General features: G+C 60.5%; 849 protein-coding genes, 16 tRNA genes, 3 other RNA genes, 5 pseudogenes and 1 riboswitch (2 of these 874 running past the window's edge). Of the genes and pseudogenes, 485 read left to right on the forward strand and 388 right to left on the reverse strand.

The annotated features are described in order from the left end of the window. The 5 genes from GU3_RS07085 to GU3_RS07105 form a co-directional block, all read left to right on the forward strand. Positions 1–64 carry the final stretch of a mandelate racemase/muconate lactonizing enzyme family protein gene (locus GU3_RS07085; RefSeq protein WP_014291842.1) on the forward strand. 1,118 nt of this gene lie to the left of the window's left edge, so 64 of the gene's 1,182 nt are visible here — the last part of the coding sequence; its start codon lies beyond the left edge, outside the window; the stop codon is at positions 62–64. 2 nt (positions 65–66) lie between these two features. Then, positions 67–1,710, forward strand: a complete 1,644-nt coding sequence (locus tag GU3_RS07090; RefSeq protein ID WP_050899400.1) for a GMC family oxidoreductase — start codon at positions 67–69, stop codon at positions 1,708–1,710. Between the two features lie 21 nt (positions 1,711–1,731). Further along, positions 1,732–3,303 carry a BCCT family transporter gene (locus tag GU3_RS07095; RefSeq protein WP_014291844.1) on the forward strand — a complete coding sequence of 524 codons (1,572 nt, stop codon included), beginning with the start codon at positions 1,732–1,734 and terminating at the stop codon, positions 3,301–3,303. Positions 3,304–3,542: 239 nt separating this feature from the next. Further along, positions 3,543–5,144: a BCCT family transporter gene (locus GU3_RS07100; RefSeq protein ID WP_014291845.1), complete on the forward strand. Its 1,602-nt coding sequence runs from the start codon at positions 3,543–3,545 to the stop codon at positions 5,142–5,144. Between the two features lie 67 nt (positions 5,145–5,211). Beyond that, positions 5,212–6,231 (forward strand): aldo/keto reductase, encoded by a 1,020-nt coding sequence (locus GU3_RS07105; protein WP_014291846.1) that lies wholly within the window; start codon positions 5,212–5,214, stop codon positions 6,229–6,231. Positions 6,232–6,346: 115 nt separating this feature from the next. Here GU3_RS07105 and GU3_RS07110 read toward each other — a convergent pair whose 3' ends face one another. The 6 genes from GU3_RS07110 to arsS all read right to left on the reverse strand — a co-directional run bounded on the left by GU3_RS07110 (position 6,347) and on the right by arsS (position 12,964). Beyond that, a complete protein-coding gene (locus GU3_RS07110) occupies positions 6,347–7,219 on the reverse strand; it encodes a LysR substrate-binding domain-containing protein (RefSeq protein WP_041543013.1) in 873 nt (290 codons plus the stop codon). Between the two features lie 499 nt (positions 7,220–7,718). Continuing rightward, entirely contained in the window at positions 7,719–9,893 is a 2,175-nt protein-coding gene (locus GU3_RS07115) for an FAD-dependent oxidoreductase (protein WP_014291849.1), read from the reverse strand. Then, on the reverse strand, positions 9,890–10,699 hold the full coding sequence (locus tag GU3_RS07120) for a sterol desaturase family protein (RefSeq protein WP_014291850.1): 810 nt from the start codon (positions 10,697–10,699) through the stop codon (positions 9,890–9,892). Before GU3_RS07120 ends, GU3_RS07115 begins: the two co-directional genes overlap by 4 nt. Before the next feature lie 11 nt (positions 10,700–10,710). Further along, a complete protein-coding gene (locus GU3_RS07125; protein WP_014291851.1) occupies positions 10,711–11,337 on the reverse strand; it encodes a TIGR04282 family arsenosugar biosynthesis glycosyltransferase in 627 nt (208 codons plus the stop codon). Beyond that, entirely contained in the window at positions 11,334–11,999 is a 666-nt protein-coding gene (locus GU3_RS07130) for a TIGR04283 family arsenosugar biosynthesis glycosyltransferase (protein ID WP_041543015.1), read from the reverse strand. The genes GU3_RS07125 and GU3_RS07130 overlap by 4 nt, the downstream gene beginning before the upstream one ends. Beyond that, positions 11,996–12,964, reverse strand: a complete 969-nt coding sequence (gene arsS, locus GU3_RS07135; RefSeq protein WP_014291853.1) for an arsenosugar biosynthesis radical SAM (seleno)protein ArsS — start codon at positions 12,962–12,964, stop codon at positions 11,996–11,998. The genes GU3_RS07130 and arsS overlap by 4 nt, the downstream gene beginning before the upstream one ends. Positions 12,965–13,211: 247 nt before the next feature. On the opposite strand from arsS, the gene mtnK reads away from it, so the two are divergent. The 3 genes from mtnK (at position 13,212) to GU3_RS07150 (ending at position 16,142) form a co-directional block, all read left to right on the forward strand. Further along, entirely contained in the window at positions 13,212–14,423 is a 1,212-nt protein-coding gene (gene mtnK, locus GU3_RS07140) for an S-methyl-5-thioribose kinase (protein WP_014291854.1), read from the forward strand. Between the two features lie 108 nt (positions 14,424–14,531). Further along, positions 14,532–15,554 carry a CNNM domain-containing protein gene (locus tag GU3_RS07145; RefSeq protein WP_014291855.1) on the forward strand — a complete coding sequence of 341 codons (1,023 nt, stop codon included), beginning with the start codon at positions 14,532–14,534 and terminating at the stop codon, positions 15,552–15,554. A 93-nt stretch (positions 15,555–15,647) separates the two neighbouring features. Then, complete coding sequence (locus GU3_RS07150) at positions 15,648–16,142, forward strand: TIGR00645 family protein (RefSeq protein WP_014291856.1); 495 nt, start codon at positions 15,648–15,650, stop codon at positions 16,140–16,142. Between the two features lie 45 nt (positions 16,143–16,187). Here the strand turns inward: GU3_RS07150 and GU3_RS07155 are convergent, their stop codons facing one another. Beyond that, positions 16,188–18,857: a cation-translocating P-type ATPase gene (locus GU3_RS07155; protein ID WP_014291857.1), complete on the reverse strand. Its 2,670-nt coding sequence runs from the start codon at positions 18,855–18,857 to the stop codon at positions 16,188–16,190. Between the two features lie 443 nt (positions 18,858–19,300). On the opposite strand from GU3_RS07155, the gene GU3_RS07160 reads away from it, so the two are divergent. The 3 genes from GU3_RS07160 to GU3_RS07170 all read left to right on the forward strand — a co-directional run bounded on the left by GU3_RS07160 (position 19,301) and on the right by GU3_RS07170 (position 23,612). Then, on the forward strand, positions 19,301–20,938 hold the full coding sequence (locus tag GU3_RS07160) for a BCCT family transporter (protein WP_014291858.1): 1,638 nt from the start codon (positions 19,301–19,303) through the stop codon (positions 20,936–20,938). Positions 20,939–21,001: 63 nt separating this feature from the next. After that, entirely contained in the window at positions 21,002–22,873 is a 1,872-nt protein-coding gene (locus tag GU3_RS07165) for a DUF294 nucleotidyltransferase-like domain-containing protein (RefSeq protein ID WP_014291859.1), read from the forward strand. 7 nt (positions 22,874–22,880) lie between these two features. Continuing rightward, on the forward strand, positions 22,881–23,612 hold the full coding sequence (locus GU3_RS07170; protein WP_014291860.1) for a 3'-5' exonuclease: 732 nt from the start codon (positions 22,881–22,883) through the stop codon (positions 23,610–23,612). 8 nt (positions 23,613–23,620) lie between these two features. Here GU3_RS07170 and GU3_RS07175 read toward each other — a convergent pair whose 3' ends face one another. Then, positions 23,621–24,235 carry a DUF2726 domain-containing protein gene (locus tag GU3_RS07175; protein ID WP_014291861.1) on the reverse strand — a complete coding sequence of 205 codons (615 nt, stop codon included), beginning with the start codon at positions 24,233–24,235 and terminating at the stop codon, positions 23,621–23,623. Positions 24,236–24,414: 179 nt separating this feature from the next. Between GU3_RS07175 and GU3_RS07180 the strand changes: the two genes are divergently transcribed. From GU3_RS07180 to rlmM, 4 genes are read left to right on the forward strand one after another with little or no spacing between them, the layout of a single operon-like run. Then, positions 24,415–25,326, forward strand: coding sequence for a transcriptional regulator GcvA (locus GU3_RS07180; RefSeq protein ID WP_014291862.1), 912 nt, complete (start codon positions 24,415–24,417; stop codon positions 25,324–25,326). Further along, positions 25,323–25,934: an alpha/beta fold hydrolase gene (locus GU3_RS07185; protein WP_014291863.1), complete on the forward strand. Its 612-nt coding sequence runs from the start codon at positions 25,323–25,325 to the stop codon at positions 25,932–25,934. Before GU3_RS07180 ends, GU3_RS07185 begins: the two co-directional genes overlap by 4 nt. Beyond that, on the forward strand, positions 25,924–26,301 hold the full coding sequence (locus GU3_RS07190; protein ID WP_014291864.1) for a DUF423 domain-containing protein: 378 nt from the start codon (positions 25,924–25,926) through the stop codon (positions 26,299–26,301). The genes GU3_RS07185 and GU3_RS07190 overlap by 11 nt, the downstream gene beginning before the upstream one ends. After that, positions 26,298–27,389 (forward strand): 23S rRNA (cytidine(2498)-2'-O)-methyltransferase RlmM, encoded by a 1,092-nt coding sequence (rlmM, locus tag GU3_RS07195; protein ID WP_014291865.1) that lies wholly within the window; start codon positions 26,298–26,300, stop codon positions 27,387–27,389. Before GU3_RS07190 ends, rlmM begins: the two co-directional genes overlap by 4 nt. An 84-nt stretch (positions 27,390–27,473) precedes the next feature. Here the strand turns inward: rlmM and GU3_RS07200 are convergent, their stop codons facing one another. The 6 genes from GU3_RS07200 to queF form a co-directional block, all read right to left on the reverse strand. After that, entirely contained in the window at positions 27,474–28,481 is a 1,008-nt protein-coding gene (locus tag GU3_RS07200) for an isocitrate dehydrogenase (protein ID WP_014291866.1), read from the reverse strand. Between the two features lie 91 nt (positions 28,482–28,572). Beyond that, complete coding sequence (xni, locus tag GU3_RS07205) at positions 28,573–29,334, reverse strand: flap endonuclease Xni (protein ID WP_014291867.1); 762 nt, start codon at positions 29,332–29,334, stop codon at positions 28,573–28,575. Between the two features lie 13 nt (positions 29,335–29,347). After that, positions 29,348–30,703, reverse strand: coding sequence for a nucleotide 5'-monophosphate nucleosidase PpnN (ppnN, locus tag GU3_RS07210; RefSeq protein WP_014291868.1), 1,356 nt, complete (start codon positions 30,701–30,703; stop codon positions 29,348–29,350). Positions 30,704–30,735: 32 nt separating this feature from the next. Next, on the reverse strand, positions 30,736–32,217 hold the full coding sequence (locus GU3_RS07215) for a GGDEF domain-containing protein (RefSeq protein ID WP_014291869.1): 1,482 nt from the start codon (positions 32,215–32,217) through the stop codon (positions 30,736–30,738). 58 nt (positions 32,218–32,275) lie between these two features. Further along, positions 32,276–34,525 (reverse strand): lipopolysaccharide assembly protein LapB, encoded by a 2,250-nt coding sequence (locus tag GU3_RS07220; protein WP_014291870.1) that lies wholly within the window; start codon positions 34,523–34,525, stop codon positions 32,276–32,278. A gap of 87 nt (positions 34,526–34,612) precedes the next feature. Continuing rightward, a complete protein-coding gene (queF, locus tag GU3_RS07225; RefSeq protein ID WP_014291871.1) occupies positions 34,613–35,464 on the reverse strand; it encodes an NADPH-dependent 7-cyano-7-deazaguanine reductase QueF in 852 nt (283 codons plus the stop codon). A 127-nt stretch (positions 35,465–35,591) separates the two neighbouring features. On the opposite strand from queF, the gene GU3_RS07230 reads away from it, so the two are divergent. Then, on the forward strand, positions 35,592–36,128 hold the full coding sequence (locus tag GU3_RS07230; protein ID WP_014291872.1) for a SecY-interacting protein Syd: 537 nt from the start codon (positions 35,592–35,594) through the stop codon (positions 36,126–36,128). Here GU3_RS07230 and GU3_RS07235 read toward each other — a convergent pair. Genes GU3_RS07235 through GU3_RS07255 form a run of 5 tightly spaced genes read right to left on the reverse strand, consistent with a single transcriptional unit; the run spans position 36,118 to position 38,779 of the window. Further along, entirely contained in the window at positions 36,118–36,891 is a 774-nt protein-coding gene (locus GU3_RS07235; protein WP_014291873.1) for a Zn-ribbon-containing protein, read from the reverse strand. The two genes, GU3_RS07230 and GU3_RS07235, sit on opposite strands and share 11 nt — an antisense overlap. Then, positions 36,891–37,172, reverse strand: coding sequence for a hypothetical protein (locus tag GU3_RS07240; protein ID WP_014291874.1), 282 nt, complete (start codon positions 37,170–37,172; stop codon positions 36,891–36,893). The genes GU3_RS07235 and GU3_RS07240 overlap by 1 nt, the downstream gene beginning before the upstream one ends. Positions 37,173–37,185: 13 nt before the next feature. Further along, positions 37,186–37,413 carry a DUF2789 domain-containing protein gene (locus tag GU3_RS07245; RefSeq protein ID WP_014291875.1) on the reverse strand — a complete coding sequence of 76 codons (228 nt, stop codon included), beginning with the start codon at positions 37,411–37,413 and terminating at the stop codon, positions 37,186–37,188. A 36-nt stretch (positions 37,414–37,449) separates the two neighbouring features. Further along, entirely contained in the window at positions 37,450–37,752 is a 303-nt protein-coding gene (locus GU3_RS07250; protein WP_014291876.1) for a DUF3301 domain-containing protein, read from the reverse strand. Further along, positions 37,745–38,779 (reverse strand): DUF3549 family protein, encoded by a 1,035-nt coding sequence (locus GU3_RS07255; RefSeq protein WP_014291877.1) that lies wholly within the window; start codon positions 38,777–38,779, stop codon positions 37,745–37,747. The genes GU3_RS07250 and GU3_RS07255 overlap by 8 nt, the downstream gene beginning before the upstream one ends. Positions 38,780–38,865: 86 nt before the next feature. Between GU3_RS07255 and GU3_RS07260 the strand changes: the two genes are divergently transcribed. Genes GU3_RS07260 through GU3_RS07275 form a run of 4 tightly spaced genes read left to right on the forward strand, consistent with a single transcriptional unit; the run spans position 38,866 to position 41,347 of the window. After that, the gene (locus GU3_RS07260) at positions 38,866–39,201 is read left to right on the forward strand and encodes a YqcC family protein (RefSeq protein WP_014291878.1); all 336 of its coding nucleotides are present in this window, start codon (positions 38,866–38,868) and stop codon (positions 39,199–39,201) included. Then, positions 39,198–39,962 carry a tRNA pseudouridine(65) synthase TruC gene (gene truC, locus GU3_RS07265; RefSeq protein ID WP_014291879.1) on the forward strand — a complete coding sequence of 255 codons (765 nt, stop codon included), beginning with the start codon at positions 39,198–39,200 and terminating at the stop codon, positions 39,960–39,962. Before GU3_RS07260 ends, truC begins: the two co-directional genes overlap by 4 nt. 18 nt (positions 39,963–39,980) lie before the next feature. Further along, entirely contained in the window at positions 39,981–40,895 is a 915-nt protein-coding gene (gene glsB / locus GU3_RS07270) for a glutaminase B (RefSeq protein ID WP_014291880.1), read from the forward strand. Between the two features lie 11 nt (positions 40,896–40,906). After that, positions 40,907–41,347, forward strand: coding sequence for a flavodoxin (locus GU3_RS07275; RefSeq protein WP_014291881.1), 441 nt, complete (start codon positions 40,907–40,909; stop codon positions 41,345–41,347). A gap of 172 nt (positions 41,348–41,519) precedes the next feature. On the opposite strand, the gene GU3_RS07280 is transcribed toward GU3_RS07275, so the two are convergent. Continuing rightward, positions 41,520–42,356, reverse strand: a complete 837-nt coding sequence (locus tag GU3_RS07280; RefSeq protein ID WP_014291882.1) for a S1 RNA-binding domain-containing protein — start codon at positions 42,354–42,356, stop codon at positions 41,520–41,522. Positions 42,357–42,598: 242 nt separating this feature from the next. Between GU3_RS07280 and GU3_RS07285 the strand changes: the two genes are divergently transcribed. Continuing rightward, positions 42,599–44,494, forward strand: a complete 1,896-nt coding sequence (locus tag GU3_RS07285; RefSeq protein ID WP_014291883.1) for an SLC13 family permease — start codon at positions 42,599–42,601, stop codon at positions 44,492–44,494. A gap of 15 nt (positions 44,495–44,509) precedes the next feature. Further along, positions 44,510–44,776, forward strand: coding sequence for a DUF3081 domain-containing protein (locus tag GU3_RS07290; protein ID WP_014291884.1), 267 nt, complete (start codon positions 44,510–44,512; stop codon positions 44,774–44,776). A gap of 62 nt (positions 44,777–44,838) precedes the next feature. Here GU3_RS07290 and dbpA read toward each other — a convergent pair whose 3' ends face one another. The 3 genes from dbpA to glnD form a co-directional block, all read right to left on the reverse strand. After that, positions 44,839–46,218, reverse strand: coding sequence for an ATP-dependent RNA helicase DbpA (dbpA, locus tag GU3_RS07295; protein ID WP_014291885.1), 1,380 nt, complete (start codon positions 46,216–46,218; stop codon positions 44,839–44,841). A 157-nt stretch (positions 46,219–46,375) separates the two neighbouring features. Continuing rightward, positions 46,376–47,407: a 2,3,4,5-tetrahydropyridine-2,6-dicarboxylate N-succinyltransferase gene (gene dapD / locus GU3_RS07300; RefSeq protein WP_014291886.1), complete on the reverse strand. Its 1,032-nt coding sequence runs from the start codon at positions 47,405–47,407 to the stop codon at positions 46,376–46,378. Positions 47,408–47,458: 51 nt separating this feature from the next. Next, positions 47,459–50,089 (reverse strand): bifunctional uridylyltransferase/uridylyl-removing protein GlnD, encoded by a 2,631-nt coding sequence (gene glnD, locus GU3_RS07305; RefSeq protein ID WP_014291887.1) that lies wholly within the window; start codon positions 50,087–50,089, stop codon positions 47,459–47,461. A gap of 115 nt (positions 50,090–50,204) precedes the next feature. Here glnD and GU3_RS07310 point away from each other — a divergent pair, with 115 nt between their 5' ends. Next, positions 50,205–50,798, forward strand: a complete 594-nt coding sequence (locus GU3_RS07310) for a YqaA family protein (RefSeq protein WP_148265867.1) — start codon at positions 50,205–50,207, stop codon at positions 50,796–50,798. A 63-nt stretch (positions 50,799–50,861) separates the two neighbouring features. Here the strand turns inward: GU3_RS07310 and cspD are convergent, their stop codons facing one another. Next, positions 50,862–51,077, reverse strand: coding sequence for a cold shock domain-containing protein CspD (cspD, locus tag GU3_RS07315; protein ID WP_014291889.1), 216 nt, complete (start codon positions 51,075–51,077; stop codon positions 50,862–50,864). Positions 51,078–51,402: 325 nt separating this feature from the next. Between cspD and clpS the strand changes: the two genes are divergently transcribed. Together clpS and clpA are read left to right on the forward strand one after the other, a co-directional pair. Continuing rightward, on the forward strand, positions 51,403–51,720 hold the full coding sequence (gene clpS / locus GU3_RS07320) for an ATP-dependent Clp protease adapter ClpS (protein ID WP_014291890.1): 318 nt from the start codon (positions 51,403–51,405) through the stop codon (positions 51,718–51,720). 46 nt (positions 51,721–51,766) lie between these two features. Next, positions 51,767–54,019 carry an ATP-dependent Clp protease ATP-binding subunit ClpA gene (gene clpA, locus GU3_RS07325; RefSeq protein ID WP_014291891.1) on the forward strand — a complete coding sequence of 751 codons (2,253 nt, stop codon included), beginning with the start codon at positions 51,767–51,769 and terminating at the stop codon, positions 54,017–54,019. A gap of 158 nt (positions 54,020–54,177) precedes the next feature. Here clpA and infA read toward each other — a convergent pair whose 3' ends face one another. The 4 genes from infA to GU3_RS07345 all read right to left on the reverse strand — a co-directional run bounded on the left by infA (position 54,178) and on the right by GU3_RS07345 (position 56,052). Next, a complete protein-coding gene (gene infA / locus GU3_RS07330; protein ID WP_014291892.1) occupies positions 54,178–54,396 on the reverse strand; it encodes a translation initiation factor IF-1 in 219 nt (72 codons plus the stop codon). A gap of 70 nt (positions 54,397–54,466) precedes the next feature. Beyond that, positions 54,467–55,177: an arginyltransferase gene (locus GU3_RS07335; protein ID WP_014291893.1), complete on the reverse strand. Its 711-nt coding sequence runs from the start codon at positions 55,175–55,177 to the stop codon at positions 54,467–54,469. Then, positions 55,174–55,872 (reverse strand): leucyl/phenylalanyl-tRNA--protein transferase, encoded by a 699-nt coding sequence (gene aat, locus GU3_RS07340; protein WP_014291894.1) that lies wholly within the window; start codon positions 55,870–55,872, stop codon positions 55,174–55,176. Before aat ends, GU3_RS07335 begins: the two co-directional genes overlap by 4 nt. Before the next feature lie 9 nt (positions 55,873–55,881). Next, positions 55,882–56,052 (reverse strand): hypothetical protein, encoded by a 171-nt coding sequence (locus GU3_RS07345; protein ID WP_014291895.1) that lies wholly within the window; start codon positions 56,050–56,052, stop codon positions 55,882–55,884. 106 nt (positions 56,053–56,158) lie between these two features. Here GU3_RS07345 and dauA point away from each other — a divergent pair, with 106 nt between their 5' ends. Continuing rightward, the gene (gene dauA, locus GU3_RS07350; RefSeq protein ID WP_014291896.1) at positions 56,159–57,898 is read left to right on the forward strand and encodes a C4-dicarboxylic acid transporter DauA; all 1,740 of its coding nucleotides are present in this window, start codon (positions 56,159–56,161) and stop codon (positions 57,896–57,898) included. A 60-nt stretch (positions 57,899–57,958) separates the two neighbouring features. Here dauA and trxB read toward each other — a convergent pair whose 3' ends face one another. Continuing rightward, complete coding sequence (gene trxB / locus GU3_RS07355; RefSeq protein WP_014291897.1) at positions 57,959–58,918, reverse strand: thioredoxin-disulfide reductase; 960 nt, start codon at positions 58,916–58,918, stop codon at positions 57,959–57,961. A 612-nt stretch (positions 58,919–59,530) separates the two neighbouring features. Here trxB and lrp point away from each other — a divergent pair. The 7 genes from lrp (at position 59,531) to purF (ending at position 68,342) form a co-directional block, all read left to right on the forward strand. Continuing rightward, positions 59,531–60,034, forward strand: a complete 504-nt coding sequence (gene lrp, locus GU3_RS07360) for a leucine-responsive transcriptional regulator Lrp (RefSeq protein ID WP_019935522.1) — start codon at positions 59,531–59,533, stop codon at positions 60,032–60,034. A 177-nt stretch (positions 60,035–60,211) separates the two neighbouring features. Continuing rightward, a complete protein-coding gene (locus GU3_RS07365) occupies positions 60,212–62,770 on the forward strand; it encodes a DNA translocase FtsK (protein ID WP_014291899.1) in 2,559 nt (852 codons plus the stop codon). 3 nt (positions 62,771–62,773) lie between these two features. Next, positions 62,774–63,382 carry an outer membrane lipoprotein chaperone LolA gene (gene lolA, locus GU3_RS07370; protein ID WP_014291900.1) on the forward strand — a complete coding sequence of 203 codons (609 nt, stop codon included), beginning with the start codon at positions 62,774–62,776 and terminating at the stop codon, positions 63,380–63,382. A 9-nt stretch (positions 63,383–63,391) separates the two neighbouring features. Further along, positions 63,392–64,723 (forward strand): replication-associated recombination protein A, encoded by a 1,332-nt coding sequence (locus GU3_RS07375; protein ID WP_014291901.1) that lies wholly within the window; start codon positions 63,392–63,394, stop codon positions 64,721–64,723. 111 nt (positions 64,724–64,834) lie between these two features. After that, entirely contained in the window at positions 64,835–66,133 is a 1,299-nt protein-coding gene (gene serS / locus GU3_RS07380; RefSeq protein ID WP_014291902.1) for a serine--tRNA ligase, read from the forward strand. 179 nt (positions 66,134–66,312) lie between these two features. Continuing rightward, a complete protein-coding gene (locus tag GU3_RS07385; RefSeq protein ID WP_014291903.1) occupies positions 66,313–66,801 on the forward strand; it encodes a CvpA family protein in 489 nt (162 codons plus the stop codon). Between the two features lie 20 nt (positions 66,802–66,821). After that, positions 66,822–68,342 carry an amidophosphoribosyltransferase gene (gene purF, locus GU3_RS07390; protein ID WP_014291904.1) on the forward strand — a complete coding sequence of 507 codons (1,521 nt, stop codon included), beginning with the start codon at positions 66,822–66,824 and terminating at the stop codon, positions 68,340–68,342. A gap of 167 nt (positions 68,343–68,509) precedes the next feature. Here the strand turns inward: purF and GU3_RS07395 are convergent, their stop codons facing one another. After that, positions 68,510–69,109, reverse strand: coding sequence for a Yip1 family protein (locus GU3_RS07395; protein WP_014291905.1), 600 nt, complete (start codon positions 69,107–69,109; stop codon positions 68,510–68,512). A 433-nt stretch (positions 69,110–69,542) separates the two neighbouring features. Here GU3_RS07395 and GU3_RS07400 point away from each other — a divergent pair, with 433 nt between their 5' ends. Next, positions 69,543–72,164, forward strand: a complete 2,622-nt coding sequence (locus GU3_RS07400) for an EAL domain-containing protein (protein ID WP_041543022.1) — start codon at positions 69,543–69,545, stop codon at positions 72,162–72,164. Here GU3_RS07400 and GU3_RS07405 read toward each other — a convergent pair. Next, a complete protein-coding gene (locus GU3_RS07405) occupies positions 72,161–73,732 on the reverse strand; it encodes a diguanylate cyclase (protein WP_014291907.1) in 1,572 nt (523 codons plus the stop codon). The two genes, GU3_RS07400 and GU3_RS07405, sit on opposite strands and share 4 nt — an antisense overlap. A 101-nt stretch (positions 73,733–73,833) precedes the next feature. After that, entirely contained in the window at positions 73,834–74,763 is a 930-nt protein-coding gene (locus tag GU3_RS07410) for a LysR family transcriptional regulator (protein WP_014291908.1), read from the reverse strand. A 162-nt stretch (positions 74,764–74,925) separates the two neighbouring features. On the opposite strand from GU3_RS07410, the gene GU3_RS07415 reads away from it, so the two are divergent. From GU3_RS07415 to GU3_RS16710, 4 genes are all read left to right on the forward strand, one after another. Next, complete coding sequence (locus GU3_RS07415; RefSeq protein ID WP_014291909.1) at positions 74,926–75,393, forward strand: DoxX family protein; 468 nt, start codon at positions 74,926–74,928, stop codon at positions 75,391–75,393. Between the two features lie 53 nt (positions 75,394–75,446). Beyond that, positions 75,447–76,259 carry a class III extradiol ring-cleavage dioxygenase gene (locus GU3_RS07420; protein WP_014291910.1) on the forward strand — a complete coding sequence of 271 codons (813 nt, stop codon included), beginning with the start codon at positions 75,447–75,449 and terminating at the stop codon, positions 76,257–76,259. Positions 76,260–76,466: 207 nt separating this feature from the next. Beyond that, positions 76,467–77,030, forward strand: a complete 564-nt coding sequence (locus GU3_RS07425; RefSeq protein ID WP_148265868.1) for a hypothetical protein — start codon at positions 76,467–76,469, stop codon at positions 77,028–77,030. A 5-nt stretch (positions 77,031–77,035) separates the two neighbouring features. Continuing rightward, a complete protein-coding gene (locus GU3_RS16710; protein ID WP_083829445.1) occupies positions 77,036–77,452 on the forward strand; it encodes a type II toxin-antitoxin system YafO family toxin in 417 nt (138 codons plus the stop codon). Positions 77,453–77,512: 60 nt separating this feature from the next. Here the strand turns inward: GU3_RS16710 and GU3_RS07435 are convergent, their stop codons facing one another. The 5 genes from GU3_RS07435 to smpB all read right to left on the reverse strand — a co-directional run bounded on the left by GU3_RS07435 (position 77,513) and on the right by smpB (position 84,680). Then, on the reverse strand, positions 77,513–79,309 hold the full coding sequence (locus tag GU3_RS07435; RefSeq protein ID WP_014291913.1) for a restriction endonuclease subunit S: 1,797 nt from the start codon (positions 79,307–79,309) through the stop codon (positions 77,513–77,515). After that, a complete protein-coding gene (locus GU3_RS07440; RefSeq protein ID WP_014291914.1) occupies positions 79,306–80,817 on the reverse strand; it encodes an N-6 DNA methylase in 1,512 nt (503 codons plus the stop codon). Before GU3_RS07440 ends, GU3_RS07435 begins: the two co-directional genes overlap by 4 nt. A 48-nt stretch (positions 80,818–80,865) precedes the next feature. Continuing rightward, complete coding sequence (hsdR, locus tag GU3_RS07445; protein WP_041543026.1) at positions 80,866–83,316, reverse strand: EcoAI/FtnUII family type I restriction enzme subunit R; 2,451 nt, start codon at positions 83,314–83,316, stop codon at positions 80,866–80,868. 467 nt (positions 83,317–83,783) lie between these two features. Continuing rightward, positions 83,784–84,144, reverse strand: a transfer-messenger RNA (tmRNA) gene (gene ssrA, locus GU3_RS16715). A 50-nt stretch (positions 84,145–84,194) separates the two neighbouring features. After that, positions 84,195–84,680: an SsrA-binding protein SmpB gene (gene smpB / locus GU3_RS07450; protein ID WP_014291916.1), complete on the reverse strand. Its 486-nt coding sequence runs from the start codon at positions 84,678–84,680 to the stop codon at positions 84,195–84,197. A gap of 137 nt (positions 84,681–84,817) precedes the next feature. Between smpB and GU3_RS07455 the strand changes: the two genes are divergently transcribed. Next, the gene (locus GU3_RS07455) at positions 84,818–85,267 is read left to right on the forward strand and encodes an SRPBCC family protein (RefSeq protein WP_014291917.1); all 450 of its coding nucleotides are present in this window, start codon (positions 84,818–84,820) and stop codon (positions 85,265–85,267) included. Beyond that, positions 85,212–85,589: an RnfH family protein gene (locus GU3_RS07460; RefSeq protein WP_050899361.1), complete on the forward strand. Its 378-nt coding sequence runs from the start codon at positions 85,212–85,214 to the stop codon at positions 85,587–85,589. Before GU3_RS07455 ends, GU3_RS07460 begins: the two co-directional genes overlap by 56 nt. A gap of 43 nt (positions 85,590–85,632) precedes the next feature. Here the strand turns inward: GU3_RS07460 and GU3_RS07465 are convergent, their stop codons facing one another. After that, the gene (locus GU3_RS07465) at positions 85,633–85,971 is read right to left on the reverse strand and encodes an outer membrane protein assembly factor BamE (protein ID WP_014291919.1); all 339 of its coding nucleotides are present in this window, start codon (positions 85,969–85,971) and stop codon (positions 85,633–85,635) included. 163 nt (positions 85,972–86,134) lie between these two features. Here GU3_RS07465 and udp point away from each other — a divergent pair, with 163 nt between their 5' ends. Then, a complete protein-coding gene (gene udp, locus GU3_RS07470; protein ID WP_014291920.1) occupies positions 86,135–86,893 on the forward strand; it encodes a uridine phosphorylase in 759 nt (252 codons plus the stop codon). A 65-nt stretch (positions 86,894–86,958) separates the two neighbouring features. On the opposite strand, the gene recN is transcribed toward udp, so the two are convergent. Both recN and nadK read right to left on the reverse strand, forming a co-directional pair. Continuing rightward, entirely contained in the window at positions 86,959–88,629 is a 1,671-nt protein-coding gene (gene recN / locus GU3_RS07475; protein WP_014291921.1) for a DNA repair protein RecN, read from the reverse strand. Positions 88,630–88,786: 157 nt separating this feature from the next. Continuing rightward, positions 88,787–89,671, reverse strand: a complete 885-nt coding sequence (gene nadK / locus GU3_RS07480; RefSeq protein ID WP_014291922.1) for an NAD(+) kinase — start codon at positions 89,669–89,671, stop codon at positions 88,787–88,789. Positions 89,672–89,856: 185 nt separating this feature from the next. Between nadK and grpE the strand changes: the two genes are divergently transcribed. From grpE to greA, 4 genes are all read left to right on the forward strand, one after another. Next, complete coding sequence (gene grpE, locus GU3_RS07485) at positions 89,857–90,468, forward strand: nucleotide exchange factor GrpE (RefSeq protein ID WP_014291923.1); 612 nt, start codon at positions 89,857–89,859, stop codon at positions 90,466–90,468. A 122-nt stretch (positions 90,469–90,590) separates the two neighbouring features. Continuing rightward, the gene (gene dnaK, locus GU3_RS07490; RefSeq protein ID WP_014291924.1) at positions 90,591–92,516 is read left to right on the forward strand and encodes a molecular chaperone DnaK; all 1,926 of its coding nucleotides are present in this window, start codon (positions 90,591–90,593) and stop codon (positions 92,514–92,516) included. Positions 92,517–92,604: 88 nt separating this feature from the next. Then, positions 92,605–93,735, forward strand: a complete 1,131-nt coding sequence (dnaJ, locus tag GU3_RS07495) for a molecular chaperone DnaJ (RefSeq protein WP_014291925.1) — start codon at positions 92,605–92,607, stop codon at positions 93,733–93,735. A 149-nt stretch (positions 93,736–93,884) separates the two neighbouring features. Then, on the forward strand, positions 93,885–94,361 hold the full coding sequence (gene greA, locus GU3_RS07500) for a transcription elongation factor GreA (RefSeq protein WP_014291926.1): 477 nt from the start codon (positions 93,885–93,887) through the stop codon (positions 94,359–94,361). An 18-nt stretch (positions 94,362–94,379) separates the two neighbouring features. Here the strand turns inward: greA and GU3_RS07505 are convergent, their stop codons facing one another. Then, positions 94,380–94,979 carry a PilZ domain-containing protein gene (locus GU3_RS07505; RefSeq protein WP_148265869.1) on the reverse strand — a complete coding sequence of 200 codons (600 nt, stop codon included), beginning with the start codon at positions 94,977–94,979 and terminating at the stop codon, positions 94,380–94,382. A gap of 134 nt (positions 94,980–95,113) precedes the next feature. Next, complete coding sequence (gene yhbY, locus GU3_RS07510) at positions 95,114–95,410, reverse strand: ribosome assembly RNA-binding protein YhbY (RefSeq protein WP_014291928.1); 297 nt, start codon at positions 95,408–95,410, stop codon at positions 95,114–95,116. Between the two features lie 85 nt (positions 95,411–95,495). Here yhbY and rlmE point away from each other — a divergent pair, with 85 nt between their 5' ends. The 18 genes and pseudogenes from rlmE to GU3_RS07600 all read left to right on the forward strand — a co-directional run. Beyond that, positions 95,496–96,125: a 23S rRNA (uridine(2552)-2'-O)-methyltransferase RlmE gene (rlmE, locus tag GU3_RS07515; protein ID WP_014291929.1), complete on the forward strand. Its 630-nt coding sequence runs from the start codon at positions 95,496–95,498 to the stop codon at positions 96,123–96,125. Between the two features lie 44 nt (positions 96,126–96,169). Then, positions 96,170–98,116, forward strand: coding sequence for an ATP-dependent zinc metalloprotease FtsH (gene ftsH / locus GU3_RS07520; protein ID WP_014291930.1), 1,947 nt, complete (start codon positions 96,170–96,172; stop codon positions 98,114–98,116). Positions 98,117–98,192: 76 nt separating this feature from the next. After that, positions 98,193–99,035 carry a dihydropteroate synthase gene (folP, locus tag GU3_RS07525; protein ID WP_014291931.1) on the forward strand — a complete coding sequence of 281 codons (843 nt, stop codon included), beginning with the start codon at positions 98,193–98,195 and terminating at the stop codon, positions 99,033–99,035. After that, positions 99,032–100,360 carry a phosphoglucosamine mutase gene (gene glmM / locus GU3_RS07530; protein WP_014291932.1) on the forward strand — a complete coding sequence of 443 codons (1,329 nt, stop codon included), beginning with the start codon at positions 99,032–99,034 and terminating at the stop codon, positions 100,358–100,360. Before folP ends, glmM begins: the two co-directional genes overlap by 4 nt. A 218-nt stretch (positions 100,361–100,578) precedes the next feature. After that, the gene (gene secG, locus GU3_RS07535; protein ID WP_014291933.1) at positions 100,579–100,914 is read left to right on the forward strand and encodes a preprotein translocase subunit SecG; all 336 of its coding nucleotides are present in this window, start codon (positions 100,579–100,581) and stop codon (positions 100,912–100,914) included. Between the two features lie 6 nt (positions 100,915–100,920). Beyond that, positions 100,921–101,007, forward strand: a tRNA-Leu gene (locus GU3_RS07540). 58 nt (positions 101,008–101,065) lie between these two features. After that, positions 101,066–101,142: transfer RNA gene (locus GU3_RS07545), tRNA-Met, on the forward strand. A 179-nt stretch (positions 101,143–101,321) separates the two neighbouring features. Next, positions 101,322–101,780, forward strand: a complete 459-nt coding sequence (rimP, locus tag GU3_RS07550) for a ribosome maturation factor RimP (RefSeq protein ID WP_014291934.1) — start codon at positions 101,322–101,324, stop codon at positions 101,778–101,780. Positions 101,781–101,794: 14 nt separating this feature from the next. Continuing rightward, positions 101,795–103,297, forward strand: a complete 1,503-nt coding sequence (nusA, locus tag GU3_RS07555; RefSeq protein WP_014291935.1) for a transcription termination factor NusA — start codon at positions 101,795–101,797, stop codon at positions 103,295–103,297. Positions 103,298–103,316: 19 nt separating this feature from the next. Continuing rightward, entirely contained in the window at positions 103,317–106,028 is a 2,712-nt protein-coding gene (infB, locus tag GU3_RS07560; RefSeq protein ID WP_014291936.1) for a translation initiation factor IF-2, read from the forward strand. Between the two features lie 73 nt (positions 106,029–106,101). Beyond that, on the forward strand, positions 106,102–106,506 hold the full coding sequence (gene rbfA, locus GU3_RS07565) for a 30S ribosome-binding factor RbfA (RefSeq protein WP_014291937.1): 405 nt from the start codon (positions 106,102–106,104) through the stop codon (positions 106,504–106,506). A 1-nt stretch (position 106,507) separates the two neighbouring features. After that, positions 106,508–107,443 carry a tRNA pseudouridine(55) synthase TruB gene (gene truB, locus GU3_RS07570; RefSeq protein ID WP_014291938.1) on the forward strand — a complete coding sequence of 312 codons (936 nt, stop codon included), beginning with the start codon at positions 106,508–106,510 and terminating at the stop codon, positions 107,441–107,443. Between the two features lie 113 nt (positions 107,444–107,556). Beyond that, entirely contained in the window at positions 107,557–107,826 is a 270-nt protein-coding gene (gene rpsO, locus GU3_RS07575) for a 30S ribosomal protein S15 (protein WP_014291939.1), read from the forward strand. 273 nt (positions 107,827–108,099) lie between these two features. After that, positions 108,100–109,599 carry a DUF3375 domain-containing protein gene (locus tag GU3_RS07580; RefSeq protein ID WP_014291940.1) on the forward strand — a complete coding sequence of 500 codons (1,500 nt, stop codon included), beginning with the start codon at positions 108,100–108,102 and terminating at the stop codon, positions 109,597–109,599. Between the two features lie 2 nt (positions 109,600–109,601). After that, entirely contained in the window at positions 109,602–110,327 is a 726-nt protein-coding gene (locus tag GU3_RS07585) for a DUF4194 domain-containing protein (protein WP_014291941.1), read from the forward strand. Next, complete coding sequence (locus tag GU3_RS07590) at positions 110,324–113,629, forward strand: ATP-binding protein (protein WP_014291942.1); 3,306 nt, start codon at positions 110,324–110,326, stop codon at positions 113,627–113,629. Before GU3_RS07585 ends, GU3_RS07590 begins: the two co-directional genes overlap by 4 nt. Further along, a complete protein-coding gene (locus GU3_RS07595) occupies positions 113,613–114,764 on the forward strand; it encodes a DUF3322 domain-containing protein (protein WP_014291943.1) in 1,152 nt (383 codons plus the stop codon). The genes GU3_RS07590 and GU3_RS07595 overlap by 17 nt, the downstream gene beginning before the upstream one ends. 205 nt (positions 114,765–114,969) lie before the next feature. Next, positions 114,970–115,473: pseudogene (locus GU3_RS07600) on the forward strand (IS110 family transposase); the annotation flags it as partial. Positions 115,474–115,494: 21 nt separating this feature from the next. Here the strand turns inward: GU3_RS07600 and GU3_RS07605 are convergent. Next, complete coding sequence (locus GU3_RS07605) at positions 115,495–116,526, reverse strand: IS630 family transposase (protein WP_014291945.1); 1,032 nt, start codon at positions 116,524–116,526, stop codon at positions 115,495–115,497. 113 nt (positions 116,527–116,639) lie between these two features. Between GU3_RS07605 and GU3_RS07610 the strand changes: the two are divergent. The 9 genes and pseudogenes from GU3_RS07610 to thrC form a co-directional block, all read left to right on the forward strand. Next, positions 116,640–117,146 (forward strand): annotated as a pseudogene (locus GU3_RS07610) (IS110 family transposase); the annotation flags it as partial. A 487-nt stretch (positions 117,147–117,633) separates the two neighbouring features. Next, the gene (gene pnp, locus GU3_RS07615; protein WP_014291947.1) at positions 117,634–119,781 is read left to right on the forward strand and encodes a polyribonucleotide nucleotidyltransferase; all 2,148 of its coding nucleotides are present in this window, start codon (positions 117,634–117,636) and stop codon (positions 119,779–119,781) included. Between the two features lie 168 nt (positions 119,782–119,949). Beyond that, positions 119,950–120,585 carry a pyridoxamine 5'-phosphate oxidase gene (gene pdxH, locus GU3_RS07620; protein ID WP_014291948.1) on the forward strand — a complete coding sequence of 212 codons (636 nt, stop codon included), beginning with the start codon at positions 119,950–119,952 and terminating at the stop codon, positions 120,583–120,585. 25 nt (positions 120,586–120,610) lie between these two features. Continuing rightward, positions 120,611–121,105 (forward strand): GNAT family N-acetyltransferase, encoded by a 495-nt coding sequence (locus GU3_RS07625; RefSeq protein WP_014291949.1) that lies wholly within the window; start codon positions 120,611–120,613, stop codon positions 121,103–121,105. Positions 121,106–121,225: 120 nt separating this feature from the next. After that, positions 121,226–122,368 (forward strand): cupin domain-containing protein, encoded by a 1,143-nt coding sequence (locus GU3_RS07630; RefSeq protein WP_014291950.1) that lies wholly within the window; start codon positions 121,226–121,228, stop codon positions 122,366–122,368. A gap of 3 nt (positions 122,369–122,371) precedes the next feature. Next, on the forward strand, positions 122,372–123,064 hold the full coding sequence (locus GU3_RS07635; RefSeq protein WP_041543593.1) for a tRNA/rRNA methyltransferase: 693 nt from the start codon (positions 122,372–122,374) through the stop codon (positions 123,062–123,064). Between the two features lie 219 nt (positions 123,065–123,283). Beyond that, a complete protein-coding gene (gene thrA, locus GU3_RS07640; RefSeq protein ID WP_014291952.1) occupies positions 123,284–125,740 on the forward strand; it encodes a bifunctional aspartate kinase/homoserine dehydrogenase I in 2,457 nt (818 codons plus the stop codon). Further along, complete coding sequence (gene thrB / locus GU3_RS07645; RefSeq protein ID WP_014291953.1) at positions 125,741–126,697, forward strand: homoserine kinase; 957 nt, start codon at positions 125,741–125,743, stop codon at positions 126,695–126,697. After that, complete coding sequence (gene thrC, locus GU3_RS07650; RefSeq protein WP_014291954.1) at positions 126,694–127,968, forward strand: threonine synthase; 1,275 nt, start codon at positions 126,694–126,696, stop codon at positions 127,966–127,968. Before thrB ends, thrC begins: the two co-directional genes overlap by 4 nt. Positions 127,969–128,148: 180 nt before the next feature. Here the strand turns inward: thrC and GU3_RS17040 are convergent, their stop codons facing one another. The 3 genes from GU3_RS17040 to rimK all read right to left on the reverse strand — a co-directional run bounded on the left by GU3_RS17040 (position 128,149) and on the right by rimK (position 130,521). After that, on the reverse strand, positions 128,149–128,454 hold the full coding sequence (locus GU3_RS17040; RefSeq protein ID WP_148265871.1) for a hypothetical protein: 306 nt from the start codon (positions 128,452–128,454) through the stop codon (positions 128,149–128,151). A gap of 145 nt (positions 128,455–128,599) precedes the next feature. Further along, complete coding sequence (locus GU3_RS07655; protein ID WP_014291955.1) at positions 128,600–129,619, reverse strand: succinylglutamate desuccinylase/aspartoacylase family protein; 1,020 nt, start codon at positions 129,617–129,619, stop codon at positions 128,600–128,602. Next, positions 129,619–130,521 carry a 30S ribosomal protein S6--L-glutamate ligase gene (gene rimK / locus GU3_RS07660; RefSeq protein ID WP_014291956.1) on the reverse strand — a complete coding sequence of 301 codons (903 nt, stop codon included), beginning with the start codon at positions 130,519–130,521 and terminating at the stop codon, positions 129,619–129,621. Before rimK ends, GU3_RS07655 begins: the two co-directional genes overlap by 1 nt. Positions 130,522–130,775: 254 nt before the next feature. Between rimK and acnA the strand changes: the two genes are divergently transcribed. Continuing rightward, a complete protein-coding gene (gene acnA, locus GU3_RS07665; RefSeq protein WP_014291957.1) occupies positions 130,776–133,481 on the forward strand; it encodes an aconitate hydratase AcnA in 2,706 nt (901 codons plus the stop codon). Positions 133,482–133,834: 353 nt separating this feature from the next. On the opposite strand, the gene GU3_RS07670 is transcribed toward acnA, so the two are convergent. Beyond that, complete coding sequence (locus tag GU3_RS07670; RefSeq protein WP_014291958.1) at positions 133,835–134,614, reverse strand: TOBE domain-containing protein; 780 nt, start codon at positions 134,612–134,614, stop codon at positions 133,835–133,837. A gap of 122 nt (positions 134,615–134,736) precedes the next feature. Between GU3_RS07670 and modA the strand changes: the two genes are divergently transcribed. Genes modA through modC form a run of 3 tightly spaced genes read left to right on the forward strand, consistent with a single transcriptional unit; the run spans position 134,737 to position 137,219 of the window. After that, on the forward strand, positions 134,737–135,492 hold the full coding sequence (gene modA, locus GU3_RS07675) for a molybdate ABC transporter substrate-binding protein (protein ID WP_014291959.1): 756 nt from the start codon (positions 134,737–134,739) through the stop codon (positions 135,490–135,492). Further along, entirely contained in the window at positions 135,493–136,173 is a 681-nt protein-coding gene (gene modB, locus GU3_RS07680; RefSeq protein ID WP_014291960.1) for a molybdate ABC transporter permease subunit, read from the forward strand. Next, on the forward strand, positions 136,170–137,219 hold the full coding sequence (modC, locus tag GU3_RS07685; RefSeq protein WP_014291961.1) for a molybdenum ABC transporter ATP-binding protein: 1,050 nt from the start codon (positions 136,170–136,172) through the stop codon (positions 137,217–137,219). The genes modB and modC overlap by 4 nt, the downstream gene beginning before the upstream one ends. A gap of 2 nt (positions 137,220–137,221) precedes the next feature. Here the strand turns inward: modC and rpiA are convergent, their stop codons facing one another. The 5 genes from rpiA to zapA all read right to left on the reverse strand — a co-directional run bounded on the left by rpiA (position 137,222) and on the right by zapA (position 139,467). Next, positions 137,222–137,881 (reverse strand): ribose-5-phosphate isomerase RpiA, encoded by a 660-nt coding sequence (rpiA, locus tag GU3_RS07690; RefSeq protein WP_014291962.1) that lies wholly within the window; start codon positions 137,879–137,881, stop codon positions 137,222–137,224. Between the two features lie 192 nt (positions 137,882–138,073). Beyond that, positions 138,074–138,652 carry a 5-formyltetrahydrofolate cyclo-ligase gene (locus tag GU3_RS07695; RefSeq protein ID WP_014291963.1) on the reverse strand — a complete coding sequence of 193 codons (579 nt, stop codon included), beginning with the start codon at positions 138,650–138,652 and terminating at the stop codon, positions 138,074–138,076. 63 nt (positions 138,653–138,715) lie between these two features. Further along, complete coding sequence (locus GU3_RS07700; protein ID WP_014291964.1) at positions 138,716–138,949, reverse strand: VF530 family DNA-binding protein; 234 nt, start codon at positions 138,947–138,949, stop codon at positions 138,716–138,718. Between the two features lie 20 nt (positions 138,950–138,969). Continuing rightward, positions 138,970–139,152, reverse strand: a non-coding RNA gene (ssrS, locus tag GU3_RS16720) — 6S RNA. Positions 139,153–139,167: 15 nt separating this feature from the next. Then, positions 139,168–139,467, reverse strand: a complete 300-nt coding sequence (gene zapA / locus GU3_RS07705; protein WP_041543033.1) for a cell division protein ZapA — start codon at positions 139,465–139,467, stop codon at positions 139,168–139,170. A gap of 143 nt (positions 139,468–139,610) precedes the next feature. Here zapA and GU3_RS07710 point away from each other — a divergent pair, with 143 nt between their 5' ends. The 7 genes from GU3_RS07710 (at position 139,611) to GU3_RS07740 (ending at position 148,097) form a co-directional block, all read left to right on the forward strand. Further along, on the forward strand, positions 139,611–140,177 hold the full coding sequence (locus tag GU3_RS07710; protein ID WP_014291966.1) for a UPF0149 family protein: 567 nt from the start codon (positions 139,611–139,613) through the stop codon (positions 140,175–140,177). A gap of 39 nt (positions 140,178–140,216) precedes the next feature. Further along, positions 140,217–141,407 carry a 2-octaprenyl-6-methoxyphenyl hydroxylase gene (ubiH, locus tag GU3_RS07715; RefSeq protein ID WP_014291967.1) on the forward strand — a complete coding sequence of 397 codons (1,191 nt, stop codon included), beginning with the start codon at positions 140,217–140,219 and terminating at the stop codon, positions 141,405–141,407. A 3-nt stretch (positions 141,408–141,410) separates the two neighbouring features. Next, the gene (locus GU3_RS07720) at positions 141,411–142,625 is read left to right on the forward strand and encodes an FAD-dependent oxidoreductase (protein WP_014291968.1); all 1,215 of its coding nucleotides are present in this window, start codon (positions 141,411–141,413) and stop codon (positions 142,623–142,625) included. A gap of 331 nt (positions 142,626–142,956) precedes the next feature. After that, positions 142,957–144,060 (forward strand): glycine cleavage system aminomethyltransferase GcvT, encoded by a 1,104-nt coding sequence (gene gcvT, locus GU3_RS07725; RefSeq protein WP_014291969.1) that lies wholly within the window; start codon positions 142,957–142,959, stop codon positions 144,058–144,060. Between the two features lie 19 nt (positions 144,061–144,079). Continuing rightward, on the forward strand, positions 144,080–144,469 hold the full coding sequence (gene gcvH / locus GU3_RS07730; RefSeq protein WP_014291970.1) for a glycine cleavage system protein GcvH: 390 nt from the start codon (positions 144,080–144,082) through the stop codon (positions 144,467–144,469). A 169-nt stretch (positions 144,470–144,638) separates the two neighbouring features. Next, positions 144,639–147,521: an aminomethyl-transferring glycine dehydrogenase gene (gcvP, locus tag GU3_RS07735; RefSeq protein WP_014291971.1), complete on the forward strand. Its 2,883-nt coding sequence runs from the start codon at positions 144,639–144,641 to the stop codon at positions 147,519–147,521. Between the two features lie 168 nt (positions 147,522–147,689). After that, positions 147,690–148,097 carry a host attachment protein gene (locus GU3_RS07740; protein WP_148265872.1) on the forward strand — a complete coding sequence of 136 codons (408 nt, stop codon included), beginning with the start codon at positions 147,690–147,692 and terminating at the stop codon, positions 148,095–148,097. A 111-nt stretch (positions 148,098–148,208) separates the two neighbouring features. On the opposite strand, the gene GU3_RS07745 is transcribed toward GU3_RS07740, so the two are convergent. Beyond that, the gene (locus GU3_RS07745; RefSeq protein ID WP_014291973.1) at positions 148,209–148,781 is read right to left on the reverse strand and encodes a YceI family protein; all 573 of its coding nucleotides are present in this window, start codon (positions 148,779–148,781) and stop codon (positions 148,209–148,211) included. 222 nt (positions 148,782–149,003) lie between these two features. On the opposite strand from GU3_RS07745, the gene GU3_RS07750 reads away from it, so the two are divergent. From GU3_RS07750 to GU3_RS07760, 3 genes are read left to right on the forward strand one after another with little or no spacing between them, the layout of a single operon-like run. Continuing rightward, positions 149,004–149,318 (forward strand): YqjD family protein, encoded by a 315-nt coding sequence (locus GU3_RS07750; RefSeq protein WP_014291974.1) that lies wholly within the window; start codon positions 149,004–149,006, stop codon positions 149,316–149,318. A 4-nt stretch (positions 149,319–149,322) separates the two neighbouring features. After that, a complete protein-coding gene (locus GU3_RS07755; protein WP_014291975.1) occupies positions 149,323–149,715 on the forward strand; it encodes a phage holin family protein in 393 nt (130 codons plus the stop codon). A gap of 9 nt (positions 149,716–149,724) precedes the next feature. Next, positions 149,725–149,964, forward strand: coding sequence for a hypothetical protein (locus tag GU3_RS07760; protein ID WP_014291976.1), 240 nt, complete (start codon positions 149,725–149,727; stop codon positions 149,962–149,964). Positions 149,965–149,978: 14 nt separating this feature from the next. On the opposite strand, the gene GU3_RS07765 is transcribed toward GU3_RS07760, so the two are convergent. Together GU3_RS07765 and GU3_RS07770 are read right to left on the reverse strand one after the other, a co-directional pair. Beyond that, entirely contained in the window at positions 149,979–150,827 is an 849-nt protein-coding gene (locus tag GU3_RS07765; RefSeq protein ID WP_014291977.1) for a DnaA ATPase domain-containing protein, read from the reverse strand. Then, a complete protein-coding gene (locus GU3_RS07770) occupies positions 150,811–151,497 on the reverse strand; it encodes a DnaT-like ssDNA-binding domain-containing protein (RefSeq protein WP_014291978.1) in 687 nt (228 codons plus the stop codon). Before GU3_RS07770 ends, GU3_RS07765 begins: the two co-directional genes overlap by 17 nt. A 133-nt stretch (positions 151,498–151,630) precedes the next feature. Between GU3_RS07770 and GU3_RS07775 the strand changes: the two genes are divergently transcribed. Beyond that, entirely contained in the window at positions 151,631–152,608 is a 978-nt protein-coding gene (locus GU3_RS07775; protein WP_237711173.1) for a response regulator, read from the forward strand. Here GU3_RS07775 and galU read toward each other — a convergent pair. From galU to rbsD, 11 genes are all read right to left on the reverse strand, one after another. Next, entirely contained in the window at positions 152,602–153,510 is a 909-nt protein-coding gene (galU, locus tag GU3_RS07780; RefSeq protein ID WP_041543595.1) for a UTP--glucose-1-phosphate uridylyltransferase GalU, read from the reverse strand. The two genes, GU3_RS07775 and galU, sit on opposite strands and share 7 nt — an antisense overlap. A gap of 95 nt (positions 153,511–153,605) precedes the next feature. Continuing rightward, entirely contained in the window at positions 153,606–153,896 is a 291-nt protein-coding gene (locus GU3_RS07785; RefSeq protein WP_014291981.1) for a helix-hairpin-helix domain-containing protein, read from the reverse strand. A 200-nt stretch (positions 153,897–154,096) separates the two neighbouring features. Then, positions 154,097–154,396: a YciI family protein gene (locus GU3_RS07790; protein ID WP_014291982.1), complete on the reverse strand. Its 300-nt coding sequence runs from the start codon at positions 154,394–154,396 to the stop codon at positions 154,097–154,099. A gap of 11 nt (positions 154,397–154,407) precedes the next feature. After that, on the reverse strand, positions 154,408–154,959 hold the full coding sequence (locus GU3_RS07795; RefSeq protein WP_014291983.1) for a septation protein A: 552 nt from the start codon (positions 154,957–154,959) through the stop codon (positions 154,408–154,410). 70 nt (positions 154,960–155,029) lie between these two features. Continuing rightward, positions 155,030–155,926, reverse strand: coding sequence for a DMT family transporter (locus tag GU3_RS07800; RefSeq protein ID WP_014291984.1), 897 nt, complete (start codon positions 155,924–155,926; stop codon positions 155,030–155,032). Between the two features lie 49 nt (positions 155,927–155,975). Continuing rightward, the gene (locus GU3_RS07805; protein ID WP_014291985.1) at positions 155,976–156,980 is read right to left on the reverse strand and encodes a substrate-binding domain-containing protein; all 1,005 of its coding nucleotides are present in this window, start codon (positions 156,978–156,980) and stop codon (positions 155,976–155,978) included. Further along, entirely contained in the window at positions 156,980–157,894 is a 915-nt protein-coding gene (gene rbsK, locus GU3_RS07810; RefSeq protein WP_202798293.1) for a ribokinase, read from the reverse strand. Before rbsK ends, GU3_RS07805 begins: the two co-directional genes overlap by 1 nt. Before the next feature lie 62 nt (positions 157,895–157,956). After that, positions 157,957–158,838, reverse strand: coding sequence for a ribose ABC transporter substrate-binding protein RbsB (gene rbsB / locus GU3_RS07815; protein ID WP_014291987.1), 882 nt, complete (start codon positions 158,836–158,838; stop codon positions 157,957–157,959). Positions 158,839–158,860: 22 nt separating this feature from the next. Further along, positions 158,861–159,826 carry a ribose ABC transporter permease gene (rbsC, locus tag GU3_RS07820; protein WP_014291988.1) on the reverse strand — a complete coding sequence of 322 codons (966 nt, stop codon included), beginning with the start codon at positions 159,824–159,826 and terminating at the stop codon, positions 158,861–158,863. Next, positions 159,823–161,325 carry a ribose ABC transporter ATP-binding protein RbsA gene (gene rbsA / locus GU3_RS07825; protein WP_014291989.1) on the reverse strand — a complete coding sequence of 501 codons (1,503 nt, stop codon included), beginning with the start codon at positions 161,323–161,325 and terminating at the stop codon, positions 159,823–159,825. The genes rbsC and rbsA overlap by 4 nt, the downstream gene beginning before the upstream one ends. Before the next feature lie 8 nt (positions 161,326–161,333). Continuing rightward, a complete protein-coding gene (rbsD, locus tag GU3_RS07830; RefSeq protein WP_014291990.1) occupies positions 161,334–161,753 on the reverse strand; it encodes a D-ribose pyranase in 420 nt (139 codons plus the stop codon). Between the two features lie 298 nt (positions 161,754–162,051). Between rbsD and GU3_RS07835 the strand changes: the two genes are divergently transcribed. Next, positions 162,052–162,828 (forward strand): tRNA-(ms[2]io[6]A)-hydroxylase, encoded by a 777-nt coding sequence (locus GU3_RS07835; RefSeq protein ID WP_014291991.1) that lies wholly within the window; start codon positions 162,052–162,054, stop codon positions 162,826–162,828. A 28-nt stretch (positions 162,829–162,856) separates the two neighbouring features. Here the strand turns inward: GU3_RS07835 and GU3_RS07840 are convergent, their stop codons facing one another. From GU3_RS07840 to pspF, 6 genes are read right to left on the reverse strand one after another with little or no spacing between them, the layout of a single operon-like run. Continuing rightward, positions 162,857–163,654, reverse strand: a complete 798-nt coding sequence (locus tag GU3_RS07840) for an ATP-binding cassette domain-containing protein (protein ID WP_014291992.1) — start codon at positions 163,652–163,654, stop codon at positions 162,857–162,859. Then, positions 163,651–164,652: an oligopeptide/dipeptide ABC transporter ATP-binding protein gene (locus tag GU3_RS07845; RefSeq protein WP_014291993.1), complete on the reverse strand. Its 1,002-nt coding sequence runs from the start codon at positions 164,650–164,652 to the stop codon at positions 163,651–163,653. Before GU3_RS07845 ends, GU3_RS07840 begins: the two co-directional genes overlap by 4 nt. Further along, the gene (locus GU3_RS07850) at positions 164,652–165,545 is read right to left on the reverse strand and encodes an ABC transporter permease subunit (RefSeq protein WP_014291994.1); all 894 of its coding nucleotides are present in this window, start codon (positions 165,543–165,545) and stop codon (positions 164,652–164,654) included. The genes GU3_RS07845 and GU3_RS07850 overlap by 1 nt, the downstream gene beginning before the upstream one ends. Continuing rightward, entirely contained in the window at positions 165,529–166,491 is a 963-nt protein-coding gene (locus tag GU3_RS07855) for an ABC transporter permease subunit (RefSeq protein ID WP_014291995.1), read from the reverse strand. Before GU3_RS07855 ends, GU3_RS07850 begins: the two co-directional genes overlap by 17 nt. 2 nt (positions 166,492–166,493) lie before the next feature. After that, on the reverse strand, positions 166,494–168,092 hold the full coding sequence (locus GU3_RS07860) for an ABC transporter substrate-binding protein (RefSeq protein ID WP_014291996.1): 1,599 nt from the start codon (positions 168,090–168,092) through the stop codon (positions 166,494–166,496). Positions 168,093–168,094: 2 nt separating this feature from the next. Beyond that, positions 168,095–169,081, reverse strand: coding sequence for a phage shock protein operon transcriptional activator (pspF, locus tag GU3_RS07865; protein ID WP_014291997.1), 987 nt, complete (start codon positions 169,079–169,081; stop codon positions 168,095–168,097). A gap of 185 nt (positions 169,082–169,266) precedes the next feature. Here pspF and pspA point away from each other — a divergent pair, with 185 nt between their 5' ends. The 6 genes from pspA to GU3_RS07895 all read left to right on the forward strand — a co-directional run bounded on the left by pspA (position 169,267) and on the right by GU3_RS07895 (position 173,779). After that, a complete protein-coding gene (gene pspA / locus GU3_RS07870; RefSeq protein ID WP_014291998.1) occupies positions 169,267–169,935 on the forward strand; it encodes a phage shock protein PspA in 669 nt (222 codons plus the stop codon). Beyond that, positions 169,932–170,165 carry an envelope stress response membrane protein PspB gene (pspB, locus tag GU3_RS07875; RefSeq protein WP_014291999.1) on the forward strand — a complete coding sequence of 78 codons (234 nt, stop codon included), beginning with the start codon at positions 169,932–169,934 and terminating at the stop codon, positions 170,163–170,165. Before pspA ends, pspB begins: the two co-directional genes overlap by 4 nt. After that, on the forward strand, positions 170,150–170,545 hold the full coding sequence (gene pspC, locus GU3_RS07880) for an envelope stress response membrane protein PspC (RefSeq protein ID WP_014292000.1): 396 nt from the start codon (positions 170,150–170,152) through the stop codon (positions 170,543–170,545). The genes pspB and pspC overlap by 16 nt, the downstream gene beginning before the upstream one ends. Continuing rightward, positions 170,542–171,945 (forward strand): YcjX family protein, encoded by a 1,404-nt coding sequence (locus tag GU3_RS07885; protein ID WP_014292001.1) that lies wholly within the window; start codon positions 170,542–170,544, stop codon positions 171,943–171,945. Before pspC ends, GU3_RS07885 begins: the two co-directional genes overlap by 4 nt. Beyond that, positions 171,942–172,949, forward strand: coding sequence for a YcjF family protein (locus tag GU3_RS07890; protein ID WP_014292002.1), 1,008 nt, complete (start codon positions 171,942–171,944; stop codon positions 172,947–172,949). Before GU3_RS07885 ends, GU3_RS07890 begins: the two co-directional genes overlap by 4 nt. 185 nt (positions 172,950–173,134) lie before the next feature. Further along, a complete protein-coding gene (locus GU3_RS07895; protein ID WP_193372538.1) occupies positions 173,135–173,779 on the forward strand; it encodes a tellurite resistance TerB family protein in 645 nt (214 codons plus the stop codon). A gap of 17 nt (positions 173,780–173,796) precedes the next feature. On the opposite strand, the gene GU3_RS07900 is transcribed toward GU3_RS07895, so the two are convergent. Together GU3_RS07900 and GU3_RS07905 are read right to left on the reverse strand one after the other, a co-directional pair. After that, a tRNA-His gene (locus tag GU3_RS07900) sits at positions 173,797–173,872 on the reverse strand. Between the two features lie 7 nt (positions 173,873–173,879). After that, a tRNA-Arg gene (locus GU3_RS07905) sits at positions 173,880–173,956 on the reverse strand. A gap of 150 nt (positions 173,957–174,106) precedes the next feature. On the opposite strand from GU3_RS07905, the gene folD reads away from it, so the two are divergent. Next, positions 174,107–174,964, forward strand: coding sequence for a bifunctional methylenetetrahydrofolate dehydrogenase/methenyltetrahydrofolate cyclohydrolase FolD (folD, locus tag GU3_RS07910; protein WP_014292004.1), 858 nt, complete (start codon positions 174,107–174,109; stop codon positions 174,962–174,964). Between the two features lie 19 nt (positions 174,965–174,983). After that, a complete protein-coding gene (locus tag GU3_RS07915; protein ID WP_014292005.1) occupies positions 174,984–175,820 on the forward strand; it encodes an ion transporter in 837 nt (278 codons plus the stop codon). 62 nt (positions 175,821–175,882) lie between these two features. Here the strand turns inward: GU3_RS07915 and GU3_RS07920 are convergent, their stop codons facing one another. The 3 genes from GU3_RS07920 to cysS form a co-directional block, all read right to left on the reverse strand. Further along, positions 175,883–176,314, reverse strand: coding sequence for a hypothetical protein (locus GU3_RS07920; protein WP_014292006.1), 432 nt, complete (start codon positions 176,312–176,314; stop codon positions 175,883–175,885). Positions 176,315–176,543: 229 nt separating this feature from the next. Further along, a complete protein-coding gene (locus GU3_RS07925) occupies positions 176,544–176,822 on the reverse strand; it encodes a hypothetical protein (protein WP_014292007.1) in 279 nt (92 codons plus the stop codon). Between the two features lie 113 nt (positions 176,823–176,935). Then, positions 176,936–178,315: a cysteine--tRNA ligase gene (gene cysS, locus GU3_RS07930; RefSeq protein ID WP_014292008.1), complete on the reverse strand. Its 1,380-nt coding sequence runs from the start codon at positions 178,313–178,315 to the stop codon at positions 176,936–176,938. Positions 178,316–178,469: 154 nt separating this feature from the next. Here cysS and GU3_RS07935 point away from each other — a divergent pair, with 154 nt between their 5' ends. From GU3_RS07935 to GU3_RS07945, 3 genes are all read left to right on the forward strand, one after another. Further along, complete coding sequence (locus GU3_RS07935) at positions 178,470–178,967, forward strand: peptidylprolyl isomerase (RefSeq protein ID WP_014292009.1); 498 nt, start codon at positions 178,470–178,472, stop codon at positions 178,965–178,967. Between the two features lie 72 nt (positions 178,968–179,039). After that, entirely contained in the window at positions 179,040–179,768 is a 729-nt protein-coding gene (gene lpxH / locus GU3_RS07940) for a UDP-2,3-diacylglucosamine diphosphatase (RefSeq protein ID WP_041543600.1), read from the forward strand. Beyond that, positions 179,765–180,133 carry a diacylglycerol kinase gene (locus GU3_RS07945; protein WP_014292011.1) on the forward strand — a complete coding sequence of 123 codons (369 nt, stop codon included), beginning with the start codon at positions 179,765–179,767 and terminating at the stop codon, positions 180,131–180,133. The genes lpxH and GU3_RS07945 overlap by 4 nt, the downstream gene beginning before the upstream one ends. Before the next feature lie 27 nt (positions 180,134–180,160). Here the strand turns inward: GU3_RS07945 and GU3_RS07950 are convergent, their stop codons facing one another. From GU3_RS07950 to GU3_RS07965, 4 genes are read right to left on the reverse strand one after another with little or no spacing between them, the layout of a single operon-like run. Next, a complete protein-coding gene (locus GU3_RS07950) occupies positions 180,161–180,847 on the reverse strand; it encodes a response regulator (RefSeq protein WP_014292012.1) in 687 nt (228 codons plus the stop codon). After that, the gene (locus GU3_RS07955) at positions 180,844–182,151 is read right to left on the reverse strand and encodes a DUF4118 domain-containing protein (protein ID WP_014292013.1); all 1,308 of its coding nucleotides are present in this window, start codon (positions 182,149–182,151) and stop codon (positions 180,844–180,846) included. Before GU3_RS07955 ends, GU3_RS07950 begins: the two co-directional genes overlap by 4 nt. Continuing rightward, on the reverse strand, positions 182,138–183,460 hold the full coding sequence (locus GU3_RS07960; RefSeq protein WP_014292014.1) for a TrkH family potassium uptake protein: 1,323 nt from the start codon (positions 183,458–183,460) through the stop codon (positions 182,138–182,140). The genes GU3_RS07955 and GU3_RS07960 overlap by 14 nt, the downstream gene beginning before the upstream one ends. Next, complete coding sequence (locus GU3_RS07965) at positions 183,439–184,095, reverse strand: TrkA family potassium uptake protein (RefSeq protein WP_014292015.1); 657 nt, start codon at positions 184,093–184,095, stop codon at positions 183,439–183,441. Before GU3_RS07965 ends, GU3_RS07960 begins: the two co-directional genes overlap by 22 nt. Before the next feature lie 374 nt (positions 184,096–184,469). On the opposite strand from GU3_RS07965, the gene GU3_RS07970 reads away from it, so the two are divergent. The 3 genes from GU3_RS07970 to GU3_RS07980 all read left to right on the forward strand — a co-directional run bounded on the left by GU3_RS07970 (position 184,470) and on the right by GU3_RS07980 (position 189,293). Next, entirely contained in the window at positions 184,470–185,681 is a 1,212-nt protein-coding gene (locus GU3_RS07970) for a M24 family metallopeptidase (protein WP_014292016.1), read from the forward strand. 318 nt (positions 185,682–185,999) lie between these two features. Then, positions 186,000–187,463: a sodium:solute symporter gene (locus GU3_RS07975; RefSeq protein ID WP_014292017.1), complete on the forward strand. Its 1,464-nt coding sequence runs from the start codon at positions 186,000–186,002 to the stop codon at positions 187,461–187,463. 249 nt (positions 187,464–187,712) lie between these two features. After that, positions 187,713–189,293, forward strand: a complete 1,581-nt coding sequence (locus tag GU3_RS07980; RefSeq protein ID WP_014292018.1) for a PAS domain-containing methyl-accepting chemotaxis protein — start codon at positions 187,713–187,715, stop codon at positions 189,291–189,293. On the opposite strand, the gene GU3_RS07985 is transcribed toward GU3_RS07980, so the two are convergent. The 3 genes from GU3_RS07985 to GU3_RS07995 form a co-directional block, all read right to left on the reverse strand. After that, complete coding sequence (locus GU3_RS07985) at positions 189,294–190,151, reverse strand: LysR substrate-binding domain-containing protein (RefSeq protein WP_014292019.1); 858 nt, start codon at positions 190,149–190,151, stop codon at positions 189,294–189,296. A gap of 88 nt (positions 190,152–190,239) precedes the next feature. After that, entirely contained in the window at positions 190,240–191,622 is a 1,383-nt protein-coding gene (locus tag GU3_RS07990; protein WP_014292020.1) for a DEAD/DEAH box helicase, read from the reverse strand. A 123-nt stretch (positions 191,623–191,745) separates the two neighbouring features. Then, positions 191,746–192,009, reverse strand: a complete 264-nt coding sequence (locus GU3_RS07995) for a DksA/TraR family C4-type zinc finger protein (protein ID WP_014292021.1) — start codon at positions 192,007–192,009, stop codon at positions 191,746–191,748. Positions 192,010–192,248: 239 nt separating this feature from the next. Here GU3_RS07995 and GU3_RS08000 point away from each other — a divergent pair, with 239 nt between their 5' ends. The 9 genes from GU3_RS08000 to GU3_RS08040 all read left to right on the forward strand — a co-directional run bounded on the left by GU3_RS08000 (position 192,249) and on the right by GU3_RS08040 (position 203,740). Continuing rightward, positions 192,249–192,947 (forward strand): isochorismatase family protein, encoded by a 699-nt coding sequence (locus GU3_RS08000; protein ID WP_014292022.1) that lies wholly within the window; start codon positions 192,249–192,251, stop codon positions 192,945–192,947. 74 nt (positions 192,948–193,021) lie between these two features. After that, complete coding sequence (gene dctP, locus GU3_RS08005; protein ID WP_014292023.1) at positions 193,022–194,062, forward strand: TRAP transporter substrate-binding protein DctP; 1,041 nt, start codon at positions 193,022–193,024, stop codon at positions 194,060–194,062. 55 nt (positions 194,063–194,117) lie between these two features. Continuing rightward, on the forward strand, positions 194,118–194,633 hold the full coding sequence (locus GU3_RS08010) for a TRAP transporter small permease (protein ID WP_014292024.1): 516 nt from the start codon (positions 194,118–194,120) through the stop codon (positions 194,631–194,633). Next, complete coding sequence (locus GU3_RS08015) at positions 194,633–195,919, forward strand: TRAP transporter large permease (protein ID WP_014292025.1); 1,287 nt, start codon at positions 194,633–194,635, stop codon at positions 195,917–195,919. Before GU3_RS08010 ends, GU3_RS08015 begins: the two co-directional genes overlap by 1 nt. A 220-nt stretch (positions 195,920–196,139) precedes the next feature. After that, entirely contained in the window at positions 196,140–196,829 is a 690-nt protein-coding gene (locus GU3_RS08020; RefSeq protein WP_041543037.1) for an isochorismatase family protein, read from the forward strand. A gap of 82 nt (positions 196,830–196,911) precedes the next feature. Continuing rightward, positions 196,912–199,005, forward strand: a complete 2,094-nt coding sequence (locus GU3_RS08025; RefSeq protein WP_014292027.1) for a hydantoinase/oxoprolinase family protein — start codon at positions 196,912–196,914, stop codon at positions 199,003–199,005. Between the two features lie 14 nt (positions 199,006–199,019). Continuing rightward, a complete protein-coding gene (locus tag GU3_RS08030; RefSeq protein WP_014292028.1) occupies positions 199,020–200,786 on the forward strand; it encodes a hydantoinase B/oxoprolinase family protein in 1,767 nt (588 codons plus the stop codon). Between the two features lie 86 nt (positions 200,787–200,872). Then, entirely contained in the window at positions 200,873–202,363 is a 1,491-nt protein-coding gene (locus tag GU3_RS08035; RefSeq protein ID WP_014292029.1) for an NCS1 family transporter, read from the forward strand. A gap of 165 nt (positions 202,364–202,528) precedes the next feature. Continuing rightward, a complete protein-coding gene (locus tag GU3_RS08040; RefSeq protein WP_014292030.1) occupies positions 202,529–203,740 on the forward strand; it encodes a beta-ketoacyl synthase N-terminal-like domain-containing protein in 1,212 nt (403 codons plus the stop codon). Between the two features lie 9 nt (positions 203,741–203,749). Here GU3_RS08040 and GU3_RS08045 read toward each other — a convergent pair whose 3' ends face one another. The 4 genes from GU3_RS08045 to betI all read right to left on the reverse strand — a co-directional run bounded on the left by GU3_RS08045 (position 203,750) and on the right by betI (position 208,566). Continuing rightward, the gene (locus GU3_RS08045; RefSeq protein WP_202798274.1) at positions 203,750–204,649 is read right to left on the reverse strand and encodes a LysR family transcriptional regulator; all 900 of its coding nucleotides are present in this window, start codon (positions 204,647–204,649) and stop codon (positions 203,750–203,752) included. Between the two features lie 159 nt (positions 204,650–204,808). Further along, positions 204,809–206,491: a choline dehydrogenase gene (gene betA / locus GU3_RS08050; protein ID WP_014292032.1), complete on the reverse strand. Its 1,683-nt coding sequence runs from the start codon at positions 206,489–206,491 to the stop codon at positions 204,809–204,811. A gap of 18 nt (positions 206,492–206,509) precedes the next feature. After that, positions 206,510–207,973 (reverse strand): betaine-aldehyde dehydrogenase, encoded by a 1,464-nt coding sequence (gene betB / locus GU3_RS08055; RefSeq protein WP_014292033.1) that lies wholly within the window; start codon positions 207,971–207,973, stop codon positions 206,510–206,512. Beyond that, positions 207,964–208,566: a transcriptional regulator BetI gene (betI, locus tag GU3_RS08060; RefSeq protein ID WP_014292034.1), complete on the reverse strand. Its 603-nt coding sequence runs from the start codon at positions 208,564–208,566 to the stop codon at positions 207,964–207,966. The genes betB and betI overlap by 10 nt, the downstream gene beginning before the upstream one ends. Positions 208,567–208,940: 374 nt before the next feature. On the opposite strand from betI, the gene fdhA reads away from it, so the two are divergent. From fdhA to GU3_RS08100, 8 genes are all read left to right on the forward strand, one after another. Continuing rightward, positions 208,941–210,128: a formaldehyde dehydrogenase, glutathione-independent gene (gene fdhA, locus GU3_RS08065; RefSeq protein ID WP_202798294.1), complete on the forward strand. Its 1,188-nt coding sequence runs from the start codon at positions 208,941–208,943 to the stop codon at positions 210,126–210,128. Positions 210,129–210,247: 119 nt separating this feature from the next. Beyond that, positions 210,248–210,739 carry a formate dehydrogenase subunit gamma gene (locus tag GU3_RS08070; RefSeq protein WP_014292036.1) on the forward strand — a complete coding sequence of 164 codons (492 nt, stop codon included), beginning with the start codon at positions 210,248–210,250 and terminating at the stop codon, positions 210,737–210,739. After that, complete coding sequence (locus tag GU3_RS08075; protein WP_014292037.1) at positions 210,739–212,292, forward strand: NADH-quinone oxidoreductase subunit NuoF; 1,554 nt, start codon at positions 210,739–210,741, stop codon at positions 212,290–212,292. The genes GU3_RS08070 and GU3_RS08075 overlap by 1 nt, the downstream gene beginning before the upstream one ends. After that, positions 212,289–215,156: a formate dehydrogenase subunit alpha gene (fdhF, locus tag GU3_RS08080; protein ID WP_014292038.1), complete on the forward strand. Its 2,868-nt coding sequence runs from the start codon at positions 212,289–212,291 to the stop codon at positions 215,154–215,156. The genes GU3_RS08075 and fdhF overlap by 4 nt, the downstream gene beginning before the upstream one ends. A gap of 374 nt (positions 215,157–215,530) precedes the next feature. Further along, positions 215,531–217,186, forward strand: a complete 1,656-nt coding sequence (locus GU3_RS08085; RefSeq protein ID WP_014292039.1) for a transporter substrate-binding domain-containing protein — start codon at positions 215,531–215,533, stop codon at positions 217,184–217,186. After that, positions 217,183–218,601 (forward strand): sigma-54 dependent transcriptional regulator, encoded by a 1,419-nt coding sequence (locus tag GU3_RS08090; RefSeq protein ID WP_014292040.1) that lies wholly within the window; start codon positions 217,183–217,185, stop codon positions 218,599–218,601. The genes GU3_RS08085 and GU3_RS08090 overlap by 4 nt, the downstream gene beginning before the upstream one ends. A gap of 317 nt (positions 218,602–218,918) precedes the next feature. Next, a complete protein-coding gene (locus tag GU3_RS08095) occupies positions 218,919–220,196 on the forward strand; it encodes a dicarboxylate/amino acid:cation symporter (protein ID WP_014292041.1) in 1,278 nt (425 codons plus the stop codon). A gap of 298 nt (positions 220,197–220,494) precedes the next feature. Continuing rightward, positions 220,495–221,652: a BCCT family transporter gene (locus GU3_RS08100; protein WP_014292042.1), complete on the forward strand. Its 1,158-nt coding sequence runs from the start codon at positions 220,495–220,497 to the stop codon at positions 221,650–221,652. Positions 221,653–221,902: 250 nt separating this feature from the next. Here GU3_RS08100 and GU3_RS08105 read toward each other — a convergent pair whose 3' ends face one another. Beyond that, positions 221,903–223,009 carry a hybrid-cluster NAD(P)-dependent oxidoreductase gene (locus tag GU3_RS08105; RefSeq protein ID WP_014292043.1) on the reverse strand — a complete coding sequence of 369 codons (1,107 nt, stop codon included), beginning with the start codon at positions 223,007–223,009 and terminating at the stop codon, positions 221,903–221,905. 290 nt (positions 223,010–223,299) lie between these two features. On the opposite strand from GU3_RS08105, the gene GU3_RS08110 reads away from it, so the two are divergent. The 4 genes from GU3_RS08110 (at position 223,300) to GU3_RS08125 (ending at position 227,719) form a co-directional block, all read left to right on the forward strand. Next, the gene (locus GU3_RS08110) at positions 223,300–224,568 is read left to right on the forward strand and encodes an aromatic ring-hydroxylating dioxygenase subunit alpha (RefSeq protein WP_014292044.1); all 1,269 of its coding nucleotides are present in this window, start codon (positions 223,300–223,302) and stop codon (positions 224,566–224,568) included. Positions 224,569–224,818: 250 nt separating this feature from the next. Further along, positions 224,819–225,826 (forward strand): TRAP transporter substrate-binding protein DctP, encoded by a 1,008-nt coding sequence (gene dctP / locus GU3_RS08115; protein WP_014292045.1) that lies wholly within the window; start codon positions 224,819–224,821, stop codon positions 225,824–225,826. Positions 225,827–225,888: 62 nt separating this feature from the next. Further along, positions 225,889–226,419, forward strand: coding sequence for a TRAP transporter small permease (locus GU3_RS08120; protein WP_014292046.1), 531 nt, complete (start codon positions 225,889–225,891; stop codon positions 226,417–226,419). A 1-nt stretch (position 226,420) separates the two neighbouring features. Further along, a complete protein-coding gene (locus GU3_RS08125) occupies positions 226,421–227,719 on the forward strand; it encodes a TRAP transporter large permease (protein ID WP_014292047.1) in 1,299 nt (432 codons plus the stop codon). Between the two features lie 124 nt (positions 227,720–227,843). On the opposite strand, the gene GU3_RS08130 is transcribed toward GU3_RS08125, so the two are convergent. Beyond that, complete coding sequence (locus GU3_RS08130) at positions 227,844–228,065, reverse strand: hypothetical protein (protein WP_014292048.1); 222 nt, start codon at positions 228,063–228,065, stop codon at positions 227,844–227,846. Between the two features lie 304 nt (positions 228,066–228,369). Here GU3_RS08130 and GU3_RS08135 point away from each other — a divergent pair, with 304 nt between their 5' ends. The 8 genes from GU3_RS08135 to GU3_RS08175 all read left to right on the forward strand — a co-directional run bounded on the left by GU3_RS08135 (position 228,370) and on the right by GU3_RS08175 (position 239,457). Beyond that, the gene (locus GU3_RS08135) at positions 228,370–229,968 is read left to right on the forward strand and encodes a BCCT family transporter (RefSeq protein WP_050899362.1); all 1,599 of its coding nucleotides are present in this window, start codon (positions 228,370–228,372) and stop codon (positions 229,966–229,968) included. A 455-nt stretch (positions 229,969–230,423) separates the two neighbouring features. Continuing rightward, positions 230,424–231,476, forward strand: coding sequence for a GlxA family transcriptional regulator (locus tag GU3_RS08140; RefSeq protein ID WP_014292050.1), 1,053 nt, complete (start codon positions 230,424–230,426; stop codon positions 231,474–231,476). Positions 231,477–231,823: 347 nt separating this feature from the next. Continuing rightward, the gene (locus GU3_RS08150) at positions 231,824–232,804 is read left to right on the forward strand and encodes a dipeptidase (RefSeq protein ID WP_014292051.1); all 981 of its coding nucleotides are present in this window, start codon (positions 231,824–231,826) and stop codon (positions 232,802–232,804) included. Between the two features lie 29 nt (positions 232,805–232,833). Continuing rightward, positions 232,834–233,364, forward strand: a complete 531-nt coding sequence (locus GU3_RS08155; protein WP_014292052.1) for a 4-vinyl reductase — start codon at positions 232,834–232,836, stop codon at positions 233,362–233,364. A 73-nt stretch (positions 233,365–233,437) separates the two neighbouring features. Continuing rightward, complete coding sequence (gene dgcA, locus GU3_RS08160) at positions 233,438–235,501, forward strand: dimethylglycine demethylation protein DgcA (protein WP_014292053.1); 2,064 nt, start codon at positions 233,438–233,440, stop codon at positions 235,499–235,501. A 42-nt stretch (positions 235,502–235,543) separates the two neighbouring features. Beyond that, a complete protein-coding gene (locus tag GU3_RS08165; protein ID WP_014292054.1) occupies positions 235,544–237,481 on the forward strand; it encodes a (Fe-S)-binding protein in 1,938 nt (645 codons plus the stop codon). Next, positions 237,474–238,688 carry an electron transfer flavoprotein subunit alpha/FixB family protein gene (locus GU3_RS08170; protein ID WP_014292055.1) on the forward strand — a complete coding sequence of 405 codons (1,215 nt, stop codon included), beginning with the start codon at positions 237,474–237,476 and terminating at the stop codon, positions 238,686–238,688. The genes GU3_RS08165 and GU3_RS08170 overlap by 8 nt, the downstream gene beginning before the upstream one ends. Further along, positions 238,678–239,457: an electron transfer flavoprotein subunit beta gene (locus GU3_RS08175; RefSeq protein WP_014292056.1), complete on the forward strand. Its 780-nt coding sequence runs from the start codon at positions 238,678–238,680 to the stop codon at positions 239,455–239,457. Before GU3_RS08170 ends, GU3_RS08175 begins: the two co-directional genes overlap by 11 nt. 84 nt (positions 239,458–239,541) lie before the next feature. Here GU3_RS08175 and GU3_RS08180 read toward each other — a convergent pair whose 3' ends face one another. The 4 genes from GU3_RS08180 to GU3_RS08195 form a co-directional block, all read right to left on the reverse strand. Beyond that, on the reverse strand, positions 239,542–240,786 hold the full coding sequence (locus tag GU3_RS08180; protein WP_050899403.1) for an MFS transporter: 1,245 nt from the start codon (positions 240,784–240,786) through the stop codon (positions 239,542–239,544). 103 nt (positions 240,787–240,889) lie between these two features. Continuing rightward, complete coding sequence (locus GU3_RS08185) at positions 240,890–241,675, reverse strand: ABC transporter ATP-binding protein (RefSeq protein WP_014292058.1); 786 nt, start codon at positions 241,673–241,675, stop codon at positions 240,890–240,892. Continuing rightward, positions 241,669–242,715 carry an iron ABC transporter permease gene (locus GU3_RS08190; protein WP_014292059.1) on the reverse strand — a complete coding sequence of 349 codons (1,047 nt, stop codon included), beginning with the start codon at positions 242,713–242,715 and terminating at the stop codon, positions 241,669–241,671. The genes GU3_RS08185 and GU3_RS08190 overlap by 7 nt, the downstream gene beginning before the upstream one ends. Positions 242,716–242,719: 4 nt before the next feature. Next, a complete protein-coding gene (locus GU3_RS08195) occupies positions 242,720–243,853 on the reverse strand; it encodes an ABC transporter substrate-binding protein (RefSeq protein WP_014292060.1) in 1,134 nt (377 codons plus the stop codon). A 179-nt stretch (positions 243,854–244,032) separates the two neighbouring features. Here GU3_RS08195 and GU3_RS08200 point away from each other — a divergent pair, with 179 nt between their 5' ends. The 3 genes from GU3_RS08200 (at position 244,033) to GU3_RS08210 (ending at position 245,566) form a co-directional block, all read left to right on the forward strand. Beyond that, a complete protein-coding gene (locus tag GU3_RS08200; protein WP_014292061.1) occupies positions 244,033–244,800 on the forward strand; it encodes an NAD(P)-binding domain-containing protein in 768 nt (255 codons plus the stop codon). Between the two features lie 66 nt (positions 244,801–244,866). Continuing rightward, positions 244,867–245,025: a YqaE/Pmp3 family membrane protein gene (locus GU3_RS16725; RefSeq protein ID WP_014292062.1), complete on the forward strand. Its 159-nt coding sequence runs from the start codon at positions 244,867–244,869 to the stop codon at positions 245,023–245,025. Positions 245,026–245,212: 187 nt separating this feature from the next. After that, positions 245,213–245,566, forward strand: coding sequence for a DUF4112 domain-containing protein (locus GU3_RS08210; RefSeq protein WP_014292063.1), 354 nt, complete (start codon positions 245,213–245,215; stop codon positions 245,564–245,566). On the opposite strand, the gene GU3_RS08215 is transcribed toward GU3_RS08210, so the two are convergent. Then, entirely contained in the window at positions 245,559–245,909 is a 351-nt protein-coding gene (locus tag GU3_RS08215; RefSeq protein WP_014292064.1) for a DOPA 4,5-dioxygenase family protein, read from the reverse strand. The genes GU3_RS08210 and GU3_RS08215 overlap by 8 nt on opposite strands. A gap of 208 nt (positions 245,910–246,117) precedes the next feature. Here GU3_RS08215 and GU3_RS08220 point away from each other — a divergent pair, with 208 nt between their 5' ends. Continuing rightward, complete coding sequence (locus GU3_RS08220) at positions 246,118–247,611, forward strand: Fic family protein (protein ID WP_014292065.1); 1,494 nt, start codon at positions 246,118–246,120, stop codon at positions 247,609–247,611. 26 nt (positions 247,612–247,637) lie between these two features. Next, on the forward strand, positions 247,638–247,997 hold the full coding sequence (locus GU3_RS08225) for a DUF4112 domain-containing protein (protein ID WP_014292066.1): 360 nt from the start codon (positions 247,638–247,640) through the stop codon (positions 247,995–247,997). A gap of 89 nt (positions 247,998–248,086) precedes the next feature. Here GU3_RS08225 and GU3_RS08230 read toward each other — a convergent pair whose 3' ends face one another. From GU3_RS08230 to GU3_RS08250, 6 genes are all read right to left on the reverse strand, one after another. Next, positions 248,087–248,533 carry a hypothetical protein gene (locus tag GU3_RS08230; RefSeq protein WP_014292067.1) on the reverse strand — a complete coding sequence of 149 codons (447 nt, stop codon included), beginning with the start codon at positions 248,531–248,533 and terminating at the stop codon, positions 248,087–248,089. A 210-nt stretch (positions 248,534–248,743) separates the two neighbouring features. Next, entirely contained in the window at positions 248,744–249,211 is a 468-nt protein-coding gene (locus tag GU3_RS08235; RefSeq protein ID WP_014292068.1) for a hypothetical protein, read from the reverse strand. A gap of 380 nt (positions 249,212–249,591) precedes the next feature. Further along, entirely contained in the window at positions 249,592–249,933 is a 342-nt protein-coding gene (locus GU3_RS08240; RefSeq protein ID WP_014292069.1) for a hypothetical protein, read from the reverse strand. A gap of 105 nt (positions 249,934–250,038) precedes the next feature. Next, a complete protein-coding gene (locus tag GU3_RS08245) occupies positions 250,039–251,070 on the reverse strand; it encodes an IS630 family transposase (protein WP_014292070.1) in 1,032 nt (343 codons plus the stop codon). Between the two features lie 104 nt (positions 251,071–251,174). After that, positions 251,175–252,311, reverse strand: a complete 1,137-nt coding sequence (locus GU3_RS17045; protein ID WP_148265873.1) for a DUF4365 domain-containing protein — start codon at positions 252,309–252,311, stop codon at positions 251,175–251,177. A gap of 564 nt (positions 252,312–252,875) precedes the next feature. After that, positions 252,876–254,255, reverse strand: coding sequence for a DEAD/DEAH box helicase (locus GU3_RS08250; protein WP_014292071.1), 1,380 nt, complete (start codon positions 254,253–254,255; stop codon positions 252,876–252,878). Between the two features lie 237 nt (positions 254,256–254,492). On the opposite strand from GU3_RS08250, the gene GU3_RS08255 reads away from it, so the two are divergent. The 3 genes from GU3_RS08255 (at position 254,493) to gcvA (ending at position 257,484) form a co-directional block, all read left to right on the forward strand. After that, positions 254,493–255,161 carry an ankyrin repeat domain-containing protein gene (locus GU3_RS08255; protein ID WP_041543049.1) on the forward strand — a complete coding sequence of 223 codons (669 nt, stop codon included), beginning with the start codon at positions 254,493–254,495 and terminating at the stop codon, positions 255,159–255,161. 33 nt (positions 255,162–255,194) lie between these two features. After that, on the forward strand, positions 255,195–256,385 hold the full coding sequence (locus GU3_RS08260; protein WP_014292073.1) for a cyanate transporter: 1,191 nt from the start codon (positions 255,195–255,197) through the stop codon (positions 256,383–256,385). Between the two features lie 163 nt (positions 256,386–256,548). Continuing rightward, complete coding sequence (gcvA, locus tag GU3_RS08265) at positions 256,549–257,484, forward strand: transcriptional regulator GcvA (RefSeq protein ID WP_014292074.1); 936 nt, start codon at positions 256,549–256,551, stop codon at positions 257,482–257,484. Between the two features lie 94 nt (positions 257,485–257,578). Here the strand turns inward: gcvA and GU3_RS08270 are convergent, their stop codons facing one another. Continuing rightward, a complete protein-coding gene (locus GU3_RS08270; RefSeq protein WP_050899364.1) occupies positions 257,579–259,276 on the reverse strand; it encodes a BCCT family transporter in 1,698 nt (565 codons plus the stop codon). Positions 259,277–259,607: 331 nt separating this feature from the next. Here GU3_RS08270 and GU3_RS08275 point away from each other — a divergent pair, with 331 nt between their 5' ends. From GU3_RS08275 to GU3_RS08295, 6 genes and pseudogenes are all read left to right on the forward strand, one after another. Next, positions 259,608–260,795 carry an aromatic ring-hydroxylating dioxygenase subunit alpha gene (locus tag GU3_RS08275; RefSeq protein ID WP_014292076.1) on the forward strand — a complete coding sequence of 396 codons (1,188 nt, stop codon included), beginning with the start codon at positions 259,608–259,610 and terminating at the stop codon, positions 260,793–260,795. A gap of 2 nt (positions 260,796–260,797) precedes the next feature. Then, positions 260,798–262,225, forward strand: a complete 1,428-nt coding sequence (locus GU3_RS08280) for an aldehyde dehydrogenase family protein (protein WP_014292077.1) — start codon at positions 260,798–260,800, stop codon at positions 262,223–262,225. A 72-nt stretch (positions 262,226–262,297) separates the two neighbouring features. Next, positions 262,298–262,459: pseudogene (locus GU3_RS17320) on the forward strand (rubredoxin); the annotation flags it as partial. After that, complete coding sequence (locus GU3_RS08285) at positions 262,448–263,686, forward strand: NAD(P)/FAD-dependent oxidoreductase (protein ID WP_237711183.1); 1,239 nt, start codon at positions 262,448–262,450, stop codon at positions 263,684–263,686. The pseudogene GU3_RS17320 and the gene GU3_RS08285, both read left to right, overlap by 12 nt. Before the next feature lie 10 nt (positions 263,687–263,696). Then, on the forward strand, positions 263,697–265,013 hold the full coding sequence (locus GU3_RS08290) for an FAD-binding oxidoreductase (protein WP_014292079.1): 1,317 nt from the start codon (positions 263,697–263,699) through the stop codon (positions 265,011–265,013). Continuing rightward, a complete protein-coding gene (locus GU3_RS08295) occupies positions 265,010–265,360 on the forward strand; it encodes a cupin domain-containing protein (protein WP_014292080.1) in 351 nt (116 codons plus the stop codon). The genes GU3_RS08290 and GU3_RS08295 overlap by 4 nt, the downstream gene beginning before the upstream one ends. Before the next feature lie 472 nt (positions 265,361–265,832). Here GU3_RS08295 and GU3_RS08300 read toward each other — a convergent pair whose 3' ends face one another. Together GU3_RS08300 and GU3_RS08305 are read right to left on the reverse strand one after the other, a co-directional pair. Continuing rightward, positions 265,833–266,675 (reverse strand): EamA family transporter, encoded by an 843-nt coding sequence (locus GU3_RS08300; RefSeq protein WP_041543620.1) that lies wholly within the window; start codon positions 266,673–266,675, stop codon positions 265,833–265,835. A gap of 173 nt (positions 266,676–266,848) precedes the next feature. Then, on the reverse strand, positions 266,849–267,661 hold the full coding sequence (locus GU3_RS08305; protein ID WP_014292083.1) for a helix-turn-helix transcriptional regulator: 813 nt from the start codon (positions 267,659–267,661) through the stop codon (positions 266,849–266,851). Positions 267,662–267,852: 191 nt separating this feature from the next. Between GU3_RS08305 and GU3_RS08310 the strand changes: the two genes are divergently transcribed. Beyond that, positions 267,853–269,250 carry an aspartate ammonia-lyase gene (locus tag GU3_RS08310; protein ID WP_014292084.1) on the forward strand — a complete coding sequence of 466 codons (1,398 nt, stop codon included), beginning with the start codon at positions 267,853–267,855 and terminating at the stop codon, positions 269,248–269,250. A 76-nt stretch (positions 269,251–269,326) separates the two neighbouring features. Here the strand turns inward: GU3_RS08310 and GU3_RS08315 are convergent, their stop codons facing one another. The 8 genes from GU3_RS08315 to doeA all read right to left on the reverse strand — a co-directional run bounded on the left by GU3_RS08315 (position 269,327) and on the right by doeA (position 278,250). Continuing rightward, positions 269,327–270,124: an aspartate/glutamate racemase family protein gene (locus tag GU3_RS08315; RefSeq protein ID WP_014292085.1), complete on the reverse strand. Its 798-nt coding sequence runs from the start codon at positions 270,122–270,124 to the stop codon at positions 269,327–269,329. A 101-nt stretch (positions 270,125–270,225) separates the two neighbouring features. Continuing rightward, on the reverse strand, positions 270,226–271,170 hold the full coding sequence (locus GU3_RS08320) for a cyclodeaminase (protein WP_014292086.1): 945 nt from the start codon (positions 271,168–271,170) through the stop codon (positions 270,226–270,228). Positions 271,171–271,207: 37 nt separating this feature from the next. Continuing rightward, positions 271,208–272,203, reverse strand: a complete 996-nt coding sequence (gene eutB / locus GU3_RS08325) for a hydroxyectoine utilization dehydratase EutB (RefSeq protein ID WP_050899365.1) — start codon at positions 272,201–272,203, stop codon at positions 271,208–271,210. A gap of 99 nt (positions 272,204–272,302) precedes the next feature. Continuing rightward, positions 272,303–273,709, reverse strand: a complete 1,407-nt coding sequence (locus tag GU3_RS08330) for an aspartate aminotransferase family protein (protein ID WP_014292088.1) — start codon at positions 273,707–273,709, stop codon at positions 272,303–272,305. 55 nt (positions 273,710–273,764) lie between these two features. After that, complete coding sequence (locus tag GU3_RS08335) at positions 273,765–275,282, reverse strand: NAD-dependent succinate-semialdehyde dehydrogenase (protein WP_014292089.1); 1,518 nt, start codon at positions 275,280–275,282, stop codon at positions 273,765–273,767. 195 nt (positions 275,283–275,477) lie between these two features. After that, positions 275,478–275,957 carry an Lrp/AsnC family transcriptional regulator gene (locus GU3_RS17400; RefSeq protein ID WP_014292090.1) on the reverse strand — a complete coding sequence of 160 codons (480 nt, stop codon included), beginning with the start codon at positions 275,955–275,957 and terminating at the stop codon, positions 275,478–275,480. A gap of 97 nt (positions 275,958–276,054) precedes the next feature. Continuing rightward, positions 276,055–277,056 carry a N(2)-acetyl-L-2,4-diaminobutanoate deacetylase DoeB gene (gene doeB, locus GU3_RS08345; RefSeq protein WP_014292091.1) on the reverse strand — a complete coding sequence of 334 codons (1,002 nt, stop codon included), beginning with the start codon at positions 277,054–277,056 and terminating at the stop codon, positions 276,055–276,057. A 6-nt stretch (positions 277,057–277,062) separates the two neighbouring features. Beyond that, the gene (gene doeA, locus GU3_RS08350; protein WP_014292092.1) at positions 277,063–278,250 is read right to left on the reverse strand and encodes an ectoine hydrolase DoeA; all 1,188 of its coding nucleotides are present in this window, start codon (positions 278,248–278,250) and stop codon (positions 277,063–277,065) included. A 901-nt stretch (positions 278,251–279,151) separates the two neighbouring features. Between doeA and dctP (GU3_RS08355) the strand changes: the two genes are divergently transcribed. From dctP (GU3_RS08355) to GU3_RS08385, 7 genes are all read left to right on the forward strand, one after another. Beyond that, positions 279,152–280,171 carry a TRAP transporter substrate-binding protein DctP gene (dctP, locus tag GU3_RS08355; RefSeq protein WP_041543052.1) on the forward strand — a complete coding sequence of 340 codons (1,020 nt, stop codon included), beginning with the start codon at positions 279,152–279,154 and terminating at the stop codon, positions 280,169–280,171. Between the two features lie 64 nt (positions 280,172–280,235). Next, complete coding sequence (locus GU3_RS08360) at positions 280,236–280,799, forward strand: TRAP transporter small permease (protein ID WP_014292094.1); 564 nt, start codon at positions 280,236–280,238, stop codon at positions 280,797–280,799. 9 nt (positions 280,800–280,808) lie between these two features. Then, positions 280,809–282,101, forward strand: a complete 1,293-nt coding sequence (locus GU3_RS08365; protein WP_237711122.1) for a TRAP transporter large permease — start codon at positions 280,809–280,811, stop codon at positions 282,099–282,101. A gap of 92 nt (positions 282,102–282,193) precedes the next feature. Further along, on the forward strand, positions 282,194–283,375 hold the full coding sequence (locus GU3_RS08370; protein WP_041543628.1) for a M24 family metallopeptidase: 1,182 nt from the start codon (positions 282,194–282,196) through the stop codon (positions 283,373–283,375). Between the two features lie 44 nt (positions 283,376–283,419). After that, complete coding sequence (locus GU3_RS08375) at positions 283,420–284,466, forward strand: low specificity L-threonine aldolase (protein ID WP_041543054.1); 1,047 nt, start codon at positions 283,420–283,422, stop codon at positions 284,464–284,466. 103 nt (positions 284,467–284,569) lie between these two features. Further along, positions 284,570–286,003, forward strand: a complete 1,434-nt coding sequence (locus GU3_RS08380; RefSeq protein ID WP_014292098.1) for an aldehyde dehydrogenase family protein — start codon at positions 284,570–284,572, stop codon at positions 286,001–286,003. A 2-nt stretch (positions 286,004–286,005) separates the two neighbouring features. After that, positions 286,006–287,313, forward strand: a complete 1,308-nt coding sequence (locus GU3_RS08385; protein WP_014292099.1) for an amidohydrolase — start codon at positions 286,006–286,008, stop codon at positions 287,311–287,313. Positions 287,314–287,392: 79 nt separating this feature from the next. Here GU3_RS08385 and nhaC read toward each other — a convergent pair whose 3' ends face one another. The 5 genes from nhaC to GU3_RS08410 all read right to left on the reverse strand — a co-directional run bounded on the left by nhaC (position 287,393) and on the right by GU3_RS08410 (position 293,844). Further along, positions 287,393–288,865, reverse strand: coding sequence for a Na+/H+ antiporter NhaC (gene nhaC, locus GU3_RS08390; protein WP_014292100.1), 1,473 nt, complete (start codon positions 288,863–288,865; stop codon positions 287,393–287,395). 125 nt (positions 288,866–288,990) lie between these two features. Next, entirely contained in the window at positions 288,991–291,252 is a 2,262-nt protein-coding gene (locus GU3_RS08395) for an ATP-binding protein (RefSeq protein WP_014292101.1), read from the reverse strand. Next, positions 291,253–291,996: an ABC transporter substrate-binding protein gene (locus tag GU3_RS08400; RefSeq protein WP_014292102.1), complete on the reverse strand. Its 744-nt coding sequence runs from the start codon at positions 291,994–291,996 to the stop codon at positions 291,253–291,255. It lies immediately after the preceding gene. After that, complete coding sequence (locus tag GU3_RS08405; RefSeq protein WP_014292103.1) at positions 291,996–292,712, reverse strand: response regulator; 717 nt, start codon at positions 292,710–292,712, stop codon at positions 291,996–291,998. The genes GU3_RS08400 and GU3_RS08405 overlap by 1 nt, the downstream gene beginning before the upstream one ends. A 76-nt stretch (positions 292,713–292,788) precedes the next feature. Next, a complete protein-coding gene (locus GU3_RS08410; protein WP_014292104.1) occupies positions 292,789–293,844 on the reverse strand; it encodes a GlxA family transcriptional regulator in 1,056 nt (351 codons plus the stop codon). Between the two features lie 318 nt (positions 293,845–294,162). On the opposite strand from GU3_RS08410, the gene glyA reads away from it, so the two are divergent. The 7 genes from glyA (at position 294,163) to GU3_RS08445 (ending at position 302,020) form a co-directional block, all read left to right on the forward strand. After that, on the forward strand, positions 294,163–295,416 hold the full coding sequence (gene glyA, locus GU3_RS08415) for a serine hydroxymethyltransferase (RefSeq protein WP_014292105.1): 1,254 nt from the start codon (positions 294,163–294,165) through the stop codon (positions 295,414–295,416). 48 nt (positions 295,417–295,464) lie between these two features. Then, positions 295,465–296,718, forward strand: coding sequence for a sarcosine oxidase subunit beta family protein (locus GU3_RS08420; RefSeq protein ID WP_014292106.1), 1,254 nt, complete (start codon positions 295,465–295,467; stop codon positions 296,716–296,718). Between the two features lie 12 nt (positions 296,719–296,730). Continuing rightward, positions 296,731–297,018 (forward strand): sarcosine oxidase subunit delta, encoded by a 288-nt coding sequence (locus GU3_RS08425; protein ID WP_014292107.1) that lies wholly within the window; start codon positions 296,731–296,733, stop codon positions 297,016–297,018. Next, on the forward strand, positions 297,015–300,044 hold the full coding sequence (locus tag GU3_RS08430) for a sarcosine oxidase subunit alpha (protein WP_014292108.1): 3,030 nt from the start codon (positions 297,015–297,017) through the stop codon (positions 300,042–300,044). Before GU3_RS08425 ends, GU3_RS08430 begins: the two co-directional genes overlap by 4 nt. Beyond that, entirely contained in the window at positions 300,037–300,666 is a 630-nt protein-coding gene (locus tag GU3_RS08435; RefSeq protein ID WP_014292109.1) for a sarcosine oxidase subunit gamma, read from the forward strand. The genes GU3_RS08430 and GU3_RS08435 overlap by 8 nt, the downstream gene beginning before the upstream one ends. An 89-nt stretch (positions 300,667–300,755) precedes the next feature. Then, positions 300,756–301,622, forward strand: coding sequence for a formyltetrahydrofolate deformylase (gene purU, locus GU3_RS08440; protein ID WP_014292110.1), 867 nt, complete (start codon positions 300,756–300,758; stop codon positions 301,620–301,622). Between the two features lie 53 nt (positions 301,623–301,675). Beyond that, positions 301,676–302,020, forward strand: coding sequence for a cupin domain-containing protein (locus GU3_RS08445; RefSeq protein ID WP_014292111.1), 345 nt, complete (start codon positions 301,676–301,678; stop codon positions 302,018–302,020). Positions 302,021–302,079: 59 nt separating this feature from the next. Here the strand turns inward: GU3_RS08445 and GU3_RS08450 are convergent, their stop codons facing one another. Together GU3_RS08450 and tyrR are read right to left on the reverse strand one after the other, a co-directional pair. Next, positions 302,080–302,865 carry an MliC family protein gene (locus GU3_RS08450; protein ID WP_014292112.1) on the reverse strand — a complete coding sequence of 262 codons (786 nt, stop codon included), beginning with the start codon at positions 302,863–302,865 and terminating at the stop codon, positions 302,080–302,082. A 48-nt stretch (positions 302,866–302,913) separates the two neighbouring features. Beyond that, the gene (gene tyrR / locus GU3_RS08455) at positions 302,914–304,464 is read right to left on the reverse strand and encodes a transcriptional regulator TyrR (protein WP_014292113.1); all 1,551 of its coding nucleotides are present in this window, start codon (positions 304,462–304,464) and stop codon (positions 302,914–302,916) included. Positions 304,465–304,525: 61 nt separating this feature from the next. Here tyrR and GU3_RS17220 point away from each other — a divergent pair, with 61 nt between their 5' ends. The 4 genes from GU3_RS17220 to ccoG all read left to right on the forward strand — a co-directional run bounded on the left by GU3_RS17220 (position 304,526) and on the right by ccoG (position 308,179). Further along, positions 304,526–304,669 (forward strand): hypothetical protein, encoded by a 144-nt coding sequence (locus tag GU3_RS17220; protein WP_158308463.1) that lies wholly within the window; start codon positions 304,526–304,528, stop codon positions 304,667–304,669. A 4-nt stretch (positions 304,670–304,673) separates the two neighbouring features. After that, positions 304,674–305,231: an acyl-CoA thioesterase gene (locus GU3_RS08460; protein ID WP_014292114.1), complete on the forward strand. Its 558-nt coding sequence runs from the start codon at positions 304,674–304,676 to the stop codon at positions 305,229–305,231. A 1-nt stretch (position 305,232) separates the two neighbouring features. Continuing rightward, positions 305,233–306,639, forward strand: coding sequence for a PLP-dependent aminotransferase family protein (locus GU3_RS08465; protein ID WP_014292115.1), 1,407 nt, complete (start codon positions 305,233–305,235; stop codon positions 306,637–306,639). A 151-nt stretch (positions 306,640–306,790) separates the two neighbouring features. After that, entirely contained in the window at positions 306,791–308,179 is a 1,389-nt protein-coding gene (gene ccoG, locus GU3_RS08470) for a cytochrome c oxidase accessory protein CcoG (RefSeq protein WP_014292116.1), read from the forward strand. Between the two features lie 5 nt (positions 308,180–308,184). Here the strand turns inward: ccoG and GU3_RS08475 are convergent, their stop codons facing one another. The 3 genes from GU3_RS08475 to GU3_RS08485 all read right to left on the reverse strand — a co-directional run bounded on the left by GU3_RS08475 (position 308,185) and on the right by GU3_RS08485 (position 314,942). Next, a complete protein-coding gene (locus GU3_RS08475) occupies positions 308,185–311,694 on the reverse strand; it encodes an EAL domain-containing protein (protein ID WP_014292117.1) in 3,510 nt (1,169 codons plus the stop codon). 139 nt (positions 311,695–311,833) lie between these two features. Next, complete coding sequence (locus tag GU3_RS08480; protein ID WP_014292118.1) at positions 311,834–312,889, reverse strand: NADP(H)-dependent aldo-keto reductase; 1,056 nt, start codon at positions 312,887–312,889, stop codon at positions 311,834–311,836. Positions 312,890–313,034: 145 nt separating this feature from the next. Further along, entirely contained in the window at positions 313,035–314,942 is a 1,908-nt protein-coding gene (locus GU3_RS08485) for a PhoX family phosphatase (RefSeq protein ID WP_014292119.1), read from the reverse strand. A 100-nt stretch (positions 314,943–315,042) separates the two neighbouring features. On the opposite strand from GU3_RS08485, the gene GU3_RS08490 reads away from it, so the two are divergent. Continuing rightward, the gene (locus GU3_RS08490; protein ID WP_014292120.1) at positions 315,043–315,387 is read left to right on the forward strand and encodes a hypothetical protein; all 345 of its coding nucleotides are present in this window, start codon (positions 315,043–315,045) and stop codon (positions 315,385–315,387) included. Positions 315,388–315,435: 48 nt separating this feature from the next. Here the strand turns inward: GU3_RS08490 and GU3_RS08495 are convergent, their stop codons facing one another. Next, positions 315,436–315,879 carry a glycine zipper 2TM domain-containing protein gene (locus GU3_RS08495; protein WP_014292121.1) on the reverse strand — a complete coding sequence of 148 codons (444 nt, stop codon included), beginning with the start codon at positions 315,877–315,879 and terminating at the stop codon, positions 315,436–315,438. A 192-nt stretch (positions 315,880–316,071) separates the two neighbouring features. Continuing rightward, positions 316,072–317,178 (reverse strand): ribosomal protein S18-alanine N-acetyltransferase, encoded by a 1,107-nt coding sequence (gene rimI / locus GU3_RS08500; RefSeq protein ID WP_014292122.1) that lies wholly within the window; start codon positions 317,176–317,178, stop codon positions 316,072–316,074. Between the two features lie 140 nt (positions 317,179–317,318). Here rimI and GU3_RS08505 point away from each other — a divergent pair, with 140 nt between their 5' ends. After that, positions 317,319–318,824 (forward strand): RimK family alpha-L-glutamate ligase, encoded by a 1,506-nt coding sequence (locus GU3_RS08505; protein ID WP_014292123.1) that lies wholly within the window; start codon positions 317,319–317,321, stop codon positions 318,822–318,824. A gap of 3 nt (positions 318,825–318,827) precedes the next feature. On the opposite strand, the gene msrB is transcribed toward GU3_RS08505, so the two are convergent. Both msrB and msrA read right to left on the reverse strand, forming a co-directional pair. Continuing rightward, positions 318,828–319,298, reverse strand: coding sequence for a peptide-methionine (R)-S-oxide reductase MsrB (gene msrB / locus GU3_RS08510; protein ID WP_014292124.1), 471 nt, complete (start codon positions 319,296–319,298; stop codon positions 318,828–318,830). Between the two features lie 2 nt (positions 319,299–319,300). Next, positions 319,301–319,915 (reverse strand): peptide-methionine (S)-S-oxide reductase MsrA, encoded by a 615-nt coding sequence (gene msrA, locus GU3_RS08515; protein WP_014292125.1) that lies wholly within the window; start codon positions 319,913–319,915, stop codon positions 319,301–319,303. A 124-nt stretch (positions 319,916–320,039) separates the two neighbouring features. Here msrA and GU3_RS08520 point away from each other — a divergent pair, with 124 nt between their 5' ends. From GU3_RS08520 to GU3_RS08530, 3 genes are read left to right on the forward strand one after another with little or no spacing between them, the layout of a single operon-like run. After that, positions 320,040–320,819 carry a TSUP family transporter gene (locus tag GU3_RS08520; protein WP_014292126.1) on the forward strand — a complete coding sequence of 260 codons (780 nt, stop codon included), beginning with the start codon at positions 320,040–320,042 and terminating at the stop codon, positions 320,817–320,819. 1 nt (position 320,820) lies between these two features. Continuing rightward, positions 320,821–321,846 carry a vitamin B12 ABC transporter permease BtuC gene (gene btuC / locus GU3_RS08525; protein ID WP_014292127.1) on the forward strand — a complete coding sequence of 342 codons (1,026 nt, stop codon included), beginning with the start codon at positions 320,821–320,823 and terminating at the stop codon, positions 321,844–321,846. After that, a complete protein-coding gene (locus GU3_RS08530) occupies positions 321,833–322,576 on the forward strand; it encodes an ATP-binding cassette domain-containing protein (RefSeq protein WP_014292128.1) in 744 nt (247 codons plus the stop codon). Before btuC ends, GU3_RS08530 begins: the two co-directional genes overlap by 14 nt. Positions 322,577–322,640: 64 nt before the next feature. On the opposite strand, the gene GU3_RS08535 is transcribed toward GU3_RS08530, so the two are convergent. The 3 genes from GU3_RS08535 to GU3_RS08550 form a co-directional block, all read right to left on the reverse strand. After that, positions 322,641–323,818 (reverse strand): IS3 family transposase gene (locus GU3_RS08535; protein WP_148265849.1). Its coding sequence is split into 2 segments (ribosomal slippage): positions 322,641–323,527 and positions 323,527–323,818, totalling 1,179 coding nucleotides; the frame shifts between segments, so codons are not numbered across the junction. Between the two features lie 79 nt (positions 323,819–323,897). Next, complete coding sequence (locus GU3_RS08545) at positions 323,898–324,941, reverse strand: 3-deoxy-7-phosphoheptulonate synthase (RefSeq protein ID WP_014292129.1); 1,044 nt, start codon at positions 324,939–324,941, stop codon at positions 323,898–323,900. 116 nt (positions 324,942–325,057) lie between these two features. Next, the gene (locus GU3_RS08550) at positions 325,058–325,459 is read right to left on the reverse strand and encodes a VOC family protein (protein WP_014292130.1); all 402 of its coding nucleotides are present in this window, start codon (positions 325,457–325,459) and stop codon (positions 325,058–325,060) included. Positions 325,460–325,532: 73 nt separating this feature from the next. Between GU3_RS08550 and GU3_RS08555 the strand changes: the two genes are divergently transcribed. Continuing rightward, positions 325,533–325,835, forward strand: coding sequence for a putative quinol monooxygenase (locus GU3_RS08555; protein ID WP_014292131.1), 303 nt, complete (start codon positions 325,533–325,535; stop codon positions 325,833–325,835). A 3-nt stretch (positions 325,836–325,838) separates the two neighbouring features. On the opposite strand, the gene GU3_RS08560 is transcribed toward GU3_RS08555, so the two are convergent. Continuing rightward, positions 325,839–326,834 carry an LLM class flavin-dependent oxidoreductase gene (locus tag GU3_RS08560; RefSeq protein ID WP_014292132.1) on the reverse strand — a complete coding sequence of 332 codons (996 nt, stop codon included), beginning with the start codon at positions 326,832–326,834 and terminating at the stop codon, positions 325,839–325,841. A 112-nt stretch (positions 326,835–326,946) separates the two neighbouring features. Here GU3_RS08560 and GU3_RS08565 point away from each other — a divergent pair, with 112 nt between their 5' ends. Further along, the gene (locus tag GU3_RS08565; protein WP_014292133.1) at positions 326,947–327,432 is read left to right on the forward strand and encodes a prolyl-tRNA synthetase associated domain-containing protein; all 486 of its coding nucleotides are present in this window, start codon (positions 326,947–326,949) and stop codon (positions 327,430–327,432) included. Positions 327,433–327,863: 431 nt separating this feature from the next. Here the strand turns inward: GU3_RS08565 and GU3_RS08570 are convergent, their stop codons facing one another. Genes GU3_RS08570 through dsrO form a run of 3 tightly spaced genes read right to left on the reverse strand, consistent with a single transcriptional unit; the run spans position 327,864 to position 332,713 of the window. Next, complete coding sequence (locus GU3_RS08570) at positions 327,864–330,932, reverse strand: molybdopterin dinucleotide binding domain-containing protein (RefSeq protein ID WP_014292134.1); 3,069 nt, start codon at positions 330,930–330,932, stop codon at positions 327,864–327,866. Beyond that, entirely contained in the window at positions 330,925–331,980 is a 1,056-nt protein-coding gene (nrfD, locus tag GU3_RS08575; RefSeq protein WP_014292135.1) for an NrfD/PsrC family molybdoenzyme membrane anchor subunit, read from the reverse strand. The genes GU3_RS08570 and nrfD overlap by 8 nt, the downstream gene beginning before the upstream one ends. A 16-nt stretch (positions 331,981–331,996) precedes the next feature. Then, entirely contained in the window at positions 331,997–332,713 is a 717-nt protein-coding gene (gene dsrO, locus GU3_RS08580) for a sulfate reduction electron transfer complex DsrMKJOP subunit DsrO (RefSeq protein ID WP_014292136.1), read from the reverse strand. A gap of 183 nt (positions 332,714–332,896) precedes the next feature. Between dsrO and GU3_RS08585 the strand changes: the two genes are divergently transcribed. Together GU3_RS08585 and GU3_RS08590 are read left to right on the forward strand one after the other, a co-directional pair. Continuing rightward, a complete protein-coding gene (locus GU3_RS08585) occupies positions 332,897–334,552 on the forward strand; it encodes a PhnD/SsuA/transferrin family substrate-binding protein (RefSeq protein WP_148265874.1) in 1,656 nt (551 codons plus the stop codon). Further along, positions 334,552–335,136 (forward strand): response regulator transcription factor, encoded by a 585-nt coding sequence (locus GU3_RS08590; RefSeq protein WP_014292138.1) that lies wholly within the window; start codon positions 334,552–334,554, stop codon positions 335,134–335,136. Before GU3_RS08585 ends, GU3_RS08590 begins: the two co-directional genes overlap by 1 nt. A gap of 63 nt (positions 335,137–335,199) precedes the next feature. On the opposite strand, the gene ruvX is transcribed toward GU3_RS08590, so the two are convergent. The 8 genes from ruvX to GU3_RS17050 form a co-directional block, all read right to left on the reverse strand. Next, a complete protein-coding gene (gene ruvX / locus GU3_RS08595) occupies positions 335,200–335,628 on the reverse strand; it encodes a Holliday junction resolvase RuvX (RefSeq protein ID WP_014292139.1) in 429 nt (142 codons plus the stop codon). Continuing rightward, entirely contained in the window at positions 335,625–336,179 is a 555-nt protein-coding gene (locus tag GU3_RS08600) for a YqgE/AlgH family protein (RefSeq protein WP_014292140.1), read from the reverse strand. Before GU3_RS08600 ends, ruvX begins: the two co-directional genes overlap by 4 nt. A gap of 57 nt (positions 336,180–336,236) precedes the next feature. Next, entirely contained in the window at positions 336,237–337,184 is a 948-nt protein-coding gene (gshB, locus tag GU3_RS08605) for a glutathione synthase (protein ID WP_014292141.1), read from the reverse strand. Continuing rightward, positions 337,181–337,912 (reverse strand): 16S rRNA (uracil(1498)-N(3))-methyltransferase, encoded by a 732-nt coding sequence (gene rsmE, locus GU3_RS08610; RefSeq protein ID WP_014292142.1) that lies wholly within the window; start codon positions 337,910–337,912, stop codon positions 337,181–337,183. The genes gshB and rsmE overlap by 4 nt, the downstream gene beginning before the upstream one ends. Next, on the reverse strand, positions 337,890–338,537 hold the full coding sequence (locus GU3_RS08615) for an endonuclease (RefSeq protein ID WP_148265954.1): 648 nt from the start codon (positions 338,535–338,537) through the stop codon (positions 337,890–337,892). Before GU3_RS08615 ends, rsmE begins: the two co-directional genes overlap by 23 nt. Before the next feature lie 191 nt (positions 338,538–338,728). Beyond that, positions 338,729–339,199 carry a peroxiredoxin gene (locus GU3_RS08620; RefSeq protein ID WP_014292144.1) on the reverse strand — a complete coding sequence of 157 codons (471 nt, stop codon included), beginning with the start codon at positions 339,197–339,199 and terminating at the stop codon, positions 338,729–338,731. Next, positions 339,196–339,708 (reverse strand): SprT family zinc-dependent metalloprotease, encoded by a 513-nt coding sequence (locus tag GU3_RS08625; RefSeq protein ID WP_014292145.1) that lies wholly within the window; start codon positions 339,706–339,708, stop codon positions 339,196–339,198. The genes GU3_RS08620 and GU3_RS08625 overlap by 4 nt, the downstream gene beginning before the upstream one ends. Before the next feature lie 5 nt (positions 339,709–339,713). Then, entirely contained in the window at positions 339,714–340,073 is a 360-nt protein-coding gene (locus GU3_RS17050) for a hypothetical protein (protein ID WP_148265875.1), read from the reverse strand. On the opposite strand from GU3_RS17050, the gene GU3_RS08630 reads away from it, so the two are divergent. After that, complete coding sequence (locus tag GU3_RS08630; RefSeq protein WP_014292146.1) at positions 340,066–341,079, forward strand: IS110 family transposase; 1,014 nt, start codon at positions 340,066–340,068, stop codon at positions 341,077–341,079. The two genes, GU3_RS17050 and GU3_RS08630, sit on opposite strands and share 8 nt — an antisense overlap. Positions 341,080–341,525: 446 nt before the next feature. Here GU3_RS08630 and metK read toward each other — a convergent pair whose 3' ends face one another. Beyond that, entirely contained in the window at positions 341,526–342,683 is a 1,158-nt protein-coding gene (metK, locus tag GU3_RS08635) for a methionine adenosyltransferase (protein WP_014292147.1), read from the reverse strand. Positions 342,684–342,917: 234 nt separating this feature from the next. Here metK and tkt point away from each other — a divergent pair, with 234 nt between their 5' ends. From tkt to GU3_RS08695, 12 genes are all read left to right on the forward strand, one after another. Further along, positions 342,918–344,915: a transketolase gene (gene tkt / locus GU3_RS08640; RefSeq protein ID WP_014292148.1), complete on the forward strand. Its 1,998-nt coding sequence runs from the start codon at positions 342,918–342,920 to the stop codon at positions 344,913–344,915. 302 nt (positions 344,916–345,217) lie between these two features. After that, positions 345,218–346,228, forward strand: coding sequence for a TRAP transporter substrate-binding protein (locus GU3_RS08645; protein WP_014292149.1), 1,011 nt, complete (start codon positions 345,218–345,220; stop codon positions 346,226–346,228). Next, entirely contained in the window at positions 346,225–346,782 is a 558-nt protein-coding gene (locus GU3_RS08650) for a TRAP transporter small permease (RefSeq protein ID WP_014292150.1), read from the forward strand. Before GU3_RS08645 ends, GU3_RS08650 begins: the two co-directional genes overlap by 4 nt. Further along, positions 346,779–348,059, forward strand: coding sequence for a TRAP transporter large permease (locus GU3_RS08655; protein ID WP_014292151.1), 1,281 nt, complete (start codon positions 346,779–346,781; stop codon positions 348,057–348,059). Before GU3_RS08650 ends, GU3_RS08655 begins: the two co-directional genes overlap by 4 nt. A 38-nt stretch (positions 348,060–348,097) precedes the next feature. Next, positions 348,098–348,829, forward strand: a complete 732-nt coding sequence (locus GU3_RS08660) for an aspartate/glutamate racemase family protein (protein ID WP_014292152.1) — start codon at positions 348,098–348,100, stop codon at positions 348,827–348,829. 183 nt (positions 348,830–349,012) lie between these two features. Next, positions 349,013–349,708 carry a GntR family transcriptional regulator gene (locus GU3_RS08665; RefSeq protein WP_014292153.1) on the forward strand — a complete coding sequence of 232 codons (696 nt, stop codon included), beginning with the start codon at positions 349,013–349,015 and terminating at the stop codon, positions 349,706–349,708. A gap of 348 nt (positions 349,709–350,056) precedes the next feature. Beyond that, complete coding sequence (gene hydA, locus GU3_RS08670; RefSeq protein WP_014292154.1) at positions 350,057–351,478, forward strand: dihydropyrimidinase; 1,422 nt, start codon at positions 350,057–350,059, stop codon at positions 351,476–351,478. A gap of 82 nt (positions 351,479–351,560) precedes the next feature. Further along, positions 351,561–352,595 carry a TRAP transporter substrate-binding protein gene (locus GU3_RS08675; RefSeq protein ID WP_014292155.1) on the forward strand — a complete coding sequence of 345 codons (1,035 nt, stop codon included), beginning with the start codon at positions 351,561–351,563 and terminating at the stop codon, positions 352,593–352,595. A 153-nt stretch (positions 352,596–352,748) separates the two neighbouring features. After that, on the forward strand, positions 352,749–353,357 hold the full coding sequence (locus GU3_RS08680) for a TRAP transporter small permease subunit (protein WP_014292156.1): 609 nt from the start codon (positions 352,749–352,751) through the stop codon (positions 353,355–353,357). Continuing rightward, the gene (locus GU3_RS08685; protein ID WP_014292157.1) at positions 353,357–354,646 is read left to right on the forward strand and encodes a TRAP transporter large permease; all 1,290 of its coding nucleotides are present in this window, start codon (positions 353,357–353,359) and stop codon (positions 354,644–354,646) included. The genes GU3_RS08680 and GU3_RS08685 overlap by 1 nt, the downstream gene beginning before the upstream one ends. Before the next feature lie 61 nt (positions 354,647–354,707). After that, complete coding sequence (locus GU3_RS08690; RefSeq protein WP_014292158.1) at positions 354,708–355,481, forward strand: 2-keto-4-pentenoate hydratase; 774 nt, start codon at positions 354,708–354,710, stop codon at positions 355,479–355,481. Between the two features lie 52 nt (positions 355,482–355,533). Then, entirely contained in the window at positions 355,534–356,460 is a 927-nt protein-coding gene (locus GU3_RS08695) for a bile acid:sodium symporter (protein ID WP_014292159.1), read from the forward strand. A gap of 9 nt (positions 356,461–356,469) precedes the next feature. Here GU3_RS08695 and GU3_RS08700 read toward each other — a convergent pair whose 3' ends face one another. After that, positions 356,470–359,424 carry a bifunctional diguanylate cyclase/phosphodiesterase gene (locus GU3_RS08700; protein ID WP_014292160.1) on the reverse strand — a complete coding sequence of 985 codons (2,955 nt, stop codon included), beginning with the start codon at positions 359,422–359,424 and terminating at the stop codon, positions 356,470–356,472. A 164-nt stretch (positions 359,425–359,588) separates the two neighbouring features. Here GU3_RS08700 and GU3_RS08705 point away from each other — a divergent pair, with 164 nt between their 5' ends. Next, entirely contained in the window at positions 359,589–360,008 is a 420-nt protein-coding gene (locus GU3_RS08705; RefSeq protein WP_014292161.1) for a YeeE/YedE family protein, read from the forward strand. 2 nt (positions 360,009–360,010) lie between these two features. Then, on the forward strand, positions 360,011–360,427 hold the full coding sequence (locus GU3_RS08710) for a DUF6691 family protein (RefSeq protein ID WP_014292162.1): 417 nt from the start codon (positions 360,011–360,013) through the stop codon (positions 360,425–360,427). A gap of 333 nt (positions 360,428–360,760) precedes the next feature. Here GU3_RS08710 and bcp read toward each other — a convergent pair whose 3' ends face one another. Next, on the reverse strand, positions 360,761–361,228 hold the full coding sequence (gene bcp / locus GU3_RS08715) for a thioredoxin-dependent thiol peroxidase (protein WP_014292163.1): 468 nt from the start codon (positions 361,226–361,228) through the stop codon (positions 360,761–360,763). Continuing rightward, positions 361,225–361,773, reverse strand: a complete 549-nt coding sequence (locus tag GU3_RS08720; RefSeq protein ID WP_014292164.1) for a glycine cleavage system protein R — start codon at positions 361,771–361,773, stop codon at positions 361,225–361,227. The genes bcp and GU3_RS08720 overlap by 4 nt, the downstream gene beginning before the upstream one ends. 215 nt (positions 361,774–361,988) lie before the next feature. On the opposite strand from GU3_RS08720, the gene bamC reads away from it, so the two are divergent. Continuing rightward, on the forward strand, positions 361,989–362,957 hold the full coding sequence (gene bamC / locus GU3_RS08725) for an outer membrane protein assembly factor BamC (RefSeq protein WP_014292165.1): 969 nt from the start codon (positions 361,989–361,991) through the stop codon (positions 362,955–362,957). A 69-nt stretch (positions 362,958–363,026) separates the two neighbouring features. After that, on the forward strand, positions 363,027–365,369 hold the full coding sequence (locus GU3_RS08730) for a DNA polymerase II (protein ID WP_014292166.1): 2,343 nt from the start codon (positions 363,027–363,029) through the stop codon (positions 365,367–365,369). Positions 365,370–365,376: 7 nt separating this feature from the next. Here GU3_RS08730 and GU3_RS08735 read toward each other — a convergent pair whose 3' ends face one another. The 4 genes from GU3_RS08735 to GU3_RS08750 are packed head-to-tail and all read right to left on the reverse strand — an operon-like array spanning position 365,377 to position 367,796. Beyond that, a complete protein-coding gene (locus GU3_RS08735) occupies positions 365,377–365,604 on the reverse strand; it encodes a hypothetical protein (protein ID WP_014292167.1) in 228 nt (75 codons plus the stop codon). Positions 365,605–365,614: 10 nt separating this feature from the next. Continuing rightward, positions 365,615–366,295, reverse strand: coding sequence for a M15 family metallopeptidase (locus tag GU3_RS08740; protein ID WP_014292168.1), 681 nt, complete (start codon positions 366,293–366,295; stop codon positions 365,615–365,617). After that, positions 366,292–367,425: a succinyl-diaminopimelate desuccinylase gene (gene dapE, locus GU3_RS08745; protein WP_014292169.1), complete on the reverse strand. Its 1,134-nt coding sequence runs from the start codon at positions 367,423–367,425 to the stop codon at positions 366,292–366,294. The genes GU3_RS08740 and dapE overlap by 4 nt, the downstream gene beginning before the upstream one ends. A 20-nt stretch (positions 367,426–367,445) precedes the next feature. Further along, the gene (locus GU3_RS08750) at positions 367,446–367,796 is read right to left on the reverse strand and encodes an ArsC family reductase (RefSeq protein ID WP_014292170.1); all 351 of its coding nucleotides are present in this window, start codon (positions 367,794–367,796) and stop codon (positions 367,446–367,448) included. A 231-nt stretch (positions 367,797–368,027) separates the two neighbouring features. Here GU3_RS08750 and GU3_RS08755 point away from each other — a divergent pair, with 231 nt between their 5' ends. From GU3_RS08755 to GU3_RS08840, 18 genes are all read left to right on the forward strand, one after another. Next, positions 368,028–369,110, forward strand: a complete 1,083-nt coding sequence (locus GU3_RS08755; protein ID WP_014292171.1) for a GGDEF domain-containing protein — start codon at positions 368,028–368,030, stop codon at positions 369,108–369,110. 120 nt (positions 369,111–369,230) lie between these two features. Next, positions 369,231–370,928, forward strand: coding sequence for an NAD-dependent malic enzyme (locus tag GU3_RS08760; RefSeq protein ID WP_014292172.1), 1,698 nt, complete (start codon positions 369,231–369,233; stop codon positions 370,926–370,928). Positions 370,929–371,094: 166 nt separating this feature from the next. Continuing rightward, positions 371,095–372,708 (forward strand): ABC transporter substrate-binding protein, encoded by a 1,614-nt coding sequence (locus GU3_RS08765; protein ID WP_014292173.1) that lies wholly within the window; start codon positions 371,095–371,097, stop codon positions 372,706–372,708. A gap of 289 nt (positions 372,709–372,997) precedes the next feature. Further along, entirely contained in the window at positions 372,998–373,918 is a 921-nt protein-coding gene (oppB, locus tag GU3_RS08770) for an oligopeptide ABC transporter permease OppB (protein WP_014292174.1), read from the forward strand. 7 nt (positions 373,919–373,925) lie between these two features. Then, positions 373,926–374,834 (forward strand): oligopeptide ABC transporter permease OppC, encoded by a 909-nt coding sequence (gene oppC / locus GU3_RS08775; RefSeq protein WP_014292175.1) that lies wholly within the window; start codon positions 373,926–373,928, stop codon positions 374,832–374,834. Positions 374,835–374,845: 11 nt separating this feature from the next. Further along, positions 374,846–375,811, forward strand: coding sequence for an oligopeptide/dipeptide ABC transporter ATP-binding protein (locus tag GU3_RS08780; protein WP_014292176.1), 966 nt, complete (start codon positions 374,846–374,848; stop codon positions 375,809–375,811). Continuing rightward, entirely contained in the window at positions 375,804–376,784 is a 981-nt protein-coding gene (oppF, locus tag GU3_RS08785) for a murein tripeptide/oligopeptide ABC transporter ATP binding protein OppF (protein ID WP_014292177.1), read from the forward strand. The genes GU3_RS08780 and oppF overlap by 8 nt, the downstream gene beginning before the upstream one ends. Positions 376,785–377,005: 221 nt before the next feature. After that, positions 377,006–378,316, forward strand: coding sequence for a trigger factor (gene tig / locus GU3_RS08790; protein ID WP_014292178.1), 1,311 nt, complete (start codon positions 377,006–377,008; stop codon positions 378,314–378,316). An 87-nt stretch (positions 378,317–378,403) separates the two neighbouring features. Continuing rightward, the gene (gene clpP, locus GU3_RS08795) at positions 378,404–379,027 is read left to right on the forward strand and encodes an ATP-dependent Clp endopeptidase proteolytic subunit ClpP (RefSeq protein ID WP_014292179.1); all 624 of its coding nucleotides are present in this window, start codon (positions 378,404–378,406) and stop codon (positions 379,025–379,027) included. Positions 379,028–379,109: 82 nt separating this feature from the next. Then, positions 379,110–380,390 carry an ATP-dependent protease ATP-binding subunit ClpX gene (clpX, locus tag GU3_RS08800; protein ID WP_014292180.1) on the forward strand — a complete coding sequence of 427 codons (1,281 nt, stop codon included), beginning with the start codon at positions 379,110–379,112 and terminating at the stop codon, positions 380,388–380,390. Between the two features lie 137 nt (positions 380,391–380,527). Further along, positions 380,528–382,879: an endopeptidase La gene (gene lon, locus GU3_RS08805; protein WP_014292181.1), complete on the forward strand. Its 2,352-nt coding sequence runs from the start codon at positions 380,528–380,530 to the stop codon at positions 382,877–382,879. Positions 382,880–383,044: 165 nt separating this feature from the next. Further along, positions 383,045–383,317, forward strand: a complete 273-nt coding sequence (locus GU3_RS08810) for an HU family DNA-binding protein (RefSeq protein WP_014292182.1) — start codon at positions 383,045–383,047, stop codon at positions 383,315–383,317. Positions 383,318–383,429: 112 nt separating this feature from the next. After that, positions 383,430–385,328, forward strand: a complete 1,899-nt coding sequence (locus GU3_RS08815) for a SurA N-terminal domain-containing protein (RefSeq protein ID WP_014292183.1) — start codon at positions 383,430–383,432, stop codon at positions 385,326–385,328. Positions 385,329–385,574: 246 nt separating this feature from the next. Further along, positions 385,575–386,216, forward strand: coding sequence for a UvrY/SirA/GacA family response regulator transcription factor (uvrY, locus tag GU3_RS08820; RefSeq protein WP_014292184.1), 642 nt, complete (start codon positions 385,575–385,577; stop codon positions 386,214–386,216). A 36-nt stretch (positions 386,217–386,252) separates the two neighbouring features. Beyond that, positions 386,253–388,082: an excinuclease ABC subunit UvrC gene (uvrC, locus tag GU3_RS08825; RefSeq protein WP_014292185.1), complete on the forward strand. Its 1,830-nt coding sequence runs from the start codon at positions 386,253–386,255 to the stop codon at positions 388,080–388,082. Between the two features lie 48 nt (positions 388,083–388,130). Continuing rightward, on the forward strand, positions 388,131–388,679 hold the full coding sequence (gene pgsA, locus GU3_RS08830; RefSeq protein ID WP_014292186.1) for a CDP-diacylglycerol--glycerol-3-phosphate 3-phosphatidyltransferase: 549 nt from the start codon (positions 388,131–388,133) through the stop codon (positions 388,677–388,679). Positions 388,680–388,796: 117 nt separating this feature from the next. Beyond that, positions 388,797–388,870 (forward strand) — tRNA-Cys (locus GU3_RS08835). A gap of 23 nt (positions 388,871–388,893) precedes the next feature. Beyond that, positions 388,894–388,980 (forward strand) — tRNA-Leu (locus GU3_RS08840). A 600-nt stretch (positions 388,981–389,580) separates the two neighbouring features. On the opposite strand, the gene GU3_RS08845 is transcribed toward GU3_RS08840, so the two are convergent. From GU3_RS08845 to GU3_RS08960, 24 genes are all read right to left on the reverse strand, one after another. After that, the gene (locus GU3_RS08845; protein WP_014292187.1) at positions 389,581–391,281 is read right to left on the reverse strand and encodes a hypothetical protein; all 1,701 of its coding nucleotides are present in this window, start codon (positions 391,279–391,281) and stop codon (positions 389,581–389,583) included. Next, a complete protein-coding gene (locus tag GU3_RS08850; protein WP_014292188.1) occupies positions 391,268–391,834 on the reverse strand; it encodes a hypothetical protein in 567 nt (188 codons plus the stop codon). Before GU3_RS08850 ends, GU3_RS08845 begins: the two co-directional genes overlap by 14 nt. Next, positions 391,831–392,727 carry a hypothetical protein gene (locus GU3_RS08855; protein WP_014292189.1) on the reverse strand — a complete coding sequence of 299 codons (897 nt, stop codon included), beginning with the start codon at positions 392,725–392,727 and terminating at the stop codon, positions 391,831–391,833. Before GU3_RS08855 ends, GU3_RS08850 begins: the two co-directional genes overlap by 4 nt. Continuing rightward, positions 392,724–393,266, reverse strand: coding sequence for a DUF4376 domain-containing protein (locus GU3_RS16615; protein WP_014292190.1), 543 nt, complete (start codon positions 393,264–393,266; stop codon positions 392,724–392,726). The genes GU3_RS08855 and GU3_RS16615 overlap by 4 nt, the downstream gene beginning before the upstream one ends. Beyond that, positions 393,263–394,117 (reverse strand): hypothetical protein, encoded by an 855-nt coding sequence (locus GU3_RS08865; protein ID WP_041543062.1) that lies wholly within the window; start codon positions 394,115–394,117, stop codon positions 393,263–393,265. Before GU3_RS08865 ends, GU3_RS16615 begins: the two co-directional genes overlap by 4 nt. A 361-nt stretch (positions 394,118–394,478) precedes the next feature. Then, on the reverse strand, positions 394,479–395,753 hold the full coding sequence (locus GU3_RS08875) for a phage tail protein (RefSeq protein WP_014292192.1): 1,275 nt from the start codon (positions 395,751–395,753) through the stop codon (positions 394,479–394,481). Further along, positions 395,750–396,316: a phage tail protein gene (locus GU3_RS08880; protein WP_014292193.1), complete on the reverse strand. Its 567-nt coding sequence runs from the start codon at positions 396,314–396,316 to the stop codon at positions 395,750–395,752. The genes GU3_RS08875 and GU3_RS08880 overlap by 4 nt, the downstream gene beginning before the upstream one ends. Next, the gene (locus GU3_RS08885) at positions 396,309–397,493 is read right to left on the reverse strand and encodes a baseplate J/gp47 family protein (protein ID WP_014292194.1); all 1,185 of its coding nucleotides are present in this window, start codon (positions 397,491–397,493) and stop codon (positions 396,309–396,311) included. The genes GU3_RS08880 and GU3_RS08885 overlap by 8 nt, the downstream gene beginning before the upstream one ends. Further along, on the reverse strand, positions 397,490–397,816 hold the full coding sequence (locus tag GU3_RS08890) for a DUF2590 family protein (protein ID WP_014292195.1): 327 nt from the start codon (positions 397,814–397,816) through the stop codon (positions 397,490–397,492). Before GU3_RS08890 ends, GU3_RS08885 begins: the two co-directional genes overlap by 4 nt. Beyond that, the gene (locus tag GU3_RS08895) at positions 397,806–400,172 is read right to left on the reverse strand and encodes a phage tail tape measure protein (protein WP_014292196.1); all 2,367 of its coding nucleotides are present in this window, start codon (positions 400,170–400,172) and stop codon (positions 397,806–397,808) included. Before GU3_RS08895 ends, GU3_RS08890 begins: the two co-directional genes overlap by 11 nt. Further along, positions 400,169–400,360: a hypothetical protein gene (locus GU3_RS17450; protein ID WP_371245759.1), complete on the reverse strand. Its 192-nt coding sequence runs from the start codon at positions 400,358–400,360 to the stop codon at positions 400,169–400,171. Before GU3_RS17450 ends, GU3_RS08895 begins: the two co-directional genes overlap by 4 nt. Further along, positions 400,357–400,620, reverse strand: a complete 264-nt coding sequence (locus GU3_RS08900; protein ID WP_014292197.1) for a putative phage tail assembly chaperone — start codon at positions 400,618–400,620, stop codon at positions 400,357–400,359. Before GU3_RS08900 ends, GU3_RS17450 begins: the two co-directional genes overlap by 4 nt. Further along, positions 400,617–400,871, reverse strand: coding sequence for a hypothetical protein (locus GU3_RS08905; protein WP_041543063.1), 255 nt, complete (start codon positions 400,869–400,871; stop codon positions 400,617–400,619). The genes GU3_RS08900 and GU3_RS08905 overlap by 4 nt, the downstream gene beginning before the upstream one ends. Then, positions 400,804–401,409 (reverse strand): hypothetical protein, encoded by a 606-nt coding sequence (locus tag GU3_RS08910; protein ID WP_014292199.1) that lies wholly within the window; start codon positions 401,407–401,409, stop codon positions 400,804–400,806. The genes GU3_RS08905 and GU3_RS08910 overlap by 68 nt, the downstream gene beginning before the upstream one ends. 10 nt (positions 401,410–401,419) lie before the next feature. Further along, on the reverse strand, positions 401,420–401,791 hold the full coding sequence (locus tag GU3_RS08915) for a D-Ala-D-Ala carboxypeptidase family metallohydrolase (RefSeq protein ID WP_014292200.1): 372 nt from the start codon (positions 401,789–401,791) through the stop codon (positions 401,420–401,422). Beyond that, the gene (locus GU3_RS08920) at positions 401,788–401,991 is read right to left on the reverse strand and encodes a TraR/DksA family transcriptional regulator (RefSeq protein ID WP_014292201.1); all 204 of its coding nucleotides are present in this window, start codon (positions 401,989–401,991) and stop codon (positions 401,788–401,790) included. Before GU3_RS08920 ends, GU3_RS08915 begins: the two co-directional genes overlap by 4 nt. A gap of 5 nt (positions 401,992–401,996) precedes the next feature. Then, positions 401,997–402,452 carry a DUF2597 family protein gene (locus tag GU3_RS08925; protein WP_014292202.1) on the reverse strand — a complete coding sequence of 152 codons (456 nt, stop codon included), beginning with the start codon at positions 402,450–402,452 and terminating at the stop codon, positions 401,997–401,999. Beyond that, positions 402,449–403,573 (reverse strand): DUF2586 domain-containing protein, encoded by a 1,125-nt coding sequence (locus GU3_RS08930; RefSeq protein ID WP_014292203.1) that lies wholly within the window; start codon positions 403,571–403,573, stop codon positions 402,449–402,451. Before GU3_RS08930 ends, GU3_RS08925 begins: the two co-directional genes overlap by 4 nt. Further along, the gene (locus tag GU3_RS08935) at positions 403,570–404,265 is read right to left on the reverse strand and encodes a phage virion morphogenesis protein (protein WP_014292204.1); all 696 of its coding nucleotides are present in this window, start codon (positions 404,263–404,265) and stop codon (positions 403,570–403,572) included. The genes GU3_RS08930 and GU3_RS08935 overlap by 4 nt, the downstream gene beginning before the upstream one ends. Beyond that, positions 404,262–404,759 (reverse strand): phage tail protein, encoded by a 498-nt coding sequence (locus GU3_RS08940; RefSeq protein ID WP_014292205.1) that lies wholly within the window; start codon positions 404,757–404,759, stop codon positions 404,262–404,264. The genes GU3_RS08935 and GU3_RS08940 overlap by 4 nt, the downstream gene beginning before the upstream one ends. Further along, a complete protein-coding gene (locus GU3_RS08945) occupies positions 404,756–405,214 on the reverse strand; it encodes a head completion/stabilization protein (RefSeq protein WP_014292206.1) in 459 nt (152 codons plus the stop codon). The genes GU3_RS08940 and GU3_RS08945 overlap by 4 nt, the downstream gene beginning before the upstream one ends. A 106-nt stretch (positions 405,215–405,320) precedes the next feature. Next, the gene (gene gpM / locus GU3_RS08950; protein ID WP_014292207.1) at positions 405,321–406,034 is read right to left on the reverse strand and encodes a phage terminase small subunit; all 714 of its coding nucleotides are present in this window, start codon (positions 406,032–406,034) and stop codon (positions 405,321–405,323) included. Between the two features lie 3 nt (positions 406,035–406,037). Continuing rightward, the gene (locus GU3_RS08955; RefSeq protein WP_014292208.1) at positions 406,038–407,081 is read right to left on the reverse strand and encodes a phage major capsid protein, P2 family; all 1,044 of its coding nucleotides are present in this window, start codon (positions 407,079–407,081) and stop codon (positions 406,038–406,040) included. Between the two features lie 9 nt (positions 407,082–407,090). Further along, the gene (locus GU3_RS08960; RefSeq protein ID WP_014292209.1) at positions 407,091–407,975 is read right to left on the reverse strand and encodes a GPO family capsid scaffolding protein; all 885 of its coding nucleotides are present in this window, start codon (positions 407,973–407,975) and stop codon (positions 407,091–407,093) included. Between the two features lie 176 nt (positions 407,976–408,151). Between GU3_RS08960 and GU3_RS08965 the strand changes: the two genes are divergently transcribed. The 3 genes from GU3_RS08965 to GU3_RS08975 all read left to right on the forward strand — a co-directional run bounded on the left by GU3_RS08965 (position 408,152) and on the right by GU3_RS08975 (position 411,300). After that, the gene (locus GU3_RS08965) at positions 408,152–409,975 is read left to right on the forward strand and encodes a terminase large subunit domain-containing protein (RefSeq protein ID WP_014292210.1); all 1,824 of its coding nucleotides are present in this window, start codon (positions 408,152–408,154) and stop codon (positions 409,973–409,975) included. After that, on the forward strand, positions 409,972–410,961 hold the full coding sequence (locus GU3_RS08970; RefSeq protein ID WP_014292211.1) for a phage portal protein: 990 nt from the start codon (positions 409,972–409,974) through the stop codon (positions 410,959–410,961). Before GU3_RS08965 ends, GU3_RS08970 begins: the two co-directional genes overlap by 4 nt. An 84-nt stretch (positions 410,962–411,045) precedes the next feature. After that, positions 411,046–411,300 carry an ogr/Delta-like zinc finger family protein gene (locus tag GU3_RS08975; RefSeq protein WP_014292212.1) on the forward strand — a complete coding sequence of 85 codons (255 nt, stop codon included), beginning with the start codon at positions 411,046–411,048 and terminating at the stop codon, positions 411,298–411,300. A 19-nt stretch (positions 411,301–411,319) separates the two neighbouring features. Here GU3_RS08975 and GU3_RS17055 read toward each other — a convergent pair whose 3' ends face one another. The 14 genes from GU3_RS17055 to GU3_RS09045 all read right to left on the reverse strand — a co-directional run bounded on the left by GU3_RS17055 (position 411,320) and on the right by GU3_RS09045 (position 419,986). After that, positions 411,320–412,384 carry a hypothetical protein gene (locus GU3_RS17055; protein WP_148265877.1) on the reverse strand — a complete coding sequence of 355 codons (1,065 nt, stop codon included), beginning with the start codon at positions 412,382–412,384 and terminating at the stop codon, positions 411,320–411,322. A gap of 14 nt (positions 412,385–412,398) precedes the next feature. Then, the gene (locus GU3_RS08980) at positions 412,399–413,088 is read right to left on the reverse strand and encodes an RES family NAD+ phosphorylase (protein WP_014292213.1); all 690 of its coding nucleotides are present in this window, start codon (positions 413,086–413,088) and stop codon (positions 412,399–412,401) included. Continuing rightward, the gene (locus GU3_RS08985; RefSeq protein WP_014292214.1) at positions 413,085–413,489 is read right to left on the reverse strand and encodes an MbcA/ParS/Xre antitoxin family protein; all 405 of its coding nucleotides are present in this window, start codon (positions 413,487–413,489) and stop codon (positions 413,085–413,087) included. The genes GU3_RS08980 and GU3_RS08985 overlap by 4 nt, the downstream gene beginning before the upstream one ends. Before the next feature lie 830 nt (positions 413,490–414,319). Further along, positions 414,320–414,847: a DNA methyltransferase gene (locus GU3_RS08995; protein WP_014292215.1), complete on the reverse strand. Its 528-nt coding sequence runs from the start codon at positions 414,845–414,847 to the stop codon at positions 414,320–414,322. Between the two features lie 44 nt (positions 414,848–414,891). Next, the gene (locus GU3_RS09000; RefSeq protein WP_014292216.1) at positions 414,892–415,134 is read right to left on the reverse strand and encodes a hypothetical protein; all 243 of its coding nucleotides are present in this window, start codon (positions 415,132–415,134) and stop codon (positions 414,892–414,894) included. 32 nt (positions 415,135–415,166) lie between these two features. Beyond that, positions 415,167–417,449, reverse strand: coding sequence for a replication endonuclease (locus tag GU3_RS09005; protein ID WP_014292217.1), 2,283 nt, complete (start codon positions 417,447–417,449; stop codon positions 415,167–415,169). Then, positions 417,449–417,700, reverse strand: coding sequence for a hypothetical protein (locus GU3_RS09010; protein WP_014292218.1), 252 nt, complete (start codon positions 417,698–417,700; stop codon positions 417,449–417,451). The genes GU3_RS09005 and GU3_RS09010 overlap by 1 nt, the downstream gene beginning before the upstream one ends. Next, complete coding sequence (locus tag GU3_RS09015) at positions 417,697–417,963, reverse strand: hypothetical protein (protein ID WP_014292219.1); 267 nt, start codon at positions 417,961–417,963, stop codon at positions 417,697–417,699. The genes GU3_RS09010 and GU3_RS09015 overlap by 4 nt, the downstream gene beginning before the upstream one ends. Next, complete coding sequence (locus tag GU3_RS09020; RefSeq protein ID WP_014292220.1) at positions 417,956–418,198, reverse strand: hypothetical protein; 243 nt, start codon at positions 418,196–418,198, stop codon at positions 417,956–417,958. Before GU3_RS09020 ends, GU3_RS09015 begins: the two co-directional genes overlap by 8 nt. Next, complete coding sequence (locus GU3_RS09025) at positions 418,195–418,434, reverse strand: hypothetical protein (protein WP_014292221.1); 240 nt, start codon at positions 418,432–418,434, stop codon at positions 418,195–418,197. Before GU3_RS09025 ends, GU3_RS09020 begins: the two co-directional genes overlap by 4 nt. 54 nt (positions 418,435–418,488) lie before the next feature. After that, a complete protein-coding gene (locus tag GU3_RS09030; RefSeq protein ID WP_014292222.1) occupies positions 418,489–418,911 on the reverse strand; it encodes a hypothetical protein in 423 nt (140 codons plus the stop codon). Next, positions 418,908–419,147 carry a hypothetical protein gene (locus GU3_RS09035; RefSeq protein ID WP_014292223.1) on the reverse strand — a complete coding sequence of 80 codons (240 nt, stop codon included), beginning with the start codon at positions 419,145–419,147 and terminating at the stop codon, positions 418,908–418,910. The genes GU3_RS09030 and GU3_RS09035 overlap by 4 nt, the downstream gene beginning before the upstream one ends. 11 nt (positions 419,148–419,158) lie before the next feature. Beyond that, positions 419,159–419,695 carry a phage regulatory CII family protein gene (locus tag GU3_RS09040; protein ID WP_014292224.1) on the reverse strand — a complete coding sequence of 179 codons (537 nt, stop codon included), beginning with the start codon at positions 419,693–419,695 and terminating at the stop codon, positions 419,159–419,161. A gap of 39 nt (positions 419,696–419,734) precedes the next feature. Further along, positions 419,735–419,986, reverse strand: a complete 252-nt coding sequence (locus GU3_RS09045; protein WP_041543069.1) for a hypothetical protein — start codon at positions 419,984–419,986, stop codon at positions 419,735–419,737. Positions 419,987–420,142: 156 nt separating this feature from the next. Between GU3_RS09045 and GU3_RS09050 the strand changes: the two genes are divergently transcribed. The 8 genes from GU3_RS09050 (at position 420,143) to GU3_RS09065 (ending at position 426,323) form a co-directional block, all read left to right on the forward strand. Further along, positions 420,143–420,850: an XRE family transcriptional regulator gene (locus tag GU3_RS09050; protein ID WP_237711123.1), complete on the forward strand. Its 708-nt coding sequence runs from the start codon at positions 420,143–420,145 to the stop codon at positions 420,848–420,850. A gap of 167 nt (positions 420,851–421,017) precedes the next feature. Further along, positions 421,018–421,677 (forward strand): hypothetical protein, encoded by a 660-nt coding sequence (locus tag GU3_RS09055; protein WP_041543071.1) that lies wholly within the window; start codon positions 421,018–421,020, stop codon positions 421,675–421,677. A 71-nt stretch (positions 421,678–421,748) separates the two neighbouring features. After that, complete coding sequence (locus GU3_RS17060; protein WP_148265878.1) at positions 421,749–422,027, forward strand: hypothetical protein; 279 nt, start codon at positions 421,749–421,751, stop codon at positions 422,025–422,027. A 421-nt stretch (positions 422,028–422,448) separates the two neighbouring features. Continuing rightward, positions 422,449–422,640 (forward strand): hypothetical protein, encoded by a 192-nt coding sequence (locus tag GU3_RS17065; protein WP_148265879.1) that lies wholly within the window; start codon positions 422,449–422,451, stop codon positions 422,638–422,640. A 308-nt stretch (positions 422,641–422,948) separates the two neighbouring features. Further along, entirely contained in the window at positions 422,949–423,551 is a 603-nt protein-coding gene (locus GU3_RS09060) for a hypothetical protein (protein WP_014292228.1), read from the forward strand. 115 nt (positions 423,552–423,666) lie between these two features. After that, positions 423,667–424,590, forward strand: a complete 924-nt coding sequence (locus GU3_RS17070) for a hypothetical protein (protein ID WP_148265880.1) — start codon at positions 423,667–423,669, stop codon at positions 424,588–424,590. Continuing rightward, positions 424,587–425,150, forward strand: coding sequence for a hypothetical protein (locus GU3_RS17075; protein ID WP_148265881.1), 564 nt, complete (start codon positions 424,587–424,589; stop codon positions 425,148–425,150). The genes GU3_RS17070 and GU3_RS17075 overlap by 4 nt, the downstream gene beginning before the upstream one ends. Positions 425,151–425,321: 171 nt before the next feature. Continuing rightward, positions 425,322–426,323 carry a site-specific integrase gene (locus GU3_RS09065; RefSeq protein WP_041543074.1) on the forward strand — a complete coding sequence of 334 codons (1,002 nt, stop codon included), beginning with the start codon at positions 425,322–425,324 and terminating at the stop codon, positions 426,321–426,323. 149 nt (positions 426,324–426,472) lie between these two features. Here the strand turns inward: GU3_RS09065 and GU3_RS09070 are convergent, their stop codons facing one another. Then, positions 426,473–426,940: a hypothetical protein gene (locus tag GU3_RS09070; RefSeq protein ID WP_237711124.1), complete on the reverse strand. Its 468-nt coding sequence runs from the start codon at positions 426,938–426,940 to the stop codon at positions 426,473–426,475. 340 nt (positions 426,941–427,280) lie between these two features. On the opposite strand from GU3_RS09070, the gene GU3_RS09075 reads away from it, so the two are divergent. The 3 genes and pseudogenes from GU3_RS09075 to GU3_RS17460 all read left to right on the forward strand — a co-directional run bounded on the left by GU3_RS09075 (position 427,281) and on the right by GU3_RS17460 (position 429,148). After that, positions 427,281–427,931 carry a murein L,D-transpeptidase family protein gene (locus tag GU3_RS09075; RefSeq protein ID WP_014292231.1) on the forward strand — a complete coding sequence of 217 codons (651 nt, stop codon included), beginning with the start codon at positions 427,281–427,283 and terminating at the stop codon, positions 427,929–427,931. 395 nt (positions 427,932–428,326) lie between these two features. After that, positions 428,327–428,725, forward strand: a pseudogene (locus tag GU3_RS17455) (methyl-accepting chemotaxis protein); the annotation flags it as partial. Between the two features lie 42 nt (positions 428,726–428,767). Further along, positions 428,768–429,148, forward strand: coding sequence for a CZB domain-containing protein (locus GU3_RS17460; RefSeq protein WP_237711185.1), 381 nt, complete (start codon positions 428,768–428,770; stop codon positions 429,146–429,148). Here the strand turns inward: GU3_RS17460 and GU3_RS09085 are convergent. Continuing rightward, positions 429,132–430,826, reverse strand: coding sequence for a sigma-54-dependent Fis family transcriptional regulator (locus GU3_RS09085; protein WP_014292233.1), 1,695 nt, complete (start codon positions 430,824–430,826; stop codon positions 429,132–429,134). The genes GU3_RS17460 and GU3_RS09085 overlap by 17 nt on opposite strands. A 215-nt stretch (positions 430,827–431,041) precedes the next feature. Between GU3_RS09085 and GU3_RS09090 the strand changes: the two genes are divergently transcribed. The 3 genes from GU3_RS09090 (at position 431,042) to GU3_RS09100 (ending at position 434,238) form a co-directional block, all read left to right on the forward strand. Next, positions 431,042–432,559 (forward strand): aldehyde dehydrogenase family protein, encoded by a 1,518-nt coding sequence (locus tag GU3_RS09090; protein ID WP_014292234.1) that lies wholly within the window; start codon positions 431,042–431,044, stop codon positions 432,557–432,559. A 98-nt stretch (positions 432,560–432,657) separates the two neighbouring features. Beyond that, positions 432,658–433,809: an L-threonine dehydrogenase gene (yiaY, locus tag GU3_RS09095; RefSeq protein ID WP_014292235.1), complete on the forward strand. Its 1,152-nt coding sequence runs from the start codon at positions 432,658–432,660 to the stop codon at positions 433,807–433,809. A 141-nt stretch (positions 433,810–433,950) separates the two neighbouring features. Further along, positions 433,951–434,238 carry an encapsulin-associated ferritin-like protein gene (locus GU3_RS09100; protein ID WP_014292236.1) on the forward strand — a complete coding sequence of 96 codons (288 nt, stop codon included), beginning with the start codon at positions 433,951–433,953 and terminating at the stop codon, positions 434,236–434,238. A gap of 51 nt (positions 434,239–434,289) precedes the next feature. Here GU3_RS09100 and GU3_RS09105 read toward each other — a convergent pair whose 3' ends face one another. Beyond that, positions 434,290–436,047: a phosphodiesterase gene (locus tag GU3_RS09105; RefSeq protein ID WP_014292237.1), complete on the reverse strand. Its 1,758-nt coding sequence runs from the start codon at positions 436,045–436,047 to the stop codon at positions 434,290–434,292. A gap of 69 nt (positions 436,048–436,116) precedes the next feature. Continuing rightward, a complete protein-coding gene (locus GU3_RS09110) occupies positions 436,117–436,986 on the reverse strand; it encodes a hypothetical protein (protein WP_014292238.1) in 870 nt (289 codons plus the stop codon). A 268-nt stretch (positions 436,987–437,254) separates the two neighbouring features. Here GU3_RS09110 and rarD point away from each other — a divergent pair, with 268 nt between their 5' ends. After that, a complete protein-coding gene (gene rarD / locus GU3_RS09115; RefSeq protein WP_014292239.1) occupies positions 437,255–438,160 on the forward strand; it encodes an EamA family transporter RarD in 906 nt (301 codons plus the stop codon). Between the two features lie 10 nt (positions 438,161–438,170). Here rarD and GU3_RS09120 read toward each other — a convergent pair whose 3' ends face one another. Beyond that, complete coding sequence (locus GU3_RS09120; protein WP_014292240.1) at positions 438,171–439,055, reverse strand: DMT family transporter; 885 nt, start codon at positions 439,053–439,055, stop codon at positions 438,171–438,173. Between the two features lie 128 nt (positions 439,056–439,183). Here GU3_RS09120 and GU3_RS09125 point away from each other — a divergent pair, with 128 nt between their 5' ends. After that, on the forward strand, positions 439,184–439,795 hold the full coding sequence (locus tag GU3_RS09125; protein WP_014292241.1) for a LysE family translocator: 612 nt from the start codon (positions 439,184–439,186) through the stop codon (positions 439,793–439,795). A gap of 27 nt (positions 439,796–439,822) precedes the next feature. On the opposite strand, the gene GU3_RS09130 is transcribed toward GU3_RS09125, so the two are convergent. After that, positions 439,823–441,070, reverse strand: a complete 1,248-nt coding sequence (locus GU3_RS09130; protein ID WP_014292242.1) for a lytic murein transglycosylase — start codon at positions 441,068–441,070, stop codon at positions 439,823–439,825. A 264-nt stretch (positions 441,071–441,334) separates the two neighbouring features. Here GU3_RS09130 and GU3_RS09135 point away from each other — a divergent pair, with 264 nt between their 5' ends. The 8 genes from GU3_RS09135 to GU3_RS09170 all read left to right on the forward strand — a co-directional run bounded on the left by GU3_RS09135 (position 441,335) and on the right by GU3_RS09170 (position 451,862). Further along, a complete protein-coding gene (locus GU3_RS09135; protein ID WP_014292243.1) occupies positions 441,335–441,805 on the forward strand; it encodes a GNAT family N-acetyltransferase in 471 nt (156 codons plus the stop codon). A gap of 92 nt (positions 441,806–441,897) precedes the next feature. Then, complete coding sequence (purU, locus tag GU3_RS09140) at positions 441,898–442,767, forward strand: formyltetrahydrofolate deformylase (protein ID WP_014292244.1); 870 nt, start codon at positions 441,898–441,900, stop codon at positions 442,765–442,767. Between the two features lie 39 nt (positions 442,768–442,806). Continuing rightward, positions 442,807–444,747 carry a bifunctional UDP-sugar hydrolase/5'-nucleotidase gene (locus tag GU3_RS09145; protein ID WP_014292245.1) on the forward strand — a complete coding sequence of 647 codons (1,941 nt, stop codon included), beginning with the start codon at positions 442,807–442,809 and terminating at the stop codon, positions 444,745–444,747. 302 nt (positions 444,748–445,049) lie between these two features. Next, entirely contained in the window at positions 445,050–445,586 is a 537-nt protein-coding gene (locus GU3_RS09150) for a hypothetical protein (RefSeq protein ID WP_014292246.1), read from the forward strand. Further along, positions 445,583–447,490, forward strand: coding sequence for a bifunctional diguanylate cyclase/phosphodiesterase (locus GU3_RS09155; RefSeq protein WP_014292247.1), 1,908 nt, complete (start codon positions 445,583–445,585; stop codon positions 447,488–447,490). The genes GU3_RS09150 and GU3_RS09155 overlap by 4 nt, the downstream gene beginning before the upstream one ends. A gap of 167 nt (positions 447,491–447,657) precedes the next feature. Then, a complete protein-coding gene (gene prpC, locus GU3_RS09160) occupies positions 447,658–448,770 on the forward strand; it encodes a 2-methylcitrate synthase (RefSeq protein ID WP_014292248.1) in 1,113 nt (370 codons plus the stop codon). A gap of 44 nt (positions 448,771–448,814) precedes the next feature. Then, positions 448,815–450,266: a bifunctional 2-methylcitrate dehydratase/aconitate hydratase gene (locus GU3_RS09165; protein WP_014292249.1), complete on the forward strand. Its 1,452-nt coding sequence runs from the start codon at positions 448,815–448,817 to the stop codon at positions 450,264–450,266. Between the two features lie 240 nt (positions 450,267–450,506). Continuing rightward, the gene (locus tag GU3_RS09170) at positions 450,507–451,862 is read left to right on the forward strand and encodes a cytosine permease (RefSeq protein ID WP_014292250.1); all 1,356 of its coding nucleotides are present in this window, start codon (positions 450,507–450,509) and stop codon (positions 451,860–451,862) included. A gap of 66 nt (positions 451,863–451,928) precedes the next feature. Here GU3_RS09170 and torD read toward each other — a convergent pair whose 3' ends face one another. The 4 genes from torD to GU3_RS09190 are packed head-to-tail and all read right to left on the reverse strand — an operon-like array spanning position 451,929 to position 456,481. Then, the gene (gene torD, locus GU3_RS09175) at positions 451,929–452,600 is read right to left on the reverse strand and encodes a molecular chaperone TorD (RefSeq protein ID WP_014292251.1); all 672 of its coding nucleotides are present in this window, start codon (positions 452,598–452,600) and stop codon (positions 451,929–451,931) included. Further along, entirely contained in the window at positions 452,600–455,071 is a 2,472-nt protein-coding gene (gene torA, locus GU3_RS09180) for a trimethylamine-N-oxide reductase TorA (RefSeq protein ID WP_202798297.1), read from the reverse strand. The genes torD and torA overlap by 1 nt, the downstream gene beginning before the upstream one ends. A gap of 9 nt (positions 455,072–455,080) precedes the next feature. Beyond that, on the reverse strand, positions 455,081–456,268 hold the full coding sequence (torC, locus tag GU3_RS09185) for a pentaheme c-type cytochrome TorC (RefSeq protein WP_014292253.1): 1,188 nt from the start codon (positions 456,266–456,268) through the stop codon (positions 455,081–455,083). Between the two features lie 45 nt (positions 456,269–456,313). Then, a complete protein-coding gene (locus GU3_RS09190; RefSeq protein WP_014292254.1) occupies positions 456,314–456,481 on the reverse strand; it encodes a periplasmic nitrate reductase, NapE protein in 168 nt (55 codons plus the stop codon). 356 nt (positions 456,482–456,837) lie between these two features. On the opposite strand from GU3_RS09190, the gene GU3_RS09200 reads away from it, so the two are divergent. The 9 genes from GU3_RS09200 to GU3_RS09240 all read left to right on the forward strand — a co-directional run bounded on the left by GU3_RS09200 (position 456,838) and on the right by GU3_RS09240 (position 463,980). Then, positions 456,838–457,704 (forward strand): urease accessory protein UreD, encoded by an 867-nt coding sequence (locus GU3_RS09200; protein WP_014292255.1) that lies wholly within the window; start codon positions 456,838–456,840, stop codon positions 457,702–457,704. A gap of 24 nt (positions 457,705–457,728) precedes the next feature. Beyond that, positions 457,729–458,031 (forward strand): urease subunit gamma, encoded by a 303-nt coding sequence (locus GU3_RS09205; RefSeq protein WP_014292256.1) that lies wholly within the window; start codon positions 457,729–457,731, stop codon positions 458,029–458,031. Positions 458,032–458,040: 9 nt separating this feature from the next. Next, positions 458,041–458,361 carry an urease subunit beta gene (locus tag GU3_RS09210; protein ID WP_014292257.1) on the forward strand — a complete coding sequence of 107 codons (321 nt, stop codon included), beginning with the start codon at positions 458,041–458,043 and terminating at the stop codon, positions 458,359–458,361. Then, entirely contained in the window at positions 458,358–460,064 is a 1,707-nt protein-coding gene (gene ureC / locus GU3_RS09215; RefSeq protein ID WP_014292258.1) for an urease subunit alpha, read from the forward strand. The genes GU3_RS09210 and ureC overlap by 4 nt, the downstream gene beginning before the upstream one ends. A 125-nt stretch (positions 460,065–460,189) precedes the next feature. Next, a complete protein-coding gene (gene ureE, locus GU3_RS09220) occupies positions 460,190–460,642 on the forward strand; it encodes an urease accessory protein UreE (protein WP_014292259.1) in 453 nt (150 codons plus the stop codon). After that, positions 460,608–461,294, forward strand: coding sequence for an urease accessory protein UreF (locus tag GU3_RS09225; RefSeq protein WP_202798255.1), 687 nt, complete (start codon positions 460,608–460,610; stop codon positions 461,292–461,294). The genes ureE and GU3_RS09225 overlap by 35 nt, the downstream gene beginning before the upstream one ends. A 4-nt stretch (positions 461,295–461,298) precedes the next feature. Then, a complete protein-coding gene (ureG, locus tag GU3_RS09230; protein ID WP_041543082.1) occupies positions 461,299–461,946 on the forward strand; it encodes an urease accessory protein UreG in 648 nt (215 codons plus the stop codon). Then, positions 461,943–462,494, forward strand: a complete 552-nt coding sequence (locus GU3_RS09235) for a HupE/UreJ family protein (RefSeq protein ID WP_014292262.1) — start codon at positions 461,943–461,945, stop codon at positions 462,492–462,494. Before ureG ends, GU3_RS09235 begins: the two co-directional genes overlap by 4 nt. 193 nt (positions 462,495–462,687) lie before the next feature. Next, a complete protein-coding gene (locus GU3_RS09240) occupies positions 462,688–463,980 on the forward strand; it encodes an NCS2 family permease (RefSeq protein WP_014292263.1) in 1,293 nt (430 codons plus the stop codon). Positions 463,981–464,257: 277 nt separating this feature from the next. On the opposite strand, the gene asnS is transcribed toward GU3_RS09240, so the two are convergent. Continuing rightward, positions 464,258–465,658: an asparagine--tRNA ligase gene (gene asnS / locus GU3_RS09245; protein ID WP_014292264.1), complete on the reverse strand. Its 1,401-nt coding sequence runs from the start codon at positions 465,656–465,658 to the stop codon at positions 464,258–464,260. Positions 465,659–465,770: 112 nt separating this feature from the next. On the opposite strand from asnS, the gene GU3_RS09250 reads away from it, so the two are divergent. The 16 genes from GU3_RS09250 to GU3_RS09320 all read left to right on the forward strand — a co-directional run bounded on the left by GU3_RS09250 (position 465,771) and on the right by GU3_RS09320 (position 480,545). Beyond that, a complete protein-coding gene (locus tag GU3_RS09250) occupies positions 465,771–466,115 on the forward strand; it encodes a hypothetical protein (protein WP_014292265.1) in 345 nt (114 codons plus the stop codon). A gap of 48 nt (positions 466,116–466,163) precedes the next feature. Beyond that, positions 466,164–467,495, forward strand: coding sequence for a L,D-transpeptidase family protein (locus GU3_RS09255; protein ID WP_014292266.1), 1,332 nt, complete (start codon positions 466,164–466,166; stop codon positions 467,493–467,495). 396 nt (positions 467,496–467,891) lie between these two features. Next, positions 467,892–468,104: a Flp family type IVb pilin gene (locus tag GU3_RS16735; protein WP_083829452.1), complete on the forward strand. Its 213-nt coding sequence runs from the start codon at positions 467,892–467,894 to the stop codon at positions 468,102–468,104. 51 nt (positions 468,105–468,155) lie between these two features. Then, positions 468,156–468,674, forward strand: a complete 519-nt coding sequence (locus GU3_RS09260) for a prepilin peptidase (protein WP_237711125.1) — start codon at positions 468,156–468,158, stop codon at positions 468,672–468,674. 94 nt (positions 468,675–468,768) lie between these two features. Next, positions 468,769–470,004 carry an ATPase AAA gene (locus GU3_RS09265; protein WP_014292268.1) on the forward strand — a complete coding sequence of 412 codons (1,236 nt, stop codon included), beginning with the start codon at positions 468,769–468,771 and terminating at the stop codon, positions 470,002–470,004. A gap of 44 nt (positions 470,005–470,048) precedes the next feature. After that, positions 470,049–470,843: a Flp pilus assembly protein CpaB gene (gene cpaB, locus GU3_RS09270; RefSeq protein ID WP_014292269.1), complete on the forward strand. Its 795-nt coding sequence runs from the start codon at positions 470,049–470,051 to the stop codon at positions 470,841–470,843. Between the two features lie 80 nt (positions 470,844–470,923). Then, positions 470,924–472,333: a type II and III secretion system protein family protein gene (locus GU3_RS09275; RefSeq protein WP_014292270.1), complete on the forward strand. Its 1,410-nt coding sequence runs from the start codon at positions 470,924–470,926 to the stop codon at positions 472,331–472,333. Between the two features lie 28 nt (positions 472,334–472,361). After that, entirely contained in the window at positions 472,362–472,631 is a 270-nt protein-coding gene (locus GU3_RS09280; protein WP_014292271.1) for a hypothetical protein, read from the forward strand. An 11-nt stretch (positions 472,632–472,642) separates the two neighbouring features. Continuing rightward, positions 472,643–474,091 carry a TadE/TadG family type IV pilus assembly protein gene (locus tag GU3_RS09285; protein WP_014292272.1) on the forward strand — a complete coding sequence of 483 codons (1,449 nt, stop codon included), beginning with the start codon at positions 472,643–472,645 and terminating at the stop codon, positions 474,089–474,091. After that, positions 474,088–474,570, forward strand: a complete 483-nt coding sequence (locus GU3_RS09290; protein ID WP_237711126.1) for a TadE/TadG family type IV pilus assembly protein — start codon at positions 474,088–474,090, stop codon at positions 474,568–474,570. Before GU3_RS09285 ends, GU3_RS09290 begins: the two co-directional genes overlap by 4 nt. Next, a complete protein-coding gene (locus GU3_RS09295; protein ID WP_014292274.1) occupies positions 474,567–475,043 on the forward strand; it encodes a TadE/TadG family type IV pilus assembly protein in 477 nt (158 codons plus the stop codon). Before GU3_RS09290 ends, GU3_RS09295 begins: the two co-directional genes overlap by 4 nt. Positions 475,044–475,056: 13 nt before the next feature. Further along, on the forward strand, positions 475,057–476,265 hold the full coding sequence (locus GU3_RS09300; protein WP_014292275.1) for a cellulose synthase operon protein YhjQ/BcsQ: 1,209 nt from the start codon (positions 475,057–475,059) through the stop codon (positions 476,263–476,265). A gap of 20 nt (positions 476,266–476,285) precedes the next feature. Next, positions 476,286–477,593 (forward strand): CpaF family protein, encoded by a 1,308-nt coding sequence (locus GU3_RS09305; RefSeq protein WP_014292276.1) that lies wholly within the window; start codon positions 476,286–476,288, stop codon positions 477,591–477,593. A gap of 12 nt (positions 477,594–477,605) precedes the next feature. Further along, on the forward strand, positions 477,606–478,574 hold the full coding sequence (locus GU3_RS09310; protein WP_014292277.1) for a type II secretion system F family protein: 969 nt from the start codon (positions 477,606–477,608) through the stop codon (positions 478,572–478,574). Positions 478,575–478,576: 2 nt separating this feature from the next. Then, a complete protein-coding gene (locus GU3_RS09315) occupies positions 478,577–479,518 on the forward strand; it encodes a type II secretion system F family protein (protein WP_014292278.1) in 942 nt (313 codons plus the stop codon). Between the two features lie 79 nt (positions 479,519–479,597). Continuing rightward, complete coding sequence (locus GU3_RS09320) at positions 479,598–480,545, forward strand: lipopolysaccharide assembly protein LapB (RefSeq protein WP_014292279.1); 948 nt, start codon at positions 479,598–479,600, stop codon at positions 480,543–480,545. Here GU3_RS09320 and bioA read toward each other — a convergent pair. Beyond that, entirely contained in the window at positions 480,542–481,813 is a 1,272-nt protein-coding gene (bioA, locus tag GU3_RS09325; RefSeq protein ID WP_014292280.1) for an adenosylmethionine--8-amino-7-oxononanoate transaminase, read from the reverse strand. The two genes, GU3_RS09320 and bioA, sit on opposite strands and share 4 nt — an antisense overlap. A 111-nt stretch (positions 481,814–481,924) precedes the next feature. Here bioA and bioB point away from each other — a divergent pair, with 111 nt between their 5' ends. The 8 genes from bioB (at position 481,925) to GU3_RS09365 (ending at position 487,909) form a co-directional block, all read left to right on the forward strand. Then, positions 481,925–482,956 (forward strand): biotin synthase BioB, encoded by a 1,032-nt coding sequence (bioB, locus tag GU3_RS09330; protein WP_014292281.1) that lies wholly within the window; start codon positions 481,925–481,927, stop codon positions 482,954–482,956. Between the two features lie 3 nt (positions 482,957–482,959). Then, positions 482,960–484,108, forward strand: coding sequence for an 8-amino-7-oxononanoate synthase (gene bioF / locus GU3_RS09335; RefSeq protein ID WP_014292282.1), 1,149 nt, complete (start codon positions 482,960–482,962; stop codon positions 484,106–484,108). 146 nt (positions 484,109–484,254) lie between these two features. Further along, positions 484,255–485,010, forward strand: coding sequence for a methyltransferase domain-containing protein (locus tag GU3_RS09340; protein WP_014292283.1), 756 nt, complete (start codon positions 484,255–484,257; stop codon positions 485,008–485,010). Further along, a complete protein-coding gene (gene bioD / locus GU3_RS09345; protein WP_014292284.1) occupies positions 485,003–485,686 on the forward strand; it encodes a dethiobiotin synthase in 684 nt (227 codons plus the stop codon). The genes GU3_RS09340 and bioD overlap by 8 nt, the downstream gene beginning before the upstream one ends. Before the next feature lie 74 nt (positions 485,687–485,760). Beyond that, positions 485,761–486,636 (forward strand): protease HtpX, encoded by an 876-nt coding sequence (gene htpX, locus GU3_RS09350; RefSeq protein WP_014292285.1) that lies wholly within the window; start codon positions 485,761–485,763, stop codon positions 486,634–486,636. Positions 486,637–486,821: 185 nt separating this feature from the next. Continuing rightward, a complete protein-coding gene (locus GU3_RS09355) occupies positions 486,822–487,070 on the forward strand; it encodes a hypothetical protein (RefSeq protein WP_014292286.1) in 249 nt (82 codons plus the stop codon). Between the two features lie 16 nt (positions 487,071–487,086). Continuing rightward, positions 487,087–487,488: a DUF4144 domain-containing protein gene (locus GU3_RS09360; RefSeq protein WP_148265883.1), complete on the forward strand. Its 402-nt coding sequence runs from the start codon at positions 487,087–487,089 to the stop codon at positions 487,486–487,488. 19 nt (positions 487,489–487,507) lie between these two features. Then, positions 487,508–487,909, forward strand: coding sequence for a septal ring lytic transglycosylase RlpA family protein (locus GU3_RS09365; RefSeq protein ID WP_083829453.1), 402 nt, complete (start codon positions 487,508–487,510; stop codon positions 487,907–487,909). Here GU3_RS09365 and GU3_RS09370 read toward each other — a convergent pair. From GU3_RS09370 to cobT, 3 genes are read right to left on the reverse strand one after another with little or no spacing between them, the layout of a single operon-like run. After that, on the reverse strand, positions 487,866–488,435 hold the full coding sequence (locus GU3_RS09370; RefSeq protein ID WP_014292289.1) for a histidine phosphatase family protein: 570 nt from the start codon (positions 488,433–488,435) through the stop codon (positions 487,866–487,868). The genes GU3_RS09365 and GU3_RS09370 overlap by 44 nt on opposite strands. Continuing rightward, entirely contained in the window at positions 488,432–489,196 is a 765-nt protein-coding gene (cobS, locus tag GU3_RS09375; protein WP_014292290.1) for an adenosylcobinamide-GDP ribazoletransferase, read from the reverse strand. Before cobS ends, GU3_RS09370 begins: the two co-directional genes overlap by 4 nt. Then, complete coding sequence (cobT, locus tag GU3_RS09380; RefSeq protein WP_014292291.1) at positions 489,193–490,245, reverse strand: nicotinate-nucleotide--dimethylbenzimidazole phosphoribosyltransferase; 1,053 nt, start codon at positions 490,243–490,245, stop codon at positions 489,193–489,195. The genes cobS and cobT overlap by 4 nt, the downstream gene beginning before the upstream one ends. 78 nt (positions 490,246–490,323) lie before the next feature. Here cobT and GU3_RS09385 point away from each other — a divergent pair, with 78 nt between their 5' ends. Then, positions 490,324–491,352 carry a metal-dependent hydrolase gene (locus GU3_RS09385; protein ID WP_050899367.1) on the forward strand — a complete coding sequence of 343 codons (1,029 nt, stop codon included), beginning with the start codon at positions 490,324–490,326 and terminating at the stop codon, positions 491,350–491,352. 48 nt (positions 491,353–491,400) lie between these two features. On the opposite strand, the gene GU3_RS09390 is transcribed toward GU3_RS09385, so the two are convergent. After that, positions 491,401–494,511, reverse strand: a complete 3,111-nt coding sequence (locus tag GU3_RS09390; protein ID WP_148265884.1) for a transglycosylase domain-containing protein — start codon at positions 494,509–494,511, stop codon at positions 491,401–491,403. Between the two features lie 184 nt (positions 494,512–494,695). Here GU3_RS09390 and GU3_RS09395 point away from each other — a divergent pair, with 184 nt between their 5' ends. Beyond that, complete coding sequence (locus GU3_RS09395; protein ID WP_237711127.1) at positions 494,696–495,256, forward strand: peptide-methionine (S)-S-oxide reductase; 561 nt, start codon at positions 494,696–494,698, stop codon at positions 495,254–495,256. Here GU3_RS09395 and mobB read toward each other — a convergent pair. Beyond that, entirely contained in the window at positions 495,249–495,791 is a 543-nt protein-coding gene (gene mobB, locus GU3_RS09400) for a molybdopterin-guanine dinucleotide biosynthesis protein B (RefSeq protein WP_014292295.1), read from the reverse strand. The two genes, GU3_RS09395 and mobB, sit on opposite strands and share 8 nt — an antisense overlap. A gap of 131 nt (positions 495,792–495,922) precedes the next feature. Between mobB and GU3_RS09405 the strand changes: the two genes are divergently transcribed. The 3 genes from GU3_RS09405 (at position 495,923) to GU3_RS09415 (ending at position 503,321) form a co-directional block, all read left to right on the forward strand. After that, complete coding sequence (locus GU3_RS09405; protein ID WP_050899368.1) at positions 495,923–497,638, forward strand: autotransporter assembly complex family protein; 1,716 nt, start codon at positions 495,923–495,925, stop codon at positions 497,636–497,638. Continuing rightward, on the forward strand, positions 497,635–501,336 hold the full coding sequence (locus GU3_RS09410) for a translocation/assembly module TamB domain-containing protein (RefSeq protein ID WP_041543086.1): 3,702 nt from the start codon (positions 497,635–497,637) through the stop codon (positions 501,334–501,336). The genes GU3_RS09405 and GU3_RS09410 overlap by 4 nt, the downstream gene beginning before the upstream one ends. A 167-nt stretch (positions 501,337–501,503) precedes the next feature. Next, positions 501,504–503,321: a PglL family O-oligosaccharyltransferase gene (locus GU3_RS09415; RefSeq protein WP_014292298.1), complete on the forward strand. Its 1,818-nt coding sequence runs from the start codon at positions 501,504–501,506 to the stop codon at positions 503,319–503,321. 50 nt (positions 503,322–503,371) lie between these two features. On the opposite strand, the gene GU3_RS09420 is transcribed toward GU3_RS09415, so the two are convergent. The 3 genes from GU3_RS09420 to GU3_RS09430 all read right to left on the reverse strand — a co-directional run bounded on the left by GU3_RS09420 (position 503,372) and on the right by GU3_RS09430 (position 504,715). Then, positions 503,372–503,764, reverse strand: a complete 393-nt coding sequence (locus tag GU3_RS09420; protein WP_014292299.1) for a hypothetical protein — start codon at positions 503,762–503,764, stop codon at positions 503,372–503,374. 101 nt (positions 503,765–503,865) lie between these two features. Beyond that, the gene (locus GU3_RS09425) at positions 503,866–504,516 is read right to left on the reverse strand and encodes a phosphoribosyltransferase (protein WP_014292300.1); all 651 of its coding nucleotides are present in this window, start codon (positions 504,514–504,516) and stop codon (positions 503,866–503,868) included. A gap of 122 nt (positions 504,517–504,638) precedes the next feature. Then, positions 504,639–504,715 (reverse strand) — tRNA-Pro (locus GU3_RS09430). 217 nt (positions 504,716–504,932) lie between these two features. On the opposite strand from GU3_RS09430, the gene hinT reads away from it, so the two are divergent. From hinT to cobO, 7 genes are all read left to right on the forward strand, one after another. Further along, the gene (hinT, locus tag GU3_RS09435) at positions 504,933–505,283 is read left to right on the forward strand and encodes a purine nucleoside phosphoramidase (protein WP_014292301.1); all 351 of its coding nucleotides are present in this window, start codon (positions 504,933–504,935) and stop codon (positions 505,281–505,283) included. A 10-nt stretch (positions 505,284–505,293) separates the two neighbouring features. Further along, the gene (locus tag GU3_RS09440; RefSeq protein WP_014292302.1) at positions 505,294–505,899 is read left to right on the forward strand and encodes a hypothetical protein; all 606 of its coding nucleotides are present in this window, start codon (positions 505,294–505,296) and stop codon (positions 505,897–505,899) included. Then, entirely contained in the window at positions 505,883–506,701 is an 819-nt protein-coding gene (locus GU3_RS09445; protein WP_237711128.1) for a phosphotransferase, read from the forward strand. The genes GU3_RS09440 and GU3_RS09445 overlap by 17 nt, the downstream gene beginning before the upstream one ends. Before the next feature lie 43 nt (positions 506,702–506,744). Continuing rightward, positions 506,745–507,755: a beta-N-acetylhexosaminidase gene (gene nagZ, locus GU3_RS09450; RefSeq protein ID WP_014292304.1), complete on the forward strand. Its 1,011-nt coding sequence runs from the start codon at positions 506,745–506,747 to the stop codon at positions 507,753–507,755. Positions 507,756–507,904: 149 nt separating this feature from the next. Beyond that, complete coding sequence (locus GU3_RS09455) at positions 507,905–509,197, forward strand: NAD(P)/FAD-dependent oxidoreductase (protein ID WP_014292305.1); 1,293 nt, start codon at positions 507,905–507,907, stop codon at positions 509,195–509,197. A 219-nt stretch (positions 509,198–509,416) separates the two neighbouring features. Then, positions 509,417–510,946 carry a cobyric acid synthase gene (locus GU3_RS09460; protein ID WP_041543088.1) on the forward strand — a complete coding sequence of 510 codons (1,530 nt, stop codon included), beginning with the start codon at positions 509,417–509,419 and terminating at the stop codon, positions 510,944–510,946. 9 nt (positions 510,947–510,955) lie between these two features. Further along, on the forward strand, positions 510,956–511,573 hold the full coding sequence (cobO, locus tag GU3_RS09465; RefSeq protein WP_014292307.1) for a cob(I)yrinic acid a,c-diamide adenosyltransferase: 618 nt from the start codon (positions 510,956–510,958) through the stop codon (positions 511,571–511,573). Here the strand turns inward: cobO and GU3_RS09470 are convergent. Both GU3_RS09470 and GU3_RS09475 read right to left on the reverse strand, forming a co-directional pair. Continuing rightward, positions 511,567–511,794 (reverse strand): hypothetical protein, encoded by a 228-nt coding sequence (locus GU3_RS09470; protein ID WP_014292308.1) that lies wholly within the window; start codon positions 511,792–511,794, stop codon positions 511,567–511,569. The two genes, cobO and GU3_RS09470, sit on opposite strands and share 7 nt — an antisense overlap. A gap of 78 nt (positions 511,795–511,872) precedes the next feature. Further along, positions 511,873–512,532 carry an NADPH-dependent FMN reductase gene (locus GU3_RS09475; protein WP_014292309.1) on the reverse strand — a complete coding sequence of 220 codons (660 nt, stop codon included), beginning with the start codon at positions 512,530–512,532 and terminating at the stop codon, positions 511,873–511,875. 154 nt (positions 512,533–512,686) lie between these two features. On the opposite strand from GU3_RS09475, the gene GU3_RS09480 reads away from it, so the two are divergent. Further along, positions 512,687–512,962, forward strand: a complete 276-nt coding sequence (locus tag GU3_RS09480) for a hypothetical protein (RefSeq protein ID WP_014292310.1) — start codon at positions 512,687–512,689, stop codon at positions 512,960–512,962. Here GU3_RS09480 and GU3_RS09485 read toward each other — a convergent pair. Together GU3_RS09485 and GU3_RS09490 are read right to left on the reverse strand one after the other, a co-directional pair. Then, the gene (locus GU3_RS09485) at positions 512,959–513,426 is read right to left on the reverse strand and encodes an HIT family protein (protein ID WP_014292311.1); all 468 of its coding nucleotides are present in this window, start codon (positions 513,424–513,426) and stop codon (positions 512,959–512,961) included. The genes GU3_RS09480 and GU3_RS09485 overlap by 4 nt on opposite strands. Next, positions 513,423–514,313, reverse strand: a complete 891-nt coding sequence (locus GU3_RS09490) for a LysR family transcriptional regulator (protein WP_014292312.1) — start codon at positions 514,311–514,313, stop codon at positions 513,423–513,425. Before GU3_RS09490 ends, GU3_RS09485 begins: the two co-directional genes overlap by 4 nt. A gap of 95 nt (positions 514,314–514,408) precedes the next feature. Between GU3_RS09490 and GU3_RS09495 the strand changes: the two genes are divergently transcribed. Next, positions 514,409–514,909, forward strand: coding sequence for a lactoylglutathione lyase family protein (locus tag GU3_RS09495; RefSeq protein WP_014292313.1), 501 nt, complete (start codon positions 514,409–514,411; stop codon positions 514,907–514,909). On the opposite strand, the gene GU3_RS09500 is transcribed toward GU3_RS09495, so the two are convergent. Next, positions 514,906–516,036, reverse strand: a complete 1,131-nt coding sequence (locus tag GU3_RS09500; protein WP_014292314.1) for a hypothetical protein — start codon at positions 516,034–516,036, stop codon at positions 514,906–514,908. The genes GU3_RS09495 and GU3_RS09500 overlap by 4 nt on opposite strands. A 306-nt stretch (positions 516,037–516,342) precedes the next feature. Here GU3_RS09500 and GU3_RS09505 point away from each other — a divergent pair, with 306 nt between their 5' ends. Further along, positions 516,343–516,537: a DUF2798 domain-containing protein gene (locus GU3_RS09505; RefSeq protein WP_083829502.1), complete on the forward strand. Its 195-nt coding sequence runs from the start codon at positions 516,343–516,345 to the stop codon at positions 516,535–516,537. A gap of 317 nt (positions 516,538–516,854) precedes the next feature. Further along, the gene (locus tag GU3_RS09510) at positions 516,855–517,493 is read left to right on the forward strand and encodes an START domain-containing protein (RefSeq protein ID WP_041543089.1); all 639 of its coding nucleotides are present in this window, start codon (positions 516,855–516,857) and stop codon (positions 517,491–517,493) included. Positions 517,494–517,609: 116 nt separating this feature from the next. On the opposite strand, the gene GU3_RS09515 is transcribed toward GU3_RS09510, so the two are convergent. The 4 genes from GU3_RS09515 to GU3_RS09530 form a co-directional block, all read right to left on the reverse strand. After that, a complete protein-coding gene (locus GU3_RS09515; RefSeq protein ID WP_014292317.1) occupies positions 517,610–518,854 on the reverse strand; it encodes a DUF3422 domain-containing protein in 1,245 nt (414 codons plus the stop codon). 270 nt (positions 518,855–519,124) lie between these two features. After that, a complete protein-coding gene (locus GU3_RS09520) occupies positions 519,125–520,570 on the reverse strand; it encodes an FAD-dependent oxidoreductase (protein WP_014292318.1) in 1,446 nt (481 codons plus the stop codon). A gap of 78 nt (positions 520,571–520,648) precedes the next feature. Further along, the gene (gene mfd, locus GU3_RS09525; protein WP_014292319.1) at positions 520,649–524,086 is read right to left on the reverse strand and encodes a transcription-repair coupling factor; all 3,438 of its coding nucleotides are present in this window, start codon (positions 524,084–524,086) and stop codon (positions 520,649–520,651) included. Next, the gene (locus GU3_RS09530) at positions 524,083–524,655 is read right to left on the reverse strand and encodes a PilZ domain-containing protein (RefSeq protein ID WP_014292320.1); all 573 of its coding nucleotides are present in this window, start codon (positions 524,653–524,655) and stop codon (positions 524,083–524,085) included. Before GU3_RS09530 ends, mfd begins: the two co-directional genes overlap by 4 nt. Before the next feature lie 92 nt (positions 524,656–524,747). Between GU3_RS09530 and GU3_RS09535 the strand changes: the two genes are divergently transcribed. Genes GU3_RS09535 through lolE form a run of 3 tightly spaced genes read left to right on the forward strand, consistent with a single transcriptional unit; the run spans position 524,748 to position 527,873 of the window. Beyond that, positions 524,748–525,959 (forward strand): lipoprotein-releasing ABC transporter permease subunit, encoded by a 1,212-nt coding sequence (locus GU3_RS09535; protein ID WP_014292321.1) that lies wholly within the window; start codon positions 524,748–524,750, stop codon positions 525,957–525,959. Next, the gene (gene lolD / locus GU3_RS09540; protein ID WP_041543092.1) at positions 525,952–526,632 is read left to right on the forward strand and encodes a lipoprotein-releasing ABC transporter ATP-binding protein LolD; all 681 of its coding nucleotides are present in this window, start codon (positions 525,952–525,954) and stop codon (positions 526,630–526,632) included. The genes GU3_RS09535 and lolD overlap by 8 nt, the downstream gene beginning before the upstream one ends. Further along, positions 526,632–527,873 (forward strand): lipoprotein-releasing ABC transporter permease subunit LolE, encoded by a 1,242-nt coding sequence (lolE, locus tag GU3_RS09545; protein ID WP_014292323.1) that lies wholly within the window; start codon positions 526,632–526,634, stop codon positions 527,871–527,873. The genes lolD and lolE overlap by 1 nt, the downstream gene beginning before the upstream one ends. A gap of 121 nt (positions 527,874–527,994) precedes the next feature. On the opposite strand, the gene GU3_RS09550 is transcribed toward lolE, so the two are convergent. Beyond that, positions 527,995–528,477, reverse strand: a complete 483-nt coding sequence (locus GU3_RS09550; RefSeq protein ID WP_014292324.1) for a DUF2062 domain-containing protein — start codon at positions 528,475–528,477, stop codon at positions 527,995–527,997. A 26-nt stretch (positions 528,478–528,503) separates the two neighbouring features. Further along, entirely contained in the window at positions 528,504–529,016 is a 513-nt protein-coding gene (locus tag GU3_RS09555) for a DUF2062 domain-containing protein (RefSeq protein WP_041543094.1), read from the reverse strand. A gap of 27 nt (positions 529,017–529,043) precedes the next feature. Here GU3_RS09555 and GU3_RS09560 point away from each other — a divergent pair, with 27 nt between their 5' ends. The 7 genes from GU3_RS09560 (at position 529,044) to GU3_RS09590 (ending at position 536,730) form a co-directional block, all read left to right on the forward strand. Then, on the forward strand, positions 529,044–531,248 hold the full coding sequence (locus GU3_RS09560; RefSeq protein WP_014292326.1) for a DNA internalization-related competence protein ComEC/Rec2: 2,205 nt from the start codon (positions 529,044–529,046) through the stop codon (positions 531,246–531,248). Positions 531,249–531,275: 27 nt separating this feature from the next. Then, positions 531,276–533,027, forward strand: coding sequence for a lipid A ABC transporter ATP-binding protein/permease MsbA (gene msbA / locus GU3_RS09565; protein WP_014292327.1), 1,752 nt, complete (start codon positions 531,276–531,278; stop codon positions 533,025–533,027). Then, positions 533,027–533,989 (forward strand): tetraacyldisaccharide 4'-kinase, encoded by a 963-nt coding sequence (gene lpxK, locus GU3_RS09570; RefSeq protein ID WP_014292328.1) that lies wholly within the window; start codon positions 533,027–533,029, stop codon positions 533,987–533,989. The genes msbA and lpxK overlap by 1 nt, the downstream gene beginning before the upstream one ends. Beyond that, the gene (locus tag GU3_RS09575; RefSeq protein WP_014292329.1) at positions 533,979–534,167 is read left to right on the forward strand and encodes a Trm112 family protein; all 189 of its coding nucleotides are present in this window, start codon (positions 533,979–533,981) and stop codon (positions 534,165–534,167) included. The genes lpxK and GU3_RS09575 overlap by 11 nt, the downstream gene beginning before the upstream one ends. Beyond that, positions 534,164–534,913 carry a 3-deoxy-manno-octulosonate cytidylyltransferase gene (gene kdsB / locus GU3_RS09580; protein ID WP_014292330.1) on the forward strand — a complete coding sequence of 250 codons (750 nt, stop codon included), beginning with the start codon at positions 534,164–534,166 and terminating at the stop codon, positions 534,911–534,913. The genes GU3_RS09575 and kdsB overlap by 4 nt, the downstream gene beginning before the upstream one ends. A 112-nt stretch (positions 534,914–535,025) precedes the next feature. After that, entirely contained in the window at positions 535,026–536,045 is a 1,020-nt protein-coding gene (gene fbp, locus GU3_RS09585) for a class 1 fructose-bisphosphatase (protein WP_014292331.1), read from the forward strand. A 172-nt stretch (positions 536,046–536,217) separates the two neighbouring features. Further along, a complete protein-coding gene (locus GU3_RS09590; protein WP_014292332.1) occupies positions 536,218–536,730 on the forward strand; it encodes an Hsp20/alpha crystallin family protein in 513 nt (170 codons plus the stop codon). A gap of 77 nt (positions 536,731–536,807) precedes the next feature. Here the strand turns inward: GU3_RS09590 and GU3_RS09595 are convergent, their stop codons facing one another. Continuing rightward, positions 536,808–538,097, reverse strand: coding sequence for a citrate synthase (locus GU3_RS09595; RefSeq protein WP_014292333.1), 1,290 nt, complete (start codon positions 538,095–538,097; stop codon positions 536,808–536,810). A 412-nt stretch (positions 538,098–538,509) separates the two neighbouring features. Here GU3_RS09595 and sdhC point away from each other — a divergent pair, with 412 nt between their 5' ends. From sdhC to sucD, 8 genes are all read left to right on the forward strand, one after another. Beyond that, entirely contained in the window at positions 538,510–538,899 is a 390-nt protein-coding gene (gene sdhC, locus GU3_RS09600) for a succinate dehydrogenase cytochrome b556 subunit (protein ID WP_041543096.1), read from the forward strand. Beyond that, the gene (gene sdhD, locus GU3_RS09605; RefSeq protein WP_014292335.1) at positions 538,893–539,237 is read left to right on the forward strand and encodes a succinate dehydrogenase, hydrophobic membrane anchor protein; all 345 of its coding nucleotides are present in this window, start codon (positions 538,893–538,895) and stop codon (positions 539,235–539,237) included. Before sdhC ends, sdhD begins: the two co-directional genes overlap by 7 nt. A 1-nt stretch (position 539,238) precedes the next feature. Beyond that, entirely contained in the window at positions 539,239–541,005 is a 1,767-nt protein-coding gene (sdhA, locus tag GU3_RS09610; RefSeq protein ID WP_014292336.1) for a succinate dehydrogenase flavoprotein subunit, read from the forward strand. A 12-nt stretch (positions 541,006–541,017) separates the two neighbouring features. Further along, a complete protein-coding gene (locus GU3_RS09615) occupies positions 541,018–541,734 on the forward strand; it encodes a succinate dehydrogenase iron-sulfur subunit (protein WP_014292337.1) in 717 nt (238 codons plus the stop codon). 94 nt (positions 541,735–541,828) lie between these two features. Beyond that, positions 541,829–544,642, forward strand: a complete 2,814-nt coding sequence (sucA, locus tag GU3_RS09620; protein ID WP_014292338.1) for a 2-oxoglutarate dehydrogenase E1 component — start codon at positions 541,829–541,831, stop codon at positions 544,640–544,642. An 18-nt stretch (positions 544,643–544,660) separates the two neighbouring features. Beyond that, positions 544,661–545,869 carry a 2-oxoglutarate dehydrogenase complex dihydrolipoyllysine-residue succinyltransferase gene (gene odhB, locus GU3_RS09625; protein WP_014292339.1) on the forward strand — a complete coding sequence of 403 codons (1,209 nt, stop codon included), beginning with the start codon at positions 544,661–544,663 and terminating at the stop codon, positions 545,867–545,869. A gap of 69 nt (positions 545,870–545,938) precedes the next feature. Next, entirely contained in the window at positions 545,939–547,105 is a 1,167-nt protein-coding gene (gene sucC, locus GU3_RS09630) for an ADP-forming succinate--CoA ligase subunit beta (RefSeq protein ID WP_014292340.1), read from the forward strand. A 4-nt stretch (positions 547,106–547,109) separates the two neighbouring features. Further along, positions 547,110–547,982, forward strand: coding sequence for a succinate--CoA ligase subunit alpha (gene sucD, locus GU3_RS09635; protein ID WP_014292341.1), 873 nt, complete (start codon positions 547,110–547,112; stop codon positions 547,980–547,982). A gap of 63 nt (positions 547,983–548,045) precedes the next feature. Here sucD and GU3_RS09640 read toward each other — a convergent pair whose 3' ends face one another. Together GU3_RS09640 and GU3_RS09645 are read right to left on the reverse strand one after the other, a co-directional pair. Further along, on the reverse strand, positions 548,046–549,365 hold the full coding sequence (locus tag GU3_RS09640) for an IS4 family transposase (protein WP_014290740.1): 1,320 nt from the start codon (positions 549,363–549,365) through the stop codon (positions 548,046–548,048). Positions 549,366–549,513: 148 nt separating this feature from the next. Beyond that, positions 549,514–550,008, reverse strand: coding sequence for an aminoacyl-tRNA deacylase (locus GU3_RS09645; RefSeq protein ID WP_158308464.1), 495 nt, complete (start codon positions 550,006–550,008; stop codon positions 549,514–549,516). A 204-nt stretch (positions 550,009–550,212) separates the two neighbouring features. On the opposite strand from GU3_RS09645, the gene GU3_RS09650 reads away from it, so the two are divergent. Then, positions 550,213–551,877, forward strand: coding sequence for a methyl-accepting chemotaxis protein (locus GU3_RS09650; RefSeq protein WP_014292343.1), 1,665 nt, complete (start codon positions 550,213–550,215; stop codon positions 551,875–551,877). A 93-nt stretch (positions 551,878–551,970) separates the two neighbouring features. On the opposite strand, the gene xseA is transcribed toward GU3_RS09650, so the two are convergent. Next, positions 551,971–553,314, reverse strand: coding sequence for an exodeoxyribonuclease VII large subunit (gene xseA, locus GU3_RS09655; RefSeq protein WP_014292344.1), 1,344 nt, complete (start codon positions 553,312–553,314; stop codon positions 551,971–551,973). 161 nt (positions 553,315–553,475) lie between these two features. On the opposite strand from xseA, the gene guaB reads away from it, so the two are divergent. The 15 genes and pseudogenes from guaB to GU3_RS09710 all read left to right on the forward strand — a co-directional run bounded on the left by guaB (position 553,476) and on the right by GU3_RS09710 (position 568,647). Further along, complete coding sequence (guaB, locus tag GU3_RS09660; RefSeq protein ID WP_014292345.1) at positions 553,476–554,939, forward strand: IMP dehydrogenase; 1,464 nt, start codon at positions 553,476–553,478, stop codon at positions 554,937–554,939. A gap of 93 nt (positions 554,940–555,032) precedes the next feature. Further along, entirely contained in the window at positions 555,033–556,610 is a 1,578-nt protein-coding gene (gene guaA / locus GU3_RS09665; RefSeq protein ID WP_014292346.1) for a glutamine-hydrolyzing GMP synthase, read from the forward strand. Between the two features lie 307 nt (positions 556,611–556,917). Next, positions 556,918–558,105 carry a site-specific integrase gene (locus GU3_RS09670; protein ID WP_014292347.1) on the forward strand — a complete coding sequence of 396 codons (1,188 nt, stop codon included), beginning with the start codon at positions 556,918–556,920 and terminating at the stop codon, positions 558,103–558,105. A 245-nt stretch (positions 558,106–558,350) separates the two neighbouring features. Further along, a complete protein-coding gene (locus GU3_RS09675; protein ID WP_041543099.1) occupies positions 558,351–560,108 on the forward strand; it encodes a retron Ec67 family RNA-directed DNA polymerase/endonuclease in 1,758 nt (585 codons plus the stop codon). Between the two features lie 462 nt (positions 560,109–560,570). After that, entirely contained in the window at positions 560,571–560,816 is a 246-nt protein-coding gene (locus GU3_RS16740) for an AlpA family transcriptional regulator (protein ID WP_014292349.1), read from the forward strand. Then, the gene (locus tag GU3_RS17410; protein ID WP_256380367.1) at positions 560,806–561,027 is read left to right on the forward strand and encodes an AAA family ATPase; all 222 of its coding nucleotides are present in this window, start codon (positions 560,806–560,808) and stop codon (positions 561,025–561,027) included. Before GU3_RS16740 ends, GU3_RS17410 begins: the two co-directional genes overlap by 11 nt. A 4-nt stretch (positions 561,028–561,031) precedes the next feature. Then, positions 561,032–561,652: a helicase RepA family protein gene (locus tag GU3_RS16750; protein ID WP_083829455.1), complete on the forward strand. Its 621-nt coding sequence runs from the start codon at positions 561,032–561,034 to the stop codon at positions 561,650–561,652. Then, complete coding sequence (repC, locus tag GU3_RS16755) at positions 561,642–562,544, forward strand: replication protein C, IncQ-type (RefSeq protein WP_014292351.1); 903 nt, start codon at positions 561,642–561,644, stop codon at positions 562,542–562,544. The genes GU3_RS16750 and repC overlap by 11 nt, the downstream gene beginning before the upstream one ends. Positions 562,545–563,379: 835 nt before the next feature. Continuing rightward, positions 563,380–563,754, forward strand: coding sequence for a conjugal transfer transcriptional regulator TraJ (gene traJ / locus GU3_RS09685; RefSeq protein ID WP_014292352.1), 375 nt, complete (start codon positions 563,380–563,382; stop codon positions 563,752–563,754). Beyond that, positions 563,751–565,529, forward strand: a complete 1,779-nt coding sequence (gene traI / locus GU3_RS09690; RefSeq protein WP_014292353.1) for a TraI/MobA(P) family conjugative relaxase — start codon at positions 563,751–563,753, stop codon at positions 565,527–565,529. The genes traJ and traI overlap by 4 nt, the downstream gene beginning before the upstream one ends. A gap of 253 nt (positions 565,530–565,782) precedes the next feature. Continuing rightward, entirely contained in the window at positions 565,783–566,562 is a 780-nt protein-coding gene (trbJ, locus tag GU3_RS09695) for a P-type conjugative transfer protein TrbJ (protein ID WP_041543101.1), read from the forward strand. A gap of 2 nt (positions 566,563–566,564) precedes the next feature. Then, a complete protein-coding gene (locus GU3_RS09700; RefSeq protein ID WP_014292355.1) occupies positions 566,565–566,747 on the forward strand; it encodes a hypothetical protein in 183 nt (60 codons plus the stop codon). A gap of 1 nt (position 566,748) precedes the next feature. Beyond that, positions 566,749–567,735: pseudogene (gene trbL / locus GU3_RS17465) on the forward strand (P-type conjugative transfer protein TrbL); the annotation flags it as partial. Positions 567,736–568,143: 408 nt separating this feature from the next. After that, entirely contained in the window at positions 568,144–568,368 is a 225-nt protein-coding gene (locus GU3_RS17470) for a conjugal transfer protein TrbL (protein WP_371245760.1), read from the forward strand. 12 nt (positions 568,369–568,380) lie between these two features. Beyond that, a complete protein-coding gene (locus GU3_RS09710) occupies positions 568,381–568,647 on the forward strand; it encodes a hypothetical protein (RefSeq protein ID WP_014292357.1) in 267 nt (88 codons plus the stop codon). 233 nt (positions 568,648–568,880) lie between these two features. Here GU3_RS09710 and GU3_RS16760 read toward each other — a convergent pair whose 3' ends face one another. The 3 genes from GU3_RS16760 to GU3_RS09715 form a co-directional block, all read right to left on the reverse strand. Then, positions 568,881–571,364 (reverse strand): S8 family peptidase, encoded by a 2,484-nt coding sequence (locus GU3_RS16760; RefSeq protein ID WP_014292358.1) that lies wholly within the window; start codon positions 571,362–571,364, stop codon positions 568,881–568,883. Positions 571,365–571,383: 19 nt separating this feature from the next. Continuing rightward, complete coding sequence (locus GU3_RS16765) at positions 571,384–572,367, reverse strand: AAA family ATPase (protein ID WP_014292359.1); 984 nt, start codon at positions 572,365–572,367, stop codon at positions 571,384–571,386. A 618-nt stretch (positions 572,368–572,985) separates the two neighbouring features. Beyond that, a complete protein-coding gene (locus tag GU3_RS09715; RefSeq protein WP_014292360.1) occupies positions 572,986–573,270 on the reverse strand; it encodes a HigA family addiction module antitoxin in 285 nt (94 codons plus the stop codon). Positions 573,271–573,414: 144 nt separating this feature from the next. Here GU3_RS09715 and GU3_RS09720 point away from each other — a divergent pair, with 144 nt between their 5' ends. Both GU3_RS09720 and GU3_RS16770 read left to right on the forward strand, forming a co-directional pair. After that, on the forward strand, positions 573,415–574,413 hold the full coding sequence (locus tag GU3_RS09720) for a type IV toxin-antitoxin system AbiEi family antitoxin (RefSeq protein ID WP_014292361.1): 999 nt from the start codon (positions 573,415–573,417) through the stop codon (positions 574,411–574,413). After that, on the forward strand, positions 574,367–575,200 hold the full coding sequence (locus GU3_RS16770) for a nucleotidyl transferase AbiEii/AbiGii toxin family protein (RefSeq protein ID WP_083829456.1): 834 nt from the start codon (positions 574,367–574,369) through the stop codon (positions 575,198–575,200). The genes GU3_RS09720 and GU3_RS16770 overlap by 47 nt, the downstream gene beginning before the upstream one ends. Before the next feature lie 369 nt (positions 575,201–575,569). Here the strand turns inward: GU3_RS16770 and GU3_RS16625 are convergent, their stop codons facing one another. From GU3_RS16625 to GU3_RS09770, 8 genes are all read right to left on the reverse strand, one after another. Then, on the reverse strand, positions 575,570–576,844 hold the full coding sequence (locus GU3_RS16625; RefSeq protein WP_050899369.1) for a HAMP domain-containing sensor histidine kinase: 1,275 nt from the start codon (positions 576,842–576,844) through the stop codon (positions 575,570–575,572). A gap of 16 nt (positions 576,845–576,860) precedes the next feature. Then, positions 576,861–577,538 carry a response regulator transcription factor gene (locus tag GU3_RS09735; RefSeq protein WP_202798301.1) on the reverse strand — a complete coding sequence of 226 codons (678 nt, stop codon included), beginning with the start codon at positions 577,536–577,538 and terminating at the stop codon, positions 576,861–576,863. 11 nt (positions 577,539–577,549) lie between these two features. Next, positions 577,550–580,708 (reverse strand): efflux RND transporter permease subunit, encoded by a 3,159-nt coding sequence (locus tag GU3_RS09740; RefSeq protein ID WP_014292365.1) that lies wholly within the window; start codon positions 580,706–580,708, stop codon positions 577,550–577,552. Further along, positions 580,701–581,858 (reverse strand): efflux RND transporter periplasmic adaptor subunit, encoded by a 1,158-nt coding sequence (locus tag GU3_RS09745; protein ID WP_014292366.1) that lies wholly within the window; start codon positions 581,856–581,858, stop codon positions 580,701–580,703. The genes GU3_RS09740 and GU3_RS09745 overlap by 8 nt, the downstream gene beginning before the upstream one ends. Before the next feature lie 16 nt (positions 581,859–581,874). Further along, positions 581,875–583,236 carry an efflux transporter outer membrane subunit gene (locus GU3_RS09750; RefSeq protein WP_014292367.1) on the reverse strand — a complete coding sequence of 454 codons (1,362 nt, stop codon included), beginning with the start codon at positions 583,234–583,236 and terminating at the stop codon, positions 581,875–581,877. A gap of 107 nt (positions 583,237–583,343) precedes the next feature. Further along, a protein-coding gene (locus GU3_RS09755) for an IS3 family transposase (RefSeq protein WP_148265890.1) occupies positions 583,344–584,521 on the reverse strand; the annotation gives its coding sequence in 2 pieces (ribosomal slippage) (positions 583,344–584,230 and positions 584,230–584,521; 1,179 coding nt in all). 469 nt (positions 584,522–584,990) lie between these two features. Further along, positions 584,991–585,320 (reverse strand): multidrug/spermidine efflux SMR transporter subunit MdtI, encoded by a 330-nt coding sequence (gene mdtI, locus GU3_RS09765; RefSeq protein WP_014292370.1) that lies wholly within the window; start codon positions 585,318–585,320, stop codon positions 584,991–584,993. A 3-nt stretch (positions 585,321–585,323) separates the two neighbouring features. Beyond that, complete coding sequence (locus GU3_RS09770; protein ID WP_237711129.1) at positions 585,324–585,680, reverse strand: multidrug efflux SMR transporter; 357 nt, start codon at positions 585,678–585,680, stop codon at positions 585,324–585,326. Between the two features lie 103 nt (positions 585,681–585,783). Here GU3_RS09770 and GU3_RS09775 point away from each other — a divergent pair, with 103 nt between their 5' ends. Then, positions 585,784–586,662, forward strand: coding sequence for a LysR family transcriptional regulator (locus GU3_RS09775; RefSeq protein ID WP_014292372.1), 879 nt, complete (start codon positions 585,784–585,786; stop codon positions 586,660–586,662). Positions 586,663–586,730: 68 nt separating this feature from the next. Here the strand turns inward: GU3_RS09775 and asnB are convergent, their stop codons facing one another. The 4 genes from asnB to GU3_RS09795 all read right to left on the reverse strand — a co-directional run bounded on the left by asnB (position 586,731) and on the right by GU3_RS09795 (position 590,046). Continuing rightward, entirely contained in the window at positions 586,731–588,395 is a 1,665-nt protein-coding gene (gene asnB, locus GU3_RS09780; RefSeq protein ID WP_014292373.1) for an asparagine synthase B, read from the reverse strand. A 188-nt stretch (positions 588,396–588,583) separates the two neighbouring features. After that, positions 588,584–589,222 carry a 2OG-Fe(II) oxygenase gene (locus tag GU3_RS09785; protein WP_014292374.1) on the reverse strand — a complete coding sequence of 213 codons (639 nt, stop codon included), beginning with the start codon at positions 589,220–589,222 and terminating at the stop codon, positions 588,584–588,586. A gap of 179 nt (positions 589,223–589,401) precedes the next feature. Then, positions 589,402–589,489: transfer RNA gene (locus tag GU3_RS09790), tRNA-Ser, on the reverse strand. 131 nt (positions 589,490–589,620) lie between these two features. Further along, positions 589,621–590,046: a YbjN domain-containing protein gene (locus GU3_RS09795; RefSeq protein ID WP_014292375.1), complete on the reverse strand. Its 426-nt coding sequence runs from the start codon at positions 590,044–590,046 to the stop codon at positions 589,621–589,623. A gap of 185 nt (positions 590,047–590,231) precedes the next feature. Here GU3_RS09795 and GU3_RS09800 point away from each other — a divergent pair, with 185 nt between their 5' ends. Beyond that, positions 590,232–591,095 (forward strand): universal stress protein, encoded by an 864-nt coding sequence (locus tag GU3_RS09800; protein ID WP_014292376.1) that lies wholly within the window; start codon positions 590,232–590,234, stop codon positions 591,093–591,095. 110 nt (positions 591,096–591,205) lie between these two features. Then, complete coding sequence (locus GU3_RS09805; protein ID WP_014292377.1) at positions 591,206–592,798, forward strand: ABC-F family ATPase; 1,593 nt, start codon at positions 591,206–591,208, stop codon at positions 592,796–592,798. 96 nt (positions 592,799–592,894) lie between these two features. Here the strand turns inward: GU3_RS09805 and GU3_RS09810 are convergent, their stop codons facing one another. Further along, the gene (locus GU3_RS09810; protein ID WP_014292378.1) at positions 592,895–593,749 is read right to left on the reverse strand and encodes a universal stress protein; all 855 of its coding nucleotides are present in this window, start codon (positions 593,747–593,749) and stop codon (positions 592,895–592,897) included. A gap of 315 nt (positions 593,750–594,064) precedes the next feature. Here GU3_RS09810 and GU3_RS09815 point away from each other — a divergent pair, with 315 nt between their 5' ends. Then, positions 594,065–594,256 carry a hypothetical protein gene (locus GU3_RS09815; protein WP_014292379.1) on the forward strand — a complete coding sequence of 64 codons (192 nt, stop codon included), beginning with the start codon at positions 594,065–594,067 and terminating at the stop codon, positions 594,254–594,256. A 123-nt stretch (positions 594,257–594,379) separates the two neighbouring features. Here GU3_RS09815 and GU3_RS09820 read toward each other — a convergent pair whose 3' ends face one another. Further along, the gene (locus GU3_RS09820) at positions 594,380–595,234 is read right to left on the reverse strand and encodes a universal stress protein (protein WP_014292380.1); all 855 of its coding nucleotides are present in this window, start codon (positions 595,232–595,234) and stop codon (positions 594,380–594,382) included. A 17-nt stretch (positions 595,235–595,251) separates the two neighbouring features. Next, entirely contained in the window at positions 595,252–596,736 is a 1,485-nt protein-coding gene (locus GU3_RS09825) for a SulP family inorganic anion transporter (protein ID WP_014292381.1), read from the reverse strand. A 373-nt stretch (positions 596,737–597,109) separates the two neighbouring features. On the opposite strand from GU3_RS09825, the gene GU3_RS09830 reads away from it, so the two are divergent. Next, positions 597,110–597,511: a phosphate-starvation-inducible protein PsiE gene (locus tag GU3_RS09830; protein ID WP_014292382.1), complete on the forward strand. Its 402-nt coding sequence runs from the start codon at positions 597,110–597,112 to the stop codon at positions 597,509–597,511. Between the two features lie 112 nt (positions 597,512–597,623). Here GU3_RS09830 and GU3_RS09835 read toward each other — a convergent pair whose 3' ends face one another. The 3 genes from GU3_RS09835 to mtgA form a co-directional block, all read right to left on the reverse strand. Continuing rightward, a complete protein-coding gene (locus GU3_RS09835) occupies positions 597,624–599,198 on the reverse strand; it encodes a cation:proton antiporter family protein (protein ID WP_014292383.1) in 1,575 nt (524 codons plus the stop codon). A 102-nt stretch (positions 599,199–599,300) separates the two neighbouring features. Further along, a complete protein-coding gene (locus GU3_RS09840; protein WP_014292384.1) occupies positions 599,301–600,053 on the reverse strand; it encodes an HAD-IIA family hydrolase in 753 nt (250 codons plus the stop codon). A 90-nt stretch (positions 600,054–600,143) separates the two neighbouring features. Beyond that, a complete protein-coding gene (gene mtgA / locus GU3_RS09845; RefSeq protein WP_014292385.1) occupies positions 600,144–600,818 on the reverse strand; it encodes a monofunctional biosynthetic peptidoglycan transglycosylase in 675 nt (224 codons plus the stop codon). Positions 600,819–600,950: 132 nt separating this feature from the next. On the opposite strand from mtgA, the gene GU3_RS09850 reads away from it, so the two are divergent. The 3 genes from GU3_RS09850 to GU3_RS09860 all read left to right on the forward strand — a co-directional run bounded on the left by GU3_RS09850 (position 600,951) and on the right by GU3_RS09860 (position 603,828). Next, on the forward strand, positions 600,951–601,976 hold the full coding sequence (locus tag GU3_RS09850; RefSeq protein ID WP_014292386.1) for an adenosine deaminase: 1,026 nt from the start codon (positions 600,951–600,953) through the stop codon (positions 601,974–601,976). A gap of 55 nt (positions 601,977–602,031) precedes the next feature. Further along, positions 602,032–602,901, forward strand: a complete 870-nt coding sequence (locus GU3_RS09855) for an OmpA family protein (RefSeq protein WP_014292387.1) — start codon at positions 602,032–602,034, stop codon at positions 602,899–602,901. A gap of 135 nt (positions 602,902–603,036) precedes the next feature. Next, on the forward strand, positions 603,037–603,828 hold the full coding sequence (locus GU3_RS09860; protein ID WP_014292388.1) for a sulfite exporter TauE/SafE family protein: 792 nt from the start codon (positions 603,037–603,039) through the stop codon (positions 603,826–603,828). A gap of 195 nt (positions 603,829–604,023) precedes the next feature. Here the strand turns inward: GU3_RS09860 and lpxM are convergent, their stop codons facing one another. Both lpxM and GU3_RS09870 read right to left on the reverse strand, forming a co-directional pair. Continuing rightward, the gene (gene lpxM, locus GU3_RS09865) at positions 604,024–604,992 is read right to left on the reverse strand and encodes a lauroyl-Kdo(2)-lipid IV(A) myristoyltransferase (protein WP_014292389.1); all 969 of its coding nucleotides are present in this window, start codon (positions 604,990–604,992) and stop codon (positions 604,024–604,026) included. 55 nt (positions 604,993–605,047) lie between these two features. Then, on the reverse strand, positions 605,048–605,821 hold the full coding sequence (locus GU3_RS09870) for a DUF3025 domain-containing protein (protein ID WP_014292390.1): 774 nt from the start codon (positions 605,819–605,821) through the stop codon (positions 605,048–605,050). A 226-nt stretch (positions 605,822–606,047) separates the two neighbouring features. On the opposite strand from GU3_RS09870, the gene GU3_RS09875 reads away from it, so the two are divergent. Next, entirely contained in the window at positions 606,048–606,479 is a 432-nt protein-coding gene (locus GU3_RS09875; protein WP_237711130.1) for an ATP-dependent zinc protease, read from the forward strand. Positions 606,480–606,543: 64 nt separating this feature from the next. Here GU3_RS09875 and GU3_RS17080 read toward each other — a convergent pair whose 3' ends face one another. Both GU3_RS17080 and GU3_RS09880 read right to left on the reverse strand, forming a co-directional pair. Beyond that, positions 606,544–606,642 (reverse strand): MetS family NSS transporter small subunit, encoded by a 99-nt coding sequence (locus GU3_RS17080; protein WP_014292392.1) that lies wholly within the window; start codon positions 606,640–606,642, stop codon positions 606,544–606,546. After that, a complete protein-coding gene (locus GU3_RS09880; RefSeq protein WP_014292393.1) occupies positions 606,639–608,114 on the reverse strand; it encodes a sodium-dependent transporter in 1,476 nt (491 codons plus the stop codon). Before GU3_RS09880 ends, GU3_RS17080 begins: the two co-directional genes overlap by 4 nt. Before the next feature lie 577 nt (positions 608,115–608,691). Between GU3_RS09880 and GU3_RS17415 the strand changes: the two genes are divergently transcribed. Beyond that, complete coding sequence (locus GU3_RS17415) at positions 608,692–608,901, forward strand: DUF1127 domain-containing protein (protein ID WP_014292394.1); 210 nt, start codon at positions 608,692–608,694, stop codon at positions 608,899–608,901. 89 nt (positions 608,902–608,990) lie between these two features. Here GU3_RS17415 and GU3_RS09890 read toward each other — a convergent pair whose 3' ends face one another. After that, positions 608,991–610,355, reverse strand: a complete 1,365-nt coding sequence (locus GU3_RS09890; RefSeq protein ID WP_014292395.1) for a DASS family sodium-coupled anion symporter — start codon at positions 610,353–610,355, stop codon at positions 608,991–608,993. A gap of 80 nt (positions 610,356–610,435) precedes the next feature. Between GU3_RS09890 and GU3_RS09895 the strand changes: the two genes are divergently transcribed. The 20 genes from GU3_RS09895 to GU3_RS09990 all read left to right on the forward strand — a co-directional run bounded on the left by GU3_RS09895 (position 610,436) and on the right by GU3_RS09990 (position 633,315). Next, complete coding sequence (locus GU3_RS09895) at positions 610,436–613,105, forward strand: response regulator (RefSeq protein WP_014292396.1); 2,670 nt, start codon at positions 610,436–610,438, stop codon at positions 613,103–613,105. A 251-nt stretch (positions 613,106–613,356) separates the two neighbouring features. Then, on the forward strand, positions 613,357–614,610 hold the full coding sequence (locus GU3_RS09900; protein WP_014292397.1) for a D-amino acid dehydrogenase: 1,254 nt from the start codon (positions 613,357–613,359) through the stop codon (positions 614,608–614,610). Between the two features lie 118 nt (positions 614,611–614,728). Then, positions 614,729–615,610, forward strand: coding sequence for an AEC family transporter (locus tag GU3_RS09905; protein WP_014292398.1), 882 nt, complete (start codon positions 614,729–614,731; stop codon positions 615,608–615,610). Between the two features lie 165 nt (positions 615,611–615,775). Further along, entirely contained in the window at positions 615,776–616,042 is a 267-nt protein-coding gene (locus GU3_RS09910) for a DUF4212 domain-containing protein (protein ID WP_014292399.1), read from the forward strand. Positions 616,043–616,054: 12 nt separating this feature from the next. Next, positions 616,055–617,755, forward strand: coding sequence for a sodium:solute symporter family protein (locus tag GU3_RS09915; protein ID WP_014292400.1), 1,701 nt, complete (start codon positions 616,055–616,057; stop codon positions 617,753–617,755). A 133-nt stretch (positions 617,756–617,888) separates the two neighbouring features. Further along, positions 617,889–618,746, forward strand: coding sequence for a hypothetical protein (locus GU3_RS09920; RefSeq protein ID WP_014292401.1), 858 nt, complete (start codon positions 617,889–617,891; stop codon positions 618,744–618,746). Next, positions 618,743–619,321 carry a hypothetical protein gene (locus GU3_RS09925; RefSeq protein WP_014292402.1) on the forward strand — a complete coding sequence of 193 codons (579 nt, stop codon included), beginning with the start codon at positions 618,743–618,745 and terminating at the stop codon, positions 619,319–619,321. The genes GU3_RS09920 and GU3_RS09925 overlap by 4 nt, the downstream gene beginning before the upstream one ends. After that, positions 619,318–619,962: an MSHA biogenesis protein MshJ gene (locus tag GU3_RS09930; protein WP_014292403.1), complete on the forward strand. Its 645-nt coding sequence runs from the start codon at positions 619,318–619,320 to the stop codon at positions 619,960–619,962. Before GU3_RS09925 ends, GU3_RS09930 begins: the two co-directional genes overlap by 4 nt. Then, positions 619,955–620,281: an MSHA biogenesis protein MshK gene (locus GU3_RS09935; protein WP_014292404.1), complete on the forward strand. Its 327-nt coding sequence runs from the start codon at positions 619,955–619,957 to the stop codon at positions 620,279–620,281. Before GU3_RS09930 ends, GU3_RS09935 begins: the two co-directional genes overlap by 8 nt. After that, positions 620,278–621,876: a pilus (MSHA type) biogenesis protein MshL gene (mshL, locus tag GU3_RS09940; RefSeq protein ID WP_014292405.1), complete on the forward strand. Its 1,599-nt coding sequence runs from the start codon at positions 620,278–620,280 to the stop codon at positions 621,874–621,876. Before GU3_RS09935 ends, mshL begins: the two co-directional genes overlap by 4 nt. After that, positions 621,873–622,610: a lipopolysaccharide assembly protein LapB gene (locus GU3_RS16630; RefSeq protein ID WP_237711131.1), complete on the forward strand. Its 738-nt coding sequence runs from the start codon at positions 621,873–621,875 to the stop codon at positions 622,608–622,610. Before mshL ends, GU3_RS16630 begins: the two co-directional genes overlap by 4 nt. Further along, complete coding sequence (locus GU3_RS09950) at positions 622,588–624,285, forward strand: GspE/PulE family protein (RefSeq protein ID WP_014292407.1); 1,698 nt, start codon at positions 622,588–622,590, stop codon at positions 624,283–624,285. The genes GU3_RS16630 and GU3_RS09950 overlap by 23 nt, the downstream gene beginning before the upstream one ends. Beyond that, positions 624,285–625,508, forward strand: coding sequence for a type II secretion system F family protein (locus tag GU3_RS09955; RefSeq protein WP_014292408.1), 1,224 nt, complete (start codon positions 624,285–624,287; stop codon positions 625,506–625,508). Before GU3_RS09950 ends, GU3_RS09955 begins: the two co-directional genes overlap by 1 nt. A 165-nt stretch (positions 625,509–625,673) precedes the next feature. Continuing rightward, positions 625,674–626,153, forward strand: a complete 480-nt coding sequence (locus GU3_RS17440; protein WP_014292409.1) for a type II secretion system protein — start codon at positions 625,674–625,676, stop codon at positions 626,151–626,153. A gap of 46 nt (positions 626,154–626,199) precedes the next feature. Next, positions 626,200–626,742: a Tfp pilus assembly protein FimT/FimU gene (locus tag GU3_RS09965; protein WP_014292410.1), complete on the forward strand. Its 543-nt coding sequence runs from the start codon at positions 626,200–626,202 to the stop codon at positions 626,740–626,742. Further along, a complete protein-coding gene (locus GU3_RS09970) occupies positions 626,729–627,253 on the forward strand; it encodes a prepilin-type N-terminal cleavage/methylation domain-containing protein (protein ID WP_014292411.1) in 525 nt (174 codons plus the stop codon). The genes GU3_RS09965 and GU3_RS09970 overlap by 14 nt, the downstream gene beginning before the upstream one ends. Next, positions 627,250–628,002, forward strand: a complete 753-nt coding sequence (locus GU3_RS09975) for a type II secretion system protein J (RefSeq protein ID WP_014292412.1) — start codon at positions 627,250–627,252, stop codon at positions 628,000–628,002. The genes GU3_RS09970 and GU3_RS09975 overlap by 4 nt, the downstream gene beginning before the upstream one ends. Then, entirely contained in the window at positions 627,992–628,393 is a 402-nt protein-coding gene (locus GU3_RS09980) for a hypothetical protein (RefSeq protein WP_148265891.1), read from the forward strand. Before GU3_RS09975 ends, GU3_RS09980 begins: the two co-directional genes overlap by 11 nt. Next, positions 628,390–631,404, forward strand: coding sequence for a hypothetical protein (locus GU3_RS09985; protein WP_014292414.1), 3,015 nt, complete (start codon positions 628,390–628,392; stop codon positions 631,402–631,404). Before GU3_RS09980 ends, GU3_RS09985 begins: the two co-directional genes overlap by 4 nt. A 126-nt stretch (positions 631,405–631,530) precedes the next feature. Further along, the gene (locus GU3_RS09990) at positions 631,531–633,315 is read left to right on the forward strand and encodes a bifunctional diguanylate cyclase/phosphodiesterase (protein ID WP_014292415.1); all 1,785 of its coding nucleotides are present in this window, start codon (positions 631,531–631,533) and stop codon (positions 633,313–633,315) included. Between the two features lie 164 nt (positions 633,316–633,479). Here GU3_RS09990 and glpD read toward each other — a convergent pair whose 3' ends face one another. From glpD to mepA, 3 genes are read right to left on the reverse strand one after another with little or no spacing between them, the layout of a single operon-like run. Then, positions 633,480–634,979 (reverse strand): glycerol-3-phosphate dehydrogenase, encoded by a 1,500-nt coding sequence (gene glpD / locus GU3_RS09995; protein ID WP_014292416.1) that lies wholly within the window; start codon positions 634,977–634,979, stop codon positions 633,480–633,482. Beyond that, positions 634,976–636,472, reverse strand: a complete 1,497-nt coding sequence (gene glpK, locus GU3_RS10000) for a glycerol kinase GlpK (protein ID WP_014292417.1) — start codon at positions 636,470–636,472, stop codon at positions 634,976–634,978. The genes glpD and glpK overlap by 4 nt, the downstream gene beginning before the upstream one ends. Next, on the reverse strand, positions 636,469–637,239 hold the full coding sequence (gene mepA, locus GU3_RS10005; protein ID WP_014292418.1) for a penicillin-insensitive murein endopeptidase: 771 nt from the start codon (positions 637,237–637,239) through the stop codon (positions 636,469–636,471). The genes glpK and mepA overlap by 4 nt, the downstream gene beginning before the upstream one ends. Positions 637,240–637,334: 95 nt before the next feature. Here mepA and GU3_RS10010 point away from each other — a divergent pair, with 95 nt between their 5' ends. Next, positions 637,335–637,940: a hypothetical protein gene (locus tag GU3_RS10010; protein ID WP_014292419.1), complete on the forward strand. Its 606-nt coding sequence runs from the start codon at positions 637,335–637,337 to the stop codon at positions 637,938–637,940. 41 nt (positions 637,941–637,981) lie between these two features. Beyond that, positions 637,982–638,857 carry a dienelactone hydrolase family protein gene (locus GU3_RS10015; protein ID WP_014292420.1) on the forward strand — a complete coding sequence of 292 codons (876 nt, stop codon included), beginning with the start codon at positions 637,982–637,984 and terminating at the stop codon, positions 638,855–638,857. A 77-nt stretch (positions 638,858–638,934) separates the two neighbouring features. Here GU3_RS10015 and GU3_RS10020 read toward each other — a convergent pair whose 3' ends face one another. The 5 genes from GU3_RS10020 to GU3_RS10040 all read right to left on the reverse strand — a co-directional run bounded on the left by GU3_RS10020 (position 638,935) and on the right by GU3_RS10040 (position 645,061). After that, positions 638,935–640,776: a methyl-accepting chemotaxis protein gene (locus tag GU3_RS10020; protein ID WP_014292421.1), complete on the reverse strand. Its 1,842-nt coding sequence runs from the start codon at positions 640,774–640,776 to the stop codon at positions 638,935–638,937. A 72-nt stretch (positions 640,777–640,848) separates the two neighbouring features. After that, a complete protein-coding gene (locus GU3_RS10025) occupies positions 640,849–641,481 on the reverse strand; it encodes an MBL fold metallo-hydrolase (RefSeq protein WP_014292422.1) in 633 nt (210 codons plus the stop codon). A gap of 16 nt (positions 641,482–641,497) precedes the next feature. Next, positions 641,498–642,589 (reverse strand): tRNA 2-selenouridine(34) synthase MnmH, encoded by a 1,092-nt coding sequence (gene mnmH, locus GU3_RS10030; RefSeq protein WP_014292423.1) that lies wholly within the window; start codon positions 642,587–642,589, stop codon positions 641,498–641,500. Then, a complete protein-coding gene (gene selD, locus GU3_RS10035) occupies positions 642,582–643,619 on the reverse strand; it encodes a selenide, water dikinase SelD (protein WP_014292424.1) in 1,038 nt (345 codons plus the stop codon). The genes mnmH and selD overlap by 8 nt, the downstream gene beginning before the upstream one ends. Before the next feature lie 248 nt (positions 643,620–643,867). Continuing rightward, the gene (locus tag GU3_RS10040) at positions 643,868–645,061 is read right to left on the reverse strand and encodes a class I SAM-dependent methyltransferase (RefSeq protein ID WP_014292425.1); all 1,194 of its coding nucleotides are present in this window, start codon (positions 645,059–645,061) and stop codon (positions 643,868–643,870) included. 77 nt (positions 645,062–645,138) lie between these two features. Here GU3_RS10040 and yccX point away from each other — a divergent pair, with 77 nt between their 5' ends. Next, positions 645,139–645,411, forward strand: coding sequence for an acylphosphatase (gene yccX / locus GU3_RS10045; protein WP_014292426.1), 273 nt, complete (start codon positions 645,139–645,141; stop codon positions 645,409–645,411). 65 nt (positions 645,412–645,476) lie between these two features. Here yccX and GU3_RS10050 read toward each other — a convergent pair whose 3' ends face one another. Beyond that, positions 645,477–646,997: a fumarate hydratase gene (locus GU3_RS10050; protein WP_014292427.1), complete on the reverse strand. Its 1,521-nt coding sequence runs from the start codon at positions 646,995–646,997 to the stop codon at positions 645,477–645,479. A 125-nt stretch (positions 646,998–647,122) separates the two neighbouring features. Here GU3_RS10050 and pabB point away from each other — a divergent pair, with 125 nt between their 5' ends. From pabB to GU3_RS10065, 3 genes are all read left to right on the forward strand, one after another. Next, positions 647,123–648,499, forward strand: coding sequence for an aminodeoxychorismate synthase component I (gene pabB / locus GU3_RS10055; RefSeq protein WP_083829459.1), 1,377 nt, complete (start codon positions 647,123–647,125; stop codon positions 648,497–648,499). Beyond that, complete coding sequence (locus tag GU3_RS10060) at positions 648,496–649,059, forward strand: CoA pyrophosphatase (protein ID WP_014292429.1); 564 nt, start codon at positions 648,496–648,498, stop codon at positions 649,057–649,059. Before pabB ends, GU3_RS10060 begins: the two co-directional genes overlap by 4 nt. Positions 649,060–649,212: 153 nt before the next feature. Beyond that, on the forward strand, positions 649,213–650,595 hold the full coding sequence (locus GU3_RS10065) for an L-serine ammonia-lyase (protein WP_014292430.1): 1,383 nt from the start codon (positions 649,213–649,215) through the stop codon (positions 650,593–650,595). Positions 650,596–650,765: 170 nt separating this feature from the next. Here GU3_RS10065 and metG read toward each other — a convergent pair whose 3' ends face one another. Then, complete coding sequence (metG, locus tag GU3_RS10070) at positions 650,766–652,799, reverse strand: methionine--tRNA ligase (RefSeq protein ID WP_014292431.1); 2,034 nt, start codon at positions 652,797–652,799, stop codon at positions 650,766–650,768. A gap of 139 nt (positions 652,800–652,938) precedes the next feature. Here metG and apbC point away from each other — a divergent pair, with 139 nt between their 5' ends. The 3 genes from apbC to GU3_RS10085 all read left to right on the forward strand — a co-directional run bounded on the left by apbC (position 652,939) and on the right by GU3_RS10085 (position 656,669). Beyond that, entirely contained in the window at positions 652,939–654,012 is a 1,074-nt protein-coding gene (gene apbC / locus GU3_RS10075) for an iron-sulfur cluster carrier protein ApbC (protein ID WP_014292432.1), read from the forward strand. 102 nt (positions 654,013–654,114) lie between these two features. Then, entirely contained in the window at positions 654,115–654,696 is a 582-nt protein-coding gene (dcd, locus tag GU3_RS10080; protein ID WP_014292433.1) for a dCTP deaminase, read from the forward strand. 26 nt (positions 654,697–654,722) lie between these two features. Continuing rightward, positions 654,723–656,669, forward strand: coding sequence for an AsmA family protein (locus GU3_RS10085; protein ID WP_014292434.1), 1,947 nt, complete (start codon positions 654,723–654,725; stop codon positions 656,667–656,669). A 69-nt stretch (positions 656,670–656,738) separates the two neighbouring features. Here the strand turns inward: GU3_RS10085 and yghU are convergent, their stop codons facing one another. Next, positions 656,739–657,575 (reverse strand): glutathione-dependent disulfide-bond oxidoreductase, encoded by an 837-nt coding sequence (gene yghU / locus GU3_RS10090; RefSeq protein ID WP_014292435.1) that lies wholly within the window; start codon positions 657,573–657,575, stop codon positions 656,739–656,741. A 137-nt stretch (positions 657,576–657,712) separates the two neighbouring features. Here yghU and GU3_RS10095 point away from each other — a divergent pair, with 137 nt between their 5' ends. From GU3_RS10095 to GU3_RS10110, 4 genes are all read left to right on the forward strand, one after another. Beyond that, positions 657,713–658,597: a LysR family transcriptional regulator gene (locus tag GU3_RS10095; RefSeq protein WP_014292436.1), complete on the forward strand. Its 885-nt coding sequence runs from the start codon at positions 657,713–657,715 to the stop codon at positions 658,595–658,597. Between the two features lie 155 nt (positions 658,598–658,752). Beyond that, positions 658,753–659,802, forward strand: a complete 1,050-nt coding sequence (locus GU3_RS10100) for a DUF1852 domain-containing protein (RefSeq protein ID WP_237711132.1) — start codon at positions 658,753–658,755, stop codon at positions 659,800–659,802. A gap of 59 nt (positions 659,803–659,861) precedes the next feature. Next, complete coding sequence (locus tag GU3_RS10105; protein ID WP_014292438.1) at positions 659,862–660,890, forward strand: methionine synthase; 1,029 nt, start codon at positions 659,862–659,864, stop codon at positions 660,888–660,890. Between the two features lie 193 nt (positions 660,891–661,083). Beyond that, positions 661,084–661,569, forward strand: coding sequence for a low molecular weight protein-tyrosine-phosphatase (locus GU3_RS10110; protein ID WP_014292439.1), 486 nt, complete (start codon positions 661,084–661,086; stop codon positions 661,567–661,569). Positions 661,570–661,776: 207 nt separating this feature from the next. Here GU3_RS10110 and rne read toward each other — a convergent pair whose 3' ends face one another. Beyond that, a complete protein-coding gene (gene rne, locus GU3_RS10115; RefSeq protein ID WP_041543107.1) occupies positions 661,777–664,746 on the reverse strand; it encodes a ribonuclease E in 2,970 nt (989 codons plus the stop codon). Positions 664,747–665,081: 335 nt separating this feature from the next. On the opposite strand from rne, the gene rluC reads away from it, so the two are divergent. Next, positions 665,082–666,032 carry a 23S rRNA pseudouridine(955/2504/2580) synthase RluC gene (rluC, locus tag GU3_RS10120; protein ID WP_014292441.1) on the forward strand — a complete coding sequence of 317 codons (951 nt, stop codon included), beginning with the start codon at positions 665,082–665,084 and terminating at the stop codon, positions 666,030–666,032. Further along, on the forward strand, positions 666,029–666,670 hold the full coding sequence (locus tag GU3_RS10125) for an HAD family hydrolase (protein WP_014292442.1): 642 nt from the start codon (positions 666,029–666,031) through the stop codon (positions 666,668–666,670). The genes rluC and GU3_RS10125 overlap by 4 nt, the downstream gene beginning before the upstream one ends. A gap of 56 nt (positions 666,671–666,726) precedes the next feature. Here GU3_RS10125 and GU3_RS10130 read toward each other — a convergent pair whose 3' ends face one another. After that, positions 666,727–667,305, reverse strand: a complete 579-nt coding sequence (locus tag GU3_RS10130; RefSeq protein ID WP_014292443.1) for a nucleoside triphosphate pyrophosphatase — start codon at positions 667,303–667,305, stop codon at positions 666,727–666,729. A 134-nt stretch (positions 667,306–667,439) separates the two neighbouring features. On the opposite strand from GU3_RS10130, the gene yceD reads away from it, so the two are divergent. The 31 genes from yceD (at position 667,440) to GU3_RS10270 (ending at position 696,401) form a co-directional block, all read left to right on the forward strand. Next, positions 667,440–667,961: a 23S rRNA accumulation protein YceD gene (gene yceD, locus GU3_RS10135; RefSeq protein ID WP_014292444.1), complete on the forward strand. Its 522-nt coding sequence runs from the start codon at positions 667,440–667,442 to the stop codon at positions 667,959–667,961. A gap of 21 nt (positions 667,962–667,982) precedes the next feature. Further along, entirely contained in the window at positions 667,983–668,153 is a 171-nt protein-coding gene (gene rpmF, locus GU3_RS10140; RefSeq protein ID WP_014292445.1) for a 50S ribosomal protein L32, read from the forward strand. A gap of 10 nt (positions 668,154–668,163) precedes the next feature. Continuing rightward, positions 668,164–669,174 carry a phosphate acyltransferase PlsX gene (gene plsX / locus GU3_RS10145; protein WP_014292446.1) on the forward strand — a complete coding sequence of 337 codons (1,011 nt, stop codon included), beginning with the start codon at positions 668,164–668,166 and terminating at the stop codon, positions 669,172–669,174. Positions 669,175–669,179: 5 nt separating this feature from the next. Further along, the gene (locus tag GU3_RS10150; RefSeq protein WP_014292447.1) at positions 669,180–670,139 is read left to right on the forward strand and encodes a beta-ketoacyl-ACP synthase III; all 960 of its coding nucleotides are present in this window, start codon (positions 669,180–669,182) and stop codon (positions 670,137–670,139) included. 11 nt (positions 670,140–670,150) lie between these two features. Next, positions 670,151–671,089 carry an ACP S-malonyltransferase gene (fabD, locus tag GU3_RS10155; RefSeq protein WP_014292448.1) on the forward strand — a complete coding sequence of 313 codons (939 nt, stop codon included), beginning with the start codon at positions 670,151–670,153 and terminating at the stop codon, positions 671,087–671,089. A 21-nt stretch (positions 671,090–671,110) separates the two neighbouring features. Beyond that, positions 671,111–671,845 carry a 3-oxoacyl-ACP reductase FabG gene (gene fabG / locus GU3_RS10160; RefSeq protein WP_014292449.1) on the forward strand — a complete coding sequence of 245 codons (735 nt, stop codon included), beginning with the start codon at positions 671,111–671,113 and terminating at the stop codon, positions 671,843–671,845. A gap of 158 nt (positions 671,846–672,003) precedes the next feature. Continuing rightward, positions 672,004–672,240, forward strand: coding sequence for an acyl carrier protein (gene acpP, locus GU3_RS10165; RefSeq protein WP_014292450.1), 237 nt, complete (start codon positions 672,004–672,006; stop codon positions 672,238–672,240). A 71-nt stretch (positions 672,241–672,311) separates the two neighbouring features. After that, a complete protein-coding gene (gene fabF / locus GU3_RS10170; RefSeq protein WP_014292451.1) occupies positions 672,312–673,553 on the forward strand; it encodes a beta-ketoacyl-ACP synthase II in 1,242 nt (413 codons plus the stop codon). A 56-nt stretch (positions 673,554–673,609) separates the two neighbouring features. After that, complete coding sequence (pabC, locus tag GU3_RS10175; RefSeq protein ID WP_014292452.1) at positions 673,610–674,401, forward strand: aminodeoxychorismate lyase; 792 nt, start codon at positions 673,610–673,612, stop codon at positions 674,399–674,401. Further along, positions 674,385–675,389: an endolytic transglycosylase MltG gene (gene mltG / locus GU3_RS10180; protein ID WP_014292453.1), complete on the forward strand. Its 1,005-nt coding sequence runs from the start codon at positions 674,385–674,387 to the stop codon at positions 675,387–675,389. Before pabC ends, mltG begins: the two co-directional genes overlap by 17 nt. A 3-nt stretch (positions 675,390–675,392) precedes the next feature. Further along, positions 675,393–676,016, forward strand: coding sequence for a dTMP kinase (gene tmk / locus GU3_RS10185; protein ID WP_014292454.1), 624 nt, complete (start codon positions 675,393–675,395; stop codon positions 676,014–676,016). Beyond that, positions 676,001–676,960: a DNA polymerase III subunit delta' gene (gene holB, locus GU3_RS10190; RefSeq protein ID WP_014292455.1), complete on the forward strand. Its 960-nt coding sequence runs from the start codon at positions 676,001–676,003 to the stop codon at positions 676,958–676,960. The genes tmk and holB overlap by 16 nt, the downstream gene beginning before the upstream one ends. 17 nt (positions 676,961–676,977) lie before the next feature. Then, positions 676,978–677,766 carry a TatD family hydrolase gene (locus GU3_RS10195; protein ID WP_193372553.1) on the forward strand — a complete coding sequence of 263 codons (789 nt, stop codon included), beginning with the start codon at positions 676,978–676,980 and terminating at the stop codon, positions 677,764–677,766. Positions 677,767–677,985: 219 nt separating this feature from the next. Beyond that, complete coding sequence (locus tag GU3_RS10200) at positions 677,986–678,408, forward strand: NfeD family protein (RefSeq protein WP_014292457.1); 423 nt, start codon at positions 677,986–677,988, stop codon at positions 678,406–678,408. Between the two features lie 53 nt (positions 678,409–678,461). Further along, on the forward strand, positions 678,462–679,415 hold the full coding sequence (locus tag GU3_RS10205) for an SPFH domain-containing protein (RefSeq protein WP_014292458.1): 954 nt from the start codon (positions 678,462–678,464) through the stop codon (positions 679,413–679,415). Positions 679,416–679,698: 283 nt separating this feature from the next. Then, positions 679,699–680,418, forward strand: a complete 720-nt coding sequence (locus tag GU3_RS10210) for a GntR family transcriptional regulator (protein WP_050899370.1) — start codon at positions 679,699–679,701, stop codon at positions 680,416–680,418. Then, on the forward strand, positions 680,415–681,293 hold the full coding sequence (gene prpB, locus GU3_RS10215) for a methylisocitrate lyase (RefSeq protein WP_014292460.1): 879 nt from the start codon (positions 680,415–680,417) through the stop codon (positions 681,291–681,293). The genes GU3_RS10210 and prpB overlap by 4 nt, the downstream gene beginning before the upstream one ends. Before the next feature lie 35 nt (positions 681,294–681,328). Beyond that, on the forward strand, positions 681,329–682,489 hold the full coding sequence (gene prpC, locus GU3_RS10220; RefSeq protein WP_014292461.1) for a 2-methylcitrate synthase: 1,161 nt from the start codon (positions 681,329–681,331) through the stop codon (positions 682,487–682,489). 8 nt (positions 682,490–682,497) lie between these two features. Beyond that, positions 682,498–685,077, forward strand: coding sequence for a Fe/S-dependent 2-methylisocitrate dehydratase AcnD (gene acnD / locus GU3_RS10225; protein WP_014292462.1), 2,580 nt, complete (start codon positions 682,498–682,500; stop codon positions 685,075–685,077). Positions 685,078–685,089: 12 nt separating this feature from the next. Next, positions 685,090–686,265, forward strand: a complete 1,176-nt coding sequence (gene prpF, locus GU3_RS10230; RefSeq protein WP_014292463.1) for a 2-methylaconitate cis-trans isomerase PrpF — start codon at positions 685,090–685,092, stop codon at positions 686,263–686,265. Between the two features lie 52 nt (positions 686,266–686,317). Continuing rightward, a complete protein-coding gene (locus GU3_RS10235) occupies positions 686,318–688,192 on the forward strand; it encodes a propionyl-CoA synthetase (RefSeq protein WP_014292464.1) in 1,875 nt (624 codons plus the stop codon). A 7-nt stretch (positions 688,193–688,199) separates the two neighbouring features. Continuing rightward, a complete protein-coding gene (locus tag GU3_RS10240) occupies positions 688,200–689,366 on the forward strand; it encodes a Fic family protein (protein WP_237711133.1) in 1,167 nt (388 codons plus the stop codon). A gap of 100 nt (positions 689,367–689,466) precedes the next feature. Further along, positions 689,467–689,748 carry a DUF503 domain-containing protein gene (locus GU3_RS10245; protein ID WP_014292466.1) on the forward strand — a complete coding sequence of 94 codons (282 nt, stop codon included), beginning with the start codon at positions 689,467–689,469 and terminating at the stop codon, positions 689,746–689,748. Positions 689,749–689,755: 7 nt separating this feature from the next. Then, complete coding sequence (locus GU3_RS10250) at positions 689,756–690,403, forward strand: DsbA family oxidoreductase (RefSeq protein WP_014292467.1); 648 nt, start codon at positions 689,756–689,758, stop codon at positions 690,401–690,403. A 503-nt stretch (positions 690,404–690,906) separates the two neighbouring features. Continuing rightward, positions 690,907–691,602: a hypothetical protein gene (locus tag GU3_RS17085; RefSeq protein WP_148265893.1), complete on the forward strand. Its 696-nt coding sequence runs from the start codon at positions 690,907–690,909 to the stop codon at positions 691,600–691,602. Next, positions 691,599–692,501, forward strand: a complete 903-nt coding sequence (locus GU3_RS17090) for a hypothetical protein (RefSeq protein WP_148265894.1) — start codon at positions 691,599–691,601, stop codon at positions 692,499–692,501. Before GU3_RS17085 ends, GU3_RS17090 begins: the two co-directional genes overlap by 4 nt. Before the next feature lie 632 nt (positions 692,502–693,133). After that, the gene (locus GU3_RS17095) at positions 693,134–694,033 is read left to right on the forward strand and encodes a hypothetical protein (RefSeq protein ID WP_148265895.1); all 900 of its coding nucleotides are present in this window, start codon (positions 693,134–693,136) and stop codon (positions 694,031–694,033) included. A 96-nt stretch (positions 694,034–694,129) separates the two neighbouring features. Next, entirely contained in the window at positions 694,130–694,516 is a 387-nt protein-coding gene (locus GU3_RS10255; protein WP_014292468.1) for a tautomerase family protein, read from the forward strand. A gap of 48 nt (positions 694,517–694,564) precedes the next feature. Beyond that, a complete protein-coding gene (locus GU3_RS10260) occupies positions 694,565–695,476 on the forward strand; it encodes a M14 family metallocarboxypeptidase (RefSeq protein ID WP_014292469.1) in 912 nt (303 codons plus the stop codon). Between the two features lie 39 nt (positions 695,477–695,515). After that, positions 695,516–696,007 carry a GNAT family N-acetyltransferase gene (locus GU3_RS10265; protein ID WP_014292470.1) on the forward strand — a complete coding sequence of 164 codons (492 nt, stop codon included), beginning with the start codon at positions 695,516–695,518 and terminating at the stop codon, positions 696,005–696,007. Continuing rightward, positions 695,997–696,401 (forward strand): GNAT family N-acetyltransferase, encoded by a 405-nt coding sequence (locus GU3_RS10270; protein ID WP_014292471.1) that lies wholly within the window; start codon positions 695,997–695,999, stop codon positions 696,399–696,401. The genes GU3_RS10265 and GU3_RS10270 overlap by 11 nt, the downstream gene beginning before the upstream one ends. Positions 696,402–696,793: 392 nt before the next feature. Here GU3_RS10270 and hisIE read toward each other — a convergent pair whose 3' ends face one another. From hisIE to hisG, 8 genes are read right to left on the reverse strand one after another with little or no spacing between them, the layout of a single operon-like run. After that, positions 696,794–697,402, reverse strand: coding sequence for a bifunctional phosphoribosyl-AMP cyclohydrolase/phosphoribosyl-ATP diphosphatase HisIE (gene hisIE / locus GU3_RS10275; protein ID WP_014292472.1), 609 nt, complete (start codon positions 697,400–697,402; stop codon positions 696,794–696,796). Further along, on the reverse strand, positions 697,395–698,168 hold the full coding sequence (gene hisF, locus GU3_RS10280; RefSeq protein ID WP_014292473.1) for an imidazole glycerol phosphate synthase subunit HisF: 774 nt from the start codon (positions 698,166–698,168) through the stop codon (positions 697,395–697,397). The genes hisIE and hisF overlap by 8 nt, the downstream gene beginning before the upstream one ends. Continuing rightward, positions 698,150–698,887 (reverse strand): 1-(5-phosphoribosyl)-5-[(5-phosphoribosylamino)methylideneamino]imidazole-4-carboxamide isomerase, encoded by a 738-nt coding sequence (gene hisA / locus GU3_RS10285; protein ID WP_014292474.1) that lies wholly within the window; start codon positions 698,885–698,887, stop codon positions 698,150–698,152. The genes hisF and hisA overlap by 19 nt, the downstream gene beginning before the upstream one ends. Further along, a complete protein-coding gene (gene hisH / locus GU3_RS10290) occupies positions 698,887–699,477 on the reverse strand; it encodes an imidazole glycerol phosphate synthase subunit HisH (RefSeq protein WP_014292475.1) in 591 nt (196 codons plus the stop codon). The genes hisA and hisH overlap by 1 nt, the downstream gene beginning before the upstream one ends. Beyond that, positions 699,474–700,544 carry a bifunctional histidinol-phosphatase/imidazoleglycerol-phosphate dehydratase HisB gene (gene hisB / locus GU3_RS10295; RefSeq protein ID WP_014292476.1) on the reverse strand — a complete coding sequence of 357 codons (1,071 nt, stop codon included), beginning with the start codon at positions 700,542–700,544 and terminating at the stop codon, positions 699,474–699,476. The genes hisH and hisB overlap by 4 nt, the downstream gene beginning before the upstream one ends. Further along, entirely contained in the window at positions 700,545–701,603 is a 1,059-nt protein-coding gene (gene hisC / locus GU3_RS10300) for a histidinol-phosphate transaminase (protein WP_014292477.1), read from the reverse strand. Then, positions 701,600–702,892 carry a histidinol dehydrogenase gene (gene hisD / locus GU3_RS10305; RefSeq protein ID WP_014292478.1) on the reverse strand — a complete coding sequence of 431 codons (1,293 nt, stop codon included), beginning with the start codon at positions 702,890–702,892 and terminating at the stop codon, positions 701,600–701,602. Before hisD ends, hisC begins: the two co-directional genes overlap by 4 nt. A 3-nt stretch (positions 702,893–702,895) precedes the next feature. Next, positions 702,896–703,792, reverse strand: coding sequence for an ATP phosphoribosyltransferase (gene hisG, locus GU3_RS10310; protein ID WP_014292479.1), 897 nt, complete (start codon positions 703,790–703,792; stop codon positions 702,896–702,898). 619 nt (positions 703,793–704,411) lie between these two features. Between hisG and GU3_RS10315 the strand changes: the two genes are divergently transcribed. From GU3_RS10315 to rnd, 7 genes are all read left to right on the forward strand, one after another. After that, positions 704,412–705,362, forward strand: coding sequence for an ABC transporter substrate-binding protein (locus GU3_RS10315; protein ID WP_014292480.1), 951 nt, complete (start codon positions 704,412–704,414; stop codon positions 705,360–705,362). Beyond that, positions 705,359–708,070 (forward strand): PhnD/SsuA/transferrin family substrate-binding protein, encoded by a 2,712-nt coding sequence (locus GU3_RS10320; protein WP_014292481.1) that lies wholly within the window; start codon positions 705,359–705,361, stop codon positions 708,068–708,070. The genes GU3_RS10315 and GU3_RS10320 overlap by 4 nt, the downstream gene beginning before the upstream one ends. Before the next feature lie 45 nt (positions 708,071–708,115). Further along, positions 708,116–708,847, forward strand: coding sequence for a ZIP family metal transporter (locus tag GU3_RS10325; RefSeq protein ID WP_014292482.1), 732 nt, complete (start codon positions 708,116–708,118; stop codon positions 708,845–708,847). 116 nt (positions 708,848–708,963) lie between these two features. Beyond that, the gene (locus GU3_RS10330) at positions 708,964–710,874 is read left to right on the forward strand and encodes an ATP-dependent DNA helicase (RefSeq protein ID WP_041543701.1); all 1,911 of its coding nucleotides are present in this window, start codon (positions 708,964–708,966) and stop codon (positions 710,872–710,874) included. A 4-nt stretch (positions 710,875–710,878) separates the two neighbouring features. Continuing rightward, on the forward strand, positions 710,879–711,559 hold the full coding sequence (gene tsaB / locus GU3_RS10335) for a tRNA (adenosine(37)-N6)-threonylcarbamoyltransferase complex dimerization subunit type 1 TsaB (protein WP_014292484.1): 681 nt from the start codon (positions 710,879–710,881) through the stop codon (positions 711,557–711,559). A gap of 9 nt (positions 711,560–711,568) precedes the next feature. Further along, entirely contained in the window at positions 711,569–711,715 is a 147-nt protein-coding gene (locus tag GU3_RS17225) for a hypothetical protein (RefSeq protein WP_158308465.1), read from the forward strand. Between the two features lie 53 nt (positions 711,716–711,768). Beyond that, complete coding sequence (gene rnd / locus GU3_RS10340; RefSeq protein ID WP_014292485.1) at positions 711,769–712,869, forward strand: ribonuclease D; 1,101 nt, start codon at positions 711,769–711,771, stop codon at positions 712,867–712,869. Positions 712,870–712,931: 62 nt separating this feature from the next. Here the strand turns inward: rnd and minE are convergent, their stop codons facing one another. From minE to minC, 3 genes are read right to left on the reverse strand one after another with little or no spacing between them, the layout of a single operon-like run. After that, positions 712,932–713,225, reverse strand: a complete 294-nt coding sequence (gene minE, locus GU3_RS10345) for a cell division topological specificity factor MinE (protein WP_014292486.1) — start codon at positions 713,223–713,225, stop codon at positions 712,932–712,934. A gap of 3 nt (positions 713,226–713,228) precedes the next feature. Next, positions 713,229–714,041 (reverse strand): septum site-determining protein MinD, encoded by an 813-nt coding sequence (minD, locus tag GU3_RS10350; RefSeq protein ID WP_014292487.1) that lies wholly within the window; start codon positions 714,039–714,041, stop codon positions 713,229–713,231. Between the two features lie 27 nt (positions 714,042–714,068). Further along, entirely contained in the window at positions 714,069–714,746 is a 678-nt protein-coding gene (gene minC, locus GU3_RS10355) for a septum site-determining protein MinC (RefSeq protein WP_014292488.1), read from the reverse strand. A gap of 105 nt (positions 714,747–714,851) precedes the next feature. Between minC and GU3_RS10360 the strand changes: the two genes are divergently transcribed. The 3 genes from GU3_RS10360 to GU3_RS10370 are packed head-to-tail and all read left to right on the forward strand — an operon-like array spanning position 714,852 to position 716,247. Further along, positions 714,852–715,139: a YcgL domain-containing protein gene (locus GU3_RS10360; protein WP_014292489.1), complete on the forward strand. Its 288-nt coding sequence runs from the start codon at positions 714,852–714,854 to the stop codon at positions 715,137–715,139. A gap of 10 nt (positions 715,140–715,149) precedes the next feature. Beyond that, on the forward strand, positions 715,150–715,812 hold the full coding sequence (locus GU3_RS10365; RefSeq protein WP_014292490.1) for a fumarylacetoacetate hydrolase family protein: 663 nt from the start codon (positions 715,150–715,152) through the stop codon (positions 715,810–715,812). Beyond that, entirely contained in the window at positions 715,813–716,247 is a 435-nt protein-coding gene (locus GU3_RS10370; protein WP_014292491.1) for a YcgN family cysteine cluster protein, read from the forward strand. Between the two features lie 63 nt (positions 716,248–716,310). Here the strand turns inward: GU3_RS10370 and dsbB are convergent, their stop codons facing one another. Further along, positions 716,311–716,823: a disulfide bond formation protein DsbB gene (dsbB, locus tag GU3_RS10375; RefSeq protein WP_014292492.1), complete on the reverse strand. Its 513-nt coding sequence runs from the start codon at positions 716,821–716,823 to the stop codon at positions 716,311–716,313. A 119-nt stretch (positions 716,824–716,942) separates the two neighbouring features. Here dsbB and fadR point away from each other — a divergent pair, with 119 nt between their 5' ends. Beyond that, positions 716,943–717,659: a fatty acid metabolism transcriptional regulator FadR gene (fadR, locus tag GU3_RS10380; RefSeq protein ID WP_014292493.1), complete on the forward strand. Its 717-nt coding sequence runs from the start codon at positions 716,943–716,945 to the stop codon at positions 717,657–717,659. 52 nt (positions 717,660–717,711) lie between these two features. Here fadR and GU3_RS10385 read toward each other — a convergent pair whose 3' ends face one another. Genes GU3_RS10385 through GU3_RS10395 form a run of 3 tightly spaced genes read right to left on the reverse strand, consistent with a single transcriptional unit; the run spans position 717,712 to position 722,456 of the window. Further along, positions 717,712–719,235: a SpoVR family protein gene (locus GU3_RS10385; RefSeq protein ID WP_014292494.1), complete on the reverse strand. Its 1,524-nt coding sequence runs from the start codon at positions 719,233–719,235 to the stop codon at positions 717,712–717,714. Positions 719,236–719,243: 8 nt separating this feature from the next. Next, a complete protein-coding gene (locus GU3_RS10390; protein WP_014292495.1) occupies positions 719,244–720,512 on the reverse strand; it encodes a YeaH/YhbH family protein in 1,269 nt (422 codons plus the stop codon). A 21-nt stretch (positions 720,513–720,533) separates the two neighbouring features. Further along, entirely contained in the window at positions 720,534–722,456 is a 1,923-nt protein-coding gene (locus tag GU3_RS10395; RefSeq protein ID WP_014292496.1) for a PrkA family serine protein kinase, read from the reverse strand. A 673-nt stretch (positions 722,457–723,129) separates the two neighbouring features. On the opposite strand from GU3_RS10395, the gene GU3_RS10400 reads away from it, so the two are divergent. Continuing rightward, entirely contained in the window at positions 723,130–723,720 is a 591-nt protein-coding gene (locus GU3_RS10400; protein ID WP_014292497.1) for an FMN-dependent NADH-azoreductase, read from the forward strand. A gap of 70 nt (positions 723,721–723,790) precedes the next feature. Here GU3_RS10400 and GU3_RS10405 read toward each other — a convergent pair whose 3' ends face one another. Beyond that, positions 723,791–725,113 (reverse strand): aspartate aminotransferase family protein, encoded by a 1,323-nt coding sequence (locus tag GU3_RS10405; RefSeq protein WP_014292498.1) that lies wholly within the window; start codon positions 725,111–725,113, stop codon positions 723,791–723,793. 663 nt (positions 725,114–725,776) lie between these two features. Here GU3_RS10405 and GU3_RS10410 point away from each other — a divergent pair. Next, positions 725,777–727,339, forward strand: coding sequence for a cytochrome c peroxidase (locus GU3_RS10410; RefSeq protein ID WP_158308466.1), 1,563 nt, complete (start codon positions 725,777–725,779; stop codon positions 727,337–727,339). A gap of 54 nt (positions 727,340–727,393) precedes the next feature. On the opposite strand, the gene GU3_RS10415 is transcribed toward GU3_RS10410, so the two are convergent. From GU3_RS10415 to GU3_RS10435, 5 genes are all read right to left on the reverse strand, one after another. Then, a tRNA-Val gene (locus GU3_RS10415) sits at positions 727,394–727,470 on the reverse strand. A gap of 14 nt (positions 727,471–727,484) precedes the next feature. Beyond that, positions 727,485–727,561, reverse strand: a tRNA-Val gene (locus tag GU3_RS10420). A gap of 23 nt (positions 727,562–727,584) precedes the next feature. Continuing rightward, a tRNA-Val gene (locus GU3_RS10425) sits at positions 727,585–727,661 on the reverse strand. A 91-nt stretch (positions 727,662–727,752) separates the two neighbouring features. Further along, on the reverse strand, positions 727,753–728,784 hold the full coding sequence (locus GU3_RS10430) for a DUF3080 domain-containing protein (protein ID WP_014292500.1): 1,032 nt from the start codon (positions 728,782–728,784) through the stop codon (positions 727,753–727,755). After that, a complete protein-coding gene (locus tag GU3_RS10435; RefSeq protein WP_014292501.1) occupies positions 728,729–730,117 on the reverse strand; it encodes an MATE family efflux transporter in 1,389 nt (462 codons plus the stop codon). The genes GU3_RS10430 and GU3_RS10435 overlap by 56 nt, the downstream gene beginning before the upstream one ends. Positions 730,118–730,277: 160 nt before the next feature. Here GU3_RS10435 and GU3_RS10440 point away from each other — a divergent pair, with 160 nt between their 5' ends. Beyond that, complete coding sequence (locus GU3_RS10440; RefSeq protein WP_014292502.1) at positions 730,278–730,886, forward strand: riboflavin synthase; 609 nt, start codon at positions 730,278–730,280, stop codon at positions 730,884–730,886. Between the two features lie 84 nt (positions 730,887–730,970). Here GU3_RS10440 and GU3_RS10445 read toward each other — a convergent pair whose 3' ends face one another. From GU3_RS10445 to GU3_RS10455, 3 genes are read right to left on the reverse strand one after another with little or no spacing between them, the layout of a single operon-like run. Then, positions 730,971–731,174 carry a CPXCG motif-containing cysteine-rich protein gene (locus GU3_RS10445; protein ID WP_014292503.1) on the reverse strand — a complete coding sequence of 68 codons (204 nt, stop codon included), beginning with the start codon at positions 731,172–731,174 and terminating at the stop codon, positions 730,971–730,973. 25 nt (positions 731,175–731,199) lie between these two features. Further along, positions 731,200–731,946 carry a pteridine reductase gene (locus tag GU3_RS10450; protein WP_014292504.1) on the reverse strand — a complete coding sequence of 249 codons (747 nt, stop codon included), beginning with the start codon at positions 731,944–731,946 and terminating at the stop codon, positions 731,200–731,202. 8 nt (positions 731,947–731,954) lie between these two features. After that, positions 731,955–732,818, reverse strand: coding sequence for a fructosamine kinase family protein (locus GU3_RS10455; protein WP_014292505.1), 864 nt, complete (start codon positions 732,816–732,818; stop codon positions 731,955–731,957). A gap of 89 nt (positions 732,819–732,907) precedes the next feature. Here GU3_RS10455 and GU3_RS10460 point away from each other — a divergent pair, with 89 nt between their 5' ends. The 9 genes from GU3_RS10460 (at position 732,908) to cobB (ending at position 741,338) form a co-directional block, all read left to right on the forward strand. Continuing rightward, the gene (locus tag GU3_RS10460; RefSeq protein ID WP_014292506.1) at positions 732,908–733,351 is read left to right on the forward strand and encodes a TerB family tellurite resistance protein; all 444 of its coding nucleotides are present in this window, start codon (positions 732,908–732,910) and stop codon (positions 733,349–733,351) included. Between the two features lie 180 nt (positions 733,352–733,531). Next, positions 733,532–735,466 (forward strand): threonine--tRNA ligase, encoded by a 1,935-nt coding sequence (gene thrS / locus GU3_RS10465; protein ID WP_014292507.1) that lies wholly within the window; start codon positions 733,532–733,534, stop codon positions 735,464–735,466. Beyond that, entirely contained in the window at positions 735,463–736,005 is a 543-nt protein-coding gene (gene infC / locus GU3_RS10470) for a translation initiation factor IF-3 (protein WP_083829462.1), read from the forward strand. Before thrS ends, infC begins: the two co-directional genes overlap by 4 nt. Before the next feature lie 74 nt (positions 736,006–736,079). Beyond that, entirely contained in the window at positions 736,080–736,277 is a 198-nt protein-coding gene (gene rpmI, locus GU3_RS10475; RefSeq protein WP_014292509.1) for a 50S ribosomal protein L35, read from the forward strand. A 14-nt stretch (positions 736,278–736,291) separates the two neighbouring features. Then, positions 736,292–736,648, forward strand: coding sequence for a 50S ribosomal protein L20 (gene rplT / locus GU3_RS10480; protein ID WP_014292510.1), 357 nt, complete (start codon positions 736,292–736,294; stop codon positions 736,646–736,648). 153 nt (positions 736,649–736,801) lie between these two features. Continuing rightward, a complete protein-coding gene (pheS, locus tag GU3_RS10485; protein WP_014292511.1) occupies positions 736,802–737,785 on the forward strand; it encodes a phenylalanine--tRNA ligase subunit alpha in 984 nt (327 codons plus the stop codon). A 15-nt stretch (positions 737,786–737,800) separates the two neighbouring features. Further along, the gene (pheT, locus tag GU3_RS10490) at positions 737,801–740,188 is read left to right on the forward strand and encodes a phenylalanine--tRNA ligase subunit beta (protein WP_014292512.1); all 2,388 of its coding nucleotides are present in this window, start codon (positions 737,801–737,803) and stop codon (positions 740,186–740,188) included. A gap of 4 nt (positions 740,189–740,192) precedes the next feature. Further along, positions 740,193–740,495 (forward strand): integration host factor subunit alpha, encoded by a 303-nt coding sequence (locus tag GU3_RS10495; protein ID WP_014292513.1) that lies wholly within the window; start codon positions 740,193–740,195, stop codon positions 740,493–740,495. A 108-nt stretch (positions 740,496–740,603) separates the two neighbouring features. Then, complete coding sequence (gene cobB / locus GU3_RS10500) at positions 740,604–741,338, forward strand: Sir2 family NAD+-dependent deacetylase (RefSeq protein WP_014292514.1); 735 nt, start codon at positions 740,604–740,606, stop codon at positions 741,336–741,338. A 50-nt stretch (positions 741,339–741,388) separates the two neighbouring features. Here the strand turns inward: cobB and GU3_RS10505 are convergent, their stop codons facing one another. From GU3_RS10505 to potA, 4 genes are read right to left on the reverse strand one after another with little or no spacing between them, the layout of a single operon-like run. Then, positions 741,389–742,438 (reverse strand): extracellular solute-binding protein, encoded by a 1,050-nt coding sequence (locus GU3_RS10505; protein WP_014292515.1) that lies wholly within the window; start codon positions 742,436–742,438, stop codon positions 741,389–741,391. Position 742,439: 1 nt separating this feature from the next. Further along, positions 742,440–743,207, reverse strand: coding sequence for a spermidine/putrescine ABC transporter permease PotC (potC, locus tag GU3_RS10510; RefSeq protein ID WP_014292516.1), 768 nt, complete (start codon positions 743,205–743,207; stop codon positions 742,440–742,442). Then, positions 743,204–744,061 carry a spermidine/putrescine ABC transporter permease PotB gene (gene potB / locus GU3_RS10515; RefSeq protein WP_014292517.1) on the reverse strand — a complete coding sequence of 286 codons (858 nt, stop codon included), beginning with the start codon at positions 744,059–744,061 and terminating at the stop codon, positions 743,204–743,206. Before potB ends, potC begins: the two co-directional genes overlap by 4 nt. After that, entirely contained in the window at positions 744,048–745,151 is a 1,104-nt protein-coding gene (gene potA / locus GU3_RS10520; protein WP_014292518.1) for a spermidine/putrescine ABC transporter ATP-binding protein PotA, read from the reverse strand. Before potA ends, potB begins: the two co-directional genes overlap by 14 nt. Positions 745,152–745,381: 230 nt before the next feature. On the opposite strand from potA, the gene GU3_RS10525 reads away from it, so the two are divergent. Together GU3_RS10525 and GU3_RS10530 are read left to right on the forward strand one after the other, a co-directional pair. Further along, on the forward strand, positions 745,382–746,143 hold the full coding sequence (locus tag GU3_RS10525) for a hypothetical protein (RefSeq protein ID WP_014292519.1): 762 nt from the start codon (positions 745,382–745,384) through the stop codon (positions 746,141–746,143). Beyond that, positions 746,140–746,739, forward strand: coding sequence for a DUF2987 domain-containing protein (locus tag GU3_RS10530; protein ID WP_014292520.1), 600 nt, complete (start codon positions 746,140–746,142; stop codon positions 746,737–746,739). The genes GU3_RS10525 and GU3_RS10530 overlap by 4 nt, the downstream gene beginning before the upstream one ends. Before the next feature lie 29 nt (positions 746,740–746,768). On the opposite strand, the gene ttcA is transcribed toward GU3_RS10530, so the two are convergent. From ttcA to ccoN, 11 genes are all read right to left on the reverse strand, one after another. Then, positions 746,769–747,686 carry a tRNA 2-thiocytidine(32) synthetase TtcA gene (gene ttcA / locus GU3_RS10535; RefSeq protein ID WP_014292521.1) on the reverse strand — a complete coding sequence of 306 codons (918 nt, stop codon included), beginning with the start codon at positions 747,684–747,686 and terminating at the stop codon, positions 746,769–746,771. Between the two features lie 69 nt (positions 747,687–747,755). Next, positions 747,756–748,667 (reverse strand): universal stress protein UspE, encoded by a 912-nt coding sequence (uspE, locus tag GU3_RS10540; RefSeq protein ID WP_014292522.1) that lies wholly within the window; start codon positions 748,665–748,667, stop codon positions 747,756–747,758. A 22-nt stretch (positions 748,668–748,689) separates the two neighbouring features. Continuing rightward, positions 748,690–749,433, reverse strand: a complete 744-nt coding sequence (locus GU3_RS10545) for an FNR family transcription factor (protein ID WP_014292523.1) — start codon at positions 749,431–749,433, stop codon at positions 748,690–748,692. A gap of 63 nt (positions 749,434–749,496) precedes the next feature. Continuing rightward, positions 749,497–750,180 carry a sulfite exporter TauE/SafE family protein gene (locus GU3_RS10550; protein WP_014292524.1) on the reverse strand — a complete coding sequence of 228 codons (684 nt, stop codon included), beginning with the start codon at positions 750,178–750,180 and terminating at the stop codon, positions 749,497–749,499. Next, positions 750,164–750,364, reverse strand: a complete 201-nt coding sequence (gene ccoS / locus GU3_RS10555) for a cbb3-type cytochrome oxidase assembly protein CcoS (protein ID WP_014292525.1) — start codon at positions 750,362–750,364, stop codon at positions 750,164–750,166. The genes GU3_RS10550 and ccoS overlap by 17 nt, the downstream gene beginning before the upstream one ends. Beyond that, positions 750,361–752,730 carry a heavy metal translocating P-type ATPase gene (locus GU3_RS10560; RefSeq protein WP_014292526.1) on the reverse strand — a complete coding sequence of 790 codons (2,370 nt, stop codon included), beginning with the start codon at positions 752,728–752,730 and terminating at the stop codon, positions 750,361–750,363. The genes ccoS and GU3_RS10560 overlap by 4 nt, the downstream gene beginning before the upstream one ends. Before the next feature lie 2 nt (positions 752,731–752,732). Then, complete coding sequence (locus GU3_RS10565; protein WP_014292527.1) at positions 752,733–753,218, reverse strand: FixH family protein; 486 nt, start codon at positions 753,216–753,218, stop codon at positions 752,733–752,735. A gap of 88 nt (positions 753,219–753,306) precedes the next feature. After that, positions 753,307–754,284 carry a cytochrome-c oxidase, cbb3-type subunit III gene (gene ccoP, locus GU3_RS10570; RefSeq protein WP_014292528.1) on the reverse strand — a complete coding sequence of 326 codons (978 nt, stop codon included), beginning with the start codon at positions 754,282–754,284 and terminating at the stop codon, positions 753,307–753,309. Beyond that, complete coding sequence (locus GU3_RS10575) at positions 754,281–754,496, reverse strand: cbb3-type cytochrome c oxidase subunit 3 (RefSeq protein ID WP_014292529.1); 216 nt, start codon at positions 754,494–754,496, stop codon at positions 754,281–754,283. The genes ccoP and GU3_RS10575 overlap by 4 nt, the downstream gene beginning before the upstream one ends. An 11-nt stretch (positions 754,497–754,507) precedes the next feature. Further along, complete coding sequence (gene ccoO / locus GU3_RS10580; RefSeq protein ID WP_014292530.1) at positions 754,508–755,116, reverse strand: cytochrome-c oxidase, cbb3-type subunit II; 609 nt, start codon at positions 755,114–755,116, stop codon at positions 754,508–754,510. 12 nt (positions 755,117–755,128) lie between these two features. Then, positions 755,129–756,553: a cytochrome-c oxidase, cbb3-type subunit I gene (gene ccoN / locus GU3_RS10585; RefSeq protein WP_041543119.1), complete on the reverse strand. Its 1,425-nt coding sequence runs from the start codon at positions 756,551–756,553 to the stop codon at positions 755,129–755,131. A 308-nt stretch (positions 756,554–756,861) separates the two neighbouring features. Here ccoN and GU3_RS10590 point away from each other — a divergent pair, with 308 nt between their 5' ends. Continuing rightward, a complete protein-coding gene (locus GU3_RS10590) occupies positions 756,862–757,332 on the forward strand; it encodes a hypothetical protein (protein WP_014292532.1) in 471 nt (156 codons plus the stop codon). An 11-nt stretch (positions 757,333–757,343) separates the two neighbouring features. Here GU3_RS10590 and GU3_RS10595 read toward each other — a convergent pair whose 3' ends face one another. Next, positions 757,344–758,126 (reverse strand): dienelactone hydrolase family protein, encoded by a 783-nt coding sequence (locus tag GU3_RS10595; RefSeq protein WP_050899408.1) that lies wholly within the window; start codon positions 758,124–758,126, stop codon positions 757,344–757,346. A gap of 126 nt (positions 758,127–758,252) precedes the next feature. Between GU3_RS10595 and GU3_RS10600 the strand changes: the two genes are divergently transcribed. Beyond that, the gene (locus tag GU3_RS10600) at positions 758,253–759,542 is read left to right on the forward strand and encodes a site-specific integrase (protein WP_014292534.1); all 1,290 of its coding nucleotides are present in this window, start codon (positions 758,253–758,255) and stop codon (positions 759,540–759,542) included. Positions 759,543–759,858: 316 nt separating this feature from the next. Continuing rightward, complete coding sequence (locus tag GU3_RS17475; RefSeq protein ID WP_371245761.1) at positions 759,859–760,062, forward strand: DUF3653 domain-containing protein; 204 nt, start codon at positions 759,859–759,861, stop codon at positions 760,060–760,062. 353 nt (positions 760,063–760,415) lie between these two features. Here the strand turns inward: GU3_RS17475 and GU3_RS10610 are convergent, their stop codons facing one another. The 9 genes from GU3_RS10610 to GU3_RS10645 all read right to left on the reverse strand — a co-directional run bounded on the left by GU3_RS10610 (position 760,416) and on the right by GU3_RS10645 (position 766,606). Continuing rightward, positions 760,416–761,585: a type II secretion system protein GspD gene (locus tag GU3_RS10610; RefSeq protein ID WP_041543121.1), complete on the reverse strand. Its 1,170-nt coding sequence runs from the start codon at positions 761,583–761,585 to the stop codon at positions 760,416–760,418. Further along, positions 761,524–762,600 (reverse strand): zonular occludens toxin, encoded by a 1,077-nt coding sequence (locus GU3_RS16795; RefSeq protein WP_014292537.1) that lies wholly within the window; start codon positions 762,598–762,600, stop codon positions 761,524–761,526. Before GU3_RS16795 ends, GU3_RS10610 begins: the two co-directional genes overlap by 62 nt. Next, positions 762,597–762,893 carry a DUF2523 domain-containing protein gene (locus GU3_RS10620; RefSeq protein WP_014292538.1) on the reverse strand — a complete coding sequence of 99 codons (297 nt, stop codon included), beginning with the start codon at positions 762,891–762,893 and terminating at the stop codon, positions 762,597–762,599. The genes GU3_RS16795 and GU3_RS10620 overlap by 4 nt, the downstream gene beginning before the upstream one ends. A 2-nt stretch (positions 762,894–762,895) precedes the next feature. Then, positions 762,896–764,206 (reverse strand): virulence factor TspB C-terminal domain-related protein, encoded by a 1,311-nt coding sequence (locus GU3_RS17100; protein WP_148265896.1) that lies wholly within the window; start codon positions 764,204–764,206, stop codon positions 762,896–762,898. Between the two features lie 89 nt (positions 764,207–764,295). Further along, a complete protein-coding gene (locus GU3_RS17230; RefSeq protein ID WP_158308467.1) occupies positions 764,296–764,436 on the reverse strand; it encodes a major capsid protein in 141 nt (46 codons plus the stop codon). Positions 764,437–764,617: 181 nt separating this feature from the next. Next, entirely contained in the window at positions 764,618–764,926 is a 309-nt protein-coding gene (locus tag GU3_RS10630) for a hypothetical protein (RefSeq protein ID WP_014292539.1), read from the reverse strand. 15 nt (positions 764,927–764,941) lie between these two features. Then, entirely contained in the window at positions 764,942–766,171 is a 1,230-nt protein-coding gene (locus GU3_RS10635) for a replication initiation factor domain-containing protein (RefSeq protein WP_014292540.1), read from the reverse strand. After that, a complete protein-coding gene (locus GU3_RS10640) occupies positions 766,164–766,370 on the reverse strand; it encodes a hypothetical protein (RefSeq protein WP_014292541.1) in 207 nt (68 codons plus the stop codon). Before GU3_RS10640 ends, GU3_RS10635 begins: the two co-directional genes overlap by 8 nt. Positions 766,371–766,375: 5 nt before the next feature. Then, positions 766,376–766,606: a hypothetical protein gene (locus GU3_RS10645; RefSeq protein ID WP_014292542.1), complete on the reverse strand. Its 231-nt coding sequence runs from the start codon at positions 766,604–766,606 to the stop codon at positions 766,376–766,378. 123 nt (positions 766,607–766,729) lie between these two features. On the opposite strand from GU3_RS10645, the gene GU3_RS10650 reads away from it, so the two are divergent. The 4 genes from GU3_RS10650 (at position 766,730) to fabA (ending at position 770,340) form a co-directional block, all read left to right on the forward strand. Next, complete coding sequence (locus GU3_RS10650; RefSeq protein WP_014292543.1) at positions 766,730–767,062, forward strand: helix-turn-helix domain-containing protein; 333 nt, start codon at positions 766,730–766,732, stop codon at positions 767,060–767,062. A gap of 151 nt (positions 767,063–767,213) precedes the next feature. Continuing rightward, positions 767,214–767,516 carry an MTH1187 family thiamine-binding protein gene (locus GU3_RS10655; protein WP_014292544.1) on the forward strand — a complete coding sequence of 101 codons (303 nt, stop codon included), beginning with the start codon at positions 767,214–767,216 and terminating at the stop codon, positions 767,514–767,516. A gap of 244 nt (positions 767,517–767,760) precedes the next feature. Then, positions 767,761–769,716, forward strand: a complete 1,956-nt coding sequence (locus tag GU3_RS10660; RefSeq protein WP_014292545.1) for an AAA family ATPase — start codon at positions 767,761–767,763, stop codon at positions 769,714–769,716. 93 nt (positions 769,717–769,809) lie between these two features. After that, positions 769,810–770,340 (forward strand): 3-hydroxyacyl-[acyl-carrier-protein] dehydratase FabA, encoded by a 531-nt coding sequence (gene fabA, locus GU3_RS10665; RefSeq protein ID WP_014292546.1) that lies wholly within the window; start codon positions 769,810–769,812, stop codon positions 770,338–770,340. A 62-nt stretch (positions 770,341–770,402) separates the two neighbouring features. Here fabA and rmf read toward each other — a convergent pair whose 3' ends face one another. The 4 genes from rmf to rlmKL form a co-directional block, all read right to left on the reverse strand. Next, positions 770,403–770,579 (reverse strand): ribosome modulation factor, encoded by a 177-nt coding sequence (gene rmf, locus GU3_RS16800; protein ID WP_014292547.1) that lies wholly within the window; start codon positions 770,577–770,579, stop codon positions 770,403–770,405. A gap of 331 nt (positions 770,580–770,910) precedes the next feature. Continuing rightward, positions 770,911–772,818, reverse strand: a complete 1,908-nt coding sequence (locus GU3_RS10670; RefSeq protein WP_014292548.1) for an ABC transporter ATP-binding protein — start codon at positions 772,816–772,818, stop codon at positions 770,911–770,913. Further along, positions 772,815–773,048 (reverse strand): glutaredoxin family protein, encoded by a 234-nt coding sequence (locus tag GU3_RS10675; RefSeq protein WP_014292549.1) that lies wholly within the window; start codon positions 773,046–773,048, stop codon positions 772,815–772,817. Before GU3_RS10675 ends, GU3_RS10670 begins: the two co-directional genes overlap by 4 nt. Continuing rightward, positions 773,045–775,147, reverse strand: coding sequence for a bifunctional 23S rRNA (guanine(2069)-N(7))-methyltransferase RlmK/23S rRNA (guanine(2445)-N(2))-methyltransferase RlmL (rlmKL, locus tag GU3_RS10680; RefSeq protein WP_014292550.1), 2,103 nt, complete (start codon positions 775,145–775,147; stop codon positions 773,045–773,047). The genes GU3_RS10675 and rlmKL overlap by 4 nt, the downstream gene beginning before the upstream one ends. A 199-nt stretch (positions 775,148–775,346) precedes the next feature. Here rlmKL and GU3_RS10685 point away from each other — a divergent pair. The 4 genes from GU3_RS10685 to GU3_RS10700 all read left to right on the forward strand — a co-directional run bounded on the left by GU3_RS10685 (position 775,347) and on the right by GU3_RS10700 (position 775,770). Next, positions 775,347–775,423 (forward strand) — tRNA-Met (locus GU3_RS10685). A gap of 34 nt (positions 775,424–775,457) precedes the next feature. After that, a tRNA-Met gene (locus GU3_RS10690) sits at positions 775,458–775,534 on the forward strand. 42 nt (positions 775,535–775,576) lie between these two features. Then, positions 775,577–775,653 (forward strand) — tRNA-Met (locus tag GU3_RS10695). Positions 775,654–775,693: 40 nt separating this feature from the next. Further along, positions 775,694–775,770: transfer RNA gene (locus GU3_RS10700), tRNA-Met, on the forward strand. Between the two features lie 79 nt (positions 775,771–775,849). Here the strand turns inward: GU3_RS10700 and GU3_RS10705 are convergent. The 8 genes from GU3_RS10705 to GU3_RS10740 all read right to left on the reverse strand — a co-directional run bounded on the left by GU3_RS10705 (position 775,850) and on the right by GU3_RS10740 (position 788,685). After that, the gene (locus GU3_RS10705; RefSeq protein WP_014292551.1) at positions 775,850–776,386 is read right to left on the reverse strand and encodes a cell division protein ZapC; all 537 of its coding nucleotides are present in this window, start codon (positions 776,384–776,386) and stop codon (positions 775,850–775,852) included. 87 nt (positions 776,387–776,473) lie between these two features. Further along, positions 776,474–777,481: a quinone-dependent dihydroorotate dehydrogenase gene (gene pyrD, locus GU3_RS10710; RefSeq protein WP_014292552.1), complete on the reverse strand. Its 1,008-nt coding sequence runs from the start codon at positions 777,479–777,481 to the stop codon at positions 776,474–776,476. Positions 777,482–777,542: 61 nt separating this feature from the next. Further along, positions 777,543–782,378, reverse strand: a complete 4,836-nt coding sequence (locus tag GU3_RS10715) for an NAD-glutamate dehydrogenase (protein ID WP_014292553.1) — start codon at positions 782,376–782,378, stop codon at positions 777,543–777,545. Positions 782,379–782,666: 288 nt separating this feature from the next. Beyond that, the gene (locus tag GU3_RS10720; protein ID WP_014292554.1) at positions 782,667–782,891 is read right to left on the reverse strand and encodes a DUF2835 domain-containing protein; all 225 of its coding nucleotides are present in this window, start codon (positions 782,889–782,891) and stop codon (positions 782,667–782,669) included. After that, positions 782,891–785,497, reverse strand: coding sequence for an aminopeptidase N (gene pepN / locus GU3_RS10725; RefSeq protein ID WP_014292555.1), 2,607 nt, complete (start codon positions 785,495–785,497; stop codon positions 782,891–782,893). The genes GU3_RS10720 and pepN overlap by 1 nt, the downstream gene beginning before the upstream one ends. 73 nt (positions 785,498–785,570) lie before the next feature. Continuing rightward, on the reverse strand, positions 785,571–787,577 hold the full coding sequence (gene prc, locus GU3_RS10730; protein ID WP_041543132.1) for a carboxy terminal-processing peptidase: 2,007 nt from the start codon (positions 787,575–787,577) through the stop codon (positions 785,571–785,573). 10 nt (positions 787,578–787,587) lie between these two features. Beyond that, the gene (proQ, locus tag GU3_RS10735; protein ID WP_014292557.1) at positions 787,588–788,133 is read right to left on the reverse strand and encodes an RNA chaperone ProQ; all 546 of its coding nucleotides are present in this window, start codon (positions 788,131–788,133) and stop codon (positions 787,588–787,590) included. Positions 788,134–788,223: 90 nt separating this feature from the next. Beyond that, entirely contained in the window at positions 788,224–788,685 is a 462-nt protein-coding gene (locus GU3_RS10740) for a GAF domain-containing protein (protein ID WP_014292558.1), read from the reverse strand. A gap of 73 nt (positions 788,686–788,758) precedes the next feature. On the opposite strand from GU3_RS10740, the gene GU3_RS10745 reads away from it, so the two are divergent. Then, a complete protein-coding gene (locus GU3_RS10745) occupies positions 788,759–790,546 on the forward strand; it encodes an ABC transporter ATP-binding protein (protein WP_014292559.1) in 1,788 nt (595 codons plus the stop codon). Between the two features lie 31 nt (positions 790,547–790,577). Here GU3_RS10745 and GU3_RS10750 read toward each other — a convergent pair whose 3' ends face one another. Continuing rightward, positions 790,578–790,862, reverse strand: coding sequence for a YebG family protein (locus GU3_RS10750; protein ID WP_014292560.1), 285 nt, complete (start codon positions 790,860–790,862; stop codon positions 790,578–790,580). 354 nt (positions 790,863–791,216) lie between these two features. Between GU3_RS10750 and GU3_RS10755 the strand changes: the two genes are divergently transcribed. The 3 genes from GU3_RS10755 to GU3_RS10765 all read left to right on the forward strand — a co-directional run bounded on the left by GU3_RS10755 (position 791,217) and on the right by GU3_RS10765 (position 794,704). Then, the gene (locus GU3_RS10755) at positions 791,217–792,116 is read left to right on the forward strand and encodes a DNA replication terminus site-binding protein (RefSeq protein WP_014292561.1); all 900 of its coding nucleotides are present in this window, start codon (positions 791,217–791,219) and stop codon (positions 792,114–792,116) included. 63 nt (positions 792,117–792,179) lie between these two features. Beyond that, positions 792,180–793,370, forward strand: a complete 1,191-nt coding sequence (locus GU3_RS10760) for a Bcr/CflA family multidrug efflux MFS transporter (protein ID WP_014292562.1) — start codon at positions 792,180–792,182, stop codon at positions 793,368–793,370. A gap of 143 nt (positions 793,371–793,513) precedes the next feature. Next, the gene (locus tag GU3_RS10765) at positions 793,514–794,704 is read left to right on the forward strand and encodes an amino acid aminotransferase (RefSeq protein WP_014292563.1); all 1,191 of its coding nucleotides are present in this window, start codon (positions 793,514–793,516) and stop codon (positions 794,702–794,704) included. A 99-nt stretch (positions 794,705–794,803) separates the two neighbouring features. Here the strand turns inward: GU3_RS10765 and GU3_RS10770 are convergent, their stop codons facing one another. Next, entirely contained in the window at positions 794,804–796,414 is a 1,611-nt protein-coding gene (locus tag GU3_RS10770; protein ID WP_014292564.1) for a methyl-accepting chemotaxis protein, read from the reverse strand. Between the two features lie 204 nt (positions 796,415–796,618). Here GU3_RS10770 and GU3_RS10775 point away from each other — a divergent pair, with 204 nt between their 5' ends. From GU3_RS10775 to GU3_RS10790, 4 genes are all read left to right on the forward strand, one after another. Beyond that, entirely contained in the window at positions 796,619–797,995 is a 1,377-nt protein-coding gene (locus GU3_RS10775) for a paraquat-inducible protein A (RefSeq protein ID WP_193372528.1), read from the forward strand. Continuing rightward, a complete protein-coding gene (gene pqiB / locus GU3_RS10780) occupies positions 797,988–799,625 on the forward strand; it encodes an intermembrane transport protein PqiB (RefSeq protein ID WP_014292566.1) in 1,638 nt (545 codons plus the stop codon). The genes GU3_RS10775 and pqiB overlap by 8 nt, the downstream gene beginning before the upstream one ends. Continuing rightward, positions 799,622–800,224, forward strand: a complete 603-nt coding sequence (locus GU3_RS10785) for a membrane integrity-associated transporter subunit PqiC (protein ID WP_014292567.1) — start codon at positions 799,622–799,624, stop codon at positions 800,222–800,224. Before pqiB ends, GU3_RS10785 begins: the two co-directional genes overlap by 4 nt. Positions 800,225–800,393: 169 nt before the next feature. Continuing rightward, positions 800,394–800,945: a histidine phosphatase family protein gene (locus tag GU3_RS10790; RefSeq protein WP_041543715.1), complete on the forward strand. Its 552-nt coding sequence runs from the start codon at positions 800,394–800,396 to the stop codon at positions 800,943–800,945. 10 nt (positions 800,946–800,955) lie between these two features. Here GU3_RS10790 and GU3_RS10795 read toward each other — a convergent pair whose 3' ends face one another. Together GU3_RS10795 and GU3_RS10800 are read right to left on the reverse strand one after the other, a co-directional pair. After that, the gene (locus GU3_RS10795; protein WP_014292569.1) at positions 800,956–801,465 is read right to left on the reverse strand and encodes a lipocalin family protein; all 510 of its coding nucleotides are present in this window, start codon (positions 801,463–801,465) and stop codon (positions 800,956–800,958) included. Then, on the reverse strand, positions 801,465–802,622 hold the full coding sequence (locus GU3_RS10800; RefSeq protein ID WP_014292570.1) for a mechanosensitive ion channel family protein: 1,158 nt from the start codon (positions 802,620–802,622) through the stop codon (positions 801,465–801,467). The genes GU3_RS10795 and GU3_RS10800 overlap by 1 nt, the downstream gene beginning before the upstream one ends. Positions 802,623–802,953: 331 nt before the next feature. On the opposite strand from GU3_RS10800, the gene GU3_RS10805 reads away from it, so the two are divergent. Then, the gene (locus tag GU3_RS10805) at positions 802,954–803,508 is read left to right on the forward strand and encodes an OmpA family protein (RefSeq protein WP_014292571.1); all 555 of its coding nucleotides are present in this window, start codon (positions 802,954–802,956) and stop codon (positions 803,506–803,508) included. A 48-nt stretch (positions 803,509–803,556) separates the two neighbouring features. Here the strand turns inward: GU3_RS10805 and GU3_RS10810 are convergent, their stop codons facing one another. The 15 genes from GU3_RS10810 to GU3_RS17120 form a co-directional block, all read right to left on the reverse strand. Next, on the reverse strand, positions 803,557–803,733 hold the full coding sequence (locus GU3_RS10810; protein WP_014292572.1) for a DUF1289 domain-containing protein: 177 nt from the start codon (positions 803,731–803,733) through the stop codon (positions 803,557–803,559). Then, the gene (locus GU3_RS10815; protein WP_014292573.1) at positions 803,726–804,088 is read right to left on the reverse strand and encodes a hypothetical protein; all 363 of its coding nucleotides are present in this window, start codon (positions 804,086–804,088) and stop codon (positions 803,726–803,728) included. Before GU3_RS10815 ends, GU3_RS10810 begins: the two co-directional genes overlap by 8 nt. 90 nt (positions 804,089–804,178) lie before the next feature. Continuing rightward, positions 804,179–806,113, reverse strand: a complete 1,935-nt coding sequence (locus tag GU3_RS10820; RefSeq protein ID WP_014292574.1) for a methyl-accepting chemotaxis protein — start codon at positions 806,111–806,113, stop codon at positions 804,179–804,181. A 155-nt stretch (positions 806,114–806,268) separates the two neighbouring features. After that, positions 806,269–806,772, reverse strand: a complete 504-nt coding sequence (locus GU3_RS10825; RefSeq protein WP_237711135.1) for a DUF523 domain-containing protein — start codon at positions 806,770–806,772, stop codon at positions 806,269–806,271. 27 nt (positions 806,773–806,799) lie between these two features. Beyond that, positions 806,800–807,858, reverse strand: coding sequence for a linear amide C-N hydrolase (locus tag GU3_RS10830; RefSeq protein ID WP_014292576.1), 1,059 nt, complete (start codon positions 807,856–807,858; stop codon positions 806,800–806,802). A gap of 60 nt (positions 807,859–807,918) precedes the next feature. Next, the gene (locus GU3_RS10835) at positions 807,919–808,191 is read right to left on the reverse strand and encodes a hypothetical protein (RefSeq protein WP_014292577.1); all 273 of its coding nucleotides are present in this window, start codon (positions 808,189–808,191) and stop codon (positions 807,919–807,921) included. Between the two features lie 225 nt (positions 808,192–808,416). Further along, positions 808,417–808,758 (reverse strand): zinc ribbon domain-containing protein YjdM, encoded by a 342-nt coding sequence (locus GU3_RS10840; protein WP_202798305.1) that lies wholly within the window; start codon positions 808,756–808,758, stop codon positions 808,417–808,419. Between the two features lie 135 nt (positions 808,759–808,893). Further along, a complete protein-coding gene (locus tag GU3_RS10845) occupies positions 808,894–809,166 on the reverse strand; it encodes a hypothetical protein (RefSeq protein ID WP_014292579.1) in 273 nt (90 codons plus the stop codon). Between the two features lie 134 nt (positions 809,167–809,300). Continuing rightward, positions 809,301–809,885 carry a DJ-1/PfpI family protein gene (locus GU3_RS16805; protein ID WP_014292580.1) on the reverse strand — a complete coding sequence of 195 codons (585 nt, stop codon included), beginning with the start codon at positions 809,883–809,885 and terminating at the stop codon, positions 809,301–809,303. A gap of 79 nt (positions 809,886–809,964) precedes the next feature. Then, complete coding sequence (locus GU3_RS10850; RefSeq protein ID WP_014292581.1) at positions 809,965–810,579, reverse strand: Type 1 glutamine amidotransferase-like domain-containing protein; 615 nt, start codon at positions 810,577–810,579, stop codon at positions 809,965–809,967. Positions 810,580–810,700: 121 nt separating this feature from the next. Further along, positions 810,701–811,552 (reverse strand): hypothetical protein, encoded by an 852-nt coding sequence (locus GU3_RS10855; RefSeq protein ID WP_014292582.1) that lies wholly within the window; start codon positions 811,550–811,552, stop codon positions 810,701–810,703. Between the two features lie 86 nt (positions 811,553–811,638). After that, on the reverse strand, positions 811,639–811,929 hold the full coding sequence (locus GU3_RS17110; protein ID WP_148265899.1) for a hypothetical protein: 291 nt from the start codon (positions 811,927–811,929) through the stop codon (positions 811,639–811,641). Between the two features lie 100 nt (positions 811,930–812,029). After that, positions 812,030–812,356, reverse strand: a complete 327-nt coding sequence (locus tag GU3_RS17115; protein ID WP_146137344.1) for a hypothetical protein — start codon at positions 812,354–812,356, stop codon at positions 812,030–812,032. Positions 812,357–812,362: 6 nt separating this feature from the next. Beyond that, the gene (locus GU3_RS10860; RefSeq protein WP_041543136.1) at positions 812,363–812,566 is read right to left on the reverse strand and encodes a hypothetical protein; all 204 of its coding nucleotides are present in this window, start codon (positions 812,564–812,566) and stop codon (positions 812,363–812,365) included. Positions 812,567–812,600: 34 nt separating this feature from the next. Further along, the gene (locus GU3_RS17120) at positions 812,601–812,915 is read right to left on the reverse strand and encodes a hypothetical protein (RefSeq protein WP_148265900.1); all 315 of its coding nucleotides are present in this window, start codon (positions 812,913–812,915) and stop codon (positions 812,601–812,603) included. A gap of 144 nt (positions 812,916–813,059) precedes the next feature. Between GU3_RS17120 and GU3_RS10865 the strand changes: the two genes are divergently transcribed. Beyond that, the gene (locus GU3_RS10865; protein WP_014292070.1) at positions 813,060–814,091 is read left to right on the forward strand and encodes an IS630 family transposase; all 1,032 of its coding nucleotides are present in this window, start codon (positions 813,060–813,062) and stop codon (positions 814,089–814,091) included. Positions 814,092–814,102: 11 nt separating this feature from the next. On the opposite strand, the gene GU3_RS17125 is transcribed toward GU3_RS10865, so the two are convergent. From GU3_RS17125 to GU3_RS10885, 6 genes are all read right to left on the reverse strand, one after another. Beyond that, positions 814,103–814,936: a hypothetical protein gene (locus GU3_RS17125; RefSeq protein ID WP_014292583.1), complete on the reverse strand. Its 834-nt coding sequence runs from the start codon at positions 814,934–814,936 to the stop codon at positions 814,103–814,105. 148 nt (positions 814,937–815,084) lie between these two features. Continuing rightward, entirely contained in the window at positions 815,085–815,696 is a 612-nt protein-coding gene (locus GU3_RS17130) for a hypothetical protein (protein ID WP_148265901.1), read from the reverse strand. 649 nt (positions 815,697–816,345) lie between these two features. Continuing rightward, positions 816,346–820,761 (reverse strand): chromosome partition protein MukB, encoded by a 4,416-nt coding sequence (gene mukB / locus GU3_RS10870; RefSeq protein ID WP_014292585.1) that lies wholly within the window; start codon positions 820,759–820,761, stop codon positions 816,346–816,348. Continuing rightward, entirely contained in the window at positions 820,758–821,444 is a 687-nt protein-coding gene (mukE, locus tag GU3_RS10875; RefSeq protein WP_014292586.1) for a chromosome partition protein MukE, read from the reverse strand. The genes mukB and mukE overlap by 4 nt, the downstream gene beginning before the upstream one ends. Further along, positions 821,425–822,750: a chromosome partition protein MukF gene (gene mukF / locus GU3_RS10880; protein ID WP_041543721.1), complete on the reverse strand. Its 1,326-nt coding sequence runs from the start codon at positions 822,748–822,750 to the stop codon at positions 821,425–821,427. Before mukF ends, mukE begins: the two co-directional genes overlap by 20 nt. Before the next feature lie 55 nt (positions 822,751–822,805). After that, entirely contained in the window at positions 822,806–823,573 is a 768-nt protein-coding gene (locus GU3_RS10885; protein WP_014292588.1) for a methyltransferase domain-containing protein, read from the reverse strand. A gap of 70 nt (positions 823,574–823,643) precedes the next feature. Here GU3_RS10885 and elyC point away from each other — a divergent pair, with 70 nt between their 5' ends. From elyC to gloA, 15 genes are all read left to right on the forward strand, one after another. Further along, the gene (gene elyC, locus GU3_RS10890; RefSeq protein ID WP_014292589.1) at positions 823,644–824,408 is read left to right on the forward strand and encodes an envelope biogenesis factor ElyC; all 765 of its coding nucleotides are present in this window, start codon (positions 823,644–823,646) and stop codon (positions 824,406–824,408) included. Between the two features lie 101 nt (positions 824,409–824,509). Then, positions 824,510–825,262, forward strand: a complete 753-nt coding sequence (tpiA, locus tag GU3_RS10895; protein ID WP_014292590.1) for a triose-phosphate isomerase — start codon at positions 824,510–824,512, stop codon at positions 825,260–825,262. A 174-nt stretch (positions 825,263–825,436) separates the two neighbouring features. Then, on the forward strand, positions 825,437–826,399 hold the full coding sequence (gene pfkA, locus GU3_RS10900; protein WP_014292591.1) for a 6-phosphofructokinase: 963 nt from the start codon (positions 825,437–825,439) through the stop codon (positions 826,397–826,399). Positions 826,400–826,761: 362 nt separating this feature from the next. Then, on the forward strand, positions 826,762–827,487 hold the full coding sequence (locus tag GU3_RS10905; RefSeq protein WP_014292592.1) for a sulfite exporter TauE/SafE family protein: 726 nt from the start codon (positions 826,762–826,764) through the stop codon (positions 827,485–827,487). 80 nt (positions 827,488–827,567) lie between these two features. Further along, complete coding sequence (rsxA, locus tag GU3_RS10910) at positions 827,568–828,149, forward strand: electron transport complex subunit RsxA (protein ID WP_014292593.1); 582 nt, start codon at positions 827,568–827,570, stop codon at positions 828,147–828,149. 1 nt (position 828,150) lies between these two features. Next, entirely contained in the window at positions 828,151–828,705 is a 555-nt protein-coding gene (gene rsxB / locus GU3_RS10915; RefSeq protein WP_014292594.1) for an electron transport complex subunit RsxB, read from the forward strand. After that, complete coding sequence (gene rsxC, locus GU3_RS10920) at positions 828,705–831,011, forward strand: electron transport complex subunit RsxC (protein WP_014292595.1); 2,307 nt, start codon at positions 828,705–828,707, stop codon at positions 831,009–831,011. The genes rsxB and rsxC overlap by 1 nt, the downstream gene beginning before the upstream one ends. Next, a complete protein-coding gene (gene rsxD / locus GU3_RS10925) occupies positions 831,011–832,060 on the forward strand; it encodes an electron transport complex subunit RsxD (RefSeq protein WP_014292596.1) in 1,050 nt (349 codons plus the stop codon). Before rsxC ends, rsxD begins: the two co-directional genes overlap by 1 nt. Further along, entirely contained in the window at positions 832,060–832,692 is a 633-nt protein-coding gene (rsxG, locus tag GU3_RS10930) for an electron transport complex subunit RsxG (protein WP_014292597.1), read from the forward strand. Before rsxD ends, rsxG begins: the two co-directional genes overlap by 1 nt. After that, positions 832,689–833,384, forward strand: a complete 696-nt coding sequence (locus GU3_RS10935; RefSeq protein WP_014292598.1) for an electron transport complex subunit E — start codon at positions 832,689–832,691, stop codon at positions 833,382–833,384. The genes rsxG and GU3_RS10935 overlap by 4 nt, the downstream gene beginning before the upstream one ends. After that, positions 833,381–834,022 (forward strand): endonuclease III, encoded by a 642-nt coding sequence (gene nth, locus GU3_RS10940; protein WP_014292599.1) that lies wholly within the window; start codon positions 833,381–833,383, stop codon positions 834,020–834,022. The genes GU3_RS10935 and nth overlap by 4 nt, the downstream gene beginning before the upstream one ends. Before the next feature lie 61 nt (positions 834,023–834,083). After that, the gene (locus GU3_RS10945) at positions 834,084–835,568 is read left to right on the forward strand and encodes a DUF1538 domain-containing protein (RefSeq protein WP_014292600.1); all 1,485 of its coding nucleotides are present in this window, start codon (positions 834,084–834,086) and stop codon (positions 835,566–835,568) included. After that, positions 835,565–835,930, forward strand: a complete 366-nt coding sequence (locus GU3_RS10950; RefSeq protein WP_014292601.1) for a P-II family nitrogen regulator — start codon at positions 835,565–835,567, stop codon at positions 835,928–835,930. Before GU3_RS10945 ends, GU3_RS10950 begins: the two co-directional genes overlap by 4 nt. Positions 835,931–836,076: 146 nt before the next feature. Beyond that, on the forward strand, positions 836,077–836,463 hold the full coding sequence (locus tag GU3_RS10955; RefSeq protein ID WP_014292602.1) for a CBS domain-containing protein: 387 nt from the start codon (positions 836,077–836,079) through the stop codon (positions 836,461–836,463). A gap of 49 nt (positions 836,464–836,512) precedes the next feature. After that, positions 836,513–836,920, forward strand: coding sequence for a lactoylglutathione lyase (gloA, locus tag GU3_RS10960; protein WP_014292603.1), 408 nt, complete (start codon positions 836,513–836,515; stop codon positions 836,918–836,920). Positions 836,921–837,047: 127 nt separating this feature from the next. Here the strand turns inward: gloA and cysB are convergent, their stop codons facing one another. Next, positions 837,048–838,022: an HTH-type transcriptional regulator CysB gene (gene cysB, locus GU3_RS10965; protein WP_014292604.1), complete on the reverse strand. Its 975-nt coding sequence runs from the start codon at positions 838,020–838,022 to the stop codon at positions 837,048–837,050. Between the two features lie 202 nt (positions 838,023–838,224). Here cysB and GU3_RS10970 point away from each other — a divergent pair, with 202 nt between their 5' ends. Together GU3_RS10970 and GU3_RS10975 are read left to right on the forward strand one after the other, a co-directional pair. Beyond that, positions 838,225–838,983, forward strand: coding sequence for a hypothetical protein (locus GU3_RS10970; protein ID WP_014292605.1), 759 nt, complete (start codon positions 838,225–838,227; stop codon positions 838,981–838,983). Further along, positions 838,977–839,507, forward strand: coding sequence for a VOC family protein (locus tag GU3_RS10975; protein ID WP_014292606.1), 531 nt, complete (start codon positions 838,977–838,979; stop codon positions 839,505–839,507). The genes GU3_RS10970 and GU3_RS10975 overlap by 7 nt, the downstream gene beginning before the upstream one ends. Before the next feature lie 57 nt (positions 839,508–839,564). Here the strand turns inward: GU3_RS10975 and GU3_RS10980 are convergent, their stop codons facing one another. Beyond that, complete coding sequence (locus tag GU3_RS10980; RefSeq protein WP_014292607.1) at positions 839,565–840,773, reverse strand: MFS transporter; 1,209 nt, start codon at positions 840,771–840,773, stop codon at positions 839,565–839,567. Positions 840,774–840,865: 92 nt separating this feature from the next. Between GU3_RS10980 and GU3_RS10985 the strand changes: the two genes are divergently transcribed. The 6 genes from GU3_RS10985 to GU3_RS11010 all read left to right on the forward strand — a co-directional run bounded on the left by GU3_RS10985 (position 840,866) and on the right by GU3_RS11010 (position 845,469). After that, positions 840,866–841,759 (forward strand): LysR family transcriptional regulator, encoded by an 894-nt coding sequence (locus GU3_RS10985; RefSeq protein ID WP_014292608.1) that lies wholly within the window; start codon positions 840,866–840,868, stop codon positions 841,757–841,759. Between the two features lie 43 nt (positions 841,760–841,802). After that, the gene (locus GU3_RS10990) at positions 841,803–842,363 is read left to right on the forward strand and encodes a DUF2796 domain-containing protein (RefSeq protein WP_014292609.1); all 561 of its coding nucleotides are present in this window, start codon (positions 841,803–841,805) and stop codon (positions 842,361–842,363) included. A 1-nt stretch (position 842,364) separates the two neighbouring features. Continuing rightward, on the forward strand, positions 842,365–843,063 hold the full coding sequence (locus GU3_RS10995; protein WP_014292610.1) for an ATP-binding cassette domain-containing protein: 699 nt from the start codon (positions 842,365–842,367) through the stop codon (positions 843,061–843,063). After that, positions 843,044–844,291 carry an FtsX-like permease family protein gene (locus GU3_RS11000; RefSeq protein WP_041543139.1) on the forward strand — a complete coding sequence of 416 codons (1,248 nt, stop codon included), beginning with the start codon at positions 843,044–843,046 and terminating at the stop codon, positions 844,289–844,291. Before GU3_RS10995 ends, GU3_RS11000 begins: the two co-directional genes overlap by 20 nt. Continuing rightward, the gene (locus GU3_RS11005) at positions 844,288–844,767 is read left to right on the forward strand and encodes a DUF3299 domain-containing protein (protein ID WP_014292612.1); all 480 of its coding nucleotides are present in this window, start codon (positions 844,288–844,290) and stop codon (positions 844,765–844,767) included. Before GU3_RS11000 ends, GU3_RS11005 begins: the two co-directional genes overlap by 4 nt. A 111-nt stretch (positions 844,768–844,878) precedes the next feature. Beyond that, on the forward strand, positions 844,879–845,469 hold the full coding sequence (locus GU3_RS11010; RefSeq protein ID WP_014292613.1) for a LysE family translocator: 591 nt from the start codon (positions 844,879–844,881) through the stop codon (positions 845,467–845,469). Here the strand turns inward: GU3_RS11010 and GU3_RS11015 are convergent. The 7 genes from GU3_RS11015 to GU3_RS11045 form a co-directional block, all read right to left on the reverse strand. Beyond that, positions 845,451–846,296, reverse strand: coding sequence for an AraC family transcriptional regulator (locus GU3_RS11015; protein WP_202798257.1), 846 nt, complete (start codon positions 846,294–846,296; stop codon positions 845,451–845,453). The genes GU3_RS11010 and GU3_RS11015 overlap by 19 nt on opposite strands. After that, positions 846,283–847,362: a nitronate monooxygenase family protein gene (locus GU3_RS11020; protein WP_014292615.1), complete on the reverse strand. Its 1,080-nt coding sequence runs from the start codon at positions 847,360–847,362 to the stop codon at positions 846,283–846,285. The genes GU3_RS11015 and GU3_RS11020 overlap by 14 nt, the downstream gene beginning before the upstream one ends. A 10-nt stretch (positions 847,363–847,372) precedes the next feature. Further along, positions 847,373–847,873, reverse strand: a complete 501-nt coding sequence (locus GU3_RS11025) for a GNAT family N-acetyltransferase (protein WP_041543144.1) — start codon at positions 847,871–847,873, stop codon at positions 847,373–847,375. Between the two features lie 11 nt (positions 847,874–847,884). Further along, the gene (locus GU3_RS11030; protein WP_014292617.1) at positions 847,885–848,208 is read right to left on the reverse strand and encodes a cupin domain-containing protein; all 324 of its coding nucleotides are present in this window, start codon (positions 848,206–848,208) and stop codon (positions 847,885–847,887) included. 91 nt (positions 848,209–848,299) lie between these two features. Continuing rightward, positions 848,300–851,401 (reverse strand): efflux RND transporter permease subunit, encoded by a 3,102-nt coding sequence (locus GU3_RS11035; protein ID WP_014292618.1) that lies wholly within the window; start codon positions 851,399–851,401, stop codon positions 848,300–848,302. Continuing rightward, positions 851,401–852,525 (reverse strand): efflux RND transporter periplasmic adaptor subunit, encoded by a 1,125-nt coding sequence (locus tag GU3_RS11040; RefSeq protein ID WP_014292619.1) that lies wholly within the window; start codon positions 852,523–852,525, stop codon positions 851,401–851,403. The genes GU3_RS11035 and GU3_RS11040 overlap by 1 nt, the downstream gene beginning before the upstream one ends. Positions 852,526–852,730: 205 nt before the next feature. Continuing rightward, positions 852,731–853,447 (reverse strand): outer membrane protein OmpK, encoded by a 717-nt coding sequence (locus GU3_RS11045; protein WP_014292620.1) that lies wholly within the window; start codon positions 853,445–853,447, stop codon positions 852,731–852,733. Positions 853,448–853,993: 546 nt separating this feature from the next. Here GU3_RS11045 and GU3_RS11050 point away from each other — a divergent pair. Both GU3_RS11050 and GU3_RS11055 read left to right on the forward strand, forming a co-directional pair. Then, on the forward strand, positions 853,994–854,674 hold the full coding sequence (locus GU3_RS11050) for a type 1 glutamine amidotransferase domain-containing protein (RefSeq protein ID WP_014292621.1): 681 nt from the start codon (positions 853,994–853,996) through the stop codon (positions 854,672–854,674). A gap of 45 nt (positions 854,675–854,719) precedes the next feature. Then, on the forward strand, positions 854,720–856,132 hold the full coding sequence (locus tag GU3_RS11055) for a heavy metal sensor histidine kinase (protein WP_014292622.1): 1,413 nt from the start codon (positions 854,720–854,722) through the stop codon (positions 856,130–856,132). Between the two features lie 39 nt (positions 856,133–856,171). On the opposite strand, the gene GU3_RS11060 is transcribed toward GU3_RS11055, so the two are convergent. Genes GU3_RS11060 through GU3_RS11070 form a run of 3 tightly spaced genes read right to left on the reverse strand, consistent with a single transcriptional unit; the run spans position 856,172 to position 859,346 of the window. Next, entirely contained in the window at positions 856,172–856,660 is a 489-nt protein-coding gene (locus tag GU3_RS11060; protein WP_041543146.1) for a plastocyanin/azurin family copper-binding protein, read from the reverse strand. 38 nt (positions 856,661–856,698) lie between these two features. Next, on the reverse strand, positions 856,699–857,523 hold the full coding sequence (locus tag GU3_RS11065) for a copper resistance protein B (protein ID WP_014292624.1): 825 nt from the start codon (positions 857,521–857,523) through the stop codon (positions 856,699–856,701). Positions 857,524–857,537: 14 nt separating this feature from the next. Next, the gene (locus tag GU3_RS11070; protein WP_014292625.1) at positions 857,538–859,346 is read right to left on the reverse strand and encodes a copper resistance system multicopper oxidase; all 1,809 of its coding nucleotides are present in this window, start codon (positions 859,344–859,346) and stop codon (positions 857,538–857,540) included. Positions 859,347–859,528: 182 nt separating this feature from the next. Here GU3_RS11070 and GU3_RS11075 point away from each other — a divergent pair, with 182 nt between their 5' ends. Continuing rightward, positions 859,529–860,206 (forward strand): heavy metal response regulator transcription factor, encoded by a 678-nt coding sequence (locus tag GU3_RS11075; RefSeq protein ID WP_014292626.1) that lies wholly within the window; start codon positions 859,529–859,531, stop codon positions 860,204–860,206. A gap of 6 nt (positions 860,207–860,212) precedes the next feature. Here the strand turns inward: GU3_RS11075 and GU3_RS11080 are convergent, their stop codons facing one another. Genes GU3_RS11080 through GU3_RS11090 form a run of 3 tightly spaced genes read right to left on the reverse strand, consistent with a single transcriptional unit; the run spans position 860,213 to position 862,202 of the window. Then, positions 860,213–861,181 (reverse strand): ribonuclease Z, encoded by a 969-nt coding sequence (locus GU3_RS11080; RefSeq protein ID WP_014292627.1) that lies wholly within the window; start codon positions 861,179–861,181, stop codon positions 860,213–860,215. Positions 861,182–861,204: 23 nt separating this feature from the next. Then, complete coding sequence (locus tag GU3_RS11085; RefSeq protein ID WP_014292628.1) at positions 861,205–861,753, reverse strand: rhodanese-like domain-containing protein; 549 nt, start codon at positions 861,751–861,753, stop codon at positions 861,205–861,207. Positions 861,754–861,767: 14 nt separating this feature from the next. Then, positions 861,768–862,202: a DsrE family protein gene (locus tag GU3_RS11090; protein ID WP_014292629.1), complete on the reverse strand. Its 435-nt coding sequence runs from the start codon at positions 862,200–862,202 to the stop codon at positions 861,768–861,770. Between the two features lie 220 nt (positions 862,203–862,422). Further along, a riboswitch (TPP riboswitch) is annotated at positions 862,423–862,526 on the forward strand. A gap of 97 nt (positions 862,527–862,623) precedes the next feature. On the opposite strand from GU3_RS11090, the gene GU3_RS11095 reads away from it, so the two are divergent. Next, the gene (locus GU3_RS11095) at positions 862,624–864,648 is read left to right on the forward strand and encodes a TonB-dependent receptor (RefSeq protein WP_014292630.1); all 2,025 of its coding nucleotides are present in this window, start codon (positions 862,624–862,626) and stop codon (positions 864,646–864,648) included. A gap of 46 nt (positions 864,649–864,694) precedes the next feature. Here GU3_RS11095 and GU3_RS11100 read toward each other — a convergent pair whose 3' ends face one another. The 3 genes from GU3_RS11100 to GU3_RS11110 are packed head-to-tail and all read right to left on the reverse strand — an operon-like array spanning position 864,695 to position 869,024. Continuing rightward, on the reverse strand, positions 864,695–865,855 hold the full coding sequence (locus tag GU3_RS11100; protein ID WP_014292631.1) for a lipocalin-like domain-containing protein: 1,161 nt from the start codon (positions 865,853–865,855) through the stop codon (positions 864,695–864,697). Continuing rightward, complete coding sequence (locus GU3_RS11105; RefSeq protein ID WP_014292632.1) at positions 865,852–868,350, reverse strand: FtsX-like permease family protein; 2,499 nt, start codon at positions 868,348–868,350, stop codon at positions 865,852–865,854. Before GU3_RS11105 ends, GU3_RS11100 begins: the two co-directional genes overlap by 4 nt. Further along, positions 868,347–869,024 carry an ABC transporter ATP-binding protein gene (locus GU3_RS11110; RefSeq protein ID WP_014292633.1) on the reverse strand — a complete coding sequence of 226 codons (678 nt, stop codon included), beginning with the start codon at positions 869,022–869,024 and terminating at the stop codon, positions 868,347–868,349. Before GU3_RS11110 ends, GU3_RS11105 begins: the two co-directional genes overlap by 4 nt. A 184-nt stretch (positions 869,025–869,208) precedes the next feature. Between GU3_RS11110 and GU3_RS11115 the strand changes: the two genes are divergently transcribed. Continuing rightward, complete coding sequence (locus tag GU3_RS11115) at positions 869,209–869,538, forward strand: glutathione S-transferase N-terminal domain-containing protein (RefSeq protein WP_014292634.1); 330 nt, start codon at positions 869,209–869,211, stop codon at positions 869,536–869,538. A 242-nt stretch (positions 869,539–869,780) separates the two neighbouring features. Here the strand turns inward: GU3_RS11115 and ffs are convergent. Continuing rightward, an RNA gene (gene ffs / locus GU3_RS16810) (signal recognition particle sRNA small type) lies at positions 869,781–869,878 on the reverse strand. A 154-nt stretch (positions 869,879–870,032) separates the two neighbouring features. Further along, on the reverse strand, positions 870,033–871,760 hold the full coding sequence (locus GU3_RS11120; RefSeq protein ID WP_041543151.1) for an SLC13 family permease: 1,728 nt from the start codon (positions 871,758–871,760) through the stop codon (positions 870,033–870,035). Between the two features lie 120 nt (positions 871,761–871,880). Between GU3_RS11120 and cysD the strand changes: the two genes are divergently transcribed. Together cysD and cysN are read left to right on the forward strand one after the other, a co-directional pair. Next, positions 871,881–872,780 carry a sulfate adenylyltransferase subunit CysD gene (cysD, locus tag GU3_RS11125; RefSeq protein ID WP_014292636.1) on the forward strand — a complete coding sequence of 300 codons (900 nt, stop codon included), beginning with the start codon at positions 871,881–871,883 and terminating at the stop codon, positions 872,778–872,780. Next, positions 872,780–874,702 carry a sulfate adenylyltransferase subunit CysN gene (gene cysN / locus GU3_RS11130; protein WP_014292637.1) on the forward strand — a complete coding sequence of 641 codons (1,923 nt, stop codon included), beginning with the start codon at positions 872,780–872,782 and terminating at the stop codon, positions 874,700–874,702. The genes cysD and cysN overlap by 1 nt, the downstream gene beginning before the upstream one ends. A 73-nt stretch (positions 874,703–874,775) precedes the next feature. Here cysN and GU3_RS11135 read toward each other — a convergent pair whose 3' ends face one another. The 5 genes from GU3_RS11135 to prmB all read right to left on the reverse strand — a co-directional run bounded on the left by GU3_RS11135 (position 874,776) and on the right by prmB (position 878,862). Continuing rightward, positions 874,776–875,060: a YfcL family protein gene (locus GU3_RS11135; protein WP_014292638.1), complete on the reverse strand. Its 285-nt coding sequence runs from the start codon at positions 875,058–875,060 to the stop codon at positions 874,776–874,778. Next, a complete protein-coding gene (locus GU3_RS11140; RefSeq protein ID WP_014292639.1) occupies positions 875,057–876,190 on the reverse strand; it encodes an ATP-NAD kinase family protein in 1,134 nt (377 codons plus the stop codon). Before GU3_RS11140 ends, GU3_RS11135 begins: the two co-directional genes overlap by 4 nt. A gap of 9 nt (positions 876,191–876,199) precedes the next feature. Further along, positions 876,200–876,724 (reverse strand): elongation factor P hydroxylase, encoded by a 525-nt coding sequence (locus GU3_RS11145; protein ID WP_014292640.1) that lies wholly within the window; start codon positions 876,722–876,724, stop codon positions 876,200–876,202. Positions 876,725–876,830: 106 nt separating this feature from the next. Next, a complete protein-coding gene (aroC, locus tag GU3_RS11150) occupies positions 876,831–877,916 on the reverse strand; it encodes a chorismate synthase (protein WP_014292641.1) in 1,086 nt (361 codons plus the stop codon). Between the two features lie 25 nt (positions 877,917–877,941). Beyond that, positions 877,942–878,862 carry a 50S ribosomal protein L3 N(5)-glutamine methyltransferase gene (gene prmB / locus GU3_RS11155; RefSeq protein ID WP_014292642.1) on the reverse strand — a complete coding sequence of 307 codons (921 nt, stop codon included), beginning with the start codon at positions 878,860–878,862 and terminating at the stop codon, positions 877,942–877,944. Between the two features lie 49 nt (positions 878,863–878,911). On the opposite strand from prmB, the gene smrB reads away from it, so the two are divergent. Further along, positions 878,912–879,433 (forward strand): endonuclease SmrB, encoded by a 522-nt coding sequence (gene smrB, locus GU3_RS11160; RefSeq protein WP_014292643.1) that lies wholly within the window; start codon positions 878,912–878,914, stop codon positions 879,431–879,433. Between the two features lie 56 nt (positions 879,434–879,489). Here the strand turns inward: smrB and GU3_RS11165 are convergent, their stop codons facing one another. The 4 genes from GU3_RS11165 to GU3_RS11175 form a co-directional block, all read right to left on the reverse strand. Next, complete coding sequence (locus tag GU3_RS11165; RefSeq protein WP_014292644.1) at positions 879,490–879,702, reverse strand: DUF1107 domain-containing protein; 213 nt, start codon at positions 879,700–879,702, stop codon at positions 879,490–879,492. 53 nt (positions 879,703–879,755) lie between these two features. Next, a complete protein-coding gene (gene sixA, locus GU3_RS11170) occupies positions 879,756–880,268 on the reverse strand; it encodes a phosphohistidine phosphatase SixA (RefSeq protein WP_050899371.1) in 513 nt (170 codons plus the stop codon). Positions 880,269–880,677: 409 nt separating this feature from the next. Continuing rightward, positions 880,678–880,803 (reverse strand): TIGR02808 family protein, encoded by a 126-nt coding sequence (locus GU3_RS16815; RefSeq protein WP_237711137.1) that lies wholly within the window; start codon positions 880,801–880,803, stop codon positions 880,678–880,680. An 80-nt stretch (positions 880,804–880,883) separates the two neighbouring features. Then, entirely contained in the window at positions 880,884–881,084 is a 201-nt protein-coding gene (locus GU3_RS11175; protein ID WP_014292647.1) for a hypothetical protein, read from the reverse strand. Between the two features lie 138 nt (positions 881,085–881,222). On the opposite strand from GU3_RS11175, the gene GU3_RS11180 reads away from it, so the two are divergent. Further along, positions 881,223–881,696: a universal stress protein gene (locus GU3_RS11180; protein ID WP_041543153.1), complete on the forward strand. Its 474-nt coding sequence runs from the start codon at positions 881,223–881,225 to the stop codon at positions 881,694–881,696. Here the strand turns inward: GU3_RS11180 and nfsA are convergent. Beyond that, positions 881,653–882,378 carry an oxygen-insensitive NADPH nitroreductase gene (gene nfsA / locus GU3_RS11185; protein WP_014292649.1) on the reverse strand — a complete coding sequence of 242 codons (726 nt, stop codon included), beginning with the start codon at positions 882,376–882,378 and terminating at the stop codon, positions 881,653–881,655. The genes GU3_RS11180 and nfsA overlap by 44 nt on opposite strands. A gap of 56 nt (positions 882,379–882,434) precedes the next feature. Here nfsA and GU3_RS11190 point away from each other — a divergent pair, with 56 nt between their 5' ends. Together GU3_RS11190 and GU3_RS11195 are read left to right on the forward strand one after the other, a co-directional pair. Then, the gene (locus GU3_RS11190) at positions 882,435–883,127 is read left to right on the forward strand and encodes a DUF2982 domain-containing protein (protein ID WP_014292650.1); all 693 of its coding nucleotides are present in this window, start codon (positions 882,435–882,437) and stop codon (positions 883,125–883,127) included. Between the two features lie 53 nt (positions 883,128–883,180). Next, positions 883,181–884,104: a LysR family transcriptional regulator gene (locus tag GU3_RS11195; protein ID WP_014292651.1), complete on the forward strand. Its 924-nt coding sequence runs from the start codon at positions 883,181–883,183 to the stop codon at positions 884,102–884,104. A 147-nt stretch (positions 884,105–884,251) separates the two neighbouring features. Here the strand turns inward: GU3_RS11195 and GU3_RS11200 are convergent, their stop codons facing one another. From GU3_RS11200 to GU3_RS11210, 3 genes are all read right to left on the reverse strand, one after another. Beyond that, entirely contained in the window at positions 884,252–885,916 is a 1,665-nt protein-coding gene (locus GU3_RS11200; protein WP_041543155.1) for an AMP-binding protein, read from the reverse strand. A gap of 105 nt (positions 885,917–886,021) precedes the next feature. After that, positions 886,022–889,318, reverse strand: a complete 3,297-nt coding sequence (locus tag GU3_RS11205) for an EAL domain-containing protein (protein ID WP_237711138.1) — start codon at positions 889,316–889,318, stop codon at positions 886,022–886,024. Between the two features lie 243 nt (positions 889,319–889,561). Further along, a tRNA-Ser gene (locus tag GU3_RS11210) sits at positions 889,562–889,649 on the reverse strand. Between the two features lie 247 nt (positions 889,650–889,896). On the opposite strand from GU3_RS11210, the gene rnt reads away from it, so the two are divergent. Continuing rightward, complete coding sequence (gene rnt / locus GU3_RS11215) at positions 889,897–890,556, forward strand: ribonuclease T (RefSeq protein WP_041543156.1); 660 nt, start codon at positions 889,897–889,899, stop codon at positions 890,554–890,556. A gap of 31 nt (positions 890,557–890,587) precedes the next feature. Here rnt and GU3_RS11220 read toward each other — a convergent pair whose 3' ends face one another. Together GU3_RS11220 and modF are read right to left on the reverse strand one after the other, a co-directional pair. Next, entirely contained in the window at positions 890,588–891,253 is a 666-nt protein-coding gene (locus GU3_RS11220; RefSeq protein ID WP_237711139.1) for a cupin domain-containing protein, read from the reverse strand. Between the two features lie 67 nt (positions 891,254–891,320). After that, on the reverse strand, positions 891,321–892,799 hold the full coding sequence (gene modF, locus GU3_RS11225) for a molybdate ABC transporter ATP-binding protein ModF (RefSeq protein WP_014292656.1): 1,479 nt from the start codon (positions 892,797–892,799) through the stop codon (positions 891,321–891,323). Between the two features lie 172 nt (positions 892,800–892,971). On the opposite strand from modF, the gene GU3_RS11230 reads away from it, so the two are divergent. Then, positions 892,972–893,217 (forward strand): TIGR02647 family protein, encoded by a 246-nt coding sequence (locus GU3_RS11230; protein ID WP_014292657.1) that lies wholly within the window; start codon positions 892,972–892,974, stop codon positions 893,215–893,217. A gap of 70 nt (positions 893,218–893,287) precedes the next feature. Here GU3_RS11230 and GU3_RS11235 read toward each other — a convergent pair whose 3' ends face one another. Then, positions 893,288–893,893: a peroxiredoxin C gene (locus GU3_RS11235; RefSeq protein ID WP_014292658.1), complete on the reverse strand. Its 606-nt coding sequence runs from the start codon at positions 893,891–893,893 to the stop codon at positions 893,288–893,290. 232 nt (positions 893,894–894,125) lie between these two features. On the opposite strand from GU3_RS11235, the gene GU3_RS11240 reads away from it, so the two are divergent. Beyond that, complete coding sequence (locus GU3_RS11240; protein WP_014292659.1) at positions 894,126–895,448, forward strand: Na+/H+ antiporter family protein; 1,323 nt, start codon at positions 894,126–894,128, stop codon at positions 895,446–895,448. 100 nt (positions 895,449–895,548) lie between these two features. Here the strand turns inward: GU3_RS11240 and GU3_RS11245 are convergent, their stop codons facing one another. Then, on the reverse strand, positions 895,549–896,451 hold the full coding sequence (locus tag GU3_RS11245) for a LysR family transcriptional regulator (RefSeq protein WP_014292660.1): 903 nt from the start codon (positions 896,449–896,451) through the stop codon (positions 895,549–895,551). Positions 896,452–896,585: 134 nt separating this feature from the next. Between GU3_RS11245 and aguB the strand changes: the two genes are divergently transcribed. After that, entirely contained in the window at positions 896,586–897,476 is an 891-nt protein-coding gene (gene aguB / locus GU3_RS11250; protein WP_014292661.1) for an N-carbamoylputrescine amidase, read from the forward strand. Then, positions 897,476–898,546, forward strand: a complete 1,071-nt coding sequence (aguA, locus tag GU3_RS11255) for an agmatine deiminase (RefSeq protein WP_014292662.1) — start codon at positions 897,476–897,478, stop codon at positions 898,544–898,546. Before aguB ends, aguA begins: the two co-directional genes overlap by 1 nt. A gap of 47 nt (positions 898,547–898,593) precedes the next feature. Here aguA and solA read toward each other — a convergent pair whose 3' ends face one another. After that, positions 898,594–899,727, reverse strand: a complete 1,134-nt coding sequence (gene solA, locus GU3_RS11260; protein WP_014292663.1) for an N-methyl-L-tryptophan oxidase — start codon at positions 899,725–899,727, stop codon at positions 898,594–898,596. Between the two features lie 108 nt (positions 899,728–899,835). Further along, on the reverse strand, positions 899,836–900,174 hold the full coding sequence (locus GU3_RS11265; protein WP_014292664.1) for a Grx4 family monothiol glutaredoxin: 339 nt from the start codon (positions 900,172–900,174) through the stop codon (positions 899,836–899,838). A 270-nt stretch (positions 900,175–900,444) separates the two neighbouring features. Here GU3_RS11265 and sodB point away from each other — a divergent pair, with 270 nt between their 5' ends. From sodB to pyk, 4 genes are all read left to right on the forward strand, one after another. Further along, a complete protein-coding gene (gene sodB / locus GU3_RS11270; protein WP_014292665.1) occupies positions 900,445–901,029 on the forward strand; it encodes a superoxide dismutase [Fe] in 585 nt (194 codons plus the stop codon). Positions 901,030–901,161: 132 nt separating this feature from the next. After that, positions 901,162–902,475 carry a 30S ribosomal protein S12 methylthiotransferase RimO gene (gene rimO, locus GU3_RS11275; protein ID WP_014292666.1) on the forward strand — a complete coding sequence of 438 codons (1,314 nt, stop codon included), beginning with the start codon at positions 901,162–901,164 and terminating at the stop codon, positions 902,473–902,475. A gap of 309 nt (positions 902,476–902,784) precedes the next feature. Further along, positions 902,785–903,636 carry a MurR/RpiR family transcriptional regulator gene (locus GU3_RS11280; RefSeq protein ID WP_014292667.1) on the forward strand — a complete coding sequence of 284 codons (852 nt, stop codon included), beginning with the start codon at positions 902,785–902,787 and terminating at the stop codon, positions 903,634–903,636. A 540-nt stretch (positions 903,637–904,176) separates the two neighbouring features. Beyond that, complete coding sequence (pyk, locus tag GU3_RS11285) at positions 904,177–905,616, forward strand: pyruvate kinase (RefSeq protein WP_014292668.1); 1,440 nt, start codon at positions 904,177–904,179, stop codon at positions 905,614–905,616. A 71-nt stretch (positions 905,617–905,687) separates the two neighbouring features. Here pyk and GU3_RS11290 read toward each other — a convergent pair whose 3' ends face one another. Together GU3_RS11290 and GU3_RS11295 are read right to left on the reverse strand one after the other, a co-directional pair. Then, positions 905,688–906,314, reverse strand: a complete 627-nt coding sequence (locus tag GU3_RS11290) for a bifunctional 4-hydroxy-2-oxoglutarate aldolase/2-dehydro-3-deoxy-phosphogluconate aldolase (RefSeq protein ID WP_014292669.1) — start codon at positions 906,312–906,314, stop codon at positions 905,688–905,690. A 71-nt stretch (positions 906,315–906,385) separates the two neighbouring features. After that, on the reverse strand, positions 906,386–907,627 hold the 3' portion of the coding sequence (locus GU3_RS11295; RefSeq protein WP_014292670.1) for an acyl-CoA dehydrogenase. Its footprint extends 1,023 nt past the window's final position; the window shows 1,242 of its 2,265 coding nt (coding positions 1,024–2,265); its start codon lies off the right edge, out of view; its stop codon occupies positions 906,386–906,388.

Genomic DNA, 907,627 nt, shown 5'->3' on the forward strand with positions numbered 1-907,627 from the left:
ACCTTATGATTACAAGGCGCGCAGCGATGACTGGAAGCGCCAGCCGGATACGGTGGAGAAATGAGCATGGAATTCGATTTTATCATTGTCGGGGCTGGTTCGGCGGGCTGTATTCTGGCCAGTCGCCTGAGCGAGTCGGGGCGGCATTCGGTGCTGCTGCTGGAAGCTGGTGAAAAGGACAGCTCGCCCTGGTTCAAACTGCCGGTCGGATTTGCCAAGACCTATTACAACCCCCGCTACAACTACATGTATTACAGCGAGGAAGAAGCAGGTATGGCGGGGCGAAAAGTATACGCTCCCCGGGGCAAGGTGCAGGGCGGCTCCGGCTCCATCAATGCAATGATCTATGTGCGCGGCCAGGCGTCGGACTTCGACGATTGGGCGGCGGCCGGCAACGAGGGCTGGAGCTATCGGGAGGTGTTGCCCTATTTCAAGAAGTTGGAGCAACATCCGGCTGGCGACAACGAGTTCCATGCTTCTAGTGGTCCCATTGGCATAACACCGATGAAAGGACGAGCTCATCCCATCTGCGATTATTATCTGCGGGCGGCTGAACAGCTTGGCTGGCCTCTTAATGACGACTTTAACGGCGCCGGGGTGGAGGGTGCCGGTATCTACGAAACGAATATTCGCAATGGTCAGCGTGACTCCAGCAATACCGCCTACCTGAAGCCGGCGTTGAGCCGGCCTAATCTCAGCTTACAGCGGGTAAGCATGGTACAGCGGGTATTGGTTGACGAACAGCAACAGGCTACAGGGGTTGAGGTGCTGTACCAAGGGCGCCTGCAGCAATATCGGGCCCGGCGGGAGGTGATCCTGTCGGCCGGCGCCGTGGATTCTCCCAAGCTGCTGCAATTGTCCGGTATCGGTGATCGGGCAACGCTGACCTGCCATGGTATTGAAGTCCGGTGCCATCTGCCGGCGGTAGGTGAGAACCTGCAGGATCACCTCTGTGTCAGCTATTACTACCGGGCCAATATGAAAACTCTGAACGATACCTTCCGTTCGTTCTGGGGTAAGGCCTGGTCCGGACTCGAATACCTGATCAACCGCTCGGGGCCGCTGTCGATGAGCGTCAACCAGGCCGGGGGGTTTTTCCGGGGTAGCGACACCGAGCAGGCCCCCAATATTCAGCTTTACTTCAACCCCATGTCCTACCAGATACCGAAGGACTCCAATGCTAGGCTGGAGCCGGAACCTTATTCAGGCTTTCTGGTGGCCTTCAATGCCTGCCGCCCGACCAGCAAAGGGCGCATTGAACTTGCATCGAGTAACCCGCAGCACGCGGCGTTAATCAAACCCAATTACCTATCGACCGACAAGGATATCAATGAGGTCATTCAGGGGAGTCGTTTGATACGGGCCCTGATGCAGGCGCCCGCACTGCGGGAGATCACCGCCGAAGAAGTATTGCCCGGAAAAGCAGTCGAGAGTGAGGAGGAAATGCTGACGTACTTTCGCGAGAACGCGGGCTCCATTTATCACCTGTGCGGCTCTTGTGCCATGGGACCGGACCCCCGGACCGCGGTTGTTGACAGCCGCTTGCGGGTGCACGGGCTCAACGGGCTCAGGGTTATCGATGCCTCGATTTTCCCCAGTATCACTTCTGGCAATACCAATGCCGCCACCATGATGGTGGCGGAAAAAGGCGCCGACATGGTGCTTGCCGATCATGCCGACTCGGCAGGTCGCGGTCATGTCGACAGCTAATTAAAAGATGGATAATGGATTATGACAAACGCGAAAAGAATCAAACCGCTGGTGTTTTGGCCCCCGTTCCTGCTGTTGATGGCCGCGGTGGCCATGAGCTTTGCCGATTTGGAGGCATTCCTCGGTGTTACCTCAGCCATCAACAGCTGGATCCTGAATCACTTTTCTTGGTTGTTCAGTCTGGGTACTCTGCTTATGGTCGCCACTTGTATCTGGGTGTTTTTTTCACCCTTGGGCAAAGTGCGTATTGGCGGTGAAGATGCCACCCCGCTGATCAGCCGATGGCGCTGGTTCTCCATCGCCCTCTGTACCACAGTAGCGATCGGCATTTTGTTCTGGGCCACGGCCGAGCCCATGTATCATCTGCACAGTCCGCCCGCATCGTTAGGTCTTGAGCCCGGCTCGGCCGATGCAGCCCAGTTCGCCATTTCGACCATGTTTTTACACTGGTCTTTTACGCCTTATGCCATCTATACGGTGCCGGCACTGATGTTTGCACTGGCGCACTATAACCTGGGTAAGCCATTTTCACTTGGATCCGCACTGAGCCCGTTGTTCGGTGACCGCATGTTAGGAAAACCGGGACACCTGATTGATGCGCTGGCGCTCTATGCCCTGGTGGCCGGCATGTCGGCGTCACTCGGTACCGGCGTACTGACCCTGGCCGGCGGCTTGGACAATATGCTGTCGATCGGCACCGGCCCCGTGGTACTGGGCGCGATCACCCTGTTGATCGTGGTCAGCTTTATCCTGTCTGCGGCCAGTGGCCTGAAGAAAGGGATAGCCATGCTCTCGAGTCTCAATACCCGGATCTTTTTCCTGATTTGCGGTTTTGTGTTCGTGTGTGGCCCGACCACCTGGATACTGTCTATCGGGGTCGAGGGACTGGGAGTGTATCTCGGTAACTTCATCGAAAAGAGCCTGTTTACCGGTGCGGCTTCGGGTGATCAGTGGCCGCAGTGGTGGACCATTTTCTACTGGGCCAACTGGCTGGCCTGGGCGCCGATCACAGCCCTGTTTCTGGGCAAAATATCCCGGGGATATACGGTTCGCGAGTTTCTGGTGATTAACATGATGTTACCGGCCCTGTTTGCCTGTGTCTGGATGTCGATTTTCAGTGGTACCGCACTGAGTATGGACATGAACGGCGATGGTTTACTCAACAAGGCCCTGCAGGCTACCGGTGCTGAGTCTGTGGTCTATACCATGCTGGATAACCTGCCACTGGCGGGCATTACTGCGGGGGTGTTTATTTTTGTGTCCTTCCTATCCTATGTAACGGCGGCGGACTCTAACACCGAAGCAATGAGTAATCTGTGCTGCGAAGACAGTGAAGCCAGTCTGTCCGGTGACACCCAGGCCCATGGCGCCAGCCTGAAGCTGAAACTGATATGGGGCGGCACCATCGGCTTTGTAGCCTGGGTTATGACCAGTTTTGCTGGGGTCGATGGTATCAAGATGATGTCGAACCTGGGCGGTCTACCCGCATTGCTGATTGTACTGGGGTGTAACGCCGCCCTGATCCATTGTCTGCTGTCGAGACGCTTCCAGAGCCGGGAGCTTGCCTGGCTGGGGGATGTCAGGGCTGCCTGATCACTGACTTGCTACACCGCCCGTACCGCGCGAATGCCGGTGCGGGCTTTTTATTTCTAGCGCGTTCATTGTTAATAACTCCTCGAAAAAAGATGTTGATTTTGTGTTATGACTTTTTTTCATGGTTGAGCGAATTTATGTCATTTTGAAAATTTTCTGTGCTGCAGCATTCTTGCCAGTGATGAGGACATCTGAAGGAACATTCGCCACACCGGCGGAGTAATTATGTAGGGATTAATATGCAAAACATCAGACCTATTACATTCTGGCCGGCATTTGCCTGTCTTGCCCTGACGGTCATCTATACCATCATTGACAAGCAAAACTTCATTGCCGGTACCTCGACACTTAACAATGTGATCATGGCCAACCTCTCGTGGCTGTTCAACCTCAGCGCCTTGCTAATGGTGTTTATCGCTGCTTATGCATTTATATCACCTATCGGCCGGGTACGCATCGGTGGTGAAAAAGCGACACCCATGCTTACCCCGTTCCGCTGGTTTGCGGTTTCCTTAACCACCGTGATTGCCATGGGGATCTTGTTCTGGTCGGTGGCTGAGCCTGTGCTGCACTACCATGAACCACCGAAGTATCTGGGCGTGACTCCCGAGAGTGCCGAGTCGATGCGCTTTGCCATGTCTACCATCTTCGTACACTGGACTATTACGCCATATAGCATCTATACCGTTGCAGGTTTGGCATTTGCGCTGGCGTTCCACAACCTCAAGCTTCCCTTTTCTATCGGCTCCATGCTGCGCCCGTTACTGGGACGCTGGGTTGATGGTATCGGTGGCCAGATCATCGATGGTTTGGCACTTTTCTCCGTGGTATTGGGCATGTCGGCCACTTTGACATCGGGACTTTTGGTAATTGGCGATGGGATGGAGTCGGTACTGGGCATTGAGAAAAGTGTTACCGGCTACGCGATTATTGCGATTGCCATTATTGGCTCTGCCATTATATCGGCCGCATCTGGTCTGTATCGTGGTATTCAGACTCTGGCACGTATTAACACCTGGCTCTATTTCGTCGGTGCTCTGTTTATCTTCATCGTGGGGCCTACCGCCTTCATCCTGTCACTGGGGGTCGAGTCACTAGGTGTTTATCTGTCAGATTTCTTTGCCCGTAACTTGGTGACCGGCGCTTCTGGTAATGACCAATGGCCGGGCTGGTGGACCGTTGCTTTCTTTGCCAGCTGGTTTGCCTGGGCCCCGCTTAGTTGTTTGTTCCTTGGCAAGATCGCCCGTGGCTACACAGTGCGTCAATTCATCATCGTCAACCTGTTGCTGCCTTCGTTGTTTGGTTTCCTGTGGTTCAGCATCTTCAGCGGATCTTCACTGTTTTTTGATACTAGCCTCGGCGGCATCATGTACCAGGCCTATCAGGAGCATGGTTTTGCCTCGGTCATTTATGTGCTGTTCGAGCAGTTGCCCGGTAGCACCCTGCTCAGTGCGCTGTTTATCTTCGCCTGTTTTATCACCTTTATTACTGCAGCTGACTCCAATACCGATGCTATCGGTGGCCTTTGTATCAAGGGTGTGGATGCCGAAAACCTGAAATCCCCCTTGTGGGTTAAGGCTACCTGGGGTTGTGCCATTGCTTTCGTTGCTTGGATCAGCGCGAGCTATATCGGTGTCGATGCTATCAAGATGCTGTTTAACCTGTCTGGTGTGCCGGGCATGCTGATTGTGCTGGGAGCAGGGTTTGCCTTTCTGAGACTGGCGCAACGAGTGCAGGTTAATGGCCAAATCGTCGAACTGAAGCCGACTGTGCTGGCTCAGATGGAAGCTAACTCTGAATCCGGACGTACAGTACTGCTGGCAGGACTGGGACAGAAATAAACTATTCGACTTTGTAACAAATGGAGTCGAATAGGTTCGGCTCCGTCATTACCTTTGAGGATTTAACATGCAATACGTAAGACTCGGCCAGTCCGGCTTGAAAGTATCCCGTCTCTGCCTCGGCACCATGAACATGGGCTCTAAGCAATGGAAACCCTGGATCTTTGATGAAAAGGAGAGCGAGCCGATTATCGCGCACGCACTTAACATGGGCGTTAACTTTATCGATCTGGCAGATTTTTACTCTACCGGTGCGGGTGAAGAAGTGGTGTGCAATGTGTTGCGTCGTATTGCCCGTCGTGACGAGCTGGTTATCACCACCAAGGTAGGCTATGCCATGAGTGATGACATCAATGCTCAGGGCCACTCGCGCAAACATATCTTCGATGCCATCGACGCCTCACTGAAGCGCATGGGAATGGATTATGTCGATATCTACATGCTGCATTATTTCGATACCGAAACCCCGGTGGAAGAAACCATGGGCGCCCTGAACGATATCGTGCTGGCCGGCAAGGCCCGCTATATCGGTGTGTCTACCATGTACACTTGGCAACTGGCGAAAATCCTGCAGGTATGTGACAAGAATGGCTGGGCCCGCCCAATCAACATGCAGCTTCAACTGAATTGCGCCTATCGTGAAGAAGAGCGGGAGATGATCCCCTTCTGTATGGATCAGGGCATTGGGGTGTCGGTATTCAGTCCGCTGGCTCGGGGTATTTTGACCAGTGATCTGCAGTCTACCCGCAACCAGACCGACTTTTTTACCGCCGAGATGTACAACGATCAGGCCTCCAAGGATATTGCCCATTCTGTCGCTAAAGTGGCGGCTGCGCGCGGCTGCCTGCCTGCACAGATAGCACAGGCATGGGTGTTGCAAAAGCCGGAAGTGTCCTCAATGCTGGTAGGAGCCGACAGCCCGGCCCAGTTTGACAGCGCGCTAGCGGCACTCGAAATGACTCTGAGCGCAGAAGAGCTTTACGAGATTGAACGCAACTACACTCCGTGCGACTTGATCAACGATTACACTGCCGGCAAACGGATTGCGCGAAGCCCACGTCCAGCTCGGGCCCCCTTTATTGACTGATCGCCCTCAAGTGTTTCCGTGGTACGTTGTTTTGCTTTAGGTCTTTTTGCCCCGCTTGCGGGGCTTTTTTGTGGTTCAAATTGATGGAGTTGGTGTCTCTTACCCTTGGGGTTGTTTAGCCCGGGCTGATCTCTCGTAGCCACTCGGTAAAGCGGATCACCTTGGCCAGCCCCTGACGTTCTGCGTTGATATCAAGCCAGTATCCATATGGGCCGCTGACTTCTATGTCGCTGAAGGGCACCAGGGCACCTGATTGCAGTTCACGACTGATCATGTGTTTGTCGATAATGGCAAAACCAGCACCGTTAATGGCGGCATTGGTCACCTGATCCAGGGTGCTGAATTCCATGCCGCGATTGGCATCAACCTGATCGGTGAGGCCGGCGGCCTGTAGCCAGTTTTGCCACACCGGCAGCCGTTCGCCTTTATGCAAGATGTGAAGCAGGCTGCCATCGGTCTGGTCTAGATGACGTGCCCGGTTAACCAGCTCCGGTGCACAGACGGCCACATGTTGCTCCAGCATGATCAGTTCACTGTAATGGCTCGGCCTGGCGGTGCGGCCAAAACGAATACAGCAATCGAACAGTTTGTGGTCGCTGTCGCTGTTGTGAATGGACAGCTCAAGCTCGGGAGAATGCCGGTGCAGACTGGCCAGGCGGGGGGCCAGCCAGCGAGTGGCAAAAGTGGGAGGTACCAGTAGTGTTAATCGTTGTCGTTGTTTAGGATCCCGTAGCTCTTGGACTGCGCTTTCCATCAGGTTGAAAGACTGCTCTAGTTTGGCAAGCAGTTGCTTGCCAGACTCGGTCAGTTCCAAGTGATGATGGCGGCGAATAAACAGCGCCACACCCAGGTAGTCTTCCAGTTGCTTGATCTGCCGGCTGACCGCACTCTGAGTGACATGCAACTGGGCTGCTGCCTGAGTGAAGCTCAGGCACTTGCCCGTGGTTTCGAAAACGCGTAACGAAGTCAGTGCCGGTAACGAACGCATAAGATTGCCTATGGATGAAGCTTACGGGGAAGGAGGGATGCTAACTGTAACAAACGACGAGATTCTTATTCAAACTTATTACTCCTCCTGGAGCTACCGGTATGGACGCATGCAACTACAGACACATCCTGGTCACTGCGGATGATCGTAAACGAGGCTGCGGAGCGGTTTGAGTACGATAGCCCCTGGCGCAATATCAAGGCGCTGCCCATGCCGTGCGCCGAGGAGCAGCCTTTTAGTCTGAAAGTTTCGTGAACGCAGTTCAGCTTATTGTCCGTTGGCTCGTCATTACGAAGCCAGCGGATCTATGCCGAAAGATTGCGCCTATCCAATACCCTTTTTGAAACATGGCCGTTTATCGTTTTTGGCGGCGACTTCAACATATTGGTCCACAAGATCTTCTTGGTACCCACCGGCTCTGTATTTGGCATTTTCAAAAGCAGATGGACCTTACACATCGTTCTGCGACGGGATTTGCGGCAAACCGTGGGAGGAGTGGTTACGGAGGGCTCTGGGGCTGCTTGCCGCCCCGCCGCCAGCGGTGGTAGCGGGCCAGCCAGGCCAGCAGCCGCTGCGGGGCGTGGGCCTTTTTCCACTCGCCGGCGGCGTACTTGTTGGCCTCGCTCAGGGTGGGGTAGATGTGGATGGTGGCCAGCAGCTTGTTGAGCCCTAAGCCGTGGCGCATCGCCAGCACATATTCCGCCAGCAGCTCGCCGGCGTGTTCCCCCACTATGGTCACCCCCAGGATCCGGTCCTTGCCCGGTACCGTCAGCACCTTAATAAAGCCGTGATCGGCGCCGTCGGCGATGGCCCTGTCGAGATCCTCCAGCCCGAAGCGGGTCACCTCACAGGCGATGCCCCTGTCCCTGGCCTCGGCCTCGGACAGGCCCACCCGGGCCACCTCCGGATCCACGAAGGTGCACCAGGGGATCACCGCGTAGTCCACCCGGAAGCGTTTGAACTGGCCGAACAGGGCGTTGACGCTGGCATACCAGGCCATGTGGGCGGCGGTGTGGGTGAACTGGTAGCCCCCGGCCACGTCGCCGGCGGCGTAGATGTTGGGGTAGAGGGTTTCCAGGTAGTCGTTGGTCTCGAGCTTGCGCTCGGTATCGATACCCAGTTGCTCCAGGCCGTAGCCGGTCAGCCGGGGGCGGCGGCCCAGGGCGACCAGCAGATCGTCGAATTCCAGCGCCACTTCCCGGTGGTGATGGCGGACGATCAGCCGCTTGCCCCGGTTGTCCTGCTCCAGCCGCAGCGGCTGATGGTCGGTCAGCACGGCGATGCCGTCATGAGTGAGGGCTTCCTTGATCCGCTCGCTCACGTCTTCGTCTTCCTTCGGTAGCAGCCGGGGGTTGCGTTGCACCAGGGTCACCTTCGATCCCAGCCGGGCCAGGGCCTGGGCCAGCTCGCAGCCGATGGGGCCGCCGCCCAGCACCAGCAGCCGGCGGGGCGGGCTGTCCCGCTGTGCCAGGGCCTGCCACAGGGTGTCGCTGGTGAGATAGCCCACCTCTTCCAGCCCCGGCAGCTCGGGCACCAGGGGTTCGGCCCCGGCGGCGATGATCACAGAGCGGGTGCTAAGTCGGCGGCGGCCGCCGTCGTTGAGAGTCACCTCCACTGTCCAGGGATCGAGCAGGCGGCCATGGCCCTGCAGCACCTCCACCCCCAGGGCGGTGTAGCGCTCCACGCTGTCGTGGGGTGCTACCTTTTGGATGATCTCCTGTACCCGCGCCATCACCCGCCGAAAGCTGAATACGGGCTGGGTGGCGTGGAGGCCGTAGCGGTCGGCGTGTCGCATCTGGTGGGCCAGCCTGGCGCTGCGGATCAGCGCCTTGCTCGGCACGCAGCCGGTGTTGAGGCAGTCGCCGCCCATTCTGCCCGCCTCGATCAGGGTGACCCTGGCCCTGACGACGGCGGCGATGTAGGCGCTGACCAGGCCGGCGGCGCCGGCGCCGATCACGATGAGATTGCGGTCGAAGTGGCGGGGTTTTTGCCAGCCCCGGTAGATCCGGCGGCGTTGCAGCCAGCGCACCAGGTGGCGGGCCAGCAGCGGAAAGATGCCAAGCAGGGCGAAGGAGAGCCATAGGACCGGGGAGAGGATGCCGCCGAGGGAGTCGAGGGCGGCGAGTTGGGTGCCGGCGTTCACATACACCAGGGTGCCGGGCAGCATGCCGAGTTGGCTTACCCAGTAGAAGCGGCGGACGGGAAAGGGGGTGAGCCCCATCAGCAGGTTGATCAGGAAAAAAGGAAACACCGGCACCAGCCGCAGGGTGAACAGGTAAAAGGCGCCGTCCTTGGCAATGCCGTCGTTCACCGCCTTGAGCCGGTTGCCGAACCGCTGCTGCACCTGGTCGCGCAGCAGGAAGCGGGCCGCCAGCAATGCCAGGGTGGCGCCCAGGCTGGAGGCGAAGGACACCAGCACCAGCCCCTGCCAGAGGCCGAACAGGGCGCCGGCGGCTAGGGTCATGATGGCGGCGCCGGGCAGGGACAGGGCCGCCACCAGCACATAGAGCAGGAAGAAACCGGCGGCGGTCAGCCAGGGCGACCGGTCGCGCAGGGCGGCGAATTCCGCCTGGTGCTGTTTGAGTGCTTCCAGGGTCAGCCAGTCGTGGCCGCCCAGGGCGAAGAAGAGCAAGGCGAGCGTCAGTAGTACCAGCAGCAGGAGAAGCTTTTTCATTTGGGTGTCCGCCGCCAGGGCTGGGTCAGCAGGCGGCCCAGCCGCAGCTCGGCCGGATCCTGGAAGTCGTTCAGTCCTATGGTCATGCGTTGGTGTCCCGCCTCGGGCTGGGCCTTATAGGTACCCAGCAGGCGATCCCACCAGGGCAGGTTAAAGCCGAAGTTGCTGTCGGTTTCCCGTGGGATCACCGAGTGGTGCACCCGGTGCATGTCCGGGGTGACCAGCAGCAGGCGCAAGCCGGCGTCTAGCCGGGGCGGCAGCCGGACATTGCCGTGGTTGAACATGGAAGTGGCGTTGAGCAGCACCTCGAACAGCAGCACCGATAGCGGCGGCGCCCCCAGCAGGATGACGGCGCCCAGCTTGATCCCCATCGACAGCAGTATCTCCAGCGGATGGAAACGCAATCCGGTGGTGACGTCGATGTCCGGGTCGCTGTGGTGCATGCGGTGCAGCCGCCACAGCCAGGGCAGGGCGTGGAACAGCCGGTGCTGCAGGTAGATGAGGAAATCCAGCGCCAGCAGGGAAAGCACCAGGGTGAGCCAGAGCGGCAGCGGCCACAGCTGGAACAGTCCCCAGCCGCGCTGCTCCGCCAGCAGGGCACCACCCACGGCGGCGAGCGGAAACAGCCACCGAAGCAGCAGGGTATTGATGGCCACCAGCAGCAGGTTGGCCGGCCAGCGGCGTCGGCGCGGATAACGCCGGTGGCGGCGCGGGACGAGCGCCTCCCACAGCATCATGACCAACAGGATGCCGGCGAAGGCGGCCAGCCGAAGCAGGGGTTCCTGAGTGAATATTTCGTTCGGCATGAGGGGCCTCGTCAGCGGTCGAACCGGGCGGCACCGACCCACTGGGAGGGCAGCCAGAACAGGTCGGCGGGCTCGTCGATGTCGCGCAGGCACTCGCCCTGGTAACAACACCAGCCGAGTTCGCGAATGCGCCGCCGGGTGAGTTCGGCGACCCGGTCGGTGCTCCAGGGAATGTCCTCGAACAACCGGGGGGAGAAACGGCGCAGGCCGAGCAAGGCGTAGCCGCCGTCGCAGGTGGGGTGGAACATCACCTCGCACCGGCCGAGGCGGCGGGCGGCCGCCTGCAGCAGGGCGGGATTGAGGTGCGGGCAGTCGGTGCCGATCAGCAGTAGGTGTTCATCCCGTTGCAGGCCGCGCCGGGCCGCCCGGGCCATGCGTTGCCCCAGGTCACCCTCGCCCTGGTCGCTGAGTTCGAGATGGGCGGGCAGGGGCAGCTCGCTCCAGGGCGGCCGGTCCGGCGCCGGGCTGGCGCACAGCTCCACCGGACCCAGGGCCGCGGCCCGGCAATGGGCCAGGGTCGACATCAGCATGTGCCGGGCCAGGCGCGCCGCGCCCTCGGGCCCCAATGCCGGGATCAGCCGGGTCTTGGCCAGGCCGGCCAGGGGGGCCTTGGCGAAGACGATGATGCGGGTGCTCATCGGTAGGCCCTCGCCAGCGAGGCCGGGTCGGCGCCCCGCCAGTAGGCGAAGCGCAGTCGCCACATCAGCCAGATGGTGCGAAACAGCCCCCGGCTTTCCCAGCGCCGGCCCGAGGTGTGCGCCTTCAGCCGAAGGCAGGCCGGCGGCCCCAGCCGCTTCAATCGCTTGCTGAGTTCGATGTCCTCCATCAAGGGTTGCTCGGGAAAGCCGCCGATGGCCTCGAAGCTGCTCCGGCGCACGAAGATGGCCTGATCGCCGGTGGCGATGCCGGTCAGCCGGGAGCGCAGGTTGATAAGCGCGGCCACCAGGGCCAGCAGGGGATGGCGGCCGGAAATGGTGATGTCGAAGCGGCCCCAGTGCCGGCGGGACAGGGCCTGCTCCACCGCCGGCAAGGCCCCGGGCGGCAGCCGGGTGTCGGCGTGCAGGAACAGCAACAGCTCTCCCCGGGCCTCGGCGGCGCCGGCGTTCATCTGCCGGGCGCGGCCGGGGGCGCTGGTGACCACCCTGACTCCGGCCCGGCGGGCCAGGGCGGCGGATTCGTCCGTGCTGCCGCCGTCCACCAGGATCACCTCGGCCTGGCCGCCCCCCGGCGGCAGCGCGGCCAGGGTCCGGGGCAGGATGGCGGCTTCGTTCAACACCGGCATAATGATCGACATCGTCATGACGGCTCCTTGTGCAGGGCGCCGCCGCAGCTGCTGCCCTGGCCGGCGGTGCAGCCGTAGCAGTGCTCGGCCACCCGGATGGGCTGGCCTTCCAGCTCGCGGTGCAGCAGATCGCGCAGGTGCGGGCGGCCCGCGCCGGGCAGGCGCAGCCCCAGTTGCTGGTTGAAGTCGCAGTCGTACAAATACCCCTGCCAGTCCACGCTCACCAGGTTGCGGCACATCAGTCCGGGCAGGTTGGCGGCGGAGAAGTTTTCCTTCAGCAGGCGCAGGTAGTCGTGGAACTGGCGCTTGCTGAGCAGGTAGTCGCCGAAGCGCTTGATGGGCATGTTGGCCAGGGCGAACAGCCGGTTAAAGCGAATGCCGAAGTGTTCCCCCAGCTCGCGCTTGTAGTCGGCTTCCAGCGCCGCCTGGGGCGGCGGCAGGCTGGGGCCCTGGGGATTGTAGACAAGGTGAAGCTCAAGCCCCGAACCGGGCTGGCCGTACCCCAGCCGGTTGAGTGCCTGCAGGGCGAGCATGCTCTTGTCGAAGGTGCCCTTGCCCCGCTGCTTGTCGACGTTGTCCAGCGAATAACAGGGCAGGGAGGCTACCACCTCCACCCCCTGTCCGGCCAGGAATTCGGCCAGATCGTCCTGGCCTGGCTCGAACAGTATGGTGAGGTTGCAGCGATCGATCACCTTCACCCCCTGGGCGCGGGCGGCCCGCACCAGCGCCCGAAAGCCTGAGTGCAGCTCGGGGGCGCCGCCGGTGAGATCCAGGGTCGAGAGCCCACGGGCCCGCAGCACCTCGGGGATCAGCGCCAGGTTGTCCTCGTCCATCATCTCGGTGCGGTGGGGGCCGGCGGCCACGTGGCAGTGCACGCACTTCATGTTGCACTGGTAGCCCAGGTTCACCTGCAGGGTATCGAGCCGGTGGCGGCGGATGGCCGGAAAGTCGGTCAGATCCAGCAGCGGCAGGGTGTCTCTCATGGTGCTTCTCCACGGATGGAAAGGGATAAGTTAGCATCGTGCGACGGGGGCCGATGGTGACAGCCGATTCGATTCCGCCTTGTCTAAAGCTTATACCCGGCGCGCGGCCAGGATCTTTCAGGCCGAATGCGCGGCAGGCTTAATTCTTTGGGCTGTTGCGTCTGCCGGGCCGCCCGGACGGCGCTATGCTTAGAGCCGGGTGCCCAAAATCGGCCGCCCGCCGATATCTCTCTCTCCGAGGCCGTCCATGAGCCATTACCATATCTTCAGCCCCGATCACGCCCTCGACTACGCCCGCCGGCATGCACCCGGCTTTGTCACCGCCCACCTGTCGGTTGCCGAAGTGGGCGATGGCAACCTCAATCAGGTGTTCCGGGTGATGGACGACGCCAGCGGGCGCAGCGTTATCGTCAAGCAGGCGCTGCCCTACATCCGCTGTGTGGGCGAGTCCTGGCCCCTGACCCGGGAGCGGGCCAGGATCGAGGCCGGGGTACTGCAGCGCCATGGCGAGCATTGCCCCGAGCACACGGTGGCGCTGCTGCACCACGACGCCGAGCTGTCGGTGCTGATGCTGGAGGATCTGTCGGCGTGGCAGCCTTGGCGCCAGGCCCTGCTCGCAGGGAATGCCCCCGCCGGTATGGCGGTCCGGCTGGGGCATTATTTGGCCCGGGTGCTCTATCACGGCTCCGATTTTCATCTGGCATCCATAGCCAAGCGGGCGGACATGGTGCGGTTCAGTAACCCGGAGCTGTGCGCCACCACCGAGACGGTGTTCTTTGACGACCCTTATCACGACCATCCGCGTAACCAGATCGCGCCCGCCCTGCGCCCCCTGGCCGAGCAATTGTGGCGAGATGGCTCCCTCAAACGCCGGGTGGCGGCGCTCAAGCACCGCTTTCGCTGTGACGCCCAGGCCCTGCTGCACGGCGACCTGCATACCGGCTCGGTGTTCGTGACCGAGGGCGGACTCAAGGTGTTTGATGCCGAGTTCGGTTTTTACGGCCCCATGGGGTTCGATCTGGGCTCTGCCATGGGGAACCTGCTGCTCAACTACTGTGGCCAGCCTGGCCTGCATGGGGATGAAACAGGACTGGCGGAGCAGCGGCGGCGGCTGGAGGAGGTGCAGACCCTGTGGCAGGCGTTCCACGACGAGTTTTCTGCCCTGGCGGCAGGCTGCGAGGATCCGGCCCTGGCCGAGCCTGGCTATGTGACCGACTTTCTGGCCCGAGTGTGGCAGGACAGCCTGGGCTACGCCGGCACCGAGCTTATTCGCCGTACCATCGGCATCGCCCAGGTGGCGGATCTGGCTGGCATTGCGGATGCCGGCCTTCGGCTTGCTTGCCAGCGCCGGGCCCTGATAGTGGGACGCACCCTGATCCTGGACGCGGAATCCTTTACCGACAGCGATCAGTTGAAGGCATGGCTCCATTCCCGCGATGGCACTGGTTGTCACCGCTAACGCCGTCGGTGCGGCGGGCCGCGGTTGACTGAAGAAAATCGGTTGTCTTTCCCTGAAGCGACGACATAAGATGTCATTAGTCCACTACAGAGGTATTACCAGACTTTTATGAGTCTTCTTATTGCGTTTGCTGTCCTGTCCATCGGTGTGTCCTTTTTCTGCTCTATCCTCGAAGCCGCCCTGCTCTCGATCACTCCCAGTTACATTGCCCAGCTGAAGCTGTCCGACCCCAGGCTGCATGAGCGCATGCGTTTGCTCAAGGACAAGATTGACCAGCCCCTGGCCGCTATCCTGACCCTGAACACCGTTGCCCACACCGTGGGGGCCACCGGCGTGGGGGCCCAGGTCACCATGGTATTCGGTGACGGCTATCTTGGGGTGGCCTCGGCGGTCATGACGATACTGATCCTGGTGCTGTCCGAGATCCTGCCCAAGTCCATCGGTGCCCGTTACTGGCGCACGCTGGCACCGGCTTTGCCGCGTGTGCTGAACGGCATGATTTTTGTGCTCAGGCCCTTTATCTGGGTATCGGACCAGATCATGAAACTGTTCGGCGGTCATACCCCCGAGCACGATCTGCGTCAGGAAATTAAGGCCCTGTCCGTGCTTGGCCGTGAACTGAACAAGCTGGATGAAGACGAGCAGCGGGTGATCGCCAATATTCTGGATCTGCACGACATCAATGTCCGCAGCATCATGACCCCCAGAACCGTCTGTGAGGTTGTCTCACCCGACACGACGGTGGCCGAGTTTTCCGAACAGGTCAAATCCGGTCAGTTTTCCCGTTATCCGGTCATCGACAAGGACGAGAACCCGCTGGGGCTGCTGTTCCGCTATGACATCATTCACGCCGACCCGGCGCTGCCGGTCACCTCCCTGATCAAACCGGTCACCATCGTGTCCGACAAGCTCAATGCCGAGAACCTGATGAGCCAGTTTATGCATGAACGCCAGCACATGTTCCTGGTGTATGACGAATACGGCAGCTGGCTGGGGCTGGTGACCATGGAAGACGTGATCGAAACCATTATTGGCAAGCCGATCATGGATGAAACCGACGACATTCCCAACATGCGCCGCTATGCCAAGCGCCGCTGGAAACACCGTCTTAAAAGTCTGGCGGAAGACTAAGCAACAGCAGGCCCGTTTAGCGGGCCGGCTGCGTGACTGATCTTGGCAGTATTCTTTTTATCAAGGCCTTGCCTCTACAGAGACATGACGACAATGGAAAAACTGATCGAACGACTGATGTATTCCTCGCGCTGGCTGATGGCGCCTATCTATCTGGGACTGAGCCTGATTTTGCTGGCCCTGGCGATCAAATTCTTTCAGGAAATTCTTCATATTCTGCCCAACATCCTGGCCATGAAAGAAGTGGATCTGATCCTGGTGACCCTGTCCCTGATCGACCTCTCGCTGGTGGGCGGCCTGATTGTGATGGTGATGTTTTCCGGTTACGAGAACTTTGTTTCCCGCCTGGATGTGGACGACAGCGACGACAAGCTGGGCTGGCTGGGCAAGCTCGATGCCGGCTCGCTGAAGAACAAGGTGGCGGCCTCCATCGTGGCGATCTCCTCCATTCACCTGCTGAAGGTGTTTATGAACACCGAAAATATCGATAACGACAAGATCAAATGGTACCTGCTGATCCACATTACGTTTGTGGTGTCGGCGTTCGCCATGGGCTATCTGGACAAGCTGACCCGCAGCAAGCCGTAAGGGCACGGCAGGGCCGCCGATCCCGGGGCCGGCCAGTGTGCCCGCTCAGCGCCGCACCGCCCGGGACCAGACTCGCAGGCCCAGCTTGGCGATTTCATCCAGCAGCAGCACGCTGGAGGCCACCAGGGCACAGAGCAGCCACTGAACACCGGTGAGCGCCACTGTGCCAAACACCTGCTGTAACGGCGGCCAGTGCACCACCAGCCACTGCAGGATAAGCACCGACGCCAGGGCCAGCCACAGCTTGCCATTTGACAGAAAATGGCGGTTAAAGGCCGAGCCCTGCTCGGCCCGGGCATTGAACACATTGAAAAACTGGTACAGCACAAAGGTGGTGAACGCCAGGGTGCCCGCCAGCCCGGGCGAGTCCAGGCTCAGCCCATGGCTCAGCATGGTCAGGGTACCCACCATCATGGTGATGCCGTACAGCAGCAGTTTGCCCAGGCGGCGGCCCGAGAGGATCAGGGTGCCCGGCGCGCGCGGGGGCTCGCCCATCAGACCGGCACGGGCCGGCTCTACCCCCAGGGTCATGGCGGGCGGGCCGTCCATGATGATGTTGATCCACAACAGCTGAATGGCGGTAAAGGGCACGGGAAGGCTCAGCAGGGTGGCGGCAAGCACGGTAAACATGGCCGCGATATTGGTGGACAGCTGAAAACGCACAAACTTGACGATATTGTCGTAAATGGTGCGGCCTTCCTCTATGGCCTGAACAATGGTGGAAAAATTGTCGTCGGTCAGCACCAGGGTCGCGGCTTCCTGAGTGACGGCGGTGCCGGTCAGGCCCATGGCCACGCCGATGTCGGCCGCCTTGAGGGCGGGCGCGTCGTTCACGCCGTCTCCGGTCATGGCAGTGATATGGCCATCCGCCTGCAAGGCGCGGACAATCTTTACCTTGTGCTGGGGGGAAACCCGGGCAAACACCGTCACGTCGTCAATACGGCGGGCCAGCTCGGCATCACTCATGCCATCCAGCTCGGCTCCCGACAATACGGCGCCGGTCAGGCCCAGCTCCCGGGCAATGGCCGCCGCCGTGGTCTTGTGATCGCCGGTGATCATTTTGACCTGTATTCCCGCCCCCTGGCACAGGGCAATGGCCTCGGCGGCTTCTGGGCGGGGCGGGTCCATCAGGCCGACCATCCCGAGAAAGGTCCAGTCACCGACCCAGCACCACAAATCGGCGTCGGGATCAAAGTCGCGGGCCGGAATTTCCCGCTCGGCCACGGCCAGCACCCGCAGGGCCTGGCCGGCGAGATGATCGTTTTCCTGCATGATGGTGCTCGCCACGGCCTCGCTTAATGGCCGTGGCCCCTTCGCTTGCCGCCAGCGGCTTGCATGGCCGAGCAGCACGTCCGGCGCCCCCTTGATGTACATGACCACCTTGTCGGCCCGGTGATGAAAGGTCGCCATGAATTTGTGGGCGGAATCAAAAGGGATTTCGGCCAGACGCGGGGCATGCACCTGCTCCCTTGATGGATCGAGGCCGCCTTTCTGGGCCAGTACATAGAGCGCCCCTTCGGTGGGATCGCCAATCAGCTGGCCGTCACGCACTCGGGATTCGGTACACAGCGCCATGGGCGGCAGCATGGGGGCCGGTGGCGGGCCATGGGGCACCTGGATCTCCCCCTCGGGCCGATAGCCCTGTCCCGTCACCGTAAAACGGTGGCCCGCATACCAGCCCGCACGGGCGGTCATCTGGTTGAGCGTCAGGGTGCCGGTCTTGTCGGTGCAGATCACCGTGGTGGCCCCCAGGGTTTCGACGGCCGCGAGTTTTTTCAGAATGGCCTTTTTGCGTGCCATGCGCCACATGCCGATGGCCAGGGTAACGGTGACCACCGCCGGCAGGCCTTCGGGCACGGCGGCAACGGCCAGGGCCACCGAGGTCATGGCGGCGTCGGCCCAGGGCGTGCCGCGCATCAGGGTCATGGCAAAAATAACCGCCACCACCACACCGGCAATGGCGGCCAGCCGTTTGCCCAGCCGGTCCAGTTGCTGTTGCAGCGGGGTTTCGCCTTCCGGTGCCTGGGCAATCAGCGAGGCGATGCCGCCCATTTCGGTGCGCATGCCGGTGGCGACCACCAGCATTTCTCCCCGGCCCCGAGTGACGGTGGTGTTCATGTACAGCATGTTGCCGCGTTCGCCCAGGGGCAGCTCGTCCTGCTCCAGCGGTTCGGCAAATTTACCGATGGGCTGGGACTCCCCGGTCAGGGCCGCCTCCTGCGCTTCCAGGGCGTGGGCCGCCAACACCCGGCCATCGGCCGGTACCTGATCCCCGGCTTCCAGCAGAACCAGATCACCGGGCACCAGCTCGGCGGTGGCGATCTCCTGCACCAGGCCGTTGCGCCGGACCCTGGCCTTGGGCACCAGCATGCCCTTGAGGGCCGCCAGGGTTCGCTCGGCCCGGTGCTCCTGATGAAAGCCCAGAACGGCGTTGAACAAGACCACCAGCAGAATGACCACCGCATCCTTGAGCTCCCCGATAACCCAGGCCAGGGCGGCGGCAAAAAGCAGCACCAGCACCAGGAACCCTTTGAATTGATCGAGAAACTTCAGCCATGGAGCGCGGGGGATGGCTTCATCGAGGCGGTTTTCGCCCTGCTCGGCCAGCCGTTGTGCCGCCAAAGACTGGCTGAGGCCCTGATGACGGTCGCTGTCGAGTTCCGTTACCGCCTGCGCTGTGCTCAGGCGGTGCCAACGAGGCGTGTTGACGGTCATGCTGGTGGTGTCTCCTTGAACCCGTGGCGGTGGGACTGGTGCCGATGGTGGCTGCCTCACAAGTTACCGCGAGAGGTACCGCAATACCATGACAGAATAGCGATAGGCATGGTTAAGTTGTTGTCCTGCCTCTCAAAATCATGAAGGCTGCGCCCGTTTTCCCATCTTGTTGCTCCCCCAGCACGGGGCTCTCGCTGCGCCGGCGGGCCTGCGGTTAAGGAGAAAGCCGGCAGCTCCACCGCCAGGGGAATGCCAGTGACTGAACTATGCTTGATGGGCGCAAGGCAATGAGGGGGAGAGGGTGAAAGGTGCTCCAGATGTTGCTGTTTGTTTTTTGTGCTCGTGACCGCTGTTTTTCACTACTATTATGATTTTTATGGTTTTTAGTGCTATTTTCAGCATGTTTTTAAATTACATATCTAAGCATTGAGGCGAGGCAGCCAATGGCAGACAAAGACAATCACGATGTGATTGCCCCCGAGGGCAGGGTCAATCCCATTGATACCGATTATCAGGTAGGGCAGGATAACATCGCCCTGCAGATAGGGCCCTTCGGGCTCGACATTCACAACCGGGTGTTCCTGATTTCCGGTCTGGCCATCGTGGCCTTTGTGTTTCTGACCCTGGCCTTTCAGAACCAGGTGGGGCCCATGTTCAGCAGCCTGCGGGGCTGGCTGACGTCTAATCTCGACTGGTTTTTCCTGAGCGCCGGCAACATTTTCGTGCTGGTGTGCCTGGGCCTGATTGTGTCCCCGCTTGGGCGGGTGCGTATCGGCGGCACCGAGGCCAGCCCCGACTTCACCTACCTGGGCTGGTTTTCCATGCTGTTCGCCGCCGGCATGGGCATTGGCCTGATGTTTTTTGGGGTGTCCGAGCCGCTGACCCACTTCGGTACCGCCATGGGCGGCACTACCCTGGAAAACGGGGTGCGTACCGACTGGGCGCCGCTGGGGGCGGCCGCCGGCGATGCCGCCGAGGCGACCCGTCTGGGCATGGCCGCCACCCTGTATCACTGGGCGCTGCACCCCTGGGCCATTTATGCCGTGCTGGCGCTGGGGCTGGCCATTTTCTCCTTTAACAAGGGGCTGCCGCTGACCATGCGCTCCGTGCTTTATCCGCTGCTGGGCGAGCGGGTGTGGGGCTGGCCGGGCCACATCATCGATATTCTGGCGGTGGTCGCCACCCTGTTTGGTCTGGCCACCTCGCTGGGTTACGGCGCCTCCCAGGCTGCCGCCGGCCTTAACTTTCTGTTCGACATTCCCGGCGGCACCACCACCCAGGTGATCCTGGTTATTCTGATCACCGCCGTGGCGCTGGTGTCGGTGCTGGCCGGCCTGGATGCCGGGGTGAAGCGGCTGTCGGAAATCAACATGGTACTGGCGGCGCTGCTGCTGGTGTTTGTGGTGGCGGTGGGGCCGACCCTGATGATCCTCACCGGCTTTTTCTCCAATCTGGGCGCCTACCTTGAGTATTTCCCGGCGCTGTCCATGCCCTTTGGCCGGGAAGATGCGAACTACTCCCAGGGCTGGACCGCCTTCTACTGGGCCTGGTGGATCTCCTGGTCGCCCTTTGTGGGCATGTTTATCGCCCGGGTCTCCCGTGGCCGGACCGTGCGCGAGTTTCTGATTTCGGTATTGCTGGTGCCCTCTGCCGCCTGTGTGCTGTGGATGACCGCCTTTGGCGGCACCGCCATTCATCAGGTCGTGAGTGAGGGGTATCAGGCCGTGGCCGAAGCCGCCCTGCCGCTGCAGCTGTTTGAAATGCTGAAAAACCTGCCGTTGACGGCCATTACCTCCTTTATCGGCATCGTGCTGGTGGTGGTGTTCTTCGTCACTTCGTCCGACTCCGGCTCCCTGGTGATCGACACCATCGCCGCCGGCGGCAAGGTGAATGCGCCCAAGCCCCAGCGGGTGTTCTGGTGTACCTTTGAGGGCCTGGTGGCCATTGCCCTGATGCTGGGCGGCGGCCTGGCGGCCCTGCAGGCCATGGCGGTGTCTACCGGTTTTCCCTTTACCATAGTGCTGCTGATCTCCTGCGTGGCCCTGATCAAGGGGCTGATGTCGGAGCCCAGGGGCGATTGAGGACATTCACTGTATTGCCAAGGCAGCCGCGGTGCTGCCTTTTTTCGGTTGGCGGGAGGGTAAATGGAAGCAGAGCAGCTGGAAGTACTGGGCTTTATTCGCCAGCGGGCCCCCTTTACGGCCTTGCCGGAAGAGGTACTGGAGCGCATTGCCACCGAGGTGGAAGTCGCCTATTACCGGGCCGGCACCATTATTCTCAAATACGGCGATGCGGTACACGATCTCTACCTGGTGCGCAGTGGCGCGGTGGAGTTGTACCGGCGCAACGGCGAGCTGCATAACCGGCTGAGCGAAGGCAGCCTGTTTGGCCAGATGGGGCTGTTGATGAACAACCGGAACCGGCTGCCGGCCACGGCATTGGAAGACACCCTGGTCTACTGCCTGCCCGAGTCCCTGTTCAACGAGCTGTATGAGCGCTTTGAGGCCTTCTCCGACTTTATGGAAGTGGGGGAGAGTACCCGCTTGCGCCATGCCGTGTCCCGCCATCAGGGCGCCAATGAACTGATGACGTCCAGCATTCGCGAGCTGATCTCCCGGGAGCCGGTGTCCATCGGCTGCGCGGCCAGCGTGTTTGATGCCGCGCGAAAAATGACCGACGAGGGGGTGTCCTCGATCCTGGTACTTAAGGAAGGGAGTGACGCCGAGCAGGAAGTGGCCGGCATCATCACCGACCGGGATCTGCGTACCCGGGTGTTGGCCGAGCAGTTGCCCTCGGCCACGCCGGTATCGGAGGTGATGTCCACCGACCTGGTGGCCGCCGAAAGCGATCAGTACGTGTTTGAGGCCATGCTCACCATGCTGCGCTGTAACCTGCATCACCTGCCGGTACTGCACCGGGGCCGGCCCATCGGTGTGGTGGCGCTGTCGGATGTGTTGCGGCACGAGTCCCGCAACAGCCTGTTTGTGGTGCGTCATATTTTTCGTGCCCACGACGCCTCTGAGCTGGCCACCATTGCCGACGATGCCCGGGCCTGCTTTGTGCGCATGGTCAAGGAAGACGCCAATTCCCACATGATAGGCTCGGCCATGGCGGTGATCGGACGCAGCTTCAAGCAGCGCCTGCTGGAGCTGGCGGAAGAGCAACTGGGGCCGCCGCCGGTGCCTTACTGTTTTCTGGCGCTGGGCTCCATGGCCCGGGACGAACAGCTGGTGGTGACCGATCAGGACAATGCCATCATTCTCGACAACGGCTACGATCCTGAGTTGCACAACGACTATTTCGCCGCCCTGGCCCAGTACGTGTGCGACGGCCTGGCGGCCTGCGGTTACAGTTACTGCACCGGCGGCATCATGGCCAGCAATCCCGAGTGGCGAAAAACCCGGCGGCAGTGGGAGCAGTGTTTTATGGAGTGGATCGACAAGCCCAGCGCTCAGACCCTGCTTAACAGCGCCATCTTTTTTGATCTCGATGGCGTTTATGGTCATCTCGAATGGGCCGAGCAGCTCAACCGGCTGATCCTGCGCCGGGCCAGGAAAAACCCCCGCTTTCTTGCCAGCATGGCCCGTAACGCCCTGCTGCGCACGCCGCCGCTGGGCTTTTTCAAGGAGTTCGTGATGGAGCAGGATGGCAAGCACAACAATTCCATCAACCTCAAGCGCCGGGGCACGGCCCCGCTGGCGGATCTGGTGCGGGTGCATGCCCTGGCGACGGGCTCCAAGGCGCGCAACTCCTTTGAGCGGCTGAACGATGTGATCGAGGCGGACATACTGCCCCGGGGCCGGGGGCCGGACTTGCGGGATGCCATGGAGTTCATCGCCATGGTGCGCATCCGTCACCAGGCCATGGACGTGGAGGCGGGACGGGAGCCGGACAACAATATCGAGCCGGAAAACCTGTCCGAGTTCGAGCGGCGCAACCTCAAGGATGCCTTTCAGATCCTGAGCCAGGCCCAGAAGTACCTGAAATTCCGTTACCAGCCCGGTCGGGCGCCCTGAGGCCACCATGGTATACCTGAGACCCTCTGCCCTGGTGCAACCCGCCCGGGCCACCGACTGGCCGGGGCTGTTTGAACAGCGGGCACGCAGCGCCCGGGATTACCGGCTGCAGCGCTTTTACCGGGCCGGTTTGCCGGCCCCCGACACCCCCCTGGCCGAGGTGCCGCTGGTGGCCATGGATTTTGAAACCACCGGGCTCAATGCAGATCGGGATGCCATCGTCAGCATTGGTCTGGTGCCCTTTACCCTGCAACGCATTCGCTGCCGTGAAGCGGGCCACTGGATTGTGAATCCGCACAAGCCGCTGGCAGGAGAAACCGTGGCCCTGCACCACATTACCCACTCCGAAGTGAAGGAAGCCCCAGACTTGCTGCAGGTGCTGGACGAGGTGCTGGCAGCCCTGGCAGGCAGGGTGGTGGTGGTGCACTACCGGCGCATTGAACAGGTGTTTTTTGCCGCCGCCCTCAAGGCCCGGCTCAACGAGGACATTCGTTTTCCGGTGATCGACACCATGGCGCTGGAAGCCCGCTTTCACCCCAGACAGCTCAGCCTGTGGGACCGGCTGCGTCGGCGCAAGCCGGCCTCCATTCGTCTGGCTGCCTGTCGGGAGCGTTATCACCTGCCTTATTACACCCCTCATCATGCCCTGACCGATGCCCTGGCCACCGCCGAGCTGCTGCAGGCCCAGGTGGCGTATCATTATTCGCCGGACACGCCGCTCAGTGAGCTGTGGCTGTAAGCCCCTACCTACAACCGAAAGCGGGGCTCGTCTGCGTCGTCGGGCTCGTCGGCGGGCAGGCTGAGTACCGGCTCCTGGCGGCCACCGCCGAGCGGAGGCGTGGTCTCGACCGGCTGTAGCAGGGAGCGAATTTCGTCGCGCAGGGCATCGGGGCCGGGCCAGTCCTTGGGAGACAGGTGCAGCACCGGCAGGCCGGCGGTTTCAATCTGCTCCAGCAGCCGGTGACGGTGGCGGCCATCGGTCTGGCTCAGGCTGTCGTCCATCAGCGCCACCACCAGCCGCACCCGCAGGTCTTTTGGCGAACACAGCACAAAATCCAGCTTTTCGCCGAACAAGTCCTGCCAGGCCGCGTCGCGGTGAGCTTTCTTCAGGGTGGGGGAGAGCTCCAGTACCTCGCTCATCTGGACCGCAGGAAACACCCGCAGGGTGTGACCGGCGGCCTGCTCCAGCAACGTGAGGGCGGTGGCCGCTTCCGGGCCGAACATCACCTTCTGTACATAGGCCTGGCCCGGCTTGCCGCGCCAGAGCCGGCGCAGCAGGCTGAACAGGGTCAGCAGTACCAGCAGACACACCAGGCCGAGCATCAGCCAGTCGAGCAGGGAAACGGGCAACCAGTCGATCATCGCGCACAACATCCGCAAAGAAGGGAAAGAGCGTCAGTGTACCAGCCGCTCATGGAAATAGAACTGTTCCGGCATCTCGACCGGTATCCGGCTTTTGCTCACCGGGCTCGGTCAGCGCTGGCATGCACCGGCCTGCCCCCCTATAATCCACAGCCATCGAACTTCCGACCGAGGTGTGCATGTCCCGGCGATTACCCCCGCTCAACGCGCTCAAGGCCTTTGAGGCCGCCGCCCGCAACCTGAGCTTTACTCGGGCGGCGGAAGAGCTGTTTGTGACGCAGGCGGCCATCAGCCACCAGATCAAGGGGCTGGAAGAGTTTCTGGGGATCAAGCTGTTTCGCCGGCGCAACCGCTCCCTGTTGCTGACCGAGGAAGGGCAGAGCTATTTCCTGGAGATCAAGGATATCTTTACCGCCATCTCCGATGCCACCGAGCGGCTGCTGGCGCGCAGTGCCAAGGGCGCGCTCACCGTCAGCCTGCAGCCGAGCTTTGCCATTCAGTGGCTGGTGCCGCGGCTGGTGCGTTTCAGCGAGGCGCATCCGGACATCGACGTGCGCATCAAGGCGGTGGATCTGGATGAAGGCTCGCTCACCGACGACGTGGACGTGGCCATTTATTACGGCCGGGGCAACTGGCCGGGCCTCAGGGCCGACAAGCTGCACGCGGAATACCTGATTCCGGTGTGCTCGCCCATGCTGCTGATGGGCACCCGGCCGCTGAAAACCCCGGAGGATCTGACCCGGCACACCCTGCTGCACGACACCTCGCGCCGCGACTGGAAGGCCTGGTTCAAGCAGCTCGACATTCAGGCGGCCAACGTCAACCAGGGGCCCATTTTCAGTCATTCGTCCATGGTGATCCAGGCTGCCATTCACGGCCAGGGGGTGGCCCTGGGGCACAGCGTGCTGACCCAGCCGGAGATCGATGCCGGCCGCCTGGTGTGCCCTTTTGAGCAGGTACTGATGTCGAAAAATGCCTACTACCTGGTGTGTCATGAATCCCAGGCCGGGCTCGGCAAGATTGCCGCCTTTCGCGACTGGATGCTGGCCCTGGTCAACAAAGAAGAAAAACAAAAGGCGGTGAACGGATGAAGGTACTGAAAAACGGGCCCGACAGCGCCACTCACCGGGTATTGCTGGCCCACGGCGCCGGCGCCGGCATGGAGCACGCCGTGATGCAGGCCCTGGCCGAGGGGCTGGCCAGCGAGCACATTCAGGTGGTGCGCTTTGAGTTTCCCTACATGCAAAAGACCCGGGCCGATGGCCGGCGCCGGCCGCCCGACCGCGAGCCGGTGCTGCTGGACTGCTGGCGCGCCATGGCGGGCGAGTTTGCCCACCCCAGGCTGTTTCTGGCGGGCAAGTCCATGGGCGGGCGCATGGCGTCGCTGGTGGCGGACGAACTGCAACCCGCCGGACTGATGCTGCTTGGCTTTCCCTTTCACCCGCCGGGCAAGCCGGCGCGCTTTCGTGGCCAGCACCTGGCCTCGATACGTACGCCCACCCTGTTGCTGCAGGGCGAGCGGGACGCCTTCGGCAACCGTGACGCGGTGGGGGATTATGATCTGGCCGACACCGTGGAGACCTGCTGGGTAGCCGACGGCGATCACGGATTTTCGCCGCGCAAGGCCTCTGGGACCACCCTGGAAGCCAACCTGGCACGAGTGATTGAGCGCATGAGGAGCTTTATTGGTGATCATTAATCTCGCCTTTTACAGTGCGGCGCTGGCGGGCTTGAGCGCCACCGCCCTGGGCGCCTACGGTGCCCACGGCCTCGCGGCTCAGCCTTCGCTGGTATCGGCCTTTAACACCGGGGTGCAGTACCAGTTTCTGCACGCCCTGGCGCTGCTGCTGGTGACTGTCATGCTCAAGCGGCAGGCCAGCGGGCTGCTCCATGCCGCGGTAATGTGTTTTGTGCTGGGCATATTGATGTTCAGCGGCAGTATTTATGCCCTGGTGCTGCTTGGCACCAAGGGGATCGGATTTATTACCCCGTTGGGGGGAGTGTGTTTTATGGCGGGCTGGCTGTGTCTGATGCTGTCCGGTCGCGCCTGGTTGAGGTCTGAATGAAACAGTTGTTGATATATTGCCGCCCCGGATTTGAAAAGGAAGCGGCCGCCGAAATACAGGACAGGGCCGGGCAGATGGGCTGTCCGGGCTTTGCTCGGGCCAAGGACGACAGTGGTTATGTGGTGTACGAGTGTTTTCAGCCGGAAGACGGCGACCTGCTGGCGCGCAAGCTGCCCTTTCGCGAGCTGATCTTTGCCCGCCAGATGCTGGTGGTATGGGCCGAGCTGAACGACCTGCCGCTGGAGGATCGCATCGGCCCCCTGGTTGAAGCCGCCGAAGGCATGCCCCTGTGTGGCGACATTCGGGTGGAGACGCCGGACACCAACGCGGGCAAGGAGCTGTCGCGCTTTTGCCGCAAGTTTACCGTGCCGGCGCGTCAGGCCCTGCGCGGAAAAGGGGTGCTGACCCGGGCCGAGGCCCGCAACCGGCCCACGCTGCATCTGTTTTTTACCGCCAATAATCGGGCGATGCTGGGGTATTCCTATTCCTATAACCAGTCGCCCTTTCACATGGGCATTCCCCGGCTGCGTTTTCCCGCCGATGCGCCGAGCCGCTCCAGCCTCAAGCTGGAAGAGGCGTTCCATGTGTTTATTCCCCGGGAAGAGTGGGATACCCGGCTGACCTCCGGCCTGCGGGGCGTGGATCTGGGGGCGGCCCCCGGCGGCTGGACCTACCAGCTGGTGGCCCGGGGCATGATGGTGGCCGCCATCGACAACGGCCCCATGGCTGAGAGCCTGATGGAGACCGGTCAGGTCAAGCACTACCGGGAAGACGGCTTTAAATGGCGGCCGAGTCGCAAGAACGTCTACTGGCTGGTGTGCGACATGGTGGAAAAGCCCGCCCGGGTGGTGGCGCTGATGGCCGACTGGCTGCTGGCGGAAGATTGCCAGGAGGCGATTTTCAACCTCAAGCTGCCGATGAAAAAACGCTACGCCGAGGCGGTGTACAACCTGCAGCAGCTGAAGGACAAGCTCGACGAGCTGGGCGGTTTTCAGGTGCAGGCCAAGCAGCTCTACCACGATCGGGAAGAGATCACGGTGCACGTGTGTCAGCCGCGCAAGGTGGCCAAGCTGCAACCCAAGGCCTGATCCGGGCCTGCAGAGTGAACACATAAAAAACGGCGCCTTCAGGCGCCGTTTTTCTTTCAGCAATTTCTTTCCGCCAGGTGCCGGTTACAGGTTGGCAATAATGGCGTCGGTAAACTCCGTGGTGCTGGCGTTGCCGCCCAGATCCCGGGTGACGGTGTTGCCGTCGGCAATGGTTTTGGCTACGGCAGTGCGGATTTGTGCGGCCTTGTCGGTCATCCCCAGGTGCTCCAGCATCTGAATGGAAGCGAGGATCACCGAGCAGGGGTTGGCGATGTTCTGACCGGCAATGTCGGGGGCCGAGCCGTGCACGGCTTCAAAAATGGCCACGTTCTTGCCGATGTTGGCGCCCGGCGCCATGCCCAGGCCACCCACCAGACCGGCGCACAGATCCGAGAGAATATCGCCGAACAGGTTGGTGGTCACGATCACATCGAACCGCTCCGGGTACATCACCAGGTTCATGCAGGCGGCGTCCACGATCATCTCGTTGGTTTCGATGTCCGGGTAGCGTTTCGCCACTTCCCGCGCCACTTCCAGGAACAGCCCGGAGGTGGACTTGAGAATGTTGGCCTTGTGCACCACGGTGACCTTTTTGCGGCCTTCGTTGCGGGCCAGCTCATAGGCAAACACCACGATACGCTCGGCGCCTTCCCGGGTGATGATGCTCATGGCCTCGGCGCTGTTGTTGTCCTCGGCGCGTTTCTGGCCGGCACCGGAATACATGCCCTCGGTGTTTTCCCGAATGGTGATGATGTCGATGTTGTCGAATTTGCTTTGCGTACCCTCAAACGACACCACCGGGCGTACGTTGGCGTAGAGATTGAACAGCTTGCGCAGAGAGACGTTGATGGAAGTAAAGCCGCCGCCCACCGGGGTGGTGAGGGGCCCCTTGAGGGCGATTTTGTTTTTGGCGATAAGGTCAAGGGTGGCTTGGGGAAGAAGCTCGCCGTGGTGTTCCAGGGCCGTGAGGCCGGCGTCGGCGTAATCGTAGTGAAAGTCACAACCTGCGTGATCCAGAATGCGCAGGGCGGCATCGATAATGCTGGGACCGATGCCATCCCCCGGGATCACGGTAATACTGCGTTTGCTCATGGGCAGCGTCCCGTTATCAGTGGTTGGTCTATATTCAGTTTTACCGCGACTTTATAACATTTTGTACCCATTTTGCCTATGACTCTTTGGTCTAATGGTGATATCGAAGCTGCTGTAAATTCACCCCTAGCTCAATATCATCCACCAGTTTGACCAGTTGCCGTGCCAGCAGGGCATCATCTTTGTGCATCTTTACGGTTTTTTGTTCTTTGCTGTCGCCGGGGGCGGTCAGCAGGGTATCCAGGTTGCCAAAGTGTTGCAGCAGGGTGAGGGCCCGTTTCGGACCAATGCCGGGCACCCCTCGAATATTGCTGCCGGACACGCCGGTCAGCGCCCAGTAATCCACCAGCTGAGCGGGTTCCAGGCCGAATTTCTGGCGCACATGGGCGTCGTCGAGCCAGCGCTGGCCGAAGTGATCCCACAGTTGCACCTTGGAAGACAGCAACTGGCAAAAGCCCTTGTCGGTGGAGACGATAATGCTGTGGCCACCGTGGCGGGCGAGCCGGCGGGCCAGGGTGGCCACCAGATCGTCCGCTTCCTCGCTGTCCGACAGCAGGGCGTCGATGCCCTGCTGCCACAGCGCCTGTTGCAGCTCGCCGAGGTAGCCGGCCAGCGCCACGGGCATGGGCTGGCGATTGGCCTTGTAGTCGGGGCAGAGGCGGTGGCGAAAGCCCTCCGGCGCGCCGTCAAATACCGCCACCACGTGGCTGGGGCTGAAGCGACCCAGCAGCTTGCCGGCGGCCTGCACCAGGGCGGCCCGGGTGGCCGCCAGCTGCGCCTCCACCTGGGCATGCTGGCCCTGCTGCACCGCATGCAGGCGGCGCACCAGGTTCATGGCGTCGAGGATCAGCAAGCGCACGGACACCTCAGCGATTGATGCGGTAGCAGGGCACGTAGGTGGAGCCGGGCAGTTTCATGCGTTGCTGCTCCACAAATTGCCGCAGCAGCTTGTCCATCATCTTCATCAGCTTGGGATCGCCGTTGATCAGGAAGGGGCCCTTTTTCTCGATGGCCTTGAGGCCGCTTTCCTTGACGTTGCCCGCCACAATCCCGGAAAAGGCCCGGCGAAGGTTGGCGGCCAGCTGCTGGGGCGCCTGCTCCCAGTTCAGGTTGAGGTTGGCCATGCTGTCGTGGTCGGGCACAAAGGGCAGCTGGAATTCGGGCTCGATCTTGAGCGACCAGTTAAAGGAGTAGGCGTCGCCCACGGATTTGCGGTAATCCCGTACCAGCGGCATGGTGGTTTTCAGGCGCCGGGCCACTTCCGCCGGATCGTCGATGATGATCTCGTACAGGGCCTGGGCATCCGGCCCCAGGGTATTGCCGATAAACTCGTCGACGCTGCGAAAGTAGCTGGCGCTTTCCTTGGGGCCGGTGAGAATGATGGGCAGCGGCTGATTGCGGTTTTCCGGATGCATCATGATGCCCAGAATGTAGAGAATTTCCTCGGCGGTGCCCACGCCACCGGGAAAGACAACGATGCCGTGGCCCAGGCGCACAAAGGCTTCCAGACGCTTTTCGATATCCGGCAGGATCACCAGCTCGTTCACGATGGGATTGGGCGGCTCGGCGGCGATGATGGACGGCTCGGTCAGGCCCACGTAGCGGCTGCCGGTTACCCGTTGCTTGGCGTGGCCCACGGCGGCGCCCTTCATTGGCCCTTCCATGGCGCCCGGGCCGCAGCCGGTGCAGATATTGAGTTCGCGCAGACCCAGTTCGTTGCCCACTTCCCGAGTGTACTGGTATTCCACCGGACTGATGGAGTGGCCGCCCCAGCACACCACCAGGTTGGGATCGGCGCCGGGGTTGATGGCCCGGGCGTGGCGCAGAATGGAAAACACCAGATCGGTGATGTGGGATGACGCCGTCAGGTTGAGCTGGGGATTGACCTGCAAATGACTGTTCACGTAAATAATGTCGCGCAGCACCGAGAACAGGTGATCCTGAATGCTGCGAATGATCTCGCCGTCCACAAAGGCATGCTCGGGGGGGTTGAACAGCTCCAGCTTGATGCCCCGCTCCCGGCGAATGACGTTGATGTCGAAACTGCGATAACGCTCGAGGATTTCCTTGGAGCTGTCGGTTTTGCTGCCGGAATTGAGTACCGCCAGGGCGCAGTTGCGAAACAGCTGATACAGGCTGCCCGACGCGGACTGTTTGAGGCGATCCACCTCGATTTGGGACAGCAGGTTCATGCTGCCAACCGGATTGATATGGGTGATCATGTCTTATCCCTAGATATGTAATTAGGCAGGGCTCAGATGATGACGAGCTGATTGCGTCCTGCATTTTTGGCCCGGTACAGGGCCTGGTCGGCGCGGTCCAGGGCAGAGGTGATGGTGTCTGTGCTCTGGAGCAGAGTGGCCCCCATGGAGACAGTGATGGTAACGCGCTCCTGCTTGAAACGAAACGGAATGGCTTCAATTTTTCGGCGCAGTTGCTCCAGTGGCCGGTGCAGCAGGAGCGGATCCACGTTCAGCATCAGTACCACGAATTCCTCACCGCCAAAGCGGGCCACAAAGTCGCTCTCCCTCAGGCTCTGGCGCAGGGTGCGGGCAATCAGCCGCAGGGCCTTGTCGCCGGCCAGGTGGCCGAACTTGTCGTTGATGTTTTTGAAATGGTCGATATCGAGCAGAGTAATGCACAAGGGCTGCTGGGTGCTCTGCCAGCGGCGGAACTCGGTTTTCAGGCGTTCATTGAGGGCGGTACGGTTGTAAATCTGGGTCAGGTCGTCGATCAGCAGCTTCTCATTCTGGCTGGTGAGCCGCCGGCGGTAATCGCCAGCTTCCTGCTTCAGCTCGGTGACCCGGTGTTCCAGTGCCTGCAGACGGCCCAGCAGGGCGGCTTCCCGTTGCTGCAATTGCTCGTGGCGGCCCAGTATGCCCCTGATGCCGGTCATGTGTTGCTCAATCTCCTGAGTCAGCCGGGTCTGTTCCTGACTGGCCAGGTGAGCACCGATGGCCCTGAGCTCGCCGGCCAGATCGGCATCATGGGCCTGGCGGTCATGCACCAATGACTGGCCTTCATTGAGCGAGCTGGCGAACTGGTCCTGCATGCCTTCCAGGCCTTCGTTGAGCCGGGCCAGAAAGCGGGTGGAATGCTGGCGTTCGGTGCGGCTGCCCTGAATGATCAGTTCAATCAGGCGCAGGCAAAGGGGCGGCAGGGCACCGGCCTCGCCTTGTTGCAGCAGTTGTTGCTGAATGTCGGCGATGTCCCGGCCAATGTCGCCACCATAGTCCAGCTCGTCAATGAGCTGCAGCAGGCGCTGGCACAGCTCGCGCTGGTCCTGCAGCCCCTGCTGCTGGCGGCTGGCACACAATCGCAGGGCCTGCTGATAGCATTCCAGCAGCGGCCACAGGTAATAGAAAAAATGACCGGGCGTTTCCAGATCGTGCAGCAGGGCGGGCAGTTGGGGCGGTGCGCAAGGCAACTCCTGCAGCTCCCGGGCCGCCTGCAGCAGTTGTTCGCCGGCCTGCTGTTGCTGGCGGTCGGCCTGTTGCTGGCAGGCGCGCAACTGATCCAGCAGTGGCTGCAGCCGCTCACCCAGGGCCGACGGCTCGAAGGGAGCCGTCTCGCTGGGGGGTGACGACACGCTACCCTGGCCACCGAACAGTTTCTGCCACTGTATCAGCAGGCTGCGGTCGTCTTGTTCCGGCAGCGCCGTGTCCGGGGCTTGCCGGGGCAGGGAGTCCAGCAGGCGCTGCAGCTCGGTGATAACGGATGCCAGATCCTTTAACATCGTTTGGTCATTGTGGTTGTTCATTAGTCACCATGGGGCCCGGTACGGCGTTGATCCGTCAGTTCTCGGATGGTAACGCCGGCAGCAGTGCTTGCCACTCAATTTGTTGTTTTTTATGGGAGCTGTTCACCTTGACCAGCCCCTTCATAATACCCTGAATGCAGCAGGTACGAATATCCCCGTTAAAAAAGGCGGCCTGCTGGCAGTCCACCGCCAGCAGCTCGACCCAGGCCGACTCCTGGGTTTTTTCCGCCAGCTGATGGGCGGCAGCCATCGCCAGGTAGAGAATGTCGCCGAGCCTGAGATCGTCCAGTACATTGGGTGCCTTGGGCAGAAAGGGGTGTCCGATAATGCCGGTGACGAGCCGCCGATCCAGCTCGAACTGGCAGGGGAACTCGGCAAACATGCGCTCCAGCGCCTCCAGGGTCTGGTGCAGCTCGGCCACCTCCTTCTGGGGAATGGCATAAATAAACTGTCCCTCGCGCAAATCATAGAGCCGCGCCCTGGGGTGAATGCGTCCGCGCAGGTAGTTGCCGAGCTGGCGCTGAATGTCGGTGGCATGGCCGAGGCCGACCCGTTCGCGCAGGTTGGCCATAAAGGGCACCTGCAGCAGCAGGTAATAGATTTTGTCGTCAAAGGGACGGGGCTGCTCTTCACTCAGGTACCACTGTTCCGAGCGCTGTTGCTGCCGGGCCATTTCCTGAGGCAGGCGCTGCATCAGCTGGCGCCAGTTGGGCAGGCCGGTAATGGGTTCGATCAGCAGCGCCTGCTGCAATTCCTGATTATGGCGCAGCAGCCGTCGGTTGCGCAGATGATTGCGCAGCAGCCCGTACAGCAGCAGCGGAGACAGCAGACTGAGGCCAGCGGCGAGCAGGGCAAACTGTTCCCGTTCCTGGCGCAGCTGTTCACTGCGCCGGCCCAGCTCGGTCAGCTCCCGCTCCTGTTGCAGCTGTTGTTCATTATCCTGCACCAGGCTTTGCGTGAGCAGGCGGTTGACGGTGGTGGCGCGCCTGAAGTTGGCATGCAGCGCCTTCTGATGCACCAGCGCCTGAGCCGTGTTGCCGCTTTGTTCAAACAACTCGGCCAGCAGCCGGTGGCTTTCCATCAGCCGCAGCACATCGTCCTGCTGTTCGGCCAGGGCCCGCGCCCGCTCCAGCCGCAGCAGCGCCAGGCCGTTTTCTCCCTGAGCCAGATGCAGCTTGCCCAGTTGCACCAAGGCATCGATCTGGCGGGGCCTGTCCTGATTGTGTTCAAAGCCGGTGCGGGCCATGCCGAGATAATGCTGGCCTTCATCAAAGCTGCCCAGCATGGCATAAGACTGGCCGATTTCCAGGTAGAGCTGGTAAATCAGGCCGGTATCGCCCTGAATACGGACCAGATCCAGGGCATTGAAAAAGTACACCAGCGCCAGGTTGGCATCGTTGCCGGTGCGGGTGACCCGGCCGAGGTTGATCAGCGAGCTTATCAGCAGCGGATTGTTGCCCAGCAGCTCGAACTCGGTGGTGGACTGGTTGGCATACTGCACGGCCTTGTCGTTCTGGCCCAGCGCCGCATAGATGGCGGCGGCCTTTTTGGCGGCCAGGGCCTTGACATAAAACTGGCGGCGATCCCCGAGGGAGTCGAGGGTTTCCAGAAAATGGGACAGGGCCAGCTCGTCCTGCTGCAGTTGCAGGTAGTATTCGCCCAGCAAAAAGTTGGCCCAGGCCTGGCGCGGCCGGTCGTCCTGTTGCAGGGCCTGCAGGCGCACCTGCTCAAAGGTCAGGCGGGCTTCGTCAAAGCGGTGCTTGTGCAGCAGTACCGCGGCCTGCAACAGTTGCAGATCCCCCTTCAGTCCCGTGTCGGGGGGCAGTGCCAGGCTGGCCGCCTCATCCAGCTGAGCCTGGGCCAGATCCGGCTGCTGGCGGGCCAGGGCCAGCTTGGCCTTGATCAGCAGGCTGGTGGCCAGGACATCCTGCTGGCGATGCTCCCTGGCCAGCGCGATGGCCTGGTTGATGCTGGCGTCCGCCGGCAGCAGCAGGCCGTCGTTGGCCTGGCACAGGGCCTGCAATTGCCAGGCGGTAAAGGTCTGACCGCGGGTACGAAAGCGCTTGGCCTGCTGCAGTTGATCCGGCTCCTGGCGGGAGTTGAACATGGAGGCGGGCCTGGCTTCCTTGCGCTGCAGAAAATAGTGGGTCAGGGCCACGCATTCGTCCGGCCGGCTCAGCATAAGCTGGCGGGCCCGCTGCAGTTCGGCGGGCTCCGGTGGGTAGGATGACAGTGGCGGGGCTCCCGCCAGATGCGACACCAGAACGGCGACAGACAGAATCACAATAATCGATACCGAAAAAACCGAGCCAGTAGCGCAGTTTACGAAGCCCGCCGGTCCGCGTCCAGCCCGGCGGGTGTTGGCCGGCGGTTACTGGCGCTGCAGCCGCACGTTGGCCGCCTTGCCGGCGACGTTGCTGCGGTAGGGATTGATATCAAGCCCCCCCCGGCGGGTGTAGCGGGCATAGACGGTCAGCTCCCTGGGCTGGCAGTGCTGCATCAGATCCATAAAAATACGCTCCACGCACTGTTCGTGGAATTCGTTGTGCTGGCGAAAGCCCACCAGGTAGCGCAACAGCGCATCCTGACGCAGTCGCGGCCCCTGGTAGCGGATCATGATGCTGCCCCAGTCGGGCTGGCCGGTGACCAGGCAGTTGGACTTGAGCAGGTGGGAATGCAGGGTTTCGCTGACCACCTCCGGCTCGGTGGCGTCAACCAGCAGGGCGGGGTCGGGCTGATAGCGGTCGATGTCGATATCCAGCTGATCGATGCAGTGGCCGGGCAGGCGGCCGAACTGGGCCGGGGCGTACTGCAGCTCATAGAGCTTGACCGTGACCGTGCCCTGGGCGCAGGCGGACAGATCCCGGGCCAGGGTTTCTTCCACCGCCGCCAGGCTTTCAAAACGGCTCTGGTTAAAGCTGTTTAGGTACAGTTTGAAGGATTTGGACTCGATCAGGTTGACGCTGGTGGCGGGCACCCGCACTTCGCCCATGGCCACCATGGGCTTGCCCCGGGCGTTGAGCCAGGACAGTTCGTAGAGGTTCCACAAGTCTTCACCGGAAAAGGGCAGGGCATCGGCTTCCAGCCCCAGATCGTCCCGGTTCAGGCTGCGGGGCACCGCCTGCAACTGCTGCGGATCATACTCGCTGACATAGCTGCTCTGCTTGCCCAGTGACAGCCCGGCAAGGGACGGACTTTGTTGGTATTTCTGCTCTGGTGTCATTTGAAATTCCGGTTGCTAAAATAACGGCCTGGCGCCGGTGCCGGCCGATGGGGCCGTCGGCGTCACGGCCGTGCGCCTGACGTAAAGAGGTTGTGCACATTTTTACCGTTTATTGTGAGACTTTGTCATGCAGAATCAAGAGGTGACGGCGCTGTCCGAATTGTTCGACCGTTACCGGCGGCTCTACGGCCAGCCCCTGGCCGAACACGACCCCGAGCAGTCATCGCCCGCCGAGCTGCTGCCGGCCCATCAAGGCCGGGTGGGCTGGCGGCCCTTCCTGCGCACCGAGCCGGGCAGTTTCGACAACCTGGCCCACGCCCTCGACATGCCGGTACACCCCTCGCTGACGGCGCTGTTCGGTCATTATTACGCCGGCCATTTACCCCTGTGTTACAAGGGACTTTTTATTACCCTGTTGCAGCCTTGGCACCGGGATGATTTCGAGCGGTTGCAGCAAAACCAGATTGGCCATCAGCTGATGCAGCGCAAGCTCGGGCTGCCGGCCACCTGGTTTATTGCCAGTTGCCGGGATGAGCACCGGCTGGTGACCCTGGACAACGCCAGCGGCGCCGTGCTGCTGGAGCGCCTCGGCCAGGGCGCCATCGGCACCCTGGCGCCGAATCTGGCCAGCTTTCTGCGCCGGGCCGAGCCGGTCAGCTCTTGAAATCCCAGGACAGGTTGGACACCAGCCGGCAGGGCTCGCAGAAAAAGTCGAAAATGTCGTGCAGCGGCGTGTCCAGCCGCCAGTCGCCGCCACAGCCGGGGCAGGGGCGGGCCTGCTCGGCAGCGAGGCTGTCGCCGCCCACCCGGTACAGATAGTAGAAGGTGGGCACTCGGGTCAGGAACTCGATGCGCTTGGCCAGATCGCGCCCTCGGCGGCTGAGCAGGCTGGTGGTGGAAGCAATCTCCTCCACCGCCTGGTGCTCCAGAATGGAGCCGTTCATCTGCAACTGATCACAGGCTTCCCAGTCTTCCTGCCATTTCAGCACCTGCTTGAAGTCGCCGTTGGCCACCGCCGGAATCCGGTACAGCGGAATGGGGGCGAAATGCTCGCCGCAGCGCAAGGGAGAGCAGGTGTGCAGATAGCTGGTATAAAGCACCTGCCATGAAGGGGGGTGCGCCTCGTCGGTGGTGTCGGAGTTGAGATCCGGGCCGCGCGGGGTCACTTTCGGGCTGGTCAGCCCCGCCTGGTGCAGCCGCTCCACCGCCCGCTCTACCTGACGGCTGTAATGACGCGGGTGCAGGCTGTCGGCTTCCGGGCACACCACCCGGCTGGTGAGCCAGCCCTGGTGAATGACGGTAGGAAATTCCCGGCCGAGGATCTGGCCGTTGTAACGCAGGGCGTCGAGCAACTGGCGGATGGCGGATTCCGCCTCGGCCAGGGCGGTGTCCTGGTAGCAGTCAAACTGAAGTTCACAAACCCACATCAGGTGTTTGGCTCCTCAAGGCGGGCCAGGCGGGCCTCCAGCAGGCGGACTTTTTCTTCCAGCGCCGTCAGGCGATCGTCCGGGGTTGGTGCAAGGGGGGGCTGAGCCGGCGTGGTCCGGGCTGCGGGCAGCGACGCCGGATCCTGGCGGTGGCGGTTCACCAGGCTGATAAGCTCGGCCATGTTGACCGGGCCCGACAAGCGGGCCCGTACTGTGGCGGTGGTGATCGCCTTGCCCTCGCTGGCCAGGCGGTGAATGATATCGATGATCTCCTGGGACATGGGGGCTCCGTGGTTATCTCAGGCTGGCATTGAGCTGATCAATGACTTCCGCCCAGTCGGAGTCTTCCTGCAGCCCTTCCTTCAAAAAGCTGGCCTGGGCGTGGTTCCAGAACGGCGCCTCCACCAGCTCCACCTCCGGGGGCAGCCGGTGATTGTGCAGAAAGTGCTCTATGCCCTGGTGGCTGGCATCCAGCCCCAGTTGTTCAAACAATTCGCTGAACGGGTGAACAATATGCTCCATGGTTACCTCCGGTTGCAGTGATCAATGGCATTCAGGTTACAGCATAGGTGATGGCGGCTCGCGCAGCACCGGCACCGACACCTCCACCACGCGCAGGCCGCTGAGCCAGAGGTCGCCCTCGTTGTGCTGCAGGCCGTCATGGCTGAACTCAAAACGAAAATGGGCCAGCCACCGGCCCTGGCGCCGACAAAAACGATAGCGATACACGCTCAGCAACTGCAACTGCTGGCGCCTGCAATAGTGCACCAGCCAGCGGTTGGCGAACTCGCTCTGGCGGCGCAACTGCCAGAGCCCGGCCCCCAGCAGGGCCAGTGCCAGCAGCCCGAGCAGCTCAGTCACGGGCCATGGCGAACAGGCCACCCAGGGCCTGTTTCAGCGGCGTGGACAGCTCGGGGTTGTGCAGGTTGGCCAGGATCAGCGGACGCAGCGCCGGTACCGACACCAGTTCGGCAAACAGGCCGTTAAACAGCTCGCCGTGCCGCTCGGCCAGCAGCGTCAGGTAGGGCAGCAGCAGGGCCTCGTCGGTCAGCTCCTGCCACAACCGGGCGGCCAGGGTCAGCAGCAGGGGCTGGCTCGGCTGCTGGGTCAGCAGGCTGGCGATTTTGGCGCTGCGCTCACGAAAGGGGGCACAGCCGGCGGTGGCGCGCAGCAGCAGGGCGATGCGCGCCTCGTCGGGCTCGGCCCGCTCCAGCTCACCGTTAATGGCGTCGATCATGGCCCTGGCCAAGGGCGCGGGCAGCGGATGATGCTCGCACTGGGTCAGCAGCGCCTGCTGCACCGGCGCCGGCAGTTGCCACAGTCGCTGTTGCACCGAGCTGGCCAGGGCGGCATCGGTATGCAGCCGGGCCGCCACGTCGGCCAGCCCCTGCAGGCCCAGTTGTTGCCAGTCGTGGGCACCGGGATGGCTCAAATAGTTCAGGGTGTCCTGATAATAGGCGGACGGCGCATGATCCAGTGCCAGGCTCAGGCGGGCGTGAAAGGCGGCCAGCTTGTCCTGGGGCGGCTGAAAGGTAAAGGGCGTATCCGCCAGCCGTTGCTGTTGCGCATCGGTCAATGGGGCGTGAATGTCGCCGCCGAGCTGTTCGACCAGCGCCGACAGAAAATGCTTGACCGCGGCGTTGTTGAACAGGCCGCGTTCGTCCAGGGGAATTTTGAGAAACCACACATAGGGCTGGCCGCCCTGTTGCTGCCAGTAGCATACCGCCAGCCAGGCATGCCGCTGCAACGGCCAGGGGTAGGGGCGCTGGCCGCGCTCGATGGCGACAAAGTCGTCCTGCTCCAGGGGCTGCAAGCGCCGGCCCAGGTCGAACAGGCGAAAGTCGGTACCGGCCTGGGTCAAAAATTCGCTGAGTGTGTCTATTTGCATCGGCTCCTCCAGTCTTGAGGGCGAATTATAGGGAGTTGGGGGCCGGGATGGTATAGTGGCGGGCCGTTTTACCCGGAGTTTGCCCCATGCCCGCCGACATTCCTGGCCTGCTGACCGACATTGAACAAGCGCTCAAGGCGCTTGGCTGGTGGCAGGACGCGCCGCCATCTCCCGAGGCGCTGGCGAGTACCCAGCCCTTTTGTGTCGATACCCTGAGCCTGCCCCAGTGGCTGCAGTTTGTGTTGTTGCCTCGGCTGCGGGCCCTGGTGGCGGCAGGCAGCCCCCTGCCGACCCGCATTGCCGTTTATCCCATGGCGGTGGAAAGCTTCCGCGGGATGAAGGAAGACACACAGGCGCTGGCCGAGGCCATTGCGCAGCTGGACGAGGCCCTCAGCGGTCAGCGGGTGGTGCGGGACGCATGAGTATCGAACTGGTGTATGAGGATGACTGGCTGGTGGCGGTTAACAAGGAACCGGGACTGCTGGTGCACCGCAGCTGGCTCGACCGCCACGAAACCCGCTTTGCCATGCAGCTGACCCGGAATGCGGTGGGCTGCCATGTGTTTCCGGTGCACCGGCTGGACCGGCCCACCTCCGGTCTGCTGCTGTTTGCCAAGAGCGCCGAGGTGGCCCGCACCCTGACCGAGGATTTCGCCGAGCGGCGGGTTAATAAAACCTACCTGGCACTGGTGCGGGGCTACCTGGAAGGCGAAGGCCGGCTCGATTATGCGCTGACCCGAGAGCTGGACGACATCGCCGACCAATTTGCCGATGCCGACAAGCCGGCCCAGGACGCGGTGACCCGCTGGCAGGGGCTGGGGCGGATTGAGTTACCCGTTGCAGTGTCCAAAAAGCACGCCACCAGCCGGTACAGTCTGGTACAGCTCAGCCCGGAAACCGGCCGCAAGCACCAGTTGCGCCGGCACATGGCGCACCTGCGCCATCCCATCGTCGGGGATACCAGCCATGGCGATGGCCGTCATAACCGTTTTTTTCGTGAAACCTATCGATGCGAGCGGCTGATGCTGCACGCCGCCCGGCTCGGCCTGACTCACCCGGTCACCGGTGAGGCCCTGCGGCTGGACGCGCCCCTGGACGAGACCTGGCGATCGCTAATCTGTGAATTCGGTTGGGAAAGGGCCCTCGCGCCCGAAGCGCCGGACGGGGTAAAATTCGCGCTTTGAGTGGCGTAGGCGCATAGTGTGACACTTCAACCCTTACTTGATCGGATAGACTCCCAGGCCCGCCGGCATATTGGCCTGGGCAAGGTGGCCGACTACATTCCCGCCCTGGCGCGGGTGCCCGCCGAGCGCTTCGGCATGGCCATCTGTACCCTGGACGGCGAGCTGTATTGCAGTGGCGACGCCCGGGAGCCCTTTTCCATCCAGAGCATGTCCAAGGCCTTCGCCCTGGCCATGGCCCAGCAACGCTATGGCGACGAGCTGTGGCAGCGGGTCGGCAAGGAGCCGTCGGGCAATGCCTTCAACTCCCTGGTACAGCTGGAGTTTGAGCAGGGCATACCGCGTAATCCCTTTATCAACGCCGGCGCCCTGGTGGTGGTGGATGCGCTCAGCTCCCGCCTGTCGGCCCCGGTGCACGCCTTTCTGGAAGCGATGCGGTTGCGGGCCGGCAATCCGGGAATACGCATTGACCACAAGGTCGCCGACTCTGAATACGATCACCGCTTTCGCAATGCGGCCATGGCCAACCTGATGAAAAGCTTTGGCAACTTCCGCAATGAGGTGGACGAGGTGCTGAAGGCCTATTTCAGCTATTGTGCCTTGTCCATGAGCTGCGTGGATCTGGCCCGGGCCTTCAGCTTTCTGGCCAATGGCGGTCGCTGCGTGGTGACCGGCGAGCAGTGGCTGTCCCGGCTGCAGACCCAGCAGCTCAACGCCCTGCTGTTCACCTCGGGACTCTACGATGCAGCCGGCGATTTCGCCTACCGGGTAGGCATGCCGGCCAAGTCCGGAGTGGGGGGCGGTATAGTGGCGGTGGTGCCGGGACGCTTCACGGTGTGCGTCTGGTCGCCGGAGCTGAACTGCTACGGCAATTCGGTGGCGGGGATCTGGGCGCTGGAAGAGCTGTCCCGGGCACTGGACTTACGACTTTTCTGACAGGAGGAGATATGGCGACAGTGGATATTATTATCGGCACCGTATACGGCTCGGCGGTGCTGGTGGCGGAAACCCTGGAAGAAGCGCTGGTGAAGGCGGGGCACAGCGTGGCCCTGCATGAGGATGCGGAGCTGGCCGAGCTGGACCCCGCCCATTTCTGGTTGTTTGTCACCTCGACCACCGGCCAGGGCGACCTTCCGCCCAACCTGGCTCCCCTGTTCGAGGCGCTGCGGGAAACCTGCCCGCCCATTCCTCAGGTGCGTTATGCCCTGGTGGCCCTGGGCGACAGCAGTTACGAGCATTTCTGTGGTGCCGGCCGCCGGCTCGACGAGCAACTGCAGGAGCTGCAGGCCCAGCCCGTCACCGAACGGTTGCTGGTGGATGCCACCGACACCCTGGAGCCGGAAGTGCCCGCTCTGGAATGGCTCAAGGGCTGGATGGAGAAACTCTGAGGCCGTCCGGGTTGCCGCTTTGCGGCAATATGCGGGCAAGGCTGCCCCCATCCGGGGACAAGACCCGCGCTTCAAAGACGACTTGATTTCATCCCTTTCCCACGCTTGGCGTGAGAATGCATGCTTGGACGGTTTCGGGGGAAGCGCTGTTGTACGCCTTCCCCCTCCCATCTCACCCCTCACGATTGAGCCGAATACCGTCCGCTTCAATCAGGATTTTGCCCTGCTTGTACAGGCCGCCGATGGCCTTTTTGAAGGTGCCCTTGCTGATGCCGAACTGGCGATAGATGGTGTCGGGATCCGTCTTGTCGCTCACCGGCAGGCTGCCGCCGGCGGCTTCCAGCCGGGCCAGGACCTTGTCCGCCGCCTCGTCGGTCTTGCCCGGGCCGGGCTTGAACAGGGTGAGATCCAGCTTGCCGTCGTCCCGCACCTGCTTGATGTAACCGCGCAGGCTTTTGCCCATGGGCAGGCGCTCGGGCAGCTCCGATTTGAACAACTGGCCCCAGAAGCGACCATCGACAATCGCCTTGAGCCCCAGCGGGGTGCCGGCCACGATCAGCAGGCTGACTTCGTCGCCGGCCTGGTAGCGGGGCGTGTCCTTGCTCAAAAAGGGCTCCAGCTTGCTGGTGGCCACCATGCGGCCCTCGTGATCCAGGGACAGATACACCACATAGTGGCGACCCACCTGCATGGGCTGGGCCTGGTTGCGCGCCGGTACGAAGATATCCTTTTTCATGCCCCAGTCGAGAAAGGCGCCGAGACGGTTGACCGTGACCACCCGCAGTGAGGCGAACTGGTTTACCCGGGCCTTGGGGCGGGTGGTGGTGAGCACCGGCTCCAGATCGGCATCCAAGTAAATGAAGGCGTCTACCTTATCGCCGGGCTTGCAACCGGCGGGCAATTGGCTGTTGGGCAAAAACAGCTCGCCGTAGTCGCCTCCGTCCAGCCAGCCGCCCTTGTCGTCCAGCCGCAGCAGGGGCAGGGAGTTGTTGTCGCCAAGCTTGATCATGGAGTTCACCGTCATTATCAAAAGTCGTGATCTTAGCGTGCCGGCCAGGTAAAGACCATCTTTGCGCAAAGACGCGCAAGTCCGTCTCGACATCAATATTTAACCTTTTAAATTCAATGGATTATCATTTTTCTCTTGCCCTTGCAGCACAAAAGGCTGCTACACTCGGGCAACAGACGAGCACTTTGGTGATTGTGTTCCCGCCCTGAGCGGGCCCGCCATATCAGGAGCGATACGCAAGCATGGATCAGGCACAGATCACCATCCTTGTTATTTTGGCCGCCACCGTGGTGATGTTCATGTGGGGACGCTGGCGTCACGACATGGTGGCTGCCGGCGCCTTGCTTGCCTGCATTCTTACCGGTCTGGTGGCCCCCGAGGTGGCGTTTGACGGCTTAAGCCATCCTGCCGTGATCACCGTCGCCTGTGTGCTGGTGCTTAGCAAGGGGCTGCAAAGCTCGGGGGCGGTCGATGTGCTGGCGCGGTTGTTTCTGCCTGCCCAATCCGGCCCCCTGTTGTCGATGATGGCCCTGACCGTTCTGGGCGCCGTGCTGTCGGCCTTTATGAACAACGTGGGGGCGCTGGCGCTGCTGATGCCGCTGGCCCTGCAGATGGCCCGGCGGCAGCAGTTGCCGCCGGGCAAGATCCTGATGCCGCTGGCCTTTGGCACCATACTGGGCGGCATGACCACCCTGATCGGGACGCCACCCAACCTGATCGTGTCCGGCTTTCGGCAGGTCGGCGGTGGCGAGGGTTTTGGCATGTTTGACTATACCCCGGTGGGACTGGCGGTGGCGGCGCTGGGGGTGCTCTTTATCACCCTTATTGGCTGGCGGCTGGTACCCGGGCGCAAGCAGTCGGGCATGGAAGGATTCGAGTCTGGTTCCTACATCACCGAGGCGCGGGTGCCGGAAGGCTGCAAGGCCGAGGGCCTGACCCTGCGCGAGCTGGAGCAGGCGCTAAGCGAGGCCGATGCCCAGGTGCTCGGCCTGGTGCGCAATTCGGTGCGGGTAATGCCGCCAAGCCCGCGCCGGCGCACCCGGGCCGGCGATATTCTGCTGCTGGAGGCGGAGGCCGAAGCCCTGTCCCCAGCGCTGTCGGCCTTGGGGCTCAAGCTGGAGGGAGCCCGGGCCACCCATGATGAGCGCCAGAAGGAAAAAGAAAAAGGCAAGGATAAAGACAAGGAAGGCACGGCCCGGGATGCCGCCGAGCCTGCGAGCGAGGAGCAGGAGAAAAAGGATAAAAAAGACAAGCCCGAGACCGACGGCTCGGATGAAATCGTGCTGATGGAGCTGGTGATCCTGCCCAGCTCCGAGCTGCTGGGGCGTTCCGCCCGGGGCATTCAGCTGCGCACCCGCTACGGCATCAATTTGCTGGCGGTGTCCCGCCAGGGTCAGCGCTCCTTCAAGCGGCTGCGGGCACTGGCCTTTCGCGCCGGTGATCTGTTGCTGATGCAGGGCTCGCCCGAGCTGATTACCGAGTTTGCGTCCAACACCGGCTGTGTGCCTCTGGCTGAGCGGGAGCTGCGTATTCCCGACAAGCAAAAGGCAATTACCGCCACCATCATCATGGCTGCCTCGGTGGCGATAGCCGCCCTTGGCCTGCTGCCGGCGGCGGTGGCCTTTGCTGCCGGCGTGCTGGCGTCGATGGCCTTTCGCACCGTGCCGCCACGCTCGGTTTACAATGCGGTGGACTGGCCGGTGGTGGTATTGCTGGGGGCCTTGATCCCGGTGGCAGATGTAATGGAATCAAGCGGTACCGCCGGGCTGGTGGCGGGCTGGCTGCTGGACGGGGTGGCCCAGGGCAGCGCCCTGGTAGCACTGGCGCTGATCCTGGTGGTGACCATGACCTTGTCGGATCTGATGAACAACGCGGCCACGGCGGCGGTGATGTGCCCCATTGCCCTGGGCACCGCCAGCCAGCTGGCGGTGAATCCGGATGCCTTTTTAATGGCGGTGGCCATTGGTGGCTCCTGCGCCTTTCTGACCCCCATCGGCCATCAGAACAACACCCTTATTCTTGGGCCCGGGGGCTTTCGCTTCGGGGACTACTGGCGACTGGGTCTGCCGCTGGAGCTGCTGGTGGTGGCGGTCAGTCTGCCCATGCTGTTATGGATATGGCCGCTTCAGGCCGGATGAAACGAGGAAATGCCCATGCAAAACGAACTGGACAACCGCATTATTCTGGAAGTGTTTGACAAGATCCGGCGCTTTGGCGAGCCCTATGAGGATGGCCACATGTTGGAGGGCATCGTTGCCAAAAGCGATTTCGACGGTTACAGCGTGGTGCTGGAGGGCAGCGGCGTGACCCTGCAGCTCAACTTTCACCAGAGCTACCATTTCGAGTACGCCACCACTGGCCTGAAGGATCAGTTCATGGCCAAGGTGGAGTACATTCATCGCCATTTCAACGAGTCATAACAGCATACAACACGTCGTCATGCCGGGCCCGGTCGTGTTCAGCCGTTGCCGGCTTGCGCCTGTCAGCCCAACCGGCTTGCCCGCACGCTGCGGCCCTTGATCTTGCCCTGCTGCAGGTGCTTGAGTGCCTGCCGGGCCACGTCCTTGTGCACCGCCACGTAAGACTGCATTTCGGTGATGTCGATCTTGCCGACCTGTTCCCCGGCAAGGCCGGCGTCCCGGGTCAGGGCACCGAGAATGTCGCCGGCGCGGATCTTGCTTTTGCGCCCGCCGGCGATGTTGAGGGTGACCATCTCCGGCTGGCGGGGCTCGGCCTGGCCATTGAGGGCATCCAGTGAGCCCTGCGCCATGGGGGCACGCTGATATTCCTCAATCAGGTTAACTCGGTAGGCCTCCTGGGCGCTGTACAGGCTCAGGGCCAGGCCCTGCTCGCCGGCGCGACCGGTGCGGCCGATACGGTGCACGTGCACCTGGGGATCGGGCGTGATGTCGTAGTTGATCACCGCCGCCAGCTCCTTGATGTCCAGGCCCCGGGCCGCCACGTCGGTGGCCACCAGAATATTGGCGCTGCCGTTGGCAAAGCGCACCAGCACCTGATCCCGCTCCCGCTGTTCCAGATCGCCGTTCAGCGCCAGGGCGGCAAAGCCCAGGCCGTTGAGGTGGTCGGCCACTTCCTGGCAGGCCCGCTTGGTGTTGCAGAACACCACGGCGGAGGCGGGGGCATAGTGGGCCAGCAGGGTCGCCAGGGCCGCTTTGCGTTGCGCAGGGGTGACTTCAAACAGCAGCTCCACAATGTTGCCGGCGCTGTGCTCATCGGCCACCGCAATTTGCTGAGGCTGGCGCTGCAGGCCACGACTCAGCTCGGCAATGCCATCGGGATAGGTGGCGGAAAACAGCAGGGTCTGGCGTGCGGCGGGAGCAAAGGCCACTACCTTGCGAATATCGTCGGCAAAGCCCATGTCGAGCATGCGATCCGCTTCGTCCAGCACCAGGGTGTGCAGGGCATCCAGCTCCAGGCTGCCCTGCTGCAGGTGCTTGAGCATGCGGCCCGGGGTGCCCACCACGATATGGGCGCCGAATTGCAGGGTGGCGGTCTGGGCCGCGGTGGGCGAGCCGCCACACAATGACACCAGTTTGACGTTGGCCATGGCCCGGGCCAGCTTGCGCAGCTCCCGGGCCACCTGATCCGCCAGCTCCCGGGTGGGGCACAGCACCATGGCCTGAACCTGGTTGCGGCTCACATCGAGGCGCGACAGCAGCCCCAGGCCAAAGGCCAGGGTTTTGCCGCTGCCGGTACTGGCCTGGGCAATCACATCCTGACCGGCCAGCACCAGGGGCAGGCCCTGAGCCTGAATGGGGGTCATACGGGTGTAGCCCAGGCTGGTCAGGTTATCGAGCAGGGTCGGCCCCAGGGGCAGAGTGGAAAAGTCGGTGTTGGTCACGGCAGGCTCTTGCGGTATCGAGAAAATGTAAGGGGCCGGAATGGCCGGGCGCGCATCATAGCAGAAAAGCGCCAGGGGTGGTGTTTTTCTGGCCGGCGAAGACAACAACGGCGCTGTCGATGACAGCGCCGTTGGCATCATAAAAGGCTGGTCGGCCTTAGTTGTGCTTGTGCAGCTCGGCGTTCAGCTCAACGGCAGACTTGTTGGTCTTCACCTCGATGCGGCCGGTCTGGGAATTACGACGAAACAGCAGATCCGGTTTGCCCGCCAGATCGGCGGCCTTGACGGTCTGCACTTCCTGGTTCTTGTCATCCAGCACGGTGACTTTCGAGCCGGCGGTGATGTACAGGCCGGACTCGATGGTGCAGCGATCTCCCAGGGGAATGCCCAGGCCCGAGTTGGCGCCCAGCAGGCTGCCTTCGCCCACGGAAATAACGATGTTGCCACCGCCGGACAGGGTGCCCATGGTGGAGCAGCCACCGCCCAGATCGGAGCCATTGCCGACCACCACACCGGCGGAGATGCGGCCTTCCACCATGCTCACACCCAGGGTACCGGCGTTGAAGTTGATAAAGCCTTCGTGCATGACGGTGGTGCCTTCGCCCACGTGGGCGCCCAGGCGAATGCGGGAAGCATCACCGATGCGCACCCCGGCAGGCACCACGTAATCGGCCATTTTCGGGAACTTGTCCACGGAGTTGACGCTGATGGTGCGCCCTTGAGCACGGGCCTGCAGCTGACGTTTAGACAGCTCGTCCACGGCGATGGCGCCTTCGCTGGTCCAGGCCACGTTGGGCAGCAGGCCGAACATGCCGGACAAGTCCAGCCCATGCGGCTTGACCAGGCGGTGGGACAGCAGCGCCAGTTTGAGGTAGACCTCGGCGGTGCTGGCAGGGGCGGTATCGGTTTCCAGCAGGGTCACCACCAGCGGCTGGCGGGTGCCCTCCAGGGCGTCGGCGATCTCGGCCTGCTCGGCGGCACCGGCTGCCAGGAAGGCCGCTTTCAGCTCGGCCAGTTGCGCGGCGGTGATGTCAATGGCGGCATTGCCACCCTGGTAGCCAATCTGGTCGGCCACGGCGGCGATCAGGGCATCATCCGCGTGCAGCAGCGGCAGGTTGTAGTAAACCTCCAGCCATTCTCCCTTGGCGGACTTGGTGCCCACGCCCAGACCGAAAGCAAAGTTTGCCATGGTGTTCACTCCGTTAATTTTGTTGCTTTCCTGAAATTGATGCACCTTTTATCACATTTTGCCCTCGCGGTTGAGTTCATCCACCAACTTTTCTCGCAATTGCGTCTGCTCCTGTTCAGTTAATGGCCGATCTTCGCCGTTGGTGAGGCTGAAAAAGTCTTCGACCCGCTCGCCAATGGTGGTGATCTTGGCGGCATGCAGGTTCAGCCCCAGCCGGCTGAACACGGCGCCGGTACGGGCCAGCAGGCCGGGGGTGTCGAGGGCAACCAGCTCCATCAGGGTGCGCTTGCTGCTGCGCTCCGGCTCCAGAAACTGTACCCGGGTGGGCACATCAAATTCCCGGTGCCGGCGGGAAGGGGGGCGAATGCGTATCACCGGCGGAGTGCGGCTGTTCAGGGTCAGGCTCAGATCGGTGCACAGTTCGCTCAGGCGATCGCCACTTACCGGTTGGCCGTCGGGCTCGAGCACGATAAAGGTATCCAGGGCGTAGCCGTCTTTTGAGGTCATGATCTGGGCATCGTGAATATTGAGGTTTTTCTGATCCAGTGCCGCCGCCACCCGGCCAAACAGGTTGGGGGAGTCGGGGCAGTAGATAAACAGCTCGCTGCCACCCCGGCTCGGCTGCTGGCTGATCTGCACCAGCGGTTGTTGGGCGTTGCCATGGGCCAGAATGTGCCGGCTGTGCCAGGCAATCTGCTCTGGCGTATGGCGCAGAAAATAGTCGGCGGGAAAACGGGCCCACAGTGGTTTGATCTGTTCAGGGGAGGTATCCAGATGCTCCAGCAGCCGGCGCGCCTGCTGCTGGTTTTCGCGAATGCGCAGGCGCAGATCCGGTGGGTTTTCCAGTCCCCGGCGCAGCGCTTTCTGGGTGGCAAAATACAGCTCGCGCAGCAGGCTGCCCTTCCAGTCGTTCCACAGGGTATCGTTGGTGGCGCAGATGTCGGCCACGGTCAGGCAGTAGAGAAAGTCGAGGTGCAGCTCGTCCCGTACCTGGGTGGCAAAGTCCCGGATCACCTCCGGATCGTGAATGTCCCGGCGCTGGGCGGTGACCGACATCAGCAGGTGCTGGCGCACCAGCCAGGACACCAGGCGGGCATCGGAGCGGTCGAGGTCATGCTCCAGGCAAAAGGCCAGGGCGTCATCGGCGCCCAGGGTGGAGTGATCGCCGCCCCGGCCCTTGGCAATATCGTGAAACAGCCCGGCCAGCAGCAGCAGCTCGGGCTTGCGCAGCCGGTTGACGATATCAAAGCACAGCGGATGGCTGCGCTGGTAGCCGTCATCGCGAAAGCGGCCGAGGTTGGTCAGCACCCGGTGGGTATGCTCATCCACCGGGTAGGCGTGAAACATGTCGAACTGCATCTGGCCGACGATTTTGTTCCACTGGGGAAAATAGGCAGCGAGGATGCCGTAGCGGTGCATCAGGGTCAGTGCCAGACGGCCGCTGCCGGGATGGCGGATCAGCATCATGAACAGCCGGCGGCAGTCGGCTCGCTCGCACAGAAAACCACTTAGCCGGCGCCGTGCTTCTCGCAGCTGGCGCAGGGTGGTGGAATAGATGCCGGTGATCTGAGGCTGGGCAGCCATCTGGTAGAACAGCCGTAAAATGGCGGCGGGCTCCCGGTTGAACAGCTCGGGATCGACCACGTCAATCAGCCGCCCGCGCAGGCGAAACTCCGGGGTCAGGCTTTTCACGTCCATGGCGATATGACCGAGAATGGCCTCGTCAAACAGCTGCAGCAGCATTTCGTTGAGTTCGGCCACCCGGCGTACCGTCTGGTAGTAGCGCTTCATCATGTGTTCGATGGCTTCGTTGCCCTCACCGGCGTAGCCCAGGGCGGTGGCCACCGCCCGCTGGCGGTCGAACAGCAGCCGGTTGTCGGGCCGGCGAATGACGGTGTGCAGGGCAAAGCGCAGCTTCCACAGAAAGTTCTGGCAATCTTGCAGCTCGTCGTACTCGGCCTGATCGAGAAAGCCGTGACTGACCATTTCCCCCAGGGTGGTGGCGCCGAAGTGACGACGGGCCACCCAGCTGATGGTCTGAATGTCGCGCAGGCCGCCGGGACTGTTCTTGATGTCCGGCTCCAGCTTGTAGCTGGTGTCGTGAAACTGGCGGTGACGCTGCTCCTGCTCGGTGCGCTTGGCCTCGAAAAAGGCCTGGCTGGGCCAGAACCGATCCGGGGCCGTGGCCCGGGTCAGATCCGCAAAGGTATCGTAGCAGCCGGTGATCAGCCGGGCTTCGATCAGGTTGGTGGCCACGGTAATGTCCTGCTCGCCCTGGGCCACGCACTCGGCCACCGAGCGCACACTGTGGCCCACTTCCAAATGCAGATCCCAGAGCTGAGTGACAAAGTCGCCGATGTGCTCGCTCAGGGGCTCGTCCAGTTGATGGCGGCAGAGGATCAGCAAGTCGATGTCGGAGCAGGGGTGCAGCTCGCCCCGGCCATAGCCGCCCACCGCCACCAGCGCCAGCTCCGTTGCCTGGGCCAGGCCATGGCGGGCCCAGAGCCCGGTGAGCAACTGATCCATATGCTGGGAACGGGTGTTCACCAGTTCGTTGATGTCGTCACCGGCATCGAAACGCTGCTCCAGCCAGCCCTGCAGGCGGGCCAGAATGTCCTTGCAGTGGGTCAGGGTCAGTTGATCGGGAGACAACAGGGCAGGAGCGAGAAGGCTGGCTTCCATGGGCGGCATTTCCTTTTGAGCGGGACAGCCTCTAACTTAACAAAGCCGGTGAACGGGGAAAAGTGCGCCCGCATTCGGCATACTAAACCCTGTCCTTTTTCGGTGATGGAGTGCCATGATGCCAAGCCATGATCAACTGCCGCCCTGGCTCGGCCGGTTTACCGGCTCGGCCTGGCTGTTGCCGGTGGTGTTTGTGACATCGCTGCTGGAAGCGGTGATCCTGCCCATTCCCCTGGAGCTGTTGCTGATCCCGCTGTTTCTGATGGAACGCCAGCGCTTGTGGCCACTGGCGGCGGCCGCCCTGGCGGGGTGCCTGGCCGGTGCCCTGCTGGGCTATGGCCTGGGAGCCTGGCTGTTCGACAGCCTGGGGCTGCGGTTATTGCAGGTGCTGGACGGGCAGCAGGCCTTTGACGCCTTCAGCCAAGAGCTGTCCCAGGATGGCTTTTTGGCCATCGTCATGGTGGGAGTGACGCCGGTGCCGTTTCAGATGGCCATGCTGGCCGCCGGCGCCGTGGGCTACTCCCTGGGGCTCTTTATGCTGGCGTCACTGATTGGCCGCGGCATTCGCTACTTCGGCCTGGCGCTGCTGGTGCGGCTGACCGGGGAGCAGGCGCTGGCGCTGTGGCGCCGTCATGCCCGAACACTCGGGTTTTCACTACTGGGACTGGCCTTGCTGGGTTATGGGCTCCGTCAGTGGCTGGGCTCCTGAACGAAGAAGAGGCGCCTTGGCGCCTCTTGCTTACTGGGAATGTAAGGGTCTTCCCGTGCTTTATTATGCAGGCTGACCTGCCGGTATTATGCTGACCGCATGATTACCTTTGGGGCCTTTTTCTATTTCGTAACGAACGACCTGGCCCGCTTTCAGGGTTCGGTATCCTTCCATCTGAATGGTAGAGAAATGGGCAAAGACATCCTCGCCCCCCTCCGCCGGACAGATAAAGCCAAATCCCTTGGCATTGTTAAACCACTTAACCGTTCCGGTTGTCATACTTGTGCATCCTTTTACTCAAACATCCTAAACAACATTGAGAAACTGGCCGTGGCCAATTATAACTTCAGGCGATTTTTCGCCGGATGCGGCCGCCATCAAAGTCTCGAATGAAACTTTGATGGCGACCAGTTAACCACTCTAGTGAAACCGGTGAGGGAGTCAAGTGCTGCATGTCCCGGTTAAGGCCCCGTATTCGAGCAAAAAAACGTCATGGTTGCGGCGGTTGTTGACAGTGGCGGCGCAGGCGGTAGGGTGAAGGTAACAGGCCCGTACCGCCCGGCCAGGTGTAGCGGGATCCAATTCAGTGATTTAGAGTAACTATATGGGCAGGAGAACACAGCATACCCTGGATGACAAACTGAAGGAGGCGGAAGAAACCGCGCTGCAACCCCCTCCTATGTATAAGGTCATCTTGAACAATGATGATTACACCCCCATGGATTTTGTGGTGGAGGTGCTGCAAAAATTCTTCGCCATGGACACGGACAAAGCCACCGAAGTGATGTTGTCGGTGCATTATCAGGGCAAGGGGGTCTGCGGACAGTTTACCGCAGAGATTGCAGAGACCAAGGTAGCGCAAGTGAACAAGTTTGCCCGTACGCACGAACATCCGTTGTTGTGCACCATGGAGCAGGCATAAAATCACCCGAAGTGAGGGTGACCGTAGTTTCTTAGGGGAGGTGCCTATGTTGAACAAAGATCTTGAGAGCACGTTGAACGATGCCTTCAACGAAGCCCGCCGATCCCGTCACGAGTTCATGACGGTGGAGCACCTGCTGCTGGCCCTGCTCGACAACCCGTCGGCGAGGGAAGCCCTGCTGGCCTGCGGTGCCGATCTGGAACAGTTACGGCGCGAAACCTACAGTTTTATCGAGCAGACCACGCCGTTGATCCCCGTGGGCGACGATGAAATTGAAACCCAGCCCACCCTGGGCTTTCAGCGGGTGCTGCAGCGGGCAGTATTCCATGTGCAGTCGTCGGGCAATGCGGAAGTCACCGGGGCCAATGTGCTGGTGGCCATCTTCAGCGAGCAGGAATCCCAGGCCGCCTACCTGCTGAAAAAAGTCGGCGTGGGCCGGCTCGACGTGGTCAACTTTCTGTCTCACGGCATTCGCAAGGACGGCGAGCAGGAAGACGCGCCCTCTTCCCAGCAGGAGGAGCAGAGCGACGAAGCCGCCAACAACCAGACCGAAGGTTTTGTGGTCAACCTCAACCAGTGGGTCAAGGAAGGCCGTATCGATCCGCTGATCGGGCGCGATCAAGAGCTGAACCGCACCATTCAGGTGTTGTGCCGCCGACGCAAGAACAACCCGCTGCTGGTGGGGGAAGCCGGGGTGGGTAAAACCGCCATTGCCGAAGGCCTGGCTTATCGCATCGTGCACAACGACGTGCCCGAAATCATCGCCGACAGCACCATTTATTCCCTCGATATGGGCTCCCTGCTGGCGGGCACCAAGTACCGGGGCGACTTTGAAAAACGCTTCAAGGCGGTGCTCAAGCAGTTTGAAAAGCAAAAGGGCGCCATTCTGTTCATCGACGAGATCCACACCATTATCGGTGCCGGTGCCGCCTCCGGTGGCCAGCTCGATGCCGCCAACCTGCTGAAACCGTTGCTCTCCAGCGGTCAGATCCGTTGCGTGGGCTCCACCACCTATCAGGAATACAGCCAGATCTTTGAAAAGGACAGGGCGCTGGCGCGGCGTTTCCAGAAAATCGATATTCTGGAACCCTCCGTCGACGATACCGCCAAGATCCTGCAGGGACTGAAAAGCCGCTACGAATCCCACCACGATGTGCGCTACACCAGCAAGGCGTTGCGGGCGGCCGCCGAGCTGTCGGCCAAATACATCAACGATCGCCATTTGCCCGACAAGGCCATTGACGTGATCGATGAGGCCGGTGCTCAGGTGCGCATGCTGCCGCCGTCCAAGCGCAAGAAGACCATAGGGGTGGGCGATATCGAAGCCATTGTGGCCAAGATTGCCCGCATTCCGGAGAAGTCGGTGTCCAGCTCCGACAAGGAAGCCCTGAAAAACCTGGAGCCCAACCTGAAAATGGTGGTATTTGGCCAGGACAAGGCGATTTCCGTGCTCACCGATTCTATTCGTCTGAGCCGGGCCGGCCTGGGCCACGAGAAGCGCCCCATCGGCTCCTTCCTGTTTGCCGGCCCCACCGGGGTGGGCAAGACCGAGGTCACCCAGCAGCTGGCGCGCATTCTCGGCATTGAGCTGATTCGCTTTGATATGTCGGAATACATGGAGGCCCACACGGTCTCCCGCCTGATTGGTGCCCCTCCGGGCTACGTGGGCTTTGACCAGGGCGGTCTGCTGACCGACGCGGTGATCAAGCATCCCCATGCGGTGCTGCTGCTCGATGAAATTGAAAAAGCGCACTCGGATGTGTTCAACATTCTGCTGCAGGTGATGGACAACGGTACCCTGACCGACAACAACGGCCGTAAGGCGGACTTCCGTAATGTCATCCTGGTGATGACCACCAACGCCGGGGTTCAGGAAACCGTGCGCAAGTCTATCGGCTTCCAGCAGCAGGATCACAGTCATGATGCCATGACCGAGATCAACCGCACCTTTGCACCGGAGTTCCGCAACCGGCTGGATCACATCATCTGGTTCAACCACCTCGACATGGACATTATTCACCGAGTGGTGGACAAGTTTATCGTGGAACTGCAGGCGCAACTGGATGCCAAGGGCGTCTCGCTGGAGGTCAGCGAGCCGGCCCGTCACTGGCTGGCGGAAAAGGGTTACGACAAGTCGATGGGGGCTCGTCCCATGGGCCGGGTGATCCAGGAACAGCTGAAAAAGCCGCTGGCCAACGAGTTGCTGTTTGGCGAGCTGGTGAGCGGCGGCACGGTGCGGGTTACCCTGGAAGGGGATGAGCTGCACTTCGAATTTCAGTCGGAAGCGTCCATGGCCTGAGGCCAGTCAGCACCGCAACAGCATGCAGCACGCCCGGCGCCGAGAAAGGCGCCGGGCGTTTTTTCTTCCAGCGAAAACGGAGTCGTGCCTGGCGATAAGGGCGAAGGGCTCGCCCCGGGCTATTCAGCCTGTTGCCTCAACCGAAACGGAGGAGCGAATTAGCGAGAGCGGAAGACGATGCGACCCTTGGACAGGTCGTAGGGAGTCAGCTGGACAGTGACCTTGTCACCGGTGAGAATGCGAATGTAGTTCTTGCGCATTTTTCCGGAGATGTGAGCGGTGACCACATGGCCGTTTTCCAGCTCAACGCGAAACATGGTGTTGGGCAAGGTTTCCAGAATGGTCCCCTGCATTTCAATACTGTCTTCTTTAGCCATTGAATCCTCTTGTTAGCGCAGGCAATAAAAACGGCAGGGATCATGCCGGATTTCGCTTGCAGTGTAAAGTTTAGGCTCCGTCTTTCATCGTTTGCCAATGGCCGTCGATCAACCGCTGGTGGGGATGAAAATGCTGCTTGTAATTCATTTTGCGACAGCCGTCGACCTGGTAGCCGAGATACAGCCACTGCTTGCTGAGCTCACGAGCCAGCTGAATCTGGCTGAGAATGGCAAAGGTACCCAGGGATCTGTGCTCTTCGTCGGGATCATAAAAGGTGTACATGGCACTGAGCGCCTGGCTCAGCAGATCGGTCACCGCCACGGCGATCAGCTGCTCTTCCCGGTGAAACTCGACAAACACTGGCGGCAGCCAGTGGCACAATAAAAAGCCTTCATACTGCTGGCGGCTGGCCGGATACATGGAGCCATCCCGGTGGCGTTGGTTGATGTAACGCTGGTAAAGGGAAAAATACTCGGGCTTGTCCTGTTTACTCAGCCGAACGCGCAGATCGCGGTTCTTGCGCAGAATGCGTTTCTGGCTGCGGCCCGGGGTAAAGTCGTTGACCGCAATACGCAATGACTCGCAGGCCTGGCAGGCTTGGCAGCGGGGCCGGTAAATGTCGGCGCCGCTGCGGCGAAACCCCGCCGACAGCAACTGCTCGTAGCCCTCGGGGCACAGCAGCTCCCGGTCGAGCAATACCAGCAGTTGCTCCAGCCGGCCGGGCAGATAACTGCAGGGATGCTTGGGCGTCAGCCCCACTTTCAGGTTCACTTCCCTCATAGGCTCAGCTCATTCGGTTGCCAGCAGTGATTGGAAACGGGCGCGTGTTGCAGCTCTTTGAGTTTATGCAGAAAGCGGGAGCGGGGCCAGCTTACCACCCCCAGGCTGTGCAGGTGCGGGTTGGGCAGCTGACAGTCCACCAGTTCGCCGCCGTAGTGAGCAAAATGCCGGCACAATCCCAGCATGGCCAGCTTGGAGCCGTTGTCCACCCGATGAAACATGGACTCGCCGCAAAACAGCCGGCCCAGGCCAATGCCATAAAGCCCGGCCACCAGCCGCTGCTGGTCCCACACCTCGATGGAATGGGCATGGCCCTGGTGGTGCAGCCGGCAGTAGTTGCGCTCGATGTCGGGAGTGATCCAGGTGCCGGGGCCTTCTTCACGCAGCTCCCGGCAATGGCGAATGACCGCTTCAAAGGCGTGGTTCACGGTCAGCCGGTAGCGGTGTTTGCGGGCCAGCTTGGCCAGGCTGCGACTGACGTGCAGTTCATCGGGTATCAGCACGGCGCGGGGATCCGGCGACCACCACAAGGGCGGCTGGGAGTCGTCATACCAGGGGAAAATGCCCATACGGTAGGCCAGCAGCAGCCGCTCGGGACGCAGATCGCCGCCCACGGCGAGCAGGCCGTCGGGATCCGTGAGTGCTGTTTCGGGAGCGGGGAACCACAGCCGCTCATCCAGTTGGGTCAGGTACATGGCGGCGTCTTACCTTGATGCGTTTTGCCAGTCTTCGCCGGTTTTCTGCTCAATGTATTCGCGAATGAACTGGCGCACCTTCTGGGACGGGGTGACATCTTCTGCGGCGCAGAGTTGCTCAAACAGCGCCTTCTTGCGCGGGTCGATGAGCAGGGTCAGACGGGCGGTTCTTTGCTCCATAACTCCTCCGGGGTACATCACATGTTAATCATATTAACATTGAATAGGTGCTTGATGAGAATACAATCAAGGATTGTTCATGCCTTAACCCACAGCGGAGCCAGCCATGTCCCATCGCGCCCACCTGTTCTCTCTTCGCCCGGGCCATGCCCTGAATGAGGCCTGCCGGCGTGAGCCCTATGGCCGGGCACAGCTGATCAAGGATGTGCTGGCCGGGATCACCGTCGGCATCATTGCCATTCCCCTGGCCATGGCTCTGGCCATTGCCAGCGGGGTGGCGCCCCAGTACGGGCTCTATACCGCCATTATCGGCGGTTTTGTGATTGCCCTGACCGGCGGCTCCCGGCTGAGCATTTCCGGGCCCACGGCGGCCTTTGTGGTGATCCTGTATCCCATCGCCCAGAACTACGGCTTGGGCGGCCTGTTGCTGGCCACCTTGATGGCTGGTGTCCTGCTGGTGGTGATGGCGCTGCTGCGGCTGGGGCGGCTGGTGGAATACATTCCCGAGCCGGTGACCCTGGGCTTTACCGGGGGCATTGCCGTGGTCATTGCCGGACTGCAACTGAAGGATTTTTTTGGCCTGACACCCACCGAATTGCCCGAGGCCTTTGTGCCCAGGCTGGTGGCCCTGGCCGGTCACCTGCCGCAGTTGCACTGGCCGAGTGTGTTGGTGGCCGGGCTGACCCTGGCGGTCATGTTGTGCTGGCCGCGCCTGAAAACCGGGGTGCCGCCGCACCTGCCGGCGGTGCTGCTGGCCAGCCTGGCGGCACTGTGGCTTAACCAGCAGGGGCTCGGCATTGACACCATCAGCAGCCGCTTCAGTTATTGGCTACCCGACGGCAGCCAGGGAGCGGGCATTCCTCCCGTGCTGCCGGCCTTCACCTGGCCCTGGCTACAACCCGGAGCGGAAGGGGCCGCCATCGGGCTAAGCTGGCCGCTGGTGCGGGATCTGCTGCCGGGGGCCTTTGCCATTGCCATGCTGGGGGCCATTGAGTCACTGTTGTGCGCCGTGGTGCTGGACGGCATGACCGGCAAGCGCCACAGCGCCAACAGTGAACTGCTGGGGCAGGGCATCGGCAACCTGGTGGCGCCGTTTTTTGGCGGCATACCGGCCACCGCCGCCATTGCCCGCTCTGCTGCCAATTTCAGGGCGGGAGCGGTGTCGCCGGTGGCGGCCATGGTGCATGCCCTGGTGGTACTGGCGGGGCTGGTGTTGCTGGCTGGTTGGCTTGCTTACCTGCCGATGCCGGCCATGGCGGCGCTGCTGTTGGTGGTGGCCTGGAACATGAGTGAAGCCCCCAAGGCAGTGCATCTGTTCCACACCGCCCCCAAAGGCGACTTGCTGGTGTTTTTGACCTGTTTTTCCCTGACCATCGTGTTTGACATGGTGATCGCCATTACCACCGGCATGCTGTTGGCCACCGTGCTGTTTGTAAAAAACATTGCCGACATGACCCGGGTGGTGGACATCTCCGGTCACGAACGCCTGGTGCCCCAGGGTGTGCCGGCAAACTGGCGGGTATACAAGATCAACGGCCCCCTGTTTTTTGCCGCCGCCGACCGGGTATTCAGCGAGCTGGCGCTGCTGGTTCGGGAGCAGCGGGGCGTGGTGCTGTATATGGATGCGGTGCCGGTGCTGGATGCGGGCGGCCTGTCAGCCCTGAACCGCTTTATTGACGCCTGCCGCACTCAGGGGACGGAAGTGGTGATCGCGGATCTGCAGTTTCAGCCGCTGAAAACCCTGGCCCGGGCCGGCATGGCCCCGGTGAAAAACAGCCTGAGCTTTCACCCCACCTTGAAAGAAGCGCTGGTGCATGTGCGGCACCCCGAGACCGCGGTGGCGTAAACCAAAAAAACGGCGCTGTTTGTACAGCGCCGTTTTTCCTGCAGATATGCTGCTTCGTGATTACAGCTGAGCCTGGGCGTCCAGGTAGCGCTCGGCGTCCAGGGCAGCCATGCAGCCGGTGCCGGCGGAGGTAATGGCCTGGCGGTAAATGTGATCCATCACGTCGCCGGCGGCGAACACGCCTTCAATGCTGGTCTGGGTGGCGTTGCCGTGCAGGCCGGACTGCACCTTGAGATAGCCGTTTTCCATCTCCAGCTGACCTTCAAAAATGCCGGTATTGGGCTGGTGGCCGATGGCGATAAAGACGCCGGCCACGTCCAGCTGCTCGGTGGCGTCGGACTGAGTGTGTTTCAGGCGTACGCCGGTCACGCCCATGTCGTCGCCCAGCACTTCGTCCAGGGTGCGGTCGGTGTGCAGCACTATGTTGCCGTTTGCCACCTTGTCCATCAGCCGGTCGATCAGGATCTTCTCGGAGCGGAACTGATCACGGCGGTGGATCAGGTGGACTTCAGCGGCGATGTTGGACAGGTACAGGGCTTCTTCCACGGCGGTGTTGCCGCCACCCACCACGGCCACTTTTTGGTTGCGATAAAAAAAGCCGTCACAGGTGGCGCAGGCGGATACGCCGCGGCCCTGAAAGGCTTCTTCCGAGGGCAGGCCCAGGTACTTGGCGGAAGCGCCGGTGGCGATGATCAAGGCGTCGCAGGTGTATTCGCCGGTATCGCCCTTCAGGCGGAAGGGGCGCTGGGTCAGCTCCACGGTGTGAATATGGTCGAATACGATCTCGGTCTCAAAGCGCTCGGCGTGCGCCTTCATGCGCTCCATCAGCGCCGGGCCGGTCAGGCCTTCCGCGTCGCCGGGCCAGTTTTCCACTTCGGTGGTGGTGGTCAGCTGGCCGCCCTGCTGAATGCCGGTGACCAGCACCGGGCTGAGGTTGGCCCGGGCGGCATAAACGGCGGCGGTATAGCCCGCGGGGCCTGAGCCCAGAATAAGCAGTTTGGCGTGTTTGGCTTGACTCATGTATTTCTCCAACCTTGGCAAATGGGCGACGATATTGGCTCAAGATTGTAGGGGATAGCGAAAGGGGAATAAAGAACCTCGGCGGGGTTTGCCGGTAGGCTGGGAGGCAAACGGCGAAAAAAAGAGTTATAACGAATAGTTATGCAATATAACTCCATTATATTTAAAGGCGATTTCAAGCGGAGTCCGTTCAAGACAAAATGCTGTGCATCCTGGGCCGAACAGCGAGTCTTTAAGGGCAATTCCGAAGCGGGGCCGGGGATTTCAGCACTATTGGCTGCTTTGCTTCAAGTGAAAGCGTTTGGGAGTGTTTCAGGGGAAATGCCTGTTCGGCATTTGTAAAATTGGAATTTGGCGCCTTTTTGCAGTTGCCAACAAACACTTGTGCTACCGGTTTGCCATTTATCATGTTAAGCTCCTGTTTTATGCGTTATTGTATATGTAATCAATAATTTCAGATTTTTATTTTGTTATTGCGGCCTGTCGTGGTGTGAAGCCCGACTTCGGCGACAGCAAGCATGTCTGAGCAGGTTGAAGGGATGCCGGTGCGCATGGCCTGATGCCGACCAAGTCCAGTATCAATAGTGGAATGTACCTAAAATGAGCCAAAGGATGGATGAAGTGTTGGATGCGAATAACCGGCCCCTCAAGGAGCTCGATCGCATCGACCGCAACATACTTAACGAGCTGCAGCAGGACGGCCGTATTTCCAACGTGGAGCTGTCCAAGCGAGTTGGCCTGAGTCCCACCCCTTGCCTGGAGCGGGTGCGCCGACTGGAACGTCAGGGATATATCGAAGGCTACACCGCCATTCTCAATCCCCAGTTTCTGGATGCCTCGCTGCTGGTGTTTGTGGAAATCACCCTGAACCGGGGTACCCCGGACGTGTTTGACGAGTTTAACGACGCCGTGCAGAAGCTGGAGGAAATCCAGGAGTGTCATCTGGTGTCGGGCGACTTCGACTACCTGCTGAAAACCCGGGTGGCCGACATGTCCGCGTACCGCAAGCTGCTGGGCGAGACCTTGCTGCGCCTGCCCGGCGTCAACGACACCCGCACCTATGTGGTGATGGAAGAGGTCAAGCAGAGCAACCGTCTGGTGATCAATACCCGTTAAGCTGTGCTATTGTGTCCCGCTCTGGTATTTTTATGCCGGCGGGACTTGAGACCACACTTTCAGCGAGCGGCCCCGGCCGCTCGTTTGTCGTTGTACCGGGTAACGGTGCGGCGGCGACTCTTTCCGTCGCGCAACCCTGATAATCTGAGCACCATCATCATAACGAGGAGCGGACGTTTGGCGGAGAAAAAGCTGTTTACTCCCATGTCTGGTTTGCAGCGTCTCTTTGAGGCCGGGCTGATAGCCATCATTTTACTGGCCGTGTTCATGATGCTGTCGCTGTTGTCCTATCATCCGTCGGATCCGGGCTGGTCGCAAACCGCCTGGGGCGGTGACATCAGCAACGCCGCCGGCCCGGCGGGCGCCTGGCTGGCCGACATACTGCTGTTTGTGTTCGGTTTTTCCGCCTACCTGCTGCCACCCTTCATGGTGTTTGTGGGCTGGGTGACCCTGTGGCGCCCCAAGGGGCTTATCGACATTTGCTACCTGACCCTCAGCCTGCGCATCATCGGTTTTCTGATGGTGTTGCTGAGCCTGCTGGCGCTGGCCAGCATGAACATCGGCGATATCTACTATTTTTCTGCCGGCGGCCTGATTGGCGACATGCTGGCCGGGGCCCTGGATCCGGTGTTTGGCGGCCTGGGCACCACCCTGATGCTGCTGTGCTGCTTTGCCACCGGCGTCACCTTTTTCACTGGCTGGTCCTGGCTGCTGATCGTGGAACGTCTCGGCGCCCTGGTGATGGAAGCACCGGGCTGGCTGTCGACGCTGCCGGAGCGGATTGCCGACTGGCAGACCCGCCGTCGCAGTGGCGCGCCGCCGGTGGCGGTGGCCAGCCAGCCAGCGCCCGCGGTCGACACGCCGGCCCGGGAGGCGGGCTTTGCCGGCTGGCGCCGTTTCCGCGATCGCCTTGGCCCCGCCCGGGAGGCGGAGCTTGAACCAGAGCAGGACGATGAAGATCCGTTGCTGGCGCCGGCGTCGGCCGAGCCCGCTCCCCGGCCTGCTCCCCAGAAAAAACTGCCGCCCCGGCGGCGGGAGCCGGTGCTGAGTGCCCCGGCCATGGACGACGATGAGCCGCCGGTGGCCACCTTAGCCGAGGCCAATGGCTGGAGCCTGGATGACGACGATGAAGAGCTGGACCTGCCCTGGGCCGGGGAAGACGACGCCGATGATACCGAGGTGGTGCCGCCCCGACCTGCTGCGCCATCTGCGCCGGTCGCCAGGCCCCGTAACAACCAGCTGAGCCCGGTGCCGGACGTTACCCTGCTGGACCCGCCCAAGCCGCGCCAGCACGCAGTAAGCGAAGACGAGCTGGAGCGCATTGCCCGGCTGGTGGAAGCCAAGCTGGCCGACTACAACGTGCAGGCCAGTGTGGTGGGTGTGTACCCGGGGCCGGTGATCACCCGCTTTGAGCTGGATCTGGCGCCCGGGGTCAAGGTCAGCAAGATCACCAACCTGGCTCGGGATCTGGCCCGTTCCCTGTCCGCCATCAGTGTGCGGGTGGTGGAAGTCATTCCCGGCAAGCCCTACGTTGGCCTGGAGCTGCCCAACACCCGGCGGGAAACCGTGTACCTGCGCGAGGTGATCGACACCGAGCTGTTCCACCGCAGCCAGCATCCGCTGACCATGGTGCTGGGCCAGGACATCGCCGGCGAGCCGGTGGTGGTTAACCTGGCCAAGATGCCCCATGTGCTGGTGGCCGGTACCACCGGCTCGGGCAAGTCGGTGGGGGTCAACGTGATGATACTGTCGATGCTGTTCAAGGCCACCCCGGAAGAGGTGCGCTTTATCATGATCGATCCCAAAATGCTGGAGCTGTCGGTGTATGAAGGTATTCCGCACCTGCTGACCGAAGTGGTCACCGACATGAAGGAAGCGGCCAACGCCCTGCGCTGGTGCGTGGGCGAGATGGAGCGGCGTTACAAGCTGATGTCGGCCATGGGGGTGCGTAACCTCAAGGGCTTCAACACCAAGATACAGGACGCCATCGACGCCGGTGAGCCGCTGCGGGACCCCTTGTGGCAGCCCACCCAGTCCATGGACACCTATCCGCCGGCGCTGGAAAAACTGCCCCATATTGTGGTGGTGATCGACGAATTCGCCGACATGATGATGATCGTCGGCAAGAAGGTGGAAGAGCTGATCGCCCGTATCGCCCAGAAGGCCCGGGCCGCCGGCATCCACCTGATCCTGGCGACCCAGCGGCCCTCGGTGGACGTGATCACCGGCCTTATCAAGGCCAACATTCCCACTCGCATGTCGTTCCAGGTGTCGAGCAAGATTGACTCCCGCACCATCCTCGACCAACAGGGCGCCGAGTCGCTGTTGGGCATGGGCGACATGCTCTACCTGCCTGCCGGCGACAGCAACCCCACCCGGGTACACGGCGCCTTTGTGGACGACCACGAGGTGCACAAGGTGGTGGCGGCCTGGAAGGAGCGGGGCGAGCCCGATTACATCGAGGATATTCTCAGTGGCGAGGTGGGGGCCGACGGCCTGCTGCCCGGCGAGGCGCCGGAAGGGGCTGACGGCGAGCTTGACGAGCTGTTTGACCATGCGGTGGCTTTTGTCGCAGAAAGCCGCCGGGGCTCTACCTCCAGTGTGCAGCGCAAGTTCAAGATAGGCTACAACAGGGCTGCTCGTATCATCGATCAGATGGAAGCTCAGGGCATCGTTAGCCCGGCGGGCAGCAACGGTCAACGGGAAGTGCTGGCACCGCCGCCGGCGAGGGGATAATTGATGAAAAAACTGATGACACTGGCCGTGATGCTGTGGTCCGTGAGCACCTTGGCACTGGCCGATGCGGCCGGCGAGCTGCAGCAAAAACTGTCGGCCCTGGGGCGCTTTTCCGCCGATTTCAGCCAGCAGGTCTATGACGAAAGCGGCGCGCCCATGCAAACGGCCGAGGGCAGCATGCAGCTGGCCCGGCCCGACCGGTTCCGCTGGCACACTACGTCGCCGGACGAAAGCCTGATCGTGTCCGACGGCACCGATGTGTGGATGTACGATCCCTTCGTGGAGCAGGTGAGCATTCTGCCTTTGGCCCAGGCGGTGCAGAACACGCCGTTTTTGTTGATTTCCGGCGCCGATCCCAGCCGCTGGCAGGGCTATAACGTCAGCAAGCAGGGCAGCAGCTATGTGGTGGCCAGCAAGGATCCGGCGGAGCTTATTCAGCGTTTTACCCTGCGCTTTGATACCCAGGGGCGGCTGGCACGGTTCACCGTGGTAGAGTCGGGCGGCCAGCGCAGCGAATTTACCCTGAGCCGGTTTAACGCCAGCCCTGAGCTTGCCGCCAACGCCTTTCGCTTTATCCCGCCGGCGGGGGTGATGGTGGACGATCAGCGGTAAGGACAGACCATGAGTACCCTGAGCCTGGACTTTGAGCAGGACGACTTTCGGCCACTGGCGGCGCGCATGCGCCCCGAGCGCATCGATCAGTATCTGGGCCAGCAGCACATTCTGGCGCCGGGCAAGCCGTTGCGCCGGGCCCTGGAAGCCGGCCATTGCCATTCCATGATTTTGTGGGGGCCGCCGGGTACCGGCAAGACCACCCTGGCCGAGCTGGTGGCCTACTACTGCGATGCCCAGGTGGAGCGGGTGTCGGCGGTGACCTCGGGGGTGAAGGACATTCGCGCCGCCATCGAGCGGGCCCGGGAGCACAAGCTGGCCGGCCGGCGCACCATTTTGTTTGTGGATGAGGTGCACCGCTTCAACAAGTCCCAGCAGGATGCCTTTCTTCCCCATATCGAGGACGGCACCGTCACCTTTATCGGTGCCACCACCGAGAACCCGTCTTTCGAGCTTAACAACGCCCTGCTGTCCCGGGCCCGGGTTTACCTGCTCAAGCGCCTGGAAACCGGCGAGGTGGAAGCCATGCTGGAACAGGCGCTGCACGACGAGCGCGGCCTGGCGGGGCAGGGCATCATACTGGCCGACGGGGTGCAGCGGGCCCTGGCCGAGCTGGTGGACGGCGACGGCCGCAAGGCGCTCAATTACCTTGAGCTGCTGGCGGACATGGCTGAAGAGCACAATGGCGTGCGCCATATCGACAAGGCCCTGCTGGCGGAAGTGACTGGCGAGCGCCTGGCCCGTTTCGATAACCAGGGGGATCTGTATTACGATCTGATTTCCGCCATTCACAAGTCCATTCGCGGCTCCAACCCGGATGCCGGCCTGTACTGGTATGCCCGCATGATTACCGCCGGCTGCGATCCGCTCTACATCGCCCGGCGGCTGCTGGCCATCGCCTCGGAAGACATCGGTCTCGCCGACCCCAAAGCCATGGACGTGGCCCTGGCCGCCTGGGACTGCTTTACCCGGGTAGGACCGGCGGAAGGAGAGCGGGCCATCGCCCAGGCCATTGTCTATCTGGCCTGTGCCCCCAAGAGCAACGCCCTGTATACCGCCTGGAAGGCGGCGCTCAAGGACGCCCGGGAATTGCCCGACTTTGAGGTGCCCCTGCACCTGCGCAATGCCCCCACCAAATTGATGCAGGAGCTGGGCCACGGCGCCGAGTACCGCTACGCCCACAACGAGCCCGGCGCCTATGCCGCCGGCGAAACCTACCTGCCCGAGGCCATGGCCGGCCGGCGCTACTATGTGCCCAACGAACGGGGCTTTGAGCAGAAAATTCAGGCCAAGCTCGACTACCTGAACCAGCTTGACCAGCAGGCCAGTCACAAGCGGTAGCCAGACCGGTCTTGCTCGCCTTGGCCCGCCGGCGAGGATGCTGATAAACTGTGGTCCGAACCGACTTTAATCTCTCGCGTGCAAACGCATCACACGAATTTAAGGTAACTCATGCTGGACTCCAAATACCTGCGCAGCGACATTGACGACACGGCCGCGCGGCTGGCAAGCCGCGGTTTCACCCTGGATACCGCCCTGTTCAATGGCCTGGAAGAGCGCCGCAAAACCCTGCAGGCCCGTACTCAGGAGCTGCAGGCCGAGCGCAATGCCCGCTCCAAGGCCATTGGCCAGGCCGCCCGCAGCGGTGAAGACATCGCTCCGCTGAAGGCGGCGGTGACCGCCATCAACGACGAGCTGGACGGCTGCAAGGTAGAGCTGGATCAGCTGCTGAACGAGATTCAAGGCTTTTGTGCCGCCATTCCCAACCTGCCCCACGAGTCGGTACCGGTGGGCAAGGACGAGCATGACAACGTCACCGTGCGCAGCTGGGGCGAGCCTACCCAGTTTGGCTTTGAGCCGAAGGATCACGTGGCCCTGGGCGAAGCCCTGGCCGGCCTCGACTTTGAAGGGGCGGTCAAGTTGTCCGGCTCCCGCTTTGTGATCATGCAGGGGCAGATTGCCCGCCTGCACCGGGCCCTGGCCCAGTTCATGCTGGACCTGCACACCACCGAACACGGCTACACCGAGTGCTACGTGCCCTACCTGGTGAACAGCGACAGCCTGTACGGCACCGGCCAGTTGCCCAAGTTTTCGGCAGACTTGTTCCACACCGCCATTGAAGGCGAGGGTGAAGAAGAGGGCAAAGTGCGCCGCTTCTCGCTGATCCCCACCTCGGAAGTGCCGCTGACCAACATCGGCCGGGACGAGATCTTTGAGCCGGCCCAACTGCCGCTCAAATTCACCGCCCACACCCCCTGTTTCCGCTCCGAAGCCGGCTCCTACGGCCGCGATACCCGGGGGCTGATCCGCATGCACCAGTTCGACAAGGTGGAAATGGTGCAATTGGTGCATCCCGACACCTCCTGGGATGCGCTGGAGGAAATGGTCGGCCACGCCGAGAAGGTGCTGCAGCGTCTGGAACTGCCCTACCGGGTGATGGCGCTGTGCACCGGCGACATGGGCTTTGGCGCCGCCAAAACCTACGATCTGGAAGTGTGGCTGCCGGCCCAGAACACCTACCGGGAAATCTCGTCGGTTTCCAACTGCGGTGACTTCCAGGCCCGCCGGATGCAGGCCCGGGTGCGCGGTGCCGACGGCAAGCCCCAGCTGCTGCACACCCTCAATGGCTCCGGCCTGGCGGTGGGCCGCACCCTGGTGGCGGTGCTGGAAAACTATCAGCAGCAGGATGGCCGTATTCGCGTGCCCGAAGTGCTCAAGCCCTACCTGGGTGGCCTTGAGTTTATCGGCTGAGGCAGGTGTGACCGAGAATGAGGCCGGGGTAGTGACCCCGGCCTTTTTTGTTCGGGAGTGGGGCCGAATCACGGTGGACTAATTTCATATTGAATGAAGTTTATCCGCTTTTTCGTCGCCTTTTACCAAGTGGTTTTGATAGAATGCGCGGCAATCAGGAGGGCTTCGGCACTAACATGATGGTTTGGATAGACTACGTAATACTCGGCATTATCGGCCTGTCGGCCCTCATCAGCCTGGTCCGGGGCTTCGTCAAGGAAGCCATGTCGCTCGCCACCTGGGTGGCCGCCTTTTTCATCGCCAGCCGTTTTTACGCCGATCTGGCGGTGTTTCTCGATATCACCGATCCGCTGTTTCGCAATGGCACCGCCATTGCCATTCTGTTTGTGCTCACCCTGATCCTGGGCGCCCTGGTCAACTACATTATCGGCGAGCTGGTCACCCGTACCGGCCTGTCGGGCACTGACCGGGTGCTGGGCGTCTGTTTTGGCGCCGTGCGTGGCGTCTTTATCGTTGCCGCGCTGCTGCTGTTTGTCGATACCCTGACCGCCTTTCCCCATAGTCCGTGGTGGAAGGACTCCGTGCTCATTCCCGAGTTTGGTATCGTGATCCAGTGGTTTTTTAACATGCTGCAGAATTCATCCAGCTTTTTACCCCCCAAGCTATAGTAATTCGAGGAAATTTGGACATGTGTGGGATTGTCGGTATTCAAGGTACGACCCCGGTAAACCAGGCGCTTTACGATGCCCTGACGGTACTTCAGCACAGAGGACAGGATGCCGCCGGCATCGTCACCATCTCCGGTGATACCTTCCGCCAGCGCAAGGCCAACGGCCTGGTGCGGGATGTGTTTGAAGAGCGCCACATGGAGCGCCTCATCGGTAACGTCGGCATCGGCCACGTCCGTTATCCCACCGCCGGCAGCAGCAGTGTGGCCCAGGCTCAGCCCTTTTACGTGAACTCGCCCTTTGGTATTGCCCTGGCCCACAACGGCAACCTGACCAACGCCGCCGAGCTGAAGGAAGAGCAGTTCCGGGTGGCCCGCCGCCACATCAACACCACCTCCGACTCGGAAGTGCTGATCAACGTGCTGGCGCACGAGCTGGATCAGCAAACCCAGAAGCTGCACCTGGAGCCGGAGCACGTGTTCGCCGCCGTGGCCAAGGTGCACGAGAAGGTGCGTGGTGCCTATGCCGCCGTGGCGGTGATCATCGGCCATGGCATGCTGGCATTTCGCGATCCCAACGGCATTCGTCCGCTGGTGCTGGGCAAGCGCGATGCCGAAAATGGGGGCACCGAATACATGGTGGCCTCCGAGAGCGTGGCCCTGGATGCGGTGGGCTTTGAACTGATCCGCGACGTGGCGCCCGGTGAGGCGGTCTACATCACCGAGCAGGGCGAGCTGTTCACCCAGCAGTGTGCCGCCGAGCCCCAGCACCACTCCTGCATTTTCGAGTACGTGTATTTTGCCCGCCCCGACTCCTTTATCGACAAGGTGTCGGTGTATGCCGCCCGGGTGCGCATGGGCCAGAAGCTGGGCGCCAAAATTGCCCGGGAGTGGGAAGATCTCAACATCGACGTGGTGATCCCCATTCCGGAAACCTCCTGCGACATCGCCCTGGAGATTGCCCACAACCTGCAGTTGCCGTACCGCCAGGGCTTTGTGAAAAACCGTTATATCGGCCGTACCTTTATCATGCCCGGCCAGCAGCAGCGCCGGCAGTCGGTGCGCCGCAAGCTCAATGCCATTCCGTCCGAGTTTGCCGGCAAGAACGTGCTGCTGGTGGACGACTCCATCGTGCGCGGCACCACCTCCGAGCAGATCATTCAAATGGCCCGGGACGCGGGTGCCAAGAAGGTGTATTTCGCCTCGGCGGCACCGGAAATTCGTTTCCCCAACGTGTACGGTATCGACATGCCCTCGGCCAACGAGCTGATCGCCTATGGCCGCGAGTCCGAGGAAATCTGCAAGCTGATCGGTGCCGACGGCCTGATCTTCCAGGAGCTGGAAGATCTGGAAGACGCGGTGCGCCATTTCAACCCCGAGCTGCGCCGCTTCGAGACCTCGGTGTTTACCGGCGAGTACGTGACCCAGGATGTGAACCAGGAATACCTGGACGCGCTCAACTCCCAGCGTAACGACAGTGCCCGGCAGAAAGACAGCATCGATAACAGCCATCTGGAAATGTACAACGAAGGCCAGTCTTAAGTTGGAGCGCGGGTCTTGTCCCTGAATAGGGGCGGCTTGCCCGCATTAGCGTCTGAAGGGCGCTCCTTTTGAACGCATTGCCGCTTCGCGGCAAATGGCAGGCGGGCCGCCTGCGCTCCATAAAAAAGCCGGGGAGTTCCCCGGCTTTTTACGTTTTGCGTGCCACCTTAATAGGTATACACCGGCCCGATGCCCCAGCTCCATACGATGACCGAGCCGACCATGATGCACACCAGCAGAATAAGGCCGCAGGTCACGACCGAACTGGCATAGATAAAGCCGCGCTCTTCCGGAATGTGCATGATGATGGGCACACCGGAATAGAGCAGGTAGACCGAGTAGGCCAGGCCCGCCAGCCCCACCAGCATCAGGAACACCGGCTCCGGATAGAGCACCGCCAGCCCGGTCATGAACAACGGCGTGGCGGTGTAGGCGGCCAGCTCCATGCTTTGGGTAAAGGTCGGGCTGGCGCCAAAGGTTTTGGCCATCCAGTAGGTGAGATAGGCCAGGGCAAAGACGCCGCCGATAAGGGTGAAGTACATGCCCACCGACATCACCAGCGCGCTTGGGGTGGTCATCATGATGGTGTTCTGGGTACCGAAATTCCAGCCGATGAGGGTGGCCGAAATAAAGGTGCAGACAGACGGGATCAGGGCGATGAACGCCAGGTGTGTCAGGCTGTAGGTCAGGCTTTCATGGTGATCGTCTATGGTATGCCACTCATCCTTGGGGTGGGCATACAGACCCCAGATGTGGTTTAAAATCATGGCTCTTTCCCCCAAATATTCCGCAGCCGGCTGGCTGAAAACGGGTGTGAGTTGAAACGAGGGTGTTCGCTTCGCCTCTGATTAGTTATTGGTCATGCCATGACCTGCGTCAAGTTTTTCTACGTATAAACCACAATAATTAAGCGATTGCTAACATGGCCATCACGGTGGTGGCGGGTGCGCCTGTTGCCGCCAGTCAGTGGGTACCGAGACGGCCCCGCCGGCCATGGCCGGCGGGATGAGAGGTCACTCAAAAAAACGCCCGAGGTGGTGGCTTTTAAGGCAAAACGGCCTTGTTTACATAGGGGATTTTAGCGTTCTCTGATAGACTGCCCGCACTTTAAACCGCCAATAAGAAAAACAATGACTTCTGGCTGGTGCAGCTTCTGAATGGAGGCTGCTTGATGTGCCCGGTCGTCATTTTTCGATATCCATGCTCGCAACCGTAATTCAACAGGCCATTATTTTGCTGGCCATGGGCTGGGCGCTGTCGCTCAATGTGCGCAAGGGCTGGCATAACCCCCGGCTGATGATCCTGACGTCCGGTTTCTGGTTCGGGCTGGCGACCACGGTCTGCATGATCCAGCCCCTGACCGTGGCGCCCGGCGTTTTGCTGGATGCCCGTAACGGCGTCATGTTTGTGGCCGGGCTGTTTGCCGGCCCGCTGTCCGGTGCCCTGGCGGCCCTGATGGCCGGGGGCTTTCGGCTCTGGATCGGTGGGGACGGCGCCATCACCGGCCTCATTAATCTCTGGCTGGCGCTGTTGCTTGGCCTGGGCTTTCGCCATTGCGTGACCCAAGGCTGGCTGCAAATCCGGATCCGACACCTGTTGCCGGTGGTGTTGCTGCTTCATGCCGGTACCCTTGTTGTGGTGACGCTGCTGATGGGGCCGGAGAGCCGGCTGCTGCTGCCGGTGCACCTCTGGCCTTTTCTGGCGGTGATGGTGCCACTGACCCTGATGCTGACACATATTCTGCGGGATGCGGAGCAGCGGCAGTGGGAGCAGGCGGCCCTGAAGGAAAGCGAGTCTCGCTTGCGGGCCATTACCGGTGCCCTGCCGGATCTGATGTTCGTGATGGACGAGGACGGCCGTTACCTGGAGGTCATGGCTTCCCAACCCTCCCTGCTGTATCCCGTGGACGACAGCGTGATCGGCAAGCGGGTGGACGAGTTGTTCAAGGCCGAACAGGCCGAGATGTTCGTGAACTTCATTCGCGAAACCCTGACGCGGACGCACCCCCACCGCCTGGTGTATGAGCTGGAGACCTTTGAGGGCCGGCGGATTTTTGAAAGCCAGGCCCAGGCCATGGACGCTCCCCTGGATCACCGGCGCGCCGTGGTGGTGCTCACTCGGGATATCACCCAGCGGGTGCGCAATGAAACCGAGCTGCGAATTGCGGCGGTGGCCTTTGAAAGTTTTGAAGGCATGCTGGTGACCGATGCCCAGAACCGAATCTTGCGGGTCAACCGGGCCTTTACCGACATTACCGGCTATACCGCCGACGAGGTGATGGGTTACACCCCGGCCCTGTTCAGCTCCGGCCAGCACGGCCCCGAGTTTTACCGGCAAATGTGGCAATGCATCAACGAGCAGGGGCACTGGCAGGGGGAAATCTGCAACAAGCGCAAATCCGGCCAGGTATACCCCCAGTGGTTGTCGATCAGCGCGGTGCGCGACGAACAGGGCACCGTCAGTCATTATGTGGCCTCCATTACCGACATTACCCAGCGCAAGAAGGATGCAGAGCGCATCAATCACCTGGCGTTTTATGATGGGGTGACCGGCCTGCCCAACCGCCGCTCTCTCAATGAACGTATTCGGCAGCATCAGGACGACCGTCACGGCGCCGGGCTGGTGTTTATCGATCTCGACAACTTCAAGGACATCAACGACCTCTGGGGCCTGGCGGTGGGAGATCAGCTGTTGCTGCAGGCGGCCCAGCGGCTGAACAAGTCGCTGCGGGAGCAGGACATGGTGGCGCGGCTGGGGGGGGACGAGTTTGTGGTGCTGTTGACCGGCCTGCCACGGGATCGCAACCGCGCTGCCGCCCTGCTGGAGCAAACCGGCCATCGCTTGCTGGCGTTGCTGGAGCAGCCGTATGTGCACGAGAATCATATGTTGCGCTGCAGCGCCAGCATGGGAGTGGTGTTGCTGGAAAACAGCGAGCTGGCGCCCGATGAGCTGGTGCAGCAGGCGGAGCTGGCCATGTATGACGCCAAGCGCGGCGGCAAGGGCAAGCTGCGGTTCTTCGATCCTCGCATGCAGGAAGTGGTGGCGCAGCGACTGCGCCTGGAAGAGGACATTTTACGCGGCCTGGAAGCCGAGGAATTCAGGGCGCATTTTCAGCCCCAGTTCGACTTTCAGGGGCACATGATCGGCGCCGAAGCCCTGGTGCGCTGGTACCATCCCGAGCGGGGCGTGCTGGCGCCCGGCGCCTTTATTGCCGTGGCCGATGAAGCCGGCCTGATGAACCGCATCGATCGCATGGTGCTGACCCAGTCCTGCCGGCAAATGGCGGCCTGGGCGCGGCTGCCGGCGTTTCGCGATTTTACCCTGTCGGTCAACATCAGTGCCGCCCGGCTGTATCAGGCGGAATTTATTGAAGACGTGCTGGCCATTTTTGAGCAGACCGGGGTCAGTCCGACGGCGATCAAGCTGGAAATTACCGAATCCATGCTGCTGGATGACATGCCCACCGCCATTGCCCGCATGCAGACCCTGAAAGCCCACGGTGTCCGCTTTGCCATTGATGATTTTGGTACCGGCTATTCCTCCCTGCTGTATCTGCAGCAGTTACCCTTGGATCAGCTCAAGATCGATCAGTCTTTTGTGCGCGCCCTGCCTGCCGATGAAAACAGCCTGAGTATCATTCAGGCCATCGTCGCCATGGCCCACAGCCTGAAGCTGGAAGTGATCGCGGAAGGGGTGGAAACCGAGGCCCAGCGCCAGTTGCTGCATCAGCACGGCTGCCACCACTATCAGGGGTACCTGCTGTCCCGTCCCGAGCCCGCCGAGGTGGTGGAGGCCATGCTGGCCGAGCGCCTCTGCTCTTAAAGCGTTTCGCTGAGGATCACTCGGTTGCGGCCTTCGCGTTTGGCCTGGTAGAGGGCGCGGTCGGCCTGCTTTAATACCTGGCCAATGGCCGTGCCGGTCTCGGGCCAGTGGGCAATGCCCAGAGACAGGGTAATGTGGCCGACCCCGGTGATGGCCATGTTGGCCACGTGTCTGCGCAGGCGCTCGGCTACCTCGCGGGCGTTGTTGGCGGAGGTGGCGGGAAGAAAGATCATGAATTCCTCGCCGCCGCTGCGGCACAGGGTATCGCCCCGGCGCGCCTGCTCCTGCATCACTTTGGCCAGGGTCTGAATGACCAGATCACCGGTATCGTGGCCGAACGTGTCATTGACCTGCTTGAAGTGGTCAATATCCAGCGCGATCACCGAAAATGGCGTCTTTTCCTGCTCATAGCTGTCCAGCACATGCTGCATGCCCCGGCGGTTGAGCAGGCCGGTGAGGGTATCGGTGTGGCTGTCGGTATGCAGCTTGTTGATGCGCTCATTGAGCAGGCCAATGCCCCGCAAAATGGCCCGCTTGAGCTGGGCCGCCTCAAAATACCAGGAGCGTACGCCGGAAATATCGGCCTGTGCGCTTTGCTTGTTCATCAGGCCGGCGGAGGTAGCCAGCTGCCATAAGGGACGGGAGATAAACAGCGCCGACAACCAGATCCCTGCCAGGGTCAGCAGCCCTACGGGAAGGCTTTTCAGCACCACGCTCAGCAGATGTTCGTTTATGCCCGCCAGAGTAGCGGCCTTGGGTCGTTGTACCACTATGCCCCAGCCGGTGCTGGCCACCGGCGCAAAACCGGCGAGCATGTCGATGCCTTGGGAGTTGACCACGTGATGGGCATATTCCCGGCCCTGGAGCACTTCCTCGATGGCGTTGTTCCCGCTGATGCGTTCGCCGATACGGGTGGCCTCCGGGTGGTAAATCAGGGTCTGGTGACGGTCAACCACATACAGGTAGGAGCCGTCCTGGTAGTAGTGTTTGCCGAGCAGCTCTCCCAGAATGTTGCTTTGTTGCAGATAGATGGTGCCGGCGATATAGCCGAGATAGTCGCCGTTGGCGGCAAACACCGGATGGGAGAGGCTGACGATATAGTTGCCGGACGGAGACACAAAGGGATCGGTGATCAGGGGCTTTTTCGCCTCCAACGACTGCCGGGCACGGGTGGAGGTAAGCTTGAATCCCTTCATGTTCAGGGTATCGGGGGAGGTGGCCAGGACCACGCCGGCGGCGTTGACCACCACCACGGAGTTGAAGGTATTGCTCTGTGCATGCAGCCGCCGGGCCTCCGCCATCAGCGCCGGTTCGTCAGCCATTTTCGTGACCAGTTCAGTGGCACTGTAAGCCAGTTGCTGACGGGTGGACTGAATAAAGCTCTCGGTCATTTCCGCCAGCTTGGCCGCGTACACCCGGTTGGCTTCCAGGGTGTTGTTGATAAGCAGGGTGCGCTGTACCTCGTAGGTGGCATAGAAGCTGTTGCACAGGGTGATCACCACGCTGAAGATGGCCATGGCCAGCATCAGGTTGCGAAGGTTGAGCCGGGGCAGCGGGCTGGATGACATGAATACAGAACCTGGAAACGGGGGAGTGGTGTGCCTGATGGCAAATTGTTCGTAATAGTAATGAAATTTAACCGCCATGACCACCGCCCGGGCCGGCCGCGTCAGACTGAAGTTGCCGTGTTATCAAACACATCCCAGCGGGGCGGGTCGCCGAAGTAGCCGTCGATAAAGTCAAGAAAACAGGTGACCTTGCTGGCCTGCAGTTTGCGATGGGCATAGACCGCATACAGCCCCATGGGAGCCGGTTCGTACTCAGGCAGCAGGATCTGCAACCGGCCGTCGGCGATGGCCTCACCGGCGATAAAGGTGGGCTGAATGGTGATGCCGGCGCCGGCAATGGCGGCCTTTACCAGCATCTCTCCGTTGTTGCTGATCAAGCTTCCGCTCTGTTCCCGCCCTTCGGCCTCGAGCCATTCATGTAATTGCGGCAGGCTGGCACCGTCTTCCATGTAGTGATAGCGCAGATAGCGGTGCCCCTTCAGATCTGCCGGTTGGCGGGGGGTACCGTGGCGGGCCAGGTAGGCGGGGGAAGCGCACACCACCAGCCGGACGGGGGCAATGCGCCGGGCGATAAGCGACGAGCTTTTCAGGTGGCCAATACGCAGGGCGATATCAAAGCCTTCTTCCACGATGTCCACCTTGCGGTCGTTCAGTTGCAGGTCAACCCCCACGGCCGGAAACGCACCTTGAAAATCGCACAAGAGCGGGGCCAGGTGCAGGGTAGCAAAAGAGACCGGCGCACTGATGCGTAATTGCCCCTGTGCACTTTGCTGCAGGTTACCCAGCTGGTTTTCCATGTCGTCGATATCATCCAGGATCTGCTGGGCATGCTGCACAAAGCGCGTGCCGGCTTCGGTCAGGTGCACTCTGCGGGTGGTGCGGTTGAGCAGGCGCACGCCCAGCCGCTCTTCCAGCCGGGACACCTGTTTGCTGATCTGTTGGGGGGAGGTGTTCAACCGCCGGGCGGCGTGGGTAAAACCGCCTTCGGTGGTGACGGCAACAAAGGCACGCATGGCGTCGATACGATCCATAGCAGGGCTCCGCAAAAGTGACAGAATTATATTATCAACAATACGTTGATAATTACTCAATGAAGTCGCTGTTTTTGTTTTTATTCGATGAGATTAAGCTGGTTTCACTTTCCGGCAAGGCAACCGGTTCCACGCATCACATCGATTTACGAGGGCAATATCATGGCTTCACAATTTGTACGTAACCTGCTTGATTCCAACGGTGGTTATGCCGCCCTGGCGCTGCGCCTGCCAGTGGGCGCCATCCTGGCGGCCCATGGCGCCCAGAAACTGTTCGGCTGGTTTGGCGGCTACGGACTGGACGGCACCGGCCAGTGGATGGCCAGCATTGGCCTGGCGCCGGGCTACCTGATGGCGCTGCTGGCCGGCAGTGCCGAATTCTTTGGCGGCCTGGCGCTGGTGTTGGGGCTGCTGACCCGTCCGGCGGCCCTGGTGTCGGCCTTTACCATGCTGGTGGCCATCTTCAGTGTTCACATTGGCAACGGCCTGTTCATGTCGAACAACGGTTACGAATATGCGCTCGCGCTCTTTGCCGCCACCCTGGCCCTGGGCATTCAGGGGGCCGGCCACTTCTCCCTGGACCAGCGCCTGCAGGCGACCCTGGGCAAGGTCCGGAGTTCCGCAGCCTGAGGCCGGCCCTCCGGCCTGCCATGATGACTGTATCTATCCTGGGAGAAACCAGCATGAGCAAGACGACTGATATTCTTTTTATTTCCCATGGCGGTGGCCCCATGCCGCTGCTGGGAGACCCGGATCATCAGGAAATGGTGAATACCCTGCAGGCCCTGGCCGGCAAACTGGAAAGGCCGTCGGCCATTCTGGTGATCAGCGCCCACTGGGAGGCCCGGGTGCCGACCGTCACCTCCGGGGCCACCCCTGGCCTGATCTACGATTATTACGGTTTTCCGCCCGAGTCCTATTCCATCCGTTATCCCTGTCCTGGCGAGCCAGCACTGGCACACCGGATTTGTCAGGCATTGCAGGAGGCCGGCATTCCGGCCAGCGAGGACGAGCAACGGGGTTATGACCATGGTCTCTTTGTGCCCCTCAAGCTGATGTATCCGGAGGCGGACATTCCCTGTGTGCAGTTGTCACTGGTGGACAGTCTCGATGCCAGAACCCATGTTGCCATTGGCCGGGCCTTGCGGTCACTGGACGAGGATAACCTGCTGGTGATCGGATCCGGCTTTTCGTTTCACAATATGCGCGCGTTTTTTGCGCCGGAAACACCGGAGATCCGTGCCAGTAACCTGGCCTTTGAAGACTGGCTGGAAGACACCTGCTCAAATCAGAACATGGACGAAAGCGAGCGCTGCCGCCGTCTGATTGACTGGGAACAGGCTCCCCATGCCCGCTTTTGCCATCCCCGGGAGGAGCACCTGTTGCCGCTGCATGTCTGTTATGGCCTGGCCGGCAAGGCCAGCGACGAGCATCTTTCCGCCACCATACTGCGAAAGCGCTCGGGCATGTTTTACTGGCAGAGAAAAATGGATTGAGGTGGGAGGAAAAACAGCCCTTAAATGCGTTTCAGGTATGAAGGTGCGTAACAAAGGCACTCTATCATCAAAATCTGGGTCACAGTAAAGGGGCCTGGCACTGTGGCTGCTATGCTTGGCTTATGGTCGCACTGGCGTATAATGTGTGGCTCAGTAAACAGGTAAATTACATGATTTTTTAACCTGTTGATTATTAAGAGGTTTGTTGTGATAGAGATACTGACCGCTGCGAGTCTCTCGCTATGCTTAACCGGCATCAAACAGGATGCCCACCAGCTGATCAAGGTGGGTAATCGGGTTGTGGGTGCGGCAGATTCTTCCATGCAGACAGCCTCACCCGCAGTGTCTGCTCAGCAGGCGCTGGCCGATGACGTCGTTAACGCCGCCGGCGCCCTTCAATCAAACCTTTCTGTGCTGGCTGCAAGAGTAGCTGATATGGACGATATAGATGAGTCCGAACTTGATGCCGCACTCAAGCTGGTGTCCAGCGCTGCTTTGCAGTTTGCCGGCCAGGTTGAATACATACAGACCGAGCTGGAGCTAAACGCCTCTCCTGAGGCGAGCATGGCGGATACGACCGTGCTGAACTCGATTATAAGAGTGCGTAATCAGTTTGAAGACCTCTATGTGGTGCTCAAACAATTCAGGGAAGATGACCCTTTAGAGTCTGGCGCATTTTTTGCCAGCAAAGACCAGGCGTTGGCGGTGTCTGTAAAAGGGTTGATGGCCTTGGGCTTGAGTGGCGATGAAGCCAGAGAGCTGGTCCACTAAGCTGCATGTCTGCCAGCATTGTTTTGCCTTCTGTTGAACTGCACGTTTCCCTGATTGAAGCGCTTGGCCAGGAAGAAGCCGAGCGCCTGAAAAGTCTCTTTTTTGCCTACAAGGCAGATCACCGGCCAGAAACCTTTGGCAGAGACGTCCCCTTTGACTGGCCTGCTCATGTTGCCCAATCTGAACTCCGGCATATTCATCTGCTTTCCGATGAGCAGATTACGCGCTACAAACGATTGGGTATTCGCAGGCAAATTAAACAGACCAGTGATATGTTTCTGGTTTACGTCCAGCATCTGACCCAACGACATCGCTATTTATTGATAGCTGTTATCCCCGAGCCGGCTCATGAGCGTTGTCGTCGTCAGCTGACCAGACTGCCGGGCTATGCCGATATTGCCGAAGCGTTTCATTCTTCCTGACGATATTCAGACGCAGAGCAAGAAAAAGCCCCTCACTGAACGGGGCTTGGAAGAGAGCTATCAGGCCAGTGCCTGCTCAACAATGGCGTCGGTCAGATGCACCTGGGTTTGCTGTGACTGCTGGAGCTTGTGCTTAAGCTGATCGCAGAGGGCCATCAGTTCATCAACTTTTTGGCATATACTCTTCTGCTCTAAAACTGGCGCTATAGGGCAAATGAGATGAACCAGCTTACCTTGATAGATTGCACAAACATTCGTTGTGCTTGATTTTATAGATTCCAGTAGATCTTTACCTGATGTGGATCTAAACCAGAAGTCAATGAAATAAGGTGAAATTTTTGAGAGTCTAACTCTTAATATATTATTGTTATAAATTACGTCATCTTCTGGTGAGTTATTAAAGACGCAGGTTTTACCCACAAGCTCTCTACTGTTTCTCGTGTTAAATAAAAAGTCACCCTTGGTTAGCTTGTATTTTTCTTTCTCTAGCTCACTGGCATCTACACGAGTTATATCTTTCCACTCGATGCCACCATTGTTCCCTATGTTGTTCATTTTGAAATACGCAAATTTTTGGTCTGGTGATTGCTCTGCTTTGGGTCGATCCAAACCAGTTTCTGCGCTAGTTATAATGAAACCAAACTTGACCCACTCCCAACCTTCCGGCAGTTCAAACGGCTCTTCATCTTCACTGATTTCCGGCAGTGGCTTTTGCTTTTTGATCTTTTTCTCTTTAACCAGTCTGTCTTTTTCTGCCGCTATACGCTTCAAGAGCACGGCGGCGGGTTCGTCGTTCGGGTTCTGGCGCACCAGCTTACCCATAACGGCCAGTTGCAGTATGGTCTGCTTGAGGGCGTCTATGCTTTGCTCGGTGGTGAACAGGGTGTCGAAATGCCCGGCGATTCTGCCCCAATTCTGCTGCAACTCGTCGGCATCGGCGCTGTTGGGCAGGGTAGACAGCAGGGTATCGACCAGGGTGGAATGAGCCTCAATGCTGGATTCGGTCTGCTGCTCCAGCTGATCGCAGAGGGCCATTAGTTCATCGACTTTCTCGACAATGCGTTGTTGCTCCTTTAATGGCGGGAGCGGAACAACTAATGAATTAACAGCACTTGTGCTAAGTTCGACCTGCTTTGTGGATCCTGATACAAGAGACTTTTCATCAGTCGGCTCAATTCTTTTTTGAACTGAATGCGAGGAAATGTAAGTGTTTAAGAACAGGCTGCTAGTAAGAAGTGGCCGGATTACAGTGACGTGAGAGTCTGCAACCAGAGAGTTTGGCTTTATGTTAGATAATACGTTGATTCTTCCTACAGTTCCCGTTCCTGTAGAATTCCACAGAAGATCTTTCTCCTGTAAGAATCTTTCCGGTTGGTATTTGTCTAAGCTACTATCGCTAATATAGCGAGCAGGCTCAATATCAAACCCTTTCCATTGAACACATTTTTGTGAAATGACTCTAACCTGGCCACTATCAGAATAGTTTGGCCCTTTTCCTCGTTGGACGTAACTGGTTATGGTTTGTAGATGTGTCCACTCCCACCCTTCAGGCAGCTCAAAAGGCTTTTCCTCATCACTGATAGACGGCAGTGCCTTGGACTTTTTGATTTTTCCCTGCTTAATCAGCTCGGCCTTTTCGGCGGCGATACGTTCCAGCAATACGGAGGCCGGTTCATCGTTTGGGTCTTGCGGCACCAGTTTGCCGCGCACGGCCAGCTCCAGGATTAGCTCCCGCAGCTTTTTGATGCCATACAGCTCATGCTTGTTGCTGCTGCCACGGCCGGCAGTGGATTTGGCCTGAATGGCTCCAGTCCAGGTGGCAATGTTCTCGGTGATAAGTGTTTGCGCCCGGCTCATGCGTTGCTCTCCTCGGCGTTTTTCTCGGCCACTGCTTCAGGCTCGTCGGCGTCGCTCAGCAGGGCGTTGCCCAGCACAGTTTTAAGCTGATTACGCAGCTTTTGAATGCTTTGCTGCTGCTCGGAAAAGGCGGCCAGCAGCTCGTCGGGATCGTGGCTTACTGTTTCGCCTACATGGGGGTTTTTGATGTCGAGGTTGAAGTTGCGGGCAATCACTTCATCAATGCCCACCTTCCAGGCGTACTCGTTCTCCACACGGGCGGCAAAGCCGTCAGCCTCGTTGCCCCACCAGTCGATTTCGGCCTGAAACTCCTCAAACTTCATCGGTCGGGTTTTGCTGTAGTTCTTCACACCGGCCGGGTAGGGGTGCTCGTAGAACCAGATGTCTTTAGTGGGCTTGCCCTTGGTAAAGAACAGCAGGTTGGTCTTGATGCCGGTATAGGGGTTGAACACGCCGTTGGGCAGCCGGACTATGGTGTGCAGGTTGCATTCTTCGGTGAGCAGCTTCTTGATCTTGGTTTTTACGCCTTCGCCAAACAGGGTGCCATCGGGCAGCACCACGGCGGCCCGTCCGTTCTCGGCCAGCAGCTCGATGATCAGTTGCAGGAACAGATCGGCGGTTTCGCGGGTTTGCAGCTCGGACGGAAAGTTCTTCTCGATGCCGTGCTCTTCAGTGCCGCCAAAGGGCGGGTTGGTCACAATCACATCGATGTCGCTGTCCCAGCTCGACAGCGGCCGGTTCAGGGTGTTGTCGTGGCGGATCTGCACCGGCACTTCAATGCCATGCAGCATCATGTTGGTGGTGCACAGCAGGTGCGGCAGCTGCTTTTTCTCCACACCCAGGATCTGCTGTTGCAGCACCTGATGGTCATCGGCGTTCTTTACATAGTGGTTCTTTACATGGTCAAAGGAGCAGGCCAGAAAGCCGCCGGTGCCACAGGCCGGATCCATAATGCGCTCACCCAGCCTGGGGTCAACACGGTTAACCATAAAGCGGGTGACGGCACGGGGGGTATAGAACTCACCGGCGTTACCGGCACTTTGCAGATCGCGCAGCAGTTGCTCGTAGATGTCGCCGAACAGATGACGCTCGCTGGAGCTGGTGAAATCGATTTCGTTGAGCTTGTTGATCACCTGGCGCAGCAGGGTGCCGTTCTTCATGTAGTTGTAGGCATCGCTCAGGCCTTCGCGCACCACAAAGCCACGGGGGTTCTTGTCGATGGGGGCGGTCATGTTCTTGAGCTTAAAGAACAGCTCGTCGTTCACAAACTCCAGCAGTTCGTCACCGGTCATGCCTTCCGGGTCTGCCGCCCAGTTGCGCCACAGAAACTTTTCCGGAATGGGGGACTGATAATCGTCCAGTTCAAATTCCAGCGCCTCTTCCTGGGCGTCGAACACCTTCAGGAACAGCAGCCAGGACAATTGCCCCAGACGCTGGGCATCGCCATCCACACCGGCGTCCTGACGCATGATGTCCTGAATGGATTTGATAATGGAGCTGATCGACATGATGTTTCTCTTTTTGGTATTAGGCTGTGTAAATAGGACTACGGCAAATCAGGCCTGTTTTTTGGGGGCCAGCTGGTAGATTTCGGCTTCCAGCTCGCTGATGGCCTGCTGATAGTTCTGTTTGCTGCCAAAGCCCTTTTTGACGATTTCCATGGGGTTGCCGAGCCGGTCAAGGGGCTGCACCTTGAGCACATTCATGCTTTCTATTTCCTGCACACCGGCATCAGCATACTTGTCCAGCAGCGCATTCAGCACGGTTTGAGCGGTCTCGGAATACCTGGTGAAGTAGTTGCGCTTTCTTACCTCGTTGGCCCGTTCACGACGGGTGAGCGGGGGCTGATCATAAACCACATGGCAGATGAGGTCGAAGGGATCGAGATCCTTGCCCACTTCCTGCTCCAGCACTTCCCAGATAATGCCCTCGTTGGCCAGCTCGTCGATGATAGCCTGCTTGCGCTCGGCATCATTCCAGCGTTTGATGAAGTCGTCCAGGCTGGCAAACTGCCGGGCAAAGGTCTTGCGGGTGTAATCCTGAAAGGACTCGGTGACCAGCTTGCCGTCGGCATCGTAATACTGCACCCGCTGGGCAATGGTCTTGACGGTCACGCCGTTAACGTGAAATTTTCTGACCCTGTGCTCGTCATCGTCGTCACCGCCCAAGGGGCCGTGGTCGCCGTCTTCGGCAGACGGAAATTCATAGTCCGCATCCGGCTCACCAATAGTCAGTCCATCCTCTCCAGTGGCGTCCAGCTCCTCCTGAGACTCACCATCAATGATCTCATCAAGCGTCTCGTCGTCTTCATTGATTTGCTCAGGCGTTACCGTCATCACCCGCTCGGGAATGCCGTCGAAGCGCTCGTCGGCGAACAACTCGGTGGCCTTCTTGAAGTCGAGAATGGTAAACCACAGCTTGCCGTATTTATCGTTAATGCGGGTGCCGCGTCCGATGATCTGCTTGAACTTGGTCATGGACTGAATGTTCTGATCCAGCACCACGAACTTGCAGGTCTGGGCATCCACGCCGGTGGTCATCAGCTCTGAGGTAGTGGCAATCACCGGATAGGCTTTTTTGGGGTTGATGAAGTTATCGAGCTGCGCCTTGCCCAGTTCATCATCACCGGTGATTTTCATCACATACTTGTCGTTCTTCAGCACCTGCTCAGGGTTGCAGTTCACCAGCGCCTGCCGCATGCGCTCGGCATGGTCGATGTCGTTGCAGAAGACGATGGTCTTGGCCATGGGATCGGTGCGCTTGAGGTAGTTGGTAATGGTTTCCGCCACCAGCTGGGTGCGCTCGTCGATGACCATGGTGCGGTCAAAGTCTTTCTGGTTGTAGATGCGGTCGTCAATCAGCTCGCCGCTCTTGTCGGTCTGCCCCTTAGTGGGACGCCAGCCTTGCAGGTCGATGTCGATATCAACCCGCACCACCTTGTAGGGGGCGAGAAAGCCGTCTTCAATGCCTTCCTTGAGGGAGTAGGTATAGACGGGATCGCCAAAGTAATCGGAGTTGGATACCTCGTCGGTTTCCTTGGGCGTGGCGGTCAGTCCCACCTGAGTGGCACTGCTGAAGTATTCGAGTATTTCCCGCCAGGCGCTGTCTTCGGCGGCGCTGCCTCGGTGGCACTCGTCAATCACAATCAGGTCAAAGAAGTCGGGAGCCACCTGCTTGTAGGCTTTTTGCTGCTCTTCCGGGCCGGTTAACGCCTGATACAGCGCCAGGTGAATTTCAAAGGCGGGATCAACCTTGCGGCCTTCCACCTTGGTCATCGCAGAGCCAAAGGGCTGGAAGTCGTTGATGCGGGTCTGATCCACCAGAATGTTACGGTCAGCCAGAAACAGGATGCGCTTCTTGCTGCGCGCCTTCCACAGTCGCCAGATGATCTGAAAAGCGGTGTAGGTTTTGCCGGTGCCGGTGGCCATCACCAGCAGAATGCGCTTCTGCCCGGCAGAGATGGCTTCAATGGTCTTGTTGATGGCCTGCAGCTGATAGTAGCGGGGCATTTTGCCACTGCCGTCATCATGATAGGGCTGGGTAATGATGGGCAGCTGCGCCTGAGTGTAGCCCTTCCAGGTGCAGTATTTGTCCCAGAGCTGAGCCGGGGTAGGGAAGTCGTCGAGGCTGATCTGGGTTTCCAGTGCCGCCGGGTTGGTTTTGTCGTGAAAGACGAAGCCGTCACCGTTGGAGGCGAACACAAACGGCACTTCCAGCAAACCGGCATAGTCCAGCGCCTGCTGCATGCCCTTGGCAATGTCGTGCTTGTTGGCCTTGGCCTCAATCACCGCCAGAGGCAGGTTGGGCTTGTGATAAAGCACAATGTCGGCGGATTTCACCTTCTTCCGCGCCGCCATCTGGCCGCGCACAATCACCTTGCCATCGCGCAGCTTCACTTCCTGGCGGATCTGAGTCATGTCGTCCCAGCCGGCATCCTTCACCGAAGGCAGGATAAACTTGCTGATGATGTCGGTTTCAGTAAGCACTGACTTATTTATTTTTGTCATGGCTGCGCTGTCCCGTGTCACAGTCTTTTGGCCATTCTGGCACAGGGGGAGTGCCATTTGAATTATTAGTAACCAGACTGCGTAGCTTACTGAGCTTACTGAGCTTACTGAATCTACATAGGCTGCTCAGCTTCAATAGTATCCGCAGGCTATTGAGTCTGTGCAGCTTGCTTAGCCTCAGCAGGCTGTGCAGGTTATTGAGGCTATGCAGCCTCCGTAGGCTAATGAAAATCCGGTGCTTGCAGCAGGTCCGGCACAGAAAGGCAAAAGCCACCGCCAGTCATTGAGTGCTGGAAAAATTTGAGGAAGAGATTAGAGTGAAATTACTGCCCCTGAAGTGCGTTTCAGGTATGACAGTAGGTGTGACAGTAAGCGAGTTTTTGGTAGTTTTTCAGGAAGTGCTAATAAATAGATAAGTCATTGATTTAATCAACAAAAAGGCCCCTTGCGGGGCCTTTCCAATCGATTGGTGGAGCTGGCGGGAGTTGAACCCGCGTCCGAAAAACCTACGTCGTCGGTACTACATGCTTAGTCAGTCATTAAATTCGCCAGCTGCTGCGGACTGACACGCCACAGACAGACTATCCTGAATTGGTTTTAACGCTTCAACCGTCAGGCACGGCATCCACGCGATCCTGTGAAGGATGACCTTCCGATTCCCTAAGTCACAGGCAAGCTAGGGCAGAAGGGCTCTCTACAGGTTATTAAGCTGCGAGTGCGTAGTTTTCGTCGTTTGCGACTATTTTTTTGCGATTGTTTAACGAGGCCTATCGCACCTCGGCATGCACCTTGGAGTTCGAGAATCTCGTCGAATCCTGAATCAGCCCCAAGCTGTAAACTGATCTTATTTCAAACAATGCTGAAATACAAGCCCTAACTCAGCGGCCCTTGTGTTTCATCATGCGCGCTTTTTCCCGCTGCCAGTCTCGTTCCTTCACGTCCTGACGCTTGTCGTGGGCTTTCTTGCCCTTTACCAGGCCGATCTCGGCCTTGACCCAGGACTTGGACCAGTACAGGGACAGCGGCACCAGGGTGTAGCCTTCCCGTTCGATAAGGCCAGTGAGCCGGTCCAGCTGACGCTTGTGCAGCAGCAACTTGCGGGTACGCAAGGGATCACAGACCACATGGGTAGAGGCCATGTTGAGCGGGGTAATGGTGGCGGCAAACAGAAAGGCCTCACCGTTTCGCATGAACACGTAAGCCTCGCCGATGTTGACCTTGCCGGCCCGCAGCGATTTGACTTCCCATCCTTGCAACTCGACACCGGCTTCGAATTTTTCCTCAATGGAGTATTCGTGCCGTGCCTTGCGGTTAACGGCAATGGTGTTGGAGCCGGATTTCTTTTGGGTTTTGTTTTTTGCCATAGTGGCCGCAGTATACGGTGTCCTTTGGTGCTTGGGAATTGGTGAGCAGACGACCGACGGCTTTTTGAGCAATAGTGGAGGGTGAGCCTGGGTCCCATAAGTGTTAAAATCGGCCGGTCAGAATGCCAGGAGAGGTTATGCCGAGTATTACCCGAAGCGCGCTGGTGATGTTCAGTGCCAAGCAGATGTATGAGCTGGTCAACAATGTAGACGACTATCCCCAGTTTTTACCGGGTTGCGTGGCCAGCCGTGTGGTTGATAAGAGCGAAAACAGCATTACTGCGGCGCTGGAGGTGGCCAAGGCCGGCATTCGCAAGACGTTTACCACCCGCAACCGCCTTGAGCAGGATCACAAGATCAACATGGAACTGGTGGACGGTCCCTTCAAGTCGCTGAATGGTGGCTGGACCTTTATTCCCCTTGATGAGGACGCCTGCAAGGTCGAGCTGAAGCTGCACTTCGAGTTCAAGTCACGACTGGTAGAGCTGGCCTTTGGCGGTATCTTCAAGGAGCTCACCAACGCCATGGTGCATGCCTTCAGTGAACGGGCCCGGGAGGTGTACGGCAGTGAATCTTATTCAGGTTGAAGTGGTGTACGCCCTGCCGGCGAAACAGACGGTGCTGACCCTGCGGGTGGCCCCCGATGCCTGCGTACGGGAGATCATTGAGCAGTCCGGCATTTTGCGTCAGTTTCCCGAGATTGACCTGGAGCAGAATGCCGTCGGTATTTTCAGTCGCCAGGTCAAGCTTGATCAGACGGTCTTCGACGGAGACCGTATTGAGATCTACCGTCCGCTGCTGGCGGATCCCAAGGAGATTCGCCGGCGCCGGGCCGAGCAGGCCAAGGAAGAGGGGCGGGCCGACAAGGTGACCGGCGGCCGGCCCGATCCCAAACGCACTCGCCAATAAGCCAATAAAAAGCGGAGCTCCCGGCTCCGCTTTTATGTTGTGCTCAAAGTCCCTGGTAAAACGCCTCGGGAACCTCAAAATCACCGCCAAGGGAGGTCAGGCTGTCGTTGGTAAAGTCCAGCACCAGACGCTTTTGCTCCAGCTCGCCCCGGCCCGGTTTGAAATAATAGAGATACACCCAGCGGTCGTGGTTGAAGCCATCCTGACTCATGGGGTTTCCGAGCAGGTAACGCACCTGCTCCCGGGTCATGCCCTGGCGAAGCTGGGCCACCTGCTTTTCTTCAAGGTAGTTGCCCTGGGGAATATCCACCTTGTACACCAGGTTGCAGCCGGCCAGGGGCAGTGCCAGAAAAAGGGATAAAAACAAGCTTTTGAGTTGCATATGGGATTATGTCCTTTGAGTCCTGCCGGCATCATAACGGCTGCCGGTTTCGATGTAAAAGACAGACCGGCCAGCAGCCATTTGGTTCCGGCGAACAGGCATGGTGATTTGAGGCCGGCTGACTTAGTATGCGGGGTTAATGTACTCGGTTGGGGAGCTCGTTATGACCAAACACGTTTTTCATCTGGGCGTGACCGATAAAGATCTGCAGGGCGCCACGGTGGCGATTGTTCCGGGAGATCCGGAGCGGGTGGAGCGGATCGCGCGCAGTCTTGGCAATCCCAGGCCCCTGGCCAGCAAGCGTGAGTTCACCTCCTGGCTGGGCGAGCTGGATGGCAAGCCGGTGGTGGTGTGCTCTACCGGTATCGGTGGCCCGTCTACCTCTATTGTGGTGGAGGAGCTGGCCCAGCTGGGGGTGCGGACTTTTTTGCGAGTGGGCACCACGGGTGCCATTCAGCCCCAGGTGGCGGTGGGGGATATTATCGTGACCACGGGAGCGGTGCGTCTCGACGGCGCCAGTGGTCATTTTGCTCCCCCGGAGTTTCCGGCGGTGGCGGATTTTGACTGTACCTGTGCCCTGGTAGATGCGGCCCGGGAACAGGGGGTGGCACCTCATGTGGGTATCACGGCCTCGTCGGACACCTTTTACCCGGGGCAGGAGCGCTACGACACCCACTCGGCTCGCGTGCTGCGCCGGTTTCAGGGCAGCATGAAGGAATGGCAGTCGATGGGCGTGCTGAACTACGAGATGGAGTCGGCAACCCTGTTTACCATGTGTGCCAGCCAGGGACTGAAGGCCGGTTGTGTGGCCGGGGTCATTGTCAACCGTACCCAGCAGGAAATGCCCGACGACAGCACCCTGCAGGCGACCGAGCAAAAAGCCATCGATATTGTGGTGAGTGCCGCTCGTCGGCTGGTGTAAAAACAGCCCGTTAGTTAGACGGAAGAGGTTAGACGTTGAACGTAAAACGTCTTCCGTCTTTCATCTCAGCCTTCACATACCAGCAGTTCCCGGGCGTTGGCCAGGGTGTTGTCGGTAATGCGGTTGCCTCCCAGCAAACGGGCCAGCTCATGCAGGCGGTGCTGCTCATCCAGCTCCTGCATACGGGTTTCGGTATTGTCGGTATCGCTGCTCTTGCTGACAAAAAAGTGCTGGTGGCCGTTGCCCGCTACCTGGGGCAGGTGAGTGATCACCAGCACCTGGGTGGACTCGCCGAGGCGGCGCAGCAGTTTGCCCACCACGGCAGCGGTGGGGCCACTGACACCCACGTCCACCTCGTCGAAAATCAGGGTCGGGGTTTCCACTTTCTGGGCGGTGATCACCTGGATCGCCAGGCTGATGCGCGACAGCTCGCCCCCCGAGGCGACCCGGGCCAGGGGGCTCAGGGGCTGGCCCGGGTTGGTGCTGACCAGAAACTCCACCCGGTCAATCCCCAGGGGTGAAAAACCGGCACTGGTATCGGCATTCACCTGTATTTCAAACCGGCCCTTTTCCATGCTGAGCTGATGCAGGCTCTGGGTGATCTGTTTGTTCAGGGCTTGGGCGTAACGCTGGCGACTCTGGCTAAGCCGCTCGGCGGCCTGCACAAAGTCTTCCCGGGCCTGCTCCACTTCTTCATCCAGTCCTTCCAGCCTGTGACTGCTCTGCGCCATGTCGGCCAGCCGGGCCTTGAGCTGCTGATGAAAGCCGAACAGGTCGGCGGCGGGCACATGGTGTTTGCGGGAAAGATCCATCACTCTGGTCATGCGGCTTTCCACCTCGTGCAGGCGCTCCGGATCCAGTTCCAGCCGGTCCAGATAGCGGCCCAGCTCGCTGTGCCCCTCCTCCAGCTGGATCAGGCTGCTTTCCACCATTTCCAATGCCGGGTTCAGCTGCGAGTCCATGGTGACCAGCTCGCTCAGGGTCTTCAGCCCCTGGCGCAGCAGTTGCAAAGCATTGGTTTCGTCGTTATCACCCAGTATGTTGAGCGCCAACTGGCAGTCGTGCACCAGCTCGGCACCGTTCGAGAGCCGTTTGTGCTCGGCTTCCAGCTCGGGGAATTCGTCCTGGCTCAGATTGAGCTCGTCAAGCTCGGCCACCTGGTATTCCAGCAGCTGGCGTTCGGCCTGCCATTTTTCCTGCTCGGCCTGCAGTTGCTTGCGTTCGTTGCTCAGCTGGCGCCAGTGCTGATAATGCTGGCTGGTTTGGCCCAGCAACTGGTGGTGGCCGGCATAGGCATCGAGCAGGGCGCGCTGGTGATCGGGTTTTTGCAGCTCCTGGTGGGCATGCTGGCCATGAATGTTGACCAGCAGCGCCCCCAGGGCCTTGAGTTGCGACAGGGGAACCGGGGTGCCGTTAATGTAGCCCCGTGAGCGGCCTTCCCGGCTCAGGGTACGGCGCAGTATGCATTCATCCTGCTCGTCCAGCTCCTGCTCGCACAGCCAGGCCTTGACCCTGGGCAGTTTGTCGATGCGAAAGCGGGCGCTGATGTCGGCCTTGTCGGCACCGGGGCGCACCGAGTCGGCATCGGCTCGTTCGCCCAGGGCCAGTGCCAGGGCATCAATGGCGATGGATTTGCCGGCGCCGGTTTCGCCGGTAATGCTGGTCATGCCCCGGCGCAGGTCCAGCTCAAGAAAGGAAACGATGGCAAAATTGCTGATGGTGAGCTGAAGCAACATGGTGATTCCCCGCAACAAAAAACAATGCTGTATGGGAATACAGTATACTGTTGTTTTATACAGTGCAAGATGGGCGTGAGAGGAAAGACGTAAGACGTAAGAGGTGAGGTGTAAGGAGTGAGGGGGCCTCACATTCAGCACCTCACTCCTCACGGGGTTAAAACAGTTTGCTGCCCCAGCCGAGCTTGCTGCGCAACACTTCAAAGTAGCTATGGCCGCGGGGGTGGAGCAGTTTCAGCCGGTGCGGGCTCTTGTTGATGTGGATCTCGTCGCCCGGCTGTACCGCCAGCGACACATGGCCATCACAGCTGACCAGCATGTGCTCGCTCTTGTTGGCAGGGGACAGCACCATTTTTACCTGGGCGTCGGCGTCGATCACGATGGGCCGGCAGCTCAGGGTATGGGGGAACATGGGCACCAGGGTAATGGCATTGAGATTGGGGGTGAGGATGGGGCCGCCGGCAGAGAGAGAATAGGCGGTGGAGCCGGTGGGGGTGGCCACTATCATGCCGTCGGCACGCTGGCTGTACATGAAGTGGCCGTTGATGTAGACCTCGAATTCGATCATGTGGGCGATTTTGCCCGGATGCAGCACCGCCTCGTTCATGGCAGTGTTGCTGGCCTTGAGCTGGCCGTGGCGGTGTACCTGGGCTTCCAGTAAAAAACGGTGCTCGGTCTGGTAGTCGCCGCTCAGCAGCCGTTCTAGCGGTTGCTCAAAGCTGTCGGGGGAGAGATCGGTCAGAAAACCCAGGTTGCCCCGGTTTACGCCCACCACCGCCACATCAAAGCGGGACAGTACGCGGGCCGAGCCCAGCATGTTGCCGTCGCCACCCACCACAATGGCCAGATCGGCGCGCTCGCCCAGCTCCACCATTTCCAGCAGCTCGGCCTGTGCCAGCCCCAGCTGTTCGCCCACCCGGTGTTCGATCACCACGTTCAGACCCAGTCCGGAGAGGTAACGGTACAGCGCCACCAGGGTCTGGTTGGCCCCCTGGTGATCCGGTTTGCCGATAAGGGCGATGGTCTTGAAGTCGGTTTCCATAAATAGCTGTCCGGGGGCTGGCAAGGCGGCCTGCATTGCGTGGTGTGAGTCAGTAATCGCCATTCTAATCAGAGTGTTGCCCAAGCGCTACCGGAGTGAATGCAAGTCTGTGAGCTTGTGCTCTTGAAAAGAGGGTGACTGCCCCCATATAGGCTCCAAGTTGATTGATACACACGGGAGACACCATGAGCAGCAAGCACAATCAGGTTGAGACGGAGCAGTCCGAAGCGCTTGAGCAGGAGCAAGGGGCCGTCACTGACGCGGGCCAGTCCGAGCAGCAGGAAACCGTGCAGCCCGATGCGGCTTATGTCGCCGAGCTGGAGCAAAAGCTGGCCGCTGCCGAAAACAGCGCCAAAATGGAAAAAGACAGTGCCCTGCGGGCCGTGGCCGAGATGGAAAACATTCGTCGTCGCGCCGCCCAGGACGTGGAAAAGGCACAGAAGTTTGCCCTGGAAAAATTCGTGGGCGAACTGCTGCCGGTGATCGACAGCCTGGAGCGGGCCATCGAACATACCAGTGATGAAAGTGACGCCTTCAAGGCGGTGCACGAAGGGGTGGAACTGACCCTGAAATCGCTGCTGAGCGCGGTTGAAAAGTTCGGCGTCGAGCAAATCGACCCCAAGGGCCAGCCTTTTGATCCCAATAAACACCAGGCCATGAGCATGGTGGAAAGTGACGAAGTGGCGCCCAATGCGGTGCTGGCGGTCATGATGAAAGGCTATGAACTCAACGGCCGGGTGCTGCGTCCTGCCATGGTCATGGTGGCCAAGGGGCCGGCCATCGACACTCAGGCCTGAGCCGCACTTCATAAAAAAATGTGACCGTCGTCTTGAAAGCCCAAACCGACAGCCACATATAGACGTTAACGCGAAATATCAAAACGCTTGTTACCGAATTAGCACTATCAAGAGAGGATTCTATGGGTAAAATCATCGGCATCGATCTGGGTACCACCAACTCCTGCGTTGCGATCCTGGACGGGGATACTCCACGGGTCATTGAAAACGCCGAGGGTGCCCGCACCACTCCCTCCATCATCGCCTACACCGACGATGGCGAAACCCTGGTAGGTCAGCCGGCCAAGCGCCAGGCGGTGACCAACCCCAAAAACACCCTGTTCGCCATCAAACGCCTGATCGGCCGTCGCTTTGAAGACGAAGAAGTACAGCGCGACATCAAGATCATGCCGTTCAGCATCGTCAAGGCCGACAACGGTGATGCCTGGGTAGAAGCCAAAGACAAGAAAATGGCACCGCCGCAGATCTCCGCTGAAGTGCTGAAGAAGATGAAGAAAACCGCCGAAGACTACCTCGGCGAGCCGGTGACCGAAGCCGTTATTACCGTGCCGGCCTATTTCAACGACGCCCAGCGTCAGGCCACCAAGGATGCCGGCCGCATTGCCGGTCTGGACGTCAAGCGCATCATCAACGAGCCTACCGCCGCGGCCTTTGCCTATGGCGTGAACAAGGCTCAGGGGGATCGCAAGGTGGCGGTCTACGATCTGGGTGGCGGTACCTTTGATATCTCCATCATCGAAATCGATGACATGGACGGCGAAAAGACCTTTGAAGTGCTGGCCACCAACGGCGACACCCACCTGGGTGGGGAAGACTTCGACAACCGTCTGATCACCTACCTGGTGGAAGAATTCAAGCGTGAGCAGGGCTTTGATCTGCGCAATGACATGCTGGCCCTGCAGCGCCTGAAGGAAGCCGCCGAAAAAGCCAAGTGCGAGCTGTCTTCTGCCCAGCAGACCGAAGTGAACCTGCCCTACATCACCGCCGATGCGTCCGGTCCCAAGCACCTGAACATCAAGGTCACCCGGGCCAAGCTGGAATCCCTGGTGGAGGACATGGTCAAGAAGTCTCTGGATCCGGTGCGCACCGCGCTCAAGGATGCCGGCCTGTCCGTGTCCGACATCGACGACGTGATTTTGGTGGGCGGTCAGACCCGCATGCCGCTGGTGCAGAAGGCCGTGAGCGACTTCTTCGGCAAGGAGCCGCGCAAGGACGTGAACCCCGATGAAGCCGTGGCCGTGGGTGCCGCCATTCAGGGCGCCGTGCTGTCCGGTGACAAGAAGGACGTGCTGCTGCTCGACGTGACCCCGCTGTCTCTGGGTATCGAGACCATGGGCGGCGTGATGACGGCGCTGATCGAAAAGAACACCACCATTCCGACCAAGAAGTCCCAGGTGTTCTCCACCGCCGAAGACAACCAGTCTGCCGTGACCATTCACGTCATTCAGGGTGAACGCAAGCGGGCCGCCGACAACAAGTCCCTGGGCCAGTTCAACCTGGAAGGCATTCGTCCGGCGCCGCGCGGCCTGCCGCAAGTCGAAGTGACCTTTGACATCGACGCCGACGGCATTCTGCACGTGTCTGCCAAGGACAAGGACACCGGCAAGGAGCAGAAGATCACCATTCAGGCCTCTTCCGGTCTGAGTGAGGAAGAGATCGACGCCATGGTGCGGGCCGCCGAAGCCAACGCCGCCGAAGACAAGAAGTTCGAGGAGCTGGTGGCGGCGCGCAACCAGGCCGATGGTCTGGCTCACGCCACCCGCAAGCAGCTGGAAGAAGCCGGTGACGCCCTGGCCGCCGATGACAAGAGCGCCATCGAATCTGCCCTGAGCGCCCTGGAAACCGCCGTGCGCGGCGAAGATAAGGCCGAGATCGAGGCCAAGCAGCAGGCGCTGCTGGAAGCGTCCCAGAAGCTGATGGAAGCCGCCCAGGCCAAGGCGCAGTCCCAGGCCCAGGATGCGGGTGCCCAGGACGCCGGCAGCAAGCAGAAAGCCGATGACGACGTGGTGGATGCCGAGTTTGAAGAAGTCAAAGACGACAAGAAGTAAGGCCACCCCGGCGCACAGACGCTGACAGTGCGGGCGTTGGGCTACCAACGCCCGCCTTTGTGTTAATCAGCAGGTAAACACGCAAGCTATGTCGAAACGAGATTATTATGAAGTGCTTGGCGTCTCCAAGGGAGCCGACGAGCGCGAAATCAAGAAAGCCTACAAGCGCATGGCGATGAAGTATCATCCCGATCGCAACAAGGACGATGCCGACGCGGCCGACAAGTTCAAGGAAGCCACCGAGGCCTACGAGGTGCTCACCGACGCTCAGAAGCGGGCCGCCTACGATCAGTTTGGCCATGATGCGGTCAACGGTCAGCAGGGCCATGGGGGCTTTGGCGGCGGTGCCGACTTCAGTGATATTTTCGGTGACGTCTTCGGCGACATCTTCGGCGGTGGCCGGGGCCGGCAGCAACGCGCCGCCCGGGGCTCGGATCTGCGCTACAACATGGAGCTGACCCTGGAAGAGGCGGTCAGGGGCGTGACCAAAGAGATCAAGGTGCCTACCCTGGCCAGTTGCGACGTCTGCGATGGCAGCGGCGCCAAGCCCGGCACTCAGGCCAAGACCTGCCCCACCTGTCATGGCCACGGTCAGGTACAGATGCGCCAGGGCTTTTTCACCGTGCAGCAGCCCTGTCCCCATTGCCGGGGCAAGGGCAAAATCGTCAGTGATCCCTGCACCAAATGCCATGGTGAAGGCCGCTACCAGAAAACCAAAACCCTGTCGGTCAAGATTCCGGCGGGCGTGGACACCGGCGATCGCATTCGCTTGGCCGGTGAGGGTGAAGCGGGCGAGTCCGGGGCGCCGGCCGGTGACCTCTATGTACAGATGCACGTGCGTGAGCACGACATCTTTGTACGCGATGGTAACAACCTCTACTGCGAGGTGCCCATCAGCTTTACCTCGGCCGCCCTGGGTGGCGAGGTGGAAGTGCCGACCCTGGACGGCCGGGTCAAGCTGAAAATTCCGGCCGAAACCCAGACCGGCCGCATGTTCCGGCTCAAGGGCAAGGGCGTGCGTTCGGCCCGCAACGGTCAGCTCGGGGATCTGGTATGCAAGGTCTATATTGAGACCCCGGTTAACCTGACCGAGGAGCAGAAAGAGCTGCTGCGCCAGCTCGAAGTCTCCTGTGGCGGCTCCGCGGCCAAGAAGCACAGGCCCAAGTCGGAAGGCTTCTTTGAAGGGGTGAAGCGGTTTTTTGACGATTTGACCCGCTGAGCCCGCTGTATTAGGCTGAGTCGGTGATTAAACCGGCGTTCGGCGGCACCTTGCAGTCGCATTGAGCCACTTAAATACCCAAACGATTTGAGCCCTGTTCCGGCAGGGCTCTTGTTATTTTGTTGTTCGAAAGGAACCGGGTTTCCATGATGAATCAAACACCGATGACCATACGCGGCGCGCAAAAGCTGCGTGAAGAGCTGGACCATCTCAAGTCCGTGCGCCGTCCCCAGATTATTGAAGCCATTGCCGAAGCCCGTGAGCACGGCGATCTGAAAGAAAATGCCGAATACCATGCGGCCCGTGAGCAGCAGGGTTTTTGTGAAGGGCGCATCCAGGAAATTGAAGCCAAGCTGTCCAACGCTCAGATCATCGACATTACCCGCATGCCGAACAACGGCAAGGTGATTTTCGGTGCCACCGTGACCCTGTTCCGGGTCAATGACGAGCAGGAAATCACCTACCGCATCGTGGGAGACGACGAGTCCGACATCAAGGCCAACCTGATTTCGGTCAACTCGCCCATTGCCCGTGGCCTTATCGGCAAGGAAGAAGACGACGTGGCCGTGGTCAAGACCCCGGCCGGTGAAGTGGAATACGAGATCATCAAGGTCGAGTATCTGTAAGTGATTGGGAGCGGCCGTTCAGGGCCGCTCCTGCTCCACATTTTCCAGAAAACCGCGAAACACGAACTCCGACAGCGTCAGCCGGTCGGCCATGCCCAGCTCGAACTGCACCGTCGTTACCCATACCCGCTCTCCATGTCGCTCCTTGACCCGTTTCAGGGTCAGCGGCAGTTGTTGATCGTCATCCAGCTTTAGCAAGACCGGTTTTGTTGTTTGCTCCTCAAACAGGGAAGAGTCCGAAACCAGGCGCATGCCGTTGATGGACAGATCCCGAATGTTGGCGGGCAAAGGCCGGCCGTCCGGGGTCAGCAGTTGCAGCCCTCTGGGTCTGGGCAGGCGCCAGGCGCGGCGGCCAGTCTTACCGGCCAAATCGATAATGCGGGGGGCGGTGATGGTTGCTTCTTCCCCGGCAGGGCGGGACGGGTTCAGGCTGATCGGAAAGGTCAACTCGGTACCGTTCAGCTCCAGTTTCAGCTCCAGGCCCGTGGCGCCGGACAGCAATGCAAACAGTGCCTCGTCCATGGTAATGGACAGGGTCTGGCGGTCGCTGGTGTGCTCTTCGCGAAACAGCTCGCTGAGCATCGCCAGCTCTTCATCGTCAAGGTATCGTTGAGGCATAGGCACCGACGCCGAAAGTGATTCTTTTAAGATTAGGCGTTGGGGGGCGGGCGTGAGTAAAAAGTAATAAGGGGAAGGTCGCGGAAGGCAGACCCGCGAAGCCCGCAGGGACTTCGCGGCGAAGGGAGGAGCACTCAGCCCCTGGGCAGGGCGATTTTTTTCTGCTCGCTCTGGCGGTAAATGGTCAGAATGTGACCAATGGTCTGTACCTTGACCGCGCCGGTTTCTCGCACGATGGCGTCCATGACAAGCTTCTTGACGTCCCTGTCTTCGGCGGCGACCTTCACCTTGATCAGTTCGTGGTGGTTCAGGGCCAGATCGATCTCTGCCAGCACGCCTTCGGTCAGGCCATGCTGACCAAGCAATACCACCGGCTTCAGGCTGTGGGCCAGTCCTTTCAGGTATTGTCTTTGCTTATTATTCAGGGTCATTGCAAAATGCTTCGGTTAATCAGGTTGAAAGGGGACCATTGTACCCCCATCTAGGCACTAATGGTAATAGCAGAGCGATAAATTAATGGGCAAAAAGAAACGCTCGGCCAGCTCCACCCGCTGGCTGAAAGAGCATTTTGATGACAAATATGTACAACAGGCGCAAAAAAAGGGCCTGCGCTCGCGTGCCGTGTTCAAGCTGGAAGAGCTGCAGGGGCGTGACAAGCTGCTGCGCCCTGGCATGACGGTGGTGGATCTCGGCGCCGCCCCGGGCGGCTGGAGCCAGTACGCCACCGAACAGGTGGGCCAGGGCGGCAAGGTTATCGCCTGTGACATTCTGCCCATGGACCCCATTGCCGGGGTCGACTTTCTGCAGGGGGATTTTCGGGAAGAAGCGGTGCTGAATGCGCTGCTCGAGCGGGTAGGGGACGACAAGGTCGATGTGCTGCTGTCGGACATGGCGCCCAACATGAGTGGTACCCCCGAGGTGGACCAGCCCAGGGCCATGTATCTGGTGGAACTGGCGCTGGACATGTGCCGGCAAGTATTGGCACCCAGGGGCAGTTTTGTGGTCAAAGTGTTTCAGGGGGCCGGATTTGATGAATTTCTCGGCGAAGTACGCCGGTCTTTTGCTACGGTCAAGGTAAGAAAACCAGACTCTTCGCGGCCCAGATCCCGTGAAGTCTACATTGTGGCTACAGGTTTTAAACTGTAGTACCCTGTTTCAGTCATAAACTGTCAGCCGGTGAGGTTAGTAATTTGAGTGACATGGCGAAAAACTTGATCCTGTGGTTGGTCATTGCCGTGGTGTTGATGTCGGTATTCCAGAGCTTCAGCCCCGGTGAACCGTCCGGCCGCCAGACGGATTATTCCACCTTTGTGCAGGAAGTGGCCCAGGGCCAGATCCGTGAAGTGCGTATGGACGGCCAGACCATCAACGGCGTCAAGCGTAGCGGTGACCGGTTCACTACCATCATGCCTTCCGAAGACCCTCAGCTGCTTAACGACCTGCTCAACAACAATGTGCGGGTGGTGGGCGAGAAGCCGGAAGAGCCGAGCCTGCTGACGTCCATCTTCATTTCCTGGTTCCCCATGCTGCTGCTGATTGGCGTCTGGGTGTTCTTTATGCGTCAGATGCAGGGCGGTGGCGGCAAGGGCGCCATGACCTTCGGCAAGAGCCGGGCGCGGCTGATGAGCGAAGACCAGGTGAAAACCACCTTCGCCGATGTGGCCGGCTGTGATGAAGCCAAGGAAGACGTGAAGGAGCTGGTGGATTACCTGCGTGATCCCAGCCGCTTCCAGAAACTCGGTGGCCGCATTCCGACCGGTATTCTGCTGGTGGGTCCGCCCGGTACCGGTAAAACCCTGCTGGCCAAGGCCATTGCCGGCGAAGCCAAGGTGCCCTTCTTTACCATTTCCGGCTCCGACTTCGTGGAAATGTTCGTGGGTGTGGGTGCCTCCCGGGTACGCGACATGTTCGAGCAGGCCAAAAAGTCCGCCCCCTGTATCGTGTTTATCGATGAAATCGACGCCGTGGGTCGCCAGCGTGGCGCCGGTCTCGGCGGCGGTCACGATGAGCGTGAACAGACCCTGAACCAGATGCTGGTGGAAATGGACGGTTTTGAAGGCAATGAAGGCGTCATTGTTATTGCCGCCACCAACCGTCCCGACGTGCTCGATCCGGCGCTGCTGCGTCCGGGCCGCTTCGATCGCCAGGTCGTGGTTGGCCTGCCCGATGTCCGTGGCCGTGAACAGATCCTCAAGGTACACATGCGTCGTGTGCCCTTGGGTGACGATGTGGAGCCCTCACTGATCGCCCGCGGTACGCCCGGCTTCAGCGGCGCCGACCTGGCCAACCTGGTCAACGAGGCTGCTCTCTTTGCCGCCCGCAGCGGTCGTCGACTGGTGTCGATGGAAGAATTTGAAAAGGCGAAAGACAAGATCATGATGGGGGCCGAGCGCCGCTCCATGGTGATGTCCGAGTCCGAGAAGGAGATGACCGCCTACCACGAGGCCGGCCATGCCATCGTCGGCCGCATGGTGCCCGAGCACGATCCGGTGTACAAGGTATCCATCATTCCCCGTGGCCGCGCGCTGGGGGTCACCATGTACCTGCCGGAGCAGGATCGCTTCAGCTACAGCAAGCAGCACCTGGAGTCGATGATTTCCAGCCTGTACGGCGGCCGTCTGGCGGAAGAAATCATTTATGGTTTCGACAAGGTCACGACCGGTGCCTCCAACGACATCGAGCGGGCCACTGAAATCGCCCACAAGATGGTGACTCAGTGGGGACTGTCCGAAAAAATGGGCCCCCTGCTGTATGCGGAAGAGGAGGGTGAGGTGTTCCTGGGGCGTAGTGCGGCCAAGAGCAAGCACATGTCCGACGAGACCGCCAAGCTGATTGATGCCGAGGTCAAGCAGGTGATCGAGCGCAACTTCAACCGGGCCAAGCAGATCCTCAATGACAACATTGATATTCTGCATGCCATGAAGGATGCCCTGATGAAGTACGAAACCATTGATGCCCGCCAGATTGACGATCTGATGGCGCGTCGGGACGTTCGTCCGCCCGCCGACTGGAAGGACGAACACGGTGACAAGCCTCAGGGCCCGGCCGCCGGCACCGGCGACCAGCAGGAAGAGCGCGATGACAAAAAAGCGTCGTCTCCCGATCTGAACAAGCCCGGTGACGCCACCAGCCACTGATTTTTTGTGATAAATTAAGCCCCGGCCATGCTTGCCGGGGCTTTTCACTTTTTAGGTTTTAGGATTAGGTCATTTCATGTTGTTATCTTCCGCATCCAGAACGCTGGATCTCTCCACGCCCCAGGTGATGGGCATACTCAATATCACTCCCGACTCTTTTTCCGATGGCGGTCGTTATCACAGCCAGGATGCGGCCCTGCGTCATGCCCTGCAAATGGTCGCCGACGGTGCCACCATGATTGACGTGGGCGGCGAGTCGACCCGCCCCGGTGCCGATGAGGTGGTGGAGCAGGAAGAGCTGGACCGGGTGGTGCCGGTGGTGGAGCGGCTCAGAGCCGAACTGGACTGCTGGATTTCCGTGGATACCAGCAAGGCAGTGGTGATGCGCGAAACGGTCAGGGCCGGCGCCGATTTGATTAACGACATTCGTGCCCTGCGCGAGCCCGGCACGCTGGAAGTGGCCGCTGCCAGCGGGGCCGCCGTGTGCCTGATGCACATGCAGGGGCAGCCCCGTACCATGCAGCAGGCGCCGGACTATGACGATGTGGCCGCCGAGGTGGCTGATTTTCTCGTACAGCGGCTGGCGGTCTGCGAGGCGGCGGGCATTCCCCGCGAACGCGTTTGCCTGGATCCGGGGTATGGCTTTGGCAAGTCGCTGGAGCACAACTATGAACTGCTGGGCCGACTCGGTGAGCTGCACCGGCTCGGACTGCCGCTGCTGGTGGGCATGTCCCGCAAATCGATGCTGGGCCAGCTGCTCAATCGCGAGGTCAACGAACGCCTGGCCGGCACCCTGGCCGCGCATCTGTTTGCGGTGGCCCAGGGAGCCCAGATAGTCCGGGTTCATGATGTTAAGGACATGGTTGATGCCCTTCGTGTATGGCGAAAGGCGGCACAGTATCAGGAACAAAGTGCATGAGCAGAAAATATTTTGGAACCGACGGTGTACGTGGCCGGGTCGGTGAGTACCCCATCACTCCGGAATTCGTGATGAAACTGGGCTGGGCCGCGGGTAAGGTGTTGGCGCAGACCGGCACCAAAAAGGTGCTGATTGGCAAGGACACCCGTATTTCCGGTTATATGCTGGAGTCGGCGCTGGAAGCGGGGCTGTCCGCGGCTGGTCTGCAGGCGGCGCTGCTCGGCCCCATGCCGACCCCGGCCATTGCCTACCTCACCCGCACCTTTCGGGCCGAGGCGGGCATTGTGATCAGCGCGTCCCACAATCCCTATTATGACAACGGCATCAAGTTTTTCTCTCACGACGGCACCAAGCTGCCCGACGAAGTGGAGCTGGCCATCGAGGCGCTGCTCGATCAGCCCATGGACTGTGTCTCCTCGGATCAGCTGGGCAAGGCCAGCCGTATAAACGATGCCGCCGGTCGCTATATCGAGTTCTGCAAAAGCACCTTTCCCTCGGACTTGCACCTCGACGGCCTTAGCATCGTGCTGGACTGTGCCCACGGCGCCACCTACCACATCGCCCCGGCGGTGTTTGAGGAGCTGGGTGCCCGCGTTATTCGTACCGGGGTGCAGCCCAATGGTCTCAACATCAACGACCGGGTCGGCTCTACCGCGCCGGCGGCGCTGCAGGCCGCGGTGGTGGAGCATGGGGCGGATCTGGGGATTGCCTTTGACGGTGACGGCGACCGCCTGGCCATGGTGGATCACACCGGCGCCCTGGTGGATGGCGACGAAATTTTGTATATCATTGCCCGCCACGCCCAGCGCCAGGGCACCCTCAATGGCGGTGTGATCGGCACCCTGATGAGCAACATGGCGCTGGAGCTGGCCCTGGCACGGCTCGATATTCCCTTCAGGCGGGCCAAAGTCGGGGACCGCTACGTCATGGAGCTGCTCAAGGAGCATGGCTGGAAGCTGGGCGGTGAAAACTCCGGTCATATCATCAGCCTGGATCACAATACCACTGGTGACGGCATCGTGGCGGCGTTGCAGGTGCTGCGGGCCCTGGTCACCGAGGGCGGCAGCCTGGCCGAACTGCGGGCGGGGCTGACCCTGTTCCCTCAGGTGCTGGTGAACGTGCGTTTTGCCGCCGGTACCGATCCGCTGATTGATGAGGAAGTACAGCGACGGGTGGCCGCCGCCGAGGCCGAGCTCGCCGGCAATGGCCGGGTGTTGCTGAGAAAGTCGGGCACCGAGCCGTTGATCCGGGTGATGGTGGAAGGGGCCGACAAGGTGCAGGTGCGTCGTCTGGCCGAGCATATTGCCGAAGCGATCCCGGCCTGAGCTTGGTGAGGAGAGAAGGGGGAGAGGGGCAATGCTCTCTTCTCTCCTCACAGCCCACGACAAAAACGGTTGTTGAATCATCGCTTTGCCGGCTTTTTATGCACTTGGATAATTTTTTTAAAATTGCGCTTGTATCCCGCAGGGGCTGTCGCTAGTATTAGCCCCGCTCCCAAGGGCAGACCGCCCCGGGACGCAAGCGCCAACCAAAGGTAGCGAAAATGTACGAGATTCTTTTGGTGGTGTACCTGCTTATCGCGCTGGCCCTGATTGGCCTGGTGCTGATACAGCAAGGAAAAGGCGCTGACATGGGCGCCTCCTTTGGAGCGGGTGCATCCAATACGGTATTTGGATCCAGCGGGTCGGGCAACTTCCTGACCAGAACGACCACACTGTTGGCCGCCGGATTCTTTGTAGTAAGCCTGGTGCTGGGTAATCTTTCTACCCACAGCACCAAGCAGAGCAGCGAGTGGGAAGACCTTTCGGTTCCCGAAGTGGTTGAAGCTCCTGTTCAGGGTGACGTGCCGGTGACCAACGGCAGCGACGTACCCAATTAAAGTTTTGCCGAGGTGGTGGAATTGGTAGACACGCTATCTTGAGGGGGTAGTGCCCGTATGGGCGTGCGGGTTCAAGTCCCGCTCTCGGCACCAATTTATAGACAGGTTGAGAATTGAACTCAATTTGACTATAATCTCGCACGATTTCGGACGCGGGGTGGAGCAGCCTGGTAGCTCGTCGGGCTCATAACCCGAAGGTCGTCGGTTCAAATCCGGCCCCCGCAACCAATTTCACGTTCATCGTCTGCTCACGATGAATGGTCGCTGCGAGGCGACAATCAGGGTCCAGGTGAATAGCCCCGATTTGAACATCGGGGCTTTTTGTTATCTGAACTTTGGCACCGGCATGGCCGATGCAACTATTACTGGGCTGCGAGCCCTTTTTTTGTTTTTGAAGGGGGGTAGCTTTGGCTACATTGGAACAACGATTGACCGAAATGCTCAGTGAGCCGGTAGCGGCACTGGGCTTTGAACTGCTGGGGCTCGAGTTTGTTCGCGCCGGCCGGCACTCGACCCTGCGCCTGTACATCGATCATGAAAACGGCATCGATGTGAATGACTGCGCGGAAGTCAGCCGGCAGGTCAGTGCCGTGCTGGATGTGGAAGATCCCATTTCCACCGAGTATGATCTGGAAGTCTCATCCCCGGGGCTCGCACGACCTCTGTTCAAACCGGCCCACTACCAGGCCATCATCGGTCAGGAAGCCGAGCTGGCGCTGCGCATGGCTGTGAACAACCGCCGCAAACTCAAGGGCATTGTGGTGTCGGCCGATGACACCATGGTCCGGCTGGAGGTGAATGGCCAGGAATTTCCTGTGGCCTACGCCAACATTCAAAAAGCAAATCTGGTTCCGAACTTTGACTGACGAGGCCATCGGACATGAATAAAGAAATATTGCTGGTTGTAGACGCCGTTTCCAACGAAAAGGCGGTGCCTCGCGAAAAAATCTTTGAGGCGCTGGAAACCGCGCTGGCCACCGCCACCAAGAAAAAATACGACGGCGACATCGAGGTACGGGTAGCCATCGACCGCAAAAGCGGCGATTTCGATACCTTCCGTCGCTGGCAGGTGGTGGCGGATCAGGAATCCCTGACCAACCCCTACCGGGAAATCACCCTGGAAGCGGCCCAGATCGACGAACCCGAGATTGAAGTCGGCGATTATGTCGAGGATCAAATCGAATCCATTACCTTTGACCGCATCACCACCCAGACCGCCAAGCAGGTGATCGTGCAGAAGGTGCGCGAAGCCGAGCGCATGCAGGTGGTGGAGCAGTTCCAGGATCAGGAAGGCGAGATCATCACCGGTGTGGTGAAAAAGGCCACCCGCGACAACGTGATCCTGGATCTGGGCAACAACGCCGAGGCGGTGATCTTCCGCGAAGATCTGCTGCCGCGCGAGTCGTTCCGCTCCGGTGACCGGGTGCGCGGTCTGCTCTATGCAGTCCGTCCCGAAGCCCGTGGCGCCCAGCTGTTCGTCAGCCGCTCCAATCCCGAGTTCCTGAAAGAGCTGTTCCGCATTGAAGTGCCGGAAATCGGCGAGGAAATCATTGAAATCATGGCCGCCGCCCGGGATCCGGGCAGCCGGGCCAAGATTGCGGTCAAGACCAACGACCGCCGCATCGATCCCATCGGTGCCTGTGTGGGCATGCGTGGCGCCCGGGTGCAGGCGGTGTCCGGCGAGCTCGGTGGCGAGCGGGTGGACATCGTGCTGTGGGACGACAACCCGGCCCAGTTCGTGATCAATGCCATGGCCCCGGCGGATGTGGCGTCCATTATCGTGGACGAAGATGCCCACTCCATGGACATCGCGGTGGAAGCCGGCAACCTGGCCCAGGCCATCGGTCGCAATGGTCAGAACGTGCGTCTGGCGTCCCAGCTCACCGGCTGGGAGCTGAACGTGATGACGGTGGAAGACCTGCAGCAGAAGCACCAGGCCGAGAATGACAAGATCATCACCCTGTTCGTGGACAACCTGGACATCGACGATGACTTTGCTGCTCTGCTGGTGGGTGAAGGCTTCTCCACCCTGGAAGAAATCGCCTACGTACCGGTTAGCGAACTGCTGAGTGTGGAAGGCCTGGACGAAGACACCGTCGAGGAATTGCGCAGCCGGGCCAAGGATGCGCTGACCACCAAGGCGCTGGCCCAGGAAGAGTCTTTTGAAGGGGTAGAGCCGGCAGAGGATCTGCTGGGGCTGTCCGGCATGACCCGCGAGCTGGCCTATCAGCTGGCCGCCCGCGGTGTTTCGAATCTGGAAGAGCTGGCAGAACAGGGCATTGACGACCTGGACGGTATTGACGGTCTGGATGAGGCCCAGGCGGGCGAACTCATCATGGCTGCCCGTAACATCTGCTGGTTCGGAGAGCAGAACGAAGATTAAGATCATCGGAGGTAAATGAATGGCAGAAGTATCATTGACGCAACTTGCCAGTGACATCGACACGCCGGTTGATCGTCTGATCCAGCAGTTTCGTGAAGCGGGCATGGAGAAATCCGGCAACGACACCGTTTCCGAAACTGAAAAGGCCGCCCTGCTTGCTTATCTCAAAAAGCAGCATGGCGCCAATGACGATAATGAACCCAAACGGATGACCCTGCAGCGCAAGACCATCAGCACCCTGAGTGTTCAGGGGGCCGGCGGCAAGAACAAGGCAGTGCAGGTTGAAGTGCGCAAAAAGCGCACTTACGTAAGACGTGACGCGCTGGAAGAACAGCAGCGGGAAGCAGAAGAAAAGGCGCGCCAGGAAGCCGAGGCTCAGGCGCGCCGCGAGGCCGAAGAACAGGCCCAACGAGAAGCAGCAGAACAAGCCAAGCGTGAGGCGGAAGAAAAAGCCAAGCGCGAAGCGGAAGAAAAAGCCAAGCGTGAAGCGGAACACCAAGCCCGTCAGGCTCAGCTGCAAGCTCAGAAAAACACCGAGCAGGGGGCAGCCAAGCCCCAGAGCAAAGAGCAGAAAAAGGCGGACGAAATGGCCAAGCGCGAAGCGGAAAACCTGAAGAAACAGCGCGAAGAGGAAGCTCTGCGCAAAGCCGAGCTGGAAGCCCAGCAAAAGGCGGAAGAAGTACGCCGGCTGGCAGAAGAAAACGAGAAGCGCTGGGCCGAAGAAGCGGCCAAAAAGCCGGAAGACGCCGATTATCACGTCACCACCAACCAGCACGCTCGTGCCGCGGAAGACGAAGCCGACCAGAGCGAGGAGCAAAAAGCCCGTCGCACCGGTGGCAAGAAGCGCAAGGGTGGCAAGTCGAAGGAAGACCGTGAAGATCGGGAAAGCCGTGCCGAGCGTCAGCGCAAGGGCAAGCGTGCCAAGGTGATGACGCCCAAGTCCATGAAGCACGGCTTCCAGAAGCCGGCCCAGCCGGTGAGCCGCGACGTGGAAATCGGTGAAACCATCACCGTGGCCGAGCTGGCCAACCGTATGGCGGTCAAGGGCACTGAAGTCATCAAGGCGATGATGAAGATGGGCGCCATGGTCACCATCAACCAGGTGATCGACCAGGAAACCGCCCAGCTGGTGGCCGAGGAAATGGGTCACAAGGTAGTGCTGCGCCGGGAAAACGAACTGGAAGAGCGGGTGCTGTCCGACCGTGACACCGACGCCGAACGCAAGTCCCGCGCCCCGGTGGTGACCATCATGGGTCACGTTGACCACGGCAAGACCTCGACCCTCGACTACATCCGTCGTACCAAGGTGGCCTCCGGCGAAGCGGGTGGCATTACCCAGCATATCGGTGCCTACCATGTAGAAACCGACAACGGCATGATCACCTTCCTGGATACGCCGGGACACGCGGCCTTTACCTCCATGCGGGCCCGCGGTGCCAAGGCCACCGACATCGTGGTACTGGTGGTGGCGGCCGATGACGGCGTCATGCCGCAAACCATTGAAGCCATTCAGCACGCCAAGGCGGCGGAAGTCCCGCTGATCGTGGCGGTGAACAAGATGGACAAGCCGGAAGCGGATCCGGATCGGGTCAAGAGCGAACTGTCCCAGCACGGCGTGATGTCGGAAGAGTGGGGCGGCGAGAACATCTTCGTTCATATCTCCGCCAAGACTGGTGACGGCATCGACGAGCTGCTGGAAGCCATTCTGCTGCAGGCCGAGGTACTGGAACTGACCGCGGTATACGATGCCATGGCTTCCGGCGTGGTGATCGAATCCCGTCTCGACAAGGGCCGTGGCCCGGTAGCCACCGTGCTGGTTCAGGACGGCACCCTGCATCAGGGCGACATCGTACTGTGCGGTCTGGAATACGGCCGGGTCCGCGCTATGAAGGACGAACTGGGCCGCGAAGTAAAATCCGCCGGTCCGTCCATTCCGGTAGAGATTCTGGGTCTGTCCGGCGTGCCGACCGCCGGTGACGAAGCCACCGTGGTACGGGACGAGAAAAAGGCCCGGGAAGTGGCGCTGTACCGCCAGGGCAAGTTCCGCGAAGTCAAGCTGGCCCGCCAGCAGAAGGCCAAGCTGGAGAACATGTTTGCCAACATGAGCGAAGGCGAGGTGGCCGAGGTCAACCTGGTGCTGAAGGCGGACGTACAGGGCTCCATCGAGGCGATCTCCGACTCGCTGATGAAGCTGTCCACCGACGAAGTGAAGGTGAAGATCGTGGGCTCCGGCGTGGGTGGCATTACTGAGACCGACGCCAGCCTGGCAGCGGCCTCCAACGCCATCATTCTGGGCTTCAACGTGCGTGCCGATGCTTCTGCCCGCAAGATGATCGAAGCGGAAGACATCGATCTGCGCTACTACAGTGTGATCTATGAACTGCTGGACGAAGTGAAGCAGGCCATGACCGGCATGCTGGCTCCCGAGTTCAAGCAGGAGATCATTGGTCTGGCCCAGGTGCGTGACGTGTTCCGCTCGCCCAAATTTGGCGCCATCGCCGGCTGTATGGTCACCGAGGGCGTGGTCAAGCGCAGCAACCCGATCCGCGTACTGCGCGACAACGTGGTGATTTACGAAGGCGAGCTGGAATCCCTGCGTCGCTTCAAGGATGACGTTCAGGAAGTGCGTAACGGCATGGAATGCGGCATCGGCGTGAAGAACTACAACGACGTACGTGTGGGCGACCAGATCGAGGTATACCAGATTGTGGAAGTACAGCGCACCCTGTAAGGCCGCCGTGAACCACGTCTGAACACAGTAATCAACGGGGGCCTCTGGGGCCCCCTTTGTCTTGGAAAAAGCAATGGCCAGAGAATTCAGCCGTACCCGCCGGGTAGGTCAGGAACTGCAAAAAGAAGTCGCGGTGATCCTGCAGCGGGAAATCAAAGACGAACGCCTGGGCATGGTCACCGTGTCCGGGGTGGAAGTGTCCCGGGACCTCAACTATGCCAAGGTCTTTGTGACCTTTCTCGACAACGACGCCGAGCGGGTGGAGCAGGGCATGGAAGCCCTGAAGGACGCCAGCGGTTATATCCGCAGTCTGGTGGCCAAGGCCATGCGCCTGCGGGTGACCCCCGAGCTGCGCTTTGTGTACGACCAGAGTCTGGTGGAAGGCATGCGCATCTCCACCCTGGTGTCGAGCACGGTGGAAGAAGACAAGCGCCGCAGCGCCGGCCGTCATGACGAAGACGAGAAGGAGCAGGACTGAGATGGGCCGTCAGCGACGTTTTCGCGGCCGTGAGGTAGACGGCATTCTGCTGCTCGACAAGCCGGCGGGCATCACCTCCAACGATGCGCTGCAGCAGGTCAAGCGCATCTATGCCGCCGCCAAGGCCGGCCACACCGGCGCCCTGGATCCCCTGGCCACCGGTATGCTGCCGATCTGCCTGGGTGAGGCCACCAAGTTCTCCCAGTTCCTGCTCGATGCCGATAAACGCTACCGGGTGATCGCCAAGCTGGGCGAGCGCACCGACACCAGCGACGCCGATGGCGAAGTGGTGGAAACCCGGCCGGTGAAGGTATCTGCCGGCGAGCTGATTGACGCCCTGGATCATTTCCGCGGCGACATCATGCAGATCCCGTCCATGTACTCGGCGCTCAAGTACCAGGGCAAGCCCCTGTACCAGTACGCCCGGGAAGGCATTGACGTGCCCCGGGAAGCCCGGCCGATCACGGTGTTTGAGCTCACGCTCATTCGCTTTGAAGGGGACGAGGTGGAGTTGGAAATCCACTGTAGCAAGGGCACCTACATTCGCACCATTGTCGACGACCTGGGTGAACGGCTGGGCTGCGGTGCCCACGTCACCATGCTGCGCCGGCTGGCGGTGGCCGGTTACCCGGCGGAGCGCATGCTGACCCTGGAGCAGTTGCAGTGCATTCTCGACAACTGCAAGGCTAACGACATTTCTCCCCGACTGGAGCTGGATCCACTGCTGCTGCCGATGGACACCGCGGTGCAGAGCCTGCCCGAGGTGAACCTGTCGGAGCTGGTGGCCGGCTACCTGCTGCACGGCCAGGCGGTACAGGTAGCGGGTGCGCCCCTCGAGGGCTTTGTGCGCATGACGGTAGGGGAAGACCACCGCTTTGTCGGCGTCGGTGAAATCGACGACGACGGCAAGGTGGCGCCGCGCCGGCTGGTGCGCTGACACGGGCGCATTTTCAGGTTGCCAAGTGCGGCGTTGCTGGTAGAATGCCGTGCTTCCTTCCGGCTGAATTAGTGATCGGCTGGAATTCATTCATGTTATTTGGAGTAGACACAATGTCACTAAATGCTGAAACCAAAGCCCAGATCGTTGCCGAATTCGCCCGTGGCGAAGGCGACACCGGCTCTCCCGAAGTGCAGGTAGCTCTGCTGAGCGCCCAGATCAACCACCTGCAGGGCCATTTCAAGCAGCACATCCATGATCACCACAGCCGTCGCGGCCTGCTGCGCATGGTATCCCAGCGTCGCAGCCTGCTGGACTACCTGAAGCGCAAGGACGTAGAGCGCTATCGTGCCCTGATCGAAAAGCTGGGCCTGCGTCGTTAATCGACTCCAAAGCCTTGTTAAAAAGGGAGCTTCGGCTCCCTTTTTGTTTGCCTGTTCTGTAGGCCGGGGGTTATGCGCGGCAAATGCGACCGAAATGTTGGGACTTGTCCCAACCTACCAACTGTAAGTCAAGCAAGGCGGACTGTAGTAGCCAAGGCTGGGAGGAACAGCGCGAATCCCAGAATATTGAGCGCCCTTCACTGATTCACCTGCTGGATACCCCTGGCGACATGGAGTAGCCTGAAGCCACCTTACTGAGAGGCAGGGCTTTCCATGGATGAAACGGCATTACAACGCACTCAGAAATATGTGTCTGCCCGCAGGCAAAATCCGGCCTGGGTGTTGCTGGCTTCGCGTCGAGCACCGCTTATCCTGGGGTGTTTGAGTAGTCTGTTTGAACAGGCTGATGATGGTATCGCTGAAGAAGACGCTCTGCAGGCGCTTTCAAGCATGCTGGCTGAATATGCAGTCCAGGATGAATATGAAATCGAACCGGATAATACCCGCCTGCAAGCCGGACGGGATCTGCGCGAATGGATTAAGCGTGGCCTGGTGATTGAACGTGCTCAACGCCTGTATGCAACAGATGCGCTGGGTGCTGCCATCCGCTTTATTGATTCACTCGATAACCGCATCATGACTTCCACTGCTTCGCGCCTTTCTGTGGTGCAGCGTGAAATTGAAAATCTTGAAATGGGTTTGAACCCAAACCCCGCCAGTCGTATTGCCTCCCTTGAATCCCGTATTCAGCAGTTGCAGCAAGAGCTGAAGGCCGCGCAATCCGGTGATATTCCTGTACTGAGTGAGGCGGAAGCCGTGGAGCGTATTCGTGAAGTGTATGGCCTGGCCACGGCGTTGCGCACCGATTTTCGCCGTGTCGAGGACTCCTGGCGCGAGGCGGACCGTAACTTGCGCCAGTCGATTATGTCGGAACAACTGCATCGTGGTGAGATTGTCGATCACCTTCTGGATGGTCAGGAGGCGCTGCTTCATACCGCCGAGGGCCGGGTGTTCGACAGTTTTCAGCAGCAGCTACGCCAAAGCAGTGAACTGGATCGAATGCGTGATCGCTTACGCCTGATCTTAAGCCACCCTTCAGCGAATAAAGCGCTTGAACCGAACCAAAGCAAAAACCTTCGCTGGTTGCCGTCTCGTTTGGTCAAAGAGAGTCAGGCTGTGCTCCAGGCGCGGGCGCGCAGTGAGCGGGATGTGAAAGGCTTCCTCAAAACCGGCCTGGCGGCAGAACATCACAGGGTTGGCCAGCTCTTGAATGAGATTATGAATCAGGCGCTGGAGCTGGACTGGCAGCCTCGCGCCAACCGCCGTGAGCCTGTACCTTTGCCACCTGTGGGCGTGGCGCTGGCGAAAACGCCATTGCCGGAGCGACTGCGTTTTAAAGCGATTGAAAATATCGATCAGCAAGCCCTGGATCTTTCTCGACATCGGGCTGATTTGAGTGATCTTGATGCGGAGTTCTGGGATGCGCTCAATGGCCTTGATCGTGAAACCCTGATCCGGGAGACGCTCCAGCTTCTTGCTGAGCAGGGTAAGCCTTTGACGCTGGTGGAAATTGCTCAACACCTGCCACCAGAACATGATCTGGAAACCTTCGCGCTCTGGTTGGGTATGGCCAGAGAAGCTGGTGTTGAGATAGATCTGAGTCAGCCGCAGGAGTTTGAAGTTTTGGATGAAGACCAGCGTCGCTGGCTGTTTTCATTGCCGTATCTGACGTTGAGTTCGCAGGACGTCAGCGATATCGACTGGGAGTTTTGACCATGAATGGAGTTTTTGACCGCATTACCCAGGCATTCGCTGACGAAGAACCTCAGGTCACGCCAGATGTTGAAGCGGCGGGTGAAAATGAACTGCCAGACCAGCATCAAGAGTCAGAACGCACGCCTGCCCGGTTACGCGAAGTGTCTCAGGATCTGCTGCGCTTTGGCCTGCTCGAAGAGCGCCAGAAGCCGAATTTTTACAAGGTTGCTGTACGTGAACTGGATGAGCTGAACCGAATCCTTGAACCGCTGGATCTGTTTGCCGCTGTTGATGATGTTCGTGGTCTGGTGTTTCTTAAAGTGCTTAAGGCTGATGAGAACGCGGATGTTGAAGAGGAGTGGTCGCATCCCCTTGTGCGCAAGCAGCGTCTGAATCTGGAGCAATCGCTGTTGCTGGCCATTTTGCGCCAGTACTTTGTTGCCCATGAGCAGGAAGCGGGCACGGGTGCCACTCAGGCGTTGGTCGCGGTCGACGAGCTGATTCCGCAGATGCAGGTTTATCTGGGTGATCAGGGCAGTGAATCACAGGAACGAAGCCGCATTTTAGAACTGCTCAACCAGCTTAAAGAACATGGTGTGGTGACGGCACCAGATAAAGATGAACGGGTGATGATACGCCCGGTGATTGCGCATCTGGCAAACCCGGAAAACCTCACCGCTCTGCTGCACTGGCTGCGCGAGCGTGCTCAGAATGAGTGTGATACCCACAAGGAGCGGGAGCAATGAATCAGGCCGGACTCTGGCAGCAGGATGCCAGCTATAAACTGCAGACCCTTGAGCTGTTTAACTGGGGTGGTTTCGGTGGTCATCATACCGCCGATATTCATACTGAAGGCACTGCTGTGATAGGGCCGACCGGCAGTGGCAAAACCACCCTGGTGGATGCCCTGATGACGCTGTTGTGTACCAACCCCAGATACAATCTGGCCTCAACCGGTGGTCATGAGAGTGACCGGGATCTGGTCTCCTATGTGCGCGGTGTGTCTGGCCCCGGCGATGGCAGTGGTACCCAGTCGCATATCGCCCGCCCGGGCAAAACCGTCACGGGTATCGCAGCCAGTTTAAGCAACGGTGATGAACTGGTTCGCATTGGCTTGTTGCTCTGGTTTGATGACACCAGCTCTGCCGTAGGAGATATGAAACGCCTGTTTTTCTTTGCCACCTCACCGGCACAAACACTTGAACACTGGCTGACGGTCCAGCATGAAGGCGGTATGCGGGCTCTGCGCCAGCTTGAGAAAACGCAAGCCGGACTTTGGAGTTATCAGACCAAAAAGGATTATCTGGTCCGGGTGCGCAGCTTCTTTGATGTGCGTGATAATGCCTTCAACCTGCTTAACCGCGCCGCTGGCTTGAAGCAGCTCAATAGTATTGATGAGATCTTTCGTGAGCTGGTGCTGGATGATACCTCGGCATTTGACCGTGCCCGTGAAGTTGCCGACAGTTTTGATGATCTCAGCGCTATTCATGAAGAGCTGGAAGTTGCCCGCCGCCAGCAGATCTCGCTTGAGCCGGTGAAAACTAACTGGCTTAAATATCAGGCCAATGCCGAAAAACTGACCGAGCAGCAGACATTGAGCCGGATTTTGCCTGTCTGGTTTGGTCTGCAGGCTGAACACCTTTGGCAGCAGGAGTGCCAGCGCCTGGCTCAGGACTGTGAAGCAGCAGAGTGCGCTAAAAACGAAGCGCAGCGCCAGCATGATCAGCAGGTGGAGCTTTGTGATGGTTTGAAAGAGCAATATCTGCAGCTGGGCGGTTCGGATATTGAGAGCCTGGAGAAATTAGTTAAAGCGACGCAAAAAGAGCTCGCGAATTGTGAGCGTGATGCCGGTGATTATCAGCGTTTAGCGCAGCAACTGGGTTTGTCTGATTCACTGGATAAAACCTCATTTACACATAATCAGGCTCAACTGGCTGAGCAGCAGAAGATGCTTGGGGCTGAGGCTGAAAGTGCAGAGCAGGCTGTTTATACAGCAGGCGTCCAACATATGCAGGCGTGTAACACTCTGCAGTCGCTGGAGCAGGAGCTAACCGAAGCAAGGCAGCGCCCCGGCTCCAATATTCGCAGTGAGTATCAGGTTTTTCGGGCAGCTCTGGCCGAAGAGCTGGATCTGGAGCCGGATCAGCTGCCTTTTGTGGCAGAGCTGGTGCAGGTAAAAGAGAGTGAACAGGCCTGGCGCGGGGCGATCGAGCGGGCAATTGGTGCCCACCGCCTGCGTATTCTGGTACCCCCGCACGCCATTAAACAGGCACTGCGCTGGGTGAATGCGCGTAATAACCGCCTGCATGTGCGCTTGCTCGAAGTGAAAGCGCCGGATGCGCCGATCCGTTTCTTTGATGATGGTTACACCCGCAAACTGGAGTATAAAAATCACCCCTACCGGGAAACGGTTAAAGCCCTGCTGGCACGTCTGGACCGGCATTGCGTCGATGCCCCGGAGCAGCTGCGGCACACTGAGCACGCCATGACGCAACAGGGCTTGATGTCATCCAAAGCGCGGGTGTTTGATAAGCAGGATCAAAAGCGCCTGCAGGATGACTGGCAGACCGGTTTTGATAACCGGGACCGCCTGGCGGCACTGGAGGCGCAGATTACTGAAGCCCGCCAGCAGCTTGGCCAGCTCCAGGCTCAACTTGAAAAGGCCAAAGCCGAGGCCCAGCAGCTCAATACCCGCCAACAGCTGATTACACAGCTGCAAACACTTAGCTTTGAGCAGATCGATCTTGGTCAGGTTCAGCATGATTTGGCGCAGCATCAGGCTAAACTGCAGCGGCTAACGTCACCCGATTCCGATCTGGCCGCCGCTAAACAGGCACTGGATGCTGCCCAGCAAAGCCTGGCTGATCTGGCCGGGCAGGTGCAAACACTTACCGAAAACTACTTCAAGCTCAAACCACAACTCGATGCTGCAAAACGCGAACATGCCAGCGCCCAGCAAAGGGCTGCACAAGGCCTCAATGATGAACAGCGCCAAATCGCTGCGGCCCGTTTACCAACACTCGAGGCCAGTCAGCGGAATGAGCTGGATGAGATGGAACGCCGGGCCGCTCTGGCAGTGCAGCAAGCGTTGGATGCATATAAAGAGAAGCAAAGCCGGTTGGTGCAGGAGTTAGTGCGCTGCATGGCCAAAGCCAAACAGGAAGACCGGGGTGCACTGTCTGATGTGGGTACCGACCTGGACGATACCCGGCAGTACCTTGAACGCCTGCAGATCCTGGTGGAAGAAGCCCTGCCTGAGAAACGCCAGCGTTTTAAAGAGTATCTCAATCGCTCTTCTGATGAAGGCGTCACCCAGCTGCTCAGTCATATCGACAATGAAGTCGCCATGATTGAAGAGCGCCTTGAAGATGTAAATGCCACGCTGCGGCGCACTGATTTCCAGGCCGGTTGTTATCTGCAACTCGTTGCGTCCAAAGTGGTGCATGAAAGCCTGCGCAGCCTGAATACAGCCCAGAAACGCCTGGCCTCGGCGCGTTTTCAGGATGATGACGGTGAAAGTCAGTACAAGGCTTTGCAAGCGATTGTTGAGCAGCTGCGCGATGCTTGTGAACGCCACCGTACTCAAGCCGCACGTGCGCTGCTTGATCCGCGTTTCCGCATTGAATTTCATGTTTCTGTCATCAAGCGCGCCACAGGCAAGACGCAGAGCACCTTTAAAGGTTCGCAAAGTGGCAGTGGCGGTGAGAAGGAGATTATCGCTTCCTATGTGCTGACCGCATCCCTGAGTTATGCACTGTGCCCGGATGGTGCCAGCCAGCCTCTGTTTGGCACCATAGTGCTGGATGAAGCCTTTTCGCGCAGCTCGCATACCGTGGCCGGGCGAATTATTGCCGCGCTCAAGGAGTTTGGGCTGCATGCGCTCTTCATTACACCAAACAAGGAGATGCGCCTGCTGCGTAACCATACCCGCTCTGCGATTGTGGTGCACAGGCGTGGCCTGGCTTCCAGCCTGATCACGCTGAGCTGGCAAGAGCTGGATGCGAAAAAGCCGCAGCGCACAGGTGCAACAGATGAAGTTACCCACTGATATTGCAGCACGGTTAGTCAAGCAGTGGCACCAAACCAGCCTTCGGCGTGAACGCTTGCTCTCAGCCGAGGCCTGGCCAATTGAGTTTGCGATCGGCAAGCCCTCAGCCAACATGTTTAGCGAGCAGCCGGGTAAGGTTCGTCGCCATCTTGAACATTGGCAGGCGGTGAATATCGGTGATGTTGAATGGCAGCCGGTCAAATATCGTAGTGCTGCAGAGCCGGTAGAGATGCCGGTTAGATGGCTGCTGCGTAATCCATCCCAATGGATAGCTGCCGCCGCTGATAAGGTGGTCGAGGGCGAATTTAAAACCCTCGAAAATTTAGTTGTACAGGTCAATCCACTTTATCGTGAGTTGCTGATTACTGAACGCGGTTTATGGCGCAATAAGCCCACAGATGAGGTGATAGCAGCTGCCCAGTTGGCCGATTCTCTCGCACCTGGTTGCGCGCAGGGGCGTCCATTACGATTAATGGCGGGTCTGGCGGTGGATACCAAATTTATGGAGCGCCATGCTCGCCTGGTGATGCGCTTACTGGATATGCGCTATGCAGGTGAGGCCAGCGAGCAGGGACTGGAAAACTTTCTGGGTGCATCAAATGATAAAGAACACTGGCTGCTGGTGCTGGATCTCGACGGAAAACTACTGCCATTCAGGCGGATGCGGTTAACAAGTCGTCAGCTGGCGAGTGCTGTTTTACCAGGCTCATGTTTGTTGGTTGTTGAAAATGAACAATGCGAGCATTTGTTACCACCAGTACCTGATACCCTTGCCGTGCTGGGGGCAGGGCTGGATCTTGATTGGCTGGCGAACCCTGCTTTTCAGCACAAAAAATTGGCTTATTGGGGAGATCTGGACTCCTGGGGCTTACTGATGCTCTCGAATGCGCGCAAGTGCGCGCCGCACCTTGTGCCTTTGCTGATGAATGAGGAAATATTTAATCAGTTAGCAGAGGGCAGTGCCGTGGTTGAGCCGGTGAGCGCACAGCCGGTAACGCCTGCAGCCCTGAACAGTGAAGAAGCCCGTTTATATGAGACTTTGATCAAGGCTCCCAGAGGCCGACTGGAGCAGGAATATCTGCCCGCTGAGATGGTAGAGCGGGCGGTACACCATTGGGCCTGTTTGTTTGGTTGATAATGGTCGAAATGTTGGGACTTGTCCCAACCTACCAACCTTGTCTTCATATCATGTTACGCAGAAGTATCACGAAGCAGCAGTGGGGATTGCCGGAGCCGACCATAAAATGCCATGGATGATGAGATGGACACCTCTTGGGTAAGCGGCGTCGTAATGCGCCATATTTGGGTTGAAGCTCAAATAACCACAAAAGGTGTCCACTATGAACATTACGCTCATTGGTCTCGATTTGGCAAAGAATGTGATTCAGATTTGTGGTGTTAATCAAGCTGGCAAGGCGGTATTCAATCGCAGCGTGACCCGTCACAAGGTACTGGAGCTGCTTAGTCAGTACCCTCAGGTGCCCATTGCGATGGAAGCCTGCAGCGGCTCCAATTACTGGGGCAGAGCCCTGCAGCAGCGGGGACATCAGGTGATGTTGCTGCCGCCCCAGCATGTGAAACCCTTCGTCAAGGGGAACAAGAACGACCGTAATGATGCCTTTGCTATCTGTGAGGCGGCACGGCGCCCCAACATGACGTTTGTACCGCCGCGCACGCTGGAGCAGACCGACATCAGCCTGGTACACCGGCTGCGAGAGCGCCGCATCGGCGAGCGAACCCGGTTGATTAATCAGTTACGGGGCTTGCTCAATGAGTACGGCATCGTTCTGGCTGGCGGTAAAGAGACGTTAAAGCAAGCCATGCCCTTGCTGTTGGAGGATGCTAAATAACTGATCCTAATAGTGCTACATTTTGGCGATTCTATAACCACTGCCGGGAAAGGGTGAAAACGTGTCCATAAAGTGCCTGACTCGTTTCAGTAGTGACACCATGCTGTGGCACTGGTGATTACGGGTCACCGTTTCATGCAGCTTGTGCCACAGCAGCTCTATCTTGTTTATCCAGGGTGAGTAAACCGGCTGGAAGATAAGGATGAACTTGGGGTTGTCTGCCAGCCAGCTTTGAACCAGCCGACTCTTGTGGATCACGTAGTTATCCAGGATCAGCGTGATGTTCCGGGCTCGTCGGTAGCGCCGCCGTAGCGTTTCTAGCAGCGAAATGAACAGGACCGAGTTCTTCTTATAGCCTGCAACGTACGTCACCTGACCCGTTGTCGCATGCAGGGCTCCGGCCAGGTAGTGCTTTTCATTGATACCCGGTGTCACGACTTTCTTTTGCTGGCCTCGACGCGTCCAGTCCGCTCCCAGCTTGGGGTTAAGATCGATATCAACCTCGTCGGCGTAAAGCACAGGATTATCCTGGCAGCAGTCTGCAAGTGCCTGTTTTACTTGCTCAACCTTGACGTCATAGTCCGGGTCCTTGATGCGCAAGGTAGGTACAACACGACGCCAGACAATACCTTCACGCGGCAGCCAACGGCGAAGTGTAGAGGCTGCCATGTTGAGGCTCAACAAGCGATTGACCTCGATGGCAAATAACTCAGTAGACCAGCGGCTGCGCTGGTAACCCAGGTCTTGCGGTGAAAACTGAATCAGCACCTGAAGAACTCGAATAATATGTCGAATCGGCAAAGAAGGTGGCCGTCCTGGTCGCTGCGTACGTAACGCCTCAAGCCCGCCTTCGTGATACCAGTTGAGCCAACGGCCCAGTGTTGAGCGGGCGGCGCCGGTCAGCCGGTGAATTTTCTTGAGCGTGCAGCCTTCGTAACGCAGCAGAATGGCCATGACTCGACGGGCATGCTGCTTGTCGCGCGTGGTCTGAATAATCTTGTGCATTCGGCGTCGCTCTGAGCGAGGCAGGGATGGTAAGATCGGCATGAACTCAGTCCTTTGGGTGTCGTTTTTGGTTTTGTTTGGCGACTGATCAGATCGCACAAACTGGACTGAGTTCCCTTCCTTCAGTGATCTACTATTCGGAACAGCTATTTAGTAACGAACTGACGCCACGGGCTCGGACCTATTGTTGTGACATCCTGGAAGAATGGCAGCAACTGGATGAGGCTATTCGGTGCCTGGATAAAGACATCGAACAGCAATGTCGCGATAACGAGGCCTGCGCCCGACTCACTGACATTCGAGGTGTAGGCGCGGTGACCGCGACCGCCATGGTCGCCTTTGTCGGCAACGGCAGTCAGTACCGCAATGCCCGGCACTTTTCTGCCAACCTGGGGCTGGTACCGAAAGAGCATTCCAGTGGCGGCAAACAAAAGCTGGGCAGTATCACCAAGCGTGGTAATGGGTACTTGCGCAAGCTGTTGATACAAGGTGCCTGGTCGATTATCCGGCACCTGAACAAGGCCACCGACCGGTTATCGCTGTGGGTCAAACAGCTGGCCGAGCGCAGAGGCAAGCAACGCGCTGCGGTGGCCACGGCCAACAAGCTGGCACGGATTATCTGGGTCATGCTGTTCAGGCAGGAGCACTATCGGGCAGCCTGAGCTGACCTAAAGAAACTGAATTAAACCCCGTTTAACAGGAAGGAAAACAAGAGGTTATCACCCCGACGAAACGCGATGTGGAAAACGTGAATGAGGCAACAGGTTAAACCGGCCCTTGCAAACGCCGAGAAAATGTCAGGAGTCTGAACTCCGTAAGGACGATAGGCAGCAAGGGCGCGGTTCTCATTAGGGCCAGAGTGAGCCAATGACTCACTCATCAACACAGGCCGAATATACGGATGCAGTTAATCCTGGCTGCCAAAACACGGAAACCCCACTGGCGAAAAGCGAGGTGTCCATATATGGCATTTTCGAGCGTTACATGGAGGTACTTGAAGCGTGCCGGTGGAGTGCAACCGCACTGTTGCTTCGCATGACGATCGTGCGGCTTCCGGCCTGTTTTTTCCCGTCATTCTATCCTTTAAACCGGAATCAAGTATACTGTGCCGGCGTATTAAAGAATCAAACAGTTAAAGGAATCTACCACGTGAATCCTATCGTTAAGACCTTCCAGTACGGTCAGCATACCGTTACCCTTGAAACCGGCGTGATTGCCCGTCAGGCCACTGCCGCCGTGATGGCCAGCATCGACGACACTTCCGTGCTGGTGAGTGTGGTCGGCAAGCGCGAAGCGGACGAAAGCCGCGACTTCTTTCCGCTGACCGTCAACTACCAGGAGCGTACCTACGCCGCCGGCCGTATTCCCGGCAGCTTCTTCAAGCGTGAAGGCCGCCCTACCGAAGGCGAAACACTGACCGCGCGTCTGATTGACCGTCCCATTCGTCCGCTGTTTCCCGATGGATTCAAAAACGAAGTGCAGGTGATTGCCACCGTCATGTCCGCCAATCCGGAAATTGCCCCGGACATCATTTCCATGCTGGGCACCTCTGCCGCCCTGGCCATCTCCGGCATTCCCTTTGCCGGCCCCATCGGCGCCGCCCGGGTGGGTTACATGAACGGTGAATACGTGCTGAACCCCAGCATCAGCGAGCTGAAAGACAGCCAGCTGGACCTGGTGGTGGCCGGTACCGCCGGTGCCGTATTGATGGTGGAATCCGAAGCCTCGGTACTGCCGGAAGAGGTCATGCTGGGCGCCGTCATGTATGGTCACGAGCAGCTGCAGACCGCTGTGAATGCCATCAATGAATTTGCCGCCGAAGTGGGTACCCAGCCCTGGGACTGGCAGCCCAAGGCCGAAAACGAAGCCCTGAAAGCCAAGGTAGCCGAGCTGGCCTCTGCCGAGCTGGGCGAAGCCTACCGCATTACCGACAAGACCGCCCGCCGCGACGCCATCAGCGACATCAAGGCCAAGGTTCAGGCTGCCGTGCTGGAGCAGTCGCCGGAAGCGGAAATCAAGGAAATTCAGGAACTGCTGGGCAAGCTGGAAAAAACCATCGTCCGTGGCCGCGTGGTACGCGGTGAACCGCGCATCGACGGCCGTGAGCCCGACATGATCCGCGCCCTGAACGTGGCCACCGGCCTGCTGCCCCGTGCCCACGGCTCCGCCCTGTTCACCCGCGGCGAAACCCAGGCCCTGGTGGCCGCCACCCTGGGCACCGAGCGTGATGCTCAGCTGATTGACGAGCTGACCGGTGAGCGCGCCAACCGCTTTATGCTGCACTACAACTTCCCTCCCTACTGTGTGGGTGAGACCGGCATGGTCGGCAGCCCCAAGCGCCGGGAAATCGGTCACGGCCGTCTGGCCAAGCGCGGCGTGGCAGCGGTGATGCCGAGCCAGGAAGAATTCCCGTACACCGTACGGGTGGTGTCCGAAATCACCGAGTCCAACGGCTCTTCCTCAATGGCCTCCGTGTGCGGCACTTCGCTGGCACTGATGGACGCCGGTGTGCCGATCAAGGCCTCTGTGGCCGGTATCGCCATGGGTCTGGTGAAGGAAGCAGAAGGCTTTGTGGTGCTGTCCGACATTCTGGGTGACGAAGATCACCTGGGCGACATGGACTTCAAGGTGGCCGGTACCAGTGAGGGCGTGACCGCCCTGCAGATGGACATCAAGATCGAAGGCATCACCAAAGAAATCATGGAAGTGGCCCTGAAGCAGGCCCGCAACGCCCGTCTGCACATTCTGAAGGTGATGGACGAAGCCCTGCAGGCGCCCCGTGCCGACATTTCCGATTTCGCGCCGCGCATTCACACCATCAAGATCAACCCCGAGAAGATCCGTGATGTCATTGGCAAGGGCGGCGCCACCATTCGCGCCCTGACCGAAGAAACCGGCACCACCATCGAGCTGGACGACGACGGCACCGTGAAAATCGCCGCCGTGGACGGTGAAGCCGCCAAACTGGCTATTCGTCGCATCGAGCAGCTGACCGCGGAAGTGGAAAGCGGCACCATTTATGAAGGTCAGGTGGTGCGTCTGGCCGACTTCGGCGCCTTCGTCAACATTCTGCCCGGCAAGGACGGTCTGGTGCACATCTCCCAGATCACCGAAGAGCGGGTGAAGAATGTGTCCGATCACCTGAAAGTGGGTGACACCGTCAAGGTCAAGGTACTGGAAGTGGACCGTCAGGGCCGCATTCGCCTGTCCATCAAGGAAGCCAACAAGCCGGAAGAGGCCGAAGCCGCTCCTGCCGCCGAGGCGACCGAAGAAGCCAAGGCCGACAGCGCCGAATAAGCCAGTCGCGTGATGCCAAAAGCCGGAGCATGTTCTCCGGCTTTTTTTATTTTAACTCCTCACTCCTCACTCCTCACTCCTCACACCTCACGTCTCACCAACAACACTTGCCAAGCCAGGCCCGGCTTTGCACAATGAAGCCACTTTCAGCTAAAGGAACCCACACTCATGGAGCTGGCGGATTACCGACGGGAATACCTGCAGGGTGGCCTGCGCCGCAACGACCTGCCCAACGATCCATTGTCCTTGTTTGAAACCTGGATGCAGCAGGCCATTGCCGCCAGTCTGCCTGACCCCACCGCCATGGTGGTGGCCACGGTGGATGAGCAGGGCCAGCCTTATCAGCGCATTGTGCTGCTCAAGCAGGTGGATGAGCGGGGTTTTGTGTTTTACACCAACATGGGCAGCCGCAAGGCCGCACACCTCAACCAGAATCCTCGGGTCAGTCTGCTGTTTCCCTGGCATCCGCTGGAGCGTCAGGTACATGTGACCGGTCAGGTGGAAAAACTGTCTGCCACCGAGGTGATGAAGTATTTCGCCAGTCGTCCAAAGGACAGCCAGATCGGCGCCTGGGTGTCGAAGCAGTCTTCGCGCATTTCGGCCCGTGGCCTGCTGGAAGCCAAGTTTCTGGAAATGAAACAGAAGTTCGCCAGTGGCGAAGTGCCCCTGCCCAGCTTCTGGGGTGGATTCCGCGTCAGGGTCGACTCGGTGGAATTCTGGCAGGGCGGCGCCAACCGGCTGCACGACCGTTTTCTTTATCAGCGCGAGAATGATGGCTGGAGCATTTCCCGCCTGGCGCCCTGAGTGCAACGCGAGCCGGGAGGCCAGCATGCTGATTTGCAGAACCGAACGTCCCGGTGACGGCGACGACATCGACGAGGTGGTGTTTGCCGCCTTTAACCGGCCCGACGAGGCGGATCTGGTGCTGGCCCTGCGGGAGCAGGGGGCCATCAGCGTTAGTCAGGTGGCGGAGTATGAGGGGGCCATTATCGGCCACCTGGCCATGAGCCCGGTGCTGATCAACGGTGAAGACATCGGCTGGCTGGGGCTGGCGCCGGTGAGTGTGTGGCCCGACTGCCAGAATCAGGGGGTGGGCTCGGAGATGATCCGCGAGGCCATTCAGGCCGCTCATGACTTTGACTGGGCCGGCATCGTCGTGCTGGGCAATCCGGCCTATTACCGGCGCTTTGGGTTTCGCCCGGCCCGTGAGCTGGAGCTGACCTGCCCCTATCCCGAGGCCGGCGATGCCTTCATGGCGCTGGCGCTGAAACAGCCGGCGCCTGCCGGCCTGGTGACTTACCACAGCGCTTTTGACGAGCTCTGAACCGGTTTTTACCTGTCTTTATACCGCTATGCAGGCAGCTTATTCCTGTCATTATGCCTGCTACGCAGGCATAATGAGCCGCTATTCTTGAAGCATTATGCCCCTGTTGCGAGTTTCCCCATGCACAGCCCTCTTAAACTGGATATCGACCATTTTCTGGCTCACGACTGGCAGCGCCGGCCGCGTTTGTTCAAGGCGGCCCTGCCAGACTTTGACGATCCCTTAAGTCCCGACGAGCTGGCCGGCCTGGCCCTGGAAGCCCACATCGAATCGCGCCGAGTGTGGCGGGAGCAGGGGCACTGGCAGGCGGAAACCGGACCGTTTGAGTCTTACGATCACCTGGGTGAGTCCGACTGGACCCTGCTGGTGCAGGCAGTCAACCAGTGGCATCCGGGGGTGCAGGACCTGGCCGATCTGTTCCGCTTTATTCCCGGCTGGCGTTTTGACGACGTCATGGTGAGCTTTTCCACTCCGGGGGGCGGTGTCGGCCCTCATATCGATCAGTACGGGGTCTTTATCATTCAGGGCGCCGGCAGCCGCCGCTGGCGGGTAGGGGAGCGCCAAAGCCTGCGCGAATTCGCCGCCCACGGCGCCCTGCGCCACTGCGACGATTTCGAGGCGGTGATTGACGAGGTATTGCAGCCCGGCGACATGATCTACATTCCTCCCGGTTGCCCCCACGAAGGCTACGCCGAGACGCCGGCACTGAATTATTCCATCGGCTTTCGCGCTCCCGATGCCAAGGACTTGTTCTCCAGCTTTGCCGATCACCTGCTGGCCCACGTCGACCGCACCCGTCGGTTTGACGATGCCGGCATGGCCGCCACCCAGGCCCATGGACGACTCGATGACAGCGTGATGAGCCAGGTGAAAACCCTGATGCGTGAGCTGCTGGACGACGACGCCCGGCTGAACGACTGGTTTGGCGAAATGATCTCGGAAGCCAAACACGATCTCGACCTGGAAGCCGCCGAGCCCGCCTACAGCCTGGAAGAGCTGGTGTTGCGCCTGGATCACGGCGACCATCTCTACCGCCTGGGCGGTGTGCGCTGTTTTTACCACCAGGGCAGCGAGGAGGTGTTTTATCTGGATGGCGATCGCCATCAGCTGGCCGAGCCCGATGCCGACGCCATCGCCCTGCTGTGCGATCAGGCCCGTATCTGCGGCCCGGAAGTGGCCTGCCTGAAAGAGCCCCGCAACCTGCTCGACTGCCTGCTGCCCCTGGTGAATCAGGGCTACTGGTACTTTGAGGAAGACGAGTAAGTGATGGCGCTGTATTTCGTACTGGAATCCCCGGCTCGCCCGGAAAACGTCGGCGCCGCCGCCCGCGCCATGAAAACCATGGGCTTTGAACACCTGCGGCTGATCAACAGCAAAGTGCATGAGCAGGAGCAGGCCCGGTGGGTGGCCCACGGCGCTCAGGAAATACTGGCCCAGGCCGAATATTTTCCCACCCTGGCCGAGGGCCTGGCCGACATGGATCTGGTGATCGCCACCACAGCTCGGCGGCGGGGGCGCTACCAGCACTACCTGACGCCCCGGGAAGCGGTGGTCCAGATAAACAACAAGGCGGTGCAACGGGTGGCGGTGCTGTTTGGTTGCGAGGAGTCGGGCCTGAGCAACGAGCACCTGGCTCAAGCGGATATCATCAGCTATCTGCCGCTCAAGGTGAGCTATCCGTCCCTGAACCTGGGCCAGGCCATCATGCTTTATGCCTGGGAGCTCAGCCAGGGACTGGCGCCGGAAAGCGAACAAAAAAACGACGTTCGGCAGGGAAATGCCCAACTCCGTGTGTTGCAGCAAAAAACAGAACAACTGCTGGGATCGATTGGAGTTTCGCAGCAGGAAAAACTGGCAGAGTGGGTAAAGGACCGGCTGCCTGTGCTGGAACAGCGGGATCTGAACCTGCTGCACCTGCTTTGCAAGGACCTTGAGCGGGCGCTCAAATCCCGGGAGTGAAGTTGACAAGCCAGCGGCCCCGGGTTATTGCTATGCCATTCGTTGTTACAGGTTGTACGTCATGCTGCTGTTTACCCGCACCACCACCATTATTATTACCGGCACCACCATGGGTGGCACCGGGGCGGGCTGATGCGCTGACGACAAACAGAATTTGAATCGAAAAGCCCGTGTCCCAAGCCGATACGGGCTTTTTTTGTTTTACACAGGGAGTAATGAATGCGAGTCCTGAAATTTGGCGGTACGTCGCTGGCCAACGCCGAGCGCTTTGATACCGTGGCCGACATCGTGGTCAACAACCAGCGCCAGTCCCAGGTGGCCCTGGTGCTGTCGGCCCCGGCGCGGGTTACCAATCATCTGGTGGCGGTGGTGGAGCAGACCATTCGTGGCCTGGAAGCGGCGCCGGTGCTGAAGGAGATCGAGCAGATCTTTCACGGCATTATCGACGGACTCAAGGGCAAATATGCCGGGCTCGACGAGGCGGCTCTTAAGGTCACGGTGGAGCGGGAGCTGAACCAGCTGACCCGGCTGCTGCAGGGCGTGAGCCTGCTGCAACAGTGCCCCGACAACATTCAGGCCCGTATTCTGAGCCGGGGTGAGGCGCTGTCCATCGCCACCATGGCCGAGCTGCTGCGTGCCCGGGGCGAGCAGGTGGAAGTGATCTCTCCCCAGGAAATGCTGCTGGGCGAGGGCAGTGTGCTGGAAGCCCAGGTGAATATTGAGGTGTCCCGCCAGCGCTTTGCCGACAAGGGCCTGCGTGACGACTGCGTCTATCTGATGCCCGGCTTTACCGCCGGCAACGAGCAGGGCGAAACCGTCATTCTCGGCCGCAACGGCTCCGACTATTCCGCCGCCGTACTGGCCGCCTGTGTGGGCGCCGAGTGCTGCGAGATCTGGACCGACGTGGACGGCGTGTACAACTGTGACCCGCGCCTGGTGCCCGATGCCAAGCTGCTGCGCCAGCTGTCCTACAAGGAGGCCATGGAGCTGTCCTATTTCGGTGCCAAGGTACTGCACCCGAAAACCATCGCGCCCATCGCCCAGTTCCATATTCCCTGTCTGATCAAAAACACCGGCAATCCCCAGGGGGAAGGATCGCTCATCGGCCCCGAGTGCAGCGACGACGATCTGCAGGTGAAGGGCATCTCCGATCTGGCCGGCATGACCATGATCAACATCTCGGGCCCGGGCATGAAGGGCATGGTGGGCATGGCCGGCCGGCTGTTCTCCTGCATTTCCCGCGCCGGTGCCAGCATCGTGCTGATCACCCAAAGCTCGTCGGAATACAGCGTCAGCTTCTGTATTCACACCTTTGATAAACAAAAGGTGCAGAAGGCCATCGCCAGCGAATTTGCCCTGGAATTCAAGAACAACCTGCTGGAGCCGCTGGAGCTTATCGACGATCTGGCCATCATCTCCCTGGTGGGGGATCGCATGCGCACCGCCCGAGGCGTGTCGGCTCGCTTCTTCAACTCCTTGGCGGAAGCCTCCATCAATATCGTGGCCATCGCTCAAGGGTCCAGCGAGCGCTCCATCTCGGCGGTGATCCGCAAGGAAAAGGTGACCGAGGCGATCAAGGCCTGTCACCAGAACTTCTTCTCCAGCCGCCAGTTCATCGACGTGTTCCTGGTGGGCTGTGGCGGTGTGGGGGGAGCCCTGCTGGAGCAGATCCGCCGTCAGCAGCCGGTGCTGGAAGCTCAGGACATCGGCATTCGCGTGGTGGGTATCGCCAACTCCCGCAAAATGCTGCTGGATAAAAACGGTATCAACCTCACTGACTGGCGCGACCACCTGGCCCAGGCTCAGGAAAGCTTCAGCCTGGAGCGGGTGACCCGCCTGGTGGAGGACAGCCACCTGATCAACCCCGTACTGGTGGACTGCACCACCAGCGAGCAGATTGCCGATCAGTACGCCGACTTTCTGGCCGCTGGTTTCCATGTGGTCACCCCCAACAAGAAGGCCAACACCGCCAGCCTGGATTACTATCGCGAGCTGCGCCGCTCGGCCCGCTCCACTCGCCGCAAGTTTTTGTATGAAACCAACGTGGGTGCCGGTTTGCCGGTGATCGAGAACCTGCAGAACCTCATTCGTGCCGGCGATCAGCTCAAGGCCTTTGGCGGCATTCTGTCCGGCTCCCTGTCTTACATCTTTGGCAAGCTGGACGAGGGCATGAGCTTTGCCGAGGCCACCCGCATTGCCCGGGAAAACGGCTTTACCGAGCCGGATCCCCGGGACGATCTCAACGGTATGGACGTGGCCCGCAAGCTGCTGATCCTGGCCCGGGAGGCGGGCATGGAGCTGAACCTCGACGACATTGAGGTGGAGCAGGCGCTGCCGCCGGGGTTTGACGCCAGCGGCGACATCGAATCCTTTATGGCCCGCCTGCCACAAGCGGACGCCTGGTTTGCCCAGAAGGCCGCCGAGGCGGGCGAGGGCCGCGTGCTGCGTTATGTGGGCGCCATCGAAAATGGCCAATGCAAGGTTGCCATTCGGGCCGTTGACGGGGATGATCCCCTGTTCAAGGTCAAGGACGGCGAAAACGCCCTGGCGTTTTACACCCAGTATTACCAGCCCATTCCGCTGGTGCTGCGCGGCTACGGTGCTGGTGCCGATGTGACCGCCGCCGGTGTGTTTGCCGACCTGTTGCGCACCCATAACTGGAAGCAGGAGATTTAAATGAGTGTTGTAGCCTATGCGCCGGCCTCTACCGCCAACGTCAGTGTTGGGTTTGATGTGCTGGGGGCTGCGCTGGCCCCCCTCGACGGCTCCCTGCTGGGTGATCGGGTGCTGGTGGAGAATGCCAGCGGTGAGTTCAGCCTGACCAACGCCGGCCCCTATGCCCACAAGCTGCCGGCCGACCATACCCAGAACATCGTTTACGACTGCTGGCTGGCCTATGAACGGGCCCTGGAGAAAAAGGGCCTGGCGCGCAAGCCGCTGGCCATGACCCTGGAGAAAAACCTGCCGGTGGGCTCGGGGCTGGGCTCCAGCGCTACCAGCATCGTCGCCGCCTTTGTGGCGCTGAATGCCTTTTATGACAACGCCATGAGCGAGCATGAGCTGATGCTGCTGATGGGCGAGCTGGAAGGCCAAATCTCCGGCTCCATCCACTACGACAACGTGGCGCCTTGCCATCTGGGCGGCATGCAGCTGGTACTGGATGAAGCCGGCGTGGTCAGCCAGACCCTGCCGTCCTTCGATGAATGGTACTGGGTGGTGTGCTACCCGGGCATTGCGGTGTCTACCTCCGCCGCCCGGGAAATTCTGCCGGCCCAGTACCGCCGCCAGGACTGCCTGGAATACGGCCGCCGGCTGGCGGGCTTCGTGCATGCCAGCCACACCGGCCAGGAAAAACTGGCCGCCGCCATGCTGAAAGACGTGATTGCCGAGCCCTACCGCGCCCAGCTCATTCCCGGCTTCAAGGAAGTGCGCGAGCACGCCGCCGCCATGGGCGCATTGGCCACCGGCATTTCCGGCAGCGGCCCCACCGTGTTCACGGTGATGAAGGACTTGCATCAGGCGGAAAAGCTCAAGGCCTGGCTGGCCGACCACTTTATTCAGAATCAGGATGGCTTTTGCCACATTTGCAAACTCGACGCCGAAGGCGCGCGAGTCACAGGAACCAAGCTATGAAGTTGTACAATATCAAGGATAACGCCGAGACCATCAATTTTGCCGGGGCCGTCAAGCAGGGCCTGGGCCGCGGCCAGGGCCTGTTCTTTCCGGAGCAGTTAAGCCCGCTGGCCAATGTGGATGCCCTGCTGGAGCTGCCGCTGGTGCCGCGCTCCGTGGCCATTCTGCAGCACCTGATCGGGGATGAAATTCCTGCCGATACCCTCACCGCCATGGTGGAGCACGCCTTTACCTTCCCGGCGCCGCTGGTGAAGGTGGACGAGCACACCTATGCCCTGGAGCTGTTCCACGGCCCGACCCTGGCGTTCAAGGACTTCGGCGGCCGCTTCATGGCCCAGTGCCTGGCCACCCTGCGCAGCGACGGCAAGATCACCATTCTCACCGCCACCTCCGGCGACACCGGTGCCGCCGTGGCCCACGCCTTCTACGGCCTGCCCAATATCGACGTGGTGATCCTGTATCCGGAAGGCAAAATCAGCCCGCTGCAGGAAAAGCTGTTTACCACCCTGGGCGGCAATATTCGCACCTTTGCAGTAAAGGGCGACTTCGATGCCTGTCAGGCCCTGGTCAAGCAGGCCTTTGACGACGAAGAGCTGAAGGCCACCGTGGGCCTGAACTCCGCCAACTCCATCAACATCAGCCGGCTGCTGGCCCAGGTGTGTTATTACTTTGAAGCCGTGGCCGAGCTGCCCGCCGAGCAGCGCCACAAGGCGGTGATCAGCGTGCCGTCCGGCAACTTCGGCAACCTCACCGCGGGCCTGATTGCCAAGGCCATCGGCCTGCCGGTGAAGCGCTTTGTGGCCGCCACCAACGCCAACGACACCGTGCCGCGTTACCTGGACAGCGGCAACTGGGCCCCCAACGAGACGGTTGCTACCCTGTCCAACGCCATGGACGTGAGCCGGCCCAACAACTGGCCGCGGGTGGAAGAGCTGTGCCGGGTCAAGGGCTGGAGCCTGTCCGACATCGCCTCCGGTGCGCTTAACGACGAGCAGACTAAAGACGCGCTCAAGCGGCTGTTTGCCAAGGGCTACCTGTGCGAGCCCCACGGCGCCATCGCCTGGGATCTGCTCAACAAAGAGCGGGGCAAGGATGAGGTGGGCATTTTCCTGTGCACCGCCCATCCGGCCAAGTTCAAGGAAAGTGTGGATGCCATTCTCGAGCAGGACATTGCACTGCCGGGGCCGCTGGCCAAGCACGGCGCCATGGCGTCTCTGTCCGAGACCATTCCCGCCGACTTCGCCGTGCTCAAGGCGAAAATGATGGACTGAGGCGATCGCCTTTTCCCTTGACGATGCCGGGCTTGTCCCGGCATTTTTTTGCCATTCCTCACTTCCCGTCTCAATTCCCCCTGTTCTTTGTAAGCGATCTCTCAAGCCGCGCGTGGAAAAGGCGCTTTTACTCTGTGGTTTTTAGGTCAGCTTTTTTGCAAGTGCATGAATATAAATAGCTTAATCTATTTGTTCAAAACCTGACCAGGACAGATTGCTTTGATCCTGCGTTGTTCCGTTCAGGGGGAAAGGTATAGTTAACCCCAACAGCAAGGCAGGCTGGCTTGCCAGGAAGGCAAGCAGCAGGAAGGCTGACAGGATGCCCGGCAGTGACGCCGGAACAGGGACAGGAAAGACAGTGCGGGCATGAATGCCGGCAGCCAGGAACGGCAAGGACCCGGTCGGGAAGACCAAGCGGAAAGGCTCAGGAAGGCCAAGGGATACCTTCAGGAAGAAGCGATTGGCAGCAGGAAGGCGGCCATTCACGGATGATGCAGGGATGACCCCGAGGAAAGCGGGAAGGGGAAGACTCGGTTTGAGTCGAGTCAGGGAATGCAGGGAGCAATCTGGTTCAGGAACGAGCCGACGACATCAAAAGGGGCAGCCAGTGGCTGCCCCTTTTCTATTGCGGTTACATGGCCGGTGGCTGCACATCCAGCTCGTCGACAAACCGCTCCACGCTGAGCTCTGCCTGCTTGATCTCGTCAAACAGGGCAATATGGCAGATGGCATCGCCTTCGTTCACCAAGGGCATGGTCAGGCTGCCGATCACGATGCCGCTGCGGGGCGCGATGATGTCGCGGACTTCCGCGCCCAGGGGGGCGCTGATGGTGCCCAGGCAATCGCCCTTGCGAATGCGCTCCCCGAGCCGCACCTGCAAGTGCAGAAGGCCGTCGTGCTCGGCCCGAATCCAGGTGCTGGTACGGGCGATAATGGGCTCGGCCACGGATTTTGTACTGCCGGCCTTGAGCATGCCGAGGCAGCGCATGACCCTGAGCACACCGCGCACGCCGGCCTTGATCGGCAGGGCGTCAAAGCGCAATGCCTCGCCGGCTTCGTACAGGATCACCGGCACCCCCTGGGCCTCGGCCACCGCCCTGAGCGAGCCGTCGCGAATGCTGGCATCGAGAATGATGGGAGCGCCAAAGCTTTCCGCCATTTGCCGGGTAACCGGGCAGTCGAGCTGGGCCCGGATCTGGGGCAGGTTGGCCCTGTGAATAGCACCGGTATGCAGGTCGATAATGTGGCTGCATTTGCTGACAATTTCATTGACGAAAAAATGGGCCACCCGGGCCCCCAGCGAGCCTTTTTCCGAGCCGGGAAAGCAGCGGTTGAGATCGCGCCGGTCCGGCAAATAACGGGACTTGTGAATAAAACCGAACACGTTCACCACCGGCACCGCCACCAGGGTGCCTTTCAGCCGGGCCGGATTGATCCTGCTGAGCACCTGGTTGACCACCTCAATGCCGTTGAGTTCGTCGCCATGAATGGCGGCGCACAACAGCAATACCGGTCCCGGGTGCTTGCCGTGCACCACTTCCACCGGCACCGTCAGCGGTGACTGGGTATACAGCTGGGCCAGGGCCAGTTGCATGATCTGGCGCCGGCCGGGCGGCACCCGCTGGCCGGCGAGCTCAAAGGGGGCCCTCATCAGCCGCGCTCCCGGTGGCGGGGTTTACGATGGGCGTGTTTTTCAATGTGCGCAATGATGAGATCCGCCACGTCCTTGTCGGTGGCCTTTTCGATGCCTTCCAGCCCGGGGGACGAGTTGACCTCCATCACCAGTGGGCCGCGTTTGGAGCGCAGCAGGTCCACGCCGGCTACCTGCAGCCCCATGGCTTTGGCCGAGGCAATGGCGGTTCTGCGCTCCTCGGGGGTAATGCGGACCAGCCTGGCTTCACCGCCCCGGTGCAGGTTGGAGCGAAACTCACCCTCCTGGGCCTGGCGCTTCATGGCGGCGATCACCCTATCCCCCAGCACAAAGCAGCGAATGTCGGCGCCGCCGGCTTCTTCGATGAATTCCTGCACCATGATATTGGCCTTGAGTCCCATAAAGGCCTCCAGCACGCTTTCCGCCGCCTTGCGGGTTTCCGCCAGCACCACGCCAATCCCCTGGGTCCCTTCCAGCAGCTTGATCACCAGGGGGGCGCCACCCACCATGCGAATAAGATCGGGCACGTCGTCGGGCTTGTTGGCAAAACCGGTGATCGGCATGCCCACGCCGTGGCCCGACAGCACCTGCAGCGAGCGCAGCTTGTCCCGGGAGCGACTGATGGCGGCGGAATGGTTGAGGGTGTAGCAGCCCATCATTTCGAACTGGCGCAGCACGGCGGTGCCGTAAAAGGTCACGGAGGCACCGATGCGGGGAATAATGGCGTCGAAGTGCTCCAGATCCTGACCTTTATAATGAATGGACGGCTTGTTGTCGTTGATGTTCATGTAACAACGCAGGGCGTCGATAATGCTGACCTCGTGGCCCCGGGCCTCGGCGGCTTCGCGCAGACGGCGGGTGGAGTACAATGAGGGATTACGGGAAAGAATGGCAATTTTCATGGGGACTGGCGGTTCTCTTCGGTTGCTGGGCTCGGGGCCAAATTCGGCCCACTATCTACGCGATTATGACCACCGGCGCCAGCGAGAAAAACCGCGGCTGGCCTGAAAATATTTTTCGTTGACCGGTCGCCGGACACCACGCGCACCGGCGTTTTTTGCCCGGACTCAAACCATGAACCATAATGTAGTCCCAATTTGTTGATATCCCAAACAATCTAATCCGGGTGCCCACCCGGGAAACACGAGGAGGAGCCATGTCTTCCGATTCGAACAAGGGTGTCATAACCCGCCTGAGTGCAGGCGGACAGTCATACCATTATTACTCCCTGCACCAGGCCGGGGGCGATGCCTCCCTGGAGCGGTTGCCCAAGTCCCTCAAGGTGCTGACCGAGAACCTGTTGCGCCACGGTGCCGATAGCGGGGATGTACAGGCCATGGCCGACTGGTTGCAGACCGGCCACAGCGAGCAGGAGATCGCCTTTCGGCCGGTGCGGGTGCTGATGCAGGACTTTACCGGGGTGCCAGCAGTGGTGGACTTGGCCGCCATGCGCGAGGCGGTCGGGCGTCTGGGCGGCGAGGTGGAAAAGGTCAACCCCCAGTCGGCGGTGGATCTGGTGATTGACCACTCGGTGATGGTAGATGAATTTGCCTCCGAACGGGCCTTTGCCGCCAACGTGGATATGGAAATGGCCCGCAACGGCGAGCGCTATGCCTTTTTGCGCTGGGGCCAGCAGACCTTTGACAACTTTCGCGTGGTGCCGCCCGGCACTGGCATCTGCCACCAGGTCAACCTGGAGTACCTGGGCCAGACGGTATGGCAGCAGGAGACCGACGACGGCACGCTGGCCTGCCCCGACACCCTGGTGGGCACCGACTCCCACACCACCATGATCAACGCCCTTGGAGTATTGGGCTGGGGCGTGGGGGGGATTGAGGCGGAAGCCGCCATGCTCGGCCAGCCGGTATCCATGCGCATTCCCGAGGTGGTAGGGGTCCGGCTGACCGGGGCCCTGCGCGAGGGCATGACCGCCACCGATCTGGTGCTGACCGTGACCGAGATGCTGCGCAACCAGGGGGTGGTGGGCAAGTTTGTGGAATTCTTTGGCGATGGCCTGGCCAACCTGCCCCTGGCGGATCGGGCCACCATTGCCAACATGGCGCCGGAATACGGGGCTACCTGCGGTTTCTTCCCGGTGGATGAGGAAACCCTGCGCTACTTGCGCCTGACCGGCCGCAGCGAGCGGCATATCGAGCTGGTAGAGGCCTACAGCAAAGCTCAGGGGCTGTGGCGCCATCCCGGCGACGAGCCGGTGTTTACCGACATTCTGGAGCTTGATCTTGGCAAGGTTGAGGCCTGTCTGGCCGGCCCCAAGCGCCCTCAGGACAGAGTGGCGCTCGGCCGGGTGCCTCAGGCCTTTGAACTGGCGCACAGCCAGTCGGTCAGTGCCGATGCCGAAAGCCGGCTGGAAGGCGAGGGAGGCCAGACGGCGGTGGGCTGTGAAAAGGTGCAGCATGGCACGCCCTTCACCCTCAATGGCACCACCCATCACTTGCGCGACGGCGCCGTGGTCATTGCCGCCATCACCTCCTGCACCAATACCTCCAACCCCAGCGTGCTGATGGCAGCCGGCCTGATGGCCAAAGCCGCGGTGGAGAAGGGCCTGGCCCGGGCGCCCTGGGTCAAAAGCTCGCTGGCGCCGGGCTCCCGGGTGGTCACCGACTACCTTCAGCAGGCCGGCCTGATGCCGGCACTGGAGCAACTGGGCTTTCACCTGGTGGGGTATGGCTGTACCACCTGTATCGGCAACTCGGGGCCGCTGCCCGAGCCCATTGAAGGCGCCATTCGCAAGGATGATCTCACCGTGGCCTCGGTGCTGTCGGGCAACCGCAACTTCGAGGGCCGCATTCATCCTCTGGTGAAGACCAACTGGCTGGCCTCGCCGCCCCTGGTGGTGGCCTATGCCCTGGCCGGCAACATGCACGTGGATCTCACCAAAGACCCGCTGGGTACCGATCAAAACGGCAAGCCGGTGTACCTGAAAGACATCTGGCCGTCACAACAGGCGGTGGCCGAGGCGGTGGAGCAAGTGAAAACCGACATGTTCAGCCGGGAGTATGCCGAGGTGTTTGACGGCGATGAGCGCTGGCGGGCCATTGACGTGACCGGTAGCGCCACCTTTGACTGGCAGGACGACTCTTCCTACATTCGCCATCCGCCCTTTTTCAGCGACATGGAAGCTGAGCCCGAGCCGGTGGCCGACATTGAATCGGCCCGCATGCTGGCGCTGCTGGGAGACTCGGTGACCACGGATCACATTTCGCCGGCGGGCAGCATCAAGGCCGACAGCCCGGCGGGCAAATACCTGCAGTCACTGGGCATCAAGCGGGCCGACTTCAACTCCTACGGCTCCCGGCGGGGCAACCACGAGGTAATGATGCGCGGCACCTTTGCCAATATTCGCATACGTAACCTGATGCTGGACGGGGTGGAAGGCGGTGAAACCCGTCATTATCCCAGTGGCGAGCAGCTGTCCATTTATGACGCGGCCATGCGTTATCAGGATGAAGGCGTGCCATTGGTGGTGGTGGCCGGCAAGGAGTACGGCACCGGCTCAAGCCGGGACTGGGCCGCCAAGGGCACCCGGCTGCTGGGCGTGCGCGCGGTCATCGCCCGCTCTTATGAGCGCATTCACCGCTCCAACCTGATCGGCATGGGGGTGTTGCCGCTGGAGTTCACCGGCAATGACAGTGCCGACAGCCTGGGGCTGAAGGGGGACGAGCAGTTGTCCGTGCGCGGATTGGGCAAGCTGCAACCCGGGTGCAAACTGACCCTGGTCATCAGCACCGCCGATGGCCAGGCGCGGAATGTCGAGGTATTGTGCCGCATCGACACCCAGGACGAGCTCACCTACTACCGTCACGGCGGCATACTGCACTATGTGATCAGAAATATGCTCTGAAACTCAGCAGCTTGAAGCTCGGAGCGGTACTGCTTGGTTGGCCAGTGCACTAGCGTCGGTCAAAGCGCACTGCTTCTCCGGCACGCCGTGAATACTTCCATGTAGGCTCCGCTGCGCCATCCATGGCGCAGAGGGCACGGCGAAGCAGACACCCTTTGCCCTCCTTTGGACACTCGCTGCTGACTGACCACATTCAGACAGCGTCGAGGTTGGGCGAAGCAGCAGTGGGGATTGTGAAGCCGACCATAAAGTGCCATGGATGGCACTTTCGAGCGTTACATGGAGGTACTTGAAGCGTGTCGGCGGAGTGTAACCGCACTGATGCTTCGCATTGCTTGCCTCCCGCTTTCAGTTCAGGTTTCCAGCGTGGCCAGGATGACTTGATCCGGCGCAAAGCAGGCCAGGGCCCGCTCGCCGCAGGCGGGGACCGGCTCGTGCACCGGGCGCAGGGCGCAAATGTCGCCGCCCTGATCCAGCGCCAGGGTGACTTCGTTAAACTGGTTGCCGGTCACGACTCCGGAGACGGTACCGGCCAGGCCATTGCACGAAGCCTGCTCCATGGTGACAGGCACAACGGTGACCCAGGGCGCCTTGATCAGCGTCAGCACCTCTTTGCCCGGCGCCAGCCCCAGCCGCCGGCAGCTGCGTTCGGTAATGTCTGCCACAATGGATGCTCCTCCCTCCAGCACCAGGCTGACCTGATGACTGAGATCGTGTGCGCTCAGCTGCTGCACATGAGCAAAAAACTGGTTGCGGGCACTGGTTTGCAGGCCAAAGCGGGAGACCACCGCCAGCAGGCTGTCGAGGGATGCCGACTCGTCCTGCAGGGCGTCCACTGCCATGCGTTCAATGCGGCCCAGCAGGCCATAGATTTTCAGTATGCGTTCTCCATAACCGGTCAGGCGGGCACCGCCGCCGCCCTTGCCACCGGTTTCGCTGGTCACCAGGGGCTGGCCGGCCAGCTCGTTCATGTCCTTGACCGCGTCCCAGGCCGACTTGTAGCTGATGCCCGCCGCCTGAGCGCCCCGGCTGATGGAGCCCTGGGCGTGAATGCATTCCAGCAGACGTACGCGCTTGGGGGAAATAAACAGGCGGCCCTGTTGTTGCAGGCTCAGCAGTATGTCCAGTTCCACGTTGGTCCTCGCAGGGTTAGCAGGGCTGAGCGAGCATGATACGTCAATTTCGTTGTATGTTTTATTATATAGCGATACATTTATCGCTATATACATGACTATACAACCAAGGGGAATGCGTGATGTCCAAGTGTTACCGTGCCGCTTTACTGTTGTGTGCCCTGGGCGTGACCACGCCTACCCTTGCCGATGAGGTCAAGGTGGCGGTGGCCGCCAACTTTCTCGATGTGATCACCACTCTGGCCGGGCAGTTTGAGCAGCAAACCGGCCATACTGTGCTGGTGTCTTCCGGCTCCACCGGCAAGCTGTACGCCCAGATAAAAAACGGCGCCCCCTTTGATGTGTTTTTTGCCGCCGACGACCAGCGCCCCGAACTGCTGGAGCAGCAAGAGGCCATCGTGCCCGGCAGCCGCTTTACCTACGCCCTGGGTACCCTGGTGCTGTGGAGTCCCGATAAACAGTTGATTGATGACGAGCTGACCGTACTGAAAAACGGCGACTTCCGTTTTCTGGCCATCGCCAATCCGGCCACTGCCCCTTATGGCCGTGCCGCTCAGGAGGTGCTCACCGGCATGGGGCTGTGGCAGGGCGTTGACCGGAAAATGGTGCGGGGAGAAAACATCGGCCAGACCTACCAGTACGTATACAGCCGCAATGCCGAGCTGGGGTTTGTTGCCAAGTCCCAGGTGTTCAGCCAGGGGGAATACGCTCCTGGCTCCTGGTGGGAAGTGCCTGCCGAGCAGTATGCGCCCATTGTGCAGCAGGCGGTGCAACTGAAGGAGGCGCCGGCGGCGAAGGCATTGCTGGAATATGTACGTTCGCCCGAGGGCCTGGCGGTGATCCGCGCCTACGGCTACGGCATCGAACAGGCGCAATAAATGCTGGCGTCCGAGGATATCACTGCCCTTGGCCTGACCCTGCGGCTGGCGGGGGTCACCGTGCTGGTGCTGCTGGCAGTGGGCACTCCCCTTGCCTGGTGGCTGAGCCAGACTCAGAGCCGTTGCAAGACCATGGTGGAAGCGGTGGTGGCCCTGCCGCTGGTGCTGCCGCCCACGGTGCTGGGGTTTTACCTGCTGCTGGCGCTGGGCCCGCATGGCGTTATCGGCGGCCTGTCCCGGGCCCTGGGCGGCGAGAGTCTCGCCTTTACCTTTACCGGCCTGGTGATCGGCTCGGCGTTTTATTCGCTGCCCTTTGTGGTACAGCCGCTACAAGGTGCCTTTGAGGCCATGGGGCGGCGTCCACTGGAGGTGGCGGCCACCCTGGGCGCCTCGCCCCTGAACCGGTTTGTTACCGTGGCGGTGCCCCTGGCCCGGCGGGGTTTTCTCACTGCCATCGTACTTGGCTTTGCCCATACCCTGGGGGAGTTTGGCGTGGTGCTGATGCTGGGGGGCAATATTCCCGGTGCCACCCAGGTGATCTCCATCGCCATTTATGACCATGTGGAAATGCTGCAATACGGCCAGGCACACATGCTGTCGGCACTGCTGCTGGTGCTGTCGTTCAGCATTCTGCTGGCGGTGTACCTGCTTAACCGGCGATTTTCGGTGGTGCACCCATGATAAAGGCCCGTTTTCAGCTGGAACGACCGGGATTTCGCCTTGATGCCGCCTTTGAGCAGCCCGCTCATGGCGTGACCGCTCTGTTTGGCCGCTCGGGCTGCGGCAAAACCACCCTGCTGCGCTGTCTGGCGGGGCTGGAGCGGGCCGAGGGGGAACTGTGGCTGGGTGAGCACAACCTGCACGGGCTGCCGGTACACCGGCGCCGTTTTGGCTATGTATTTCAGGAAGCCAGCCTGTTCCCCCATCTGTCGGTGCGCGACAACCTGCGTTATGGCTGGCGCAGATTGCCCAAGGGGCAGAAAAGGCCGGACTTTCATGAAATCGTGGGTTGGCTGGGGCTGGAGCCGCTGCTGGCGCAAAGTGCAATATCCTTGTCCGGCGGACAGCGTCAGCGGGTGGCCATCGGCCGGGCGCTGCTGGCGGCGCCACGGCTGCTGCTGCTCGACGAGCCGCTGTCGGCCCTCGACACTCAGGCCAAGCGCGAGATCCTGCCCTGGATTGAAGGGCTGGCGGCCCGGGCGGAGGTGCCGGTGTTTTACGTGACCCACGCGCCGGAGGAGGTGGAGCGGCTGGCGGATCGGGTGATCTTTATGACCCAGGGCCGCACCACCCGCATGGAAGCCCTGCAGCAGGCCATGGCCCGGCCCGATTCGCCGTTGTTCGTGGAGCAGGGGGCGGCCAGCATGCTGGAAGGGGAGCTGGGCGCCGAGCTCGCCGATGGCCGCACGCCTTTTACCTTCAACGAGCAGATCCTGTGGCTGGTGCATGCCCGCCGGCCGGGCGGCGAACGGGTGCGGGTGCGCATACAGGCCTCGGACGTGAGCCTGGCGCTGGCGCCGGTGAAGGGGGTATCGATTCTGAACCAGCTGCCGATGCGGCTGACGGCGCTCCATGCAGAGGAGGAAGGCCGGGTGCTGGTGGCCGGTGAGCTCAAGGGTGGTCAGCGGCTGCTGGCGGAGGTGTCCGCCTGGTCGGCGGAGCAGCTCGGGTTGCATCAGGGCATGGTGTGTTATGCCCTGATCAAGGCGGTAGCGTTGGTGAATTGAGGTTAAACGCCCTTGCGCACCACGCCCTCGGGGGTGCCGATCAGCAGCACATCGGCACCGCGGTTGGCAAAGAGGCCGTTGGTCACTACGCCCACAATGGCGTTGATGCGGGCTTCCAAGGCTTTGGGCTCGGTGATGCTCAGGCCATGCACATCCAGAATGTGGTTGCCGTTGTCGGTGACCACAGCTTCCCGGTAGACCGGCTGGCCGCCGAGCTTGGTCAGCTCCCGGGCCACGTATTCCCGGGCCATGGGGATCACTTCCACCGGCAGCGGGAAGGCGCCCAGCACCTCCACGGTTTTGCTGCCATCGACGATGCACACGAACTTGTCGGCCACGGCGGCGACGATCTTTTCCCGGGTGAGGGCCGCGCCGCCGCCCTTGATCATGGCCATGGCGCCGTCGATTTCATCGGCGCCATCCACATAGACGTTGAGTTCGCTGATGTCGTTGAGATCAAACACCGGAATACCCAATTCCTTCAGGCGGGCGGTGGAGGCCTCGGAACTGGATACGGCCCCCTTGATCTGGTCCTTGATGGAGCCAAGGGCGTCGATAAAGTGATTGACGGTGGATCCGGTGCCCACGCCAACAATGCTGCCCGGGGTCACGAACTCCAGCGCCGCCCAGCCGGCGGCCTTTTTCATTTCGTCTTGTGTCATGGCTGTGCTGTTCTCCTGCAAAAGTGCGGCGCATTATAGCAAAGCCGGCCCCTGAGAACACCGCAGCCGGGTTACCTCCTTCGACACGCTTCAAGCACATCCATGTGTCGCTCGGCAAATGCCATCCATGGCATTTGACGGTCGAATACGGTAATCCCGCCTGCGGTGTCTTGGTTAAGGAGGCCTAGAGCCTCACCAGCGCCAGTGCCGCCCCGGCGTCAGTAACTCGGGCAGGGGCACGTCCCAGTGGTCGGTGGGGATCTCGGGCAGTTGCTGGCAATCGTGGGCCAGCCCCACCGGCCGCGGGCCTGAGCCCCGGTGCCAGCCGGCCAGGGTACGGTCATAAAAGCCGCCGCCCATGCCGATGCGGTTGCCGGTGGCATCAAAGGCCACCAGGGGCGTGTAGATCACCTCCAGCTCCTGTTTGGGCAGCAGCAGGCGAATGTCGAGGCGGGGCTCGGGAATGCCAAAGCGGTTGGCAATGAGGCGTGAGTCGGGATCATAGCGCAAAAACATCAGGTGCCCGGGGCTGAAATGATGCAACACCGGCAGGTAGACCTGGGCACCCCGGGACCAGTACCAGTCGATCAGCGGGTGCGGATCCAGCTCGCCGTCATTGGCAAGGTACAGGGCCACCTTGCTGGCCTGGGCCAGGTGGGGGGTGTCGGCCACCCGGGTGGCAATGGCGTGGGCGGCGGCCTGCTGCTCGGCGAGCGTCAGCCGGCGGCGGGCTTCTCTTATCTGCTGGCGAATGCGGTGTCGTTCGGTCATGGTTCATTCCGTTGAAAGCGAGCATGCGCCGAGCTTATGTCCAATGCCGGGGCCTGCCAAGGGTCAGCGGTGCCAGGGTCCGTTTTTGAGACGCAGGTACAGCGCTTCCACCTGGGTGCGGGCCCAGGGCGTGCGGCGCAGGAATTTCAGGCTCGACTTGATGCTGGGATCGTTTTTGAAACAGTTGATGTTGACCCGGCGGGCCAGCTCTTCCCAGCCGTATTGCTTCACCAGCTCGGTAAGCAGGGCTTCAAGGGTGATGCCGTGCAGGGGATTGTTGGGTTGCTGCTGGGTCATGAAAGTGCCCGAAGAAGGAATGGGTCCCCAGGGTGCCGTTGCGAGTGTTAGTCCTTGAACCCGTCGGTTCAAGGCGGAAGCCCGGTACCCACCGCAGGCGTCTCGGTCGAGGCCGAGCATGCTCAATAGCGAGCAACGCGGGATTCCTGTGCTGTTGATATCGGCTCAGGGACGCCACTCACGGACGAACACCCCAGGGAAAAACAAATTGTGCGGACTTAGCCGACCTTGCTGGCCAGCGCGTCTTCAATGGTATGCTGAAGCATCTTGATGCGCTTGTCCATGGCGTCAGCATATTGATGATTCTTGTCCTTTTCAAGCTCCAGCTCATGGCAGACATTCAGCGCCAGCATAATGGCGATTTGCTCATTGGAGGCGGAGCGGCCGCTGTCCTTGAACTTGCGAATACGTTCGTTGAGCATATCGGCTGCCCGGTGCAAAGACTCTTCCTGCCCGGCAGGACAGGCCACCTTGTAGGGGCGCCCGAGAATAACGATGTCGATTGCCGCTGTGGTCATGTGGTCCTCAGGTGGCTTGCAATGAGCAATGAAAGTCCCGCGAATATATAGTGGGCCATCAGAACTTTCAAGGGGTTGCTGGTCTGCATCAAGGGACGGTGCTAGGATCGGCGGTAATTTCAGTGCCACCTGTCGAGTAAATGATGAACGATAACGCCCGTCTCAACTTTGATGCCTTTACCACCCTGCTGGAGCAGCACAACATGGTGGTGACCGCCGCCGAAGTGCACGGGGTGATTTGCGGCCTTATCTGTGGCGGTATGGCCCGGGACGACGCCCGCTGGCAGCAGCATTTCAACGAGCTGCTCAACGACGGTTTCGGCCTGCCCGCCGAGCTGAAAAAGGCGGTCAACCTGCTGTTTAACCGGGTGTATGAGGACTTGATTGAACAAAGCCGTTTCGAGCTGCTGCTGCCGGCAGACGAAGAGCCCCTCGACGACCGGCTGGATGCCATGATGGAATGGGCCGGCGCCTTTCTCGCCGGCTTTGGCGTGGTGCAGCAGGAGCTGAACAAGGCGTCGCCCGAACTGCAGGAAATGATCCAGGACATCAGCAGCATCACCCAGGTGTCCGGCGAGTTCGAGCAGGAAGACGAAGAAAGTGAAGCGGCCTTCGTGGTGCTTTACGAGCACCTCAAGCTTGGCGCCACCCTGGCCTTTGAGGAGTTCGGCAAGGGCCGCCCGACGCCGGCCCGACCCACCCTGCACTGATCCTTTCGGCAACTTTATTTCGGCAACAACAGCACATCCATGACCCATTACGACCTGGTAATCAACGGTGCCGGCATGGCCGGGGCCGTGCTGGCCTTGGGGCTGTCCGGGCTGCGCCGGCCCGATGGCAGCCCGCTTCGCATCGCCCTGATCGAGGCACTCCCCCCCGGACCGGATCTGCACCCGGGCTTTGATGCCCGCAGCATTGCCCTGGCCTGGCACAGTCAGACCCTGCTGGAGCAACTCGGCATCTGGCCGGCACTGGCACCATTGGCCACGCCCATTACCCAGATTCAGGTGTCCGATCAGGGCCACTTTGGCCGAGTGGAAATGCACGCGGCCGAATACGGTGTGCCGGCCCTGGGCCAGGTGGTGGAATTATACCCAGCCGGGCTCGAGCTGCACCGGCGGCTGGCGGCGTGCCCGGCCATTACCCTGTATTGCCCCGACCGTATTGCCGGTTTCGAACAGCATCGACAACACGTAACGGTGGAGCTGGAGTCCGGTACGGCCTTTTCTGCCAGCCTGCTGGTGGCCGCCGACGGCAACCGCTCGCTGATTGGCCAGCGGCTCGGCGTAGCGCGCCGCCAGCTGGATTACGGCCAGAGTGCCATTATCGCCAACATTGCCACCGCCGAGCCCCACCGCGGCCGGGCCTTTGAACGCTTTACCTCCCAGGGCCCGCTGGCCCTGCTGCCCATGAGCGAGGGGCGCAGCTCCCTGGTGTGGTGTGTGGCCCCCGAGCGGGCGGCGCAACTGATGGCGATGGGCGACGAACCATTTCTTGCCGCCCTGCAACGGGAGTTTGGTTACCGGCTGGGGCGGCTTCTGCGTACCGGCGAACGTCACTGTTACCCTCTGATGCTGGATGAAGCGCTCCGGCCCTGGCATCACAGAGTGGTGCTGCTGGGCAACGCCGCCCACCTGTTGCATCCCATTGCCGGCCAGGGCTTCAACCTGGGGCTGAGGGACGTGGCCACCCTGACCGAGCACCTGGGCCGGGCCCTGGATACCGGGCAGGACATCGGCAGCCACGGCGTGCTCAGTGGCTATGGCCGGGCACGGCTGCCCGATCAGGCCGGCATGGTGAAGCTCACCACGGCACTGGCGCTGCTGTTTTCCAACGATGATCCGGTGCTCGCCGCCGGGCGTAATCTGGGGCTGTCGGCCATGGCGGCCTGCGCCCCGCTAAAGAGTCAACTGGCCTGGCGGGCCATGGGCAAGAGGTAAGCGATGCAAGCGGCAGACATCATTATTATCGGCGGTGGCATGGTGGGGCTTTCCCTGGCGCTGGCCCTGGCCCCCAGCGGCATGAAGGTGGCGGTAGTAGAAGGGCAAAAGCCGGATCCGCATTTTGGCCCGGTGGCCGACAACCGGGTCAGCGCCATTAACCTGGCGTCACAAACCCTGCTGGAAAACCTGGGCGCCTGGCCCGCCCACAGTAACCGTCTGGGCCCCTATACCGAAATGGAAGTGTGGGAGGCCAACAGCTCGGCGCGCATCGGTTTTTCCGCCGCGCTGATGCATCAGCCCCATCTTGGCCATATTGTGGAAAACCGCCTGCTGCAATACCACCTGCTGGAGCAGGCCCGGCTTAGTCCGCACATCAGCCTGCACCTGCCGGCCCGGGCCGCTACGGTGTCGGCCAGCGAAGCCGGTGCCTTTGTGCTGCTGGATGACGGCACCCCCATCACCGGCCGGCTGCTGGTAGGGGCCGACGGGGCCCGTTCCTGGCTGCGCCAGCAAATGCAGCCGGGCATGACCGAATGGGATTACGATCATCACGCCCTGGTGGCGACCATTGAAACCGATGCGCCCCACGGCCAGTGCGCCCGGCAGATTTTCAACGGCAACGACATCATCGCCTTTTTGCCGCTGGCGAACCCTCACCAGTGCTCGCTGGTGTGGTCCTGTGCGCCGGAGCGGGCCGAGGCGCTGCTGGCGCTTTCCGACACCGAATTCAACAAGCAGCTGGCCACCGCCTTTGATCTGCGCCTGGGGCTGTGCCGGGTATTGGGGCCACGCATGGCCATTCCCCTCAAGGCCCGCTACAGCCAGCAGTTCTGCGGTCAGCGCTGGGCGCTGATCGGCGATGCCGCCCACACCATACATCCATTGGCGGGGCAGGGGGTCAACCTGGGTCTGCAGGATGCCGCGGCCCTGGCAGAAACCCTGCTGGCGCGCCACGCCGAGGGCAGGGACATCGGCGAGCTGGCCGGTCTGCGCGCCTTTGAACGCTGGCGCAAGGCCGAAGCCGCCACCATGCTGGCGGGCATGGAAGGGCTGAAGCGACTGTTCGGCGCCGAGCTGGGGCCCATCAAGGGCCTGCGCACCCTGGGCTTGAGCCTTACCGACCGACTGACACCGCTGAAACGGCGGCTGGCGGCCCATGCTCTGGGAGTGGGGGGGCTGCAACCGGCGCTCTCCCGCTTTAATGAAAATGCTTGAGAAAAACTAATCCGAACCTGGTTGTTGATTAGTTTTTCTAGGGCTTGGTCAGGCGAGTTCACAAGCGCAAATTTTGCGCTTGTGCTTATTTAGGGGCTTTTTTATATATCAAGTTTTAATTTTTTGTTAATTTTTGGTTTTTTTAGCCGGTTTTGTTGCACTCTTCACGTTAAAGCGGCTGTGTTGGTGTCGTTTATATTTTGTTCTTTTAACTTGATTGATTAGTTTTTTTTGACTTCCTTGCCGTGTTATCCCGAGTCCGCTTGAGTATAATCAGTGGGCCATACCGGATTATTGCTCGCTGGCCGGGCTCGGAATAGAAGGAAGCGTCATGACTCAGCAAACAGTTTTGCATCCTCAGCACCTGGAAGCCGGTGCCAAGATGGTGGATTTTCACGGTTGGGAAATGCCCATCAACTACGGCTCCCAGCTTGAGGAGCACCATGCCGTCCGCCAGGACGCCGGCATGTTCGACGTCTCTCACATGACCATCGTCGATGTGCAGGGCGCCCAGGCCAAGGCCTTTTTGCAGCGCCTGCTGGCCAACGACATCGGCCGGGTCACTCAGCCGGGCAAGGCCATCTACAGCGGCATGCTCAACGAGCAGGGCGGGGTCATCGACGATCTCATCACCTATTACTTCGCCGAAGACGACTACCGCATGATCGTCAACTCCGCCACCCGCGACAAGGATCTCGCCTGGATGGCGAAGCAATCCGAGGGCTTTGAGGTCACCCTCACCGAACGGCCTGAGCTGGCCATGATCGCGGTGCAGGGCCCCAACGCCAAAGCCAAGGCCGCCACCGTGTTCAGCGCCGAGCAGAACGCTGCCGTGGCAGGCATGAGCCCCTTCTTTGGGGTGCAGGCCGGCGAGCTCTTTATTGCCACCACCGGCTACACCGGTGAAGACGGTTATGAAATCGTGGTGCCCGCCGAGCAGGCCGGCGCCCTGTGGAATGCCCTGAAGGACGCCGGTGTTCGCCCCTGTGGCCTGGGTGCCCGTGACACCCTGCGCCTGGAAGCCGGCATGAACCTGTACGGCCAGGACATGGACGAGTCGGTTTCTCCGCTCGCCGCCAACATGGCCTGGACCATCGCCTGGGAGCCGGCCGAGCGTGACTTTATCGGCCGGGCCGCCCTTGAAGCCCAGCGCCAAGCCGGCGATCAGCCCAAGCTGGTGGGGCTGGTAATGAAGGAAAAAGGCGTGCTGCGCGCCGGTACCGCCGTGCGCTTTACCGATGCAGACGGTAACGAGCAGCAGGGTGTGATCACATCCGGCACCTTCTCGCCTACACTGGGTTTCAGCGTTGCACTGGCGCGGGTTCCGCGCTCCATTGGTGACAACGCGGAAGTGGAACTGCGCAAAAAATGGATGCCGGTGTCCGTGGTAAAACCGACTTTTGTACGTTTCGGCAAAGCGGTCGCCGAGTTTTAAGAACCAAGAGGAACAACTGATGAGCAATATCCCCAGTGAACTGAAGTATGCCCGCTCCCACGAATGGGTACGGGTTGAAGGAAACGGTGAAGCGGTGATCGGCATTACCGAACATGCGCAGGAGCTGTTGGGTGATATGGTGTTTGTTGAGCTGCCCGAAGTGGGCCGCACCGTGGACGCGAGCGAAGACTGCTGCGTGGCCGAGTCCGTGAAGGCAGCGTCCGACATCTATGCCCCGGTCAGCGGTGAAATCATTGCCGTGAACGAGGCACTGGAAGACAGCCCCGAGCTGGTGAACTCCGACCCCTACGGTGACGGCTGGCTGTTCCGCATCAAGCTGGCTGACGAGTCCGATCTGGACGAGCTGCTGGACGCCGAAGGCTACGAAAACAGCATCGACGAAGACTAAGTTCGCCAAAGCCCCCGTAATGGGGGCTTTGTTGATGTTGCCTTTCAAAGCCAGCAGCCGCGGCTGCTGAGGTGCCATTTCACTGTCAGGCGCTTGCCGGCCACGTACCCCCCAAAACGCCGGTCGCCTGCCTACCCTCGGGCGGGGCCCGAAAAGGAAGTAAGGAAAAATGACCCAGTCTTTGTTTGAACTTGAGCAGAATAACGCCTTCATCGGCCGTCATATTGGTCCTTCCGAGCAGGAAGTGGCCGAGATGCTGGCGGTGGTGGGCGCCGACAGCCTGGACGATCTGATTAAGCAGACGGTGCCGGCGAGCATCCTCATCGATCAGCCCCTTGGCATTGGCGCGGCCCGCACCGAGCAGGAAGCCCTGAGCTACCTGAAGTCACTGGCCAGCCAGAACAAGGTGTACAAGAGCTATATCGGCATGGGCTATCACGATACCCATGTGCCCCTGGTCATTCAGCGCAACGTGCTGGAAAACCCGGGCTGGTATACCGCCTATACCCCGTACCAGCCGGAGATCGCCCAGGGCCGTCTTGAAGCCCTGCTCAACTTCCAGCAAATGACCCAGGATCTGACCGGCCTGCCGCTGGCCAGTGCATCGCTGCTGGACGAAGCCACCGCCGCTGCCGAAGCCATGGCCCTGGCCCGCCGGGTCAGCAAGAACAAGAAAGCCAACATCTTCTTTATTGCCGATGACGTGCACCCCCAGACCATTGACGTGGTCCGTGAGCGGGCCGAGCACTATGGTTTCGACATTCAGGTGGCTCCCGCCGAGGCAGTGGTGGAGCACGATGTGTTTGGTGCCCTGTTCCAGTACCCGTCCACCACCGGCCAAATTCGCGACCTCAAGGGCCTGATCGCCCAGGTGCAAAGCGGCAAGGGCATTGCCTGTGTGGCCGCCGATATTCTTTCCCTGGTGCTGCTCAAGGCCCCGGGCGAGCTGGGCGCCGACGTGGTCCTGGGCAACGCCCAGCGCTTTGGTGTGCCTATGGGCTACGGTGGCCCCCACGCCGCCTTCTTCGCCACCCGCGACGAGCACAAGCGCTCCCTGCCGGGCCGCATTATCGGCGTGTCCAAGGACACCCGCGGCAAGCCGGCCCTGCGCATGGCCATGCAGACCCGCGAGCAGCACATTCGCCGTGAAAAGGCCAATTCCAACATCTGTACCGCCCAGGTGCTGCTGGCCAACATGTCCAGCTTCTACGCCGTGTATCACGGCCCGGAAGGCCTGAAGCGTATCGCCGACCGGGTGCACCGCCTGACCGATATTCTGGCCCTGGGCCTGCAAAGCAAGGGTGTGGCACTCAAGCACGATACCTGGTTCGACACGCTCACCATTGAGACCGCCGACAAGGACGCCATCATTGCCCGCGCCCTGGCCAAAGGCGCCAACCTGCGCACCGATCTCGACGGCGCTCTTGGGGTGTCCCTGTCCGAAACCACCACCCGGGGTGACGTGGCCGAGCTGTTCGACATCTTCCTCGGAGACGGCCATGGCCTGACCGTGGATGCGCTGGATGCCAAGGCTGCCGCCGGTACCGATTCCATTCCTGCCAGCCTGCTGCGCGACAGCGCCATCCTCAGCCACGAGGTGTTCAACAGCTATCACTCGGAAACCGAGATGCTGCGCTACATCCACAAGCTGGAAATGAAGGATCTGGCCCTGAACTACGGCATGATTTCGCTGGGCTCCTGCACCATGAAGCTGAACGCCACCGCCGAAATGGTGCCCATCAGCTGGCCCGAGTTCGCGCAAATCCACCCCTTTGCGCCGCTGGACCAGACTCAAGGGTACCAGACCATGATCGGCGAGTTGGAAAACTGGCTGGTGAAGGTCACCGGTTACGATGCCATCTGCATTCAGCCCAACTCCGGTGCTCAGGGCGAATACGCCGGCCTGCTGGCCATCAAGAAATACCACGAGTCCCGGGGTGAAGGTCATCGCGACATCTGTCTGATCCCGAGCTCCGCTCACGGCACCAACCCGGCCTCGGCCCAGATGGCCAACATGAAGGTGGTGGTGGTGGCCTGCGACAAGCAGGGCAACATCGACATGGTCGACCTCAAGGCCAAGGCCGAGGAAGCGGGCGAGAATCTGTCCTGCATCATGGCGACCTATCCGTCCACCCACGGCGTGTATGAAGAAAACATTCGTGAAGTGTGCGAGATTGTTCACGCCTACGGCGGTCAGGTGTATATGGACGGCGCCAACATGAACGCCCAGGTGGGCATTACCTCACCGGGTTTCATCGGCTCCGACGTGTCCCACCTCAACCTGCACAAGACCTTCGCCATTCCTCACGGCGGCGGCGGTCCGGGCATGGGCCCCATTGGCGTAAAAGCCCACCTGGCGCCCTTCGTGGCCGGCCACGCCGTGGTGAAAACCGACAAGGAAAGCCGTAACAACGGCGCCGTGTCGGCCGCTCCGTTCGGCTCTGCCAGCATTCTGCCCATCAGCTGGATGTACATTGCCATGCTGGGTGACGAAGGCCTCAAGCGCTCCACCCAGCTGGCCATTCTCAACGCCAACTACCTGATGCGCAGCCTGGCCGAGGATTACCCCATCCTCTACACCGGCCGTAACGACCGCGTGGCCCATGAGTGCATCGTGGACATTCGCCCGCTGAAAGAGTCCAGCGGCATCAGCGAAATGGACGTGGCCAAGCGCCTGAACGACTTTGGCTTCCACGCCCCGACCATGAGCTTCCCGGTGGCGGGCACCCTGATGATCGAGCCGACTGAGTCTGAGTCCAAGGCCGAGATCGACCGCTTCATTCACGCCATGAAGCAGATCCGCGCCGAAATGCGCAAGGTGGAAAGCGGCGAGTGGACCCTGGAGGACAATCCCCTGGTACATGCGCCGCACACTCAGGACGACATCATGGACGCCGAGTGGAACCGCGCCTACAGCCGCGAGCTGGCGGTGTTCCCCTCCGACGACGTGCGCCGCAGCAAGTTCTGGCCCACCGTTAACCGCATCGACGATGTGTACGGCGACCGCAACCTGTTCTGCAGCTGCCTGCCCACCGAAGCTTACGGTGAGTGATAACTTGCTTTAGTATGGTGAGTTAGTGAAAAGCCCCGCTGAAAGCGGGGCTTTTTGTTATGAGCCGGACACCTCAGTGGCATCCCATGCAATCTGGCAGGAATCAGCAATACTTAAGACGCTCAATGCATCCCGAACTGTTCCAACAATCGAAGAAAGAGGTGTGATATGCCAATGCCAGATTGGATCGTGGTTGCCGATGCCGCCAAGGCGGTTGTGTACCGGCAGGACTGGGTTGAAAACGTGGGAGAGGAGGTGATGGATCTGGTCCACCCGCAAGCGCGCCTGAAAACGAGCGAACTGACCACCGATGTGTCGAGCATACCGGAGAAAACCGATCCCAGTCATACCGAGAATCAGCGTTTTGCCCGGGAAATCATCACTCGGGTGAGGCACGCGCTGGATCACAACGAAATCGGGGGGTTTTACCTGGCGGCGCCTCCCCAATTTCTGGGCCTGCTGCGCGAGGCCATGGACGATCGACTGCGCAAGGCGCTGCACAAGGATCTGGACAAAAACCTGAGTGGCGCGTCCCACCGCGAAGTGCTGGCCGCCTTTAAAAACAACGGCAAATAAGCCTTACCTCAGCCATGGGGACGGCCGCTGGCTTCAGCAGGCCGTCCTCACTCGAACAGCTCCTTCAGTCCGTTTCTGCCGTTGCTGCATGTGGCACGGATGAATGCCGGCTTATTGCTTGTCCAGGCTCAGTACAAAGTTCACCGGCACGGCACGGGTAATGGAAGGCAGGCCGGCCAGCTCCTGCAGTTTGTTGATGCCCTCGGTGAGGGAAAAGTCTTGCTGATGCACGATCACCGGATCCCAGCTTGAGACTACCAGGTCGCCATTGCCCTTGTGGCTCACCAGCACGGTCACCGGCATGACTTTTTGCTGTCCGTGCAGGCTGAGGGTGGCGTCGGTGGTGATGACCTGGTCTTCACCGCCGGTCAGGGCATTAAGCTCGCTGGCAAGATCGGCCCTTAGCGTCAGGCTGGGAAACCGGCCGGTTTCAAACAGGAATTCACCAAAGCGCTCGTTGCGAATGGGAATGCCGGTTTCGACGCTGGCCAGATCAATGCTCAGTTCAAATTGACCGGCATCGCTCAGCCGGCCCGATAGTCGCTGAAAATGGTTGGGTTCGCCTACGCTTTCCTTTTTGACGGTCACAAAGCTGACCCGGCTCAAGTCGTTATTCAGTTGCCAGTCGGCCAACGCCGGGGCACTGGCCAAACACAGAGAGACAAGCAGGATGTGGTTCAACATGATGTTTTCCTTTAAACGGTGATGCTGAGTCGAGTATAGGGCAGGGAGGGGGAAGGCATGTGTTTTCAAGGCCGCTGGCGGTGATGGCTGCGACGGTCTCGATCGCATCCTTAACCAAAATGTGTGTTTGGGCTGGCGAAGCACCACGTCAGGCCATATGGTGTATGAGAAGTATCTGGTTTTCATCGAGAGTGTTGGCTGAAATACAACCAAGGAGGCAATATGGCCGGTAAATACGAGGCGGAACGCGCCGCATTGATGAGTGACGTCAAACAGCTGCTGAAAGACGCAGAAGCCCTTTACCAGGCGGCGGCCGATGACGGCACCAAGGAAGGCAAGGCGCTGAAGGAAAAGCTTAAGGCCCAGCTCGACCGGGCCCAGCAGCAATATGCCGACATGGAAGACTCGGTTATCGAGCGCACCCGCCAGGCGGCGCACCAGACCAATGATCTGGTGCACAGCAAACCCTATCACGCCATGGGCATAGCGGCGCTGGTGGGGCTGTTGCTGGGTGCGCTGCTGTGCCGGGGTCGCTAACGGCATGGCGGGCAGAACGCCACTGCGGGATGTGCTCGACACCGTGATCGAGCTGCTCTTTGTGCGCTTTCGCATGGCGCGCATTGAGTTTATCGCCCAGAAAGAGCGGATGGTACGCCTGGGCGTGCTGGCGCTGAGTGCGGTGGCACTGTTTTTTATGGCCTTTATCAGCCTGCTGTTCGGCCTGAGCGAGGTGCTGTCGCCGGCGGCCCGGGTGTGGGTGTTCTTTGGCCTGGCGGCAGGGCTGCTGCTGGGCATGCTCTGGGCCTGCCTGGCCATGATACGCAACCTGGCCGGCCAGCGGCGCTTTCTGGAGCAGACGCTGAAGGACGTACAGGAAGACGTCGCCTACCTGCGAGGCCAGCGCGATATGAGCGACTGGTCAATGAAAGACTGAGGGGGTGACATGCACAGAGACCTGCAGGAAGAACAACAGCTGCTGCAACTCAAGGCGGAAGCACTGCGCCTGAAGCTGCTGACCCAGCAGGCCCGGCGGCGCGAGCAAACAGAGGTTGACTGGCTGGCGCTAGCCGAGCAACTGCCGAAAGTGGGGCTGGCCTGGCGGCTGGCCCGTCTGCCCCGGCGAATGAGTAACAAGCTGTTGCTGGGGGCGGGGCTGCTGGCGCTGATTTGGTGGCGGCGGTAGGCCGCCATAAGGCTTCAACTGCGGTAGTCGCCAATGTCCGGGCGGCGGCTGGGGCCGCGCAGGGCGATGTCCACCGGATGAAAGGCCTTGATGGCTTCAAAGCAGAAATCTCCGACCGCCCGGTGCAGCGACTGGGGATCGTGGTTGCTGATGATGATAATGCTCTTTGACAGGTTGCGCCGGCGGCGCAGCAGGTGGCCGAGAAAGCTGGACTGGCTTTCCGCCAGCCGGCTGCGGTTGGCGGCCACTTCATCGAGCACCAGCAGATCCACTTCTTCCAGGGCACGGCGATACTGGTTGCGGCTTTCCTGATCTTCAATGACCCCAAAGAACAACCGGTCCACTACCGAGGCCCACTGCTGAAAGATCACCGACTTCTGGTGCTGCTGGATCAATTCGTGGGCAATGGCCCCGGCCAGGGTAGACTTGCCGGTGCCAAAATCGCCGTAGATCAGAATGCCGGTGCCGCCCTTTTTTTCCCAGTGATCAAAGGCATTGATAAAGTGGTGGGCGGTCTCAATATGGTGTGACAGGGCCGGATCGTTGCGGTCCATGTTGGCGAAGGTCCAGTCGGTGTTCAAATCCGCCTGGGCCAGCAGGCGCTCGGTGCGGTGCATTCGGGCTTCCTGCTGCAGCCGTTTTACGTCGGCGTTGGCCTGTTGCTCATACTGCAGGCGCAGGGCGTCGTAGTCATACTGCGGCAGGTTGCCGCCGGCGCGAAGCCGCTGCAGGTGCTGGAGCACCCCCTGAACCTCGCCCCTGGCGGCGGCAGGGGTGGTGTCTTTTTGCGGGCGCTGCTGCTGACGGCGACGCCGGGCAATCTCGGCCATGTCGGCGGCCATTTCTTCAGGTGTCTTTTTCATCATGGCTCTCCTGGTGCTCGTCGCTCAGACGCCGGGCTTCTTCCATCATCTCCCGGGCCCGTTTGCTCGGGCCGGTCTCGGTTTCTGCCGGTGCGGCCGCTTGCTGGTAGCCGGTAGGGGGCTCAAGGCCCGGTGGACGCCGCAGGGCACGGCGGCTTTTCAGCTGGCGTACAAAACGCAGCATCCACTGATGCTGGTTTTCAAATACTTCCGGGCGGCCCAGCCAGTAGGCGATGAATTCGCCCAGCTCCACGTCATCAAAACGGCTGTCGAGCAGGCCGCACAGCCGCGCCAGCCCGTCGAGCTGCTCATCGGGCCGCCATTCAGGATACATGGCAAACTGGCGGGCGGGCAGGGGCGTGAGGCCTTGCAGGTTTTTCAGGGCCAGCCGAAAGCGGGCGCCGTGATAATGCTGGGGATGGGCACGCTCTTCCAGGGCCAACAGGCCGGCCTGCTGCAATTCGTCCACCAGGGCGGTGAGATCCCCGGGGGTTACCCGGTAGCGGTAGTCTCCCTCGCCCTGCACCGCCAGCGCCCGGCCCAGACTCGGGTAGTCGAGGGGCAGGGTCACATCGCCCCGGGCCTGGTGCCTGAGGTAAAGCAGGTAAAGGCTGCGGGCGGGGTGAGAAAGCCGGGGGGAGGTCAGTGCCTGATATTCTGCGGGAGTCATAGCGCCTGGGTACTCGAATGATGCGGCCATTATCCAATAAAGCGTCGCCGGAATACAGCCGGGACTGCACTATGGGTGAAATCGGCTAGGCTGAATTTAGGTATCATTTTCATTCGCGGATTACGTCATGTTCATGCGAAACCCATGCATATTGTTGCTGGATGACGACGCCCTGTTCCGGCGCCAGATGCTGGCCTACCTGGAGTTGTGGGGCGCCCGGGTGCTGGAAGCCGATACCCTGGAGCAGGGGGTGCAGCTGGCCGCGAGGTGGTGGCCCGATCTGGTGCTGGGCAACCTCGGATTACCCGTCAACGGGCAGGCGTCGTTGCTGACCGAATTTCGCCGGCATCATGTCCTGGCCCCCTTCGTTGCCATCTCCAGTGAGGGAAAAATGGCCGAAGTGGCGGCGGCACTGCAGGCCGGCGCCGTTGATTATCTGGTCAAGCCGGTACAGGACTGGAGCTCGGTCAAGCGGCGGCTGGCGGCCTGTCTGTTGCCGGTCAGTCAGCAGGCGCAACGAGAGCTGGCGGAGTTTGAGTCCCATCTGGCGTTTTATCGCCGCCAGGACATGGCCGCGTCACGGCTGTTGCGGGATCTGGGGGCATCGGGAGAGTTGCAACTGGGCAGCTGGCACCTGAGCTGCCATTACCGTACGCCCTGGGTGCTGACCCAGTCGGTGCGACTGGAGCAGGACTTGCTGTTGCTGGCGGCGGAGTTCGATCCGCTGCATCAGGATACGCCCATGCTGATGTTGCTGGTGGCGTTTCTGCTGCATGAGCCCCTGCGTCAGTATCAACGCAGAGGGAACCGCTTGCTGGAAAGCCCGGCCCGCACCCTGGAATATTTTAATCAGCGGCTGTTTGAGACGGAGCTGAATGCCGGCGTCAACCTGTTGTTGCTCAGGCTCAGGGCCGACAGCAACACCCTGGAGGTGGCCAACGGCGGCATGACCGGCTGTGACTGGCTGGCCTGCTGCAACGCCGGCCCCCTGGGGCGAGGCGATTTCACCGCCAGTCCCTGGTATCAGCCCTGCCGCTTTCCGCTGCAGCTCAGCCTCAGTGGCAGCCACGGCGGTCGCATTGAGCTCACCGCCCGCCGTGCGCCTTACTGAGCCGGCAACAGCTGTTGCAGATAGCGGCGAAAATCTTCGCCCAGCTCCTTGTGGCGCAGGCCATATTCCACATTGGCTTTCATGTAGCCCAGCTTGCTGCCGCAATCGTGGCTTTTGCCGGTAATGTGGTGGGCATCAACCCGCTCCTTGTCCATCAGCATGGCGATGGTATCGGTCAGCTGAATTTCGTCGCCCTTGCCCAGCGGGGTTTTTTGCAGCAGCGGCCAGATGCTGGCCGGCAGCACATAACGGCCCACGACCGACAGGTTTGACGGCGCCTCTTCCCGGGCCGGTTTTTCCACCATGGCGGTAATGGCCGCCGACTCGCCCTGGGCCAGGCTGGCGTTACCCAGGTCGACAATACCAAACTGATCCACCAGCGCGTCGGCCACCGGCTCCACCAGGATCTGGCTGTGGCCGGTTTCATCAAAGGCGGCGATCATGGCGGCCAGGTTATCCCGGCCCAGATCGCAGGCGGCATCGTCGATCAGCACGTCGGGCAGCAGAATGGCAAAGGGGGCATCCCCCACCAGCGGGCGGGCACAGAGAATGGCGTGCCCCAGGCCCCGGGCCTCGCCCTGACGCACATGCATGATGGTGACATCGGGCGGGCAGATGTTCTGCACTTCACTCAGCAGCTGGCGCTTGACCCGTTTTTCCAGGGTGGCTTCCAGCTCAAAGCTGGTGTCGAAATGGTTTTCAATGGAGTTCTTACTGGCGTGGGTGACCAGCACAATTTCCTTGATACCGGCCTGAACGGCCTCGTTGACCACGTACTGGATAAGCGGCTTGTCGACCACCGGCAGCATTTCCTTGGGAATGGCCTTGGTGGCGGGCAGCATGCGGGTGCCGAGGCCGGCCACGGGGATCACGGCCTTGCGAATGGATTGTTGGTGTGACATGGGATCATCGCCGTTGAAAACAAAGCCGGTATCATAACCAAAGCTGCCCCTTTCGGCCACGGGCCGAAAGGGGCAGTGCCGTCAGTGTCGCTGTCTTAATTGCTCAGCAGGTGCCGGTTCTTTTCCACCGTGGCCTCGCCTATTCCCCTGACTTGAACCAGATCGTCCACCGAGGAGAAGGGACCGTTGGTGTCGCGGTACTCCACAATGGCGTCGGCCTTGGCCGGTCCAATGCCGGACAGCTGGGCCAGTTGCTCCGGCGTGGCGGTATTGATGTTGATGCTGGTGACCACCACGCTGTCGGCGTTGTCCGCTTCATTGGCCAGCGCCGGTAGGCCGGTGGCCAGCAGCATCGACAACAGAGCAGGGGCAAACAGTTTTTTCATTTCCGTGTCTCCTTTGGGTTGCTCCCGTTGAGTCCTGTCTGTTCAGGACCATTAAAGACTCGTTCAGAAACCTGATTTGTGCAAACTTTAAACGGAAACCGGTGGCGGCCGGTTGCAGACAGGGGCAATAAAATGCCGGCGCGAAGGCCGGCATCGAGGTAGGAGAAGGCAGTCCGGGCCAGGCCCGGATCAGTACCGGCTCAGGGCAGCACTTGCTTGAACGGCTTGACGATGACGCTGGCATACACGCCGGCAGCCACGTAAGGGTCGGCGTCGGCCCAGCTCTGGGCGGCTTCGAGTGAGTCGAACTCGGCAATGACGGTGCTGCCGGTAAAGCCAGCCTCGGCGGGATCCTCGGCATCAATGGCGGGGTTGGGACCGGCCACCAGCAGGCGGCCTTCATCGGCCAGGGCCTGCAGCCGGGCCAGATGGGCCGGGCGGGCTTCCTTGCGCAGGGGCAGGCTGTTGGGGTTATCCTGGCTGAAAATCACGTACCACATGAAAATTGTCCTTAACGTTGGTTATTGGGTCCGGATTGTACCGGTTGCTGGCGATAGAGATAGAGCACGGTGGCGACCGTAAACAACAGGGTCAGGCCCAGCAGGCCGAACACCTTGAAATTGACCCACCATTCCTGGGGCAGACTGAATGCCACATAGACATTCAGGGCGCCGCAAAAGGCAAAAAAACCGGCCCAGGCCAGGTTGGCCCTGTCCCATACCGAGCCAGGCAGGGTCAGCTCCTTGCCCAGCATCTGCTGAATGAGGTTCTTGCCAAAGCCGTAGCGGCTGATGAGCAGGCCCAGGGCAAACAGGCCGTTGACCGCGGTGACCTTCCACTTGATAAAGGCGTCATCGTGAAAAAACATGGTCATGCCGCCAAAGCCCAGCACCAGCACCAGGGTGATCAGGTGCATTTTTTCCAACTTTTTGTGGCGCAGCCACTGCACCAGCATCTGCACGCAGGTGGCGGCCATCAGGGCGCCGGTGGCGGCGTAGATATCCACCGTCTTGTAGACCACGAAAAAAATGATCAGCGGAAGGAATTCGGCAAACTGCTTCATTGTCGTCACCTGTACGAAAGTAATGCTTCAAGTGTACCCGCAGGGCTGCCGGCGGGTAAAGCAAAGGGGCTCAGGACTGCTCCTGGGATGACAGCACCGGCTGCACATGTTGCCGGTATTTGCGCCGGTCCAGGGCGCTTTTGACGATCATCGCCAGCAGCACGATGGCACCGCCCAGCAGCCCCTGATTGCTGGGCCGTTCGCTCAAAAACAGCCACACCAGCAGGGTGCCGAACACGGTTTCCAGCAACATCAGCAGGCTCACTTCCGCCGACGGCAGATAGAGCGGGCCGCGCTGGATCAGGGTAAAGCCTGCCGGCAGCAGCACCAGACACAGCAGTACCAGCCAGCCCAGATCCACGGCGCCGGGCAGCACCACCTGACCGCTCCAGGCCAGCGCCAGGCTCGCGGTGAACAGGCCGCTCAGGGCCAGCATGGGGCTCATATCAACACCGGGCTTACTGCGGGCCAGGGTCAGGTTGCCCGCCAGTCCCAAGGCGGCCATCAGGGCCAGCAGGTTGCCGAGCAGGGAGCCGTCACCGGCGTCGTCGAGCACAATCAGACTGATGCCGAACAGACAGGCGCCAATGGCCAGCCAGGTGCGCAATGGCAGCCGTTCGTGCAGAAACACCCGGCTCAGCAGGGCGGCAATCAGGGGCGTGGAGGCCAGGATCACCAGTACGTTGCCGGCCTTGGTGAAGTGGTTGCCGAGCACAAAACCAAAGGTGCCGATGGTAAACATCAGGGCACAGCCCACGCCGGTCAGACCGCAGACGCGAAAGGCCCCGGGCCAGGCCGAGCGGTGGCGGGCCACCACGATCAGCCAAAAGCCCAGCAGGTTAAACAGGGCGCGCCACAGCACCAGCTGATCCGGCGGAATACTGATAAGTCGCAGCAGCAGGGCGTCGGGGGAGATGATCAATACCCCCAGGGCCGTCAGCAGCAGCCCTTTCTGATGATGGTTCATGAGGTTCATCGTGGTTAGAAGCAAAACCCCGAGGCTAACCGGAGTGGGCTCAAATGACCAGCGGTGCGCTGCTTTCCCGCACCACCAGGGCCGGCTCCAGGGGCAACAGGCGGCGAGGGGCGTGGGGTTCCCGAATACGGGCCAGCAGGGTATCCACCGCCAGTGCCCCCAGCACCGCCTTGGGCTGCTCTATGCTGGTTAGCCGCGGCACCAGGTAGCGGGCCAGCTCGATGTTGTCGTAGCCCACCACCGACATCTGCTCGGGCACTTTCACCCCCGTATCGGCCAGCGCCCGCAGGGCACCGGCCGCCATCATGTCGTTGCAGGCAAACACCGCCGTGGGGCGTTCGGGCTGGGTCAGCAGGTGCGCCATGGCTGCCTTGCCGCCGGCCAGCTCAAAGCCACCCTCCAATATCCATTCCTCCCGCACCGCCAGGCCGGCGGCGGCCATGGAGGTCCTGAAGCCGGCCAGTCGTTCATCGCTGGCGCGCTGCCCGGCGGGACCGGTGATGCAGCCGATATGGCGATGACCCAGGCTTATCAGATGCTCGGTGGCCAGCCGGCCGCCCTGCTGGCCCGAGTCCTTGATGAGATCTGCCTTCAAGCCCATGGGGCCCCAGTCCGCCAGCACCAGGGGCAGGCTGGCATGACGGTCAAAGGCGCCATCATTAAGGTTGGCCTGGGTACACATCACGATAATGCCGTCCACCCGCTTTTGCTGCAGCATGTCGAGGCTGGCGCCGAGCCGCGCCCGGTCACCGCCGGTATTGCACAGCACCAGGCTGTAGCCCAGCTCGTAGCAACGCTGCTCCACCCCCTGCACCACCTCGGCAAAAAACGGGTTGGTGCTGGAGGTCACCAGCATCCCCAGGGTGCGGGTCTGATTGACCTTGAGGCTGCGGGCCAGCGCCGAGGGGGTGTAGTGCAGCTGGTCGATGGCCTGCTGCACCCTTGCGGTGATCTCCGGGCTGACAAAGCGGGTCTTGTTGAGCACATGGCTGACGGTGGAAGTGGAAACCCCGGCCATTCTTGCCACGTCCTTGATGGTGGCCATTAATCTTGCTCCAGCAGGGCCTCGATGTCGGCCCTGTAGGGCACCGAGGTCTGGGCGCCGGGGCGGGTCACGGAAATGGCCGCCGCGGCCTGAGCGAAGCGTACCGCCGGCTCCAGCGCCAGGCCCTGCTGCAGGGCGGCAACCAGGGCGCCGTTAAAGGTGTCTCCTGCCGCCGTGGTGTCCACTGCCTGCACCGCAAAGCCGGGCATGCGCCGGCCCCGGCCGGCCTCGCTCAGCCACACGCCCCGGGCGCCGAGGGTGATGATCACGGTGGCAATGCCCCGCGCATGCAGCGCCTGAGCGGCGGCCGCGGCCCCGGCGTCGTCGTTGACCGCGATGCCGGTGAGCCGCTCGGCTTCGGTCTCGTTGGGGGTGATGACATCCACCAGCGTCAGCAGCTCGTCGGGCAGGGCCTGGGCGGGGGCGGGGTTGAGCACCACGTTGGCTCCCTGAGCGCGGGCGAGGCGGGCGGCGGCCAGGTTGGTTTCCAGGGGGATTTCCAGCTGCAACAGCAGCTGATCGCAAAACAGGGCGCTGGCATGGCGCTCCAGCCGTTCTGGCGTCAGGGCGGCGTTGGCGCCGGCGGCCAGGGCGATGGTGTTTTCGCCGGCGTCGTTGACCTGGATCAGCGCCACCCCGGTGTTGACCCCGGGCACGGTGTCGATGGCGTTGATGTTAATGCCGTCGGCGGCGAAACCGGCCAGCAGATCGCCGGCCATGGGATCTTCACCCACGCAGGCCACCAGCCGGGTGGCGGCGCCGGCCCGGGCGGCGGCCACCGCCTGATTGGCGCCCTTGCCTCCGGGCACGATGCGGTAGTCATGGCCGGTGAGGGTTTCGCCGGGGCGGGGAAACTGGGGCAGCCGAATGACGTGATCGATATTGATGCTGCCGGTTACGGTTAAGGTCATGATGCTTGCTCTAAAATGCCTTGGCTAATAGGCCACTCCTGCGAAAGCGGGAGTGGCCAGAGAAGTTATTTGCTGATCACCTGCAGCGGTACCGGAATATGGTCGGCCACGGTCTCGCCGTTCAGCACCCTGACCGCGGTTTCCACCGCGATGGCGCCGATTTCGCCGGGCTGCTGGGCAATGGTGGCCGCCAGCCGGCCGCCTTGCACCGCCTTGATGCCGTCTTCGGTGCCGTCAAAGCCCACGATCAGCACCTCTTGCTTGTTGGCGGCCTGTAGCGCGCGCAGGGCGCCCAGCGCCATTTCGTCGTTCTGGGCAAACACCGCCTGCACGTCCGGGTTGCCGGTGAGCAGGTTTTCCATCACGTTCAGGCCCTTGGTACGGTCAAAATCGGCAGGCTGGCTGGCCATCAGGGTCAGGCCGTGCTCGCTCATCGCCTGGGCAAAACCTTCGCCGCGCTCCCGGGCGGCGCTGGTGCCGGCAATGCCTTCCAGCTGGATCACCCTGGCGTCGGCCCCCACCTGTTCGGCGATAAAGTCGCCGGCCATTTTGCCGCCGGCCACGTTGTCGGAGGCGATGTGGGAGACCACCTCGCCCCGGCTGGCGGCGCGGTCCAGGGTCAGCACCGGCAGATTGGCGCGATTGGCCAGGCGAATGGCATTGGCCACCGCATCGGAGTCGGTGGGGTTGATCAGCAGCACCTTGGCGCCCCGCACGCTCAGGTCTTCCACGTTGGCCAGCTCCTTGGCCGGATCGTTCTGGGAGTCGAGCACGATCAGGTTGTAACCGAGCTCGGCGGCCTTTTGCTCGGCGCCTTCCTTCATGGTCACGAAGAAGGGGTTGTTGAGGGTGGAGATCACCAGCGCCAGGGTATCCTGGGCGTAGGCGCCGGCGGTCAGGGTGGCGCTGACCAGCGCCGTGGACAGCAGGGTCGTCAGTTTTTTCATGATGATGGTCCTTTTCATTGGGTTACTTGTTCTTGTTGTCGACCAGTACCGCCAGCAGGATCACCGAGGCCTTGGCGATCATCTGGTAATAGGACGACACATCGAGCAGGTTCAGGGCGTTGTTGAGAAAGCCGATAATCAGCGCACCGATCAGGGTGCCCATAATGGCGCCCCGGCCGCCGGCCAGGCTGGTGCCGCCCAGTACCACGGCGGCGATGGCGTCCAGCTCGTAGCTGGTGCCGGCGGTGGGCTGAGCCGACGACAGCCGGCTGGTGACGATAATGGCCGCCAGCGCCGACAGCATGCCGCAGATGGCGTAAACGCCCATTTTTACCCGGGCCACGTTGATGCCCGAGAGCCGGGCCGCCGCCTCGTTGCCGCCCACGGCGTAAATGTAGCGGCCAAAGCGGGTGTGGTTGAGCAGGTACCAGGCGCCGAGAAAGGTCAGTCCCATCAGCCACACCGGCACCGGAATGCCGAACACATAGCCGGTGCCGAACCAGGCGAACAGATCGGCGGTATCGGTAAAACCGGTGGAAATGGGCCGGCCGTCGGTATACACCATGGTCACGCCCCGCAGCAGGGTCATGGTCACCAGGGTGGCGATAAAGGCCTGCACCCGGCCCTTGGCCACGATCACCCCGCTGACCCCGCCAAGGGCAAAGCCTGCCAGCAGCACCGCCGGCAGGGTGATGAAAATGGACAGCTCCATCGACACCATGCTGGCGGCAAAGGCGCCGCACAGGGCCAGCACCGAGCCCACGCTCAAATCGATGCCGGCGGTGAGGATCACCAGGGTCATGCCCACGGCGATAATGGCGTTGACCGAGGTCTGGCGCAAAATGTTGAGCAGGTTGTCGACGGTAAAGAAGTTGGGGTTGAGCACAGAGACCACCGCAATCAGCAGGAACAGGGCGATCAGCGATTTCTGGGCGATCAGCCATTCCTTGCTGAACCAGCGACGGCCGGAGTTGAGTGCGGTGTTCATGCCATTTCCTCTTGTTGCGCCTGGCTCACGGCGGCGGCCAGCAGTTGTTCCTGAGTGGCCTCGGCGGCCTCGAATTCACCGGTAATGCGCCCTTCGTGCATTACCATGATGCGATCACTGATGCCCAATACTTCCGGCATGTCGGAGGACAGCAGCAATATGGCCATGCCCTGTTGCTTGAAGCGGTTGATCAGCTGATAGATTTCTTTTTTGGCGCCCACGTCCACGCCCCGGGTGGGCTCGTCCAGGATCAGCACTTTGGGCTGGGTCATCAGTCCTTTGGCGATGGCCACCTTTTGCTGATTACCGCCGGAGAGGTTGCCGATAAGCTGCTCGCGCCCGGGGGTCTTGATGTTGAACAGCCGAATGAATTCGTCCACCGCGTGGCGTTCGGCGCCGTGATCGAGCTGGGGCCCCTTGCTGAACTCGGCCAGCGCCGACAGGCTCATGTTGGCCAGCACCGACAGCCCCAGCACCAGGCCGTCGCCCTTGCGGTCTTCGGAGATGTAGGCGATGCCCGCCTCCAGCCCCTGGTGGGGGGTCGTGGCGTGGTAGGGCTGGCCCGCCAGGGTGACGGTGCCGCCGTTACGGGGCAGGGCGCCATAGAGAATGCGCGCCAGCTCGGTGCGACCGGCGCCCATCAGCCCGGAGAAGCCGAGAATTTCGCCTTCCTTCAGGGTAAAGCTGACGTGCTTGACGCCGGGGCCGGAAAGTCCTTCTACCCGCAGCACTTCCTTGCCAGCGGGCACGGCCAGGCGCGGATACTGCTCATCCAGCCGGCGGCCCACCATCATTTCAATCAGCCGATCCTCGTCGATGTCGGCCACCGCTTGCTCGCCAATCCACTTGCCGTCGCGCAGCACGGTAATGCGATCGCAGATTTCGAAAATCTCCGCCAGCCGGTGGGAGATATAGACGATGCCGCAGCCGGACTGGCGCAGCTCTTCTATCACCCGGAACAGGGCCCGGGTTTCGGTGTCGGTCAGGGCATCGGTGGGCTCGTCCATGATGATGACATCGGCGTTGAACGACAGCGCCTTGGCGATTTCCACCATTTGCTGAGCGCCAATGCTCAAATCGCCCACTCGGGTTTTGGGAGAGTGCCTGATCTGCAACCGGTCCAGCAGGCCCTGCGCACCGGCATAGAGCCGGCGCCAGTCGATGTTGCCGAAGGCGCCGATCGGCTCCCGTCCGAGAAAGATGTTTTCCGCGATGGTCAGCTCCGGCAGCAGGTTCAGCTCCTGATGAATAATGCCGATGCCGGCCTGCTGCGACTCGCGCGGGCCTTTAAAACGGCGAGCTTCCCCCCGGTAGCAAATGGTGCCGGCATCGGCCTGGTAAATGCCGGTAAGCACCTTCATCAGGGTGGATTTGCCGGCGCCGTTTTCACCCATCAGGGCCATTACCTGGCCCGAATAGACATTGAGGCCGGCCTGATCCAGCGCCTTGACGCCGGGAAAGGCCTTGTCGATGCCGGAAAGAGACAATATCGGGTTCATGGTTTTCCTCAGAAGGGCACGCCGGCGCACAGAATAAGATTGGCGTAGGGCGTGCATTCACCGGTGCGGATCACGGCCCGGCTGTGGCCGTTGCGGCCCTTGAACTCGGCATGGCTGAGATAACGGACGGCAATGTCGCGTCCCTGATCATGGGCGGCTTCGGCCATTTGCGCCAGCAGGCGCCGGTGCAGCTCGGGGCTCGCCGTTTTGATTTCTTCCGCCAGTACTACCGCCTCCAGCTGCAGCTCGGTGAGCAGGGCGGCAAGGGTGTCTTCAAGGCCCGGCAGGCCTGGGCTCACCGCCAGATCGATACGTTCCACTCCCGGGGGCACCGGCAGGCCGGCATCCCCCAGGGTGATTTCGTCGGTATGGCCCAGGCTTGCCACCAGGGCGGAGAGGTGGCTGTTCAGCAGAGTGGTTTTTTTCACGGCGGCGCCTTGCTTTAGGGAGAAGCAGCTTCTCCTGATTAACCGAAAAATAACTGGCGAAACGGTTACGCAAACGATTCGATGGCGGGATTTTAGGTAAAAACCGCGATAATGTTAGGCGAATATCTGCCGTGAATTGAAAACTGTGATCCGGGTCAAGTTTTGACGTTGTACCTGCCGGGCGGGTTATATTCGTTCGAAACCTGTGCAGCCCGGGCAGGAAAAATACCGGCCCGAGGCTGTCTGGGGCGGAGCGAATTGGTACACTGCGGGCCGCCGTTTTTGCACCGAACAGGTAATGATTGTGACTGCCAGCCCGTTAACCCCCGAATTCAACACCCTGCTTGCCCCCATCCATGACTTTCTGCACTGCGCCACCCCTGAGGCGTGGATAGCCGAGGCGCGCCAGCCCGCGCGGCTGGCGGTGCTGCTGGTGGATCACGCCAACTGCGAGATGAAGGCGGCGATGAGCGCCCACAGCCTGGTGCGCCGCTACTGCCTGCCGAGGGACAAGCGCAAGCTGCTGCCCAATCTCGACTTTTACAAGTCCCTCGATGCCCTGCCGGAAAAGGGCGAGGTGCTGGGCAAGCAGACCCTGCTGGGGGACAACCGCCGAGTGTTCGACGAGCTGGCCAAGAACGATCTGCTGGTGAAGATGGTACGGCTTATTCAGGAAGAGCTGCACCATTTCGAGCAGGTGCTGGAAATCATGGCCGCCCGCAAGGTGCCTTACGACACCCTGTCGGCGTCCCGCTACGCCAAGGGGCTGCTGGCCCATGTGCGCACCCATGAGCCGGCGGCCATCGTCGATCGGCTGATCATCGGCGCCTATATCGAAGCCCGCTCCTGCGAGCGCTTTGCTCAATTGGCGCCGTTTCTGGATGAGGAGCTGAGCCGGTTTTATGTGTCGCTGCTGCGCTCGGAAGCCCGTCACTACCGGGACTACTTGGTGCTGGCCCGGGATTATGCCGGGGAAAGTATCGATGATCGGGTGGCGTTTTTTGGTGAGCAGGAAGCGGCGCTGATACAAGCCCCCGACTCCCTGTTTCGTTTTCACAGCGGCGTGCCGGCCTGACTTAAGCTCCGGGCCGCTCGCGCTTTCATTATTTCGGTGGCTGCCAGCGGTATTCGTTGTTGTAGCTTTGCAGCAGGCGCGCGGCCTGTTCGCTTTGAGGGTGATTGAGCACCTTGTGGCTGGGGCCGGCTTCCACCACGTGGCCCTCGTGCATCAGGATCACCTGATCGCTGATATGACGTACCACCCCCAGATCGTTGGCCACCAGCACGTAAGACAGCCCCAGGTTTTGCTGCAGGCTCAGCAGCAGGTTGATGATCTGGGAGCGCACCGAAATGTCGAGGTTGGAGATGGCCTCGTCGGCCACAATGATGCTGGGGGAGAGGATCAGGGCCCGGGCCAGGGCCACCCGCTGCTTTTGGCCGGTGGAGATCATCTGCGGATAGAAATGGTAGTGATCCGGCAGCAGCCCCACCATGCGCAGGGTATCCATCACCAGCGCCTCGCGCTGCTCGGCATCCAGATCGGTGTTCAGCTGCAGGGGAGCATCCAGGATCTGCCCGATGCGGTTACGCGGGTTGAGCGCGGTGTTGGGATCCTGAAAAATCATGCGGATCAGCTGGCAGCGTTTCTTGTAATCCCCGGCCTCGATTTTTTCCCCGTCAATAAAAATGCTGCCCTGGGTGGGCGGCAGCACCCCGGCCAGCACCTTGGCCAGGCTGCTCTTGCCCGAGCCCGCATCGCCCATCAGCGCCAGGGTCTGGCCCCGCTCCAGGGTGAACGACAGCGGGTGAAAGGCGGTTTTCACGGTCTTGCGAAACAGCCCGGTGTGGTTGACGAATACCTTGCTGAGGTTGTCCACCTTGAGCAGCGGGGCGCGGATCATTTGTGTTTTTTCTCCGGCATGTTGAGGGGGAAGTGGCAGTAATAGCTCTGCCCCTTGTATTTGGCCAGCGGCGGGGTGATCACGCATTGCTTCTGCGCCCGGGGGCAGCGGGGTCCCAGCCGGCAGCCGATAGGCAGGCTTTGCAACGGCGGAATGGCGCCCGGCAGGGTATTGAGCCGGGACTTGTGGGGCAGGTTGCCACCGAGATCCGGCATCATTTGCAGCAGGGCATCGGTGTAGGGGTGGTGGGGCCGGGACAGCAGTTGATCCCGGGTGCCCGACTCCACCGCCTGGCCGCAGTACATGACGGTAATGTTGTGGGTGAGCTGGGCAAAGCTGGTGATGTCGTTGCCAATCAGCAAAATGGTGGTGCCCGACAGCTTGTTGACCCGCTCCAGCAGCCGGAATATCTGAGCCTGGTTGGTGGCCTCCATGGCGTTGGTGGGCTCGTCGGCCACCAGCAGCTTGGGCTGGTTGGCAATGGCCATGGCAATCATCACCTTCTGGCATTCGCCGTCGGAGAGCTGAAAGGGGTAGGCGTTCATCACCATTTTGTGATCCCGAATGCCCACCCGGTGCAGCAGGCCAATGGCCTGGGTGCGGCGCCAGTGCCAGCGCTGCCACCACTTGCCCCGAAAGCTGCGGGCGGGAATGGCCTCCACCAGCTGGGCGCCGATCTTCTCCGACGGATCCAGGCTGGTGGACGGCTCCTGAAAGATCATGGCCATGTCCCGACCCATCAGCAGCCGGCGCTCTTTGGCAGACAGGCTTTGCAGGTCCACGTTGTCCAGGTACATGCGGTCGGCGGTCACCCGCCAGGTGTCCCGCTCAATGCCGACGATGGTCTGGGCCACCAGGCTCTTGCCTGAGCCCGACTCGCCCACCAGGCCGCGGATTTCGCCTTCGGCCAGGGTCAGGCTGAACTTGTCCACCGCCTTGACCATGCCCTGGGGGGTGTCGATTTCAATGGTGAGATTGCGAATATCCAGCAGCGGCATCAGTCCATCACCTCGTTAATGGCCTGGCGCAGGCCTTCCCCCACCATGTTCACCACCAGCACGCTGAACAGGATGGCCAGCCCCGGCAGGGTCACGGTCCAGGGCGCCAGAAACACCAGATCCATGGCGTCGGACAGCATGGCTCCCCATTCCGGCCGGGGGGGCTGGGCGCCGAGACCGAGAAAGCCCACGGCGGTAATGTCGAGCATGGCCGCCGACAGCGCCCTGGTGGTCTGGCTCACCAGGGTATCACTCAGGTTGGGCACAATACCAAAGCGCAGAATACGCCAGGCGTTGCCCCCGTCCAGGCGAATGGCGGTGATGTATTCCTTCTGCATTTCTTCCGACACCGCGTTATAGGTGGCGCGGATGTACTGGGGAATGAGCGCCAGGGTAATGGCGATCAGGGTGTTGAACAGGCCGGGGCCGAGAATGGCCACGAAGATGATGGCCAGCAGCAGCGAGGGAATCGACAGCAGGGTGTCGAGCAGATGGTTAAGAATGCTGCCTTTCAGGCCCCGGCTCATGCCCCCGAGAATGCCGATGGCGCTGCCGGTAAAGAGCGCCACCACCACAATCAGCACGGCGTTGCCAAAGGTCAGCCGGGCGCCGTTAATCAGCCGGGAGAGCATGTCCCGGCCCAGATCATCGGTGCCGAGAAAGAAGTCGACATTGCCCGCATCGGCCCAGGACGGCGGCAGCAGCAGGGCCTCATTGAACTGTTCATAGGGGGCATAGGGGGCGAGCCAGGGGCCGAGCAGGGTCAGGGTGCACAATATGCCGAGCCCCCACAGGCCCACCATGGCCAGGGTGTTCTGGCGAAACAGCTGCCAGGCCCGCTCCCGGGGCGAGCGGACGTGCAGCTCGGGATAGATGTTAGCCCTGGCTGGCATAGATGGCCTTCCTTCTGCTGGGGTAGATCAGGGTGGAGAGAATGTCCATGCCGACACTGGCGACCATGGTAAAGGTGGCAATGGCCAGGGTGCCGCCCTTGATGGCGGCGTAGTCCTGCAGCGCAATGCTGGTCACCAGCCAGCGACCCAGGCCCGGCCAGTCGAACACGATCTCGGTCATCATGGCGGAGGTGAGCACGGTACCGAACTGCAGCCCCAGGGTGGGAATGGCCATGGGAAAGGCATTGCGCAGGCCGTGGCGCAGCACCACATGGGTTTCGCTGAAGCCCTTGGTCAGGGCCGCGCGAATGTAGTTTTGCTTGAGCACTTCCAGCAGGGCGCTGCGGATTTGCCGGATCACTTCCGTGGTCGGCACGATGGCCAGCACCAGGGCCGGCAACACCAGGTGGCGCAGGGCATCGATAAAGGACTCCCATTGGTGGGGGTGGTCGGTGAGCAGGGTGTCGATGGTCATGATGCCGGTAACCGGCGTGATGTCATACAGCAGGCTGAGCTGGCCCGACACCGGCAGCCAGCCCAGGTGCAGGGAAAACAGCATCACCAGCAGCAGCCCCAGCCAGAACACCGGCACCGAGTAGCCCACCAGGGTGCCGGTGAGGATCAGGGTATCCTGCCAGCGGCCCTGGCGCACCGCCGCCAGGGTACCTACCGGCACCCCCACCAGCAGGGAGATCACAAAGGCGGCCAGGCACAGCTCCAGGGTCGCCGGAAAATACTGCCCAAGGGCCCCCAGCACCGGCAGTCCGGTGGCGCTGGAAATGCCGAAGTTACCGGCCAGCAGATCCTGCAGAAACCGCCAGTAGCCATGCCAGAAGTCGCCTTCGCCCTGTTGCAGCAGGCGAAACTCCAGTCCATAGGCAAGCAGGGTGAGCAGCAGCAGGGTGCTGAGCAGCAGGTTGAAGCGTCGCAGCAGGTAAATCAGCATGGCTATTCCTTCCAGGCCTGGCGCAGGGCCACGCCGCCATAGGGGCGCAGTTGCAGGCCGTTGACCGTCTGCCGGTGGGCCTGTTGCTTGAGGGTATGGTTAAGGGGGATCAGCGGCATGTCCAGCTGCACGATTTCCTGGGCGCGGTGGTAGTAGCCGATGCGCTCGCTCAGGTTGGGAGCGGTAAGGGCCGCCGCCAGCTGTTGTTCAAACAGCGGATGGCACCAGCGGGTGGCGTTGGTACCGGTGGCGATGGCCTGGCAGCTCAGCAGATTGTGCAGCATGTTGTCGGGATCCGGGGTGTCGGCAGACCAGCCGGTGAGCACCGCGTCCTGCTGGCCGGCCATCAGCTCCCGGCGCAGTATTTGCTCCTCCAGGCTTTGCAGCCGCACGCGAATGCCGAGCTCTCCCAGCCGGCGCTGGATAAGCTGGCCGGTTTTGAGGCTGTCGGGATTGTAGCTGCGCGCGCCCGACGGCACCAGCAGGGTCATGGCAAAGCCGTTTTCCAGCCCGGCCTGGGCCAGCAGCCAGCGGGCGCGGTCGGTGTCGGGCAGCGGCATCACCAGGTTGGGGTGGTAGCCCCAGGACACCGGCGGCAGCACCGACTCGGCCGAATAGCCGATGCCGAAATACACCGCCTGCAGAATGTCATCGCGAGACAGCGCCAGGGCCAGGGCCCGGCGCACCCGGACATCATCAAAAGGCGCCTTTGTGGTGTTGAGTGCCAGTACCGAAATATTCATGCCGGTGGCCTGATCCAACACCAGTTCCGGGTGAGACTTAATAACCGCCATCTGGCTGGCGCCCGGATGGGCCATGACATCGCACTCACCGGTGAGCAGTTTGGCCAGCCGTTTCGACGACTTGGGGGTGATGTCGAACACCAGCTGGGCCAGCTGGACCTCGCCGCGCCAGTAGCCGGGGTGGCGGTAATAGCGGATAAAGTCGTCAATGCGGTACTGGGCCAGCAAAAAGGGGCCCGTGCCCACCGGCTGCTGATCCAGGCGCTCGGGCGTGCCCGCGGCCAGCAGCCGGGCGGCGTATTCCGCCGACAGGATCACGCCGTAGTCGGTGGCCAGGTTGGTGATGAAGGTGGCATCGGGGCGGCTCAGCACAAATTCCACTTCCCGCGGCCCCAGCGCCTTCACTTCGGTAATGAGCGTGCTCAGGCCAATGCTGTCGAAAAAGGGATAATGGCCGCCGCTGACTCCATGATAGGGGTGGGTTTTGTCGATCAGCCGTTGATAGCTGAACACCACATCGTCGGCGTTCAGCGGCCGGGTGGGAGTAAACCAGTCGGTATGGTGAAACTGCACCCCGGGGCGCAGGGTAAAGCGGTAACGCAGGCCGTCGTCACTGCGGCGCCAGCTCAGCGCCAGAGCCGGTTCCGGCTGCAGGGTGTCGGGGTTGATGTCCAGCAGCCGGTCATAAAGCTGGTGGGCGGTGGCGTCCAGGGTCTGGGTGGAAGCGGCCAGCTGCGGGTTGAAGGTGAGGGGAGCGCCTTCCGCGCAGTAAAGCAGGCTTTCTTTTGCCAGTTGTCGGTCACTGCCGTCGCACCCTGCCAGCAGCAGGGCGGTGAGCCAGCATAGCCAGAAACGCATGTTCAGTCCTTTTGTTCCGTGGCCGCCGTTGCCACGGCATGTTTACGCAGCAGGCCGCGCAGCTGATGGTAACTCAGTCCCAGCAGCTCGGCCGCCTGGCGCTGATTATAACGGGCCCGGACCAGCGCCGTCTCAACCAGCGTTCGCTCCTGTGACGCCAGATGGGTTTTCAGCTCCAGCGGCCAGGCCAGGGCGGGGCCAGTTTGTTCCATGGCCGGTCGCCAGGGCGAGGCAAACGGATCCAGACACAGCGCGGCAAGCGGTTGCTCGGGGGCGCGCTGGCGACACAGGCTGCGCTCCACGGTGTTTTTCAGCTCGCGCACATTGCCCGGCCAGGGGTGGGCCAGCAACTGCCGGCGCGCCTCGGGGGTGAACCCCGCAAACAGGGGCCGGCCCAGCTCGGCGCTCCATTTCACCGCAAAGTGCTCCGCCAGCTGGAGCACGTCGTCTTCCCGGGCGCGCAGGGGCGGCAATGTAATCACATCAAAGGCCAGTCTATCAAGCAGATCGGCGCGGAACTCGCCTTTATTGACCAGGCCGGGCAGATCCTGGTTGGTGGCGCACAGCAGGCGTACGTCCACCCGCACCGGCAGGCTGCCGCCCACCCGCTCAAATTCACCGTATTCAATGACCCTAAGCAGCTTTTCCTGCACCCGCGGGCTGGTGGTGGCCAGCTCGTCCAGAAACAGGGTGCCGCCGTCGGCCCGCTCAAAACGGCCCGCATGGCGCTTTTGCGCCCCGGTAAAGGCGCCCGCCTCGTGGCCGAACAGCTCGCTTTCCAGCAGGCTTTCGGCCAGGGTGGCGCAGTTGATGGAGACAAAGGGTTGCTGCCAGCGGGTCGACAGATAATGCAGCCGGTGCGCCACCAGCTCCTTGCCGGTGCCGCGCTCGCCCACCACCAGCACCGGCCGGTCGAGGGGCGCCAGCCGGGAGACTTCATCCAGTACCCCGAGCAGGGGGTTGGACTGGCCGAGGAGTTCGCTGTCCATAAAGGCTACACTTTGGTTAATTTCGCCAAATAGTAGTTTTTTTTGCCATGCCTGGCCACTTAAAACCGGGGCTGTGACGTCTTCCGCCCAGGCTGGGCGCGCCTTGTGAAGGCTGGCACGAACCTTGTATTGATCAGGGCCAAGACACGGGCAGTCCGCCCGTGGTTTCATCAAGGAGACGCCTCATGAGCATATTTTCCAGAATGGCCGATATCATTAATGCCAACCTCAACTCCCTGCTCGACAAGGCAGAGGATCCGGAAAAAATGGTGCGACTGATCATTCAGGAGATGGAAGACGAGCTGGTGCGCGAGCGCTCCAACCTGGCCCGTTTTCTGGCCGAGAAAAAGGATCTGCTGCGCCAGATTGAACGCCACCGGGAGCGGGTGGAAGAATGGCAGGGCAAGGCCGAGCTGGCGCTGACCAAGCAGCGGGAAGATCTGGCCCGGGCCGCGCTGCTGGAGAAGAAAAAGCAAAGCGAGCTGCTCACCGCCCTGGAGCAGGAATGCACCGTGGTGGAGGAGAGCATGAACAAGCTTTCCGACGCCATTGCCAAGCTGGAAGCCAAGCTGGGTGACGCCCGGGCCCGCCAGCAGGCCATGCAGCTGCGCCAGCAAAGCGCCCAGAGCCGCATCAAGGTACAGGAGCGGGTACGCCGCAGTGAAAGCTCGGCGGCCATCGACAAGTTCGATCGCATGGAGCGCAAAATCGACGAACTGGAAGCCCGGGCCGATCTCTACAGCCAGAGCAAGGGCCTGGATCAGGAATTTGCCGAGCTGGAAGTGGACGATGCCATCAGCAAGGAGCTGGAGCGGCTCAAGGCAAAAATGCATGATGACAAGGAGCAGCAATGACCGAACTGGCCTGGGCCCTGGTGGCCCCGTTAAACATTTTTCTGTTTCTGGTGGTGCCCATCTGGCTGGTGCTGCACTATCGCAGCAAGCGCCGGCTGGATGAAGGCCTGGACGACAACGCCCGCACTCGCCTGGAGCAGGCCCTGCAACAATCCGAGCAGCTGGCCGAGCGGGTCGAGACCCTGGAGCGGCTGCTGGATCAGGAGGTGCCCGAATGGCGTCGACGCTGATTAACCTTTATCGTGACAAGCGCAACGGCAAACTGGGCGGCGTGTGCGCCGGCATTGCCCGGCGGCTGGAGGTGGAGCCCTGGCTGGTGCGGGTGCTGGCCATTACCGGCCTGCTGTTTGCCAGCTTTCTGACCCTGGTGCTGTATATCGCCGCCTGGCTGTTGCTGGACGATCTGCCCCGGGAGCAGCAGGCGCCGGCGCATCAGGAGCACGTCAAGGCCGCCGGCTGGCGTTCCGGGCTGGCGCCCAGAGAGGCACTGGAGCGGCTGGAAAGCCGGCTGGCGCGGCTTAACGGCCGGGTCGCCGCCATGGAGCGGCTGATCACCTCCGGCGAGTTTCGCCTGCGACGACAATTCAATGATCTGCGCGAGGACAAATGAACAAAACGGCCCTTCGGCAGTGGCGCAACAAGGCCGAATCCTGGGTACAGCGGGGGCTGGACCGCCGGCTGCGGCTGGCGGTCACCGGCCTGAGCCGCAGCGGCAAGACCGCCTTTATTACCAGCCTGGTCAACCAGCTGGAGCATGCCGGGCTGGATGCCCTTCTGCCGCACTGGCCGCCGGCGGCAGAAGGGCGCCTGCTGGGCAGCCAGCGGGTACCCGGCCGTCATCATCATGTGCCTGCCTTTGGTTACGAGGCGGCCCTGAGTCAGCTGTCGGCCAACCCGCCCCACTGGCCCGAGCCCACCCGGGGCATCAGTGAAATCACTCTCGCCATTCGTTACTGCCCCAAAAACCGGCTCAAGCGCCGGCTGCAGGACACCGCCACCCTTTACTTGGAGCTGGTGGACTATCCCGGTGAATGGCTGCTCGACCTGCCGCTGTTGTCCATGAGTTATGCCGACTGGAGCGCCCAGCAGCGCGAACTGCTGCGCACCCCGGCACTGGCCGCGCTGGCCCGGCCCTGGCTCGATGCCGGCAAGCTCATTGCCCCCGACCACCCCGCCGATGATGCGGTGCTGGCGCCCCTGGCGGCGGCCTACACCCAGTGGCTGCACGACATCAAGCGCGAATGCGGCGCCTATCTGGTGCAGCCGGGCCGGTTTATTCTGCCCGGGGAATACCAGGGCGCGCCCATGCTGCAGTTTGTGCCCTGGGTATGGGGCGAGGTGGCGGCAGGGCTCAACGAGCAGCACCATTACGGCATGATGGAAACCCGTTTCGAGCACTATAAAAAGCACCTGGTGGCGGGGTTCTACCGGGAGCATTTCGCCGGTTTCGATCGCCAAATAGTGCTGGTGGACTGCTTGAGTGCCCTCAACCGCGGCCCCGACAGCTTTGCGGATCTGGGCCGGGCGGTGAATGCCATCGTACAGAGCTTTGACTATGGCAAAACCGGCTGGTGGCGGCGCTTGTTTGCGCCCCGCATCGACCGGCTGCTGTTTGCCGCCACCAAGGCCGATCACCTGACCCCGGATCAGCACGGCCGGCTGACGAGCCTGCTTGCCACCCTGGTACGGGGTGGCCACCGTCATGCGAGGCTCTCGGGCATCGACATCGAGACCCTGGCGCTGGCCTCCATCAAGGCCACCACCAGCGGCACGGTGAGCTACCAGGGCGACACCATTCCGGCCCTGCAGGGCCGACGCCTGGAGAGCGGCGAGCCGGTGACCCTGTATCCGGGCGAGGTACCGGAAAGCCTGCCCGACGCCGGTTTCTGGCAGCATCAGGGTTTTGACTTTACCGACTTCGCCCCGCCCGGCTGGCAGCCGGAGCAGCCATTGCCCCATCTGCGCCTGGACCGGGCGCTGGCCTTTTTACTGGGAGACAAACTCGCGTGACCCTGAAGAGCAAAGTGATCCTCGACCAGTCCCTGCATCAGGCCGGGCCCGAGCCATTGCGGCCGGGGCAGGATCTGACCGAACAGGACTTTCTGCAGGCCGAAGCCGTCCCCGGCGGCCCCGCCGAGGCGTTGCGGCCCCGCCGTCGGCACCGGCTGTGGTGGAGTGCGGTCAGCCTGGTAATGGTACTGCTGCTGGTACACTCGGGCTTGTCATTGTGGCAGACCTGGCAGCAAAACCAGTGGCTGGGCGCGGCCTGGAGCCTGGCGCTGGCACTGCTGGCGCTGGCGGCCGGCAGCAGCCTGTGGCGTGAAGCCAGGCAGTTGCGCCGGCTGGAACGGGTGACGCGCCAGCGGGCGCGGGCCGAAGCGCTGCTGGCGAAAGCGGGCCATGGCCGGGCTCAGGGGTTTTGCGAGCAGCTGGCCCGCCAGAGCGGGCTGGAACACAGCGACGCCTTTGCCCAGTGGCAGGCCGGCCTCACCGGTGACGAGCAGGACACGGAAGTGCTCGGCCTCTACAGCCGTCAGGTACTGGCCACCCAGGACCGGCAGGCCCGGGCCCGGGTGCTGAAATGGTCCGGCGAGGCGGCGGTCATGGTGGCCGCCAGCCCCCTGGCGGCGGTAGACATGCTGCTGGTGCTGTGGCGCAACCTGAAAATGATGGAAGATATCACCCAATGCTATGGCATTCGGCTGGGGGCGCTCAGCCGGTTACGGCTGCTGAAAGGCGTGCTGCACCATATGCTGTACGTGGGGGTGTCGGAGGCGGCCATTGACGCCGGCATGGACTTGCTCGGGCTGGAGCTGGCCGGACGACTGTCGGCCCGGGCCGGGCAGGGGGTGGGCGCCGGTCTGCTCACCGCCCGGCTGGGACTGCAGACCATGGACTTGTGCCGGCCCATTCCCTGGCAGGGGGATGAGAAAAAACAGTTGGGCGGCATACGCCGCGCGTTGCTTGACCGAGTGGCAACCCTGCTGAGCCGCAGTGATAAAAATGGGGATTAGGGATAGGGGATTAGGGAATTGTAGCTGCCACTTTAGTTGGCAGGGCCTGTGCAACAGGCCTTAAATACACGTGGTCTTCGGGTTTGCGCCAGCTAAAGCGTCGCCTACAGCCGGATACAGAATGAGCGCGTAGGTTGGGATGAGTTTCACGAATCCCAACACATAAAGTTCATAACAGGAGAACCATGATGGATGTGGAAAAACTGATGAAAAAGTTTCTCGGCAACTCGTCGGGCTTTGGTAAGGGCGCGGCCACCGGCGGCATTCTGGGGGCCGTGCTGGGCAGTAAAAAAGGCCGGAAGATGGCCGGCAGCGGCCTCAAGTACGCGGGCCTGGCCGCCGCCGGCGTGATGGCCTGGAAGGCCTATCAGGGCTGGCAGCAGGGGCGGCAACCGGAGCAGGCCACGCCGGTCCGGGAAGGCGATTGGCAGCGCATGGATCCGCGCTTTTCACCCCAGGCTCCCGCCGCCGGCGGTGAGTCGTTTCAGCTGTCGCTGATGCGGGCCATGATTGGCGCGGCCAAGGCCGATGGCCATGTGGATGCCCGCGAGCAGCAACGGATTTTCGAGCAGGTAGAGCAAATGGGGCTGGCGGCGGATGAAAAGGCGCTGGTGTTCGACATGCTCTCGGCCCCGGTGGCGATGAGCGAGATTGTGGCATCGGCCAAAGGCCCGGAGCAGGCGGCGGAGCTGTATCTGGCATCCCGGCTGGTGGTGGATCCCGATGAGGCGTCGGAGCGGGCCTACCTGGACGCACTGGCGCACCGGTTGCAGTTGCCGGCAGAGCTGGTGGCGCATCTGGAACAGCAGGTAAAGCAGGGGCTGGAATAACAGGGTAAGGCAGACAGTGGGGTGACCGACGGGGCTCGAACCCGCGACAACCGGAATCACAATCCGGGACTCTACCAACTGAGCTACGGTCACCACATAATGGCGCGCCCTGCAGGACTCGAACCTGCGACCATCCGCTTAGAAGGCGGATGCTCTATCCAGCTGAGCTAAGGGCGCATGTTGCGCGGCGAGGCTGCCGGCAACGGGGCGGCATAATACCGGCTTGGGCCCACAGGGTCAACGGCTTTATCCGCCCGGGGTTTCTTATCAAAGGCGCGAAAAAATGCGACAATTGTCGCAGGTTTATAAAGGTGAGAAACAACGCAGATGTCAGCTCAAATAATCGATGGAAAAGCGATTGCACAGGCGGTGCGCAACCAGGTGGCCGAGCGGGTGGCTGCCCGCAAAAGCGCCGGCAAACGGGCCCCCGGCCTGGCGGTCATACTGGTGGGAGCCAATCCGGCATCTCAGGTTTACGTGGGCAGCAAGCGCCGGGCCTGTGAGGAAGTCGGGTTCGTGTCCAAGTCTCACGACTTGCCCGAACACACCACGGAGCAGCAACTGCTGGAGCTTATCGACGAGCTGAACCAGGACGCCACCATAGATGGCATTCTGGTGCAATTGCCGCTGCCGGCCCATATCGATACCACCCTGGTAATAGAGCGTATTCACCCTCACAAGGACGTGGACGGCTTTCACCCCTACAACGTGGGCCGCCTGGCCCAGCGCATTCCGGCCCTGCGCCCCTGCACCCCCAAGGGCATCATGACCCTGATTGAGCGCAGCCACATCAAGACCCATGGCCTGAACGCCGTGGTGGTGGGCGCGTCCAATATCGTGGGCCGGCCCATGACCCTGGAGCTGCTGCTGGCCGGTTGCACCACCACCACCTGCCACCGTTTTACCGAGGATCTGCGCGGCAAGGTGGCAAATGCCGATCTGCTGGTGGTGGCGGTGGGCAAGCCCAACTTTATTCCCGGTGACTGGGTCAAGCCCGGTGCCGTGGTGATCGACGTGGGTATCAACCGCCTGGACGACGGTCGTCTGGTGGGCGATGTGGAATACGCGGTGGCCGCCGAGCGCGCCGCCTACATCACGCCGGTGCCCGGTGGTGTGGGCCCGATGACGGTGGCGTCCTTGATTGAAAACACCCTGATCGCCTGCGAGCGTTACCACGACAACTGATCAGTAACGGGGGAAGGGCATGAAGTGGCTCGACAAGGAAGTCCTGTACACCGTCATTTTCGGCACCGAGACCCCGGCCGGGCGCCGCTTCGACATTGCCCTGATCATCGCCATTCTGTTGTCGATGGTGGTGTTGCTGCTGGATTCCATCAGTTCGTTCCGGGCTAAGTATGGCCCCTGGCTCTACGGCCTGGAGTGGGGCTTTACCCTGCTGTTTACGGTGGAGTTCGGCTTGCGCATCTGGTGCGCCCAGAGCCGAATGGGGTACCTGCGCAGCTTCTACGGCATTATCGATCTGCTGGCGGTGCTGCCCACCTACCTGGCGATATTCATGCCCGGCGCCAGTTTTTTGCTGATGGTGCGTCTGCTGAGGGTGCTGCGGGTGTTCCGGGTGCTCAAGCTCATCCGTTATATGGACGAGGCCAACACCCTGATGCGCTCACTCTACCAGAGCCGGCGCAAGATACTGGTGTTCTTCAGCAGCCTGTTCATTCTGGTCACCCTGTTCGGTTCGCTGCTGTATGTGGTGGAAGGCCCTGAAAACGGCTTTACCAGCATTCCCACCGGCATTTACTGGGCCATTGTCACCATTACCACGGTGGGTTTTGGCGACATTACGCCGCAAACCTGGCTGGGCCGGGGCATTGCCGCCGTGACCATGCTGATGGGCTATGCCATTATCGCCGTGCCCACCGGCATTATTACCGCCGAGCTGGGGCGGGAAATGCGGCGGGAATATTCACGGCGCCATTGCCCCCAGTGCGATCGCAGCGGCCACGAGCGGGATGCGAAATTCTGCAATCATTGCGGTGGCGAGCTGGAGCCGCAGACTGACAAGGCATCGGGTGAAACCTGAGGCGTAAGACGTAAAAGGGGGGAGCCGATGGCTCCCCCCTTTTACTTTCTTGCGTCGTGTACTTACTGCTCGCTGTCTTCCAGCACTTCGTTGACCTTGCGTTCGGCTTCGGTGCTGATGTCATCCATGGTTTCACTCATGGCTTCGGCCTGCTCTTCGGCGGCCCGGGCGGCATCGTCCATGGCCTCACCGGCGGCCTGAGTGGCATTGTCCAGCGCCTCACCGGCGGCCTCGGCCTGCTCGCTGGTGGCCTGGGCGGCATCGTCCACCGCCTGATCCACGGCTTCACCCAGCTGCTCCATGGTGCCTTCTTCTTCCACGCCCAGGGCTTCCTGGGTGTCATCCACGGCCTGTTCGGTTTGTTCCTGCACCTGCTCTACCGTTTCATCGACGTTTTCACCGGCCTGCTCGGCGGGCCCCTGGTTATCGCAGGCGACCAGACCAAAGGTGGTGACGGAGGTCAGCAGTAAAATATTCAGCAGTGACTTCTTCATGGGCTCTCCCTTTTGTTGTTCAAACTGAATGGCGGGAAATTCCGCCTTTCGGGATGTCATAAACAGTAATAGCCCAAATGGGGCGGAAACAACAGTCTGCGCCATCGCCATCAAGGACGAGTGATTGACATAAAAGCATTAAAAATCAAAAGCTAAGATAGAATGGCGAAGCGGGCTGACGCAGCAAAAAGCCACCGGCTGCGCCGCCCTGTGACCAACCCTGACCGGCTCAGGGCTGGGGTTGGGTGTTTTGCAGAATTTCGTCCAGCTTTTCTTCCGCCTCTTTGGAGGCCTGCTGTACTACCTGCTCATGCCGCTTTTTTTGCTGCTCAATCACCTCGGGCTCGGGGCGGGCCTCGGCCGGCAGGGTGGGGGAGGCGTCGGAGGCAAAGCCGGTTTCCACCACCTCATCAATATGATCTCCCACATCGGCGGCGGGGCCCTGAGGGTCGCAGCCGGTGAGCAGGGCGAGAGAAAAGGCCAGAACGGGAAAAGTAAACTTGTGCATATCAGGCTCCTGTTAACGGCACATCGGCCACTGTCATTCACATCAATCTGCGCGGGCGTAAAACACCAAGGACACCACATGGGTGCCCTTGATGCCAGTTTCAACCGGGTGACTTATTTTCGGCGCCAGCGGGTGCCCTCCGGGCCGTCTTCCAGCACGATGCCCATGGCGGTGAGCTGGTCGCGGGCGGCGTCGGCGGCGGCCCAGTCCTTGTTCTGGCGCGCATCCAGACGGGCCTGTATCAGCCGCTCGATGTCGGCCACCTCGTCATCGGCGCCGGCATCGCCGCGCAAAAAAGCCTCGGGCTCTTGGGTCAGCAGGCCCAGCACCCCGGCCAGCTCCCGCAGGCGGCCGCCCAGGCCGGCGGCCGCGGCGTCGTCCTTGCCCTTCTGGCGGTTGATTTCCCGAGCCAGATCAAACAGCACCGAATAGGCCTCGGGGGTGTTGAAGTCGTCGTCCATGGCGGCGGTGAAGCGCGCCACAAAGTCCTCGCCGCCGGCGGCCGCTACTTCGGGCAGATCCCGCAGGGCGGTATAGAGCCGCTCCAGGGCGGTGCGGGCCTGCTTCAGGTTCTCGTCGGAATAGTTGAGCTGGCTGCGGTAGTGACCCGACAGCAAAAAGTAGCGAATGGTTTCGCCGTCGTAGTGCTTGAGCACGTCTCGAATGGTAAAGAAGTTGCCCAGCGACTTGGACATTTTCTCCTGATCCACCATCACCATGCCCGAGTGCATCCAGGTGTTCACATAGGGACTGTGGTTGGCGCAGCAGCTCTGGGCGATTTCGTTTTCATGGTGGGGGAACTGCAGATCCGAGCCGCCACCGTGAATGTCGAAGTGCTTGCCCAGGTGCTTGCCGTTCATGGCCGAGCACTCAATGTGCCAGCCCGGGCGGCCCGGGCCCCAGGGGGAGTCCCAGCTCGGCTCACCGGGCTTGGACTGTTTCCACAGCACGAAATCGAGGGGGTTGCGCTTGCTCTGCTCCACTTCCACCCGGGCACCGGCCTGCAGTTGCTCCAGGTTCTGGCCGGAAAGCCGGCCGTAGTCGGCAAAGCTGTTGACCTCGAACAGCACATCGCCGTTGTCCGCCACATAGGCGTGGCCGTCTTTGATCAGGGTGTCGACCATGGCAATGATTTCGGGAATATGGCCGGTGGCCTTGGGCTCGATATCGGGCCGGGCGATATTGAGGGCATCAAAGTCCCGGTACATCTCGGCGGTCAGGCGCTCGGTGAGGGCGTCGCAGCTTTCGCCATTTTCCGCCGCCCGTTTGATGATCTTGTCGTCAATGTCGGTGATGTTGCGCACAAAGGTCAGATCATAACCGGCGTAGCGCAGGTAACGGGTGACCACGTCAAAGGCCACAAAGGTGCGGCCATGGCCGATATGACAGAGATCGTAAATGGTTACACCACACACATACATGCCGACCTTGCCGGGCACCAGGGGTTTGAATTCTTCTTTTTGTCGGGTCAGGGAATTGTAGATTTTCAGCATGATTTGGGTCTTGGTGGTGGTGAGTGGTTAGGAACGTCAGCGCTTATTGAACCGTTAATGGCCACTCGGTGCAAGCCCGGCGGCAGCAGGGGTTCGCTAACGGCCCGGCTTGCGCTAAACTCGGCCCTGAACTCAAACATTCGGAAGCATCAACATGGTCACACTGCACACTACCTACGGCGACATCACCCTGAACCTCTTTGCCGACAAGGCCCCGGACACCGTTGCCAACTTTCTGCAATACTGCCGCGACGGCCACTACGACAACACCCTGTTCCACCGGGTGATTGACGGCTTCATGATTCAAGGCGGCGGTTACGGCCCCGGTTTCGAAGAAAAGGAAACCCGTGCCGCCATCAAGAACGAAGCCGATAACGGCCTCGGCAACAAGGTGGGCACCATCGCCATGGCCCGTACCATGGAGCCCCACTCCGCTACCGCCCAGTTCTTTATCAACGTCAATGACAACGACTTCCTGAACTTCAAGTCCGCCACCACTCAGGGCTACGGCTACTGCGTGTTCGGCGAAGTGAGCGAAGGCATGGACGTGGTCAACAAGATCAAGGGCGTGGCCACCGGCACCCGCGGCTACATGCACCAGGATGTACCGGTAGACGACGTGCTGATCACCGGCGTGACCGTCAGCGAATAAGGCCGCTCAGCAATGGCCTTGCAATGCCCGCCCCGGCGGGCATTGTTGTGTTTGGAACCGGATTTTTACCTGATGCCCCACACCCTGTTTATTGCCGATCTGCACCTGAGTGCCGGCCGGCCCGATATTACCGCCGCGTTTTTGCGTTTTATGGCAGAAGAAGCCCCCAGGGCCGATGCCCTTTACGTGCTGGGGGATTTGTTCGAGTTTTCCATCGGCGACGATGAACAAAGCCCGCTCAACCGCTTGGTGGCCTCGGCCTTTCGCGACTGTGGCGTGCCGGTGTTTTTTATCCACGGCAACCGGGATTTTATGGTCGGGCGGCGCTTTGCCTGGGAAGCCGGCATGACCCTGCTGCCCGAGCATCAGGTCATCGACTTGTACGGCGAGCCCACCCTGATCATGCACGGCGACACCCTGTGCACCGACGATGCCGGCTACCAGCGCTACCGCCGCATCACTCGGCTTCGCTGGTTGCAATGGCTGTTTTTACGGCTGCCGCTTAAAAAACGCCTGGGCATCGCCGATGGCATTCGTGGCAAGAGTGCCGAGGCCAAGCAGGACAAGAGCATCACCATCATGGATGTGAACCAGGATGAGGTAGCGCGGCAGATGCGTAAAGAAGGTGTGCGGCGGCTGATCCACGGCCATACCCACAGGCCTGCTATTCACGACTTTATGCTGGACGGCCAGCCGGTGCAGCGCATCGTGCTGGGGGACTGGTACACCCAGGGCAGTGTGCTGCGTATTACCCCGAATGAGACAGCGCTGCAGCAGCAAGCCTTTGAGGAGACACCATGAAACCGGGCAAAACCGGCATACGGCGAATGATTGCGGCCCTGGGCTATTCCCGCCAGGGGCTGGCCAGTGCCTGGCGTTTTGAAGCGGCCTTTCGCCAGGAGTGTGCCCTGGCGCTGGTACTGGTGCCATTCGCCTTCTGGCTGGACGTGCCGTTGTCCCATACCCTGTGGCTGGTGGTGAGCCTGATGATGGTGCTGGTGGTGGAGCTGCTTAATTCCGCCATTGAGGCGGTGGTGGACCGCATTGGCCCCGAGCACCACGAGCTGGCGGGCCGGGCCAAGGATACCGCCTCGGCGGCGGTGCTGCTGACCCTGCTGCTGGCCATATTGGTGTGGGGACTGGTGCTGGCCGATCATGTCTTTTGAATACGGCGGGGCCGCTGACCGCGGTGCTCAGGGCACCACCAGCCGGTAGCCGATGCCCGGCTCGGTGAGCAGAATGCGGGGATGGGCCGGCTGGGCTTCCAGCTTCTGGCGCAGCTGGGACATGTGTACCCGCACGTATTCGTGGTGCTCCACATGGGCCGGCCCCCAGACCGCGCTCAGGATCTGGCGGTGGGTCACCACCTTTTCCGCGTGGCGCAGCAAAAACAGCAGCAGCTTGTATTCGGTGGGGGTCAGGTGCAGCGGCTCGCCCCCCTTGCACACCCGCCGCGCTGCCGGATCCACGGTAATTTCTCCCAGTTGCAGGGGCAGCTCGGCGTCCCGCCCCGGGCGGCGCAGCGCCACCCGGATCCGCGCCAGCAACTCCTGAGCGCCGAACGGCTTGGTCAGGTAGTCGTCGGCACCGGCGTCCAGCGCCTCCACCTTTTCCGCTTCCCGTTCCCGGGCCGAGATCACGATCACCGGCATGGCGGACCAGGATCTCAGCTCCCGCAGTAACGCCACTCCGTCCATGTCACCCAGGCCCAGATCGAGCAGCACCAAATCCGGTGTGCGGCCACTCAGGCAGCGTAATCCCTCGGCACCGCCGGCCGCTGCCGTGACCCCATAGCCGTGGCTGCGCAGCAGGGTCTGCAGGAAACGGGTCATGGAGGCATCGTCTTCGATGATCAGAATATGAGGGAGCGGTGCTGTCATGGCTGCGTTCTCCAGGCGGGCCAGACCAGATGGCTGACGGCCACCCGGCCGTCGTCACCCTCGGTCAGATAAAAGGAACCCTGGTGCCAGTCGGCCACCGCCCGGCAGATGGGCAGGCCCAGGCCGGCGCCGCCATCACCCCTGGGCTGGGCCGGCCGGACCGGCTTGCCGTTGGTCAGGATGAAATCGTAAAGCTCGCCGTGCCAGCGTCCTTCCAGCCGGTAAGGAGGCAGGCCGTGGCGCACCGCGTTTTCCAGCATGTTGGCCAGGGCGATCTCCAGCAGGGTATCGTCGCCATGGATGGGCACCTTGTTGTCGATATCAATGTCGAAATGCACGGTGTCGAACAGGTTGCCGCGCCGGCGCAGGGCGGCGCTGACCACTTCTTCCGGCATCAGCGCCTGCGCAACAACTGCATCCTGGCGCTGCACCCGGTTGAGCTCCATCACCTTGTCGAAGTGACTGCTGAGCACCCGGCTCTGCTGGTAGATGGCTTCGGCAATTTCCCGGTATTCCTGCTCCTCAAGGCGTACCTGGGGGTCTGCCAGCATGCTGGCGTTGCCCATGATGCTGGCCAGCGGAGTGCGCAGATCGTGGGACAGGGAGCGCAGCAGGGCGTTGCGGCCGCTGGCCAGCTCTGCTTCCAGCCGTGCCTGCTGCTCGGCACCGGCCAGCCGGGCCCGGGTCAGGGCCTGGCCCAGCAGCGAGGCCGCCACCCGCAGCAGGGTGCGGTTGGCTCGGTAAGGACCGCTGGCACAGCACAGGTAGGAGACCACCTGCTGCTTGTCGAACACCGGCAACGCCTCGCCTGCTGCCGGCGGCTTGAGGGCAATGCTGACCGGGCTCCCCAGCCGGCGGGTCAGCAACTGGGTCACGAACGCGTACATGGCCTCGGGCCGGCCGTGCCCGGGCAGGCCCCGGGCCAGCAGAAACATGCCCCTGAGCTGGCGCAGCAACTGACGTACCCGCTCCAGCCGGCCGCGTAACTGGCCGCTGAGCCGGCTGATCAGCAGGCCCACCGCCAGCATCACGGCGAAGGTAAGCAGGTAGTCCAGGTTGTGCACATGCAGGGTGTAGTAGGGCTCGACGAAGAGCACATCGAACAGCAACACGCTCAGCACCGTGGCCAGGCTGGCGCGGCGGCTGCCCTGGCGCACCGCTATGATTGCCACCACCAGCAGCAGCGCCATGGCGATGTCGGTGGTGGTAAGCCAGCCCCGCAGTGGCAGCAGCAGCACCACTGCCAGCAGAGGGCCGCCCAGGCTCGGCAGCCAGGGTGGCAGACGTGGATTATCCCAGAGCAATACGGCCTCCCGCGTAGCGCAGCGGACGCTCCGGGTTGCCCGCCAGGGCGGTAAACAGATACACCGGGCTCAGCTTGCCAATCATCATGACCGCCATGATGAGCACTTTGCCTCCCGGACTCAACTCCCCGGTCATGCCCGTCGACAGCCCCACCGTGCCCAATGCCGAGATCAGCTCGAAGATCATCGAGAAGGGATCCGCCCCGGGCATCAGGTAGAAGGCCAGCAGGGTCACCAGCAGCAGCAGGCTCAGGGTGATCACCAGAATGCCGGCGGCCCGCAGCATGTACTCCACCCCCAGCATGCGCCCCAGCATGCGGGTTTCGGTGCGGCCCTGCAGGGCCGCCACCACCCCGGTGATCAGCAACACAAAGGTGGTAACACGTATGCCGCCGGCGGTGGAGCCGGGGCCGGCGCCGATCACCATGTTGAGCATCAGCCAGGTCTGGCCCGCCGGGCTCATGGCGGCAATGTCCAGGCTGTTGAAGCCGGCGGTGCGGGCGGAGGCATTCTGAAAGAAGGCGTGCAGCAGGCGTTCCTGCCAGCCCAGCCCGGCCAGGCTGTGGTTGTGTTCGAACAGCAGCAACAGCAGGGTGCCCACCGCCAGCAGGGTCAGGGTAGCCCACAGCACCAGCCGGGTATGGACGCTGCGGCAGCGGCGCAGCACCAGCAGCTCGAACAGCACCGCAAAGCCCAGGCCGCCGACGATAAAGCCCGCCGCGTGGGCCAGCACCATCCAGCCCGGCGCCACCGACATCAGCGAGTCACCGAACAGAGCGAAACCGGCGTTGTTGAAGGCCGACACCGCATGAAACAGGCTGGTGCCCAGGCCCTGTGGCCAGCCCAGCAGCGGCACCCAGTGCAGGGCGAACAGCACCGTCAGTACCGATTCCACCCCCAGGCTGAACAGCAGGGAGAAACGGAGCACATCCGGCAGCCGCAGATCCGGCCCCAGCTGCCAGAAGGAGCTGAGCATGGCCTGGTTGCGCAGGCCCACGCTGGCGTTGAACGACAGCATGGCCGCTGCCCCCAGGGTCATGTAGCCCAGGCCGCCGAGCTGGATCAGCAGGCCGATGATGGTCTGGCCCAGGGCCGAATAGTCGCTGCCGGTATCCACCACCACCAGGCCGGTGACGGTAACCGCCGATACCGAGGTAAACAGGGTGTCGAGCCAGCTCACCGGGTTAATTCGGGCTGCGGGCAACAACAGCAACAGGCTGCCGGCCAAGGCCAGCGCCAGGTAGCCCTGCAACAGCAGCAGTGCCGGCGAACTCAGCCGTTTGTGGGTCAGGACAAGGCGCGCAGACATGCTTCCAGTGACTCCGTTTCGGCCAGCAGCAGCAGCTTGTCACCCGGTTGCAGGCGGGCACTCTGGATCATCTGCTCGGGCTGGTAATCCTTGTAGCGGGTCATGCCCAGCAGCTGGACATGGTGACGGCCGAGCAGGCCCACCAGGTTGCGCTCAAGGTGACTGGCATTGACTTCCAGCTCCGCCACCACCTGGCCGGTGGACAACCCCTGGCGGGTCAGCAGTTCGGGATGGCCCAGCCAGGCCGCCACCATCTCGCCCATGGCCTGCTCCGGGTTAATGGCCCGGCTCACGCCCATCTTCTGTGCCAGCTTGTGGTGATAACTGTCGCGAGTTTTGCACCAGATTGCCTCGACCCCGGCCTCCTTCAGGTTGAGGATGGTGATCAGACTGCTCTGCAGATCGGTGCCGATGGCCACCACCACCGCGAAAAATTGTCGCCAGTCGATGCTAGCGATCACCTTGGGATCGGTGCCGTCGGCGATAATGGCCTCGGCCACATCATCGGCGATGGCATGCACCCGCTCCTGAGCCGAGTCTATTGCCATTACCTCCAGACCGGCGCCCCGCGCCGCCCGGCAGAAGGCGGAGCCGAAGCGGCCCAGGCCGATCACCGCAATACGTTTTTTTGCCATGGTTGAAGTCTCCGTAAGCCATGACTCAAGCCTACGCCGGCTCCTGTAAAAAGGCTGTTTAGAGTGCGGAAACGGATATAAAGAAAACATAAAGAAAGGGCAGGGCGCCAACAGAAAGGTTTCAAAAGAAACCAACATGCCGGTTCAAACCGGGCCAAGTGGTTAGATAAATGTGAATAGTGACGGTTTTTTGTCACTAAGTGGTGGTTTTTTGGTTGTTTTTTAACAAGGTATTAACGAAGCTAATGTGTCGATTTGAAGTATTCATTTCTGTTATGGACGGCCAGCCTCTAGCATCAGGGACATGCGCTAATCAGCCATTCATGGGGCGCAGTTAACCACCCTGTTACCAGCTAGAAGGAAGGAGCCTTACCATGCAGATGCCCAACACCCTGACCATTCCCAACGGTGAAAAAGTCCGCGGCATGTTTTCCGAGGCGGAAATGCGTTCCCGCCAGCAGAAGCTGCGCCAGTACATGGCCGCCAGCGACGTAGACGCCGTGCTGTTTACCTCCTACCACAACATCAACTACTTCAGTGATTTTGTGTACTGCCGGTTTGGCCGGGACTATGGCCTGGCGGTGACCCAGGACATCCATACCACCATTACCGCCAACATCGACGGCGGCCAGCCCTACCGTCGTAATGCCCTGGGCGACAACCTGGTATACACCGACTGGCAGAAAGACAACTTCTTCCGCGCCGTACAGCAGCTGATCGGCGGCGCCAAGCGAGTGGGCGTGGAATTCGACCATCTGAGCCTGCAGAACCTCGACAAGCTGAAGGCGGCCCTGCCCGAGGCCGAGTTCGTGGACATCGGCGTGCCCACCATGAAGATGCGCATGATCAAGTCGGCGGAAGAAATTGCACTTATCAAGCAGGGTGCCCGGGTGGCCGATGTGGGCGGTGCCGCCATTCGCGACGCCATCGGCGTGGGCGTACCGGAATACGAAGTGGCCCTGGCCGGTACTCAGGCCATGGTGCGCGAAATTGCCCGCACCTTCCCTCACGGCGAGCTGATGGACACCTGGGTGTGGTTCCAGTCCGGTATCAACACCGACGGTGCCCACAACCCGGTCACCAGCCGCAAGATTGAGGCCGGCGACATTCTCAGCCTGAACACCTTCCCGATGATCGGCGGCTACTACACCGCCCTTGAGCGGACCCTGTTCAGCGAGCACGTCTCCGACCGCCACCTTGAGCTGTGGGAAATCAACTGCAAGGTGCACCGCCGCGGCCTGGAGCTGATCAAGGCCGGCAACCGCTGCTGTGACATCGCCGCCGAGCTGAACGAAATTTTCGCCGAGCACGACGTACTGCAGTACCGTACCTTTGGTTACGGCCACTCTTTCGGTACCCTGAGCCACTACTACGGCCGCGAAGCGGGCCTGGAGCTGCGCGAAGACATTGAAACCGTGCTGGAGCCGGGTCATGTGGTCTCCATGGAGCCGATGATCATGCTGCCGGAAGGCCTGCCGGGTGCCGGCGGTTACCGTGAGCACGACATTCTGGTGATCAGCGAAAGCGGTGTGGAAAACATCACCCGCTTCCCCTTCGGCCCCGAGCACAACATTATCAAGGGCTGATGAATGCAGGCTCGCCCGTAAGGGCGAGCCTGCTTTGTTTCAACCATGTGTTAACGGCGATAGAGGGAATATTATTGCCGCCCTACTTCTGATGAGGCCGGCCCTGGCCGGTGGAATCAGGGACATTAACGCCAGCTTCGCAAGAAGCCGCTCAAAGAGGTAGAAGTCATGCTAAGTGAATCCTGGACCATGGAATGGTTTGTCTATCTGAACGCCATCATTCTTGCCTGGGCCGCCCTGGCCTATGTCTACCGGGAATACGTTTGTCAGTCCAAGGACTGATGCACGACACGACCAAACGACCAAAGGGAATTTGTGATGGAAAATTATGCATTTTTAAACTGGGCCCTGCTGCTGGGCTCCTTCGGTGTGCTGATCCTTATCGGCTGGCTGTCCAGCCGGGTGGTAAAAGACAGCGATGAAACCGGCTTTCTGGTGGCCGGGCGCAGCCTGGGCCCCTTTGTGGGGGCGGGCACCATAGTGGCCACCGGCTTCAGCGGCTGGGGTTTTATGGGCTCCCCCGGGGTGGCCTACGAGTTTGGCTCGGTGGAAGTGCTGGGCAATTTCTTCTTTGCTCCGGCCATGGTGATTGCCGTGCTGTATTTTGCCCACTTTCTGCGCCGTCGCGCCGATGAACTGGGCAGCTGCACCATTCCCGAGTACGTGTCCCAGGTGCACGGCGGCGGCGCGCTGCTGGAGCGCTGGGTCAAGGGCGTGGCCGCCACCATTACCATAGTGCTGCTGCTGGTGTTCCTTACCAGCCAGATCAAGGCGGTGGGCTTGCTGGGGGCGTCCTGGCTGGGCATTGAACTGACCGAAAGTGCCCTGCTGATGATCTCGGTGATCATCCTTTACACCATGCTGGGCGGGCTGGCGGCGGTAGCCTGGACCGATACCCTGATGGTGGCGGGCATGGGCATTGGTGCCATTGTGATGATGGTGCAGATCTTCACCGACATTAACCTGACCGATTTCATCGACCGCCTGAACGCGGCGGATCCCGAACTGCTCAATCCGAGCACCGCGGCCCCTTACGGTGAAAGCAAGGGCTCGGTGTTTCTGGTGCTGCCCTATGCCTTCCTGTTTACCGCCGTATTGCCTTACATGGCGGTGCGTTTTCTGGCCTTTAAACCCACGGTAAAAATGCATCAGGTGGCCATCTGGGTGGCGCCCATGGGCTGTTTGCTGAGTCTGGTGCCGATTGTGGGCATGTATGTGCGGGTGGCCCACCCCGAGCTGGCGGAAGCGGATCAGGCCATGCCGGTGTACCTGGCCAAGTTCCTGCATCCGGCGCTGGCGGGCATTATTACCCTGTTCATTCTGTTTGCCATGAAGTCCACCGCCAACTCGCTGCTGCATACGGTGTCGAGCGCCGCGTCCCACGATTTGCGCACCGCCCTGTTTCCCAACAGCAAGGCGTCCGGTGCGCGCATTCTGTGGGTTAACCGTATCTGGGTGGCCATTCTGGGCTTTGTCGGCTTCCTGATGATGCTGTATGCGCCGCCCTTTATGCTGTCCTGGCTGGGGATCCTCGGCTCCGGCACCCTGCTGGCGGTGATGATAGGTCCGGTGTTCATCTCCTCCTTCTGGCAGGGCAACGGCTACGGCGCCCTGGCCGCCATGTTCACCGGCCTGGTGACCAGCGGCAGCTTCCTGCTGTTCACCAATGTGGGCTGGGTGGAAGGTCCGCTGTACGGTTGCCTGGCGTCCTCCGTCATCTATATCACCGTGAGCAAGCTGACCCAGTCTGCCCCGGCCGGAGCGGTGGCCCGCAGCTACTGAGCCCCCTCAACCCAACCATCATAAAAAGCCCGGTTCGCCGGGCTTGTTGCGTTGCCGGCCAAAACGGAAAGGCAAAGCGGACAGGTTCCGTATGAAAATATTTCCGAGTGCTTTGGATCACATTTCTGTCATCTTTGCGTGGATGATAACCATTTTTAAAATAAGGATATTACCTTGCCGACTCCGCCAAGCGATGGAATGATTCCACCGTCGGCACCCTCAAGGATGAGATGACCGGAGATGAAGGGAATGCGTAATAACCAGCCCGTTACCGGGCGCAATGTGGAATTGCCGGAAGGCGTCAATATACTGTCTACGACCACGCCGGACAGTCATATCACCCATATCAACCAGGCCTTTATCGATGCGTGCGGTTTTCAGCGGGAGGAGCTGATTGGCGAGCCCCACAACCTGATCCGCCACCCGGACATGCCCGCCCAGGCCTTTGCCCATATGTGGCAGACCCTGAAGGCGGGCCGCTCCTGGATGGGACTGGTAAAGAACCGCTGCAAGAACGGCGATCATTACTGGGTCAATGCCTATGTCACGCCCATCATGCACGACGGCGAGGTGGTGGAATACCAGTCGGTGCGCACCAAACCCGAGCCCGACCAGGTTGAGGCGGCAGAAGCGCTCTACGCCCGGCTGCGGACCGGTAACACCACGGGGTCGCGCTGGGGTCGCCTGGGGCTGACCTTCAGGCTGCCGCTGCTGATGGTGCTGTTCACCCTGCTGGGGGCACTGGGCCTGACGGCGCTGTTTTCAGGTGCCTGGCTGCCGGTGTTGCTGGCGGCGGGTACCAGCGGCGGGCTCTGTGCCCTGACGGCGGCGGTGATGCTGCAGCCTCTGCGCCGGCTCGCGGCCGAGGCCCGAAGCCAGGCCGACAACCCCCTGAGCCGGCTGGCCTATACCGGGCGGGAAGACGAGCTGGGGCAGATTGAGTTTGCCCTTAACATGGCCCGGGCCGAATCCGGCGCCCTGTTGGGCAGGCTGTCCGACTCGGCCCAGCGCCTGGGCGGGCACAGCAGTGAGTTGCTGCAGGACATGGCCGCCAGCCACCAGCTGACTCGACGTCAGCAGGCCGAAACCGATCAGGTGGCCACCGCCATCAACCAGATGGCCGCCAGCATTCAGGAGGTCGCGTCGAGTGCCCAGCAGGCGGCCACCGCCGCCGAACTGGCGGATCAGGATACCCGCTCCGGCCAGTGCCTGGTGGCCAGCACCAGTGAGTCCATTTATACCCTGGATAATGAAATCCAGGAGGCGGGCCGAGTCATTCGGGATCTGGAAAGCCACGGCCAGAGCATTTCCACCATTGTTGACGTGATCAGTGGCATTGCCGAGCAGACCAACCTGCTGGCACTCAATGCCGCCATCGAGGCGGCCCGGGCCGGTGAGCAGGGCAGGGGCTTTGCGGTGGTGGCCGACGAAGTGCGCAACCTGGCGGGCCGGACCAGCGAGTCGACTACCCACATTCAGAACATGATAAGCCAGTTGCAGGAAGGCACCCGTCAGGCGGTGGCGGTGATGGAGCGCAGCCGGGAGCAGGCGCAGCACTGCGTGGATCACGCCCGGCAGGCGGCAGGGGCGCTGGAGGGCATTGGTGAGCGGGTGCAGGAAATCACCGCCATGAATATTCAGATAGCCACCGCGGTGGAGCAGCAAAGTGCGGTCAGCGAGGAAATCAACCGGGGCGTGAGCACCATTCGTGATGCCGCCGATCACCAGGTGGAAACCGGCCAGCACAATCGTCAGCGTTGTGACCTGGTGGCGGAGCTGGCCGAGGGGCTGAACGAGCTGTCACGCCAGCTCTGGCTGCGACGGGCCTGATCAGAGCGCGTTCAGCCCCTGCCGGAGGTAATCCAGCAGCATATGGCCCGCTGAGGTGAGCTCGTTGGCATCGTAACAAAAGCCGATGGACACACTGCCCAGATCCGGGCAATAGGCGAAACTGGGGGAGGCTTCCAGCCCCTCGGGCACGGTGCTTTTGGACAGCACGCTGATGCCCAGCCCCGCCCTGATGGCGGACTGAATGCCGAGCAGGCTGGAGGTGCTGTACACGATGCGCCAGGGCAGGTTGGCGCGGGTGAGGGCATTGATGATGGAGCGGCGGTACAGGCAGCCCTTGGGATAAAGAATGAGCGGCAGCGGGGCGTCCGGCGACAGCATCATGTTGCTGTTGCGTACCCACACCAGCGGCTCGGTAATGTAGTCGGTCAGTTGCGGATGACTGGAGCCGCTTTCCTCAATGGCCATCACCAGATCGTAGGCGCCTTTTTTATAGTCACTCAGCAGATGGGCACTGATGTCACTGCTCACGTCCAGGGTCACCCCCGGATAGGCCTGGGCAAAGCGGCCTATGGTGGTGGCCAGAAACGAGACCTCAAAGTCATTGGGGATGCCCAGGCGCACCGAGCCACTGACCCTGGGGGTGCCCAGGCGGGAAATCAGGGCGTCGTTGAGTTCCAGCATTTTCTGGGCGCAGCTCAGCAGCAGCTGGCCTTCTTCGGTCAGTTGCAGGCCCTGGCCGCGGTTGAACAGTTTGGCATCGAGCAGCTCTTCCAGCCGCTTCATCTGCAGGCTGACGGCGGGCTGGGAGCGGCCCAGCCGCTCACCGGCCTGGGTAAAGCCCCCCAGCTGGTTGATGGTTACAAAGGTACGCAGCAGATCCGTGGGCAGATTCTTCATCCCGAAGCATCACCATTTAAAAATTTAATTATCTTATTATTAGCATTTAACTAACAAATATTAAGTGATATTTGCCACAAAGATGCGTTCAGGATTCCGGCTCGGGCCTGGGCTTCTTGCGCTTGAGCGGTGCCATGCCGTCGGTGGCGCCGCCCGCCGTATCCTGGCCCTGGCCGGTAAAGCCTTCGGGTCGCTTGGGCCCCGGCCGTTTGGGAGTGGGCCGGGCCGGCTTTTTCCCGTTCGGCAGGTCTTTGCCCCCGGCGGCCCCCGGCTTGCCCTTGAAGCCGTGCTTGCGGGCCGGCGGACGAAGGCCCTTGAACTTGCCCTGCAGCCCTTCGATGGCGGTAAAGCTCAGGGTGCGCTGCAAGAACCGCTCTACTCGTTTGAAGGCGTCCCAGTCCCGCGGGCCCACCAGGGAGACGGCGGTGCCGCTGGCGCCGGCCCGGCCGGTGCGGCCGATGCGATGCACGTATTCTTCCGCCTGCTTGGGCATGTCGAAGTTGATGACCAGCGACACCTGCAGCAAATCCAGCCCGCGTGAAGCCACGTCGGTGGTGATCAGCAATTTGTGCTGGCCCCGGGCAAAGGCGTCCATGATGCGGTTGCGTTCGGCCTGGCTCAGATCGCCGTGCAGCGCCGCCGTGGTCAGCTCTGTTTGCTGCAGGTGGCTGGCCAGCCGCTCGGTGTCGGCCCGGGTGGCGGTAAAGATAATGGCCTGCTGATAGGGCTCGCTGGCCAGCAGGTGCTCCAGCAAGGCCTGCTTGTGATCCAGGTGATCGCCCAGCACAAAGCGCTGCTCGATGTCCTGGTGCTCGGCATGGGCTTCGCCCACCGCGACCCGTTTGGGCGAGGTGAGCAGGGTGGCGGCCATGGCGTTGGTCTCGGCATGATCCAGGGTGGCGGAAAACATCAGGGTCTGGCGGCGACGATGATCGGCGGCCTGATTAATGCGTTCAAGCTGGGGGGCAAAGCCCAGATCCAGCATGCGATCCGCCTCGTCCAGGATCAGCAGTTCCAGGCCATTCAGCATCAGTGAGCGGGCATCCAGGTGGTTGGCCAGGCGGCCCGGGGTGGCTACGATGACGTCCGGCTGGCGACGCAGCGACTTGAGCTGATCGTTGAAGTTTTCGCCGCCCAGCAGCAGGGCAATATTAACGCTGTTGCCGGCCAGGGAGCGCAGCTGGGCATACACCTGCCGGGCCAGCTCGCGGGTCGGGGCCAGGATCAGCGCGCGGGGATCCCGCTTGCTCAGGGCCCGGGTTTTCATCAGCCGCTGCAGCGCCGGCAGCAAGTAGGCCAGGGTCTTTCCGGAGCCGGTTTTGGAGGAGGCCAGCAGATCAAAGCCGGCCATGACCACAGGAATGGCCTTGAGCTGGATGTCGGTGGGGGTGTTCAGCCCTTGATGATCCAATGCTCGAACCAGACGGGTATCCAGTCCAAAATCGCGGAAAGTGTCGTTATTTTGCGCCAAGTCGCTGCTCCGGGGAATATCGGGAAATGAGAGGCCATCAACCGGCCTGAAAACGTTGCCGGCCATTGTATAAGAAAGCGGGGCGCTTGTAATGACCGACGGGACGGTCTGCCCCCGGCAGGTTCAGCGCAGCTGGCTGTCTTTGCTGGCGCGGCGGTTAATGCCCTCGGCCCGGTGCTGCTTTTCCTGCTCGGCCTGGCACGCGATGCACAGCCGTACTCCCGGCACCGCCCGGCGCCGGGCCTCGGGAATGGGGGCCTCGCATTCCTCGCAGTGGCTCAGGCTGTCGCCGGCACCCAGCCGGCGGCGGGCCGTTTGCACCGCGTCTTCCACACTGGCATCAATCTGCTCCTGCACGGCGCCGTCCCGTGTCCATCCTCCTGCCATGGCGTCCTCCTGAACCGATGAGACTGTCATCATCATACTGCACCGGCCGAGCGCCGGCAGCCGGTTTGAGCACATTCCACAGCAGGATCTTTTATTGTTCCATTTAGGTTATCAATGGCGGCAAAAAGTGAATTGGATGTTAATAACGACGGTTGTTAACTTGAAATCACCCAAGGGGGAAAGCGCCGGAGAAGGTGCCGGAGCTCAACCGTTTTTACCGTGAAATCAGGAGAATAACCATGTCCCACGACTCCCAGGATCTGCTTGCCATGCTCAACCAGGCGTTTGACGAAGCCACCTCCCTGTATCAGAAAAACGGCTTTCAGCGCCGGGTAGGATTCGGCAAAAAACCGGCGCTGATCAGCGTCGATCTGGCCAACGCCTGGACTCAACCCGGCAACCCCTTTACCTGCGACAAGATTGACGACGAGATCATTCCCGGCATGCAGCGCCTGCTGGAAGCGTTCCGCGCCAAGAACCTGCCGATTGTGCACGTCACCACCTGCTATCAGGTGAACGATCGCAACAACCCCAACACCGACATGGGCCTGTGGCACAACAAGATCCCGGTGGACTTCTGCGCCCAGGACAACGAAGAGCTGTGGGCCATCGACTCCCGCATCGCGCCGCTGGAAGGGGAGCAGGTGCTCATCAAGAAGCACGCCAGCTCCTTTCAAGGGACCTATCTGGCCGGCTTCCTGCGCGCCGCCGGGGTCGACACCGTGCTGGTGACCGGCGTGACCGCCTCCGCCTGTGTGCGTACCACCATCTGTGACGCCATGGCCGAGGGTTTCCGCCCCATCGCGGTGAAGGAATGCATTGGTGACCGTATTCCCGGTGCCGTGGCCTGGAACCTGTTCGACATCGACGCCAAGTTCGGCGACGTGGAAACCGTCGACACTTGCGTGAACTATCTGAACAAGCTGGAACGTCAGTAACCATGTACTGATGGCTGAACTCAGGACCGGCACCGGCCGTGGTCCGGTGCCGGTCCCCACTATAGGGACATAGGATGAAAGCATTCAAGGCAAGCAAATTTACCCTGGCGCTGACCACCGCCCTGGCGGTCACGCCCCTTTTCTCCACCCTGGCGCAGGCGGCGCCCATCGTACTCAAATTTCACAGTGGCTACGCCGAATCCCGGCCGGAAGCCGGTTATCTCAACGACTTTGCCAGGGACGTGGAGCAGCTGTCGGGCGGCGAGCTGAAGGTAGACGTGTTCCATGCGGCCTCCCTCGGGCTGAACGAGCCGGATCTGCTGCGTATTCTGCAGCGGGGCTCGGTGGACATGGCCCTGCTCTACGGCGAATACTACACCCGTGACGCCCCTGAGCTGGCCGCCGTTTATGCCCAGGGCGCCATTACCCAACCCGAGCAGCATCTCGACATTCTTCCCACCATTCGCGACATTTACGAGCAGGGTTACGCCAAGTGGAATATCAAGACCATTGGCGGCATCGTCTCGCCGGTGTTCAGCGTGGGCCTGCACTGCAAGGAGCCGCTCAACAGCCTGGCCCAGCTGCAGGGCAAAAAGGTAAGGGTGTGGTCGGCCCAGCTGGTCGACGCCTTTGGCAAGCTCGGCGTTTCCGCTCAGGTCATTCCCCAGAACGACATGTACATGGCGTTGCAGACCGGGGTCGTGGACTGCGCCTATTACCTCTCCACCGTGGCGGAAACCGTCTCCCTGCATGAGGTCACCGATTACGAAGCCTACCTGCATCCCTGGGCGGCGGTGCCGGCCTTGTTCGGCATCAGCGAACGCAGCTGGAAAAAGCTGAGCGACGAGCAGCAGCGAGTGCTGCAGCAGGCCGGCGAAACCCTGTGGCAGAAAACCCGCGCCGCCGCCGTGGACCCGGAGCGGGAAGCCAGCGCCCGGGCCCGGCGCGCAGCCCTGGGGGTGACCATGCTGGCGGACTTCTCGGCCCAGGATGTGGCCAGCTTCCAGCAGGCGGCCATGGCAGCCTGGCATACCATTGCCGAGCGGGCCGGTCCCGACGGCGAAACCATTTACGATACCGTGACCGGCAAGCTCAGCGCGCTGGCCAGCCAGTAAGCGCTGCACACCGGGGCCTGGCCCCGGTGGTGGCTCACCAGGAGGGTGAATTACCATGTCCCTGTTTACCAAAACCGTTGACAGGCTATGCCATGGCCTGTTTCTCGTCGGGGTCGCCGGCGGCATACTGATGACCATTACCGTCTTCGTCAGTACCCTGCTGCGCTACCTGTTTGACCATCCCCTTCATTTTTCCAACGAACTCGCCGGTTTACTGTTTTTTTCCCTGACCTTTCTTACCCTGCCCCATGTGCTCAACAGCGGCCGGCATATTCGTATCGATCTCGTTACCCGCACCCTGTCGGCACGAACGGCCCGGCTGGCGGAGACCCTGGCCGGTCTGGTGCTGATCCTGTTTTCCGCCATTGTCATTTACGAGTCCTGGGATTTCATGGTGTTTTCCCGGGAGATCGGCGCCCGTTCCGATATCAGCGGCCTGCTGCTGTGGCCCTGGATGGCGCTGATGCCGCTGTCGTTCGCCTTGTGCATTCTGGTGCAACTGCGCCACGGCCTGCGCTACCCGGACGGTAACGTCCATGCCGATAATGAACACTCCGTGGAGGTGGCGTAATGAGCTGGCTTATCCTGAGTTCCGGGCTGCTGTTGCTGCTGGGCGGCGGTGCCTTGTTGGGGGCGTCGCTGGGTCTGGTGGGGCTGATTTTGCTGCACTTTCAGGGCGGCGGCGCCACTTCCCTTGCCATTAATTCGGTGTGGAACCTGCTGACCGGGTTTTCCCTGACGGCGGTGCCGCTGTTTATCTTTCTGGGTGACATATTGCTGGCAAGCGGCGTGTCGACCCGGGTCTATAACGGCCTGACGCCGCTGTTCCGGCGCATACCGGGCCAGCTGCTGCACACCAATATTGCGGTGTGCACCCTGTTCAGCGCGGTCAGCGGCTCCAGCTCGGCCACGGCGGCGGCCATCGGCTCCATCGGCTATCCGGAGCTCAAGCGACGTGGCTACTCGCCGAGCATGGTGGTGGGCACCCTGGCGGCGGGAGGCACCCTGGGGTTGCTGATCCCGCCCAGCCTGGCGCTGATCATCTACGGCGCCACCCAGCATGTGTCCATCGGCAAGCTGTTTCTGGCCGGCATTCTGCCCGGGCTGATGATCTCCGCCGCCTTTTTTGTCTGGATCATTATTCGCTCCCGCATCGGCAGCCGGGTGGTACCGGAAGGCCTCGAGGCCATGGACTGGGCCGAGGTGCGCCGGGGGCTGACCCAGATCTGGCCGCTGCCCATTCTGATCTTCTTTGTGCTGGGCACCATTTACCTGGGCATAGCCACGCCCACGGAAGCGGCGTCGCTCGGGGTGGTGGCCAGCATGGTGCTGGGCTTTAGCTGGGGGGATCTGACTTTCGCCAGGCTGTGGCAGGCGTTCAAGCGCTCTACCATGATGTTCAGTGCCATCGCCTTTATCATGCTGGGCACCGCCATTCTGTCCCAGGCGGTGAGCATGCTGGCGTTGCCCCGGGAAGCGGTGGCGGCCATCTCGAACATCGGCTTTGGCCCCTACGGCATTCTGCTGATGATAGTGCTGGTGTACATCGTGCTCGGTTGCTTCTTCGACGGCATCTCCCTGCTGCTGATGACCTTGCCCATTACCTTTCCCATGGTGATGAGCCTGGGGTTCGATCCCATCTGGTTCGGGGTCATTGTCACCCTCTTGATGGAAATCGGCATGATCACGCCGCCGGTGGGGCTCAACCTGTTTGTGCTGACGTCCATCACCCGCAACGAGGTCAACCTTACCGAGGCGGCCTGGGCATCCTTGCCCTACTGGCTGATCCTGCTGGGGGCGGTGGGCCTGTACACCCTGTTCCCGGGGCTGGTGCTGTGGCTGCCCGGCTTTGGCTGATGAAATGAATGTGGTTATTTGCTTCGAAAAGCCGGCATATTGCCGGCTTTTTCACGTATTAAGCGCAGTATAGGGATTATTCACTTCAGGTTATCAATCCATTAAAAAAGTGAATTGGATGTTAATAATGAGGCTGGGTACTCTGTAGTTGCCAACGAAGGAAACGGCGTGAAAGAGCCGGGATATTCCACTTTTAATCAGCAAAAAACGGAGAATGACCATGTCAAAGGATTTAATGAGCATGCTGAACCAGGCGTTCGATGAAGCCACCTCCCTGTATCAGCAAAACGGCTTTCAGCGCCGGGTGGGATTCGGCAAAAAGCCGGCGCTGATCAGCGTCGATCTGGCCAACGCCTGGACTCAACCCGGCAACCCTTTTACCTGCGACAAGATTGACGACGAGATCATTCCCGGCATGCAACGCCTGCTGGAAGCGTTCCGCGCCAAAAACCTGCCGGTGGTGCACGTGACCACCTGCTATCAGGTGAACGACCGCAACAACCCCAACACCGACATGGGCCTGTGGCACAACAAGATCCCGGTGGACTTCTGCGCCCAGGACAACGAAGAGCTGTGGGCCATCGATTCCCGCATCGCGCCCATTGAAGGAGAGCAGGTGCTCATCAAGAAGCACGCCAGCTCCTTCCAGGGCACCTACCTGGCCGGCTTTCTGCGCGCCGCCGGGGTCGACACCGTGCTGGTGACCGGGGTGACCGCTTCCGCCTGTGTGCGCACCACCATCTGTGACGCCATGGCCGAAGGTTTCCGCCCCATCGCGGTGAAGGAATGCATCGGTGACCGCATTCCCGGCGCCGTGGCCTGGAACCTGTTCGACATTGACGCCAAGTTCGGTGACGTGGAAACCGTCGACACCTGTGTGAACTACCTGAACAAGCTCGAGAAACAGTAAGATTCTCACCCACGGCTCGGTGGAAGGCGGAGCCCCATAAAACGCCTTCCACCGGCTCCTTAATGGATTGAAGGAGAAGCAAATGGCACGTATCGGCGTAGATGTAGGCGGTACCAATACCGACCTGATACTGGAAACCACGAACAGGGACTCTATCGGAAGGGGGATATTTGAACACAAGGTGCCCAGCACCACCGAGGATCAGTCCATCGCGGTGATGAAGGGCATACTGGAAATCTGTGACAAGGCCGGGCTCGACAAGCGTGAAATCGACCTGATTGTGCACGGCACCACGGTGGCTACCAACATTTCCATTGAAAAAAACGGCGCCGAGGTGGGCATGCTTACCACCAAGGGCTTTCGGGACATACTGCACATCGGTCGCCACAAGCGCCCGCACAACTTTTCCCTGCACTTCGATGCCCCCTGGCAGTCTTCCCCCCTGGTCAAACGCCGCAACCGTATTCCCATCAATGAACGTATTCTGCCCCCCCACGGCACAGTAGAAACCCCCCTCGATGAGCAGGAAGTGCGCGACGCGGTCGCCACCCTCAAGGCCTGGGGCGTGCAGGCGGTGATTATCGGCTTTCTGTATTCCTTCCTGAACCGGGAGCACGAGCAAAAAGCCAAGGAAATCGTGCAGGAAATGATGCCCGGTGCCTTTGTCTGCTGCTCCAGCGAAGTGGTGGACGTGATGCGCGAGTACGAACGCTTCTCCACCACCGCCATGAACGCCTATGTGGGCCCCAGCACGTCCAGTTACCTGACCCACCTTTCCGATCAGTTGCGTGAAAACGGCATTGATGCCGACCTGCGCATCATGCAGTCCAACGGCGGCGTGGCCACGGTGGAAAGCTGCTGCGAGCGGCCGGTCAATATTCTGATGTCGGGCCCGGCCGGCGGGGTGATTGGCGGCCATCATTTTGCCCAGCTGGACGGCGAGCAGAACATCATCACCGTAGACATCGGCGGCACCTCGGCGGACATTTCCACCCTGTCCGATGGCGGCATCAAGATCATGAACCCGCGGGACTCCTACGTGGCCGGTTATCCGGTCATGGTGCCGATGATCGATCTCATCACCATAGGGGCGGGGGGCGGCTCCATCGCCTACGTCGACGACGCCGGCGGCTTTCAGGTGGGGCCGCGCTCGGCGGGCTCCAATCCCGGCCCGGCCTGTTACAACCGGGGCGGTACCGAGCCCACGGTGACCGACGCCAACATTGTGCTGGGGCGGCTGGATCCGGACCGCATGCTGGGGGGCGATCTCAACCTGGATCCGGCGCTGTCGGCGCAGGCCATACGGGAAAAGATCGCCGAGCCGCTGGGGCTCAGCGTCAAGGAGGCGGCGCTGGGCATTCTCAAAATCGTCAACAACAACATGGCCCTGGCCATTCGCTCCAACTCGGTGGCCCGGGGCGTGGATCCGCGGGACTTTGTGCTGATGCCCTTTGGCGGCGCCGGTCCGGTGCATGGCCCGGCCCTGGCGGCGGAAGTGAACGCCAAGGCGGTATTTGTGCCACCGGCGCCGGGGATTACCGCCGCGGCCGGCCTGCTCACCACCAACCTGCAGTATGAAGCCACCCGCTCCATGCTGTGCGATCTCAACACCATTACCGATGACCGCCTGGAGCAGTTGCAGCACAACTTGGCGCTGCTGGAAACCGAGATCATTCAGAAGCTCAAGGACGACGGGGTGGAAGCGGAAAACATGGTGCTGACCCGGCTGGCGGAATGCCGCTACTACGGCCAGGGCTTTGAGTTGCGGGCCAGCATTCCCGCCGGCGAGGTCAGCCGCGAGGCCGTGCAGGCGGTGATCCGCGATTTCCACCAGGCCCACGAGGCGGATTACGGTTACTGCTTCCAGGATGCGGTGGTGGAACTGGTGACCCTGAGGGTGATTGGCAACGCCGAGTCCCGCAAGCTGGACTGGCCCGAGTGCGAGGAAGCGGGCCCGGACGATCTGGCCAGGGCCTTCCTGTATGAGCGCACCACCGTGTTTGACGACGGCCAGGAATGCGTGACCCCGCGTTATGACCGCAAGGCCCTCAAGGCCGGGCAGACGGTGACGGGGCCGGCGCTGCTGGTACAACGGGATTCCACTTCACTGGTGCCGCCCGGATGGCAGGCCCGGATTTCCCGCCATGGCAATCTGTTTATTTCCAAGGACGCGTAAAGAGGATGAGTGACATGAACCAGACACAGGTCGATCCCATTACCCTGCAGGTCATCAACGGTGCCCTGAAAACCATCGCCGAAGAAATGGGCCACATCCTTTACCGTATGTCCTTTTCTTCCATTATTCGGGAGTCCCAGGATCTGGGGGCGGGGTTGTTTGACACCAACTTTCAGACCATCTGCGAGTCGGAGTCCACGCCCATGCACATTGGCTCCATTCCCGCCTACCTGCGTGGCATCGAGCAGACCCTGCAGGGCGGGGAGTGGCATGAAGGGGACGTGGTGATCCACAACCATCCCTATTACGGCTCCAGCCACTCGCCGGATCTGGCGGTGATCATTCCGGTGTTTTACCAGGGCGAGCTGGTGGGTTTTTCCGGCAACACTGCCCACCATATCGACATCGGTGCCGCCACTCCGGGGCTGATTATCGATGTGGGCGATGTGTACGCCGAGGGCATGCTGCTGGCGGGCATCAAGCTCTATGAAAAGGGCGTGCGCAACGAGGCCCTGGCCCAGATGATCACCCAGAACAGCCGGGCCTCCACCCAGTTGCTGCGGGACATCGACGCCCAGGTGGCCTCGGCCCAGCTTGGGGTCAAGCGCTTCAAGGAGCTGCTGGACCGCTACGGCAAGGACACCACCTTTGCCGCCGTGGATCAGCTTATCGACTACTCCGAGAGCATACTGCGCCAGAAAATCCGTGAGGTGCCCAACGGCGAATACCGGGCCGAAGGCTTTCTGGACGACGACGGCCGCAACCGGGAAGAGCGCCTGCCGGTGGTGGTGACGGTGAAGGTGGAGGACGACAGCATCACGGTGGATCTCACCGGCTCGGCGCCCCAGACCCCCACCGCCTACAACGTGCCCTTTGAGGGCTCGTGCAAGGTGGCCGCCTACGCCGCCTTTCGCAAGCTGTTGCTCGACACCCACACCATGGATGTGCCGGTGCCGTCCAACGAGGGATCGTTCCGGCCCATCAAGGTGGTGGCGCCGAAAGGCTCCATTTTTAATCCGGTGTTTCCGGCGGCGGCCGAGGCCCGCTTTACCCAGTGCAACCGCATGATCGATCTCATCATCAAGGCGCTGGCGCCGGTCATGCCCGAACGGGTGATTGCCGGCAGCTCCGCCTCCATCTCCTTTGCCTCCTATTCCGGGGTCAAGGAGGACGGCGACTACTGGGTGTTCCTGGAGGTGAACGAGGGCGCCTACGGCGGCCGGCCTCATTCCGACGGCCCCGACTGCATCGACAACCTGATGGCCAATACCCGCAACAACCCCATCGAGGATCTGGGCATGCACCTGCCGATGATCTGCGATCGCTACGAGCTGCGCGACGACGTCATGCCCGGCGCCGGCAAGTACCGGGGCGGCATTGGGGTGGTCAAGGCTCAGCGGGTGCTGACCCCGGGCTTTATCACCCATGAAAGTGAGCGCCATTTCGACGTGCCCTGGGGCGTGTTCGGCGGCACCGACGGCGCCGTGGGCAAGACCGAGATCTACAACCAGGCCGAGCCTGAGCGGGTAACCCAAATGCACTCCAAGTTTTCCGGCCATGCCACTCAGGCCGGCGACGTCATGGCCTATTACTCCCCTTGCGGCGGTGGCTACGGCAACCCGCTGGAGCGCCCGGCGGAGCAGGTGCGGGAAGACGTGCTGGACGACTTCTGTACCCGGGAGCATGCCTTTGAGGTGTACGGCGTGGTGCTGAACGAGGCGCTTGAACTCGACATGATGGCCACCCTGGATCGCCGGGAGCTGCTCGCCCGCGCCGGCTGAAACATAACGTCGTCATTGAGTACAGCTTTGCTCGGGGCGGGTTATCCGCCCCTTTTTTTGTCTGAAATATGACTAAGGACGGTAATATGAACACAAATGAGCAAGTGATTACGTCGCCCGAAGGGGTTGCCGGGCAGCACACCAACCATCTGATGGAGTCCTCCATTCTGCCGGTGCGGCATCAGCGCAGAACCATCGGCGCCTGGGGCTTTGTGTGGATCTGGGTGGGGATTGCGGTGATCATCGCCACCTTTCAGCTGGGGGCCAACGGCGTCACCGGCCTGCCCTTGTGGCAGGTGATCCTGACCATACTGATCGCCAACGTGATCTTGGCGTCATTGATGACCCTGACCGCCGACATCGGCACCGAGCACGGACTGTCGTTCTCAGTGTACCTGAGGGCGCCGTTCGGGGTGTACGGCACCCACATTCCCTCCATCTTTCGCGGGCTGATCGCGGCGGTCTGGTTCGGTATTCAGACCTACCTGGGGGCGTTGGCGCTGAACGGCATCGTGGAATACCTGACCGGCTTTTCCAGCTGGCCGCTGTGGTACCTGGTGTTCGCCCTGGTGCAGGTGGCCAATACGGCACTGGGCATCAAGTCGGTGGAGCGGCTGGCGGCCATTGCCGCTCCGGCGATCATGGCGATCTCGGTGTGGATGTATTTTACCCTGGATGTGCTGGCCCAAACACAGGGCATCAATATCTGGACCTTTGTGGGCGAGGCGGATGTTTCCATTCTGACCCTGTTCCTGGCCAATGTGGCGTTCTGGTCGACCCTGGCCATCGACATTCCCAATATCACCCGGTACGTCAAAACCACGCCGGGCGCCCGGGGCTTTGTGGCGCGCAACCGTAATATCTTTCTGGCCCAGCTGGTGGCCCTGCCGGTCACCCAGGCCTGGATTGCCCTTATCGGTGCCGTGTCCTTTATTGCCGCCGGCGACTGGAATCCGATCACGGTGATCCAGGGGCAGAGTGAAGGCTTCAGCCTCATCGTGCTGCTGGTGCTGGTGATCCTGGCCCAATGGTCCACCAACAATGCCGCCAATCTGATCCCGGCGTCGCTGGCCTTTGTCAATGCCGGCGCCCCCTACATCAAATATCCGGTGGCGGTGTTTATTGCCGGTGTGGTGGGTACCCTGTCCATGCCCTGGGCGATACTGGATAATCTGTTTGCGTTTTTATTTTCTTATGGCTCATTTTTGTCGGCCATTGGCGGCATCATGATTGCCGATTATTTCATTTTACGAAACCGGCGGCTGAATGTGCCCGAGCTTTATTCCACTCAGGGCCAGTTCCGTTATTACAAAGGAGTGAATCCGGCGGGCCTGATTGCCTGGCTGGCGGCCGGCGTGCTGGCGTTTTTCTCCGGCATCTGGGCCTTTGTGGTGGGTCTGTTTGCGGGCATGTTCATTTACTGGCTGCTGATGATCGTCTGGATATTGCGTTATTACCCGCAGAAAGACATTGAAAATAAACAGGGTGAACACTATCTTGGTACCAGCAGCGCCATTAACTGGCACTACAATAAATCCCTGAAGTCATTTCAGCGAGTGCCTTCCGACGAGCAATAAAGACGAAACTCCGTGGTGTATTTTTGGGCAAGGTCTCTTGCCCCTTTTTTATTCTTTCGATTTCATGTTTTATTGATGTTTATATTCAATCAATGACCTGGAAACGGCGTGATAACGTTAACCCTACAATCTCAGAGCGCCCAATACATTGCAGAGGTGAGCAGCATGCGTCGAGTCGTCATTACAGGAATGGGAATAGTTTCAAGCCTTGGCAACAGCCTGGAAGAGGTGACGTCGTCACTGAAACACGGCTATTCCGGCATCGACATCAACCCGGCCTACCGGGACGCCGGGCTGCGCAGCCATGTGTCGGGCATGCTGGACGCGGACTTCAGCCGCATCAACCGCAAACACCGGCGTTTTATGGGCGATGCCGCCGCCTATGCCTATCTGGCGATGCAGGACGCCATTGCCGATGCCGGACTGACGCCGGCGCTGGTGTCTCATGTAAAAACCGGTTGCGTGATGGGCTCGGGAGGCGGCTCCAGCCGCGACATCGTGGAAGCCAACCAGCTGCTGGCAAGCGGCGGAGTGAAAAAGGTCGGCCCCTACCGGGTGCCGCGCACCATGACCAGCACGGTGTCGGCCTGTATCGCCAGTTTTTTCAATATTCGCGGCCTTAATTATTCCATCGCCTCGGCCTGCGCCACCAGCGCCCACTGCATTGGCCATGCCTTTGAACAAATTCAGTTCGGCAAGCAGGACATTATTTTTGCCGGCGGCGCCGAGGCGGAAGACGTCAGCCAGAGCTGCATGTTCGACGCCATGGGCGCCTTTTCCACCGGCTACAACGAGAACCCTACCCGGGCCAGCCGGCCCTACGATCAGCACCGGGATGGCTTTGTGATCAGCGGTGGCGCCGGCGTGCTGGTGCTGGAAGAGCGGGAGCACGCCCTGGCCCGGGGGGCGCGCATCTACGGCGAAGTGGTCGGTTACGGCACTTCCTCCGACGGCCAGGACATGGTGTCGCCCTCGGGAGAAGGGGCCTTGAGAGCCATGCAAATGGCGCTGGCAGACTGTGCGCTGCCGGTGGACTACCTCAATACCCACGGCACCAGCACTCAGGCGGGGGATCTGGTGGAGATTGACGCGGCCCGGGATGCCTTTGGCGGCAAGCTGCCGCCGTTCAGCTCCACCAAGGCCCTGAGCGGCCATGCCCTGGGGGCGGCGGGGGCGCACGAGGCCATTTATTGCCTGCTGATGATGCGCGACCGGTTTCTGACGGCCTCGCACCATATCGAGCAGCTGGACGAGGCCCTGAAGGGGTCGCCCATTCTGCTCAATACCCTGATGGATGAGCCGGTGCACTGCGTGGTGTCCAACAGCTTTGGCTTTGGCGGCGCCAACGCCAGCCTGGTATTTGCCCGCGCCGACTGAAACCAAGGCTCAGGCGGGCAGGGCTTCACCCTGCAGGTGCCGAATAAAGTGGGCGAAGCTGGGGCTGATAAAGGCGCTGTTCCAGGCCGCAATGGTTTCCACCTGGTGCTCAATGCCTTCCAGCGGGATCAGGTGAATGTCTTTGCGGGTAAATTTGCGCACGCACTCGGTGTATACCGAAATGCCCATGTTGGCCGCCACCAGCCCGAAAATACCGGTGCTGGTGGTGGCTTCCTGCACGATATTGGGGGAAAAGCCCGCCTGCTGGCAGTTCTTGAGAAAGCGGCTGCGAAAGGCCCGCCAGCAATTGTCCGCGCCCAGAATAAACTTTTCATTCCTGAGCTCTTCCAGCCGCAGGCTGCTGCGCTCCGCCAGCGGATGGCGCTGGGGCAACACCACCAGCAGCCCTTCCACCGCGCAGGGGAGGGTTTCGATACCCGGCATGTTGAGCGGCCCTATCATGAAGCCGGCGTCGATGCTGCAGTCCTGCAGCGCCCGGTGCTGCTCGTGGGAGGGCATGTGGCTCAGCTCGATGGAGATATTGGGGTATTTTTCCTTGAACCGCTCGATGATGTCCGGCAGTACGCCGTTGATGGAAAAGTCGTTGTAGGCGATGGAAATATGGCCAATGTCCCCCTGGGAGGCAGCCTGGGCCAGGTGCACGCCCCGCTCCAGCACCCGCAGCCCTTCACGGCACTCGGCCAGCAACAGCCGGCCGGCTTCGGTCAGTGCCACCTGGCGGGTGGTGCGGGCCAGCAGCTCCACCCCTACGGATTCTTCCAGCCCCTTGATTAACCGGCTCAAGGCCGGCTGGGTAATAAACAGGCTGTCCGCCGCCTTCTTGAAATGCAACGACTCGGCCACGGCCATAAAGGCCTTGATATGGCGCAGATCGAATCTGAAGTTCATGCCCATGCTGAAACAGTCCTTGCGTTGGTTTATCGTCCATGACCGCCCTTTTTTCCTGAAAGGGCCGTTATGACCATAAAGACTGAACCCAAGGCTGTAAAGAGGGTCGCTCACGCGGCCATACAAAACGGGCGCCTCTCAATGGGCGCCCCTGCAAGGTCAGCTTACCTTGCGTGCCGGCTGACCGGCACGCTGCCGTTGCTGCCACTCGGGATCCAGGCCGATGTCCGCCTCGGACGGTGCCAGCGGCGCCTTGCCCCGGATCAGATCCGCGGCCCGCTCCGCCACCATGATGGTGGGAGCGTTGAGGTTGCCGTTGGGAATGGTGGGGAAGATGGACGAGTCCACCACCCGCAGGCCCGCTATGCCCCGCACTTTGGTTTCGGGGTCTACCACTGCCAGCTCGTCCGTGCCCATTTTGCAGGTACAGGAGGGGTGGTAAGCGCTTTCCACCGCCTGGCGCACAAAGGCATCGATTTGTTCGTCGGTGTGAATGTGTTCACCGGGCTGGATTTCCGCTTCCCGGTAGGGGTCCATCGCCGGCTGGTTGATGATCTCCCGGGTCAGCCGCACGCAGGCGCGAAAGCCCTCGCGGTCTTCCTCGTGCTCCAGGTAATTGAAGCGAATGCGCGGCGCCATGCCGGGATCGGCGCTGGCCACCTTCACGAAGCCCCGGCTTTTCGGCTTGTTGTGGCCGATGTGCACCTGAAAACCATGGCCGTCGAAGGCCTCGCGGCCGTCGTAGCGCATGGCGGCGGGCAGAAAGTGGTATTGCAGATCCGGCCATTCCACCCCGGCTTTCGAGCGGATAAAACCGCAAGACTCGAAGTGGTTGGTGGCGCCCAGGCCGTCTTTTTTCAGCAGCCAGCGGCTGCCGATCAGGAACTTATTCCAGAGATCCAGCTTGCCGTTGAGGGAAATGGGCTGCTTGCAGCGGAACTGGAAATAGAACTCCAGGTGATCCTGCAGGTTTTCGCCCACCCCGGGCAGCTCGTGCTTCACCTCGATGCCGGCGGTCTCCAGGGTGTCTCTGGCGCCGATGCCGGACAGTTGCAGCAGGTGTGGCGAGCCGACGGAGCCGGCACTGAGAATGACCTCCTTGCTCACCCGCACCTCCTGCACCCGGCCGTTGCGTTCATAGCGCACGCCCACCGCCCGTTTGCCGTCGAGCAGCACTCTGTGTACCAGGGCGTGGGTGACCACGGTCAGGTTGGGGCGGCTCATGGCCGGGCGCAGGTAGGCGTTGGCGGTGGACCAGCGGCGGCCGTTTTTCACCGTCATGTGCATGGGGCCAAAGCCTTCCTGCTGGCGGCCGTTGTAGTCGGCGGTGGGGAAGTAACCGGCTTCCACCCCGGCGTCCACAAAGGCCTGGTACAGAGGGTTTTGCATTCGGTTGCCGTTGTTGACCCCGAGCGGCCCTTGGTCGCCGCGATAGTCGTCGCCGCCAAAGGCCCAGCTTTCGGCCTTCTTGAAGTAGGGCAGGCAGTGGGCGTAGTCCCAGCCCTCGGCGCCGTGCTGCTGCCATTCGTCAAAGTCGCGGGCATGGCCGCGCACGTAGACCATGCCGTTGATGGAGGAGGAGCCGCCCAGCACCTTGCCGCGCGGGCAGTGCATGCGGCGGTTGTCAAGGAAGGGCTCGGGCTCGGTCTCGAACTGCCAGGCGTACTTCTTGGTGTTCATGGGAATGGACAGGGCGGTGGGCATCTGAATGAAGATGCTCTTGTCGCTGCCGCCGGTTTCCAGCAGCAGCACGGTGTGCTGGCCGTCCTCGGTGAGGCGGTTGGCCAGCACGCAGCCGGCGGAGCCCGCGCCCACGATGATATAGTCGAATTGGTTTTGCATTGCGTTACCTCGCGGCCCTTAAAACGGGCTTTCCAGCTTGTTCATACCCACGTACACCGCCTTCAGCTGGGTGTAATGATTCAGGGTGGCCAGGCCGTTTTCCCGGCCGATGCCGGACAGCTTGTAGCCGCCCACCGGCATCTCGGCGGGGGAGGCGCCGTAGGCGTTGATCCAGCAGATGCCCGCCTGCAACTGGTGGATCACCCGGTGCGCCCGGCGAATGTCCTTGGTAAAGACGCCGGCGGCCAGGCCGGTGTCGGTGTCGTTGGCGCGCGCCACCACCTCGTCCTCGTGCTCGAAGGTCAGCACCGACATCACCGGGCCGAAGATCTCTTCCCGGCAGATGGTCATGTCGTCGCGACAATCGGTGAAAATGGTGGGCGCCACGAAGTAGCCGTTGGGGGCCGAGGCCGGACGCAGGGCTTCGCCGCCGTGGGCCAGGGTGGCGCCTTCTTCCACGCCTTTGCGGATATAGCCCAGCACCTTGTCGTAGTGGGCCTTGGAGATCAGGGCGCCGAAGTTGGTGGCCGGATCCAGCGGATCGCCGGCTTTGATGTTGTTGCGGGTGCGTTCCAGCAGCCGCGCCATAAAGGCCGGGTAGAGCTCTTTATGCACGAACACGCGGGTGCCGTTGGTGCAGATTTCGCCCTGGGTGTAGAAGTTACCGAGCATGGCGGCGGAGACGGCATCGTCCAGGTCGGCGTCGTCGAAGATAATGAGCGGCGACTTGCCGCCCAGCTCCATGGTGACGTCCTTGAGGCTGCCGGCGGCGGCGGTCATCACCTTCTTGCCGGTGCCCACCTCGCCGGTGAAGGACACCTTGGCGATGTCCGGGTGGCCGGTCAGCCAGGCGCCCACGGCGCCGTCGCCCTGCACCACGTTGAACACCCCGGTGGGTACCCCGGCCTCAATAAAGACTTCGGCCAGCTTGAGCGCACCCAGGGGGGTCTCTTCCGAGGGTTTGAAGATCATGGCGTTGCCGCAGGCCAGGGCCGGGGCGGATTTCCAGCAGGCGATCTGCAGCGGATAGTTCCAGGCACCGATGCCGGCGCAAATGCCGAGCGGCTCCCGGCGGGTATAGTAGAAATCGCCCCCGAGGCTCTGCTGGTTGCCTTCAATGGAAGGGGCCAGCCCGGCGAAAAACTCGATGCTGTCGGCACCGGTGACCACGTCCACCACCGAGGCCTCCTGCCAGGGCTTGCCTGTGTCCAGCACCTCGATGCGGGCCAGCTCGTCGTTGCGCTCGCGCAGCAGGGCCACGGCCCGTTGCAGAATGCGGGCCCGCTCCATGCCGGTCATGGCCGACCACTGCGCAAAGCCGCGCCGGGCCGAGTCGATGGCGAGCGCCTTGATGTGCTCGTCGGCCACTTCCACTTCATAGATGACCTCGCCGGTGGCGGGGTTGACCACCTCAAAGGTGTCGCCGGACTGGTTGGCCACATAGCGGCCGTCGACAAAGTTCAGGTGTCGGGTTAATGACATTGGGACACTCCATGCTGCTGTAGCAGATCGGTGATGAATTTCTTGCACAGTTGCTCGCCGTCGCGGAATTCCTGATCCGGATCCGGGCTGAGCGCACTGCGCAGCCAGAAGCCGTCAATCAAGGCGGCGGTCTGATGGGCGGCAATTTTTGCCTGCTCCGGCCCCAGCAGGGGGCGGAAGGAATAGCGCAGGTTGCTGATCAGCCGCTGGCTGTTCACCTGCTGCAGCCGGGCCAGGCGCGGGTCGTGCATGGCCTGGGCCCAGAAGCTCAGCCACGACTTGGTGGCCGGGCGCGAGCGCTGGAACTCGGTAAAGTTGGCTTCCACAATGCGCATCAGTCGCTGCTCTGGGCTGATGTCGGCGCTGGCGCGGCTGAGCAGTGCCTGCTTCAGCTCGTCCAGCAATTGGCGAACGGTCGCTTCAATCAGCTCCTGTTTGCCGCCGAAGTAATGGCTGATGATGCCCGACGACATGCCGGCCAGCCGGCTGATGCTGTTGATGGTGGTGTTCTGCAGGCCGTATTCGGCCACCGAGGCCAGGGTGGCGTCGATCAGCTGTCTCCTGCGGGTATCCTTGATTCCGGTAATAGGCATAATTTTTTATTAATTGAACGTTCAATAAAAATAAGCTTAAGGACAGATTTTCAAATGATCAAGTGAAATCTGCTGGCGAAGTCAGCAGGGTGGGGAAATAGGCTTTCTTAATGCAACCATTAATTAATACAATTTTAACATGATGCCATTCTGCCCTAGTCTGGCACCGGGAGCGCGGCCCTGTCTGCGGTGCAGTGGGGGGCCATGTCTTGTTTTGGCAAGTGGATGTCTTAATCAGCAATGTTGCAAATGGATTTCGGCAGTCTACTGGGAGCCTGCCGGAGAAGGCGACACGACTTCCCGGCTCGGTACGTTTCGGCCCGGCGCCGAAGCGTCAAACCCGTCAAGCAAGAAGGATGCTGAACATGTGTGCGATACACGGTAACAGGGGTGTGGTTTATACCGGTCCCGGCAAGGTCGAGGTCCAGTCCATCGCCTTTCCCGAGCTGTCTCTGGGCAACAGGGCCTGCCACCACGGGGTGATCCTCAAGGTGGTGTCCACCAATATCTGCGGCAGCGACCAGCACATGGTACGCGGCCGCACCACGGCGCCTTCCGGCCTGGTGCTGGGCCACGAGATCACCGGCCAGATCATTGAATGCGGTCGGGATGTGGAGTTTCTCAAGGTGGGCGACATTGTGTCGGTGCCGTTCAATATTGCCTGCGGCCGCTGCCGCAACTGCAAGGAAGGCAAAACCGGCATCTGCCTGAACGTGAACCCGGCCCGTCCCGGCGCTGCCTACGGCTACGTCGACATGGGCGGCTGGGTCGGTGGCCAGTCCGAATACGTGATGGTGCCCTACGCCGACTTCAACCTGCTGAAGTTCCCGGATCCCAACCAGGCGCTGGAAAAGATTCGCGATCTGACCCTGCTGTCGGACATCTTCCCCACCGGTTTCCACGGCTGCGTGACTGCCGGCGTGGGCCCGGGCTCCACCGTCTACATTGCCGGGGCCGGCCCGGTCGGTCTGGCCGCCGCCGCCTCAGCCCAGCTGCTGGGTGCCGCCTGCGTGATCGTGGGCGACATGAATCCGGAGCGCCTGGCCCAGGCCCGCAGCTTTGGCTGCGAAACCATCGATCTGCGTGAAGAGGGCTCGATGGAAGACAAGCTGGAGGTCATTCTGGGCGAGCGGGAAGTGGACGCCTTTGTGGACTGCGTTGGCTTCGAGGCCCATGCCTGTGGCTGCAACCACGGCAAGGAGGCCCCGGCCACCGTGCTCAACTCGGCCATGCAAATCACCCGCGCCGGCGGCCAGATTGGCATTCCCGGCCTGTACGTGACCGAAGATCCGGGCGCGGTGGACGCAGCGGCCAGAGAGGGCGCGCTTAGCATGCGCTTTGGTCTGGGCTGGGCCAAGTCCCACTCCCTGCACACCGGTCAGTGTCCGGTGATGAAGTATCACCGCCCCCTGATGCAGGCTATTCTGTTCGACAAGGTGCAAATCGCCAAGGCGGTAAACGTGCAGGTGATTTCCCTGGATCAAGCGGTACAGGGCTATGCCGACTTCGACGGCGGCGTGGCCAAGAAGTTTGTCATTGACCCCCATGGCATGGTGGCCTGAGCCCCGCCCGGGAGTGAATGATGTGGCCCGGTTCGCCAGTGGTGAGCCGGGCGTAAGCAATTGAGCAAGCAGACCGGTGCCCTTAGCGGCACCGGCTTCATAACAACAAGGTGGATACGATGGAAGATAATCACACAGTCATGGACACCACCCTGGAGCAGTTGGTCGGCTCCCTCAAAGATACCCCCGGCGCCCTGTTGCCTATCTTGCACCGTATTCAGGACCAGTTCGGTTATGTGCCGGACCGGGCTTTGCCGATCATCGCCAAGGCCCTGCGTTGCACCACCGCCGATGTACACGGCGTGATCAGTTTTTATCACCACTTTCGCCGCAGCCAGCCCGGTCGCCACCTGCTGGAGGTGTGCCGGGCCGAGGCCTGCCAGGCCCGGGGCGCCCGGGAGTTTGAACGTCACGTGAAGGAAAGGCTCAAGATTGGCTTTGACCAGACCACGGCGGACGGCGAGTTCACCCTGAAGGCGGTGTATTGCCTGGGTAACTGCGCCACCGGGCCCTCCCTACGCCAGGGTGACCGGGTGCTGAGCCGCATGAACCCCGAGCGTTTCGACAAGCTGGTGGAGGATCTCACCACCTACAAACTGGAGCTGAAATAATGACCCTGCGTGTCTTTGTTCCTTACGAGACCACAGCGTTGTCCCTCGGCGCCGACGACGTGGCCACCCTGATCTGCCGCGAAGCCGAGGCCCGCGGCATTGAGCTTGAGCTGGTACGCAACGGCTCACGGGGCCTGTTCTGGCTGGAGCCGCTGGTGGAAGTGGAGACCGATGCCGGCCGTTATGCCTTTGGCCCGGTGGAAGCCGGTGACGTGGCCTCGCTGTTTGAGGCGGGCTTTGCGCGCGGCGCCGTCGATCACCCCCTGGCACTGGGGCCGACCGAGGAGATCCCCTGGCTCAAACGCCAGCAGCGGGTCACCTTTGCCCGCATCGGCGTGACTGATCCGGTATCCATTGAGGATTACCGCGCCCACGGCGGCTTTGCCGGCCTTGAAAAAGCGGTGACCTGCACGCCCCAGCAACTGGTGGACATGGTCAAGGCCTCGGGCCTGCGGGGCCGGGGCGGTGCCGCCTTTCCTACCGGCATCAAGTGGCAGACGGTGCTGGACGCCAAGGGCGCGAAGAAATACATCGTCTGCAACGCCGACGAGGGCGACTCCGGCACCTTTGCCGATCGCCTGGTGATGGAAAGCGATCCCTACATGCTGATTGAAGGCATGGTGATTGCGGGGCTCGCCGTGGGCGCCACCCAGGGCTACATCTACCTGCGGGAGGAATACCCGCTGGCAGACGAGCTGCTGACGCTGGCCATTGAACGGGCCCGGGCCGCCGGCTTTCTGGGTGACGACATATTGGGCAGCGGCCAGCGCTTTGAGCTGGAGGTGCGCCTGGGCGCCGGCGCCTATATCTGCGGCGAGGAGACCTCGCTCTTGGAAAGCCTGGAAGGCAAGCGCGGCCTGGTGCGCGCCAAGCCGCCGCTGCCCGCCATTGAAGGCCTGTTCGGGATGCCGACCGTGGTCAACAACGTGCTCAGCTTGGCCGCCGTGCCGTCCATTCTGAGCGAGGGGCCCGAGCATTACGCCAGCTTCGGTATCGACCGCTCCAAGGGTACGCTGCCGTTCCAGCTGGCCGGCAACCTCACCCGGGGCGGCCTGGTGGAGCTGGCCTTTGGCCATTCCCTGCGTGAACTGATTGAAGACTTCGGCGGCGGCACCGCCACCGGCCGACCGGTGCGGGCGGTGCAGGTGGGCGGCCCGCTTGGCGCCTATCTGTCGCCGGCGCAGTTCGACACCCTGCTGGATTACGAGGCGTTTTCCGCCATCGGCGCCGTGCTGGGCCACGGCGGGGTGGTGGTGTTTGACGACAGCGTCGACATGGCCGAGCAGGCCCGTTTTTCCATGGAATTCTGCGTGGAGGAGTCCTGCGGCAAGTGCACCCCCTGCCGCATCGGCGCCGTGCGCGGGGTGGAGGTCATTGACCGCATCATGCAGGGCGAGAGCCGGGACGCCAACCTGGCGCTGCTGGATGACCTCTGCGACACCATGATGCAGGGCTCGCTGTGTGCCATGGGCGGCATGACCCCCTTCCCGGTGAAGAGCGCCATGACCCTGTTCCCCGAAGACTTTCAGCGCCAGAGAGGCGACCAGTCATGATTGAATATTGTTTCCCGGAAAAAGATCTGGGCACCCCGGCCAGGGAGTCGGAGGTGCACGTTACCCTCGTGATCGACGGGGTGGAAGTCACCGTGCCGGAAGGCACCTCGGTGATGCGCGCTGCCGCCCTGGTGGACATCAACATTCCCAAGCTGTGCGCCAGCGACAACCTGGAGGCCTTTGGCTCCTGCCGGCTGTGCACCGTGGAGATCGAAGGCCGGCGCGGCTATCACGCCTCCTGCACCACGCCGGTGGGCGAGGGCATGGTGGTGCGCAGCCAGACTCAAGGGCTGGCCAAACTGCGCCGCAACATCATGGAGCTGTATATCTCCGACCACCCCCTGGACTGCCTGACCTGCCCGGCCAACGGCGACTGCGAGCTGCAGGACATGGCCGGCGACGTGGGCCTGCGCGAGGTGCGCTACGGCTTTGCCGGCGAAAACCACCTGAGCTTGGGCAAGGACGAGTCCAACCCCTATTTCACCTTTGACGCCAGCAAGTGCATCGTCTGCTCCCGCTGCGTGCGCGCCTGCGGCGAAGTGCAGGGCACCTTTGCCCTGACCCTGGAAGGCCGGGGCTTTGACTCCAAGGTGTCCACCGGGCGGGACAACGACTTTTTAAGCTCCGACTGCGTGTCTTGCGGCGCCTGCGTACAGGCCTGCCCGACCGCCACCCTCACCGAAAAATCGGTGATCGAGCAGGGCCAGCCGGAGCACAGCGTGGTGACCACCTGCGCCTATTGCGGCGTGGGCTGCTCGTTCAAGGCGGAGATGAAGGGCGACCAGCTGGTGCGCATGACCCCCTACAAGGGCGGCCAGGCCAACCACGGCCACGCCTGCGTGAAGGGGCGCTTCGCCTTTGGGTACGCCACCCACAAGGACAGGCTGACTCAACCCATGATCCGGGACGCCATCGATCAGCCCTGGCGCGAGGTGAGCTGGGACGAGGCCATCGGCTTTGCCGCCCGCCGTCTGCGCGAGGTGCAGCAGCAACACGGCAAGCACAGCGTGGGCGGCATTACCTCGTCCCGCTGTACCAACGAGGAAACCTACCTGGTGCAGAAGCTGGTGCGGGCCGCGCTCGGCACCAACAACACCGACACCTGCGCCCGGGTCTGCCACAGCCCCACCGGCTATGGCCTCAAGATGACCCTGGGCGAGTCGGCGGGCACCCAGGACTTCGACTCCGTGCTGCAGTCCGACTGTATTCTGGTGATCGGCGCCAACCCCACCGACGCCCACCCGGTGTTCGGATCCCTGCTGCGCAAGCGGCTGCGCCAGGGCGCTCAATTGATCGTGGCGGATCCGCGCCATATCGATCTGCTGGACACCCCGCACACCGCCGAGGCCCTGCACCTGCCCCTGCGCCCCGGCGCCAACGTGGCCCTGGTGAACGCCCTGGCCCACGTGATCGTGACCGAGGGGCTGGAAGACCAGGACTTTATCGCCGCGCGCTGCGCCCCCGAGGACTACGCCGCCTGGCACGAGTTCATTGCCGATCCGCGCCATGCCCCCGAGGTCATGAGCGATGTGATTGGCGTGCCCGCCGAGCGCATTCGTGAGGCCGCCCGGCGCTATGCCGGCGCCGGCAACGGCGCCATCTATTACGGCCTGGGCGTGACCGAGCACAGCCAGGGCTCCACCACCGTCATGGGCATTGCCAACCTGGCCCTGGCCACCGGCAACATCGGCCGGCCCGGCGTGGGGGTAAACCCGCTGCGGGGCCAGAACAACGTGCAGGGCTCCTGCGACATGGGCTCCTTCCCCCACGAGCTGCCGGGTTACCAGCCGGTGACCGACGCCGCCGTGCGGGCCAGTTTTGAGCGGGCCTGGGGCGCCGAGCTGCACGCCGAGCCGGGGCTGCGCATTCCGGGCATGTTCGACGCCGCCATCGAAGGCCGCTTCAAGGCCCTGTATGTGCAGGGGGAGGACATCGCCCAGTCGGATCCCAACACCCAGCATGTGGAGGCGGCGCTGCGTGCCCTCGATCTGCTGATTGTGCAGGACATCTTCCTCAACGAAACCGCCAAGTTCGCCCATGTGATTTTGCCCGGCGCCACCTTCCTCGAGAAGAACGGCACCTTCACCAACGCCGAGCGGCGCATCAACCGGGTGCGCAAGGTAATGGCGCCCCTGGCGGGCAAGGAAGACTGGCAGGTGACCCAGGAGCTGGCGCAGGCATTGGGCTACCCCATGCACTATGAGCATCCGTCGGAGATCATGGCGGAGATTGCCTCGGTCACGCCGTCCTTTGCCGGGGTCAGCTACGCCAAGCTGGAGGAGCTGGGCAGCATTCAGTGGCCCTGCAACGACGAGCACCCCACCGGCATGCCGGTGATGCACGGCGACAGCTTCCCCATCGGCCTGGGCCGCATGGTGGTGACCGAGTTTATGCCCACCAGCGAGCGGGTGAGCGAGGCGTTCCCGCTGCTGCTGACCACGGGGCGCATTCTCTGCCAGTACAACGTGGGGGCCCAGACCCGGCGCACCCAGAACAACGTTTGGCATGGGGAAGACGTGCTGGAAATTCACCCTCACGACGCCGCCGCCCGCGGCATTGTTGACGGCCAGGCGGTGACCATTGCCAGCCGCACCGGCAATACGGTGCTGCGGGCGAAACACAGCCAGCGCATGCAGCCGGGGGTGGTGTACACCACCTTCCACTTCCCCCACAGCGGCGCTAACGTGATCACCACCGACAACTCGGACTGGGCCACCAACTGCCCGGAATACAAGGTGACGGCGGTGCAGGTGAGCGGCACCAGCGACCGGGCCCTGTCGGACTGGCAGCGCCGTTTCGAGGCCTTTACCGAGCAGCAACTGGCCTTTGCGGAGCAGGCCCACCACTCCGTGAAGGAGCACTAACGGAAGACGCCGGCGCAAGCCGGCGTTTTTTTGCGTGCGGCTCCACGGCGCCGAGCCGGCATGACGCAACCTGGCCCTGAGCATCGACGCTCCCGAATGATATAATGCCGCGAACATCGGCCAGCAGGTGGCCGCACGCCGTATTGCTGAGCCGGGGGCATGAACATGGGAAACACAATGGCTAGAAGAGTTGTTTTACCGGGGCCAGGGCCTTGCCTGACTACGAGCCCTGCTCTGGCCAGCCTTCAGCCGGTGCGACCCCGCCGGCCACTTGGTATCCAAGGCCTGTGCCACAGATCATGCCTTTGAAAGTGGCAGCCAGAGGGTGGCAGCATGGGCGTAGCCGTAGTGTTGTGAAGTCGCTTTGGGTATGCATGCTGCTGTGGGGGCTGTTGGCTCTGAATGGTGCCCAGGCGGCACCACAAGACGATGCCATCATTCGGGTGGGGGGCGATCACGACTATCCGCCCTATGAGTTTATCAACCAGGACGGTGAGCCCGACGGTTTCAATGTGGAGCTGACCCGCGCCATCGCCGAAGTGATGGGCATGGAAGTCGAGATCCGCCTGGGGGACTGGAGCCGCATGCGCCGGGCCCTGGAAGCGGGCGAGCTGGATGTGTTGCAGGGCCTCACTTTTTCCGACGAACGCAGCCGTGATTACCGCTTTTCCCCCTCCCATGCCATCGTGCACCAGTCCATTTTTGCCCGTAAGGGCGAGGAGGAGGCCACTGAGCTGGCCGACCTGCGCGGCAAGGAGGTGATTGTGCAGCGGGGCGGCATTATGCACGATCAGCTGTTGCACAACGACGTGGGCGCCAGCCTGGTGCTGGTGGACACCCATGCCACCGGACTGCGGTTGCTGGCGGCGGGCAATCACGACTATGCCCTGGTGGCCAACCTGCCGGGCTTGTATCTGGGCCGGGAGCTGGAGCTGTCCAACATTGTGCCGGTGGGCCAGCCCTTTCAGCCCCAGCGTTATGGCTATGCGGTCATGAAAGGCAACGAGGCCCTGCTGGCGCGGTTCAGCGAGGGGCTGGCCATTCTCAAGAACACCGGGCGCCACCAGCAAATTTACGACAAGTGGCTGGGGCCGCTGGAGCAGGACGGCTGGCCCTGGAAGAAAATCGGGCTGGCCGCCGGCCTGGTATCGGCGGTATTGCTGGTGGTGCTGGGCGGCATTGTCATCTGGAACCGTATGCTGGCCCGGGAAGTAGCCCGGCGCAGTGAGGCACTGCAATTGCAGCACCAGCAACTGATCCAGGCCGACAAAATGTCCTCCCTGGGCATACTGGTGTCCGGGGTGGCCCACGAAATCAACAACCCCAGCAGCCTGCTGCTGCTGAACCTGCCGGTGTTGAAGGATGCCTTTCAGGACATGGAAGAGCTGCTGGAGGCGCACTACGAGCAGCAGGGCGACTTCTATCTGGCCGGGTTGCCCTACAGCCGTATGCGCGAAGAGCTGCCCGCCATGCTCGACGACATGCAGGCCAGCGCCGGCCGCATTCGGCGCATTGTGGACGATCTGCGGGACTTTGCCCGCCAGGGGCCGGCGGAGCTGACCGAAACCGTGGATCTCAACGTCCTGGTGGCCACGGTGACTCGCCTGGTCGACAACACCCTTCGCCAGTCCAGCCACCGGGTGGAGGTGCACTGCGAGCCCGGGCTGCCACGCTTTCGGGGCAACGGCCAGCGCATTGAGCAGGTGGTGATCAACCTGATCGTCAATGCCTGTCAGGCCCTGACCAGCCCGGAGCAGGGGCTGTCCATTACCACCGGATACCGGGCTCGCAGCCACGAACTGACCCTCGACATCATCGATCAGGGCTGCGGCATCGACCCTCACAACCTGTCCCGCCTGAAAGACCCGTTTTTTACCACCAAACGGGAGCAGGGCGGCATCGGGCTGGGCCTGTCGGTGTCCGCCGGCATCGTGCAGGAGCATGGCGGCCGGCTGGAGTATGAGTCCGAGCCGGGCAGGGGAACCCGCGCCACCCTGATCCTTCCCGCGATTAAAGGAACCCCATCGTGATCAAGAACACTCTCTATCCCGGTTTCGGCGTGCTGCTGGTGGACGATGAGGCGCCGTTTTTGCGCAGCCTCAGCATCGCCCTGGAGCGGCGGGGCGGCATTAACCATATTTATCGCTGCGAAGACAGCCGGGAGGTCATGGGCATCATTGCCCGGGAGCCCATCGGGCTGGTGCTGCTGGACTTGACCATGCCCCATCTGTCGGGGGAGGCCCTGCTGCAACAGATAGTAGAAGAATACCCCGAGATTGCCGTGATCATCGTCAGCGGGCTGAACCAGCTGGAAACGGCGGTGAACTGCATTCGCCTCGGCGCCTATGACTATTTCGTCAAGACCACGGAAGAAGACCGCCTGATCGGCGGCATTCGCCGGGCCATCGCCAGCCAGGAAATGCGGCTGGAAAACCAGGAAATGCGCCGGCGCTTTCTGACCGACACCCTGGAGCGCCCCGAGGTGTTCGCCGGCATCATTACCCAGGACAAGGGCATGCGCTCGGTGTTTCAGTATCTGGAGGCGATCTCGGCCAGCAGCCAGCCGGTGTTGATCTGCGGCGAGAGCGGGGTGGGCAAGGAGCTGATTGCTCATGCCATTCATACCCTGGGCAACCGCGACGGGCCCGTGGTCAGCGTGAACGTGGCGGGGCTGGACGACAATGTGTTTGCCGACACCCTGTTCGGTCATCACAAGGGTGCCTTTACCGGGGCCGATCGGGCCAGGGCTGGCATGATAGAGCAGGCCGCGGGCGGCACTTTGTTTCTGGATGAAATCGGCGATCTCAGCCTCACCTCTCAGGTCAAGCTGCTGCGGCTGCTGCAGGAAGGGGAGTATTACCCCCTGGGCAGCGACAGGCCCAAACGACTTCGTGCCCGGGTGGTGGTGGCCACCCATCAGGATCTGGCCCGCAAGCAGCAGGAAGGCGGCTTTCGCAAGGATCTCTACTACCGGCTGCGCACCCACCAGGTGGAAATTCCGCCGCTGCGCCAGCGCAAGGACGACATTCCCCTGTTGCTGGAGCACTTTCTGGCCGAGGCGGCGGCGGAGCTGGGCAAAACCGTGCCCACCCTGCCTGCTGAGCTGGGGGTGCTGCTGGCCAATTATGCCTTTCCCGGCAACGTGCGGGAGCTGCGGGCGTTGGCGTTCGATGCCATGAGCCGGCACAAGTCGAGAATGCTGTCGATGGAGGTGTTCCGCCAGGCCCTGGGCCAGCAGGCCGCGCCCCCGGTGGCGGAGGAAGAGGGGCCCGGCCCTTTCCGCCAAATGCAGACCCTGCCCAGGCTGGCGGAGGTGGGGGATCTGCTGGTGGCCGAGGCCATGCGCCGCTCTCGGGGCAACCAGTCGCTGGCCGCCCGCCTGCTGGGCATTTCCCAGCCGGCGCTGAGCAAGCGGCTGAAAAAGGCCGGCGGCGACGAGAGCTGACAACCCCTATAACCCGGGTTATTGGTTATAACCCGGGAGTGGCAGTCTATCTCCATGAAAAATAAGCATTTATCCATTAAACGATGCGGCTTTTCATAACCCTGGTTATACCCCTTTGCTGCTGTGGCGGCTGCTGGCTTTTATTAAAAATTAATTAAAAAACAGTTGCTTAATTGTTCCTCTCGAAGCTGGCATGGTGCTTGCTCTTCTGTTCTCAGGAATTGGCGAGTGAACGCCAGATACCGATGGTCCGGACCGCCCCTGGTTGTGGTGGCATCCGGTTGCACTCCTCGACATCAAGCACCAAGGAACAGACGATGGAACAGACAATGGCAGAGCAGGGCCGCACCGGCTTTTGGAGCGGATTGGCACTCTGGAAAAAAATTCTGGTGGGCATGGTACTGGGCGTGATCGCGGGCACCCTGATGGGCCCGGACGCCGAGCTGTTAAAGCCGATCGGCACCCTTTTTATCAACGCGATCAAAATGCTGATCGTGCCGCTGGTGTTTTGCTCCCTGGTGGTGGGGGTGACCTCCATGCAGGACACCCGAAAAATGGGGCGCATTGGCCTCAAGTCGGTGGTGCTCTACCTGGGCACCACGGCGGTGGCCATCAGCATTGGTTTGGCGCTGGCGCTGCTGTTCACCCCGGGTACCGGCATGAACATGACCATCACCGAGCCGGTGGCGGCGAACGAAGCGCCGTCCATGGTGGAGACCCTGCTGGCGCTGATCCCCCAGAACCCCATCGGCGCCATGGCCGCGGGCAACATACTGCAAATCATCGTGTTCGCCCTGGGCCTGGGCATAGCCCTGACCCTCTGTGGCGAGAAGGCGCAGCCGGCCATCCGCCTGTTTGAAAGCCTGGCCGAGGGCATGTACAAGCTCACCGAGCTCATCATGAAGCTGGCCCCTTACGGCGTGTTCGGCCTGATGGCCTGGGTGGCGGGCAAATATGGCCTGGAGGTGCTGCTGCCGCTGATCAAGGTGGTGGCCCTGGTGTATGTGGGCTCCCTGCTCCATGTGCTGGTGTTTTACAGCGGCCTGATCAGTATTCTGGGTCGTCTGAACCCGGTGCGTTACCTGAAGGGGCTGATCAACCCGGCCGCCGTGGCCTACACCACCACCAGCAGCTCCGGCACCCTGCCGGCCACCATCAAGGCGGCCCGGGAGGAAATGGGCGTATCCCAGGGCGTGTCCAGTTTTGTGCTGCCCCTGGGCGCCACCATCAACATGGACGGCACCGCCCTGTATCAGGGCATCTGCGCCGTGTTTGTGGCCCAGGCCTTTGGGGTTGATCTGGCCGCGTCCGATTATGTCCTGATCATCATGACCGCCACCCTGGGCTCCATCGGTACCGCCGGTGTGCCCGGCGCGGGCCTTATCATGCTGTCATTGGTGCTGACCACAGTGGGGCTGCCGCTGGAAGGTCTGGCGATCGTGGCCGGCATTGACCGCATCCTCGACATGGCCCGCACCAGCGTCAATGTGTGCGGGGATCTGATGGTGTCCGTGCTGATTGGCAAGAGCGAAAACGAGCTAGACGAAACCGTTTATAACCGTGCCACACCGGCAGGCGAGGCCCGTCAGGGCTGAGCCAGCAGCATCTCCCAAGGGGACGGAGGCCACCTCCGTCCCCTTCGTGTCAACCGAGTCCATGTTGCCGGCTGACACAATCGCAATCCCCTTACTTTCACGACGTCATTCTCTCCTGTCGCATACAGATACGCCCCGGGTCGTAATGGGCATATTCCGATACTTTCCTGCCTCTACAGTTATATGTTAATTGAATGTTCAATTAATTAAGGAGTCAAAGACCAGCAAGAAACGCGTGAAGGGTTATCATGCCGCTGGGCATGCATTGATTGATGGAACCAACAAAAGAGGATTCTCCATGGATATGGTGTTGTCTGTTGCTATTGTGCTGACGCTGGCCACGTCGGCCTGGGTATTGCTGCGTTACGGCCGGGTGCCTTGCCGGGGCGAGATGCCCACCTCCCTGTTTACCTTTATTGCCATTCTGTTTACCTCGGGCCTGGACGTGGGCCTGGTGATGTTCCCGCTAACCGAATTTCCCGTTTATGCCAGTGAGCCGGAATACGGCTTTGCCAACCCGCTGGCCATCGAGTTCGGCTTCTGGGGCTTTCTGGTGTGGGCTTTTTACTTTCTGACCACCTTCTATTTCGTGCTGATTGAGCCCAGGGTACGCTTGTTTGAGCTGCCATTGGTCAAGTTCATCAACAACCTGGTGATCATCGGCACCTGTGCCTTCACCGGCTATCTGTTCCTGAGTTACCTGCCGGATTACGTGGACGGCATTCCCGCCGCCCTGCGCTACGGTCTGGTCGCCCTGGTGGTGCTGTGTGCCGTCTGGTCGAGCTCGGACGTGCGCTATGTGAAGTTTCTGAGCGTGGCCTCCACCTGGCTGTTTGTGGCGCTGATTGGCCTTATGGGGTGGAATTCGGGGACCAGCCTCGCGGAGCTGGGCGGCACCGTGGCCGGCATTGGCGAGTATTTTGCCAATATTCATGAATTTGTTACCCCCATCACCGATTATCACGCTTTTTACCTGTTCTGGTGGTTCTCCTGGAGCATCATGATTGGCCAGTTTGTGGCCCGCTTTGCCGGTGGTCTGCCGGCCTGGCAGTTGTGTCTTGCCATGCTGGTGGTGCCTTCCATTCCCATCGCCATCTGGTTTTCGGTGCTGTATCTGCACTTCAGCGACGCCATTGCCATTGGCGGGCTGCTCAAGCTGGGCATGGTGGTGGTCGGGGTTATCTTTGTGATCAACTCGCTCGACTCCCTGATCCGGCTGTACACCACCAACCTGAACCTGGAGCCCGACCGGGTGGGTCTGCCGCGTTATGTGATGGGCAACTGGACGCTGATGTTCGGTCTGGTGCTGCTGTTTCAGTTCACCCCGCTCAAGATAGAATGGATAGGCCTGGTGGTTATCGGCCTCTATGCCCTGGTGGCCGGCTTGCTGTGGCAGCGTCGGGCGCAATGCCGGGCTTTGGGGAAGGGGGCTGAGATGTCCGTCAGGGCCGGCTGAAGAAGAAAAAGGTGTTTACGACAAGGGTCGCTGTGGCGGCCCTTTTTATATCGTCATGTTCGTGAAGACGTGCCTCGGTGTTTGTCATGCCCTCGAAGGAGGGCATCCAGAGAAGGGGTGGCAACAATGCAAAAAAGCCTGAGCCAGGATACCGGCTCAGGCAAAAACGGGCGGACCTGTAAGTCCTTACTTCCAACAGACCGACCAGCCGTACTTACCCTCGTACTTACAGCCGTACTTACAGTCGTACTTAAAACGCCACGTCCACATCTTCCTCGGGTACGCTGCAGCAGCTCAGCACATAGCCGTCGGCGATGTCTTCATCGGTAATGCCGCCGTTGTGCTCCATATTGACCCGGCCCTTGGCCACCTTCACCTTGCAGGTGCCACAAATGCCCATGCCGCAGGCCTTGGGAATATGCAGACCCACCTGGGCGGCGGCGCTGTGCAGGGTTTCCCCGGGCAGAATGCTGGCCTGCAAATCGCTTTCCAGAAACGACACGCTCAGGCGCTCTTCGGTGCGTTCCAGCTGCTCCGCCAGATCCGAGGCTTCCTGGGCCAGCAGCTCCACGTCCTCGATCACTTCCACCGGGGTGGCACCGAAGCTTTCCTCGTGGTAGTGGTCCATGTCGAAGCCGGCCTGTTGCAGTAGGTTACGCACCGCCTTCATGTAGGGGGCCGGGCCGCAACAGAACACTTCCCGCTCCATAAAGTCGGGGGAAAGCTGGGCCAGCATGGCGCTGTTCAAAAAGCCCCGGTAGCCGCTCCAGGTTTCGCCAATGTCGGTGCGTTCGCATATCAGGCTCAGCTGAATATTGGACAGCCGCGAGTCCATGTGCTGCAGCTCGCGGTGAAACACTAGATCCTTGGGCGTGCGGGCGCTGTGCACAAACTGAATGTCCACCTCGGCATTGGTGTCGAACCACCAGCGCAGCATCGACATCACCGGGGTGATGCCCACGCCGCCGGACAGCAGCAGCACCTTCTCATTGGGAAAATCGATGCAGTTGAAATTGCCCACCGGGCCGTGCACCGCCAGGGCGTCGCCTTCTTTCAGGTTGTCGTGCAGCCAGTTGGACACCACGCCGCCGGGCACCCGTTTCACGGTAATGGAAAAGCTGTAGGGCACGGAAGGCGAGGAGGCGATGGTGTAGCTGCGCATCACCGTCTGCTCGTCAATCTCCAGCTCCAGGGTCACGAACTGACCGGGTTTGAAGAAAAACAGCAGCGGGCTTTCTGCGCTGAAGCAGAAGGTGCGTACGTCCCAGGTTTCCTGGATCACGCGTACACAACGCACCGGATGGCGGCCATTGCTCCAGGTCTGGGTATTGATGGGGGATAGGAAGTCCTGATTCATCGCAGTTCTCCGAGGCGCGTTGAGTGAATGACCTGCTGTCATTGAGTGGCTTCATTCTTGATGAGAACGGGGCGACGGAATTGCCTGAAAACGACACCGACATATCCGTTCACCCCGCGTGGGGCCTGGCCTCAGGCCGTGCCGGCGGGGCAGGTCGGAAACAAGGGTGGCGGGCGTCGTTTTCAGGCAATCCGCCCTTCATAACCTTGGTGACAATAAGGACAACCGTGACCCGGCGTTGTTGCCGGTGGCACTTCAGGTATTCATCAACTGACAAGGAAGCAAGACAGATGGAGCAGACCAACACCACCCTTATCGGCACCAGCCTGGCAGAGACCGTTCAACTGCTGCGTGAGCGCCGGCCCGGCTATTCCCTGCCCCAGGCCTGCTACAACAGCCCCGAGGTCTTTGCCGCCGACATGGAGCAAATCTTCTGCAAGGAGTGGCTGTACGTGGGGCTGACCTGTGAAATTCCCCAGATCGGCAATTTCATGACCCTGGACGTGGGCAACAATCCCATTACCATAGTGCGTAACAAGCATGGTATTCAGGCCTTCCACAACGTCTGTCGCCATCGTGGTTCACGTATCTGCATTCCGAAAAAAGGCAAGGTCGCCAAAATGGTCTGCCCCTATCACCAGTGGACCTACGAGCTGGACGGTGACCTCATTTATGCGGGCAACGAGATGGGTGAGAGCTTTAACAAGGCCGACTTCCCGCTGAAGCAGGTGCATACCAAGACCGCCGGCGGTTACATCTTCATCAGCCTGGCGGACAACCCGCCCGAGATTGACGACTTCCTCGCCGAGCTGGCCCGTTACCTGGAGCCCTACGATCTGGAAAACGCCAAGGTGGCGGTGCAGTCCGAGATCCTGGAAGACGCCAACTGGAAGCTGGTGATCGAAAACAACCGCGAGTGCTACCACTGCGCCGGCTCCCATCCGGAGCTGCTCAATACCCTGCTGGAGTGGGACGACACCAACGATCCCCGTGCCACCGATGCCTTCAAGGCCCATGTGGCGCGCAAGGCGGCGGAGTGGGATGCGGAAGGCATTCCCCATGAGCATGTGTCGTTCGGCCTGCGCAACCGCATGGTGCGCATGCCCCTGGCCGAAGGCAAGGTGGCCATGACCATCGACGGCAGCCCCGGTTGCCAGAAAACCCTGGGCCGGGTACAGAACCGGGATCTGGGCTCCCTGCGTATTCTGCACCTGCCCAACTCCTGGAACCACGGCCAGGGCGACCACCTGATCACCTTCCAGGTGATTCCGGTCGGCCCCCAGCAGACCAAGGTGATCACCAAGTGGGTGGTGCACAAGGACGCGGTGGAAGGCGTGGATTACGACGTGGAAAAACTGCGCCGGGTGTGGGACGCCACCAATGCCCAGGACCGGGCCCTGGCCGAGGAAAACCAGCGCGGCATCAACTCCATGGCCTACGAGCCGGGCCCCTATTCACCCACCTACGAGTTCGGGGTGGTGAATTTCGTCAACTGGTACGCCGACACCTTTGTGGCCAATGCCGAGGGGCAGACCCTGTCGGTGAAACTGCCGGAATAAGCAGTGGTCATCATCATGCCAGGGAAGGGGGCCGTCAGGCTCCCTTTTTGCTGTTCCTGCACCGACGCCGCATTTGGCGCAAGGGCCGTCGCTATCGGGACAATGGCATATTCACCCATCCGTAGTATGGATATGCCCCTGCAGCCGACGCGCGGGCGCGGCGCCCCCCTGGGTTGCATACCGCCCGCCTGCGTTCTGCAAAAGGATTTTGCACACCGTGAATACGGCATCATATCGGGAAGGTAATCACATGAAGACAATCGGACTCAATCTCAAAACCCTGCTGGCCTCCGCCATTACCGCCGCCTGCCTGGTCAGTACCAGCGCCCAGGCGCTGACCCTGAAGCTCGCCACCGACTCCGGCACGCAAGGTTCGCCGGCCGGGGACGCCCTGAAAAAGTGGGGGGAGCTTATCGAGCAGAAGTCCGGCGGCGATATCGAGACCAAGGTGTACTACCAGAATGAACTGGGCGGCCAGCAGGAAGTGTTCGACCTGCACGTGGCCGGCGACGTGGACGTCATGCTGAACTGGCCCATGACCTCCTACGACAAGCGCATTGGCGTGATTTACACCCCCTACATGACCTTGTCGTGGCAGGAAGCGCTGGACGCCTACAGCCCGGGCGGCTGGGTCAACAACCTGCTCGGCGGTGTCTATCAGGACATCGGCCTCAAGTTCTTCGGCCCCTGGCCCGAAGGGTTTAACGGCGTCGGCTCCCGCGACAAATACGCCCTGAATATCAAGGATGCACAAGGGCTGAAGGTGCGCACCATGACGGTGTTCCCGGCACCCCAGACCATGCAGGCCCTGGGCTACCAGACCGCCGCCATCGACTGGGGCGAAGTGTACACCGCGCTGCAGACCGGCGTGGTGGACGGCGAGGCCGGCAACGTCATCTACTGGGACTATGAATACTTCCGTGACTCCCTCGACTACTACGTGCAGACCAAACACTTTTTCATGACCGGGGTGCTGTCGATGAACCTGGATGTGTGGGAAAGCATGACCGAGGAGCAGCAGCAGGTGGTGCAGGAAGCGGCGGTGGAAATCATGAACGAGCAGTTCAAGGCCGCCAAGGAGCAGGACGAGTACTACATCAAGAAGGCCCAGGAAGCGGGCATGAAGTATTTCGAGCCCAGCGACGAGCAACTGCGCGAGTTTGCCCGGGCCGCCCGCGAGCAGGTCTGGCCGCTGATGGACAAGGAAATTGGCAGCGACATCATGAACACCATTCGGGCCAATGCCACCAAGCTGTAACCGGCAGGCTGTTTCAACACGACCGGCTCCCGGCGGGCCGGTCCGTTCAGAGGGTGTAAAACATGGGCGGCAGATTCTTTTCCGAATTGGACAGGCGGGTGGGCTGGTTGCTGGAAGCGGCCGCCTTCACCTCCAGCCTGCTGGTGGTCGGACTGATGTTGTTTCTGGTGCTGGCGCGTTACGTGTTCGGCTGGTCGGTGGTCGGCCTGCTGGAGCTGATCATGCTGTTTGGCATGTGGCTGTATATGCTGGGGGCCCTGATCGCCAGCCGTCGCAACGAGCACCTGGTGGTGGACTTCGTGGAGCTGCAGATCACCGATGATCGCATCAAGCTGATGCACAAGGCGCTGGTTTCGCTGATCACCTTTGTGATCTGCCTGTTTTTTGTGGTGCTGGCGTACCGCATGCTGGCCTGGGGCCTGCGCCGGCCCCAGTCTACGCCCGGCATGGGCATTCCGTTATGGCTGCCCCAGGCGTCCATCATGCTGGCGGCGGTGGGATGCAGCTGTTATTCGCTGCGGGATGTGCTGAAGGCCGTTGCCGGCCTGTGCGGCGTGGGCTGCGGCTCCCGCCAGCTGAAAGAGGAACACTGACATGGAAGGTTTGATGGCCGTAGGGCTGCTGATGTTGCTGATGATCATCGGCGTGCCGGTGGCCTGGTCCTTTGCCGGCGTGCTGGCTTATCTGGTGTATGTGTACGACGCCAACCTCAATACCCTGATGCTGCAGGGCTACCGCTCGGTAGATTCGGTGATCCTGATTGCCCTGCCGCTGTTCGTGCTGACCGGCTACATGATGCAGAGTGGCGGCATTGCCAAGCGGCTGGTGGACTTTATCGAGGTGATGATCGGCAAACGCAAGGGCGGCATGGGCGCCTCCATGGTCATGGCCTCGGGCATTTTCGGCGCCATTGCCGGCACCGCCACCGCCGCAGTGGCTTCAATTGGCACTATCATGATCGGGCCGCTGGAGCAGCGCGGCTACCCGCGCAGTTATTCCTCGGCGCTGCTGGGCATTTCGTCGCTGCTGGGCATTCTGATCCCGCCATCGATCACCATGATTTTGTTTGCCGTGGTGACCCGTCAGTCGGTGGCAGCCTGTTTTGCCGCCTCGGTGGGACCGGCCATTCTGCTGATAGTGGGGCTGATCCTCGCCAACCGGTTTGGCGTGGGCCGCTTTTTTCACGAGGTAAGCAGCGCCGCCGGCAACGGCCTGGAAAAACTGCCGAGCAAGGGCCGGGCCACCCTCAAGGCCTTTCCGGCGCTGTCGCTGCCGGTGATCATTCTCGGCGGCATTTATGGCGGCGTCTTTACCCCCACCGAAGCGGCGGCGGTGGCGGCGTTTTCGGCCATGCTGATCGGGTTTTTCATCTATCGTGACATGAACCTGAAAAGCTTTGCCAAAAGCGTGGTGGCGGCGGCGGAAACCACCGGCACCGTGATCCTGATCCTGCTGTTCAGCTTTATGATCGGGCGCATTCTGGCGTCGGAGCGCATTCCCCAGGATTTAACCGAGCTGGTCAGCACCTTTATTCAGAACCCGTTGCTGATCCTGATTGCAGTCAACCTGTTCCTGATCGTCGCCGGCATGATCATGGATGATGTGTCGGTCACCGTGGTGGTGGCGCCGCTGTTCCTGCCGCTGATGGTGGATACCGGCATTCATCCGGTACACTTTGCCTCCATCGTGGCCTGCTCGGTGGTGATCGGGGCCAACAGCCCGCCGGTGGCACCCATTCTCTACATGGCCTGTCGCATCGGGCGGGTGTCTATCCATAAAACGGTGAAACCCGCCCTGGCGCTGATGGCCTTTGTGGCCATGCCGGTGATGCTGGTGACCACCTTTGTACCGGAGCTGTCGCTGTTCCTGCCCAGATGGCTTGGGTTTGTGTGAGGCCGGGAATGAAATGAATGGAAAGGGGAGCCGACGGCTCCCCTTTTTGTTTTGGCTGTCCCGCGTTGTGCCTCGTCACTCCCGCGTCCATTTCCCGTAGGGCACCTAGGTGACGGAAACCCCGTTAGCGCAAACTTTGCTCCACCAGAGCCAGCACCTCCGGGTGCAGCAATGTCCGCTGGGCCAGCAGGGCTTCCAGTCGCGTCCGCCACAGTTCCCCGTCGGGGCCGGCCAGCAACCCGGCCAGCAGGGGAGTGCAGTCGGCCAGTCGCTCCGGGGGCGTCAGGCCCCAGTCCCGCAGCCGGGCCAGAAAATCCTGCTGATCGATAAGCTCGGTGATCATCATGGCGTGAACCCTCTTGTACCGAAAAGCTCAGGCTAAAACGTGGCGCGAACGGCGGCAAGACCGTTTGCGACATGCTGTCGCAATGAAAACAGAATATGACGCTCGAGACGGAACTGGTTAATACCGTGTCGCATTGAACAAGTTTCCGCCGGCGGTTAGCTGTTGTTATAGGGGGCGGTACTTAACCGGTGAGCGTCTGCAACAGACGTCCGGTTATCACCTGCACAGCCGCGACCAGGGCCTTGGGGATGAGGAGGCCCGAGTGGCGGCTGGCTCACAATTAATCCGACGGAGATCTCTTGCTATGGTTGGCAAAGATGGAATTTTAAAAGGAATGAACCCGGCGGCGACAATCAGTTCCATGATTATCGTTACCCTCTTTGTGGTGGGCGGCGCCTTGTTTCCCGAAGAGGCGGCCACACTGTTTGACGGTATCTCGGGAGGCCTGCTTACCCACTTCAAATGGTATTACATCGCCATATTGTCGTTGATGCTGGTGTTCTGCGTGATATTGGTCTTCAGCCGTTTCGGCGCTCTGCGCCTGGGTGCCGATGATTGTCGCCCGGAATACAGCCTGTATTCCTGGTTTGCCATGCTGTTCAGTGCCGGCATGGGCACCGGTCTGGTGTTCTGGGCCATTGCCGAGCCCATTTACCACTTTCAGAGCAACCCCTTTATTACCGAAGGGCTGACACCGGAAGCGGCGGAAGTGGCCATGCGCATCACCTTCTTTCACTGGGGCCTGCATCCCTGGGCCATTTATGTGGTAGTGGGGCTGTCGCTGGCGTACTTTTCCTACCGAGGCGGGCTGCCGCTGACCATTCGCTCGGCGCTTTATCCGCTGATCGGCAAACGCATTTACGGCTGGATGGGCCATGCCGCCGATACCCTGGCGGTTTTCGGCACCATCTTTGGGGTGGCGACCTCCCTTGGCTTTGGGGTGACGCAGATCAACACCGGCCTGAACCACCTGTTTGGCATGGAAGTCGGTACCGGCAGCCAGCTTATCCTGATCACCGTTATCTCGCTGATTGCCACCCTGTCGGTGCTGTCCGGCCTGGGCCGGGGCGTGAAATGGCTGTCGGTGATCAACATGTGGCTGACCGCGGCCATCCTGCTGTTCCTGCTGGTCTATGGCCCCACCCGTTATCTGTTGCTGAGCTATGTCCAGGGCATTGGTGACTACCTGACCCACGTGGTGGGCCTGAGCACCTGGACCGATGCCACCAAGGACAGCCAGTGGCAGTCCTGGTGGACCGTGTTCTACTGGGCCTGGTGGATGTCCTGGTCACCTTTTGTGGGCATGTTTATTGCGCGCATCTCCAAGGGGCGGACCATTCGAGAATTTATCTGCGGCGTGCTGCTGGTGCCGACCCTGCTGGGTATGCTGTGGCTCACCCTGTTTGGTGGCTCGGCCCTGCATCTGGAGCTGACCAACACCGTGACCAATGCCGCGGGAGAAGTGGTGGCCGCGGTCGGTCAGGCCGGCATCGTGGAAGCGGTGGCCGCGGACGTAACCACGTCGCTGTATGCGACCCTGGAACTGCTGGATGGCGGTGCCATGGGTACCCTGGCGTCGGTGCTGGCCACCATACTGGTGGCGCTCTACTTCATTACCTCCGCCGACTCCGGCACCCTGGTGGTGACCACCATTCTGTCGCTGGGCAATGAACATCCGCCCCGCATGCAGCGGGTGCTGTGGGGCATGGCGGTGGCCGCCGTGGCGGCCATACTGTTGCTGGCGGGCGGCCTCAAGGCCGTGCAGACCGCCGCTATTATTGCCGCCTTTCCCTTCTCGTTCGTGATCCTGGTGATGATGTGGGGCCTGTTCCGGGCCCTGCATCAGGAAATGCCGGTGGAGGAGCCCGTTACCGTGCCGGTGAAGCTGCCACCTTCGGTCTGAGGCTGCCTCATTCCGGGGCAGGGCGCCATGGCCCTGCCCCCAAACCGGGCGCGGTGATCACAAGGTTGTTGTTATTTGACTCCTAACCGCCGGCAGGTTTGTCTTTTCGCCTACCCAAATCGCCCTTTCAGGGCGATTTTTCTGTTGTTTATTCGCATCTTCTACACTGGCATGAAACTTGCCCTGATTAACGCTAACTCAATGTGATATAGGGTGTTTTTTTGCCTTGCCAAGGCGGCGGAAAAACCTTGAAACCTGCACTTTCTGAGCGTGGTCACATTTCGTTCACCGGACATGCAAAATTCCGATTTAATCAATATGTGATGTTGGCTTTTTGTTATATATTTTTTAAATGTTAGCATTGGTGGTGTAAATGTTCCCTTAGGGCGGCGCTGGATGGCCAGCAACAGCACAGGGCACAAGCCTGGTGGCTCCGCAGGGGCAGGAGGAAGAAAATGAGTCAGCCACAACGAGTTGGTTTTCTGCTGGTGGACAACTTCACCATGATCTCCCTGGCGTCGGCTATTGAGCCGCTGCGCATGGCCAATCAGCTGTCGGGCAAAACCCTGTATGAATGGGTGATGCTGACCGAGACCGGCCAGCCGGTAAGGGCCAGTGATGGCATTCAGGTCACGCCGGATCATGCCACCGACGACTGCGGTCATCTCGACATGATGCTGCTCTGTGGCGGCGTGGGGGTGGCCAATGCCCGCAGCCGCCATCTGCGTGCCTGGCTGCAGCAGCTGGCCCATCGCAAGGTCAAGTTGGGGGCGCTGTGCACCGGCAGTTATTTGCTGGCCGATGCCGGTGTGCTCGATGGCTACCGCTGTACCCTGCACTGGGAATACATGGCGGCCTTCAAGGAGGCTTTTCCCCGCCTGGAAACCAGCAATGCCCTCTATTGCATCGACCGTGACCGGTTGACCAGCAGCGGCGGCACTGCCCCCATGGACATGATGATGCACCTGATCGAGAAGGAGCACTCCAGTGCCCTCAGCACCGCCATTTGCGACATGTTCCTGTGCGAACGCATTCGCGACGGCCAGGAGGAGCAGAAGGTATTGCTGCGCCATCTGGTGGGGCCGGCCCAGCCCAAGCTGGCGGAAGTGGTGGCGCTGATGGAGGCGAACCTGGAAGAGCCCATTACCCTGGACGAGCTGGCTCATTATGTGGGGCTGTCCCGCCGCCAGGTAGAGCGGCTGTTTCAGCGCCACGTTAAATGCTCGCCCTCGCGCTACTACCTCAACCTTCGTCTCAAGCGGGCGCGTCAGCTGCTGCGCCAGACGTCGCTGGCGATCATCGACATCGCCACCGCCTGCGGCTTTGTGTCCATGCCCCATTTCAGCAAATGCTACCGGGAGTGTTTCGGCGTCCCGCCCCGGGATGACCGCTGTGGCCGGCTGGTTCCCAAAGCCCCGGATGCCGCGCCCCTCGTGCCCGAGCTGGCCTTTAATGCCCGCCTCGATACGGCCCGCAGCGAGCCCACTTTTGCCTCGGTGATCCTCTGATATTACCCGCCATGCCCTCGAAGGAGGGCATTCAAGGGCTGGGCGCACTGACCTGACGCCCCTGTGTTGTCTACAGATCCGCACTGGACCCCCGTCTGCGCGGGAGCGACGGCCCTTTTCTTGTCATGCCCGTGAAAACGGGCATTCAAGAACAGGCAGCGCAGCCTCGACCACAGCGTCTCATCCGCAGAACTGCACCCCCTCCCGTATTCCATACAAACCATGACGTTTTTGAGCATGCCTCTGTCGTTTTCAGCCACAGCACCCCCCCAAGCGCGGGATAGACTGCCCCTGAATCCGGTGAACCCTGGGTCACCGTTTAACCGAATGCAAGGAAGGGCAGGCTTATGCAAAACGCAGCAGAATTACACCAGCAGTCGATCGTGATTGACGGCCTGATTATCGCCAACTGGGGGCGGGAACTGTTTGAAGACATGCGCCGTGGCGGCCTGACCGCCGCCAACTGTACCGTGTCGGTGTGGGAAGGCTTTCAGGCCACGGTAAACAACATTGCCGAGTTCAACCGCCATTACCGCGAGCACGGCGATCTCATTCGCCCGGTGCGCACCACCGCCGACATTCTGGCCGCGAAGAAGGAAGGCCGCACCGGCATCATCCTCGGTTTCCAGAACGCCCATGCCTTTGAAGACCAGCTCGGCTACGTGGAAATCTTCAAGCAACTGGGCGTGGGCATCGTGCAGATGGCCTACAACACCCAGAACCTGGTGGGCACCGGTTGCTACGAGCGCGACGGCGGCCTGTCCGGCTTCGGCCGCGAGGTGGTGGCCGAGATGAACCGGGTCGGCATCATGTGCGACCTGTCCCACGTGGGCGCCAAAACCTCGGAAGAGGTGATCCTCGAGTCCAAAAAACCGGTGTGCTACTCCCACTGCCTGCCTGCCGGGCTCAAGGATCACCCGCGCAACAAGTCGGACGAAGAGCTGCGCTTTATCGCCGAACACGGCGGCTTTGTGGGCGTGACCATGTTTGCCCCCTTCCTGAAGAAGGGCATCGAGTCCACCGTCGACGACTACGTGGAAGCCATTGGCTATGTGCTGGATCTGGTGGGTGAAGACGCCATCGGCATCGGCACCGACTTCACGCAAGGACACGATCAGAATTTCTTTGAATGGCTGACCCACGACAAGGGCTATGCCCGCCGGCTGACCCGCTTTGGCGAGATCATCAACCCGGAAGGCATTCGCACTATTGGCGAGTTCCCCAACCTGACCGAGGCCCTGCTGCGCAACGGCTATTCACCGCGGCTGATCGAGAAAATCATGGGCGGTAACTGGGTCCGCGTCCTCAAGGACGTCTGGGGCGAATAACAAGATTAAGGAAGCAAGGGAGAATCACAATGTCAGTACATGCACCCGAAATGCCGATTGAAGTGGACGCCGACACCGGCGTCTGGACCACCGACGCCCTGCCCATGCTCTATGTGCCGCGTCACTTTTTCGTTAACAACCACATGGCCATTGAGGAAGAGCTGGGCCCGGAGCGCTACGCCGAGATCCTGTACAAGGCCGGTTACAAGTCGGCCTGGCACTGGTGTGAAAAAGAGGCCGAGTGCCACGGCATCAGCGGCGAGGCGGTCTTTGAGCACTACATGAAGCGCCTGTCCCAGCGCGGCTGGGGTCTGTTCACCATTGAGCAACTGGACATTCCCGCCGGCACCGCCCGGGTGCGGCTGGATCACTCCGCCTTTGTGTACCAGTACGGCAAGGTGGAGCGGATGGTGGATTACATGTTCACCGGCTGGTTTGCCGGCGCCATGGATCAGATTGCCCAGAGCCTGGGCTACCCGGTGCGTACCCAGGCCCGTCAGGTGCAGAGTGGCGCCCAGAGCGGCTGCGATTACGGTTTGTTCGAGGTGAGCCCGCTGTAAGGCGCGTTCCCGGCAAGTATTAATTTTCGGCGGGCCGGAACAGGGCCCGCAGCATGTACAAGAGGATTCCAGGATGGGACAGTTCGACGCCTTGTTTCAACCCATGAACATCAACAAGCTCACCATTCGCAACCGGGTGGTGAGCACGGCCCATGCCGAGGTGTATGCCACCGACGGCGGCATGACCACCGAGCGCTACGTCAAGTACTACGAGGAAAAGGCCAAGGGCGGCCTGGGCCTGGCCATTTGCGGCGGCTCCAGCGTGGTGTCGATCGACAGTCCCCAGGCCTGGTGGAGTTCGGTGAACCTGTCCACCGACCGCATCATTCCCCATTTCCAGAACCTGGCCGACGCCATGCACAAGCACGGCGCCAAGATCATGATTCAGATCACCCACATGGGCCGCCGCTCCCGCTGGGACGGCTACAACTGGAGCACCCTGGTGTCGCCTTCCGGCATTCGTGAGCCGGTGCACCGCGCCACCTGTAAAACCATCGAGCCGGAAGACATTCAGCGCATTATCGCCGACTACGCCCAGGCGGCCCGCCGGGCCAAGGAAGGCGGCCTGGACGGCGTGGAACTGTCCGCCGTGCACCAGCACCTGATCGATCAGTTCTGGAGCCCGCGGGTCAACAAGCGTACCGACGAATGGGGTGGCAGCTTCGAGGGCCGCATGAAGTTCGGCCTGGAAGTGCTCAAGGCCGTGCGCGCCGAAGTGGGTCCCGACTTTGCCGTGGGTATGCGCATCTGTGGCGACGAGTTCCACCCCGACGGCCTCAGCCACGACGACATGAAGCAGATCGCCAAATACTACGATGACACCGGCATGGTGGACTTCTTTGGCGTCATTGGCTCCGGCTGCGACACCCACAACACCCTGGCCAACGTCATCCCGAACATGAGCTATCCGCCGGAGCCCTTCCTGCACCTGGCGGCGGGCATCAAGGAAGTGGTGAAGGTGCCGGTGATCCACGCCCAGAACATCAAGGATCCGAACCAGGCTCAGCGCATTCTCGAAGGCGGCTATGTCGACTTCGTGGGCATGACCCGGGCGCACATGGCCGACCCGCACCTGATCACCAAGATCAAGCTGGGTCAGGTGGACCAAATCAAGCAGTGCGTGGGCGCCAACTACTGTATCGACCGCCAGTATCAGGGCCTGGACGTGCTCTGCATTCAGAACGCGGCCACCTCCCGCGAGCACCTGGGCATGCCCCATATCATCGAAAAAACCGACGGCCCCATCCGCAAGGTAGTGGTGGTGGGCGGCGGCCCCGGCGGCATGGAGGCGGCCCGGGTGGCGGCCGAGCGCGGCCACAAGGTGGTGCTGTTTGAAAAGGCCCCCGAGCTCGGTGGCCAGATCACCCTGGCGGGCAAGGCGCCCCAGCGTGACCAGATAGCCGGCATTACCCGCTGGTACGCCCTGGAGCTTGCCCGCCTCAAGGTGGATCTGCGCCTGGACACCGCCGCCGACCTGCCGGCCATTATGGGCGAGCAGCCCGACGTGGTGATCCTGGCGGTGGGCGGCACCCCCTTCCTGGAGCAGAACCCCGAGTGGGGCGCGGAAGAAGGCCTGGTGGTGAGCACCTGGGACATTCTCTCCGGCAAGGTGGAGCCAGGCAAAAACGTGCTGGTGTACGACACCATTTGCGAGTTTTCCGGCATGTCGGCCGCTGATTACCTGGCGTCGAAGGGCAGCCTGGTGGAAATCGTGACCGACGACATCAAGCCCGGCGCGGCCATTGGCGGCACCACCTTCCCCACCTATTACCGTTCGCTCTATGAGCGCGAGGTGATCATGACCTCCGACATGGCGCTGCACAAGGTGTACCGCGAGGGCGACAAGCTGGTGGCGGTGCTGGAAAACGAATACACCGGCCAGAAAGAGGAGCGGGTGGTGGATCAAATCGTGGTGGAGAACGGCATTCGTCCCGACGAGCGTCTCTACTACGAGCTGAAGGGCGACGCGGTGAACAAGGGCCAGATCGATCTGGAAGCCCTCTACGATGCCAAGCCTCAGCCGGCGCTGGCCCAGCACGGCCAGGGCTATTTGCTCTACCGCCTGGGCGACTGTGTGTCCCAGCGCAACACCCACGCCGCCATCTACGACGCCCTGCGTCTGTGTAAAGACTTCTGAGTCAGGGGCCGGGGGCAACCCCGGCCCTGCGAGGTGCCCGCTATGTTCGAGCCTGTGATCCCTTATTTGTTAACCCTGGCCTTTGCCCTGGCCGCCATCGGTGCCGCGCGCCGGGTGCGGCTGTGGCGTCGGGGCCAGGTCAGCCCCGTGGCCTTCTGGCAGGGGCTGGCCGCCATGCCGCGCCGCTACCTGGTGGATTTGCACCATGTGGTGGCGCGGGACAAGTACATGTCCAACACCCACGTGGCCACCGGCGGCGGCTTTGTGCTGGCGCTGGTACTGGTGGTGCTGGTGCACGGCCTGGGCCTGCACAGCGCCTGGCTGGTATGGCCGTTGCTGGGAGCCTGCCTGCTGATGACGGTGGGGGCGCTGTTTGTATGGAAGCGTCGCCGCAAGCCCGCCAGTGAACTGCCCAACTCGCGGCTGTCGCGCGGACCCTGGCAGCGGCTGCCGAAAAGCCTGCTGGCGTTCTCCCTGGGCTTTTTTATCGCCACCCTGCCGGCCGCCGGCATTCTGCCCGAGGGCACCGGCAGCGCCCTGCTGGCACTGGTGCTGTTGGCGGTGTGCGCCTGGGGCCTGGGCGAGCTGGTGTTCGGCATGACCTGGGGCGGCCCCATGAAGCACGCCTTTGCCGGTGCCCTGCACCTGGCTTTTCACCGCCGTCCGGCCCGCTTTGGCGGCGGCCGCGATACCGGCCTGAAGGCCATTGATCTTACCGCCGACAAGCTGGGGGTGGAGAAGGTCACTGATTTTAAATGGAACCAGCTGCTGGGCTTTGATGCCTGCGTGCAGTGCGGCCGCTGCGAGAGCAAGTGCCCGGCCTTTGCCGCCGGTCAGCCGCTCAACCCCAAGAAGCTGATCCAGGACATGGTAATAAGCCTCGCCGCCCAAGAAGAAGTGATCTACCGTGGCAGCCCGCACCCGGGCCAGGAAAACGCCGCTCGTACCGGTTGCCCCGACAAGCCGCTGGTAGAGAGCATGCTCGACAGCCAGACATTGTGGTCCTGCACCACCTGCCGCGCCTGTGTGGAAGAGTGCCCCATGATGATTGAGCACGTGGACGCCGTGGTGGATCTGCGTCGCCACCTCACCCTGGAGCGGGGCCAGACCCCGGGCAAGGGCCAGGAAGTGCTGGAAAACCTGATTGCCACCGACAACCCTAATGGCCTGTCTCCGGCCAGCCGCAGCCACTGGGCCGCCGATCTCAATATTCCGCTGATGAAGGAAGTGGGCGAGGTGGACGTGCTGCTGTGGGCCGGCGACGGTGCCTTTGACATGCGCAACCAGCGCACCCTGCGTGCCCTGGTGCAGTTGCTGCGCGCCGGTGGCGTGGACTTTGCTTACCTCGGCAACGAGGAGCTGGACTCGGGCGATCTGGCCCGCCGGCTGGGCGATGAAGCCACCTTCCAGCGTCTGGCCAGGGCCAATATCAAAACGCTCGGCAAGTACCGCTTCAACCGCATCGTCACCGCCGACCCTCATGCGCTGCAGTGCCTGGGCACCGAATATGTCGAGCTGGGCGGGGATTACACCGTGCTGCACCACAGCGAGCTGCTGGCAGAGCTGCACCAGCGGGGCAAACTGGCGTTCAGCAATGGCCAGAGCGGCAAGCTCACCTACCACGATCCCTGCTACCTGGGCCGTTACAACGGCGTCTATGACGCGCCGCGCTACCTGCTCGACCAGCTGGGCTTTGCCCGCACCGAGATGGAGCGCAGCGGTTTCCGCTCCCGTTGCTGCGGCGGCGGCGGTGGGGCCCCGGTGACCGACATTCCCGGTGAGCGCCGCATTGCCGACATGCGCATGGACGACGCCCGGGAAGTGGACGCCGAGCTGATGGCGGTGGCCTGTCCCCAGTGCACCCTGATGATGGAAGGGGTGGTGGAGCCGCGCCCAGAGGTGAAGGACATTGCCGAACTGCTGCTGGCCGCGCTGGTTCAGCCCGCCGAGCAGCCGGAGAAGGAGAAAGCCCATGTCTGACGTTATTCGCAAGGATCCGCGGCTGGCCTGGATTGCCCGCAACCGCCTGCATCCGCGCCACGGCGAGCTGAGTGGCCAGCCCCTGCGCGGCCCCACCGGGCTGCTGCGCAAGAACCCGCGGCCCCAGTGGCAGTACGGCCCCAGCGGCCTGCGCCGGCTGGACCGGGCCAACCTGCAGGCCGCCGGGGTGACCACCCTGGTGCGCCGGGCCAGCGAGCAGCCCCAGCTGCCGCTGCACCGCGTGGACAACCCGCAGCACTACATTGCGGTCTGGCTGCCGCTGTCCGGCGGCCGCCTTACCGCTCATGGCAAGGACGTGCTGGGCCTGGCCCAGCAACTGGCCACGGCCCAGCATCAGGCCACCGCCGTGCTGGGGCTGGTGTGCGGCGAGCTGAAGGAAAGCATTGAGGAAGCGGGCGTGGATCGGCTGCTGCAACTGGACGGAGTCGAGGGCTACCAGCCGGAAGCCTGGACCGAGCTGTGCCTGCAGGCAGACAGCGACTTTCAGCCGCTGCACTGGCTGTTCCCCGATGCCGGCGAGTCTGCCGAGCTGGGCCGGCGGCTGGCGGTGGTGCTGGGCGAACGGCCCGCCACCGGCGTATGGAAGTGGGAAGGCGAGCAGTTGATCGCCCGCAGCGGGGCAGGCCACCAGGACGTGACGCGTCCCCTGTGCCGGGTGCTGCTGCCGCTGGAGGAGTGCGCCATGCCCTGCACCGAATACCGCTACGAGGCGCAGCCGGTGAGCTTTGAGCCGGGCAGCCTGCCGGCCGCCCGGGTACAGGACCGGGGCCGGGTGGCGGTGGATCCCGCCGACATTCCATTGGGCGAGGCGGAGTTTATTCTCTCTGCCGGCAATGGCGTGCACGACTGGGAGCAGTTCCACCGGGCCGCCACCCTGCTGGGGGCCGCCGAGGGGGCCAGCCGGGTGGCGGTGGACGACGGCTTTATGCCGCGCAGCCGCCAGGTGGGTGCCACCGGCACCTGGGTGAGTGCCCGGGTGTATATTGCCGTGGGCATTTCCGGCGCCGTGCAGCATTTGCAGGGCCTGGGCAAGGTGGAAAAGGTGGTGGCCATCAACCAGGACGCCGACTGCGACATGGTAAAACGAGCAAGCTTGAGCGCCATTGGCGACAGCCATGAAATACTGGCGGCGCTGATGGCGCTGGCAGAGGAACAACCGGCCCGGGAGGTGAGTAATGCAGCCTGAACAGTTGACGATTGCGGTGCTGGTGAGTGAAGGCCGCCACCCGGTATCGGGCCGCGCCCGTCGTGCCCTGCAGGACGCCTGCGCCCTGGAGCTGGCCTTTGCCCTGGGCGGCGAGCTGGAAGCCATCCACGCCGGCGATCCAACCCGGCCGGCATTGCAGGATTACCTGGGCATGGGCCTGGAGCGGCTGACGGTGCTGCGCCAGGGCCCGGACGACGACGCCCTGGCGGTGCTGGCACCCTACCTGGAAGAGCAGCAGCCAGACTTGTTGCTGACCGGCATTCACGCCGAGCAGGGCGAAGGCTCGGGCATGCTGCCCTATTTGCTGGCCGAGCACCTGGGCTGGCCGCTGGTGACCGGCATTGCCGCCATTGAGTCGATTGAGGGCGAGGAGGTCACCCTGTTGCAGGCCCTGCCAAGAGGCCAGCGCCGGCGCATTACGACCCGCCTGCCGCTGGTGGCCAGCGTGGACGAAGCCGCCGCCAGCCCGCGCCAGTTGGCCTTTGCCAAAGCACGGCGGGGGGCCATCAGCGAGCAGCAACCGGTGGCGCCCCGGCCCGATGTGGACAGTATCGGCTGGCAGTGGCAGGACGCCAGATCCCGGCCCAAGCGGCTGAAGGTGGCCCGGGCCAAAACCGCCGCCGACCGCTTCAAGCAGGCCACCGCCAAGGCTCAGGGGGGCAAGGGGCAGATCATTCGCAATGATCCCCAGGCCGCCGCCCAGGCCATTTACGACCTGCTGGTGGAAGAGGGCGTACTGCGCAAATAACACTTGTCTTGGGGAAGACAACATAACCACGCCGGCGGAAGCCGGCGTTTTTATTTTCTCATCTCTTATGAAAATGGAAGTCCATCAACATTCGATGCTTTCTCTGTGTGCTGGGTTACCCTGTTTTTCTTCCTTGCGCAGTTGCCGGTACAGGGCCCAGCCCGCTACCAGGCCGCACAGCGCCAGGCCGTACCAGATGGCGGCGGGCGGGGTTGCCGCCGCATCCCCCAGCAGGGCGCCGATCAGCACGTTGCCGAGCAGGGCCACGCAACCGCCCAGGCTGGCGTAAAAGCCGTAATAGCCGCCCAGCGCCCGGTCGCCGGCGTAGTGGGGCAGGTGGGCGGCAAAGAGCGGAAAACAGAGGATAGATCCCAGCGACAGGCAGGCCGCCTGCGTCAGGCTGGCGGCCACCGGCCAGGGTTGCAGCCAGGGCAGGGCCAGGTAGCTCACCCCCATCAGCCCCAGGCCCAGCCCCATGCCCTGGGCCACGCCCAGGCGGCGCTGCACCAGCTGGCTGGCGGGCAGTTGCAGCACCACCCCGATGATGGCGGTGAGGGTGAACACGCCGCTTAGCAGCCCGGTGGCCTGCTGCTGGCTGTTGATGTAGGCGGGCACGGCCAGGTACAGCTGGTGGAACAGCAGCTGGTAGGCGGCGGCCGTCAGGGTAAAGCGCAGGAAGGGGCCGTTGCCGATTAAATCCCGCCATTGTTCGCCCCAGGCGGGTGGCCGCTCCCGCACATGTTGGGGGCTGGGGGGCAGCATCCGCCATTGCAGGGCGGTCAGCAGTAGGAAGATGCCGCCGGACACCAGGCCGGTCACCATAAAGTCGATGTCGGTGAGCAGCATGCCGGCCAGGGGGCCCAGTAGCAACCCAAGCTGGCTGGCCAGGTTGTGCAGGGCAAAGGCCTGTTGGCGCTGGCGGCCGTCCAGGCATTCCGACGCCAGGTAGGCCTGGGCGCAGGGGGTGAAGAGGGCGCCGGCAAAGCCGGTAAGAAAGGCGGCCAGCAGCAGCAGCGGCAGATCTCCGGCCCAGCCGAGCAGGGCAAAGCCCAGGCTGCGGACCAGGCAGCCCAACACGATGGCGGGCCGGTAGCCCAGCCGGTCACCCAGGGCACCGCCCAGCAGGAACAGGCCCTGCTGGCTGAACACCCGCATGCCCATCACCAGGCCGCTGGCCCAGCCGGTCAGCCCCAGGGTGCCACCCAGGTGAAAGGCCAGGTAGGGCAGGGTCATGTAGAAGGCGAGGTTGAAGAAGAGGCCGTTGCACACCAGCAGGCGGGCCGCCGGGCTCAGCATCCGCCAGCTCTGGCGGTAGTGGGTTGTGGTCACGTGATTATCCAAGCGGTGCCGGATGGGCACTGGGGTTGCGTGTTAAGCCATGGTCCCCCGCCTTCGCGGGGGAGACGAACTCAGGGCTGGAGGAAGTCCCGGCCTAGCCGGCCGCCAGGGCAAAGGTGCGGCCCTGGCTGGCGATATCGTCCACGATCACATGGCCGAAGCCGCGGGAGCAGGACTCTACCCGCGCTTCCACCTGGTAGGTGTCGCGCAGCAGCGCCGGGGTGACGATGTCGGCGGTGGGGCCGCAGGCCACCTGGCGGCCGCCGGCGATCACCAGCGCCTGGTCGCAAAAGCGCAGCACGTGGTTGAGATCGTGCAGCGTCACCAGCACCAGCATGCCCTTTTCCCGCGCCAGGTCTTTCATGTGGCCGAGCACCTCCACCTGGCGCGACAGATCCAGCGCCGAGGTGGGCTCGTCCATCAGCACGATGTCGGGCTCGCGCACCAGCACCTGGGCCAGGCTGACCAGCTGGCGCTGACCGCCCGAGAGCTCGCCGAGGTGGCGAAAAGCGAGGGAAGTAATGCCGAGCGCCGCCAGGGTGTGGTCGATGCGGGCCAGCTCCGCCTCGCTCACGCTCCAGCCGCCGCCCTGCTTACAGGCCAGCAGCACCGACTCGTACACGCTGAGCGCGGCACTGGCGGCGCTGTCTTGCGGCATGTAGCTGATGCCGCCGCCTTCCGGCCGCAGGCCCTCTACGTGTACCCGGCCGGGGCCGTCGATCAGGCCGCTGATGCGCTTGAACAGGGTGGACTTGCCGGCGGCGTTGGGGCCGATGATGGCCACCACCTCGCCCGCCTGGAAGGTGGGGGTGGAAATGCCCTGCAGCAGCAGCTGATTGCCGTAGCGGGCACCGAGTGCCTCGAGCCGGATGCTTACCATGAGCGCCTCGTCTGGGACAGGATAAGGGAAACGAAGAAGGGAATGCCAATCAGCGAGGTCACCACGCCGATGGGGAAGATGGTGCCGCTTACCAGCGACTTGCTCACCACCGAGCTGACCGAGAGGATCAGCGCCCCGGCCAGTGCCGAGGCCGGCAGAAAGAAGCGCTGATCCTCGCCGATGATCATGCGCGCGATATGGGGCCCGACCAGGCCGATAAAGCCGATGGTGCCGACGAAGGACACCGGAATGGCCGCCAGCAGGCTTACCAGCAGCAGGGTTTCCAGCCGCAGCCGGCCAACCTTGACGCCGAAGCTCGCCGCCTTGTCTTCACCCAGGCGCAGGGCGGTCAGCGCCCAGGCCCGGCGGACGAACACCGGCAGCACCAGCACCAGCGCCAGGGTGGTGATGGCCAGCTTGGGCCAGGTGGCCTTGCTGAGGCTGCCCATGGTCCAGAACACCACCGCTGACAGGGCCTCGGTCGAGGCGAAAAACTGCACCAGCGCCAACAGGGCGTTGAAGGTGAATACCAGGGCGATGCCGAGCAGCACTATGCTGTTGACCGTCATGCCGCGCCGGGCGCTGAGCAGGTGAATAAGCAGGGCTGCCAGCATGGCCATGATAAAGGCGTTGAGCGGCACCATCCAGGCGATGGCCGCCGGGATAAAGGCCACCCCGAAGGCCAGGGCCAGGGCCGCGCCGAAGCTGGCGGCGGCGGAAATGCCCAGGGTGAAGGGGCTGGCCAGCGGGTTGTTGAGGATGGTCTGCATCTGGGCGCCGGCCACCGCCAGCGCCGCGCCCACCACCACCGCCATCAGTGCGATCGGCATGCGGATTTCCCACAGCACCACCCGTACCTGCAGCGGCACCGAGTCGGGCAGGAACAGCGCCCGTATCACCTCGCCCAGCTCGTAGCGGGCCGGGCCCAGGGCTAGGTCGGCGCACAGGCTGAGCAGCAGCGCGGCGGCCAGCCCCAGCAGGATCAGCTGCCGCCGCCAGACGATGGCCTTGTAACGGCCGCTGCCGGCGGCCGGGGTCATGGCGTTACTCTGCATCGGTCAGCGATACCCAATAGCCGGGACGGTAGTCGACGGGCAGGAAGCGCTGGTGCAGCTCCTTGAAGGTGGCCTCCGGGTCGAGTTCGGCGAACAGCTCGGGGTGCAGCCACTTGGCCATCTGCTGGATGCCCACGAACTGGTAGGGGCTGTTGTAGAACTGGTGCCAGATGGCGTGCATTTGTCGGTGTTGTACCGCCGCAATGCCGGTCATGGCCGGACGATGGGTCAGCGCCTCGAGCTTGCGCCGGGCTTCGGCCTGATCCTGGCCCGGGCCCACGCCCACCCAGCCGCCGCCGGGCACGTAGGCTTCCCACATGCCGCCGGTCACGATGACGTGGTCGGGGTTGGAGGCGATGATCTGCTCCGGGTTGAGGTTGCCGAAGGTGGCGGGAATGATGTCTTTGGCGATGTTCTCGCCGCCAGCCAGGGTCACGAACTTGCCGAAGTTGTCGTCGCCGAAGCTCATGCAGCACTCTTCCGAGTAGCCGCCGGCCCGGTCGATGAACACCTGGGGCCGCGTGGGCTGATGCTGCTCGAGCACCTCGGTCACCCTGGCGATTTCGGCGGCGCGCCAGGCGATGAATTCCTCGGCCTTTTCCTCTTCGCCGAACAGCTGGCCGTAAAGGCGCAGGCTGGGCTCGGTGTGGGTGAAGGGATGCTCACGAAAATCCACGTACACCAGGGGGATGCCGGCGGCGGCCAGCTTCTCGATGTACTTGGCGTCCTCGGTGGCCTGCTTGGACTCGATGTTCATGATGATGACATCGGGGTTGAGCGACACCGCTTGCTCCACGTCGAAGGTGCCGTCCTTGAAGCCGCCGAAGGTGGGGATCTTCGCCATTTCGGGGAATTTTTCCAGGTAGGCGGCGTAGTTGTCCGGATCGGCGCTGGCGAAGTCGTCCCGCCAGCCGACGATGCGCTGGAAGGGATTGTCCCGGTCGAGCACGGCGGTGAGGTAAACCTGGCGGCCTTCGCCCAGGATGACGCGTTGCACCGGCACCTCAATCTCCACCTGGCGGTTGGCGATATCGGTAACGGTAATGGTTTCGGCGGACAAGGCCAGCGACCAGAGGGCCGCCACAACAGTGAGTGCCTTGGTCAGAAGGGGGCTGCGTTGCATGGCATTCTCGTTTGATTATTAGGATGGCAGATGATACTACAAACAATTCTCATTTTGTAAGTGGGTATTTATGTGAACACTATCCTCATCATACTTTTGGTTGAGCAATGAACCATGGCCCGGCATGCTCATCATCACCGATCAGACAAAGCCAGCATTGGCAACATGGGGAAATCGACATGACCATGCCCACCCTCGGCATTTTAGGCGTAGGCCACCTGGCCACTTACACCGTCACCGGACTGCGCAACGGCGGAGATCAACGGCGTATTATCCTGAGCCCGCGCAATGCCGAGGCGGCGAGCCGGCTGGCCGGGCAGTGCCGGTGCGACATTGCCGGCTCCAACCAGGCCGTGGTGGAGGGCAGCGACATCATTCTGCTGGCGGTACGGCCGCAGAGCCTGAGCACGCTGTTGCGAGGGCTGACCTTTAAACCCGGCCAGCTGGTGATCTCGGCCATGGCAGGCGTGTCGCTGCAGCAGTTGCGGCAATACTCAGGGTTGCAGGCCACCACCCTGGTGCGTGCCCTGCCGCCGGCCAGTGTGGAAGTGGGCGCCGGACCGGTGCCGCTGTTTCCGGCCAACGCCGCCGCCGAAACCCTGTTTGGCACCATGGGCAAGGTGATTGTGCTGGAGTCGGAGGCCCTGTTTAACGTGGCCCTGGCCCACGGTTGCCTGCATGGCTGGAGCTATTTTCTGGTGCAGCAGCTCATTGACTGGAGCATGGACCAGGGCATGAGCAAAGAGGCCGCCCGGCAGATGGTGGTGCACTCCATCAGCAGCGCCATGGCGCTTGCCGAGTCCCGCCCCGATCTGGACTATGGCGACATTGGCAAGGCCATTGCGACCCCCGGCACCTTTACCCTGAAAGGCCTGGAGCACATTAAAGCGGGCAATGGTTTGCAGGCCTGGAGTGACGCCATGGATGCGGTGAGCAAAGAGAAGTAAGCTTGGTGGTGTGGTTGTTCTAACCCCCGGGCTAAGCTGCCGGAACGTGATAATGAGGAGCTACCGATGGATTTAATCAGAATACTTATCGCCATCCTGTTGCCGCCCCTGGGCGTGTTTTTGCAGGTGGGCCTTGGCAAGCACTTCTGGATCAATATCATTCTTACCCTGCTGGGCTACATTCCCGGCATAGTGCACGCCGTGTGGGTGATCGCCAAAAAGTGAGGTTTGGTAAAGTTATTGCTGCCGTCTGACCGCCGCAAGTACCTGCGCCGGATTTTGCCATTCCTGCCGTTTGCCTCATCATTCCCACGGCCTGTTTTGTCACTCCCGTGGCCTGTTTTTGTCACTCCCGCGAAGGCGGGAGTCCAGAACAGACGCCACTGTTCTCACTTTGACCACAAGAACCTCCATGCCAGCAAATGACCAAAACCACACCCAACAAACCCGCGAAAAACTCAACCGCCTGGCCTGGCTGCTGGACAGCGCCATTCGCCTGCCCGGCGGCTTTCGCATTGGCCTGGATGGCATCATGGGGCTGGTGCCCGGGGCAGGGGACCTGGCCGGCGCCGTTTTCTCGGGCTACATACTGCTGCAGGCGGTAAAAATGAAACTGCCCGCCAGCGTACTGGCGCGCATGGGCTTTAACATAGTGCTGGAAGTGCTGATCGGCAGCATTCCCATACTGGGCGACCTGTTCGACTTTGCCTTCAAGGCCAACCGGCGCAATATGCGGCTGATGGAGAAGTATTTCGAGTCTACCTGAATTGGCGTAAATCCAGCGCTACCGCATCACCCAGCCAGTAGGCATGGGTGGTATGGTCGGCCAGATCATCGCCGGTATCGGCATGCACCAGCACACTCAGCTCGCCACGATGTTGATCCAGCCAGGGAATAAAGCGGTCAAAGTCGTCATGAGTGAACTTCACCTGACAGCTCCACAGGGTATGCGGCCCTACCGGCTTTTGATGAATGCGCCCCACTTCCAGTGAAAACTCATCGGCAATGCGCTGGCACAGTGCAGTGGCAAAGGCTAGGGTGTTGGCATCGAAATAAATGTGGGCATGGTAGGCGTTGTGGATATTGATTGGGCGTTTGGGATGGGGCATGAGAGAACTCCTTGACTGGGATATGGGCAACAAGCCTTAGGCTCACCGTCTATGCCAAAGAAAAGTGCCCGGTGCATAAAAAAAATTGCCTTAATCTGTCTTTGCATGAAAAATGTTGGCTACGTAATAAAAATTTTCAGCAGCCCCTCACTTTCATGTGCATCATGGCCATGATGCGGACGATGAGGGGCAGCAGGGGAGATGTACTTTGACCTTTGTTGGTTACGCCCACCTTATTCGCTCCTTACCCATTCATGCCATGGAGCCGGTCACAACGGCAGAGGTGCGCACGGTCACGCGCAAAGAGGTGATAGGCACCACTCTGGCCATTCCTGCCAGGCTGGCACCGGAGCCTGATGATATTCTCGGTCACGTACTGTTTGCGCTCAAAAACGAGGGCGTTAACCTTCAGGTGTTGTCCCAGGTATTACCCCTTGTTCCCGAGCCCGAACTGGCTGCCGCCGTTGCCGCCTCACCCAATAGTCAGTATCTGCGCAAGGCCTGTTACCTGTGGGAGCACTACACCGGGCAGACGATCTCATCGGCTCAGGAAAACAGCAGACAGAACTATGTACCGCTGTTTGATCCCGGCCAGTACATTACCGCCAAGGCGGGTACTCGCAATGCCCGCTGGCGGATCACCTTCAACGGCTTTGGCAGTCTGAATTACTGCATCAGTGTGCGAAAAAACCCCGAGCTGGAAGCTTTGCTGGCCAAAAACCTGTTGCGCCAGGTCAGTGAATTTACCGAGTCGCTGCCCAAAGACATTCTCAACCGCACCCTGGCCTGGGCCTACCTGCACGAAACCCGGGACTCCTACGCCATTGAGAAAGAGCTGCCTTCCGAAGACAAGGCCACCCGCTTTGTTAATCTGCTTAAACAGGCCCACACCCCCCGGGAGCTGGACGAGGATTATCTGGTAGAGCTGCAAAATGCGGTGATCAGTAATGTGTTTGCCCTGGCGGCGTCGTTCCGCATTGAGCAAAACTACCTGAGCAATGGCCTGCGCGGTGCCTTGGGGGTGACCTATCTGCCGCCGGATCCACAGCTTGGCAGGGAGCTGATGGAAGAGCTGATGACCCTGGCCAACCATCCGCCTGAGGGAACCGATCCGCTGGTGCTGGCCAGCCTGGTGTCGTTTGCCTTTGTGTTTATTCATCCCTTTATGGATGGCAACGGACGCTTGTCCCGCTTTTTGTTTCATCAGGTACTGTGCCAGCAAGGGGCGTTGCAAAATGGCCTGGTGCTGCCGGTCTCCATTGTGCTTCGCCAGAACGAAGGGGAATACCTGTCTGTGTTACAGGAGTTCTCGGAAAAAGCCCGCCGTTTCTGGGATGTGACCTTTGTGGACGAGGCCCAGTATCTGTTTGACTTCAAGGGCCACGAGGCGATTTACCGCTTCTGGGATGGCACCCGCTGCGTGGAGTTTATGGCCAGGGCCGCCGAGCAGGCTATTGAGCAGCACTTGAAAGATGAAACCATTTTTCTGCACCGGTACGATCAAATCTACCGTCTGATAGACAGAGAGTTTGACGTAATGAACAGTGATCTCTCCCGGCTGGTGATGTTTTGCCTGGATCAGCATGGCCGCATATCAAGCAACCGGCGCAAACAATATCAGTACCGGGTGCCGGAAGAAGTATTTGATGCTCTGGAGCGGGCCTACCGTCAGGTGGTGGCCGAAGACGCACCGCCGGAGTGAAGATACCCCCGACTACAAGGACTGCCATGCCCACCCGTAACTCAAGCCACAGTCAGGAAATCCGCGCCAAACTAAACCGCCTGGCCTGGCTGCTGGACAGCGCCATACGTCTGCCCGGTGGCTTTCGCATTGGCCTGGATGGCATTATCGGACTGGTGCCCGGGGTAGGGGATCTGGCCGGCGCTGCACTCTCAAGCTACATACTGCTGCAGGCCGCCCGTATGAAGCTGCCGGTCACCCTGCTGGCGCGCATGGGGTTCAATATTTTGCTGGAAGTGCTGATCGGCAGCATTCCCATACTGGGCGATCTGTTCGACTTTGCCTTCAAGGCCAACCGGCGCAATATGCGGCTGATGGAGAAGTATTTTGAGCGGGTGGGGCAATAGCGGAGAGTAAAAACACCGGCGAAGGCCGGCGTTTTTACTGAGTGATACAGGGTATGATGCGTCATCACATCATGGATGAACCGGCTGTTTTAAAACCCGTAATCTTTCAAGTGCAGACCAAAGAACGGGATGAGTATTTCTTCTTCAAACATATTCAGTTCAGACTCGGGAACCTTGATAAAGGTCGAGTTATCATTCGGAGACCACCATTTTTTCTCTCCGGAATAGTTGTCCTTTGTCTTAGCGCGAGCAATCACGCGGAACGGTCTGTCAGACCAGCCTTCTCCCATGTTAGAAAAGAAGTTTGCCGGTCCGGTAAACTGTCCAAGAATGTACACGCCTTTATTGCCATGGGTCAGGTAGAAGTAGTCGCCTATATCGGCATTTTTGAAGGCTTGACCTTGTGTGATGCTTGACTGCCCTTTGGCCGGTGTGTCTTTGTGGACGTAAACCAGACGATCTTCAATGGATTGAAGAATGTCTTCGAATGAAAAGTAGTCAGCACCTTGAGAGAGTTTCCAAAACACGGGTTTCATTTAATTATTCCTTTAATGTGACGGTATTAAGTCGCGGATGACGTTCTTATCTATTTGAGCCCATTCTTGTCGCATGTAACCGGAAAAAGCAACGAAAAAGGCAGCGACCCTGACTTCTACTCACGCTAAGCAACCAGTACACGTTGGCAAGTCTGGTTGCTGGGCAATCGCATTTTGCTGTTTCGTATTTTTACATTGGTTTTGTCGGCATTATGCGCGTGGCGCTCTTGTGGATCTTACCTTGTTGTATGGCGTTTCGAATTCACGAAGCAGATAAGCTTCCAGCGCATATGCCAGGTAGGCGTAATCCTGGCTGAAGCCCAGAGTGACGATGTTGGAGAGATCGCGCTCGGCCCATTCTCCCTTGGGCTCATACTTGCGACGGTCCAGGGGAACACCTCTCTGTCCGTCGGCCATACGAATGTAGTTGTTTACTCGGGAGCCAATGCCATGGCCGGTATAGGTTCCACCACCGATGGAAGCCCCCACACCAATGTAGATAACCTCATGATCACCGTTCAACAGCAGGTATACGCCCTGCGTGTCTCCACCGGGCAGCCCTCCGATAAAGTTCCAGGGCTCATTCCAGCCGGGAGTTGCGGCGTCAGTGATGTTCCAGTGTTTTTCAAAAAATGTGGTTGTTAGCTGTTTGACCGAGTCGATGCTGATTTTTTTCATTGTGTTTCCTTAGCGAAACTTGACCTATGGTATTGAAAAATATGGGGTTAAATTCATCTTTTGCGTATCAGTTGACTGCTACCCAAAACCACTCGGGCAAAGCCGTTTTACAAGGCTTTTTCAGAGAAGATCTTTTTGGTCAGACCAGTAGGTTGGACTTCAGCGACACAGTGCCGGGCTGAGCCATATCTTCATCATTGCTTTTCGGCTCTTACCGCGGGTTAACTTGCACTGGGGATCTGGTTGGCGCCGGGCTCGCATACTACACATTGGTGCAGGCCGAGTGCATAAAGTTACATTTGTAGTTGCTAAGCTACTTATTTTTATATATTAATTTAAATTTTCCATCTTTATTTATTGTGATATTCTTTGTTGTTCTTTTAAGAGGTTTTTTCAATCATGCTGATGATTGAGTATTCATCTCTATATGTCTCTTTTATATCTTCTATAACATCTTCTAAAGTTTTACTATTCATTTCCTCGTCCCTTGTTGATGCAATCTTTCTTTCAATTATTACATTGTCTGGGTTTAATTTAAAAACTTCCTTCTCAATTTTTTCCACAAACCCTGTCAAAATGAAAATCATACCAATCTTGTGGCTTCCGAGGGGCGTGGTTATTAAGAAAACAAGAGCTGATTTTCTGCAGGGATCAAAATCTTCACCTTCAATTTCAAACTCAATTTTGAATGATTCAGGGCCGCAATTAAGTATGTTATGCATTTGGATTATTTTTAAACCATACTGAGATATTTCCTCGTGTGAAATATATATGGTGTCATAAATGTCAAATTTTTGGATTAGTTTAAATAACTGATCCTAATAGTGCTACATTTTGGCGATTCCATAACCACTGCCGGGAAAGGGTGAAACCGTGTCCATAAAGTGCCTGACTCGTTTCAGTAGTGACACCATGCTGTGGCACTGGTGATTACGGGTCACCGTTTCATGCAGCTTGTGCCACAGCAGCTCTATCTTGTTTATCCAGGGTGAGTAAACCGGCTGGAAGATAAGGATGAACTTGGGGTTGTCTGCCAGCCAGCTTTGAACCAGCCGACTCTTGTGGATCACGTAGTTATCCAGGATCAGCGTGATGTTCCGGGCTCGTCGGTAGCGCCGCCGTAGCGTTTCTAGCAGCGAAATGAACAGGACCGAGTTCTTCTTATAGCCTGCAACGTACGTCACCTGACCCGTTGTCGCATGCAGGGCTCCGGCCAGGTAGTGCTTTTCATTGATACCCGGTGTCACGACTTTCTTTTGCTGGCCTCGACGCGTCCAGTCCGCTCCCAGCTTGGGGTTAAGATCGATATCAACCTCGTCGGCGTAAAGCACAGGATTATCCTGGCAGCAGTCGGCAAGTGCCTGTTTTACTTGCTCAACCTTGACGTCATAGTCCGGGTCCCTGATGCGCAAGGTAGGTACAACACGACGCCAGACAATGCCTTCACGCGGCAGCCAGCGGCGAAGCGTGGAGGCTGCCATGTTGAGGCTCAACAAGCGATTGACCTCGATGGCAAATAACTCAGTAGACCAGCGGCTGCGCTGGTAACCCAGGTCTTGCGGTGAAAACTGAATCAGCACCTGAAGCACTCGAATAATATGTCGAATCGGCAAAGAAGGTGGTCGCCCCGGTCGCTGCGAACGTAACGCCTCAAGTCCGCCTTCGTGATACCAGTTGAGCCAACGACCCAGTGTTGAACGGGCGGCACCGGTCAGCTGGTGAATTTTCTTGAGCGTGCAGCCTTCGTAACGCAGCAGAATGGCCATGACTCGACGGGCATGCTGCTTGTCGCGCGTGGTCTGAATAATCTTGTGCATTCGGCGTCGCTCTGAGCGAGGCAGGGATGGTAAGATCGGCATGAACTCAGTCCTTTGGGTGTCGTTTTTGGTTTTGTTTGGCGACTGATCAGATCGCACAAACTGGACTGAGTTCCCTTCCTTCAGTGATCTACTATTCGGAACAGCTATTTAATAGCATTATCCAGAATGATTAACTCATTACTGAAATGGAATTCATTGTTTGAGCATCCCACATGGAAATCTAATTTTGGCAATCCATCAAAAATAAATTCTGCAAATATTTTCTCGCCCGATGAACTTAATAACTCAAGTAGCCTTAATGCATTTCTGAATTTATGTATCTCTAATTTAGAGTCTTCCTCAAATGAGAATGAATAACTAGCGGATTTAGTGAATGGGTTTAATTGAAAATCAAAAAAATCCCCCTCAACTCTTAGTTTTTTTAGTTCATCTGGAATCATTGCGTTAAGTGCTGAGTTGTATAGCTTTGCTTCAAATGACAGGCCTGTAGTCAATTTGTTTATTTTGAACCTTATTATTCCAGTTGCAGTAGGCTGTATGTCTGGCATTTCTAAGGTTCCATTTTTAGTATCTATGAATGGAAGTTTGCTTGGTATTCCAAAGCGGGTGTGAAATCCTTTTAACTTTGAAATGCTAACTTGATCTTTTATCCCAAGAGATATATCAATTAGCGTTTTCAAATCTTCTTCACCTTCTGTCGTGAAAGTAAAATTTCCGACACCATCTTCATATCCTGTGGACTTAAGATGAGATCTTTTTGTTTCTATATACTCACTAATATCATTACCGATGTAATTTAATAGACATTTCTTTAAATTCTCCCCATTTGCTTTTTTTAGTAAGTGAGTGTCATTATAATGAACAGTCATGGTTCTCTTGTTGAAATTATTATTTGTTTCGCTTTGCTCTAGCTGATGAAGTCTTCTTAATACTTTTGATATCAGTTCCTTGTCTACGTGTACAACAAAAACTCTTTCAGCAGAGGCTTTTCCATCAAATTCAATGAAAACAAAAAATGACGGTAACTGTGCAGTAATTAACCTTCTTAGGTTTGATAGGCTTATAGATAGCTTTCGTTTATTATGATCAGTTGCTTTCACTTGGACTTTGCACTCTAGTGCTGCTTTATGAATGTTATGAGGGGATACTTCTGTAAAGAATGGGAATTCGACCAAGAAGTCCCAGCCAGTTCTATCTACTTGCGAGCCATTCGGTATTAAACCCGCTTCGGCGCACCAAAAAGTAAATGCGCTTTCTCCCATTAATCCTAGATCTCTCATAGTGGCCTTTTTATGCTTTAATAAAGTTCACGTCTGTTCTTTTAGTTTAGAAATAAATTCAGTGGTTAGTTTTTGTTTTTTATTTGGTCTATTCTTATTTATATTTCTCAAAAATGAATATGTGGGTTTCTGCTAAATTAATTTAGAGTTACAACATTGAAAATTATGTTTTTTATACGTGTAAATGCTACCGCCCTTCACTGTTGCTGAGGCGTAAGCGCATGCCTGAATACCTTGTTGAAAGATCATATTTTGTCGTATGAGTCCGAAAAGGCAATCTGAAAGTGCGTTTTGCGAGGCGAGTGTGTGAGTTTGGTGGGTTTGTGGGCGGTTTTTGTTGATGTGTGGCAGTCGGGGCTGGATGTCCGGGGGAGTTTGGTGTCGTCTGTACTGGGCTCCCGCCTTCGCGAGAATGACGGATAACCGCCGGATTTGTTGGTGTCTGCACTGGGCTCCCGCCTTCGCGGGAGCGACAAATAAGGGTGCGGGAATGACAAGCAAGGGGCGGGAACGATGAGGAAGACAGTAAAAAGCCGGCCACTATGGCCGGCTTTGATATGACGGTTACCGCGAATACTGCTCGGCGCGTTTGCCGCGCAGTTTCTTTTTCTTCGGGCCGGCTTTTTCGGTGGTGGTCTTTTTCAGGCGCACCGGGCTCGGGCTGCGCTTTTTGCCGCTGTCGGTGCGGTTGGCTTTCGGCTTGTTGTGGCCGTCCGCGTTGCCTTCCAGCTCTATGATGGTGGCCGTGCTCTTGTTGGAGCGGCCGGTGAGCACCTTGCGGGAGATCTTTTTCAAGAGCACATCCCGGTTGGAGACTTCATAGCCCGGTTTGTTAATGCGCTTGATGGGGGCGCCAATCAGCTTCTCAATGCGCGCCAGGGTCTGCTCTTCTTCCCGGCTTACAAAGGAAATGGCCTTGCCCGGGGCGCCGGCGCGGCCGGTGCGGCCAATGCGGTGCACATAGTCTTCCGGCAGGTAGGGCAGGTTGAAGTTCACCACATGGTCCAGGCCCTGAATGTCCAGGCCGCGGGCGGCCACTTCGGTGGCAATCAGCACCTGCAGCTTGGCGGACTTGAAGTCGGCAATGGCCCGGCGGCGGTTGCCCTGACTCTTGTCGCCGTGGCAAACGGCGGCTTCAACCTTGTTCTTTTTCAGCCCCGCCTGCAGGCGGTCGGCCTGCTCCTTGGTGCTGGTGAACACCAGCACCTGAAACCAGTTTTGCTCGGCCAGCAGCTGTTCAAACAGCTCAATCTTGCGGCTTTCTTCCACCGGATACACCGCATGGCGCACGGTGTCGGCGGTGCTGTTCACCCGGGTTACGCGAATTTGCTGGTGGTTGTGCAGCACCTTGTGGGCCAGCTCGTTCACCGCCGGCGAGGTGGTGGCGGAAAACAGCAGGGTCTGGCGCTTGGGCGCGGTGAGCTGCATCAGCTTGAGCACGTCGGCAATAAAGCCCATGTCGAGCATGCGGTCGGCTTCGTCCAGCACCACAAATTCCACGTCGCTCAGGGCCACGTTACCCAGCGTGATGTGCTCCATCAGCCGGCCGGGAGTGGCAATCACCAGATCGGTGCCCGCCTGTAGCTTGTTGGCCTGGCCGCCCATTTTCACGCCGCCGTAGAGGGCGGTCACGCTCAGGGGCAGGTATTTGGCATAGCCGCTGATGTTGTCGGCCAGCTGTTCGGCCAGCTCCCGGGTGGGGGTGAGGATCAGCGCGCGGGGGCGGCGCTCCACCGTGGCCTTGGGGTTGTCGACCATGCGCTGCAGCACGGGCAGGGCGAAGGCGGCGGTTTTGCCGGTGCCGGTTTGCGCGGTTACCTGCAGATCCTTGCCGCGGCGGGCGGGCACAATGGCCTGCATTTGTACCGGAGTCATTGCACTGTAGCCACAATCTGCCAGCGCGCGTTGCAGCTCGGGGGCCAGATCCAGAGATGAAAATTGCATGATAAGTCCTCTGTAGTGTCGCTACAGTCCAAAAAATGAGGGCAGAATATACCGTATTTTACCGCCCTTGGGCAGCGGCGTGAGCAAGGGAGTGCATGGCCCTCACCGGCAGGGGCGTATCGCCGGTTATTCGCTTTGCCAATAGGAGCCATTCAAATATTTAATTTTTCAATAATCAGGCCGGCTTCTACCATGCAGGGGTTACCTTACGCTCAAATCGGTCAGAAGGAGCAGCCTGTGTTGCGTTCATCCTTATTCGTTCACCTGGTGTGGTTGGGGGCCCTGCTGATGTCTGCAATAGCGAATGCCGGCGAGCCGGAGCAAGAGCTGCGGGCGGCGGCCATGGAAGGCGATGCTGCGCGCATTATGACCCTGCTGGAACAGGGCGCCGGGCTGGAAAGCCGGGACGGCGACGGCCGCACGGCGCTGATGCTGGCCACCCGCCATAACCGGGTGGAGGCGGCCCGGGTGCTGATTGACGCCGGCGCCGACGTCAACGCCAAAGATCGTATTCACGACAGCCCTTACCTCTATGCCGGTGCCAGCGGCTTTAACGACATTCTGGCGCTCACCCTGGCCCACGGCGCCGATCTCGCCAGTACCAACCGCTACGGCGGCACCGCGCTGATCCCCGCCGCCGAGCGCGGTCATGTGGACACCGTAAACATGCTGATTGCCGCCGGGGTAAACGTGAATCACATCAACCGGCTGCACTGGACCGCCCTTATGGAGGCCATCGTGCTGGGGCAGGGCGGGCCGGCGCACACGCGCATTGTGGCGCTGTTGCTGGACGCCGGGGCCGATCCGAACATTGCCGACGCCGACGGCATTACTCCGCTGCAACATGCCCGCCAGCGGGGCTACACCAAAATGGTGAGCCTGCTGGAGCAGGCCGGCGGCCGCTGACACGTCTTTTTATTGCTTAACCGGAATCCATAGATGACCGCTCAATCCCGCTCTTTTGCCCGTGAGCAGGGCGCCATGCTGCTGCTGGTGGTGCTCGTTGGCCTGAACCTGCGCCCCTTTATTACCGGCCCGGGCCCGGTGATGGAGATGATCCGCACCGGCACCGGCCTCAGCTACGTGGGCATGTCGCTGATCACCCTGCTGCCGTTTTTGCTGATGGGAGTGGGGGCTTTTGTCTCACCGCACTTGCAGGCTAAATGGGGCACCCGCCGGGGCCTACTCACCGCCCTGGCGCTGCTGATGCTGGGCTCGGCATTGCGACTGGTGGTGCCTAATGGTGTTTCGCTGCTGGTCACCGCCCTGCTCTGCGGCATGGGCGTGGCCTTTGTGCAGTCGGTGTTTCCCGGCATCATCAAGCAGCACTTTCCGGGGCGCATGGCCATGGTCACCGGCCTCTATTCGGCGATGATCATGGGCGGCGGCGCCATCGGCGCCCAGCTGACGCCCTGGCTGGCGGGCACCGAGCAGCACTGGCAGCAGGCGCTGGCCTGGCTGGCGCTGCCGGTGGCATTGGCCTGGCTGTGCGCCCGCAAGGTACTGGTCGAGCAGGGCGGCAACCGGCCCGAGCCGGGGCTGGCGAGCCGGCTGCTGGCCCGGCCCCGCACCTGGCAGTTGATGCTGTGCTTTGGCTTTGTGAACGCCGGTTACTCCACCATGGTCACCTGGCTGGCGCCTTATTATCAGCAACTGGGCTGGAGTGCCGCCAGCAGCGCCGGCCTGGTGTCGGTCATGGCGGTGGCCCAGGCGGTGTCGGCGGTGGGCATTACCCTGCTGGCCCGGGGCCAGGACCGACGCCCCTGGCTGTGGCTCACCCTGCTGCTGCAACTCACCGGCTTTGCCGGCCTGCTGCTGCAGCCGGAGCTCGCCCCTTGGCTGTGGGTGGCGGTGTGCGGCATGGGGCTTGGGGGCAATTTTTCCATGTCGCTGGTGACGGCGCTGGATCACCTGCCCGAGCCCCGCCAGGCGGGGGTGCTCACCGCCCTCATGCAGGGGGGCGGCTTTTTGCTGGCGGCATTGGGGCCATTGGCGGTGTCGCTGCTGCTGGAAAGCACCGGCACTTTTGCCGCCGGCTGGACCCTGCACCTGGGGCTGGTGAGCGTGGTGCTGCTGACCACCCTGCGCTTTAACCCGCGCCGCTACGGCCAGGCCATGGCCACCCCCTGAATGGCGGCCGAAGGTGGCTGGCCTTGCACGTTGTGTAATATTTACGGTGAGGATGCGCGCGATCACAGGGCGATTTGATATCGCTGGAGGCGCGCAAAAACAATGATAGAGTGCGCTCGGAAACGGACAGGAGCCGTTTGTCCCAACACCGTCAGGAGCGACCATGAAGATCAAGCCACTGCCGCCCATGAACAGCCTTATCGTGTTCGAGGCGGCGGCCCGTCACCTCAGTTTTACTCTGGCTGCCAACGAACTTAGCGTGACCCAGGGCGCCATCAGCCGGCAAATTCGCCAGCTGGAGGAATACCTGGGCAAGGATCTGTTTGTGCGGGCCAACCGCAACATCTCCCTGACCCCCACCGGCATGCAGTATTACCAGACCATTTACCGTGCCCTGCTGGACGTGGCCCAGGCCACTGGCGAGATCAAAAAGTGGCAGGGAGAGCAGCAAATTACCGTGGCCACCACCAATGCCATGGCGGCACTGTGGCTGCTGCCCAAGGTGGCGGAATTTCAGCAACAGCATGAAGAGGTGGATCTGCGCATTCTCGCCTCCGATCAGGTCACGGACTTTCGCCGGCTGGATTGCGACATTGCGCTGTTTTACTGCCGGCTGCCGCCGGCGGAGATGAAGGTGACCAGGCTGTTCCCTGAAGAGGTGTTTCCGGTGTGCAGCCCCGCTTACCTGGAGCGCACCAAGGAGTGGGGCACGCCGGAAGAGCTGTTTGGCAGAACATTGCTGTATCTTGATGAATCCCAGCGCGACTGGGTGAGCTGGCCGGAGTGGTTTGAGCAGGTCGGCTGGCCCAATATCACGCCCCGCAACCGGGTGAACATCAACAATTACCCCATGTTGTTGCAGGCCGCCATTAACGGCCAGGGCATTGCCCTGGCCTGGGGATCCCTGGTGGATGAATACCTGGAAAGCGGCGCCCTGGTGCGGCCGGTGGATACGGTGCTGCGCACTCCGGCCAGCTTTTGCATGCTCGAACCCCTGAACCGGGGTGTGGTGCCCAACAGCGTTAAACTGTTCCGCACCTGGCTGCTGGAGCAGTTACCGGGACAGGTGGGCGAAAAAGGCCTGCATAACGGCGCCTGAGCAGAGAAGGAAGCGTCACTCTCGCGCAGACGGAAAGCAAAAAAACCGGCATGTCACCATGCCGGTTTTTGTTTTTAACGCCGGTGGTGGCGGCTTATTTGCCTACGACCGGGTTGTTCCAGGCCACGGCGGGGGCCGGCTCGTTGGTCAGCGGTTCAACCGGACCATCCAGCTTGGCGGCTTCCGGACGCACATGATCCGGCAGCATGGCCCAGGGCTGGGGCTCGCGGCGAATGCTGTGGAACAGGGTCAGGCTCATCACCGCAATAAAGATAGCAATGGGGAAACCGGCAATAATGGACGCGGTCTGCATGGCCTTGAGCCCGCCGGCGTATAGCAGCACGGCGGCAATGGCGGCAATGATCACGCCCCACAACACCCGTATCATGGTGGGCGGCTCGGTGGCGCCGGCGGCATCCAGGGTGCACAGCACCAGGGTGCCGGAGTCGGCGGAGGTAATGAAGTAGGTGCCCAGCAGCACGCAGGCCAGTATGCTCAGCAGCTTGCCCAGGGTGCCGGTGTCCAGGTTGTCAAACAGGGTGAACAGGGCCTTGGTGGTGTCCTGCTTGGTGGCCGCCAGAATGGGGCCGCCGGCAAAATCGGCCTGGGGCGCCTGCCCGGATTCGGCCAGTACCACCGCCTGCTGCTCGTACGCCACGCGCACATCCTGCTCCACCTTCAAGGCCGAGCCGCCGAACACCGACATCCACAGAAAGGTGATCAGGGTGGGCACGATCAGGGCGCCGCCAATCAGCTCGCGAATGGTGCGGCCCTTGGAGATGCGCGCCACAAACATGCCGACAAAGGGCGCCCAGGTCATCCACCAGGGCCAGTAGTAGGCGGTCCACCAGTTCTGCCAACCGGAATCATTCTGGGCGTCGCTCCACAGGCTCATGCCGACGATGTTCTGCACATAGCTGCCGCTGCTTTCCAGCAGGGTGTTGAGAATGTAGCGGGTGGGGCCAACGTAGAGCACGATCAGCACCAGTACCAGCGACAGCAGCATGTTCCATTCCGACAGCCGGCGAATGCCCCGGCCCACCCCCGACAGCACCGAGGCCACGGCGCAGGTGCACAGCACTACTATGATCAGCAACTGAACCCCCAGGCCGATATCGACACCGAACACCAGGTTCAGGCCGGTATTGATCTGAATGACCCCCATGCCCAGCGTCTGGGAAATGCCAAAGGCGGTAATGGCTACGGTGAGAATGTCCACCGCATGACCGATGGGGCCATAGATGCGATCACCGATCAGCGGATACAGGATGGATCTCAGGGTAAAGGGCAGATCCTTGCGGTAGGCAAAATAGGCCAGCGCCAGGGCCACGATGATAAACACCGACCAGGGGTGCAGGCCCCAGTGGAAGAAGGCTAGCTGCATGGCACTGCCGGCCGCTTCCTGGGTCAGCCCGGTGCTGAACGGATTGTCGGCGTAGTGCCACATGGGCTCGGCCACCGACCAGAAAATAAGGCCGATGCCCATGCCACCCGAAAACAGCATGGCCACCCAAGACAGGTAGCTGAATTCGGGCTTTTCATTGTCTTTGCCCAGACGGATGTGGCCGTAGCGGCTGACCATCAGATAGAGCAAAAAGCCGACCACCAGCGTGACCAGCCCCAGATAAAACCACTTCATGTTTTGCAGCAAAATGCCGGAAACGGTTTCAAAGTATTGCCCGGCCTGATTGGCCAGAATGGCACAGAATAGTACAAAGCCGATGACCAGCACCTTGGAGGCGATGGTCACCGTTGGATTAAGTCCTTTCAAAATCCCGGATGTAGCACGCATAACTCCTCCCTCTTCCCCTTTGCGTATTACGTTAATTGGTTAACGTTCTGTTAACGGCGTGAGGTTAGGGATAGTGGAATACAGGCTCAAGTTATTTTTTCTCATCCATGAGTGACGCCAGCTCATGCGTCGCCCCTCGTAAGCCTCGCAGGGCATGGGGTGGTTACATTTGGAGCGTATTTTTGACGGATGACGAAAGCTCATCCGTACCCGGCGAAAAAGTCGTTTGTTTGTTGCCACCTTGTTAACCAGAATCCACCCCATCGGCACAGACGAGTGCCAACGACAAGGAACCACGCAGCCAACACTGCGTCACTGTGGAGAAAGCAACATGAGCAACGTCAGCCAAACCATTATTCCTGTACAGCAGGTAGACAGCGTCCTGAATCCGATTGTGGAAGCCAGCGGCATGCCCAATACCGCTTACACCAGCCAGGAATATTTTGCCTTTGAGCGCGACAAGGTGATCGGCAACACCTGGGCCTGCGTCGGCTTTGCGTCCGACCTGATCAAAAACGGCTACGTCATGCCGGTCAGCTTTATGAAAATGCCGCTGCTGATGATGCGCAACAAAGACGGTGAAGTGCAGGTGTTCCACAACGTCTGCAGCCACCGCGGCATGCAGCTGGTGCATGAGCCCGGCGAAGTGCAGGGCATGATCCGCTGCCCCTACCATTCCTGGACCTATGATCTGAACGGCAACCTCAAGGGCACCCCGCACATCGGCGGCATTGCCAAGCACAAGGACGAGCGCTTCAAGTGCGAAAAGCACGGTCTCAAGCCGCTGCGCTCCGCGGTATGGATGGACATGGTGTTCGTCAACCTGTCCGGCGATGCCCCTTCCTTTGAAGAGCACATCGCTCCCTTGGAAAGCCGCTGGAACGAATTCCTGGGCAACGATGGCCTGAGCCTGCTGCGCCGGGTCAACATGGGTGGCCACCTGGAAATTGAAGTGGAAAGCAACTGGAAGCTGACCGTGGAAAACTACTGCGAAGCCTACCATCTGCCCTGGGTGCACCCGGCGCTGAACACCTATTCCAAGCTGGAAGATCACTACAACATCATGTTTGAAGACCGCTTTGCGGGGCAGGGCAGCTACAAATACGACCTGTCCGGCACCGCCGGCACTCATCTGCCCATGTTCCCGAGCTGGCCCAAAGACAAGCTGCGCCATGCGGAATACGTGGCCCTGTTCCCCAACGTGCTGCTGGGCATTCAGGCGGATCATGCCTTCGCCATGATGATTGACCCCATTCACGCGGAAAAAACCATTGAGCGCCTGCGTTTGTTCTATGTGGGCGACGAAGCCACCCGCGATGAATACGCCGCCTGCCGAACCGCTACCCTGGAGTCCTGGCGCGTGGTGTTCGGCGAAGACATCGGTGCCGTGGAAGGCATGCAGCGTGGCCGCCATTCCCCCGGTTTTGGCGGTGGCGTGTTCTCCCCCGAAATGGACCTGCCCACTCACTTCTTCCAGAAGTGGCTGGCCACCCAGACCAAGGCCGCGATGGAGGACTGACCGTGCAACATTATCTGAACTATATCGATGGCCAGTGGCTGAACGCCGAGCGTCGGCTCACCGTGATGAACCCGGGCACCGGCGAGCCCCATGCCACCATTGCCCAGGCCAGCATTGAAGATGCCGACCTGGCCATGGCCGCCGCCCGCCGCTGTGTGAACAGCGGCGCCCTCAGCGAGGTGCGCCCGGCCCGGCGCACCACCTGGATGCTGAAGGCCGCTGAGGCCATTCGCGCCATCGCCGACGAAGGGGCCCTGGTGGCCTGCCGGGAAAACGGCAAGAGCCTGAACGATGCCCGCGACGAGTTTATCGAGGCGGCCCGTTATTTCGAATATTACGCCGGCATGGCCGACAAGATTGAGGGCATTTCGGTGCCGCTCGGCAAGGACTACGTTGACTTCACCCAGTATGTGCCCTTTGGTGTGTCGGTGCAGATTGTGCCCTGGAACTTTCCGGTGTCCATCTGCGCCCGCTCCCTGGCCCCGGCGCTGGCCGCCGGCAATGCGGTGGTGATCAAGTCGCCGGAGATCTCGCCCCTGGCCATGACCCTGCTGGTCAAGGCGGTGGAGCAGGCCGGTTTCCCCCAGGGCGCGATTAACCTGCTGTGCGGCAAGGGCTCGGAGGTGGGCAGCCACCTGGTCAAACACCCCGACGCCAACCAGATCGTGTTCACCGGCTCGGTGCCCACCGGCCAGCGCATCCTGAAGGATGCCGCCGAGCGCGCCACCCCCTCGGTGATGGAGCTGGGCGGCAAGTCCGCCGCCATCGCCCTGGCGGACGCGGATCTCGACACCCTGCTGGCCAGTGTGAAAGTCGGCATTTTCTTCAACGCCGGCCAGGTGTGCTCGGCCATGTCCCGCCTGCTGGTGCAGCGTAGCCGCTACGACGAGGTCAAGGCCGCCGTGGTGGCCCTGGCCGAAAGCCTGAGCATGGGCCAGGGCGAGAGCAATCCGGATCTCACCCCTGTGGTGTCCGAAGGGCAGCAGCGGCAGGTGCTGGCGATGATCGAGCAGGCCCGGGCCGAGGGCGCGACCGTGCTCACCGGCGGCGTGGCCCCGGACTTGTCCGGCTACTTTGTGGCGCCCACCGTGATTGAGGCGACCCCGGACATGCGCATTGCTCAAGAAGAAGTGTTTGGCCCCGTGCTGGTGATCATGCCCTTCGACGATGAAGACGAGGCGGTGGCCCTGGCCAACGGCACCGACTTCGGCCTGGTGGCCGGGGTGTTCGGTGAAGGCCTGAGTCAGACTCTGCGGGTGGCCAACCGGCTGCGCGGCGGTCAGGTGTTCATCAACGAATGGTTCGCCGGCGGCATTGAAACCCCCTTCGGCGGGGTGGGGCTGTCGGGCTTTGGCCGCGAGAAAGGACAGGAAGCCATCTACAGCTATGTCCAGACCCGCAATATCGGCATTCGCCTGAGCCGGGGCTGACAGCGAGTCAACAACGGGCCGGCGTTGAACCGGCCCGCAGCAAGGCAGTAACAGGGTAGTGGGGAGAGGAAGATGAAAAAGTGGTTATGCATCATCTGCGGACTGATTTATGACGAAGCCAAGGGCTGGCCGGCGGACGACATTGCCCCGGGCACCCGTTGGGAAGACGTACCGGACGACTGGCTGTGCCCCGATTGCCTGGTGGGCAAGGCGGATTTCGAAATGATCGAAATCACCAACGACGAGCCCGCTCCGGTGGCGGCGGTGGCCGAGGTGGCTACCCCGGCGGCCGAGCCCGCGCTTGAGCCGGTGGTGATCATCGGCACCGGCCACGGTGGCTACCAGCTGGCGGTGGCGCTGCGGGCCCGTTCACCCGAGCTGCCCATTACCCTGTTTACCGCCGACGACGGCGCCCTTTACAGCAAGCCGGCGCTGTCCAACGCCCTGGCCCTGGGTAAGGACGGCGACGGCCTGGTGAGCGAGACCGCCCTGTCCTGGGAGCAGCGCCTGGGCGTGCGGGTTTACCCCCATACCCGGGTTGAGCGCATCGACCGGGAAAACAAGCGGCTGCACACCAGCATTGGCGAATATCCCTATGGCCGCCTGGTGCTGGCCACCGGCGCCTCGCCCATTCAAATTCCGGTGGCCGGCATCCCGGTGGCCGGCGAGCAAAGCGCCATGGTAAGCGTGAACGATTTGCTGGACTACCGCCGCTTTCGCGAACGGCTGGCCGGCAAACAGCACGTCACCATTCTGGGAGATGGCCTCATCGGCTGTGAGTTCGCCAACGATCTGGCGGCCCAGGGTATTGGCGTGACCGTGGTGGGGCTGGGCCAGTGGCCGATGGAGCGGCTTATTCCGCAACCGCTGGGTGAAGCCCTGCAACGGGCCCTGAGCGGCCTGGGCGTGGAGTGGGCGCTGCAAGACAGCATCAGCCGCATCGACGCCGCCGACGAGGGCTATTGCCTGCAATTGCAGAGTGGCCGTGAGCTGGCCACCGATCTGGTGCTGAGCGCCGTGGGGCTTAGGCCCAACACCGGCCTGGCCCAGGCCGCGGGGCTGGCCACCGGGCGCGGCATCAGTGTTGACCTGGCCCATGCCACCAGTGACCCCGCCATTTTCGCCCTGGGCGACTGTGCGGAAGTCGCCGGCCAGTGGGCCCCTTATATTGCCCCCATCAACCAGGCTATTCCCGCCCTGGTGGAGACCCTGCTGGGCCGGCCCACCGAGGCGACCCTCAAGGCTTCGCCGGTGCTGGTGAAAACCCCGGTGCTGCCGCTGTCGGTGCAACCGGCCATGGGCCCCGGGGAATGGCGGGTGGACGCCCACGGCGAAGAGCTGGCGGCGGGTTTTTACGGCGCCGATGGCAGCCTGAGCGGTTTTGCACTACTGGGCCGCGAGCTGCAGAGTCAGCGCAGCCAGTGGCTGGAACAACTTAATCCGGCCCGGAACGTGGCCTGAGGACAGACCCATGATTGCCTTACCGAACGACGACACCAGCTGCGGCTGGTACCAGGCGCTGCCCCAGGCAGCGCCGGCCACCCGGCTCAAGGGCCGGCAGCAGGCCGACTACGCGGTGCTGGGGGCGGGCTTTGCCGGCCTGGCCGCCGCCCGCCGGCTGGCCGAGCTCAAGCCCGAGGCGCGCATTGTGCTGGTGGATGCCCAACGGGTGGCGGAAGGCGCCTCCGGGCGCAACTCCGGCTTTGTCATCGACCTGCCCCACAAGTTCGCCCTGGAACACCCGGATCCGGTGCACAAGCAGAAACTGCTGGGCCTGAACCGGGCCGCCATCGCCCAGTTGCAGGGGCTGGTGGAGCGCCACGGCATTGATTGCCAGTGGTCCGCCGTGGGCAAGTACCAGGGGGCGGTGGGGGAGCGCGGCATCGCCTTTCTCGAGCACTTCGAGCACCTGATGAAGGACTTGGGCGAGCCCTACCACTGGGTGGACAAGGCCGAGCTGGGCAAGGTACTGGGTACCGGCTTTTACAGCCAGGCCATTTTCACCCCCGGTTGCTACCTGATGCAGCCGGCGGCCCTGGTGCGGGGCATGGCCGAGCACCTGCCGGAGAACGTGGAGTTGCTGGAGCAGTCGCCCATTCGTTCGCTGCGCCGCGAAGGCGGCCAGTGGCGGTTGCAGGGGGACGACGGCGAGATCCAGGCGCCAACCCTGTTGCTGGGGGCCAGCATCTTTACCCGGGAGTTTGGTTACCTGAAAAACCGGCTGCTGCCGGTGATGACCTTCGCCAGCTGGACCCGACCGCTGACCGACGACGAGCTGGCCCGCTACGGCGGCGAGCTGAACTGGGGCCTGACCCCGGCGGATCATGCCGGCACCACGCTGCGCATGACCGCCGACCGGCGCATTCTTATTCGCAACAGCTACAAGCACGTGCCCAAGTACGGTGCCAGTGTGAGTGATGGCATGCGCCGGAAAATTCGCGCCGATCATCGCCAGGCGTTTCTGGACCGTTACCCCGAATTGGCCGAAGTGCCCTTTACCCATACCTGGGGCGGCGTTTACGCCATCTCCCGCAACTTCACCAACTTCTTTGGTGAGCTGGAAGACGGCGTGTTTGCCAGCGCCTGTGACAACGGCGTGGGCGCGGCCTGGGGCACCATTTCCGGTACCCTGATGGCGGACATGGCGGTGGGCGCCGATTCCCAGGCGCTGCGGGACATTCGCCAGGTGACCGGCATGCCCAGCCTGAACCCGCCCGAGCCCTTGCTGGGGCTGGGAGTGAAAAGCCGGATTCGCCTCGCCAGGTGGCAGAGCAGGAGTGAACTGTGAAAGAAGTCAAACTCGTCGACAGCAAGGCTCTGGACTTTACCGTGCGGGGCGACTCGCCCGGCATGGCTTATGTCGCCCGGGCCCTGAGCCCGGACGTGTCGCCGAACATGGGCGTGGGCTTTGCCCGCTGGGAAGGGGCCGAAGTGGCCTGGACCGTACTTTACGACGAAGTGGTGTTCGTGATTGAAGGCTGCTTTGAGCTGACCGCCAATGGCAAAACGCACCAGGTTCGCCCCGGGCAGATGCTGTGGATCCCCGAAGGCACCGAGCTGGTGTACGGCGGCCACGCGCTGTTCGGTTATGTGGTTCACCCCGGCAACTGGAAGGAGCTGCACGGCCTGGCCTGAACATTTATACGTCTCCAAGCACTACCTTGCCGGCCTTTTGGCCGGCTTTTTTACCTTCAGGTAGCCGGGAACGGTGCTGCGGATCCACAGTGAATACCGCCTGCCCGGTACCGCAAAGACGACTCTGACGCCTCGGCATGCCGTTCGCGTAGCCAGTGCACCCAGGGGCGCGGTCTTCTGAGGCAACCGTGGTGGCGGTGCATATGGATGCCATCAACCATATGGGCCAGACCCGTGACAAGCTCAGCGGTTATGTTCGGGAGCATGAACTGGAGAAGCGGGTTGAGATCCCGAAAGACGGCGAAACGCTGATATTTTAATCTGAAGGGAGCCGCCTAGTTGACTGCTATTGCCGGCCTTTTGGCCGGCTTTTTTGTGCCTGACGGGCAGGACGGGAGAGAAGCTTACTGTTTGCACCAAGGTTGATACATAACCTGAAGTTATTGATTTTGTGCATGCCGAGTTGTCAGTCTTACCCCGCGGCCAGTGCGGGCCGTAAACGGCGGCCCGGCAGGCGTTGCAGCAGCAGGGCGGCGAGCACCACTGAGCCTCCCAGCCAGGCTTGCTGGCTGGGGGCTTCGTTCAAAGCCATCCACACCCAGAGCGGACCCAGCAGCATTTCCAGTAGCAGCAGCAGGCTGACTTCCGCCGCCGGCAGGTAGCGGGGGCCCTGGCTTATCAGGGCATAGGCCAGAGGCACCACCACCAGGCCGAGCAGGCCCAGCCAGAGGGCATCGGAGGCCGGCACCACCAGCACCGGCGCCTGACTGAAGGCTACCAGGGCGATGACCAGGCCGGCCGGTACCAGGGAGGGGGCCATGTTGAGCGGACGGGCGGCCCGATCGCACACCAGTTTGGCAGCCAGGCTGGCGGCACACAGCAGGGCGGTGAGATCGCCGGCCAGGTTGCCATCCCGGCTGCCCGACAGCAGCAGCATCAGTCCGGCCAGACACAGCCCCATGGCCAGCCAGGTGCGCGGCGCCACCTTTTCCTTCAGCAGCATGCGGCTCAACAGGGCGCCTATCAGCGGGGCGGCGGCGAGAATGATCAGGGTGTTGGCCACGCTGGTCAGGCGTACCGCCAGCACAAAGGTGATAGTGGTCACGGCATAGCACAGCGCCGAGCCCAGCATCAGCCGGCGTGGCAGCCGCACGGTGGGTCGGCAAAACAGCGCCAGGCTCAGGCTGAGCAGCAGGCCGCGCCAGAACAGCAAAGTCCAGTGATCGGCACTGATCAGGCGAATAAGCAGGGCGTCCAGGCTGAGCACGGCAACGCCGGCCAGGGTCAGGATAACGCCTTTGTGATGAGGGGACATGCCGGTCTCCGCAGGATGATAACTGCCGGCGAGCATGGCCTGTTTGCGGCGGCCGGACTGTGCTGAAAACGGCCTGATGAATGACGGAAACGACCTTCTTTCGCCACTCCCGTGAATACGGGAGTCCAGGGCCGGCGTGTTCGTGCTAGGCCACTCCCGCCCTGATGGCATGATCAGAAATAATGCCGGGCCCGAAAGTGGTGTTCGCCCGGGGCCATGTCGTTGCTGATGGCATTGAGAATGGAACTGGAGATCTGGCCGCTGTCGGCGTCAAAGGTGCTGCACAGGGCCAGGGTTCGGCGAATATCCACGCGCTGGCCCAGGTATTCCAGCACCACCCGGGTGCAGCTGGGAATGCGCTCGCCACTGGCCGAGGCGCCCAGGCGCAGGCCGCTCAGCCGGCCCACCCGGCTTTTGAAGGTGGGGATCAGTATGGTCTGGGTGATCTGGTTGCCGGTGAGGGATTCATAATCCACCAGAAAAATGCGGTCCGCCAGCAGGTGGGCCATGCCCAGATACTTGCTGTGATACACCCGCTCGCCCGGCGCCTGCTGCAGACGCTCGGTGCGCTGGTAATACACCCCGTTGCCCCGGCGCTCCAGGCACACCAGGTTGCGCAAAATCTTGCCCGGAAAGGCCATGGAATAATGGTATTCAAAGTAATAGCCCAGGTACTTTTCCAGCCCCTGGCAGTTGGCCTGCAGCAGGCTGATGTGGCTGGTTTCCGGGGGCGCTTCTTCGGTGGCCTGGGGTCTGGGCCTGACCTGGATCAGCAGCTCGAACTGGCTGTGGGGCATCAGTATTTCATGCTCTTCCACCCCGAAGAAATCACACAGCCGGCGCAGGCTGTGGGCCGACGGCTTGTAGCGGCCGCTCAGGTAGCGGTTGAACTGGGGGCGGTTGATCCTGAGCCGGCGACAGACCTCGGCCACCGACTTGTAGTAGCTGCAGAGCAGGCGCAGGTTTTTGGCAAAATCGTGGTGCATAGGGGCTCCCTGAATCGGTGCTCAAGTGTACCTAAAGTCACTTTTCTGCAACAGGGTGCAACAGTCTCTTTTTGGTGCACCCAGTGCGCCATTTCGCATCAGTTTGAGCCAGGGCGTCAAATATTCAGCCCCCCGTGCCTGCTGCTGTAATAAGGCTCTTTACAGTAGATTGCCGACAGGGCAGGTAACCAATGCAAACACGTATCGAAAAGGATTTACTGGGTGAACAGCCGGTGCCGGCCGAGGCCTGGTATGGCATTCAAACCCAGCGGGCGCAGCAGAATTTCACCATTACCGGGGTGCCCATCAGTCATTTTCCCGAGCTGATCCGCGCCCTGGCCATGGTCAAGGCCGCCGCCGCCCGGGCCAACCACCGGCTGGGCCTGCTGGCGCCCCACAAGGCCGAGGCCATTGAGGCCGCCTGCGCCGAGATCATGGACGGCGCCCTGCACGATCAATTTGTGGTGGATCTCATTCAGGGCGGGGCGGGTACCTCCACCAACATGAACGCCAACGAAGTGATCGCCAACCTGGCGCTGACCAAGCTGGGCCATGAGCGGGGTGACTACCAACACCTGCACCCCAACAACGACGTCAACCGCTGCCAGTCCACCAACGATGCCTATCCCACGGCGGCCCGGCTGGCCATTGTGTTTGCCGCCCAGCCGCTGAAGGCCGCCATTGCCGGGCTGCAGCAGAGCCTGGCCGACAAGGCCGGCGAGTTTGCCCATATTCTTAAAATGGGCCGCACCCAGATGCAGGACGCGGTGCCCATGACCCTGGGCCAGGAATTCGAGGCCTTCGCGGTCAACCTGGGGGAAGAAGAAGCCCGCATCGACGATGCCTGCCGGCTGCTGTGCGAGGTGAACCTGGGCGGCACCGCCATCGGTACCGGCATTAATGCCCACCCCGATTATGCGGTGCTGGCGGTGAGCCACCTGGCCGAGGTGTCGGGCCAGCCGGTGAGCCTGGCCAGTAACCTGGTGGAAGCCACCTCCGACATGGGCGCCTTTGTCACCTTCTCCAGCGTGCTCAAGCGGCTGGCGGTGAAGCTGTCCAAGCTGAGCAACGATCTGCGTCTGCTGTCCAGCGGCCCGCGCACCGGCCTGGGCGAGATCCGGCTGCCCGCCATGCAGCCCGGCTCGTCCATCATGCCCGGCAAGGTGAACCCGGTGATCCCCGAGGCGATGAACCAGACCGCCTTTCAGGTGATCGGGGCCGATCTGGCGGTGACCCTGGCGGCAGAAGCCGGCCAGTTGCAGCTGAACGCCATGGAGCCGCTGATCATCTATAACCTGCTGAACTCCAGCCGCATGCTGGGGGAAGCCATTCGCATGCTGGACACCCGCTGTGTGCAGGGCATTGAAGCCAACGAGGCCCAGTGTGCCGCCCATGTGCACAACAGCATCGGCATCATTACCGCCCTGGTGCCCCACATCGGTTACGACAATGCCAGCCGCATCGCCAACCAGGCGCTGATGAGCGGCGCCACCGTGGCCGAGCTGGTGCGGGAAGAGCAGCTGCTCAGTGAAGAGCACCTGGCGGCGGTGCTGAGCCCGGCCTCCATGCTGGCCCCCGGCCTGATCTGAGCCGCCACCAGGGTGTGACCCCAATACAAAGCCGGTCGATGACCGGCTTTGTGCTGTTTGAACAAGGGGCCCGGGTTCAGGCCACCAGCGGGTGTGCCGCCGGCTCTCGCAGCAGCCGGCCAAAGCCGGGGATCTGTGGCGGGTGGCCGGCCAGGTGCAGGGCATGCCAGAACATGGCCTGATTGGAGCTCACCACCGGCAGGTTAATGTGTTGTTCCAACTGCTCCAGCACCGAGAGCGCCCGCAGGTTGGTACAGGACAAAAAGACCCCGTCGGCGTCGCAACCACTCAGCAGGGCCGTCGTTGCCTCCATGATGGCGTCGGGATGAATGGCGGGAATGTCCGTGTCCAGCGTCAGGGCAAAGGCACCGAAGGCCACCACCTCGAACCCGGCCTGTTGCAGGGCCAGATAGAGGGGCCGGTTCACCTCGGTGTTATAGGGGGTCAGCACCGCCAGGCGATGAATGCCCAGGTGGCGCAAGGCCGACAGGCTGGCCTGCCAGGGGTTGGTGGTGGGCAGCCCCGGACGCTCCCGGGTCAGGCGTTCGGCCACGGCGTCGTTGCCCAGCAGCATGCTGGCGGAGGTACAGCCAAAGGCCATCACATCCAGTGGCAGCCCTGGCGCCACCAGTCCGGCGGCATCGGCAATGTGGTCGCCGGTGGCCTTGAGGGAGGTGGGGGTCATCAGGCTGTTGTAGGGCATGCGGGTGCTGTAAATTTCCACTCCGGGCCCGGCCAGCCGGTGCCAGTCGTTTTCCAGGGTGTAATCGCTCATTAACTGTACCAGGCCAATACGGACCTGTGCCCGGCGAACATCGTTGAAGAAGGGGTAAACCTGCTCCAGAGCAGTAAAGGTGTCGTGATCGTGACCCATGTGCGTATCCTTGCGCCATCACGGCCGAACAGGTTCGGCCAATCGCAGGTGGCCGGGGTGGCCACCTGTATATATTACGTCTGATGTTTGAGTGTTGTGGGTTAGCCGGCCAGGCGGTCGGCGGTGTAATTGGCGATGGCGGTATCCTGTACCCCGGTGCCGCTCAGATCGCACAGGGTGATCTGCTGCGGGCTGGTGCGCAACTGCCGCGCTTCGGCAATCACCTGGCCCAGTTCAAACACCGGCTTGGTAAAGGGGCCGGGGAAATGGTGCAGCTCGCCAATCACCTCCGACTGGGCCCGCCGGTCCACCACCAGCACATCCGCATTGGCCAGAATGGCCGGCTCCAGCTCCTGCTTGTGGCTGTTGTCCGAGCCCATGGCGGTGACATGGGTGCCGGGACGCAGATCGGCCCAGTGCAGCACCGGGCTGGAGGCGGGGGTGGTGGTCACCACAATATCGGCGGCGGCACAGGCAGCGGCCGCGCTTTGGTGTACCGTCACCGGCAATCCGTATTGCTGGGCCATGCGCTTTTGGTAAGCGGCCATTTTGTCGGCGTTGCGGGCAAAGACGTGCACTTCCCGTATCGGACGGACCAGCCTCAGGGCGGCCACCTGCAGTTCGGCCTGCAGGCCGGCGCCGATCACCGCCACGGCATGGCTGTCTTGCCGGGACAGGTGTTTGGCGGCAATGGCGCCGGCCAGGGCGGTGCGGATGTCGGTGAGGTAGCCTTCGTCAAACAACACCGAGTCCACCAGGCCGGTTTTGGCCGAGAACAGCACCATCAGGCCGTTGAGGCTGGGCAGGCCGAGTTTGGGGTTGTCAAAAAAGCCGGGGCTTATCTTGATGGCGAATCTGTCCTTGCCGCGGATATGGGCGGTTTTGACATCCACTTCGCCGTTGCTCTCGCTGATATTCATGCTGAGCACCGGCGGCATGGTGACCTCGCCCCGGCCCAGGGCGGCAAAGCCGGCTTCCACCGCCGCCAGCGCATCCCCGGTCAGGCCGGTCACCTCGGCGATTTGTGCTCTGTGGTAAATCTTCATCTGTGGCTCCAACGCGGAATGTTGCAAAAGGCGGTCGTTAACCAAGGCTGGCGGTGGCGATGACCCGGGCCTGGTCCAGGGTGTCCAGGGCCACATTATGGCCGCTGACCACAAACACCACCTGCTGGCCGCGCACGTCCAGATGGTGTTGTTCGATGGCAGCCACCCCCACCACGGCGGCCCCTTCCACCAGCATTTTTTCCTGCTCGGCAAAGTGCACCATGGCGCGGGCAATGGCGTCTTCGCTGACCAGGTAGGACTGGTCCATCACTCGGCGAACCACCTCAAAGCTGTATCGGTTAGTCAGGCCGATGCCCCCGCCCAGGCTGTCGGCAAAGGATTCGTATTCGGTCACCTGTACCGGCCGGCCTGCTTCCAGGCTGGCCACCATGGCCGCGCCCCTGTCCATGGTGACGCCGATCAGTTCAACGGCGGGGTTCACGCTCTTGACCGCAATGCCGATGCCGCCCAGCAGGCCGCCTCCGGACAGGCCGGCAAAGATGGTGTTCACCTGTGGCAAGTCCTCCAGAATTTCCAGGCCGATGGTGCCCTGACCGGCAATAATGTCCGGATGGTCAAAGGGAGGCAGGTAGGTCATGCCCTGCTCCTCTACCAGGCGCAGGGCCTCTACCTCGGCCTCGTCCTGGGAATTACCGATAATGCGCACGTCGGCACCCAGGGCGCGAATGGCGGCGACCTTGTTGGCCGGCACCAGCCGGGACAGGCAGATAATGGTGTTGACGCCGAGTTTGCTGCCGGCATAGGCGATGGCGCGGCCGTGGTTGCCGGTGGAGCAGGTGACCACGCCGCGCTGGCGTTGTTCGTCGGTCAGCTTGCTCATGGCAAAGGTGGCCCCCCGCAGCTTGAAGGCGCCGATGGGTTGCAGGGTTTCCAGCTTGAGCCAGGCCTCGCAGCCAAAGCGCCGGGACAGTGACTCGGAACGGATTAACGGGGTTCTGACCACTCGGCCCTGCAATGCCTGCCTGGCCAGGAAAACCTGATGTGGGCCGGGAATAAGGGAAGTTGCTGGCATGGGTGTGTTCTTCATGGGTTGCTACCGCAAAAGCGAGGATCGCTGGACGATCCTCGCTGGGTTGTGGTGTTACTGTGTTTCGGCTAATGCCGCGCCGGATTACTTGGCGTTCCAGTCACCGCTGCTGATCAGCTTGTCGGTCACCTTGTTGACCGCCCGCAGGGTGCGCTCAACAATGTCGTCCACTTCGCCCTTGGTCACCACCAGCGGCGGGGCAAAGCCCAGAATGTCGCCATGGGGCATGGCGCGGGCAATCAGGCCCTGCTCCAGACAGGCGGCGGCAATTTGCGGACCCACCTTGAGGTTGGGATCGAAGTGCTCGCGCTTGGCCTTGTTGCTGGAGAATTCCAGGGCGTGCAGCAGGCCCACACCGCGGCTTTCTCCTACCAGCGGGTGGTCGGCAAAGGCTTGCTGCATGCGTTGCTGCAGGTAGGCACCGGTGTCACGGGCATTACCGACCAGGTTTTCACGGGCGATGATGTCCAGGTTGCACAGGGCGGAAGCGGCACCCATGGGGTGGCCGGAATAGGTGTAGCCGTGGCCGATGGCGCCCCACTGATCGGTACCCTGCTCCAGTACGCTCCATACCTTTTCGCCCACGATCACGCCGGACAGCGGCTGATAGGCGGAGGTCAGGCCCTTGGCCACGGTCATCAGATCCGGCTTCATGTCGTAGTAGAGGGAGCCGAAATCGGCGCCCAGGCGACCGAAACCACACACCACTTCGTCGGCGATCAGCAGAATGTCGTACTTGTCGAGCACCTTGCGGATTTCGGTCCAGTAGCCCTCGGGCGGCGGCACGATACCGCCGGTACCCAGCACCGGCTCGCCGATCATGGCGGCAACGGTATCCGGACCCTCGGCCAGGATCATCTCTTCCAGCTTGGCGGCGCAGTACTTGGAGAACTCCAGCTCGCTCATGTTGTCATCGGGGCGGCGGTAGTAGACCGGCGCTATGGTGTGCTTGATGCGCTCCAGCGGCAGATCGAAGTGGGCATGGAACAGCGGCAGACCGGTCATGGAGCCGGACGCGATGCTGGAGCCATGGTAGCCGCGATCCCGGGAGATCACCTTTTTCTTCTGGGGCAGGCCGCGAGCGTTGTTGTAGTACCACACCAGCTTGAGCTGGGTCTCGTTGGCGTCGCTGCCGGACATGCCGTAGTACACCTTGCTCATGCCGGCGGGGGCCATCTTGATGATGCGGTCGGACAGCTCGATCAGCGCCTCGTTGGTGTGGCCCACATAGGTGTGGTAGTAGGCCAGCTTCTTGGCCTGCTCGTAGATGGCCTCGGCCATTTCGGTGCGGCCGTAGCCGATGTTCACGCAGTACAGGCCGGCAAAGGCATCGATCAGCTCCACACCTTCGGAGTCCTGGATGCGAATGCCCTGGGCGCCGGTGATGATGCGGCCGCCCACTTCACCATGAGCGTACTGCTTCAGGTGAGTGGAGGCGTGGAACACGGTGTTGCGGTCGATTTCGAGCAGCTTTTTGGTATCTATGGTCATGTTAAATACTCCTGTAATCAGTACGTAAAGTGGCTATGTTGTTCCATTTGTGAGTTCAGCTGCCGCTGACGGTGGGCAAGGCCCCCAGGCAGTAATATTTGATCTGGCTGTATTCATCGAAGCCATGACGGCTGCCCTCACGGCCCAGGCCGGATTGCTTGACGCCGCCGAAGGGGATGGGGTGGCCGGTCATCTTTACCGAGTTGACCGAGACCATGCCAAACTCCAGGCCGCGCATCAGTTGCCAGATATGGCGAATGTCGTGGCCGTACACATAGGCGGCCAGGCCGTATTCGGTGTCGTTGGCCAGGGGGATCAGCTCGTCGATGCTGTCATAGGGCAGCACGCCGGCCACCGGACAGAAGTTCTCCTCACGGAACACCTTCATGTCGGGAGTGACGTCGGCCAGCAGGGTGGGCATAAAGAAGTTCTCGCCCGGTGCCTGGCTCTGGTCGCCGGCGATCAGCCGGGCGCCTTTGGCGATGGCGTCGTCAACGATGTCCTGGGCCTTGATCACGGCCTGGCGGAAGATCAGCGGGCCCATGGTCACGCCGTCATCAAAGCCGTTGCCTACCTTGATGGTGGCCATTTCGGCGGCGAAGGCGGTGAGGAAGGCCTCATACTTGTCGCGCGGCACAAAAATGCGGTTGGCGGCCAGGCAGTCCTGACCGGCGGTCTGGAACTTGGCATCCACGGCGGCCTTGGCGGCGGCGGTGATGTCCATGTCGGGCAGCACGATAAAGGGAGCGTTGCCGCCGAGCTCCATGGAGCATTTCTTGACGGTGGACGCGGCCTGCTCCAGCAGCAGTTTGCCGACCCGGGTGGAGCCGGTGAAGGACAGCGCCTTGACCTTGTCGGACTGGCACAGCACGCCGCACACCTCGGCGCCGTCGCCGGGAATGACGTTATAGACCCCAGCCGGAAAACCGGCGCGCTCGGCCAGCTCCGCCAGCGCCAGCGCCGAAAACGGGGTTTCATTGGCGGGCTTGACCAGCACGGTACAGCCGATGGCCAGGGCTGCCGCCGCCTTGCGGGTGATCATGGCATGGGGGAAGTTCCAGGGCGTGATCAGTGCTGCTACGCCGATAGGCTCGCGCAGGGTGGCCAGCTGGGCATTGGGAATATGGCTGGGAATGGTATCGCCATAGGCCCGGCGGGCCTCTTCGGCAAACCAGCGAATAAAGGAAGCACCATAGTTCACTTCACCGCGGGCATCCTCCAGGGACTTGCCCTGCTCCAGTACCATCAGGGTGGCCAGATCTTCCTTGTGCTCCAGGATCAGATCGTGCCAGCGCATCAGAATGGCGGCGCGTTCGTCGGCCATCAGCGCCCGCCAGGCGGGCATGGCCTGATCGGCGGCATCAATGGCCAGCCGGACTTGCTGTGGCTGCAGTTGGGTGCAGTGGCCAATCACGTCATTGGTGGCCGGATTCAGCACCGCCACGTCCTGAGTATCGGCGACCCATTTGCCGTTGACATAGGCCAGCTCGCGCACCAGACGGGGATCTTGCAGGTAAGGCATGATGGCTTCGGTGACCTTGCTGTCGAAGTTGTGCTGTAAGGAAAGACTCATAAACACCACCGGTTTGTTATAGGGGTACGGGTTGTTGCTATGAGGTCATTCTAGGAGGGGAGCGGGAAGAATACTTTTTGTTGCCCGGGGTCAAAAGGGGCAATTTTTCTGGAGTTTGAAGTAAAAAATGGTGTTTTTGCTGGGGTTTGAACAGGACCGGTAAGCGGGAGGGGAATGCGCCGGTCCGGTGCTGGCTCAGGCCAGCATGTTGGGCAGAAATTCCAGCTTAAAGGCTTGCTGCTTGATGGTTTTGGTGACGATATAGGTGAAATAGCGTTCAATGCCGAGGTCGGACACCAGCCAGCTGTCCATCAGGCGCTGGTAGTGATCGATGCCTTCGCTCATGACCCGAAGCATGTAATCCACACCGCCGCCGGTGGCGTAGCAGTCCACCACTTCGTCGCACTGCATCATGGCTTTTTCGAAACGCTGAAAGGCGTCGGCATTGTGCTGCTTGAGGGTCACTTCCACCATGACCGGGGTGCGTTTGAACAAGGCTTCGGTATTGATGCGGGCGCCGTAACCCTGAATGATGCCGGCATCTTCCAGTCGCTTGACCCGCTCCCAGCAAGGACTGACCGACAGGTTGATGGCTTCGGCCAGGCCCGATTTGGTGATTCGGCCCTGCTCATGCAGTATGTGCAGAATTTTGATGTCGTAGCGATCCAGACGCATTGTTACTACCTGTTTACGTTTTTGAAGACTTTCCGCAGTATACAAAGGGCTGCCGGTCGTCACTAGCAGCCCCTGCAGGATTAATTGTAAACTTTTTTTAACAAGCGACTTCAACCGCCAGGACGGCGAAGGTGTCACCAATGTCGATCAGTGCCGGATGGCGTCGACCGGCCAGGATGCCGTCGCGCCGGGCCCGGTATTCCGTCGGAGGCTGGCCGGTACGCTCCAGGGTGTGGATGGAGGCCACCAGATCCCCTTGCTTGACTTGGTCGCCCAGGGCCACGTGCATCTCCAGCAGTCCCTTGTGCTCGCTCATCATGTAGCAGGAGCCATCGGGCATGTCCAGCAGGCGCGGCGGCGTGTCGGGCAACTGGTAGTCGCCCTGGGTGATGCCGGTGAAAAGCAGAAAGTTATGCAATCCCCGGTCGACCATGGCAATGGTTTCCGGGGTGCTGGTGCCCCCGCCGCACAGTTCGGTGGTCACAAAGACCTTGCCCTGGGATTCCACCGCCGTGTCATACAAAGAGGCGGTGTCGAGTTCAAACATCACCACCGTATTGGGCGCGCCGAATAACTTGGCGCCCTTGATACAGGCCTCTTCCTGGGCCGCGTCCGGCAACCGGTGAGCGGCGGAAAACGGTATAAAGTCCAGGGTCTTGCCACCGGAGTGAATGTCCAGGGCATAGTCACACATCGGCACCAGGTAGCGGTTGAAGTAATCGGCAATGCGCTGGGTCATGGTGCCTGCCGGATCCCCCGGAAAGCTGCGGTTCATGTTGCCCTTGTCGATGGGAGAGGTGCGGCTGCCCTGCTGGACGGCCGGATAGTTCATGGCCGGCACTATGATCACCCGGCCCTGGATCTGCTCCGGCTCCAGACGGTTGGCCAGCTTGAGCAGGCCGGTAATGCCCTCGTATTCGTCGCCATGGTTGCCGCCGGTGAGCAGGGCGGTGGGACCGTCGCCGTTTTTGATCACGGTGATCGGAATCATGATGCAACCCCAGGCCGACTGATCGCTGGAGTAGGGCAGCTTCAGGAAACCGTGCTGTTTGCCGTTTTGCTCGAAATCGACAGTGGGAGTGATGGTCGTTGCCTGCATGCGTCGTTACCTCTTCACAAAAAGTTGGCGCGGATAGTTACACAGGGTTTCCACCCCGGTGTCGGTGATGACGATACTCTCGGTGGTCTCTATGCCCCAGTCATCCAACCACAACCCTGGCATAAAGTGGAAGGTCATGCCCGGCTCCAGTATGGTCTGATCGGTGTTACGCAGGCTCATGGTGCGCTCGCCCCAGTCCGGCGGATAGCTCAGACCGATGGGATAACCGCAGCGCGCGCCTTCCCGGTCGAAGCCATATTCGGCCAGAGTGGCATTGAGTGCGTTGGCGATATCGGCACAACGGTTGCCGGGCTTGGCCGCCGCCAGGCCGGCCTCGAGGCCGGCGTTCAGGGCCTCGGCGCCGCGCAGAAAGTCATCGGTGGGCTGGCCCAGGTAGATGGTGCGGGACAGCGGGCAATGGTAACGGCGGTGACAGCCGGCGATCTCAAAGAAGGTCCCTTCATTGTTGTTGAACGGGCGCTCATCCCAGGTCAGGTGGGGCGCCGACGCATCCTTGCCGGAAGGCAGCATGGGCACAATGGCCGGGTAGTCGCCGAAGTGGCCGTCGTGGCCTTCCATCGCCACCCGGTATATTTCGGCCACCAGCCGGTTTTTGGGCAAGCCGGGCTCGATCATCTCAAAGGCGGCCTGGTGCATGTTTTCCACAATACGGGCGGCAATGCGCATGTATTTCAGCTCGGTTTCCGACTTGACCGCCCGGCACCAGTTGACCAGGGAAGTGGCGTCCACCAGGTTCGCCTCCGGCAGGTTTTCCGTCAGCGCCAGATAGGCGGTGGGGCTGAAATAATAATTGTCCATTTCGATGCCGATGTTGCCCCGGGCCCAGTCCCTGGGTTTGAGGATCTGGTTGGCCAGGTATTCCATGGCGTGCAGCGGCGGGTTCATCACATAGTGGTCCGGATACCAGGTGATGTTTTCTTCCTGCAGATAGACGGTACGCTTGGCACCATGAGAGTCCATTTGCCGGCCATACCAGATGGGCTCGCCGGCCATGCCGACCACCACCACCTGGGGCGTGTAAAAGGACCAGCCGTCATAGCCGGTAAGCCAGGCGATATTGGACGGATCATGCACGATCAGGGTGTGCATTTCGTGCCTGTCCATGGCGGCGCGTACCTTGGCCAGGCGCTGCTGATATTCTTCGATGGCGAAATTGAGAATATGGTTATGCATTGGATACTTCTCATCAATGACAATCGGGACCACCAAACCCTGTCTGCCCCTGTGGACAAACAGTAAGTGGAGTTTTTTACGTTTACAGGAAAGTCGCGGTTGAGTCGGCAATATTGGCCGGCTCAACCGCACATCAGCGATCGAGCGAGAACAGGCCTTGAATCCGGAGGAATGTTATTCTTGCCGGCGAAATGACAGAATGAAATAAGATTGAGCTTTGGCAGTATTCATCCATGGGGCTTCTCTCGCCAGGCGTTATGTCTAATCGACATGGTTAAAACCGTTCATCCATAACAATAACGATAAGATTACCATTCCCTTTTCCTTATTTCGTATTGTGGCGAGCACAATAGGTCGAAATGGTGAATGTTCAAAAGTTATTGTCCAGTTCTTTTTTCGGCGCCAGTACACACCAGCGTATTTAATGTTGTCAATTGTTTTTTTTGCCTTTGCTCATAAAACTTTGACGTCCGTCTTAAATACTGTCGTATCCGGGAAACAGGATGGCCGACATGCACCTGATTATGACGATAGCTGGTTCGTTTGTCTGCCCACCGGCAGGGCGCTCGGCACGATATCCGGGCCGTTCGGGCACTCGGTTAAAGGGGTGTTAAATTCCATAAAATCCAGTAATAACAATCGATTAGGTGGATTTTTTGGTTGCCGGAGTTGCTCCTGCCAGTCACACATTTTCTGTTGTGGGGGGCAATAACAGAAGAAGTCGCAACATCCGGCCCCGTGACACGAAAAAAAATTTTCTCCGGCTGCGGTTAGAGTACCCAAGCACCCGAATCGCGACCTGTGAAAACAGTGCAAATTAGCAGTAACGAACAGAGGATGTCCGGAGCAACGGCCAACACCATCCTTTAATGTTAAATGAACCATCAGAGGGATTTCTGATATGAGTAATACACCATGGAATCTGGCTGCCAAGCTTTCTGCTGTGGCCCTGGCTTTTTGTTCTGTACAAGTGAATGCTGCTACCTGGCGTTATGCGATAGAAGAAAGTATGACTGAGGTACAGGGCGTATATGCAACCAAGTTCAAGGAAGTCATCGAAGCCAACTCCAGTCATAAAGTAAATATTTATCCCTTTGGTACCCTGGGGGAGTCCGTCGATGTTATGGAGCAGGCTCAGGCGGGTATATTGCAATTTGTTGATCAGTCCCCCGGTTTTACCGGCAGCCTGATCCCCGAAGCTCAGGTTTTCCTGATGCCTTATGTGCTGCCCGAAAAGCAAAGCGAAATTAATTATTTCTTTAAAAACTCCAAGGTGATTAACGAGGACTTTCCCAAGCTTTACGCAGAGAAAGATCTGGAACTGTTGAGTATGTTTCCGGAAGGCCGGGTGCATATCACTACCCAGCAGCCATTTGAATCTCCCGAAGATCTGGACGGCGTCAAGGTGCGGGTGATGACCTCGCCTTTGCTGGTTGAAACCTACAAGTCGTTTGGTGCCGTGCCCACGCCGCTACCCTGGGGGGAAGTATTTGGTGCGCTGCAAACCAAGATGATTCAGGGGCAGGAAAACCCCATGTTCTATATCGAATCCACCAAGATGTATGAAGTCTCCGAGGTGATCACCGATATTGGTCATAACATCTTCACGACCGCAGTCATGGCCAATAAACATTTCTACGACAGCTTGTCGGCGGAAGATCAGGCGTTGATTCAGCAAGCGATCAGCGAAGCCACGGATTACATTCTTGAGTATCAGCAGGGGCTGGAAGAAGAGTCCATTGCCAAGGTCAAAGCGGCCAAGCCGAGTATCACACTGGTTTCCCTCGACGAGGACAAGCGGGTGCGTTTCCGTGAAGCCTCAGCGCCGGTAAAAGATAAGTTCGTTGCCATGACCGGCGAATCGGGCAAAGCCATCCTTGAACAGATGGAAGTGGATCTGAAAGCAGCAATCGGCAAGTAAGCTCCTTTTTGTGGTGCAGGCGTGCCTGCACCACAGTGGTACTACAAAACTCAAGGACCTGCTGATGAAAACCTCGTCCCCCAGCCGACTAAAGTCGGGTTACCATCACTTTATTGCGGCTATTAATAAAGTGGAAGGCGCCATACTGATGATCAGTGTGCTGCTCATGGCGTTCAATAACATTGCCAATGTTGTCGGGCGTGTTTTTTTCAATCACAGTTTGTTTTTTGCGGAAGAAGTAAACAGCATTCTGATTATTCTGGTGACATTTGCTGGAACCAGTTTTGCGGCCCGTCACGGAAGCCATATTCGCATGACGGCGATATTTGACGCCCTGCCTAAAAAGTATCAGAAATTGCTGATGATTATTATTTCCTTTGTTACCGCGCTCTGTATCTTTGTGATCGGCTACTTCTCAATCAAATATATATTGTGGATAGCGCCGCGTGGACAAGTGCTGCCCGCCTTGCAAATACCGGTATACAGTATTTATGTATGGGCACCGATCAGTTTGTTTATCACCGGCATGGAATATTTTGTCGCCGGAATAAAGAACCTGTTTAATACCGAGATTTTCCTGGCCAGTGAAATTACCACCCAGCAACATGAAACTGTGGCAGATATTTAGGGGATAAAAATGGACATGACCTCATTAATGCTGGTAGCCATGGTCTTGCTGCTGTTGCTCGGGTTTCCGATGGTGATCCCCATGCTGGCGGCCACCCTTATCGGCTTTTACGTACAATTCAACGGATTTGACAGCTCTCACTTCATGATCCAGCAGATGTTTGCCGGCATTCGGCCAGCCTCGCTGATCGCCGTGCCCATGTTCATTCTGGCGGCGGACATCATGACCAAGGGGCGTTCTGCGAACAAGCTGATTGAAATGGTGATGACCTATATCGGCCACTATAAAGGAGGGCTAGCAGTCAGCACGGCCGCGGCCTGCACCATGTTTGGTGCCGTGTCCGGCTCAACCCAGGCCACGGTGGTGGCGGTCGGCTCACCGCTCCATCCAAAGCTTATCCAGAATGGTTACAAGGATTCGTTCTCTCTCTCCCTGATCATCAGTGCCAGTGGCATCGCCCTGCTCATTCCACCGAGTATCGGTATGATTATTTATGGTGGTATTTCACAGACCTCCATTTCAGAGTTGTTTATTGCGGGTATCGTGCCTGGCTTGCTGATCCTGATTTTCTTTTCTGCTTATTCCGTGTTCTTCGCCGTTAAACACCAGGTACCGACGGTCAGCAAGGCCACATGGGAAGAAAAGGTCAAGGCAACCCGGGCAGCCATCTGGCCACTTGGTTTTCCCATTATTGTGGTGATTGGTATTTATGGCGGTCTGTTCAGCCCGACCGAGGCCGCATCGGTTTGTGTGCTCTATGCCCTGTTGCTGGAGGTTGTCGTATTCCGTGAGTTAACGTTCAAGGACGTGCTCGGCATTGCCAAGTCCACCGGTCTGATTACGGCGGTGGTGTTTATTCTGGTGGCGGCGGGCAGTGCCTTTTCATGGGTGATTTCATTTGCACAGATCCCGCAGGCCATTATGGCCGGGCTGGGGCTGAATGAAGCATCTGAAGTCGGCTTGCTGCTGGCAATTTCCATTGCCTTCTTTGTTGGCTGCATGTTTGTCGATTCCATTGTGGTTATTTTGATCCTGGTGCCGATTTTTCTGCCCGAAATTGAACGGCTGGAACTGGATAAAGTACTGATTGGCGTCATCATTACCCTGCAGGTTGCCATTGGCGCGGTCACGCCACCATTCGGTTGCAATATCTTTACCGCCGTGGCGGTATTCCGCCGGCGTTATATGGATGTGGTTAAGGGATCTCTGCCGTTTGTGATTATGCTGGTCACGGTTGCCGTGTTGCTGATACTGATGCCGCAGATTGCCCTGTTTTTGCGTGACCTGGCTTTCGCCAAATAAGCCATCCATCAATCTTTACTAAAGCGACACACCGGCAAGTGTTTGCCGGTGTGTCCGCCCGTGTCAGTGACCCTGAGTTGGAGTTTATCTCTGTGAAGTATCAACCGCTATTCAGTCTTGATGAATATCAACAACGTTTGTACCAGACCCGGCAACGCATGCTGGAGCAGGGCATTGATGTGCTGATTGTCAGTGAACCTGCCAATCTGTATTACCTGACGGGCTATGATGCCTGGTCATTTTATACTCCCCAGTATGCGCTGGTAAGTCAGGACTGGGATAAGCCGCTGTGTGTGGTGCGCGGTCAGGATGTGAATGGTGCCAGGCTGACCAGTTATCTCGGGGATGAGCATATTATCGGTTATTCCGATCACTATATTCAGAATCCGGTCGCCCATTGCATGGCGTTTATCGCCGAGCTGCTGAGGGAGCGGGGCAAGGCAAGCAGCCGGATCGGCTATGAGGGCGACAGTTTCTTCTTCAGCGGCCGCAGCCTGCTGCAGTTGCAGCACCATCTGCCCAACGCCACCCTGGTGGATGCCGATGCCCTGGTGAACTGGGTGCGCAGCGTCAAGTCCGATGCCGAAATCGGTTATATGCGCCAGGCCGCCCGTTTGACCGAGCTGACCATGGCCAGGGCCATTGAGAAGATCAAACCCGGTGTCCGGCTGGCAGACGTGGCGGCGGAGGTGTATGCCAGCTCGGTAGCCGGGCTGGAAGAGTATGCGGGAGAGTATGCGGCCATCGCTCCGCTGATCCCGGCCGGCGCCGGCACCTCCTGCCCCCATGTGACCTGGCGGGATGAGGTGTACAAGACGGGGGACTGCTCCACCCTGGAGATATCCGGCGTCAAGGCCCGTTACCACGCACCCCAGAGCCGTACGGTGTTTCTCGGCCAGCCCAACCCCAGGGCCTATGACACGGTGCAAATCGTGCTTGAGGGCATTGAGGCCGTGCTCGAGACCGCCAGGGAAGGGGTCTATGCTCACCAGGTTCATGCCGCCTGGGACGCGGTGATCTCCCGGCACGGCATCGTCAAGGACTCCCGCTGCGGTTACAGCATTGGTATCGGCTATCCGCCCGACTGGGGCGAGCGCACCATCAGTTTCCGGCCCATCGACAACACCCTGCTGACCGAAAACGTCACCATGCACTTTATGCCCGGGGTCTGGTTCGATGACTGGGGAGTGGCCATCACCGAGTCTATCCGTATCACCAAAACCGGGGCCGAATGCCTGTGCAACACCCCGCGTGAGCTGTTTATCATTGACTGAATGGCGGGCACCGGCTTTCCGGCCGGTGCCTTACAGGAGAGGTTATGACCACATCGCCGATGTTTGCCAGCGACAACGCCGCCGGAGTGCATCCCGCGGTTCTGGCGGCGCTGGCCGAGGCCAACCGGGGCCACGCCCTGGGCTACGGGGCCGATGACTATACCGCCCGGGCCAATCAGGCCTTCAAGCGACTCTTTGGCGAGCAGGCCGAAAGCTTTCTGGTGTTTAACGGCACCGGCGCCAATGTGATCGCGCTCAAGGGGCTGCTGCGCTCTTACGAGGCGGTGTTTTGCTCCGCCGAGTCCCACTTGTGGATAGATGAAGCCGGCGCCCCCGAGCAGTTCCTCGGTGCCAAGCTGATCACCCTGCCGGCAGACAACGGCAAAATCCGCCTCGACGACATGCTGCCCCGGCTGGGGGACATCGGTTTTCAGCACCGCAGCCAGCCCAGGGTCATTTCCATTGCCCAGTGCACCGAGCGCGGCTCCGTCTATCGCCGGGACGAACTCCAGGCGATCTGTGACTTTGCCCGCCGGCACGGCTTTTATGTGCATATCGACGGTGCCCGTATTCACAATGCGGTGGCGGCACTGGGCGGTGATTGCAAGCGGCTGTTTACCGACATCGGGGTGGACGTGGTGTCCTTTGGCGGCACCAAGAACGGCCTGATGATGGGGGAGGCGGTGGTGGTGCTCAACCCCGAGCTGCAGGCGAACTACGCGGTGATCCGCAAGCATGGCATGCAGCTGGCGTCCAAAATGCGCTTTCTTGCCGCCCAGTTTCTGGCCTATTTCGACCAGGATCTCTGGCTGCACAATGCCGCCCACGCCAACCGCATGGCGGCCTGCCTGGCCGAGCAATTGCACACCGTGCCCGGCGCCCGTCTGATGGTACCGGCAGAAACCAACATGCTGTTTGTGGAGATCCCCAATGCGTGGATAGCGCCATTGCAGCAACAGGCCTATTTCCATGTGTGGCGGGCCGACAGCCGGCCTGGGTTCTCCGAAGTCCGGCTGGTGATGTCCTTTGATGTTACCCAGGCCGACATCGAGGCCTTTATCGGAACAATGCGGCGGCTGGCCACCGGCTGAGACAAACCACGACGCGGTGCGCCCATGTATCAGGCAACGGATATGCCGGTGACGAGGGTCACTGACATGGCAAGTGCGGATACCTCATTCAAGGAGAACAATGATGGCGATGGTTAGACTGAACAACCCCTTTACCGGTGACCGGGTATTTGAGCAGGAATCCGCCAGCTATGGCGAGGTGGCGGGCAAGCTTACTCGGGCCCGATCTGCCTACCGGCGCTGGTCCAAGGTGCCGGTCGCGACGCGGGCGCGTCTGCTGCGAGAGGCGCTGGCGGTGTTTGAGGCGGCCCGGGACGAGATCAGTGACGCCATTGCCCGTGAAATGGGCAAACCCAAAACGGCGGCGGCCGACGAGCTGAGCTACATGATCGAGCGGGCGCAATACATGTGCCGTTTTGCCGAGGACGGGGCGCTAGCGGATCTGGATCTCTCGGCCTATCACGATGCCGACTTCCAGGGACGTATCCGCTATCGGGGCAAGGGAGTGGTGTACATCATCAGCCCCTGGAATTATCCGTTGTTTACCGCCATCAACGGCGTGATTTGTGCGTTGTTGAGCGGCAATACCGTGATGCTCAAACACACCACCACGCCTTCGGCAGGCCGGCTGTTTGAGCGGGCGTTTCACCACCTCGGCGAGTACCGGGATCTGCTGTTCAATATCACCGTCGACTACGAGGTGTCCGCCGCCATTATCGAGCGGGGCGACATCAACCATGTGGTGTTTACCGGCTCGGTCCAGGGCGGGCGGGTGATCCAGCAGAGCATTGCCCGGCGGGCGATGAACGAATGGTTGGAATCGCCCTTTATCGACGTCTCCCTGGAGCTTGGCAGCAACGATGCCTGCTATGTCGCCGAAGACGCCGATCTGGAGCAGGCCCTGTTGTGGGCGGTCAAGATAGGCCGGCTGCACAATTCCGGCCAGTCCTGCTGTGCCGTCAAGCGGGTCTATGTGCATGAGTCCTTATACGAGGATTTCATTGCCGGCGCCCGGCGCATCATGGCTGAGGAGGTCAATGGTGATCCGCTGAAGGCGGGCACCACCCTGGGGCCGCTGTTCGGCGGCACGCCCGCCATCGAGGGGTTGCTGGCGCTGGTGGATGATGCCCTGACCAAGGGCGCCAGGCTGGAAATAGGGGGATGCCATGAAACCATTGACGGCTGCGACTTTATTCAGCCGACGCTGGTAAGCGGCGTGGATCACGGCATGCGCATCATGAAAGAGGAAACCTTTGGACCGGTCCTGCCGGTGATGAAGGTTAGCCGCGACGAAGAGGCGTTCGGGCTGGTGGGGGATACCCGCTTCGGGTTGACCGCCTCCATTTTTACCCGTTCCCGGGCCCGGGCCGATGCCTTTATGAGCGCCCTCGACTTTGGCACCCTGTTTGTGAACCGCTGCAACGTCGTGGATGCCCGGCTGGCCTGGACCGGCCTGCGCCACTCCGGTAACGGCTCGCTGGCGCTGTCGCCGGAAGGACTGCGGGCCTTCAGCAACAAGTGTTCACTCAATATCAACGGTGCCGGACTGGAGGAATAAGCATGGCCTATTACGACCGGCTGAACGAGCAGGCCCGGGCGGTGCTGGATTATGTCAGCACTTTCCGGCACGACTTTCATCGTCATCCCGAGCTGTCCTGGTGTGAATTCCGCACCACCGCCCTGTTGTGCCGGGAGCTGGCGCGTCTGGGTTATCAGCTTCGCTGGGGGCGCCCGTTGTGGGGCCCCCTTCAGCCCCATAATCTGCCGCCCCGGGAGCAGTTGCAGGCGGCCTTTGCCGCCGCCCGGGCGGAGTTGGGGGAAGACGATCCCTACCTGGCCGAGATGGAAGGGGGCTATACCGGGCTGGTGGCCGAGCTGATCTGCGATGAGGACGGCCCTCACCAAGGGTTTCGCTTCGACATGGATGCGCTGCCCGTCCACGAAAGCGGCGGCTGTGATCACCCGCCCAGCGCGGCGGGGTTTGCCTCGGCGGTGGCAGGACGGATGCATGCCTGTGGCCACGATGGCCACATGGCCATTGGCCTCGGGCTGGCCCGGCTGCTGGCGGAGCACCGGCACCAGCTCAGGGGCCGGTTCACGCTGTTTTTTCAGCCGGCGGAAGAAGTGGCCGGCGGCGGTGTGCACTTTGCCCGTTTGCCCCAGCTGCAGGGGGTGGAGCGGTTTTACTCGGTGCATCTCGGGATTGTCGACAAGCCGGTGCTGGTGTGTGACGCCCGCTGGATTGCGGGCAGCGTGTTTGATGTGCGTTTGGGCGGACGCCCGGCCCATGCGGGCAATAACCCGCAGTACGGGCGTAATGCCCTGTTGGCGGCCTGCCAGGCCGTCACCGGTCTGTATGGCATTGCCCGGCACGGTGAGGGAGCGTCCAGGGTCAATGTGGGCAGCATGCACGCCGACAATCCCAGCAACATCATTTGTGACGAAGCGCGTTTTCGCTTTGAGGTGCGCGGGGCGAGCAACGCCATTCGTGACTTCATGGTCACCAGAGCCAAAGAGGTGATCGAAGGGGCGGCGGCCATGCAGCAGGTGGAGGTGGAGATGGTGCCGGTCACGCGCTTTGAAAACCACCCCAACCACCCGCAGCTGGCGGCCTGGATCAGGGAGCAGGCACAGGCCTTCGGGCTGAACGACGCCGAGATCCAGGACAGTTATCTGGTGCCGGCCAGTGAAGATGCGACCTTTATGACCCGGGTGGTCAATGAGCAGGGAGGGCAGGGCTGTCACCTGGTGTTCGGTTGCCCGGTGGCGGGCGGGCACCATAACAGCCGCTTCGACATACCGGATTCCCTGCTGGCCTGGGGCAGCAGTTTTTATTTCCAGCTGGCGCGCCAAGCACAGCAAGGCTGACCGGGGCTTCCCGGGCGCGGCCAGGAGCAGAACAACAAAAACGGGCCATTCGGCCCGTTTTTCAGTTTGGCGATGGGAGTTATTTTGCCGGCACCGGCGTGGCCAGTTCGGCGGCTTCTCGTTGCCATTGCGCCTTTTCCTCGGCGGAGGCCTTGGGCGAGAACCAGCCCAGGTGGGCATAGGCCATGCCGATCAGCGGCGACAACCAGCAGGCAAAGGCCAGCGGAATGTACAGCAGGTTTTCGGTGTTGCCCTCGGCGATGCCGAGCCCCAGGGCGGTGATCACCACGGCGCCGCCGGCGTTCCAGGGAATGAGCGGCGAGATCAGGGTGCCGCCTTCCTCACAGGCCCGGGACAGGTTGAGCGGCGAGTAGCCCTTGGCCTTGTAGGCGGGGGCGTACATGCGACCGGGCAGGGCAATGGACAGGTAAGGGTCGCCGGCCACCACGTTGGTCATGGCCGAGGTGGCAATGGCGGAAGACTGCATGGCGCCAAAGCTGTTGGCCCGGGTAAGGATCTTCTCCATGATCACCTCCAGGCAGCCGGTGCGTTCCAGCACGCCGCCAAAGGCCAGGGCCACCAGCATCAGGGTAATGACCCAGGTCATGCTCTGAATGCCGCCCCGGTTGAGCAGGGCATCGATTTCGCGCACGCCGGTGTCTATCTGGTAGCCGCTGAACATGAACTCGAACGCCTGTTGCAGGCCCACACCCTGAGTCAGCATGGCGGTGGCCAGGCCCAGCAGGGCGCCGGCAAACAGGGTGGGCAGGGCTGGCATTTTCTTCAGGGCCAGACCAATGGTCACCACCAGTGGCAGCAGCAGCGTCCAGGACAGCGCAAAGTTGTTATCCAGGCCGTTGATGATGGTGTCGATGCGGGCAAAGTCCACCGCCTGATCACCAATCAGACCAAAGCCCGCCACCAGGTAAATGACCAGGGCAATGAGCATGGCGGGAATGGTGGTGGGCAGCATGTTGCGAATGTGGTCGAATAGATCTACCCCGGTGACGGCGGGGGCCAGGTTGGTGGTGTCCGACAGCGGTGACATCTTGTCACCGAAGAAGGCGCCCGACACCACGGCGCCGGCGGTCCAGTACATGGGAATGTCAAAACCGTTGCCAATGCCCATCAGCGCCAGGCCCACGGTGCCGGTGGTGCCCCAGGAGGTACCAAGCGACACCGACACCACGGCGCAGATCAGCACGCAGGCGGCCAGGAACAGCTCCGGGGAAATCAGGCTGAGCCCGATCTTGATGAGGTAGGGCACGGTGCCGCTGGCAATCCAGATGCCGACGATCATGCCCACGATGATCAATATGCCCACCGACTGCAGGCCCAGACGGACCACGTGCAGGATGCCGTCTTCCATGTCGTGCCAGCGGTAGCCGCGCAGCCAGCCGATCAGGGCGGTCATGGCCACGCCCATGGCCAGCGGCACATGGGGGGTGAAATTGCCGAAGTAAAACAGCTGTACGCCCAGCACCACAAAGGTGAGGGCAATGGGTAGACAGGCCAGCCAGAAGCCGGGTTTTTGCGGGGCTTGTGTTGTCATGGTTCTCTCCTTGAGCCACCGCCGGCCCGGCGAGATGCCGGGCGGCATGAATGTAACAGGCTCAGGCTAAGGGGAGAATGTAAGGCGCTGTTGTGCCAATTGTAAAAAGTTGTAAAAAGTTTGTATCAGCGCGTGTTTTCCAGTGTGCGGCACAGCCCGGCCAGATCACGCTGGGCCTGCTCCGCCGCCCGGGTCAGGGCGGCGAGCAGGGCCGGCAGTTGCAAGCGCTGGTGTTCGGCGGCCCGCTCCAGCTCGCCCAGCACCTCGGCCAGCCGGGACTGATCCAGCATGCCGGCGGTGCCCCCCAGACGGTGGGCCAGCCGGGCCAGCTCGAGGTGATCATCGTCGTCGTCCGCCGCCCGCTGCAACTCCGCCACCTTGACGGGCAGCTCACTGGCAAAGCGTTTGGCCATGGCCAGCAGCCGGCCGCGGCCCAGCACCCGCAGGTGCTCCTGCAGCAACGGCTGGGCCAGCTCGGGTTGCAGGCGAATGCCCATGGCCTGGGCCAGGGCCTGGGTCAGCCGGGGCCATTGCACCGGTTTGGCCACCACGGCTTTCAGGCCGGCGTCCAGGTAGCGGCGAATGTCTTCGGGGGTGACACTGGCGGTAATGGCGATAATGGGGGTGTCCTGGTTCAGACCGGTCACCTGCTCGCGCAGCAGACGGCTGGTTTCCAGGCCGTCCATGCCCGGCAGGTGCATGTCCATCAAGATCACGTCAAAGGCCTGCTGGCGCGCCATCTCCAGTGCCCGCTCGCCGCTCTCGGCCTGGCTCACCAGGTGGTGGTGCTGCTCCAGCAGGGCGGTGAGAATGCCCCGGTTGATGGCCACGTCTTCCACCAGCAGCAGGCTGAGGCTGGGCAGGGCGGCCAGCTCGGTCTGGGGTGTTTTGGCGGGGGTGGCTACCGGCGTGAGCGGCAGGGTAAAGACAAAGCGGCTGCCTTGCCCGGGGCGGCTTTCCAGGCTGAGGGTGCCGCCCATGGCCTCGATCAGCCGGCGGGAAATGGCCAGTCCCAGCCCGGTGCCGCCATACCGCCGGCTGATGCTTTCGTCGGCCTGGGTAAAGCGGTCAAAGATGCGCCCCTGCTGCTCGGCGGCAATGCCGATGCCGTTGTCTTCCACCACAAACTGCCAGCCCTGGCCGACCGGGCGCACCGCCAGCCGCACCTGGCCGCCGTCGTCGGTGAACTTGATGGCGTTCGACAGCAGGTTGATCAGCACCTGGCGCACCCGGCCGGCGTGGCCCGAGAGCCAGGGCAGGGTATCGGGCGCGTTCAGGCGCAGCCGTATCTGCTTGGCACCGGCATAGCCCTGCATCATGGCAATGGTGCTTTCCAGCAGTTCACTGAGGGCAAAGGGGGCCGGCTCTTCCGGCAGCGGTCCCTGCTCCAGGGCGGCGTAGTCGAGCACGTCGTTGAGCAGCATCAGCAGGTGGTCCGCCGAGTGTTGCAGAATGTCGAACAGGCCCTTTTCGGCGCGGTTTTCCAGTGCTGGCTTGAGCAGGGTCAGGGTGCCCAGAATGCCGTTCATGGGGGTGCGCAGCTCGTGGGTCATGTTGGCAATAAAGCGGGACTTGGCGCTGTCGGCGGCTTCCGCTTCCTCCTTGGCCTGGCGCAGATGCTGGGTGCGCTTGTCGACCAGCGCCTCCAGCTTGGCCTTGTCGTGCTGCAGTTCGTTCTGGCGGCGCTCCACCGACAGGCGCATGGTGTTGATGGCGCCCACCAGGGTGTCGAGCTCATCGGGCTGCTCGCCGGCGGTGCGGGCCAGGCTGAGGGGGGCGTTGTCGGGCCGGCCCTCGCCGATTTGCTCCACGTAATGGGCCATGCGCTCCAAGTGACGGGTGACCCGGCGCTGAAACACCAGTATCAGGCTCAGGGCAATCACCAGCACGGTGAGCGACTGGCCCAGCAAAATGGTACGGGCATGGGCCATCAGCTGGTGGCGAATGCTTTGCCGGCTGAAGGCCACCTCCAGCCGGCCCACGGTTTGCGGCCCCAGGGCGGGGCTTGGGTAGACGAGCTCAAAGCCGTGGCGGTTGACGCCGTCGCGCTCTGGTCCCCGGCTGAGGGTGAGGGGTTGCTCCAGGCCGTCGCCGGTGACCGTGAGGCTCGCCATATGGGGCAGGTCGAGCATGCTTTTCAGCTGCAGCCGGGCCTGGGGCAGGTTCAGATCCCACAGGCTCTGGGACAGCCCGTCCAGATAGCTCTGCTCAATCAGAGCCAGCCGCTCGTCCATCTCCCGGTTGATCTTGTGGTGATCCAGCCACAGCTGCACGGCGGTGGACAGCAGGGTGAAGCACAGGCTGACGCCGATGATCAGCAAAAACAGGCGAAAGCTCAAAGGATGCCGCCGCCGGTAGCGGGGCAGCAGGGTCAGCAGGGCATTCATTCAGGGGGCGTCCAGGTAATGGCGTTCAAAATAGGGCGTGATCTGTTCAATGTAATGGTCGTCGGCGAGCTCCTGCAGCCGTGCCGACAGTGCCGGCAGCAGCGGCTCCAGCCGGGATCCCCTGGGCAGGGCCAGGTGGTAGTGCTCCAGGGTCAGCAGCTCGGGCAGCGGCAGCACCTTGGCGGTCAGGCCGAGTTTTTGTGTCTGCAGCTTGCCGGTAGCAAGGCCGATGGGCATGTAGTCGATGCGCCCGAGGGCCAGCTTGTGAAAGTTCTGCTCGCCGGTAGAGACCCGCTCCACCTGGGGATGGCGGGCGGCGAGCCGGTCGAAGTCGTCGCCGAAACTGTCGCCAAACAGCAGCCCCAGGGTCTTGTCGGTCAGGTTCCAGGGCAGCCGGCTGCCGTTGCCGAAATGGGTAAACAGCACCACCGGGTCGGCCACCACGGGGGTGGCGCTGAACACAAAGTCCTGCTCCCGGCCTTTGGTTTTATAGGCGGCCACAATCAGGTCCACCTTGCCCTGGCGGGCCGCCAGCTGGCAGCGCTCCCAGTTGCCAAACACCCGCATGTCAACCCGGTAGCCATGTTCCGCCAGCAGCTTGCGCGCCAGGTGCGGCGCAATGCCGGTGAGTTCGCCATTTTGTTCCCAGGACAGCGGCGGATACACCGGATGGCCGCAGGCGGTCAGGGTGGGGGGCTCGGCCTGGGCCGCCGGGGGCCAGGCCCACAGCAGCAGCAACACCATCAGGAACACGGCACCGCCCTTGGGGTAAAGACGTAGCCGGCGCCATGCACGGTAAGAATGATGCGCGGGCTGGCCGGATCGTCCCCCAGCTTGCGCCGCAACCGGCCCACCAGCACGTCCACGGTGCGATCGTTGGGGGCCCATTCCCGGTTTTTGATGCGATCCAGTATCTGATCCCGGGACAGGGTCTGGCCGGCGTGATTCATAAAGACGCACAGCAGCTGGTATTCGCCGTGGGTCAGGGGCGTGGTGTCGTTGCCGTCGTTCAGCAGCAGGCGGCGGTCGAGGTCGACACGCCAGTCGTCAAACCGGCGCAGGTTGGCCGTGGTGTGTGCTTCCCGGGGCGCGGCGGCGCGTACCCGGCGGGCCAGGTTTTTGGCCCGGGCCAGCAATTCGCGGGGGTTAAAGGGCTTGGACACGTATTCATCGGCGCCGCACTCCAGGCCGATGATGCGCTCGATATCATCCTGGCGGCTGGTCACCAGTATGATGCCGGTATCGCTGTTGGCGCGGATTTCCCGGGTCAGGGTCAGGCCGTCCTTGCCCGGCAGGCGAATGTCGAGCAACACCAGGTCCACCTGGTGGTCGTGCATGAGTTGCTCGCCGTCCTCGGCACTGGCCGCGCAGTACACCTCATATTGCTCCTGGCGAAAGTAGTCGGCCAGGCAGTCTCTGGTGATGTCGTCGTCTTCCACTATCAGAATGCTGATATCCATATCATGCCCGTGTTGTTGATGGCGCCATGCCCGGCCAGGGTTATCTATCACCGCCATTGAGCCCTTGTCAACGGACTCAGTCGGCGGCGGAGCGGCGCAACTGCCTGGCCTGGCTGGGGGAAACCCCGAAAAAGTCCTTGAAGCAGTGGCTGAAGTGGGTGGAGCTGGCAAAGCCGCAGGCCACGGCAATGTTGGCGATGCTGTCGTCGCTTTGCAGCAGCAGCCGGCGGGCCTGGGTGATGCGCAGCTCCAGATAATAGCGCGACGGCGTGGCCTGCAGGTGGGTCTGAAACAGCCGTTCCACCCGCCGCCGTGACAGCCCCACGTAACCGGCCAGCTCCTCAATGCCGAGGGGCTCCTCGATATTGCTGTTCATCAGCCGCAGCAGATCCCTGAGCGGGCCGGGCAGGGCCGGGTCGTTTTCCGCCAGGGTCAGCCGGGTCTCGCTGCTGTCGGCCAGGCGGTCGCTGCTCAGGATCTCGCGAATGGCCCGCACCGTGTCGGGGCCGTGCAGCCGTTCAACCATCATCAGCATCATCTCCAGGGCGCTGCTGGGGCCGGCACTGGTCAGGGTGCGGGCATCCACCACCATGGCCTGATTGGAAACGTCCACTGCGGGAAAGTGCTCCCGGGCAAAGCTGTGGTTGTCGGGATGAATGGCACAGCACAGCCCGTCCAGCGCGCCGGCGTAGGCCAGGGCCACGGCGCCGTTCCACAGCCCGCCCAGCACTTTTTCCCGCCGGGCCGCCAGCCTGAGCTTGCGGGAGAGCTCGGGATGCTCGGCCAGGCTGCAGCGAAAACCGCCGCACACCACCACCACGTCGAGGGCCTCGGTGCCGTCCAGGGGCAGGGCGTTCAGGGTCTGGGTGGCGGAAATATCGATGGCCAGGTCGCTGCGCACCGTGGTGCTGTCGAGGCCGTAACTGGTAATGGTGAACAGCGGCGTGGACTGCACCAGGTTGGCGGTGACCAGGGCGTCGACGGCGGCGGTGAAGGCCATCATCGAAAAATGGGGCAGCAGCACAAAACCGACCCGCACCGGCGTATTGCCGGCCGGGCGGGCGGGCAGAAAGGCACTGTTGGTGTCACGCAGCCGGTGGCTGAAGTGACGTTTTTCATTGACTTGAGACATGGTGTTGCATGATTGGGGCGCCGTGGCTGGCGACGTCGCCGTGGTGAAACTGCGTTGACCGGAGTGTACCCCGCCGGCGTGGCCTTTGCACCCTTTGCACCCCCGCCGCCGGCGGTGGGCAGGGTGGCGCCAGATCACGAATGTTGCCGGAATGTGATTTTTTGTCGCAAATACGCAGCATTCGGCCGCAACCAGTCATCTGCGGGGATACCGGCGGCAGTAGTATGCCATCAACGCATCATCGGCAGACCGGGCAACGGCGCCGAACAAATGAAAACACACCGGGCCTGGGCCCGGTGCGAACAAGGAGGTCACGACATGTTCAGCAAGCATACCCGCATTCAGGATATCGACCCGGCCCTGTGGTCGGCCATGGAAGAAGAGGCCTGCCGCCAGGAGCAGCACATCGAACTGATTGCCTCGGAAAACTACACCAGCCCGGCGGTGATGGAAGCCCAAGGCTCGGTGCTGACCAACAAGTATGCGGAAGGCTACCCGGGCAAGCGCTATTACGGCGGTTGCGAAGCGGTAGACAAGGTAGAGCAGCTGGCCATTGATCGGGCCAAGGAACTGTTTGGTGCCGACTACGCCAACGTGCAGCCCCATTCCGGCTCCCAGGCCAACGCCGCCGTCTACATGGCGCTGTGCGCCCCCGGCGACACCGTGCTGGGCATGAGCCTGGCCCACGGCGGTCACCTGACCCACGGTGCCAAGGTCAGCTTCTCCGGCAAAATCTACAACGCCGTGCAGTACGGCCTGAATGACACCACCGGCGAGGTGGACTACGAGCAGGTCGAGCAGCTGGCATTGGAGCACAAGCCGAAAATGATCGTGGCCGGTTTCTCCGCCTACTCCCAGATCATGGACTGGGCGCGGTTCCGTGAAATTGCCGACAAGGTGGGAGCCTATCTGTTTGTGGACATGGCCCACGTGGCCGGCCTGGTGGCCGCCGGTGTTTACCCCAACCCGGTGCCCTTTGCGGACGTGGTGACCACCACCACCCACAAGACCCTGCGCGGCCCCCGGGGCGGCCTGATTTTGGCCAAGGCCAACCCGGAGCTGGAAAAGAAACTCAACGCTGCCGTGTTCCCCGGTGGCCAGGGCGGCCCGCTGATGCACGCCATTGCCGGCAAGGCGGTGGCCTTTGCCGAGGCACTCACGCCCGAGTTTCGCGATTACCAGCAGGCGGTGGTGGAAAACGCCCAGGCCATGGTGGACGTGTTCCAGAAGCGCGGTTTTGACGTGGTGTCGAACGGTACCCAAAACCACCTGTTCCTGCTCGACCTCTCTGCCCGGGGCATCACCGGCAAGGACGCGGATCGGGTGCTGGGTGAGGCCAATATTACCGTCAACAAGAACGCGGTCCCCAATGACCCGCAGCCGCCCTTTGTGACCTCGGGCCTGCGCATCGGCACCCCGGCAGTCACCAGCCGCGGCTTCAAGGCCGAGCACTGCCGCCAGCTGGCAGGCTGGATCTGCGACATTCTGGAGCACATGGACGACCCGGACGTGATCATTTCGGTCAAGGATCAGGTGGCCAGCCTGTGCAGCTATTTCCCGGTGTATCGCTAAGCGGTTTCACCCACTCAGGACACGGATTTCAATCAACAGGTGACCCTCATGCAAAAATATTCAGGATTCGGGCTGCTCAAGCATGCCCTGACTCACCACGAGAACTGGCAGAAAGTGTGGCGCAGTCCCACGCCCAAGCACGAAGGCTACGATGTGATCATCGTGGGCGGCGGCGGCCACGGCCTGGCCACCGCCTACTACCTGGCCAAGGAGCACGGCATCACCAATGTGGCGGTGATCGAAAAGGGCTACCTGGGCGGCGGCAACACCGCCCGTAACACCACCATCGTCCGCTCCAACTACCTGTGGGACGAGGCCGCCTGGCTGTATGAGCACTCCATGAAACTGTGGGAGGGCCTGGCCCAGGATCTGAACTACAACCTGATGTTCAGCCAGCGCGGCGTGCTCAACTTGGGGCACACCCTGCAGGACATGCGCGACATCGAGCGCCGGGTGAACGCCAACCGCCTGAACGGCATCGACGGCGAAGTGCTCAACGCCAAGCAGGTGCAGGAGCTGGTGCCCATTCTGGACTGCTCCAAGAATGCCCGTTACCCGGTGCTGGGCGCCTCCTGGCAGCCTCGCGGCGGCACCGCCCGCCACGACGCCGTGGCCTGGGGCTTTGCCCGCGCCGCCGACGCCATGGGCGTGCACCTGATCCAGCAGACCGAAGTGACCGGCATTCGCCGGGAGAACGGCGCCGTCACCGGGGTGGAGACCACCCGCGGCTTTATCAAGGCGCCCAAGGTGGCCTGCGTGACCGCCGGCAACTCCGGCGTCATGGCCAACATGGTGGGCATGAAGCTGCCGCTGGAATCCCACCCGCTGCAGGCCATGGTGTCCGAGCCGGTGAAACCCATTCTCGACACCGTGGTGATGTCCAACCACGTACACGGCTATGTGTCCCAGTCCGACAAGGGCGACCTGGTGATCGGCGCCGGTATCGACAGCTACCTGGGCTACGGCCAGCGCGGCTCCTTCCCGGTGGTGGAGCACACCCTGGCGGCCATCGTGGAAATGTTCCCGATCTTCAGCCGGGTGCGCCTGAACCGCACCTGGGGCGGCATTGTGGACACCTGCCCGGATGCCTGTCCGATTATTTCCAAGACCCACATCAAGGGCCTGTATTTCAACTGTGGCTGGGGTACCGGCGGCTTCAAGGCCACCCCGGGCTCGGGCAACGTGTTCGCCCACACCATTGCCAAGGACGAGCCGCACCCGCTGGCCAAACCCTTTAACGTTGACCGTTTTGTCAGCGGCCACCTGATCGACGAGCACGGCGCAGCCGGCGTTGCCCACTAAAGGAGAGAGACAATGCTGCACATTTATTGTCCGCACTGCGGCGAACACCGGGAAGAAGAGGAATTTCACTACGGCGGCGAGGCGCACATTGCCCGCCCCGCGGATCCCAACGCGCTGAGCGATGAACAATGGGCCCAGTACCTGTTCATGCGCAAGAACCCCCGTGGTCTGCATCAGGAGATGTGGTACCACGCCGCCGGTTGCCGCAAGTTCTTTAACGCCACCCGGCATACCGTGACCTATGAAATCAAGGAAACCTACAAGGTGGGCGAACAGCCGCAGCAAGGAGGCCAGTCATGAGCCAGCAGAACCGCATTCAGGGCAAGGGCCGGGTAGACGCCGGCAAGCCGCTCAGCTTTATTTTCAACGGCAAGCGCTATCAGGGCCTGGCCGGTGACACCATCGCCTCGGCCCTGCTGGCCAACGGCGTGGACGTGGTGGGGCGTTCGTTCAAGTACTCCCGCCCGCGTGGCATCATGGCCGCCGGCGCCGACGAGCCCAACTGCATTCTGCAGGTAGGCTCGTCCGAGGCCACCATGATCCCCAACGTGCGCGGCACCCAGGCCGAGCTGTACGACGGCCTGACCGCCGCCAGCACCAACGGCTGGCCGAACGTCGACAAGGACATCATGGGTGTGATGGGCAAGCTCGGCGGCAGCATGATGCCTCCCGGCTTCTACTACAAAACCTTTATGTATCCCCAGTCCATGTGGCCCAAGTACGAGCACCTGATCCGCAAGGCCGCGGGCCTTGGCCGGGTGCCCAACGAGCGGGATCCGGACACCTACGACAAGCTCAACCATCACTGCGACGTGCTGGTGGTGGGCGGCGGTGCCGCCGGCCTGACCGCGGCCCTGGCCGCCGGTCGCCGTGGCGCCCGGGTCATTCTGGTGGACGAGCAGAACGAGTTCGGCGGCCACCTGCTGCACAGCACTCAAGCCATCAACGGCCAGGCGCCCGCCCGCTGGGTGGAAGCGGCGGTCAAGGAGCTGGAAAACCTGCCCGACGTGACCCTGCTGCCGCGCAGCACCGCCGCCGGTTATTACGATCAGAACTTCGTGTCCGTGATGGAGCGCCGTACCGATCACCTGGGTGAGCGCATTACCGGCAAGAGCCGTCAGCGCCTGCACCGCATTCGTGCCGGCCGCGTGATCCTGGCCACCGGCGCCCAGGAGCGTCCGCTGGTGTTTGCCAACAACGATCTGCCGGGCTGCTTTGTGGCCAGCGCCCTGTCTACCTACGTCAACCGCTACGGTGTGGCGCCGGGCGAGCGCCTGGTGCTGATGACCTGTAACGATTACGGCTACCAGGCCGCCCTCGACTGGCTGGAAGCGGGACGCGAGGTGGTGGCGGTGATCGACAGCCGCGCCAACCCCAGCGGCGATCGCTACCAGCAGCTCAAGGCCCGGGGTGTCAAGGTTTACACCGGCCATGGCCTGATTGAAGCCACCGGCAAGAAGCGGGTGAACGGGGCCAAAGTGGCGCCCATCACCAGTGACGGCAGCCGGGTGACCGGTGACGCGGTGCAGCTTAACTGTGATGTGATTGCCACCTCCGGCGGCTGGAGCCCGGTGGTGCACCTGTCGGCCCACACCGGCTCCCGTCCGGTCTGGAACGCCGATGTCATCGGTTTCGTGCCCGGCGACACCGTGCAGAAACAACTGCTGGCCGGCGGCGTGCAGGGCACCTATGCGCTCTCCGCCGTGCTGAACGAAGGCCTCAAGGCCGGTCGTGAAGCCGCCGAAGCCACCGGTTACGGCGAACTGGCCGCCCGGGTGACGGACGCCGACGTCAACACCACGGATCCTCGGGAAGATCAGGCTCAGGCGCTGTTCCTGGTGCCCCACAGCCGGGCCGTGAGCCGTGCGCCCAAGCAGTTTGTGGATTATCAGAACGACGTGACCGCGGCCGGCATCGAGCTGGCGGTACGGGAAGGCTTTGAGTCCATAGAACACATCAAGCGCTACACCGCCATGGGCTTTGGTACCGATCAGGGCAAGCTTGGCAACATCAACGGCATGGCCATTGCCGCCAATGCCATGGGCAAGAGCATTCCGGAAACCGGGACCACCATTTTCCGTCCCAACTACACCCCGATCACCATGGGTGCCTTTGCCGGCCGTGACGCAGGCCACCTGTTCGATCCGGCCCGCTTCAGCGCCATGCATGCCTGGCACGTGAAGCACGGCGCCGAGTTCGAGGACGTGGGCCAGTGGAAGCGTCCCTGGTACTTCCCCAAGGCGGGAGAAGACATGCACCAGGCGGTGAACCGCGAATGTGTGGCCACCCGGACCAGCGTGGGCATTCTCGATGCCTCCACCCTGGGCAAGATCGACATTCAGGGCAAGGACGCGCGGGAATTCCTGCAGCGCATCTACACCAACGCCTGGGCCAAGCTCAATCCCGGCTTCTGCCGCTACGGCCTGATGTGTAAAGAAGACGGCATGGTGTTCGACGATGGGGTGACCTCCTGCATCAGCGATGAGCACTTCATCATGACCACCACCACCGGCGGCGCCGCGGGCGTGCTGCAGTGGCTGGAGCTGTGGCACCAGACCGAATGGCCGGAGCTGGAAGTGTATTTCACCTCCGTGACCGACCACTGGGCCACCATGACCGTGTCCGGCCCCAACAGCCGCAAGGTGCTGGAAAAGGTGTGTGAAGACGTGGATCTGAGCCGTGACGCCTTCCCCTTCATGACCTGGAAGGACGCCACCATTGCCGGGGTGAAAGGCCGCATCTTCCGCATCTCCTTCACCGGCGAGCTGAGCTTTGAGGTGAACGTGCAGGCCAACTACGGCATGCAGGTGTGGGAAGCGCTGATGGAGGCGGGGGCCGAGTTCAACATTACCCCCTACGGCACCGAAACCATGCACGTGCTGCGGGCCGAAAAGGGCTTCATCATCGTGGGCCAGGACACCGACGGTTCGGTCACGCCGCAGGACTTGAACATGGACTGGTGTGTGGGCAAGAACAAGCCGTTCCCCTTTATCGGCCAGCGCTCCTGGTCGCGCTCCGACACTGCCCGCAGCGATCGCAAGCAGCTGGTGGGGCTGAAGTGCAAGGATGCCAAGACGGTGATCCCGGAAGGCGCTCAGATAGTGCTGGATCCCAAGCACCCGGTGCCGGTCCCCATGGTGGGCCATGTGTCCTCCAGTTATTACAGCGCCAACCTGGGCCACAACATCGCCATGGGCGTGGTCAAGGATGGTCTGAACCGAATGGGCGAAACCGTGTACTGCCCGCTGGCCGATGGCCGGGTGCTGGAAGCCGAAATCACCAGCCCGATTTTCTATGATCCCAAAGGAGAGCGTCAGCATGTCTAACAACACCGCCAAAGTGACCGAGGTACAACGCCAGGTGCGGGTGGAATCCCCGCTCTATCACGCCCATCTGGAGACGCTGGCCAAACAGGATCAGCAGGGCGAAGTGGTACTGCGCGAAAAGGCGCTGATGGGCCACCTGGTGCTGCGCGGCAATGCCGGCAACGATCTGTTCGCCAAAACCGTGGAAAAGGTGCTGGGGGTGGCGCTGCCCACCCAGCCCTGCAGCTCGGCAGAGAGCAGCAAGGCGCTGGTGCAGTGGCTGTCGCCGGACGAGTGGCTGATCATCACCGAGGGAGGTCAGGAAGGCCCGTTGCAGCAGGCGCTGCGCGAGCAACTGTCCGGCCACTACGCCATCACCGACGTGAGCGGCGGCCAGACCATCATTGAGTTGTCCGGCCCCAAGGCAGAAATGGTGATTCGCAAGTCGTGCCCCTACGACGTGCACCCGTCCAGCTTGCCCACCGGCAAGTGTGTGGGCACGGTGTTCGCCAAGAGCTCGGCTCTGCTGCGCCGCACCGGTGCCGAGAGCTTTGAGCTGGTTATCCGCCGCAGCTTCGCCGACTACCTGTGGATGTGGCTGCAGGATGCCAGCCGGGAATACGGCCTGGTGATCGGCAAGTAACGCCGGTTTTTCATCCGGGTAAGAACGTCACCCCCGCGCAGGCGGGGGTCCATATAGCAAGGAACACGCATCGCCAAGGGAGGCACAGCATGAACCAGCACGATACCCTGATCCTCACCGCCAGCTGTGAAAGCCGGCTGGGCACCGTGGATGCGGTGACCGGCTACCTGTTTCAGCAGGGCTGTTACGTGGCCGACATGCAGACCTTTGACGACGCCCGCGCCGGCCGCTTTTTCATTCGGGTGGAATTTCGCAAGCCCGAGCAGGGCGAGTTCGACGAGGCGGCGTTTCGCGACGGCTTTGCGCCCCGGGCCGAGAAATTCGGCATGGAGTGGGAGCTGACCGAGCGTAGCCGCCGGCCCAATGTGGTGATCCTGGTGTCGAAGTTCGATCACTGCCTGAACGATCTGCTGTACCGCTACCGCACCGGCCAGCTGGCCATCGAGATCCCGGCCATCATCTCCAATCACCCGGATCTGCAGCGGCTGGCCGACTGGCACCATATTCCCTATTACCACCTGCCGGTTACGCCCGATTCCAAGGCACAGCAGGAGGAGCAACTGTGGAAAATCGTGCAGGAGTCCGATGCGGATCTGGTGGTGCTGGCGCGCTACATGCAAGTGCTGAGCCCGGCGCTGTGCGACAAAATGGCCGGCCGTGCCATCAACATTCACCATTCCCTGCTGCCCGGTTTCAAGGGCGCCCAGCCTTACCACCAGGCGTATGCCAAGGGGGTAAAGCTGGTGGGGGCCACAGCCCATTACATCAACAATGAGCTGGATGAAGGTCCCATCATTACCCAGGGGGTGCAGGCGGTGGATCACAGTCATTACCCGGAAGATCTGGTGGCCAAGGGCCGCGACATCGAGTGCGTAACCCTGGCCCGGGCCATTCAGTATCACATTGAAAAGCGGGTGTTCATGTACCAGGGCAAGACGGTGGTACTGGGCAGCTGAACACTCATTAAACCATCGAATGCAGGAGCATTCGGCATGAACAAGGAGACATCATGTCTAGCAAGATCAAGGCGTTACGCGATGCACAGCCAGAAGTATTACTGGATGCCACCAAGTGGGAAAAACTGTCTGGCGACCCGCATACCGTGAACCTGAACGCTTACAAGTCAGAAGACGGCAGCAAGCTGATGGGAACCTGGATCTGTACTCCCGGCAAGTGGGCGGTGAACTACGACAAGTGGGAATATTGCGATTTCCGCGAAGGTTACTGCATTCTCACTCCCGAAGGCGGCGAGCCCATTCACCTGAAAGCGGGCGACATCTTTGTGGTGGAGCCGGGCTTTCAGGGCACCTGGGAAGTGGTGGAAACCGTACGTAAGTACTTTGTATTTGCCTGATCGGGCCACTGTTCCGGTCCTGTTTTTCGGCCTGCCTGGTGCAGGCCGTTTTTTGTTCCTTAGTCCACTCTCACACACCGCATTTCCGGGGCCTGATATCCCCACTGAATGGTGGCTTCCCCCTGGTGCTCCCAGAAACTTTCATTGCGGCCCTCATAGCGGCTGCCGCTGGCGGCCGGTTGAGCATACATCAATGACACGCGGTCGCCGTATTCGGCGATCAGGGTAGCGGGCTCGGTATCAAAAAAGGTGACCACCACCTCGTTGGCGGGGTTGCCGTTGCAGGTAAAGCGGAACGGACCGCGCTCGGGCACCAGCCGGTAGCGGGCCTGTAACTCGGCGGTGCGCAGCTCATATTGCTCCCGCACGCAGGCCTGTTTGTCTTCGCTTTTCCAGCACTCATTGCGGCCCTTGATCCAGCCCCGTTGCTCGGCCCTGAGCATGGGCGGCTGCTCGCTGGCGGCCCTGGCCAGTGCCTGCCGATAGACGCCGGCCAGTTGCCGGTCCCGGGCCGCCAGGCCGGGGTCGTTGCAGATCAGCGCCTCAATACTGCCGGGACGAACGTTCTCGCAGGAAAAGGACGGCCCCTGCCTGACCAGCCCATCAATATATTCACACCAGGCTTGAGTATTGCGCTCCGGCACCCCGGCATCACCACGAATCCCTAAGCGGAATTCCACCACCGACTGCCATTCCTCGGAGCCGGTGTCGGGGCCGTGCCCCTGGCCGTCACCGGTATTCACCTGTTGTTCAACCCATTGTGCCCACTCGGGGGAACACAGCGGGGCCGGTTGTGCCACAGCGGGCAGGGCGGCCAATATCAGCAGTAATAATCCGTGTTTCATTATTAATACCCTCATTTGGTGGAGTGCAGAGTCACGTGCGCTCAAGCACTATTTCTTGGGCCGGCCAATGCCGTACTCCCGCAGCTTGTTGGCCACGGCGGTGTGGGAGATGCCGAGGCGCCTGGCCAGCAGCCGGCTCGACGGATATTCCGGATAGAGTCGCGCCAGCAGCAGCCGCTCAAAGCCCTTGACCGCCTCTTCCAGCGAGCCGTCGCACAGGGCCTCCAGCCCCGGCAGGCCGCTTTGCTCCGGCAGTGACAGCGCGTCCACATCCAGCTCGTCCCCTTCCAGCAGGCTGATGGCCCGGTACAGGCTGTTGCCGAGCTGGCGGACGTTACCGGGCCAGGCATAGTGCTGCAGGTAGTCGGCCAGCCTGGCCGACAGCCGGGGCTGGGGCCGCTCCAGCTCGGCGGCATAGCGGGTGCACAGGTGCCGGGCCAGGGGCAGAATGTCCTTTTGCCGCTCCCGCAGGGACGGTACCCGCAGGTTGAGCACATTGAGCCGGTAGAACAAGTCCTGGCGAAACTGACCCTGTTGCACCAGGGCGGCCAGATCCTGCTGGCTGGTGCAGATGACGCGAATGTCCAGCTTCACTTCCTGCTCGTCCCCCAGCCGGCGGAACACGCCGTCCTGCAATACCCGCAGCAGTTTGCGCTGCAGCAAGGGGGACAACTCGCCGATTTCGTCCAGCACCAGGGTGCCGCCGTTGGCCTGCTCCAGCACCCCGCGCTTGCCCTGGGCATTGTTGCCAAAGGCGCCGGGGGCATAGCCGAACAGCTCGTTTTCGGCGGCATCATCGGGAATGGCGGCACAGTTGAGCAGCATAAAGGGCCCTTCGCCGCGCAGGCTGGCCTTGTGACAGGCCCGGGCCAGTTGCTCCTTGCCGGTGCCGGTTTCCCCCTCAATCAGCAGGGGCGCATCCAGCACCGCCAGCCGGCGGGCCTCACTCAGCAGGGCCGTCATGGCCGGGCTGTGGGCGATGAAGTCGTCGAAGTGACGGGACTCCTGATGGCGCATGGCCTTGAAATGCTGGCCGATGCGCCAGGCCGACTTGAACACCACCACGGCGCCGGCCAGGCTTTGCTCCCCGGACTCGTCGGTCACCCAGATGGGCAGAAGATCGGCCAGCCAGGGCTCCCCCTCGACAGTCACCCGCTCGCTCAGGGGGCGGGGGGCGGCCTGCTCCAGCCAGCGGCTGACGTGCACCCCTTTCAGCCGGGGACCCAGGGGCTGCTGCAGCAAGTGTGACTGGGGCTGATCGAACAGGGCGCAGGCGGCGTCGTTGGCCAGGGTGATGCGGCCTTTCACATCCACCGCCACCACGGCGTCGGGCAGCACCTTGAGCAGGGCGACGATGGCGTTGTGCTCCTGCTCCGAGGGCAGGCAGGGGGTGGTCTGCACGTCGAGCACCCCGGGCAGGCGGCGAATGGCCGGCATCAGGTGTTGCAGCTCGGCAAAATCGAGGGCGGGAAAGTGAAGGTAGATGATGCCGCTGGTGTCGATCTCGATACCGCGCAGGTCGATGCGGTGCTCCACCAGAATGTTGAGCAGCTCCCGGGTCAGGCCCAGACGGTCTTCACAGTTTACTTTCAGGCGCATGGTGTGGCTCGGCAGGGTCGTATGGGTGTAAATAATATCTTACACTTGGCGGGAGAGGCGAATGAAGTCGGCACAAAAACGTGACAAATTCGGTTTTTGTCCGCTTTGGCGGTTTACCTCGGCCTCCGGCTCGTCCATGCTTGCCCGCCTGCGCCGGCAGTGGGGCGCAAGTGTCGATAAAGCAGTCAGTATTTTTTTCAGGTGAAGCAATGAGCGAAGCGGTTTTCAGTACGGTCAAGTCGTCCCAGGTGATCCTCAAGGAGTTGATGGTGCCTTCCTACGCCAATTTTGGCGGCAAGGTACACGGAGGCATTATTTTGTCGTTGATGGACAAGATTGCCTACACCTGTGCCGCCAGCCACGCCAAGGGCTATTGCGTCACCGCCTCGGTCGACTCGGTGGACTTTCTCAATCCGGTGGAAGTGGGCGAACTGCTTACCCTTTACGCTTCGGTCAATTACGTGGGCAAAAGCTCGATGGAAGTGGGCATCAAGGTGGTGTCGGAAGACTTCAGACAGGGCATCGTCAAGCACACCAATACCTCCTACTTCACCATGGTGGCGCTGGATGAAAAGACCCGCAAGCCCGTGGCCGTGCCCGGCCTGGTGCTGGAAGACGAAGAGGAAATTCGCCGTTTCGTGATGGGCAAGCTGCGCAAGAAGCTGCGCCGGGCCCACCAGCAGGAGGTGACCGATCTGCGCCAGTCCCTGAGCCTGGATCAGGAAATGGCTGAGCTGGAAGGGGAGAACTGCCAGCTGGCGCTGTAATGTGAGCAGTAAATACCGCCGTCTGGCCGGTCAGCTGCAAGCGCAGATTGAGGCCGGTGTCTGGCAGCCCGGCGACCGGCTGCCGTCCCTGCGGGACACCGCCAGGCAGTCCGGCTTTAGCCTGATGACGGTGCTCAGCGCCTACCAGTTGCTGGAAAGCCAGGGCTGGATACTGGCCCGGCCCCAGTCCGGCTACCGGGTGGCGCCTTATCAGCACAGCCCGGCCAACGCCGCCCGCCCGGCCCTTCATGCCGCCGAAGCGGTCGATATCAACGCCTTTATTTTCAATGTGCTGCAGGCGGGCCAGCGGCCCGGCTGCGTGGCCTTTGGCTCCGCTTTTCCCCATCCGTCGTTGTTTCCCCGGGAACAGTTGGCGCGTTCCCTGAGCCGGGTGGCCCGGCACCTGGATCCGGCCCGGCAGCTGGTGCTGCCGCCGGGGTGCGCCGAGCTGCGCCGGGCCCTGGCCCGCCGTTACGCGGCGCGGGGCATGGCGGTCTCGCCGGAAGACATCGTGATCACTTCCGGTGCGCTGGAAGCGCTCAACCTCAGCCTGCAAGCGCTGACCCGCCCGGGAGACTGGGTGGTGGTGGAGGCGCCGGCCTTTTACGGGGCCCTGCAGGCGATTGAGCGGCTGCAGCTCAAGGCGCTGGCGGTGCCGGTGGATCCGGTACAGGGCCTGAACCTGGATGCCCTGGCCGATGCCCTGGGCCGTTATCCGGTGAAGGCCTGCTGGCTGATGAGCCACTGCCAGAATCCGCTCGGGGTCAGCCTGCCGACCGCCGCTCGCGGCCGCCTGCTGGCGCTGTTGCACGCGCACCGGGTGCCGCTGATTGAAGACGATGTCTATGGCGAGCTGCACGACGAGGAGCCGGCGTTGCCGCTGCGGGCGCTGGACGAAGGCGTGCTGCACTGTTCGTCCTTTTCCAAAACCCTGGCCACCGGCCTGCGTATCGGCTGGGTGGCGGCGGGGGCCCGGGCGCCCGAGATCCAGCGGCTGCAACTGATGAGCACCCTGTCCACCAGCGCGCCCATGCAGCTGGCGCTGGCCGATTACCTGGCCTCCCACCATTACGACCGGCACCTGCATACCCTGCGGCGGCAGCTGGCCCAGCGCAAGCGCCGGTTTTACCAGGCCCTGTGCCGCCTGCTGCCGGCCGGGGTGCGCGTGCATCCCAGCCGGGGCGGCTACTTTTTGTGGCTGAGCCTGCCCGCCGGGCTGGATGCCACCATCCTTTACCACCGCGCCCTGGCCGAAGACATCACCCTGGCCCCCGGGCGCATGTTTGCCGCCGGGGATCAGTTCCGGCACTGTTTTCGGCTCAATGTGTCGCTGCCCTGGAACTCCCGCAACGAGGCGGCGGTGGTGCGGCTGGCGGCCCTGATCGGTGAGCTGATGGCCGGCCACTGACTCGCCACTGTTATGGTTTTGGTTCGCCCTTCCTTCAAACTGTTATGGTTTTTGCGGCCTTGACTGTTTATGTAGATGAGGAAAGGGCCGTGCTCTACTGCGTACCCTGCCGGCCTGTTGCCGGTGGTGAACCACAACGCAAGTGAGCCTTATGAACGACACTTCCTCCCGCATCGACGTCAAGGTGTGTACCGACGCTGTCCGGCCCCGGGATCAGGGGCATATTTATGTGCGGGCCCAGCAGGGCCGTTGGCAGCGGTTGCGCCGCCGGCTGGGCTGGAGCCTGATGCTGCTGTTTTTGGCCGGGCCCTGGCTGAGCTGGAACGGCCGGCAGGCGATACTGCTGGACTGGGCCCAGCAGCGCTTTCACCTGTTCGGCGTGACCATCTGGCCTCAGGATCTGACCCTGCTGGCGCTGCTGCTGACGGTGGCCGCCTTTGGGCTGTTTTTTATGACCACCTGGCTGGGACGGGTCTGGTGCGGGTTTCTGTGCCCGCAAACGGTATGGACCTTCTGGTATCTCTGGGTGGAGGAAAAACTGGAGGGCAGCGCCAATCAGCGCCGCCACCGGGATCGGCAACCGGCCAACCTCAATACCCGCTTGCGCAAGGGCGGCAAACACCTGATCTGGCTGCTGATCGCCCTGCTGAGCGGTTTCACCTTCGTGGCCTATTTCACCCCGGCCGCCGAGCTGGCACAAGGGCTGTTCACCCTGTCGGCGGCGCCCTGGCCGGCATTCTGGGTGGGGCTGTTCACCCTGTGCACCTATCTTAACGCCGGCTGGATGCGCACCCTGATGTGCACCCACATGTGTCCCTATTCCCGCTTTCAGTCGGCCATGTTCGACGCCAACACCCTGAGTGCGGCCTATGATGCGGCCCGGGGCGAGCAGCGCGGCCCCCGCTCGCGCAACCGCGATCACCGGGCCTCCGGGCTGGGTGACTGTATTGATTGCGGGCTGTGCGTGCAGGTGTGTCCGGCCGGCATCGATATTCGTGACGGCCTGCAGTACGAGTGCATCAACTGCGGGGCCTGCATCGACGCCTGCGATCAGACCATGGCGGGCATGGGCTATGCGTCGGGCCTGGTGCGCTACGCCAGCGAGAACGGCCTGGCCGGCCGTGGACCGGGGCGGGCCCGGCTGCGGGTCTGGGGCTATGGCGCCATGACGGTGGCGGCACTGGCCCTGCTGGTGCTGGCCGTGGCCGGCCGCTCGACACTGGCGCTGGAAGTGGCGCGGGATCGCCAGCAGCTGTACCGGGAAACCCTGGACGGGGGTGTAGAGAATACCTTTACCCTCAAGCTCGCCAACAAGAGCCAGCAGCCGCAGCAGGTGACCTTACGGGTGGAAGGGCTGGCACAGGCCGGCTGGCACGGACCCCGGCAGTTGAGCCTGGTCCCGGGCGAGGTGACGGAAGTACCGATCAGCCTGTCGCTGAATGAGGTTGCCGCCCGGGGTCCCTCGGCCAGGTCCATCGTCTTTGTAGCGAGCGGAGAACATGATCACATTCGCACCGAGAGCCGTTTTTTGACCCCCTGAGTGGCTCAGACGCTCTTCAGTATGGGACGAGTGGGCCTGGCCGGCGGCGTCAGTGCACGCTCCAGCTCGTCGGCCAGTCGCCGGTGCAGGGCCCGCAGTTCAGCCAGGCCCTGGCGCGCCGCTTGCCCCTGGCCGTCGCACTGCCATTGCTGCAACTGTGCCGCCTGCTCGTGCAGTTGCTGATGCAGCCCGGCCAGGGGGGCCAGGCGCCGCTGTTCCGGGGCGGCGCAATGACGGTACCAGATGCCAAAGCGACAGTGTTCGGCTTCAAGGGCGGGCCAGGGGCTGTCCGGCTGGTGCAACGCCCGGTCAATGCTATCGATCCAGGCCCGGTGCTCGATGGAGGCATACAGCAGGGGCAGCAGCGCCGGATCGACCCGGGGCAGGCCGGCCCAATGGGAGGCGGGTTTCCAGCCGGCCACCCAGCCGGGCAGTTCGGCGGCAGGCATGGGACGGGCAATGCCGTAGCCCTGTGCCAGCTCGCAGCCGATACGCAGCAGCATGTTGCCGTGCTCCACGGTTTCCACTCCTTCGGCGATCACGGTGCGGCCAAAGGCCCGGGCCAGGCTGAGCACCCCATCGAGAATGGTGAGGTCTTCCGGGTCTTCCAGAATATCGCGCACAAAGCTCTGATCGACCTTGACGATGCCGGCGGGCAATTGCTTGAGGTAGGTGAGGGAGGAATAACCGGTGCCGAAGTCGTCCAGCGAGATGCCCAGGCCCAGCTTGCGGCACTGGCACAGGCGTTCGGAAATCTGCGCCAGATCCCCTAGGGCGCTGGTTTCCAGTATTTCCAGCTCCAGCCAGGCCGGGTCGATGTCCGGGTAATGTCCCAGCAGTTGCGTCAGTTGCGCCACAAACGCCTCCTGGCGCAGCTGGCGGGCACTCAGGTTGACGCTAACCACCAGTTTCAGGCCCTGGGCCTGCCATTCCCTGATTTGCTGCAGGGCGGCGTCGATCACCCAGTTGCCGAGCTCAATGGCGAGGGCGTGCTCTTCAATGGCGGGCAGAAAGTGGGATGGCGGCAGCAGGCCTTGTTGCGGATGCTGCCAGCGGATCAGGGCCTCGGCACCGATCACCTGGCCGGTGCGCATATTGACCTTGGGTTGGTAGTAGAGCACGAACTCGCCGTTGTGCAGGGCATGACGAATGTGCTCCAGGCTTTCGTGGTGGGTGCGCACCGAGCGATCCCGCTCGGTGTCGAACAGGTGGTAACGGTTCTTGCCGGCCAGTTTGGCCTGGTACATGGACTGATCGGCCTGGCGCAGCAACTGATCCGGATCCAGCTCCTCGGCCTGGGGATAAAAGGTCACCCCCAGGCTGGCACTGACCTGCAGCCGAAGTCCGTCCAGGTTGACCGGACGGGCGGCGGCCTGCAGCAGGCGATCCAGCAGGGGCGTGCAATGATGGGGATCGGCCAGATCCAGCAAAATCGCCACAAACTCGTCGCCGCCCACCCGCGCCAGGGTATCGCCTTCGCGGATCACCTCCTTCATGCGTCCGGCCACCGCCACCAGCAGCTTGTCGCCGGCGGCATGACCGTGGGTGTCGTTGATGGCCTTGAAGCCGTCGAGATCGAGATAAACCACCGCCACCGCCTGCTGGTGCCGGCGGGCCTGGGCCATGGCCTGGCGCAGCCGGTCCGACAGCAGCACCCGGTTGTGCAGCCGGGTCAGCGGGTCAAAATGGGCCAGTTGCCGCAGCTGTTGTTCGCTGTCCTTGAGCAGGGTGATGTCGGTGCGAATGCCCAGCAGGCCAACAATTTCCCGGTGTTCGGGATCGTCAAAAATGGGGGTTTTCACGTCCAGGAACACGGTGCGGCGGCCATCCTTGCCGATGATCTCCACTTCTTCCGAGCAGGGCTCCCCGGCGAGCACGCGGTTGTCGGACTCGCGCAAGACCTGGGCGGTTTCCCGGGCGAAGAACTGCTCGTCCATACAGCCCTTGAGGGTGATGCTGTTGCAGCCAAACTGCTCCAGGGCCGCCCGGTTGGCATAGATATAGCGAAAACGGGTGTCCTTCATGTAGATAAAGGACGAGACCTGATCCAGGGCGGCGCGAAAGTGGCGGGACTGACTGTGGGCCGCCTTCAGCGCCTGCTCGGCCTGTTTGCGCCCGGTGATGTCGGTGATAACCCCAAACCAGCTGGTGGCGCCATCCGTTTCCCGCCGGGGCAGGGCGTCGCCCAGCAGCCAGCGTGGCTGATTGTCGGGGCCGTTGACCCGAAATTCGTGATGCCAGGGGTTAAGGGTGCTGGCGGAGTTGAGGATGGCCTCGGCGACTTCATCCACATCGTCCGGGTGAATGGCGTCGAACATGGCGGCGGCATTGTCCCGGGCCTGTTCCGGGGGCAGGCCAAAGAGCTGGCGAATGCCGTCGCTGGCATAGGGAAAGGTGCCCCGGCCGTTGGTCTCGAGGCGGTACTCAAACAGCATGCCGGAGACGCGGCTGGCGATGCGGTTGAGCCGCGACTGCAACCGGCTGTAGCGGTGTTCACGCAGGCTCAGCTCGCCACTCAGCTGCTCCGCCAGTGCCTCTGCCCGGGCCCGCGACGCCAGGGCCGAGCGCAGCAGCAGGAACAACAGCACACTGAGGATCAGGCCGCTGATCAGCACCAGCAGGGCGGGCCGGTGATCGATGACGGCGGCGGGGTTGGCATGATCGCTCACCAGCAGCCACTGGCGGCCGTTCACATCGATAACGCGCTGCTGCAAAAAGGGCGTGGCCAGCCCCTGGCCGTCACCATGGTGGTACAGCAGGGCGTTGGCGGAAGGGGTATTGCCGTCATAGAGGCGCAGCGTCGTCCAGGGCGCCTGCCGGTGCATCTCTTCTGCCACCATGTCCTTGACCAGCTCACCACTACGCAGCGAACCAAATACCCAGCCCAGCAGACGGCTCTGGCGGTACACCGGCGCAAACATCATGACGGTGGCGCCCGAATCGGCGGGGGCGGATAAGCCGGCCTTGGCCGACAGGCTGGTTTTGCCGGTCTGCTCGGCCCGCGTCATGGCGGCACCGAGCGCCGGCTTGGTCAGCAGATCCAGGCCTAAGCTGAGGTGGCCGGTGCCACTGAGGTGTTCGGTATAAAGCACATAACCGTAAGCCTCGCGCTCGCCGGGAGGCGAGATGATGGGCGCCCTGATGTGGTGTTGCTCGAGCCAGGCGCCGTGGTCATGGCGCTCCTGTTCGCGCACAAAGCGGGCAAAGCCCAGGGTTTCCATGCCGTCCAGGGCCGGGTTTGGTTGCAGTCGTTCGGCAAACCGGCGCCAGTCCTGTTCGGTGACCAGGTCGGAGGCATTGAACAGGGCGGCGCCGCTGTCCAGCACCACATCGTAGCCGCTCAGGCGCTCCCGGACGCGCAGGGCAATGCGGTCTGCCCGGTCGGCAAACTCGGTCATGGCCCGGTTTTCTTCGTTCTTGGCCAGGGTCAGGGCCGCCAGTGGCGTCAGCACCAGACCGCCGATGAGTACCAGCCAGGAAAGAAGAGTAAGCCTTGACGCGCTGATGGATGACATGGCCCCTGCTCGTTGTTTTTATGATGGTTTTCAACAAGATTAGCAAGGGCAGCGAAAAGCGGGGACTCAACAGGATATAATTTTCACCCGGAGAAGCCTGGCTGGCAGGCGTCCCCGGGCGCACGGTTAACGGCGTGGATCAGGGCGCCGGGTTGGCATATTGCCGGTGGATGTCGGCAATGCCCTGTTTCAGGTCATCGGTCAGCACCACCTGGACGCTGTCGATGTTTTCCTTCAGCTGCGCCAGGCTGGTGGCGCCGATGAGGTTGCTGGTGACGAAGGGGCGGCTGTTGACGAAGGCCAGGGCCAGCTGGGTGGGAGTGAGCCCGTGCGCGTGAGCCAGGGCCACGTAGGCGCTGGTGGCGGCCCGGGAGGCGGCCCCGCTGTAGCGCTGAAAGCGGTCGTAAAGGGTCAGCCGGGCGCCGGCGGGTCGGGCCCCGTTTTCGTACTTGCCGGTGAGCATGCCAAAGGCCAGGGGTGAATAAGCCAGCAGGCCGACCCGCTCGCGCAGGGAAAACTCCGACAGACCGATTTCATAGGTGCGGTTCAGCAGGTTGTAGGGGTTCTGAATGCCCTGAATGCGCGGATAGCCATGGCGCTCCGCTTCCCGCAGGAACTGGTGTACCCCCCAGGGGGTTTCGTTGGAAAGACCGATATGGCGGATTTTGCCGGCCTTGACCAGCTCGTCGAGCACGGCCAGGGTCTCGGCAATGGGCACGGTGTCGGCCTCGGTGTCGTCGAGTTGCTCAAAGCCAAGCTGACCGAACATGTTGGTCTGGCGGTCGGGCCAGTGCAGCTGGTAGAAGTCAACGTAGTCGGTCTGCAGCCGGCGCAGGCTGTCATCCAGCGCCCGGACGATGTTGGCCCGGTCCAGCATGGGCTTGCCGTCGCGAAAGTAGGACGGGCGCTTGGGATCGTGGGCCCGGCCCACTACCTTGGTGGCCAGGATCACCTGATCGCGGTTGCCCCGGGCCGCCAGCCAGTTGCCAATCATGGTTTCGGTGGCGCCCTGAGTGTGTTCCCGGGGCGGAATGGGATAAAGCTCGGCGGTATCAATCAGGTTGATGCCCCGATCCAGGGCCAGATCGAGCTGGGCGTGGGCATCCCGTTCATCGTTCTGCTCACCCCAGGTCATGGTGCCGAGGCCAATGAGGCTGACGTCGATGTCGGTGTTGCCCAGTTTTCGGTATTGCATGGCGCTCCCCGCAGGTTGGTTCTGTTTTTGGCCACAGCATACCAGCAACCTGTGCGGATGATCACGGTGTGGTAAGGGACGTGAGGGGTAAGGAGTGAGGAGAATCGCCCCGAGCAGGGGCGATGTATTAAGAATACGGGAGTTATCAGGCCCCGATAATGCCGCCGTCTTCCCGGGTGATCATCATCACGCTGGAGCGGGGGGTACTGTTGCCACCGAACGGGAAGTGGGAGCCAGCCAGATCTTCGCCCGGGTGCTGAATGCCCACGAACAGGGTTTTCTGATCCGGGGTAAAGGCCAGCCCCGTCACTTCACAGGCGATGGGGCCGGTGAGGAAGCGCTTGATCTCGCCGGTAGCGGGATCGGCGCACAGCATCTGGTTGTTGCCCTGGCCGGCGAAATCGCCGCTGTTGGAGTAGTTGCCGTCGGTCTGGATCCACAGCCGGCCGGCCTGGTCAAAGCCGATGCCGTCGGGGCTGTTGAACATGTTGTCGGCGGTGATGTTGGCGGAGCCGGCATAGAGGCCCTCTGCGTGTACGGTCGGGTTGCCGGCCAGCACGAACAGATCCCAGTCAAAACCGGCGGCGGTGTGGCGGCCGCCGGCAGGGCGCCAGCGTACTATCTGGCCGTAGTGGTTTTCGGCACGGGGATTGGGGCCGCCCACCGGCTGGTTATCGTTGCCTCCCCGGTTCTTGTTGTTGGTGAGGGTGCAGAACACCACCGGCTCGCTGGAGTGAGCAGCCACCCATTCGGGCCGGTCCATGGTGGTGGCACCCACCTGGGTGGCGGCCAGACGGGCGTGAACAAGAATGTCGGCCTGGCTGGCAAAGCCGTTGTCGGCGGTGAGGCCGTTCTTGCCGTGGGTCAGCTCCAGCCACTCGCCCTGACCCTTGAGCTCACCGTCCTTGCCTGCGTGGAATTTGGCCACGTACAGGTTGCCGTCGTCCAGCAGATCCCGGTTGGCGGACGGGTCATTCGGGTTGTACTTGCCCTTGCTCACAAAGCGATACAGGTGCTCGCCGCGCTCGTCGTCGCCCAGGTACACCACCACATGGCCGCTGTCGTCTATCACCAGTTCGGCGTTTTCGTGCTTGAAGCGGCCCAGGGCGGTACGCTTCACCGGCATGGCGTCAGGATCCCTGGGATCAATTTCCACCACCCAGCCAAACCGGTTGGGCTCGTTGGGGTGCTCGGCCAGATCAAAGCGCGAGTCGTGCCGGTGCCACTGCCAGCCGGCGTCTTCCCGGCCAATGCCGTAGCGGGCCATGGCGGGGGTGATCTCGGCCTGCTGCCGGCTGCCAAAGTAACCGTTGAAGTTTTCTTCACAGGTGAGGTAGGTGCCCCAGGGGGTCATGCCGTTGGCGCAGTTATTGAAGGTGCCGAGCGCCTGCTCGCCGTGCGGGTCGGCGGCGGTTTTCAGCAAGGCATGGCCCCTGGCCGGGCCGCTGATGGCCATGGGGGTATGGGCGTGAATGCGGCGGTTGTATTTACCGTCCTTCACCAGGCGCCAATGGCCGTTTTCCTTGTTCAGCGTCAGGATGGACACGCCGTGGGCGGCCTGGGCGCATTTAACGTCATCGGCGGTCATGGCCTTGCCCTGGTGGGGAAACATCAGCTCGTAGTTACAGTATTCGTTGTTCACCGCCAGAATGGCGGTGTGGTCGTCGATGGCAAAGAAGCTCATGCCGTCGTTGTTGTCGCCAAACTGGCCGGTCTGGGCCTCGGCGCTGTTGCCGGACTCATTAAATTCGGGCACGCTGGTGAACAGGGCGTCGCCCCAGGATACCAGCCGCTCTACCTGGTAGCCGGTGGGCACGATAATGGTGTCCTGAGTGCTGGCGGGTACGGCGTCAAACCCCAGCAGCGCACTGCCCCGCGTGGCGGCCGCCACGGCCCGGGAAAGGGGGGAGGCGGTAAAAAAGGCGGCGGCGCCGAGGGCAGCAGCACCACCGAGAAAACGGCGGCGGCTCAGGCTTTTTTCCACCAGCCGGGTAAATTCGGGCACCTGGTGGCGGGGATGGTTCAGCTCGTCCTGACGTTCAAAGCGACTCATGGTTAATTATCCTTTGCTCACAGCATGTTGGAGATGTTGCAGGGGTATGCTGAGGGCAGAGGATGACGGTGTGATAACAACAAGATGACAGGGAAAAGACATGAATACCCGGACCGCCGACGTGCTGGCGAAAAGCATTATTTCCATTCAGGCGGCGCTGATCCCGGTGCTGCTGCTGGCCGGCGCCTGGCTGACCCAGCAAGGGGCGGCAGCGCAAGGCGACGCCCTGGGCGGCCCCTGGCTGTGGCCGGTGCTGTTGCTGATGTGTGTGGCCTGGTTCTGGCTGTGCCGCCGGGCCTGGCTGGGGTATTTATCGAGTGAGGGCATGGGCCGGCAGTGGCCCTTCTGGGTGCTGGTGGCGGTGCAGTTGCCGTCCTTTCCGTTGGGCACCCTGATGGGCGCCGGGCTGATCTACCTGAAACTGCGGTACCATCCCCGTCAGTAACACCAAAAAGGCAGCCTGCCGGCTGCCTTTTTGGTGATTGCGCAATACTCAGTCATCCCAGTCGTGGCGATGCTTGCGGTGGCGTTTTTTCTTGCCGTGGTAATGGTGATGATGCACTTCCTGGCGGTGGCCGTCACCGGAGCGGGCGCCCAGGGCCGAGCCGGCGGCGCCGCCCACACCGGCGCCGATCAGCTGACCGCTGTCGCCGCCCATGTTTTTGCCCAGCGCCGCGCCCCCCAGGGCTCCTACGGCGCCGCCCAGGGCGGCTTCGTTCTTGTTGCCACGGTTGGCGGTGGCGGCACCGCCGGCGGCGGCGCCCAGGGCAGCTCCCACCAGGGCGCCGGTATCGCCTCCCATCTGTTTGCCCAGCAGGGCACCGGCGGTGCCGCCGGCGCCGCCTCCGATAATGGTGTTGAGGGTTTCACCGGCAGAAGCCGTGTTAATGCCGAACAGCATCGGCAGCAGCAGGGTGGCAAGGCTCTTTTTAAACATGGCGGTATCACTCGGCAATTGAACTTGCCGGGAACGATAGCGCCTTTTTTCAGGATGGGAAGAGGGGCACCGTCAGGGGAAGAGGGCACCATTTGAGTTTTTATGGTTGCTAAGTTTTTGTTTTATATTGGGTATTTTTTGTTTTCCCGGCTGAGGGGCGACCAAAGCTGACCGACAGCTCCTGACCCATGCTCAGGGATTGGCGACCCACACCAGGGTCCGCAGGCCACCCTGGCCGTAGCGGGCCAGTCTGTCAAAGCGCTCCCGGGCGATGGGCAGGTACTGCTTGTCGACCGGACTTTCTCCCGCCGCTTCGTCGATATCCGGGTCGTGAATATAAACGAATTCCTTGTCCATGGCGCAGACCAGCACCCAGTGGGGGGCCTTGCGCCCGTCCAGGTGGTAGGTGCTGATCAGCACCAAAGGCAGCCGGCCCGCGCTCAGGCCCTGCTCCAGCTGCGCCAGGGTGAAATGCTCATGGCGGGGACGAATGCCCGCCTGGGCCAGGTTGGCCAGAAACTGCCGGTGTACCCGCTCCAGCACCTGTTTTTTGTCCGGGCTGCGCACACTGCTGACAAACAAGGGGCCGTCCTGGTTGAGTACCAGCTCCACTCCAAAGCCGCGACGGTGGGCCGCCAGTGCCAGGCCGTGGGGGCCGCAGCCGCCGTGACCCTGGGTCATGAAAATGGTGGTGGCCTCGCGCCACAGTTGCAGCTCCAGATCCGGCTCGGGGGCATGGTGGGGATCCAGGCCGCTCAGGGCCATCATCAGTGAGGCCGGGCCGCAGGTGAACTCGGTGGTCTGGCGGTAATAGGGCACGGTGCGGGCGCCGGCCAGGGGATGGTAGTGATGAATGCGCTTCTGGTAGCGCAGGGCGCTTTCATGATCTTCGTAATAATCGTGGTAGATACCGAACTGGCGATAGCCGAGGCGCTGATAGAGATTTTGTGCGGCGATGTTGTCGGTGCGCACTTCCAGGCGCATAAACACGGCGCGGCGTTGTTGTGCCGCGGTTTCGGCGCCTTCCAGCAGGGTCCGGCCCAGCCCCAGGCCTCGGGCCTCGGGGGATACCGCGATGGAGTAGATACGCGCCAGCTGGGTATTGCGCCGAAACAGCACCAGCACATAACCCAGCAGCCGGTCGTTCAGCTCGGCCACCAGCAGCACATCCTGGGAATGCTCGATAAAGCGCAGGAAACTGCGCCGGCTGATGCGATCCTGGCTGAAACAGTGCGCTTCCAGGGTCAGCAGGGCATCAAGATCGGAGCGCAGGGCGGCGCGAACAACAGGCGCGGACATAGGGCACCCGAAAACAGGGGGAAGATGCTTCAACATACGATAATTTGGGGGGCTCAGCGAGAAAATTTCGCTGCACCGGGCGGCCTTTGGGCCTACATTAGGAAACCACGACAACCCCTTTGACAGCAACGGACGGTTTCATGACACAACTGGTTCTGGTGGTGGATGAACTCAGCGCCTGGGCGCCCTACTTTCCCAGCGAAAACCTGGTGGACTTTCACACCTACCTGGCCCAGCCGCCGGTGAAAAACGCGCCGCGCACCCGGGTGATCAACCTGTGCCGTACCGAGAGGTACCTGTCCAACGGTTACTACTGCTCGTTGCTGGCGGAAGCCCGGGGCCAGAAGGTGATCCCGTCGGTGTCGACCCTCAACAACCTGCGCAACAAGGGGCTGTTCGCCTTTGGTTTTGATGGGGTGTCCGAGGCGCTTGATGCCTGGCACGGCGCCAGCGAGGCGGGGGCCAAACTAAAACTGAAAAGCTGCTTCGGCCAGTGTGCCGTGCCTGGGCTTGAAAGCCTGTGCCGGGAGCTGTTTGAGCGGCTGCCTTGTCCCATTCTGGAGCTGACCTTCAAGCGCCGCAGCCGCTGGGAGCTGACCGGCCTGGCGACCCTGTCACCCCGGGAGCTGGCGGGGGAGGAGGAAGATCAGTTTGCCGACGCCCTGGACAAGTACTCCCGCATCATCTGGCGCCAGCCCCGCTCGGCCAAGCGCTACCGTTACGATCTGGCCATGCTGGTTAATCCGGAGGAAGCGCTGCCACCCTCGGACGCGGCGGCGCTGAAGCGTTTTGTTCGCGCCGGCGAGCGGGCCGGGGTCAACGTGGAGATGATCACCCGTAAGGATTACCAGCGGCTGGCGGAATACGATGGCCTCTTTATTCGTGAGACCACCGCCATCGATCACCATACCTTTCGTTTTGCCCAGAAGGCGGAGCACGAAGGCCTGGTGGTGATTGACTCGCCCAGCTCCATTTTGCGCTGTGCCAACAAGGTGTTTCTGGCCGAGAGCTTTGCCCGCAACGGCGTGCCGGCCCCGAAAACCCTGATGGTCAACCCCAAGCAGAAAGACGCCGCCGACTGGCTGGAGCGCGAGCTGGGGTACCCCTTGGTGCTGAAAATTCCGGACGGGGCCTTTTCCCGGGGAGTGTACCGGGCGGCGGACCGGGCCGCTCTGGTGGACACCCTGGCCAGGTTGCGCAACGCCTCGGCATTGGTGCTGGCCCAGGAGTATTTTTTCACCGAGTTCGACTGGCGCATCGGCGTGCTCAACCACCAGCCGATTTTTGCCTGCAAGTATTTCATGGTGAAAGGCCACTGGCAGATCTACCGCCACAACGACGGCAAGGAAGCGGACTCCGGCGGTTTTGTGACCCTGCCCACCCATGAGGCGCCGCCGGCGGTGATTAACGCCGCGCTCAAGGCGGTGAAGCCCATCGGCGACGGCCTCTACGGCGTGGACATCAAGGAAGGCAAGGGCCGGGTGGCGGTGATTGAGGTGAACGATAACCCCAACATCGATCACGGCGTGGAGGACGTGTTCCTCAAGGATCGGCTCTACGACATGGTGATCGAGGACTTCGTGCGCCGGTTTGAACAGGACCGGCAGGCCGTCGTCGCCAAAAAGGGCCGGCGCGACGGCCGCTGAGGGTCAGAGGCAGTCGGTCTCGCCGCGCCTGAGCGGATCGGGTTTGGCCTGGCCGCTGGCGCAAAAGCCGAGTGAAGCCGAGTTCAGGCAGTAGCGCAGGCCGGTGGGCGGCGGGCCGTCGGGAAAGACGTGGCCGAGGTGGCTGTCGCAGCGGGCGCAGCGGATTTCCACCCGGCGCATGCCGTGGCTCATATCTGCCAGCTCGCGAATGTGATCCGGGTGATAGGGCGCGTAAAAGCTGGGCCAGCCGGAGCCCGACTCAAACTTGCAGGCGGAGGAAAACAGCGGCAGGGCGCACAGCCGGCAGACGTAGCTGCCTTCCTCGTGATTGTCGAGCAGGCCGCCACAAAAGGGCGCCTCCGTGCCCTGGCTCAGCAGAATGCGGCGCTCTTCCGGGCTGAGCTCTGCGGCCAGGGCCTGCCGCTGGGCCTCGTCCGGCGGCGTGAGATCATAAGGGCTGGGAGTCTGGGCCATGTTCAGATGTCCTTTTTCAACCGGTGTTTGTAGTAATGGTGCACCTTGGCCACCTTGGGCTGGGCCACGGCGGCGATATAGGGCTGGTCGGGATGGCGTGCGGCGTAGTCCTGGTGATGGTCCTCGGCGGGGTAAAAGGCCTCCAGCGGCTCCAGGGTGGTAACGATGGGCCGATGAAAGGCGCCGGCCTGCTCCAGCCGTTCGATATACTCCTGCACCAGGGTGCGTTCCTGCTCATCCTGCCAGAACACCGCCGAGCGGTACTGGGTGCCGGTGTCGTTGCCCTGGCGGTTGAGCTGGGTGGGATCGTGGGCGATGCCGAAAAACACCTTCAGCAGTGTGGCCGGGCCGATGCGGGCACTGTCGTAGGTGATGCGAATGGCTTCGGCATGGCGGGTGGTGCCGGTACACACCGCCGGGTAGTTGGCGCTGTCGGCGTCGCCGCCGGCATAGCCCGAGACGACCTCCAGCACGCCGTCCAGCTGCCGGTACACCGCCTCGGTGCACCAGAAGCAGCCACCGGCCAATACCAGTGTGCGCTCGCCCGTATGGCGAAAGGCGCTGTCGTCGATATCGGGAAAGTCGTTGGGCAACAGGCCCAGAACCTCGTCGGTCATGGGGTTCTCCTCCTCATAGTGTCGGCCTACGTTACCATAGCCAAAGGTCGGGGCAAGGCTCACTGTTGCCTTGCGGCACATCCTGTTAATCTTGGCACCTTTGTTGTCGTTAACCTGGAAAACAATGGAACTGGATTTGCTGACCCTGGGGTTGCTGGCGCTGGCAGCCCTGCTGGCGGGCTTTATTGACGCCATTGCCGGCGGCGGCGGGCTGATTACGGTGCCGGCGCTGCTGGCGACCGGCATGCCCCCCACCATGGCGCTGGCCACCAACAAGCTGCAAAGCTGCTTCGGCTCCTTTTCGGCGTCCTTTTACTACCTGCGCCGGGGGCTTATTGACTGGCGCACCATGAAATGGGCGGTGGCCTGCACCTTTGTCGGCAGCATGCTCGGCACCCTGTTGGTACAGCGTATTGACGCCGCTGTGCTGGAAAAGGTGCTTCCCTTTCTGCTGGCGGCCTTTGCGCTGTATTTTCTGTTTTCCCCCAGGGTGGGGGATGAAGACAGAAACCGGCGGCTGGGGGTGATCCCCTTTGCCCTGGTGGTGGGGACCGGCGTGGGCTTTTACGACGGCTTTTTCGGCCCCGGCACCGGCTCCTTTTTTGCCTTGGGTTTTATCGCCCTGGCCGGCTACAACATGGCCAAGGCCACGGCCCATACCAAGCTGCTGAACTTTACCTCCAATATCGCCTCGCTGCTGTTTTTTATTCTGGGTGGGCAGGTGGTGTGGATTGCCGGTCTGGCCATGGCCGGCGGCCAGTTTCTGGGGGCCAGGCTCGGCTCCAACATGGTGGTTACCAAGGGCACCCGCATTATTCGACCCATGCTGGTGACGGTGTCGCTGGTGATGTCGGCCCGGCTGTTGTGGCAACAGTACCCGCAACTGTTCAGCTGGATAGGCTGAGATGAGTCTTCACCCGCTGGGGCTGAGCGGCTTGCTTGGCGCCCAGCAGCGGCGCTATCACCGCTGGTTGCTGGGCCTGGGCCTGGTGCTGATCGCCTCGGTGCTGCTCAGCCTGCAATCGGGTGCGGTGGGCGTGGGGCTGGAGGCGCTGTGGCGGCCGGTGTCGGCGCTGGAGCAGCAGGTGTTCTGGCAACTGCGGCTGCCGCGCACCCTGCTGGCGGTGCTGGTGGGGGCCAGCCTGGCGCTGTGCGGCGCCGTGCTGCAGGTGTTGCTGCACAACCCCCTGGCCGAGCCGGGGCTGATTGGCATTTCCAGCGGCGCCAGCCTGGCGGCGGTACTGACCCTGTCGCTGGCGGGCTGGCTGGGTTGGAATCTGCCCCACTGGGGCGTGTCGCTGGCGGCTTTTGTCGGCGCCCTGGTGGTGACGGCGCTGTTGATGCTGCTGGCCCGGCGCCGGCTGGGGCAGGGGGCCTTGCTGCTGTTTGGGGTGGCGGTGGGCATTTTTGCCAACGCCATGCTGACCTGGCTGCTGTATCTGGCCGACGACGCTTCGCTGCGTACCTTTCTGTTCTGGATGATGGGCAGCCTGGGCTACGGCCAGCGGCTGTCCTGGGGCTGGTGGATTCCGGCAATCCTTGCGCTGCTGTGGCTGGTACGCCAGGGCGGGCGGCTGGACCTGCTGGCGCTGGGCGAACAGCAGGCAAGGCTGCTGGGCCTGAATGCCCACCGCTTGCGCCCCAAACTGGTGTTGGCGGTGTGCCTGCTTACCGCCTTCAGCGTGGCCATGGCCGGGGTGATCGGCTTTGTGGGGCTGGTGGTGCCGCATTTGCTGCGGCTGCTGGCCGGCGGGCGCCAGCGCTTTCTGCTGCCGGCGTCGGCCCTGGCCGGCGCCGCCCTGCTGGTGCTGGCGGATGTGGTGGCGCGGCAAACCCTGGTGAGCGGTGAGTTACCCATTGGCGCCGTGACCGCCACCCTGGGGGCACCGGTGTTTGTGTGGTTACTGGTGAAACGCCATGCTGACGCTTGAGGCGCTTGAGGTAGCTGACCGGGTCGGGCCGGTCAGCGGCACTCTTGACCCCGGCCGCCTGACCCTGCTGGTGGGTCCCAACGGTAGCGGCAAGTCGAGCCTGCTGCTGGCGGCGGCCGGGCTGCTGGACGCCAACGGCCAGATATCTTTGTCCGGCAAGGACATGGGGGCTCTGGATCTGGCGGAGCTGGCGCGGCTTAGGGCCATGCTGGTGCAGCATTCGGTGCTGCCGGCCGGATTAAAAGGCTATGAGCTGCTGGCCCTGGGCGTGCACGGCGAGGTGAGCGAAACCGCCTGTGAGGAAATGGCGCACTTAAGCGGTTACCTCAAGCTCGACGCCCTCTATGCCCGGTCGCTGTCAGCGCTGTCCGGCGGTGAGCAGCAGCGGTTATTGATTGCCAAAACCCTGCTGCAGGTGTCGCCCCGGTTGAATCCCGAGGCGTGTCTGTTGTTGCTGGACGAGCCGCTGGCGGGACTTGACTGGCAGCATCAATTGGCGACCCTGCGGCTGCTGCGCCATTATGCCGCGCAGGGCCTGACGGTGGTGGCCTCCATTCACGACATTAACCTGGCCGCTCAGTTCGGCGACGACATCTGGTGCCTGCACCGGGGTAGGCTGGTGGCTCACGGCGGCCCCGAGGTGCTAACCCCCGAGCTGGTGGCCGAGGTGTTTGAGGTGAAGGTTAGGCTGCTGGAGCAGGACGGCCAGCGGTTGTTGTTGCCGGAATAAATGTTTGAAAGTGAGGGGTAAGGGGTGAGGAGATGGAGTGGCCCCGATAAAGTAGACACTTAAGTTAAGCGGCAGCTGCGTAGGCATTGGGAGTTATTCCTCCCAGCGCCATGTGGCGCCGCACTTTCGGGTAATACTCGTCCGTATAATACCGGACTTCATCTGCCATTTCGTCTCTTCCGAGCATTCCTAATGGATGTGTCCATTCCTTCTTGAGCAGCGCGAAGAAGCTTTCCGAACAGGCGTTATCCCAGCAGTTACCTCGCCGAGACATGCTGATGGTGATTCCCCGTGTAGTGAGCCATCTCATCACCTCTTCGCTGCGATACTGACTCCCCTGGTCAGAGTGGAACAACAACTGTGTCCCATCTGGCCGCTGATGTTGCCATGCCTGCTCAAGGGCCTCCAGCACCAGCTGGGCGCTATTGATGGCACCCATGGCTCGGCTCACCACGCGACGTGTACCCAGGTCCAGGACTACTGCGATGTAGAGCCAGCCTTCGTGGCACCGGATTTGAGTAATATCTGATACCCAGACTCGATTTGCCGCACCAACCGAGAAGCGGCGATTCAGCAAGTTCGGTAGCACAGGCAAGAATGATGTCGGCTTTTGATACCCTGCTTTAAGAGCCGTGCATGAATGGTAACCAGCGTCTCTCAGCAAGCGCTGAACCTGGTTCTTGCCGCAGCAGAACCCGGCATCCCGTGCTTCCAGCCACAGCTTGCGATAACCCGGCACATTCTTCTGTTGCCTGGCTCGCTCGAGCAGGAAGGTTTTCAGAGTTTGTCGCTTGATGACACGTTCTCCCGGAGCATGCTGACGTGCTCGCCAACGATAATATCCCGCTCGTGACACATTGAGTACTTCACACATTATCGAGACCCGCCAGCGTTGACTTCGGTGAGCCTCGATAAAGGCAAACCTTACTTGCTGTGCTTGGCGAAGTACTCTTGCGCCTTTTTTAGGATTTCGTTCTCCAGCTCTTTTCGTTCAAGCAGCTTCTTCAGTCGAGCATTTTCACGCTCCAGATCCTGCAAACTTTTTTCTGGTCCGATGTTTTCAACTGCTTTGTCAGATGATTTCTTGGTCATGATCCACTCTCTGCGCCAGCGACTCAATTGGTTAGGATGGATCCCGAGTCTGCCAGCAAGCTGAGCTTGTGTCTCTGTGGTGGATAGCGAGGCCTCGACGGCCTCACGTTTGAATGCATCGCTAAAGTGACGGTGGGGTTTGTACTTCATAACACCTTCTCATTAAATGAAGGTGTCTACTTTTTTCGGGCCAGTCCAAGATGGTCACTTCACTCTTCACCCCTCACACCTAACCCCTCACCGCTTGATAAAGCCGTGCTAATACTTGCTCGCTGTCATTCCAGCCCAGGCAGGCGTCGGTGATGCTTTGACCGAATACCGGCGCCTTGCCGCCTACCACCTCCTGACGGCCGGGCTCGATAAAGCTCTCGATCATCACCCCGGCAATAAAACGGCTGCCAGCCTCAAGCTGGCGGCAAATATCATCGGCCACATCCAGTTGGCGTTGGTACTGTTTTCGGCTGTTGCCATGGCTCAGATCCACCACCATGTGAGTGGGCAGGCCGGCGGCCTTCAGACCCTCCGCGGCGCTGGCAATGCTGTGCTCGTCGTAATTGGGCTCGCTGCCGCCACGCAAAATCACATGGCCATAAGGATTGCCGTCGGTCTGGTAGATGCTCATCTTTCCGTCTTTATCCGGCGAGCAGAAAATATGGCCGTGGGCGGCGGCGCGCACCGCGTCCAGGGCAATCTGAATATTGCCGTCGGTGCCGTTTTTAAAGCCCACCGGGCACGACAGCGCCGAGGCCATTTCCCGGTGGATCTGGCTTTCGGTGGTGCGCGCGCCGATGGCGCCCCAGCTGATCAGATCGGCAATATACTGGCCGGTCACCATATCCAGGAATTCGGTGGCGGTGGGCAGGCCCAGGGTGTTGATGTCGCCCAACAGTTTGCGGGCCAGGGCCAGGCCGGTGTTCACATCAAAGCTGCCGTCCAGGTGCGGGTCGTTGATGAGCCCCTTCCAGCCCACTATGGTGCGGGGCTTTTCAAAATAGGTGCGCATTACGATGCACAGTTTGTCGGCGTAGCGGGCCTTAAGCGTCACCAGCCGTTCGGCGTAGGCCAGGGCGGCGGCCGGGTCGTGAATGGAGCAGGGGCCGATGATCACCAGCAGTTTGTGGCTATGGCCGGTGAGAATGGCCTCAATCTCGGCCCGGGCCTTGAGCACGGTGGCCGACATGGCCTCGGTGAGCGGGTAGCGCTCGGCCAGCTGGTGCGGGGTGATCAGGGTCGCCAGTGGGCGGCTTCTCAGTTCGTCGGTGGGGAAGGGCATGGTATGGCCTGCTTGAATCATGACGTGCGGCAGCACAATGCCCTTAACATAACCAAAAGCCGTGGCAGGGAAAACCACGGCTTTGGAATTTTATGCGGTCAACGTATTTTCAGGGCTTAACTGAAACGCTGGCCGGAGATGGCCGGATGGTAGATGGGCTGGATCACATTGCCTGCGGGATCGGTAATGTGAAAGCTGCGGGCGCCGTCCCGGTGATCGTGGGGCTGGTCCAGCAGGGTCACGCCCTTGGCCTTGAAGTACTGGTACCATTGCTCCAGCTCTTCCTTGGTGTCGACGATAAAGCCAAAGTGATCCATGCGCTGGACGCCGCTGGCGGGCTCGTCGGCGCGGCCCAGCGACAGGTTGTCGTTGCCGCAGGTGAGGTACACCAAGTTGTCGCTGGCACGGTTGAGGATCTCCATGCCCATGATCTCGGTGTAGAACTGGACGCATTCCTCCAGGTTGGGCATGGTAAAGGCGATGTGGCGCATGCCGTTAAAACGACCGGGTCTGTCCATTCTGGGCTCCTTGGAAGTTACCTGAATATTTGTGTACTATTTGTTGAATTTAAATAAACAAATGGAGTTTACAATGTATTCAATTATTGTCAAAACCAAGCTCAAGCCCGGCACCACCCAGGCCTTCCTCGACGCCATGCTGCCCAACGCCGAGGCTTCCGTGCGCGACGAGCCCGGCTGCCACACCTTTGACGTGCTGCAGGACCGCGCCGATCCCGAACTGTTCTGGCTCTATGAAATCTACCAGGACGAAGCCGCCCTGGCCGCCCACAAGGAAACCCCGCACTACCAGGCCAGCCGCGCCGTGGTGAATGAGCTGATTGCCGAGCAGTCGGTGATCCGGGCCGACGTGCTGGCGGTCAATCCGACCCGTTAACTCTCAGCCCACCAGGTCCGCCAGCAACGATAGGCTGTGGTGGCGGGCGCCCTGATCGTAGATATCGGATACCACCATCAGCTCGTCGGCGCCGGTCTGGGCCAGCAGCGTTTCCAACTGCCGGGCTGCCCGGTCCGGACCGCCGATGACGGCGGCGCCGAGGAAGCCCTCCACCCCGCGCTGCTCGTGGGGCAGCCAGCGCTGGTCCAGGTCGGTGACCGGCGGCTGCAACAGGCGGCCTTCGCCGCGCAGCAGCGACAGTACCTTCTGGCGCGCCGTGCTGGCCAGGAACTCGGCCTCCCGGTCGCTGTCGGCGACGATGGCCGGCACGCCCAGCATCAGGTAGGGCTCGGCCAGCACCTCCGAGGGCCGGAACCGGTCTTTATAGATGGCCACCGCCTCATGCAGCATGCGCGGCGCGAAGTGGGAGGCGAAGGCGTAGGGCAGGCCGAGCTGCGCCGCCAGCTGGGCGCTGAACAGGCTGGAGCCGAGCAGCCAGATGGGCACATTGGTGCCGGCGCCGGGGATGGCCATCAGCTTCTGGCCATGATGTGCCGGCCCCAGCAGCTGCCGCAACTGCTGTACCTGCTCGGGAAAGTCCTCGCCGTCTTCCGGCCGGCGGCGCAGGGCGCGCATGGTGTCGGGATCCGTGCCCGGGGCCCGACCCAGGCCCAGGTCGATGCGGCCGGGATAGAGGGTGGCCAGGGTACCGAACTGCTCGGCCACCACCAGGGGCGGGTGGTTGGGCAGCATGATGCCGCCGGAGCCGACCCGAATGCGGGAGGTATGGCCGGCGATATGGCCCACCAGCACGGCGGTGGCGGAGCTGGCGATGCCGTCCAGGTTGTGGTGTTCTGCCAGCCAGAAACGCTCAAAGCCGAGGTCTTCTACATGGCGGGCCAGAGCGACCGAGTTGGCAATAGCATCGGCGGTGTCAAAGCCGGTACGAATATGTACCAGATCCAGGATGGACAGTTTGAGCTTGGATAATAGGCGCATAAATGATAATGGTATCGATTGAAACAATAGCCCGATAACAGCATATTTGGCCGGTATCCGCTATCCAAAGAAGGTATATCTTATGTCGATGGCCGACATACGGAGAGGAAGCATGGACATCATGGCCCGGCTGGCGGACTGGCACATTACGCCGCCGCTGATTGAGCACCCGCCGCTGCACAGCTGCGACGATGCTGATCGCCTGCTGGTAGACAGGCCCGGCACTCGGCTGAAAAACCTGTTTCTGCGGGACAATTATGGCCGTAAGCACGCGCTCTTGCTGACCCCGCCGAATAAGCAGGTGGATCTCAAGGCGCTGTCACGCCAGCAGGGCTGGTCGCGGCTGGGGTTTGCCTCGGCCGAGCGGCTGGACCGTTATCTGGGCGTGGCCCCGGGCCATGTGTCTGTGCTGGCGCTGGTGAACGATGCGCAGCAGCAGGTAGAGCTGTGGCTGGATGAAGATCTGCAAGACGGTGACAACTTTCACTGTCATCCGCTGCGCAACACCGCCACCGTGCTGCTGAGCCGGGCCGATTTGCAGCGCTTTACCGAACAAACCGGCCATACGCCGGTCTGGCTGCCGGTGCCTTCTTTTTAAGGGATTGGGGACTGGGGAATAGGGACTGGTGGTGTTGTCTGTAGGCCCCAATTTATTGGGGCAAACCGTGCATCATGTGGCACTGCTGCCCGGTTTGCAACCGCGTTAAAACCGGGCCTACAGGTGGCTTGAAACAGCCAACGCCGGCGTTGCTAGAAGCAGCAGTGGGGATTGCCGGAGCCGACCATAAAATGCCATGGCCGAAAAGTTGCTCCTGCATATTCGGCATTCCCGCCATCCATGGCGGTCAGATGCATTTTCGAGCGTACATGGGGCGAGCTTGCTCGCCGTGACGAACCAGTAAAGTCTGACCGAACATCCAGTGAATGTTCGCAGCAGGCTTTACTGGTGAGTGGCATTCACCGAAGCGTGTCGGCGTAGTGCAACCCCACTGATGCTTCGTTACGCACGGCTTCCGGTTCCCGCCTGGTTTAAATCGCTTCTATTTTCGCCGGCAGTCCCTGTCTTACTGAGGCACCGCTGGTCCAGTCGAGCCAGACGTTGGCCACTTCCTTGCGGGTGGGATCCATCAGCCCCAGGGCGTTCTGGTTGACCCCGGCACCCAGCCGTGGATTGACCGGCGTGGCCTCGCCGTCAATCACATGGGCCCGGGCACCCAGCTCGGTGTGGCCATAGCCGTGCTCAATGGCCACGGCCCCCTCCATAATGCCATCGCGCACCAGCGCAATGCCCTCCACACTGCCGCCCGGGGTGGTCACCCGCACCGCCTGACCGTGCTCAATACCGGCGCGCTCGGCATCCTTGCGATGAAGGCTGATGGGGTTTTCCGGATGGATCATGCGTAGCCGCTCGGCCCCGATGCTCGACGAGCTCATCAGATGGGACTTGTAGGAGGTCACCAGCAGCGGCCACTCGGCTTCGGAATAATGCTCCCGCATCGGGCTGCCGTCGGCAAAGCGCGGCTCATACAGGGCGGCACAGCCCGACAGCCGCTCGCCGGTCATGGAATGAATGCTGGTGCCGATGGTGGGGTTCCAGATGCACAAACTGTTTTTGGTGCGCTTGTTCATCAGCTCGCCCTGCCAGCCCGATTCAAAGGGCGCAAAACGGCCGCCCCGGCTGCACACAAAGCCCACCTTGCGTCGCTCCTCCGGGGCCAGGGTGCTGTCTATCAGCGGCATTAACCGGGCGGCGTTGGTCAGCACCAGATCGTCGGCGCTGGCATCGGGCACCGGCGTGCCGGCAAAGGCCAGATTGGCGGCAGCGCGCAGGTAAAAATCGGCGCTGGTATGCAGGCCGTGAAGCTCACCTTGATGATCGCGTATGGCATTATCACTATAACCCGGCAGCCCCATGGTTTTGGCCAGATTAATGATAAAGGCTTCCAGCCCCAGAACATCGCCGTTGGCCAGTTTCGGGGTGGCCGGGGTCACCACCGGCCAGCGCGCCGTGGTGGTGGCCTGAGGCACACCGCTCCAGGGTTTGGTAAAGCCGTAGCTCTCATAGGTGAGGGTATCGGGCACGATATAATCTGCCAGCGCCGTGGTCTCGTTAATAAAACCGTCCACGGCAATAAACAGCGGCAGGTTGGCCGGGTCTTTCAGCTTTTCACCTAAAAACGCCTGACCGCCGCCGATGCCATAGAGCGGGTTGGTCATATGGCTGATCCAGGCCTTGAGTTTGTAGGGGTAGCCTGCAAACGCCGCCGCCAGATGCTCGGTGAGCAGGGGCGAGGAAAATGAAAACCAGGGTGCTCTGGACGGATAAGGCGCTTCACCGGCGGCCAGCTTGCGCCGGTATTCGCTGCTTTTTTCATAAGCAAAGCGGTTGTGGGACAGGAACACCCCTTTGGGGGCCACCATGCCGTCAAACTCGGCCAGGTTGTAGCGGGGGCCGTTTTCCACCGCCGCCACACCGCCGGCCCCCAAGGCCAGCCCGCCTTTGGCATTGACATTACCCAGCAGGGTATTCAGGGTCATCACCGCCATGGCAGTGTAAAAGGCGTTGCCGCTCATCATGCCGCCGTGGGCATCAATCACGGCTTTGGGGCCATGGCGTTTCAGCTCCTGGCCCAGCCCTTCAATAATATTCACCGGCACGCCGCAGCGGGCACTGTAGTCTTCAATGGAATGGGCAAAGGCGGATTCTTTCAGGCACTGCAGTGCCGATTTCACCCGCACCGGCTCGCCATTAATCTGTATTTCACGATCTACCCAGAGCGCGGCAGGGCGGCCGCTGGAGTGAGCCATCAGCTCACCGCTGTCGGCATTTACAACCAGCAAAGTCTCGGCGTCGCCCATATTCAGATCGGCGGCGGTCAGAAAGCGGCCGGCCTGAGGATGGGGAGCCTGCAACACCAGATGGGTGGCATTGCTGTGGCTGGGCTGACCGGCTCTGGCCTGGGCTTCGGGGCCGGGCTGAGCCAGATAGGTGGCGTTAATGCCGTCGTTTTCCATCAGCCAGCGCATCAGCGCCAGGGCCAGGGCGTCGTCGGTGGCGGGCTTGATGGGCACCCAGCGGCCCCGGCCATCGTTCAGCCGGCTGATACTGTTGGGCAGGGTAGGGGCCACCACCACATAATCGAGGCCGCCGTCGCTGCGGGCGGCGGCCAGCTGCCGGCCCTGGCGTTTAAAGGGGTTGCCGGCCTGGGCCGGCGAGGTGCCGATGCACAGCACAAAGTCGGTGTGATCCCAGTCGGGTTTGCCGTGAGCGAATTTTTGCAGATCGTTGAACACGGCCCCGGCCCCGGCGCGATAGCCAAAGCCGCAATAGCCGCCGTGGTGGCCAAAGTTGCGGGTGCCAAAGCTGTTAAAAGCAAAGCGCTTGAGAAAGCTGTCCCGGCCTTCGTCGCCGGCGTTGGTCACCAGCAGCTGGTTGGCTCTGGGGCCAAACTCGGGATTATCCGCATCCACCGGCGTGTCGAGATCGCGAATGGCGTTGAGACCGTCCACATGGCCTTCACCAAAGAGATCGCCGCCCTGAGTCACTTCCTGCAGCAGCTGCTCAAAGGGAATGGTCTGCCATTTGCTTTCGCCGCGTTTGCCGGCCCGCTTCAGAATTTGGGTGACCCGGTAGGGGCTTTGCAACTGTTCGGCCAGCGCCGCTCCCCGGGCGCAGGCGGTGGAGCGCTGCTCGATACCCGCTTCTCCGGCAAGGCCGGTATAGACTTCACGCACCGGGGTTTCCTGAGCCGGCGGTCTGGAGTTGGACAGCGGGTGGTAAGGGTTGCCGGCAATGCGCAGCACCTTGTTATTGGCGGTATCGACCCGGGCCCGCAGTCCGCACTGGGTCCAGCAGCCAAAGCACTGCACCGGGCTCACCACCTGATTTTCTGCCATCACCAGTTCGCCGGCGGCGTCAATCATGAATTCCGGGGCCAGGGCGTTGCCGGCAATACGGTCATTGGTGGGCACACCGCTGGTGCCGTTGACCAGGCCTTTTACGGCCTTGCTCACCGGGGTGGCATAGCCCAGGGCAAAGGCACCGGTGCCACCGGCCATCATGCCAGCCTGTAACAGGGCGCGTCGTTTTTTATCCATGGCGGACTCCTGAATTATCCAGCAGGGCCCATACCGCGCCGGCCAGCGCCAGCCACAGGCCCAGAGTGCCGGCCACAATCACGCCGGCGGAAGAAAGCAGTTGAGGATCGAGGTGATACAAACCGGCCCCGTATTTGGGCACTGTCTGCACGTTCATCAGCACCACCCAGCGAAAGCCCCAGGCGCACAGCATGGCCAGGCCCGCGGGCAGCAGATCAAAGGAAGAAAGCGGACTGTGCAGGCGAAGCGTGGCAAGCCACCAGAGCACCATGCCGCCGGCCACCGACAGCAGCATCAGATGCCGCCAGAACGGAAAATGGGCAAACAGCCGCTGCGCTTCTCGCCAGGAATCACCCTGTTGCCACTGTCCGGTGATGGCCCACAGCAATACGGTTACGGTCAGCGCCACCAGCACGGCGATCAGAGTCCGGCGCAGCAGGGCGGCGTTTTGCTGGCGCGGGAACAGGCATTCCAGCAGCATCAGCAGGCCGGTGAGGGCGAGCTGGGCGGTCAGCAGCAGGTTGACTGGCAGCCAGGCGGTATGCCACAGCGCCCGGGAACGTACCACCATGATCTCCATGCCGGTATAGAGCAGAATGCCCAGTGCCGACAGTGCGCACAGCCAGGCCAGTGCGGTCAGCACTCGTCCTTGTGGCCAGAGCGGCAGGTTCAGCCAGCGGTTGATCCAGAGCTGTTTAAACTCGAGATGCGTGCGCAGCAGGCTGAAGGTGACCACCAGTGACAGGGTCACAAAAACCGGCAAAATCAGCGCACCCAGCCACATCCAGGAGCTGGGAGTCAGTTGCGTGTAAAAGTGCCAGAAGCGGGCGGGCTGGTGCAGATCCGCCAGCAGTGCCATGGGCCCCACCAGCGCGCTGATGCCCAGCACCAGTGCCAGCCGGTCGCGCCAGGGATGCCAGGCGCTGCTGGCGTTCATGGCCAGCGGCAGCAGCAGGGCGGCACAGGCGGCAATGCCAATAAAAAAGAAGTACTGCACGGCCCAGGGCAGCCAGGGCGCTTCGGCATGGGTGGTTAACAATTCAATCATGGTGAGCCCCTTATGGTCAGGCGTGAGATGGGGACCAGAGCCCCGGCTGACCGTCGATGCGTTCCAGAAACTCGTCGCCGAGGCCGATGTAATACACCTGCGGGCTGGTGCCCTGCTCGGGCTTGAGCACCTTGATGTCAACGGCGTGCTCGGCCATCAGCCGGCGGGCCTGGCTGTGAGGGTTGTTCAGGTCGCCAATCACCCGGGCACCGCCCACGCAGGACTCCACACAGGCGGGCAGCAGGCCCACTTCCAGCCGGTGCACGCAAAAGGTGCATTTGTCGGCGGTCTGGGTATCGTGGTTGATAAAGCGGGCGTCGTAGGGGCAGGCCTGCACGCAGTAGGCGCAGCCCACGCACTGCTGGTTGTCCAGCACCACGATGCCGTCGTCGCGCTGATAGGTGGCCTGCGTGGGGCACACCGGAATGCAGGGCGGATTGGCGCAGTGATTGCAGAGCCTGGGCAGCATCACCTGAGTGGGGGTATCGCGGTTTTCGACCTGTACCTCGTATTGCTGTACCGTGGTACGAAACTGGCCCACCGGCGGCAGATTTTCCATACTGCAACTGACGGTACAGGCCTGGCAGCCAATGCATTGGCGCAGGTCAATGACCATGCCATAGCGCTTGTTGCCGGCGGCCGGGGTGGCGTCCACCTGGGCAATCGGGATCAGACTGGCACCGGCGGTCAGGCCGGTTAGATTTTTAAGAAACTGTCGTTTGCTGGCGTCCATTTCGGGCTCCTCAAACCGGGAATACCGCCATTGTCACGATGGGCTGCAAGCGACTTTATTGTGGTTTTCCACAAGAACCCCATGGGCTTGATCCAGGACAAGTTATATTTGATATCAAACTATGTAATCACTGGCATAAGGCTGTTTTTTCGGCGCTGTCTGGTGCGATGGGCGGGCTGGGGCATGTTGCTGCCGGTGCTCGCCCAGGCGGCGGATTACCAGATCGGCTTTCTGGCCTACCGGGGCGAAGCCCGGGCCCGCACCGAATGGCAGCCGGTACTGGATGACTTGAACCGGGCGCTGCCGGCACACCGTTTCGACGGGGTCTTTCTGACCCAGCAGCAGCTGAATCAGCAACTGGCCGAGGGCCGGCTCGATTTTGTGGTGACCAACCCGGCCCATTATGTGCTGAGCCGCCACCAGGGGCTGAACTGGCTGGCATCCTGGCTGGATCCGCGTTTTGGCTCGGCCCGGGAAAGCGTGGCGGGCACCCTGCTGGTGCGGGCCGACAGTGGCCTGACAGCCAGCCATCAATTGTCCGGACGTCGGGTGGGGGCGGTGCACGAACAGGCCTTTGGCGGTTATTTGCTGGTGGCGGAGCAGTTGCGTCGCCGTGGGGTGGCGCTGGCCAGTGTCGATTTGCAGTTTCGCGGTTATCCGGTGGACGCGCTGATTTACCTGCTGCGCGACGGCGCCCTGGACGCGGCCATGGTGCCCGCCTGTACCCTGGAGCAAATGACCGAGGAAGGGCTGGTGAACCCGGCCGACTTCAGGGCGTTGCTGGTGCAGGCCGACACCCCTTGTGTCCGCTCCACCCCCCTGTATCCGGGCTGGAGCTTTGCCGCCGTCGACAGCCGGGACGAGACCCTGCTGCGGGACATCACCCAGGCCCTGCTGGCCATGAAGCAACAAGACCGGCCGCTGTGGGGCGCGCCCATTCGGCTGGATGAGGTGGAACAACTGCTGCGCAACTGGCAGCCGGACGCCGGCGAGGCGCCCACCTGGCAGATGTTGCGCCGGGTACTGCTGGGCTACTGGCAGTGGCTGGCGGGGCTGATGCTGGTATTGCTGGTGATTGCCTTGCACCATGTGCGAGTAACCCGCCTGCTGCTCAGGCGCACCGATGAGCGGGACCGCCTGCATGGCCTTATTCAGAGCCGGGAGCAGGAGCTGGCCCGGGCCCGTCAGGCCACCCTGCTGGGAGAAATGGCCACGGGGCTGGCCCATGAGTTGAACCAGCCGCTCTCGGCCATTCAGGCCTATGCCCAGGCCGGTGAGCTGATGACCAGTGAGCAGAGCAGCCGCGAAGTGTTCAATCATATCGTCGGCGAAACCGAGCGGGGGGCCGACATTATTCGCCGTTTTCGCCAGTGGGCCAGCCAGCCGCTGCCGGGGCCCGAGGCCTTTGCGCCCCAGGCGTTGTGCCGGGAGCTGGCCGAGCGGCTCACCCCCCGGGCCAATGCCGCCGGTGTGCGGCTGGACGTGCGTACGGACCAGGGCACGCTGTTGAGTGTACAGCCGGCGGTGGAGCAGATATTGTCCAACCTGTTGGGCAACAGCCTGGATGCCTTTGAGCGCCGACAGCGGGGCGGGCACGTGCTGCTCTGTGCCGTGCAGGAGGAGGACGGCTGGCGACTGACGGTGGAAGACGATGCCGGCGGCGTGTCGCCGGTGGTGATCGAGGCACTGGGCCATACCCTGCCCGCCAGCCGCATTCACGGCATGGGCATTGGTCTGCTGGTGAGCTACCGGCTGGCGCGTCGACTGGGTGGAAAGCTGACCCTGGCCAATGTGGACGAGGGGACTCGGTCTGAATTGTTTTTGCCTAAGGAGCACTAATGCACATTTACCTGCTGGACGACGATCCCCAGGTGCTGGCCGCCAACGGCTTTTTGCTCAAGGCCATGGGCTTTGAGAGCACCGGCTGGTCGGAGCCGACCCGGTTTCTGGAGGAGTTCGACGGCAATGCCGAAGCGGTGCTGTTGCTGGATCTGGCCATGCCGGAGATGGATGGGCTGGAGGTGCTGGCACAACTGAACCGCCGCCAGAGCCCGGTGGCGGTGGTGTTGCTCACCGGCCATGGCGATGTGCCCCAGGCGGTGGAAGCCATGAAGCTGGGGGCGGTGGACTTTCTGGAAAAACCGGTGGACGCCCGCCGGCTGGCGGAGGTGCTGGCCCGGGCCAAGGAGCAGGCCCGGGAGCTGGACGCCCGGTCACAGGCCCGGCAACGGGTTGCCCGTCTGTCGGCCCGGGAGCATGAGGTGGTGAGCCTGGTGGCCCAGGGGCTGACCAACAAGGCCATTGCCGAAAGCCTGTGCGTGGCGGTGCGCACCGTGGAGGTGCACCGGGCCTCGGCCATGACCAAGCTGGAAGCGGCCAACATGGCCGAGCTGCTGCACTGCTGGCAGCGGTATCAGGGGTAAAGACGTAAGGCGTGAGACGTAAAAAGTAAGACGTGAGACAGTAAATCGTTTTTCTTCTCTCCTCTACGTCTCTACGTCTCTACGTCTTTCCATCCAGGACTCAAGAATAAGCTGGGCCGAGACCGCATCCACCGCGTCCTTGCCCAGGGCCTTGTAGCCGCCGGCCTCAAACAACCGGGCCCGGGCGTCGGTGGTGGTCAGGCGTTCGTCCTGCAGCTCCACCGCCAGGCCGAAGCGGCCATGCAGCCGGTTGGCGAATTTGCGCGCCCGGCGGCTGATGTCCTGCTCGGTGCCGTCCATGTTCAGCGGCAGGCCCACCACCAGCAACGCCGGCTGCCATTCCTTCAGCAGTTTTTCAATCTGCTCCCAGTTGGGCACGCCGTCGTTGGCCTTCAGCGCCAGCAGCGGGCGGGCGCTGGCGGTCAGCTCCTGGCCTACCGCCACTCCAATGCTTTTCAGGCCGTAGTCAAAGCCCAGCAGAGTCCGGCTCATGCGTGACCTACCTGGGACGACAGCTGGCGTGAGTCAATGCCGAGGCGGCCAATGGCCTGGTGCCAGCGCTGGCCAATGGGCGTGTCGAAAATCAGGCTGCTGTCGGCGGGCACCGTCAGCCAGCTGTTTTCCACCAGCTCCTGCTCCAGCTGGCCCGGGGTCCAGCCCGCGTAGCCCAGCGCCACCAGGTACTTTTCCGGCGCTTCGTCGGTGCCCAGGCTTTCCAGCACGTCCCGGGAGGTGGTGATCATCAGCTCGTCGGACAGCCGCCGGCTGGAGCCAAAGCCGTCCACCGGGGTATGCAGCACAAAGCCCCGGTCGGCGGACACCGGGCCGCCCTGCAGCACCGGCTGATCCAGCTCGGGCACGTCCTCGGGCTCCAGCTCCAGCTGGTGCAGCAGCTCGTGCAGCTGCATGTCGACCGGAATGTTGATCACCAGCCCCATGGCGCCTTCCTCGTTATGCTCGCAGATGTAGGTCACGGAGCCGGCAAAGAAGGGATCCTTGAGGCTGGGCATGGCGATGAGAAAGTGATGTTCCAGTGAATCCATGGTGTCTCGTTATGAGTATCATGCCCCGGCACGGCCGGGGTGCAGTGAGTGTTACTGTCAGGATAGCCGTTTTTCAATGGCGTCCATCAGCATGCCGGTAATGTTGACCGGGAAGGCGGCCTCGATTTCCCGCACACAGGTGGGGCTGGTCACGTTCACTTCGGTGAGCTTGTCGCCGATGATGTCGAGGCCGACAAAGATAAGCCCCTTGCTCTTCAGCACCGGCCCCAGCGCCTCGGCAATGCGGCGGTCGCTGTCACTCAGGGGGCGGGCCTCGCCCCGGCCGCCGGCGGCCAGGTTGCCCCGGGTTTCGCCGCCCTGAGGAATGCGCGCCAGGCAGTAGGGCACCGGCTCGCCGTCCACCACCAGTACCCGCTTGTCGCCGTCCTTGATGGCGGGCAGGTAGGTCTGCACCATGCAGTAGCGGCTGCCGTGCTCGGTGAGGGTTTCGATGATCACCCCCAGGTTGGGATCGTCTTCCTTCACCCGGAAAATGGAGGCGCCGCCCATGCCATCCAGGGGCTTCATGATGATGTCCTTGTGCTCGGCGTGAAAGGCGCGAATGTCGGCGGCCTTGCGGGTCACCAGGGTACTGGGGGTGTGGGAGGCAAACCAGGCGGTGTAGAGCTTTTCGTTGGCGTCGCGCAGGCTCTGGGGCTTGTTGACGATCAGCACCCCTTCGCCCTCGGCCCGCTCCAGCAGGTAGGTGGCGTAGATGAATTCGGTGTCAAAGGGCGGATCCTTGCGCATCAGGATCACATCCAGGCTGTGCAGCGGTTTGAGTTCGGGCTCGCCCAGGCTGAACCACTGGCTGGCATCTTCCTTCACCGACAACCGGGCCATGTCGCCAAAGGCTTCGCCGTCGCGCAGGCTGAGATCGCTCATCTCCATGTACCACAGCTCGTAGCCCCGGCGCTGGGCTTCCAGCAGCATGGCGAAGCTGGTGTCTTTTTTGATGTTGATGGACTGAATGGGGTCCATCACGATTCCCAGTTTAATGGTCATGCGAGATCTCCAAATCGGCATTGCAGGGCGGTAATGGCGGTGAGCGCCGCGGTTTCGGTGCGCAGTACGCGCGGTCCGAGCAGTATATCAATAAAGCCGTGCTGGCGGGCGGCGATGATTTCTTCGTCCGACAGCCCCCCTTCGGGGCCGATCAGCAGGCGCACGCCAGCCTCGGGGGCGGGCAGGGTGTTGACGCTGTGTTCGGCGCGGGGGTGTAGGTTGAGCTTGAGCTCATCGGTGTCTTCCGCCAGCCACTGGGCCAGGGCCATGGCCGGGCGTATCTCGGGAATGCGGTTGCGGCCGCACTGCTCGCAGGCGGCGATGGCGATTTTCTGCCACTGCTGCAGTTTCTTCTCCAGCCGTTCGCCGGTGAGCTTGACGCCGCAACGGCTGGAAAACAGCGGAGTAATGACGTTGACGCCGAGCTCCACCGACTTCTGAATGGTGAACTCCATCTTTTCGCCCCGGCTCACCACCTGGCCCAGGTGAAAGTGCAGGGGTGATTCCACCTCGTCGGCGCTGAAGGCACCGATGCGCACCCGCACCGTCTTCTTGCCGGCCTCGATGATGTCGGCGGCGTACTGGCCGCCTTCACCGTTGAACAGTACCAGCGGCTGGCCGGCCTGCATGCGCAGCACCCGACCCACGTGGTTGGCGCCATCCTCAGACAGGCTCAGCTCCTGGCCGGTGGCAAGCTGGCCCGGCTCATGGATTCGGGGTATACGCATAGTTTTTGCATTGCTCCTGAACAAAGGGGTTGTGATTGCCCTGAATGCGGCTGATGCGGTTGTCCCGCTCGCACTCCCAGGGACTGGCCGGGTATTGCCGGTTCCAGGCCTCAAACAGTTTTTGCTGCTGGCGGGCAATTTTCAGCCGGTACTGCTGCTGCATATACAGATAGGTGCGGGCAATGGCGCCCCGGCTTTGCTCCGGTGGCTGTACCTTGCGGCCTTTGAAGTCCACCAGCATTTGACACTGACCGTATTGTACCGGTTTGCCGTTCCATTCGGAAAAACGGTAGTTGGAGCGATCGCCGTTCACCTCGCCCACCGCCGGCACCAGGTTGTGCAGGTCGCCTTCCATCTGCCGGAACAGCTCGTCCTTGCGGGTGCAGTTTTTGCGACCGCCCTGTTGCCAGCACTGGCGCTGGTGGCCGAATTCCCAGGCGGGCACCACGTGCTCCCACTCGATGCGGCTGGCACGCTGTTGCTGTTTGCGCACCTGGTAGCCGCAACCGGCCAGATCCGGTACCAGTTTTTTACCCTGTGTATCTATGTTGCAGCCGCAATAAAAGGTTTTAAGGTTATCGTTGTAAATGCCCGGGGCCACCTTTTTGGCCTGGCGAAACGACATGGCTTCGCCGTAAGCCAGCGAGGAGCACAGGCTCAGGATTAGAAGAAAATAGCGCACGACTCGTTGTTATGTTGGTTTTTGTGCGCGCAAGCTTACCACTGGCGGCGGGGCGGGGAAAAGTGGGGATTGGAGATCCCGACACATCGGCCGGGTTGCGTGCCGATGTGTCGAAGGGGAGTCGTAAACGTGCGTTACACGAGCTTCAGCATGGCCTCGGCGGAAGACACCTCCAGCTTGCCGGGGGCTTCCACGCAGACGTGAGTAACCACGCCGTTGTCCACCACCAGGGCAAAGCGCTGGGCACGCAGGCCGCCAAAGGTGCCGGTGTCCTTGGCCAGCCCCAGGGCTTGCGTAAAGGCGCCGTCGCCGTCCGCCAGCATGGTAATGGCCTCGGCGTTCTGGCTTTGCTGCCAGGCGCGCATTACGAAGGCGTCGTTGACCGACAGGCAGAACAGCGCCACACCCTTGCGTTGAAATTCGTCTTCCAGCGCGACAAAGCCCGGCAGATGCGCCTGGGAGCAGGTGGGGGTAAAGGCGCCGGGTACGGCGAAAATCACCGCCTTTTTGTTGGCAAACAGAGTGTGGGTGTCGACGCTGCTTTTGCCGCTGTCGGTAATAAAGGTGAAGTCGTGCTGGGGCAGGGGGTGACCGGACTGAATCATGGCGTTTTCCTTTTGGATGAGGCTTTCACTCGGGTTAATGGCTGGCCGCAGTGCAGGCACTGGTAGCGTTTCTGGCCGCGCAGCACGCTGTTGTGCCGGCGCAGGCTGAGCTTGTGAATGCGGCAGCCGCAATCATAGCTGAAAACCGGGGCGACTTTCGCGGTGTTGAGCCGGTGCCGGGTGCGGGGCTCCACGCCGAACACCTCTGTCATGATGGCCTGCCATTCCCGGCCATGGGGGCGCACCCGGCCGTGCAGGGCAAAGGCCACCAGGTGGGCCACCTCGTGGGGCACGATATCGGTGAGGAAGTGCTCGGCGTTGTCGGCCAGCAGCACCGGATTAAAGCGCAGCTCCCAGCGTTCGGTCCAGGCAGAGCCGGCAATACGGCCGCGCTGGTTAAAGCGCACCAGTGGCGGATCAAAATGCCGGCCGGTATGGTGCTCGGCCAGGGCCAGGCACTCGGTGACTCTGTCTTGTACTTGCTGAAAAAGGGAATCGTCAGGTTTCATGGTTTTTAAAGCTGCCAGCCCGTCTTGGTCACCAATATTACTGTATGCAAAGCTGTGCTCTGTCGCCGGTCAAGGCGCACTGCTTCTCCGGCACGCTGTGAATACCTCCCTGTACGCTCCGTCGCGCCATCCCTGGCGCGAAGGACACGGCGAAGCAGACGCCCCTTGCTCTCCTCAGAACGCTTGGCGCTGACTGACAGCAAACTGACAACGCCGATGTTGCCCGAAGCAGCAGTGGGGATTGCCGGAGCCGACCATAAAATGCCATGGATGATGAGATGGACACCTCTTGGGTAAGCGGCGTCGTAATGCGCCATATTTGGGTTGAAGCTCAAATAACCACAAAAGGTGTCCACTATGAACATTACGCTCATTGGTCTCGATTTGGCAAAGAATGTGATTCAGATTTGTGGTGTTAATCAAGCTGGCAAGGCGGTATTCAATCGCAGCGTGACCCGTCACAAGGTACTGGAGCTGCTTAGTCAGTACCCTCAGGTGCCCATTGCGATGGAAGCCTGCAGCGGCTCCAATTACTGGGGCAGAGCCCTGCAGCAGCGGGGACATCAGGTGATGTTGCTGCCGCCCCAGCATGTGAAACCCTTCGTCAAGGGGAACAAGAACGACCGTAATGATGCCTTTGCTATCTGTGAGGCGGCACGGCGCCCCAACATGACGTTTGTACCGCCGCGTACGCTGGAGCAGACCGACATCAGCCTGGTACACCGGCTGCGAGAGCGCCGCATCGGCGAGCGAACCCGGTTGATTAATCAGTTACGGGGCTTGCTCAATGAGTACGGCATCGTTCTGGCTGGCGGTAAAGAGACGTTAAAGCAAGCCATGCCCTTGCTGTTGGAGGATGCTAGTAACGAACTGACGCCACGGGCTCGGACCTATTGTTGTGACATCCTGGAAGAATGGCAGCAACTGGATGAGGCTATTCGGTGCCTGGATAAAGACATCGAACAGCAATGTCGCGATAACGAGGCCTGCGCCCGACTCATTGACATTCGAGGTGTAGGCGCGGTGACCGCGACCGCCATGGTCGCCTTTGTCGGCAACGGCAGTCAGTACCGCAATGCCCGGCACTTTTCTGCCAACCTGGGGCTGGTACCGAAAGAGCATTCCAGTGGCGGCAAACAAAAGCTGGGCAGTATCACCAAGCGTGGTAATGGGTACTTGCGCAAGCTGTTGATACAAGGTGCCTGGTCGATTATCCGGCACCTGAACAAGGCCACCGACCGGTTATCGCTGTGGGTCAAACAGCTGGCCGAGCGCAGAGGCAAGCAACGCGCTGCGGTGGCCACGGCCAACAAGCTGGCACGGATTATCTGGGTCATGCTGTTCAGGCAGGAGCACTATCGGGCAGCCTGAGCTGACCTAAAGAAACTGAATTAAACCCCGTTTAACAGGAAGGAAAACAAGAGGTTATCACCCCGACGAAACGCGATGTGGAAAACGTGAATGAGGCAACAGGTTAAACCGGCCCTTGCAAACGCCGAGAAAATGTCAGGAGTCTGAACTCCGTAAGGACGATAGGCAGCAAGGGCGCGGTTCTCATTAGGGCCAGAGTGAGCCAATGACTCACTCATCAACACAGGCCGAATATACGGATGCAGTTAATCCTGGCTGCCAAAACACGGAAACCCCACTGGCGAAAAGCGAGGTGTCCATATATGGCATTTTCGAGCGACACAGGGAGTGTGCTTGAAGCGTGTCGGCGGAGCGCAACCGCGCTGCTGCTTCGCGCGGCGATTTTTATCGGCAACTCAGGCTGCAAGCGAATATACAAAGGGGAAGCGAATGCTTCCCCTTGATGCTTACTTCAGGCCGGCGGCGTCGCGCAGCAGGGCGGCCTTGTCGGTGGCCTCCCAGGGGAACTCGTCCCGGCCGAAGTGGCCGTAGGCGGCGGTGGCCTGGTAGATGGGACGGTTCAGATCCAGCATCTGAATGAGGCCATAGGGGCGCAGGTCGAAGTGCTCGCGCACCAGGGCGTCGATGAGTTCTTCGGATACCTTGCCGGTGCCGAAGGTTTCCACGCTGATGGAGGTGGGCTCGGCCACACCGATGGCGTAGGACACCTGAATTTCACAGCGATCCGCCAGACCGGCGGCCACGATGTTTTTGGCCACGTAGCGGGCGGCGTAGGCGGCGGAGCGATCCACCTTGGACGGATCCTTGCCGGAGAAGGCACCACCACCGTGGCGGGCCATGCCGCCGTAGGTGTCGACGATGATCTTGCGGCCGGTCAGGCCACAGTCACCCATGGGGCCGCCGATAATAAACTGGCCGGTGGGGTTGATGTGGTACTTGGTGTCCTTGCTCAGCCATTCGGCGGGCAGCACCGGCTTGATGATCAGCTCCATCACCGCTTCGCGCAGGGTGGCCTGATCGATGTCGGGGCTGTGCTGGGTGGACAGCACCACGGTGTCGATGGCCACCGGCTTGCCGTCGTCGTAAACAAAGGTGACCTGGGACTTGGCGTCCGGACGCAGCCAGGGCAGCTCCTTGGCCTTGCGCACATGGGCCTGGCGCTTCACCAGACGGTGGGCGTAGGTGACCGGGGCGGGCATCAGTACATCGGTTTCGTTGGAGGCGTAACCGAACATCAGGCCCTGGTCGCCGGCACCCTGAGCGTAAGGGTCTTCGTCTTTGCGATCCACGCCCATGGCGATGTCGGGAGACTGTTTGCCGATGGCGTTGAGCACGGCGCAGCTGTCACCGTCAAAGCCCATGTCGGAGCTGGTGTAGCCAATGTCGCGTACGGTGCGGCGGGCCAGCTCTTCGATGTCGACCCAGGCGCTGGTGGAGATTTCGCCGCCCACGATGACCATGCCGGTCTTGACGTAGGTTTCGCAGGCCACGCGAGCCTTGGGGTCCTGCTTGATGATGGCGTCGAGGACCGCATCGGAGATCTGGTCGGCAATCTTGTCGGGATGACCTTCGGACACGGACTCGGAGGTAAACAGTCTGGCCATGTTACTTCACTTCCTGAAAATGTAATGAATTCGGTGCTGTCAGTGACCGCCTGGATGGCGGTATTAACATCTGGACGGCTATTCTAGAGAGGCGGCGACGGGATTGCCAGCAAAATGTGTGACCGGCCCGGCGCCCGGCAGCGGGGGGAGAATAATTTGCGCCACCCGGCCGTCTTTGGGACAATAACCGCCGTTTTGTTCACCCTTCTTTCAAGAATTTCTCAGGAGATGTCGATGCCTTCTCGTCAAGTGCTGGCCAATGCCGTGCGCGCGCTCAGTATGGATGCGGTACAGAAAGCCAATTCCGGTCACCCCGGTGCCCCCATGGGCATGGCGGATATCGCCGAGGTGTTGTGGCGTGATTACTTGAAGCACAACCCGGCCAACCCGAACTGGGCCGATCGTGACCGCTTTATTCTGTCCAACGGTCACGGCTCCATGCTGCTGTACTCCCTGCTGCACCTGACCGGCTATGAGCTGTCCATCGACGATCTCAAGCAGTTCCGCCAACTGCATTCCAAGACCCCCGGCCACCCCGAGTACGGCTACGCCCCGGGCGTGGAAACCACCACAGGTCCGCTCGGTCAGGGCATCACCAATGCGGTGGGCATGGCCATCGCCGAAAAGGCGCTGGCGGCCCAGTTCAACCAGCCCGGCCATGAGGTGGTGGATCACTACACCTATACCTTCCTGGGTGACGGCTGCCTGATGGAAGGCATCTCCCACGAAGCCTGCTCCCTGGCGGGTACCCTGGGATTGGGCAAGCTGATTGCCTTCTGGGATGACAACGGCATTTCCATCGACGGTCATGTGGACGGCTGGTTCAGCGACGACACGCCCAAGCGTTTTGAAGCCTACGGCTGGCAGGTGATCCCAGCCGTTGACGGCCACGACAGTGCCGCCGTGGCCGCCGCCATCGAGGCCGCCCGCGCCGATACTTCCCGCCCGACCCTGATCTGCTGCCGCACCGTGATCGGCTTTGGTTCTCCCAACAAGGGCGGCAGCCACGACTGCCACGGTGCCCCCCTGGGTGAAGATGAAATCGCCGCCACCCGCGAGCAACTGGGCTGGCACCATGCGCCGTTCGAGATCCCCGCCGACATCTACGGCGAGTGGGATGCCAAGGCCAAGGGTGCCGAGCGGGAAGCCGCCTGGAACGAGCAGTTTGCCGCCTACGCCGCCGCTCATCCGGAATTGGCCGCCGAGCTCAAGCGCCGCCTGAACGGCGAGCTGCCCGCCGACTGGGCCCAGCAGAGCACCGACTTTATCAAGGGCCTGCAGGCGGCTCCGGCCAAGATCGCCACCCGCAAGGCCTCTCAGAACGCCCTCGACGCCTTTGGCGCTGTGCTGCCCGAGCTGCTGGGTGGCAGTGCCGACCTGGCGCCGTCTAACCTGACCATGCACAAGGCTTCAAAGGCCATCAGCGCCGAGGATGCCTCCGGCAACTACCTGCACTACGGCGTGCGCGAGTTCGGCATGAGCGCCATCATGAACGGTATCGCCCTGCACGGCGGTTTCGTGCCCTACGGCGGCACCTTCCTGATGTTCGTGGAATACGCCCGCAACGCGGTGCGCATGGCCGCCTTGATGAAGCAGCGCTCCATCTTTGTGTACACCCACGACAGCATCGGCCTAGGTGAAGACGGCCCGACCCACCAGCCGGTCGAGCAAATTGCCTCTCTGCGCCTGACCCCCAACATGAGCACCTGGCGTCCCTGTGATCAGGTGGAGTCGGCGGTGGCCTGGAAACACGCCATTGAGCGTCAGGACGGCCCCACTTCGCTGATCTTCTCTCGGCAGAACCTGCCCCAGATGGAGCGCACTGAGGCCCAGCTGGCCGACGTGGCCAAGGGTGGCTATGTGCTGCGCGATTGCGCCGGCACGCCTGAGCTGATCATCGTCGCCACCGGCTCCGAGGTGGAGCTGGCCATGGCCGCCGCCGAGCAGCTGACTGCCAAGGGCCGCGCGGTGCGTGTGGTGTCCATGCCGTCCACCGACGTGTTTGACGCCCAGTCTGCCTCCTACCGTGAAAGCGTGCTGCCCGCCGCCGTGACCAGGCGTCTGGCGGTGGAAGCCGGCATCAAGGACTACTGGTTCAAGTACGTGGGCTTTGGTGGCGACATCATCGGCATGACCAGCTTTGGCGAGTCGGCCCCGGCCGGCGAGCTGTTCAAGCTGTTCGGCTTTACCACCGACAACGTGGTGGAGAAGGCTGAGGCCCTGCTGGGCTGAGCCTTCCCCGCGACATGAATGATAAAAACCGGCTTTCGAGCCGGTTTTTTTATGGCCGGGATCCGGCCCGAACACGGCGTCGTGGGCCGTCACCGTCGCGGAGCGATCCCGATCACAATTTATTAACCAGGTAAAATTCGCACTAAAGTAAAAAGCCGTTTTTTAACAGGACCTTGGCTGATTTTTTGAGTGTCTGGTCAGCATTTTATGGCGCTGGCCCCATTGCCCAGCCTGTTAATGAAATGTATATATAATTATGAATTCATAATGACGCAGGCGGCGTCCAAACCAAGGAGAAGGTAATGGGAAACAATCTACACGCCTTTGGCGGTTTCTTTAAAAAAAGTTTGTTAACGATCTCGCTCGGCGCGACCCTGGCGACCGCCTCGGTGCAGGCCGAGACCCTGCGGGTGGCGGGCAACTTCGCCGTGGATCATTCCAGTACCCTGGCCATGGAGGTATTCAAGCAGGAAGTGGAAGCGGCCACCCAAGGAGACATGGAAGTCAACCTGTTCCCGGCCATGCAGCTGGGCGGCGCCTCTGAAAACGTGGATCAGGTGCGCTCCGGGGTGCTCAGCATGACCTGGATTGGCGTGTCCTTTCTGTCCCGCACCGTGCCCGAGCTGGAAGCGGTCAGCCTGCCCTTTGTGTTCAAGGACCGGGAAACCGCCTTCAGGGTGATTGACGGCCGGGTAGGGGAGCTGCTTAACGAAAAACTGGCCGACAAGGGCTTTGTGGCCCTGGGCTTTATGGAGCTGGGCCCGCGCCATGTTACCAACAGCGTGCGCCCTATCGAGTCCATCAACGACTTCGACGGCCTCAAGATCCGTCTGCAGCCCAATGAAACCCACCTCAAGACCTTCCGCGCCCTGGGTGCCAGCCCCACTTCCATGGGCATCAACGAAGTCTATTCCGCCCTGCAGCAGAAGGTGATCGACGGTCAGGAAAACCCCTTCAGTATCATTCGCAAGAACAACTATCAGGAAGTGCAGCAGTACGTGACCGATACCGGCCATTTCTTTGACTTTATTGTGGTGGTGGCCAACAAGCGGCGCTTCGACAAGCTCTCCGGGACGGAGCAGCAGGCGGTGCGCGACGCCATGGCCAAGGCCGTGGCATGGCAGCGTGAAAAGGCCGCCGAGGAGGATGTGCATTCCCGGGAGCAGCTGGTGGCGGCGGGCATGCAGTTCAACCGCGTCAGCCCGGAGCTGCACCAGCAGATGCAGCAAAAGACCGCGGGCATTATTGATGAGCTGAAGGAGCGCCTGGGTGCCGAGCTGGTGAACGCCGTGCTGGAGGATGCCAAGTCATGACAACCGGTCATTCCGAACAGCCGCACATGCTGAACGGAGCCGGGCCCCTGCCAGCGCCGGCGGCCTTTGTCCGCCGGCTGTTGCAAAGGGTGGACAGCGCTTCCCGCTATACCATTTGTGTGTGCATGGCGGTGATGGTGCTGCTGGTCACGGCTCAGGTGTTCTGCCGTTATCTGCTGTCCGAGTCCATCGACTGGGCCGACGAGATGTCGCGCCTGGCCTTTGTCTGGGCGGTGTTCCTGGCCATTCCCCACGGCCTCAAGCACGGCATTCATGTGGGGATTGATGTGCTGACCAACAAGCTGTCGCCCCGGCTGCAGGAAGGGCTGGCACGGCTGATGCTGCTGGTCAGCGGTCTGCTGATGGTGGTGGTCTGTTACCAGGCGGTGCTGGTGGCCATGGACAGCTGGGGCGAGCTGATGCCGACCATTCCGGTCAGTGCCTCTGTGTTCTATATCCCGGTGATGCTGAGCTGCGGCCATGGCCTGCTGCACCTGCTGTTTATGGCCTGGCAGGGCACCCGGGTGTGGATGGATGAGGAGGAGGTCGCATGACCACACTGGCGATTATTCTGTTTCTGGTGCTGGCGCTGCTGGGCATGCCCCTGGCCTTTTCCCTGGGGCTGGCGGCCCTCGGCGGTCTGGCCTGGAGCGGCATCGAGCTGTCGGTACTGCCCCAGCGCATGATGCACGCGGTCAACTCCTTTCCGCTGATGGCGATTCCGCTGTTTATGCTGGCGGGGGAGCTGATGGTGGGCGGTCAGGTGATGCAGCGTACCATCGACTTTGCCAACGCCTTCGTCGGCCGGGTCAAGGGCGGCCTGGCCCATGTCACCCTGCTCTCCGGCCTGGGGCTGGCGTCGGTGACCGGTGCCGCCGTGGCGGGCGCCAGTGCGCTGGGCACCACCATGATGCCGGCGATGAAAAAGCACTACGACGCGGGCTTTGGCTCGGCGGTGGTGGCCTCGGCTTCAAACCTGGGTCCCATTATTCCGCCCAGCGCCGCCATGATTGTGTATGCCCTGATGGCCGGCTCCTCGGTCTCCGTGGGTGGCCTGTTCATGGCCGGCGTGGTGCCGGGTGTGCTGCTGGTGATAGGCATGATGCTGCTGTCGAGCTGGATGGCCCATCGCAAGGGCTATCCGCCTACCGGTGAACCCTTCAGCCTGAAGAACCTGCTGGTGCAGACCAAACGGGCCGGGGCCATCATGCTGATGCCGGTGATCGTCATTGGCGGCATTGTCGGCGGCGTGTTTACCGCCACCGAAGGCGCAGCCATTGCCGTGGTCTATGCCTTTGTGATCGGCAAGTGGGTGACCCGCAAGCTGGCATGGGCCGACCTGCCGGGCTGCATGTTCCGGGCCGCGCTGACCTCGGCGGTGGTGGGGGCGCTGATCGCCTTTGCGACGCCGTTGACCTTCCTGTTCACCATTGATCTCATCCCCATGCGGTTGTCCGAGTTTATTCAGACCCTGACCGACAACCCCCATGTGTTTCTGGCACTGGTGATGGCGATGCTGCTGGTGGTGGGCATGTTCCTGGAGTCGAACGCGGCCTACATCATGCTGGTGCCCCTGTTTGCGCCCATTGCCCTGGCCTACGGCATCGACCCGCTGTACTTCGGCTTTCTGTTCGTGTTCAACCTGGTGATCGGCATGATGACGCCGCCAGTGGGAGTGCTGCTGTTCGTGATGTGCGGCATTGCCAAGATCCCGATGTCGCAGCTGTTGCGCTACGTCTGGCCCTTTATTGCCCTGCAATACCTGGTGCTGGTGCTGTGCTGGATTTTCCCCGGTATCGTGACGGCCCTGCCGCACGCCCTGGGTTACTGATAACTGAATGAAATCTAACAACAAGCAAGGAGCTTACCATGACTAATCGTACTCTGCTGGGTGTTCTGACCCCGTCCTCCAACACCACCCTGGAGCCGGTGACCGGCGACATTCTGCACGGCGTGGAGGGCGTCAGCGCCCACTTCGGCCGGCTCAAGGTGACCGAGATTTCCCTCACCGATCAGGCCCTGAGCCAGTTCGACAACGAGCCCTTCCTGCAGGCGTCCCGGCTGCTGGCGGACGCCAGGGTGCAGTCCATCACCTGGAGCGGCACCTCTTCCGGCTGGCGCGGTTTTCAGGATGACGAGATCCTGTGCAAGGCCATTACCGACGCCACCGGCATTCCGGCCACCACCTCGGTGCTGGCGTTGAACGAGCTGTTCCAGCTTACCGGCGTCAAGCGCTTTGGCCTGGTGACCCCCTACCTGCACGAGGTGCAGCGCAAGGTGATCGCCACCTATGCCGATGCCGGTTTTGAGTGTGTGGCCGAGCGCCACCTCAACGACAAGGGCAACTTCTCCTTCTCCGAGGTGAGCGAAAACACCCTGGAAGAGATGGTGCGGGCGGTGGCCGCCGAGGGGCAGTGCGACGCCATCACCATTTTCTGCACCAACCTGCGCGGCGCCCGGGTGGCGGCGCGGCTGGAGCAGGAGCTGGGCATTCCCATCTACGACACCGTCTCTACCGGGGTATGGAAGGGCATGCTGCTGGCCGATGCGGATCCGAGCCAGATCCAGGGGTGGGGCTCTTTGTTTTCGATCAAGCCGTAATTATATATTATATAATTCATAAATAAGGGCAGTCTGCTCACCGACGATGGCGGGCAGGCTGCCGACAATGATTCTTTATTCATTATTAGATCGGGATCACCCTTGTCCGTCTCTGTCATACCGTTTTACCCAACAACGGATTAAGGTAAACCGCCAATAACATTCATATAACAGGAGCACGATATGGCAAGCAGTGTTAATTCCCTGGGCCGAAGTTCCCTCCGGCGGCGCTCGCTGCACGAGGAAGTGGCCGACTGCGTGCGCACCATGATCATCGAGGGCGAGCTCAAGGAAGGGGAGCGCATCAACGAGCCGGCATTGTGCAAACAGCTGGATATCTCCCGCACCCCCCTGCGTGAAGCCCTCAAGGTGCTCAATTCCGAAGGTATTGTCACCATCGAGCCCAACCGGGGCGCCCGGGTGTCGGTGATCACCCCGGACGAGATCCGCGAGCATTTTGAAATCATCTGCTCCCTGGAGCGCCGGGCCGCCGAACTGGCCGCCAAGCGGGCGACCGCCGCCGATCTGGATCGGCTGGTCCGGTTGCAGCACCAGCTCGAAGGCTATCACCAGGCCCAGGACAAGCAGCACTATTTTGACATCAACCAGCATATTCACCGGCTGATCATCGAGCTCGCCGGCAACGACACCCTGACGCAGCTGCACCACCAGCTGATGAACAAGGTCAGCCGTGGCCGCTACCTGGCCATCGACTTTCATCATCGCTGGGACGAATCCGTGGCCGAGCACCGCGCCCTGCTGGCGGCCCTGCAGGCCGGTGACGGCGATCGGGCGGGACGCATTCTGGCCGAGCACGTGATGCATACCGGCACCCTGCTGGTGCGTGAACTGGAGCAAAAACAGCAAAAAACGGGCTGATCCGGCTCCAAGGGGCGGCGTCAGGCCCCGTTCATTTCTGATGCTTTGTTGTCACCTCCCTGCACTCCCTTCACTGTCGTCAGCCGGCTCCTTTTGATTGCACTTCTTCTCTGCCGCCGGCAACGGCGCCTCGGCCCTACTGCGGCCACCTGCTTTGCTGGTTCGTCCTCATTCGAGGCGTGGCCCTTTTTGATTCACCGCTCCATTGTTAACAATTTGTTTTAATTGTGAGATCCCGTTCACATTCCGGTGACTGCCGGTTTGAAACCGGGCACAAGCAATGATTAATTACGAATATATAATTATAAATTCAATTTAACGAAGCAGCACAACATCAAGGAGTGATTCATGTCCGAGTTTGATCTGGTGATTCGAAACGGCCGCATTGCCACCGCCGCCGACGTGACCGACTGCGATATCGGCATCAAGGACGGCCGCATCGTGGCCCTGGGCCTGAACCTGGGCGCGGGCCGGGAAGAGCTGGATGCCAGTGGCATGCTGGTGCTGCCGGGCGGGGTGGATGGCCACTGCCACTTGGATCAGCCGATGCCGGACGGGCTGCGCATGGCCGATGATTTTTACACCGGCACCCGCTCCGCCGCTTGCGGCGGCACCACCACCGTCATGCCCTTTGCCGCTCAGGAAAAGGGCCAGTCCCTGAAGGCGGCGGTAGAGGATTATCACCGCCGGGCCGAGGGCAGGGCGGTGGTGGACTACGCCTTTCACCTGATCGTCAGCGACCCCACCGAAAAAGTGCTCAAGGAAGAGCTGCCGGAGCTCATTCGCCAGGGCTGCACCTCCTTCAAGATTTACATGACCTACGACGACCTCAAGCTCAATGACGGTCAGATCCTGGACGTGCTGGCACTGGCCCGGGCCGAAGGCGCCATGGCCATGATCCACGCGGAAAACGCCGACTGCATCGGCTGGCTGACCAAGCGGCTGATTGACGCCGGCCACACCGCCCCCAAATACCATGCCGCCGCCCGGCCCATGCTGGTGGAGCGGGAAGCCACCCACAGGGCCATCGCCCTGTCCGAGCTGGTGGACGTGCCCATTTTGATCGTGCACGTCTCCGGCGAGGAAGCGGTGGAGCAAATTCGCTGGGCGCGCAGCAAGGGCATCAGCATCTACGCCGAAACCTGCCCTCAGTACCTGTTCCTCACCGCCGAGGATCTGGGGCTGGACGGCTATGAAGGCGCCAAGTGCGTATGCAGCCCGCCGCCCCGGGATGAGGCCAACCAGCAGGTGATCTGGGATGGGCTGGAAGACGGCCTGTTTACCATCTTCTCCTCCGACCATGCCCCTTTCCGTTATGAAGACCCCCAGGGCAAGAAGCCGAACGGCGAAGAGGTGGACTTTCCCTACATTCCCAACGGCATTCCCGGCCTGGAAACCCGGCTGCCGCTGCTGTTCTCGGAGGGGGTCAACAAGGGGCGCATTACCCTTAACCGCTTTGTGGAGCTGACCGCCACCAACCCGGCCAAGCTGTACGGCCTCTACCCCCAAAAGGGCAGCATTGCGGTGGGCGCCGACGCCGACATCGCCATCTGGGATCCCAAGCGTGAGGTGGTCATTCAGAACGAGCTGCTGCACCACGACGTGGATTACACCCCCTATGAGGGCCAGCGGGTGACCGGCTGGCCGGTGCTGACCCTGAGCCGGGGCCGCGTGGTATGGCGCGACGGCGAGGTGCTGGGTCAGGCCGGTGACGGTCGCTTCCTGCCCTGCGGCAAGCCGGACATGGCCAAACCCAAGGTGCGCCGCTGAGCACAGGGATGATTTCTGGTGGCCTGCGCCGCGGGCCATGTACTCATGCCATCGGGCATATTCAAGGAAGGAGAGTCTCATCATGAGAAAACTGATCACCGCCACCCTGCTGGGCAGTGTGCTGGCATCCGCACCGGCCCTGGCCGAGACCATCAACCTCAAGGTGATCGGTCAGCCGCTGGCGACCGGTCTCATTCAGAAAAACAAGGAGCAGCCGTTTTTTGAACACCTGGCCGACAACACCGGCCTGCCGCTCAAGGTCAATTACAAGCCCCTCGACACCACCGGCATCAAAGACGTGGAGCAGTTGCGGGTACTGAAGTCCGGCCTGTTTGACCTGATTTCCCTGCGTTTGTCTCAGGTGTCCCGGGACGAGCCCACCATTCTCGGGCTGGATCTGGTGGGGCTGAGCCCGGACTTTGAAAAAGGCCGCCGCGTGGTGGATGCCTACAAGGACACCGTCGATCAGCGCCTGCAGGCGCGCTTCAACACCAAGCTGCTGGGGGTCTGGCCCTTTGGCCCCCAGGTGCTGTTCTGTAACCATCCCCTCACCAGCCTGGAAGACGTCAAGGGGCTGAAGGTGCGGGTATCCGATCAGAGCCTGGCGCAGTTTGTGGAATCCGTGGGCGGCGTGCCGGTGCCGGTGGCCTTTGGCGATGTGCACCAGAGTCTGGCGCTCGGCATGATTGAATGTGCCATCACCGGCGCCAGCTCTGCCAATTCCGCCGGCTGGCCGGAAGTGACCACCCACATGCTGCCGCTGAGCTTCCAGATGGCGCTGAACGGTTACGGCATCAACCTCAAAACCTGGAACAAGCTGACCCCGGAGCAGCAGCAGACCCTGCAGGCGGCCTTTGATGAGCTGACCGACGACATCTGGAACTACTCGCAAGCCCTGTTCCAGGATGCCAGCCGCTGCAACGTGGGCGAGCAGCCCTGTGACACCGGCAAGCCCTTCAATCTGGTGGATGTGCCGGTCAATGAGGCCGATCTGGCGGTCGTCGCCAGCATGGTTCAGCAGGTGTCCTACCCGAACTGGGCCGACCAGTGCGACAAAACCAATCCCGATTGCTCCGCCAACTGGAAGCGGGATATGGCCGACATCGTCGGCCTGTGACCCATCATGACGCCGGCCCCTGCCGGTGTCAGGCCTGAATAACAGTCCAGTGGACGGGTTGGCGGTGCGGGCACAGGCCCGGTGGTCGCCGACACCACGCCCGGCGGGCAAGGCGATGGCGGCCCTGCCCGCCGGTAACAAGGAGAGGTTGACATGAAGCGAATAGAGCAACTGGCCAGTCTGGCGTTTGGCGGCATGTTTCTGCTGCTGTCGCTGCTGATTGCGGTAGAGACCCTGCTGCGCAAGTTTTTCAAGGTATCCCTGCAGGGGGTCGACGAGCTGAGCGGTTACGCCCTGGCGGTGGGCGCCACCCTGGCCTTTACCATCGCGCTGTTTGGCCGTGCCCACATGCGTATCGATATTTTTCATGAGCGGCTGCCGCAAGGCCTGCAGAGCGTGCTCAACTGGCTGTCGGCCCTGTTTATGAGCGGCCTGGGCCTGTTTCTGGTGTGGGTGTGCATGAATGTGGTGCTGGAAACCCTGGACTACGGCAGCACCGCCCAGACGCCCTGGGCGACGCCGCTGATCTACCCCCAGAGTGTGTGGATGGCGGGCCTGGCGGTGTTTGCCCTGGTGGCGCTGGGCTATGGTCTGCGCGCCACCTGGCTGCTGGCCAGTGGCCGGCATCAGGCGCTGAACCATGAATTCAACCCCAAAGGGGTGAGTGAAGAGCTGCAGGAAGAGCTGGCCGACTTTGCCCAGCGCCAGCAGCAACCGCATAAACCCACAGCGGCACCGGCGCTGGCCGGGGAGGGGGCGTAATGACCATCACCACCGTCTTTATCGGCTTTCTGGCCATGCTCGGCATGTTGTTGCTGGGGGTGCCCATCGCCGTGGCCATGGCCCTGATCGGCGTGATTGGCGGCATCATGGTATTCGACTGGACCTTTATGGACTCCATCGGTTCCGTGGTCTGGAGCGTACACAACGAGGCGCTGCTCACCGCCATTCCGCTGTTCATTCTGCTCGGGGAGCTGCTGCTGCGCAGCGGCATCGCCGACCGAATGTTCCTGTCCATGTCGGCCTGGCTGGGCCGGCTGCCCGGCGGCCTGCTGCACACCAATATCGGCTCCTGTGCGCTGTTTGCCGCCACTTCCGGCTCCTCGGTGGCCACCGCCGCCACCATCGGCACCGTGGCGCTGCCGTCGCTGAAGGAGCGCAACTACTCCATGCGCCAGTCCCTGGGCAGCCTGGCCGCCGGCGGCACCCTGGGCATTCTTATTCCGCCCAGCGTCAACATGCTGATCTACGGCTCGCTCACCAACAACTCCATCGGCAAGCTGTTTATGGCGGGCCTGCTTCCCGGCATTCTGCTGAGCCTGCTGTTCATGGTGTACATCGCCTTTGCCAACATGGGCCGGGGCAGCGTACGGGAAGAAAAGCTGCCGCTGTCGGAAAAGCTGCGCCTGTCCCGTTACCTGATCCCACCGGCGGTGGTGTTTGGTATTGTCATGGGCAGCATCTACAGCGGCCTGGCCACCGCCACCGAGTCCGCCGCCCTGGGGGTGATGACCGCGCTCTACTTCGCCTGGCGCTCCGGCCGGCTGACGCTGGCCTTCCTGCAGGAGTGTTTTGTCCAGACCGCGCGCATTACCGGCATGATACTGCTGATCATCACCGCCGCCTTTGTGCTCAACCTGACCATCAGCCTGACCGGGGTGGTGGACGAGCTGACCGCCTGGGTCACCTCCTTTGGCCTGAGCGTGACCGGTTTGCTGCTGGTCCTCATTCTGTTCTACCTGGCGCTCGGCATGTTCATGGACGTGTTGTCGATGCAGGTGCTGACCATTCCCATCACCTATCCCATCGTCACCGCCCTGGGGGTGGATCCCATCTGGTACGGGGTGTTTGTGGTGCTGATGTGCGAGCTGGCGCTGATCACCCCGCCGGTGGGCATGAACCTGTTCGTAGTGCAGAGCGTGCGCAAGGACGGCGGCAACATCAGTGATGTGATGTGGGGGGTGGTGCCCTTCATCCTGATCATGATGTTGTTCACCTTCAGCCTGATGGTGTTCCCGGAGATTGCCCTGTGGCTGCCCAACATGATGTAACCCAAAGCCGGCGCCTCGGCGCCCTGGAGCTGGCGACAGCGTGAACATGAGGATGACGACCATGGAACAACCCATTCCACCACCACAACAGGTACAGCAAGCGGTGGCCCGGGTGCTGGCCGCCTATGAAAGCGGCAGGCAGTTCGAGGCCGGCGACGGCCCGCAGACGGTGGAGCAGGCCTATGCCATTCAGGACGGCGTGGCCCGCCACCTGTGGCCGGCCCGGCGCACCCATTGCTGGAAGGTGGGGGCGCCCGACCGGGACACCGAGCCCTACAGCGCCCCCATTCCGCCGCAAAAGGTGCACGACAGCGGGGTGCGGCTGGAAGCTGCCGGCTTCCACATGATTGGCATCGAGGCGGAGCTGGCATTTCGGGTCACGCGGTCCTTGCCGGTGCGGGCCCGGGCCTACAGCGAGCGGGAAGTGGGCGCGGCCCTGGGCAAGATGTGCGTCACCCTGGAGCTGGTGGATACCCGGCTGAAGGCATGGCAGCAGACCAGCGCCCTGTGGCGGCTGGCCGACAACCAGACCAGCGGCGGCCTGGTGGTGGGCAGCGGCATCAGTGACTGGCAAGGCCGGGAGCTGTCACTGCAGCCGGTGCAACTGACAGTGAACGGCGCCGTGCTGGCGGATCAGCGCGGCGGTCATCCGCTGGCCGATCCCACCCGGTTGCTGCATTGGGCGGTCAATCACCTGGTGGCGCGCAATCGGGGGCTGGCAGCGGGAGATCTGATCACCACCGGCAGCTGGACCGGCATGCGTTTTATCGAGCCCGGCGCCGAGGTGGTGGCCAGCTTTCCCGGCATTGGCGACGTCAGCCTGGTGGTGGCGTAAGTCGCATTAACCGGCGCCGGCCTGTCCGGTTAAGGAGGGCATCATCGCCTGGTTGCTTCCCGGCGGCCTGTGTGCCGCTATAGTGCTGGCCCTGCTGCTGCCGGGGCCCGGGGTCTGGCTGGCCCAATGGCAGCCGCTGCCCTGGCTGGTGGCGGTGATCTTTCTGGTCAACGGCCTGCAGACCCCGGTGCGCGAGCTCAGGCCCGATGCGGGCTTTGGCCGGGTCTTTGGCTTGGCGCTGGTCATCAGCCTGCTGCCGTCACCGCTGCTGGGCGGGCTGCTGTACCATTTCAGCGGACTGGCGCCGGGGCTGGCGCTGGGATTGCTGGTGGTGTCGGTGGTGCCGCCGACCCTGTCCTCCTGCGTGGTGCTGACCCGGCTCAGCGGCGGCAATGCCCAGTGGTCGCTGTTCATGACCTTGGGGCTGAACCTGCTGGGCATCATCACCATACCGCTGATGCTGAGCCTGCTGATCGGGAACAGCGGCGCCTTGTCGCCCTGGCCGCTGCTGCACAAGCTGTTGCTGATGGTGCTGCTGCCCTTTGTGCTGGGCATGGGGCTGCGGCTGGGGTTGGGGGCAAGGGCCGCGCAGCGCTGGATGGGCCTGGTGCCCACCCTGAGTGTGGTCACCACCGCCTGGATCACCCTGTCGACCAGCCGTCCGGCCTTGCTGGCCCTGGAAGGGGCGGACTTGCTGGCGCTGGCGGCCTGGTCGCTGCTGCTGCACGGGAGCCTGCTGGGGTTGTGCCGGCTGGCGGGCGCCGGACTGGCCCGGCCGGCGCGGCTGGCGTTGCTGTTTACCGCCGCCCAGAAAACCACCCCGGTGGCGGTCAGCGTGCTGGTGGCGATGAACGCCGCGGGCGGCCTGGCGGTGGTGGCCTGCCTGGTGTTTCACTTTCTGCACATGCTGGCCGACTCGCTGCTGGCGTCCCGGCTGGCCTCGCGGGCCCGCCATGAGGTTGCCGAGGACGGCGCCTGAGCCCGACGCTCAGGCCTGGGCCAGCCATGCCATCAGGGCGGCTTCCGGCATGGGCCTGGCCATCAGGAAACCCTGGCCGGCCGTGCAGCCCAGGGTCAGCAGCTGGCTGCGCTGGGCCTCGGTTTCCACCCCTTCCGCCACCACGGTCAGTTGCAGCTCCCGGGCCAGCTGCAGTATGCAGGCGATAATGGCCTTGTCTCGCGGTGCCGTATCCACATGACGAATAAAGGCGCGATCCAGTTTCAGCTCGTCCACCGGCAGCTCTTTCAGGTAGGCAAAGGAAGAGTAGCCGGTGCCGAAATCGTCAATGGACAGCCCCAGTCCGAGGGCCTTCAGCCGGCTCATGCGGGCGCGGCTTTCGGTGAGGTTTTCCAGGATCACGCTTTCGGTCACTTCCAGGGTCAGCCGGTGCCGGCAGGCGGGAAACTGCTGCAGCAGGGTTTCCAGCCGGGTGGTAAAGTCGGGGCTGTGAAAGTGGCGGGCACTGATGTTGACCGATAGCCGCTCGGGGCCCAGGCCCTGCCGGTGCCAGTGTTGCAGCCGCTCGCAGGCGCGCTGCAGCACCCAGTTGCCGATATCGCAGATCAGCGAGGTTTCTTCCGCCACCGGAATGAAATGCCCCGGCGGCACCGGCGGCCGGCCCGGTGGTTGCCAGCGCAGTAGCGCCTCGACCCCCAGCAGGGCATGGCGGTCGAGGCGCAACTGGGGCTGAAAATGCAGCGTCAGCTCCTCGTTTCTCAGGGCCTGCTGCAGGGCATTGGACAGCTGCAGCCGCTCCTGCACCTCCTGGGCCATTTCCGGGCTGAAAAACACATGGCTGCCCGGGGCAATGCGCTTGGCCATGTGGGTGGCGGTGTCGGCCTGGCGCAGGTATTCCTCCAGCTCCACCCCGGTGGCGGGAAACAGACTGATGCCGGCGCTCACGCTCAGGTGCAGACGCAGCCCGTCCAGCTCAAAGGGGGACAGAAACAGCTCGTTCAGGGCCTTGGCCAGTTGTTCGGTGCGGGTCTTGGTGGAGGAGTAGCCGTGGCCCAGACGCGGGCACAGCAGCACGAATTCGTCGCTGGCGATGCGCGCCAGGCTGGTATCGTCGTGGGCGTCGCAAAAGTGTTGCAGCCGCTGCGCCACCTGGATCAGCAACTGGTCGCCCAGGGCGTAACCCAGGGAGTCGTTGATGTTCTTGAAGCCATCCAGATCCAGTAGCAGCAGGGCGCCCCGGGTGGACTCGTGTTCGGCCAGGGCCACCGTATGGCTGATGTGCTCCACCATAAAACGGCGATTGTGCAATCCGGTGAGCTCGTCGAAATAGGCCATTTTTTCGATGCGCTCACGACTGGATTTTTGCTCCGAAATGTCTTCCGCGTGGCAGACATAATGGCGCAGGCCCAGTCCATCCTGTATTTGGCTGATGCGCAGGTTCACCGGCAGGGTGCGGCCGTCGGCCCGGGCCAGCTGCTGCTCGCCCTGCCACCAGCCCTGGTGATGCAGGGCCCGTAAAATCACCCCCACATCGGTCATGTCCGGTTGCTTGTTGCGCAGAGACAGCACCGACAGCCCCACCAGGCTGTCCGGCTCCTGGCCGCACATGCGGGCAAAGGCCTGGTTGGCTCGCTGGATTTGCATCCGTCCGTTGGCGATAAAAATGCCTTCCCGGGTTTCAAAGGCAGCGGCCGCCACCATCAGGTGCTCTTCATCGCGCCGGTGCCGCAGTTCGGCGGTGACCCTGGGCTCGAGCTTTAACAGCAGCTCCTTGAGGTTGTGACTGTCGCTCAAGGGGTGGTCGAACAGCAACACCAGCACCCCCAGCGGCCGGCCGTCACTGTCTCGGAGCGACAGCCCGGCGTAGGCTTCTGCGCCCTGTTCGTGCAGCATGGCATCGTCGGGAAAGCGCTCGGCGAGGCCGCAGGCATGAATGCACACCGGCTCCCGGGACTGGCGGCTGAAGGCGCAGGGGGTGCCGGCCAGATCGTAACTGAACGGCGGACACAGTTGGCCTTGCCGGTGGCAGGCGATCACCCGAATCCGCTGTGCCTGGGGCAGTTGCAGCCCGGCCAGTACCGTGCTGGCGCCGGTGAGGCTGGCCAGTTGCAGCATCAGCCGGTTGAAAAAGTCCTGCCCGGTATGGCGGCACAGCAGCGGCATCAGCCGGGTCAGCAAGTCATCGGCAGCCAGGGCCGGGGCGGGCAGGACCGGCGTTTGCTCCAGGGCCTCGGCCAGTTGGGCGGCCAGAGCCGCGACAAACTGCATGTCGGTGGCGGACATGGGGCCGTGGGCCTGGGCGTATTCCAGACTGAGCAGGCCACCGGGGCCACCGGCAAAGGGCAGGGGCACATCCAGCCGGTGGCGAATGCCGTCGGCGGCCAGGTAGTCAAAGGCCCCCAGCAGCGGCTGCTCGGCGCAGTTGCCGAAGCTGAGGCCGCCGCGCTGGTGCAGGGTGCGCAGGTAACGCCGGTCGGCCCGGACCGGGCGCAGGGCAAAGGGCAGCCCCTGGCTGTAGAGCGGGCGCAGCAGTTCCTCGTGCTCGTAATGGCGCCACAAAATAATGCGATCCGGCTGCAACTGGCCGGTCAGAATATCCAGCAAGGCGGGCAGCTGGCCGTGGCCGTCATCCTGGTCGCGGCGCCACTGGCGCTGCAGCCGCCACTCCATCAGTCCCCGTTCATCCCGGTTTTCCTGTCGGTCGATCTCGGCGCTGAGCAGCCAGTGGCCGTGCTCCACCGGCGCCAGGTGACATTGCCAGCGTCGGCCGTCCACGGTCAGCCCCAGCCGGGTGGCCTGGCCGGCCTGGCAGTGCTGCTCCAGGCGCTGGCGGTCGTCATTATTCAGCCGGCTGAGCAGGGAGGTATCGGGGTCGAGCGAGTCAACGTCGGCGGGCAGGGGGGTCAGCGGGTACAGGCGATATTGCGGATCCAGCCTGAAAAAGCACAGGGTGTGCTGGGCCTGGGATAGCGCAGGCAACGACATGATGTAGGCGTCCTTGTTCTGTGGGTCGTAAAACCGCCTTGATGGTGCGATGCCACGCATTGTAACGCATTGCGAAAAGCCCTGTCTCGAATCTGTTTATCAGAAATTGCTAATTTAATGTCGCCTTGTATAATCATCCTGACTTCACATTGCGGGGGCAGATCATGACCATTGTTAATTTTACTCCCTGGACCGCCCTGGCCGGCGGTCTGCTGATCGGCGCCGCCGCGCTGCTGCTGTTGCTGGTGGGCGGACGGATTGCCGGCATCAGCGGCATCGTGGCCGGCATTGGCGGCCAGTCCGACCGGGGCTGGCGCATCGCCTTTGTCGTTGGGCTGGTGGCGGTGCCGCTGGTGTTGTTTGGGCTGAATATGGCCGAGGCGGCCTCGCTGCAGCATTATTCCCCCTGGCGCCTGGTGCTGGCCGGCTTGTTGGTGGGCATCGGCACCCGGCTGGGCAATGGCTGCACCAGCGGGCATGGTATTTGCGGCCTGGGCCGGCTGTCGCCCCGCTCCATGGTGGCGACCCTGATGTTTATGGCGGCGGGTATTGCGACCGTCACCCTGCTTGGACTGGGAGGTTAATCATGTTGATGGTGGTTGCACTGTTGTCGGGAGCCTTGTTTGGGCTGGGGCTGTTGGTGTCGGGCATGATGAACCCGGCCAAGGTACTGGGGTTTCTGGATCTGTTCGGTCAGTGGGACCCGAGCCTGGCGCTGGTGATGGGCGGGGCCCTGGCGGTGTTTGCGCCCGGTTACTGGTGGTGGCGCAAACAGGGCCGAAGTCGCTGTGTCTTGGGCGGTGAGCTGCCCGCGGTGCCGCCGGCCCGGTTTGACCGCAAACTGCTGCTGGGGGCGCTGTTGTTCGGCATCGGCTGGGGGCTGGCGGGACTCTGTCCGGGCCCGGCGCTGGGGCTGCTGGGCAGCCTGCAATGGCAGGCCGGCCTGTTTGTGGTGGCCATGATCATCGGCTTCTGGCTGGTAGGGCGGATGCAGAAAGCCTGAAGCAGACTCAGCCGCGTGTTGAACGCACCTTCGTCGGCCAAAGCGCACTGCTTCGCCGGCACGCCGTGAATACTTCCTTGTAGGCTCCACTGCGCCATCCATGGCGCAGAGGGCACGGCGAAACAGACACACTTTGTCCTCCTGGCTGTCACTCTGAGTTGCCTGCTGGCATCCAACAGTTAACTCTGAAGCTGCACGAAGCAGCAGTGGGGATTGCCGGAGCCGACCGTCACATGCCATGGACGGCATGTGCCGAGCGTTACAGGGAGGTGCTTGAAGCGTGTTGGCAGAGCGCAACCGCGCTGTTGCTTCGCATTGCGCTCTCTTCCTGTTTTATTGCTGTTTCAGATAGTCCAGCACCACCTCGTGGTGATCCTTGGTCTTGAACTTGTCGAATACCTTGGCCACGGTGCCGGTTTCGTCAATCAGAAAGCTGATGCGGTGAATGCCGTCGTATTCCTTGCCCATGAACTTCTTCGGCCCCCAGACGCCAAAGGCATCGGCCACGGCGTGGTCCTCGTCGGACAGCAGGGTGAAGTTGAGCGCGTCCTTTTCTTCAAACTTTTTCAGCCGCGCCACCGAGTCCGGGCTGATGCCCAGCACCACCACCTTGAGTGCCTCCAGCTCGGCACGGCTGTCCCGCAGGCCGCAGGCCTGTACCTTGCAGCCCGGAGTCATGGCCTTGGGGTAAAAATACACCAGCACCTTCTTGCCGCTGAAGTCGCTCAGGCTGACGGCCTGGCCGTTCTGATCGCAAAGGGTAAAGGCCGGAGCCTGCTTGCCTTCCTGCAGATAGGTCATTTGCTGTTTCCTGTGGTTGGTTTGCGTTTGAGGCGAAAACTGTAGGAGTCGCACTCCAGCTCGGTGCACAGCCGCTCAAAAGTGGCCTGGGCTTCGTCGTCGCTGAGCTGCTCGGGCAGGTTGAGCTGAAAATGCGTCTGGAACTTGCCGTTGTGCTCCCCGTTCAGGGTCTGGTTCTGCATGGCCTGAATGTCCCAGCCGGCGTCGCTGAAAAACTGGGTGCAGCGATTCACGATGCCGGGCCGGTCGGTCAGCGTAATATCGGCATCGGCGCTCAGCACATAGCTGGGCTGATTCAGCACCTGGGTGCGTTTCATCATGGTGATCAACTGCTGGCTCTGGCCAAACAGCGGCAGGGTGGTTTCCAGCCGGGTGATCTGGTTCCAGCTGCCCGACAGCAGCAGAATAAAGGTAAACTCGTTGCCGAAAATGCCCAGACGGCTGTCGACGATGTTGCAGCCGCAATCGGAAACATGGCGGGCCACTTCGTTCACGATGCCGGCTCTGTTTTCGCCTATGGCGGTCACCACGAGATGATGGGTCATCGGCAGTCCGAATAATGCTGTGGGAAAGACCTGGCATGTTAGCATAAAAGCCGGTTGGCTCCAGTGCCTCTCTTGTATTAGGGTAGGGCCACCACTAGCATAACCGCCTTTGCCCTTGTGCGATTTTCACTTCGTTGACAGCGAAAGCAGGCAAGGGGCGCGTTAACCGAAGCGAACTTTAGGGCATGAATCAAAGCGTGAAAGCAAAACCGATAATGATAAGCCTGCTGGCCGTGGCGGTACTGGCCGGCTGCAGCAATCCGGAAACCCGCAGTCAGGCCAACCGCGGCTTTGACTATGAGCAGGAAACCCTGCGCACCGCTCCGTTGCTGATCCCGGAAGGACTGCAGGCGCCCCGTTTCAACACCGAATACGTGATCCCCAAGGGCACGGCCCAGGGCGTGACCGGCAAGGTGCTGGATATTCGTCCGCCCACCCAGGTGCTGCCGCTGGTGCGGGGCTCCGAAGCCATGACCGAGGGCAGCGGCCTGTGGTTTTACCAGCAGCGTCTGGATCAGCCGCTGGAGCGCGAGCTGAACCAGGCCCTGACCGTCTTTTTTGAGCAGACCGACACCGACTACGATGCCGTGGCCAATGGCTTTGAAAGCAGCGGCGACGCCATCGGTGCACCCAGCCAGCAGTTTCGCTGGCAGCTGATGCCGGACGCGGTACGCCGGGCGGTGGCGGTGCAGGTGCAGAGCACCGAGGGCGGCGGCGTTCTGGCCCAAGACCGGCTGCGGGCCGAAGCATCCATGCTCAACGCCTTTTCATTGTCTTACCAGCGCGAGCTGAGCCGTCAGCAGGAGCTGCTCGATCAAGGCCCCATCGCCCTGACCCTGGATGCCGGGCAAGGCCTGCTGCTGGCAGAGCAGGACTACGACCGCACCTGGAAGCGGCTGATCACCCTGCTGCCCAGGCTGGGCTTTGACATCAGCAACCGCCAGCAGGCGCTGGGCTATGTGGACGTGGAGTTTGATGGCCTGAGCAAGGGAGATTGGCAGGACCTCAGGCTGCCGGCGCTTGATATTCCCGAGCAGGAATACCGCATTCAGCTGGGGGATCTGGGCAGCCGCACCAGCCTGAGCCTGAGCAACAAGGACCGGGAGCCGGTGGCGGCCGACGTCCTGAGCAAGCTGGTCAACACCCTGGCGCCAGCCTTTGAGCGCACCGATCTGGTGCGCTGAGTGTTGGGTAGGCCCGAATCAAGTCGGGCCTACCCGTCCCCAATTCCCAATCCTCATTCCCTCAACACCATGAACCCCATCCAGCAGGGCTTTGTGCTGACCCGCCACAGCCGGGATCGCCAGGGCCATATCGAGCTTCACTACTGGCTGTGCACGCCGCAGGGGCCGGCGCGGCTGACGGTGCGCGGCGAGCGCGCCCTGCTGATGGTGCCGCTGGCGGACCGTCTTCACGTGGAGCAGGCCCTCACGGGGCTTGAGTTTGAATGGCGCGAACCCGGTCTGCAGAGCTTTGCGCGACAACCGCTGGCGGTGCTGTATCTCAATACCATGAGCGAGCAGCAGCAGGTGGTGCAGCGGCTGCAGGCACACGGCATCGAGGTGCTGGAGCACGACTTTCGCCCTCACGAGCGTTACCTTATCAGCCGCTTTATTCGCGGCAGCGCCGAATTTACCGGCACCGTACGGCCCCGGCAGGGCTTTGTGCAGGTCGATGACGCCCGGCTGCGCAAGGGCGACTGGCAACCGCGTTTTCGCGTGTTGTCGCTGGACATCGAATGCTCGGGCCAGGGCGAGCTCTACTCCATTGGTCTCTACGGCGATGGTCTGGCCCGGGTGCTGATGATTGGCGCGCCCGAGCCCGCCGTTACCGACATACAGTGGGTGGCCGATGAACGGGCGCTGTTGCAGGGCCTGGAAAGCGAGCTGGCGGCATATGACCCCGACATCATCATCGGCTGGAATCTGGTGGCCTTTGATCTGCGGCTGATGTTGAAGCGGGCGGCGCTGCACGGCATCAGGCTTCGGCTGGGCCGCGGGGGCGAGGAGGCGTTTTTGCGCGAGCGGCCCCACACCGAGCAGGTGTTTGTCACCCTGCCGGGCCGGGTGGCCATCGACGGCATTGATGCGCTCAAGACCGCCTGTTACGCCTTTGACAGCTTCAGCCTGGAGTCGGTGGCCCAGGCGTTGCTGGGCCGGGGCAAGCAGACCGAGGACGTGGCCAACCGGCTGGCGTCCATCATGCACGACTTTCGCGTTAATAAGCCGAAACTGGCCGCCTACAACCTGGAGGACTGCCGCCTGGTGTGGGACATTTTTACCCACACTCGGGTGCTCGACTTTCTGCGCCTGCGCAGCCAGCTGACGGGGCTGGAGCTGGATCGCATCGGCGGCTCGGTGGCGGCCTTTGTGCAGGTGTACCTGCCGCACCTGCACCGGGCCGGCTTTGTCGCCCCCAACCTGCCCCCTGGCGGCGGCCTGGCCAGCCCCGGCGGCTATGTGATGGACTCCCGGCCCGGCCTCTATCGCCATGTGCTGGTGCTCGACTTCAAAAGCCTGTACCCGTCCATTATCCGCACCTTTCGCATCGATCCCCTCGGGCTGGTGCTGGGGTTGGAAGAAGAGGACGCCATTCCCGGCTACCGGGGAGCGCGCTTTTCCCGCCGCCATCACTTTTTGCCCGACATCATCGCCGGGCTCTGGCGCGAGCGGGATCAGGCCAAGCGTGAAGGGGATGCGTCCCGTTCCCAGGCCATCAAGATACTGATGAATTCCTTTTACGGTGTGCTCGGCTCCGGCGGCTGCCGGTTTTACGATACCCGGCTGGCGTCTTCCATTACCCTGCGCGGTCACCACATCATGCAGCACAGTGCCCGGCGCATCGAGGCCGAAGGCCACGAGGTGATCTACGGCGATACCGATTCGGTGTTTGTGCTGCTCAACGGTGAGCACGATGAGGGCTCGGCCAGCCGGGAAGGACAGCGGCTGGCCGAGCTGATCACCGCGCACTGGCGTGAGCAGTTGCGGACAGAACTGAACCTTGAGAGTTACCTGGAGCTGCAGTTTGAAAGTTACTTCGCCCGCTTTTTGATGCCCACCATTCGCGGCCGGGAAGAGGGCTCGAAAAAGCGCTACGCCGGGCTACGGGTTAAACATGGCGAATCCGGGCTGGTGTTTAAGGGGCTGGAAACGGTGCGTTCCGACTGGACGCCACTGGCCCGGGCCTTTCAGACCGAATTGTACCGGCTGGTGTTCAACGATGAGGATCCCACCGGCTTGGTGCGGGACACCCTGGCGCAAACCCTGGGCGGGCAGCGGGATGAGGAGCTGGTGTATCGCAAGCGGCTGCGCCGGCCGCTGGCCCAGTATGTGAAATCCCAGCCACCCCAGGTGCGGGCGGCCAGGCTCGCCGACGAGCACAATGCCCGTCTGGGCCGGCCGCTGCGCTACCAGCGCAAGGGGGTCATTGCCTATGTGATCACGGTGAACGGGCCGGAGCCGGTGGAATACCGGCAGTCGGCCATCGACTATCAGCATTATGTGGACAAGCAGCTCAGGCCGGTGGCCGATGCCATTCTGCCCTTTGTGGGGCTGACCTTTGAAGGCATCACCGGCCAGCAGCTGGGGTTGTTCTGAAACGCCCCTAGTCCCGTTTTTTATCGTCGTCCTTTTCGTCATCGGGATGATACTTGCCCGGGGGCACGCCCCACTCATCCTTGTTGCGCTTTTCTTCCTCTTCCCAGTCGCGTAGTTTCATTTTGTCGCGGTTTTTCTTGACGTTTTTCTCAATTTGCTTGGTGTCCTTGAGGGCACTGACGAACATACCAACCAGAAACAGCAGGGGCAGGGTAATCCAGAGCCAGACGTTCATGGTGTTTTCCTCATCGGTGAATGTAGCGGGCGAAAATGTCGTCCAGCATATTAAGGATATGCGTTTTACCCAATATTGGCCGGGTAGCCAAGGCATCGACCACCAGTGTCGGCGTCAACTGATGTTCACAGGCTTGCGCCAGTGGCCGGTAGCTGAGGTGCCAGGGCTCGGCGGCGATGCCTTGGGGCTTGGCCCCAGGGCCTTGGACCTTGCCATAAGGCAGGTAAAAGCCAAAGCGACCCATGTTGGCATCCAGCCATTGGCTCAGCGGGTGAAAATACCCGCCTTGATCATATTCCCAGGGCTCCAACTGCAGCCTGGTGTCGGCGGGCAGCAGGGTGGGATCATAGACGTCCAGATCCGTGCCCCAGTGGTGGCGGCTGGTGCCGGGCAGGGCGCTCCAGCGCAAAATGGCATGAATGCGCTCGGGCTCGCTCAAGGACAGCGCGTCCAGCGGCCGGCTGTGTTCATCCAGCAGCGGCCGGTGGCCCTCGAACTTGCCGTTCCAGATGGCCAGCTGGCGCTCAAAACCGCGAAAGCTCGACGCCGGCACCAGATGGAATCCGGCACCGGCGGCGGCCGCCTGCAGGGCCACAAAGGCTTCCCGGGCCTCAGCCTGCAGCCGGTGGCCCGGCTCGGCCAGGGGCACCAGGTGGTGTTCACTCAGGCCCAGCAGGCAGTCGGGGCTCATGCCAGCAACCGCTCCAGAATGCCTTCGTACATGTCGGTGAGCTGTTCCAGATCGGCGATTTTCACGCATTCGTTGAGCTTGTGAATGGTGGCGTTGACCGGGCCCAGCTCAATCACCTGGGCGCCGGTCTGGGCGATAAAGCGGCCGTCGGAGGTGCCGCCGGTGGTGAGCAGGGCCGGCTCCTGGTGACGCACCGCCTTGACGGCGTCCACGGTGGCCGCAACCAGATCGCCGCTGTCGGTAAGAAAGGGCTTGCCGTTCAACAGCCAGCTGAGATCGTAGTCGAGGCCATGGGCGTCGAGCACGCTGTGCACCCGGGCCTTGATCTTGTCTTCGTCCAGCTCGGTGCTGAAGCGGAAGTTGAACTGCACCTGCATGTCGCCCGGAATCACGTTGGAGGCGCCGGTGCCGGCGTGAATATTGGCGATCTGAAAGCTGGTAGGCGGAAAATAGTCGTTGCCCTTGTCCCAGGTGGTGGCGGCCAGCTCGGCCAGCGCCGGGGCGGCCTTGTGCACCGGGTTGTCGGCCAGGTGCGGATAGGCCACATGGCCCTGTACGCCTTTCACGGTCAGGTCACCGGTGAGGGAGCCGCGGCGGCCGTTCTTGACCACGTCGCCCACTTCGTGGGTGGATGACGGCTCGCCCACCAGGCACCAGGTGATTTTTTCATTGCGGGCTTCCAGGGTGTCCACCACCCGGGTGGTGCCGTTGATAAAGGGGCCTTCTTCGTCGCTGGTGATCAGAAAGGCGATGGAGCCTTTATGGTCGGGAAAACGGGCCACAAAGCGTTCGGTGGCCACCACCATGGCGGCGAGCGATCCTTTCATGTCGGCGGCGCCGCGACCGTGCAGGTAGCCGTCGATGTCGGTGGCCTCAAAGGGCGGTGTGTGCCATTTATCCAGGGGGCCGGGCGGGACCACGTCGGTGTGGCCGGCAAAGCAGAACAGCGGCCCCTCGGTGCCGCGGCGGGCCCAGAGGTTGGTGGTATCTTCAAACACCATGGTTTCCAGTTTGAAACCCAGGGCGGCCAGCCGCTCGCCCATCAGCTCCTGGCAGCCTTCGTCTTCGGGGGTTACCGAGGGACGGTTGATCAGTTCCCTGGTGAGAGCCAGCACGGCAGAGTCGGTCATGTGTTTCCTTACTTTCTTTGTTATTGGTTGAACAGGCTGGCATACAGCTCGGGCTTGAAGCCTAAGTGCAGCGTGCCGTCGAGATTCAAAAGTGGCCGCTTGATCATGGCCGGGTGGGCCAGCAGCAGGGCGGCGGCGGTGTCGGGGCCCAGGCGTGCCTTGTCGTCATCGCTTAAGGTCCGGTAGGTGGTGCCCCGCTTGTTGAGCAGTTGTTCCCAGCCGAGCACCTCCAGCCAGTGGGCCAGTTGTTCCGGATCCAGGCCGTCGGCGCGGTGATCCACAAAGCGATAGTCGATGCCCGCCTGCTCCAGCCACTTGCGGGCCTTTTTGACGGTGTCGCAGTTTTTGATGCCGTAGAGAGTGACGGTCATGATGTTGTTGCTCCTGGAGGGTGGCCGGAATTTTGTCACTTAAGGTTCATCGCTGCAACCGGGCCGGGTCCGGGGGGCAAAAATCCGCTGGCGATATGAGGCCGCTTTGGTTAGTGTTAGCGACTTTGAATTCCCGGGGTTGTTGCCAGCCGGGCCCGGCGGCGTGCACCGGGCCCTGACACTTCACGCGGCTTTTCATTTGCTTTGCCTTCAGAACAAAAGGGGAAAGGCTTGGAACTCAAGGAATACTGGAGTGACAGTTACCACTCCAGCGATTTTAAACTGACCCGCATCGGCTTTGTGGCCATTCGTTTCCGCTGGCTGGTGGCACTGCTGATTATTGGCATCGCCGGCTGGGTGGCGGTGGACTGGTGGGTGCTGGATCCGGCCCATTTTCAGCTGATCTGGAAAATGCGGCTGATCACCGGCGCCATGCTCACGCCGCTGCTGCCGCTCAGTTACCTGTGCAAGCTCAACCGGCGCTGGATGGTGGCGTCGCTGTATTTTCTGCTGGGCATATTGCTGACCTTTAACCTGGTCGGACTGTGGAGCTTTCGCGACGGCACCCCCATTCCCATCGGCTACATCGCCTTTCCCTATTTCCTGCTGGCGCTGCTGAGCGTGCTGCCGTTGCCGGTGAAGTCGGGGCTCAGGGTGGCGCTGGTGGTGACCCTGGCGGTGCTTGGTACCGACTACTGGCTGGATCGGCACAGCCTGCAAAACGGCGCCCTGCTGGACCGGCTGTGGCTGCTGATCTGCTTCAGCCTTGCCATGATCTGGGTGCAGGCGGGGCAGCTGCGCATGTTGCTGGATCTGTACCGGGAGTCGACCCGGGATCCGCTCACCCGGCTGATGAACCGCCGGCTGTTCCTGCGCCAGCTGGAGCAGGTGCAGAGCGAAAGCCGCAATCAGCCCTTTACCCTGATTTTGTTCGATCTGGATCGCTTCAAGCGCATCAACGACGAGCACGGCCATCTGATGGGGGACGAAGTGCTGGTGCGGGTCGCCACCACCCTGGTGGACATCTTTGGCCCCGACGCCACCCTGGCCCGCTACGGCGGCGAGGAGTTTATCGTGTTGCTGCCGCACACCCCGCTGGAGCAGGGCCTGCGCCGGGCCGAGACGCTGCGCCTGGCGGTGGAATCCCAGCCGGTGGAAAACCCGCTCGGCGAGGGGGAGATCACCGTGACCCTGAGTGCCGGCGTGGTGCAGGGGCAACACGACAGCGATCTGCAGGCGCTGCTCAACCAGGCCGATGAGGCCCTGTATGACGCCAAGCGAAACGGCAGAAACTGTGTACAGGCGGCGGCCTGATCAATAAGCCTTTCGAGTGGTGGTTTGTATACGGGGCTTGGCTTATACTGCTCGCCAAGCCCCCGTACGACACCATTACATCATGACTTTCCTGCGGAAAAATAACTAAGCGAGATGTCTATGCCCCAAGACCAACAGGACAAACGTGCCCTTTACATTCCCTATGCCGGCCCCGCACTGCTGGAAACTCCCTTGCTGAACAAGGGCAGCGCGTTCACCAAGGAAGAACGGCTGGCATTCAACCTGGAAGGTCTTCTGCCTCACAACATTGAAACCATCGAAGAGCAGGCCGAGCGGGCCTACAAGCAGTACTGCGGGTTTCAGAACAATCTCGACAAGCACATCTACCTGCGCAACATTCAGGATACCAACGAGACGCTGTTCTACCGTCTGGTGGAAGATCACCTCAGCGAGATGATGCCCATCATCTACACCCCCACCGTGGGGCAGGCCTGTGAGGAATTCTCCAACATCTATCGTCGCGCCCGAGGACTGTTTATTTCCTACCCGGATAAAGAGCACATCGACGACATTCTGCAAAACGCCACCAAACGCAACGTCAAGGTGATCGTGGTGACCGACGGCGAGCGCATTCTGGGCCTGGGCGACCAGGGTATCGGCGGCATGGGCATTCCCATCGGCAAGCTGTCGCTGTACGTGGCCTGTGGCGGTATTTCGCCGGCCTATACCCTGCCGGTGGTGCTGGATGCGGGTACCAACAACCCGCAGCTGCTGAAGGATCCCATGTACATGGGCTGGCGCAACCCGCGGGTCACCGGTGAGGAATACGAGGAGTTCGTTGACGCCTTCATTCAGGCGGTGAAGCGTCGCTGGCCGGACGTGCTGCTGCAGTTCGAAGACTTCGCCCAGAAAAACGCCATGCCGGTGCTTAACCGGTACAAGGACGAGCTGTGCTGCTTTAACGACGACATTCAGGGTACCGCCGCCGTGACCCTGGGGTCGCTGATTGCCGCCTGTCAGGCCAGCGGCAGCAAGCTGTCCGAGAAGAAGGTGGCTTTCCTCGGCTCCGGCTCTGCCGGCTGCGGTATCGCCGAGCAAATCGTGGCGCAAATGAAGGCCGAAGGCCTGAGCGACGCCAAGGCCCGGGAGCGGGTGTTCATGGTGGACCGTTTCGGGTTGATTACCGACAACATGCCCAACCTGGTGGACTTTCAGCGCCCGCTGGCCCAGACCCTGGAAAACCTGCAGGACTGGGACGTGGCCGGCGACAATATCTCCCTGTTGGAGGTGATGCAGAACGCCAAGCCCGACATTCTGATCGGCGTATCCGGCCAGCCGGGGCTGTTCACCAAGGAAGTGATCCAGACCATGCACGCCCACTGCGAGCGGCCCATCGTGTTCCCGCTGTCCAACCCCACTTCCCGGGTAGAAGCGACCCCGGAAGAGATCATCAACTGGACTGACGGTCAGGCCCTGGTGGCCACCGGCAGCCCGTTCGCGCCGGTGGAGTACAAGGGTAAGCTGTACGAGATTGCCCAGTGCAACAACTCCTACATCTTCCCTGGCATTGGCCTGGGCGTGCTGGCCTGCGGCGCCAAGCGGGTAACCGACGCCATGCTGATGGCCTCCAGCCGTGCCCTGGCGGCCTGCTCGCCGCTGGCCAAGGACGGTGAAGGCGCGCTGCTGCCGCCGCTGTGTGAAATCCAGCAGGTGAGCCGCCACATCGCCAAGATGGTGGCCAAAACCGCCCAGCTGCAGGGCCAGGCACTGCAGACCTCGGATGAGGCGCTGGACAAGGCTATCGAGGCCAACTACTGGAATCCGGAATACCGCCAGTACCGCCGGGTTTCATTCTGAGCACCGGCACTCGCGCAAAAAAGGCATGCTTCGGCATGCCTTTTTTTGATCTCGCGCCATGGCTGGTATTCATACAACCCCCTCGGTATATTGAGCGTCAGCTGTGGTGAACTAAAGTGTCCGCGGTCAGCCAAGGTGGGCGAACCCGGTTTTCAAGGAGAGAGACATGATCGTTAAACAATCCCTGCTGGCCCTTGCCCTGGGGGCCCTGCTCGGCGCACCGGCTCAGGCTGCCGTGGTGCCCGAGGGCACTGTGCTGGCCGACACGCAACAACTGGTGCGGGGCAACGGCTCCGAGCCGGCCTCACTCGACCCCCATAAAATAGAAGGGGTGCCCGAGAGCAATGTGTTGCGGGACCTGTTTGAAGGCCTGGTGAATTCCGGCCCTAACGGCGAAGTGGTGCCCGGGGTGGCCGAGCGCTGGGAAACCTCGGATAACCTGGTGTACGTGTTTCACCTGCGTGACAACGCCCGCTGGTCCAACGGTGATGGGGTAACTGCCCACGACTTTGAGTATGCCCTCAAGCGGGCGGTGGATCCCGCCACTGCCTCGCCCTATGCCTGGTACCTGGAAAAGGCCACCATCCTTAACGCCAGCGAGGTGGTGAACGGCAAGAAACCCGCTACTGAGCTGGGGGTGAAGGCGCTGGACGAGCATACCCTGGAAATTACCCTGGCCAGCCCCGTGCCTTATTTTGTGTCCATGCTGTCACTGGCGCCCACCTATCCGGTGCACAAGGCCACGGTGGAGCAGCACGATGATGCCTGGACCCGGGTGGGCAATATGGTATCAAACGGCGCCTACCGGCTGAGCAACTGGGTGGTAAACGAGCGCATTGAGCTGGCGCGCAATCCCCATTACTGGAGCAACGAAGCAACGGTGCTGGAGCGAGTGACCTACCTGCCCATTGCCTCCCAGAATGCCGAGATGAACCGGTTTCTGTCCGGTGAACTGGACATGACCTACGACATTCCCCTGGAGCACTTCAAACAGCTTCAGGCGGAGCGGCCCGATGCCATTCGCGTGAGTGATTATGTGGGCACCTATTACTACATTTTCAACACGCAAAAAGCCCCCTTTGACGATGCCCGGGTGCGCAATGCGCTGTCTTATGCCATCGATCGGGACATCATCGCCGGCAAGGTGATGGGGCAGGGGGAGCGGCCCGCCTATACCCTGGCACCGGAGGTGGTGAACGGCTTTACCCCGCCGGCGGTGGACTGGGCCGGCTGGACACAACCGCAGCGGGATGAAAAGGCCCGGGCGCTGCTTGAACAGGCCGGTTACGGCAAGGGCAGGCCCCTGCGCTTTGAACTGCTCTACAACACCAACGACAACCACCGCAAGGTGGCGGTGGCCATCGCCTCCATGTGGAAAAAACACCTGGGCGTGGAAGTAGAGCTGGTTAACCAGGAATGGAAAACCTACCTCGACACCAAAACTCAAGGCAATTTCGACGTGGCCCGGGCCGGCTGGATTGCCGACTACAACGAAGCCTCCAGCATGCTGGATCTGATGCAGAGCCGCCACGGCAACAACGATGGCAAATACCACAACCCGGCGTTCGACCGGCTGATGGCCCAGTCCAGGCTGGCCAGCGACGAGGCGGCCCGCAACCGTCTCTACGCCCAGGCCGAAGAGATACTGGCGGTGGACATGCCCATTGCGCCCATCTACCAATATGTCAAAGCCCGGCTGGTGCAGCCCACGGTAGGCGGTTACCCCAGCAACCCCCTCGACAATATTTACAGCAAGGATTTGTATATCAGGGCGAAATAGGCCTTTGTCTGTGCTCGCACCCAGAGCGTGGGAGCTAGATATAAGGCAACTCCCTGTCTGCATGAAGCAGCCGCAGCGTTTTGCCGGACCCGACCGTCAAATGCCATGGATGGCATTTGCCGAGCGTCCATGGGGCGAGTTTGCTCGCCGTGACGAACTAAAAAGCCTGAACGAACATTGATTATGTTCGCAGCTGGCTTTTTAGTGAGTGGCGTTCAATGAAGCGTGTCGGGGTAGGCAAATGGTGCGGTTGCTTCGCTTTGCTGAGCTGTTGGTTCAAGGTCATCCCATGTTCAAATTCATACTCAAGCGACTGCTGGAAGCCATTCCCACCCTGCTGGTGCTGATCACCCTGTCGTTTTTCCTGATGCGCTTTGCTCCCGGCAATCCGTTCACTACCGAGCGTTCGCTGCCCCCCGAGGTGATGGCCAACATCGAGGCCGAATACGGCTTTGACCGGCCGGTGCTGGCGCAGTATTTCAGCTACCTGGGCAACCTGGCCCGGGGGGATCTGGGGCCGTCCTTCAAATACCGCGACTTTACCGTCAACGAGCTGGTGGCCCAGGCGTTGCCGGTGTCGGCGCGCATCGGCCTGTTTGCCTTTGCCGGTGCCGTGCTGCTGGGGGTGACCGCCGGCATGGTGGCAGCGTTGAAACAAAACAGCTGGGTGGATTATTTGGTGATGTCCGGCGCCATGCTGGGGGTGGTGATCCCCTCCTTTGTGCTGGCGCCGCTGCTGATCCTGGTGTTTGCCATCGGGCTGAACTGGCTGCCCGCGGGCGGCTGGCAGGACGGCGGCTGGCAATACCTGCTGCTGCCGGTCACTGCCATGATGATGCACTACATTGCCGCCATTGCCCGCATCATGCGCGGCGCCATGATTGAAGTGCTGAATGCGCCCTTTATTCAAACCGCCAGGGCCAAGGGCCTGCCCATGTCGTACATAGTGCGGCGCCATGCCCTGCGCCCGGCGCTGCTGCCGGTGGTGTCCTACCTGGGGCCGGCCTTTGTGGGCATCATCACCGGCTCGGTAGTGATTGAAACCATTTTCGGTCTGCCCGGCATCGGTCAGCTGTTTGTGAACGGCGCACTCAACCGGGACTACTCCATGGTGCTGGGGCTGACCATACTGGTGGGCACTCTCACCATTACCTTTAATGCGGTGGTCGACATTCTCTACGCGCTGATCGACCCCAGAATCCGTTACTGAGGCAAGCATGGTTACCACCCGAAACAATACCGCCGCCGTGACGCAGTTTGCCGGCGAGCTGGACGTGCGGGGGCGCTCCCTGTGGGCGGATGCCCGCCGCCGCTTTCTGCAAAACCGGGCGGCCCTGGCCAGCCTGCTGGTGCTGGTGCTGATGGGCTTGCTGGTGCTGCTGGGACCTTGGCTGTCGCCCCATGCCTTTGATGACACCGACTGGGGCGCCATGATGGCCCCGCCTGCCCTGGAAAATGCGCACTATTTTGGTACCGATTCGCTGGGGCGGGACTTGTTTGTGCGCACCCTGGTGGGCGGGCGCATCTCGCTGATGGTGGGGCTGCTCGGTGCCCTGGTGGCGGTGGTGATCGGCACCCTCTACGGCGCCACCGCCGGCGTTATGGGGGGGCGTACCGACCGGCTGATGATGCGCCTGCTGGAAATTCTCTATTCCTTTCCCTTTATGTTTTTCGTGATCCTGCTGGTGACCTTTTTCGGCCGTAACCTGCTGCTGATCTTCCTGGCCATCGGTGCCGTGAGCTGGCTCGACACGGCACGCATCGTGCGCGGCCAGACCCTGAGCCTGAAACACCGGGAATTTGTCGAGGCGGCCGAGGTGGGCGGCGTGAGCCGGTTTCACATCATCACCCGCCATATTGTACCCAACGTGCTCGGTATCGTGGTGGTGTACGCCACCCTGCTGGTACCGGGCATGATTTTGTTTGAGTCCTTTCTCAGTTTTCTTGGCCTGGGGGTACAGGAGCCCATGACCAGCTGGGGCGCCCTGCTCGACGAAGGCGCCAAGGCGATGGAAGTGGCGCCCTGGCAGTTGCTGTTTCCCGCCGGTTTTATGGTGCTGACCCTGTTCTGCTTCAATTTTCTGGGGGACGGCCTGCGGGATGCCCTGGATCCGAGGGACCGCTGATGGAGTCCGGTATGGAGCTGCTCAATGTCGATGCCCTGCGGGTGACCTTTGACACCCCCGAGGGGCAGGTGGTGGCGGTCAACGAGCTGAGCTTTACCCTCAATGCCGGCGAGACCTTAGGCATTGTGGGGGAGTCGGGCTCGGGCAAGAGCCAGACCGCCTGTGCCATCATGGGGCTGCTGGCGAACAACGGCTTTGCCTCGGGCCGCCTGCGCTACCGGGGCCGGGAGCTGCTCGGGTTGCCGGAGCGGGAGCTCAATCGCATTCGCGCCGAACACATCGCCATGATTTTTCAGGATCCCATGACCTCGCTCAATCCCTACATGAAGGTGGGGGAGCAGCTGATGGAAGTGCTGCGGCGGCACAAGGGCCTGAGCCGCAAGGATGCCTTTGCCGAGTCGGTGCGCATGCTGGAGGCGGTCAACATTCCCGAGGCGCGGGATCGCATGAATCGCTACCCCCACGAGCTTTCCGGCGGCATGCGCCAGCGGGTGATGATTGCCATGGCGTTGCTGTGCCGGCCGGCACTGCTGATTGCCGACGAGCCCACCACGGCGCTGGATGTGACGGTGCAGGCCCAGATCATGAGCCTGCTCAATAAACTGAAAACCGAATTCAACACCGCCATCATGCTGATCACCCACGATCTCGGGGTGGTGGCGGGCAGTTGCGACCGGGTGCTGGTGATGTACGCCGGCCGCATCATGGAAACGGCGCCGGTACGGGATCTCTTTTATCGCCCGGCCCACCCCTATACGCAAGGGCTGCTGGCGGCCGTTCCCCGGCTCGACCGCGACACCGGCGAGCTCGCCACCATAGCCGGCACTCCGCCCAACCTGTTGCGGCTGCCGCCCGGTTGTCCCTTTCAGGCCCGCTGCCCCCATGTTTTTGACCGTTGCCGGCGAGAGGTGCCTCCGCTCAGGGAGCTTGGCGAGGGCCGGTACTGCGCCTGTTTTCTGGAGGTGAGCCATGACTGAGCCGCTGTTGCGGGTACGGGATCTACGAGTGCATTTTTCCGTGCGGGCGTCCAAAGGCTGGCCCTGGCAGGCGCCGCTGCTGCTGAAGGCGGTGGACGGCGTCAGCTTTACGCTGGCTCGGGGCGAAACCTTAGGCGTCGTGGGCGAGTCGGGCTGCGGCAAGTCCACCCTGGCCCGGGCCATCATTGGCCTGGTGCCGGCCACCAGCGGCGACGTGAGCTGGCAGGGCCGGACACTGACCGGAGGAACGGCAAGTGAGTGGCGCACGGTGCGCCGGCACATGCAGATGATTTTTCAGGATCCCCTGGCTTCACTCAATCCGCGCATGACGGTGGGGGACATTATCGCCGAGCCGCTGAGGACGTTTCAGCCAGGGCTTGGCAAGACCGAGGTACGCCGGCGTGTGGAAAGCATGATGGCGCGGGTGGGACTGTCGCCAGCCCTCATCAACCGTTATCCCCACGCGTTTTCCGGCGGCCAGTGCCAGCGCATCGGCATTGCCCGGGCGCTGATCCTTCAGCCCAGCCTGATCATCTGCGACGAGCCGGTGTCGGCGCTGGATGTGTCCATTCAGGCCCAGGTGATCAACCTGCTGAAAGACCTGCAGCGGGAGCTGGGGCTGGCATTGGTGTTTATTGCCCACGATCTGTCGGTGGTACGCCATATCGCCGATCGAGTGCTGGTGATGTACCTGGGACACGGAGTGGAGCTGGCCGACCAGCAGGCCCTCTATACCCAGCCCAGGCATCCTTATACCCAGGCACTGCTGAGTGCCGTGCCCATTCCCGATCCGGACACGGAGCGGGACCGGGTTCCCCGGCTGCTGCAAGGAGAGCCGCCGTCGCCCCTGGACCCGCCCTCGGGCTGCGTGTTCCGTACCCGTTGCCCGCTGGCGGACGAGGGCTGTGCGCAAGCCATGCCCCGGCTGGAAGGGCCGGCTGCTCATCAAGTGGCCTGTTTCAAGGCAGAGTGACGCCATTATTTGTCCATGAGCCTTGAAAACCGCTGGGCCAGCCCCATATTCAGTCACCACGGTGCCCCATCGTCCCTCGACGCTGGCAAACTGCGCCGTTATAATGCCGCGTCTGTATTGTAGCGAAGACATCGTCTTCACCAGGATTCAAGGAGCAGCCCGGGCTGTTTCAAACATCACAGGGTCAGCACCGCCGTGCTGAAGAACATTGAGGTAAAAGAATGCAAGTTTCTGTAGAGACGACCCAGGGCCTGGAGCGCCGCCTGACCATCACTGTTCCCGCCGAGCAGGTAACCGGCGAAGTGAACAACCGTCTGCGTCAGCTGGCCAAGACCCGCCGCATCGACGGTTTTCGTCCTGGCAAGGCCCCGCTGACCGTCATCAAGAAAATGTTCGGCCCTTCCGTGGAAGCCGACGTGGCCGGCGACCTGATGCAGCGCAATTTCTTTGAAGCCGTGATGAGCGAAAAGCTCAACCCGGCCGGCATGCCCACCATGGAGCCTGCCCCTATCAAGACCGGTGAAGATTTCACCTTTACCGCCACCTTTGAAGTGTATCCGGAAGTGGCCGTGACCGGCCTGGACGCCGTGGCCGTTGAGAAGCCCCAGGCCGAAGTGACCGACGCCGATCTGGACAAGATGATCGACACCCTGCGCAAGCAGCACGCCGACTGGACCGAAGCCGACCGCGCCGCCGAAGACGGTGACCGCGTCACCATGAACTTCGTGGGCTCCGTGGACGGCGAAGAGTTTGAAGGCGGCAAGGCCGACGACTTCGTGCTGGTACTGGGCTCTGGCCGCATGATCCCGGGCTTTGAAGACGGCCTGCTGGGCAAGAAAGCCGGTGACGAGTTCACCATTGAGGTGACCTTCCCCGAGGAATACCACGCCGAAAACCTGAAGGGCAAGCCCGCCAGCTTCGCCATCACCCTGACCAAGGTGGAAGCCCAGCAACTGCCCGAGCTGACCGAAGAGTTCGTCAAGCGTTTCGGCATTGCCGACGGCACCGTGGATGGCCTGAAAGCCGAAGTGCGCAAGAACATGGAGCGCGAGCTGAGCCAGGCCCTGAAGGCGTCCGTCAAGGAGCAGGTGATCGACGGTCTGCTGGAGCAGAACGCCATCGACGTACCCCAGTCCCTGATCGACAGCGAAGTGGATACCCTGCGCAAGCAGGCGCTGCAGCGCTTTGGCGGCCTGGATGCCAAAAACGCCCCGCAACTGCCCGCCGAGCTGTTCAAGGATCAGGCCGAGCGCCGCGTGCGCGTGGGACTGATCCTGGGCGAGCTGATCAAGGCCAACGAGATCAAGGCAGACGATGCCAAGGTGCAGGAAATCATCGCTTCCATGGCGTCTGCCTACGAAGATCCGGCCGAAGTGGTGGCCTACTACAACGACAACCCCCAGCTGCTGGAAAACGTGCGCAGCCTGGCGGTGGAAGATCAGGCCATCGAGTTCGTGCTGGCTCAGGCCAAGGTCACCGACAAGCAGGTGTCCTTTGACGAGGTGATGAACAAGCCGGGCATGGGCGCTTAAGATCATTTGACTTAAGCATCAAGCTCTTGCGTATAATGGCCCCAGTGTACGTGCACTCGGGCCATTTTGTTTTAGGGACAAGAATCTATGTCAGACAACCAGAATCCGATGATGGACGGGCCCCTGGCCGCCCTGATCCCCATGGTGGTGGAGCAGACAGCCAAGGGCGAACGTTCCTACGATATCTACTCGCGACTGCTGAAGGAGCGGGTGATCTTCCTCACCGGTCAGGTGGAAGACCACATGGCCAACCTGATCTGCGCCCAGTTGCTGTTCCTGGAGTCGGAGAACCCGGAAAAGGATATTTACCTTTATATCAACTCGCCGGGCGGTTCGGTAACGGCGGGCATGTCCATCTATGACACCATGCAGTTCATCAAGCCGAACGTAAGCACGGTGTGCATGGGCCAGGCCTGCTCCATGGGGGCTTTCCTGCTCGCCGGTGGTGCGCCGGGCAAGCGCTTTGCGCTGCCCAACAGCCGGGTGATGATCCACCAGCCCCTGGGCGGGTTTCAGGGACAGGCGTCGGACATCCAGATCCACGCCAAGGAAATTCTCTATATCAAGGACAAGCTCAACCGGCTGCTGGCCGAGCACACCGGCCAGGACCTGTCGGTGGTCGAGCGTGATACCGACCGCGACAATTTCATGTCGGCGGTTCAGGCCAAAGAATACGGCCTGGTTGACCAGGTGCTTCTCAAGCGCGACTGAGCAAAGCGGGGCGGGGTGCTGTACACTGTGCAGTAGAGCCGACAGGGCTAAGCCCCGCGCTGCATCCACAAGAGGTGACTGAATGACAGACAAACGCAAGGGCGAAGGGGACGGCGGCAAACTGCTGTACTGTTCCTTTTGCGGTAAGAGCCAACACGAAGTACGCAAGCTGATCGCCGGCCCTTCCGTCTATATTTGTGACGAATGTGTCGAACTGTGCGAAGACATCATTCGGGAAGAAATCAAGGATATTTCGCCCAAGCGTGACGGCGACGCCCTGCCTACGCCCCACGAGATCCGTGCCCACCTGGACGATTATGTTATCGGTCAGGACCACGCCAAGAAGGTACTGGCGGTGGCGGTATACAACCATTACAAGCGCCTGCGCAACGCCACCAGCACCGACGGGGTGGAGCTTGGCAAGTCCAACATTCTGCTCATCGGTCCCACCGGCTCGGGCAAGACCCTGCTGGCCGAAACCCTGGCCCGGCTGCTGGATGTGCCCTTTACCATGGCCGACGCCACCACCCTGACCGAAGCCGGTTATGTGGGGGAAGACGTCGAGAACATCATTCAGAAGCTGCTGCAAAAGTGTGACTACGATGTGGAGAAGGCCCAGCGCGGCATTGTCTATATCGATGAAATCGACAAGATTTCCCGCAAGTCCGACAATCCCTCCATTACCCGGGACGTGTCGGGCGAGGGCGTACAGCAGGCGCTGCTCAAGCTGATTGAAGGCACCGTCGCTTCCGTACCGCCTCAGGGCGGCCGCAAGCACCCGCAGCAGGAGTTTCTGCAGGTCGATACCTCCAAGATCCTGTTTATCTGCGGCGGCGCCTTTGCCGGTCTCGACAAGGTGGTGGAGCAGCGCATGGATCATGGTACTGGCATCGGCTTTGGCGCCGAGGTCAAGGCCCGGGATCAGAAGGCATCCTTGAGTGAAATCTTCACTCGGGTGGAGCCGGAAGATCTGGTCAAGTACGGCCTGATCCCCGAGTTCATCGGTCGTCTGCCGGTGGTAGCGACCCTGACCGAGCTGGACGAAGACGCCCTGGTGCAGATCCTGTCCGAGCCCAAGAATGCCCTCACCAAGCAGTATGCGGCCCTGTTCGCGCTGGAAGACGTGGAGCTGGAGTTCCGCGACGATGCCCTGCGCTCCATTGCCCGCAAGGCCATGGAACGCAAGACCGGTGCCCGGGGCCTGCGCTCCATTGTGGAAGCGGTGCTGCTCGACACCATGTATGACCTGCCGTCCATGGATGACGTGTCCAAGGTGGTGATCGACGAAACCGTGATCAAGGGCGAGTCCGATCCCATTCTCATCTACGAGAAGGGCGAAGCCCAGGCCGCTTCCGGCGACTGAACGCGGCTTTTTTAACCTGAAAAAGGGGCATTTTGCCCCTTTTTCCGTTTTTGCCGCCGTAGCGATTGAATCTTGCGATCCCGCCCCCATATACTCACCCAAGCGCTAATAAATTGCATTCAAGCCGAGAGGACACTATGACCCTAGAGCGTTCCGAACGCATCGAAACTCCCGTCCTGCCTCTCAGGGATGTGGTGGTTTATCCTCACATGGTCATCCCGCTGTTTGTGGGACGGGAAAAATCCATTCGCTGCCTGGAAGCGGCCATGGAGCAGGACAAGAAGGTACTGCTGATCGCCCAGAAAGATGCCTCCACCGACGATCCGGGTGTGGACGATGTCTACCAGGTCGGCACCGTGGCCAATGTGCTGCAGATGCTCAAACTGCCCGACGGCACCGTCAAGGTGCTGGTAGAAGGCGCCCAGCGTGCCCACCTGGAAGCCTTGCGGGAAGAAGACGGCTACTTTGTGGCCGAGGCCCAGTACCTGGCTACCGAGCCGCTGGACGAACGCGAGCAGGAAGTGCTGGTGCGCTCCGCCATCACCCAGTTTGAAGGCTACATCAAGCTCAACAAGAAAATTCCTCCCGAGGTGCTGACCTCGCTGTCCGCCATTGAGGACGCTGCCCGCCTGGCCGACACCATGGCCGCCCACATGCCGCTGAAGCTGGAAGACAAGCAGAAGGTGCTGGAGATCGTCGGGGTTGGCGAGCGCCTGGAATACCTGATGGCGATGATGGAAGCGGAAATGGATCTGCTGCAGGTCGAGCGCCGCATTCGTGCCCGGGTCAAGAAGCAGATGGAAAAGAGCCAGCGCGAGTACTATCTGAACGAGCAGATGAAGGCCATTCAGAAAGAGCTCGGCGAGCTGGACGAGGTGCCCGACGAGTTCGAGGCGCTGCAGCAGAAAATCGAAGACGCCGGCATGACCGACGAAGCCCGGCAAAAGACCGAGGCGGAGCTGGCCAAGCTGAAAATGATGTCGCCCATGTCGGCGGAAGCCACCGTGGTGCGCGGCTATGTGGACTGGATGATCTCGGTACCTTGGAAGAAACGGTCCAAGGTGAAAAAAGACCTGGCCAAGGCCGAAGAAATCCTTGATGCCGATCACTATGGTCTGGAAAAGGTCAAGGAACGGATTATCGAGTACCTGGCGGTGCAGACCCGCACCAACAAGCTGAAGGGGCCCATCCTGTGCCTGGTGGGACCGCCCGGCGTGGGCAAAACCTCCCTCGGCCAGTCCATCGCCAAGGCCACCGGCCGCAAGTACGTGCGCATGGCCCTGGGCGGGGTGCGCGATGAAGCGGAAATCCGTGGTCACCGCCGTACCTACATCGGCTCCATGCCCGGCAAGCTGATCCAGAAAATGGCCAAGGTAGGCGTGCGCAACCCGCTGTTCCTGCTCGATGAAATCGATAAGATGTCGTCCGACATGCGCGGCGACCCGGCCTCGGCGCTGCTGGAAGTGCTGGATCCGGAGCAGAACCACAGCTTCAACGATCACTACCTGGAAGTGGATTACGACCTGTCCGACGTGATGTTTGTGGCCACCTCCAACTCCATGCACATTCCCGGCCCCTTGCTGGATCGGATGGAAGTGATCCGGCTGTCGGGCTACACCGAAGACGAAAAGCTCAACATTGCCAAGCGTCACCTGCTGTCCAAGCAGATCAGCCGCAATGGTTTGAAGGAAAGCGAGCTGGTGGTGGAAGATTCCGCCATTATCGGCATCATCCGCTACTACACCCGGGAAGCCGGGGTGCGCAGCCTGGAGCGGGAAATCTCCAAGCTGTGCCGCAAGGCGGTGAAGGAAATTCTGCTCAACAAAGACATCAAACAGGTCGTTATCAATGGTGGCAACCTGAAAAACTACCTGGGTGTGCACCGTTTTGACTACGGCAAGGCGGAAGAAAGCAACCAGGTCGGGCAGGTCACCGGTCTGGCCTGGACCGAGGTGGGCGGCGACTTGCTGACCATTGAAGTGGCCAATGTGCCGGGCAAGGGCAAGCTCAGCTACACCGGCTCTCTCGGCGATGTGATGCAGGAATCCATTCAGGCCGCCCTGACGGTGGTGCGCTCCCGTGCCGAAAAGTGGCGCATCAACGCCGATTTTTACGAAAAGCGCGACATTCACGTGCATGTGCCCGAGGGTGCCACGCCCAAGGACGGTCCCAGCGCCGGCATCGCCATGTGTACTGCCCTGGTGTCCAGCCTCACCGGCAACCCGGTGCGCGCCGACGTGGCCATGACCGGCGAAATCACCCTGCGCGGTGAAGTGCTTCCCATCGGCGGCCTTAAAGAGAAACTGCTGGCGGCCCACCGGGGCGGCATCAAGCGGGTGGTGATACCGGCGGAAAACGAGCGGGATCTCGAAGAAATTCCGGACAACGTCAAGGGCGATCTGGAAATTCACCCGGTACGCTGGATTGACGAGGTGCTGGAGCTGGCGCTGGAGCAACCGCCCGAGGGCTTTGCGGTGGCCTCGGCCTGAGCTTTTTCGCCCCGGGCCGTGGTTTGAGGCTTGTCAGTGGCCGAGACTCGCAGTAGCCTTGGAAAGCTTTTGTGGCGGTCCGGTCAGGATGAATCCGGATCGCGCACTCCAATAACAGGGTGGTGTCACCCGACCAACACCAAATAATGAACAAGGGGAATGACCGTGAATAAATCTCAACTGATTGACAGAATCGCCGACGGCGCCGACATCACCAAGGCCTCTGCCGGCCGTGCGCTGGACGCCTTCGTGGAAGCGATTACCGAAACCCTGAAAGACGGTGACTCTGTCTCTCTGGTTGGCTTTGGCACCTTTGAAGTACGCGAGCGTGCCGCCCGTACCGGCCGTAACCCGCAAACCGGCGCCACCATTGAAATTGCCGCTGCCAAGACCCCGGCCTTCAAGGCCGGCAAGGCACTGAAAGACGCCGTTAACTGACATCAGCACGCCGGCATCACAGCCGGTATACTGACTCCGAACAAGGCGCATCCCGTGGTGCGCTTTTTTTTCGGCACCGGCGCCATGGCGCCATCGGGAGCAATAACGACTTATGTTTTTTGACAAATTGAGAGCGGGGGCCCAGGGCACCACCTCCAAGATCATACTGGGCGCCATCATATTGTCCTTCGCCCTGGCCGGCGTGGGCAGCTACGTCACCCGTCCGGTCCAGGAAGTGGCTGCCGTGGTCAACGGCGACGAGATCCTGGCCCAGACCCTGGAAAACGCCTACCGCAACGAGCGCGCCCGCCTTGAAAGCCAGCTGGGTGAGCAGTTCAGCCAGCTGCTGGCCGATCCCGCCTACGTGGCGCAAATTCGCCGCTCGGTGCTGGAGCAACTGGTGGAGCAACAGCTGATCGACCAGAAAATTGCCGAGCTGGGGCTGCGTGCCAGCGATGACCAGGTGCGTAACGCCATTCGCGCCCTGCCGGAATTTCAGGTAGACGGCCGTTTCGACAACGACCGCTACCTGCAACTGCTGAGCCGCAACAACCTGAGCCCGGAGCAACTGCGCGACAGCATTCGCCAGGATCTGAACCGCCAGATGCTGCTCAATGCCGTGGTCGGCTCTGCATTTTCGCTGCAGAGCGAGGCTGGTCTGCTGGACCGTCTGACCCGCCAGCAGCGCAGTGCCAGCCTGGTACGCCTGCCGCTGGCGCAGTTTGAAGCCGGCGCCGAGGTGAGCGAGGAAGAGGCACAGGCCTGGTATCAGGCACACCCGGAGCGCTTCCAGCGTCCCGAACAGGTGAAGCTCAACTATGTGCTGCTCAATGCCAACACCGTCTCTGCCGCGGATATCGACCCCCAGGCCATTGCAGATTATTACGCCGCCAACCAGGCCAGCTATACCCAAGCCGAGCAGCGTCGGGTGGCCCATATCATGGTGAGCAAGGGGGAGGGGGCCGAAGCGCGCATTCAGGCCATTGCCGAACGGCTGGCGGCGGGCGAAGACTTTGCCGAGCTGGCCAAAACCGAGTCGGATGACACCTTTACCGGTGCCGACGGCGGCGAGCTGGACTGGATGGAAGCCGGCACCCTGGATCCCGCCTTTGACCAGGCTGCCTTTGACCTGACCGAGGCCGGCGACCTGTCCGGCGTGGTGGAAAGCGAATTTGGCCTGCACCTGATCAAGCTGCTGGACATTCGTCCGGCCCAGACCAGGCCGTTGGCAGAGGTGCGTGACGCCATTGCCGAGCGGCTGGCCGCCGATCAGGCCGGAGACGACTTCTACCAGCGTGAGCAGCGACTGGCGGAGCTGGCGTTCGAGTTTCCCGACGCCCTCGACATGGCCGCCGACGAGCTGGGTCTGACCGTACACTCCACCGACTTTGTGTCGGCGGATGCCTTGCCCGACGAGTTACAGGATCCGCGCCTGGTGGGCAAGGCGTTCTCCGTTGAGCTGCGTGAGCAGCGCATGAACTCGGATTTGATTGAGCTGGGTGACAACCAGGCGTCGGTGATCCGCGTGCTGGACTACCGCCCGGCCGCGGTGCGCGACTTTGATGAGGTCAAGGCCGAGGCTCGGGCACTGGCGCTGAAAGACAAGGCCGCCGAGCTGGCGCAACAGGCTGCTGCCGAGCTGGAGCAAGTGTGGGCCGAGGGCGGGATTGACGGCTGGCTGGCCGAGCGCGAGCTGACCGTGACTGAGCTGGCCGACGTGACCCGGGAAAGCGCCCAGGATCCGGCCCTGCTCAACGCCCTGTTCGCCATGCCGGCGCCCGCTGAGCAGCCGAGCCTGCGGACTGTAACCCTGATGGGCGGCGATCTGGCGGTGCTGCGCCTGAACGCGGTGACCACGCCCGACAGCCCGTCCGACCAGCTGGCGCTGGTACGCCAGGGCCAGGGCCGGGTTCAGGGCCAGCGGGACTATCAGAGCCTGATCGCGGCCCTCAAGGCGGCGGCGGAGATCGAATACCGCCAGCTTGAGAGCGAAGACGACAGCTTCTTCTGATACTGTCAGCGACATTCAGACCATCATCAACGGGCGCTTCGGCGCCCGTTTTGCCATTTGGCCACCGTCACATTTTCCCGTTTCGCCTTGCTTTATGGGCGGCGCGAGTTGCCAAGCCCCTGCCGATTTGATACTAAGGGTGTCCCCCGCGGCTGAATGTTTTTGTTCGGCCTGCATTTTTCGTTTAGATGCGAAGCATGGGTAATTGAGATATGCTAAGCAGGTTACAGCAGTCGGAGAACAGCTTTGATAAACGTATTCCTGGTTGATGACCATGAGTTAGTGCGCACAGGGATCCGACGCATACTGGAAGATGTCAAGGGAATGAAGGTGATGGGCGAGGCCAAGAGCGGCGAAGAAGCCGTGCAGTGGTGTCGCGAGCATCATCCTGATGTCATTCTGATGGACATGAACATGCCCGGCATCGGCGGGCTGGAAGCCACCCGCAAGATTTTGCGTTTCAATCCCGATGTGAAAATCATTGTCCTCACCGTTCACACCGAAAACCCGTTCCCCACCAAGGTGATGCAGGCGGGCGCCGCCGGCTACCTGACCAAGGGCGCCGGGCCGGAAGAGATGATCAACGCCATTCGTCTGGTACACAGCGGCCAGCGTTATCTGTCACCGGAAATTGCCCAGCGCATGGCCCTGAGCCAGTTTTCCAACGAGGAAAACCCGTTCAAGGAGCTGTCGGAGCGGGAGCTGCAGATCATGCTGATGATCACCCGCGGCCAGCGCGTGACCGACATTTCCGAGCAGCTCAACCTCAGCCCCAAAACCGTGAACAGTTACCGCTACCGGCTGTTCAGCAAGCTCAATATCAATGGTGATGTGGAGCTGACCCACCTGGCCATTCGCTACGGCATGCTCGACGCGGAAAAGATCTGACGCGGTTCCCGTGAAACCCGTGTCATCCAGCCCGTTATGAGCCAGCCCTTTGATGCCAAGGCCTTTCTCAAGGTCGTGACCGAGCAGCCCGGCGTCTACCTGATGTATGACGCCGGGGGCGAGGTGATCTATGTGGGCAAGGCCAAAAACCTGAAAAAACGGCTGTCGTCCTATTTTCGCGCCACCGTCAGCGGCGAGAAAACCCGGGCCCTGGTGCGACAGATTAACGATGTGCAGGTCACGGTGACCCACACCGAAACCGAGGCGCTGATCCTTGAACACAACCTGATCAAGCAGCATCTGCCCAAATACAATGTGCTGCTGCGGGACGACAAGTCCTACCCCTATATTCTGATCTCCGATCACACCCACCCGCGCATTGGCATCCACCGTGGCGCACGCAATAAGCGGGGCGAATATTTCGGTCCTTATCCCAACGGCAATGCGGTGCGCGAAAGCCTGCACCTGATGCAGAAGCTATTTCCGGTGCGCCAGTGCGAAGACAGCGTCTATGCCAACCGCAGCCGGCCCTGTTTGCTGTACCAGCTCAAGCGCTGTGCCGGCCCCTGCGTAACGGGGCTGGTGAGCGATGAGGAGTATGCTCACCAGGTGCAACTGGCGAGGCTGTTTTTACAGGGCAAGAACCAGCAGGTGCTGACCGATCTGGCCGACAGCATGGAGCTGGCCAGCCGGGAACTGCGTTTTGAGGATGCCGCCCGGTTTCGGGATCAGCTGCTGGCCCTGCGCCGAGTGCAGGAGCAGCAGTTCGTCAGCGGCAACGTGCTGGACGACCTTGATGTGATTGGCCTGGCCCTGGAGCGCAGCCAGGCCTGCGTGCAGGTGCTGTTTATTCGCCAGGGCAAGGTGCTGGGCGGGCGCAGCTATTTTCCCAAAATGGCCCCCGACACCGATGCCGAGGAAATACTGCAAAGCTTTGTGCTGCAGTTCTACCTCTCCGGCATCAATGGCCGGGAAGCCCCCGCGGAAGTGCTGTTGGACCGCACCCTGCCCGATGAAACCGTGCTGGGTGATACCCTGAGCCAGCATTACGGCCGCCGCGTGCGCTTGCGCAGCGCCGTGCGCAGCGAGCGGGCCCGCTTTGTGAAGCTCGCCTGCACCAACGCCGAAACCGCCCTGGCCAGCCGGTTGGCGCACCGCAGCACCCAGCGCCAGCGCCTGGCGCAGTTGCAGGAGGTGCTGGGAGTGGGGGAGATTGCCCGTATGGAATGCTTCGACATCTCCCACACCATGGGCGAGAAAACCGTGGCTTCCTGTGTGGTGTTCGACCAGGACGGCCCCCGCAAGAGCGACTACCGTCGCTTCAACATCAGCGGCATTACCCCCGGCGACGACTACGCCGCCATGGCGCAGGCCCTGAGCCGGCGCTTTGAGGGGGCCGATCCCGACACCCTGCCGGACGTGCTGTTTATCGACGGCGGCCTGGGCCAGCTCAGCCGCGCCGAGGCGGTGGTGAGCGAGGCGCTCGCCGACAGCCCGAAACAGCCAATGCTGGTGGGGGTGGCCAAGGGAGTGACCCGCAAGCCGGGGCTGGAAACGCTGATCATGGGCCACAGCCACGAGGAACGCCATTTGCCCGCTGATCTGCCGGCTTTGCACCTGATCCAGCATATTCGTGATGAATCCCACCGCTTTGCCATTACCGGCCACCGGGCCCAGCGGGGCAAGGCGCGTACCACCAGCAGCCTGGAGGCCATTCCCGGAGTGGGTGCCAAACGCCGCCAGGCCCTGCTAAAATACCTGGGTGGCTTGCAGGAAGTAAAGCGGGCGAGTGTGGATGAGCTGTCCAAGGTACCCGGCATCAGCCGGGCCCTGGCAGAAAAGATCCACGATGCGTTGCATCACTGAGTCTCATCATGCACCATGTATCGGCATCGTATTCTGGTTTAAATAACAATGATAAATGTCCCCAACTCCCTGACGTTTTTTCGCATTCTGCTGATCCCTGTCTTCATTGTGCTGTTCTACCTGCCGTTCGACTGGGCCTATTTCTGGGCCGCCGCCATCTTTACCCTGGCAGCGGCCACCGACTGGCTCGACGGCTTTCTGGCCCGCCGGCTGAAGCAGAGCACGCCCTTTGGCGCCTTTCTCGACCCGGTGGCCGACAAGGTAATGGTGGCGGCGGCGCTGGTGCTGATTGTGGAAGACTACAGCAGCCCATTGGTGACCATTCCGGCCATGTTCATGATAGGGCGGGAAATCATTATTTCCGCCCTGCGGGAATGGATGGCGGAAATCGGCCAGCGTTCGCGGGTGGCCGTCAGCTGGATTGGCAAGTGGAAAACCACCATTCAGATGCTGGCGTTGATCGGCCTTATCTGGCAGCAGAGCATCTACATGATCTGGGCCAGCTATGTGCTGCTCTACGTGGCCACCGGCCTGACCCTGTTCTCCGCCTATGACTATTTGAAAGCGGCCTGGGGTGATCTGACCCGCAGTGAATAAACAGGGTAAAAGCCGCGCTTGCGCATAAAAAGTGTGCGAACGGACGAGAAACACCGATTAACGGTTGACTGAGCCGCGTTCGCCATTAAAATGCAGCCATATCAACGACCTCTCTTTGGCGCGTTAGCAAAGTGGTTATGCAGCGGATTGCAAATCCGTTTAGTCCGGTTCGATTCCGGAACGCGCCTCCATCTCTCTTCTCGAAAACGTCTACGCCCGGATGGTGAAATCGGTAGACACAAGGGATTTAAAATCCCTCGCTCGCAAGGGCGTGCGGGTTCAAGTCCCGCTCCGGGCACCATTGAAAATCAAGCACTTAGCAACGATTTAAGCGCTCTCCCTCATATTTTCAATTGCACCAACTGCCATGAATTGGCAGCAAAATGGCAGCAGAACTTTTTTGCCTGCCACCGGTTTGTCTTCTCTGGGCATGCGTAGCCGAGTGAAGCGGATTGAAATTTTCTTCCTTTGCATGATTTCAGCGAACCCCAGTCAGACTCTGACTTTGCAGCCAGTTTGGTTGTTGCCCCGCATTATTTGTTTTTCGGTATCTTTCCCACGTAAACGGCACGAAGGCCAGTCACGGCGGGGCTTTACTGATCCTGCCGGTGATCTGCCGGCGCTGTAATTCCTTCATTTTCGTGCAATTTCCTTCATTGGTTGCAGATCCTCAGATCAACGCGAGATCCCAATAACGGCGGGGGCTGGCGGTGGGTTTTGCACACCCGCAGAATTTCACAATTTTTATGACGCAAAGCGCGAAGGCGGGCGCGGAGGAGCGCGGTTTCCGTGGGGCGAGCGCGTGCGTGGGCGTTTGCCGTGGCGGCGCCGGCCCGGGTGCTGCTGGGGTGCGGATACAAGAAGGCGGCCGCTGTGGGCCGCCTGGGTGGGTGCGTGGGGCTTAGCCGGTGAAGCTCTGCAGGTTGCCCTTGATGGTGCCCACGTTGCCGGCGTGGCTGGCCACTTGGCCCTGTACGTTGGGCGGGGTGTTGTGGTTGGGGTGGGTGTGGCCGTCGAGCTTCTGCAGGGCGCTCTGCACCTCGGCCATCATGCTGATCATCAGGGCCAGCAGGTTGTGGGTGCCGTTGCCCAGCACGATGCTGTTGCCCTTGATCACCTGGGCCTGGGCGGTGCTGCTGCGGGTGCCGGTGATCTGCTCGGTGGTGTTGCCCTGGGTGGTGCGCTGCTCATCGCCGGCGATGGTGGTGGTGCTGTTGCCGCCCACGCTGTGCTGGTAGTCGGCACCGGTCACGTCCACTCGTTCGCCGGCGGTTACCTGATGCAGGTTGGCCAGGGTGGCCAGAGTGAGGTCGTCGCCGGCGAGCAGTTCAATGGCACCCAGCGCCTCTATGCGTTTGCGGCCGGCCACGTCTTCGGTGCTGTGTTGCGCCACTGTGGTGTGCTGGTTGCCGAACTCGCCCTGGTAGTCGTCGGCCTGCTGGCTGAGCTGGGCGGCAATGTGGTGAATGGCCTGGTCGGTGGCCAGGGTGTGGTTGCCGGCGTTGTCGGTGCGCTGATACACCTCACCGCGCTGCTGGGTGAGCTGTTCGCCGGGCTGAATGTTTGGCAGTGACCAGCCGCTGCCCAGCAGGGTGCGGATGAAGGGCTGATCGGCGCGCCCAAAGGCAAAGCCCAGCTCTACCAGGGTGCCTTCCACCGGGTATTGAAACTGGCCCTGCTCGGGGCCGCCGAACAGCACGGGAACGGGCACGGCCTTAAACACCGGCACGTCGGCGTCGGGCTGGCCGTTCTCGTCCAGCTGCTGCACGTCCACGGCATAGCGGGGGCGGAAGGGGTCGTTCAGCTCACCGGCTTGAGCTGTGTCGGAGGCGGCCACCACTTGGCCGAACACCGGCAGGTGAAAGCCGGCGGCTAGTTCGGGAAAGCTCTTCTCCATTTGCCGCTGCTGGGCGGTTTTCTGTTTGCCCTGCCAGCGCAGGGTCATGTTGGTGCCATCGAATTCCAGGTGGGTGATGCGCTGGCCGTTGACCAGGGCGCCGGGGCGTATGACTGGTGATACCAGCATGGTGAGGCTGTTGCCGCCGGCCTGCTGGCTGGTGAGTTCGGCTTCCAGGCTTACTGCTCGGGAAGGCCAGCGGGAGTGCTGATAGCTGCCGGCGTAAATGTTGCCATCGGGTTGCTGGTACCAGCAGAACTCGGGAATTTGAAACGCCCGGCCGGCGTTCTGCAGCAGCTGGGCGCCGGTACCGGCGGTGGTGAAGTTGGGAATGGGGGTGTCGACGTAGTCGGCGCTTGGCAGCACGAAGTTAAGCCCGGTCTCTTCGGCCAGCTCGGTGATCACGCTGCGGAAGGTGGCGTGCTGCTGGCTCATTGTAAACCGGAAGCCCAAGGCGCATGACAGCTCCTTTACCAGCAGCCGGCTGTGGCCGTTGTCGGCGGGCTCGGCGCGGCTCACCACGCCGGTAAACCAGCGGTGCAGGGTGGTGCCATAGCCCATGTCGAAGTGCACCAGGGTGTTGGTCTGCACGCTGCCCTGCACGGTCACAAAGCCGCGGCCGGCGGAAGACAGCTCCAGCAGCCATTTATCACTGACCAGATGCCGTTCTTCGCCGTTGATGGTGATGCGTTTATTCAGCTTCATCTGGTGCTTCTTCCTTCTTCTTCCCGGCTGCTTTGTCGTCAAGATACTTCAAGACTTTTTCAGTCCTGCTCAGTTCTCGTTGTTGTTCTTCCTCGGCGGGCGGTGGCTGCACCGGGGTGGCGCCCTCGGTGCCTTGAGCAATGGTGGCCTCGGGTTTGGGGGCGCGTTGCTCGCGCTTTTCGGGCACGGAGAGGTGTTCACGCAGGGTGAAGGACACTCGCCAGGCCATAAGGCCTTCCTGCTCGGGGGCCATGATGCGGCCGGCGAACTTCACCTGGTAGATCTTCACTGCCTCGGCCAGTTCGCAGCCAATGCGGTAGATTTTGCGGGCGTTGCCGTCGTCCTTGTCCTGGGCCAGTTCAAACAGACGGGCCAGGGCCATGGCGTCGGTGAAGGGGATCAGCCCGGTGATTTGCAGCTCCTTGCCTTTTTCGCCCTGTTCGGCGCCGTTGGTGCCGGAGGTCTGCCCGGAGGTGTCCTTTTCCTTGAATTCCATGCTCAGGGTGATGCGGGGGGATTTGAGGCGCAGCAGTTCGCCGTCGAGGGCAATCATGGCAGCAGCTCCTTGAAAAACGTCAGGGGTTGGTCAGAGGCCAGCAGCACGGCGGCGGTGTGGGCCCGCTCATAGCCGGGCAGGCCGCCGGTGAGGCTGGCGGCGACGGTGGCCGGGGTGCCGCTGGCCTGCAGGGCGTAAAGGCTGCCGTTCAGCCCGGCCTTGAGTTCGGCCAGGGCCTGCTGTTGTTGGCTGATCCAGCCGGCCCGCTTGGCGGCCAGGGCGGTGAGTTTGGCCACGGGGCTTTGCGCATCGCCGGCGAGGGATTCGAGCTGTGCCAGTTGTGCGCCCAGAGCGGCAGCGGTCGGGCGTAGGGGCGCGACGTTATGCCTACCCGGTACCCACTTGGGGGTGATGCCGGTGGTTGGGGTTTGCATTCGGGTCTGGGCATGTTGCAGTTCGGCCCGGGCCCGGGCCCGGCGGGCGCAGGTGCACAGCTCCGGGATGGGCAGCACGCGAGTGAGGCTTTCCAGGGCATTGGCGAACTCGCCCAGGGTGGCGGCAGTCACCAGCAGGCCCAGCACCTGCAGCTGCCCCTGGGGGCGGTGGGGGTCGGCGCTGTCCTGCAGCTTGTCGGCCAGGCGCTTGGCGGCGTTGCCGGGGGCTAGGTAATGACCGCTTTCTTCCCGGCTGCCCACGTCGTGGTCGTAGGGGGTCACGGTGAGGCGCTGGCCGCTGACCAGCCACTGGTTGAGCTGGTCGCGCAGCTGCAGCAGGCCGGCGGCCTCGGCGCTCAGGGCATGGGGCTTGAAGTTGACCGCGCCGGCGGCGCTGCTTAAGGCGCTGACTGCCTGCTGCTGGGCGGCGGGTAGCCCGGCCAGCACGGAGCCGGCGGCAGTTTCAATACTGGCCGCACTCGGCGGCCAGGTCAGGGTGCGTTGGCTCCAGCTCATGCCGGCTCCTCGATAGGCCAGCCGACCGGGTAGGCCTGCACGGCTTCAATGGTGGTGAGGGTGGCCACTTCGGTTTTCATTTGCCGCTGCCGGTCGTGAATGCGGCCGCCCTGTTGCACGATGGCGGCATACAGGGCACGCAGCTGCTCCAAGGTCATGGGCCGGTCGGTGTTGTCTGCGTCGGTCCAGTAATCCAGCGGCATGGCACCGGCCAGCAGCACCGACTCGATACGGGCGCGACTGGTGGGATCCGCATCCCAGCGGTAGCCGGCGTGCTCCACCGGCAGCAGTTCCTGGCTGTCGCGCCAGGTATTGATTTCGGCGTGTTTGTTGGCCACGTAATCGGCCAGGCCAGGCGGCTGGTAGGCGGGATCATCCACCAGTTCCGGCAGGCCGTCGGCACCGGGCTGGCGGATTTTGCCCAGCGGCGGGTTGCGGGTGGCTAGATAACGCTCGCGGGGGCAGGGCGTGGCGTCTTCGGGAGCGGTAGCGAATTCAGGGTAAAAGCCGTTGAAAAAAGGAGAGTAGTAATAGTTCATATATAACCTGTTGCCTCCCATGAAATATCAAAAGTAGTACTGTCTGTATCACCGTCCTGAACTCTCATGCCCACGGTGGTGACAGAGTGTATTTGCGCTACGTTAATCACACTGGAAGTGCCACCGGACGTATTCCAGGGGTAACCTGTTCCCTGGGCATGTATTTGTTCAACGGGGCAATTGAACGCAATAGGAAAAGTGATGTACTTCGTTGTTCCTGGGCCGCTCATTCCTCTCGCCCAACCCCATTGCAAAATCATGGTTTTGACGCCGTTCGGAGTGTTGACTTTACCGATTACTGTCCAGCCACTACCGTCGGCAAAGGTTTCACCTGTTGGGTTAAAGAGCTCTGGTTTTCCGGTAATTTCTTCCCATGAATGCCCATGATTGGCTGGCGGATAGGTCGCTGGTTTGCCGGTCACTTCGCTCCAGGGGTGCGAATGACTGCTGGGCGGAAAGGTTGCTGGCTTGCCGGTGATGCTGGTCCAGGTGTGGGCATGGCTGGATGGCGGAAAGGCGGCCGGCACGCCGGTCAGGTTGGCCCAGGCTCGGTAATAATCGCCGTGCTGGCCGTCGAGCAGGTCGGCGTCCAGGCCCGAGGCGGCCCCACCCACGGTTTTCAGCTTGGCCAGCACGTCGGCAGCGGTGTAGCTGGCGGCGTTGAGCTTGCTGCTGTTCAGGGCGTTATAGGCATCGGCCACCGCTTTGCCGCTGGCGTATTTGGTGGCACCGCCGGTGGCGTCGGTGTAACTGTGGCTGTATGACCAGTTCTGCAGGTTGCTCAGGCCAACGTCTGCGTTGCTGGGCTTGTTGGCTGTGTGGTAAATGCTCGGCACGTCTACATTAGCCACATATCGGCAATCAGCCGTAGCTGTTCCATTTGTGGGTGTAGGGGTGCGTGTTCCGGCAGCGCCATCGCCTCGAACGGTATAAACATAACCCGGCTGACCTGGCACGGCGGTGCATGTCCAGCACTGAGTGCCGTCAAAGCCTCCTCCCGTACCTTTGGCAATACCGTCTTCCAGCTCGTCTACGGTGGGCAGGCGTACACCTCGGTTTGCGGCCTCAGCCAATGCCTGAGTGAAGGTTAACCCGGCACTACCGGTACCACCCCGCAAATGCGCAAAGCGGCCACTTGTCGATCCGGCTGTATAGCCTACCTCGACGGCGGAACGCAGGGTGTAGTTTTGAGCATAGCTATCCAGATACCGCCTATCCCCTGTGTGCCTTGGTGTAATAACGGTCGTCGTGGGTATGGTTGGACGGCGGATAAGTTGCCGGCTTGCCGGTCACTTCGGCGAAATCGGGCCAGCGGCTGGCGGTGGCCGGTACGCCGGTCAGATTGCCCCAGGCGCGGTAATAACTGCCGTGCTGGCCGTCCAGCAGATCGGCGTCCAGGCCGGAGCCGGTGCCGTCCACGGATTTGACCTTGGCCAGCACATCGGCGGCGGTGTAGCTGGATGCGTTCAGCTTGCTGCTGTTCAACGCGTTATAGGCGTCGGCAACGGCCTTGCCGCTGGCGTATTTGGTGGCGCCGCCGGTGGCGTCGGTGTAGCTGTGGGACCAGCTCCAGTTCTCCAGCTTGTCCAGGCCCACCTGCTCTTTGGTATGGGCGAGGGGGCGGTGTTCATGCCACCACAGGCCGCCGCGGCCGCGCAGGTCGGTGACGGCGCCGTTGGCGGCGAGGCTGGCCAGCGGCACCACATAATGGGGGTAGCCGGCGCCGTCTGTGTAATCGGTCAGCGGGGTGCTGCTGGCCCGGATCTCCACCTGGGTGTGCCAGTCCGAGAGCAGGGTGCCGGCGTGGTACACGTCGGCATAGAGGGTAGCAGGGCGTTGGCTCACCACCACCGATTGCTGGCTGGCCAGCAGGGTGCGCAGGCCGGCGATGTAGCCCAGGCCCGGGGCCACCAGAAACTCATTCACGCCCTGGCCGGGGCTCACGGCAAAACCCCCGTCGATAAAGGCAGCGTCGCCGTAGTGGTCGAGGGCCTGCAGGCGAATGTCTTCATCCAGGCCGAGCAGACGGGCGGTAAAGTCGATTTGCCAGGTGCCGGCATCCACCTGGGTATTGGTGGCCTCGGCGGCACCCTGGTACTCCATCAGCATCGACTTCACCAGGCTGTTGCCGGGGCGGTTGGTCAGGTTCTTGAATTTGTCTTCGTCGGCCTTGTGCACCACCATGGCCACCATGCCGCTGGCTTTATGCACCAGATACATGGCGTTAAAGGTGAAGTCGCCCACCTGGGTATCCATGATGATGGAGTAGGCCACGCCGTTGGCGTTGACCTTGCCGCGCTGATCCACCGGCTGGCGGTGCACTATCTGGCCGGCGGGGGGCAGACCGGCGGCGCGGTCGATGGGGGCGAGCAGGTCGAGGCCGGGAATGTAGGCCAGCACGAACTCGTCGGGCACCACCGGCTGGCCACCCAGCTGCAGCTCGGCCAGGTGCTGTTCAAAGGCGAGGGTAATGGCGGTTTGGCTCATCCTAATTTGGCTCCAAATACTTGATAACTGCCGCTGAAACGAGCGGCATGCAGGCGCAGCTGCTTGGGGTACACCACTTGAAAGCGGTAGCGGCGGCAGGTGCGGCCGTAGTGCTGGAGCAGCACCTGCAGCAGTGGCTGGTTACCGGCCAGCTCCATGTCGGCCAGCTCGATGGTGATCACGTCCCAGGGCTGGTTCGGCTGGCGTTCGTGTACTTCCACCCAGCCAATGCCGAGTCGCTCAAAGATGCGCTTGAAGCCGGCCACATCGCCGGCGTCCCGAGCGTTGGCAAAGGCGTATTTCACCCGCTTGCGATACAGGCTCAGGGGCTCGTTGTTGAAGCGCTGAATGCCTCTGTCCCAGGCCAGCAGGTCCAGCATGGCCTCGCTGCACTCCAGCGGGTCGAGTTGGCGCAGTGGGAACAACAGCCAGTTTCTGGCCTTTTGCCAGAAGGCGTTCAACCCCTTGCTCAGAAAATGCGGCTCCCGTTGTTCGCGGCCGTCCATCCACCAGGGGGCGGTGTGTTCGGTCAGCTCGGGGGCCTGTTGCTGGTGTTTATCCATGCAGGGTTACCGTGAGTGAAGACAGGCGCGGAATGCTCTGGGCGCTGTCGATGTCGGGCTGGCCAAAGGCCAGGGTGTCGATGTCGGGCAGGGCGGCGTGCAGCTCTGCGCCCAGACGGCTGAACGAAAAACGACTCAGTGGCTTGGTGCGGGTGATGCTGGGGTAATCCGCGGTTTCCCTGAACGCGGCGCGCACCATGGCCTCTGCGCTGGTCTTGAGCAGGGCCTTTTCCTGGTCGCCTAGAAAGGCCCGGGGCCAGATATCCAGGGTGATGGCGTGCTGGGTGTCGGGCAGGGCAAAGCACTGCAAATCGTCGCCGTGGCCATGGTTGCCGTCGTGGCTCACATGGGTGTTGAGCTTGTCGATCAGGGCCTGGGGCGTGGCGCCCACTTCCATCAGAATGTAGGCGTTGGCGGTACCCGGGCCGCGCGGGGCGTCGTGCTCGAAGAAGATGTTGTCGGAGCGAATGCCGGCCACGGCGGCGAGCATGGAGCGATACACGGCATCAATGTGATAGCGGCCCACCACCGAATACTGGTTCTGAATGCGCAGCCCCAGGGCGTCGTCGTCTTCCTCGTCGTCGCCGGGCTCGGTGATCCAGTCCACCGGGTTGGCCACCCGCTCAATGCCGTTCACCGCCGTGGGCAAAATGCAGAAGTAACCGGCGGGCAGGTTCCAGGCGCTGCCGGCCTCGGTGGCTTCGCATACCACCAGGCCGCTGGCGAGGCCTGCGGGAATGGTGACGCTGGCCACCACCGCCAGGGTGTAACTGCGGCCATTGATGCGTTCGGTGGTGACTTTGGTGCCGGCCTCAATGGTCACGGCGGTGTCGGGGTCGGTTTTAAAGAACTCCACCAGCCCCCGGGTGGCCTTGGCGGCCTTGCGCTCCAGCCCCACGTCCCAGGCTTTCAGATCCTGGTAGTAGCCTTTGGCGGTGGCGGCAAAGCTGTTGGGCAGCACATGGCCCACCAGCAGAGTGTTGAGCAACCACATGGCCGGCTTTACCACAATGGCCCGCTGCAGCCGCCAGAACGGCGACATGCGGCTGTCGTTGGTGATGATGGAGCCGGCGGCTTCCACTTCCCGGGCCAGCTCCAGCTCCAGGGCCTCGGTGGTGGTGGGAATGCCCTCGGCGGCAATCAGCCGGGTAAAGTCTACGTTCGGTCGGGCGTTCACAGGGTCACCTCCAGTTCGCCGAATTCATAGGTGCGGGCGGTGAGCAGGTAGCGGTCGGCGGCCTCTTCGCGCACCTCGGCGGTACCGGGTACCAGGCGGGTGTCCTGCTCCACCAGAATGCGGATTTGGGTACGCACGTCGGCGCGCAGGGTGGGGCTGCGCTCGCCAATCAGGGCCCGGGCCAGCCCGGACTCCAGCACGGCATGCTTGATGTCTTGCCCTATGCTGTGGCGGTTATCGGTGGTGACCGGCTGGGCGCCGGCGTCCAGCACCAGGCCGCCGTCTTCCACCAGCAGGTCGATGTATTTACGGTCAGAAGCCATGTTGCAGTTCCTCCCATTCGGCGAGGGTGTGGGGATCCATGCCCTGTTCGTTCTTGATATGCACGTCGCCAAAGTGCACGGTTTTGCCGTTGTTCTGGCTGGCGACTTTGGCCAGCTGCGGCATCAGGGGCGACGGCGGTGCCTGCACCGACTCGGGAGTACGGGCGGTGCGCAGCCGTTCGTTGATGCCGGCCATCAGCTGATCGCTTTTCACGGCCGGGGCGTCGGTAAAGTGCGGCGGGGTTGGCATGGCCTGCACTTCGGCTTCACCGCTATAACGGCGGTTCACCATTTGGGTGGCGGCCGGAATGGTGACGTTGCTGCCATCCTGGTAGGCCCGGGTCACGGTTTGGGTGGCGGGCACCACCTCGGCGGGCAAGGGGGCCAGGTTGCGCTCAACGTTCTGGGTTACCTGGGGAACGTCGGCCGGCAGCGGGGCCATGCTGCCGGCGAACTCCCGGGGCGTTGCCATCATCTCCGGTGTGGCGGTCGCTTCCCGGGGCAGTTCGCCGGCGGTACGCTCGATTTGCTGAGTCACCGGGGGGAGTTCCGGGGTTTCCGGCAGGGCCATGTCCACCCCGCCTAGGTCAATATCAATGCCGGGGATCTTGTTCAGCCCTTCCAGCAACCACTGCACCAGCTGGCCAGCCACGCGCAACGGGAAAGTGATTGCCCGAAAAATGGTGCCAAATACATCCCCGATGGTCCGGCCCGCTTCGGCCACGCTGTCCAGTTGCTCAGTCGTGCTTTTTACCGGTGAGATCAGCTCCATAAACCAGCCGAACAGGTCTGCCACCAGGCCGCCAATCAAGCCCAGCAAGCCGGCAAATACGCGGAACAGGTTCACAAAGGGGGCGAACAGCTCGCCGAGCCCGGCCGCCTCAATAAATCCTGCTATAAACCCGCTGACAAAGGCCTTGATGGGCTCCCAGTATTTATATACCGCCAGCGCTACGGCACCGATCAGCGCGATAACGGCAACGATGCCGGCACCGGCCAGCAGCACGCCCGCCAGATTGACTTTTATCATCATGAGCAAACCAAGCAGCGGCGTTCGCAGTGCCAACATTGCCGTTTTGATCAAGCCCAACGGGCTGAGCAGTAGCTTCAACCCGCCAGCAAAAAACACGGCTATACCGGTGCCAATGGCACTGATCAGCGTCCAGCTGGCGGCTACGGCGGTGAGGCTGGCCAGGCCAATGACCGCCCAAGTCACCACCTCGGTGAGGTGCGGGAACATATCGGTCCAGGTCACCAGCACCGCCATGGCATCCACGATGGAGCCGACAATGCCGTTGATGGTGGGCAGCACGCTGGCCCCGGCGCCGGCGCGCAGGGCAAACCACACCTGCTCCAGCCGCTCCCACTGGTCGGTCATGGCGCCGGCCATTTGGGTGGCCTTGTCCATGCCGGTTTGCTGGCCCACGTTGTCAATGCTGGCGGCCAGGCCGTCCACGTCGGGGATCATCTGCTTGATCAGCGCCACGGCCTCGTCGGAGCCGAAGGCCTTTTTCAGGGCGTCCGACTCGGCCACGGTGAAGGTGTCACCGAACTTGTCTTTCAGCTTTTGCAGGATCTGCACCATGCCCAGCATGTTGCCGTTGCCATCCACAAAGCTCATGTTGAGCTTGTCCTGGGCGCCGGCGATGCCGGCCAGAAACGCCTTGTACTTGGTACCGGCCTCGGATCCCGACATGGTAGCCTGCAGGGTGCCGAGCACCGCCATTTGCTCGTGCATGGCAATGCCGGCGGCGGTACCGGCGGCACCGATGCTGCCAAAGGCGGCGCTCATTTCGGCGCCGGTGGTTTTGAACGATTCCACTGCCTGGGCGGTCTGGCCGGCCACCATGGCGGCGAAGTTGTCCCGGCCCATGGCGTCGGCCTGTTTCTTGAACACGCCGTACATGGTGCCCATGTAGGCGGTCACGGTGGCGGTGTCTGCCTTGGTGGCGGCGGCCAGCACGGCGGACGACTTGGTGATGCCGGCCAGCTCGTCGCCGGTGAGATCGCCCATGGCGGATTTGATGTCGTAGGCGGCGCCCACGAACTCGGTGGCCGACTTGCCGAATTCAATGGAGAACTCGGTGGCGGTCTGGCTGAGCTTATCGAGATCCTGCTGTACCACGCCCAGGGACTTTACTTCACCCAAGGCGCGGTCCATTTCAATGGCGGGCATCAGCGCCTGATACAACGCCACGCCGGACGCAGCCAGGCCGGCGGCACCGCCGATCAGGTTGTCCATGCTTTGGCGGCCCAGCTCTCCGGTGTCCCTGATCTGCTGGTTGATGCCCTGAATCGGCCGGGTGACTTTGTCGACCAGGCTGACCGTGAGCATCAGTTGTTCCAGGTGCTTCATGTGCCGTTAAATGCCTTTGCTATGCCCGCCGCGATGGCTTTGCTGGTGTTTTCCTGGTGTTGCTTGTCGAGCCAGATGGCCCGGGCCAGGGCTTCTTCGTCGTCGGGTTCATGGGGCAGGTAGTGGCGGCGCAGTGCCAGTACCTGCTCCAGTTGGTTGCCCTCTATCGCGGCAACCCGACGGCTCAGTTTTTTATGCTGATCTCAAGCTCGGGCACGAACGCCTCGTTCACCTTGGCGGCGAGCTTGAGGCCGGCGCCGGTGAGGGCCAGCACCTTGGCCAGAGCGTCTTTGCTGTCGGCGGCCACGATGCGGTTCAGGTAGTTGTGGGCCGGGGCGACCTTGTCGTCCATGCTCAGCTCGTTGATGTACTTGTTGTACGCCTGGGTGGTGGGTTCAAACACCAGATCGGTGCCGTTTACGGTCAGGGTGATGGTTTGTTTGCTCATTTCTGTAGTCTCTCCAGTTTTTCATCCAGGCGGGTAAAGCCGCCGTCTATGCGTTGCTCCAGCCGGTTAAAGCCTTCGCTCAGTTCGGTTTTGGTGGCGTAGTTCTCGGCCACATGGGCCCGGTGGTTCGCCATGTCCACCTGCTGGCGGCTGAGCCGGCCAAACAGGCTGGTGAGCACCGGGCTAAGCACGCCGATCAGCAGGCCCACCGCTGCGATGGCCAGGCCCAGCCATTCCGCTACTTGTGCCAAGGGCACCTCCCGTGAGTTGGTCGAGTTTTCGTTGCTTCTCCGCGCTGCCCCGGGAGCTGCCCAGCCAGTAGGTGACGGCGGCCAGAAAGGCGGTCACGATTTGCCCGGCGATGTAGAACACCACCTCTTTCGAGCCGTCCGGCACCGGCATGGCCATCAGCCCCACGGTGAGGGCCACCACCATGACCGCCAGTGCCCGGGTCAGGCGTTCCGGCATGGGGTTGTCCTGGTGTTGCTGGCGGGCATGTTGCACGTCGGCCAGCAACACCTTTTCCCGCTCCAGGTCGAGCTGCTGCAGGCTCAGGTGTGCCTGGCGGATCTGCTCCCGTTCCTGGTGGGCCCACTGCTGCAGCTTGAGCGCCGCCTCGGGGTTCTGCTCCAGCTCCCGCTGCACGGCGGCGGGCTGGTTGTCGGTACCGAGCACCCCGGCAATCTGGGCGCCAATGCTGGCGGCCACGCCCACCGGGCCGGTGAGCAGCGGCGCCACACTGTCGGCAATGCGGCCGACGGTGGTGGCAATGTCTTTCCAGTCGCTCATGGCGGGCACCTCAGTTCTTGCCCCAGCGGGCCGGGGCCGGGCGCACGTCGATATGGGTAAAGGTGGCGTAGCGGCCAATGCCGTAACGGTCGGGATAGGTGCGTTCCAGGTAGTCGGCCACCTGGGCCGGCAGCAGGCCCTTCACCCGAATATCCGCGGCCTTGCCCTGCTTGTGCACGCTGTGGCGGGCACCGCCCACTTTGCGGTTATGGGGCTCGCAGCGGCAGGCGCTGGTAATGCTCACCGGCCGGTTGCCCAGGTCCTGGCGCAGCTGCTCCAGCACGCCCAGCAGCTCAATGTCGACGGCATCAAAGCCGCAGCCGCATTTGCAGGCGAATTCCCGGCGGGCGAAATGCAGGCCTTCAAAGGGGGATTTGTTCATCGTCTTTTCTCCAGCAGGGTCTGGCAGTTCACACACAGGGTCACGCCGGGCAGGGCCACGCGGCGGGCCTCGGGAATAGGGTCGTCGCATTCTTCGCACTGGTGGCGGCTGGGTGCTGCGCTGCGGTGGCCGGTCTGGGCGGCCAGCTGCTTTTCCAGCAGCCAGGCGTTCAGGTTATTGGCGTGGTCAATCACATCCATGGCGGTTAACCGATCAGGTGCCGGGTGTCGTCGGCGGAGAGGTAGGGCACGCCGTTGATGCGCACGAACTCGGGATCGGTCACGAAGCCCTTAATCTTGTGCACGTTCTTGGCTCCGCCCTTGCCGTCGATGTCGAGCAGGTCGGAGATCTGCAGCTTGATGCCGAAGGCTTCAACGCGGAACTCTTCGCCGCCGGTGTTGGCGTAGAACAGGGCGTCGTGCACGTCGATGCCCCGCCAGCTGCCGGCCCGGCGGGCGGCGTCGCTCAGCAGGTTGAAGTTCTTGGTGTCCAGCTCGTATTCCACGTCGGCGGTAACGTCGCCGTCCACATAGCCGTCGGTGATCCCCCGGGTCTGGGTTACGGCGGTGCTGTCGTTGATGGTGAGGGTGGCTTTTTCAACGTGGAGCATGACGCCCAGGATCTCTACGTCGAAGTTCATGCCGGAAATGCGGCGGCTCATTGGCGTTCTCCGGGGTTGCTCAGGTCAAGGATGATGTTGATGCCGATTTTCTTGGGGCAGTCGTAGGGCCGGGCCAGGGCATAGATGGCCACTTCGTATTTGCTCAGCCATTCAATGGCGATGTCGCCGTCGTCGGGGGGCGTGATCTCGCCGGGGAAGGTGATGCCGGCAATGGTCACCGACTTGCTCATCACCCGCAGGTCGCGCATGAAGTAGAGCTTGGCGGCGGCAATGCTGCCCGGGGTGCTGTTGAGCTGGCGATCACCAATGCGGGCAATGCCGCGAATGCGCAGCTTGCGGGCCACCTTGTCGGCAACCCGGCGGTTTTCCACCACCTGATAGTCGCCGCCTTCCACGTCCAGCAGGTTGCCGTCGGCCCAGTAGACGCCGTCGAAGTCGGGGAACCACCAAGGCACGGACAGCCGGGCCGCTTCCAGGGTTTGCAGGGTGGCCAGGCTCAGCTCGGCACCGGTGCTGTCTTTCGGGGCCGGGCCCAGCCCCACCAAGGCGCCGGTTTTCACCCGCATGGGGGTGTCGGCCACGGTCACGGCGCGGTTGCACAGGCGGCCGGCCAGCACGCCGGCGTTGTTGCCGTGCAGCTGGGGCACCAGCATGACGCCGTCGGCGGCAATGCCGTTGGCGAGTGCGGTCATGTCGGTTTCATAGGCGGGCCAGTCCTGGGCGTCTACGCCGTCGGCTTTAATGCCTTCGGCGGCCAGCATCATGAACTGCCAGCGGCCCCAGGTGGCAATCAGCTGGTTGCGCAGGGCCTGGGCGGCGTTGATCTGCTCGGCGGTGGTCACTGGCTCCAGCAGCACCACCGCCTCAAAGGAGGCGACCTGTTGCGCGGCCAGCACCGCCTCGGTCCAGTCTTCTGCCAGGGCCAGCACGTGGGCGTGGGCGCTCCAGTTCTGGCCGGCGTTCTGCATGGCGGCGAGCAGGTTGGTTTTTAACGGGCTGTCTTCGGTGCCCAGCAGATCGTCGAGGTTCGACTGGGTGTTAATGGAGAGCAGCTTGCCGCTGTTTTTGGTGGCCTGACCCACAAACAGGAAGTGGCGTTCCACCTCGTTGGTGGGCCCCTGCATCTGGTTCAGGTTGTTGACCTGGATAGTTGGGATCATGAACTTGCCCCTTTCGTTTGTTGTTTCTTCACGTTCCAGCCGAAGCCAATGCCCTGCATTACCCGGCGGATGATTTTGGCGCGCTCGGCTTCGTTGGCTCCCATGAACTGACGTGCGGGCAGTTCAATGTCCCAGCTGCGTTTCACCGGCTCATCCTTGAGCTTTTTGATCAGCATGCCGGCCTGGCGATAGCTGAGGTTTTCCTGAATCCACTTGCTCGATGCGTTCACGTATTTGCCGCGTTTACCCCGGCGCTGGTAGCCCAACAGGCGCAGCCGCTTGGCCTGAGCCTTGGTGGCGGTGGCCGGTTCCCGCCGTGGCTTGTTGCGCGAGGCCTGCTCGGCGGTGCGGCGTTGGTTCATGCCGTTGTTGTGGGTGCCGCCAACCACACCGGCATGTACCGGCATGGAGCCCCGGCGAAAGCGCAGGGTCATGTCGATGGCGGTGTTGTCGATGGCCAGCAGCGCGGGCAGGCCGGTGAGCATCTTTTTCTTGCCACCCTTGCGGGGCTTGCGTTTGCGTGGTGCCCAGGCTTGTCCGTCCGGGGTGCGCTGCTGCCTGATGTTGCGGGCGGTGGCTTTTTTCAGCTCGTTGCCCAGGCGCCACAGAAAGCGGGTGCGCTGTTTGGCCGGCATGGTGGCGAGCTTCAGACGGTCGGTAATGGGCAATACATCAAGGTCGAACCGGATCACGCTTCACCACCCAGCGGCCAGGGGCCGTTGTCGTTCACCCACAGCTTGCCGGTTTCGGCCACCCACACCTCATAGGGAGCCAGGCGGTAGCGCTTGCCGCCGTAGTGCACCGGGCCGGTGTCGTCGGGCTGCAAATACAGCGGCTCGGAGAACTGCACGCTGATGGTGAGATCGGCGCTGTGCTCGTCGATGGGCTCCACGTCGTAATCCGGGTCGGGCAGTTCCAGCCGGTCGCGGTCGGCATCAAAGTCCTGCAGCCAGGCGGCCACGGTGGCCAGCACCACCGCCGGGTCCAGCTCCCGGAACGGCAGGTCTTCCACCATGAACACCGCCTGGTAGTTGAGCCGGGCCAGCTGCACGCCGTTGCCGCCATCGGCCGGGGTAAGCTGCAGGCTGCCGTTCTGCATCCAGGCGTCGAAGTCCTTGTGGCACTTGGCCGGCAGCACGGCCTTGATGGCGGTGCTCAGCTGGTGCAGGTAGTAGCCCTGGCTCACAGCAATTCGATCCCGCAACGGTGGGCGCCCTTGATGGCCCGAATGTGCTGCTGGCTTTCGGCCAGCAGGGCGGCGCGCACGTCACCGCTCTGGGTGGCCTGGTTGTTGCCGGCGTCGCGCTGGCTGAGGCTGCCGGCCTCGGTGACCAGGTCCGCCTTGGCGCGGGCAAACACCGCCTGGCGGTACAGGGCGGTGAGCATGGTCTGGGTGCCCACCGTTGGGCCGGGCACGGCGGCGGCACTGGCGTGTCCCTCGGCCAGCAGCCTGGTTTTGGTGAACACCAGTTCCAGGTTGACCTGGGCCACGGCGGACAGCACCGCAGCGGCCACGGTGGCGGGCTGCAGGTCGGCGGGCATGGCGCGGTCGCGCTCGAACTCGCCCACCTCAATGTCTGGCCAGAAGCCGTCGTTGGTGACGGTGGCCTGCTGATAATCGGTGCTGTTTCCGCTGAACATGGCAGCCCTCTCGGTTAATAGGTGCCCCCCTGGCCACGGTGTTGGGCAACAGCGTTAAGGCATTGCCTTGGCTGTTCCCGCACCGCCGGGGGGCGGCGGCGTGGAGCTAGTCCTGCTCAAGCGCCCGCAGGCGCATGGCAATCCGGTTGCGGTGGGTTTTTACCTGGGCACCCACTGGATCCCATTCGTGGGCCTTCGCCAGCAGGGCGTCGGCCTTATCGAGCACATCCGGGTCGTTCACGGCGGCGGCTCTGGGCTCGCCGGTGGCGTCGCGCAACAGCAGCAGCCCGGCGAACTTGAAGTATTTGGCGGTAAGCTTTTCATTCAGCCGCCAGTGGTTGGCCACATGGGTAAACACCCGGCTGAAATAGGGCTCCACCGCCTGGCCCTCGGCGGCCTGCTGCTCGGCCCACTCCAGCACTGTGTCCGCCACAAAGTGGGGAAAGTCGCGCTTCATGCGGGTGGGCGTACGCTGCCCTTGCGCAATGGCCAGCTCGGCCCAGTCCAGCGCCTGCTCGAACTCGCACAGGTCGAACAGCCAGACGATCAGCGTGGCGAACAGCGGGTTCTGGTGGCTTTTTTCTGTGGCCAGATACTGCTCCACATAGGGGCGGTACTTGGGCAGCAGCTCACGCTTGAGGGCCACCTTGTCGCTGATGCGGTCCAGCGCCTTCAGCCGCTGCTCGTCCTGCTCTAGGGCAAGCAGCTGCAGGTGCAGGCTGTGGGCAATGTCGCCGGTGGCCTGGCCGGTGGCGGCGGCGCTTTCTGCCGCCTGCCGGGCGCGGTGCCGGTCACGATGCCGCTGGGCCGGGGTGCTCATCAGTTACGGCGCCGGTGCCGGGGTGGGGGCGATTTCCACGCCCGACTCGTCGAAGGAGGCATAGGCGCGGTATTCGCCCACGGCGTAGCCTTCCATGCGCCAGTACTGGCTCTCGAAGCCCTTGCGGTCCTGGTTGTGGGCCGCGCTGCGCTGGCGGGTGCCGCGCTGGGTGTAGAGGTGCAGGTTGGCCGGAATGGTCACCACCATGCGCTTGCCCGGGAAGAAGGGCGGGGTAATGGCACGGCGGCCGGCAACGCTGGTGGCCAGCTGCTGAGCGGCGATCTGCTCGGTGGGCTTGTCGGCCTGTTGATACAACCGGCCCTGGGCGGCAGCCACCAGATCGGCACCCACCATCACGGTCAGGCGCGGGTCGTTGCGAAACGCCGGGTCAATGGTGCTGTTGATGAGGTCGGAGGCCATGGCGTCCAGGGTGTTGTAATCGCCGTTACCGTCGGGGTCGAAATACACCTTGCTCTGGGCCGAGCCGATGATCTGGGAGCCACCGTTCCACTCGCGCACCAGCTGCTGCCAGCCCTTGTTCACGTCCTGGCCCAAGGGGTTGGCTTCCGGATCGGTGTTGGTGGCAATGGAGGTACCGTTGAAGCCCACGCGGATCATGTCCAGCGCAAAGCTGCGGTTGATGAACTCGTTCACCAGGCGCAGAAACTCGCCTTCGTTGCCGGCGTTGGCCCATACCGCCAGAGTGGCCCAGGACAGCAGGGCGCCGGAGTCGGTTTCGGTCAGCTCGTAGTTGTGGCCACCCACACCCACTGCCTTGATGAAGCGGCCCGAGGCCTTGCGCCCCGAGTGGATGCTGCCAATGCCCACGTCCACCACCTGGCCCTTGATCTGGTCCACGTCGGCCAGGGTGATCATGCGCAGGAAGTCGGCGGACTCCAGCAGGGCGGCGCGCAGGCGGGTTTCCTGCGGGCCGGTGACGGAGAACTGCTGCTCCAGCTTGCTGGTATCAATGCCATAGGCCTGAGCCAGTCTGGCACTGTATTTGTCCAGCAAGGCGGCGGCTTGAGGGGTGAGGATCATGCTCATGTCGGCTCCTTACACCACGTGATAGTTGTCGCCGCCGGCGGGAGCGCCGGAGGGAATCTGGCCGGGCTGCTCTTTCAGCAGGCTGGAGAATTGGGTTTCCAGCTCGCCCTGCTTGGCTGCCACGCCTTTAACGGCGGTCAGCAGCTCGCTGAATTGCTCAGCGGTCACGCCGGTGGCGGCGGGCTCGGTCTTGGTCGGCTCGGGCTCGTTGGCCGGGGCGGACTCTTCTTTTTTGCTGAAGGTTTCGAGCTTGCCTTCAAGCTCGGTCTGCTTGTCGGCAATGCCGCCAATCAGGCCTTTCAGCTCGTTGAACTGTTTTTCGTCCATTGCTGGATCCTCGGGGGTGGTTGCGTGAGGGGCTGGGGGCTCTTCCTGGGTTTTGAACCAGGCCATGAACTTCTTGAACATGCCTTCTTCCCGGCCTTGTTCGGCAAAAGCATTCAGGTTCAGGTCTTCGCTCTGGCCAATAAAACGGGGTTCATCCGGCTTCTTGGCACTGAATTGCATCTGGGTGGTACCGGTGCTGGCCGGGCGGTCGGTCACGCCCAGGCCGCCCAGGTAGAACTTGCCGCTCTCTGCAAAGTCGGCTTTGGGTTCGATGCTGCAGAACTGGTACTGGCCAATCTGATTCCAGTAGATGAGATCCCGAGTCGGACGCAGCACGGCGAACAGCTTCATCTTGCCGTCCACTGCTTCGGCCTTGAGCGCTTCAACGGTGCCGGCGTTATTGCCGTAGTGGTTGTGGTCGGGCCAAATCAGGGCGCAGTAATGTTCCGGGTCATAGGACTCGGCCATCTCGGTCAATATCTCGCGGGAGATATAGCGCCCGTCAATGCTGTTGCCTTCGGTGGCAATGCAAATCCAGCCTGTGCGTAACCGTGAATCGGGTTTCATGTGCCTGCTCGTGTTCTGTGATGGCGACAGGCTAGGGCTTGGCGAGGGCAATTTCATCCAGTGACGTTCCGCCCGATTCCGATTTTCAGAAAATCGGAATTTCACGGAATTTCAACGGGATAGCCGACGTTTTTGGGTGGGTATGATGGCCGCATTGATCACTACCACGGAATGCCATGGCCTACACCGAAGAAATCCGCAACGCTGCCAAGGGGCTGTATTTAAAGCGCTGGCTGCCCCGGGAAATTGCCCAGGAGCTGGGCCTGAACTCGGCGCGGGTGGTCTATCAGTGGGTGGAGAAATACGCCTGGGATTCGCTGCTGTCGGAAATTCAGCTGGAAGACGCCATTGCCTTGCGGGTGCAGCTGCTGCTGAACCGGGAGAAAAAGAGCCAGGCCGAGCTGGACGAACTCGATCGGCTGATCAGCCAGCATGTGCGGCTGAAGAAAGAGCTGCTGCAGCTGCGCGAAAAGGAAGTGGGGCTGAAGGAGCGGGAAGCGGCCATTGAGGCCGGGGTACCCGCCGACGAACTGCCGGAGCCACGGCGCGGCCGCAAGGGCGGCGGCCAGGCCAGGGGCGGCAAGGGCAAGAAGGGAAAGGCGCCCAAGAACAACGTGGGCGAGTTGTTGCCGGAAGACTTTCAGCCGTTCCTGGATACGCTGTTCGGCTATCAGCTGCGCTGCCGCGAGGCCATGCACGACCCGGAGGTGCCGCGCACCCGCAACATATTAAAGTCGCGCCAGATTGGCATGACCTACTATTTCGCCGGCGAAGCGCTGGAAGACGCGGCCCTGACCGGCGGCAACCAGATATTCCTGTCGGCCACCCGGGCCCAGGCAGAGGTGTTCCGCTCCTACATCATCAAGATCGCCCAGGAGTTCCTGGGCGTGGAGCTGTCGGGCAACCCGATAATCTTAAGCAACGGTGCCGAGCTGCACTTTCTCTCCACCAACTCCAACAGCGCCCAGTCGCGCAGCGGCAACGTCTACATCGACGAATATTTCTGGATCCCGGGGTTTACCAAGCTCTCCAACGTGGCCTCGGCCATGGCCACCCAAAGCCGGTGGCGTAAAACCTATTTCTCCACGCCCTCGGCCAAGTCGCACCCGGGCTACGGCTTCTGGACCGGCGACACCTGGAAAGACGGCAAGGACAGTCGCAAGGACGTGGAATTCCCCTCCTTCGACGATTACCGCGACGGCGGCCGGGTGTGCCCGGACCGGCAGTGGCGCTATGCCATTACCGTGGAAGACGCGGTGGCCAGCGGCTGCAACCTGATCAACGTGATTGAGCTGCGGGACGAATACGCCGACGAGGTGTTTCGCAATCTGTTCATGTGCGAGTTCGTGGACGACGAAGCCAGCGTGTTCAAGTTTGGCCAGCTGGAAGGCTGCGGGGTGGACACCGAACTGTGGGAAGACTTCGACCCACGCGCGGCCCGGCCGTTCGGCACCCGGGAAGTGTGGCTGGGCTATGACCCCAGCCGCACCCGCGACAACGCCACCCTGGTGGTGCTGGCCCCGCCGCTGGTCGCCGGCGAGCCGTTTCGGGTGCTGGAAAAGCACCACTGGCGGGGGCTGAACTTTCAGCACCATGTGGCGGAGATCGCCAAGCTGTTCAAGCGCTACCGGGTAACCTACATCGGCGTGGACATTACCGGCATTGGCGCCGGGGTGTTCGACCTGCTCAAAACCAAGTACCCCCGCGAAGCCCACGCCATTCACTACTCGGTGGAAAGCAAAAACCGCCTGGTGCTGAAGATGATCGACGTGGTGGAGGCGGGGCGCATCAGCTGGGACCGGGAGCACAAAGACATTCCGCTGGCCTTTATGGCCATCAAGCGCACCACCACCGGCAGCGGCAACGCCATGACCTTCAAGGCCGGGCGGGACGCCACCACCGGCCACGCCGACGCCTTTTTTGCCATTTCCCACGCGGTGATCAACGAGCCGCTGGATCACTCCAATCAACGCACTTCAACCTGGGCCATTCAAGCATGAGCGCACCCAACCCATCCAAAGACCTGGTCGCCTTCAGCTTCGGCGAGCCGGAGGCCATAGAGCCCAACCGCTGGCTGACCGATTACGCCGAGCTGTTTTACGACCATTACGCCGACTACTGGAGCACGCCCATCAGCCGCCAGGGCCTGGCCCAGATCGCCAACACCAACGCCCACCACGGGGCGCTGATTTACGCCCGCCGCAACATGGTGGCCGGCCGCTTCAAGGGCGGCGCCGGCCTCAAGCGCCGGCAGATGCAGGCCTTTGTGCACGACCTTATTCAGTTCGGCGACGCCGCCTTTTTGAAGGTGCGCAACGGCCTGGGCCGGGTGGTGCGGTTGCACCCGCTGCCGTCCATGTATCTGCGCCGGCACCAGAGCGGCGACTTTCGGCTGCTGCGGGCCAACAACGAGCAACTGCACTACCGGCAGGAGGACGTGATCTACCTGTCTCAGTACGACCCGCGGCAGCAGATTTACGGCCTGCCGGATTACCTGGGCGGCATTCAGTCGGCGCTGCTGAACCGGGACGCCACCCTGTTCAGGCGCAGGTACTACCAGAACGGGGCCCACATGGGCTTTATCTTCTACGCCACGGACCCCAACCTGAGCGAGAGTCAGGAGGAAGAGCTGAAGGCCAAAATCCAGAGCTCCAAGGGGGTGGGGAATTTCCGCAGCCTGTTTATCAACATACCCAACGGCAACCCGGACGGGGTGAAGCTGATCCCGGTGGGGGACATTGCCACCAAGGACGACTTTGACCGCATCAAGAACATCAGCGCCCAGGACGTGCTCACGGCGCACCGTTTCCCGCCGGGGCAGGCGGGCATCATTCCCAGCAACGCCGCCGGCCTGGGAGACCCGGAAAAGACCGACATTGTGTATACCCGCAACGAGGTGTTGCCGCTGTGCGAGCTGATCGCCGACGAGGTGAACTCGGACCCGGACATTCCGGCCCGGCTGGCCCTGGATTTTGCGCTGGAATGACTGGATGAAAATACAGTGGTTTGGGTGCCATGCGCGGCCGGATGATTTATCATGGGTGCATGTTTAATCGGGGGGAATTTACAGATGCGCGTTTACTGCAGAGAGTGCGGCAGCAAGGGCCGGATCACAAAAACCAACCGCCTGAGCCGGGACTACACCGAACTGTATTGCCAGTGCAATGAGGCCGAGTGTGGCCACACCTGGGTGGCCAGTGTGGGTTACCGGCACACGCTGAACCCCAGCGCCAAAACCACCAGCCAGATGGCATTTCACCTGGTAAGGGCGCTGCCGCCGGGGGCACAAAAAGACTTACTGAGGGAGCTGGAAGGGGCGCGCTAAGCGCCCTTTTTTATTGAATTCAATTCTTCGTACTATAGGTAATTTCACCAATCACTTGTGATTTAGGAAGACTCACGATTGAGTTATCATTTGTCTTTATAATAAAGTTTTCATTCGTTGGTACTATCACGCTTTTATAACTTATCGTGAAGAGACTGGATGGCTTGTATTCTTCTGACACTGAAGATAATGATAGCTCATCTCGTATTTTTTTTGAGATGATTATTTTTTTGTTCTCATTGATCATTAGTGCATCTCTAAATACCTTGTCATTATCGTCAAAGTGAATTTTTCCCACCATCATTGAAATTAATAATGAAACTGTTACATATGCAGTGACTTTTTTATTGGAGATTATATATATGTAGTTAACTGCATATATGATGATAGTTATTACTAAGATGGCAAGAATGAAATAGTACCCACCCAGGACGCTTTCAACTTTTTCCGATTTTGGTACGTAGGCTATTAATAAGAAAATTGAGAATACATTTACTGAAATCAAAAAAAAGAATAAGGCGTGTGTCCACCAGTTTTTTATAAGAGGACCACTAAATGAAAAGTAAGAGTTAAGGTATTTACTAAAGGGTATTCTTTTGTTCTTTTCAAAAACCCAAAGGCTTATGATTGAACTTGCAATGGATATTGTAATTAACGCTACAGTTATAATTGCCTTTCCATATTCAACTCTGAATAGTGGTGTCATGGCGATAGCTACAACTAAAAGGGATGAATAAAAGAAATTTAAAATTTTGACTTCTAATTTGTTTCCGTTTTCGTGGTGGTGTTTTAGATGTTCATAAAGGCTTTTCTTGCCTATTTTAAACTCCTGTTTAAATATAAAGTTACAAGAGAATATAACGCCAGATAAAAGCATTAATATACCTATGTATATAGAGGAGGCTATTAGCATGCTAGGTGTGGATATTACTTCAATAAAATATGTATTTACATTATTTTTTGAAAGGTAAACATACATAAGTAAACTGCCAAGAACTATTGATATAGGAGTGGCAGCCCCAAAGAATACACCTATATTTTTCAAAGGTTCTATAGGGTTGTTGTTTTTTTCATCCGTGCTCATAATCATCTCTATTTTTATTTGTGTAATTTTACTTCAAGTACGTTTGTTATTGCATTGCCATTCCAACAGTATTCAAAGTGCTTGGCCTGGCAGATTTCCGTGATCAGCCTGGGTCTGAACAGCACGAAGCAATCATGGCCGGCATGCCTGACCGAACGATACATCAATCCATCTTTACCATTACTACGTTGCTCGCTGGCGAAGGCCTGGCTGTGGCTGTAGTCGGTGGGATGATAGAGGTTGGATGAAAGGTGCTGTTGGTCGGTAATGTCTACCAGATCCGCAGTGAAGCGGGCGAACAGTGAGCGCATTTGAATGCGCTGTGCGGGCTCTTTGGTGTAACTGTAAAGCCGTTCCTGGTGGTAGATGGTTTCTTTTATTGCCGTGTCCAGGGAAGGGGCGCAGTAATAACCACCAAAGTCTCCGGTAGTGAAACGCGCTCCCTCCGGATTGATATGGGTGAACGCGGCCATGGCGTAACTGGCGTGGGGGACTCCCACCAGCCAATCTTCCTTGGGCACCAGGTTCAGATCACCAGCCTGCTCCAGCAGTCGCGGGTTGGTCATGGCCTCCACGGCGTACACGGCTTCCAGTTCGTCGACCGAGGCCACGTCTTCGTACAGGTCGATGGGCGGATACTTGCTCGGGATCAGCCGGTAGCACTCTTGCCCCTGCAATTTGGTAATCTCAAGCTCTTCGCTCACGCCGTTCCTCCGCGCCAGGCACTCAGCCGTTTGGATACCTCGTACAGATCCGCCACCTTGCCACCCATCATCACGTCCATGGCGCTTCTGCCTGCGAAGAAGGGATGCTGGTTGGGTTTGCGCACCCAGCCATACACGCTGTCTTCGGCAGTGAACAGAATGCGCAGGCTCTTGTGGATGTTAAGGATGTAGCTCATCCGCTCCAGGGTGTCCGGGCTTAGACGAAGTCCGCCATGTGCCGCCTTGTACTTGTTCAATGTTGAACGTGAGTTAATGCCCAGCAGGGCCAACTGCTCTTTGGTGTCACAGTCCCATTTATCCAGGATCCGGAACACGACCGGGAGCGCCTTGCTGTGGTCAACGCCATGATTTCCTTGGGCCGGTAACGCTTGAGACATCATACCACCCTCCTGTATGCGTAGCGCCCTGGGAGGATCCCGGGGCGCTGTGGTGTTGGTCAATTTAGGTTTACTTTAGTAAATTTGTCCATAAATGAACAGTCTTGTTTTGCTGTGACATATCACGATTCTGGAGGGCACTTGCTGCATTACTGGCTACTTATTACGGTATATTGGCACTAAACATGGGTTTGCATTAAGATTGACTCAATGGTTTCTATAACCATAAGTTGCTGATTTTTATAGGTGAAAAATGCTTAAGACCCACAAGGCCCGTGTGAGGTGCTTCAAGACCCCGCTGCAGCGGAAGGCCGAGCGTACACCTGAGCTTGTCTCCCAGGTACCTGAGTACGTTCTCGACACTCTTGCCGAGCAGTCCATGAAGGAGGTCCGAAACGGCAGCAAAGGGCCTTCTATTTTTGTTGAAATCTAAAGCAAACCAATTCGCTGAGCATAATTGATTTGGTCATCTCATGCCTTTAGGCAATGGTGAAAAGGGCGCCTGGTGCGCCCCTGAAATGGTCAGCAGATGTCGGCTGGCTCTGAGTGTGGTTTGGTTTTGGATCTGCAGCCTGGGCACCAAGACTGCACTATGGTGCTGCCATCTTCCATGGTCCTCATGCCAAAAGAGTCATAAGCATAAAAAACATGCTTGCCTTCATTGCTCGAACACTGAGGGCAACTCTTAACTTTTCCAGAAGGGTGATTTTCTATGGTGATGGAGTCATTCAATGGACGCTGACAACTCCCACAAGTACCTGACATATATTTATCTCCGTGTTAGTAGTTGTGAGAGGTCATGATTAAACAGGTACAGTTTAATTTTTGTGCGATTAATCACATAACAGGTGGCTCAGACCTTTGTCTATATTAAACCGGTTTCCTCTATCCCATATAAACCAGGCGTATTCGCAGCTATCTGAATTTCCGCCAACGAACCTTGGTCTGGGTACGATAATGGGTGATTTATCGGGAAACCCTACCTTTTGCCAGAATGGCACTCTCTTCTTACTACCCAGAAAGTTCACTCGCTGCAGGTAAGCCATGGTTCCGTTATCACTGAGCTCAGAAAGCGACTTCTCAATGAATGCTTCCGTCAAAGAAAAAGGCGGGTTGGTGATGATAATGTCCATCTTGCGTTGGAAAGACGTCGTCAAATAATCACGCCCCATTTCTATTTCTGCCCAGTGCTTCTGTGGCTCTGGCAACGCGATATGACTCCAGATAGCGTCAGTTCCCCGGCAAGGTTCAAGGAAGTGGTCGTTGTCTCTCACTTCAAGGCGAGAGAGCAGTGCTGATACAACGGATTGCGGTGTTGGGTAAGACTCTCGTGGCAAAACATTGCCGTTGGTACTGCTCATAGCTATCTCCTTTTCGGGCAGGGATACTAAAACAAATCATGGGCTTATGCACCCAACTGAAAACACGTCACGATCACCGCGCCGGCGGCGACGAAGGCGAAGCCGTCCTGGGTGAGCAGCAGGCGCTGGCCACTGCGGGGCCAGCGGCCAATCTTGCGCAGGCGGCCCTTGGTGGCCGGCCGGGCCCGGCTCAGATCCGCGGGCATGTAGAGCGGATGCCGGCACCGGCGCTGGCGGTAGCGTTGGGCAGCGTGCTGGGTAATGCGGTATTGCTGGGTTTTGCTCATTGCTGGTCACTCCCGTGGCAAAGCTCAAACATTCAGTCTTCAAAATCGTCTTCGTGGTACATGGGTTCGGCACGCTGCGTGCGGCGGGCTTCTCGTTCAATCTTGTCCAGCAGGGCGTCGGCCTGTTCCAGGGCAAGCGGCAGGTGCTGCTCGGGAATGCCGGCCATCCAGTCTTTAAGGCTGCCGCCGTCATCCAGTAGCTGAGCAACCTGCAGCCGGTATTGAGCGGCCAGTTCCCGGGTGCGTTCGTGCTCCAGTTCGGCGAACTCGTTGGCCTCCGCTATGGCAACGGGGTCTTCCGGTCGCCAAAGCCCTGGGCGCTGGCGGCTGGTGTTCAGGCTGCCGTTGCGAATGCTGATGAATAAACCGTCAATTTCGATAACTGCACCGGTCAGCAGCCGTTCTTTGTCCTGCTCGTCCAGGCCGAGCATGGCCAGCTCGCGGCTGAGCGGATCGTTTCCTGCCGGTTTTTGATCCTCCGTACAGTTATTGTCAGAACTCCAAGGGGCGCGGCTGCCGCCGCTTGAGGGCAGCTCGCTGCGCTCGCCCAACCCCGTCCGCGACAACGTCCACCCCTGGTGCCGGGTTTGGATCTCGGACACCCCCACCATTACCCCTGTGGTGATGCCGTTTACGCTCACGGTGATGTCGGCGGTGCGCAGGCCAAACAGCCGGGCCACGTCTTCGCCGTATTTACTGGCGGCGGGCTGAATGATGTGGGCAAGCTTGATCAAGTGGTCTTTGCGCTGGGCATCAATGCCGCCCATGGCGGTGACGAACTCGGCCCAGCGGGCCCGGTCGGCGGCCTGGCGGGCCGGCTCCATAATGGGGTTTTGGGTGGCACTGCGCAGCCGGCGCAGCTGTCGCCACACCTCCACGCTGGGGCCGCCAATTTGCTGAAACTGGCGAATGTTCCAGAGGCTGGCCCAGGCGCCCACGGCGGTGGCCGAGGTGGCGGCGTCTTCCTGGGATTCTTCGTCCCAGTCCATTTTGAAGCCGTCTATGTTCTTGCTGATGTACTTGGCAATGTAGCCGGTGGCGCTGCCCAGCTCGCTTTTGATTTCCTTCCAGTCGAAGCGGGCGCGGTAGCCCTTTTTGCCCAGCTCCTCGCGGTCGTGCTCAATGGCGTATTGCCGCAGCACCGAGCGCAGCAGCCGGCGCTGGCTGGGGTGCACAAAAACAAGCAGGTGCCAGTGCGGGGTGCCGTCGTGGTGCGGTTCTACCACCCGAAAACCAAAGCGACGCACGCCCAGCCGGTCGAGCTTGGCGCGGGCCTTGTTCCACTGGGCGGAGAGATAGGCCTGGGTTTCGCGCGGGGTGTAGCCCTGGTATTTGCTGTTGGAAATGGTCTTTACCCAGTTCTCCAGCTTCTCGCCGTTCTTGGCCTTTTTGCGGTTATCCACCACCGTCCAGGCGTGGTATTTGCTGGGCGCGGTCCAGGTGTAAAACTCGCCCACCAGACCCTGCTCTTCGGCCAGGTCTTCAAAGCCGCGCATGCGCACCATCAGCTCCATGCGGCGGATCTCGGGGTTGGACACGCTGGACTTCACCGCCTCGGCCAGGGGAATTTCCAGCTCCAGCTCTTCGTTAATGGCATACATGGTTTGCAGCCAGGCGGCACCGGCGCGTTTGCGCTCCTGGTGATCCTGCAGGGCGCGGCGCGACACATAGGCGCTCACGCCCCGGCGCACCTTGCCCACCAGAATGGCCACGTGTTCGGTGTAGCGCCGCCAGGCCTTGGTGATTTGGCGTTTCCACCACTCCGGATCCTGCAGGCGGGCGAGGGCACTGGCGGCCATGTCCAGCTGGGCGTCGGTGGCCTCGCTGCCCTTGAACACCGGCAGCACCGGAGAAATGCCCCAGCGGTTGGCCGGCTCCATGGCGGCTTTTAGCAACTCCCGGGCCGACACCTGCTGGGTAAAGTTGAGGGTGTGCTCCTGAATGATGGCGGTGACGGCATCGGCCCACTGCCGGGCAATGCTGGCCCGGTTCAGCTCGTTGGCGATCATGCGTAGGGGCAGGGGAAAGCGGGCGGCGTGCTCGTTGATTTTGGCCACGGCATGGCGCAGCCAGGTGTTCACGCCCGAGGGCTTGTGGCCCTTTTTCAGGCGGTATTGGTAATGCGTAAACAGCGCGCCGGCGGCGTAGTCTTCCACCTGGCTGAGATAGCTTTCAACCCACTTCAGGTTGGCTTGCTGAAAGTGCTCCCGGTAAAGGGAGCTGTCTACATCAACGCCGGCCACCCGGCTGGCGTTTGAGGTAGGCGCAAAAAAGGCGGCCACATCGGCCGCATGGTTATCAAACGCAAAGGTCATTAGATTACGGTGTTGCCCAGTTGGTGAACGGGAGCGGTTTTGCGCCACCAGGCGCCAATGGCACGGGCCACCGGCAAAATGCCCTGACCCAGTGCCTGCCAGTAGAGACTGCGAATAGTGCCCAGATCCAGCAGCAGGCGCTCGCGGTCTGCACCCTGTTCAAAGCAGGCTTCCCAGTGCCGCCAGAAGTCGGCCTTGGCCTGCCACCAGTGCCGGCGCAGATGGGCGCGGGGGTTGAGAATATCGCTCATGCAAGCCCCCGGGTAACGCGGCCAAAGGTGTGCACGGAAAGCTGAATGGCCACACTCTGCTTGCTGGGTTCGCGCATGGGCAGCCACGTGTTCATGCGGGCATTGAGGGCGGCAGCGCGGCACTGCAAAACGGCGGCAGGGCTGAACCCGCTGTCTACGGCGTCTTCGGTAATGACGTGGCGCAGCTCTATGTCTGCAATGCCGGTTTGCTCATCCAGACGAGCAGCGCGATAAAAGCGGCGGAACAGTTCGCGGTTAGTCATGGCAGGCCTCCATCAAACGGGCTGTGATGTCGTTAATGTGTTGCTGCCACTTTTCAGCTTCCAGCTGCCACAGGGCGGCTTTGCCCTGTTCGACCTTGTTTTGGTCAAGCAGCCCGCAGCGGCGGCTTTCGTCAGCACGGCGCTGCCAGAACTGGGCGTCTTTAATGGCAGCCTGACGCTGAGCCTCGTAAAACAGCAGCTGGGTAAGCAGGCCCTCCATTTCTGTGCGGTTCATGCCTCACCTCCGGCAGTAATGGAGGCCATGGGGGCATGCAGCCATAGAGCATTTTTGCGCTCTGCAATTTCTTCATACAGGGCGTCATATCCGCAGCGGTGCGCCACTTCGGCCAGCGCTTCCAGTGCGCATTCGGTTTGCAGTTCCATGCCGGCGGCCTGGTTCTGACGGGCCAAGCGGTTGAATTCGTTCAGGTAGCCGTTGGCTACCTGGCTAATGGCATTAAGCTGTGTCATAGTTACTCCGTGTTATTCATTGGCGTGGATACACACCTTTAAAGGCCGCTTCAGTTACCGCTGGGCGGCCTTTGCTATTTCTGCAGCCCGCTGCTCAATCATCCGCGCCTGCTGGTGCAGGGCTTCCCGCCGTTCGGCTTCCTGCTTTGCTTCCATCTTTTGTTCGTCGCTGTCCGGGCGTTTGTAGTCCGCCACATGCAGCCATTCGCCCCGGTCGGTGGCGGTAAAGCCGGCAAGGGCGTCTTTCAGGGCCACCACGGCGCGGCGTATGGCTTCGCGCTCGGTGTCGTTCATGGTTTCCAGCGGCTTGTTCCAATACGCCGCGGGCTTCAGCGCTGCGGCGCGGCATAACCCTTCCCGCACTTCCCGGGGCTGGCGGCTCCACCAACTGGCAATGCGGCAGCGCTTTAACAAATGGCGCATGTGGTGAATGGCCAGCTCGCCGGCGGGCTGGGTGATGGGGTGATAGGCGGTCATGCGGCACCTCCGGCGGTGGCCTCACTGCCCAGCACCTGCTTTATCCAGTCCCACAGGCGACGACGGCGGTTAATGCGCCGCTTGCTGTTGTGCTGAACGGGCAGGCAAATCCAGCTTCCGTCTTGCCGCTCAATAAAGCCGGGGCGGGCGTGATGGATAACAACCTCCGGGCGCAGTGCCGGGGTGCAAACGGGGGCGGGTACCCGCAGCAGGCGGGCGGTGTTAATCATGCTCATGGCGTGGCTCCTCAAGAAATTCCGGGTACGGCGCTGGTGGTGAGGGTGTCGAAGGCAACGGTCATGCCGGGTATGGCGTGAAAGCGGCTTTCCACGTTGTGCACAAACAGGGCGAGGGCGCCCATCATGGCAGTGGCCTTGCTCACCGCGTTGTCGCGGCGTTGCTGGCATACCCGGCCGGCTTGCTGAGCGCTGATGGCATCCCGGGCCAGCTCGCCGGCGGTGGCGGTGATCTCCAGCGCCTGGCTGGTGAGCGGCTGCTCGTCGCCCTGGTGGTTGCTCTTGGGCAGGGCAATGCCGGCCATATCCAGCTCCAGTAGCAGGCCGTGCACCAGGGTGCAGTCGCCGGTTACGCGGGCGGCGGCAATCACGTTTTTAACGGTGGGCTCGCCGCTCTGCTCGGGGGAGAGCTTGTTAATCCACAGTTGCGGTTGTGTGCCTATGCTGCGGGCGACTTCACTTTGATTGTGCGCGGCCTTGAAGCGGGCCACGGCCGACTCCCAGTGCGGGAACTCGGTGCCGTATTTATCCAAATGAGGCTTAAACATTCGTTGGCATCCTTGGCGTGGTTGAATAAGCGTGAGGGGTTAAGCCCGGGGGCGGCGCGACTTGGGGCCCGGCTTGCGCGGGGCGACGTGCTCCTTGAAGTGCTCGGCACCCAGCATGGCCAGGGCCATAAGGTTGACCATGACCACCTCCCGTTTGCCCTGCTTGGGCATAACCGGAATGCGGCCTTCTTCAATGCGGCGTTGCACCGTGGCCTTGGTCATGCCCGAAAGCTCACAAAAGCGGTCAACACTGACCACGGGTGTGTCGAAATGGATAGCTATTTGAGTCATAATTGACACCTATTGCTTGTTATTGCGCTTTGTTGGTCTTGTTTGAACCGATTTTCAGGTCCATTCGTTTGTGTGAAGTGATTATTAGATCATTTGGTTTAATCATCAAGACCATTTAAAACGCAATAGTCACCAAAAAGGCGCTAAGTGTGATCTATGTCAAACTTTGAGGGTTCAAAAGAGGCGGCTGCAGGCGTGGACTCGTTCGATCTGAAGGGTTTTACAGAACGAATGGAACTGATCCTGGGGGATGAGTCGGCTCGTTCGTTTGGAGCCAGATGTGGTTTGAGCGATACGGCCATCAAAAAGTACCGTTCAGGAGCATCAACTCCGAACGTGGAACGGCTGATCGCTATCGCAAATGCCGCCGGCGTAGATGTGAAGTGGCTGGCTACTGGCCAAGGTAGTCGTTCTGCAGATAGCAGCGTTGCCGAGTCACAATCAAAAGTGCTCTGGGTTGATAGCTACGACGTCTTTGTCTCCGCCGGCAACGGGGCCCACAACGAATGGGATCACCTGGAAGCCCGAGTGCCGTTCTCCACCGCCTGGCTTGAAGACCACGGCCTGCTCGGCAAACGCCTGGCCGTGCTCAAAGTGCACGGCGACTCCATGAGCCCGACCCTGGAACACGGCGACACCCCGCTGGTGGAAATGCTGCCCGAAGACGCAGTAGAGAATCTGCCCGACAGCGTGTACGTGCTCCGCCTCAACGGCCAGCTACTGATCAAACGCCTGCAGTCCGACCTGATGGGCGGCCTCTACATCAAAAGCGACAACCCGGCCTACCGGGAGATCCACCTCACGCAAAGCAACAAACCCGACGACATACGCATCATCGCCAGGTGGACTGGGAAGAAGATTTAAATTTATATGCGCATGCGCACTATTAAAGTGTTACGGAAAACACAGTGGCATCAGTGAGTTATGAACTGATGGTATCACTGATATGGTGAAGGAAGGCTTGGTGGCCTGTAACACTCGGGCGGTAGCGTCTCTTTTTTTATAATTTTAATTATTTAGGGGGGAGTTGGATGAGCTGCTACTTTCAAGGATGCACTGGCAAAGGAACGACCAAAGAGCACATACCACCACGTTCATTTTTTCCCGACGGAGAGAAAGAACAGCTTCTGACGGTTAAATCTTGTGAAAAACATAACAATGCAAAGTCTACTGACGATTTGTATGTACTTGCACATATATGCATGAATGCTTCCCCAAGCAATCGAGCAAGAGAGGTTTTCGAGGAGAAGGTTGTTCGACAATTAGAGTACAACAATGGAGCCCTTCGGAAGAAGCTGGCCTTGGGTGCCATTCCGTTGGCGAATGGGGCTGTTAAGTACAAAGTTGACGAGGCACGTTTCAATGATTTCTTCACAGCTCTTTCGTGCGGCATCGTTTTTAAAGCATGCAAAGCCCCTCTACCCAAAAACTACAAGATTAGCCACATATATCACAATTTTGTTGGTCAAACTGATCCACAAGTTAAGTTAATAGAGTCTGAAATAGATAATTTCTATTCAGGGCAGCCTATAGATGTTATGGCATTTGGCGAGCCAGGCACAAAGAATGAACGAATATATACGGCCACTATTTTCGGAGTGCCTCACTATCAATCCAGTATTACAGTTGTTCATGTTTTCTTCGGGAAATTCAAAGTAACGTCTATGCTTACTCGCAAGCTGATGGCGTGAGCAGTTGATAAATTATTAAAGGACGGTGTGACATTTTCCTTTAATTTCAGATTGGATTAGAAGGGGGCTAAGTGGAAAAACAGTATTTTGATTTTTTAGAACTTGCGGATGGTTATATCTGGGCTGTTGATGTTGAATCAGGTTCAAAGACGCCAGTAGACACTGGTTGTACCGGATACAGTGTTAGTTCGTGTAATAAGATTGAACTTGTGATTCAGCAGTCTTCTGGTGGGTGGTGGTATCGAAGAGAAAAATTCGAACTCGAAAAAGATGTTAAAGAGTATATATCCTACATACATAAAATGATGGGAATACTCGAAGATAGTAAATGGAGTATTAGTGCTGACTAATAAAGTGGGCGATTCAAACGATTACCTATAACATCAGTGGCCCTAATGCTCGTGTAAACCACCATTCTACAGATAATTCTACGAATATTGTTAACACTAATCAAATATGGCTAAGCATCTGGCAATGCTTTGACAGGAAATAGAAAGGCTAGTTGACACTGAAGATGAGAGAAAATGCACTAGAGATGGTCGATGCCATCCAATTTCAGTTTGAGCCAAACTCTCCAAGCAAATCTGTTATTAGAACACTAGTATCTGCGCTGCCAAATGCTGGAGCTATCGCCTCTATAGGCTCGTTTTTACTCTCAGCAATTGCCGGTTAAAGGAATTAGTTGATCGATTAACAACGTTTCACTGATGCTGCAGGTAAAAAGTTGCAGCTGTCCATTGAAATGTTCGTTACTAAAACAAGGAGAAAGGAATGTCAGAAATAAAATTAAGTGTAGAAGAAAGCGTCTATCTTGCTTACAGAGATGGGGGTGGGGAGTCGATTCTTCATTCACACTGTAATGAGTTAGGTATCACTATTGATGATGCAAAGCAAATGATCCGCCGTCAGTATGCGCTTAGAAAAGAAAGTGGAAAACTCGAACCGTATGATAGATCTATATAACTGTTAGTGTTCTACGAGCAGGGTTAAAAATAGGCTCGTGAGGCTTACTAGGTGTCTAGTTTAGCTTTATCAGTTGATTAAGTTGCATTAGCGGCATTACTGATACGGTTATGGAAGAATTGGTGGCCTGTAACGCCCGGTCGGTAGCGTGCCTTCTTCCAAGTCCGTGTTTGTGTATAAGAAACCAGAACTAATAATAGTAGCTTTTTTCGCTCGCTATGGGAGTGCCAGATGATAACGAGCAGGTATCCGTTTCTGATGATGACTTGTGCATAACCATTATTATAATTCAATGAGTAACTAGTTGAATGGAATCATTAATCAAATACGCTGAAAATGTTTTTCAGATACCTCAAGTTTCTATATTTTCAATGTTGCTTTTTCTCTTCTCTATTAAGGTGGCGAAAAAATACTTTGATTCAAAAATTGAAGAAGTTAGTTCCAAGAAACGTTTTGTTGTTGAAGAGTTAAAGACTCTCGATAAAAGTAATGCTTACCTTGTGGAGCAAGTATTTAGTGAACGTTACGGTTACTTAATGAACTATAAGGAGATTGTGTATTTTTTAAGGACCTCTCGCCCGTCTTTAAATATTCACTTGTACCAAAGTGCAGCACCCTATTTTGTTTTTAATAAAACTGATTCTCAGCTCAAACTTCATAGTAAAAACACAGTGAGAGCATTAAGGCTTAAAGGCTTTTTTTTTATGATTGGCTACTATGCATTTTCAATGCTTGGTTTGAGTCTTCTGAATATAATCCATGAGCTAAAGTCCGGAAATGACTCTTCATTCCTTACTAGTCTATTTTTAATAGTTAGTCTTTTGTTTTTTTCGGCCATGTGTGCAACTGCACAAATTAAAACAGAGCAAGCAAGAAAGTTATTGATTAGCATTGAGTTTGATAAATCATAACGAGAGTTTCAAAGTTGGGGGGGCGAAATGCTCTAATGTTTATAAAAGTTAACTTTTAACCTATTCAATTGGAAATTGTTTTTTTTGATTTATAACGTTAATTAAGGATTATTCTGTGCACGCTGTAACTGCCTATTCAATTCGCTGTCATAACTCAGATGCTGGTCGTAAAAATAAAGGTGAAAACTCGTATCACTACTTAAATAAAATAGGGGGTTATGATCTTTTTAATTTACTGAATAGCTTTATTGGTGGCGCTAAAGAATATGTGACAATAAAGGAAACCAAACAGGTTTATAAGTTTGAGCCAAAGATTTCGGATGCAAAGAAACGAATTGTATCAGGTTGGTTAGAGTACGGGCATTATGGTATAGAGTCGGACATTATCAACATCAGAAATAATGAGACGGAATTTGAAAAGAAAACAGATAATGCTGATATGACAAAGTATTTTTACTTGTTCTGGGTTCCTGCTAATTCGAGAGATGGAGTTGCACTGTTTCACACTGTAAGAAGCGATGGAACCAAATCCGTGTTTCAGAAACAATTTAGACCTTATCTGGAACGGTATACTCGACGTTCATTGCAATTGAATCCACTTAGTTTTGACTCCATTCTGCAAGAGTGGGCTAATGCTGAAACTAAAGAAATTGTAGCAATGAGGTTGAAAACGCCAAATGATATAGCAGATATTCCTTTTCTATCAGGTGATATACACACGAACTTTACAATAAAACCTCACAAAAATAAAAGCTTAGGGCCTTTTAGAAATCTATTAAAGCCAGGGACGCCCGAAGCCAAATTGGTTGAAGAGCTTGATGAGATTGGGGATGATGTCAAAGTATTATTGCAGCTGGGTGATAGACAACGCTCTTTTAGAATTGGAAAGAAAAGCAGGCGTGGTAACACTGAGGTTGTTGTACCAGACACTGTGGAGTTGATAGGTGGTGTACCGGAGTTCAATTCAATGTATAATTGGACTGTGTCTGTTTTAGATGATTTCAGGACTAGGCTATACCCTAACGTGGAGGGGTTATGAGCTCCAAAATAAATGTTTTTCACATTGTTAGAGGACACTTTAAATCCTTGCATGAAGGGCAAGGGATAGCTGGCATTCTTGCAGACTATTCTACATTTTTACTTGTGCCTTTTTCATTTTCGCTCTTTGGTTATTTTCTTGATCTGAAGGCTGATAATAATATTATATCCTTGTCGGTTAACTTTGGTGCTATTTTTACCGCTCTTCTAATGAGTGTTCTTGTGCTGGTTTACGATCAAGAAAGCAAGCTGAAAGAAAAGATGTGTGAGGGTGGAGATGATTATTCTACATATCACTCCCCTATGTCAGGTGTTAGGTTAAAATTGATGTCTCAACTTTATTTGAATATATCATATTGTATCGTTGTCTCAATCTCACTGGTTGCTGTTTCTGCTCTCTCCTTACTTTATACATCTGTGCCTGAGCCTATCAAGGGTAAGATATCTTTTGATCTTTTAGAGATTTTATTTACACCGATTATGGTATTCATTCTGTCACATCTGATTTTTACTATTCTGATGGTTGTAAAAAGAATATATGCACTTTTGGTATCAAATTAGATTTTTGTTATTTATTCATCATTTATAAAGAGCCGTCAGAAGACGGCTTTTTTATGCCTTCCTACAACAGCTTTTCATGGAGTTACTGTATAACCTTGCTGTTCTTATATATGTACTTACACACTTTGAGCTGTATATAATTACAGTAATTTGCAATAACCCGCACATGATATGGCAGTTAAAAAGTTACCCTCTGGCAAGTGGCAGGCTCAGGTGTTCCCGGAAGGGCGGGACGGTCGGCGGATCCGCCGGCTGTTCACCACCAAGGGCGAGGCCATGGCCTTTGAACGGCACCTGCTCTCGGCAGACAAGCCCTGGCAGAACGAGGCCGACGAGCAGGAAGAACGGCGGCTGAGTGATCTAGTGGACCGTTGGTATGGCCTGCACGGCCAGAGCCTGACCGATGGCACCAGTCGCCTGTCCAAGCTCAATCATCTGGTGAATGCCCTGGATAATCCGGTGGCCACCGAATTTACCGCGAAAGACTTCGCCAGCTACCGGGAGCGCCGGCTGGCCGGCGACGAAAACACCCGGCCGGTTACGCCCACCACGGTGAACCGGGAGCACGCCTATCTGCGGGCGGTGTTCAACGAGCTGAAGCGGCTGGGGGAGTGGGACGGCGCCAACCCGCTGGACGGCATTCGCACCTACAAGGTGAGCGAGTCGGAGCTGGCGTTCCTGTACCAGGAAGAGATTGTCCGGCTGCTGGATGCCTGCAAGGAGAGCCAGAACCCGGACCTTTACCATGTGGTGCGCATTTGCCTGGCCACCGGCGCCCGCTGGTCGGAGGCGGAAACGCTCACCCAGTCGCAGCTCTCGCCCTACCGGGTGTCGTTTATCAAGACCAAGGGCAAGCGCAACCGCACCATTCCCATTTCCCCCGAGCTGTTCGCCTCGCTGCCCCGGCGGCGGGGCAGGTTGTTCAAGGATTGCTACGAGGCATTCCGTGATGCTGTGACCCGTGCAAAACTGGAGCTGCCGGAAGGGCAGTGCTCCCATGTGTTGCGACACACCTTTGCCAGCCACTTCATGATGAACGGCGGCAATATTCTGGTGCTGCAGCGCATACTTGGGCACTCCACCATCACCATGACTATGCGTTATGCCCACTTCGCGCCAAATCACCTGGAAGACGCGGTAAAGCTCAATCCGCTCACCCTGCACCAGCTTTGAAAAGTGGCAGCAAAATGGCAGCAAATTTTTAGTTTGCTGCCATTTTTTGTGTCTTGCTGAAATATTAAGTCGTTGATTTTATTGTAAGTACTTGATTTTAAATGAGGCTGAAAGGATTTAAAATCCCTCGCTCGCAAGGGCGTGCGGGTTCAAGTCCCGCTCCGGGCACCATGTAAATCAATGATTTCCGCTTCGTCACCCTCAATACACCTGTCCAGCTCCTGGAACAGCCGTTGCAGCCGCTGATAGACCTGCTGGGTTTCCGTGCCTGAGGGGGACAGGGGAGCGTAGTCGTGGCTGTTTATGCCCAGGGGGTCATGGCGGGCCGATTCAATTCGGCGAAAGCCATAGGTGGTGCCCGAGACCTTGGCCAGCAGGGTCAGCTCAAAGCGAATGCGGTCCTGTACCGGCAACAGGGTGTAAACCCTGGCCCGGTTGTCTACCAGGCCGTCGGCACTGAGCATGTCGCGGCCACGGTAGCGTATGACTTTTTCCTCCCCGGCCTGCGCCATCAGCAGCTTTTCGGTGCAGGCGGCGGCCCGGGCTTCGTTAAACGCCGTGGTGGCAAAAAAGGTGAGGGCAGCCAGGCGTGGCGGCGCGTCTTGAGTCACGGTCACACCGGGGCTGCGCTCGTTAATGACGGGGGGAGCATTCCGGGTGACAGGGGGAAAAACCTGGGCGCAACCTGCCAGCAGCAGGACGGGCCACAGCCGTAAAGCCGGAAACATGGTGAACCTCCAAATGTTCTGGGTCGGGCGATGGCGCCCTTGTCCTGCTATCAGTGTGGGCGCCCCGGGCTCTCAGGACAAACCAAACGACGTTATTTGCGTGCCAAGTGGTTACAACCATCCTTGCGCCGGGCTATCATTGAAGCAGGATGTCTATAAGAGTTAACTGGTATTTATGCGCTTTCTGTCCGCTTTTGTCGCGCCAACCCTTTTTTTAACGACTCTGCTTATGTCGAACGCCGCTTTCAGCTATGTCCACGGCTCTGTGGAAAATGTGGTTGCCGCCTATGGGCCGCTGGCGGAAATTCGCATGAAACCCTATTTCATGCGCGCCGAGGTGGACTACCCGCCCAGAGACATAGTGCTGCTGGCCACCAAGGAAGAAAAAGCCCTGGAGCTGTGGGCCCGCAACGATAACGGTGATTTCCGCTTTATCCGCAGCTACCCGGTACGCAAAGCCAGCGGCGGGCCCGGACCCAAGCTCAGGGAAGGGGACAAGCAGGTACCCGAGGGTATCTACCGCATTACCCACCTGAATCCCGACAGCCGCTTTCATCTGTCGATGCGGCTTAACTATCCCAATTCCTACGATCTGATGCGGGCGGCCAAGGAAGGGCGGACCGATCCGGGCGGCGATATCTACATTCATGGCAAGGCCGAGTCCGTCGGCTGCCTGGCCATCGGCGACATCGCCATTGAGGAGCTGTTTGTGCTGGTCAGCCATATCGGTGTCGGCAATACCTCGGTGATCATCGCCCCCCGAGATCCCCGCCGGGAGCCGCTCGACGGCTTTGCCGCCAATCTGCCGCGCTGGGCGGTGGAGCTCTATGCCGATATTTCCCGGGAGTTTGCCAAATACCCGCGCAACGAGGAGATCTGAGCCGACAGCCTTTGCTTTCCGGCCCGCATCACAACCCGTAAAAAAAGGACCATTCCGCTACCGTCACCCCTTGTCGCATCCTTCGCGGTATTGCTTAATAAGCCCATATCAGGGACTCAGGAGAAGGCATGTTCGCGTCAAAAACAAAAAAGCGGGTGGAAGAGCTGGAGCAGCAACTGGCGGCACAGGTGGCCGACTATGAAACCCGCATTGCGGCCAGGGAAAGCGAGCTGAGCGGGCTGCGTGAGGAGCTGGCGCAGATTCGGGACGAGCAGCGCAGTTGCCGGGGTCTGACCCAGGTGGTATTGCGCGGCAGCGACATGCTGCAGGCCATTCGTGCCGGCATGGTGAACAACGCAGAGAGCCTGCTGGCCGAGCGGGAAAAACTGGTGGAAATGGAAGGGGTGTTCGAGCAAACCTACCAGGCCACCGAGGTGCTCAAGCAGCGGTCATCGGTGATCAACGCCGAAGTCTCCCGCAGCGCCGACAGTGCCGCCGTGCTGACGGAAACCGCCGGAAAAATCAGCAACTTCGTGTCGGTCATTCAGGAAATCTCCGAGCAGACCAACCTGTTGGCACTCAACGCCGCCATTGAGGCGGCCCGGGCCGGTGAGCAGGGTCGGGGATTTGCGGTGGTGGCGGACGAGGTGCGCAACCTGGCTGGCAAGGCCCATGAAGCCAGCGGCAACATCAACAACCTGGTGCAGCAGGTGCTGGAGCAGAGCCGGGCCATTCACGCCACCGTCAACGAATCCGTGCTCAGCACCAATGAAATCGCCTCTTCCGCCCAGCAGATCGACGAAGTCACCCGGGAAGTGGTGACCCAGGCCGAGGCCATGCGCCGGGTGATCCAGTGCAACGCCGCCGTGGCCTTTCTGGAAGCGGTCAAGCTCGATCACGCCGTTTGGAAAAGTGATATCTACCAGCGCATTGAACAGCAGAGTTTTGAGCAGCCGGTCACCACCCATACCGAATGTCGCCTGGGCCGGTGGTATTACGAGGGGCGAGGAGCCCGTCTTTATAGCCACCTGACCTCCTACCGCAACCTCGAAGGTGGCCATAAGCGGGTCCACGAGCAGGGCGCCCTGGCATTGCAGGCCTTTGCCGCCGGCCGGGGGGAGGAAGGCCTGCGCTGCCTGCAGGCCATGGAGGCCGCCAGCCTTGACGTCACCCGCCAGCTGGAGGCACTGGAAACCGAGGTTAACCGCGTTTCCTGAGCCGGGCATACAGGGTGGTGCGGCTGATCCCCAGGCGCCGCGCCGCCTCGCTCACATTGCCCCCGCAGGCTGCCAACACTTGCCTGATTTGCCGCTCGGCTGAGGACTTCAGATCCTGTGCCGGCCTTTTTCCGGACGGGGCGGGCAGTTCGGGCAGGTGATGCGCCTCAATCACACCACCGTCGGCGAGAATGCCGGCCACTTCCAGCACCTGTCTGAGCTGGCGAATATTGCCCGGCCAGGAACAGGTGTGCAGGCTGTCCATCAACCCGGTGGCCAGCCGGGCCCGTTCACCGTGTAGCTCCTGCAGTAATTGCTCTACCAGGGCGTCAAACGCCGGCCGCGCAAACTCGCGCAGGGGCGGCAGGGTGAGCCGGTAGCCGTTCAGGCGAAAATACAGATCCTGCCGAAACCGGCCTTCCGCCACCATGGTCTCCAGATCCCGGTGGCTGGCGGCCACCACGCAAAAGTCCACCGGCTCGGGCTCATGGCAGCCCAGGGGTACCACCGTTTTTTCCTGCAATACCCTGAGCAGCCGGGTCTGGGCGGCCAGCGGCAGCTCGCCGATTTCATCCAGAAACAAAATGCCCCGATGGGCGGCGCGCACATAACCGGTGCGCCCGGCCTTGTGACCGCCGGTAAAGGCGCCGGGGGCGTGGCCAAAGAGCTCCGCCTCAATCAGCTCGCTGGGCAGGGCCCCGCAGTTCACCGCCACCAGCGGCCCTTGCGCGCGCCGGCTTTGCTGGTGCAGCCGGCGTACCAGGTGATCCTTGCCGGTGCCGGTCTCTCCCTGCAGCAGCAGGGGCACGCCGTGTTCCAGCAGTTTCAGGGCGGCGGTGTCGGGGGAGTGTTCCGCCACCGGACGAGGGCGCGCCGCCGCCGGCTTTCGGCTCAGCAGGGCCATGCCCTGACCCCAGGGGGTGAGCTCCCCCTGGCGCAGCTGGCGTAACAGGGCGGCGGGATCCAGTGCCGGCAGCCACTGGCGGGCCCGGCGGTTGGCGCCCAGCAGGCGGCCGTCTTCGCGCAGAGCGATCAGGGCCGACCAGGGCTGCTGCAGACCGGCGGCGTCGCTGGCCAGACTCAGCAGCCAGCAGGCGTCCTGCTGTTCGCTGACCAGGGCATTTTCCATGGTCAGCGCCATCAGCCGGGCGGTCAGCAGCATGTCGGCGCTGTGCTCGCCGGCCTCACTGGAGATGTCGATCACCCCCAGCAGCTCGGCGGTGGGGGAAAACACCGGGCTGGCGCTGCAACTGATGGCGCCATTGGCATGCATGTAGTGTTGTTCACCCAGTACCGAGACCTCCTGCTGCTCCAGGATGGCGGTGCCAATGGCGTTGGTGCCCATGGTCTGTTCGTGCCAGCGGGCGCCGGTGGCCAGGGCCAGGCGCCGGGCCCGATCGCCAAAGCGGCTGTCGCCGGCGCTGAGCAAAATGGTGCCGTCGGCATCGGCAAACAGCAGCCGGCAGTCACGCCCCCGTTGCCATTGTTCAAACAGCGGCATGGCGGTTTGCAGCAGGCTCAGCAGGTGGCGGTGGCGCTGCTGGCGCCGGCGCAGCGCGGCCGGACTCAGGCAGCAGGGATCGGCGGCGTGGTTGCGTTGCAGGCCAAAGGTCTGGCTGCGTTGCCAGGAGCGGGTCAGCAGCTCGCCGGGCTGCGGGGTTGGAGCGGGATAGGTCATGATCTTCGCCTGTGCGGAAACTGAACACTTGTACTGAACACCCGTACACTCGCGCTACAGCTCACCGGTTTTTGCCGGCGAGCAATGTGCTCCAGTGTAGCCCGCAATGCCTTGCAGAATAAGACCCCGGCAGCAGTTTGTTATGTAAATGTAAATCTGGCATTGCCCTTGCACTGATCAGCCCGTTACTGAACCCACTCAGCAAGGAGAGCAGCATGATCTATCAGCAACCCGGACAACCCGGTGCCGTTGTCAACTTCAAGGCCCGTTACCAGAACTACATTGGCGGTGAATGGACGGCGCCGGTGCATGGCCGTTATATGGAAAACACCTCACCGGTGAACGGGGCCGTCTTTTGCGAAGTGCCCCGCTCCGACGCCGCCGATGTCGATCTGGCCGTCAAGGCAGCCACCCAGGCCTTTGCCAGCTGGGGCAGCACCCCGGTGGCCGAACGGGCCAACCTGATGTTGCGCATTGCCGATCGCATCGAGCAGAGCAGAGAAATGCTGGCGGTGGCCGAAACCTGGGACAACGGCAAGGCGGTGCGGGAAACCCTGGCCGCCGACATTCCCCTGGTGGTGGATCACTTCCGTTATTTTGCCGGGGCCATTCGGGCCCAGGAAGGCAGCGCCGCCGAACTGGATGGCAGCACCGCCGTCTACCACTTCCGTGAGCCGGTGGGGGTAGTGGGTCAGATTATTCCCTGGAACTTTCCGCTGCTGATGGCGGCCTGGAAGCTGGCCCCGGTGCTGGCCGCGGGGTGCTGTACCGTGCTCAAGCCCGCCGAGCAGACCCCGGCGTCCATTCTGGTGCTGATGGAGCTGATTGGCGATCTGCTGCCGCCGGGGGTGATCAACGTGGTCAACGGCCTGGGCCCGGAGGCGGGCGAGGCGATTCTGCGCCACCCCGGCATTGCCAAGCTGGCCTTTACCGGCTCCACCCCGGTGGGCCAACACATCCTCAAGGCCGCCGCCGAGCGCCTGATCCCCTCCACCGTGGAGCTGGGCGGTAAATCACCCAACATTTTCTTTGAAGACGTGCTGCGCTTTGAGCCCGAGTTCGTGGACAAGTGCATCGAGGGCATGCTGCTCACCTTCTTTAACCAGGGTGAGGTCTGTACCTGTCCGTCCCGGGCTCTGGTGCAGGAAAGCATCTTTGATGACTTTATGGAGCGGGTGCTGGTTCGGGGCCGGGAAATCAAGCAGGGCAATCCGCTGGACACCGAGACCCAGGTGGGTGCCCAGGCTTCCCGGGAGCAGTTCGACAAAATTCTCGGCTACATGGAAATTGGCCGCGCCGAAGGGGCCCAGATGCTGCTGGGCGGCCAGGCCAACTCCATCAGCGGACTGGAAAACGGCTTCTACATTCAGCCCACCATCTTTCAGGGTCGCAACAACATGCGGGTGTTTCAGGAAGAGATCTTCGGTCCGGCGGTGGGGGTCACCACCTTCAAGGACGAAGCCGAGGCCCTGGCCATTGCCAACGACACCGAGTTCGGCCTGGGGGCCGGGGTCTGGACCCGGGACGTGAACCGCGCCTACCGCATGGCCCGGGGCATTCAGGCCGGCCGAGTGTGGATGAACTGCTATCACGCCTATCCCGCCCATGCCGCCTTTGGCGGTTACAAGAAATCGGGCATCGGCCGAGAAACCCACAAGATGATGCTGGATCACTACCAGCTCACCAAATGCATGCTGGTCAGCTACAGCAGCAACCCCCTTGGGTTTTTCTGAATGACTTTTTCTAATCAAAGCGGCGCCGCTCATGCGGCGCCATTTTCCTGAATCACCAACAACAACAGAGGCGCAGGCCTCAACAAGGGAGCCAATCCATGAGCACAGCCACCTTTTTTATGCCCGCCGTCAACCTGATCGGCGACGGTGCCCTGAGCCAGGCGGTGAACCAGATCAGTGAGTCCGGTTTTCGTCATGCCCTGATCGTGACCGACAAGCCCCTGGTGGAGCTGGGTTACGCCGGCCAGCTGCAACAGGCCCTGGCGGACAAGGACATTCAGACCAGTGTGTTTGACGGCGTGCAGGCCAACCCCACCACCGGCAACGTAACCGCGGGGCTGGCGATGCTGAAGCAGAATCAGTGTGACTTTGTGATTTCCCTGGGCGGCGGTTCGCCCCACGACTGCGCCAAGGCCATCGCCCTGGTGGCCAGCAACGGCGGCGACATTCGTGACTATGAAGGGGTCGACCAGTCCGCCAAGCCCCAACTGCCGCTGGTGGCCATCAACACCACCGCCGGCACCGCCTCGGAGATCACTCGTTTCTGCATCATTACCGACGAAAACACCCATATCAAGATGGCCATCGTCGACAAACACGTTACCCCGGTGCTGTCGGTGAACGATCCCGGCCTGATGAAAAACATGCCGGCCTCGCTCACCGCCGCCACCGGCATGGATGCGCTCACCCACGCGGTAGAGGCCTATGTGTCCACCGCCGCCAACCCCATTACCGATGCCTGCGCCATTCAGGCCATTACCCTGATAAGCAACAACCTGGCCAATGCCGTGGCCAACGGCGCCGACATGGCTGCCCGCAACAACATGGCCTATGCCCAGTTGCTGGCGGGCATGGCCTTTAACAATGCCTCCCTGGGTTATGTGCACGCCATGGCCCATCAGCTGGGCGGGTTCTACGATCTGCCCCACGGCGTGTGCAATGCCTTGCTGCTGCCCCATGTGCAGCGCTTTAACAGCCGGGTAGCGGCGCAGCGCCTTACCGAGGTGGCCGCCGCCCTGGGCGAACCGGTGCAGGGGCTGGCCCCGGAGCAGGGCGCGGAGCGCTGCATTGCGGCCATTGAGGGGCTGGCGCGGCAGGTGGGCATTCCCGCCGGCCTGCGCGAGCTCAAGGTGAAGGAAGAAGACTTTGCCGAGCTGGCGCACAACGCCATGAAGGACGCCTGCGGCCTGACCAACCCGGTGCAGCCCACTCACGATGAGGTGGTGGGGATCTTCAAGGCCGCGTTCTGAACTATGCCGGGCTTTTAGCCCGGCATTTTTTCGCTCCCGTCTTTTGTCTCACTTCATACGTCCCACTTGAGTGGGTTGCAAAGTCGCCGGTGTCGGCCAGACTGAATAACAGCGCAAATGTGTCAACACAAGGAGCCCACCATGGCGAACGAAGGTTATCACGAGCCCATTGACGAGCTCAGCGACGATACCCGAGACATGCACAGGGCCATCACCTCGCTGATGGAAGAGCTGGAAGCGGTCGACTGGTACAATCAGCGCGTGGATGCCTGCAAGGATCCCGAGCTCAAGGCCATTCTCAAACACAACCGGGACGAAGAAAAAGAGCACGCCGCCATGGTGCTGGAATGGATTCGCCGTCGTGATCCCACCTTTGACAAGGAGCTCAAGGACTACCTCTTTACCAGCGGCCCGCTCGGCCACCACTGAGCCAGCAGGCATGCTCCTCTCGGGCCATGGCGGTCAACGCCCTGGCCTTTTTTATGGCTTTCGGCGTGGCCCGCGCTCGGTGCTGAAACAGCAGCAACTGCGTTCGTGCTGCTTGGCATCGTGCTTGGCGGCGCTGGCCAGCAGGGCCACGTCTTCGTGAGAATGACAGCGCTGGGCATCCGGATGGACCACACCGATGGCAATGCCCAGCAATGAATAGTGCTGCAGTTCACCGTTGCGGGCAGGGGCCACCATGCCCCGGCGCAGCCGGTCTTCGGTCCGGTAAAAGCCGATAATTTCCTCGTCAAAGCGCTGAATCACCTCGTTGCACAGGCGCTGCCAGTTGCAGCTGGCGTCAAACACCGCCACAAAATCGTCTCCGCCCACATGCCCCAGAAACTGGCCGGCACCGCCGATGAGCTGCTGCATCAGTTGCGCGACCCACAGCAGTACCTTGTCCCCCTGGGCGTAACCGTAGACGTCGTTGTAGGGCTTGAAATGGTTGAGATCAAAATAGGCTACGTAAAAATCCCGCTGCTGGTGCAGGGCCTCGTCGATCTCCCGGTAGATGGGCACGTTGCCCGGCAACTGGGTCAGGGGGTTGGCGTGGCGGGCATGCTGCAGCCGCTGTTCGGTGATGGTGCGCAGCAGGCCGCGTACCGAGCCCAGGCCATGGTAGCGGCCGTTGTGGGTAATGATGAAATGCTGGCGGGCGGTGACGTTGTCGTCGTCGGTGATAAGCTGGCTGGCCCGGTCCAGGGAGGTGTGCCGCTCCACGATCACCGGCTGAGTGTCCATGGCCCGGGACAGGGGCTTGTTGGCGTACAGGGCGCGGCCAAAGGGGGTGGAAAACAGCTCCATCACCCGTGAACGGTGCAGCATGCCCACCGGCATGCCCCCCGCCAGCACCGGAATGGAATGCAGCCGGCTGTCGGCCAGCAGGTGTTCAAAGGCGTCCGTCAGCCGAGCGTTCACGTCCATGGCCTGGGCGGTCTGGGCCAGGCTCTCTACCGTATCCTGCTGGCGGCGGGCCAGGTGGCGTTCACCGGTGGGCACAAAGGCCGGCACCGAGCTGAGGGGGCTGGCCTCGGGACGGCCCAGCCAGTAGCCCTGGCAGTAGTGAATGCCCATCTCCTGCAACTGCTCCAGCTCGGCCCGGGTTTCAATGCCTTCGGCCACCACCGCCGAGTCCATGCTGCGGGCCAGGGCGGCAATGCTGCGCACAAACTCCCGCTTCACCGGATCCTGGTCGAGGTGCTGAATGAAGTGACGGTCAATTTTGACGAAATCGGGTTGCAGCTCCGACCACAGCTTGAGTCCGGAATAGCCGGCGCCGAGATCGTCAATGGCGATGCGAAAGCCCAGCTCCCGGTAGCGTTTGAGCGCCTGTTTCAGGCCTTCGGCATCCTGCACCGCATCCTGCTCCGACAGCTCAATCACGATGTGCTCGGGCGCAATGCCCAGCTCTTCCGCCAGCCGGCGGGTGCAGCCCCTGGGGTGGTGGCGGTCGAGCAGCACATTGGGATTGACGTTGACAAACAGGCTGCCGTTCATGCCGAGCTCATGGTAGCGGTGCAAGGCCGCCTGGCGGCAGGCCAGATCGAGCTCCGACAGCAGGCCGAGCTCGCGGGCCTCGCCAAACAGCGCCGCCGGAAACTCCAGCCGGTGGCCCTGAGGGCCGCGGATCAAGGCCTCATGGCCCAGAATACGTCCGGCCCGAATATCGATGATGGGCTGAAACAGCGGCCGCAGCCGGCCCTCGGCAAGCAGGCCGGTCAGATCGTTGCTGACACAAGAAAGTGGAATCATCTGAAGCTCAATGGTAACGGCTAATGCGGCTACTCTATGGCAGGGCCGTGAACCAAATATGACAGTCGCTTATTCTTTTGAGGCCGCTGATGCCAGCAGCCGGCTCAGGGAGTGCTGGCTGCGAAACAGCTGGGGGGCGGTGCCTTCCCGGGAAAAATACAGGTGGCCGTCGGTACCCAGGGCAATGGCCTCGAACTGGCCGGTTTCGCTCAGCCGGTAGCGTTGCCCGGCGCTTTCCACCACCCGGTGGTTGCGCACCGGATACAGCCAGGCAAAGGCGCGCCGGTCCAGCAGGCCGCGGCTGTAGCCCACCAGCAACAGGGTCTGGCTGGCGGCATCAAAGTCGGCCCCGGTCACCAGCATATGGGTATGCAGCCGCTGCCACTCCGCCAGCGGGGCCGGCTCGGCGTCGGGCCGCAGCCGGTAGATGGCGCTGTGCTGATCGAGCCAGCGCTTGGTCAGCAGCCAGAGTTCGCCGTTGACCCAGGCCAGGGCTTCGGCATCAAAGTTGTGCTGGTGGCGGGGCGGCTGAAAGTTGCGTTGCTCCCGGTAGCTCACCGGCAGCAGCCCGGGCTCGGCCAGGCCCTCGCCACTGAGGGTCAGGGTCACAATGCGCAGATCCTGGCGCCGGCCGCCGTTGTTGCCGGTGTCGGCCAGGTAGAGGGTGTTGCCATGGCGTGTGATGTCCTCCCAGTCCCGGTTGGGGACGGGCACCGGTACACGCTGCACCAGGGCTCCGCGGCGGTCGAGCACAAACAGCTCGGCGGCCTTGCCGCTGTCGTTGTGGCTGACAAAGCCACCGGCCTGAGCGACGAGCCCGGAGCTTTCCGACAAGGCCGCGGGAAAGCTGCCCGCCGGCGCCAGCACCAGGCGCCGATCGCCGGCCCCGGCACAGGCGGTCAGCATCAGCAGCAAGAGGGCACAGAGGGGATGAGGCATGGCAGCAGGCTCCGTTGTTGTTATGTCATTCAGTTATAGCGTTTTGAACCAAGTCCGGTACAGGAATAATAACGTGACCAACCCCAAACAAAGGTTATTTTTAATTATGGCTGTAAACGAAGTGTGAACTGGTGATGTTTGCTGTTAATGCCGGTGATAAGCCATCGATATGGCTGTTTTTATTTTTCAAATCAGGTCAATATTTCACCTTGAAACTGGTAAGCTGCGCGCGGAATGTTGACCTGAATATCAAAAAGGAGCAAAGCGAGTGGCCAAAGGGGTTGCGTTGTCGGTGTTTTCGTCGGTGTTGTTTGCGCTGCTGTATTACTACGCCAGTCTGATGACGCCGATGAACGGCGAGGTGGTGTTTGGCTGGCGCATGTTGCTGACCATGCCCTGCCTGGGCCTGTTTCTGCTGTACAGCGGCGACTGGCGACTGGTGGCCACCCTGCTTTCGCAACTGAAACGCCGCCCGGTGCTGTGGCTGGGCCTGCCGCTGTCGTCTGCCCTGGTGGCGGTGCAACTGTGGATCTTCATGTGGGCGCCCATCAATGGCCGGGGCCTGGCGGTCTCGCTCGGTTATTTCATGATGCCCCTGGTACTGGTACTGGTGGGCCGCTTTCTTTATCACGAACGGCCCACCCGGTTGCAGTGGCTGGCAGTGGCCTGTGCCGCCGTGGGGGTGGCCAACGAGCTATGGCACGCCGGCGGCCTGTCCTGGGAGACCCTGGTGGTGGCCATTGGCTACCCGCTGTATTTCGTGTGGCGGCGCTGGCTGGGTAACGACAACCTGGGCGGCCTGTGGTGCGACATGCTGCTGATGCTGCCGGCGGCGGCCTGGCTGGCGTTTGCCGCCGGCTCGCCCATGGCGGTGTTTGCCGAACGGCCGCTGCTCTATCCGCTGGTGCTGGGCCTGGGGGTGATCAGCGCCCTGGCCCTGGCCTGCTACATTCTCGCCAGCCGCCGCCTGCCCTTCAGCCTGTTCGGCCTGCTCGGCTATGTGGAGCCGGTGCTGTTGGTGCTGGTGTCACTGGTGCTGGGGGAAACCATCTCTGCCGAGGAGTGGCCCACCTATATCGCCATCTGGACGGCGGTGGCGCTGCTGGTACTGGAAGGAGTGCGTAAAATGCTGGCGTTCCGCCGTTATCCCTTCAGCCAGAACGCCGCCCACTGAGGGGCAGCACTCAGGCCCACATCACGCAGACGGCGGCGAGCACGATCAGCACCAGGCCGCCGTGATCCCGCCGGCCGAGCCGTTCCCGAAAATACCAGGCCGAGATCATCAGGGTAAACAGCACTTCCACCTGGCCCAGGGTTTTTACCAGGGCCACGCTTTCCAGGCTCATGGCACTGAACCAGCCAATGGAGCCGAGGCAGCTGGTGAGGCTGACCAGGGCGGTGAGCCCGGGCCGCTGCCAGAGTGAGCCCAGCGCCTGCGGATTGCGCAGGCCCAGCCAGGCCAGCAGCAGCCCGGTCTGCAGCCCGATCACCAGCAGCAGCACCCAGGCGGCGCCAAAGGGAAAGGGCAGGGCCAGCAGCAGGCTGGCTTCCCGCACCCACAGCGAGGTGAGGGCAAAGGCCAGGCCGCTGCCCAGGCCGGTGAGCAGGGTGCTTACCGGTACGCCCTGGCCTGCCGCCCGGCGCAGGCCGCTCAGCAGCCATACCGCCACCCCGCCAAGCATCACCCCCAGCCAGCCCAGGAGCGTGAGCGGCGCGCTGAAAAAGAACACCCCCAATGCCGCCGCCAGTATCGCCTCGCTCTTGGCCAGGCCCACCCCCACCGCGTAGTTGCGCAGCTGGAACAACCGCACCATCAGCGCCGTGGCCAGGATCTGGCTGACCGCCGCCGCCAGGATCAGCGCCGCAAACACCGGCGTAAAGGCGGGCAGGGGCTGGGCCGGCTGCCAGCGATACAACAGCCACAGGTACAGCCCCGCCAGCGGCCAGGCCAGCACAAAACGCGCCAGGGTCACGGCGGTGGCGCCGGCGTTCTGGCTCAGGCGCTTCTGAAAGGCGTTGCGCCAGGCCTGCATCAGGGCGGCAAAGAGGGTAAAGGGGATCCACAGCATGGCGGTGTCCTTGGGCGAAAGAGAAGAGTGGGCGGCGGCCATCTTACCAGAGTGCGCGGCAGCCGGTGACGACGGCGGGGGGATCTGATAGAAAGGAAGGCGGTTCCCATCGACACGAGGCATTTTCCATGGCATTTGACACCTGGCTGGTTTATCTGGCGGCCTGCATCGGCCTGTCGCTGACCCCCGGCCCCAACAGCCTGCTGGCGCTGACCCACGGCGCCCTCTACGGCCCGGGACGCACCCTGGCCACCATTGCCGGCGGGGCGGTTGGCTTTATCGGTGTGGTGGGGTTGTCGATGTTTGGCATCGCCTCGCTGCTGACCCTGGCAAGCGAGCTGCTGCTGGTGATGAAGGTGCTGGGCGGCATCTATCTTATCTGGCTGGGCATTCAGGTGTGGCGCTCGCCGGCACCGGGAGGCGGCGTGGGCACCATCCGCGGCCGCGCCGGGGTCTGGACCATGGCCCGGCAAGGGCTGCTGTCGGCCTTTGCCAATCCCAAGGCCATGCTGTTTTTTGCTGCCTTTCTGCCCCAGTTTATCGATCCCGCCGCCAGCCTGTGGCGGCAGTTTGTGGTGATGGCATTGACCTTTGCGGTGGTGGAAGCCCTGACCGAAGGCTTTATCGCCGGCTTTGCCGGCCGGGTCTCGGGCTGGCTCACCCGTTGCGGCCGGGGCTTTAACCGCACCTGTGGCGGCCTGTTTATGCTGATTGGCGGCTGGTTGCCGTTAAGCCGTTAAGCCACCGCCGGGCTCCGCTGGCCGGCGTTATCGCAGGCGTTCCAGCAGGCTGGCGCTGGCATAGCCGTCGGCCACCAGTCCCTCGGCCTGCTGCCAGGCGCGAATGGCGGCCATGGTGTTGGGGCCAATGACGCCGTCGGCTCCTTGCGTGTCGAACCCCTGCTCGGTCAGGCGCTGTTGCAGCTCCTGTTTTTCGGTACGGCTCAGGGCCCGTTCATGACGCGGCCAGGCCTGGTAAAAATCCCGGCCGCCAGCGATTTTATCGGCCAGGTGTCCCACGCCCAGGGCGTAGGCGGTGGCGTTGTTGTAGCGCTTGATCACATAAAAGTTGTTGAACACCACAAAGGCCGGCCCCTGGGCGCCTGCCGGCACCAGAATGGCGGCGGTGCCGAAGTCGGGCAGGGGCTGGCCGTTGGCCTGGGTGATGCCCAGGCCGCGCCAGTGCGCCACCGGCTCGCGCCGGCTCTGATCCGCCCGGGCGTAATCAAAGTGGCTGGGCAGGCGCACTTCCAGCCCCCAGGGAGCCCCGGGCTGCCAGCCAAAGCGGGACAGATAATAGGCGGTGGAGGCCAGGGCATCGGTGGGGTCTTCCCCCCAGATGTTGCGCTTGCCGTCGCCGTTGAAGTCCTGGGCATATTCCAGATAGCTGGTAGGCATGAACTGGGTATGGCCCATGGCCCCGGCCCAGGAGCCACGCATGTCGTTCACGCTCACGTCGCCCGCCTGCAGAATGCGCAGGGCGGCGAGCAGCTGTTGTTCGGCAAACTGGCGGCGGCGGCCCTCAAAGGCGAGGGTGGCCAGACCCTCGATGGTGGGGGTGTTGCCCCGGTAGCCGCCGTAGTTGGTTTCCATGCCCCAGACCGCCAGCAGCACCTCGGCTTGAACGCCGTAATGTTGCTCCATCCGCTCGAGGGTGTCGGCCAGGGCCCGGCGTTTTTCCCGGCCGGTGCCGACCCGGGGGGCGGACACGGCACTGTCCAGATATTCCCAGATCTGGCGGGTAAACTCCGCCTGGGTGCGATCCAGCTTCACTACGCCGGGATTCAGGTCGATATCCTTAAAGGCGGCGTCAAACACCGCAGGCGCAATGCCTTCGGCCAGGGCATGGCGGCGAAAACGGTCGCGCCAGGCGGCAAAGTCCTGGTGCGGGGCGCCGGCCGCCGGCGCCGGGCTGGCCGCGGTAGTGTTAGCCTGGGGGGAGGAGCTGGCCTGGCTGGTGCAGCCGCCGGTCAGGGCGCCGGCGATCAGGCAGGCCACAAGGGAGCGTCTGAGCATGAAGGTATTCCGGGTTGACTGATGAGCGACAGCTTATCCGATTGCTGAATAAATGAAAGTGGCAAGGCGGCGGGCCGGCCCGCCGATGCCACCATAAAATGACGCAAATGCTGCCTGCCGGCGCAGATCCCCCGGCGCGGCTTTGTTATCATGGCGCCTGCCGTTGGCGTGAACGGAATTAAGTGAAAAAACGGACGTGATGTGTCTGGGCGAGCCACACTCCTGAACAGGATGCTGGCGCATGGGTTTGTATTTGGAGTTGTCATGTACTCGAGCAGAAACTACCAGGAAACCGATATCAGCAGCCTGGAGCTGATTTATCATGATGCGGTCATGGGCCAGGGGCGACGGGGCTACAGCGACGAGCAGGTGCAGGTGTGGGCCGCCTTTCCCTACCTGTACCGGGACGATTTCAGCCGCCTGGTGCGCACCGGCTACACCCGGGTGATGACCCTGCACAACATTCCGGTGGCCTTTGCCACCCTGAACCCGGACCATTACCTGGCCCTGGTCTATGTGCTGGCGGAGCACTCCGGGCGTGGCCTGGCCGGACGGCTGTGTGAGGAAATGGAGCAGGAGGCGCGCCGGCGCGGTGTGCACTGCCTGACCACCGACGCCAGCGTGCTGTCGCGGCCGATGTTTGAACAGCGGGGCTTTCATCTGGTGGATCAGCAGCAGGTGCACAAGGCGGGGCAGAGTTTCAGCCGCTTTATCATGGAAAAAAAGCTGGACTGAGGCCCTGCCCGCCGGCTGGCGTTCATTCCGGCTTTGCCGCACAATAGCGCCGCCGCCGAGCGGCGTGTTATTCAGACATCGGGAGAACGGCCGTGGCCATGCCAAAAGACACCTATTATCTGACCGCCCATTGTCCGGGCAGCCTGGGCACCGTGGACGTGGTGACCCGCTACCTGCGCGAGCAGGGCTGCTATGTGGTGGAAATGCAGACCTTTGACGACGTGCTGAGCCGCCACTTTTTTATTCGCGTCGAATTCCGGCCGCCGGCGGCGCCAAGCTTTGACGAAGCGGCCTTTCGCCAGGGCTTTGCCCCCCGGGCCGAGGGGTTTGCCATGGACTGGCAGCTGACCGCCAGCCACCACAGGCCCAATGTGGTGATCATGGTGTCCCGCCTGGATCACTGCCTGAATGATTTGCTCTACCGCTACCGCACCGGCCAGCTGGCCATCGAGATCCCGGCCATCATTTCCAACCACCCGGATCTGCAGCGGCTGGCCGACTGGCACCATATTCCCTATTACCATCTGCCGGTGGATGACCACAACCGCGCCGAGCAGGAGGCCCAGGTGCTCGCCATCATCAATGAATGCGAGGCAGATCTGGTGGTGCTGGCGCGCTACATGCAAGTGCTGAGCCCTGAGCTGTGCGCCCGGCTGAACGGCCGGGCCATTAATATTCATCATTCCCTGCTGCCCGGTTTCAAGGGGGCCAAGCCCTATCACCAGGCCTATGACAAGGGCGTCAAGCTGGTGGGGGCGACGGCTCACTACATTAACAACGATCTGGATGAGGGCCCCATCATCACCCAGGGGGTGGAAGTGGTGGATCACAGCCATTATCCCGAGCAGCTGATCGCCAAGGGCAAAGACATTGAATGCATCACCCTGTCCCGGGCGGTGCAATACCATATTGAACAAAGGGTGTTCCTGCACAACGGCAAGACAGTGGTCTTTACCAGCTAAGGCCCTTTTCCGGTTTCACGCGATGGAGTTCGTATAGTCATGAAAAAAATCCTGGTGGCCGGCGCCCTGGCGCTGGCCCTGTCCGGCTGCGCCAGTCAGCAGCCCGAGGCGCCCTTTACCCTGACCCTGGCGCACATCAACGACACCCATTCCCATTTTGACCCCAGCGATGTGCCGCTGACCCTGGACGGCCGGCGGGTCTATACCCGGCTGGGGGGCTTTCCGCGCCTGCTGAGCCAGGCCAATAGCCTGCGTGAGCAGGCGACACTGGCCGATCAGCCGCTGCTGTTTGTGCACGGGGGGGGCGCCTGGCAGGGCAGCGGCTATTTCCAGCTCAATCAGGGAGCCATGAACGCCGATCTGCTGGGCCGTCTCGGCCTCGACGCCATGGTGCTGGGTGATCCCGAGTTTGCCCTCGACAACCGGCGGTTGGCGGTCTTTATCGACAGTGTCGGGGTGCCGGTGCTGGCCGCCAACCTCAACACCGAGCGGGAGCCGGTCCTGCAAGGGGCGGCCAACCTTTATCCCTACGTGCTCTATGCCTTTGACGGCAACGACAAGGAGCGGCTGGCCAGCATGGAGGACGCCGGCCGGGATCCGGTGGTGGCGGTGTTCGGCCTGGTGCCGGAAGCGCTGGGTGAGCTCGGTGCCAACACCGGCGGACTGCGCTTTGAGCACGAAGTGGAAACCGCCCAGCGCACCGTCGATGCCCTGCGTGCCCAGGGCGTGAAGCACATCGTGGCCCTTACCCATCTGGGCCTGGAGCGGGACCAGCGGCTGGCGTCCCGGGTGAACGGGATCGATCTTATCGTGGGCGGACGCTCCGAAAGCCTGCTGGGGGACTTTGCCAGTCTGGGCCTGGGCAAGCAGCCGCCCTACGCCCAGCAGGTTACCAACCCCGACGGCCGCGCCAAAACCTGCGTGGTGCAGGCCGGCCATTTCGGACAGGCCATGGGCCGGGTGAGCGTGACCTTCAGCCGCGACGGCCGAGTGACCCGCTGTGAAGGGGGCAACACCCTGCTCGCCGACGGCGAGTTTTACCGTGATGTGCGCCGGGCCGACTCCCATCGCCTGAGCGCGGCCGAGCAGCAGCGCCTGAATGAGGTGGTGGCCGCCGACCCGCGTATTACCGTCGTGGCGGAAGACGCCGAGTTGCGCCGCCATATCGATGAGCAGTACCAGCCCGCGCTGAACGCCGCCTATGGCACCGTCATCGGCCATGTGCCGGCCACCTTGTCGCACGGCCTGCCGGAGCGGGACGGCAGTCAGTCCGAGCTGGCGCCGCTGGTGGCCGCCAGCCAGCTGTACTGGGTCAATACCCCCGAGGTGCGGGCCGTGACCGGTCGCCGGGCCGATCTGGCCCTGGTGGCGGCCAGTGCCGTGGGCACCGCACTGGAGCCGGGTGAACTGAAGCAGGGCAAGGTTCGCCAGGAGTTGCTGCCCGGCGCCACGCCGCTCAGCCTGGTGTCCGTCACCGGCCGGGATCTGGCCGGGCTGTTGCTGGAAACCATCAATGGCGCCCTGGCCGACGACCTGCGCGCGGCGGCGTTTCCCTACACGGCGGGGCTGCGCTATCAGTTTGACGAAACCCGCAAGGGTGCCGGCTTTTTGCGCACCCTGGAGGTGCGCCAGGGTGCGCAGTGGGTCAGGGTGGATCCGAACGCCAGCTACACCGTGGTGATGAACGCCGACCAAGCCTCGGGCAAGGACGGCTGGCATACCCTGTACCAAACTCAGCAGGTGCTGACCGACCGCATCGATCTGGCCCGGGTCAATGGCCGGCTGACCGCCTTTCCGGTGGCGCGGCTGAGCAAGGGACAGGACGGGACCCAGGTGCACTACATCAACCAGCCGCTGAACTGCGGGGCCGGCGGGGTGCGCTGTGATACCGAGGTCGAGGCCTTTATCGACTATGTGCAGGAGCGCCGCCCGCTGCTCAGCCCCCTTGCCGATACCGGCATCACGCTGAACCGGTGGTAAGCCGATGGCTTCGTGATCTGCACCATGCCGGGCCAGTCCCGGCATTTTTTTGCGCGGTGAACAGCCGCAAGGGAGTGATGGCGCAGGGGCGGTGGCCGCAGCCGCGAGGCGCCGTCGCGGCCAGACCTGGATTCGAACGCGTCAGCTACTGACGCTAAATAAGGCATTTGGCACGGGTTCTGGCCGCGGTGTCTCGACTTGGTTTTTTCACTGATTTACTCTTGTCGGCCCACCGAAGATATGAAGCAAGCAAGAGGCGGACTATACTCTTTTGAGTCTGCGATTGTTCAAGGGAATCTACAATGCACATGACCACCGGTTTTGCCTCGGTCCGCTTTGCCGCCTGGCCCGGACTGCTGGGCCTGCTGCTGTTGCTGACAGGCATGGCGGCCACCGCCAGCGAGTTGCCGGCTCCCACCGGCCGGGTGATACTGTCGGTGAGCGGCAACATTGAGAAAACCAATGGCGGCGAGCGGGCCCGCTTCGATCTCGCCATGCTGGAGCAGTTTCCCCAGCAGGAATTTACCACCGGCACTCCCTGGACCGATGGCCCGCATCATTTCCGCGGGGTGGAGCTGCGCACCCTGCTGCAATCCCTGGGCGCCACCGGCGAGCGGGTGCGGCTGGTGGCGCTGAACGACTACCATCACGACATCGACATGGCGCTGGTGAACGACACCCCCTTTATTCTGGCCACCCACCTGGACGGCAATACCATCAAGGTGCGCGACAAGGGCCCGGTCTGGCTGATGCTGCCCTTGTCCGGTAACAGTCAGTACAACACCAAGCGTTTTCATGAAATGCTGGTGTGGCAACTCAAATCCCTGGATATTCAGTGACGGTGCTCAAAACCTTCAAGCTGGTGATCCTCACCATCGCCGCCCTGCTGTTCAGCGCCAGCTCGCTGTACAGCTATAACCGCGACCTGGAAGTGGTGCGCTACGTCTCGGCCACCATCAAGGCGGTGGGCTGGGCCAGCTCCGAGCTGGAGTCCGAAGTGCTCAAGTTTGACCATGCCCTGACCGCGCTGGCGGCGGGTATTCGCAGCGAGGATCATGTGCAGCTGCGCTTTGAGCTGCTGTGGAGCCGCATCGACACCCTGCTGGAAGGCGAGGAAAGCCGCCCCATGCGCGAGCAGCCGGGGGTGCGCAACACGCTGCTGGCCTTTCGCCAGCAACTGGCGGACTGGGAGCCCCGGGTATATGAGCTGAGCGCCGGCGATCGCGAGGGAATACTGGCGCTGAAACGGGAACTGGCGCCTTACCGGAACCTGGCGCGGGAAATCAATGTCGACAGTTTTTCCGGGGCCAGCGTCTGGCAACAGCTGGACATCATCGGCGACATTCGTTTGCGCTCCACCCTTTACCTCGGCGGCCTGCTGCTCAGCGGCGGCCTGATGTTGTGGCTGCTGCTCAGGGAAAACCGGCGCAACCGCTACCTGGCCTACCACGACATGCTCACCGGCCTGCCCAACCGCATGCACTTCTATCAGCTGATGGAGCAGTCCCTGAACCGGGCCGAGCGTGAACAGCGCAGCCTGGCAATACACATGGTGGATCTCAACGGCTTCAAGGCCATCAACGACAGCCTGGGGCACGAGGTGGGCGACCGGGTACTCAAGGTGGTGGCTTCCCGGCTGAGGGTGATGCTGAAAGGCCAGGGGTATGTCGCCCGGCTGGGCGGTGACGAGTTTGTGGTGATCCAGCCCTTTGACCATCGGGTAAAGGCCGAGCGGCTGAGCGAGCAACTGCTGCACGCGCTGTCGGCGGAAATTCGCCTGCCCGATGGCTGCCTGTCGCCTCAGGCCAGCATTGGCACCAGCCTGTATCCGGAGCATGGTGCCACCATGGCCGAGCTGCTCAGCCATGCCGACACCGCCATGTATTACGCCAAGCATGATCCCAAGTTTGCTTCCCGGGTGTTTGAGGTGGGCATGGACGAGCGCCGGCTGCGCAGCCAGAAACTGGCGGTGGCGTTGCAGCTGGCCATTGAAAACGATGAGCTGAGCCTGGTCTACCAGCCGATTTTTCGCCTTGATGGCGGCAATATTGAATCCCTAGAGGCGCTGCTGCGCTGGCACTCCGCCGAGCACGGTCATATCGGCCCGCTGGAGATCATCGCCGTGGCCGAGCATCATGGTCTGGCCCATCAGCTGAACCAGTGGGTGCTGCTCACCGCTTGCCGTCAGCTGAAAGGCTGGCACCAGCAGGGATACAACTGGCTTAAGGTCAACGTGAACATCAGTCCCGATATCTTCATGAGCGGCGAGCTGGGCAGCACCGTGGGCGCGGTATTGCAGCGCACCGGACTGAGCGCGGCCTCGCTGGTGCTGGAGATCACCGAAGACACCAGCCTGTGGGATACCGCCGGCTCCCTCGAGAACCTGGCCGGGCTGCGCCGGCTGGGGGTCGAGATTGCCCTCGACGACTTCGGCACCGGTTATTCCTCGTTTAGTCATCTGCGCCAGCTGCCGGTGAACAAGCTCAAGATCGACAAGTCCTTTGTCTCGGATCTGACCACGGATCAGCGCGCCGCCGATCTGGTGCACACCATTATTCGGCTGGCGGAAAGCCTCGACATGGAAGTGACCGCCGAGGGCATTGAGTTGCCCGAACAGCGGCAACGGCTGCAGCAGCTGGGCTGCCAGCTGGGCCAGGGCTACCTGCTGGCCCGGCCGCTGCCCGCCGAGCAGGTGGCCGACTGGCTGCAGCAGCATCCGACGCGCTATACCCCCGCCGGTTAACCCCCTTCGTCACCCCTTGAGTATTTGGCCGGCGCCGTTGTCGTCGGCGCCTTCCTTACGACAGCCACGGCTTCATCCCCTTATTTGTCGCCCTGGCCCCCATGGCCGGGCAAAACACCTGCTAGTGTTGAGTTAATCCCTGTCAGGGTCTGCAAAGGAGAAACGCCATGACCAACGCCGCAGGACTGCGTGGCCAGACTGCCGGCCAGACCGCCCTCTGTACCGTGGGCAAAACCGGCTCCGGCCTGACTTACCGGGGGTATGACATTGAGGATTTGGCGGCCCACGCCGAGTTTGAGGAAGTCGCCTTTTTACTGCTGAAAGGCAGCCTGCCCAACCGGGGCGAGCTGGCTGCCTTCAAGGCCCGGCTGCGGGCCAACCGGGGCCTGCCGGCGGCGCTGCGCACCGTGCTGGAGCACATCCCGGCTTCGGCCCATCCCATGGATGTGCTGCGCACCGGCTGCTCCCTGCTCGGTAATCTGGAAACCGAGCACAGCTTCAGCGAGCAGCAGGCGGCGGCGGAGCGGTTGCTGGCGCTGTTGCCGTCCATGCTCTGTTACTGGTATCGCTACACCCATGACGGCGAGCGCATCGATACCGCCCTGGACGACGACAGCCTGGGCGGTCACTTTCTGCACATGCTGCGGGGCCAGGCGCCGCCGGCGCTGGATGTCAAGGTGATGCACTGCTCGCTGGTGCTCTATGCGGAGCACGAATTCAATGCCTCCACCTTTGCCGCTCGGGTGTGCGCCTCTACCCTGACCGATCTGCATTCGGCGGTAACCGCCGCCATCGGCACCCTGCGCGGCCCCTTGCATGGCGGCGCCAACGAGGCGGCCATGGCCATGCTGGCGCAGTGGAGCCATCCCGACGACGCCGAGGCGGCCTTGCTGGCCATGCTGGCCCGCAAGGAAAAAGTCATGGGCTTTGGCCATGCCGTGTACACCACCAAAGACCCCCGCAACGCCATTATCAAGCAGTGGGCCAAAAAGCTGGCTGAAGCGGTGGGGGACCGGGTGCTCTATCCGGTGTCGGAGCGGGTGGAAGCCGTGATGGCGCGGGAGAAAAAGCTGTTTGCCAACGCCGACTTCTATCATGCCAGCGCCTATCACTTTATGGGCATTCCCACCCGTCTGTTTACCCCCATCTTTGTGCTGAGCCGGGTCACCGGCTGGAGCGCCCACATCATGGAGCAGCGGGCCCACAACCGCATTATTCGCCCCGGCGCCGACTATGTGGGCCCCGGCCACAGGGACTTGCTGCCGATAGACAAGCGGTGATTATGTCAGGGACTGGGGAATAGGGATTTGAGAATGGGGGGATCATGAGCAGCAATGGAAATATCAACCGGCGCCCTGAGCCCGATGGACTGCTGGTGCAGATCGCCGACTATGTGGCCGGCAGCCACACCGGCAGCCCGGAGGCGCGCCGCACCGCCCGCCACTGCCTGATGGACAGTCTGGGCTGCGGCCTGCTGGCACTGCGGTTTCCCGAGTGCACCAAGCACCTCGGTCCGCTGGTGCCGGGCACCACAGTGCGCCACGGGGCTCGGGTGCCGGGCACCTCCCACGAGCTGGATCCGGTGACCGCCGCCTTTAATATCGGCTGCTGCATTCGCTGGCTCGACTTCAACGATACCTGGCTGGCGGCCGAATGGGGCCACCCGTCCGACAATCTGGGCGCCATTCTGGCCACCGCCGATTACCTCAGCCGGGTGGCGGTGGCCGAGGGCCGTGCCCCGGTCACCATGGGGGAGATACTCACCGCCATGATCAAGGCCCATGAAATTCAGGGGGTTCTGGCGCTGAACAACAGCTTTAACCGGGTGGGGCTGGATCATGTGTTGCTGGTGCGGGCGGCCTCCACCGCCGTGGTGACGCAGATGCTGGGGGGCGGTCGGGCCCAGATGGTGGATGCCCTGTCCCAGGCCTGGGCCGACGGCGGCGCCCTGCGCGTTTACCGTCATGCCCCCAATGCGGGATCGCGCAAGTCCTGGGCCGCCGGCGACGCCACCGCCCGGGCGGTACGGCTTGCCATGATCACCCTGAAGGGGGAGATGGGACTGCCCTCGGTGCTGAGCACGCCCCAGTGGGGCTTTCAGGATGTGCTGTTCAGGGGCAGGCCAGTGACCCTAAGCCAGCCGCTGGGCAGCTATGTCATGGAAAACGTGCTGTTCAAGCTGAGCTATCCCGCCGAGTTTCATGCCCAGACCGCGGTGGAATGCGCGGTGCGGCTGCACCCCGAGGTGAGGGCGCGCCTTGAGGAGATTGACCGTATCGTGCTGCATACCCATGAATCGGCCCTTCGTATCATTGCCAAGGGGGGCGAGCTTACCAATCCCGCCGACCGGGATCACTGCCTGCAATACATGGTGGCGGTGCCGCTGCTGTACGGCACCCTTGCCGCCGAGCACTACGAGGACGCCTTTCACCAGGGCGATCCGCGTATTGATGCGATGCGGGAAAAAATGGAAGTGGTGGAAGACCCTCGCTACAGCGCCGACTACCTGGAGCCCGACAAGCGCGCCATTGCCAACGCCATTCAGGTGTTTTTCAAGGACGGCAGTCACACCGGCAAGGTGGAGGTGGAATACCCCATCGGCCATCGCCGCCGCCGCCACGATGGCATTCCGGTGCTGGAGCAAAAGTTTCTGCACAACCTGCAGACCCGTTTTCCTCCCGCCCGCAGCCGGCAGATTTTTGAATTGTGTCAGGATCAGGGCCGGATGGAAGCCATGCCGGTGAACGAGTTTATGGATCTGTTTGTGATCAACTGAACGGGCGTGCCGCCCTTGCTCTTTGTCATGCCGGCCCTGCGCCGGCCTTTTTTTGACCGAATTAAGCGGGCGGCCATGGTAGGAAGTGTGATTAACATCACATTAACCAGTCGTAAAACAAATAGCTGTTTTATTGTTAACAATATCAATGTTAATTTGTTCACCTGAATCCGGGTTTATCATTTACATTTTTTCGGATTATGCAACATCCTTTATTAAGCAGTTAACAGGGAGAGGCCAATGGCTGTACATGAAATGAACAACCCCGAGTTGATGCCGTCCACCGACAAGGACAGGGACATCAACATCTGGGACTTCACCATGCTCTGGGCGGGCATGACCATCAACATGGGGGCCTTTACCATGGGCGCCCAGCTTTATCCGGGCCTGTCACCCTGGACCATTATCGGCGCCATCCTGGCGGCCTACGCCATTGTGACCACCATACTGATCATGGCCGGTGACATCGGCATTCGTTACGGCATTCCCTTTACCGTCTACATTCGTGGCTGTTTTGGCTACAAGGGGGCCAAGATCCCGGCCGCTTTCCGTGCCATTCCCGCCTGTTTCTGGTTTGGCTTTCAGACCTGGGTGGCGGCGGTGGCCATCGGCAAGGTGCTGGAGATGTGGGTGGGGTACACCAATACCACCATTCTTATCCTGATATTCGGGGCGTTGCAGGTGGTGAATGCCATTTACGGCATGAAGGCCATGGCCAAGTTCGACTGGGTGGCCATTCCGGCGCTGACCATTCTGATTGGTCTGGTGACCTTCTGGTTGCTGGAAACCAATAACGCCACCATCGGTGACGTGCTGGCGGCCCCGTCACTGGACAACGGCTCCTTTGTGTTCGCGGTCATGGCCATTGCCGGCATCTGGATCACCATGGGCCTGAACAGCCCGGATCTGACCCGTAAGCTGGAGCGCTCCCGGGATCACAGCAGCAAGAACTTCTTTGTGCGCAACCGCAAGCCGTTTGCCGCTCAGCTGGCTGGCCTTATCATCATTGGCTCCGGCATTCTGATGGTGGGCATGATAGGTGGCATTCTCACCGGCACCTGGGATCCGATTGAAATCGTGCTCAATTCCATGAGCTCGCCCATCGTGCTGATCCTGAGCATGCTGACCATCGCCTTTGCCCAGTGGTCCACCAATACCGTGGCCAACCTGATGCCGTCGGCGCTGATCCTGATGAACGTGTTCCCGCGCCTCAGCTTTGCCAAGGGGGTGATCATTTCCGGTGTGATTGGCCTGCTGATGATGCCCTGGCTGTTTGCCGACAACCTGCTGTGGTTCAGCGTGGTCACCTCCGGCCTGCTGGGTCCGGTGGCGGGCATCATGCTGGCCGACTTCTACCTGCTGCGCCGTGGCCGCATTCGGGTGGAAGACTTCTATGACCCCAAAGGCCCCTTCGTGTACCAGAACAATTACAACCTGCGGGCCTTCCTGGTGTACGGCGTCTCCTTTGTGTGCAGCCTCATTTTCATGGACATGGCCTTCTTCGTGGGCCTGGTGATCAGCGTGGTGGGTTATACCCTGCTGATGAAACCCATCGCCAAGCCGGCCGAGCTGCCTGAGGTGGCCGCCGAGTCCTGAGGATCCCGCTGTTAATCGTGTGCTTTTGACCCCGCATTGCGGGGTCTTTTTTATTGGCGCGCGCCCTTAACCGGCCTCCAGCAGCCGTTGTTGGCAAAAGCCGGTGATAAGGGCCGCCAGGGCTGGGTAGAAAGGGCTGGTGGTGGCAGCATGCCGGCAGCGGTGGCGAAAGGTCGGCAGCCAGTTGCACAGCTCTTCACGCAGAAACTGGGCCAGGCCGGCCAGCACCGGGGCCTGCGCCGGGCCGTTCAGCTCCGCCAGCTGGCGATAGCCGCCGGCGAGGTAGTCGAGCATCACCGCCAGGTGATCGGCGGGCTCTTTGAAATCATCGGGCAGGGTGACGCCGGCATCCGCCAGTCGCGCCGCCATGCGCTGGGTGGGCTCCGCCATAAAGCCGCCCCGCTCGCTGAGGTAACAGGAGGCGTAGGGCGCGGCGCTGTGGCGGGCATCGCTCAAGAACAGGGTGGCGAAGTCCGCCGCCAGCTCCAGGCGCGGGTGTGCAAGCAGAGACAGCCCATTAATGGCCGTGTCCAGGGCACCGGCTTCGGCCGTCAGGCCGTCCTCACTCAGCCAGGCCAGCAGGGGTGCGGCGTCTCCGGCCTGGTAGGCGGCCAGGGTTGCGTCGTCCAGCTCCTGGCTCATCAGGGTGGCCAGCCACTGGCACAGCAGTGCCTGCCGTTGCCAGTGCTCCCTTGAAAACGAGGGCAGGGCGGTGCCTGCCGGAAGGGATTGGGTCATCAGATCTCCACCAGTTGCGGGCCACCAAAGGAAGTGACCGCCGGCACGTCGCCGGTAAATTTTTCGATCTCCACCAGGCAGGTGTTGGCGCTGGGCGCCTGGGCCAGCTTGGAGGTACCCACGTCCAGGGTCAGGGTGTTGGGGTCGCCATAGGTATCCAGCGCCCCAATGCTGGCATCAACAGGGCCATACCAGGCGCCTTCGTGAATGCGTACCACCCCCGGCGGGTAATGATCCGAGAGGCGGGCGCCGGCCAGCAGCTGGCCCCGGTCGTTGAAGACCCGTACCAGATCGCCGTCGGCGATGTTCCGGGCGGCAGCGTCACCGGGGTTGATGTAAATGGGCTCCCGGCCTTGTACCGCATAGGTGGCACGGTATTCATCCGACTCGCACATTTGCGAATGCAGGCGTTGATCCGGGTGTACCGACTGCAGCCACAGCGGGTGCTTGTCGGAGCCCGGGCCGCCGTGGGAACGCTCGGCCTTTTCCATCCACACCGGGTGAGACTTGCAGTCGTCGTAGCCGTAGCTGCCAATCTTGCGGCTGCTGATCTCGATAAAGCCCGAGGGGGTGCCCACGGCATTGACTTCCGGGTCTTCCCGAAAGTCCGCATGGCGCACCCAGTTTTCGCCCTCGCCAAAGTCCACGTAGCCGGCTTCCCAAAACTGGTCGAAGTCGGGCATGGGGTAGCTGCCTTCGTTGGCGGCCTTGCACTCGTTGTAAAGCTGCTCCAGCCACTGGCGTTCGTCCTTGCCCTGAGTGTATTCCTCATGGCGGCCAAAGCGGCGGCACAACTCGGTGAAAATGTCGAAGTCACTGCGGGAGTGGAACAGCGGATCCACCAGCTTGTGCATGGCCAGCAGGCCGCGCTTGACGTAGGAGCCGTAAATGTCGATGTCGTTGCGTTCAAACTGGGTACAGGCGGGCAGCACCAGATCCGAGAAGCGGCAGGTGGCGTTCCAGGAGTAATCAATGGTCACCACGGTTTCCAGCTTGCGAAACGCCTGCTTCATGCGGTTGTGATCCTGGTGGTGATGCCAGGGGTTACAGCCGCTGAATACACACATTTTGATGTCGGGGTAGGTGACGTCACTGCCGTTGTACTGAATCTTGCCGCCCGGCTCCAGCAGACAGTCAATCCAGCGGGCCACCGGAATAATGCGGCTGGCGCCCTTGAAGTCTTCACTGTCGTGCACCGGTTTTTTACCCGGATCCAGGTTGCGGGGAAAACCGCCCGGGGCACTGGCACTGGTGCCGGGCACGCCGATGGAGCTGTAGTGATGGGCATAGCTGATGCCGCCACCGGGCAGGCCAATCTGGCCCAGCATGGCGGCCAGCACGGCGCCGGCCCAGTAGGGCTGCTCGCCGTGTTGCTGGCGCTGAATGGCCCAGCCAAACATCAGCTGGGTGCGGTTTGATGCCATCAGGCGGGCAAAGTCGCGAATGGCGTCGGCCTCAATGCCGCAGATGGCGGCGGCCCATTCTGGGGTTTTCTCCACCTGGTCTTCGGTCTTGCCCAGCACGTAGTCCATAAAGGGCTGAAAACCCAGGGTATAGGTGCCCAGGAATTGTTCGTCGTGCAGCTTTTCGCTGTACAGGGTGTGGGCCAGGGCGAGCATAAAGGCCACGTCGGTTTGCGGGTGAATATACTGGTGTTCGCATTCCAGGTAGCGCTGGGTTTTGGAGCGCACCGGATCCACGCAGATAACGCGCATATCGCCGCTGGCGACCTTGTCTTTCAGTTGCGCCAGATAGCCGTAAGCCTGGTGGGTTTCACAGTTCCAGCCCACCTGCAGGTTTTTGAACGGATCGTTGGCCCACAAGATCAGCGTCTTGGTGTTTTCCAGGATCAGCGGCCAGGAAGTGCCCTGGTCGTAGACCTCGGTGGAGCCCAGCACATAGGGCATGATCACCTGGCCGGCGCCGGTGGAGTAGTCGCCCACCTTGCTGACGAAGTTGCCGTGCAGGTTTACGCCCCGCTGCATATGGCTGCCGCAGCTGTGGAACTGACCGGTCTGGCGCCAGCCGGTGGCGCCAGCATACAACGCCGAGGGGCCGTACTGGGTTTGTATGCGTTCCAGCTCTTCATGGAACAGGTCCAGGGCTTCGTCCCAGGTCACGCGCACAAAGCGGTTGTCGCCGCGCTGGGCGGTGTCGCTGTTGTGGCGGTTTTTCAGCCAGTCGAGCCGCACCATGGGGTAGCGAATGCGCGACGGATTGTAGATAAGTCCCTGAATGCCGTTGAGCATGTCGGTAGGGTGCTGATCGAGCTCAAAGGGTTTGACCTCGGCCACCACGCCGCCCTTGACCAGCGCCTTGAACGCGCCCCAATGAGAGCCGGCCATTTTCCAGCTGCCCTCGGCGGTGACCGCCGCCTCGGCGGAGCGCACCAGCAGGCCGGGACCAATCAGGGCCGCGGCCGAGCCCGCCGCCAGCCCCTGAAGAAAACGTCTTCTCGAAATTGCCATGATGTTCGCTCCTTAATGCGCGCCGTCGGCGTAGTCGGACGAATGTTTCTGCAGATACTTCAGCACCAGGGCCTGAGTAGCGGCATCCATATTGGTAAAGCCCACCATGCCCGCGAACATGCCCGGCCAGGTGTTGGCGTCAAAGTGCGCCTCGGCAGGCTGGGAGTGACACACGCTGCAGGCGCTGCGGTAGGTATCCCGGGCATAGCCCCAGAGATCTTCCGCTTCCGGCAGCAAGGCCCCTTGCTCGGCCCACAGGGTCACTTCCACCGGCTCCCAGGGCAGGCCGGTCAGCTCGTCTACCTTAGCCTCGTCAAGCACCTGCACCAGGCTGTCGTCCTGGGCCACTTCCTTCTCCAGCACCAGGCTGGTGATGTTCATGCCAAAGTCTTCATACAGCACGCGGCCAAAGCCCCGGGTCTTGCGCCAGGCGGGCACCTGCAGCTTGACGCTGTCGCCGCTTTCTTCCAGCAGGGTCACCGGGCTTGCCGCTTCCAGCTCGCCGGCGGGCTGAGTACGTGCCTCATCCAGATAAAGCGTGATGGCCTTGACGGTGTAATAGCGTTCGCCCTCGTCCGGGCTCAGGCCCTGGGCCCGTTGCTCCAGTTGGTCCAGGGCCGGATCCTTGAAGGTCATCTGTTCGGGCAGGTGGTGGGCAATGCCTTTGTGGCAGTCAATGCAGCTCTGGTTACGCTCGGCGGCGGGTTTCATAAAGCGGCGCGCCTCGTCGGACATCACCTCCCAGTTCATGCTGTTGTAATCGTGGCAATTGCGGCATTCCAGCGAGCCGTTGGCAGAGAGCCGCGCCCACTCGTGCTGGGCCAGCTCCAGGCGTTTTTCCAGAAATTTTTCCCGGGTATCGATGGTGCCGAAGACCTTGCCCCAGACTTCCTTGCTGGCCTGCATCTTGCGGGCAATTTTGTCGGTCCAGTCGTGGGGCACGTGGCAGTCGGGACAGGTGGCGCGCACGCCGGAGCGGTTGGACCAGTGCACCGTGCCTTGCAGTTCCTGATAGGGGTTGTCCTGCATCTCGTGGCAGCCGATGCAAAACTGCTCGGTATTGGTGACTTCCAGCGCGGTGTTGAAGCCGCCCCAGAAGATAATGCCGGCCACAAAACTCACCAGGGTCACGGCGCCCAGGCTGAGGTGAACGGCAGGCCGCCTGAGGGTGTTCCAGAGTTTGCAAATAAGGTTTTTCATGATGCAGCTCGCTTGACAGAGTCGTGATTAAACAGGCAGGGCGGTTCAACCATGGCCGGGGGGGCCAAAGATGAGCTGCAGCATCCATACGGCAAAGCCATAACCGCCAACGCAGATAATGCTGAGTACGGGAAAGAACACCAGAGTAATAAAGAGCAGCGACAGCCACTCTCGCCCTTTGGTGGATGCACGGCCGGAGGAGTTGTTGTTCATGGTGGGTACCTTTTTGTTTGCAGGGGTGCACCGACAGATCCCTGCCAAAGCCTGGAATGAGTATAGGCGCTGCGCTGCAAGGCTTAGTTGATCCCCGTCAATCCATCAAGACCCTGCAGATTGCATGGTTGTTTTTCAGCCGGCAGGGGTTGCGACTTCAAGACCTGGACTGCACCAGGCTGGTGCTTTGGTTCCGAACGCTGTGCCAACCTGGTGAGCGGGATTCAATTGAAATGAACTCTGACCGGCTAATGAACGACATGAATTTTTTAACTCATTGTATTTACGTTGTTTTTATATTTTGGCGCGGTTAATGCATTCAGTGCTGTCAGTCTGTTTATGTTCCGAGCCACCCTATGCATCTGTGTCATACCGCCTCGCGCTCCTCATCTGCCGGTTACGGCCCGGGCCGTCAGTGGTCGGCGCAACTGAGCCTGCAGTTGGTCAGCGGCCTGAACTGCACCCAGGTAAAGCGCATGACCTTCAGTGGTCCGTTGCGTATTCAGCGACCGTTTTATCCGGAAGGCCAGCCCTGCCATCTTTACCTGTTGCACCCGCCCGGCGGCCTGGTGTCCGGGGATCGTTTACGCATAGAGGTGCAGGCACAGCCGGGCAGCCAGGGGCTGCTGACCACCCCCTCGGCGGGCAAGGTGTACCGCCAGGACAGCGCCGGCGTGGCCCAGGGGCAGCGCGTACGGTTGCGGCTCGAGGAAAACGCCGAGCTGGAATGGCTGCCCCAGGAAACCATCCTTTACCGGGGCGCCAACGCCGGCCTCGACCTGCATATCGAGCTGGCCGAAAACGCCCGTTTTATCGGCTGGGAGCTGGTGTGCCTGGGCCGTCCCGCCGGTGAACACTGGTTTGATGAAGGCAGCCTGAGCCAGCGGCTGCAGCTGTGGCGAGCAGGCCGGTTGCTGTTGAACGAGCGCCTGCAGTTGCAGGCGGGAGACGGGGTGCACCGGGGCCGGGCTGGCCTCAACGGCCGTTGCGTGTTCGGCACCTTGTTGGCGGTGGGCCCGGGGCTGGATGATGAGCTGATCACTGCCCTGCGCCAGGCGCTGCCCGAGGGCTTCAGCGTGACCGAGCGCCTGGGCGTGCTGCTGGTGCGCTACCTCGGGAACGATATGAATGCCTGCCGCGCCGGCATGTGGCAAGCCTGGGAGCTTATTCGCCCCGCCATGCTGGAGCGTCCGGCCTGTTTCCCCCGCATCTGGTTTACCTGATTTTTTATTACTGGAGTCGTCACCATGGAGCTCAGCCCAAGAGAAAAAGACAAGCTGCTGCTGTTTACCGCCGCCCTGCTGGCCGAGCGCCGGCTGGCCCGGGGCCTGCGGCTCAACTACCCCGAGACGGTGGCCTACCTGTCGGCGGCGGTAATGGAAGGGGCCCGGGACGGGCGCACCGTGGCCGAGCTGATGGGCGAGGGCCGCACCTGGCTGACCCGGGAGCAGGTGATGGACGGCGTGCCGGCCCTGGTGCGGGAGGTGCAGGTAGAAGCCACCTTTCCCGACGGCACCAAGCTGGTCACCCTGCATGATCCGATTCAGTAAGGAGACCTCATGATCCCCGGAGAACTGCAACTGGCCGCCGGCGACATTGAGCTGAATGCTGGCCGTGAGCGGCGCACCATCACCGTGGCCAACACCGGCGACCGGCCCATTCAGGTGGGCTCCCATTATCACTTTGCCGAGGTCAACCCGGCACTGCTGCTGGATCGCGAACAGGCCCATGGCTTTCGCCTCGACATTGCCGCCGGCACCGCGGTGCGCTTTGAGCCGGGCCAGCACCGCACCGTGACCTTGGTGGCCATGGGTGGTCGCGGCCATGTATATGGATTTCGCGGCAAGGTCATGGGCCCGCTGCAAGGAGAACAGCCATGAGCAAGATCAGCCGTGCGGCCTATGCCGACATGTTTGGCCCCACCACCGGCGATCGGGTGCGCCTGGCCGATACCGAGCTGTGGATTGAGGTGGAAAAAGATCTCACCCTCTACGGCGAAGAGGTCAAGTTCGGTGGCGGCAAGGTGATCCGCGACGGCATGGGGCAGAGTCAGGCGGTGCGCGCCGACAGCGTGGATACCGTCATCACCAATGCGCTGATCGTGGATCACTGGGGCATCGTCAAGGCCGACGTGGCGCTGAAGGCCGGCCGCATTCACGCCATTGGCAAGGCCGGCAACCCCGACATTCAGGACGGTGTCACCATCAATGTGGGGCCGGGCACTGAGGTGATTGCCGGCGAAGGGCATATTCTCACCGCCGGCGGCGTGGACACCCACATTCACTACATCTGTCCCCAGCAGGCGGAAGAGGCCCTGTGCGCGGGCATGACCACCATGATTGGCGGCGGCACGGGTCCTGCCACCGGCTCCAAGGCCACCACCTGCACCCCGGGTGCCTGGCACATTGCCCGCATGCTGCAGGCCACCGACGGCCTGCCCATGAACTTTGGTTTTCTCGGCAAGGGCTGTGCCAGCCGGCCCGAGGCCCTGCGCGAGCAGCTGGAGGCGGGGGCCATGGGGCTCAAAATCCACGAGGACTGGGGCGCCACCCCGGCGGCCATCGACTGCTGCCTGTCGGTGGCGGACGAGTACGACGTGCAGATTGCCATTCATTCCGACACTCTCAACGAGTCGGGCTTTGTGGAAGACACCTTGGGTGCCTTCAAGGGCCGTACCATTCACACCTTTCATACCGAAGGGGCCGGCGGCGGTCATGCCCCCGATATTCTGACCGCCTGCAGCCTGCCCAACGTGCTGCCGTCGTCCACCAACCCGACCCGGCCCTACACCATCAATACCGTGGACGAACACCTCGACATGCTGATGGTGTGCCACCATCTGGATCCGGCCATTCCCGAAGACGTGGCCTTTGCCGACTCGCGCATTCGCAAGGAAACCATCGCCGCCGAAGACATTTTGCAGGATCTGGGGGTGATTTCGATGATGTCCTCCGACAGCCAGGCCATGGGCCGGGTGGGTGAGGTGGTCTGCCGCACCTGGCAGACCGCCCACAAAATGAAGGTGCAGCGCGGCCCGTTGCCACAAGAGCCCATTGCCGGCGCCGACAACTACCGGGTGAAACGCTATATCGCCAAATACACCATCAACCCGGCCATCGCCCACGGGGTGGGGCACGAGGTGGGCTCGGTGGAAACCGGCAAGCTGGCGGATCTGGTGCTGTGGAGCCCGGCCTTTTTCGGCATCAAGCCTGCCTTAATCATCAAGGGCGGCACCATTGCCTGGGCCCCGATGGGGGACGTGAACGGCTCCATTCCCACGCCCCAGCCGGTGCACTACCGCCCCATGTTCGGCGCCTTTGGCCATGCGGCCGCCGCCAGCAGCCTGACTTTTGTCAGCAAGGCAGCGCTGGCCCGTGATCTGCCCGGCAAGCTGGGCCTCAAACGCCGGCTGGTGGCCTGCGAGCATACCCGCGACATTACCAAGGCGGACATGATCCACAACGGCGCCACGCCCCACATCGAGGTGGACGCCCAGACCTACGAGGTGCTGTGCGACGGCGAGCTGCTGACCTGCGAGCCCGCCACCGTACTGCCCCTGGCCCAGCTGTATTCCCTGTTTTAAGAGGAGTGATAAGGAACGTCGTTCCCGCGTTCTCTTCGTCATTCCCGCGAAGGCGGGAATCCAGGGCTGGTGGCAAGGTGAAGCAGGCAAATGCGACAAGAATGACTGATATGCGGAGGAAACAAATGTTGAGAATCACCCAAAACCTGGGCCAGACCGATGCACCGGCCGACGATACCCTGACCCTGCCCTTTGAGCTGCGTCGAAAGGGGCGGCTGCGTGCCATCAGTGATGGCGGTACCGAGCTTGGGCTGTTTCTGGAGCGGGGCCGGGTGCTGATGGATGGAGACAAGCTGGTGAGCGAGGTCGGCCGGGTATTTGAGGTGCGCGCCGGGGCCGAGCCGGTGATCACCGCCCATGCCCCCGACTGGCCCACTTTTACCCGCGCCTGTTATCACCTGGGCAACCGCCACGTCACCCTGGAGATTGGCGAATGCTGGCTGCGCTTTGCTTACGATCATGTGCTGGAGCACCTGGCCGAACACCTGGGGCTCAGGCTGGAACGGGACCATGTGCCGTTTCATCCCGAGTCCGGGGCCTACCATGGCCTGGGTGGTCATCATCACCATGACCACTGACAACGAACTGCTCGGGCTGCTGCACCTGGCCAGCCCGTCCTTGCCCATTGGTGGCTTTGCCTGGTCCGCCGGACTGGAGTCGGCCATTGAACTGGGCTGGGTGAACGATGAAACCCGGCTGCAGGCCTGGCTCGCCGTTGCCTTGCAGAGCCTGGCCCACCTCGATCTGCCGGTACTGTTGCGTCTGTACGAGGCCCTGGCGGCGGAGCAGGAGCAGACGATGGTCTACTGGAACGACTTTCTTCGTGCCAGCCGGGAAACCCGCGAGCTGCTGTTTGAAGACAAACAGCAGGCCCTGGCCCTGGTGCGGCTGCTGAAAGGGCAGGGGGTGGAGGTGGCCATGCTGCCCGCGCCTCCGGCGCTGATGAGCGCCTGGGCGCTGGCGGCACGAAGCTGGGACCTGAGTGCCCGCACCGCCGCCCTGGGGTTTGCCTGGAGCTGGCTGGAAAACCAGCTGGCGGTGGCCGCCAAGACTCTGCCTTTGGGGCAGACCTCGGTGCAGCGGCTGCTGCTGGCGCTGAAGCCCGGGCTCATTCACGCGCTGAACGTGGCCGAGAGGCTTGACGATAACCAATTGGGGTTGGGCCTGCCCGGTCAGGTGCAGGCCAGTGCCCTGCATGAAACCCAATATTCCCGTTTATTCCGGAGTTGAAACCATGAGTACACACTGTTTGCGCGTTGGCGTGGGAGGGCCGGTGGGCTCGGGCAAGACGGCACTGCTGCGCCAGCTGTGCGCGGCCCTGCGCCGTCACTACAGCCTGGCGGTGGTCACCAACGACATTTACACCAGGGAAGACGCCGAATTTCTGCTGCGCCATCAAGCCCTGGAAGAAGACCGTATTCTCGGCGTGGAAACCGGCGGCTGCCCGCACACCGCCATTCGGGAAGACGCCTCCATGAACCTGGCGGCCATCGACACCCTGCAACAGCGCCATCCCGGCCTGGAGCTGGTGCTGGTGGAAAGCGGCGGCGACAACCTCTCCGCCACCTTCAGCCCGGAGCTGTCGGATCTTACCCTGTATGTCATCGACGTCTGTGCCGGTGACAAAATCCCCCGCAAGGGCGGCCCCGGTATCACCAAGTCGGATTTGCTGATCATCAACAAGACCGATCTGGCGCCCATGGTGAATGCCTCGCTGGAGGTGATGGACAGAGACGCCAGGCGCATGCGCGGCGCGCGGCCCTTTGTGTTTACCAACCTGATACGCGGCGACGGCCTGTTTGAAATCATTCGCTTTATTCAGCAAGCGGGCATGTTGCGACCGCTGCCCGACGATTTTGCCATTAACGGAGAGCCTGCATGAACAAAACCCTCGTTACTCTGGCGGCGCTGTTGCCCGCCGCCGCTTTTGCCCACCCCGGTCACGGTGAGGGCAGCCTTGCCGCCGGCCTGCTGCACCCCGTCATGGGCTGGGATCACCTGCTGGCCATGGTGGCGGTGGGCATGCTGGCCATGGCCGACAAGGAACAACAGGGCTGGCGCCTGCCGTTGGCCTTTGTGGCAGCCATGGTGGCGGGCGCCACCCTGGGCATGGCGGGCCTGGGCCTGCCGGCGGTGGAGCCGGTGATCTTGGCTTCCATGGTGGTGCTGGGCGGCCTGCTCGCCACCAACCTGGCCGGTGCGGGCCGCGGCCTGATGCTGCTGTGCATCCTGTTTGGTTTGTTTCATGGCAATGCCCATGGCCTGGAAGCCCCGGCGTCCGGCTCGGCCATGACCTTTATGGCGGGCTTTGTACTGGCCACCGGTCTGCTCCATGGCGCCGGCTGGCTCGCCGCCCGCCATCTGCACGATGCCCTGTTGCGGGTATTTGGTTTTGCCGTGGCCGGCGTTGGCCTGCTGGCAGCGATATAATCACCTCCTCCCCCTTAAACAAGGGGGAGGCCGGGAGGGGGTTAACACAACCCCACCCCAGCCCTCCCCTTGGAAAGGGGAGGGGGTCACTCTAAAATGCGGCCTTCCTGGTCAGGCAGGCCGCCACCGCGTTGCCAAAAGTTCCGATTGGGTCGATAATTTCGTTTTAATCCCCCCTTGCAAGGTTATTCCCATGCTTGAACAGTATTTCCGGCTCAAAGAGCTCAATACCAATGTCCGCCAGGAAGTGGTGGCGGGCATCACCACCTTTCTCACCATGGCCTACATCATCTTCGTGAACCCGGCCATTCTGTCGGAAGCGGGCATGGACTACGGCGCCGTGTTTGTGGCCACCTGCCTGGCGGCGGCAGTGGGGTGTTTTATCATGGGGCTGGCGGCCAACTACCCCATTGCCCTGGCGCCGGGCATGGGCCTCAATGCCTTTTTCACCTACACGGTGGTGCTGACCGAGGGCTACAGCTGGCAAAGCGCCCTGGGGGCGGTGTTCTTCTCCGGCTGTATTTTCGTGCTGCTCAGCCTGTTCAAGGTGCGGGAGTGGATCATCAACGCCATTCCCAAACCGCTGAAGCTCGGCATTGCCGCCGGTATCGGCCTGTTTCTGGCGCTGGTGGGGCTGAAAAGCGCCGGCATTATCGTGGACAACCCGGCCACCCTGGTGGGCCTGGGAGATGTCACCGGCTTGCAGGCCGGGCTGGCGGTGCTGGGCTTTTTCCTGATCATCGGCATGGCCGCCCGGGGCATGCGCGGTGCCGTGATGATTGGCATTCTGGTGATCACCGGCCTGGGGCTGGCCTTTGGTGATGTGGAATACCAGGGCATCGTCTCGGCGCCGCCCTCTATCATGCCCACCTTTTTGCAGCTGGATATTGCCGGCGCCTTTAACGTGGGCATGCTGTCGGTGATCTTCGCCTTTCTGTTTGTGGACCTGTTCGATACTTCAGGCACCCTGATCGCCGTGGCCCAGCGGGCCAAACTGCTGGACGAGCAAGGCCGGCTGCCGCGCCTGGGCCGCGCCCTGCTGGCCGACAGTACCGCCTCCATTGCCGGCTCCCTGCTGGGTACGTCCACCACCACCTCCTACGTGGAAAGCACCGCCGGCGTGGCGGTGGGCGGGCGCAGCGGCCTGACCGCCGTGGTGACCGGCCTGCTGTTTATTGCCGCTATCCTGTTTTCGCCCCTGGCGGGCATGGTGCCGGCCTATGCCACCGCCGGTGCCCTGGTGTATGTGGCGGTGCTGATGCTGGCCCAACTCGCTCACCTGCACTGGGACGACATTACCGAGGCCGTGCCCGCCGTGGTGGTGCTGGTGATGATGCCCTTCACCTTTTCCATCGCCAACGGCATCGCCTTTGGCTTTATCAGTTTTGTGGCGGTCAAGGTGTTGTCCGGCCGCGCCGCCGAGGTAAGCCCGGTGGTCTGGGCCCTGGCGGTGCTGTTTGCGCTGAAATTTGCCTTTGGGGTGTGATTCTGGAGCGCGGGCAGCTTGCCCGCTTTTTGGCGCGAAGCGGACAATGAATACCAATTACATTAAGCAAGTGATCTGTTTTCGGCCCTGTTGTAGCTGCCACTTTAGTCGGCAGAGCCTGTGCAACAGGCCTTGAAGACACAGTAGTCTTCAGGCTAGCGCCAGCTAAAGCGGCGCCTACGGCTCAGATACACAATGAATCAATGTTTATTCCGATTGGTATAAATACAAAAAAGCCCCGAAACCGGGGCTTTTGCTGTTATTTGGCGTTAAACGCTTAGAAGTCTGCGTTGCGCGGGGTGCGCGGGAAGGGGATCACGTCGCGCACGTTGCCCATGCCGGTCACGTAGGCCACCAGGCGCTCAAAGCCCAGACCAAAGCCGGCGTGGGGCACGGTGCCGTAGCGGCGCAGGTCCCGGTACCAGCCGTAGTCATCCTTGTTCAGGCCCATTTCTTCCAGGCGGGCGTCCAGCACTTCCAGCACTTCTTCCCGCTGGGAGCCACCGATGATCTCGCCAATGCCCGGGGCCAGCACGTCCATCGCCGCCACGGTTTTGCCGTCGGCGTTCAGCTTCATGTAGAAGGCCTTGATGTCTTTCGGGTAGTTCTTCACCACCACCGGCGCCTTGAAGTGCTCTTCCGCCAGGTAACGCTCGTGCTCGGACGACAGGTCCACGCCCCATTCCACCGGGAACTCGAACTGTTTGCCGGACTGCTTCAGGATCTCCACCGCATCGGTGTAGTCCACCTGGGCGAAGTCTTTTTCCACAAAGCTCTGCAGCCGGGTAATGGCGTTTTTGTCCACCCGCTCGGCAAAGAAGGTCATGTCGTCCATGCGCTCGGCCAGCACCGCCTTGAACACGTATTTCAGCATGTCTTCGGCGAGGCGGGCGGCGTCGTCCAGATCCGCAAAGGCCAGCTCCGGCTCCACCATCCAGAATTCCGCCAGGTGGCGGCTGGTGTTGGAGTTTTCGGCGCGGAAAGTGGGGCCAAAGGTATACACCTTGCTCAGGGCGCAGGCATAGGTTTCGGCGTTCAGCTGGCCGGACACGGTCAGAAACGCCTCCTTGCCAAAGAAGTCTTCACCAAAGTCGATGTCGCCCTTGTCGGTGCGCGGCAGGTTGTGCAGATCCAGGGTGGACACCCGGAACATTTCGCCGGCGCCTTCACAGTCGGAGGCGGTCACGATGGGCGTGGCCACCCACATGTAGCCGTTTTCATGAAAGAAGCGGTGCAGCGCCTGAGACAGGCAGTTACGCACCCGGGCCACAGCGCCGATCAGGTTGGTGCGCGGGCGCAGGTGGGCGTATTCCCGCAGATATTCAATGGAGTGGCGTTTGGCGGCCATGGGGTAGGTGTCGGGATCGTCCACCCAACCCACTACCTTTACCTCGGTGGCCTGCAGCTCAAAGTCCTGGCCCTGGCCCTGGGACTCCACCACGGTGCCGGTCACTTCCACCGAACAGCCGGTGGTTAAACGCACCACTTCAGACTGATAATTCGCCACGTTTTCGGGCACCACGGCCTGCACCGGATTGAAGCAGCTGCCGTCGTGAATGGCCAAAAACGAAATTCCCGCCTTGGAGTCACGGCGAGTGCGAATCCACCCCTTTACGGTAAGGGGGGTGCCAACGGCATATTTGCCCGCCAGCACATCAGTTACGGATGCGTGGGTCATGTAAATCGCTCTCCAGCTTTAAACTAAACCGGCCCCGGGCCGATACACTATACATAAGGAAGCTAATGTTACCCGTGTGGGGTCAGGACTCAAGCAAAAGATGGGAGGGGCCATGGCGAAGCAACGCAAAGACCGGCTCGGCGCCCTGTTGGCGGCACTCACCGGCGGTGGCTGGACGCTCTACTTCCTGCTGCTTATCCTGTTTCACTACGGCCGGCCCGAGCAGGAATACGGCTATTTGCGCTATCTCGAGGTGGAAGTGCGCACCGGCTGGCTGACCCTGCCGACACTGTGGTTTCACTTAGGCATTTGGGGCGCGCTGGGGCTGGCGGTGACCACCTTTACCCTGGTGCACCTCAAGGGCCGGCGCCACAGCCAGTATCTCAAGGTCTATCTGGTGATGTTGGCCGCCGCCGCCACTTTCACCCTGCTGCTGTTCTACTTTTACCCTGCCTAGAAAACAAAGTTGGCCATACTTGTTGTAATGACCCAGGGAGGGGACGTTATGGCAAGAATACTGTTTAGTCTGTTGTTAACCGCGACCTTGCTGCTGAGTGCTCAGGCCTCGGCCCGGCTCTTGTGGCACACCGAGGGCGCACTTAATGAAGCCGGGCAACAGCTTCAGCACCTGTTATTGTTCGATGAGCGCACCCTGGCGGCCATGAGCCCGGCCGAGCGGGATGACTGGCTTACTCAGGAGTGGCGCGCCGTGCTGAAAGCGCGGGAGCGCTTTGCCCAATATACCCTGCCGGCCCACTGGCGCACCGAGGGCTTTGAGCAGGCCATTCGGCAACAACACCTCACCGCCTACATGGCCGACCAGGCTCCCGATTACCACGGCTACCGCGAGCTGCAGCGTCATTACCATCGTTTGGCGAACGTAACGGATTACACTCCGTTACCCCCCGGCCCCGAGGTGCGCCCCGGCGAGCGGGACGGGGCCATCCCGGCATTGCGCCAACGGCTGGCCGAGCTGGGCCGGCACGTGCCGGCACCCGTGGGCCGCGCCGATGTGCTGGACCCGCCCTTAAGCGAAACCCTGGCCGCCCTGCAACGGGCCGGCGGCCTGGAGGTGACCGGCGGGCTGAACCAGGCGACCCGGGCCCTGATAAACCGCTCACCCGCCGAGCTGCGCGCCGAGATAAAAACCAACCTGCGCCGCTGGCTCAGGCTGCCGCCCGCCACCCGTGACTATGTGCTGATCAACATTCCTTCCTACCGGCTGACCCTGGTGCGGGAAGGCCGCCCCCAGTTGGCGATGAAGGTCATCGTAGGGCGGCCCGACTGGCCCACGCCGGAGCTGGCTACCCATATCGATGCCCTCAAGGTGAACCCCGACTGGACCCCCACCGCCAACATAGTGCGGGAAGACCTGCTGCCGGCCCAGCAGCGGGATGCCGGTTACCTCGACCGCAACGGCTTTGCCGCTTGGCTGCCCGGAGAAAATACGCCTGTGCTGCCGTCCAGCATCGACTGGCACCGTCCGCCCCCCGGCTTGCGCCTGGTGCAGCAGCCCGGCCCGGCCAATGCCCTGGGACGGCTCAAGTTCGAGATGCAAAACCGCCACAGTGTGTATTTGCACGACACCCCCGATAAATCCCTGTTCGGCCGCGACCGGCGGGCGCTCAGCCACGGCTGCGTGCGCCTGGCCGAGCCTGATGCCCTGGCCAGTGGCCTGGGCTGGCAAGTGCCCGAGCACGAGCGCACCCAGGTGCTGCCGCCCCCCGAGCGGCTGCCGGTGTATATGGTGTATTTCACCGCCTGGAGCGAGGGCGGCAGCCTGGTGTTTGCCGGGGATGTATACGGCAAAAACCGCACCGCCAACGAGGCGGGATAAGTGCCAAAAGGAACCCAAGCAGGGAACCAAACGAAAAACATGAACAATAGGACGGAAACGGGCGGCGAACATTCGGAAACTTGCACTAATAAAACGCCTTGCTCCTGAAGTAACTGCGCTATAACTAATAACAAGCACAACGCTTAAGGCCCGGTACTTAAGAGACTAATAAGTACCGGAACATATAATCAAGCGAAAGGGAGGCCGCGAGACTATATGGGGAATACAGGCACAGATAGTGCCACACTTTAAATTAATGTTTAAAGTGAAATGGTTAAAAAAGACGAAAAAAGACGTTTAGTGTGAAATGCGTTAATTGAAAGGGTAAGTATTGACCAGGAAGGTTTTCTGTAATGCAGGGACCTGAAAACACAATCAAGGAAAGAGGGTTTTCTTATGTTTATTGCCAAAGAATTGCTGCGTCTGGTAAATGATGAAGAAGGTCTGACCGTAGTGGAATATGCGATTGCGGGTGGACTGGTGGCTGCGGGTGTTGTGACTGCATTTGTTGGGTTAGGAGGTAACGTTGCTAACGTAATGACTGACCTTTGTACTGATTTGGGAACTGCGGCAGCAAGTACTGCAGGTGGTACTGAGACTTGTGTTTAATTAAGTTTAACTGAGCGAGAGTTATGCTCTCGCTCAGTTTTTGGTGATGCTATGGAACAGCTACCATTATTGCTATTTCTGATGGCGGTGTGCTGGACGGATCTGACCCGCCACAAGATTCCCAACTGGCTGACGTTGAGTTTTATTCCGCTGGCGCTGGCCTTTCATGCCCTTATTGGTGAAGGTCCGGCCTTTGCCTTATCCGGGCTGGTGTATTCCTTTATTATCCTGTTTCCGTTTTTTGTGCTGCGTATCTTTGCCGGCGGCGATGTGAAGCTCGGCATGGCCATTGCCACCTTTACCGGCTGGCAGGTGTTTCTGGAAGGGTTGCTCTATGGCCTGATCATTGGCCTGCCGCTAGTGCTGGTACTGGCCTGGCGAAAAGTCGGCTGGCAGGGGGTTAAAGCCACCTTCAGCCGCTACGGCATTATATTGGGCACCCGTCGCTATCTGGCACCGGTAGACAATGAAATGGCCGGACTAAAAGTGCCTTACGGCCCGGCCCTGGCCCTGGGTGCGGCCCTGGCGGTTATTCTGAATAAATACCAGATTTACACCCTGGTATCTTAGCTATCAGCTATCAGCTATCAGGTTTTTAACTTACAGCTGACAGCTTAAAGCTTACAGCTCAAAAGCGTGCCGCTTTTGCAAGGAGGTCACACGGATGTACCTGCCCAAACCTAAAACCCTGGCCGATACTGGTCTTTCCAAGGAATTGCTGTTTCGCCTCTGCCTGCGTCATTTGCAGGAAGAGGCGTCGCTGTCGCTCCCTCTGCTTGCCGAGCGGCTGTGCCTGCGCGGCAGCATTGTCGAGCCCCTGTTGCAGGAGCTGAAAACCCTGCAACTGGTGGAGGTGCGCGCCTCGGGCCGCATGGACGAGCCCATTCGCTTTGCTCTCACCCAAAAAGGGCAATACGAGGCCCAGGTGCTGAACGAGCGGGACGGCTACATCGGTCCGGCGCCCATACTGCTGGCCGATTACAACCGTCTGGTACTGGCCCAGTCATTGGGCGAGCGCAGCATTCGCCGGGAGCGGCTGGAAGCCGCCCTCAGTGATATGGTCATCAGTGATGAGCTGGTTAACGTGCTGGGCCCGGCCCTCAACTCCCGCCGGCCCCTGCTGATTTACGGCCACGCCGGTACCGGCAAAAGCTTTTTGTGCCACCGTTTTAACAAAGTGTTCGACGAGCATATTTATGTGCCTCACGCCATCGCCATTCAGAACACCATTATTCCGGTGTTCGACCCGCTTTATCACTGGCGGACGGAGCAGAACGAAGCGGAGCAGGACGCCCGCTATATTGCCTGCCGGCGTCCGCTGGTGATGGTGGGGGGCGAGCTTAAACTCGATATGCTGGAGGTGCATTTCGACCGCCAGTCCCGCCAGTACAGTGCGCCCCTGCAAATGAAAGCCAATAACGGCGTGTTTTTAATTGATGACCTGGGTCGCCAGGGTTTTTCTGCCGACGAACTCTTTAACCGCTGGATTGTGCCCATGGAAGAGCGGCGGGATTTTCTTTCCCTGCCCAATGGCCTGCATTTTGATATTCCCTTTGAACAGATACTGGTGTTTTCCACCAACCTGGATCCGGAGTCCATTGCCGACGAGGCCTTTTTGCGCCGCCTGGGTTACAAACTGCAATTACAGGCCATGCCGGAAGACTTGTACCGGAAAATCTGGAACATGAACCTGGAGAAATATCGGCTGTCCGCCACCGACGAAGTATTTCGTGTAATGGTGGACAAACTGCACCAGGGCAGCAATAAACCCCTGATTGCCTGTTATCCGCGGGATATTCTGGGCATTGCCCGGGACATTATGCATTTCAACGGTCAGGCCAATCAGCCGTTGAATGAAGAGATTTTAACCAAGGCCTGGCACATGTACTGCGTGCACTGACTATACTCCCACCGTGGAGCAACGTATAAACCAAGGATCCGGTTATGAAAACACGTACTCTGTTATTGTTCGTTCTCTCCGTGGGCTTTGGCGTGGCGGCGGCCATCATGGCCAACAACTGGCTCAACCAGCAAAGCGAGGCCGCCAAGGCCAAAGCCGAAGGCGATACCACCCAGGTGGTGGTGGCGGCGGTCGATCTGGTGCCCGGCGCCCCCATTGAACCCATTCACGTGCAACTGAAAGACATCGACACCCGCCTGGTGCCGCCCGGCGCCCTCACCACCATGGAAGAAGCCCAGAACATGGTGGCCAAAAACAACCTCTACCGGGGTGATGTGCTGCGCCGGGAGCGGCTGGCGCCGGTGGGCGAGGGCAGTACCCTTTCCGTGCTGCTGGAGCCGGGCATGAGGGCGGTAACCGTGCGGGTGAACGACGTGATTGGCGTGGCCGGTTTTCTGCTGCCGGGCAACCGGGTCGATATTCTGTTTACCGAAGGCAGCATGACCCGCACCGTGCTGAAAAACCTCAAGGTGCTGGCGGTGGATCAAACCCAGCATACCGATGAAAACCGCCCCAAGCTGGTGCGCGCCGTTACCCTGGAAGTGAACCCCGAGCAGGCCGAGCGGCTGGTGAACGCCAGCTCCAATGGCCGCATTCAGCTGGCCCTGCGCAACCCCAACGACGAACAGGACCTGCAACTCGACACCGTGGCCGCCGTGGCCAGCGAGCCCCAGGCCACAGCCGAGCCCGAGCCGGCCCCCCAGGCGGTGCGGCCCCGGGCTTCCACCATCGATCTCATCAAGGGCACCAGCCAGCAACAGGTGCCGGTAAAAAGCTGATAACCAGAACAATTAATTAAAACAACGAATTAAAACAACGAACGATAACAATTCAACGATTAGTGCACATGGAGGTGGCTATGAAAGCCCTGTTGGCAAGCATATTGGGGGCAACCCTGCTGGCGGCAACCGGCCCGGTAATGGCCGGCGGCAGCCTGAACGAGGCGGGCAATGAAATGCAGTTGCCCATTCACAAGTCCCGCTCGCTGATGCTCGACCGGCCCGCCAGCCGGGTGTCGGTGGGCAACCCGGCCATTGCCGATGTGCTGGTGCTGCAGGACCGGGAGCTGTATCTGGTGGGCAAGTCGCTGGGCCATACCAACCTGATGGTGTGGGACATGAACGACAACCTGATGCAGGTGTACGACATTGAAGTCAGCCACGATCTGCAGGGGCTGAAAGAGCGCCTGTACCGCTTTCTGCCCAATGAACCCATTCAGGTGCATACCTCCCAGGGGCAGCTGGTGGTCAGCGGCGAGGTGTCCAACCTTGACCGGCTCAATGCCGCCTACGAGCTGGCCCGGGGTTATGTGGTGGCCGCTGAGGGGGGCACCGCCCGCTCCGAGGTGATGAACATGATGAGTGTGGGCGGCGGCCAGCAGGTGATGCTGGAAGTGACCGTGGCCGAAGTGGCCCGGGACACTTCCCGCAGTTGGGAGTCGGCCTTTGAGCTGGTGGAGCGCTCCGGCAACTGGGGCTTTTCACTGCTGCGCGACAGCGTAAGCCAGTTGCAGAATTTTGGTACCAACACCGTGATTGGTGGCTTTGCCAGTGCCGACACCGTGTTCAACGTGGCGCTGGATCTGGCCAAAACCCGCGGCCTGGCCCGAGTGCTGGCCGAGCCGCGCATTACCGCCATCAGCGGCCAGTCCGCCGAATTTCTGTCCGGTGGTGAATATCCGGTGCCGGTGCCCACCGAAGACGGGATAGCGGTGGAATTCAAGGAATTCGGGGTGGGCCTCAAGTTCACCCCCGTGGTGCTGGGCAGCGGCAAAATCAACCTTAACCTGAACGTAACCGTCAGCGAGCCGGTGGTGGCCAACTCCGCCAACGTGCCGCTGTTCGGTGACATTACCGCCCTCAGCAAGCGCAGCGCCGGCACCACCGTGGAGCTGGGCGACGGCCAGACCATCAGCATTGCCGGCCTGCTCAGTGAAAATACTCGGGAGTCGGTCAGCCAGCTGCCCTTTGCCGGCGACATTCCCGTGCTGGGCAACCTCTTTACCAGCCGCAGCTTTGCCAAGGGCGAATCCGAGCTGGTGATCATGGTCACCCCCCGTCTGGTACGCCCCTTCAACAAGCAGCAGGTCACCCTGCCCACCGACGGCTTTATTGAACCCAATGATCTGGAGTTTTACCTGCTGGGCCGCATGTCCCACCGGGATCGCGTGAGCGACGGGGCGCCCGCTACCGAGCAAAGTGGCAACACCGGCGTTAACCCGGCCATGCATGAAGGCGGCATGGAGCAGACCTATGGTCAGTCGCTGTAGCGGCCCAGGCAGAACAAGGAGAACCACCATGAAACAGTTATTGCTGACCCTGCTGACCGCCGCCGTGTTGACCGGCTGCGCCAGTGAACGTTACTACGGTTTTGATATGGGCCAGGACACCAAAGACCTCGACACCCTGCAGGTGCTCGACCCCGGTGCCGCCGCCCGCAACGACGGCAAGCTGGCCGCCCTTACCCTGAACGGGGAATACGGCGTGTCGCTGCACGACAAGTACGTTTCAGGCGCTGAGGCCCCGGCCGAAGGCAAAACCCAGGTTACCCTGAACTTTGGTGATTAAGGAGTAACGTCATGAACGTGCTACCACACCACAACAAACAGAAAGGCGCCGTACTGGTTCTGGTGACGGTGGCGCTGTTCGTATTGCTCGGCTTTACCGCCCTGGCCCTGGACGGCGGGTATTTGTTACTAAATAAAACCCGGGTTCAGGATGCGGTGGATTCGGCGGCGTTGAGCGGAGGAAAAACACTCTCCTTGAGTGATGAGGATAAAAATACCCAGGCAGAGGCCGAAAAAGCGGTAATAGAGACCCTGAAAGCCATATTTGAAGGAGAAGGCTTTCAGAAAATGAATGTGGATACCACTAAGTTGGCAGAAACTGTAACAGTTGAATTCTCTCTCAAGCCTGTGCCTTTTGAACCCATTGATGACCCCGCAGCCAAGTACCTGAGGGTGAGAATGGAAACTGTCCCTGTTACCCAGTTTTTTTCCCAGTTAATGGTAGATGTCTGGCAGGTGAGAGCATCAGCAGTGGTGGGCTCTTTAGCTCCGGAAAAAGGAAAAGAAATTTGTGATGTGGTGCCGCTACTCATGCTGGTGGGTCAGGATGACGTAGGTAAAGAAGGTTATGGATATAAAATGGCCTCAGGTAATGAACCCGGCGATATTATGGTGATTAAGTCGCCGGCTGCCGGTGAGCCTAATATGGCGCCAGGTAACTTTCAAGCTCTGAAGCTGGATGATCAGAATGGTGCCGATGCCTATCGTGACGGCTTGGCAGGTGGGCACTGCATTAGTATTAATGAAGACTACGAGGTTGATGAATGCTCCGAGACTGATCCTAACTGCACATTGACAATTACAAATGAAGATAGTGAGAAAGGTAATATGGCTGGCCCTACAAGGCAGGGTCTGAATACTCGGTTTAATATTTACAATCCAGGTAAGTTTAAAGCGCCGACTGTAGAGGCAGAGTATGCTGGGCCAGATGACTTTTATTCTGACTGTGGTTTGTCCAGTGCTGACGTATTAGACTTTAAAGACAATAAGTTGGTTGGTTATCTAGAAGAGTTGCTTAATGATGGTAGTACAACAAAAAGTGAAGTTGACACCTTATTTGAAGAGCTGAAAGAATCTGCCTCTAATGGAGGTGAGAAAAATGCAATACAAAAATATCAGGATGATTTTAATGGGATGCAAACTTATTATCAATATGAACAAAAAATAGATACCTATAAGGCGTATATTGAAAGTGGAAGCAATGTCGACTGCCTTGATGGTAGACGTATTGTTAAGGTCCCAGTCGCAGTTGGCGGAGAGGATGTAGGTAAAAACATTCCCATAATTGGTGTGGCCTGTATTTTCCTTAATCAGGAAGTAACCGGTAACGGACTTAGTCAATATATTGTAGGTGAACTGATTCCGGAATGTGGTGCTGATGGTGATGGAACGAGTGATGACTCAGGCTTCAGCCAACCTAGGCTGGTTTTATATAATGATACCGACAGTGGAGATTCATGATGCGCTCCTTGTTTGTAAAGCACGCCGGTAAACAGAAAGGCCTGGCGGCCGTTGAAGCAACCCTTGTTCTGCCGCTGATGTTGTTGCTGATGCTGGCCATCGGCGAGTTTGGTCGGGCTCTGTATCAGTATGCCACTTTGACCCAGGCATTGCGTGGTGGTGCTTTGTCCATGGACAGAATGGGCACTTATGTTGATAACCCGATAACCAGAGCTGAAAAGGAAAGTGCCATAAAAAATATTATTGTTTATGGTAATGCCGCCGGAGCCGGGAATCCGGTATTGCAGGGGCTTTCCAAAGATAATGTCAGTTTCAGTGGTATTTATGAACTTCCTGCTGATAGTGGAAACTATTATTCGGATATCGGTGTTAGCTACAGCTGGCAACCTGTTTTTGGAAGTGAATTCAATACCTTTGTTGCCGGCACCATATCTCTTGATTTTCCATTGAGTACCAACATGACAGTGAGAGTGAAATGAGGGTGATCCAGGTGAGTAAATCAGGGAAAAGCAAGCAGCAAGGCCTGGCCGTGGTAGAGTTTGCCATCGTTGGCTCTGTGGTGTTTCTTGTACTCTTTGCGGTGATGGAGCTGGGCCGTCTGCTTTATACCTGGTCTGTGCTGAACGAGGTTACCCGACAAGCGGCCAGGGTGGCGACCGTATGCTCTCCCGATGAAAGTGTTTCTGTAGCAGACTCGGTTGCCAGCAGGCTGGGGGGCGGAGTGCCGGGATTAACCGGGAGTAACGTGAACATCGAGTATTTGACAGATGGTTTTATCCCAGTGTCGGGAACCGAGCTGCCTCACTATGTAAGAGCCGGCATTGTTAACTACCGTTTTGAAATGATATTGCCGCTGTCCGTCGATCTTTCCATGTTCAGCCCCAATTTTTCAACCGTGGTCAGAGCCGAAAGTCTGGGTGAAACACCGGATGGCGTGATTGATTGTTTCTAATAATGGAGTCGCTATGACAGACGCCAAAATAGTAGAGCTGGAGCGAGAGCGCATGCAGACACTGCCGGCACTTTCCTGCCCCTTGCAGCTAAATGTGATGGATCCGGACGAGCGGTTGTGGCCCCTGCTTAAGATAAAGCTGCATAACAGCAGCCAGCTGCAGCTTAAAAAGCTGAACGATCAGGACTTTCTGCCCAAGGGCGAGCGGCAGGTGTTGCTGCTGGTGGATCACCCCGTGCTGGCGCCGGTATACGACGAGCTGGAACGCAAGGCCGGGGAAAGCCGCAGTCTTGTGTTTATGGGAGATCCGGCCAACACCGCCCTGGTACGCCGGGCCATGCGCATGGGCGCCGCCGACTTTTTACCGCTGGAAAGCGATCCCATCGAGCTCTGGTCGGCGCTGGTGCGCATTTCCGCCCAGGTATCCGCCAGCATTCGGCTGGCACCGGTCACCGTGGTGGTGAACGGTAAAAGCGGCTCGGGTGCCAGCTTTGTGTGCGCCAACCTGGGGCACTCGTTTCAGATCAGCGACGAAAAAGTGCTGCTGCTCGATGCCAACCGTCATTACGGCTCTCTCGCCGACTACCTCAATATTCGGGAAAAACAGGGCGGCCTGAACGATGCCCTGCAGCGTGCCAACGAAATGGACGCCATGGCCCTGGCGGGCATGGTCAGCCAGGCCCGGGACGGCATGGACGTCATGCCCGCCTCAATACTGCCACTGCATGATGAAAACACCGTCAGCGCCCGCCAGTGCGCCCAGCTGCTGCACCTGATGCGCGGGCAATATCAGCGGGTGGTGGTGGACATGTCCCGGGGGCCCGAAGCCTGGAACCTACCGCTGCTGGAAAACGCCGAGCAGGTGGTGGTGGTGATGCAGCAAAGCCTGAGCGCCCTGCGCGAAACCATTTTTCTGCTGCGCCAGCTGCGCCATGAGCTGGGCATTGGCAAGGATCGCATTCTGCTGCTGGTTAACCGTTACGACAAGAAAAAGGACGTTTCCCTGCAGGAAATAGAAAAAGCCACCGAAATCAAACGTATCGTCACCCTGGCCAACGACTTTGCCATGGCCGAAACCTGCACCGATCTGGGCCGGCTGGTGGCGGAAGAAAAACGCAACCACAAACTGGTGGAAGGCTTTAACCACCTTTCCAGCGCGCTGAAGCCCGGCAATGAGCAAAACGATAAACCGGGCTTATTCAAACGACTGTTCGGTCACTAACCGGACAAAGGGGGTCACGGATGAACCTTGAAGACTATATTCTCAGCCAGGAAGAAGAAGGCCACAAACAACGGCTGCACGGCAAGCTGATGGACATGCTCGACCTGCCCATGCTGCAGACCGTGTCCAAGGAGCAGGCCAGCGATCAGATAGAGCGACTGGCCCACCAGCTGATGCAGGACTCGCCGGTGCCGCTGTCCATGAGCTCGCGCCAGAAAATTGTCCGGCAAATCCTCGACGAGGTGCTGGGGCTGGGGCCGCTGGAGCCGCTGCTGGCCGACGCCGGCATTGCCGACATCATGGTGAACGGCGCCAAAAGCATTTATGTGGAGCGCCGGGGCCGCATTGAGCGGGTGCCGCTTACCTTTCATGACGACGAACACCTGATGGGGGTGATTGAGCGTATTGTGTCCAGCGTGGGCCGGCGCATAGACGAACTCTCGCCCATGGTGGATGCCCGCCTGAAAGACGGCTCCCGGGTGAACGCCATTATTCCGCCATTGGCGTTGAACGGGCCGACCGTGTCCATTCGCCGTTTTACCGTGGAAAAGCTGGCCATCGATACCCTGATTGACTTTGGCACCATTACCCCGGCCATTGCCCAGGTGATGGAGGCCGTGGTCAAGGGCAAGCTCAACATTCTTATTTCGGGTGGTACCGGCACCGGTAAAACCACCTTTCTTAACGTGCTGTCGAGTTTTATTCCGTCCAACCAGCGTATTATTACGGTGGAAGACTCTGCCGAGCTGCAATTGCAGCAGCCCCACGTGGTGCAGCTGGAAAGCCGGCCCGCCAACATTGAGGGCAGAGGCGAGGTGAGCCTGCGGGATCTGGTGAAAAACACCCTGCGGATGCGCCCCGATCGCATTGTGGTGGGGGAGGTGCGCGGCGCCGAAGCCTTTGACATGCTCACCGCCATGAACACCGGCCATGAAGGCTCGCTGACCACGGTGCACGCCAACACCCCTCGGGATGCCCTGAGCCGCCTGGAGAACATGGTGTCCATGACCGGCTTCGACATGCCGGTGAAAAACATTCGCACCCAGGTGGCCTCGGCGCTGGACTTGATCATTCAGCTCGAACGGCAGGAAGACGGCAGGCGGCGGATGATCAGCATGCAGGAAGTGCACGGCATGGAAGGAGAGACCATCACCATGTCGGAAATCTTCACCTTTGAACGCACCGGCATCGATGCAGAGGGTAATGTGCTGGGCCGCCACAAGGCCACCGGGGTGATGCCCAACTTTTATGACCGGCTGGCGCGGCGCGGCATGGTGCTGCCCCGCAGCCTGTTTGGCGACGACGAGCTGCACAAGGGCATTTTCTGAGGGGAGGCGCTTATGAATATGCTGATTTTTCTGGCGCTGGTGGGGCTGGCGGTGGTGTGCCTGAGCATGGCCATGTTTGTGCCCATCAGCCAGCCCCGGCTGAAATATTCCACCATGCTCAAGCGCCGGGTACAGGCGCTGGCGGACGAAAACCGCGAACAGGCCCAGGCATCCATTTTCCGTACCAAAAAGCTGGATGCCCTGTCGCCGGCTTTGCGCCGTATCGAAACCCTGCCGGTAATGGAGCGGGTGGCCTTTTCACTGGAGCTGGCCGGCTCCAGGCTCTATGCCTACCAGCTGGTGTTGATGGTGGCCGCCATGACCCTGCTGCTGGTGGTAGGCAGCTGGTGGTGGCTGCACAATCTCTGGCTGAGCCTGATGATGCTGGCGGTGCCCTCGCTCATTACCTGGATCAAGCTCAAGCGCAGTTACCTGAACCGGCTGGCGCTGTACGAGCAGCAAATGCCGGAAGCGCTGGACATCATGAAACGGGGCCTGCAGGCGGGCTATTCCTTTGCCGACACCATCAAGCTTATCAGCGAACAAATGCCCAATCCCATTGGCCGGGAGTTTGCGCTGGTGTTTGCCGACATCAACTACCGCAAGGATGTGCGCAAGGCCATGACCGGCCTGCTGGAGCGGGTACCCAGCATCTCCAACATGGCGCTGGTCAGTGCGGTGCAGGTGCAGCGGGAAACCGGCGGCAACCTGGTGGAAAACATCGACAAGCTGGCCAAAATCATTCGTGACCGGTTCAAGTTCAACCGCCAGCTGCGCACCCTGTCGGCGGAAGGGCGCATGTCCGGCTGGGTGCTGGTGCTGACCCCCTTTGCCCTGTTTGCGCTGATCTTCGTGACCACACCCAGTTACATTACCGAGCTGGTGAGCACTCCGGAAGGCCATCGACTGCTGATTGCCGGGGCCATTGGCATGGCGCTGGGCACCTGGTGGATCAGTAAAATCATCAAGATAGAGGTGTAACCATGGACACGCTCAATCAAATGCTGGGCCAGGTGCTGGCCGATCCGCAAATGCGCCAATGGACGCTGATTGGCGTGGTGGCCCTGAGCGCCATTACCCTGTTCTGGGGCATCACCCTGGTGGCCAGCGGGGTCACCAGCCCCTACCGTCGCCAGCTGCGGGAAATTCAGCGGGAAGCAGACGAAGACGAAGAATCCCTGGAGCAGCGGCTGGTCATCGCCAAAGAGCACGGCAGCGGGTTTAACGGCCACCGGGTGCGAACCCTGCTGGTGCACGCCGGCTACCAGAAAGGCTCGGCCTACCGGGTGCTTAACGGCATTCGGGTGATGGTGGTGCTGATGGCGCTGCTGGCCACCTTTGTGACGCTCAACATGCTGACCCAGCTGCCCCTGAATGGCATTTTGCTGGTGCTGCTGGGGGTGGGCTATGTGGCTTACATTTTACCGGTGTTCGTGCTGGAGCGGCTGGCCAACAAACGCATGACCCGAATGAAGCTGGCCATGCCCGATGCCCTGGATTTGCTGGTGGTGTGCACCGAAGCCGGCCTGGGCTTTAAGGCGGCGTTGCAGCGGGTGGCCCGGGAAGTGAGCATGAGCCACGAGGAGCTGGCCGAGGAGCTGACGCTGATTTCCGCCAAGCTTCGGGCCGGCTTCAGCATGCAGCAGGCCTTTGACGAGTTTATTTTGCGCACCGGCCTGGAAGACTTTAAAAGCCTGACCGTGGCCATTAACCAGAGCATTCAGCTGGGTACCAGCATTGCCGAAACCCTGCGGGTGTATGCCGATGAATACCGCATCAAGCGCAAGCAGGAGGCGGAAGAAATGGCGGCCAAGGTAGGCACAAAAATGATTTTTCCATTGGTGACCATGATCTGGCCGTCATTTTTTATCGTGGCCATTGGCCCGGCGCTGATCAAGGTATTCCGGGTGTTCGGCAACATGTAATGGCCCGAACGAAACACACCGACTAGCATAAGAACAACAACAAAAACTTTAGCCACGGAACCGGCTTGAGGATAACAACATGAAACATACTGCATTGGCGCTGGTCATCATTCTGCTGTCCGGATGTTCTTCCATGTCCGGCTCCGACGACAACGGGTTGCCTTCCGTCAAAACCCCGGGGGCGGGGGCGATCAAACCCACCAACGGCAAGGAAGCGCAAATGCTGATTGCCCAGTCCCAGACCTCCGGCGATCTCGACGCCATGATCTATGCCTATACCCAGGCCCTGGCCTTTGACGATTTCAAGCCGGTGGAAATTTACCTCAACATCGCCCGGCTGGAACGCCAGCGCAACAACAACGCCCGGGCCGAGCAGGCCTATCGCAGTGCGCTACAGCAAGACGCCAAGCGCCAGGATGCCAAGGAGGGGCTGGCGCTGCTGCTGATAGACATGAAGCGCCACGACGAAGCCGAAACCCTGCTGCGGGAAGTGATCGCCGCCGATCAGGCCAGGCTTGGGCAGCGCACCGCTGAAGCGGGTGAATGCGTCACCAATGCCGACTCGCCCTGGCGCAGTTACAACGGTCTGGGGCTGCTGGCGGACATTCTGGAGCAGGGCCAGCAGGCCCGCAAATATTACCAGTGTGCCCTGCAGATCCAGCCTGGGCTGGCCATGCTGCACACCAACCTGGGTTTTTCCTATTACCTGGAAGGGGAATACCCCCAGGCCGAGCGCGCCCTGCTGCGGGCGGTGAACCAGGAGCCGGAATATGAGCGCGCCTGGAGCAACCTGGGGCTGCTGTATTACCGCTGGGGGCGCAGCCCGGAAGCCCTGATGGCCCTGCGCAAAATCATGTCCCAGGCCGAGGCGCTGAATGATCTGGGCTATATCGCCATGATGGAAGGGGAGTACGAGAACGCCGAAAGCCTGTTTCAGCGCGCCATTGATGCCTCTCCCCGTTACTATCCCAAGGCGGTGGAAAACCTGAGCCGGGCCAAATCCATGCAGGCGGTGAGCAGGCGCTAGCGCGCCTCTTTACACACCGCCATCATGGCCGCAGTCAATTGGCTCAGCTCCTCGGGTTGAATAATGTAGGGCGGCATAATGTAAAACAGCTTGCCAAAGGGGCGTATCCACACGCCCAGCTCCACCAGTCGTTTCTGCACCTCGGCCACCTTCAGTGGTTCATGCAGCTCTACTACACCAATGCCGCCCAGCACCCGCACGTCGGCCACCGAAGCAAGCTCGCGCGCCGGGGCCAGCTCCCGCTGCATTTGCGCCTCAATGGCGGCAATGCGCTGCTGCCAGGGGGAATTCAGCAGCAGCCTCAGGCTTTCCAGCGCCACGGCGCAGGCCAGGGGGTTGGCCATAAAGGTGGGGCCGTGCATCAGCACCCCGGCGGGGCCGTTGCAAATGGTCTCGGCCACCCGTTGCGTGGTAATGGTGGCGGCCATGGTCATGTAGCCGCCGGTGAGCGCCTTGCCAATGCAGAGGATGTCCGGGGAGATACCGGCCCATTCGCAGGCAAACAGCTTGCCAGTGCGGCCAAAGCCGGTGGCGATTTCGTCGGCAATGAGCAGGATATCGTAGCGATCACACAACTCACGGGCGCCTTTCAGGTACTCCGGATGGTAAAACCGCATGCCCCCGGCCCCTTGCACCACCGGCTCCAGGATCAGCGCCGCCAGCTCGTGATGATGTTGTTCAAATACCGCTTCCAGTGCCTGTAGATCGCCCTGGTCAAAGGCCTCGCCGAAACGGCTTTGGGGCGTGGGCACAAAGACATGCTCGGGCAAAAAGCCCTGGTACAGGCTGTGCATGCCGCCGTTGGGATCGCACACGCTCATGGCGCCAAAGGTATCGCCATGGTAGCCACGGCTTAACGAGGCAAAGCGGGTTCTGGGCGTGCCCCGGCCGTGCCAGTACTGAATGGCCATTTTCAGTGCCACTTCCACCGACACCGAGCCCGAGTCCGCCAGAAAAAACCGATCCAGCCCTCGGGGCAGCACGTTTGTCAGTGCCTGACACAACGCTATGGCCGGCTCGTGGGTCAGACCGCCAAACATCACATGGGCCATTTTCTCCAGCTGACGGCTGGCGGCGGCGTTCAGCTCGGGCACCTTGTAACCATGCAGGCAGGCCCACCAGGACGACATGCCATCCACCAGTCGCCGACCGTCCTTCAACTGCAAATGCACCCCCTCGGCGCTGGCTACCTCGTAGCAGGGCAAAGGACGGGTCAGGGACGTGTAGGGATGCCACAGGTGGTGCAGATCAAAGTCTTGATTGTTCATAAAATAATCAAATGTCAACGTCATTGGTTGGTTATGATTGACAGGCTAACATCGGCCCTTACACTTGGCCAGGCAAAACACCCTTGTCAATCATCAATAAAAGGCCGCTGCATGAGCCGTACACCCTGGACCCGCGAGCAGGTGCTCGACCTGTTTAACCGCCCGTTTTTCGATCTGCTGTTTGAAGCCCAGCAGGTGCACCGTGCCCACTTCGATGCCAACGAAGTGCAGGTGAGTACCCTGCTGTCCATTAAAACCGGCGCCTGCCCGGAAGACTGCAAATACTGCCCCCAGAGCGCCCGTTACAACACCGGCCTGGAAACCGAGCGGCTGATGGAAGTGGAAAAGGTGCTGGAGCGGGCCCGTGAAGCCAAGGTCAACGGCTCCAGCCGTTTCTGCATGGGCGCCGCCTGGCGCAACCCCAAAGAGCGCGACATGCCCTATCTGGTGAAAATGGTGCAGGAGGTCAAGGCCATGGGGCTGGAAACCTGCATGACACTGGGCATGCTGAACGCCGAGCAGGCCGGCCGACTGGCCGAGGCGGGGCTCGACTATTACAACCATAACCTGGATACCAGCCCCGAATTTTACGGCGACATCATTACCACCCGCACCTACGCCGATCGACTCAACACCCTGGAAAACGTGCGCGAGGCGGGCATGAAGGTATGCTCCGGCGGTATTGTGGGCCTGGGCGAAAGTCCGGAAGACCGCGCCGGCCTGCTGCTGGCCCTGGCCAATTTGCCCCGCCAGCCCGAGAGCGTGCCCATCAACATGCTGGTGAAGGTCAAGGGCACTCCGCTGGAAAATCAGGAAGAGCTGGACGACTTCGACTTTATCCGCACCATTGCCGTGGCCCGTATTCTGATGCCAAAGAGCCACGTACGGCTGTCCGCCGGCCGGGAAAAAATGAACGACCAGATGCAGGCCCTGTGCTTTATGGCCGGCGCCAACTCCATTTTTTACGGCTGTAAGCTGCTCACCACCCCCAACCCGGATGAAAACAGCGACCTGCAGTTGTTCAAGCGCCTTGGCCTGCGCCCCAGCGGGGTAAGCCAGAAGCCGGACGAAATGGCGGAAATAGAGCTGCACGAGCAGATTGCCGAGCAGAACGCGCCCAAACCGCTGTATTACGAAGCCTGAACCATGCCTTTTAACCTGAGCCTGGCCGAGCGCGACGCCGCCGGGCTGAAGCGCACCCTGCCGGCCATCGACCGGGTGGACGGCCGCTGGCTGCATGCCGGCGGGCAGACCTATCTCAACTTTGCCGGCAATGACTATCTGGGCCTGAGCCGGGCGCCGGAGCTGCGGGCCGCTGCCGAGCAGGCGGCGCGTGAATTTGGCGTGGGTGCCGTGGCCTCGCCCCTGGTGGTGGGCCATCAGGCCATTCACCGGGAGCTTGAAGAAGAACTGTGCGACTGGCTGGGGCTGGAGGCAGTCATGCTGTTCAGCTCGGGGTTTTCTGCCAATCAGGCGGTGATAAAGGCACTGCTTGGCAAGGAGCACACCCTGTGGCAGGACAGGCTAAACCACGCCTCGCTGCAGGAAGCTGGCTTGCTGAGTCCGGCGCGCATGGTGCGTTTTGCCCATAACGACATGGCGGCCCTCGCGGCAAAACTCAAACCATCGGCGGGGCTGATTATCTCCGAAGGGGTGTTCAGCATGGACGGCGACACCGCCCCCTGGCCCGAGCTGGTGCGGCTTGCCAGTGCCAGCGGCAACTGGCTGATGATTGACGACGCCCACGGCCTGGGGGTGCTGGGACAAGAAGGCAGGGGCACCCTGAATGAGCAGGGCCTTGAGGCCGGCAGTGTGAATATTTTTATGGGCACCTTTGGCAAGGCGCTGGGAGTAAGCGGTGCCTTTGTGGGGGGCAGCCGAGCGCTGGTGGAATACCTGCACAACCTGGGCCGCAGCTATATCTACAGCACCCATTTGCCGCCGCCCCAGGCCGCCGCCGTGCTGGCCGCCGTGCGCCTGGTACGGCAGGCCGACGACAAACGGGCCCACCTGCGCGAGCTGGTTTCGCAGTTCCGTGCCGGCGTGGCGGATTTGCCGCTGCAACTGCTGCCCTCGGCCACCGCCATTCAGCCCCTGGTGGTGGGGGAAGAGGCCGCCACCCTGAGCCTGGCTGCCGCCCTTAAACAGCAGGGCCTGTGGACCGGCGCCATTCGTCCGCCCACCGTGCCAAAGGGCTCGGCCCGGTTGCGCATCACCCTGAGTGCCGCCCACACCCAGGCCGATGTACAACGGCTGATCGACGCTTTGCATGGCGCCTGTTCCCCCTCCCCTTGATAAGGGGAGGGCAGGGTGGGGTTTGCACAGCTCCGTCACTCCGGGCTTGCCCCGGCGTCTATCGCAGACAATACATCCATTGGCAGAATGGATTCCGGCTTGAAGGCCGGAATGACCTTACTTACAGCTGATTTCCGGAGAACCCCATGCAACAGGTCGACAAACACAGGGTGGCCGAGGCCTTCAGCCGGGCCGCCGCCAGCTACGACCACCACAATGCCCTGCAACGACGCAGCGGCGAGGCGTTGCTCGGCCATTTGCCGGCGCGGGCCCACACCGGGCTGGATCTGGGCTGCGGCAGCGGCTGGTTTGCCCCGGCGCTGAAACAGCGGGCAAGCCGGTTGCTGGCGCTGGACCTTGCTCCCGCCATGCTGCAACAGGCCGCCACCCGGGCCGAGATTGTGCCCCTGTGCGCCGACATGGACGCGCCGCCCCTGAGCGAGGCGAGTCTCGATTTTATTTTTGCCAACCTGTGCATGCAGTGGAGCAACGACACCGCCGCCTGGCTAAGTAACTGGAGCCGGCGGCTCAAACCCGGCGGCGTGATGGTGTTTTCCACCTTGTTGGATGGCAGCCTGGCGGAGCTGGCCGAGAGCTGGCGTACTCTCGACGGCCACACTCATATCAACCGTTTTCTGCGTGAGCCGGCATTGCGTGAGCAGCTTGTTGCCACCGGCCGCCAATGGCAACTGCACACCGCCACCGAGCAACTGTGTTACCCCGAGCTGAAAGGGCTGCTGCTGGATCTCAAGGGCATTGGGGCCAACCAGGTCAACGACGGTCGCCGCCCCGGCCTGCTCGGCAGAAACGCCTGGCAGCGGCTCAATCTCATCTATCCTAAAAACCAACAGGGCCACTGCGTGGCCACCTACCGGCTGGCATATGGAGTGATTTATGGCTAAGACCTTTTTTGTGACCGGCACCGACACCGAAGTGGGCAAAACCTTTGTTACCCGCGCCCTGATGCGCGCCGCCAGGGAGGCAGGCAAGCAGGTGCTGGGCTACAAGCCGGTGGCCTCGGGCTGCGAGCTGATGAATGGCGAGCTTAAAAACGAAGACGCCCTGACCCTGCAGGCGGAGTCCAGCATTCCGTTGCCTTACGCCATGCATAACCCTTACGCCTTTGCCCCGGCCATTGCCCCGCACATTGCCGCCGAGCAGGCGGGGGAGGTGATTGCGTTGCCCCGTATCGCCGAGGGGCTGGCGCGGCTGAAGGAAACCGCCGCCGACTGGATTTTTGTGGAAGGCGCGGGTGGCTGGCGGCTGCCGTTGGGGCAGGGGCACTTTCTCTCCGACTGGGTGAAAAAGGAGCACCTGCCGGTGATCCTGGTGGTGGGTGCGCGGCTGGGCTGCATCAACCACGCCCTGCTCAGCCTGGAGGCGATTCGGCACGACGGCCTGGTGGTGGCCGGCTGGGTGCTGAACCGGGTAGATGCCCATATGAGTCACTATGAAGAAAACGCCGCCACCCTCAAGCAACTGATTGCCGCGCCCTTTCTGGGGGAGGTGCCGAGACTCACCGACGCAGAGGCCGAAACCGTCGAGAGCTTCATTGATCTTGCACCGCTGCTGAAATAATTCATCATGACCATCTTGAAATTCCCATTAACGGACATATTATGTCTGCAGTTACCTGAATGTAAGGAAAGGTTATGAAACGCATACTGTTGTTTATTGCCACCAACCTGGCCGTGGTGCTGGTGCTGGGTGTGGTGCTGAACATTGTGTTTTCCGTACTGGGCATTGACCGCAGCAGTGTGGGCGGCTTGCTGGTGTTCTGTGCCGTGTTCGGTTTTGGCGGCGCCACCATTTCGCTGTTTATGTCGAAGTGGATGGCCAAGCGCGCTTACGGCGTGCAGGTGATTGAGCAGCCCCGCAACGAAATGGAACACTGGCTGTTCACCACGGTGCAGCGCCAGGCCCAGCAGGCGGGCATTGGCATGCCGGAAGTGGGCGTGTACGACTCCCCGGACATGAACGCCTTTGCCACCGGTGCCAGCCGCAACAGCTCCCTGGTGGCGGTGTCCACCGGCCTGATGTACAGCATGAACCGGGACGAAGCCGAAGCCGTGCTGGCCCACGAAGTGAGCCACGTGGCCAACGGCGATATGGTGACCCTCACTCTCATTCAGGGGGTGGTCAACACCTTCGTGATGTTCTTCGCCCGCATTGTGGCCAACCTGATCAGCGGCGTGCTCAGCAACAACAACGAGGAAGAAGGTGGCGGCATGGGTGGCATTGCCTACTTCGCGACCGTCATGGTGCTGGAGCTGGTGTTCGGCATTTTGGCCTCCATTATCGTAATGTGGTTCAGTCGCCAGCGGGAATACCGCGCCGATGAAGGCGGCGCCTGGCTGGCCGGCCGCGACAAAATGATTGCTGCCCTGGAGCGCCTGCGTCACGGCCCCGAATCGCAGCTGGAAGGCTCCCTGGCCGCCTTTGGCATCAACGGCAAGCGCCACAGCGAGCTGTTTATGAGCCACCCGCCGCTGGAAAAACGCATTCAGGCGCTGCGCGAGCACCGCTAATTCATCGTATTAACCCTGTAGTTTGGTCTCTTTTAACCCCGGCTTGCCGGGGTTTTTTTCATGGTGCGCAGCCCTTGTCCCTGAACAGGAGCGGCTCACCTGCAAAGTGACGCCAAGCGGCAATCCGGTTTTTCTTCATTCATGCACTACCCTTAAACCGTTACTCATGAACGAAGGAGGTGGTTATGCGTTCATTATTCTCTGCGTTGCTGGGCGGTGTGCTGTTGCTGGCCAGTGGGGTTACGCTGGCGAACAGCTGTCCGACCCATATGGCGGCAATCGACGCCAAACTGGCGGAGAATCCGGTTTTGTCTGCGGAAGAGGCGGCCCGGGTGGCAGAGCTGAGAGCCGAAGGGGAGGCCAAGCACAAGGCCGGTGATCACAATGAGTCGGTACGTTTATTGACAGAGGCAAAGAAAATACTGGGCATCTGAAGCTGGTATCCGCATCATGGCTCCGCCGGTTGTGCCGGCGGAGCTTTTTATTTGTGGAGCAAAAGTGATAAACGAAGTTCATCGGAACATGGCCGCGGAGCGGTGCCGCTTTCCGGCCATCGTCCACTGTGCGGATACTCATGATTTTATTTACATTCAGCACGAGCCAGAGCTTGATGAGCACCACTGGCACACGGGCGACCGGCTAATCGACAGCGCCGGGCGGGTGCATGTTTTGTCGCAGAGCGAGGGCGAAGGGCTGTACTGGCGGCGGTTGCCGGGGCTAGTATGCCTGCCGGAACTCAACGCCAGCCTGCGAGCCTTTGCCGCCGGGCTGGGCATTTGCTGCATTCCCAAACTGACGGTACGCTCCGCCGAAGAGGCAGTGGCGCTGGTCGCCTGGTTGGAAATGCAATAATCGACGTAGTGGAGTACTTATGCGTTCATTATTGCGCTATTGCTGTTTTTTTGTGTTGCTTGGAATCACGGCCTGTGGCTCCCGACCGGATCTCCCCGAGGTAAGTGAGGCGCCGGTGGAGCAGGCGGTGTTTCTGAACGAGGGCATGGCGTCGTATTACGGTGCCCGCCATCATGGCCGCAAAACGGCCAGTGGCAAGCCGTTCAATAAAAACGCACTGACCGCCGCGCATAAAACCCTGCCGTTCGGCTCCCGGGTGCGGGTCACCAACCTGCGCACCCAGCGGGCCGTGGTGGTCACCATCAACGATCGCGGCCCTTATGCCAAGCGCCGTGTCATCGACTTGTCCGAGCAGGCTGCCCGGGAGATAGGCATGCTCAGGGCCGGCGTGGCGCCGGTGAAACTGGAGTTGTTGCAATAACCACCCGCTGGCGGTAGGCCACGGATCCTGGCCAGTCGGCCGCCCGGGCGGGAACCCCCATGCCCTTCGCCAGCAGCCGGGCGGCGTTTATCCAGCCAGCATGACCGACGGCCAGCACCGGTTGCGCTGGCAAGGTGTTGAGCCAGCCCTCCACTCGGGCAAACAGTTGATGCAGGGATTCGCCGCCGCCGGGGGCAACGCCGGCAAAGTTGGCGCACCAGGCATCGATTTCCGCCCATTCTATGTCCGCCCAGGGGCGGCCGTCCCAACGGCCAAAGTCCACCTCCTGCAGGGCCGGTATCACGTGCCATTGCCAGCCCCGTTGTGCCAGCAGCCTGCCCACGCCGGCGGCCCGCTGCAGCGGGCTGGTGTGGATCACCTTGGGTAGCCTGTGGCGACGGGCAAACCCCTGGATCTGGTTGGCCAGCCGGCGCAGCTTGCGGGCATGTACGGAGGCGTCGGTACGGCCCAGGCACAGGCCCTGCACCTGTTCGGGTTGGGGGTGGCGCCAGAGATACAGGGTCACAGCTGGGCCGCCAGTCCGGCATAAATGGCGATTTCTACCAGTTGCTGGGTCGCTCCCAGACCGTCGCCGGTGTAGCCGCCTAGCCGGCGTTTTTGCAGCCGGAACAGGTGATAAGTGGCCAGCCCCGCCAGCAGGCCGGCGAGCAGCCAGGCACCGGGGGGAAAGCGGTTCCACAGCAGCCAAAGCGGCGGCAACAACCACAGGCTGGCCAGCCACCATTGCCCTGGGGTGAGTCGCTGGGCCATGGGCTTAGCCTTGGCGTGTTCAAGGTCGCCGCCGTAGGGCAGCAGGGTGATCAGGCTGATGCAGGCCAGCCGTGAACCGCCGTGGGCCAGGACCAGGGCCGCCATGGCGGCGGCGGGAGCAAGGCTGGCCAGCAGGGCAATTTTCAGCAGCAGCGCCAGCACCAGCCCCAGGGTGCCAAAGGTACCCAGGCGCGAGTCTTTCATGATGGTGAGTGCCCGCTCCCGGGTCAGGCCGCCGCCCAGGCCGTCACAGGTGTCGGCCAGGCCGTCTTCATGAAAGGCCCCGGTTATATAAATGCCGAGGGCGGTGGCCAGCACCGCCGCCACCAGCGGATCAAAAACGTGCTGGGCCAGGCCGTAGGCGAGGGCGCACAGGCCGCCCACCAGCAGGCCCACGGCGGGGAAGTGACGGCTGCTCTGGTGCAGCCAGTCCGGGTCGAAACGGCGCAGGGCCGGCAGCGGCAGCCGGGTTAAAAACTGAGTGGCCACCAGCAGCAGAATGAGCTCGTGCCTCATGAGCGGGCGCCGCTGATGCCGGCGTCGTTAAAGCTGGCCATTTCTTCCATAACGGCACAGGCCGACGGCAACAGCGGAAAGGCCAGGGCCGCACCGCTGCCTTCGCCCAGGCGCAAGTCCAGATCGAGCAGCGGCTCGGCATCGAGCAGGCGCAGCAGGTGGCGGTGGCCGGGCTCGGCCGAGGCGTGGCCAAACACCGCGTAGTCCCGGGTGCCCGGGGCCAGCTGGTCGGCTACCAGCAGCGCCACGCCGGCAATAAACCCGTCCATCAGCAAAATGCGCCGTTCACTGGCGGCCTGCATCAAGGCACCGGCCATCATGGCAATTTCCAGCCCGCCCAGGGCAGCCAGGGCGGCCAGGGGGGACTGTGCGGTGGCGTGGCGGGCCAGCACCGCCTGCAGTACTTGCGTTTTATGGCTCAGGCCGTGGTCGTCCAGGCCGGTGCCGCGGCCGGTACAGTCGGCCACCGGCAACGCACCCAGCCGGGCCAGCAACAGGCTGGCGGCAGAGGTATTGCCAATGCCCATTTCCCCGACCAGCAGCAGGTTACCGGGAAGCGCTCGTACCAGCGCCATGCCGGCGTGCAGGGCCTGGCGGCATTCATCCGGGGTCATGGCCGGCTGATGCAGGGCGTTGCGGGTCCCCCTGCGGACCTTGCGCTCAATCAGCTGCGGGTGGGGCGCAAAGTCGGCATTCACACCCGCATCCACCACGTGCAGCGCCAGCCGGTGCTGGCGGGCAAACACGTTGATGGCGGCCCCGCCCTGCAAAAAGTTGTGCACCATCTGGGGGGTGACCTCGGCGGGAAAGGCGGACACGCCTTCTTCCACCAGGCCGTGATCGGCGGCAAAGACCAGCACCTGGGGCTGGTCAATGCGCGGGGTGGTGCTTTGCAGGATTAGCCCGAGCCGAATGGCCAGGCGCTCCAGTTTACCCAGGGAGCCCGGAGGCTTGGTTTTGTTATCGATCTGCTGTTGCAGTCGCTGCTCAAGTTCGGGGTTGGCCAGCGGCGCAATGGCAGGCACTATAAAACGATCAATGGAATGCATGGCGGTGAGTGTTTAACAATCAAGGACTCGCATGCTAGCAGACCCGGTATCAATGCTGAATGGTTTCAACGAGGCGTAATGGACTCAGTTTCTCAAATGGCGCTAGGGGCCGCCGTGAGCGTGGCGGTGATGGGCCGGCATGCCGGCATTGGCAAGGCGGCGCTGGCGGGGGCCTTGCTCGGAACCCTACCGGACATGGATGTGGTGATCGACTATGGCGATCCGGTCAGCAACATGACCAAACACAGGGGCGCCAGCCATGCGCTGTTTTACCTGACCCTGTGCGCGCCGCTGCTTGGCGGGATGCTGGGCAGACGGGCGCACTGGCAGCGCTGGACGCTGGCCATTTGGCTCATCTTCATGACCCACGTCGGCATCGATTTCATGACGGTGTACGGCACCCAGCTGGGGCAGCCCTTCACGGACTATCCCTTTGGCGTGGGCAGCATTTTCATTATTGACCCGCTTTATACCCTGCCGTTGCTGGTGGGGCTGTGGTGTGCCCTGCGCCGGCGCAATGAAGGTGGCCTCAAGGCCAACCGGCTGGGGCTGTGGCTGAGCACCCTGTACCTGGGCTGGAGCCTGGTGGCCCAGTGGCAGGTGGGCATCAAGGCGGAAAGTCTGCTGGCCCGGCAGGGCATTGCGGCCAGCCAGGTACTGGTGACGCCGTCGCCGCTCAATACCTTACTGTGGCGGGTGCTGGCCATGACGCCCACCGGCTATGCCGAGGGACATATCTCGTTGCTGGACCGCGAGCCCACGCCCTTTACCCTGCATGACGGCGGACGGGAGCTGTATCAGGCGTGGCAGGAGCAGCCTCATGTGGCTCGCATGGCCTGGTTTACCAAGGGCTTTTTCAGCATGAGCACGCGGGGTAACGAACTGGTGATCACCGATCTGCGCATGGGGCAGGAGCCGGGGTATGTGTTTAATTTTGTGGTGGCGGAGCGCGCGGAACAGGGCGACTGGCGCGCGCTGCCGGTACCGCGCCAGTTCAGTGAACGGCCAGGCGGGGCAGCCGTTGCCTGGCTGTGGCGCCGGGTTTTGGGCCAGCCGGTCATGCCGCCGGGGGCGGGCAATGGATCGCAGGCGGCCCGCCTGCATTAGCAACCGAACCGGCGGTGCGCGACGGGGCATTCTGGCTCTTAGGCCTGCTCACCCCTCGTTGCGGGACGGACTTTGGCTGATGGCAAACTGCTGCTGGCACTGGGTCTGGCCACCGGGCTGCAGATAGGGGCGCAAAATCGGCTCCATGCCTTTCAGCACCTGCACCGGCAGGGCAGAGGTAAATCGGAAGTTGTCCGCCTGTTCACCGGGCACATAGGCGGTGAGGGTGCCGAAGTGGTACTCGCCCAGATAAAACACAAAGGTGGCGGTGCGGTTGCGGGCCTGGGAGCGGATCACCTGGCCGTAGCGGGTGACGGTCTCTATGCGGTTGTCACCGGTACCGGTTTTGCCCCCCAGCACCAGCGGCGTGCCGTCGCTCAGGCTGAAGCTGCCCTGCAGCCGGCGGGCGGTGCCGCCGTCCACCACCTGAGACAGCGCAGTGCGCAGGGCGGCGGCCACTTCTTTTTGCATCACACGCTGGCCCCGGTTCGGGTTGGGGCCCAGGTGCACTTCATAGGGGGTGCGATCGGCAAAGTGCAGCCCGTTAATGCGCACCACCGGCAGGCGCACGCCCTCGTTGAGAATAATACCCACCAGTTCCGCCAGGGCGGCAGGCCGGTCGCCCGAGCTGCCAATGGCGGTGGCCAGGGACGGCACCAGCTGGTCGAACGGAAAGCCCAGCTGGTGCCAGCGCTCGTGGATCTCGCTGAATACTTCGATTTCCAGCATGGTGCGCATGCGGCTGTCCCGGGCGCTGCGGTGGCGGGTTTTAAACAGCCAGCCATAAACCTCCTGGCGCTCTTCGGCGCTGGCCGCCACGGCGTCGCTGAAGCCGGCATCGGGATGCTGGCGTAAATAGCCCAGTAGCCACAGCTCCAGCGGATGCACCCGGGCGATGTAGCCCTGATCGGGCAGGCTCCAGGCCCCGGGGCCATGCTGGTGGTAGAGCTTTTCTATCTGGCTGTCGCTGAGTTTGTGGTCCCAGGGCAGGCGCTCGCGCATAAAGGCGTTAAATTTGGTCAGTTCCGTTTCGGGCAGCAGGTAGCGGTGTGCGGCCGCCAGCCGGCTGCGCAGTGGCCGCAGGCCGTCAAAAAAGACTTGCAGCTGCTCCTCATGGGTTTTGCCCTGATATTTGTTCCAGAACCGGCGTAAAAAAACCGTGCCCTCCTTGTCTGCAAACCGGCTCAGGTAGGTCAGCCGCTGAGGATCCTTGTCGTCGGTCAGTAGCCGGGCGCGCTGCTCGTCCTGATACAGGGTATGGCGCACCAACTCCCGCATCAGTCGAATAAAGGGCAGGTTAATGGACTCGCGCAAGGCTTCTATCAGGGTGGGGCGGCGGCCGTTGTCTTCCTTGCGGAAGTTGGCAAAGGTGTGCAGGCCACTGCCGGTAAAAAAGCGCTCATGGGGACTGGCGGAGAAACGCCGCTCCAGGGCGGCGCTGAGCATGGTATCCAGGCTGCGATCCGGGCTGCGGATCAGGTGGTCGATGGCCCAGCGGCTGAGCTCATCGTTGCGGTGAGGCGTCAGCTCGCGCAGGGCCGGCAGGGTTTTGCCGGCATGCAGCCGGTGCAGCTCCGCCACCATTTGCAGGTAGGTGGTCAGCACCCTGAGTTTGGCGGTAGAGCCCAGCTCCAGTTTGCTGCTGTCGTTGATATCAAAGGGCTGACCGGTGTTGTCGGTCTGGACCCGTACCTTGAAGCTGTTTTCACTGCGCTCAAACAGGGTAAAGCTGTAACGCACATCGCCGGTTTTTTCCGGCGACAGCAGGCGCTCGCCATAAAGGCCAATCTCGCGGGCAAAATCGGGGTTGGCCAGTTGTGTCAGATAGTGGCTGACTTCCTGTTGCAGTTGGGCGTTAAGGGTGCTTTCAGCGTGCAGATCAAGCCGGTCCAGCTCGTAATAGCCCAGCCCCAGCAGGCTGGCCAGCCGGCCCCTGGAGGCATACAGCAGCTTGCTTTGCTCCACCCGTTGCAGCACCGGATGGGTGGTGAAGTTGCGAAAGTTCAACCGCTGGGCCAGGGCGGCGTCCCGCAGGGTGGGCGTGATCAGGCCGGCATCCGCCTGCACCCGCAAATAGCTGTCGGTCAGTTGCTCCAGCTCGTCGCGTCCGGCAAACAGATAATGGGACGGCCGGCGCTGGGCAATCATCAGCGCCATTATCTGACGCAGGGCCAGGCCCTGTTCGCCCAGCGGCAGTTCGGTATTCTGGGTGGGATCGAGCAGGGCGTTCACCCGCTCCAGCTCGGCGCCAAACCAGATCCACAGGCCGTCGCCCAGGCCGTGCACCTCGCCATGGCCGGGGGCGGCAGACAGTGGCACCGAGTTGAGGTAAGACAGTGCCACCTGCCGGCGGGCTGCCAGGGTTTGCGGGCCTAGCTGGTAGGCGCGTACGCTGGCAGAGATCATCTGGCGGATTTTTTCGCCGGGGGAGTGGGTGCGTCCACCGGGAGAGTGGCGGAATTTCTCTATCTGGGTAGCCAGGGTACTGCCGCCGGCGGAGTCATCCTGCAGATCCAGCGCCCGGCCCACCTGGGAAAGGGCCGCTCGGGCAAAACGCGGCCAGTCCACCGCCGGGTTGGCCAGGGGCTGCTCGGTACTGAGCAGGGTGCGGTTCTCAATAAACAGCAGGGTGGCGAGCACCTGGGGCGCAATGTCGTCAAAGCGCTCGTAGTGGCGCTGTGGATAGCGGTGATCATAAATCGGCTCGGCACGGCAGTCGTTCAGGCTGAGGCCGGCCTGAGTTTTCTCGGTGTAGGGCACAAAGAAGCCGTGCTGGCTGTAGTTGAGCAGGGCGGTGGAAAACTGGGTTTGCTGTTCGACCACAAAGTTCTGCTGCTGCAGCCGTTCCAGCAGGGCTGGCAGCCGGGAATAGCCCAGGCGCTGGTCAAAGGGGCCGTGAGCGGGAAAGCGTATCGCCGAGCTGGGGCCGGCTTCCAGCTGGTAGGTCAGGGTGGCGGCGTAGCGGGAGAGCTCCCGGGATTGCAGGTGGGAGGTGCGCAGCTCGTAGCCGATGGCGGTCAGCCCGGCCGCCAGCAACAGCAGCAGTAACAACCAGGCCAGCCAGCGCCAGCGGCGTGCCGGCCTGAATACTGGCCGGGTCTCAGGCTCCTGATCCATCAGTCGAGCCGGAGTGTGTTCCGAATGCGATGTTGCGCTCATGGTGTTCCCCTGTGCCCCTTTTTTCTCGGGGTTCTTATGAAAAAAGTTTAGCTGCACTGCGGGGGTTTAGGCGGTCCGGACAGAAATATTCTGTGTTTGCCGACACCGCCAGACTGGCTGGGGGTTTTCATTCGGTTTCAATCGGTTAGCATAGTGCCCTGAAAGAGAGGATGAAGGGGGCGGCATGATCCGACTATTGATGCTGACGGCGCTGTTGTTGCTGCCCGCCTGTCGTGCCCAGGCTGCCCAGGCGGTGTTTGCCGGCGGCAGTTTCTGGGTGATGGAGGCCCTGTTCGCCGACCGGCCGGGCATTGAGCGGGTGGAGCCGGGCTGGATGCAGGGCGAAAGCCGGCTGCAACGCCGGCAGGTGGTGCGGGTGCATTACCACGACGATCGGCTGAGCTATGGTGAGCTGCTCAGGCTTTACTGGCAGGCGGTGGATGTTTTTGATGCCGGTGGCCAGTATTGCGATCGCGGCACGGAATTCAGCCCGGCGCTGTATGTGGACGGTCCGTTGCAGCTTAAATGGGCCCGGCAAAGCCGCTCCCAGCTCGGGCTGGAATGGGGCCGGCAGCCGGAGGTCCGCATTTTCGCCGTCGGCCGCTTTGAGCCGGCCGCGGCGCGGCATCAACAGTATTACCAGCGGCATTCGCTGCTGTATGCTGCTTATCGCAGTGTGTGTGGCTACCCGGATGGCCGTGGTTTCAGCCTGCCGCCCTTGCTGGCGGGCTCTCGTGTTAACTGACTCGCGTCAGCCGGTCCGACGTCAGCCAGTCACTGATGGCATCGGCAATGGCGCCGGGCCGGTTGAGTTCCAGCAAGGGCACCGGCGCTGTAAGGGCAACATCGTCGGTAGCCACTGCCAGTATGTGCGGGTCGGTGGCGCTGAGCAGGGGCTTGCCGTGGGCCGGGCGATGTACCTCCAGCTTGGCCATGGGCTGATCGCGAAAGCCTTCCACCAGCACCAGATCGAGGGGGCGCAGGTCGAGCAGGGCCAGCGAGGCGCTCAGCGAAGGCTCCCGGGGTTCGTCATACTCAAGAGTAAGAATGCTGCGCCGGGGGCCGGCCAGTACCGTTTGGCTGCTACCTGCGTGCCGCAGCGCGTAGCTGTCCTTGCCGGGACTGTCCTGCTCCACGTCGTGGTGGGTATGCTTTATCACGCCAAGGCGCAGCCCCTGCGCACGAAGCAGGGGGATCAGGGCCGTCAGCAGGGTGGTTTTGCCGCTGCCGCTGTAGCCGGCAATGCCCAGCAGGCGGCAAGCCGAGTGAGAGTGAGTCATGATGGGGCTCCATTAACAACGCATGATGGGCAGTGTGCCATGCTCCGGGACACTTCGCCGAACAGTGTCAATAAAAAAGCAGAGGTCGGGCGGTGCAGGCCTGACAATAACCAGATAAAGCGGGTGGCGCTATGAGCGTAACAAAATGGGGAATGATGGCGCTGATGCTGTTCAGCCTGGTGGCCCGGGCGGAAGAGGTGGATTTGCGCCTGCGCGGGCTCGATGGCGAGCTCAAAGACAACACTCAGGTCTATCTGGATCAGCTGCCCGCCATCGAGGTGGAGCAGTTTCCCCGCTTTCGTCAGCAGATCACCACGGCGGTCACCGACAGCCTGCAGGCGCTGGGTTATTACAATCCCGAGATAGAATTGGTGCAGAGCGAGCAAAATCCCGCGCGGGTGACGGTGCGGGTCACTCCCGGCGAGCCGGTGCGTATTCGCACCCTGAATGTGCAGTTGCAGGGCGACGCCGAAACCGATCCCGCCTTTGCCGAGCTGCAAAGCAACTTTGCCATTCGCCAGGGGCAGGTGCTGCATCACGACAACTACGAGAAAGCCAAGGCCAGCCTGCTCAGCCTGGCCCTGCGCCGGGGCTATTTCGATGCCGCCTACCGCACCAGCCGGGTCCGGGTCACGCCCTGGGAAAAGGCTGCCGACGTTGATCTGAGCTTTGACTCCGGCCCCCGCTACCGCTTTGGCGAGCTGAAGGTGGACACCGACCGGCCGGTGGAGCGCCTGCTCAATCCGCTGGTGCAGATAGAGCCCGGCGAGCCCTACCACGCCAGCCGGCTGGCAGAATTCAGCCGCTCGCTGTCGTCCACCCGCTATTTCAAGCAGGTGGAAGTGCTGCCCATGGTGGCGGAAGCCGACGAACAGTATCGGGTGCCGCTGTCGGTGGTGCTGCGGGCCCGGGCCGACAACGAGGTGGAAGTGGGGGTGGGGGTCTCCACCGATGAGGGCCCCCGAACCTCGGTGAACTGGGAAAAGCCCTGGATCAACAGCCTGGGCCACAGTCTGACCACCAGCCTCAAGGTGTCGGCTCCCTCCCAGGACGTGACCCTGGTGTACAAGATCCCCCGCGGCCATCCCCTTGAGGACTATTACACCATTCAGGGCGGTTACCAGCGCCTCGATCAGGACGACACCGTCAGTGACCGCCTGGTGGCCGGTGTTCACCGCTGGAACATTCAGCAAAACGGCTGGACTCGGGACGTCTTTCTACGCAGCGAATATGAGTCCTATACCCAGGGCGAGCAGGAAGACGAAAGCTTTCTGCTGATCCCCGGTGTCAGCTTCAGTCGCACTCGGGTACGCGGCGGCCTGGATCCTCATTGGGGCGACGCGCAGACGGCCACCCTGGAGCTTTCCGAACCCTGGTGGGGGTCCGACACCCGCTTTGTGCGCTTCTGGGGGCGCAGCAAGTGGCTGCGCACCTTGACCGAGGATCACCGGCTGCTGGCCCGGGCCGAGCAGGGCGCGGTCTGGGTGGACAACGTGGAAGAGCTGCCGCCGTCGCTGCGCTTCTTTACCGGTGGTGATACCACGGTGCGCGGCTACAGCTACCAGTCGATCACGCCGCTGGATGAAAACGGCGATCGCCTGGGTGCCAAGTACGCCACCGCCCTCAGCCTGGAATACGATTACCGCTTTGCGCCCAAGTGGCGGGTGGCCACCTTTGTGGACAGCGGTACCGCCACCAACGACTACCGGGACGACTGGAAAGTGGGCACCGGTTTCGGCCTGCGCTGGCTGACCCCGGTGGGCCCGGTGCGCCTTGATCTGGCCTTTGCGGTCACCGAAGAAGACACCCCCTGGCGCCTGCACTTCACCCTGGGACCGGAATTATGATGCGATTGAAACGCCTGTTGCTGGGGGCTTTGATCGGCCTCTGCCTGTTGCTGATGCTGGTGGCCAGCCTGCTGCTTACCCACACCGGCAACCAGTGGCTGTGGGGGCTGGCCAAGCAACAGGTGCCCGGACTGGCAGGCACCATGGTGTCGGGCCAGTTGCTGAGCGGCTGGGAGTTTTCGGAGCTGGCCTATGAGCAGGACTCGCTGGCCTTTCGCGCCCGCCAGGTTAGCCTCGACTGGCAGCTGGGCAAGGTGGTGGATGGCCGGCTCTGGTTGCGCCGGCTGGAAGCGGCGGACATTGAGGTGGAGATCCGCGATCTGGCAGAAAGCCCGTCGGAGCCGGAGCAGGAAACGGCTGCGCTCACCAGCCTGACCCCGCCCCTGAACATTGAACTGGATGACATTCGCGCCGACAGGGTGAGTATTTCCCTGCCCGGGCAACGCATTGGCTGGCAGAGCCTGCAGGTGGCCGCCCGCTGGGATGACGATGGCATGGTGATCACCGGCCCGCAAATGAGCGGCCTGACCATTGAGCTGGAGCCCACCAACGAGATCACACCGGAAACCGGGGCGGCCAACACCGCCGACCAACAGGCCATGAGCCTGCCGGAGATCGTGCTGCCGTTTCCCCTTAAAATTGAGCAACTGGCCCTGACCGACAGCCGCCTGGTGCAGAACGGCCAGCCACAGGCCTTGCACCGGCTGGCCCTGGCCCTGGAAGGCGAGGGCAGCCGGGTGCGCATCGAACAACTGGCGCTTGCACACGCCCTGGCCGACGTTAGCCTGAGCGGTGACGTGACGCTCACCGGGGATTACCCGCTTAACGCCAATCTCAACGCGACCCTGCACGAGCCGCTGCTTGACGGCCAGCTCAAGGGCCAGAACCTGGTCCTGACGGTGAGCAACAGCCTGGCGGACCTGGCCGCCGAGCTTCGCCTGCAGGGGCCGGTGGCCGCCGAGGCCAGCCTCAAGACCCGGCCGCTCGAGCCCGGCTTGCCGCTGGAGCTGAGGCTCGGCTGGCAACAGCTGGGCTGGCCGCTGGCCGAGCCTCAGTGGACCCTGACCCAGGGTGAGCTGAGCCTCACCGGCGCATTGGAAGACTATCGGCTGGCACTGAATACCGAAGCCGGCGGCCCCGGGCTGCCGCCGGTCGGCATTGAACTCGCCGCCCGCGGCAATCTGCAGCAGGCCCGCATTGAGCCCCTGACCCTGGTGTTGCCGCAGGGAGAAACTCACTTGACCGGCGACATCGGCTGGACCGATGGCGTGCGCTGGCAGGGGGAGCTGGCGCTTAACGAGGTGGATCCGGGGGCCTTTGCGGAAGGGTTTGAAGGCCGCCTGAACGGCCGTATTGACAGCCGCTTTGAGCTCGGCGGCGAGCAATGGCAGCTGGAGGCCGCCCCCGAGATCACCGGGCTGCTGCGCAATCACCCGCTGGCCCTGACCGGCCGCTTCAGCCTCAACCAGGATCTGGAAGGGCAGGTCGACAACCTGGTGCTGACCAATGGTGACAACCGGTTGGCGGTGGCCGGGCGCATCGACCAGCGCTGGGCGCTCAAGGGCAGCCTGAATGCCCCCAGGTTGGCGGTGTATGCCCCCGGCCTGTTTGGTGATGTGCAGGGCAATTTCGAGGTATCCGGTCTGCGGGACGCCCCCCGGGTGCAAGCGAACCTTGTCGGTAGCCGGGCTGGCTTCAACGACAGCGAAGCCAGGCAGCTGGCCCTGGACGCCGATCTCACCCTGGGCGAGGCACCCGCCGGTGAACTGAGCGTGACCGCGCAGCGGCTGACGACCGGCGGGTTGCGCTTTGAGGATCTGGATTTGGCCGCCAGCGGCGACCAGAATGCCCACCGGCTGACCCTGACGGCCCAGGGGGAGCCGCTGGCACTGGATCTGGCACTGGCCGGCAGCCTGAACGAACAAGGCTGGCGCGGCCGGCTGCAGCAGGCCGAGCTGAACACGCCGCTGGATACCTGGCAGGTGTCGGAGCCGGTGGCCCTGGCCTGGCGTCAGCCCGAAGGGATGTTCAGTGCGGCGGCCCACTGCTGGCGCTCCAACGGTGCCGCCGTCTGCCTGGACGAGCTGAACGCCGGCGGGGAAGGTGGCCGGGCCGGGCTGGATATTCGTGACTTTGACCTTGCCCGGCTCACGCCCTTTTTGCCCGAGGACTTTGCCTGGGAGGCGGTGCTGGCCGGACGGGTGGAGGCGAGCTGGCAACCGGGCCAGGCGCCCCGGGTCAATGCACAAATCGGCACCACCACCGGTACCTTTGTCAGTGGCGATACCCGGCTGGGTTATGAGCGGCTGCAACTGCAAAGCCAGGTGCTGGACAACCGTCTGGTGAGCGAGCTGGCATTTGACTCCGAACCCCTTGGCCGGTTGCGGCTGAACGCGCGGGTCAACGGACTGGACGGCGCCCGCAACCTGAGCGGCGAGCTGACCATCAATGATCTGCGCCTGGACTGGCTGGCGCCGCTGTTGCCGGAAGTGGCGCGGCTACAGGGCAGCCTGGCCGGCGATGTGCGGCTGGCGGGCACCCTGGCGCAGCCGCTGATGTATGGCGACATTACCCTTGCCGGTGGCGAAGTGGATACCTATGCCGACATGGTCAGGGTGCGGGATCTCACCACCCGGCTGACGGTGCAGGGCAACCGGGCCTCGCTGAACGGCCGGCTGCGGGCAGGCAACGGGCCATTGAACATTGACGGTGAGCTGGACTGGAGCACCTTGCCGGTGAGCGGTGAAATTCGTCTCAAGGGCAGCGAGCTGGAAGTCGGCTACCCGGGGATGGGGCGGATAAGAGTGAGTCCGGATTTGCAGATCACTCTGGGCGAGCAGCCCAGGGTCCGCGGCGAGATCTTTATCCCTTGGGCGCGGATCAGCGTGAAGGAGCTGCCCGAAAGCGCCGTTTCCAAGTCTGCGGATGTGGTCATTGTGCAACCCTCGGGCATGGTGCCCGAGACCGGCCCCACGCTGCCCCTGGACATTCGCGTGCGGGTGCGTTTGGGCGAAGATGTACGGCTGGAAGCCTTTGGCCTGAACACCCGCCTCGCCGGCCAGTTGCGCATTGTGCAGCCACCGGGGCGGATTATGCGCGCCAACGGTGAAATCCGCCTGGAAGAGGGCCGTTTCAAGGCCTATGGTCAGAACCTGCTGATCCGTGACGGCAGCATTCTGTTCAGCGGCCCGCTGGATCAGCCCAATCTGCGGGTGGAAGCCATTCGCAACCCGTCCAGCATGTCCGACAGCAGCATAGTGGTGGGGGTGCGGGTTTCCGGCAGCACCACCCAGCCGGAGCTGGAGGTGTTTTCCGAGCCCGGTATGCCCCAGGCCGAACAGCTGTCGTGGCTGCTGCGCGGCCGTGGTCTGGAAGGCGGGGACGGCAGCGACGGTAACGCCCTGGTGCAGTCGATGCTGCTCGGCGCCGGCGTGGGCAAGGTGGGCGGCCTGGTCACCGGGGTGGGCGAGGCGCTGGGCTTTCAGGATGTGGCGGTGGATACCAGTGGCTCCGGGGAAGACACGGCGGTCAATATCAGCGCCTATGTGCTGCCGGGACTGCAAATCGGCTATGGCGTAGGAGTGTTCTCCTCCATCGGCGAGCTCCGGCTGCGCTACGAGCTGCTGCCCCGGCTCTACCTGCAGGCCACCAGCGGCCTGAGCCAGGCCATTGATCTGTTCTACAAGTTCGAGTTCTGACCAACAGGGGGCGGCGTCATGGCTATAACATGACGCCGCCTCTGTTTTGTTGTCTCGCGCGCCGGAATTTGCCCGCCTGCGGCCGCTGCCCTCATGCTTTTTGAGGCGGCCTTGGGTAAAGTAGGCAGTCTGTCACCGCCAACCGGCCCGCGAGTAGTGGTTCCATCATGATGTCCGTGCAATTGCTGAAACAGGAGCGCCTGGCCCGCATCATGCTGATGTGCGTGGCAGCTTACACCCTGGTTGGCATGCATCTTTACCTGCCGCACCTGTTCGGTACCGGCCTGCAACTGCCGTTCAACATTGCCGGTTGGTTTTTTGTGGGCGCCATGACCACCCTGGGGCTCTGGCACTGGCACCGCCGCCGGTTGCTGACCAGCCGGTTCTGGCTGGGCCTGATGGCGGCCAGCCTGCTGCTGTGGCTGCCGTTTGGTTACTGGCACAACAATTCGGTGGCCGGCCAGGCGCTGCCCCGCATGCTGGGCCTGACCGGTGGCCTGCTGTTTTTCCTTGCGCTGCAGCAATGCCGGTTTAACGAGCGGGGACGGCGTTACCTGTTGTATGGCCTGCTGCTGGCGGTGAGCATGGAAATGCTGCTGGGGCTGCTGCAGTTCTTTGTGCTGGAGCCGGGCAATGTGTTTGGCTACAACACCGAAGTGCGCTCCCCCTACGGCATTTTTCAGCACCGTAACGTCATGGCCAGTTTCGTGGCCACCGGCATGGTGCTGGCGGTGTATCTGTGGCTGAACGAGGCCAAATCGCCCTGGCGGCCCTTTTTGTTCAAGTCGTGCTGGTTTGCCGCCGTGCTGGCGGCCGGGGCCATGCTGGTGGTGCTGTTGCAGTCCAGGGCCGGCCAGCTGGGCCTGCTGCTGGGGTTATTGCTGCTGCTGCCGCTGTTATGGCAGACCCTGGTCAAAACCCGCTCCAAGCGCCTGCTGGCCAGCCTGGTGCTGATCCCCCTGGGAGCCGTGGTGGGCATTTTCGGGCTCGACGTGTTCGACATGAGCAAACGCAGCCTCGACATTTACACCCAGGCCGATGGCCGTTTCGATATTTACGCCCACGGCCTGCGCATGTGGCTGGAGCGCCCCTGGGCGGGCTACGGCTATGGCAGCTTCGAGTCGGCGTTTTACCGTACCTATGCCCAGTGGCGGGAGCAGACTCCGGGGGCCCAGCCGTTGTTTACCGAAATGGGCCATCCGCACAACGAGTTTTTGCTCTGGGCCATTGAGGGGGGGCTGGCGCCGCTGGTGGGCCTGGTGCTGATGATCTGGCTGGTGTTGCGGCTGTTAAGCCGGGTACCGCTCGGCCGGGCGCTGGCCTGGGTGGGCCTGCTGATGCCGGTGTTTGTGCACAGTCAGACCGAGTTTCCCGTTTATCATTCGCTGCCCCACTGGTTCGTGGTGCTGGTGCTGCTGTATGTGATTGACGCCGAGCACGGCCAACGGCTGTTGTTGCCGGCGCCCCCGGCCTGGAGCCGCTGGCCGATACGAAGCTGGGGCCTGGGCGTGATGTTGTTTATGGCCACAGGGCTGGTGGCCAGCCAGCAGCTCACCGCCTATGCCCACCAGCCCGAGCGGGATCCGGCCCGGCTTGAGCGGGTGCTGAACCCGCTGGTGTGGCACGACCGCACCGCGTTTTACCGCCACCATATTCAGCTGGAACGTGGGTTGCTGAGCGGGGATCGCGAGCGGCTGCTCGATTACGCCAGCTGGGCCCAGCGTTTTTTGCGCCATACCCCTAGGGCCGGCATTTATTACAACGCCTACCTGGCGTTGGTCCGGGCGAATGAAGCCGCGCGCGCCGAGGCGCTGCTGGCCGAAGCCCGGCGGCTCTATCCCAACGTGGTCCTGCTGCGCCAGGCCAGCATCAGTCGGGTGCTGGCGCGGCTGGCACAGCTGGACAAGGGCATGACCGTCACCCACCTCAGCAGCTATCTTCCCCTCTATGATAACCTGCGCCCCGCCATTGGCGGGGCCTATTGAGCATGGGCAGTGAGGCGGGAGTGAGGCTGAGTTGAGAAGGGGAGCGCGGGTTATCCCCGCGTGGGGGTCAGCTCGAAACCGGTGAGGGCGTCGTCACTCTCTAGTGAGGTGACGGTAATGTTTTGCTGTGCCCAGTCCACTTCCTTGCCGGTGGCGGCGTACAGGGTCTGGTTGATGCTGTCGGGGGTCAGTTCGGGTGGCTGCTCGGCGCGGCCGCCGGGCAGGTAAATGGTGCCGTTGGAAAAGTCCACCGCAAAGGCAATCACTCCCGGTACCAGGAAAAACAGCAGCCCCACGCCGTCGGCGATGGCCACTACCGGGTCGATGCGGCCACTTTTCTGACCTTTGCGCTCCGGATAAAAAATGGTGCCGCAGGCGGCCAGCTGGGTGGTGATGATACCGGCCAGTGCCAGCGCCAGGGTTTTCTGCTTGAACCTTGTCATAGCCATACCTCTGAAGATGAAAAACCACCTGCTGAGTGTATAGGATTATGGAGCGGTCTGAATCCTGATTGAGGGGACAACGGACAGAGGCTGGCGTATTTTTACGGGCCGGCCATCAGCGCCACCACCTCGGCATCCTCCACCTGGGAAAAGTCCCGGTACCACTGACCCACGGAAAAAAAGGGATGAGGGGTGGCCAGGCAGCACACCCGGCTGACCAGGGGAGCGAGCTCGGCAATGGTATCGGCGGGCCCCACCGGCACCGCCACCAGCACCCGGTCGGGCTGGTGGGCGAGGGTGGCTTCAATGGCCACCCGCATGGTGGCCCCGGTGGCCAGGCCGTCGTCGACCAGGATCACCGTTTTGCCCGCCAGGGCCAGGGGAGGGCGGTGGTGGCGGTACTTGTTCTCCCGTCGGGCCAGCTCCCGCTGCTCCTGCTGCAGGGCCTGCTCTATCTGGTACTGGCTGATGCCCAGTTGCCGGATCAGGTGGGGATTGAGAAAGTGCACGCCGCCGCTGGCTACGGCACCCATCGCCAGCTCGGCATGACCCGGGCAGCCCAGCTTGCGTACCATCATCAGATCCAGGGGGGCCGACAGGGCCTCGGCCACGGGAGCGGCAACCGGCACGCCGCCTCGGGGCAGGGCCAGCACGATAATCGGCGCAGGCCACTTGCACTTGTGGCGCAGGCGGGTCAGCTCGCGGGCCAGGGCAACGCCGGCCTGGTGGCGATCCTCAAAGGGCGGCAACATAATGCACCCCGCAATAAACAACGCGAATAGTTAAAGTCTAGAAGGGAGGACGGCAGCGGGCAGGATTTCGGTGCGCCACAATACAAAAAGCCCACCGTAAGGTGGGCTTTTTGAGGGTGATTTGGTCGGCGTGAGAGGATTTGAACCTCCGACCCCTGACACCCCATGACAGTGCGCTACCAGGCTGCGCTACACGCCGACAGGTCATTCGTGATGACGGGGCGCATAATAGATAAAGCCGGCTGCTGCTGTCAACACCGGAAACCGATACAACAGCGCGACTGCCGATAAATTGCGCGCTTGCCCGGTTGGGGCGTGTTGTACATCAAGGGCTTACCCATTCACTTGCCGGCACGGCAGGCTATAATAGCCAGTCCTGCCCACGCCGGCAGGCCATTCATTCAAGGAGACAGGCCATGGCAGAAGAGACCATTTTCAGCAAAATCATTCGCAAGGAGATTCCCGCCGACATCCTGTACCAGGATGAGCTGGTCACCGCCTTTCGCGATATTTCCCCCAAGGCACCCACCCATATCCTGATCATTCCCAATGTGGTGATCCCCACCGTGAACGAGGTGGCCGCGGAGCACGAGCTGGCGCTGGGGCGCATGTTTACCGTGGCCCGCAAGCTGGCGGCGGACGCCGGCATTGCCGAAGACGGTTACCGCCTGATGGTGAACTGCAACCGCCATGGCGGTCAGGAGGTGTATCACATTCATATGCACCTGCTGGGCGGTCGCCCCCTGGGCCCCATGCTTGCCGTTTAAAGGAGCCGGAATGACCCCTTTTCGTGTTGTCTCTTTGGCCTCGGCCGTTCTGGCCCTGAGTGCCTGTACCCTGCCCAATCCCTATACTTCCCAGCCGGCGCCGGTGACCCCCGCCACGCCCGAGCCGGTGCGCCCTCCCGCGCTGCCCCAGCCGGCACCACCGCCACCGGTGATTGAGCTGCCCGACGCGCCGCCGGCCCCGCTGCCGGAAGCCAATAATGCCGCCATACAGCGGCTGGCCGACAACCTGGCCGCCCGGCTGAGTGCCAGTGCCGCCATCTCCGAGGTGAATGGTCCGGTACTGCTCGACGATATTCGCAATCAGGCCGGCAGCCCGGTAGACACCCGTGGCCTGACCGAGCGGCTGCAGGCGCAACTGAGCGGGGCGCTCAATTTTGTGAGCGGTCCCGAGGTCAACAGCCTGCGTCAGCAACTGGCCTACCAGAGTGGCCGGGCCGACATGGCCTCGCTGGTGCGTCTGGGCAAGCAAAGCGGGGCCGATTATCTGCTTTCCGGCAGCCTGCACCGGGCCGGCAGTGGCTTCAGCCTGCGGGCTCAGCTGATGGAACTGGCCAGCGGCGAGGTGTTGTGGTCCGACAGTGTCAGTGGACGCTGAGTCGCTGGGGGCCAGTCTGCCACCGGCACTGCGCGGCAGGCTGACGCCCCTGGCCGGTGGCCATACCAACCGCTGTTTTCGGCTGGACACCGGCCGGGGTCGTTACTGGCTGCGGCTGGGGTGTGATACGCCCGCCCGCCTGGGGATTGATCGCCGCGTGGAGCTGACGGCCCATCGCCTGGCGGCCGATGCCGGGCTGGCGCCGGCCATCCATTACGCCCGCCCCGAGTCCGGCCTGCTGGTGCTGGACTGGCTGGATGAGCTGGACTGGCGGCAGGCACCGGGCACGCTGGCCGCGCTGATGCCAAAGGTGGCCCGCCTGCACGGGCTTGATGGAGCGGGGCTGCCGCTGCTGAACCTGGCGCAACGGGCCGGGCATTACTTTGCCCAGCTGGCTGCGCCCCCGGCCTGGCTGGCGCCCCTGCTGGCGCAGTTTGAGCGTCCGGAGCTCAACCCGGATTTTGTTCCCGTGCCCTGCCATTGCGACCTGACCGCCGGCAATGTGCTGGGCCCGCGGCCCTGGTTGGTGGACTGGGAATATGCGGCACTGGCGGATCCGGCCTTTGAGCTGGCGGTGATCGCCGACGACCGCGAACTGAACGACACCGGTTGTGCTGAGCTGCTGGCTCATTATCAGGCCGCCGGTGGCGCGGTGAGCCCGGCCCGGCTGCGTGCCCGCCTGCCCTGGGTACAACTGCTGACCCTGCTGTGGGCCATGGTGCAATATCAGCACAGCGGGGCAGCGCAATACCAGGCATGGCTGGAGGCGGCGCGAGCGCGGTTAACCCTCAGCCTTGCATAACACTGTCATTTCAACACGGCCGCAGCGCGGCCCCGGAGCAAACATGGGTCCCTTTATTCTTGATGTGAACGGCTGTGAGCTGGAGGCGGAAGAGCGCGAGCTGCTCGAACATCCGGCGGTGGGCGGGGTGATATTTTTTGCCAGAAATTATCATGACCGCGCGCAGCTTACCGCCCTGGTGCGGGCCATTCGGGCGGTGAAGCCCGGTCTGCTGCTGACCGTGGATCACGAAGGCGGCCGGGTACAGCGTTTTCGCGATGGGTTCTTTCCGCTGCCGGCACCGGGCAAATTGGCCGGCCTGGATCACCCCGAGCGGCAAGCCCTGCTGGCCGACGCCGGCTGGCTGATGGCCGCCGAGCTGCTGGCCCACGACATTGATCTCAGCTTTGCGCCGGTGCTCGATCTGGAGCGGGGCAGCGAGGTGATCGGCGATCGCAGCTTTGGCGCCGATCCCGCGCCGGTGATCGATAATGCCGGCGCCTATATCGGGGGCATGAAGGCGGCCGGCATGGCGGCGGTGGCCAAGCATTTCCCCGGCCATGGCAGCGTGCGTGCCGACTCCCACACCGAAAGCCCGGTGGACGAGCGGGAGCTTGCCGAAATAGAGCAGGCCGATCTGGTGCCCTTTCAAACCCTGATTGCGCAAGGAGTGATCCAGGGAGTGATGCCCGCCCATGTGATTTACAACACCGTGGATGAGCGGCCGGCGGGTTTTTCCGAATTCTGGCTGAAGGAGGTCTTGCGCCGCCGGCTGGGCTTTCATGGCCTGATTTTCAGCGACGATCTCACCATGGAAGGGGCCGCCGTGGCCGGAGGCTATGCCGAGCGGGCGCGCCAGGCGCTGGCGGCGGGCTGCGACCTGCTGCTGGCCTGCAACCACAGGCCCGGTGCCGTGGCCATTATCGACAGCCTGCCCCATGACCTTCAGCGGGATCTGTCTTCCCTGCGCAAGCAGGACAACGCCGGCCCGGCTCACCTTTATGGCAGCCAGCGCTGGCGCGACGCCGCCGGGCGGCTGCGGCGCATTGGCGCCGAGCTTGGCTGGAACGATTGAAACGGTAGTTATTTTTATGTGAAAATAAAGTTGTGAAATCAATCACAACTTTTACAATGGTGCCCGCCTCAACCGAGGCGGTCATTCAAGAGTCTGCCGCTATGGAACCGCCATAGCCGCAGGTTTTTTATCTTTGACGAGGTTTGAACATGACACGCATTATCGTGGTCGGCGGCGGGGCCGGCGGGCTGGAGCTGGTAACCAAGCTGGGGCGTCAACTGGGTCGCAAGGGCAAGGCGGAAGTGATCCTGGTGGATCGCAACCGGACTCACTTGTGGAAGCCGCTGCTGCACGAAGTGGCCACCGGCGCCATGGACACCGGCATGGACGGCCTGAGTTACCGCTCCCAGGCCCATAACCATGGCTTCAGCTTTCATCTGGGCACCCTGACCGACATCGATCGTGAGCAAAAGCAGATCAAGCTGGCGCCGCTGGCCGACGACAGCGGCAAGCAGGTGGTGGGCGAACGCACCCTCAGCTACGACATTCTGGTGATGGCCATCGGCTCGGTATCGAACGACTTTGGTACACCGGGGGTGAGCGAGCACTGCATTTTCCTCGACAGCCCCCAGCAGGCCGAGCGTTTTCACAATGAGCTGATGAACCGTTTTTTGCAGTATGCCGAAAGCGACACCGTGGACGAAAAAGTGGACATCGCCATTGTGGGGGGCGGCGCCACCGGGGTGGAGCTGTCGGCCGAGCTTTATAATGCGGTGGAGCACCTGAGTGCCTACGGCTTTAAAAAGCTGAACCGGGACTGTTTGCGGCTGACCCTGGTGGAAGCCGGCCCGCGCATTCTGCCGGCACTGCCCGAGCGCATTTCCGCCATGGCCCACAAGGAGCTGCGTGAGCTCGGCGTGGATGTGCGGGTGGGCACCATGGTGGTGGAAGCCACCGCCGACGGCCTGAAAACCAAAAATGACGAGCTGATCCCCGCCAACCTCATGGTATGGGCCGCCGGTATCAAGGCGCCGGATTTTATGAAGGACATTGCCGGGCTGGAAACCAACCGTATCAACCAGCTGGCGGTCAAGGACACCCTGCAAACCACCCGTGACGACAGCATTTTCGTGATTGGCGACTGCGCCTTCTGTCTGCAGGCCGATGGCAAGCCGGTGCCGCCCCGGGCCCAGTCGGCCCACCAGATGGCGAGCCTCGCCTATGACAACATTCTTGCCAGCCTCAGTGGCCGTGCGCTCAAGCCCTATGTGTACAAGGATCATGGCTCCCTGGTGAACCTGAGCCGCTACAGCACAGTGGGATCCTTGATGGGCAACCTGATGCGCGGCTCCATGATGGTGGAAGGCCGCATCGCCCGTACCGTCTATGTGTCGCTGTACCGCATGCACCAGGTGGCGCTGCACGGCTACACCCGCACCGGCCTGATGATGCTGGTGGGGCGCATCAACCGCTTTTTGCGCCCGCGGCTGAAACTGCACTGATCTTCTGGAGCGCGGGCAGCTTGCCCGCGCTCTGCCCGGGGCTGTGTAATGGTGCTGGAGCGCAGGCAGCCTGCCTGCAACTTGCCGCGCAGCGGCAAGCCTGTCAGGGTGCTGCTTCGTGTTCATGGATTTCCGCCTGCGCGGAAATGACCAAAGGAGCTCCAGTCCACCAAGTGTGCTAAGGTGCAGCCCAGTTTCAAACCAGCCTTAATGCCAGCCATGACCAGCTCTTCTAACCAGGCACTCACCCTGATGGTGCAGGGCACCGCCTCCGACGCCGGTAAAACCACCCTGGTGGCCGGACTGTGCCGGGTGTTTGCCCGCCGCGGCTTGCGCGTGGCCCCCTTCAAGCCCCAGAACATGGCGCTGAACAGCGCCGTGACCTGCGACGGCGGTGAAATTGGCCGGGCCCAGGCGTTGCAGGCGGTGGCCTGTGGCGTGCCGGCCCATACCGACTTCAACCCGGTGCTGCTCAAGCCCCAGAGCGACACCCGCGCCCAGGTGATCGTGCAGGGCCGGGCGCTGTCGGTGGTGGAAGCCAACGACTTTTTCGGCCCCGGTGCCCGTCATTACAAACAGCGGGTGATGACGGCGGTGCTCGATTCTTTTGACCGCCTGCGCAAGGCTTACGAACGGGTGCTGGTGGAAGGGGCGGGCAGCCCGGCGGAGATCAACCTGCGTGACAACGACATTGCCAACATGGGCTTTGCCGAAGCCGCCGACTGCCCGGTGATCCTGGTGGCCGACATCGACAAGGGCGGGGTGTTCGCCCAGCTTTACGGCACCCTGATGCTGCTGAGCGAGGCGGAGCGGGCGCGGGTCAAGGGGCTGGTGATCAATCGTTTTCGCGGCGATATTGGCCTGCTGGAAAGTGGCCTGACCATGATTGAAGCGCTCACCGGCAAACCGGTGCTGGGGGTGGTGCCCTACCTCGATAACCTGGTGCTGGATGCCGAAGACGCCATTGCCCACCACACCTCCGCCAGCAGCGACGAGCGGCCGCTGAAAGTAGTGGTGCTGGTCACCCCGCGCATCAGCAATCACACCGACGTCGATGCCCTGCGCCTGCATCCACGGGTGGAGTTGACCCTGGTGCATGCGGGTTCAAGCCCGGCGCAGTGCCCCGCCGCCGATCTGGTGATTTTGCCCGGCAGCAAGGCGGTGCGGGATGACCTGGCGGTGCTCAGGGGCAACGGCTGGCAGGCCTGGCTGGACCGTCATCTGCGTTATGGCGGCAAGCTCATCGGGATTTGCGGTGGTTACCAGATGCTGGGCGAGCGCATTGACGACCCCCAGGGACTGGAAAGTGCCGCGGGTAGCAGTGACGGCCTGGGCTATCTGCCCATGACCACCATTCTGGAAACCGGCAAGCAGTTACGCAATGTGACCGGCACCCTGAGCCTTGACGGCGTCTCCCGTCCCGTGCACGGCTATGAAATTCACTGTGGCCGAAGTGAGGCAAGGAGAAAGCAGGCAGCTCCCTTTATGCTCGCCTCCGAGGGCGGTGTGCCGCAACCGGACGGCATGATCTCAAGCGATAACCAGGTGCTGGGCACCTATCTGCACGGCCTGTTCGACAGCGTGGAGGCCTGCAACGCTCTGCTGGCCTGGGCCGGCTTGAATGACAGCCGCCAGGCGGTGGCGCTGGATGCACTGCGCGAGGCCAGCCTCAACCGGCTGGCCGACAGCCTGGAAACGCACCTGAACCTGGACCTGATTGAACAAATGATGCAACCGACTACGCAATAAGGACCCCCCATGAGCAATGAGCAGAATCGTGAACAGCTAAAGGCCGAGCGCCACCAGCAACGCCAGCAAAAGGTCAAGGAAGCGGTCGATGCCAAGGTGGCCGCCGCCACCGACGAACGCGGCGTGTTGATGGTGATCACCGGTAACGGCAAGGGCAAGAGCACCGCCGGCTTTGGCACCGTGGCCCGGGCCGTGGGCCACGGCAAAAAGGCCGCCGTGGTACAGTTTATCAAGGGGGGCTGGGACTGTGGCGAGCGCAATTTGCTGCAACAGGTGGGCGTGCCCTTTGTGGTGATGAACACCGGCTTTACCTGGGAAACCCAGAACCGGGAAAAGGACATGGAAGCCTGTGAGCAGACCTGGCGGCCGGCGGAGCAAATGCTGGCCGATCCCAGTATCGATCTGGTGCTGCTCGACGAACTCACCTACATGGTGGCCTACCACTATCTGGATCTGGAGCGGGTGCTCACCGCCCTGAAAAACCGCCCGGCCCACCAGCATGTGGTGATCACCGGCCGTGGTTGCCACCGCGCCATTATTGAGCTGGCCGACACCGTGAGCGAAGTGCAGTCGGTAAAACACGCCTTTGAAGCCGGGGTAAAGGCTCAGCCAGGCTTTGATTACTGAGGGCGGTCGTTTTCCCGCTTCATCAGCACAAAGGTGAGGTACATCTTGGTGGGCAGGGAGAGCGCCATGCCCACCGCCACGCAGCCGGCGCTGATCAAAATGCCCTTTACCCCCAGCGGCTCCATATGGCTGCTGTTGTGCAGGTAAACCCCCAGCACAATCAGCATAATGCCAATGATCATGGCGGTTTTCAGCACCCGGATCAGCATGGTATCGGACATAATGCCTCCAGCCAGCATGTTCATATTAACTACAGGCTAGTACACCGCAGGCGACGCCGGATTGATGCAGATCAGCCGTTATGGCGCATTGCGCTGGGATGGATCCCGGTTAAAGCTTTTGATCAGCGCGTGGGGATCACGCTGCCGGCGGTGTTCGCTGGCGGCCTGGGCCCACCAGAGCAGCTGACTGAAACTGCGACCGAAATAATCAAACCAGGCAGCCTGATCCTCTCCTGCCTGCACCGAGCCGTCCGTCTCGAATACCTCCTGTGCTCTGGGCACATGGATCATGGCGGAAACCGGCAGGCAGCCCAGCTCGGAAAGAAAGGTACGCATGCCAATGGCAGCCCGCATGCCGCCCCATTGCCCCGCCGAGTAGGTCACAATGGCACTCGGCTTGTAGGAAAACAGCGAACTGCCGAAATGGTTCAGCAGGTTGGCCAGCGCCGGGCTCATGGAATGGTTGTATTCCGGGCTGATCATGATGAAACCGTCGGATGAGGCGATCTTTTCTGCCAGCCTGTCGAGGGCGGCCGGCGCCTTGCCACCGGCATAGGCAAAATGCGGCTTGAAAACCGGCTCCAGCGGGTAGTCCAGCGCATCGATCAACTCTATTTCATGCTCAGCAAAGCGCTCGTGCAGGCAGGCCAGGCAGGCTTTTGCCACACGAACCCCCAAACGGGCCGGCCGGGGTGGTGTGCTGTCCCGGACGGTACCCAGAAAAACCAGTAATTTCATTGACGAATGCTCCTTAACGGACAAGCTGCAGCGGGCTGCTGCCGGTAATCAATCAGTGGTTTTGACCCAGATCAGAATGCACGGCGCTGCCGGGCGTATGCTGACGAGGTTTGAGTTTATCTGTTGCCGCACGGTTTGGCGGCAGGAGCGCATTATGTCTCACAAACCCGACCGGCTCACCGCCATGGGGGAGCTTATCGCCCAGGCCAAGGCCACTTTTCCCCTTTACGAGTCCGACACCTTTGTGTGCGGCACCGGCAACAACTGCATTGGCTGCCCCAAAAAGCTGATGGAGTTGCTTGATGCCGAGCTCAGCTATTGGGAGCACCAGGTCAGGCGGGGCATACCGCCCCACTTTGATGACATCCGCCGTTTCGGCAAGCTGTGCCAAAGTGTGAAGCGCGGCCTGGTGCGTAACCAAATCCTTTAATCTTGCTCCGCCACACGGCGAATATGCGCCGCCAGGGCGGCCAGCTCGGCGTCGTCGGCGCGGTGGCTGTCGTGGGACGACAAATAGCCCTCGTAGCGATCGAAATACTTTTCCCGTACCGACTCAATGGCCTGAAACGCCGAGTTGTTGCCGGTGCCGTGCATGGGGAACAGCTTGCTGTGCAGGTGATCCACGCCGTAACCCTCAAAAAACAGGCCGGTGCGGGCCACGTCGTCAAAGGACTGATCCAGCAGCCGCGCTACTCGCTTGGTGGCAATGATGAGCTTGCTCAGCACTGCGTCCGGGGCGTCAAAGGCATAGCTGGGGTGGTGCGCTTTTGGGATCACCACGGTAAAGCCCCTGGTGTTGGGAAAAATGGACAGAAACGCCAGGTGTTCCTCGTCTTCCCATACCTTGTGGCAGGGCGCTCTGCCCGCCACGATGTCACAGAAAATGCAGCTCATGATTGCTTCCTTGGTTGCGTTAATGAAGTTTTGGCCACGCCCAGCACGGTGTTAACCCGGCTGGGCACCGGTTTGTGACGATGGGTGGCCGCATAAATGGTTTCACTGATCGGGTGGGGCAGGGCATGGGCGCGAATGAGTTCCGGCTGAGGAAAGGCCGCCACCGCATGGGCCGGCAGCACGGTAAAGCCCAGTCCCAGGCTCACCGGCGCCAGAATCAGGCCGATCTGATTAGAAAAACCGGTGCAGGCAAACTGGCTTACATGCTCAAACTCGGCAAAGTTGGCACCCAGCAGCAGGCCGGCGTGGTGGCTGCCGTCCGGATGATCAATAAAGCCCAGTGTCAGCAAAGTGAGCCAGTCCGGCTCAGTCATGGTGGCAGGGGTCACCAGCAGCAGCGCCTCTTCGGCCATGGCCCGGCACTGCACCGCCTCATGGCCGGACGGCCGGGTCATCAGCCCCAGCTCCACCGAGTTGCCGGCCACCGCCTGCTCCACACTGGCGTTGGGGGCAAAGCGATAGTCGATGATGAGTCCGGCATGCTGGCACTGCAAGGCCAGCAGTTGCGGATACAGCTTGAGGCCCACGCTGCCCGGCGACATTACCCGTACCTGCCCCGTAAAGGGATCGTCCTGTCCCACCCGCTGCTCCAGACCCGACAACGACTGCAAAATATCCCTGGCCTCGGCAAACAGCCGTTCGCCGGCATCGGTGAGAGTAACCCCCTTGCCCTGGCGGACCAGCAGCGCCACACCGAAATGCTCCTCCAGCTTGCGCACATGCTGGCTGACCCCCGACTGGGTCATGTGCAGCCGCTCGGCGGTGCGGGTGAAATGGCCCACTTCCACCAGGGTGCAAAAGCTGCGTAGCCACACCGGGTTAATCATTAAAAAACATACTCATAATTATGAAGAATGATAATTTTTAATGATTAAAGCACTTGCGTAAGCTCACCTCAACCACAACAACGAAGGTGAGTGTTATGAGCAAGGTCTATCCGAGAAACTTCTCCCACATTGGCATTTCGGTGCCGGATCTCGACAAGGCGGTGGAGTTCTACACCCAGGTCATGGGCTGGTATTTGATCATGAAGCCCACTGAAATCACCGAGGACGACAGCGCCATCGGCGAAATGTGCACCGACGTATTCGGCGCCGGCTGGGGCAGCTTTCGCATTGCCCACCTGTCTACCGGTGATCGTATCGGCGTGGAGCTGTTCCAGTTTCGCGATCAGCAAAACCCCGATAACAACTTTGAATACTGGAAAACCGGGGTGTTTCACTTTTGCGTGCAGGATCCGGACGTGGAAGGCCTGGCCGAGCGCATTGTGGCCGCCGGCGGCAAGGCGCGCATGGAAAAACCGCGTTACTACTATCTAGGCAAAAAGCCCTACCGCATGATCTATATGGAAGACCCGTTTGGCAACATCGTGGAGATCTACAGCCACAGCTATGAGCTGATCTATAGCGCAGGGGCTTACTAATCTTGCAGGCCGGGGTATTCGTGCCGGCCTGCAAGGTGTTTTCGGCGATGGCCGAGCAGCCACCGCCAGGGAATGCAGATCAGCAAGCCCGGCAGCATCAATACATACAACAGCCAGGGTGGCAACTGAAACAGCGCCCGTGCGAGCAGGCGAAAAATCTCGCCCTTATAGGCCATCTTGGCGCTGCGGCTGGCGATTTTGGTGAACTTGACGGCGCCAACCTGGTTCAGCAACCTGAGCCCGCCCTTGCCAAAGGTGGCGGCCAGCTTGATGGTTTCCTTGCCCATGGTGCCGGAAAGGCTCACGGCCAGGCTGCCACCCAGCCGGTAAAGGGGCCGGCTGTGATCGCCAAAGGTGCGGGCGAAGCGGGCCATGGCCACCAGCTCGTCGGCGTTGCGGGTTTTCGCCATCAGCCGAAGGCCGCCGCGGGTGCGCGCCAGGGTGGTGACATTGGCAAACACCTCGTTCAGCTTGCTTAAGCTTTTGGACTGCTTGGCCGATTTGGCCGTCCGCACCAGGGTTTTGCCCAGCCAGGGCGGCAGGGTGCCCAGCCGGCGGGCGGTTTTCAGCGCCACAATGCCGCTCTTGGCCAGGGTGGCCCCTGCAGTTGCCGGCGCGGCGGCACCGGCGGTGGCCAGGGTGCCGGCACCCCCCGCCAGCTGGGCCGTGGTGGCCACCAGCCCCAGGGTGGACAGCGCCACCAGCACTTCGTCCACCTCTTCGCCCCGGGCATAGTGCATGCCCTGACGCGTGAGATCCCGAATGTCGCCGATCACCAGAAAGTCGGTGGCCACCGCCGCCGTCATGCCAATGGCCTCGTCGCTGGTGCCCAGCACCAGTCCTTCGCTCAGCTTTTCAAACTGATAACGCCAGCTTTGCCGCTGGTGGGCAATATCCTCATGCAGCGCCTGGGCCTGCGGGTTCGACCGCACATAGTCGTATTCCATAAAAAAGCCGAGATACTCATTCGCCTCGGCATAGCGCTGCTCGGCCAGCAGCTGCTGAGTGTGGGGCAGGGGATCGACGCGGCTCAGTGCCAGCGCCGACAGCGTGGTGTGCTGCAGCAGCACGGCGGCGGATACACAGGCCAGCATCAACAACACCAGTTTTGCCAGAAGCTTGAACATGGTTTTACCAGGATCAACAAAGAAGCGATCCACATCTTACTCGAAGTGGCGCTGTCAGTGAGCCATCATCCAGCAGTGAAAAACCCTCGGCACCTTTGAGCCGGGACATGGCATACTGCACCTTGCGCTGCAATTCGTCACTTGAACTCATGACGAATGATGCCAGACAAATGCTAAACCTCACGGCAAACGGCCGCCAGAGGGCGGTCGGTCCCTTCAGAGGCGTTAAGGAGTGTTGTTGTGCAAGCAGTAAAATCAACCCGCAAGTTGCCCCGCCGCTTTTTTGGTGTGGCTTTCGCGTTTTACATGGCAGGGATCATGGCTCTGCTAATGAGCTTTGTGATTACGGCCATGAACCAGGGGATCACGGAAGGATATGTTCTGGCCGCCCTGAATGCCTACAAGGTGGCCATGCCGGTAGCCTTTGTGTGTGTGCTGACGGTACGGCCGCTGGTGTTCAAACTGGTGGAGATGACAGTGCAGCGGCCAAATGACCATTGAACGGAAAAAGAATACTTGCTGCATCAAGCCGGGCTCATGACGTGTTACGACGGAGCCGGCTGGACCACCTTTGGCACCCGGAACGCCGGGTACCGTCCAAAGGTCGGCGGTTTACCACCAGCCGGTCGGGCCAGCGTTACTGCTGGCGGGCAAGGTCGTCATGCAGCGCCTGAGAATGAAATGGTTATTCCCTGTTTCTCTGTCAAGACAGTAGCGTTGGGTTAACGTCTCCATAAGCTGGTATATCGCCTTGCTTTCCCCCTAAGCTAAGCAGAGACAGGGCCGCTCACCGACCTGCTTCGTAATAAGGGAGAATGATGTTGGCACGCTGGTTACTGATGCTTTCTCTGTTTGCGGCTTTTTCGAGTGTTGCAGACAGCTCACGGCCACCGCGTTGGGAAATGGCAAAAAACCAGGACGGCATTACCATTCATACCCGGCACCATCAGCATGGCTTGGTGGAGATCCGAGCCCGTATGTTGGTAGTGACCCGCTATGCGGCCTTTATGGCACTACTGGAAGACAGCCAAAATCTGCCTAACTGGATAGATAATGTCTCTTCAAGCCGGGTACTGAAACAGCTTTCGCCCAATGAAAATATTGTTTACACCCGTTTTCGTGCACCCTGGCCGGTACAGGACCGGGATATGGTCACCTATTCCCGGTTTGACCAACCGCCGGGAGCCCTGGTGTTGACCATTGAAGATGCCCCGGATGCCTATCCACCGCAACCAGGGTATATTCGAATAAAAGCCGTTAAGGCCACCTGGACACTGGCAAAACTCACCAATGGCCTGACTCATATCGAATATATCGCGTTTGCCGATCCTGGTGGCAACTTACCTGGCTGGATGGCCAACCAGCTCTCGGTGTCGAGTGCATTCAACACCTTTCAGGGGTTAAGAGAGCAGTTGCCCGAGTATCAGAACCGGGTACATTCACAAGTGAGAGAGTGATAGGGCAATTGCAAAAAGGGGGAAGTGAGATGCAAGTCGCTTGGTTGGTGATTTTGTGAGCGGTTGGGTGTTGTAGGTGGAAAGATGCCGGCTCAGAGGCCGGCATGACGGAGTTGTTAGTCTTCGCCCACGCCGCGCAGCAGGCGGCGAATATAGAGCCACAGCACCAGGGCGATAAAGGGCACCGAGATGCTCAGGCCCGCTTCCAGCAGGTGGCGGTACTCTTCGTTGGCCACCAGGTTACGCAGGGTGCGGTCGATCAGGTCAAAGGCGTAGTAGGTGACCACGATAATGGAAAAGCTTTCCAGCTTGGCCTGCAGCCGCAGTTGTTCACCGGCCCGTTTGCTCAAGGTGCTGAGCATGTCGCGGTTTTGCTGCTCTACCGACAAGTCCACCTGGGAGCGCACCAGCTGGGTGGTGCGGGCCAGCCGGCGAGAGAGCTGCTCGATGCGCTGGCCGGCGGTGCGGCAGGTGCGGGTGGCCGGGTCCAGCCGGCGGTCCATAAACTGCTCTACGGTCTGGCGGCCTTCAATGCGGGTTTCCCTGAGCTCGGCAATGCGTTTATTCACCAGGGCAAAGTAGGCGTCTGCTGCCGAGAAGCGGTTGGAGGTTTGTGCCGACAAGGCTTCCAGCCGCTCCGCCAGGCTCATCAGCTGGTGCAGCAGTATTGAAGGCTCTTCCGACGCCACCCGGGTCGAGAGCTCCACCAGCTCGGTTTCCAGTTGGTTGATCACCGGCACCACCTCGTTGGCCAGGGGGAGCGCCAGCAGCGCCACATGGCGGTAGGTTTCTATTTCGCAGATGCGTTGCAGCAGACGGCCGGCCTGGCGCAGCTGCAGGCCGCGGTCCTCCACCAGCACCCGCACGAGGCCGCTGTCTTCCCGGGGGTAAAAGTCGGTCCACAGCTGGCCCACTTCCGACATCACCAGCGAGCTGTTGACCTGATTGTCGCCAAAGTGCGGCTCCAGCCAGGCGTGTTCATCGGCCTCGGGTTGATGATCGCGAAACAGGATTTCGGCTCCACAGAGAAAGCTGCCCGGGGCGGTGTCCAGCCAGGCTTGCGGCAGTTCGGGCAGTTCCAGCTGATTCAGGGCCGTCAGCGTCAGGGTATAGAACTCGTGATGGGCCTCAAAGCGCAGGGTCAGGCGCGCGTTTTCGCCCTGCCAGAAGCGGGGCTTGCTGATGGTTTCGGTAAGCTCCAGCATGCTGCTCAGCCGGGCCAGGCTTCCACGCACCTCACTGAGCGGGGTGCCGTCGTAAGTGACCGCAATATGACGCATGCCCAGGGGCCCCTGCAGCATCTGAAACGGCCGTGCATGAACCTCTGCAATGATCTGCTCACGCAAGGGGTGACTGCGCATGAATACTCCTTTACTTGCTGTCAGTCGAAAGCCCGGTAATTTAGCAGATTTTTGTGAGCTGGCTCCTGTTTTTTGAGGAGAAGGCGCCGGTGAAATGGACTCTCGTTCCTGCCGTTGTGGCCTGCGAGCCGGGCGCTGCTCCGCGGATGACGGGGTTGTGGCCTTGGGCTCCCGCCTTAGGAGGAGCGACCGATGAAGGGGCGGGAGCAGATGCCGGCTCACAGGCCGGCATGACGGTTGTTTTAAGTCCTTACTCCCACGTCTCCGTGTTTACCAGCCGTTTTCCGCCAGCTCCCGAGGGTAGCCGCGGGCGTCGGCCAGCATAATGGCGGTGCGCTCCACCTCGGTGGCGCTTTGCTGTTGGCTCAGCGTCAGGTCGGGGGAAAGCGGCCCCGTGCTGGTCAGCCAGCCCAGCTCGGTGAGTCGGGCCACAATACGGTCGGCGGCGGTCAGTGCTGAGCTGGCCTTGACGATTTCCACCCGGGCGTAATGGTGCCCTTCAAACGACACATCGGCGGCCCGCAGTTTCGGGTCGCTGCCCGGAATTTGCTGGGCGCCAAACAGCGGCTTGCCGGCGGGGGTGGCGCGGGCAAAGTCCGGCAGCAGCCGGGCCAGGTGGTCAATGGCCCGTTGGGTGCGGGCCTCGGCGTCGTCCCGGCTCCAGCCGTTATCCAGCTGCTGGCGATAGGCTTCAGGCAGGCGGGGCTGGGCGCTGCGTTCACAGCTTGCCACCAGGCCGTCCTTGAACAGGGTGATGGCGTCGGTCATGCCGTGCAGCTGAAACAGGCCGCCGGGGTAGGGGGTCAGCTGGGCCATGCCTTGCGGGGTGCCGCGCTCGCCGTGAAAGATCACCTCGGGCCAGCCGGCATGGCCGGGCCAGCGCGCCAGGTAGGCGGCCTTGTATTCCACCAGCCGCTGGCGGCGGTAGCCGGCCATGTCGTCCACCAGGCCGGTGCGAAAGCCGCAGGCGTTCACCAGAAAATCCACTTCATCCACCCGCTCGCCGCCGGGGCCCACGCTTTGCACTCGCCAGCTGCATTCGTGCTGCTCCAGGTGAGTGGCGCGGGTGTTCAGGCGCAGATCGCACAGCGGCGAATGGCTTAACGCCAGGGTGGCGGTGGCGGCCATGCGGAACAGGCTCCAGCCGTATTCCTGCACCAGGATCAGCGGAAACTTCAGCCTGCCGGCATCCAGCTGGCGGGCCAGGGGGATCATCCAGTCGTCGTGGGTCTCGGCGTGTTCGGGCAGTGGCCGCTTGGCCAGAGCCTCAAATTCTTCGCGCTCATAGCAGCGGTAGTAATCGTCCGGCTCGCCCAGCACTCGGTTGGCCGGGTCTTCGTCCACCAGCAGCCGGTATTCCCGTGCCACCTGGCGCAGCCGGGGCAATAACGCTTCTGGATCGCCGGCGTCGGTGACCGGCACCGCAATGACGGTGGGGCGGCGGTTAATGCTGTGGGGGTAGGCCCGCACCGAGGCAATGGACTGACGCAGCAGGGTCAGACACTGCTCGTCGCTGATCTCCCGGTAAAGGTTGCCGCCTGCATGCAAATGGCAGATAGGCGGGCCGTTGACCAGCCCGGTGCTGCTTTCCAGCAGCAGGGTGTGAATGCCCATGTCGGTGAGGCGCAGCGCCACGGTGGCGCCGGCAATACCGCCTCCCAGAATACCCACCCGCAGCGGACGCTGGGCATAAGCGGCACAAGATGTTGTGTTCATTACGTCTCGGTCAGGATAAGGGGGTGGCGCCGGTGCTGCCGGCGCGGTTGTGCTGAATCCCGTCCGTGGGAGGGCGCATCAGGCCTGATGCGCGGCAAATTCATTGAGCATGTCGCCCACCAGTGCCAGCCGGGCCTTGGCATCGTTACTTGGAATGGCAAAGCGCAGTTTGGTGGGGCCCTCCATTTTGTAGATGCGGGGCTGACTTTGCAACAGGCCCACCAGATAGCCGGGATCCACTTTGGCATCCTGACCAAAGGTGATGGTGCCCCCTTGCGGGCCGGCGTCGATTTTCTCAATGCCAAGGGCACTGGCCCGGGCCTTGAGGCCGGACAGCGCGATCAGGTTTTTGCCCGGCTCCGGCAGCAGGCCAAAGCGGTCAATTAGCTCCACCTGCAGCTCGCGCAGGGCGGCGTCGTTGTCGGCGGCGGCAATGCGCTTGTACATGGACAGGCGCATGTTGACGTCGGGAATGTAGTCATCGGGCAGCAGGGCCGGCAGGCGCAGTTCAATCTCGGTCTGGCTGGCGAGCAGTTTGTCGAGCGCCGGCTCCTTGCCCGACTGCAGCGCCTTCACCGCCTGCTCCAGCATCTCCATATAAAGACTGAAGCCGATGGCGGTGATCTGGCCGCTCTGCTCGTCGCCGAGCAGCTCGCCGGCGCCACGAATTTCCAGATCATGGGTGGCCAGGGCAAAGCCGGCACCCAGATCCTCCAGGGCGGCAATGGCCTCCAGCCGCTTTTTAGCGTCGGTGGTCATGCGCTTGGGGTGGGGGGTGAGCAGATAGGCGTAGGCCTGATGGTGGGAGCGACCCACCCGGCCGCGCAACTGGTGCAGCTGGGCCAGGCCCAGCTTGTCGGCCCGGTCCATGATGATGGTGTTGGCGGTGGGCACGTCGATGCCGGTCTCGATGATGGTGGAGCACAGCAGCACGTTGAAGCGCTGGTGGTAGAAGTCCGACATCACCCGCTCCAGCTCCCGCTCGCGCATCTGGCCGTGGGCAATACCGATGCGGGCCTCGGGCACCAGGGTGCGCAGGGCGTCCAGGCTGTTTTCAATGGTCTGCACCTCGTTGTGCAGGTAGTAGACCTGGCCGCCGCGTTTGAGCTCCCGCAAAATCGCCTCGCGGATCACGGTGGGATCCGACTCGCGCACAAAGGTCTTCACTGCCAGCCGCTTGGCCGGCGGCGTGGCAATAATGGACAGGTCACGCATGCCGCCCATGGCCATGTTCAGGGTGCGGGGAATGGGGGTGGCGGTGAGGGTCAGAATGTCCACGTCGGCGCGCAGCGCCTTGATCTTGTCCTTCTGGCGCACGCCAAAGCGGTGCTCCTCGTCCACGATCAGCAGGCCGAGATCTTTAAAGCGCACGTCCTGGCTCAGCAGTTTATGGGTGCCGATCACGATGTCGATGCTGCCGTCTTCCAGCCCAACCAGCGCTTTATCCTGCTCCTTGCCGGTCTTGAACCGGCTGATGAGCTCGACTTTTACCGGCCAGTTGGCGAAGCGGTCGCGGAAGTTGTCGTAATGCTGCTGGGCCAGCAGGGTGGTGGGCACCAGCACTGCCACCTGTTTGCCGCCGTGCACCGCCACAAAGGCGGCGCGCATGGCCACTTCGGTCTTGCCAAAACCCACGTCGCCGCACACCAGCCGGTCCATGGCCCGGGCTTGAGTCATGTCGGTAAGCACGGCGTTGATGGCTTTCAGCTGATCGTCGGTTTCCTCAAAGGGGAAGGCATCGCAGAACTGGCGATAGGCCGCCTTGTCGTGGGCAATGGCCTGGCCCGGCTGGGCGGCCCGGCGGGCGTACACATCCAGCAACTCGGCGGCCACGTCCCGCACCTTTTCGGCGGCCTTGCGCTTGGCTTTGGCCCAGGCGTCGTTGCCAAGCCGGTTGAGGGTAGGGTCGTCGGCACCGCTGTAGCGGCCTACCAGGTGCAGGGCGGTGACCGGCACATAGAGCTTGTCGCCGCCGGCGTATTCCAGGGTCAGGTATTCCGACTTCATGCCGCCGGCGTTCAAGGCCTGCAGGCCCAGGTAGCGGCCCACGCCGTGATCCAGATGCACCACCGGCTGGCCGATGGACAGCTCCGCAAGGTTGCGAATGAGGGTATCCGGGCTGAGGGCGGCGGACTTTTCCCGCCGCCGGCGCTGGATCACCCGGCCGCCGAGCAGATCGCCTTCGCAGATCAGGGCAAATTCGTCGCCCAGCACAAAACCTTGCGCCAGCGGGCCCACCAGCAGGCCGGTTTTGTCGCTGCCGGTGGCAAACTGAGTCAGGCTGTCCACCGGGGTGAGCCGCAGGGGGGAGCCCGCCAGCAGCTCGGTCAGTGCTTCGCGCCGGCCGGCGCTTTCCACCGAAAACAGAATATGGCCGGGGAACTGCTCGCAAAACGTAAGTAGCCGGGTCAGCGGCTCGGTTTTCTGGTGCTCTACCTCAAGCTCCGGCAGGGCGCGCACCGGGGCGTTAACGCGCTCGCCCTTTTCCAGCACCGGGGCCTGGCTCAGTTGCAGTCTTGGCCAGCGGTTAAGCTGGTGCAGCAGGGCGTCGGGCTTTAAATACAGCTCGTCGGGGGGCAGCAGCGGGCGCAGCAAATCGTGGCGGCGGTCTTCATAACGTTCGTTCACCTCCCGCCAGAAGGTTTGCGCCGCCGGCTCCACTTCGCCCACCGCCAGCACCAGCAGGGTCTCGGGCAGGGTGTCGAACAAGGTCTGGGTCTGTTCGAAAAACAGCGGAAAGTAATATTCAATGCCCGGCGGCAGCTGGCCCTGACTCACTCTGTGATAGAGGGATTCCGGCTCGTTGCGAAGCGCAAAGCGTTCCCGGTACTGGCCACGAAAACGCTCAATGGCGGCGCCGTCGGTGGGGAACTCCCGGGCCGGCAGCAGCCGCACTTCCTGCACCTTGTCTTTGGAGCGCTGGGTATCCGGGTCAAAGGGGCGCAGGGTGTCGATTTCGTCGTCGAAAAAGTCAATGCGCACCGGCTCCTCGGCGCCCATGGGGAACAGATCCAGCAGCGCGCCCCGGGCGGCGAATTCGCCGTGCTCCAGCACCTGCTCCACGGCGCGGTAGCCGGCCTGCTCCAGCCGCTGGCGCAAATGATGCAAATCGAGCCGGTCGCCTACTTTCAGCAACAGGCTGTTTTGCTCCAGCCAGTCCCGGGGCGGGGTGCGCAACATGAGCGTGGTGACCGGTACGATCAGCAGGCCACGACTCAAGGCCGGCAGACCGTAGAGGGTTTCCAGCCGCTGGGAGATAATGTCCTGGTGCGGCGAGAACTGATCGTAAGGCAGGGTTTCCCAGTCGGGCAGCAGCTGCACCGGCAGGGCCTCGTCGGCCAGCAGGTGGCGCACTTCCTGCTCCAGGCGCAGGGCGGTGGGGGTGTCGGGCACCACCAGCAGCACCCGCTGTTGTTGCTGTTTGACCTGGCCGGCAATGGCCAGGGCCAGGCTGCTGCCAATCAGGCCGCCCAGGCTGGCCCTGGGCTTGGGAACGGGGCTTGAAATCTCAATCATGAAGCGGGCTTGTCATTCTGTTGGGCGCGTTGCTCGGCGCGGGCTTTGAGTTGTCTGGCCTGCTGTTGCAGGCTGGCGCGGATCAGGGCGTCTCTGTCCTGCTCGCGAATGGCGGTAAAGTCGCAGCGGTAGTGACCGGTCTCGGGCTCGGCGTGCACCTCGCCATAGCCGTACACCGCCACCGAGTGCTCGGGCAGAAACAGCTTGATGCGCACCCGCTGGCCATCGGTCATGGCATGTCGCGATTCAAACTGAAAACCGCCGCCCCCAAGCGTGAGGGTACGGTAGCGGCAGTCCGGGTCGTCCTGGCCGGCCAGCACAAAGCTCAGCACCAGGTCGATTTTGCGGGACTGCTGGTTGATGATCTCCACCAGGTCGCTGGCGTGTTCGTCCAGGTTGCGCAGCAGCCGGGCCTGGTGGGTGTCGATGCGGGTCACTTCGCTGATAAGCCGGAATGGCGCCGGAATATCGGCCTCAAGATGGCTTACCTCGGGCACGGTTTCGTCGTCACCAAGGGGGATCAGGTTCACCTGGGCACTGTATTCCACACTGAAATAGGGGTCTGCCATGCTGTGCTGCTCTTGTTGCGCCTGTCACAAGCCTTTATTATTCCGCAACTTGCGGGTGACGTAAAACCCTTTGAAAAACGGATGATTATGCCATGTTTCAACCCCTGACGCTGATGCTGGGCCTGCGCTATGCCGGAGCCCGGGGGCGGCGCAGCTTTGCCTCGTTTGTTTCCGGCTTCTCCACCATCGGCATTTTGCTGGGGGTGGCGGCGCTGATGCTGGTGTCGTCGGTGATGAACGGTTTTGAGCAGCAGCTCAAAACCAACCTGCTGGGGGTGATCCCCCATGCCCTGGTCACCAACGACGCCCGCCGCCTGAGCGACCCCGAGGCACAGGCAGAACGCTTTGCCGCCGTGCCCGAGGTGGTGGCCACCAGTCCCTTTATCAGCGCCGAGGCCATGGTGCAGGGGCCGGGGGCGCTGACCGGCGCCGAGCTGTACGGGGTGGATCCAGCCAACCCCGCCGACCGGCTGCTGGGGGCGCTGGATGAACAGACCCTGGGGTATTTTCGTGACCTGCCCTACGGCCTGGTGCTGGGAGCGGGGCTGGCCCGGGAGCTGAAAGTGGGCCCCGGCGACAAGGTGCGGGTGACGGTGACCGAGGGCAGCCGCTTTACTCCGCTGGGACGGGTGCCGAGCCAGCGGCTGTTTACCGTGGTGGGCACCTTTGTCACCGGCCAGGACGTGGACCGGCAGGTGGCCATGGCGCGTATTGAGGACGCCGGCCGACTGCTGCGCTACCCACCGGGGCAGGCGTCGGGTCTGCGGCTGTGGCTGGCCGATCCCTTTGCGCTGGCGCAATTGCCGGCCCTTGACGGCACACTCAAATACGAAAGCTGGCAGCACAGCCGGGGCGAGCTGTTTCAGGCGGTGGCCATGGAAAAACGGCTGATGAGCCTGATGCTGGCGCTGATCATTCTGGTGGCGGCGTTCAACATTCTGTCCGCCATGGTGATGGTGGTGACCGACAAGGAAGCCGAAATTGCCATGCTGCAAACCCTGGGGCTGAGCCGCCATCGCGTGATGGCGGTGTTCATGATTCAAGGTGGGTTCAGCGGCGTGCTGGGCAGCCTGCTGGGCTTTGGCCTGGGGCTGCTGCTGACGCTTAACCTGGATGCGGTGCTCAATGCCCTTGGCATCAACTTTTATTCCTCCGCCGGGGGCAGTCAGCTGCCGGTGTTGCTGCTGCCCGCCCAGCTTGTGACCATTTTGTTTTCCACCCTCGCCCTGTGCGTGCTGGCCAGCCTGTATCCGGCCTGGCGGGCGTCCCGGGTGCAACCTGCCGAGGCCCTGCGCTATGAGTAATCCGTTGTTGACGGTTGAGAACCTGACCAAAACCCACCGCGACGGCGAGCGCTCGGTCAGTATTTTGCACGGGGTCAGCCTCAGCCTGAACGCCGGCGAGAGCCTGGCGGTGGTGGGCAGCTCCGGCTCGGGCAAGAGTACCCTGTTGCACCTGCTGGGCAGCCTGGACAGCCCCAGCTCCGGCCGGGTGCTGGTGGAAGGGCAGGATCTGCACCGCCTGCCCGACCGCGCCCAGGCCCGCTTTCGCAACCAGAAACTGGGCTTTGTGTACCAGTTTCACCACCTGCTGGGGGAGTTCAGCGCCCTGGAAAACGCCGCCATGCCGCTGCTGATCGCCGGCCGACCGGTGGCCGAGGCCCAAGCGCAGGCCGAGGCCCTGCTGGGCCGAGTGGGGCTGTCGCACCGGCTGGACCACAGACCCGCCCAGCTCTCCGGTGGCGAGCGCCAGCGGGTGGCCATTGCCCGGGCGCTGGTGAACAACCCCCGGCTGGTGCTGGCCGACGAGCCCACCGGCAACCTGGATGCCCACAGCGCCGCCGATGTGTTTGAACTGCTGGCGGAATTGCAGCGGGAGCTGGGCACCGGGCTGGTGGTGGTGACCCATGATCTGGCCCTGGCGGCGCGGCTGAACCGCCAGACCCGGCTGGTGGACGGTCACCTGGAGGAGCAGTGATGTTTCGGCCCTTACCGGTTTATCTCGGCTGGCGCTTCAGCCGGGCGAAGCGGCGCAACCGCTTTATCTCCTTTATTTCGGTGGCGTCCATTCTCGGCATTGCCATTGGCGTCAGCGCGCTGATTCTGGGGCTCTCTGCCATGAACGGCTTTCAGCGGGAGCTGGAAAACCGCATTTTGTCGGTGCTGCCTCACGGTCAGCTCTATGCCGCCGACGGCCCGGTGGCCCACTGGCAGGGCATGCAAACGCAGCTGGAAGCGGCTCCCGGAGTGGAAGCGGTGGCCCCCTTTGTGCCATTGGAAGGCCTGCTCAGCAAGGGCAGCATGCTGAAGGCGGTGCAACTGCAGGGGGTGGATCCGGCGCGGGAGCTGCGTATTTCGGCGCTGGGGCCTTATCTCGATGGCGGCAACCTGGACGCCCTTAAGCCCGGCGAGCGGGGGCTTATTCTGGGGCAGGCCATTGCCGACAAGCTGGGGCTCAAGGTCGGGGATTCGGTCTCGCTGCTGTTGCCGTCCCCGGATGAACAGGGCTTTGGCTCGCCCCGCCGCCATGCTTTTACCCTGGTAGGGGTGCTGCGCCTGGGCGGCCAGCTCGATACCCTGCTGGGTTACACCCATATTCAGGATGCCCAGGCGCTGAGGGGCATTGATGACAGCGTGGTGGGCTTTCACTTAAAGGTGGATGAGGTGCTGCGCGCCGATCGCATCAGCTTTGATGCGGCCATGCCGCTGCCGGCAGGCTTTTACGTGACCAGCTGGATGAACAGCCAGGGCAATATCTACCGGGACATTCAGCTGGTGCGCACCCTGATGATAGTGGTGCTGCTGCTGGTGATGGCGGTGGCCAGCTTCAACATCGTCTCCACCCTGGTGATGGCGGTGAACGAAAAGAAAGGCGACATCGCCATTCTCAAGACCATGGGCGCCGGCCCCTGGCACATTCGCGGCGCCTTTGTGGTGCAGGGCATGCTCAATGGCGTGGTGGGCGTGCTGGCGGGCGGGCTGCTGGGGGCGCTGCTGGCCAACCGGCTGTCGGCGCTGGTGGCGGGCTATGAACGGCTGACCGGCCACCGGGTGCTGAATCCGGAGGTGTATTTTATCGACTTTATTCCCACCGAGTTTCACTGGGCGGACTTGTGGCTGGTGACCGGCTCGGCGCTGGTGCTGATCTTTATCGCCACCCTCTATCCCGCCTGGCGGGCGGGACGGCTGCTGCCGAGGCAACTGCTTGGTGAGGCGTAATTCAGGTGAGGAGTAAAGGGTGAGGAGCAAATGGTGCAGCTTGCGCCGGTTAACGTGGCACTTATAAAACTCCACCTCACACCTCACACCTCACACCTCACACCTCACACCTCACACCTCATCACGGCTCACGCCGCTGGCGCCGCAACAGCCACGCCAGCTGTACCTTCCAGCGCCAGCCCAGGCGGGTAAGCAGCCAGCCGAGCGCCGCTGAAATCAGCCCCAGCAGCAGGCAGCCGGTCAGCAGGGGCAGGGCCACCGCCAGGGCTTCCTGCTCCAGTGAAAAACCGGCGCTGAATTCCACTTCCGGATGCCCCAACAACAGCAGGCCCAGCTGGTAGGCCATATAAAACATGGGGGCAATGGTCAGCGGGTTGTTAACCCACACCATGGCAATGGCGAGTGGCAGGTAGCCCCGCATCAGCAGGGCCAGGGCAATGGCCACCAGGGTGTGCAGAGGCAGGGGCAGCCAGGCGGCAAACAGGCCGGCGGCCACCGCCACCGCGGCGGAATGGCGGTTGCAGAACCAGTAGTCCGGATCAAGCAGGCGATCCCCAAACAGGCGCAGGGCCTTGTGCTGGCGCAGGGCCTCCTGACTGGGCATTCTGCTGCGAACCCACTGGCGCAACATCATCGGCCCCGGCGCCGGTGTTTCCACTGGCGCGATACCGACCAGCGCCACAAACCGTGAATAAACATGTAACCGGTGGCGGCACTGACCAGCCCCAGTACCAGGCAGCCCAGCAAAAAGGGCGGGCCGGCGGTGCTCATGGCCCCTGCCAGCCAGCTCAGGCTGACTTCAAAATGGGTGTAATGGTGGGGGCGGTTCAACAAAAAGGAGCCCAGCCGGTAGGCGAAATAAAACATGGGCGGCATGGTCAGCGGATTGGTAAACCACACCAGTACCGCCGACAGCGGCAGGTTGACCCGGAACAGCATGGCCCCAAAGGCCGCCGCCACCATCTGAAAGGGAATCGGCATCCAGGCGCAGAACAGCCCCACCGCAAAGGCGCCGGCGGCCGAATGGCGGTTCAGATGCCAGAGGTTGGTGTCGTGCAGCCGGCTGCCAAACAGGCTCAGGTATTTGTGGTTTCTGATGGTGCCGTGTTCGGGCATCAGACGTTTCAGGATCTTTCTTGGCATCTGCTCCAGGTCCGCAATACTTACCGGATGGACAAGCGGCTGTTCTTTTTCTGTGCCGGCGTTACCAGCACCCTGGTCTGGCCCTGGTTGCCGGCCTGGGATGCATGGCTGCTGCCGGCGATGATCGGCGTTCTCTGCTGGCGCTCCCGGCCCGCGCTGGCCGGTTTCTGGCTGGGGTTTGCTTGGGTACTGTGTTTCAGCCACTGGCATCTGGCCTGGCTTAACGCGCCGGGGGTGGGGGAGCGCAGCCAGCTGATTACTGCCAGTGTAGTCGACGTTCAGCCCCGGCACGATGGCGCCAGCCGGCTGATTGTCGGCCTGTCGCACCTTGATGGTCAAGCACTTTTCCCCCGCCCCGTGGTCTTGCTGAGCTGGTATGGCGCCGTCGCTCCCCCTCAAAAAGGAGATTCTTTCAGCGCCATCACTCGCCTTTACCCGCCCCATGCCCTGGCCAATCCCGGCAGCTTCAACAGCGCCCGCTGGCTGCTGGGCCAGGGCATGACCGCCCGGGGGTATATCACCGGCACCCTGGCTCATCAACAGACGGCTCCCGGCCTCAGGGCACGGTTGCTGGCCCGTTTTAACGAGGCCACCGCCGGGCTTGGTGCAGCACCCTGGCTCAGGGCGCTGGGCTTTGGCGAGCGCGGCGAACTTCGTCCGGACGACTGGGACATGCTGCGGGCCCTGGGCGTGAGTCATTTGTTTGCCATTTCCGGGCTGCATATTGGCCTGGTGGCGGGGCTGGGCTGGCTGGCCGGGCGGCTCAGCGGCCATCACACCGCCGGCCTGGTGGCTGCCCTGGCGCTGGCCACCGGTTATGCCTGGCTGGCCGGGTTTGGCGTGGCCACCCAGCGGGCGCTGCTGATGCTGGTGGTGTGGCTGGGGCTGCTGTGGTGGGGGCGGTTCTGGAGCGGCCGGCGCATTCTGTTGCTGACCATGGCGCTGTTGTTGCTGTTCGATCCCTGGCTGGCGCTGAACCAGGGATTCTGGTTGTCGGCGCTGGCGGTGGCGGCCCTGTTGTTGCTGGCCGGCGGACTGGGGCGCCCCGGCCTCGTCAGGTTGCAGCTGGGGCTTGGCATTCTGTTGCTGCCACTGGTGATGCTGCTGTTCGGTGGCATCAGCTGGTTGTCGGTGCCGGTCAACCTGGTGCTGATCCCGCTGTTCTCGCTGCTGCTGATCCCCCTGTTGTTGCTGGCCTGTGCGCTGTTGCTGACAGGGCCCGGCGTGGCGGCGCCGGTCTTTGGGCTGCTGAACGCTGTGTTTACGCCGCTGATGCACGGACTGCACGGGCTTGCCGAGTATTTCTCACCCTGGGCCGAGCTGTCGGCGCTGACGCAGGGGCTGGTGTTGTTGATCTTGCTGCTGCCGGGACTGGCGGCGTTGCCGGCGGCCCGCTGGCTGGGGCTGGCCCTTGGCTGGCTTGCGATGTTGGCGCTCTGGCCCGGGCCGGCCTGGCAGGTACGGGTGCTGGACGTGGGGCAGGGGCTGTCGGTGCTGGTCACCCAAGGCAAGCGGGCGTTGCTCTATGACACCGGCAACCGCTTTCCCTCCGGCTTCAACATGGCGGACGGGGTCATTTTACCGCTGCTGGTGCGCCTGGGTATCGATGAACTCGACTACCTGGTGATAAGCCATGACGACAGCGATCACAGTGCCAACCGGGATTATCTGGCCACACAGGTACCGGTGCACCACCGCTGGGGCGCCTGGCCCAGGGGCATGCCCTGCCGGGCCGGCCAGCAACGCCAGTGGGGAGGGCTGACGCTGCACATGCTGTGGCCGGTGGCGAGCAGCGGCCACAGCAACAACGACTCCTGTGTATTGCGGATCTCCGACGGCACCCTCACGTTGTTGCTGACCGGCGATATTGAGCAACAGGCCGAGCAGGGGCTGCTGTCAAGGGGCATGCCGCTTCGGGCCCAGCTGTTGCTGAGCCCCCATCACGGCAGCCGCAGCTCGTCGAGCATGGCATTCATTCGGGCGGTGGCCCCGGTCAGCGTGGTGCATACGGCGGGGTTTGCCAACCGCTGGGGCTTTCCCGCTCCCGAGGTGGTGGCCCGTTACCGGGCCGCCGGTGTGCAGCAACGGGTGACCGGTGAGCAGGGCATGATCCACCTGGTGGCGAACGGCGACCACTGGCGGCCGGTGCATTCCCGCCGGCCCGGCCCCTGGTATCATCGGCTGGCGGCCTGGCGTGAAACTGGCAGGACTTCGGCTAAGTCGTTAGAATAGCGCCTCGTTTTTTACGGCAGAGACCTTATGTCCCAAGATGCACACTCCTCATCCTGGCCGGTGCTCAAGCGCCTGCTGGCTTATGTAAAGGAGCGCAAGCTCGGCCTGGTGGCCGCCATTATCGGCATGGCCGGTTACGCCGCCGTGGATACCACCTTTGTGTATTCCATCAAGCCGCTGATCGACGAGGGCCTGACCGGCGACAACCCGGCGGTGCTCAAGTGGATGCCGGTTTTCGTCATTGGTATTGTGTTCCTGCGCGGCCTCTGTACTTTTCTGTCGGGTTACTGCATGGCCTGGGTCGGCAATCATGTGGTGATGACGCTGCAGCAGCAGGTGTTCGACAAGCTGATGGCCATGCCGGTGGCATTTTTTGACAAGCACAATACCGGCAACCTGCTCTCCAAAGTCACCTACGACGCCTCCCAGGTATCGTCGGCGGCCAGCTCCACCCTGGTCACCCTGGTGCGGGAAGGCGCAACCGTCATTGGCCTGCTGGGGCTGATGTTCTACCACTCCTGGCAGCTGTCCCTGATCTTCTTCGTCGTCGGCCCGGTGGTGGGGGTGATGATAGCGGTGATCAGCCGTCGTTTTCGCCGCATCAGCAAGGGCATGCAGGCGGCCATGGGCAACATCACCAGCAGCACCGAGCAGATGCTGAAAGGCCACAAGGAAGTGCTGATGTTCAATGGTCAGCAGGTGGAAAGCGGCCGTTTCTTCAAGGTCAGCAACAAGGTGCGCCAGCAAAACATGAAAATGGTGGCGGCCGACGCCGTGGGCACCCCCCTGGTGCAGGTGATTGCCTCCACCGCCCTGGCCATTCTGCTGTATGTGGCGAGTTTCGACGGTATGCAGGAGCAGCTGACGCCGGGCACCTTTACCGTGATCGTCACCTCCATGATGATGCTGATGCGTCCGCTGAAGAGCCTGACCCAGATCAACGGCCCCTATCAGCGGGGCATTGCCGCCTGCCAGAGCCTGTTTGAACTGCTCGATCAGGACGCCGAGTCCGACAACGGCACCCAGCCCCTGGAACGGGCTCAGGGGCGCATCGAATTCGACGGTGTCACTTTCCGCTATCCCACCAAGGAAACGGCGGCGCTGAAAAACGTCAGCTTCACCCTGGCGCCGGGCAAGACCATCGCCCTGGTGGGCCGCTCTGGCTCGGGCAAGAGCACCATTGCCAGCCTGCTGACCCGTTTCTACGACATTAATGAGGGCGAAATCCGCCTCGATGGGGTCAATATTCAGGATTACCGACTGAGCGATCTGCGCCGCCAGTTCGCCCTGGTGTCCCAGCATGTGCACCTGTTTAACGACACCATCGCCAATAACATCGCCTATGCCGCCCAGGGGCGCTACAGCCGTGAACAGATCGAAGCGGCGGCGAAGCTGGCCTATGCCGATGAGTTTATCACCAAGCTGGAGCAGGGCTATGACACCGTGATCGGTGAAAACGGCGCCAACCTCTCCGGCGGTCAGCGCCAGCGCATTGCCATTGCCCGGGCGCTGCTGCGCAATGCGCCGCTGCTGATCCTGGATGAAGCCACCTCGGCGCTGGATACCGAGTCGGAACGGCACATTCAGGCGGCGCTGGACGAGCTGCGCAAGGACAGAACCGCCCTGGTGATAGCCCACCGGCTGTCCACCATCGAAAATGCCGACGAAATCCTGGTGATCGACGAAGGCCGCATTGTGGAGCGGGGCAGCCATGCCGAGCTGATGGCTCACAATGGCGCCTATGCCCAGCTCAGAACCATTCAGTTCGGCGAGCACTGATGCAGGCCTGGTACCGCGGCGCGCGCTGGCTCTGGCTGCTGTGGCCACTCAGCCTGTTGTTCGGGCTGATAAGCGGCCTGCGCCGCCGGCTGTTTCGATTGGGCTTGAAGCGCGCCTGGCGGGCGCCGGTGCCGGTAATCGTGGTGGGCAACCTCACCGTGGGCGGCAACGGCAAAACGCCCCTGGTTGTCTGGCTGGTGGACTGGCTGCGTCGGCAGGGGTACACCCCCGGGGTGATCAGCCGGGGCTATGGGGGGCACAGCGAGCATTATCCGCTGGTGCTGAACGAGACGACCAGTGCCACCGAGGCCGGCGACGAGCCGGTACTGATTTACCGGCGCACCGGCTGCCCGGTGGTGGTGGGGCCGAAGCGGGCGGAGGCTGCCGCGCGGCTGGCCAGCCTGGGGGCCGACATCATCATCAGCGATGATGGCCTGCAGCATTATGCCCTGGCCCGGGATATTGAGCTGGTGGTGGTGGACGGCAAACGCCGTTTCGGCAATGGCCGGCTGCTGCCCATGGGCCCGCTGCGGGAAAGACAGTGGCGGCTGGACTCGGTGGCGGCGGTCATCAACAACGGCGGTCCCTGTGCGCCCGGCGAATACCTGATGACCCTGGCGCCCGGTGTGTTGCGGCCGGTGAGCGGCGAAGGGGAGGCCCCGGTGCCGGGCTCCCGGGTGCATGCCCTGGCCGGCATCGGCCATCCGCCCCGTTTTTTTTCCACCCTGACCGAGCAGGGCTTTATACTGGAGCGACAACTGGCGCTGGGCGATCACCAGGCGGTGACGCCGGCGCAACTGGCGGAGCTGACCGATGCCCCGCTGCTGGTGACCGAAAAGGACGCGGTCAAGTGGCCGGGTGGCCACAATGATTGCTGGTATCTGCCGGTGGACGCCCGTCTGCCAACCGAATTTGAACATCTGTTGCTTAGCCGACTTAAGGAGCTGAATCATGGCGATTGACGCCAAACTGGTGGAAATCATTGCCTGCCCGGTGTGCAAGGGCAAGCTGCAACTGGACCGGGAGCACAACGAGCTGGTGTGCCGCTTTGACCGGCTGGCCTATCCGATCACCGAAAACATTCCGGTACTGCTGGAAAGCCGGGCCCGCCGGCTGGATCTGGATGAGCTGCCGGGATGAGCTTTATCGTGGTGATCCCCGCCCGCATGCAGTCCACCCGGCTGCCGGGCAAGCCCCTGGCCGACATTCACGGCAAACCGATGATCCAGCACGTGGCCGAGCAGGCGCTGAAAAGCGGGGCGGCCCGGGTAGTGGTGGCCACCGATGACGAGCGCATTGGCGCGGCGCTGGCCGGCTGCAAGGTGGAGGTGTGCCTCACCGGCCGTCATCACGAGTCCGGCACCGAGCGGCTGGCGGAAGTGGTGGAACAGCTTGAGCTGGCCCCCGACGACATCGTGGTCAACGTGCAGGGGGACGAACCCCTGCTGCCGCCGGCGCTGGTGGATCAGGTGGCCGGCTTGCTGGCCGCCAGCGACGCCCCCATGGCCACTCTGGCCACGCCCTTGCTGCATGCCCATGAGCTCACCGATCCGAACGTGGTCAAGGTGGTGCACAGCCTGCACGGCAAGGCGCTGTATTTCAGCCGGGCCTCCATTCCCTTTGACCGGGACGGCACGAGCGAGGACAGGCCCTGCCTTGAGCACTGCCTGCGCCATATCGGCATCTATGCTTATCGGGCGGGCTTTATTCGCCGCTATGTGGCCTTGCCCGCCGGCCCTCTGGAGCGGCTGGAAAAACTGGAGCAGCTGCGGGTGCTCTGGCACGGTGAAAGCATTGCCCTCGGCGTGGCCCGGGAAGTGCCCCCGGCCGGGGTGGATACCCCCGCCGATCTGGACGCCGTGCGCCAATATCTGGCCCAGGCCTGAGCCGGCGCTTGCTTCGCCGACTAAATTAACTGCAAAAAAAAAGTGAAACGGGTACATTGCCCGGTAAACGGGGTGGCGCTGCCGCCCGCAACGGAAATGTTTGAGGAAAAGTATGATTACCCTGGGTGAATACATCGTAAAGACACAGTCCGAACACCCCAGCGCCACCGGTGAGCTGACCTCGTTGCTGTCGTCCATTCGTCGTGCCGCCAAGATCGTTAACCGGGAAATCAACCGGGCCGGTCTGGCGACCGAGATCATTGGCGGCAGCAACGGCAGCCAAAACGTGCAGGGTGAAGTGCAGCAGAAGCTGGATGTGTTCGCCAACGACAAGTTCAAGGCGGCCCTCGAAGCCCGGGGCGAAGTGTGCGGCATCGCCTCGGAAGAAGAGGACTACTTCGTCTGCTTTGACAGCGCCAAGCGCAGCGATGCCAAATACGTGGTGCTGATGGATCCCCTCGACGGCTCGTCCAACATCGACGTCAATGTGTCGGTGGGCACCATTTTCTCCATCTACCGTCGCGTCAGCGAGCCGGGCACCCCGGTGGTGATGGAAGACTTTCTGCAGCCGGGGGTGAACCAGGTGGCCGCCGGCTATGTGGTGTACGGCTCCTCCACCATGCTGGTGTATACCACCGGCAACGGCGTACACGGCTTTACCTATGATCCGTCGCTCGGCTCCTTCTGCCTGTCTCACGAGAACATTCGCATTCCCGAAGAAGGCAGCATTTACTCCATCAATGAGGGCAACTACATCAAGTTTCCCGAGGGCGTCAAGAAGTACCTCAAGTACTGCCAGGAGCAGGATGAAGCCACCAAGCGGCCCTATACCTCCCGTTATATCGGCTCCCTGGTGTCCGACTTTCACCGCAACATGCTGAAGGGCGGCATTTACATTTACCCGTCCGGCACCAGTGCCCCCAACGGCAAGCTGCGCCTGTTGTACGAATGCAACCCGCTGGCGTTCCTGGCCGAACAGGCCGGCGGCAAGGCCAGTGACGGCTTTCGGCGCATCATGGAGATCAAACCCACCGAGCTGCACCAGCGCACGCCCTATTTCGTGGGCTCCACCCGCATGGTGGAAAAGGCCGAGAGCCTGATGGCCGAGTTTTCTTCCCCGGCTGGCGAGTAAACGCCATTGCATGTTCAAAGGGCGCTTCGGCGCCTTTTTTGTTGGTCGCGCCGGCGGATTTCCGCGGCCGGGCTAGGTGTACCGGCCTTGATCTCCATCAAGCCGGCAGCCTTGCAATATGACATTGCCGGTCAATAATTGAACAGCGGTCATCATTGTAAGGAGAATCATCATGACGGACAAGCAAAGCCGCGGTTCCAGGCTGATGCCCTGGAACTGGTTTCGGCATGAACAGGAAGACGGCGGCGAGCAGGAGGCTCATCCCATTTTACGGTTGCAACGGGAGATGGACCGGCTGTTCGACAACAGCCTGCGTGGCGGACTTGGGTTGAAAGACTGGCCGGAGATGAACCTGCTCAGACCCAGCCTGGACATCAGTGAGCGGGACGACAGCTACCTGATCAGTGTTGAAATTCCCGGTGTCAGCAAGGAAAACATTCAGCTGACCCAGCAGGGGGATCAACTGGTGATCCAGGGGGAGAAAAGTCAGGAGCACGAAGAGAAAAACGACAAACTGCATCGTATCGAACGCAGCTACGGTCATTTTCAGCGGGTGCTGACTCTGCCGGCCGACGCCGACAGCGCGGCCATCAAGGCCGACTTCAAGGATGGGGTGCTCAAGGTGACCGTGCCCCGCAAGCCGGGTGGCAGCAATAACGGTCGGCAGATCGGGATCAGCGGCTGAGCCGGCAGAGGTATCGTGCCACCCAAAAGCAAAAAGGCCGGCGAATGCCGGCCTTGTCACGGTTGCAGCAGACCGACTTACTTGTCGGCTACCTGGCTTTTGAAATCGCGCTGGGGAGCACCGGTGTACAACTGGCGCGGACGACCGATCTTCTGCTTGGGATCGGACATCATTTCGTTCCAGTGGGACATCCAGCCGACGGTACGGGCCAGGGCGAAGATCACGGTGAACATGCTGGTGGGAATGCCGATGGCCTTCAGAATGATACCGGAATAGAAGTCGACGTTCGGGTACAGCTTGCGCTCGACGAAGTATTCGTCGGACAGCGCAATGCGTTCCAGCTCCATGGCCACGTCCAGCAGGGGATCTTCAATCTTGAGATCGTCCAGCACTTCATGACAGGTTTCCCGCATGACCTTGGCGCGGGGGTCGAAGTTTTTATAGACCCGGTGACCAAAGCCCATCAGGCGGAAGGGATCGTCCTTGTCCTTGGCACGTTCGATAAACTCGGGGATACGATCCACCGAGCCGATCTCTTCCAGCATCAGCAGACAGGCTTCGTTGGCACCACCGTGGGCCGGTCCCCACAGGGAGGCAATGCCGGCGGCAATACAGGCGAAGGGGTTGGCACCGCTGGAGCCGGACAGACGCACGGTGGAGGTGGAGGCGTTCTGCTCGTGATCCGCATGCAGGGTAAAGATGCGGTCCATGGCTTTTTCCACCACCGGGTTCACACGGTAGTCTTCACAGGGCACGGCAAACATCATTTGCAGGAAGTTGCCGGCGTAGCTCAGCTCGTTGCGCGGGTACACAAACGGCTGACCGACGGAATATTTGTAGGCCATGGCGGCAATGGTCGGCATCTTGGCGATCAGGCGCTGGGCGGCCAGCTCGCGGTGGACCGGATCATTGATGTCCATGGGATCGTGATAGAAGGCCGACAGGCCGGCGATCACGCCACACACGATGGCCATGGGGTGCGCGTCGCGGCGGTAGCCCTTGAAGAAGGAAGACAGCTGCTCGTGCACCATGGTATGGCGCATGATGTCGCGGCTGAACTGCTCATACTGCTTGGCGGTAGGGGCTTCGCCGTACAGCAGCAGATAGCATACCTCCAGGTAGCTGGCATCCTGGGCCAGTTGCTCGATGGGGTAGCCGCGGTGCAGCAGGATACCCTGGTCACCATCGATATAGGTGATCTCGGACTGGCAGGACGCCGTTGCGAGGAAACCGGGGTCGTAGGTGAAGTAGCCGTGTGAGCCGAGAGAACTGATATCGATCACATCATAGCCGGCAGTGCCGGAGGCGATAGGAAGCTCAACGGGTTCCTTGCCGGGCAGATGCAGAGTGGCCTTTTGGTCAGCCATAGCACGTCTCCTTTGCTTTTATAATTAGGTCCATGAGTAAGGCATTTTTACACAGAATGAGTGAATTTTTAATCATTCCTGCTTCTCATGGTGCCGGCATATTGAAAACAAAGCGGGGTGCAAAGTCAATTTTACTCGCCGCGCGCAACAGGCTGTTAACCCCGTTGTGCGATCGACTTTACAGAATTCGCAATTGATTCAGGTGCTTCGTTGTATTTGTTGATTCCCTCCTTATACTGGCTTTCCGAGGGTATAGGACGCAGTTGTGGCCATGCCGCAGTCGTACTGCTGGTACTGAATCGAGCCCCCTCAGGGCATGGGCAGTCGCAGCAGCTTGTTCTCGGTCATGAGCTCAGTCCGTATATCCGGGTAAAGTCTGTCAAAACAATAACTAACGTGCTCCATGGAGCTAGTGGGCAAGACCGTGACTAAAAAACAGAGACCTGTAAACCTCGACCTACGGACCATTCGCCAGCCCGTCGCCGCCATCTCATCCATCCTGCACCGGGTATCCGGCGTGATCACCCTGTTCGCGCTCGCCATCCTGCTGTGGCTGCTCAGTGAATCCCTCGCTTCCGAGCAGGGCTTCAATGGGGTGGTGGAGATCCTGGACGGCTTCTTTGTCGGCTTCATCCTCTGGGGTGTGCTGACCGCTCTGGCCTATCACATTGTGGGCGGCATTCGCCACCTCATTATGGATCTGGGCTATTGCGAGGAGCTTGAATCGGGCGCCCTGAGTGCCAAGGTGGCATTCGGTGTGACCATTGTTCTGTCACTGCTGGCGGGGGTACTGGTATGGTAACCAATTCTGCAACTTTTGGCCGCAGCGGCGTGCACGATTTTATGCTGCTTCGTGCCACTGCTGTCCTTCTGACCCTGTACACCCTGTATCTGGTCGGCTTCATTGCCTTTAACGACATCACCTATCAGGTGTGGACGGGCTTTTTTGACCGTACCTTCACCAAGGTGTTTACCCTGCTGGCGCTGTTCAGTGTGCTGATGCACGGCTGGATTGGTGCCTGGCAGGTGCTGTCCGACTACGTCAAGCCGGCGCTGTGGCGCGGCCTGGCCCAGTTTGCCGTGGTGGTGTTGCTGCTGTCCTATCTGCTGACCGGTATCGTTGTATTGTGGGGTGTATAAGGTGACTATTGCTATTCGAGAATTCGACGCCGTGGTAATCGGCGCCGGCGGTGCCGGTATGCGCGCCGCCCTTCAGATTGCTGAATCGGGCAAAAGCTGTGCGCTGCTGTCCAAGGTATTTCCGACCCGTTCCCATACCGTGTCCGCCCAGGGCGGCATCACGGTGGCGCTGGGCAATGCCCACGACGACAACTGGGAATGGCACATGTACGACACCGTCAAGGGCTCCGACTACATCGGTGACCAGGACGCCATTGAATTTATGTGCCAGACCGGCCCCGAAGCCATCCTCGAGCTGGAAAAAATGGGTCTGCCCTTTTCCCGCTTCGACAACGGCAAGGTGTACCAGCGCCCCTTCGGCGGCCAGTCCAAGGCCTTTGGCGGCGAGCAGGCGGCCCGTACCGCGGCGGCCTCCGACCGTACCGGTCATGCCCTGCTGCACACCCTGTACCAGCAGAACGTCAAGCATAAAACCACGGTGTTTTCCGAGTGGTACGCCCTGGATCTGGTAAAGAACCAGGACGGCGACGTGGTCGGCTGTACCGCCATCGATATCGAAACCGGTGAAGTGGTCTACTTCAAGGCCAAGGCCACCATACTGGCCACCGGCGGCGCCGGTCGTATCTTCCAGTCCACCACCAACGCCCACATTAACACCGGCGACGGTGTCGGCATGGCGCTGCGCGCCGGTGTGCCGGTGCAGGACATGGAAATGTGGCAGTTCCACCCCACCGGCATCGCCGGCGCCGGCGTGCTGGTGACCGAAGGTTGCCGGGGCGAGGGCGGTTACCTGCTGAACAAGGACGGCGAGCGCTTTATGGAGCGTTATGCCCCCAACGCCAAGGATCTGGCCGGCCGTGACGTGGTGGCCCGCTCCATGATGATCGAAATCCGCGAAGGCCGCGGCTGCGACGGCCCCTGGGGTCCGCACATCAAGCTGAAGCTGGATCACCTGGGCAAGGAAGTGCTGGAAAGCCGTCTGCCCGGTATCTGCGAGCTGTCCCGCACCTTCGCTCACGTGGATCCGGTGAAAGAGCCGATCCCCGTTATCCCCACCTGTCACTACATGATGGGCGGTATCCCCACCAATGTGCATGGCCAGGCCCTGAAACAGGATGCCAACGGCAACGACGTGCCGGTGAAGGGGCTGTTCGCCGTGGGCGAGATCGCCTGCGTGTCGGTGCACGGTGCCAACCGCCTGGGCGGCAACTCCCTGCTCGACCTGGTGGTGTTCGGCCGTGCCGTGGGTCGTCACCTGACCGAGGCCCTGAACGAGCTGGGCGAGGTGCGCGGTGCATCCGAGTCCGACCTCGAGGCGTCACTGGCCCGCTATAACCGCTGGGAAAATACTCGCAGCGGCGAAGATCCGGTACAGATCAAGAAAGACCTGCAGCGCTGCATGCAGAACAACTTCTCGGTATTCCGGGAAGGGGACGCCATGGCGGCCGGTCTGGCTGAGCTGAAGGAAATTCGTGAGCGTCTGAAGTCCGCCCGTCTGGACGACACCAGCCGCGACTTCAACACCCAGCGAATTGAGTGTCTGGAACTGGATAATCTGATGGAAACCGCTTACGCCACCGCCGTGGCCGCGAATTTCCGTACCGAGTCCCGGGGCGCCCATTCCCGCTTCGATTATCCCGAGCGGGATGACGAGAACTGGCTGTGCCACTCGCTGTACAGTCCCGAGACCGAGTCCATGACCCGACGTTCCGTGAATATGTCACCGGTTACCCGTGACGCATTCCCGCCCAAAGCACGTACCTACTAAGGGGAGGCGATAATGCAAGTTACCATTTCCGTCTATCGCTACAATCCGGAAACCGATGCCAAGCCCTACATGAAGGACTACCGGCTCGATGTAGCCGAAGGCTCCGACATGATGGTGCTCGACGCCCTGCTGCAGCTGAAAGAGCAGGAGCCGAGCCTGGCGTTCCGCCGTTCCTGCCGTGAAGGCGTGTGCGGCTCCGACGGACTGAACATGAACGGCAAGAACGGCCTGGCCTGTATCACGCCGTTGTCCGACCTGCTGGGCAAAGACAACAAGGTGGTGATCCGGCCGCTGCCGGGCCTGCCGGTGGTGCGGGATCTGGTGGTCGACATGACCCAGTTCTACACCCAGTGGGAGAAGGTCAAGCCCTTCCTCATCGCCGAAGACAAGCAGCCGCCGGCGCGCGAGCGTCTGCAATCCCCGGAAGAGCGGTCCAAGCTGGACGGGCTGTACGAGTGCATTCTGTGCGCCTGTTGCTCCACCTCCTGCCCGTCTTTCTGGTGGAACCCGGACAAGTTCATCGGTCCGGCCGGCCTGCTGGCCGCCTATCGCTGGCTGATCGACAGCCGCGATACCGCCACCGACGAGCGCTTGTCCAACCTGGATGACGCCTTCAGCGTGTTCCGCTGTCACGGCATCATGAACTGCGTGAACGTGTGTCCCAAGGGCCTGAACCCCACCAAGGCCATTGGCAACATCAAGTCCATGCTGCTGAAACGGGCAGTATAAACGTCCCGAATAAAATGTTGCCGCCCGCAAGGGCGGCATTGACTCGACGACCAGAACGACAGTAGCCCTGTCGAGACGTGATAAAGGGATAAAAATGCACAATGGCGTAATGCAAGCCTGGCTGGATTCTTCTCACCTGGCCGGTGCCAATGCGACCTATGTAGAAGACCTGTATGAGGCTTACCTGGCCGATCCCGAATCGGTTTCCGAACAATGGCGTGCCGTCTTCGACGGCTTGCCATCGGGAACTGAACCCACTCCGGATCAGCCCCATTCTCAAGTGAGAGACTATTTTCGCCGCCTCGCCAAAGATACCTCCCGTTATGCCACCCCGGTCAGTGATCCCCACACTGATGCCAAGCAAGTCAAGGTTCTGCAACTGATCAACGCCTACCGTTTCCGGGGCCATCAGAATGCCAATCTGGATCCGCTCGGGCTGTGGAACCGCGAGCCGGTGGCCGAGCTGGACCCGGCCTTTCATAACCTGACCGGCGCCGATCTCGAGGCGACCTTCAACGTGGGCTCCTACGCCATCGGCAGCGAGACCATGAAGCTGAAGGATCTGGTGGCGGCGCTGAAGAAAACCTACTGCGGCTCCGTGGGTGCGGAATACATGCACATCACCAGCACTCGGGAAAAGCGCTGGATTCAAAGCCGCCTCGAGCCGGTGGTGGGCGCGCCCCAGTACACCGATGAAGACAAGCTGCGCTTCCTTGACAGCCTGACCGCTGCCGAGGGTCTGGAAAAATACCTGGGTGCCAAGTTCCCGGGCGCCAAGCGTTTCTCCCTGGAAGGGGGCGATGCCCTGATCCCCATGACCAAGGAGCTCATTCGCCGCTTCGGTGAAAAGGGCGGTCGCGAAGTGGTGATCGGCATGGCCCACCGGGGCCGTCTGAACATGCTGGTCAACGTGCTGGGCAAGCGTCCGCAAGACCTGTTCGATGCCTTCGCCGGCAAGTACGAGACTCAGAGCTCCGGTGACGTGAAGTACCACATGGGCTTCAGCTCCGACTTCGACACCCCGGGCGGCCCGGTGCACCTGGCGCTGGCGTTCAACCCGTCACACCTGGAAATCGTCAACCCGGTGGTGATCGGCTCGGTCCGTGCCCGTATGGACCGTCTCGACAACCCGGACGGCCGTCAGGTACTGCCGGTGACCATTCACGGCGACTCGGCCTTTGCCGGCCAGGGCGTGGTGGCGGAAACCTTCAACATGTCGCTGACCCGGGGCTACGGGGTGGGCGGCACGGTGCGGATTGTGATCAACAACCAGGTGGGCTTTACCACCTCCAACCCGCGCGACACCCGCTCCACCGAGTACTGTACCGACATCGCCAAAATGGTGCAGGCGCCCATTTTCCACGTCAATGCCGACGATCCGGAAGCCGTGGTGCAGGTGACCCAGCTGGCGCTGGACTTCCGCAACGAGTTCGGTCGCGACGTGGTCATCGATCTGGTGTGTTACCGCCGTCACGGCCACAACGAGGCCGATGAGCCCAGCGCCACCCAGCCGCTGATGTACCAGAAGATCAAGAAGCACCCGACCCCGCGCAAGATTTACGCCGATCGCCTGATTGAAAAGGGCACCGTCTCGGCGGAGCAGGTGACCACTCAGATCAACGAGTACCGGGATGCCCTGGATCACGGTGAATGCGTGGTCAAGGAATGGCGCCCGATGCAGAAACATTCCGTCGACTGGTCGCCCTACCTGGGCCACGAATGGGACATGGCCTACGACTCTACCTATGATCTTGAACAGCTCAAGGATCTGGGGGATCGCCTGACCCGTTATCCGGAAACCCATACCCTGCAGCGCCAGGTGGCCAAGATTTACGCCGACCGCAAGCTGATGGCCCAGGGCGAGAAGCTGGTGGACTGGGGCTTTGCGGAGACCCTGGCCTACGCCACTCTGTGCGACAACGGTTATGAAGTGCGCCTGACCGGCCAGGACTCCGGCCGGGGTACCTTCTTCCACCGTCACGCGGTGTTGCACAACCAGAACGACGCCAGTATTTACACCCCGCTGTGCTACCTCTCCGAGGATCAGGGCCAGTTCCAGGTGTATGACTCGGTGCTGAGTGAAGAAGCGGTGATGGCCTTTGAATACGGTTATGCCACCGCCGAGCCCGTGGGCCTGACCATCTGGGAAGCCCAGTTCGGTGACTTTGCCAACGGCGCTCAGGTGGTGATTGACCAGTTCCTCGCCGCCGGCGAGCAGAAGTGGGGCCGCATGTGCGGACTGACCCTGCTGCTGCCTCATGGCTACGAAGGTCAGGGTCCGGAGCACTCCAGTGCCCGTCTGGAACGTTATCTGCAATTGTGCGCCGAGCACAACATGCAGGTGTGCGTGCCCACCACGCCGGCGCAGGTGTTCCACATGCTGCGCCGTCAGGTGCTGCGCCCCATGCGCCGGCCGCTGGTGGTGATGACGCCGAAGTCGCTGCTGCGTCATCCGCTGGCGGTTTCCGAGCTGGAAACCTTGGCCCAGGGCACATTCCAGAACGCCATTGGCGAAATTGATGATCTGGATCCCAAAGGCGTCAAGCGCGTGATTCTTTGTTCCGGCAAGGTGTATTACGATTTGCTCGAAGCGCGTCGCAAGAACGAACAAACGGATGTGGCGATCATTCGAATTGAACAGCTGTATCCCTTCCCTCAGGACGAGGTGGCCGCGATTCTGGCCGACTACCAGCACGTGACCGATTTCGTCTGGTGTCAGGAAGAGCCGCAAAACCAGGGAGCCTGGTATTGCAGCCAGCATCACTTCCGGGCGGCCATTCCGGAAGGCGCCAAACTGAGCTATGCCGGTCGTGAGGCTTCGGCTTCTCCGGCGGTGGGTTACACCTCGGTTCACTTACAACAACAAAAAGCGTTGGTGGAAGCCGCACTGACGCTGACCAAAGCATAATGCACTAAGGACATATTGATGAGCATCGAAATCAAGGTTCCCGACCTCCCCGAATCCGTTGCCGACGCCACCATCGCCACCTGGCACAAGCAGCCCGGCGACAGCGTAGAGCGCGACGAAGTGATCGTCGATATTGAAACCGACAAGGTGGTACTGGAAGTGCCGGCCCCCGAGGCCGGTATTCTGGAAGCCATCATGGAAGACGCCGGCGCCACCGTGCTGGGTCAGCAGGTAATCGGCAAGCTCAAGCAGGGCGCCAAGGCCGGTGAAGAGACCAAGGACAAGCCCGCCAGCAACGGTGAAGCCAAGGCCGAGGCCGCGGCTGCCGAGAGCGACGATCTGAGCCCGGCGGTACGCCGCCTGGTGGCCGAGCACAACATTGACGCGAGCAAGCTGTCCGGCTCCGGCAAGGGTGGCCGCATCACCAAGGAAGACGTGGAAGCCTTCATCAAGGACGGCGGCAAGGCCAAAACCGCCGACCAGCCGGTCGCCGCCAAGGCCGAGCTGCCGCTGGTGGCGCCGGGTCAGCGCGATCAAAAACGCGTACCCATGACCCGTCTGCGCAAGCGGGTGGCCGAGCGTCTGCTGGAAGCCAAGAACACCACCGCCATGCTGACCACCTTCAACGAGGTCAACATGAAGCCGATCATGGATCTGCGCAAGCAGTACCAGGACATCTTCGAGAAGCGTCACGGCATTCGCCTGGGCTTTATGTCCTTCTACGTGAAGGCGGTGGTGGAGTCGCTCAAGCGCTTCCCGGAAGTGAACGCCTCCATTGACGGCGACGATATCGTTTATCACAACTACTTTGATGTCAGTATTGCCGTGTCCACGCCCCGTGGCCTGGTGACCCCGGTACTGCGCGACTGCGATCGCCTGAGCCTGGCCGACATTGAGAAGAGCATCAAAGAGCTGGCCATCAAGGGTCGCGACGGCAAACTGACCGTCGATGACATGACCGGCGGTAACTTTACCATTACCAATGGCGGCGTGTTCGGCTCCCTGATGTCCACCCCCATCATCAACCCGCCGCAGAGCGCCATTCTGGGAATGCACAAGATCCAGGACAGGCCCATGGCGGTGGACGGCAAGGTGGAAATCCTGCCGATGATGTACCTGGCCCTGTCTTACGATCACCGTCTGATCGACGGTCGCGAGTCGGTCAGCTTCCTGGTATCGATCAAGGAGCTGCTGGAAGACCCGACCCGTCTGCTGCTGGACGTGTAAGCCAACAATAACAAGAGGGCGGACCGGTTCCGCCCCATGCCCTGAACCCAACAACAACGGAAACACAACATGAATTTGCATGAATATCAGGCAAAACAGCTGTTCGCCGAATACGGCCTGCCCGTATCCGAAGGCTACGCATGTGACAACCCGCAGGAAGCGGTAGAAGCGGCCAGCAAAATCGGCGGCAACATGTGGGTGGTCAAATGTCAGGTCCACGCCGGTGGCCGTGGCAAGGCAGGCGGTGTCAAGCTGGCCAAGAGCAAGGAAGAGATCCGCGAGTTCGCGGAGCAGTGGCTGGGCAAGAATCTGGTCACCTACCAGACTGACGCCAAGGGTCAGCCGGTGGCCAAGATCCTGGTGGAGTCGTGCACCGACATTGCCAAGGAGCTTTACCTGGGCGCGGTCGTGGACCGGGGTACCCGTCGTGTGGTGTTCATGGCATCAACCGAAGGCGGCGTGGAAATTGAGAAGGTGGCCGAAGAGACCCCCGAACTGATCCACAAGGCCGCCATCGATCCCCTGGTGGGCCCGCAGCCTTATCAGGGCCGTGAGCTGGCATTCAAACTGGGCCTGAAAGGCGACCAGATCAAGCAGTTCACCAAAATCTTCCTCGGTCTGGGACAGATGTTCCTGGACTACGATTTCGCCCTGCTCGAAATCAACCCCCTGGTGATCACCGATGCCGGCAACCTGCACTGCCTGGACGGCAAGATCAACATCGACTCCAACGCCCTGTACCGTCAGCCCAAGCTGCGCGACATGCATGACCCAAGCCAGGACGATGCCCGTGAAGCCCACGCGGCCAAGTGGGAGCTGAACTATGTGGCGCTGGATGGCAACATCGGCTGCATGGTGAACGGGGCCGGTCTGGCCATGGGCACCATGGACATCGTGAACCTGCACGGCGGCAAGCCGGCCAACTTCCTGGATGTGGGCGGTGGCGCCACCAAGGAACGGGTGACCGAGGCGTTCAAGATTATTCTCTCCGACAGCAATGTGAAAGCGGTACTGGTGAACATCTTTGGCGGTATTGTCCGTTGCGACATGATTGCCGAAGGCATCATCGGTGCGGTGAAGGAAGTGGGTGTCAAAGTCCCGGTGGTGGTCCGTCTGGAAGGCAATAATGCCGAAGCCGGTACCGCCAAGCTGGACGAGTCCGGCCTCAACATCATCGCCGCCACCAGCCTGACCGACGCCGCCGTTCAGGTCGTTAACGCCGCACAGGGGAAATAACAGCATGAGCATTCTGATCAACAAAGACACCAAGGTCATCTGCCAGGGATTCACCGGCGGCCAGGGTACCTTCCACTCCGAGCAGGCCATTGAATACGGTACGCAAATGGTGGGCGGCGTGTCTCCGGGCAAGGGCGGCACCACTCATCTGGGTCTGCCGGTATTCAACACCGTGCGGGAAGCCGTGGAAGCCACCGGCGCCACCGCTACCGTGATCTACGTGCCGGCGCCGTTCTGTAAAGACGCCATTCTGGAAGCCATCGATGCCGGCATCCAGCTGATTGTCACCATCACCGAGGGCATTCCGACCCTCGACATGCTGGACGTGAAAGTGAAGCTGGACGAAACCGGCGTACGCATGATCGGCCCCAACTGCCCGGGTGTGATCACCCCCGATGAGTGCAAGATCGGCATCATGCCCGGTCACATTCACAAGAAGGGCAAGGTGGGCATCGTATCCCGCTCCGGCACCCTGACCTACGAAGCGGTCAAGCAGACCACCGACGAAGGCTTTGGTCAGTCCAGCTGTGTGGGCATTGGTGGTGACCCCATTCCTGGCTCCAACTTCATCGATATTCTGAAGCTGTTCCAGGAAGATCCGGAAACCGAAGCCATCGTGATGATCGGTGAAATCGGCGGCACCGCCGAAGAAGAAGCCGCGGCCTTTATCAAGGCCAATGTCACCAAGCCGGTGGTGTCCTACATCGCCGGTGTGACCGCGCCTCCGGGTAAGCGCATGGGCCACGCCGGCGCCATCATCTCCGGTGGCAAGGGCACTGCAGACGAGAAGTTTGCTGCCCTGCAGGACGCCGGTGTGAAAACCGTGCGCTCCCTGGCCGACATCGGCGCTGCCCTGCGCGAAGTAACCGGCTGGTAAACGCTAGCTGTCAGTCATCAGCGTTAAGCAGTAAGAAAAAAGGAGCCGTAAGGCTAATGCCGTTCACTTAAGGTGAGCGGCATTTTTCTTTCTGACCGGATAGGTGTTTTTGGAAGCTTTCAGCACTCTTGGATAACTTCGTTCTCGTTTCCCCTCCAGCTTGAACTGTTTGGCCTGTTTCTCTGGGGCAAATACCTCTCTTGGCAAGTTGCCCGGTGCCACACTGGGCAGCTGGCTCAGCTTGAAGATGATGTAGGACGAGGCTTCCCTGAAGCTCAGCTGATTCGGATAGGTCGCCGGTAACACTCGAGCCATCAAGATCATTTTGTAGCGGATCAGGTTGTAGGCCAGCAGCACACCCCATAACTCCTGGTGTATCAGCTCCGGCAACTGGCTACGCAAGGTGAAGCGACTGTCCAGCAGGTGCTGCTTCATTTCTCGATAGCCCAGCTCGATTTCCCAGCGATGGGCATATAAATCCACAATATCCCGACCCGGATAGGCCATGGCATCGGTCAGAGAGGTCAGGATATGAACGAGCTTTCCCTTGACGGTTTTACTCAGCAGTCTCGCTTCCAGCGTCTCCGATAAGTCGGGCCACTTTTTTCTTGCCTGCGGGCTGGGGGTCAACCGCACCAGTTTGTCATCGCGGCCCAGGTTGCGCACCACCTCATACTGCGTGCCTTTACGCAACGGCAGCAACCAGTGCCGTTGCTGCCCTTGTTGCCAGGCATGCAGCAACCCCAATGAGTAGAACCCTTTATCAAACAGCGTCAGGCTATGGTCCGGTATGCTCGGCAGCAAGCGGACCGCCAGCTGCATTTCATTGACCGCGACGCTGTCAAAGGCGCTGTCCACCAACAAATGGCTGCTCAGCTCCATCAGGCACACCATGCGCACCTGGGGATAAGCGGCGTCCGTGGATTGGTTGGCGGTGCGGGCAAAGGCACCGGCATTCGGTGGTGAGTCCGGAGTGCGCCAGACTACGCCGTCAACACCATACAGGTTCAGTCCGCTCCAGTGCGGATGCTGAGCCTGCGCATGCCAGTTGGCACTGGTTTGCCTGAAGATATCGCGCACCACGTCGCTGCCCAGCTTTTTACGTGCTTGTGTGACCGCGCTGCGCACCACCGAGTCGACTTCTTGTGGCAGGACGATATCCAGCTTATTGATGAGCTGGCGTACGGAATCGCCACGAAACAGCGCCATGCCAATGACTGCCCAGACCATGGCTTCCATCGGAAGTTTGCGCTTGCGCACCGTCGCCACCCCGTTTGAAGCCAGACAAGCTTGGATTATCTCGGGGTCGAGCACCTCAGCCAGGCTGTGAAATTCAACGGTGCGATTGAGGGAGGTGCGAGCCAGTGCGTCAGAAAGCAGCATAAAAAAATCCGATGACCTGTGATCATCGGATTTTGATCTTCTGAGCGGGATCGTCAAGCGATTTGGCTTAACTGATCGGCATTAGCCGTAAGGCTCCTTTTTTTATAGGGTTAGCGAGACATTCTCCTCACTCCTCACGTACCAAGCATCACATTCGCTCAACCCGGCTCCAGGGATCCGGCTTGCGGCTGAACTGACCGTGTTTCCAGCCACTGGCCAGCCGGCGAAAGTCTTCACCGCTGATGTGCACCAGATCCCGGTGGTCACCGCTTTCCAGATAGATGTCGGCCATGCCGAGCAGTTCGTCGTCCACCAGGGTGTCTACGGCGTAGGCATCGCCGATGGCAGGAATGGCGCCGGGATCGCAGTCATCGAACCAAGAGCCCAGATGATGCTCCGGCGCCAGCTGCATTTCATCGTGCACCAGATAACTCAGGCGACGCATGTCGATGCGATCGGCGGCGGGGATCACCGCCATCATGGAGTGGCCGTTATTGTCTTCCAGCATGACGGCCTTGGCCATTTGCGCCAGGGGCACGTGGCTTGCGATGGCACTCTGGGCGGCTCCTTCGGCGTAGGGATGATGTACCATGTTGTAGGGCACATGGCGTTGATCAAGAAACTGTTTTAATCTGAGTGACATACCCATGTTTACCTCCCGAAAACAGGCGTAACGTACCCTGCTTTCTGTAACAGCCCTGTAAGTATAGACGCCGGCTCCCGGTTGTACTGACGCCGCCTGACACACGGATATTGATCCAGATCAAGGGCTGTCCGGATTGTCATTTTCTCATGACACAATTCCTCTAGAATGGCTTTTTCGGACTCATTCAGGGGCCCACAAGGAATGCGAAACCTCTCTCTCAACTGGAAAATATTTCTGCCGCTGCTGGTGATTTTCGTGCTGGTGTTTGCCTTGTGCTATGGCGTGTCGACCCAGCTGCAACGCGGCCTGGCCCTGCACCTGGCCGAGGAGAAAATCGAAACCACCGCCAACCTCTATATGGATCAGCTGAACGTGCTGATGGTGAACGGCGCCATTCACCAGCGCGGCCTGGTACAAACCAAGATCCAGGAAGAAAAGGGCATCGAGCAGGCGCGGGTGATCCGGGCTCCTGCCGTGACCAAACTGTTTGGCCCCGGGGCTCCCGATCAGGGGATTCAGGACGACCTTGACCGGCGTGCCATTGAGCAGGGCGAGACCGTACTCGAGCTGCATCTGGAAGACGACATTCCCAACCTGACCCTGATCAAGCCGTTCAAGGCCTATCAGGAATATCGTGGTACCGCCTGTTTGCAGTGCCATCAGGTGCCTGAGGGCACCGTGATGGGGGCGGTACGTATCAGTTACGATCTGAGCGACACCTTCGGCCAGATAAAGAGCAATAACCTGCGTCTGGCCGCCATGTTGATTGGCGTGTTCCTGGTGGCCTTTGCGGTGCTCTGGCTGGTACAGAATCACTATCTCAAACGACCGATCCTGAACATCAGCCGCCGATTGCAGCAGGTGGCGGCCGAGCGGGATCTGTCTACCCGGCTGGTGCCGCTCGGCAAGGACGAACTGGGCGGACTGGTGGGTGCCATCAATGGTCTGCTGGGCAGTTTTCAGCACAGCCTGACCGAAGTACGCCGAGTGACCGGCAATATTTATACCGCGGCCGGAGACATTCAGCAGACGTCGCAGCAGACCGATATTTCGGCCAGGGCGCAGGATAACGAAACCGCCCTGATCGCCACCGCCATCAATGAAATGGAAGCCTCGGCCCGGGAAGTGCGGGAAAACGCCCGGCTGACCGCCGAAACCTCGGAGCAGAGCCATGCCTTTGCCCTGACCGCCAGCGATCAGGCCCGGGTGGCGGTGGAGGGGATCCAGACCCTGAATGGCGAGATTGGGCGTATCGACAAGGTGATCCGCGAGCTGGACGGCCGTTGTGACCAGGTTGACAAGGTGCTCGACATGATCAAGGGCATTGCCGAGCAGACCAACCTGCTGGCGCTCAATGCCGCCATTGAAGCGGCGCGGGCCGGCGAGTCGGGGCGGGGCTTTGCGGTGGTGGCCGACGAAGTGCGTACCCTGGCGCTGCGCACCCAGCAGTCGGCCGAGGAAATCACCGGCATGATCCGTCTGTTGCAGAATGAAGCCAAGGATGCGGTACAGGCCATCGAGATGGCTGAAGGGCAGGCCACCGACAGCGTGGCCCGCACCCAGGACGCCATGAGCTCGCTGCAGGCCATTATCGAGCAGGTGGCGCGCATCAACGAGCTGAACGCCCAGGTCTCCGCCTCGGCGGACGAGCAAAGTGCGGTGTGCTCGGAAGTGAGCCGCAACATTACACGGGTGCGGGACTCCTCCGGTGAGACCCTGGCCCAGGCCGAAGCCGCTGCCGGCGCCAGCCTGCAACTGGTGGAAGAGTGCAAGGTGCTGGAGCAGATGATTGCCCATTACCGATTGCAGGGGCAGGCCGATACCGATGACGATGCCATACCGGGTCAGCTGATAGCGGTGCATTAACGGGAAAAGGCTGCGTCATGCAGCCTTTTTCATTTCAAGTGCCCGACGCAGCCAGGCAGGGGATAAAGTCACCTTCAGCGCAGAGGTTAGGGGTTACTTGAGGGCTACTTTTTCTACCCGGCTGACCACCTCACCCTGGGCCAGCCGGGTGGTGATCAGGTCATTCTCCTTCAGCCGGCCGGCGTCGGTGAGCACGGTGTTGTTGTGCAGGGTAATGCTGTACCCCCGGGAGAGAGTGGCCAGGGGGCTCATGGCGTGCAGCCGTGAACCGGCCAGCGCCAGTTGATGTTCAAGGTGGTTCAGCCGGGTATTCAGCGCGCCGTGCAGTCGTTGCTCCAGGGTATGCAGTCGCTCAATGCTGTAAGCCAGGCGCTGACCCGGGTGCTGATGAGTCAGGCGCAGTGCGGCCTGCTCGGTCCGTTGCCGTGCCTGCTCCAGCCGCCGGTTCATGGCGCGCTCCAGGCGCAGTTGCAACTGGTCGAGCTGCTGGCTTTGCTGCTGCAATTGCTGGCGGGGGTGCTGGCGTTCCAGCCGTTGCTGCAGTTGCCGCAGGCGGTTGTGGCGGTCGGCAAGCCAGCGTTGCAGGGCCTGTTCCAGGCGCTGGCCGCTCTGTTGCCACTGGCGGCGTTGCACGCCGCTGTCCTGACTGATGAGCTCGGCGGCGGCAGAGGGGGTGGGGGCGCGCAGGTCGGCCACCAGGTCGCTCAGGCTCACATCCACCTCGTGACCCACGGCACTGACCACCGGCAGGCGGGAAGCGGCAATGGCCCGCACCAGCCGTTCGTCGTTAAAACACCACAGGTCCTCCAGCGAGCCGCCGCCCCGGGCCAGCAGCAGCAAGTCGGTTTCATTGCGTCGGTTGGCCTCATTCAGGGCGTGAACAAGCTGGGGCACGGCGCTTTCACCCTGCACCTGGCTGGGGTAGAGGATGATTTCCAGCTGGGGCGCGCGCCGGGCCAGCACGGTGAGAATGTCGTGCACCGCCGCTCCGGTGGGGGAGCTGATAATGCCAATGCGCGCCGGATGGGCCGGCAGCGGCCGCTTGCGCTCGGCGGCAAACAGGCCTTCGGCGGCCAGGGCGTTTTTAAGCGCCTCAAACTGTTGCTTGAGCAGGCCCTCGCCGGCGGGAGCCATGGTCTGGGCCACCAGCTGAAAGTCACCTCTGGGCTCATAGAGCGTGACTTTGCCGAAGATCAGTACCTGATCGCCGTTTTTTGGCCTGGATCCCACGCTGCGGTTGTTGCCCCTGAACATGGCGCAGCGCAGCTGGGACTGGCTGTCTTTCAGGGAAAAATACCAGTGGCCCGAGGCCGGCATGGACAGGTTGGAGATTTCGCCGGTGAGCCAGACCGCACCCAGATCGCCTTCCAGCAGCAGCCGGGCATGACGGTTAAGACGGCTGACTGTATAGATATTGGTTAACTTTTCCTGCTGCAAAATCACCTCTGGCGAGTATTTTTATTTGAAAATAAACCCCTTTGGCGAGGTTTTTTCGTCTTATTGGCCAAAATAACAAAAAATCGCTTTACCCGGGGGAGGGGAGTGCCTAAAATTCTTTGGCAATATTTTTACCCCCCAAACCTATGGTGAATATTGCGATGCTTAGGATTGCCCAAGACGCCCTGACCTTTGATGATGTACTGCTGGTCCCAGCTCATTCCACCGTATTGCCCAACACGGCGGATCTTCGCACCCGGCTGACCCGGGAAATCAATCTTAACATCCCCATCGTCTCCGCCGCCATGGATACCGTGACCGAAGCCGATCTGGCCATTGCCCTGGCCCAGGAAGGCGGCATCGGTTTTATTCACAAGAACATGTCCATCGAGGCCCAGGCCGCCCAGGTGCGCAAGGTCAAGAAATTCGAAAGCGGCATGGTATCCGATCCGGTTACCGTGAACCCCGACATGACCATTGCCGACGTGCGCGAACTCACCCTGCAGAATGGCTTTGCCGGCTATCCGGTGGTGGCTGCCGACGGCGAGCTGGTGGGCATCATTACCGGTCGCGACGTGCGCTTTGTGCAGGACATGAGCAAGGCGGTGCACGAGGTGATGACCGACAAGAGCCGGCTGGTGACCGTGCCGGTGGGCGCCGGCCGGGATCAGGTAGAAGCCCTGATGCAGCAGCACCGTATTGAAAAGGTACTGGTGGTGGAAAACAATGGCCGCCTGGCGGGCATGATCAGCGCCAAAGACTTCCAGAAAGCCGAGAGCAAGCCCAATGCCTGCAAGGACGACCAGGGTCGTCTGCGGGTGGGTGCCGCCGTGGGAGCCGCTCCCGGCAACGAAGAGCGCATTGCCGCCCTGGTGGCGGCGGGCCTCGACGTGCTGCTGATCGACTCCTCTCACGGTCACTCCGAGGGCGTGCTGCAGCGCATTCGCGAAACCCGTGCCGCTTACCCTGAACTGGCCATTGTGGGTGGTAACGTGGCCACCGCCGCCGGCGCCCTGGCCCTGGCCGAGGCCGGTGTCAGTGCGGTGAAGGTGGGCATTGGACCGGGCTCCATCTGTACTACCCGTATCGTCACCGGTTGCGGTGTGCCGCAAATTACCGCCGTGGCCAATGCGGTGGAAGCCCTGAAAGGCACCGGCATTCCGGTGATCGCCGACGGTGGCATTCGCTTCTCCGGCGACATCGCCAAGGCGCTGGCCGCCGGCGCCCACTGCGTGATGATGGGCTCCATGTTTGCCGGTACCGAGGAATCCCCCGGTGAAATCGAGCTGTTCCAGGGCCGCTCCTTCAAGTCTTACCGGGGCATGGGCTCCCTGGGCGCCATGAGCAAGGGCTCCAGCGATCGCTACTTCCAGAGCGACAACGCCGCCGATAAAATGGTGCCGGAAGGCATTGAAGGCCGGGTACCCTACAAGGGCAAGCTGAAGGAGATCATTCATCAGCAGATGGGCGGTCTGCGCAGCGCCATGGGACTCACCGGCAGTGCCACCATAGATGACCTGCGCACCAAGGCAGAATTTGTTAAGATATCCGGCGCGGGCATTCAGGAGTCGCACGTCCACGACGTGACCATTACCAAGGAAGCGCCCAACTACCGGTTGGGTTGATCCCGGAACGCGACGAACGGGGGGCTGGTCCCCCCGTTTTTCTATTGCCGTCTGCTCCCCCCACAGGCGGTGTTTGTAACGAGTAGGAAAACGATGACCAAGAACATTCACGATAACCGGATCCTGATCCTGGACTTCGGCTCACAGTACACTCAGCTGATCGCGCGCCGTGTGCGTGAACTGGGCGTGTATTGCGAGCTGTGGGCCTGGGACGTCACCAAGGAGCAGATCCGCGACTTCAATCCGAACGGTATCATTCTGTCCGGGGGGCCGGAGTCGGTCACCGAGGAAGGCAGCCCGCGGGCGCCGGAATACGTGTTCAACGCCGGTGTGCCGGTGTTTGGCATTTGCTACGGCATGCAGACCATGGCCCAGCAGCTGGGTGGCGCCGTGGCCGGCTCCAGCGAGCGCGAATTTGGTTACGCCCAGGTGCAGCGGGTGGCCGACTGTGCCCTGTTCGCCAACATTGAAGACGCCATCGATGACAATGGCAACGCCCTGCTGGACGTCTGGATGAGCCACGGCGACAAGGTCGTGGCCCTGCCCGAAGGCTTCCACAAGGTGGCTCAGACCGGCAGCTGCCCCTTTGCCGCCATGGCCGACGAAAGCCGCCGTTTCTACGGCGTGCAGTTCCACCCGGAAGTGACCCACACCCGCCAGGGTGCCCGCATGCTGGAACACTTTGTGCGTGATATCTGCCAGTGTGACGCCCTGTGGACCCCGGCCTCCATCATTGAAGACGCCATTGCCCGCATTCGCGAGCAGGTGGGCGACGATGAAGTGATCCTGGGCCTGTCCGGCGGTGTGGACTCCTCCGTGGTGGCCATGCTGGTGCACCGCGCCATTGGCGACAAGCTCACCTGTGTGTTCGTGGACAACGGCCTGCTGCGTCTGAACGAAGGCGAGCAGGTAATGGAAATGTTCGGCGACCACTTTGGCCTGAACATCATCAAGGCCGACGCCGAAGATCGCTTTCTCTCCGCCCTGGCGGGCATCGACGAGCCGGAAGCCAAGCGCAAGGCCATTGGCCGAGTGTTTGTGGAAGTGTTCGACGAAGAAGCCAAGAAGCTCAAGAACGCCAAGTGGCTGGCTCAGGGTACCATCTATCCCGATGTGATTGAGTCCGCCGCTTCTGCCACTGGCAAGGCGCACGTGATCAAGTCTCACCACAACGTGGGCGGCCTGCCCGACGACATGAAGATGGGGCTGGTGGAGCCGCTGCGCGAGCTGTTTAAAGACGAAGTCCGCCGTGTGGGCCTGGAGCTGGGCCTGCCCTACGACATGCTCTACCGTCACCCCTTCCCGGGTCCGGGTCTGGGCGTGCGGGTGCTGGGCGAAGTGAAAAAGGAATACTGCGACCTGCTGCGCCGGGCCGATGCCATCTTCATTGAAGAGCTGCGCAAGCACGATCTGTACAACAAGGTCAGCCAGGCCTTCACCGTGTTCCTGCCGGTCCGCTCCGTGGGCGTGATGGGCGATGGCCGCAAGTACGACTGGGTTGTTTCTCTGCGTGCGGTGGAAACCATCGACTTCATGACCGCCCATTGGGCCCACCTGCCATACGATTTCCTGGGCCATGTGTCCAACCGCATTATCAACGAGATCGACGGCATCAGTCGCGTAGTCTACGACATTTCCGGCAAGCCGCCCGCGACCATTGAGTGGGAATAATCACTCGTTAGGTAACAGCTGGCACTAACCGGAATGAAATGACACTTAAGCCCATGTTTACATGGGCTTTTTTGTTTTTAGGGCCTGCACTATCTGGCAATAATTGGCAGCGGGAAGCACGACTTGAGCGTGGTATCGAACTTGGTATTATCAGTGAGCGATGCCATAAGTGAGAGCCAATACCATGCTGCCTTACCTTATGACCACATGGTATCAAATTTCCATAAAGCACTGTTTTTAAAGAAATAAAGAGCAGATTTTTAAGGCTTTTGCAGCATGGTATCAACATCGACTAAGGACCAGACTCATGCTGACCGATACCAAGCTGCGCCACCTCAAGCCCAGAGACAAACTTTACAAGGTGAACGACCGGGATGGCCTCTATGTGGCTGTTACGCCGGCTGGCACCGTCTCGTTCCGTTACAACTACTCCATTCATGGCCGTCAGGAGACAATCACCTTTGGCCGCTATGGGGTAGGGGGCATTACTCTGGCGGAAGCCCGGGAGCAGCTGCATGAAGCCAAGCGCATGGTGGCCGATGGCAAATCACCGGCCAAGGAGAAAGCCCGGAAAAAGGCCCGAGTGAAAGATGCGGAAACCTTTGGTGCCTGGGCGGAGAAATGGCTGAGAGGCTACCAGATGGCGGACTCCACCCGTGATATGCGCCGCTCTGTGTATGCCAGAGAGCTGGAGAAGAAGTTCGGTAATCAGAAGCTCACCGAGATCACCCATGAAGATCTGCGGGCACTGACCGACGCCATAGTAGAGCGGGGCGCACCGGCCACCGCCGTTCACACCCGTGACATTGTGCTCCAGGTATACCGCTGGGCCATTGAGCGAGGGCAGAAGATAGAAAACCCGGCCGAGTCGGTAAGGCCTTCCAGCATTGCCAGGTTTGAACCGCGAGACCGCACCCTGTCACCGGAAGAAATCAAACTTATGTACCAGTACATTGAGCGTATTGGTACATCACCGTCCATTCGGGCAGCGGTAAAGCTGTTGCTGCTGACTATGGTACGCAAAAGCGAGCTGACCAATGCCACCTGGAGTGAAATTAACTTCAGCGAAGCGCTGTGGACCATCCCCAAAGAGCGGATGAAACGGCGTAACCCCCATTTAGTGTTCCTGTCTCGCCAGGCCCTGGACATTCTCATTGCCCTGAAGACCTTCTCGGGTGGCTCAGACTACATACTGCCGTCCCGCTACGACTCTGACTTACCCATGAGCAGCGCCACCCTGAACCGGGTGCTGGATCTGACCTATAAGCTGGCTCAGAAAGAAGGGCAGTCTCTTGCCAAATTTGGCCCCCACGATCTGCGCCGTACCGCCAGCACCCTATTGCATGAAGCCGGCTACAATACCGACTGGATAGAGAAATGCCTGGCCCACGAGCAAAAGGGCGTAAGGGCCGTATACAACAAAGCAGAGTACCGTGAGCAACGTGCAGCCATGCTGCAGGACTGGGCAGATATGATAGGTGAGTGGGTAAACTAATTATGTGAGCTGAAGAGTACTTTAAATAGTATAAAAGTATAAGGCACTGTTTATATTGTAGTTTTGATGATGTAATATATATCTCGGCTCACATGCAGATTTGTTGGTTGCGCTTCGCAACCTGTGACAACATGGTCCGATGGACTCGCCTTCTTGGATATCGCCTAGTCTTGCTGGAAATACTGCTAGCGGCGCGTAGGAGTGCATGTGGGCCAATCTTTCCTTAAATTAAAACCTTTCTTCACATGATCCGAAAAAGACGTTACCTACTTTTGAAGCGAGCAACTACAAAGCCTGAGCTTGCTGATTTAATGAATATCGATCCTTCTTTTTTAACAAGAGTTCTGTATGTAGAGAAAACTAAAAGTCATTATACAGAATTTAAAATTGATAAAAAAAGTGGTGGTTTTCGTACTATATTTGCACCAAGTGCTGAATTAAAAGATATACAGCGATCTTTATCTGATTTGTTGCTTGACTGTAAAGATGTAATTCAGTTCGAGAAGGGGGTCAAGTTTACCTTGTCACATGGATTTGAAAGAGAGAAATCCATTATCACTAATGCCAGTGTACATAGGAATAAGAAGAATGTTCTTAATTTAGATCTTGAGGATTTTTTTGGAAGCATCAATTTTGGAAGAGTTAGAGGTTATTTTATATCCAATAACAATTTTAATCTTGACCCTCATATAGCAACTGTAATAGCACAAATAGCCTGTCATAATAATTCCCTTCCACAAGGTAGTCCCTGCTCTCCTGTAATATCCAACTTAATTGCACAAAGTTTAGATATTAAACTTTCGAAGATTGCTAGAAAAAACGGCTGTTCATACACTAGATATGCTGATGATATAACATTCTCCACAAGGAAAGAAAAGTTTAGCAAGAGCATTGTGAAAGATGTGGAAAATGTGAAAGTTGGCTCGGTAGTATTAAAAGAAATTAAAAGATCCGGCTTTTCAGTTAATGATAAAAAAACAAGAGTTCTATTTAAAGACTCAAGGCAAGAGGCTACTGGTTTAGTTATTAATAAGAAAGTTAGTGTTAAGAGGGAGTACTGGCGAGAAACTCGTGCAATGGCGCATAGTTTATTTAAGAAAGATTTTTTTGAAATTCAAGAGGGAAACTCTAATGCTCGAAAAGGTACTTTATCTGAATTAGAAGGTAGGTTAAATTTCATAGATTCAATCGATCATTATAACAATATCCATGAAGAGAAAAAGCCAGCTCATAAGTATGAGTTAAAAAAACATAGTGGATTGTATGACTATAAAAACAAACTTAACTCTAGAGAAAAAGTGTATAGTAAATTTTTATATTACAAATATTTTATAAGTAGTGAGTTTTCAACGATTCTTACCGAAGGTAAAACAGATAATGTTTATTTAAAATTGGCACTAAGTAGCATGAGGAACCTTTATCCAAAACTAGTAGAGGTAGATAAAGAAACTAAGCTATACCGCCCTCTGTTAAAGTTTCCAAATCTCAATAGTAAAACAAGGTACTTTTTAGATTTAGATGGCGGAGCATCTCATTTTACTCGTTTTGTTCAGAGGTATGTTAAAGAGTGTGAGTATTATGGTGAGCGGAAGCCAAAGTCACCAGTTATAATGATTTTAGATAATGATGATGGCCCTAAGAGTCTTCTTAATCATTTGGCTAATCATGTGAAGTCTTGCCCTAATAATATTGATAGTATAAGGGGGAGTAAACATCTACGTCTTTTCAAGAATCTCTATCTTATTTTGACGCCTTTAGGTGAATACTCAAAAGAGTCAATGATGGAAGATTTATTTGAACCGACTCTTCTGGATACGAAGCTGGATGGTAAGGCATTCTCAAGGAATGACAAATTCGATAGTGATAAATATTACGGGAAGCACGTTTTTTCAACTAAGGTTGTAGCAAAAAATAAAGCCCAAGTTAACTTTGATGGTTTTAAGTATATATTCGATCGCATATTGGAAGTCAATAAACACTATGCTTCCCTAGATAAAGTTTAGTGCTCTAGGCTTTGATTTCTTCTTTGGTCGGTTGATTGCGGTGATTTTTGTTGTGGTGGGAACCTAACCCCGCGCGGCCCGTGTAGGGCTGAAGAGCTGCTTCATTTTAGCCGCTAAAATTATGTCAGATTTTTTTAGCGAGCTCCTGTCGGTAAAGCATGCAGCTTGGCGTGCCGAACCTTGCTTTGTTGTGCCAGTTAGTACGATTTCTGTTTATTTTTAATATGTTAATTTTTATTTTTTAAGAAACTTTAGCGGCTAAAATAATGTGGTGTTTTCTTTTTTATTGCTCGGCTTTGTTTTTAATTAGGAATGTTTAGCTTAACTTTTAATGCCTTTTAATTTTTTGTTTTCGATATATCGAAATTGATTTTAAAGGTGGAAAATTAATTTTATTTTTTATTTAAAAAATTATTTTTGTTGTTAGTATTAAAGTCTCTTCTGGTCTTGGGAGGCAATTACATGCAGACAATGGCACATAAAACACTTATAAACAGGAAAGTTCTTCTGGAGATGATTCCGCTTTCAGCTCGGACAATTTACAACATGGAGCAGCGGGGTGAATTTCCTCGCCGTATTGCGCTAACCAGCAGAAATGTTGCCTGGGATCTGGCAGAGGTTGAGAAGTGGATTGAAGAACGAAAGTCATCTGGCATTCAGGCTATGCGACCCGGTTATTTTATGGGAGGTCCGCGCTATGGCTCTTGATCTCATGTCCGCCTTTACTGAAACACCACCACAGATTGATTATGTCTTGCCTAACATGATTGCCGGTACTGTGGGCGCTCTGATTGCACCAGGAGGAGCAGGGAAGTCGATATTGGCTCTACAGCTTGCCACACAGATTGCGGGAGGCCCTGATTTACTTGGGTTAGGTAAGTTTCAAAGTTATCTATCTGCCTACCGAAGATCCAACTGAGGCAATTCACCATCGAGTACATGCGCTTGGTAAATACCTGACCACCAAGCAGCGAGAAGATGTAGCTAAAGGGCTACTCATTGAACCACTGCTAGGTGAGTGTCCAAACATTATGTGTCCGGATTGGTTTTATCAACTCAGGCAAATGGCTGAAGGCCGTCGTCTGATGATTCTGGACACATTACGGCGTTTTCATATTGAAGATGAGAATGCCAGTGGTCCCATGACTCAAGTAATCGGCCGTATGGAAGCCATTGCAGCTGACACAGGCTGCTCAGTCTTATTTCTGCATCACACCAGCAAAAATTCAGATGCGAGTGGAACTGGTGACCAACAACACGCAGGTCGTGGTTCATCAGTTCTGGTCAATAACGCTCGGTGGCAGTCTTTCTTATCCCGAATGACTCATGCTGATGCCAAGAAGTTAGGAATTGATGATGAACAGCGTGGCTTCTTTGTGAGTTTTGGCATGAGCAAAGAAAACTATGGCCCGCCAGTTGCTGAGCGCTGGTTGCAGCGGCATGAGGGTGGAGTGTTAAAGCGTGTCGAGCTGAAGTCGCGATTTATCAGTAGCGGTAAGGGAAGACTTCAAAGGTTGAAGAACGAGGTTCGCAATGAGCTTTGAACTTACTCATGCTCGGCATGATCCTGCTCACTGCTTGGCTCCTGGTCTATTCCGTAGCCTCCCGCGTAGAGCTAGAGAACGAAAGCGGCTCAAACTAGATGTGACTTATAGCTATGGCGACGATTTGATTCGCTTCTGGGGGCCTGAACCACTGGGTGTGGATGATCTTCGTATATTGCAAGGTCTTGTGGCTATGGCTGCAATTTCAGGTGAGGGTGGACGAGGGATAATGCTGAAAAAAGAAACAGAATCCGAGGTGGGTAAGCAATTACGTGATTTGCTTGATCTTAAGTGGAACGCTATCGAGAAGGACGCTTTGGTTGTAAAGGGTAGTCTCCGTCAGTTAGCACGAGAGGTTGGCTACGCTAAAGATGGTGGGACTCAGAGAAGATCTATACGCGCTAGTATAGAGCGTCTCTGGGCCGTATCTGTCATTGTTGAGCGTCATGGTCAACGTCAAGGTTTTCGTATCTTGTCCGATTACGCGAGTAATGACCAAGAAGATAAATTATTTGTCAGCCTGAATCCTCGATTGGCTGAGGCTGTAATGAGAGGACGTTCATATACCCGCCTCGATATGACAGAGGTTCGGGCGCTTCGGTCTGACCCAGCACGATTGATACATCAGCGATTATCGGGCTGGATTGATGCCGGTAAATCTGGACGTGTGGCATTGGACACCCTCTGTAGCTATGTCTGGCCGGACGAGACAATCAATCCCAACACAATGAAGACGCGCCGTCAGACGGTTCGAAAAGTGTTCACAGAACTGGTTGCTGTAGGATGGATGGTCAATGAATATGCGAAGGGAAAATGGGAGATCAGACGACCAAGTGCTAAGACTAATTGGGCCGGCATAACACCACCTAGACCCCGGCATAACACCACCTAAACCCCGGCATAACACCACCCGTTTCAATCCGTCAGACCTAGGTGGGATAACGGTTTTAAGCCTACTCAGCGAATCGATCTAAGATATTCCAAAGAATATCTACTGTGCGCGGCTTGCCCGCACCATGAGGTACGTTCAAGCCTTGCCAATTAAAACGGCCTGCGGCCGTTGGTTTAACGCCATGAGGGAAAGAGCTCAGACGACGCAATAGTTCTTCTCTCTTGGCGTTCAACCCGACCGAAGGGAGGAAATGATCAAGGTGCTTCGTTCTGTGGTCTCGTGTGCAGGTGCTGAAAGTGTCAATGAAATAGGTTTTGAAGACCATGGGGTTTATTAAGTTATTGAAATTTAAAGTTATATATTTTCTTGTTCTTACTTTGTCCCTATTTTATTGACACTTGAGGGGCGCAAGCTCCGGACTTTATTGACATATGAGGGGCGGTGACAGGAGTAAACAAGGAAACCGGGTGTAAAGCTGTGTATTCCAGTGTGCAGAACACAATAACAGCACTGCAGGAAAACGCTGTGAGATCGCTATTTTACCGTTGTTGGAGCTTTACTGGATCGCTGTCACTGTCGGGTTAACAGTGCATCCAGGCTGCTATGGCAGGAATACACAGCAAAAAACAGAAAAAGACACAGAAAAGCAGAGAGATGCACAGGGCATACACACAAAAACGAATGCTGAGGTGCGGGCAGGATGTGTGAAGTAGTCCCACCATGCAAGCATGGCGGAGTCTCTTCACTGGCCCTTATTCGCACCTGCGGTGCTCAACGTTCATCTTGCCCTGCGGGGCTATAGCGCTTTGCTGGCAACCACAAAGAGGACATCAAGATGGAGGCACAGGAAAACAAAACTACCAGGAAGAGCTGTACCCCGATCAAGGTGTATTGCTTGCCTGAAGAACGAGCGGTGATAGAAGAGAACGCCAGGAGGGCGGGACTGAGTGTGTCAACCTATCTGCGGGAGGTGGGGCAGGGGTATCAGATACAGGGGGTAACCGATGCGGAGCAGGTGCGTGAGCTGGTAAGAGTAAACGGTGATTTGGGTCGCCTGGGTGGGCTGTTAAAACTCTGGCTGATGAATGATGCCAAGGTGGCTGGGTTTGGACCCAATACGATACTGGCGCTTCTGCAGCGTATCGAAACGAACCAGGAACGAATGAGCCACCTCATGGAGTTCATTCTTCGGCCAAGGGCCGAATCATGATTGCGAAACACGTTGCCATGCGCTCACAGGGCAAATCCGATTTTGCCGGGCTGGTGAATTACATCACCGACAAGCAGAGCAAGGAGCATCGGTTGGGCCAGGTTCGGTTGACCAATTGCGAGGCGCAGTCTGTGCGGGATGCCATCAGCGAAGTGCTGGCGACCCAGTTTGCCAACACCAGGGCGAAGAGCGACAAAACCTATCACCTGATTGTCAGCTTTCGGCCCGGTGAACAGGTAGATGCCAAAACTCTGGCCAGCATTGAAGACCGTATTTGTGAAGGGCTGGGCTTTGGTGAGCATCAGCGTATCAGTGCCGTTCACAACGACACTGACAACCTGCATGTTCATATCGCCATCAACAAGATCCATCCAAAGCGCAACACCATTCATGAGCCCTACTACTCACACCGAGCATTGGCTGAGCTTTGTGGCGCAATAGAGCAGGACTACGGGTTGCAACAGGATAACCATATGCCGCACCGGCAGGGTGCTGAGGCCCGGGCAGCAGACATGGAGCGCCATGCTGGCATTGAAAGCCTGATTGGCTGGATAAAGCGCGAGTGTCTGGACGAGCTGAAAACGGCTCAGTCCTGGAGCCAGCTGCATCAGGTGATGAGTGCTAATGGTCTGGAACTTAAAGCACGGGGCAACGGGCTGGTTGTGGCGGCCAGTAATGACGTAACAGTAAAAGCCAGCACCCTGGGGCGGGATTTTTCCAAGCCGAAGCTGGAAGCACGTTTCGGACTGTTTGAACCAGGGCAAATGCAACAAACCAGCCCCCGCCGGACTTACCGTAAAGAGCCGGTGCGACTGCGGATAAATACCACCGAACTTTACGCCAAATACAAGGCTGAACAGGCGACAGCAACGGCTAACAAAACAGCGGCCCTGGAAGCAGCACGGCGGCAGAAAGACCGAAGGATTGGGCACGCCAAGGCCAAAGGCAAAGCGAGGCGGGCAGCCATAAAACTGACCGGCAGCGGCAAGCTGACCAAGAAGTTGCTTTATGCACAAGCCAGCAGTGCCTTGAAAGCCGACATTGACGCCATCCAGAAACAGTACCGGGAAGAGCGCACGGCCATTTATGAAGCCAACGCTCGGTGTACCTGGGCCGACTGGCTCAAGCAGAAGGCCCGGCAAGGTGACACTGAGGCGCTGGCTGCGCTGCGAGCCAGAGAAGCTGCTCAGGGCCTTAAGGGCAATACACTCAAGGGAGAAGGGCAGACCAAGCCCGGGCATACACCGGTGATCGACAACATCACCAAAAAAGGCACCATCATTTATCGGGCTGGCTCCAGCGCTGTACGCGACGACGGCGACCGGCTGCAGGTATCCAGAGATTCCGGCCAGGCAGCTGTGCAGAATGCGCTCAGAATGGCGATGGAGCGCTATGGCAACTGCATTACTGTAAATGGCTCGCCGGAGTTTAAGGCAAGGGTGATCCGTGCGGCTGTGGATGGGCAGTTACCGGTTACGTTTGCTGATCCCGGCCTGGAACAACGCCGTCAGTCGTTGGCCGGGGGCCAGAGCAAAACCGATGGTAAAGCTCGAAGCAGACGCGACGGAGTGCCACCAATCGGCCAGTGTCCGCCATCAATGCGCCGTAACCGGCTGCAAACCTTATCTCAGCTCGATGCATTGAGCTTTGAGAAACGCGCAAGCAGAGCACCCATTCAGCCCAAACCCAGTGAACAGGAACAGCGCAAAGCCAGGTTACGAGCAGAAATGGACGCCAAGAAAGCGAAAAGACAAAAGAAGGGGCGGTCACTGTAGTGCCGTCTTTATTAACCCTCGGGAAGCCTAACCGTTCCCCAGGACAATGACACCGATGTTCAACAACCATGCGGCCGCGCGTTCTAACGGTGTCGCGCAGGTCGGACGCCGGGATAGTAAGTGACGAGCTATCTCAGTAGAGGTCCACATTCACCGCTGATTTTCAGCAGGGGTAGCGTTTGCCATCATTCTGGTAGCTCGCTACAGGTTGGTGAGTGCAACTTAGTCACGACAACACTAAGAGCACTCAATCATGCAAAGAGAACCAATTTTAGCGGCTAAAATGGCTGCGCTCGCTTTTTCAGTCGCCCTGATCACTCCTGTGCCCGTGCAGGCGGGTATTCCCGTGGTGGATAGCACCAACCTGGCGCAGAACACCATGTCAGCGATGGAGGCCGTTGCGCAGACCCTGAAGCAGATTCAGCAATACCAGACCCAGTTGCAGCAGTACGAAAACCAGCTGCAAAACACCATGGCTCCGGCTGCTTACATTTGGGATCAGGCTCAAGCCACCATCAATGACCTGGTTCAGGCAACCAATACTCTTCAGCATTATAAAAATCAGCTTGGCAGCCTGGATGCCTATTTGGGCAAGTTTCAGGATGTGGCCTATTACCGGGGCTCTCCTTGTTTTAATGGCTCTGGCGGTTGCACGCCGAGTGAACAAGCCGCAATGGAAGAAAACCGCCGTTTGGTGTCTGAGTCGCAAAAGAAAGCCAACGACGCACTGTTCAGAGGGCTGGAGCAGCAGCAAGACAACTTGCAGACCGACGCGCGGCAACTCCAGCGTCTGCAATCTGCCGCCCAGGGCGCAGATGGCCAACTGGCCGCCATCGGCTATGCCAATCAGCTTGCCAGCAACCAGGCCAACCAGCTCCTGCAAATCCGCAGCCTGCTGATTGCGCAGCAGAATGCCGTTGGCACTCGAATGCAGGCAGATGCTGACCGCGAAGCTCAATATCAGGCTTCACGCGATAAGCTCTATGAGGGGCTGTCACAGCCAGTCAACCGTTCTCACAGCAAGGAGTACTAAGCATGAAATTCATGATTCAAATGCTGACACTCCTGCTTTCTTTATCCCTCATGGCGGGATGTAGTGAGAAGGAAGAAAACTACGAAAAAACAAACCAACAGCAAGAGCAGTGCGAAAAACAGGACGGGACTATCTACGATAGCCTGAAAGAACCGGTGGATCGCTCTAAGAGCAAGGAGTTCTGATATGAAAACAGTACTCCTTCGCTTTGGGGTAGCACTGCCCTTTGCTTCCATTTCACCAGCCGCCTTTGCCCAAATAGATAAAGGGGGTGTGTTGAATGAAGTTTCGGACCGTTTTTTAACTGAAAGCTCAAATTGGGCGACAACAATTACTGATCATGCGTCCTGGATATTCTGGACACTGGTTGTTATCTCAATGGTCTGGACATTCGGCATGATGGCATTGCGTAAGGCCGACATTGGCGAGTTCTTCGCCGAGTTTACCCGTTTCACCATTACTACCGGGTTCTTTTGGTGGCTGTTGGTCAATGGGCCTGGCTTTGCAATGGACATTATCAACTCGTTGAGAAATATCGCGGCTGAAGCATCCGGTCTGCCAAGGGGGTTGAATCCGTCCACGCCGATAGATATTGCGTTTGACATTATCGCTAAGGCAGCGAGTAGCTATAGCATCACTAGCCCTATGGACAACTTGTCCATCTTCCTGATCACGCTTGCAATATTGGCATGCATGGCCATTGTCGCGGCCAACGTTCTTCTTGCCCTAGTTACGGCATGGATTATTGCTTACGCGGGAATTTTTGTCTTGGGCTTCGGTGGCTCGCGCTGGACCTCTGACATTGCTGTCAACTATTTCCGGAGTGTGGCCGGTATAGCACTCAAAATCATGACAATGACACTACTGGTTGGGATCGCTGTTTCTATTATCGATGGTTATCACTCCGACCTTTCAGAAGGTGCGCCAATGGACGAATTGTTGGTCATTTTCGTTGTGTCCCTTGTCATGGTTATTCTCGTTAACTCCGTACCAAACGTGGTTGCAGGTTTGATCCCTGGCGGTGGTGCTGCTGCGAGCGCTGGTAGTTCATTCAGTGCAGGGGCCTTGATTGGTGGGGCTGTCGGTGCCGGTGCAGCAGTCGCATCGGGTGGTGCTGCGCTTGGAAGCGCTGCAATGTCCGGAGTGACTAATATGGCCGGTGGAGCTAGTGCTGTAAAAGCAGCCTTTCAAAAGGCGCAATCAAGTATGGCCGGTGGAGACATGCCTAGCTTCGGCGGTAGCTCTAGTGATACCGGCGAAAGCTGGGGTGGTAGCACCACTGGCAGCGATAACGCGAGCACGGGTGATACGCCATTTGCCCAAGCAGCAGGTTTTTCCGGGGCGGGCAGTTCCAGCTCTGGCGGTGAGTTTGGTAGGGTAGCTTCTCTAGCAGCCGGAACGGCTGGTGAGCTTGCTAAAGGGGTTGGGGCAAAGATGGCCGGTAGTTTTCAAGACAAGGCTAATCAGACCCCCGGCGGACGCCTAGCATCCTCGATTCGTGAAAGTATGGAGCCGAAGAGTGATAACGATTCTGGTAGCGCTGATCAGGTGAGTGATACCGCATCGTTCGACAGCGATAGTTTGAGCGGTGGCAATGGCGGTTGGGTAAACCAAACAGGCGGCTTTGATGCTCTGTCCCGCGAGGACCAGGACGAGGCCCGCCAATCACACGCTGAGTGGCAAGCACGCGACCCGGAAAAGCACACCTTCGACGTCGGGGACTATGTTTCGTATGCCCAGGAACGCCAGCAGGAACGTAATGAGGAGGTTGCCAGCTTTGTGAACCGCGATCGGCAAGATACGTAAGGAGATAAGACGATGAAAGAACATAATTTCATGGCTGCCCTGGATATGATCGACAAAGACCAAGAACCCCGCACTGAAGTAGATTTTTTGCTGGTTGACGAACCATCGACCGAGGAAGAGAAAGACACCGAAGCGGAGATTGCGGCCTTTGTGAATCGCCCGGACCCTACTGGCCGGGTGGGGGCATCGAGCAGCGCACGCATCAGCAATGACGCAGGGGCTGGAATTGGGAAAACCCCGTTTTCAGAAGCGGCTGGTTTTTCCAATACCGGCCTATAGAAAGCACACGGGCCGGTGATGGTGCACCGGCCCGCATTTCCACATACCACCTGTCAGAGAGGTGATACATGACAACCGCACATACTATCGAAGCACAGCAAGCAATTCATTAGGCAGCGACCGAGCTGGTTGCATTGGAGTTCATCGACTAGGAGACCGCTTGGAAGGTTTTGCACGTCATATAGGCGGTCTCCAATATTAATATGATGATGGTTGGTGCTAATTACTTACATTTAATTTGAAATGGATATTTTGCTTTTTATCTTTGCTTCTATGGCACTATACAAATCTATATCCTCTGCAGGCGTTTCGATAGAAACAATTAAAGAGTAGCGAGATAGTTTTTTATATCTTTCCAGTTTTTTTCGAGTTCGCCACCAACCTGTTGCGGGGTATACTGCTAGCAAGCCACGCTCTGCTAAATCAGCTGCAGTCCCCTCCCAAATATCTTTGTGAATCGAGCCTTTGTTTCGGGATTCACCTAATAACCAGTTGGGGTCTGAAGGGGTTTGAAGTGAACCTTCTTCTTCATCTCTTGCAGCTCTACTTAACCTACTAAGGAAACTCTTCCTAGACTCGGTTGGACGTTTAACATCAAATCTCAACTGGTGACTAGGGTATCTATATTTGCTAGATACATTTCTACTTGATGGATTAGGCTCAATGAAATATGAAAGAGTAACTGTCATCTTTACTGTGGTATCGCCAAGTTGAAGAAGTTGTTCCTTTGGCCAAGGGATGTCATGAATATGCATATCTCTAGTTGACGGCTCTTTCCCTTTCAACTTTTCAAAAGGTTGCAATTCGTCTTCAACTATCATAGCTAACGAGTTACTAGCACTCCATAGTGCTTTCTTGATATTGGGAACTCCATATCCTACACATCTAACTAAGTGCTGTGCTTGCTTACGTTTAGTGTAATTAGTGTAAGAAAACTGGTTTATCATATTGTCAGTCCATTCGGCTGAATGAACAATCAATGCTCTGATAGTCTCCGGTCTAAAATTTGGATAGTTTGCATATAGTTCAGCTGCAAATTTCGATGCTAGTGCAGTAGCCGCACTTGTTGCATTGAAAGTAGAAAATAATCGTGTCTGAATGTCATGATGTGTACTCAGAAGTTGTAGGCTTGAAATTGAGGCTGCTGAGTAGGCATCTATACCCATGTTCCCTCCCTCAAAAACAACTTCGGGTTTTATAGGCATATCTTTAGACCAAGTAGCCGAAGTGGTACTATATGGGCTTAGTCCACCATTTGGTGCAAGAGGTGAAAAACACATTGCATCATTATCAGTGATGTCAACTTTATTAGTGTATGCACCAATAGTTAAAGCATTCCATGACTGGCCTGGATCATGAATATCTTGTAATTCATTGTATTGGGGGTATTCTTTTAACTGACTTAAATCATCTCCAGTATTACCTGCACATACAATGAATAATCTTTGGTAAGAGTTTTCTCCAAGATAGTCCACACATAATGAGTCTAACTCAGAAGACCATGCAGATGGTTTACCTCTATCTCTAGAGTCTTTCGCTGATAATGCCATGGTATAAATGCGTCTTCTGTCGAAGTTTTCGATTTCAGACAAAGAAATACCATCTGCGGTTATTTGTCCTAAATGCTTACCTTCGTTATCACCTGGATAACGTAATAGTTTTATAGACTCTAATTTATGATTGACCTTTATCTCACCAGAGTGTTCTAGAACTGATGCTAAATCTCCCCATATAGCTAAGCCAGCCATTGCTGTACCATGCCCGTTGCTATCTGCTTTATCCCAATTCGAATCTACAGTAAAAGTATCAGCTGTGTCAGCATATGAAGATAAAAGAGGGTGACCTATGTTCACACCTGTATCTAATATAGAAACATATGGGGTTTCTTTATCATGCCTTGGCTTGCTTATTACTCTTCTTTCAAGATCATCAATCCATTGGCGTTGCTCCTTAATACTTAAGGAATCAAAAAACTCTGCTGTAGTTTTAGATTTTCTTATTTCAGATATTTTGCTTAATAAAGCAGATGAGTTTGCTAGGGATTTTATTGATGTTTTTACAAGTAAAATTGTTCTCTCAGGAAACTCGAGAGTGCTATCTGAGACTTTAATTTCATTGATAGCGCATAACTTTTTGAAGTCATCAATTACGGATAATCTATCATCAGCTACAGGCAACCAAATCTCAAACCAGTGTACTTCTTCAACAGAGGATGGAAATAAATCAGGGCTGTCTGTCCAAAGGTTTTCAACTACTGTATTTCTAATTTTGGAAATTGCATTTAAAAGAGAGGCGTGTTTAGGTCCTGAGCTGTTATCTTTTGTTGTGTCTAAGTAATCTGATATCTTTTTTTCTAAACTTTTGAACTTACCTAATGGGACTAATATGTTGGCAATAAAGGTATTTTCTTTTTTTATTACACTTAATAATTCGATGCCTGCACGAACATCTGCTAGCTTTTCAAGGCTCAACTCAATGTCAGGGAAGCTTTCAAATGTTAGCTGTACGCCAAGAGGTGAGTCTAGTTCAATATTTTCCACCTCTTTAGTGAGTTTTATTTCAGCGTTCTTTGCTAAAGATAGCTGTTGAGATAGATTTTCTCCATGAGTGTTTCTATCTCTAATTGGGATTTTTGTTTTTGATACAACCATTCTTGGGTATGTGTATTTTTGTGACTTTCCGATGTTCCCTAAAAATAAGTGTTTTTTATTCTTCATTATCCTTGCTCACTAAATGTTACAAGATGTTTTTTCTCATTTCCTTTCTATCTAATATAGCTTCTTTTACTGAGGCAAATGATATTCGGTCTAAATTGTGAATTAACATCTCTTTGATAGCTTCTTCTGCGGCTCTTGTAATTTCGGCACTGCTTAATTCTGCGGCTACTTGTGCTAGCTTCTTCCATTGAAAGCCTTTTGCCACATATGGCTGAAGTCTATTTTTAAATAAAGTTATTATCTCTTCATCATCTGGTAGCTCATACCTAATTACATCATCGAAGCGTCTAAAAAGAGCGTTATCTAAAATTTCAATATGGTTAGTAGCACAAACTATTAAGCTGTTTGACTCATCTTGTTCTATCATTTGCAGAAAGCTATTTAGAATTCTACGAGCTTCGCCAACATCATTTTGTGCGTTTCGTTGTGAGCCTAAGGCGTCAAACTCATCGAAGAAATAAACCCCCCGAACGTCATTTATTGCATCAAATACTTGCCTTAGTTTTCCAGATGACTCTCCTAAGTATTTTGTAATTAATGCATCAAGCCTTACTTGAAAAAGAGGGTAATCTAACTCTCCAGCTAATATTGACGCCGTAAACGTTTTACCAGTGCCTGGTGGTCCTACTAATAAAACCTTTCTGCGAGGGGACAGTCCATGACTCTTTAGCCTTGTCATAAACTTTTGCTCTCTGATTAATCTCTCTAGCCTAACTTTTAGAGCGTCTTTTGCAATTAAATCACTTAGCTTATTTTTAGGCTGAGATGCGAAAAGTAATCCGCTTGAATCTTGGATGCCTTTTGCAATAGAAATAGGAGCATTTTTTTCTACATTAGATTTTTTTTTGGCTTTTAGAATTATATCGCGGAGCTCTTCGGCTAACTTACCATGACCATTACGCGCTTCATGTGCTGCCATTTGTAAAGCAACAGACATAAAACGGTCCTCATCCTTCTCTAGATGTGACTGTAAAAGTGCTTTTAGTTGCTCAGAACTGGCCATGAGTGCCTTCTATAAATCAATTTATATAGTCAAATACTCTTATTTTCGCATAGTAATCTAAAAATATCCATAGCTTTACTGACTTATGGATAAAGTGTGTGTCTCAGTATGTAGACAAAGTATAGGCGCAAGGTGACGAAGGCTACTGTGGAGGTTGCGCTGCGGTAGCGCTTGCCAGTGCTTACCATAGATAATCAGCTTTCTAGTACCCAGACTGAGCTTACAATCACCATAGCCATAGGAGGGCAGCACCTTTGAATCAAGCTGGCACGTTTTTTGTCGGAGTAACGGCGAGAGATAAAGCATGTGCTATGGTCTGGTCGAGATCCCGCCCCTCAACTTCGGGTTATTGAAATATGTCTTTTGTTACCAAAATGTAGTAGGAGATTAAAGCTCCCCGTCTACGATTAACAGATGCAAGCGATACGATAGCGGTAAAAAGTAAGCAAAAACTTATAAGACTGTGAACACAGTATTTTGCTCGGTATTGAACCAGTCTCATTTTATAACCTGCTGATTTATAATGATAAAATTTCAATGTCAATCATCGGGTGAGACCGGCTATGGCCGAATGAATAAAAAAGCCACTGTAATGCAGGGGCTTTTTGTTGTGTGGTCTCAATCAGCAGGCTGTAGTGTCTTGATCGGTGGTTGCGGGTGCTGCCTGGCTTGGGCTAGATCGTAGTTCATCTGCATGGTGAGCCAGGCACGGGCCGTGCTCACCCCCGCCATTTCCAGACGAAGAGCAAGATCAGGGCTGATCGCCGCTCGGCCGTTCAGTACACGGGACAGAGCTACACGGGACATGCTCAGTCGCTCAGCCGTTTCCTTGACGGACAGGCCCAGCTCAGCAATAACGTCTTCGCGCAGCAATTCGCCAGGGTGTGGAGGGGTCATCATCATGGCTTTCTCCATTGTGGTATTCGACATAGTAGTAGAGGCGCGGTATGTGAACCGGTGCCTGTATCGTTCAGGGTCTCCGCTCCTCTTGCAGTTCTTGGTGTTCACGTTTATGATTTGTTCATGATTCATGAACGGTGATGATGTGTGAACACTAACGCGACTCTGCTGATGCTGGCCATGGATAATCTGCCCTCGCATATTCAAGGAGAGTGCACCTTTGACCCACAGCCGGATGGCAAGCCTTACACCGATGCCCAGGTCACCCTGACTGTACGCGGCGAACGCTACCAGTTTAGCGCTGAAATAAAGCATATCCACCGTAAAGAAAGCCTCACAGCACTGCTGGACGCTGCTCATCCCAACACTCTGTTGGTGTGCAACAGACTGACTGCTCATCTCGCCGACTTTTGCTCCAGCAACGCTATCAACTTCATTGATGAAGCCGGCAACGCCAGGGTGAGCTGTAACGGGCTGAATCTGTGGATCGAGGGGAAAAACAGCTCTGTAAGTCACCTTGCAACTCAGCAGCAGGCAAAGCCGGGGTTGGGCTTTATGAAGCTGTTGTTTGCCTTGTTGGCCCAAGAGGATGTGTTACATCTACCGTTTCGAACCATTGCCGAGATGGCAAATATTTCATTGGGCATGGTCAGCAAGGGTTTTAAACAGCTGGAGTCTGAAAAGCTTGTCAGTCTGGGCAGTACCCGGCGCATTCTTGATAAAGAAGCCCTTTACCATATCTGGATTGAACACTATCGCACGGTACTAAGACCAAAACTAGGTGGGCTAAAACTGGTTGCTCCTGATGATTGGCGAGAGATCTCCTTAACACCCAAGGATTGCTGGGGGGGAGAAGTGGCCGCCGATGAACTGACGGGTTATCTACAGCCTTATGAGTTACAGCTTTTTACCTTTGAGCCACTACAGAAAAAGCTTGCTCTGCTCAAGGCAAAGCCTGACCCTGCCGGTAGACTCTGGTTGATTCCGGCATTCTGGGGAAAGGAGCTGGATGTCAATATCAACGCCAGGGCATTACTGGCTGTTGCCGAACTGCTTGCAAGCAGCGATAGCCGAAACAAAGAGGTTGCCGAACTCATCAATGAGCAATATCTACACCTTAAAACACTCCCTGAAACCTGGGTTTGAGCCTGTACTGACACTAATCACCCGCACAACCAGGCAAACCGGAGTGCCATTTTTTGTTGCTGGGGCAACGGCGAGAGATCTCGTTCTGTATCATGTATTCGGGCGGGATCCCGGTCGTCAGACCCGGGATATTGATACCGGTATTCTGGTGCCAGATTGGAACGCTTTCTCCCGAGTAAGACAGGCTTTGCTGGATGCTGGTTTAACCGTAACCAATAGAGTCCATCGACTTAAAGACCCCGACAGTGGCTTGCCAATTGATATTATTCCATTTGGTGCCATAGCCGATGACGCAGGTGAAATACAGTGGCCACCAGAGCATGCTGTCACCATGTCGGTGGCTGGATTTCAGGAAGCTTACGATGCCGCCTTATCAGTAGAGTTAGGGCAGGGCGATACCATCAAAGTCGCGTCACTGGCCGGGCTGACTCTGCTAAAGTTGATTGCCTGGCAGGAGCGGGGAAACGAGAGCAGCAAAGACGCGGCTGACTTTTTAACCATTTTGCTTGAGTACCAGCATGTTCAGGAGGATCGTCTTTGGGAGCCTTATATCCCGGGGGAGCGCATGGAGTATGATACCGAGAGGCAGGGGGCTTTCCTGCTCGGGTACGACTTGAAGATGATCTTGTCTGAGCCAGCCACCAACCCGGAGACCGTCAGCCGGATAATGGCATTGGCGGCTGATATTGATGGACTGGTCGGGGCTCAGTTCAGGAGTCAAAATCTCTGCAGTTACGAGAGGATAGAGCAGCTCCAACGTGACTTTTGGTCGGGACTGGAGTTGTAAGAACAGTCTCCACTCAGTTAAAAAACCAGAAAATTCTGAACATGGTATTTTTCTTGGTATCGAAGAGTTGTGGTGTATTAAGCTACTGATATTTAAGGTTTTAAACACTCTGTAAATAATGGAGTGGAAGTGACAGACACGCGTCGGCAATGTCTGGTACCGACTGGCAACGGCAGGTACCAGGTATTCATAAGATAGAGAAGGTTGGCCCTTCCGCGGGAAGGGTAGCGAACTCTTGGGGGAAAGCAGCCTTGTGAAGAATATCTTTGGGAGAGGTGCTTGCTTCAAGTTATTGATCGTCGAGTTTGGCTGACATGGGGATTGAATGCCTTTGTATTCAGGTAAGCATAATGCTGGTAACGCAGTTTTTTACGCTTTTGATTCTGGCGGAGGTGGTACAGGAAACATCAGCTCTGCTCTTACCCCGTGATTCAGCCATTCCAGAGACAATTGCCAGCCAAGCCGATCACAGATTTTTTGCACAAGCATCAGTCCCAGCCCAAAGCTGCTATCACTATCTTCGGCTAGGTATTCGCTATTATTACGAATGACGATGCGCTGGTTCGTCACGGTAAGTGTGATGGTGCCCCTTTCTGTAAACTGATAGGCGTTGCGTAGAAGATTGGCCAATACGATACGCAATGGAACAAGAGGCAGGGGTTGCACCGATCTCGCTTCTGGATAGTCCCGCTGCAGCTGTACTTCTTTGCCCTGAAGCAGATATGCCAGTTCTTCACTGATGTCGTCCAGTAACCTTGCAGGATCAACAGAAGATATGGATGGCGGGGTGTCGTTTTCCCGGCTTAACCAGAGCAGGGTTCCTGTTAGCTGCTGCATGTTTTGGCTGGCTCGGTTTATCCGTTCCATCGGACGCTCGAACGTTGTCGGTATGCCTACCCGCTGAAGTAATTCCATATTCGCTCGGATGATAGCGATTGGCGTACGTAATTCATGGCTGGCGTGCCGGACGAACTGGTGCTCGCGCTCCATAAGCCCCGCGATCCGATCAAAGGCATTTCGGAGTCGCTCTGCAATGCTGTTTAGTTCGTGGAAGCGGAAGTCTGGTACCGGCTGCTGGATATTTTCAAGAGACAGGCTCTCAGCCCAGTCTGCCAGCTTCTGTGTGTAGTGGTTGATCCGGCGATTATAGATCCAGATAGCCACCAGCATGATCAGCAGATAGCCACCGGCCAGGTAAAATTTCAGCTGCCAGGTCTGATCTAAATCCGCCTGTTCCTCTTTGGTCAGCAGGTTGCTCTGATAGTCGGAAATAACGAACAGGCGCCGCTGATCAGGTAGCAGGTGCAGGTAAACAATCAGGTAGCGCGAGTCCTGCCAGTCTTCCTCACCCCAGTGATAGTCGCTGAATTGTCCGGGTTGCAAGGTATCCGGATCGATCAGTTGTCGATAAAACTCAGGTGCGTTATCCAGATTATCTAGGAAGGAGCGAATTGATGATGAGTTCGACAAGGGTGTCTCAAGATTTTGTCGGTATTTGGCCTCGAAGGACCGGGCTTCCATCAGTAGTGCGCCACCGACCGCTTCATCCAGCCCCTTGATGAAGAAAAATTCAAACGCAATAGAGAAGGCCAGCGCTGTTATCAACGCCAGCCCTGACACGTAAAGGGCCAGTTCCCGACGCATGGTGCGTCGCTGCCGCTTACTGTTCCGGGGTTGCATCACGGATCGCAAATCCCTGTCCTTTAATCGTGTGTATCAGGTTTTTATCGAAAGGCTTATCAACTTGCTGCCTCAGATGGAACATATGTACTTTCAGGCTGTTACTGTCAGGTGGTTCATCCGGCCACAGAGCCTGTTCCAGTTGGCTTCGGCTCACGACCGCTGGGCTCGCGCGCAGCAGCGTTTCCAGAAGAACCAGGCCGGAAGGTTTCAGTTTAAGCAGGGTGCCAGCACGGCTGACGGTGCGGTTATCCAACTCCAGTGTAAGGTCGGCCAGACACAGTTTGCGCACCTGGCCACTGCGTCGTTTGGCCAGCGCCCGAACCCGCATGATCAGCTCTTCCATTGCGAAGGGCTTCACCAGGTAGTCGTCAGTGCCGGCACGGAAACCGGCGACTTTATCGTCCAGCGTGTCCCGGGCGGTGAGCATCAGTACCGGAATGTCTATTCCCTGTTGTCTGAGTTTTTCACACAGGCTCAGGCCGTCGATCTGTGGCAGCATAAGATCCAGCAGCAGCACGTCATAACGGTTAGAGGTTACGAGTTGCAGTCCCGCCTGACCGTTGTAGGCATGATCGACACAGATATTTTCCAGCGCCAGATAGTCGGCCACCGACGCGGCCAGATCACGGTCATCTTCTACCAGTAATACCTGCACAGCCTGATCGCTCATGACATGGTTTCCATCGTCGTTTTTGATGTGGTGCTGTGTTTGCGGCGTTTCTTTCGCCATTGACGAATAGTCAGGTCCTCACTGATCAGCACCAGTGCTGGTATCAGGATCAGGGTGATCAGCGTTGCGAACAGAATCCCATACCCCATTGCGACGGCTGCCGGAATCAGGAACTGGGCGTTCTCGGCGGTCTCCCAAATCAGCGGAATAAGGCCTGCGTAAGTCGTTATTGAGGTCAGTACGATAGCCCGCATCCTGCTACAGCCAGCTTCCACCATCGCCAGTCTGGTTGGTTTCCCCTGCAGTCGATTCTCATTGTAGCGGCTGATCAACAGGAGGCTATCGTTAACCACGACTCCGGACAATGCCAGGATGCCAAAAAGCGACAACAGACTCAGCGGAATATCGTGCAACCAGTGCCCCAGCAGGGCACCGATCACACCAAAGGGGATAGCACTCATAATCATCAGCGGCTGCAGGTATGACTTCAGCGGGATCGCAAGCAACGCGTAGATCGCAATCAGTGCAACCAGAAAAGCGCCTTTCAGCGAGTTGGTGGTTTCTGCTTCTTCCTGCGCTTCGCCGCCAAACCGAATGGTCAGGCCCGGATAATCCCGTTGCAGTTGGGTCAGCAATTGAGCGTCGATACTGGCGATTATTTCCGCGGGGGCGGCAATCGCTTTATTCACATTGGCGGTGACCACTGCGACCCGGCTTCGGTCAGTTCGCTTAATCTCATCGGCGACATACCGGGTGGAGATATCCGCAACTGTGCTCAGCGCGACCGTCCGGCCGTCCGGGGTGCGAATACGAGCCCGCTGCAGATCATCCAGTTGTTGGCGTTGATCCTGTGGGTAATGCACTTTGACCTTCATCTCGTCCCGGCCACGCTGTATGCGCTGCACCTCATACCCCTGATAGGCTTGTTGGATCTGGCGTGCCAATAGGGCGGTGGTGATTCCCATCGCCTCACCGGCCGGCCGTAGTTGGAGGTCGATCTGGGCCTGGCCGGTTTTCATGCTGTTTTCGATACCGGAAACACCGCTGTAGAGTGCCAGCGCTTCCTGTACTTTTGTGGCGGCCTGTTGCAGGGTTTGCGGTGACTCCGCAGCCAGTTCAATACTGATATCTGCGGCACCTTCCCAGGTGGTGACAAATTTCAGCTTACGCACGGCCTCCAATGCACCGACTTCCTGTTGCCATAAATCAGCAATCTCCTGAGTGCCGAACGGGCGCTGATCGCGGGGCGACAGTCCGGCAATGACAGAAGCACTGCTATCACCGGATAGTGTCATCAGGTTAGGGATGGGAGGCTGAGACAGCTGGTACTCATCCTGCAGGCGCTGATTAAGGCGAGCGGCGGTCTGTTCAATCTCGATCGCCTGTTTCTGAACCAGACCGTAGCCTGCCTGCGGATCCAACTCCAGTTGCACTTCGATAAAGTCGCTCGGAATATCGGGGAAAAAGACTGCGCGTATCTGGCCGGAAGGCACCATGCCACCGACGATAATGAATAGACTGATTGCCAGCATCAGCGCAACGTAGCGGAAATTCAGAACCTGATGAACAAACGGCCGATAGATGTTGCGGGTAAAGTACGTCAGACCCCGACTGACCTGAGTCTGCAGCCATTGCCAGCCGCAGCTCACAGGATTCCGGGCCGCGCCACTGTCCATTTTCAGGTGTGCCAAGTGAGCGGGAAGAATCAGTTTGGATTCCACTAGCGAAAAGATCAGGCAGAAAGCGGCCGCGTAGGCAAAGAAGCTGAAGATCTTACCCATCTCCCCTTCAACCAGAGCCAACGCCAGGAAGGCGACTATGGTAGTTAACACTCCGAATACCGTCGGTGTGGTGACTCGCTGGGCTCCCCTGATAGTCGAGTTGAGGCTTGCACCGTAACGCTGACGCTCACTATAGATGCTTTCGCCCACGACTACTGCATCATCTACGACTATGCCCAGTGCGATGATAAAGCCGAAGGTAGTCATCTCATTGAGGGTCATATTGAATAGCCGGGCATCCATCAACAGCATCGCGCCGGCGAAAATGACGGGCAGACCAGCCCCGACCCAAAATGCAACCCGAATATCCAGGAACAGGGCTAACAGCAACATGACCAGGGCGATCCCCATTACACTGTTTTTCAGCAGCAGGTTAAGACGGGCGCCGATATACAGACTCTGATCATTCCAGATCTTGGCGGTAATGCCTTGCGGCAGGCTACCACTGAAACTGTCGATCTCCTTTTGGACTGCTTCGCTGATGGCCATGATGTTGGAGCTGGAGTACATCTTGATGTCCAGCCAGATCGCCCGCTCACCGTTGAACCGTGATAGCACGCCCGAGGGTTCATAGCTGTCCCGGACTGTCGCGACGTCGCCCAGAGTCAGGCGTTGACCATCTCGGGTCTGACGAATCACAATCGCCTCAAAGTCGCGTAGCCGGTAAAGTTGCTGGTCGGCTTTGACGATCATTGAGCCTTCCCGGCTGAATAGTTCACCACCGGCCACTGTGAGTGATGAGGCGGCGACCTTTTCGGCAATATCGCTGATGGTCAGGTTTAGTGCCTGGAGTCGGTGCTCATCAACCTCGATGCTGATCTCCGGTGTTTCCCGGCCATTGGTGTTAACCCGTTCAATGGCCGGATTGTTCAGCAACAGGGTGCGTAGCTGACGGGCGGTTTCCTGCAGCACATCCTGAGGAACATCGCCGGCCAAATGCACCGATACCGCATCTTCAAGATAGGTGGCTTTGGTGATGACCGGGCGTTCCGCCTCGGCGGGTAGAGTCGAGATGCCGTCGATCCGGTTTTTGATGTCCCGGTACAGCGTATCCAGATCGTACCCGCTGCTGCGCTCGACCGTGATACTACTGCCCTCTGTGTTGGAGATGCTGCTGATCTTTTTGATACCCTGAATGCCTTGCAGGGCCTCTTCGAGTTTGAGAGTAATACCCTCTTCTGCGGAGCGTGCAGAACCACTGTCGTAGCTGACAGAGATGCTGACACTGTTAGGCGGTACTGGGGGGAAGGCTTCAACCCGAAGGTTAAGAGCGCTCATGACGCCAGCCACTAAAATCAGTAGCATCAGCAGATTAGCCGCGACAGGATTGGCGGCAAACCAGGCTACCCAGCCTTTATGGCCAAGATCATTCATTGGGTGTTTCCTCAGACAGAACAGGCTGAACCGCCATTCCCGGCAGATAGCTGGCCAGTGGTTTGATAACCAGTGCGATCTCCGCCGGCAGTGACATCGCAGGAATGTAGTGCAGCCCCTGAGTACTGAACAATGGTGTTGCCGCATGCCTTTGCAGTCGGTTTTCGGTCACGGTCCAGATATAGCCATCAGCCGTGAGCGCGGTGGCCGGAATCGCAAACAGATGGCTGTGCGGTTGCCCTTTCAAGCTCACTTCCACGAAACCGCCGCTGAGCAGGGGAGGCGATTGTTTCAGAGGGTCTGCAACGTTGACAGTCAAACTACGCTGTCGAGTTTCAGTGTTAATCGCGGCCGATAGCTGGCTGACCTGTCCCTGCCACCGATGTGCTGGCTGGTCCGGGTCACGCAGCTGTACCTCAACCTGCTGAAGATCGTCAGGAAGTTGTTGCCATTGCAGGCTGGACAGTGTCAGCTCTAATTCTGCACGGTTGGTACCTCGCAGGGTTGCGACCGCAGCCCCGGACTCAATGTAACTTCCCAGAGTTGCTGAGCGGTCTATCACCACGGCATCAAAGGGGGCTCTGAGAGTGGTTTCTTCCAGATCCCGTTGTGCACGCTGAAGTGTCTTCCTGGCAGCAACGACCCGTGACTCCGCCAGCTTTAATTGCGGTTTTCTCAACACCAGATCGCTGGGGGGTGCCTGAATCCCTGAGCGCTGCCAATCCCGTTCCGCTTGTTTCTGCTGACGACGTTCCTGCATCAGCGTTAATTCGGCATCGGCCAGTGCCTGACGGGCATTGGCTACCGCTTCCTCATAACTGGTAGTATCCAGTTTCAGTAACGCTTCGCCTTGTTTCACTGGATGGCCATTTTGAAAGGCGTCCGAGCGCCAGGTAACTCGACCGGAAACCAGACTGCCTAGCTTAACTTCATCCGTTGCACGCACTTCGGCATAACCTTCAATGCGGCTCTGATAGGTGCCGCTCTTTAGTGAGAGAACGGTGACCCGGGGCAGTGTTGCCGGTGCTTCATATTGTTCCGGTTGCGGCTGGTTGCTGATAGCAAAGTTGGTATAAAGCAGCGCCAACGGGATCGTACACAGTGCCAGACCGGTTAGCGTGATAGGCAACCAACGACGTTTCTGTTGCATGATATTCTCTCGTGATTCAGATACTCATCCCCAGCGCCAGGCCGAGGGTGATACGGTTAAACAGACGGTTCTGGCGAACCTGGAGAAGCTGTATGCGGGCCTCAAAAGCAGTCTGCTCGGCACTGATTAGATTCAGGATGTCGCCTACGCCATCACGGTACAGCGAACGGTAGTGATCGAGGCTGGTTTGCGAATGTTGCAGGGCTTGTGCAAGGGCTTTTTCCTGTTGAGCCAGGGTCGCTTCCAGGTCGAGCCCGTTGTCCACTTCGTTTACCGCATCCAGCAGTGTTTGCTGATACTTGAGGTAGCTCAGTTCGGCATCCAGCTGGGCTATGTCTGCCTGGGCTTTTAGACGTTCGGAATTGAACAGTGGTGCCGTCAACTGCCCGAGGAGACTCCACAGCGACGACCCTTTGAGTAATTGATCCAGATCTTGCCCTGTATCGGAGAGAGTGGCCTGCAATGAGAACCCGGGTAGCAGCTGCTTGTAAGCTTTGGCAGCACTGTGATCAGCGGCCTGAATTCTCAGATAGGCGGCTTGCAGGTCGGGGCGACGAGCCAGAACGGTACCTGGAAGTGATATCGGCGGTGTGGTGATATCCGGTGTCACCGTGATCTCTGGCGGTTCACTGTTATTGCTGACGCCGCGCAGCAGATTTAACTGCCTCAAGGCCACTCGTTGCTGGTTCTGACGCTCAATAAGGCTGGCCTGAACGCGAGCCGTTGCGGCCTTTGCCGTCGCCAGATCCGCTAGGTTACCCAATCCGCTCTGATAGCGATCCAATATTACAGCGCGGTTGTTTTCAGAACTTTTTAGCCATTGCTGCTCAGTTTCGATGATCTGCTGGCGCAGACTGATATCCAGCCAGCTTTGCACGGTGCGGGCCGCCAGAGAGTTGCGTGCAGCGTCATAGTCGAGTTTCTGCGCTGCCGCAGTTTGCTGTGCTGCCGCCTGACCATCAGCCAGGCGGCCCCAGACATCCAGCTCCCAGTTCAGATTCAAAGCCAGTGTATGACGAGTACTGATCTCTTGTTCTTTTGATCGCTGGCTGGTCAGTAAACCCGTCAGTTCCGGTTGACGGGCTGCACGTTCAGGAGCGATCAACAGTTGTTGCTGTCGTAAACGCAGGGCGGTTTGTTGCAAATCCAGGTTATTGTTAAGCGTTTCATCGATAAGCTGTTTCAATTGCGGTTGCCGGAACAGATCAAGCAGCCCGGCATCCTCCGGTAGCCCGGATAGATCCAGCGTTTGTGCTGGCACAGCCCAGTCTTCTGGCAAAGAGAGATCATCGACCCTGCCAGCCTGAGGATCATTCAGGGTGCTGCAACTAGTTAGCAAGGTCAGAGAGAAAAATATCGTTAAAGTGCCTGGTTTCACGTCCAGCCAACTCCTGATCGGGGGCTAATATCGCGATAGTTATAAATGAAGAGTGGTTAATGGAGGGTTAAATGGATGGAGTGGCCCCGATAAAGTAGACACTTAAGTTAAGCGGCAGCTGCGTAGGCATTGGGAGTTATTCCTCCCAGCGCCATGTGGCGCCGCACTTTCGGGTAATACTCGTCCGTATAATACCGGACTTCATCTGCCATTTCGTCTCTTCCGAGCATTCCTAATGGATGTATCCATTCCTTCTTGAGCAGCGCGAAGAAGCTTTCCGAACAGGCGTTATCCCAGCAGTTACCTCGGCGTGACATGCTGATGGTGATTCCCCGTGTATTGAGCCATCTCATCACCTCTTCGCTCCGATACTGACTCCCCTGGTCCGAGTGGAACAACAGCTGTGTCCCATCTGGCAGCTGATGTTGCCATGCCTGCTCAAGGGCCTCCAGCACCAGCTGAGCGCTATTGATCGCACCCATGGCTCGGCCCACCACGCGGCGTGTGCCCAGGTCCAGGACTGCAGCAATGTAGAGCCAGCCTTCACTGCACCGGATTTGGGTGATATCTGATACCCAAACTCGGTTCGCTGACCCCACCGAGAACTGGCGATTCAGCAGATTCGGCAACACAGGCAAGGATGATGCTGGCTTTTGATATCCTGCTTTAGGAGCCGTGCATGAACGATAACCAGCGTCTTTCAGCAAGCCCTGAACCTGGTTCTTGCCGCAGCAGAACCCGGCATCCCGTGCTTCCAGCCACATCTTGCGATAACCCGGCACATTCTTCAGTTGCCTGGCTCGCTCGAGCAGGAAGGTGCTCAGCGTCCGTCGCTCGATGGTACGCGCTCCCGGCGAGTGCTGACGTGCTCGCCAGCGATAATATCCCGCTCGTGACACATCGAGTACTTCACACATTATCGAGACCCGCCAGCGTTGACTTCGGTGAGCCTCGATAAAGGCAAACCTTACTTGCCGTGCTTGGCGAAGTACTCTTGTGCCTTTTTTAGGATTTCGTTCTCCAGCTCTTTCCGCTCAAGCTGCTTCTTCAGCCGAGCCACCTCGCGCTCCAGCTCCTGCAGGCTTTTTTCTGGTCCGGTGTTTTCAACTGCTTTGTCAGATGATTTCTTGGTCATGATCCACTCTCTGCGCCAGCGACTCAATTGGTTAGGATGGATCCCGAGTCTGCCAGCAAGCTGAGCTTGTGTCTCTGTGGTGGATAGCGAGGCCTCGACGGCCTCACGTTTGAATGCATCGCTAAAGTGACGGTGGGGTTTGTACTTCATAACACCTTCTCATTAAATGAAGGTGTCTACTTTTTTCGGGCCAGTCCAGGAGGAGCAGATAATAGTGATTTCGCAACTTCAAAGGTTGGGGGCGCTGCCGGCGTAGTATATTCACATGGGAAAGCCCGTTTTCGGGGATGGGCGTTAGATCAGATCAACCCAGTTTAGATGTCGTGGTCTTCAACGGAGATTGGAATACACCGAAGGCGCTCTGTGTCAGAGTACAGTTTGGCAGTTTCTAAACATTTCATAACATGGCATTTTTCATGGTATTACCATTTTTAATGAAAATAAGATATTGAATATAAAGGGTAAAAATAGATTGTTTACTATCGAGTGGGAATAATTTGGTTTAGCTGAATGAAAAAGCCCCTGCAGTGCAGGGGCTTTTTGTTTTGGAGGGTGTTCATGATTGTACCGTGTTCATGAATCGTGAACGTTTTCTGCATGTGAACGCTGAAGCGATCTTCTACGCCAGCTTGAGCAACACCACGCCCAGAAGGATGGCGGCGACGCCGGACCATTCCACGGGGTTGAGCCGTTGTTTGAAGAGAAACAGGGCAGTGGATGCAGTAAGCAGTATGCCTATGCCACCCCACAAGGCATAGGCGATAGACAGATCAATGCCTTTGACTGCCTGCGACAGGGACGTGAACGAGACCATTATGCTGATGATGCCCAAAGTACCGATCATCCGTTTGCGAAAACCATCAGAATATTTGATGAGTATATTGGCGGTCACTTCCAGTAAAATGGCCATGATCATAAAAACATAATGAATGAGTTCGGCGTTTTGCATTGCTTAACGCTCCTGCCTGTTATTGGCTTCTGCACTGGGGGCACCCAGGGTGGTCAATACCACCCCTGTGATTAACACGGTGAGTCCGAGCAGTTTGATAAAGTTCAGGCTTTCGTTGAAAAACTGCACGCCGATGAAGGTGATGCTGATCAGACCCAGTGCTTCCCAGGTGGCGTAGGCCTTGGCGATTGGCATGTGCTTCACGGCCAGCGCCAAAAAATAAAAAGACAGCCCGATCATGGTGTACATAAACAGCAGTGCAGGCACAGAGGCGCTGTCGGATACTATTTTCATGGTGAACACGCCAATCACTTCGGCTGCGATTGCGGCCATCAAAAACCCCCATGGTCCTAACAACACTATGGCTCTCCTTGTTCCCTACAAATATGAATGACGCCATTTTTACCACAATGAACGCAGTTCCAAAGTTTGACTCTATCAACTTTGTTGATAGAGTGACGGCATGCAATGGAATCTTGAACAATTACGGCAGTTTGTGGCCACCGCCGATCATGGCTCAATCAGTGCTGCCGCCCGCCATTTAGGCAAGGCACAATCGGCCGTAAGCACGGCGATTGGTCTGCTGGAAGCAGATTTGGGGATAGTGCTGTTTGACCGGAGCACGCATCGCGCCACATTGTCCGATGCAGGCCAGGTGATGCTGTTGGAAGCGCGCGAGTTACTGAGGCAAGCCCAGGCGCTGGAGCAGCGCGCTCACTCCCTTGCTGCACGCAACGACGGCAAGCTGGCGCTGGCGCTGGATGAGGTGCTTCCGCGCACGGCCATCGGCACGCTTGCCCGGGAGATCTCCCGGAACTTCCCCGCACTGGAGTTAACCTTGCTGAATGGCACGGCAACCGAAGTGGCAGACTACGTGAGTCAGGATCGCGCAGACCTGGGGTTTCACTTTAATCGAGGACCGCTTCGGGATCGCTTTGACGAACGTCATATCGGCGCACTGAATCAGGGCCTGTTTGTCGCTTCTGGTCATCCCTTGTTACAGAAAAAACAGGTCAAACGCACCGATCTGGCCCGCTATCGGCAGCTGCTCATGCATTCCGAAGACATTGAAGAAAATGTATACAGCCCAAGGGTCTGGCGTGTTGACAACTTTCATACCATCGCGGAGATGGTCGCCGACGATCTCGGCTGGGCGATTCTGCCGGCTCACATTGCTGCCTATGGCAGTGACGACAAGCCTTTGCAGCAAGTTTCCTGTCCGTCTTTAGACTTGCCGCAGTTGTCTGTGCGGATACTGTGGTGTCAGGGGCGAAGGCTGGGTGTCACGGCCCAGTGGGTGGAAAAACGGTTGATGGAACTGCTGCAGCAGGGGCGGCAATAACCTCGTTAGTATGGCAGCCTTAAGCGTTGACAGGCCGCGGACTCACCGCGGCCTGTCGCGTTTGCTATTCAGTACGACTGGCTGTGCACCCCTTTTACCGCCCGGCCGGACGGGTCGGCCATGTTTTTCCACTGCTCGTCCCACTCCAGGGCGGTGGGAGTGGAGCAGGCCACCGAGGGGCCGCAGGGCACGCAGCGGGCGGCGGAGTCTTGCGGAAAATGCCCTTCAAAGATGGCCCGATAGTAATAGGCTTCCTTGCTGGTGGGGGTGTTGAGTGGAAAGCGGAAGGCGGCCGTGGCCATCATCTGATCGGTGACCTGCTCTTCCACCATGGCCTTCAGGCTGTCTATCCAGGAATAGCCCACGCCGTCGGAGAACTGCTCTTTTTGGCGCCAGGCCACTTCATGGGGTAACAGGTCGGCAAAGGCCTCACGCAGTATGTGCTTTTCCATCTTGTCGTTCACGCACATCTTGTCGGCGGGGTTGAGGCGCATGGCCACGTCCATGAATGCCTTGTCGAGGAAGGGCACCCGGGCTTCCACGCCCCAGGCGGCCATGGACTTGTTGGCGCGCAGGCAGTCGAACTGGTGCAGGGCCTTGAGCTTGCGTACCGTCTCTTCATGAAAGGCTTGTGGGTCGGGGGCCTTGTGAAAATACAGGTAGCCGCCAAAGAGCTCGTCGGAGCCTTCACCGGAGAGCACCATCTTGATGCCCATGGCCTTGATGCGCCGGGCCATCAGATACATGGGGGTGGAGGCACGTACCGTGGTGACGTCGTAGGTTTCCAGGTGATAGATCACCTCGCGCAGGGCATCCAGCCCTTCCTGCACCGTGTAGTGCAGCTCATGGTGCACTGTGCCCAGGTGTTCCGCCACCTTGCGCGCGGCAATCAGGTCCGGCGCACCTTCCAGGCCAATGGCAAAGGAATGCAGCCGGGGCCACCAGGCCTGGCTGTTGCTGTCGTCTTCAATACGCTTGTCGGCGTAGAGCTTGGCCACGGCGGAGATAATGGAGGAGTCGAGCCCGCCCGAGAGCAGCACGCCGTAGGGCACGTCGCACATCAGCTGGCGCTTCACCGCCGCCATCAGCGCCTCGCGCAGCTCGCTTACGCTGGAGGTATTGTCTTTTACTGCGCCGTACTCTTCCCAGTCGCGCTGGTAATAGCGGCGCGGGCTTCCTTCCTTGCTGTAGAGCAGGTGTCCCGGCGGAAACTCACTGATGGTTTTGCACACCGGGGTCAGCGCCTTCATTTCGGAAGCCACGTAGAAGTTGCCGGCCTCGTCATGGCCGGTATAGAGCGGAATGATGCCCATGTGATCCCGGCCAATCAGGTAGGCGTCGTTTTCTTCGTCGTAGAGCACAAAGGCGAAGATACCATTGAGATCGTCGAGAAACTCGGGCCCTTTTTCCTGATAAAGCCCGAGGATCACTTCACAGTCGGAGTGGGTCTGAAATTCAAAGCCGCAGGTCAGGCCGGCTTCCAGCTCCTTGTGGTTGTAGATCTCGCCGTTCACCGCCAGGGCGTGGGTGCGGGCGGGGTTGAGCAGGGGCTGGGCACCGCTGTCCAGTCCCACAATGGCAAGGCGCTCATGCACCAGAATGGCCTTGTCGTTACTGTAAATACCCGACCAGTCGGGGCCCCGGTGGCGCAGCAGCCGCGACAGCTCCAGCGCCCGGTGGCGCAGAACGGCGGGGTCAGACTTGAGTTCCAGAATACCGAAAATGGAGCACATGGCGTTTTCCTTAACGTGGTGAGCCGAATGCTTTCAGGTTGACAGAGGATGACGGCGGTGAAAAGGGGAAATAATGAAATCTCACAATAAAACGGCTTGTGATTTTATTTCGATGATTTACCTGCCCTTTTTTGGTAATCCGTTAATATAAACTCCAATAAATCAACGGATCACTAATTCGAATGTGATTATAGTCTCAGCACCGGCGCCACCGGATCGTCAATGCGAAACCAGCCGGCAATGCTCAGCCGCGGCCGGCGGGCCGGCAATACCTCATGGGGAAAGCACTCCGACAGAAAACACACCAGGGTGCCGCCCTCGGGCATGACCTGATACTGCGGCTCCCCGCCCTTTTCCCCATAGATCAGTAATTCGCCGCCATGGTCCGGTTGCCAGCCGTCGTTCAGATACAGCACAGTGGTTACCCGGCGGTTGCCGCGGCCGCGAAAGGCGTCCAGGTGTTTTTTGTAGAAATCCCCATCGTCATAACGGGCGTAGTGGCACTCGTAATCCTTGAGCCCCATAAACAGCTGGCGATTCAGCTGTTGCTGAAGGTCGGCCATCAGCGCCAGATAGGCTTGCTGGGGGGCGGTGGTGCCGTCCAGCCAGCGGGTTTTGTCGGTGCGGATGCGCTCGTTGTTGTGGTGTGACTGATGCCGGCCAATGCCGGCCGGGGTCAGCTGCCAGTCGGGCAGACGGGCAAAGTCGTCGCGCAGGGCAGCGGTATCGGCGGCAGTGAGAAAGTGGGGAAAAATACCGATGCCGGGGCCGGCAATCGCAGTAATGATGTCGTCACCAACGCAAGTGACCAGTGGTGCTGTATTCAATGGCAAAACCCTCCTGTGGAGCGCTTATGTACACCTTCAACAACGCGGGGAACAGCGAGAAATTTTTCCCGTCAGAAAGAGTGGATTAGAGAATGGTGCCAAATGGCAGGGAAAAGGGCAATGGCAGACCTGCCCAATACGAAAAACCCCGCGCATTGCTGCGCGGGGTTTAAAAATGCTGGCGGTGAAGGAGGGATTCGAACCCTCGATACGTTGCCGTATACACACTTTCCAGGCGTGCTCCTTCAGCCACTCGGACACCTCACCACATTTTTCGTTGTTACCCGTGCGGGCCTTGCCCTTGGGAACGGGGCGTAATGTACTGGCAGTTGCGAACGGGTTCAAGCACTTTTGCGCATTCAGGATTTAACTGCCGCATTCCTGCACAGTCTGCCGCCTTAATGCACAGCAGCCGGCATTTTCTGGGGCTCGTCCTGCATCAGGTAACCGAGTTCGCCCAGCTCCTGCACCAGTTGCTGGGTGGCCATCATGGTCTGTTGTACAATCCACTGGAACTGATGCTGCTCCATACCGGCCTGGGTGTGCAGGTAGTCGGCCACGATCAGCCGGGGCAGGTTGTCGTCAACGATGTCCACAAAGATCTTGAGGCTGGGGTAGTTCATGTTCAGCCGGCCCAGATCGGCCACCAGGGTCAGCAGGCCGGTGGGGCGAATTTCCACTTCGGTGGTGAGAATGGCATCTTCGTGCTCCACGAACAGCCGGCTTTCCAGCACACCATCCAGCCCCTGCAGCTCGGCAAGGTGAATGCCATGGCAGTTTTCGCAAATGTAGTGATCGATGTGGCCGGCAACCAGCCAGCGCATGGCAACTTCTGCTGTTAACACGTGATGTCCCGATAAAATAAAGCGCTAAGGAGCGGTATTGTAAACCAAAGCCGGTACGCAGGAAAATTCAAACGCCAAGGCCGCCCATTTGCTTTTTCGGCAGAAAGAGGAAATGCTGGCAATAAGACTCAGTGATCTCTCACGTTTGCATAGAGGATGAGCCAATGAAAACGTTACTGGCGGCGGTCGATCTGGAGGCGGGCTCCCGCCGTGTGGTGCAGCGGGCAGTGGCCCTGGCGTCCAGCCTGGGTGCCGAACTGCATCTGATACACGTGATTGACGAAGCCATGGTGCTGTATGAGCCGATGATTGAAATCTCGGTGCGCCGGCGGCTGAAACAGGGGGCCGAGCAGGCCATGGCGGCGCTGCTTGAAGGGCTGCCCCTGGCGCAGGTCCCGCAACTAAAACGCCATGTGGTGCTGGGCAAGCCCGATCTGACCCTGGCCCGCAAGGCCAGTGAGCTGAAGGCGGAGCTGGTGATCGCCGGCCAACATCACCTCGAGCCGATGCAGGAGCTGTTTCTCGGCACCACGGTGGAGCGGCTGCTGCGCCATTGCACCATGCCGGTGCTGGTGGTTGCCAGCGACCAGGATGAACCCTACCAGCGGCTGGTGGCGGCCACCGATTTTTCTCTCAGTTCACACCATGCGCTGGGGGCGGCCCTGGCGCTGGCCCCCGAGGCCGACATCAGCCTGGTGCATGTATTTGAGCCGCCGGCCCTGCTGCGCTTTTTACGCCAGGAGCAGCCCCATACCGACAGCCTGATGGCCCACCAGAAACAGCGCATCGAGCAGGAAGTGCGGGAAGAAATGTCCCATTTTCTGCAAGCCGGTGAACGGGATCGGGTCACCACCCGGATCATGACCGGGGATATTCACCAGCAGCTGACTCAGGCGGTACAGCAGACCGGCGCCCAGTTGCTGGCGCTGGGCTATCATGGTCGCCAGGGCCTCAGCCGGTTATTGATTGGCAACCTGGCCATGAGCTTTCTCAGCGCACCGCCCTGCGACGTGCTGATCACCCGCTAGCCGGCCTGATTAATTCCTGAACAAGCCTTTGAACTTTCCCTCGGCCGCCGGTATCCTTGGCGGCCTTTGGCGTTTCGCCTTTCCCATCTTTACTACAGCGAGTTTGTTTCTTGATTTCCACCAACAACATCACCATGCAGTTCGGCGCCAAGCCGTTGTTTGAAAATATTTCCGTCAAGTTCGGCGACGGCAACCGTTATGGCCTGATTGGCGCCAACGGTTGCGGCAAGTCCACCTTTATGAAAATCCTGGGCGGGGATCTGGAGCCCAGCGCCGGTAACGTGAGCCTGGACGTGAACGAGCGCATTGGTAAGCTGCGCCAGGATCAGTTCGCCTATGAAAACGAGCGGGTACTGGACGTGGTGATGATGGGGCATGCCGAGCTGTGGGCCGCCATTCATGAGCGCGACAGCATTTACGCCAACCTGGAAGCCAGCGACGAAGACTACATGCGCGCCGCCGAGCTGGAAGGCCTGGTGGCGGAATACGATGGCTACACCGCCGAAGCCCGGGCCGGCGAACTGCTGCTGGGCGTGGGCATTCCGCTGGAGCAGCACCAGGGGCCCATGAGCGAGGTGGCACCGGGCTGGAAACTGCGGGTGCTGCTGGCCCAGGCGCTGTTTTCCGATCCGGATGTGCTGCTGCTCGACGAGCCCACCAACAACCTGGATATCGACACCATCCGCTGGCTGGAAGGGGCGCTGAACGACCGTAACAGCACCATGATCATCATTTCCCACGACCGCCATTTCCTGAACAGCGTCTGCACCCACATGGCGGATCTGGATTACGGCGAGCTCAGGGTGTATCCGGGCAACTACGACGATTACATGCTGGCTGCCACCCAGGCCCGGGAGCGGCTGCTGGCCGACAACGCCAAGAAAAAGGCGCAGATCGCCGAGCTGCAGTCGTTTGTGTCCCGCTTCAGTGCCAACGCCTCCAAGGCACGCCAGGCCACCTCCCGGGCCAAGCAGATCGACAAGATCAAGCTGGAAGAGGTCAAGGCGTCCAGCCGCCAGAATCCCTTCATCCGTTTTGAGCAGGACAAAAAGCTCTATCGCAACATTCTGGAAGTGGAAGGCCTGGCCAAGGGCTATGGCGAGACACCCTTGTTTAAAAACCTGAGCATGATGGTGGAAGTGGGCGAGCGCATTGCCATTCTGGGTACCAACGGCATCGGTAAATCCACCCTGGTGAAAACCCTGGTGGGCGAGCTGACCCCGGACAGCGGCACCATCAAGTGGTCGGAAAACGCCAGCATTGGTTATTACGCTCAGGATCATGCCGCCGACTTTGACACCGATCTCACCGTGTTCGAGTGGATGAGCCAGTGGCAGCAGGAAGGAGACGACGAGCAGACCGTGCGTTCCATTCTGGGCCGGCTGCTGTTCAGCCAGGACGACATCAAGAAGAAGGTGGGCGTGCTGTCGGGCGGTGAGCAGGGGCGCATGTTGTTTGGCAAGCTGATGATGCACAAGCCCAACATTCTGGTGATGGACGAGCCCACCAACCACCTGGACATGGAATCCATCGAGTCGCTGAACATGGCGCTGGAAATGTACCCCGGCACCCTGATCTTCGTGTCTCACGATCGGGAATTCGTGTCGTCCCTGGCCACCCGCATTCTGGAGCTGAGTGAAAACGGCATTCGCGACTTCAGCGGCAGCTACGACGACTACCTGCGCGAGCAGGGCGTGGTCTGATCCGTTTTGTCGCCCCCGCGAAGGCGGGGGCCACAGCTTAACCAACAAAAAACGCCGGACAGTGTCCGGCGTTTTTTTATTTGGCGTGCGAGTGTATCAGCGCAGGATCAGCATGGGCTTGTGGGACTCCTGCAGCATCAGATCGGTAATGCTGCCCAGCAGCCACAGCCGAATGCGCGAGTGGCCATAGGCGCCCATCACCATCAGATCCATGTTCTGCTTTTCCTGATAGGCCAGCAGGTTTTTCTTCACTTCTCCCTGCAGCAGGGCGGCGGTGGCCTGATGGCCGTGATCTTCCAGCAGCTGGCGCGCGGCTTCCAGTTGAGCCTGTTTTTCCTCGCTGGGGCCGGCCACCATCACCACATGGCATTCCAGTCCCTTGAACAGCGGGGATTTGGCGATGTAGTCCACGCACTTGCGGGTGGTGTCGCTGCCGTCAAAGGCAATCATGATACGCTGGGGCGTAGTGAATTCGCCGTCGGTCAGCAGCAGCGGCTTGTCGGTGGTGCGGATCACCTGCTCCACATGGCTGCCCAGGCGTTCCGGGCTGTCGTCTTCGTTGGTGCCCCGGCGACCCAGTACCACCAGATCGGCATAGTCGTCATACTGCTCCAGTACCTGCACCAGGCGGCCCTCGCGGGAAATGGTGCGCGGCTCGGGGTAGCCGGCCTGCTGCACATGCGCGCTGGCCTGCGCCAGTACCAGCCGGCTCTGCTCCCGGGCCAGCTCGGCCCGCTTTTTATCGAGTTCCACCAGCTCGGCCTGAATGCTGTCCTGGGCGCTGAGGCTGGCGGCAGCACCCATGTTCAGCAACATGGTGGGCTCGGGCTTGTGCAACACGTTCAGCAGCACCAGGGAGGCGGACAGCTGCTGGGCAGCCCAGGCCGCATAATCGCAAACGCAGGCGGTGTGTTTGGAGCCATCGATACCGGCCAGTACATTGGTGCTCATCTTTTTTATCCTGATAGGTGATTGATGTGAAAAAGAATTGCGGGGGCTTATGAGTCAGCACTCTAACACAGTTTGCGGGGGAGAAAAGTACCCGCCATGGCTTTTGAACCGGGCCCATTTTGCGGGAACGACTCGTTTGGCATAGATCAATAAAAAAAGCAAAAAAAATGTCAAAATAATTGTAATTATCTTGATGCAGGTCAACTCTTATAGGGTAAGCGTTGGGTTAGCCAACGTCCAGATGTGCCCGAAGGCCACTCGTGCTGACCGCCTGTGATGGCGGGTGACGGCGCGAGTCTTGACAGGAGATGTACCATGAAGACCGTCATGTCAGTCATGCTTGCCGCCGTGTTTGCGCTGAGCATGGTGCCGCTTCATACCAGCGCGGCTACCGCCAGCCAACCGGTGGCCGATACCCTTTCTTCCAGAGGCGATGGTGCCGATAACCGGCAGTGCCGCATGATGGAAAAACAGGGCAAAAAACTGCCCGGTTTCTGCCGGCCCTGATCGCCCTGATACCGCTGATGTGGATACAAAAGGAGCCGTTGCGGCTCCTTTGTTCTTTTCTGGGTTCCAAACGGTGAAAAGGAAAACCCGCCAGCACCGCCCGGGGCGGCAGTCCGCTACAGCTCACCGCAAGACAAGCAACGGCGCCTGGGCATCCCGGATCATGGCGGTGGTGGTGCTGCCCACCAGCCACTGGCGAATGCGGGAGTGGCCGTAGGCGCCCATGATCATCAGCTCCATGCCGTGCTGTTGCTGATAGCCGGTGAGGGCCTTGTCGGCCTCGCCGGGCACGATGGCGGTCACGGCCGTGATCCCCGCCTGCGCCAGCCATTGCCGTGCCCATTCCAGCTGGGCCCGGTTGTCGTCGGTGTCGGCACCGGCCAGCACCAGGTGCAGCTCCAGCCCTTTGAACAGCGGACTGGCGGCCAGCATTTCCACGCCCTTGCGGGTGGTGGCGCTGCCGTCAAAGGCCAGCATGACTTTTTCGGGAGAGCGAAACTCCTCCAGGGTCACCAGAATGGGCCGGTGCAGGGCACGGATCACCTGCTCCACATGGCTGCCCAGGTGAGCATGGGCCGACCCGGAGGCCTCGCCGTGGCGGCCCAGCACCAGCAGCCGGGTGCTGGGCTCAAGCTCCATCAGGGTATCCACCAGGGCGCCGTGGCGCTGCAGGGTGTCGGGGCGGGTCACCCCGCTTTCCTGGGCCCGCGCCCTGGCGGCCTCCAGCATCAGCCGGCCCTGCTCCCTGGCCAGCTTGCCCCGTTGTTCATCGAGCTCGGCCAGCTCTGCCAGCAACTGTTCCTGGCTGCCCAGGCCAATGCTGCCACTCAGGTTGCCCTGCACCGGTGGTGCTTCCCGGTCGAGCACATGCACAAAGGTCAGGGGCGCATTCAGGCGCTGGCTGGCCCAGCCGGCCCAGTCGCATACCGCGGCCGCATGGCCGGAGCCGTCGATACAGGCCAATACTTGTTCGGTCATCTTCTTTCCCTCTCTCATTAGTGGCCCATCAGCTTTTCTACCGCTTGCGGGTCGTTGTGAACGGCGAAACGATCCACCAGGGTGGCACTGGCCTCATTCAGACCAACAATATCCACCTCGGTGCCTTCCCGGCGGAACTTGATCACCACCTTGTCGAGGGCGCTGATGGCGGTAATGTCCCAGAAGTGGGCACGGCTCAGATCGATACGCACCTTATCGACCACTTCCTTGAAATCAAACTCATTGATGAACTGCTCGGCCGAGGTAAAGAATACCTGGCCCACCACTCGGTATTCCCGGGTGCCGTCGGCGGCTTTTTCCGAACCGATGTACAGGACCTGGCCCACCTTGTTGGCAAAGAACAGGGCGCTGAGCAGCACACCCACCAGCACACCCCAGGCCAGGTTGTGACTGTAGACCACCACGGCCACGGTGGCGATCATCACCAGACTGGTGCTTTTGGGGTGGGTTTTGAGGTTCTTGACGGACTCCCAGCTGAAAGTGCCGATAGACACCATGATCATCACCGCCACCAGGGCTGCCATGGGGATCTGCGACACCCAGGGGCCGAGGAACACCACCAGGATCAGCAGTACCACGCCTGCCACCAGGGTGGACAGCCGGCCGCGACCGCCGGATTTCACGTTGATGATGGACTGGCCAATCATGGCACAGCCGGCCATGCCGCCCAGCAGACCGGCACCGATATTGGCCAGCCCCTGACCCTTGCACTCGCGGTTTTTGTCGCTCTTGGTGTCGGTGAGGTCATCCACTATGGTGGCGGTCATCATCGACTCCAGCAGGCCCACCACGGCCAGCGACAGGGAGTAGGGCAGAATAATGGCCAGGGTGTCGAGGTTGAGCGGCACATCGGGCCACAGGAACACCGGCAGGGTGTCGGGCAGCTCGCCCATGTCGCCGACGGTGCGCACATCAATGCCAAAGGCGATAGCCACTATTGTCAGGCTGACAATGCACACCAGCGGTGAGGGCAGCAGTTTACCGACCACCGGCACCAGCGGCAGCAGGTAGATAATCCCCAAGCCGGCGGCGGTCATGGCATACACGTGCCAGGTGACATTGGTCAGCTCCGGCAACTGGGCCATGAAAATCAGAATGGCCAGGGCGTTGACGAAGCCGGTGACCACGGAGCGGGACACAAAGCGCATCAGCTCACCCAGGCGCAGGTAGCCGGCGACTATCTGGAACAGGCCGCACAGCAGGGTGGCGGCGAGCAGGTATTCCAGGCCGTGCTCCTTCACCAGAGTGACCATCAGCAGCGCCATGGCGCCGGTGGCGGCGGAGATCATGCCCGGCCGGCCGCCCACAAAGGCGATAATGACGGCGATACAGAAGGAGGCGTACAGGCCGACCTTGGGATCGACCCCGGCGATAATGGAAAAGGCGACGGCTTCCGGGATCAGCGCCAGGGCAACGACAATGCCGGCCAGCACATCGCCGCGCACGTTCGAAAACCAGGTTTGTTTGATACTGGGTAACATGATGATGGTTCCAGGTTGTGGATAAACGCAATCCATGCCAGATGATAACGAGCGAGAAGCATGGTATTCAGGTTTTAATCGGGTACAGCAGAACGCTCGCCAGGGCGAGTGAGAGGCCGCCAAGGCGTGGCGGAAGGGGAGAGCAAAGGCTAGGGTGGCGTAACGCCGTTATTCATAAATTTCATAAAGGTATAATTTTTTATAAGCTCTATTGGTAAGGCAGGGCGTATTATAGATAGCCGGCCGTCCGGTAACAAGGTCGAATAGGACTCCCTTACTGGCACGTGGTTTGCTAGTCATTGAGTGGCAGTGAATATAGTGCCAAACCATGGCAGAACAGATGAACAATTGCACCGAAAAGGAGCTGAACTGAATGAGCGATAACAGAATGCTGGGCAGCAGGGTACTGGATGCCCTGCAGCATCTCGGCCTTATCATCGTGGCCATCGCCACCGTGGTGGCGGTGGGCATAGAGGTCAACACCATGTGGCAGAACAGGACGGTGACCCTGGCGGATCTGCTGCTGATGTTCATCTACCTGGAAGTGCTGGCCATGGTGGCCATCTATCTGCGTTCGGGCAAGTTGCCCATTCGCATTCCGCTCTATATCGCCATTGTGGCCCTGGCCCGTTACCTCATCCTCGACATGAAGGGCATGGACAACTGGCGGCTGATCACCGTGGCCGGCGCCGCCCTGGTGCTGGCCCTGGCGATTCTGGTGATCCGTTTTGGCCATGTGCGCTATCCCTACGGCAAGGACGAAGGCGGACACTAAACTGTGGGGACTGGGGACTGGGGACTGGGGACTGGAGGCTAGGGATTGGTGCAGTTTCCTGTTCCTGTTCCTGATTCCAATCCCTAATCCCTAATCCCTAATCCCGGTACACTCACCCGGCGTGCTCTATCACATGGCGGGCAAAGCCGCTGCCCGCTTCCTCATAGATGTTGAACACTTCGTCCGCGCCCAGCTCGCGTAACTGGGCGCCTTCTTCCGGATAGCGAATAATGGCGGCTACCCGGCCCTGAAAATTGGCATGGCGAATTTGCTCCAGGGCGTACAGGTTACCGGCATGGTTGGGCATGGCCAGGAAGATGTATTCCAGCTGGCTGTTGATATTGGTCTTGTCCCAGAAATCCGAGTCCGAGGCGTCGCCCTTGATCACGTTGATATCCAGCTCCCGCAACAGGGGGATTTTTTTCTCGTCCGAGTCGATACCCATCAGTTTCTTGTGGGGGTTGACCTTTTCCAGCTCCATATAGGCTCCCTGGCCGATACGGCCCATGCCCACGATCAGAATATTGGCATCCCCCAGCTGAATGGGCATGTCGTCCGGATGCAGTCGGCTGGGGTCCCGGGGAGACAGGCGGTGCATCATGCGGCGATAGATATTTTCGTTGTTGGCGTTGAGCGGCGCCGACGCCACAAAGGAAATGGCCAGGGCGATGGAGGCGACAATCACCCAGTCGTTGCTCAGCATGCCCTGCTGCGCCGCCAGGGCCGCCACGATCAGGCCGAACTCGGAAAAGTTGCTCAGGCTCAGGGTGCCCAGCAGGGCGGTGCGCGGGCGCAGGTAGCAGCGTTTGTACAGCTGGTAGTACAGCAGGCTTTTCAGAGGCAGGGCCAGCAGCAGGATGAGCGAGATCCACAGGGTATCCAGGGTGGGCATGCCGTTCAGGCCAATGTTCAGGAAAAAGGCCACCAGGAACAGCTCTTTCATGTTGAAGAACGACTTGGCCAGCTCCGCCGCGCTGTAGTGGGACGCCAGCATCATGCCGATGATAAGCGCCCCAAGGTCACCCTTGAGCCCCACCAGCTGAAAGCCGCCGTAGCCCACCACCAGCGCCAGGAACACCGCGAACAGGGTCTGCAGCTCGCCGTGGCCGGCCCGCTCCAGAATGCGGCAGAACACCGGGCGTAGCAGCGGCAGCAGGACCAGCAGGGCCAGCGCCCAGGGGCTGGGCACCTTGCCGGCGGAGATGCTGAGAAAGGCCACCGCAAACAGGTCTTGCATCACCAGCACGCCGATGGCGACCACCCCGTAGAAGGTGTTCATGTCGCTGCGCTCTTCCAGCACCTTGACCGCAAACACCGTGCTGGAAAAACTGAGGGCAAAGGCCATCAGCATGGCCTGCTGCCATTGCAGCTCCTGGGCCAGGGCAAAGCCCAGGGCCTTGATGCCGAGCAGCACCAGGGTAAACAGCGCCGTGGAGGACACAATGTGCCCGCAGGCGGTGCCCCAGACTTCCTTGCGCAGCAGGGTCTTGATGTCGAGTTTCAGTCCGATGCTGAACAGCAGCAGGGTCACCCCCAGATTGGCGAGGGTGTCGAGGGTGGCATTGGGCTCATAGCCCATGGCGTTGAGCACAAAGCCGGCGGCGAGAAAGCCGATCAGCGGCGGCAGGCCAATCAAATAAACGGCGAAGCCGCAGCCAAAGGCGACGGCAATAAAAACGGGATCCATGATGTACTTGTTATAGGTTGCGGCTCCTGAGGTGGCGCTATAGTCCGTGTTCAGGCCGCACTTTGTCAACAAAGGCGGCCAGTTTGAAGCCGGTTTTATGGGTCAGAACAAATCGATGTCGGCGGCGGAGGCGTAAATGTGCTGGGGCCGGAACGGCATTTTATCGATGTCGGCCACCTGGCTGACCCCGGTCAGCACCAGTATGGTTTCCAGCCCGGCCTGAAAGCCGGCGAGAATGTCGGTGCGCAGGTTGTCGCCCACGATCAGGGTGTTCTCGGAATGGGCGTCCATGTGGTTGAGGGCGGCGCGCACTATCCAGGCGCTGGGCTTGCCCACGTAAAACGGCTTTTTGCCGGTCATGCGTTCAATGGGGGCGCACAGGGCGCCGCAGGCCGGGTGCATCTGGGGGCCGTGGGTATCCGGGTTGGTGGCGATAAAGCGGGCGCCGTCGGCCACGAAGCGGGCGGCCATCTGGATCATGCTCCAGTTGTAGTTGCGGGTTTCGCCCACCACCACAAAGTCGGGGTCGATGTCGGTGATGGTGAAGCCGGCCTTGTACAGCTCGTGGATCAGCGCCCCCTCACCGATGACATAGGCCTTCTCGCCACTCTGGCGCTTGAGAAAGTCGGCGGTGGCCATGGCCGAGGTGTAAAAGCAGTGCTCCGGCACTTCGATGCCCGCCGAATAGAAACGGTTCTGCAGATCCTTCGGCGTTTGCGCCGGATAGTTGGTGAGAAACAGCAGGTTCATGTTCTGCTCCAGCACACGGCGTACAAAACCGTCGGCGCCGGGAATGAGATCGTTGTTGTGCAGGATAACGCCGTCGATATCACAGATCAGGTTGTTCTTGTGCATTGATGCTCCTTGTACCGGGTGCTCGTGCCGGTCTGGTTCCCACTGTGTTGCCAGAGTATGACAGTTTCATGACGACGGGAACGGCTTTTGTCATTTCTCCACGCAGCCGAGCCAGCCGCCCAGGCCGTTGATGCGCCGGGAAATCCCGGCCGCCCTTTGCTGCACATAGGCCGAGGGCCGGCCGGCGGAATAATGCCGCGGATTGGGCAGCACCGCCGCCAGCAGCGTGGCCTGATGGCGGCTGAGCTGGGCGGCAGAGGTATTGAAATAGGCTTGTGCCGCCGCCTCGGCACCGTAGATGCCGGGGCCGAATTCCGCGATGTTGAGATACAGGGCAAGAATGCGCTCCTTGGGCAGTAGCCACTCCAGCATGGGGGTATAGGCGGCTTCCAGGGCCTTGCGGGTGTAGCTGCGTCCCGGCCACAAATACAGGTTCTTGGCGGTCTGCATGGTAATGGTGCTGCCGCCGCGCAGCCGGCCGCCGTCGGCGGCCTCGCTCAGCACATCGCCAAAGGCGTCCCAGTCAAAACCGCGATGGCGGCAGAACTTGTTGTCTTCGGCGGCGATCACCGCCATCTTGAGCTGAGGGGAAATGCGCGAGGCAGGCTGCCAGTCCTTGTGCAGACTTTCGCCCTCGAACAAGCGGATCACCATCAGTGGCGTCAGTGGCACCGGCACATAGCGGTACAGCAGGGTCAGCAGCAGCGGTACCAGTATCAGCAGTACGGACAGCCAGCCGAGCAGGCGTTTGAACAAGGCGGTCATCGAAATCGGACTCTCTGTGTCGAGCGAAGGGTTAAAAAGTTGACCAAGGGGTTATGTTTTTACCCGGGCTGTGGTTAAATTTTTGTTATCTTTACACTATATCAATCGTTTCGGCAGCAAAGGAGCATCACCATGTCTGCATTTATCGAGCAATTGCCCAAGGTGGAGCTGCATCTCCACATTGAAGGCTCCCTGGAGCCGGAGCTGGTTTTCGCCCTGGCCCGGCGCAATGGTATCACCCTGAATTATGCGGATGAAAGCGCCCTGAGGGCGGCCTACGACTTTGACGATCTTCAGTCGTTTCTGGACATTTATTATGCGGGCATGAGCGTACTGCAGACCGAGCAGGACTTTTTCGACATGACCCACGCCTACCTGCAACGGGCCCAGCGGGAAAACGTGCGTCATGTGGAAATTTTTTTCGACCCCCAGGCCCACACCGACAGGGGCGTGCCGTTTTCCGTGGTGGTGACCGGCATTCACCGTGCCCTGGAGCAGGCCCGGCACGACTGGGGCATCAGCAGCCGGCTGATCATGTCGTTTCTGCGTCATCTGCCGGAAGAGTCGGCCATCGACACCCTGCGCCAGGCCGAGCCGTTTCATGCCTTTCTTACCGGGGTGGGGCTCGATTCGGCAGAGCTGGGCAACCCGCCGGAGAAGTTTCGCCGGGCCTACGCCCTGGCCCGGGAGCAGGGCTACCGGCTGGTGGCCCACGCCGGCGAAGAGGGGCCAGCGCAGTATATTCGTGATGCGCTGGTACTGCTCGGGGTGGAGCGCATCGATCACGGGGTGGCCGCCATTGAGGATCCGGCCCTGATGGCGGAGCTGGCCGAGCGTCGCATTCCGCTGACCGTCTGTCCGCTGTCGAACCTGAAACTCAAGGTGATCGGGTCGATGGCCGAGCATCCCATGCAAACACTGCTGCGCGCCGGCCTGTGCGTGACCGTGAACTCCGACGATCCGGCCTATTTCGGCGGCTACATGAATGCCAACTACCAGGCGCTGCAACAGGGTCTTGGCATGAGCGATGGCGAGTTGCTCAAGCTTGCCATGAACGGGGTGGAAGCCAGCTGGCTGTCGCCGGAAGAGAAAACCCTGCTGCTGCACGACATTCAGGCCCACGGCGAAAAATTCGGCGTTTGTCCGGTGGAGGACTAAAGAAGCGCACTCCTGAGCCGATAAGCCTGTCAGGGTGTAACAGGAGGCAGTGGCTGTGCGCAAACTGATGGCAGTAGCGGGACTGGTGCTCAGCACAACGTGCTGGGCCCAGCCGCGTATCTATGTGGCGAGCCTGGATCATTCCCGCTGGCGGCTGGCGGCCGATTCGGCGGTGGAATGCCGGCTGGAGCACAGCATTCCCGGTTTCGGCACCGGTACCTTCGTTAGCCGGGCGGGTAAAAACGTCAACCTGGTGTTTGAGCTGAGCCCGCTTCGGGCACAGCCGCGCACCCGGCAGGCGGCGCTGAGAAGCGAGTCGCCCTACTGGCAGCCGGGCCGCGCGCCCAAGCCGATCAGCCAGGTGACCTTTTACCAGCAGTTCGACGCCATGGTGGAGCAGCAAAACGCCTGGATCATGCTCGACGAGCTCAGCCAGGGGCGCTGGCCCACTTTTTATTTTGATGACTGGTACGCGGGCGATCGCACCACCGGGGTGGGGCTGTCGTCGGTGAATTTTCGCGCTCGCTACGCCGCCTTTCTCGACTGCCAGCACAACCTGCTGCCCTACGGTTTTGAAGACATCGCCTTCAGCGTGCTCAACTACATAAACAACGCCGATGAGCTGACGCCCCACTCGCGCCAGCGACTGGCGATGATCGCCGACTATGTGCGTGCCGATCCCAATATTGGCGAGGTGGTGATCAACACCTATACCGACAGTTTTGGCACCGAGTTTCACAACAAGCAGCTGTCGCTGCTGCGGGCCAGGGCCATCAAGGAGCACTTTCTCGCGCTGGGCCTGCCCGACACCAGCATACGGGTGGAAGGGCACGGCGAGCGCCGGCCCATTGCCGACAACAGCACCCCCGAGGGGCGCAGCAGCAACCGCCGGGTGGTCATCAGCCTGGGCCGGCCGGCAATTTAATCCCGCTCCGGGTTGGCGTGGGGCCGCCGGCCCGCACGCCAACCCCGGCTTTTTCCCCTCCATGATCACTTTGCCCTTTTCCTTTGCGCCTCGCTTGGGTAGCTTATGGGCCTTTTCACTTTTCAGGGAACGGACATGACCTGGTTGATGTACATGGTGCTGGGAGCCTTTGCCGGCACCCTGGCGGGACTGTTTGGCGTGGGCGGCGGCCTTATCATTGTGCCGGTGCTGATCTTCAGTTTCAATTTGCAGGGCATTGGCGGTGAGCTGGTGGCCCACATGGCGGTGGGCACCTCGCTCGCCACCATCATGTTTACCTCGCTCAGTGCCATTCACACTCACCACGGCCGCCGCGCCATCGACTGGAAACTGGCTGCCATGCTGTCGGCGGGCATTGTGATTGGCGCCTGGCTGGGAGGCTATACCGCCGACAAAATGTCGGGGCTGCAACTGCAGCGGGTGATCGGCCTGTTTGCCTGGCTGATGGCGGCGCAGATGCTGTTCAACCTGATGCCCAGCGGCAGCGGCAAACTGCCGGGCAAGCCGGTACAGGCGGCAGTGGGGGGCGTGATTGGCTGGGCCTCGGGGATCTTCGGCATTGGCGGCGGCTCGCTCACGGTGCCGTTTTTAAGCTGGTGCTCGGTGCCCATGCAGCGGGCGGTGGCGGTCTCTTCCGCCTGTGGTTTTCCCATCGCCCTGGTGGGCGCACTCAGCTATGTGGTACACGGCCTGGATCACGACAACCTGCCCGCCGAGGCCTGGGGCTATGTCTACTTGCCTGCGCTGATCGGCATCAGTGTGGCCAGCATGCCTTTCGCTCGCCTGGGTGCCATTCTGGCGCACAAGCTGTCGGCGGTGGTGCTGAAACGGGCCTTTGCGGTGTTTCTGCTGTTGGTGGGGGCCAAGTTTTTGTTCTTCCCGGCGTAACAAATCGGGGGAACAGGGAGCAGGAAATGGGGATTGGAATCATGCCAGTCCCCAGTCCCCAGTCCCCAGTCCTTAGTCCTTAGTCCCGCTTTTCCCGCTCGGCCAGCCAGTCATCGGCTTTGGCCACGGCCCACAGAATCAGCAGGCCCAGGGCCACCAGGCCGGCATAATTCCAGGCATGATCCAGCCAGTCCATCAGCGCCCCCGAATCTTGCGAATGCCCGCCTCGTAGCGGCCTTCCGGGCTGTCTACCTGGGTCTGAAAGTATTTCAGAAACCACATGTACTGCTCGGGCCAGTCGGTCAGCAGGGCCTCAATCTCGGCGTTCATGGCCCGGGTATCGGCGGTCAGATCGGCCGTGGGATAGGGGGCCATGGGCGGGCGAATCACCAGCTCGTAGCGGTGTTCTTGCGTGTTATACACGCTCAGCACCGGCACCACCTGGGCACCGGTCAGTTTTACCAGCTTGGGCAGGGCCGGCAGGGTGGCTTTCATTTCGGCAAAAAACGGCACAAAAATGCTGGCCTCCCGGCCATGATCCTGGTCCGGCAGGTAAAAGAAATGCTTGCCGTCGCGAATGGTCTTGATCACCGCCTTGATGCCGGCATCGCGCTCGTAAACAATGCCGTTGAACCGCGCCCGCTGGCGGTTGATAAACCAGTCGAACACCTCGTTTTTGGCGCTGTGCATCATGGTGCACATGGGCAAACCCAGTGAGGTCAGGTACAGGCCGCCGGCATCAATGGCCCAGGTATGGGGGATCATGAAGATGATTTGTTTGTCTTGCGCCAGGCAGGCGTCGATATGCTCCTGGCCGTGTACCTTGAAGCGGGCCTGCAGATAGGCGGGGGAGCGGGCGGTCCACTCGCCATAGGCAAAAAAGGTCATCAGACCGGCACGGATGGACTGCAGCAGCGTGGCGTCCACTTCTGCGTCGCTCAGCTCGGGAAAACACAGCCGAATATTGGTGCGGGCGATGTAACACTGTTTTTTGGCGAGTCTGACCAGCAGCGGAGCAAAGGCGCCGGCAAAGCCATCCCGGGCGCGGACCGGCAACCAGGCCAGCAGCCACAACAGGGCGATGGCCAGCCAGGTGGGCCAGTAACGGGGGTGCAGGTAACGGGGTTTGAACTGTGCATCGTAAACGGGATCGTGCCCGGACATAACATGTACCTCTGAACTACAAGAGCGGCAAGTGTATGAAAAAAACCGGGGCAAATCACCCTTGCCGGCAGGGCCGGAAATAGTCGGTGTTATGGTAAAAGCCCGGATCCTCGTTGGCGGGCCACCAGCCGGGAATGCCCAGCAGCGGCAAGGGCCGCAATGGCCTGGGCCGGTCGAACAGCGCCCGGGCCTGCAACTGCTCACACAGGTGGTTATCCAGCACCGAATACTGCTCGTGCCTGGGCAGGGCAAAAAAGCCGTCGGGCATGGGCAGCACCACCGCCTTGGCGGTCAGGCCAATAAAGGGATGGAGCGCCTGCTCATACAGGGCATGGCCAAAGATGAAAGGCTGCCAGTCGTTGCCCCACTGCCGGCGCCGCTCCAGAAACAGCCGTTGCCAGTGGTGCTGGCTGAGCAGGGTTTCCATCTCGTCCCCTTCGGGTACCGCCAGCACCAGGCCGCATTCGTCGAAATGGGTAATGCGATCCCGCCGCGGAGTGCGTGTGCGGGCGCCATGGGCGTGAATGTGCTCCATGTGCAGCCGGTTCAGCAATGCCTTGGTTTGGGGAAACAGGTGCCAGATCACGGCGCCGAAAAAGTCATGCCAGTTGCCCTGGCGGGTGGGAACCTGGCCTTGTGCCACGGCTTCCTCGTAATAGCAGTCGCGGGCGGCAACGGTGTCGTTGTCCACAAAATGCAGCCCCAACCCCGAGGCCAGGTGACGGTTCAGGCTGGCCAGGGAGGGCCACTCGGGGTCGGTAAAGGCCACCAGCCCAGCAAGCTGGCCGACAATGGCGTTGCGCGTGGTAAAATCGGGATCCCAGTTCATCGGCCGTCCGTCAGCATTCAAAACCGCCAAGGATACTCCCGGAAAAGGGCAATGTTCAGCATAATTTTGCCGTACCGGCCATTTTCAGGGCCGGCTGTGCTTGAGTAAACTAAGGGCGACAATGACTGGCGCACGAGGAGTGCCGATGAAACGGGTCTTACGAGTAATCTGGTTACTGGCTTTGTTGCTCCCTGGCGTTATGGTCCAGGCGGCAAGTGGTGATAACGTGAAAATAGATAATAAATGGCTGTTGGGCCGGGTGGAGTGGCTGTGGTTGCCGGCGCTGGAAGACAGTGTCAAGGCGCGTATCGACTCGGGGGCCAAGACCTCGTCGATGTCGGCCACCGACATAATCGAGTTTGAGCGGGAAGGCGAGGCCTGGATCCGGTTTCGTTTTCGGCACGATAATCATCTGGCGCAGCTGGAGGCCCCGCTCAGCCGCTACGTGAGAATTCGCCAGGCCAACAGCAAAAAGGCGGATCGGCGCCCGGTGGTGCTGCTGCCGGTGCGGGTGGGAGATCTGGAAAAAAATGTGGAGTTCACCCTGAAGGACCGCACCCGCATGCTGTACCCGGTGTTGCTGGGGCGCGAGTTTATGAGCGACGACGTACTGATTGACCCCTCACGGCTCTTTGTGCAACCGAAATTCAAGCCTTGAGCGGGTCGCGTGCACTAAAAAGGCAGCCAATCGGCTGCCTTTTCTTATGGTTGACTGCTTGTGCTTACTTCTTGGCTTTCATGGCCCGGCGAATGCACAGGGCGGCACCGCCCCAGGTGATGCCGAGGCCAATCAGCATCATGATAATGGCTCCGGTACTCATGCTTTCACCTCCTGTTTGCTGCTGGCGTTGATGATGATTGCCACCACCAGCATCGCCGCAATCATGCCCCAGCCGATAAACAGAATTTCATTATCGCTGTAACCACCGTAGTTCTCCTTGAAGGCGCCCACGATATTGTTGAACAGGATCACCGCCAGCATGCCGATGGACACAAACTTGATGCACAGCTGCCACCAGATACCGATGGTGAACTCCGACAGCTCGTTGGCCCGCTTCTGGTAATCGGACAGCTTGCACAGCCAGCCCACCAGGAACAGCTCAAGCAGACAGGAGCCAAGCAGCGCCATGTTGTTGATAAAGTGATCCACCAGATCCAGCAGCAGCAGGCCGCCCTGGGTGATGAACAGCAGGCTCACCACAAAGCCGGTACCACAGAAAATGGTGGCGGTCTTTTGCCGGCTCCAGCCGGTTTTGCCCATCAGGCCGGTGGTGACCGCCTCGGCGATGGAGATGTGCGAGCTGATACCGGCAAAGACCAGTGCCAGGAAGAACATCGGGCCCATCACCCCGGGGGCGGGCAGCAGGTTGATGGCGGTGGGCAGGGTGACGAAGGCCAGGCCCACACCCGAGCTCACTACCTCGGTCAGCGCCTTGTCCTGCGCCTGGGCCATGTAGCCCAGGGCACCGAAGATCATGATGCCGGCGAGCATGGAAAAACCGCAGTTCATCAACACCGTCATAAAGGCGTTGTTGTTGATGTCGGACTTTTCCGGCAGGTAGCTGGCGTAAGACAGCATGATGGCAAAGCCCACGCTCAGGGTGAAGAAAATCTGACCATAGGCGGCAGACCACACCTTGAGATCCCAGATTTTGCTGAAGTCGGGCTCCAGCAGCCAGTTGATGCCGTTCAGGGCGCCGGGCAGAAAGATGATGCGGCCGATCAGCACCAGCACCAGCAGGAACAGCAGCGGCATCAGCACCTTGTTGATCTTTTCAATCCCGCCCTTCACGCCCCGGTAGGTGGCAAAGAAGCTGGCCGCCCAGGCCAGGGCCAGCGGCAGCAGCAGGTGGGTTTGCAGGCCGCCCAGGTTGGAGGGAGAGTTGTCACCCAGCCCCAGGAACTCCCCAAAGAAGAAGGCGTTGCTGTCGTCGCCCCAGCTCTGATCCAGGGCAAACCAGGCGTAGGAAATGGCCCAGGCAATAACCACCACGTAATAGAAGGCGATCACCGCAGAGATCATCACCTGGAACCAGCCCAGCCACTCAAAGCGGGCATTCAGCTGGCGCAGGGTGCCGGGGGCGCCGGCACGGTACTTCTGACCCAGGGTAAACTCCAGGATCATGAAGGGAATGCCGGCGGTCAGCATGGCGAACAGGTAGGGAATAAAGAAGGCGCCACCGCCGTTCTCGTAAGCCATATAGGGGAAGCGCCAGATATTACCCAGGCCAACGGCAGAGCCGACTGCCGCCAGGATAAAGCCGGTGCGAGAACCCCATTGTTCTCGTTTCATAACGATTCCTCGGGAATGGAAAGACAATAACTACAGGATAGTTTTACCGGGCGCAGGGTAGGGGGTGAGCAGGGCAAAATCAACGCGTCGATCTGCTGCGCGAAAGAGTTTATGCCTTATATATGGAGGGTGATTTCGCCTTATTTGAAATAATCAGTGATTTTCTGTTGTTAACATGGTGTTATATTCTTGCATTTGGCAGATCGGCCAGCGTATTTGTGTTTTTTGCATTTTGATAAAAATCGTTGTGGCGCGCACAATCTGGCAGGAGACAAGGCCAATTCCTGCTGATGCAGTATTTCTGCATGGCCAGAGGCCGGGATCAAAGCATAAACACAGGAAGTGTGAATAAAAAATCATCTGGTGCCATTAACTATTCCTGTGCCAAGTTTTTCTCATGCCATGGCGGGCATGAGCCATGTTTGCTGCAGGAAAAACAGCTGTTAACAGGTTGTTTTCTGATTGAGTGTCAGCGATTTGCCATTTAGTTTTTTTTATTTTGATGCCCAAGAAAAGTCGGTTGAGGGAGGCGAGGGGGCTGCCTATGCTGTGCCTGCATTCATTCAGGAGGCGTACCATGACCACTCACTGTTCTTCCCGCCCGGCCACTGTCGCCCGTGGCCCGTCAACTCACTCCGCCGGCCTGCGGGCCATTCTGGGCCGCTGGCGGCATCGCAGTCGCTCCCGCCGTGAGCTGGCCGAACTGCCCCCCTATTTGCTGAAGGACATTGGCCTGAACGAAGCCGACCGGTACCAGGAAGTCAGCAAGCCGTTCTGGCAACCGTAATCGCAAGGAATGCGCCTCACAAAAAACGCCGCTGTCAGTCAGCGGCTTTTTTTGATCTGAAGTACCGGGTCTGCCCCGGGATCTGGCGCTCAGCCGGTGAGGCCGAACCAGGCGGTGAGCAGGACAATGCAGCACAGATTGATGGCAAAGCCGGCCTTCATCATCTGCCGCTGGGGTACAAACCCCGAGCCAAACACAATGGCATTGGGGGGCGTGGCCACCGGCAGCATAAAGGCACAGGAGGCCGACACCGCGATGAGGGCTGCCACCATCACCGGCGACAGCCCCAGTCCTTCGGCCACCGCGGCAAACACCGGGATCAGCAGGGCGGCGCTGGCGGTATTGGATGCCAGCTCGGTGAGGAACACCACAAAGGCGGTAATGGCCAGCAGAATCAGCCAGGGCCCGGCGCTGGCCAGCCCCTCGGCCAGGTGGGTGGCGAGAAACAGGCTGGTGCCGGTTTCCTTGAGAATATGGCTGAGGGTAAGACCGCCACCAAACAGCAGCAGTACGCCCCAGTCGGCCTGATGTTCAATGTCTTTCCACTCGGCGACCCGGGTGATGGCAATCAGCACGATGGCCAGCAAGGCCACCAGGGTGTCAAAGGCCGGCAGCCGGCCCAGTAGCGCCGACACCGGCGCCGAGAAAATCCACAGGCTGACGGTGAGCAGAAAAACGCCCAGGGTGATCAGGCGGCTGCGATTCCAGCTCAGGCTGTCTTCGGGAATGTCGATGTGTTCGTTCAGCTGGGGCCGAAACAACAGCCACAGCACGGCCACGGCCACCGGCAGCAGCATCAGGGTAATGGGCAGGCCAATGGCCATCCAGTCGGTAAATCCCAGGCCGGTTTCGGCGGCGGCAATGGCGTTGGGCGGGCTGCCCACCAGGGTGGCGATGCCACCGATGTTGGCGCTGTAGGCCACCCCCAGCAGCACGAACACATAGGTGGAGGCGTGCCGCTCGGCATCCAGGCAGCGCAGCAGGCCCAGGGCCAGGGGCAGCATCATGGCGGCGGTGGCGGTGTTGCTTATCCACATGGAAAGAAAGGCGGAGGTGGCAAACAGCAGCAGCACGGCGGCCAGCAGCCGGCCTCGGGCCAGTTGCAGTATGCGTCCGGCCACCAGCCGGTCCAGCCCCTGGCTGCGCATGGCGGCAGCCAGGGCAAAACCGCCCAGGAACAGGAAGATAATGGGATTGGCAAAGTTGCCCAGGGCGGCGCCGGTATCGAGGATCCCCAGCAGTACCGCCAGCAGGGGCACCAGCAGGGCGGTAATGGTAATATGCACGGCTTCCGTGAGCCAGAGGGTGGCAATGACCAGCAACAGCGCCAGTCCCTTGTTGACGGCAGGCTCAAACGGCAAGGTGGCGATCAGCGCCGGCAGGGCCAGCAAGCAAAGGATGACAATGCCGGTGCGGCCGCTGGGCAGGGCCGCCGATGAAACATGGTTGGACATGGTTTTCCTGTTATGTTGTTGTTTTGGTTTTGAATTGTTGGAACCCGGCGAACTATATCACCACGAGGCAGACACAAGAGATGATGGCGGCCGCAAAACCCGATACCCGTACTCAAAAACGTCGCTGGCTGTGGCTGGTGCTGCTGGCAGCGGGGCTGTTGCTGTTGTTCAGCCATGGCTACGGCCTGTATCGCCAGTATGAGGACGGACGCCAGCTGTTGCGCCATGCCGAGCCCATTGTCGACGAGCTGTATCATATTCACCACCAGGTGATGATGCCCGATGCGGAAGGGGCGGTGCTGCTGGATGAAAAGATACGCCGGCTCAGCTTGCTGTTGTCGCGGTTTCAGCAGCAGTTGAGCCAGTCGGACATGGTGAAGCTGGCCGGCCTCACCGGGGATCAGCATCCCGACGAGTACCTCGGCACCCTGCAGCAACTGCAGGAGGCCGAGCTGCATGCGCGCCACAGCCTGGGGGTGTTTGCCGAGGCGGTGGGCCGGGTGCCGGCGGCCGAGGGCGGGCCGGGGCTGCAACAACTGCTGCAGCACAGCCGCCTGTACCTGTACACTACCAATCCGTTGTTCGTGCGCGGCCTGGAGCGGGAAGCCGCCTCCCTTCGCCAGCGTAGCCAGCCCACGCCGCGGCTGGATGAAGCCCTCTATGCCCAAAGCATTTATGCGGCCAACCTGCACCGGCTGATCCGCCTGCGCCACCATTTTGCCGACACCAATATTGGCGACTTCTACGACTGGATTTCCGGCTGGCGACAGCATACCGAGCACAGCCGTGACCGCCTGCTGGCGCTGGCACTGATGCTGGTGCTGGCGGTGCTGTGCGCCGGTGGCGGCCTACTTTACCTCAATAACCGCAAGTGGCGTCAGGCCAGCCACAGCGCCAGCGCCCTGGCCCAGGCCAAGACCGACTTTCTGGCCAACATGAGCCACGAAATCCGCACCCCCATGAACGCCATCATCGGCTTTGTCTCGCTGTTGCAGCAAACCGCCCTCGATCCCCGCCAGAGTGACTACCTGGCGAAAATCCGCTTGTCTTCCGACAATCTGCTGTTGCTGATCAACGATATTCTCGATCTGACCAAGGTGGAGGCGGGCAAGCTGGAGCTGGAAGACATTGCCTTTGATCTGAACGAGCAACTGGAGCGGCTGGCGGGGCTGTTTGCCGATCTGTCGGAGCAAAAACAGCTGGAAGTCATCATCAACAAGGCGCCGAACGTGCCCGATCGGCTGCAGGGGGATCCCCTGCGCCTGGGCCAGGTGCTGACCAACCTGGTCAGCAATGCCCTCAAGTTTACCGAGCGGGGCGAGGTGGTGCTCGGCATCTCGGTGACCGACGAGCCCGAGCCCCGGCTGTGCTTTGAGGTGCGTGACACCGGCATCGGCATTGTGCCCGAGCAACAGGAGCAGTTGTTCCAGTCCTTTACCCAGGTGGATGCCAGCACCACCCGCAAATACGGTGGCAGCGGGCTGGGGCTCAGCATCTGCCGGCACCTGGTGGCGCTGATGGACGGCAGCATAGGGGTGCACAGTGTACCGGGGCGGGGCTCCACCTTCAGTGTGACCCTGCCGCTGCGCCCGGCCAGGGACTCCCTGCCCGATGTGACCCCGGAGTTTGCGCCGGGTCTGAAAGTCCTGGTGGTGGACGACAATCCCCTGGCGCTGGAGGTGATGAGTGGCATGCTCAGGCGCGCCGGCTTTGTGGTGTATACCGCCATGAATATCGAGGCCGCCCGGACCCTGCTGCAACACCGGGGCGGGGAACTCCATCTGGCCTTGATCGATTGTTGCCTGGGGCGGGAGAACGGTCTCGAACTGGCCCGTATCATTCGCCAGCATCCCCACCTTGAGGCACTGCCCATTGTGCTGGTCAGCGCCTTTGGCCGGGAGCGGCCGGCGGAGCAGATGCGCGCCCTGGGGCTGGAGCACTATGTGTCCAAACCCGTCACCTGGAGCCGGCTGTCGGTGTGCCTGGCGCGGGTGCTCAACCCGGCGCCGGCACCCTCGCGGCCGCCGCTTGCCGACACCGACACCGAGCATCACCGGCGCCGGCTGTCCGGCTGCCATGTGCTGCTGGCGGAAGACAACCGCCTCAACCAGCAACTGGTGATTGAATATCTGAGCCGGGTGGGGGTGACCGTGAGCCTCGCCGACAATGGCCGCCAGGCGGTCGAGCTGGTGTCCCGCCAGGCCTTTGACGCCATTCTGATGGACCTGCAGATGCCCATTCTCGATGGCCTGGAAGCCACTCGCCAGATCCGTCGGCTGCAGCAGCATCACGATGTTCCCATCATTGCCCTCACCGCCAGTGCCATGCGCAGCGATCGGGACAGCAGTTACGGCTCGGGCATGAATGCCTATGTGTCCAAGCCGGTGGACCGCCACGATCTTTACCAGGCCCTGGTCCAGCAGTGCGGCCGGCCCGGCACCGGCGGGCCGGCCGCAGCGGCGGGCGAGGCGGCCCGGGCGCCGGCAGCGCCTCGCGGCGGCGAATTGCTGGCGTGCCGGGATCAGTTGTGGCTGCTGCAGGCGGCCCAGGCCGAGCGCAACTGGCCGGAAGCCGCCCGGTTGCTGACCGAGCTGGCGCGCTGTGCCCGCGCCGACGGTGATACCGCCTTGGCCGAGCAGGCCGAGCAGGCCCTGGACTGGCCCGGCCAGGGAAAAGCCCTGCCGCATGCCCGGCTGGCCGTCTTGCAAAAAGGCCTCGAGAACGCCCTGGAAGGTAACGAGCCGTCCTGACTTTTCCGGTTTGTGATGTACATCACAGCTTGGCTTGCATTGGTGTTAAGTGCTGAATTTAATTTTTATATTGGAATTTTATGCTTACCCAAAAACCTGCGACAGATTAACCTGTAATCCCCTTGATGCCGCCCCCCGGGCTTGCCTCATGCGCGAGCGGACGCGAGGTTTTTCCGTGTTTAATTCATCTGGATTTTTTCACTTTTTTGGATGATATTCTCGCTCAACAGGCATTCTGATAGGGGAGCGTTATGAAAGTTTTGGTTCTGGGTAGTGGTGTTGTCGGCGTAACCAGCGCCTGGTATCTGGCCCGTCAGGGGCACGAAGTGGTGGTGCTCGACCGCCAGCCCGATGCGGCGGAAGAAACCAGCTTTGCCAACGCCGGCCAGCTGTCGTTCGGCATGTCTTCCCCCTGGGCGGCCCCCGGCATTCCGGTGAAGGCGATGAAGTGGATGTTCCAGTCTCATGCGCCGCTCAAGGTGCGCCCCGGCACCAATCCGGCGCAGTGGAAGTTTATGTTGTCAATGCTGGCCAACTGCAACGAAAAATCCTACAGCGTCAACAAGTCCCGCATGGTGCGGGTATCCGAGTACAGCCGCCAGTGCATCAATGCCCTGCAGGACGAGCTGAACCTGCCCTTTGAAGGCCGTAAAAAAGGCCTGCTGCAGGTATTCCGCACCGAAAAGCAGGTGGCCGACGCCGCCAAGGACATCAAGGTGCTGCAGGAATTCGGCGTGAACCACGCCATGCTCAACGTGGAAGAGTGTATTGCCCGTGAGCCGGCCCTGGCCCGGGTGAAAGACAAGCTGGTGGGGGGGCTGCACTTCCCCGACGATCAGACCGGCGACTGCAACCTGTTCACCAAGGCCCTGGTCAAGAAGTGCCAGGAGAAGGGCGTGGTGTTCAAGTTCAACACCGAGATCAAGGCGCTGGTACGCGACGGCGACGAAATCCGTGGCGTACAGACCGATCACGGCCTGGAAACCGCCGATCAGGTGCTGGTGTGCATGGGCAGCTACTCGCCCTTCCTGCTCACGCCGCTCGGCATTACCCTGCCCATTTACCCGGTGAAGGGCTACTCCCTGACCATTGAAGTCAACAAGGACGAGGATGCGCCCCAGTCCACCGTGATGGACGAAACCTTCAAGGTGGCCATCACCCGCTTCGACAACCGCATTCGGGCCGCCGGCACCGCAGAGCTGGCCGACTTCAACAAGGATCTGCCCGCCGCCCGCCGGGAGACCATTGCCCACTCGGTGAGCAGCCTGTTCCCCGAAGGCGGCAAGATGGAAGAGGCCGAGTTCTGGACCGGTTTCCGCCCGATGACCCCGGACGGCACCCCCATTATCGGCGGCACCCGGTACAAGAACCTGTGGCTGAACACCGGCCACGGCACTCTTGGGTGGACCATGGGCGCCGGCTCGGCAGCGCTGGTGGCGGATCTGATGTCCGGCAAGCAGCCGGATATCGACAGCGACGGCCTGGCCTTCAGCCGCTACGGCTGAGGCTGGCGCGCGGGCTTGTCCCCGAATGGGGGCAGCTTGCCCGCAACGCGGTAACCCGCGACATCTGGACACTGAGAGCCAAAAGACGCACTATGCCGTCTTTTGGCTCTCTTGTTTTATGCTGCTTACCCTGCTCAACATCGTGCTGCCGGTGTTTGCTGTGGTGGCGGTCGGCTATGGGTTTGGCCGGCGCCAGCGCAACCCGGACATGGGCTTTGTCAACCTGGCCAACGTGGCGGTATTCTGCCCGGCGCTGGTGTTTTCCGCCCTGATGCAAAATCCCGTTTCCCTGGCCGACAGCTGGCCGCTGATCCTGGCCGGTGCCCTGTGCATTGTGCTGCCGGGGGGGCTGCTGGCGCTGTTTCGTTTTCAGGGTCTGGAGCGGCGCAGCCTGGTACTGGCGGGCATGTTCCGCAACACCGGCAATATCGGCATTCCGCTGATGCTGCTGGCCTACGGTGACGACAAGCTCGGCGCCATCATCATTCTCTTTGTGCTGTCCAACCTGCTGCACTTCTCACTGGGGTTATTTATTCTCTCCCGCGAGGCGGGGCGCTGGCAGTGGCTGAAAAGCCCCATTGTGTGGGCGGCGGTGGCCGGCGTGCTGCTGGCGGAGCACAAGGCCCTGTTGCCCGATTTTGTATATACCAGCGCCGATCTGCTGGGGCAGATGGCGGTACCGCTGATGCTGTTTGCCCTGGGGGTGCGGCTGTCGGTGGGGGAGGTGGGCAACCTGGGGCTGGCGTTTCGGGTGAACCTGGCCTACCTGCTGGCGGGAGCGGTGGCCTTTGGCCTGGTGGCCTGGTGGTTGCCGCTGACTTCCGAATGGCTGCAGTTGCTGGCGCTGTCGGTGATGTTGCCCCCGGCGGTGCTCAACTACCTGTTGTGCGAGCAGTACCGCTGTCAGCCCGACAAAATGGCCAGCATAGTGCTGCTGGGCAACGTCATGGCGGTGGCCATTATTCCGCTGGTGGTTTATCTTACACTGAGTTTCTTATGAATCCTTCCTCGATACCGGCGCTGCCCGCGTAGCGCCGGTCCCGCATGTTTCATTTTTGTTAACGTAAAATTAACTGCCTGTTAATACCAAAGTCTAAGTTTCAAGGGACGCACTTCGCGCTACTGTTATTTTCGAACCGTATTCGGCTATTCAAGGAGAGAAAGAATGGCGTTCGAAAGTCAGGAAAAAGCAAAAGCGTACTGGAAAGAAAACCTGCGGCTGATGGCCATCTTGCTGGCCATCTGGTTCACGGTTTCCTATGTGTTTGGCATTGTGCTGGTGGATATGCTCAATGCCATCACCATTGGCGGTGCCAAGCTGGGTTTCTGGTTTTCCCAGCAGGGATCCATTTATGTGTTTGTGGTACTCATTTTCGTCTATGTATGGCGAATGAACGTGCTCGACAAAAAATACAATGTAGACGAAGCGTAATAGGGGCAGGAAATGGATATTCAAACCTGGACATTTATTCTGGTGGGGCTCAGCTTTGCCCTTTATATCGGTATTGCGATTTGGGCACGGGCTGGCAGCACCGGTGAGTTTTATGTGGCCGGCGGCGGCGTGCACCCGGTGGCCAACGGCATGGCCACGGCGGCGGACTGGATGTCGGCGGCGTCTTTCATCTCCATGGCCGGCATCATCTCTTTTGCCGGTTACGACGGCGGCGTGTACCTGATGGGCTGGACCGGCGGTTATGTGCTGCTGGCGCTGTGCCTGGCACCCTACCTGCGCAAGTTCGGCAAGTTTACCGTGCCGGACTTTATCGGTGATCGTTATTACTCCCAGACCGCCCGCATGGTGGCGGTGTTCTGCGCCATCTTCGTGTCCTTCACCTATGTGGCGGGCCAGATGCGCGGCGTGGGTGTGGTGTTCTCCCGCTTCCTGGAAGTGGACATCAACCTCGGCGTTATCATCGGCATGTGCATCGTGTTTTTCTACGCGGTGATGGGCGGCATGAAGGGCATCACCTACACCCAGGTGGCGCAATACTGCGTGCTGATCTTCGCCTTCCTGGTGCCGGCCATTTTTGTGTCCCTGCTGGTCACCGGCACTCCGGTGCCCCAGCTCGGCTTTATCGGCGAAACCTCCGACGGCGTCTACCTGCTCGACAAGCTGGACGGCCTGTCCCGGGAGCTGGGCTTTACCGAATATACCTCAGGCACCAAGTCCGGCATTGATGTGTTCTTCATCACCGCCGCCCTGATGGTGGGGACCGCCGGTCTGCCCCATGTGATCATTCGCTTCTTCACCGTGCCCAAGGTGCGTGATGCCCGCATCTCCGCCGGCTGGGCGTTGCTGTTCATCTCCTTCCTGTACACCACCGCCCCGGCCGTGGCCGCCTTTGCCCGCGCCAACATGATCGATGGCCTGAACGGTGCCGATGGTCAGGGCGTGATTGCCGAGCAGGCCCCGGGCTGGGTGGCCAACTGGGAAAAAACCGGTCTGGTAAGCTGGGATGACAAGAACGGTGACGGCCGCATGTTCTATGCCGGTGACGAGCGCAACGAAATGACCATCAGCCCGGACATCATCGTGCTGGCCAGCCCTGAGATCGGTCGTCTGCCGAACTGGGTGGTGGCCCTGCTGGCGGCCGGTGGCCTGGCGGCGGCACTGTCGACCGCGGCCGGTCTGCTGCTGGTGATCTCCACCTCCATTGCCCACGATTTGCTGAAGAAAGGTTTCAAGCCCGACATGACCGACAAGCAGGAACTGCTGGCGGCGCGCATTGCCGCAGCCGTGGCGGTGTTCGGCGCCGGTTACCTCGGCATCAACCCGCCCGGCTTCGTGGCCCAGGTGGTGGCCTTTGCCTTTGGCCTGGCGGCAGCCTCCTTCTTCCCGGCCATTGTGCTTGGCATCTTCTATAAGAAGATGAACAAGGAAGGCGCCATCGCCGGTATGGTCAGCGGCATCGCCTTTACCGCCGCCTACATCATTTACTTCAAGTTCATTAACCCGGCGGCCAGCACCCCTGACAACTGGTGGTTCGGTATTTCTCCCGAGGGCATTGGTACCCTGGGCATGCTGGTCAACCTGGCGGTTTCCCTGGCGGTGGCCAAAATCACCACCGAAACCCCGCAGGAAGTGCAGGAGCTGGTGGAAAGCATTCGCTTTCCCAAGGGCGCCGGCGAAGCTCACAGTCATTGATCCACATCAATAAAAATAACAGGGACGCGTCAGCGTCCCTTTTTTATTTTCTGGTTTATTCAAGCCCATGTTCATTAACCGGTTTTAACTGTTTATACTGGCTTTTCGTTTTTTCACCGAACAAAGGGCCTGAATGTTCAAATGGTTCAAGTCTGCCCAAAGCAGCACCGCCGTGGGAATTTACCTGACCCAGGGCGCGCTCTATGGGGTGGAGGAACAGTATCCGCAGCAGGTGGTCGAACACCCCCTCGCCAGCGGTGAGCAAGCGGGCGCCGCCCTGGCCGCGCTGATTGAAGCGCAGCAATGGCAGGGCCGGCGTCTGCGGCTGGCCCTGGGCCGGCAATATTACCGCCAGGTGCAGCTCGACAAACCGGCCATGCCCGACGAGGAGCTGGCCCAGGCACTGCCCTGGTGTATGCGCGAGCTGGTGGATGAACCCCTGGAACAACTGCTGTTTGACTACATTGACCTGCCCGCCAGCCCCCAGGGCACGGCGCGCATTGCCGTCTATTACAGCCGGCGCGACCAGTTGGCGGCCCTGGTGAAGGCGGTGTCGCCCCTGTGTGATATCGAGACCATGGGCGTGGATGAACTGGCCATGACCAATCTGCTGGCGCCGGAGCAGCGTGGCCTGGTGCTGCACAAGGTCCCCGGCCAGGAGCTGACCATGACCTTTGTGCACCAGCGCCAGTGGCATTTTTCCCGAACCATTCGCGGCTTTCAGGCCCTGGATGACGACACCATGGCGGTGGATCAGTTTGTGTTCGACAACCTGTTGCTGGAGTTGCAGCGCAGCATCGATTACGCCACCGGCCAGCTGAAGCTGAACGCGCCCAGTCAGTGGTTTCTGGCCCTGCCGGCCCGGGTTACCCCGGCGGTGCAGACCGCCATCAGCCAGGTATTTGATATTCGCCCTGAATCCCTCAGCAACGAACAGCTGTCGCCGGTCAGCCTGCCCGCACTCGGCATGTTGCGGGAGGAGCAGCCGTGAAAACCCGCATTGAGTTTTATCAGGCCGCGCTCAGGCCGGTGCGGGACCTGCCCACCCCGCGTCATTTCGGTCTGGGCCTGGTGGTGCTGGTGTTGCTGTGGGGCACGGTCTTTGCCTGGCAACACCTGGCCAATTACCGTCAGGCGGCGGCCAACCGCAGCCTGCAACAACAGCTGACCTCTGCCCAGAGCAATGTGGCCCGGCTGCAGCAGAGCCTGACCGAGCTCAACCAGCGCCAGGACGACGGCGAACGGCTGCGCCTGGAGCGGGACATTCGCACCCGCCGCCAGTTGCTGGGCGTGCTCAGTCAGGATGAGCTGGTGTCTTATGCCGACACCCTGGAAGATCTGGCCCGGGTGCCTTGGGCGAGGGTGTCGCTGACCGGAGTACAACTGCAGGGGCGGGCCATGACCCTGACCGGCGAAGCGGCGGATGCCGCCGCCGTGCCGGCCTGGATCCTCGGCTTTGACGGGCGGCAGAGCCTGACCCGGCGGGAGTTCGGCAAGCTCGACATTCATCGTCGTGATCCCGGTGGCCTGACCTTCAGTCTGCACAGCGACGGAGTAATCCAATGAAACAGCGGCTGACTCTGCTTAATGACCGTTTTATGGCCCGGCCCCGGCGTGAGCGCTGGTTGCTGGTGGTGGCCGGCTGGGCACTGGTGGCCTGGTTGGGCCTGAGCCTGTTTGAGCAAACCCTGCTGGCCGGCAGTACACGGCTTCAGGCCGAGCAGCAGCGCCTGGAGCGGGAGCTGGCCGGGCAGCAGGGGCTGACGAATGAATTGAACCAGCGTATCAGTGAGCTCATCGCCAACGATCAACGCCCGCGCATTGAGCGCCTTAACCGTCAGCTCAGTCGGCTGAATGAGAACGTGGATCAGCGCATGCGCACCCTGGTGGGGCCGGAGCAAATGGCGGGCCTGCTGTTGTCGGTGCTGGATCAGGGCAGCGGTCTCACCCTGCTGGGGCTCACCAACCTGCCGGCGGAGCCCATGGCGCAAAGTCCGGATGAAGGCCAGCGGTTGTATCGTCATGGGCTGGCCCTGGAGCTCAGCGGCAGCTACCTGCAACTGCTTGATTACGCCAGGCGGCTGGAGCGGCTGAACGGACGTATTTTCTGGCAAAGCCTGAGCTTTGAGCTGGATCGGTACCCCAACGGCCATATTCGGCTGGAGTTTTTTACCATCAGTCAACACAAGGAGCTGATCCGTGGTTAATGCCAGTGCCCTGGTTTTTACCCTGCTGAGTGCCACCAGCAGCCTGCAGGATCCCACCCGCCCCCTGGACGGCCTGGTCCGGCCCGAGGCCACCCCCGGTGTACAGCAGGCCGAGACGGCGGACGAACCCCGGTTGCAGGCCATTTTCAGTGGCGGCCGGCCCAGCGCCATTCTTGACGGCAACCGCTATGTGCAGGGGGATACCCTGGGCGGCTACCGCCTGGTGCGGATCGGCGACGGACTGGTGGTGCTGGAGGGGCAGGGCAAGCGCCTGGTGCTGAGCCTGTTTCCTACTTTTGACAACACGGATACGCAATGAAACGGATGATACGACCGCTTACCCTGGCGCTGTTCTGCGCCGGCCTGACCGCCTGTGTGCATGCCCCCGACGGCAGCCTGCCCAAGGCAGCCCTGGATGAGGCACTGCGCGCCACCCCCGATGCGGTGCCGGCGGCGGTGGAGCAGGAGTTGCTGAATTCACGCCGCCCGGCAAACGGCAGTCAGGCCGTGCCGTTGCGTCGTTTCGACATTTCCGCCCGGGATGTGGATGCCCGGGAGTTTTTTGCCGCCCTCGGCAGCCAGCACAACGTCAGTATTGCGGTGCACCCGGATGTGAGCGGCACCATTACCCTTAATCTGCGTCGGGTAACCCTGCCGGAGATCCTGGAGGCCATTTCCGGTCTGTATGGTTACGGCATTGAGCGCCGCGGCGGCGTCTACCAGGTGTTTCCCAATGGCGTGCGCACCCGGACCTTTAACGTTAACTACCTGATGCTGTCCCGCAATGGCCAGTCCCAGACCGCCATCAGCGGCAGCAGCTTGGGCAGTGGCGAGAACGGCAGCAGCGGCGAGGGCAGCGCCACCCGCATCAATACCGAGTCGAGCAACGACTTCTGGGCGGATCTGGAAAGCGCCCTCGGCCGGCTGATTGGCGACGAAGAGGGCCGGGTGGTTGTGACCAACCCCCAGGCCGGCCTGGTAACGGTGCGGGCCGCCCCCGACGAGCTGGCGCTGGTGAACGACTTTCTTACCCGTGCCGAGCGGCAGCTTAAGCGCCAGGTGATCCTGGAAGCGCGCATAGTGGAAGTGGAGCTGAGCGACGGCTTTGAACAGGGTATTGAGTGGAACAACTTGACTGCCAACAGCCGTAAGGGGCAGTTGGCCACTGGGCAGAGTTATCCCTATGGTGGCTTTTTAAGTCCGTTGGCCGATTTGAATATGTTGGGTGGCGGTGCGGTATTCAGTTATACCGATGGTAACTTTGACGTGGTGGTCAATTTACTGCAAACCCAGGGGGAAGTGAATACCCTGTCCAACCCGCGGGTCACCACCAGCAATAACCAGAAAGCGGTGATCAAGGTGGGTACCGATGAGTATTTTGTCACCGATTTTTCGCTGACCACCACCAATACCAGCGGCGTTTCCGAAAGTACCCCCGACGTAGAGTTGAGCCCGTTTTTTTCGGGCATTTCGCTGGATGTGACACCGCAAATTGCCGACGATAACCGGGTATTGCTGCATATTCACCCGACGGTGAGCCAGGTAGAAGATAGCCCGAAAAGTATTGACTTTGGTCAGGGTGAGCTGCGATTGCCATTGGCAAAAAGTACGGTACGGGAGTCGGATACCGTGGTGGAAGCCGCATCCGGCGAGGTGATTATTATCGGCGGCCTGATGCAGGAAAAGCAGAGTGAAATGGAAACTGCTGTGCCGTTAATCAGCCAGATCCCGGTGCTGGGCAACCTGTTCAAGAACCGCAATCTGGCTACCCAGAAAAGCGAGCTGGTGATCATGCTGCGTCCGGTGGTGGTGGCTTCCAACACCTGGCAGAACGAGCTGCAGCGCTCCCGGGATCTGCTGGAAAAATGGTATCCACCATCACCCCTTGATGATCTGCATAGCGGAATAAGATGATGTACAGGTTCGGTATTTGGGGAATAGTGGCCCTGTTTGCTTGTACGGCCGGAGCCGAGGAGTCCGATCCGGTAGACTGGCAAGATCCGGTCTGGGCCGAGCTGATGGCCACCCCGCCAGCGGCCAGTGAGCTGACCATCAACGAAATTACCCCCAGCCGGGCCGAACGGCTGGCGGAAGGTGAAAAGGCCGCCGAGCTGGCCCTGGCCGCCGGCGACTGGGCCGGCGCCGAACAACAGCTGCTTGGCCTGCTGGTCGACTATCCCGAGGCCCATGCCATTCGGCTGAAGCTGGCGTCTTTGCAATATGGCCGGGGCGCCCTGAGTGCCGCTAAGGCCCAACTGCAACAGGGAATTGAGCTTGCCCCGCAGCAGCCGGCGCTGCGCCTTGTGCTGGCGCGTATTCTGGCCAGCGAAAACCGTTATGCCGCCGCCTGGAAGGTACTGGACGGCACCGAGCCGGCTCTGGTCGAGCACCTGGACTACTACAGCCTCAAGGCCGAGGCCGGCCGGCGCAGCGGCCAGTGTGAAGAGGCCATGACTCTCTATCACCGGCTGCTGGCCGAGCAGGACAGCGGCCCCTGGTGGCTGGGGCTGGGGCTGTGCCAGCGCAGCCTGGGGCAGGACTTTGGCGCCGCCTTTGAGCAGGCCCGGGCCAGTGTGGATCTGGGCATGGCATCCCTGCAATTTGTAGAGCAGCAACTGGAGCAACATGGCACAACGCAAACTCACTAAACGCCTGGGCGAGCTGCTGATTGACCATGGCGTGATCACCGAAGCCCAGCTTGACACCGTGCTGCAAAAGCAGCGTCAGGAAGGCGGCCGCCTGGGGGCGGTGCTGGTGCAGATGGGCGTGCTCACCGAGCTGCAACTGCTGGGTTTTGTGGCGGAGCAGCTGGTGATCCCGCTGCTGGATCTCAACAAGGTGGAGATTAAGCCCCAAGCGGTAAAGCTGCTGTCGGAAGTGTACGCCCGGCGCTACCGGGCCCTGGTGATCGACGCCGACGACAGCCAGGCCACCGTGGTGCTGGCCGATCCCGCCGATCTCGACACTCAGGATGCCATCAGCAACCTGCTGGCCCCCCGCGAGGTACAGCTGGCGGTGGCCCCTCACAGCCAGATGCTGGCGCTCTATGATCAGCTCTACCGGCGCACCGACGACATCGCCAACCTGGCCGGCCAGCTGTCGGAAGAACATGCCCCCAGCCGCAGCGTCATCGACACCGCCGGCCTGGAAGACAGCGACGCCACCGTGGCCCGACTGCTCAACTCGCTGTTTGAAGACGCCCTGCAGGTGGGCGCTTCCGACATTCATATCGAGCCCGACAACAAGGTCATTCGCCTGCGCATGCGGGTAGACGGCCTGCTGCAGGAAACCGAGCTCAAGGAAGTGGCCATTGCCCCGGCGCTGGTGTCCCGGCTTAAACTCATGGCCGGGCTGGATATTTCCGAGCGGCGCCTGCCTCAGGATGGCCGTTTTGAACTCACCATAAAAAACAACCCGGTGGACGTGCGCATGGCCACCATGCCGGTGCAGTATGGTGAGGCGGTGGTGCTGCGGTTGCTGGATCAGTCCGCCGGCACCCGCAGCCTGGCCCAGGCGGGCATGCCTCCGGCCCTGCTGGCGTCGTTCCGGCGACGGCTGGCCAGCCCTAACGGCATTATTCTGGTGACCGGCCCCACCGGCAGCGGCAAAACCACCACCCTCTATGGCGCGCTTTCCGAGCTGAACACCCCCGATCGTAAAATCATTACCGCCGAGGATCCGGTGGAATACCGGCTGCCCCGGGTGAACCAGGTGCAGGTGAACAGCAAGGTGGGGCTGACCTTTGCCCGCATTTTGCGCACCAGCCTGCGGCAAGATCCCGACGTGCTGCTGATTGGCGAAATGCGGGATCAGGAAACCGCCGAAATCGCCATGCGCGGTGCCCTCACCGGCCACCTGGTGCTGTCTACCCTGCACACCAACGACGCCCCCAGCTCGGCGGTACGGCTAATGGACATGGGGGTGCCCGGTTACCTGGTGGCCAGCACCCTGAAGGCGGTGCTGGCCCAGCGGCTGGTGCGCAAAATCTGTGACTACTGCAAGGTGCCCCATCAGCCCGACGAGGGTGAGCGCCAGTTTCTGATGCACCTGAACCCGCAGGCGGAGCACGGCCAGTTCTTTCGGGGAACAGGCTGTGCCAGCTGCAACCATACCGGGTACAAGGGGCGCATTGGGGTATTTGAATGGCTGGAAGTGAACCAGGCCATGGCCGATGCCCTGCGCAACCAGCAGATTGAAGCCTTTGAGGCGGAAGTGGCCCGCTTGCCCGGTTTTGTGACCCTGCCCCAGGCGGCGCTGGAGCAGGCGTTGCAGGGCCACATTGCGGTGTCGGAAGTGCTGCGCCTGTCCGAGTGGGTAGACTGATGCCCTTTTACCAGTACAAGGCCCGGGACCGCCAGGGCCAGCTGAGCGAAGGGCGCATGGAAGCCCCGTCCCCCGAGAGTGCCGCCGCCAGCCTGGCCCAGGCGGGCTTAATCCCGGTTGCCATGAAGGAAACCCGCTCCGGCACCAAAACCTGGCTCTCGTTGCGTCAGTTTTTAAAAGGCGGCATCAAACCCGAGGCGTTGCTAATTTTAAGCCGCCAGTTTGCTTCACTCACCCGCGCCGGCATTCCCATTCTGCGCATTGTGGAAGGGCTGCGGGACACCGCGGACGTGCGGGTGCTGAGGGAAGCCCTCGATGAGGTGGCCCAGTCCCTCAATCAGGGCCAGACCCTGGCCAATGCCCTGGCGGCCCACCCACATCTATTCAACAGCCTGTTTGTATCGCTGGTGGAAGTGGGCGAGAGCACCGGCCAGCTGGAGCAGGCGTTTTTGCAACTGGCTCATTATTACCAGCTGGAGCTGGACACCCGCCGGCGCATCAAGGCGGCCATTCGCTACCCCATGTTTGTCAGCATCGCCATGGTGGCGGCCATGACGGTGATTAACATTTATGTGATCCCGGCCTTCAGTGGCATTTTTGCGCGTTTGGGGGCGGAGCTGCCCCTGACCACCCGCTTTCTGATTGGCAGTTCCTATTTCTTTACTCATTATGCCGGTCTGCTGGTGGCCGGCATGGCGATCCTGGCCGGCACCTTTATGTGGTATGTACGCACCCCAACGGGCAAGCTACGCTGGCACCATACCCTGCTGCGCATTCCCATTGTGGGGCCACTGATTAAGCGCATTTTGCTGGCGCGGTTTTGCCGCAGCTTTGCCATGATGCTGGCGGCGGGCGTGCCCATTACCCGAGTGCTGCGTCTGGCGGGCAGTGCCACCGACAACGCCTTTCTGACTCGGGCCATTCACCGCATGGAAGAAGGGCTGACTTCCGGCGACAGCCTGTCTGCGGTGGCGGAGCACAGCGGCGTATTCACACCATTGATTTTGCAGATGTTCCGGGTGGGCGAAGAAACCGGCCGAGTAGACGAAATGGTGATGGAGGCAGGGCGCTTCTATGAGGAAGAGGTGGACTACGACATTGCCAACCTGTCTTCCCGCATTGAGCCCATTCTGATCACCGCCATCGCCGCCATGGTGCTGGTGCTGGCACTGGGCATTTTTACCCCCATGTGGGACATGGTCAACGTGGTAAAAGGCGGCTGATAAGACTTATCCCTGCTTTTTGTATGGATGGGGGATTTTCACACAAAAAGCACTGGATTGAGGCGGTGGGCTTCAGTACCATATTAGGATGATAGTTAACTGAATTTGTTGAGTAAAACACTCAACTACCCATAACAAACCGGCAACACAACGCAAGGGAAAAAAATGAAAAGAGCAGCGGGTTTTACCCTGATCGAACTGGTAATTGTCATCGTTATTCTCGGTATTCTGGGCGCCGTGGCGGCACCAAGGTTTTTGAACCTGCAGGGTGATGCGTATGGTGCTAACTTGGATGGTTTGAAGAGTTCCATGGAGTCAGCCGCTACTCTTGGCAATACTAAAGCTATTTTAGGTGGTTTCGATAAGGATGGAACGGCTACAAAAGAAGTAGATGGTATTACCGGTGTTAAATTTGTTAATGGTTTTCCAGAAGGTGCCGGCGATGGCATCATAAAGCTACTTGATATTAGTGCGTCATCTGCAGGTGATACTGCCGAATATATTTATGACGACACTACAGACACTTCTAAAGTAGTCATCAAACCTCAAGGTCGTAAAAGTGAAACAAGTTGCTATGTTGAATATTCCGATGCAGCAGACACCAAAAGTCGTCCTGTGATAAACGTTGTTAAAACTGATTGTTAATCACGGTAAAGGCGGCGTAGGCCGCCTTTTTTAACGCCTTGACTCCATGAAGCTGCATAAGGGCTTTACCCTGATTGAGCTGGTCGCCGTGCTGGTGCTGGTGGGCATACTGGCCGCCGTGGCCATTCCGCGCCTGCCGGTGGGCAGTGACTTTGAAGGCTCGCTTCAGGCCCGCAACCTGGCGGGGCTGCTGCGGCTGGCTCAGCTCAGGGCCATGAATGATCCCGATGCCTTGAAAAATATCGCCACCCTTAACCGCTGCGGTGTGTTGGCGGTGACAGTCGGCGGTATTTCCCTTTCCGCCAATTGCCAGGATGCGGTTTTGCTGAATAAAGCAAATCTGGAGGCCCCGGGCAATGAATTGTGGCTGGGGGCCAACTTGCCAGTGACCGCTAATCAGCCTTTACCCTTTACCCTGCAGTTTGGCGAAGTTTCCGACCCCGATTATCTCAGTGAATCCAGCCGGTTGGGCCGCCCTTTTGTGAACAGCGGTTCCGGCTATCAGCCGCTGCCCAATACCCTGCAAATTACCCTTGCCGGTCAAACCGTATTGATTGAACCCGAGGGTTATATTCATGCGGCGCGCTAACGCCGGGCTCAGCCTTCTGGAATACGTGGTGGGGCTGGCGATACTGGCCATCGTGCTGGTGGGAGCGGGGCTGTTCTTTTTAAGCCAGCCGCGTCAGCTGGATCCGGTGTTTCAGTTTCGCGCAGTGTCATTGGCCGAAGCCCTGGCCGAGCAGGTAATGGCGGTAAAATACGATGCGGAAAATAACCCTCAGTCACAAATTCGGTGTGGGTTGGATGGTGCTGATGCCTGTACGCTCCCTCCGAGTCCGGTTGTCGGCTCAGACTTAACTGATTTTGTTGCTGTTGAAGACTTTAACCTCTGGTGTGAGGGTGGTGCCATTAACGGTAATGTTTTGGCTGGGCAACTCAAGCTCACCAGAGCACAGCTTTATGCCCGTTATACAGCGCAAACCTGTGTAACCCTAAATACAGATGATCCCAGCGTACCATTTAAGGAAGTCATTATTTCCATAAAAGATCAAAACGGCTCCGATCTGTCCTTTACCCTGCACAGGTACAATATCCGATGAAGGCGCGCGGTTTTACCCTGCTGGAGCTGGTGATAGTGATGGTGCTGATTGGTATCAGCGCTGTATTTGGTACCCGCTTTATTGCCCAAATGGCCGAAAGTCATGTGGGCGGCGCCGAACGAGCCGAGGCCCTGGCCGGCGCACGGTTTACTCTGGAACGCCTGCGTCGGGAGCTGGCCGTGGCCTATGGCCCCAGCGTGTATCTAAAGGATGACTGCCTTGCCTTTGTGCCCGCCCGGGCCGCCGGTACCTATACCGGCTCCGTAAGGACTGGCACGGCCACCTTTATCGTGCCCCTGAGCCTGCAGGATGCAGAGATCAAAGACGTTTTTATGGCCATTCGTGCCGAGGGTGGTGAGGCGTACTGGAGCGATTATCCCAATCCGCTCAACGTTGAAAATGTCTACAGACTGGAAAAAGAGCCAGCCTCGGCAGGTTTTGGTCTCAGTGACGTATTTAATAACTCCGAAGAGATTGAGTTCAACCGTGAAGGATTGGGTCAGCGCTATACCCTGCTTAAAGCAGAGCAAGTGCGCTATTGCCTGCGTAACGGCAACCTCGAACGTGAAGTAAAAAGCCCTGACGAAACTTGGGGAAAAACCAGCCTGATGTTGACGGGGATCACAGGAGACAGTGTCTTTCTGGGCTACGATGAGTCCAGTCAATTGGTTCAGATGGAGCTGACCTTGAGCACACGGGATGGCGAGCTGGTGTTACCCGGACAATTGCAGGTGGCCTATGCGCCTTAACCCGGAACAAATGGGAAGCATGCTGCTCAGCGTGATCTTTATTCTGGTCATTCTGTCGGCACTGATGGCTGCGATGGTCACTCTGTCGGGCCAGAGCAGCCGCCAGCTGGTCTATGAAGTGCAGGCCCTGAAAGCCCGGCTTGCCGCCGAAGCCGTGCTGGAGAGACAGGTTTTTGCATCGCTGACAGCAATCGATGCTCCTGCAGTCGTCAGCAAGGACGATGAGTCGCCCATGACTGTGAATGGATGTGTAGCTTTCATCAAGTCACTGGATGGACCCACTCTGGCAGAAGGTACCAGCCTGAATCAGGTCTCGGTGGTGGCCAGTGGAGAGTGTGAAGGTAGCGGCCTTACCGTAATCCGCAATATTGAAGTCGAGGTAATTAAATGAAACACCGCAACTGGTTGTATATCGCCTCCCTGGCCCTACCACTGCCAACCCTTGCCGCCGACATGGCGTCCCTGTTTCCCTATGCAGCCCAGAGCCACAGTGACAATGGTACCGTTGACATGAACTGGAGTACCCAGATCGTTGGTACCCGCAACGGTAAGATCGACTTCAATAAGAAAGATGATCTCAATGGCGAATGTGATGGCAAGTCCTGCAAGATCACCGGTGACATTATTGAACCCTATGCTCTGCCGGCGTTTAACACCACCCCATTTACGTTGCCTGACTTTAAAACTACCTCGACAAACTTTAAAGCCGAATGTGGGGGCTCCGGTAGCATCAAGTACACCCGCAGTGAATACAAAAACGTCGCTACCAGCGGCAGTTGCGATATTCACCTCGCTAATAACGGGGATGTAGTCATCGATGAAGGGTTGTCCGCCCAGGGCAGCGGAGATCTGTATCTGGCTCCCGGCAATTACTGGATGGGGTCTTTTAGCCTGTCAGGCAGCTCCCGTGTGATTGCTTCCGCGCCCGGTGAGATCAATCTCTATGTCAAAAAGCAGGTAAAGCTTGAAGGCAGCACTACGCTGGGCAGCACCGAATCAGAGGTGAACCTTTTTTATTACGACGATGGCGAGATCAAGCTCGAGGGTAGCCGCACCTGGTTCGGCAATATTCAGACTCGAGGTGAGCTGGAGATTGGCGGTAGCAGCGAGCTGTATGGCGCTGTACAGGCGGGTTCCCTTAGTTTGTCCGGCTCCGCCCGTTTATATCAGAAGGCGGGGGAGTACTGGTTTGAGGATCTGGAACTTAAAGGTAGTGCTCGTTTGATGACGGTGGGCAGCCGGCCGAGTCGTTTTTATGTGCGTGATGAGCTGGAGCTTGAAGGTAGTGCCGAACTGGGCAAGGAGGGCCAGTCTCTGCTGGTGCTGGTGTACGGCGAGCAGGATAGCGACGGCGATGACGGAGAGGCAGATTTAGAGGGGTCTTCGAAGCTGTATGGTCATCTTTATCTACAAGGTGATCTCGAGATGAAAGGCAGCTCGCGCATCTACGGCGGCGTCAACGTGGTCGATCTGGAGATGGAGGGCAGCTCGGCCATTTATGCCCGTGCTCTGGAGGAAGGCCAGTCCACGGCGGTGCATCACTATGAGCTGCATTTCAACGGCTGCAGCGAACAACTGACCGCCTACGCTTGTGCCAATGAAAGCTGCAGCGAACAGTACACGGAGAAGGCCAAGTTGCACGTCAAGGCCAATGGCTCCAACCTGGCGAACTTTAACAAGATCTATGGCAGCGAGTCCCAGTCGCTGAAGAAAACACCGGGCTACCCCTTCACCATGGTGGTGCAGAGCGATGGCAAGGGTGGCAACATGGATCCTGATGCGGACTACCCCCTGGTCTGTTACGTGAACGGTGAAAAGACCTGTACCGTGACTTCCGCCGGCAGCGACGGTGACAGCGGTCCCCTGGTCTTTGAGGTGGACACCGCCTATGCAGCGGGCGAGGCGGCTGTTCGCTTTACCGGTGGCTGTCTGGCCGAGGACGGCGAAGTTGAAGTGGCGTTCGGCTTCGACGGTACCGCCAGCGGTGATGGCAAGAGCGCGACCCTGAACTGGCCTGGCGGTGGCACTATCTTGCAGGTCGGAAAAACCCAGACCCTGACCCTGCCGGTGACCGGCGCCAGCCTGAGTTACCCTTATGCGGATTTGCTGACTCTGAGCGTGCAACAAGTGTTGCCAGACGGCGGCTTGGGCAGTCGCCTTACCGATAAGGTCGCCTTTGTGCCTGAGAGCTGGCGTGTTCAACAGGCCGCCGAGTGTGATGACCAGGGAACCTTTTTATACGAAAAGCATGCTGGGACCTGTACCGTGCTGGGGGCTGCCGGTGAAGAGCTGGTTTTCTCGGTGGCGGCCCTCGATATGAATGGCCAGCCGCTGCCGCTGGGCTGGCTGGCGGACCGGATTTCGAGCGACCTTATTTATGCCAGCCTGGAAAACGGTGCCCTGCAACCGTCCCAGGACTATGCCCTGAATGATGATGGTGACGGGGCGACTGCCTCCACGCATCAGTTCGCCAGCGAGATTGTGGGCCGATTGAGCGTGAAAGTGGAGGGTTGGAACGCGACCTACATTCCTGACGATGACAACCTGCTGCCTACCAATGGCGACAGTGCCTTTGTGGGCCGTTCTGTACCTGCTTCACTTAAGGTGACTGAGACTCAAAATGGCGATATTAATGGTGATATCGTGTATGCAAGCAAACCCGGCGTGAGTTTCGATGTTGTTCCATCCTTTACCGTGATAGGGCTGGATGTTAATGGTAAAGAACTACCCAGCTACAGTGGTGAGTTTGCCGGTGGCCTGAAAGGCAATACCTCGCTTGGACTGGGCGGCGATCTTGATTTGGAAGCGTTAACGCCAACCATTGTCGAGCCTGAAACAGGCAAGCATGTCATCAGTCTTGATACCAGCAAGCTCAAGTTCAACAAAGCCGAACCTTTCCCTGAAACTGATCTTGATCTACCTATTTTGTTAACTATCAATAAACACGATGAAACCCAGGGAGTTGATGCTGCAAAAACCACTCTGGCTCAAGAAAACGACACCCTGCGTTTTGGCTTTGTCACCCTGATGGACAGCGAAATCAAGGTGGATGAGGCGGGCACCATGGCCAGCAAGCTAAATTACTTTGGCAAGGATGTGCAAACGGTGCTGGAAGATAAGGTGACCGGTTATGACCTTGAAGAAGCGACAAGTGTAACGCACGAGCCGATGCTGGATCCTGAACTGCTGACTTTAGCCAGAAATGAAGTCAAGGTTAGCAGTCATGGGGAGCAGCATAAAGGTATTCAGGTGAGCGTAGACGGGCTGCCCGACTGGCTGAAGCCTGCAGATCAGGATGAAGCCGGTGAGCTAACCGATCCGGTGGGCATGCTCGACATCCTCAACAACCCCAGGCTGAGGGCCAGCGACAGTACCTTTAACCGTCGTGAGGTGTTCCGTTAAGAGATCTGGGTCACACCGCGACCCTGTGGCGGTGTGACCGATCACATAGGTGTTTTACTAATTGTTCACAAAAAATTATCATCGGAAAACATAAACAATAACAAGCATCTGGTAAGGATACCTGCCATGCTCGATAACAAGCACACGGAATGGCTGATGCCCATGCCCATGGCCGAGGTCATGGGTCTGGAGCACAGCCTCAAGTTTAAACGGCAGCTGTTGCAGCATGTGTTCGACAATGCCCTGGAATCCATCATCGTGACCAACGCCGACGGCGTTATCCAGCGGGTCAACCCGGCCTTTACCCAGATCACCGGCTACAGCCCCGAGGAAGTGCTGGGCAAGACGCCACGGCTGATGCAATCGGCCCGCCACGATCCCGACTTTTACCGGCAAATGTGGCAGCAATTGCTGCATACCGGCAGCTGGACCGGCCAGGTGTGGAACCGGCGCAAGTCCGGGGAGGTGTATCCCCAGTGGCTCAGCATCAATACCCTGACCAATGAACATGGACAAATCACCCATCGGGTGGCCATTGGTCACGATCTCAGCGGCCAGCGCAGTTACGAGCAGGATCGCACTCCCTTTACCTTCAAGGATCCCCTTACTCAGCTGGGCAACCGCCAGTTGCTGGCCACCCGGCTGGATCAGGCATTGGCCGAGGCTCAGCGCAACAAAATCCGCGTGGGCCTGATGGTGCTCGACATCGGTCGCCTCAAGCCGGTGAATGAGCAGCTGGGCATGACCTGGGGCGACGATGTGCTGCGCCAGCAGGCGCGCACCCTGCAGGCGGCGGTAGATGAAGCCGACACCCTGGTGCGGCTGCAGGGCGACGTGTTCGCGGTGCTGCGCCACAGCAAGGCGGAAGATGCCACCATGGCCCAGCTGGCCGATAAACTGCTGCATCTGCTGGCCCAGCCCATGGTGCTGGCGGATCAAAACATTGTTTGTCTGCAACCCAGCATCGGTATTTCGGTGTATCCCCGGGATGCCCGGGAGCCGGAAAACCTGCTGCAGGCGGCGGAATACGCCCATGCCATGGCCAAGCGGGAAGGGCGCAACCGCTTTCAGTTTGTGGATCAGCACCAGCACGAACTGCACCACCGGGAGCTGGTGATCGAGCACAGCCTCAGTCACATGCTCAGCACCGGTGAATCGCAAGGGGTCAGCCTGCATTATCAGCCTCAGGTCTGCTCCATCGGCGAGCGCATCGTGGGGCTGGAGGCGCTGCTGCGCTGGACCCACCCCCGCCTGGGCCCGCTGTCGCCGGTGGAATTTATTCCGGTGGCCGAGCAGAGCGGGCTGTCGGTGCGCCTGGATCGCTGGGTGATTGAGCAGGTTTGTGCCCAGGTGGCACTCTGGCGTGGTCAGGGGCTGGCGCCGCCGGTGGTCTCGGTGAACCTGGGGGCGCAGCAGTTCGGTCAGCCCGACTTCTGCGACTGGCTGATGGACACCGTTACCCGTTTTGAGCTGCGTCCGCAGCAACTGCGCCTGGAAGTAACCGAGTCCACCATGATGGAGCAGATAGAAGCCGGCGTGAACATGCTGCAGCAACTGCGGGAGCAGGGCTTTTCCCTGTCGCTGGACGACTTCGGTACCGGCTATTCGGCGCTGTCCTGCCTGCACCGCTTTCCCCTGGACGAACTCAAGATTGACCGCAGCTTTATGGTGGAAGCCTGCGAGAACGAGCGTGCCCTGGTGCTGCTGCGTACCATTATGGAGCTGGCCCGGCAGTTGTCGCTGAGCTTGGTGGTGGAAGGGGTGGAGCAGGCCGAGCAGCTGGCGTTGCTCAATGATTTCGGACCGCTGACGGTGCAGGGGTATTACTACTACAAACCCATGCCGGTGGACGAGGTGTTACCGCTGCTGTCGATGGCCGCCGATCGGCCTGAAGATGGGATGTTGAATTGAGAGTTTGACGACCGGCGCGTTGCTTCTGTGAAGGAGAGGGGAACGTGCAATATGCGCTGGACCCCCGCCTTCGCGGGGGTGACAATGCCACGCCTCACGCCTCACGCCTCACGCCTCACGCCTCACGCCTCACGCCTCACGCCTCACGCCTCACGCCTCACGCCTCACGCCTCACGCCTCACGCCCAACCTGGCTGCCATATACTCCACCAGCCGCTGTTTTTGCTCCAGAGCAAGGCGCAGTCCCAGTTTGCTGCGCCGCCACAGCACATCGTCGGCGGTTTGTGCCCATTCTTCCTGCATCAGGTAATCCAGCTCCCGGGCATACAAGCCGGCACCAAAAGCCTCGCCCAGGTCGCCGAGGGCCGAACAGCCGTGCAGAAAGCGCCGGCAGCGGGTGCCATAGCTACGCACATAGCGGTGCGTAACGGGCTCTGGCAGCCAGGGATATGCCTGCGTAAGGCCGGCGACAAGCGTGCTTTGGGTGTCGAAATCGCCACCGGGCAGCACCAGTTGCCGGGTCCAGGGGCCGCCAGCTTCGGGAAAGAAGGCCTTAAGATGATCGATGGCGTCTTCCGCCAGGGCGCGAAAGGTGGTGATCTTGCCACCAAATACCGATAACAGCGGCGCCTGGCCGGGGGGCGCATTCAACAACAGCTTGTAGTCCCGGGAGGCCCGCTGCGCCTGGCCCTGGCCTTCGGCCATCAGCGGCCGCACCCCGGCATAGCAATGTACCACCTCCGCCGGATGGATTTGCCGGCGAAAATGGGTGTTCACCACGTCGCAGAGATAGGCAATTTCTTTCTCGCTGGCGCTGACCTTGCCGGGCTCGCCCTGATAGTCCACGTCGGTGGTGCCAATCAGCGAGAAGTCCTGCTCATAAGGCAGCACAAAGACGATACGGCCGTCGTCGTGTTGCAGAATATAGGCTTCATCCCCGGGGTGCAGGCGGGGCACCACCATATGGCTGCCTTTCACCAGCCGAAGGGTCGCCGGTGCCGTTACCGGCAGCACGGTATCAAACAGCCCGCTGGCCCAGGGCCCGGCGGCGTTGACCAGCGCCCTGGCCCACAGGGTGGGTGAATCACCGTGTTCACTTTCAAGCTGTACCCGCCACAGGCCGTTTTCCCGCGAGGCCCCGGTGCATCTTGTGCGGGGCAGAATGCGGGCGCCGCGTTCCCGGGCTGCCATGGCGCACAGCACCACCAGCCGAGCGTCGTCCACCCAGGCATCGGAATATTCAAAGGCCCGCTGAAAAGAGGGCTTCAGCGGGCTGTGCGCGTTCAGGCGCAGGACGGTTGAGCCCGGCAGCCGGTCCCGCCGGGCCAGGTGATCGTACAGCCACAGCCCCATACGAAGCATCCAGGCGGGGCGCAGCCGTGGCTGGTGGGGCAGGCGAAAGCGCAGCGGCCAGATGATGTGGGGCGCGGCCTGCAGCAGAATTTCCCGCTCGGCCAGGGCCTCGCGTACCAGCCGGAATTCATATTGTTCCAGATAGCGCAGGCCACCGTGGATCAGCTTGCTGCTGGCGGACGAGGTGGCGGAGGCCAGGTCGTTCATCTCGCACAGGGTGACCGAAAGCCCGCGGCCGGCGGCATCCAGGGCAATGCCCACGCCGTTAATGCCGCCACCGATCACCAGCACATCGCTGACCGGCTCGTTCATGAGGGCGCTGCCCAGTGCTGCGCGCGGGCTACCGCCTGTTGCCAGCCTTGGTAGTGCTGCTCGCGGTGGTGGGGATCCATTTGCGGAGTGAATTCCCGGTCGATGGACACACATTGCACCAGCTCGTTGGTGTTGTGCCACAACCCGGTGGCCAGCCCCGTCAGAAAGGCCGCCCCCAGGGCGGTGCTTTCCAGCAGTTGTGGGCGTATTACCTTGCTGTGGGTAATGTCGGCCTGAAATTGCATCAGGAAGTTGTTGGCGGCCGCTCCGCCGTCCACTTTCAGCGCGGCGAGCCGCAGGCCGGCGTCCTGCTGCATGGCGTCGAGCAGATCCCGGCTCTGAAAGGCAATGGCTTCCAGCGCTGCCCGCACAATATGGTTGCGGTTGGCGCCCCGGGTCAGGCCCACCAGGGTGCCGCGGGCGTAGGGGTCCCAGTAGGGCGCGCCCAGGCCGGTAAAGGCCGGCACCAGATACACGCCGTGGGTATCCTCCACCTTCCGGGCACAGGCTTCGCTGTCGGCGGCGCGGGCAATCAGCCCGAGTTCGTCCCGCAGCCACTGGATCACGGCGCCGCCCATGAAGACCGAGCCTTCCAGCGCATAGCTCACGCCGCCATCGGCGCCCACCGCCAGGGTGGTGAGCAGGCCATGGGACGATTCCACCTTTTTCTGGCCGGTGTTCATCAGCATAAAGCAGCCGGTGCCGTAGGTGTTTTTCACCATGCCCTGGTGAAAACACAGCTGGCCGAACAGCGCCGCCTGCTGATCGCCGGCCATGCCGGCAATGGGCACCCCGGTACCGAGGCGGGCCTGGCCATAAACCGCGCAGGAGGGCTTTACCTCGGGCAGCAGGCTGGCGGGAATGTCCAGCTCCTTCAGCAGCAGGGGATCCCATTCCAGGGTGTTGATGTTGAACAGCATGGTGCGCGAGGCATTGGTGTAGTCGGTCACGTGCACCCGTCCCTCGGTCAGTTTCCACACCAGCCAGGTGTCGATGGTGCCAAACAGCAGCTCACCGGCCTCGGCCTGGGCTCTGGCGCCGGGCACGTTATCCAGCAGCCAGCGCAGTTTGGTGGCCGAAAAATAGGCGTCGGGCACCAGGCCGGTGCGGGTTTTGATCTCGGCTTCCAGGCCGGCGGCCTTCAGTTGCTCGCACAGGGGAGCGGTGCGTCGGCACTGCCAGACAATGGCATTATGAATAGGCTGGCCGGTGTGCCGGTTCCACAGCACCGTGGTTTCCCGCTGGTTGGTAATGCCAATGCCGCTGAGCTGTTCGGGGCGCACACCGGTTTTGGCCAGCACTTCGGTGAGGGTGGCGCGCTGGGTGGCCCAGATCTCGGTGGCGTCGTGCTCCACCCAGCCGGCCTGGGGATAATGCTGGGTCACTTCCCGCTGGGCCATGGCCACCAGCTGCGCGTTGTGGTCAAAGAGCATGGCCCGGGACGAGGTCGTGCCCTGATCCAGTGCCAGCACATAGGGTTGTTGGGGGCTCATTCGTCGGTCTCCTTGTCGGCAAGCAGCACGCGGCAGGCGGCGGGCAGCACGGGCCGCCAGGGCTGGCGAGGGCCGGCGGCCAGCTCGCCGCTGCGGTCGTCAATCCAGCTGGCCAGCTCGCGGCCGCAGCCGGTGCCGGGTGGCACGGCCTGCTGGGGCTCGCAGTGTTGCGAGGCCGCCGGGCAGTGCAGGCGTACATGAAAATGCCCGGAATGGCCAAACCAGGGGCGCAGCCGGTTAAGCCAGGGAGCGTCACCATAGGCGCGGCACATGGCCTGCTTGATCAGTGGATGCACAAAAATACGGCTCACCCGCGGATCCTGGGCGGCCAGGGCGATCAGCTGGCGCTGATCATCGCCGAAATGGCGGTTAAGAATATAGAGCCGGTGATCCACCATATCCTGCTCTTCCGCCGGCAAGCCGGTATCGCCCGGGCGCAGCCAGATATCGGCATCCAGCCCGGTCTGGTGGCTGCGGTGGCCGTAGGCAAAGGGGCCGCCGTGCTCTTTTGCCATGTCGGCGACCAGCAAGGGGGGCAGCCCGGCCTGTTGCGCCCGCTGCGCCAGGGTGTGCAGATAGTCGATAAGCTCCGGCTGGCCGTAATAACGCTGACGCTCGGCGCGCACCACGTAAAAGCCCGGCCCGGCCTGGGGCAGGGCCTGAGCGCCGGTCTGGCAACCGGCGGCATAGCCACCGATGGCTTCCGCCCGGGCCAGGAGCGGCAGGGCCGACAGCAGCAGTATCAGCAGGGAGCAGGGTCTTGGCATGAGGTGACGCCGTATTTTAGCCATATGACTCCATTATTTATGGGGTTGCGGTTTTTTGCTAGGGTAGCGGTTTTTGACGATCCCGGAACACCATCATGACCATGCAGCGCCTGACCGTGCAACAGCTTTTGCAGCAGCCTCTTGACTATGTGCTGCAGCCTCCCGCCTTTCGCTTTTACGCCACCCAGGGGGCGGTGCTGCTGGCCAGTCTGGGGGCGGTACTCTGGTCGTTGCTCGATGCCCAACACGGCTTTGAGCTGATCCACTATGTGGGACTGGTGTTTGGCGGCGTGCTGCTGCTGGTCAGCCTGTGGCCCGCCAGCTGGAGCCGGCAGCGGCTGATGAACCTGGCCTATGACGTCGAGCGGCTGTATCTGGTGAACGGCCATCGCAAACAGGCACTGAGCCTGCCCCGGGCACGAGTCAAGGCGGTAAACCAGGGCAAGCTGCCCGGCCACGATGGCGCCATTATCGCCTTTACCCTGGATCTTGAGCTGAACGAGCAGGAGCTGGCCCAGGTGCACGAGATGCTGGGCACCCAGGCGGAAGAGCGCTTTGCCCTGGGAGATGACTGTTACCGCTTCGGCTTTGTGGCCAACTGGCAGCCGCGCCGCCGGCTGCTGACGGCCGTGGGCATGCTGGCACCGGCGGTGGTGCCGGTGGTGGTGGACGAGGAGGAAGACGACGACTGGGATGACTGAGCCTATACTCCAGGGGTTCTTTTCACACAGGAGCCCCGCCCATGTCCAGGCCCGACCCTTCACGCATTCCTGCCGCTGCCTTTGGCTTGTATGACCGCTACGCCCACGGCCAGATAGACCGGCGCCAGTTTATGGCCGGACTGGCCCGGCTGGCGGTGGGCGGGCTGACCGCCGCCGCCCTGTTCGACGCCCTGATGCCCGATTATGCTCGAGCGCAGCAGGTCTCCTTTACCGATACGGCCATTCGCGCGCGCTACCTCGGCTTTGAGTCGCCCGAGGGCCACGGCCAGGGGCGTGGCTACTGGGTCGAGCCCACCGGCGAGGCGCTGGGCAGAGTGCTGGTGGTGCACGAAAATCGCGGCCTGAATCCCTATATCGAAGACGTGGCCCGGCGGCTGGCCAAGGCCGGTTTTGTGGCCTTTGCCCCCGATGCCCTGGCCTCAGTGGGCGGCTATCCGGGCAATGACGATGACGGCCGGGCCCTGCAGCAGCAGCTGGAGACCGGCAAGATCCTGGCCGACTTTACCGCCGCCGCGCGCCTGTTGGACGAGCCGGGGCAGGGCATAGGGGTGATCGGGTTTTGTTTTGGCGGCTTTGTCAGCAACACCCTGGCCACTACACTGCCGGAGCGGGTGCGGGCGGCAGTGCCGTTTTACGGCTTGCCGCCGGATCTGGCGCGGGTGCCCGACATTCAGGGAGCGCTGCTTATTCATCTGGCGGAGCAGGATGAACGGGTCAACAGTGCCTGGCCCGCCTACCGGGAGGCATTGCAGGCCAGCCACATCGAGTTTGATATGCACCAGTATGCCGGCACCCAGCACGGCTTTCACAACGACTCCACCCCCCGATATTCGCCCGAGGCGGCGGAGCTGGCCTGGTCACGCACCCTGGTGTTTCTCAAAAAACACCTGGCGTAACGGCACAAGGCCGGTGTTGTTATCAAACGGAAAGGCCGCGCGGTCAGCGCGGCCTTGTTCACTGCCGTGGCGCCATATCAGACCTGAAACACCTCCACCACCTGCTTAAGGTGTTGCGCCTGCTCGGCAATGTTGCGGCTGGCGCGGGAGTTCTCCCGCACCGACTGCACCGTGCTGTCGGTGATGTCCCGGATCACCACCACGTTTCTGCCAATCTCGTTGGCCACGCTGCTTTGCTGCTCGATGGCGGCGGCGATCTGAGTGGCCATGTCCGAAATTTCGGTCACTTCCCGGGTGATGTCGTTCAGCACGGTTTCCGCCTGCTGGGCCTGCTGGCTGCTTTCCAGGCCGTCTTCCCGGCTTTGGTAGATGATCTGCACCATGGCCTCGGTTTTACCCTGCAGCGAGCTGATGATGGTGGCGATTTCCTGGGTGGCGTCCTGAGTGCGGGCGGCCAGGGCCCGGACTTCATCGGCCACCACTGCAAAGCCGCGGCCCTGCTCGCCGGCCCGCGCCGCTTCAATGGCCGCGTTGAGGGCCAGCAGGTTGGTCTGATCGGCGATGTCGCGGATCACCTGCAGTACGCTGCCGATGGTGTCGCTCTGGCGCGACAGTTCTTCAATGCTGCCCACCGACGCTTCCAGCTGGCCCGCCAGCCGGCGAATGCGCGCTATGGTGCCCTGCACCTGCTGCTGGCCCTCGGCGGCGTTGTGGTTGGCCTGCCCCGCCTTGAGGGCGGTGTTGTCGGTATTGCGGGCAATGTCGTCGATGGTGCTGACCATTTCGGTGACGGCGGTGGCCACCTGCTCGGTTTCCTGCTGCTGGCGCTCGATGTCGGTGGTGGTGGCCGTCGCGTTTTCCGACAGCAGCGAGGTGGTCTGGTTCATGGTGGACACTGCCAGGTTGACCTGGCGGATCACGTCACGAAAGCCCGAGAGCATGGTATTGAGGGCGTCGGCCATGTCTGCCATTTCATCCCGGCTGCCGGTGTCGATGCGCAGGCCGAGATCCCGGTTGCGGTGAATGCGCAAGACCGCTTCGCGGATCTGGTGGATCGGACGAAAGATGGAACGGCCGATCAGGACCGCCACGGCGGCGGTGAGCAGCAGCATCAGCACAAACACCAGGGTGGCGGTGCGGCTGGCCCGGTCAAGATAGGCCTGCAGTTGTTGCTCGGTCTCGGCAACGGCACGCTGAAGCAGGCTTTCTGTGCTCTGAATGGTCCGGCGCATGGCCAGTTGCAGCCCTTCCTCGCTGTTCAGACCCACCCGCTGTAGTCCGTCGGCATAGGCCAGAAAGCGCTCCCGGTATTGGGTGGCCTGAGTGTGAGGCAGGCCCAGGCTGTTGAGCTGGGTCAGCAACTGCTGATGCAGGGCACTGAAGCGTTCAACATAGCGCAGGTCGTGGCGCAGCATAAAGTCCTTCTCTGCCCGGCGCAGCTGCAGCAGGGTAACCAGAATGGCGTCGGCCCCGTACTGGTTCAGCTCGCTTTCCACCTGATGCACGGCCCGGCGCAGCTCGCCTTCCAGCCCGGAGTCGTGATCCAGGCCCAGGGTCTGGTAAGCGTCGGCCACGGCTTCAAAGTCTTTGCCGTACTGATCCAGGCGGCGGTCCAGATCCGACAGGGCATCGAGGTGCAGTTGCTGCCCTTCAAGCAGGGTGCGCAATTCGGCCAGGTGGTCGTGGGTTTGGGCCAGTTGCTGCTGAAAGTCGTTCAGGTAGGCGAGATCCAGGCGCGCCATGAAGTCCTTTTCTTCCCGGCGCAGGCTGAGCATGTCGTAGTTCAGGGTCATGGCCAGCGCCTTGCCGTGATTCAGGGTCTTGATGGTGTTCAGGGTATGGGTGAACAGGACAAATAACAGGCCCATGGCGGCCACCACCACCAGGGTGTTGAGCGCGAGTTTGTGTTTGATTTTCATCCGTTTGTTTTTCTCGTTATCGGAACATCGAAAAGGGGTGGGGAATACACGCCCGTGAACGGGCGTCGGCGATTAACGCAAAAACGGGTTGTGCAGGCGCTCCTGGCCAAAGGTGCTTTCCGGGCCATGGCCGGGCACAAAGGTGATGTCGTCGCCCAGCGGCAGCAGGGTGTGCCTGATGCTGTGGATCAGCTGCTCATGGTTGCCGCCGGGAAAGTCGGTGCGGCCGATGCTGCCCTGAAACAGCACATCCCCCACAAAGGCCAGCCGCTGGGCCCGGTGTACCAGCACCATGTGGCCCGGGGTATGGCCGGGGCAGTGATAGACCTCCAGTCGCTCGTTGCCCACGGTCACGCTGTCGCCGGCGTGCAGCCAGCGGTCGGGGGTAAAGCCCGGCACCGGGTCAAAGCCGAACATCTGTGCCTGCTGGGGCAGGCCGTCTATCCAGTAGGCGTCTGCCTCGCCGGGGCCCTCTACCGGTACCCCGGTTTCGGCCACCAGCTCGCCGGTGGCGCCTACATGATCCAGATGGCCGTGAGTGAGAATAATGCGCTCCAGGGTGAGGCGGCGCTCTGCAATGGCTGCCAGCAGACGATCGGTTTCACCGCCCGGATCCACCAGCGCGGCCCTGTGGGTGGCGCTGCACCAGATCAGGCTGCAGTTTTGCATAAAGGGTGTCACCGGCAGGGTGATACGGTTCAGCATGTTCTTTCCTTTTTCTTCAGCGAGGTGAAACCTGAGCTGCCGGCTGCGTTGCCAGCCAATCGGCCAGCTCGTCGGCGTCGCCGCGCTTTGCGATGCGATCCGCCTTGGCGGCCTGGTGACGGGCGTAAATGGGATCGTAATAGCTACCCAGCAGGGTGGCAATCCACTCCTCGTGGGCGCCGCAACCGTGGCCGACCCGTTGCTGGCGCACCGCTTCCGACACCACGCCCGACAGCCGCCGCCATTCCCGATCACCCAGGCGCTTGTATAGCCGCTTGAGGCTGTCCTGCAGGTAGGTTTCCAGCCGCTCAAAGTCGTCGTTAAAGTGGTGCTGCATGGTTTCCACGTAATCGTGGCGAATTTGCTGCACCCGCTGTGCAAAGGGCACTTCCAGCAGCAGCAAAGGGGCCTGCTGCATGCGCTCATACAGGGGCAGCGGCACCGGACAGCGGCCAATCATGGCGCTTTCATCTTCCACCAGCCAGCCTCGAATACCGGCCTTGCGCTGTTTCAGCCGGGCGATGGCCAGGCGGTTTTCAAAGTTGATGGGGGTGGGCTGGGGCTCGCCCCAGTGGCCAAAGCTGGAGCCGCGATGATGGGCATAGGCTTCCAGATCCAGCGACAGCGGACTGCGCGCCAGCCAGTCGGTCTTGCCGCTGCCGGTAAGGCCGGTCAGCACAAAGCCGGGCCCGGCAAAGCCCTGCTCAATTTCCTGCAGCAACCGGCGGCGCAGCGCCTTGTAGCCGCCCTGCACCCGCGCCACCGGGCGGCCGGCCTCCGCCAGCCACTGCTGCACCGTCTGGCTGCGCAGGCCGCCACGGAAACAGTAAACGACCCCGTTGGGGTGTTTATTGAGCCAGTCAATCCAGCCTTGCAGGCGGGCTTCGCGTACCTCACCGGCCACCAGCCGGTGGCCCAATTCAATGGCCGCTTGCTGCCCCTGCTGCTTGTAGCAGGTGCCGACCTGGGCGCGCTCGTCGTCGGTCATCAGCGGTAGGCTGGTGGCGGTGGGGAAGGCCCCCTGAATAAACTCCACCGGGGCGCGCAGATCCAGCAGGGGCACGTCGTCGGCGAGCAGCCGGTCGAGATCGGTTTCCAGCTCAGCCACCGCACACCTCGATGCGATGCTCACCGGCGGAAACCAGCTTGCCGATGGGCGACAGGCTCAGCTCATGGCGGGCGGCCACGCTCAGGAAGGCATCGACGGCATCGGGCCGCACCGCCACCAGCAGGCCGCCGCTGGTTTGCGGATCGCACAGAATATGCTGCTGGCGCTGCGTGAGCGGCGCCAGCTTGTGGCCGTAGGCCTCAAAGTTGCGCAGGGTGCCGCCGGGCACGGCGCCGGCCTGCAGGTAGTGGTCCAGGTTGGGCAGCAGCGGAATGTCGTCCATGGTAAGCCGCGCACTCACGCCGGCGCCTTCGCACACTTCCAGCAGGTGGCCGAGCAGGCCAAAGCCGGTGACATCGGTCATGGCGCTCACGCCGTCAAGGGCGGCAAAGTCCTGGCCCGGTTTGTTCAGCCGGCACATCACCTCGGGGGCCAGGGTACTGTCTTCTTCCCGCAGCACGCCCTTTTTCTGGGCGGTGGAGAGCACACCAATGCCCAGCGGTTTGGTCAGGAACAGCACATCGCCGGCGGCGGCGGTGTCGTTGCGCTTCACCTGGCTGAGCGGAATTTGGCCGGTGACCGCCAGCCCGAAAATGGGCTCGGGCGCGTCTATGCTGTGGCCGCCGGCCAGGGAAATGCCCGCATCATGGCAGGCCTGGCGACCGCCGTCGATCACTTGCTGGGCCACTTCCGGCGCCAGAACGTTGACCGGCCAGCCGAGGATGGCGATGGCCACAATGGGGGTGCCGCCCATGGCGTAGATGTCGCTGATGGCGTTGGTGGCGGCAATGCGGCCAAAGGTGAAGGGATCGTCGACGATGGGCATAAAAAAGTCGGTGGTGGAGATGATGCCCATGCCGTTGCCAATGTCGACCACGGCGGCATCATCGCGGCTGGCGTTGCCCACCACCAGACGGGGGTCGGCAAACCCGGGCAACTGGCTGTGCAGTATGGTGTCGAGAATTTTGGGCGAGATCTTGCAGCCGCAGCCGGCGCCGTGGCTGTATTGGGTGAGGCGAATGGGTTCCACTCGAGCTTCCTTGGTGACTGACGGAAAGCGCTTATTCTACTCTTTCTCGCCGTCGTCCGCACCCGCGCCGGGGAAGCGGGTGCGGACCATTAAGCGAATGCTCTGTTTTCGGCCCTGTTGTAGCTGCCACTTTAGTTGGCAGAACGTGCGCAGCACGTTTTTAATACAGCCACCGCCGTGGCTATGCGCCGGCTAAAGCGGCGCCTACAGCCCAATACACAATGAGCAAATGTTTAATCCGATTAGTATTACCAGGCGCGCACCACTAGGCCCTTGAGGTAGTGCCCTTCGGGATAGGCGGTGCCGATGGGATGATCGGCGGCCTGGTTCAGCCGCTCCAGGATCTGGGCATCGCGGCCGGCATCCAGGGCGGCATCGGCGACGATTTTTTGGAACAGATCCGAGGTCATCAGGCCGGAGCAGGAGAAGGTCAGCAGCACGCCGCCCGGATTAAGCAGTTGGAAGGCCAGCATGTTGATGTCCTTGTAACCGCGGCAGGCGCCGTTGAGTTGGGCCTTGCTTTCGGCGAACTTCGGCGGATCCAGCACGATGACATCGAAGCTTTCACCCTGCTCCCGGTAATCCCGCAGCAGCTTGAACACGTCGGCCTGCTCAAAGCGGGCGCGGCTCAAGTCCAGCCCGTTGAGCTCGGCGTTTTGCTTCGCCAGGGCCAGGGCCGACTCGGACACATCGGCATTGATCACTTCGCTGGCGCCGCCCTTGAGGGCATAGACGCCAAAGGTGCCGGTGTAGCTGAAACAGTTCAGCACCCGCTTGCCCTGGCAGTAACGGCCGGCAATGCGGCGGTTGTCCCGCTGATCCAGGTAAAAACCGGTCTTGTGGCCGGTTTCCACGTCCACCAGAATGCGCACGCCGTTGTTTTCCTCGATGACTACGGGCTGCTCGGGCAGGGTGCCGGCCAGCAGGCCCTTGCGCTCTTTGAGGCCTTCCTTCTTGCGCACCGCCACGTCGGAGCGTTCATACACGCAGGCGCCGGGATACAGGGTGGTGAGGGCGGCGACAATGGCCTTGCGCCAACGCTCGGCGCCGGTGCTGAGCAACTGGCACACCACCACATTGGCGTAGACGTCGATGGTGACGCCGGGCAGGCCGTCGGACTCGGCGGCACAGAGCCGATAACCGGTCAGGCCCTGCTCGGCAATCAAGTCCTCGCGGCCGGCCTTGGCGCGCTCCAGCCGGCGCAGAAAGAAGGCGTCGTCGATGGTCTCATGGCGGTCAAAGGTCCAGATCCGGGCGCGGATCTGGGACTGGGGCGAGTAAAAGCCCCGGCCCAGCCACTGGCCGTTGTGGCTCAGAATGTCGACGGTGTCGCCGGCGTTGGGCTGGCCCTGTACTCGGTCGACGGCACGAGAGAATACCCAGGGATGGCGGCGCAGAAGGGATTTTTCCCGTCCTGCAACTAGGGTTATGGAAGGGGTCATAGGCTGGGCTGCTTGCTTGAAAAAGGGGCGTAATTCTAGAAGTGGTGAAGACAAAACACAAAGGGGAGGCGAAGAAAATGTCCGTTATTGCCAAAAAAATCTGGGTCAGCGGCCGGGTACAAGGGGTGAGTTTTCGTTACTACACCCAGTGTGAGGCCGAGCGGCTGGGGGTGCATGGCTATGCCCGCAACCTGCCCGACGGCCGGGTGGAAGTGCTGGTGGAAGGCGAGGCGGCCAAGGTGCGCCAGTTGCTGGCCTGGCTGAGAAGCGGGCCGGATACCGCCCATGTGACCGGACTGCAGGAAGAAGACATTGCGCCCCGAGGTGTGCACGGGTTTGAAACCGGGTGACATACCCTGGGTGAGGGGTGAGGGGGAAAGAAAATGCCGGCTCGGGGCCGGCATCTGTATCAGCTTCAGCCTTTAAGTGCGGCGTCCAGCTCTTCAATCTTGGCTTTCCAGATGGCAGGGCCGGCCTCGTGGGCGTTGTTGCCCAGGCTGTCGACGGCGACGGTCACCGGCATATCTTCTACCTCGAATTCGTAGATGGCTTCCATACCCAGATCTTCAAAGGCCAGTACCCGGGCCTTCTTCACCGCCTTGGCCACCAGGTAGGCGGCGCCACCCACGGCCATCAGGTAGACGGCCTTGTGATCGCGAATGAAGCCCACGGTGGCCGGGCCGCGCTCGGCCTTGCCCACCATGCCCATCAGGCCGGTCTGCTCCAGCATCATGTCGGTGAACTTGTCCATGCGGGTGGAGGTAGTGGGGCCGGCGGGGCCCACGGCCTCGTCGCCAATGGCATCCACCGGGCCCACGTAGTAAATAAAGCGGCCGTTGAAGTCCACCGGCAGTGGCTCGCCCTTGTTGAGCATGTCCTGAATGCGCTTGTGGGCCGCATCCCGGCCGGTGAGCAGCTTGCCGGACAGCAGCAGGGTCTCACCCATTTTCCATTCCTGAATGTCGTCGCGGGTGACGGTATCCAGGTTCACCCGGCGCACGTTTTCACCCACTTCCCAGGTCACTTCCGGCCAGTCTTCCAGCTTCGGCGGAGTCAGCTCGGCGGGGCCGGTGCCGTCCAGGTGAAAGTGCACGTGGCGGGTGGCGGCGCAGTTGGGGATCATCACCACCGGCTTGGAGGCGGCATGGGTGGGGGCGGTTTTGATTTTCACGTCCACCACCGTGGTCAGGCCACCCAGGCCCTGGGCACCAATGCCCAGCTTGTTGGCCTTTTCAAACAGCTCCAGGCGCAGTTTTTCCTCGGTGGTTTCGGCGCCGCGCTCGATCAGCTCGTGAATATCCACCGGATCCATCAGGGATTCCTTGGCCAGCACAGCGGCCTTTTCGGCGGTGCCGCCGATGCCGATGCCCAGCATGCCAGGAGGGCACCAGCCGGCACCCATGGTAGGCAGGGTTTTCAGCACCCACTCCACCACGTCGTCGGACGGGTTCAGCATTACCATCTTGGACTTGTTCTCGGAGCCGCCGCCCTTGGCGGCAATGGCCACTTCCACGTGGTCGCCGGGCACCATGTCGATATGCACCACGGCGGGAGCGTTGTCCTTGGTGTTTGTACGGGCCCCGGCCGGGTCGGCCACGATGCTGGCGCGCAGCGGGTTGTCGGGGTTGGAATAGGCGCGGCGTACGCCTTCATCCACCATTTCCTGCACCGTCATGTCGGTGTCCCACTGTACCTGCATGCCGATTTTCACAAAGCAGGTCACAATGCCGGTGTCCTGGCACAGGGGGCGGTGACCCTCGGCAGACATGCGGGAGTTGATCAGAATTTGCGCGATGGCGTCTTTGGCGGCCTGGCTCTGCTCTTTTTCGTAGGCCTTTTCCAGCGCTTTCACGAAATCCAGCGGGTGGTAGTAGGAGATATATTGAAGGGCGTCAGCAACGGAGTCGATAAAGTCCTGCTTTTTGATAATGCTCATGGCTTCCTCATGGGTTATCGGCTGGCTCTGTATTGTTATAATCGGCGCCATGATACGCTTCACCGCCCCCGGCTGACCAGTCTGGGCCCGGGCGGAATGCCAAAACTGTCGAGTGGATTACATAAATGAGACTGCCTTTGCACATACACAGCGAGCCCTTTGCCGGCCCGGTGCGCGACTTCTTTTCTCCCCTGGCCAATACCCCCTGGTCGGTGCTGCTGGAGTCGGCGTCGCCGCGGGCTGAAGATAGCCGGTTTCATATCCTCAGCGCCCATCCGCGGGCGACCCTGGTGACCCGCGGCACCGACACCGTGATCACCCACGCCGGTGGCCGTGAGCACAGCAGCGACAGTCCTTTTGCCCTGCTGAAGACCTGGCAGCAACGGCTGCTGGGGGAGGTGAGCCTGCCCGAGGACTACGCCCACCTGCCTTTTGCCGGTGGGGCGCTGGGGCTGTTTGGCTATGATCTGGGCCGGCGGTTGGAGCGCATTCCCGAGCAGGCGGTGAACGAGCTCGCCACCCCCGACATGGCGGTAGGCATTTACGACTGGGCCTGGGTCATTGACCGGCAACGCGAACAGGCTCATTTGCTGGTGCTGGGCGATGAGGCCGCACTGCAACAAAAGCTGGCCTGGTGGCAGGAGCTGACCGCCGCGCCCGGGGCGGCCTTGCGCCTGACCGGGCCCTGGCAGGCCAACCAGAGCCGCGAGCAGTACGGCGCCAACTTTGACCGGGTTCAGGAGTATCTGGCCGCCGGCGATTGTTACCAAATCAACCTCACGGTGCGGTTTAGCGCGCCCTTTGATGGGGATCCCTGGGCCGCCTATTGCCGCCTGAGCGAGCACAACCGGGCGCCCTTTTCCGCCTTTATGCCGCTGCCTCAAAGCACGGTGCTTAGCCTGTCGCCGGAGCGCTTTATCGCCCTCGACGGCCGCCGGGTGGAAACCAAACCCATCAAGGGTACCCGGCCCAGAGGCAGGAGCGAACAGCAGGACCGGCAACTGGCCGAAGCGCTGGCCGCCGCGCCCAAAGACAGATCCGAGAACCTGATGATCGTGGACCTGCTGCGCAACGACATTGGCCGGGTCTGTGTGCCGGGCACGGTCAAGGTGCCGTCGTTGTTTGCCATTGAGTCGTTCCCGGCGGTGCATCATCTGGTGTCCACCATCACCGGCGAACTGAAGGAAGGGCTTGATGGTACCGATCTGCTGGCGGCCACCTTTCCCGGCGGCTCCATTACCGGCGCGCCCAAGGTGCGGGCCATGGAAATCATCGAGGAGCTGGAGCCCCACCGGCGCCATGGCTATTGCGGCAGCATGGGCTACCTCAGCGCCCATGGTCGCATGGACACCAGCATTACCATTCGTACCCTGCTGGCGGAGCAGGGGCGGCTTTATTGCTGGGCCGGCGGCGGCGTGGTGGCGGACTCCGAGCAGGGTGCCGAGTATCAGGAGCTGTTCGACAAACTGGGCCGTATTTTGCCGGTGCTTGAAAGCCTATGACCCTGGATGAGCTGATCACCCGTCTCAACCTGCTGCCGCCACCACCGGACGACGGCTGGCCGGCCCATGCCCGGCCGGCAGCGGTGCTGATGCCGGTGCTGGAAGGGGCCCAGGGGCTGGAGCTGGTGCTGACCCGGCGCAGCCGGCACCTGCGGCAGCATCCGGGGCAGATCAGCTTTCCCGGCGGCCGGGTGGACGACGCCGATCCCAGCCTGTGGCACACGGCACTCAGGGAAAGCGAAGAGGAAATCGGCCTGCCGCCGGACCGCTGCCGGCTGCTGGCGCGGCTTCGGGCGCAATACACCATCTCCGGCTTTGCCCTTACGCCCTTTGTGGGGCTGGTGCAGGGCCAGCCCCAGTTTGTGCTGAATCCCGACGAGGTGGACGAGCTTTACCGGGTGCCGCTCGATTACCTGCTGGACCTGCGCCACCACCATGTGCTGAGCCAGCCCCGCCGGGGCAAACTGCACCGGGTGGTGTTTATCCGCTGGCAGGGCCTGTGGGTGTGGGGCATCACCGCCGCCGTTATTCATCAGTTCGCCCGCCAGGTGGCGCGTTGAGCGGCGATCCTTATCACAAATCCTGTTTTCTTTTTTGTACTTGTTAAAATGTTGTTGGGTTAAAGCTCAAATAAATCTACAATCGTTCAATAATAGTTGAGCGATTGCCTGTGCGCGTCGCTGTTCCTAAGCGAGTAGTGTTTGGAGTTTGCCATGATCAGCGTGTTTGACATGTTCAGTATCGGTATCGGCCCTTCTTCTTCCCATACCGTTGGCCCCATGCGGGCAGCCCACGCCTTTGTTCAGGCCATGGCCGAGCAGGGCACTCTCAGCCGCACCACCCGCGTGGAAGTCGAGCTGTTTGGTTCCCTGGGCCAGACCGGCATCGGCCATGGCACCGGCAAGGCGGTGATCCTCGGTTTGGGCGGCTATGATCCGGAATCCGTCGACGTAGACATGATCCCCGGCTTTCTGGAGAAAGTGGAAACCAGCCAGGAAATCGTGCTTAACCAGAGCCACCCGGCGGCTTTTCCGCGCAGTGGCGCCATTGTGTTTCACCGTCGCAAAACCCTGCCCCTGCACAGCAACGGCATGACCTGCCGCGCCTTTGAAGGCGATGCGGTGCTGGCCGAGCAGTCCTATTACTCCATTGGCGGCGGTTTTATCGTCAAGGCGGAGGAATTTGCCGACACCAAGGCCGCCGCCGTGGCCGAGTCCAGCGCCCGCCCGGTGCCTTACCCCTTTAAAAGCGGCAATGAGCTGCTGCGGCTGTGCCGGGAAAATGGCATGTCGATCAGCGGCCTGATGATGGCCAATGAAACCGTCAACCGCAGTGAGGAAGAAATCGTTGCCGGCCTGCGGGAAATCTGGGACGTGATGAAGGCCTGCGTCAAGCGCGGCTGCAAGACCGAAGGCATTCTGCCCGGTGGCCTCAAGGTCAGACGCCGGGCGCCGTCCCTGCATCGCCGCCTGGTGAGCGAGTCCCAGTACAACACCGATCCCTTAAGCGTGATGGAGTGGGTGGACCTGTTTGCCCTGGCGGTGAACGAAGAAAACGCCGCCGGTGGCCGGGTGGTGACCGCCCCCACCAACGGCGCCGCCGGCATTATTCCTGCCGTGCTGCACTATTACGACAAGTTCGTGCAGCCGGTGGATGACGACGCCCTGGTGCAGTATTTTCTCACCGCCGCCGCTATCGGCATTCTGTACAAGGAAAACGCCTCCATCTCCGGCGCCGAAGTGGGCTGCCAGGGCGAGGTGGGCGTGGCCTGCTCCATGGCCGCCGGGGCGCTGACCGCCGTGGTGGGTGGTACCATCGACCATGTGGAAAACGCCGCCGAAATCGGCATGGAGCACAACCTGGGTCTGACCTGTGACCCCGTGGGCGGCCTGGTGCAGGTGCCCTGCATTGAGCGCAACGCCATGGGCGCGGTCAAGGCCATTAACGCCAGCCGCCTGGCCCTGCGCGGCGACGGCGAGCACAAGGTGTCGCTGGACAAGGTGATCAAGACCATGCGCGACACCGGTATGGACATGAAAACCAAATACAAGGAAACCGCCCGCGGCGGCCTGGCGGTGAACATCATCGAATGCTGATGCCTGCCCGTGAGGGGTGAGGTGTAAGGCGTAAAGAGAAGCCCGGCGATTGCCGGGCTTTTTGTATGGGGTTGGAGCGCAGGCGGCTCGCCTGCATTAGCGCCCGGAAGGGCGCTCATTTGCCGCAATGCGACAATATATGCGGGCAGGCTGCCCGCGCTCCATGGAATTTACTTGATGCGCATCCCCGGCTGGGCGCCGGCGTGGGGTTCGAGGATCCACAGATCCTGGCCGCCGGGGCCGGCGGCCAGCACCATGCCTTCGCTCATGCCGAAGCGCATTTTGCGCGGTGCCAGGTTGGCCACCATGACGGTGAGCTTGCCTTCCAGATCTTCCGGCTGGTAGGCAGACTTGATGCCGGCGAACACCTGGCGGGTTTCGCCGCCCAGATCGAGCTGCAGCTTGAGCAGCTTGTCCGCTTGTGGCACCGCTTCCGCCTTCTTGATCAGCGCCACCCGCAGATCTACCTTGGCGAAGTCGTCAAAGCTGATGGTGTCGCCGATGGGGTCGTCCGCTAGCGGGCCGGTGGGGGCAACCTTGGCCTGCTCAGCGGCCAGATCTTCCTTTGACGCTTCCACCATGGCGGCCACCTTGTCGGCCTCGATGCGGCTGAACAGCGCCTTGAACTTGTTGACGGTGTGGCCGGTCAGCGGCGTGGCCAGGGTGTTCCAGGCCAGCTCGGCGTTGAGGAAGGCCTCGGCGCGCTCGGCCAGCATCGGCATCACCGGCTTGAGGTAGGTCATCAGCACGCGGAACAGGTTGATACCCACCGAGCAGATGGCCTGCAGCTCAGCGTCCTTGCCCTCTTCCTTGGCCACCACCCAGGGCGCCTTGTCGTCCACATAGCGGTTGGCCTTGTCGGCCAGGGCCATGATTTCCCGAATGGCGCGGCCGAATTCCCGCTGCTCGTAGGCTTGACCGATACGCTCGGCGGCGCCGGCAAACTCGGCATAGAGTTCGGGCTCGGCGCACTCGGCGGCCAGCTGGCCGTCAAAGCGCTTGGCAATAAAGCCGGCGTTGCGGGAAGCCAGGTTGACCAGCTTGTTGACCACGTCGGCGTTGACCCGGGCCACGAAGTCGTCCAGGTTCAGGTCGAGATCGTCGATGCGGCTGGACAGTTTGGCGGCGTAGTAATAACGCAGGCACTCGGGATCCAGGTGGTTGAGGTAGGTGTCGGCCTTGATGAAGGTACCCTTGGACTTGGACATCTTGGCGCCGTTCACGGTCACATAGCCGTGCACGAAGATGTTGCTGGGCTTGCGGAAGCCGCTGCCGTCGAGCATGGCCGGCCAGAACAGGCTGTGGAAATAGACGATGTCCTTGCCGATAAAGTGGTACAGCTCGGCGCTGCTGTCCTTGTTCCAGTATTCGTCAAAGCTGAGATCGCCGCGCCGGTTGCAGTAGTTCTTGAACGAGCCCATGTAGCCGATGGGGGCGTCAAGCCAGACGTAGAAATATTTGCCCGGGGCGCCGGGAATTTCAAAGCCGAAATAGGGGGCGTCGCGGGTGATGTCCCACTGCTGCAGGCCGGACTCGAACCACTCTTCCAGCTTGTTGGCCATTTCTTCCTGCAGGGCGCCGGAGCGGGTCCAGGCCTTGAGCATGCCGTCGAACTGGGGCAGGTCAAAGAAGAAGTGCTCGGTGTCCTTCATCACCGGGGTGGCGCCGGATACCGCGGAGCGCGGGTTGATCAGCTCCGCCGGCGTATAGGTGGCGCCGCAGGACTCACAGTTGTCGCCGTACTGATCTTCGGCCTTGCAGCTGGGGCAGGTGCCCTTGACAAAGCGGTCCGGCAGGAACATGTTCTGCTCGGGATCGTAGAGCTGGGAAATGGTGCGGCTCTGAATAAAGCCGTTGCTCTTCAGCCGGCCATAGATCAGCTCGGCGAATTCCCGGTTTTCGTCGCTGTGGGTGCTGTGGTAGTTGTCGAAACCGATGTGAAAGCGCGTGAAGTCGTGCTGGTGTTCTTTCTGTACCTCGGCAATCATCTGCTCGGGGCTCACGCCCAGCTGCTGGGCCTTGAGCATGATGGGGGTGCCGTGGGCGTCGTCGGCGCAGATGAAATGGACCTGATGGCCACGCATTCGCTGGTAGCGAACCCAGATATCGGCCTGAATGTGCTCCAGCATATGACCAAGGTGGATTGAACCGTTGGCATAGGGCAGGGCGCAGGTAACGAGAATCTTACGTGGATCGGTAGCCATAATTTCCATTTTTAATGAGTGTGTTTGACGGGACCCTGCATGTTACCCGAGTTTTTTCTCATATACACTCTTCAACGGCGTTTTCCCCCCCTTGTGCTTTTGCTAAAGTGCAGACATTCCCCCACGTGGACGCAAGTGAATGAATATTGAACCAATTCGGCAGTATCTGGGCCGTTTCAGACCCGCTCACTGGCCCCAGGATCTGGGGTCTGCCGGCGTTGTGCGCAACATCGAGCTGCGCGAGGACGGGCTTCATGTCTCGTTGGTGCTGCCCTTTGTACAGCATGGCCTCACGGCGGAGCTGCATGCCCTCAATGCCGAGCTCTGTGCGCTGGCGGGCACCCAGGCGGTGCACTGGCAACTGCAAACCGAGGTGGCCACCCTGGCCCATACCAATGAGGCCCCGGCGGTGGCCGGGGTGCGTAATATCATCGCGGTATCATCGGGCAAGGGCGGGGTGGGCAAGTCCACCACCGCGGTCAACCTGGCGCTGGCGCTGAGCCGGCTGGGTGCCCGGGTGGGCATATTGGATGCCGACGTCTATGGCCCTTCCATTCCACTGATGCTGGGGGTCCCGGAGGCACGCCCTGCCAGTGACGACGGCAACACCATGACGCCGGTGCAGGCGCATGGCATCAAGGCCAACAGCATCGGCTTTCTGGTGAGTGCCGATGACGCCACCGTCTGGCGTGGCCCCATGGCCAGCAAGGCGCTGTCCCAGATATTGCGGGAAACCCGCTGGGGTGAGCTGGACTACCTGGTGGTGGACCTGCCGCCGGGCACCGGCGACATTCAGCTGACCATTGCCCAGCAGGTGCCGACCACGGCAGCGGTGGTGGTGACCACGCCCCAGAACGTGGCCCTGGCCGATGCGGTCAAGGGTATCAACATGTTCGGCAAGGTGGGCATTCCGGTGCTGGGGGTGATTGAAAACATGAGCTATCACCAGTGCAGCCAATGCGGTCACCAGGACAGGCTGTTTGGCGAGGGCGGTGGCGAGCGCCTGCGCGACGAGCAGGGCGTACCGCTGCTGGGCCAGCTGCCGCTCAGTGCCACCCTGTGCCGGCAAATGGATGCCGGCACACCGGTGGTGGCGGCCGAGCCGGACAGCGACATGGCCGGCCTTTATCTGGCGCTGGCCGCCCGCCTGGCCGCCGCGCTCTATTTTTCCGGCAAGGCGGTGCCCACCACCCTGTATACCCGGCAGGTATAATCATCCTGGTCTGTTCGCGGTGCCGGCCGGTCCGGCGCCGTTTTTTCTTTCGGCTCTGCGTATGGTTTTACGTCCAGGGCCTGTTCGGTTTAAGGAGTTTTCATGCGTCTTTGCGATCGGGACATCAAGCAGTATCTGGCCGATGGCCGCATTCAGATTGTGCCCGAGCCGCCGGCAGAGCGGATCAGCGGCGTGACCGTGGATGTGCTGCTTGGCAACGAATTTCGAGTATTTCAGGATCACACCGCGCCCTTTATTGATCTCAGCGGCCCCAAGGGCCAGGTGCAGGAGCAGATCAACCGGGTGATGAGCGACGAGATCCTGATTGAAGACGGCCAGGCCTTTTTCCTGCATCCGGGTGAGCTGGCCTTGGCGGTAACGCACGAGTCCGTTACCCTGCCTGATGACATTGTTGGCTGGCTCGACGGCCGCTCTTCCCTGGCACGCCTCGGGCTGATGGTGCACGTGACCGCGCACCGCATCGATCCGGGCTGGAGCGGGCGCATCGTGCTGGAGTTTTACAACAGCGGCAAGCTGCCGCTGGCGCTGCGCCCCAAAATGGTGATTGGCGCGCTCAACTTTGAAACCATGTCCGGCCCGGCGGAGCGGCCCTACATGAGCCGCGCCAGTGCCAAGTACAAGGCCCAGAAAGGCGCCGACGCCAGCCGTATCAATCAGGACTGACACACGCACAGAACGGGACAACAAGAATGAAAAAATGGCTATACGGGCTGGCGGCGCTGGCGCTGCTGGTGTTGCTGGGGATCTTTGCCCTGACCCGGCTGGTGGACACCGACAGGGTCAAACGCCTGCTGGTGGAGCAGACCCGGGAAAAAACCGGTCGCACCCTGGTGATTGACGGTGAGCTGAGCTGGCGCTTTTTTCCTTCCCTCGGTTTTACCCTGGGCAAAACCGCCCTGCTGAACCCGGCCGGCTTTGAGCAGGGGGCCACCCTGTCGGTGGGCGAGGTCAGCCTGGACGTGGCGCTAAAGCCGCTGCTCGACAACCGCCTGGAGGTGGGGGAAGCGGTGCTGAGTAATGCCCGTCTGCACCTGATCACCCGCCAGGACGGCACTACCAACCTGGATGATCTGCGCAACCTGGGCAAAGAGCAGGCGCCGGCCGCGGACGCCAGCGCCGCCAGCACTCCCGATGCCGCCTCCGAGCCAAAGCGCGAGCTGCAATTCGTCAGCCTGGCCGGCGTGCGAGTGGTGGATGCCGAAGTGCTGCTGCAGGATGAACGCAACGACAGCCTGACCCGCCTCAACCGGGTGAACCTCAGCCTCGACCGTTTTGCGCCGGGCGAGGAAGTACCGCTCAGCCTTTCCGGCAACCTGTTTTCCGACGAGCTCCAGGCCAGCCTTCAGGCCGATGGCCGATTGTGGCTGGCACCGGAATTTGACCGGTTACGGCTGGACGGACTGGCGTTCGAGGCCGGAGCCACCGGTCGTGCCGTGCCCGGCAACAAGGCGCTGACCCTGAAGGGGGATTTGGCCTACAGCCTGACGCAAAAACAGGCCGACTTCCGTAACCTGGCGTTGTCCGTGGGCTCGCTCAGCCTGGATGGCGAGCTCAGCGTCAACCATGCAGCCGAAGTGCCGAAAATCCGCTTTGAGCTGCATACCCCGCTGCTTGATCTGGAACAACTGAGTACCGAATGGAGCAGCGAGCAGGGCGGCACCACCAGCGCGGCCAGCGCCACCGAGAACCCGGAAACGCCGGCAAAGCGGGCCACACTGCCGCCGTCGGTGGCGTCGAGTGACCCCGATTTGTCCATCCTTAAACACCTGGACGTCAAGGGCAGCCTGGCCGCAGACCAGCTCAAGGTACAGGGCATGGACATGGAAGGACTCAGGCTCGACATTCGTGTGCTGGAGGGCAAGGCGTCTGCCGAGCAGATCGGTGCCCGGCTTTACGACGGCACGCTGAAGGGCAATGCCCGCCTTGATGCCAACCCGTCGCCGGCCCGCTTTGCCCTGCAAACCGAGCTGAACAATGTTGATGGCTATCAATTGCTCAACGCCGCCGCCGGCATGGACGCGCTGGAAGGCCGCGCGACCGTGCAACTGGATGTCACCGGCCGTGGCCTGTCGTCCCGGGAGATCAAGGAAAGCCTGAGCGGCACCAGCCGGGTGGAGTTTGCCGACGGCGCCCTGCGCGGGGTCAATATCGCCGCCATGATCCGCCGAGGCTACGCCCAGGTAAAGGGGCAGCCGTTGCCCAATGACGATGAGCCCCAGAAGACCGATTTCAGCGCCCTGACCGCCGACTTTGCCATCGGCAAGGGCAAGGTGGCGACCGACAACCTGCGCCTGGCCTCACCCCTGCTGCGGGTACAGGGGGAGGGGGAAACCAGCCTGCTGGACGAGTCCCTCAATGTACTGCTCAACACCTCGGTTGTCGGCACCCTCAAGGGCCAGGATGGCGAGTCGCTGGATGAACTGAAAAACATCACGGTGCCGGTACGCATCAGCGGCAGTTATCAGGATCCCCGCTATACCCTGGACATGCAGCGGGTGTTTGATCTCTACCTGAAGGAGAAAGCCGGCAAGGAAGCGGAGCGCCTGCAGCGCAAGCTGGATGAAAAGCTGGGCGGCGAGCTGGGTGACAAACTCAATCAAAAACTGCCCGGTCTGCTGGACAAACTGGGGCTGTAACGACCTCGCTTACGCTGTTCAATAACAAGAGGCGGTGGTGACCGCCTCTTTTTCTAGTCCAGATCCTGTTCAGTCCAGATCCGCCGCGCTGTGTCGCTCTTCCAGTTGTTCCGCTTCATCACCCCAGACCCGGTTCACCCGGCGGCCGCGTTGTACGGCGGGGCGGGCGTCGATGGCGCGGGCCCAGCGCTGCACATTGGGATAATCGGACACCGACAGAAACTCCGCCGCATCGTACAGCCTGCCCAGCACCAGGGCGCCATACCAGGGCCAGATGGCAATGTCGGCAATGCTGTAGTGCTCACCGGCAATAAAGGGCCGTTCGGCCAGCTGGCGCTCCAGCACATCGAGCTGGCGCTTGGCTTCCATGGCAAAGCGGTTGATGGGGTATTCCAGCTTTTCCGGCGCATAGGCATAAAAATGGCCAAAGCCACCGCCCAGGTAGGGGGCCGAGCCCATCTGCCAGAACAGCCAGTTCATGACCTCGGTTTTGGCCGCGACATCGGTGGGCAGCATGGCGCCGAATTTTTCCGCCAGATACAGCAGGATGGAGCCGGACTCAAACACCCGCACCGGTGGTTCGCTGCTGTTATCCAGCAGCGCCGGTATCTTGGAGTTGGGGTTTACCTGCACAAAGCCGGATGAGAACTGATCGCCCTCGCCGATGCGGATCAGCCAGGCGTCATATTCGGCACCGCTGTGGCCCAGGGCCAGCAGCTCTTCCAGCATGATGGTGACTTTTACGCCATTGGGGGTGGCCAGGGAATAGAGCTGCAGCGGGTGCTTGCCCACGGGGAGCGCCTTGTCATGGGTGGGGCCAGCGACCGGCCGGTTGATATTGGCAAACTCGCCGCCATTGGTTTTGTCCCAGGTCCAGACGTTCGGGGGGGTGTACGAAACGGTCATGTTCATGGCTCCTTTATCGTTAATGACAAGAAAGGTAGAGGGAAGTGGTGACTTTTAACAATGAAAATAATGTTATATTACGCAAAATTTATGAATTATTTTCATAAAAATAAAGCGCTAAACACCGGAGTCAGGCAATGTTGGAGCGGTTTCACCTTGAAGTACTGGCAGCCATCAAAGAGCAGGGGACCTTAACCCAGGCGGCCGAATCGTTGAATTTATCCCAGTCGGCATTGAGTCACAGCATCAAAAAACTGGAAGGTCAGATCAACACGCCGGTCTGGCAAAAAGAAGGCCGAAGCTTGCGTCTGACCCATGCCGGTGAGCAAATTTTAACCCTGGCCAACCGGGTGTTGCCGCAGTTTAAGCACACCGAACACCTGCTGCGCCAGATAGCCACCGGCGAAATGGGCTCACTGCGCATTGGCATGGAGTGCCACCCTTGCTATCAGTGGCTGTTAAAAGTCATTGAGCCCTATCTGGAAAAGTGGCCAAACGTGGATATTGACGTCAAGCAGGAATTTCAGTTTGGTGGACTGGGGGCGCTGCACAGCTACGAGATAGATATTCTGGTCACACCGGATCCCCTCTATAAGCCCCAGCTGACTTTTATACCGGTGTTTGACTACGAACACCGGCTCGTCGTTTCCTCTTCTCACCCCCTTGCCACGCAACGCTCGGTTCTACCCGAACAGCTCGCTGAAGAGGTGTTGTTCAGTTATCCGGTAGAGCCTGAGCGGCTCGACATCTACAGCCAGTTTCTGAACCCGGCCAAATGCACGGTCAAAAAACACAAAACCATTGAAACCACGGAAATCATGTTGCAGATGGTGGCCGCTGGCCGGGGCGTTTGTGCACTGCCGGGCTGGCTGGTGGATGAGTTTGCCCAAAAACTGGCCATTAAAAGTCTCAGGTTTGGTCAGGCTGGCATCAAAAAACAAATCTTTCTGGGGGTGCGAAAGGGCGAAGAACACATCGGCTACCTGAGCGACTTTATTGCGCTGGCGCAGCACATTCGCTAACCACTCAGCGCTCAGGGCCTGCACACCTTGCCTCCGCTTGCCGGAGTGCGCCTTCTTATATCAAAAACCATGAAAATTGTTCATCTATCGATGAGGTAAAATCATTTTTTTTCATGAGAACGACCCTGTATAACTTACTTAACGCTTAGCTCTAGATGTCTGGACTTCCAGAAGAGCGAGGGACAGGTTCAGGTTTTATCTCAAAAAAATGGATGGACAACAGGATGAGTAACGACTTCACATTCGCGGTAAACCGCATTGCATTCGATGAACATTATCAGCCCGCAGACAGCACCCGTGCCACCACCAATTTTGCCAACCTGGCCCGGGGAGAGCGTCGTCAGGAAAACCTGCGTAATGCCTTAACGATGATTAATAATCGTTTCAATGCCACTGCGAATTGGGATAATCCCAAGGGAGAGCGTTACTCCGTTGAGCTTGAAATTATTTCCGTTGATATGGACATTGACAGTGAAGGCAAGGCGCACACCTTTCCCATCATTGAAATACTGAAAACCGTTATTGTTGATCACAAGACCAAAAAACGTATTGAAGGCATTGTGGGGAATAACTTCTCCTCTTATGTGCGGGATTATGACTTCAGTGTTTTGTTGCTGGAGCACAACAAGGGCAAGCCCGGGTTCAGCATTCCGGAAAACTTTGGGGATCTCCATGGCAAGCTGTTCAAAAGCTTTGTCAATTCCAATACCTACAAGCAGCATTTTGCCAAGCAGCCGGTGATCTGCCTGAGTGTGTCCGATAACAAGACTTATCATCAGACGGAAAACCGCCATCCCATATTGGGGGTGGAATACCTGCCCAATGAATCTTCGTTAACGGAGCAGTATTTCAAGAAGATGGGCCTGAAGGTGCGCTACTTTATGCCGCCGCACAGCGTGGCGCCCCTGGCTTTTTACTTCTTTGGCGACTTGCTGAATGATTATACGAACCTGGAGCTGATCAGCACCATCAGCACCATGGAAGCGTTCCAGAAGATTTACCGGCCTGAAATTTATAATGCCAATGCCGTGGCTGGAAAGAGCTATAAGCCTGATCTGAATAACCCGGATCATTCGGTCACTCACATTGTGTATGACCGGGAAGAGCGCAGCCAGCTGGCCATCAAACAGGGCAAACTTGCCGAAGAGAGCTTCATCAAGCCCTATAAGGCCATTCTTGAGCAGTGGTCTGCCAATTACGCCTGAAAGCATGACGCCTGAAAAACGGCGCCTGAACATTAACGAGAGCAGAAACGGAATTTATCATGACAACCTTATTACCCACGTCTACCGCGGGCAGCCTGCCCAAACCCTCCTGGCTGGCCCAGCCCGAGACCCTCTGGTCCCCCTGGAAGCTGGAAGGGGAAGAGCTGATTGACGGCAAACGCGACGCATTGCGTGTCTCGTTACAGGAGCAGCAGCATGCCGGTATTGATATTGTCAGCGACGGTGAGCAAACCCGTCAGCATTTTGTGACCACCTTTATCGAGCACCTCGACGGTGTGGATTTTGCACAGCGCAAGACCGTTAAAATCCGCAATCGTTACGAGGCCAGTGTGCCCTCGGTGGTGGGGGCGGTCAGCCGTCAGAAGCCGGTGTTTGTGGAAGATGCCAAATTCCTGCGCCGGCAAACCAGCCAGCCCATTAAATGGGCGCTGCCCGGCCCCATGACCATGATCGACACCCTGTATGATGGGCATTATAAAAGTCGTGAAAAACTGGCCTGGGAATTTGCCAAAATCCTCAATCAGGAGGCCAGAGAGCTGGAAGCCGCCGGGGTTGATATTATCCAGTTTGATGAGCCGGCCTTTAACGTCTTCTTTGATGAGGTCAACGACTGGGGTATTGCGGCGCTGGAGCGGGCCATTGAAGGCCTCAAGTGTGAAACCGCCGTGCACATCTGCTATGGCTATGGCATCAAGGCCAATACCGACTGGAAAAAGACCCTGGGCTCCGAATGGCGGCAATATGAAGAGGTCTTTCCCAGACTGCAAAAGTCCAATATCGACATTGTGTCACTGGAATGCCAGAACTCCCATGTGCCCATGGAGCTGATTGAGCTGATTCGCGGCAAAAAGGTGATGGTGGGTGCCATTGATGTGGCCACCAACCGCATTGAAACCCCGGAAGAAGTGGCAAATACCCTGCGCAAGGCCCTGCAGTTTGTGGATGCCGACAAGCTCTACCCCTGCACCAACTGCGGCATGGCGCCCCTGGCCCGTGACGTGGCCAGGGGCAAACTGAATGCCCTGAGCGCCGGGGCTACCATAGTGCGCAGAGAGTTGCTGGCTTAAGACACTGTTCTCGGGCCGGTGACGTGGATCCCCGTCGGGCTCGGGAACGGAGTTCATTAAATACACCGAGCAGGAGCCCGCCATGGCAGGCTCCTGTTTTTTTGTGTCGGTAAAATCATTTTCATCATGATCTGCAGGCCGTTGCAGTACAGAATATTATTGTCAACCATAGCAACCGAGAACAGGCAGAATAATGACGGATAACCATCAGGGAAATAAAAACAGCTACCGTGTGCTCACTGTGTGCATGGGCAATATATGCCGCTCGCCCACTGCTGAGGCGGTGCTGCGCCACAAGGCGGCGCGGGCCGGGCTGGATGTGGAGGTTGATTCGGCGGGCACCATTGGCTATCACGCCGGTGCCGGGCCGGATGCGCGAGCCAGAGCGGCGGGCGAGGCGAGGGGGTATGACTTTTCCGGTATGCGCGCCCGTCAGGTCACCGTGAGTGATTTTGAGCGTTTTGATCTGGTGCTGGCGGCCGACAAGGAAAACCTGCGGGATCTGCAGCGCTTGTGTCCGCCGGCACATGTCCACAAGGTGAAGCTGTTGCTGAGTTTTGCCGAAGGCCCCGAGCAGGAAGTGCCGGATCCCTATTATGGCGGTGAGCAGGGTTTTGAACGGGTACTGGATATGGTGGAAGCGGCCTGCGAGGGAGTGCTGAAACACCTCAAGGGTTAACCCGGGGTTTGAAGCCCTGCGTTTTGTAGCTGCCGATTTAGCTGGCAGAGCCTGTGCAACAGGCTTTAGATGCACAGTTGCTTTGAATTTGCGCCGGCTGAAGCGGCGCCTACCGCGCTTATACAAGATATTGGGTCAAGCCCGGTATGACGATAGAACAAGGTAATAAAAAAGGCTCCCGAAGGAGCCTTTTTAGATCACTGCTTATCAGGGCTTGGCCATGGGGGCCGAGGCCCGGTTACGGGCACCGGTAGTGCCTCCCTGGCGGCCGCTGGTGGCAACGGGCTGACGCACCAGGGGCGGGTAGTCCGGCTTGACGTAAGGGGCGGCTTCCACCACCGGCGGCTTGGCCATGGGGGCGGATGCCTTGCGAGCACTGGCAAAACGGCCGGCAGTCACCTTGGGCTGAGTAACCGGGGCTTCCACCTTCGGCTCGGGCTTGGCTTCGGCAACCGGGGCTTCTTCCACCTTCGGCTCGGGCTTGGCTTCGATGACCGGGGCTTCTTCCACCTTTGGCTCGGGCTTGGCTTCGGTGACCGGGGCTTCTTCCACCTTCGGCTCGGGCTTGGCTTCGGCAACCGGAGCTTCTTCCACCTTTGGCTCGGGCTTGGCTTCGGCAACCGGGGCTTCTTCCACCTTCGGCTCGGGCTTGGCTTCGGTGACCGGGGCTTCTTCCACCTTCGGCTCGGGCTTGGCTTCGGCGACCGGGGCTTCTTCCACCTTCGGCTCGGGCTTGGCTTCGGCGACCGCGGCTTCCACTTTCGGCTCGGGCTTGGTTTCGACGACCGGAGCTTCCACTTTCGGCTTTGCCTGGGCTTCAACCACCGGAGCCTCAGCCTGCTCTTCACTGGCGACCCATTTCTCTTCACCCTGTTCGGCGATCAGGGCCGCAATGCTTTCCTCACGGCGCTGGCGACGGCTGTCCTCATTGATGCGCTTGCGCTTGGGAGCGCGCTTGTGCGGCTGAGGTTGCTCGGTACGGGCCTGGGCTTCGGGCTGCTGAGCCGGCTCGGCGGCAGGCTGGGAAGCCTGAGGGCGACCTTCGCTGTCCAGGCGCACCTTTTTACGCAGTTGGCGACGCTGACGACGCTCGGCTACCGCCTGCTCTTTGGCCTGCTCGGGCTGAGCAGCAGGCGCAGCAGTGACCTCGGCGGCACAAACAGGCTCGGCTTCCCGGGCCGGTTGCTGCTCCTGTTGCGGACGGGCGGTACGCTCGGGCTGTTGTTCGCGGCGGGGCTTGCGGCGTTCACGACGCGGGCGCTCCGGTTTTTGCTCGCTACTTTCCTGAGCGGCGGCCGGCGCGGCGGGCTTCTGGCTGCGCTCTTCGTCGCGAGGCTTGCGGTTGCGGTTGCTGCCGCGGCGGTCGCCCCGATCCCGGCGATCCCGACGGTCGTTGTCGCGGTTGCCGCGCTGGCTGCGCTCGGTACTGGCCGGGGCCGGCTCGGCCACGGCGGTTTTAGCCTGTTCGGCTCCCTTGAACCAGCCGGCAATGGCGCAGAACAGCCTGCTCAGCAGGCCGGGCTGACGAGCCTGGGGGGCTTGTTGCTGCGGCTCGGGGCGGCTAGTTGCTACCGGTGCCGGGGCCGGGGCGGAAAAGCCCTGCAGCGCCGGCTGTTCGGTTTTCTGGGCCACCTGATGCTGACGTGGCTGGTAAACTGGCTGCTCGACTTCGGTTTTCAGCTCAAAGCTGGTGACGTCTTCCACGTCGCTGCTGCGTACCCGGGTCACGTCGAAGTGGGGGGTTTCCAGCTGCTCGTTGGGAATGATGTAGATGTCGACCTTGTAGCGGTTTTCCAGGCTGGCGATGGACTTGCGCTTTTCGTTGAGCAGGTAGGCGGCCACGTCCACCGGTACCTGAGCGTGGATCTGGCCGGTGTTGTCTTTCAGCGCTTCTTCCTCGATCAGGCGCAGAATGGCCAGGGCGAGGGATTCGTTGTCGCGAATGGTGCCCTGACCCAGACAGCGGGGGCACACATGGGTGCTGGACTCGCCGAGGGAAGGACGCAGCCGCTGGCGGGACATTTCCAGCAGACCGAAGCGGGAGATGCGACCCAGCTGAATGCGGGCGCGATCCTGGCGCACGGCGTCGCGCAGGCGGTTTTCCACTTCGCGCTGGTGGCGTACCGGGGTCATGTCGATAAAGTCGATCACCACCAGGCCACCCAGGTCGCGCAAACGCAGCTGGCGGGCGATCTCTTCCGCCGCTTCCAGGTTGGTCTGCAGGGCGGTTTCTTCAATGTCGCCGCCCTTGGTGGCGCGGGCGGAGTTGATGTCGATGGAGGTCAGTGCTTCGGTGGGGTCGATGACGATGCTGCCGCCGGAAGGCAGGCGCACTTCCCGCTGAAAGGCCGACTCGATCTGGCTTTCAATCTGGTAGTGGCTGAACATGGGCACTTCGCCCTCGTACAGCTTGATCCGGTTGACGAAGTCGGGACGCACCAGCTGAATGTGCTGCTTGGCCCGTTCAAACACCACGGGGTTGTCGATCAGGATCTCACCGATGTCCCGGCGCAGGTAATCCCGAATGGCACGCACGATGACGTTGCTTTCCTGGTGGATCAGGAAGGGGGCAGTGCGGCTTTCGGCGGCTTCCTGAATGGCGGTCCAGTGGGTCTTGAGTACATTCAGATCCCACTCCAGCTCTTCACCGGATTTGCCCACCCCGGCGGTGCGCACAATCAGGCCCATGCCATCGGGCAGCTTGAGGCGGGACAGAGCCTCTTTCAACTCGGTGCGCTCGTCACCCTCAATGCGCCGGGAAATGCCGCCGGCGCGGGGGTTGTTGGGCATCAGTACCAGGTAGGAGCCGGCCAGACTGATAAAGGTGGTAAGGGCCGCGCCCTTGTTGCCACGCTCTTCCTTGTCGATCTGGACGATGACTTCCTGACCTTCCTTGACCACTTCCTTGATGTTGGGGCGGCCCTGGTAGGTATAACCGGCGGGGAAGTAGTTGCGGGCAATTTCCTTCAGCGGCAAAAAGCCGTGGCGCTCGGCGCCGTAGTCGACAAAGGCGGCTTCCAGACTGGGTTCAACCCGGGTGATTTTGCCTTTGTAGATGTTGGCTTTTTTCTGCTCGTGGCCGGGGCTTTCAATATCGAGATCATACAACCTTTGCCCGTCCACCAGGGCAACGCGCAACTCCTCTTCCTGGGTTGCGTTAATTAGCATTCTTTTCATTGAGTACTCTTTTTATATGTTTTTACTGTTTTTTACAGTGTTCGTGTTACCCGGAATGGCCATTTGGCTCCGACCGACACCGGCCTCGAGTCTGTCAGCGTAGTCATTACAGCCTCCCGGCTGGCTACGCATGAGGCGCATTTTTCAGGTGTGTATCACGTCAAAGGGAGGAAAGCCCAAAGGTCGCGAACCAAACGGTGTTTCCGGGGTTTGGGTGTGTGTCTCCCCAGCCGGGAAGACACGAAAATCTCATGCATTATCACACTTTACCCACAGCCTTAGCAAGGCACCATTTTTGCAGCAAAAACACCGGCTTCGGTGGTAGAATCCCGCCCATGAAACAAGACCATCAAAGCGTGCGGCTGCTCACCATAGAGGCTGAGCATGAAGGGCAGCGCATCGACAACTTTTTACGGACTCAGCTCAAAGGCGTTCCCAAAAGCCTGATTTATCGTATTTTGCGCAAGGGTGAGGTTAGGGTTAACAAAAAGCGCATCAAGCCCGAATACAAGCTGCTGGCCGGCGATGTCATTCGCGTGCCGCCGGTGCGGGTGGCCGAACGGGAAGACGTCTTGCCGTCGGCGAAACTCGACAGCGTACAGGGCCTGGAAACGGCCATTGTGTACGAAGACGATGCCCTGCTGGTGCTGAACAAGCCCTCGGGCATGGCGGTGCATGGCGGCAGTGGCCTCAGCTTCGGGGTGATTGAAGGGCTGCGTGCCCTGCGGCCCCAGGCCCGTTTTCTGGAGCTGGTGCACCGGCTGGACCGGGACACCTCCGGCATTTTGCTGGTGGCCAAAAAGCGCAGCATGCTGCGCAGCCTGCACGAGCAGCTGCGGGAAAAAACCATGGACAAGCACTACCTGGCCCTGGTGCGTGGCCAGTGGCAGTCGCACCAGAAGGTGGTGAAGGCGCCGCTGAAGAAAAACGAGCTGGCCTCGGGCGAGCGCGTGGTGCGGGTTGATAAAGAAGGCAAGCCGTCGGAAACCCGTTTTCGCATTGTGCAGAAGTTTACCGGGGCCACCCTGGTGGAATGCAGCCCGGTCACCGGCCGTACCCATCAAATTCGCGTGCATACCCTGCACGCGGGGCACCCCATTGCCGGCGACGACAAGTACGGCGATCGTCAGTTTGATGAAAAAATGCGGGCGCAAGGGCTGGGGCGGCTGTTTTTGCACGCCTGCCGCATTCGCTTTTATCACCCGGGTAAGGAAGAAACCATGGTGCTGGAAGCGCCCCTGGAACCGGCCCTGAAAAAACTACTGACGCGCATGGCCGCCTCATGAAATATGAACTGGTGATCTTTGACTGGGACGGCACCCTGATGGACTCGGTGGCGCGCATTGTGTCCTGCATGCAGGCCGCAGCCAGCGACTGTGGTCAGCGGGTGCCCACCCCTGAGGCGGTGCGGCATATTATCGGGCTCAGCCTGTACAGGGCCTTCCCGGTGCTGTTCGGCGACTTGTCGCCCGCGGAAAGCGATGGTCTGTTGCAGGCTTATCGGCGTCATTATCTGGAGCTGAACACCACACCGTCGCCGCTGTTTGCCGGCGCTGCCGACACCCTGGCCGGGTTGCACCGGGGCGGGTACCGGCTGGCGGTGGCCACCGGCAAGGCGAGAGAGGGGCTGGATTCGGTACTGGCCGATACCGGCCTCGGGCATCTGTTTCACGCCCTGCGCGGCGCCGACCAGGCCCGCTCCAAGCCGGATCCGCTGATGCTGGCGCAGATCCTCGAAGAACTGCGGTTGGCGCCGTCGCAGGCGGTGATGGTGGGGGACTCCAGTTACGACTTGGCCATGGCCGAAGCCATCGGCATGGACCGTATCGGCGTTACCTACGGCGTGCACAGTCGCGATCAGCTCGGTGTGCACGGGCCGGTGGCGCTGATCGACGATATTCGCCATCTGCCCCAGTGGCTTTGACTGCGTGAGGGGAGAGACGTTGGACGTGAAACGTAAGACGTCCAACGTTCAACGTCTCACGGCACTTCCACCCCGAATTCTGTCAGCAGGTCGACCAGGGCGATCAGCGGCAGCCCCACCAGGCTGTTGGGATCTCGGCCGTCCATTCGTTCAAACAGGCTGATGCCGAGGCCTTCGCACTTAAAGGCGCCGGCACAGTCCAGGGCCGGTTCGCGGTCGAGATAGCGGTCAATTTGCGCGAGGGTCAGTGGGCGAAAGTCCACGTGAAAGGGCTCGACCAGGGACGCCCGCCGGCCCGAGGCAATGTCGTGCACGCACAGGCCGGTATAAAAGGAGACCCGTTTGCCGGCGGCGGCCTGCAATTGCCGGCGGGCGTTTTCCCGCGTGCCGGGTTTGCCCAGCAACTGATTGCCGTTTACGCACACCTGATCCGAGCCGATCACCAGCCCTTCCCGGTATTCCGCGGCCACCGCCGCCGCCTTGTGTTCGGCCAGTCGCAGGGCCAGCTGCTCACCGCTTTCGCCGGGACGGGGCCTTTCATCAATGTGCGGGCTGTGGCAGGCAAAGTCGAGCCCAAGGCGGGCCAGCAGGGCACGGCGGTAGGGAGACGAGGAGGCAAGAATCAGGGAAGGCATGAAGTGACCCGGTTAAAAGCATGTCTGGGGGCGATTCTAGCGCCGTGCCCGGCTGCTGACAAACGGCGGCGGGGCGCCGGTGGCGCCATTTTCCCTTTGACTCCGGTGAAGTGGCGCTATAATATGCGCGCCTTATGGAAAAGGTAAAGTTGCCCATCAAGGTTGACCCCGTTCGCTGCGCCAATAAACGCCTGGATTATCAGGGTGTTTTTGATGCAGCACTGATGCCCAGACTGGCGGAGTCAACCCAAGGTATCCATGGTGATATCGACGTCTCTCTGAGCTTTGGTACCGATGCCCAGGGGTTACGCCTGATGTCGGGTCATGCCCGTGCACAGGTCACCCTTCAGTGCCAGCGCTGTAATGAGCCGTTCGACACAACCATAGAGTCCGAGTTTACGTACACGCCTTTGCGTGAAAATGCCGAGGCGCCGGAGCTGCCGGAAGCGTACGAGACGTTTGAGGCGGATGAATTCGGGGAAATCAATCTGGCTGAGACCATTGAGGATGAACTCATCCTTGCTTTGCCCCTGGTGCCTGCCCATGAAAATGAGCACTGTGCCGAAGGCAAGTACGATCTGAGCTATGGCGACATTCCCGAAGCCGAAGAGCGTCCGAATCCTTTCGCGATTCTGGAAGAGCTGAAACGAAAGTAACTGATTTAGGAGTTAGGTCAAATGGCCGTACAACAGAACCGTAAAACCCGTTCCAAGCGTGGTATGCGTCGTTCACACGATGCCCTGAGCACTGCCAACCTGTCTGTGGACCAGACCACCGGTGAAACTCATCGTCGTCACCACGTGACTGCCGATGGCTTCTACCGTGGCCAAAAGGTAATCGCCAAGTAAGGGTTGCCCTTTGCCGCAGCTGACCGTTGCGCTTGATATGATGGGGGGCGACTTTGGCCCTCCGGTTACAGTGCCTGCCGCCGCGCAGGCACTGTCGCTTTTACCCGATCTCAACCTGCATTTGTTCGGGTCCCGCGCGGCGCTGTCCCCCTGGCTTGATCGCTGTAACCTGAACGCTCATGAGCGGGTTCGGGTGCATTACTGTACCCAACAGGTGACCAACGAGCACAAGGCCGGCTTCGCCCTGCGCCACCTGACCGATTCCTCCATGCGCCAGGCCCTCGATGCCCTGGCTCGGGGCGAGGCCCAGGCCTGCGTCAGCGGCGGCAATACCGGCGCGCTGATGGCGCTGGCGGTGAAAGTGGTGCATACCCTGCCGGGGGTGGACCGGCCGGCCCTGATCACCCGTTTGCCGCAGACCGATGGCAGCCATGCCCTGTTGCTGGACGTGGGCGCCAATGTCTGTTGCGATGCCGGCCAGCTGACGCAGTTTGCCCTGATGGGGGATGCGGTGGCACGTCATGTGCTGGCGCAGCCAAACCCCAGAGTGGCGTTGCTGAACGTGGGCGCCGAAGCCAACAAGGGCAACGAGGCCGTGCGCCAGGCGGCCCGCCGCCTGAAAGCGCAGCCAGCGCTGAATTTTACCGGCTACATAGAAGGCAATGATCTTTTTTCCGGTACCGCCGACGTCATTGTCTGTGACGGTTTTGTCGGCAATGTGGCGCTGAAAACCAGTGAAGGGGTTGCCCGGTTGTTGCTGGGTGCGGGTAAAAAGCGGGGGTTCTGGTGGAAGCTGCTGGGTATCTGGCTGAAGCGGCGGCTTTCTCATCTGAACCCAGACCAGTATAATGGGGCCAGTCTGATAGGATTACGTTCCAGTGTGGTAAAAAGCCACGGGAGCGCAGGATCACCCGCCTTCTTGAATGCGATTCTGCAGGCCGTCGCCGAAACCGAGCATCAGCTGCCTGCGAAAATCGCGCATCTTTTTGATACTGCCCCTCAGGACAGTCACGCAAGATAACGCCTATGAACAGTAAAATTTTGGGAACCGGCAGCTACCTGCCTCAGGATGTGCGTACCAACGCCGACCTGGAAAGAATGGTAGAAACCAGTGATCAGTGGATCGTGGAGCGTACCGGTATCCGCGAGCGCCGCATTGCCGGTGCCGAAGAAACCGTGGCCACCATGTCTTACGGCGCCGCCCTGCGGGCCCTGGATGCCGCCGGCATTGAAGCGCAGCAGCTCGACATGATAGTGCTGGCCACCACCAGTGGCGACAATGCCTTTCCGGCCGCCGCCTGTGAAGTGCAGGCCCTGCTCAAGGTCCCCGGCATTCCGGCCTTTGACATCGCCGCCGCCTGCGCCGGCTTCAGCTACGCCCTGAGCGTGGCCGATCAGTTTATCAAGAGCGGCCAGGCCCGCCACGTGCTGGTGATCGGCGCCGACGCCCTGTCGCGTATGTGCGACCCGGAAGACCGCTCCACCATTATTCTCTTTGGGGATGGTGCCGGTGCCGTGGTGCTGGGTGCCAGCGAAGAGCCGGGCATTCTGTCCACCCATCTGCATGCCGACGGCGCCTATGGCGAGCTGCTCAAGCTGCCCCATCGCCAGCGCGGTGTAACGGGCACCGAAATGGATGCCTACATGCACATGAAGGGCAACGAAGTGTTCAAGGTGGCCGTAAGCCGCCTGAGCGACATCGTGACCCAGACCCTGGAGGCCAACGGCATCGACAAGTCGGAGCTCGACTGGCTGGTGCCCCACCAGGCCAACTACCGCATTATCAACGCCACCGCCCGCAAGCTGAACATGCCCATCGAGCGGGTCATTCTGACCCTCGACAAGCACGGCAATACCTCGGCGGCCAGTGTGCCCATCGCCCTGGACGAAGGGGTGCGTGACGGCCGCATTCAGCGTGGCCATCTGGTGCTGCTGGAAGCCTTTGGCGGCGGCTTTGCCTGGGGCTCGGCCCTGGTACGTTTTTAAGAGGAACTTCAATGTCTTTTGCCATTACTTTTCCCGGACAGGGATCCCAGGCGGTGGGCATGCTCGCGGGCGTGCTGGCCGACCACGACATCGTGAAACAGACCTTTGCCGAGGCGTCAGACGCCCTGGGCTACGATCTGGCCGCCCTGGTGCTGAACGGCCCGGCGGAAGAGCTGAACCAAACCTGGCGCACCCAGCCGGCGCTGCTGACGGCCTCCGTCGCCCTGTACCGCCTGTGGCAACAGCAGGGTGGGGCAGTGCCTGCGGTCATGGCCGGACACAGCCTGGGTGAATACTCCGCCCTGGTGTGTGCCGGTGTGCTGAGCCTGGCCGACGGCGTTAAGCTGGTGGAGCTGCGCGGCAAGCTGATGCAGGAAGCCGTGCCCGAAGGCACCGGCGCCATGTCCGCCATTATTGGCCTCGACAACGACACCATTATTGCCAACTGCGAAAAGGCCGCCGAAGGTGAGGTGGTGTCGGCGGTGAATTTCAACTCGCCGGGTCAGGTGGTGATCGCCGGCAACAAGGCCGCCGTGGAGCGCGCCAACGCCCTGATGAAGGAAAGCGGCGCCAAGCGCGCATTGCCCCTGCCGGTGAGCGTGCCTTCCCACTGCGCGCTGATGAAGCCCGCCGCCGATCGACTGGCCGAAACCCTGAACACCATGAGCTTCAACGCGCCGGTCGTGCCCGTGCTCAATAACGTGGACGTGGCGGCCGAAACCAGCCCGGCCGCCATCAAGGACGCCCTGGTACGCCAGCTTTACAGCCCGGTGCGCTGGACCGACACCGTGGAAACCATGGCGGAGCAGGGCGTGACCCTGGCACTGGAAGTGGGCCCGGGCAAGGTACTGACCGGCCTGGCCAAGCGTATCGACAAGCGGGTAGAAGGCCTGGCGGTAAACGACGACGCCAGCCTGCAAGCGGCCCTGGCTGCCGTTAACGGTCTGTAATTTCCGAGTAAAGGAGTGAATATGAGCTTTTCCGGTAAAGTAGTGCTGGTCACCGGGGCCAGCCGTGGCATCGGCCGGGCCACCGCCGAACTGTTTGCCGAGCGTGGCGCCACCGTCATCGGTACCGCCACCAGCGACAAGGGCGCCGAGGCGATCAGCGCCTACCTGGGCGACAAGGGCACCGGCCTGGTATTGAACGTGACCGACGCCGCGTCCCTGGAAGCGACCCTGGCCACCATCAAGGAGCGGTTCGGCGACATCGACGTACTGGTCAACAACGCCGGCATCACCCGCGACAACCTGATGATGCGCATGAAGGACGAGGAGTGGCAGGACATTATCGACACCAACCTTACCTCCGTGTTCCGTTTGTCCAAGGCGGTACTGCGCTCCATGATGAAAAAGCGCTTTGGCCGCATTGTGACCATCGGCTCCGTGGTGGGCACCATGGGCAACGCCGGCCAGGCCAACTACGCGGCCGCCAAGGCGGGCCTGATCGGCTTCAGCAAGTCCCTGGGCCGGGAAGTGGCGTCCCGCGGCATTACCGTGAACGTGGTGGCCCCCGGTTTTATTGAAACCGACATGACGCGCGCATTGAATGACGAGCAGCGAGCCGGTATCTTGTCACAGGTTCCGGCCCAGCGTCTGGGCGATCCCAAAGAGATTGCATCCGCCGTGGCCTTTTTGGCGTCGGATGAAGCCGGCTACATTACCGGCGAAACGCTGCACGTTAACGGCGGCATGTACATGGTGTGATGAAAATCACCACAGTTGGCACCTGTTTGGCGGAAAATGCGGCACTTTTCGTATGAATTCTGGTTAGACCAGCCCCAAACAGGCTTGCAAACGACGGTTATTTTTATACACTACCGCAACGACACGCACTTGCGTATTTCTAAAGGAAAATACTGGTCATGAGCAACATCGAAGAACGCGTAAAGAAAATCATCGTAGAGCAACTGGGCGTTAAGGAAGAAGAAGTTAAATCCGAAGCTTCCTTCGTTGATGATCTGGGCGCGGATTCCCTGGACACCGTTGAACTGGTAATGGCTCTGGAAGAAGAGTTCGATACCGAGATTCCTGACGAAGAAGCGGAAAAAATCACCACCGTTCAAGCCGCGATCGACTACATCAACGCTAACCAGGAATAACAAACCTGTACCGGAGTGGCGCCCGCCACTTCGGTTTTTTTCTTGTTTAAATCCCATTCGGAGGCGCTCCTGTGTCAAAACGCAGAGTCGTGGTGACTGGCCTCGGTATGCTATCTCCTGTCGGAAACTCGGTCGATGCCAGCTGGCAGGCCCTGCTGGCAGGTCAAAGTGGCATTACCAACATCGATCATTTTGATACTACCGATTACCCCACCAAGTTTGCCGGCCTGGTCAAGGATTTTGACCCGGAAGCGCATGGCATTGCCAAGAAAGAAGCCCGCAAGATGGATCTGTTTATTCAGTACGGCATTGCCGCTGGCCTGCAGGCCTTTGCGGACGCCGGACTGGAGATCACGGAAGCCAATGCGGACCGGATTGGCGTGTCCATCGGCTCCGGCATTGGCGGACTCGGTCTGATCGAGCAGAACCATACCAGCCTGATGAACAGCGGCCCGCGCAAGCTGAGCCCGTTCTTCGTGCCGTCCACCATCATCAACATGGTGTCCGGCCATCTGTCGATCATGAAAGGCCTGCGCGGCCCCAACATCGCCGCCACCACTGCCTGTACCACCGGTACCCACAGCATTGGTCTGGCCGCGCGCATGATCGCCTACGGCGACGCCGACGCCATGCTGGCCGGCGGCACCGAAAAAGCCTCCACGCCCATGGGCATGGGGGGCTTTGCCGCCGCCCGCGCCCTGTCTACCCGCAACGACGCGCCGCAACAGGCCAGTCGCCCCTGGGACAAGGAGCGCGACGGCTTTGTACTGGGTGACGGCGCCGGTGTGGTGATGCTGGAAGAATACGAGCACGCCCTGGCCCGTGGCGCCACCATCTATGCGGAGCTGGTCGGCTTTGGCATGAGCGGCGACGCCCATCACATGACGGCGCCGCCCGACGACGGCAGCGGTGCCGCCGCCGCCATGGTCAACGCCCTGCGCGACGCCAAACTGGATCCGGCCCTGGTGGGTTACATCAATGCCCACGGCACGTCCACGCCGCTGGGGGATGTGGCCGAGCTGAAGGCGGTGAAGAAGGTCTTTGGCGATCATGCCGGCAAGCTGCTGGTGAGCTCCACCAAATCGATGACCGGTCACCTGCTCGGTGCCGCCGGTGCGGTGGAAGCCATCATTACCGTGCTGGCCCTGCGTGATCAAATTGCCCCGCCCACCATCAACCTGGACAACCCGGATGATGAGTGCGATCTGGATCTGGTACCGCACCAGGCCCGCAAGGCGGAGTTTGAGTATGCCCTGTCCAACTCCTTCGGGTTTGGCGGCACCAATGGCTCATTGATCTTCAAACGCATATAATGGCCCTTCGGCCAGAAACAGCCCGGCCATGTGCCGGGCTTTTTTTATCGGAACCCATGCAGAACATACTTTATTCACAGGAGCCGGCACTGACCCGGGGCTGGCAACTGGGCGACGGCCATTTCACCACCATGCACGCCCGGCGCGGCCGGGTACGGCTGTGGCCGCTGCACCGGGCCCGGCTGGTGGACGCCTGCCGCCGGCTGCACATGGCCGAGCCCGACTGGACGGCCATCGACGCCGAACTGGCGGCGCTGCCGGACGAGGACGATCGCGTGGTGCGCCTGACGTTGTTGCGCGGCCCCGGTGGCCGGGGTTACGGTATTGCCGGCTGCGGCGATACCACGGTGGCGCTGAACCTGGCGCCCTTTCCCGCCCATTATGTGCACTGGCGTGAGCAGGGCATTGAACTTGGCCTGTGTGAAGGCCGCCTGGGCAGCTCACCCTTGCTGGCGGGGCTGAAGACCATCAACCGGCTGGAGCAGGTGCTGCTGAAGGCCGAACTTGAAAGCCGGAGCCTTGCCGAAGGCGTGGTACTGAACGAGCAGGGCCGAGTGATGGAGGCGGTGACCGCCAACCTGTTCTGGCGCCAGGGCGAGACGGTCTTTACCCCGGTGCTTGCCACCGGCGGCGTGCACGGCACCCTGCGGGCCTGGGTGATGCACGAGCTGGGTGCGCGGGTGCAGCAGGTCGGTGCTGAGCCCGAGGCCCTTTATCGCGCCGATGAAATCTGGCTGACCAACGCCCTGATGGGCCTGGTGCCGGTGCACACCTTTGCCGGACGGCCACTGCCCGGGGACTATTCCATGACGAGAGCACTACAACACCGCTATGAGCAAATTGATTAAGGGGCTGAAGGGCGCCGTGCTGGCGGCCACCCTGGCGGGCCTGGGGCTGGTCGGTTACGGCTACCACCAGTGGCAGAAGCTGGAAAACATGACCATCACGCCCGGAGAGCACCCGCTGTTTGTGGTGCACCGAGGTGAAACCGCCCTGCAACTGACTGGCCGGCTCAGCCCCGGGCTGCCGGCCCTGCACCGCAAGCTGTGGCTGAAACTGCACCCGGAGCTGGCGGCGGTGCGCCAGGGCACCTACAAGCTGGATGACAATACCTCCCTGCGTGAGGCCCTCACCAAATTCGTGAACGGCGATATCTACCGGCTGAACGTGACCCTGGTGGAAGGCCTGCGCCTGTCCGACTGGCAGGCACGGCTGGCCGGTGCCGAATATCTGGAACATACCCTGGAGGGTGTCAGCGAAGCGGAGCTGGCCGAGCGGCTGGGGGTGGAGCACGACAAGCTGGAAGGCCTGTTCCTGCCCGAGACCTACAACTACACTCCCGGTGACAGCGATCTGGATGTGCTGGCGCGGGCCTATGCCCATATGCAGGATTTTCTCAACGAGGCCTGGGAAGCGCGAGCCCCCAACCTGCCCATCAAGACCCCTTACGAGGCGCTGATTTTGGCGTCCATCATCGAAAAGGAAACCGGCATTGCCGAAGAGCGGCCGATGATCGCGTCCGTGTTTGTGAACCGGCTGCGCCGGGGCATGCGGCTGCAGACCGATCCCACCGTGATCTACGGCATGGGCGAGGACTATGACGGCAACATTCGCAAGCGGGATCTGCAGACCCACACGCCCTACAACACCTATGTGATCGACGGTCTGCCGCCCACACCCATTGCCATGCCCAGCCAGGAGGCCATTCGCGCCGCCCTGAACCCGGCCGAGAGCAAGTATTACTATTTTGTGGCCATGGGCGAGGGACGCCATTACTTCTCCAAAAATCTGCGCGAGCACAACAACGCGGTGCGCCGCTACATTCTGAACAGGTAAGCCATGAGCCGTTTTATTGTGATTGAAGGCCTGGAAGGCGCCGGCAAAAGCACGGTGCAGGCCCATGTGGTGCACTGGCTTGAAGCCCAGGGCCACAGGGTGATCACCACCCGGGAGCCCGGTGGCACGCCGCTGGCGGAAAAAATGCGCGCCCTGGTGAAGGAGGTGCACGAAGAACAACTCACCGTGGAAGCCGAGCTGCTGCTGATGTACGCCGCCCGGGTGCAACTGGTGAAAAACCGCATTCAGCCGGCCCTGCGGGACGGCATCTGGGTGGTGGGCGACCGCCACGATCTCTCCTCCCAGGCCTATCAGGGCGGTGGCCGGGGCATAGATGCGGGCCTGATTCGTCAGATCAAGCAGGCGGTGCTGGGGGACTTTAAACCGGATCTGACCCTGTACCTCGACATTGACCCGGCTCAGGGACTGGCCCGGGCCCGTGGCCGGGGCGAGCTGGACCGCATTGAGCTGGAAAATATCGACTTTTTCGAGCGCACCCGGGCCCGTTATCTGGAGCTGGTGCAGGCCGACCCCAATTGCGAGCTGATCGATGCGTCCGGCAACGAGCAGGAAGTGAAAGCGCGGGTGCTGGCCTGCCTGGAGCGACGACTGTGTACGGCTGGCTGACGCCGGTGTGGCAGCCGCTGCTGCAGGGGGTGCGTGAACGCCGCCTGGGCCACGGCCTGCTGCTCAAGGGCATGGCGGGCCTGGGCAAGCGCGAGCTGGCCGGCAAGCTGGCCACCGCCTTATTATGCCAACATACAAGTAATGCCCCTTGCGGCATGTGCCATGCCTGCGAACTCAATGCCGCCGGCAGCCATTCCGACTTGCAGGTGGTGGGCCGGGAAGGGCGGAGCATCGGCATCGACGCCATTCGCGAACTCAGCCGCATCATGAGCGAGAGCGCCCGCCTGGGGCACGGCAAGGTGGCCATTATCGAGCGGGCCGAGCTGATGACAGAAGCCGCCGCCAATGCCCTGCTGAAAACCCTGGAAGAGCCGGCGGGCGAGGCCACGCTGATCCTGGTGTCGTCGCAACCGGAGCGGCTGCTGCCGACGCTCATCAGTCGCTGCCAGCAGTGGCTGGTGCCGTTGCCGGATACTCAGCTGGCACTGGCCTGGCTGAAGGAGCAGGGGGTGGCCGCCACGGCGGCGGCGCTCAGCGTCAACCAGGGCTCGCCGCTGCAGACCCTGGACTACCTGAACACGGGCGCCGACGACAAACGGCTGCAGTTGCTCACGGCGCTGGTGAGCCTGGGGGAAGCGCCCACTCAGCTGCCGATGGTACAGGCGGGACTGCTGGAGCAGCCGGTGCACCTGGTGTGGGTGCAGTTATTGCTGCAGGATGCGCTGCAAACCGCCCTGGGGGTGCGTGCGTCCCTGAAACTCGACGACTGTCGCCGCCTAAGCGCACGATTGGCGCGGCTGGGCTTCATGACGTTGCATGAGCTTAATAACGAACTGCTGGCGCTGCGTCGCCGGTTGCAGCCGGGGCAGGGCAGGCCCATGAATGCCGGCCTGCAGCTGAGCCAGTGGCTGCGCCGGCTGCAACAGACACTGACCCATGAATAACCGATTTACTGGAGCCGATTTTGCTGGTTGATTCCCATTGCCACCTCGACAAACTCGATTACGGCAAAAAACACAAATCCATGGACGAGGCCATTGCCAAGGCCGCCCAACGCGGCGTAAACCACATGCTGTGCATTGGCGTGGGGCTGTCGTCCTTTCCCGACATGCTGAAGGCGATTGCGCCTTACCCCCAGGTGTTTGCATCCTGCGGCGTGCACCCGCTGCACCAGCATGATGAACAAAACGATCCGGCGCTGCTGCGCCGGCTGGCGGATCATCCTGCGGTGGTGGCCATTGGTGAAACCGGGCTGGATTATTTCTACGCGCCGGAGACCGCCGACCTGCAAAAACGCTCCTTTGAGCAGCATGTGGACGTGGCGGTTGAGCTGAACAAGCCGCTGATCATTCACACCCGCAATGCCCAGCAAGACACCCTGGAGATTTTGCGCCAGGGCAATGCCGACAAGGTGGGCGGTGTGCTGCACTGCTTTACCGAATCGTTGGAGATGGCCGAAGCGGCCATGGAGCTGGGTTTTTACATTTCCATTTCCGGCATTGTCACCTTTCGCAGCGCCGATGCCCTGCGCGAAGTGGTCAAGGCCCTGCCGCTGGAGCGGCTGCTGGTGGAAACCGACTCCCCCTGGCTGGCCCCGGTGCCGTTCCGGGGTGAGGAAAACGAGCCCGCCTACACCCGCACCGTGGCCGAGTATGTGGCCCAGCTCAAGGGCGTGCCCTATGAGCAGGTGGCCGAGCAAACCACGGCCAACTTCTTTGAGCTGTTTAAACTGGCCAAACCGGTGATGTGAGGGGTAAGGCGCAGACATTTTCTTTCTTGTTCCCATGCTCAGCGTGGGAACGCATAATCCCCAATCCCCAATCCCCAATCCCCAATCCCCAATCCCCAATCCCCAATCCCCAATCCCCAATTCCCAATCCCCAATCCCCAATCCCCAATCCCGCGCTTCCAGCTTCACTTCTGCTCCTCTATAGTAATCACTGTTCCATTTGCATCTGAGGTGAAACACGTGCTTGCCTGGCATCTCTGGCTGATTGCCGCCCTGGTGTTATTGCTGGCCGAACTGCTCGGCACCGGCTTTTTTGCCTTTGCCATGGGGCTGGCGGCCCTGGGCGCCATGGCCGCGGCGCTGCTCGGGGCGGGGGCCACCGGTCAGTGGTTTACCTTTGCCATTGCCACCGCTGTGCTGGCGCCGCTGCTGAAAAAGGCCTTTCGTCAGTATGCGCCTTCCCGCCGCAAAAGCGGCCTGGCCGGCGAAAGCCGTCATCAAACCGGAAAACTGGTACGCCATCATAGCGGTGAGCTGCGGCTGAGGCTTGAGGGGGATCTGTTTATGGTGCGGGCCCAGCCCGGCACCGAGCTGAAGGAAGGTGACGAAGTGGAAATCGTCCGTTTCGACGGCATTACCGCTATTGTTAAACAACCCGACTAATTCCAACGAGATAACACAAACCGCCGAATGTCAAAAAACAAGGGGATTTTGTCATGGACGTGATGTTGATTATTGCCCTGGTGTTTACCGTACTGGTGCTGGCACTGGTGATTAAGGGGCTGATGATAGTGCAGCAGTCGGAAGCCGTGGTGATCGAGCGCCTGGGCAGCTACCAGAAAACCCTGAGCCCGGGCATCAACTGGATTATTCCCTTTGTCGACAAGCCCCGCTCCATCAAGGTGCGCCGCTACCAGGCCATCGGCGGCGAGAACGTACCCGTGGTGCAGGAAGAAACCCGTATCGACCGGCGGGAAACCGTGCTCGACTTTCCCGGCCAGTCGGTGATCACCGCCGACAACGTCAGCGTGACCGTTAACGGTGCCCTGTATTTTCAGGTGATCGATCCCGAGCGGGCCGTCTACCAGGCCGAGAACCTTATTCAGGCCATCGAAATCCTGGCCAAGACCTCGCTGCGCTCCGAAGTGGGCAAAATGGAGCTCGACAAGCTGTTTGAATCCCGGCAGGAAATCAATGACAAGCTGCAAATCGTGATGGACGAAGCCGGCAACAAATGGGGCGTAAAAGTCACCCGGGTGGAAATACAGGACATCAATATTCCCGCCGAAGTGGAGGACGCCATGCGCAAGCAAATGGCCGCCGAGCGGGAGCGCCGGGCCCTGGTGCTGCAGGCCAGCGGCGAGCGGGAAGCCGCCATTGCCCGGGCCGAGGGGGAAAAACGCTCCAACATTCTGGTGGCCGAAGGGGAGCGGGAAGCCGCCATCCTCATGGCCGACGGCCAGCGCCAGGCCATTGACAAAGTGCTGTCTGCCGGCAGTGACCGGCTGGATCCGCAACTGGTGATCGGTTATCTGCTGGGGCTGGAGTACCTGAAAACCCTGCCCGAAATTGGCAAGGACGGCGACCGCATCTTCCTGCCCTATGAAGCCAGCAGCGTGCTCGGTGCCGTGGGCAGCATAGAGGCCTTGTTGAAGGGAAAGGTGCAGTAACCCCTCTTTTTTGTCGCTCCCGCGAAGGCGGGAGCCCATGGCCGACAACGCCGGTATCTGTGATACGGATTCCGGCGCGAAGGCCGGAATGACCAGACGCTGACCTGACGACCGTACGCCACTCGCAATGAGCCGGCACACGTCCAATCACCATTCCCAAATCCCCCCGTCCCCACCTTTGCCTCCGACCAAAGTCTAATCCACATTGTCAACACATCACCTTGAAAGCCCCCGTTCTAGGTGATAATTTTGTTTCATGTTCGTTAAATTGTTGACAGTTTGAATGGCTGAGCACGCAGTAGTACACCCAAACACCGATTTGTCGTTTACCGAGGCACGGGAGCTGACCAAGTCGGAAAACCTGACCGAGCAGTTGGTGGATCTCATCGTCAAAGGGCACTTTGCCGCCGGCAGCAAGATCTCCGAGCCGGAGCTGGCGCGCCGCTTTGGCGTGAGCCGCGGCCCCCTGCGGGAAGCCATGATGCGGGTGGAGGCCCTGGGGCTCATTGAGCGGGTACCCCATGTGGGAGCCAGGGTCATTGCGCTGAGCCGGGCCAGGCTGGTGGAAATTTATGCGGTGCGCGAAGCGCTGGAAGGCATGGCGGTGCGTCTGGCCTGCCGGCACATTACCGAGGAAGAGCTGGATGCCCTGCAGCAACTCTTGAATACCCACCAGGCCCATATCGAGGAAGTGGAGGGGGCCTCTTATTTCCACCAGCAGGGGGATTTCGACTTTCACTACCGCCTGATCCAGGCCAGCCGCAACCACACCCTCATCCACCTGCTGTGCGACGAGCTGTACCACCTGCTGCGCATGTACCGGCACCAGTCCCAGCGCGCCTATTCCCGGCCGCAACAGGCGCTGACCGAGCATTTCCATCTGCTGGCGGCCCTGCGGGAGCGGGACGAAGAGCTGGCCGAGCTGCTGATGCGCCGTCATATCATGCGCAGCCGGCTGTTGATTGAACAACAACTCACCGAAGACAAGGAGAAAACGTCATGAGTCCAGGGAAACGATTCCGCCAGGCGGTGGCAAACCACCGGCCGCTGCAGGTGGTGGGCACCATTAATGCCTACTGCGCCATGATGGCGGAGCAGGTGGGCCATCAGGCCATTTATCTGTCCGGCGGTGGCATTGCCAATGCTTCCTATGGCCTGCCGGATCTGGGCATCACCACCTTGAACGACGTGCTGGAAGACGTGCGCCGGGTCACGGCGGCCTCCGGCCTGCCGCTGCTGGTGGACATCGACACCGGCTTTGGCGGGGCCTTTAACATTGCCCGCACCATCAAGGAGATGGAGCGCGCCGGCGCCGCCGCCGTGCACCTGGAAGATCAGGTGGCGCAAAAGCGCTGCGGCCACCGGCCCAACAAGGCCATTGTCAGCCAGGGCGAAATGGTGGACCGGGTGAAGGCGGCGGTGGACGCCCGCACCGACGATAACTTTGTGATCATGGCCCGCACCGATGCGCTGGCGGTAGAAGGCATGGATGCCGCCATCGCGCGCGCTATCGCCTGTGTGGAGGCGGGAGCCGACATGATCTTCCCCGAGGCCATCAACACCCTGGAGCAATACCGCCAGTTTGCGGACGCGGTAAAGGTGCCGATCCTCGCCAACATCACCGAGTTTGGCCAGACCCCGCTGTTCAGCACCGACGAGCTGGCCGAGTGCGGCGTGAGCATGGTGCTGTATCCGCTGTCGGCCTTTCGGGCCATGAACCAGGCGGCGCTCAATGTGTACCAGCACCTGCTGCAAGACGGCCATCAGCGCCAGGTGGTGGACAGCATGCAGACCCGCGAGCAGCTCTACCACTACCTGGGTTACCACGATTACGAGAACAAGCTCGACCGACTGTTTAACGAGCAAAAAGGCGACTGACCCCTCATCGACCAAAACATAACAAGGAGAGTGCCATGACTGCGATCGCCGTAGCCGACAAGCAAAAGGATGACAAACCACTGGCAGGCGCCGGCCTGCGAGGCCAAAGTGCCGGCACCACGGCCCTGTGCACCGTGGGCAAGAGCGGTACCGGGCTGACCTACCGGGGCTATGACATTACCGACCTGGCCCACCATGCCGAATTTGAGGAGGTGGCGTATTTGTTGCTGAAGGGCAAGCTGCCTACCCAGGCCGAGCTGAATGACTACAAACACAGCCTCAAGGCCCGCCGTGGGCTGCCGCCGGCGCTGTGCCGGGTGCTGGAAGAAATTCCTGCCGACGCCCACCCCATGGATGTGATGCGCACCGGCTGCTCCATGCTGGGCAATCTGGATCAGGAGCGGGACTTTGCCGAGCAGGGCGACAAAACCGACACCCTGCTGGCCATGCTGCCGGCCATCATCTGCTACTGGTATTGCTACAGCCACGACGGCGTGCGCATCGACACCACCTGCCCGGAGCAGGACAGCATCGGCGGCTATTTTTTGGAAATGCTCACCGGCAAGGCGCCAAGCGAGCTGCATAAAAAGGTGATGCACTGCTCCCTGGTGCTCTATGCCGAACACGAGTTCAACGCCTCCACCTTCACCGCCCGGGTGTGCGCCTCCACGCTCTCCGACCTGCACTCCTGTATTACCGCCGCCATTGGCAGCCTGCGCGGCCCGCTGCACGGCGGCGCCAACGAGGCGGCGATGGAAATGATTGAACGCTGGCAGACCCCCGACGAGGCCGAAGCCGGCATACTGCAAATGCTGGCCAACAAGGAAAAGATCATGGGCTTTGGCCACGCCATTTACCGCGAGTCCGACCCGCGCAACGCCCTGATCAAGGAATGGGCGAAGCGGCTATCCGAGGACGTGGGCGACACTCATCTCTATGCGGTGTCGGAGCGGGTAGAAGCGGTGATGAAGCGGGAGAAAAACCTGTTTTGCAACGCCGACTTCTTTCACGCCTCCGCCTATCACTTTATGGGCATCCCCACCAAGCTGTTTACCCCCATCTTTGTGATGAGCCGGGTCACCGGCTGGGCCGCCCATGTGTTTGAGCAGCGCGCCAACAACCGCATCATTCGCCCCAGCGCCGACTACATCGGCCCCGAGCCGCAAGCCTGGCTGCCCATCAATGAGCGCCAGTGAGGAGTGCCATGAATAGCCAATACCGCAAGCCGCTGCCCGGCACGGACCTTGAATTTTTTGATGCGCGGGAAGCGGTCAACGCCATCGCCCCCGGTGCCTATGCACGGCTGCCCTATGCTTCACGGGTGCTGGCGGAGCAGCTGGTGCGCCGCTGCGAGCCCGAGCATCTCACCGACAGCCTCAAGCAGCTGATTGAGCGCAGGCGGGATCTCGACTTTCCCTGGTATCCGGCCCGGGTGGTGTGCCACGACATTCTGGGCCAAACCGCACTGGTGGACCTGGCCGGCCTGCGGGACGCCATTGCCGCTCAAGGTGGGGATCCGGCCCGGGTCAACCCGGTGGTGCAAACCCAGCTCATAGTGGACCACTCGCTGGCGGTGGAGCACGCCGGTTTTGAGCCGGATGCCTTTGACAAAAACCGCGCCATTGAAGACAGGCGCAACCAAGACCGCTTTCACTTTATTGAATGGTGCAAAACCGCCTTTGAGAATGTGAGTGTGATCCCTGCCGGCAACGGCATCATGCACCAGATAAACCTCGAGAAAATGTCGCCGGTGGTGCAGGTACAACAGGGCGTGGCCTTTCCCGACACCTGTGTGGGCACCGACAGCCACACCCCCCATGTGGATGCGCTGGGGGTGATTGCCATTGGCGTGGGCGGGCTGGAAGCCGAAACCGTGATGCTGGGCCGGCCTTCCATGATGCGCCTGCCCGACATCGTCGGCGTCAAGCTCACCGGTCGCCGCCGGCCCGGTATTACCGCCACCGACATTGTGCTGGCGCTCACCGAGTTTTTGCGGGAGCAGCGGGTAGTGTCGGCCTGGCTGGAATTCTTTGGGGAAGGCACTCAACACCTCACCATTGGCGATAGGGCCACCATTTCCAACATGACCCCGGAATACGGCGCCACCGCCGGCCTGTTTTACATCGATGAGCAGACCATCAACTACCTGAAACTCACTGGCCGCGACGACGAGCAGGTAAAACTGGTGGAAGCCTACGCCCGCCACACCGGGCTGTGGGCGGATGACCTGCGCGCCGCCGAGTATGAACGGGTGCTGGAGTTTGATATTGGCGCGGTAACCCGCAACATGGCGGGGCCGTCGAACCCGCACCGGCGGCTGCCTACCTCGGCACTTACTGAGCGCGGCATTGCCGGCCCCTGGCAGCAAGAGCCGGGCAAGCTGCCGGACGGGGCCGTGATCATCGCCGCCATTACCTCCTGCACCAACACCAGCAACCCCCGCAACGTGGTGGCGGCGGGGCTGCTGGCCAAAAAGGCCAATGCATTGGGGTTAACGCGCCGGCCCTGGGTGAAAACCTCCTTCGCCCCCGGCTCCAAGGTGGCAAAATTGTATCTGGAGGAAGCCGGCCTGCTGGCGGAGCTGGAGCAACTGGGTTTTGGTATTGTGGGTTATGCCTGCACCACCTGTAACGGCATGAGTGGGGCGCTCGACCCCAGCATTCAGCAAGAGATCATCGAGCGCGACCTCTACACCACGGCGGTGCTCTCGGGTAACCGCAACTTCGACGGCCGCATTCACCCTTATGCCCGGCAGGCGTTTCTGGCCTCGCCGCCGCTGGTGGTGGCCTATGCCCTGGCAGGCTCCATTCGCTTTGACATCGAGCGCGACGCGCTTGGAGCAGACGCCAGCGGCAAGCCGATTTACCTGAAGGATCTCTGGCCCAGCGACGAAGAAATCGATGCGGTGGTGGCGCAATACGTCAAGCCCGAGCAGTTCAAGGAAGTGTACATTCAAATGTTCAAACTGAATGACGCCGCCCAAAGCCCCCGGCCGCTGTATGACTGGCGGCCAAACAGCACCTACATTCGCCGCCCGCCCTACTGGGAAGGGGCCCTGGCCGGAAAGTGCAGCCTCACCGGCATGCGGCCGCTGGCCATTCTGGGGGACAACATCACCACCGATCATTTGTCGCCGTCCAATGCCATTTTGCGTTCAAGCGCGGCGGGGGAATACCTGGCCCGCATGGGGGTGCCGGAGGAAGACTTTAACTCCTACGCCACCCATCGCGGCGATCACCTCACCGCCCAGCGGGCAACCCTGGCCAACCCCAAGCTGTTTAACGAAATGGTGCGGGACAACGGCGAGGTGGTGCAGGGATCGCTGGCGCGCATTGAGCCGGACGGCAAGGTCACCCGCATGTGGGAGGCGATAGAAACCTACATGAACCGTAAGCAGCCGCTGATCATCATTGCCGGGGCGGACTACGGCCAGGGCTCGTCCCGGGACTGGGCCGCCAAGGGGGTGCGCCTGGCGGGGGTGGAAGCCATTGTCGCCGAAGGCTTTGAGCGCATTCACCGCACCAACCTGGTGGGCATGGGGGTGCTGCCGCTGGAATTTATGGCCGGCACCAACCGCCACAGCCTGGATCTTGACGGCACCGAGCTTTATGACGTGCAGGGCCACATTCAGCCCGGTGCCGAATTGACGCTGGTCATCACCCGCACCAATGGCGAGCAGCAGCAAGTGCCCGTGCGCTGCCGGCTGGACACCGCCGACGAGCTGAATGTGTACAGCGCCGGCGGCGTGCTGCAGCGCTTCGCCCAGGATTTTCTGGCCGGTTAAAAGGAACAAACCATGGCAACCAATGATTTCCCGCCCCAGCTGAAAATACCCGCCACCTACATGCGTGGCGGCACCAGCAAGGGGGTGTTTTTCAACCTGGCCGATCTGCCGCCGGCGGCGCAAGTGCCCGGTGAGGCCAGAGACAAGTTATTGCTGCGGGTGATCGGCAGCCCGGATCCTTACGGCAAGCACACCGACGGCATGGGCGGGGCCACCTCCAGCACCAGCAAGGCGGTGGTTGTCTCCCAAAGCCAACAGCCCGATCACGATGTGGACTACCTGTTCGGCCAGGTGTCCATTGACCAGCCCTTGGTGGACTGGAGCGGCAACTGCGGCAACCTGTCCGCCGCCGTTGGTCCCTTTGCCATTCATGCCGGCTTGATTCCGCCCGAGCGCATGCCCCACAACGGGGTGGTGGCGGTGCGGGTATGGCAGGCCAACATTGGCAAAACCCTGGTGGTGCATGTGCCGATACGCAACGGCGAAGTGCAGGAAACCGGCGACTTTGAACTGGACGGCGTGACCTTTCCCGCCGCCGAAATTCGAGTGGATTTTATGGCACCGGGCGAGGGGGCCATGTTCCCCACCGGTAACCTGATTGACCGGCTGGAAGTGCCCGGCCTCGGCGTGCTGGAAGCCACACTCATCAACGCCGGCATTCCTACCATTTTTATCAACGCACAAGCCATTGGCTTTACCGGCACCGAGCTGCAGGGCGACATTAACGGCAATGCCGACACCCTGGCCCTGTTTGAGCGCATTCGCGCCCATGGCGCGGTAACCATGGGCTTGATTAAGTCACCGGAAGAGGCAGCCAGCCGCCAGCACACGCCCAAGGTGGCCTTTGTGGCGGGGCCGGCGGCCTATGTGGCCTCCAGCGGCAAAACCGTGGAGCAAACCGACATTGATGTGCTGGTGCGGGCGCTTTCCATGGGCAAGCTGCACCACGCCATGATGGGTACCGCCGCCGTGGCCATTGCCGCCGCCGCCTGTGTGCCCGGCACTCTGGTCAACCTGGCCGCCGGCGGTGGCGAAAAAACCTCGGTCACTTTTGGTCATCCGTCCGGCACGCTGAAAGTGGGAGCTGAAGCCCGCCACACCGAGCAGGGCTGGGAAGTGGAAAAGGTCACCATGAGCCGCAGCGCGCGCATTTTAATGGAAGGAGCCGTGCGCGTGCCGTTTGCATAACCCCCCATGCGCCCGCGGCGCTTAAGGACAAGCAATGTCAGGAGCAAACACCATGTTTACCTATCAGCAGGCATTTGATTTGGCGGCCAGCTCGCCGGAAACCTTCTGGAAGCAGCAGGCCGAACAGCTGGACTGGTTTACCTTTCCGCAAACCATATTAAGCACGGACGAACACGGCATTGAACGCTGGTTTGCCGACGGCGAGCTGAACACCGCCCATCTGGCGCTGGATTACCATGTGGAGCAGGGCAGGGGGGACCAGACTGCCCTGATCTACGACTCGCCGGTGACCGGCAAAAAGGCCCGCTATACCTACCGGGTGCTGCGGGATCAGGTGGCCAAGGTGGCCGGCATGCTGGCCGGGCTCGGCGTGCAAAAGGGCGACCGGGTGGTGATTTACATGCCCATGATCCCCCAGGCCGCCATGGCCATGCTGGCCTGCGCCCGCCTGGGGGCCATTCATTCCGTGGTGTTTGGCGGTTTTGCGCCCCACGAGCTGGCGGTGCGCATTGAGGATGCCGAGCCCAAAGTGCTGCTCACCGCCAGCTGCGGGGTGGAAGTGAACAAGGTGATCCCCTACAAGCCGCTGGTGGACAAGGCGGTGATGGACAGCCGCTGGAAGCCGGAGCACGTGGTGGTGTTTCAGCGCCGGGAATGCCCGGCGGAGCTGCCCTTTGAGCGGGACAAGGACTGGGCGGTGCTGATGCAAAACGCCGAGCCTCACCCCTGCGTGCCGGTAAAGGCGACCGATCCGCTCTACATTCTGTATACCTCTGGCACCACCGGCAAACCCAAGGGGGTGGTGCGCGACAACGGCGGCCATGCGGTGGCCCTGCACTACAGCATGAACACCATTTACAACGTAAAGCCCGGCGATGTGTTCTGGGCCGCGTCCGACGTGGGCTGGGTGGTGGGCCACTCCTACATAGTGTATGCGCCGTTGATGTACGGCTGCACCACCATCATGTATGAGGGCAAACCGGTGAAAACCCCGGATCCCGGTGCCTTCTGGCGGGTGTGCGACGAATACGGCGTAAAGGCGTTGTTCTCCGCTCCCACGGCGTTCCGCGCCATTAAAAAGGAAGACCCTAACGGCGAGCAGCTTAAGCATTACCCCATGGAACAGCTCACCACCATCTTTATGGCCGGCGAGCGGCTGGATCCGCCCACCCTGGAGTGGGTGCAGAGCCACACCGGCCGCCCGGTGGTGGATCACTGGTGGCAGACCGAAACCGGCTGGGCCATTGCCGCCAACCCCCTGGGGCTGGAGCGCTTTGCCACCAAACCCGGCTCCGCCACCAAGCCCGTTCCCGGCTACAAGGTAACCGTGCTGAACGAGCTGGGGGAAGAGCAAGCCCCCAGCGAGCAGGGCTACATTGCCATTGCGCGGCCGCTGCCCCCGGGCTGTTTGCCCACGGTGTGGCGCAACCACGACCGCTTTGAATCCGGCTATCTGAGCCAGTTTCCGGGCTTTTATGTGTCCGGCGACGGCGGCTATATGGATGAAGAGGGCTACCTGTTCGTGATGGGGCGCATGGATGACGTGATCAACGTGGCCGGCCACCGGCTTTCCACCGGCGAAATGGAAGAAATTGTGGGCAGCCACGAGGCGGTGGCCGAATGCGCCGTGGTGGGCGTGCACGACGAGCTGAAAGGCCAGCTGCCCCTGGGGCTGGTGGTGCTGAAAGACGGCTATGCCTCGCACAACGGCAACATAGAGCAAGCCCTGCTGCAACTGGTGCGCGACCAGGTGGGCGCCGTGGCCTGTTTCAAACAGGCGATTATCGTGGACCGGCTGCCCAAAACACGCTCCGGCAAAATACTGCGACGGGTGATCCGCCAGATCGCCGACGGCGAGCAGTATGTGGTGCCATCCACCATCGACGACCCAACCTCTCTGGAAGAGCTGGCGCGGGTGCTGGAGTAACTTCCCTGTGAGCCGATTAATTGCCATAATCGGCTCATATTTTGATTCGATTAGGGTGGTTATTCGGCTCATGTACATCTGGCAACATAAGGACTGGCCTCATTTCCGTTGGGATGAAGCAACGCTTAAGCCCAGGCTTGACGAGATCCGCTGGCTGCAGGGGAGGCTGTTGGGCCGCACTGAGGTGGCCCCTGCGCAAACCGACTCCGCCGTGGAAATGGACGCCCTGATCCAGAATGCCATCCGCACAAGCGAAATTGAGGGTGAGCACCTGGATGTGGGATCGGTTCGCTCGTCGGTGGCCCGTCAGCTTGGGCTTGAGCAGGCCGGTATGGCCGGCAGACCTACTCCCGAGTCCGACTCTCTGGTAGCCCTTTTACTGGAAGCCACCCATCAGCCCGAACAGCCATTGTCTTGTGAGCAGCTATGTCGTTGGCAGGCACGGCTGTTTCCTCGTGAGAGCATTCTTTCCCGAATTTTGATTGGTGAGCTGCGGGGTGAACACCCTATGCAGGTGATATCCGGCCGAATGGATAACCCCACAGTTCATTTTGAAGCACCGCCCAGGCAGGGGCTGGAACAGCAACTGAACGCCTTTATTGAATGGTTCAATCATCCGCCGGAACAGCTGGATTCTATTCTCAGAGCCGGTATTGCTCATTTATGGCTGATCACCCTGCATCCTTTTGATGATGGTAACGGGCGGGTAACCAGAGCGGTTACCGACAGGGCGCTGGCCCAGGCCGAGGCCCGCTCCGTGCGTTTTTATTCTCTGAGTGCGGCCATTATGGCCCGGCGTAATGGCTATTATGACCACCTCGAACAAACCCAGAAGGGTAATCTGGACATCACCATCTGGCTGGCCTGGTTTCTGGACACTTTGCAAGAGGCACTGCAGCAGGCGCTGGCACGGGTTGATCGGGTACTGGAAAAGGCTCATTTCTGGCAGCGACATGCAAAAACGCCCCTGAGTGAACGGCAGATAAAGGTACTTAACCGGCTGCTTGATAACGCGGGAGAAGAGTTTGAAAGCGGCATTAACGCTCGTAAATATCAGGCACTGGCCAAGGTGAGCAAGGCCACGGCCACACGTGATCTGGCAGATCTGGTAGAAAAAGAATGTTTGCACAGCCTGCCGGGCGGTGGGCGCAGCACTCGGTATGGGCTGCTCTAAGCAAGTATTTTCACTCTGGTCTCCATGGTCCGGCAAAGGGAAGGGAGCGTGAAACACTATCCTTGTCTGGCCCTGTAACTCCGCCAGCAAGGAGGACAACATGCATATCGCTATGCTGACCATCACCTTTTCTCTGCCGGGATGTGGCTCGTTAAAGGAAAAACGCCAGCGCATGGGTGGCATGCATGAACGGTTCGGGCGCAACCCGTCGGTCGCCGTGTGCGAGAGTGGCGAGCACAATAGTCACGATGCCAGCGAATGGTCCTTTGTGGTGGTGGCGGCCTCGCGACGGGAGGTGGAATCGCTGTGCAGCCGCATTGAAGACAAGATACAGAGCACCGTAGACGCACGCATCATCAGCGTTACCCGCGAATTCCTGTAGGAGTGTTATGAAAAAGATACACATAGATATCGTTTCCGATATTGCCTGCCCCTGGTGTGCCATTGGCTATGCCCGGCTGGCGCAGGCCATGGAGCGGCTGGCGCCCGACCATGAATTCAGCGTGCAGTGGAAGGCATTTGAGCTGAACCCGGATCACAGCGGGCAAGGTGAACCCATTCTGCCTGCCCTGGCCAGAAAATACGGGCGGAGCGAGCAGGAGATGCGGGAAAACCAGCAGCGCATGAAGACCATTGCCACCGGGCTTGGCCTTAACTTTGAGAAAATACAGGAGCGGTTAACCTGCAATACCTTTGATGCCCACCGGCTGGTGAAGTGGGCAGGGGAGCAGGGCCGGCAAACCGCCATGAAACAGGCCTTATTCGAGGTGTATTTTGGCAAGGCGATGGATGTGTCTGATCACGCTGTGCTGCTGAGTTGCGTTCAGGCCCTGGGGCTGGACCCGGCAAAAGCCAGGCAGGTGCTGGACTCGGATCAATACGCCGATCTGGTGCGGGAAGAGGCAGCGACGTACCAGCAGGCCGGAGTCAGTTCTGTACCCGCCTTTATTATCAACAACCAGTACCTGATTGCCGGCGCCCAGGAGCCCGATGCCCTGGTGCAGGCCCTGCAAGAGATTGGCGTCGAGTCTGCCTGAAGGCTCACCTTATAGCCAACGGCCCGCACTGCGGGCCGTTTTTGTTGGTTTCATTTGAATTCTTTCTCGGCTGCGGCAAAATACGATGCACAATCAAAGCCTCACCAGGCCGGGTCGCCAGTAAGATCGGGGCGGTAGCGTGGCTTTTGCCCGTATGCATTAGTGTTCTGAGGGTGAGTCACACGAACCTCTAACTTGTATACATATACAGTTATATTGAGTCTCGTAGCTGGTTTGCGCTTTGTTTCACTCATCGGAGTTCTCGAATGCCAGCAAGTGACCTACCAATATGGTCATAAATCATGGCGTTATGACTGGTCCATGAAAGCATTCAAGACTTGATTGCGGAGTTATTGAGCAGTCTCAATTTCACGCACTGTAGAAGCGCCCGAGAGCTAATTTTATCTATTTAAATCAAATGGTTAGCTTGGGTTTGATAGAGGGCTCGGTTTGTTTTTATTTAGCTGGGTCAATATACAAATGTTAAATCCTAAAGGGACTGTATGACACTGATTGAGCTTGAAGCTCTAGCATCTGAAAAACTCTCGATAAACAACGAAGAAAGCAGAACGAGCTTTCTTCGATTGTTAAATACAGGCTTGCTTGTAAATGTCATTGACAACTTGTTAGGTAATGAAAGAGAGCTTAATGAAGTAGCAAGCAGATCCTATTACCACAACAACGGATTTTTAAAGGTTGTGTTGATAGAAAAGCGACCTAAATATTCTGTTAGGTTTCACATTTGGCCTGAAGAGTCATTTCAAGCTCCTGATGTCCATAATCATCCTTGGGACATGACTGGATTAGTTTTGAATGGTTCATATGAGTGGCCAATATATTCTCTTGACCAAACTTCGGAAGGCAGTGAAAGTTTTGATTTATTTGAATGCCGGTATTTGGAAGACTACTCAGGGCATTCGTTCCATGATCTTGATAAGGTTATTTTAAATCAGGTAGATAAACTAAGTTTTCAGCAAGGTGATATTTTTCAATTTCCTCAGACACAGTACCATAGTGTAAGAAAAGAGAATTCCCAACCCGCAGAATCAATAGTCATAACTGGTGACTCAGTAGGGTTAAGTGCAAATGTGATTACAAACCGGAAAATCATGTGTAGCTCTATATCTAAAAACTCCTCTGTCGAGAGTTCTTTCTTACAAGGTAAATTGTCTTCATTTCTAGAGCGGAGGTTGCCTTGATTGTTAAAGATATAATAAAAAGTCCTTATAAATTAAGGGTTTACTTTGTTAGTCTAGTAATGTTTTTAGTATTCATGATAGTTGCTAATTATTACTTGTTACCTAAAGCATTTATTTACTTTGGAAGCAATTATGAAGGTGCGATCCCTTCATTTATTAATAATTTAATAGCGCTACTTGGTTCAAGCTTGATTGCTTCCGGCTTTATATGGTTTGTAACACCCAGTGGTTTAAATAGTAATGATGTGAATGTGATTTCCTCACATGATATTAAAGATTTTCTTAATTCCATGCTAAATAGAACCGAACGCTTTTCCTACTATGGTCATACGGCTAGGTGGAACAGAGCAGTCACATTTCCAAAAATTCTAGAGCAGGCTAAAGATTTAAGAGTTACTAAGCATATTGATTTGATAATAATCGACCCAGATGATGCAAGTGCTTGTAACCTCTATGCTTCATTCGGGCATGGCGAAAGAAAAAAAGGTAGAAAAATTCAGTCAGCAACAGATGTAAGAATTGAACTACTTACAACTTTTTTGTGTTGCATAGAAATCAATAAATCACCATTTATCGAAATCGGTTTATATGTAACAGATAAGGTTTCAATATCTAGGTTTGATATTTCCGATAATGCATTGATGTTGACTAAACCATATCAAGGTGATCCTGCTCTTTATTTTCCCAAAAACACATTCTTTTACTCTTCGTATAAAGAGGAATTTAATGTCGCCAAGCAGCAATGTAAAAGGATAAATTTGGACATTTCAGAAAAAGACATCAAAGAATCGAATCTAAAGAAGGCACTTTGTGAGGCTGGTTTTCAGGCAGACTATGTTGATAGCGAATTTGGAAAAGAACTATTGGAAACATTTGGCAAAGTAGAAAAGCCATATTGATTTAACAAGCGCATGTTGTCGGACTGTTTTTCCGCTGCGCTCCAAACCAGCCGCAAATGCGAGCGTTATAGCGCAATAGAGAACTATGCGTAATTTGTTCAATGTCATAACTCAGAAAAAATGGGCTTTTCTGCTTCTGGACTGTCTGAGCCTAAGAAACACACTGATAAAAGTGTAAGAAATATATCATCAAATAGGGTGTGGACTATTAGTGGCGAAGGTTCATCACCAAAGACGACCTATCTGGCAGGGGTATTTACAGTTTCCCGAGTATCATCAGACACATTTGACCATCCAGACTTTAAAAAATCAGCATGTGGTTCCGGCTATATAATTGGTAAAAAGGTAGCTTTAAATGGTCTAGGTTGGTTCGAGGTGTTCAAGTCTGATATGAATAATTTCATTAATAGCCTCTCAGAAATAACTAATAGGGCACTTATTGAAGGATTAGAAAGCGCATCGGTACCATATACGCTATAACAAGGTGGTCAAGTTCACTCTGGATCTCACTACGCTTGGCATTTTTTGATTGGGTCTAGTTTAGTGATTGCGAAGTTCAAATTGAGCTGTGTGGTAGTATAGTTCACACCTTAATTGGACGTTACCTGAATTGTATTGGAACGTATCTAAAAATGATTGAGCTAGGGATTTATATATTTATAATTACATTTTTTTCTGTTTTGGCAGGAATTATTGAACATAACAAAGATCTTGGTAAGATTAGAAGGATTGCAAAAAAAACTAGAGCTTTGGGTGTAAGAGAATGTTTGGCGTTACTAGTTTGGTTGTGCATTATTGCGATGTATTTTATTGTGTTTTTTCTGAATTTAGGTGTCAGCGTTAGCCAGTGTTTTATTATTGGTGTTTTTCTGTTTGCTTCATTGTCTGCTTTGCTTCTTGTAATAATAGATTATAAGTTGGCGCAGTTGGCTGAAATGTACCCAAAAGTAACTTCCACAATCTTTGGGTCATCTGTTCTTATTGTTACTCTGCTGACTAATGTATATGTGGACTATGAGATCTCTAAATTGACAAGCTTGAGTGCCAGTCTGTTTCCGAATGCGCAGAAACTGATATTAATACTTTGGGCGCCTATATTTTGGATCTTTGTAATCATATTGCTCTCATTCATTTTTTATGTGTTCCATGGCTTGATCACATGTATTCGCATGGCTAGGGAAATATCTTATGTTAATAGCCTTTACAATGTCTTATGTTTGTTTTTGGGGGTAAAACGTAATCATCGCGGCTTTAATGTTTACATGGATTTGGCAATTTCTTTGGGGCTGCTTATTGTATTAGTAACATTTCCGAAAATTATAAGTGGCTATACTAATAGTGATTATTTTAAAGAATCAGTAAGCAGCCTGTTGGTTTTTTCGTCGTATCGAGAGGCGGAAAGAAGTTGTGCCAATATTGATGACCCTAAATTGGCAATATCTTTTCTAAAGGGTAATGATATATCCATAGCTAAGTTTCAAGAAAATGTTGGCTATAGATTTTCAGTTGGTGAGTGTATTCGCTCAAGATAAAAGATCAAAGCACATGAACTTGGAGAAGTCGTTAGTTTTTACAAGAAAAAGTAGCTAGCCTTACCAAGCCAGTGTTTGAGGTGTTAAGGAATAGTGATGATCATAATCTATGGAATAAAAGAAAACCTCAACCCGATAAAAGCTGAATTGTCGAATGTAATCCATGGCTGTATGCAAAGTGTACTGGGCATGCCGGAAGATAAACGAGCGCATCGTATTGTGCCCCTGGATAAAGATGACTTTTATTATCCTGGCGGCAGGAGCGATGCGTATACGGTTATCGAGATCAATATGATGGCTGGTCGCAAGCCCGAGACCCAGAGAGAGCTGATTAAAACCCTGTTTCGTGAAATAGAGTCTCAGATCGGGCTGAGTCCTGTTGATGTGGAAATCACCATCAAGGAGCAACAACCCTATCAGTGGGGATTCAGGGGAATGACGGGTGATGAAGCGAGGGATCTCAGCTATAAGGTCAATGTGTGAATCTCGGGCTGTTACACTGTCACCCGCATGATTTTTCGGAGAAATAACATGAGCACCTATCCCATAGGTACGCCCGGCAAGCCCTGGGGCGAGGCGGAGCGCACCGAATGGCTGGCCCGGCAGCGCCGCCAGCGCAGTTATGAAGCAGACGCACTCAGTGCAATCGAGCGCCTGGCTTCGCGCTTTGATGTGCAGCAGTACGGTGAGCTGAATGTTGGCGATGAGCGTTTTCCGCTGATGGCCATTCGCAGCCGCGACTGGCGGGAGGAGCTGCCGGTGGTGCTGGTAACCGGGGGCGTGCACGGTTATGAAACCAGCGGTGTGCACGGGGCGCTGCAGTTTGTGGAGCAGCATGGCGAGCGTTACGCCGGCCGGGTGAATTGGCTGGTGGCGCCCTGCGTCAGCCCCTGGGCTTATGAGCGCATTCAGCGTTGGAATGCCAATGCGGTAGATCCTAACCGTTCATTTACAGCAAACAGCCCGGCGGCCGAATCGGCGGCACTCATGCAACTGGTGGCACCGGTGCGTGAGCGGGTGTTGCTGCACATCGATCTGCACGAAACCACGGATACCGATGAAAGCGAGTTTCGCCCGGCGCTGGCCGCGCGGGATGGCAAGCCTTTTACGCCTTGCGGCATTCCCGATGGCTTTTATCTGGTGGACGACAGCGAGTATCCGCAGCCTGCCTTTCAGCAGGCGGTCATCGCCGCAGTGGAAAAAGTCACTCACATTGCACCGGCGGATGAAAATGGCGAGATCATCGGCTCTCCGGTGGTGGCCAGAGGGGTGATTGAATATCCGCTGACCCGGCTTGGGCTGTGCGCCGGCATGACCAACGCCCATTACAAGACCACCACGGAAGTGTACCCCAACAGCCCCCGCGCCACGCCTGAGCAGTACAATGCCGCCCAGGTGGCGGCGGTGTGTGGGGCCATCGACTATGCACTGGCGCAACCTTAACCTCAGCCTCAACCACGGAAATAAATAAGGGGAAGCAACATGATCACGCCCATTACCCGGCCAGAGTTCGAGGCCTTCTGGCCTGTGTTCTCCCGGGTTATTCAGGCCCAGGAAACTTATGCCTTTGCACCGGACATGACCCTGGAGCAGGCGTATCAGCTTTGGTGCCAGTTGCCGCTGAAAACCTTTGTGTATGTGGAGCAGGGCCAGGTGCTGGGCTCTTATTACCTCAAGGCCAATGCCGCCGGGCCGGGCGACCATGTGTGTAACTGCGGTTATATGGTGTCCGAAAAAGCCAGGGGCAAGGGCATTGCCCGGGCGCTGTGTGAGCACTCCCAGCAGCAGGCGGTGGAGTTAGGCTTTAAGGCGATGCAGTTTAACAGCGTGGTCTCCACCAACGAGGTGGCGGTGGCGCTCTGGCAAAAGCTCGGCTTTGAGATTGTTGGGTGTGTGCCAAAGGCGTACCGGCATGCCCGGCTGGGGTATGTGGATACCTTTGTGATGTACAAATGGCTGGCGAATGAAGGTTGAAGCCTTAACCGTTGACGAGGTGCTGCCGGTGCGCCATGCGGTGCTCTGGCCGAACGAGCCGGTGGCGTTTTCCAGAGTGGCGGAAGACGAGGCCGGCGAGCATTTTGGCGTGCGCCAGAACGGAGAGGTGATTTGTGTGGCCTCGGTGTTCTTTGAGAGCGATGCCGCCAGGCTGCGCAAGTTTGCCACCAAGGTTGAGTGTCAGGGGCAGGGGACCGGCTCTGTGGTGCTTGAGTTTTTGATTGCGCATTTGCGTGAGCGGGGTGTGCGGCGGTTCTGGTTTGATGCCCGGGCGTCGGCCACTGCGTTTTATGAGCGGTTTGGCTTTGTGGTGGAAGGTGAGCGGTTTTACAAGCACGGGGTGGCGTATTACCGCATGAGCCTTGTTTTGTAAGATTTTTGAGTTTGTATTTTACATAAGGTTGAATGTAGCGAAGTTGATGGCAGGTTGCCGCGTTGCGGCAATTTGCGGGCTGGCAGCCCGCGCTCCAGTGATGTATCTGAGCTCGTTTATTACTTTACAGGTGGCGCATGACCTGAAGTAGTGCCCCGTGGCCGACGATGTGGCACGGCGTTGCAGCTCATCATCAGCAGGCTTTCGAGCAACGGGGAGTGTGGAGCAAAGACGGATTGCCGCGTTGCGGCAAGTTGCGGGCGGGCCGCCCGCGCTCCAGTAATTGGCGTTACTTTTATGGCTGATATGCATTCCCACGCGGAGCGTGGGAACGAGAGGAGGTTGCCGCGTTGCGGCAATATGCGGGCTGGCAGCCCGCGCTCCAAACTGGCTTATTTGCTGTGGCGTTCTTTGAGTTTGGCCATCACGTCGGCCAGCTCCAAGCCTTCCTGCTGCAGCAGCACGGTGAGGTGGTAGAGCAGGTCGGCGGATTCGTTCACCAGCTCGTCGTGATCGTGCACTGTGGCGGCCAGGGCCGTTTCCACGCCTTCTTCACCCACCTTTTGCGCAATGCGCTTGGTGCCCTTGGCATAGAGGCTGGCGGTGTAGCTGGAGGCCGGATCTGCGCCCTTGCGGCTGGCGATCACCTGTTCCAGCTCGGCGAAAAAGGTCAGCGCCGGGGCCTGTTGCTCGTTAAAGCAGGACACGGTGCCCAAATGGCAGGTGGGGCCCACCGGCTCGGCCATCACCAGCAGGGTGTCGTTATCGCAGTCGGTGCTGATGTCCTTCAGCTTCAGCACGTGGCCCGAGCTTTCGCCCTTGGTCCACAGCCGGTTTTTGGTGCGGCTGAAGAAGGTGACCTGGCCGGTTTCCTGGGTTTTGGCAAGGGCGTCACGGTTCATGTAGCCCAGCATCAGCACGGTGCCGCTTACGGCATGCTGAACAACGGCCGGCATCAGGCCATCGACCTTGTCCCAGTCCAGTTTGGCGGCATCAATCACGGATCACTACTCCTTCTTGCTTGAGGTATTGTTTGAGCTCACCGATGTTGATGATGCCCTTGTGAAACACGGAGGCGGCCAGGGCGCCGTCCACGTCCGCGTCCAGAAATGCATCGCGAAAATGCACCATTTCGCCGGCACCGCCCGAGGCGATGAGCGGCACCTGGCAAATGGCCCGCACCCGCTGCAGCTGCTCCAGATCATAGCCCTGGCGCACGCCGTCCTGGTTCATCACGTTCAGCACAATCTCGCCGGCGCCGCGCTGCTGCACTTCCTGCACCCAGTCAAAGGTGTTCCAGCGGGTCACCTGAGTGCGGCTTTCGTCGCCGGTAAACTGGTGCACCTGATACTGGCCGGTGGCCTCGTCAAAGTAGGAGTCAATGCCCACTACAATGCACTGCACGCCAAAGGTGTCGGCCAGCTCGGTAATGAGCGCCGGGTTGGCCAGGGCAGGGGAGTTGATGGAAATCTTGTCGGCGCCGAACTCCAGAATGCGGGCCGCGTCTTCCACCGACTTGATGCCGCCGGCCACGCAGAAGGGAATGTCGATCACCTGCGCCACCCGGCTTACCCAGCTCTTGTCCACCACGCGGTCCTGGCTGGAGGCGGTGATGTCGTAAAACACCAGCTCGTCGGCGCCCTCGGCGGCGTAGCGCTCCGCCAGTGGGACGATGTCGCCGATGATCTCGTGGTTGCGGAATTTCACACCTTTAACCACCTGGCCGTCTTTCACGTCCAGGCAGGGAATTATGCGTCTTGCCAGCATGCAATGGCCTCCTTGACGGTGAATTTGCCTTCCAGCAGCGAGCGGCCGAGGATCACGCCGGCCACGCCGGTGCCCTTGAGCGCCTCAATGTCGCCGATGTTGCCGATGCCGCCGGACGCCTGCCACAAAATGGTGGGGTAGCGGGCGGCCAGCTCACGATACAGCGCCACGTTGGAGCCGGTGAGAGTGCCGTCCTTGGAGATGTCGGTGCACAGCACATGGCACAGGCCCGCGGGCAGGTAGTGCTCCAGCAGGGCTTCAATGGTGATGCCGCTGTCTTCCTGCCAGCCGGCGATGGCGATTTTCTTCTCGCCGTCGGCGGTGATGTTGATGTCGAGCGCCAGCACAATGCGGTCGGGGCCGTAGTGCTTGATCCAGCCGGCCACCAGCTCCGGGTTCTTCACCGCAGTGGAGCCAATGACTACGCGCTGGGCACCAATGTCGAGCAGATCTTTCACGTCCTGCTCGGTGCGGATGCCGCCGCCAATCTGCACCGGCACCGGCGTGTTTTCAATCAGGCTTTTAATCACGTCCAGCTGGCGCTCGCTGCTGTTCTTGGCGCCGTCCAGATCCACCAGGTGCAGCTGGGTGGCGCCCTCGGCCACATAGAGGTCAAACCGCTCCTGGGGGGAGGCGGTGTATTCGGTTTTCTGCTGGTAGTCGCCCTGATACAGGCGCACCACCTTTCCACCGATAAGGTCTATCGCAGGAATGATCATTACAGCTCCAGAAAGTTTTTCAGCAGTTGGGCGCCGGCGGCACCGGAGCGCTCCGGGTGAAATTGCACGCCAAAGAAGTTTTCCTGGCCAATGGCGGCGCTGAAGGCCTGGCCATGCTGGCAGGTGGCCAGGGTGTATTCACCCACGGGCACCGCGTAGGAGTGCACGAAATAGAAGAAGCTGCCTTCGGGAATGTCCTTGAACAGCGGGTGGCCGGGCATGGGGGTGATCTGGTTCCAGCCCATGTGGGGCAGGCGGATGCCGTCGCCCCCTTCCAGGTGCACACAGTCGGCGTCCACCTTGCCCAGGCAGTCCACGTCGCCCTCATCCGAGTGCTTCACCAGCATCTGCATGCCAAGGCAAATACCCAGCACCGGCTGGTGCAGCTGGTCAATCAGCTCCACCAGGCCCCGCTCGTGCAGGTTTTTCATCGCCTCCTTGGCGGTGCCCACCCCGGGCAGCAGCAGCTTGTCGGCGGCCAGCACCACTTGCGGGTCGCGGCTCACGGTCACCTCATAGCCCAGGCGCTCAATGGCGTAGCGCACGGAAGAGAGGTTGGCGCAGCCGGTATCTATGATTACGACCTTCACAATACCCCCTTGCTCGACGGCAGCTCATTGCCTTCCACCCGCACGGCCTGACGCAGGGCGCGGCCAAAGCTCTTGAACACGCTTTCCACCATGTGGTGGGTGTTGTCGCCGGTCACCTTGAGGTGAATGTTGGCGGCCAGGCTGTCGCTTAAGCTGCGGAAGAAGTGGGGCACCATTTCCACGGTAAGGTCGCCGGCCTTGGGCTGTTTGAACTCGCCTTCAAACTTCATGTAGGGCCGGCCGGACAAGTCGAGGGTCACCGCCGCTTCGCATTCGTCCATGGGCAGCACAAAGCCAAAGCGGCCAATGCCGCGCTTGTTGCCGAGTGCCTTGCGCAATGCCTCGCCCAGGGCCAGGGCGGTGTCTTCCACGGTGTGGTGATCGTCAATGTGCAGATCGCCGTCCACCTTTACGGTCAGGCGAAAACCGCCGTGAGTGGCGATTTGATCCAGCATGTGGTCGAAGAAGTGCAGGCCGGTGCTGATCTGGCTGCCGCCGGTCTGATCCAGGTCCACACTCACGCGAATGTCGGTTTCCCTGGTGGTGCGGGTCACCTCGGCGGTGCGGCCACGGCTGGTGAGCCGGGCCACGATCTCGGTCCAGCCCAGCTCGTTATGGCCGTAGTGCAGGCCGGGCAACCCCATGTTTTCCGCCAGCTGCATGTCGGTGTGGCGGTCGCCAATCACCCAGGAGTCGGTAAAGTCGATTTTGCCCTGCTGCAGGTAGTCTTTTACCAGGCCGAGACGCGGCTTGCGGCAGGCGCAGTCGTCATGCTGAAAGTGGGGGCAGATCAGCACGTCGTCAAAGCGCACGCCCTGGGAGGTGAGGATCTGCATCATCAGGTTGTGGGGGGCATCGAAGTCTTCCTGAGGGAAGCTGTCGGTGCCCAGACCATCCTGGTTGGTGACCATCACCAGCCGGTAGCCGGCGTTTTGCAGGGTCAGCAGGGCGGGAATGACATTGGGCAAAAACGCCAGCTTGTCGAGCCGATCCAGCTGCTTGTCCACCGGCGGCTCTTCCACCATGGTGCCGTCACGGTCAATAAAAAGAATGCGTTCCTTAGACACTTATTGCTCCTTCTGCAGTACGTCGCGTACCGCGTCCATTTCGGCACGGCTGCCGATAGTGATGCGAATGCAGTCGGCCAGTCCCGGCCGGTTTGCGAAGTCGCGCAATATGATACCGGCCCGGCTCATGCGGGCAAACATGTCGCTGCCCGGGGCAAAGCGCACCAGCAGGTAGTTGCCGTTAGGGGCGAACACGTCACGCACCTGGGCGTTTTGCGCCAGTTCTTCGGCGAGCTCCGCCTTGAGCTGGTTGATTTCATTTACCCGATTGCGCATCAGCACCAGGCCCTGATCGCTCAGCGCCTGGGCGGCGATCTGGGCTACCGGATCCGGCACCGGGTAGGGGGCGATGACCTTGAGCAGCAGGCCGATCACCTCGGGTGAAGCCAGGGTAAAGCCGCAGCGAATGCCCGCCAGGCCAAAGGCCTTGGACAGGGTGCGCACGATCACCAAGCCCGGGTAGTCGTTCAGCAGCGGCGCCTGGCTGTGCTCGGGGCAGAATTCGATGTAGGCCTCGTCCACCACCACCAGGGCGCGGCCCTCGGCGGCGTCCAGCAGGCGTAGCAGGCCGTCGCGGTCCACCAAATCCCCGGTGGGGTTGTTGGGCGAGCACAGGAACACCACCTTCACTCGGTCGAGCTGGGCAATGATGCCGTCAAAGTCCGGCTGGCGGGAGGCGCTCAGGGGCACGTCCACCACCTCCACGCCGTTGGTCTCGGCGCTGATGGCGTACATGCCGTAGGTGGGGGTGGTGATCAGAATGCGGTCCTGACCCGGCTCGCAGAAGGTGCGGATCAGCAGCTCGATGCTCTCGTCACCGCCTCGGCTGACCAGCACCTGCTCCGGCGCCACGCTGGCATAGGCGGCGTAGGCATTGATCACCGTCGGCGGCTGGCACTCGGGGTAGCGGTTCAGGCGGGCACAGTCCAAGTTGAACTGGCCGCTGTCGGCGGCCTCGTTCGCATTCAGCCAGATGTGGCCGTTGCCGCCGATACGGCGGGCGGACTGATAGGGGGTCAGTGCCTGAACCCGGGCGCGGGCCAGTTGGGTAAGGCTCATGCGTGTTTCTCCAGTTTGGCGAGCCTCAGGCTCACCGCGTTTTTGTGGGCATCCAGGGTTTCGGTGGCGGCCAGCAGCTCCACCGCCGGGCCAATGGCGCGTAGGCCTTCGGGGCTCAGCTCCTGCACCGTGTAGCGGCGCTGGTAGTCGGCCAGCCCCAGGCTGGAATAGGTACGCGCATAGCCGTAGGTGGGCAGGGTGTGGTTGGTGCCGCTGGCGTAATCGCCGACCGATTCCGGGGTCCAGGCGCCCAAAAAGATGGAGCCGGCGTTTTTCAGGCGCGGCAGCAGGGCGCGCGGGTGTTCGGTCTGCACAATCAAGTGCTCGGGGGCATAGGCATTGGAAATGGCGGCGGCCTGCTCCAGATCCCGGCAGATAAAGGTGCGGCTCTCGGCCAGGGCCTGGCGGGCAATGTCGGCCCGGGACAGCTCAGCCAGCTGGCGCGCCAGCGCCTCGTCCACCTTGCCGGCAAAATCCCGGCTCGGGGTCACCAGAATGACCTGGGAGTCGGGGCCGTGCTCGGCCTGAGACAGCAGATCGGCGGCAATAAAGTCGGCGTCGGCAAACTCGTCGGCAATCACCAGCACTTCCGAGGGCCCGGCGGGCATGTCGATGGCGGCACCGTCGACGTCACTCGATACCTGCTGCTTGGCCTCGGTCACCCAGGCGTTGCCCGGGCCGAAGATCTTGTCCACCTTGGTCACGGTCTCGCTGCCGTAGGCCATGGCGGCAATGGCCTGGGCGCCCCCAAGAGTGTAAATGGCGTCCACGCCGCAACGCTTGGCGGTGTAGACAATGGCGTCGTTAATCGGGGGCGGTGAGCACAGCACCACCCGGGCGCAACCGGCCAGGCGCGCCGGAATGGCCAGCATCATCACGGTCGACACCAGGGGCGCACTGCCGCCGGGCACGTATAGGCCCACTTTTTCAATGGGCTGAAAGTGCAGCTCGCAGCGCACGCCGGGGCTGGTGTCCTGGATCACGGCCTCGGGCAGCTGGGCCTGGTGAAAGGCCTCGATGTTGCCGATGGCCAGTTCAATGGCGGCTTTCAGCTGGGGGCTCACCCGCTCAGCGGCGGCGGTAATCTCGGCGTCGGTCAGTTGCAGGCTGTCGCGCTCGGCGCGGTCCAGGGTACGGGTGAGATCCAGCAGGGCGGCGTCGCCGCCATCGCGCACACGAGCGATAATATCGGCCACCTGGGCCTCGCGGCCGCTTTGCGCAAGGGCCGGGCGGCGCAGGGCGGCTGCCTGCTCGGCGGCGCTTAGTTGGTTCCAGTCCAGGGTGTTCATGGCTTACTCCATCATCTTCTCAATGGGCAGCACCAGAATGGATGACGCGCCCAGGCTCTTCAGGCCTTCCATGGTTTCCCAGAACATGTCTTCGCTGCTCACCATGTGAATGGCTACCTGATTGGTGTCGCCGGCCAGCTGCATGATGGTGGGGCGCTCGGCGCCGGGCAGCAGGTCAATCACGTCTTCCAGCTTGTCTTTGGGGGCGTGCAGCATGATGTATTTGCTTTCCCGCGCCTGTTGCAGGCCCTGAATGCGGGGCAGCAGTTTGTCGACGATTTGCTGCTTGCCGGCGGGCAGGGGGTTGCCGCTTTGAATGAGCACCGCCTTGGAGCGGAAAATCACGTCGGTTTCCACCAGGCCGTTGGCTTCCAGGGTGGCGCCGGTGGAGACCAGATCACAAATGGCGTCGGCCACGCCGGCGCGGGGGGCCACTTCCACCGAGCCGTTCAGCATCACGCTTTTGAACTTGACGCCCTGGTTGTCCATGTAGCGCTTCAGCAGCCAGGGGTAGGAGGTGGCGATGCGCTTTCCTTCCAGGCTTTGCGGGCCCTGGTAGTCGAAGTCGTCGGCCACCGCCAGCGACAGCCGGCAGCCGCCGAAGTCCAGGCGCTTGAGCACGCTGTAGTCGGCGGCCTCGCCCTGGGCCTGGCGGTCCATCAGGGTTTCTTCCAGCACGTTTTCGCCCACCACACCCAGGTCGACCACGCCGTCCATCACCAGGCCGGGAATGTCGTCGTCCCGCACCAGCAGCAGATCGATGGGCATGTTTTCAGCGTGGGCAATCAGCCGTTGCTCGCGCAGGTTGAGCTTGACGCCGCAGCCTTTGAGCAGTTGCTGGCATTCCTTGCTCAGCCGGCCGGATTTCTGAATCGCGATGCGAAGACGGGTTTTATCCAAAGTCATAAGCTGTGTTCCTTGTGGGTGATGTGAGTCCTAAAAACGAAAAACCCCCGAAAGCGATGCTTCCGGGGGTCATAATTCTGTCCTGCTGGAAGCCGCCAAGCGCAAGGTCTTCCAGAAAAAGCATTCTGAAAGACTAGTGTCGATGATGATGGTGATGCTTGGCGTTGTGCAGGAAGTTCATGATGCTGTGTTCGGCTCGTTCAATTCGTTGAAAACGGATTCACCATAACAAGCCGGCGCCGTTTTGCCAACCGGCAATTCACGGTTTTGTGGGCCCGGCAACCCGGGGCGGTGGCCGGCGGTGTCGTCATATCTGTGGCTGAGCATGGAGTCAGCCTGTTATTTGTCTGGTTAATTGGTTTTTCGGTGAGAGGGCATGCTGCCCTGTACCCGCATGGTTATATTCCTTGCTGATCAGACCACTGCCGGTGACGTGATAAAAAACCGGGGCCGGAGTGCAAACCTTGAGCTGACGCATTTTTGCCTGTTTGAATCCGTGTAAAATGCATTGTTCCGGCCAGTTGTTCACAAGGATTGTTGATATTTTGCCCAGTTTGCCCGCCTTGCCGCTCCATCAGAGTAAACAACCCGTTTGGCTGCGGAGTGCCCGGTAATGGATCGCCGCCGCTTTCTTGCCGCGGTGGCCGGTCTGGCGGCCCTGCCGCTGATCGGGTGCGGTGCCGCCAAGCCGCTGCGCATCGGTATTCATGCCTGGATTGGTTACGAAACCCTTTATCTGGCCCGCACCCTCAACTGGTTACCCTCTTCCGTGCAGCTGGTATCGGGGAGCAGTGCCACTGACTCGCTCACCGGCCTGCGCCTGGGCGAGCTGGAGGCGGCCTGCCTGACCCTGGACGAGGTGCTGCTGGCCCGCAGTCAGGGCGTTCCCCTGACCATCGCCACCGTATTCAATGTGTCGGCGGGGGCCGACATGCTGGTGGTCCGCCCCGGCATTCAGCGCCTGGAGCAACTGGCGGGCAAGCGTCTGGGGGTGGAGTCCAGTGCCCTCGGTGCCCTGATGCTGAACCGGATACTGCACCACGCCGGCCTGTCCCGCTCGGCGGTACGGCTGGTGGAATTGGCACCGGATCAACAACTGGCGGCCTGGCAGGCGGGGCGGGTAGAGGCCGTGATTACCTATGAGCCCACCGCCGGCCGCTTGCTGGAGCTGGGCGCCGAGCGGCTGTTTGACAGCCGCAGCCTGCCCGACACCATTTTTGACGTGCTGGCGGTGCGTGCCGATCTGGCCGGTGCCAGCCCGCTGACGGCCCTGGTGAACCATCATTTCCGGGCATTGGAGCACATTCGTACCAATCGCCAGGATGCGCTCTACCGCATTGCCGGTCGGCAGCAAATTTCTCCGGCCCGGGTTGAGCAGGCCCTGGCCGGGGTGGTGATGCCGGGGCTGATGGCCAACCGTCGCTACCTGGAGCAGCCGGACAGTCGCTTGGCCCAGGCCGCCCGGCAACTGCACGATGTGATGCTGGATCATGGCCTGCTGCGCCAGCCCGACCGGTTTCAGCAGCTGTTCAGCCCCCGCTGGCTGCCCGAGGAGAGGGGATGAAGTTGTATTGCCGTGCCCTGTTTCTGCTCTGCCTGCTGGCGCTGCCGGCCCGGGCGGAGCACAACCTTACCCTGGGGGTATTTGCCTACCGGCCCAAGCCGGTGATGATGGCGATGTATCAGCCTCTGGCCGATTACCTGAGTGCGCAATTGCCCGATGGGCGAGTGCAGCTGAGGGTACTGGACCAGGACGAAATGGAAACCGAGCTGTCCCGCAATGGCCTGGATCTGGTGTTTACCAACCCCAGTCACTACCTGCTGCTGCGCAGCCAAAATGCCTTGACCGGGGTTTTGGCCACCCAAATCAGCCGTGAGCAGGGCCGGGCCACCAGCGCACTGGGCGGCGTGATCCTGGTACGCCGGGAGCGTAGCGAGCTGACCACGCTGGACGATCTGCGCCATCGTGATATCGCCATTCCCGGCCGGCATTTCCTCGGCGGCTACCAGGCTCAGGCCCTGGAATTGCTGGAGGCCGGTATCATGCCGGGCAGCGACACCCGTCTCACCGCAGTGGGCGGTCACGACGCCGTGATCGCCGCCTTGCTGAAAGGCCAGGTCGATGCGGGCTTTGTGCGCACCGGCATTCTTGAAAGCCTGCCCGACGCCCAGCGGCGCCGGTTCAGAGTGCTCAACCCCCAGAGCCTGCCCGGCTTTCCTTATGCGGTCTCGACCCGGCTGTATCCGGAATGGCCCTTCCTGGCCCTGCCACGGGTATCCATGCCGGATATTCGGCGCATTGCCAGTGCCCTGATGGCGCTGGAGCATGACCACCCCGCCGCTCGGGCCGCGGGCATTGAGGGCTTTGCGCCGCCGGGGGATTACCTGTCGGTGGAAACCCTGGCCCGGCGTCTGCGCCAGCCTCCCTTTGATGTGGAGGAAGAGCCCAGCCTGCTGGCGCTGTGGCGCTACTACGGACCCTGGCTGGTGTTTGTGAGTGTGTTGTTGCTGCTGCTCAGCCTCAGCCTGGCGGCCCTGGTGCGCAAGCACTGCCAGGTGCGCCAGAGCCGCCGAGCCTACCGGGAGCAAAGCCGCAAGCTGGAGGAGGTGATCTGGGGCACCGGCATCGGCACCTGGGAATGGCAGCCGGCTCAGGACCGGCTGTACTGCAGCGCCCAGTGTGCCGCACCGGCGGGCTATCAGCGGGCCACACCGGGGCCCTTTGGCCGCCAGCAATTGCGCGCCCTCTTTCCTGCCCGCGATGGGGCGGCTCTGGATCAGGCCTGGCAGCGGGTAGAGCAGGGCGACATGGAGCAACTGGAGCTGGAGCTGCGTCTGCGTCATCGCCGGGGCGGTTATGCCTGGGTGTTGATCAAGGGCCGAGTGGTTGAGCGGCACCCCTCGGGTGAGGTGGTGCGCATGTCGGGCACCCTGCAGGACATCAGTGCCAGCAAGCGCCAGCAGGCAGAGCTGGGCGAGAACGAAGAGCGGCTGCGTACCATGATGGCCTTTCTGCCCATGGGCATTGCCCTGACCGACCGCCAGGGGGGGATCGTGCATTGCAATGTGGCCGCCGAACGAATGCTGGGCATGCGCCACCGACACCGGCTGGAGGCGGTCTATGCCAACCAGGGCTGGCGCGTGCTGCGCGAAGACGGTAGCCCCATGCCGGTGCAGGAATTCGCCAGCAGCCGGGCCCTGGCCGAAGGCCGGCCGGTGCAGGGGGTGGTGATGGCGCTGCAGTCTGCGTCCGCGCAGCGCTGGCTGGAGGTGAGTGCCACCCCCCTTGGCCACAGCCGTTACAGCCTGGTGGTGGCCTTTAATGACATTACCGCCCAGCGCCGGGCGGATCTGGATCTGCGCCTGGCGGCGAGTGTGTTCAGCCACACGCGGGAGGCCATCATGATCAGCGATGAGAACGGCACCATTCTTGATGTGAACGAGGCCTTTGAACGTATCACCGGCTTTGCGCGCCACGAGGTGCTGGGCAAAAATGCCAGCCTGCTGCAGGGCGGGCGGCACTCCGCCGCGTTTTATGCGGAGATCTGGCAGGCCCTGGCCGGCCATGGCTACTGGCAGGGGGAGGTGTGGAGCCGGCGCAAAAGTGGCGAGCAGTATGCCCAGATGCTGAACGTCAGCCGGGTGCAGGACAGTTGCGGCCGCTCGCAGCATTTTGTCTCCATGTTTTCCGACATTACCTCCTTGCTGGATCAGCAGCAGAAACTGGAGCGCATTGCCCATTACGATGCCCTGACCGGCCTGCCCAACCGCCTGTTGCTGGCGGACCGGCTGCAGCAGGCGCTGGCCGGCTGCCGGCGTCAGGGCGGTGCCGTGGGGCTGGTTTACCTGGATCTGGACGGCTTCAAGGCGGTCAACGACAGTCATGGCCACGAGGCCGGTGACGAACTGCTCAAGCGCCTGGGCGCCCGCATGCAGGCCTGTCTGCGGGAACATGACACCCTGGCCCGCCTGGGCGGTGACGAGTTTGTGGCGGTGCTGGCGGGCATGAACGGACCCGATGACGGCGACGAGGTCATGGCGCGGTTGCTGGCCAGCGCCAGTGCGCCGGTTGACCTGGGCGGCGGGCTGAGGGTACGGGTTTCGGTGAGCCTGGGCCTGGCGGTGTATCCCAGGGACGGCGTGGATGCCGACACCTTGATGCGCCGGGCGGATCTGGCCATGTACGCCGCCAAGCAGGACGGTAAACACCGCTGGCAGCGCTTTGCGGACATTCGCCAGGAGCAGTTGGAATACGAGCTGGGCGAGGCCTGAGCGCGGTTATCAGCCCATTACCATTATCCCGATAAGGAGCGCACCATGACCGACGTTTTGCTGATGATCCTCTTTACCCTGATGGCGGGTCTGGCCATGCCCGCCGGCGCCCTGCTGGCGCAAATTGAGCGTATTCATCCCCACTGGCTGGAAAACGAGTTCCGTCATTCGGTGGTGGCCTTTGGCGGTGGCGCTCTGTTGTCGGCGGTGGCCCTGGTGCTGGTGCCGGAAGGTGCGGCGCGGCTTGAAGCCAGCACGGCGGCGCTGTGTTTTACCGGCGGTGGGCTGGCTTTTATGGTGTTGGATGTGCTGCTGGCGCAGTTTAAAACCCGGGCTGGCCAGCTGGCGGCCATGTTGTCGGATTTTATTCCCGAATCCCTGGCCCTCGGTGCGGCCTTTGCCTATGGCAGCCAGGGCAGTGCCCTGTTGCTGGCGGGGCTGATGGCACTGCAGAACCTGCCGGAAGGCTTTAATGCCTACCGGGAGCTGTCGGGCAGCGCCCAGCCGGGTAACGGCCGGGGGCGGGCGGTGAAATGCTTTGTCGCCATGGCGCTGCTGGGGCCGGTGGCGGCCCTGGCGGGGTATTTTTGGCTGGCCGCCAACCCGCCACTGGTGTCGGGCATCATGCTGTTTGCCGCCGGCGGCATTCTTTATTCGGTGTTTCAGGATATTGCCCCCCAAGCGGTGCTGAAACGCCACTGGGCGCCCCCCATGGGAGCCGTGTTCGGTTTTCTGCTGGGCATGCTGGGTCATATGATGATCACCCACGGCGCCTGAGGGAGCGGTTCAGCGCACCGGGCGGCATTGAATAAAACGGAACAGTGCCTGCCGTGCCGAAGCCGGTTTTGGTATGATTCTTCTTTTTGCCAACGGAACCGCCGCCTGTGCAGCCCATCGACAGTACCGCACTCTTCGACCCCGACGGGCCCCTGGCCCGAGCGATAGACGGGTTCCGCCCCCGCGCCGCCCAGGTGGAAATGTCGGCGGCGGTGGCCCGGGCCATGACCGACCGTATTCCGCTGGTGGTGGAAGCGGGTACCGGTACCGGCAAGACCTATGCTTACCTGGCGCCGGCGTTGGCTGCCGGCAAAAAGGTGGTGGTGAGCACCGGCTCGCGCAACCTGCAGGAGCAGCTCTATCACCGGGACCTGCCCACCCTGATCAAGGCGCTGGATTACCATCATCCGGTGGCCCTGCTCAAGGGCCGCGCCAATTACCTGTGCATCGAGCGGCTGGGGCGGCTCAACGATGCCGTGCCCGGCCTGTCGGCCGAGGCGCTGACCGATCTGCAGATAGTCAAACGCTTTGCGCCGCTCACCACCAGCGGTGACGTGGGGGATATTCCCGGCCTGCCCGAGCGCAGCGAGATACTGCCGCTGGTGACCAGCACCAACGACAACTGTGCCGGCCGAGACTGCGCCCATTATCAGGACTGTTACCTGGTCAAGGCCCGCAACAAGGCGATGGAAGCCCAGGTGGTGGTGGTGAACCATCATCTGTTTTTTGCCGACATGGCGGTGCGCGATACCGGCTTTGGTCAGCTTATTCCCGATGCCGAGGTGTGCATTCTTGACGAGGCCCATCAGTTGCCGGAGATCGCCGGCCAGTATTTTGGCCAGACTCAGTCCAGCCGGCAGTTTGTGGAGCTGTCACGGGATCTCAGGCTGGCGCAGAAAACCGAAGCCCGGGACATGGCCCAGCTGGGCAAGGCGGCGGATCAGCTGGAACGCTGTGCCCAGGACTTTCGCCTGGCCTTTGGCTTGGACACCGGCCGTGGCCAGCTGCGTCCGGCCCTGGGCCGGCCCGCGGTGGCGCAGGCCCTGGCCCGGCTTAACGACAGCCTGGCCTTTACCCACGAGGTGCTGAAACTGGCCCTCGGCCGGGGGGAAGAGCTGGATCAGTGCTTTGAGCGGCTGATTGGCCTGCGCACCCAGCTGGACGCCCTGACCCGAACCGAAGAGCACGGCTATTCCTTCTGGTATGACTGCAGCCGGCTGCACGTGGCGCTGCACAAAACGCCGCTGTCGGTGGCCGAGCGCTTTGCGGTCGAGCTGGCCCGGGAAGAAACTCGTTGGGTGTTTACCTCCGCCACCCTGGCGGTGGGCGCCAGTTTTGAACACTTTTGCGCCGATCTCGGGCTCAGCGAGTGCCGCACCTTGCAATTGGACAGCCCTTTTGATTACCCTCGCCAGTCGCGCCTGTGCGTGCCCCGCTATCTGCCCGAGACCAGCGGCGCGGGCCGGGGCCGGCTGCTGGCCAACAGCCTGCTCGACACCCTTGCCCGGGTACCCGGCGGCTCCTTTTTTCTGTGCACTAGCTACCAGGTGATGCGGGAAGTGGCCGAGGTGCTGCGTGCCCGCCTGGATCGCACCGTGCTGATGCAGGGGGAAGACAACAAGGTGCGGCTGCTGGAGCGCTTCAGTCAGGACGGACGGGCGGTGCTGGTGGCCACCGGCAGTTTCTGGGAAGGCATCGACGTGCGTGGCCGCGCCCTGCAGTGCGTGGTGATCGACAAGCTGCCCTTTGCCGCTCCCGACGATCCGCTGCTCAGCGCCCGGCTGGAAGACTGTCGCCGCCGGGGCGAAGACGGCTTTGCCCGGGTACAGCTGCCCAAGGCCATCATCACCCTCAAGCAGGGGGTGGGGCGGCTGATCCGTGACGTGGACGACAAGGGGGTATTGGTGATCACCGATGCCCGCCTGGTGAACCGGGCCTACGGCGCCGACTTTATTGCCAGTCTGCCGGCCATGCCGCGCACCCGCAGCCTGCCGGACCTGAACGAATTTTTGTCAAATCTGGAGTAATGCCATGAGCCTGTTACTGGCCATCGACACCGCCACCGAAGCCTGCTCTGCCGCGATCTGGCAGGACGGCAATGTACTCAGTCGCTACCAGGTGGCGCCCCGCGGGCATACCGAACTGATCCTGCCCATGGTGGAGAAGCTGCTGGCCGAGGCCGGTGTGAGCCTGACGCAGCTGGACGGTCTGGTCTTTGGCCGTGGCCCCGGCTCCTTTACCGGCGTGCGCATTACCCTGGGCGTGGCCCAGGGGCTGGCCTTTGGCGCCGATTTGCCGCTGTTTGGTGTATCCAACCTGCAGGCCCTGGCCCAGGGGGCGCACCGCCACACCGGCTGTGCGTCTGTGCTGGCCACCATCGACGCCCGCATGGGCGAAATTTACGCCGGCGGTTTTACCCTTGAAGCGGGCGTGATGACCGAAACCGAGGCGGAGAGCGTGCTGCCGCCGACGGAGTTTCTTGCCAACTGCCAGGGTCAGTGGCAGCAGGGCGCCGGCAGCGGCTTTGTCACCTATCCTGAACTGACAGCGCGGGTCGATGCATTGTGTGACGCCGTGCCCTTTCCCGAGGCCCGGGACATGCTGCCCCAGGCGCTGCGGGATCTGGCTGCCGGCAGGGGGGTGAGTGCCGCCGACGCCAGGCCGGTGTATTTGCGAGACAAGGTGACCTGGCAAAAGCTGCCCGGTCGCTGAGGAGTCGGGGTGAGCATTTTTTATTCGTTTTCCCGGGATGACACGCCGCTGATGTTTCCCCAGCGGCCCTACCACCGTACGCGGCAATGCCAGCGGCAACGCCAGCGCCAGCGTCAGCGGCTGCTGCGCCAGTGGCACCGGCAGCGACGGCGCTGAACGATCCTTTACTTTGCGCCCGGCCACCCGGGCCAAGCCCTAACAGAGCCTGCATGACTTATACATACATTGCCGATAATCAAAGCCTGGCGGACTTTTGCCAGACCGACGCCACCCTGCTGGCGATAGACACCGAGTTTGTTCGTACCCGCACCTTTTATGCCCGTCCCGGCCTGTACCAGCTGCACGACGGAACACGCACCGCCCTGGTCGATCCGCTGGCGGTCACCGATCTGAGCCCCTTGTGGCGACTGTTGCACGATTCAAACCGGCTGTGCCTGCTGCATGCGGGGGGAGAGGATCTGGAGTTGTTCCAGCATCAGAGCGGTGCCCTGCCGGCCCGGGTGCATGACACTCAACTGGCGGCCGCCTTTCTGGGCCTGGGCGCCCAGCTGGGCTTTGCCCCCCTGGTGGAGCAACTGCTGGGGGTCAGTCTCGACAAGGCCCATGCCCGCACCGACTGGCTGGCCCGGCCGTTGTCGGCGGCCCAGCTCAGCTACGCCGCCGATGACGTGATTTATCTTTATCCGCTGTACCAGCAGCTCCATGAGCAGCTGGCGCAAAAAGGCCTGCTGGACTGGTTTGAGCAGGAATGCGAATGGGCGGTGAAACGGCGGACCGTGAGCGTGGCGCCGGCGCTGGCGTATCTGGAAATGAAAAACGCCTGGACCCTGGACCGGCAGGCGCTGGGTATTTTGCAGCGGCTGTGCGAATGGCGGCTGAACGAGGCGCGCAAGCGGGATCTGGCGGTCAACTTTGTGGTGCGCGAGGCGCACCTGTTGCAGGTGGCCGAGCGGGCGCCGCAAAGCCTGAGTGATCTCAACCGACTGGGGCTGGATCCCATGGAGATCAAGCGCCACGGCCAGACGCTGCTGGGGCTGGTGCAGCAGGCCCTGGCGGCGCCGGAAAGCTGGCCCGAGCCGGTGAAGCGGCTGGTGGACTTTCCCGGCTACAAGGCGGAGCTCAAGCGCATTCGCGGCCTGGTGGAGCAGGCCGGTGACGCCTCTGGCGTGCCGGCGGAGCTGATTGCCTCCAAGCGGCTGATCCACCAGTACCTGAGCTGGAAATGGCGGCTGGAAGAAAGTGAAGCGGCGGTGCCGGCGCTGCTGCAGGGCTGGCGCGGCGACTTGCTGCGCACAAAGCTGGAAGGGTAATGACCCATAAAAAAAACGGCGCTGCAGACACAGCGCCGTTTTTTCTGGTGGCTGACTTGGGATCAGCTTTCGGCTTGTGAAGGCGCGGCGGCCTTGTCTTCCGGCTCAGGGAGCATGATGTTGAGCTCCAGCACCGAGAGGTTTTCCCCTTTCTGATCGAGCTGAACCGAGATCTGCTCCAGATCGATATTTACATACTTGCGAATGACGTCCAGGATATCCTGTTTCATCTGCGGCAGGTAGTCGGGGGTATCCCGCTGGCTGCGCTCGTGAGCCACGATAATTTGCAGACGCTCCTTGGCGATTTTGGCGCTGCTCTGGTTCTTTCTTGAGCGGAAATAGTCCAGTAGAGACATGAGTTAACTCCCAAAAAGTCGGCTGAAAAATCCCTTCTTCCCTTCTTCGAGGAAACGAAACTCCCGCTCTTCGCCGAGCAGACGGGCCACGGTGTCGCTGTAGGCCTGGCCGGCATCGGACTCGCCGTCGAGGATCACCGGCTCGCCGGCGTTGGAGGCCTTGAGCACGGCCTGGGACTCGGGGATCACGCCCAGCAGCGGAATGGCCAGGATTTCCTGCACGTCTTCCACGCTCAGCATGTCGCCCCGGTTCACCCGCTCGGGGGAGTAGCGGGTCAGCAGCAGGTGCTCCCTGATCGGCTCCAGGCCCTGTTCGGCCCGGCGGGACTTGGAGGAAAGGATACCCAGAATGCGGTCGGAGTCGCGCACCGACGACACTTCCGGGTTGGTGGTGACGATGGCCTCGTCGGCGAAATACAGCGCCATCAGGGCGCCGCTTTCAATGCCGGCGGGCGAGTCGCAAATGATGTAGTCAAAGCCCATTTCGTGCAGATCGTTAATGACCTTTTCCACGCCTTCCCGGGTCAGGGCGTCCTTGTCCCGGGTTTGCGAGGCGGGCAGAATGTAGAGTTGCTCGACCCGCTTGTCGCGGATCAGCGCCTGGTGCAGGTTGGCATCACCATTGATGACGTTGACAAAGTCATAGACCACGCGGCGTTCGCAGCCCATGATCAGATCGAGATTGCGCAGGCCGATGTCGAAATCGATGACCACCGTTTTATGACCCAGTTTGGCCAGGCCGGTGCTGATGGCTGCGCTGGAGGTGGTTTTACCCACGCCTCCCTTACCAGAAGTGACGACGATTATCCGTGCCATAAAGTGTGTTCCTAAGTCGTAATAAAATCAGATCCTGTCCAGCTTGAGCTGTTCGCCCGCCAGAGAAATGCTGACCGGTTGTTCCCATTGTTCGCCCTGCAGTCCGTCGCTGAGCTGATAGTGTCCGGCGATGGACACCAGCTCGGGCATCAGTTGCTGGCAGTAAATGCGTGCGTGCTCGTTGCCCCGGGCGCCGGCCACGGCCCGGCCCCGCAGGGCGCCGTACACATGGATGCTGTCGTCGGCGATGACTTCGGCGCCGTTACTGACGGCGCCCAGCACCACCAGGGAGCCGTTCTGGGCATAAATTTGCTGGCCGGAGCGAACCGGGCCGCGATGTACTCGGGTGCCAGGCTGGTTGAGCAGGGCAGGGGAAGGAGACTGGGCGGGCGCCGGTACCTTGCCGGAGGTCATCACCGCCAGGCCGGCGGCGCGGGCGGCAGCACGTCCGGTATCGTCGAGAATGCCACTGACGCCCACCGGCACCAGCTCCAGCTCGCGGACGGCGGCGGCCAGGGCGGAGAAGTCGGGGATCTCCGGCAATTTTTCGATATTGATAACCAGTGGTGCAGCGCGGAAAAATTCCGGCGCCTGTGCTATTTTTTCCAGCAGCTGGCGTTTTACCTGGGCGATGTCCGCCGAGGTAATATGCAACACCGACAGGGTAAAGCTGCTGCCTTTCAATTCAATGCCACGCTCCGCCATAAGCGGCTGTCCCCCAAGGAAGTGATCCTTTTTGTTATTGGTCGTGCTGATGTTATAGTTTGCCACCCAGACTGGCAATAAACCCGACGGATTATAGCAATTTCCATGTTGTGTGCAGTGTATAAAAGCCCCAAAAAGGCAGAGACCTATTTGTTTGTTGAACGACGCGACGATTTTTCGCGTGTTCCCGCCCCTCTGATGGCCACCTTTGGTACGCCGCAACTGGCGATGATGATCAATCTGGCCACCAAAACCAAACTGGCGTTGTCGGACATCGACAAGGTACGGGAAGGCTTGAGGACTCAGGGCTTTTTCCTGCAGCTGCCGCCGCCACCGGAAAACCTGCTCAAGGAACACCTCGCCCGCCAGGCCGCCGAGCGCGGCGATAACTAAGGACGACACCATGTACCAACATCTTGATCAGGAAGGTTTTGTGTTGCCCTATGCCACCGGCAAGGTGGTGTGTGTGGGGCGCAGCTACCGGGATCACGCCGCAGAGCTGAACAACCCGGTTCCCGAGGCGCCGCTGTTGTTTATCAAACCCGCTACCAGCCTGGTGCCCCTCGACGAGCCGCTGGTCCTGCCCGCCGGCCAGGGCCCGGTGCATCATGAGCTGGAAGTGGCGCTGCTGGTAGGTCGCCGGCTGTGCGAGGCCGGCCCTGCCGAGGCCCTGAATGCCGTGGTGGGCGTGGGGCTGGCGCTGGATCTGACCTTGCGCGCGGTGCAGGATGAGCTGAAGCGCAAGGGCCAGCCCTGGGAGCGGGCCAAGGCCTTTGACGGCAGTTGCCCCATGGGGCCTTTTGTGGCGCCGGATTTGCTGTCGCCGCTGCAACAACTGGACTTTTCCCTCACCGTTAACGGCACGCCCCGCCAGACCGGTAACACCGGGCTGATGATGTGGTCCATGGCCGAGCTGCTGGCCGAGATCAGTCAGTGCTTTACCCTGATGCCCGGCGACATTGTGCTCACCGGCACTCCCAAAGGGGTAGGGGAGCTGCAGGGCGGCGATGCACTCACCCTGACACTGGACAACCAGTTCGTCTTTGAGGCGAAGGTAGCGAAATAAATGCAGGCGAATTTCTGGCAGACCAAGACCCTCGACGAGATGACCGACGACGAGTGGGAGGCTCTGTGTGACGGTTGCGGCAAGTGCTGCCTCAACAAGCTGATAGACGAAGACACCGATGAGCTGGTGCACACCAATGTGGCCTGCGAGCTGCTCAATACCCACAGCTGCGCCTGCAGCGATTACGCCAACCGCTTTGCCCGGGTGCCCGACTGCCTGAAAATTACGCGGGACAAGCTGAGCGAATTTTACTGGCTGCCGTCGACCTGCGCCTACCGGGTGCTGGCGGAAGGCAAGTCATTGCCCTCCTGGCATCCGCTGCGCACCGGCTCCAAGAGCGCCATGCACCGAGCCGGTCAGTCGGTACGGGGCAAGGTAGTGCCGGAATCCAAGGCCGGCGACTGGGAAGATCACATCATTACCTGGGCCGGCTGACGATTGGTAAGGGGGAAGGAGGGCTGTGTGAGGAGACGGCCCCCTTCATATATCCCATACGCCTCACGCCTCACTCCTCACGGCCGCCGCCACGCGCACCCCGATAAACAGCACTGCCAGCGCGGCCAGTACCGCGAAAATCCCCATCAGCCATTGCGGCATGGACAGCCCCAGCCATTGCCAGTCAATGGAAGAGCAGTCGCCGCTGGGATAAAACACCGCCGGCCACCAGGCTTCCAGCTGAAACCAGGCGGGAAACTCGGCCACGGTGGAGCACTGATGAAAGGGTGAAGGATTAAGCTGATAACCCACATGCTCTTTGGCCAGTAAAAAGCCTTCCACCGAGGCCGCCAGCCAGCCCGTCAGGGCCAGCCCGCTGACCACCGCATGGCCGGGAGCCAGCCAGCCCAACAGGCCGGCGAGGATCACGCCGCCCAGCGCTGCCCGCTGGTACACGCACATCACACAGGGTGCGTAACCCTCCACATACTGGTAATACAGTGCCGCCAGCAGCAGGGCGGTGCTGCCCAGGGTCAGCAGGGCCCAGGCCAGGCGAGCGCGGGAAAACTGGTTCACGAATAAATCCTCGTTGGTCGGTGTGCAAGGAATGGGGTCGCTTGTGGGAGACTGGTCCGCTCTGTTATCATTTTTCGCGTTTTTTACTCTTTTTAACATTCCAGAGACAGAGTGGTTTCATGGTCATCAAGGCACAAAGCCCCGCCGGTTTTGCGGAAGAATATATCATCGAGTCCATCTGGAACAGCCGCTTTCCTCCCGGCTCCATTTTACCCGCCGAGCGGGAGTTGTCGGAGCTGATTGGTGTGACCCGCACCACCTTGCGGGAGGTGCTGCACCGGCTGGCCCGGGACGGTTGGCTGACCATCAAGCACGGCAAGCCTACCCGGGTGAATAATTTCTGGGAAACCTCCGGCCTCAATATACTGGAAACCCTGGCGCGGCTCGACGCCGAGAAAAGCCCCGAACTTATCGAACATCTGTTATCGGCCCGTACCCATATCAGCAGTATTTTTATTCGCGGGGCCATCCGCCATGATCCCGATGCCGTGCAGGAGCTGGTGGCGGGGCTGGAGCGGCTGCCCGACGATGCCGAGGCCTATTCCACGTTTGATTACGAATTGCACCGTCGTCTGGCCTTTGCCTCGGGCAATCCCATTTACGGGTTGATCCTCAACGGTTTCAAGGGGTTGTATTGCCGGGTTGGTCGTTATTACTTCTCCCGTGCCGGCGCCCGCACTCTGGCGGCTGACTATTACCGCAACCTGGCTGCTCACGCCCGTTCTGGGCAGGCGGATGCCGTAGTGGAGCTGGTACGGGAGTACGGCAAGGCCTCGGGCCGGCTGTGGCAGGAGATGCGCGATCAGTGGCCCGATCCCTGGGTGCAATCCTCATAATGACAAGGCCTCTCAATGAGAGGCCTTGTTGCTTCTGACCACTGTTGTGGCGCTAGCCGGCAGACTCGCTTTTGGGCGGGCAGCGGCTCAGCAGGGTGCCGCTGCCGTCGGCTTCTTCCTGTTCCAGAAAAACGTCGAACCCCCACAGCCGGTGCACATGCTTGACCACCTCGTGGCAGGAGTCAGACAGCGGTATGCGATTGTGAGGAACATGGCGCAGGGTCAGCGAGCGGTTGCCCTTGACCTCGACGTTGTAGACCTGAATATTGGGCTCCTGGTTCGACAGGTTGTACTGGTTAGACAGGGTCTGGCGCAACTGCCGGTAGCCGGCATCGTCGTGAATGGCGGAAATCTCCAGGTAGTTGCGGGTATCGTCGTCGGCCACGGCAAACAGGTGAAAATCCCGCATCACCTTGGGTGAGAGAAACTGGCTGACAAAACTCTCGTCCTTGAAATTCTCCATGGCAAAGTGCAGGGTCTTGACCCAGTCCGTTCCGGCAATGTCCGGAAACCAGGCCCGGTCTTCCTCGGTGGGCGCCTCGCAGATGCGACGAATATCCTGGAACATGGCAAAGCCCAGGGCATAGGGATTGATGCCCGAATAGTATTTGCTGTTGTAGGGCGGCTGAAACACCACATTGGTGTGGCTGTGCAGTATTTCCATCATGAACTTGTCGGTGACCAGGCCTTCATCGTACATGTGCTGGCAAATGGTGTAGTGCCAGAAGGTGGCCCAGCCTTCGTTCATCACCTGGGTCTGTTTCTGCGGATAAAAATACTGGCTGATCTTGCGCACGATGCGCACCACTTCCCGTTGCCAGGGCTCGAGCAGGGGCGCGTGTTTTTCAATGAAATAGAGCAGGTTTTCTTCCGGCTCTTTCGGGTAGCGCTGTTTCTGTTTTTGTTTTTCGTCCTGCATGCGCGGCAGGGTACGCCACAGCTCGTTGACCTGGGTTTGCAGGTAGGCCTCGCGTGCCTTTTGCCGGCGCCGCTCTTCCGCCAGCGACAGCTTCTGCGGCCGTTTGTAGCGGTCGACACCGTAGTTCATCAGGGCATGGCAACTGTCGAGCAGGCTTTCCACTTCCGAAACGCCGTATTTTTCCTCGCATTCGTTGATGTAATGCTTGGCAAACAGCAGATAGTCGATAATCGACTCGGCGTCGGTCCAGGCCTTGAACAGGTAGTTGTTCTTGAAAAAGGAATTATGACCGTAGCAGGCGTGGGCCATCACCAGTGCCTGCATGGGCATGGTGTTCTCTTCCATCAGGTAGGCGATGCAGGGGTTGGAGTTGATGACAATCTCGTAGGCCAGGCCCATCTGGCCACGCTTGTAGGTTTGCTCGGTCTGAATGAATTTCTTGCCGTAGGACCAGTGATGGTAGCCAATGGGCATGCCGATGCTGGAGTAGGCATCCATCATCTGCTCGCCGGTGATGATCTCAATCTGGTTGGGATAGGTGCTCAGCCCGTAGCTTTCGGCGATACGGGCAATTTCCCTGTGGTAGGCCTCGAGCAGGTCAAAGGTCCAGTCCGGTCCGTCACTGAGCGGCCGGCTTTTTTTCAGTGCTTGTGCCATAGGTTACCTCACGCCGCCTGTTTCCTGAACAGCTCCCGGAACACGGGATAGATATCATCCACCGAGCGAATGTGCTCCATGGCAAAGGTTGAAAATTGCCGAGCAATGGCTTCATATTCGTGCCACAGGCTCTGGTGGGCCCGATTGGTGATCTCGATATAGGTGTAGTAACGCACCAGCGGCATGATGTCTTTCTGCAGCAGTTGCCGGCACAGGGGAGAATCGTCTGCCCAGTTGTCACCGTCCGACGCCTGGGCGGCGTAGATGTTCCACTGATCTGCCGGGTATCGCTCGGCCATCACTTCTTTCATTAGCTGCAACGCGCTTGAAACGATGGTGCCGCCGGTTTCTTGGGAGTAGAAAAATTCCTGCTCGTCCACTTCTTTCGCCTGGGTATGGTGACGAATAAACACCACGTCCACGTTTTTGTAACTGCGGGTAAGAAACAGATACAGCAACAGGTAAAAGCGCTTGGCCATGTCCTTGGTGGCCTGATCCATGGAGCCGGAAACGTCCATCAGGCAGAACATCACAGCCTGGGTAGACGGCACCGGCCGTTTAACGAAGTTGTTGTAACGCAAATCGAAGGTGTCGATAAAGGGCACCGCCGCAATGCGTCGTTTGAGTTCGGTGATCTCGTCCTCCAGATCCTGAATGCGGGCGTAGTTTTCCGCCGGGCGCTTGCCCAGCTCCGCCAGCTCTTGCTCAAGATCGGCCACGGTTCTCTTTTTCCCTGCCTGCAAGGCGGTGCGCCGGGCCAGAGACTGGCGCAGTGAGCGCACCACATTGATGTTGGCCGGCACCCCGTCGGCGGTGTAGCCGGCGCGAAAGGTTTTCATTTCGCTGATCTTGTTGAGCTTGTTCTTCTCGAGGTTGGGCAGCTCCAGGCCATCGAACAGCAGATCCAGGTATTCGTCCTTGGAGATCTGGAACACGAAGTCATCCTGACCTTCTCCCTGGTTGCTGGCATCGCCCTTGCCACTGCCCCCCCCGCCACCGCCGGAAGGGCGGTCGACCTTGTCACCTTTTATAAACTGATCGTTGCCGGGGTGCACCTGATCCCGGTGCCCCCCTTTGCCGTGATGAAAGAAAGGCTCGGAGATGTCCCGGGTAGGAATAGAGACACTCTCGCCCTTGTCGATATCCTGAATGCTGCGTTTGAGCACCGCGTCTGATACCGCCTTTTTAAGCTGCTGTTTGTAGCGGCGGATGAAGCGCTGCCGGTTGACAGCGCTCTTGTTGCGGCCATTCAGTCGTCTGTCGATAAAATGCGCCATGATTCCCCCAACTGATCGCTATCAGCTTGACTTGCGTACCCGCAGGTACCATTCGGACAGCAACCGGACCTGCTTGCGGGTGTAGCCCTTTTCCATCATGCGATCCACGAAGTCGTCGTGCTTTTTCTGCTCGTCGGCACTGGTTTTCGCATTGAAGGAGATGACCGGCAGCAGCTCTTCGGTATTGGAGAACATTTTCTTCTCGATAACGGTTCTGAGCTTCTCGTAGCTGGTCCAGTTGGGGTTTTTGCCGGCGTTGTTGGCCCGGGCCCGCAGCACGAAGTTGACGATTTCGTTGCGGAAATCCTTGGGGTTGCTGATGCCGGCCGGTTTTTCGATTTTCTCCAGCTCGGCATTGAGCGCGGAACGGTCGAACAGCTGCCCGGTATCCGGATCCCGGTATTCCTGATCCTGAATCCAGAAGTCGGCATAGGTGACATAACGGTCGAAGATGTTCTGACCATACTCGGAGTAGGACTCGAGATAGGCGGTCTGAATTTCCTTGCCGATGAACTCCACGTATTTGGGGATAAGGTACCCCTTGATGAACTCCAGGTAACGGTCGTGTATTTCCTGGGGGTACTGCTCCCGTTCGATCTGCTGCTCAAGCACATAGAACAGGTGCACCGGGTTGGCGGCCACTTCGGCGTGGTCGAAGTTGAATACCCGGGACAGGATCTTGAAGGCAAAGCGGGTCGACAGGCCGGTCATGCCTTCGTCCACGCCGGCGTAATCCCGGTATTCCTGGTAGGACTTGGCCTTGGGATCCGTGTCTTTCAGGGTTTCACCGTCGTAGACCCGCATCTTGGAATAGATGCTGGAATTCTCCGGCTCTTTGAGTCGAGACAGCACGGTAAACTGGGCCAGGGTTTCCAGGGTGCCCGGGGCACACTTGGCGGTGGACAGCTCACTGTTGGTCAGCAGTTTCTGATAAATCTCCACTTCCTCGGTGACCCGCAGGCAATAAGGCACCTTGACGATATAGACCCGGTCGAGGAAGGCCTCGTTGTTCTTGTTGTGTTTGAAGTGCTGCCATTCCGACTCGTTGGAGTGGGCCAGAATGATGCCGTCAAAGGGCAGGGCGGAAAGCCCTTCAGTACCGTTATAGTTGCCTTCCTGGGTGGCGGTGAGCAGCGGGTGCAGCACCTTGATGGGCGCCTTGAACATTTCCACGAACTCCATCATGCCCTGGTTGGCCTTGCACAGGGCACCGGAATAGGAATAGGCGTCGGCATCGTCCTGGGCGTAATGCTCCAGCTTGCGAATATCGACCTTGCCCACCAGCGAGGAGATGTCCTGGTTGTTGTCGTCACCGGGCTCGGTTTTGGCTACGGCGATCTGGTCAAGCACCGAGGGGTACACCTTTTCGACCCGAAAGCGGGTAATGTCGCCGCCGTATTCGTGCAGGCGTTTAACTGCCCAGGGAGACATGATAGGCCTCAGGTAGCGGCGCGGAATGCCGTATTCCTGCTCCAGAATGGGGCCGTCTTCGTTCATGTCGAACAGACAGAAGGGATGATCGTTGACCGGCGACCCCTTGATACGATAAATCGGCACCTTTTGCATCAGGGCCTTGAGGCACTCGGCCAGGGATGACTTACCACCCCCCACCGGACCCAGCAGATAAAGAATTTGTTTCTTCTCTTCCAGCCCCTGGGCGGCGTGTTTCAGATAGGACACGATCTGCTCGATGCTGTCTTCCATGCCGTAAAATTCGGCGAAGGCAGGGTAGCGGGCAATTACCCGGTTGGAAAACAGCCGGCTGTATCTGGGCACCTGAGCGGTGTCGATCATTTCCGGCTCGCCGATGGCCATCAGCAACCGCTCGGAAGCGGATGCGTAACAGGCCTTGTCTTCGCGGCAAAGGTCGAGGAACTCTTGCAGGCTGTATTCCTCTTCCTTGGCTTTTTCATAGCGCGTTTGATAGTGCTCGAAAATACCCATGGTCATTCCCCCTGATTACTAACGACTCTTGATAAAAGACAGAGCCGTGCGCACACACATTTCACATCCTGTAATGATAAGGTTAGTCAGGGTTGCGCCATTGTGCTCGTGTAAGGCCCGGAAAAAACTGACATTTGTGCAAAACGCCGAGGGGACTTCCCTGAGACCGCGAGACAGGGAAGCCCGGTGTTGTGGCACCGCTGCCGGCATGCATGGAAGCCGGTGTCATCCAGCACTCCATGATGCACCCAAGTGTTTACCATGACGTCAACGTAACACTCGGAAAAGTAACGGCAAATCCTGCTGTCTTTTATGATTTTTTACGTTGACTTCACATTTTGCTCCGGTTACATTGAACGAGCATCACGGTCTAGCCATTTGCTGCAGCTCAATGAAAGCAACTTGTTAGGTGAGATGCATAGCTCTGTTTAAGCACGTTTCCGTTTGTTTGACCCTCGCCAGCCGAGGGTTTTCTTTTATCTGCACTGCTTGGTTACGTTAACGTCAACGTATTATGGCGGCATTAATATGTTCGAAATTTTTGAATATATTGGCCATGAATTTCCGGTTTTTCTCTCCGTTTGTCCGGGTTAGTCTGAACTTAATTCAACAAGTGCCCATTGTTGTTGGGCTTTTTATTTCATTCAATATTACTGCATTACGGAGCCAGCCCATGTCCCATACCCTGATACTCAAATCCAGCATTCTTGGTGAACATTCCGAATCCGGCCGGTTAATTGATTATTTCGTATCCCAGCTGGACGAGCAGCATTGCCGGGTTAGGGATCTGGCCGCCGCGCCACTGCCCGTGCTGGACGGTGAGGGCGCCCAGGCCCTGCGTGGTGGTGGTGAGCTGAACGACCAGCAACGTTCACTGCTGGCGCTGTCCAACGAGCTGGTTGCGGAGCTGAAAGCCGCCGACCGGGTGGTGATTGCCGCTCCCATGTACAACTTTCATATTCCGGTACAGCTCAAGGCCTGGATTGATCTGATATGTCGGGCCGGCGTGACCTTTCGTTATACCGAGCAAGGACCGGAAGGCCTGCTTAAGGGCAAGAAAGCGGTGGTTATCACGACCCGTGGTGGTCAGCACAAGGGCAGTTCCCGGGATTTGATCGCACCCTATATGGAAACCGTGCTGGGCTTTCTGGGCATTACGGATGTGGAATTTGTCTATGCCGAAGGCCTGAACATGGGCGGTGATGCTCGTGAAGCCGGCCTGGAAGCCTCCCGGGTACAACTGAGCCAGCTGACTGCCGGTTAACCGGTATTAGTGATTGCAACGATAAAAAGGGCTGCCGTGGCAGCCCTTTTTGATGGCTTGATTTAACGGCTCAGCCAAAATGCTGGCGAATGCAGCGTTCCAGAATGCCGATGGTCTGGTCGACATGCTCTTTTTCAATGATCAGCGGCGGTGACATGGCGATGGCATCGCCCAGCGAGCGCAGCATCAGTCCTTGCTCCCAGGCCATGCTCTGAATGGCGGCCCCGGTGGTGCCGGCCTGGCCGGCTGGCGCCTCGAACTCCACGGCGGCAATGAGTGAATAGTTGCGAATGTCGATCACGCCGGGCAGTCCTTTCAGGCTGTGCAGCCCCTGTTCGAAATAGCGGCTGATCTCGCCATCCGCGGCGCCGCGCTGGTACAGGCCGTGCTGCTCGTAGACATCCAGGGTGGCCATGGCGGCGGCACAGGCCAGGGGATGGGCCGAATAGGTGTAACCGTGGAAAAATTCCACGCCGCTGGCGCTGGCTTCCATGATGGCATCATGAATGTGATCGCCGGCCAGCACGGCCCCCATGGGGGCGGCGCCATTGGTCAGGCCCTTGGCGGTGGTCATGATGTCGGGTTGTACGTTAAAGGTCTGGCTGGCAAATACGTTACCGGTGCGGCCAAAACCACAGATCACTTCATCGAAGATAAGCAGTATGCCGTGCTGATCGCAGATTTCCCGAATGCGCTGCAAGTAACCCACCGGAGGTGGCAGCACCCCGCCGGCCCCGGTGATGGGCTCGATGATCACCGCGGCAATACGGCTGGCGTCGTGCAGCTTGATGAGTTTCTCCAGCTCGTTGGCCATCTCTACGCCGCCGTGCAGGGGCAGGCCGCGGGAAAAGGCATTGCGCGCCAGATCCTGGGTATGAGACAGGTGATCGGTGGGCAGCCACTGGCCAAAAGCCTTGTAGTTGCTGGTGATGCCACCGACGGCAATGCCACCGAAGTTGACCCCGTGATAGCCCCGCTCGCGACCGATAAACAGCTGCCGGCCAGCTTCGCCCCGGGCATGGTGATAGGCCAGCGCCATTTTCAGGGCGGTGTCCACCGACTCGGAGCCGGAGTTGGTATAAAACACCCGGTTCAGATTGCCCGGCGCCAGTGCGGCGAGACGCTCCGACAGTTCGAATGACAGCGGATGGCCAAAGCCGAAGCAGGGGGCATAGTCGAGCTCCCGGGCCTGGCGGGCGATGGCCTCGGCAATGTGCGGGTTGCCGTGGCCGGCGTTGCAGCACCACAGACCGGCGGTCATGTCGAGTACCCGGCGGTTGTCGTCGGTGATCCAGTGCATGCCTTCGGCACCGGTGAGCATACGGGGGCTGGCCTTGAAGCCCTTGTTGGGGGTGAATGGCATCCAGTGGGCGGCTAACGGGTTTTTGTTCATGCTGGCACTCTCTCAGACTCTTGTTATGGGCGCCTCGGGCGCAGTGATTAAGGCCAGTGTGGACAAAAGCCGGTAACGGGAAAATCACATTGTTTCAATGTTCAGTTTGAGGGTGCTTAACATGTGGCAAGATGCTTATTATGCCAACATACATTAATTCTGCTGAAGTAACCCGGCCTTTCTTGCTACCGAGTCGGTTGTGATGATCACTGTTTCATGTATGAAACACTTACAAGTCGACTAAATGACTTAAAAAAACAATGGCTTGGATGTTTTTCAGTATTAAGTATTAACCGGTATTTACAGAGAGGGAGGAGGGGCTTGTTATCAGCTTTGAAATTAGCTGATAAAAATCAAAAGGATATAAGTTATGGCATGGATGATGCCTTGTTTCCTTCAGTCTGCCGGTGACGGTAACCGGCATCGTATTCATGGGGCGAATGCGTATCTATCGCGAGTCACGTATTTTTGCCCGGGAGTCTGGAGGCTGTTATGGATAAACAACAACAGGGAGCATCAAGGGCAGAAGGCACTGCAAGCCTGGTTGCTCTGATGGTATCAATGGCGAGAGTCACTCGGGTTGCACCCTTGGCACTTGTTGCCACCTTCTTGCCGGTGACCACTGCGGATGCCCGGCCCGTTACCTTTAATACGCAACAACAGGTGCTCGCAACATTCGGCAAGCATGTGTTCTTTGACGAATCCCTGTCTACCCCGGGCAATAAGCAGGGCTGTGTGTCTTGCCACGCGCCCGAGCAGGGCTGGACCTTTCCCGACTCCGAAACCAATCTGGGGCCGGTCGGTGCCCCGGGGGCCAAGCCCGGTGATCGGGGCAAGATCAAGCCGCCTACCGTGGCCTATGGCAGTTTTGTCAGACATTTTCAGCCCTGCAATGAAGGCAATATCTTTGGTATACCCGAGTGGTGCGGAGGGCTGTTCTGGGATGGACGTGCCGAAGGCACCGCACCCGATGGCGCTTACCCCCAGGGTAATGGGGCAGTCAGTGAATCGGTGGCCTGGGAGGATCTGCAGCTGAATCCGCGTTATTACGGTGATTACGCCGCTTTTCTGGGGCCACTGACCGACCAGGCCCTCAACCCGGCCCAACGACCCAATGTAGAGCAGAACGCCGGTGAAAAGAAGGTATGCCAGCAGGTGAAAACCGCGAAGTACAAGAAACTCTATGAGCAGGCCTTTGGCGAGCCGGTCAACTGCCAGAACAACCCCAAACACAACCCCGCCTACCGGGTGGCCTTTAAGCGGATTGCCCTGTCGCTGGCGGCCTACCAGACCTCACCGGATGTGAACTCGTTCAGCTCGCTCAGGGATCTGGCCCTCTATCGGGAGCTGGGCTGCAAAGGCGAGGTCGATTATGCCGAGTACGTCACACCCGAGATTTGCAACGCACTGGCATGGCTGAAACAAGACCAGAACACCTGGGGCAAGTTTCCGTTGGCCTTTGTGGGGCTGGGGCTGGATGCTGCCGAAATCCGCAAGATTAATCGTGGCCACGATATCTTTTATGGCATCAGCAGTGCAAGGGGTGATTTGAATGACGGCAACCCGGGGGATCGGGGTCTGGCGAATGGCCCAATCAGCACCGGGAACCCCAGTTTTTCAGGGGTGGGCATTAATGCGCTATGCGTAGTATGCCATGCCGATAATCCTGGCGATGATGGCACCGAGCCAAGACAACTTTATACCGATCAGGCCTATCATAATATCGGTATTCCCTATAACCGCGAGATACCCGATACCTTAAAGGGAGAAATCATCGGCCTGAAGGGGCATGTTGATTACAATACTTCTGGATCTGAGCTTCATGAAGGTGAGTTCCGCTCGCCGACCCTGCGTGACGTCGCCAAGGGAGAGGAAGACGGCTTCATCAAGGCCTATGCGCATAATGGCTACTTCAAGAGCCTGAAAGGCATTATTCATTTCTACGGCAGCCGGGATTTGAAAAAGCGCTGTGACTTTGTGCCTCAAGATGAGCAAAGAAGGGTTGCCCTTGGTGGACCGGTGATAGCCAACTATGAGGTGATCGATTACCCCATTGTCAATGCCACCGAAGCGGAGGCCCATGCCAATGACTGCTGGCCGGAGCCGGAATTTTTCAATGCCGCTGGGTTTGTGGTCGGTCAGTTTGACTTTTATCCCGAAGAGGAAGAAGCCCTGGCGGCCTACATTCGCGCCTTGAGCGACACCCATATTGCCAAGGCACCGTAACCGCGATATCAGAAAAGCAAAAAGCCCGCTCTGTAAGCGGGCTTTTTTTGAATCTGGTGCGTTCTAGTGGATTCGAACCACCGACCCCCACCATGTCAAGGTGGTGCTCTAACCAACTGAGCTAAGAACGCGTTTTATATTAATTTGGTGCGTCCTAGTGGATTCGAACCACCGACCCCTACCATGTCAAGGTAGTGCTCTAACCAACTGAGCTAAGGACGCTTTGATACTGCGTGAATAATAACTGGTGCGTTCTAGTGGATTCGAACCACCGACCCCCACCATGTCAAGGTGGTGCTCTAACCAACTGAGCTAAGAACGCATCGTGCCCTGAGGCGCTGCGTATACTAGCCAAGGGGCGGGGGCTGGGCAAGCCTTTTTTCTTCCGCAACAACCGGATGGAGAACTATTGTTCAGCCCGGTGAAAGATTGCACCGGCGCAGGAATTTCTGCCAGGCGCTGGCGTGATCCAGTGTTAGCTGGCGGTAGCGGGTATAAATCTGGCTGTTGAGGCCGGAAGCATACCATTGCCGGTATTCGGCCATGATGTCGTGGCGTTCCGGCGGTGGCGTTAGACTTTGCTTCAGTAGGGGGGCGAGGCGCACAAAATGGCGGTCCAGCTCGCCCAGCCGGGCCTGAATGTCCTGAATGTAATAGTGCTCCATGGCGTTGCGCAGCCGTTCGGCATCGGCCTTGCCCGCCGGTCCGCAGTCGAATTGCTCCAGTCTGCCGAGAAAGCCGATGCTTTGCTTCAGGTAATGGGCCGCGCTGTGCAGGGAATAGTACAGCTCGCCCAGGTAGTCGTTGTTATAGAGGCCACCCAAGCGGTTGTTGAAGGCGGTGCTGTCGAGCCTGTCGAGCTGCGGCGTTCCCCCGGCCTGCTGGTGAAGGCTGGCAAACAGGGAAAAGGCGTTGAGAGTGGCCTGAAAGCCACGGTGATCGTCGGCCACCGGGCGTTGGCGCGGCGTCAGGGCGGCACGAATTTCCGGCTCAGCCACCATCATGTTCCAGTGATAACCGGGCAGCAGGGGGGCTTTTTGTTGCTCAAGCTCCTGCAGCCAGGTCTGCAATTCCTTATCACCGCTCTGGTTCCGGCAGTCCTGCAGCCCCTGCTGAAAGCGCAGATGATAGAGCAGCACGGCGCCGGCACTTTGGCTTTTGCCGATGGGGCTGTTGTGCTCGCCCACCAGAGGCAACAGCCGGCATTCTCCCAATTTTAGGGTATCGAGCAGCCCGGCGCTGATGCGCGGCTGACCCATTTGCAGCCGGCGTTGGGCCGGCAGCGAAGGCAGTGGCGGCGGGTTGGTCAGCGCAGGGGGCTCGGTGTCCAGCACGTTGGCCACTCGGGCCAGGTAAGTGTCAAAGGCCGTTTTCAGTGCCTGGCGATCCTCACAGCCCGTCAACCAGAGGCAGGCCAGCGCGATCACGATGATGGACCTTTTCATGAATCCTTCCTAACCGCCATATCAACAAACAAGCCGCTATCGTCAAGCCTACCAGAAAACCGAGCCAGAAGCCGTGGGGGCCCATGGCCGGCACCAGCCAGTTGGTCAGCCCCAGCACCACGCCTACCGGCAAGCCACACAGCCAGTAGGCCACCAGGGTGATATAAAAAATCACCTGGGTATCTTTATAGCCGCGCAGGGCAGCGGCACCGATCACCTGCACCGAATCGGATATCTGGTAAAGGGAAGCCAGCAGCAGCAGGCTGGCGGCCAGCTCCAGCACCTCGGCATTATCGGTATAAATGCCGCTGATCCAGTAGCGACTCAGGGCCGTGGCAAGCGCCGTGGCCACCGCCAGCAGGGCGCCAAAGCCGATGCCCGCCTGGCTGGCGATTTTGGCCTGGGTGGCCAGGCCTTCGCCGAGGCGGTGGCCCACCCGTATGGTGAGTGCCATGCCGAGACTCAGCGGCAGCATGAAAATCATGCTGGAAAAGTTGATGGCAATCTGGTGGCCGGCCACCACATCGGATCCCAGCGGAGCCAGCAGCAGGGCCACCACGGTAAACAGGGTCACTTCACAAAAAATCGCCATGGCAATGGGAAAACCCAGGCGAAAAATACGCCCGATGCTGGCCCAATCCGGGGCGGTGAGGGTGGTAAACACGGCAAAGCGGTTCAGCAGGGGCGAGCGGTGAGTGTAGATGATCATGGCAATCAGCATGGCCCAGAACACCAGCGCCGAGGCATAACCGCACCCCACGCCACCCAGCTGGGGCAGCCCGAGTTTGCCGTGGATCAGCACATAGTTGGCGGGCACGTTTACCGCCAGGCCAATAAAACCGATGATCATGGTGGGTTTGGTATGGGACAGCCCCTCGCTGAAATTACGCAACACCTGGTACAGGGCATAGGCGGGCATGCCCCAGAGAATGCCGTGCAGGTAACCGGTGGTTTTTTCCGCCAGCAAGGGCTCCACGTCCATCCAGTGCAGCACCATGGGGGAAAAATACAATGCCAGCGAAGCCGGTACCAGTACCACCAGGGTGAGCCAGAAGCCCTGGTGTACGGCACCGGCCACCTCATCGTGGCGACGGGCGCCGTTGAGTTGCGATATGATGGGGGTGAGCGCCATGACCACGCCCTGTACCAGCAGGATGACCGGCAGCCAGAAGCTGGTGGCCACGGCCACCGCCGCCATGTCGGTGGCGCTGATCTGCCCGGCCATCACGGTATCGACAAAGCTCATGGTGGTTTGCGCGATCTGGGCCACCAGTATGGGACCACACAGCCGCAGCAAATGCCGGGTTTCGGTCAGAAAAGAGGAAAAGGACATGTTGCTCTCGCTCAGGAAAAATGCCGTGGACGTGACTGGCCGGCGCGCATGAATGACCGGAGAGTGGTACGAAATGATAGCCATCGCCACAAACCGTGAATATAACGGTTGCCGGTGCCTTTTCCCATTATTTTAAACTGCTTTTATATGGATTTACGCGATGTTTACCGGAATTGTGCAGGGGCAGGGTACCCTGCTGAATATCATTGAAAAAGCCGACTTTCGTACCCATGTGGTGACCCTGCCCGACGAACTGCTGCCCGGACTGGCGCTGGGGGCATCGGTGGCTCACAACGGCTGCTGCCTGACCGTCACCGCCATTGATGGCGACAAGGTCAGCTTTGACCTGATGCAGGAAACCCTGAGGGTCACCAACCTGGGGCAGCTCAAGGTGGGGGACCAGGTCAACCTGGAGCGGGCAGCCCGTTTTGGTGACGACATTGGTGGCCATGCCATGTCCGGGCACATCATGGGCATGAGTGAACTGCTGGAACGCATTGAGACCGAGACCAATACCACCTTGCGCTTTGCCGTGCCCGAGGGCTTAAACAAGTATCTGTTTACCAAGGGGTATATTGGTGTTGATGGCATCAGCCTGACCCTGGGGGAGGTGACCGCCGAGCATTTTGCCGTGCATTTGATCCCCGAAACCCTGTCCCGCACCAACCTGGGCAGGGTGCAGCCCGGTTACCGGGCCAACCTGGAGGTGGATCCGCAAACCCAGGCCATTGTGGACACGGTGGAGCGGGTGCTGGCCCGTCAGCCATAAAGCGAAAGCCGGGAAGTCCCGGCTTTCATCAACCAATTAAATTATGCCAACATACATCAATATGTATAACCAATGAGCGAATTGCTAAAAATACTGCTCGTCGTCAGCATCTACCCGTACTTCAACTTCGTCACTGTCTTCATGGCACAGCAGCGTGATGTGCATGGTATTGCAGCAGGCCTGACAATCTTCGTAATAATTCTGATCGCCCCCGGAAGCATCCACTTCAATACGGGTATGGTGGCCGCAATGAGGACAGATAATGGTTTGCTCAAAATAATCACGCATGACAGTTCTCCCGGTAGTGACGTGATCAGGCCTCGGGCAGACTTTGGCAAGAGCGGCCGCCATCCAGGGCGATGATCTGACCGGTCAGGTAGGCCGGCCCTTCCAGCAAAAAGGCGACGGTATCGGCAATTTCCTGGGGCGTTCCCAGCCGACCCATGGGTACCGATCCCAGCACCTTGTGTTTTTGTGCCTCGCTCAGTTCGTGCTCGGGCCAGATAATGGGGCCGGGCGCAATGCCGTTCACCCGCACGTCGGGAGCCAGCTCTGCCGCCAGGGCCCGGGTCAGGGTGGCCAGGGCGTTTTTGGCCATGCTGTAGGGCAGGTGATGACGCAGGCCATTGGTGGCATGAATATCCACCATGTTGACAATGGCGCCTTTTTCTCGGACCAGGGCGGGGGTCAGGGCCTGGCTCAGCAGCAGCGGGGCGGCGGCATTGGTGGCGGAAAGCTCCAGCCACTGGGCCGGGGTGATTTCGCCAAAACGACTGGGATAAAAGGCGGAGGCGTTATTGACCAGGGCGCTGATGCGGCCAAAACAGCCCAGGGCGCGGTCGGCCATGGCGTTGATCTCATCAAGGCGGGTCAGGTCCTGCTGCAGCAGGCGCACACTGTCGGGGCGCGCCCGGTTCAGGCTGTCGGCCAGGGCGCTGGCTTCCTGTTCACTGTGGTGATAGTGCAATACCAGGCAATATCCCTGAGCATGCAGACAACGACTGATTTCTGCACCAATGCGCCTGGCGGCGCCGGTGATCAACACCACGGGTTGCGACATGGCTTCTCCTAGCTGGCGATAATGTTTAACAGGCTGGTTTTGGCCTGCTGAAGATAAGGCTGACCAAACAGATTAACATGATTGAGCAGGTGGTAGAGGTTGTAGATCTCGCGCCGCGCCCGGTAACCCTCTTCCCGGGGCCAGACGGCGTCGTAACCCTGGTAGAACACGCTGGGAAACTGACCAAACAGTTCGGTCATGGCGATATCGGTTTCACGGTCACCAAAATAACTGGCCGGATCAAACAACACTCCCTGTCGTTCACAAAAACCAAGGTTGCCACGCCACAAATCCCCGTGCAACAGGCAGGCGCTGGGCTGGTGGCTGGCCAGACGGTTCTTGATGGCCCCCACGATTTCCTCGATATCGCCAAAATGAATGTCCTTGTCTTCCAGCAACTGCAACTGCCAGCCGATGCGTTGCTCGGCAAAAAAGGTCGCCCACTTTTTGTGCCAGGCGTTGGGCTGCACCGTGGTGCCGATGAAATTGTCTTCATCCCAGCCATACATGGGCTGGGTACTGCCCTTATGTAAATGCGCCAGTTGCCGACCCAGCATGTGCCAGCCCTGCTCGTCGGCCTCTCCAAGTTCCAGGTATTCCAGCACCAGGAAGCTGCTGCTGACGGTGGTACCACAGCACACCGGACGGGGCACTCTCAGGGTCTGGCTGTTGACCAGATGCTCCAGACTCGTCCATTCTGCGCGAAACATATCGATGGCGGCACGGTCATTGAGTTTAACGAAATAGGTGTGGTGGCCATCGCTGATACGAAATGCCTGGTTAATGTCACCACCGCTCAGGGGAGTGCGCTCAACCAGGGTGAACTCGGTGTTGATGGCGTCGCTGATCTGACTGGCAATGATGGGCCACATGGCAGTTTCACTCCTGGGTGCCGGGTTTTGCCACAGTATAGGTCAAAAGCCGGCACGACCGGGGGCGAGCACAGAATGAGGTAAACCGCATGATAAAACGACTGAAACAATGGCTGTCAGGCCCGAAACACGAACCGCCTCTGCCCATGCAGGAAGAAGTGGCGGTGGCGGCACTGCTCAGCGAAGTAATGCTGGCCGATGGTGTGGCCAGCAACCGCGAGCGGCAACAACTGGAAAGCCTGCTGGCCCGGTTGTTTGGCCAGACCTCCGCCGAGGTGCACGACTGGCTGGAGCAGGGCAGGGCACGACAGGAGGAGGCGGTCTCCCTGTTTGAGTTCACCACTCACCTCAAGGCGCTGCCGGTGCCTCAGCGGGAAGCCATTTTGCTGGCCCTGTGGCAGATGGCACTGGCCGATGGCGAGCTGGATCCCCAGGAGGAGGCCATTGTGCGTCAGGTGGCCGATCTGCTTTATATTCCCCACAGCCGCTATATTCGCCTCAAGCATCAGGCGGAAAAGCCATCGGGCGGTTGAGCGCGCGTGGCGACGGGGCACGAATTCTGTTACCCTTTTCGCCCTCGACCTGTGCCGCCGGGTAACCCCATTGCGTGCCAGGCTGGCAAGGTAACGCCAGATGGTCGGGAACGAATGACACGACCGTTTTCACACATACATGTGCACTTTGGTAGGGTGCACCACTGTCAAGGATATTTCATGCCGACAATTACCCTTCCCGATGGCAGCCAACGCCATTTCGAGCAACCCGTCACCATCATGGACGTGGCCCAGGATATCGGTCCGGGCCTGGCCAAGGCCTGCATCGCCGGGCGCATCGATGGCGAGCTGGCGGATGCCTGTGAGCTCATCAGCCACGACGCCACCCTGTCGATCATTACCGCCAAGGATCAGGACGGCCTCGAGATAATTCGTCACTCCTGCGCCCATCTGCTGGGACATGCCATCAAGCAACTGTGGCCTGAAACCAAAATGGCCATTGGTCCGGTGATCGACAACGGCTTTTACTATGATGTTGACCTCGAGCATACCCTGACCGAGGAAGACGTTCAGAAGCTGGAAGCCCGCATGCTGGAGCTGGCCAAGACCGAATACGCCGTGGTCAAAAAGAAGGTGAGCTGGCAGGAAGCGCGGGACACCTTTGCCCGTCGGCATGAGTCATACAAAATTGAGATCCTCGATCAAAACGTCAGCCAGCATGACAAGCCCGGTCTGTACCACCACGAGGAATACATCGACATGTGCCGGGGCCCGCACGTGCCCAATATGCGCTTCTGCCAGCACTTCAAGCTGCAGAAGGTCTCCGGCGCCTACTGGCGTGGTGATTCCAAGAACAAGATGCTACAGCGCATCTACGGCACCGCCTGGGCCGACAAGAAGGCACTGAAGTCCTACCTGGTGCAGCTGGAAGAAGCCGCCAAGCGGGATCACCGCAAGATAGGCAAACAGCTCGACCTGTACCACATGCAGGAAGAGGCCCCGGGCATGGTGTTCTGGCACAACGACGGCTGGACCATTTTCCGCGAGCTGGAAACCTTTGTGCGGGACAAGCTGCGCGAATACAAATATGAAGAGGTGAAAGGCCCCTTCATGATGGACAGGGTGCTGTGGGAGAAGTCCGGCCACTGGGACAAGTACGCCGATCACATGTTCACCACCCATTCCGAAAGCCGGGATTACGCCATCAAGCCGATGAACTGCCCGGGCCACGTGCAGATCTTCAACCAGGGGCTGAAGTCCTACCGGGATCTGCCGCTGCGCATGGCCGAATTCGGCTGTTGCCACCGCAACGAGCCGAGCGGCGCCCTGCACGGTCTGATGCGGGTACGCGGCTTTACTCAGGATGATGCCCACATCTTCTGTACCGAAGATCAAATTCAGAGCGAAGTGTCCGCCTGTATCCAGATGGTGTACGACACCTACGAGACCTTCGGCTTCACCAACATCGCGGTCAAGCTGTCCACCCGTCCGGAGCAGCGCATCGGCAGCGACGAGATCTGGGACAAGGCCGAGCTGGCCCTGGAGCAGGCGCTCAAGGCCTACGGCATTGAATACGAGCTGCAGCCGGGCGAGGGGGCCTTTTACGGTCCCAAGATTGAATTCACCCTGCACGATTGCCTCAACCGTGCCTGGCAATGCGGCACCGTCCAGCTCGACTTCGCCCTGCCCGGTCGCCTGGGGGCCAGCTATGTGGGCGAAGACAACGAACGCCATGTGCCGGTGATGATCCACCGCGCCATTTTGGGCTCCATCGAGCGTTTTATCGGCATCCTGATTGAGGAATACGCCGGTCTGTTCCCGACCTGGCTGGCTCCCACCCAGGCGGTGGTACTGAACATTACCGACAATCAGTCCGAATATGCCAAAAACCTGGTCGAGTCCCTGAATAATGTTGGCATTAGAGCCAAGGCGGACTTGAGAAATGAGAAAATTGGCTTTAAAATCCGCGAGCATACTCTCAAGCGGGTACCTTTCATGCTGGTATGTGGCGACAAAGAAGTCGACGCCGGCAAGGTAGCGGTTCGTACCCGAAAAGGGCAGGATCTGGGAACCTTCGATGTTGACGCGCTGATCGCGCTCATTCAACAAGAGGTTCAGACCCGCGGAAAGAAAACAGTGGAGGATAGGTTATAAAAGGCGCCAAAAAAGGGGGCAAGCCCGCTCCCCGCAATCGACTGAATGAAGAAATCCGACTGAAAGAAGTTCGTCTGGTCGGCCTGGAAGGTGAAGCATTGGGGGTCGTGTCCATCAATGAGGCACTGAGCGCTGCCAGCGAGGCGGGCGTCGATCTGGTGGAAATCAGTCCCAATGCCGAGCCTCCCGTTTGCCGAATCATGGATTACGGCAAGTTCCTTTACGAAAAGAGTAAAGCGACCAAGGAACAGAAGAAAAAGCAGAAACAAATCCAGGTCAAGGAAATCAAATTCCGGCCCGGTACTGATGAAGGCGACTATCAGGTAAAGCTACGCAACCTGATTCGCTTTTTGGAAGAAGGCAATAAGGCCAAGGTCACGCTGCGATTCCGCGGTCGTGAAATGGCGCACCAGGAGCTCGGTTTTGACCTGCTTAACCGCATCAAGACCGAACTTGAAGAACTTGCCGTGGTTGAATCCTTTCCCAAGCTGGAAGGTCGCCAGGCAGTGATGGTGCTTGCCCCTAAGAAGAAACAGTAAGGTTCTGCAAGTAGCCGGGCAATGCGTCCGGCTCACCTTGTCTGTTTGATGTTATTAACAATGCGGAGTATTTCATGCCTAAGATGAAATCCAACAAGGGCGCTGCCAAGCGCTTCAAGAAAACCGGCTCTGGTGGCTTCAAGCGCAAGCAGTCCCACCTGCGTCACATCCTCACCAAGAAAAGCACCAAGCGTAAGCGTCAGCTGCGCGGTAAGTGTCTGGTAGCGGCGTCTGACGTTGCCCAGATCAAATCCATGCTGCCCACCGCTTAAGAGGAGAGTGAACAATGCCAAGAGTTAAACGTGGTGTCACTGCACGCGCTCGTCACAAGAAGATTCTGAAGCAGGCCAAAGGTTATTACGGTGCCCGTTCACGCGTTTATCGCGTAGCGGTACAAGCGGTAACCAAAGCCGGTCAGTATGCCTACCGTGACCGCCGTCAGAAAAAACGTCAGTTCCGTCAGCTGTGGATTGCCCGTATCAACGCGGCTTCCCGTCAGAACGGTCTGTCTTACAGCCGCTTCATCAACGGTCTGAAAAAGGCCTCTGTTGAAATCGATCGCAAGATCCTGGCTGACATCGCCGTGCACGACAAGACCACCTTCACCGCTCTGGTTGCCAAAGCGAAAGAAGCCCTGGCATAAGTCGGACTATGATGATTTTCAAAGGAGGCTACGGCCTCCTTTTTTGTTGCCTTTTGCCCGGCTCCACGCTGGAAGCAAAAGGGCATTTCCTTTATTATCAAGGCCTTTCTAATACTTAGCGTCCGTGTATACGGGCAAGTCAACGAGGAATACATGGATCAGCTGGAAGACGTGATCGTCAAGGCGCAGGCGGAGATCCAGGCTGCCGCCACTGCCGCCGAACTGGATGAAATCCGGGTTCGCTACATGGGCAAAAAGGGCACCTTTACCGAGCAGTCCAAGGCGCTCGGCAAGCTGTCTGCGGAAGAACGCCCTGCCGCCGGTCAGGCCATCAACCAGGCCAAACAGGCCGTGAACGATGCACTGAACGCCAAACGCGACGCCCTGCAACTGGCGGAGCTGAATGCCAAACTGGCCAGCGAGACCCTGGACATTACCCTGCCGGGCCGTCGCCAGGCCAGTGGTGGTCTGCATCCGGTCAGCCGCACCATCAAGCGCATCGAATCGTTTTTCGGCGAGCTGGGTTTTCAGGTGGCCGAAGGTCCGGAAATCGAGGATGACTTCCACAACTTCGACGCCCTCAACATTCCGGCCCATCACCCGGCCCGGGCCGATCACGACACCTTCTATTTCAACCCCAAGCTGATGCTGCGCACCCAGACCTCCGGCGTGCAGATCCGCACCATGGAACAGCAGCAGCCGCCCATTCGCATTATTTCACCGGGCCGGGTCTATCGTAACGATTACGATCAGACCCACACCCCCATGTTCCACCAGGTGGAAGGCCTGCTGGTGGACGAAAACGTCAGCTTTACCCAGCTCAAGGGCGTACTGCACGACTTTTTGCACAACTTCTTTGAAGAAGATCTGCAAATCCGTTTTCGTCCGTCCTATTTCCCGTTCACCGAGCCCAGCGCCGAAGTGGACGTGATGGGCAAGAACGGCAAGTGGCTGGAGGTACTGGGCTGCGGCATGGTGCATCCCAACGTGCTGCGCTCCGTGGGTATCGATCCGGAGCGCTACAGCGGCTTTGCCTTTGGCATGGGCGTGGAACGTCTGACCATGCTGCGCTATGGCGTCAATGATCTGCGCGCCTTCTTCGAAAATGATCTGCGTTTTCTCAAGCAATTCCGGTAAGCGGCAGGAGCAATAATGAAGTTTTCAAAATCATGGCTGGATGAATGGGTCAACACCGGTCTCAGCACCGAGGCCCTTGCCGAGCAGATCACCATGGCCGGACTGGAAGTGGATGGCATCGAGCCCGTCGCCGGTGACTTTTCCCAGGTCATCGTGGGTGAGGTGGTCGAATGCGGTCAGCACCCAGATGCCGACAAACTGCGCGTGACCAAAATTAATGTGGGCGGCGACGAGCTGCTCGACATCGTCTGTGGCGCACCCAACTGCCGCCAGGGCCTGAAAGTGGCGGTGGCCGTGGTCGGTGCCGTGCTGCCCGGCGATTTCAAAATCAAGAAAGCCAAGCTGCGCGGTCAGCCCTCTCACGGCATGCTGTGCTCCTACAATGAGCTCGGCATCGATATTGAGTCCGACGGCATCATCGAGCTGCCCGCCGACGCGCCCATCGGCACCGACGTGCGCGACTACCTGTCTCTGAACGACGTCACCATTGAAGTGGATCTGACCCCCAACCGTGCCGACTGCCTGAGCATGGCAGGGCTGGCTCGGGAAGTGGGCGTGCTCAACAACCAGGACGTGGCCTGGCCCGAGATTGCCGCCGTGCCGGCGACCATTGACGACCGGCTCGATATTCGCCTGGACGACCCCGCCGCCTGTCCCCGTTACCTGGGCCGGGTGGTGAAGAACATCAACGTCAAGGCCGAAACCCCGCAGTGGATGCAGGAAAAACTGCGCCGCAGCGGCATTCGCAGCATCGATCCGGTGGTGGACATCACCAACTTTGTGCTGCTGGAGTGGGGCCAGCCCATGCACGCCTTTGATCTGAATACCCTGAACGGCGGTATTCGAGTACGCATGGCGGAGCAGGGCGAAAAACTGACCCTGCTTGACGGCAACGAAGTGACCCTGAACGCCGATACCCTGGTGATTGCCGACAGCGAGCGCCCCGTGGCCATGGCCGGCATCTTTGGTGGCGAGGCTACCGGTGTCACCGACACCACCCGCGACGTACTGCTGGAGTGCGCCTTCTTCAGCCCGCTGGCCATCACCGGCCGGGCACGCAGCTACGGCCTGCACACCGACTCTTCCCACCGCTATGAGCGCGGCGTTGACTATCAGCTGCAGCACAAGGTGATGGAGCGCGCCACGGCGCTGCTGCTGGAGATCTGCGGCGGTGAGGCGGGCCCCGTGATTGAAGCCGTGGCCGAAGACAAGCTGCCCCAGGCCGCCACCGTGGCCCTGCGTCATGACAAGCTCAACCGGTTGATCGGCATCGACATCGACGCCGCCCAGGTGACCGAAATGCTGACCCGACTGGGACTGGACGTCACCACCACCGCCGAGGGCTGGAGCGTGGTGGTGCCGAGTTACCGCTTCGATATCGCCATTGAAGAAGATCTGGTGGAAGAAGTGGCCCGTATCTATGGCTACAACCAGATTCCCGATGTAGCGCCCCGGGCCAATTTGTCCATGTCGTCCCACCGTGAGGCGCAGTTGCCACTGAACCGGCTCAAGGATGCCCTGGTGGACTTGGGCTACCAGGAAGCCATCACCTACAGCTTTGTGGATCCAGAGCAACAACAACTGCTGTTCCCGGGTGCTGAGCACATGGTACTGCCCAATCCCATCGCCGCCGACATGTCCGCCATGCGGCTGTCGTTGTGGCCGGGCCTGATCCAGGCGGCGGTATACAACCAGAACCGTCAGCAGTCACGGCTGCGCCTGTTTGAACAGGGGCTGATCTTTGTGCCCGACGACACCGCCGAGAACGGCGTGCGTCAGACCCCAGTGCTCGCCGGCCTGGTGCTGGGCGCGGTGGTGGACGAGCACTGGAGCATGAGCAGCCAGGCCGCCGACTTCTTTGACCTCAAGGGCGACGTGGAAAGCCTGCTGGCCCTCAGTGCCGACGAACTGACCTTCAGTGTGGAGCGAGCCGAGCTGTCTGCCCTGCACCCGGGACAGTCGGCACGCCTGCTGCGTAACGGCCGGCCGGTAGGCCAGTTTGGCGCCCTGCACCCCAGTCTGCTGAAAAAAATGGGGCTCAAGTCTCAGGCTTACCTGTTTGAAATCGAGCTGGCCGCGCTGACCGAACGCCGGGTGCCGGAGGCGGTGGACATCTCCCGTTTCCCGGCCAACCGCCGCGACCTGGCCCTGGTTGTCGATCAGAACCTTGCCGCCGCCGATATCCTTGATTTGGTTAGGAAAGTTGGCGGTAATCAGCTGGTTGGATTAAACTTGTTTGACGTATACCAGGGGCAGGGGATCGCCGAAGGCAAGAAAAGCCTGGCACTCAGCCTGGTACTGCAGGACACCCAACGGACGTTGGAAGAAAAGGAAATTGCCGACACTGTTGCTCGCATCGTAACGGCGGTATCCGACGAGTTTAATGCTTCCTTGAGGGATTGAGCTTATGGCGTTAACCAAGGCCGATATAGCAGAGCATTTGTTCACCCGGCTTGGCATCAGCAAACGGGATGCCAAGGACATGGTTGAAGCGTTTTTCGAAGAAATTCGTACCGCGCTGGAGCAGGGTGAACAGGTCAAGATTTCCGGTTTCGGCAATTTTGAGCTGCGCAACAAGGGGGAGCGCCCCGGGCGCAATCCCAAAACCGGGGAAGACATTCCCATTTCGGCCAGGCGCGTCGTCACCTTTCGCCCGGGGCAAAAACTCAAGGCCCGGGTGGAAAACGCCGACCTGAACGACGCAGAGTAATACCGAAGCCAGGCAACCGCCTGGCTTCTTTGTGTTTAGACTAAGGCACTATTGGCTCTGCGCCTCACAGGCTGTTAGCCTATGAGGCAGGATGGACTTAGCAGAGGCATGGGCGACGTGCAGAAAGGAAACATCGTCATTCTTACCGGGGCGGGCATTTCCGCCGAATCGGGCATTCGCACCTTTCGGGCCGCGGATGGCCTGTGGGAGGAGCACCGCATCGAAGACGTGGCCACACCGGAAGGTTACCAGCGGGATCCGGCGCTGGTGCAGCGTTTTTACAATCAACGCCGGGAGTTACTGCAAACGGTCGAGCCCAACGCCGCGCATTATGCCCTGGCCCGGCTGGAAGCCGAATGGCCGGAGCAGGTGACCATTGTGACGCAAAACATCGATGATCTCCATGAGCGGGCCGGCAGCCACAACGTGCTGCACATGCACGGCGAGCTGCTCAAGGCCCGCTGCCCCCACAGCAATCAGACCATCAGCTGGACCGGTCCCCTGCATACCACGGATCTGTGCCATTGCTGCCAGTTCCCCGAGCCCCTGCGCCCCCACGTGGTCTGGTTTGGCGAAATGCCCTTGCTGCTGGATCGCATCTACCAGGCCTTGAGCGAGGCCAGCCTGTTTATCGCCATCGGCACCTCGGGTAATGTTTATCCGGCCGCCGGCTTCGTGCATGAGGCCGCCATGCACCATGCCCATACCCTGGAAATCAACCTGGCGCCGAGTGAGGTGCAGGACAATTTTGACGAGCACCGTTATGGCCCCGCCACTCGGGTGGTGACCGACTACGTCAACGAGCTGCTGGCCGGCCGCAACAGAAAAATCCTCAGCCGTTAAACAACTTGATCCCTTAAACAACAAGGCCCGCAAATGCGGGCCTTTCAACATTACTGGGTACGCAGCTTGACCCAGAATTGCTCGTAAATGGCGAGTACTTCATCCCCCAGATCATCCTGGAAGTGGCCCTTTTCCACCACCTCCGCCGACGGGAACAAGACCGGGTTGGTGGCCAGCTCCGCCGGCAGCAGGGCCTTGGCGCCCTGGTTGGGCACCGCCAGCCCCAGCTCGCTGATGATCTGCGCGGCCACCGCCGGGCGCATCAGGTAGTCCAGGAACTGGTGCGCGGCCTCCACCGACTTGGCATTGGCCGGAATGGCGGCGCTGTCTACCCAGAAAATGGCGCCTTCCTCGGGATACACATACTCCAGGTTCAGGCCGTCCTGCTGGGTCTTGTAGGCCTGATCACTCCACAGCAGACCGATGCTGGTCTCGCCGGTGACGTAGGGCATGCGCGGGTTGTCGGAATTGTACAGCAGCACGTTATCCTTCAGGGTCACCAGCTTCTCATAGGCGGCTTCAATTTCCTGTGAGTCCCGGCTGTTGGCGGAATGGCCCAGGGTCAGCAGCGCCATCTGGTAATTCTCGCGAATGTCGTCGGTCAGCATCAGCTGGCCGTTGAAATCCGGGCTCCACAAATCCGCCCAGCGAGTCACCTCGGCCTCGGGCAGCTCATCCCGGTTCACCGCAATGGCGGTGCTGCCAAAGGCGTAGGGGGTGCTGTAAGTGTTGCCCTTGTCAAAGTCCCGATCCAGCAGCCCCGGCTCCAGCTGGGCAAAGTGGGGCAGCTTGCTCTTGTCCAGGGGTTGCAGCATGCCTTCCCGGGCCATCTTGCTCAGCATGTAACTGGACGGAAAAATCACATCGTAGCTTTCTTTGGCACCGCTGGTCTGCAGCAGCTTCAGCTTGGCGTAGAGCGCCTCGTTGGAGTCGAAGCTGGCGTAATCCACCGCCACGCCGGTTTCCTGGGTAAAGGCCTGCAATACGCCTTCGGGCAGGTATTCGGCCCAGGCGTAAACGGCCAGGCGGTCTTCGGCCACGGCCAGGGTGGGGAGGGCGGCGGCCAGTGCCACTGCCAGCGGGTAACAGCGAATCTTCATATCAGCGTTTGTCCCTTAACAACAGTTGAGAAATCACCACCAGTACCAGCGACGCCGCCAGCATCAGGGTGGCCAGTGCATTAACCTCGGGGGAAACTCCCACCTTGACCATGGAGTAAATCTTGAGCGGCAGAATGTCGTAGCCGGGCCCGGTCACAAAGGAGCTGACAATGACGTCGTCCAGCGACAGGGTAAAGCTCAGCAGCCAGCCGGCGGCAATGGCCGGGCGGGCCAGCGGCCACAGAATGCGCCGTAAAATCACGGTTTCACCGGCGCCCAGATCCCGGGCCGCCTCTATCATGCGCACATCAAACCCCTTGAGCCGGGAAAACACCGTGATCACCACAAACGGCAGGCAAAAAGTCACGTGGGCAAACAGCAGCGACCAGAACCCCAGGGACACGCCGATCACCACAAACAGCGCCAGCAGGGAGATGGCCATCACGATATCCGGCGACATCATCACCACAAACAGCATGCCGCCCACAAAACGCTTGCCACGAAAACGGTAGCGATACAGGGCCACCGCCGCCAGGGTGCCGATCAGGGTGGCGATGGTGGCCGACAGCAGGGCCACGGTCACCGAATGGCGCGCCGCTTCCATCAACCCGGCGTTATTGGCCAGACGCTGATACCAGTCGAGGGTGAAGCCATCCCAGCGTACACCGAAACGGGAGCTGTTGAAGGAGTTCATCACCAGCACCCCGATGGGCAGATACAGACAGCCGAACACCAGCAACAGCAGGCTGCCTTTCAGCCAGTTGATCATTCCAGCGTCTCCTTGCGGTTGAGCAGTTTGCCGGCCTGGTAGTACGCCAGCATCAGCAGCGCCATCAGCAGAGTCAGGGTCACGCTGGTGGCGGCACCAAAGGGCCAGTCGCGAATATTGAGGAACTGGGTCTTGATGATGTTGCCGATCAGCAGGTGCTTGGCGCCGCCCAGCAGATCCGAGATATAGAACATGCCGAGCGCCGGCAGAAACACCAGCAGGCAACCGGCCACAATGCCGGGCAGGGTCAGCGGCAGAATCACCCGCACAAAGCGGGGCAGGGCGCCGGCACCCAGATCCCGGGCCGCTTCCAGCAGGCGGTGGTCAAGTTTTTCAATGGCGGCATAGAGCGGCAGTATCATGAACGGCAGCAGAATGTACACCAGACCAATGATCACCGCGGCCTCGGTAAACACGATGCGCAGTGGTTGTTCGATAATGCCCAGGGCCAGCAGCCCCTGGTTGAGCAGTCCCTTGGTGCCCAGCACCGCCTTCAGGGCGTAGGTGCGGATCAGCGAGTTGGTCCAGAACGGCACTATGATCAGGAACAGCATAACCGGTCGCCAGCGCGCCGGCAGGCCGGCCACCACAAAGGCGAACGGATAGCCGATCAGCAGGCACAGCAGGGTGGCCAGGCCCGCCATCATCAGCGAATGCCACAGCACCTTGAAGTACATGGGGTCAAACAGCCGGCCGTAGTTGTCGGCGGTGAACACCAGGCTCACCAGGCTGGCGTGATCCCGGGTCAGGAAGCTGGTGGCGATGATCATCAGGTTGGGCAGAAACACAAACAGCAGCAGCCAGCCGACGATCACGCCTACCGCCAGGTTACGAAACCCGTTAGTGTTGTTCATAAGGCAGCACCACTTCCCAGCCGTCCACCCAGCTGATGTTCACCTGCTGACCCAGGGCATAATCCGGCTCGGGATCGTCTTCATCGAAAAATGCCGACACCAATATGTCCCGGCCGCCGTCGAGCCGTATCCGGGAGTCCAGGGTCGCGCCCTTGTACTGACGATCCACGACCTGCCCGGTGATCCCCGAGCCGTTGTCACCGGGCAGGCACGCCGACATGCGCACATCTTCCGGGCGCAACAGCACGCACACCCGATCGCCGGGGCTGAAGGCGTGGCGGCTGTGTACCAGGCAGTCGCGGCCTTCCACCCGGGCATGCCATCCCTGCTCGGCGGGGGCGAGCAGCTCGCCGTCGAGAATGTTGATTTCCCCGATAAAGCGCGCCACAAACAGGTTGGCCGGCGACTCGTAAATATCCCGGGGCGACCCTTCCTGCACCACCCGGCCGCCCTGCATCACCAGAATGCGATCGGACATGGACAGGGCCTCATCCTGATCGTGAGTGACGAACACAAAGGTAATGCCTAGCCGGCGCTGCAGTGCCTTCAGCTCCACCTGCATCTGTTTGCGCAGCTTGTAGTCGAGGGCACTGAGCGACTCATCCAGCAGCAGCAACCGGGGGCGGTTGACCACGGCCCGGGCAATGGCGATGCGCTGTTGCTGGCCACCGGACAACTGGTGCGGATAGCGACCGGACAGGTGTTCAAGCTGGACCATCTTCAGTGCCTCTTCCACCCGCGCATTCAGCTCCGCCCTGGCCACCTTCTGCATGCGCAGGCCAAAGGCCACGTTGTCGAAAATGGTCATGTGGGGAAACAGGGCGTAGCTCTGAAACACGGTATTGACGTGGCGCTGTTCGGCGGGCACTTGCGTGATGTCGTCACCGGCGAGGGTAATGTGCCCGGCATCGGCGGTTTCCAGCCCGGCGAGCAGGCGTAACACCGTGGTCTTGCCACAGCCGGAAGGACCCAGCAGGGTAAGAAATTCGCCGTCGTAAATGGACAAGTCCAGGTTGTCGATGATGGTCTTGCCGTCATAGGCCTTGGTGATGCCGGCAAGGGTAACGATGGGATCTTTGTGAACGGCCATTTGCCTGAATGCACCTCGATAGGAACGCCCGGCGTTCGGTATGGTAAAGGAAGCGCGCATTCTAGGACTCGTCCGGAGTGAAGCAAAGCAAATAAAAATTGCCACAACAAACGGATTTGTTGTTTAACCGCCGGCACCATGGGCGCCGTTTTTATCCTGTCGACAACGGGTTACGAGAGCCGGCCGATGCCGTTATAATGGCCCCATTCCCTGAACCAGATCCCATAGCAATGAACGAACCCAGATTTACCCGCCTTCAGCAGTCACTGGAACGCGGTTTTTCGCTTAAGCCCAGGGCCGTCTTCCAGGAAGGTTGGGAGCGGATCCACGGCGCCAAACTGACACTGCTGCTGGCCGCCATCGGGGTGGCCGGCAGCTGGCTGGTGCTGAACCAGCTGCTGCTGAGCGTTACCGGCGACAGCGAAACCGGTGACTGGCGCGCCAGCCTGCTGGGCCTGTTGATCTCGATGATCATGGCGCCCATGAGCGGTGGCCTGGACATGATGGGCATTCACCGGGCGGTCAACAAGCCCATTCGTCCCAGCCAGATCTTTGATTATTTCCGTTACGTGCTGCCGCTGGCGGTGGCCAGCCTGATCATGGGCTTTATGACCAGCCTGTTTTTGCCCCTGGGGGTGGCATTGGGGCTGCCGGCGGCACTGTCAATGCTGCCTACCCTGGTGGTGAGCGTGGCGCTGATGTTCGTGTTTCCGCTGATCCTGGAAAAAGGCCTGAGCCCGTTTCAGGCCATTCTGGTTTCCCTCCGGCTGTTCGCCCGCCAGTGGCTGAACCTCATCGCCATTCACCTGCTGCTGGCCCTGTTGTTCATGGCCGCCGTGCTGACCTTTGGCATTGGCCTGATCTGGGCCGCCCCGCTTTACATGGTGGTCAAGGGCATTATTTACCGGGAAGCCTGCGGCGTGGAAGGCATGACTGACGACGGCGCCGTACCGGCGTCTGCTTCACCTTCAGGAGATCATTTCGAGGCATGAGATCATCACTGCTCGGGGCCAGTCTGGCCCTGCTCGCCGTTTCGGCCCACGCCGCGCCCCTCGACCTGGGTTACAGCGGCTTTTACAAGCACCTCGATACCGTGGCCGATGCCAAGGTTGAGCACGCCACCCTCGGCTTTTACCTGAGCCGTCACGATGGCACGGGTTGGTGCCATATCGAGTCGGGAACCGTGGAGGTGGCGGGGGAGACCCGGGGTGAGGTCACCCTCTTGCCCCATGGCGAATTCGTGCTGCCTTTTGACAAGCAGCTGGATTTGGACAAGGCGGTGGTCCGGCTGGAGGTTGAGCAACCGGAACGCTGCGAAATATCCATTCAGATCCAGAGCCTGCTGCCCGCCGGCGAGGTGAATACCCGGCAACTGGCGGTGATCCGCGATGAAATGAAAACCCTGTTACAGGAAATGGCCGGCTGGCCGGGCCGCTACTTTGTGCCCGAGATAAAGGGCGTACAGCTGCAGGCCCTGGACAAGAACGCACTTGTTCAGGGGCTGCCCAAGCTGGCCCTGGACGATGCGGCCCTCGCCGGTGAGGATCACTGGCAACTGCCTGCCAGCCGGGTCACGCCCTGGCTGTAAGGTATAACAAAGGCGCCTCGGCGCCTTTGTTATTTTACTTCCACAATCTGCAGCCGCTCGCCGAGCTCGGGCGCCTCATCGTCGTTCGCCTCAAAACGCGGCGCAAAGTCGGGTTTGTCAAAGCCAATGTCGCCGCCGTCAATCACCCCGGACTCACTGTTGATGCCCTTGAAGTCGAACTGCCGGTGATCCAGCAGGTGCGAGGGCACCAGGTTCTGCACCGAGCGGAACATGCTTTCAATGCGGCCGGGAAAGCGTTTGTCCCAGTCCTGCAGCATGGACTTGATCGCCTGGCGCTGCAGGTTTTCCTGAGAGCCGCACAGGTTGCAGGGAATAATGGGAAATTCCCGGGCCGTGGCATAGCGCACCAGATCCTTTTCCTTGCAATAGGCCAGCGGCCGGATCACCACATGCTTGCCGTTGTCGCTCACCAGCTTGGGCGGCATCGACTTCATGGTGCCGCCGTAGAACATGTTCAGCAGCAGGGTTTCGAGAATGTCGTCGCGGTGGTGACCCAAGGCAATCTTGGTGGCGCCCAGCTCGGTGGCGGTGCGATACAGAATGCCCCGGCGCAACCGCGAGCACAGTGAACAGGTGGTCTTACCCTCGGGGATCTTGTCCTTGACGATGGAATAGGTGTCTTCCTCGACGATTTTGTACTCCACCCCCAGGCTGTCCAGGTAGGCGGGCAGCACATGCTCGGGAAAGCCGGGCTGCTTCTGATCCAGGTTGACCGCCACAATCTCAAAGCGAATGGGAGCGTGGGCCTGCAGGTTCTGCAGAATGTCGAGCATGGCATAGCTGTCCTTGCCGCCGGACAGGCACACCATGATGCGATCGCCGTCTTCGATCATGTTGAAGTCGGCGATGGCCTCTCCTACGTTGCGGCGCAGCCGCTTTTGCAGCTTGTTGAAGTTGTAGACTTGCTTGGCGGATTGAACAGACATGATGCCCCCGGCGAAAAAACTGGGGGCTATTATAGTGACTGGCGCCTCAAGGGCAAGGCGCCAGAAGGGTCAGGCATCCGGGCGCAATACCAGGACGTCGCAGCTGAGCTTGTCGATCACATGCTCGGCGGTATTGCCGAGCAGCGCCGCCGAGAGGCCGGTGCGGCCCACCGAGCCAAGAATGACCAGGCTGGCGTCGATGGCATCGGCACAGTGGGGAATGACTTCTTCCGCCAGCCCTTCGTGCAGATGCAGGCTTTCCGACTCCAGGTTAAAGCGCACCGCATATTCATACAGTGCCCGCTCGTGGTGCTTTTTTACCGCCGCGTTATAGGCATGGGGATCGAAGTCGGGCAACTCCAGTGCCATGTTCACCGGGGTGATGGGGTAGGCGTTGACCAGATGCAGGGTGGCCGACAACAGCCGGGCCACCTCGGCGCTTTCGGTAATGATTTTCTCGTTCAGCGCTTCCTGGGCCTCGTCGTCGCTGCAGCAGTTGACCGCCGCCAGCACGGTGCCGCCCATGGGCCAGTCCCGCTCCTTCACCAGCAGCACCGGACAAGGGCACTTGCGCAGCAGGTGCCAGTCGGTGGGGGTAAAGATAAACGACTGGATCATGGCGTGCTTGTGGGTGCTTTTCACCACCAGATCATGATGGTGCTCCTGCACCTGCTGGTTGATGGCCTCAAAGGGCCGGCTGTGCCACACCACCTTGAGCTGAAAGTCGATGTTGCTGCCGGCGTAGGGCTCCAGCAGGGTCTTGAGCCATTCTTCACGGCCCTGCAGCACGCCCTCGCGCATTTCGTCCCGCTCCTCGCTCGAGAGCATGGAGGTCATCTCGTAGGAAAAGTCGTAAATGGCCAGAAACAGGGTGATGGTGGCGTTTTCCTGCAGGGCCGCCACCGACACGGCCCGGTGCAGGGCCGGCTGGGCCTCGGCGACCGGATCGATCACCACCAGAATATGTCGATACTTGATCATGGGCACCTCCTTCTGGCGCCGCTCATTCCGCTTCGTTGGCACCGGCCAGGGCGGCGAGCTCGGGCAATTTGAGAATGTGAATGTATTTGCCATCCACCGCGATCAGGTCGTTTTTCTGAAAACGGCCCAGCAGCCGGCTCACGGTTTCCACCGTCAACCCCAGATAATTACCGATGTCGCCCCGGGTCATGCTGAGACGAAACTCCCGGGGAGAGAAGCCGCGCTTGGCAAACCGGCTGGACAGGCCATACAAAAAGGCGGCGAGGCGCTCTTCGGCGGTTTTTTTGGAAAGCAGCAATATCATTTGCTGGTCGCCGTTAATCTCGCTGCTCATCAACCGCATGATCTGCTGGCGAAGCCTTGGCATCTTGCCCGAGAGCTCGTCCAGCACCTCATAGGGGATTTCACACACCATGGCGGTTTCCAGCGCCTGGGCAAAGGAAGGATGGCTGCCGCTGCTGATGGCGTCGAAACCGACCAGATCACCGGCGAGGTGAAAGGCGGTGATCTGCTCATCACCCTGCTCGGTGATGGTATAGGACTTGACCGTACCGGCGCGAATGGCATAGAGGGACTTCAGCTCCTCACCCGCCTTGAACAGCTCCTGGCCTTTCTGGATCGGTTTTTTACGCTCGATGATGTTATCCAGCTCATCCAGCTCGTCGGAGTTGAGCCCGAGGGGAATGCACAGCTGGCTGATGCTGCAATCCTGACAGTGTATGGCGCGACCCGTGGCTTGTTTGCCGGTTTTGATTATTTTTCCCATGTGCTCCGTCGCCTGATTGATACTCAGCCTGAATCATAGCACCAATAAAAACCGGTTAATAGCTTAGTAAAGCATCAGGCTGGCCTGGTAAAAACTGAATAAACCGTAAAAAATCAACAGGATGCCGGAAAGCCGGCGGAACCCGGGGTGGTTCAGCCAGTGCCTGAGCGAGCCCGCCAGGCCCCCCAGGGCCAGCAGGGTGGGCAGGGTGCCCAAACCGAACAGGGCCATCACCAGCGCACCGGAAGCAGCTCCACCTGAAACCGCACTCCAGGTCAGGGCCGAATACACCAGGCCACAGGGCAGCCAGCCCCAGATCATGCCAAAGGGCAGGGCGGCCAGCGGGTGGCGAAAGGGCACAAAGCGCCCGGCCAGGGGCTTGATGTGGCGCCATAGACCGTTGCCGAGGCGCTCCAGCGCCAGCAGTCCGCTCCACCAGCGGGCCAGATACAAGCCCAGCAACACCATCATGATGCCGGCCAGCAACCGCAGCCACAACAGGCCCTGCTTGCCCAGGCTGATGTCGGCCAGGCCGGCGAACACCCCCCCCACCAAGGCACCGGCCAGGGCGTAGCTGATGATGCGGCCGGCGTTGTAGCTGAGCAGATACAGCCACTGCCAGCGCCGCTGGGTGGGCGGAATGGCCATGGAAAAGGCCGCCGCCACGCCGCCGCACATGGCAATGCAGTGGCCGGCACCCAGAAACCCGATCATCAGGGCGGCAACCGGGTCAAGCTGACTGGTCATCGTCGTGCTTGCGCTGGGCCCGGCGGTGCGCATCCTGGTCGTCGTCAAACAGAATGTTGTTGCCGTGGCGGTCCAGATCCTCGAACTGGTTGCTCTTGACCGACCATAAAAACACGGCAATGACCACCGCCAGCAGGATCAGGGCAATGGGCAGGATCAGATACCAAATGGTGTCACCATTCATAAGCGGGATAACCTCAGGGAATTGGACATGACGATCAGCGAGCTGGCGGACATGCCGATCATGGCAAACCAGGGCGAGACCTGGCCCATGGCCGCCAGTGGCAGCACCACCAGGTTGTAGCCCAGAGCCCAGCTGAAGTTCTGCTTGATCACCCGCCGGGTCGCGGCGGCAATGCGCCGGGCCGAGAGCAGGCGCTGCAGGCTGTCGCCCAGCAAAATGGCATCGGCACTGTTTTTGGCAATGTCGGTGCCACCGGCCATGGCAAAGGAGACATGGGCGCCGGCCAGCACCGGCGCATCGTTGATGCCATCTCCCACCATCAGGCACACCTCACCCTGCTCGGCCCGCTGTCGCAGGTAGGCAAGCTTGTCGTCGGGGCTGGCATTTTTGCGCAGCTCGCTTACGCCCAGGGTTTCGGCCACCCGGTCGGCCTGGCCGGAGCCGTCACCGGTGAGAATGGTGGTGTTCAGGCCCTGCTCATGGCAGCGGCGTACCAGCTCAGGGGCCTCATCGCGCAGGGGATCCGCCAGCACAAAGCGGGCCTCCAGGCCCTGCTCGCCGGCAAGATAGACGCACAGTTCGCTGTCTTCGGCGCCGGGGTTGAGCCAGGCGGCACTGCCCAGACGCCATTCCTGGCCGTCAATCATGCCGCTCACGCCCCGGCCCACATGGTTCTGACGCTGTTCAACCTGTATGGCAGCGTTGGCATGGGGCGAAAAGGCCCGGGCAATGGGATGCTCGGAGCCGGCTTCCAGGGCCGCGGCCAGGGCCAGTAGTTGCGCGTCGGACTGTGAGCCAAGCGGGGTTACCTCGGCCAAGGCGACCTTGCCCTGAGTGAGGGTACCGGTCTTGTCGAACACCATGCGGGTGGCCCGGGGCAGGGTGTCTAGCACGTGGGCCCGGCGCACCAGCACGCCGCTCTGGGTCAGGCGGGAGGTGGCCACGGTCAGCGCCGTGGGGGTGGCCAGGGACAGGGCACAGGGACAGGTGGCCACCAGCACCGACAGCATGACCCAGAAGGCGCGATCGGCATCAAGCTGCAGCCATACCAGCCAGGTGCCCAGGGTGGCCAACAGCAGCGCCGCCACAAAATAGCGGGACAGTTGATCCGCCAGTACCGCGACCCGGGGCTTGTCGAGCAGGGCGTCGTCCTGGGCGCGCAGGATTTCCGATACCCGGGCATCGGCCAGGCTGCGGCTGACGCGAATGCGCAGCGGAGACTCCACATTAGTGGTACCGGCAAACACCGGCTCGTCGGGCCCGCGGAACACCGGCAGGTGCTCGCCGGTCAGCATGGATTCATCGATGCTGGTGTGGCCTTCCAGAATATCCCCGTCGGCGGGGATCACGGCGCCTGGCGACACTCGCACCACCTGGCCGGGCACCAGGGTGCGGGCGGCCACTTCCTGCTCGTCGGAGCCGGTTTCCAGCCTGGCCAGCATGGGAATATGGTGGGTAAGGTTGGCGGTGGTTTCCGAGGCCCGGCGTTTGGCCCGCATCTCCAGAAAGCGGCCGGTCAGCAGCAAAAAGGCGAACATGGACACGCACTCGTAATACACCTCGCCGCTGGCGGTGACGGTGGCATACACCGAGGCCACAAAGGCGAACAGCATGGCCAGGGACACCGGCAAGTCCATGTTCAGCGCCCGGTTTTTCAGGCCGCGCCAGGCATTGCGGTAAAAGGGCAGGGCGGAATAGCCCATTACCGGCACCGACAGCCACAGGCTGACCCAGCGGAACAGCTGCACCAGGCCGGCGTCGATATCGGGAAACAGGTCTTCGTACAGGGCAAAGCCCACCATCATCACCTGCATGCTGGCGATGCCGGCCACCCCCATGCGCAGCAGGTAGGACTTCACTTCCCGGTTGTAATCCTGCTCCTGCTGGTGCGGCAGAAAGGGGCGGGCCTGGTAGCCGATATGGGCAAAGGCGGCAAGCAGGGTGCTGAGCCGGGTTTCGCGCTCGTCCCAGCGCAGCCGGGCCCGTTCGGTGGTGGTATTGACCTGAATGAGCCGCACCCCCGGCACCTGGGACAGATGCCGTTCAATCAGCCAGGCACAGGCGGCACAGGAGAGCCCGCCGATGGACAGCTGCACTTCGCGCAGGTGATCCCGCTCCAGCACAAAGTCCTGCTGTATTTCATCGAGATCGTAGTGCTGCAGCCGGCGCAGCTCGTCGGGCAGGGCTTCCGCCCTGGGGGCGGTGCCGGTGCGGTGCTGGTAGTAACTGCCGAGGCCGCAGTCGATGATGGTCTCGGCCACCGCCTGGCAGCCGGGGCAGCAGAACCGGCGCGACGCGCCGTCCAGGGTGGCGCTGAACTCGGCGCCCGCCGGCAGCGGCTCACCGCAGTGAAAACAGCCGGTCATGCTCAGCTCCCGGGGCGGATTTGAAGCCAGTCGGAAGTGGGAAGGTAAATCGTGTCCTGCAGTCGCCAGCGCTTGTCAAAGGCTTCCAGTTGCAGGTTCCATTTGCCCTTGAGCAGCTCATGATCCGGGCGCAGGCGATAAACGCCGTTGGCATCACTGCTCAGCAGGGCGCGAACGTCCTGCTCGGCCAGGGTGGGGTGGCTCAGCAGCAGATAAATGGCTTCGCCGGCCTCATGCTCGCCCTGCATTTTCACCGCCAGTTCGCCGTTGTTAAAGCGGATTTCGGCCACCAGCCCGCGCCGCTCGGCTTCCTTCAGCTCGCTCAGATCCTGGTTGATGGCTCGGCCTTTTTTGTAATAGTCATCGACCACCATGGTATCGGCATGGGTACTGGCCAGATACAGGGTATACAGGCTGGCCACCACCACACAGAACGGCAGAGCGATCAGAAACCAGGGCCAGAATTGTTGATACCAGGGACGTTGCATAACAGGGATTCCTACTACGAAAAAGGTCGGCTGCCAATATAACAAAAAAGCCCCGCGAACGGGGCTTTCAATTCAAAGCCCGGGGGCTTTATTGCTCGTTGCTCAGGCTGTAGACATAAGATGCCAGCAGATGCACCTTGTCTTCGCCCAGAATGTCATTCCAGGCGGGCATGACACCGGCACGACCGTTGCGAATGGAGTCTTCCACCGCGGCGCGGGAGCCGCCATACAGCCAGATGTTGTCGGTCAGGTTGGGCGCGCCCAGGGCAGGGTTACCTTTACCATCGGCGCCGTGACAGCCGGCACAGATACCAAAGCGGGCCTGGCCTTTCTGTGCTTCCACCGGGTCGACCTTGCGGCCGGACAGGCTGAGCACATAGCTGGCCACTTCTTTCACGCCCTCTTCACCCAGCATCGGCTCCCAAGCCGCCATACCGGCAGACTTGCGGCCGGCCATGATGGTGTGCTTGATGGCTTCAGGAGAGCCGCCCCACAGCCAGTCGCCGTCGGTCAGGTTGGGGAAACCGCGGGCACCACGGGCGTCGGAGCCGTGGCACTGGGCACAGTTCTGCAGATACAGACGCTGGCCCACCTTGGTGGCTTCCTCGTCGTGAGCGATGTCGGCAATGGCGCGGTAGGTCTGGCCATCGGCCTCGTAGACCAGTTCACGGAACTTGGCACCAAAGACCTCATCGGCCTTCACCATTTCACGCTCGTACTGCACCAGCCGGCCTTCTTCCCGGGCGGCGGCAGAGGCCGCACGGGACTCTTCCAGGGAGCGAATGTCCTGGTTGGAACTTTCCCAGCCCAGTACGCCCTTGAAGTTGCCCAGGCCCGGATACAGCACCAGATAGATCAGGGAAAAGACGATCATGAAGATGAACATGTAGCTCCACCACTTGGGCAGCGGATTGTTCAGCTCGGAGATACCGTCAAAGGTGTGCCCGGTGGGCGCGCCTTCTTCCATTCCCATCTTGTCTTTGGTGCACCAGATCAGCAGGAACAGGCAGCCAAAAATGGTGCCCAGGCTGATCACGGTTACAAAAATGCTCAAAAAAGTATTCATTCTTTATTAGCTCCTGCGCGATCCTGCTCAGTACCCCGGCGCGGTTTTTCCCGCTCCTCATCATCGAAGATGGAGTTGGCGGCATCATCAAACTTGCCCTTTCTGCGCTTGCCGTAGGCCCACCACACTATGCCTACAAACAAAATCAGCAGGGCCAGGGTCTGAAAGCTTATCAGCATCGGCTTGAGGGCTTCCAAGGTACTGAAATCCATATCGACTCCGGTTATTTAAGGGCGTGTCCCAAGGATTGCAGATAGGCGATGACGGCATCCATTTCGGTTTTGCCCTTCACCGCGGCCTCGGCACCTTCAATGTCGGCGTCGGTGTAGGGCACGCCGAAGTTATCCCGGAAAACGCGCAGTTTCTCGGCGGTGTTGGCGCCGTCCAGCACATTGGTTTCCAGCCAGGGGAAGGCCGGCATGTTGGACTCGGGCACCACGTCACGCGGGTTGATCAGGTGCACACGGTGCCACTCGTCGGAGTAACGGCCGCCCACCCGGGCCAGATCCGGACCGGTACGCTTGGAGCCCCACAGGAAGGGGTGCTCCCACACGCTTTCACCGGCCACGGAGTAGTGACCATAGCGCTCGGTTTCGGCACGGAACGGACGGATCATCTGGCTGTGACAAACGGTACAACCTTCACGGATGTAGATATCACGGCCTTCCATTTCCAGTGCGGTGTAGGGGCGCAGGCCCTCAACCGGCTCGTTGGTCTGCTGCTGGAAAAACAGCGGTACGATTTCTACCAGACCACCGAAACTGATGGCTACAACGGTCAGAATTGCCAACCAGGTGACATTCTTTTCGACCAGTTCATGACGGTTTTTCATTCACGAGTCTCCTTAGGCCGGTTGGGGGATAGCTTGCAGGGAGCCTTTCGGCGCCTTGATGGTACGGTACACGTTGTACAGCATCAGCAGCATACCGGCGACAAAGAAGACACCGCCCAGGAAACGCACGAAGTAGAACGGGTAGGAGGCCTGCAGACCTTCAACAAAGCTGTAGGTCAGGGTGCCGTCCTCGTTGACCGCACGCCACATCAGACCCTGCATCACACCGCTGATCCACATGGCCACGATGTACAGCACGGTACCGATGGTCGCCAGCCAGAAGTGGGTGTTGATCAGACCCAGGCTGTACATGCGGCTCTGGCCGAACAGGTTGGGGATCAGGTGATAAACGGAGCCGATAGATACCATGGCAACCCAGCCCAGGGCGCCGGAGTGCACGTGACCCACGGTCCAGTCGGTGTAGTGGGACAGGGCGTTCACGGTCTTGATCGCCATCATCGGGCCTTCAAAGGTGGACATGCCGTAGAACGACAGGGACACGATGAGGAAACGCAGAATGGGGTCATAACGCAGTTTGTGCCAGGCGCCGGACAGGGTCATGATGCCGTTGATCATGCCACCCCAGGACGGCACAAACAGGATCAGAGACATTACCATGCCCAGAGACTGCGCCCAGTCGGGCAGGGCAGTGTAGTGCAGGTGGTGCGGACCGGCCCAGATATACAGGGTGATCAGCGCCCAGAAATGCACGATGGACAGACGATAGGAATAAACCGGGCGGCCGGCCTGTTTGGGCACGAAGTAGTACATCATGCCGAGGAAACCGGCGGTCAGCAGGAAGCCCACGGCGTTATGGCCGTACCACCACTGGATCATGGCGTCGGCGGCACCGGAGTACATGGAGTAAGACTTCATGCCGGACACCGGAATGGCCATGCTGTTGACGATGTGCAGCACGGCCACGGTCAGAATAAAGCCACCGTAGAACCAGTTGGCCACATAGATGTGGGACGTGGTGCGCTTGTACAGGGTACCGAAGAACACAATGGCGTAGGACACCCAGACCACCGCAATGGCGATGTCGATCGGCCACTCCAGCTCGGCGTATTCCTTGCTGCTGGTGTAGCCCAGCGGCAGGGTAACGATCGCCGAAATGATGATCGCCTGCCAGCCCCAGAACACAAAGGAGGCCAGCGGACCACCAAACAGGCGAGTATTACAGGTACGCTGCACCACGTAGAAGGACGTGGCCATCAGGGCGCTGACACCAAATGCAAAAATAACCGCATTGGTGTGCAACGGACGTAACCGGCTGTAGGTCAGCCAGGGTGTTTCGAAGTTGAGGGCAGGCCAGATAAGCTGTGCTGCGATCAGCACACCCAACGACATACCTACAACGCCCCAGATTACGGTCATGACCGTAAACTGACGAACTACTGTGTAGTTGTAGTTTGGTTGATTATTAGTTTGACTCATCGTTATAGTTCCGCTTCCACTGCTGTTATTCAGATCTTGTGCTCACGCGAAGTGCTCACATCGGAAGGATAAAATTACCGGTTTCTATTTATCAGGCTTTCACTACCCGCAAAGCTTCATTAACCCTTTGTTAACAAAGCAAAGCAGGCCCCAAAAACCCGGCAGTGATGATAAAGGAGTGGGTGCCAAAAAAACAGTATAAACAGTAATATGATTACCCCTTAAGGCCCCACACAAGGCATAAGGGCGCGCGTTGATCGAGATCAACCCGGCCCCTGAATGCGTCCCGAAACAGGATACAAAACCCCATGAGAGAGCGACTGACCGGCCCCAAACTGGTGCAAATTCTGTTGGTAATGGCTGTTTTATCCGCCGCCTTCTGGTTGCGGACCTGCAGCGACGAGCCGCCAGCGTCTGACGTTGTCACGGAAAAATTCGATTATTGTGATGTAAGTCACAATAAATGCATCCTTGAACAACAGGGACTGACCGCCGAGGCCCGCCTGGTCAGTGATGAGCTTCAGGCGGAAACCCCCTTTACCCTTGAGCTGCTGCTGTCGGATCCCGAAGCGAGGGTGACCCGCAGCGTACTGGAAGGGGAAAGCATGTACATGGGAACGCTGCCGGCCCTGCTAAAGCCCGTAAGCGAAGGCCGTTGGCAGGGGCAGGCGCTGGTGGGCAGCTGCACCGAGGCCCGCATGCTCTGGGCCTGGGTGGTGGAAGTGGAACACCGGGGGCAGCCCCTGAGTTACCGCTTTTTGTTTGAGGTCAGGCACTGACCCGCCAGAGGTTATCTGAGGCTCTGGTTCAGGAACACCTGAAGCCGCTGCCAGGAGTCCTCGTCGGCGGCCTTGTCATAGCCCAGGGGCAGGCCGAATTCGGTCGCGGTCTGATCCGCCGCCGGGTTGGTAAAGCCATGCAAGGCGCCGGGATAATTGATCAGCAGGTAATCGGCACCGGCCTGCTCCATTTCCTCCCGAAAGGCCGCCACCTGTGCCGCCGGCACCAGGGGATCGGCGGCGCCGTTGAACACGGCGATACGTACCGGACTGTGGCTGGGCAGGGGAGCGGATTTGGGCGCCAGAGAGCCATGAAAACTCGCGACTGCCTTGAGCTTGGCACCGGCACGGGCCATGTGCAGTACCACGCCACCGCCGTAACAATATCCCAGGGCCGCGATGCGGGAGCCATCAACCCGCTCATCGGATGCCAGCAGGGCGAGGGCGGCGTTAAAGCGCTGTTCTGCCTGGGGCAGGGAGGACAGTGAGGCCTCGGCAAAGGCACCGGCCTGGGTCGGGTGAGTGGCCGTGTTACCGTCCCCATACATGTCAAGGGCAAAGGCCGCATAACCCAGCTCGGCGAGCATGCGGGCGCGCTCCCGCACATAATCGTTCAGCCCCCACCATTCGTGTACCACCAGCACACCAGGCAGGGGCGTCGTGGCGGTGCGGTCAAGGGCGAAATAGCCCCGAAAGGTCTGGCCGTCGACCTGGTAATCCCGCTCTTCGGTGATCACCTCGGCGTGCAGGGCGGTACTCAGTAACATAAACAGCAACGGCATCAGTAATTTCATGGCAATGGTTCCCATCAGTGAATGAACCTAAAGCATAGAGCAGTGCACACCCCTCAGGCTCATTGCCGATAACTGGATTTATCGGCATTATGCGTGCACCATTCTTTGTCTCTGTCTTTTCAGCCCATGGACACACCCCCGGTTTTTCCCCTGTTTGACGCTCCCCAGTACCTGGAAGAGGGCAATAGTCTGGTCAATCAGCATATCGCCGAGCTCACCCTCGGCCGGGTGCCCGACGCCGCCTTTATCTATGAGCACGCCATGGAGTGGCTACTGGAGAGCCGCTACAGCGAGAATAATTACAAGACCTACCGCAGCGAGCTGACTACCTTTCTGCACTGGTGCCTGGAGGTGGAGCAGATTTCGCCGGTGGACGTAACCCGGCGTACCATGAACCGCTATGTGGACTATTGCCTGGCACCGCCAAAGGCGCTGATTGCCTATCGCAATGTGGCCCAGTTCATGGCCGACCGGGAGCTGGGCGAGCGCCGGCCCAATCCGTTGTGGCGGCCGTTTCTGGGTAAAAAGCTCGACGGCGTCGAGCAGCCGTACCGGCTCAGCGACAAGGCCCTGAAAACCAAGATGGCGGTATTGTCTTCCTTTTATGGCTATCTCATTAATGAGGAAGTCACCGAGCGCAACCCGGCCACCATGTGGATGCGCCACAGCCGCTTTGGCACCACGGCCCCGGTGGCGACCCGGTTTGGCGAAGAAGACGAGGTGCGGGTGTTCAGCGATCTGCAATGGTCCTACGTGATGAACACCGCCCAGCGGCTGGCCGATGAGGCTCCCGAACGCCATGAACGCACCCTGTTTCTGGTGTCGCTGATGTACGGCTGTTACCTGCGCATTTCGGAAGTGGCGGCCCGGCCGGGCTTTTCCCCGGTGATGAGCCAGTTTCGGCGGGATGCCAAAACCGGGATCTGGAGTTTTTACATTCCCGTCAGCAAGGGCGGCAAAAAGCGCACGGTGGCGGTATCCCGGGAACTGCTGGATGCCCTTAAGCGCTATCGTGCCTATCTGGAACTGTCGCCGCTGCCGGCACCCGGTGAAGCCACCCCGTTGTTTGTCCGCCACCGGGCCGCCGGGCGAGGCCGGGATCGGGGCCTTCTCAACGCCAACCTGGGGATTCGCCAATTGCGTGAACTGCTCAACGAACTGCTGGCCGCCGCCGCCGATGCCGCCATGACCGACGGCTTTGATCAGGATGCCGCCGAGATGCGCACGCTCACCGTGCACGGCATTCGTCACACCGGCATTACCCACGACATCAACTACAACGGCCGGCCGCTGTCTCACGTGCAGGCCGACGCCGGCCACGACAGCATCGACACCACCTCGCAATACCTGCACACCGGCAAGGTGGAGCGCCACGAAAGTGCCGCCAACAAACGGCTGGACCGATTGCGGGACTGAAGAGTAATGGAAGTGTGGTGACAGCGAGCATGGCCCTGGGAGGACAGCCCGGAATGGGCGCTAGGCCCACCATACACCACTTCGCATAATGCAAGGGATTGTTAAATTGAGAGATTGACTTAAACGCCTGAAAACACTAGAAAACGAGGCTTTTAAGTTGAAGTATGCGAAACATAACAAAAATTACATCTTTCGTTGGTTTGAATGTGGGCTGACAGTCGAAGAAACAGCAAAACTTTGTTTTAAAAGCGTGATGACGGTCACAAAATGGGATGCGGGAAGGCCCATCCCACCCGAGTGCCGACTACTGATGCAGATGGCCACCGGCCAGCGCCTGGCCCCACTATCGAAAGACTGGGAAGGCTGGCGGGTATCCGGAGCGCACTTGATCAGCCCCGAAGGGCTAAGGTTCACGGCGAAAAGGATCCGAGCCCTGCAATACGCTGTGGACACCGGCGCCCAGGGTGACCCCGAACGTGCCCGGATGATTCGGGAAAGGCTGAACCGAGTAAGACGATAGGTCGGAGTGTAATTCCCCCCGTATTACTATACGGGGGGGGAAGCCCCGGAACCGTGCCTGCCGTGCGGCAATAGCCCGGCATGAACTGTATGGCCGCTAGGGTTTAGCAGGACGCGGGGCGAGCTATGTTCAACCCCACTCCCCCAGATACACGAAAGGCCCCGGAGGGGGCCGATATGACGCAGGTTTAACATGGGCGTTGCCCATACCCACCCCGCAAGCGGGGCCCCAATGGATGAAGGCCCGTTTTCGCGGCCACGGTTGAAAGGCAGCCAGTGAAATAAGTAGACGGTGCGAAGGAGGCGGCCAACCGCGCGCGCGCCCGTGCGCAAGCGCACGCATCCCCCGCGCGGTTATGCCGGCTCAACACGCAGCATCACGGATATTTCACGCCGGTCTGCGTTGTCCAGGCTGCCGCGAAACACGGAGCCGACCAGCGGCAGGGAACGCAATATCGGTATGCCCTGTGCTGACTTTTCCGTGTAGTAGTCAATCAGGCCACCGAGCACCACGGTTTCACCTTCCTTAAGAGTGAGCGTGGTATCAATGGAGCGACTGGATATGATGGCACCAAACTGGTTTGTCACTTCATCGACCCGACTGACATCGGTTTTAACGGTCAAATGCACACGGCCCCCGGAAAGCTGAACCGGCAACACGTCGAGGATCACGCCCACATCACGCCGCTCAATACTGGCCCCCTGCTCTTCGGTAGCCGCCCTGACAACAATAGGCACGTTGTTGCCAACGTGTATGCGAGCCGGCAAGCCGGCGTCGACTGCAAGCATAGGCTGACTGACCATAGATACACCGGACTCACGGGCCAGATACCGACCAAACAAAGTGAAGTCATCGAAGTCGGCCTGGATGGCCGCATTACCCAAGTCAATTTTGATGTCAGGTTGCGGGTTCCACACCACGCCAGAGCGGGATCCACGATAACCGAACTTATGACCCAACTCGGACGCCGTAATATTCGTCGTTTCGACAACATAGGCCCGAACCACATATTGCGGTGGCGTAGCATCAAACATGCCGCCTACCGCCTTAACAGCATCCTGAACGAATAAGGGACAGTTTGCATGGACAGCCAAAGGCGAGGCCTGAACGAATGAGCAAGGCGCTTCATGAACACTTTCAAGCCACGTAAACATAGCCGACATATCATCGGCCAATGTGGGCCGCGGATAAGTCAATCGTATCGGGAATATGCCGTAATCGGGCTTTATGGTTTCATCCAGTTGGTAAATGTAAACAACGTCACCCACGGTCTGAATTTGAAGACCGTTCGCTTTAATAACCGCCTCAAAAACATCAATGGTGTTATCAGACACATCAGCACCATACACCCTGGCATTCATATCCAGCGCAGAGGAGATCACAACGTTGCGCCCAATGGCCATGCCTATCAAGTCGGAGAACTGGTCGAGGGTCATGGGCTGACCATCGGTCTCGATAGCATTAACGACAGATGCGACGCTCGCCAACAAACAGGCAGCGAGCAGTATTTTGAATTTGTTCATCGTATTGTTCCCCTTGTTCATGTTCTTGTGACTCGACCTGGTGGTTTACTGTTTCTTCAGCTTCGCCGGCAAATACTTCAGAAAAACCCAATTGCATAAACACATAGCCAGCACCACCCATACCGACCAGGGCCAAGAGCAACGATGGGATTATTTTCTTATAAAAGTCGGGCACTATCTTTTTGTGGGTATGTATTTCAGCGGAATAATAAGAACCATAGAACTTGGCATCACGCTTTTCATAACTCAGATTTAAACACTCTTTCAGACTGCTTTCATTTTCAACGTCCATCAATTTGCTGGACTGATAACGAACGACCTTTTCACCATTATCCGGATTATGAAAATGAATATGGCGACCAGTGACAGACCGAATTTGTGTATCAACCAAGCGGGGCTGCTGCGTTACCAAATGCAGGTCAAAGCCTGAATGCCGATGAACGTTCATCTTTGCTATATGCTCCGGCACTTTGGAGCCAACAGAACGAGGCGGAAAAAATTCCTGCGCCTCATCGATTATCATGACGGCACCATAAGGCAATTTATACCACTGGTGCGGATGTTCCATTTTCTTCCAATGCAGATTAAACCGTTCAAGCCGCTTCTTTGTAGGCTTAAAATCGAAATGCTTACAGGCATCAAGGAAACGACGAAGCTCGGCAGTTTTCTTTTCCGGATACAGCTTCAGAACCCAATCAATCCAAGTCTGATAAATAGGCTCTTGCCGCCAAAAACAAACCAAAAAGGGCAAATCATCCTCGGTAACAACATCAGACTTTTTATGTATAGCCCGCACGATAGGCAACACCCGCTCTAAATCAGCATCGGACGCATTAGGTAGCCACTTGCCATAAAACCAGCCGGCGAAGGTGCAAGCAAAATCCAAATCGACAATCAGCGCCTTAATATTGTAGTAATAAACAGGACGGCCAGAATAATCTAAATCCTCAATCACCTCCTTTACAGTATTGAGTGATTTAGACGCCCCCGGAAAGCCAGTAATTAAACGTATCATTGAGCACTCCGAAACGACATAATTCGACGATTAACAAAGGACATGGTTACATGAAAGACAACACCGGAAAGACCAATTGATATGGCCTCATTAACGCCGGCCATGGCCAGAATTTGAATGATATGGGAAGGGAGTCCATTCCATAGAGACTGCGCCTTAGAGATAAGTTGGGAAAGCATAAAATCAGCCCCCTGATAAACCACAAAGCCGGCGCCAAGGGAAAGCAGCCAACGAGTTAATGCCTCACCCAAGAACGCCAGTAAACCCATCAGAATCGCAGTGACGAAGTGCATTGTTAGGCCCTCAAGTTACGCAATGAAAGAATAAACGCCACCCATGCCAGAAGAATAATCACCGGGCGAACAAGAACGGCAAAGTCACAGAATGGCTGATAAGTAATCGTGAAGTCGGAAAAGCCAGGAATGGTAATTGAGTAATCAGGAGGACAGGAACCAGAACCGCCGCCAAAATAGTCCGTTTTTATGTATTGCTCGAAATTGGAAAAATCAACAACCTGCTCAGGCAAGACACTGGATTGCCCTGGTAGTTCGGGAACATCGGCGTTGGCCAGCAGCTCATAAGTGGATCCCGCACCAGACACGGAACCAGAGTCACCACCAGAACCGGAGCCGTCAGAACCTGAGTCACCACCATCGTTACCGCCGTCAGAACCAGAACCCATAGATTCAAGTCTTGCCAATATGTCAGACAAAATTTGATTAGATTCAGCGGTGTTATCCCTAATACCCTGATTAGCAGCTCTAATGGACAATAAGGCGTTATAGCTGTGAAGCTGGTTATTTACGACAGAAAGGACGCTGTTATTGATTTCATGCTGATTGGCAATCATCTGGTTCAATGCCGCCGTATAATCCCTAGTCGCACCTGAAGAGTCAACAGGAGAACTGACAGAGCCACCAGAGGTAGAGCCACCACCAGTTGATATAGAGCCACCGCCTGAACCCGTAGATGTATCAACAGGACCTGAGATGCCGGAATCAGGTTTAGCTGGATTAGTCGGGTTTGGATTGTATTCAGATGAGAAACATTTTGTTTCTCCAGTAACTGGATTTGTTTCGCAAATGTCATTAGTTGTATCAGTAGGAGAACAAGACGAACCGGTCAATGTATGGTCATGAACACCGTCACCAGTATCAACACAAATGCCAGAAGCACACTGACTTTCACAATAAGAACCAGAAGGCATTTTAAGACAAGCTGAAGAAATAGAACCTGTTGTTGTAAATGTAGAATCTAAATCAGAACAACCCTCATCGGGCTGTTTGCAGGATGCACCATCATCATAAATAATACAATTTGAATAACTAACGGTTACGCGAGTATAGCGAACCTTAGTATTATCGCCGGAGCCACAATAACTTTTATAAGATTTATAATAACTATCATAGCCCATAGGAGAGCAGCCCGCGCTAGAAGCAATACTATTGGCAACCTGCTCAGAACTTAAAGAAACAGAACTATAATAAGTGATTTGAATATCAGCCGGTTTAGCATAAATGTTACTGACAACATCAACTTTATAAGCCGCTAACGCCATATTAGAAAAACACAGCCCAAGAAACATAATGAAATAACGAATAGCCATAATCCCTCAGCGTCCATAATTAACATATTGCACCCAATAAAAAAGGGGAGCCGAAGCCCCCCAGAAAAACAACAGCGGGAAGAGCCATTTTAACGGCTAACAACACCCTGAATTTTACGCCACACAAACACCAGACCATTAACGCCCATTTTAGCCCCGCCGATAGCAGCAACAGCAGCAGTAAGCAGGCCAATAGCGGTTAAAGCCTCGGTTACGTCGATTGCTTCCATATTTATCACCTCGATACAAAGTTACTAATAAGACCGTAACCGCCGGCAACACATATCATCAGTGCCATAGCGCCGATTAACGGCCATGATTCAGCCATAAGGCTGGACATAAAATACACCTCTAACGCTTGCGGATTCTGGCAGACGCCATCAACCACGGCGTCACAGGCGTATATCACCATTATGCAGCTTCCCAACCCACTACAACGTTACGGCTCGGGTTTTCCGGGTCAGCTTCAAGAACGAGCTTGACCGGCTGCATAAACGGAATGCTTTTCAGCGTTTCAATGGTTTCAGGCGTATTCATCACCCCAATATCACGGCTATCGTACCCGTAGTTAATGATGTTGGTTTCTTCCTTGGTAATAGACTTTGCCGGCACCAAATAGGTGAGCTGGGCAAAGTCATAGGGCTTGGGAACGCCAGACTTGCGAGAAACACCAAAACCTTTGGTCACCTGGATAACCGCCATTACATGCATCATAGACATATGAACACCCCTTAATTAAAACGCCGGCTCGATTGTGCCGCTTGTTGATAAAATTTCGTAGCTAAGCGGCCGCTTTAGCCGCTCCGGAATATCATCAATGCCAAGGTGTGAAGTCAGCCGGTGACAGATTTCACCAGGTGCAATACCTTCAAACCGTGCCAGATAGTTGATCAACCGCCCGGCCTGGATGGCCGCGGACTCAATAGCCCGTTGACGGTCTATTTTGAATTTGTTTTTGAACGTACGAATGCGCTCGGGCTCGACCTGTTCTAAAAGCCCAGCCAAAGCAGGGTAGGAGCCAGCAAAATACGCATCAGGATTAAGCAAAACGTCCAGAGGAATAACCCGGTCCTTTGACCTGATTTCAACCTCAGCCCGTTGCCAGTTCGGATGTTCCTCGGACTGCATTTGTCGACCTTTCTCATAAGCGCGGAACACTTTGCCGGACTCACGGGCACCAACGTAGAACGAACACCCCAAATCCGGCACCATGCCGAAACGCTTTTTAGCAGCTTTGGAGTCAATCAGATTAATATGGCCCGACTCGATATAGGTATACCGAGGGGGACGACCCTTGCCAGAAAACAGACCGTCCAATGCCATTTCGCGGAAACCGGCAGCAGAGAACGCCATGCCCTCATAGTCGTCCAGGGCGAGATCAACCCGGGTGATTTTGATACCCGGTAACCGGTTCAGAATCTTGTGCATAATGGTGAAATCGACGGCCTCGCAGCCGGCACCGGTAATTGACACCATGCAGCCGCCATTCTCAGCACCCCATGCCACTATCCCGGCATTAGCACCGTCAATTTTGAGCGTGGCCGAGTATTGGTAGCCGTACATGCCACCACGCCGGGGCTCATAGCTGAATCGCTGGGTAATACCATGGTCATTGTCCGGAACCATGTGCAAGTTAAGTTCCTGCACCAGAGCCGCCACCTCACCGTGACAAAGACAATCAAGTAACTGGACGCCGTAATGCTGGACGATGTCGCTGTACGCATCGTTATAGTCGAGGTCAGCCGCCACGAACTCAGCACCGCCCATGGCCTCATCAAGCTGGTCTGCCATTTCACGCCGGAAGGCGTTGCTCACGTCACGCCAGAACGCCCAATCATGCTGACCGTCAAACCGCTTGGAGTAGGGCGTAGTAACAATGGCACCAGTACGGGCCAGCGCCTTCATTCGCAAAAGCTGCTCAGGCGACCAGGTGAACGAGAGGTAATCGTGAATGACCTTAGCCATGGCGAAACACCCCGGCATCGTACAGTTCGCGCCAGTTGTCCTGGGTAACCTCAGAGAGTTCGTAATCGTCATACTCGAACATCAAGTGTTGACGAAGGCGGCTCATGCTCGGGAACATTTCTACCTCACCACCAACCCAAGCAGACACCCAGCCGGGGCCGAATTCAGGTTGTTCTTGCCAGTAGATGGTGATGGCCATGACAGTCACTCAGCAAAATCAGCGGGAAGATAAAGAAGGACGGATGATGCAAAATCAATCAGGGTACTATCGAGCTGCTCATCCAAATGCTGATAAACCTGAATCGCATCAAAAGTAGAACAGGGAAAGGTCCCATCAGAAATGGAGTCAAGTGAAGCCTTACGGCGCTCTTGAAGGTCGCGAGCCTTGCACAGCAGCTCGACCTGGTAATCGTTAAGAAAGATTGATGCAGTCATGGTCAGTTCTCAAACTTACGAATTGGCAATGATGTTAGTCCGCTGTTTTGCGAACAACAAGCAAGGAAATCAGATTACTAACGAACTAGAATCAAGACTCTTGACTTTGAAGGAATGCACGAAATGTACTCAAAAACGCTCATAGAGAAGCTGATGAAGGCAAAGAAATACAACCTTCAGAAGCAAGTCGCAGCAGAACTAGGATTTAGCAAAGCTCACGTATCAGAAATTTACAGCGGACAAAAAGAATTTACAGATGAAACAGCAACTTACATTGCTAAGGTTGTCGGTCTGGACCCAAGCGAAGTACTACTAGAGCTGGCCAAGGCCAGAGCCAAGTCAGAGAGCACAAAAGCGGTCTGGGAGAGGTTGATTAGAGAACACCGAAACACCGTGCAAGCCGTGGCAGTGCTGGGTTTCGGGCTGTTAAGTCAATCCATCTCTTACTTCGCATAATGTATATTATGTTAAATATTGTATTCGATAGTCCGAATACCCACCATTCCACTGGCCAATGCAAACTCGCCATCTGGCCCTTGTGGTCAGCCTGCGCTTTGGCTCGAATGACTGAGCACTTCACTTAGAATCATTTCACCAAGGAGCAGTTATGTACGTACTGATGGATATCATGGTCTCGCCCGGCGGCGTTGGCGTGTCGGTGTCGCCCTATGTGGCCATGTGTCAGCAGATTTTTGAGGATGCGGGACTCACGCACACCATGCATGGTTATGGCACCAATGTGGAAGGCGAATGGGACGACGTGATGGCGGCGGTCAGGCGCTGCCATGAAGTACTGCACGAGGCCGGCGCCGTGCGCATCACCAGCCATATTAAGCTCGGCACCCGCAACGACCGGGCGCAGACCATGGCCGACAAGGTCACCAGCGTGCAGCAAAAGCTGGCTGACTGAACCAGTGGCACCGAACAACCGGCTTGGGGCCTTCGGTGCCACTCATCCATATATTATGCTGGCAAGTATCAAGATTTACCGGGGCCACAGTTTTCATCGCAGACGTTTATGCTAGTCACGGTCGTGACAGCGGCTGGCCGTTCCGAGGCTGAGCAAAGCAAGTCGGGAAAATGGCCGGGCCGGCTGTAACGAACGCGCCGCTGCAGTATACTGGCCGCCATTGACCCCTAGAACGAGTGAACCAGTGCAATCACTGAGCCCGGCCGAGCTGGCCCCTGCATTTTCATTACCCAACCTGACCACTCTGAACGATGCGGCTCCCCTGCCCTTCAGCGCCCTGCAGCAGCGGGCCGACTCGGCCTTTGCCACTCTGTCGGGGCTGAATTCCGTCAATCCCATTCTGTTGCTGAACGGCTTTGCCGGCCTGGACGTGGAAGAGCTGGTGCAGGATCTGGTCAAGCGCCACGCCGATCACGCCGATCTGTTTGACCTCTGTTATGCGGAAAACCTGCATCACCCGCAAAAGCCCATCTGGCTGCGGCTCAAGGCCGGCACCGGCATTGAGTTCTGCGAGCTGGTGGGCCAGTTGCTGGAGCTGAGCTCCCGCCATCTGGAAGCGGAGCACATCGTTGAGCGCATTCTTAAAAAGCAGGGCCAGGATGAAAAGGTGGCCGACTACCTGTCGAGTCTGGCCCAGCATGTGGCCTCGGGCGGCGGTTTCAGCCATCCCATTCTGATCAATCTGATGGTGCATCGGCACGACAACCGCATTCCCATTGTGCACGCCCGCCAGTTCACTCCCGAGCAGCTGTTTGGCGCCATTCACTTTCAGACCGAGCAGGGTTCGGTGTTCAGTCACCATCACCTGCTGGAGCCGGGGCTCATTCACCAGGCCAACGGCGGCTATCTCATCGTGCCCATCGAGGAGCTGCTGGATCAGCCCAACCTCTGGTTCCGGCTGAAAAACGCCCTGGCCACCCAACGGGTGGAATGGAGCCGGCCCAGCGAGATGGCCGCCTTTTACTTTCAGCCCGAGCCGCCGCCGCTGGATGTGCACCTTATTCTGGTGGGCGACCGGCTGGCGGTGGCCGAGCTGCACCTGCTCGACCGGGAGCTCGATACCCTGGCGTTTCTGCGTGCCGATATCATTCCGGAATGGGACGCCGTGGCGGATCTGCCCTCCTACCTGGGCTACCTGGCGCACCTGCGCCAAAAGTACGGTCTGCGCGACATGGATGCGGGCGCCGTGGCCCGGCTGTGCCGCTATGGCAGCCGCATCACCGAGCACCAGCACCGGCTGTCGCTGGTGGAAGCCCAACTGGTGGCCATGATGCAGCTGGCGGACGTGATTGCCGCCCGGGAACACAGCGAGCTGGTAACCGAACGTCACCTGCGCCTGGCCCAGGAAGAGCAGGATCAGCGGCTTAATTTTCTGGTGGAGCAGTCGGATCTGGGGGTGCGCGACGGCCAGTACCTGATGCAGACTCAAGGGCGGGAAGTCGGCCAGATCAATGGCCTGTCGGTTATTCAGATTGCCGGCCATCCCTACGACTTTGGCGAGCCGGTGCGGCTGACCGCCACCGTGCACCTGGGCGACGGCGACGTGGCCGACATCGAGCGCAAGGCGGATCTGGCCGGGCATATTCATGCCAAGGCCATGATGATCATTCACGGCTACCTGGCCAACCTGTTTGGTGCCGAACACCCCTCGCCGCTATCCGCCAACCTGGTGTTTGAACAGTCCTACCACGAAATCGACGGCGACAGCGCGGCGCTGGCCGGCCTCTGTGCCCTGCTCTCGGCCCTGGCCCGGGAGCCCATTTACCAGCATTTCGCCATCACCGGTGCCGTGGATCAGTTTGGCAACGTGCTGCCGGTGGGCGGCGTGAATGAAAAAATCGAGGGGTTTTACCGGCTGTGCCGCCTGCAGGGCGTCACCGGTGAGCAGGGGGTACTGATCCCGGCCAGCAACCGGCTGCAGCTCAACCTGTCGGACGAGGTCGCCGACGCCGTGGCCGAAGGCCGTTTCCACATTCATCCGGTGGCCCGGGTGGAAGAAGCCATCGCCCTGCTGATGGGCTGCGAAGCGGGCAAGGTGGACGATCCCTACACCCTGTTTGGTCGCATTCGTGAACGGCTGGACGACCTTAACGGTCATACTATGGAAAGCGGTTTTTGGCGCCGGTTGTGGCGCCGTTAACAGATCGGACTTGCCTGGTGCACAGCTGTTCGCTAAAGTGACGCCAATTTTACACCCGGGCCTCGGTGCCCGATGAAAAAACGGAAGAGTGGAATGCCTTCACAAAAAGAACTGGGTAAACACAGCTTTACCAGAGAAGAACTGCTGGCCTGCAGCCAGGGCGAGCTGTTTGGCCCCGGCAACAGCCAGCTGCCCGCCCCCAACATGCTGATGATGGACCGCATTGTGCACATCAGTGACGAGGGCGGCGAGCACGGCAAGGGCGAGATCCTGGCCGAGCTGGATATCACTCCCGACCTGTGGTTTTTTGACTGCCATTTCCCCGGCGATCCGGTGATGCCCGGTTGCCTGGGCCTGGATGCCATGTGGCAGCTGGTGGGTTTCTTCCTGGGCTGGAAAGGTGGTCCCGGCAAGGGCCGTGCCCTGGGCGTGGGTGAAGTGAAATTCACCGGCCAGATCCTGCCGACCGCCAAAAAGGTGACCTACAAGATCACCCTGAAGCGGGTGATCTGGCGCAAGCTGATCATGGGCATCGCCGATGGCGTGGTGGAAGTGGATGGCCGCCCCATCTACGAAGCCAAGGATCTGAAAGTGGGCCTGTTTACCGACACCTCCACGTTCTGATTGGTCGAATACGTTAAGGCCCCGCAATTGCGGGGCCTTTTTGTTGATGATGATGACTTGTTTTACTTGATGAAGAGGCCGGAACCTTTGTCTTCCATGGCATCTCGCCAGCCCCCTAGCCAATGGCCTTTGGCGTCAAAATCGTTGTAGGGGCACTGCTCTTTGGAACGTCCACTGACTCCAGCTTGGTAACCGCGGGTACGCGCTCTTTCCAAACGGTCACGTTTTTGTCTCTTCATAGGTATTACCCTCGTTTAATCAACAAAAAGTGCGCGGCGTTTCATCCTGCCGCACTTAAGAAATAGATGAGTTGACCGCCGTTCTCAAGGGTTAATTTTTGAGCATAGAGCAGTGTGGCGTTTTAGCGACTGATATTTATGAAGTTTTGATGAAAAGAGAAAACACCGAAATGTGAGTTTGATCACTTCAGGTGCAGATGGCCGCGGGACCAAATCGTTGCCGCGCAGGAACTGAGCCGGCGCCTGGTGGTGGCATGGCGTCGGCTGCGGCCAAAAAGATGCCGGCTCAAGGGCCGGCATGACTTATAACCAATGTGGTAAACCCGCCGGATTAACCCGCCGCCAGCTCCTCCAGCTCTTCCCAACGGGCAAAGGCCGCTTCCAGCTCGCTTTCCACCGCCGCCAGTTGCTGCAGTGTTTGCTGGGTCACTTCCTCGGCCTGGGAGAAAAAGTCCGGGCTGTTAATGGCGTGCTGCAGCGTTTCAATCTGCTGCTCCAGTTGCTCGAGTCGGGCCGGCAGGCCGTTCAGCTCCTGTTGCTGCTTGTAAGACAGCTTCTTGCCCGAGGCTTTCGGCTTTTCGGCCCTGGCCGGCCCGGCTTTTTCTGCCCTGGCCGGGGCCGATGCGCTCCCCTCGGCCTGGCGTGCCCGCTGGGCCTGCATGTCCTGGTAGCCGCCCACGTATTCGTCGATACGGCCGTTGCCTTCAAAGGTCCAGCAATGGGTGGCGGTGTTGTCGATAAAGTCCCGATCGTGACTGACCAGCAGCAGGGTGCCCTGATAATCGGCGAGCAGCTCTTCCAGCAACTCCAGGGTTTCCACATCCAGATCGTTGGTGGGCTCGTCGAGCACCAGCAGGTTGCTGGGCTTTAAGAACAGCCGGGCCAGCAGCAGCCGGTTTTTTTCACCGCCCGACAACGCCTTCACCGGCGTACGAGCCCGCTTGGGCTCAAACAAAAAGTCCTGCAGGTACCCCAGCACATGGCGGGATTTGCCGCCCACCTCCACTTCCTGCTTGCCGTCGGCCAGGTTGTCCATCACGGTACGCTCGGGGTCGAGCTGCTCCCGGTACTGGTCAAAATAGGCCACCTCCAGCTTGGTGCCGCACTTGAGACTGCCTTGTTTGGGCTCAAGGCGTCCCAGCAACAACTTGATAAGCGTACTCTTGCCACAGCCGTTGGGGCCGACCAGGGCGATTTTGTCGCCCCGCTGCACCAGGGCGGAAAAGTCCTGAATCAGCGGCTTGCCTTCATAATCAAAGCCGAGGTGTTCGGCCTCGAACACAATCTTGCCCGAGCGGCGCACGTCATCCAGGGTCACGGACACCTTGCCGAGGCTCTCCCGGCGCTGGCTGCGCTCATTGCGCAATGCCTTCAGTGCCCTCACCCGGCCTTCGTTACGGGTACGACGGGCCTTGATGCCCTGGCGGATCCAGGCTTCTTCCTGGGCCAGGCGCTTGTCGAACAGGGCGTTCTGCTCCGCTTCCACCCGCAGCGCTTCTTCCTTGCTGACCAGGTAGTCGTCGTAGTTGCCGGGCCAGCTGGACAGTTTTCCCCGGTCGAGATCGAGAATGCGGGTGGCCATCTTGCGAATAAAGGCGCGGTCGTGGCTGATAAAGACAATGGCGCCACGAAAGTCCGTCAAAAAGCTTTCCAGCCAGGCGATGGCGTCAATGTCCAGGTGGTTGGTGGGCTCGTCGAGCAGCAGAATGTCGGGATCGTTGGCCAGCGCCCGGGCCAGCGCCACCTTGCGCAACCAGCCTCCGGAGAGATCCTTGAGCCGGGTGTCACCGTTCAGGCCCAGCAGGGTCAGGCTCTGGTTGATGCGGGTATCGAACTGCCAGCCGTTGGCGTGCTCCACCTGCTCCTGCAGCCGCATCAGCTCGTTCATGGCTTTTTCCGAGCTGTCGTGGCTAACCTGCTCCAGCTGGTGGTGGTAGCGGGCCAGCAGTTCGCCGAGCTCGGCCAAGCCGGCAGACACATAGTCGAACACCGTCTGATCGTCGTCCGCCTTGGGCGGATCCTGCTCCAGCCGGGCAATGACCACGTCCTGCTGCACCTGGCGGCGGCCATCGTCGAGCTGAATGTCGCCGGCGATCACCTTCATCAGGGTGGACTTGCCGGCACCGTTGCGGCCGACGATACACAGCCGCTCGCCGGCCTGAATATTGAGCTCCACGCCATCCAGCAGCGGTGCGTCACCGTAGGCCAGCAGGGCGTTTTGCAGGGTAAGCAGACTCATGATGGTTCCTGATTAAATGCAATAAGTTGGTCGGCGGTAAAGGGCCAGTCCAGCTCGGCACCGTCGGCCCGGCGCAGGACCGGAATGCGAAGGCGGTAGGCCGCCAGCCACGGTTCGTGGTCGATGATGTCCTTGAGCTCGGCCTCGGCGGCCAGCCCGGTCTGCTCCAGCATGGCCCAAGCCTGCTCACACAGATGGCAGCCGTCGGTAGAAAACAGCGTCAGTTTCATTGGTCACTCCAGCGGATTTCCCAGCAGTTATGGATCTGCGGATTGCGGGCAAAGTCCTTGGGCAGGGTTGAGCGGGTAATGTCCTTCGCTTCCAGGCCCAGGGCCGCCAGGCCCTCCATGTCCATCTTGAAGTTGCGCTTGTTGTTGGAAAAAATCAGCAGGCCGCCCTTGCGCAGGTGCTTGCTCAGCAGGTGCAGCAGCTCCAGGTGATCCCGCTGCACGTCAAAGCTGTCTTCCATCCGCTTGGAGTTGGAGAAGGTCGGCGGATCGGCGAAGATCAGATCATAATCGCCGTCGGTTTTCGCCAGCCAGCTCAGGCAGTCGGCCTGAATATAGTGATGGCGACGGCCGGTCATGGCGTTCAGCTGCATGTTGCGCTCGGCCCAGCCGAGGTAGGTTTTCGACATGTCCACCGTGGTGGTGGAGCGGGCGCCGCCCAGGGCCGCATGCACGGTGGCGGTGCCGGTGTAGGCAAAGACATTGAGCACGTCCTTGCCTTTCGCCAGCTCGCCGAGGCGCTTACGAATGGGTCGATGATCGAGAAACAGGCCGGTATCCAGGTAGTCGTGCAGGTTCACCAACAGGCGGACGTTGTGCTCCTGCACTTCCATCCACTGCTCGCGCTTGTCGAGCCGCTCATACTGTTCATTGCCCTTCTGACGGGCCCGCACCTTGAGCACCACCTTATTGCCGGGCACGCCGGTTACCGTCATGGTGGCCTGCACCAGGTCAAAGAAACGCGCCCGGGCCTTGTGCTCGGGCACGCTCTTGGGCGCGGCGTATTCCTGGATCACCAGATGATCTTTATAGCGGTCAATGGCGGCGTTGTATTCCGGCAGGTCCGCATCATACAGGCGGTAGCAGTCAATGCCCTCGCCTTTTGCCCACTTGTCCAGCGCCTTGAGGTTCTTGGCCAGGCGGTTGGCAAAGTCTTCCGCCAGTGGCCGCGCCGGCCGGGCGTCCTCGGCAATGAAATAGTTGCGCAGTTCGCAGGCGAGCGCCCCGTTAAACAGCTTGTAGGTTTTTTCCGGACGCAGGCGCAAACAGCTGAGCAGTTCGGGGGAGCTGGAGATCAGGCTGACATGCCAGCCCTTGAACTGATCCCGTAACCTGTCACCCAGGCTCTGGTGCAGGCCCAGCAAGGAGGGGAACTCGCTGAGCCGCTCACCATAAGGCGGGTTGGAAATCAGCCAGCCCGGCTGTTCGCTCGGATTGTTCAGCTCGCTCACCACCCCTTGGGTAAAGTGGATGAGTTGCGCCACGCCGGCGGCTTCGGCGTTTTCCCGCGCAAAGCTCAGCACCCGTTTGTCCTGATCAACGCCATGGATCACCGCTTCGGCCTTGTTCAGACCGCGGGTGGCGCGCACCGTGGCCTCGGCGTGCAGGCTCTGCCACAGCTCACGGTCGTGACCGGACCAGGCCATAAAGCCAAAGCGAGGACGCAGCAGCCCCGGTGCCTGATCGGCGGCCATGAGGGCGGCTTCTATCAGCAGGGTGCCGGAGCCGCACATGGGATCCACCAGCGGACTTTTGGCATCCCAGCCGCTGCGCAACAAAATGGCGGCGGCCAGGTTTTCCTTCAGCGGGGCTTCCCCCTGCTGCTGGCGGTAGCCACGCTGGTGCAGGGCCGGGCCGGACAGGTCCAGGGTAATGCTCACGCGTTCCCGCTTCAGGTGCGCCAGAATACGAATGTCGGGAAACCGCTTGTCAACACTGGGCCGCTCGCTCCGGCGCTTGCTCAGGCGATCGACGATGGCGTCTTTTATTTTCAGGGCGCCATATTGAGTGTTGGTGATGGCACGGTTGCTGCCGGAAAAGTCCACCGCAAAGGTCTGGCCTTCCTGAATATGCGTTTCCCACTCTATGTTGCTGGCGCCCAGATAGAGGTCCATGTCGTCACGCATGGGAAAGTCGGCCAGCTGCAGCATGATGCGCGAGGCCAGCCGCGACCACAGGCAGGCTCGGTAAGCGACCTCCAGTTCGCCCTGAAAGGCCACGCCGGCCACGGTTTCCTGCACCTGGCTGGCGCCAAGGGCTTGCAGTTCATCAGAGAGTAAGGATTCCAGGCCCTTGGGGCAGGTAGCAAAAAACGGCAGCATAATCACGCATGGTCAGAAATAGAGAGGCCGCATTATACATGAGTGGATGAGCGATTTCTGCGGATTAATGGTGCAGCCGGCCGCCACGCCCCCTGCTCAGCAGTTGAACATCTTGCCGTTTTGTTGAGCGAACGAAATAAAGTTTCAATCGGGGGCTTGCCTTTGGTGACGGGGATCACTAGTATGCACCACCTGAGGACGCGGGATGGAGCAGCCTGGTAGCTCGTCGGGCTCATAACCCGAAGGTCGTCGGTTCAAATCCGGCTCCCGCAACCAGTTCTCAGAATGTGTACGTTGTAGTGTTACCGGCCGCGGGATGGAGCAGCCTGGTAGCTCGTCGGGCTCATAACCCGAAGGTCGTCGGTTCAAATCCGGCTCCCGCAACCAATCGGTTAACACCAACGACACAACAGCATTATCAGTTACTGGCGCGGGATGGAGCAGCCTGGTAGCTCGTCGGGCTCATAACCCGAAGGTCGTCGGTTCAAATCCGGCTCCCGCAACCAACTGATAACTGCAAAGCAATGACAAAGTGATTACACCGGCCGCGGGATGGAGCAGCCTGGTAGCTCGTCGGGCTCATAACCCGAAGGTCGTCGGTTCAAATCCGGCTCCCGCAACCAATCCGGTGAACACACTCCCCTGCCTTAGTAATACTCCCCAGATTTAAAAATACCGCATGTGAAACCACATCGGCCGGCTTCAGCCGACCCGACGCATTTCCTGTATCTGCATGTCTGTTTCAAGGCTGAACAGCCTGTCGTTCATCACCTTGATGGCACCAAACACCGGCAGTTTCTTTGAGTCACTCAAGAGCACGTCCGCCGACAGGGAAATACACAACGACGCCGACGGCGAGGTTTCCACCACCATCATGGTCAGCCGGCGCTCGCCGCTGTCGAGGCCAATCAGTTCCCCCAGCTGGGGCTGATGGTAATCGGCCTGAGGTTCGAAAAACCAGCTCTGGGGCATCAATGGTTTATAAAAGCGGGCCACGGCCACGCCATTAAGCGCCGCCTGCACCCGCCGGGAGGGCGTGGCCACACAGCTGAGTTTGTCGAGAAAGGTATAATAGAGCCCGGTGTCTTCCACCGAAAAATTCTGCCGCAGCGTGTCGGCGCAAATCAGTTTTTTTTGTGAATAGGGAGTGGCAAAGAGCATCTCCTCTCCCAGATCCAGCATCAGGTGCCGGTCTGCGCCGACAAACCAGCACCATTGATCATTTGGTTGTAGCAGCATTCACACACCTTGTGAAAATAAAAAATTTCCCCCAACGCCTTAAATATATATTGAATTTTGTGGTTGAGGGAAAATTATTATGACAGCTTACAGATAGGTGGCCAGGTTTTGTACCAGTTTCGGGCCATGATAAATAAAGCCGGAGTATACCTGCACCAGGCTGGCGCCGGCGGCCATTTTTTCCCGGGCGGCGGTGAGCGAGTCGATGCCCCCTACCCCGATGATCGGCAGTTTGCCATCAAGCCGGCGCGACAGCTCGGCAATGACCTGGGTGCTTTTGTTCTGCACCGGACGGCCACTGAGGCCACCCGCTTCCTGGGCGTGGGGCAGCTCAAACACCAGCTCCCGGTCCAGGGTGGTATTGGTGGCGATCACGCCATCGAGCCTGAACCGCACCAGGCTGTCGGCAATCTGCTCAATTTCCGCCTCGTCCAGATCCGGCGCTATCTTGACCACCAGCGGCACCTGCTTGTGGTATTTTTCTGCCAGTTGCGCCTGCTTTTCTTTCAGGGAGCCCAGCAGATCATCCAGGGCATCGCCATATTGCAGCGAACGCAGATCCGGCGTATTGGGCGAAGAGATGTTCACGGTAATATAGCTGGCGTGCTCATAGGACTTCTCCATGCAGATCAGGTAGTCGTCCTTGCCGTGCTCGATGGGCGTATCCTTGTTTTTGCCGATATTGATGCCCAGAATGCCGTTAAAGCGGGCGTTCTTTACATTTTCAACCAGGTAATCAATGCCCCTGTTATTAAAGCCCATGCGGTTGATGATGCCTTCGGCGGGCTTGACCCGGAACAGTCGGGGCTTGGGGTTACCGTCCTGGGGCCGGGGTGTCACCGTGCCCACTTCCACAAAGCCAAAACCCATGGCGGCAAAGGCATCGATGCATTCGCCGTTCTTGTCGAGGCCGGCGGCCAGGCCCACCGGGTTGCTGAAGGTCAGGCCCATCACGTTCACCGGATTATGAATGGCCGGACGACGATACAGCGCTTCCAGCGGCGTGCGCTGGGTTTTGGCCAGCGCCTTGATGGTCAACTCGTGGGCATGTTCGGGGTCACACTGAAACAGCAGGGGTTTTACCAGGGAATACACGTTTCGCTTCCTTATAAAAAAGCCCCGGTCATGGCCGGGGCTTTTGTTCGTGGCCGCCTGCTCAGGCGGCGTTCACACAATTGAGATGCAGCAGGTTCAGTTCGCGCAGGGCGACGGAGAACTGGGCGAATTCATGGCTGCCGGAGGTTTTGAAGTCCGCCAGCAGGTGTCGCCAACGATTGAGCAGCTGCTCATGCTCATCAAGCCACTGGGCGAGCATGGTATCGCATTCCCCTTTTCCTTTACAGTTTTTCAGCACGACCGAGGTCAGGCTGCGCTGCTGGAAGTCCAGATCTTCCCGGAACGAGGCCCGGGCCAGGGCCTGCCAGTGGTTGCCCACCGCCTGCTGGTTGATCTGATCCAGGAACCAGTGCAGCTCAAGCTCGGCGCCAAGGTGGAAATACACCCGGGCGGCGCCCTGAATATCCTGCTGGTGTTCATGGCTGATCTGGGCCAGATCCAGCGCCGAGAACAGGGTGCTCATGTGGGTAACCCGGGCGGCAAGGGACTCGGGGACGCCCTGCTCCCCCAGGCGGGAAACCTGGTTCTTGTGCTCGGTTACCTCACTGTCCACCATCACCTCGTACAAATGCTTGCCGAGGGCATCATAGGCGGGCTTGAACTGGGCAATGGTGTCTTCCAGCCCCTGGTTACGGTTGCGGTTGCGCAGGAACCAGCGGGTGGCGCGGCGCACCATGCGCCGGCACTGGTAGAACATGCGCAACTGCAGATCGGCGGGCACCCGGTTGTCCAGGGCTTCAATGTCTCGCAAAAGCGCGTTCAGGCCAAACACTTCCCGGGCAATCATAAAGCTGACGGCGATGTCGCCGATACCGGCCCCGGTTTCGTCGAGCATCCGGTTGGCAAAATTGCAGCCCATGTCGTTGACCATGATGTTGGCCAGACGGGTCGCTATGATTTCACCGCGCAGCGGGTGCGCCATCAGCGCCTCGCCAAAGCGGGCTACCAGTTTTTCCGGCATGCTGGCCGGCAACAGCCGGGCGATATAATCGTTATTGGTGATCTCGGGAATATTGAGCATGTCCTTCAGCACCATCTTGCCATAGGCCACCAGAATGGCGAGCTCGGGCCGGGTCAGGCCGCGGTTGGCGGCCATGCGCTCGGCCAGCTCTTCGTCACTGGGCAAAAACTCCAGGCCCCGGTCCAGACTGCCTTCTCGCTCCAGCCAGTGCATAAAGCGCTGGTGCTCCTTCAGGGCCTGGGCGCCTCTGTGCTGGGTGATGGAAATGGTCTGGGACTGGCGATAGGCGTTGGTGAGCACGATGTCCGCCACCTTGTCGGTCATGTCATACAGTAACTGATCCCGGTGTTTCTGGGTCAGTTCGCCTTCGGCCACCAGCTTGTTCAGCAGGATCTTGATGTTGACCTCGTTGTCGGAGCAATCCACTCCGCCCACGTTGTCGGTAAAATCGGTGTTGATGTGCCCGCCCTTGCTGGCGTATTCAATACGGCCAAGCTGGGTACAGCCCAGGTTACCACCCTCGCCCACCACGCGGGCCCGCAGATCTTCACCGTTGATGCGCACGGCATCGTTGGCCCTGTCCCCCACGTCGGTGTCGGTCTCTCGGCGCGACTTGATGTAGGTGCCGATACCACCGTTCCACAGCAAGTCCACCTGGGCCATCAGCAGGTGGCGGATCACCTCGGTCGGCGTCAGGCTGGCTTTCTGGGTACCCAGCAGCTTTTTCATCTGGGGCGACAGGCTGATGGACTTGGCGGAGCGGGCAAAGACACCGCCGCCCTCGGAAATCAGCGACTTGTCATAGTCGTCCCAGGTGGTGCCGGGGGTGGTGAACAGGCGCTGGCGCTCTTGATAGCTGGCGGCGGCATTCGGCTCGGGATCGATAAAAATGTGCAGGTGGTTAAAGGCGCCCACCAGCCGAATGTGTTTCGACAGCAGCATGCCGTTGCCGAACACATCGCCGGCCATGTCGCCGATGCCGACACAGGTAAAATCGGTGCTCTGGCAGTCGATGCCGAGTTCCCGAAAGTGGCGCTTGACCGACTCCCAGGCGCCCCGGGCGGTAATGCCCATTTTCTTGTGGTCATACCCTACCGAGCCGCCGGAGGCAAAGGCATCGCCGAGCCAGTGGCCATATTCCGCACTGATGCCGTTGGCGATGTCGGAGAAGGTGGCGGTGCCCTTGTCGGCGGCCACCACCAGGTAATAATCGTCCTCGTCGTGACGCACCACGTTTTTCGGCGGGATCACCTCGCCGTTGATGATGTTGTCGGTCACATCCAGCAGACCACGAATAAACAGCCGGTAGCAGTCCTGGCCTTCCTTGAGAAAGGCGGCCCTGTCCCCTTCCGGCAACTGTTTACACACAAAGCCGCCCTTGGCGCCCACCGGCACGATCACGGTGTTTTTCACCTGCTGGGCCTTGACCAGTCCCAGTACCTCGGTACGAAAGTCTTCCCGGCGGTCGGACCAGCGCAGGCCGCCCCGGGCCACCTTGCCCCAACGCAGGTGCACGCCCTCTACCCGCGGCGAATAAACAAAAATTTCGAATTTGGGCAGCGGCAGCGGCATCTCGCTGATGGACTCGGGGGCCATCTTGAAGGAAATATAAGGCTTGGCGGCGCCGTCGGCGGCAGGCTGGTAGAAGTTGGTTCGCAGGGTCGCTTCGATCATCTCCATGTAGCGACGAATAATGCGGTCATCATCCAGGTTGGCCACCTTGTCGAGCTCGTCCAGCAGCTCCTGGTGCAATGCCTGCAGTTGTTTGGCATTTTGCTTGCGAGCGGGCGACAGCCGCTGTTCAAACAGGCGGAACAACAGACAGGCCAGGTGCGGATAGCGGGACAGGGTTTCCTCGATGTAGGCCTGGCTGAAGGTGACGCCGGTCTGGCGCATGTAACGGGCATAGGCCCGCAGCACGCTCACTTCCCGGCCGGTGAGCGGAGTGGCCAGCACCAGGCGGTTGAAGCCGTCGTTTTCCAGCTGGTTGTTCCAGATCTGGGCAAAGGCCTGCTGAAAACGCTGCTGGCTGGCGTCCAGCTCGAGCGGGCCGCGCGGATGCAGCATGGAGAAGTCGAGGATCCAGAAGGTTTCTTCGCCGCAATCGATTTCGTAAGGGGTTTCACCAATCACCCGCAGTCCCAGGTTTTCCAGCATGGGCAACACATCGGACAGGTGAATGGGCTCGGCCCGGTGGTAGAGCTTGAGCCGCACCCGGTTGGAGTCCTGCCCCTGCTCCTGGGCCCGGTAAAACAGCATGCCCAGGCGGTTGTCGTCACTGAGGGCCTCAAGCTGTTCAATGTCGGCCACCGCCGAGCCCGGGATCACGTCTTCGGTATATCCCCGGGGAAAGGCCTGGCGATACTTGTTCTTCAGCCGGTTGCCTTCGGCCTCGCCAAAACTGGCGGACAGCGCCTGCTCCAGCTTGTCGTCCCAGCTGCGGGCGGCTTCGATCAGGTTTGACTGGATCTCGTTCACATTGATGTCCATGGTGTTGTTCTGCACGCGGATCAGGTAATGAGTACGGGCCAGCACCCCTTCCGAGAAATAGGTGGTGAACTCCACCTCTTCTTCCGAGCCGAAATAGCGCTGGAAAATACGCTGGGTTTTTTCCCTGAGGGCGGTGTTGTAACGCTCCTTGGTGACATACACCATGCAGGAAAAGAACCGGCCAAACAGATCCCGGCGCACAAACAGCCGGGTCATGTCCCGCTCCTGCATGGCGAGCACGCCCATGCCGATCTCCAGCAGTTCGTCTTCCCGGGCCTGGATCAGCTCGTCCCGGGGATAGGTTTCCAGAATGTTGAGCAGTGCCTTGTAGGCATGGGAGCCCTCTTCCAGCCCCGAGGCATTGATAATGCGCTTGAGTTTTTCGCCGATAAGCGGGATCTGCATGGCGCTGGTGTTGTAGATGCTGGAGGCATAGAGGCCGATAAAGCGGTCTTCGCCGATCACATTGCCCTTGTTGTCAAAACGCTTGATGCCGATGTAGTCGATATAGGCGGGCCTGTGCACCCGGGACTTGTGGTTGGTCTTGGTCAGCACCAGTATGTTCTGGCTGAGGGCTTCTTCCCGGGCGGTGGGCGTGAGGGTGCTCAGACGCAGGCCGTCGCTGTGCTGAATGTTGCGCATCAGCCCCAGACTGGTGTCGTGCTCCGGCACCAGCTCGTGATCGCCTTCAACGGCGGAGATATGGTAGCGACGGTAGCCCATCAGGGTAAAATTGTGATTGACCACCCAGCGCAGGAACGACAGGTTTTCTTCCACCTCCTGGGGATCATGCTTTTTCAGCTGGCCGGGCAAGGCCTTGATCACCTCGTTCAGCCGTTTGACCATGGGCTGCCAGTCATCCACCGCCAGCGCCACTTCCTCCACCACCGACAGCAGCTCGTCGCGTAACTGATCGCGTTTTTGCTGTTCGGGCTGGCGATCGATTTCGATCAGAAACGCGGTTTCCACCCGGTTTTGCTGGGCCTTGTCCTTGCTGGACAAAATGCGCTCCAGCCGACCCTGCTTGTCCCGCACCAGGTGCATGGGCTGGTGCAGCATCAGATGAGCGGTAATGCCCAGGCGGCTCAGCGCCATGCGGATGGAGTCTACCTGAAAGGGCGCATCGCGCAGCACCAGCTCCACAATGGTATGGGGTGACTGCCAGCCATGGCGGGACAGCTCGGGGTTGTAGACCTGCACATGAGGGCGGTTGTCGGGTCGGGTTTCAAAATCGTTCCACAGGTTGATGGCGGCGCCGTAAAGATCACTGTCGTTGCGGTGATGCAGATCATCGTGGGTCATGCCGCTGTAGAGTTTGGCGACAAAGGTCTGTACCAGGGGAGCGGTCTGTTCGGGAAATTTTTCACTGACCAGTTGTTCGACATTTTCCAGCAGCACGGAAGTAGTGGCATCATTAAAAGTCATGGTTTCGGATTCCTCGAGAACGGGCATTGACCATGGAGAAAAGCGTAGCCAATGGGGCAGTCATTTGACCCCTTGGAATGGGGTCCAGTGTATGCCCGGTGTTTGGGGAAAGCGAGAAGTGCACGGGGAAAGAATGTGAAAAATATCGACCGGATCACTGGCGTACGGAATATATACACTGTGCCGCCGACATAATTGAATTTATATTCTTAACAGTGGCATATTTCCCTGGTTAATATTTTTCAGCCCGTTCTGAAAATAACAACGCGGAGCCTGGCTCCGCGTTTTTTACCCTGTCAGTCGCTGCAATTGCTGCAGGGCATTGCCCTCATCCAGCACCACTTCAAAATGGCCGTTCAGGCCGCCATGGCCCACGAAACGGCGAAAGTGATGCAGGGGCAGCTGCAATCTCAGCCCCTGCTCCGTCATCACCGTCAGGGCGGATACCCGGCCGGTGTAGTAATGCTGCAATTCGGTGGCGGAAATGGCCAGCCGAAAGCGAAGCCGTCGCATCAATCCAGGGCCTTGCTTATCTTCTCGAACAGATCCCGGGACAAGTCCGGCAACGCCATCAGCCGCTGCAGTCGCGCTCGGATCAGCGCCTGACGGGCATCATCGAGCCGGCTGAACTGAATAAGTGGGGTCAGCAGCCGCGAGGCCACCTGGGGGTTGCTGCGGTTGAGCTGCTCCAGCACCGCCACCAGCAGATCGTAACCGGCCCCGTCGAGGCGATGAAACCGGGCCGGGTTGCCCTGACAGAAGGCGCCGATCAATGCCCGAACCCGGTTGGGATTGCCCAGGCTGAAGGTAGGATGGCTCATCAGCTCACGCACCCGGTCCAGGGTGTCGGCGCCGGGCGCCGTGGCCTGCAACCGGAACCAGTTGTCCAGCACCAGGCCATCGTGACGCCACTTTTGCTCAAAGTCCGCCAGCATGGCATGGCGGCAGTCGAGTTCACCGCGCACCGCGGCCCGCATGGCCCCCAGGGTGTCGGTCATGTTGTCGGCACTGTCATACTGGCTGGCCACCGGCTGCTCGGCACCGGTCAGGGCCAGGTAACCCAGGGCGGTATTTTTCAGCGCCCGGCGGGCCATGTCGTGGTGATCGATGCGGTATTCCGGGGTCAGGTTGTCGTCATGGGCCTGCTGCCAGGCCGGCAACAGCGCCTCGGCCAGCTCTCGGGCCAGGTGCGCGCGCACCTCGGCCAGGTGTTCGATATCGACCTGGTCAAACAGCTCCAGCAGGCTGGCCAGATCCGGCAGCGTCAGCATTTCGGCCTTGAGCGCCCGATCCATGGCCCGATCTTCCAGGGCACAGCGGAATACGTCCAGCAGGCTGCGGGGCAGAGCCAGGGGTTCCCCCCGCTGCCGCAACGCAACGTTGCGGCGCACGGTGTCGTTAATGAGCATCTGCACCGCATCCCAGCGCACAAACTCATCCAGGCTGACCCGGGCCAGCAACGACAACTGCTCGTCGCTGTAGGGATAATCGAGCTTCACCGGCGCCGAAAAGCCCTGCAGCAGGGCCGGTACCGGGCGGGAGGGAACCTGTTCAAATACAAACTCCTGCTCGTCTTCCAGCACGTCCAGCACCGCATCCACCGAGTGGCCGTTCATCATCAGCGGTACCGGCTCGCCCTGCTCGGTATAGAGTGCCAGGCTGAGGGGAATGTGCAGGGGCAGTTTTTCCGGCTGATCCCGGGTGGCGGGCGTGTGCTGTCGTACGCTCAGGGTATAACGGCCGGTATCGGCATCAAAGCGGTCGCGTACCGTCAGTACCGGCGTGCCGGACTGGCCGTACCAGCGCTTGAAGCGGGTCAGATCCCGGCCGCTGGCCTCGCTCATGGCGGCCACAAAGTCGTCACAGGTGGCGGCCTGGCCGTCGTGGCGCTGCAGATAAAGCGCCAGGCCTGCCTGGAACGCCTGCTCGCCCAGCAGGGTGTGCAGCATGCGGATGACTTCCGCGCCCTTTTCGTACACCGTCAGGGTGTAGAAGTTGTTCATCTCGATCACCGCATCGGGACGAATGGGATGGGCCATGGGGCCGGCGTCCTCGGCGAACTGGGGGCCACGCAAAATGCGCACGTTGTGAATACGGTTCACGGTGCGAGAGCCCAGATCGGAGGAAAACTCCTGATCCCGGAACACCGTCAGCCCTTCCTTGAGGGACAGCTGGAACCAGTCCCGGCAGGTGACCCGGTTGCCGGTCCAGTTGTGAAAATATTCATGACCGATCACCCGTTCTACATCCAGGTAGTCGTCGTCGGTGGCAGTCTGGGCATCGGCCAGCACAAACTTGGCGTTGAACACGTTCAGGCCCTTGTTTTCCATGGCCCCCATGTTGAAGAAGTCCACCGCCACTATCATGTAGATGTCGAGATCGTATTCCAGGTTGCAGCGCTGCTCATCCCAGCGCATGGAGGCCTTGAGGCTGTCCATGGCGTGGCCGGCCCGGTGCAGGTTGCCCTTGTCGACAAAAATTTCCAGCGCCACCTCGCGGCCGCTGTGAGTGGTGTAGCAGTCGCGCAGCACATCAAAATCCCCCGCCACCAGCGCAAACAGGTAGGCGGGCTTGGGGAACGGATCCTGCCACTGCACCCAGTGCCGGCCGTCATCGAGCACGCCCTGCCCCACCCGGTTGCCGTTGGACAGCAGGTAGGGACAGGTGGTGGCATCAGCGGTAATGCGGGTGCTGAAACGGGCCAGCACATCGGGCCGGTCCAGGTAATAGGTGATGCGCCGAAACCCCTGCGCCTCGCACTGGGTGCAGTAGGCATTGCCGGACTTGTACAGGCCTTCCAGGGCGGTGTTGGCGGCGGGGTTGATGCGGTTTTTAATGGTCAGCACGAATTCCTGAGGCACCTGAGGCAGCACCAGGCTGCCTTCACCCTGCTCGTACTGGGTGGTGTCCACACCGTTTATCGAGACCGACAACAGCTCCAGCTGCTCACCGTCCAGCACCAGCGGCTCGTTGTGCTCACCGTTGCGGCGCACCCGGCTGATGGCCACCACTTCGGTAGCGGTGTCGTGCAGCTGAATGTCCAGATCCAGGGTATCAATCCAGTAATGGGGCGGCTGATAATCGTCGCGATATTGCACCTGAGGTTGGCTTTGGCTCATAGTGAATCTCGTTGAATGATGAAGGGGAATAACGTGAAAAAACGGGGCCACCCGGGCCCCGTCTGACAAACACTCAGCCCAGCAGGTTGGCCAGATCGGCGGTAATGCGGGCCGCTTCCTGCAGGTAGCTGTCTTCGGGCTCGAAGTCCTTGGGCGCGTCGTCCAGGGTCTCCACCGGCTTGAGGTTGGCCCGGCGCAGGCGGTCGTTGAGGCGCTCCAGAGACTTGGCATCCTGCTCGTTCAGCTCGGCCTTGCGCTCGGCCAGGTTAAGGGACACCGAGTCCTTGTCTTTCAGTTTCCGGTATTCGCGAATGTCTTCAAACACATAGGCGAATTCGGGATCCTGCTCAATGCGGGCCTGGTGGCGCTGACGCAGTTTGGGCAGGTAAGGCGACAGGTCCCGTACATGAGAGAAGTCAAGGCTCTCTATTTGATCCCAGGGCAGCGCGTTTTTCTCCAGGCTTTCGCCGGTTTCCTCGGCCTCCACCGCAGTGGGGAACGGAATATCCGGGCTCACGCCCCGGTTTTGCGTGCTGCCACCGTTAATGCGGTAGAACTTGGCGATGGTAAACTGCACAAATCCCATGGGGCTTTCATACAGATCGTAGATGCGTGACAGGCTGCGGTGCTGCTGCACCGTGCCCTTGCCAAAGGTGTTTTCACCCAGGATCACCGCCCGGCCGTAGTCCTTCATGGCGGCGGCGAAAATCTCCGACGCCGAGGCGGAATAGCGATCCACCAGCACCGCCATGGGGCCGTCGTAGCTGACCCGGTTATCATCGTCGCCATTCACCGAAATACGGCCGAGTCCGTCGCGGATCTGCACCACGGGACCGCTGTCGATAAACAGGCCGGTGAGTGATGAGGCCTCGGTCAGGGCGCCGCCGCCATTGGCGCGCAGGTCAATGACCAGCCCCTGAATATTCTGCTGCTTGAGCCTGTCGATTTCCCGGGCCACGTCCACGCTCAGGTTGACGTAAAAGCTGGGAATTTCAATCACCCCAATGCGCTGATCGTTCACCTCCAGCACCTTGCCGTTGGCGGCCCTGTCTTCCAGCCGCACCGTGTCCCGGGTGATTTCGACAATACGCGGCGTGGTGGCCACGGCCTGGCCGCGCTGAATTTGCAGCCATACCTTGGTGCCCTTGGGGCCCTTGATCAGATCCACCACTTCATCCAGACGCCAGCCGATCACGTCGGTGATTTTTTCGGCTTCTTGCCCTACCCCTATGATGCGGTCATCAGGCTGCAACTCGCTGGATTTGGCCGCCGGGCCACCGGGTACCAAAGAGCGGATCACGGTGTAGTCGTCTTCCGCCTGCAGCACGGCGCCTATGCCCTCCAGAGAGAGGTTCATTTCGGTTTCAAAACGCTCGGCGTTGCGCGGGCTAAGGTAACTGGTATGAGGCTCAATGGCCCGGGCAAAGGCGTTGGCAAAACTCTGAAAGGCATCCTCACTTTCACTCTGGGACAAGCGTTTGATGGCGTTGTTGTACCGTTTGGTGAGGGTGGTTTTTATCTCGTCCCAGTCCTTGTCGGCCAGGGCGAGACTGAGGGCATCGAATTTGACCCGCTTGCGCCACAGCTCGTCCAGCTCGCGCTGGTTCGCCGGCCAGTCGGCCTCGGAGCGGTCAAACTGGTAGTCTTCCGTGCCGTCGAATTGCATTGGCGTATCGAGCAACGACAGCGCATAGCTGAGGCGCTCGTAGCGGCGCTTCAGGCTCTCGTTGTACATGTCAAAGGCGGCGTCGAGCCGGCCGGCCCGCAGCAGATCGTCAAAACTGTCGCGGTAACGCTCGAAACGGCGCACATCTTCCTGGGTAAAGATGTTGCGGCTGAAGTCCAGGCTTTCAATGTAGCGATCAAAAATCGCCTCTGAAAAGGCATCATCCAGCCTGAACTGCTTGTAATGGGAACGGGTGAACAGCGCGGTAATCCGCTTAGCCGCAGCCGCATGCTGACTTTCCGGGGCCAGAGCGGGAATGGCATCGGCCTCAATGGCCGGCGTCACCGCCCGGGCCAGCCCGGCGGCCAGCACGGCGGCGGCCACCAGGGACAAACGAATTCCGTGACTGATCAAACCCTACTCCTCAGAGAACTATGTGATCGAACTTGACGCGTACCGACATGCCGGTTTTGAGCTCCACCTGAACATCGTCCCGGGTCACTTCCTTAATGGTAGCGGGAACCGGAGACTTGCCCAGCAATACTTTGACATTCTGCTCAACGGCGAGTTTCGCAGGATCGACCTTTTTCACCCGCGGACGGGGCTTTTTGCCGGCGGGCTTTTCCTTGCGCGGACCAAACACCTTTTCCTTGCTGTCTTTCAGCGCCTGCTTGGCGTGATCAATGTGCTCCTGGGTCAGCTCGCCGCAGGGGTTGCCGTCCAGATCAACCCGGCTCATGCCGGCCTTGAGGCCATGCAGGTAACGCCAGCTGGACGTGTACTGGCGCAGGGCGGTGCGCAGCAGGGTCTTGGATACCTTGGGATCCTCGGCCATGCGTTCTGCCAGATCCTGAAAGATACCTATCTTGAGCGGCTTGGCTTCGCCGTTGGCAATAAAACACGCGGGAAAGCGCTCGGCCAGGTAGGCGATGACTTCTTTACTGTTTTTCAGTTTTTCGGAGTTTTCCATGAAATACCTTGGGATTGGGACCAGTGGGCGCACCGCCCGTTGAAACCTTCACATTATAAGGGCCGCACGGACAAAAGCGACCCCGGCATGTTACAGCAGGGGCAGAACGGCGCCCACCAGGCCGGCCAGACCGGTCTCATCACACGCATCAAAGCGATCGTGGACCGGGCTGTCGATGTCGAGTACGCCCCAGACAACGCCGTTATCATCACTCAGGGGCAGGACGATTTCCGAGTTGCTGGCGGCATCGCAGGCAATGTGGCCGGCAAAGGCATGCACATCGGCGACGCGCTGCACCTGGTTGGTGGCAGCGGCAGTACCGCACACCCCCCGGCCCACCGGAATGCGCACACAGGCGGGCTTGCCCTGGAACGGGCCCAGCACCAGCTCATCCTGCTCACGCAGGTAGAAGCCGACCCAGTTGATGTTATCCAGCGACAGGTTCAGCAGAGCCGAGAGGTTGGCCAGTTTGGCAATGCGATTGGGTTCACCTTCGCACAGGGCCAGTGCCTGGGCGGTCAGGCTTTGATAAAATGCGTTTTTTTCACTCATGGTGTCAGCAGGTTGGCAATTTTGGCTTAACTTACCTGCCCTTTGGGAAAATGAAAACCAATGATGGTGATGGATGAATAAAAAAGAACCGAACAACGGCATTTTGCACTGGTCGGTGCTCACCGGCATGATGCGTCGCCACAAAGCACTGCTGATCAGGGCCCATTTGCTGGCCATTGCCGGCACCCTGCTGGCGGTGCCCGTGCCCCTGCTGATGCCGTTACTGGTGGACGAGGTGCTGCTGGAGCAACCGGGCACCCTGGTAGCCGGGCTGGACCCGCTGCTGCCCGAGGACTGGCAGACCGGCGTGGGCTATATTCTGGCGGTGCTGCTGATCACCCTGTTGCTGCGTTTTATGGCACTGGTGTTCAACATATTGCAGGGCCGGCAATTTGCCCGGGTGGCCAAGCACATCACCTTTCAGATCCGGCGCCGCCTCACCCGCCAGCTGATGCGCACTCCCCTGCGCCGCTTTGAATCGGTAGGGGCCGGCAGCGTCAGCTCCCATTACATCACCGATGTGGAAACCCTCGACAAGTTTCTGGGCGAGACCCTGAGCCGGTTGCTGATAAGCCTGCTGAGCGTGGTGGGCACCGCCGTGGTGCTGTTGCTGCTGAACTGGCAGCTGGGACTCTTTATTCTGCTGCTGAACCCGGTGGTGGTGTTTTTCTCCAGCCGGCTCGGCTCCAAGGTCAAGTACCTCAAGCGCAATGAAAACAAGGCCTTCGAACTGTTTCAGCAGGCACTGGTGGAAACCCTGGACGGCATTCAGGAAATTCGCGCCGCCAACCGGGAACGCCATTACCTGTTGCGGGTGATCGACCGGGCCCGGGGAGTACGGGACACCGCCATTGAATACCATTGGAAAAGCGAGGCCGCCGGCAAGGCCAGCTTTTTGCTGTTTTTGTCCGGGGTGGAGCTGTTCCGGGCGGTGGGCATGATCATGGTGCTGTACACCGATCTCACCGTGGGCCAGATTTTCGCGGTATTCAGTTATCTCTGGTTCATGATGGGCCCGGTGCAGGAGCTGCTGAACATGCAGTATTCCTTTTACGCCGCCGATGCGGCCCGCAAGCGCATCAACACCATGCTGGCCCTGGGAGATACCGTGGAGCCGGTGGGCCGGTTCAACCCCTTTGCCGGCGTCACCACCCTGCCGATAGAGGTGCGCAACCTCAGCTTTTCCTACGACGGTGAACGCCGGGTGCTGGATGACATCAGCCTGAGCATTGCCGCCGGGGAAAAGGTGGCCCTGGTGGGCGCCAGCGGTGGCGGCAAATCGACCTTTATTCAGCTGCTGCTGGGCCTCTACCCCGCCGACAGCGGCGACATTCGCTTTGGTGGCATCAGCAGTGCCGACATCGGCTTTGCCACCATTCGCGAGCACGTGGCCACGGTACTGCAGCAACCGGTGCTGTTTAACGACACGGTGCGCGCCAACCTGAACCTGGGCGATGATCACGATGATGCCGCCATCTGGCAGGCGCTGAAGGTGGCGCAACTGGATGAGGTGATTGCCGCCACGGACAAGGGGCTGGATACCGAGATCGGCCGCCGGGGCGTGCGGCTCTCGGGGGGACAGCAACAACGGCTGGCGGTGGCCCGCATGATCCTGAAAGATCCGGCCATTGTGATTCTGGATGAAGCCACCTCGGCGCTCGACACCGACACCGAGCAGCGGCTGCACCAGGCGCTGTCGGGCTTTCTGCACGGACGGACCACCCTGATTGTGGCGCACCGGTTAAGCTCGGTGCGCCAGGCGGACAGGGTTGTCGTGTTTGAGGATGGCAAAATCAGTCAGTCAGGCACGCATGTTGAGCTGCTGGAACAACCGGGGCTGTACCGGACGCTGTATAGCTGATGCAGCAGGCTGACTGCCTGCCTAGGCTCCGTCAGGCGACGGCCTTGACCGTCTCATCGGCGGCGTTATCGCCCTTGCCGGTTTTTTTGACGGGCTTTTTCTTCGGTCCAGCCAGTTCGGCCTGGTGCTGGGCCAGAAACAGCGCCAGCGCTTCCCGATCCGCTTCATTCAAGGTAACCGGTGCGTTTTCCAGTACGGTTTCAATGTGTTCCGCCATATCCAGCAGGCGGTCGTAGGCATCCGCCTCTTTCTTGTTGGTAAAGGTCATTTTTTCAATTCCGTTTCGCACTACGCGATATTGAACTTCTACGGCCATGATGAGCTCCTTATCTGTATATACATACAGTAATCAGCCTGTTTCCGAATTGCAAGCCACTCTGACCACGCAATTTTCCGGCCATGGCTGGCGGACTCAGGATTAAAGTCTAAAATTTATACAGAGGGCGCCCGGCGTCGGGTGTTCTCTTACTAGCGCACGGCTCAGCTAATGAGCCATTCCCCTGAGCCAGGTACACGGAATTTGTACCTGGCTTTTTTTGTTCTTAAATTACGTCCGCCACATTATTATGTTAAGTAACCCGCCATTTTAATGGCTTAGGTTATTTCCAGATTGCACTTGGTGTGAGTTTGGCTATGATTAAACTCTCTTTTGTATGTTGGCATAATATTTATGTTTACCCTGGCTGCCGAACTGCGTCATACCATGTCCTTGCTGGAGTCTGCCCTGGCCGCGCTGAACCGTGAGATTCTACGCCAGGCGGGCGATTTGCCCGTGGCCACCTGTTATTGCCTGCCCGAGGTTGCCCTCGGCAAAGAGCACGAGCCCGTTGAGCATATTCAGGTGCAAGCGCAACTCACCGGCAGGCCAGCCCTCGACGCCGCTCTTTCCGCCTTTGGCCGCTGGCACCTGAAGGCCGACTGCTCCGCCAAGGCCAGCTTTCGCCTGCCCGGCTTTATCCTGCTGCCCGGCGCCAGCCGAGCGCTGCTTGAACAACAGGTAGCAGAAGTTAACCGGCTTAAACTGGCCTTTCGTACCCTGGTGCAGCAATTGGATGATAAAGACAAGAAATTTACCCTGGTGCACCATACCTTTCCCGGCCTTATTACCCTGCAGGTCTACCGCCAGCTCACCCTGCTGCCCCATACTGCTTCTCGGCTGGGCTTTACCTGGGCCAACAAGCAGATCATTCAGAAGGTGGACAAGGCCAGGCTCGTGGAGCAGCTGATGCAAAGCCGCCACAGCCCTCCCCCGCTGACGGACGCGCATACCTGGCAGCAATGCGTAGACCGGGAAATCTACGATGTGAAACGGCTGCCCGCTCATGTGGAGCTTAGACTGCGCCGGCCGGTGAAAACCCATCCCATGGTCAACGTGCGCTGGAGCGAGCCACTGACGCCCCGCCAGCAGCAATTCAAGGCCCATTTGCCCTTGCTGCTGTGCCAGGACGAGCTGCCCGCCATCACTCACCTGGGTGATTACCCGCCGGCCAAAGCCCGCAAGCAACGGGCGGCGCGCATTGGTGGCGAGCCGCTGATCCCGCGGCTACATATTTATCCTTTCGAGCCCTGACACTGCCCCGGACGAGGGTGCTATCATGGCGTGATGTTTCTTTTGTAACTTTTGGATGGCGTTATGGCATTGCCCTTCTCCCTGTTGCTGCTGCTGGCAAGCCTGGCCGGTCTCACTCCCCTGGCTATCGACATGTACCTGCCAAGCCTGCCCACCATAGCGCGGGATCTGGGGGTGCCGGTGTCCCAGGCCCAGCTGACCATCAGTGTGTTTCTGGCGGGGTTTGCCCTGGGTCAGCTGTTCTATGGCCCCCTGGCCGACTCGGTGGGACGCAAACCGGTGATGCTGGGCGGGCTGACGCTGTTTACGCTGGCAAGCCTGGGCTGTGCCCTGGCTAACAGCATTGAAACCCTGATGACCTTTCGCCTGTTGCAGGCCATTGGCGGCGCCGCCGGCTCCGTGGTGCTCAACGCCCTGCTGCGGGACATGTTTGAACGAGACATGTTCGCCCGGGTGATGTCGATGGTGATCCTGGTGATGACCCTGGCCCCACTGGTGGCGCCCATCGTCGGCGGCTACCTGCTACTTATCGGTCACTGGCACAGCATCTTCGTGCTGCTGGCCGCCATTGGCACGGCGGTGACGGTGGCGCTAGCCCTGCGCATTCCCGAAACCCTCAAACCCGAGCACCGCCAGCCCTTTCGGTTGTGGCCGGTGCTGCAAAACTACAGCCGGGTGCTGCGTCACCGGGCCGCGCTGGGGTATATCGGCTGTGGCGGCCTGACCACGGCGGCCATGTTTGCCTTTATTTCCGGCTCGCCGCTGGTGTATATCGAGCTTTACGGCGTACCGGCCCAGCATTACGGCCTGCTGTTTGCCATGAACATCGTGCTGATGATGGTACTGACCTTTGCCAACAGCCGGCTGGTCAAGCGCCTGGGCAGCGACCGACTGCTGAAAACCGGCCTGATCCTGGCCGCACTGGCCGGCGTGGCCCTGCTGTTCAGCGGCCTCACCGGCGCGGGGGGACTCTGGGGGCTGGTGCCGGCCATCATGGTGCTGATTGCCCAAATCAGCCTGGTGGGTGCCAACGCCATGGCCGGACTGCTCAACCACTTTCCCGAGTCTGCCGGCACCGCCTCGGCGCTAGCGGGTACGGTACGTTTTGGCCTGGGCGCCCTGGCCACCTTTGCGGTCAACGCCAGTGACGCCCTCTCTGCCCTGCCCATGGCACTGGTCATGTGCCTGTGCGTCTGGCTGGCCCTGGCCAGTTACTGGCTGCTGGTGCGTCCCGCCCTGTCCGCCGCCGAGTAGCCAGCCCCGGCAGGCCATGTCCGGCATGGCGACGCCCGGTAAATTCCCGGGAAAGCCATTTTTTAATACCGGCGCAAGTGATATAACTAACAGCTGTCGCTTAGCGACCACACTCGCTTTTACAAGAAGGAATTGACAAGACTATGTTCGAGAAGGTCACTGCTGCACCGGCCGACCCCATTCTGGGCCTGACCGATGCGTTCCGTAAAGATACCCGTACCGACAAAATCAACCTGGGCGTTGGTATCTACAAAGACGAAGCCGGCCAGACCCCGGTACTGCGCTGCGTGAAACAGGCCGAAGCCCGCCTGGTGCAGGAGCAAACCACCAAAAACTATCTCAGCATAGAAGGCATTGAAGCCTATGGTCAGGTAGTGCAGAAGCTGCTGTTTGGCGCCGATGCCGGCATTATTGCTGACCAGCGCGCCCGTACCGCCCAGGCGCCGGGTGGTACCGGAGCCCTGCGCATCGCCGGTGAGTTCATCGCCCGCCAGCTCGACACCAACACCATCTGGATCTCCAACCCCACCTGGGCCAACCACCGCGCCGTGTTTACCGCCGCCGGCCTGGAAGTGAAGGAATACGGCTACTATAACGCCGAGACCAAGGATCTGGACTTTGACGCCATGCTGGCCAGCCTGGCAGACGCCAAGGCCGGGGATGTGGTGCTGTTCCACGGCTGTTGTCACAACCCCACCGGTATCGATCCGACCCCTGAGCAGTGGCAGCAACTGGCCAAACTGGCCGCCGACAAGGGCTGGCTGCCGATGTTCGACTTCGCCTACCAGGGCTTTGCCAAAGGCACAGAGGAAGACGCCTTTGGTCTGCGCGAGTTTGCCAAGCACAACCCCGAACTGCTGATCGCCAGCTCCTTCTCCAAAAACTTCGGCCTCTACAACGAGCGGGTGGGTGCCTTTACCCTGGTGGCCAAAGACGCCGACACCGCCAACACCAGCTTCAGCCAGGTGAAGAGCATTATTCGCGCCAACTACTCCAACCCGCCTTCCCACGGTGCCAATGTGGTGGCCATCATCGCCAACGATCCCGAACTCTACGCCGACTGGCAGGCCGAGCTGGCGGAAATGCGCGACCGCATTCAGGAAATGCGCACCCTGTTCGTGGAAAAACTCGCCGCCCGTGGTGTCGACAAAGACTTCAGCTTCATTGCCCGTCAAAACGGCATGTTCTCCTTCTCCGGCCTCACGCCGGAGCAGGTAGCCCGGCTGAAGGACGAGTTCGGTATCTACATCGTCGGCTCCGGCCGCATCAGTGTGGCCGGCATCACCAAGGCGAACATCGACGCCCTGTGTGACGGCATTGCCGCTGTGCTGTAATACGCGTTGATCACTGATACTGAAAAGCCCCGCCGAGCGGGGCTTTTTTTATGGATATCGCATGGACGCCCACCTTCACGGGCGTGACGCCTGGACTTGTTAAATCACAAAGCGGTTCACCAGGGTGTGCAGCTCACCGGCAAGGCGGGCCAGCTCCTGGCTGGAGGCGCTGGTCTGGTTGGCACCGGCGGCACTCTGCACCGACAGATCCCGAATGTTGACCAGGTTGCCGTCCACTTCCCGGGCCACATGGGCCTGCTCTTCGGCAGCACCGGCAATGGCCACGTTGCGATCATTGATGCCGGAGATACTGGTGGCGATCTGCGCCAGGGCCTCGCCGGCTTCCCGGGCGATATTCAGGGTACCGGCGGTGCGCTCATTGCTGGTTTTCATGGCGGTAACCGCCTCCTGGGAGCCCCGCTGCACCGCCTGGATCATCTGCTCGATTTCCTTGGTGGACTCCTGGGTCCGGTGGGCCAGGGCACGCACCTCATCGGCCACCACCGCAAAGCCCCGCCCCGATTCGCCGGCCCGAGCCGCTTCAATGGCGGCATTCAGGGCCAGCAGGTTGGTCTGATCGGCAATGGCGCGGATCACATCCAGCACACTGGTAATATCATTCACCCGCCCCGCCAGCCGCTCAATGTTGTGCATGGTGTCGCCAATCTCGCCGGCCAGGCCTTCCATGGCCATTACCGTCTGGCCCACCCGGTCACGGCCAAACTGGGCCCGCTCATCCGCCAGCTCCGACTCCTGCGACGTACTGGAAGCATTGCGCGCCACCTCTTCCACCGCCGCGGTCATTTCATTCACCGCCGTGGCCGCCTGCTCCAGCTCCTGGCTTTGCCGATGCAGGCCGCGGGTCGACTCTTCGGTGACCGAGCTCAGTTCTTCCGAGGTAGAGGCCAGCCGGTGGGAAGAGTCGGTGATAAGCCGGACCGTGTCCTTCAGGCTGTGCTGCATGTGGCCAAGAGCCTGCAACAGGCGGCCCGGTTCATCCTTGCCACTGATCTGCACCGGGTGCGTCAGATCCCCTCCGGCAATCCGCTCGGCCACCCGCACCGCATCGCCAATGGGTTGCACTATGCTGCGGGTCAGCAGCCAGGCCAGCGCCGCCATGCCCACCAGGGCCAGGGTAAGAATGGCGATGATGATGTTGCGTGAAGAAGCATAAACGCTGTCGGTTTCGCTGTTGGTGTCGTCAATACGCTGATGCTGCAGGGCATTGAGCTGATGCAGCAGACCGGCCAACTCCTCGGCCAGGGGAGCCAGCTCCTGGCGGGACGCCAGGTTGGCGCCGGCCACATCCCCGGCCTCGGCCTGCCGCATAATACGCCCATGGGCCTGCCAGTAACGAGCCTCGGTGGCGGTAAAGCGGCTTAACAGCGCCCGGGCTTCGGGCATGCGGGCGAGGCTATCGTATTGCTGCTTGAAACCGTCCAGTTTTTGCCGGGCCGCCTCCAGGTTGGCCCGGGACTCGGCCCGCTTGTCGGCCTCCGCCGAATTGGCCAGTGCCAGGCTGTGCAGACGAATGCGCAGAAACTCCTTGTCGATGTTCTCCACCGCGGTCAGGCTGGGAACCCGCTGGGTGGCCAGCACGGTGATCTGATCGTTCAGGCTGGTCAGCTGCACCAGGCTGAGCCCCCCCAGGATCAGCATCAGCACGCCAATGACGCCAAACGCCAGGCCTGATCTCAGGCCGATATTCATATTGCGAAACACCTTGTTCTCCTACCACAGACATCAGGATTGATATCTGTTATTTATCGACCGCGGCCATCCAAACTGAAACAAAAAATTCATATTATGTATACAATCTCGTTCAGCGAGGCCGCGCCACGGATTCAACTTTGTTCCGCGTGAGCACCTGTCGTAGTATCAAGCTTCTGATCTTTCATTATTTTGGGTGCTCTTTTGTCTGATTCGCCATACACGCCCGCCATCGCGGCACAGCCCCACCGCCGGCGGGCCCTTTCCCGCCGGCGCCTGCGGGCGTGTCATGAGTGCGATCTGCTGGTGGCGGTGCCGACCCTCACCCCCGGCGAAAAAGCCGACTGTCCGCGCTGCGGCCACACCCTGATCCGCCGCCACGCCAATCCGGCCGAACGCAGCCTGGCCCTGGCCCTGGCCACCCTGATTGCCCTGGCGTTGTCGGTGGCGTTTCCCTTTATCGGCTTTGAACTGAGCGGCATTGGCAACCGCATTGAGCTGACCGACAGCGCCGCCATCCTGATTGGCCTGCATCAGCCGCTGGTGGCCCTGTGCGTGCTGCTGACGGTGATTATTCTGCCCCTGGTCTATTTGCTGAGTGTCAGCTGGCTGTGCGCCGGCATGCTGCTGGGCCGGCCGTTGCCCCGCAGCCGGCAGATTGCCCGCACCCTGCGCCACGTCACCCCCTGGATGATGGCGGACGTGTTTGTGATCGGCACCCTGGTGAGCCTGATCAAGGTGGTGGGCATGGCCGACATCGAGCTTGGCCTGTCGTTCTGGACCTTTTGCGCCTTTGCCCTGCTGCTGCTGCTCACCACACAGTCGGTAGACAAGGACTGGCTGTGGTTTTCCCTCGACCGGCGCGCCATGGCGCCACCGGGTGCCGTGCCGGGCCGTACCGCCAGCGAGCAGAACCTGTGTGGCTGCGCCACCTGCGGCCTGGTCAACGCCCTGCCCGAGCAGGGCAAGGCCCGTTGCCGGCGCTGCGACGAGCCGCTGCATCCCTGGCGCGGTATTAACAATCAGGCCACCCTGGCGCTGCTGGCGGCCGCCATCATCATGTACCTGCCCGCTAACCTCTATCCCATCATGGTGACCACCTCCCTTGGCAGCAGCACGCCGTCGACCATTCTCGGCGGCGTGCTGCTGTTTGTTCAGCACGGCGACTGGCCCATCGCCTTTATCATTTTTACCGCCAGCATAGTGGTGCCGGTCAGCAAGATCCTGGCCCTGTTGTGGCTGTGCTACTTCGTCAAACACCCGCGGCCCGGGCTCAGCCGCCTGTACCGCATTCGCCTTTACCGCATTACCGAGTTTGTCGGCCGCTGGTCCATGGTGGACGTGTTCGTGGTCGCCATACTGGTGGCGCTGATTCGCAATGGCAACCTGATGTCCATCGAGCCCGGCCCGGCGGCCCTGGCCTTTGCCGGCGTGGTGGTGCTCACCATGCTGGCGGCCATGCTGTTTGATCAGCGCAGCATCTGGGCCGGCGCGGCGTTAGCCGGTACCACGCCGGCCGATGACTCACCCGCGGGTACCCCTCATTACAATGAAAACCGAAAGGAATCCAACCATGTCTGACACTTCCCGCGCCGAGCGCAAGCGACAGCGCTCCCTGTCGCCCATCTGGATCGTGCCCCTGGTGGCGGTATTGATCGGCGTCTGGATGATCTACGACAACCTGAGCAAGCTCGGCCCCTCCATTACCCTGGTCATGGACAACGCCGAAGGCATTGAAGCGGGCAAGACCCTGATCAAAACCCGTAACGTGGAAGTGGGCCGGGTGGAAACCGTCCGATTGTCGGAGGATTTGCAGCATGCCCTGATCACCGCCCGCATGAGCCCTCAGGCAGAAGACATGCTCAACGAAGACACCCGTTTCTGGGTGGTGAAACCACGCATTGGCCGGGAAGGCATCAGCGGCCTGAACACCGTGCTGTCCGGCGCCTATATTCAGTTGCTGCCCGGCAGCAGCGAGCTGTCCAAACGCCGCTTTCAGGTGCTGGAGCAACCCCCGGTGGCACCGCCCGATGCGCCGGGGCTGCGCATCAATCTTATCAGCCAGGTGGGTAACGCCGTCACCACCGGGGATCCGGTCAGCTATCAGGGCTATACCGTGGGGCGGGTAGAGCACAGCGAATTTGATCCGGAAAAACGGGAAATGCAGTTGCGGCTATACATACAGTCTCCTTACGACGTGCTGGTCACCACCACCACCCGCTTCTGGACCAGCTCCGGCATCGACATGCGCCTCGACTCCCAGGGTTTCCGTGTCAATATTGGCTCGCTTGAATCCCTGGTTGGCGGCGGTGTTACCTTTGGCGTACCCGAAAACACCGCCATGGGTCACAAGGCCAAGGCCAACGCCACCTATGTGCTGTTTGCGGACGAGGAAAGCGCCAGCGAAGGCAGTTATGATCAGTACCTGGAATACGTACTGCTGGTGGATGACACCGTCCGCGGCCTGGAGCCGGGCGCGCCGGTGGAATACCGGGGCGTACGCATTGGCTCCGTGGTCAGCGTGCCCTGGAATTTTACCGCGCCGCAACCGGACTCGCTCAGCCGCTTTGCCATTCCGGTGCTGATCCGCATCGAGCCCCAGCGCTTTGACAACACCACCGAAATCATCGACACCAAGGCCTGGCATGCCCGCCTGGAGCGCATGTTCGGCCATGGTTTGCGCGCCTCGCTCAAGGCCGGCAACCTGCTGACCGGCGCCCTGTTTGTGGATCTCAACTTCCAGAAAGAGGCGGAGCCGTTCCAGGCCATGACCTTTGTGGATCGCCGAGTGTTTCCCACCACCACCGGCGGCTTTGCCCAGATTGAACAAAAGGTCTCCAACCTGCTCGACAAGCTCAACAACCTCGACATCGAGCCGGTGGTCAGCAACCTGAACAATACCCTGGTGGCCACCCAGCAAACCATGGACAAGGCCAATCGCATTGCCGCCTCGGTGGATGCCCTGCTGGCGGATCCGGCCACCGGCGAGCTGCCCGCCAGCGTTAACCAGACCCTGCGCCAGCTCAACGACACCCTGGCAGGCTTTGCCCCCGACTCCCAGGGCTATAACGAGCTGACCCAAACCCTGTCGCGGCTGGAGCAGCTGATGGCGGACATGCAGCCGGTGCTCCGCACACTCAATGATCAGCCCAACGCCTTGATCTTCGACCGCACCCCCATTCAGGATCCACAACCGAGGGCCGCCAAATGATGCCATTTCACTCCCTTTCACTGCGCTGTCTGCCCCTGCTGGGCGCCCTGGCTCTTGCAGGCTGTGCCGGCGGCAACGATGCCGCCAGCAGCGCCTACCTGTTGCCGGAGAGCCCTGCTCAGCAGCAGCATGATGCCCGCCTGGTGGTGATGGTGGCCCCCATCACCCTGGCGGCCTTTCTGGAAGGTGACGGCATCGTCATGCAGCTTGACGACATTGCCGTGCACCAGGCCCGCAGCCATCTCTGGGCCGAGGCCCTGCCCGGTCAGCTGCGCCAGCGGCTGATGGACCGGCTTGGCGCCAGCCTGCCCCGGGCCCAGATCATTGCTCGCGGGCAGCCCAGCGTAAGCAACCTACCGGGACGGGAAGTCCGCCTGCAACTGGACCGTTTTCAGGGACGCTACGACGGCGTGGCACTGATCCGCGGCCGCTGGCAACTGCTGAATGAGCGCGGCGACCTGCTTGAGCAGCGCCCCTTTCGAGTGGAAACACCGCTGACCGACGACGGTTACCCGGCCCTGGTGCGCGCCCTGGCCGCCGGCTGGGAGCAGGTGGCAGATAAGCTGGCCGCCAGTCTGGCGACCAGCCTGAGGGAATAGAGATCAGCGGGGCCTTGGCTCGCCGGCCAATAGACTAAAGACGCCGGCGAGATCCTGGATTTAAGGAGAGGCCAATGCATGTATGTTGGCATAATCTCATGAAAGCACCGCCGATGGCCGCCGGTCTGCCTGTTGATGACATAGAGGACACACCATGCCCAGGCTTATCATGAAATGGATACTGTTGGCGCTGTTGGTGCCAACACTGGCGCAAGCTGCCGAGGCCGAGGCCTGGCAGGCGCTGAAGGAAGGTCGCGCCATGCTGCTGATGCGCCATGCCAATGCGCCCGGCACCGGCGACCCGCCCGGCTTTATTCTGGAACGCTGCGACACCCAGCGCAATCTCGACGCCCGGGGCCGGGCCCAGGCCGAGGCCTGGGGCGACCGGCTGCGCCGCCACGACATTACCGAGGCCCGGGTCTACAGCAGCCAGTATTGCCGTGCCCTCGACACCGCCCGCCTGCTGGGCCTGGGTGAGGTGATCCCCACCCCCGAGCTCAACTCGTTTTTTTTACGGCGCAGCCAGCGCTCGGAGCAAACCCAAGCACTGCGCCGGTTTGTTGCCGGGCTTGAGCCGGGGCTGCCGGTGGTGCTGGTGAGCCATCAGGTCAACATTACCGCCCTCACCAGCCGCTTTCCCGCCTCGGGCGAGGCGCTGATCCTGGCCCTGCCGCTGGAAGAGCGGGTACGGGTGCTGGCGAGCATTCGCCCTGGGGGCTGATGGCTATCCGTTATTGCTGCGCCACAAAAATCAGCCTGTCGGTCTCAAACCCCGCCTCCCGGGCCCGCGCTATCAGCCGCTGTTGCAAGGCGGGGTCAAGCTCCGGCTGCCGCGCCAGCAGCCAGAAGTAATCGCGGCTGGGGCCCGACACCAGGGCATATTGATAGTCGTCATCGAGCTCAAACACCACATAGGCGCCGTAGAAAGGGCCAAAGAACGACACCTTGAGGTGGGCCACCTCGGGGCCTTCCACAAAATAGGCCTTGCCCTCCGCCTGTTTCCATTCGCCCCGCTCGCTGTTAAAGCCCCGGTTAATTACCCGTACACCGCCATCCTCACGCAGGCTGTAATGGGCGCTCACCCGCTCCAGCCCCCGCTCAAAGGAATGATCGAGCCGGGCAATTTCATACCAGGTACCCAGATAGCGGTTCAACTCAAAGCCGGAGACTGGGGTAATGCCTTCGGGCTTGCCGGCGCATCCGGCCAGCAGCAACAGCAGTGCAAACAGGCTGTGTTTCATCAGTGGTTCCTTGTGGTGTCGTCATCGGCGGAGCGGCGCCGGCCAAATACCGGCTCCAGTCCGCGGGCTTCATCCAGATGCAACTGCAGGTGGGGAAACGGAATTTCAATGCCGGCCTCGTCAAGCCCCTGCTTGATCGACTCCAGCAGTTCGCAGGAAATACGCCCCTTCACCTCCACATCCTGAGCACTGACCCACACCTGGGCACTGAGCACCACAGAAGAGTCGGCCAGCTCCCGCAGTTGCACCCTGGGGGTCAGGGCGTCATTGTTGATCGACATGGGATGGGCGCTCAATATGGGCATGATCACCGCCCTGGCCTGTGCCACCGAGTCTTTGTAGGCAATATGGACGGGAATGCGAATGCGGGTGGGGCCCTCGGCACTGTAGTTGATGATGTCGGAGGTGGCCACGCTGTCGTTGGGCAGCATGGTGAACACGTTATCGCGCGTCCGCAGCCAGGTGGTGCGAAAGGCAATGCGCACCACCCTGCCCTCCTGGCCATGAATACAAACCCAGTCGCCAATGCGAAAGGGCCGTTCAATCAGCAGGGTAATGCCGGCGATAAAATTCGACAGGGTCGACTGGGCGGCAAAGCCCACGGCAATGCCCACAATGCCCAGACCGGCGATAATGGAGAGCACGTCAAACCCGAACTGGGCCATCACGGTAATGGCGCCCAGCGCCATCAGCGACACCGACAGGGTGTTTTTGCACAACTGCACCAAAGACGAGTCGAGGTGACGCCGCGACAGCCGGGTGATCAGCCCGCGAGACAGCAGTTGCCATAGCACATAAAAGGCCAGCGCCATCAGTCCGGCCCGGGCCATGCCCTTGATCACACCGTCGGCGGCACCGTACTGCGCCACTATCGCCACCAGGGTGGCCAGCCCCAGCAGGTAGCGCAGCACCACCCGGCCGGTGCGATAGGGGCCGGCGCCGCGATCCAGACGGCCGAGCAGCCAGCGCATCAGCAGGCAACCGGCCACGTATAGCAGCCAGAACAGCAGCATGATCATCAGGGTCACCAGCAGCTGGCCCAGGCCGTATACCAGCAGCTCTTCCCAGTTATAGCCGCTCAGGCCAAGGGCACTGCCGGTGTCTTCAAGACTCTGGCGAAACTGTTGCCACAGCAGGGTCACGTCGGTGTCGTTCATTCAGCACCTTCCTTGAGGCTGGCAGACTGCTGAAACTATAGCAGCCGGCGGCACGCCCTCTTGTGCACGAACTTGACTCAAACGAATCAGGTTGGTCAATTATTGACTCACCCCATGCCAAAAAACCGACACATCAATTAGACGGCTTCTATACTAGCAATGCTGCGGGCCTGCTGACCGCGGTGACTGGCAAGGACAAATCATAACAAGGATTGACAGCAACAGTGGCACGCTTCGTTTATCGAGCCCAGGTGCTGGGCCCGGTGCTTTAGTCTTATTCGAAGAGTGGTAAGTGCTTGATTGAAACCAATGATTAATCCGAGGTGTTATCATGAACATGCTCAAAAAAGCTCCACTGGCCATGATGATTGGCGCCCTGCTTCCTGCCGTGGCCATGGCCAACATGCACGGGCACAGCGCCATAGGGCCAAATCAGGGTGATCGGGAGTTCTCGCTGTCCGGTACCGGTAGCAGCAGCAAAGACTTCGACAACAGCAGCTTCGGGATCTCCGCCGACTATGGCTGGTACCTTTCAGAGCGCACCCTCGCCGGTATTCGCCAAAGCATCAGCTATGCCGACGTGGAAGGCGAAGGCCTGACCGACGACTTCTGGAACGGCAGTACCCGTGGCTTTGTGGACTATCACTTTGGTCAGGGCGCGGCCCGTCCCTTTGTGGGCGCCTCGCTGGGTGCCATATACGGTGATGGGGTGAAAGATACCGGTATCGCCGGCCTGGAAGCGGGCCTCAAGTATTACCTGCTGCCCACCACCTTTATTCAGGCCAGGGCCGAGTACCAGTTCCTGTTTGACAGCGGCGACAGCGCCGAAGACAACTTTGATGACGGCGCCTGGGCCTATACCTTCGGTATGGGTCTCAACTTCTGACCGCCGTCAGCCCTGGTTGTGCAAACAGCCCCGAAAGGGGCTGTTTTTTTAGGTGGTGTCGCGTTCCCGCCGTTCGGCACAGCGGGCCACAATGGCCGCCTTGTCGTGCTCCGGGCGTTCGCGCCAGCCGGTAATTTCATCCAGGGTACGGTAACAGCCGGTGCACAGCCGGTGCTCGTTCAGCCGGCAATAACCGATGCAGGGGCTGGCCACCGGCTCAGCCATCGCTTACCCGCTCCATCAATACCTTAACCAGGCCGTTGCCCTTCATCAGGGTGTGCTCGTCCACAATCAACCAGACTTCTTCCTGCTCGCCCTGCACAAACACCAGGTAACGCTTGCCCGCCGACTCGCGAACAAATATGTCGTCAAAGCGGGTGCGCTCGCCGTTGTGTTCGATATAGTCGCTGCCGATCACGATTTGCTCGCTGCCCACCAGGCCGGAAAAATCGCTCATCAGTTGCGCCATCATCTCGTTGGAGGAGTCGGCCCGGGTCTGGTAAACCCCCTCAAAGCCGTGATCACAGCCGGCCAGCAACATTGCCAGGGCCAGGCAGCTCCCGTATTTCAGTGATTTCATGTTTTACTCACCAAGTACCGTCATACTGTTTACCGATGTTACAGCGTGCCGGGCTCGTTCACCACGGTACCCAGGAAAAACCGCCCCTCACTACACCCGGAACTGCCCCACCAGGCTGCGCAGGTGTTCGGCCCGCTGCTGCAACTGACCAATGGCCGCCAGCTGCTGCTCGGCGTTATCGTGAATGCCGGCGGCGCTGTCGGAGATGACATGGGCCGACTGGTTGATGTGATCCGCCACCGCGCCCTGCTCCTCGGTGGCCGCCGCCACCTGATGACTGCCGGAGCTGATGGCCTCAAACCGCTGCTGAATGCTGGCCAGGGCCTGGGCCGACAGCTCGGTGCTCTCGGTTACCCGACGGCTGTTGGCGGTACCTTCCCGAATGGCGGCGGTCGACTGCTGAGCGGTTTGCTGCAGGCGGGCAATCTGTTCGCTGATCTCCTGCGTGGAATGCTGGGTGCGCTGGGCCAGACTGCGCACCTCGTCGGCCACCACCGCAAAGCCCCGGCCCTGCTCGCCAGCACGGGCCGCCTCAATGGCGGCATTCAGCGCCAGCAGGTTGGTTTGCTCGGAAATGGCATTGATCACCTCCACCACCGAGTTGATGGCATCCGCCTGCCCGGCAAAATCGTTGATGGTGGCCTCAATGTCGTTCATTACGCCGTTCAGCTGCTGCATGGTTTCACGAGTCAGCGCCATGTTGCTGGTGGTGCTGTGCGCTTCTTCTACGGCCGCCTGGGTATCGGTGGCGGTGCGCTGGGCAATGCCCGAGACCTCGGTCACGGTCTGGCCCATTTCGGTAATGGCGGTGGCCACCTGCTCGGTCTGGCCGCGCTGCAGCTCCGTTGCCCGGAAGGTATCGCCGGCCAGCTCGGCCAGTTGCTCAATGCCCGCCTTGATGGCGGTTTCGGTGTGCTGAATTTCCGCCACCAGCTCGCGGATTTTGCCGATGATGGCGTTAAACCCCCGGGCCAGGTGGCCGAGCTCGTTGTTGTGGCTGTCATCCAGGCGTTTGGTGAGATCCCCGCCGTTGCCGGACATGCTCAGCAGATCGTCTCCCACCCGGCGAATGGCCCTGCCCAGTGCCCGGGCAAACAGCACGGTCACGGCAATAAAGGCCAGGGTCAACAGCAGGCTTACCAGCACCGAAGAGGAAATCACCTCGTTGATGGCGCCACTGATCTCCGCCGATGGCAGCACCGCCACCAACCGAAGGCCGGTGTCACGAATATCCTGCACCGCCAGGTACACCTGCTGGCCATCGAACCCGGCCTGCTCGAAATAAAAGCCCTCGTGCTGCCCTTTCAGCAGCTCCGCCACCGGCTCAAAACCCGCCAGCTTGCCAAGGGACTTGCCCACCAGGCCGGAGTTGGGGTGAGCGTTGATCACCCCCTGCCCATTCACCAGAAACAGGTAGCCATTTTCACCCAGCCGATAGTTGGACACCAGATCCACAATGGCCGACACATCCTGGCCCATGCCGGCGGCGCCCACCCGCTGGCCGTCCAGCTCCACCACCGAGTTCACAAACAGCGTGAGCTTGCCGGTGCGCTCGTCCGGGTCCAGGTTCAGCACCCGCTGCTGACTGCCGTTAACAAAGTCGTAGTACCAGCGATCCCGAGGGTCGGAGGGGGATATTTGCTTGAAGACGCCGGCATCGGTGTAATAGGTACTGCTCTCGCCCGACACCCAGAACAGGGTGGAGGCCCCGGTTTGCGCCCGCTGCTCGTTAAAATAGCGCAGCACCTGGCCATGCATGGACGAGGCGCCCTCGCCTTCCCGTATCCAGTCGTGCAGCAGGCCATTGGCCGCCAGACTGTCTGACAGCAAGATCACCGGCATCAGCTCGGAACGCACCTGCTCCGCCACCCGTCCCACGCTGTTGGGCAGGTAGTCGGTTTCGGTCTGGCCGTAATAGAGGCCGGAAAAACGCTGAACATTGATAACGGTGGACACCAGCGTCAGCAACGCCAGCGACATCGCCACAAAGGCAATAAGAATGGTGGTTAATTTGAACTTGTGCATGCCGGCTCCGGACGTGACCTTCCACAACCCGCAGAACAACGGCAGGGAATGGTACAAACTGTAACGAAATTGTTGACCAGTTGGTCAGGAACGGCATGCTAAAGGATTCGCCCGAGCCGGGCAAGCGCAAGTTTTACCCACAAAAAGGTTAAGGTTTAGTCTGGCGGTGTTTCCTGCGCCCCAAGCAGCGCCCGGTTGGCTTCCGCTATTTGATGCTGATTAAAGACCTGAATACCGTGCCGGCGCAGCAAGGCGGCGGTCACCCCCATGCCGGGTATTTTGCGGCCCGAAAAACCGCCGTCGTAAATGGCGGCACTGCCACAGGAGGGGCTGTGCTCCGCCAGCACCGCCACCTCGATATTGAACTGCCGGCATAACGCCAGCGCCACATTGGCACCGGCAATAAACGCCGAGGTGACCTTGTCGCCGGTGTTGTCTATCACCTCCGCCTCGCCGCTCAGCACGCGATTGCCGTCGCCTCCTGCAATTTCGGCCGGCTTTCTGGGAATGCTCATGCCCGCCGCCACTTCGGGGCAAACAGACACCACCCGGCCCGCAGACCGCCACTGTTCGACCATGCCATCGGCCACGGTAAGGCTGCCGCCATCGTATCGGACCTTGTTACCCAACAGGCAGGCACTCATTAATATTTTTTTCAAACCACAGTCCTCATACCCAGTGACGCCTTATACCCCAAGAAACCGAAAGGGAGCGGCCTCCTGAAACTGGCCGTTGGCCATGCCGGAATAGATGTTTTGCTGGTTGGGCCCCAGATCCAGCTTCAGAACCTTGCCGCTGTCTTGCGAAAAATCGAGCTGGGTCAGGTCTACCCAAAAAATATTCGGGGTCAGGGCCGACTCAAAAAAGTACAACTTGCGCTTTTGATCAGACACGGTTCTCCAGCGGGTGGAAGAGATATTGGGCTGATCCGGCGTGCTGATGCCGTAGGGCACCGACACATTATTGATGACGCTGAAGACACTGGCGATGGTTTCCACCGCATTGTCGGTTTTGGGAATGGCGTTCACATAAAAGGTGGCCCGGGCAAAGCGGTCGGCGGCACGGTTGGTGCCGGGCAGCATTACGGTGCCACCCAGCTGCTGCCAGTATTCGTTCATGGCCAGCTGCTTGTCGAACGTGGGAGAGTTGGTCATGACCTGGTAGCCGGGATCGTGGTGGATCACCTGCTTGCCATCAATATATTCAATGATGGCGCTGTCGCCGCTGGCATCGGAAATGGAAAGGTGCAGGGTGGCCAGGCGATCTTCTCCGGGCACAAAATCGGTGATCAGGGTAAAGGGCTGCTGCTCCAGGGTGGCGACGGCATCCTGCACCGTTGCAAAATTGTCCAGTACATATTGTGCCCAGGCCGCCAGTGACAACCCAGGCCGGGAAGCATCCCGCTCGGGGTAGGACGACTCCACCAGCCACAACACATTGGCGACTAGGCCCGCTTCGTTCATGCCGTCGGTGGTGGAAATATCGTAGCCACTGGCAATCACGCTGCCGTATTTGGAGGTCCATTGCAGTGAGTTTTCCCCCGCCTCGCCGGAGCGCGACATGCCCCGGGGGAATATCCAGAGGTTGGTGCCCACATCGGTTTTCCAGTCCATGGATCTGGCGGTCATGACCTGATCGCCGGCACCGTGATACACAAAGCGGGTGCAGGCCTGCGCATTGGCCGCCACCGCCGCGCACAACACCGCCGCTCCCAGACCAAAACAGCGTCGTTTTTTCAACTTCATGGCAGACTCCCTTCATGGTTAAGCACAACGAAATGTAAAGCAGACTCCGGCTCGCGCCGCCTACACGCCAGGGCCCCCCCTGAACCGGGCACACAACCTGGGAGCAACCAGCATGACCACCAGCACCAGCGGCCAGAGGTTGCCGTTTTCAAAGGTATAGGCGGCCAGCAGCTGGCTCCCTGTTTTGCCCGCCACCAACAGGCCAAAGGTGAATTCAAAGACCAGAGTTGCCAGCAGCCAGCCCAGGCCAGTGAACCAGTAATGACAAGACCGGCACCGCCCCAGCCAGCCCACCCCAAACCAGGACACGGCAAAGACAAGCGCACACAACATCAGCCCGCTGGCAACCAGCGCCGGGGGGTTGCCCCCATAATGGCACCAGCAGGGTGTCTCTGACGACACCATTTACCACGGCCAGCAACAGCATCGCCAGCCAGAGCACCGCGGCCTTGAACATGAATAATGGCGTCATCATCCTCTCCTTGCCGGCCCCAATAAAAAACGCAATGCCGGCATCCCGACATTGCGTTACTACGCCTTACACTGGCTGAAAATGGCTCAGGCTTTTTTTACAAAAGCGGCGGTGACCATCATCTCGCCGGCGCCGTCTACCTTGCAGTCCAGCTCGTGATCCTTGCCTTCCACAATGCGGCGGATCACCGCCTTGGTGCCGATTTTAATGACCATGGAGCTGCCTTTTACCTTGAGATCCTTGGCCACGGTGATTTTGTCGCCTTCCTGCAGCAGGGTGCCGTTGGCATCCTTGGCGGTAAGGGGCGCGTCTTCGGCGGCCACGTCCGCCGGGTTCCATTCATGGCCGCACTCGGGGCAGATCAGCTGCGCCTGATCCTGGTAAACGTATTCGGAGTTGCACTTGGGGCACGGAGGTAATGACATGATTTGCTTCTTCTTCAACGTAATTTGGAGAGTATGGTAACGGCAATGTCCGGACTTTTCGAGTGGATTTCTACGAAGCATGCCCGCAACAGCGGGCATGCTGAGTTTCAAGGTCGTTACCTGCGGGCAGAGTGGCACTCAGTCCGACTGGCCGGCAATAAAGAACTCTACCGTATCGGCATGTACGCCGTCGTGTTTCATTGCCTCGGCGGCATCCGCTCCCTGCAGCGCGGTTTTGAGCGCCTCAAGACTGGGCACATGCTCAATAATCAGCCCAACACGCTTGCCCCCTTCAACACTGACAAAGGTTCTTGCGGTCATACCGTGAGCGGCAAAAAACTCGGCCCGTTTGGGCGAGCTTAGCCAGTGGCCCACATCGTCTACCTCATGCACTGCGATCACCGTGGTCATGTTAGCCCCCTCTCGGTGTGTTGTTAAACCATCAAGGCAGCCTTTATTATAATCCCTGGCAAAACTCCCGCCCTTATCGCCCAGCGGCACGAGCGCTGCACGATCAGCCCCGGTATGCGCCCTCTAATGATATTTCAACTGAATGTGCATTTTTGCCAGTTGTACTCCATTTGATGAGCAACCAACTCCGCATGGCTTTGACTATGGAACTTTGATACCAAGTACAAACTCATATCAATACCAGCGGATATACCACCCGATGTAGTATATTTGCTTGTGGTTACCCATCGTTTATTTTCAACAACGACCAAATCAGGAAACCGCTGTTTCAGATCTGGAATGTCCTCCCAATGGGTCGTAACAGAAAGTCCTTTCAGCAAGCCTGCATTAGCTAATATGAATGCTCCGGTACAAACTGATGCAATATGTTTAGCCTGCTTATCTACTGATGCAACCCAATGAAGCACATTGGCCTTATTCATTTCGTTCGTATGAACACCACCCACAACGATTAAAAGATCAATTTGAGGGTGGTTCTGAAACGAATAGTCGGGTAAAACAGTAAAACCACCTCTGGCTTTCACTGGCTCCAAGGTTTCTGATACTAAAAATACATTCCAGCTTTCTACACCTAATCGTTTAGTGGTACTGAAAACTTCGAAAGGTCCTGAAAAGTCGAGAACCTCGGATTCATCGTAAATATAAACACCAATATTCATTATTCCTCCATGCACATAACGCCCTACTCACCGGAAAATAGAGAGCGCCAGAAAGTTATTTTTCCGGTACAGCAACTTGTTAAGTTTCGGCACCCCACACTTCAAATTTATTGCCACGAACGACAATTGCTTGAGCATTGCTAATTGGGCAAAGTTTTATTTTTCCTTCATAACTAGAGATGATGTTCTCAACTGATTCCTTGAATGGAAAGTTTGTATGATGGGGAACCGGATAGAAATCAATCATGTCTAATGATGAAAACGTACCAATGTTCGGCGCAGCAGTGAAATCGTCCATGTTTTTTACATACTCAACATTGCATGAAAGCACAATGGCGCCGGCAGACTCTCCAATGTATATTTTTCCTGAGTTTATGTATTCTGATATTATTTTATCCGCACCTGTTCTTTTCAGCTCTTGAAGCAAAAAGAAAGTGTTACCGCCAGTAACATAGATGTAATCATTTTTTTGAATCGTGCTTTCTATTTCTTCTTTCGTTGCCGTTGAAATTTCAAGCTCGTTAACAATTAACCCACGTTTTTCAAGGGCCTTCTTGCCAGCATCCACATAAAACCTCACCTCTTCGACAAGGCTTGCCGTTGGTATAAATGCAACAGTTTTTCCTGCACATCTTTCCTCGGTGAACTTCACGAACAAATCTGCTACATCCACGAAAGATGAAGCTAAAAACATCTTTTTCACTAAATCTCCTTACTGCTCGAGCACTTCTCTAGAAACTTAACGCCGCCAACATGCGCAGCTTTGTAGTGCAGGCGGAGCCGCAACGAAAAAACTGTCGCTGCGCTTGGCCTAGTTATGCTGCGACATCAATGATAAGAAGGGTGCCAATTCGGCTTTCTCGAAGCGGATCATTTTCATATTCAACCATGCAATGGACTTCGACCTCTCTTTCAGTCATCGATAAAATATAATCTTCAACCTCTTGCCTCCCTACAACCCGAAATTTGTAATTTCCTTTAGGGATTTCCTGAGAATCTGGAACTCTGAGTTTGCCAATCCGATCATATTTATTGAAGTCGAAGATATCGCAATTTATTGTCTTAGGTTCTTCGTCAATAGAAATCGGCGGATAGTATAGCCCCTTCTCTTTAAGTGACATTTTTATAGCCGGATTTCTTTCAAACCTCGATCCCAATGTTATTTCTTCAACACTATTCTCTTCCAGGGCATCATCTAGCGTACGCAGCCCAGTAATTATCTGAGTACCTATTTGATAAACTGGGCCGTTATAAACTTGAATGGCATTCTCGTTACCTTGTGTCATAACCGAAGTATTTTCACCATCTTGGTGAATCGAAACTGGCTTTCCCTCATGAGCAGCCTTGTAGATATCATATAAAAAAGCTGCACTAGCCTTGGTATAATCCCACATGTAATCAGGCGATAGAGACGGCAGGAATGGAAGCGTTTGTTGCACGCCTGAAAACAAGGCGCCAAGCGTGACTAGCAAACTGCCATGCTCAACGTCCTGAGCTATAAGCTTGTAGAGTTCTCTGTCACTTTTCGATAGGCGAGACTTTCCAGTAACTCCTTTATAAACCCCTTCGAGCACCTGCTGCGTGCCATGCAGCCCTGACACCATTTTGTCCAGCCTGTAGCCGTCGTCAAAAGCTGCACCGTTCATCCGGAAAATCAGGTTTTCCATAGTCTATCCTTGTACTCTATTTAGTCTGCATAATGTTTGGTTAAGGGGCGGGTTTTAGCCCGTCCAGCGACGATTTGAACCAGTTGTTATAACTTTTTTCTGGCTGCTTGTGCTTTTGCTCGCTCTACGACGGCGGACGTCAACGGCTTCCCTTGGTCGTCGACAAGAACTTGTGTAACAGCACAGCGGCAGTCGATTGGAACATTAGCCAAGTCATAAAGTGCTTTGATTTTTTCTACTTCGAATAACTCGCCATGCAAAGCTTGATGGTGCCCACATGATAAGGAAAGACACATATATTTCACCTTTATGCCAAGGCGTCTCGTGTCACTTTCTTCGCGGACTATTTTTTGAATTCTTATTTCATTGGCGGACATGGCGATACCAGTTATAGCGGTTGTGTCAACAGGCTCGCAGAGGTGAAATTTTTGCGAGCACGGTGAACGAAATGAGCGGGATTGAATTCATAATCGTGAGTTACTTGGCGACAATGTGCTTGTATTTGTATCTTGTTACAAAAACCATAAATAGCCCAACGATAAACAATAATGCGCCAGGGGCCGCACTTGCAATTGACGATTCAGCGCCTAGAAATTTAGCACTCCAGTTAGATTCTCCGGAGATTCCTTGTACAAATAAATATATTCCTCCCAGTATTGATGCTAGGCCAAGCAGCAGACCTATGACTGAATAAACAAGCTGGTATTTTGCTAATATTGCTTGCGTTGCCGGGTCTGTCGATTTATTGATCTGAGACCCATTGACCACGAAGGATCTTTCGTTGGGTTTTGAGCTTTTATCCATTTTTCATTACTCGCGCTTGGCTGGCGCGCCAAAGTTAAGTTCGATTTTTTTGAGGATTGAATCATCAGCCCTAAATCCAATTTTACCATCATTCACAAATACTTCTGTTTTGGCTAGTTCTTCGTTTGTGAGAAATTCAGACAGTCTATTTTTTGTAGTGTTAATGATGTCGGTTGCTAGATCAAAATTTCTGCTTTTCTTTATTGGCATGGTTAATCCCTTTTAAGGCTTAGCTTATAACGCTTCAATCAGCCGACGCATCTGCGGTCGGCTGCATTGACTTGTTAGAAGATTGTTGGATGTATTCGGCTATTTGAGAAAATACCAACAGCCCAAGTAATGATGCTTTTCTATCAAACTTATCAATTGTGCTTGCTCCATGAGCAACGGAGTGCCTGCTAACCGGATTGTCATCAACTATCACGCTAAAATCCTTAAAGTAACATTCTTCTAGGTAGCGTTTGAATTTATCAGGAATAAAGGTCGTGAGTGCTGAGATACTTCTGAGCGTCTTATCAGTAATATGCTCAACAAGTACTCTTTGCTGACGCCCTTCCATTTCAGGGTTATCTGCAACAAAGTCTTTCCTAATTAAATAGCTGTTCCGAATAGTAGATCACTGAAGGAAGGGAACTCAGTCCAGTTTGTGCGATCTGATCAGTCGCCAAACAAAACCAAAAACGACACCCAAAGGACTGAGTTCATGCCGATCTTACCATCCCTGCCTCGCTCAGAGCGACGCCGAATGCACAAGATTATTCAGACCACGCGCGACAAGCAGCATGCCCGTCGAGTCATGGCCATTCTGCTGCGTTACGAAGGCTGCACGCTCAAGAAAATTCACCAGCTGACCGGTGCCGCCCGTTCAACACTGGGTCGTTGGCTCAACTGGTATCACGAAGGCGGACTTGAGGCGTTACGTTCGCAGCGACCGGGGCGACCACCTTCTTTGCCGATTCGACATATTATTCGAGTGCTTCAGGTGCTGATTCAGTTTTCACCGCAAGACCTGGGTTACCAGCGCAGCCGCTGGTCTACTGAGTTATTTGCCATCGAGGTCAATCGCTTGTTGAGCCTCAACATGGCAGCCTCCACGCTTCGCCGCTGGCTGCCGCGTGAAGGCATTGTCTGGCGTCGTGTTGTACCTACCTTGCGCATCAGGGACCCGGACTATGACGTCAAGGTTGAGCAAGTAAAACAGGCACTTGCCGACTGCTGCCAGGATAATCCTGTGCTTTACGCCGACGAGGTTGATATCGATCTTAACCCCAAGCTGGGAGCGGACTGGACGCGTCGAGGCCAGCAAAAGAAAGTCGTGACACCGGGTATCAATGAAAAGCACTACCTGGCCGGAGCCCTGCATGCGACAACGGGTCAGGTGACGTACGTTGCAGGCTATAAGAAGAACTCGGTCCTGTTCATTTCGCTGCTAGAAACGCTACGGCGGCGCTACCGACGAGCCCGGAACATCACGCTGATCCTGGATAACTACGTGATCCACAAGAGTCGGCTGGTTCAAAGCTGGCTGGCAGACAACCCCAAGTTCATCCTTATCTTCCAGCCGGTTTACTCACCCTGGATAAACAAGATAGAGCTGCTGTGGCACAAGCTGCATGAAACGGTGACCCGTAATCACCAGTGCCACAGCATGGTGTCACTACTGAAACGAGTCAGGCACTTTATGGACACGGTTTCACCCTTTCCCGGCAGTGGTTATGGAATCGCCAAAATGTAGCACTATTAGGATCAGTTATTTAAAGCTTCAATCTTTGGATATATAATTGACGATGAGCTAACAAAATCATCTGCTTTATGCCGAGAAAGCGCCGCCTCTAAAAAACAAATGAACGGTGAAAGGTTTTCATCACTATCCCATATTGGTTTTCTTTCCTCTATGTAAAAAACAGCGTCACTCTCTATTTTATTGACAAGCTCATCTATATTCCAATCAGACTTGGCATAACTAACAATTGATTCCACAGTAGAAAAATTTAGAGCATAGAATGGAAACCAATTTTGTCTTAATATACCATCCCAAGCTGAAGCAGATATTTTATGGATAGACCCAAACGATAGGTAGGAAAGATATGACCCTAGAAGCTTTTCTACATCGTACTCAATTTTTCTATCCAATTGATCATCTAGTGGTGAAAAGTCAAATATATAAGCCTTATCCCAGCCAAGTGATAGTATGCAAAGGTAGGCCTGATCTTCAGAAAACTCAATACCACTTAACTGTATGCGTTCAAAACCTGAAATATCATCCTTTCTGAGAGTTTGTCCTTTTTCAACCTTTTTTGCTTTAACGAATGCCAGCCCATAAACTTCAACTTCATTAATATATACCTTGGCCTTCAAGTCTTTAGAAATTAGCACAACCATAGTTTTTATATCGCTGGGCTGAAAATCCTCCTCAAGCATAGACAAGATGGTCTGGGGAAAGCCATTAAGATATTTTAGATGAAGATCACCATCTTCTGTTGAGGTTGCACCAGAGACCTGAACCTGAACTTTTTCACCCTCTTTTGCGGCTGAGACGGAATAGCCTGCAATTCTCTCTTTTAACTGAACCTCATACATGCAACATCATCCCTAGAAAACTATCGAGTTGATCTTCTAACGCCTTACTCAGGCGCACATTTTGTGTAGTGTTTTTTGTGCAAAAATTGGAGCTTGCGACCCGTGCACAAAAAACGGCGTAGCAAAATGTGTCGCTTGAAGTAACTTGTTATATGGCTGGCTGATATGCCGCACAAGCATCAAAGCTTAGGTCTATATCCAGTGCGCTTAAAACAGAATCTTGTACGTCCGCTGGAATTTTATCAATTTTAATAAAACGACTTTTATGCTCTGCCATATTCAGGGATAAATGATATAGAGCGCATAATACCGAGATACAATACTTCATTGTTTGAAGGTTAATTTTCTCTTCACTTACCTGCTGCATCAGAGAAGAAATACAAACCTCAATGTTTTTGCATAAATGTCGTATTGTTTTAATACCTTGCACCTGTGCTGAAGTCAGCTCACCAAGAGATTTTTCAATATGAGCATCCAGCACAATCGTGCTAGGAGCTTTGGGAATAGACAAGCCATCCCACATTGAGTCAGCTTGAATCCCCTTTTCTATACGCCAACCTCTGTAGTAGGTATCTTGAAGCATGGAAAGAGCACTTGAACACTCCTCCTGCAAACTAGCTAATTCAATGTATAAGCGACTCAAGGCCTTTTGTGACTCAAAGCTATGCTTTTTTTCTTCAATTTTCTCAGTTACAAGAACCGTTGCACAAACACCTGTGAGTGCCGCAACAACACCGCCAATAAATGATGCTAAATCCACTGAACACTCCCTAAAGCCATATAACATTATAATAATGAGCATGCTCATATTTCTTCATACACACCCACTCAATTCTCACTCATAAGCTTTTGATAATATAAAGATTTTCACCCATCTCATCTATGTTGCCATGAGCAAAAACACGCATGCTCGTTATCAACATTTGCTTGCGCATTATCCACAGTCCCCTGTCGTAACTTACTCAGTTCATGGGCGTTTTTTTCGCCCGCTTTGTTGTACACGAGCATGGCCAGAGTGATAGTGCGCACGGTGCCGGCTTGCTCGGCAATATGCTGTATGCTGTATGCTGTATAAAACATCAGTTATTTGCTTTGGCACGCTACCGCCCGAGTCTTACGGGCGACCGGGCCTCTTCGCTTGGGCTGAAATGAAGGGTTATTGTGCCTGCGGGGGTGAAGAATTCAAACGGAACTTTCGCATAACGGGGGTTTTGCGTGGCGTTTTGGTGAAAGTGGCGTGGTTGGTGGGATGGATTCCGGCTCGAAGGCCGGAATGACGAGGTGCCGGTCCGGAATAACACAGGTATGAAAACGCCCGCGGCTGCGGGCGTTTTGGGTTGGGTTGGTGCTGTCTGGTCTGGATTCCGGCTCGGGGGCCGGAATGACGAAGGCAGGGGTGACGAAAAGAGTTACGCCGCCTCCCCCGCAAAGCCGCGCAGGCCCACTACGTGCACATGCTCCTGGTTGCCGTGCACCTTGCGGATCAGCTTGTAGGTGGTGCCTTTTTCCGGGCTGATGTTTTCCGGGGCGGCAATCAGCAGCTGCATGTCCTGGCGCTCACACAGCTCGAACAAGGTGGCAATGGATCGGGCATCCAGGCGTGCGGCCTCGTCCAGGAACAGCAGGCGGCAGGGCAACACGTCGCGGCCGCGCAGATGGCGGGCTTCTTCTTCCCAGCTTTGCAGCACCATCAGCAGAATGGCCTGGCCGGTGCCAATGGCCTCGCCGGTAGAGAGGGCGCCGCTTTCGGCCCGCAGCCAGCCGTCGGCGCCGCGCTGCACTTCAATGTCCAGCTCCAGGTAGTTACGGTAGTCCAGCAGTGCCTGGCCCAGCACCTGCGGGCTGCGATCGCCGCGCTCCAGCTCGGGGTTCAGCCGCTGATACAGCTTGCCCATGGCTTCAGAGAAGCTGAGCTCCTTGCTGCTGAACAAGTCCTGATGGCGGCCTTCGGGGTCGCTTAACGCATCCAGCAGGCGCTGATAGGTGTCGCGAATGTTCACGTTCAGGCGCACCCCGGCCACCAGACCAAAGCGAATGTTCTGCAGGCCCTGGTTAAGCTGGCGAATACGGGTCTGCTCGCGGCGAATGATGGTGTTGATCTTGGCCGCCACTTCCACGGACGACAGCGACAGCTGGCCTTCCCGCACCGTGAGCTCGTCGGCCAGGCGCGCCAGCTCCACTTCCATTTCTTCCAGTGCTTCCACCGGATCGTCGGCGCGAATAATGTCGTGACGAATGCGTGCCTTGAGGTGACGGAACACCAGAATGTAGAACTGCACCTTTTGCAATGTGTTGCGGTTGCCCTCGCTAAGGCGCAGGGCGTCGCGCAGCTCTTCATCGTGCTCCACCGCCACCCGCAGGGTACCGAGCGCCTTGTCGGACATGGAGCGCAGCTCGTCGGCATCCAGGTAGGCCAGTTCGGGCCGCTTGAGCCGGCGCTCCACATCGTGCTCCCGGGCCAGCCGCTCTACCCTGGACCAGTTGGCCTTGTGAGCCACCAGCGCCTTGCGGGCGGCAAAGTAGCCCTGGCCGTCTTTCGACAGGCGCTGGCTGAGAGAGTCAATTTCCCGCTTGGTCACCTGGCGCTGGGCCTCGGTCTGGCTGCGCTTGTTGCGGGTTTGCACCAGCTCGTTTTCCACCTCACGTTTGGCGTCCCGAGCTTTTTGCTCCATGTCGTCGGCAAGGGTAATGCCCAGGGCCGAAAGCTCCTCGCGGAATTCCCCAAGGGTGCGGTTGCGGGCATCGCGGCCGGTTACCAGGGCGGTGCGCGCCTGCAGGGCATCACTCACCCGGCCGGCAAGCTGCTCGGCGCGCAGGCCGGCCTTGCGGCGGGCTTCTTCAGCCTGGGCCAGCTTGGCCTTGAGGCTGTCGTTCATGGCGGAGCTTTGGCTCAGTAGTTGCTCGGCATCGGCATAGGCCAGGTGCGGCAACCGGGCCACCAGCTGGTTCAGGGCATAGGTGCGGGCACGGGCCTCGGTCAACTCGCTTTCGGCCTGCTCGGTGGCGGCCTTCAAGGCATCAACACCGGCGGGATCCTGGCGCAGCACCTGCACCTGCTCCGCCAGCCGGCCCAGGCGCTGGCCGTGGGCGGCCATAAAGTTGCGGGCATCATTCAGTTTGTCGGCTTCGACTTTGGCGCTTTGCAGCCGCTCGGCCACGCCGTCGTCGGCCAGCAGCGAGGCCAGCGGCAGCAGCTTGTGCAGCAGGCCCTGCTGCTCCCGCAGGCTGTCCACCTTGCTGGCCCATTGGGCGCGCTGCTCGGCAAGCGCCACCCGCTCCTGCTCCAGCGCTTGTTGCTGTTCGGCCAGCTCCGCCAGCAGCTCTTCAGGGCTGGGGGCAAAGGCCTGTTGCAGGCCGTCACCGACAAAGTCGCTCAGCTGATGATAGAGCCGGCTGTGCTTCTGCTGGGCAAAGGCGGCCTCGGCGTAGCGGGCGCTCTCACCTTCAAGCTCTTCACGCAGCTTGTCCACCTGGGCTTCGCGGGCGGCACGGCCAAACAGCGGCACGGCGGGAAAACGGGAATAACGCAGCTGGCGCTCGCCGTTTTGCACATACACGGCCCGCTCCAGCTCGGTAGCCTGCAGCAAGTCTTCGTCAAAGGCGTCGGGGTTACCCTGTATGAGATACACATCGGGCGGGCAGCTTTCCAGCGCCTGCAGTTTTTCCAGGGCGGCTTCCGGGTCGGCCACCACAATGGCATTGCGGGCCGGGCCGTACAGCGCCTCGTAGTAAGGGGCGTCTTCCACGGCGATGTCGTCGTACACTTCGCACAGCAAAGTGCCGCCCAGGTGTTCGCACAAAGACACCAGCTCGGGCGAGGCATCGCTGCCGCCGCTCAGCACGCGAATGTGCTGCTCCAGCCGCTGTTTGGCGGCCAGCGCATTTTGTTTGGTCTGCTCGGCCTGGTGCTCGTCGCGCAGGGCCTGCTGCATGGCGGCGGTAATTTCGCTGCTGTCGGCAAGCGGCTGGTTTGAAAGCTCCCGCAGCCGCTCCAGCGCCTGCTGGGCCTTGTGCCAGGCCGGGGCCTGGGCTTTCAACTCCTTGATGCGCGGCGCCAGCTGGCCTTCGGCGGACTGCAGCTGACGCTGGGCCTCGGTGCACTCGGCCAGTTGCTCTTCCGCCTCGGCCTTTTGCTCGTCCAGCTCCGCCAGTTGCAGCTCGAGATCGTCTTCGTTGTGCACACGGCGATTGTGGCGGGCCAGCTCCCCTTGCAGCTCGCGCACCTTGTGCAGCCGGGCCTCGGCCTGCTCGGCGTCTTTCAGGCTGCGGCGAATGCCCTCTTCCCGGCCGAGCAGGCTCTGATGCTCCCGGCCTTGTTCAATCAGCTGGGTGGCGCGGCTAAAGGCGGCGGCGCGGTCCACGGGGCCGGCCACGGCTTCAAGCAAGGCCAGCGCCTGGTCATACTGGGCGCGGGCCGCCTCGGCCAGCGAGAGCTGCTGGCGTTGCTCCAGCACGGTTTGGGTCAGCTCCTGCTCGCGCGCCTGATGACGCAGCTCTTCTTCCTTGGCCTGCTCGGGCTCAAGGTTCGGCAGCTCGCAGCGGGCACGCACGTCTTCCAGCGCCTGGCGAGCCTGGCGATACTGAATGGCCCGGGTCTGCTGGGTGTCGAGCGCCTGCTGGTAATCCGCCAGCTGGCTTTTCAGGCTGTCTACCTCGGCGTCGGCCTCGGTGCGGGCGTCTTGCGCTTCCTGGTGTTCGTCCTGCAGCTCCGCCAGCATTTCTTCCTGCATGGCGAGCTTTTCTTCCAGCTCGTCCAGCTCCAGCTGGTAAGCCTGAATTTTTTCATTGAGCTTGACCCCGCTCAGCACTTTGGCCAAATGCTCAGAGGCGATATCCAGCTCCTGGGCCAGCATGCGCTCCCTGGCCTGCAGGTGCTCGTGTTCATCGGCCAGATAAATCAGCCGGGCCTTTTCTTCGGCCAGAATGCGCCGCTCTTCCGCCAGGGCCTTGCGGGCCGAGAGGGCGAGATCCGACAGCCGCTGCTTTTCGGCACTGTTGCGCACATAGTCGGCGGCGGCATAGTGGGTGGTTTCGGTAATCAACTGGCGGAACAAATCCCGCTGGCGCTGGGTTTCGCGAATGGACTCCAGGGTGCGGCGGTTTTCAAAAATCGCCGCCTCCATGTCGGTAAAGGCCTTGCGAATGCCGGCGTTCTCGGGCAGCAGATAGTCTTTCAGGCTGCGGCTGATGGTGCTGGAAATACCGCCATACAGCGAGGCTTCGATCAGGCGATAAAACTTCACCCGGTCGCGCTGGTCTTTCAGCTTGCGCGGGGTCACGCCCATGTCGAACAAAAAGTTGTGATACTCGCTCACTGTATTAAAGCGGGCAAAGCGCAGGCCGGCATTCGTGGCGGCGGCCTTCAGCTCGTTGAGCGAGCGCACCTGGCCGCGGCCATCGTCCAGGCGGCTCAGCAACAGCTCGGTGGGAGCCGCGCCCTCGGCCAGGCTTTGCAGGGCAAAGGGCACCATGTTGACCTTGTTGTCCCGGTTGGCCACCTGCTCCAGGTGCACGCCAAACCAGACCCGCTCCTGCTGGGAGGTGGTCACCTCAATCAGCGAATAGCAGTGGCCCCGTTGCAGCTTGCCATACAGGCCCTTGTCGCGGCTGCCCGACTGGCTGCCCGCTTCCGTGGTGTTGCGAAAGTGCAGCAGGCTGAGATCGGGAATAAGTGCTGCTATAAAGGCCGCCATGGTGGTGGACTTGCCGGCGCCGTTGCCGCCGGACAGGGTGGTTACCAGCTGGTCCAGGTCAAAGGTGCGGGCGAAAAAGCCGTTCCAGTTGACCATGGTCAGGGATTGAAACTTGCCTCGGGACACACTCACTGCTCGTTCTCCTGCTCGTCCTGCGGTTCATTGGCGGTGGTATCAGCACCGGCCACGGCTTCGCCTTCCTTAATCATGCGCAGCTGCAGCTCGCGGGGGTCTTCATCGCTGCGCACGTCGGCGGCAAAGCGGAACACCGCTTCGGTAATACGGAATTTGTCCTGGCTGCCCACGCTGCTCACCATGCCCATGCGCTTCAACCGGCGAATGGCGCTTTTGAGCTTGTCGGCCAGCTTGCGCTTGTCGAGATCACTGCCGCCGGCGCGCTGATTGACCATGCGCAGCAGCGCCTGCTCGTTGGACAGGGTTAAAATCTCTTCCTGCAAGTCTTCAACGGAAAACACCCCTTCGTTGATGAGGCGGTCCGGGCTCAGGTAGAGGTAGCACAGCACCTTGCCCACCAGCATTTCCAGCTCGGAGAGAATGGAGGTGCCCAGCTCGCTGGTGGAGCGTGGTCGCAGGTAATAAAAGCCCTCGGGGGCGCGCACCAGCTCGGCCTGGTAGCGCTGATAAAAGGCGTCCAGCTCTGAGTAATACTCCTGCAGCAGCGAATGCTGCTCCAGCTCGTCGGCGGTAATGTGCCGGCCCGAGCGCAGCTGGTTGTCGAGGGCCGGAAACAGCGGATTGGCAATGGCCTGCACCAGTCTTGAGTCCAGAGCCTGATCAGTATTGGTCGATAACATGTGCTTGTACCTTGGCCCCGTGGGCATTAATGGGTTGCCAGTCGGGCATGGGCGCGCCCGCCAGTTCGCCGTCGGCATGACCGAGCTTCACCGCTTCATCAATCAGCAGGCGCGCAATGTCAAAGTGCTGGTAATGGGGGTAATCGTTGAGGTAATCCCGCAGCACCCCGGCCAGGTCCAATGGCTTGCCGGCAACGGAAAACACCTCCAGGTGCTCGCGAATGCGCCCCGAGAGCTCGGCGGCAATGTCGGTCATGTCCTGATATTCCAGCGCCACCGGCAGCTCGCCGGTCACTTCCTCGGCGTAGGCGGCCATGGTTTCGTCCCGCAGCTCCAGCAAAGGCAGGGTCTGGCTCACCCGCAGCCGCCAGTTGTGGCTCTCGAAGTGGCGGATGGACTCCCGCAGCCGCTGGCTGAAGGCACGGTTTTTGTCCATGTCGATGGCGGTGCGAATAAAGCGGTGTACGTGGCGGTCGTAACGGGACCAGAGCTCGATACACTGGCTGCCCCAGTGAATAATGGCGTCGAGCCGGGCCTGCAGCTGCTGGCACAACACTGCCACGGCTTCACCCCGCGGGCTTTGCTGCAGCTGCTCTTCAATATTGAGCAGGCTTTGCTGCAGGCCGTGGCCGGCTTTATCGAGAGTGTCCTGCAATTCACGCAGGGTCACACCGGTTTCCCGCAGCAGCTGTTCGCAGGCGTGAATGGCCTCATGCCAGTTCTTGTTGAGCAGGGCGGCAATGTTGGCTTTGACCGCGTTTTGCTGCTCGTCCATGGTGCGCTGGGTGTCGTCGATGCGCGCCAGCTGCTCGGCCACGGAATATTTAAGCCGGCCTTCCACGTTCTGGGCCCAGCCCTGCTCGTTGGGGTTGGCGGCAATGGCCTCGGCCACGCGTTCCAGCTCCTGAGATATGTGCTCCAGCAGCAGCGACAGCTTTATCTGGCTCACTTCCCGCTGGGCCGCAAAGAACTCCACAATGGCCAGCCCCAGCCGGGTTAAGCGATAGAGGCTTTCGCCCTCGCCGCCATCGCCCTGAAAACGGCTCAGCAGGCGCTGGCGCACCAGATCGTTAATGGCGTTGTTGGCCCGGCTGGTTTGGGTGTCGGCGGCCTGCTCAAAGCCCTTGCTGACATAGCCAAAGGCGTGATGCAGCTCGGCCTCGGAAAGCTGCGGCTGCTCGCCGCCCCGGCCAAAGATGTGCACCGCCAGCAAAAAGGCCAGCCGGTCAGGGGGCAGGCTCAGGCCTAAATTTTCCTCTCTGACCCAGCCGATCCAGTCCGGCAGGGTGCGGGACATTTCCGTCATGGTGTTGCTCTCTTCACTTTGAATGCCGCCCGGCCAGGCCCGGCGGCGCGTGTTTTTATGGCTTTCGCGCCAGCACATGCATATAGCGGCCCAGGTGCATAAAGGGCGCGGTGCGGGAATGGGCCAGCTCCATCTCGATGATGTCTTCCTCGGTGGGAAAAGGCCCGTGCACGTTCGACATGTAGTCGTGAAACACCCGCACGCCGCTGCGCCCGGTTATAACAAAGCCAAGCTGTTGCAGCCAGCCGTCCACCTCGGCGGGCCGGCAGGGCCAGCCCGGCGTCAGTTTCTGGCGTCGTTTTCTGACCAGATTGGCGTGCACATAATCGAAGTTGCCTTTTACCAGGCTGTGATACAGCAGGCCGTCGCGGTTGTAATACATCAGCGACAAGGTCCCGCCCGGCGCCAGCAGCGCGTTTAATGTCGCCAGCAGGCCGGCCTGATCTTCCACCCACTCCAGCACGGCGTGGCACAGAATGAGATCAAACTGCCCGAGATCGTCGACGGTTAACGACTGAATGGGGCCGTGAATAAAGTCGAACCGCTCGCTCAGGCCCTTGTCGGCCACCTGAGCCCGGGCCTCATCCAGCATTTCCGCCGACAGATCGCACAGCACCACCTGGTGGCCGTCGGCGGCCAGGCGCTGAGACACCGGGCCAAAGCCGCCCCCGGCATCGAGAATGCGCAGAGGCTGCGGGCGTTCCGACAACCATTCGGCCAGATCCCGCTCCAGCACCCGCAGGCGAATTTGCCCCTTGGTGGTGCCGTAGATATTGCGGGAAAAGGTGCGGCTTTTGCCGTCGAAACTGGTATTACGCTGCACGGGCTGTTTCTTGATGATGCGAAGGCGGGTATTCTGGCACAACCCTTACGGTTAACAAATGCGAGACTGCATGAGCCCCCTTTTTTTGGCGAAAAAATGGCTGGGCAGCCTGCTTTTACCTCTGCCGCTGCTGCTTTTTTTGGCAGTATTCGGCGTGTTTCTGCTGTGGTTGCGCCATAAACGCAGTGGAATGCTCTTCATCGTGCTGCCGCTGTTGGCCCTGGTGCTGCTCAGCACCCGGCCGGTGGCCAATGCGCTGATTGCGCCCCTGGAATCCACCTATGCCCCGTTTGAGGCCAACGGCCAGCCGGTGGACGACATTATTGTGCTGGGGGCGGCCCAGGTGGCGGACCCGCGCCTGCCGCTGCTGAGCCAGCTGGGCAATGCGGCCCTGGCGCGGATCAGCGAAGGGATTCGCCTGGCTCACGCCTATCCCGACGCACGGCTGATCGTCAGCGGTTATGCCGGCGGCGAAGGGCGCTCCAGCGCCGAGCTCTATGGCGAGGTGGCGCTGGCCTTTGGCATTGAGGCGTCCCGTATTGTGATGCTGCCCGAGCCCAAAGACACCGCCGAGGAAGCCGCCGCCATCGCGCCGCTGATTGAAGGCCGCCGGGCAGTGCTGGTGAGCTCCGCCAGCCACCTGCCCCGGGCCATGACGCTGTTTGCCAATGAGGGGGCAACGCCTTGGCCCGCCCCCGTCGATCACCAGGCAAAGGAAAGCGCCGGCACCCTGCCGCTGTATACCTATTTACCCCGGGCGCGCTATCTGGAGCGCAGCGAGCTGGCCTGGCACGAGTACCTGGGCCGGCTGTGGATGCGCCTTGGTGGCCACTGAACGGACAAACTGCACAATTCGCTGGCACTTGGCCTGGCGTGCTTGGTTTAATGCCGCCCACATCCCTATAATCCCCCCATTTGACTGAAAGGAAATTTCTGATGCGACAGACTCTGGTAATGGGTAACTGGAAACTGAACGGCAGCAAGACCCTGGTGCGCGAGCTGATTTCTGCCCTCAAGGTGCCTGCCGCCGAGGCCGCCACTGTGGCCGTGGCCGTATGCCCGCCGGTGCTGTTTCTGGGCCAGGCCGAAGCCGAACTGGCAGGAAGTGTAATTGCACTGGGCGCTCAGGACGCCGACGTGCATACCGACGGCGCCTTTACCGGTGAAAACTCCCCGGCCATGTATAAGGAGTTTGGCGTGAAGTACGTGCTGGTGGGCCACAGCGAACGCCGCACCCTGCACGGTGAAACCGACGCCGTGGTGGCCGCCAAGTTTGCCGCCGTGCTGGAGCAGCAACTGGTGCCGGTGCTGTGCATTGGCGAAACCCTGGCGCAATTTGAAGCCGGTGAAACGCAAGACGTGGTAGAAGCCCAGCTGCAGGCGGTGATTGACGCCTGCGGCATCGAGGCCCTGGGCCGCGCCGTGATTGCCTACGAGCCGGTGTGGGCCATCGGCACCGGCAAAACCGCCACCCCCGAGATTGCGCAGGGTGTGCACAGCGCCATTCGCGCCTTTCTGGCCAAACAACACGCCGAGGTGGCCGCCGGCGTGCAAATTCTCTACGGTGGCTCGGTCAAGGGCGACAGCGCCGCCGGCCTGTTTGCCATGGAAGACATCGACGGTGCCCTGGTGGGTGGTGCAGCCCTCAAGGCCGATGAGTTCGCCGCCATTATCAGGGCCGGCGCATAAACGCTGCAGTCCGATAAACATGCGTATTGCCCGTAGCCACCACTTCAGTTGGCGGGGCCTGCTTGGCAGGCCTGTAATAACGGCGTTGGTGGATGAATTGCGCCTGAATGGATTCCGGCTCACAGGCCGGAATGACCACCCTTTCGGCATATCGGAATGATAAAGAGGGATTTCATGATTAAACGCATTGGGGTACTCACCAGCGGCGGCGATGCGCCCGGCATGAACGCGGCCATTCGGGCCGTGGTGCGCACCGGCCTGCATCACGGTCTGGAGGTGTTCGGCATTCAAAGCGGCTATCTCGGCCTGCATCAGGATCAGATAGTTCCCCTCGACCGCCACAGCGTGTCGGACGTGATCACCCGGGGCGGCACCTTTCTCGGCTCGGCCCGCTTTCCCGAATTCAAGCAGGAGCAGGTACGGGTTGAGGCGGTGCAGAACCTGAAAAAACACGGCATCGACGGCCTGGTGGTGATCGGCGGCGACGGCTCCTACATGGGCGCCATGTGCCTGACCGAAATGGGCTTTCCCTGCATCGGCATTCCCGGCACCATCGACAACGACATTGCCGGCACAGACTACACCATCGGCTTTGACACCGCCCTCAACGTGGCGGTGGAAGCCATTGACCGGTTGCGGGACACCTGCAGCTCCCACAACCGCATTTCGGTGGTGGAGATCATGGGCCGCCACTGCGGCGACCTCACTTCGTCTGCCGCCGTGGCCGGCGGTGCCGAGTACGTGATCGTGCCGGAAGTGGCCTTTGACCAGGATGAGCTGATCCAGCAAATCCACGAAGGGGTGGCCAAAGGCAAGAAGCACGCCATTGTGGCTATCTGCGAGAACGTGTGCGACGTTAACCAGCTGGCCCGGGACATTCAGGCCGCCACCGGCCGCGATACCCGCGCCACCATTCTGGGCCACATTCAGCGCGGCGGCACCCCCACCGCGTCGGATCGGATCATGGCCAGCCGCATGGGTGCCCGCGCCGTGGAGCTGCTGCTGGAAGGCTTTGGCGGTCGTTGCATGGGCCTGCAGAACAACCACATCGTGCACCACGACATCATCGACTGCATCAAGCACCTGCGCCGCCCCTTCAACGAAGAGATGTATCAGCTGTCGAATACGCTGTTCTGAGTGACAGGAATTCGGGACTGGGGAATAGGGACTCATCATTCCGGCCCTCAGAGCCGGAATCCATTCAACCGGCACCGCCGAGGTTACCCGAAGCAGCAGTGGGGATTGCCGTAGCCGACCATAAAATGCCACGGATGGCATTTTCGAGCGTTACAGGGAGGTACTTGAAGCGTGTCGGCGAAGCGCAACCGCGCTGATGCTTCGCGTTGCCAATCACTCTGGCGGCAACACGTGCGGCGCAAAGTTTACAGCCTGATTGGTGCCAGCCCGCATTATTGATAAGTCCAGCGCCAATTGGGCTTCTGCTCCTTATGACCATTGGCCATAATGGTCCTCACCTTCTTGCATTTGCCGAGCCGACCATGACCCACGTGGACACTCTCACTCTTGTGCTGGCCGCCCTGGCCTGCTTTACCGGCGCCTATGTGCAGACCGCCATCGGCTTTGGCATGGCGGTAGTGGCCGCGCCCATTCTGTTTTATCTGGACCCAGCACTGGTACCCGGGCCGCTGATGGTGGTGCTGCTGGTGATGTGCCTGGTGAACGGCTGGCGCTTTCGCAAGGGGCTGGAGCTGAACCTGCTGGCGCCGGCGCTGCTGGCGCGCATTCCCGGCAGTGCCGTGGGAGTGTGGCTGCTGGCAGTGCTGCCGCTGCAATGGCTGGCGGTGCTCATCGCCATCACCATCATGCTGGGGGTGCTGGTGCGGCTGAAGGACATCGCCCTGCCCATGACCCGCACCAACATGGCCCTGGGTGGCTTTCTCTCGGGGGTGATGGGCACCAGCACCACCATTGGCGGACCGCCCATGGTGCTGGTGATGCACGGCGCCGACATGCACCGCATTCGCGCCAACCTGGCGGGCTTTTTTGTGGTCTCCACCCTGATGTCGGTGGGGGCCCTGGCCAGCGGCGGCTTTCTGACCCAGGCACACCTGATGACGGCCCTGCCCCTGGCGCCGGCGGCACTGCTGGGCAACTGGCTGGCGGTGCACACCCTGCACCTGGTATCGCGCCCCATTATGCACTACGGCTCGCTGGGGCTCTGTACCTTTGCTGTGATCGGCATGTTAATCAATACCTTGACCTAATCCCCCGCAAACCGTGGCATTGTTAAACGAGGCATAAAGTCCGATAATAACCGCCGTTTATTGTCGATTGCCGAGTGATCATGTCTGAATACCTGCTGCTGTTTGTCGGCACCGTGCTGGTCAACAACTTCGTGCTGGTGAAGTTTCTTGGCCTGTGCCCCTTTATGGGAGTGTCGGGCAAGCTGGAAACCGCCATCGGCATGGGGCTGGCCACCACCTTCGTGCTGACCCTGGCCGCCGCCTGCTCCTATCTGGTGAACCAGTACCTGCTGCTGCCGCTGGACCTGCTCTATCTGCGTACCCTGTCGTTCATTCTGGTGATCGCCGTGGTGGTGCAGTTCACCGAGATGGTGGTGCATAAAACCAGCCCGGCGCTGTACCGGCTGCTGGGTATTTTCCTGCCGCTGATCACCACCAACTGCGCCGTGCTGGGCGTGGCCCTGCTCAACATCAATGAGCAGCACAATTTCATGCAAAGCCTGGTCTACGGCTTTGGCGCCGCCGCGGGCTTCTCCCTGGTGCTGGTGCTGTTTGCCGCCATGCGCGAACGGCTGGCCGGCGCCGACGTGCCCGCCCCCTTTCGCGGCCCGGCCCTGGCCCTGGTCACCGCCGGCCTGATGTCGCTGGCCTTTATGGGCTTTACCGGACTGGTCAAGTTGTAACATGACACACATTCTTATCGCCATTGCCGTGCTGGCATTGCTGGCACTGATCTTCGGGCTGGTGCTCGGTTTTGCCGCCGTGCGCTTTCGGGTAGAGTCCGACCCCATCGTCGACCAGCTCGACGAGCTGCTTCCCCAGACCCAGTGCGGCCAGTGTGGTTACCCCGGCTGCCGCCCCTACGCCGAGGCGGTGGCCAACGGCGACGACATCAACAAGTGCGTACCCGGCGGCGACGCCACCATGCGCAAGATTGCCGATCTGATGGGGGTAGAGCCCCAGGCCATGGGCGAAGAAGCCGCCGAGCCGGTGAAAAAGGTCGCCTTTATTCACGAAGACATGTGCATCGGCTGCACCAAGTGCATTCAGGCTTGCCCGGTGGATGCCATTGTGGGCTCCACCAAGGCGCTGCACACCGTGCTCGTTGACGAGTGCACCGGCTGCGATCTGTGTGTGGACCCCTGCCCCACCGACTGCATTGAAATGGTGCCGGTCAAGGTCACTCCCGACAACTGGAAATGGCAGCTCGAGCCCATTGCCATCAAGCAGGTGAAATAATGTCGCTGTTACAGGATCTTCAGGCCGGCAAACTGCACGACTTTCATGGCGGCATTCATCCGCCCGAGCGCAAGGCGCCGGCCAACCAGCACCCCATAGTGGAGGCCGGCCTGCCCGAGGAGCTGGTGCTGCAAATTCGCCAGCACATCGGCCAGCCTGCCCGGTTGCGGGTAAAAGTAGGTGACCGGGTACTCAAGGGCGAGCGCCTCACCGACGCCGACAACCCCATGATGATACCGGTGCACGCCCCCACCTCGGGCACCATCACCGCCATTGAGCGCCGGCCGCTGTGCCACCCCTCGGGCCTGGACGGCGACTGCGTCATTCTCACCCCCGACGGCCAGGATCAGTGGCGCCCCCGCTATCCCATGAACGATATTGATGCCCTTGGCGCTGATGTGCTGCTGGAGCGTATTCACGAGGCCGGCATCACCGGTCTGGGCGGCGCCGGATTTCCGGCCCATGTGAAACTGCGCCCGCGCAAAAAGGCCATTGAAACGTTGATCATCAACGGGGTGGAGTGCGAGCCCTACATCAGTGCCGACGACCGGCTGATGCGCGAGCATGCCGACGACATTCTTCAGGGTGTGGCCATTTTGCGCCATATCGTTCGGCCGCAACTCACCGTGATCGCGGTGGAAGACAACAAGCCCGAGGCCCTGGCGGCGCTCCGCGACGTCAACCGCGATGAAAACGTGCTGGTGGTGGCGGTGCCCACCAAGTACCCGTCCGGCGGTGAAAAACAGCTGATTGAAATTCTCACCGGCCAGCAGGTGCCCCGCAACGGCCTGCCCGCCGACATCGGCATTGTGGTGCAGAACGTGGGCACCGCCTTTGCGGTGAAGCGGGCGGTGCTCGACGATGAACCGCTGATCCAGCGGGTGGTGACCCTGGCCGGTGACGGCTTTGGCGAAAAGTGCAATGCCTGGGTGCGCATCGGCACCCCGGTGCGCTATTTGCTGAAGCGCTTTGGGTTTACCCCCGGGCCCGAGCCGCGCATCATCATGGGCGGCCCCATGATGGGCTTTACCCTGCACACCGCCGCCGCACCGGTGATCAAGGGCAGCAACTGCATACTGGCACCCGGCAGCCATGAGCTGTCGCCGCCGGTGGAAGAGCAGCCCTGCATTCGCTGCAGCCAGTGCGCCGACGCCTGCCCCGCCAGCCTGCTGCCACAACAGCTGTACTGGCATGCCCGGGCCAATGAACACGACAAGCTCAACAGTCATCACCTGTTCGACTGCATTGAGTGCGGCGCCTGTGCCTGGGTGTGCCCCAGCCAGATCCCCCTGGTGCAGTATTACCGGGTGGCCAAGGCCGACATTCGCCAGGCCCAGCGGGAAGCGGAGCAGGCCGAGCGCGCCAAACAGCGTTTTGAAGCCCGCCAGGCCCGCCTGGAGCGGGAAAAGGCCGAGCGCCTGGCGCGCCAGCAAAAGGCCGCCGCCGAGCGCAAGGCGCGAATGGAAGAGCAGGTGGCCGCCGGCGGTGAAGATCCGGTGGCCGCGGCCCTGGCCCGGGTCAAGGCCCGCCAGCAGGCGGAAGGCAGCGACGACATGGCCGCCGCCCGCGCCGCCCGCAAGGAAGAAGCCCGCCGCAACCGCGAGCGCAAGGCCGCCGAGTCTGCCACCGGCGAGGCTGCCAGCCCCGCACCGGCCGAGAATAAAGCGGATGCGGTGGCTGCCGCCGTCGCCCGGGCCAAAGCGCGTAAGGCTGCCCAGGCCGCAACCACCGGCGAAACACCGGCAGTGAACGACGGTGACGATAAGAAGTCGGCCGTGGCCGCCGCCGTCGCTCGGGCCAAGGCCCGCAAGGCGGCTCAGGCCGCGGAGCAAAGCATGCCCGATGCCGCACCGGCGGAAACGTCCGACGACGATAAAAAAGCCGCAGTGGCCGCCGCCGTCGCCCGCGCCAAGGCTCGCAAGGCGGCCCAGGCCGCTGGGCAAAGCACGCCCGATGCCGCACAGGCGGAAAAATCCGACGACGATAAAAAAGCCGCGGTGGCCGCCGCCGTCGCCCGTGCCAAGGCGCGCAAGGCCGCTCAGGCCGCTGAGCAAAGCACGCCCGATGCCGCACCGGCGGAAAAATCCGACGACGACAAAAAAGCAGCAGTCGCTGCCGCCGTCGCCCGCGCCAAGGCCCGCAAAGCGGCTCAGGCCGCGGAGCAAAGTGAGCCGGTGCCCGACGCCCCACCGGCGGAACAATCCGACGACGATAAAAAGGCCGCCATTCGCGCCGCCGTGGCCCGGGCCAAGGCCCGCAAGGCCGCGGCGGCCAGTTCAACATCGAAACCGGAAGACGAGTCCTAATGGGTTTTCATATCAGCAGTTCACCCCATGATCACGCACCGCTCAGCACCAATGTGCTGATGCGGCGGGTCTGCTATTGCCTGCTGCCGGGTATGGCCGTGCAGTGGTGGTATTTTGGCTGGGGCAGCCTGGTGCAAGTCGCCCTGGCCGTGCTCACCGCCTACGCCGCCGAAGGCCTGGTGCTCCGGCTACGTCATCACTCCCTTAGCGTATTGCGGGACAACTCGGCCCTGCTCACCGCCTTGCTGATTGGCATTGCCATTCCGCCGCTGGCGCCCTGGTGGCTGGTGGTGATCGGCACCGCCTTTGCCATTATCATCGCCAAGCAGCTGTACGGCGGCCTGGGCCAGAACCTGTTCAACCCAGCCATGGTGGCCTACGTACTACTGCTGGTGTCGTTTCCGCTGCCCATGACCAGCTGGCTGCCGCCGCTTTCGCTTCAGCAATACCCGCCGGGGCTGGCCGACACCCTTTCGGCCATTTTCACCGGTTATACCCTGGACGGCTTCAGCCCGCATCAGCTACGCGAGCTGGCCGACGGCACCACCATGGCCACGCCCCTCGACACCCTGAAAACCGGCTTTACCCAAGGGCATACCGCCGGTGAAATGCTGAACAACCCCATTTTCGCCGGGCTGGCCGGCATTGGCTGGCAGTGGGTCAACCTGGCCTACCTGGCCGGCGGCCTGGCCCTGCTGCGGCTGAAGCTCATCAGCTGGCCCATTCCGGTGACCATGCTGGCGACCCTGGCGGTGCTGAGTTTGCTGGGCTTTATGATCTCCCCCGACACCACCGCCGGGCCGATGATCCATCTCTTTTCCGGTGCCACCATGCTGGGGGCCTTCTTTATTGCCACCGATCCGGTGTCGGCGTCCACCACCTTTCGCGGCCGGCTCATTTACGGCGCCCTGATCGGTCTGCTGGTGTACCTCATTCGTACCTTTGGCGGCTACCCCGACGCCATCGCCTTTGCGGTGCTGCTGGCCAACCTGACGGTGCCGATGATCGACAGCCTGACCCAACCCGCCACTTACGGAGAGCGTCGCTAATGCTGGAGATGATGCGCAAAAATGGCCTGGTGCTGGCCGCCTTCGCTCTGGTCTGCACCGCCCTGGTGGCCTTTACCAATAGCCTGACCCGGGACACCATTATCGAGCAGGAGCAGGCCCAGCTGCTGGCGGTACTGAACGAACTGCTGCCCGACAGCACCCACGACGAGCCGCTGTTTGAACACTGTGTAAAACTGGCAAGCCCCCAATACCTGGGCAGCCGTGACCCACTGCCGGCCTTCACCGCGGTCAAGCAGGGCGAGATACAGGGTTATGCCATTGAGGCCATTGCCCCCGACGGCTACAGCGGCGAAATCAAGCTGGTGGTGGGCGTGAAGGCCGACGGCGCGCTCTCCGGCGTACGGGTGCTCAACCACAACGAGACCCCGGGCCTGGGCGACAAGATTGAGCTGAAAAAATCCGACTGGTTGCTGGACTTTGACGGCAAGCGGCTGAACGGCGCCGAAGACACCCGCTGGGCGGTGCGCAACGACGGCGGCCAGTTCGACGCCTTTACCGGCGCCACCATCACCCCCCGCGCCGTGGTGGGTGCCGTGCGCAAGGTGCTGCTGCTGGTGAGTGAGCAACCCGAGCTGCTGAGTAACGCCCCCCGCTGTGGAGAAAGCCTGTGAACGAACAGCACAAAGACATCATTCGCCAGGGCCTGTGGAGCAACAACCCGGCCCTGGTCCAAATTCTGGGCCTGTGCCCGGTGCTGGCGGTGACCAACACCCTGACCAACGCCATGGGCCTGGGGCTGGCGACCCTGCTGGTGCTGGTGGGCTCCAACCTGTCGGTGTCGCTGGTGCGGCAATGGGTGCCCAACGAGGTACGCATTCCCATCTACGTGATGATCATCGCCAGCCTGGTGACCTGCGTGCAGCTGCTGATGAACGCCTTTACCTACGGCCTGTACCAGTCGCTGGGCATCTTTATTCCGTTGATCGTCACCAACTGCGTGATCATCGGCCGGGCCGAGGCCTTCGCGTCCAAAAACAGCGCCCCGCTGGCGGCGCTCGACGGCCTGATGATGGGCCTGGGCTTTACCGCCGTGCTGCTGGTGCTGGGCGGCCTGCGCGAGCTGCTGGGCATGGGTACCCTGTTTGACGGCGCCGAGCTACTACTGGGGGACTGGGCCGCCGGTCTGCGCGTGGATGTGCTCCATCTCGACAACGGCTTTTTGCTGGCCATTCTGCCGCCCGGCGCCTTTATTGGCTTAGGCTTGCTGGTCGCCGGCAAGAACTGGCTGGACGGCCGGCTGGCGGCTCGCCGCGCCCCAGTGGCCAAACCCGAAATCACCCGAGCGCGAGTGACCTCGTTATGAACATGGATAAACGCCGGCAGATCCTGGAGCGGCTGCGGGCCGAAAACCCGCACCCGACCACCGAGCTGCATTTCAACAATCCCTTTGAGCTGCTGATCGCCGTGCTGCTGTCGGCCCAGGCCACCGACGTGAGCGTGAACAAGGCCACCAAGGGCCTGTTTGCCGCCGGCCCTACCCCCGCCGCCATGCTGGCGTTGGGGGTGGACGGGGTAAAGGAGCACATCAAGACCATCGGCCTGTTCAACTCCAAGGCCGAAAATGTCATCAAGACCTGTGCCATCCTGCTGGACAAACACGGCGGCGAGGTACCGGAAAACCGCGAGGCACTGGAAGCCCTGCCCGGGGTGGGCCGCAAAACCGCCAACGTGGTGCTCAACACCGCCTTTGGCTGGCCCACCATTGCCGTGGATACCCATATTTTCCGCTTGTCCAACCGCACCCGGTTCGCACCGGGCAAGAACGTGGACGAGGTTGAGCAAAAGCTGCTGAAGTGGGTGCCCGCCGAGTTCAAGCTCGACGTACACCACTGGTTTATTCTGCACGGCCGTTATGTCTGCACCGCCCGCAAGCCCCGCTGCGGCGCCTGCGTGATTGAAGATTTGTGCGAATTCAAGGACAAGCAATACCCGGACAGCTGAATGCCAATATCCCGGTCTTCTCTATACTAAAACCCAGACCGCCAGACCGGGATGCCATGGATTGCACACGCTCAAACTCTTTGCCGACGCCTTTTTGCATGCCCTGAACAACCTGCTGCCCATTGTGGCGGTGGTACTGCTGTTCCAACTGCTGCTGGGCCAGTGGCCGGAGAACGCCGCCGGCATGACCCTGGGGCTGTTAATCGTGGCCGTCGGCATTGCGCTGTTTCTGCAGGGGCTGGAGCTCAGCATTTTCCCCCTTGGCAAGAGTCTCGCCAACCAGTTCGCCCGCAAGGGATCCATTCCGGTATTGCTCAGTTTCGGCTTTGCCATGGGCTTTTCAGCGGTGATCGCCGAGCCGGCGCTGATTGCCGTGGCGTCCCAGGCCGAGCAGATCAGTGAAGGGCGCATTCAGGCCCTCAGCCTGCGTCTGATCGTGGCCCTGTCGGTGGGCTTGGTGATGGCCGCCGGGGTGCTGCGCATCATTCTCGGCCAGAGCCTGCACTGGTACATGATCGGCGGCTACAGTCTGGTGGTGCTGATCACCTTTTTGGCTCCTCCCGAAATCGTCGGTCTGGCCTACGACTCCGGCGGCGTGACCACCAACATAGTGACGGTGCCCTTGATCGCGGCCCTGGGGCTGGGGCTGGCCTCGTCCATCAAGGGGCGCAATCCGCTCACCGACGGGTTTGGCCTGGTGGCGCTGGCGGTGATGGTGCCCATGATCAGCGTGCAACTGTACGGCATTATCACCTACAGCCTGGGCCCCGCGCCGGCGCCGCTGCCCCTTGAGGAGATACAGCGCCCGCTGACGGATGCGCCCTGGCTGGGGGTGCTGCTCGACCTGTTTACCCTGCTGCGGGATGTCACCCCCATCCTGGTGGTGGTGCTGTTTTTCCAGTACCTGGTGCTGGGGCGCTCCCTGTCCAACCCCGTGCGGGTGCTGTTCGGCTTTGTGCTGGTACTGGTGGGACTGTATGCCTTTGTGGTGGGCCTCAAGCTCGGCCTGTTTCCCATCGGCACCAGCATGGCCGAGCAACTAATCGGCCAGGAGCGGCGGCTGTACATCTATCTGTTTGCCTTCGCCATCGGTTTTGCCACCACCATGGCGGAGCCGGCGCTGATTGCCGTGGGCAGGCAGGCGGAAGAGGCGGCGCCCGGCGAACTGAGCGCCCGGGCCATTCGCCTGGTGGTGGCCCTGGGGGTGGCCCTGGGCATTACCCTGGGCGTGCACCGCATTATCAGCGGCGGCTCCATTCATCACTTCATTATTGGCAGTTACCTGCTGGTGCTGCTGCTGATCTGGTTCTGCCCGCGTAACATACTGGCGCTGGCCTTTGATCTGGGCGGGGTCACCACCTCGGAGGTGACGGTGCCCCTGATCACCGCCCTCGGCATTGGCCTGGCCAGCCATATCGAGGGCCGCAACGTGCTGATCGACGGCTTTGGCCTGATCGCCTTTGCTTCCATCTATCCCATAGTGACGGTGATGATCTACGCCATTACCGCCGATCTGCTATTTAAATACCGGAGGGCAGCTAAATGAAATTTTCATTACTGGTGGCCATCGTGCCCGAAGAGCTGGAGCAAACCTGTATTGACGCGGCCAAGGGCGCCGGGGCCGGCGGCGTGACCATTCTGAGTGGCCGTGGCATCGGCACCAGCAGCAAAAAGACCTTTTTCGGCCTCACCTACGAAGGCTCCCAGAGCATACTGCTGATGGTGCTGGAGAAAAATTTATCCCTGCACGTACTGAAAGCCATTCAGACCGAGCTGACCACCACCCCCGCCGACAAGCAGGAAGGCGCCTCCAAGGGCGTGGTGCTGACCCTGCCGCTGGAGCACCTGGGCGGCATAGAGGCGGCCCAGCTGGAGCAGTTTGAACGTTTTATCAAGGATGATATTTAAACAAAAAATCACCCGGGACAACGACCGGGTATCGCTAAACAGACCCTCCGCGCCAGGGATGGCGCGGCGGAGCCCCCAAGGATGGGTTTACGGCGTGTCTGTGTGTGATGCCCGGTTGATGGACCAGGTCGTTAAGGAGCGCGCCCATGCTGGTAAAAGATATCATGGTGACCGAGGTCATCACCGTTTCCCCCTTCGCCAAGGTGCGGGAGGCCCTGAGCCTGATGAAACGGCACAAGGTCAAGTGTCTGGTGGTGGACAAGGCCAGCGACCATGATGCCTATGGTCTTATCACCTACACCACCATCATCAAAACCATAGTGGCTGAAAGTGGCGACATCGATCTTATCAACGTCTATGATGTGTGCGCCAAGCCGGCCATTGCCGTGGGCCAGGATCTGGACATTCGGCACGTGGCCCGGCTGATGACCTGTTACGGTTTCAACCGGATACTGGTGCTCGACAATAACCATCTGGTCGGGCTTATCACCATTACCGATATCATCGACACCATACTGGACATGGTGGAATAACCATTAGGGACCATCTTCATTATCTGAATTCATGACCGGGAGCAACAACATGCGTATTCTGCACACCATGCTGCGAGTGGGTAACCTGGACAAGTCCATCGCCTTTTACACCAACATCATGGGCATGAAGCTGCTGCGCACCAGCGAAAACGCCGAATATCAATACACCCTGGCCTTTGTGGGCTACGGCGAGGAAAAAGACCAGGCGGTGCTGGAGCTGACCTACAACTGGGGTACCGACAGCTACGATCTGGGCAACGCCTACGGCCATATCGCCATTGAGGCGGAAGACATCTATGGCATGTGCGAGCAAATTCGCGCCGCCGGCGGCAAGGTCACCCGGGAGCCGGGCCCGGTCAAGGGCGGCACCACCGTGATTGCCTTTGTGGAAGATCCCGACGGCTACAAGATTGAGCTGATCGCCAAGAAGGACGCCGGCAAGGGGCTGGGGGAGTAAACATCCTCACTGGTCATTCCCGCAACGGCGGAAATCCATTCCTCAGGCAACACCCTGTGATACAGGTGCCGTACCAAACGTGGCCCCCGCCTGCGCGGGGGTGACGGGTGACGTCATTGGCACCCGATCAGCGCATTGGCAGTTCCACGTCCTCAAACAGCTTTTCAATATCGTCCGGGGATTTCAGAGTAATGGCCTTGTCGACCCGCTCGCGGGTGAGATGGGGGGCGAAGCGCTCCATAAAGTCGTACATGTAGCTGCGCAGAAAGGTGCCCTTGCGAAAGCCGATTTTGGTGGTGCTGGGGGCAAACAGGTGGCCGGCATCGATGGCCACAAGATCGCTGTCTTCCTTCGGATCCACCGCCATGCTGGCCAGCACCCCAATGCCAATGCCCAGTCGCACATAGGTCTTGATCACATCGGCGTCGGTGGCGGTAAACACCACCCGCGGCTCGTAACCGGCCCGGTTGAAGGCCACATCGAGCTGGGAGCGGCCGGTAAAGCCGAAAACGTAAGTGACCAGCGGAAAGCCGGCAATGTCGGCAATGCTGGGCCGGGTGACCGAGGCCAGGGGGTGATCCTTGGGCACCAGAATGCAGCGGTTCCAGTGGTAACAGGGCAGCATGATCAGGTCCTGGAACAGGTGCATGGCCTCGGTGGCAATGGCAAAGTCAGACGAGCCCTTGGCCACCGACTCGCTGATCTGCACCGGCGTGCCCTGATGCATGTGCAGCGACACCTTGGGATAACGCTGAATAAAGCCCTTGATCACCTCGGGCAGCGCGTAGCGGGCCTGGGTATGGGTGGTGGAAATATTGAGCGAGCCCTGATCCGGATGGGTATGCTGGCTGGCCACGGCCTTGATGCTTTCCACCTTGCCGAGGATCTCGCCGGCAATGCGAATAATGTCGCGCCCGGCCGGCGTGATTTGGGTCAGGTGCTTGCCGCTTCGTTCAAACACCTGAATGCCCAGCTCATCTTCCAGCATGCGCACCTGCTTGCTGATACCGGGCTGGGAGGTGTACAGGCTCTCGGCGGTGGCGGAAACATTGAGATTATGGTTGGCAACTTCGACGATGTAGCGCAACTGCTGAAGTTTCATGATGGTCCAGATCCATGGTGACTTGTGTAAATACTACCAGACCTTGGCAAAAGATCCTCTGCATTGGCGCCGTTCTGGCATATTAATATGGTGCTAACGACCTGAATCATCACCGGTTATTGACTCAGGTCGTTAGCCAAAGCCCGATTCGTGAGTTACCATTTCCGCTCACGCTCAAACCATCATAGCGAGCCCGTTGCCGATGATCCTGACCCTGGTACTGATAACCATAGGCGCCCTGCTGTTTCTCGTTATCGTCTACAACATACTGCAGCAATATCGGCAAAAGCAGGCGGCGGAAAAGCGTGCCATCCTCATCCGGCACAGCCATATCGTCAACGACACCGAAGAGCTGCTGCTGAATGCCGGCCAGTTGCCCTACAGCCGGACCCTGGTGCTGATCCTCTATCAGCGGGTGCAAAACAGCCTGCAGACCATGGTCGAGACCGATACCACCAACACCCAGTTGTCCAGCCGGCTGGACAACGTGCGCCAGCAAATAAGTGATGCCAGAGACAATTTTCCACCGGTACAGGGCAACTTCAAACGGCCCGAGTCGGATCAGCAGGCCCTGCACATGCTCAAGCTGGTCAAGCGGCTGCGCCATGTGGTGCGCCAGGAGCACAACAGAGGCAAGGTGGGCTCCCAGGCCTTTGTGGCGGAAGACCGCCGCCTGGAGCTGGTGCAGCTCAAAATCAACCTGTCCAACCTGCTTAAACGGGTGCGCATGGCCATCAACAACCGGGAAACCGCGGCGGCCCGACAAATGCTCGAAAAGGGCAAACGCATTCTTGGCAACCTGCCGGACAAGGATGATCAACTGCTGAACATTGAAGAAACCCTTCAGGAATGGCTCGACGAACTCGACACCAAGCAACAGCAGGTAGAGCAGCAGAAGGAAGAGCAGGAAAAGGAAAAGTCCGAACTCGACATGCTGTTTGAGCCCAAACGCAAATGGTAAGCCCGATAAACGCCCTGCTGGGGGACACCCACGCCTTCTTCGCACAGCTGGCCGGAGCCATGGCCGACCATGGCCTGCCCGCCACGCTCGGGCCCATGGATCACCTTTGCTACCGGGCCGCCACCAATGACGATTATCTCATGCTGAAAGGCCGCCTGGCCGACCACGGCCGGGTGCTGGTGGAAGGCATGATCGGCGGCCGGCCCATCATTACCTATGCCCTGAATGAGCCGCTGAGCAGCCCCTTTGGTCCCGTACCCTGTCTGGAGCTGGCCGCGCCCAAAACGGGCAAGACCCACCACAGTGGCCTGGAGCACGGCGAAATTGTGGTGCCCAGCCTCAACACCCTACTGGAGCGCTATCCCGAGGTGCCCTTTAACCGAAAGGGCCTGCCCCACGAGCTGACCCTGGCGCTGCCGCCGCTGCAGGTGAAGTTTCATGGCCGGAGTCTTGCCGACACCATTGCCGATGAGATTAACGACGGACGGGTGGTGCCGGTGCCTGCAGATTATTTCAATACCTGACACATTAGTATGTTGGCATAAAAATATAAAACGGTCGCGACAGGAACCCGGCCGGGCCTAATGCAGAGGGGCCGTCTGGGCATCATTCGGGCGCTGGCGTTCATGGTGCCGCAACCGCCAGGTCAGGGCGCCGGTCACTCCCATCACCAGTATCATGCCCAGGGTCACGCCGGGCAGGCCCGCCCATTGCCAGAAAGGGTAAAGATACAAGCCGCCAAGGCTGGCTCCGGCGTAGTAAAACACCAGGTAAAGCGACGAGGCCAGCGCCCGGTTGTGACTGACGCTGCGCCCCACCCAGCTGCTGGCACAGGCATGGGCCAGAAAGAAGGCGAAGCTGTCTATCAGCAACGACACCAGGATCACCGGCAACCGCTCGCTCAGCAGGCCCAGGCTGCCCAGGGCCATGATCACAATGGCTGCCAGCAGGGTATTGCACAGGCCAAAACGGCTCACCAGGGGCCCGCTCACGCCGGAGGCCAGGGTGCCGGTGAGGTAGGTCAGAAACAGCAGCCCCAGGGCCGCCGGCGCCAGGGCAATGGGCGGCGCCGACAGGTAAAAGGCCACATAGGTGTACTGGTTGAGAAACACCATAAAGTTGAGCCCGCCCACCAGATACACCGGCCACAGCAAGGGGTTGCGCACATGGGCCAGCAGGGCACTGGCCCCCTCCCCCCTGCCCGCCGGCACAAAGCAGCGGGACTCGGGCAGCAGCCTGGGCAACAGGCCCCACAGCAACAGACTCACTCCGCCCAGCACCGCAAAACTGGCCTGCCAGTGCCCCGCCCACTCGGCCACCAGACCGCCAAACACCCGGCCGGCAATGCCCCCCAGTGAGTTGGCGGCAATGTAGATACCGATGCTGGTCACCAGCGCCCGGGGAGTAAACTCCTCCCCCATATAGGCCACCGCCGTGGCCGGCAGCCCCGCCAGAAAAAAGCCCTGGATGCCGCGCAGCAGCACCAGACCGGCATAGTCCGGTGCCCAGGCCAGTCCTACCCCCAGCATAATGGCCACCAGCAGGGTACCCAGCATCACCCGTTTGCGACCCAGCCGATCCGCTACCCGCGCCCAGAACAGCAAACCTGCCGCCAGCCCCAGGGTGGCGGCCGACAGCGCCCATCCGGCCCCCAATGCCGACAGTTCAAAGTCCTGCGCCAGCAGGGGCAGCAGCGGCTGGGCCACATAGAGATTGACGAACACCAGCACCGAGCCCAGGCCCAGGCCCAGGGTGGCACGCCACCAGAGGGGAGTTTTTAAATCGAGCATGGGCGGGTCTCCAAGAGCGCATGCCTTGACCTTACGCCTGTTACGGGAATAATTTAAATATATTAAAATTATCAATTTAATAAGGGAGAGTTATGATCGACCCCCGCTGGCTGCGCCAGTTCAGCGCCGTGGCCCACACCGGCAACATCACCCGCGCCGCCGAGCAGCTGCACCTGGCGCAACCGGCGGTCACCATGACCATCAAGAAGCTGGAGCAACAACTGGGGCTGACCCTGTTTGAACGCCACCGGGGCCGGCTGCACCTCACCGCCGAGGGCAGCCGCCTGCTGGATCACGCCGAGCGTATTCTGGCCGCCCTCGCCCTGGCCGAGCAGGACATGACGGCGCTGCACGATCTCAACGCCGGCGAGGTCACCATTGGCATTCCCAGCATGCTGGGCTCCTTTTACTTTCCCCCGCTGCTGATGGCCTTCAAGCACCGTTATCCGGGCCTCTGCCTGCGGGTGGAGGAAGCCGGCACCCAGAGCGTGCTGGCCCATTTGCTGAAAGGGCGGCTGGGCCTGGGCATAGTGCTCACCGCCGACCTGCCCGCCGGCCTGTGCGGCCTGCCGCTGCTGCGGGAAGAAATGGTGGCGGTGGTGGCCAGGGATCACCCGTTCGCCCGCCAGCCCCATGTTCGCCTCGACGATTTTCTGGCCGAGGAGCTGGCGTTGTTTCGCCACGGCTTCTACCACCGGGAGTACATTGAGGACATGGCGAACCAGCGTGGCCTGCGCCCGCGCATCGGCTTTGAAAGCAACCTCATTCCCCTGCTCAAGGCGGTGGTGCGCCAGGGCTTTGCGGTGACCAGTTTTTTACGCATGGTGATCGAGCAAGACGACGATCTGGTGCCCGTCTCTTTTGAAACGCCCTATTTTCTCGATCTCTGCCTGGCCTGGCCCAGGGAGCGCCGCCTGTCCCGGGCCGAACAGGCCTTTATCGATTTTATTCGCGACCAGCACCGGGCGCCTTTACAGGCAGGGTAAAGATTCGTTATAACATAACAAACCCTGATTATTGGAGTATCGAATGAATCTTAAGCCGCTGGTCACCGTCATCACTCTGCTGCCGCTTGCCGTTGCCGCCAATACCCAGCTGGGCGTACACGAGCACGGTTTTGGCCAGCTCAACCTGGCCCAGAACGGCGAGCAGCTGGTGATTGAGCTTATCAGCCCCGCCGCCGACATTGTGGGTTTTGAACATAATCCAGCGACCCACGAAGAGCAGGCCGCCGTTGATCTCGCCATGGCCCGGGCGCGCGACACCGCCAGCCTGTTTACCCTGCCTGCCGGCGCCGGCTGTGTGCCGGAACAAGCCGCCCATATTGAACATGTTGAACATGACGAGCACGAGCACGAGCACGAGCACGAGCACGAGCACGAGCACGAGCATCATGATGAACACGCCCATCAGGACGTCAACCTGCGTTACGCCTGGCGCTGCAACCAGCCCGACGCGCTAAACCAGCTCGATGCGGCCGGCCTGTTCAAGGCCTTTCCGAGCTTTAGCCGCCTCGAACTGCAGGGTATTCTGCCCGCCGGCCAGGTAGCCGCGACCCTGACCCCGGAACAGCCTCGGGCAAGCTGGTAACATGACCCCGCTGGTATCCATTCATCATCTGGCCTTCGCCTGGCCGGGGCAGCCTGCCCTGCTCAACATGGAGGAGCTGACCCTGGCCCCCGGCGAACGCCTGTTCATCAAGGGGCCGAGCGGCAGCGGCAAGAGTACCCTGCTCGGCCTGCTGGCCGGCATTCATACCCCGGCCCGGGGCTCGCTTGAGATCCTCGGGCAGGATCTGGCCCGGCTGTCGGCCAGGAGGCGGGATCGGTTTCGTGCCGATCACCTGGGCTATATTTTCCAGCAGTTCAATCTGCTGCCCTACCTCTCGGTGATTGACAACGTGACCTCGGCGCTGATCTTCTCCCGCCATAAGCGCCAGCGTCTGCAGACCTCGCCCGTAAACGAAGCCGAACGCCTGCTGACCGCCCTGCAACTGCCCGCCTCCCTGTGGCAGCAACCGGTGCACCGGCTCAGCATTGGCCAGCAGCAGCGGGTTGCCGCAGCCCGGGCGCTGATTGGCCGGCCCGCCCTGGTGATTGCCGACGAGCCGACCTCGGCGCTGGATGCCGACAGCCGCGCCGCCTTTATGCAACTGCTGTTTGCCGAATGCGAACACGCCGGCAGCGGCCTGGTGTTTGTCAGTCACGATGCCGCCCTGGAGCCCCTGTTTTCCCGGGCGCTGTCTCTCAACCAACTGAACGGAGCCAAGCATGCTGAGCCTGGCCTTTAACAGCCTGTGGGCCCGCCGGCTGACCGCCGGCCTGACGGTGCTGGCCATCGCCATCAGCGTGGTGTTGCTGGTGGGGGTACACAAGGTGCAGAGCGAGCTGAAGGACAGCTTTGCCCGCACCATCTCGGGCACGGATCTTATCGTGGGTGCCCGTTCCGGGCAGATCAACCTGTTGCTGTATTCGGTGTTTCGCATCGGCAACCCCACCAACAACATCAGCTGGGCATCCTACCAGCGCATTAAAAACCAGCAAGGCGTGGCCTGGACGGTGCCGTTGTCGCTGGGCGACTCCCACCAGGGCTACCGGGTACTGGGCACCAGTGAAGACTATTTTCGCCATTACGCCTATGGCCAGCAGCAACCCCTGGCATTTGCCGAGGGTCGTCCCTTTGCCGACACCTTTGAGGCGGTGATCGGTGCCGAGGTGGCGCGCCGGCTCGGCTATACGCCGGGAGATGAGCTGGTGATTGCCCATGGCGCCGGCAACACCTCGTTCAGCCTGCACGAGGATCTGCCCTTTACCCTGGTGGGTATTCTGGCGCCCACCGGCACCCCGGTAGACAGAACCGTGCATGTGCGCCTGGACGGGCTTGAAGCCATTCATCTGGGCTGGCAAAGCGGCCGTCAGACGCAGCAGTTAACTCCTGAGCAGGCGCTGGCCGCCCGCCTGGAGCCCGCCGCCATCACCGCCTTTCTGGTGGGGCTGGAAAACCGCGTATTGGCCTTTGGCCTGCAGCGCAGCATCAACAACTACCGGGCGGAGCCGCTGTCCGCCATCCTGCCCGGCGCAGCCCTGCATGAGCTGTGGGGCATGATGAGCCTGGCAGAACAGGCCATCGCGCTGATCGCCCTGTTCGTGGTGGTGGCCGGCCTGCTGGGCATGCTGACCACGCTGCTGGCCGGGCTCTCGGCCCGGCGCCGGGAGCTGGCCATTCTGCGCTCCCTGGGGGCCGGCCCGCGGCATCTGTTCGGCCTGCTCACCCTGGAGGCAGCCCTGCTGACGCTGCTGGGTATGGCGCTTGGCATGGCCCTGCTTTATGCTGCGCTGATGGTGTCGGCACCACTGCTGCAGGCACACTACGGCCTGCGGCTGTCTGTTGGCCTGCCCTCATACGAGGAATGGCGCTTGCTGGCGGCCATTTGGCTGGCGGGCATCGTCACCGGCCTGCTGCCGGCAGCCCAGGCCTTTCGCTATTCACTCAACGACGGAATGAGCATTCGACAGTGAAACTTTTGCATACCTTTCTGGGGCTGGCGCTGCTCGCCGGTCCCGCCCTGGCCGATGATTACCAGCTCACCGACTGGAATGATCTGATCCCGCTGGAAGAGCAGCTCAACCCGCCTCCCTTTCCCGAGGTGGATCACGAGGATGAATTTGCCATTCCGGGCCAGCCGGTGGGCAAGGTGGTCGCAGGGCTGAACGGCAAAAAGATACGCTTGCCCGGCTTTGTGGTGCCCCTGGAGGGCGACAGCAAAACCATCACCCAGTTTTTCCTGGTACCCTATTTCGGCGCCTGCATTCATGTGCCGCCGCCGCCCACCAACCAGATTGTTTACGTCAACTACCCCAAGGGAGCCAAGGTGGATGATCTGTGGGATGCGGTCTGGGTAACCGGCACCCTGAGCACGGTAAGTGCCAGCCATGACATTGCCGACGCCGCCTACTCGCTGGAAGGCGTTTCGGTAGAGCCTTACGATCTATAAAGGCGCCGGGGCCCGGCCCCGGCTGTCCTCATATCAATTTCATTCAATCTTTGCGCCTCTTTCTCTTGCACACTGCCCGTGTCTTTCAACCAATACTGCACGGGAGTATTCATGACCCTTTCCCTGATTTTACCCATGTCGATGTTTGCCCTGGCGGCGTCGATTTCCCCCGGCCCCGTTAACCTGGTGTGCCTGGGCAGTGGTCTGCATCAACCACCACAACGCGGCCTGCGCTTTGTCACCGGCGCCACATTGGGATTCGTGGTGTTGTTCATGGCCATCGGCCTGGGACTCTATGGGCTGCTGCAGGCCCACCCCGCCCTGATGCGAACTCTGCACTGGGCCGGTATCGGGTTTTTACTGTATATGAGCCTTCGGCTGGCCACCGCCTCCGGCTCCCTGCCCATGCCGGGATCTGGGCAGGCACCCGGCCTGCTGGCCGGCGCCCTGATGCAATGGCTCAACCCCAAGGCCTGGCTGGCATCGGCTTCGGGTATCGCTGCCTATACCGATGGCGGCCTGAACCAGATCGGGCTGTTCGCCCTGCTCTATCTGCCGATCTGCTGGTGTTCGCTGGCCTGCTGGCTGTGGCTTGGCAGCAGACTGCGCCGCCACCTGCACAATACCCGCTGGCTGGTTCTGCTGAACCGACTGCTGGCACTGCTACTTGCCGCCAGTTGCCTTTACTTGCTGCGATACTGAGCCGGCGTGGCCGCCACCAGCCGCTTGAAGACACGCTGAAAATGGGCCTGATCGGAAAAGCCCATATTGAGAGCCACCTCGGCGATGGGCATGCCGGCCTTCAGTTGGCGCTGGCCAAGCTGAATCCGCCGGTTAACAAGGTAAGCATGGGGAGTAATGCCGAAATGCTGTCTGAACCCACGCACCAGATGACCGGCACTGTAGCCGCTGAGGGCACACAAATCATCAAGCGACACCTCCTCAAGGCAATGGGCATCAAGATGGCCGGCCAACCGCTGCAACCGTGCCGGCACCGGCGCCGAACGTGGTGCCGGTTGCCCCGACAGGGATTGCATCAGCCCCGTCAAGTACTCCACCAGGGCCGTCTGCTTCTGCAGCAAGGGCCGGTTCGGTGCCAGCAAACAGGCCGCCAGCCGCCGGTATTCCTCAAACCAGTGCCGTTCGCCAATCACGGCGGTGGCCAGGTCCCGCCACTGTTCATCGGGCAGCAGGCCGGCGTCAAAACGCAGCCGGGCCAGCCAACCGGCATCCACATACATCATGAAGTAGGCCCAGGGCTTGCCTTCGACGGGATTGCAGGCATGCACCCAGTCCGGGTTCATCAATACCAGATCACCGGCGCCTACCAGATGCTGCTCCCGACGATAAAAAAAGGTGCTTTCACCGGCGGTGATGGCACCCAGCGACCATTGGGCATGGCTATGTGGCGCATAGCCGATACTGCGCCCGTCATCAATGTGACGCAATTCCACCTGGGGCATACGCGGATCCCGCCAGAACACCGGTCTGGTATCGGGCCGGGATGACGGCATCTTAGCGTATGCCATGGACCGCCTCTTCGGCTTCTTCCATCAACCTGGCCATCAGCTCGGCGGCCGGCAGCGCGCGGGCACGGGCCACGGCCATGCCGGCCCAGTGAGCGGCGAAGTCTTCGCAACCGCGCCGGGCGGCGGCGCCGTGCAGCTGTTTGGCGGCGTCATAGGCCAGCGGATAGTCGGGAGGCACGGGCGCCCCCGGTGCCTCGGCATGGTGGATAAACCGGTTCAGCAACCCCCGGGCCGGGCGCCCGGACAAGGTTGCGGTCAACCGGGTTTGTCCCGCGCCCGCGGTTAACAGCCGTTGCCGGTACGTCTCACTGGCCGCCGACTCCGGACAGGCCACAAAGGCCGTGCCCAGCTGCACCGCCGCCGCGCCCAGCGCCAGCATGGCCCGTATGTCGGCGCCATCCATGATGCCCCCGGCGGCAATCACCGGCGGCCGGCATTCCGCCACCAGCACACGCACCAGCTCGGCGGTACTCAGTTGGCTGTCGGGGGCGTCGGGGTCAAACATGCCCCTGTGACCGCCGGCCTCAATGCCCTGAGCAACCACCCCGTGAATGCCGGCGGCTTCGATTTGCCTGGCTTCTTCCGGGCAGGTGGCACTGGCCAGGGTCAGCACACCGGCGCTGTGCAGCCGCTCAAGCAGGTGGGCGGGAGGCAGACCAAAATGAAAGCTGACCACGGCCGGGCGCAGCTCGATCAGCAATGCCTGCATGGATTCGCTGTGATTGAAGCTGGAGTAGATTTCTTCCAGCCGTACGGGCACCGCCGCCCCCTGCTCGGAAAACAGCGGGCGCAGGTAGTCCAGCCAGGCCGCCTCCGTGGCGGCATCGCGCCGGGCCGGCGCATGACAGAACACATTCACATTGAACGGCCTGTCGGTCAGTTGTTGTGTCTGCTCAATCTGGCGGCGGGCATCCGCCACCGAGCTGGCCCCCAGCCCCAGGGAGCCCAGGCCCCCGGCATTGGACACCGCCGCCGCCAGCGCCGGCGTGGAAACCCCCGCCATGGGGGCCTGGATAATGGGATAGCGTATTCCTGCTTGTTGCAAAAAGACATGTTGAGCTGACATACACACTTCCTTATTGATGAAGGTCTTTTAGCATCCACACATCGCAGCCGCCGTGCTCCGAGGCCATCAGGGGCGCGTCGAGGTGGCGAAACCCCAGGCTTTCATAGAGCCCGATGGCAGCGGTCATGGTGCCCAGGGTATCAAGATAACAGGCGGAAAACCCTTGTTCCCCGGCAAACGCCAGGCAGGCCTCGGCCAGCCGGCGGCCAATGCCGTGGCCACGGGCGGCAGGCAGTAAAAACAGCTTTCTCAGCTCGCACATTTCACCCAGCGGGGCAATGCCGGCGCCGCCAACGACCTCGCCATTGAGCCGGGCAACGAAATAACGGCTTTTCGCCTCAAGCCGGTAATGGCGGCTCATGCAGCGCACTTCGTCGTCGCCGGGTCCAAAGCCCTCGCCCACGGCGCCGAATTCGGCGCCCACCTTCAGAATAATTCGGCAGATGGCGGCATCATCCTGCGGGGTAATGGGCGTGATCATCACGGCCGCTGGTGGTGTTGTGGCCAACATGGACATACTCCTCAGGTTGCCGGCGGCACAAACACCGCCAGCCAGATGGTGAACTCATCGGGGGCGGTATGGCACACCCGGTGTTTTTGATGAGCGGGAATATAAAGGTGATCGCCGGGCTCAAGCCGCTGCCGGCGACCGTCTGCAAAGGCCAGGGTACCGCTGCCGGTGAGCACCAGCACCCATTCATCTTCGCTCTGATCGTACCAGCCCTCGGCCGGCGAGGTATGGCCGTGAGAAACAATGCGCTCGATGCGCACATGAGGCGTGGCCAGCAGTTCGTCGAATTGCTCGCCGGCAAGCTTGGCCGGCAGATCCTGAAACAGGTTGTGCATGATGCGTGAGTGTCGAGTCGAGTCATTCAGCCCATGATGGTAGCAAGTAACGGCGCCATGATGCACTCGGACCATGCGCTGCCCTCATCCGTTATGCCGCCTGCTGCCCATGGCGGCGCGCCAGCAGCAAATACAGCGAAGGCACCACAAACAGGGTGAAAAAGGTCCCCACGGCCATGCCCCCCACCAGCACCAGACCGATGGAATTGCGCGCCGCCGCCCCCGGACCGTCCACCAGAATGAGCGGAAAATGCCCCGCCACCGTGGCCGCCGAGGTCATCAGCACCGGGCGCAGCCGGGTCATGGCCGCCTGTTCAATGGCCTCGGCCTTGGCCAGCCCCTGCTGCTGCAGCTTGTTGGCAAACTCCACGATCAGAATGCCATTTTTGGCAATCAACCCCACCAAAGTGACCAGCCCCACCTGGGCATAAATGTTCAGGGTGGTGGTCCAGCCGTCGGTCCAGAACGGCAGATCCGGGTTGGGCATTTTCAGCACGGTAAAAATCAGCGCCCCGAACATGGCCAGCGGCACCGAGCCCAGCAGGATCACCAGAGGGTCGCGAAAGGAATTGAACTGCACCGCCAGCACCAGAAAAATCATGACGATGGCGAGGCCCAGCGCCGGCAGGAACTTGCCACCCTCGGTGCGCAGCTGGCGTGACTCGCCGGTGTAATTGATGCTGTAGTCCGCCGGCAGCAACTCGCGGGCCGCGTCTTCCAGCACCGCCAGGCCTTCGTCCAGCCGGCCGGTCATGCCCGACAGCTTGATGGCGTTGAGCTGCTGAAAACGGTTCAGCGAACGCGGCACCGTGCTGTTGTCGAGCGTGGCGATGGCCGACAGCGGCACCAGCTGCCCTTGTGGTCCGCGCAGGTAAATATCGCCCAGCTGCTCCGGGTTGAGCCGGTCGCGGCGCACCAGTTGCGGGATCACCTTGTAGGCCCGGCCGTCGATATTGAAGCGGTTGACATAGTTGCCGCCGAGCGCCGCCCCCAGATCCAGCCCCACCTGCCGTTGAGTGAGCCCCAAGGCCGCCAGCTTCTGGTAGTCGAGCACGATTTCGGCTTGAGGCTGATCGATTTTCAGATCGATCTCCGGTGGAAAATAAAACAGCCCGCTTTGGGCCGCTGCCTGCTGTAGTTGTTGCGCATAGGCCAACATCTCGGCGGGCTCATCGGTGGAGGCGATAATAAATTCCACCGGAAAGTTACTGCCCCCGGGCAGTGCTGGCGGCTGGGCCACAAACACCTGCAACCCGGGAATGGCGTTCATGCCCGCCTGAATTTCCGGCACCATTTCCCGAATGCTGCGTGTCCGCTCATTCCAGGGCTTGACCACCATGCCGCTGAAGCCCCCCACCCCCAGCGCGGCGGCGAAGGGATCCGAGGGCGACAGCAAAATCTGAAAGGTCAGCGCCCGCTCCGGCGCATTCAGAAACACCCGCTCGGCGGCCCGGCCGAAGTGCGCCTTCTGATCCGCCGAGGCGTTGGCGGCGTTGTTGATGATGCCGAACATAAAGCCCTGATCCTCCAGCGGCGCCAGCTCCCGGGGAGAGAACAAATACATGGGCACCACCAGCAGTCCCAGGCCGCCCCAGAGCACATACACCGCCGTGCGCCGGGCCAGCACCCGCGCCAGCCAGCGACCGTAGGCCAGCCGCAGCCGGTCAAAGGCGTGGTTCACTCTGCCGGTAAAGCCCCGCTTCTCGCGCTCGGCACTGCGCAGCAGCACCGCACTCATGGTGGGCGACAGAGTCAGCGCCACCAGCCCGGAGATGGTCACGGCCCCGGCCAGGGTCAGGGCAAATTCTCGAAACAGCGAGCCGGTGAGTCCGCCCTGCAGGCCGATGGGAATGTACACCGCCGCCAGGGTCAGGGTCATGGCGATCACCGGACCCATCAGCTCCCGGGCACCAATGAGCGCCGCCTCTTTGGGGGTACGTCCTTCCCGCAGGTGCCGCTCGACGTTTTCCACCATGACGATGGCATCGTCCACCACCAGCCCCACCGACAGTACAATGGCCAGCAGGGTCAACAGGTTGAGGGTAAAGCCGAACAGCTGCATCAGGAAAATGGCGCCCACCAGGGACACCGGAATGGCCACCACCGGCACCAGCACCGAGCGCCAGGAGCCGAGGAACAGAAAAATCACCCCGATCACAATCAGCAACGTCTCGGCCAGGGTGCCCACCACTTCGCGAATGGCGTTATCCACGTATTCCGAGGCGTCGTAGCCGATCTCCGCCGCCATCCCCTGGGGCAGATCCGCCTTCAGACCCTCGAGATCGGCGCGCACCCCGGCGATGACCTCGATCACATTGGTGTTGGGCAGGGGAAAAATCCCCATAAACACCGCATTCTGACCGTTGAAGCTCACCTCGGTGTCGTAATCTTCGGCGCCCAGCTCCACCCGGGCCACGTCTTCCAGCCGCACCAGGGTATCGCCACTGGCCCGGATCACCAGGTGGCGAAACTGCTCGGCGCTGTGCAGATCGGTGTTGGCGGTGAGGTACACCCGCACCAGGGCCCCCTGGGTGCTGCCCACCGCCGACAAAAAGTTGTTGGCGGCCAGGGCCTGGCTGACCTCGGCAGGGCTGATGCCCAGCGCCGCCAGCCGCTCGGGCTGCAGCCACACCCGCATGGCAAAGGTACGGGCGCCGAAAATCTCGGCCCGCTGTACCCCCGCCAGGGCCGAAAGCCGGGGCTGCACCACCCGCACCAGGTAGTCGGTGATCTCGCTCTGAGAAAGATTTTCCGAGGAAAAGCTCAGGTAGGCGGCGGCAAACTCGGAGTCCGCCGACTGCACGCTGATGGCCGGTACCTCGGCCTCGGCGGGCAGCTGGTTGCGCACCTCGTTGACCTTGGCGGTAATGTCCGCCAGCGCCCGGGTGGGCTCGTAGTTAAGCTTGAGCCGGGCGGTCACCAGCGACAGTCCCAGCAGGCTTTTCGACTCCACGTAATCAATGCCGTCGGCGGACGCGATGGCCCCCTCGATGGCGGTGGTGACAAAGCCGCGCACCACTTCGGCGCTGGCGCCCACATAGGGAGTGGCCACGATCACCGACGCGTTTTCACTCTCGGGATACTGGCGCACGCTGAGCGACCACCAGGCCTGAGCCCCGGCGATCAGGATCAACAGGCTGACCACCAGGGCCAGCACGGGGCGGCGCACGAAGATATCGGTAAAGGCGAGCATCAGCCGTTATCCGGTTGAGGATCGAGGGAAAACGCCGGCGCCAGCCGGTTGTCGATCACCACCGCCATGCCCGGGAACAGCTTGAACACCCCGGTGGAGACCACCTGCTGGCCTGCGCTCAGGCCTTCGCTCACCGCCACAAAGTCTCCCAGCCGCCGACCCAGGCGCACCGGCTGGCGGCGCAGCACCTTCGCCTCCCCCTCGCCGGGCTCAATCAGCAGCACGGCGTCGCCGTCCGGGCCGTGAACAATGGCGGTGAGCGGCACCAGCAGCAGGGTTTCGGCCTCGGGCCGGGTCAGCGTCAGCTGCACAAACATGCCCGGACGCAGCTGCCCCTGAGGGTTGGCCAGGCTGGCCTGCACCCGCACGCTGCGGGTGGCAGGGTCCAGCTCGGGATCCACCGCGCTGACTTCCCCTTCAAAGCGGCGACCGGGCCAGGCGTCGGCGGACACCGCCACCGGCAACCCCTGGCTCAGCCCTGCCAGCCGCTGCTGGGGCAGGGAAAAGTCCACTAGCACCGGATCCAGGCTTTGCAGCGACACCACGGCGCTGCCCTTGTCCAGAAACTGCCCCGGGCTGATGCGGCGAATGCCCAGTTGCCCGGCAAAGGGCGCCCGCAGGGCCTTCCTGGCGATTTGCGCCTCAATCAGCTGCCGGCGGGCGCTGGCCTGACGGTAGCGGCTTTGCGCCTCGTCGAGATCCCCCTGGGCCAGGCTGCCCCGCTGGCGCAATGCCCGCGCCCGTTGATAGCTAACCCGGGCCAGCTCGGCGGCGGCGCTGGCCTCACTCAGCTGCGCGCGCTCAATGTCGTCGTTCAGGCGCAACAATACCTCACCGGCCTTGACGCTGGCGCCCGCCTCAAAGGCCACCTCGGCTACCACGCCCTCGGCCTCGGTACGCAGCACCGCTCCCTGCACCGCCGTCACCGAGCCCACGGCGTTCACCTCCGGCTGCCAGTGATATTCCCGCACTGCCACCGCGTTCACCCGCTCCGGCGGCAGGGTCATGTGTTCGGCGGCATCGGCCATGGCGCTGAACTGGGCGAACTTGATCAGCACCACCAGGACCACGATGGGCAGCAGCGCCAGCAGTCCGGCCAGGCTCCAGGCAAGGCGTGAGCGCATTCTTTTCTCCCGGTGAACAAGCAATGACTAGGGTAAAGTCTAGTTGCAAGCGCCGTCACCCCGCTCCACCTGATAACAAAAGGCCCCACGGCGGTATGGCATCACCGGCGTCCAATACACAAAACCGGGCGGGGCAGCTGAGCTCCCCGCCCGGTTTGACAGCATCTGTCTGTTTCGTATTCAAGGCCGGCAGCAATCGGGCTGCTTAAAAGTGCCACCTTACCAGCAGACCCGGATTGCGCTCGTCTACACCATCGACACCGAACTTGTTATTCCAAAGTGCGTATTCCATCCCGATATACAGCGGCGCTTTCAAGCCGAAATGCTTGCCGACATTCCATTTCAGCTGGGACGTAAAGTTCATTTCGGCGGCGTGGTCATCCTGAGCCGTAGACCAATCCACAAAGCCGTCGTACAGGAACTCCGCACTGCCGATGGAGAAGGGATAAGCCCAGACCAGCGTCATCATCTCATCATCCTCCCAGAGATCGTTTTCGACCTTGTACAGGTTCACATCGACATAGTTGAAGCCGGGTACGTCGAGGGATATGCCAATACCGTACATGTAGTTATCAAAACCTTCCCCGGACTCCCAGTTGCTGGCTATCAGCACGTCCTTGATGGGACCAAATGACAACGCATTACCGCTCAGCTTGCCCAGACTGAGGCGGGGAGCAAACTCGAAATATTTACTGGTCTTGCCGTCAAAATCATAATGGTCGAGGAAGAAATAGGTATCACCCCAGGAGTGGCCACTGGCATGCTCAACCGTTATTACGTAGCCATCGTCACTGGGCATCAGTTCATAATTTTCTCCTCTCACATAGGTGAGGCTGAAATCCTGCCACAGCAATGCTGCCGAAACCGTTTGCGACAACGTCATACCCAACGCCACGGCAGAGACCGCGAACATCCTTTTCATATCATTATCATCCTTGTGAATTTAAAATGAGATTCAGAGAGCTGTTCCTGATTAGGCCCCATCGACCGGGCTTCACACGCAGACACGCCGTGATTCTCCCTGGCGCAGAGGGTCTGCTTAGCAGAATCCGAACGCTGCCGGCCATGCGCTACCATTCGGAACAGTGATTTAACTGAGCGTATTGGCCAGAGCCTGAGTAATATTTGAAAGGGTTATTTCTGTATCCAGCGTGCCATTAGCTTTAAATGTCGGACGTCATATCCCGGCCATCAGGCATCAAAAGGAATACCATCCGGATTTGCTGAACACACTGGTAGCCGTCACCTTCGGTCATTACCGGCTCAACCACAGCGCAAGATACTAAGTGAAGGCCCCCACCTTAATTGCTTTTTCTGTATCGATTGATAACACGGCGGCTAACCAGGCAGCCATCGGCAGGACTGTACTGGCAATGACGCGCTGCGGGGGTCATTTTTTGGATCGCAACCATCACACTGCTCTTACACTTAAGCTGACTGACCCACAGGCCCCCACAAGGAGGAGAAGATGAACATTCTGATGGTGCTGACCTCTCACGATCAACTGGGCGACACCGGCGAGCCCACCGGCTTCTGGCTGGAGGAGCTGGCCGCCCCCTATTACCGGCTGAAGGACGCCGGCGCCCGTATTACCCTGGCCTCCCCCAAGGGCGGCCGGCCACCGCTGGATCCCAAAAGCCATGCGCCGGACTTTATGACCGACGACACCCGCCGCTTTGAGGCCGATGCCGAGGCCATGGCCGCGCTCGACAATACCCGCCCTTTGGCACACGTCAGGGCCGATGAGTTTGATGGGGTGTTTTACCCCGGCGGCCACGGCCCGCTGTGGGATCTGACGGGCAATGCCGCCTCCGTGCACCTAATTGAGCACCTGTACCGCGCCGGCAAACCGGTGGCGGCGGTATGCCATGGCCCCGCCGTGCTCTGCCATGCCAGAACCGTCGACGGCGAACCCCTGGTCAAAGGTAAAAACGTGACCGGCTTTAGCAACAGCGAAGAGGCCGCCGTGGGGTTGTCTGACATCGTGCCCTTTTCCATTGAAGACATGCTCACCGGCCAGGGCGGACATTACCGCAAGGCCGCGGACTGGAGCAGCCATGTGGTGCGCGACGGCCTGCTCATTACCGGGCAGAACCCGGCGTCCTCCAGCGCCACCGCCGAAGCCCTGCTGGCGGCATTAAAGGGTTAACGATACAGTAGGCGCTTTGCCACCCATCACAGCGAAGCGCCGGCCATGGGCAGTTACCTTTCTCTTACCTCCCGCCTGAGCATCATGTTCAGCCTCACCATGCTGGCCATCTGGGGGCTGGTGAGCCTGGTGCTGGTGCAGTCACTGGAGCAGCACTTTGCCCGCCAGGATGAGGATGATCTGCGGGGCAAGATGATACTGGTGAAAAACCTGCTCACGGCCCGGCTGGAAGACGGCCCTGCCGATTGGCGCCGGCTGGAGTCTCGGCTACAGCATGCCCTGTCCGGCTATGGTGATCACTTTTTGCAGATCCAAAGCCTGCAGGGCGAAGTGCTGGCGGATACCCGCAAGACCCCGTCGCCGTTGCCGACCTTGACCAGTGTGAAGGCGCTGCCGCGCACTGAAAGCTGGATGGCTGACGGGGTGCGCTATCGCAGCATCACCGAGCGGGTTGCCTTACCGCCACCGTTCGAACAGCCTGTGCTGGTGCGGGTAGTACTGGACACCCGTTATCACCAGCATTTTCTTGATGACATCCATATCGCCCTGCTCTGGCTGACCGCCGGCCTGGCCCTGATTTCGATCTTGCTGGGCTGGCTGGCCTCCCGCACCGGGCTCAAGCCCCTGCGTTCCCTGGCCAGACTGTCTACTCAAGTGACCGCCAGCCAGCTGGATCACCGCCTGCCCCTCAGCAAGGCACCAACCGAGCTGCATGGTCCAATCCGGGCCTTTAACGACATGCTGGACCGACTGGAGGACTCCTTTCAGCGGCTGACCACGTTTTCTGCCGACATCGCTCACGAGTTGCGAACCCCGGTTAACAGCCTGCTGATGCAGACCCAGGTCGCCCTGAGCCAGACCCGCAGCGCGGATGATTACCGGGAAGCTCTCTACGCCAACCTGGCCGCCGCAGAGCGCTTGAGCAGAATGATCAATGAGATGCTGTTTCTGGCCAAATCGGATCAGGGACAACTGGCCATGCAGTGCGTGGCTCTGGAGCTGGCCGACGAGGTGGATGAACTGATCGAGTTTTTCGAGCCCCTGGCCAGTGAACGGCGTGTACAGCTGCAACGCCAGGGCCAGGCGCGGATATGGGGAGACAGGGCCATGCTGCAGCGGGCAGTCAGCAATCTGCTGACCAATGCCATTCGCTACACGCCCCCCGGACAGAAGGTACACATTAGCCTGAAGGCCGACCATGGCGGCGTCAGCCTGGCGGTGGCCAACCCGGGCACCGCCATCCCGCCGGAAGAATGGCCGCGACTGTTTGACCGGTTTTACCGGGCAGATCACGCCCGCCAGCCGGTGACCGAGGGCACCGGCCTGGGCCTGGCCATTGCCCGGGCCATTGTGACCAGCCACGGCGGCACCCTGTCGGTGCACTCCGATCAGCGGGAAACCTGTTTTACCATGCACCTTCCCATTCACCGGCCCTGCCGGCCTCAGTCGATGTCATGACGGCGCTGCGGCTCCCGCCCATACCGTGGATTTTGAACGTTATTGCGTAACCTTAACTTGCCCGGTCATGCCGGCTTCCATGTGCCCCGGGATCAAGCAGGCAAAGTCCACGGTGCCGGCCTGGTCGAAATGCCAGACAAGCCCCCCTTTCTGACCAGGCTTGAGGCTCAGCATATTGGGTTCGGCGTGCTGCATATTCGGCATTTCACGCATCATGTCGGCATGCTCCTTCAGCATGGCCAGGTTACCCAGCACCAGCTCGTGATTAAGCTTGCCAGCATTTTTCACAAAAAAGCGTACCGTTTCCCCCGCCTTCACCTCAATGGCAGCCGGAGTAAAACGCATGTCGTCGCTCATCTCTACCGCAACGGTACGGCTGACCTCGGCCGGCTTGCCGGGACGGCCCACACCGTGCATATTCTGTTGCATGGTCGCGGCATTATGGCCCTCATGGCCGCCATGCTCACCGGCGGCCAGGGCCAGGCCGGGCAACAGCGCCAGCATTAAAACGGATACTGTGGTTTTCATGAATTGTGCTCCTGCTAACCAAAAATAATGTCGGCGGCTTAAAACCAGAACCTCACCCCGGCTACCCAACGATTCTCCTGAGTGGCCTCATCTTCTGCTCTGAGTTGATCCACGCGGTCCCCAAGAGCGGCCTGCCATTCCCAGCCCACATAGGGCGCAAACTGCCGACTTAGCTCGTAGCGCAAGCGGGCCCCGGCCACCAGCTCGGACAATCCCCGGCCCTGGCCGCGCTCGGCGTCGTTGCTGCCATAGGCGGTAAGTTCAATGGCCGGCTGCAGCACCAGCCGCTGAGTCAGCAGCAGCTCATATTCCGCTTCCAGCGCCAGGGCGGTCTGGCCGTCGTCGCCCAGGTAGGCGGTGGCCTCCAACTCCAACCAGTAAGGCGCGAGTCCGGATACGCCGGCGGCCAGCCAGCCCTGATCCGGACCGTGACCGGTGTCGTAGCGCACTCCCAGCTCGCGGTTCCAAAACCCGGTCAGGGCATGGCGCCACAGCAGCTCGGTGCTGGCTTCCGCCAGCCGGCCCTGTTCAATGTCGCCCTCCGCCTTCACCACCACCCGGTCGTAATCCAGTCCGGCCCAGGCTTCCAGTTCATAGGCCAGGGCCTGATCTTCGCCGTTATCCACCCGCTCCAGCCGGTCGGCCAGCACGCCGTAAAACCAGTGCTCATCGGCCAGTTTCAGCTGGCGGGGCCCGGGCAGTGCGTAGGGGCCTTCGTCCAGGGTGAAGCCGCCGGAGTAGGCATGAGGATCCCGAGCGTCGGCCGGCGGCTGGCCACCCTGCATTTGCATATCGCCGTGATCCATTTGAGCCAAGACAGGAAAAGCGGTCAGCGCCAACACGCCCAATACCGGTTTCATCATTGCTGTGTGCTTTTTCATGACACCACCACCATGCGGAACATGCCCGCGTCCATATGGAACATCAGATGACAATGCCAGGCCCAGCGACCAAGGGCATCGGCGGTGACCAGAAAGCTGATGCGCTGGGCCGGCTGCACCGGTATGGTGTGGCGGCGGCACAGGAACTCGCCGTCCGGGCTTTCCAGCTCGCTCCACATGCCGTGCAGGTGCATGGGATGGGTCATCATGGTGTCGTTGTGCAGAATAATGCGCACCCGTTCGCCATAGCTCAGGTGAATGGGCGTGGAGCCGCCAAACTCCACGCCGTCAAACGACCAGGTGTAGCGCTCCATGTTGCCGGTCAGGTGCAGCTCAATTTCCCGCTCGGGCGGACGGGGATCCATGGGGCCGCCGGGAGTGCGCAGATCCGCCAAGGTCAGCACCCGCCGACCGTTGTTACGCAGGCCCACGCCGGGATCGTCCAGATTGGTGCGTGGCATATCTACCCGCATATCCACACTGGGCCCGTATTCGGTGCGGGCATGGCGCACTTCTGTGCTGGCCGCTGCCAGGGCGCCCGTCATGGCACCGTGCCCCATGGCTGAATGATCCATGCCCGCCATGCCGTTCATGGCACCTTGGTGCATGTTCGAGGTGCCATTCATGGCGCCATGGTCCATGCCACTCATCGTGCCGTGATCCATGCTGCCCATCATGTCGGTCATGGTCAGGGATTGAGGTTCATCCAGTGGTGGCACCGCCGCACTCAGCCCCTTGCGGGTAGCCAGGGTGCCCCGGGCGTAACCGGTACGGTCCATGGCCTGGGCAAACAGGGTGTAGGCCTCGGCGCTGGGCTCCACCAGCACGTCGTAGGTTTCACCAGGGCCAAAACGAAACTCGTCTACTTCCACCGGCGCGACATTCAGGCCATCGGCCTGCACCACGGTGAGTTTCAGCCCGGGAATACGCACATCGTAAAAGGTATTGCCGGCACCGTTGATAAAGCGCAACCGCACCCGTTCACCGGGGTTGAACAGGCCGGTCCAGTTGCCGGCGGGCGTGGTGCCGTTCATCAGGTAGGTCAGGGTCTCGGCAGACAAGTCCGCCAGATCGCTCGGACTCATGCGCATTTGGTTCCACATTTGCCGCTTTTCCAGCGCCGCGCCCAGGCCAGCCTGGCTCATGTCCTGAAAAAAGTCCGCCACCGTCGGCTGATTGAAGTTGTAGTAATCGCCCTGGTTTTTCAGCTTGCCAAATACCCGCATGGGATTTTCATCGGTCCAGTCCGACAGCACCACCAGGTGCTCTCGATCGGCGGTGATCGGATCGGCGTCTGCCGGCTCCACAATCAGGCCGCCATACATGCCAGTCAGCTCCTGCATGCCCGAGTGGGAGTGATACCAGTAGGTGCCGCTCTGCTCCAGGGTAAAGCGATAGATAAAGGTCTCGCCGGGCGCGATGCCGGGAAAGCTGATGCCGGGCACACCGTCCATGTCAAAGGGCAGAATAATGCCGTGCCAGTGAATGGAGGTGGGCTCCTTGAGCCGGTTGGTCACGCGAATGGTAACGGTATCCCCCTCGCGCATGCGCAGGGTGGGCGCCGGTATGGAGCCGTTGATGGTGGTGGCCATGCGGGCTTTGCCGGTGAAGTTGACCGGGGTTTCGTCGATCACCAGATCAAACTCGGTACCGGACAGTGTGGGCACATGGCCGGTCCGGGTGGCAGGAGCAGCAGTCCCGGCAGAAGCCAGCATGGGCGCCAACCCCAGCGCCACCCCACCCGCCGCCAGCCCCTGCACAAAGCGCCGTCGGGGCAGATTGAGCGTGTTTTTTGGCTGTGTCATGAGGTTCCTTATGATTGCCCGTGGTCATCAACACAGCATAGAAAGGCGCACCTGAAGCCAACATGACGGGAAAATGACAAAATTGTCATCTTCGGACGACAACCGCGACGGCCGAGCGCGGCGGGCTTGAGCCGGACAACCTTATACGCCATGATCCACTTTCCAGCCCCACGGAGCCTCCCATGAAACTGCTGATCATCGAAGATGAACAAAGCACCGGCGATTATCTGCAAAAGGGCCTGCGCGAAGCGGGCTTTGTGGTAGATCTGGTGCGCAACGGGCTGGACGGCCTGCACCAGGCCAGCGCCGAGCCTTACGATCTGCTGGTGATGGATGTGATGCTGCCGGGTCTGGACGGCTGGCGCATTGTGGCGGCACTGCGCGAGCAGGGTCTGCCCACGCCGGTGCTGTTGTTAACCGCCCGGGACAGCGTGGAGGACAGGGTGCGTGGCCTGGAGTTGGGCGCCGACGATTACCTGGTCAAGCCCTTTGCCTTTGCCGAGCTGCTGGCCCGGGTGCGCAGCCTGCTACGCCGGGGCGCGCCCCGCCAGGACGAGCACAAACTGCAGGTGGCCGATCTGGTGCTGGACCTGCCCCGGCGTCTGGCGAGTCGGGCCGATACGCCCATTCACCTCACCAACAAGGAATTTGCCCTGCTGGAGCTGCTGGTGCGCCGGCGGGGCGAAGTGCTGCCCCGCTCGCTGATCGCCTCCCTGGTGTGGGACATGAACTTTGACAGCGACACCAATGTGATTGATGTGTCCATTCGCCGGCTGCGCAGCAAGATAGACGACGGTTTTGAACCCAGGCTTATTCACACCATCAGGGGCATGGGCTACACCCTGGATACCGACAGGTAGGGCCCTTTACTCCTGTGACCGGCTCAATACCCCTTCCCGACTTAATCGATACATGGCCAGATCCTCCGCCATCCACAGCCGGCCGGAATAGTGCGCCCGCGCTTCCCGCTCAAGGCTCGCCACCGTGAGGCCACTGCCTGCGTCCCGGTAACGGGGGCTGAAGTGGGTCAACACCAGATTGGGCAACCCCGCCTGCTCGGCAAACTGCGCCACGGCGGCGGCACTGCTGTGTTGCGGTTCGGGCCCCACCTTGTTGGCGACCTCCAGGGTGTAGGTGGCCTCGTGCACCAGCACATCGGCGCCTTGCACCGCCTGTGCCAGCAAGCCGGGGTTGTCGTTGTCGCCGCCGATCACCACCTTGCGCGGCCTGGGCGGCGACAGCTGGTAATCCCGCCCCGCCAGCACCCGGCCATCATTCAGGGTGACGGTTTCGCCCCGGTGCAGTTTCCCCCACAGCGGCCCGGCGGGCACGCCATCGGCGAGGAGCCGGTGGGTGTCGAGCCGGCCCGCGAGATGTGTTTCGGTAAAGCCATAGGCAAAACTGGGCACCCGGTGCGACAGCGCCGTGGCCGTGATGTCAAATCCTTCCAGCGCCAGCGGGCGGCTGATAAGGGAGTTCACGTCCGCAAAGCGCAGCTCAAAGTTCAGCTGCAACTGGCTGATGGCCGCGGTCTGTTCAATCCAGGCCTGCAGCCCCGCCGGGCCGACAATGGTCAGCGGCGCGGTGCGGCCGTTCAGCCCGGCGCTGGCCAGCAGGCCCGGCAGGCCGTAGCAGTGATCCCCGTGCAGGTGGGTGATGCACACCGCCTGCAGCCAGTGCAGCGACAGCGGCGCCTGCAGCAGCCGGTGCTGGGTGCCTTCGCCGCAATCCACCAGCAGCCAGGACTTTGTCTTGTGCCGGCGCAGGGCCAGCGCCGACAGGCTGCGGGTTTTGGTGGGTGTGCCCGAGGAGGTGCCCAGAAAAATCAGCTCCATGGTGGGTTTGCTCGCAAGCCTGCTTACTGTGGCCGCTGCAGTTTGTCCGGGCTCAGACGCGGGCTCCAGGGCAAGCCCTCGTTCTGCCAGCCATTCACCAGGCGAAAACCGGTTCGCTCGCCTTCCTTGATGGCATCCCCCTGAAAGCCGTGCACCACGTAACGGGCGTTGGAAAACCCATGCTCCCGCAAAAATTCGGCGCTGGGCAGGCCCCGCTCGCTGCCGGAGCGGCACATGGTGATGACGGTGGCGGTTTCATCCAGGCCGCGCTCGGCCAGGGCCGCCTTGATTTGCTCAATAAACTGCGGATTGCGGTATAACCGAAAGCGCTGGTTGTCTTCATCCCACTGGCTGCGATCCACCAGCAGATAGGGCACGTTGACATCCACCTCGTTGGTGCCCCCTACAAACATGATCTCCACCGGATCGCGCACATCCACCAGCAACACCTGATCGTTGTCGCGGTTCTGCTCATAGGCCTGGCGGGCACTCAGCCCCAGTTCGTCGCTGCTCGCCCAGGACGGCAGTGCCAGGGTCATGGCCAGCAGCGCCGGCGTCAGTACTTTCCACATGGTTGCTCTCCTTTTTAGAAGCTGAATACCCGTACATCGTCCGCCGTCATCATGGCGGCCATCTCGGCCGGCGTGGCGACCTCTACCTGTTCGCGCAGATCCGTCTTGTCGTATTCGCTGTTGGGCAGATAAAGCGCGCACACGCTTACCTTGCCGCCCCCCTGCTGCAGCTTGCTCATCAGTTGCTCCGGGGTGACGTTGTTTGGCTTCAGCGGCGCACTGCTGTATCCGTTAATGGCCAGATCCCCGGCCTTGTCGCACAGCAGCACCTTCACCTGACGGCCCTGCTCCTGCATGGCATTGCCCAGCACCATGGCCATGCCCTGCACCTGGGGCGCGGCACTGGTGACCAGCAGCAAGACCTTTGACTCTGCCGCCTGAGCGGCACTCGCGGCACTGATGCCGGCCCCCAGGGCCAGCGCGGCCAGTATTTTTCTTCCTTTTTTCATGATGAGCACTCCGTTTAATTAAGGCAAAACTAATATAAGATTATTCTTATGTAGATGTAAAGTCGGTTCATCATTCAAAAAGCATAAGCATGGCTCACTGCCGCTGTCGCAATGTCCAGGTGGATTCGGTCAACACGTGACCGCACGTCAGTACCAACCCTCGATTCTTGTCGACCTTTATGCCTGAATGCGTATAATTCCGCTCGCCTTATAACCAAGGCCAAATCCTAAGGGGTGGCAACCCATTGCCTGAGATGCGCCGTGCGCGAACCCTTTGAACCTGATCCGGTTGATACCGGCGTAGGAATAGGAAGCTCACAACGCCCTGCCCTGCTCGTATTGCTACCGGGTCTTCGCACTGAAATGGAGATATAAAGTGCCAAGACTGAACCCTGTTGTCCCCTCTGCCTTAACCCTGGCCATGGCAGCCGCTCTGCCGGCCCAGGCCGCCGATAACTCTGAATCCGTCTACACCCTGGCCCCCGTACTGGTGACCTCGAGCTTTCGGGAAGATACCCTGCAGGACACCGCCGCCAGCGTGAGCGTGCTGAATGAAGAAAGACTGGAGCAGCCGGGCAAGGATCACCTGGAAGACGTGCTGGCCCAGGCCCCCAACGTCAACCTGAGCGCCGGCGCTTCCCGCGGCAAGTTTTATCAAATTCGTGGTGTGGGCGAGCGCAGCCAGTTTATCGGTGTGGTCAACCCGTCCGTTGGTGTGGTGGTGGACGGTATCGACATGAGCGCCATGGCCGGCGGCGCCACTCTGCTGGACGCCCGCCAGGTGGAAGTGCTGCGCGGCCCTCAGGGCAGCCTGTATGGCGCCAACGCCCTGGCCGGCCTGATTAACATTCGCGCCAGTGAGCCCACCAAGACCACGGAAGGCAACGCCGAGCTGACCCTGGGGCAGTACAACACCCGCAACCTGAGCGCGGCGGTGGGCGGCCCGCTCACCAACAAGGTGGGCTATCGTCTTGCCGCCCAGCGCAACCTGAGCGACGGTTTCATCACCAATGATTATCACCATACCGATAACACCAACAACATTGACGAGACCCTGCTGCGTAGCAAATTCCGCATCGAGGCCAGCGAGGATCTGGATCTGGATCTGAGCGCTTTCTACGCCAATATCGACAACGGCTACGACGCCTTCTCCCTCGACAACAGCCGCCATACCCTATCCGATCAGCCGGGCCACGATCGCCAGAAAACCCTGGCCCTGTCGGGCACCGCCAGCTGGTATGGCCACAGCGCCTATACCCTGCAAACCTCGCTGGCGGTGAACCTAAGCGAGCTGGAATACGGCTACGACGTGGACTGGGCCAATCCCGGCCTCGGCGGCTACAGCGCCACCGACAACTACCAACGGGACGAGCGCGGTGCCACCGCCGACGTGCGCTTTATCTCCACCGAAGAGTCCGCCCTGTTCGACGGCCGCACCGCCTGGACCGGCGGCATTTACTTCTTCCACCGCAGCTCGGATCTGACCCGTCACTACACCTACCTGCCCGCCGGTTTCACCAGCGAGTATGAAGCCAACCGGATGGCCACTTACGGCGAGCTGGAAACCGTACTGACCGACAAGCTGACCCTGATCAACGGCCTGCGGGTGGAGCAGGATCGCACCCAATACAGCGACAGTGACGGCAACGGCAGCGATCCCGTCGACATGCTCTGGGGCGGCCGGGTCGCGCTCGAATACCAGGTGGACGACAGCCAGATGTATTACGCCCTGATCTCCAGGGGCTACAAGGTCGGCGGCTACAACGCCACTGGCAACCTGCCCAACGAGCTGCGTGACTTTGATGCCGAAACCCTGTGGAACTACGAAATCGGCGGCAAGCATAGCCTGCTGGACGACACCCTGCACACTCAGGTGGCCCTGTTCTTCCAGCAGCGGGATGACGCCCAGATCAGCGCCTACCGTAACGTGCTGCGCCCCGACAATTCCACCGACTACATCGACTACACCGCCAACGCCGAGCGCGCCTACAGCTACGGCCTGGAAGCCCAGGCCCAGTGGCAGGCCAGCGCCGCTCTCGAGATCTACGGCAGCCTGGGGTTGCTGGACACTCGGCTGGAAGAGGCCGGTGCCTACTTTGACGGCCGCGACGCCGCCCACGCCCCGGAATACCAGTTTGCCCTGGGCGCCAGCCTCGACCTCGGCAGCGGCTGGTTCACCGGCCTGGATGTGGAAGGCAAGGACACGTTCTACTTTTCCGACAGCCACGACGCCCGGTCCGACGCCTACGCCCTGCTCCATGCCCGTTTCGGCTACCAGCGGGACCACTGGAGCATTACCCTGTGGGGCCGTAACCTGACCGACGAGGATTACGCCGTGCGCGGCTTCCAGTTCGGCAACGACCCGCGCAAGGGCTACGTCACCGAAGACTACATTCAGCTGGGCGCTCCCCGCCTGTTTGGGGTGACCACCCGCTTGATGTTTTAACTCCCCGCAATTCCTTTCATAGAGGCCGGGTGACGATGTCACCCGGTCAGTATCCGGTCATTTCCAGATAGCCCTGACCGCGGGGCGCACCGCTGGCGGCATCGGTCACCCGGACCGCCCCTTCCCAGTAGGGTACGGAGGTGGGCATCCAGCGGTTAGGGTGGTGAGCGCTGATATTCAGCGTCAGCTGTTGTTCCGGCAGGGTGAGTTGCCAGCGCACCGGCACCTGCCGGCCGGCCACCCCGGTGCGGGCCTTGGGTTCAAGGGTGAATGCTGTTGTGCTCAGCGGCGTGACCTCACCGTCCGGGCTGATCCAGCTGCCGGACAGATAATCGCTGTGATTGTCGCTCCCTCCCCGCAGGCGAAAGACCATCACCTTGGCGCCACTGTCGAGGTGCAGCGAGAACCAGTCCCAGCCGCGTTGACCGGCACTCAGCAGCTGGCTGCTCCATTCCCGATCCAGCCAGGCCTGGCCGCTCACCGCCAGCCGTTGGCCATTAAGCCACACCTCGCCGCTCACCCGGTAAAAGGGCTGGCTGTAATACAGGGAGCCCTGGCCGTCGGCGGATTTCTGGCTGAAGCCGCCAACACCGTGGCGCACCAAGGGGCCTTCGGCTTTCAGCTCCAGCTCATAACCAAAGTCACCCTGCTCGTCCTCGGCCTGAGCCGTGAGCCGCAGCCAGTCCAGCTCGTCACCTTTCGCGCCCAGACTGGCCAGTTGCCAGTTATCCAGCCAGGCTCGAAAGGGCCGTGCCGTTACCCCGGCCTGCTGGCTGCCGTTCCACGGTGGCATGCCGGCGCCCCGGGCGAAACGCTCCGCCACTCGGTGCTGCTCACCCCGGGACAACGCCATGTGTGCCATCCACAGTTGCTTTACCGCCCAGGGACCGGCAGGCTCCGTGCCGGCACTGGTGGGCTGCAGTGCCTGACGAAACAGCGTCCACTGCATGCCCAGGGGCTCGCCGTCCTTATCCTCCAGGTTGGCGGTGAGGTACCACCACTCAATACGAAAGTCCGGATGGGGGCCATGATCCTCAGGAAAGCGCAGCAACATGCCGGGGCGAGCCTGGGCATAACCCTCAGCGGATGCTCCCAGCCCGGCAAAGCCGGCATCGCTGCGGCTCGCCTTCGTCTCCTGGGGGGCATCGCAGGCGTTTAGCAGCACCAGCAGGCCCAGGACCATCAATCTACGCCCCAGGGTGATCATGGGCCTTCCTCTTCGGCCAGCAAGGCCCGGGGCGGCGTACGCCACAGCCGCCACATGGGCAGGGCCGCCGCCAGCCCGGCCACCAGTACGGCGATGGCCAGGGTCAGGGTTATCTCGCCGGGAAAAAGGTGCAGCGGCAGCCGCCAGCCAAAGGCCGCCACATTGATGCCCCATACTAGGCAGGCCGTCACGGCGATGCCCAGGGGAATGGCCAGCAGGCCGGTGATCAGGGCCACGCCGGTCAGCTGAGCCAGCTGAATGGCAAGCAGCCGTCCCAGTGGCACCCCCAGCGCCCAGAGTGCCGCCATGCGCCGGCGCCACGCTTCGGCCTGCGCCAGCAGGGTGGCCAGCAGGGCCAGCGCCGCGACTGCCAGGGTCAGGACATTCAGCGCCCGGGTGATGGCGAAGGTGCGCTCAAAAATAACGGTGGCCGTGGCCTTGATCTCGCGCTGATCCTGCAACTGGTGCGGCGTCAGCTGAAAGCGCGCCACAAGCTGCCGGCGCAACGGCTCGGCCGCCTCGCCGGACTGCATCACAATGCCGATGGCCACCGGCGCGACCCCGAACAGCCGTTGTACTCGCTGGGTGGCCAGCACCACTTCCCCCTTAGGGTTGCCGTAATCCGGGTAGATGCCCACCACGGTTACCGGTTCAACGCCGCCGGGGGCCGCCAGGCTCAGCCGGTCGCCCAGGGCAATGCCTTCGCGCCGGGCCAGCTGTTCATTGATAAAAGCCTGGCCATCCTGCAACGCCTGCCAGGCGGCGTATCGACCATTCAGGCTGGCGAGCAGCGGCCAGTCCGCCATCAGCGTTGGCGTCGGGGTAATACCAAAAACCGGCAACGGCAAATCCGGGCGCCGGGTGTTGCCGCCGGCGCTCACTTCAATCAGCCGGGACTGGGCACTGGCGGTGATCAGCCGCTCCTTGACCCCAGCGTGCTCGGCCAGCCAGGCATGAATGGCTTCCCATTGTGCCGGCGGCGGCCTGAGGTAAAGGCTTGCCACCAGCCGCTGATCGAGCCAGTCGAGGAAGGTCAGGCGAAAACCGCCGACCATGCTGCTGACGCCCAGATTGGCAGCCAGCGCCATCAGCAGGGCCATCATGGCCAGCGACAGCCGGGGCAGTTGCAGCTGTACATCGGCCAGGGCCCATTGGATAAGGGGTCGGCTGCGCGCCAGACGTGATAATCCGCCGAGCAACCCGGTCAGCAGCCAGGCCAGCAATGGCGGCAGCCCGAGGGCGGCGGCCAGCAATATGGCCGCCACCAGTGCAAAACCGGCAATCAACCCGGCTCCCGCCGGCGACGCCAACAGCCACAACCAGCACATCAGCGCCAGCAGGGCGGCCACCGTCCCCAGCCCACTCTGCACCCGCAGCTGGCGTCGAAAGCCGGCCCGCCACACCTGAGACTGCCCCAGCCCCAGCAGCGGCATGCGGCTGGCCCGCCACAGTACGCCGCTGCCGGCAACCAGCAACCCGCCCAGGAGCACTCCTATGCCGCCCAGCCAGTAATGCCAGGGCAGACGGAGGGTGGTGCCGACATGGGCGCCATAAAGACTTTGCAGGGTGGCAGCCACGTCGGGCAGCATACGGCTTGCCAGCCACAGGCCGCTGATCAGTCCTGCCAACGCCCCCAGCAGCCCCAGCAACAGCAGTTCCAGCGTCAGCACGGCCACCAGGGTGCGGCCCGGCACGCCCAGGGCGCGCAGGGTGCGCAACAGCCCCAGCCGCTGCTCCAGCGCCAGCCCCAGCGCCGCCTGCACAATAAACAGGCCCACCACCAGGGCCAGCAATGCCATGGCCGTAAGATTAAGGTGAAAGCTCTGGGTCAGCTCACCGGGGCCGCCCCGGGCATCGGCCCGCACCAGCCGGTATCCGGCGGGCGCCGCCGTGAGGGCATGGCGGGCACCCACCAGGGCGGTGATGCCATCGTTGGCCTTCAGCAACCGGGCGGCGATGGCCATATCCATCACCAGGGTATTGGGCGGCAGCGCGGGAGCCACCACCAGGGGAGGAAGCGCGGTGCCATCCGCCAGCCGAGGATCATCTCCCAGCAGGGCTCGAGTGTCTGGCGCCAAGCGGGTCTGCCAGGGCGGACTGAGAAAATCCGGCAGCCGTCCCTGCGCGCCGGTACGGGCCAGCATACTCCCGGCCGGCAGCGTGAGTGGGTCCATGCCCACCAGCGTGAGCCGCGTGCCGTCTTCGGTCACCAGCTCCCCCTCCAGCAGGGGCGAGACCAGCACGCCCGCCCGGCGCAGCCGAATAAAATCGTGGTACGTAAGTGGCTGGCCGTCTTCCCGTTCCAGACGGTCAAAGCCGCTGCCCAGCAATGCCTCGGCCCGGGCATAACTTTCTTGTGCCGAGGCATTGATGGCCTGCACTCCGCTCCACAGAGCTCCCGCCACCCACAGCCCCAGCAGCAGCATGGCCAGCTGGCCGGGATGACGCCGGTAGTGGGATAACAGGGTGGTCAGCGTGACCATCATCAGGCTCATGACGCCCCGCTCCCGGAGCCGCTCAGCAGCTGACCGCGATGCAGTGTTAACCGGCGATCCAGCGGTGCGGCCATTTTGGGGCTGTGGGTCACCATCAGCAGGCTGCTACCGCTTTCGGCCACCAGCTCCAGCAACAGCGCCAGCACCCCATCGGCGGTGGCTTCATCCAGGTTGCCGGTGGGCTCATCGGCCAGCAGCAAGGGCGGGCGCACCGCCAGCGCGCGGCCAATGGCCAGCCGCTGCTGCTGACCGCCCGAGAGCTGCTCGGGATAGTGATGCCCTCGCCCGCTCAGCCCCAGCCGTGCCAGCAGCCAGGCCGACCAGGCGGCATCTTCTCGTCCCGCCAGCCGGGCCTGCAGGCGCAGGTTATCGGCCACGTTCAGGCTGGCCACCAGATGAAACTGCTGAAACACCAGACCCAGGGTATTGCGCCTCAAGGCTGCCCGGCCCGCGTCATTCAGCCCGGCCAGCGACACGCCGCCAATCATCACCTCGCCCCGGTCGGGCACATCCAGCCCCGCCGCCAGGTGCAGCAGGGTCGACTTGCCACTGCCCGACTCCCCCATCAGTGCCAGGCTTTCGCCGGCAGCAAGGTGCAGGCTCACGCCATCCAGCACGCTCAGCGCCCCTTGGGGTGTGGTGTAGCACTTGTTTACATGGCGAAATTCAAGCATCGCGGACTCCCTGCCATTGCTGGTGATAACAGGATAGTGGCACAGAACCCCGTGAGTGCCTGGCCTTCATCGGTCACGGACGGACATTACGAAAAAAACCCCGCTTTCAGATACAATCCCCTTTTTCACCATTCAAGGGGAAACCGACATGCTGGTAAAATGGTTACGTAATGGAATTGGGGGCATGATTCAGGTGGGCGACCTGCTCACCCGCCCCACCAAAATGAAGCGATCGCCGCAAGATCAGCAACAGGTAGCTGAGGCCTGCCAGCAACTGGCGCTCTATCAGCTGCCACGCTGCCCGTTCTGCATCAAGGTGCGCCGGGCCATGCACAAGCTGAACCTGCCCATAGAAAAGCGCAACGTCAACCCGGGCTCACCGCACAGGGACGCGCTGATGGCCGGCGGCGGCCGGGTAAAATCCCCCTGCCTGCGCATTGAGGAAAACGGCGAAACCCGCTGGATGTATGAGTCGAACGACATTATCGCCTACCTGCAGCAGCGCTTTGGCTAACATCACCGATTACTGCGGTGCGGCAACGTGCAGGCGAGCAGCCTGCACTCCACGTGATGACATCTTCCGGTGGGGCGCTCGCGGCTCGTCCGCCTCAGTGCCGAGGGCGCGGACAACCGATAAGGGTGCAGAGGTACAGAGATGCAGAGAATAAACCGAGACCGATGCGGGAACGTTGGCGTCTGAACCAGGGAACAAAAAAGGAGGTAAATCAGGGAGATATATTCAAAATTGGAGGTGGCGCCCGCCAGCCACATCCCGGCACTCGAAGCTCCTCGCCGTGGCTGCTCCCTTCCGGGCCTGACCAGGTAGACAAGGTTTCGATGCGGGAGGACCAACGGGGCCACCATCGAAGCGCCGCCAGTCTAGCAAACCGGGCTTTCATTGCAACCGTTTGTGAATCAACTGCGGAATTATTGTTCGTTTATTTACTACAAAAACGACTTTAATCTCTTGTTGGCTGCTTTTTAATTCAGGGTCGGGCTCTGCTTGCTTTAAAACGGAAAAAACAGCGGCACCAGCACCAGCACGCCCGCACTGTAAAGCAGGCTGATGGGCAGGCCGGTACGAATGTAGTCCATCACTCGGTAACGCCCCGGCGAGTACACCATCAGGTGGGTCTGGTAACCAAAGGGCACCAGAAAACAGGCGCTGGCGCCAAACGCCACCGCCATGATAAAGGGCATGGGGTCTACCCCAAAGCCATGGGCGGTAGACAGGCCGATGGGAAAGACCAGGGCGGCGGCGGCGTTGTTGGTGACGGTTTCGGTCAGCATCAGGGTGATGAGATACACCCCCACAAAGGCGCCATACACACCATAACCGTTGAAAAAACCGCGCATGGCATCGGCCACCAGCTGGGCGGCGCCCGAGCTTTCCAGTGCGTTGGCCACGGTGAGCGCCGAGCCTATCACCATCAGCAGTTCAAAGGGAAAGCGCCGGCGCAACTCCGACAGGGTGAGAATACGGCTCAGCAACAGCGCCGCCAGCAGCAGCAGCAGACCGTTCAGCAGCGGCACCAGCCCCAGCGCCGCCAGGCCGATGACCAGGCCAAAGCCGCTGAAGGCAAACAGGCTCTGGCGGGCACTCAGTTTGGGCCGTTGCAGGCTGTTGCTGAGCAGGTGAAAGTTGCGATCCAGGTTGCGGTGCTGCTTGAAGTCGGGCCCCACCGCCAGCAGCAGGCTGTCCCCTACCCTCAGCGGAATCTTGCCAAGGGTGCCGTAAAGCCGGCGCCGGCCCCGGCGAATGCCCACCACGCCGGCGTTGAACATGGTGCGAAAGTCCACTTCCTGCAGGGTGCGGTTGGCCAGCTCCGACTCGTTGGCGATCACCACCTCCACCAGGTTGGACGCCAGCAGCCGGTCTACTCCGTTGCCGAACAGCTGCAGGCCGGCAAACTGCTGCAAGGCCTGCACCTTTTCCACCTCGCCGGTAAACACCAGCACGTCGTCCGCTTCCAGTACTTCATCCGGCGACACCGGGCTTATCAGCCGGTCGTTGCGGGCAATTTCCAGCAGAAACAGGCCGTTGAGCCGGCGCAGGCCGTTTTCCTCAATGCTGTGACCAATGAGTGGCGAGCCCGCTTCCAGCCGGGCTTCCAGGAAATAGGGCTGAACGCTTTCCTGCCCCTGTATGCCATGGGCAGGCAGCCATCGCCGGCTGACCAGCAGCCCCAGCAGGCACAGCAGCGCTACCGGCAGCCCCACCAGGGTAAACTGAAACATGCCCAGTGCCGGCAGGCCGGCGTTGACCACAAAGGAGTTCACCACCAGGTTGGTGGAGGTACCGATCAGGGTGGTAATGCCCCCGAGAATGGAGGCGAACGACAGCGGGATCAGCAGCCGCGAGGCGGGAATATGGCGCTGGCGGGAAATCACGCCGAGTAAAGAGCCCACCACGGCGGTGTTGTTCAGAAAGGCCGAGAGCCCGGCGGTCAGTCCCATCAGGCGCAGGCTGGCGCGCCATTCCTGCCCCCGCAGCAGAGTGTCGGACAGCCGCTCCAGCAGCGGCGAGCGTTCCAGTGCCAACGACACCAGCATCAGCACCAGCAGGGTGATCAGGGCCGGATTGGCAAAGCTCGACAGCATGGCCTGCTCATCCACCACCCCCAGAATCACGTAGCCAACCGCCCAGCTGCTGAACAGCACGGCCGGCTTGATACGGCCGTGGATCAGCAGCAGCAGCAAGGCGCCAATCGATGCTAATACCAAATATGCTGACATATATAACCACTCGCTCTTTAGCAGGACTATCATTGTACGCATATATCAAATAGACTGGATACACAGAATATCTATAACATTTTGTTATTAGCATAATCCAAAGGCGAGAACAGTATCCCTATGAATCTGACGCACCTGCAACGGCTGGAAGCCGAAAGTATTCACATCATGCGGGAAGTGGTGGCCGAGGCCGACAACCCGGTCATGCTCTATTCCATTGGCAAGGACAGCGCCGTCATGCTGCACCTGGCGATGAAGGCGTTCTACCCCTCGGTGCCGCCCTTTCCGCTGCTGCATGTGGACACCCGCTGGAAGTTCCGCGAAATGTACGAGTTCCGCGACCACATGGCCAAGAAGCTCGGCATGGAGCTGCTGGTGCACGTCAACCCGGAAGCCATCGAGAAGGACATCAACCCCTTCACCCACGGCTCCGCCATTCATACCGACATCACCAAGACCGAGGGCCTGAAGCAGGCGCTGGACAAGTACGGTTTCGACGCCGCCTTTGGCGGTGCCCGCCGCGACGAGGAAAAGTCCCGGGCCAAGGAGCGCATTTTCTCCTTCCGCACCGCCCAGCACCGCTGGGACCCGAAAAACCAGCGTCCCGAGCTGTGGAAGCAGTACAACGCCCGCAAGCACAAGGGCGAGTCTATTCGCGTGTTCCCGCTGTCCAACTGGACCGAGCTCGACATCTGGCAATACATTCACCTCGAGAACATTCCCATCGTGCCCCTGTACTACGCGGCCCAGCGCCCGGTGGTGGAGCGCGACGGCACCCTCATCATGGTGGATGACGAGCGCATGCCGCTGAAAGACGGCGAAGTGCCGATGATGAAGCACGTGCGGTTCCGTACCCTCGGCTGCTACCCGCTCACCGGTGCCGTGGAGTCCGAGGCCGACACCCTGCCCGCCATTATTCAGGAGATGCTGCTGACCAAGACCTCGGAGCGTCAGGGCCGCATGATCGACCACGACTCCGCCGCATCCATGGAAAAGAAAAAACAAGAGGGTTACTTCTGATGGCGCACCAATCCGATCTGATTGCTTCCGATATCGAGCAATACCTGCAACAACACGAACAGAAGAGCCTGCTGCGCTTTATCACCTGCGGCAGCGTGGACGACGGCAAAAGCACCCTGATCGGCCGCCTGCTGTTCGAATCCAAAATGCTGTTTGAAGATCAGCTCGCCGCCATGGAAGCCGACTCCAAGAAATACGGCACCCAGGGGGAAGAGATCGACTTCGCCCTGCTGGTGGACGGCCTGGCCGCCGAGCGGGAGCAGGGCATCACCATCGACGTGGCCTACCGCTTCTTCTCCACCGACAAGCGCAAGTTCATCGTGGCCGACACCCCCGGGCACGAGCAGTACACCCGCAACATGGTGACCGGTGCTTCCACCGCCGATGCCGCCATTCTGATGGTGGACGCGCGCAAGGGCATCCTCACCCAGACCCGCCGCCACAGCTACCTGATGTCGCTGCTGGGTATTCGCCAGGTGGTGGTGGCCATCAACAAGATGGACCTGGTGGATTACGCGGAAGACACCTTCAACCGCATTCGGGAAGACTACGCCCAGTTCGCCGAGCAGCTCGATCTTGAAAACATCACCTACATTCCGATGTCGGCGTTCAAGGGCGACAACATCGTCGAGCCCAGCCCGAACATGCCCTGGTACCACGGCACCACCCTGATGGGCTACCTGGAAACCGTGGAAGTGGACGACACCCGCATGCAGCGCGCCCCCTTCCGCCTGCCGGTGCAGTGGGTCAACCGCCCCAACCTGGACTTTCGCGGCTTCGCCGGCACCATCGCCAGCGGCGTGGTCAAGCCCGGTGATCGCATTCGGGTACTGCCCTCGGGCAAGGAAAGCACCGTGGACCGCATCGTGGTGCACGGCGGCGATCTGGCACAGGCCGTGGCCGGCCAGTCGGTGACCCTGACCCTGGCGGACGAGATCGACATCTCCCGCGGCGACATTATCTCCGCCGCCGACGCGCCGGTGGAAACCGCCGATCAGTTCGAGACCACCCTGGTGTGGATGCACGAAGACGCCCTGCTGCCCGGCCGCCCCTACCTGCTGAAGATCGGCACCAAGACGGTGACCGCCACCATCACCGACATCAAGTACCAGGTCAACGTCAACACCCTGGAGCACGTGGCCGCCAAGAAGCTGGACTTGAACGGCATCGCGGTGTGTAACCTCAGCCTGGACCGGGCCATCGCCTTTGATGACTACCAGAGCAACAAAGACACCGGCGGCTTCATTCTGATCGACCGCCTGTCCAACAACACGGTCGCCGCCGGCATGCTGCACTTTGCCCTGCGCCGCAGCCAGAACATTCACATGCAGCACGTGGATGTCAACAAGGAAGCCCGCGCCCTCGCCAAGGGCCAGAAACCGGCGGTGCTGTGGTTCACTGGCCTGTCCGGTGCCGGCAAGTCCACCATCGCCAACCTGGTGGAGAAAAAACTGCACGCTCAAGGGAACCACACCTACCTGCTGGACGGTGACAACGTGCGCCACGGCCTGAACAAGGATTTGGGCTTCACCGACGCCGACCGGGTGGAAAACATTCGCCGGGTGGCGGAAGTGTCGAAGCTGATGGTCGACGCCGGCCTGCTGGTGCTCACCGCCTTTATCTCGCCGTTCCGCGCCGAGCGCCGCCTGGCCCGGGAACTGCTGGAAGACGGCGAGTTCATTGAAGTGCACGTGGACACCCCGCTCAACGTGGCGGAAGAGCGCGACGTGAAGGGACTGTACAAGAAGGCCCGTCGCGGCGAGCTGAAGAACTTCACCGGCATCGACTCGGCCTACGAGCAGCCGGAGAACCCGGAAATCCGCCTCGACACCACTCAGTTGAGTGCCGACGAAGCGGCGGATGCGGTGATCGAGCTGCTGAAGGAAAAAGGCATGATCAACGGCGGCGACTGGTCTATCTGACCCCTGCCCCGCTGAAAGCAAAAAGCCGGCTTATTGAGCCGGCTTTTTTTATTTGCACTTGGACTCGGGTGTCTCAGGCCCCGGCTTCGGCCTTGGCCAGCAGTTCATGCCAGTAATTCAGCACCAGTTTCTGATCGTCGTCGTTCAGCTCGCCGCTCAGAATGGCCTGGTTGAGGCTGGTTTTCACCCGCGCCTTGACGTCACGCAGATGATTGCGACCGGCGATCTCGCTTTGCGCCACCGCCAGGGTAATGTGTCCGCGCAGGTAGCCACCGGCGAACAGCTGATCCGGCGTGGCATCGGCCACCTTGCTATCGATTTCATTCAGCAGCCGTTGTTCAAATTCAAAAATGTTCATTCATTTGCCTCGTATTCCGGGTTTGCCACCCGTACCAGCACTTCATCATGGTAGCCAGTGATCACCCGCATCAGGCCGCCAAGTTCGCGGTCCAGGGCGGGATCATTGGTGTCGACTCGCAGCGGGCGCCCGTTCAGCGAGCTGAGCTTGGACTTGGTCGCCAGCAGCCAGATATTGTCACGCCCCACGGCGCGGATCACCGCAGGGCTAAGCTGCTGATTGCCACGGCCAAATACATGGCCCTGGCCCCCGATCAGGGTGATCACCAGCTTGCAGTTTTTGTCCCTGATGTATTCATACAGGCCCTGGGCATCCAGATCCGAGGCAATGAGTTGTTTTTGATAAACCAGATCCACCCCCAGCAGGGTGTTGTCGAGCCCCAGCCGCTCCATCACCGCCGCCACCGTGCTGCCCGAGCCCATGATGAAGTAACAGTCGTCTTCCTCCTCCATGCGCTCGATCACCTCGTCGGCGATGTCGGTGAGCACCAGCTCTGCGGATTCCTTGCCGGCCACCTTCACCGCCTGCACATAGCTGAGCTCACCGGGAATAAGCATTTCACCGTAACGGCGGGCGCGCACCCGGCCCTCGCGAAAGGCGGACTCATCAATGTCCATCACGTCCGCTGCCACCAGGCTGACCGGCTCGCCCCGCACCAGTTTGGCCAGCAACCGGCCGGTACCGGCGGGGGTGACGCCGTACACCCCGGAGTGAATTTTCACCCCGGCGGGAATACCGAGCACACACAACTGCTCGGGGGCCACGGCACAGATATCCCGGGCGGTGCCGTCGCCGCCGGCAAACAGCAACAGATCAATGCCCTGCGCCACCAGGCTGGCCACCGCGGCCTGCGTATCGGCGGCGGTGGTGGGCTGGCCCGGCTGGTGGCACACCTCAAAGGGCAGCCCCAGCTCCCGGCACAGGCTTTCCCCCATGTCGCCGGCCACGGTGTAGATGCAAAACCGGTCTTTCAGTGCACTCAGCTCGGCCAGGGCCAGGCCACTGCGCTGCCGGGCGCGGGGCTCGGCCCCCCGGGCCAGGGCCTCGGCGGCCAGACCGTCACTGCCCTTCAAGGCGACACTGCCCCCAAGGCCGGCCAGGGGGTTGATAATCAGTCCGATCCTGAACATGGGTGCTCCTTAAACAAAGTCAGTGGTGCTGAGCGGCGGCCGCTGGTAATGCCGTTGCAACTCGGCCATGAAGGTCTGCGCCCGGGGCGGAAAACCGGTGTCGAGGTAGGAAAGCGCCTGCTCCCGCACTCGGGCACGAAAGGCGTGCCGGTCCGGCTCGACGGTGCCGTTGAGGTTGTCGCAGCTAACGTTAAAGGGAAAACCGCAACTGGCCGACAGCGCCCACTCAATGGCCTGGGGCTTGACCTCCACCGCTTCGAATGCCGCCTGGGTCTCGGCGTCGCGACCGTCGGGATGGTACCAGTAGCCGTAATCCGGCAACTGCCGGCGAGCTTCACCGGCCAGCAACCAGTGTGCCACCTCGTGCAGGGCGCTGGCGAAAAAACCGTGGGCAAACACAATGCGATGATACGCCACCGTATCATCGGCCGGCAGGTAGATGGGCTCGTCGTCGCCCAGCTCAAGACGGGTGTTATGGGAAGCAAAGAAGGTGTGATCAAACAGGGAGATCAAGTCCCGGTAACAAAACGACATAATAATGGCGGCCCTCCGTTGGGCCGCTATTCTACCCGTTGGCCGCGGGCAAACAAGGGGGCTTCGCGCTCAAAATGGGCCCGGCATTGGCCAGGCCCCTGAAGACTCAGCGCAACTGCGGGGTTCCGGTGTGCACACCGGCGTTCTGGGCCCGGTTCAGTAACAGGTGATCCAGCAGCACAATGGCCATCATGGCCTCGGCAATGGGCACGGCACGAATGCCCACGCAGGGATCGTGGCGGCCCCGGGTCACCATTTCGGTGGCGTTGCCGTCCTTGTCGATGGTCTTGCCCGGCACCATGATGCTGGAGGTGGGCTTGAGCGCAATGCTGGCGACAATGTCCTGGCCGCTGGAAATGCCGCCCAGAATGCCGCCGGCATGGTTGCTGGCAAAGCCGTCCGGCGTCAGCTCGTCACGGTGCTCGGAGCCCTTTTGCTCAACCACGTCAAAGCCGTCACCGATCTCCACACCCTTGACCGCGTTGATGCCCATCAGGGCATGGGCGATGTCGGCGTCGAGGCGGTCAAACACCGGCTCCCCCAGGCCCACGGGCACCCCGGTGGCCACCACCTGGATTTTGGCGCCAATGGAATTGCCTTCCTTTTTCAGCTCGCGCATGTACTCATCCAGCGCCTCCAGCTTGCCGGCATCGGCAAAAAAGAAGGGGTTGGTTTCGATAATGCGGCGGTCAAAGGCCTCGGCTCTGATGGGCCCAAGCTGGGTCAGGTGGGCATAAATGGACACACCGAACTGGGCCAGCACCTTCTTGGCGATGGCACCGGCGGCCACCCGCATGGCGGTTTCCCGGGCCGAAGAGCGGCCGCCACCCCGGTAGTCGCGAATACCGTATTTCTGGTGATAGGTGTAATCGGCGTGGCCCGGACGGAACACGTCCTTGATGGCAGAGTAGTCCTTGGAGCGCTGATCGGTATTTTCAATCAGCAGGCCAATGGCGGTACCTGTGGTCTTGCCTTCAAATACACCGCTCAGAATTTTGACCTCGTCCGCTTCCCGCCGCTGGGTGGTAAAGCGCGAGGTGCCGGGCTTGCGGCGATCGAGATCCTGCTGCAGATCCGCCTCGGTCAGCGCCACCCCCGGCGGTACCCCGTCGACCACCGCCCCCAGGGCCAGGCCGTGGCTTTCGCCAAAGGTGGAGACGCGAAAGAGGGTTCCTATACTGTTCCCTGCCATGAATGTTTTCCTTACAACGTAATGATTAAAACTGGTCTTTATGCGGCAGCAGATCCCGCCGGCTGATCACGAACACGCCATGGCCACCCTGTTCGAACTCCACCCACGACAGCGGCAGCTCGGGAAAAGCGAATTCCATGTGGATTTGGCTGTTGCCCACTTCCACCACCAGCACACCATCGTCGGTGAGAAAGTCACAGGCCTGGGCCAGCAAACGGCGGGTAAAGTCGAGACCGTCGGCCCCCGAGGCCAGCGCCAGCTCGGGCTCATGCCGGAACTCCTCGGGCAGATCACTCATGTCTTCCTCGTCCACATAGGGCGGGTTGGCCACGATCAGATCGTACTTGTCGCCGAGGGGCAGCGCCGAAAACAGATCCGACTCGATGGGGATCACCTGCTGCTCCAGGCCGTGGTTCTGAATGTTGATTTCGGCCACGTCGAGGGCATCGCGGGAAATGTCGAGGGCATCCACTTCCGCCTCGGGAAAGGCATGGGCCAGGGCAATGGCGATGCAGCCGGAGCCGGTGCACATGTCCATGATGCGCGCCGGCTCATGGGCCAGCCAGGGCGCAAAGCGGGTGTCGATTAGCTCGGCGATGGGCGAGCGCGGGATCAATACCCGCTCGTCCACATAAAACTCGTAGCCGGCAAACCAGGCGGTGTGGGTGATGTAGGGGGTGGGCAGGCGCTCTTCCACCCGGCGACGAATGGCCTCAAGCAGCACGCGGCGCTCGGCGGGCACCAACCGGGCGTCCCTGGCCTGGGGCGGGCAGTCGAGGGGCAGGTGCAACAGCGGCAGCACCAGTTGCACCGCATCGTCCCAGGCGTTGTCGGTACCGTGGCCGTAAAACAGGCCCGCCTGCTGAAAGCGGCTGGCGGCAAAGCGCAGCCAGTCACCCATGGTGTGCAGCTCGGTGAGCGCCTCGTCGTTAAAAAGCGTGTCCAAAACCCCTCCGCCTCGTTAAAATGGCTGTTTTTTGATTGACTGAGCGAACATGACCGCCTCATCCTCTCCCGAAGACGACAACACGCTGTTTATGGAAGCGATGAAGGGTGTCCGCAAATTGAAGCAGGATACCATAAGTCCGCGCCGGGCGCCGGTCAAGGTGAAAGCCATTCGGGCCACCGAGCGCAAGGACAGGGCCGAGGCCCATCCGTTTTCCGACCTGTATGAACCCTGGCTGGATCAGGAAGGGCCCACCCGCTTTCGCGCCGACGAAGCCTCGGCCTTTGAGTTGAAGCGGCTGCGCCGGGGGGATCATGTGCCCGAGCTGTTTCTGGACCTGCACGGCCTGACCCAGGAAGAAGCCAAGCAGGAGCTGTCTGCCCTGTTACTGGCGGCCCGCCGTAATAACGTGCACTGCGTGTCCATCATGCACGGCCATGGCAAGCACATTCTCAAGCAACGCCTGCCCATGTGGCTGGCCCAGCATCCTCAGGTGCTGGCCTTTCATCAGGCCACCCGGGAATGGGGGGGCAATGCCGCCCTGCTGGTCTTGCTGAAAACCGTGCTGTAAAACGCAAAAAACCGGGCGAGTGCCCGGCCTTGTCATGATTCGAATTCCCGCGGTTTTCAGGCGGCGGGTTGCGGCGTGTTCAGCCGGCCGATCAGCCGGTTGATTTCGCTGACGGTTTCACGATGGCGGGCATCCGCCTGCTCGGGCATGATCAGCACGCCCCGGGCGTAGCTGTAGGCACCACGACCGTGAATGTAGAGCCTGCCCTTGAAAAAGGTTTTCACATACTTTGCGATTAACAAAGGCTGATACTTGTTAAAGATCCGCATTTTCTTTTACCTCTGCCTTCTTATCTGTGCTCGTATTATTATTGACTTGCTGTTTAGCCCATGGAGCCGCAGAGCGGCCAGGGCCGTGGATGATAGGGACGAATGCTGTGTGGCCCTTCAAGCCAGTTGAACAGACCGCCATGCCCCTTATCCAGGGTAATTTTGGCTACCCCGGCGGTGACGAACACCGGTGCCAGTGTACCCGGGCACAGGCTTTCGACCAGAAAACCAACCAGGGGCATGTGGCTGACCACCAGCAGGTTTTGGTCCTGCTCCGGCCCGCCATAAGCCAGTAACAGGCTGGCGGTGATGTCGGCATCGGCGTCGGGCAACAGCTCGTCGCAATACTCCACCCGGGAGCCCGCAATAAAACGGGACAACTGCTGCCAGGTTTGCTGGCTGCGAACGTAAGGACTAACCAGCACCCTGTCGAATGCCGGCACCTGTGGCGCCAGCCATTGCGCCATCAGGCATACTTCCTCGCATCCCTGCTCGGTTAAGGGCCTCAACGCATCGTTGGATGCCTGTAGCGCAGCCTGACCATGACGCATGATAAAGATGTTCATCTCCACCTCACCTTCAGGCGAACCCGCCTTGAAAAAATGGCGGGCATCATACCCCTGCGACCAGTGTCGCTCAAGGATCCAGCTCACTATTTATGCAGCCAGGTGAATCCCCAATATCATTATCACTCTTATAACATATATAGAACATTCCAATGACAATATTCATTCGCCCATCGGTGCGTTTGGCTAAAACGCAAGCGAGGACATCCTGCCCCGGCCGAATGACGCTTTGATGACGTTCAAAAAAAAACTGGCCGAAAGCGGCCAGTTGAAAATCACATACTAACGAGTGAACAGAAACCAGAATCTGAGACCACCCCCCGGTGATGCTCAGTCTGCTGACGTGGCGTCAACATGGGAAAGGTTACTGCATTGGCGCAGACGCCGCTTGATCTCGGTCAACAAAGGGTCATCCCTTGCGTTTATCGAGCCACATCAGGATCAGGCAGGCAGCCACCGACACGGCGATAAAACCAAACAGAAAGATTAACGGCATGGCCGCATAGCCCAGCACGTTCCACACGAGTTTTTCCATTGCACTCATAATTCAGCTCCAGACAGCACCGTACATGAGAGTGTAGCAATACCTGCTCCGGCAGAGTTGAGCAGGATCAATCAGGCCCTGAGCAGGGCGTAACGAAGCCCCCGGGCGCACAGCAGTGACCAGCGGCGGCGCGCCATGAACATGGGCAACACGGCCGGGCCAAACAAACAGCCCAGCATGGCCCAGCGGCGCGGGGGCAGCGCGCTTTGCAGGGCAGCAATATAAAACAACAGCCCGCACAGCGGGGCCAGCAGCATAAGGGCAACGTACATGGTGAACCTCCTGAGTGGCGAATATTAACACAATTTCCCGGTTGAATGTCAGGCCATGGCGGTGCACCCTTGCTCTATGCTTTGAGGTATCCTGCACTGGCCATTCGGCCGGTGTCATCGGTCAGCCAGGAGGCGCTTATGCCCTATCGCAACATTCTGGTCGCGCTGGAGCTTAACCACAGGGAAAAACCCTTGCTCAAACGGGCGGCGGATCTGGCCGAGTGTTACCAGGCGGCGCTGCACCTGGTACATGTAGAGCCGGATCTGAGTGGTGTATACGTCGGCAGCCTGAACATGGACTTGCGTCAGCTGAAAATGAAGCTTCGCCTGGAAAGCGGTCACGAGCTGATGCGCCTGTTGCAGGATGCCCAACAACAGGTGGCGAGTGTGTCCCTGCCCAGCGGCGACGTGCGCCAGGCGGTGCGGCTGGCAGTCAAGCAAACCGGGGCCGACTTGCTGATCTGCGGCCACCGGCCTCATCACCGCTTCTGGGGGCACCTGTTTTCCAACAGCGTCAGTTTTCTCGATATCAGTGACTGCGATCTGCTGGTGGTCAAACTGGATGCCACTACCGCAGACAAAACCCCTGGCGCTTCAAAAAATCCAGCATAAAGGGACGCGCTTCCCTGGCCAGGGTCGCGGCGATTTGCCCGGTCCAGGTCATGTCCTTGTTGCCGCCGGTACGGGTCTGGTAGTAATGCCGCACCCGGGCGTCGTATTCTGTCATTTGTTGCTCATCGGGCTCGGCCTGGTAGCGGTTTTCCATAAACACCATGGATGACGGCAGCCGCGGCTTGGGCTCGGGATCCTGAGCCGGATGCCCCAGACAGAGGCCAAACAGGGGGATCACCCCCTGCGGCAGTCCCAGCAAGTCACTCAGTTCGTGAGGCTGGTTGCGTACCGCGCCGATAAACACCCCGCCCAACCCCAGTGATTCGGCGGCGGTGATGGCGTTCTGCCCCATCAGCGCGGTGTCGATGGCGCCGATCAGCAGTTGTTCGGCAAACCCGGTTTTGGCCTCGGGTACCCAGTGCAGGTGACGATGAAAATCGGCACAGAACACCCAGAACTCGGCGGCGCCGGCCACATAGGCCTGATCGCCGCACAAGGCCATCACTTGCTGGCGCAGGGTTCTGTCGGTAATACGCACCACGCTGGATGCCTGTAAAAAGCTGGAGCTCGACGCCGACTGGGCGGCCGCCATGATGGCGGCTAACTGACTGGTACTGATGGCCTTATCGGTAAATTTGCGAATGGATCTATGATGGCGCATCACCTCGATGGTGCTTGTCATTTCTACCTCTGGTTCTCGGTCTGTGTGTATCATCACCTTAAGGAAACCAACGGGGAATGGAAAGCCACGTGAAGCCAACCCGGCACATTGAACCCATGTCGCGCCGCCACGGCCCGGCCCTGAGCCTGGCCGGCGCCGCCGGCATACTGGTGCTGCTGCCCCTGCTCTACTGGCTCGGTGATCGTGGTCAGCTGGTGCTGATGTTTTTGTTGCTGACCTGCCTGGTCACCCTGGTGCTGGGGCTGCTCAAGCTGCGTGAGCCGGTATACAGTTTTTCCCTCAGTGAAGACAACCTGCACTTCCATCACCGCATCGGCGGCTGGAGCCTGCACTGGAGCAATATTGTTCGCATTGATCAGCCCAGGGTCAACAGTGGCCTGGAGCTGGTGCCCCTGCCCTATGTGGGCATCAAGATTCGGGATTACGACGAATTCCTGCCGCTGATGACTCCCCGGCTGATTGTGCACCTGCTGACCGAGCAACGCCCGCTGCTGGCAATGGGGGTGCGTTTTGGCGCCATCGACCGTGCCCGACTGCACGACTGGCTGATTGAGGACAATCACTACCGCTCTGCCGGCGGCCACCACTACCGGGGCCTGGCGGCCATGCTGGGACACCGCATGAGCCACCTGCGCGAGCTTTACGGCTATGATCTGCTGGTGCACGAGTCCAACCTGGACAGGGACACACCCGACTTTGTGCAATTGCTGCGTCATTACCTTGCCCAGGGGGTTGGGGCCCTTTCCTGAGCCGCCTGAAATGGGCACAATGGAGCTTCTGTTTATCCCTGACCGACACCGCCATGAAACATCTCGACGCCCTTTCTCTTTTCGTCAAGGTTGTACAACAGGGCGGTTTTTCCCATGCCGCCGCCCGGCTGGGCATGCCCACCGCCACCCTGAGCCGGCGTATCTCCGCCCTGGAGCAGGCGCTGGGCTGCAAGTTGCTGAGCCGTACCACCCGCAAACTGCAGCTGACCGAAGAAGGCCGGCGTTACTATGAACGGCTCAATCCGCTGCTCAGCGAGATGGAGCAGGTGACCGGCGACATTCAGGGCCAGAGCCAGACCATGAGTGGCCTTATCAAGGTGGCGGCCCCCATCGCCATCTCCAACACTTTTCTGATGGACGGCATCACCGAGTTCTGCCTGCAATATCCGCAAATTCGCATCGAACTGTTGCAAAGCAACGACTATACCAGCCTGCTGGATACGGATCTGGATGTGGTGTTTTTCAGTGGCGAACTGCCCGACTCCAGCCTGCGCTCCCGCCAGTTGGGCGAGGTGCAATACGGCCTGTTCGCCGCCCCCCGCTATCTGGCCCAAAAGGGCGAGCTGCACAGCCCGGAAGAGCTGGATCAGCACCACATCATTCAGTGCTGGCCTCATCGCAACTGGCAGCTGACCGACAGCCAGGGCCGGCGCTTTCACCTGAAGCCGGTACCGCGACTGTCGGTGAACCAGATGCAGGCGGCGGTCAAGGCCGCCCTGCGCAGCCTGGGCATCGTGAACGTGCCCCGCCATTATGTGGCCCATTACACCGAAGCGGGGTTATTGCAGCCGGTGTTGCCGGGCTGGCTGGGCGGCAAGCGGCCCTTTCACATGGTCTATCACAACCGGGAGCTGGCCCCGGTGCGGCTAAATACCTTTATCGAGTTTATCGATCAGCACATGCGCAGCCGGCTGGCATCAACCTGGGTCACAATGGGGGAAGGAAAGCAGGAATAGCGGGCAAAAAAATGGGCAGTATTCCTGCCCGACTCCACTAACAAAAGATACTAAGTAAGCTTTGAGCACAAGGTAACACAGGCCCTCTGTGTTAATTAGTCGTTATTTTGCAAAACGAAATATGTGATTATTCCATTTTTGCAATAATCATTCTGCCAGATCCTGCTCCCAGACAATCACCTGCTCCTTGGGCCAGCGTTGATCCAGATCCCCATATTGCTGCTCCAGCAAGTGGCGCTTGATCTTGAGGGTGGGCGTCAGAATGTCGTTTTCCACCGTCCAGGCTTCTTTCATGACCAGTATGCCGCCCAGTCGCTGATGGCTTTCCAGGCCGCGGTTGATGTGCCCCAGCGTTTCCGACAGGGCGCTTGTCACCTGCTCCCGGCCCTGACCGGCACCGCCTTCCGCCAGTTGCACCAGGGCCATGGGCTGGGCCTGGCCGCTCCCCACCACACACACCTGCTCGATCAGGCTGTTTTCAATCAACATGGATTCAATAGGCACAGGAAGCACATACTTGCCCTTGGCAGTCTTGAAAGCGTCCTTGAGCCGGCCGGTAATGGTCAGGTAGCCTTCGTCGTCCAGTCGGCCCTGATCGCCGGTGTGCAGCCAGCCCTCGCGCAGCGTCTTCTCGGTGGCTTCCTTGTTCTTGTAATAGCCCTGCATCATGCCGGCGCAGCGGCACAGTATTTCGCCGTCGTCGGCAATGCGGATTTCCACCCCGGCACCGGCCTTGCCCACGGTGCCGATTTTGTCGGAGCGAAACGGATAATTGAGCGTGGAATAGGCCAGGTTCTCGGTCATGCCCCAGGCCTCGGTAATGGGCATGTCGAGCCGTTCGTACCAGCGCAGCAGCGACGGCGACACCGGCGCCGATCCGCAGCCGAGAATGCGCGCCTGATCAAGGCCCAGGCCGGCCCTGATTTTTTTCTTGACCAGACCCGACAGCAGCGGAATACGCAGCAACAGCTTCAGTCTGGACTCGGGCACCTTTTCCAGAATGCCGCTGCGGAAATTGGTCCACAGCCTGGGTACCGAGATAAACACCGTGGGGGAAATGGTTTTCACGTCGTCAACAAAGGTCGGCAGGCTGTGGGCAAACCCCACCAGGGTGCCGGCGTAGAGGCTGGCGCCCAGCACGTAGACCCGTTCGGTAATATGGGCCAGCGGCAGGTAGGAAAAGGCCCTGTCTGCGGCGTTGAGCCCGGTGGTTTCCAGAATGCCCCGGCAGGCGGCGGCATAGGCGCCATGGGTGATCATCACCCCCTTGGGCTGGCCGGTGCTGCCCGAGGTGTAGACCAGGGTCATCAGGGTGTCGGGCTCGGGTACCGGCCGTTCTGCCATGGGCTCGTATACCAGCAGGCTGTCCCAGTGATGGTGTGTTTCCACCGGGGTGGCGTAGGGCATGGCCAGGCGAATCAGCCCGTCGGGAATGCCCGGCTCCTGGGCCGCCGGATCGTCCAGTTTGCCGATAAACAGCGCCCGGCTTTCGCTGTGCTCCAGCACATAGCGCACGGTATCGGCCCCGGCGGTGGGGTAAATGGGCACGCTGATGTACCCCCCCATCTGCAGGGCAAAATCACAGATAAACCACTCGGCGCAGTTCTTTGACAGCAGGGCAACCTTGTCTCCCGGCTTCAGGCCAAGCCGGCGCAGCCCCGACACCAGCCGGGCGGCCATCTCCAGCACCGAACCCCAGCTGTGATCATGCCAGTGATCCTCCCTGCGCTGACGCAGGTAAATCTCCTTCGGGCGCTGCTCGGCCCAGTGATACAACATTTGCAATGGCAGTGTACGGGCAGAAGTAGTCATAACAGTCCTTGTTCAGGCGAACCACTGCACCAAGTATTGCAAACATTTTTCCAGGCGACAGCCTTTATATCGCCAGGTCACTGATAGCGTTGAAAAAACCGGCAATCAGCCGTGTTCCTGCACAAAGCCGGCAAGGTCCTCGGCGGGCAGCGGCCGGCTGTACCAGTATCCCTGAATGGCGTCACAGCCCTTGCGCTGCAGGGTATTCAGCTGCTCCTCGGTCTCCACCCCTTCGGCAATGGTGCTCATGCCCAGGTTGCGGGCCATGTGAATAATGGCGTTCACGATGGTTTTGTCTTCATGGTTGTGGGTGACCTCGTCGATAAAGGACTTGTCTATCTTGATCTTGTCTACCGAGAAGCGCTTGAGGTAGCTCATGGAGGAATAGCCGGTACCAAAATCGTCGATGGAAATCCGAAACCCGGCGGCGCTGAGACGGCCGATCTTTTCGCCGGTGTCTTCCGGGTTGATCATGGCCACCGACTCGGTCAGCTCCAGATCGAGGGCTGATGCTGGCACACCACTGGCCTCGACCCGGGCCTGAAGATCGCGCACAAAATTCGGTTGCACCAGCTGCACCGCCGACACATTCACCGCGATGGTGAGCTCTGTCCAGCCCGCCCGGCGCAGCGCCGCCAGCTGCTCCAGTACTCGCTCGATCACCCACCAGCCAATACTGACCATCAGGCCGTTCTGCTCCGCCAGGGGAATAAACTCGGCCGGCGACACCAGGCCCCAGTCGGGGTGGCGCCAGCGCAGCAGGGCCTCGGCGCCGGTCATGCGATTGCGCTGCAGATCAAGCTGGGGCTGGTAGGCCAGCGTCAGCTCGTTGCCGGCCAGGGCATTCTTCAGGGCGGTGGCCAGGGCCAGAGCCCGCTCGCTGTGTTTTTGCATCTCGGGAGCATAAAAGCGCAGGCCGTTGCGCCCGTCCTGCTTGACCCTGTACATGGCCAGCTCCGCCGCCTTGAACAGCGCCACGGCGGTATCCCCGTCGTGGGGAAAGGTGGCAATGCCCAGCGAGGCGCTGAGCGACAACGGGTTATCATGCAGCGTTACCGGCTGCTGCACACGCTGCAGCACCCGCTCGGCCAGCAGCGCCACCGACTCCTGCTCACGGCCCTCCACCGCCAGCACAAAACTGTCCCCCTCGGGGCGACCAATCAGGCTGCCCGGCGCCAGCAACGCCCTCAGGCGGTTGGAAATATCCACCAGCAGCTCGTCACCGGCCACGTAGCCAAGGGTGTCATTGACCGACTTGAAATTATCGAGATCCAGCCACAGCAGCGACAAGCGCTCGCCCCGCAACCGAGTCCGGGCCATCTGCTGGACCAGTTGCTGCTCAAAGGCGTGTTTGTTGAGCACCCCGGTGAGCTGATCGAACTGGGACAACTGGCGCAGCCGCTCCTCGTTTTCCCGGTGTTGAGTGATGTCTTCCTTGTGGGCCACGTAGTTGACCACCCTGCCGGTCCCATCACTGATGGGATAAATGGAGGCACTTTCAATATACAGGCTGCCGTTGCGGCGACGGTTGATCAGCTCTCCTTTCCAGGGCTGACCCTGGTTAAGGCAGGCCCACATCTCCTGGTAAACCCTGTGCTCGGTTTTGCCCGACTTCAGCATTTTCGGATTGTGACCCATGACCTCGTCGGCGGCATAGCCACTGATCCGGGTAAACGCCCGGTTGACGAACTGGATGCGCACCCGATCATCGGTAATGATGACTGGGTAGGGATTTTGCTCCAGCGCCGTTGACAACAGCTGGATAAGCCTGTGCTGACGACACTGGCTGAGCTGGCTCCACAGGGTACTGGCCAGCATGTGGAGGGTGTCGCGCTGCTGCTCTCCGTAGCCGCCGGGCCGGCCCGACACGCTGATCACCAGGCCTGCTCCGTCCTGGCCCTGGACCGGCAGGCTGAGACCATGCCGTCCTTCTGTCCAGCCGACCACCTGCCCGCTGCCGGCGGCCTGTTGCCAGGGCGCAACACCGCCCCCTGCGGGCTCGGCCTGCACCCCAAAACGAATGGGGGACTCCCGCAAAACGCCGCCGGGCCCGCTCAGATGGATAAGCGCTCCGTCACTACCGGTCAGCACCGCCGCCTGTTGCGCGCCACAGAGCAGTAAATGCTGCTCGTCGCGCTCCCGGGCCAGGTTGTTGAACAGCAACAGGGCACTGTTTAAACGGGTTTCATGAAGAATGCGGGTTTCGTTTGCCACCTGCCGGCTGATGTCCCGGGACAGCACCAGAAAACGGCTCTCGCCATCATGTTGCTTTTTGGACACCGACAGCCCCAGGTCACGGCCGTTTGCCCCCTCGCCCGCCCGCAGGCGAATATCATGGACCACGCCCTCCCGCTCGGCATTGCGCAGGGCATCGAAAAAGACCCTTGCGGCCGGCGCTGACAGCCAGTCCCGCACTCGGGCACGGGGCCCTGCCTGCATCGCCGGAACGCCGCCCGAATCACCGCCGGCGTAAACCGACAGGATCTCTCCCTGCGCCGTCACCTCAAACAGGGAGTCTGGCAGGGCGTCCATGGTGGCCTGCAACCGTGAGCGGGCATCGTGCAGCTGCTGGTAAGGCTCGTAGACCATTTCGCGAAACAGCGCCCGGCACAAAAACCCGTAGGTAATGATTTTGTAAAGGTGGCCCAGTACGTTGTTGGCGTCGGTAAAGTCGATGTAGGCGGTAAAAAAGTACTCTCCCATCGCCATGATGATGGCGGAGACGGCCAGATACAGGTAACCGAGAAAGCCCTCGGTACGGTAGCGGTTAACCAGCCCGAACGCGGCCAGCACATGGGCACCGATAATGACGTATTCAAAGCGCACCTTGAAGTCGGTCAAGCCCTGGCCCACCACATAGGTGGCGGGAACCCGTTCGGGCAACAGGAAAAACCAGCCATGTACCAGCGCGACCAGGGCCAGCATCAGTAGCAGCAGCGTCCGGCGCTGGCCGGCGGTGGCCCGTTTTTCCATCAGGGACGGCAGCAAGGCCACGTAAAGCAGCACCGCCGCCGTGAGTGCGCGCGCCGCCAGCCAGAAGTTGATGGCCTTGTCCGGGGTGTTGGGAGTAACAAAGTCCGGGAGTTGCTGGTAGGACAAGACATGGGAAAGATCGAGCAGGCCGATGCCCAGAAACCCGATACCGATCACCAGGCTCTGCCAGGAAGGCCGGTAGCGCTGGGTAACCCAGGCCATGCCAAAGATCATCATGGCGATGGCAAAGGCCGACACTTCAAAAATGATGTTCAACGGCAGGTAATGGAGCAGAAACTCGACCCGTTGAAATACGGGCAGCCACTGGGACAACCCCAGGATCAGCGCCAGCAGCACAATCCAACAACAGCTCTTGATCACTTCCCGATGGTGTCTGTGTTGTGCAGACACCGGCAATCGCTCACTCACCCATTCCCCTCCTGAACCAAACGCCATCTCCATCCCCGGCACACAGGGGTTCCATATGGATTAAGGCGGCCATATTGGCACAAAAAGAGAGGTTTTTTTAAGAAGCCAGCCGGCCTGAGGAAGGTAAAAGTGAGTTTTCACGCGTTTCGGCGATCAATTGACCATCCGCGGGGAAGTACGTCCGCCCCGCACGGCGAACCAAAACGAAAAAGCCCAAGTATTTAAAATACTTGGGCTTAAGTCTGGCGGTGAGGGAGGGATTCGAACCCTCGATACGTTGCCGTATACACACTTTCCAGGCGTGCTCCTTCAGCCACTCGGACACCTCACCAAATTTTATGCAAAATTTTATTCAGTAGTGTTAGCTTCACTCTGAGCTGCAGGCCTGCGCCTTGTCAGCGGGGCGTATAGTAGGCAAGGCCAGCGCCGGGTGCAACCCTTTTTCTTTGCTTGCGATTCCGTTTGCACATTATTGCGTCACCCCCTCGCACCGGCCTCGCGACGGGCGACGATGGCTATCGACTCTGGCATAATGGACGACCGTTTTTTGCAGCGACAGGACCAACATGACGGCAACAATGTCAGCCACTCAGCTACACGAGCGTTTTCGAGGCTACTACCCAGTGGTGATCGACGTGGAAACCGGCGGCTTCAATGCCCGCACCGACGCCCTGCTGGAAATTGCCGCCATTACCCTGAAAATGGACAAGAATGGCTGGCTGAGCCCGGATCAGACCTTCCATTTTCATGTTACCCCTTTCGAGGGCGCCAATCTGGAGCCGGCGGCGCTGGAGTTCACCGGCATCGATCCCTGGAGCGCCCTGCGTGGCGCCGTCACCGAACGGGAAGCGCTGGAGCAGATTTTCAAGGGCGTGCGCAAAGGCATCAAGGCCAACCACTGCCAGCGGGCGGTGATCGTGGCCCATAACGCCTCTTTTGATCACGGTTTTGTGATGGCGGCGGCGGAGCGCGCCGAGCTCAAACGCAACCCCTTTCATCCCTTTGCCACCTTTGATACTGCCAGCCTGGCCGGCCTGGCCCTGGGGCAGACGGTGCTGGCCAAGGCCTGCCGCGCCGCCGGCATGAGCTTTGACAACAAGGAAGCCCACAGCGCCCTGTACGACACCCGCAAAACCGCCGAGTTGTTTTGCACCATCGTCAATCGCTGGAAACTGCTGGGCGGCTGGCCCCCCGCCCCCGCCGATACGCCGGATTTCGGTGAGCCCGAGCCACAATGATAAAACAGCCCGCCATGAGCGGGCTGCGTTTTTAGATGGCGTGCTCCACCGGTCGTGCGCCTGCCAGATGGCCGGTACGCACCCACAACCGGCAGTGACCACTGGCCTGCAGACCTGGCACCGTCATCGGCGGCAGCCGCAACCAGCTGAGCGGACCAAACCGCTCGGTGCCATCACTCAACTCTCCTTCCAGCACCAGCAGCTCCAACCCGGCCCGGTAACAGCAGGCAGGAAAACGTCCCCCCTCGGCAAAGGCCAGCAAACTGGTGTTGACCCCGTCATAACGGTGCAGCGCCAGCCGGCGAAAACCGTGCTCACCGGTCAGCCAGAGCCCCTGCTCTTCCCGCACCACCTTGAATGCATCGTCGCCGGGCGCGAACTGGTTAAGCTTGACGAAAATCACGCAACCGTCACGGCTGAAGGCCCGGTGCCGGCTGCCCGGCGGATGGCGGACGTAACACCCCGCCTCATAATCGCCGTTTTCATCGGAGAAGGTGCCTTCCAGCACCCAGAATTCCTCCCCCAGGGGGTGTTCATGCTCGGGAAACACCGCGCCCGGCTCAAAACGGACCAGGCTGGTGACATGGCCGCATTCGGCCGCTTCCCGCTCCAGCGGATAACGCCACACCCCGGCGGCCGGCGATGGCTGCCAGCGGTCGGGCTGGTAAGAAAGGGATACAGGTTGAGAGAAGTCCATATTCAGCATCGGTAAGGATCCCGACGAACAAGTGGGATCCCCATCCTGACCCCGTCCTGGTTTCGGGTCAAGCTTTGTTAAGCGCCTCGCAGGGGTAGCTATAACCGCCCTCGCCATCGGGCACAAAACTGAGCCGGTGGCTGATGCAGGCCGGTGCGTCCGACGGATGGTGGGAGACAAACAGCAACTGGGTGCCGCCTTCCGCCACCAGCAGATCGATCCAGCGCTTGACCCAGTGGCGGTTAAAGGTATCGAGCCCCTGCAGCGGCTCGTCCAGAATAAGTATGGGCGGATGCTTGACCATGGCCCGGGCGATCAGCAGCAGCCGTTGCTGGCCATAGGAAAGTTGGCGGAACGGCTCATTGGCCAGTTGCTCCATGCCGAGCAGCGCCAGCCACTGGTCGGCCAGCTTGAGCTGGGCGTCGCCCGGTTGCTGATACACCCCGATGGAGTCGAAAAAACCCGACAGTATCACCGCCTTCGGCGTGGCCGTGACCCGGTAATCCTGCTGCATGGTGGTGCTGACATAGCCGATGTGCTGCTTGATGTCCCAGATGGTCTCGCCGCTGCCCCGGCGCCGGCCGAACAGGGTGAGATCGTTACTGTACCCCTGCGGATGATCCCCGGTCACCAGGCTCAGCAGGGTCGACTTGCCGGCACCGTTGGGGCCCATCACCTGCCAGTGCTCCCCCGGATTCACCTGCCAGTTGAGGCCGTTGAGAATGACCTTGTCGCCGTAGCTGACACGCATATCGCGCATCACAATGCGCGGGGTGTCACCGTCCAGCTCCCGGCGTTCGGCGTCCGGATCCGCCGGCGGCAGAGCCTGGGTGCTGGCTTCCAGTGCCGCCAGGTGATGGAGCTGCTGCAGTTCAACCGAGGCACTCACCACGTCGCGCGGGCCGGCCTGGGTCAGCTCGCACTCGGCCAGAATGCCGAGATGGCTGGCAAAGTCGGGCAGCTCTTCAAAGCGGTTGACGATCAGCACCAGCGTCTGGCCAGCGGCCACCAGTTCGGCCAGCAGGCTCATCAGTCCCTCGTGGGCATGAACGTCGAGCCCATCAAAGGGTTCGTCCAGCACCAGCAGCTCGGGCCGGCTCAGCAGCGCCCGGCATAACAGTACCTTGCGGGTTTCGCCGGTGGACAGGTACTTGAAGCCGCGATCCAGCAGCGCGGTAATACCAAAACGGTGCGCCAGCGCCTCAAGCCGGTCGTGATCGTCACCGCCTTCAAGGATAATCTGCCGGGCGCTGTGGCCATCATCCTGGGCATCGAGCAGATCGCTGTCGTCTTCGTCCCGCTCCCGATCTGTCAGTTGCTGCAACTGCTCGAAGGATACCCACTCCACCCGGGCAAAGTCGTGCTCGGTTCGGCCTTCAAGGCACTTCAGCTCCCCCGCCAGGGCCCGGGCCAGGGCGGTTTTGCCACTGCCGTTGGCACCCACGAACGCCCAGCACTGGCCTCCGGCCAGGCTCAGTGCGGGAATGTGCAACTGGTGACGTTCGCTGATGGCAAAACGGGCGTCCTTAATACAAATGGCGCTCATGGGGCATGTTCCTTGGTTGTTGTGACAAAACTCACATAATCCGCAACCGGACCACCGGATGCAAGCCCGAAAAAGACCCGGTCGACACGGTAATTGTGAGCCGCGCCTCACCCATGAGCGCCATAACAGGCTAACGTCATAGGTGTTTCTCACCCGCTGACAAGGACTGCTTATGCGCTATCACCCAGCATTGATGGATGAACTCAACCTCTTGCTGCATTTTGATCTCGACACCACTCAGCAAGGCATCAAGGTGCATCATGATGCCAGCCCCGGCATGGTCGAGGCCGCCGAACGCCTGCATCAGAAGGGGCTGATCACCCAGGCTGACGGCGGTTACCTCACCGAGCTGGGCCGCGAAACCGCCGAACACGCCCAGTTGATGCTCGGCCTGCTCAAGGAGCCGACTCCCGCCTGAGACAGGAACAAACCGCAGCCATAAAAAATGCCGGCATAAGCCGGCATTGTTACCTTCAACGCAGCGAGCCTTACAGGCCTGCGGCGTTCTCGGACAGGTAGCTGGCCACGCCGTCCGGAGAGGCCTGCATGCCGGCCTTGCCTTTTTCCCACTGGGCCGGGCACACTTCGCCGTGCTCTTCGTGGAACTGCAGGGCGTCGATCATGCGCAGCATCTCGTCGATGTTACGGCCCAGGGGCAGATCGTTCACAACCTGGTGGCGCACCACGCCGTTGGCGTCGATCAGGAAAGAGCCACGGAAGGCCACACCGGCTTCCGGATGCTCAACGTCGTAAGCCTGGCAGATTTCGTGCTTGACGTCGGCAACCAGCGGATACTTGACGTGGCCAATGCCGCCCTTGTCGATGGCGGTGTTGCGCCAGGCGTTGTGGCTGAACTGGGAGTCGATGGACACGCCAATCACTTCCACGCCGCGGCTCTGGAACTCTTCAAAACGGTGATCGAAAGCGATCAGCTCGGAAGGACACACGAAGGTGAAGTCCAGCGGGTAGAAAAACACAACGGCGGCTTTGCCCTTGGTGAACTCCTTGAGGTTGAAGTTCTCAACGATTTCGCCATTGCCCAGCACGGCGGCAGCGGTAAAGTCGGGTGCCTGACGGCCTACCAGTACGCTCATCTTTATCTCCTTGGGGTTTAACAGAACGGTTTTTAAAAACCATACCGAATCAGTGACACAGTATATGGGTGCCCATCACCAAACCCAAGGGTGAAGACCGGCAAGTTTCACCGGCCGCTCAAAAAACAGACAGTTCGGTCGGTTAGGGCTAAAAGCAAAATAATGCTCGACATTCCCGCCTCAATTTGCAAACTACCCGCTTCTTTTTTTGTTAAAACCTGAAGGATATGCCATGAATCCCGTTGTCGTCGCCGTTTGTCTGATGCTGGTGCTGAGCCTGCTGCGCATCAACGTGGTGATCTCATTGGCGCTGAGCGCCCTGGTCGGCGGGCTGGTGGGCGGCCTGTCGCTGACCGACACCGCGAAGATTTTTGCCGACGGCCTCGGCGGCGGCGCCACCATCGCCCTCAGCTATGCCATGCTGGGCGCCTTTGCGGTGGCCATTTCCCGCTCCGGCATTACCGACTTGCTGGCGGTGCGCATTATTCGCGCCCTGGGCCAGGATGCCAGCCAGGCACGGGTATTGTGGATCAAGGCGGTGTTGCTGTGTGCCCTGCTGCTGGCGGCAGTGTCGTCCCAGAACCTGATCCCCATTCACATCGCCTTTATTCCCATTCTGGTGCCGCCGCTGCTGCACGTCATGGCCCGCTTGCAGCTGGATCGCCGGGCGGTGGCCTGTGTGCTGACCTTTGGCCTGACCGCCACCTACATGATGCTGCCAGTGGGCTTTGGCGGCATTTTTCTGAACAACATTCTGCTGGCCAACCTGGTGGAAAACGGGGTCGAGGCCAGCAAGGCCATGTTGCCCGTGGCCATGGGCATTCCGGTGGCCGGCATGTTCCTCGGCTTGCTGGTGGCGCTGTTTGTCAGCTATCGCCAGCCCCGCCGGTACGACGAAAGCAAAATCCTGGCGGTGGAGCCGGAGCATATTCAAATCAATCCGCTGCATATCGGCATTGCCGTGGTCGCCATTGTCAGTGCACTGAGCCTGCAACTGTACAGTGACTCCATTATCCTGGGCGCCATGGTGGGGTTTGTGATCTTCACCATGGGCGGCGTGATCAAGTTTCAGGAAAGTCAGGATGCCTTTACCCAGGGGGTGAAGATGATGTCGCTGATCGGCTTTATCATGATCTCCGCTGCCGGCTTTGCCGCCGTGATCAAGGCCACCGACGGCATTGGCAGCCTGGTGCAGGCGGTGGCGACGGTGCTCGGCGACAACCGCGCCCTGGCGGCGCTGGCCATGCTGGTGGTGGGCTTGCTGATCACCATGGGCATCGGTTCGTCGTTTTCCACCATTCCGATCATCGCCCCCATTTATGTGCCCCTGTGCATGTCGCTCGGTTTTTCACCCCTGGCCACCCTGGCCATCATCGGCACCGCCGGTGCCCTGGGAGATGCGGGCTCGCCGGCCTCCGACTCCACCCTGGGGCCTACCTCGGGCCTGAACGCCGACGGCCAGCACGATCACATCTGGGACTCGGTGGTGCCCACCTTCCTGCACTACAATATTCCGCTGATTGGCTTTGGCTGGCTCGCGGCCATGGTGCTGTAAGCCTCAACTCCCATCATTCGGTTGTGAGTTTGTGCCGGGCTTTGCCCGGCACTTTTGTTTCCATCCCCTTACCCATTTCTCCTCACTCCTTACCCTCAGCTCAAATCAGCGAACGCAGTAACGTCCGCAACCAGTGCAGGGCGGGCTGGCGGTCGTGCAGCGGGTGCCAGACGCAGTTGAGGTGGTAGGCGGGCAAATCCGCCGGCAATGCCACCTGCCTTAACGGCCAGGCGCCGGCCAGCAGGGCCGCCACCTTGCTCGGCAGCACCAGCAGGTGATCACTTTGCGCCACGATGGCCGCCGCCGACATGTAACTCTGGCTGTTGACGGAAATCTGCCGTTTTAGCCCCTGCCGGGCGAGCCAGGTGTCGATGCTGGCCTCGCGGGTGCCCAGTGGCGAATGAAACACATGGGGCAGCGCGGTAAGCTGCTCCAGTGACAGGGCCTCCCCCACCTCGGGGTGATCGTCGGCCACAATGCCCGCCAACGGCTCGGTGAGCCAGGTTTCGATGCGTAGCGATCCCGGCACCTGCATGTATTCATCAAAGCCCAGCACCAGATCCACCTCGCCATTGGCCAGGGCCGCCTCGGGCAGTTGGTCCCGCAAAATATCAATTTCAATGCGCACCCCCGGCGCCAGGGTTTTCAGCCGGCGTATCAGCGGCGGGATCAGCACACACTCCACATAATCGGTGGTGCTGATCACAAAACGGCGGCGAGAAGTAGTCGGCTCGAAATGCGCTTCCCGGCCCAGCTCCTGCTCCAGCAGCACCAGTGCCCGGCGCACCGCCTGATGCAGACTCAGCGCCCGCTGGGTGGGCTGCATGCCGGTGGCGCTGCGCACCAGCAGCGGGTCTTCAAAAAACTGGCGCAGGCGGTTTAGGGCATGGCTCATGGCCGGCTGACTGATAAAGCACTGTTGCGCCGCCCGGGTAACATTGCGCTGGGTCATCAGGGCGTCAAAGGCCAGCAGCAGGTTGAGATCGAGCTGGTGAAGTTTCATACACTATTCACATCATGGATAATGTAATAAATATTATTCATTTGATGGATGAGCTGGCAAGCCGCAGACTCAACCTCACCCAACCGGTGCACTGCAACCGCACCGGTTTCTGACCCGATACAAGGAGCCTTGATATGACCATGGTAACCGTGGCCGCCACCCAGATGGCCTGTAGCTGGAACCGAGACGACAACATCGCCCGCGCCGAAAAGCTGGTACGCCAGGCCGCCAGTCAGGGCGCTCAGATTATTTTGATCCAAGAGCTGTTTGAAGCCCCCTATTTCTGCATCGATCAAAGCCCGGAGCACTTTGCCCTGGCCCAGGAAGTGGACAACAGCCCGCTGATCGCCCATTTTCAGGCCCTGGCCAAAGAGCTGGAAGTGGTGCTGCCGCTCAGCTTCTTTGAGCGTGCCGGCAACGCCTATTACAACTCCCTGGTGGTGATCGACGCCGACGGCAGCCTGCTGGACTTGTACCGCAAGACCCACATTCCCAACGGCCCCGGCTACCAGGAAAAGCAGTTTTTCACGCCCGGCGACACCGGCTTCAAGGTATGGCAGACCCGCTATGCCAAAATCGGCGTGGGCATCTGCTGGGATCAGTGGTTCCCGGAAACCGCCCGCAGCCTGGCGCTGCTGGGGGCTGAGCTGATTTTCTTCCCCACCGCCATCGGCTCCGAGCCCCAGGATGCCAGCATCAACAGCCAGCCCCACTGGACCCGCACCCAGCAGGGCCATGCCGCCGCCAACCTGGTTCCGGTGATCGCCTCCAACCGCATCGGCACCGAGCAGAGCAAATACCACGACAATCTGGAAATCACCTTCTACGGCTCCTCCTTTATTGCCGATGAGTTCGGTGAGCTGGTGCAGCAGGCGGACAAGACCTCCGAGTGCGTGCTGGTGCACCGCTTTGACCTGGCGGAAATTGCCAAAACCCGCGCCAGCTGGGGTCTGTTCCGGGACCGCCGTCCGGCCATGTACCAGACCCTGCTGACCTCCGACGGCAAACTGCCCGGAGGCCGCTGATGAACGCACTCAAGGGCTTTTACATGCCCGCCGAGTGGGCGCCCCAGCAGGCGGTGTGGATGATCTGGCCCCACCGCCCGGACAACTGGCGAGAGCACGGTGCGCCGGCACAGGCCACCTTTGCCAGGCTGGCCGAGGCCATCTCGGCGGTGACCCCGGTATACATGGCGGTGCCCGCGGCGGACATGGACCAGGCCAGCGCCACCATGCCGGCGGCGGTGACCCTGGTAGAGATTGACAGCGATGATGCCTGGGCCAGAGACACCGGCCCCACCGTAGTGGTCGATGGCCAGGGCGGCATCAAGGGCATTGACTGGCGCTTCAACGCCTGGGGCGGCGACCACGGCGGCCTTTATGCGCCCTGGGACCGGGATCAGGCCATGGCGCAAGCCATGCTGGCCCAACACCAGATACCGGCGGTAGAAAGCCCGCTGGTACTGGAAGGCGGCTCCATTCACGTGGACGGCGAAGGCACTTTGCTTACCACCAAGGAGTGCCTGCTCAATGCCAACCGCAACCCGCACCTCAGCCAGGCCGAGATCGAGCAGCACCTGCGCGACACCCTGGGAGTCACCACCTTTATCTGGCTGGATGAAGGGGTGTACATGGACGAAACCGACGGCCATATCGACAACATGGCCTGTTTTGCCCGCCCGGGTGAGGTGATTCTGCACGGCTGCGACGACCCGCTGGATCCGCAGTATGTACGCACCCAGGCTGCCTTTGAGGTGCTGAGCTCGGCGGTGGACGCCAGAGGCCGCAAGCTTAAAGTCTGGCTGCTGCCTCAACCCGGTCCGTTGTATATCAGTGAGCAGGAAGCCGCCGGCATTGCCAGTGGCAGTGGCGTGCCGCGCCCGGCGGGTGAGCGGCTGGCGGCTTCCTACGTGAACTTTCTTATCACCAACGGCCGGCTGCTGTTTCCGCTGCTGGATCCGCGCACCGACGGTGAGGCGAAATCACGGCTGGAAACCATCTTTCCGGAGCTGGAAGTGGTGGGCATACCGGCGCGGGAAATTCTGCTCGGCGGCGGCAATATTCACTGTATTACCCAGCAGATACCAGCGGCATAAACGCTGGCTGACGCGTTCAAAACCGGGGTTCACAGACCCCGGTTTTTTTATTGGCCGAAACGGCTTAATGCAAAGGGGCTCAGATCAAAGCCCGGCTCGCCGTCGAGCATCCAGTGAGCAAACACCTCGCCCAGTACCCCGGCAAACTTGAAGCCGTGCCCGGAGCAGGCGCTGGCATAAAACACGCGATCCAGCTCGGGATGCCGGTCCAGAATAAAGTGCTCGTCCGGCGTGCGCAGGTAGTGGCACACCTTGCCCTCCAGCCACTCTCCCACTCCCGGCAGATAGGTCCGCACAAAGGCATCCAGCTCCGCCCTGTCTTCTGCATAAAAACCAAAGGGAGCCAGGGGTTCTCCCGGCGCCAGTGGCTGGCCGGCGTCGTGCCGGCCAATTTTAAGCCCTTCGCCGCTCAGGGTGGGAAAGCCGTAGTAGATGGCATCGTTGAGCACCGCGGAAAAGCCGGGAAAGACCCCGAGTCCGTAGCGCCCGGCATCGGCCTGGTACCAGGCAAAGGTCTTGCGTACCCGTTGCACCGGCAACACCAGCCCCAGTGACGCCATCAGGGGCGCCACCCGTTGTCCGGCACACACCAGTACCCGGCCGGCGGTGACCCGTCCGCCATCGGCCAGCGCCGCTTCCACCCCGCCGGACACCGCACGCAGCCCGGTGACGGTGCGCCCGCCCAGCAGCCGTGCCCCGTGTGCAGTGCCCAGGCGGTGCCAGGCCCGCAATGCCTGCTCGCAATAAAGCACACCGGCACCGGGTTCAAAGCCACCCACCAGGTCGGCAGGCAGGTGCCAGCCCGGCCAGCGGGCGGTGATGCCGGCCGCACTTTCCAGCTCCAGAGCCAGCGAGTACTCGGCGGCACTGCGTTCCACCTGGGCCAGAAAAGGACTATCGGCCACGCCCAGGTTGAGCACCCCACAGGGCTCGAACAAGCGCTCACCACTCAGTTGCTCCAGCTCGGTCCACAAGGTTTTCGCCCGCAGCAGCAGCGGAATATAGGCGGCGCCCTCACCATAGGCGGTACGGGTCAGCCGGGTGCTGCCGTGGTGGGAGCCCAGTGCATGGGGCGGATGCCCCTCGTCGAGCAGGAGCACCCGGGCCCCCCGGCGGGCCGCGTAAAAGCCCGCCGCCATGCCGACCGAGCCGGCGCCGATAATGAGAATGTCTGCATCCATGGTGGCGTTTACCTTGTTCGAACAGGGCCAAAACAATCGGGGCGCCGGCCTTTGGCCACGGCGCCCCGTGATTAAGAAAACGGCAGCATCACACTGCCGGCTTGAGTATCAGGCCTGCTCGGGCTTGGGATGCTTGGCGGCGGTTTCCTTGATCAGGGTCTGCAGCTCGCCCTGCTGGAACATCTCGATGATGATGTCGCAGCCGCCGATCAGCTCCCCTTCCACCCACAGCTGGGGAAAGGTCGGCCAGTTGGCGTATTTGGGCAGCTCGGCGCGGATCTCGGGGTTTTGCAGAATATCCACGTAGGCAAAAGGTTCACCGCAGTTCATCAGGGCCTGGGACGCCTGGGCGGAAAAACCGCAGCTCGGAAACTTGGGCGAGCCCTTCATGTACAGCAGAATGGGGTTTTCACTGATCTGGGTTTTGATTTTTTCAATGGTGTCCATGACCACCTCGGACAAAGTTGCTAAAGGCTTCATTCTACTGCATCCCTTCCCGGTCTCAAGGGCCGCAACCGATTAATTGCGGACACGGATCCCCCCCGCCGGTACCCGCACAAAAGCTGTTGTTGTTTCGTTCGCGGGCAAACTGTTACAATTCTGTCAGCAGTTTAGCGGTCTGCGACTAAGCTGATTGAAGTCGTAACCGTCATATCAAGAAGCAAGCAGCAATGTCTTCGCCGGTTTCAAACGGCGCATAATAATGGAGAATTGAACATGGCTTTTGAACTTCCCGCACTGCCTTATGCCAAGAATGCCCTGGAACCCCATATCTCCCAGGAAACCCTGGAATATCACCACGGCAAACACCACAACACCTATGTGGTTAACCTGAACAACCTGGTTCCCGGCACCGAATTCGAAGGCAAGTCCCTGGAAGACATCATCAAGACTTCTTCCGGCGGCATCTTCAACAACGCCGCTCAGGTCTGGAACCACACCTTCTACTGGCACTGCCTGTCTCCCAACGGCGGCGGTGAGCCCACCGGTGCCCTGGCCGATGCCATCAAGGCGGCGTTCGGTTCTTTCGACGCCTTCAAGGAAGAGTTCACCAAGTCTGCCGTGACCAACTTCGGCTCCGGCTGGACCTGGCTGGTGAAAAAGGCTGACGGCACCGTGGGCCTGGTAAACACCTCCAACGCCGGCTGCCCGCTGACCGAAGCCGGTCTGACTCCCCTGCTGACCTGCGATGTGTGGGAGCACGCTTACTACATCGACTACCGCAACGTACGTCCCGACTATGTGAAAGCCTTCTGGGCCCTGGTCAACTGGGACTTCGTAGCAGAAAACTTCGCCAAGTAAGTTTTTATCTGCTGAAAACACCCCGGCTCGCCGGGGTGTTTTTGTTATTGGGGCTTTTTTAATCAAGCTCCCTGAGTGTAAAATGCGCCCTTTCCTGTGTTTGTCCGTCAAAGTGAGTCCATTCTAGTGAGTATGTCTGTTCCCCGTATCGGCTTTGTGTCTCTCGGCTGCCCGAAAAACCTGGTCGACTCCGAGCGTATTCTGACCCAGCTGCGTATCGAAGGTTACGACGTGGTGCCTTCCTACGATGATGCCGATATGGTGATCGTCAATACCTGTGGTTTTATCGACAGCGCCGTACAGGAATCTCTGGAAGCCATCGGCGAGGCCCTCAACGAAAACGGCAAGGTGATCGTCACCGGCTGCCTGGGCGCCAAGGAAGATCAGATCCGTGAAGTGCACCCCAAGGTGCTGGAAATCACCGGCCCCCATTCCTACGAGCAGGTACTGGAGCATGTACACCGCTATGTGCCGCGCCCGGAATACAACCCCTTCGTCAACCTGGTGCCCGAGCAGGGCGTCAAACTGACCCCCAAGCACTACGCCTACCTGAAGATCTCCGAAGGCTGCAACCACAAGTGCACCTTCTGCATTATTCCGTCCATGCGGGGCGATCTGGACAGCCGTCCCATCGGTGACGTGCTGGCCGAAGCGGGCCGGCTGGCGGACGCCGGCGTGAAAGAGCTGCTGGTGATCTCCCAGGACACTTCCGCCTACGGGGTGGATGTGAAGCACAAAACCGGTTTTGCCAGCGGCATGCCGGTGAAGACCCACATTCAGGCCCTGTGTGAAGAGCTGGGCAAAATGGGCGTGTGGGTGCGCCTGCATTACGTTTACCCCTACCCGCACGTGGACGACCTTATTCCGCTGATGCGTGACGGCAAGATCCTGCCCTACCTGGATATTCCGCTGCAGCACGCCAGCCCGCGCATTCTCAAGCTGATGAAGCGCCCCGGCGCGGTGGAGCGCACCCTGGAGCGCATTCGCCGCTGGCGGGAAATCTGCCCCGAGCTGACCATTCGCTCCACCTTTATTGTGGGCTTTCCCGGTGAGACCGAGGAAGACTTTCAAATGCTGCTCGACTTTATCGAGCAGGCCGAGCTGGATCGGGTGGGCTGCTTTACCTATAGCCCGGTGGAAGGCGCCCGCGCCAACGAGCTGGCGGATCCGGTGCCGGAAGACGTCAAGCAGGAACGCTACGAGCGCTTTATGGCGCTGCAGCAGCAGATTTCCACCCGTCGCCTGGCCCAAAAGGTGGGCAAGACCATACAGGTACTGATCGACGAGGTGGATGAGGAAGGTGCCATCGGCCGCTCCAGCGCCGATGCCCCGGAAATCGACGGCATGGTCTATCTGAACGGTGAAACCGGCCTCAAGCCCGGCGACATGGTCAATGTGACCGTCACCCACTCCGACGAGTACGACCTCTGGGCCGAGCTGGCCTGACGTAGACGGATCACTCCCACGCAGCCATGCCTTATTGGTCACTCCTGCCTTCGCGAGCATGACGAAAGAGAGATTTAAGCCCCGGCAACGGGGCTTTTTTGTACCCCGCCGTGTCGTCAATTCATTTCATTTGTTGTTTAGCTACAGTTTTTTTGGCTTTTTTTTCGCCCGCCAAGTAATTTTTTCAGAATTTTCTCATACTTTGGTATGGCAGGGCTCTTACCCCAGGGGCTGGTGCTGTATAGTGTATCCTGTTGTTTTTCATCATTCGGGCCGGGTTCTCCCCGCCTTACTGAGCCGGAAGTTCAGATGAATACCTTGGAAAAAATTACCAAAAATCTCGACAGTTTCAGCAAGTCTGAACGCAAGGTGGCAGAAGTGATCCTCTCCTCGCCCCAAACTGCCATTCATTCCAGCATCGCGGCGCTGGCCAAACTGGCGGACGTCAGTGAGCCCACCGTCAATCGCTTCTGCCGTCGTCTCGATACCAAGGGTTTTCCCGACTTCAAGCTGCACCTGGCCCAGAGCCTGGCCAACGGTACCCCCTATGTAAACCGGCACGTGGAAGAGGACGACGGTCCCGAGTCCTATACCGCCAAGATCTTCGAGTCCAGCATGGCCTGCCTCGATTCCGCCCGGCACAGCCTGGATCCCCAGGCGGTGAACCGCTGCGTCGACATTCTCACCCAGGCGCGCAAGCTGTCGTTCTTTGGCCTGGGCGCCTCCTCCGCCGTGGCCCACGACGCCATGAACAAATTCTTCCGCTTCAATGTGCCGGTGCTGTGCTTTGATGACGTGGTGATGATGCGCATGAGCTGCATCGCCAGCTCCGAAGGGGATGTGGTGGTGTTGATCTCCCACACCGGCCGCACCAAGGCGCTGGTGGAAATCGCCCAGCTGGCCCGGCAGAACGACGCCGTGGTGATTGGCCTGACCGCCAAGGACTCCCCCCTCGCCCGGGAGTGCAGCGTGGTGCTGTCGATGGACGTGCCGGAAGACACCGACGTCTACCTGCCCATGGCTTCCCGCCTGGCCCAGATGGTGCTGATCGACGTACTCGCCACCGGTTTTATTCTGCGCCGGGGCGCCCGCTTTCGGGAAAACCTGAAAAAGGTAAAGGAAGGCATCAAGAATTCCCGCTTCGACGGGCCCCATTACTGACGCTGCCTTTGGTTAGGTGGGCCGGGCATCTCGCCCGGCCGGCAAGCCGCCCCCCATGTTAATTCGCGGTAGAAAATGTTACAGCGAAACCGCCACAATATATCGCCAGGCTGAGCACAATAAATAATCAGCTTGTACTGCCGGTCGTTTTCATGTCGTACAGCAATGGCAAATTTAATCTAACTTTTTCTTTTCTTTCATCAACTTGCCATAATTCATCCGCTGCATATCCCGACCTATTACGGCTGTCCTTGACCTCGATCAAGCCCGTATGAAAACCCCGGCATTTTTGTGATCCCGTCTACACTTTTACAATGGCTTCGGTTATCATCGATAACAATTTCATAAACCAAGGATGAAGTGTCGGACCGTGAGCAGCCCCTGGCCTTTCCATTATTCGTCAGTTTCGGCCCTGAATATGGTCATCTCCTCAGTGACTGCCGACACTTGCCCGCTTCTTCCGCATCAGCGTCCCCCTGGTCTGATGCACAATACTGTTTTTTCTGTCGTATTCATTCTTTCTTCCAATTGGAGTCTCTCATGTTAAGACGCACCAAGATCGTAACCACCCTGGGCCCGGCCACCGACCGCGACAACAACCTCGAAGGCATCATTGCCGCCGGCGCCAACGTAGTTCGCATGAACTTCTCCCATGGTACCCCGGAAGATCACATGAACCGCGCCAACCAGGTGCGCGCCATTGCCAAGAAACTGGGCAAGCACGTGGCCATTCTCGGTGACCTGCAGGGTCCGAAGATCCGCGTGTCCACCTTCAAGGACGGCAAAATCCAGCTCAACCTTGGCGACAAGTTCGTGCTGGACGCCGATTTGCCCAAGGGCGAAGGCAACCAGGAAAGCGTGGGTATCGACTACAAAGAACTGCCCCGGGACGTGAAAAACGGCGACATCCTGCTGCTGGATGACGGCCGGGTACAACTGCGCGTGGAAGGCGTGGAAGGCAACAAGGTCCTGACCGAAGTCACCGTGGCCGGCCCCCTGTCCAACAACAAGGGCATCAACAAGAAAGGCGGCGGTCTGTCCGCGCCGGCCCTGACCGACAAGGACAAGGAAGACATCAAGACCGCCGCCAAGATCGGCGTGGATTACCTGGCCGTGTCCTTTCCCCGCACCGGTGAAGACATGCGCATTGCCCGCGAACTGGCTCGCGCCGCCGGCAGCAACGCCAAGATGGTGGCCAAGGTAGAGCGCGCCGAGGCCGTGGCCACCGACGCCGCCATGGAAGACGTGGTACTGGCCTCCGACGCCGTGATGGTCGCCCGGGGTGACCTGGGTGTGGAAATCGGTGACCCCGAGCTGGTGGGTGTGCAGAAGAAGCTGATCCGCACCAGCCGCCGCCTGAACCGCGTAGTGATCACCGCCACCCAGATGATGGAGTCCATGATCACCGCGCCGCTGCCCACCCGTGCCGAAGTCATGGACGTGGCCAACGCCGTGCTCGACGGCACCGACGCGGTGATGCTGTCTGCCGAAACCGCTGCCGGCCAGTTCCCGGTTGAAACCGTCAAGGCCATGGCCGAAGTGTGTCTGGGCGCCGAAAAGCACCCCAGCATCAATGTCTCCAACCACCGCATGAACTTTACCTTCACCTCGGTGGAAGAGACCGTGGCCATGTCCACCATGTATGCCGCCAACCACCTGCAGGGTGTCAAGGCCATCGTGGCGCTGACCCACTCCGGCACCACCCCGCTGCTGCTGTCCCGCATCAGCTCTGGTCTGCCGATCTTCGCCCTGTCCCAGGAAGAAAAAACCCTGTCCTGGGCCAACCTGTACCGTGGTGTAACGCCAGTGTACTTCAAGGCCGACGAGAGCAAGAACATCTCCGAAATCTGCCGTGAGGCCATCGCCACCCTGAAGCAGTCCGGCCACGTCAGCAGCGGCGACCTGGTCCTGCTGACCCACGGCGACATGATGGAAGTGGTGGGCAGCACCAACACCTGCAAGATCCTCACCGTCGAGTAAGCCGCTCTTACTCCACCGACAGCAAAAGGCCGGGCATATTGCCCGGCCTTTTTGTGCCCCGTTTGCGCTGGTTATTGCACCAGGGCCACCACCTCCCGCGTCAGCCGGGCAATCTCCTCCCAGTGACCGGCCCTGATCAGCGACGGGTCCACCATCCAGGAGCCGCCGCAGGCGATCACCCCGGGCAGGGCCAGATACTCCCGAATATTGTCGGCATTGATGCCACCGGTGGGCATCAGGCTGAGCTGATCAAAGGGGCCCAGCAACGCCTGGATCATCCTGATGCCGCCGGAGGCCTCCGCCGGAAAGAACTTGAGTGTGGTCAGCCCCATTTCCAGCGCCGCTTCAATGGTACTGGGATTGTTGACGCCGGGAATAATGGGCAGCCCCAGCTCCCGGCAGGCGTTCACCGTGTTGGGGTTGAACCCCGGCGACACCACAAAGTCCGCGCCGGCCGCCTGCGCCGCCTGGGCCTGCGCCCGGCTCAGCACAGTACCGGCGCCAATCAGCATCTCGGGGTGGGCTCGGCGCAGCAGCCGAATGGCGGCGACGGCGGCGGTGGAGCGAAAGGTAATCTCTGCCGCCGGCAGGCCGTTGTCGGCCAGTACCCGGCCCAGGGGCAAAATGGCGTCGGCCTGCTCCAGGGTAATGACCGGCAGAATTTTCAGGTGTGCAAGGCGTTCAGTGAGTAAGATCATGTCGGTACGCAGTGAATCCCATAAACAGAGCTGCAGGCCGGGCCCGTGCCCGGCCTGCAGCATAACAGCGCTCAGGCCGCATTGCTCTTTTTCCCCTGCCGGCGGCTGAGCACACCGGGGGCGAAACTGTCCACGGCAATGGCCTGCCGGCGCAGCTCGTCCGCTTCCCGTAACCGGTGCGCTTCGGTCTCGGTGATCACCCCCGCCTGCTGGGCTCGCTCAAGCAATGCCGGCAAGGCCAGTTTGGCAGGCAGAACACCGTCTTTCTGTGCCCGTACCATTTTCTTTTCCACCTCCTGCACGGCGACCATGGCGTTAAAGGCGGCCTCCAGTTCACCCAGCCCCGGCTCGTCTGCCGGCGGCAGGTAACACAGCGCCGAAAGCCGGTCACGCACGCCGCCGGGGGTCATCAGCTGCCGGCAAATAGCGTGCACCTCCCTGTCCGCCGGCATACGATAGCGGTTGCCGAGGGGAAAGATCAGCGCCTTCAGACTCCAGGCCACCGGCCGGTTGGGAAAGTTCTGCAAAAAGCCGGTGAGGGCCTCGCCAATCGAATGCAGGTTGCGGCTCACCGCATAATGCACAAAGGGCAACTCCTCGGCGGGACGGCCGTTGTCCTCAAAGTACTTGAGGGTGGCGCTGGCCAGGTACAGGTGGCTGAGCACGTCCCCCAGCCGGGCCGACAGCATCTCCTTGCGCTTGAGCTCCCCTCCCAGCATCAACATCGACACATCGGCGCACAGGGCCAGGGCCCGGCTCATGCGACTGAGCTGGCGGTAATAGCGGGCGGTGTCGCCGGATACCGGCGAGCCATTGAAGCGAGCCCCGGTCAGCCCTTGCCAGAGTGCACCCAGGGCGTTGCCGGTGGCAAAACCGAGGTGGCGGAACAGCAGGCGATCAAACTCCGCCAGGCCGGCCTGCTCGTCGGGATTGGCGGCAGCCTCCATTTCCTTCAGCACATAAGGGTGACAGCGCGTGGCGCCCTGGCCGAAAATCATCAGGTTGCGGGTCAGAATGTTGGCCCCTTCCACGGTAATGGCGATGGGCATGCCCATGTAATTGTGGGCCAGGTAGTTTTTCGGGCCCATCTGAATGGCCTTGCCGGCATGCACGTCCATGGCGTCGTTCATCACAGTGCGCGCCATTTCGGTCATGTGATACTTGGAGATGGCGGTGACGATGGCCGGGCTTTCATTCAGATCCAGGGCCCGGGTGGTCAGTCGCCGGGTGGCCTCCAGCTGGTAGGTCAGGCCGCCAATGCGGGCCAGGGCTTCCTGCACCCCTTCAAAGCGACCGATGGACAGGCCGAACTG

Source organism: Oceanimonas sp. GK1, assembly GCF_000243075.1.
Lineage (GTDB): Bacteria > Pseudomonadota > Gammaproteobacteria > Enterobacterales > Aeromonadaceae > Oceanimonas.

Excerpts from the sequence above, each read along its gene's own strand:
- GU3_RS07090 (WP_050899400.1), top strand. The coding sequence starts at position 67 with ATGGAATTCGATTTTATCATTGTCGGGGCTGGTTCGGCGGGCTGTATT.
- GU3_RS07095 (WP_014291844.1), top strand. The coding sequence starts at position 1,732 with ATGACAAACGCGAAAAGAATCAAACCGCTGGTGTTTTGGCCCCCGTTC.
- GU3_RS07100 (WP_014291845.1), top strand. The coding sequence starts at position 3,543 with ATGCAAAACATCAGACCTATTACATTCTGGCCGGCATTTGCCTGTCTT.
- GU3_RS07105 (WP_014291846.1), top strand. The coding sequence starts at position 5,212 with ATGCAATACGTAAGACTCGGCCAGTCCGGCTTGAAAGTATCCCGTCTC.
- GU3_RS07110 (WP_041543013.1), bottom strand. The coding sequence starts at position 7,219 with ATGCGTTCGTTACCGGCACTGACTTCGTTACGCGTTTTCGAAACCACG.
- GU3_RS07115 (WP_014291849.1), bottom strand. The coding sequence starts at position 9,893 with ATGAAAAAGCTTCTCCTGCTGCTGGTACTACTGACGCTCGCCTTGCTC.
- GU3_RS07120 (WP_014291850.1), bottom strand. The coding sequence starts at position 10,699 with ATGCCGAACGAAATATTCACTCAGGAACCCCTGCTTCGGCTGGCCGCC.
- GU3_RS07125 (WP_014291851.1), bottom strand. The coding sequence starts at position 11,337 with ATGAGCACCCGCATCATCGTCTTCGCCAAGGCCCCCCTGGCCGGCCTG.
- GU3_RS07130 (WP_041543015.1), bottom strand. The coding sequence starts at position 11,999 with ATGACGATGTCGATCATTATGCCGGTGTTGAACGAAGCCGCCATCCTG.
- arsS (WP_014291853.1), bottom strand. The coding sequence starts at position 12,964 with ATGAGAGACACCCTGCCGCTGCTGGATCTGACCGACTTTCCGGCCATC.
- mtnK (WP_014291854.1), top strand. The coding sequence starts at position 13,212 with ATGAGCCATTACCATATCTTCAGCCCCGATCACGCCCTCGACTACGCC.
- GU3_RS07145 (WP_014291855.1), top strand. The coding sequence starts at position 14,532 with ATGAGTCTTCTTATTGCGTTTGCTGTCCTGTCCATCGGTGTGTCCTTT.
- GU3_RS07150 (WP_014291856.1), top strand. The coding sequence starts at position 15,648 with ATGGAAAAACTGATCGAACGACTGATGTATTCCTCGCGCTGGCTGATG.
- GU3_RS07155 (WP_014291857.1), bottom strand. The coding sequence starts at position 18,857 with ATGACCGTCAACACGCCTCGTTGGCACCGCCTGAGCACAGCGCAGGCG.
- GU3_RS07160 (WP_014291858.1), top strand. The coding sequence starts at position 19,301 with ATGGCAGACAAAGACAATCACGATGTGATTGCCCCCGAGGGCAGGGTC.
- GU3_RS07165 (WP_014291859.1), top strand. The coding sequence starts at position 21,002 with ATGGAAGCAGAGCAGCTGGAAGTACTGGGCTTTATTCGCCAGCGGGCC.
- GU3_RS07170 (WP_014291860.1), top strand. The coding sequence starts at position 22,881 with ATGGTATACCTGAGACCCTCTGCCCTGGTGCAACCCGCCCGGGCCACC.
- GU3_RS07175 (WP_014291861.1), bottom strand. The coding sequence starts at position 24,235 with ATGATCGACTGGTTGCCCGTTTCCCTGCTCGACTGGCTGATGCTCGGC.
- GU3_RS07180 (WP_014291862.1), top strand. The coding sequence starts at position 24,415 with ATGTCCCGGCGATTACCCCCGCTCAACGCGCTCAAGGCCTTTGAGGCC.
- GU3_RS07185 (WP_014291863.1), top strand. The coding sequence starts at position 25,323 with ATGAAGGTACTGAAAAACGGGCCCGACAGCGCCACTCACCGGGTATTG.
- rlmM (WP_014291865.1), top strand. The coding sequence starts at position 26,298 with ATGAAACAGTTGTTGATATATTGCCGCCCCGGATTTGAAAAGGAAGCG.
- GU3_RS07200 (WP_014291866.1), bottom strand. The coding sequence starts at position 28,481 with ATGAGCAAACGCAGTATTACCGTGATCCCGGGGGATGGCATCGGTCCC.
- ppnN (WP_014291868.1), bottom strand. The coding sequence starts at position 30,703 with ATGATCACCCATATCAATCCGGTTGGCAGCATGAACCTGCTGTCCCAA.
- GU3_RS07215 (WP_014291869.1), bottom strand. The coding sequence starts at position 32,217 with ATGTTAAAGGATCTGGCATCCGTTATCACCGAGCTGCAGCGCCTGCTG.
- queF (WP_014291871.1), bottom strand. The coding sequence starts at position 35,464 with ATGACACCAGAGCAGAAATACCAACAAAGTCCGTCCCTTGCCGGGCTG.
- GU3_RS07230 (WP_014291872.1), top strand. The coding sequence starts at position 35,592 with ATGCAGAATCAAGAGGTGACGGCGCTGTCCGAATTGTTCGACCGTTAC.
- GU3_RS07235 (WP_014291873.1), bottom strand. The coding sequence starts at position 36,891 with ATGTGGGTTTGTGAACTTCAGTTTGACTGCTACCAGGACACCGCCCTG.
- GU3_RS07240 (WP_014291874.1), bottom strand. The coding sequence starts at position 37,172 with ATGTCCCAGGAGATCATCGATATCATTCACCGCCTGGCCAGCGAGGGC.
- GU3_RS07245 (WP_014291875.1), bottom strand. The coding sequence starts at position 37,413 with ATGGAGCATATTGTTCACCCGTTCAGCGAATTGTTTGAACAACTGGGG.
- GU3_RS07255 (WP_014291877.1), bottom strand. The coding sequence starts at position 38,779 with ATGCAAATAGACACACTCAGCGAATTTTTGACCCAGGCCGGTACCGAC.
- GU3_RS07260 (WP_014291878.1), top strand. The coding sequence starts at position 38,866 with ATGCCCGCCGACATTCCTGGCCTGCTGACCGACATTGAACAAGCGCTC.
- truC (WP_014291879.1), top strand. The coding sequence starts at position 39,198 with ATGAGTATCGAACTGGTGTATGAGGATGACTGGCTGGTGGCGGTTAAC.
- GU3_RS07275 (WP_014291881.1), top strand. The coding sequence starts at position 40,907 with ATGGCGACAGTGGATATTATTATCGGCACCGTATACGGCTCGGCGGTG.
- GU3_RS07280 (WP_014291882.1), bottom strand. The coding sequence starts at position 42,356 with ATGATCAAGCTTGGCGACAACAACTCCCTGCCCCTGCTGCGGCTGGAC.
- GU3_RS07285 (WP_014291883.1), top strand. The coding sequence starts at position 42,599 with ATGGATCAGGCACAGATCACCATCCTTGTTATTTTGGCCGCCACCGTG.
- GU3_RS07290 (WP_014291884.1), top strand. The coding sequence starts at position 44,510 with ATGCAAAACGAACTGGACAACCGCATTATTCTGGAAGTGTTTGACAAG.
- dapD (WP_014291886.1), bottom strand. The coding sequence starts at position 47,407 with ATGGCAAACTTTGCTTTCGGTCTGGGCGTGGGCACCAAGTCCGCCAAG.
- glnD (WP_014291887.1), bottom strand. The coding sequence starts at position 50,089 with ATGGAAGCCAGCCTTCTCGCTCCTGCCCTGTTGTCTCCCGATCAACTG.
- GU3_RS07310 (WP_148265867.1), top strand. The coding sequence starts at position 50,205 with ATGATGCCAAGCCATGATCAACTGCCGCCCTGGCTCGGCCGGTTTACC.
- cspD (WP_014291889.1), bottom strand. The coding sequence starts at position 51,077 with ATGACAACCGGAACGGTTAAGTGGTTTAACAATGCCAAGGGATTTGGC.
- clpS (WP_014291890.1), top strand. The coding sequence starts at position 51,403 with ATGGGCAGGAGAACACAGCATACCCTGGATGACAAACTGAAGGAGGCG.
- clpA (WP_014291891.1), top strand. The coding sequence starts at position 51,767 with ATGTTGAACAAAGATCTTGAGAGCACGTTGAACGATGCCTTCAACGAA.
- infA (WP_014291892.1), bottom strand. The coding sequence starts at position 54,396 with ATGGCTAAAGAAGACAGTATTGAAATGCAGGGGACCATTCTGGAAACC.
- GU3_RS07335 (WP_014291893.1), bottom strand. The coding sequence starts at position 55,177 with ATGAGGGAAGTGAACCTGAAAGTGGGGCTGACGCCCAAGCATCCCTGC.
- aat (WP_014291894.1), bottom strand. The coding sequence starts at position 55,872 with ATGTACCTGACCCAACTGGATGAGCGGCTGTGGTTCCCCGCTCCCGAA.
- GU3_RS07345 (WP_014291895.1), bottom strand. The coding sequence starts at position 56,052 with ATGGAGCAAAGAACCGCCCGTCTGACCCTGCTCATCGACCCGCGCAAG.
- dauA (WP_014291896.1), top strand. The coding sequence starts at position 56,159 with ATGTCCCATCGCGCCCACCTGTTCTCTCTTCGCCCGGGCCATGCCCTG.
- trxB (WP_014291897.1), bottom strand. The coding sequence starts at position 58,918 with ATGAGTCAAGCCAAACACGCCAAACTGCTTATTCTGGGCTCAGGCCCC.
- lrp (WP_019935522.1), top strand. The coding sequence starts at position 59,531 with ATGGATGAAGTGTTGGATGCGAATAACCGGCCCCTCAAGGAGCTCGAT.
- lolA (WP_014291900.1), top strand. The coding sequence starts at position 62,774 with ATGAAAAAACTGATGACACTGGCCGTGATGCTGTGGTCCGTGAGCACC.
- GU3_RS07375 (WP_014291901.1), top strand. The coding sequence starts at position 63,392 with ATGAGTACCCTGAGCCTGGACTTTGAGCAGGACGACTTTCGGCCACTG.
- serS (WP_014291902.1), top strand. The coding sequence starts at position 64,835 with ATGCTGGACTCCAAATACCTGCGCAGCGACATTGACGACACGGCCGCG.
- GU3_RS07385 (WP_014291903.1), top strand. The coding sequence starts at position 66,313 with ATGGTTTGGATAGACTACGTAATACTCGGCATTATCGGCCTGTCGGCC.
- purF (WP_014291904.1), top strand. The coding sequence starts at position 66,822 with ATGTGTGGGATTGTCGGTATTCAAGGTACGACCCCGGTAAACCAGGCG.
- GU3_RS07395 (WP_014291905.1), bottom strand. The coding sequence starts at position 69,109 with ATGATTTTAAACCACATCTGGGGTCTGTATGCCCACCCCAAGGATGAG.
- GU3_RS07400 (WP_041543022.1), top strand. The coding sequence starts at position 69,543 with ATGCTCGCAACCGTAATTCAACAGGCCATTATTTTGCTGGCCATGGGC.
- GU3_RS07405 (WP_014291907.1), bottom strand. The coding sequence starts at position 73,732 with ATGTCATCCAGCCCGCTGCCCCGGCTCAACCTTCGCAACCTGATGCTG.
- GU3_RS07410 (WP_014291908.1), bottom strand. The coding sequence starts at position 74,763 with ATGGATCGTATCGACGCCATGCGTGCCTTTGTTGCCGTCACCACCGAA.
- GU3_RS07415 (WP_014291909.1), top strand. The coding sequence starts at position 74,926 with ATGGCTTCACAATTTGTACGTAACCTGCTTGATTCCAACGGTGGTTAT.
- GU3_RS07420 (WP_014291910.1), top strand. The coding sequence starts at position 75,447 with ATGAGCAAGACGACTGATATTCTTTTTATTTCCCATGGCGGTGGCCCC.
- GU3_RS16710 (WP_083829445.1), top strand. The coding sequence starts at position 77,036 with ATGTCTGCCAGCATTGTTTTGCCTTCTGTTGAACTGCACGTTTCCCTG.
- GU3_RS07435 (WP_014291913.1), bottom strand. The coding sequence starts at position 79,309 with ATGAGCCGGGCGCAAACACTTATCACCGAGAACATTGCCACCTGGACT.
- GU3_RS07440 (WP_014291914.1), bottom strand. The coding sequence starts at position 80,817 with ATGTCGATCAGCTCCATTATCAAATCCATTCAGGACATCATGCGTCAG.
- hsdR (WP_041543026.1), bottom strand. The coding sequence starts at position 83,316 with ATGACAAAAATAAATAAGTCAGTGCTTACTGAAACCGACATCATCAGC.
- smpB (WP_014291916.1), bottom strand. The coding sequence starts at position 84,680 with ATGGCAAAAAACAAAACCCAAAAGAAATCCGGCTCCAACACCATTGCC.
- GU3_RS07455 (WP_014291917.1), top strand. The coding sequence starts at position 84,818 with ATGCCGAGTATTACCCGAAGCGCGCTGGTGATGTTCAGTGCCAAGCAG.
- GU3_RS07460 (WP_050899361.1), top strand. The coding sequence starts at position 85,212 with ATGCCTTCAGTGAACGGGCCCGGGAGGTGTACGGCAGTGAATCTTATT.
- GU3_RS07465 (WP_014291919.1), bottom strand. The coding sequence starts at position 85,971 with ATGCAACTCAAAAGCTTGTTTTTATCCCTTTTTCTGGCACTGCCCCTG.
- udp (WP_014291920.1), top strand. The coding sequence starts at position 86,135 with ATGACCAAACACGTTTTTCATCTGGGCGTGACCGATAAAGATCTGCAG.
- recN (WP_014291921.1), bottom strand. The coding sequence starts at position 88,629 with ATGTTGCTTCAGCTCACCATCAGCAATTTTGCCATCGTTTCCTTTCTT.
- nadK (WP_014291922.1), bottom strand. The coding sequence starts at position 89,671 with ATGGAAACCGACTTCAAGACCATCGCCCTTATCGGCAAACCGGATCAC.
- grpE (WP_014291923.1), top strand. The coding sequence starts at position 89,857 with ATGAGCAGCAAGCACAATCAGGTTGAGACGGAGCAGTCCGAAGCGCTT.
- dnaK (WP_014291924.1), top strand. The coding sequence starts at position 90,591 with ATGGGTAAAATCATCGGCATCGATCTGGGTACCACCAACTCCTGCGTT.
- dnaJ (WP_014291925.1), top strand. The coding sequence starts at position 92,605 with ATGTCGAAACGAGATTATTATGAAGTGCTTGGCGTCTCCAAGGGAGCC.
- greA (WP_014291926.1), top strand. The coding sequence starts at position 93,885 with ATGAATCAAACACCGATGACCATACGCGGCGCGCAAAAGCTGCGTGAA.
- GU3_RS07505 (WP_148265869.1), bottom strand. The coding sequence starts at position 94,979 with ATGCCTCAACGATACCTTGACGATGAAGAGCTGGCGATGCTCAGCGAG.
- yhbY (WP_014291928.1), bottom strand. The coding sequence starts at position 95,410 with ATGACCCTGAATAATAAGCAAAGACAATACCTGAAAGGACTGGCCCAC.
- rlmE (WP_014291929.1), top strand. The coding sequence starts at position 95,496 with ATGGGCAAAAAGAAACGCTCGGCCAGCTCCACCCGCTGGCTGAAAGAG.
- folP (WP_014291931.1), top strand. The coding sequence starts at position 98,193 with ATGTTGTTATCTTCCGCATCCAGAACGCTGGATCTCTCCACGCCCCAG.
- glmM (WP_014291932.1), top strand. The coding sequence starts at position 99,032 with ATGAGCAGAAAATATTTTGGAACCGACGGTGTACGTGGCCGGGTCGGT.
- secG (WP_014291933.1), top strand. The coding sequence starts at position 100,579 with ATGTACGAGATTCTTTTGGTGGTGTACCTGCTTATCGCGCTGGCCCTG.
- nusA (WP_014291935.1), top strand. The coding sequence starts at position 101,795 with ATGAATAAAGAAATATTGCTGGTTGTAGACGCCGTTTCCAACGAAAAG.
- infB (WP_014291936.1), top strand. The coding sequence starts at position 103,317 with ATGGCAGAAGTATCATTGACGCAACTTGCCAGTGACATCGACACGCCG.
- rbfA (WP_014291937.1), top strand. The coding sequence starts at position 106,102 with ATGGCCAGAGAATTCAGCCGTACCCGCCGGGTAGGTCAGGAACTGCAA.
- truB (WP_014291938.1), top strand. The coding sequence starts at position 106,508 with ATGGGCCGTCAGCGACGTTTTCGCGGCCGTGAGGTAGACGGCATTCTG.
- rpsO (WP_014291939.1), top strand. The coding sequence starts at position 107,557 with ATGTCACTAAATGCTGAAACCAAAGCCCAGATCGTTGCCGAATTCGCC.
- GU3_RS07580 (WP_014291940.1), top strand. The coding sequence starts at position 108,100 with ATGGATGAAACGGCATTACAACGCACTCAGAAATATGTGTCTGCCCGC.
- GU3_RS07585 (WP_014291941.1), top strand. The coding sequence starts at position 109,602 with ATGAATGGAGTTTTTGACCGCATTACCCAGGCATTCGCTGACGAAGAA.
- GU3_RS07590 (WP_014291942.1), top strand. The coding sequence starts at position 110,324 with ATGAATCAGGCCGGACTCTGGCAGCAGGATGCCAGCTATAAACTGCAG.
- GU3_RS07595 (WP_014291943.1), top strand. The coding sequence starts at position 113,613 with ATGAAGTTACCCACTGATATTGCAGCACGGTTAGTCAAGCAGTGGCAC.
- GU3_RS07605 (WP_014291945.1), bottom strand. The coding sequence starts at position 116,526 with ATGCCGATCTTACCATCCCTGCCTCGCTCAGAGCGACGCCGAATGCAC.
- pdxH (WP_014291948.1), top strand. The coding sequence starts at position 119,950 with ATGGAGCTGGCGGATTACCGACGGGAATACCTGCAGGGTGGCCTGCGC.
- GU3_RS07625 (WP_014291949.1), top strand. The coding sequence starts at position 120,611 with ATGCTGATTTGCAGAACCGAACGTCCCGGTGACGGCGACGACATCGAC.
- GU3_RS07630 (WP_014291950.1), top strand. The coding sequence starts at position 121,226 with ATGCACAGCCCTCTTAAACTGGATATCGACCATTTTCTGGCTCACGAC.
- GU3_RS07635 (WP_041543593.1), top strand. The coding sequence starts at position 122,372 with ATGGCGCTGTATTTCGTACTGGAATCCCCGGCTCGCCCGGAAAACGTC.
- thrA (WP_014291952.1), top strand. The coding sequence starts at position 123,284 with ATGCGAGTCCTGAAATTTGGCGGTACGTCGCTGGCCAACGCCGAGCGC.
- thrB (WP_014291953.1), top strand. The coding sequence starts at position 125,741 with ATGAGTGTTGTAGCCTATGCGCCGGCCTCTACCGCCAACGTCAGTGTT.
- thrC (WP_014291954.1), top strand. The coding sequence starts at position 126,694 with ATGAAGTTGTACAATATCAAGGATAACGCCGAGACCATCAATTTTGCC.
- GU3_RS07655 (WP_014291955.1), bottom strand. The coding sequence starts at position 129,619 with ATGAGGGCCCCCTTTGAGCTCGCCGGCCAGCGGGTGCCGCCCGGCCGG.
- rimK (WP_014291956.1), bottom strand. The coding sequence starts at position 130,521 with ATGAAAATTGCCATTCTTTCCCGTAATCCCTCATTGTACTCCACCCGC.
- acnA (WP_014291957.1), top strand. The coding sequence starts at position 130,776 with ATGTCTTCCGATTCGAACAAGGGTGTCATAACCCGCCTGAGTGCAGGC.
- modA (WP_014291959.1), top strand. The coding sequence starts at position 134,737 with ATGTCCAAGTGTTACCGTGCCGCTTTACTGTTGTGTGCCCTGGGCGTG.
- modB (WP_014291960.1), top strand. The coding sequence starts at position 135,493 with ATGCTGGCGTCCGAGGATATCACTGCCCTTGGCCTGACCCTGCGGCTG.
- modC (WP_014291961.1), top strand. The coding sequence starts at position 136,170 with ATGATAAAGGCCCGTTTTCAGCTGGAACGACCGGGATTTCGCCTTGAT.
- rpiA (WP_014291962.1), bottom strand. The coding sequence starts at position 137,881 with ATGACACAAGACGAAATGAAAAAGGCCGCCGGCTGGGCGGCGCTGGAG.
- GU3_RS07695 (WP_014291963.1), bottom strand. The coding sequence starts at position 138,652 with ATGACCGAACGACACCGCATTCGCCAGCAGATAAGAGAAGCCCGCCGC.
- GU3_RS07700 (WP_014291964.1), bottom strand. The coding sequence starts at position 138,949 with ATGACCCAGCAGCAACCCAACAATCCCCTGCACGGCATCACCCTTGAA.
- zapA (WP_041543033.1), bottom strand. The coding sequence starts at position 139,467 with ATGACCACAGCGGCAATCGACATCGTTATTCTCGGGCGCCCCTACAAG.
- GU3_RS07710 (WP_014291966.1), top strand. The coding sequence starts at position 139,611 with ATGAACGATAACGCCCGTCTCAACTTTGATGCCTTTACCACCCTGCTG.
- ubiH (WP_014291967.1), top strand. The coding sequence starts at position 140,217 with ATGACCCATTACGACCTGGTAATCAACGGTGCCGGCATGGCCGGGGCC.
- GU3_RS07720 (WP_014291968.1), top strand. The coding sequence starts at position 141,411 with ATGCAAGCGGCAGACATCATTATTATCGGCGGTGGCATGGTGGGGCTT.
- gcvT (WP_014291969.1), top strand. The coding sequence starts at position 142,957 with ATGACTCAGCAAACAGTTTTGCATCCTCAGCACCTGGAAGCCGGTGCC.
- gcvH (WP_014291970.1), top strand. The coding sequence starts at position 144,080 with ATGAGCAATATCCCCAGTGAACTGAAGTATGCCCGCTCCCACGAATGG.
- gcvP (WP_014291971.1), top strand. The coding sequence starts at position 144,639 with ATGACCCAGTCTTTGTTTGAACTTGAGCAGAATAACGCCTTCATCGGC.
- GU3_RS07740 (WP_148265872.1), top strand. The coding sequence starts at position 147,690 with ATGCCAATGCCAGATTGGATCGTGGTTGCCGATGCCGCCAAGGCGGTT.
- GU3_RS07745 (WP_014291973.1), bottom strand. The coding sequence starts at position 148,781 with ATGTTGAACCACATCCTGCTTGTCTCTCTGTGTTTGGCCAGTGCCCCG.
- GU3_RS07750 (WP_014291974.1), top strand. The coding sequence starts at position 149,004 with ATGGCCGGTAAATACGAGGCGGAACGCGCCGCATTGATGAGTGACGTC.
- GU3_RS07755 (WP_014291975.1), top strand. The coding sequence starts at position 149,323 with ATGGCGGGCAGAACGCCACTGCGGGATGTGCTCGACACCGTGATCGAG.
- GU3_RS07760 (WP_014291976.1), top strand. The coding sequence starts at position 149,725 with ATGCACAGAGACCTGCAGGAAGAACAACAGCTGCTGCAACTCAAGGCG.
- GU3_RS07765 (WP_014291977.1), bottom strand. The coding sequence starts at position 150,827 with ATGAAAAAGACACCTGAAGAAATGGCCGCCGACATGGCCGAGATTGCC.
- GU3_RS07770 (WP_014291978.1), bottom strand. The coding sequence starts at position 151,497 with ATGACTCCCGCAGAATATCAGGCACTGACCTCCCCCCGGCTTTCTCAC.
- GU3_RS07775 (WP_237711173.1), top strand. The coding sequence starts at position 151,631 with ATGCGAAACCCATGCATATTGTTGCTGGATGACGACGCCCTGTTCCGG.
- galU (WP_041543595.1), bottom strand. The coding sequence starts at position 153,510 with ATGTCACACCAACAATCCATTCGCAAGGCCGTGATCCCCGTGGCCGGC.
- GU3_RS07785 (WP_014291981.1), bottom strand. The coding sequence starts at position 153,896 with ATGAAAAAACTGTTTGCCCCTGCTCTGTTGTCGATGCTGCTGGCCACC.
- GU3_RS07790 (WP_014291982.1), bottom strand. The coding sequence starts at position 154,396 with ATGTGGTACGTGATTTTCAGCCAGGATAACCCCAACAGCCTGCCCCTG.
- GU3_RS07795 (WP_014291983.1), bottom strand. The coding sequence starts at position 154,959 with ATGAAGCAGTTTGCCGAATTCCTTCCGCTGATCATTTTTTTCGTGGTC.
- GU3_RS07800 (WP_014291984.1), bottom strand. The coding sequence starts at position 155,926 with ATGAACCATCATCAGAAAGGGCTGCTGCTGACGGCCCTGGGGGTATTG.
- GU3_RS07805 (WP_014291985.1), bottom strand. The coding sequence starts at position 156,980 with ATGGCCACCATCAAGGACGTGGCAAGAATGGCCGGGGTTTCCACTTCC.
- rbsB (WP_014291987.1), bottom strand. The coding sequence starts at position 158,838 with ATGAAAAAACTGACGACCCTGCTGTCCACGGCGCTGGTCAGCGCCACC.
- rbsC (WP_014291988.1), bottom strand. The coding sequence starts at position 159,826 with ATGAACACCGCACTCAACTCCGGCCGTCGCTGGTTCAGCAAGGAATGG.
- rbsA (WP_014291989.1), bottom strand. The coding sequence starts at position 161,325 with ATGAACCCGATATTGTCTCTTTCCGGCATCGACAAGGCCTTTCCCGGC.
- GU3_RS07835 (WP_014291991.1), top strand. The coding sequence starts at position 162,052 with ATGATTGTGACTGCCAGCCCGTTAACCCCCGAATTCAACACCCTGCTT.
- GU3_RS07840 (WP_014291992.1), bottom strand. The coding sequence starts at position 163,654 with ATGATCCGCGCCCCGCTGCTCAAGGTGGACAACCTCAGCAAGGTATTC.
- GU3_RS07845 (WP_014291993.1), bottom strand. The coding sequence starts at position 164,652 with ATGCCGCTGCTGGATATTCGCAATCTCACCATTGAAATCGACACCCCC.
- GU3_RS07850 (WP_014291994.1), bottom strand. The coding sequence starts at position 165,545 with ATGCCAGCCAGGGCTAACATCTATCCCGAGCTGCACGTCCGCTCGCCC.
- GU3_RS07855 (WP_014291995.1), bottom strand. The coding sequence starts at position 166,491 with ATGCTGATTTACCTGCTGCGACGCTTCAACCTGCTGCTCAGCACCCTG.
- GU3_RS07860 (WP_014291996.1), bottom strand. The coding sequence starts at position 168,092 with ATGCGTTTCTGGCTATGCTGGCTCACCGCCCTGCTGCTGGCAGGGTGC.
- pspF (WP_014291997.1), bottom strand. The coding sequence starts at position 169,081 with ATGGACAGCGAACTCCTCGGCCAGTCCAACCCCCTGCTCGGGGTACTG.
- pspA (WP_014291998.1), top strand. The coding sequence starts at position 169,267 with ATGAGCATATTTTCCAGAATGGCCGATATCATTAATGCCAACCTCAAC.
- pspB (WP_014291999.1), top strand. The coding sequence starts at position 169,932 with ATGACCGAACTGGCCTGGGCCCTGGTGGCCCCGTTAAACATTTTTCTG.
- pspC (WP_014292000.1), top strand. The coding sequence starts at position 170,150 with ATGGCGTCGACGCTGATTAACCTTTATCGTGACAAGCGCAACGGCAAA.
- GU3_RS07885 (WP_014292001.1), top strand. The coding sequence starts at position 170,542 with ATGAACAAAACGGCCCTTCGGCAGTGGCGCAACAAGGCCGAATCCTGG.
- GU3_RS07895 (WP_193372538.1), top strand. The coding sequence starts at position 173,135 with ATGATGGATGTGGAAAAACTGATGAAAAAGTTTCTCGGCAACTCGTCG.
- folD (WP_014292004.1), top strand. The coding sequence starts at position 174,107 with ATGTCAGCTCAAATAATCGATGGAAAAGCGATTGCACAGGCGGTGCGC.
- GU3_RS07915 (WP_014292005.1), top strand. The coding sequence starts at position 174,984 with ATGAAGTGGCTCGACAAGGAAGTCCTGTACACCGTCATTTTCGGCACC.
- GU3_RS07920 (WP_014292006.1), bottom strand. The coding sequence starts at position 176,314 with ATGAAGAAGTCACTGCTGAATATTTTACTGCTGACCTCCGTCACCACC.
- GU3_RS07925 (WP_014292007.1), bottom strand. The coding sequence starts at position 176,822 with ATGCACAAGTTTACTTTTCCCGTTCTGGCCTTTTCTCTCGCCCTGCTC.
- cysS (WP_014292008.1), bottom strand. The coding sequence starts at position 178,315 with ATGCTGAAAATCTACAATTCCCTGACCCGACAAAAAGAAGAATTCAAA.
- GU3_RS07935 (WP_014292009.1), top strand. The coding sequence starts at position 178,470 with ATGGTCACACTGCACACTACCTACGGCGACATCACCCTGAACCTCTTT.
- lpxH (WP_041543600.1), top strand. The coding sequence starts at position 179,040 with ATGCCCCACACCCTGTTTATTGCCGATCTGCACCTGAGTGCCGGCCGG.
- GU3_RS07945 (WP_014292011.1), top strand. The coding sequence starts at position 179,765 with ATGAAACCGGGCAAAACCGGCATACGGCGAATGATTGCGGCCCTGGGC.
- GU3_RS07950 (WP_014292012.1), bottom strand. The coding sequence starts at position 180,847 with ATGACAGCACCGCTCCCTCATATTCTGATCATCGAAGACGATGCCTCC.
- GU3_RS07960 (WP_014292014.1), bottom strand. The coding sequence starts at position 183,460 with ATGTCTGCGCGCCTTGTCCTGACCCACAAACGGCTGAGTTCGCCGGCA.
- GU3_RS07965 (WP_014292015.1), bottom strand. The coding sequence starts at position 184,095 with ATGGCAAAAAAACGTATTGCGGTGATCGGCCTGGGCCGCTTCGGCTCC.
- GU3_RS07970 (WP_014292016.1), top strand. The coding sequence starts at position 184,470 with ATGCAGATGCCCAACACCCTGACCATTCCCAACGGTGAAAAAGTCCGC.
- GU3_RS07975 (WP_014292017.1), top strand. The coding sequence starts at position 186,000 with ATGGAAAATTATGCATTTTTAAACTGGGCCCTGCTGCTGGGCTCCTTC.
- GU3_RS07980 (WP_014292018.1), top strand. The coding sequence starts at position 187,713 with ATGCGTAATAACCAGCCCGTTACCGGGCGCAATGTGGAATTGCCGGAA.
- GU3_RS07985 (WP_014292019.1), bottom strand. The coding sequence starts at position 190,151 with ATGAAGAATCTGCCCACGGATCTGCTGCGTACCTTTGTAACCATCAAC.
- GU3_RS07995 (WP_014292021.1), bottom strand. The coding sequence starts at position 192,009 with ATGGCAGGAGGATGGACACGGGACGGCGCCGTGCAGGAGCAGATTGAT.
- GU3_RS08000 (WP_014292022.1), top strand. The coding sequence starts at position 192,249 with ATGTCCCACGACTCCCAGGATCTGCTTGCCATGCTCAACCAGGCGTTT.
- dctP (WP_014292023.1), top strand. The coding sequence starts at position 193,022 with ATGAAAGCATTCAAGGCAAGCAAATTTACCCTGGCGCTGACCACCGCC.
- GU3_RS08010 (WP_014292024.1), top strand. The coding sequence starts at position 194,118 with ATGTCCCTGTTTACCAAAACCGTTGACAGGCTATGCCATGGCCTGTTT.
- GU3_RS08015 (WP_014292025.1), top strand. The coding sequence starts at position 194,633 with ATGAGCTGGCTTATCCTGAGTTCCGGGCTGCTGTTGCTGCTGGGCGGC.
- GU3_RS08020 (WP_041543037.1), top strand. The coding sequence starts at position 196,140 with ATGTCAAAGGATTTAATGAGCATGCTGAACCAGGCGTTCGATGAAGCC.
- GU3_RS08025 (WP_014292027.1), top strand. The coding sequence starts at position 196,912 with ATGGCACGTATCGGCGTAGATGTAGGCGGTACCAATACCGACCTGATA.
- GU3_RS08030 (WP_014292028.1), top strand. The coding sequence starts at position 199,020 with ATGAACCAGACACAGGTCGATCCCATTACCCTGCAGGTCATCAACGGT.
- GU3_RS08035 (WP_014292029.1), top strand. The coding sequence starts at position 200,873 with ATGAACACAAATGAGCAAGTGATTACGTCGCCCGAAGGGGTTGCCGGG.
- GU3_RS08040 (WP_014292030.1), top strand. The coding sequence starts at position 202,529 with ATGCGTCGAGTCGTCATTACAGGAATGGGAATAGTTTCAAGCCTTGGC.
- GU3_RS08045 (WP_202798274.1), bottom strand. The coding sequence starts at position 204,649 with ATGAACTTCAGATTCGATCTGCGCCATATCAAGGCCTTTATGGCCGTG.
- betA (WP_014292032.1), bottom strand. The coding sequence starts at position 206,491 with ATGCAAAACCAATTCGACTATATCATCGTGGGCGCGGGCTCCGCCGGC.
- betB (WP_014292033.1), bottom strand. The coding sequence starts at position 207,973 with ATGTCATTAACCCGACACCTGAACTTTGTCGACGGCCGCTATGTGGCC.
- betI (WP_014292034.1), bottom strand. The coding sequence starts at position 208,566 with ATGCCTATTACCGGAATCAAGGATACCCGCAGGAGACAGCTGATCGAC.
- GU3_RS08070 (WP_014292036.1), top strand. The coding sequence starts at position 210,248 with ATGGAAGATAATCACACAGTCATGGACACCACCCTGGAGCAGTTGGTC.
- GU3_RS08075 (WP_014292037.1), top strand. The coding sequence starts at position 210,739 with ATGACCCTGCGTGTCTTTGTTCCTTACGAGACCACAGCGTTGTCCCTC.
- fdhF (WP_014292038.1), top strand. The coding sequence starts at position 212,289 with ATGATTGAATATTGTTTCCCGGAAAAAGATCTGGGCACCCCGGCCAGG.
- GU3_RS08085 (WP_014292039.1), top strand. The coding sequence starts at position 215,531 with ATGCTGCTGTGGGGGCTGTTGGCTCTGAATGGTGCCCAGGCGGCACCA.
- GU3_RS08095 (WP_014292041.1), top strand. The coding sequence starts at position 218,919 with ATGGAACAGACAATGGCAGAGCAGGGCCGCACCGGCTTTTGGAGCGGA.
- GU3_RS08100 (WP_014292042.1), top strand. The coding sequence starts at position 220,495 with ATGGATATGGTGTTGTCTGTTGCTATTGTGCTGACGCTGGCCACGTCG.
- GU3_RS08105 (WP_014292043.1), bottom strand. The coding sequence starts at position 223,009 with ATGAATCAGGACTTCCTATCCCCCATCAATACCCAGACCTGGAGCAAT.
- GU3_RS08110 (WP_014292044.1), top strand. The coding sequence starts at position 223,300 with ATGGAGCAGACCAACACCACCCTTATCGGCACCAGCCTGGCAGAGACC.
- dctP (WP_014292045.1), top strand. The coding sequence starts at position 224,819 with ATGAAGACAATCGGACTCAATCTCAAAACCCTGCTGGCCTCCGCCATT.
- GU3_RS08120 (WP_014292046.1), top strand. The coding sequence starts at position 225,889 with ATGGGCGGCAGATTCTTTTCCGAATTGGACAGGCGGGTGGGCTGGTTG.
- GU3_RS08125 (WP_014292047.1), top strand. The coding sequence starts at position 226,421 with ATGGAAGGTTTGATGGCCGTAGGGCTGCTGATGTTGCTGATGATCATC.
- GU3_RS08130 (WP_014292048.1), bottom strand. The coding sequence starts at position 228,065 with ATGATGATCACCGAGCTTATCGATCAGCAGGATTTTCTGGCCCGGCTG.
- GU3_RS08135 (WP_050899362.1), top strand. The coding sequence starts at position 228,370 with ATGGTTGGCAAAGATGGAATTTTAAAAGGAATGAACCCGGCGGCGACA.
- GU3_RS08140 (WP_014292050.1), top strand. The coding sequence starts at position 230,424 with ATGAGTCAGCCACAACGAGTTGGTTTTCTGCTGGTGGACAACTTCACC.
- GU3_RS08150 (WP_014292051.1), top strand. The coding sequence starts at position 231,824 with ATGCAAAACGCAGCAGAATTACACCAGCAGTCGATCGTGATTGACGGC.
- GU3_RS08155 (WP_014292052.1), top strand. The coding sequence starts at position 232,834 with ATGTCAGTACATGCACCCGAAATGCCGATTGAAGTGGACGCCGACACC.
- dgcA (WP_014292053.1), top strand. The coding sequence starts at position 233,438 with ATGGGACAGTTCGACGCCTTGTTTCAACCCATGAACATCAACAAGCTC.
- GU3_RS08165 (WP_014292054.1), top strand. The coding sequence starts at position 235,544 with ATGTTCGAGCCTGTGATCCCTTATTTGTTAACCCTGGCCTTTGCCCTG.
- GU3_RS08170 (WP_014292055.1), top strand. The coding sequence starts at position 237,474 with ATGTCTGACGTTATTCGCAAGGATCCGCGGCTGGCCTGGATTGCCCGC.
- GU3_RS08175 (WP_014292056.1), top strand. The coding sequence starts at position 238,678 with ATGCAGCCTGAACAGTTGACGATTGCGGTGCTGGTGAGTGAAGGCCGC.
- GU3_RS08185 (WP_014292058.1), bottom strand. The coding sequence starts at position 241,675 with ATGGTAAGCATCCGGCTCGAGGCACTCGGTGCCCGCTACGGCAATCAG.
- GU3_RS08190 (WP_014292059.1), bottom strand. The coding sequence starts at position 242,715 with ATGACCCCGGCCGCCGGCAGCGGCCGTTACAAGGCCATCGTCTGGCGG.
- GU3_RS08195 (WP_014292060.1), bottom strand. The coding sequence starts at position 243,853 with ATGCAACGCAGCCCCCTTCTGACCAAGGCACTCACTGTTGTGGCGGCC.
- GU3_RS08200 (WP_014292061.1), top strand. The coding sequence starts at position 244,033 with ATGACCATGCCCACCCTCGGCATTTTAGGCGTAGGCCACCTGGCCACT.
- GU3_RS16725 (WP_014292062.1), top strand. The coding sequence starts at position 244,867 with ATGGATTTAATCAGAATACTTATCGCCATCCTGTTGCCGCCCCTGGGC.
- GU3_RS08210 (WP_014292063.1), top strand. The coding sequence starts at position 245,213 with ATGCCAGCAAATGACCAAAACCACACCCAACAAACCCGCGAAAAACTC.
- GU3_RS08215 (WP_014292064.1), bottom strand. The coding sequence starts at position 245,909 with ATGCCCCATCCCAAACGCCCAATCAATATCCACAACGCCTACCATGCC.
- GU3_RS08225 (WP_014292066.1), top strand. The coding sequence starts at position 247,638 with ATGCCCACCCGTAACTCAAGCCACAGTCAGGAAATCCGCGCCAAACTA.
- GU3_RS08230 (WP_014292067.1), bottom strand. The coding sequence starts at position 248,533 with ATGAAACCCGTGTTTTGGAAACTCTCTCAAGGTGCTGACTACTTTTCA.
- GU3_RS08235 (WP_014292068.1), bottom strand. The coding sequence starts at position 249,211 with ATGAAAAAAATCAGCATCGACTCGGTCAAACAGCTAACAACCACATTT.
- GU3_RS08240 (WP_014292069.1), bottom strand. The coding sequence starts at position 249,933 with ATGCATAACATACTTAATTGCGGCCCTGAATCATTCAAAATTGAGTTT.
- GU3_RS08245 (WP_014292070.1), bottom strand. The coding sequence starts at position 251,070 with ATGCCGATCTTACCATCCCTGCCTCGCTCAGAGCGACGCCGAATGCAC.
- GU3_RS17045 (WP_148265873.1), bottom strand. The coding sequence starts at position 252,311 with ATGAGAGATCTAGGATTAATGGGAGAAAGCGCATTTACTTTTTGGTGC.
- GU3_RS08250 (WP_014292071.1), bottom strand. The coding sequence starts at position 254,255 with ATGCAATTTTCATCTCTGGATCTGGCCCCCGAGCTGCAACGCGCGCTG.
- GU3_RS08260 (WP_014292073.1), top strand. The coding sequence starts at position 255,195 with ATGACCGCTCAATCCCGCTCTTTTGCCCGTGAGCAGGGCGCCATGCTG.
- gcvA (WP_014292074.1), top strand. The coding sequence starts at position 256,549 with ATGAAGATCAAGCCACTGCCGCCCATGAACAGCCTTATCGTGTTCGAG.
- GU3_RS08270 (WP_050899364.1), bottom strand. The coding sequence starts at position 259,276 with ATGCGTGCTACATCCGGGATTTTGAAAGGACTTAATCCAACGGTGACC.
- GU3_RS08275 (WP_014292076.1), top strand. The coding sequence starts at position 259,608 with ATGAGCAACGTCAGCCAAACCATTATTCCTGTACAGCAGGTAGACAGC.
- GU3_RS08285 (WP_237711183.1), top strand. The coding sequence starts at position 262,448 with ATGATCGAAATCACCAACGACGAGCCCGCTCCGGTGGCGGCGGTGGCC.
- GU3_RS08290 (WP_014292079.1), top strand. The coding sequence starts at position 263,697 with ATGATTGCCTTACCGAACGACGACACCAGCTGCGGCTGGTACCAGGCG.
- GU3_RS08300 (WP_041543620.1), bottom strand. The coding sequence starts at position 266,675 with ATGTCCCCTCATCACAAAGGCGTTATCCTGACCCTGGCCGGCGTTGCC.
- GU3_RS08305 (WP_014292083.1), bottom strand. The coding sequence starts at position 267,661 with ATGCACCACGATTTTGCCAAAAACCTGCGCCTGCTCTGCAGCTACTAC.
- GU3_RS08310 (WP_014292084.1), top strand. The coding sequence starts at position 267,853 with ATGCAAACACGTATCGAAAAGGATTTACTGGGTGAACAGCCGGTGCCG.
- GU3_RS08315 (WP_014292085.1), bottom strand. The coding sequence starts at position 270,124 with ATGGGTCACGATCACGACACCTTTACTGCTCTGGAGCAGGTTTACCCC.
- GU3_RS08320 (WP_014292086.1), bottom strand. The coding sequence starts at position 271,170 with ATGAAGATTTACCACAGAGCACAAATCGCCGAGGTGACCGGCCTGACC.
- eutB (WP_050899365.1), bottom strand. The coding sequence starts at position 272,203 with ATGCCAGCAACTTCCCTTATTCCCGGCCCACATCAGGTTTTCCTGGCC.
- GU3_RS08330 (WP_014292088.1), bottom strand. The coding sequence starts at position 273,709 with ATGACCATAGATACCAAAAAGCTGCTCGAAATCGACCGCAACACCGTG.
- GU3_RS08335 (WP_014292089.1), bottom strand. The coding sequence starts at position 275,282 with ATGAGTCTTTCCTTACAGCACAACTTCGACAGCAAGGTCACCGAAGCC.
- GU3_RS17400 (WP_014292090.1), bottom strand. The coding sequence starts at position 275,957 with ATGCGTCTGGATCGCTACGACATCAAAATTCTGCACATACTGCATGAG.
- doeB (WP_014292091.1), bottom strand. The coding sequence starts at position 277,056 with ATGCAGGCAACGACCATCACTCCCACTGTCGATTTCGAGCAAAACGGC.
- doeA (WP_014292092.1), bottom strand. The coding sequence starts at position 278,250 with ATGCATAACCATATTCTCAATTTCGCCATCGAAGAATATCAGCAGCGC.
- dctP (WP_041543052.1), top strand. The coding sequence starts at position 279,152 with ATGAGTAATACACCATGGAATCTGGCTGCCAAGCTTTCTGCTGTGGCC.
- GU3_RS08360 (WP_014292094.1), top strand. The coding sequence starts at position 280,236 with ATGAAAACCTCGTCCCCCAGCCGACTAAAGTCGGGTTACCATCACTTT.
- GU3_RS08365 (WP_237711122.1), top strand. The coding sequence starts at position 280,809 with ATGGACATGACCTCATTAATGCTGGTAGCCATGGTCTTGCTGCTGTTG.
- GU3_RS08375 (WP_041543054.1), top strand. The coding sequence starts at position 283,420 with ATGACCACATCGCCGATGTTTGCCAGCGACAACGCCGCCGGAGTGCAT.
- GU3_RS08380 (WP_014292098.1), top strand. The coding sequence starts at position 284,570 with ATGGCGATGGTTAGACTGAACAACCCCTTTACCGGTGACCGGGTATTT.
- GU3_RS08385 (WP_014292099.1), top strand. The coding sequence starts at position 286,006 with ATGGCCTATTACGACCGGCTGAACGAGCAGGCCCGGGCGGTGCTGGAT.
- nhaC (WP_014292100.1), bottom strand. The coding sequence starts at position 288,865 with ATGACAACACAAGCCCCGCAAAAACCCGGCTTCTGGCTGGCCTGTCTA.
- GU3_RS08395 (WP_014292101.1), bottom strand. The coding sequence starts at position 291,252 with ATGAATGCCCTGCTGACCCTGCTGCCCCGCTACCGGCGGCGGCATCCT.
- GU3_RS08400 (WP_014292102.1), bottom strand. The coding sequence starts at position 291,996 with ATGGTGTTGCTGCTGCTGTGGGCCTGGCCCCCGGCGGCCCAGGCCGAG.
- GU3_RS08405 (WP_014292103.1), bottom strand. The coding sequence starts at position 292,712 with ATGGATATCAGCATTCTGATAGTGGAAGACGACGACATCACCAGAGAC.
- GU3_RS08410 (WP_014292104.1), bottom strand. The coding sequence starts at position 293,844 with ATGTCTCAAGTCAATGAAAAACGTCACTTCAGCCACCGGCTGCGTGAC.
- glyA (WP_014292105.1), top strand. The coding sequence starts at position 294,163 with ATGTTCAGCAAGCATACCCGCATTCAGGATATCGACCCGGCCCTGTGG.
- GU3_RS08420 (WP_014292106.1), top strand. The coding sequence starts at position 295,465 with ATGCAAAAATATTCAGGATTCGGGCTGCTCAAGCATGCCCTGACTCAC.
- GU3_RS08425 (WP_014292107.1), top strand. The coding sequence starts at position 296,731 with ATGCTGCACATTTATTGTCCGCACTGCGGCGAACACCGGGAAGAAGAG.
- GU3_RS08430 (WP_014292108.1), top strand. The coding sequence starts at position 297,015 with ATGAGCCAGCAGAACCGCATTCAGGGCAAGGGCCGGGTAGACGCCGGC.
- GU3_RS08435 (WP_014292109.1), top strand. The coding sequence starts at position 300,037 with ATGTCTAACAACACCGCCAAAGTGACCGAGGTACAACGCCAGGTGCGG.
- purU (WP_014292110.1), top strand. The coding sequence starts at position 300,756 with ATGAACCAGCACGATACCCTGATCCTCACCGCCAGCTGTGAAAGCCGG.
- GU3_RS08445 (WP_014292111.1), top strand. The coding sequence starts at position 301,676 with ATGTCTAGCAAGATCAAGGCGTTACGCGATGCACAGCCAGAAGTATTA.
- GU3_RS08450 (WP_014292112.1), bottom strand. The coding sequence starts at position 302,865 with ATGAAACACGGATTATTACTGCTGATATTGGCCGCCCTGCCCGCTGTG.
- tyrR (WP_014292113.1), bottom strand. The coding sequence starts at position 304,464 with ATGCGCCTGAAAGTAAACTGTGAAGACCGTCTGGGCCTGACCCGGGAG.
- GU3_RS17220 (WP_158308463.1), top strand. The coding sequence starts at position 304,526 with ATGAAGTCGGCACAAAAACGTGACAAATTCGGTTTTTGTCCGCTTTGG.
- GU3_RS08460 (WP_014292114.1), top strand. The coding sequence starts at position 304,674 with ATGAGCGAAGCGGTTTTCAGTACGGTCAAGTCGTCCCAGGTGATCCTC.
- ccoG (WP_014292116.1), top strand. The coding sequence starts at position 306,791 with ATGAACGACACTTCCTCCCGCATCGACGTCAAGGTGTGTACCGACGCT.
- GU3_RS08475 (WP_014292117.1), bottom strand. The coding sequence starts at position 311,694 with ATGTCATCCATCAGCGCGTCAAGGCTTACTCTTCTTTCCTGGCTGGTA.
- GU3_RS08480 (WP_014292118.1), bottom strand. The coding sequence starts at position 312,889 with ATGCAATACCGAAAACTGGGCAACACCGACATCGACGTCAGCCTCATT.
- GU3_RS08485 (WP_014292119.1), bottom strand. The coding sequence starts at position 314,942 with ATGAGTCGCTTTGAACGTCAGGACGAGCTGAACCATCCCCGCCACCAG.
- GU3_RS08490 (WP_014292120.1), top strand. The coding sequence starts at position 315,043 with ATGAATACCCGGACCGCCGACGTGCTGGCGAAAAGCATTATTTCCATT.
- GU3_RS08495 (WP_014292121.1), bottom strand. The coding sequence starts at position 315,879 with ATGTTTAAAAAGAGCCTTGCCACCCTGCTGCTGCCGATGCTGTTCGGC.
- rimI (WP_014292122.1), bottom strand. The coding sequence starts at position 317,178 with ATGTCCGCGCCTGTTGTTCGCGCCGCCCTGCGCTCCGATCTTGATGCC.
- GU3_RS08505 (WP_014292123.1), top strand. The coding sequence starts at position 317,319 with ATGACACAACTGGTTCTGGTGGTGGATGAACTCAGCGCCTGGGCGCCC.
- msrB (WP_014292124.1), bottom strand. The coding sequence starts at position 319,298 with ATGGCCCAGACTCCCAGCCCTTATGATCTCACGCCGCCGGACGAGGCC.
- msrA (WP_014292125.1), bottom strand. The coding sequence starts at position 319,915 with ATGACCGACGAGGTTCTGGGCCTGTTGCCCAACGACTTTCCCGATATC.
- GU3_RS08520 (WP_014292126.1), top strand. The coding sequence starts at position 320,040 with ATGGAACTGGATTTGCTGACCCTGGGGTTGCTGGCGCTGGCAGCCCTG.
- btuC (WP_014292127.1), top strand. The coding sequence starts at position 320,821 with ATGAGTCTTCACCCGCTGGGGCTGAGCGGCTTGCTTGGCGCCCAGCAG.
- GU3_RS08530 (WP_014292128.1), top strand. The coding sequence starts at position 321,833 with ATGCTGACGCTTGAGGCGCTTGAGGTAGCTGACCGGGTCGGGCCGGTC.
- GU3_RS08545 (WP_014292129.1), bottom strand. The coding sequence starts at position 324,941 with ATGCCCTTCCCCACCGACGAACTGAGAAGCCGCCCACTGGCGACCCTG.
- GU3_RS08550 (WP_014292130.1), bottom strand. The coding sequence starts at position 325,459 with ATGGACAGACCCGGTCGTTTTAACGGCATGCGCCACATCGCCTTTACC.
- GU3_RS08555 (WP_014292131.1), top strand. The coding sequence starts at position 325,533 with ATGTATTCAATTATTGTCAAAACCAAGCTCAAGCCCGGCACCACCCAG.
- GU3_RS08560 (WP_014292132.1), bottom strand. The coding sequence starts at position 326,834 with ATGCGCCTATTATCCAAGCTCAAACTGTCCATCCTGGATCTGGTACAT.
- GU3_RS08565 (WP_014292133.1), top strand. The coding sequence starts at position 326,947 with ATGGACATCATGGCCCGGCTGGCGGACTGGCACATTACGCCGCCGCTG.
- GU3_RS08570 (WP_014292134.1), bottom strand. The coding sequence starts at position 330,932 with ATGGATAAAAAACGACGCGCCCTGTTACAGGCTGGCATGATGGCCGGT.
- nrfD (WP_014292135.1), bottom strand. The coding sequence starts at position 331,980 with ATGATTGAATTGTTAACCACCCATGCCGAAGCGCCCTGGCTGCCCTGG.
- dsrO (WP_014292136.1), bottom strand. The coding sequence starts at position 332,713 with ATGGACGCCAGCAAACGACAGTTTCTTAAAAATCTAACCGGCCTGACC.
- GU3_RS08585 (WP_148265874.1), top strand. The coding sequence starts at position 332,897 with ATGTTGCTGCCGGTGCTCGCCCAGGCGGCGGATTACCAGATCGGCTTT.
- GU3_RS08590 (WP_014292138.1), top strand. The coding sequence starts at position 334,552 with ATGCACATTTACCTGCTGGACGACGATCCCCAGGTGCTGGCCGCCAAC.
- ruvX (WP_014292139.1), bottom strand. The coding sequence starts at position 335,628 with ATGAGCCGGACTCTGCTGGGCTTTGACTACGGCCTGAAAAGCATTGGA.
- GU3_RS08600 (WP_014292140.1), bottom strand. The coding sequence starts at position 336,179 with ATGGATTCACTGGAACATCACTTTCTCATCGCCATGCCCAGCCTCAAG.
- gshB (WP_014292141.1), bottom strand. The coding sequence starts at position 337,184 with ATGACCATTAAACTGGGAATCGTGATGGACCCCATTCAGTCCATCAAC.
- rsmE (WP_014292142.1), bottom strand. The coding sequence starts at position 337,912 with ATGCGTATACCCCGAATCCATGAGCCGGGCCAGCTTGCCACCGGCCAG.
- GU3_RS08615 (WP_148265954.1), bottom strand. The coding sequence starts at position 338,537 with ATGTCGTTTCGCCAGGCCAAAAAGGTGGCCCCGGGCATTTACAACGAT.
- GU3_RS08620 (WP_014292144.1), bottom strand. The coding sequence starts at position 339,199 with ATGATTCAGTCCGGTCACCCCCTGCCCCAGCACGACTTCACCTTTATT.
- GU3_RS08625 (WP_014292145.1), bottom strand. The coding sequence starts at position 339,708 with ATGAAACCTGACGATTCCCTTTTTCAGCAAGTACAAGACAGAGTCACC.
- GU3_RS08630 (WP_014292146.1), top strand. The coding sequence starts at position 340,066 with ATGAACATTACGCTCATTGGTCTCGATTTGGCAAAGAATGTGATTCAG.
- GU3_RS17050 (WP_148265875.1), bottom strand. The coding sequence starts at position 340,073 with ATGTTCATAGTGGACACCTTTTGTGGTTATTTGAGCTTCAACCCAAAT.
- metK (WP_014292147.1), bottom strand. The coding sequence starts at position 342,683 with ATGGCCAGACTGTTTACCTCCGAGTCCGTGTCCGAAGGTCATCCCGAC.
- tkt (WP_014292148.1), top strand. The coding sequence starts at position 342,918 with ATGCCTTCTCGTCAAGTGCTGGCCAATGCCGTGCGCGCGCTCAGTATG.
- GU3_RS08645 (WP_014292149.1), top strand. The coding sequence starts at position 345,218 with ATGGGAAACAATCTACACGCCTTTGGCGGTTTCTTTAAAAAAAGTTTG.
- GU3_RS08650 (WP_014292150.1), top strand. The coding sequence starts at position 346,225 with ATGACAACCGGTCATTCCGAACAGCCGCACATGCTGAACGGAGCCGGG.
- GU3_RS08655 (WP_014292151.1), top strand. The coding sequence starts at position 346,779 with ATGACCACACTGGCGATTATTCTGTTTCTGGTGCTGGCGCTGCTGGGC.
- GU3_RS08660 (WP_014292152.1), top strand. The coding sequence starts at position 348,098 with ATGACTAATCGTACTCTGCTGGGTGTTCTGACCCCGTCCTCCAACACC.
- GU3_RS08665 (WP_014292153.1), top strand. The coding sequence starts at position 349,013 with ATGGCAAGCAGTGTTAATTCCCTGGGCCGAAGTTCCCTCCGGCGGCGC.
- hydA (WP_014292154.1), top strand. The coding sequence starts at position 350,057 with ATGTCCGAGTTTGATCTGGTGATTCGAAACGGCCGCATTGCCACCGCC.
- GU3_RS08675 (WP_014292155.1), top strand. The coding sequence starts at position 351,561 with ATGAGAAAACTGATCACCGCCACCCTGCTGGGCAGTGTGCTGGCATCC.
- GU3_RS08680 (WP_014292156.1), top strand. The coding sequence starts at position 352,749 with ATGAAGCGAATAGAGCAACTGGCCAGTCTGGCGTTTGGCGGCATGTTT.
- GU3_RS08685 (WP_014292157.1), top strand. The coding sequence starts at position 353,357 with ATGACCATCACCACCGTCTTTATCGGCTTTCTGGCCATGCTCGGCATG.
- GU3_RS08690 (WP_014292158.1), top strand. The coding sequence starts at position 354,708 with ATGGAACAACCCATTCCACCACCACAACAGGTACAGCAAGCGGTGGCC.
- GU3_RS08700 (WP_014292160.1), bottom strand. The coding sequence starts at position 359,424 with ATGTCGTTGCCTGCGCTATCCCAGGCCCAGCACACCCTGTGCTTTTTC.
- GU3_RS08705 (WP_014292161.1), top strand. The coding sequence starts at position 359,589 with ATGACCATTGTTAATTTTACTCCCTGGACCGCCCTGGCCGGCGGTCTG.
- GU3_RS08710 (WP_014292162.1), top strand. The coding sequence starts at position 360,011 with ATGTTGATGGTGGTTGCACTGTTGTCGGGAGCCTTGTTTGGGCTGGGG.
- bcp (WP_014292163.1), bottom strand. The coding sequence starts at position 361,228 with ATGACCTATCTGCAGGAAGGCAAGCAGGCTCCGGCCTTTACCCTTTGC.
- GU3_RS08720 (WP_014292164.1), bottom strand. The coding sequence starts at position 361,773 with ATGACCCATCATCTCGTGGTGACCGCCATAGGCGAAAACAGAGCCGGC.
- bamC (WP_014292165.1), top strand. The coding sequence starts at position 361,989 with ATGATAAGCCTGCTGGCCGTGGCGGTACTGGCCGGCTGCAGCAATCCG.
- GU3_RS08730 (WP_014292166.1), top strand. The coding sequence starts at position 363,027 with ATGAACCCCATCCAGCAGGGCTTTGTGCTGACCCGCCACAGCCGGGAT.
- GU3_RS08735 (WP_014292167.1), bottom strand. The coding sequence starts at position 365,604 with ATGAACGTCTGGCTCTGGATTACCCTGCCCCTGCTGTTTCTGGTTGGT.
- GU3_RS08740 (WP_014292168.1), bottom strand. The coding sequence starts at position 366,295 with ATGAGCCCCGACTGCCTGCTGGGCCTGAGTGAACACCACCTGGTGCCC.
- dapE (WP_014292169.1), bottom strand. The coding sequence starts at position 367,425 with ATGACCGACTCTGCCGTGCTGGCTCTCACCAGGGAACTGATCAACCGT.
- GU3_RS08750 (WP_014292170.1), bottom strand. The coding sequence starts at position 367,796 with ATGACCGTCACTCTCTACGGCATCAAAAACTGCGACACCGTCAAAAAG.
- GU3_RS08760 (WP_014292172.1), top strand. The coding sequence starts at position 369,231 with ATGCCCCAAGACCAACAGGACAAACGTGCCCTTTACATTCCCTATGCC.
- GU3_RS08765 (WP_014292173.1), top strand. The coding sequence starts at position 371,095 with ATGATCGTTAAACAATCCCTGCTGGCCCTTGCCCTGGGGGCCCTGCTC.
- oppB (WP_014292174.1), top strand. The coding sequence starts at position 372,998 with ATGTTCAAATTCATACTCAAGCGACTGCTGGAAGCCATTCCCACCCTG.
- oppC (WP_014292175.1), top strand. The coding sequence starts at position 373,926 with ATGGTTACCACCCGAAACAATACCGCCGCCGTGACGCAGTTTGCCGGC.
- GU3_RS08780 (WP_014292176.1), top strand. The coding sequence starts at position 374,846 with ATGGAGCTGCTCAATGTCGATGCCCTGCGGGTGACCTTTGACACCCCC.
- oppF (WP_014292177.1), top strand. The coding sequence starts at position 375,804 with ATGACTGAGCCGCTGTTGCGGGTACGGGATCTACGAGTGCATTTTTCC.
- tig (WP_014292178.1), top strand. The coding sequence starts at position 377,006 with ATGCAAGTTTCTGTAGAGACGACCCAGGGCCTGGAGCGCCGCCTGACC.
- clpP (WP_014292179.1), top strand. The coding sequence starts at position 378,404 with ATGTCAGACAACCAGAATCCGATGATGGACGGGCCCCTGGCCGCCCTG.
- clpX (WP_014292180.1), top strand. The coding sequence starts at position 379,110 with ATGACAGACAAACGCAAGGGCGAAGGGGACGGCGGCAAACTGCTGTAC.
- lon (WP_014292181.1), top strand. The coding sequence starts at position 380,528 with ATGACCCTAGAGCGTTCCGAACGCATCGAAACTCCCGTCCTGCCTCTC.
- GU3_RS08815 (WP_014292183.1), top strand. The coding sequence starts at position 383,430 with ATGTTTTTTGACAAATTGAGAGCGGGGGCCCAGGGCACCACCTCCAAG.
- uvrC (WP_014292185.1), top strand. The coding sequence starts at position 386,253 with ATGAGCCAGCCCTTTGATGCCAAGGCCTTTCTCAAGGTCGTGACCGAG.
- pgsA (WP_014292186.1), top strand. The coding sequence starts at position 388,131 with ATGATAAATGTCCCCAACTCCCTGACGTTTTTTCGCATTCTGCTGATC.
- GU3_RS08845 (WP_014292187.1), bottom strand. The coding sequence starts at position 391,281 with ATGAAGCTGAATAAACGCATCACCATCAACGGCGAAGAACGGCATCTG.
- GU3_RS08850 (WP_014292188.1), bottom strand. The coding sequence starts at position 391,834 with ATGATTGCCCTCGACGGCGAACTGCTGCGCCTCAAATCCCCCCGCATC.
- GU3_RS08855 (WP_014292189.1), bottom strand. The coding sequence starts at position 392,727 with ATGAGCTGGAGCCAACGCACCCTGACCTGGCCGCCGAGTGCGGCCAGT.
- GU3_RS16615 (WP_014292190.1), bottom strand. The coding sequence starts at position 393,266 with ATGAACTATTACTACTCTCCTTTTTTCAACGGCTTTTACCCTGAATTC.
- GU3_RS08875 (WP_014292192.1), bottom strand. The coding sequence starts at position 395,753 with ATGAGCCAAACCGCCATTACCCTCGCCTTTGAACAGCACCTGGCCGAG.
- GU3_RS08880 (WP_014292193.1), bottom strand. The coding sequence starts at position 396,316 with ATGGATAAACACCAGCAACAGGCCCCCGAGCTGACCGAACACACCGCC.
- GU3_RS08890 (WP_014292195.1), bottom strand. The coding sequence starts at position 397,816 with ATGGCTTCTGACCGTAAATACATCGACCTGCTGGTGGAAGACGGCGGC.
- GU3_RS08895 (WP_014292196.1), bottom strand. The coding sequence starts at position 400,172 with ATGAAGCACCTGGAACAACTGATGCTCACGGTCAGCCTGGTCGACAAA.
- GU3_RS08900 (WP_014292197.1), bottom strand. The coding sequence starts at position 400,620 with ATGAGCAAACAAACCATCACCCTGACCGTAAACGGCACCGATCTGGTG.
- GU3_RS08910 (WP_014292199.1), bottom strand. The coding sequence starts at position 401,409 with ATGAGCGACTGGAAAGACATTGCCACCACCGTCGGCCGCATTGCCGAC.
- GU3_RS08915 (WP_014292200.1), bottom strand. The coding sequence starts at position 401,791 with ATGAACAAATCCCCCTTTGAAGGCCTGCATTTCGCCCGCCGGGAATTC.
- GU3_RS08920 (WP_014292201.1), bottom strand. The coding sequence starts at position 401,991 with ATGGATGTGATTGACCACGCCAATAACCTGAACGCCTGGCTGCTGGAA.
- GU3_RS08925 (WP_014292202.1), bottom strand. The coding sequence starts at position 402,452 with ATGAGCCGCCGCATTTCCGGCATGAACTTCGACGTAGAGATCCTGGGC.
- GU3_RS08930 (WP_014292203.1), bottom strand. The coding sequence starts at position 403,573 with ATGATCCCAACTATCCAGGTCAACAACCTGAACCAGATGCAGGGGCCC.
- GU3_RS08945 (WP_014292206.1), bottom strand. The coding sequence starts at position 405,214 with ATGTTCAGCGGAAACAGCACCGATTATCAGCAGGCCACCGTCACCAAC.
- gpM (WP_014292207.1), bottom strand. The coding sequence starts at position 406,034 with ATGAGCACCCCGGCCCAGCGGCATCGTGACCGGCACCGCGCCCGGCAG.
- GU3_RS08955 (WP_014292208.1), bottom strand. The coding sequence starts at position 407,081 with ATGAGCATGATCCTCACCCCTCAAGCCGCCGCCTTGCTGGACAAATAC.
- GU3_RS08960 (WP_014292209.1), bottom strand. The coding sequence starts at position 407,975 with ATGAAACCCGATTCACGGTTACGCACAGGCTGGATTTGCATTGCCACC.
- GU3_RS08965 (WP_014292210.1), top strand. The coding sequence starts at position 408,152 with ATGGCCTACACCGAAGAAATCCGCAACGCTGCCAAGGGGCTGTATTTA.
- GU3_RS08970 (WP_014292211.1), top strand. The coding sequence starts at position 409,972 with ATGAGCGCACCCAACCCATCCAAAGACCTGGTCGCCTTCAGCTTCGGC.
- GU3_RS08975 (WP_014292212.1), top strand. The coding sequence starts at position 411,046 with ATGCGCGTTTACTGCAGAGAGTGCGGCAGCAAGGGCCGGATCACAAAA.
- GU3_RS17055 (WP_148265877.1), bottom strand. The coding sequence starts at position 412,384 with ATGAGCACGGATGAAAAAAACAACAACCCTATAGAACCTTTGAAAAAT.
- GU3_RS08985 (WP_014292214.1), bottom strand. The coding sequence starts at position 413,489 with ATGATGTCTCAAGCGTTACCGGCCCAAGGAAATCATGGCGTTGACCAC.
- GU3_RS08995 (WP_014292215.1), bottom strand. The coding sequence starts at position 414,847 with ATGAGCAGTACCAACGGCAATGTTTTGCCACGAGAGTCTTACCCAACA.
- GU3_RS09000 (WP_014292216.1), bottom strand. The coding sequence starts at position 415,134 with ATGAGCAAAACCCAGCAATACCGCATTACCCAGCACGCTGCCCAACGC.
- GU3_RS09005 (WP_014292217.1), bottom strand. The coding sequence starts at position 417,449 with ATGACCTTTGCGTTTGATAACCATGCGGCCGATGTGGCCGCCTTTTTT.
- GU3_RS09010 (WP_014292218.1), bottom strand. The coding sequence starts at position 417,700 with ATGAGCGATATTCTCAACCCCCGCGCCCATCTGCGCCGGCACTGGTGG.
- GU3_RS09015 (WP_014292219.1), bottom strand. The coding sequence starts at position 417,963 with ATGACTAACCGCGAACTGTTCCGCCGCTTTTATCGCGCTGCTCGTCTG.
- GU3_RS09020 (WP_014292220.1), bottom strand. The coding sequence starts at position 418,198 with ATGAACCGCACAGAAATGGAGGGCCTGCTTACCCAGCTGCTGTTTTAC.
- GU3_RS09025 (WP_014292221.1), bottom strand. The coding sequence starts at position 418,434 with ATGACACAGCTTAATGCCATTAGCCAGGTAGCCAACGGCTACCTGAAC.
- GU3_RS09030 (WP_014292222.1), bottom strand. The coding sequence starts at position 418,911 with ATGACCGCCTATCACCCCATCACCCAGCCCGCCGGCGAGCTGGCCATT.
- GU3_RS09035 (WP_014292223.1), bottom strand. The coding sequence starts at position 419,147 with ATGAGCATGATTAACACCGCCCGCCTGCTGCGGGTACCCGCCCCCGTT.
- GU3_RS09040 (WP_014292224.1), bottom strand. The coding sequence starts at position 419,695 with ATGTTTAAGCCTCATTTGGATAAATACGGCACCGAGTTCCCGCACTGG.
- GU3_RS09045 (WP_041543069.1), bottom strand. The coding sequence starts at position 419,986 with ATGACTCAAATAGCTATCCATTTCGACACACCCGTGGTCAGTGTTGAC.
- GU3_RS09050 (WP_237711123.1), top strand. The coding sequence starts at position 420,143 with ATGTCAAACTTTGAGGGTTCAAAAGAGGCGGCTGCAGGCGTGGACTCG.
- GU3_RS09055 (WP_041543071.1), top strand. The coding sequence starts at position 421,018 with ATGAGCTGCTACTTTCAAGGATGCACTGGCAAAGGAACGACCAAAGAG.
- GU3_RS17065 (WP_148265879.1), top strand. The coding sequence starts at position 422,449 with ATGTCAGAAATAAAATTAAGTGTAGAAGAAAGCGTCTATCTTGCTTAC.
- GU3_RS09060 (WP_014292228.1), top strand. The coding sequence starts at position 422,949 with ATGGAATCATTAATCAAATACGCTGAAAATGTTTTTCAGATACCTCAA.
- GU3_RS17075 (WP_148265881.1), top strand. The coding sequence starts at position 424,587 with ATGAGCTCCAAAATAAATGTTTTTCACATTGTTAGAGGACACTTTAAA.
- GU3_RS09065 (WP_041543074.1), top strand. The coding sequence starts at position 425,322 with ATGGCAGTTAAAAAGTTACCCTCTGGCAAGTGGCAGGCTCAGGTGTTC.
- GU3_RS09075 (WP_014292231.1), top strand. The coding sequence starts at position 427,281 with ATGTCGAACGCCGCTTTCAGCTATGTCCACGGCTCTGTGGAAAATGTG.
- GU3_RS17460 (WP_237711185.1), top strand. The coding sequence starts at position 428,768 with ATGCGCCGGGTGATCCAGTGCAACGCCGCCGTGGCCTTTCTGGAAGCG.
- GU3_RS09085 (WP_014292233.1), bottom strand. The coding sequence starts at position 430,826 with ATGACCTATCCCGCTCCAACCCCGCAGCCCGGCGAGCTGCTGACCCGC.
- GU3_RS09090 (WP_014292234.1), top strand. The coding sequence starts at position 431,042 with ATGATCTATCAGCAACCCGGACAACCCGGTGCCGTTGTCAACTTCAAG.
- yiaY (WP_014292235.1), top strand. The coding sequence starts at position 432,658 with ATGAGCACAGCCACCTTTTTTATGCCCGCCGTCAACCTGATCGGCGAC.
- GU3_RS09100 (WP_014292236.1), top strand. The coding sequence starts at position 433,951 with ATGGCGAACGAAGGTTATCACGAGCCCATTGACGAGCTCAGCGACGAT.
- GU3_RS09105 (WP_014292237.1), bottom strand. The coding sequence starts at position 436,047 with ATGATTCCACTTTCTTGTGTCAGCAACGATCTGACCGGCCTGCTTGCC.
- GU3_RS09110 (WP_014292238.1), bottom strand. The coding sequence starts at position 436,986 with ATGCCTCATCCCCTCTGTGCCCTCTTGCTGCTGATGCTGACCGCCTGT.
- GU3_RS09120 (WP_014292240.1), bottom strand. The coding sequence starts at position 439,055 with ATGCTGTGGATCCCCTTTACCCTCTTTGCCGCCCTGATGCAGGCCTGG.
- GU3_RS09125 (WP_014292241.1), top strand. The coding sequence starts at position 439,184 with ATGGCATTTGACACCTGGCTGGTTTATCTGGCGGCCTGCATCGGCCTG.
- GU3_RS09130 (WP_014292242.1), bottom strand. The coding sequence starts at position 441,070 with ATGCTCAGACGCTCCCTTGTGGCCTGCCTGATCGCCGGCGCCCTGACC.
- GU3_RS09135 (WP_014292243.1), top strand. The coding sequence starts at position 441,335 with ATGTACTCGAGCAGAAACTACCAGGAAACCGATATCAGCAGCCTGGAG.
- GU3_RS09145 (WP_014292245.1), top strand. The coding sequence starts at position 442,807 with ATGAAAAAAATCCTGGTGGCCGGCGCCCTGGCGCTGGCCCTGTCCGGC.
- GU3_RS09150 (WP_014292246.1), top strand. The coding sequence starts at position 445,050 with ATGCACATGACCACCGGTTTTGCCTCGGTCCGCTTTGCCGCCTGGCCC.
- prpC (WP_014292248.1), top strand. The coding sequence starts at position 447,658 with ATGACCAACGCCGCAGGACTGCGTGGCCAGACTGCCGGCCAGACCGCC.
- GU3_RS09165 (WP_014292249.1), top strand. The coding sequence starts at position 448,815 with ATGAGCAGCAATGGAAATATCAACCGGCGCCCTGAGCCCGATGGACTG.
- GU3_RS09170 (WP_014292250.1), top strand. The coding sequence starts at position 450,507 with ATGGCTGTACATGAAATGAACAACCCCGAGTTGATGCCGTCCACCGAC.
- torD (WP_014292251.1), bottom strand. The coding sequence starts at position 452,600 with ATGACCCAATCCCTTCCGGCAGGCACCGCCCTGCCCTCGTTTTCAAGG.
- torC (WP_014292253.1), bottom strand. The coding sequence starts at position 456,268 with ATGAAAAACCTTATTTGCAAACTCTGGAACACCCTCAGGCGGCCTGCC.
- GU3_RS09190 (WP_014292254.1), bottom strand. The coding sequence starts at position 456,481 with ATGAACAACAACTCCTCCGGCCGTGCATCCACCAAAGGGCGAGAGTGG.
- GU3_RS09200 (WP_014292255.1), top strand. The coding sequence starts at position 456,838 with ATGCATCTGTGTCATACCGCCTCGCGCTCCTCATCTGCCGGTTACGGC.
- GU3_RS09205 (WP_014292256.1), top strand. The coding sequence starts at position 457,729 with ATGGAGCTCAGCCCAAGAGAAAAAGACAAGCTGCTGCTGTTTACCGCC.
- GU3_RS09210 (WP_014292257.1), top strand. The coding sequence starts at position 458,041 with ATGATCCCCGGAGAACTGCAACTGGCCGCCGGCGACATTGAGCTGAAT.
- ureC (WP_014292258.1), top strand. The coding sequence starts at position 458,358 with ATGAGCAAGATCAGCCGTGCGGCCTATGCCGACATGTTTGGCCCCACC.
- ureE (WP_014292259.1), top strand. The coding sequence starts at position 460,190 with ATGTTGAGAATCACCCAAAACCTGGGCCAGACCGATGCACCGGCCGAC.
- GU3_RS09225 (WP_202798255.1), top strand. The coding sequence starts at position 460,608 with ATGGCCTGGGTGGTCATCATCACCATGACCACTGACAACGAACTGCTC.
- ureG (WP_041543082.1), top strand. The coding sequence starts at position 461,299 with ATGAGTACACACTGTTTGCGCGTTGGCGTGGGAGGGCCGGTGGGCTCG.
- GU3_RS09235 (WP_014292262.1), top strand. The coding sequence starts at position 461,943 with ATGAACAAAACCCTCGTTACTCTGGCGGCGCTGTTGCCCGCCGCCGCT.
- GU3_RS09240 (WP_014292263.1), top strand. The coding sequence starts at position 462,688 with ATGCTTGAACAGTATTTCCGGCTCAAAGAGCTCAATACCAATGTCCGC.
- asnS (WP_014292264.1), bottom strand. The coding sequence starts at position 465,658 with ATGACCCACGCATCCGTAACTGATGTGCTGGCGGGCAAATATGCCGTT.
- GU3_RS09250 (WP_014292265.1), top strand. The coding sequence starts at position 465,771 with ATGGCGAAGCAACGCAAAGACCGGCTCGGCGCCCTGTTGGCGGCACTC.
- GU3_RS09255 (WP_014292266.1), top strand. The coding sequence starts at position 466,164 with ATGGCAAGAATACTGTTTAGTCTGTTGTTAACCGCGACCTTGCTGCTG.
- GU3_RS16735 (WP_083829452.1), top strand. The coding sequence starts at position 467,892 with ATGTTTATTGCCAAAGAATTGCTGCGTCTGGTAAATGATGAAGAAGGT.
- GU3_RS09260 (WP_237711125.1), top strand. The coding sequence starts at position 468,156 with ATGGAACAGCTACCATTATTGCTATTTCTGATGGCGGTGTGCTGGACG.
- GU3_RS09265 (WP_014292268.1), top strand. The coding sequence starts at position 468,769 with ATGTACCTGCCCAAACCTAAAACCCTGGCCGATACTGGTCTTTCCAAG.
- cpaB (WP_014292269.1), top strand. The coding sequence starts at position 470,049 with ATGAAAACACGTACTCTGTTATTGTTCGTTCTCTCCGTGGGCTTTGGC.
- GU3_RS09275 (WP_014292270.1), top strand. The coding sequence starts at position 470,924 with ATGAAAGCCCTGTTGGCAAGCATATTGGGGGCAACCCTGCTGGCGGCA.
- GU3_RS09280 (WP_014292271.1), top strand. The coding sequence starts at position 472,362 with ATGAAACAGTTATTGCTGACCCTGCTGACCGCCGCCGTGTTGACCGGC.
- GU3_RS09285 (WP_014292272.1), top strand. The coding sequence starts at position 472,643 with ATGAACGTGCTACCACACCACAACAAACAGAAAGGCGCCGTACTGGTT.
- GU3_RS09290 (WP_237711126.1), top strand. The coding sequence starts at position 474,088 with ATGATGCGCTCCTTGTTTGTAAAGCACGCCGGTAAACAGAAAGGCCTG.
- GU3_RS09295 (WP_014292274.1), top strand. The coding sequence starts at position 474,567 with ATGAGGGTGATCCAGGTGAGTAAATCAGGGAAAAGCAAGCAGCAAGGC.
- GU3_RS09300 (WP_014292275.1), top strand. The coding sequence starts at position 475,057 with ATGACAGACGCCAAAATAGTAGAGCTGGAGCGAGAGCGCATGCAGACA.
- GU3_RS09305 (WP_014292276.1), top strand. The coding sequence starts at position 476,286 with ATGAACCTTGAAGACTATATTCTCAGCCAGGAAGAAGAAGGCCACAAA.
- GU3_RS09310 (WP_014292277.1), top strand. The coding sequence starts at position 477,606 with ATGAATATGCTGATTTTTCTGGCGCTGGTGGGGCTGGCGGTGGTGTGC.
- GU3_RS09315 (WP_014292278.1), top strand. The coding sequence starts at position 478,577 with ATGGACACGCTCAATCAAATGCTGGGCCAGGTGCTGGCCGATCCGCAA.
- GU3_RS09320 (WP_014292279.1), top strand. The coding sequence starts at position 479,598 with ATGAAACATACTGCATTGGCGCTGGTCATCATTCTGCTGTCCGGATGT.
- bioA (WP_014292280.1), bottom strand. The coding sequence starts at position 481,813 with ATGAACAATCAAGACTTTGATCTGCACCACCTGTGGCATCCCTACACG.
- bioB (WP_014292281.1), top strand. The coding sequence starts at position 481,925 with ATGAGCCGTACACCCTGGACCCGCGAGCAGGTGCTCGACCTGTTTAAC.
- bioF (WP_014292282.1), top strand. The coding sequence starts at position 482,960 with ATGCCTTTTAACCTGAGCCTGGCCGAGCGCGACGCCGCCGGGCTGAAG.
- GU3_RS09340 (WP_014292283.1), top strand. The coding sequence starts at position 484,255 with ATGCAACAGGTCGACAAACACAGGGTGGCCGAGGCCTTCAGCCGGGCC.
- bioD (WP_014292284.1), top strand. The coding sequence starts at position 485,003 with ATGGCTAAGACCTTTTTTGTGACCGGCACCGACACCGAAGTGGGCAAA.
- htpX (WP_014292285.1), top strand. The coding sequence starts at position 485,761 with ATGAAACGCATACTGTTGTTTATTGCCACCAACCTGGCCGTGGTGCTG.
- GU3_RS09355 (WP_014292286.1), top strand. The coding sequence starts at position 486,822 with ATGCGTTCATTATTCTCTGCGTTGCTGGGCGGTGTGCTGTTGCTGGCC.
- GU3_RS09360 (WP_148265883.1), top strand. The coding sequence starts at position 487,087 with ATGGCTCCGCCGGTTGTGCCGGCGGAGCTTTTTATTTGTGGAGCAAAA.
- GU3_RS09365 (WP_083829453.1), top strand. The coding sequence starts at position 487,508 with ATGCGTTCATTATTGCGCTATTGCTGTTTTTTTGTGTTGCTTGGAATC.
- cobS (WP_014292290.1), bottom strand. The coding sequence starts at position 489,196 with ATGAGGCACGAGCTCATTCTGCTGCTGGTGGCCACTCAGTTTTTAACC.
- cobT (WP_014292291.1), bottom strand. The coding sequence starts at position 490,245 with ATGCATTCCATTGATCGTTTTATAGTGCCTGCCATTGCGCCGCTGGCC.
- GU3_RS09385 (WP_050899367.1), top strand. The coding sequence starts at position 490,324 with ATGGACTCAGTTTCTCAAATGGCGCTAGGGGCCGCCGTGAGCGTGGCG.
- GU3_RS09390 (WP_148265884.1), bottom strand. The coding sequence starts at position 494,511 with ATGAGCGCAACATCGCATTCGGAACACACTCCGGCTCGACTGATGGAT.
- GU3_RS09395 (WP_237711127.1), top strand. The coding sequence starts at position 494,696 with ATGATCCGACTATTGATGCTGACGGCGCTGTTGTTGCTGCCCGCCTGT.
- mobB (WP_014292295.1), bottom strand. The coding sequence starts at position 495,791 with ATGACTCACTCTCACTCGGCTTGCCGCCTGCTGGGCATTGCCGGCTAC.
- GU3_RS09405 (WP_050899368.1), top strand. The coding sequence starts at position 495,923 with ATGAGCGTAACAAAATGGGGAATGATGGCGCTGATGCTGTTCAGCCTG.
- GU3_RS09410 (WP_041543086.1), top strand. The coding sequence starts at position 497,635 with ATGATGCGATTGAAACGCCTGTTGCTGGGGGCTTTGATCGGCCTCTGC.
- GU3_RS09415 (WP_014292298.1), top strand. The coding sequence starts at position 501,504 with ATGATGTCCGTGCAATTGCTGAAACAGGAGCGCCTGGCCCGCATCATG.
- GU3_RS09420 (WP_014292299.1), bottom strand. The coding sequence starts at position 503,764 with ATGACAAGGTTCAAGCAGAAAACCCTGGCGCTGGCACTGGCCGGTATC.
- GU3_RS09425 (WP_014292300.1), bottom strand. The coding sequence starts at position 504,516 with ATGTTGCCGCCCTTTGAGGATCGCCACCAGGCCGGCGTTGCCCTGGCC.
- hinT (WP_014292301.1), top strand. The coding sequence starts at position 504,933 with ATGGCAGAAGAGACCATTTTCAGCAAAATCATTCGCAAGGAGATTCCC.
- GU3_RS09440 (WP_014292302.1), top strand. The coding sequence starts at position 505,294 with ATGACCCCTTTTCGTGTTGTCTCTTTGGCCTCGGCCGTTCTGGCCCTG.
- nagZ (WP_014292304.1), top strand. The coding sequence starts at position 506,745 with ATGGGTCCCTTTATTCTTGATGTGAACGGCTGTGAGCTGGAGGCGGAA.
- GU3_RS09455 (WP_014292305.1), top strand. The coding sequence starts at position 507,905 with ATGACACGCATTATCGTGGTCGGCGGCGGGGCCGGCGGGCTGGAGCTG.
- GU3_RS09460 (WP_041543088.1), top strand. The coding sequence starts at position 509,417 with ATGACCAGCTCTTCTAACCAGGCACTCACCCTGATGGTGCAGGGCACC.
- cobO (WP_014292307.1), top strand. The coding sequence starts at position 510,956 with ATGAGCAATGAGCAGAATCGTGAACAGCTAAAGGCCGAGCGCCACCAG.
- GU3_RS09470 (WP_014292308.1), bottom strand. The coding sequence starts at position 511,794 with ATGTCCGATACCATGCTGATCCGGGTGCTGAAAACCGCCATGATCATT.
- GU3_RS09475 (WP_014292309.1), bottom strand. The coding sequence starts at position 512,532 with ATGAAATTACTGGTTTTTCTGGGTACCGTCCGGGACAGCACACCACCC.
- GU3_RS09480 (WP_014292310.1), top strand. The coding sequence starts at position 512,687 with ATGTCTCACAAACCCGACCGGCTCACCGCCATGGGGGAGCTTATCGCC.
- GU3_RS09485 (WP_014292311.1), bottom strand. The coding sequence starts at position 513,426 with ATGAGCTGCATTTTCTGTGACATCGTGGCGGGCAGAGCGCCCTGCCAC.
- GU3_RS09490 (WP_014292312.1), bottom strand. The coding sequence starts at position 514,313 with ATGATTAACCCGGTGTGGCTACGCAGCTTTTGCACCCTGGTGGAAGTG.
- GU3_RS09495 (WP_014292313.1), top strand. The coding sequence starts at position 514,409 with ATGAGCAAGGTCTATCCGAGAAACTTCTCCCACATTGGCATTTCGGTG.
- GU3_RS09500 (WP_014292314.1), bottom strand. The coding sequence starts at position 516,036 with ATGTTCAAGCTTCTGGCAAAACTGGTGTTGTTGATGCTGGCCTGTGTA.
- GU3_RS09505 (WP_083829502.1), top strand. The coding sequence starts at position 516,343 with ATGGCAGGGATCATGGCTCTGCTAATGAGCTTTGTGATTACGGCCATG.
- GU3_RS09510 (WP_041543089.1), top strand. The coding sequence starts at position 516,855 with ATGTTGGCACGCTGGTTACTGATGCTTTCTCTGTTTGCGGCTTTTTCG.
- GU3_RS09515 (WP_014292317.1), bottom strand. The coding sequence starts at position 518,854 with ATGCGCAGTCACCCCTTGCGTGAGCAGATCATTGCAGAGGTTCATGCA.
- GU3_RS09520 (WP_014292318.1), bottom strand. The coding sequence starts at position 520,570 with ATGAACACAACATCTTGTGCCGCTTATGCCCAGCGTCCGCTGCGGGTG.
- mfd (WP_014292319.1), bottom strand. The coding sequence starts at position 524,086 with ATGATTGAGATTTCAAGCCCCGTTCCCAAGCCCAGGGCCAGCCTGGGC.
- GU3_RS09530 (WP_014292320.1), bottom strand. The coding sequence starts at position 524,655 with ATGGCAGACCCCTATTTCAGTGTGGAATACAGTGCCCAGGTGAACCTG.
- GU3_RS09535 (WP_014292321.1), top strand. The coding sequence starts at position 524,748 with ATGTTTCAACCCCTGACGCTGATGCTGGGCCTGCGCTATGCCGGAGCC.
- lolD (WP_041543092.1), top strand. The coding sequence starts at position 525,952 with ATGAGTAATCCGTTGTTGACGGTTGAGAACCTGACCAAAACCCACCGC.
- lolE (WP_014292323.1), top strand. The coding sequence starts at position 526,632 with ATGTTTCGGCCCTTACCGGTTTATCTCGGCTGGCGCTTCAGCCGGGCG.
- GU3_RS09550 (WP_014292324.1), bottom strand. The coding sequence starts at position 528,477 with ATGCCCAGTCAGGAGGCCCTGCGCCAGCACAAGGCCCTGCGCCTGTTT.
- GU3_RS09555 (WP_041543094.1), bottom strand. The coding sequence starts at position 529,016 with ATGCCAAGAAAGATCCTGAAACGTCTGATGCCCGAACACGGCACCATC.
- GU3_RS09560 (WP_014292326.1), top strand. The coding sequence starts at position 529,044 with ATGGACAAGCGGCTGTTCTTTTTCTGTGCCGGCGTTACCAGCACCCTG.
- msbA (WP_014292327.1), top strand. The coding sequence starts at position 531,276 with ATGTCCCAAGATGCACACTCCTCATCCTGGCCGGTGCTCAAGCGCCTG.
- lpxK (WP_014292328.1), top strand. The coding sequence starts at position 533,027 with ATGCAGGCCTGGTACCGCGGCGCGCGCTGGCTCTGGCTGCTGTGGCCA.
- GU3_RS09575 (WP_014292329.1), top strand. The coding sequence starts at position 533,979 with ATGGCGATTGACGCCAAACTGGTGGAAATCATTGCCTGCCCGGTGTGC.
- kdsB (WP_014292330.1), top strand. The coding sequence starts at position 534,164 with ATGAGCTTTATCGTGGTGATCCCCGCCCGCATGCAGTCCACCCGGCTG.
- fbp (WP_014292331.1), top strand. The coding sequence starts at position 535,026 with ATGATTACCCTGGGTGAATACATCGTAAAGACACAGTCCGAACACCCC.
- GU3_RS09590 (WP_014292332.1), top strand. The coding sequence starts at position 536,218 with ATGACGGACAAGCAAAGCCGCGGTTCCAGGCTGATGCCCTGGAACTGG.
- GU3_RS09595 (WP_014292333.1), bottom strand. The coding sequence starts at position 538,097 with ATGGCTGACCAAAAGGCCACTCTGCATCTGCCCGGCAAGGAACCCGTT.
- sdhD (WP_014292335.1), top strand. The coding sequence starts at position 538,893 with ATGGTAACCAATTCTGCAACTTTTGGCCGCAGCGGCGTGCACGATTTT.
- GU3_RS09615 (WP_014292337.1), top strand. The coding sequence starts at position 541,018 with ATGCAAGTTACCATTTCCGTCTATCGCTACAATCCGGAAACCGATGCC.
- sucA (WP_014292338.1), top strand. The coding sequence starts at position 541,829 with ATGCACAATGGCGTAATGCAAGCCTGGCTGGATTCTTCTCACCTGGCC.
- odhB (WP_014292339.1), top strand. The coding sequence starts at position 544,661 with ATGAGCATCGAAATCAAGGTTCCCGACCTCCCCGAATCCGTTGCCGAC.
- sucC (WP_014292340.1), top strand. The coding sequence starts at position 545,939 with ATGAATTTGCATGAATATCAGGCAAAACAGCTGTTCGCCGAATACGGC.
- sucD (WP_014292341.1), top strand. The coding sequence starts at position 547,110 with ATGAGCATTCTGATCAACAAAGACACCAAGGTCATCTGCCAGGGATTC.
- GU3_RS09640 (WP_014290740.1), bottom strand. The coding sequence starts at position 549,365 with ATGCTGCTTTCTGACGCACTGGCTCGCACCTCCCTCAATCGCACCGTT.
- GU3_RS09645 (WP_158308464.1), bottom strand. The coding sequence starts at position 550,008 with ATGTCACTCAGATTAAAACAGTTTCTTGATCAACGCCATGTGCCCTAC.
- GU3_RS09650 (WP_014292343.1), top strand. The coding sequence starts at position 550,213 with ATGCGAAACCTCTCTCTCAACTGGAAAATATTTCTGCCGCTGCTGGTG.
- guaB (WP_014292345.1), top strand. The coding sequence starts at position 553,476 with ATGCTTAGGATTGCCCAAGACGCCCTGACCTTTGATGATGTACTGCTG.
- guaA (WP_014292346.1), top strand. The coding sequence starts at position 555,033 with ATGACCAAGAACATTCACGATAACCGGATCCTGATCCTGGACTTCGGC.
- GU3_RS09670 (WP_014292347.1), top strand. The coding sequence starts at position 556,918 with ATGCTGACCGATACCAAGCTGCGCCACCTCAAGCCCAGAGACAAACTT.
- GU3_RS09675 (WP_041543099.1), top strand. The coding sequence starts at position 558,351 with ATGATCCGAAAAAGACGTTACCTACTTTTGAAGCGAGCAACTACAAAG.
- GU3_RS16740 (WP_014292349.1), top strand. The coding sequence starts at position 560,571 with ATGCAGACAATGGCACATAAAACACTTATAAACAGGAAAGTTCTTCTG.
- GU3_RS17410 (WP_256380367.1), top strand. The coding sequence starts at position 560,806 with ATGGCTCTTGATCTCATGTCCGCCTTTACTGAAACACCACCACAGATT.
- repC (WP_014292351.1), top strand. The coding sequence starts at position 561,642 with ATGAGCTTTGAACTTACTCATGCTCGGCATGATCCTGCTCACTGCTTG.
- traJ (WP_014292352.1), top strand. The coding sequence starts at position 563,380 with ATGGAGGCACAGGAAAACAAAACTACCAGGAAGAGCTGTACCCCGATC.
- traI (WP_014292353.1), top strand. The coding sequence starts at position 563,751 with ATGATTGCGAAACACGTTGCCATGCGCTCACAGGGCAAATCCGATTTT.
- trbJ (WP_041543101.1), top strand. The coding sequence starts at position 565,783 with ATGCAAAGAGAACCAATTTTAGCGGCTAAAATGGCTGCGCTCGCTTTT.
- GU3_RS09700 (WP_014292355.1), top strand. The coding sequence starts at position 566,565 with ATGAAATTCATGATTCAAATGCTGACACTCCTGCTTTCTTTATCCCTC.
- GU3_RS09710 (WP_014292357.1), top strand. The coding sequence starts at position 568,381 with ATGAAAGAACATAATTTCATGGCTGCCCTGGATATGATCGACAAAGAC.
- GU3_RS16760 (WP_014292358.1), bottom strand. The coding sequence starts at position 571,364 with ATGAAGAATAAAAAACACTTATTTTTAGGGAACATCGGAAAGTCACAA.
- GU3_RS16765 (WP_014292359.1), bottom strand. The coding sequence starts at position 572,367 with ATGGCCAGTTCTGAGCAACTAAAAGCACTTTTACAGTCACATCTAGAG.
- GU3_RS09715 (WP_014292360.1), bottom strand. The coding sequence starts at position 573,270 with ATGATGATGACCCCTCCACACCCTGGCGAATTGCTGCGCGAAGACGTT.
- GU3_RS16770 (WP_083829456.1), top strand. The coding sequence starts at position 574,367 with ATGAGCAATATCTACACCTTAAAACACTCCCTGAAACCTGGGTTTGAG.
- GU3_RS16625 (WP_050899369.1), bottom strand. The coding sequence starts at position 576,844 with ATGCGTCGGGAACTGGCCCTTTACGTGTCAGGGCTGGCGTTGATAACA.
- GU3_RS09740 (WP_014292365.1), bottom strand. The coding sequence starts at position 580,708 with ATGAATGATCTTGGCCATAAAGGCTGGGTAGCCTGGTTTGCCGCCAAT.
- GU3_RS09745 (WP_014292366.1), bottom strand. The coding sequence starts at position 581,858 with ATGCAACAGAAACGTCGTTGGTTGCCTATCACGCTAACCGGTCTGGCA.
- mdtI (WP_014292370.1), bottom strand. The coding sequence starts at position 585,320 with ATGCAAAACGCCGAACTCATTCATTATGTTTTTATGATCATGGCCATT.
- GU3_RS09775 (WP_014292372.1), top strand. The coding sequence starts at position 585,784 with ATGCAATGGAATCTTGAACAATTACGGCAGTTTGTGGCCACCGCCGAT.
- asnB (WP_014292373.1), bottom strand. The coding sequence starts at position 588,395 with ATGTGCTCCATTTTCGGTATTCTGGAACTCAAGTCTGACCCCGCCGTT.
- GU3_RS09795 (WP_014292375.1), bottom strand. The coding sequence starts at position 590,046 with ATGCGCTGGCTGGTTGCCGGCCACATCGATCACTACATTTGCGAAAAC.
- GU3_RS09800 (WP_014292376.1), top strand. The coding sequence starts at position 590,232 with ATGAAAACGTTACTGGCGGCGGTCGATCTGGAGGCGGGCTCCCGCCGT.
- GU3_RS09810 (WP_014292378.1), bottom strand. The coding sequence starts at position 593,749 with ATGAGCACCAATGTACTGGCCGGTATCGATGGCTCCAAACACACCGCC.
- GU3_RS09815 (WP_014292379.1), top strand. The coding sequence starts at position 594,065 with ATGAAGACCGTCATGTCAGTCATGCTTGCCGCCGTGTTTGCGCTGAGC.
- GU3_RS09820 (WP_014292380.1), bottom strand. The coding sequence starts at position 595,234 with ATGACCGAACAAGTATTGGCCTGTATCGACGGCTCCGGCCATGCGGCC.
- GU3_RS09825 (WP_014292381.1), bottom strand. The coding sequence starts at position 596,736 with ATGTTACCCAGTATCAAACAAACCTGGTTTTCGAACGTGCGCGGCGAT.
- GU3_RS09830 (WP_014292382.1), top strand. The coding sequence starts at position 597,110 with ATGAGCGATAACAGAATGCTGGGCAGCAGGGTACTGGATGCCCTGCAG.
- GU3_RS09835 (WP_014292383.1), bottom strand. The coding sequence starts at position 599,198 with ATGGATCCCGTTTTTATTGCCGTCGCCTTTGGCTGCGGCTTCGCCGTT.
- GU3_RS09840 (WP_014292384.1), bottom strand. The coding sequence starts at position 600,053 with ATGCACAAGAACAACCTGATCTGTGATATCGACGGCGTTATCCTGCAC.
- mtgA (WP_014292385.1), bottom strand. The coding sequence starts at position 600,818 with ATGACCGCCTTGTTCAAACGCCTGCTCGGCTGGCTGTCCGTACTGCTG.
- GU3_RS09850 (WP_014292386.1), top strand. The coding sequence starts at position 600,951 with ATGTCTGCATTTATCGAGCAATTGCCCAAGGTGGAGCTGCATCTCCAC.
- GU3_RS09860 (WP_014292388.1), top strand. The coding sequence starts at position 603,037 with ATGACCTGGTTGATGTACATGGTGCTGGGAGCCTTTGCCGGCACCCTG.
- lpxM (WP_014292389.1), bottom strand. The coding sequence starts at position 604,992 with ATGTCCGGGCACGATCCCGTTTACGATGCACAGTTCAAACCCCGTTAC.
- GU3_RS09870 (WP_014292390.1), bottom strand. The coding sequence starts at position 605,821 with ATGAACTGGGATCCCGATTTTACCACGCGCAACGCCATTGTCGGCCAG.
- GU3_RS17080 (WP_014292392.1), bottom strand. The coding sequence starts at position 606,642 with ATGAGTACCGGAGCCATTATCATGATGCTGATTGGCCTCGGCATCACC.
- GU3_RS09880 (WP_014292393.1), bottom strand. The coding sequence starts at position 608,114 with ATGAAACGAGAACAATGGGGTTCTCGCACCGGCTTTATCCTGGCGGCA.
- GU3_RS17415 (WP_014292394.1), top strand. The coding sequence starts at position 608,692 with ATGACCACTCACTGTTCTTCCCGCCCGGCCACTGTCGCCCGTGGCCCG.
- GU3_RS09890 (WP_014292395.1), bottom strand. The coding sequence starts at position 610,355 with ATGTCCAACCATGTTTCATCGGCGGCCCTGCCCAGCGGCCGCACCGGC.
- GU3_RS09895 (WP_014292396.1), top strand. The coding sequence starts at position 610,436 with ATGATGGCGGCCGCAAAACCCGATACCCGTACTCAAAAACGTCGCTGG.
- GU3_RS09900 (WP_014292397.1), top strand. The coding sequence starts at position 613,357 with ATGAAAGTTTTGGTTCTGGGTAGTGGTGTTGTCGGCGTAACCAGCGCC.
- GU3_RS09905 (WP_014292398.1), top strand. The coding sequence starts at position 614,729 with ATGCTGCTTACCCTGCTCAACATCGTGCTGCCGGTGTTTGCTGTGGTG.
- GU3_RS09910 (WP_014292399.1), top strand. The coding sequence starts at position 615,776 with ATGGCGTTCGAAAGTCAGGAAAAAGCAAAAGCGTACTGGAAAGAAAAC.
- GU3_RS09915 (WP_014292400.1), top strand. The coding sequence starts at position 616,055 with ATGGATATTCAAACCTGGACATTTATTCTGGTGGGGCTCAGCTTTGCC.
- GU3_RS09920 (WP_014292401.1), top strand. The coding sequence starts at position 617,889 with ATGTTCAAATGGTTCAAGTCTGCCCAAAGCAGCACCGCCGTGGGAATT.
- GU3_RS09930 (WP_014292403.1), top strand. The coding sequence starts at position 619,318 with ATGAAACAGCGGCTGACTCTGCTTAATGACCGTTTTATGGCCCGGCCC.
- mshL (WP_014292405.1), top strand. The coding sequence starts at position 620,278 with ATGAAACGGATGATACGACCGCTTACCCTGGCGCTGTTCTGCGCCGGC.
- GU3_RS16630 (WP_237711131.1), top strand. The coding sequence starts at position 621,873 with ATGATGTACAGGTTCGGTATTTGGGGAATAGTGGCCCTGTTTGCTTGT.
- GU3_RS09950 (WP_014292407.1), top strand. The coding sequence starts at position 622,588 with ATGGCACAACGCAAACTCACTAAACGCCTGGGCGAGCTGCTGATTGAC.
- GU3_RS09955 (WP_014292408.1), top strand. The coding sequence starts at position 624,285 with ATGCCCTTTTACCAGTACAAGGCCCGGGACCGCCAGGGCCAGCTGAGC.
- GU3_RS17440 (WP_014292409.1), top strand. The coding sequence starts at position 625,674 with ATGAAAAGAGCAGCGGGTTTTACCCTGATCGAACTGGTAATTGTCATC.
- GU3_RS09965 (WP_014292410.1), top strand. The coding sequence starts at position 626,200 with ATGAAGCTGCATAAGGGCTTTACCCTGATTGAGCTGGTCGCCGTGCTG.
- GU3_RS09970 (WP_014292411.1), top strand. The coding sequence starts at position 626,729 with ATGCGGCGCGCTAACGCCGGGCTCAGCCTTCTGGAATACGTGGTGGGG.
- GU3_RS09975 (WP_014292412.1), top strand. The coding sequence starts at position 627,250 with ATGAAGGCGCGCGGTTTTACCCTGCTGGAGCTGGTGATAGTGATGGTG.
- GU3_RS09980 (WP_148265891.1), top strand. The coding sequence starts at position 627,992 with ATGCGCCTTAACCCGGAACAAATGGGAAGCATGCTGCTCAGCGTGATC.
- GU3_RS09985 (WP_014292414.1), top strand. The coding sequence starts at position 628,390 with ATGAAACACCGCAACTGGTTGTATATCGCCTCCCTGGCCCTACCACTG.
- GU3_RS09990 (WP_014292415.1), top strand. The coding sequence starts at position 631,531 with ATGCTCGATAACAAGCACACGGAATGGCTGATGCCCATGCCCATGGCC.
- glpD (WP_014292416.1), bottom strand. The coding sequence starts at position 634,979 with ATGAACGAGCCGGTCAGCGATGTGCTGGTGATCGGTGGCGGCATTAAC.
- glpK (WP_014292417.1), bottom strand. The coding sequence starts at position 636,472 with ATGAGCCCCCAACAACCCTATGTGCTGGCACTGGATCAGGGCACGACC.
- mepA (WP_014292418.1), bottom strand. The coding sequence starts at position 637,239 with ATGCCAAGACCCTGCTCCCTGCTGATACTGCTGCTGTCGGCCCTGCCG.
- GU3_RS10010 (WP_014292419.1), top strand. The coding sequence starts at position 637,335 with ATGACCATGCAGCGCCTGACCGTGCAACAGCTTTTGCAGCAGCCTCTT.
- GU3_RS10015 (WP_014292420.1), top strand. The coding sequence starts at position 637,982 with ATGTCCAGGCCCGACCCTTCACGCATTCCTGCCGCTGCCTTTGGCTTG.
- GU3_RS10020 (WP_014292421.1), bottom strand. The coding sequence starts at position 640,776 with ATGAAAATCAAACACAAACTCGCGCTCAACACCCTGGTGGTGGTGGCC.
- GU3_RS10025 (WP_014292422.1), bottom strand. The coding sequence starts at position 641,481 with ATGCTGAACCGTATCACCCTGCCGGTGACACCCTTTATGCAAAACTGC.
- GU3_RS10040 (WP_014292425.1), bottom strand. The coding sequence starts at position 645,061 with ATGACCCCTTCCATAACCCTAGTTGCAGGACGGGAAAAATCCCTTCTG.
- yccX (WP_014292426.1), top strand. The coding sequence starts at position 645,139 with ATGTCCGTTATTGCCAAAAAAATCTGGGTCAGCGGCCGGGTACAAGGG.
- GU3_RS10050 (WP_014292427.1), bottom strand. The coding sequence starts at position 646,997 with ATGAGCATTATCAAAAAGCAGGACTTTATCGACTCCGTTGCTGACGCC.
- pabB (WP_083829459.1), top strand. The coding sequence starts at position 647,123 with ATGAGACTGCCTTTGCACATACACAGCGAGCCCTTTGCCGGCCCGGTG.
- GU3_RS10060 (WP_014292429.1), top strand. The coding sequence starts at position 648,496 with ATGACCCTGGATGAGCTGATCACCCGTCTCAACCTGCTGCCGCCACCA.
- GU3_RS10065 (WP_014292430.1), top strand. The coding sequence starts at position 649,213 with ATGATCAGCGTGTTTGACATGTTCAGTATCGGTATCGGCCCTTCTTCT.
- metG (WP_014292431.1), bottom strand. The coding sequence starts at position 652,799 with ATGGCTACCGATCCACGTAAGATTCTCGTTACCTGCGCCCTGCCCTAT.
- apbC (WP_014292432.1), top strand. The coding sequence starts at position 652,939 with ATGAATATTGAACCAATTCGGCAGTATCTGGGCCGTTTCAGACCCGCT.
- dcd (WP_014292433.1), top strand. The coding sequence starts at position 654,115 with ATGCGTCTTTGCGATCGGGACATCAAGCAGTATCTGGCCGATGGCCGC.
- GU3_RS10085 (WP_014292434.1), top strand. The coding sequence starts at position 654,723 with ATGAAAAAATGGCTATACGGGCTGGCGGCGCTGGCGCTGCTGGTGTTG.
- yghU (WP_014292435.1), bottom strand. The coding sequence starts at position 657,575 with ATGACCGTTTCGTACACCCCCCCGAACGTCTGGACCTGGGACAAAACC.
- GU3_RS10095 (WP_014292436.1), top strand. The coding sequence starts at position 657,713 with ATGTTGGAGCGGTTTCACCTTGAAGTACTGGCAGCCATCAAAGAGCAG.
- GU3_RS10100 (WP_237711132.1), top strand. The coding sequence starts at position 658,753 with ATGTCTGGACTTCCAGAAGAGCGAGGGACAGGTTCAGGTTTTATCTCA.
- GU3_RS10105 (WP_014292438.1), top strand. The coding sequence starts at position 659,862 with ATGACAACCTTATTACCCACGTCTACCGCGGGCAGCCTGCCCAAACCC.
- GU3_RS10110 (WP_014292439.1), top strand. The coding sequence starts at position 661,084 with ATGACGGATAACCATCAGGGAAATAAAAACAGCTACCGTGTGCTCACT.
- rne (WP_041543107.1), bottom strand. The coding sequence starts at position 664,746 with ATGAAAAGAATGCTAATTAACGCAACCCAGGAAGAGGAGTTGCGCGTT.
- rluC (WP_014292441.1), top strand. The coding sequence starts at position 665,082 with ATGAAACAAGACCATCAAAGCGTGCGGCTGCTCACCATAGAGGCTGAG.
- GU3_RS10125 (WP_014292442.1), top strand. The coding sequence starts at position 666,029 with ATGAAATATGAACTGGTGATCTTTGACTGGGACGGCACCCTGATGGAC.
- GU3_RS10130 (WP_014292443.1), bottom strand. The coding sequence starts at position 667,305 with ATGCCTTCCCTGATTCTTGCCTCCTCGTCTCCCTACCGCCGTGCCCTG.
- yceD (WP_014292444.1), top strand. The coding sequence starts at position 667,440 with ATGGAAAAGGTAAAGTTGCCCATCAAGGTTGACCCCGTTCGCTGCGCC.
- rpmF (WP_014292445.1), top strand. The coding sequence starts at position 667,983 with ATGGCCGTACAACAGAACCGTAAAACCCGTTCCAAGCGTGGTATGCGT.
- GU3_RS10150 (WP_014292447.1), top strand. The coding sequence starts at position 669,180 with ATGAACAGTAAAATTTTGGGAACCGGCAGCTACCTGCCTCAGGATGTG.
- fabD (WP_014292448.1), top strand. The coding sequence starts at position 670,151 with ATGTCTTTTGCCATTACTTTTCCCGGACAGGGATCCCAGGCGGTGGGC.
- fabG (WP_014292449.1), top strand. The coding sequence starts at position 671,111 with ATGAGCTTTTCCGGTAAAGTAGTGCTGGTCACCGGGGCCAGCCGTGGC.
- acpP (WP_014292450.1), top strand. The coding sequence starts at position 672,004 with ATGAGCAACATCGAAGAACGCGTAAAGAAAATCATCGTAGAGCAACTG.
- pabC (WP_014292452.1), top strand. The coding sequence starts at position 673,610 with ATGCAGAACATACTTTATTCACAGGAGCCGGCACTGACCCGGGGCTGG.
- mltG (WP_014292453.1), top strand. The coding sequence starts at position 674,385 with ATGAGCAAATTGATTAAGGGGCTGAAGGGCGCCGTGCTGGCGGCCACC.
- tmk (WP_014292454.1), top strand. The coding sequence starts at position 675,393 with ATGAGCCGTTTTATTGTGATTGAAGGCCTGGAAGGCGCCGGCAAAAGC.
- GU3_RS10205 (WP_014292458.1), top strand. The coding sequence starts at position 678,462 with ATGGACGTGATGTTGATTATTGCCCTGGTGTTTACCGTACTGGTGCTG.
- GU3_RS10210 (WP_050899370.1), top strand. The coding sequence starts at position 679,699 with ATGGCTGAGCACGCAGTAGTACACCCAAACACCGATTTGTCGTTTACC.
- prpB (WP_014292460.1), top strand. The coding sequence starts at position 680,415 with ATGAGTCCAGGGAAACGATTCCGCCAGGCGGTGGCAAACCACCGGCCG.
- prpC (WP_014292461.1), top strand. The coding sequence starts at position 681,329 with ATGACTGCGATCGCCGTAGCCGACAAGCAAAAGGATGACAAACCACTG.
- acnD (WP_014292462.1), top strand. The coding sequence starts at position 682,498 with ATGAATAGCCAATACCGCAAGCCGCTGCCCGGCACGGACCTTGAATTT.
- prpF (WP_014292463.1), top strand. The coding sequence starts at position 685,090 with ATGGCAACCAATGATTTCCCGCCCCAGCTGAAAATACCCGCCACCTAC.
- GU3_RS10235 (WP_014292464.1), top strand. The coding sequence starts at position 686,318 with ATGTTTACCTATCAGCAGGCATTTGATTTGGCGGCCAGCTCGCCGGAA.
- GU3_RS10245 (WP_014292466.1), top strand. The coding sequence starts at position 689,467 with ATGCATATCGCTATGCTGACCATCACCTTTTCTCTGCCGGGATGTGGC.
- GU3_RS10250 (WP_014292467.1), top strand. The coding sequence starts at position 689,756 with ATGAAAAAGATACACATAGATATCGTTTCCGATATTGCCTGCCCCTGG.
- GU3_RS17085 (WP_148265893.1), top strand. The coding sequence starts at position 690,907 with ATGACACTGATTGAGCTTGAAGCTCTAGCATCTGAAAAACTCTCGATA.
- GU3_RS17095 (WP_148265895.1), top strand. The coding sequence starts at position 693,134 with ATGATTGAGCTAGGGATTTATATATTTATAATTACATTTTTTTCTGTT.
- GU3_RS10255 (WP_014292468.1), top strand. The coding sequence starts at position 694,130 with ATGATCATAATCTATGGAATAAAAGAAAACCTCAACCCGATAAAAGCT.
- GU3_RS10260 (WP_014292469.1), top strand. The coding sequence starts at position 694,565 with ATGAGCACCTATCCCATAGGTACGCCCGGCAAGCCCTGGGGCGAGGCG.
- GU3_RS10265 (WP_014292470.1), top strand. The coding sequence starts at position 695,516 with ATGATCACGCCCATTACCCGGCCAGAGTTCGAGGCCTTCTGGCCTGTG.
- GU3_RS10270 (WP_014292471.1), top strand. The coding sequence starts at position 695,997 with ATGAAGGTTGAAGCCTTAACCGTTGACGAGGTGCTGCCGGTGCGCCAT.
- hisF (WP_014292473.1), bottom strand. The coding sequence starts at position 698,168 with ATGCTGGCAAGACGCATAATTCCCTGCCTGGACGTGAAAGACGGCCAG.
- hisA (WP_014292474.1), bottom strand. The coding sequence starts at position 698,887 with ATGATCATTCCTGCGATAGACCTTATCGGTGGAAAGGTGGTGCGCCTG.
- hisC (WP_014292477.1), bottom strand. The coding sequence starts at position 701,603 with ATGAGCCTTACCCAACTGGCCCGCGCCCGGGTTCAGGCACTGACCCCC.
- hisD (WP_014292478.1), bottom strand. The coding sequence starts at position 702,892 with ATGAACACCCTGGACTGGAACCAACTAAGCGCCGCCGAGCAGGCAGCC.
- GU3_RS10315 (WP_014292480.1), top strand. The coding sequence starts at position 704,412 with ATGGATCGCCGCCGCTTTCTTGCCGCGGTGGCCGGTCTGGCGGCCCTG.
- GU3_RS10320 (WP_014292481.1), top strand. The coding sequence starts at position 705,359 with ATGAAGTTGTATTGCCGTGCCCTGTTTCTGCTCTGCCTGCTGGCGCTG.
- GU3_RS10325 (WP_014292482.1), top strand. The coding sequence starts at position 708,116 with ATGACCGACGTTTTGCTGATGATCCTCTTTACCCTGATGGCGGGTCTG.
- tsaB (WP_014292484.1), top strand. The coding sequence starts at position 710,879 with ATGAGCCTGTTACTGGCCATCGACACCGCCACCGAAGCCTGCTCTGCC.
- rnd (WP_014292485.1), top strand. The coding sequence starts at position 711,769 with ATGACTTATACATACATTGCCGATAATCAAAGCCTGGCGGACTTTTGC.
- minE (WP_014292486.1), bottom strand. The coding sequence starts at position 713,225 with ATGTCTCTACTGGACTATTTCCGCTCAAGAAAGAACCAGAGCAGCGCC.
- minD (WP_014292487.1), bottom strand. The coding sequence starts at position 714,041 with ATGGCACGGATAATCGTCGTCACTTCTGGTAAGGGAGGCGTGGGTAAA.
- minC (WP_014292488.1), bottom strand. The coding sequence starts at position 714,746 with ATGGCGGAGCGTGGCATTGAATTGAAAGGCAGCAGCTTTACCCTGTCG.
- GU3_RS10360 (WP_014292489.1), top strand. The coding sequence starts at position 714,852 with ATGTTGTGTGCAGTGTATAAAAGCCCCAAAAAGGCAGAGACCTATTTG.
- GU3_RS10365 (WP_014292490.1), top strand. The coding sequence starts at position 715,150 with ATGTACCAACATCTTGATCAGGAAGGTTTTGTGTTGCCCTATGCCACC.
- GU3_RS10370 (WP_014292491.1), top strand. The coding sequence starts at position 715,813 with ATGCAGGCGAATTTCTGGCAGACCAAGACCCTCGACGAGATGACCGAC.
- fadR (WP_014292493.1), top strand. The coding sequence starts at position 716,943 with ATGGTCATCAAGGCACAAAGCCCCGCCGGTTTTGCGGAAGAATATATC.
- GU3_RS10385 (WP_014292494.1), bottom strand. The coding sequence starts at position 719,235 with ATGGCACAAGCACTGAAAAAAAGCCGGCCGCTCAGTGACGGACCGGAC.
- GU3_RS10390 (WP_014292495.1), bottom strand. The coding sequence starts at position 720,512 with ATGGCGCATTTTATCGACAGACGACTGAATGGCCGCAACAAGAGCGCT.
- GU3_RS10395 (WP_014292496.1), bottom strand. The coding sequence starts at position 722,456 with ATGGGTATTTTCGAGCACTATCAAACGCGCTATGAAAAAGCCAAGGAA.
- GU3_RS10400 (WP_014292497.1), top strand. The coding sequence starts at position 723,130 with ATGTCCCATACCCTGATACTCAAATCCAGCATTCTTGGTGAACATTCC.
- GU3_RS10405 (WP_014292498.1), bottom strand. The coding sequence starts at position 725,113 with ATGAACAAAAACCCGTTAGCCGCCCACTGGATGCCATTCACCCCCAAC.
- GU3_RS10430 (WP_014292500.1), bottom strand. The coding sequence starts at position 728,784 with ATGAAAAGGTCCATCATCGTGATCGCGCTGGCCTGCCTCTGGTTGACG.
- GU3_RS10435 (WP_014292501.1), bottom strand. The coding sequence starts at position 730,117 with ATGTCCTTTTCCTCTTTTCTGACCGAAACCCGGCATTTGCTGCGGCTG.
- GU3_RS10440 (WP_014292502.1), top strand. The coding sequence starts at position 730,278 with ATGTTTACCGGAATTGTGCAGGGGCAGGGTACCCTGCTGAATATCATT.
- GU3_RS10445 (WP_014292503.1), bottom strand. The coding sequence starts at position 731,174 with ATGCGTGATTATTTTGAGCAAACCATTATCTGTCCTCATTGCGGCCAC.
- GU3_RS10450 (WP_014292504.1), bottom strand. The coding sequence starts at position 731,946 with ATGTCGCAACCCGTGGTGTTGATCACCGGCGCCGCCAGGCGCATTGGT.
- GU3_RS10455 (WP_014292505.1), bottom strand. The coding sequence starts at position 732,818 with ATGTGGCCCATCATTGCCAGTCAGATCAGCGACGCCATCAACACCGAG.
- GU3_RS10460 (WP_014292506.1), top strand. The coding sequence starts at position 732,908 with ATGATAAAACGACTGAAACAATGGCTGTCAGGCCCGAAACACGAACCG.
- thrS (WP_014292507.1), top strand. The coding sequence starts at position 733,532 with ATGCCGACAATTACCCTTCCCGATGGCAGCCAACGCCATTTCGAGCAA.
- rpmI (WP_014292509.1), top strand. The coding sequence starts at position 736,080 with ATGCCTAAGATGAAATCCAACAAGGGCGCTGCCAAGCGCTTCAAGAAA.
- rplT (WP_014292510.1), top strand. The coding sequence starts at position 736,292 with ATGCCAAGAGTTAAACGTGGTGTCACTGCACGCGCTCGTCACAAGAAG.
- pheS (WP_014292511.1), top strand. The coding sequence starts at position 736,802 with ATGGATCAGCTGGAAGACGTGATCGTCAAGGCGCAGGCGGAGATCCAG.
- pheT (WP_014292512.1), top strand. The coding sequence starts at position 737,801 with ATGAAGTTTTCAAAATCATGGCTGGATGAATGGGTCAACACCGGTCTC.
- GU3_RS10495 (WP_014292513.1), top strand. The coding sequence starts at position 740,193 with ATGGCGTTAACCAAGGCCGATATAGCAGAGCATTTGTTCACCCGGCTT.
- cobB (WP_014292514.1), top strand. The coding sequence starts at position 740,604 with ATGGGCGACGTGCAGAAAGGAAACATCGTCATTCTTACCGGGGCGGGC.
- GU3_RS10505 (WP_014292515.1), bottom strand. The coding sequence starts at position 742,438 with ATGAAGATTCGCTGTTACCCGCTGGCAGTGGCACTGGCCGCCGCCCTC.
- potC (WP_014292516.1), bottom strand. The coding sequence starts at position 743,207 with ATGATCAACTGGCTGAAAGGCAGCCTGCTGTTGCTGGTGTTCGGCTGT.
- potB (WP_014292517.1), bottom strand. The coding sequence starts at position 744,061 with ATGAACAACACTAACGGGTTTCGTAACCTGGCGGTAGGCGTGATCGTC.
- potA (WP_014292518.1), bottom strand. The coding sequence starts at position 745,151 with ATGGCCGTTCACAAAGATCCCATCGTTACCCTTGCCGGCATCACCAAG.
- GU3_RS10525 (WP_014292519.1), top strand. The coding sequence starts at position 745,382 with ATGAACGAACCCAGATTTACCCGCCTTCAGCAGTCACTGGAACGCGGT.
- GU3_RS10530 (WP_014292520.1), top strand. The coding sequence starts at position 746,140 with ATGAGATCATCACTGCTCGGGGCCAGTCTGGCCCTGCTCGCCGTTTCG.
- ttcA (WP_014292521.1), bottom strand. The coding sequence starts at position 747,686 with ATGTCTGTTCAATCCGCCAAGCAAGTCTACAACTTCAACAAGCTGCAA.
- uspE (WP_014292522.1), bottom strand. The coding sequence starts at position 748,667 with ATGATCAAGTATCGACATATTCTGGTGGTGATCGATCCGGTCGCCGAG.
- GU3_RS10545 (WP_014292523.1), bottom strand. The coding sequence starts at position 749,433 with ATGGGAAAAATAATCAAAACCGGCAAACAAGCCACGGGTCGCGCCATA.
- GU3_RS10550 (WP_014292524.1), bottom strand. The coding sequence starts at position 750,180 with ATGACCAGTCAGCTTGACCCGGTTGCCGCCCTGATGATCGGGTTTCTG.
- ccoS (WP_014292525.1), bottom strand. The coding sequence starts at position 750,364 with ATGAATGGTGACACCATTTGGTATCTGATCCTGCCCATTGCCCTGATC.
- GU3_RS10560 (WP_014292526.1), bottom strand. The coding sequence starts at position 752,730 with ATGACCGGCTGTTTTCACTGCGGTGAGCCGCTGCCGGCGGGCGCCGAG.
- GU3_RS10565 (WP_014292527.1), bottom strand. The coding sequence starts at position 753,218 with ATGCAACGTCCCTGGTATCAACAATTCTGGCCCTGGTTTCTGATCGCT.
- ccoP (WP_014292528.1), bottom strand. The coding sequence starts at position 754,284 with ATGAATACTTTTTTGAGCATTTTTGTAACCGTGATCAGCCTGGGCACC.
- GU3_RS10575 (WP_014292529.1), bottom strand. The coding sequence starts at position 754,496 with ATGGATTTCAGTACCTTGGAAGCCCTCAAGCCGATGCTGATAAGCTTT.
- ccoO (WP_014292530.1), bottom strand. The coding sequence starts at position 755,116 with ATGAAAAACCGTCATGAACTGGTCGAAAAGAATGTCACCTGGTTGGCA.
- ccoN (WP_041543119.1), bottom strand. The coding sequence starts at position 756,553 with ATGAGTCAAACTAATAATCAACCAAACTACAACTACACAGTAGTTCGT.
- GU3_RS10590 (WP_014292532.1), top strand. The coding sequence starts at position 756,862 with ATGAGAGAGCGACTGACCGGCCCCAAACTGGTGCAAATTCTGTTGGTA.
- GU3_RS10595 (WP_050899408.1), bottom strand. The coding sequence starts at position 758,126 with ATGAAATTACTGATGCCGTTGCTGTTTATGTTACTGAGTACCGCCCTG.
- GU3_RS10600 (WP_014292534.1), top strand. The coding sequence starts at position 758,253 with ATGGACACACCCCCGGTTTTTCCCCTGTTTGACGCTCCCCAGTACCTG.
- GU3_RS17475 (WP_371245761.1), top strand. The coding sequence starts at position 759,859 with ATGGCCACCGGCCAGCGCCTGGCCCCACTATCGAAAGACTGGGAAGGC.
- GU3_RS10610 (WP_041543121.1), bottom strand. The coding sequence starts at position 761,585 with ATGAACAAATTCAAAATACTGCTCGCTGCCTGTTTGTTGGCGAGCGTC.
- GU3_RS16795 (WP_014292537.1), bottom strand. The coding sequence starts at position 762,600 with ATGATACGTTTAATTACTGGCTTTCCGGGGGCGTCTAAATCACTCAAT.
- GU3_RS10620 (WP_014292538.1), bottom strand. The coding sequence starts at position 762,893 with ATGCACTTCGTCACTGCGATTCTGATGGGTTTACTGGCGTTCTTGGGT.
- GU3_RS17100 (WP_148265896.1), bottom strand. The coding sequence starts at position 764,206 with ATGGCTATTCGTTATTTCATTATGTTTCTTGGGCTGTGTTTTTCTAAT.
- GU3_RS17230 (WP_158308467.1), bottom strand. The coding sequence starts at position 764,436 with ATGGAAGCAATCGACGTAACCGAGGCTTTAACCGCTATTGGCCTGCTT.
- GU3_RS10630 (WP_014292539.1), bottom strand. The coding sequence starts at position 764,926 with ATGTCTATGATGCATGTAATGGCGGTTATCCAGGTGACCAAAGGTTTT.
- GU3_RS10635 (WP_014292540.1), bottom strand. The coding sequence starts at position 766,171 with ATGGCTAAGGTCATTCACGATTACCTCTCGTTCACCTGGTCGCCTGAG.
- GU3_RS10640 (WP_014292541.1), bottom strand. The coding sequence starts at position 766,370 with ATGGCCATCACCATCTACTGGCAAGAACAACCTGAATTCGGCCCCGGC.
- GU3_RS10645 (WP_014292542.1), bottom strand. The coding sequence starts at position 766,606 with ATGACTGCATCAATCTTTCTTAACGATTACCAGGTCGAGCTGCTGTGC.
- GU3_RS10650 (WP_014292543.1), top strand. The coding sequence starts at position 766,730 with ATGTACTCAAAAACGCTCATAGAGAAGCTGATGAAGGCAAAGAAATAC.
- GU3_RS10655 (WP_014292544.1), top strand. The coding sequence starts at position 767,214 with ATGTACGTACTGATGGATATCATGGTCTCGCCCGGCGGCGTTGGCGTG.
- fabA (WP_014292546.1), top strand. The coding sequence starts at position 769,810 with ATGCCTTCACAAAAAGAACTGGGTAAACACAGCTTTACCAGAGAAGAA.
- rmf (WP_014292547.1), bottom strand. The coding sequence starts at position 770,579 with ATGAAGAGACAAAAACGTGACCGTTTGGAAAGAGCGCGTACCCGCGGT.
- GU3_RS10670 (WP_014292548.1), bottom strand. The coding sequence starts at position 772,818 with ATGAGTCTGCTTACCCTGCAAAACGCCCTGCTGGCCTACGGTGACGCA.
- GU3_RS10675 (WP_014292549.1), bottom strand. The coding sequence starts at position 773,048 with ATGAAACTGACGCTGTTTTCTACCGACGGCTGCCATCTGTGTGAGCAG.
- rlmKL (WP_014292550.1), bottom strand. The coding sequence starts at position 775,147 with ATGCTGCCGTTTTTTGCTACCTGCCCCAAGGGCCTGGAATCCTTACTC.
- GU3_RS10705 (WP_014292551.1), bottom strand. The coding sequence starts at position 776,386 with ATGCTGCTACAACCAAATGATCAATGGTGCTGGTTTGTCGGCGCAGAC.
- GU3_RS10715 (WP_014292553.1), bottom strand. The coding sequence starts at position 782,378 with ATGACTTTTAATGATGCCACTACTTCCGTGCTGCTGGAAAATGTCGAA.
- GU3_RS10720 (WP_014292554.1), bottom strand. The coding sequence starts at position 782,891 with ATGCGACGGCTTCGCTTTCGGCTGGCCATTTCCGCCACCGAATTGCAG.
- pepN (WP_014292555.1), bottom strand. The coding sequence starts at position 785,497 with ATGAGCCAAAGCCAACCTCAGGTGCAATATCGCGACGATTATCAGCCG.
- proQ (WP_014292557.1), bottom strand. The coding sequence starts at position 788,133 with ATGGAAAACTCCGAAAAACTGAAAAACAGTAAAGAAGTCATCGCCTAC.
- GU3_RS10740 (WP_014292558.1), bottom strand. The coding sequence starts at position 788,685 with ATGAGTGAAAAAAACGCATTTTATCAAAGCCTGACCGCCCAGGCACTG.
- GU3_RS10745 (WP_014292559.1), top strand. The coding sequence starts at position 788,759 with ATGAATAAAAAAGAACCGAACAACGGCATTTTGCACTGGTCGGTGCTC.
- GU3_RS10750 (WP_014292560.1), bottom strand. The coding sequence starts at position 790,862 with ATGGCCGTAGAAGTTCAATATCGCGTAGTGCGAAACGGAATTGAAAAA.
- GU3_RS10755 (WP_014292561.1), top strand. The coding sequence starts at position 791,217 with ATGTTTACCCTGGCTGCCGAACTGCGTCATACCATGTCCTTGCTGGAG.
- GU3_RS10760 (WP_014292562.1), top strand. The coding sequence starts at position 792,180 with ATGGCATTGCCCTTCTCCCTGTTGCTGCTGCTGGCAAGCCTGGCCGGT.
- GU3_RS10765 (WP_014292563.1), top strand. The coding sequence starts at position 793,514 with ATGTTCGAGAAGGTCACTGCTGCACCGGCCGACCCCATTCTGGGCCTG.
- GU3_RS10770 (WP_014292564.1), bottom strand. The coding sequence starts at position 796,414 with ATGAATATCGGCCTGAGATCAGGCCTGGCGTTTGGCGTCATTGGCGTG.
- pqiB (WP_014292566.1), top strand. The coding sequence starts at position 797,988 with ATGTCTGACACTTCCCGCGCCGAGCGCAAGCGACAGCGCTCCCTGTCG.
- GU3_RS10785 (WP_014292567.1), top strand. The coding sequence starts at position 799,622 with ATGATGCCATTTCACTCCCTTTCACTGCGCTGTCTGCCCCTGCTGGGC.
- GU3_RS10790 (WP_041543715.1), top strand. The coding sequence starts at position 800,394 with ATGAAATGGATACTGTTGGCGCTGTTGGTGCCAACACTGGCGCAAGCT.
- GU3_RS10795 (WP_014292569.1), bottom strand. The coding sequence starts at position 801,465 with ATGAAACACAGCCTGTTTGCACTGCTGTTGCTGCTGGCCGGATGCGCC.
- GU3_RS10800 (WP_014292570.1), bottom strand. The coding sequence starts at position 802,622 with ATGAACGACACCGACGTGACCCTGCTGTGGCAACAGTTTCGCCAGAGT.
- GU3_RS10805 (WP_014292571.1), top strand. The coding sequence starts at position 802,954 with ATGAACATGCTCAAAAAAGCTCCACTGGCCATGATGATTGGCGCCCTG.
- GU3_RS10810 (WP_014292572.1), bottom strand. The coding sequence starts at position 803,733 with ATGGCTGAGCCGGTGGCCAGCCCCTGCATCGGTTATTGCCGGCTGAAC.
- GU3_RS10815 (WP_014292573.1), bottom strand. The coding sequence starts at position 804,088 with ATGAAATCACTGAAATACGGGAGCTGCCTGGCCCTGGCAATGTTGCTG.
- GU3_RS10820 (WP_014292574.1), bottom strand. The coding sequence starts at position 806,113 with ATGCACAAGTTCAAATTAACCACCATTCTTATTGCCTTTGTGGCGATG.
- GU3_RS10830 (WP_014292576.1), bottom strand. The coding sequence starts at position 807,858 with ATGAAGTTGAAAAAACGACGCTGTTTTGGTCTGGGAGCGGCGGTGTTG.
- GU3_RS10835 (WP_014292577.1), bottom strand. The coding sequence starts at position 808,191 with ATGTTGTGTGCGCTTGTCTTTGCCGTGTCCTGGTTTGGGGTGGGCTGG.
- GU3_RS10845 (WP_014292579.1), bottom strand. The coding sequence starts at position 809,166 with ATGACCACGGTGATCGCAGTGCATGAGGTAGACGATGTGGGCCACTGG.
- GU3_RS16805 (WP_014292580.1), bottom strand. The coding sequence starts at position 809,885 with ATGAATATTGGTGTTTATATTTACGATGAATCCGAGGTTCTCGACTTT.
- GU3_RS10850 (WP_014292581.1), bottom strand. The coding sequence starts at position 810,579 with ATGTTTTTAGCTTCATCTTTCGTGGATGTAGCAGATTTGTTCGTGAAG.
- GU3_RS10855 (WP_014292582.1), bottom strand. The coding sequence starts at position 811,552 with ATGGAAAACCTGATTTTCCGGATGAACGGTGCAGCTTTTGACGACGGC.
- GU3_RS17110 (WP_148265899.1), bottom strand. The coding sequence starts at position 811,929 with ATGTCCGCCAATGAAATAAGAATTCAAAAAATAGTCCGCGAAGAAAGT.
- GU3_RS17115 (WP_146137344.1), bottom strand. The coding sequence starts at position 812,356 with ATGGATAAAAGCTCAAAACCCAACGAAAGATCCTTCGTGGTCAATGGG.
- GU3_RS10860 (WP_041543136.1), bottom strand. The coding sequence starts at position 812,566 with ATGCCAATAAAGAAAAGCAGAAATTTTGATCTAGCAACCGACATCATT.
- GU3_RS17120 (WP_148265900.1), bottom strand. The coding sequence starts at position 812,915 with ATGGAAGGGCGTCAGCAAAGAGTACTTGTTGAGCATATTACTGATAAG.
- GU3_RS10865 (WP_014292070.1), top strand. The coding sequence starts at position 813,060 with ATGCCGATCTTACCATCCCTGCCTCGCTCAGAGCGACGCCGAATGCAC.
- GU3_RS17125 (WP_014292583.1), bottom strand. The coding sequence starts at position 814,936 with ATGTATGAGGTTCAGTTAAAAGAGAGAATTGCAGGCTATTCCGTCTCA.
- mukE (WP_014292586.1), bottom strand. The coding sequence starts at position 821,444 with ATGTTATCGACCAATACTGATCAGGCTCTGGACTCAAGACTGGTGCAG.
- mukF (WP_041543721.1), bottom strand. The coding sequence starts at position 822,750 with ATGACGGAAATGTCCCGCACCCTGCCGGACTGGATCGGCTGGGTCAGA.
- elyC (WP_014292589.1), top strand. The coding sequence starts at position 823,644 with ATGAGCCCCCTTTTTTTGGCGAAAAAATGGCTGGGCAGCCTGCTTTTA.
- tpiA (WP_014292590.1), top strand. The coding sequence starts at position 824,510 with ATGCGACAGACTCTGGTAATGGGTAACTGGAAACTGAACGGCAGCAAG.
- pfkA (WP_014292591.1), top strand. The coding sequence starts at position 825,437 with ATGATTAAACGCATTGGGGTACTCACCAGCGGCGGCGATGCGCCCGGC.
- GU3_RS10905 (WP_014292592.1), top strand. The coding sequence starts at position 826,762 with ATGACCCACGTGGACACTCTCACTCTTGTGCTGGCCGCCCTGGCCTGC.
- rsxA (WP_014292593.1), top strand. The coding sequence starts at position 827,568 with ATGTCTGAATACCTGCTGCTGTTTGTCGGCACCGTGCTGGTCAACAAC.
- rsxB (WP_014292594.1), top strand. The coding sequence starts at position 828,151 with ATGACACACATTCTTATCGCCATTGCCGTGCTGGCATTGCTGGCACTG.
- rsxC (WP_014292595.1), top strand. The coding sequence starts at position 828,705 with ATGTCGCTGTTACAGGATCTTCAGGCCGGCAAACTGCACGACTTTCAT.
- rsxD (WP_014292596.1), top strand. The coding sequence starts at position 831,011 with ATGGGTTTTCATATCAGCAGTTCACCCCATGATCACGCACCGCTCAGC.
- rsxG (WP_014292597.1), top strand. The coding sequence starts at position 832,060 with ATGCTGGAGATGATGCGCAAAAATGGCCTGGTGCTGGCCGCCTTCGCT.
- nth (WP_014292599.1), top strand. The coding sequence starts at position 833,381 with ATGAACATGGATAAACGCCGGCAGATCCTGGAGCGGCTGCGGGCCGAA.
- GU3_RS10950 (WP_014292601.1), top strand. The coding sequence starts at position 835,565 with ATGAAATTTTCATTACTGGTGGCCATCGTGCCCGAAGAGCTGGAGCAA.
- GU3_RS10955 (WP_014292602.1), top strand. The coding sequence starts at position 836,077 with ATGCTGGTAAAAGATATCATGGTGACCGAGGTCATCACCGTTTCCCCC.
- gloA (WP_014292603.1), top strand. The coding sequence starts at position 836,513 with ATGCGTATTCTGCACACCATGCTGCGAGTGGGTAACCTGGACAAGTCC.
- cysB (WP_014292604.1), bottom strand. The coding sequence starts at position 838,022 with ATGAAACTTCAGCAGTTGCGCTACATCGTCGAAGTTGCCAACCATAAT.
- GU3_RS10970 (WP_014292605.1), top strand. The coding sequence starts at position 838,225 with ATGATCCTGACCCTGGTACTGATAACCATAGGCGCCCTGCTGTTTCTC.
- GU3_RS10975 (WP_014292606.1), top strand. The coding sequence starts at position 838,977 with ATGGTAAGCCCGATAAACGCCCTGCTGGGGGACACCCACGCCTTCTTC.
- GU3_RS10980 (WP_014292607.1), bottom strand. The coding sequence starts at position 840,773 with ATGCTCGATTTAAAAACTCCCCTCTGGTGGCGTGCCACCCTGGGCCTG.
- GU3_RS10985 (WP_014292608.1), top strand. The coding sequence starts at position 840,866 with ATGATCGACCCCCGCTGGCTGCGCCAGTTCAGCGCCGTGGCCCACACC.
- GU3_RS10990 (WP_014292609.1), top strand. The coding sequence starts at position 841,803 with ATGAATCTTAAGCCGCTGGTCACCGTCATCACTCTGCTGCCGCTTGCC.
- GU3_RS10995 (WP_014292610.1), top strand. The coding sequence starts at position 842,365 with ATGACCCCGCTGGTATCCATTCATCATCTGGCCTTCGCCTGGCCGGGG.
- GU3_RS11000 (WP_041543139.1), top strand. The coding sequence starts at position 843,044 with ATGCTGAGCCTGGCCTTTAACAGCCTGTGGGCCCGCCGGCTGACCGCC.
- GU3_RS11010 (WP_014292613.1), top strand. The coding sequence starts at position 844,879 with ATGACCCTTTCCCTGATTTTACCCATGTCGATGTTTGCCCTGGCGGCG.
- GU3_RS11015 (WP_202798257.1), bottom strand. The coding sequence starts at position 846,296 with ATGGCATACGCTAAGATGCCGTCATCCCGGCCCGATACCAGACCGGTG.
- GU3_RS11020 (WP_014292615.1), bottom strand. The coding sequence starts at position 847,362 with ATGTCAGCTCAACATGTCTTTTTGCAACAAGCAGGAATACGCTATCCC.
- GU3_RS11025 (WP_041543144.1), bottom strand. The coding sequence starts at position 847,873 with ATGTTGGCCACAACACCACCAGCGGCCGTGATGATCACGCCCATTACC.
- GU3_RS11030 (WP_014292617.1), bottom strand. The coding sequence starts at position 848,208 with ATGCACAACCTGTTTCAGGATCTGCCGGCCAAGCTTGCCGGCGAGCAA.
- GU3_RS11035 (WP_014292618.1), bottom strand. The coding sequence starts at position 851,401 with ATGCTCGCCTTTACCGATATCTTCGTGCGCCGCCCCGTGCTGGCCCTG.
- GU3_RS11040 (WP_014292619.1), bottom strand. The coding sequence starts at position 852,525 with ATGCGCTCACGCCTTGCCTGGAGCCTGGCCGGACTGCTGGCGCTGCTG.
- GU3_RS11045 (WP_014292620.1), bottom strand. The coding sequence starts at position 853,447 with ATGAAAAGGATGTTCGCGGTCTCTGCCGTGGCGTTGGGTATGACGTTG.
- GU3_RS11050 (WP_014292621.1), top strand. The coding sequence starts at position 853,994 with ATGAACATTCTGATGGTGCTGACCTCTCACGATCAACTGGGCGACACC.
- GU3_RS11055 (WP_014292622.1), top strand. The coding sequence starts at position 854,720 with ATGGGCAGTTACCTTTCTCTTACCTCCCGCCTGAGCATCATGTTCAGC.
- GU3_RS11060 (WP_041543146.1), bottom strand. The coding sequence starts at position 856,660 with ATGAAAACCACAGTATCCGTTTTAATGCTGGCGCTGTTGCCCGGCCTG.
- GU3_RS11065 (WP_014292624.1), bottom strand. The coding sequence starts at position 857,523 with ATGATGAAACCGGTATTGGGCGTGTTGGCGCTGACCGCTTTTCCTGTC.
- GU3_RS11070 (WP_014292625.1), bottom strand. The coding sequence starts at position 859,346 with ATGACACAGCCAAAAAACACGCTCAATCTGCCCCGACGGCGCTTTGTG.
- GU3_RS11075 (WP_014292626.1), top strand. The coding sequence starts at position 859,529 with ATGAAACTGCTGATCATCGAAGATGAACAAAGCACCGGCGATTATCTG.
- GU3_RS11080 (WP_014292627.1), bottom strand. The coding sequence starts at position 861,181 with ATGGAGCTGATTTTTCTGGGCACCTCCTCGGGCACACCCACCAAAACC.
- GU3_RS11085 (WP_014292628.1), bottom strand. The coding sequence starts at position 861,753 with ATGTGGAAAGTACTGACGCCGGCGCTGCTGGCCATGACCCTGGCACTG.
- GU3_RS11090 (WP_014292629.1), bottom strand. The coding sequence starts at position 862,202 with ATGAAAAAAGGAAGAAAAATACTGGCCGCGCTGGCCCTGGGGGCCGGC.
- GU3_RS11095 (WP_014292630.1), top strand. The coding sequence starts at position 862,624 with ATGGCAGCCGCTCTGCCGGCCCAGGCCGCCGATAACTCTGAATCCGTC.
- GU3_RS11100 (WP_014292631.1), bottom strand. The coding sequence starts at position 865,855 with ATGATCACCCTGGGGCGTAGATTGATGGTCCTGGGCCTGCTGGTGCTG.
- GU3_RS11105 (WP_014292632.1), bottom strand. The coding sequence starts at position 868,350 with ATGAGCCTGATGATGGTCACGCTGACCACCCTGTTATCCCACTACCGG.
- GU3_RS11110 (WP_014292633.1), bottom strand. The coding sequence starts at position 869,024 with ATGCTTGAATTTCGCCATGTAAACAAGTGCTACACCACACCCCAAGGG.
- GU3_RS11115 (WP_014292634.1), top strand. The coding sequence starts at position 869,209 with ATGATTCAGGTGGGCGACCTGCTCACCCGCCCCACCAAAATGAAGCGA.
- GU3_RS11120 (WP_041543151.1), bottom strand. The coding sequence starts at position 871,760 with ATGTCAGCATATTTGGTATTAGCATCGATTGGCGCCTTGCTGCTGCTG.
- cysD (WP_014292636.1), top strand. The coding sequence starts at position 871,881 with ATGAATCTGACGCACCTGCAACGGCTGGAAGCCGAAAGTATTCACATC.
- cysN (WP_014292637.1), top strand. The coding sequence starts at position 872,780 with ATGGCGCACCAATCCGATCTGATTGCTTCCGATATCGAGCAATACCTG.
- GU3_RS11135 (WP_014292638.1), bottom strand. The coding sequence starts at position 875,060 with ATGAACATTTTTGAATTTGAACAACGGCTGCTGAATGAAATCGATAGC.
- GU3_RS11140 (WP_014292639.1), bottom strand. The coding sequence starts at position 876,190 with ATGTTCAGGATCGGACTGATTATCAACCCCCTGGCCGGCCTTGGGGGC.
- GU3_RS11145 (WP_014292640.1), bottom strand. The coding sequence starts at position 876,724 with ATGTCGTTTTGTTACCGGGACTTGATCTCCCTGTTTGATCACACCTTC.
- aroC (WP_014292641.1), bottom strand. The coding sequence starts at position 877,916 with ATGGCAGGGAACAGTATAGGAACCCTCTTTCGCGTCTCCACCTTTGGC.
- smrB (WP_014292643.1), top strand. The coding sequence starts at position 878,912 with ATGACCGCCTCATCCTCTCCCGAAGACGACAACACGCTGTTTATGGAA.
- GU3_RS11165 (WP_014292644.1), bottom strand. The coding sequence starts at position 879,702 with ATGCGGATCTTTAACAAGTATCAGCCTTTGTTAATCGCAAAGTATGTG.
- sixA (WP_050899371.1), bottom strand. The coding sequence starts at position 880,268 with ATGAACATCTTTATCATGCGTCATGGTCAGGCTGCGCTACAGGCATCC.
- GU3_RS16815 (WP_237711137.1), bottom strand. The coding sequence starts at position 880,803 with ATGGAAAAACTCGTGTGGAACGTGCTGGGCTATGCGGCCATGCCGTTA.
- GU3_RS11175 (WP_014292647.1), bottom strand. The coding sequence starts at position 881,084 with ATGTACGTTGCCCTTATGCTGCTGGCCCCGCTGTGCGGGCTGTTGTTT.
- GU3_RS11180 (WP_041543153.1), top strand. The coding sequence starts at position 881,223 with ATGCCCTATCGCAACATTCTGGTCGCGCTGGAGCTTAACCACAGGGAA.
- nfsA (WP_014292649.1), bottom strand. The coding sequence starts at position 882,378 with ATGACAAGCACCATCGAGGTGATGCGCCATCATAGATCCATTCGCAAA.
- GU3_RS11190 (WP_014292650.1), top strand. The coding sequence starts at position 882,435 with ATGGAAAGCCACGTGAAGCCAACCCGGCACATTGAACCCATGTCGCGC.
- GU3_RS11195 (WP_014292651.1), top strand. The coding sequence starts at position 883,181 with ATGAAACATCTCGACGCCCTTTCTCTTTTCGTCAAGGTTGTACAACAG.
- GU3_RS11200 (WP_041543155.1), bottom strand. The coding sequence starts at position 885,916 with ATGACTACTTCTGCCCGTACACTGCCATTGCAAATGTTGTATCACTGG.
- rnt (WP_041543156.1), top strand. The coding sequence starts at position 889,897 with ATGTCAGCCACTCAGCTACACGAGCGTTTTCGAGGCTACTACCCAGTG.
- GU3_RS11220 (WP_237711139.1), bottom strand. The coding sequence starts at position 891,253 with ATGGACTTCTCTCAACCTGTATCCCTTTCTTACCAGCCCGACCGCTGG.
- modF (WP_014292656.1), bottom strand. The coding sequence starts at position 892,799 with ATGAGCGCCATTTGTATTAAGGACGCCCGTTTTGCCATCAGCGAACGT.
- GU3_RS11230 (WP_014292657.1), top strand. The coding sequence starts at position 892,972 with ATGCGCTATCACCCAGCATTGATGGATGAACTCAACCTCTTGCTGCAT.
- GU3_RS11235 (WP_014292658.1), bottom strand. The coding sequence starts at position 893,893 with ATGAGCGTACTGGTAGGCCGTCAGGCACCCGACTTTACCGCTGCCGCC.
- GU3_RS11240 (WP_014292659.1), top strand. The coding sequence starts at position 894,126 with ATGAATCCCGTTGTCGTCGCCGTTTGTCTGATGCTGGTGCTGAGCCTG.
- GU3_RS11245 (WP_014292660.1), bottom strand. The coding sequence starts at position 896,451 with ATGAAACTTCACCAGCTCGATCTCAACCTGCTGCTGGCCTTTGACGCC.
- aguB (WP_014292661.1), top strand. The coding sequence starts at position 896,586 with ATGACCATGGTAACCGTGGCCGCCACCCAGATGGCCTGTAGCTGGAAC.
- aguA (WP_014292662.1), top strand. The coding sequence starts at position 897,476 with ATGAACGCACTCAAGGGCTTTTACATGCCCGCCGAGTGGGCGCCCCAG.
- solA (WP_014292663.1), bottom strand. The coding sequence starts at position 899,727 with ATGGATGCAGACATTCTCATTATCGGCGCCGGCTCGGTCGGCATGGCG.
- GU3_RS11265 (WP_014292664.1), bottom strand. The coding sequence starts at position 900,174 with ATGGACACCATTGAAAAAATCAAAACCCAGATCAGTGAAAACCCCATT.
- sodB (WP_014292665.1), top strand. The coding sequence starts at position 900,445 with ATGGCTTTTGAACTTCCCGCACTGCCTTATGCCAAGAATGCCCTGGAA.
- rimO (WP_014292666.1), top strand. The coding sequence starts at position 901,162 with ATGTCTGTTCCCCGTATCGGCTTTGTGTCTCTCGGCTGCCCGAAAAAC.
- GU3_RS11280 (WP_014292667.1), top strand. The coding sequence starts at position 902,785 with ATGAATACCTTGGAAAAAATTACCAAAAATCTCGACAGTTTCAGCAAG.
- pyk (WP_014292668.1), top strand. The coding sequence starts at position 904,177 with ATGTTAAGACGCACCAAGATCGTAACCACCCTGGGCCCGGCCACCGAC.
- GU3_RS11290 (WP_014292669.1), bottom strand. The coding sequence starts at position 906,314 with ATGATCTTACTCACTGAACGCCTTGCACACCTGAAAATTCTGCCGGTC.